This is a genomic window from Pectobacterium atrosepticum (assembly GCA_019056595.1).
Classification (GTDB): Bacteria; Pseudomonadota; Gammaproteobacteria; order Enterobacterales; family Enterobacteriaceae; genus Pectobacterium; species Pectobacterium atrosepticum.
On record CP036163.1, the window covers coordinates 2,191,517 to 3,114,262 of the forward strand.

The window sequence follows — 922,746 nt, forward strand, 5'->3', positions numbered from 1 at the left end:
TAACCAGTTGGCGGATGCATTGACCGAAACACGCGAAGCGGCCCACCGCGATCTGTTCTGGGTCGCTGATGTTGAGCCCGTGACGTTCGCCTATCCGCTCAACCTGGTGCAGGATCTGACGCGTCTGCTGTCACTGGATACGTTGACGCAACTGGGTAGCGCACTCGTGATGATGGTGACCAGTCAGGAAACCGTGTTGCCGCTGATGGGCGCATTGCTGCTGGTGGGCTTCAGCATAAGCTCCCGCCGTCATTATCATGCCTTTATGGAACGCGCCAGCAGCCGTGTCGGCAAGGTCACGCTCGATCACTTTATGCTGACGCTGCGTACCGTATTCTGGTCCCTCCTTACTGCCCTGCCGCTGCCGGTGCTCTGGGCGGCGTTAGGATACGGGCTGCAAAACGCCTGGCCTTACCCGATTGCTGTTGCCATCGGCGACAGCGTGACCGCCACCGTGCCGTTAATGTGGCTGGTGATGATCAGCGCCTCGTTCTCGCACCCACAGGGGCTGTTTATTGTCCACTTCCGCTGGTCGCCAGAGCACGTAGCCAGAGCGATGCGCTATTATCGCCTCTCCATCGCCTTTATCGTGCCGCTGATTATGGCGCTGATTACCTTCGATAAACTCAACGATCGCGAATTCTCCAGCACGCTGGGGCGGCTCTGCTTCATCCTTCTCTGTATGGCGTTGAGTCTGGTCACCGCCGGATTAAAACGCGCCGGTATCCCGCTATATCTGGATAAAGAAGGCTCGGGAGAAAATTCCGTTAACCGCGCGATGTGGAACATCCTCATTGGTGTGCCACTGGTTGCCGCGCTGGCCTCCTGCATCGGCTATCTGGCGACCGCACAGGCGCTGTTAGCGCGACTGGAAACCTCCGTCTCCATCTGGTTCTTCCTGCTGGTGGTTTACCACATTATTCGCCGTTGGATGCTGATTCAGCGACGTCGCATCGCCTTCGACCGCGCCAAGCAACGGCGTTCGGAAATTCTGGCGCAGCGTGCCAAAGGTGAAGAAGATACGCAGTCTGCATCATCCCATGAAAGCAGCTCGGAAGCCGTGGAAGAACCTGTTGTCGATCTGGATGCTATCAGCGCCAAATCCTTGCAGTTAGTACGATCCATTCTGACGCTGATCGCGCTGGTTTCTGTGATCGCGCTGTGGTCAGAAATCCATTCGGCCTTCGCATTCCTGGAAAATATCAGCCTGTGGGATGTCTCTAGCACGGTCAAAGGCGTGGAGAGCGTGCAGGCGATTACGCTGGGGTCCGTGCTCATCGCCATTCTGATTTTCATTGTTACCGCGCAGCTGGTGCGTAACCTGCCCGCCCTGCTGGAGCTGGCGATCCTGCAACATCTGGATCTGTCGCCGGGCAGCGGCTATGCCATTACCACTATCAGCAAATATATTCTGATGCTGATCGGCTGCCTGATGGGGTTCTCACTCATTGGGATCGAATGGTCGAAACTGCAATGGCTCGTTGCTGCGCTGGGTGTAGGGCTTGGGTTTGGTTTGCAGGAAATCTTCGCCAACTTTATCTCCGGCCTGATCATTCTGTTCGAGAAACCGATCCGCATCGGCGATACGGTTACGATTCGCGATCTCACGGGTAGCGTCATGCGCATTAATACCCGCGCCACTACGATTTCCGACTGGGATCGCAAAGAGATCATTGTTCCGAACAAGGCGTTTATCACCGAGCAGTTTATCAACTGGTCGCTGTCGGATTCGGTTACGCGTGTTGTGATGACGGTGCCTGCTCCGGCGAATGCGAACAGTCAGGAAGTCACAGAGCTGCTCATGGACGCAGTGAAGCGTTGTTCACTAATCCTCGATACACCAGAACCCGAAGCTTTCCTGGTTGACCTGCAACAGGGAATTCAGATTTTCGAGCTGCGTGTTTTCGCCGCCGAAATGGGGCACCGTATGCCGCTGCGCCACGAACTTCATCAGCTGATTCTGGAAAACTACCGCAAGCATAATCTGGAACTTCCTTTCCCACCGTTCCAGGTGAAAATGGACAATCTGTCGCGCAGTGGAAAAACGCTGACACCACGGCAGCGGACGCCGGGCAGCTTATAAGAGAGGAAAACGGGCGGCGGCCAGATGTGGCACCGCCCTGCATCAGGATTGTGATTACATACAGATTGATTACATAACGATTGCTACGCGCGCTCTACGGAGAACGCAATCACGTCACTCAGCTTCTCAGCCTTCAGCGCCAGCATGATCAAACGATCCACACCCAGCGCCACACCGGAACACTCTGGCAGACCATTTTTCAGCGCCGCCAGCAGGTTTTCATCAATCGGCTGTTGCGATAAACCACGCGCAGCACGTTTGCGGTTATCCTGCTCGAAGCGCTGACGCTGCTCATCGGCATCGGTCAATTCGCGGAAGCCATTCGCCAGCTCAATCCCTTTGAAATAGACTTCAAAACGCTCAGCAACGCGATGGTCTTCCGAGCTGATCTCTGCCAGCGAGGCTTGCGTGGCCGGGAAATGGTAGACAAACGCTGGCTTGTCGCGCCCGATGTTCGGTTCAACGCCGAAGGTGAACAACATCTGCACCAGCGAATCGCGATCGTCTTCACGACAGGCGATATCGCCCAGCCCGAGTTTTTCTGCCGCTTCGCGCAGTTGCGCTTTATCAACAGACAGAGGATCGATCTCCAGATGGCGTAAAAATGCCTGCTGATAGGAGAGCATTTCCGCGCTTTCACAATCCAACACCTGCTGTAACAGGTCATCGACCTCATTCATCAGGCGGTACATATCATAATGAGGGCGATACCATTCCAGCATGGTGAATTCTGGATTGTGGTGTCGGCCCGATTCTTCGTTGCGGAAACTGCGACACAGCTGAAAGATCGGCCCACTGCCAGCAGCCAGCAGACGCTTCATGTGGTATTCCGGGCTGGTCATCAAATACAGCGTCATGCCATCCGCAGCCCCAGGACCAACGAAGCGGGTTTGGAACGGGTATAAGAAAACATCCGTCACCGTCGCCTGGCTCATCGCTGGCGTTTCGACTTCCAGCACTCCACGATCGGTGAAGAAACGTCGAACAGCAGCAACTATCGACGCTCGTTTCAACAAATTAGCGACAGAAGCACTAGGTTGCCAACTTGTCGTCTCGCTCATGGTTCTTACTCCAAAGTCAAACAGGGGGTGCAGTCTACCCGCATCAGCCCAAATTTCCAGCGGGAAAAAGCCGGATGCGCTTTTCAACAAGGCATGTCCTACCCTTTCTGGGGCAGCAGAAAGATAGCATCCGTAAATTATATCCAGTGAATCATTTTTTTATATCCCTCTCAAAAGGGTTATTAAAGAAATAAAAGCATCGTTTCCCCGTAAATAAGCCTTTCGATCACGTTTTTATCAATAAATACGGTACTCGCTGAAAAAACCACAAAATGCAGGATCACATCAAATTTCACCTACCTATAATTCGGTATAATCATTCCCACACAAAAATTATAGGTTTATCTATTCTTTATACGTCTATCACACAATTTTAAGTGGGTTTGATATTAAGCTCAGATATAAAGACAGAAACGAATAGATATTATTTTTTTATTTTAACTTAATTAACTTAAATAACTGGAGGAATGCATTGCAAACCTTTAATGCTGATTTGGCCATTATCGGGGCCGGGGGTGCTGGCCTACGAGCAGCAATAGCTGCCGCGGAAGCCAACCCCCAACTGAAAATCGCGCTGATCTCAAAAGTTTACCCAATGCGTAGCCATACCGTGGCTGCAGAAGGTGGATCAGCCGCAGTGACTCAGGAACACGATAGCTTCGACTATCACTTCAACGACACCGTATCCGGTGGCGACTGGCTGTGTGAACAGGACGTTGTTGAGCACTTCGTCAAACACTGCCCAGAAGAGATGATTCAAATGGAACAGTGGGGCTGCCCTTGGAGCCGTAAACCGGATGGTTCTGTCAATGTTCGCCGCTTTGGCGGAATGAAGATTGAACGCACATGGTTTGCTGCCGATAAAACCGGCTTCCACATGCTGCATACGCTGTTCCAAACTTCCCTCAAATACCCACAAATCCAACGTTTCGACGAGCACTTTGTCCTCGACGTTCTGGTCGATGACGGCCAGGCGCGCGGTATCGTTGCCATCAATATGATGGAAGGTTCACTGATTCAGATCCGTGCTAACGCCGTGGTACTGGCAACAGGCGGCGCAGGTCGCGTGTACCGTTACAACACCAATGGCGGCATCGTCACGGGCGACGGCATGGGCATGGCGTTCCGCCACGGCGTACCGTTGCGTGATATGGAGTTCGTGCAGTATCACCCAACCGGTTTGCCCGGTTCCGGTATCCTGATGACCGAAGGCTGCCGCGGCGAAGGCGGCATCATGGTCAACAAAGACGGCTACCGCTATCTGCAAGACTACGGCATGGGCCCGGAAACGCCGCTGGGCGAACCGAAAAACAAATATATGGAGCTAGGGCCGCGCGATAAAGTATCGCAGGCGTTCTGGCACGAATGGCGCGCAGGCCGTACCGTCTCAACCCCGCTGGGCGATGTGGTTTACCTCGATCTGCGCCACCTCGGCGAGAAAAAACTCAAGGAACGTCTGCCGTTCATCTGCGAACTGGCAAAAGCCTATGTTGGCGTCGATCCGGTGAAAGAGCCGATTCCTATCCGTCCTACCGCGCACTATACGATGGGCGGCATTGAAACCGATCAGAACTGCGAGACCCGCATCAAAGGTCTGTTCGCCGTCGGCGAATGTTCTTCTGTTGGTCTGCATGGGGCGAACCGTCTGGGCTCCAACTCGCTGGCCGAACTGGTGGTCTTCGGGCGCGTCGCAGGTGAGCAAGCCGTACAACGCGCACAGGCAACTGCACCAGCCAACGGTACAGCGTTGGACGCACAAACACGCGACATCGAACAGCGTCTGCATGACCTGATGAATCAGGAAGGCACCGAAAGCTGGGCGAAAATACGCGACGAAATGGGCATGTCGATGGAAGAAGGCTGTGGTATTTACCGCACCACTGATCTGATGCAAAAAACCGTCGATAAGATGGCGGAGCTGAAAGAACGCTTTAAACGCGTGAAAATCACCGACCGCTCCAGCGTGTTCAACACCGATCTGTTGTACACCGTTGAACTGGGTCACAGCCTGGATGTTGCGGAATGTATGGCGCACTCGGCAATCAACCGTAAAGAATCTCGCGGCGCGCATCAGCGTCTGGATGACGGCTGCACCGAGCGTGATGACGTTAACTTCCTGAAGCATACGCTGGCGTTCTATAACCCGGAAGGGGCACCTCGTCTGGAGTACAGCGATGTGAAGATTACCAAACTGCCACCGGCCAAACGCGTATACGGTGCAGAAGGCGATGTGCAGGAAGCTGGCAAGAAGGAGCAGGCGAATGGCTGAGATGATCAAAACCCTGAAAATGGAAGTCATGCGCTATAACCCTGAACAGGACAGCGAACCGTATTTTGAGACATTCGACGTCCCGTACAACACGCAGACTTCCCTGCTAGATGCCCTGGGTTATATCAAAGATAACCTGGCACCGGACCTCTCTTACCGCTGGTCCTGTCGTATGGCGATCTGTGGCTCTTGCGGCATGATGGTGAATAAGGTCCCAAAATTGGCCTGTAAAACCTTCCTGCGTGAATACACAAACGGTCTGAAGGTCGAAGCGCTGGGCAACTTCCCTATCGAGCGCGATCTGGTGGTCGATATGACCCACTTCATCGAGAGTCTGGAAGCCATCAAGCCATATATTATCGGCAACGATCGTAAACCCGCTGACGGCCCGAATAACCAGACCCCAGCGCAAATGGCGAAGTATCACCAGTTCTCCGGCTGTATTAACTGCGGTCTGTGCTATGCGGCGTGTCCGCAGTTCGGCCTGAACCCTGAGTTCATCGGTCCGGCTGCGATTACGCTGGCGCACCGTTATAACCTGGACAATCGCGATCACGGCAAGAAAGAGCGTATGGCGCAGCTGAACGGCAATAACGGCGTCTGGTCCTGTACGTTTGTGGGCTACTGCTCAGAAGTGTGTCCGAAGCACGTCGACCCTGCTGCTGCCATCCAGCAAGGCAAAGTCGAAAGCGCTAAAGACTTCATGATCGCCATGCTGAAACCACAATAAGGGAGGGACAATGATGACATCTAAACGTAAAGCGTATGTTCGCGGCATGTCGCCGACCTGGTGGAAAAATCTGGGGTTTTACCGCTTTTATATGTTGCGTGAAGGGACTGCCGTTCCTGCCGTCTGGTTCAGCATCATACTGATGTGCGGGATCTTCGCACTGAAAAATGGGCCAGAAGGCTGGGCAAACTTCGTCAGCTTCCTGCAAAACCCGCTGGTACTGCTGATCAATATCGTTGCCCTGCTGGCTGCTGCGCTGCACACCAAAACCTGGTTTGAGCTGGCACCGAAGGCGAGCATTATCGTCATTAAAGACGAAAAAATGGGGCCGGAGCCAATTATTAAAGGGCTTTGGGCTGTCACCGTGGTGGTAACCGTAGCCGTTCTGGCGATCGCCTTACTATTCTGAGCAGGAGAAATAACGTGATTAACCCAACGCCAAAACGTTCTGACGAACCTCCTTTCTGGGGCCTGTTCGGCGCTGGTGGGATGTGGAGCGCATTCTTCGCTCCGGTAATCATCCTGCTGGTCGGTGTGATGCTACCTCTGGGGATGTTCCCGGACGCGTTAACCTATGAGCGCATCGCTGCATTCAGCCAGAGCTTTATCGGCCGCGTATTTTTGCTGCTGATGATTGTGTTACCGCTCTGGTGTGGCTTGCACCGTATCCACCACGCGATGCACGACCTGAAAATCCACGTTCCTGCTGGGAAATGGGTGTTCTATGGTCTGGCAGCAATCTTGACCGTGGTTACCGTCATCGGTGTCGTCACGCTGTAGGTATAACGCTGCAAATGTAACACCGTACTTAACGGCCTGCGCAATGCAGGCCGTATTATTTCCCCGCCTGACCACGTCCATCGTCTACACTGGAACAAAGATGAAAATGATGAGACGTCAATATGATTCCCTTTAACACTATTCGCTTTAACACCACTTTCCTCAAGCTTCTTACCCTTAAAATCAGACGATGCGGGAAAGCATGCATTGCTGTGCTAGTGGCACTCTTTTCCGTCGCCTGTAGCGTGACGCCCCCCGATAACGTCACCGTCGTGGAAAATTTTGATGTTAATCGTTACCTCGGTACCTGGCATGAAATCGCCCGCCTCGATCACCGCTTTGAGCGCAATCTGGAACGTGTGACGGCAACCTACAGCCCACGGGATGACGGCGGTATCAAGGTGATTAATCGTGGCTTTAACATCGAAAAACAGGAATGGAAAGAAAGTATCGGGAAAGCGTATTTCACGGGGTCACCTCAGCGTGGCGCGCTAAAAGTGTCGTTCTTCGGGCCGTTCTATGGCGGTTACAACATTATTGAACTGGATGACGACTACCGCTACGCCCTGATTTGTGGGCCAAACCGTGACTACCTATGGATTCTCTCACGCACGCCAACGTTGGATGCGGCGACGCGCGACAAACTGGTCGCCACAGCCAAACGCTACGGCTTCCCGACAGAGGCACTGATCTGGGTCAATCAGTAATCTGAGCATATTGACTGTAGATGAAACGGTTATACCCTAAATAATTCGCGTTACGAGGCTCAGAGATGAGCCGAGTATTGCTAACGCACAAGCAGCTTGAAGTATGACGGGTATAGCGTTATCCCATAATCTTATCGCGGAACATAAAGAAAACCGCGCCAAGCAGGCACAAGCCCGCCCAGATATAATCGGTTCGGAACGGCTCTTTTAAAATGTATATGGAGAAAGGGATAAATACGGAAAGGCTGATCACTTCCTGCAATATTTTCAATTGCCCCGCGGAGGCTACCTGATAACCAATCCTATTTGCCGGTACCTGCAAGAGGTATTCAAATAATGCGATCCCCCAGCTGATCAACGCAGCAATTATCCAGGTTCGGCCGCTGAAATAGCGCAAATGCCCGTACCAAGCGAACGTCATAAATATATTGCTCAACGTCAGCATGCCGACAGTAATGAAAAGAGGCGACATTATTACTTCTCCGAGTGATCCACCCTTGCATTATCTCGCCGCAGGGAAGAAAACACCATCACGGCATTTTCTTCCACTCGGAAAAGTTATTACGACTTATTTCCCACGTAGGGCTATTGGGTACTGCGCTGGATGGCCTTCCCACCCGCTTCAACATCTTCCCCAACACCTCGGGTGGTATTACACCCAACCACTGCGGAGAGAATAACCAGAGAGAAAATGGCAACAAATGCTTTCTTCAACATACTCGGTTCCTTCTTTATGAGAATAGGATTTCAACGGTACGAAAGGACTGCTTTTTAAGCGTAGCCAATTTTGATTCTTGTGGAGGTTTTTTCGGATGAAGAGCAAAGCAACGGGGAACTTTAGAGAGGAAAATATGAATTAAAAAAGCCGCCTTCACTGAAGGCCGGCTTTTTTCGCATTAATTACTTAACGCGTGAAACGTATTCGCCAGAACGCGTATCAACTCTGACAACTTCGCCGATCTGTACGAACAATGGCACTTTAACCACGGCGCCGGTGCTCAGCGTCGCTGGCTTACCACCCGTCCCTGCGGTATCGCCTTTCAGACCCGGATCGGTATCGGTGATTTCAGCTTCGATGAAATTCGGCGGCAGAACGGTGATCGGGCGGCCATCCCACAGCGTAACGATACATTCTGCGTTGTCTTGTAGCCATTTTGCAGAATCACCAACGGTCTTCTCTTCAACCTGATGCTGTTCAAACGTCTCAGGGTGCATGAAGTGGTAGAACTCACCGTCGTTATATAGGTAGTTCATGTTGGTATCTACTACGTCTGCACCTTCTAGTGAGTCGGTAGACTTGAAGGTTTTTTCAACGCGAGAGCCCGTCAACAGACGACGCATTTTTACACGAGCAAAAGCCTGGCCTTTACCCGGCTTCACAAATTCACTGGATTCGATGGCATACGGCTCGCTTTCGAATATGATTTTAAGACCGGAACGGAAATCGTTGCTAGAATAAGTCGCCATAAAGGCCCTCTATAATTTTAATACTGGTACGAAGCCAAAAAATGGCACACATTGTAACCCTAAATATACCTTCCAGAGAAGATTGGTTGCAGCAACTTGCAGACGTAATTACCGATCCTGATGAATTACTGCAACTTTTGGCACTGAACGATCACGCTAAACTCCGGCAAGGCAATGATGCACGTAGGCTTTTTGCTCTGCGAGTACCACGCGCATTCGCCGCCCGGATGCAAAAAGGTAATCCTGACGATCCGTTATTGCTACAGGTTCTGACCGCGCGTGCGGAATTTATTGTCACCCCGGGCTTCACTCATGACCCACTTGATGAGCAACACAGCGTCGTCCCAGGGCTATTGCACAAATATCACAACCGCGCCCTGCTGCTAGTTAAAGGCGGCTGCGCGGTAAATTGCCGCTACTGCTTCCGCCGCCATTTCCCGTATCAGGATAATCAGGGTAACAAGGCAAACTGGCTTCAGGCGCTGGATTATATCCGCCAACACCCTGAACTGGATGAAATCATTTTTTCCGGTGGCGACCCGCTGATGGCCAAAGACCACGAACTGGACTGGCTGATCACCGAACTGGAACACATCCCGCATCTGAAACGCCTGCGCATTCACAGTCGCTTGCCTGTGGTGATCCCCGCACGCATTACCGATGCACTGTGCGATCGTTTGTCCCGCAGTTCACTTCAGGTGCTGCTGGTGACGCATATTAACCACCCGCAGGAAATTGATCCTGATTTAACACAAAGTATGGCGCGTTTGCGCCGCTCAGGCGTGACGTTGCTCAATCAAAGCGTGCTACTGCGCGGAGTGAATGACAGCGCAGAGACGTTGGCTCGACTCAGCAATGCATTATTTGACGCAGGAATTTTGCCTTATTACCTGCACGTACTGGATAAGGTACAGGGTGCTGCTCATTTTCTGGTGGATGACAACGAAGCTCGCGTCTTAGTCAAAGCGCTAATGAAGAAGGTATCCGGCTATCTCGTGCCCCGTCTAGCGCGGGAAATCGGTGGCGAAGCCAGTAAAACACCGCTTGATTTAGGGATGAAACAGCATCAGGACGACGCTGAGTGATCGAGTGGGTAAAAACGAGGCGAGAGCAGGTTGTTTCCCCACCCTCACCCGGTTTCTCTTTAGCTTAAGGACACTTGTAAACGCTGCCGTTCATCTTGCTGTCTAGCGGTGCAAAGCTTGACCAGAAGGTTTCACTCGAGCTGGTGGCACCATAGATGGTATTGCCGCCCATCGCCGCCGCTTTATTACGTAGATCGTTTGCCGCACCGCGCATAGAACTACCGTCGCTATGGTTGCCCGCCAGCCAGTTAGACTGACTACCGCTAACTTGCCCCAACAGCTGACATTCGCTTCCTGGTTTGGTATCCGTGAACGTCACGGCCTGCCCAGCGGTACTGAGTTGACTGTTGCTACTACATCCAGCCAGTAAAACTGCCGCTGATAGACCCAACAAAATACGAACCTGCATGTCTTCCTCCTTGCGATTGAAAAAACAAAGGGCACAGGCCCGATTAGTTACGCCACGCTTTGAAGCGGTTGATCAGCCCGTTGGTGGAACTGTCATGGCTGTCGATCGTACTGTCACTTTCCAGCTCTGGCAGAATACGGTTTGCCAGTTGCTTACCTAACTCCACGCCCCACTGATCGAACGTGAAGATGTTCAGGATCGCGCCCTGAGTAAAGATCTTGTGCTCATACAGTGCGATCAACGCGCCTAGGCTGTATGGCGTAATGTCGCGCAGCAGGATGGAGTTGGTCGGACGGTTGCCTTCAAAAACTTTAAACGGCGCAACGTGTTCCACCTCTTTTGCACTTTTGCCTGCCGCCGTAAATTCCGCTTCAACAACCTCACGGCTCTTACCAAACGCCAGCGCTTCCGTCTGCGCAAAGAAGTTCGACAGCAGTTTGCTGTGGTGATCGCTCAATGGGTTATGGCTGGTCGCTGGCGCAATGAAATCACACGGAACCAGCTTGGTGCCCTGATGAATCAACTGGTAGAAAGCATGCTGGCCGTTCGTACCCGGTTCACCCCAGATAATCGGCCCAGTCTGGTAATCCACCGGATTACCGTTGCGATCGGTAGATTTCCCGTTGGATTCCATATTTCCCTGTTGGAAATAGGCAGCAAAGCGGTGCATGTATTGGTCATACGGCAAAATCGCTTCGGTTTCTGCACCGAAGAAATTGTTGTACCAAATGCCGATCAGCGCCAGCAACACGGGCAGGTTTTTCTCCGCAGGGGTGGAAGCAAAGTGCTTGTCCATCGCATGCGCGCCGCTAAGCAGCTTTTCAAAATTATCAAAGCCCAGAGAAAGAATGATCGACAACCCAATCGCCGACCACAGGGAGTAGCGTCCGCCGACCCAATCCCAGAATTCGAACATGTTGTTGGTATCGATACCAAATTCGCCGACGGCTTTCGCATTGGTAGACAACGCGGCAAAGTGCTTGGCAACGTGTTTCTCATCCTGCGCCGTTTTCAGGAACCAGTCGCGCGCGCTATGCGCGTTGGTCATGGTTTCCTGCGTGGTGAAGGTTTTAGAGGCAACAAGGAACAGCGTGGTTTCTGGGTTCAGCGGCTTCAACGTTTCAGCAATATGCGTGCCGTCAACGTTGGAGACAAAGTGCATGTTGAGGTGGTTTTTATAAGGCTTCAGCGCTTCCGTTACCATGAACGGCCCCAGATCGGAACCGCCGATACCAATGTTAACCACATCGGTAATCGTTTTTCCGGTATAGCCTTTCCACTCACCGCCGATCACGCGTTCGCTGAAATCTTTCATCTTCGCCAGCACCGCGTTGACTTCCGGCATCACATCCTTGCCATCCACCAGAATCGGCGTGTTGCTACGGTTACGCAGGGCAACGTGCAGAACGGCGCGATCTTCCGTGCGGTTGATTTTCTCTCCCGCAAACATGGCGTGAATCGCCGCAGGCAGGTCAGTTTCCCGTGCCAGCGCGTGCAGTTTTTCCATGGTTTCCGCCGTGATGCGGTTTTTGGAGTAATCCACCAGCATCTGATCGTCGAACGTCGCGGAAAAATGCGCGAAACGGTCGCTATCCTGCGCAAACAGCTCGCTGATTTTCACGTCTTTCATCGCGTCAAAATGGGTTTGTAATGCCTGCCAGGCAGCAGTTTGGCTTGGATTGATATTTTTCATAATGCGACTTTCTCTCTAAGCATGAGTTCAAAGTGACTGAATCGATTGTATCCCTTAAAATCCCAATTGAGATCCCTTTTCTTGCTAAATGCGGTTCATGACCTGTAGTTTACTGACAGATTGTTTATTGACAGAAACCGCATAACCCGTTATTTCTAACACCGTACTTGCACACTCGGTGTGCAAGCCAGAAGAGGCGCGTCGCCCAGGTAAGATATCGGAGGAACCGTAATCCGCTGATGATATCCGAGGGGGAGCGACGCCGAGATGCGGTGAAATACGGCTTTCACCCTATCGACTACAGAGGCTGAATCCTCTGGGTTGTCACCGGATTCGTCCTGATGGACGTCCAGCAAGGTGGAGCGCTTCTGGGTGTATCGTAGTCATTTTCTACGCCTGCCCCCTACTTCTGCTCTCCCCCTGTGCCAAGGCTGATTAATGGAATGCTGTTTACTGAAAACAGCCTACCCCTGACACGAGGTTTTTTGACATGTCTGCAACTGAAGTATCCGCAAACGCGAACGCTACCGTTATTGCCAAATTTGGCGGCACCAGCGTCGCGGACTTTGACGCCATGAACCGCAGCGCCGATGTGGTGTTATCTAATCCAAATGTACGCGTTGTGGTGCTGTCGGCATCGGCTGGCATTACCAATTTATTGGTCGCGCTCGCAGAAGGTCAAACTCCAGAAACGCGCGCTGAACATCTGGCGAAGATCCGCCAGATTCAATACGCCATCATCGACAGGCTGACCAACCAAAGCGTTATTCGCGATGAGATTGATCGCATGCTAGACAGCGTCACCACGCTGTCTGAAGCAGCAGCGCTGGCTACTTCCAATGCGCTAACCGATGAACTGGTCAGCCATGGCGAGCTGATGTCCACCCTGCTGTTTGTCGAAATTTTACGCCAGCGTGATGTCATTGCAGAGTGGTTTGATGTGCGCAAAATCATGCGTACAGACGATCACTTTGGCCGTGCACAGCCGGATTGCGACGTGCTGGGTGAGCTGACTCGTAGCCAGTTGCAGCCGCGCCTTGAACAAGGTCTGGTGATTACTCAGGGCTTTATCGGCAGCGAAGCGAAAGGCCGTACGACCACACTGGGCCGTGGTGGTAGCGATTATACTGCGGCGCTGCTGGGCGAAGCGCTCAACGTCAGCCGGATTGATATCTGGACCGACGTTCCCGGCATTTATACCACCGACCCACGCGTGGTGCCGACGGCGAAACGCATCGATCAAATCATGTTTGAAGAAGCCGCTGAAATGGCAACATTTGGCGCGAAAGTTCTGCATCCAGCCACACTATTGCCTGCGGTTCGCAGCGACATTCCGGTGTTCGTCGGCTCCAGCAAAGATCCGGCTGCTGGCGGTACACTGGTGTGCAATAAAACTGAAAATCCACCGCTGTTCCGCGCGCTGGCGCTACGTCGTAAGCAAACGCTGCTCACGCTGCACAGTCTCAACATGCTGCACACACGCGGTTTTCTGGCCGAAGTGTTCAGTATTTTGGCACGCCACAACATCTCCGTTGACCTTATCACGACGTCAGAAGTCAACGTGGCGCTCACGCTCGATACGACCGGCTCCACCTCAACGGGCGGTAGTCTGCTGTCCAGCGCCTTGCTGACCGAGCTGTCATCACTGTGTCGAGTCGAGGTTGAAGAGAATTTATCGCTGGTCGCGCTGATCGGCAATAAGCTGTCTCAGGCCTGTGGTGTAGGGAAAGAAGTGTTTGGCGTGCTTGAACCTTTCCGCATTCGCCTGATCTGCTACGGCGCCAGCAGCAACAACCTGTGCTTCCTGGTACCCGGTGACGACGCCGAGCGGGTGGTGCAGACGCTGCACCGCAGCCTGTTCGAGTAAATTCGCTGTCTCCGTACTGTCTCTTAGTCACATTTTATGTGAACACGGAGACAGTTTCGTGCGCGATAATGACGTCGTTTTCATGCTACCTCGTAGCACGCGCCCGACACAGGGCGGCTCAGTCGCCGTCGCCCTGTGAACCCTGGCTTCCGGCTAAATTATGCCGCTGCGCGATACCTTCGTCGGTATCAGGCTTAACGGACCGCTTGCGACACGTTCCCGACGTGGCGCAAGCTTTCGCGGCATCCATGCCGCTCATCCTAAGCCGGCTATCTCCTCAGCATAATTTCTTACGCCAGATAACAGCCAACCCGCTTGCAGCCCGCATAAAAATATAACCAAGAGACTACCGTATTAAGTAAAGCCCCACCGAAGGGATCACAATGTTAACGGTGATTCTTCGCGATCTTCGTCCCCGTCCTGCTGCACAATCAATACGTTATACGCCACCGCGCAGAACAGGGAGTTCAGTCGATTCATGTCCCCAAGTAAGCTCAAATGGAGCGAACTGGTTTCCAGACTCTGTACGTTGTGCTGATGTAAGCGGTCGACATGTGCATGCGCATAACGGCGGTTCATAATGCGGAAGCGGTGTTTAGCACGGCGCAGGCGTTTCGCACTGGCGACGTCCTCCGACAGGAAAACCGACAGCCCCAGACGAAGATTCGCCAGTAACTGTTCATGCAATTGGTTCAACTCTTCCAGCCCCTGTGCGGAAAACGCCATGCGTACACCGGATGAATGATTGGCGATGTCATCAGCCATGCGTTCGATAATATCCCCCGCCTGTTCCAGATTCAGCGCCACTTCAATCACCTCAGCCCAGCGTCGGGAATCCCGTTCATCCAACCCGTCCTTTTGAATCTGCGCCAGATAGAGCTTAATCGCGGTATAAAGGATATCGACATCATCATCAAGCCGACGAATCTCCCGCCGCTGCATATGGTCGCCCTGCAAGACTTCGCGGTACAAACGCAGCATCTGCTCTAGCACATCGCCAATTCGCAGCGTTTCTCGCGCGGCATTGGTTAGCGCTAGAGCCGGTGTATCCAGTGAGCTCGTATCCAGATGACGAGGCTTCATCTGGAGGTCGACCTGCGGCGAGTCAGCAATCATCGCGCAGGACAGGCGTGCGACCACGCCGGTAAGCGGAATCAGCAGCAGGCAACGAATCAGGTTGTAGAACAGGTGGAAGTAGATCACCAACTCTTCAGCGCTTAACGGAATGCGCGTCAGCCAGCGCGAAAGCGGCTCAACCAGCGGCAGCACGACCAAACAGCCTATCAGCTTGAACAGCATGCTGCCGAGCGCCACGCGTCGACCTGCCGCATTCTGCGTCGAGGTGTTCATCATCGTCAGTAATCCGCTACCCAGATTGGCGCCGATGACCAGACACATCGCCACTTCCAGCGAAATCACGCCGCTTGCCGTCAAGGTTGCCGTCAACAACACCGCCGCTAGGCTGGAATAGGTAATCACCGCGAATAGCGCGCCAGCCAAAGCATCCAGCATGACGTCGCCCGTCAATGACGAAAATAGTACCTTCACGCCCGATGTTTGCGTGATCGGGGCCGCGGCAACGACAATCATTTCCAGCGCCAGCAAAATCAGCCCAAGCCCAATCGCCACGCGACCAATCTGGCCGACTCGCATCTGTTTACGGCTGAGGAAAAATACCACGCCAAAAAAAATCAGCAGCGGAGAAAGCCAGGACAGATCGAATGTCAGAATTCGCACCATCAGTGCCGTACCGACATCCGCCCCGAGAATAATCACCAGCGCAGGCGTTAATGCCACCAAGCCCTGTGAGACAAAAGAGGTGGTCAGCAAAGCGGTCGCATTGCTGCTCTGCACCAACGCGGTTACGCCAATGCCGGCCATAAAAGCCAATGGTTTTTTCTCAACGCTATCGCTGAGAACCCGCCGTAATTGAGTGCCATAAACCCGCATGATACCGGTACGCACAATGTGAGTGCCCCACACCAGTAACGCAATCGCAGAGAGGAGATTCAACAGTGTTAACAAAAAGTCCGCGCCTCCAGTTAAACCATGATTTGGTGAAATACAGTGTGTTGATGAAATACAGTGTATTGATGAGGTAATGAACAACCATCTTACCAGATGTTGGCTGGCGGTACTGCGAGTCAGCCCGCGTCAGAGAAAAATCACGTAACATCAATTAATGATTAAAGTTAATTAACTGACAATATTTAAAAAACAGAATCCAAATCAATAAGCCGACAATTTCACCTCATGCCTTTCCCCGTTAACGCTATGCTCTTTTTTATCGCTATAACCATTATGGGTTAGATATCCGTACAACCCTGCTGATCCCGATTAAGGAAAATGGATGAAGACCAAAACCTCGTATGGACTGAACTGGCTCGCGATGATCGTTATCCTTGTCATCGCCGCTTTTTTTTGGCAAATGGAACCCCCAGCAGGCCTAAACCCCGCAGCCTGGCATTCCGCCGTCATTTTTGTGGCAACAATCGTTTGCATTGTCGCTAACGTTCTCCCGATTGGGGCTATCGGTATTATCAGTATCACGCTCTTTGCCCTGACGTACGCAGCGGGTGATAAAACGGCCAGCGGCGCGATACAAACTGCACTCAGCGATCTGAACAGCTCGTTAATCTGGCTAATTGTTGTGGCCTTCATGATCGCACGCGGCTTTATCAAAACGGGGCTGGGCCGCCGCATCGCCTTGCAGATGATTCGCCTACTTGGGAAGCGCACGCTCGGGCTGGCTTACGGTCTGGCCTTTGCCGACCTGGTGCTTTCCCCTGCGATGCCGAGCAACACTGCACGCTGTGGCGGGATTATTTATCCCATTGCCGATTCGCTGTCGCGCAGCTTCGATTCCAAGCCGGAAGACGCGTCGCGCAGTAAAATTGGGACCTTCCTAATCACCTGTATCGGTAACGTTAACGACGTGACGGCGGCAATGTTTATGACCGCCTACACCGGCAACCTGCTAGCAGTAAAACTGGCAGCCAACGCAGGCGTTACCATTACCTGGGGAAGCTGGTTTCTGGCGGCGCTCGTCCCCTGTTTGATCTCTTTAGCGATTGTCCCGCTGCTCGTTTACTGGCTGACCAAGCCAGAAATTCGCCATACGCCGGATGCGCCAAAATTGGCCGTCGCTGAGTTGGCAAAGATGGGTAGTATAAGTCGTGGCGAATGGCTCATGGCATTCACCGTTATCCTGCTGCTGGTGCTGTGGATTTTTGGCGACCGCTTAGGTGTGGATGCCACGACCGCTTCATTCGTCGGGCTTTCCTTCCTGCTGCTAACCGGCGTACTAAGCTGGGAAGACGTGAAGAACGAGAAAGGTGCCTGGGATACGCTGATTTGGTTTGCCGCCCTGCTGATGATGGCGAATCAGTTGAAAAAGCTCGGCTTCACTAACTGGTTCGGCGATCTCATCGGCAGCAATATTGGCCATTTGATGCAGGGAACAAGCTGGGTATTGGTGCTGCTACTGCTGAACGCCGCCTATTTCTACACCCACTATTTCTTCGCCAGCGGCAATGCGCAGATCGCCGCGCTTTTTGCAGTGTTCCTCGGTGTCGGGATCAATCTGAACATTCCAGCCGTACCGATGGCGTTCATGCTGGCGTTTACCAGCAGCCTGTACTGCTCGCTGACGCAATATACTCACGCTCGCGGCCCAATCCTATTCGGCGCTGGCTACGTGCCCACCGCCGTCTGGTGGCGCACTGGCTTTGTCGTCAGTCTGGTGAATCAGGCGATCTTTATGGGAGCGGGTTTATTGTGGTGGAAAGCCATCGACCTGTATTGATCGCTAGCTAATAGATGATGTGAAAAAGCCGAGTTTCCTCGGCTTTTCATTTTATCGCCACAAGCACACTATCAGAATGAATAAGAAACGCTGCCGACCACACTGCGCTCTGCACCGAAGTAACAGAACTCCAGCGAGTTACAGGCCGCTACGTAGCGTTTATCGGTCAGGTTGTTGACGTTAAGCTGTGCACTCAGTCCTTTCAGACCCACCTTCGAGAGGTCGTATCCCACCGCCATATCCACCAGCGTATAAGAAGGCAACGTATGGGTATTGGCACGATCGGAGGTCACACCGTTCACGTAACGCACGCCGGAGCCAATGGTCAGGCCATCCAGAGGACCGCTTTTCACATCATAGCTGGCCCAAGCGCTGGCCTGATTGCGTGGCGCATACACCGCACGTTTTCCTTGCTCAGCTGCACTGCTTTTCTTGTAGCGAATATCCGTATAGGTATAAGCCGCTTGCAGACGCAAGTTATCAGTAATATGGCTCACTGCCTCCAGCTCTACCCCTTCCGATTCGATTTCACCAATGGAACGGTAAGGGTCGTTAGGCTGAACTTTTGTCGCCACATTTTTCTGATTAATACGGAACACCGACAGGCTGTACTGATCCTGAGAACCTTCAGGTTGATACTTCATCCCTGCTTCCCACTGCTTGCCTTTCATTGGATCCAGCACGTTACCGTTATCATCGGCGAAACTGGTCGGCGTAAAGGCAGTGGAATAGCTGACATACGGCGCAAAGCCGTTATCAAACAGATAGAGTAAGGCGGCACGAGAGCTAAAATTGTTTTTATCCAACTCGCTGCGTGTCCCTTTGGTCTGGTCAATGTGGGTCACTTTCACCTGATCGTGGCGACCACCCAACGTTAAGCGCCAGCGCTCCCAGCTCATTTGATCCTGTACATAAATGCCCGTTTGTTGCAGCTTGTGTTTTTCCAACGTGCCAGACATTGCTGTTGGTCCAGAACCGTAAACGGGGCTAAAAGCATCAATTGCCGGGAATGAGCCAGAAGGCCAGTCCACGTCATTGTGGCGTTGCTGATAATCAATCCCCACCAGCAGACGGTGGTTGACCGCGCCAGTATCCACGCTGCCATCGAGCTGATTATCTAACGTTAATGCGGACAGCGATTCACGGGAACCCGAGTAGTAGCGAGTCAGCGTATCGGCGCTCGGCTGCGTCCAACCATAGGCGTACACCTGATCCAAATGGACTTTGGTACGCAGGTAACGCAGCTTTTGACGCACTGCCCAGCCGCTATCGAAACCATGCTCAAAGTTGTATCCCACCATGTTTTGCTTACGGTCGTATTTCTCATAATTCTCTTCCCCTTCATAGAAGGTATTAGAGATTTTCCGCCCGTTATGCGCCACCACAGTGCCTTCATACGGTAAACCTGAGTGGCTACCGCCTTCAGGATCGCGTTGCAGGTAAGCCATCAATTCCAGACGCGTCTTGTCGGAAATCCGCCACAGTAGGCTAGGCGCGATCGCATAGCGCTCTTCTTTGGTTTTTTTGAACTGCGTATCGGCTTCGCGCACGATCCCGCCCAGACGGAACGCAAACCGCTCGTCATCGTCCAGCGGACCGGTAACGTCAAATGCCGCACCGCGCTGCGCATTATTGCCCGCAAACAGTTTAATCTGGCCGCTGCGTTCGAACGATGGTTGACGTGAATTCAGCGCCACAATCCCGCCCGGTGAAGAACGCCCATAGAGTACGGACGCTGGGCCTCTGACCACTTCGATACTGTCAAGAAACCACGGATCGATAACCAGCGAGCTATGGGAGTTGGTATCCCCCATCATCTTCAGGCCGTCGAGATAGACGTTATCCAGACTGCCGTCAGAAAAGCCGCGCAGTACCATGTAATCAAAGCGGTTGGAGGCACCAATCTGGTTGTTGAACACGCCCGGCGTATAGCCAACTGCCTGACGAACGCTGGTCGCCCCTTGCTCCTGAATCTGATCGCGCGTAATGATAGAAACGGCCTGAGGAGTCTCAATATCGGGCGTTTCCAGCTTGGTCGCACCGCGTTGCATTTGAGACGTCACGACTAACGTATCGCCCTGAGAAGGGGAGGATGGCGTATCCTGCGCGAGTGCCGACACAGTGAATCCACTGGTGAAACAGCCAACCACCAGCGCCAGCCGCGTTTTTCTAAACATGGGAATCTCCACAGACCTTATTATTGTAAATAAGAATTATTACTGTTTTTGGTCTAACGATAGCTATGCGCAGTGACGGCTTACGTATGCGCAATGACAAAATGGGAACTCAGCGGGAAGACGCGCGGCGGGCAGCAAAGTGGCAATGCCTGGCGTAAACAAGGGTCAATGCATTGATTAAGAAAGGGAGTGTTAGCTGGCGATGCGCGCATCGCTCGGTGCAATGCCGTAACGTCGCCGGAAAGCCGTAGCAAAGTTGGTCGCATGCTGGTAACCCGACATCCAGGCGGCCTGCTGAACGCTATATCCCTGCGCCAGATAGCGTCGGGATAGCTCCAACCGGCAGTCACGCAGATAGTCAAAGACAGAATGACCATATACCTGACGAAACTTGGTACGCAGGCTACTGGTGCTCATCGCAGCCAGTTGCGCCAGTTCATTGAGGGTGTACTCTTTTTCAGGCTGTTGCGCCAGAAGTCGCCGAACATTCTCCAGCCGATCCTGTTCGCCGGGCGGGGGCAATATGCGTCGCTCTCCCCCACGTTGCCCAAATGACAAACCATGCCCCAGCAGTTGTAGCATCACCCCTTCCAGCATAAGCTGGCGCGATAATCCCGGCGTGGTGTTTTCAAGCGCATGTTGTAACCCAGATAACAAATAGCCGGGAACCTGCCATAAAAAGGCCGGATTACCGCTCTGCTCCCATTCGTTCAACAACAAGCCCAACAGCGGTTCCAAAGCAAAAGTCGCGGGGAAAATTCCCAGAGACACGGTACGGAGATGGTGATCTGCAAGGTGGCTGGCGTTCATGACGAGCGGCTCGCCCAACCGGGTGCTGAATGCCATACCAGACCGCACGACAAACTCTTTACCATTCAGGCGCAGCGCGACGCACCCTTCCAGCACCACCAGCGTATAAAATGGGCAGCAGTGTAAAGACGTTGATTCGTAAGGCTGCAACACGCGCACGTTAGAGTTCGTCAGGCAAATACCGGAGGATAACGTCATCTCTTCGACATCGCCCTGCACAACGATACGCTTTTCTTTCGTACGATCGCGGCAAGATGACAGCTGCGGGAAATGGTAGTCAATCCCGTAACGTTCACCGATTTCGAAGAAATCCTCAATGGAAAAGAGTCGTTTTAACATGAGCCTGGAAGATACCCTCATCCTGTTTAACGCCCAGAATCAGGCCTGCGGTTATCGGGAATAGCGTGGAATAAAAACAGAAAAGCACTTTCTGCTTAATTGATACTCACCTTACCATTACCATGAAATCGCATCAATAAGACTGATAAGTATTCTCATTGATGTGTATTCTAAATCCTGAACACCTTCGCTCGCGTAGGTAAGGTTCTCTGACTGGCATCAGAAATCATGCTGAGGTATCAGTGAACGCCGAGTGAGCGACAGGACGTCGCGAAAGCCAGTGCCGCGTAGGGAACGCGTCACTGGCGACTCGATAAGCGTTCAATGATTCCGAAGGCACCGCGTAGCGGCAGGATTTCAGCCAATAGCCTGGGTACATAGGGCAAGCGGCGTTTGAGCTGCCCTATGTCGGGCGTGGCGTATTCGTCACAAAATATAACCTTTGCCCTCACGCCCGAAACGCCACCAGTCATGCATAACTCAGACAACAATATCTGTAAGCACCTTACTCAATCACTTAATCCGCATCATAGCCAAGATTCGGCGCCAGCCAGCGTTCAACCTCACCCACGTTCATACCTTTACGCACCGCGTAATCCTCTACCTGATCGCGTTGGATTTGCGCGACGGCAAAATATTTACTGTCGGGGTGGCTGAAATACCAGCCGGATACCGATGCGCCCGGCCACATGGCATAGGATTCGGTTAGCTTCATGCCGGTATGCTTTTCCACATCCAACAGTTGCCAGATTTGTACTTTCTCCGTGTGGTCTGGACAAGCCGGATAACCTGGCGCAGGGCGAACACCCTGATAATTCTCACGAATCAGCAGCTCATTACTGAGGTTCTCATTCGGCGCATAGCCCCAGTAAACCTTTCGCACACGCTCATGCAGGTATTCCGCAAAGGCTTCCGCCAGACGGTCAGAGATCGCCTTCACCATGATCTTGTTGTAATCATCGTGCTGCGCTTCCCACAGATCGGCCAATGCATCCTCCTCCAGCCCGCCGGTCACCGCAAAGGCGCCCAGATAATCCGGCTTGCCACTGGATTTCGGCGCAACAAAATCGGACAGACAGTAGTTAGGGAAGTCGGGTTTTTCCGTCTGTTGACGCAGATGATGGCTGACTGACAGCACCGTTTCACGCCGTTCATCGGTATAAATCACCACGTCATCCCCAACACGGTTCGCCGGGAATAAGCCAACCACGCCACGAGGATTCAGCGCACCGCGCGCGGACAAATCGTCCAGCATCGCGTTAGCATCAGCAAAAAGGCGCTTGGCTTCTTCCCCCACCACGTCATCTTCCAGAATGCGGGGATACTTTCCAGCCAGCGACCAGGTCATAAAGAATGGCGTCCAGTCGATGTAGTTGCGCAGCGTTTCGATGTTAGCCGTTACCGCCTGCACACCCGGCCGATGTGCAATCGGCGGCGTGTAGTTTTCCCAATCCAGATCTGAGGCATTAGCGCGAGCCGCCTCTAACGTCACGGGCGGCGTTCTCGGCTTTTTACGCGCGTGCTGAATACGCACGGTTTCGTATTCTTTACGGGTACGCGCAACAAAGTCGCCATACTGCGTACTAGACAACAGAGCCGACACCACACCAACAGAGCGTGAGGCATTCTGCACGTAGACGGTCGGGCCGCTGTAGTTCTGCTCAATCTTCACAGCGGTATGCGCTTTAGAGGTCGTCGCGCCGCCAATCAATAGCGGCAGCGTAAAGCCCTGACGCTCCATCTCTTTCGCCACGTTGACCATTTCATCCAACGACGGTGTAATTAGCCCAGACAGCCCGATGATATCGACCTTCTCTTCACGCGCGGTCTTCAGGATTTTATCCGTCGGCACCATCACGCCCAGATCGATAATTTCGTAGTTGTTACATTGCAACACCACGCCGACAATATTCTTACCGATATCGTGAACGTCACCTTTTACCGTCGCCAGCAGGATTTTCCCAGCAGATGAACCTTTGTCTTTACTGGCATCAATGTAGGGTTCGAGGTAAGCCACCGCTTGCTTCATCACACGGGCAGATTTCACTACCTGCGGTAAAAACATTTTGCCTGCACCGAATAGGTCACCGACGACGTTCATACCATCCATCAGCGGACCTTCGATAACCTCGATCGGTCGTGACGCCTGCTGACGTGCTTCTTCTGTATCCAGCTCGATAAACTCGGTAATGCCTTTAACCAGCGAGTACTCCAGACGCTTCTTCACATCCCAGCCGCGCCACTCCGCCTGCGTTTTACTACCTTCATCTTCCGTTTTGCTACCGCGATATTTTTCCGCCAGTTCGAGCATGCGCTCGGTAGCATCGCTGCGACGGTTAAGGATCACATCCTCAACCGCATCACGCAGCTCAGCAGGAAGATCGTCATAGATCGCCAACTGACTGGCGTTCACGATCCCCATGTCCATACCATTGCGGATCGCGTAATACAGGAAGACGGCGTGGATCGCCTCACGCACCAGATCGTTGCCACGGAACGAGAACGACACGTTAGACACGCCGCCGGAGATCATCGCATGCGGCAGTTGCGCCTTAATATCTGCACAGGCTTCGATGAAATCCACCGCGTAGTTGTTGTGCTCGTCGATCCCCGTTGCCACGGCGAAAATGTTCGGGTCGAAAATAATGTCTTCCGGCGGGAAACCGACCTCTTCCGTCAGGATGCGATACGCCCGGCGACAAATTTCAATTTTACGCGCTCGGGTATCAGCCTGTCCGACTTCATCGAAAGCCATTACCACCACGGCTGCGCCATAGCGCCGCACCAGCTTAGCGTGATGGATAAAGGCCTCAACGCCTTCCTTCATAGAGATCGAGTTAACAATGCCTTTGCCCTGAATGCATTTGAGCCCTTTCTCAACCACATCCCATTTTGAGGAGTCGATCATAATCGGCACACGGGCGATATCAGGCTCACCGGCAATAAGATTCAGGAAGCGGGTCATCGCCGCTTCCGCATCCAGCATACCTTCATCCATGTTGATATCGATGATCTGCGCGCCACTTTCCACCTGCTGACGGGCGACATCCAGCGCTTCGTTGTATTTCTCTTCTTTGATCAGACGCTTAAAACGTGCAGAACCGGTAACGTTCGTCCGTTCCCCCACGTTAACAAACAGGGTGTTGGCATCGATAGTCAGCGGTTCAAGACCGGATAAACGACAAGCCACCGGGATCTCCGGCAGCTTACGCGGCGGCACGCCTTCCACTACTTTCGCCATCGCGGCAATGTGTGCAGGCGTCGATCCACAGCAACCGCCGACGATATTCAGGAAGCCCGATCGCGCCCATTCTCCGATATGTTTCGCCATATCAGCAGGATCCAGATCGTATTCCCCGAAGGCGTTAGGCAGCCCCGCATTTGGATGTGCGCTCACATAGCATTCTGAAATACGGGATAGTTCGGCGACATACTGGCGCAGCTCATCCGGCCCCAATGCACAGTTCAGACCGAAGGAAAGCGGGCGGGAATGACGCAGGGAGTTATAAAAGGCTTCTGTGGTTTGGCCAGATAACGTACGTCCTGATGCATCCGTGATCGTGCCAGAAATCATCACGGGCAATACGATCCCTAACGCCTCAAACTCACTTTCGACGGCAAAACTCGCCGCTTTAGCATTCAACGTGTCGAAAATGGTTTCGATCATGATCAGATCGACACCACCGGCGATCAGTGCGCGAGTGGATTCACGATACGCTTCGACCAACTGATCAAAACTGACGTTACGAAACGCAGGATCGTTAACATCGGGGGAGATCGATGCGGTGCGGTTCGTCGGGCCAAGCACACCGGCTACATAGCGCGGCTTATCCGGCGTTAATGCTGTCCATTTGTCTGCGCTGGCACGCGCCAGCTGGGCGGCGACGGTATTGATTTCCGCCGACAGCGATGCCATATCATAATCCGCCATCGCGATGGTGGTGGAGTTGAAGGTGTTGGTTTCGAGAATATCGGCACCGGCTTCCAGATAGGCGTTGTGAATTTCACTAATCACCTGCGGCCTGGTCAGCACCAGCAGATCGTTATTTCCCTTCACATCGCTCGGCCAGTCAGCAAAGCGCTCGCCACGATAATCTGCTTCCTGCAGGCGATAACCCTGGATCATGGTACCCATACCACCATCCAGCACCATAATGCGTTGCGCCAACTGACGCCGCAATTCATCTACCCGATTACTCACGCGAACCCCATTCCCAGCCAATAAATACGATATATATTGCGTCTATCCTAGCATAAGTTATGAACACCCTAACGAGAGGCAGCATGAGACTTTTTCAGGTAATTTGCCGATAAAAAACACAGAGAAAGAAGAGTTGCATTCTGTGGTAAAAAAACGAAAATCAATTCCATTACCATAAAAAGGAATCGACGCTATGACGCCACCAGAGCCAGCCAAACGCGGGAAGAAACCTAGAGCCAGTACGGGCACCACCGTGCAGCCAACCGGGCAGGTTCAGTCGCTGACCCGTGGCCTGACGCTGCTTGAATATATCGCCAAGGCAAACGGCAGCGTGGCGCTAACCGATCTAGCTCAGCAGGCCGGTCTACCGAATTCCACGACCCACCGACTGCTTACCACCATGCAGCAACAGGGCTTTGTCCGTCAGGTGGGCGATCTGGGGCTGTGGACGATCGCATCGCATGCGTTTATCGTCGGTAGTAGCTTTCTGCAAAGCCGCAACCTGTTGGCGATTGTGCATCCGATACTACGCAAATTAATGGAAGACTCGGGCGAGACGGTCAATCTGGCCGTTCTCGATCAAACGGATAGTCAGGCGATCATCATCGATCAGGTGCAATGTACGGCGCTAATGCGTATGTCTGCACCGATCGGCGGTAAGTTGCCGATGCATGCTTCCGGTGCTGGGAAAGCGTTTCTAGCGCATTTACCTGATGCTCAGGTCACGCAGTTGCTGCACAAGAAAGGGCTGCATGGCTACACGCCACACACGTTCAGTTCGCCACAAGCGCTGAAGGAAAATCTCTCGCTGATTCGCAAGCAGGGGTATTCGTTCGATGACGAAGAGCACGCGCTGGGGCTACGCTGCATCGCGGCCTGTATTCTGGATGAACACCACGAAGCCTTCGCCGCCATCTCCATCTCTGGCCCGGTATCGCGCATCACGGACGACCGCGTCACAGAACTCGGCGCACTGGTGATCAAGGCAGCGAAGCAGGTCATGCAGGAATACAGCGGGCTATAAACAAGGTGTATTCCTCGTCAGGCCTTTTAGGCGCATGTCTATGCAGACTGTGGGAAGGTTTCGTGCGCAATAATACCGTTATTTTCATGCTACCTCGTAGCACGCGCCCGACACAGGGCGCTCAATCGCCGCCGCCCTGTGTACCCAGGCTTTCGGTGGGAATTATGCCGCTACGCGGTTCCATCGGTGTTCGTGACCGCTAGTCGAGCCGCCAGTGACGCGTTCCAGACGCGGCACTGGCTTTCGCGACGTCCTGTCGCTCACTCGGCGGTCAAGCCCACCGCTGCATAATTTTTCACGCCGGATAACGGCAAAGACCAGAATCATTCTCAGTAGTGATATATAGCGGCTCAGCACGTTGACTAAAACGCTTCCTACGCCGGTAGGCGTAAACATCTTCGATATGACCTTCCCTGATGCGTTGCTGTAATGCCCGCCAGTAGTCCGCACAAAACAGATCGCCATGCATTTCCTCAAACAGCGTGCGAATGTGGCGGTCGCTGCACAGGAAATGCGGAAATTCTTCGGGAAACACATCATTCGGCGCGACGCTGTACCACGGCTCTGCGGCCAGTTCGTCCTCCGGGTAACGCGGCGGCGGAATCTTGCGGAAATTCACCTCGGTCATGTAGCAGATCTCATCGTAATCATAAAATACGACTCGCCCATGACGCGTGACGCCAAAATTCTTAAACAACATATCACCGGGGAAAATATTCGCCGCCGCCAGCTGTTTGATGGCATTGCCATACTCTTCGATCACATCGTGCAACTGCTGTGCGTTTGCCTGTTCCAGATAGAGGTTAAGCGGCGTCATCCGGCGTTCCATATACAAATGTCGAATCACCAGTTGATCTCCCAAATCCTCTAGTTTTTCCGGCACCTCCCGCCAGAGTTCATCCAATAACTCCGGGCTGATGCGGTGCTTATCGATGACGAAGTTTTCATATTCCTGCGTGTCCGCCATACGCCCGACGCGATCGTGCTCTTTAACTAGTTGATAGCACGCTATTACTCGCTCCGCACTCACCTCTTTCTGCGGCGCAAAACGATCTTTGATGACCTTAAATACGCGATCGAACGAAGGCAGTGTAAACACCAGCATCACCATACCTTTCACCCCAGGAGCGATAATGAACTGCTCTTCTGACTCGGCAATGTAATGCAGATATTCGCGGTAATACTCGGTTTTACTGTGCTTCTGGCAGCCAATAGCCAGATAAAGCTCCGCCGTTGTCTTCCCCGGTAGAATGTCACGTAGCCAGGCCACCAGCGCGGATGGCTGCGGGGCATATACCATGAAGTAAGAACGGGCGAAACCAAACACCATGCTGGCGTCTGCCTGAGCGGTCAGGCAAGTATCAATAAATAGCGCACCACGTTCGTTGTGGTGAATCGGCAGCAGAAATGGAAAAACACCGTCAGGCAGCGACAGTTTCCCCACCAGCCAAGCCGCTTTGTTACGGTAAAAGAGCTCATTCGCTACCTGTAACGTCGCCTGATCAAGCTGCTCAGCAGAGAAGGTACTCTGTAAATACGTAACGATGTAATCAATATCACGCGGCAAATCTTCCCACGGTAAACGGAGCGGCACATCACCCAGCAATTTTTCCAACATACGCTGCCAGCCGTCAGTTGGCACAAACGTCTTGGCAATCGGCCGGGGAATTTCATGAAAGCGCTTTTCTGGCTGAGAACTGAAAACAAACAGTTTATCGGGAGCGAGTTCCCGATGATTAAACAGCCGACAATAGACGGAATTGAAAAAGCTCTCCGCAATCTCGAAACGCGGATAGTCCGGCAATAAGCCGGTGTAGATATGCTTCATCCGCGCCAAAAAATCCGCATCATCACAGCGGATGCCGGTAATACAGCGCAACTGTGCGACAACCAGACCAACATGGTGATCGTATAAGTGAATACGTTGTTTCATTGCCTGTTGCACAGCGGGCCAGTCAGCCTGTTCAAAACGCTGCTGTGCGCCCGCGGTGACTTCGAGAAAACGACCATATTGCGCATCAAATCCTTGCAGGATCGTCTGCGCCACCAGCTTTTCAAGGTCACGCGTCATCATGATCTCCAGATGAAACCCGGCCAGCCGAAAACTAGCCGGGTTAGGATCAGAACTGCTGTTCTTCCGTCGATCCCGTCAGCGCCGTCACTGAAGACTGGCCTCCCTGAATGATGTTCGTCACTTTATCGAAGTAGCCAGTACCGACCTCCTGCTGATGCGATGAGAAGGTATAACCGTCTTTAATCGCTTCAAATTCAGGCTGCTGCACTTTTTCTACGTAGTGCCTCATCCCCTCGCCCTGTGCATAGGCATGCGCCAGATCAAACATGTTGAACCACATGCTGTGGATGCCAGCCAGCGTAATAAACTGATACTTGTAGCCCATCGCCGACAGCTCATCCTGAAAACGCGCAATCGTGCTGTCATCCAGATTCTTCTTCCAGTTAAAGGAAGGTGAACAGTTGTACGCCAGCAGCTTACCGGGGAACTTAGCGTGGATGGCCTCAGCAAAACGACGCGCCAACGATAAATCCGGCGTTGAGGTTTCGCACCACACCAGGTCCGCATAAGGCGCATAGGCCAGACCACGGCTGATTGCCTGCTCGATCCCAGCGCGCGTACGATAGAAACCTTCCACCGTGCGTTCTCCAGTGATGAAATCACGGTCATATTCATCGCAGTCGGAGGTCATTAAATCCGCCGCATCCGCATCGGTTCGCGCAACCACTAAGGTGGGCACGCCCATTACGTCCGCCGCCAGACGTGCTGCGACCAGCTTCTGAACGGCTTCCTGAGTGGGAACCAGCACTTTGCCGCCCATGTGCCCACATTTCTTCGCCGATGCCAATTGATCCTCAAAGTGAACCGCCGCGGCGCCCGCTTCAATCATTGATTTCATGAGCTCGAACGCATTAAGCACGCCGCCAAATCCAGCCTCCGCATCCGCAACAATCGGCAGGAAGTAGTCGGTATGGCGTTTATCACCCGGCTCAATGTGGTTCGCCCACTGAATCTGATCGGCACGCCGAAAGGTGTTATTAATGCGTTCGATCACCGCAGGCACGGAATTCGCTGGGTAGAGCGACTGGTCGGGATACATGCTGGACGCCAGATTGGCATCCGCCGCCACCTGCCAACCGGAAAGGTAAATCGCCTCAATACCGGCTTTCGCCTGCTGTAAGGCTTGCCCACCCGTCAGTGCGCCCAGACAGTTAACATAACCTTTGCGGGCTTCACCATGCAGCAGGCTCCATAATCTCGCCGCGCCGAGCTGCGCGAGCGTGCATTCCGGGTTCACCGATCCACGTAGATTAATCACATCTTCTGCGCTGTAGGGGCGCGTAATACCTTCCCAGCGCGCGGTTTTCCACTCTTTTTCGATATGCTGGACTTGTTGGGTACGAGAGGTCGTCATAGCAGAGGTTCCTTTTTATTATTAGTCAGGATTAATCAAGCAATGCGTAGCCGGGTAACGTCAGGAAGTCGATCAGTTCATCTTGCGTGGTGATTTGTTCCATCAGCCGAGCGGCTTCATCGAAGCGCCCTCCGCTAAAACGGGCATCACCTAATTCCTCCTGAATCACAAACATCTCTTCGGCCAACATCTGGCGGAACAGCGCTTTGGTGATCACACGACCATCGCTCAACGTCTTGCCGTGACGAATCCACTGCCAGATAGAGGTTCGGGAAATTTCTGCCGTCGCAGCGTCTTCCATCAACCCATAAATCGGGACGCAGCCATTACCAGATATCCACGCTTCGATGTACTGCACGGCAACGCGGATATTCGCACGCATACCGACTTCCGTGCGCTCTCCCGGACAGGGTTCCAGTAATTCCTCAGCACGGATAAACGCATCGTGTTCACGGCTGATATCAAGCTGATTTTTGCGCTCACCCAACGCCCGATCGAACACCTCCATCACGGCATCTGCCAGCCCCGGATGAGCGACCCAAGTGCCATCGTGACCATTATTCGCTTCCAACTCCTTGTCTTTACAAACCTTATCCAATACCCAATTATTACGTTCAGCATCCTTACTCGGAATGAACGCCGCCATCCCGCCCATGGCAAACGCGCCACGGCGATGGCAGGTTTTGATCAACAGCCGCGAGTAAGCACTAAGGAAAGGTTTTTCCATCGTTACCGACTGACGATCGGGCAGAACGCGATCGCTGTGGTTCTTTAATGTTTTGATATAACTGAAAATATAATCCCAGCGCCCGCAGTTTAACCCAACAATATGATCGCGTAAGTGATAGAGGATTTCGTCCATCTGGAAAACAGCAGGCAGCGTTTCAATCAACACCGTTGCTTTGATCGTTCCACGCGGAAGGTCAAAGCGATCTTCTGTATAGCAGAAGACATCGTTCCACCAAGCTGCTTCCTGCCATGACTGAGTCTTTGGCAAATAGAAATAAGGGCCGCTACCTTTCTTCAGCAGTTCCTGATAGTTGTGGAAAAAATACAGCGCGAAATCAAACAAGCTGCCGGGAATGGCTTCCCCCTGCCAGGACACGTGTTTTTCAGGTAAATGCAACCCGCGCACGCGGCAAACCAATACAGCAGGATTGGGTTTCAGCTGGTAGATTTTTCCTGTTTCGTTGATATAGGAAATCGTACCGCGTACGGCATCACGTAAATTGATTTGTCCATCAATCACCTTTTCCCATCCCGGTGACAGTGAATCCTCAAAGTCCGCCATGAAAACCTTCACATTGGCATTCAATGCGTTGATCACCATCTTGCGCTCAACTGGGCCGGTAATTTCAACACGGCGATCCTGAAGGTCATCGGGAATGCCGCGTATCGTCCATGCTTTATCTCGAATGGAAGCCGTTTCTGAAATAAAATCAGGCAACTTACCCTGATCGATATTGCGCTGCTGTACTTGTCGTTCAGCAAGTAATTGATTACGTGCGGGAGTGAAATGCGTGACTAATTCCGTTAGGTAATCAATCGCCTCCTCCGTAAGAATGTGCTTCTCACCTTCGCCAAAACGCTGACTAAACGCCAACTCTCCGTTTATCGTCTGCTGCATCATTCGTGGTTCCTTTTCAAGATTCCGCTTCATTCATCAACAACCGCCAGATCGGCAAACCAGTATGTATATTTCTTAGCCGACAGGATTAAGCGTAATACAAGAAAAAACAAAATCAAAAACAATTTCCATTTTAAAAAAATTATCAACATAACCACATAATAAAAATGAAGATTAAAATTAAAAAATAAGAGAAATAACTTTCACCAACTAACAGAAATGGAATCATTCAGCACAAAAAAAAGGCACCCTTAAAGGTGCCTCAGAGAAAAGGATTAAGATGAGAGTTAGTCCAGCGTAGGATTCATTTTGCGCAAATCGTAAGGCGTAATCTGATAAACATAGTAATTCAGCCAGTTAACAAAAAGCAGATGCCCATGGCTACGCCAGCTCGCTTTCGGTTCCAGTTCAGGATTGTCATCCGGGAAATAGTTAACCGGAACGGTCGGATCCAACCCAGCATCACAATCACGGAAAAACTCTCCTGCCAGCGTCAGAACGTCATATTCGGGATGCCCAGTAACGAACGCCAGACGTTTATCTTTACTGGCAAACAGGTAAGCACCGGCCTGCTCCGACGCAACCAGAATATCCAAATCCGTATGCTGCCGAATCACATCAGCCGGAAAATCTGCATAGCGAGAATGTGGAGCCAGGAACGTTTCATCAAAGCCGCGGGTCAGCAAAGCATGGGGTTGTAACGTTTGATGCAAGTAAACACCGGACAGCTTTTCCTTCCGAGTCATCTTGGGAATACCGTAGAGGATATTGAGAGCAGCCTGTACAGCCCAACACACGAATAATGTGGATGTAACATGCTCTTTTGCCCATTCGATAACACGCGCGATCTGCGGCCAATAAACAACATCACAGAAATCGACTAACCCCAGCGGGGCGCCAGTAACAATCAAGCCATCAAAGTTTTCGTCCTGGATATCGTCGAAATTACAGTAGAAATTATTCAAATGCTCGGTTGGTGTATTCTTTGATTCACGGCTGTCGATACGTAGCAGTTGGATATCGATCTGTAGGGGAGAATTGGACAACAGACGCAGAAACTGGTTTTCAGTCTCAATCTTCTTAGGCATCAGGTTCAGAACCAGCACTTTAAGTGGGCGAATTTCCTGCGTTTTAGCGCGCGAGGATGTCATAACAAAGACGTTCTCATTACGCAGAAAATTAACGGCTGGTAACTCATCAGGAACCCGAATTGGCATAACCTTATATCCTCAAAGCATACGTTTAAACGTTTAGACATCCAGATGCCTGAAGATAGCGAATTTTCGTACTAATGTCGAGTGCTCAACACATAAGGTGAAAATGTTTCACGAGACACGGATCCGCATCATCTGCAAAATACGTTTAAGTACGTCAGAATCACTCAGGGGAACAGCGCTAGAAATAACAATAAGCCTGGATTTACGACAGTTCATAGCTGTTATTTCCTGAAGTATCCGCTACATCACAGGAGCCCCACTTCATTCATTTCCAGAGCGTGGATAGTCAGCAACCAAGATTCTGTTATTGCTAAATGCACTCTGTGTAGTGGCTTCACGCAGTGTGGCAAAGCTACCTATTGTGATTTTATTTTTACGGATTTGGATATAGGGATTCATAATTCATCTTCCTAACAGTTCCATTTTCCTCCCCCCCAAATGCCCCACAGCAAAAAGCCCCTGTCTTTCGACAGGGGCTTTCCACTCGTTTGATGCCTGGCAGTTCCCTACTCTCACATGGGGAGACCCCACACTACCATCGGCGCTACGGCGTTTCACTTCTGAGTTCGGCATGGGGTCAGGTGGGACCACCGCGCTATCGCCGCCAGGCAAATTCTGTTTCATTCCAACCGTTACTTATCATGACTTTTTGTCATCTCCGTAACCATCAGAACCAATCTTCGAACAAGCTGAATATCGTTTTATATGAGTCACCCACAAAACACCTTCGGTGTTGTAAGGTTAAGCCTCTCGGGTCATTAGTACTGGTTAGCTCAACGTATCGCTACGCTTACACACCCAGCCTATCTACGTCGTAGTCTTCAACGGCCCTTCAGGGGCATCTAGTGCCCAGGGAAGACTCATCTCGAGGCAAGTTTCCCGCTTAGATGCTTTCAGCGGTTATCTCTTCCGCACTTAGCTACCGGGCAATGCAATTGGCATCACAACCCGAACACCAGCTTCCAACGCCCACGGCAGATAGGGACCGAACTGTCTCACGACGTTCTAAACCCAGCTCGCGTACCACTTTAAATGGCGAACAGCCATACCCTTGGGACCTACTTCAGCCCCAGGATGTGATGAGCCGACATCGAGGTGCCAAACACCGCCGTCGATATGAACTCTTGGGCGGTATCAGCCTGTTATCCCCGGAGTACCTTTTATCCGTTGAGCGATGGCCCTTCCATTCAGAACCACCGGATCACTAAGACCTGCTTTCGCACCTGCTCGAGCTGTCACTCTCGCAGTCAAGCTAGCTTATGCCTTTGCACTAACCTCCTGATGTCCGACCAGGATTAGCTAACCTTCGTGCTCCTCCGTTACTCTTTGGGAGGAGACCGCCCCAGTCAAACTACCCACCAGACACTGTCCGCAACCCGGATCACGGGCCTACGTTAGAACATCAAACATTAAAGGGTGGTATTTCAAGGTTGGCTCCACAAGAACTGGCGCCCTCGCTTCAAAGCCTCCCACCTATCCTACACATCAAGGCTCAAGGTTCAGTGTCAAGCTATAGTAAAGGTTCACGGGGTCTTTCCGTCTTGCCGCGGGTACACTGCATCTTCACAGCGAGTTCAATTTCACTGAGTCTCGGGTGGAGACAGCCTGGCCATCATTACGCCATTCGTGCAGGTCGGAACTTACCCGACAAGGAATTTCGCTACCTTAGGACCGTTATAGTTACGGCCGCCGTTTACCGGGGCTTCGATCAAGAGCTTCGCCTTGCGGCTGACCCCATCAATTAACCTTCCGGCACCGGGCAGGCGTCACACCGTATACGTCCACTTTCGTGTTTGCACAGTGCTGTGTTTTTATTAAACAGTTGCAGCCAGCTGGTATCTGCGACTCCCGTCAGCTCCGTCCGCAAGGGACTTCACCGACAGGAGCGTGCCTTCTCCCGAAGTTACGGCACCATTTTGCCTAGTTCCTTCACCCGAGTTCTCTCAAGCGCCTGAGTATTCTCTACCTGACCACCTGTGTCGGTTTGGGGTACGATTTGATGTTACCTGGAGCTTAGAGGCTTTTCCTGGAAGCGTAGCATTGGTTACTTCATCACCGTAGTGACTCGTCATCACGCCTCAGTGTTAACGATGACCCGGATTTACCTAAGTCATCCACCTTCACGCTTAAACCGGGACAACCGTCGCCCGGATAACCTAGCTTTCTCCGTTCGCAGTAACACCGAGTACAGGAATATTAACCTGTTTCCCATCGACTACGCTTTTCAGCCTCGCCTTAGGGGTCGACTCACCCTGCCCCGATTAACGTTGGACAGGAACCCTTGGTCTTCCGGCGTGCGGGTTTTTCACCCGCATTATCGTTACTTATGTCAGCATTCGCACTTCTGATACCTCCAGCAACCCTCACAGGTCACCTTCGACGGCTTACAGAACGCTCCCCTACCCAACAACACCTAAGTGTCGCTGCCGCAGCTTCGGTGCATGGGTTAGCCCCGTTACATCTTCCGCGCAGGCCGACTCGACCAGTGAGCTATCAGGAGTATTTAGCCTTGGAGGATGGTCCCCCCATATTCAGACAGGATGTCACGTGTCCCGCCCTACTCATCGAACTCACAATCTGTGCATTTTTGTGTACGGGACTATCACCCTTTACTGTGCGACTTTCCAGACGCTTCCACTAACACACAAACTGATTCAGGTTCTGGGCTCCTCCCCGTTCGCTCGCCGCTACTAGGGGAATCTCGGTTGATTTCTTTTCCTCGGGTACTGAGATGTTTCAGTTCCCCCGGTTCGCCTCATTACGCTATGTATTCACGTAATGATAATGTGTCGAAACACATTGGGTTTCCCCATTCGGGTATCGTCGGGTATAACGCTTCATATCAGCTTACCGACGCTTATCGCAGATTAGCACGCCCTTCATCGCCTCTGACTGCCTAGGCATCCACCGTGTACGCTTAGTCGCTTAACCTCACAACCCGAAGATGTTTCTTTCGATTCATCATCGCGCTGCGATTATTTGAGAGACTCATTGACATGCTGATTCATCACGACCCGCCCGAAGGCAGTCATGCATGTTCAGCTGTCATGTTTCAATTTTCAGCTTGTTCCAGATTGTTAAAGAGCAAAATACTTCGCAGCATACTGTTTCCAATACGCTCTGAAGTCTTTTTAATGGTGGAGCTATGCGGGATCGAACCGCAGACCTCCTGCGTGCAAAGCAGGCGCTCTCCCAGCTGAGCTATAGCCCCATCTCTACTTACAGTTACCTTAGATACCACTCATGGAAGAGTTGGTAGGCCTGAGTGGACTTGAACCACCGACCTCACCCTTATCAGGGGTGCGCTCTAACCACCTGAGCTACAAGCCTATTAAGGTATTTCTGCTCGTTATTTTCATCAGACAATCTGTGTGAGCACTTCACTTAACACACATCTTTATTGGTAAGGAGGTGATCCAACCGCAGGTTCCCCTACGGTTACCTTGTTACGACTTCACCCCATGGACCGTGTCTCAGTTCCAGTGTGGCTGGTCATCCTCTCAGACCAGCTAGGGATCGTCGCCTAGGTGGGCCATTACCCCGCCTACTAGCTAATCCCATCTGGGCACATCTGATGGCAAGAGGCCCGAAGGTCCCCCTCTTTGGTCCGAAGACGTTATGCGGTATTAGCTACCGTTTCCAGTAGTTATCCCCCTCCATCAGGCAGTTTCCCAGACATTACTCACCCGTCCGCCGCTCGTCACCCAAAGAGCAAGCTCTTCTGTGCTACCGCTCGACTTGCATGTGTTAGGCCTGCCGCCAGCGTTCAATCTGAGCCATGATCAAACTCTTCAATTTAAGATTTGTTTGATTTGCTGAACTCGTCAGCGATGCTCAAAGAATTAGTAACTGTTCATTCGTAATGAATTTTACTGTTGTTCACTCTTCAAGACTTTTTATATCGTTTAAGATACGGTCTTGTGAGTGCCCACACAGATTGTCTGATTATATTGTTAAAGAGCAGTGCGTTGCGGCCTTAACCGCTTCGCGAGGTGGCGTACTTTACGCTTATCACCTTCAGAGTCAACGTTTATTTTAAAGCGTTTTCTCTTTTTTTATCGACCCGGTTGTGAGTCACAGCGCCGTGTCGATGGAGGCGCATTATAGGGATCCGTTTTCGTTACACAACAACTTTCTTGATCTTTTTTTCTGTTCGCGTGTTTTTCAACCCTTTCGATGAGATCTTACTCGATCCGTGTCACTTTTCAGTTGCCGCAGCCGCATATCTGTCGATATTTTGTCTATTAATGCGAATAATCAGCATGTGGCAAATAACTGCGAGGTTGTCGATGAGTGCAAAAATATTCCGTCGTTATAAGGGTATCTCTCCCGTTTTAGGCGAAAGAGTCATGGTCGATCATTCCAGTGTGGTGATTGGCAAGGTAACACTAGGCGATGATGTCGGTATCTGGCCCCTTGTCGCCATACGCGGTGATGTTAACTACATCACTATTGGTGCCAGGAGTAATATCCAGGATGGATCAGTACTTCATATCACCCACTGTTCAGAGAAAAAACCTGAAGGTAACCCACTTATTATTGGGGAAGATGTCACTGTCGGGCATAAAGCAATGCTGCACGGTTGCCAAATAGGAAGTCGAGTTCTAGTCGGAATGGGGTCAATACTCCTCGATGGAGTCGTTGTTGAGGATGATGTGATGATTGGTGCTGGTAGCTTGGTCCCGCCAGGAAAACGCTTAGAGAAGGGACATCTATACGTTGGCAGCCCAGTGAAGAAAATTCGGCCACTGACACAAGAGGAAATAGAGGGGCTGATTTACTCAGCAAATAACTATGTTCGTTGGAAAGATGAATACCTTGCTCAGGATAATGAGTAATAGCCCTCATCATCCCATTCTTCAGCAAGAATCATTTTTTCCAATTCATCTTCAAGATCCCATCGATGTACCCTGAACAGCGCCAGCCACTGTTCGGGGCTATCACCGCCATAACGGCGCTGAAGACGTTCCGCAGTTATAAGGCACTCTTGCTGAAAACCATTTACCAAAACAGGAAATCGGATCGCCATGATCTTATCATCCCAACTTTCACGATCTGGGAACTGGATCGCCTGATTCATTTAGCGAGATCCTGCTTCAGTAGATCAATCACTGGCTCCACGTCTGGCATCACACCATGCCAAAGTTTAAACGCATGTGCCGCTTGCCCCACCAGCATTCCCAAACCATCTGCATAGTGGATAGCCCCCTGTTGTACGCACCATGACAAAAAGGGCGTTAGCTGCGGTAAGTAAAACATGTCATAACAGCTCGTTTCCGGCGAAATGAGTTCTGCCGGTAAGTTAGGAATGCTGTCGTACATCCCAGAAGATGTGGCGTTAATGATCAGATCGAAAGATTGACCATGCAGACCGTCAAGAGCAGTAGCTTGAATATCACCAATATCACAGAAGATTTTAGCTAATGCTTCAGCCTTGAAAAAGGTCCTATTGGTCAGCACAACAGTACAACCAGAGGCCAGCAGGGGTTGGATAACACCACGCGCCGCGCCACCCGCACCAACGAGCAAAACACGATCCAAAGGTTTTACCAACGCCAATCGTTGCAGATCGCTGAGCAAACCGATGCCATCAGTATTATCACCATACAGGCGACCGTCACTCAGCCTCTTCAATGTATTGACCGCCCCCGCAAGCGCAGCACATTCGCTGCGTTCATCGGCTTCAGCAAAAGCTCGCTCTTTAAAGGGCGCAGTTACATTCGCGCCACCAGCACCATCGTGAAAATACTGGCGCAGCATCTGCTCAAAATTATCCAAAGGCGCTAACACACGCTGGTACGTCAACGTTATCCCCGTTTGCGCCGCAAATAGCTCGTGTATGCGAGGTGATTTACTATGTGCAATCGGATTGCCAAAAACCGCAAAAGACGTTACTTCAGACACGTTTCCTTCCACCTTGCCGTTACCCCTGACGAATGAGCTCGCCTGTTAATACATCCCTGATTTCTGATGGATTCATTCTTCCACCGACGTCCCCAACTAGCACAGGGAAATCACCACCAAACTGCAGAGACACTTCCTGAGCAGTGCGGCAAGGAGGCTGACCGCTTAAATTGGCACTTGTCGACACCAACGGTTTACCGTAGTGCTGGCACAGTTCCTTAACTAATGGGTGATCACTAACGCGTACCGCAAGCGAAGAAAATTGCCCCGTTAACCACTGCGGTGTCGTAGGTTTTGCAGGTAATACCCAAGTAACCGGACCTGGCCATGTAGAAAACATCATCGCCTTCTGCTCATCGGATAACGCGCTGTCATTAATGTAAGGCACCAATTGGCTAAAATTTGCCGCAATAAGGATCAGCCCTTTTTGCCAAGGGCGTTGTTTTAACGCCAGCAGGCGATTAACTGCCACCTCACTATCAGGATCGCACCCCAATCCAAATACCGCTTCAGTCGGGTACGCAATAACCTGCTCATTATGTAATTCCCGCAAAACGGGAATCATTAGTTCATCAGACACGTCATCATTCTTATCAACTTCTGCCGCTATCGGTTTTCCACATAATTTACTCGCACAAAATAGCTTAGTGCCTTGTGCCGTATTTTTCTCAAACAATAAAGCGTAATGGCAAGAAGGGCATTCACCCGCTATCGGCTTATGGTTTAACGTAAACTGGCAATAAGGATAGCGATCGCAAGAATGAAATACCTTGCCGTAGCGAGATTTACGCTGTAACAGCGTGCCTTCATTGCACTGTGGGCATCGAATCGCCGTTTCATCAGGACGATCGATAGTCTCGGTATGGTGGCATTCAGGGTAATTGCCACAGCCGATGAACATTCCATAGCGGCCTTGCCGTAGTACCAATGTCGACTGACAAAGCGGACATTGCTGCCCATCTAACACCTTGACGATATGCCCATCCGCTTGCGCCTTCAGCGGGCGAATAAACTCACACTCTGGATACGCAGAACAGCCAAGGAATGGGCCATGCCGACCAGAACGGATAACCAGCTCTGACCCACAGTCTGGACATATTTCCAGTTTTTTTTCAGCAAACAGTGCAGGCTTAACCATTCGAACTGTTATTCCTCAGGCTATTGCACATAACCGTCATTGACCTCAAAGAGTAATTCTTCCATTTGCTGATAGGCATTCTCACAACCTGGCACATTGAAAAGCACCATGAGAATGACCCACTTTAGATCTTCCAGATCAAACTCCTGCGTTTCCAATGCCATAACGCGTTCAATAATCATTTCCCGCGTTTCAAGATTCAGAACCTGCATTTGCTCAAGAAACAATAAAAAACCACGACATTCCGCATCAAGACGTAACTCTTCATCCTGCGTATAGATCCGCATAGCCAGAGGATCGCTCGCCAAATAAAGCGGCGCAGTTTGCCCTTCCTGAATATCGGCTAATTTTTCCAGCCAACTCAACGCGCTATAGATATCGTTACGATGAAATCCAGCGCGGGTGAGGTCATCAGTTAACGTATCCTGATCGACACGCATTTCAGTTTCATTGTGGATGTAACTTTCAAACAAGTACATGAGTACGTCGAACATGGCCTGCCCTCCTTAATCGGACATAGCCGCCGGGTACTGCTGCGATCCATCCTGCTAACTCCAGCTCTAATAGCTTAATGACTATCTCTGGCACAGGTTGGCCGGCACGTTCAGCGACAACGTCAACAGGTGTAACCTCATCTCCTACGTTAGCCAACACGTCGGCAAATGGCAATTCGCCATCCTCTTCTTCGTTAGAAATAGTTTGCCCGCTTTCCGTTGGTAGCCACTGTAATTCACTCACCAACTGTTCAAGAATATCCTTCGGATGTGTAACCAGACTGGCCCCTTGCTGGATTAACCAGTGTGTCCCCTCCGTCATAGGGTTACCGATAGGCCCCGGCAGAGCAAAAACTTCCCGTCCTTGCTCTAGCGCATAACGCGCGGTAACCAACGACCCACTGCGGATAGATGCTTCAATGACCAGGACACCCAGCCCTAACCCGCTAATGATACGGTTTCTTCTAGGGAAGTTGGTTGGGAAAGGCGGCATAGCGAGGGGGAATTCTGAGACCAAAGCGCCACCGTCGCCACAAATACGCTCAGCAAGCTTGACGTGGCGCTTGGGGTAAATATTCCCCAATCCACTTCCCAGCACTGCAATTGTTCTCCCTCCCGAATCCAAAGCGGCACGATGAGCAATACCATCGATGCCAATTGCTAGCCCGCTTGTCACCGTGAGTTCATTCGCGGCAAGTTCCTGAGCGAAAAAACATCCCCAGCGTTCACCGTAAGCACTGCTACCCCGGCTACCAATAATCGATATTTGTGGCGATGCCAATAACTCAGGGGAACCAGAGACAAAGAGCAACAGAGGAAAATCACGAATGTTACTCAACAGAAAGGGATAAAGGGCATCTTCGCACGTCACGATATGATGATTGGGATGAGACAACCAGTTGAGCGTGTCTTCTAGGATCCTGCGGTCATAGGTACAAAATTGTGCTATTTGAGCATCAGACAGACCTAACGCCCCCAACGTCTCGTTATCGAACGTATTTAAACCAATAAGCTTTCTGACAATAGCTCGAAGGCGCCTGACACCCAAGTGCCGCACACCCGTCATGCGTAGCCAGATTTCCGTTGATAGCATCCGCGTCCCTTATGCTGCTCTGTTCTGATAAGTGGTGTAATTAAGTGCTGATGCTGTCAATCGGGGCAGGAAATGTCTAGAATGGGCACTAAAGCTATCTCACTATTCAGATACAGATCTAAACATATATGTCAGTTTTGCAGGTATTACATTTTCCAGACGAGCGGCTCCGCATCACTGCGCAACCCGTAAAAGAAGTCAATGCAGACATTCAACGTATCGTGGATGATATGTTCGATACCATGTACGAAGAAGAAGGTATTGGCCTAGCCGCGACACAAGTGGACATTCATCAGCGCATTATTGTTATTGACGTCTCTGAAGAGCGGGACCAACGACTGGTGCTAATCAATCCCGAGCTGATTGAAAAGAGCGGCGATACGGGCATCGAAGAAGGTTGTTTGTCGATCCCTGAAACCCGAGCGCTAGTTCCTCGAGCAGAGCATGTGAAAGTGCGCGCATTGGATCGTGAAGGTAAAGCGTTCGAACTTGAAGCAAGCGAACTGCTTGCCATTTGCATTCAGCATGAAATGGACCACCTGGTTGGGAAATTGTTTATCGATTACCTTTCCCCTCTGAAACGCCAGCGCATTCGTCAAAAACTGGAAAAGCTGGCTAAGCAAAATAGCCGGACCTGATAATTTTCATCCTGACAGGAAGCACCGTGTCTGACTCTTTACGTATCATCTTTGCCGGAACCCCTGATTTTGCAGCACGTCACCTTGACGTGCTTTTATCATCAGGGCATGAGGTCGTTGGCGTTTTCACACAGCCTGACCGACCAGCCGGAAGAGGTAACAAGCTCACGCCAAGCCCGGTAAAAGTACTGGCAGAGCAACATAGCATCCCCGTTTTCCAGCCTAAATCTCTGCGACCAGCAGAAAATCAGGCGATGGTTGAAGCGTTAGATGCCGATGTTATGGTTGTTGTCGCTTACGGATTAATTTTGCCGCAGCCCGTGCTATCCATGCCTCGCCTTGGCTGTATTAATGTACACGGTTCTCTACTGCCTCTCTGGCGTGGAGCTGCACCGATACAACGTGCATTGTGGGCTGGGGATAGTGAAACGGGCGTGACGATCATGCAAATGGACGTTGGACTCGATACTGGCGCTATGCTACACAAAATTGCGTGCCCCATCCTGCCACAGGATACTAGCGCAACGCTATACGACAAACTTGCTGCACTAGGGCCGCGTGGCTTATTGGAAACGCTGGAACGGCTTGCAGATAGCAGCGCTGTCGCTGAAGCGCAAAACGATGCCTTTGCCACCTATGCAGAAAAGCTCAGCAAAGAAGAAGCACGTCTAAACTGGCTGTTATCTGCCGAGCAGCTTGAGCGCTGTATTCGTGCTTTTAATCCTTGGCCAGTCAGCTATTTCATCGTGGATGAACAACCGGTGAAAGTCTGGAAAGCTGAGGTCATCGCCAAATCACATGGCTCACAGCCAGGCACAATCTTACAGGCAGATAAGCAGGGTATTCAGGTAGCAGCCGCCGATGGCATTTTGAATATTCAGGAATTACAGCCGGCAGGCAAAAAAGTAATGAGTGCGCAGGATCTGCTTAACTCGCGTCGTGAGTGGTTCGTTCCCGGTAATACACTGAACTAATCTATTTTTCATACCGGCGTCATGCCGGTATATCCTCTCCCTTTTACGTATACGTCATCGCTAACACATGAAAAGCTCATACAACCTACGCAGTATTGCCGCAAAAGTGGTGGGACAAGTTCTGGATCAGGGGCAATCGCTCAGCGCCTTATTGCCTATTCATCAGCGTGACGTTTCCGATAAAGATCGCGCGCTTTTACAAGAGCTTTGCTTCGGCGTATTACGCGTGTTACCGCAGTTGGAATGGTGTATCCAACAACTAATGGCTAAACCCCTGACGGGCAAACAACGCACGTTGCATTACCTCATCATGGTAGGTATCTACCAACTGCACTATACGCGGATCCCGCCACACGCTGCTCTGGCAGAAACAGTAGAAGGTGCCGTGGCGTTAAAAAGGCCACAACTCAAGGGACTGATTAACGGCGTATTACGCCAATTCCAGCGCCAGCAGGAAGAACTCCTTCAGCGTGAGGCAACTCACTCATCTCACTACCTGCACCCAAGCTGGCTGTTGGCACGCATTGAACATGCTTATCCAAATAACTGGCGAGGCATCGTTGAGGCAAATAATCAACGTCCTCCGATGTGGCTACGCGTGAATCGGTTACACCATACGCGAGAAGCGTACTTAAACTTGTTGATGCAAGGGGGAATTGAAGCATTTCCTCATACCGAATACAGCGATGCGATACGGCTTGCTTCTCCATGTGCCGTCGATCAATTGCCAGGATTTTCACAAGGGTGGGCAACCGTACAGGATGCTTCAGCCCAAGGCTGCGTCTATTGGCTTGATCCACAAGATGGTGAGCAGATCCTCGATCTCTGCGCCGCTCCCGGTGGAAAAACGACACACATTTTAGAGGCAGCACCAAAATCTCATGTGCTCGCTGTCGATGTTGATGAAACACGTTTAGGCCGAGTAAAAGAAAATTTACTTCGGCTACAAATGCATGCTGAAGTCAAACAAGGCGATGGACGTTACCCCGACTCATGGTGTGAAGCGCGTGTATTTGATCGCATTCTGTTGGACGCCCCTTGTTCCGCTACTGGCGTGATTCGTCGTCATCCTGATATTAAATGGCTACGCCGAGACAGAGACATCGAAGAATTAGTTGCACTGCAAAAAGAGATTCTTGATGCCATTTGGCCACACCTCAAAACAGGCGGCACGATGGTTTATGCTACCTGCTCAATTCTGCCGCAAGAAAATACTCAACAAGTTACGGGTTTCCTGTCTCGCCATGCCGATGCCGCGCTTGTTGATACCGGTACAAGTGAAATACCGGGTATACAAATTCTCCCCCATGCTGATAGTGGTGATGGTTTCTTTTATGCGAAGCTGGTAAAAAACTGATATTGAACCCAATATTGTCTGCAACAAGCAGCGATCAATAAACGGCATGGCTTATTATGAAAATTATCATTCTTGGCGCGGGTCAGGTCGGCGGAACACTAGCTGAAAACCTAGCGGGTGAAAACAATGACATCACTGTCGTTGATACTGATGCAAATCGGTTACGCCAGCTTCAGGATAAGTTTGATCTGCGTGTCGTTACGGGCTATGCCTCTCATCCGCGTGTATTGCGTGAAGCGGGGGCAGAAGATGCTGATATGCTGGTCGCTGTTACCAATTCGGACGAAACGAATATGGTAGCATGTCAGATCGCTTATTCCCTCTTCAAAACACCAAACCGGATTGCACGTATTCGCGCTGCCGAATACATCCGTGAATCAGAACAGCTATTTTTACCAGAAGCGGTTCCCATCGATCACCTGATCTCTCCAGAGCAGTTGGTGATCGATAATATTTATAAACTGATCGAATACCCTGGGGCACTTCAAGTCGTCAATTTCGCTGAAGGTAAAGTGAGCCTTGCAGCAGTTAATGCATACTATGGCGGCCCATTGGTGGGTAATGCCCTAACCTCTCTCCGTGAACATATTCCCCATGTGGATACCCGAGTTGCCGCTATTTTCCGCCACGACCGTCCAATTCGTCCACAGGGTTCTACCATAATCGAAGCTGGTGACGAGGTGTTTTTTGTCGCTGCTTCCCAGCATATTCGCGCAGTAATGAGCGAATTGCAGCGCCTTGAAAAACCGTATAAAAGGATCATGATCGTTGGTGGAGGGAACGTCGGCGCAGGATTGGCACAGCGATTAGAAAAAGATTACAGCATCAAACTGATAGAACGAAATGCGGACCGGGCGGCGGAGCTCGCTGAGCTTTTGCAAAATACGGTAGTGTTCCATGGCGATGCCTCAGATCAAGAGCTTCTCGCTGAAGAACATATCGAGCAGATCGATGTATTCATCGCTATTACCAACGATGACGAAGCAAATATTATGTCAGCAATGTTGGCTAAACGCATGGGTGCGAAAAAAGTAATCGTGCTCATCCAGCGTCGAGCTTATGTCGATCTGGTTCAGGGCAGCGTCATTGATGTCGCTATCTCGCCACAGCAGGCAACAATCTCTGCGTTACTCAGCCACGTACGCAAGGCAGATATCGTTAGCGTATCCTCTTTGCGGCGAGGTGTAGCCGAAGCGATCGAAGCGATCGCCCATGGTGACGAAGGCACATCGAAAGTCGTCGGCAGAATGATTGAAGACATTAAGCTTCCACCAGGTACCACCATCGGAGCAATTGTTCGCGGTGATGACGTCATTATTGCCAACGCAAATAGCAAAATTGAGCAAGGCGATCATGTCATCATGTTCTTGGCTGACAAAAAATTTGTGCCTGATGTTGAACGGTTATTTCAACCAAGCCCCTTCTTTTTGTAATGTAGGAACAAATTCACTGCCAACCAGATAATCTGGCAAAGTTACAGCTATTGGTTAGAATTAATTTATATTTTTGGCAAGGAGAACGGATATGAGCATCATCAAAGAATTCAGAGAGTTTGCCATGCGTGGTAATGTTGTCGATTTGGCCGTGGGTGTCATTATTGGTGCCGCTTTCGGCAAAATTGTTTCCTCTCTGGTATCAGATATTATTATGCCGCCACTTGGACTTTTGATTGGTGGTGTTGATTTTAAACAACTCAGCCTTATTCTTCGTGACGCTCAAGGCGAAATCCCTGCCGTTGTCATGAACTATGGTGCTTTCATCCAGAATATTTTTGACTTTGTCATCGTCGCTTTCGCGATTTTTATAGCCATCAAGCTTATGAATAAAATGCGGCGTAAACAGGAAGATACGCCTGCTGCTGCACCGAAACCTAGTGCTGAAGAGAAGCTATTAGCTGAAATTCGCGATTTGCTTAAAGAACAACACAAACAGTAAAAATTGAATTTTTCTTCAAATACAGCTGTATTACGCAGAAAATAGAAAGGCCAGTGGTAAATAATCATTTGATTGCTTACCACTGGCCTCCCAACTCCCTTTCTTCATATGCTTGTCTTTTCTACGATAACTTCCTTTCCCTTTTTCATTCACTTCAATTCGTTGACGAAACAGTGGGTCATGTAGCAACGCCTCAATAGCGTTGTTCTGAATTTTCCCACGCTTATGACGGTATGTGGTCATCATCACTCCTAATAAAGTCGATATGGTATGTGCATAAATAAAACGTGCAGAGTATATAGCCGAAATGGATGGATGAGAACAGATAGGTATGTGTTTTTCGACTGATTCAAATACAGGCAATTTCTTACCATGAATGTTCATGCGAAAAATAGTTTATTTCAGATATAAAAAAACCGGGTTTCCCCGGCTTTTTTACGCTCTTACAGATTACTCTGCAGTAGCTACTTCTTCTGTCTGAGAGACTGAGCGATCAACGAGCTCGATGTATGCCATCGGCGCATTGTCACCAGCACGGAAGCCACACTTCAGAATACGAGTGTAACCACCGGCACGGCTCGCGAAACGCGGGCCCAGTTCATTAAACAGTTTTGCCACGATCTCGTTATCACGAGTACGGGCGAATGCCAGACGACGATTAGCAACGCTGTCGGTCTTGGCAAGAGTAATCAGCGGTTCAACAACGCGACGCAGCTCTTTCGCTTTCGGCAGGGTCGTCTTGATGATTTCATGACGAACCAAAGAACTAGCCATGTTACGGAACATAGCCTGACGATGGCTGCTGTTACGGTTCAGTTGACGACCACTCTTACGATGGCGCATGACCTTATCCTTCTCAGTAAAACCTTAACCTGTGATCTGGTTACTCATCAGCAATACTTGCAGGTGGCCAGTTTTCTAGGCGCATGCCCAGAGACAGACCACGGGAAGCCAGTACGTCTTTAATCTCAGTAAGAGATTTTTTACCTAGGTTAGGCGTTTTGAGCAGCTCAACCTCGGTACGCTGTACCAGATCACCGATGTAGTGGATAGCTTCTGCCTTAAGGCAGTTAGCAGAGCGGACAGTCAATTCCAGATCGTCAACAGGGCGCAGCAGAATCGGATCGAATTCTGGTTTCTCTTCTTTAACTTCTGGCTGACGAACATCACGTAAGTCAACAAAAGCTTCAAGTTGTTCAGCCAGAATGGTTGCCGCACGGCGGATCGCCTCTTCAGGATCGATCGTGCCATTGGTTTCCATTTCGATGACTAGCTTGTCCAAGTCAGTACGCTGTTCTACGCGAGCCGCTTCAACATTGTAGGCAATACGCTCTACAGGGCTATAGCAAGCATCAACTAACAGACGACCAATCGGGCGCTCATCTTCTTCCGTATGAATACGGGCAGATGCCGGCACATAACCACGACCACGTTGAACTTTGATACGCATACTAATAGATGCGTTTTCATCGGTCAGATGGCAAATTAAGTGTTGCGGCTTGACGATTTCGACATCACCATCATGGATAATGTCGGCTGCAGTCACAGGGCCAATGCCAGATTTATTCAGGGTAAGAATAACTTCATCTTTACCTTGAACTCTCACCGCCAGCCCTTTCAGGTTGAGCAGGATTTCCAGGATATCTTCCTGTACGCCTTCTTTGGTGCTGTACTCATGCAGTACACCATCAATCTCAACCTCGGTCACCGCGCAACCTGGCATGGATGAAAGCAGAATACGGCGCAGTGCGTTGCCAAGAGTATGGCCGAAGCCTCGCTCTAATGGCTCAAGGGTCACCTTGGCGTGCGTCGAACTCACTTGCTCGATATCAACCAGGCGCGGTTTTAGAAACTCTGTCACAGAACCCTGCATTGTGTCCTCTCTTTGGTACTAAGCTTTACTTGGAGTAAAGCTCGACGATCAGGTGTTCATTAATGTCCGCAGACAGATCGGTACGTTCAGGAATACGTTTGAACACACCTTCCATCTTGGCAGCATCAACTTCCAGCCAAGTTGGCTTTTCACGCTGTTCAGCCAGCTCCAGAGCGGCTTTCACGCGAGATTGCTTTTTCGCTTTCTCACGGATGCTGACTACGTCATTCGGGGATACCTGATAAGAAGCGATGCTAACAACGCGACCGTTTACCATGATAGCTTTGTGGCTTACCATCTGACGTGCTTCAGCGCGAGTAGCACCAAAACCCATACGATAAACAACGTTATCCAGACGACCTTCCAGCAGTTGCAGCAGGTTTGCACCTGTGTTGCCTTTCAGACGTGCAGCTTCTTTATAATAGTTGCGGAACTGACGCTCCAGAACACCGTAGATACGGCGAACTTTTTGCTTTTCACGCAACTGTACACCATAGTCAGACAGACGCGGTTTACGCGCACCATGCTGGCCAGGAGCTTGTTCAATCTTACACTTGGAATCGATCGCACGAACACCAGATTTAAGGAACAAATCGGTGCCTTCACGACGGCTCAGCTTGAGCTTAGGACCCAAATATCTTGCCATTTTCTTTCTCCAACAATCCTAAAAGCGGCGTTATACGCGGCGCTTTTTCGGCGGACGACAACCGTTATGAGGGATCGGAGTCACATCAGTAATATTAGTGATGCGGAAACCAGCCGCGTTTAATGCGCGGATAGTAGACTCACGGCCCGGACCAGGTCCTTTAACCATAACTTCCAGGTTCTTAATACCGTATTCTTTCACGGCCTCTGCGCAACGTTCTGCAGCTACTTGAGCAGCGAACGGCGTAGATTTACGAGAACCACGGAAGCCGGAACCACCGGCAGTTGCCCAACCCAGCGCATTACCCTGACGATCAGTAATGGTTACGATGGTGTTGTTGAAAGAAGCATGGATATGAGCCACACCGTCAGAGACTTGCTTTCTTACACGCTTACGTGCACGAATAGGTGCCTTTGCCATTATTCAATCACCCCGATTATTTCTTGATCGGTTTGCGCGGACCCTTACGGGTACGGGCGTTAGTCTTGGTACGCTGACCGCGAACCGGCAGACCACGACGATGACGCAAACCACGATAAGTACCAAGGTCCATAAGACGCTTGATGCTCAGGGTAACTTCACGACGCAGATCACCTTCTACAACAAACTTGGCAACTTCGTCACGCAGCTTATCGATTTGCTCTTCAGACAGCTCACTGATCTTAACATTTTCGGCAATCTCCGTTGCAGCACAAATAGCCTGCGACCGAGTTTTACCGATACCGAAAATTGACGTTAACGCAATAACGGTATGTTTATGATCAGGAATGTTAATGCCTGCTATACGGGCCACTATGCACTCCTACAATTTTATACGGCAACACCATTCTGAAAAGCCCGTTTTCAGGATACTCAAATAATGTTGCAGCTACATACAAAAGATTGGCTGGCTAATCTAGCCAGCTCAATCCAACTTTGCAAGAAAAATATGCGAGATAATCAGCCTTGACGCTGTTTATGCTTCGGTTCGGCACTGCAGATCACACGAACGACACCGTTACGCTTAACAATCTTACAGTTACGACATAATTTCTTGACGGAAGCACGAACTTTCATTTTTACTCTCCGTAACTTCTCAAGCTCACCTAATTAACGGTTATAGCCTTTCAGGTTTGCTTTCTTCAATGCAGACTCATATTGACTCGACATCATCAGAGTTTGCACTTGAGCCATAAAGTCCATGATGACGACAACAACGATCAATAAAGATGTACCCCCAAAATAGAAAGGCACTTTCATTGCGTCACGCATAAACTCCGGGATCAGGCAGATAAAAGTAATATACATCGCACCAATCAGAGTCAGACGAGTCATTACTTTATCGATATATTTCGCCGTTTGCTCTCCCGGACGAATTCCTGGCACGAATGCACCGGACTTCTTCAGGTTATCTGCTGTTTCACGCGGATTGAAAACCAACGCAGTGTAGAAGAAACAGAAGAAGATGATTGCAGACGCATAGAGTAACACATAAAGCGGTTGTCCGGGCTGCAAATACAGCGAAATAGTTGTCAGCCAGTTCCAACCGGTACCGCCCCCAAACCAGGATGCAATCGTGGCAGGGAACAGAATAATACTGGAAGCGAAGATCGCTGGGATAACACCGGCCATATTCACTTTCAGCGGTAAATGCGTACTCTGTGCCGCATAAACACGACGACCTTGTTGACGTTTTGCATAATTAACGACAATACGACGTTGACCACGCTCAATGAAAACAACGAAGAAGGTTACTGCAAACACTAAAACTGCAACCAACAGCAACAGGAGGAAGTGCAGGTCGCCTTGCCGAGCTTGCTCGATGGTATGGCCAATGGCCGGCGGTAAACCCGCAACAATACCAGCAAAGATTATGATCGAGATACCGTTACCGATACCACGCTCCGTAATCTGTTCTCCCAGCCACATAAGGAACATTGTCCCAGTAACCAGACTTACAACAGCGGTAAAGTAGAAAGCAAAACCTGGATTTATTACCAATTCTTGCATCCCAGGCATATTCGGTAAACCGGTAGCAATACCGATAGATTGGAATATAGCCAATACCAAGGTGCCGTAGCGGGTATACTGGCTGATCTTACGACGGCCAGCTTCCCCTTCTTTCTTTATTTCAGCCAAGGCGGGATGAACCACCGTTAGCAACTGGATAATAATCGATGCCGAAATATAAGGCATAATACCCAGTGCAAAGATAGAAGCACGACTGAGAGCACCACCAGAGAACATGTTAAACATTTCAATGATGGTGCCTCGCTGCTGTTCAAGCAATTTGGCAAGCACAGTGGCATCAATACCAGGAATCGGGATAAAAGAGCCAATACGGAAAACAATTAGCGCACCGATAACAAACAAAAGTCTGCGCTTCAGTTCACCAACTCCGCCTTTAGCACTTTGAAAATCTAATCCTGGTTGCTTAGCCATCTGCTACTTATTCCTCAATTTTACCGCCAGCAGCTTCGATAGCAGCACGAGCACCTTTAGTGACACGCAGACCACGAATCGTTACCGGACGAGCAACTTCACCAGACAGAATCACTTTCGCGAATTCAATCTGAATGCCAATAACATTAGCGGCTTTCAGCGTATTCAGGTCAACTACGTCGCCTTCTACTTTAGCAAGATCAGACAGACGAACTTCTGACGTGATCATCGCTTTGCGAGAAGTAAAACCGAATTTCGGCAGACGACGATATAAAGGCATCTGACCACCTTCAAAACCACGACGTACGCCACCACCAGAACGAGAGTTCTGACCTTTGTGACCACGACCGCCAGTTTTGCCCAGGCCAGAACCGATACCACGACCTAAACGCTTCGGTGCATGTTTAGCACCTTCGGCCGGAGACAGAGTATTTAAACGCATCTGTTACTCCTCTACTTTAACCATGTAGGAAACCGCGTTGACCATACCACGAACCGCAGGAGTATCCTCACGTTCAACAGTATGACCAATACGACGCAGACCCAGGCCAAGCAGTGTCGCCTTATGTTTCGGCAGACGACCGATTGCACTACGGGTTTGAGTGATTTTAATAGTCTTTGCCACGGTCAATTACCCCAGAATTTCTTCAACGGATTTACCACGCTTGGCAGCGACCATTTCCGGGGACTTCATGTTGGCCAAGCCATCAATCGTTGCACGAACCACGTTAATCGGGTTAGTGGAACCATAGGCTTTAGCCAATACGTTGTGAACCCCTGCAACTTCCAAAACGGCGCGCATTGCGCCACCGGCAATAATACCGGTACCTTCGGAAGCTGGCTGCATGAACACACGAGAACCCGTGTGAGCACCTTTAACCGGGTGCTGCAGGGTGCCGTTGTTCAGCGCGACATTCATCATATTGCGACGGGCTTTTTCCATCGCTTTCTGGATCGCTGCTGGAACTTCGCGAGCTTTACCGTAACCAAAACCAACGCGGCCGTTGCCATCACCCACTACAGTCAGTGCGGTGAAGCTGAAAATACGACCACCTTTAACGGTTTTAGATACGCGATTTACCGCGATCAGCTTTTCCTGCAGTTCGCCAGCTTGTTTCTCGATGTGAGCCATCTTACACCTCTACCTTAGAACTGAAGGCCAGCTTCACGGGCAGCATCTGCCAGTGCTTGGACTCGACCATGATATTGGAAACCGGAACGGTCGAAAGAGACATTCTTGATGCCTTTTTCTAACGCGCGTTCTGCAATAGCTTTACCTATTGCGGTTGCTGCGTCTTTGTTACCAGTCGACTTCAGTTGTTCAGCGATAGCTTTTTCTACAGTAGAAGCGGCTACCAGGACTTCAGAACCGTTCGGTGCAATGACCTGCGCATAAATATGGCGTGGAGTACGATGTACCACCAGACGCGTCGCACCCAGTTCCTGGAGCTTGCGGCGTGCGCGGGTCGCACGACGGATACGAGCTGCTTTCTTATCCATAGTGTTACCTTACTTCTTCTTAGCCTCTTTGGTACGCACGACTTCGTCGGCGTAACGGACACCCTTGCCTTTGTAAGGCTCAGGACGACGGTAGGCGCGTAATTCCGCAGCAACCTGACCAATAACCTGCTTATCAGCACCTTTCAGTACGATTTCAGTTTGGCTTGGGCATTCTGCAGTAATACCTGCCGGCAGTGCATGTTCTACTGGGTGAGAAAACCCAAGAGACAGGTTAACCATATTGCCTTTAACAGCAGCACGGTAACCAACACCAACCAGTTGCAGCTTCTTAGTGAAGCCTTCGGTAACACCGATAACCATTGCGTTCAACAGAGCACGAGTGGTACCCGCTTGGGCCCATCCATCAACGAAACCTTCGCGCGGGGCGAAAGTCAGAGCGTTGTCAGCTTGTTTCACTTCAACAGCATTATGGATCTTACGACTCAGCTCGCCGTTTTTACCCTTAATCGAAATATCCTGACCGTTGAGTTTTACCTCTACGCCGGCAGGAATGACGACGGGTGCTTTTGCAACACGAGACATTCTTTCCTCCCGATTAAGCTACGTAGCAGATAATCTCGCCACCAAGACCAGCTTGGCGAGCTGCACGATCAGTCATAACACCTTTAGAGGTAGAAATAACAGCGATACCCAAACCGGCCATAACTTTTGGTAGCTCATCTTTTCTTTTATAGATGCGCAGACCTGGACGGCTTATTCGCTGAATGCTTTCTACCACAGCTTTACCCTGGAAATATTTAAGTTCTAATTCCAGAACTGGCTTGGTGTCGCCTTCGATTTTGAAATCTTCAATGTAACCTTCTTCCTTCAGCACGTTGGCAATTGCCACTTTCAGCTTGGAGGAAGGCATGGTGACCGCAACTTTGTTCGCGGCTTGACCGTTACGGATACGGGTCAGCATATCCGCGATCGGATCTTGCATGCTCATCTGTCTTTACTCCCGTGATTCAATTGGTGACAATTACCAGCTAGCCTTTTTAAGACCCGGAATTTCACCGCGCATAGCGGCTTCACGGACCTTGATACGGCTCAACCCGAACTTCCGCAGGAAAGCGTGCGGACGACCAGTTTGGCGGCAGCGGTTACGCTGACGAGACGGGCTGGAATCACGCGGCAGAGTCTGCAGCTTAAGAACTGCATCCCAACGATCTTCGTCGGATGAGTTCACACCAGAGATGATAGCTTTCAATTCCTCGCGTTTAGCGCGGTATTTTTCAGCCAGTTTCACACGAACAACTTCGCGTGCTTTCATGGATTGCTTAGCCATTAGTAACCCTACCTTACTTGCGGAATGGGAAGTTAAAGGCGGCCAACAGCGCGCGGCCTTCATCATCGGATTTCGCAGTAGTGGTAATGGTAATGTCCAAACCACGAACGCGATCGACTTTATCGTAGTCGATTTCCGGGAAGATGATCTGTTCACGCACACCCATGCTGTAGTTACCACGACCATCGAATGACTTGGCGGACAAGCCACGGAAGTCACGGATACGCGGTACAGCAATGGAAATCAGTCGCTCAAGGAACTCCCACATGCGTTCGCCACGCAGAGTTACTTTACAGCCGATCGGATAGCCCTGACGGATTTTGAAGCCCGCAACAGATTTGCGTGCTTTGGTGATCAACGGTTTTTGACCGGAGATTGCTGTCAGATCAGCTGCTGCGTTATCCAGCAGTTTCTTGTCAGCGATCGCTTCACCAACACCCATATTCAGGGTGATCTTCTCGACCCGAGGGACTTGCATGACAGAATTGTAGTTAAACTCAGTCATGAGTTTTTTAACTACTTCGTCTTTGTAGTAATCATGCAGTTTCGCCATCGTACTACTCCAAATTACTTGATAGTTTCGCTGTTAGATTTAAAGAAACGGACTTTTTTCCCGTCTTCGAATCTAAAGCCTACACGGTCAGCCTTACCAGTTGCCGCATTGAAGATTGCAAGGTTAGAAACTTGAATTGCAGCTTCTTTTTCAACGATGCCACCTGGTTGGTTCAGGGCCGGAACCGGCTTCTGATGTTTTTTAACCAGGTTAATACCTTCAACAATGACCTTACTAGCAGACAGGACATTTTTTACTTTACCGCGCTTACCTTTATCTTTGCCGGTTAGCACGATAACTTCGTCATCACGACGGATTTTCGCTGCCATGATTCGCTCCTTAAAGTACTTCTGGTGCCAGAGAGATAATTTTCATGAACTTCTCATTACGCAGTTCACGAGTTACCGGCCCAAAAATACGCGTACCGATAGGCTGTTCGCTGTTATTGTTTAAAATAACGCAAGCATTTCCATCGAAGCGAATGACAGAACCGTCCGGGCGACGAACACCCTTCTTGGTGCGCACCACTACCGCCTTCAGCACGTCGCCTTTTTTCACCTTACCGCGAGGAATTGCTTCCTTGATGGTAATTTTGATGATATCGCCAACGCCTGCGTAGCGACGGTGCGAGCCACCTAGAACCTTGATACACATTACGCGACGTGCACCGGAATTATCGGCCACGTTCAGCATAGTCTGTTCTTGGATCATTTTAGTGCTCCGCTAATGTCAACTACCACTTTAGGACCCTTTCGGGCCATTAAATACCCCATAATTGAGGGCGCAGCATTATAACACCGCTTCCTTATTATGGGTAGAAAAAATAAACGGCCCTTTGCAGAGCCGTTTATCATAAGAGAAGAGCGCTACTTTATTACAGAATCGCTTTCTCTACAACGCGAACAAGTGTCCAAGACTTAGTTTTAGACAGCGGACGGCATTCGCGGATTTCAACCACGTCACCGGTACCGCATTCATTGTTCTCGTCATGTACGTGCAGCTTAGTCGTACGTTTAATGAATTTACCGTAAAGCGGGTGTTTCACAAAACGCTCGATAGCAACAACCATGGATTTCTCCATTTTGTCGCTTACAACACGACCTTGCAGAGTACGGATTTTATCGGTCATTACGCACCCGCCTTCTGAGTCAGTAAAGTCTTAACTCGTGCAATATTGTGACGCACTTGTTTTACCATGTGAGTCTGTTGCAACTGACCACTGGCAGCCTGCATACGCAGGTTAAATTGCTCGCGCAGCAAGCCGAGCAGCTCAGTATTCAGCTCTTCAACGCTCTTTTCACGCAGCTCATTTGCTTTCATTACATCACCGTCTTAGTTACAAAGGTGGTTTTGATAGGCAGTTTCGCTGCTGCCAGTTGGAATGCCTCACGGGCTAACTCTTCCGGCACACCGTCCATTTCGTACAGGACTTTACCTGGCTGAATCAAGGCAACCCAATACTCCACGTTGCCTTTACCTTTACCCATACGAACTTCAAGCGGTTTCTCGGTGATCGGTTTGTCCGGGAATACACGGATCCAGATCTTACCTTGACGCTTAACAGCACGGGTCATGGCACGACGTGCAGCTTCGATTTGACGAGCAGTCAGGCGACCGCGGCCAACAGCTTTCAGACCGAAAGTGCCGAAGCTAACATCCGTACCCTGCGCCAGACCACGGTTGCGGCCTTTATGCACCTTACGGAATTTTGTACGCTTTGGTTGTAACATCAGCGACTCTCCTTACTTGCGGCCTTTACGCTGCTGCTTTTTAGGTTGAGCAGACGGTTTTTCCGGTTGTTCAACTGCAGCCATACCACCCAGAATCTCACCTTTGAAGATCCACACTTTCACACCGATAACACCATAAGTGGTGTGCGCTTCGGAGGTGTTGTAGTCGATATCCGCACGCAGTGTATGCAACGGAACACGACCTTCACGGTACCATTCGGTACGCGCGATTTCAGCGCCGCCAAGACGACCGCTTACTTCAACTTTAATACCTTTAGCGCCTAGACGCATGGCATTCTGTACCGCACGCTTCATAGCACGACGGAACATCACACGACGTTCCAGCTGCGAAGTGATGCTGTCAGCAACCAGTTTTGCGTCCAGTTCAGGTTTACGAACTTCTGCGATATTGATCTGTGCAGGTACGCCAGCGATATCCGCTACGACTTTGCGCAGTTTCTCAACATCTTCACCTTTTTTACCGATCACGATGCCTGGACGAGCAGTGTGAATAGTCACACGGATGCTTTTTGCAGGACGTTCGATAACGATACGGGAAACGGAAGCCTTCTCCAGTTCCTTCGTCAGGTATTTACGAACTTTAAAATCGCTGTCTAGGTTGTCAGCGAATTCTTTGGTATTCGCATACCAGGTAGAGTTCCAAGGTTTGACAATACCCAGGCGAATACCATTAGGATGTACTTTCTGACCCATTGCTAGTCTCCAGAGTCTCAGCGATCGGACACAACCACAGTGATGTGGCTGGTACGCTTCAGGATGCGATCCGCACGACCTTTAGCACGCGGCATAATGCGCTTCATGCTTGGGCCTTCGTCAACGAAAATTTTCGCGACTTTCAGATCATCAATGTCAGCGCCATCGTTGTGTTCTGCGTTAGCAATAGCAGACTCAAGCACTTTTTTAACCAGACCAGCAGCTTTCTTGTTGGTGTAGGTCAGAACTTCCAGAGCTTGCGACACTTTCTTACCGCGAATCAGGTCTGCCACTAGGCGAACCTTTTGAGCAGAAGAACGAGCGTGGCAATGTTTAGCGATAGTTTCCATCTCTTCCTCCTACCTTAGCGCTTTTTGGCCTTTTTGTCGGCCGCATGGCCGCGATAAGTACGAGTCGGCGCGAATTCACCCAGTTTGTGACCGACCATTTCATCGGAAACAAACACCGGAACGTGCTGACGACCATTATGGACAGCGATGGTCAAACCGATCATATTTGGAAAGATCGTTGAACGACGGGACCAAGTGCGCAAAGGCTTCTTGTCTCCGCTTTCCACCGCTTTCTCTACCTTCTTCAGCAAGTGCAGGTCAATAAATGGACCTTTCTTGAGAGAACGTGGCATGGTTTATCCTCTAAGATTATTTAGTACGGCGACGTACGATAAATTTATCAGTACGCTTGTTGCTGCGGGTCTTTTTACCTTTGGTCTGAAGGCCCCATGGACTAACTGGGTGCTTACCAAAGTTACGACCTTCACCACCACCGTGTGGGTGGTCGACTGGGTTCATTGCCGTACCGCGAACGGTAGGACGAATCCCGCGCCAGCGAGCAGCACCAGCTTTACCCAGAACGCGTAGCATGTGCTCAGCGTTGCCAACTTCGCCCAGCGTAGCGCGACAGTCAGATTCGACTTTACGCATTTCGCCAGAACGCAGACGCAGGGTAACGTAAGAACCGTCACGAGCAACGATCTGAACGTAAGTACCAGCAGAACGAGCCAATTGGCCGCCTTTACCTGGTTTCATTTCTACGTTGTGAACCGTTGAACCGACCGGAATGTTACGCATCGGCAGGGTGTTACCCGCTTTAATCGCAGCATCAACGCCAGATTGAATCTGGTCGCCGGCTTTCAGGCCTTTCGGCGCCAAAATGTAACGACGCTCGCCATCTTTGTACAGAACCAGCGCGATATTCGCAGAACGGTTCGGATCGTACTCAAGACGCTCAACAACAGCCGGGATACCATCTTTGTTGCGTTTAAAGTCAACAATACGATAAGCCTGCTTGTGACCACCACCAATATGACGGGTAGTGATACGACCATTGTTGTTACGGCCACCGGATTTACTATTTTTCTCTACCAGTGGGGCGAATGGTTTGCCCTTGTGCAGCTCTGGGTTCACCACTTTAACTACGTGACGACGACCCGGAGATGTCGGTTTACATTTAACAATTGCCATTGTTCTTCTCCTCCGACTTACTCAGCGCCGCCGACGAAGTCCAGATTCTGGCCTTCTTTCAGGGTGACGTAAGCTTTTTTCCAGTCGCTACGACGACCAATACGCTGTCCGTGACGTTTAGTTTTCCCTTTAACAACTAGGGTATTAACGACTTCGACTTCAACTTCGAAAAGTTTCTGAACAGCGGCTTTGATTTCTGCTTTGGTCGCGTCTTTAGCAACTTTGAGAACGATGGTGTTACTTTTCTCCATCGCAGCAGATGCTTTTTCAGATACGTGCGGCGCGCGCAGTACTTTCAGCAGACGTTCTTCACGGATCATGCCAGCATCTCCTCAACTTGCTTAACTGCATCAGCAGTCATAACGACTTTGTCGAAGGCGATTAGGCTAACTGGATCGATTGCTGCTGCATCACGCACATCAACCTTGTACAGGTTACGCGCAGCCAGGAACAGATTCTCATCCAGTTCACCAGTGATGATCAACACGTCTTCCAGTGCCATTTCTTTCAGTTTTTCTACCAGAAGCTTCGTTTTAGGCGCTTCCAGAGAGAACTGCTCGACAACGATCAGACGATCTTGACGTACCAGTTCGGACAGGATGCTTTTCAGCGCGCCGCGGTACATCTTTTTGTTAACTTTTTGACTGTGGTCCTGTGGCTTCGCAGCAAAGGTCACACCACCTGAACGCCAGATTGGGCTCTTTACAGAACCTGCACGAGCGCGGCCGGTACCTTTCTGGCGCCACGGCTTTTTGCCGGAACCAGTTACTTCAGCACGAGTCTTCTGAGCACGAGTACCCTGACGAGCACCTGCTGCATAAGCAACAACAACCTGGTGTACCAGCGCTTCGTTGAAATCACGACCGAAGGTAGTTTCGGAAACAGTCAGCGCGCTTTGCGCGTCTTTCAATACTAATTCCATTGCTATCCCCTTACGCCTTCACAGCTGGTTTAACGATCAGGTCGCTACCGGTAGCTCCCGGAACAGCACCTTTAACCAGCAGCAGGTTGCGCTCAGCGTCAACACGCACTACGTCCAGGCTCTGAACGGTTACACGTTCGTTACCCAGCTGGCCTGCCATTTTCTTGCCTTTGAACACTTTACCCGGGGTCTGGTTTTGACCGATAGAACCTGGGGCGCGGTGAGACAAGGAGTTACCATGCGTAGCATCCTGAGTACGGAAATTCCAGCGCTTAACTGTGCCAGCAAAACCTTTACCTTTAGATGTACCAGTAACGTCTACTTTTTTAATGTCTGCGAAAATTTCAACACTAATGCTCTGACCTACAGTGAACTCTTCGCCTTCAGACAGACGGAATTCACGCAGGGTACGGCCAGCTTCTACGCCAGCTTTAGCAAAGTGACCAGCTTCTGGTTTGGTAACACGGTTTGCTTTTTTAGCACCAGCAGTTACTTGCACAGCGCGGTAACCGTCGTTAGCCAGGTCTTTAACCTGAGTTACGCGGTTTGCTTCAATTTCGATAACAGTTACGGGGATAGATACGCCATCTTCAGTGAAGATACGGGTCATTCCCACTTTTTTACCGACTAAACCAATCATTGTTTCAACCTCTCAATCGCTCAATGACCTGATTAACCCAGGCTGATCTGCACGTCTACACCAGCAGCCAGATCCAGACGCATCAGAGCATCAACGGTTTTCTCGGTTGGCTCAACGATGTCAACCAGACGCTTGTGAGTGCGAATCTCATACTGATCGCGCGCATCTTTATTGACGTGCGGAGAAATCAGAATGGTAAAGCGCTCTTTGCGGGTCGGCAGCGGGATAGGACCACGTACTTGCGCACCAGTGCGCTTAGCAGTCTCGACGATTTCCGCAGTTGATTGATCAATCAGACGATGATCAAACGCTTTCAGACGGATACGGATTCTTTGGTTCTGCATGAGACCAGAGCTCCAATTATTTATAAACGTAAATAACTACTCCTCACACCCATTTCGATTGATGGGGGAGTGTAATCGTTGGCACATAACCCCCATATCGGGAGTATTGTTTTGGTCAATAAATGAATATTGACTCTCTGATTCGCATTGAATCAGGCTTACCTTGTTCAAGTAAGCTCGCGCATTATACGCAAATTGGAGGGGGAAGCAACAGGCAGGATGAAATGATTTTAAACGCGGCCGGAACGACGTCCATTAGTCCGGCCGAATTGAGGCACAAAGCACATAGTAGATTACGGTGCTATGTTACTCAGCTTTTAGCTGAGCCTGAAGATAGTTTTGTATACCAAGACGCGCAATCAAATCTAATTCAGTTTCCAACCAGTCAATGTGCCCTTCTTCATCGGCAAGAATCTCTATCATTAGATCCCTACTGACGTAGTCATGCACCGAATCAGAATAGGCAATCGCCTCACGCAGATTCTTTGCGCCATCTAACTCAAGTTGAAGATCAGAACGTAAGACTTCTTCGACATCTTCGCCAATATTTAATTTACCCAAATCCTGTAGATTCGGGATACCTTCGAGAAACAAGATTCGTTCGATGTAGCGATCAGCGTGCTTCATTTCGTCAATAGACTCATGATATTCGTGATCGTTAAGACGGGTTAAGCCCCAGTTTTTAAACATTCGGGCATGAAGAAAATATTGGTTAATAGCTACCAGCTCGTTGCCCAATAACTTATTCAGGTGTGTGATGACTTTTTTATCGCCTTTCATGACATGCTCCTCCGCTCCAGTTCTTAAAGTGTAGAACTGGTCAGCAGAGAGTCAAAAAAACGACCCTACATTTTATGCTACTTTATACATGTCAGGAATTTTAGCCTGCTCTTCCTCAAAAATAACACGCGCCTGACGAATGCACTTACCGCAATCTGTCCCGATAGGAACGAGTTTGCGTAATTGTTGCATAGATTGAGGCTGGTGCTGACGAACAGCATTACGAATGGCTTTGTCAGAAATTGCGTTGCATAAACAAACATACATACCAGAATGACTCATCGTTATTGCGGGTGTCTTTCGTACTGCCTTTCGAGACACTGCAAACGGTATTTTAAACCGCTCCTAGCGATTTTTTAACCAACCCAGTCATTGTAAATAAGAATTATTTTTATTTCAATTCCCACCTAATCATTGAGACGTAAAAAAAGGCACCGAAGTGCCTTTTTCATGCTTTAGTTTATCAGCGATTAAGCGATAACTTTAGCAACAACGCCCGCGCCTACAGTACGGCCGCCTTCACGGATTGCGAAACGCAAACCGTCGTCCATCGCGATTGGGTGGATCAGGGTTACAACCATTTTGATGTTGTCGCCCGGCATTACCATCTCTACGCCTTCTGGCAGTTCGATGGTACCCGTTACGTCAGTGGTACGGAAGTAGAACTGAGGGCGGTAGCCTTTGAAGAACGGAGTATGACGGCCGCCTTCATCTTTGCTCAGGATGTACACTTCTGATTCGAACTGGGTGTGCGGCTTGATTGAACCCGGTTTGGCCAGTACCTGACCACGCTCGATTTCTTCACGCTTGATACCACGCAGCAGAACACCAACGTTCTCGCCTGCACGACCTTCGTCCAGCAGTTTGCGGAACATTTCAACGCCGGTACAGGTTGATTTCACGGTATCTTTGATACCAACGATTTCAACTTCTTCACCGACTTTAACAATACCGCGCTCTACACGACCGGTAACAACGGTACCACGACCGGAGATGGAGAATACATCTTCGATTGGCAGCAGGAACGGCTTATCAATCGCACGCTCTGGTTCTGGAATATAAGAATCCAGGTAACCGGCCAGTTCGATGATTTTTGCTTCCCACTCAGCTTCGCCTTCCAGCGCTTTCAGTGCAGAACCACGAATAACCGGGATGTCGTCGCCTGGGAAATCGTACTGAGACAGCAGCTCACGCACTTCCATCTCAACCAGTTCCAGCAGCTCTTCGTCATCAACCATGTCGCATTTGTTCATGAATACGATCATGAACGGAACGCCAACCTGGCGACCCAGCAGGATGTGCTCACGGGTCTGAGGCATTGGGCCATCAGTCGCAGCAACAACCAGAATCGCGCCATCCATCTGAGCAGCACCGGTGATCATGTTTTTCACATAGTCGGCGTGTCCTGGGCAGTCAACGTGCGCATAGTGGCGAGCCGGGGTATCGTATTCAACGTGAGAAGTGTTGATGGTGATACCACGTGCTTTTTCTTCTGGTGCGTTATCGATCTGGTCGAATGCACGCGCGCTACCACCGTAGGTTTTAGCCAGAACGGTAGTGATTGCAGCGGTCAGCGTTGTTTTACCATGGTCAACGTGGCCGATAGTACCGACGTTAACGTGGGGTTTTGTACGTTCAAATTTTTCTTTAGACACGGCGATATTCCTTACTCAAATGCTCTCCCCCTATGGAGAGAGCACGGGATTTTGTTTTAACCCTGAGGCTTATTTACCACGGGCTTCAATTACGGCCTGAGCAACGTTGTTAGGCGCATCATCGTACTTCAGGAACTCCATGGAGTAAGAAGCACGGCCTTTGGTCAGAGAACGCAGTTGAGTTGCGTATCCGAACATTTCAGACAGCGGAACCTCAGCGTGAATCACAACGCCAGTAACGTTGGATTCCTGACCGCGCAGCATACCACGACGACGGCTAAGGTCACCGATGACGTCACCAGTGTTCTCTTCCGGCGTTTCAACTTCAACCTTCATGATCGGCTCAAGCAAAACAGGTTTTGCTTTCTTAAAGCCATCTTTAAAGGCGATAGAAGCAGCCAGTTTAAACGCCAATTCAGAGGAGTCAACGTCATGGTAAGAACCGAAGTGCAGACGCACACCGAGATCAACCACTGGGTAACCAGCCAGCGGACCCGCTTTCAGTTGTTCCTGGATGCCTTTATCAACGGCAGGGATGTATTCGCCAGGAATTACACCACCTTTGATGTCGTTGACGAACTCGTAACCTTTCGGATTTGAGCCCGGCTCCAGTGGGTACATGTCGATAACAACATGGCCATACTGACCACGACCACCAGACTGCTTGGCGTGTTTACCTTCAATATCGGTAACTTTCGAGCGAATTGCTTCACGATAAGCAACCTGTGGTTTACCCACGTTTGCTTCAACGTTGAATTCACGCTTCATACGGTCAACGATGATGTCGAGGTGCAGTTCACCCATACCAGCGATGATGGTCTGGTTAGATTCTTCATCAGTCCATACGCGGAAAGATGGGTCTTCTTTAGCCAGACGGCCCAATGCCAGACCCATTTTTTCTTGGTCAGCTTTGGTTTTCGGTTCTACCGCGATGGAAATTACCGGTTCTGGGAATTCCATACGTTCCAAAATGATAACATTGTTCGGATCACACAGCGTGTCACCCGTCGTTACATCTTTCAGACCGATAGCCGCAGCGATATCGCCCGCACGAACTTCTTTGATCTCTTCACGCTTGTTAGCGTGCATCTGAACGATACGACCAAAACGTTCACGTGCTGATTTAACTGGGTTCAGTACGGTATCTCCGGAGTTAACTACACCAGAGTACACACGGAAGAACGTCAGGTTACCCACGAATGGGTCAGTAGCGATTTTGAACGCCAGTGCAGAAAATGGCTCGTCATCATTAGCGTGACGCTCAGCCGGCGTATCTTTACCGTCATCCAAAAGACCGTTGATCGCAGGAACATCAGTCGGTGCTGGCAGGTAATCAATTACCGCATCCAACATCGCCTGAACACCTTTGTTCTTAAATGCAGAACCACAGGTTACCAAGATGACTTCGTTGTTCAGAACACGCTGACGCAGAGCTTTTTTGATCTCTTCTTCAGTCAGTTCTTCACCACCCAGGTATTTCTCCATCAGCTCTTCAGAAGCTTCAGCTGCGGATTCGATCAGGTTCTGGTGCCATTCGTCAGCCAGTTCCTGCATCTCAGCAGGGATATCTTCATAAGTGAAGGTAACGCCTTGATCGGCATCGTTCCAGTTGATGGCTTTCATTTTCACCAGGTCAACAACACCGGTGAAACCTTCTTCAGCACCAATAGCCAACTGTAGCGGAACAGGGTTCGCGCCCAGACGAGCTTTGATCTGACCAACAACTTTCAGGAAATTCGCACCCATGCGGTCCATTTTGTTAACGAACGCAATGCGTGGAACTTTATATTTGTTTGCCTGACGCCATACGGTTTCAGACTGCGGCTGAACACCACCAACTGCGCAGTAAACCATTACCGCACCATCCAGTACACGCATGGAACGTTCTACTTCGATAGTGAAGTCAACGTGTCCTGGGGTGTCGATGATGTTTACGCGATGCGGTTCATACTGCTTAGCCATACCAGACCAGAATGCAGTAGTCGCTGCGGAAGTGATAGTAATACCACGTTCCTGCTCCTGCTCCATCCAGTCCATGGTAGCTGCGCCGTCATGAACTTCACCGATTTTATGATTTACACCAGTGTAGAACAGAATACGTTCGGTAGTAGTGGTTTTACCGGCGTCGATGTGCGCACTGATACCGATGTTACGGTAGCGTGCGATGGGTGTTGTACGAGCCATTTGTATCCTCTATTTACTAGGGCGTTCAATTTAGTTAACCCAAGCGGGTTGGCTATTTTTAGCGCCCGCTTGGTTAGCATGACTACAGCGAAGGGATTACCAACGGTAGTGAGCGAACGCCTTGTTAGCTTCGGCCATACGGTGAACGTCTTCACGTTTCTTAACAGCAGTACCTTTGTTCTCTGCTGCATCAGAAAGTTCGTTCGCCAGGCGCAGAGCCATAGATTTATCACCGCGTTTACGAGCAGCTTCTACGATCCAACGCATTGCCAGCGCATTACGACGAACCGGACGGACTTCTACTGGTACCTGATAAGTAGAACCACCAACGCGGCGCGACTTAACTTCTACAGTCGGGCGAACGTTGTCCAGAGCTACTTCAAAAGCTTCCAGATGACCTTTACCAGAACGCTGAGCCAGGGTCTCCAGCGCGGTATAGACGATTGCTTCAGCAGTAGATTTTTTACCATCTACCATCAGGATGTTTACAAATTTAGCCAATAGTTCTGATCCGAACTTAGGATCTGGCAGAATTTTACGTTGACCAATGACGCGACGACGTGGCATGGAAATACTCCGTTGTTAATTCAGGATTGTCCAAAACTCTACGAGTTTAGTTTGACATTTAAGTTAAAACGTTTGGCCTTACTTAACGGAGAACCATTAAGCCTTTGGCTTCTTCACGCCGTATTTGGAACGGGATTGCTTACGGTCTTTAACACCTGAGCAGTCCAGCGCGCCACGAACGGTGTGGTAACGCACACCTGGCAGGTCTTTAACACGACCGCCACGGATCAGGATCACGGAGTGTTCCTGCAGGTTATGACCTTCACCGCCAATATAGGAGGTAACTTCAAAACCGTTAGTTAAACGAACACGACATACTTTACGCAGTGCGGAGTTCGGTTTTTTAGGGGTGGTAGTATATACACGGGTACATACGCCACGTTTCTGCGGGCAGGCTTCCAGCGCCGGAACGTTGCTTTTAGCAGCCTTCAGGGAGCGTGGTTTGCGTACCAGCTGGTTAATCGTTGCCATTCAAAAAGCTCCTGGGTTTTGCTTCGTAAACACGTAATAAATCGCCTCATGTTTGCGCAAGGCAAAGTATGAGGACGCAGAATTCTAGGGCTGGCAGTGGAAGGAGTCAAGAAATATACAAAAATTCGGCGTTACCACGCGAGTTGCTGCGGATGTTCCACTGTCAGTTGAACAAACTCATTATAGCCAATGAGCACGACACTGTTTGAAATTTGTTCAGTCATACCTCTTGCCTCAGTATCAGGCCGGAGCGCATAGAGAAGAACCGCTGAATCAAGAAGACGGTGAATAATGTCTCCACCAACCAGAGCAGCAATCACACCATCTTGTAGTAAGACTAAAGCATCACCCTGCTCCAAACTACGCAAAAGCGTATCCAGGTCAGCGTGATAAGGAGAACATGAGAGCGTATGCAACATAAATGGAAAGGCCCGTCGCTAGAATGAAAGGATGGAATGATAATCGGCCAGCTTGCTGCGCCATGCTTTTGGCGCTAACAACTCCACATCCAAAACCCAATTCGTATCTATACTCAACCCGCGCTGGCGCACGGAAGCCTCGCACAGATAGCAACATTCGATATCGTACAACGGCAGTACGCCAAACGTTGCAATATAATTACGCATCAGAATCTTTTCCGGCTGTTGATGCGGCAGCAGTTGAAGCACACCATCGCCAACAAAAAACACGCCAATCTCTTCCGTCAGTGCCGACATCGCCAATAGCGCATCCAGCCCTTCGCGCCCAGACGTACTCCCATGTGGAGAATGCGTAAAAACAAATGCGACTCGCTTCATAACGCTACCTTAAAACTGAATAACCCGATCGCAGGTCAGCACCGATTGAGCCAGCTCACCCAGTCCACTCAGAATAAAACCGGGTTGCAAATTCGCTCCCACAAGGTTGAGCTGGGTAGCTTGCTGAGAGTCGGCAATGCCTCGGCGTAGCGCGGCGGCAACGCAAACATTCAGCGCTACCTGATGCACGTCGCCCAACTGTTGCCAGCCACGCACAAGATCAAACTCATCGTTAGCCGGTGATGTCAGTTGGTTAGCATTCAGTACGCCTTCCCGATAAAAGAACACGCTTTCCAGCTTATGTCCCTCAGCCAACAGCGCCTGAGCAAACTGTAACGCGCTACTCGCTTGCTGTGTGCCGTAAGCAGGGCCAGTCACCAGCAAGCAGTAACTCAGCATCAACGTTCGTGCCCGCTGAAATCGCCGCTTTTGAATTGACGAATATAAAGATAAACAGTGTGTTTGGAGATATTAAGGCGTTCGGCGACCTGGTTAATGGCGTCTTTAATATCAAAGATGCCTTTCTCGTACAGGCTCAGTACGATTTGGCGATTTTTCGCATTATTGGAGACATTGCGATCCGCATTGACTTCCTCAATAGAGAATTCCAGCGTTTGTGCCACCAGATCGTCAACGGATGATGCGAAGTTAACAGAAGACGCAGCGTCATGCGTTTCAGGTGGAATAAAGGTCTGCACGATCTGGGAGAAAGGTACATCCAAATTCATGTTGATACACAACAACCCAACCACGCGCTGATCGCGATTACGGATCGCAATCGTCACTGATTTCATCAACACGCCGCTTTTTGCGCGGGTAAAATAGGCCTTCGACACGCTGCTATCTTCGCCTGCCATATCATGCAGCATGCGCAATGCAAGATCCGTAATCGGCGAGCCAATTTTCCTGCCGGTATGTTCTCCATTCGCAATACGCACGGCGGAACATTTAAGATCCTCAAGCGAATGCAATACAATCTCACAGTGCTCGCCAATCAACATGGCCAAGCCATCAACCACTGCTTCATACGATTTCAGGATCTCATAGTCCGTTTGACTGAACGGCCGTTCATCCAGCAAATCAAGCTCATAAGATTCGCCAGATACAAGCGAATTAGACATGGCAGACACCACCCTCAACGTCATTTATCCCGTAAATAATTCGAGTTGCGTGACAAAACGTTAGCGTTTTGAACAACGCTCTGCGTGGCCCTTTAGGACAAGGCCCATTTATGAGCCTTGTAACGCGGCAACCGCGCAAATCCTCAGGAGCTTACATCAGTAAGTGACTGGGGTCAGTGAGGACGGCCAACGCACAAGCAGCTTGAAGTATGACGGATATATTTATTTTGTATTGACAGGGGACATAGTCTAGCAAATGTCCACTCTCGCGTCCCTGAATTTCACGGGTTACCTCTTAAGGTTGTATTAATTTAATCCCGCTAGAATCTGCGTCTTCTTTCCTCTCCATAATGGAAATCACGAGAGACGTGTATGAAAAATCTAATACCAATGGGCAGACCACACCTAAGCAGCATCACGTTTGTGCTGATATTTTCTGCCTTTATTACTCTGGTCCAGAACATCGCCTACTACCGTCAGACGCTGCAACTGCTGGATATGACAGACTGGATCAATATCCCTTTCTTCCTCAGTATGCCGGTAGTGATTTTCGCAGTGCTGAATATCATTTTCACGCTTCTGGCCGCCCCTTATCTGCGTAAGGCCGCCATTGTTTTCTTCCTGCTGTCCGGCGCTGCAGTGCAATACTTTATGCTGAACTACGGCATTATCATTGACCGGACCATGATCCAGAATATCGTTGAGACGACGGCCAGCGAGTCCTTTTCGCTTCTTACGCCACAGCTTATCGTCTGGGTATTTTTCACTGGCGTCATTCCGGCTGCGCTCGCCATATGGATAAAAATAAAACCCGCCAAGCCAACAACGCTCTATATTGGCCTGCGCGTTCTCAGCGTCATTATCTCGTTATTCGCTATTTTATCTGTCGCAGCATTCTTTTATAAAGATTACGCCTCGTTCATGCGTAATAACAAAGAGTTGGTAAAAGCAATTACGCCCAGCAATATTGTGGCAGCCAGTTTGTCCTACCATAAGCATAGCGCGCTGGCTAATTTGCCTCTGGTGCAAATTGGTCTGGATGCCCACAAGGTGCCGCCGTCATCCCCTACTGCAAAAAAGAATCTGGTTATTCTGGTGGTCGGCGAAACATCTCGGGCGCAAAACTTTTCGCTGGGTGGCTATGGGAAGGAAACCAATCCGCTTCTGGCGAAGGACAACGTTATTTATTTTGAAAACACGTCATCGTGCGGCACATCAACAGGTGTTTCCGTTCCATGCATGTTTTCCAACATGCCGCGCCAAGGGTTTGATGGTGGCTTAGCCAGCCATCAGGAAGGGCTACTCGATATATTACAACGGGCAAAAGTTAACGTGCTCTGGCAGGAAAATGACGGTGGCTGCAAAGATGCCTGCACACGTGTGCCAACGGTTGATGTGACATCGCTGAAACTACCGGGGTTATGCACCACCGGCGAGTGCCACGATGAAGCGTTATTCCACGGCGTAGAGGACTATATTAACAAGCTCGATAATGATGGGATTATTGTATTACATACGATAGGCAGCCACGGCCCGAGCTATTACCAGCGCTATCCTGACTCATTTAAGAAATTTACCCCAACCTGTGATACCAATCAGATTCAAACCTGTACGCAGGAAGCACTGACTAACACGTATGACAATACCATTCTGTATGTCGATTTTTTTCTGGATAAAACGATCGGTTTACTGAAACAGCATCAGGATAAATTTAATACCTCACTGGTTTATCTATCCGACCACGGCGAATCGTTAGGCGAGAACGGCATCTACCTGCACAGCATGCCCTACTCTATTGCGCCGAAGCAGCAAACGCACGTACCGATGTTGATGTGGTTATCAACGGATTACCAGCAGCAACAGGCGATTCAAGACACCTGTCTGCGCCAGAACGCGAAGCAGCAGGATTACTCGCAAGATAATCTTTTCCATACCATACTGGGGATGTTTACTATCGCCACGAAAGAATATCAGCCTCAGCTCGATATCCTCCAGCCGTGCAGGGATAAGACAACATGAAATTATTGATTGTTGAAGACGATAAGCTGTTGCAGGAAGGATTATTATTGGCACTGAGTCATGAAGGTTATGCCTGCGATTGCGCAGGCACGGCCAAAGAAGCGGACGCGCTCATCAACAGCGCGCACTACAGTCTGGTGATTCTCGATCTTGGTTTACCGGACGACGACGGGCTCGCGTTGTTATCACGCTGGCGTAAGAATAATTACCAACATCCCGTACTCATCTTAACGGCGCGGGATAAGGTCAACGATCGCGTCAGCGGGTTGGATGTCGGTGCAGACGATTATCTCGCCAAGCCTTTTGCACTGACGGAATTACAGGCGCGCGTACGCGCGCTGATTCGCCGCAATCAGGGATCGAGCAACAGCAAGATACAGGTCGACAACATTACGCTGGATTTAAACAACCAGCAGGTATTGTTGGACGAAAAGCCGGTGGTACTGACGCCGAAAGAGTTCGCGATACTTTCCCGCTTGATGCTGAAAGCCGGTTCTCAGGTACACCGAGAGCTTCTGCATCAGGATATTTATGCCTGGAACGACGACCCGTCCTCGAATTCGCTTGAGGTACATATCCACAACCTGCGTCAAAAGATAGGCAAAGACCGTATCCGGACCCTGCGAGGCTTTGGCTACCTGCTGACCAAAGGGGAACAACCATGAAGGGCGACACCGACGCCGTCACCAGCATGCGTCGCCGTTTGGTGCTGGCACTGGGCGGCATCCTCCTCGTCTGCCAGATGATCAGCGTATTCTGGCTCTGGCACGAAAGCGAAGAACAGATCGGCCTGCTGGTTGATAAATCCCTGAGCGCCAGCGCCCAGAACATGCAGATCGATCAAGAGATTAATGAGGCTATAGCATCCCTCAGTATCCCAAGTCTGGTCATGGTCATCCTAACATTGCTCATGTGCTTTCAGGCTGTCACTTGGATCACCCGCCCGCTTTCCCGTCTACAGGAAGAATTGCAGGATCGCACGGCCGAAAATCTGGAACCGCTGCCACAGCAGAGTGATATTAAAGAAATCGCCGCTGTCACCCATACCATAAACCAGCTTTTTCAACGCCTTGACGAAACGTTGAAACGCGACAGGCAATTTACTGCCGATGTCGCCCATGAGTTACGAACTCCGCTAGCCGGTATTCGGTTGCATCTTGAATTACACCAGCAGCAACATCAGATTGACTGTAGCCCACTCATCAAACGTATTGATAAGATGGCGAAGACGGTGGAACAACTCTTACAGCTTGCGCGTGTCGGACAAGAGTTTTCGGCAGGCCACCACGAGAATGTCGCATTCCTGAAAGACGTTATTTTTCCCATGCAGGATGAACTGGATGAAATGTTGCAAAAGCGTCAGCAAACGCTGAAATGGGTATTACCGCAAGAAGATATAACTCTTCACGGTGATGCCACATTACTTCAATTGCTGTTACGCAATCTGGTAGAAAATGCCTATCGCTATAGCCCAGAAGCAAGCCAGATCACAGTTAGCCTGACCACACAGCAACACATTGAACTACAGATCGAAGATGAAGGGCTGGGTATCGATGAAAGTAAGGTTGGTGAATTAAGTAAGGCATTTGTTCGCATGGACAGCCGCTATGGTGGTATCGGCCTCGGGCTGAGTATCGTGACGCGCATTGCTCAGTTGCACGATGGACAGTTTTTCCTCAGCAACCGACCGCAAGGTTCTGGTGCACTCGCGCGGGTAGTATTAACCACTCCTAACGAATACCCAGATTCAGCCTGAATAACAACAATAGAAAATATACGTCAAAATAACACCACGACGGCACATCCCTGTGCGCATGCCTTATTGATACACAGGATAACGGTGGCACAGTGCTACTACCTGCTCGCGAACACGATCGCGTATCACCGTTAATTCTTCATTCCCGGCACCCAGCCCATCCAGCACATCACATAGCCACCCCGCCAGTTGCTCGCACTCTGTCACACCGAAACCACGTGTCGTCACGGCTGGTGTACCAATACGCAGGCCTGAGGTAACAAAAGGTGAACGCGGGTCGTTAGGCACTGAGTTCTTATTTGCCGTGATATAAGCATCACTCAGCGCGGCGTCGGCATCCTTGCCGGTATACGGCTTGGCGGACAGGTCGATCAGCAGCAAATGGTTGTCAGTGCCGTCGGAGACGATCTTGTAACCACGCTGCTGGATAATACGCGCCATTGTTCGAGCATTGGCCACCACCTGACGCTGATAAACCGTGAACTCAGGGCGTAGCGCTTCCTTGAAGGCCACCGCTTTGGCCGCAATAACGTGCATCAGCGGGCCGCCTTGAATACCGGGGAACACGGCGGCGTTGAGCTTTTTGTAAAAATCCTCACTCTGCCCCTTGGCCAAAATAATGCCACCGCGCGGGCCGCGCAGGGTCTTATGCGTTGTACTGGTCACAACATGAGCGTGAGGGAGCGGGTTCGGGTATTCACCCGCCGCCACTAAACCAGCAACATGAGCCATATCCACCCAGAAGATAGCTCCCACTTTGTCAGCAATAGTGCGCATACGCGCCCAGTCCTTATGGCGTGAATAGGCGGAAAATCCTCCTATTAACATTTTTGGCCGGTTTTCCAAGGCAATACGTTCCATTTCGTCGTAATCGATAAGCCCTGTTTTAGAATCAAGCCCATAAGGCACGATCTTGTAGTGGCGACCAGAGAAGTTGGAAGGGTTACCGTGGGTCAAATGCCCGCCCTGAGCCAAATTCATACCCATCACGGTGTCGCCTGGGTTAGTCAATGCCAGAAACACGGCCGCATTCGCCTGAGCACCGGCATGGGGCTGGACGTTAGCGTAATCGCAGTCAAACAGCACTTTGGCTCGCTCGATAGCAAGGCGTTCGGCTACGTCAACATACTCGCAGCCGCTGTAATAGCGCTTGCCGGGGTAACCTTCTGCATATTTGTTGGTGAACACAGAATTCTGGATCGCCATCACCAGCGGACTGGCATAATTCTCTGAAGCGATGAGTTCAACGTGGGTTTCCTGACGGTCTTCTTCATGCAGGATGGCATCGGCTAATTCGGGGTCGAAGTCGGTAAGAGTCAAAGAGGTGTCATACATGGGCATCATCCTATGCGTTAATCGTTGGTTTTTTAAAGGTGTACTTCTGTGGTGGTTTCATCAGGCCAGTAGTAACTATCCGGTAAAGGGCGCGCACCGAAGATCGCCTGACCGACGCGTACTACGGTGGCACCCTCCTCGATCGCGATCTCAAAATCGCCGGACATCCCCATGGATAATTCATCCAGCCGGATGTCGACAGGCGCGTTTTGCTGCAACCTATCGCGTAGGTTACGCAGTCGAATAAAACACTGTCGTACACGTTCGGCCTCGCTGGAGAACAATGCCAGCGTCATGAGTCCACGCACACGTAGCGCAGAAAATGCGGGAAGCGCCTGAATAAAAGCGGGTACGTCTTCAGGAGAAAGGCCGTACTTACTCGCCTCGCCGGAGGTGTTAACCTGCACGAAGACGTCCAATGAGCGTCCTTCAACATGTAAGCGGCGATCCAACGCTTCAGCCAGTCGCAGGCTATCCAATGCCTGAAATTCGCTAGCGAAGCGAGCCACCAGCTTAGCCTTGTTGGTTTGCAGGTGACCAATGACCGACCACTGTAAGTCGGCTAAGTCCTGCATGGCTTCCCATTTGCCGTACGCCTCCTGCACCTTGTTCTCACCCAATATCCGGCAACCTGCTGTATAGGCCATACGCAGGCGACTTTCTGGCTTGGTCTTGCTGACTGGCAGCAAGCGCACTGTTGCAGGATCGCGGCCGACGCGGTGACAGGCCGCCGCGATGCGCATCTGCACCGCTGCCAGATTAAATTGAAAATCCTCAACCGTGGCAGCGTCGGGATAGCGACCGTGGCTGTCGTGGCGGGTGGGTGTATCGGAAGATATCGGCATCAGCCTAACTCCTGATGAAGAGGATGAATGGGTTGTGAAACGTATTTATAGATTTAAAATAGCCGGATGTTCCCCACCATTTCCTTCACTAGAGGCAGACCAATTGTTCAAACACGCCCAGCTTGAATCTGTCAAAGCCTGGATTGGCGATCCCGCACACGGCGCTTTGCCCCTGCATGCTCGTATACAGCGGGCGATTCGCCAGCTCATTCTTGATGGCATTCTCGACGTGGGAAAATCCTTACCCGCATCGCGTGCGCTGGCTACATCACTGGGGGTTTCGCGTGATACGGTCGAATCAGCTTACAGCCAGCTGCATGCCGAAGGGTTCATTGAGCGTCGCGTTGGCAGCGGCAGTTTCGTGTCAGAGCGGGCAAAACGTCTGTCAGGACGAGGTAAAGCCAGGAAAACAGGAGATAGCAAAGCAGAGCTGCGTCTCAGCCAACGCGGTAGCGCCATGTTCCAGAATGGCGGTGTACGTGATTTCATCATACCGCGAGCCTTCGCGCCCGGCGTGCCGGAAACACGCAGCTTTCCTCTCCAGACGTGGGAACGGCTGGAACGGCAGGTGCTAAAAGAATATGGCACTCAGGCGCTGCTACACAGTCCACCACAGGGTATGGAAGTGTTGAGACGAGCCATCGCAGATTATGTCAATCTCGAACGAGGAGCCCGCGCTACGCCCGACCGCGTGTTAGTGTTGACCAGTTCCCAGCAAGCGCTAACCCTGTGCGCGAATGTGCTGATGGATGCTGGCGATAGGATCTTTCTTGAAGATCCTGTGTACCACGGCGCACGTAAAGCATTCGAGGCCGCCGGGCTCGCGTGCGTGCCGATATCGTTAGATGCCGATGGTTTGCAGGTCGATCACCTACTTGAAGCAAGCAGCGGACACAATGCACCTGCTAAAGCCGTATTCCTGACCCCTTCACACCAGTTTCCAACCGGCGCGACGCTGGTGTTGGATCGGCGGCTGGCAGTGATCGAATGGGCCTGGCAGAACCAAAGCTGGATTATTGAAGACGACTATGACAGTGAATTTCACTACGCAGGTAAACCCACCGCCTGCGTACAGGGACTCGACCCGCACGATCGCACGATCTATATCGGCACCTTCACCAAATCATTGTTTCCCGGTCTGCGCATCGGCTACATCATATTACCGCCACAGTTGGTTGCTCCTATGACCGTGGCCCGCACCCTTATGGATGGGCATAGCGCGCCGATTCCACAGCTTACGCTAGCACGCTTTATCGAAGGCGGCCACTTCGGTGCCCATGTACGCACGATGCGCACCATTTACGCGGAACGCCGCGATGTGCTGGCACAACTGGTGCGCCAGCATCTGGCTGATTTCGTAGAACCGCGGGTGCCGACCGGAGGCATGCAGATGCCCTGTATCTTCATCCGTGACATCTCAGAACACGATGCGGTGGAATACGCGCGCCGGGCCGGTATCGATCTGCTAGGGCTGACACCGCTGCATGCGTCGGGTCTCCATAAAGCAGGCTTTCTTATGGGATTTGCCGCCCACGCTCCGCATGAACTGGAAATTGCCGTCAAGACGTTGGCGAAGGTGTTACGTGCGCTGTGCCGCTAATCAGCGGTAAGCGGTAAGCGGTAAGTGATAGGTATGGAACCGTCACAGTCAGTTGGAAAATAGCTGTCAGACTGAAGATAAGCGTCATTGAAAGACGATGAGCGGGAAAAGGAATTCGATCGCAGGGAGTAGCTGTGAAACAAAAAAAAACCGCAGGGCAATGCCTGCGGTCATATCGCAATGATAGCGATGCTTATTTAGCGGTTTTCTCTGCGGCAGCTGGTTTTTCAGCTTTCGCATCATCCGCTGCTTTCAAGTCAGCTTCAGATTTAATGTCCAACAGTTCAACGTCAAACACCAGCGTAGAGTTAGCCGGGATACCAGGTACACCGTTTTCGCCATAGGCCTGTGCTGGCGGGATAGCCAACTTGATTTTGCCGCCTTTCTTAACGTGCTTCAGACCTTCAGTCCAGCCAGGGATCACACCGTCCAGACGGAAAGAAAGCGGCTCACCACGTTTGTAGGAGTTGTCGAACTCGCTACCGTCGACTAGCGTACCTTTGTAGTTAACCACTACAGTATCGCTGTCTTTCGGCGCGTTGCCGCTACCTTCTTTCTCAACCTGATACAGAAGGCCAGATTCAGTTTTCTTCACGCCTTTTTCTTTAGCAAAGGACTCAAGATACTTGGCGCCTTTATCAGCGTTATCTTTCGCATCTTGCTTCATCTTGGCTTCAGCAGCAGCTTTAACTTTACCTTCAAAGCCTTGCAGTGTTTTTTCGATTTCTTCGTCAGTCAGCTTGCTCTTATCAGCAAAGGCATCCTGAACACCAGCAATCAGCTGATCCTTATCCAGCTTGATACCTAATTTTTCCTGCTCTTTCAGAGAGTTATCCATGTAACGCCCTAAAGATGCACCTAACGCGTAAGCCGCTGCCTGCTCATCGTTTTTGAATTTGGCTGCCGTAGTACTCTCAGACGCCTGTGCCTTGTCTGCTGCCAGAGCCTGGCCCGCGTTCAGAGCCAGAGCCATCGTTGTTGCTAACAGCGTTACTTTAAACAGTGATTTCATCCATTTCTCCAGCATCTGGAGCGACACGCTCCAGCCATCATTAAAATAAATTCGCGCCTACTATAACTGTGCGGACGAAGACAACACAACGACGCACTCGACAATCCTTTGATAAAAAACGTCAGGAAGCTTTTCCGACATCATTTGTATCGTCCTAAGGCCATCTGGCAACGATATGCCCCATTCCGGATACTTCATTGCGCCTTACTGCGACCGTTTTTACTACCAGAAGTTTCCGCTTTCTGACAAACTCGCGGGTAACAAGAAGTAAGGGGAATACCGATGTCACCATCAGCACTCGAAGAACGACTTGAACAGTTGGAAAGCCGACAGGCCTTTCAGGAATTAACCATAGAAGACCTTAACCAAACGGTTATTCAACACGAGCGGGAAATTAGCCGCCTGCGTGAGCACGTCCGTCTACTCACCGACAGGCTGCGCAACCAGCAAACGTCGCTCGTCGCCCCACAGTCGGAAGAAACGCCACCGCCGCATTACTGAGACGCGTAGCGCGTTGTCTCACCCCGAGGCGATGCAGCGAGATCTGGCGCAACACTCGGAGCGTTCAGTCCTAATGGCAAAGCGGATCGTCGATCCGCCAAGCATCAGTCGATGACCTTCTCGTCCTCGGCTGCCTTCGAAAGGAAATCGTCGCGCTGTTCTGCCCATTTCAGCATTGCATCCAGTGCTGGGCACAAGGCTTGCCCCCATTCTGTGAGCCGATATTCAACCTTGGGCGGCACCTGAGGATACAGCTTCCTTGAAACGATGCCATCGGCCTCTAGTTGCCGCAGTTGCTGAGCCAGCATCTTCTGGGAAATACCCGGAATCAACCTTTCTAAATCCGAATAGCGTTGTACTTTTCCATCGAAAAGGTGGAAAAGAATGATGAGTTTCCAGCGGCCCTCAAGCAGTCGGAGAACTTCTTCCACGCCAAGTGCAGCGGTGTCTGGTGTGTATACTTTTCTCATAACTCAGTAACTTACTTTTTTGTGCGTTCTTGATAAATAGATAGTCTATGGTGAAAATACCTGTACGGCAAACTATAGCGAGAACACGCTCATGTCCCTTTCACTACCAAACGCTGTTTCTACCTATTTCGAAATCAGCAACGGATCAGACATTGCTCAAATAGTTCATTGCTTCACGCAGGATGCCGCCGTCGTTGACGAAGGCCAGATATACCGAGGTCACACTGCCATCCAGTCTTGGCAGCGTGAGACTCAGAAAAAATTTGAGTACACCGTTGAGCTTGTCAGCCTGACCCGAGACGGCGATCGTTTATCAATCACCGCCAATGTTGTTGGCAACTTCCCCGGTAGCCCTGTACAGCTTGACCATCTGTTTGATCTGGCAGGCGGCAAGATCACGTCACTGGAGATTGGCTGATGTCCATGCGCATGGAATTACAAGATAAACGCGTCCTTGTGACAGCAGGCACCAAGGGGGTCGGAAAAGCTGTCGTTGGTTTGTTTCGCGAACTCGGAGCAAAAGTGCTCACAACGGCACGGGAGCAGCCAACCGATGAATCAGCAGACATCTTTGTCGCTGCCGACCTGATGACGGCCGAAGGCTGCAATACGGTGGCAAATGCAGTCATTGCCAACTTTGGAAGCGTGGACATCATCATCCATGTCCTGGGTGGCTCAACAGCACCCGGGGGAGGCTTCGCAGCATTGGGAGAAGACGAATGGCAGCGCGAACTGAACCTCAATCTGTTGCCTGCCGTTCGCCTAGATCGCATATTGCTGCCTGGCATGCTGGCACAAGGCTCTGGCGTTATCATTCACGTCACATCGATCCAGCGTGAACTTCCCTTGCCTGAATCGACTACCGCTTATGCCGCCGCGAAGGCCGCGCTTTCGACATACAGTAAAAGCCTGTCGAAAGAAGTGTCACCTCAAGGTGTTCGCGTCGTTCGAGTTGCACCAGGGTGGATTGAAACCGAAGCATCTGTTGCTCTGGCAGAGCGGCTCGCCTTGCAGGCGGGAACTGACTATGAGGGTGGTAAGCAGATCATCATGAATTCGCTTGGAGGCATTCCATTGGGTCGGCCGTCTAGGCCGATTGAGGTAGCCAATCTCATTGCCTTCTTGGCATCGCCACGCGCCGCAACGATCACAGGTACAGAGTACGTGATTGATGGTGGCACGATTCCAACCGTATAGGCGGCACGAAAAATGACAGGCAATACGGGGCCAAAAACTCGTTACCCGATGTGCGTGGGCTGAAACCGACCCGCTGATGATCCTTAACTGCCGGTGCGGCATGAGTAGAAGCTTTGGCCGTGCTGGTGCTATCTTGAAATAAAAAAACCTCAGGTGATATTCATCAATCTGAGGTTTTTTTTTATGCGCTACAACTAAATTTAGTGGCAGCCGCATCCACCATTGCCGCCGCAGCCGCCTTTACCATGTTGGTGATCATGGTCGTGATCGTGGTCATGGCCGTGACCGCCACAGCAGCCGTCGCCGTGTTCATGATCGTGTTCGCCATGAACGTGACCGTGCGCCAATTCTTCTTCCGTCGCTTCGCGAATAGCAATCACTTCAACATGGAAGCTCAGATTCTGGCCTGCCAGCATGTGGTTGCCGTCGACAACAACGTGGTCGTCTTCAACTTCGGTGATTTCAACCGGAACTGGACCCTGATCGGTCTCAGCCAGAAAACGCATGCCAACCTGCAACTCGTCAACGCCCATAAAAACGTCTTTCGGTACGCGCTGAACCAGATTCTCATCATAGTTGCCGTAAGCGTCGCTGGAGCCAATGTTCACATCAAACGTTTCGCCAGCTTCACGGCCTTCCAACGCCGTTTCCAGACCTGAAATCAAGGAACCGTGACCATGCAGATAGTCCAACGGCGCGCTCACCGGAGACTCATCAACCAACACACCGTCTTCTGTACGTACCTGATAGGCCAGGCTGACCACCAGATCTTTTACTACTTTCATGATATCTCCTACCGTTGGAAATCAAATTGGCGCAAATTGTAGCTGAAAAATGTCCCTATGTACCGTCTGGAATCAAAAAACGTCAACGGTTGATGACAATGCCATCATGCTACCCCTCCATCATTCTGGCCGAAAAATCCCGATAATATCGCTGGCCTGTGGAGCAGCTACCGTCGCGGGCTCATCTGCCCGACTCTGGCGATATCCGCACTTCACGCACACTACCACCTCGACCTCATCCTCTCGTCCAACCGCTAGCGTGTCTTGAGCTTGACACGTCGGGCACACCGCCCCGGCAATAAAGCGTTTACGCATGATAGCTCCCACTCCTCTCCGTTCCAGCACCTGTAACCTAGAACCCAGAACCTATTCAGATAGGCGTTATTGGTTCTTACTCGTCGTCCTCATCCCACACACTTGGCCGACGGCGCTCCCGCAGCATTTCGCGCTGGAAAATATCCTCCAGCTCACGTCGGGCCTCTTTTACACGAGAAATCTGTGCGACATCCCCCGTCAGTTGCGGCATCAGTTCACGCAGCATGCGCATATCAAGACGGCGGAAATGCTGTTGCGCACGCATCGCCTGATGTGGGTGCATGCCCAGCGTTACCAGCGTTTTCCGCCCTAGCTCCAGCGCGCTGGAAAAGGTTTCACGCGAGAAGTGCCTTACGCCCGTCTGCAACAGCTCATGGGCTTCAACACGCCCACGCGCTCGTGCCAAAATTTCCAGATTCGGAAAATGCTGCTGACATAAATGTACGATCTCCATCGTGTCTTCCGGCGCATTACAGGTAATCACGATTGACCGTGCCTTGTCGGCTCCCGCCGAACGCAACAGTTCCAGCTCCGTGGCATCACCATAATAAACTTTATAACCATAGCTGCGCATCAGGCTGACGGCGCTGATATCGCGCTCAAGAACCGTAATCCGCATTTTATTCGCCATGAGCAAACGGCTGATCACTTGCCCGAAACGCCCGAAGCCCACCACAATCACCTGCGGTTCATCATCTTCGACGTACGGTTTTTCATCCGGCACATCCTGCACGTTATAACGACGCGCAAGGACGCGGTCGATGACCTGCATCAGCAGCGGTGTCGTCATCATCGATAGCGTCACCGTCACCAGCAACAACGGCAGTTGCTCACCTTTCAATACATTGAATGAAGCCGCAGCGGAAAACAGGACGAAAGCAAACTCGCCACCCTGACTCAGCACGCCGGCAAACTGCAAACGTTCGGAGCGGCGCATTCGGTTAATCCGCGCCAGAAAGTATAAAACCGCCCCTTTGACGGCCACCAGCACCAATACCGCAATCATAATCTTCACGATGTGGGTGTAGAGGATCCCAAGATTCAGCGCCATTCCTACAGAAATAAAGAACAGCCCAAGCAGCAAACCTTTGAACGGCTCAATCGCGATTTCCAGTTCATGCCGATACTCACTTTCCGCCAGCAGAATACCGGCGATAAAGGTGCCTAACGCCATAGAAAGACCTAATGCTTCCATAAACAGCGCAGAACCCAGCACCAGCAACAGCGCGGCGGCGGTGAACACTTCGCGCACGCCAGATGCCGCGATAAAACGGAACAGCGGGCGTACCAGATAGCGGCCACCGATTAGCATGCCGAGAAACGCAGCAACCTTCAGTCCAATCCGTTCCCAATCGCCGAAGTCACCCTGCACCCCAGCGAGAATAGGAATCAACGCCAACGCGGGAATCACCGCAAGATCTTGAAAAAGCAGCACAGAAAAGCCAAGCTGCCCCGATTCATTGCGGTTCATGCCTTTTTCGCGCATCAGTTGCAGCGCCATGGCCGTTGACGACATCGCCAGCCCCACACCACCAATCAGCGCGGACTGCCATGAAAAATCAGTCAGATATAAGGCACCGCCCAGAATCAGCGCACTAAGACCAACCTGAGCCGCCCCAACGCCGAAGATTGAACGACGTAGCGTCCAGAGCTTTCCGGGATTCAATTCCAGGCCGATGATGAACATCAGGAAAACCACGCCCAGTTCCGAGAAGTGCAGGATAGCTTCCACGTCACGGATAAAGCCGAGCCCCCAAGGGCCAATGGCGATCCCGGCGATCAAATAGCCCAATACGGCGCCAATCCCTAATCGGGCAGCGATCGGTACAGCTACTACCGCCACAAACAAAAACAAGACTCCGGCGGTCAGTAGCGCAGAACTCTCCATATCAGCGTTCCTCTTCAGGTAAAGGGGAGGATAGCCATTCACCGTAAGCTCTGGCTTGACTCGATAACACATCGGGCTGTAAACGGCGTGCCCAGTAAACAATCATGGGGCGCATCCAGTGCATCCGACACATGGCGGCCGTCAGTTCAAACGGGCGTAGCAAATCATCCATGGGGTAACGGTTGTTGCCATCAGCATGATAGGCATCTTCCGGTTCACCGGTCGTAATCACCGAACGCCAGTATTTACCCGCCAGCGCATTGCCGCCAATTCCATTGGCAAAACCGCGGGATAACACCCTATCAAGCCACTCTTTCAGCAACGCCGGGCAGCTATAGGTGTAAAACGGATGCTGGAAAACAATGATCTGATGCTCACGCAGCAGCTGTTGTTCATGATGGATATCGATAAAAAAATCAGGATAGTGCGCGTAAAGATCGTGCACAGTTACATTTGCCAACTGCTGCGCCGGTTGCAATAAGACTCGGTTTGCTACCGAGTCCTGTGGTTCCGGATGGGCATACAGCAGCAAAATTTTCGGTGGCTGCGACATCATTCCCCTCCAAAGCGTCGTCATGATAATCGTTTTCCGTTACCATGCAGCGCAACGACTAAAAACAGGACACCTCGTGTCCTGATATGTCCATAATTTAACATACTCTGAACATACGGCGCTTTATGATTGTTTTCTCTTCGCTGCAAATTCGACGTGGTGTACGCGTTCTGATCGACAACGCGACAGCAACGGTTAATCCCGGCCAGAAAGTGGGTCTGGTTGGCAAGAACGGCTGTGGTAAATCTACACTGCTGTCATTACTGAAAGGTGAAATCAGCGCCGACGGTGGTAGCGCGACATTCCCGCAAAACTGGTCACTGGCCTGGGTCAATCAGGAAACACCTGCATTGAACAAACCCGCGCTGGACTACGTGATTGACGGCGACCGTGAGTTTCGCCAACTGGAAGCCGCGTTGCAGACCGCCAACGAAGAGAACAACGGCAACGCCATTGCTACGTTGCACGGCAAGCTGGATGCCATTCAAGCCTGGACAATTCAGGCCAGAGCTTCAAGCCTGCTCAATGGGTTAGGGTTTTCTCAGCCACAGTTGCAACAGCCTGTCAGCGCCTTTTCCGGCGGCTGGCGGATGCGTCTAAACCTGGCACAGGCACTGATTTGCCGTTCAGACTTGCTGCTGCTGGATGAACCGACCAACCACCTCGATCTGGATGCCGTTATCTGGCTGGAAAAGTGGCTGAAAAACTACGCTGGTACGCTAGTCCTGATCTCGCACGACCGTGATTTCCTCGATCCGGTGGTGACCAAGATTCTGCATATCGAACAGCAGTCGCTCAACGAGTACACCGGCAACTACTCCTCATTTGAACGCCAGCGTGCCACCCGTCTCGCACAGCAGCAATCGCTCTATGAGCACCAGCAGGAGCGTGTCGCGCACCTGCAAAACTACATTGATCGGTTCCGCGCGCAAGCAACCAAAGCCAAGCAGGCCCAAAGCCGGATAAAAATGCTGGAACGTATGGAGATGATTGCGCCAGCGCACGTCGATAACCCTTTCCGCTTCAGCTTTCGCACCCCAGAATCGTTGCCCAATCCACTCATGAAGATGGAAAAGGTCAGCGCAGGCTACAACGACAATCTGATTCTCGAATCCATCAAACTCAATTTAGTGCCGGGTTCCCGCATCGGACTCCTCGGCCATAACGGCGCAGGTAAATCCACGCTGATCAAGCTGCTTGCTGGCACGCTTGCTCCGCTGAAAGGGGAAATCGGGCTGGCGAAAGGCGTTAAACTCGGTTATTTCGCCCAGCATCAATTGGAGTTCCTGCGTGCGGACGAGTCACCATTACAACATCTGGTGCGTCTGGCAGAGCGGGAAACGGAACAGCAGCTGCGCGACTACCTCGGCGGCTTCGGTTTTCAGGGCGACAAAGTCACAGAGATCACCGAGCGCTTCTCCGGCGGTGAAAAAGCCCGTCTGGTGCTGGCGCTAGTCGTCTGGCAGCGTCCGAATCTCCTGCTGCTCGACGAACCGACCAACCACCTCGATCTGGATATGCGTCAGGCGTTGACCGAAGCGTTAATCGATTTTGAAGGCGCGCTGGTTGTCGTCTCGCACGATCGACACCTGATCCGTTCAACCACGGACGATCTCTATCTGGTACACGACCAGAAAGTGGAGCCGTTCGATGGTGATTTGGAAGATTACCAACAGTGGCTGGTCGGCCTGCAACGTCAGGAAAATGCGGCCGATGAAACGCCAAAAGAGAATGTCGCCAACAGTGCGCAGGGTAGAAAAGATCAGAAACGCCGCGAAGCCGAGTTGAGAACACAAACTCAGCCGCTGCGTAAGCAGATAACCAAGCTTGAGCAGCAGATGGAAAAGCTGGGTGAAACGCTGGCAGCGCTTGAAGCCCGACTGGCGGACAGTGCAATTTACGATATCAGCCGCAAAGCCGAACTCACCGACTGCCTGCAACAACAAACCAAAGTTAAAATCGAGCTGGAAGATACAGAGATGTCCTGGCTGGACGCGCAGGAACAGCTAGAACAGATCATGCAGAGCGAATAAATTTGGTATGCCTGAAAAGAGTCGCGAGCGAAAAACCGCTCGCGACTTTATCAATGCAGCATCAACGCAAAATCAGCATTAATGCCAGATCAATAATACACAGGCAGCGGTCAGAAGCCCCATTGACACATTAAAGATAATCCACGCTTTCTTACTGCGCAGCAGTCGCCCAATCATCGTACCAAACCCGAGCCAGATGACACCGGAAACCAGATTCACCAGCACAATCCCGATGCTTATGGCGATGACAGAATGGTTATAGCCCTCACCTGCCAGACTAAAGCTGGCAACTGCACCCAGCGCCATTAGCCACGCTTTCGGATTCAGAAATTGCAGCAACCACCCTTGATAAAGCCGTATCGGCTGAGGCGGAGCGACGGACGTTTCCAGCCGTTCGTAAGCCGCCGTGGCGATTTTCCACGCCAACCAGAGCAGATAGGCACTACCGAGGACTTTCAGGATAACGTGCAGCGAAGGATAAATCAGAATCAAACCACCGACGCCGAATGCCACCAGCAGCAAAATGCTCTGCATCCCGAGCATGATGCCGACCATCAGCCACAGTGAACGCATAAAGCCAAAATTCGCGCCCGAGGTGGTCAGCAGCATATTATTCGGCCCCGGCGTGATGGCTGCTACCCACAAAAACCCCAACATCGAAAGAAATAAACTCAGTTCCATTATTTGTGGGCGCTCCTGACCCAAATGTCGTACCAACTGGCAGCATTGAAGCTAACAGTGTGATATTGATCGTACAAGAGCCGACAACAAGATTTTCATATCCTTTATGCATGACCATTTTCGTCCGCTGAGCGGCGCCCATAATCCGCATCTGCAAACGCTATTGCCGCGTCTGATTCGCCGTCACGCACAGTTCTCACCAGTCTGGCAAGCGCTCGAATTACCAGACGGTGATTTCGTCGATCTAGCGTGGAGCGAAGCGCCCGAGAAGGCTCGGCATAAACCGCGCGTAGTGCTGTTTCACGGATTAGAAGGCAGCTTTCATAGCCCCTACGCCCACGGCCTATTACACGCCTGCAAACAGCGCGGATGGCTGGCCGTCATCATGCATTTTCGCGGGTGTAGCGGTAAGCCCAACCGGATGAAGCGTATTTATCATTCAGGAGAAACCAGCGATGCCAGCTATTTTCTGCACTGGATGCAAGAGACGCTGGGCGAAGTTCCTACCGCCGCCATCGGCATTTCTCTCGGCGGCAACATGCTGGCCTATCTGCTCGGTGAGCAGGGCGAAGCCTGTTCTCTGTCCGCCGCCGTCATTGTTTCCGCCCCCTTGATGCTCGAACCCTGTAGCCGTCGAATGGAACAAGGCTTCTCGCGCGTCTATCAGCACTACCTGCTGCGCCTATTGAAACAAAACGCCGGTCGCAAGCTGGCGGCTTATCCAGATACGCTGCCAATTCAGTTGCCGCAGTTGAAGAGAATCCGCCAGCTACGGGAGTTTGATGACATCATCACCTCACGTATCCACGGCTTTCGTGATGCCGCTGACTACTATCGACGCTGTAGCGCCCTGCCGCTGTTACCTCACATACGCAAGCCGCTGCTGATCATCCATGCGAAGGACGATCCTTTCATGACACCGGAGGTCATTCCCGATCTGTCGCAGTTACCGTCTAATATTGAGTATCAGCTAACGGAACACGGCGGGCATGTCGGCTTCGTCGGTGGAACATTGCTGAAACCGGAAATGTGGCTGGAACAGCGCATTCCCAATTGGCTTAGTCCATTTTTGGACCACGCCACCGGTTCTTTTTATTCAGAAACAATTTTTACTCAGGAAACATAGCGTGATTATTCCCTGGCAACAGCTCGATCCAGAAACGCTGGATAGCATCATTGAATCTTTCGTCCTGCGGGAAGGCACTGATTACGGCGAACAGGAGCGCTCGCTGGCGCAGAAAGTAGAAGATATCCGCAGCCAACTCCAATCTGGCGAGGTCGTTTTGGTGTGGTCTGAGTTACATGAAACGCTAAACATTATGCCGCGCAGCCAGCTCAATGCCGGAGGACATGCCCCTTATTGAGCATGGCGAAAGGCGTGAAAGAGCGCGCCAAACATGCTAACAATGAGAGCAATTACGTCATTTTTGAGAATGCGCGCAGGCTTTCAGCCTATGCGGGCATCGCGATCACGGAGTCACGCACCTTATGTCACATCAGCATCCGATTATTGCAGTTACGGGTTCCAGTGGAGCGGGAACCACGACCACCAGTCTGGCTTTCCGTAAGATTTTCCAACAATTCGACCTGCGCGCAGCCCAGTTGGAAGGTGACAGCTTTCACCGCTATACCCGCCCAGAAATGGATATGGCGATTCGTAAAGCGCGTGATTTAGGACGACACATCAGCTATTTCGGCCCAGAAGCGAATGACTTCAGCCTGCTGGAACAATCGTTTATCGAATATGGCCTGCACGGACACGGCCAGACGCGTAAATACCTTCATACTTACGATGAAGCCATTCCTTATAATCAGGTTCCTGGGACATTTACGCCGTGGGAACCGATGCCGGAACCTACCGATATCCTGTTCTATGAGGGATTGCACGGTGGCATAGTCACCGATCAAAACGACGTGGCACAGCATGTCGATTTGCTCGTCGGCGTAGTACCGATCGTCAATTTGGAGTGGATTCAAAAGCTGATTCGTGACGTCAATGAGCGCGGCCACTCGCGTGAAGCGGTAATGGATTCCGTTGTCCGCTCCATGGAAGACTACATCACCTATATCACGCCGCAGTTCTCTCGCACCCATATCAACTTCCAGCGCGTACCAACCGTGGACACCTCCAACCCGTTCGCTGCCAAGTCGATTCCCTCACTGGATGAAAGTTTCGTCGTCATCCACTTTCAGGGATTAGATAATATTGATTACCCCTATCTGCTCGCCATGTTGCAGGGCTCGTTTATTTCTCACATCAATACGTTAGTCGTTCCCGGCGGGAAAATGGGGCTGGCAATGGAATTAATCATGGCACCGCTGGTGCAGCGGTTGATAGAAGGGAAAACGATCGAATAACCGACACTGAGCACGGCAAGACGTGCCAAGAGGATAATGCCAATCGTTTAAGCATCGAGATACACGGGCTTAAGCGACCAGCATTAATGCTCAGAGAAAGGAATTACGGCAGTATTCTAATTTCGTGACTGTGCGTCACTTCAACGGCTTTGCCCAGCATCAATGCCACAGAGCAGTATTTTTCCGCTGACAGCTCGACAGCCCGCTCGACAGCTTTATCGGTCAGCCCTTTCCCCGTCACGATAAAATGCAGATTGATATGGGTAAATAAGCGCGGCGCTTCAGACCGACGCTCTGAGGTTAATTTCACCTCACAATCCGCCACATCGTTACGGCCCTTTTGCAGAATCGACACCACATCAATCGCGCTGCATCCCCCTACGGACATCAACACCATTTCCATCGGACTGGGCGCTTTATCGCCAGAATTACCGTCCATCAATACCTGATGTCCTGATGCGGATTCGCCCAAAAACGTTAAGCCTTCAACCCATTTTACCCGAGCCTGCATGATGTCTCTCCACTAAAATTTTTTTGAAAATTTATACCGTTACTGTACAAAAACCAGCGTTAATCAGAGCTTTGTCATGCTGAAGCGAGACAACACAAGACACATCCTTAAAGCTGTGTTAAAACGAAAATAGAATAGACCTTTTCTGGACAAACCCAGAAACGAAGAAGATGATGACGTAGCCAGAAATACCCAGCCACGTTTACGGTGCGGCAAAGCAGCAACCGAAAAACCAAGGGTACAGTGGTTCCAGTATATTCCCTGACGTCATTCTGCCTAGACTGAATTTTATTTTTTTAGCAGTTAAACACGCCGTACAGGGAACTCTGACCCCTGTAATTTGCGCAGTGAATTACAACAGAGGATGATAGCGAATGGTTCTCGGCAAACCGCAGACAGACCCGACTCTCGAATGGTTCCTTTCCCATTGTCATATCCACAAGTATCCATCGAAGAGCACGCTGATTCACCAAGGTGAAAAAGCAGAAACGCTTTACTACATCGTGAAAGGCTCTGTCGCAGTGCTAATCAAAGATGAAGAAGGCAAGGAAATGATTCTTTCCTACCTCAATCAGGGCGATTTTATTGGTGAGCTCGGCCTGTTTGAAGAAGGTCAGGAACGCAGTGCTTGGGTTCGGGCAAAAACCGCCTGTGAAGTGGCTGAAATTTCTTATAAAAAATTCCGCCAGCTCATTCAAGTTAACCCAGATATCCTCATGCGTCTGTCTGCACAAATGGCAAACAGACTTCAGATTACCTCAGAAAAAGTCGGCAACCTCGCCTTCCTTGATGTAACTGGCCGTATCGCCCAAACATTACTCAACCTGGCAAAACAACCTGATGCCATGACGCATCCAGATGGCATGCAAATTAAAATTACCCGTCAGGAAATTGGGCAAATCGTTGGCTGCTCGCGTGAAACCGTGGGCCGCATTCTGAAAATGTTAGAAGACCAGAACCTGATCTCTGCGCACGGTAAAACGATTGTCGTTTACGGCACTCGCTAAACCCCTGTCGCGATACCCTACCAATAAAAAAGCGTGAAGCCTCGGCCTCACGCTTTTTTTTATCGCACAATGCTTATCACAAAAAAATGGTTTATCAAATAACGGTTTATCACAAAATAACGTGAACTCAGTTCGCCGTGTTAACCACTTGAGCGACAGCTTTAGCGAATTTCTCCATCCCCTGCGCAATATCATCTTCATCAATGATCAAAGACGGCACAAAGCGGATCACGTTCGGCCCAGCCATCAACACCATAAGCCCCTGAGCCGCTGCAGCAGCCAAGAACTCACCCGCGCGACCATGCCATTGCGGTTTCAGCTCAGCCCCCAGCAAAAGCCCCATACCGCGGACTTGATCAAATACGCCATACTGCTGGTTGATTTTATCAAGCTCACTGACAAAGCGATCGTGACGATCCGCTACGCCCGATAGCACTTCCGGCGTATTGATGATATCCAGCGCAGCTTCCGCCACTGCACAGGCCAGCGGGTTGCCGCCATAGGTGGTGCCGTGTACCCCAACCGTCATGACCGATGCGATCTCTTCCGTCGTCAGCATCGCACTAATCGGGAAACCACCGCCCAACGCTTTAGCCGTTGTAAGGATATCCGGCGTAATACCATAGTGCATATAGCTAAATAATTTACCGGTACGTCCCATTCCACTCTGCACTTCATCAAATACCAGCAGCGCTTTATGTTGATCGCACAAGTCACGGACGCCCTGCAAAAATTCAGGCGTAGCGGGTGTAATGCCGCCTTCGCCCTGAATCGGCTCCAGCACGACCGCGCAGGTGTGATCGTCCATCACCGCTTTAACGGCAGCTAGGTCGTTGAACGGAACATGCACGATATCAGCAGGTTTAGGCCCGAAACCATCGGCATATTTAGGCTGTCCGCCAACCGAAACGGTGAACAGCGTTCGGCCATGGAATGCATTGTAGAAAGCAATAATCTTGGTTTTATATGGACTATGGCGTTTAACCGCATAGTGACGCGCCAGCTTAAATGCGGCTTCGTTAGCCTCTGCACCGGAATTAACAAAGAACACACGGTCAGCAAAAGTGGCATCAATCAATTTGCTCGCGAGGCGTAGCGCAGGTTCGTTGGTGAAAATATTGCTGGTATGCCACAGCGTTTCACCCTGCTGCCGCAATGCGTTAACCAGCGCAGGATGGCAGTGACCGAGCGCCGTAACCGCAATGCCACCGGAGAAATCGATATACTCGCGGCCGTCCTGATCCCAGACGCGGCTCCCCTTACCTTTCACTGGTACAAACTTCGCGGGTGCATAAACCGGCAAAATCACCTTATCGTGAGTATCCCGTGTCACCGCTTTCTGCTCTGCTGCCATTTGCTGCCTCACTCTGCTGTCCATTACGTCAGAAATGAAAATATAGTCAATAAATATGCATAAAAAATCACTCTCAGGCAATATTAAATCAGCCAATGAGGAGAATAAGTTTCTATGCGATTAAATTTTAAGGAAATTATCCAAAAGCTGATGCCCTTGCTGACTGAGAATACTCTCTGGATGGAACTGCACGCCTTCCAGCGGCAATGAGCGATGGCGTATCCCCATAATCTCGTCACGCTGTCCTTCATATTCGCTCCAGGCTGTGACCTCAAAGCAATCAGGTAGCGAAGCGGAATCAATGATGAGTGAATGATAGCGGGTGACCGTCAAAGGCTGAGCCAGCCCAGTGAAAACCCCCGTATCGCTGTGCGCAATCGCTGAGGTCTTCCCGTGCATGACCTGTCGTGCCCGCACCACACGTGCGCCGAACGCCTGCCCCATAGTCTGATGGCCAAGGCACACACCCAAAATAGGCAATTTATCGGCAAAGTGACGAATAACAGCCAGTGAAATACCTGCCTCATCTGGCGTACAGGGGCCCGGAGAAATCACCAATCGCTCAGGCGCAAGCAGCTCAATCTCACGCAGTGTCAGTTCATCATTACGCTTCACCACAACCTGTGCGCCAAGCTCACAAAAATATTGGTAAAGGTTGTAGGTAAAGGAGTCGTAGTTATCGATAATTAGCAGCATAGTCATTGCACAGTTAGTCGGAAAAGCCGTACTAACATACATGAAATTCGCGTCAGGCACCCAGCCCTTGTCACCCGCAAAAACAAATAGCTCACCATTTCTACGCAATAAATTAGCACGATAATAATTATACAGATCACAAATGATTTATTTCTACAACAAACACCTTTATTAATAGGTAACCTTTATTATTTACCCCCTATAAAAACCGATTTTTCTGAAATCATTTTTAACAAAAAAAATAATAAATACAAATTCCTCATGAATTAATTACGTTTTTTAAATTTGCCTGGTTAGTTCACGGGATTTATCTTTTTAAGTGGTAGTTTTTTTAAATTTTGACGGCGATCACAATTGCTTCATAGCGAATAACCCTGACGTATAAAACGGATAATAAATAAAGAATCCAGATTGAAATAGCAAATTTTAAAAAACACAACCACATGAATTTAAAGGATTTAAATAGAAATCAGTTTCTATTTAAAAGAAATAAACACAAAACATCTCAGTTGTCCTCTGTTATTTCATTAATATATTTAATGCCCCATCTTGTATTGTTTATTTTTTCTGTTAACACTTAGCTCGGCTTTATAGACAAACCTTAATTTCATTTTTGTTGAAACAGCCATTTTATTACACAGGGTGTGTAGTGATAAATACCCAAAAAATTCTATGTCAAGGAGAGTACACAATGAAATACCTACTGCCTTCTGCAGCCGCTGGGCTGTTGCTGCTCGCAGCCCAACCGACAATGGCGGCAAACACGGGAGGTTATGCCACCACTGACGGCGGCGACGTTTCCGGCGCTGTGAAAAAAACCGCACGCTCTTTGCAAGAGATCGTCGATATCATTGAGGCAGCGAAAAAAGATTCAAGCGGTAAAGTCGTCAAAGGTGGAGCCTTCCCGCTCGTGATTACCTATAACGGTAATGAAGATGCGCTGATCAAAGCGGCTGAAGCCAATATCTGTGGCCAATGGAGCAAAGATCCACGCGGTGTAGAAATCAAAGAGTTTACCAAAGGGATCACCATCCTCGGTACCAATGGGTCTTCTGCTAACTTCGGCATCTGGGTGGTTAACTCTTCGAATGTTGTCGTGCGTAATATGCGCTTCGGCTATATGCCGGGTGGCGCAAAAGATGGCGATGCTATCCGTATTGATAACTCACCAAACGTCTGGATCGACCACAACGAGATCTTCGCTAAGAACTTCGAATGCGCCGGTACGCCAGACAACGACACCACTTTTGAATCGGCTGTCGATATCAAGAAAGCCTCAACCAACGTCACGGTATCGTACAACTTTATCCATGGCGTGAAAAAGGTGGGTTTGAGCGGTTCAAGCAACACGGATACGGGTCGTAACCTGACTTATCATCACAATATTTACAGCGATGTTAACTCACGTCTGCCGCTGCAACGTGGTGGTCAGGTGCATGCTTATAACAACCTGTATGACGGCATCAAAAGTTCAGGTTTTAACGTCCGTCAGAAAGGGATCGCGCTGATCGAAAGCAACTGGTTCGAAAATGCACTCAACCCAGTAACTGCACGTAATGACGACTCCAACTTCGGTACCTGGGAACTGCGTAACAACAACATCACCAGCCCGTCTGATTTTGCTAAATACAAAATCACCTGGGGTAAACCATCCACACCGCACATCAATGCGGATGACTGGAAGAGCACCGGCAAATTCCCTGCAGTCTCGTATAACTACTCCCCAGTTTCCGCACAGTGCGTGAAGGATAAACTGGCGAACTATGCTGGCGTAGGTAAAAATCAGGCAGTACTGACAGCAGCCAACTGTAAATAAACGCGTAAATCCCGACGCATTCACTCTGCGCCGGGTTCTTCCTGAGCGAGCTGTTTAGGCTCGCTCATTTTTTACAGCACATAGAGATTAATAATAATTATTTCTTAACAAACTAAAATTCAATATAAAATTAACCCATAACCAAAATTTAATACGCCTGTGATATTATATTTTGGCTTAAGCTGAATTATTTACGTTAGTCTCAGCGCTCACAGCAAGAATAGTAGCCATTTAAAATCAAATAGATAAAGAAACCAGAATAAATCGACTATCCATTTAAATAATAACCTACTGATTTTCAATTACTTTAAAGGAATATCGTTTCCTATAAAGTCCAAATAATCCAATCATCAGCATTACAAAATGTTTCCACCGTAATACATTTAACATTTCACCCTTGAATTGAACTTATTTTTTGACCACACTCCCCTTGGTTTTTCATCAAAATTGATGATTCATTTTTGTTGAAAAATGTGTATGCCCTAAATAATTCGAATTTCAGGAAGGCGGCAAGAGAAGGAGTCCCGATGAGCTTACTCAAGTAAGTGATTCGGGTGACTGAACGCAGCCAACGCACATGCAATTTGAAGTATAACGGGTATATGTGACATCGGGCATATGGAGCGATAAATGCCCATGAAAATTCTATTCCAAGGAGACAGTCATAATGAAATACCTATTGCCTACGGCAGCCACTGGATTGTTATTACTCGCGGCTCAGCCAGCGGTGGCAGCAAATACGGGCGGCTATGCCACCACAGATGGTGGAGAAACTTCCGGCGCCGTGAAAAAAACCGCACGTTCTTTGCAAGAAATTGTGGATATTATTGAAGCTGCGAAAGTGGATTCAAAAGGCAAGAAAGTCAAAGGCGGTGCTTACCCGCTCATCATCACCTATAACGGTAATGAAGATTCATTAATCAAAGCAGCTGAAAAGAATATTTGCGGCCAGTGGAGTAAGGATGCTCGCGGCGTACAAATCAAAGAGTTCACCAAAGGGATTACCATCCTCGGTACCAATGGTTCATCGGCCAACTTCGGTGTCTGGATCGTGAACTCCTCTGACGTCGTCGTACGTAATATGCGCTTCGGCTATATGCCGGGCGGTGCGCAAGACGGTGACGCCATTCGTGTTGATAACTCTCCAAACGTCTGGATTGACCACAATGAGATCTTTGCCAAGAACTTTGAGTGTAAAGGCACGCCAGACAATGACACGACTTTTGAATCGGCCGTCGATATCAAGAAAGGCTCAACTAACGTCACGGTATCCTACAACTACATTCATGGCATCAAGAAAGTCGGCCTAAGCGGCGCAAGCAATACGGATACAGGACGCAATCTGACTTACCATCACAATATCTATCGCGATGTTAACTCACGTCTGCCGCTACAGCGTGGTGGTCTGGTTCATGCTTACAACAACCTGTATGACGGTATCACTGGCTCCGGCTTTAACGTCCGTCAGAAAGGGATAGCGTTGATCGAAAGCAACTGGTTCGAAAATGCGCTCAACCCGGTGACTGCACGTAACGACAGCTCCAACTTCGGTACCTGGGAGTTGCGTAACAACAACGTCACAAAACCGGCAGACTTCTCCAAATACAACATCACCTGGGGTCGTCCTTCCACGCCTCACGTCAATGCTGATGATTGGAAAAACACCGGCAAGTTCCCTTCCATTTCTTACAAATACTCCCCAGTTTCGGCACAGTGTGTGAAAGATAAGCTGGCGAACTACGCGGGTGTAAGTAAAAACCTAGCGGTACTGACAGCAGCTAACTGCAAATAAACACGGTCAGATTTACCCTCAAGCGAGCGCTAAGCGCTCGCTTATTTTTTATGAGGGCCGACATGTGAGCATGAATATTCATCTCAATAAAGAAGTAATAAATTAACTATCATGCTAATTATTTTAATGGTTAATTACTGATGTAATGGGAAACAATTCACAACACGGGATTAATTAATAATTTGATCGGAATCAATTATTTTTTGATACTTTCATCTCAATGAGAAATTTTACTTATTTCTTGATACCGCTCACAGTTATCACCTATATCAAAACGCTTCCAGTGCAGAATAATAAAACGAAATATAATTTTATTTTTCATAAAAACTATCAACCCACTGATTTTATAAAAAATGAAAAAAATATCATCATTTAAAATAGAGACTTATTAATCACACATATTTCTCTGTGTTATTCAGTCGATATATTTAATATCTAAATATTGAATTATTTTATTTTTATGATAACACTTAATCGGGGTTTCAATAAACCTTGATTTCATTTTTATTGAAACATCAAATAATATAATCTGGGTGATGTGGAACATTAATACCCAAAAAATTCTATTCCAAGGAGAGTACCCTAATGAAATACCTACTGCCTTCTACAGCCGCTGGGCTGTTATTACTTGCAGCCCAACCGACGATGGCGGCAAATACGGGGGGTTACGCTACCACTGACGGTGGTAACGTTGCCGGTGCCGTGAACAAAACTGCGCGCTCTATGCAAGATATCATTGATATTATCGAAGAGGCGAAGCTGGATTCTAAAGGTAAGAAAGTCAAAGGTGGGGCTTACCCACTCATCATCACCTATAACGGTAATGAAGACGCGCTGATCAAAGCTGCTGAAAACAATATCTGCGGCCAGTGGAGTAAAGACGCTCGCGGTGTGGAAATCAAAGAGTTTACCAAAGGGGTTACCATCATCGGTACCAACGGATCTTCCGCTAACTTCGGGATCTGGCTGACAAAATCATCTGATGTCATCATACGCAACATGCGCTTTGGTTACATGCCGGGTGGCGCGCAGGACGGTGATGCCATTCGTATCGATAACACGCCGAACGTTTGGATTGACCACAACGAGATCTTCGCTAAAAACTTTGAATGTCAGGGCACAAAAGACGGTGACACCACCTTCGAATCTGCGATTGATATCAAGAAAGCTTCTACCAACGTGACGGTGTCGTACAACTACATTCACGGCATCAAAAAGGTGGGACTGAGCGGCTTCAGCAGCAGCGATACGGGCCGTGATCTGACTTACCATCACAATATTTACGACGACGTTAACGCCCGTCTCCCACTGCAACGCGGCGGTCAGGTTCACGCTTACAACAACCTGTATACCGGCATCACCAGTTCTGGCCTGAACGTACGCCAGAAAGGGATTGCGCTGATCGAACGTAACTGGTTCGAGAATGCGAAAAACCCGGTGACCTCACGTTACGACGGTTCCAACTTCGGTACCTGGGAACTGCGTAATAACAACATCATGAGCCCAGCCGACTTCGCTAAATACAATATCACTTGGGATAAAGACACCAAAGCCTACGTGAATGCTGAAGACTGGAAAAGTACCGGCACGTTCGCTTCTGTTCCTTACAGCTACTCTCCAGTTTCACCACAGTGCGTGAAAGATAAACTGGCGAACTATGCTGGCGTGAACAAAAACCTGGCCGTGCTGACGGCAGCAAATTGCAACTAATCACGAAGTGTAAAGTGTAATAAGCGGACTTCAGGCTCCTACCCTCATTGTCCTGTGCTAGCAGGAGCCTGCAAGCGAGCTTAACGCCCGTTGATTTATCGTTCGGGCAGCACTTGAGCGAGTCCTAATGGCTCGCTCATTTTTATCGTTAATATTCAAGGAAATGAAATGAAACGTTCTCTTCTGTTCGCCGCACTGTTCAGTACCTGCACAGTATTCAGTGTCGGCATACCGATGGCTAGCGCCGCCACACCGGCAGCACCAGAGTTGAAAGGATTCGGAACGGATACCGTGGCAGGCAGTGGTGGACGCATTATTCGCGTCACAACGCTGGCTTCATCCGGGGCAGGTTCACTCAGAGAAGCACTGGCCGCTAAAGGGCCACGCATTATCGTTTTCGAGGTTGGCGGCATCATCGACCTGAATAAAAGTGACCTTCGATTAACGGAACCGTTTGTCACCATCGCTGGCCAAACCGCTCCCTCTCCCGGTATCACAATCATTCGCGGCGGGATGGGGATTAGCACGCATGATGTGCTCATGCAGCATCTGCGTTTTCGTATCGGCGATGCCGGTACGGGTAAAAAAAGTGGCTTTGAACGCGACGTTTCAATCAACGGCAAAGATGCCTATAACGTCGTGATAGACCACAGTAGCTTTGCCTGGGGGACGGACGAGAACCTGTCTATCTCCGGCCCTCGCTACGACGGGCCTCAGGGCACTGCGCACCGAATCACGCTCTCAAATAATATCGTTGCTGAAGGCTTATACGACTCGGCTCATACCAAAGGTATTCACTCGATGGGGACGCTGGTTCACGATAACGTGACTGACGTGTCGATCGTGGGCAGCCTGTATGCCCACAACAACGAACGCAACGCCTGGTTCAAAGCAGGCTCAACGGGCGTCATGGTCAATAACCTGATCTACAACCCCGGCATCTGGGGCGTTCGCGTTGGTGGCGTAAAAGGAGAATGGGAAGGGAAAACCATGCCCGCCAGCCCGCGCGTTTCCGTCGCGGGTAACGTGATGCACTACGGCGCAAATACCAAAGCGGGTTTAGGGCTGGTAGGGAGCAACAGCGCCGGCGATGTCTGGATGTCGGATAACCTCGCATACGATGCCAAGGGCAACGCCGCCCCGCAAACGTCAGGCACTGGGATTACGTTACTCAAGGTGTCCCCTATTTGGCCTGCGGGCTTAACGGCGGCATCAGCCAGCGCCGTCACCAATCAGGTACTGCAAAGTGCAGGCGCACGTCCTAAAGATCGTGACGCCGTCGATAAGCGTATCGTGGACAACGTCAAACAGCGGAAAGGTGGTTTCGTGAACAGCCAGGAAGACGTTGGCGGCTACCCCGTAGCAACGGCAACCTACCGTCAACTGAACGTACCGAGTACCGGCGTGGACACCTGGCTACAGCAGATGGCAAAAGCGCTGGAGTAACGTGCTAGCAGAGACGTTAAGATCGCAAAGGCCACTCTCGTGGCCTTTTTCATATTCTCAGTTTCTTACTTCTCTATCACGCTAATCAAGGCAACACTTTCACTGACTGAATCACGATCGGCGTAGTCGGTACGTTCTGATAAGGCCCGACGTTTTTCGTTGGTACCTGAGAGATCTTATCCACGACTTCCATACCCTTCACCACTTTACCGAACACGGCATAGCCAAAATCACGCTGCCCGTGATCGAGGAAAGCATTGTCCGCTATGTTGATAAAGAACTGGCTAGTCGCACTGTCTTTGTCGGACGTGCGCGCCATGGCAATCGTGCCGCGTTGGTTACGCAAACCGTTATCGGCTTCATTCTTGATCGGCGCATTCGGCGCTTTCTGGTTCATTTCGCCAGAAAAACCGCCACCCTGCACCATAAAGCCTGGGATCACACGGTGAAATGTCGTCCCGTTATAAAAGCCGTTGTTAACGTACTCGACGAAATTTTTTACCGAAATCGGTGCCTTTTGATTATCTAAAGACAGTTCGATATTGCCTGCGGACGTCGTCAACAGCACATGAGTAGTGCCGGAAGCCGCAAAGGCTGGGGAAAATGCCGTCAGTGAAATAAGGGCCGCCGCAGCAACCAGAGTACGTTTAAACATAAGAATTCCTTTTGGAAGAGGCTGACTACAGAAAGCGTAATGATTGTAAGTTTCCGCACTCTTCAACGCTACCCATTTACCTTTTTTTACGTATAAAAGTCTGTTCGTAACCAACTGTGATCGAAAACCTGCATGAAAGATAAAAAAAGGGCCGATTGCTCAGCCCTCAGACCGTACGGAACGAGAACGGGGGGAATGGGATAGAAGAGTAAAGCGTCCGCGCCAAGGATGGCGCGGCTCGAGCTTACATGGACGTACTTGCAGCGTCTTTACGATCTACCCATTATCACCGCTCAGCAAACTCAGCCCATACGCTCCGAACGTACCGCCAGATCGCGACTGTACTGACGGCTGGCCTCCACCAGCATCGAGGTGTAAGCATCCTTCGGCACATCGCTGGTCAAATCGTCGGTTTCCAGCGTTTCCAGTATCTTGCCGTATTGCATCACCGCCACTTTATGACACAGATGGGAGATTACGCCCAAATCATGCGTCACCATCAGGTAAGTCAGCTTTTCCTGCTGCTGCAAGTCAGTCAGTAGATTGAGAATTTCCGCCTGCACCGACACATCCAGCGCCGACGTTGGCTCATCCAGCAGCAGAACTCTCGGCTCCAGAATCAACGCTCGGGCAATCGCCACACGCTGGCGCTGTCCACCCGATAGCTGATGCGGATAGCGGCGACGGAAGTTCGTTCCCAGCCCGACCTTTTCCAGCAAGGTATCAATACGATCGTCACGATCGCCAAAGCGGTGGATCGACAGCGGTTCTTCCAGAATCGACTCCACTGTATGACGGGGGTGCAGCGATCCATACGGATCCTGAAACACCATCTGCACCCGACGACAGCGTGCCTGATCGATCCGGTGCGCCAGCTTCTTCCCGTCAATGTGCAGCGTGCCTTCCCAGTGATTAAACAGTCCGGCCAGACACTTCAGCACCGTGGTTTTGCCAGAACCCGATTCCCCTACCAGACCAAAAATATCGCCATCGTTGACTGTGAGATTCACATCGTACAACACCTGATTCTTTGCATTGCCATGCCCAAAAGAGAGATTCAGGTTATTCACTTCGATCATCGGCTTGCGCTGACTTATTGCTTCAGTTGCCATGATTATCCCCTTTATCCATTGATCCAGGCTGGATCGCGATTCATCACCGGCAAACGCGGGCGGCGGTGGTCGATATCCGGCAGCGAATTCAGCAACCCACGCGTATACGGATGCTGTGCGTTGTCCAGATCGGCGGCGGCAATCGACTCCACGACACGCCCGGCGTACATCACCAGCACCCGATCGCAGAAGCTACGCACCAGATTGATGTCGTGGCTGATAAAAATCAGCCCCAGACCGCGCTCACTCACCAGATCGTCCAACATCGCCAACACCTGCAAGCGCACGGATACATCCAGCGCGGAGGTCGGTTCATCGGCAATCACAATTTCGGGTTCGGTAATCAGCATCATCGCAATCATGATGCGCTGCCCCTGCCCGCCCGAAATCTCATGGGGATACAGATTGTAGACACGCTCTGGCTGACGAATACGCACCACATCCAGCATCGCCATGACCTTCTCCTTCGCCTCGCGGTGCGACACCCTATGGTGCGCCAGATAGGCTTCGGCAATCTGATCGCCGACGCAAACCACCGGGTTCAGCGAATATTTGGGGTCCTGCATAATCATGGATATGCGCTTGCCGCGAATCTGACGCATCCGCGCCTCATCCGCTTTCAGCAGATCGGTATCACCGAAGCGCAGTTTGTCTGCTGTAATCCGCGCGCTGTGCGGATGCAGTTGCAACAGCGCACGGCCAACCGTCGATTTACCGGAGCCGGATTCACCGACAATCGCCAGCTTTTCACAGCCCAGCGTAAAGGAGACACCGCGCACGGCATCCGTCACAGCACCACGGTTCACGAAACCTACCCGCAGATTTTCCACTTCCATCAGGGGCGAGCTTCCCGGCGCACGTTGAGAAAACTTATTCAGTTCTGGGATCGAGGATGTCACGTAGGCCGTCTCCAAGGAAGTTGAACGCCAGGCTGTTAATCAAAATCGCCAGCCCCGGAATAGTTACTAACCACCAGCACTCCATCATGTAACGACGACCCGCAGAGATCATCGCGCCCCATTCAGGATCGGGCGGCTGTGCCCCCAACCCCAGAAAACCCAGACCCGCTGCTGTCAGAATAATGCCCGCCATATTCATGGTGATACGAATAATCACCGACGGCAGACAGAGCGGCACAATGTGGTGCAGCAGAATGCGGACAGACGATGCTCCTTGCAGCTTCACTGCAGAAATAAAGTCCGCGTGACGCAGCGACAGCGTCTCCGCCCTTGCCAGACGAGCAATCGGCGGCCAAGCCGTCAGCGTAATCGCGATCACCACATGATCCAGACCGGGGCCGAGCGCCGCCACGAACGCCAGCGCCAATACCAGGCTGGGGAAAGAGATGAAAATATCGGTGATACGCATCAGGATGGTATCGACGATACCGCCGTAATACCCAGAAATCACACCCAGCGCCAGCCCGATCGGCCCAACGGTGACCGACACCAGCGCAACGATATACAGCGTGATGCGTGAACCGTAGACCAGACGACTAAACACATCACGACCAAACTCATCGGTGCCAAAGTAATGTGCCGCACTCGGTGCCTGTAATGCGTTGGCCAAATCCTGTACCAGTGGGTCGTGCGTGGCGATCCACGGTGCGAAGATGGCAACCAGCATCAGCATCAGCACAATCGCGGAACCAATCGCGGTCAGTGGATTGCGCAGCATCGTCAATAAAAACCCGCCGATTCGCGCCCCGCGTAGCCGCAGACGACTCACGCGTTTTTCCGGCGGCGTCCGCATTACCGACTCACGACTGACCGGCGGCTCAGAGGAAATATTCATGCGTTCGTCCTCGGATCAAAGATTTGATACAACATGTCCGACAGCAGGTTAAGCGTCACAAAGATCAACCCCACCAGCAGCACACACCCCATAACCGCATTCATATCGCCCAGCAGCAGGCTGCCCGTCAGATAGGAACCAAAGCCCGGCCATGAGAAGACCGTTTCGATAAGTACCGCCCCTTCAAGCAGAGAGCCATACGCCAGCGCCACCACCGTCAGAAGCTGAACCAGAATATTGCGAAACGCATGCGCCCAGACGACACGAAACTCAGACAGCCCTTTCACTCGCGCAGTAATGATGTATTCCTGCGAAAGCTGCGCCAGCATGAAGCTACGCGTCATACGGCTGATATAGGCCAGTGAATGGAAACCGAGAATCGTGGCTGGCAACACCAGATGGTTCAGCGCGCTGCGGAACACATCCCACTCGCCTGCCAGTAGCGAATCCACCAACAGCAGACCGGTACGGTTCTCCACCAGACCGTCGTAGGCCATATCAACCCGCCCAGCGCCGCCAACCCAGTTCAGCCAGGCATAGAACACCAGCAGCCCCATCATCCCGACCCAGAATATCGGCGTGGAATAACCGGCCAGACTGATAAAACGCACCACATAATCCGCCCACTTACCGCGCCGTGCCGCAGCCAGCACGCCTAGCGGTACGCCCAAGCCGGCCCCCACGATAATCGCCATGGTGGCCAGCTCGATGGTGGCGGGGAAAACCCGGATAATGTCATCCACGACCGGTCGCCCAGTCAGAAGCGCATTGCCCAAATCCCCATGCATCAGTGAATTGAAGTAAATAAAGAACTGGACATACAGTGGCTTATCCAACCCCAGCTGTTGGTAAACCTGTTGATAGGTACTTTGGTCAGCATCCTGCCCGACAATAGCCAGGACTGGATCGATTGGCATCACGCGGCCGATCACGAAGGTCAGGATTAATAACCCGAACAGCGTGATGACGACCTGAAACAGACGTTTTGCCAAACGACGCAGTACTCCACCCGGCTTGATCCAATCAGAGAAAACCATGTTCTTTCTCCTGATATCCCGGTTAACGACGACAGCAAATCGCCACTCACGCGGTCATCTCTTTTTAGCGTATCTGATCGGGATGATTAGCCGGGAACGCAGGCTAATCATCCGGTTTAACGTGTGGACACTAACGCTGCTTATACACCTCGCGCAGATGCGTCGTGGAGGACGGATGCGGCACATAGCCTTTCACGTCCTTACGCAACACCACAGAATCGATCATCTGCGACACCGGAATAATGGCCGGGAACAGTTCTTCATAGCGATTCTGTATGTCGATATACATCTGCTTCTGTTTCTGAGGATCTTTCTCCAACAGCGCCTGATCGATCATGTCGTTCAAGGGTTTGTCGTAGAAAGACGTGCGCCAGCCTTGGAAGTTGGTCAGTTTGGCTTCGTCGCTGTTATCGGGGTTATAGACAACAGAACGCAGGCTGGAGTGAGGATGCGGATCGACGCCACCGCCGCCGCGGCCAACCAGCATATCGAAGTTACGATCGCGCATCGCGCCGTAAACCTGATTACCGGTGCCGGAGATGATTTTGGCTTTGATACCCGCCTGTGCCAGCGTGGACTGTACCGACGTCGCCAGATTCAGGAACGGCTGATCGGACAAGACACGCAGCGTGGTTTCAAATCCATTCGGGTAGCCCGCTTCGGCCAACAGCGCTTTGGCGCGCGGCACGTCTAGCTTGTAGCCAGGATCCGGCAACGTCGCATCCATCCCTTTTTGGATGGGGCGCTGATGATAGAAGCCATAGCCAAGCATCACCGTCTTATTGACGCCATCGTAATCAATCAGGTAACGAACCGCTTCGCGCACTTTCGGTTTAGCGAAGTATTCATTTTTCAGGCTCATTGCAACGTAGTACAGCGTGCCTTTTTTCACCTCATCAACCACAACGTCTTTGTCTTGTTTCAGCGCGTTGATATCTGGCACAGACATCCCAGAGGCAACATCAATATCGCCTTTTTCAATCATCAGACGCAGCGCCTGTGATTCGGTCATGTGGCGGAAAATCACGCGCCGCATTTTCGCGTCGCCCTGCCAGTTGTTCTCAACCTTGCTGATGCGCAGCACGTCTTTCGCCTGCCACACATCCAGCTTAAACGGGCCAGAACCGGCTTCGTTCGTGGTCAGCCAGCCGTTACCCCAGTCACCGTTTTTCTCATGTTGCATGACCGTTTTGCTGTCCAGCACTGAGCCGCTACCCAACGTTGCCAGCGAATAGATCACCAGTTTGGGGTCGTTCGGTTTAGGCAGTTCAATTTCAACGGTGTTAGCGTCTTTGGCGCGGATCATTTTCTCCACGTTTTCCGCGGTGAAGCCGTAGGATTTCCACGTCGTGGCCTGAGCCATATTGAGGCTAAGCAAACGTTTCATCGACCAGGCGAAATCTTGTGCCGTTACGGGGTTACCGGAATGGAATTTGGCGTTGTCTACCAGATTGAAGGTAATGACATTGCCCGCATCATTGACGCTCCAGCTTTTCGCCAGAGAAGGCAGGATGTTACTCAGGTTGGCCGGGTCGAGCACCACCAGCGAGTCATAGAGATTGACGATAATGCCCACCACTTCATTACCGGTCATGGCGGCCGGGTCGAGTGAGAGCATGTTGTTCATGTTCATCCCAACGATCAGCTGATCGTCAGGGGTTTTTGCCGATAGAATGGCTGGTGTAGCGGCCATACAGAGTGAACCTAACAGCAGGGTACGGAGTATTGCTCGTGCTTTCATCATTATTCTCCAGGTGTGGGAGCATGGAAGACGACAACTTTTTATTTTTTAGGTAAGGCTATCTTTCAGATCGAACAAAAAACTATTCTTTACTTAGGGTGTGCTCCTCAATCCAGTCAAAATTAATATCTTCTCCCAGCCCTGGACGTTGCGGCAGATGCACAAAGCCCTCGTCATCCATCGGATCGACAATCGAATTCAGATAAGCGGCAGGTTCGTCGTAATCGAGGAAAGGATGCAGCAATCCGCGTTCATACCAACGACAGTTTTTGATCGCTCCAACCACGTTGAGGTTTGGCGCACCGTTACCGTGAATTTCACAATCCATACCGAAGGATTCCGCCAGGCTCGCGACTTTCAGGCACGGCCAGAGACCACCTACGCCTTGCACGCCGGCGCGTAAAATGTCGCATGCGCCTTCTTTAACCCAGTCAGCACGGCTGAAATATTTACCTGACAGACTTTCCGGCCCGATCACATCGATATCCAGGCTCTTGGTCAGCCAGCTGTAGGATGCCATGCTCTGCTCTTCCATTGGCTCTTCAAACCAGGTGAAATCGAGCTTTTGCAGTTCACGACCGATGTATAGCGCATCGCTGCGGCTGTACCAATGGTAGCCATCCAGCATCAAGCAGACATCTGGGCCAACCGCTTCACGCACCGCCGCACAGGCTTTCACGTCGATCTTCGGGCTGGGTGCGAACGACACCGGAGGCATCCAGGTGTGCAACTTGATGGCTTTGTAGCCGCGCTGCACCAGCTTTTCTGCAAACTGGCCAAACTCCTCTGGCGTAGATAAACCGCCTTCCAACTCATCGCCACACATGGTACTGCCGTAAGCAGGGACTTTTTCACGATAGCCGCCGAGCAGTTTATGCACTGGCATGTTCAGCACGCGACCTTGCAGATCCCACAGTGCGGATTCCACAATCGACAGCGCGCGATCGGTCAGTTGGTTGGCGCTACCGCGTTGCCAGTGCACCAGATCCTGCCAGAGGCGCTCACGGTCGAACGGGTTCTGCCCAATCAGCACTTTGCGGAAGAAAGCGTTAACGATATGAGGACGAATCACTTCCGGCGGAGCGAAAGCGTAACCTTTTTGGCCGCCATCCGCCGTGATGGTCAACAGCGCCATCTTGGCCTGATTCTCGGCTCCCGGGTGTGAATGACCCGCACTGTCAGAAACTCGACGTGTGGGATAAGTGAAGACGGTGACATCAATTGATTCTATTTTCACGTTGTTACCTGCCTTGATGTTTAACACAACTCATGTACGCGATTGCGAATGTAAGCCACATAAATAATTAAAGAAGAACTCCACTGACTGTGTTGGGGCGGTAGATAAAAAACACCGATATCTTTCTGGTACGACCTTATAAGTCGATCGGCATCACAAAAAAGAAATGATGTGCTAATTAAAAAAAAATAGCGTTTTATTTTCAATTATTAAGGTTGTTACGCCGTTAGTCATTAGGCAATTTCTTTCATATGAAGAAATTATGCTGCGGATAATTGTGCAATTGCACACAAAGTTGTGAGCATTATCACCAGAAATATTCATATCCTTATTAAACAAATGGATAATCCCTTAGTTTTATTTTTAAGCATTCTGAAATGTGAATGATTGATGAAGGGGACGATTACTCTGATAGCGGATTGGCCGCTAATCAGTCGGCTTCTGACCAAAAGCGTGCTATAGATCTCACTTTTACCCGTCATGAAAAACCTAACAAAAACCAAGACTTAATAAAAAATAAGCAAAATCATCAAGATACCCACAAAGAAGTATATAAAAGACAACTTGATATACATCAATAAGCGGCCCTTGTAGCGCGATAAGGTAACCTCAGAAGAAGCAATTTTGAGGCAAAAATGAACAAAGTCAGACTCGCTGTTATCGGTAACGGGATGGTTGGCCACCGTTTTATCGAAGAGTTGCTGGATAAGGCCCCAACGTCCACCTACGATATTACCGTTTTTTGTGAAGAACCCCGCGTCGCCTACGATCGTGTCCACCTCTCTTCTTACTTCGCCCACCACACGGTAGAAGAGCTTTCTTTAGTACGCGAAGGCTATTACGAAAAGAATGGCGTTAAAATCCTGCTAGGTGAGCGCGCCATCACCATCAACCGCAGCGAAAAAGCCATTCACTCCAATTCCGGCCGTACCGTGTATTACGACAAGCTCATCATGGCAACCGGCTCCTATCCCTGGATCCCTTCAATCAAAGGATCAAACGGACAAGACTGTTTCGTATACCGCACCATTGAAGATCTAAACGCCATCGAAAACTGCGCCCGCCGCAGCAAACGCGGTGCGGTGATCGGCGGGGGGTTATTAGGTCTGGAAGCGGCTGGCGCACTGAAACACCTTGGCGTGGAAACTCACGTCATTGAGTTCGCCCCTGTGCTCATGGCTGAGCAGTTGGATGCACAGGGTGGTGCCCTGCTGCAACGCAAGATTGAAAACATGGGTGTGCGAGTGCATACCGGCAAGAATACGCAGGCCATTCAGCATTCTGGTCTGGAAAACCGTAAGACGATGGTGTTTGCCGATGGCAGCACGCTGGAAGTCGACTTTATCGTGTTCTCTACCGGTATCCGTGCGCAGGACAAACTGGCACGCCAGTGTGCGCTAGAGATCGGCCCACGTGGCGGTATCGCCATTAACGACTGGTGCCAAACTTCCGACCCTGACGTCTACGCCATCGGCGAATGTGCCGCCTGGCAGGGAAGACCCTTTGGTCTGGTTGCGCCCGGCTACAAAATGGCACAGGTTACTGTCGACCACCTGTTAGGGCATGAAAACCGATTCCAGGGTGCCGATATGAGCGCCAAGCTCAAGCTAATGGGTGTCGATGTCGGTGGGATTGGCGACGCACACGGCCATACGCCAGGCGCACGCAGCTATATGTGGCTGGATGAAAACAAAGAAACCTACAAACGTCTGATCGTCAGCGCTGATAACAAAACGTTACTCGGTGCCGTACTGGTCGGCGACACGCGGGATTACGGCAACCTGCTGCAATTCATGCTGAACAAGATCCCGCTGCCGGATTCCCCTGAAGCACTGATTCTTCCGGCTACGGCAGGCAGTGCGAAACCGACGCTGGGGGTCGATGCACTACCGGAAAGTGCGCAAATCTGCTCCTGCTTCGACGTGTCCAAAGGCGACATCATCAAAGCGATTAACGGCGGCTGTCATACCGTCGCGGCGCTTAAGGAAACCACCAAAGCCGGTACCGGCTGCGGCGGCTGTATTCCGCTGCTGACACAGGTATTGAATGCGGAACTCAGCAAGCAAGGGATTGAAGTCAATAATCACCTGTGCGAGCACTTTGCCTATTCACGCCAAGAGCTGTACCACCTGATCCAAATCGAAAAAATCAAAACGTTCGATCAACTGCTGGAAAAACACGGTTCAGGCTACGGCTGTGAGGTCTGTAAACCGACCGTCGCGTCTCTGCTGGCTTCCTGCTGGAACGAATACGTGCTCAAGCCGCAGCACACGCCGTTGCAGGATTCCAACGATAACTTCCTCGGTAATATACAGAAAGACGGCACCTATTCCGTCATCCCACGCTCCGCTGGCGGAGAGATCACACCAGACGGGCTGATCGCCATTGGTCGCATTGCGAAGCAATATAATCTGTACACCAAAATGACCGGTTCTCAGCGCATGGCGCTATTTGGCGTACAAAAAGACGACCTCCCTGACGTATGGGCTCAGCTCATCGAAGCCGGATTTGAAACAGGCCACGCCTACGCCAAGGCGCTACGTATGGCAAAAACCTGCGTCGGCAGCACCTGGTGCCGTTTTGGCGTCGGCGACAGCGTGGGCTTTGGCGTCGAGCTGGAAAACCGCTACAAAGGTATCCGCACTCCGCACAAAATGAAATTTGGCGTCTCCGGCTGCACGCGGGAATGTGCAGAAGCACAGGGTAAAGACGTGGGAATTATCGCCACCGAAAAAGGCTGGAACCTCTATGTATGCGGCAACGGCGGGATGAAACCGCGTCATGCCGACCTGCTGGAAGCCGATCTGGACCGCGAGACCTTAGTCCGCTATCTGGACCGCTTCATGATGTTCTACATCCGTACGGCCGATAAGCTCCAGCGTACGTCCGTCTGGCTGGATAACCTCGAAGGCGGCATCGACTATCTGCGCAATGTGATTGTGAAAGACAAGCTGGGCATTAACGATCAGCTTGAAGCCGATATCGCACGGCTGCGAGAAGGCTATATCTGCGAATGGCAGGCGACGCTGGAAGATCCTGAAGCACAGAAACGCTTTGCTCACTTCATTAACAGCCCAGAACGTGACCCGAATGTGCAAATGGTGGGTGAACGTCAACAACACCGTCCGGCGCGCCCTGCCGAGCGCATTCCGGTGAAACAGATTGAACTGGAAGGGGAAAGCGCATGAGCCAGTGGACAACCGTATGTAAGTTAGACGACATCCTGCCCGGCACTGGCGTTTGCGCCCTCGTCGAGCAGCAACAGATTGCCGTGTTCCGCCCACGTAACGATCAGCAGGTTTACGCCATCAGCAATATCGATCCGTTCGCGCAGGCGAGCGTATTAAGTCGCGGGATAGTGGGCGAGCATCAGGACGATCTTTGGGTCGCAAGCCCATTGAAAAAACAGCATTTCCGCCTTTATGATGGCTTCTGTCTGGAGGATGGAGCCTATTCTGTTGCAGCTTATGATACTCAGGTAACAAACGGTAATGTGCAAATATCTATCGCAGACCGTGACATCGCGGTTGATAATAGCCAACCATTACCCTAATAACCTGAGCTTTCAAGAGGCGTTACATGGATTACCTGCCAATATTCTGTCAGTTGCACGATAAACCTTGTCTATTGGTAGGAGGGGGTGAAATAGCCGAGCGTAAAGCCCGGCTATTGCTGGATGCTGGCGCAGTGATTACCGTCAATGCGCTCGATTTTAACGATCAATTTCGAGCGTGGGAGCAGGATGCTCAATTAACACTGGTACACGGCACCTTCGATCCCACGTTACTGGACAAGGTGTGGCTGGTGATTGCCGCCACCGACGATCAGGACGTCAATAACCATGTCTATGCCAGCGCCAGTGAACGCCGGATTTTCTGTAACGTAGTGGATTCACCAGAACGCGCCAGCTTCATTATGCCGTCGATCATTGATCGTTCACCGCTGATGGTCGCGGTGTCTTCTGGCGGTGCCGCACCGGTATTGGCTCGACTACTGCGGGAAAAACTGGAAAGTATTCTGCCGCAAAATCTCGGTAAGCTGGCGACATACGCAGGCGAATTGCGCAGTCGGGTCAAAAGCCGGTTCCGCAATATGAGCGCGCGCCGTCGCTTCTGGGAAAAGCTCTTCGTACACGATCGGCTGGCGCAGGCGCTGGCAAACGACAATAGCCAAAGCGTTAACCAACTGACGGAACTGCTTTTCTCCGCGCCGCTTGATGACCGGGGTGAGGTGACGCTGGTCGGCGCCGGGCCGGGCGACGCAGGATTACTGACGCTGAAAGGGCTACAGCATCTCCAGCAGGCCGACATCGTCGTTTACGATCGACTGGTATCGAAAGAGATTCTCAATCTGTCACGCCGTGACGCCGAGCGAATCTTCGTCGGCAAAGCCTCTGGCTATCACAGCGTTCCTCAGGATCAAATCAATCAGTTGCTGGAAGAAAAGGCACGCGCCGGTCATCGGGTCGTCAGGCTGAAAGGCGGCGACCCCTTTATCTTCGGCCGTGGTGCCGAAGAGCTGGAATACCTGCAACAGGCGGGCATACCGTTCTCCGTCGTCCCCGGTATTACTGCCGCGTCGGGCTGTTCAGCCTACAGCGGTATCCCACTCACCCATCGCGATCACTCGCAGGGCGTCAGGCTGATCACCGGACACGTCAAGCACGACACCGATCTGGACTGGTCCAGCCTCGCAGCGGAAAAACAGACGCTGGTGTTTTACATGGGCCTTCAGCAGGCTGAGCACATTCAAAGTAAGCTCATCGAACAGCAGTTACCGGAAACCGTGCCTGTCGCGATTATCGAAAACGGCACCTCAACCAAACAGCGCGTGCTGAGTGGACAGCTCTCCCAACTGGGCGAATTAGCACAGCGGGCCAGCAGCCCAAGTTTGATCATCATCGGCAACGTTGTCGGGCTGCGGGAAAAATTGAGCTGGTTCTCTGACCAGACAGCATAATCCTCTCCCTACCACCCTACTCACCCGCTATCCGTTCTGCCGGATAGCGGTTATTGCACCATCATAATGCAACGCCCCGCCAGATAGCATAACAATGCACTATATTGAACATACTCCCTTACAAAATGTCACTTTAATGCTTTACCGCAGGCCACATCTGCCTTATTTTGACTAAAACAAAACCCATTAATAAGCAGACTATATGAATAAATAATCAATAATCGTTTACATAAAACGTGGCCCGACTATTGCTTAGCTTTTTAATAGATTCGCGGCACGACCTCTGAATCGTTCCTATCGAACCGATTTCATCGTCAAGCCATCGTGGTTTATCGAAATTAATGCCTCATCGAATGAGTACATATCGAAGGGTGATACATCGCGTCATTACGTATTTCTACTTTCGTTCCTGAACGGAGTATGTAGTCCTCTCATCACAAAAACAGTTCTGTTCAGCAGAACAATAAGCAAGCAGTTTGGAGTCACTTGTGGAAGACGTTACTTTCTGGCAGCTCATCAGTTTTGGTGAACATGGCTGGGGGAAATTATTACTAATCGGGGCAGGAATGACGCTCGCACTGGCGATCGGCGGCTTCCTGCTGGGGGCGGTGATCGGCACGATCGGTGCCTGGTCCAAAATTTGCGGCAATCGCCCCGTGCGCTATCTGGCTGACGGCTACACCACCCTCATCCGTGGCGTCCCCGACCTACTCATCATCTACCTGCTATATTTCGGCGGCAGCTCTGCGTTAACCCTGCTCGCCAAACTGTTTGGCAGCAATGAGTTCTTTGGCTTTCCTGGCTTCCTCGCCGGGGTAATCGCCGTCGGCATTTCCTCCGGTGCGCAGCAGACAGAAGTCTATCGCGGCGCGTTCTACGCCGTCTCCAAAGGGGAAATTGAGGCCGCCAAAGCCTGCGGTATGCCAACGTTACTGCGCCTGCGCCGCATCATCGTACCGCTCCTGCTGCGCCACGCGATCCCCCCACTCGGCAACGTGTGGCAGCTGGTGTTGAAAACCTCCGCACTGGTTTCCGTTACCGGCGTCGCTGAACTATTGACGCAGGCGCAAACTGGCGCAGGCTCTACTGGCAAACCGTTTGATTTCTTCATGGCGGCCGCGCTGCTGTATCTGGCTATTTCAATCTGTTCCGGCTGGATTATGCGCCGTGCTGAGTCTCATTATTCCCGGGGTGTGAAACGCTGATGGATTTTCCTTTTCTGTACGAAACGTTTCTGGAGATTATTCCCGGCATTCCGTTAACCCTGCAACTGGCGGTCAGCTCGGTCTTTCTGGGCTTCTTTCTGGCGCTAGGCTTGGCGTTGATGCAGTTGTCATCCCTTGCCGTCCTGCGCTCCATTGCCCGAACCTACGTGCTGTTTTTCCGCGGTACGCCGCTGCTGGTTCAGCTGTTCCTGATTTACTACGGGCTGGGGCAATTCCCTTGGGTTCGGGAAAGTATGCTTTGGCCATTCCTGCGGGAGCCGCACTGGTGCGCCCTGCTGTCGCTCAGCCTGTGTACCGGTGCCTATGCCAGCGAAATTATTCGTGGCGGATTGCAGTCCGTTCCGGTGGGCCAGATCGAATCTGCACGCGCCTGCGGCATGCCGTCGTTCATGATTTTCAAGCGTATCGTTTTTCCGCTGGCAATCCGTCAGGCGCTTCCCGCTTACGGTAATGAGCTGATCTCGATGGTCAAGTCGACCTCGTTGGCTTCCATCATCACGCTGATGGAAATCACTGGGATCGCTGCACGCCTCATCGCGGAAACTTACCGAGCGCTTGAAGTGTTCCTGGTCGCCGGTGCTATTTATCTGTTTATTAACCTTATTCTGACACGTTTACTGATGTGGACAGAATTTACGCTTACCCCTCATCTCCGTGCGCCGGGTGCGCAACCGGCAGCGAAAAAAATTAAGAAATTGGGAGATCTGCAATGACGACACCCGCCATTAGCCTGCGCAACATTCATAAAAGCTTCGGTTCTCTGGACGTCCTGAAAGGGATTTCGATTGAGGCCAATCAGGGGGAAGTCATCTCAATTCTGGGATCGTCCGGTTCAGGTAAATCGACGCTGCTGCGCTGTAGCAACCTGCTTGAGCTTCCCGATCAGGGCGAGATTATCGTCGGCGGAGAAGCAATTGAAATGAAGCCGAACCGTAAAGGGCAGAACCGCCCGTCGAACCTCAAACAGATCGACAGAATTCGCACTCAGTTGGGCATGGTGTTCCAGAATTTTAACCTCTGGTCACACAAGACTGTGCTAGAAAACATCATCGAAGCGCCCGTGCACGTCTTAAAGCGTCCACAGGCGGAGTGCGTAGAGCACGCCGAACAGCTGTTAGAGAAAGTCGGTCTGGCGGATAAGCGTCACTACTATCCTGCGCATTTGTCCGGTGGACAGCAGCAGCGCGCCGCGATTGCCCGTGCGCTCGCGATGGAACCGAAAGTGATGCTGTTTGATGAGCCGACCTCCGCGCTCGACCCAGAGCTGGTCGGTGAAGTACTGCGCGTCATGCGCACGCTGGCGGACGAAGGGATGACCATGCTGGTCGTGACTCACGAAATGGATTTTGCCCGCGAAGTCTCCAACCGCATCGTCTTCCTCCATCAGGGGGAAATTGAAGAACAGGGAACGCCGGAGCACGTTTTCACAGCCAGCCAGTCGGCTCGCTTCCGGCAATTTATTGCCAGTTGGTAAACACAACCCCACAGATTTCGTACACAGGTATAAACATCAACCTGAGGTAAGAAAATAATGGGAATCATAATTTTATAATAGACATACCCTAAATAATTCAAGTTGCGTGAAGGCGGCAACCGCGCGAGTCCCCAGGAGCTTACAAAAGTAAGTGACTGGGGTGAGTAAGGACAGCCAACGCACAAGCAGCTTGAAGTATGACGGGTATGAAATGCCGGGAGAAAAAATAATATGATCAAATCAAAACTCACACTGCTCGCCTGCTCGCTGTGTATGGCAGGAACGCTGGCTGCCTCATTCACCGCCTCAGCGGAAGAGAAAAAATGGACCACCGTCCGCATCGCGACCGAAGGCGCTTACCACCCGTATAACTTCACCAAACCAGACGGTACGCTGGATGGCATGGAGATCGAGCTGTACAAAGTGCTGTGTAACAACATGCAGGTGAAATGCGAGATCATGGTTCAACCCTTCGCCAGCGCTATTCCTGCGCTGAACGCAGGTAAATATGACGCGATCATCGCAGGTATGTCCGCCACGGCAAAACGCCGTGAGGTGATTGATTTCAGCCAGCCGTACACGCAGGCAGGGCAGACTTTCGCCGTGCTGAAATCCAGCTCACTCGCCAAAGATTTCCCAGACGCAGGCGTGCGCTTCTCCATTGAGCCTGCCGATGAAGCAAAAGCACTGGCAGAGGTTGAGAAGCTGAAACCGCTGCTGGAAGGCAAAACCATCGGCGTGCAGTCCGCCTCTATCGCCAGCGCCTTTTTGGATAAATATCTGAAAGGCGTAATGAAAGTACGCGAATATAAAACCACACAGGAACACGATCTGGATCTGAAAGCAGGCCGTGTGGATCTGGTCATCGCTTCCGCACCTTACCTGAAAAGTACAACGGACAAACCGGGCAATGACAACATCGTGATGCCAGGGCCACAGTTCATCGGCGGCATTCTGGGCAGCGGTTCTTCCGTTGGTCTGCGTAAAAGCGATCCTGAGCTGAAAGCCATGTTCGACAAGGCAATCGATCAGGCTAAACAAGACGGTACCATCAGAAAGCTGAGCGAAAAATGGTTCGGCATGGACACCACGCCGCTCTAAGCGTTGCCCAATTGCTAAATCGCGTGTCATGGCTGACTGGCTGTGACACGCCCCCCGCCAATGCCATCAAAAAAATCAAACGAGCACACCACGCATGAATGCAACACACACTGAAGGAACGCTGCCGGCCGTTAATCGACAGAACGTGGAAGAGATCTGCGATCTGATTGCCGCCAAGCGGCAGCAGTTCTGTACGCTGAGCGACGGCATCTGGGATACGCCGGAGCTGAACTATGAAGAGCATCGTTCGGCGGCACAGCACGAGGCCATCCTGAAAGCAGAAGGCTTCCGCCTGACGAAAGGCATCGCCGACATGCCGACTGCACTGCTGGGTGAATTCGGCGAAGGTCTACCGATTATCGCCATTCTGGGTGAATACGATGCGCTGCCAGGCCTGAGCCAGCAGGCGAATGTCGCTGAACCAAAGCCGCTGGAAAACGGAGGCAACGGCCACGGCTGCGGACATAACCTGCTCGGTACCGCAGCGCTACAGGCAGCTACGGCAGTGAAAGATTATCTGCAAAAGCACGCACTGGCTGGAACCGTCCGCTTTTACGGCTGCCCTGCGGAAGAAGGTGGATCGTCCAAAGGTTTTATGGTCAAGGAAGGCGTTTTTGACGACGTTGATATCGCCCTCTGCTGGCACCCAGCGACCTTCACCGGTGTTAACAGCCCAGTATCGCTGGCCTGTAACGAACTGAATTTTCACTTTAAAGGCCGCGCTGCTCATGCAGCCAGCAGCCCACATCTGGGACGCAGCGCGCTGGATGCCGTGGAACTGATGAACGTTGGCGTGAACTACATGCGCGAACACATGCCGTCCTCTGCCCGCATCCACTATGCGATTACCGACAGCGGCGGTCAGGCACCAAACGTCGTGCAGGCCAACGCCACCGTGCGTTACCTCGTACGGGCACGTCAATTGCCGGAACTGCACCAGTTGGTCAAACGCGTGAAGAAAATTGCCGAAGGTGCGGCGCTGATGACGGAAACCGAAGTCAGCAGCGAAGTGATCAGCGGTGATGCCAATCTGCTGGCGAACCCGCCGCTGGAAGCACGTATGCACGAACATCTGCTGGCGCTCGGCCCGATACCGTTCGATGACGAAGACCGCAAAATGGCAGCGATGTTCCAGACCGCGCTGAGCGCCGAAGACATTGCCGAATCCTACGCGCGTTTCGGCGTTAAACCGCAGCCGGGTTTAACGCTGCATGACGGAATTTATCCTCTGTATAGCCCGAATGATGCTTTCATCGGTTCTACGGACGTGGGGACGGTCAGTTGGGTTGTGCCAACCGTGCAGATTCGCAGCGCCACTTACGCCATCGGCACGCCAGCGCATTCATGGCAGTTGGTCGCACAGGGGAAAACCGGGGCCGCACACAAAGGCACAGAATACGCAGCGAAAGCAATGGCCTCACTGGCTATCGATCTGCTGGCCACGCCCGAACTGATTGCACAGGCAAAAGCCGACCACCAGGAAAGGTTGCAGCAGACACCGTTTGAAAACCCGATTCCAGATGACGTGTTTGCACCTATCCCACGGGGATAAGAGGCCAATTCGCAGGGATTAGATAAGCAGTAGCAGGAAACCGTCAGGAGAGAGCCTCCTGACGGCAATTAAGGCTTACGGACGGCCAACAAAACCGATAGCGTCGTAGACTTTCTTCAGCGTTTCCTGTGCGCGAGCACTCGCTTTGTCAGCCCCTTCGCGCATGATCTGTTGCAGGAAAGCCTCATCGTTACGGTAACGGTGATAACGCTCTTGCAGCTCAGACAGCATACCGGATACGGCATCCGCCACCGCGCCTTTCAGGTGACCATACATCTGGCCGTTAAATTCCTGCTCCAGTTCAGGGATGGTTTTTCCCGTCACGCCGGACAGAATATCCAACAGGTTGGATACCCCGGCTTTATTCGCCAGGTCATAACGCACGACTGGTGGCTCATCGGAATCCGTCATCGCGCGTTTGATCTTCTTCACCACCGCTTTCGGATCTTCCAGCAGCCCGATAACGTTATTGCGGTTATCGTCAGACTTGGACATCTTCTTGGTCGGTTCCAGCAGCGACATCACGCGGGCGCCCGATTTCGGAATGAACGGCTCTGGTATTTTGAAAATATCGCCATACAGGCTGTTGAAGCGCTGACCGACGTCACGGCTCAGCTCCAGATGCTGCTTCTGATCTTCACCCACCGGCACCTGATTCGTTTGGTATAGCAGGATATCCGCCGCCATCAGCACGGGATAACTAAACAGACCGGCGTTGATGTTCTCTTCGTAACGCGCGGATTTATCCTTGAACTGCGTCATGCGGCTCAATTCGCCGAAATATGCGTAGCAGTTCAGTATCCAGCTCAGCTGGCTGTGCTCAGGCACGTGCGACTGAACAAAAATGGTGCTCTTTTTCGGATCGATGCCGCAGGCCAGATACAGCGCCAGCGTATCCAGCGTCGCTTTTCTCAGTGCCTGCGGATCCTGACGTACCGTGATGGCATGCAAATCCACAATGCAATAGATGCAGTCGTAATCGTCCTGCATGTTGACCCACTGACGTAACGCCCCCATGTAGTTACCAATGGTCAATTCACCAGACGGCTGCGCACCGCTAAATACAATGGGCTTGCTCATACTAAGGGTTCCTGATTGTGTGAAGAAGAATGCCCGATCAGGGGCAAAATATCGGCAAAACGATCCAGAACGACATCCGGCTGACTCAGCTCGATCGCTTCACCATAGTTATAACCATACGTCATGCCGACACTGCGGCAGCTCGCCGCCTGTGCCGCCTGAATATCATTGCGGGAATCGCCGACGAACAGAAGTTCGCTGGCACGCAGCCCCAGCTTACCGAGTACCAGATAGAGCGGCGCAGGATGCGGCTTTTTCACAATAACGTCATCGCCACCGATGATCAGCGAGAAATAGTCGCCGATCCCTAATCCTGCCAGCAACGGCGCAACGAACGGCGTGGGTTTATTGGTCACCACCGCCATCGGAACGCCCTGCTGCGCTAACTGCGCCAGCGTCTCTTTTACCTGCGGGAACAACGTGCTGCCGCTATCCACCGTCTGCGCATAATAGCTATCGAACCGCTCACGGGTTTCCTGCAAGCGTGCAGCAGTTGGCTCAACGCCAGCCCAGCGCAACGCCCGTTCAACCATCACGTCCGCACCGTTACCAATCCAGGTTGCGACACGGGCTTCGCCCGCAGCAGGCAACGACTGCGCCACTAAGGCCTGATCGATAGCCGCCGCCAGACCCGGAGCACTGTGAACCAGCGTCCCGTCCAAATCAAAAGCCAATCCGCGAACTGCGGTTAATTCAGTCATGTGTCGTCCTTGAAATTTCACTACGCATTTGATCAATGACGGCGCGGTAATCTGGATGACCAAAAATAGCCGAGCCCGCCACAAACATATCTGCGCCCGCTTCAGCAATCGCGCCGATATTTTCTACTTTTACGCCGCCATCGACTTCCAGTCGAATGTCGTAACCGCTGTCGTCGATCAAGCGACGAACCTGACGCAGTTTATCCAGCGTGCTGGGAATAAAGGACTGGCCGCCAAACCCTGGGTTAACTGACATCAGCAGAATGATATCCAGCTTATCCATGACGTAATCGAGATAACTTAGCGGCGTCGCTGGGTTAAACACCAAGCCAGCTTTGCAGCCGTGATCTTTAATCAACTGCAATGAACGATCGAGATGATCCGTGGCTTCGGGATGAAAGGTAATGAAACTGGCACCCGCGTTGGCGAAATCCGGGATGATACGATCGACCGGTTTCACCATCAGGTGAACGTCAATCGGCGCGGTAATGCCGTAATCGCGCAGGGATTTCAGGACCAGTGGGCCAATCGTCAAATTTGGCACATAGTGGTTATCCATGACATCAAAATGGACCACATCAGCCCCGGCAGCCAACACGTTAGCGGTATCTTCACCAAGACGGGCAAAATCAGCCGACAAAATGGACGGCGCGATTAAAAACGGTTTCATTCATTTCTCCAAACGGTAAAGTCTGAATGCCTGCGGGTAACCTATTCCCGGCTAATGACGCCTCTCTGACGACATTAACCGATTCACTGCGCTCTGTTTACCCCACCTGTACACTAAATGGTATTACCGATATAGGGCGAGTAACTCGCTTACTTTACTACGTCCTAAAATATTACGACTAATCGTTCGGCGCGCTTTAACAACATACAGCACAGCCTCCTGATACCACTCACGGGTCAGCAACGTGTCATGATTGGAAATCAGCACGGGAATCTGGCTTTCCACCGACAAACGACGTGCCAATAGCGCCAAACTCTGCTGATCGGCACGGCTGAAATTATTGGTGTGATAGGCCGTAAAATTCGCGGTAGCAGACAGCGGCGCATAAGGTGGATCGCAATAAATAACCGACCCCTTCTCTGCTTTTTCCAGCGTGTCCTGATAATGCTCACAGATGAAAGTGGCATTTTGCGCTTTCAAGGCGAACCAGCGAATTTCTTCTTCAGGAAAATAGGGTTTTTTATAGCGCCCGAAAGGAACATTGAATTCACCGCGCATGTTGTAACGGCACAGGCCGTTATAGCAGTGGCGATTCAAATAGAGAAACAGCAGCGCGCGCCGATAGGCATCGCGACAAAGGTTAAATTCTTCACGCAGCAGATAGAACGTCTCAGAGGTGTTTACCTCATCCGTAAAAAGTTTACGGGCATCGGTAACAAACTCATCTGCATTCGATTTAACGATATTGTAGAGGTTAATTAGGTCGCTATTAATATCAGCCAGTATGTAGCGATCGTATTCCGTATTCAGAAATACGGAACCCGCGCCAACAAAGGGCTCAATAAGACAGTCTCCTGCGGGTAAATAGCGACGAATCTCTTCGACCAGCGGATATTTACCACCAGCCCATTTTAAAAAAGCGCGGTTCTTCTTCATGCCGTCGTTAGTTACTCATACGTTTCAGAGCCGCGGATTGTACTCTGTGTCAGACAGCACATCAGGGCTAAAATTGGTGTTACTTATTCAAGTCCTGCTTCACCTGGCGGATCGGCTTAACCCATGGTTTTTTCGCTTGTACTTCTGCGGGCAACGCAGCAATTGCCTGTTTCGCTTCCGCAGAAGAAGCATAGACTCCGGTCACTAACACATACCAGGATTTTCCGTCTCGTTTCGTTTCATACACCCACGAATGGGCGAGGTTATGTTGTTTCGCGTAGGCTTTCAGCGTGTCCGAGCGTGAAGCGCTGCTCAGTTGCAAAGTAAAGTGGCTGGCTGGCGCATTCTGTACGGAAACGTTCTGGCCGGCAGTCGCTGGACCAGCTTTTGCATTAGCTGCGGGCTTGCTTGCTACTGGCGATTTTGACGCATTGTTTGCAGCAGGCTTAGCGTTGCTAGCGTGTGCAGGCGCCGTATTATGTGTATTTTTAGCGGACGATGTCGCAGGCGTTTTCCCCGTTGGAGCAACCGTCGCAGGTGCCGTCGGCAGCGTCGAGTTTCCTGTCGCACCCTGAGAGAATTCGCTAACGCGCCCTTGCTGTTGCGACAACGCATCAGTGATATTACCCGGCAGCTCGATACGCTGCTGGCCTGTCACCGGCGGTTGAACCTGCGCATCCGTTGGTGTACCGGAAATCGGTGGGGCACTTAATGTTTGAGGCGACATCGGCGCTTGAGAAGACGTCTGCGCCGATGTTTGACCATGACTTGCATCGCCAGGAACCGCCGTAGGGCTCTCACCCAGCGAGGAAGGCTGCGCGCTTTGTGTCATGGGGGACGATGAAGAGAGATCGATATTGCGCTCTCCACCCGCTTGATTCTGCGTCTGTGACGTTTGTGGCTGAGAAGGTGCCTGCAAAGCAGATCCGATACCCACGATCAACAGCACCAGCACCACGATCCCGATGCCAATCATCAGGTGCTGTCTGGAAAGCGCGATTTTAGGTACCGCGAAGTTGCTGCTTTTTTGCTGACGAGTAGGTCGACGGTCACTGGTATCAGGCTTCAGCTCATCTTCCGGCTTGAACTCATCCATTTAACATCTCCCCACTAAAAAGCTCGAATCCGCCACGCGGTCGCCAAGGCGAATCATTGAATCGTAACGCATTGTATTTTATTAACCATAACCCATCAGGGCTTGTCTGTCGTTAATACTTCTGTTTCATAACCGGCTAGCATTACGTATCAGGCAAGACAATCTGCTATCGAGGCCAACACCATGTCATGCGCTACACCACCACGGACTTCTGACTGACCTATTGCCGTTGGCAGTACCAGACGTAACTCACCCGCGAGTACTTTCTTGTCACGCATCATGTGAGGAAGATAGGATTCAGGCGTCATTTGCGTCGGACCATTCACCGGCAGACCAGCACGAACCAGAAGAGACTTAACTCGCTCGACGTCCGAATCGGAGAACTGCCCGAGACGACGTGCCGTATGCGCAGCCATCACCATACCTGCCGCAACCGCTTCGCCATGAAGCCAGTTACCGTAGCCCATTTCAGCTTCAATGGCATGCCCGTAAGTATGGCCCAGATTGAGCAACGCACGCATGCCATTTTCACGTTCATCGGCTGCAACCACTGCCGCTTTGATTTCACAGCAGCGTCGAATGCAGTAAGCCAGCGCGTCATGCTGTAGCTCACGCACTGCCTCAATGTTTTCTTCGAGCCAAAGAAAGAAATCGCGATCCAGAATAATGCCGTACTTAATGACTTCCGCCAGCCCGGATGACAATTCCCGTGCCGGTAAAGATTTCAGACAGTCCAGATCGATCACAACCGATACGGGCTGGTAGAACGCCCCGATCATGTTTTTACCCAACGGGTGATTGACGGCGGTTTTACCGCCGACGGAAGAATCTACCTGCGATAACAGCGTTGTCGGCACCTGAAGGAATCGGACGCCACGCTGATAACTGGCTGCGGCAAAACCGGCTAGGTCGCCGATAACACCGCCACCCAAAGCAACAATCGTCGTATCACGACCATGCGGCTTCGCCAGCAACGCGGTAAAAACCTGATCCAAGACGGTCAACGATTTGTACTGCTCGCCATCAGGTAAAATAACCTGATCGACATGCACGCCATGGTTTTCCAACACACCACGAACACAGTCGAGATACAGAGGGGCCAACGTCTGGTTCGTCACCAGCATGGCCTGATCCCCCGCTTTCAACGGCATAAAAGAAGCCGGATCATCAAATAATCCTGCAGCTATCGTAATGGGGTAACTACGTTCCCCAAGTGTTACGGTAATTCTTTCCATGCTCGTTAAACAACCCGTTCAGGATCCGCTCAATGCGGATAAGGTATGCTCTTAGTTACTTTCCAGCATATTGATAATCTGGTTAGCAACGACCTTGGCACTTTGCTCGTCAGTCCGAATGGTAACATCAGCGATTTCTTCATAAAGCGGGTTCCGCTCTTTCGCCAACGCTTCCAATACTTCACGTGGAGGGGTTTCAACCTGAAGTAACGGACGTTTCTTGTCACGCTGCGTGCGGGCCAGTTGTTTCTCGATTGTCGTTTCCAAATAAACGACAACGCCGCGCGCTGAAAGACGATTGCGCGTCTCACGTGATTTGACTGAGCCACCGCCTGTCGCCAGTACGATGCCTTGCTTTTCCGTCAATTCATTAATGACTTTCTCTTCACGATCGCGGAAGCCTTCTTCGCCTTCCACATCGAATACCCAGCCCACATCAGCCCCAGTGCGTCGCTCAATTTCTTGATCGGAGTCGAAAAACTCCATATTGAGTTGCTGAGCTAATTGACGGCCAATAGTGCTTTTGCCGGCACCCATAGGCCCAACCAGAAAGATATTGCGTTTCTCTGCCATGTTTTTTGGTATTACTAAGACAATTCGTTAATGATAACCCGCCCCGCCAATCAACCCAGCGGCGGGACCTAAACTGAAACCTCATGAGCGATAGTGCGAGAATCAGACAAAAAATTATCTCAAGACTCAGGGTAGTTTGGCAACCGAATAAAATGTCACACCGACCACAGGTGGCCAATGTAGTATGTTTTATCGACATTTTCGGTGGAACAACACTTCAGTGCTCAATTCGCTAACCCTTGTAAGCTAAATCCGCCGCAGCGTCAAACTCATAAGCGCCAAACGTGACAAAATATTGCCCCCTATGTGGGCCAAAAACACCCTATAACATCAGAGCTAGCCTGGGTTTGCTCATAATGATGCAGGGATCAGCGTCGGTGTAATGAAAATGACCAATTCTCGTCGCGTGTGCTGCTGAGTATGGTTTCTGAACAGATGACCAAATACGGGAATCTCACTCAATATTGGCACCTGTCTGTCGCTATTCTTTTTTTGTTGCTGGAAAATGCCGCCTAATACGATGGTTTCTCCATCAGCGACCGTCACCTGAGTTTGGATTTCCTGTTTATCGATCGCTAACGCTTCGCCATTATCACCTTGCTTAATCGTCTGCCCCGGCATGTTTTGACTAATTTTCAGGTTCAGCGTAATACGCCCAGCACGCAGAATATCAGGCGTGACTTCCATGCCTAATACCGCCTCTTTGAATTCGATAGACGTCGACCCGCTGGCACCGCTGGAGACCTGATACGGAATTTCCGTCCCTTGTTTAATGCTGGCGGTTTGCTGATGTGCGGTAAAAAGTCGAGGACTGGCGATAATTTCGACCTCACTTTCCTGCTCCAGCGCCATTAATTCCAGATCCAGTAAGCGACCGTTCAGCCGCGCCAGATGGAACCCGGCATTGATCGCTGGCGTATCCACCGGCAAGCCAACATTAAAATTATTCAGCCTGAGCGCTTTGTTCGCCGCGTCCCCCTCGCCCAACCCCCAGTTAACACCCAATGCCTGCAGGTGCTCACTGCTGATGGTGACAATATGCGCCGCCAGCTGTACCTGCGCTAACGGCAGATCGAGCTCTTTCGCCCACGGTTCAAGCTGTGACAGAGCCTCTTCCGTATCGCGAATCAATAAGGTATTCGTCCGTTTATCCACGGTTACGCTGCCACGCGTAGAAAGCAGCGTCCCACGTTGCGCCTGAACGCTGGCCGCAACTTCCGTGGCATCAGCGTACTGTAAGGCAACAGAAAGATTATGCAGCGGTAATTTCTGCGCCTGCTCCGCTATGCGCTCATCCCGTTCCTTCTGCAAAGACTCAAGATGATCAGCAGGGAAAACCAGCAGCACGTTACCGTTGCGCTCTACGCTAAGTTTCCCCATACGTAAAACAATATCCAGCGCTTGCTGCCAGGGAATATCTGCCAGTCTCAGGCTTAGATTCCCTGTCACACCCGGTGCGATCACCACATTGAGCTGCTGGTGATCGGCTAAGGCCTGTAACACGCGAGATATCGGTGAGTCCTCAAATGCCATCGATACCGAACTCTCCGCACTGGCCTGATACGGCACACTGAGAAGCAGCAGCCAGCTCCACGCCACCACCCGGCATAACATCCTAATATTCATAACCTTCCTTGTTATTGAGATTCGTTGTTGTCAAAAAATCGTTGTCAAAAAACTGTTTTCCAAAATACGTATCGCTCAGCAGGTTTCACCTATTCCGCTGGCTTATTGATAAATGGAGAAGCCAGCAACAGCTTATCTGGCAGGCCGTCACAACCTGCCTCACGTGCCGTCGGAACCAGCTTGGCTCCTGATTTATCCAGTTGACTGACCAACCAGTTTCCTGGCGGGATCGTCTCGCCACTTGCCAGCCTGATCCACCCGACCTCTGGCTGCGCTAACCAACCAATCCAGCGATCGCCAGAGCCAATCACGCCTTTTAGCTGCCACGGTGGCAATGTCGCCGAAGGCAAACAACGCGCAGTAGCCAAAGGATGAAAAGGGTCTATGCGTTCTGCGAGTTCTGCGAGCTTTTCTGCCTGCACGCTATGCGTCACGAAGAGCAGCATCAAAGCGGTACGAAACGTAATGTGACTCATGGCACCACCTCAGGCCTGATTAGCGATAGTTCAACCTGTAACCGTGGTATTTCTGATGACGGCTCAGTTTGAGCGGTATCAGGCTTTACGGTCAGTTGCGCGATTCGCAGTACATAAGGCAGCCCCGTCAACTCACTAAGCACCTGCAACACACCCGTGTAATCGGCGCTAAATGCCAACTGCCAACGGTCCTGATGAGGTTCACCTGCGTTATGCTGAGCGGGCTGCAAGGACAGCAGCGAAGCACCAGCCTGCGATAAAGGTTCGACGATAAGCTGTGCCAATCTGTCGGGCTGGAAGGGATCGTCTTGCGTGGTTTTCTCCGCTAATTGTTCACGTAGCAGCGACAACTGCGGCATCGCGTCTAGCTTTTTCTGCACCTCCTGTATATCCAGGCGTGCCTGAACGGTTTGCGCTTCTATGCCAATAGCGACTCTCCGTACTTCGCCGATGAGGAACCAACCTGATAGCAGTCCAGCAGTGGCAACAAACGCCCATTGAAGAGCGAGCTGCTGCCATAACGGTTTATTAATTAGCCTTGGCCAGCTCAGCACGACATCAATCACAATCGCTTGATTAATCATGATCTTGCCCCAGTGAGGAAGCGGTAGTGCCATGCCAGTCGACCTGAAAGGAAAAGCGCAGCCCGGTATTCACACCGCGCTCTCGGGACGTATGCAGCAGTTGTACACGTTCGACTGAAGCATGGCGCAATAATGTATGCTGTAACGTAATGATATCGTGGTAATTTTCACTCACACCTGAAAGCAGCAGATGCGATCCGCGATCGGCTATTTCCGTCAACCACAGACGCGTGGGCATCATGCCAGCAAGCTGCTCTAATAAATGGAGGTTACGACGATTGTCATGCAGGATTATTGCCTCGGTGCGTTCTTGCTCCTGGTGTCGACGTAGTGTTTCCCGCACGCGGTGAGTTTGCTGATACAACGCCGTCAGTTGCTGCTGCTGAGCCAACTCCGTATTGAGTACTTCCTGCGCACGTTGCTGTCTGTGCTGCCAAAATAGATAAATCGCTGCGATAAGGCAAAACATCAACCCCGTCTGGAGCCACAGCAGCCCTAACCAACGATGTGCCCACTGACGCATCTGAGTTTTACGCCAAGGTAAAAGATTAATCAGCAGCATAGTCAGACATCCTCTGGACGCAATGCCAGCCCACCCGCGATCGCAAAAGCCGAGGGGAAACTCGGTAGCGGCGGCTGCATGTGGTTAAACACCGTTAACGGCGACCACGGCTGTAGTACGTCAGTCAGTTGGCAGGGTAAATCGGGTGAGACGCTAGAATAATAGGCTATGCTATCGACATCATGCTGATAGCGAGTGCTTACAAATGATAAGATATCGGCCTCATCATTCAGCTCATCAAGGTGTATCACACCCGAGTGGAAAGCGTGGTTGAGCGGGGATACCCACAGCCAGCTATCCAACAGGCGATGCAGAAACAGACGGTTAGATTCAAGCCCTGCCCGCTGCGCCATCACTCGAAGCGCACACGTTGAAACCTCAAGAACATCAGGGTGCAATCCCGCGTGATTCAGGCATACCAGCCAATTATCAATCTCCTGTCGGCGCGCAGCCGTCACCAGCAACGAACCCTGCATCTGCGGGTCTTCCCGATAGTCTATCGCCAGTGACTCGCTGCCGATCGGCAGCTTACGAGCCGCTATAGTTTCAATATAGAGGCTACGCTCTGGCTCCTGTAAACGTTGGTCGGGCATCGATAAATGCTGTTGCAAAGTCAGTTGAGCAGGAAACCCCACCCGTAGCGAAATGTGCCTAGGCAGTAAACGACGCCATGTTCGTAAGGCCTCACAAAGCACCTCAGTATGGTGTAGACTACCCGAGCGCAACGTGTCATCTGGTAGCGGACATTGCCACCAGTGACGAAGCTGCCAGCCATAGCGGCGACGCTGAACCGCTAGCGCACGCATGAAGCCGTTTTGTATATCTAATCCAACCCGCCAGATGTGATAAGCCATGTTCAACCCGATTTCCTTATCCAATAAACATATCCACAGTGCTGGGTTATCTTTATACTAGCGCCCGATTGTTTATAAACTGTCCAAACGCTACTGAATGGAAAATCCCAGGTGAAGTTCGTAAAGTATCTATTCATCCTTGCAGTCTCTTGCATTCTGCTGGGAGCTGCCTCGATATATGGTTTGTACCGTTATATCGAACCCCAACTGCCCGATGTCACTACGCTGAAAGACGTTCGGCTGCAAACGCCTATGCAGGTCTACAGCGCCGATGGCGAGCTGATCGCGCAGTTTGGTGAAAAACGCCGTATCCCACTCAAACTGGACCAAGTTCCACCTGAGTTGGTACATGCCTTTATCGCGACCGAAGATAGCCGTTTCTATGATCACCACGGTGTCGATCCCGTCGGGATTATCCGCGCCGCGTCTATCGCGCTCACGTCTGGTCACGCCTCTCAAGGGGCGAGTACTATTACGCAACAGCTTGCCAGGAACTTCTTCCTGAGCCCGGAACGCACCCTGACTCGTAAGATTAAGGAAGTGTTTTTAGCTATCCGTATTGAGCAGTTGCTGACCAAGGATGAAATCCTTGAGCTTTATCTGAACAAGATTTACCTCGGCTATCGCGCCTATGGTGTTGGCGCGGCGGCACAGGTTTACTTTGGCCGCCCTGTTGACCAGTTAACGCTGAGCGAAATGGCGATGATCGCTGGTCTGCCAAAAGCTCCCTCGACGTTCAACCCGCTCTATTCCTACGATCGTGCCGTTGCCCGCCGCAACGTAGTACTTGCGCGTATGAAGGATGAAAACTACATCACGCAGTCGCAATACGATGCGGCACGTAACGAAAAGCTGGTCGCGAATTACCACGCCCCTGAAATTTCGTTCTCCGCGCCGTATGTCGCAGAAATGGCACGGCAGGAGATGGTCAAACGCTACGGCGAAGATGCTTATAACGACGGTTATAAGGTCCACACGACTGTCACCAAAAAATTGCAAACCGCCGCGCAGGATGCATTGCGTAATAACATTCTCGCCTATGACATGCGCCACGGTTATCGCGGCCCGAGCAAAGTGCTGTGGAAAGTGGGCGAAGGTGTATGGGATCAGGCGAAGATGATGGCTGCCCTGAAAGCGCTGCCAGTCTACGGTCCGCTTTATCCGGCCATCGTCACCAGCACAACGGCAGACAACGCGATTGCGATCCTGTCTGATGGCAGCAACATTGCCCTGCCGATGGCGGGCATGCGCTGGGCGCGCGCATACCGTTCTGATACGCAACAAGGGCCAATGCCGAAGCGCGTAACGGACGTTGTACAAGCAGGCCAACAGGTTTGGGTACGCAAAGTGAACGATGACTGGTGGCTGGCACAGGTGCCGGACGTCAACTCGGCCATTGTCTCGCTCAATCCGAAAAATGGTGCAATAGAGGCACTGGTTGGCGGCTTTGACTTTAACCAAAGCAAATTCAACCGCGCGACACAGGCACTGCGTCAGATTGGTTCCAACATCAAACCTTTCCTGTACACCGCGGCGATGGACAAAGGCTTAACACTGGCAACGATTCTGAACGACGTACCGATCACCCGTTGGGATGCCGGTGCAGGATCTGATTGGCGGCCGAAAAACTCCCCAGCAACCTATGACGGTCCGATCCGTTTGCGTCAGGGACTGGGTCAATCCAAAAACGTGGTGATGGTACGTGCCATGCGTGCGATGGGCGTCGATTATGCGGCGGAGTACCTGCAACGCTTCGGTTTCCCGGCGCAGAATATCGTTCATACCGAATCGCTGGCGCTGGGTGCCGCCTCGTTTACGCCGCTACAGGTCGTACGTGGTTATGCCGTCATGGCAAACGGCGGCTATCTGGTCGATCCCTATCTGATTAGCAAGATAGAGAACGAAGTAAGTGGTACGGTCTTTACCGCGACACCAAAAGTGGTCTGCGATACCTGTAATCTACCGCTGGTCTACGGTGATACGCCACGCTCACCAGTGTTAGCAACCACTAACGTTGAAGATGTTGCCACGTCAAACGAAGCACCGCCACTAGGCCTGCCGCAGCCAGAGCTGGAGCCTGTTACACCAGAGGCCGCACAGCAAAGCGCAGCACAGCCTTATGCACCGCACGTGATCAACACGCCGCTGTCTTTCCTGATTAAAGATGCACTGAACAGTAACGTCTTTGGTGAACCAGGTTGGATGGGAACAGGCTGGCGTGCGGGTCGTGATTTGAAACGTCGTGACATCGGCGGTAAAACCGGTACAACAAACAGTTCTAAAGACGCTTGGTTCTCTGGCTATGGCCCGAATCTGGTGACTTCAGTCTGGATCGGCTTCGACGATCACCGCCGCGATCTCGGTGCTAGCAGTGCATCTGGCGCCATCAAAGATCAGATCTCCGGTTATGAAGGCGGTGCGAAATCGGCGCAGCCAGCGTGGGATGATTTCATGAAAGCCGCGCTGGATGGCGTGCCAGAGCAGCCGCTAACGCCGCCACCCGGCGTCGTCAGCGTGGTCATTGACCGTAGCAGCGGCAAGCTGTCCAACGGTGGCGGGAACAGCCGTTCCGAATACTTCATTGACGGTACCCAGCCGAAAGAATATGAAGTGCATGAAGTCGGCACCACGCTGATGGATAACGGACAAAGCGAAGAGCTATTTTAGCTAGCGTGCGATGACATCACGTATTACAAAGAAGGCGCCAAAACGGCGCCTTCTTCTTTTGACTATTCCGATGAACTAGAAATTAGCGGGGTGTGCGACGCAGCCAGTCGTGAACCAGAAACAGCGCACTGACATTACGTGCTTCACGGAAATCAGGCTCTTGCAGCAGCGACATCATGTTATCTACTGGCCAGCGGACTTGCGGCAGGGGCTCCGGCTCATCACCTTCTAGGCTCTGCGGGTACAGCCCGCGCGCTACAACAATATTCATCTGGCTGGAAAAATAGGAAGGCGCCATGGTTAACGTCGTTAGCAATTCCAGCTTTTCCGCGCCAAAACCGACCTCTTCCATCAGTTCGCGGTTAGCGGCTTCAAAGACCGTTTCACCGGGGTCGATCAGTCCTTTGGGAAACCCCAGTTCGTACTCTTCAATGCCGACGGCGTATTCGCGGATCAACAACAGTTCATCATCAATGATCGGGACGATCATCACCGCCTGCCGACCGCTTGAACGCATCCGCTCATAAACCCGGCGTACCCCATTGCTAAATTCAAGATCGACGGATTCCACGTTAAACAAGCGCGAGCGCGCTATCGTTTCCACCTTGAGGATTTTAGGTTTTTGCAGGTTATGACTCATTGATGCCCCCAGAGAGTTACGACCAGAACGGCATCTTAGTCCAACGCGCATGAAAGATTAATTTTACCGTAACCTGAATACGGCATGCTGTTGAATAAGAAGAGATCGTAAATATTCTTTTTTGATTCTGTTCACATTGTGCGTTAACAGTCACCTTCGCTGCAACTATCGTGACGATGAATTTACGTGTGAGCAACATGCAAGATACATCCTGTGCGAGAAACCGCCGCCAAAAGTCAATAACTTAAAAAAAATAGGATTATCCTCATTCAATAGACATTTTTTGCTTGTTACTATCGTCGCCTTATGCGATTAATTCTATTCACAATTACGTTATTAATCTAAGAAAACAATGCCATACGGGTTATCATCAATTGTATAATTTTGTTAAACTCCGGCGAGAACAAGGAGCATCGCGTTTTGGAATGGAGATGACATGAGCACAATATTTACCCTATTGGCGATATTGCTTGCCTGTCTGATCGTTATCGGAGGTCTTGTCGGCTACCGTATGCGACGCCGTTTCCTGTCCGCTCCCCCATTACCCGTTTCGCAATCGCTTCCCCGTCGGTTAACTGAAGATGAACGGATCGCCGTTGAACGTTATCTGGCTCAGGAAAACAGTCAGCAAACCACGCCGCTTGATACCCCCAATACACAACCAAAGCTGCCGCGTTCCCTGCAGAGTAATCGGGTTTATCCCATCACCCATACGATTACACGTTACGGCCTGAGCACCGATGTTCAGAATAAGTGGCGCTACTATATTGATACACAAGAAATCCATCTACCCCCTAGTTGGGAACAGTTCATTACCGAAAACAACACCGTCGAACTGATTAAGACACGCTCGATCCCGCTGGTTATTTCGCTGAACGGACACTCGCTAACCGAATGCATTGACGATCGCCCGCTGGCTCCGTTGCCAGCTGAAATCCCCGTGCCAAATGCCTCTATCCATCAGGAAGGCAGTGAACATGCGGAACTGGTCACCATTCGCAAAGAAACGCGTGAAGAGCACGCCATGCACCACTCCAGAGGGTTGAAAGAAACGGCCGTGCTCTGTCTGTCTTTTCTGCTCCTGTTCATCAGCCTGAATAGCCCTATCGCCCTGCTCCCCTGGCTGATCGGCACCGCATCATTGTTAGCAGGCTGGAGTCTGTGGCAGCTTTTCCGGTCACCATCGGCCCAGGAACTACGGGATGTACATTGCCTCCACGGCACGCCGCAAGGTTTGGGGCTGTTTGGCGAATCCAATCAGGGGCCGCTCGGCAATATCTCGCTCGGCAACATCGATCTGATTTACCCGCCCCACTGGCAACCCTATATCACGCAGGATCTGGGGCTAAAAACGGACGTAGATATCTATCTCAACCGTCAGGTGATCCGTCAGGGAGAACACCTTTCACTGCATGATGAAGTGAAAAATTTCCCGCTACAGCGCTGGGGCAGGAATCTGCTTCTGGCCGCGGGTTCGCTGCTCAGCCTGATTTTGTTAGTCACTAACGTGCAGCTTGAACTGCCGTTAAAACTCAGCTTAGCCTGGCTTCAAGGCGCACAGCGAATTGAGGTGACGCAGGTCAGCGATCTGGAAAAAGCCCAGCTCCGCATTGGTGACACGCTAGCGGTTCGCAGTAGTGGTATGTGCTATGTGCCCGCAGGGATTCATCCCGTCTCAGCACCGTCGTCCTATGCGTTCAGCCCTTTTGACTGCTCCGCCATTTACTGGAACAAAGCCGCGCCGTTGCCATTACCGGAATCTGAGACCATTGAAAAAGCCTCCGCTTTGCTTAAATCAGTCAACAGTCAGCTCCATCCGCAGGCGGACAAAGAAGGTCAGGTCAATTCTCAATTAGCGTCCACGATCCAGAAATCAGGGCTGATTTTGATGAAGAACTTCGCTGAAGTCGTTCTGAGAACGCAAGATTTGTGTAAACAGGAAAACGATTGCTCCCGCCTAAAAAATGCGCTGGTGAATCTGAGCGACGTCAAAAACTGGAGTACGCTGGTAAAAGATGCCGATTCCGGCAAACTAAAAGGCATGAATGTCGTGCTGCCTGCCGTCAGCGCAGAAACGCTGGAGTCATTGGTCAACAGTTCCACCGATCAATTCTTCTATCAGGAAATCAATAACGCGGCAGAGTCACTGAACAGCCCACCGCCCGGCGGGTTCCTGATTCGCAGCGACGAAGGTCGGCAGTTCGTTAACCATCCGCTCCCGCCGATACCGCTCAATGAATATCGTCCATCGGATCAGTGGCAGGAGCTCCAGCGGCTTTCAGCCATGCTGTTGCATACGCCGTTTAATGCTGCGGGCGTCATCACTCAGCTCAATACCGATGCTAACGGAACGCAGCACATCAGCCTGCACAGCGAACCCGATGTCATTACCGTCTGGCGCTACCTCGGCAGTTGCCTGCTGCTGCTGCTCTTTTCCGCGACGTTTATCATTAATGCGGTTCTGACTGGCATTAAAATGCGTAAAAGCCAGAAACGGGTTACCGACATTCAGCGTTATTACGCCTCACGTTTCAACATGATGACGAATTCGCTCCCGGATAATCGCCCTCTGCTTCCCCGCTAACGGCATCGTGCCCTCTCTGCGGTTATGCTAACCTAGCTGAATCGGTTTCTCGTCACTATTGCCACTATTGCATTACGCGTCTCCTGCTTCATCACCCTCTATGGCACGACGCGACATCTGGAGTCGTTATGAATCCCCACGTTAACTGGCACGACATCGATACCGTGATACTGGATATGGATGGCACGCTGCTCGATCTGGCGTTTGACAGCTATTTCTGGCTTCAACTGGTGCCGCAGTCGCTCAGTGAAAAACGCCATATTAGCCTTGAGCAGGCACATCAGCTTATCAAGCATGAGTATAAGGCCGTTCAACACACGCTAAATTGGTATTGCTTCGATTACTGGTCAGAACGTCTCGATCTGGATATCTATCAAATGACGACAGATATCGGCACGCGAGCCCGATTGCGCGATGACACTACGCCGTTTTTAGCGGCGCTGCGCGAGTACGGCAAGGAGACAATTCTGCTAACCAATGCCCATCCACACAGTCTGGCGGTGAAAATCGAGCACACGGGGCTGGATCAGCACCTTGATTTATTGCTTTCCACCCATACTTATGGGTATCCGAAAGAGAATCAGCGTCTGTGGCAGGCGGTACAGCAGCAAACAGGCTTCAACCCCGCCAGAACGCTCTTCGTGGATGACAGCGAGCCAATTCTGGATGCTGCGAAAACGTTCGGTATCCATTACTGTCTGGGCGTGCGTAATCCAGATTCCGGCCAACAGGAAAAGGCATTCCTGCAACATCCGTCAATGAACGACTATCTTGCATTGCTACCAGCCCTGCGTCACTCCGTTAACGTAGGGTAATGCAGGTGGCCTGAGGGGGAAACACGGTGATGAGATTCCCGCAGGGATGCCTCGCGCCGTGGTCGCCCCCAGTAACGCGATCCTTAAACGATTGGCATAGGGTAATCAGGGGGATTTATGGCGAAAGTTACCGAGCAGGCTGACGACGCCGTTCGTCTGGACAAATGGCTCTGGGCCGCCCGTTTCTATAAAACCCGAGCGATGGCCCGCGAGATGATCGACGGCGGCAAAGTGCACTATAACGGGCAACGCGGTAAACCGAGCAAACAGGTCGAACTGAATGCCGAGATTAAACTGCGTCAGGGAAATGACGAACGCACGGTGATCATTGTGGCTGTCAGCGGCCAGCGTAGAAGTGCGACAGAGGCGCAGGCGCTGTATCAGGAAACGGCTGCAAGCATTGAGAAACGAGAAAAGGTGGCGCAGGCGCGGAAAATGAATGCGCTGACGATGCCACACCCCGATCGCCGCCCAGATAAAAAAGAGCGACGCGATCTGATTAAATTTAAATACAGCGATCAAGACTAACGCGCTGCGCTTAAGAGAAGCTCCGGCGATCGCTGCACAACTCATCGCCGCACCACTCATTGCGCACTACAACGAGAAAATATTATGGCTCACGACCAACTACATCGTTATCTGTTTGAAAATTATGCCGTCCGTGGCGAATTGGTGACAGTTAACGAAACGTATCAACGTATTTTGACCAACCACGACTATCCGGCTGCGGTACAAACACTGCTGGGCGAAATGCTGGTTGCCACCAGTCTACTGACGGCAACGCTGAAATTCAGCGGCGATATTACCGTTCAACTTCAGGGTGATGGCCCGCTGAAGCTGGCAGTCATCAACGGCAACCACCTGCAGCAGATGCGCGGCGTTGCCCGTCTGCAAGGCGATATCGCACCGGGGAGTTCGCTGAAAGAAATGGTCGGCAATGGCTATCTGGTCATTACGATTACGCCGACCGACGGCGAACGTTATCAAGGCGTCGTTGGCTTAGAAGGTGAAACCGTTGCTGAATGTCTGGAAAGCTATTTCCAGCAATCCGAACAGTTGCCTACGCGGCTGTTTATCCGTACCGGACAGCACGAAGGCAATCCGGTCGCCGCTGGCATGCTGCTACAGGTACTGCCTGCGCAGGATGCCGAGCGTAACGATTTTGATCATCTGGCCCAGCTCACCGCGACGGTCAAAGCTGAGGAGTTGTTTACCCTGCCAGCCAACGAGGTGCTGTACCGCCTTTACCATCAGGAAGAGGTAACCGTGTATGAGCCGCAGGATGTCGAGTTCCAGTGTCACTGTTCGCGCGATCGCTGCGCTAATGCATTAATGACGCTGTCCGATCAGGAAATCAATGAGATGATCGAGCAGGACGGTGAAATCGATATGCACTGTGATTATTGTGGCACACACTACCTGTTTAACTCACTGGACATCCGTGCGATTCGGCACGATTCATCAGGAAACCTGTTGCATTAATCTTTTTAACGGGTACGGATGTACCCGTTTTATTTTGCTTATTCTCCCGCCTGCAAACCACCGTGGTTATTTTTCAAACACCATGAATAAGCAAAGTTATTAATGAATTTATTTAATTTTATGATTGCTATCGCGGTTAAAATAAGCTCACTCCCTACAATGTTTAGTAGTACGACTATAACTTGAGGAGTAGCAACATGCAGATCAACGGTATTACCCCGCAAGCCCTAGCTGCTTATGGAATCCATGATGTCCGCGATATTGTCTACAATCCCAGCTATGAACTGCTTTTTAAAGAAGAACGTTCCCCTACCCTACAAGGCTATGAACGCGGCATCGAAACCCAACTGGGTGCAGTAGCCGTCGATACTGGCATCTTTACCGGCCGTTCCCCGAAAGACAAATACATCGTGCGCGATGACGTTACCCGCGACACCGTGTGGTGGTCCGATCAAGGCAAAGGTAAGAATGATAACCACCCATTGAGTCAGGAAACCTGGACGCACCTGAAAGAACTCGTCACCACGCAACTGTCCGGCAAGCGGTTGTTCATCATCGATGCTTTCTGTGGCGCCAATCCAGACAGCCGCCTCAGCGTGCGTTTCGTGACGGAAGTAGCCTGGCAGGCGCATTTCGTCAAAAACATGTTTATCCGTCCGAGCGATGAAGAACTGGAAGGTTTTGAACCGGATTTCATCGTGATGAACGGTGCAAAATGCACTAATCCGAACTGGCAGGAACAGGGGCTAAACTCTGAGAACTTTGTCGCGTTCAACCTGACGGAACGCATCCAGCTGATTGGCGGCACCTGGTACGGTGGCGAAATGAAGAAAGGGATGTTCTCCATCATGAACTACCTGCTGCCGTTAAAAGGCATCGCCTCGATGCACTGCTCGGCAAACGTCGGCGAAAAAGGCGATGTGGCGGTCTTCTTCGGCCTGTCCGGTACGGGTAAAACCACGCTCTCTACCGATCCGAAACGCCAATTGATTGGCGATGACGAACACGGCTGGGACGACGATGGCGTCTTCAACTTTGAAGGCGGCTGCTACGCCAAAACCATCAAGCTGTCCAAAGAAGCAGAGCCGGATATCTTCGGTGCCATCAAACGCGATGCGCTGCTGGAAAACGTCACCGTGCTGGCAGACGGCGCAGTGGACTTCAACGACGGTTCCAAAACGGAGAATACCCGCGTCTCTTACCCGATCTACCATATCCACAATATTGTTAAACCGGTCTCCAAAGCAGGTCACGCGACCAAAGTGATCTTCCTGACGGCGGACGCGTTCGGCGTGTTGCCACCTGTTTCTCGCCTGACATCCGATCAGACGCAGTATCACTTCCTGTCCGGCTTTACCGCCAAACTGGCGGGAACTGAGCGCGGCGTGACGGAGCCGACACCAACCTTCTCCGCCTGCTTTGGCGCGGCATTCCTAATGCTGCACCCAACGCAGTACGCTGAAGTGCTGGTGAAACGAATGAAAGCATCAGGCGCGCAGGCCTATCTGGTGAATACCGGCTGGAACGGCAGCGGCAAACGTATCTCAATCAAGGATACGCGAGGGATTATTGACGCCATTCTGAATGGCAGCATTGATGATGCAGAAATGCAGACACTGCCGGTCTTCGATTTGGCGATCCCGACCTCGCTGCCCGGCGTCAATCCTGACATTCTCGATCCACGTGATACCTACGCGAGCATCGAACAGTGGCAGGAAAAAGCGGACGATCTGGCCCAACGCTTTATCACCAACTTCGATAAATACACCGATGCACCAGCAGGTGCCGCGCTGGTGAAAGCAGGACCGAAGCGGTAAACCGCTCGCCAGCAAATGTATGTAAAAAAGGCGCGGATTCCGCGCCTTTTTCGTATTGCTACAAGGGTTGTCGAGCGGTAGTAACGGATAGATCGTAAAGACGCTGTAAACACATCCCTGTGCGCTCGGCTTGCGCCATCCCTGGCGCAAACGCTTTACTCTTCTATTCCGTTACTCCCGTTTTCATTCAGCAAATAAGTTGTCAACGATCTGAACCCGCACCTTCTTTATTAATACCGGAACAGATTTAGTACCGGCACTGGCGAGAAGGCTTATGACTCTTTTACGGCACCGTTATCCGCTACCGAGGCTTCCGATAGCAGCGGCAAATACGCGCGGACACAGAGCCCACCGCGTTCGCTCGTACCGACATCCAACACACCATTATGTGCATCGATAATACGCTGCACAATCGCCAAACCCAGCCCTGTTCCGCTGGTGGTTCGTGCGCTGTCGCCGCGAACAAATGGCTGGAACAAGTGCTGTAATTGATCGGCTGCGATGCCTTCCCCGTCATCTTCTACCTGGAACCAGATGCGCTGTAGCTCACGTCCGGTACTGACTTTGATCCAGCCGTTACCGTAACGCGTCGCATTGACAACCAGATTTAGCGCCGCACGTTTTATCGAAAGTGAGCTGATGCGCACCAGCAGTTCACCGGTAGCAAACTCACTGTCAATCTGACGCTCATAGCCGCTCTCCGACGCCACTACTTCACCCATAATCGCGTTGAGGTCAGCCACTTCCGTCTGCATTTCCTGACCGGTACGCAGGTAGTCGAGGAACTGCTCAATAATCGCATTACACTCTTCAATGTCCTTATTGATCGACTCCGCAAGATAGTCATCTTCCTTGCCCATCATTTCGGTCGCCAGACGAATACGCGTCAGCGGCGTACGCAGGTCATGACTCACGCCCGCCATCAGCAGCGTACGGTCATCGGCCAGCAGTTTCACGCCAGAGGCCATCTGGTTAAAGGCGCGAGTCACGGAACGGACTTCAGAAGCGCCATATTCCCGCAGCGGCGGCGGAATAATGCCCTTACCGACCTGCAAAGCCGCATGCTCCAGCTCAACCAACGGCCGGTTTTGCACCCGAATAAATAGCCAAGCACCGCCGATCACCAGCAACATAATCGCTAGCGTATAACGGAAGAGCGGCGAGAAATCGCCCTGATGAATTTCAGTGAGAGGAACGCGCACCCAGATATCGGGTGACAACCAGGTTTTCAGCCACACCACCGGCGTATTTTTGCTGACTTCAACCCGCACATCCGTTGGGCCGCCCAGCTGTTGCGCCATCTGGTCACTCAGAAACTTGTAGTGCTGCGCCCAACGTAGGCCGCTTTCCTCCGCCGCTGCATTGGTGTATAGCGATATACCCAATTCGCGGTAAATCTCACGCCGGAACGCAGGTGGCACCTCAAGCGTGGAGCCATCTTCCAGTTGCAGACTGTCCGTCATCAGCATTCTTACTTCGTATGCCAGCACTTTATTGAATTGCTGCAAACTCGGCAAAATAGCGAAGTTGAGCACCACCAGATAGGTGGTGACCAAACTGACAAACAATAACGTGACAATCAGCAGCAACGTCCGTGCAAATGAGCTGCGCGGAGAAAAGCGCCATTGCATCATGCCTTACTGCCGTCCGGGACAAATACGTAGCCAAGACCCCACACGGTTTGGATATAGCGCGGGTGCGCCGGATCCTCTTCCACCATGCGGCGCAGGCGAGAAATTTGTACGTCGATGGAGCGCTCCATCGCACTGTATTCACGACCTCGCGCCAGATTCATCAACTTATCGCGAGACAGCGGTTCACGCGGGTGGCTTACCAGCGCCTTAAGCACGGCAAATTCACCGCTGGTTAACGGCATCGGTTCATCATCGCGGAACATTTCGCGCGTGCCCAGATTCAGCTTGAATTTGCCAAACGCGATAATGGCTTCTTCCTGCGACGGCGCACCCGGCAGTTCATTCGCCTGACGACGCAGCACTGCACGGATACGAGCCAGCAGTTCACGCGGGTTGAAAGGTTTAGGAATATAATCATCCGCGCCGATTTCCAGCCCGACGATACGGTCTACTTCTTCCCCTTTCGCCGTCACCATAATGATCGGCATCGGGTTGCTCTGGCTGCGCAAACGACGGCAGATGGACAGCCCATCTTCGCCCGGCAGCATGAGGTCCAGTACCATGAGGTGAAAGGATTCACGGGTCAGTAAACGATCCATCTGTTCAGCATTGGCTACGCTACGTACCTGAAAACCCTGTTCGGTCAAATAACGTTCTAACAGCGCACGCAAACGCATGTCGTCATCTACAACCAGAATTTTATAGTTTTCTTGCATTCTCTTTCTCCAAAGGCGTAATAGCGCCGACGCTGCTATTGTTCAGAAACACACGAATTACTGACAGTCGTTTCTGGTATACATTCTAGGCAAAATTGTTACAAAGCATATTAAAATTCGTGTAATCAATCATTTCCTGTGCTGTCAGTCATAAAATCATCGGCGATTTATGCAGGTTGTGGTTAGCGAAGATTGTCGTTTACGAAGATTATAGTAACGCTGCCGCCAATAAAAAGGCACCGTGGCGGCAAAAGTAGGAGAAAAGAGAGGCGGGAGGGTATTGCCGCCCGGATTCAGGGCGACAGCGTGAAGCGCTTAACGCAAGAGGTGATTAGCGCATGAGTTCATCAAGCACAACACTCACCGACGGCAGTGCGGGCAGGAAAAGGTGACGCGTCGTTTTGTAGGGAAACAGGCTCTTTTCCGTCACAATCGTCTGCATGATCAGATTCTTGCAAAAAGGCTGCCCAGTCCTCCAGTGGTAAACGGACACGCGGGGATCGTCATAATCAAGCAGCGCACAAGGAATATGCTTTAATCCCAGCTCGGTGGCCGCACGTAACCGATGGTTGCCATCCATGATAATCCCCGTTTCTTTTTCTATCGGCACAGGCGTCGTCCAGCAACCACAGCGACAAATGTCCTCCATCAGACATTCCACGTTCGACATATCAACATTTTCCGAGGGCAACAGGAACTGCACGGGCGTAAGGGCAATATGGTAGGTCATACTTTCAAACATTCTCCACCTCCTGACGTAACGGTCACGCGCAGCACCGACATGACGCCGGCGCTGCCTCTCATTTACGGCGCAAGACTGACGAAGTAGCCCGGCTGGTAGTCAACCGGTAAAAACTGCTGATGAAGCTGGCGGAAGGTGTCATCCGCGTTGAGATCGCGAAATAAGTCTGGGTGAAACCACTCAGCCAGTTGCTGAATCGCGATAAAATCATACGGGCCGTTGTAAAATTGATGCCAGATGGCATGGAACTCACGTTTCTGTTTCGCAATAATGTTGGTATAAGCCGGACGCCCTAGAAACCATTCAAGCCGCTTTCGCCCTTCCGTCATATCCTGCCCCGGCCCTAACCCAATCCAACGTCCACCGGGCACAAAGGCTTCAAAGTTGCCGCTGGTGATCACCACGATCTCGGGGTTTTCCACAATCACCTGTTCAGGATGCATTTGCATGAAGGTATTCGGCGCGTTTTTCGCTGCCACGTTGTCGCCACCAGCCAACTGCACGAACTTACCGAAGTTATCTCGGCCAAACGTCAGGCAGCACTCATCGGTGTAGCCACCCAGTCGCTCAATGAACACGCGCGGAGAACGCGGGTGTTTCGCTGCCAACACGTCGGAAACACGTTTTAGCTGCGCCTCACGGAATGCGAGAAAGGCTTCGGCACGGGCCTCCTGATTAAACAACGTGCCGAGCAGGCGCATGGTCGGCGCGGTGTTTTCCAGCGGGTGATAGCGGAAATCAACGTAGACGATCGGGATACCGACGCTGTCCAGTATCCGGTCGTAGCCCGCATCGACAATCGCCCGCTGCGCCTCAATGTTCATAATGATGACGTCCGGCTTCAGCGACACCGCCTGCTCCACGTCAAACGTGCCTTTCTCCGTGCCATCAAACGTCGGAATCGTCGCCAGTTGAGGAAAACGATCGCGATACTGATGCCACGTTGCCGGATCGGACTGAATCAGATCGCGCCGCCAGGCAACAATCCTTTTCGCCGGATCTTCTTTGTCGAGCATGGCGACCAGATAAAGCTGACGCCCCTCGCCCAGCATCACACGCTGCACTGGCGTGTTGACTCTCACTTCACGCCCCAACACATCCTTGATGACGGTTGACGTTTGCTCAGCCTGTCCCGCCAGCGGCGACAGGAATGCCATCAGCAGCGCACTCAGGAATAACGGACGGCAACGCTGCCGCTTCCAACGATTAAACATTTTCGATATTTCCCTTCGTCGAGAGAGAGTCATGTTTTTCCGCCTGTATCCGCAGACGTCGTAGCAGCATCAGAGCGACCAGGAAGGTCACCAGATACGCGACGCCAACGCAGAAGAATAGCGAACGTAGTCCGGGGGAATAGAGAACTAATCCGCCCAAAGAAATGCCAAGAATCGAGGCAAATTGGCTGACGCTTTGCGCCACGCCGAGTATATAACCCTGCTGCCCGGCACCCGCTGCACGCGAAATCAGCGCCATCAGAACCGGCGTGGTAGCCCCAAGCAGCACACCCCACAGGAAATAAAGCGGGATGAAAATCGCAACATTCAGCATCGTGGCAGCGGTCAATGTCACGATGGCGCAGGCCAGCATGACCACACACAGGCGGCTCAGCGTCTGCGACAGCGAGAGGTTTTCAAAATAGCGCGCCCATAGTGACGCAGAGACGATCACGCCGGTCGCCTGCAAGCCATAGCACAGGCCGATCACCCACTTATCCACCTGAAAGAAGCCGTCCATGTAGAGGGAAAACGGCGTTTGCGGAATCATGCGGCTGGTCAGCAGAAGGCCAGAAATCAGCAACAGGCCGGGAATCGGCGACAGCGCCCAAAGCCGCTTGCGGGGAATGTCTTTTGCCTGCGCGTTCTCGTTCGGAACAGCAGAAATCACGGGTGTAACATGCGGCAAGAACAGCGCCACGGTAATACCACATAGCGCGCACAGGATCGCGGCACTCAGGTTGATCCAGAAGAAGTTCAGATAATCGAGAATCAGTCCACCGACAATCGCTCCCAGCAGCGATCCCACGTTGGTGGAAACCTGAAGCCAGGCAAACAGCCGCGTGCGCTGTAACGGACTAACTACTGCGACGCCATATGCCTGCGCGGGCGCAATATAACCCGCACAGGCACCCTGAATAAAACGCAGTGCGATTATCGTCCAGATGTCATTTGCCCACGCTAACCCAAGCTGGGTCAACGCCAGCCCGAACAGCGCGCGGATCATCATGGCCTTGTTGCCCAACCGATCGCCCATTCGTCCCCAGAAGGCGCTGGTCAGCATAATACCCAGCATCGGCCCGATGTAGACGGCAATCCCCGCGATACTCAGTTCAGCACCGGACGACATGCTTTCCAGATGCAGCGGCCAAAACGGCCCGCTCATCTCCATCGCCCCCATCGCCACCAGTTGTACAACAAACATAAAGTGGATGATGAACGCGACCTGTCCGGTCAAACGCATGCGTCAATTCCTTCTGGTTCCACGGTGTCACCCTGCCACATTTCAGCCACTGTCATCATTTCGCCCAATCCCATCATCTCAACCCATGCGGCGGAAAATAGTCGGGACGATCCTGCGTGGACACGCCCATGTAATCGCTGCACCACCGATAAACCTCTTCAATGTACGGAACGCTAACCGCCAAATTCTCCGCAAGGGTCACTAACAGGCTCAGGCCGTAGGCGATATCCTCCTGAAACACGCGGTGCTGCGTATCAAACACGTACCCGCCAGCGTTATGCTTTCGCAACGGCAGACCGATGCCGTGGTAGGCCTGATTGGTACGCAACACAGAGAGCATCGTGTGCGCATCAGCAATCTGATCGCCATAGGCATCGATAATCTCCTGCTTGAGCGGCAGTACCGAATTCAGCCGCACGCCGAGCCGCGTCTCCAGCGCCGTACACAGCCGCTGATTCTCTTCATCCATACGTTCCAGATAATATGCACCCAGCTCAGGGCAATCGTTCCACCAGCACAGCGATTGAGGAAATGATCGGGCATGCCACTGACCGTAGGGACCGATCAGGCCATAAATCACTGCACTGTGCATAATCGGGTTACCCGGTGTCAGTGTGATCTCCAGATAATCCGGCAACAGCACCACGGGCGCGGAATACAATCGTTGCAACAGCGCCATCAGCGCCTGTTGGCTCACAGCGGTTTCGCGCCGATGCGTGGCGACATACAGCGTGGCCTTTTCGCCGCCCATCTTGATCGACTGACCCGACAGCAAATCAAACGCAATGTGCGCGACGTCCTTCATTCCCCAGATCACCGCATTCGGCCGCGCAGCCAGCTCACGTTCGGCCAGCCAGTCAAAGCCACAAAAACCGGGGATAGCCCCAACGTAAACCGGCTTATCGGCGGGTAAATGGGAAACGATCCTCGCCAGAAGATCGGCACGGAAGTTGGCAGGAACGGTGATAATCACGACGTCGGCGTCGCGGCAGGCTTCCGCCGGGTCGCAGGTCACGCAGTCCGGTGTCGCAGTCAGCATTTCGCCATCCGGTAGCAGCGCGTGTAGCCGTTTACCGTGCTGCTGGTAGGCTTCCGACAGACGGGAATGGCTGCCCAGTAGCGTCACCTTGACGTCCGGCAGTTGCTTAAACAGTACCGTGGCGAGATGGCCGGTCTTGCCGGCCCCGCAAATCACCACGTTAAGCGGCTGCCCGCTTAGCGTTTCGCGCATCCTTGACTCCTTAGCTTGCCTGCTCCAGAGAAATCGCGTTGCCCAGCCAGCGATCCAGATCGTGCCACACACTGCTGTCCGTGAGATTACGCTCCGCCAGCCACTCTTCGTTAAACACCGTGTGCAGGTATTTTTCACCGCCGTCGGCGATCGCCAGTACGACGTTGCCGCCGATACGATCCTGATAGATCAACTCCAGCGCTTTATAGATCACCCCGCCCGTCGAACCGCCGACCAGCAGTCCGTAATTCCGTGCGACATAGCGTGCCGTTTCAAACGCTTGTGCATCTGAAACCTGTTCGCCGCAGTCGATGCAGCTGTAATCCAGCACTAACCCCACGGTGTCCCCTGCTGGCGTACCGGTGCCGGACTGATAATAAGGCTTACCGGGGTGGCCAAAGACGATAGAGCCAACCGGTTCAACGGCAATGGTCGCAATATCCGGGTTATGGACTTTCAGGCCGTGCGAGATACCAGTCATCGAGCCGCCCGTGCCCACGCAGCCGACAAACGCGTCAATCTTGCCAATCTGGCTGAACAGCTCACGGACAAAATCGGCATAGCCGCCCGCATTCGCCGCATTATCCGACTGGTTCATAAACACCGCGCCGGGAATTTCCTCCGCCAGCTGTGCCGCCATACGCTGGCGCTCCACCACCGCCACTTCATCTTCGCCGTAGTCGCCGGAGACATAGCGAATTTCCGCGCCGAGCGCGCGCATGATGGCAATCTTATCCTGTGCCGCATGATGATCGACCACGGCGATAAAGCGCAGACCGTATTCAATCGACGCCAGCGCCAGCCCGATACCGGTATTCCCCGATGACGACTCGACAATCGTGCCGCCGGGACGGATTTTTCCTGACTTCAGTCCGGCGACAATCATGTTTCTCGCCATGCGATCCTTCATGCTGCCGCCGGGGTTGTTCTTCTCCACTTTTAAAAACAAACGCGTATCCCCATAGGGGACGGGAATTTGTATAACGGGCGTATTACCAATCAAATCAGTTACTTTATTCAGGATCATGGTTCTGCTCCATTCAGTTATCACTGGAAAAAATCAGCTCACCTTTCTTACCTTTGAAAGCACACAGGCGCGCAGGCAGCGGATGCCGATGAAACGCGTTCTCCAGCAGGTCCATCTGGTATCCCGCCGTATTCGCGTAAATCAGTAAATCGCCTGGCTGCGGCACGGTTTGAAAATGAATCAATCGGTTCGTAATGACATCGTCGTCCAGACAGCTGTGTCCGGCGATCCAGGCTTTACCAGGCGTCGGACGTGTGTCTTTTTTGACGGAAAAAACATGCAGAGGATCAATCAAAAACTCAGAGTTAAACCAAGTCTCGCACGCGCTAAAGCTGCTACCTTCGACAAACACGACGTGGTTGCCATCCGGCTGACGGCGCGTTCGCGTGACGCGAAACACGGTAATCGCACTTTGGTCGGCCAGACTGCGCCCCGGCTCAATGGCCAGAATCAGGCCGTGCTGTTTTAGTATGTTCGCCACGCAATGCTGCCCGATTGAGGCTGACAAGAATGCCTCAAGATAGTCGGCTGCCGAGCGCTCGCCGCCATACGGGTAAAACGAGGTCGGCACCTGACCGTGGCGGTAATCCGCCTCATTCTGCTCCGCCAAATATGCCTGATAGCGAGAAGCGGAAAGATATTGAATCGGCAATCCACCGCCGATATCAATCATAGTGGGCTGCAAACCCCGTGACCGCGCCCGCTCCAGTAATGGCAGCACCTCAGCCAATGCGGCCACGCGTGTATCGGGAGCATAGCCGCCCAGATGGAAATGGAAGCCTTCAAGATGAAGCACATCCTGTCTGGTGCTTAACGTCTCCAGACAGCGTGCGACTTCATCGGCCAACATGCCAAAACGGCTGGCCTGTGCGAACGACGGGCGATAGCGCAGCAGTACCCGCACCGGTTTCGTCACGCGCAACAACGCCGCCAACGCCAGCACGTCGTCGAACTCTTCCGGTGAATCCAGCACGATAAGCGCACGATGATGAACCAGCTCAGTCAGAAACTCGCGCGTTTTTGCCGGGCCGGTGGCGCACAGCCGCGCGCCGTCGCAGCCTGCTCGCAGGGCATCTTTCAGTTCCTGCAAGCTGGAGACATCCACGCCGATGCCCGCGTTGACAGCCGCCTGTACCAGCCCCGGTGATTTGTTCACCTTCGCGCCGTAGTACAGGCGGCAGTCCACATCGTGACGCTGCAACACGGTTCGCAATGCCGCGATATTGTTGGTAACGGTGTGCGGCCAGACAATATTCAATGGCGACCCATACTGCTCAACCAGCCATGACAGCCTTTGCGGCGAGTTGAAAAGGAACTGCTCAATCTCACTATCCAGATAAGGCGTCAGTCTTTCAGGCCAGTGGGCCTGCGTGACAGCGGGGGAAGACACTGCGGCAAAGCTAAACAGGTTGCTCATCGCTATCTCCTTAACGTTCGGTTCCTGAAAAATACCTATCCTTAGAAATCAACCGCCACGGACAGCATCAGCGTCCGCGGCGTTCCTTGCGATACCGTGCTGAATGACGTCACGCCAGACCAGTAATTGCGGTCAAAAGCGTTAAGGACATCTGCACGGAACGTGGTAGGGGCGTTATAGATTCGCGTCTTGTAACGTGCGCCGAAATCAACGGTGGTCCAGGAAGGAATAGACTGGGTATTGATGGTGTTGACGTTCTGCTTCCCGTTATGGATGACGTTGGCGTTCAGCGTCAGATCGCGCAGGAACGGCAGGTCATATTCCACCCCAGCGTTAGCCTGAAAACGCGACGTGCCCGGCGCGCGCTTGCCCTGCGCACCCAGCGTCACGCTTTTGGTCAACTCAGCATCCAGCAGCATCACGCCGCCGGTCAGACGCAGATCCTCCAGCGGTGAACCGACCACATCCAGCTCGACACCCCGATTGCGCTGTTCGTTGGCTTCAACAAACGTGCCGTTAACCAGCGCACCGCTCGGCTTGGTGATCTGGAAAACGCTCAGCGTAGAGATCGTCCCCAACGCATCCACTTTCACCCCGGCTTCATACTGTTTGCTCTTATACGGAGCAAGTACCTGCCCCGGATTACTTGCATTCGCTGGCGCAATATCCCCTTTGCTCAGCCCCTCAATGTAGTTGGCATAGAGCGAGACGTGCTGCCAGGGCTTAACAACTACACCCACCATCGGCGTTATCGCATTTTTGTCGTAAGACGATGAAGGTGCGCTATTGCCGGGAACAAAGTTATCCGACTTGATCTGCTGATAACGCAGCCCACCTGTAATCTGCAGCGCATCGTTCCAGAAGCCGAGCGTATCCGCCAACGCGATACCTGAAAGCGCAGTAGAAGAGCGTTTATACGCGCTTGGCGGAGCAGCGACATTTTGTGCAGGTGAAGAAACCGGATTATAAATATTCGAGCTAATCGCTGTTCCGTTGCCAATGCCGGTCGCCTGACGATCGCGATAGTAGCTGGTCTGTGCCGACAGCTTGTGCGTCACCGAGCCAGTTTCCACATCCGCCCGAACACCAGTCGCCAGCGTATAGCGGCTGGTGGTAAAGCGATAATTCCCTACGGCGGAACTCACATCGCCGTTGTTATTCGTGACCTGCGGCACCTGCTCCGACAGTCGGCTCACGTGCGCGCTGGAACCGCCCAGATCGGTAAACCAGGTGACGTTATCCGCCAGATCGTATTCGGTATGCAGCAACACCGACTGATCTTTGGAATGCCAGAAGCCCCACGGCTGAGAAATGTTGGTGTTGCCATCTGGTGCATCAGGCACCGTCACCCCCGCCGCGAACGAATAAGGGCGAGACGGCGCACGCGTTTTCAGGTGCTGAGTGATGAGATCCAACGTGGCACGGAAACGTTCTGATGAGAAATCCAGCCCAAGTGCGCCGACCTGTGTGCGCTTGTCGCTGCCGTCCCACACCGTGTCGCCGTAGCCATAGTTGCCGTTAAAACGCACGCCGAGCAGATTGTTATTGTCCAACGCATAAACGCGGGAAATATCCGCATGCTGCGTGAACTGGGAATCAGACTGCCAACTGGTGGTGAGGCGAGTCAGGTTACCTACGGTGGTCGGGCGTTTAGTGACGGCGTTAATCACGCCACCCACGCTGCTGTTCGGGGACAGCCCATATAGCAGCGCCGACGGCCCTTTCAGCACCTCAACTCGTTCAATGTAGTCGGTCATCAACTGATAGTTGGGCGCGACACCGTAGACGCCGTTCATGGCGATATCGCTCAGGTTACCTTCGTTGAGAGGGAAACCGCGGATGTAGTAAGAATCCAGCAGCCCGCCCTGCGAACTGCTGACGCGCACCGAGGCGTCATGTGCGACCACCTGCCCCAGCGTCTGTGCTTGTTTGTTTTCAATAAACGATGAGGTCATGTTGCTGACGTTAAACGGCGTATCCATGACATCCTTTTTGCCCAGCAGCCCCGTACTGGACGATCGCGCCGACATGCCGCCCGCCACCAGCCCCTGTGCAGCCTCGGCGTCTTTGGCTTCCACCACGATAGTGGAATCATCGCGTTCTCCCGTTGCCGCCTGCACGGGTATCGCGATTCCGCTCAGCATAGCGATCGCCGCCGTTATGGCGACGCCCAACGTAGAAGGAATGGGAAAATGGCGCTTCCCGGTAGACGGCGTGAAGTTCTTCCTGGCGTTCATCAACAAAGTTATCCATCTCAAAATGAGGATTGAAAAAGATGCTCCCGTTTTTTAGCCTGTGAGGCAGGAGCATCGCCATACATCACGGCTCGATGCGAGTTTCTTCTCCTTCCGTGAGGAAGGGGTTGCTCAGGCCGTGCTGAATCCGGTAGTCGCGGTATTCCTGGATATGCATGCGCAATAGCGAGCGCGTATACCAAGGCTGGGTCAAAAACATGTCACGTTCGGTCTGCCACACATCGCCATCAACGCGCGATTTCACTGCGTCAAACGCCGCGGCGGTTTCCTCTTTCATCACCTGCCACAGCCGGGCATCGGCAAAGCCGTATTCCACGCTGAGCGCCAGCGCCAATTCGTGCAGGTGACTGACAAAACAGGCATCGACGACAAACATCCGCACCGGCTCGATATCGCCTTCAAACACCGTGGGCAGAATGCCGGGCCAGATGTAGGGTTGCAGGTGATAGCCGCGCTGACTCAGCAGCGGCGCGTAGGTGCGTCCGTCGCCGAAATCGCGGATTAATAGCCCCTGCGCGACGCCTTCAGGCGAAAAGAGGATCTGGCTGTTCTGCTGATGTGCTTCCAGCCCAATGCCATACAGCAGATAGATAGCGATGACAGGACGGGTCACAGCACGCACGTATTGACGGAACCACGCTTCTGCACCAAGCCCAGACAGCGTAACCAGCTCGGTGAATAATGGTTGGTCGCGGTGAGGCAGCGCCGTAAACAGCGTGGCGACGGTTACGGGCAGCGCGCCGTCGGAGCGTTCATAGACGCGCGCATCACGGAAGACGACGGAGAGGTGTTTGCCCAGTGCGTCATCCTGATGAACCGCATGTTTGTAGTGGAATGCGGCCTCTTCGCGGAAAAACGCCAGCCGCTGCTCGAACCCGCCCTCCTGCGCCAGAATCGCTTCGATAATGGTGCTAATGCGCGGTCCCATGTGGATCGATTTTGCCTGTAGGCTGCGCATTTCACTGGTCATCCAGATGGCGACAGGCAATTTGATGAAAGGTGAAGAAGGTGGCTCAACGGGCAAGACGGTACGGAACGACATCCCCGGCAGCGTGATGAGATCGGGACCATCGGTGAGCAAAATCCCTTCAGCGATCTCGTCCGCGTAATGGGATTTCACCCAGTTTTCCAGATGCCAACTGTGGATTGGCAGCGGAAGCCACTGCGTCTCATCCAGCCCTTGTTGATTCAAGCGCTGCTTCCAGTCCTGCCAGAGCGCGGGGAACGCCTGAGCAAACCACTGATGAAAATCATCGACGTGCGGCATGCATTCCACATACGCCATATCACGGCGCAGCGCGGTAATACGCAACGGCACACGAGCATTGAATTCTGGCGACAGCAGTTGGACGTCTTCGTCACTCAGGCCCGGACGGGATTTCCAGGTGGGGTAATAGGGATGCCCTTCCAGCGATCCCCACTGGTCGAGCAACATCGCGGCATCGCGAATACTTCGCTGCCGACGCAGCCACTGCGTGAAATATTCCTGCCCATCCTGCCGCATGGCATCAGCGACTTCAGCACGCCATTGGCACCGATAGCGCCGGGCGTTGGTATCATTACGGATACTGTTGCCAACATCTTTTTTCAGGCCATTAATGCCGCTTTCTTCAGGATGGAAATCAAAACTATCGCGGAGTAAATCAATCAACTGTTCGTGGTCAGTGACGGGAAAAGACGCCCCTTGGGAATTAATGTGATAAACATTTCCATTATTAATATAAGTATTTGCCGGCGCCGAATAAATATCATCAAACTTCAGTTCACCGTTGCTTCCGCGCAAAGAAAACGTTGCACGACCGGAATTAACCTCAGTAAAAATCAGGTTATATTTATTCAAAATACCCTCAGCAAAAAAGCAGCGAATCAATCGCCTTAACGCATTTTTATTTGAATAATCAGAGAAAAAGTCATCTGAAATTTTCCGTATATCCCTGTGTTCAACTGCGTCTGCCTTGATATTCATAACCACTCCCCATACCGATAAAACAAGTAAGAATTGATTGCCGTAACGTATAAAAGGGTGTCATTAGATCTCGGGTTAACACATCCCGAAACTTAATAAAAATGTCGCGATAGATAGATTGAAAAATAATGAAAGGAAAGCTAGCATACCACTAACCTCAATGTAAATAGGTATCATTCTTATTCGCAATTAATTGGTTACATTTTTATAAATTCATTTTTAATCAATGAAATAAGTAAAGGAGAACAGCATGGAACACGCTAAGACCTACCTCTTCGTGCCTGGAAATGCGCCTCATCGCTTTGAACATGCCATCCGCTGTGGAGCCGATGCTGTGATATTTGATCTGGAAGATGCTGTTCATCCTGATGAAAAAAACCAGGCCAGAGAAAATATTATCCAGTGGTATGAAAACGATACTCCCGTCTCTGAAGTAAATTGCAAAAAATATATACGTTTAAATAAACTTGGATCATCGGAATTCAATCAAGATGTCGAGCTTCTAAATAGACTGAGTAACAAAGCGAGATTAAGAAATAAAACCGCAGCCAGACATAAAATAGCCACACAGGAAATTGTCTTACCCAAAATAGAGTCAGCAGCAATGCTGAATGAAGCACGGGAAATGATAAATCGTAATAGATTGGAAAACGTGAATATTATTGCGATTATTGAGACTGCTCGGGGATTACATAATGCGGAAGAAATTTGTGCCGCAGGTGTAGAAAGAGTGGCATTTGGTTCATTGGATTTCTCACTCGATATCCATTGCGATCAATCCCTGCATGCATTGCTGTATGCCAGAAGCCGTATTGTACTGGCGTCCAGACTGGCCGATTTACCGCCGCCAATAGATTGCGTTAACCCCGATTTCACACATCATGACCGAGTGCTAGCTGACGCACTACATGCACGCTCGCTCGGCTTCTCGGCCAAACTCTGTATCCATCCCTCGCAGATCGAGGTCGTTCAGCAGGCTTTCACGGCAGATCGTAGCAAAATAGACTGGGCAAAACAGGTTTTGAAAGCGGCCGAACACAGCTACGCTTTCCAGATAAACGGCGAGATGGTGGACTTACCTGTCATTGAGCAGGCCAGACAGCTCTTACGAGCACAAAATTCGGATGGCTAAACCAGTTTCAGGCGACGTCGCGTTTTTCACATCAGCGATGAAACTGCCCGGTGTGAGCCGGGCTACGCTCATGATTTAACGTAATCAATCGCGTTGATGAACCACTCGCGCGGGCCGTCTGGCGTGTTCACGGTGAACTCCTCATCGACTGCTTTTTTCAGCATCGCGCGTGCCATCGGGGAATCGATCGAAATATAGTCTTTACTGTCACCGTAGATCTCGTCAGGACCGACAATCCGCAAGCGCTTCACATCACCTTGCTCATTTTCGATCTCTATCCAGGCACCAAAAAATACGCTGCCATCCTGCTGCGGTGAATAATCAACAATTTTCAATTCCGCCAGACACTTTCTCAGATAGCGCACACGGCGATCGATCTGACGTAATAAACGCTTATTGTAGGTGTAGTCCGCATTTTCTGAGCGATCCCCTAGGCTGGCAGCCCAGGAAACAATTTTGGTAATTTCCGGGCGCTTTATATTCCAGAGATGCTCATGTTCTGCCCGCAGTTTGTCATACCCCTCACGGGTAATCAGATTGGTTTTCAAGTCAGTAACCCCATTAGGCGCTTAGTGCATATGCCGTTCTTCAATATGTTCACGTTCAAAAAATCACGCGTTCATTACACAGATTTACAGTTTTGGCTAATAATCTATCAACAGACATAAATATGTCATTTCTATCCCGTACTTTTAGCCACGGAGAGCTACGGAGAACGATTTATGTTTAGCTTAGACGCCATTCTGCAAGATCTTGTCCCGCATCGCCATACGCCACCCTGGCAGAAAACAGTTTTGCGTTCTCTGCTATTTGAAAATGAAATGCAGCAATTTGCGCGGCGTTACCCGCACCTGAAAGGATTGGACCTGGTCGAACAGATTCTTGATTACTTCAACTTCAATTGTGAAATGGTCGAGGGGGATTTAGAAAATATCCCCAGCCAAGGGCCGGTGGTACTGGTTGCCAACCACCCAATTGGCTCGCTGGACGGTCTGGCGCTATTACGTACCGTCGCCAGTGTCAGGCCAGATGTCCGTATCGTCGCCAGCCAGCTCCTCTCTTATGTCGCCCCGCTCAAAAATCTGTTTTTTTCCGTCGATAACTTCAATAACCGCACCAAACGCCAGCAAATCAGCGCCATCCAGCAACATCTGGAAGGCGACGGCGCGATCATCGTATTTCCAGCAGGCGAGGTTTCGCGCGTGAGCCTGCAAGGTATTCGTGATGGTCATTGGCACAACGGATTTATCCGCATGGCAAGCAAAGCGCGTGCGCCCGTAGTGCCCATCCATATCGGCGGACGCAATAGTACGCTGTTCTATCTCTCCTCCATGGTTTATCGCCCGCTGTCCACCCTCCTTCTGGTGAGAGAAATGTTCGGCCAGCGTGGGCAAACGCTCAAGCTGCGTATCGGTGCCAGAATTCCTTATGCATCCTGGAGCCAGGGTGAATGGAATGCTAACGATCTGGCGGCCCGCTTCCGGCGTCACGTTTATCGATTGGGACAAGGAAAGCCCGGCTGCTTTGCCGGTGAAAAACCCATTGCGTTGGCCGAAGACCGCGTGCTGCTGAAACGTGCGCTGTCAGCGTGTGAAACGCTGGGTACCACGCCGGATGGCAAAGTGGTCTATCTGTACCGTCGCGGTGAAGAAGATTACGTGCCGCTGTTGCGTGAACTCGGACGCCTGCGAGAAATCGCTTTCCGGGCGGTGGGCGAAGGCTCTGGTCAGCGCCGCGATCTGGATAGCTACGATGATGACTACCTGCATCTGATCCTGTGGGACGATCGCGAGCTGGAGATTGTCGGTGCCTATCGCTTTGTCTCAACGGCAAATCTGATCGCCAAAAAAGGCAAGAACGGTCTCTACAGCCATAGTCTGTTCCAGTACGGCGACGAAATGGATCCGATCCTGGCGTCAGGCATTGAGCTAGGCCGCAGCTTTATTCAACCCAAATACTGGGGTAAGCGCGGGCTGGATTACCTCTGGTTGGGCATTGGTGCCTATCTGGCGCGTTATCCAGAACACCGCTATCTGTTCGGCCCCGTATCGCTTTCCGGCACGTTGCCACCGCATGCACGCGATTTGCTGGTCGCCTTTTATCGCCTGCACTTCACGCCTGAGCAGCCGCTGGCAACGTCGCGCCGCCCTTATCCGGCATCGCTGCCTGACGTGCTGAAACAGTTTGAAGGAACGGACTACCAGCAGGACCTCACTCGGTTGAAAAGCATGCTCAGCAATATGGGGTGCGCTATCCCGACGCTCTACAAGCAGTATTCGGAGCTGTGTGAACCCGGAGGCGTGCGATTTATCGATTTTGGTATCGATCCCGATTTCAATAACTGCATCGACGGTCTGGTACTTGTCGACCTGCAACAGCTGAAAACATCACGCTATCAGCGCTATATCGCGCCTTTTGTCGGCGATAAAGCCTCTTGATTGACCGGCGCGTTAGCCTCTGAAGCGCTAACGCGCTACTTCCCTTCGTGCCAATCGCTTCAGAACCGAGATACGCGGAGCGACCACGGGGCGAGGTTTCCCTACAGGAACCTCATCCCCGTTAACCAATGTCGTAACAATCCGCATTTTGTTTCTCAGATCACACATTTCATACGAAATCCCACTTGCCGTAATTTACGTGATCAACTGAACGCTTTTTCTGCCGATATTAAAGATATTCTTATCTATCAATTTTTAAATGCGGGAGTCGCTGATGTATCCCGAAAACGCGAAGGATAGCTATAATACCTTGTCATTACTTGCATCGATTACGATAGCAAGCTCCCTCCGTTATGCCTTCATAGCATGTCAAAAAATTAAGGATGTTTATGAATATGCTGAACAGAATCAAACTCGGCAAGATGCTGGGTATGGGATTTTCTCTGGTTATCATCATCAGTCTGATGGTGGCATTCTTCGGACGGCTCCAACTGGTTGGGCTGGGTAACGACATCGACCGGCTTTCCGGCACTACGTTAGCCAATATGTTATTGATTCAGGATGTTAAAGCCGGTTTTGACGCTAATGCCCGCCTGATCCGCAACATTGCGATCAGCACCGACCCTGCGCAAATCAAGCAGGAAAAGCAGTTCGTCGATGAGCAAATCGCTCGCAATACCGCCAACCTGAAAAAACTGGGGCAACAGCTGGATACCGAAGGAACCAGCGCGCTGTTGAAACAGTTTCAAGACACCCGCCCGCCGTACCTTACCGCCTTTTTGAAAGCCATGGAGCTGGTGCAATCCACCGATCCACAACTGCGTCTGCAGGGTAACGCCATTATTCTTAATGAGATGCAACCTGCGCAAAACGCACTGTTCAAAGTGCTGGACGCGATGATGGCCTCGCAACAGCAGGATACTAACGAGATTGTCAGCCACGCACAGCATGGCGCGCAATCCGGCAGCGTCATCATGCTGGTTCTCTCCCTTGCCGCCACCGCGATGGCCGCCGTCGTGGCATGGCTGATTACCCGCACGTTGAAAAATCAACTGGGTGGTGAACCACTTTATGCGACCCACATTGCCCGGCTGGTGGCCGATGGCGATCTGGCTGTCGACATCGACATCAAGCCAAACGACCACAGCAGTCTGTTAGCCACCATGCATCACATGAATAATAACCTGGGCGATATCGTCGAGCAGGTACGGCAGAGCAGCGAAGCTATTGCTTCAGGCTCTAGCCAAATCGAGGCAGGCAGCGAAAATCTCAGCCAACGCACGGAAGAGCAAGCCGCCAGCTTGCAGCAAACCGCCGCGTCTATGGAGCAGATGAGTCAGGCAATTCGTCAGAATGCAGATACGGTACGCAACGCCACCCGTCTCGCCAGCCAAACCAGCGAAACGGCAACGAAAGGCGGCGAGGCGCTCGGAGACATGGTCATTACGATGAAAGAGATCTCCACCAGTTCGCACAAAATCCGAGACATCATTAGCGTCATTGATGGCATCGCTTTTCAGACCAATATACTGGCGCTGAATGCGGCGGTCGAAGCCGCTCGCGCTGGCGAGCAGGGTCGCGGCTTCGCCGTGGTAGCAGGGGAAGTTCGTTCACTGGCACAGCGCTCCGCCTCCGCCGCCAAAGAGATCGCGGTCCTGATCAACACCAGCGTCGAGAAAGTAGAAGCAGGGAATCGCCTGGTCGAAGACACTGGCAGCACCATTGATGAGCTGGTACGTCAGGCGCGCAGCGTGGCGGATTTAATCAGCGAGATTGGGACGACAACGCAGGAGCAGGAATCCGGCATTTCGCAAATTCATGATGCAGTGAACCAGCTTGATCAGGTCACCCAGCAGAACGCGACGCTAGTGGAAGAGTCCGCCAATGCGGCAACCAGCCTGCGCGAACAGTCATCCCATCTGGTAACACTGATGAACCATTTCCACCTGCGTGGCACGCCAGCAGCCCGCCCAGCGCCGATGGCGAAGAAAGCGCAAACGGCCCGCTTAGCGCTTGCTCCAGTCGGCAACACGCAGGATAACTGGGAAAAATTCTAACGTATTTCCTCTGCCCCCTGATGCCACAGCATAGGCATCAGGGGGTAATCGTATTAGTCCTTCATTTGAGAAACATTATTCCTTCTGAGAAACGTTATCCCTTCTGAGAAACATAGTCCCGCTGCGGCTGCCCGGTATAAATTTGCCGTGGGCGATAGATGCTGATTTCCTGCTGTTTGTGCATTTCATCCCAATGCGCAATCCAGCCAATCGTCCTACCGACGGTAGAGATGACGGTAAACATTGATGACGGCAGCCCCATCGCTTTCAGAATGACGGAGGTATAGAAATCAACACTGGGATAGAGTTTATTCTCCAGAAAATAGGCATCGGTCATGGCGATATGTTCCAGCTCCATCGCCACTTGCAACAGGCTGTCCTCCATGCCTAATTCGTTGAGCACCTCGTAACAGGTTTTACGCAGAATCGCCGCGCGTGGATCGAAATGCTGGTAGACAGAGTTACCAAACCCCATCAGACGGAATGAATCACAGCGGTCTTTCGCACGCCGTACAAATTCAGGAACGCGGTCGACCGTTTTAATCTCTTCCAGCATGCGCATGCAGGCTTCATTCGCCCCACCGTGCAACGGCCCCCACATCGACGCCAGCCCAGCCGCAATACAGGCAAACGGGTTCGCGCCGGAAGAACCAGACGCTCTGACCGCCATGGTAGACGGGCATTGACCATGATCGGCATGCAGAATCAGGATGCGGTTCATCGCCCGTTCCAACACCGGATTAACTTCATACTTCTCTGCCGGAATCGAAAACAGCATGTGCAGGAAGTTGCCGGTATAGGAGAGAGAATTTCGGGGATACACAGACGGCTGTTCGACGGAGTATTTGTAGCACATCGCCGCCAGCGTCGGCATTTTCGACAGCAGCCGTACCGCCGCCAGCTCGCGGTGTTCCGCGTTATTGATATCCAAGACATCGTGATAGAACGCGGCCAGCGCCCCGACCACCGCGCACATCAGCGCCATTGGGTGGGAATCGCGACGAAAGCCGCTGAACATCCGGGTAATCTGCTCATGAACCAGCGTATGTCGGGTAATGTTGTCAGCAAATTTCGCATACGCCTCCGGTGAAGGCGCGTCGCTGTGCAGCAGAATGTAACAAACCTCAGTAAAGTCGCACTGCTCGGCAAGCTGTTCGACAGGGAAGCCCCGATGCAGCAACACGCTATTCGCTGCATCAATGTAGGTAATCGCCGACTCACACCCTGCCGTGTTAGCAAAACCGGGGTCATAGCTGCATAGCCCATGTTCGCCGAGTGGGCGAATATCCACAGCCGTTTTCCCCAGTACGCCGGAACGCATTTCCAGCGCAATACTCGCCTGCCCTTCTGCCGTCAACGTGGACGTTCTGACTGTCATGAACCTTTCTCCTGCCCGAATAATGATGTTGTCCCGTCAGCTCTCACAGGCTTTGGATAGGTAATCCCGTGCTACACGCCCAGATTAAAACGACACTCAATTTATAAAGAAACAAGCCAACGTATTTCATACGCTAAAATCGTGGGTGGGTTGCAAGAATCTGACGGAATATTGATTTAGATAAAGATTGTTGCGCAGAATAGCATCGTTATCGCACTCGCTTTCCAGACGGCAGCGGCTGGCATTTTGCACGCTCAATCCGTATAACTGTCCTCACTGGTTTACTCCACGACTTATTTATTCCACTACTTATTTACTCCACTAACTTGATGACGACTGATATCAGACCTATGAATGATTCATTAAGCCAACTTATCGCCCGCGAATTGCAGGCGCGCACGGAGCAGGTAGACGCCGCTGTTCGCCTGCTGGACGAAGGAAATACCGTCCCTTTTATCTCCCGTTACCGTAAAGAAGTGACCGGCGGGCTGGATGACACCCAATTGCGCCAGCTCGAAACACGTCTCGGTTACCTGCGTGAGCTGGAAGATCGGCGCCAGACTATTCTGAAATCCATCGACGAGCAGGGGAAGTTAACCGCACAGCTCGCCACCGCGATTAACGGCACGCTGAGCAAAACCGAGCTGGAAGATCTCTACCTGCCGTATAAACCTAAGCGCCGGACTCGCGGACAAATCGCGATTGAAGCTGGTCTGGAACCGCTGGCTAACGGCTTGTGGCAAGACCCAAGTCAGGAGCCGGAGCTGACGGCACAGGCTTATGTCGATGCCGAGAAAGGCGTGGCAGACGTGAAGGCCGCGCTGGACGGCGCACGTTACATCCTGATGGAACGCTTTGCCGAAGACGCAACACTACTGGCAAAAGTGCGTCATTATCTGTGGAAAAACGCGCATCTGGTTTCCCGCGTCGTAGAAGGGAAAGAAGAAGAAGGTGCAAAGTTCCGCGACTATTTCGATCATCACGAACCGATTACTCTGGTCCCTTCACACCGCGCTCTGGCGATGTTCCGTGGACGCAATGAAGGCGTGCTGCAACTGGTATTGAATGCCGATCCGCAGCACGAAGAAGCACCGCGTGAGAGCTACTGCGAACAGATTATTATCGACCATCTGAATCTGCGGCTAGGCAATGCGGCAGCAGATAGCTGGCGACGCGCCGTCATTAGCTGGACGTGGCGCATCAAGGTGTTGCTGCACCTTGAAACCGAACTGATGGGCAGCGTGCGTGAAAAGGCCGAGGACGAAGCGATCAACGTCTTCGCCCGCAATATGCACGACCTGCTGATGGCCGCCCCTGCGGGCATGCGCGCCACCATGGGTCTCGATCCGGGTCTGCGTACAGGTGTAAAAGTCGCGGTGGTCGATGCCACCGGCAAGCTGGTCGCGACCGATACCATTTATCCGCATACCGGTCAGGCAGCGAAAGCCGCTCCGATTGTGGCCGCACTGTGCCTCAAATATCAGGTTGAGCTGGTGGCGATTGGCAACGGGACTGCCTCGCGTGAAACCGAGCGTTTCTTCCTCGACACACAGAAACAGTTCCCAGATATCAACGCGCAGAAAGTGATCGTCAGTGAAGCGGGCGCATCGGTGTACTCTGCATCGGAACTGGCGGCGCTGGAATTCCCCGATCTGGATGTGTCACTGCGCGGCGCGGTATCTATCGCCCGTCGTTTGCAGGATCCGCTGGCGGAATTGGTGAAGATCGATCCGAAGTCCATCGGTGTTGGCCAGTACCAGCATGACGTGAGCCAGAGCCAGCTCGCGAAGAAACTGGATGCGGTGGTCGAGGACTGCGTAAACGCCGTCGGCGTTGACCTGAATACCGCGTCCGTAGCGCTGTTAACACGTGTTGCAGGGCTGACGCGCATGATGGCGCAGAATATCGTGACCTGGCGCGATGAGAATGGTCGTTTCCACAACCGCGAACAACTTCTGAAAGTCAGCCGTCTGGGGCCAAAAGCCTTTGAACAGTGCGCGGGATTCCTGCGTATCAATCACGGCAATAACCCACTGGATGCCTCTACCGTTCACCCAGAAGCCTATCCGATTGTGGAACGTATTCTGGCCGCGACCGAACAGGCGTTGCAGGAGCTAATGGGGAATCCAACTGCGCTGCGTAACCTGAAGCCATCGGATTTCACCGATGAACGTTTCGGCGTGCCGACGGTGACTGACATCATCAAAGAGCTGGAAAAACCGGGTCGCGATCCGCGTCCTGAATTCAAAACGGCTAGCTTCGCCGATGGCGTAGAAACCTTAAAAGATCTGCTACCGGGCATGGTTCTGGAAGGTGCGGTCACCAACGTCACCAACTTTGGTGCGTTTGTGGATATCGGCGTCCATCAGGACGGCTTGGTTCACATTTCATCACTGGCCGATCATTTCGTCGACGATCCACATAAAGTGGTGAAAGCTGGCGACATCGTAAAAGTGAAAGTGATGGAAGTCGATTTGCAACGTAAGCGCATCGCGCTGACTATGCGGCTTGATGAACAGCCGGGCGACACCGCATCACGCCGTGGCGGTGGTAATACACGTGCGGATAACACGACTTCGCTGCGTCAGCCAGCCGGTAAATCACGCCCACGTCCGGCCAGCGCACCAACCTCAGGCAATAGCGCAATGGGCGATGCTCTGGCCGCCGCCCTTAAAAAACGTTAATTACCGTTCTGTTATTATTTAAAAGATCCCTGACCTTGTGAAAACGAGATCAGGGATCTTTCCTGCCAAAATACCGCTATTTTGTTTCCCTAATAAAACTATGTTTCATTTATATTGAAATATTCAACCTATTTGCGATTAATTTGTGATCTGTATCTAGGTAAATAAATTACCGTTGCGTTATTATTGTTCTATATAGGAAACCCTAGTTTTACATATAGAACAATCATGAATATATTCCAACAACTCGAACACAGTAAAGCGCCAGCAGCAGTCCGTTTAGTGATGGTTATTGACTACATCGCCAAACGTGACGAAGCCAGCTTCACTGAGATTTGTACTGATTTGTCTATACCCAAAAGCAGCGTGCATCATCTATTGGAAGTGCTGGTGGTAACGCAACTGTTACGCCAGCGCGCTGATGGGCGTTATGTTTTGGGGCTGAGACTGTTTGAGTTGGGTGGTCTGGTAATAAAGAATATTGATCTGCGTAAAGACACCATTAACTTTATGCACGAGCTGGTCAAAGAGACGGAGTTAACCTGCCATCTGGGTATTATGGACGGCGATAACGGTTTCTTTCTGAGTAAAGTAGAATCTCCCAAGGCCATCGTAAAAACATCCTGGGAAGGTAAGAAAATTGTATTTAACCGTATGTCTCTGGGAAAAGTGCTTGTGGCTTGGCTACCGCAGGAAAGAATTGAATCACTGATTGCTGATTGCAGCTTTGAGTATTTGACACCCCGGACGATTACCAACAAAGACGATTTTCTACAGCACCTGAAAACCGTCAAGGAACAGGGCTGGGCAATAGACGATGGCGAAGATATAGAAGAAATCTGCTGCATGGCCGCGCCGATTTTTAACCAGAATGGTGACGTCATTGCTGCTATCGGCGTTAACGGTATGCAATCGCAATATGCTAACGGAAAAAAAGAGAAGCATCTGGCAAGCCTGATTAAAACCAGCAAAGCTATCACAGCTCATATTAACAGTCGGAATATTGATATTAGATAATAAATTTATCCTAAATAGCCATAGTGAACGCCAATTCATAATTAATTGAAATTCACTATAGCTATAGTCATGAAAATATCAGCGTGACGGATACGTCACGACATAATTACCTGTAAAAGCTAGCTAAGCATTACGGGAAGGCTTCCCATCACCTAAATATATTACAAAATGCATAAACATTACGGTGACGAAAAATATTAACGATCAACTTTATAATGAGGACGACCATCTTCAATAATTAATAAAACCGGGTAATAACACTTTGATTATTATCCCCCTCTATACCCCAAATAATTCGAGTTTCAGGAAGGCGGCAAGGGAAGGAATCCCGATGAGCTTACTCAGGTAAGTGATTCGGGTGAGTGAACGCAGCCAACGTACATGCAACTTGAAGTATTACCGGTATATTTATTTATTATACAAATAATCCACCTGTCTTTATTGACGGCGGGCTGAACATATTTCTATTTTTACAATGAGAACTGTTATGAAAATCAAACAAGCTATTGATAAAATCCCTGGGGGATTAATGCTGGTTCCGCTCTTTTTGGGCGCGTTCTGTAATACCTTTACGCCGGGGGCTGGGAAATTTTTAGGTTCTTTCAGTAACGGTCTTATTACTGGCACGATCCCTATTCTGGCAGTCTGGTTTTTCTGCATGGGCGCGTCCATTGAACTTAAAGCGACGGGTTCGATGCTGAAAAAATCAGGCGTTCTGGTGGTGACCAAACTCGCCACGGCATGGGTTGTTGCAATGATTGCGGGCGCATTCTTACCGGGAGACGGTATCCAAAACGGCTTGCTGGCTGGGATCTCCGTTCTTGCGCTGGTCGCGGCAATGGACATGACTAACGGTGGTTTGTACGCCGCATTGATGAACCAATACGGTTCGAAAGAAGAAGCGGGTGCCTTCGTGCTGATGTCTCTGGAATCCGGCCCGTTGATGACCATGGTCATTCTGGGTGCCAGCGGTATCGCCACCTTTGAACCTCAGTTATTTGTCGGTGCCGTACTGCCTTTCCTGATTGGTTTTACGCTGGGCAACCTTGACCCAGACTTGAGAAAGCTGTTCGGTAATTCAGTACAAACGCTGATCCCTTTCTTCGCCTTTGCATTGGGCAACACCATTAATTTATCGGTGATCCTCCAAACGGGCTTCGCAGGGATTTTCCTCGGCGTATTGGTCATTATTGTTACCGGTATTCCATTGATTCTCGCCGATAAGTTTATCGGCGGCGGTAATGGAACCGCGGGCATAGCCGCATCCAGCAGCGCGGGTGCCGCCGTTGCCACTCCCCTTCTGATCGCGAATATGGCGCCAGAGTTCGCTCCGGTTGCTCAACAGGCGACAGCGTTAGTCGCCACCAGCGTCATTGTGACGTCAGTATTGGTGCCCATCATTACGGCATTATGGGCAAAACGCTTTTCACCTAAACACGCATAAAAGGTAACAGAATGGACGTACGACAGAGTGTACACAGTGAGCATGCGAAAACGCTTGATACCACCGAGCTGAGAAAGAAATTTCTCATTGAGAAAATCTTCACGCCAAACCACTACACCATGACTTACAGCCACATCGACCGAATTGTTGTGGGTGGGATCATGCCGATAGATGGCGAGATAACGTTTGATGACGGCATCGGCAAACAATTTGGCGTGAACTATTTTCTTGAGCGGCGCGAACTGGGGCTGATCAATATCGGCGGCCCGGCAAAAATCGTTATCGACGGCACAAGCTATCAGGTTGGCAACGAGGAAGCGCTCTATATCGGGAAAGGAGCCAAGGCTTTAGCATTTAGTAGTCTGGACAAGGCAAAACCAGCAAAACTGTATTACAACAGCGCACCGGCTCATGCCGTTTACCCGACACGCATCATCACACAGGATGACGCCATCAAAGCACCGTTGGGAGACGTCACGACCTGCAACAAAAGGACGATTTGCAAATATCTGGTGCCGGAAGTGGTGGAAACCTGCCAGTTGAGCATGGGGTTAACGCGTCTGGAGGAAGGCAGCAACTGGAATTCAATGCCGACGCATACTCATGAACGCAGAATGGAAGTTTACTTCTATTTTGATATGGCGGAAGACACCATTGTTTTCCATATGATGGGCGAGCCGCATGAAACGCGTCATCTGGTGATGCATAACGAACAGGCTGTGATTTCCCCAAGCTGGTCGATTCACACCGGCGTCGGCACCAAAAACTACGCCTTCATTTGGGGCATGATCGGCGAAAACCTGACGTTTGACGATATGGATCATATCGCGATGTTGGATTTACGCTAATCCTCTCTAGCGCTACGCCAAGAGAGTAAGATGCAGCAGGGTGAACCACGTTCACCCTGCTTCTTTATGTTGCGCCAGCAATCTCGTGATGTAGTCATCCTGTTCTACCGGCACGGAGTCGTCCTGTCATTTGGCAGCACCGCTCATTCCACGTCGATGCCACAGCCCTCACCATTGCGGTGCAATATAGCCGCCAACGCCCCACGCCGTGCACCAAACCAAAGACTATCCGCAATTAATTAGCTGACTAACAGATAAGTTAACATTGGTATAGAAGTTGCTTTTGTTCTTGTATTCCCATACCAAAAAACAAGGACCTGCAAATGCAACTCTCATTTATCGCCCGCACCATCACCGCCGCTTGCCTGATGCTGTCGTCTCATGCGCTGCTAGCCGATGACGCCAAACCTGGCGTCACTATCTACGCTACCGGCGGCACCATTGCTGGAAAGGCAGAATCCAATACGGCCACGACAGGTTATAAGGCGGGCGCTATCGGCATCCAGGAACTGTTGAACGCCGTTCCGGCTATTGGCGATGTCGCTACGGTGACAGGCGAGCAAATCGCCAATACCGCCAGCGGAAATATCGATCAAGCGATTCTGTTAAAGCTATCCAAAGCGATTAACAAACAGCTAGGCGATTCAAATACGCACGGCGTCGTCATTACTCACGGCACCGATACGTTGGAAGAGACCGCGTTCTTTTTGGATCTGACGGTAAAAAGCGAGAAACCAGTGGTTGTCGTCGGCGCAATGCGTCCCGCCACCGCCATCAGCGCGGATGGTCCTATGAACCTGCTGGAAGCCGTCACGCTGGCAACCAGTAAGAACGCGGAAAAACGCGGCGCGCTGGTGTTGCTGAACGATCGCATCGGCTCCGCATTCTACACCACCAAAACCAATGCCACGGCGCTGGACACGTTCAAAGCCAATGAACAAGGCTATCTGGGCGCATTCTACGGCGGCGTTCCGCGCTTCTTTTATCAGCCTGCTGCCCCCGAAAACAAACCGTTCTTTGACGTAAGCAATAAGGACACGCTGGCGAAGGTCGACATTCTCTACGGCTATCAGGATCAAGACAGTGGTCTGCTGAATGCCGCCATTGAACAGGGCGCAAAAGGCATCATTATCGCGGGTAGCGGTAACGGTGCGACGCCCACGCGTATCAAAGAAGACATCAAGAAAGCGGTAGCCAAAGGCATTCCGGTGGTGATCAGTACGCGCACCGGCAGCGGCTATGTTACCGATAAGAAGAAAGACGGTGCGATCGGCAGCGGATTCTACAACCCACAAAAAGCACGCATTCTGCTTTCGCTAGCGCTGTCTAACGGCGACGACATCGAGAAAATCCGTACCTATTTCGAGCAGTAAGAGCGGGGTAAGCCGGAATAATAAGGTATCCCGCAGTGTCAGTCTGTCGAGATACCTTTCCAACGCAACGTATTATTTTCACTATGGATGCAAGCGTGCCCATCATTTCCGACGGCGCACGCCGTTATTCTCCGCTACGCACTTATTCCCCACGCAGTGCCGTTGCCGGAGACTGACGATAGGACAGCATGGCCGGAATCGTGAGGACGACAGCGGCCACCAGCAACAGGAGCAGAACGAAGTGGATGTCTTCCCATTCCAGCGTCACCGGCAGGACAAAGCCGCTTTTCTCGCTCATCACTACGGCAATAGCCTGTGCAGCAAGGTAGCCCAGACCGACACCCACTAGCACGCCGACACTCACCAGCGACATCAACCCACTCCAAATCAACGTGAAAATGCCGTAGCGCGGTGCGCCAAATGCACGGAGTGCGCCAATCTGTTTCTGCCGCTGCCGCAGATGGATAACCGCCACCATCGCGACGGCTACGCCCACTAATCCCTCCGTCCCCAGCGAGATATAGGTCAGCAGTTCGCGAATATCGCCCAGCATCGAGTACAGCTTCACCAACACTTCACCGGGGAACACTGCCAGCGTTGTGTTGCTGCGATATAGAGAACGCAGTTGATAAGCGCCAGCGATCGTTTTCGGTTTCACGACAATCGCAGGCAGTCCCGCCTGATGTTTGTGCTCATGTGCTTCCACATCACTATGATCGTCGTGATGCTCATCGTCGTGATCATGTGCTCCTTGCTCACTCGCATCATGGTCGTGTTCATCATGATGTGCATCTTCTGCATCATGCGGTGGATGGATCCCATGCACCCGCCACACGGCATTTACCGGCACCAGAATCGCTTTATCCCACGCGCTGCCGTCGGCAGGCAACACACCGACCACGGTGTAGATGACATCATCGTGCGCGTGCGCGCCTTCCGTTCCTATCTGACCATGAATAGGGCTAAATTTACTCCCCACAGTCAGCCCCGTTTGCGCGCCGACCACAGCCTCAAAGTCGTCGTTGAACATGCGTCCGGCAGTGAGTTGTCGCTTGCCGTTATCCGTGACCAGCGGCGGCGTGGTGCCGATAATCGGCATCCCCTGATAGAAATCACCAAATGCGACTGGTGCCGCCCATGCCACCAGCGGGTTTTTCTCTAAATCAGTCAGCACCTGCGCAGGAATCAAGGTCAACGCAGACGGTTGCAGGAACACGGACGACAGCACCAGTTGTGTTTCGCTTCCCGGCGCACCAATCACCAGATCGAAACGATCGGCCGCTTTGGCACTGCCCATGCGTAGCGCTCTTTCCTGCAAACTCACGGAAATACTTAATGCTGTCGCCATCGCGATCAGCAATACCACAACCAGCACACCCGGCCATAGCCGACGCCAGTCTACCCAGATAAGACGCCATGGAATCATGCAGGATCCTCCTGATACAGCGTGTCCGCCACGAGGCGTCCTTTTTCGAGTTGAATACAGCGCGACATCTGTGATGCCAAATGCGCATCGTGCGTAATGGCGATAAGCGTTGCACGGCTCTCTCGCGCCAGCGTCACCAGCAGGTCAGCGATCTGCTCACCGCTCTGCGCGTCCAAACTGGCTGTCGGTTCATCGGCAACGATGATGTCTGGATTGCTCAGCAAGGCTCTCGCGACAGCAACCCGCTGCTTCTCACCGCGTGATAACACCTCAACCGGGCGTTTTCCCGTATCCAGTCCGACCTGTGCCAGCAAATCTACCGCCCGCTGCCTGAGCGATGCAGGTATCCGCCAGTGGTGAAACTGCGCAGGCAGTAAGACGTTCTCTATTGCATTCAGACCGGGAAAAAGGTGGAAATCCTGCATCACCAGCCCAATGTGCTGCGCCCGCCAGCGGTCGCGTTCTGCTTCTTTCAACTGCCAGATATCCTGCTTTTCCCACTGCACTTGACCCGTTCCGCTGTGATCCATGCCAGTTATGGCATTCACCAGCGTGGTCTTACCGGAACCGGAAGGCCCCATCACAGCGACCCGTTCGCCAGAACGAATCGACAACGCGGGAATATCCAGCACGGCCTCTGACGTATCAGGAAAGGTCACACTCAGGTGTTGAATCAATAACTCAGCCATCAGCGCTCCTAAAGGGTATCGAACGTGGCTTCACGCAGTCGCAGCAGGCTGACGAAACCCGTTTCAGGATCGGTCCACGATCCATGCTCCAGCACACCTTCCACCTCAATCATGGTGTTGTTCTGTACGAAGGTCTGACGTTTGGCGAGATAGACGACGACAATATCTTCGGGCCAGTCCGCATCAGACGAGCAGAAGGGACATAGCGCCATCGGCATTTTAGTTAATACAAAGAATTGTGACTCCGCCTTGAGCGGCGGCGCCATAAAGCCGTGCATCTTTACCCGTTTACCGGAGAGCGCTTTGACGTCATTGGAGAATTCCAGACCCAGCACGCCGTAAGAGGCATACAGCTTATCGAAGGAGAGTTCAGACTGCGCAGCGTTCACCGGAGCGATACCACCGAGGAGCAGAAGCACCAGCACCGCACGCAGCCAAGAGAATAAAAGCGGGGTTGCCCCCGCTTTGCTACATTTCGCATTATTCATAGCGTCGTAGGGTTACTTTTTGTCTTGCGGTTTCACCGCCAGTGCATCAACAATCACGCGGAACAGATCGGTGTTTTCCATGTAACCACGAATGCGTTCTGCACCGGGGCCACTCGCCTGAATCACCATATCGTCAACGGCATGAACACCTGTATCGGAAGAGCGTGGCAGGATCCCTTCACGGAATACCGCACCCGGCACTTTCTCGTAGGCTTTGTTAGCAACGTATTCATCTTTTTCGTTCTTGATAGCAGGAACGAACTGACCATCCAGCTTCGGACGGAACGTTTCGTAATAGTCTGGGTAGTTGTTGAAGAACACCGCCAGACGCTTGGAGACGTTCAAATCATCCGGGTAGCCGTCTTTGTTGGCGTCTTTGTAGTTCGGATAGCCTGCGTCTTCATACACACCGACTTTCTCACGCATCTCGGTGCCCGGCTTGCTGTCATCTATCGTACCGATGATAGACAGACCGTGCGTATGGTCACCCGTGACGATAATCATCGTATCTGGGTTTTTCTCCACGAACTTTTTAGCGATCGCGACAGACTGATCCAGCATGATGGTGTTAGTAAACGCACGTTCCCAATCCAGCGGGTGAGATGCTTTGTCGATCAGCGCGGATTCCACCATCAGGAAGAAGCCGTCTTGGTTTTTGGACAGCACATCCAGCGCCGCCTGCGTCATTTCAGTCAGGTCAGGCTGGTTGGGGAATTTCTTGGCTACGTCGTTTTTCAGGAAACGACGATCCATCACACCATCCATATTGCCGGTGTGGAACAGCCCCAGCAGCTTGGTGGCCTGTGACGCGTTTTTCTTCAGTGAATCCGCATCGGTAACCAGTGAGTAACCCGCCTGCTGGAATTTCTCAACGTAGTTGGTTTCGTCTTTACGCTTTGAACCCGGCGTGCTTTTCGGCAGGAAGTAGGCAGAACCGCCGCCTAACATGACCGTAGGCTGCACGTTGTAGAACATCTCGACAATTTCGGCTTTATCCGCACGGCGGCGAGTGTGGGAAACCACAGCGGCTGGCGTCGCATCCTGAAGTTCAGCATCGCTGACGACACCGACAGACATCTTGGTAGAACGCGTTAGCAGCTCACCCAGCGTTTCCTGCTTCGGGTGATCCAGTGAGCTTTTGCTACGGCTGACGTACACACCCAGCGCATTCACACCGGATTTGTGACCGGTCATGTAAGCACTCATGGTGTTGGCGCTGTCGGCCGCGATGGAGTCAGTACTGGAAGTACCGCCAAACGCCATATATTGCAGGTCATCAATCGCCAGACGACCGTCAGCTTTCCCTTCCGTCACCCCTTTGGACAGGATGCGCGCGCCAGTACGGTGCGCAACGGACAGGCCATCGCCGATGAACAGAATGACGTTCTTGGCTTTACGCGTACCAGACGCTGAATAGACGTCCCAGTTCACCTGGGTCTTTTTGCCTTTGGCTTCCGCCTCTACCACGTACTTGCCTGCTTCTGGCAGGTTTACGTCTCGCAGCCAGACAGTGGAAGCGTTGCCGCCATCTTCACGCTCAACAAACGAGGCTGTTTTGCCCAGCACCTGCTGGTAATCTTTGCCGTTGATCAGAATGCGAATATCTTCCGGCTTGAGTACTTCATCAAACTCGACTTTAAAATCGAATTTCCCGCCCGCCAGCATGGTGGCGCGGTCAATGGGATAAATGGCCTGAGCCTGGACCATTCCCGGCAGCGCAGCAGAAATCAGTAAAGGCAGTAACCAGCGAGCTTTCATTGTTATGTCCTTGGTTGCGTAGTTTAGCAGGACATAACGTAGTTACCTTTTTTTACAGTTTGATGAATTTCACCATAAATTATTGCATCTGCACCTAATCCTGCTCCGTCACCTTCTCCTTTAGCGGAAAGCGACGGCGCACGACGACAAAGAACAGCGGTACAAAGAAGATGGCGAGGAAGGTGGCGGCTAGCATGCCGCCGATCACGCCCGTTCCCACCGCATGCTGGCTGGCAGAACCCGCACCGCTGCTGGTCGCCATCGGTAACACACCGAAGATAAACGCCAGTGACGTCATCAAGATAGGCCGCAACCGCTGGCGGGAAGCCTCCAGCGTGGCCTCAACCAGATCCTTTCCTTTCTGGTTCATCTCGTTGGCGAATTCCACAATCAGGATGGCGTTCTTCGCCGATAGCCCGACCACCGTCAGTAGCCCAACCTGAAAATAGACATCGTTTTCCAGACCGCGCGCCCAGGTCGCCACCAGCGCCCCGAGTACGCCCATCGGCACCACCAGCATGACGGAGAACGGCACAGTCCAGCTTTCATACAACGCAGCCAGACACAAGAACACCACCAGCAGCGAAATCGCATACAGCGCCGGAGCCTGCGCCCCGCTTAGGCGCTCCTGCAAAGACATCCCCGTCCACTCCACCCCAAAGCCTTCCGGCAGCTTCTCCACCAGCGATTCCATAATATTCATCGCCGTACCGGTACTGACGCCCGGCGTGGCCTCGCCGACAATTTCCAGCGACGAATAGCCGTTGTAGCGTTCAAGGCGCGGCGATCCCGTTTCCCAGACAGTCTGTGCAAACGCGCTGAACGGCACCATGCCGCCGCTGTTATTACGCACATACCATTTACTGATATCGTCCGGCAGCATGCGGAATTTCGCTGCCGCCTGCACGTAGACTTTCTTCACGCGGCCACGATCAAGGAAGTCATTCACATAGGTCGACCCCCAGCCCGTTTTCAGCGTGCTGTTAATGTCGTCTACCGATACGCCCAGCGCCTGTGCTTTGCGCTGATCGATATGAATCCGCAGTTGCGAACTGTCATCCAGACCGTTATGGCGCACACGCGTCAGTTCACGGTTACTGTCAGCCATATTCAGCAGTTGATCCCGCGCGGCCATCAGCGCATCGTGCCCCAACCCACCGCGATCCTGTAACCGCATAGCGAAGCCCGCAGCGCTGCCCAAACCGTTGATAGACGGTGGGCTGCTGGCGAACACGCGAGCTTCCTTGATCTTGCGAAATTCTTTAGTGGCGCGTTCGATGACGGCAAACGAACTGCTCTCCGGCGTGGTGCGTTCGTTCCAGTCTTTAAGGCTCACAAACAGCCGCGCCACGTTCTGCCCATTTCCGCCCGGCCCTGAGCCGATGGTGGAAAACACGGATGTCACCGTGTCTTTTTCCTGCGTAAGGTAATACTGCTCGATTTTGTTGACCACCTGTAAGGTCTGCTGTTGCGTCGCCCCAGGTGGAAGCTGTACCTGAGTCGTGAACACGCCCCGATCTTCCTGTGGCAAAAACGAGGTTGGCAGCCGGAAAAACAGGAAAGCCATAATCCCGATAATACCCATATAAAGCAGCAGCCAGCGTCCGCTGTTTACCAATATCTTGCCGACGCCACGCTCATAGCCCAGCGACGTGCGGGTAAAGCTCCGGTTAAACCAGCCGAAGAAACCTTTACGGCCGTGGTGCTGGCCTTTGGCGAGCGGCTTGAGCAGCGTCGCACACAGTGCAGGCGTCAGAATCATCGCCACCAGCACCGACAGAATCATTGACGTCACAATCGTGATGGAGAACTGACGATAAATCGCCCCCGTGGTGCCGCCAAAGAAAGCCATCGGCACAAACACAGCGGACAGCACCAGCGCAATCCCGACCAGCGCCCCCTGCACCTGCCCCATCGATTTTCGCGTCGCTTCACGTGGCGATAGCCCTTCTTCGCTCATTACCCGCTCTACGTTTTCAACCACCACGATGGCGTCGTCCACCAGCAGGCCAATCGCCAGCACCATCGCGAACATTGTCAGCGTGTTCAGGCTAAAGCCGAAGGCATACAGCACAGCAAACGTACCGAGCAACACCACCGGCACTGCAATCGTGGGAATCAGCGTGGCGCGGAAATTCTGCAAAAACAGGTACATCACCAGAAAGACCAGCAGCACCGCTTCAAATAGCGTTTTCACCACATCAGTAATGGAGGCTTTCACAAAAGGGGACGTTTCGAAGGCAATTTTGGCTTCCAGCCCGTGGGGGAAGTAATGTGACAGTTCTTCGATGCGTTCTCTGACGCGCTTATCAGTTTCCAGTTCGTTAGCGCCAGACGCTAACTTAACGCCCAGCCCAGATGCAGCCTGACCGTTAAAGCGGCTGAGAAAATCATAGCGTTCGGCACCGAGTTCCACTTCCGCAACATTGGCCAGCGTGACGGCAGACCCATCTTGATTGACGCGCAGCGTGATATCACGGAACTGTTGCGGCGTCTGTAGCAGAGATTGTGCGTTGATCGTGGCGTTAAGCGCCTGATTATCCACCGACGGTACACCGCCAACTTGCCCTACCGAAACCTGACTATTTTGCGATTCGATAGCCCGCACAACGTCGCTGGTCGTCAGCGAATAATCCATCAGTTTGGCTGGGTCCAACCAAATGCGCATCGCATACTGCGATCCATAGGAATCGACCTCGCCCACCCCGCTGATGCGGCTGATCGGCTCCTGAATATTCGTCGCGACATAATCGGAGATATCCTGTTTGTCCATGCTGCCATCAGTAGAGACAAACGCGACCATCAGGATATTGGTGTCGCCGGTTTTACTTACGGTGACGCCCTGCTGCTGCACGTCCTGCGGCAGCTTACGGGTAGCGGATTGAAGTTGATTTTGCACCTGCTGACGGGCTTCATCGGGGTCGGTGCCCGCTTCGAAGGTCAGCATGATTCGGGCCTGCCCGGTATTGCTGCTGTCCGAGGACATGTACATCAGGTTATCCAGCCCGGTCATGCTCTGCTCGATAACCTGTGTCACGGTATTTTCCAGCGTCTGTGCCGACGCACCGGGATAGCTAGCCGTGATCCTTACGCTAGGCGGAGCCAGATCGGGGTATTGTTCTAGCGGTAATGACTTGATCGCCAACATACCGCACAGGCTGAGAAGGATAGCCAGCACCCACGCAAAAATAGGACGGTCGACAAAAAAGTTCGCCATCTCTTCTACACTCCTCAGCCATATTTTAATGTGGCTGCTTCATGAGCAGCCTACTTATGTTCGATCAGAACTGGATTCACTAACCCCAGAGAAAAACCCTGTATATAGGGTGCTGAATTACCTTAACTGCCAGCGTCGGCTAAATCGTGGAGAAATTGAGGAGAAAATGTAAATTATCGTCGGCTACGCCTGAGCGAACGCGATGACCTGCTCGGTAAAAGCATCAGGATGCGAGATAAACGGCGCATGCGCGGCTTTTGGCATCACCACCGACGTCGAATTCGGCCACTCATCATCCAGCCGCCCTGCCACCTTGCGCGGCACTAATCCGTCTAACGCGCCATAGAGCCGCAGGAGCGGCACGGTCAAGTCGGCTAACGGCTGGCGTAAATCCGCTTCACGCAAAATTTCCAGTCCGCCGTTCAGCACGTCAACTGACGGCATCGGCTGTTCCAGTACCACACTTTTTAGCAGTCTTGCATCCTGCCGTGCGTTCTCCGTTCCCAGCGTTTGCAGCGCCAGAAACCGCTCGACCGTGCGCTGAAAATCTTCGCTGAGCTGCTGCTGAAAGCCCTGTAAGACGTCCGGTTTGATACCCGGCCAGTCATCCTGCGCGCTGAAGCAGGGCGACGACGCCACGGTAATCAGTTTTTCCACCCGCGAAGGTGCGCTCAGCGCAATTTGACTGGCAACCAATCCACCCAGTGACCACCCCAGCCAAACAGCACGTTCCGGTGCCTGCGTCAGCACAATGTTCGCCATGTCACTCAGAGGCATCGGCCCGAACCCCTGACTTCTGCCATAGCCCGGCAGATCGACCAGATGCAGACGAAAATGCGGAGCGAGTCGCACAACCATGCTCTGCCATACCTGCGCATTCAATCCCCATCCGTGCAGCAACACAAGATCCGTATTTCCTGCGCCTTCGGTCTGCCAATACAACGCTGCCATCCGTTATCTTCCTTTCTCAGGGAAAAACCGTATTTAGGGAAAGAATATGTTAACCATCGCAGCACGCTGCTGGCTATGTTTATTGCCGCTTCACCGCAGCCAGCAGGGAATTTGTTCGTACTGTCAGCGTCATTTTCCCCGTTTTCCCACCTGCTGTCCGCGTTGTGGTTTGCCCACAGGCGACATAACACGTCAGTGCGGGCGCTGTCTGCAAGACCCGCCGCCTTGGCAATCGATGACCTTTATCAGCGACTACGCGCCGCCGTTCAACACGCTGCTTAAGCATTTCAAGTTTCACGGTAAAACCGAACTGGCAGCAGTACTCGCGCGACAGCTGTTATTACGCTGGCAAATGACCTATCGCGAGCGAAAGCTCACTGGGCAGGTTCCCCTATTCCGCCCCGATCGTCTGTTCACCGTTCCCCTGCACCGAAATCGCCAGTGGCATCGCGGTTTCAATCAGACCGAACTGCTCGCTCGCCCTCTCGCGCACTGGCTGAACTGCGCTTACGACCCACGCGAGTTGCAGCGCACGCGACGCACGCCGTTACAGCAAACGCTCAGCGCCAGCGCGCGGCGAAGAAATCTGCGAGGTGCATTTTCCTGTGATGTTCCGCTGTCCGGGCAGCAGGTGGTTTTACTGGATGATGTGGTGACGACGGGCAGCACCGCAGCCGAAATCAGCAGGCTGTTGCTGGCTCAAGGCGCGGCGGGCGTTCAGGTCTGGTGTTTGTGCCGAACCTTGTAGTCAGGGGGAGGATGGGCGTATTATAACCGATAAGTGCAGTCAACTATCGAGCTTACTATTATGATCCGTATTACCGATGCTGCTCAGGAGCATTTCCTGAAACTGTTGGCAAAACAGGAAGAAGGCACACAGATTCGCGTATTTGTTATCAATCCAGGTACGCCAAACGCCGAGTGCGGAGTTTCTTACTGCCCACCGGATGCCGTAGAAGCCAGCGATACCGTAGTGAAGTTTGAAAAAATTTCCGCTTACGTGGACGAGCTTAGCTCCCCTTATCTGGAAGACGCTGACATCGACTTCGTGACCGACCAGTTAGGTTCTCAGCTCACGCTGAAAGCGCCAAACGCCAAAATGCGTAAAGTGGACGACAGCGCCCCGCTGATGGAACGCGTTGAGTATGTGCTGCAATCGCAGATCAACCCACAGCTGGCTGGCCACGGCGGCCGCGTGACGTTAATGGAAATTACCGATAACGGCTTGGCGATCCTGCAATTTGGCGGCGGTTGTAACGGCTGTTCTATGGTCGACTTCACGCTGAAAGAAGGGATCGAGAAAGAGCTGCTGGAGAAATTCCCCGAGCTGAAAGGCGTGAGAGATCTCACCGAACACCAGCGCGGCGAGCACTCTTACTATTAATCCTCTACCCTGCTAATTTATCTTTGCTTTTCCTCCCAGACTCAGGGGAGGAAAAGTGTTCGTTCTGTTGTTAGGCTTTTTGCGTTTTCATCGGCGCGCCGCGGCGTAAATCCACATCCCGAACCAGTCGTTCAAGGCAGCGGTCAGCAAAGATCGATTCCAACGGACGCGTCAGTTTGCGCCGCCAGTTGGGGTATTCACGATTGGTGCCCGGTACATTGACTGGTGTGGCCATATCTAGCCAATCTTCCAGCTGAAACCCAACCAGTGCACATGCACTATCCGCGACATAACGGTGAACACCACGGCTCAGCGGTGTGCCCATCGTCGTTAGCGCCGAGTTGCGGCCAACACGCTGCGGTAGTAATCCAAATTCGTGCAACGCATTGAGCAGCCCCTGTTTCGCTTTCTCACGTTGCTGCATCTGCTCCTGCAACAACGACTCCGCAGGGTAAAGCCCTAGCTCGCGCCCAAGCGATAAATCCACCGTTTGCCAGTAGCCGCGCAGCGTTGGAAGGTCGTGGGTGGTGATGGTTGCCATCGCCTGACGTGGATAATCTTCGGGTGCACGGAAGTGATTCTCTTCGTCCTTTTCAAAGAACAGCACCTTGTAGGAATAGATACCGTAGTCATGCAGTTTACTGACAATTTCCGGCGGCACGGTGCCTAAATCCTCACCGATAATCAGGCAGCGATGACGCTGGCTTTCCAGCGCCAGCACCGCCAGCAGATCGTCAACCGGATAATGCACATAAGCCCCGCTGCCCGCCGACTCCGCTTTGGGGATCCACCACAGGCGTAAAAGCGCCATCACATGATCGATGCGCAATGCACCGCAGTGCGCCATGTTGCTACGCAGTACGTCGATAAAAGGTTGATAGCCCCGAAGCTGCATCATGGTGGGGTTCATCGGTGCAAGCTGCCAATTTTGCCCCTGCGGCCCAAGCGGATCCGGCGGTGCCCCGATAGAAGCATCAAGACAATATAGCTGTCGTTCGTCCCACGTTTCCGCGCCGCCCTGTGCAACGCCAACGGCTAAATCGCGATACAGGCCTAACGGCAGGCCAAGCTGCTTACTGTGCGCATAACAGTCCGCTAATTGCTCATGCGCCATCCATTGTAGCCAGCTGTAGAACGTAATCTCATCGCTGTTTTCACGGCGGAATGACTTCACTGTCTCACTGTGCACATCATGATAGCTGGCGGGCCACTGGTGCCAGTCCGCATAATTCTCGCCCTGCTTTTTCAGGTAGGCCTGCAACGCATCAAACGTCGCCTGGAGTTGCAGGCTCTGCCCGCCGCTGACGACAAATTGACGAAAGGCGCTAATACGCGGATCCAGAGTACTACGGGTAGTAAAGTAACGAAACGCCAGCCGCAAGGCAGCCAGCTTAAGCTGCGTAACCGGTTCATAATCGACCCAGCGACCCGCCCGCAGCGATGTGATCGCACTTTGCGTCTCCTCACGGTGCCACCACGCCTGCGCTTCCGCGCTCTGCTGGAAATCATCAACTCGATTCACATCGATATAAATAATGTTCAGCCAGTGGCGGGATGAAGGACTGTAAGGACTTGCAGCCTCTGGCAGCGCGGGATACAGAGAATGCAGTGGGTTCAACCCCACGAAGGCACCGCCACGCCGGGCAATTTGTTCTACCAGTTGGCGCAGATCGCCGAAATCCCCCACGCCCCAGTTGTTCTGCGAGCGCAAGGTGTAAAGCTGGACGGTAACGCCCCACCAGCGTTTTCCCTGCTGTAAGGCTTCGGGTTCATAGCAACGGTGCGGCGCGACAATAATCCGGCAGCTCCAGCGCTGGTCGGCCTGCGTCAGCGTCAGGTAGTGGTAGCCCAGCGGCAGCACGCCCGGCAGAGCCAGCGTTGAGCCGCCCGTTATCTGCCCTTGAATTTGCCCGCCATTTTCATACATCAGCGTCCAGAAGTATTCACCATGACCAGCAAGCTTGATGACCGCATCCCGGCCTTGCAAAAAGACACGAACAGGCGGCAAGGGCGCATTGCCGCTATCAGAAACGTCCATCATTTCCTGAATCTGATTGATGATTGCGGCCGCAACAATGTGCTCTTTGCCATAGGCATCGGTATAGCTTTCCGCGATGCCTGTCTGTTGGCTTGCCAGTTTATCCACCTTGAATACCCTCTCCTTTTCCTAACGATGCGCCTGCCAAATGCGCGTCTGGTAATCATGAATCGCTCTGTCCGAACTGAACATCCCCATTCTGGCAGTATTCAGCACACAACGGCGCGTCCATTCATCCGGCTCACGGTAAAGCGCATCAACACGCTGCTGCACCTCACAATACGGTGCAAAATCGGCCATTAACATATAGGGATCGCCCAGTTTCAGCAGGCTATCCAGCAGCGGGGCAAACGCGTCTTTATCACCCTGACTGAACGCGCCGCTCGCCAACTCGTTCAGTATTTCACGCAGCAGCGGCGTCACAGCAAGGTAGTCAGACGGCTTGTAGCCCTGAGCCTGTAACGCTTTGACCTGTTCCACGGTGTGGCCGAAAATGAACAGATTGTCTTCGCCGACCTGCTGCGCCATTTCTACATTCGCCCCGTCCAACGTACCGACGGTCAACGCCCCGTTCAGCGCCAGCTTCATATTGCCAGTACCGGACGCTTCTTTACCTGCCGTCGAAATCTGCTCAGACACATCAGCAGCAGGAATCATCCGTTCAGCCAGCGATACACGATAGTCCGCCGGGAAGATGACCTTTAGGCGATCGTTAACGCGGCGATCTTGGTTAATGACTGCAGCGACCCGGTTAATGGCATAAATGATGTTTTTCGCTAATACATAGCCCGGTGCGGCTTTGGCACCGAACAAAAAGACGTGCGGCACTATATCCAGATGCGGATTGTCACGCAATTGACGATATAGCGCGAGAATATGAAGTAGATTCAAATGCTGACGCTTGTATTCATGCAATCGCTTGATTTGCACGTCAAACAGCGCCTGTGGATCGACCACGATGTCATACTGCTGGCGGAGATAGGTCGCCAGCTGCGTTTTATTATCGGCCTTAATTTGTCGATAACGCTCACGAAAGCCAGCATCGTCAGCATAGGGTTCCAGCCCTTGCAGCGCAGGCAAATCATTCACCCACGGCGTATACAGCGTGTCGTCGATCAACGCAGACAGCGCCGGATTACACTGCTTCAACCAGCGGCGTGGCGTAATACCGTTGGTGACGTTGTGGAATTTGGTCGGCCACAACTGGTGATATTCAGGGAACAGATCTGTTACCACCAGCGCCGAGTGCAGTGCCGCCACACCGTTGACGGCAAAGCAGCTCACGACGCACAGGTTCGCCATGCGAATCTGGCGCTGGTGGCGGATGGCCAGCTTCGCCCATACTAGCCGATCGCCGGGCCACTTGTCCTCGACCTGCGCCCTAAACTGCGTATCAATCTGTCGGATAATCGACAGGTGGCGAGGAAGCAGGCGGCTAAACAGCCGTTCATCCCAGCGCTCAAGCGCTTCCGGCATCAATGTATGGTTGGTATAGGCAAAAGTGCGTCCGGTTATCGACCAGGCTTCATCCCACGACATCTGATGCTCATCCAGCAGCAGACGCATCAATTCAGGGATCGCCAGCGTTGGGTGAGTATCATTAAGCTGGATGACTTCATAATCCGGCAACGCAGATAACGCACGCCCCGCGTTAAGGTGGCGGCGCAGGATGTCAGCTACCGAACAGGCACAGTGGAAATACTGCTGCATCAGGCGCAAGCGTTTGCCTGCCGTATGATTGTCATTCGGGTACAGCACGCTAGTCAGGCTGGCGGCGGAAATGCCCGCCTGCGCCGCACGCAGATAGTGACCTTCATTGAATAAGGTTAGATCAAACGGGTCACGATGCGTGGCACGCCACAGGCGCAGCGGCTGCGCGGCACCGTTGTGATAGCCAATCACCGGTAGGTCACAGGCCTCACCCCTGAAAACCGTATCAGGCAACCAGCGCAGGCTCCCGTCGGTTTGGGGTTGCAAACGCCCGCCAAACCCAACATCCACCGCCAGATCCGCTCGCGGTAAAAGCCACGGGTAGGTGTCACGTTGCCAGTCATCGGCCGTTTCCTGCTGCTGTTCTTGCGCAAAATGCTGACGAAACAGACCATACTGGTAATTGAGGCCGTAACCCGTTGCAGGCTGCCCCACCGTCGCCATTGAATCCAGAAAGCAAGATGCCAGCCGACCTAATCCACCGTTGCCTAAACCCGGATCGGTTTCCTGCTCCAGAATATCACTCAGGTTCAGCCCTTGCTCGGCCAGCGCGGTGGCTACCGCGTCATACCAGCCCAGATTCAGCAGATTGTTGCCCGTCAGGCGGCCGGGCAAAAACTCCATCGAGAGGTAGTTCACATGGCGCTGAGGTGTATTGGAAGCAGGAGGCGTTGGCGATGCGGTGTGCGTCAGCAACTGTTCTGCCAGCGCAAGGCTGACGGCACGCCAGCACTGCACCGGTGTCATCGCCTTCAGGGAAGCAACGCCACCGAGCCGCTGCTGACGAAGCAGCGAGGCGGCAAACTGTGGTGCATCAAAAGCGATGGCAGAATGAGTGGGGGAAACGGGTTGCGTCAAAGCATCTGACTTTTTTGCAGCCACTGAACGTTTTGACAATCCTGACTTTTCTGAAGAACCAGACTTGTTTGAAGAATCTGACATCGTGCCTCCTCCTTTGTCCATCATGGAAAAGGCACATCGGACTTAACACAACTCCAACTGTACCTTATGTTGTTCAATGATTTTCAGTACGCTGGGTGGTGGTGACTGGTCGGTAAAAAGATAGTCGATCAAATCCATGTTACCCAAATTCACCATCGCATTGCGGCCGAACTTGGAATGATCTGTCACCAGCATGACGCAGCGAGAATTTTCAATAATCGCCCGTTTTGTACGCACTTCATGGTAATCAAACTCCAGTAATGACCCATCCATGTCAATACCGCTGATGCCCAAAATGCCGAAATCCAGACGGAACTGAGAGATAAAATCGAGCGTCGCCTCCCCCATAATACCGCCATCGCGGGTCCGCACTTCGCCACCAGCCAAAATCAGGCGAAAATCCTCTTTTGCAGTCAGCAGTGTTGCCACATTCAGGTTATTGGTGACCACACGCAGATCCTTATGCTGCATCAGCGCATAGGCCACCGCTTCGGGCGTGGTGCCGATGTCGATAAACAAGGTAGCCCCGTCTGGAATCTGGCTCGCCACCCGACGGGCAATGCGCGCTTTTTCATCCGACCACATCATTTTACGGTCATGATAAGCCGTGTTAACTGAACTGGACGGCAAAGCCGCACCACCGTGGTGACGATGGATTTTATTCTGTTCAGCCAGATCGTTCAGATCGCGACGGATGGTCTGCGGGCTCACCGCAAAATGATCCACCAGTTCTTCAGTACTGACATACCCCTGCCGACGCACCAGTTCAATAATGGCGTCATGCCGTTGTGTCTGCTTCACATTTATCCCCTAAGACGCCCCGATTTACCGAGGGTTTGTTTTATTATACGTGTCCCAAAAGGCCATCAATAGCCCGACAATCAGCCCTGCCACATGCGCCGCATTCGCGATCGACATGCCTAAAATATCGAAATATCCGGCGACCAGCCACAGTAAAGCGAAGGCCATCAGACTGCGCGGCATGGATAAATAGCCGTCAGGCTCTCTTTCCCCTCGAAGCCAGACATACCCCATCAGGGCATAAACAACGCCGGACAGGCCACCAAAATAGGTGCCGCTACACCAGGATTGCGCCCAGCCGCTAACCAGCGCAGAAACCAGCGCGATGACCAACAGCTTGCCGGTTCCCAACACTTTTTCAACCGGCCCCCCCAGATACCACCACCACATCAGATTGAACAAAATATGCAGCAGAGAAAAGTGCAACAAAGCATGACTAAACCAGCGCCACAGCTGTAGTTGCTGTCCTTCTGCTGGGAACGCGAGCCACGTCATCACGCTCTCATAACCTGAAACTTGCATCAGGATGAACACCGCAATCGTCACGACCATCACGGATAACGTCAGCGGCCCTGCTTTTTGCTTCAGCGTTTGCAGGTAAGAATAACGCTGGTATTGAATACCAGTATCCATCGATCCCGTTTGCCAGCTCGCCGCCAGATAGCGCGGGTTTGTCGGGTCGCGCAGAAAAATCTCCAGCGCTTCCTGAACCTTGCCCAGTTGGGTTTCATCTTCCAGCCACAGTTCAGCCTCATGCCCTTGAGGCCGCATCTCCAGATAGACCTGCTGCGTACGCATGTAATCAACAAATGCCTGAGCCAGACGCGGGTTGGAGAGAGCAATAACGCGAATCATCATAGCGGAAAGCGCCAGTTGGTAGGTTGGGTTAGGAACATGATAATAATGATTATTTCATCGTCATGCGATCAGACTTGCGCCTGCGTGTCTTGCGGGTAGCGATGTTGCCAGGCTTCAAAGCCACCATCGATACTGTACACCGAATCGAACCCCTGACTAATCAGGTACTGTGCGGCATTGCGGCTGCTAATCCCGTGGTAGCAAATCACCATGACGGGTGCTTCGAAGTTAGCTCCACGCACAAAGTCAGGCAGCGTTTCGTTCGTCAGGTGCGTCGCGCCGGGAACATGGGCGACGGCAAAGCTCTGTGGATCGCGAATATCAACGACAACGCCCCCTTCCTGCCAGCGGGAATGGGCTTGCTCAATACTAATAGCTTCAAATTGTTCCATCGAAAGTGACAACCTTGTTAATAATGGACAGGGTGTTAGTAACAACTGGCGTCATTGTAACCCGCCTTCGGCGGCATAAAACCTATGTGATTATAAGGTTATTTATAAAAACAGGGGTTCATTAACGTGAGTCATGACGACAAAAAATGGTAACGATATGACACAGACCTACTGGAACCGCATGGTGCCTGAACTTACAGTGACAGACTTTTCCACCTCGCTGCATTTCTACGTGCACATACTCGGCTTCACCATAACGATCCGCCGTGAGAATCCAGATTTTGTCTATCTCAGTCTGGGCGAAGCACAGCTAATGCTGGAAGCGTTTCACGATGGAGGATGGAATACGGGAGATCTCGTCAAACCTTTGGGACGGGGTATCAATCTTCAGATAGAGGTGGACGACGTGATGCCGTTATTGGACAGTCTGGCGCATCATCACATTCCGCTTTACCGACCACTCAAAGATAACTATTACACAATAGAAACCAGCAAAGACGCGACAGGACCACGCGAAGCATGCCAGCGAGAGTTTTTAGTTCAGGATCCCGATGGTTATCTCTTACGCTTCAGCCAGTATATCGAGCAACCGTAGCTCCCTACCCGGCTATGCCGCCAAAAATAGCCCTAATAACCCTTACTTTAATGTGACAACTATCATCATATTGTTAGCTTCATCACGCATAAATGTTTTTATTTGGTTAACCATTAGCTGATTTGTTTGTTTTCGATTATTATAATGCTCGAAAACGAACATTTTGATTTATTCGAGGGTGGAGGAAGAAACGTGGAAACCAAAGATCTCATCGTTATCGGCGGCGGAATTAACGGTGCAGGCATCGCCGCAGATGCGGCTGGGCGAGGGCTATCAGTCCTGTTGTTGGAAGCGCAGGATCTTGCCTGTGCCACGTCCTCTGCCAGCTCTAAGCTGATTCACGGCGGCCTGCGCTACCTTGAGCACTATGAGTTTCGTTTGGTCAGCGAAGCACTGTCTGAACGCGAAACGCTGCTGAAAATGGCTCCGCACATTATTTTCCCAATGCGCTTTCGTTTGCCCCATCAGCCGCACCTGCGTCCAGCCTGGATGATTCGTATCGGCCTGTTCATGTATGACAACATTGGCAAACGCGTCAGCCTGCCTGCCAGTAAGGGACTGAAATTCGGTGCAGATTCCGTTCTTAAGCCTGAGTTGAAGCAAGGCTTTGAATATTCTGACTGCTGGGTGGACGATGCGCGTCTAGTGGTGTTAAACGCGCAGGAAGTGGCAAAACGCGGCGGAGAAGTCCGCACCCGCACCAAAGTTACCCGCGCTCGCCGTGAACAAGGCGTGTGGATTGTGGATGCCGTTGACTCACTGACCGGCGAAACCTTCACCTGGCGTGCCAAAGGCCTGGTGAATGCGACCGGCCCGTGGGTGAAAGAATTCTTTGATGACGGCTTACAGCTGAAATCGCCTTACGGCATCCGTTTGATCAAAGGCAGCCACATCGTGGTGCCAAGAGTCCATAACCAGCCGCAGGCGTATATTCTGCAAAACAAAGATCACCGTATTGTATTCGTGATCCCGTGGCAGGATGACTACTCGATCATCGGTACGACCGACGTAGAGTACAAAGGTAATCCGCACGATGTGAAGATCGATGACAACGAAGTCGGCTACCTGCTGGATGTGTATAACGACCATTTCAAACAGCAACTTACGCGTGACGATATCGTCTGGACTTACTCCGGCGTGCGCCCACTGTGCGATGACGAGTCCGATTCTCCACAGGCGATTACCCGTGATTACACGCTGTCGGTAGACGATGACAACGGTCAGGCTCCACTGCTTTCCGTGTTTGGCGGCAAGCTGACGACGTACCGTAAACTGGCAGAGCACGCGCTGGACAAGCTCCACAAATACTATCCTCAGGCGGGTAAAGCCTGGACGAAAGATGCGGTACTGCCGGGCGGTGATATCGCTGGCACGCGTGATGACTACGCCGCCGCGCTGCGTCGCCGCTTCAATCTGCCTGAATCACTGACGCGCCGTTACAGCCGTACCTACGGTTCAAACAGCGAACTGATTCTGGCAAACGTGAAAGGCCTCAGCGATCTGGGTGAAGATTTCGGTCATGACCTGTATGAAGCCGAACTGCGCTATTTGGTCGAGAAAGAATGGGCGGTCACGCTGGACGACGTCATCTGGCGCCGCACCAAACTGGGCATGCGCTTTGATGACGCGCAGAAACAACGCATCAGCGACTGGTTAGTCAGCTACCGCCAACAACAGATGGCAAAAGCGGGTTAATCGTTCCTATCTTTACTTCTCGATCAGGCACCCTGATCGAGAAGCCTCCCCACTATAAATAGCAGACGTCAAACATCCGCAACATACTCATATCGTACCCTGCCCTCAGATGATGATCAGGCCTTTTTATTCGCCGCCTAACTTATTTTTAATGATATTATTTCAATATTAATCAATAAGCTTGCTTATTTTTAGTCCTTTCTTTGTGCTATTGGTTCCATGAGCATCTTGCTATCCTTTTCCCGTACTTTCTTTCTCAAAGGGAATATCGTCAGGGATGTCACAGGGATCGTTTTTATTATTCTGCCTACCGCCTAAGACACGCGCTCTGCTTGCTTTCTACGGTGTGAAACACCGAATCGCTGTTCAACCTAAATTCTCTGCACTTTTCTCTGAAGCCGCGCTCTTTCTCGCGCGGTGTTTGGCCAACGTGAGCTGTCGTGTGAGCAGACCCAGACCAGAACTCAGATTTTCATATTAATCAGGATAGCGACGTGCCGCTCCGAGGGAACCTGAGGCGTGCAGTAGCCATGGTCACAACACAAAAACAACAAGGAGAGGCCGATGGCAAACAGTACAGGATTACAGTTCACCGTAAAGGTTGGCGCTCTGGAGGCTGGCACTTTTGCGGTGGTGGACTTCAGGCTGGATGAGGGGTTGAATTGCCCCTTCAGCCTGTCGCTGAGTCTGGCGAGCGCGTTGCCGGATGTGGATTTTGGTGCGGTGCTGGACCAGCCGTGCGAGCTGATGATTTGGTATGAGGGCGAGTTAAAACGCCGAGTCAGCGGGATTATTAGTGGATTCACGCAGGGTGACACCGGATTTCGGCGCACGCGCTATCAGGCGGAAGTCCGTCCGGCGCTGTGGCGACTGGGTCTGCGCACCAACGCCCGCATCTTTCAGGCGCAGAAGCCGGAAGCGATTATCGGTGCATTGCTGGAAGAAGCAGGCGTTACCGACTACGCCTTTGCGCTGCGCCATGAGCACGCGGTGCGGGAATACTGCGTACAGTATCGGGAAAGTGATTTAGCGTTTATCACCCGACTGGCGGCGGAGGAAGGTCTGTACTTCTTCCACGAGTTCGAGGAAGGCAAGCATCGGGTCGTGTTTGCCGATGATGCGGGGGCGCTGACCAAAGGGCCTAAGCTGTTCTTCAATCTGGCGACACAGGGGTTAAGTGAGGGCGAATATGTCCGGCGTTTCCACTACGCGGAGCGAGTGAGCACGGCCGAAGTGGAACTGAAGGACTACAACTTCAAGACGCCGGCTTACGGGCTGTCACACAAGAAGATGAGCGGTGAGCTGGCGCACCAACGTGAAAGTTATCAGCATTACGACTATCCGGGGCGCTATAAACAAGACCCGAGCGGCAAGGCGTTCAGCGGTTACCGGCTGGATGCGCTGCGGTCAGGGGCGGTGACAAGCGAAGGGGAATCCAACTGCGCGGGGCTGATGCCGGGCAATACCTTTACCCTGACGGAGCACCCGAATGCGACGCTGAACGCGGTGTGGCAGACGGCGAGCGTGACGCACGTCGGGCAGCAGCCGCAGGCGCTGGAAGAGGAAAGCGGCGGCGAACCGACAACCATAAGCAACAGTTTTGCGGTGGTGAAGGGCACAACGACGTGGCGCGCTGCGATGCCGTACAAACCGATGGTGGACGGCCCGCAAATCGCGACGGTGGTCGGTCCGGCGGGTGAAGAGATTTACTGCGACCCGTACGGTCGGGTAAAACTGCAATTCCCGTGGGATCGCTATGGCGCGAGCAACGACCAAAGCTCTTGCTGGGTGCGCGTCAGTCAGGGCTGGGCGGGTGGCCAATACGGCATGATCGCTATCCCACGCATCAGCCATGAAGTGATTGTCAGCTTCCTCGAAGGTGACCCAGACCAGCCGATTATCACCGGGCGTACGTTCCACGCGACCAACCGTCCTCCTTACGACCTGCCTGCGCACAAGACGCGTACCGTGCTACGCACGGAAACTCATCAGGGTGAAGGATTCAATGAGCTGCGCTTTGAAGATCAGGCCGGGCAGGAAGAAATTTATATTCACGGGCAGAAAGACCTGAACGGCCTGATTGAGAACGATGTTGTCTGGCACATCAAACATGATGCCCACACGGATATTGATAATGAGCGGGTAACGCGAATCAAAGCCAACGATCACCTGACGGTCGAGAACGAGAAACGTGATCATGTTAAAGGGGATTACTCACTGAGCGTCGATGCCTCGATGCACCAGAAACTGGGGCAGGCTTTGCTGGTTGAGGCCGGACAAGAGGTTCATCTTACATCTGGCAACAAGATAGTGCTGGAAGCCGGGGCTGAACTGACGCTCAAAGTGGGTGGCAGCTTCGTGAAGATTGATCCCAGTGGCGTGACGCTGGTTGGCCCCAGCATCAAGATGAATTCAGGCGGCAGCCCCGGTTTTGGTTCTGGCTGGGCAGGTCAAATGCCCACCTTTCCGGGGGCGGTTGAGGTGGTTAAAGCGCCCCAACCGCCACAGGTGCCACCTCTTGAAAAACCAGTCTGTATTCCCTGTCTGCTACGCGCCATGGCGCAGGGCGATGCGTTGGTTCAGGGAGAATAAGATGCTACCCAAAGCAATCTGGCACCAGAATGCCTGTGTCGTCCTGCTGGAAGGGGCTTACCTCACCCCAGAGCAGCGGGTACGGTTGAGTGAAAGGCCATTTTTACCGCTCTATTTTCATGATGACGTGTTTGAACTGATCAATCTTGGACCCTGGCTTTGGCATTGTCCGCAATCGGAAGAGAGATTACTGGCTACGCTCGTTCAGCAGGGGCATGTGGTTGGCCTGCTGGAGAGCGACCAACCCCTCAGTACCTTGCAAAAGCAACTGGCTTTGGGTGTGAGGGTGATTGAACCCGAAGGGCAATTTAGCCAACTGCTGCGATTCTACACACCGCAGGCGTTGCCTCTGCTTATCGAGCAATACGACGCCCCGTGGCTCGGTGGGCTTTTTGGGGGGATCGACCGCTGGTGGTTACGAGAGAATGACGGCAGTTGGCGCGAACTGAGTCTGTCGATCCCTCCCACTGAACCTGTTCTGGTTAAATTGACGCCTGAGTTATATCAAGCGTTGCAGGGCTCACCTGATGAACATCGCCTGCTGGCCCTGTGGCAAGAGGGGGAAAACATCAGGCATTTTCCCCCTTGTGAAAGAATGCGCATGGTCCGCAAGGCATTGGAGAAAGCCGAAAAAGCTGGCGCGACAGAGGCACAACGACGGCTGTGGGCATTAGCCTATCTGGAAGGTGGCCGTCAGGCGTTGGAAGAGCAAAAGGGACGAACATGAGCGCGACAACCGGTTTGATAAGAGCAATCTCGGGGCTGATAACGGCGATATGGCAGATATTACCGCGCTGGGGGCGGTGGCTGGCGAGTATTCTGCTGGTGCTCTGGCTGGGCTGGACGTTCCTGATTCAGGAGCGACATGGCGGGGCGTCATTGGTTGTTATGTCAGTAATGGATCGCCCGATTAGCTATGCCTATGTCAACGGTAATATGGGGGGAAATACAGATGCATTTGACGGACGAAATGCGGGGGGAAAAACCGCAGGCCCTTACCGGATAGGCGGAGATACGGCCAATATTAAATGGGAACTTGCGATGACTCGCAAACAATATAACGAGCTTGGATATCGTCCAGAGATCCATGCTGTAGTCTTACCGATGCCTAAACGAGAGAAAGGGCAGAATGATTTCTGTGTGCTGTTTTTGCCAGATAACAAGCCGATGATACGTTGGGCCTATCGTTGTCACCTTGATATGCAGGATGTAATAAATCCTTATCGGACAAGGAAGTTGTAATGGTGGATTGGGATGATCTGGAGTGTCGCGTTGCGCGTGAAGAGAGCCGTCATCAGGCAGGCGTGATGGCTACCCGGCGCGTAACAAAGGAATTGAATCAGCAAGAGCAAAAGGGACGAACATGAGTGCGGCAAACGGTTTGATAAGAGCAATTTCGGGGCTGATAACGGCGATATGGCAGATATTACCGCGCTGGGGGCGGTGGCTGGCGAGCATTCTGCTGGTGCTCTGGCTGGGCTGGACGTTCCTGATTCAGGAACGGCACGGTGGGGCGTCGATCGTGGTTCATTCAGTGATCGATCGTCCCATTAGCTATGTGTATGTCAACGGCAATATGGGAGGAAATACCGATGCGTTTGATGGGCTTAATACGGGAGGCAGTTCTGCGGGCCCCTATCGTATAGAGGGAGATACAGTAAAGATCAAATGGGAACTTGCGATGACCCGCCGACAATATGATGAGCTGGGCTATCGCCCTGAGATTCATACAGTTATTTTATCCATGCCTAAGAGGGAAAAAGGGCAAGATAATTTCTATGTGCTGTTTTTGCCGGATAACCAGGTGATGGTGCGCTGGGTTGGATGGGGTATCCCTGGTATGAAAGATGTAATTGATACTTATCGGACAAGGAAGTTGTAATGATCGATTGGGATGATCTGGAATGCCGCGTTGCGCGTGAAGAAAGCCGTCATCAGGCAGGGATAGGTACTTGTTCATTGGCGTTACAGATCGGTTTTTTCTTCGATGGCCTGAAACGCAATATCAATGTGGATGAAGAGAGCCAGCGTCTGACTAACGTAGGGCGCTTGTTTCGTGCTCACTCTTTTGAGATCAAAGCCAGCCTCACATCTGCATATTCATCTGCCAAAATCTATGTTCCCGGTTTAGGTACCCTCCTTGACGATACGCCGTCCGAAAGGTTGGACAGCATTCTGGACGCCAGACAGCAGGCGTTGCCTGAAGATTATGCCGATGCACTGGTTGAGCAGGGCAAAGAAACGGCGGTCGATACTGTTAAGGGCGTTTTCAAAGAGGACTGGAGTCAGGTGCTCTCCAATAAGCTGGGCGACCTGGTGACCATGAAGAGTGGCTTCGATGCCACGGTATCTGCGGCCAAAAAGGCGGCGACCCGCGCACTGCTCGAAGCAACCGAACCGATTCGGGATAACCCGATAGTGGCCGAGTTGCTAATGACCGGCGTCGATGCGCGGGTGGATTTGGCTAAAAACAAGTTCAAAGAAAGCATCGTACTGAGTAAAAAAGAGAATCAACTGCCCATCAAACTGGTCCAGATTTCGGTGTTCGGTGCCGATCTGGGTGCCGCGTTAGCCCGACGCTTTATCGATGAGCTGCTGGAGTCGGTCTGTACCAAAGTAGGAAACGAATACCGCTACGAAGACAGTAAGGTTGAAGTAATTTTTGCTGGCCTGTTCGACTGCACGCGCCGCAGTTCGATGGATATGGGTGATACCGTAGCTACCATCTCTGACGGGGCGGGATTAGTTGCCCGACACCCTGTTGTTGGGCTTATCACCACGGCCTTTGGCGCGAAAGTGATTACGTTCGATAAACCCCTTCATCCCGCCGTAAAAAAAGCGTTGCACCTGATCGCGGCACATGAACGGCGAGAATATCGTCCTCTGTTGCCTTTGGGACCGCTCCGGTCCGGCTGGCGTGAAGTGCTCTGCCCCGGCATCAGTGAAGATGTGACGGGCGGGCTGTTACCCGACGAACAGCGCCCCAGTGCCGAACTGTGTCGGGTACCACTACGACAGATGTATGAAACCGCACGTCGGGCTCAGGTGCCTTTTCCTAACTTCTCCATCCTTGATGCTAAAAACCCACGAGTAGCCCAGTATTTCATCATGCAGGATAGTCGGCTGGGTTACTCCGCGAAAAAATACAGTGAGTACTACAGCAAATGGGTGGGGAAAATGAACCCGACACCGGAAGCGTTCGAACTGCATATGATCCACTACTGCTTTTGGCTGGGGGAAAAATTGCATGACTATAAAATACTTCGCCAAAACGTGAGTGGAAGCGAGCGGGATAAACTCAACGCGCAGTGGGGATGGCTAATACAGGTCGGGCGCGATGCGGAAAACGTGTTGAGAAGCAGAGGGCTGAGTCGGCAGATGTATCGGGGGGCCGATTTGGTGAAGTTCTTTAATGGCATTAAGCGGGTGCCTCGTGAGGCGGATATCTTCTTCAATTATTTTATGCACGATTTTACGTCTGAGGAACTCAAGTTCGCTACGCTGAACGAGCAGGCGAATACGATGTTGAGGAACAATAATTTCTTCGTCCCGCGTGGAATAGAGATATTGGCTGTCGATGACGAAGCCGCAGCATGAGCGTTGCAACAAGCCTGACCCTCTGCCTTCTCACGGTCATACTCGGACCATCAGCAGTGGTTCATCCTGTGTGTTCATTGATAGCAAACCCGCTGCACGTTCTGGGGATGAAGTAAGTTGCGGTGGCGTATTGATTCGTGGGGGAAGTGTGAATATAGGCTGATATACCACATCCCCTCCTTAGTAAACAGGCGTTCATTGAACGCCTGTTGTCTTTTTAAGAACTAGCCATCAATAGCAGAACCCTTTTCTCATCACAGCCGTATCGGTTTGATATTCCAGATATCTTCTGCATATTCGCCGATAGTACGGTCAGACGAGAAATAGCCCATGCTGGCAATATTCTGGACAGCACAGCGCGCCCACTCGTCCTTATTCTGATACAGCTCATCAACCCGATCCTGCGTATCCACATAGCTGCGATAGTCTGCCAGTAGCTGGTAGTAATCACCAAAATTCACTAGTGAATCAAACAGATCGCTGTAGCGTCGGCTATCATCAGGGCTGAAGACACCCGTGGTGATTTGCGTCAGCACGCGGTGTAGCTCTTCGTCCTGATCGTAATATTGCCGTGGGTTATAACCGCTCTGGCGTAGCGCTTCGACCTGATCGGCCGTGTTGCCGAAGATAAACATATTCTCTTCGCCAATATGTTCCAGCATTTCGACATTCGCCCCATCCAGCGTGCCGATCGTCAGCGCACCGTTCAGTGCAAACTTCATGTTGCTGGTCCCGGACGCTTCCGTCCCCGCCAGCGAGATCTGTTCAGAAAGATCCGCAGCCGGAATGATCAGCTGTGCCAGGCTCACGCTGTAGTTTGGGATGAATACCACCTTCAACCGATCGTGCAGTGCCGGATCGTTATTGATCACCTTCGCGACGTCGTTGATCAAGTTAATGATGTGCTTCGCCATGTAATAGGCCGATGCGGCCTTGCCCGCAAAGATGGCGACGCGCGGAACACGTTCAACCTCGGGATCGTCCTTAATGCGGTTATAGAGCGTGATGATGTGCAACACATTCAACAACTGCCGTTTGTATTCGTGAATACGCTTAATCTGCACGTCAAACAAGGACTCAGGGTTAACCACAATATTCAGATTTTCCGCCATATAGGTCGCTAAACGCACTTTGTTCTTTAGCTTTACCTTACTGATTTTCTGCACAAACGCCGGATAATCGATGTGTTGTTTAAGTTCACTCAACTGGCTCAGATCGGTGCGCCAGGTCTGCCCTATTGTGTCGTCCAGTAGTTTGGATAGCGACGGGTTGGCCAGCGCCAGCCAGCGCCGCGGCGTCACGCCATTGGTTTTATTACAGAAGCGGTTGGGGAAGATTCGGGCGAAGTCGGCAAACAAGGACTGCACCATCAGATCCGAATGCAGCTCCGATACACCGTTCACTTTATGACTGGCGATCACCGCCAGCCACGCCATCCGTATTTTACGCCCGTTGTTTTCATCAATGATGGAAACCCGCGCCAGCAGCTCGTTGTCATCGGGGATTTCTTTCTGCACGTATTCCAGAAAATGCTCGTTGATTTCGAAAATCAATTGCAGATGGCGCGGCAGGATTTTACCCAGCATATCGACGGACCAGGTTTCCAACGCTTCCTGCATCAGCGTATGGTTGGTGTAGGAAAAGACCTTCTTCACTACGGCCCACGCTTCTATCCACTTGAATTTATGCTCATCGATCAGCAAACGCATCAGCTCAGGGATGGCCAGCACCGGGTGAGTATCGTTTAGGTGAATGGCAAATTTTTCCGCCAAATTGGCGTAAGTCTTATGCATCATCCAGTGGCGATTGAGAATGTCCTGCACCGTAGCGGAAACCAGGAAGTATTCCTGACGCAGGCGCAGCTCGCGACCAGAGTAGGTGGAATCATCGGGATACAGCACGCGCGACACGTTTTCCGAGTGGTTTTTATCTTCCACCGCCGCAAAATAGTCGCCCTGATTGAATTTACCCAGATTGATTTCGTTACTGGCCTGCGCACCCCACAGGCGCAGTGTGTTGGTGGCATCGGTATCGAAACCCGGAATGATTTGGTCGTAGGCGCACGCGATAACTTCTTCCGTTTCCAGCCAGCGTAACTTGCTGCCTTCCTGCTGGATACGCCCCCCAAAACGCACTTTATAGCGCGTGCTGTGGCGCGGGAATTCCCACGCATTACCGTATTCCAGCCAGTAGTCCGGTGACTCTGCCTGCTTGCCGTTAACAATGTTCTGTTTGAACATGCCGTATTCGTAGCGAATACCGTAGCCGCGCCCCGGCAGGGCCATCGTCGCCAGCGAATCGAGGAAGCAGGCAGCCAGACGCCCCAAACCGCCGTTCCCTAAGCCGGGGTCATTTTCTTCCTGTAGCAGATCGTCCAGTTCCAGCCCCATGCCATCCAGCGCCGCTTTCAGATCTTCATACAGCCCCATCGCCAGCAGCGCGTTCGACAGCGTCCGCCCCAGCAAAAATTCCATCGACAGGTAATACACCTGTCGCACATCTTGAGACAGCTGTGCCCGGTTCGAGCGTAGCCAGCGTTCCACCATGCGGTCGCGCACGGCCAGCAGCGTGGCATTCAACCAGTCATGTTTATTCGCAATCGAGGGATCTTTCCCCACGGTAAACATGAGTTTGTAAGCAATAGAGTGTTTCAGCGCTTCCACACTGATCGTTGGCGAAGTATAGATAAACGGCGAGTTCATAATATTCATTCCCAAGTGAGTGTTACCCTACCCTGTCGTTTTCAGATTGCACAAGGATGACGCGCAGTGCGAAAACTAGTGGGTATGCAAGCGTTGATATAGCGCACCATAAGCCTGAGCAGAAACCTGCCAACCAAAGTCCATTGCCATCGCCTGACGCTGCACATAGCGCCATAGCGTAGGTCGGGACCACAACACGAACACACGACGAATCGCGCGGGATAGCGATCCCACGCTGCAATCGTTAAAGACAAACCCGCTTGCCAGACCATCCGCCAAATTCTCCAGCGAACAGTCGGATACCGTATCCGCCAGCCCCCCAGTTCGGCGCACCAGCGGCAACGTGCCATACTTCAAGCCGTAGAGCTGCGTTAACCCGCAAGGCTCAAATCGGCTGGGAACCATGATGACATCCGCGCCGCCAATGATGCGGTGCGAGAAGGCTTCGTGATAGCCAATCTGTACGCCAACCTGACCGTGATATTCCGCAGCGGCAGCCAGAAAACCTTCCTGCAAATCGGCATCCCCTGCGCCCAACACTACCAGTTGGCCGCCCTGCTCCAACAGATCGGGTATCGCGCTTAACGCGATATCGAGTCCTTTCTGGCTGGTCAGGCGGCTGACGATAGCGAAAACCGGCGCCTTATCGTCCACTTTCAGGCCCATCGCCGTTTGCAGATGTCGCTTGTTTTCGGCTTTGTTCGCCAGCGCCTCGCGGCTGTAATGGTTAGTCAGTAAAGGATCGTGCGTCGGATTCCAAATCGTCTCGTCTACGCCATTGAGGATACCGGACAGGCGCCCTTCTTCTTCACGCGTCTTCAGCAAGCCTTCCATACCATAGCCATAGGCTGGCAGCGTGATCTCATGCGCGTAGGTCGGGCTCACGGTCGTAATATGATCCGCGTAGAACAACCCTGCCTTGAGGTAGGAAATCTGACCGTAGAACTCTAGCCCGTAGACCTGAAAGAAGTCGCTCGGCAAGTGAAGATTCGCCATATGTCCGGCAGCGAACAGTCCCTGATAGGCGAGATTGTGAACGGTAAAGACCGATTTCGCTGGGCGGTTGCGAGCCGCCAGATAAGCACAGGTCAGCCCCGCGTGCCAGTCATGGGCATGCACAATATCGGGCCGCCAATAGTGGTCCAGCCCGCACGCCATTTCGCATCCCATCCACCCCAGCAGCGCGAACCGCAGGTAGTTATCGGCATAAGCGTAAAGCGCCGGGTCGTGATAAGGGCTGCCCGCGCGTTCATATAGCTCGGGCACATCAATCAAATAAATACCGACGCCGTTAAAATGGCCGAACAGCAAGGTCACGTGTCCGGCGAAGGTATCCAGCTCACGCACAACCTGTAGGTTAGCAATGCCTTTTTTCAGATCGGGGAAGGCAGGCAAGATGACGCGAACATCCATCCCCGCCGCAATCTGCGCGCCGGGCAACGCACCAGCCACATCCGCCAGTCCGCCGGTTTTCAATAGTGGAAATAGCTCTGAACAAACATGTAAGACCCGCATTATTACTCCCGTTTTGTTCCGATGGTGTTTATAGCTTTTCCAACATCGATCGCGTAACCAGCACGATCCCCTCTTCCGAACGGTAAAAACGGCGGCTATCCTCTTCCGCGTTCTCACCAATCACCATGCCTTCCGGCAAGTGGCAGGCGCGATCGATCACACAACGGCGTAAACGGCAGGAGCGCCCCACGTTGACATCCGGCAGGATCACCGTCGAATCTATACTGCAAAACGAATTGACCCGCACGCGCGGGAACAGCACCGAATGCGTGACAACCGAGCCGGAAACAATGCAACCTCCCGATACCAGCGAGTTCATCGTCATGCCATGGCTGCCGGAACGGTCCTGAACAAATTTGGCTGGCGGCAACGATTCAATGGCAGAGCGAATCGGCCAGTGCCGATCGTACACATCCAGCTCCGGCGTCACTGACGCCAGATCGAGATTGGCGCGCCAGTAGGCTTCCAGCGTGCCGACATCCCGCCAATACTGGTGCTCATCTTCACCTGACGTAACGCACGACAGGGTAAAAGGGTGCGCCCAGGCCAAACGCTGCGAGACAATCTTCGGGATCAGGTCCTGGCCAAAGTCGTGGGCAGAATCCGACGCGTTACGATCTGTTTCCAGCAATTGATAAAGATAGTCCGCATTAAAAACATAGATCCCCATGCTCGCGAGCGCCATATCCGGGTTATCCGGCATCGGCGTCGGGTTATCCGGTTTTTCGGCAAAATCGAGGATGCGATGCTGTTTGTCCACGCTCATTACGCCAAAGGCGCTGGCTTCTTCCAGAGGCACGGGCAGGCAGGCGACCGTGCATTCTGCCCCCTTCTCCACGTGATCAATCAGCATACGTGAGTAGTCCATCTTGTAGATGTGATCGCCCGCGAGGATCACCATATACTCCGCACGGTAGCGCCGAATAATGTCGAGATTCTGGCAAACCGCATCCGCCGTTCCCCGATACCAGTGATCGGTAGAATAGCGTTGCTGCGCAGGAAGCAAATCCACAAATTCGTTCATTTCCGCATTCAAAAACGACCAGCCGCGCTGAATATGCTGCACCAGCGTATGCGACTGATATTGCGTAATCACGCCAATGCGGCGTATGCCGGAGTTCAGGCAGTTAGAGAGCGCGAAATCAATAATGCGAAACTTGCCGCCAAAGTGGACGGCGGGCTTGGCACGCAGCGCCGTCAACCCTTTCAGTCGCGTCCCACGGCCTCCGGCCAAAATTAATGCCACGGATTTTAAAGGGAGCTGTCTTGCCAACATCAGAGGGTCATGCTTGTCGTTGTTCACCATGGCTATCTCCTGATTATTCTTTTTAATGGCTTGCGCTTAGGCGGTCTGTTTTATCAAGACGCATACCGCCTGCGCTTGTCCGTGCCACATTCCGCCCTCAGGCGGGTTCGTCTCATCAAACGGCGGTGAAACCTGCCAGTGGCCTTCTGGCAACATGAACGCGCCGGCATGCAGGCTGGCGTTGACCAGCACAAGCCAACGACCGGAAAGTAAAATCTGTAGCTGATGCTCCCCCTGTTCCCACTGCGGCGGCGTCAAAGGCTGCCCTTCTCTGTTCAGCCACTGCACTGCACCGTCCCCTTCTTGCCACCACGTTTCCTGCTGTAACGCCGGGATCGTGCGACGAAGTTGGATCAATCCGGCGACAAATTCCCGTAAGCCACGATCCGCATGATCCCAATGCAGCCAAGTCAATTCATTGTCCTGACAGTAGGCGTTGTTGTTGCCCTGCTGGCTGTGCCCCAGTTCATCGCCCGCCAGTAGCATCGGTGTTCCCTGCGACAGTATCAGCGTCGTCAGCAGCGCCTTCTGGCTAGCCTGTCGGCGTTGATGGATGTCGTCATCGGCTTCCAGACCTTCCGTGCCGTGGTTATTGCTGAAGTTACTGTCTGTGCCGTCGCGGTTACCCTCGCCGTTGGCGTCGTTGTGCTTATGGTTGAAACTCACCAGATCGCGCAGCGTAAAGCCGTCATGGGCCGTCAGTTTGTTGATAGAGGCGTAAGGCAGGCGGTCGCGCTGCTGGAAGATGTCGCTGGAGGCGGCAAAACGGCGGGCAAATGCGCCGAGAGAAATATCACCATGCAGCCAAAAGCGGCGCATGTCGTCACGATAACGGTCGCTCCACTCGGCGAACGGCGTCGGAAATTGACCCAGCTGATAGCCGCCATGCCCGATATCCCACGGTTCGGCGATCAGCTTGCAGCCCTGTAAGCGGTTATCGTTTTTCATGGCAGACAGCAGCGGTGCAGCGGCGGTAAAATCGGGAGTACGACCCAACACCGTTGCCAGATCGAAACGGAAACCGTCAACGTGGCAAACCTCGCGCCAGAAGCGCAGGCAGTCCATCACCCAGTCCATCACCGCAGGGTGATTCAGGCGCAGCACATTGCCGCAGCCGGTCCAGTTGTGGTATTCACCGCTGTCGCCCAGCCAGTAATAACTGCGGTTGTCGATGCCGCGCTGGCAGAGCGTAGGGCCTTCAACGTCCAGTTCGGCGCTATGGTTGAACACCACATCCAGAATGACCTCAATACCCGCGTTATGCAGGGCCTTCACCGCATCCCGGAATTCATTCAGCGCGTCGTCGCCTGCGGCCAGACTGTTATCCACCGCAAACGGCAGCAGTACGTTATAGCCCCAGTAATTACGCAGCCCAATCTGTTGAAGCCGGGGTTCATCGGCATGCTGCTGCACCGGAAGCAGTTCCAGCGCGGTGATGCCCAGCGATGTCAGATAATCAATCATCACCGGATGACCCAAGGCGGCATAGCTGCCACGAATATCTTCGGGAATATCAGGGTGCAGTTGCGTCAGCCCGCGAACGTGCGCCTCATAAATTACCGTCTGGTTCCAAGGCGTTTGCGGATGTTGGTCATCCTGCCAGTCGTAATCCTCTGCCGTGACGACGCACTTCGCCATAATCTCAGCACTATCGCGTTCATCCCGCTGGTCAATTCCGCCTTGCAAGCTAGCATCATCCACCACCCAGCCATCAAGCTGACGGGCGCACGGGTCTAACAGCAGCTTATGCGGGTTGAAACGTAAACCCTGTGACGGCTCGAATGGCCCATCAACTCGGAAACCGTAGCGTAAGCCAGGCTGCGCATCGGGAAGATAGCCATGCCAGATATCGCCACTGCGCGCGGTTAGCACGATCCGCTGTTCCTGCTGGCGCTCATCAAACACACACAGTTCTACCCGCTCGGCATCCGCCGAAAACAGCGCGAAATTCACGCCATTGCCGTCAAAACTTGCCCCCAGCGGCGTCGGCTTGCCCGTCTGCAATTCCGCCATTTACGCCTCCTTCACCAGATACAGTGTGGCAAGCGGCGGAATAGTCAGAACAAGAGAATGCTGGCGCTGATGGCTGCCCCACTCCTCGCTATAAATCGTCCCGACATTGCCCTGATCGCTACCGTTGTAGTGAACAGAATCGGTGTTCATGACTTCACGCCAGCCACCGGGCTGGTTAATGCCAATCCGATAGCCGTAACGTGGCACAGGCGTAAAGTTGCTGACCACCAGCACTTCATTGCCTTGTTCATCGCGTCGGATAAAGGCGAAGACTGAGTTTTCCCGATCGTCCACCACCAGCCATTCAAAGCCCTGTGGCTGAAAATCCAGCTGATACAGCGACGGTTGCTGGCGATAATAATGGTTGAGATCGCGCACCAGCGCCTGCACGCCCCGATGCCACCCTTCTGGTTCATCCAGCAGATGCCAATCCAGACTGGCGTCGTGATTCCACTCACGCCCTTGCGCAAACTCACAGCCCATAAACAGCAGCTTCTTGCCGGGATAGGCCCACATAAAGCCGTAATAGGCACGTAAATTGGCAAATTTCTGCCATACATCACCGGGCATACGATCCAGCAGCGAACGCTTACCGTGCACCACTTCGTCGTGAGACAGCGGCAGCACAAAATTCTCGCTATAGGCGTACAACATGCCGAATGTCAGCAGATCGTGATGGTGTTTACGGTGAACCGGATCGAGCTGCATATAGGTCAGTGTGTCGTGCATCCAACCCATGTTCCACTTGTAGTGGAATCCTAAACCATTGCAGTCGGGTGGTAGCGTGACGCCCGGATAATCGGTGGACTCTTCGGCAAGCGTGATGGCCGCAGGCGCAGCATGGCCCAGCGTATGGTTGGTGTAGCGCAGAAACGCGATGGCTTCGAGGTTCTCTTTACCGCCGTAATGGTTCGGCACCCACTCGCCTTCACTGCGGCTGTAGTCGCGATAAATCATGGAAGCCACGGCGTCTACCCGTAGCCCATCAATGCCATAACGCTCCATCCAGAACAGCGCATTACCCGCCAGATAGTTACGTACCTCATGGCGGCCATAATTATAAATCAACGTATTCCAGTCCTGATGATAGCCTTCGCGCGGATCGGAGTATTCATACAGCGCGGTGCCGTCAAACTGTGCCAGACCGTATTCATCGCCGGGAAAGTGCCCCGGCACCCAGTCCAGCAAGACGTTGATGCCCGCACCATGGAGCGCGTCAACAAACGCTCTAAAATCTGATGCCGTACCGAAACGGCGCGTTGGCGCATACAGCCCTAGCGGCTGATAACCCCAACTGCCATCGAACGGGTGTTCGTTAATCGGCATTAACTCAACGTGCGTGAAGCCCATGTATTGCACATAATCAATCAGTTGATTCGCCAGCTCCTGATAGCTCAGCCAGAAATTGTTATCCGTATGCCGTCGCCAGGAACCGAGATGGACTTCATAAATGGAGATAGGGGAACGCAGGCTATTCGCCTCGCGACGCGCCTCATTAGTCGGGACTTTCTCGGGCAGCGGCGTAATCAGCGATGCCGTATCCGGGCGCATTTGCGCTTCAAACGCATACGGATCGGCCTTCAACCGGACGCTGCCGTGGCTGTCGATCATTTCATATTTGTAAAGCTGCCCCGCTTTCACGTCGGGTAGAAACAGCTCCCAAATGCCGTTTTCCTTGCGTAACCGCATCGGATGACGTCGGCCATCCCAGAAGTTGAACTGCCCCACCACCGAAACACGTTGAGCATTCGGCGCCCAGACGGCAAAACGCGTGCCCTCAACCCCGTCCAGCGTTTCCAGATGTGCGCCTAGCCGCTCGTAAGGTCGTAAGTGGGTGCCTTCAGCCAAAAGCCAAATGTCCATATCCTGCAACAGCGGGCCAAAACGGTAAGGATCTTCAATCACCCAGGTTTCTTCACGCCAGGTCACGGCTAATTGATAGTGAAAATCATGTTTCCGATTCGGCACTAGACCACAAAAAAAACCGCGTCCATCTACACGTTCCAGCTCAACAATTTTTCGTCCATTGCTAGCATCAACAACCCAAGCTGCGTCCGCATCCGGCAGCAATGCTCGAACTTCAAGGCCTTTGGAGGAATGATGCATACCTAACAGCGAAAACGGATCGGCATAATGCCCGGAAAAAAGTGAATTAATCGCCTCAGAAAACGCTGACATGGTATCCATCCTCTGATTAACCATTTGAATTAAATAAATAAACTATATAAAAAGTGTATTACGCTGCGTTTATATTCTTTCGTCACTTATCTTTAACAAAAAGCCAATAAAAATAATGAGTTATTAGCTTGCTAATGAATAACGGCGACGTGTAAAAATAATGAATACTATGAAAGAGTTCTTGAACCACACCGCCTAATTTAGCGTAGTCAAAGAACGGAGAAATATCTGAGAACTGATGAAGTTTTTCCGTTTATATTTATATGAATAAGTTATGACGCGGGATAATTAGCATCTTTTGTTTAAAGATCGATTCGTCCGCTAGCAAAAAGCAGTACAATTTGGCGATTGTGTATGTTGAGACCCCGCCCATGGTTAGCCAGGTTGATCTAATTCTTTCCCTGTTACAGCAGATGTGTGTTTATCTGGTCATCGCTTATCTGCTCAGTAAAACACCGCTGTTTATCCCGCTGATGCAGGTCACCATTCGCCTGCCGCACAAGCTGGTCTGCTATCTGGTTTTTTCCGTGTTTTGCATTATGGGAACCTACTTCGGCCTGCATATAGACGATTCGATTGCCAATACCCGCGCGACAGGCGCGGTGCTCGGGGGCATGCTGGGCGGCCCTTCTGTGGGCTTTCTCGTCGGGTTGACTGGCGGACTACACCGCTATTCGATGGGCGGTATGACTGCGCTGGCCTGTATGTTGTCGACCATTGCCGAAGGCCTGCTCGGCGGGTTGCTGCATCGCTATCTGGCACGTCGTAACCGTATCGATCTGCTCTTTAAACCACTCGTCGTCGGCCTGACCGCACTGGTTGCGGAGATACTACAAATGGCGATTATTCTGCTGGTCGCCCGACCGTTTGATAACGCCGCTGAGTTGGTGAGGGATATTGCGCTACCGATGATGATCACCAATACCATCGGTTCCGCTATGTTCATGCGCATCCTGCTCGACAGGCGCGCCATTTTTGAAAAATACACTTCTGCATTCTCCGCCAAGGCGCTGCAAATCGCGGCACGCGCCGAAGGGGCGCTGCGTCAGGGGTTCAATCCGCAAAACAGTATGCGCGTTGCCCGTATTTTGTATGAAGAACTGGGTGTCGGTGCCGTGGCGATTACCGATCGCGACAAACTGCTGGCCTTCATCGGGTTAGGCGACGATCACCACAACGTCGGTGCGCCCATCACGTCATCACACACGCGCCGGGCGATAGACAACAATCAGGTGGTGTACGCCGACGGCAACGAGGTGTCTTATACCTGTTCGGTTTCATCGCACTGCAAGCTCGGCTCCACGCTGGTGATCCCACTGCGGGGCGAAGATCAGCGTGTTGTCGGCACGATCAAGCTTTATGAACCCAAGAATAAGCTATTTTCCAGCATTAACCGTACGCTAGGAGAAGGGATCGCCCACCTGCTTTCCGCACAGATTCTGACAGGCCGTTTTGAACAACAGAAACAGCTGCTGGCGCAGTCGGAAATCAAGCTGCTGCACGCGCAGGTCAACCCGCATTTTCTGTTCAATGCACTGAATACGCTGTCCGCCGTGATACGACGCAACCCCGACCACGCCCGCCAGTTGGTGCTGTCTCTGTCGACGTTTTTCCGTAAAAATCTCAAGCGCAGTAACGATGAAGTGTCGCTCAATGATGAGCTGGAGCACGTTAACGCCTATCTGGAAATCGAAAAGGCGCGCTTTGCCGATCACCTGACGGTAGAAATCTCGCTACCGGAGTCGCTGCGCGAAGCGCGACTACCGGCGTTTTCTCTGCAACCGATTGTCGAAAATGCGATTAAGCACGGTACTTCGCAGATGATTGAACACGGACACATCCACATTAGCGGACGTCTGCACGCCAACACGCTGGAACTGTCAGTGGAAGATAATGCTGGCACCTATCAGCCCCGCAGCGGTGGCGATGGTCTAGGCATGAATCTGGTCGACCGCCGTATTAAAGCGCGCTACGGCAACCGCTATGGCATCACGGTAGTCAGCGAAACAGATAAATTCACTCGGGTCGAAGTACGCGTCCCGCTGATTTCAGCGCGCAAGGCATTGGAAAAACTGGATAGCGTGGCGTGACGGGGAGATAGAAGCGTTGCGGGTTGGGTATCGCAGATTAAACACAGCATGAATCTGCGACACGCCATAACGTCAACGTTTCTGCAAACAACGAATATTGTCGTTGATGCGATCCTGAATAGTACGGAGCGTATCCTGCGTGATGCATCCAGGGAACATACCTGCGGCTCTCTTCGCGAAACTGGCAGCGACCTCACCGTATTGCTCTATGATGATATCCACTTGTGATGAGGTCAGATCGGCTTCCTGCACGCCAAGCCTGTGGATCAGCTCACGCGAGATTTCTAATGCTTCGCCCATCACGTCCATTTGATGATATCCCCCTGGGCCTTCACAGTAGGTTACGTCGTATGCTGGTGCCAGTTTCCACTGCCCGGACGATGACATGATATAGGCGAAATTTTTTGTATGATCATCTCGATTATTGAAGATAACGTTAAAGACAACCCGTTCAAAAGCCAGCACTTTCTCTCGGACATCATTGGTACATATCTGAGTTGCGCGCAGAAAATTAGCGTAGTCCAGCGAGCCTGGGCTCTGATAGTTTGCCTCAGTGAAAGCAGCTAGGCTTTGCATCGGGATACGTAAACCGTTTTGTCGATCAAATCGCCTGCTGGCAAACGCTGCTTGCCCGTTGGGCAACTCAATATATTCGGTGTCCGGCGTGTGGATATGGCATTCTCGTAGACATTGCGCATAGACAGCTTCGATAGCACAAACTTCTGGATGTTCCTGTTTTGCTGGAAACTTAAACAGCCAGGCATCCAGACCTGATGCCGCAGATGTCGTCAATGTTTTGGTATCGGGGTCACAATACAACAGCGCTTTGGGCCTCGCCCCTTGAGGCGATCCCCCCATCTGCAATAGCCTTTGCAGGAATTCACCACCTTCTCCATCAAGCACTTCCTGAACTTCAGCAGACAATTGGGCAAGCGGAATATCCTCAGATACTGCGGAGGCTTCAGGCTGAGACGGTTCGAACGACATCGCCCCCATCGCATTGCTGCCGATATAGGTCAGCCGTTCCAAGGGACCAATACGCGCAGTATTGAGACCACGGAGCCTAAACAGACGATCCATCAGCAACATGCCCCAACCATCAGGAAGCGCATCATAGACAGGCCCCGGCAGACCCAGTTGATACGAGGGAAAGCCCCGGGATAGTCTGGGACCGTTCAGAGGCAGCCGAAGTGAAGATAATTCCAGTCCACGGCGAATTGCCTCCTCACTGTACTCAAACATGATCAGTGGACGGCCAGTCAGCGCGGTAGAAGAGGCCAGCCTTCCCCATTGCCAGCGTTCCCCCCACCCCTCGTAGTAAACATCAACGTTATTCACCATCGTTGGAGCTCCTTTTTATACGCCGGCGGGTGGCGTTTTTTTCGTAACGGAGCAAATCATCAAGGCTGTCTATTTTTGGCATAAACAGTGCCGCCAGCTCATTGCTGCGTCCAAGAACCATCGCTACTCTGACCAGATTTTCAAACCCAACATTACGCCCAGATTCCAGGTTGGATACGGTGTTGACGCCAATCCCTGAGCGGGCAGCCACATCTGACTGAGTCATCTGCTGTGACAGCCGTTCCTTGCGCAGTCGCTCACAGAGCAGTTTGACGATTTCGTCAGGTTTACTCATAGATAAATCCATCATATCGTGAGTTATCCTTTTAAAGTGGACTTAACACCCAATATTATAGATTTATTTATTAGTGTTCGACAGAGTTGTGGCGTTAATTTCACCGATAAACGCGATACCGAAGCAAGATAAAATAAACGAAAGTAAATTGCCAAAGAAGCGACTAATAGAGAGGATTTGATCTTATAAACTGGCGCAACACCAAACGATGTTGCGCCAGAAAGCAGGAGAGCTATAGCCAGATAACTACAGCAAGATAACTACAGCAGGATGCGCAGCATACGGCGCAGCGGTTCAGCGGCTCCCCACAGCAGCTGATCGCCGACCGTGAAGGCGGACAGGTATTCCGGCCCCATGTTCAGCTTACGCAGACGACCCACTGGCGTAGAGAGCGTGCCCGTTACCGCAGCAGGCGTCAGTTCACGCATGGTAATGTCGCGATCGTTCGGCACCACTTTCACCCAGTCGTTATGGGTTGCCAGCAGTTGTTCGATTTCCGGCAGCGCGACGTCTTTTTTCAGTTTGATGGTGAACGCCTGGCTGTGGCAGCGCAGTGCGCCGACGCGCACGCACAGGCCGTCAACAGGAATGACGCTGCTGGTGTTCAGAATCTTGTTCGTTTCTGCCTGACCTTTCCACTCTTCGCGGCTCTGGCCGTTATCCAGCTGTTTGTCGATCCAAGGAATCAGGCTGCCTGCCAATGGTACGCCGAAGTTATCGGTCGGCAGCGAACCGCTACGGGTCAGCGCCGTGACTTTACGTTCGATATCCAGAATCGCAGAGGCCGGATCCTGTAGCTCTTTCGCGACTTCGCCGTGCAGTGCGCCCATCTGAGCCAGCAGTTCACGCATGTGACGCGCACCGCCACCAGAAGCAGCCTGATACGTCGCAGCAGAAACCCACTCCACCAGATTGTTAGCAAACAGGCCGCCCAATGACATCAGCATTAGGCTGACGGTACAGTTACCGCCCGCAAAGGTTTTGATGCCTTTATCCAGACCCTGTTGAATCACCCCGTGGTTAACCGGGTCCAGAATAATAATCGCGTCATCTTTCATACGCAGTGAGGACGCGGCATCGATCCAATAACCCTGCCAGCCACTTTCACGCAGCGTTGGGTAGACTTCATTGGTATAATCGCCGCCCTGACAGGTAATGATGATGTCCAGCGCGCGCAGTGCTTCGATATTATAAGCATCCTGCAACACGCCTTGATGGCCGCCCAGCGCGGGTGCAGGTTCGCCATGCTGAGAAGTCGAAAAGAATACCGGGTGAATCACATCAAAGTCGCGTTCTTCGACCATGCGCTGCATGAGAACCGAGCCGACCATACCGCGCCAGCCAATAAAACCAACATTTTTCATGGTAACTGTCCTGCTTTGGGGGTAACAAAAAGAATTCTGGCTAACGTCGATAGCGCTTAGTTATTGCTGACTCAGTGATCTGCCGCAGAGGCTGCGCGTGTCGTGTCGTAAACCTGTAAATTATCGTGTCGTTCAACCTTACAAAATGTACATAAAGTCGCAAGTGAATTTATTCGATAGTACGGCATTTTTCAGCAGTCATTCTAATATCATCAACCTGGCACAGGATAATAACGTTGGTCAGTCCATGAAGATGGCCCCGGTCAGGAAACACTGTTTTGGGAGTAAAGAACCAACATGACAGAAATGATCTCTGCAACAGTACTGCTGTTGCTCATAATGGACCCACTCGGCAACCTGCCGATTTTCATGTCCGTACTCAAGCACCTCGACCCTAAACGCCGACGTGTGGTGCTGATCCGCGAAATGCTGATTGCGCTCGGGCTGATGCTGATTTTCCTGTTCGCCGGTGAACACATTCTGGCGTTCCTGAATCTGCGCACCGAAACGGTATCTATTTCCGGCGGTATCGTGCTGTTCCTCATTGCGATTCGGATGATTTTCCCCTCGCAGGAAGGCAATAGCAGCGGACTGCCAGCTGGAGAAGAACCGTTTCTGGTGCCAATGGCGATTCCATTGGTGGCGGGGCCGTCGATTCTGGCTGCGCTGATGCTGCTTTCCCACCAGTATCCCAATCAGTTATCCCATCTGACGCTGGCACTGTTTATCGCCTGGACGATCTCTTTCATCATCTTGCTGATGTCTGATTTGTTCTTGCGTTTGCTGGGTGAGAAAGGCGTGAGCGCGCTGGAGAAATTGATGGGCCTGATTCTGGTGATGCTATCGACGCAGATGTTCCTCGACGGCATACGTGCTTACATGAAGTTATAGACGCGTCGTTGTCCCCAATGTCTTAGTCACATTTTTTATGCCGACTAATAGACGGTTTCGTGCGCGATAATACCGTAATTTCCATGCTACTCCGTAGCACGCGCCCGACGCAGGGCGCTCAGTCGCCGCCGCCCTGCGAACCCAGGCTTCCGGCTAAATCATGCCGCTACGCGGTGCCATCGGCGTTCATGATCACCCTTCGAGCCACCAGTGACGCGTTCCATACGCGGCACTGGCTTTCGCGGCATCCATGCCGCTCACTCGGTGCTCATGATCACCGCTGCATAATTTTTACGCCGGATTAATGTCAAAACCTTCCCTTGTAAGAGGAGGGTTAAACACATCAGAGGAAAATGCTCCCCACTAACGCGATCAGGAACGCGATGGTGCCGAGCAGCGTTTCCATCACCGTCCAGGTTTTCAGGGTCGTTTTCTCATCCATTTCGAGGAAGCGGCCAACCAGCCAGAAGCCTGAGTCGTTCACATGCGACAACACGGTCGCACCACCCGCAATTGCCACCACGATAAAACAGAGATCGAACTGGCTCAGGCCGGGAGTCGCCGCAACCGCAGGCGCCATCAGCGCCGCCGTGGTCGTCAATGCCACCGTCGCCGAACCCTGCGCGACACGCAGCGCCGCAGACACTACAAACGCGGCCACAATCACTGGCATACCGGTATCAGCCAACACGCCAGACAATGCATCACCAATACCGCTAGAACGTAGAACACCACCGAACATACCGCCCGCACCGGTGACCAAAATAATTGAGCAAACCGGCCCCAGTGCGCCTTCACAAATCTTCTCAAGATGTCTACGGCTATGCTGGCCGCTAAACATAATCATGGCGAACAAGACGGTAATCAGCAGCGCAACCGGCGTTTTCCCAAGCATCCGCAGGAACTGCACCAGACTGCTATCACCACTGATGACGCCCATTACCGTCAGGGTATTCAATCCCGTATCGAGGAAAATCAGGATCAGTGGCAGCAACAGCACCCACATCACCACGCTGAACGGAGGCGGCGTATGCTGCTCATCCGCTTTGACTTCAGTCAGGAACGTTGACGGCAACGGCAAATGGAATTTTTTACCCGCCCACAGGCCGAACAGATAACCGCCAAAATACCAGGTGGGGAAAGCAATCACGGCACCCACCAGCACTAGCAGACCAATGTTGGCCCCCAGCAGTTCGCTAGCGGCAACCGGGCCGGGATGTGGCGGCAGCAAGGCGTGCATAACGGCAAAAGCGCCCGCAGCAGGGAATGCATAGGTTAGCGTTGAACCGCCAAAACGTTTCGCCACACTGAAAATAATCGGCAGCATCACGATCAGCCCAGCGTCGAAAAAGATCGGGAAGCCGAACAGCAGCGAGGCAAGACCCAGCGCGAAAGGCGCACGTTTCTCACCAAATTTATTGATTAGCGTATCCGCCAGCACATTCGCACCACCGGTAACTTCCAACAGGCGGCCAATCATTGCCCCCAAACCAACCAGCAGGGCAACGGATGCCAACGTGCTGCCGAAACCACTGAGCAGCGTAGGAACGAGTTTCTCGAAAGGTGTTTTTGTCGCCAGCGCCGTGATCAGGCTCACCAGCGTCAACGCCAGAAACGCGTGAACGCGGAAGCGCATAATCAGCACTAGTAACAGTGCGACCGAACCTGCGGCGATGGTTAATAGCACACTAGCACTATAAGCGGATGTTATTTCTGTCATCGTTAATAATCTCTTTAGGGCACCGGTCTGGATTGGCTGATTGTTTGTGAGGTGTATCGCGCCATCATTTGATACCGGCAATATGATACGGGTAACATGTTAAATTCCGGAACCATTAAGTATCATTTGATTTACAATTTGGGATAGAGATCAAATTATGTCAGGTCGAAGCATTATTCTGATGGGCGTATCAGGCAGTGGAAAATCCTCAGTTGGCACTGAACTTGGCCGCGCCATTGAGGCAAAATTTATTGATGGCGACGATCTGCACCCACGCGCCAATATCCAGAAAATGGCCAGCGGTACACCGTTGAATGATAACGACCGCGCACCGTGGTTGGAGCGGATCAGCGATGTCGCCTACAGCTGACGGGCGGCTTCGACGTTATCAAACCCGACAGCCATATCCAGACAGGGTGAAACGGAATCCATCAGTTCCACCACCGGAATGCCAGCAACATCCAGCATCTGACGCGTTCGCGGCGTGTGGGTGCGTTCAGCCAGAATAAGCCCGTCAATGTGATACGACAGCAGTGAAGTCAAACGCTGTTCTTCTCTGTCAGGATGATAGCCATAATGCGCCAGCATGGTCTGGTAACCGTGCGCTTCCGCCGTGCGTTCAATCCCACGCAATACCTCAGCGAAAACCTGATTGGTTAATGATTGCAACAATACGCCAATCGCCCGGCTGGTAGAGCTAGCGAGCATATTAGGTGCAAGATTAGGGATATAACCCAGCTCATCCAACGCGATGGCGATCTTTTCCTGCAAGGCGGCGGACACCTGAGCGGGGTTACGCAAATAGCGGCTTACCGTCATTTTGGTAATCCCAACGCGGTCAGCAACATCCTGGGGAACGGGTCTTTTCTTCTTCATCGTCGACTAAAAATTCCTGAAAAACAATAACCTAAGTCTAGCAAAAAAAAACGAAAAGAAAGTAAAGGTGGAGGGGATTAAAATAATTTAAGTGTGCCAGAAAATACGGAAGGTCCTTTAATTATCCACTTTAATAATAATGATTTAGCTTATTTTAGCGCTTCCTATCAATTACCCCAACGCCTAAATATTAAAAACATTACTAATGAAAATTAATATTTACTCTTTTTTATACCTTATTTAATAGATTTTCAGAATATGACTGTCTGATAAGTGCATGTAAAAAATGACAGGTGACGTTATAGCACTTAAATATTATGTCTCTGTCATTAAACCTTGGCCTGAATAAGGAAATATTTTATGAATATTAAACAGAAAATAAACGCAATGACGCTGGAAGAGAAAATAGGACAAAAGCTCATGCTGGACTTTCGCTACTGGGATCCAACGGGAAAAAGCAATCAGGACATGACAGTTCCCGATGAAACGGTAGGCAAATTAATCACGGATCACCATATTGGTGGCGTGATCCTGTTTGCAAACAATCTGAAAGATAAGCAGCAAATTGAAAAACTGACAGCTTGGTATGCCGCGATGGAAACCCGTGGCGGCGTCCGATTATTCATTAGCACAGATAACGAAGGGGGCAACGTTTTCCGCCTACCTCGCAGCGATTATGCATCATTTCCCGGTAATATGGCGCTATCTTCAGCGATTGAAGGGGGTTCCGATATACAGATTGCCAGTGAACAGGGCCGTCTGATGGCACAAGACATGATTTTTATGCATATCAATACCAACTTTGCACCGGTCGTTGATGTCAACACTAACCCTTTCAACCCAGTCATTAACGTGCGCGCTTTCAGCGACGATGCGGACACCGTTTATCGTTTGGCGGAAAAAATGACGGCAGGCATGAAACAGCAAGGATTGATTACCGCTTACAAGCATTTTCCGGGGCACGGTAGTACATCCACGGATTCTCATACTGGCCTGCCTCGTGTCGACCGCACACGAAAAGACGCCTTTGCCATTGATATCATGCCTTATAAGCGGGCTATTGATAACCAGGCAGCACCGGATATGGTCATGACGGCTCATATTCAGTATCCGTCACTGGATAACTCTCAGGTTACTACACGTAGTGGTGAGAAAATTACGGTGCCTGCGACCATGTCACATGCGATCCAGACTGATATCCTACGCGGTGAGTTGGGTTATGCTGGCGTGACGATTTCAGATGCACTGGATATGGGCGCAATTGCCGATCACTTCAGTCAGGAAGAAGCCGTTCGACAGGTGTTCACCGCTGGCGTAGATATAGCCCTGATGCCCATCAGTATTTCATCTCCGGATCAGATAAAACTCTTGCCAGACTTGATCCAGCACATTGTGGACATGGTGAAGAAAGGGAACATCGGAGAAGCCGAGATTGATGCATCGGTAGAGAGAATTTTAACCCTCAAAGCACGGTATCACCTTTTATGTGAGAAAAAACAAACCGTCGCTGACGCCTCTGCAACACAGGGATACGAGGTAGAAAAATACATTGCCGATCGTTCCATAACCGTGGTGATCAACCAGCAATCACTGCTGCCATTAAAAGACAAAACCCTGCGCTATTTTATCCTGACGCCCTGGGGAGAGCAGGCCAAAGGCATTGCAGCCGTGATGACACAGGAGGGATATCTGAATGTGGTTGCTGCAAAGGAAACGGAACTGACCGATGCCCAAGTCAGAGATCATATTTCCAACTGTGACATATTTCTTCTCGGGACGCTGTCAACCAGCTTTACGCCAGTTGAGCTGGATGGCATCGCCACCGCACAAGCAAAAGACGGTGTCGCTAATAATCCTTACCCTAGCTGGTTACGACATGCTACCGATTTGGGGAAAAAACGCGTTCACCTTTCTTTACGCGCACCGTATGACATTATCAACTACGCTGGCGACGTTAATGCTGCTGTCGCAACCTATTCCTATTACGGGTATGACAACGGTATCTGGCGTGGTCACTCGATGAGATCTTTGGCAGAGGTACTGACAGGTAAGCGCGCTCCACAGGGGAAACTCCCTGTCAATATCTGGCAAAACTACGATGTGGAAACGAATACCGGTACGGTGGCATTTCCCAGAGGGTTTGGACTGAGCTGGTAATGTGGCAGAAATAAGCCCGCGTCCTTTCCTACGCGGGCTTATCCGTTATTTCTTCGTCGTCGTTATACTGGCGGCAAATCAAACAGCAGAATTTCGCTGTCTTCGCTGGCGTGTACAGAAATAGCCGTTTCGTCCCAAACAGCGAACGCATCGCTGGTTTCCGCTTTCTGGCCGTTAATCTCTACACTGCCGCGCACCACTTGAACCCAAACGCGACGGTCAGCCTGAATCTGATACACCGATTGTTCCTGCGCTTTCAGCGCCCAGCGCCACAGCGTCATGTCCTGAAAGACTTTCAGCGAGCCTTCACGCGCATCCGGTGACAGCACCAGTTGACGCCCTTGAAGCACATCAAAACGCTTCTGCTCGTAGCGCGGTGTCAGCCCGGTTTTTTCCGGGATAATCCAGATTTGATACAGGTGCAGCTGTTCATCTTTGCTGGCATTGTACTCAGAGTGACGAATGCCCGTTCCCGCGCTCATAATCTGGAATTCGCCCGCAGGCACCTGCTCTTTATTTTCCATGCTGTCCTGATGCTCAACCGCACCAGACAAGACATAGGTCAAAATTTCCATATCTTTGTGCGGGTGCGTGCCGAAGCCCTGACCGCCGTCGATAAAGTCTTCGTTAATCACGCGCAGTGCTGAGAATCCCATGAAATCAGGATCGTAATAATCGGCGAATGAGAACGTGTGCCAACTGTCGAGCCAGCCGTGATTCGCATGTCCGCGATCCTGCGCTTGACGTAAATAGATCATGTTCTTTCCTCCTGAGTTTCTGATAAGGAAAGTGTAACGGGCGGCGGTAAATAAGATAGCGCAAAAAACTCACCGCTCTGTTCGAAAAATCAGAACGGGATGAAGGACTCTGGAGCGAGGAAATAGCAAAAAAAAAGCCAGCACCCGAGCTGGCTAAATAATACTGGAAGCAATGTGAGCAATGTCGTGCCTTCGCAGGGAAGCTGGATCGTCATAAACACCCTTAACAAATCATCGTTAAACAATTTATCGTTAAACAATTCATCATTAACACAGGTACATGACATCGTTCCCCGGAACGCACAGCAATAATAATCATTATCATTCGCACTTGTAAAGTGCTTTTTGCGATAAATTCTTATTCTCAATACGGACTGAAGAACGGCCCGCTTTGCTCCCCTTCTGCTCTTACTCTGGCTGCGCTAATGACCTCGCCAACAGCGTGATCGGGTGCTCACATAACTTGCTGGTCGACATCTCAATCTGCCATTTACAGGTTTCGCAATCCGTCACCACGATATCGACACCGCTTTCTTCAATCTGCTGGAACAGCGGAGCGCCAATGCCCTGCGACGTGGCATAATTCTCTTTCTTGAAACCGTAAGTACCCGCAATACCGCAGCACTGGGAATCCAGCATCACCAGTTCAAGACCGGGGATGCGTTGCAGCAGCGCTAAGGTATACGCCGTCCAGCCCATCCGTTCCAAGTGGCAAGGCGTGTGATACGCCACCCGCAGCGGTAACTTACGCAGCGGCAGCGTTCGCCCTTCTTCTTCCAACAGGCGATAGAGCTGACGCGTCACGAGTTCGATACCATCGCGCACATGGCCGTTGTCCACACCCAACAGATGTGGGTATTCGTCCCGCAGCGTGAACGTACAGCTAGATGACGTCGCGACCACTGGCAGGGATTTCTGATTGATCGCCTCATCCAGCGATTTGATATTCGCATGCGCCTGCTTTCTAGCCTTGTCGTGAAAACCATTCGCGATCAGCGGTACACCGCAGCACTTCTCTTTATTCAGCAACTGGACGCCAATGCCCATCGCGTTGAAGACCTGAACCAGATCTTTCCCCAGCTGTGGGTCGTTGTAGTTCACATAGCAGCCGTGGAAGTAAGCGACCTGCTCATCATAAGCCTGCTGCTTTGCAGCCTGCTGACGATACCAGCGCCGAAAGGTGCCGAACGAATATTTAGGCAATTGACGACGATGGTCGATTTTCAACGCCTTATCCAGCAGTTGGCGCACTGGTTTCAGGCTGGTAGCCGTATTGACCAACGGCGCAAACGGCGTGGCAATCGACCCCATGAAGTCGGTATGGCTCAGAATCGCGTCGCGCAACGTTGGCTTATGATTGCTGTGTGTCGCTTTCGCACGCTGAATAATGTCGCCAATTTTGACATCCGATGGGCACGCAACCTCACAGCGTTTGCAGTTGGTGCAGTATTTCAGCGCATCATCGTACAGCGCCGGATCTTTGCGGCGCAGGCGCTCGCCGTCCGGCCCAGCCTGTTTCGGGCCAGGATAAAGCGGATTCACACGCGAAACCGGGCAGTACGTAGTACAGACCGTACATTTGATGCAATCTTCAAAACTGTTATCGCTAAGCAGGCTCATGGATTGCCCTCCTTCAGGATCTGTTCGGCAACATGGAGCGCGCTGAGTAAGGAAACGCCAGCCCCACATCCCTGCACAATCGGGTCGAAGCCTTCCAGCACCGCGCCAATCGCGTACAGATTGTTGACTGTCTCACCCGCGATACGCGGGTGCAGGTGTTCATCGACAATCGCGCCAAATTGCATATAGGGCTGCGGCGCAAACACGTCCTGCTGGCTCCAGCCTTCGCGCTGGTCAGCAAACCGAACATCCAGCCCAAAGACCGGTTCAGTCACCCGATCGAACTGTGTCACTAGCCCGTTACTGAAGAAGCTACCGCTCGCCAGCACCGCGTGCTTCGCCCGCAGCGGAATATCACGGTGATGGTGGCTATGGACTGCGATCTCCTGCGGAGACAACGAGGCGCGCACCGCGCGATCGCCCGGCATCACCATGCCACCCAATTGGCGGAAACGCTGTGACAGCGCCTGATGCAAACGTAACCCGAGTACTGACGGCGGTAATGTCGGCAGCAGCAGCACCGGTTTACCTAACGCATCAGCGAGTTCACTCACGATCTCGGGGCTGTCCAATCCCAGACAGGCGGGCATGATGATGGCATCATTACCGTTAGCCAGAAGCGATAGCTCTTCCACCAGCGCCGAGCGGTTTTCAGGTCGATCCAGTAGACGAGCGATATTTACCGCACGGAATTCACTGGGATTTTGACGCAACCGATCCAGCACGGGCAGCTTGAGTTCATCACTACGTGCCGCGATCCCCTGCGTCTGAAGCGTGCCAGCCACGATTCGGGACTGAAAATCCAGAAAGCCTTCAATACCGGCAATGAGCGGATTGTCGCCAAAATGCGAATCCGCTAGGCCACGCGTGACACCGTCAACCGGGCTTAGCCAGCATGCACGAAACTTACCTAACGGCGTCATACGCCAGTGGTTCTGCTGATGATTGCCCAACAGGGAGATATTGCTGCGTTCCAACAACGCCTCGACCTGTGGTAACAGTGCGGCAACCGCCGCCGCACCCATACGAGAATAAGGGTGATGAGGGGCCTGACGCGCCAGCTCGTCCAGCGCATCGAGCGGCTGGCTAACGGGCTGTCCGTCAGGGAGATGAGAAAGCAAATCCAGCGCCCCGGAAGAAAAATGCAGTGCATTCTGCCCAGCACTGACAATCGCGCAGCGTTTTCCCTGCTCTGCCAAGCGGATACCACAGGTCAGCCCTGCCAGCCCGCCGCCGATAATCACAACGTCATAGCGCATGACGATCCTCCTGACTGTCGCTGGCCGTTAGGCCGCACAATCCCTGATAAATCCAACTGGTAAACTCGCTTTCGCGCAGCGCATTGCCCCACGCAACCGGGCGAATGCCTTTCCAGCGTTCGTTTAAAAACTGGCTAAGCTGCGTAAGCGACTGCTCTGGCGTCGCGGTGCCCAGACGGCACAACAGCCCTGCCGCGCGGCAGGCGCACAGCTCACCCTGACAGGTGCCCATGCCAACGCGAGTACGCCGGCGTAAATCAATCAGGTTATTCACCTGCAATGACTCCACGGCGTAGCGCACTTCACCCGCCGTCACGGCCTCACATTCGCACACCAAACTGCGGTCCAGACGTTCACCGGACAGCATTCGCCCAGCGCGTTCACCGTGGCGATAAATCGCCGAACCACGTAGCGGCGCAGAGAGCGGTTTTGCCGCGGGATACGCTGACAGGGCGTGGGGGACGGTTTTCACTTCATCCAGCGATTCAGAACCGGGCAGCGGCGTCTGTGCAGTCGAACAGGCAACATCATGACCCAGCTTTTTGCAGATAGCGTCCGTCACCCATTCCGCCATCAGGCGATAGGTCATCAGCTTGCCGCCGGTGATGGTAATAAATCCTTCCAGCCCGTCGCGGCTAGCATGGTCGAGCAGCACAATGCCGCGACTCACGCTACGCCCGCTGGGATCGCTATCGTTGGCAACCAAAGGTCGTACACCCGCATAGGCGCGTAGAATTCGCGTGCTTGCCAGCGCGGGAGCCAGCATCGAACCTTCCCGCATCAGCGTTTCCACTTCAGCAGGCGTCACCAGCATATTGTCGATCTGATCGTAGTCGATGTGGGTTGAGGTGGTGCCAATCAGCGAAATGGTATCGCCCGGCACCAGAATGTCGGCATCTGCCGGTTTGCGACAGCGGTTGATCACCATATTGTTGATGCGATGTCCAAGAATTAGCAGTGCGCCTTTTGCCGGGAACATGCGCACGCGCAGATCGGCATATTCCGCAATGTGTTGTCCCCAGATACCACCGGCATTGACCACCACCTGCGCGTATATTTCTGTTTCTACACCTTTTTTATGGTCGAAAACGCGCACACCGGTAATACGGTCACCCTGACGAATTAGCCCGATGACCTCATGATAGGTCAACACTTCCGCGCCGTGCTCACAGGCATCAATCATGTTGGCCGCCGTCAGGCGAAAAGGATCGACAGAGCCATCCGGCACGCGCACCGCGCCAATCAGCGTCGGGTTTGCTGCGGGTTCCAGCCGCAGCGCTTCCTGCGGATCCAGCGCCTGCGCGCCAATCCCCGCCTGCTGGCAAGCGGTAATGAACTGCGCCTGCCAGCCGAGATCGTCTTCCGGCAAGGTGATAAACAAACCGTCGGTAGGCTCAATACAGTGTCGGGCGATCCGCCGGAGAATCTGGTTCTCTTCAATGCATTCGCGGGCAGATTCACCATCCGTCACCGCATAGCGGGCACCGCTATGTAATAAGCCGTGATTACGCCCGGTAGCCCCAGTCGCAATATCATAACGTTCAAGCAACAAGCAGCGCAGTCCGCGCAGGGCACAGTCTCGTGCCGTACCCGCCCCTGTCGCACCACCACCGATGACAACCACGTCAGTTTCACGCCAGTTCCCAGTGTTTTGCTTCATGTTCTCGCTCCAGGCGGGGATATAGAGGATATGTATGTTGCTATTGGGACACAAAAAGAAGGGTTAATGTTTGATAAAGAGCAAAAACGAACACTAAACGAAAATAAAGGGGAGTTTAAAAACCATAAGTGTGATTTGTATCACTAAAACCACACTGTGAGATTTTCCGATTCTGTTAACATGAGCGCAAAAATCGTCACAGTTTCATAAAAGTGTAACATTAGCGTCATGAATCACACTCATTTGTACGCTAGCCCCTTACAATAACGTTCGTAATAGAACAAAAAAGCTATCGTTTTTTTTCGCATTGGAGATATCTATGCTGAGTATTTTTAGGCCCGCCGCCCACCAGCCACGCGTGTCGCAAGATCACGTCGATCCCGTCTATCGTCGCCTGCGTTGGCAGATTTTCATGGGGATCTTTTTTGGCTACGCCGCCTACTATCTGGTACGTAAAAACTTCACACTGGCGATGCCTTATCTGATTGAACAGGGCTTCTCACGTGGTGACCTTGGCTTTGCGCTGTCCGGTATCTCCATCGCCTACGGCTTTTCCAAATTCATCATGGGATCGATATCCGACCGTTCTAACCCGCGAGTGTTCCTGCCCGCCGGTCTGATTCTGTCAGCTGCGGTCATGCTGTTCATGGGCTTCGTACCGTGGGCAACGTCAAGCATTGCGATTATGTTCGTCCTACTGTTCCTGTGCGGATGGTTCCAGGGCATGGGCTGGCCGCCGTGCGGACGTACTATGGTTCACTGGTGGTCACAGAAAGAACGTGGCAGCATCGTATCTGTATGGAACTGTGCGCATAACGTCGGTGGTGGGCTTCCCCCTCTGCTGTTCCTGCTGGGTATGGCCTGGTTCAACGACTGGAAAGCGGCGCTCTATATGCCGGCATTCGCCGCCATTCTGGTTGCCATGATCGCTTTTGCACTGATGCGTGACACACCGCAATCTTGTGGTCTGCCACCGATTGAAGAGTACAAAAACGATTATCCGGTTGATTACAATGAAAAAGCAGAAGAAGAGCTGACCGCTAAGCAGATCTTCATGCAGTACGTTTTCCCGAACAAACTGCTGTGGTATATCGCTATCGCCAACGTGTTCGTTTACCTGCTGCGTTACGGCATCCTCGACTGGTCACCGACTTACCTGAAAGAAGTTAAACACTTCGCACTGGATAAATCGTCCTGGGCGTACTTCCTGTACGAATACGCGGGTATTCCGGGCACGCTGCTGTGCGGTTGGATGTCTGATAAGGTGTTCAAAGGTAACCGTGGTGCAACGGGCGTGTTCTTCATGGTACTTGTCACCATCGCCACCGTCGTTTACTGGATGAACCCAGCCGGTAATCCGGGTGTGGACATGGCCTGTATGATCATCATCGGCTTCCTGATTTACGGTCCGGTTATGCTTATTGGTCTACACGCGCTGGAACTGGCACCGAAGAAAGCGGCTGGTACTGCGGCGGGCTTCACCGGCCTGTTCGGCTACCTCGGTGGCTCCGTTGCCGCCAGCGCCATCGTCGGCTACACCGTTGACTTCTTCGGTTGGGACGGCGGTTTCATGGTGATGATCGGCGGCAGCATTATGGCTGTGCTTCTGCTGGTTGTTGTTATGCTGAATGAGAAAAAGCATAAAGCAGAGTTAGCCAATCGCGCCTAACCCGCTCTTGTAAGCATCCCTCTGGCGGCGTCCTGATGACGCCGCCTTTCTCTCGACAGAAAGAGGTTTGATCGCATGAACGTTACCGTAACATCTCTGATCTCCGCCCTTGCGCTCTCCGTTTCCTTTAGTGTTTCTAGTCACTCGAGTATTTCCACTTCATCAACTGACAAAATCGTCATTGCCCACCGCGGTGCCAGTGGCTATCTGCCCGAGCATACGCTTCCGGCGAAGGCGATGGCCTACGCTCAGGGTGTCGATTATCTGGAACAGGATCTGGTACTCACCAAAGACAACGCGCTTATTGTCCTGCACGATCACTATCTGGATCGCGTTACCGATGTGACAGAGCGTTTCCCTCAGCGTGCCCGTAAAGATGGACGCTTTTACGCCATCGACTTCACGCTAAAAGAGATCAAGTCGCTGAAATTCACCGAAGGGTTCGACATCAAAGACGGCAAGCAGGTACAGAGCTACCCAAACCGTTTCCCGATGTGGAAATCCGACTTCCGTATTCATACTTTTCAGGAAGAGATTGAATTTATTCAGGGTCTGAACCACTCAACCGGCAAGAACATTGGCCTCTATCCTGAAATCAAAGCACCGTGGTTTCACCATCAGGAAGGGAAAGATATCGCCCGCGAAACGCTGACGGTGCTGAAGCAGTATGGCTATACGGAGAAAAGCGATAGGGTCTTCCTGCAATCGTTTGATGTTGCAGAGTTAAAGCGTATCAAAACCGAATTGCAGCCGCAGATGAAAATGGATCTGAACCTGATTCAACTGATCGCCTATACCGACTGGAATGAAACCTACGAAAAACAGGCCGATGGGTCGTGGGTGAATTACAACTACGATTGGATGCAAAAGCCCGGTGCAATGAAACAGATTGCGACCTATGCAGACGGTATCGGCCCGGACTACCACATGCTCGTTCAGAAAGATTCGACGCCTGACAGCATCGCCTTTACCAATATGGTGAAGGAAGCGCATCAACATAAACTTCAGGTGCACCCGTTTACGGCAAGAGCCGACAGGCTACCGACGTACGCCAAAGATATCGATCAACTCTATGACATTCTCTACCATCAAGCGGACGTTGACGGCCTGTTCACCGATTTTCCCGACAAAGCAGTCGATTTTCTGAAAAAGCCGCGCTGAAGTTCTCATGCTAGTCATTTAAGCATGGATTGAGAGGGAAACACGATGATGAGGCTCCCGTAGGGATGCCTCGCACCGTGGTCACCCTCGGTATCTCGATCCTTAAACGATCGCTGAAGTTCAGCTTTCCCATCGGGTACAGACGTACCCGATAATACCTCAGTTCGATAATGCACTGCTTACTTCAGAAACAGTTCTCGCAGGTAATTCGGCACCGCGCTGTCTGCGTTAGAACCAATCACTTCACGATCCGGCAGTAAATCTTTTAGGCGCTGATGCGCGTTCTCCATGACGCAGCCTTTTCCGGCCATCGACAGCATTTCGTAGTCGTTCATGCCATCACCAAACGCCACGCACTCTTTGAGCGAGAAGCCGATAATCTTTGCCACTTGTTCCAGCGCATGGCCTTTAGACACGCCGCCCGCCATCACTTCCAGACAGGTCAGGGTCGAAAAGCTCACATTGACGCGGTCGCCCCAGCGCGCGTTGATCGCTTCTTCCAGCGGAAGCAGTTGTTCATGCGAATCGCAGGTAAAGAATACTTTGCTAACGCCATCGGTTTCGAGCAGTGCGGGCTCGAACAGCTTGTATTTAAAGATCGACTCTTTGAAGAAACGTTCTTCTTCCGCACGCGGACGGTTCATAAACCACTCGTCATCACGGTAAACGTGCGTCAGCATATCGGGGTTCGTGTGTACGACGCTGTAAAGGTCGCGGGCAATGTCCTGATCCAGATTGTGACTGAAAATCAGCTCACCCTGCGAGTTGTGCACACGCGCACCATTCGAGGTAATCATAAACGCGCTGATACCGAGATTATCGCGGATCTGCGCGACATCCATGTGGTGCCGTCCGGTAGCGAACACAAAGTGAATCCCTTTCTCCGTCAGCAGCCTGAGGGTTTCTTTCGCATACGGGGACAGCGAGTGGTCAGGTGACAGCAGTGTGCCATCTAAATCGGAAGCAACGACATGGTACATAACGATGAGATCTCACTTCTGGTGTATTGGCGGCACGTGCCGCAAAAAATTAACGAGGTTGATGGCAGTATCCGTTGAGCGATGTGCCAACAGTCTAAAATTAATGATAGCGCGCAAAGTGCGTAAAAATCAGCGCAAATGCCTGAGCGCGGAGACGATCCGTCTCAAAGAGAATTTCATGCCGCGCGCCGTGGATAACCTGCAAAACGCCGTTCGAATTGGCATCACCGCTCTGCGTCAGTGTCTGGCAAAACACATTCTGACTGCGATTATCCACCACGCGCTCCTCTTCCGCTTGTAGCAGCAGAAGCGGCGTTGTCACGGCGCTGGCCTGTGTCAGCAGGTACTTCCCCGCCAGTATCGCCTCACGCACCCAGTGGTAAGTAGGGCCGCCTACGCGCAAATCAGGCGAATCCGCGTAAAATCGAATACTACGCTGGTAGCGTTCGCGGCTGTGCGTCAGCACATTCATTCGATAAGGCAGAGGACGCCACTGTCCCGTGCCTATAGCGTAATAATCACGTATCGCTGGGTGACGCTCCGCCCAATCGACGATCCACTCGGCAACGCAATGAGGAAGCGGTAAACGAATGCCAAACATCGGCGCACACAGCGCCGCCGCATCAAACATCGCAGGTTGACGAACCAAAAGCTGTGCCAGAATCGCGCCGCCCATTGAATGCGCCAGCGCAAACCGACGGGTATATCGCGTAGGTTCAATGTGCTGCTGGCACAGTGTTTCAGCATCATCGACATAATCACTGAAGCGTTGCACGTGTCCGCGGTGGCCATCTTGCAGCACCCGCCCAGACCGCCCTTGCCCACGGTGATCCATGATGAGCACATCATAGCCGCGATGAAAGAGGTCATACGCCACTTCGCTATATTTGACGTAACTTTCGATGCGGCCAGAAAAAACCACGACAATCTTGTCGTGTTGCGGCGCGGTAAAGCGAACAAACCGGATCGGCACATCATCCACACCAGAGAATTCGCCCTCTTCGCGCTGACGCCAGAAATTCAGTAATTCTCCGGTAGCAAAAGCGGCAAACTGCGCTTCTCGCGTTAACAGATCTGCCGTTAACGATTCAGGTGTTAACCGTTCCGACGTAAACAACGTATTGTGGCGTTGAATCATCACACCTCTCCGGTGACACAGGGAAAACAAAGCTAGCGGAAGAACATGACAAGCGGTGGATCACGAGCGTATTGTGACATAAAAAACAGACAGACTCTCGTAATACAGAACGTGATTCAGGAGCAGGATTTCATGACATTGGATTGGTGGTTAACCTACTTACTCACAACACTTATTCTCAGCCTGTCGCCCGGTTCGGGTGCCATCAACACCATGAGTACGGGGATTAGTCACGGCTATCGCGGCGCGGCAGCGTCAATCTGTGGTTTACAAGTCGGGCTGGCTATTCATATCGTGCTGGTAGGCATTGGGTTGGGTGCGTTGCTTAACCAGTCTGTGCTGGCTTTCGATGTGCTGAAATGGCTGGGCGCGGCTTATCTTATTTGGCTAGGGATTCAGCAGTGGCGTGCCGCTGGCGCACTCAACCTTCAGGCACTCGCCAGCGTCATGCCGCGTCGTAAACTCTTTAAACGTGCGATACTGGTGAACCTGACCAACCCGAAAAGCATTGTGTTTCTGGCAGCGCTGTTCCCGCAGTTCATTATCCCTCACCAGCCGCAGGCCGCACAGTATCTGGTGTTGGGTATCACCACCGTTGTTGTCGATATTATCGTGATGATTGGTTACGCTACGCTAGCCACGCGTATCGCCGGGTGGCTGAAAGGCCCACGGCAGATGAAGACACTCAACCGGATATTTGGATCGCTGTTCGTGCTGGTCGGCGCGTTACTCGCCACAGCGAGAAAGGCCTGATGAAGACAGCGCGCCGTGTCGAATCACCGCGCGCTTTTGTTTCTCCATCGGAAACGTTCTGAGAGAAAGGTTAGCGAGAGAAGATCAGGTGCAAGCCGAAACCGGTAAACAATACGCCCGCCACGCCATCCACCCACTTCGCCAGACGCTGATAGCCACGACGCATGGTAGGTAGTGCGAACACTATCGCGACCAGACTGAACCACAACAGCGTTTCAATCGAGATCAGCGCAAACAAGCCCCAACGCGCACCGCTGCCGACGCTGTCGCCGACAAACAGTGAAAACACGCTGCCGAAGTAGATCAGCGCTTTTGGGTTCGCCAGATTCGTCAATAATCCACGCATAAAGGTTTTACCGCGCTGCGGCAATACCACAGCCGTTTCCTGCGTGGTTTCCAACTGTGCTTTACTCCGCGCAGAACGCAGCATCTGCCAGCCCATCCAGCACAGATACAGTCCGCCACCGACGGTAATTGCCGTATGCAGCCAGGCCATTTTTTGCAACAGCAGGTGCAGTCCCAGCAGTGCGATAGCCGCCCAGACCACTACGCCCAGAGAAATGCCCAGCACGCCCATCATCGCTTCACGGCGTGAACGGCTAGCCGCAGTTTGTGAAACAAAAAAGAAATCCGGCCCCGGGCTCATCAGCGCAATAAAATGCACCAGCGCCACCGTCAGAAATAGCATCAACATGTTGGTTTTCCTGTTTTTTTAAATGCAATCAGACAAGACGAGCATCACTCGTCGTCATTATCGACATGATCGCGAATCATGTTCATGAAAGGTGCACCGAAACGTTCGAGTTTGCGGTGTCCTACCCCGTTGATATTCAGCAGTTCGCCCGCGGTGATCGGCATCAGTTCCGCCATCTCCAGCAGCGTGGCATCACTGAACACCACGTAAGGCGGAATATTGTCTTCGTCCGCGATGGATTTACGCAGTTTACGCAATTTGGCAAACAGCTTGCGGTCGTAATTTCCGCCGTAAGATTTTTGATTAGCGCGGGGCTTCAGGTTAATCACACGCGGCACGGCCAGTTGCAGCGGCATTTCTCCCCGCAATACTGGGCGCGCAGGTTCGGTAAGCTGTACGGCAGAATGCATCGTAATATTCTGGTTCAACAACCCCAGATGAATCAGTTGGCGTAGCACGCTGACCCAATGTTCCTGCGATTTATCCTTACCAATGCCATAAACCGGCAATTTGTCATGGCCGAAGTCGCGAATACGTTGGTTATTCGCACCGCGCAACACCTCGACGATATATCCTATGCCAAAGCGCTGCCCGACCCGATACACGCAGGAGAGCGCCTTTTGCGCCTCAACCAGCCCATCGTAACGCTTCGGCGGATCGAGACAAATATCGCAGTTACCGCAGGCCTCTTGGCGCCCTTCACCGAAATAGTTCAGCAGCACCAGACGGCGGCAGGTCTGCGCCTCGGCAAACGCGCCCATCGCATTGAGCTTATGACGTTCAATATCCAACTGCGGCCCGGCGGGTTTTTCTTCCAGACAGCGACGCAGCCATGCCATATCCGCCGGATCGTAAAACAGCGCGGCTTCTGCGGCGAGGCCATCACGCCCGGCACGTCCCGTTTCCTGATAGTAGGATTCGATATTGCGCGGAATATCAAAATGCACTACGAACCGCACGTTAGGCTTGTTGATACCCATACCAAACGCGACAGTCGCTACCACCACCTGAAGATCGTCACGCAGGAACGCTTCCTGTACCTGTGCGCGTCGTTCATTGTCCAGCCCGGCGTGATAAGCCCCCGCACTCAGCCCACGGGCCTGCAAACGGGCGCTGATATCTTCCACGCGGGAACGGCTATTACAGTAAATGATGCCGCTTTTTCCGCGCTGCGCCTGCACGAACATCCAGAGCTGATCGAGCGGTTTGAACTTCTCCACCAGCGTGTAGCGAATATTCGGGCGGTCAAAACTGCTGATCTGGATCAGCGGCGACTGAAGATCCAACAGGCGAACGATATCGTTCCGCGTGGTCTCGTCGGCGGTGGCCGTCAGTGCAATGAAAGGAAGGTGAGGAAAACGCTGTTTAATCTGCCCCAGCGCTCGGTATTCAGGGCGGAAATCGTGGCCCCATTGGGAAATACAGTGCGCTTCATCCACCGCGATCAGTGAAATCTGCCAGTGGGCGAGATGATCGAGAAAGCTTTCTGTCGTCAGGCGTTCCGGCGCAATATAAAGCAACTTAATCTGACCAGTACGACAGCCCGCCATCACTTCAAACTGCTGTTCACGCGTCTGCGTCGAATTGAGGCAAGCGGCGGAGACACCATAGGCCTGAAGCTGATCAACCTGATCTTTCATCAGAGAAATCAGCGGGGATACCACCAGCGTCAGCCCGTCCATCACCAGAGCGGGGATTTGGTAGCACAGCGATTTACCGCCGCCTGTCGGCATGATAACCAGACAATCCTGCCCACTGAGCGTCGCGCTGATAATTTCCTGCTGACCCGGTCGGAATTGCTGGTAGCCGAACGTGTCCCGTAGAACCTGAACCGCCAGCGCTTCCTTATTCAATACTTCCGCCGTAGACACGCCTTCCCCAATTCAATGAAATCAAACAGGCGCTATTTTCAGCGCCGTCGGGTAAAACTGCAATGGTTAAAAACCGCAATCGCTAAAACACACGTTAGTTAGAACATATCGTTCAGCGTCACCCCAACACCGAAGCGGGTCTGACGATGATTGTAATCAATCAAGGATTCGCCGTAGCCACTAAAGACCTTGGTGTAGAAGCGGACATGACGCGTCAATGGATAGCTCCAGCCCAGTTCGCCACCGCCGTAACCGCTATTCCAGTTATAACGGCCTTCCGCGCTAAACACGCTGTCGCCCCACACATAACCGACGCGTAACCGGTAATGGCCCATGTATTTAATGATATCTGGGTTATCGTCCTGACTGTCGGAGAAACGCACCCACGGCTTCACATCAACCTGCCAGTTGCCGTTCTGCGCCATCAGACGCATATAAGCACGGTTCCAACTGCGTGACGTTGGATCAGAACGGCCGTTAGACTGGTGATTAAAGCCCATTTCCACATCTCGCAGCGTCCAGCCTGCTAATGTGTAGTTGGTTGCCCAGCCCAGGAAGACCTGTGGCTCATAGTTGGTTTCACGGAACGGAGAAGACTCGCTTTTATTAGACAGTTGCCACCAAGAACGCTGTGTATAGGACGCACCCAGCAGCGAGTTATCACCCAGAATGCCACGCCAGATCGGGAACCCGAGGCTCAACTGATAGTGAACTTCATCTTTACGCGCTTCGTCGCCCCAGTTATAGCTCTGTATCGCCGTTTTATTGATGTTGCTGGTATAGGTATACAGTAAGTAGTTGCTTTCGTAAGGATAGAGAATAAACGGGGTGTCGTGCTCTTGTAACAGGCTGTCGATAATGCTGCCACGTACCGCCGGTTGATTCGGCGCAGGCGCGTTTGTTATATCTTCAGCATGAGCCTGTGCCATCAGTAATGCTGCCAGTACGAGTACTATTTTACGCATTCATTTTCTCCGCCATTTTTTTATACGACGTTCGTTTTAACCGACGTTCGTTTAACCAGCTTGTGGTGAGTATTTCCCCATTCAAGCCCGCCATTCTACACAGTTCAACGACGTTTGAATTATCGTTCTCCCGTTTCTTAGTCTTTTCTGGAAAGAAACAAAAGCAGCGCATAAAATAAACACTTACATAACTTAAAAGAATCAACTTAACTACATTTAACGCGTATCTCTTATTTGGGCGGGAAACAACTATGGCTGACATACCATCATTTCAGGGAACCACACTAACCAGAGATACCGTGCGCCAGCTCGTTAGCGATATTTTCATTTACAAGATGCCATTCAACATCGAGCTAGGCCTTGAGTTACAGCAGTTTGAAGCCGACAAAGCAGTCTTGACGTTCGCTCGGCAAGATAAGCTCATCGGCAATGCGGCACAAAAGATTCTGCATGGCGGCGTGATTGCTGCGGGGTTGGACGTTGCCGCTGGATTAGTCTGCGTTGGCAACACACTGCTGCGCCATGAGACGATCAGCGATCAGGAATTTCATCACCGGCTCGCGCGCATGGGGACCATTGACATGCGGGTGGACTATCTACGTCCGGGCTATGGGGAGCGCTTCACCATTACCAGCACGCTGCTGCGCGGTGGTAATAAAATCGCCGTCGCACGCGCCGAATTGCATAACGAGCAGGGTTCGCATCTGGCCAGCGCCACCGCAACCTATATTGTCGGATAGCATTTATCGTTGGCAAACCGTGTCATGAACACTTTACGTGAAAGCGCTCACAGTTTTGGGTAGACTTAGCGTTTTCCCGCCGTCCTTATCGAGTTACCCATGAACGCGCAACAAACCCGTGAGGGGATTTTTTTCGCCCTCGCCGCGTATTTCATTTGGGGAATTGCTCCTGTTTATTTCAAGCTGCTTGAGCATGTTCCACCCAATGAAATACTGACGCATCGTATTATCTGGTCATTCTTCTTTATGCTGATTCTGCTGACGGTCGGTCGGAAATGGCGTCAGGTGAGTCTTGCCTGCCGTAACATCAAGCACCTGTTTCTGCTGGCGTTAACGGCGGTGCTGATTGGCGGGAACTGGCTGTTGTATATCTGGGCGGTCAACAACCATCACATGCTGGAAGCCAGTCTGGGGTATTTTATCAACCCGCTGGTCAACGTCATGCTGGGCATGATCTTTCTGGGTGAACGCTTTCGCCGCCTGCAATGGCTGGCCGTGCTACTTGCCGTGACTGGCGTACTGGTTCAGCTGTGGACATTCGGCTCGCTGCCAGTTGTCGCGCTCGGGCTGGCATTCAGCTTCGCGTTATACGGTCTGCTGCGCAAAAAGATTGGCATCGACGGCCAAACCGGCATGCTGATAGAAACACTGTGGTTGCTGCCAGTAGCCGTCATTTATCTGTTTTTTATTGCCGACACACCGAGCAGCCATCTGACAGCCAATCCATGGTCGCTGAATCTGCTGCTGCTCTCGGCAGGTATCGTCACCACAGTACCGCTGTTGTTCTTTACCTCGGCGGCCATGCGCCTGCGCCTGTCGACGCTCGGTTTTTTCCAGTATCTCGGCCCCACCATCATGTTTATGCTGGCAGTGGTGTTCTATGGTGAAACATTCAGCAGTGACAAGCTGGTAGCTTTTGCCTTCATCTGGGGTGCGCTGGGGCTGTTTATTCTGGATGCGCTTTATACGCAGCGTAAGCTACGGCGCACGCCAGCTACAGCGTCCCGGCCTCAACACGACGGGAAATAAAACGCGATAAGATCGGGCTGAACAACAGCGTCGAAAACAGCCGCAGCGTCTGCATGGCAATAACAAACGCCATATCGACCCGACTGCCTGCGGCGATAATCGCAATCGAATCCAGCCCGCCGGGGCTGGTCGCCAGAAAGGCGGTCAGCATATCCACCGGCATCATTTTCGTCACCATCCATGCCATCCCGCCACACAGCAGCATCAATCCGACAATCGACGTCATCATGTAAGGCAACGTGCGTATCGCCAGCAAAAAGATCGGGCGGGTGAAACATAAACCCACGCTCCATCCAATCACGGCATAAGCTAATGCCAGCAGCCATTCCGGGGTTTGCAGTTGTAAGGTGCCGCTGGCATGCAGCATCGAACCGATAATCATCGGCCCCAGTAACGCCCCAGATGGAATACGTAAGCGCCTTGCTAACCATGCGCTACCGAATGCCACACCGAGCGTCGCGAGAAAACGCCAGTCCAACGAAGGAAACCACACTAGCATCGCACTGTTTTCCGCCGCGTCGTCACCTAAACTCAGGCGTGCCACGAACGCAGCCGAAGCAGTCACCATCAACACTCGCAAATATTGCATGAAGGCAACCAGCCGTACATCCGCGCCGAACTCTCCAGACATGGCGACCATGGCAGACGCACCGCCCGGCGATGCTCCCCAGGTTCCGGTCGTTCCGGGCAGCTCACTAAATTTGACCAGTAGCCAGCCAGATAATCCGCTGGCAGCCAGCGTCGCCAACAAAATGAACAGCACCAGCGGCCATTCGTTCAGCAAAGGCGTCAGGATAGAAAATGACAGGCTTTGTGCAACCAGGCAGCCCAGAACAGCATTACTGCCCGCAAAGCCGACGGGCGGGATACGGATCGTCGCACCGTTTAACCCCATGACGACGCCGACCATCATCGGCCCCAGCAACAGCGCAGCAGGAACGTGGTAAACCTGTAGCCCAAACCCCAGAATTAATGAGACCGATAGCAGGATTCCCCATTGCACCCACGGTGACATCCCTTTCATGTACACGACCTGTATTTAAGAATAAAAAGTAAGAATAAAAAGTAAGAACAAGAATAAAAAATAGAAAGTAAGGATAGAAAAGCGATTCACCATTCTAAACAGAATAGTTGGAGAATAAACAGGAATAGTAAGGTTGCAAACGATCAAGCAGAAAAGGGATTTTGTATCAAAGGGAGGAAACGTTATGCGCCTGATGGGTAATCCCCGTCAGGCGCATCGGTGAAAACTTAAAGCCAGTTTTTACGTTTGAAATAGAGGTAAGGCGCCTGTCCGGCGAGAATCATCAGTACGATCGCACCAGGATAGCCAAACGACCACCTCAGCTCCGGCATAAACTCGAAGTTCATCCCGTAGCTCGATGCCACCAGCGTCGGTGGCAGGAACACCACGGATACCACTGAGAAGATCTTGATAATCCGGCTCTGCTCGATGTTGATGAAACCCATTGCCGCCTGCATCAGGAAGTTAACTTTCTGGAACAGAGATTCGTTGTGCGGCAGCAGAGATTCGATATCACGCAGAATTTCGCGCGCCTGCTCCAACTGACCGGATGGTAAACGAGCTTTACGCACCAGAAAGTTAAGCGCGCGCTGGGTATCCATCAGACACAGGCGGACCTTCCAGCCCACGTCTTCCTGTTCCGCCAGCGTAGACAGCGCATCGTCGTATTCGTCACCCTGACGCCCTTCCATAATGATGCGGCTCAGCGATTCCAAATCGCTATAGATGTTTTCGATTTCGTCCGCCAGTTGCTCAATTTTAGTCTCAAAGAGATCGAGCAGCAGTTCGTAAGCATTGCCATCCACCAGCGTTTGATTACGGGCGCGCATGCGATACAAGCGGAACGCAGGCAGTTCACGCTCGCGCAATGTATACAGGCGACCATCGCGAATGGTAAACGCCACGGTAGAGTTACCGGCGTGATCGTCAGCGTCTTCAAAAAAGAAAAAGGAGTGAATATGCAGGCCGTCTTCATCTTCAAAAAAACGTGCCGACGCTTCAATGTCTTCCAGTTCCGGACGGGTTGCCAGGCTTTGTCCCAGTTCGGTTTGTACTTTCTCACGCTCATCGTCTTCCGGCTCGATCAGATCGACCCAAATTGACGCGGTGAGATCATCGGAGTCATCCAATTCCAGACGAGATAAACGGCAATTATCCAGTTTAAATGCGCTCAGCATGGGCCATAGCTCCCCTTTCAGTAGCAGAGATGGACAACGCGATTGAAGCACAGAAACAGAGGTGAGGTGTCACCAGCAGGTTTCAGTCCGTTCGACGGATCTGACTCATAGCGACAAAAACAGCATCGCTGACAACCACGAAGGGTATCAGCAGAGGAAGATAGCCTTAGAAGTTGTACCTAATGAACAGGTTCGTGAGCCAGTATCGACTGGGTGTGTCCAAGGCGTTAGTCCTCCAAGAATAATGATGCGCGCATGTTACGCTGAGATGAAAAAGACTTCAACTTTAAAACCGCGGCTGAAACACGCTGTAAAATATTGGTCAAATGGATAAGCTTTATCCAATAAATCCGTCGCTGGAATCGATAAAAACGCAGTCCCCCAAAAAAAGGAACCGCGTATATGAACTAGGCGTTGCCCGGTAAATAGGCAATGGCACGGACGGGGAAACCGGGCGCACCGGCGAAATTAGGGTAGCTGACGTGAATATAAGCGCCGGTAGACGGCAGTTGATGCAGATTATTTAGCACCTCAACCTGCCAAGCATTCTGGTTCAGTACGAAAAACTCGCCAATAAGCCCGTTGTTGCGACGGAAATCGGCGGCAGAATCCGTATCCAGCGTTTCATGCCCTACCGCGCTAATGCCGCGCTTTTCAAATAGGAATGTTAGCGCCTCAAGCGACCACCCCGGCGTATGGCTGTTTCCCTGTTCGTCTTTATTCGCAAAGGCGTCAATATCAGGCCAGCGCGTACTCCAGCCGCTAGCAAACGCGACAAAGCTTCCTGACGGAATGTTCCCGTGCTCACGTTCAAATGTCAGAATGTCTTCGACAGAAAGGCGATAATCGGGATCGAGCGCGACGGCGTCTTGTTTGTGGATCACAACCAGCGGTAGCAACAGTTCTTTATTATCAATACGATCCAGATAACGCTTACCCGCCACAAAATGCCCCGGCGCATCAATATGCGTCCCCGTTTGCGTCGCAAACGTCACGGCCTGCGCATAAAACCCGTGATCTTCGACATTGAACAAGGTCTTGCGCTGCAACACGCCTTCAAACGCACCAAAAATAGGAATCGACTCCGTAATCGTATGCGTGAGATCGACCCATTTTTTCCTCTGCAACTCGGCAATAATCTGGTCTAGCGTCATGGGCATGCTCCTTTTTTATTGTGATACCACACATCCATCGATACGCGGCAGGCCACCTAGCATTGTCGAAAATGACGAGAAAGATTAATACAGGATTTTTATAAGATATGCAGTCACACGCGTGACGATCACACCGTTTCCAGTCTGGCGTAGGCGGCAACCAGCCATTTAATACCCTGTCCCTGAAACGCGACCTGAAGACGGGCGTGCTCGCCGCTGCCTTCCAGATTCACGATGGTGCCTTCGCCGAATTTCGCATGGCGAACCCGTTGTCCCAGCTTGTAGCCGCTGTCATTTTCCGTTATCGGCGTGCCAAGGCGCTGGTGATTGACCGGGCGGGAGACGCTGGCACGTAACCGCACCTCTTCAACGCATTCTTCAGGCAGTTCACCGACGAATCGGGAAGGCCGATGATAGGCTTCCTTGCCGTATAAACGGCGGGATTCGGCGTAGGTTATCGTCAGCTTTTCCATTGCGCGCGTGACGCCAACATAAGCCAGACGACGTTCTTCTTCCAGACGCCCACCTTCATCCAGCGACATCTGGCTGGGGAACATGCCTTCTTCCATACCGACGATAAACACCTGCGGGAATTCCAGCCCTTTCGCCGAGTGCAGCGTCATAAGCTGCACCGCGTCCTGATTGGCATCCGCCTGACCTTCACCCGCTTCCAGCGCGGCATGTGACAGGAATGCCTGAAGCGGCATCAGATCCTGATCTTCTTCCTGATAGCTGAACTGGCGCGTAGCCGTCACCAGTTCCTCCAGGTTTTCTACTCGTGCCTGCCCTTTCTCGCCTTTTTCCTGTTCGTACATACTCCACAGGCCAGAATCTTTAATCGCCCGGTCGGTTTGCACATGCAGCGGCAGTTCAGACGTTTCATAGGCCAGCGCATCGATCAATTCGACAAAGCGTTGCAGTGATGCCGCCGCACGCCCAGCCAGCACTTTCTCTTGCAACAGCACCCGCGTGGATTGCCACAGCGTCAGTTGACGATCGCGCGCCGTCTGACGCACCACGTCCAGCGTGCGATCGCCAATGCCGCGCGTCGGCGTATTCACCACACGCTCGAACGCCGCATCGTCATTACGATTGGAGATGAGACGCAGATAAGATAGCGAATCTCTAATTTCCTGACGTTCGAAGAAGCGCATTCCGCCGTAGATGCGGTATGGCATACTCTGCTGCAACAGCGCCTCTTCCAATACGCGCGACTGGGCGTTGCTCCGATACAGAATGGCGTTATCTTTCAGCACACCACCCTTTTCCTGCCAGGCTTTAATTCGGTTAACGACGTAACGTGCCTCATCCAGTTCGTTGAATGCGCAGTAAAGCGAAATAGGTTCGCCCTCGACACCTTCCGTCCATAGGTTCTTGCCGAGCCGCCCGCCGTTGTGGGCAATCAGGGCATTCGCCGCTTTCAGAATATTGCTGGTCGAACGATAGTTCTGCTCCAGACGGATTGTTTCTGCGCCGGCGAAATCTTTCAGGAACAGCTGAATATTTTCGACCTGCGCCCCACGCCAGCCGTAAATCGACTGATCGTCATCTCCAACGATCATCACCTTGGCGCTATCGCCCGCCAACATGTGGATCCAAGCGTACTGAATGCGGTTGGTATCCTGAAATTCGTCCACCAGAATATTGGTAAAACGCTCACGATAGTGGTTCAGCACATGCGGTTTGTTCAGCCACAGTTCATGCGCGCGCAGCAGCAGTTCGGCGAAATCCACCAGTCCAGCGCGATCGCACGCTTCCTGATAAGCCTGATAGACACGCTGCCACGTTTGCTCGATAGGGTTGCCGTAGCTTTCAATGTGCTGCGGACGTAAACCTTCGTCTTTCTTACCGTTGATGAACCACATCGCCTGACGCGGCGGCCACTGCTTCTCATCCAGATTCAGCGCCCGAATCAGTCGTTTCAACAGGCGCAACTGATCGTCGCTGTCCAGAATCTGGAAATCCTGCGGCAGATTGGCATCCATATGGTGCGCACGCAGCAGACGGTGTGCCAATCCGTGAAAGGTGCCAATCCACATGCCTCCCTGACTGGTACCGATCAGATGGTTGATACGATGACGCATCTCTGCCGCGGCTTTGTTGGTAAACGTCACCGCCATGATGGAGTACGGCGAACAGTTTTCGACGGACAATAACCAGGCAATACGATGAACCAGTACCCGAGTCTTGCCGCTGCCCGCCCCTGCCAGCACCAATAAATTGCTGCGCGGCGCGGCTACCGCGGCACGCTGTTTGTCGTTGAGGCCATCGAGCAGATCAGAAACGTCCATAGGTACGGGTTATCCGGTGACGGGAAACGCCGCGCATATCAGGGGCATTTCCACTGGTGATTTATACAGATTAATGCGGTGATTATAGCAATGCCGACAGCGATGCCAACCGCGAAATTTCAATATGCGGCAGCAGCCGAGCGTCGCCAATCTGTGTCAGGCTGCCTTCACGCAGGTTAATCCAGCAGGCTTGCATACCGCAGCGGATCGACCCCGCCACATCGGTCGTGAGATCGTCGCCAACATGCAGAATCTCATGCAAAGGCAGATTGAGTTTTTCCGCCGCCAGATGGTACATATCATCAAACGGCTTGGCACGACCGTGCGGGCCGGCACGCAGGATGAAAGAAAAATAGCGTTCGAGGCCGAACCGATGCGGCTCGGCGTTGCCGTTGGTGATCGCCGCCAGCGGCACTTTCTCAGCTAATGCTGCCAACGTCTGGTGCGTCTCTTCGGTAATCGCAATCTGACTACGCCAGTGGGCAAAGTTTTCCATTGCCGCTTTTGCGCCATCCTTAGACTCTGCGGCACTCAGGCCACGATCTAACATCGCCAGTTCAACTGCACGGCGCCGCCATTCAGTGACGTCGTGATAGATGTCCGGTTCGCGCTCCAGCAAGGTCTGGCGTAAGTTCTGGAAATCATCTGCCTGAAAATCACGAAGCGCAGGATGGTACTCTTGCAGGAAGCGGATTGACTCTTGCCCTGTGCGTCGAATGACGTCCGCGTTGTCGTATAGCGTGTCATCCAGATCGAACGTGATCGCACGGATCGGACCAAGAGATCGGTAAAAATGCATCAGGGTTTCCCTCGTTTGGCGCGTGGATGCGCTGCATCGTACACGGAGGCTAAATGTTGAAAATCAAGATGGGTATAAATCTGCGTCGTAGTCAGGTTGGCATGACCGAGCAGCTCTTGGACCGCGCGTAAATCACCGCTGGATTCCAGCATGTGCGTCGCAAAGGAGTGGCGCAGCTTATGCGGGTGAACATGACTATTGATGCCTTGCTTAACACCCCATTCGGCAAAACGCTTTTGCACGTTACGCATCGAAATGCGTCGCCCCTGATTGGAGATAAACACGGCATCATCCTGCGGGCCAAATAGTTCACGCAGCGCTAGCCAGCGCTCCAGCCAAGTTACCGCTGTTTTTCCTATCGGTAATTTGCGCTCCTTGCTGCCTTTCCCCATCACCCAGATTTCGCCGCTTGCCAGATCGATATGCTGATAATCCATGCCGACCAGCTCTGCCAGACGCAGACCCGCGCCGTACATCACTTCCAGCATTGTACGGTCACGCACCGCAAGGGGATCGTCCAGATCGATCTCCAGCAGGCGATTCACCTCATCCACATCCATATTCTTTGGCAATGGACGTCCGGCCCGCGGCGTGGATACCCCTTTAGCCGGATTTGCCGTCAGTACACCGCGTGACACCATCCAGTCGAGAAAACTGCGCAATGCCGATAAACGGAGCGCCAGACTTCCTGAATGTAGCCCATCACGCTTACTGCGGGACACCACGGAGCGCACGCTAGAGGCATCCAGTGCGCGCCAGTCAGCGATACCCGCAGCGGAGAGTATCGTGATAACCGCAGATAATTGGCGCGAATAGCTGGTCAATGTCAACGGACTTAACTGGCGTTCTACTTTCAGATAGCGCAGGAACGCATCAACATCGGTTTGTAGAGGAGAAGAGGAAGCTGCCTCCGATGGCGCAGGCTGTCGGCTCATACCCGCTCAACCCAGCGCGCCAGCATCGCAGGCAACATCATAGCCATTTGCTGAAGCAGCACGGTTCCCATACCATTCTGATAATGGTGACTGTCACGGCTGCTGAAAATCAGCACCCCCAAATCGTGATGATTTCCCATCAGCGACAGCGCGACCGAACCGACCTGTCTGGCCTGCGGTAGCAGCAGTAACAGTTCCGGCCCGTTTAGGCTGCCAAGATAGTGGTTATGTTGTCCGAAGCGCTGAATGCGCAACGGCTCAAACGAGGAGCGATTTAACCCAAGATGGGTAAAATCGGAAGGCGCGCCAATGCGCCATTTGTCGCTAAACAGACGAACCGCTGCCCCCGCTAGGCCCAGCTGACGCGCCCAACGCTGCAAGCGATCCAACATATCTGTCAGGCTTTCCGCCGACGCCAACTCAGTTTGTAACCCAAGCAGGCGATTGAACAACACCTCGTTTGCGCCCGCCTGCTCCATCAACAGCGTGATTTCTTCCTCAAGCTGAGTGATGTGATTACGCTGGCGTGCCAGTTGCCATTCCACCAGCGACACGGTCCCCCTGACGGGATGAGGAACGCGCATCTGCTCGACGGGACGCGCATTGCGGATAAAAAAATCAGGATTTTGTTGCAGGAACTGCAAAACCATCTCGTCACTGAGTGCGATCTCGCGTTCTGCCTGTTCCTCGACATTCTTCATAAATGAATAAATCCATCGTAGACATGCGTTGCAGGCCCGGTCATGAATAACGGATGTCCCGGCCCATCCCACTGGATATCCAACTCCCCGCCCGGCAGCGATACGCGAACTTTCGCGGACAATAATCCCTGCAGGATCCCTACCGCCACGGCAGCACATGCGCCGCTACCACACGCCTGCGTTTCTCCCGCACCGCGCTCGTACACTCGCAGACGGACTGTCTGGCTATCGACGACCTGCATAAAACCGATATTGGCGCGATCGGGAAAACGCTCGTGGCTTTCCAGTAACGGCCCCAGTGTTTCCACTTTCGCCGTTTCCACATCCTCAACCTGAATCACACAGTGCGGGTTGCCCATCGACACTACGCCACAAAGTACCGTGTGTTCGTCGGCACGCATGATGTAGGTTTTCTCCGCTTTGACCGCGCGAAATGGCACCTGCTGCGGCTCGAAATTCGGTTCGCCCATGTTAACGCGCACCAATTCATCGTCCGTAACAGACAGCACCATCCGGCCAGTCTGCGTACTGACAGCGATATCACGCTTGTTGGTTAACCCTTTCAAGCGAACAAAGCGAGCAAAGCAGCGCGCACCATTACCGCACTGCGCCACTTCACTACCATCCGCATTAAAAATACGGTAATGAAAATCCAGTTCAGGATCGTAAGGCGGCTCGACCACCAAAAGTTGGTCAAATCCCACACCACAGTGCCGATCCGCCAAACGGCGAATCAGTTCGGGTGAAAAATAAACGTTTTGCGTAACGGCATCAACAACCATGAAATCGTTGCCTAACCCGTGCATCTTAGCGAACTGCATTATCCTGACTCCCCCGCTTGCTTAACCGGGCGCGATAAACGTATACGTGACCTGTTATTTATTATTACCGTAACGCATTAAGGACGTATTGACGGTTTCTTTTGTGGCTGCTGGTTCTCATTTTGCTGAGTCGCTGACGAGCCAGTCTTACCATCGGCTGGCATATAAAGCGGACCTTTCAGACCACAGCCCAATAAGCTGACTACTGATAGCACCAGAAAAAATGGGCGAAATACGTTTTTCATCACGTGAAGACCTGTCATTAATACTTGTATGCTCTCTATAATCGCAGGTGGATCATGAAAATCAATAGGAATCGAAAATGAACGATAGCGAGTTCCACCAATTAGCCGACGAACTCATGCTTCAGTTGGAAGAAACGCTGGATCAATTTGAGGGTGATGCCGACATCGATTCCGAGATTAACGGCGGTGTGATGACGCTGAGTTTCGAGAACGGCAGCAAAATCGTGATTAATCGGCAGGAGCCACTGCACCAAATATGGCTGGCAACCAAAACGGGTGGCTATCACTTTACCCTTCGGGAAGAACGCTGGGTATGCGATCGCAGCGGTGAAGATTTTATCGCACTGCTGTCATCAGCCTGTTCGGCACAGGCTGGGGAAACCGTTCACTTCGAGTAGCGTTCCCTGTCTTCATGGCACCGCAATTCATAGCATTGCGATGCCTCGTACATCAGCGCCGTCCCAGTAATATCAGCGCCAGTACCATCAGTAGCAACATACCGATGCCAAACATATTCACCAGCGGCCAGCCGCTGGTCAGCGCCATTAGGCTACCGGCAGACAGCGAGGCCAACGCGTTAGGCACATAAACCACCAGTGAGTTAATGCCCTGCAAACGGGATTTATGCACCGAATGGGTAAAAGCGTTCAGCATAAATGTCCCACCGTTGAACATAAACGCCCACCCTACGCCAAACAGCACCAGCGCAAAGAGGAAGTGCAAGAACGTCAAACCACTCAACGCCACCGCCACACCAGCCAGATTACAAGCCATGCCGATCGCCACGGCCTGAACCGGCGTCAACCGTTTCGCCAGCACTACTAACAACAGCGCAGGGGCATACATGGCGACAAAATGCCATTGCAAAACCGTCGCGCTATGGCTGACGGAAAAGTGGTGCTGATGCATCGCCAGCGGCGCTGAATTCATTAGTAGCGTCATCACTACAAATCCGACGGAACAACTTGCCGTGCCTAACACAAATGCCCGATTTCTCAGGATCGCCGCCAGCGGTTCACTGCGCTGGGCGCTAGCCGTAACAATCGGCATCGGGGGTAATTTAAGGCCAAGCAGCAGCAGTGACGTGATAACGCAGATAAACCCTGCGGCGATAAAACTGCCGAGAAACGGGTATGACGCCCAAAGCTGAGAAGCCTGACTAGCCGCAAACGGGCCAAGGAAACCGCCCAGGACACCACCGCTGATCACCCATGATATCGCCCGGTTTTTTTGCTGATTATCGGTAAAAATTTCAGCAGCTGCGAAACGATAATATTGATTGAAGGCGCAGGACATCCCCAGAACAAACGTTGAAAACACAAAGAGTGGAAAGCTGTGTAGCACAATCGCCAACGCCGCCAAAAGCGCTCCCACCAGCCCCAACAGCGTGCCGATGATGAACGTATTGCGCCTGCCGTATTTCGTCATCAATGAAGAAACGGCGTAAATCATCAGCGCCGCGCCGCACACCGTCGCGGTAATCGGTAATGTGGTCAGCAGCGGAACCGGCGTCATCGAGACGCCAACCAGCGTAGAACACAGCGTCATCAGGGAAATAATACTGCCGGTCAGCCCTTGTCCGAGCGCCAGCAGTATCAGATTTCGGCGTTGCAACGAATCCATCAATACATCCCTTTCTGAATGCGCTGAAAGCCGAGTGTCTGGCAGTGACTATAAGATTTGTAGCCGCTGTTCCATCGTCATCACCTCATCATCCACCACGGGCGTAATGCACAGATGAGAAAGCGCGCTGCTGCGGAACGGAATCACCTGAGTGCGACCGTCCAACTGTACGATTTGGTAGAACTGCGGCAGGTTAAAATTGATAAAGCTGGAACCATAGGTAAAGCGATCGTGCGAAGACGAATAGAAGCGACTGACATCGCGCACCAGCTCTTCTTTACTGCCTTCACAGTGGTGATACACCTCAACACGATTCGACTCATCCAGAATATAGATATTAAAGCCCTGATTTTCCGTCAGATCTTCAAAGAAAAATTGGATGATCCCTTCGCTGGCGACACCATCGACCACCGGCGGTAAATGCACATGGTTGGTTTCGACCTGAACCGGCTGGCCTTGCAGCTTGTTGTTGGAAATCGCGCCATAAAATTCGACCGCGTTCTCCAGCTTTTGCACTGACACACTCAGCCGTTCAAAGAACAGCCCCCAAGTTTGCCCTGCCACTTTCACCGCTTTGAAGCGACCTGGCTCCTGCTGGCGCGTACTGGTCAGACGCAGCTCAATACATTCGGAAACCAGCTGTTGCACGCGAGTACGAATCAGCCCGCGCAGGTGCTGGCTATAGCAGAACACTTCCAGTGATTCCGGCAGCGCGGCATCCTGATGCATTTTGCCCAGAATGGTTTTCAGCGCTTCCAACACTGCCTGCTCACCGCTGAAATGCAGCGTACGCACTTCGTTCCACGAGTTGCGATACAGCAGGTCGATACTGCCAACCAGACACTGCTGCTGCTGGCCGAAACTGAACACATCCAGATGACGGAAATCGAAATGCACCACCTGATTGCGGAAAGCCGCCGTCGGATCGTGTTCCAGATTGACAATAATCGCCAGATGACGAATTTCACACGGGCTGTACAGCGCCTTCGGCGTCGGTGCAGGCACGCGCAGCGGGAAGTGGTTAGCTACATCGTCCACCAGCGCTTGTAAGCGCGTGATGTCACACAGCTCGTTACCTTTAATGTACAGACGCGTGCTCGGTGTCAGCAGACCATTAAAATACGCCCACGCCACCAGCTTGTTCAGATAGCGATTATATTCCAGCGGCTGATGGCTGATGATCGCATCCATCGACGGTGCCTGATTGTACAGATACCAGCCGGAACGGTTCGCACGACCAGGCGGAACATAAATAAAGGTTAAATTCGGCTCCGACAAATCGGGCGAAATTTGCGGGTTCAGCAGAGTGACTTTGCCCGGCAGCGCTTCAAACGCGGCATACAGTTTACGGGTCAACACACCGATATCCTGCGGGCTGGCGCTGACGCTGAGATTATTGCGGCGGGCGAAGCGAATCAGGTTGCGATAAGTCTGCATCATCGCATCCAATAGCTCATTATGCGCTTCGCGTACCTGTTCGATTTTCCAGTTAGCGCGGTTATCTAACATCGCCAGATGTTCGTCGCTCCAGCCCCACTCTTGTACCAGTTGACTCAGAATCTGGCGACGCCAGCCGACGCAAGCTTGTTCTCTGGAGAGCTTTTCACAGACTTTTAAATAGAAACATCGACGCGCCAGATCGAGACGCGTTGGGTCGTTGATCGCCGTTAGGTAGTGCGTTACGCGATCCAACATCATGCAGTAAGGATCGAGACCAAAAGAGACGATCTCGCCGTCATGCAGGCGTTTTTTAATTTCGGTCGAAAGCAGGCTGGTATCTGGGTATTCCCAAGAATAGGCTTCCAACAGCAGTGTTTTCAGTACGGCTTTATAAGGGGAATCGATACTTTTATAGAGCTGCCAAAGGCTCGCGCCGAAATACTCTTCCGCCGACAGCGTACTTAAGCCACCTAAATCCATCCACTCGTTCGGTGCCAGCGCCCCCTGCGAGTACAGCGACAGCACATAGTCGTCGTAGTGGGATTCTTCTTCGACCGGCACCATGTTCCACAGAATGCGTTTACCGGCCATGCGCACGGCGGTACGGTAGAATTCGTCGAGTAACAGAATGTGCTGCATGGAGCCGCAGTCTTCACCGCCCAGACTGCCGCTTTCATTGTGGCGGAAACGGCTTTCATCCATCAGGAAGAAACTAACCTCAGCGCCCTGCGCTGCTGCCCACTGCTCCAGGAGCGTACATTTCTTCTGTAGGAGTTGGCGCTCTTCGCTATCCAGCCAGGATTGGTGGCACACCCAGATATCGAGATCGGAGCTACAGCTCTGCCCGATAGACGAGGTGCTCCCCATTGAATAGATGCCGGTGATCGGCAGCTCGCCCTGCGGATGAGAACCGTCAAACTGGCCCCAGCGCAGCGCGATGCTATCAAGGTATTGTTGTTGCTTTTCATCAGGCGTGTGAGTGCAGACACCGTGAGGCACTTTGCCTTCAAGGTAGCCGGGCATCAACGGGTGATGATGATGTAATAAAATGGGCAGAAGACTGTAAACCTGCTGAAAAGCGGGCTTCATTGCTCCCAGAGCACGCTCAACACGCAGTTGGTTGATCGCATCCAGTCTTTGCTTCAAAGTCTCGATGTAGAAGTACAAGACGTTTCGCCTGATTTATCCCAGTGCCTAGAAAAACCCCATGTTCCAAATTCGCCAATGATAAAATTAGAAGAATGTTTAGCGAATTATTGCTGGAAACGTGATCAATTTAACACCTTGCTGATTGGGCGTAAAGAAAGTAAAGAAAGTTAGACTTACCTATCTTGCTTTATTACGAATTTCTCTAACCGACGTCATCAGCACGGCTTCCTTACTCGTCATACTTCAAGTTGCATGTGCGTTGGCTGCGTTCACTCACCCGAATCACTTACTTGTGTAAGTTCATCGGGACTCCTTCCCTTGCCGCCTTCCTGAAACTCGAATTATTTAGAGTATATCTAGATTTGCGGCACCCAAATTTCAGTCCGTTTTAAAGGCGCACCGCTAATGCCCACAACCTGACACCAACGCACCATCAATGATACGATGGCGAAAAATGATAAAAACGGTATCAAGCATGTTAGCCAATATTATTAGAATTGCCACCCGACAAAGCCCGCTAGCCCTATGGCAAGCACGATATGTTCAGCAGTGTTTGAACCACTTCTACCCCGATTTACACGTAGAACTGGTGCCGATGGTGACCCGTGGCGACATCATCCTGGATACGCCGCTGGCAAAGGTCGGTGGTAAGGGATTGTTTGTTAAAGAGCTGGAATTGGCGCTGCTTGAAGGGCGCGCTGATATCGCAGTCCACTCCATGAAAGATGTACCTGTCGAATTTCCCGATGGCCTAGGCCTGACCACTATTTGCGAACGCGACGACCCGCGCGATGCTTTTGTTTCCAATCGCTACGACAGCCTCGAACAATTACCGGAAGGCAGCTGTGTCGGCACGTCCAGCCTGCGCCGCCAGTGCCAGCTACGCGCCCGACGTCCCGATCTGGTGATTCGTGATTTGCGCGGCAATGTCGGAACGCGTCTGGCAAAATTGGACAACGGCGAGTATGACGCCATTATTCTTGCTGTCGCTGGCCTGAAACGCCTCGGCCTTGAAGAACGTATCCGCTGCGCGTTAAGCCCGGAAGAATCGCTGCCTGCCGTCGGACAAGGCGCTATCGGCATCGAATGCCGTTTGGATGACGATCGCATTCGCCAACTGCTTGCCCCACTCAATCACACCGATACCGCCGCCCGCGTACTGGCTGAACGTGCTATGAATGTGCGCCTTGAAGGTGGCTGTCAGGTGCCGATTGGCAGCTACGCCGAACTGGAAGGTGATACGCTGTGGTTACGCGCGCTGGTTGGCGCACCGGATGGCAGCCAAATGATCGTCGGTGAGCGGAAAGGGAGCGTCTCAGACGCCGAAAAAATCGGGGTTGCACTGGCTGAAGAGCTGCTAGCAAAAGGGGCCAGCGCGATCCTTCAGGCCGTTTATCAAGGGCAAAGCTCATCATGACTATTCTGGTTACCCGTCCGTCACCAACTGGCGAACAACTGGTGACCCGTTTAAGAAAGCTCGGCTATCACGCCTGGCACAGCCCGCTGATCGAGTTTTCGCCTGGACGAGAACTTGCTGGCCTGCCTGCACAATTACACGCGCTGCACGCCGACGATCTGGTGTTTGCTCTCTCACAACACGCGATTCATTACGCCGATCCCATGCTGGCGCGCACAGGCACAAGCTGGCCTGCTCACCTCGCTTATTATGCCATTGGCCGTACCACGGCACTGGCGCTGCATAAAATCAGCGCGCACCCCGTTACCTATCCACCCGAGCGTGAAACCAGCGAAACACTTCTACAACTGCCTGAGCTGCAAGATGTTGCAGGGAAACGTGCACTATTATTGCGCGGCAACGGCGGAAGAGAATTACTGGGAGAAACGCTAATTGAACGGGGCGCTCAGGTAACCTATTGTGAATGCTATCAACGCAGAGACGTTCATTATGATGGGCCGGAGCAAAGCCGCCATTGGCAGCAAATAGGCATCGACAAACTGGTGATTACCAGCGGAGAAATGCTACAACGGATCTATACTTTAGTACCTGATTACTATCGGGCTTCCTGGCTACTCGGTTGCCAGTTGATCGTCGTCAGCGAACGACTGGCAGAACAGGCTCGTCAGCTCGGCTGGCGCGATATCCGAGTGGCTGATAACGCCGATAACGATGCGCTCGTGCGCGCACTACAATAAACCTGATCATGGGATGTACCATTATGACGGAACACAATACCCCCACAGCTCCATCCGATGAGGTTGCTGAACGGGTTGAACCCGCGCATCAGCAGCAAGATCCCGCACCGCAGCCCAAGCGCAGTGGTGCTGTGCTGGGAGCGATCGCCATCGTGATTGCGCTGGCAATAGGCGCGGGATTGTATTACCACGGCCACCAGCAGGCACAGCGAGAAACCGCCTCGCTTCAACGTCTGGAATCACAGCTAAACGCCTTGCAGCAACAGCATAAGCAGGAACAACAGCAATGGCTGGATGCTCAACAGCAGCAAAGCAAAATACAGGACACCGCGACACAGCGTCTTGAGGCGCTAACGCGTCAGTCAGACGAGCTACGCGATAAACTGGCGGCGCTTTCCAGCCATGACACCAATACCTGGCTGATCGCTCAGGCAGATTTTCTGGTAAAACTGGCAGGGCGTAAGCTGTGGAGCGACAAAGATGTCACCACCGCGGGCGCATTGTTGAAAAGCGCAGATGCCAGCCTCGCGGAAATGAACGACCCTAGCCTGATAGAAATTCGCCGCGCGTTGACCAACGATATCGGTGCACTGGCAGGCGTTAGCCAAGTCGATTTTGACGGCATCATCCTGAAAGTGAACCAGCTCACCGATCAACTTGACAACTTGCAGCTTGCCGACAACAACACCGATGAAGCGCCAATGGATGCCAACAGCACAGAGCTGTCCGCTTCGTTGAGCGAATGGCGACAAAATCTGAGCAAAAGCTGGCACAATTTCCTGGCTGACTTTATCACCATTCGTCGTCGCGACAGCGCTGCTGAGCCTTTGCTGGCACCGAATCAGGACGTGTATCTGCGTGAGAACATCCGCTCACGTCTGTTGGTTGCCGCACAGGCGATTCCTCGCCATCAGAATGAAGTGTACAAACAGTCGTTGGAAACGGCAGCAACCTGGGTTCGCGCCTACTTCGATACCACCGACTCCACGACGCAGGCCTTTTTGGATCAGCTTGATGCCTTAAGCCAGCAGTCGGTTTCACTGGATGTTCCAACGGAGCTACAAAGTCAGGCGCTGTTGGAAAAGCTGATGCAAACGCGCGTTCGTAACCTACTGGCTCAGCCGCCAGCCACACAGCAGGGAGAGTGAACATGCTGAAAGTCTTATTGCTGTTCCTGATCCTGATCGCAGGCGTTGTGATCGGCCCGATCGTCGCGGGCCACCAAGGCTACGTCCTGATCCAGACGGATAACTATGACATTCAAACCAGCGTGACGGGTTTGGTCATCATGCTGGTGCTGTTTTTCCTCGCCTTTTTGGCGGTGGAGTGGGTGCTACGCCGAATCCTTCGAACAGGATCACGCACACGCGGCTGGTTCCTCGGCCGCAAACGCAGCCGTGCCAGAAAACAGACCAAAGCCGCGCTGCTCAAGCTGGCCGAAGGTGATTATTTACAGGTAGAGAAACTGCTGACTCGCAATGCCGATCATGCCGAGCAGCCCGTAGTTAACTATCTTTTGGCAGCCGAAGCCGCCCAGCAGCGCGGTGACGAATTCCGCACCAAGCAATACCTGGAGCGTGCCGCCGAGGTTGCAGATACCGATCAGCTTCCGGTGGATATTACGCGCGTACGTATTCAGCTAGCACGTAATGAAGATCATGCCTCACGTCACGGCGTGGACAAATTGCTGGAAGTCGCACCTCGCCACCCTGAAGTGCTGCGTCTGGCTGAGCAGGCTTTCCTGCGTACCCATGCCTACGGTGCCTTGCTGGATATTCTGCCTGCGATGCGCAAGATTAATCTGTACCCTGAAGCGCGTTTGCTGGATCTGCAACAGCGGGCCTATATCGGTCTGATGAATCAGGCGATGGCGGATGGCGGCAGCGAAGGGCTGAAATCATGGTGGAATAATCAGAGCCGCAAAGTGCGTCATGAGATCCCACTTCAGATCGCAATGGCTGAGCATTTGATCGAGTGTGACGATCATGATACAGCACAGAAGATCATTCTTGATGGTCTCAAACGTCAGTATGACGAGCGTTTGATTCTGCTAATGCCCCGCCTAAAAGCTGGCAATCCGGAACAGCTGGAAAAAATGCTGCATCAGTACATCAAGCAACATGGCGCAACGCCGCTGTTAAGCAGCACGTTAGGTCAACTACTGATGAAACACGGCGAATGGCAACAGGCCAGCGATGCCTTCCGCACGGCGCTGGAGCTACGTCCAGATGCTTATGATTACGCCTGGCGCGCCGACGCACTAGAGCGGCTGCATCTGCCGGATGAAGCGGCGCAAATGCGGCGTGAGGGGCTGTTACTCACGCTACAGCAACCAGCCAACTAATCACTGCATCATCTCTTTCATAAGGCTCCTTCTTTGGAGCCTTATTTATTTTTTATGTTTCAATCGCAGGCTGTGACCCAGCATTTTCATCAGACGAAAAAAAACGCTTACCGATAAACGGTAAGCGTTGAAAATATCAGGTCTGTCAGACAACAGAATGGTGCCTCACTCAACGTTATGTCCGGAAAGCCCGATGGAGATTTGCATCTTCATCTGGAGTTGGACGATAGGCACCTCAAAATTGGCTCTGCGTCATTCCCAGGATTATGAAGCCGAAGCAAGCATAGAAGGTGGAATGAGCATCTACACGCTTATTTAAGCACAAATTATGCCAACATGCATAATTTTATTGCTACGACCTCATCAATTCAATTTAACTAGCTAATAGTAAATACTATTTTTATTTATCCGCTAGTGGGGAAGCAACAACACGCTGGGTGGTAAAAACGAGAGCGAACTCACAAAACCTGTCGCCATTCAGAGACGAATTTATCAGATAAAATATTAATCATTATTAATCAATAAATTAAATGTCTCTTTTTTGAGACAGCAGATCACCGCAGGTGTCGTTCTTTTCCGACAGTCCTGTCAAAGCTGTTGATTCAGCTTAAAAAATAAAAAAATATCCGCGCCGAGGAGTCGACGCGGATAGCATTAAGTAACAGGTGGGACTTAACGGGAGGACAGCTGTTCTAAACTCTGTTTAGCGACCTGATACAGATAGTGTGCGGTCGGGAACAGTGCACTGTCGTCAACGCGGAATTTCGGGTGGTGCAGCGCATAGGGTCCGCCGGAGCCAACCATCATAAAAGTACCCGGCAGTTTCTGCTGATAGAACGCAAAATCTTCACCAATCGGGCTGGCTTCGACGCGGCGTGCTTCAAAACCTTCATCACTTGCCACGTTCAGCGCAAACTCAACCCATTCTGGCGTATTGATCACTGATGGCGGCCCTGCGTGCCACAGGAACTCAATTTCCGCGCCAAAGCTGCTGGCAATACCCGAGACGATCTGACGGAAACGCTGTTCAATCAAATCACGCGTGTCCTGATTGAACGTTCGGACCGTGCCTTCAACGTAGGCCGTGTCGGGAATAACGTTCCAAGTGCTACCGCTATGGACCTGAGTAATCGACACCACTGCGTTATTGTCGGACGACACCGTGCGGCTGATGATGGTTTGCACCGCGGAAATCAGCTGACCCAGAATAATAATCGGATCGTTGCCTTCATGCGGCTTCGCCGCGTGACAGCCTTTCGCTGCAATCTTGATCTCAAAACGGTCAACGCCCGCCGTCAACGCACCGTCTTTCCCACCGATGACGCCAACGGGCAGCGTCGGATCGTTATGGATACCGAAAATCGCCACCGCATTGTCCAACGCGCCAACCGCAATCACTTCCGGTGCACCCAGCCCTGTCTCTTCGGCCGCCTGGAACAAAATTCGCACCGTGCCTTTCAGCTCCGGCTCGATTTTCTTCAGCAGAATCGCCGCGCCCAGCGCTGCGGAAGAGTGAAAATCATGACCGCAGGCATGCATCACCCCTTTGTTGAGCGACGTGAATTCTACGCCAGACTCTTCTTCAATTGGCAGGGCATCGATGTCCGAACGGACCACGACCAGTGGGCCATCCTGTAGGCCGCCGACTTCCGCGACCAGACCGGTTTTCAACGGCAGATCGAGGACGCGAATCCCTTCTTTTTCCAATACCGCACGAATCTTTTTCGTCGTTTCGAACTCCTGATTCGACAGTTCAGGATTGCGGTGTAAATCGTGGCGAAACGCCTGAATAAATTGAGCCAGAGGCTCGTGCTGAGGTGCTGTTCTCATCAATTCTTACTCCACATTATCGTGCCCTGTCTGACAGGACGGCCTTGTTCAGGCGTGCAGGTGTGTCTACGTGTGCGTTAAATATCGTACTCAAGCGGCTCAGGCAGTTTGGTCAACTGACGCAAGAAACGCTGGGTTTGCGGGTTGTCTGAGAAGCTAATCACCTGCTCCGCAGGGCCTTCCTCGACGATGTGACCGTCCGCCATGAAGATCACTCGGTCAGCCACTTCTTTCGCAAACTGCATTTCATGGGTGACGATCACCATCGTGGTGTCATTTTTCGCCAGCTTCTGAATCACCTGAAGCACCTCGTGTACCCTTTCTGGGTCAAGCGCCGAAGTTGGTTCATCAAACAAAAGAGCCTTCGGATCCACCGCCAGCGCACGTGCAATACTCACGCGCTGCTGCTGACCGCCGGATAACGTCACCGGATACTGTGCCGCCTGTGGCAGCAGGCCAACCTGCTCCAGCAAAGCCAGACCGACTTCAGTCGCCTGCTTCTTCGGCATTTTTTTCACGACAATCAGCGCTTCCGTTACATTCTCCAGCGCCGTCTTGTTCTTAAACAGGTTATAACTCTGGAACACCATCGCCGTCTGACGGCGCAGCGCGTAGGCCTCCTTGGAGGAGTAACGACGCGTATCCAGCGTTTGTTCACCAATTTCGATCGTACCTGACTCTGGCGTTTCCAGCAGGTTAAGGCAACGCAGCAGCGTGGATTTACCCGAACCCGATGGACCGATAATCGCCACGACTTCGCCTTTCGCGATATCCAGACTAATGTTGTCCAACACCACCTGATCGCCAAAGCGTTTAGAAAGATTCTTTACACTGATCATGTCAGCCCCTTATCGCTGTAGCGAGTGATTCAGTTTCTTCTCAAGCTGTTTTTGCAGCCAAGCGTAAACCACAATCACCATCCAGTAAATCAGACCCACAACCAAGAAGGTCTCAAAGAAACGCAGAGATTCAGCGGCAATCATCTTGCCTTCTGCGAACAGTTCGGAGACGCCCAGCGCAAAGGCCACTGAGGTATCTTTAATCAGAGAAATAAAGGTATTACCCGTCGCTGGCAGCGCATTCAGCATTGCTTGAGGCAACACGATGCGGCGATAGACCTGCGCTTTACTCATGCCAATGGACAGGCCCGCTTCCGTCTGGCCGAAATCCACCGAGGCCAAGCCCGCACGGAAAATCTCAGCCATATAGGCGGAGGTTTTCAAGCTAAAGCCAATAATTGCGGCCGTCATCGCATCCAGATTGGATAAGCCAGGGAATAGCTGTGGCAGGCCGAAGTAGATGATAAACAGCTGAACCAGCGATGGAATGCCGCGGAACAGCGAGATATACAGTTCGACGATTTTTACTACGACGACGATCTTGCTTTCACGGACTAACGCCAAGATAAGGCCGAGAACCATAGCAAAAAACATCGAAACCACGGCAAGAAACAGCGTGGTTGGCAAATACATTAATACCTGGGGAAAGACTTTTAACAGGTAGGCAAGATCGATATTCATGAGTAATACCATTAATGCTTCCACCGGCCATATTGCGCCGGTGGAACAGGGTTATGACTGTTGACTATATAACGAATCATCTGGCTACATAACGAGTCATCACGCTAAATGACGACTCTGCCAGAATGACGGCGTGAGGTTATTTAGCCGGTGATACCGTGATATCTTCGCCAAAATATTTTTCGGAGATAGATTTCAGACGTCCATCTTCACGCATTTTCGTCAATTGTGCATCGAACTGTTTACGCAAGGCATCGCCTTTCTCGTCCTTATGGAACGGGAAGCTGACTTCTTCAATCACCAGCGGTTCGCCAACCAGCTTGAACGGCAGGTTACGCTTATTGATTTCCGCCAACAGGATCGGACGTGAATTCACGTAGCCTTCGACGCGCTTAGACAGCGCATCGTTCATCGCACCATCACGTGTTTCATAGGTGCGAATAGTGACGCTGCCGTCGGCAAATGCTTTCTTCAGGTTGTTGACGTGGTTGGAACCCAGGACCCCGGCAACCGTCTTCCCTTTCAGGTCAGCCAACGTATTGATCGTGGTGTTGTCTTTGTGCGTCACAATCTGGCTGCCGTAGAAGCTGTACGGCTGGGCAAAATTGTATTTTTCCTGACGCGCGGGGGTAATTGCCACCACGTTCGCTACAGTATCCAGCTTTTTCGCTTCCAACTGCCCCATCAGGCCGCTGAAATCAGCGGTGACCCACTCAACTTTGTAGTTCAGATCTTTCGCGATAGCTTCCGTGACTTCAACGTCAAACCCAACCAGCTTGTTATCTTGCTTGAAACCACTTGGATAACTCTGGCCTGTTGAACCCACTTTCAATACTTTTTCCTGCTCGGTGCCACTCTTCCCAGAATCACAGCCAGCAACAAGAAAGGCGGTCGTCAGCGCCAGAACAGACAACGTTACTTTTTTCATCATTTTACTGCCTCTCTTTTTAAGTTTTTATCTTTCCACTGGTCATACAATTGGTTATCAAGAATTTTTTCCATCCAGATGGTCAGGTGTCCTTTTCCCAGATTCGTCTGCCCGACTTCCTTGAAACCATAATTTCTGTACATCTCAATCAGCCACGGGTGGTTTTGCGCTGTGCCAAGCGACACCGCAGGCGCTTTGAGCTGGTTAATCAGAATTTCTTCTTCCAACCAGCTCATCATTTGCTTACCCAATCCCTGTTTTTTATAGCCAGGGTGCGTCGCAAACCAACCCAGATGCGGTAGACCGAGCGGGCCCGGCTCAGGCCCCCACGGATAGCGGATGGTAAATGACGACACCATCTCCCCGCCTTTTTCCATCACATAAACGCCGTGTGAGGCAATGTGCGTGCGCACCATGCCAATATCTGCATGGGCGGCAGAAAAATTGATGCCCAACTGGCGAATCGGCTCAAACGCGGCCAATGCCAGCGCCAAAAAAGTCTCATCATCCGCAAGCGTAGCCTGACGAAATACGATACTCATGATTTCACCTTATGCTGGCAGCAGACCGGAGTTATCCGCATAGCGAATCACCTCATCGACTTTCTGCGGTGCACTGCCGACGTAGTTGGCTGGGTTCAGCCATTCGTCCAGATCGGCGGCAGTCACCTGCTCGGAAAGGACTGGATGCGCCAACAGTACCGATTTAAAAGGCTGATTCTGCTCGAATGCCTGCATAGAGCATTCGTAAACCAGATGGTGGGCGGTCTGCTTACCGAGACGTTTGCCAATCTCAAACATCACTTTCTCGGATAACAACAGGCCATTTTGCAGATCGAGGTTCGCCAGCATTTGCTTCTCGTTGACGGACATTCCACGCAGGATGCCAAGCGCATTCTGAAGCTGAGCAGACAGATAGATGTTGATTTCTGGCAGCGCGATCCACTCTGCACGCCAGCTCATCGCATCACGTTCATGCTCAACTTTCATGGATTCGTGAATCAGCGCGGCGCTCTTAAACAGCGGTGCAGTCAAGCTCGCCAGCCCTTCCAACGCGGCAGGGTTACGTTTGTGCGGCATCGTGGTAGAACCGATTTTCCCTTCAGAGAACGGCTCTTCGATTTCATTAATCTCGGTGCGCATCAGGTTGTACAGCTCGTTGCCAATCTTGCCCAGCGTACCGCTGATCAGAACCGTAACGGAGGCATATTCGGAGAAGCGATCGCGGGCAGACTGCCAGCCGATATTCGGTGTATTCAGCCCCAGTTTATCCAGCGTCAGGCGCTCAATTTCTGGCCCTTTCTCGCCAAAAGAGGCATAGGTACAAATGGCACCATTGATGTTGCCGACCAAAACACGCTCTTTGATTTCACCCAGGCGTTCGAGGTGACGGATAAATTCATCCAGCCAGACAGCCAGTTTGAAGCCAAACGTGGTGGGCAGCGCTTGCATGCCGTGGGTACGGCCAGCCATCAGCGTGTGTTGATGTTTCTTCGCCAAACGTTTCAGTTCAACGGCCAGCAGTTGTGTATCTCTGACGACAATATCAAAAGATTGTTTCAGTTGTAACACTGTCGCGGTATCAACGATGTCCTGCGTGGTCACGCCGTAATGAATAAATTCACCCGCCGCGCCACATTGTCTCTGAATCGCTGCAATCGTCGGCATCAGGGAGTGCTTCATGCGTGCCGCATCTTTTGCAATCTCTTCAACGTTAAGCGCGCTTGCGTCAGCGTTTTCTGCAATGGTTTTTGCCGCATCCAGCGGAATGACACCCAGTTCACCCTCGGCAAGCGCCAAGGCAACTTCTACCTCGACCTGCTTAGTCAGACGGTTATGCTCGGACCAGACGCCGCGCATTTCAGGCGTGCCAAAATTATTCCCTATAAGAAGAAAATCAATAAGATGTGATGCCATAATTAACTCGTTAGTGTTGGATTTATCAGGCGGGGGTTTATGTCGTCTTTTTAATTTTTAAAAATATAACATGCGGTAATTATGCGCTTTATACCTTTCGGATCTATCTTAGATCAAAAAGTTTGATTGCAAACTATGCATTTGGAAATGTTCGCTAACACTCTCTCCCGTATTGAAAAACCCGCTTGTCACTTTTTCCTTCCTACAATGAAACTCCTTATCCGTATGACTGCTGACGAAGGATTATCATGCTTTTCCACACGACATTACGCATGCCCCGTACCTTATTGATTACCATGATCATTATTTCAACATTCGCTGCTCAGGCACGAGCCCAGGATCGCTACCTGATGGAAAAGGTGGTTGAAGTTAGCCGTCATGGCGTTCGTCCCCCGACAGAATCCAACACAACCGCACTGGAGTCCGGCACGGCACGACAATGGCCGCAGTGGGTCACGCGAGAGGGTGAATTAACCGGACATGGCTATGCCGCCACCGTGATAAAAGGACACTATGAGGGCGAGTATTATCGCCAACAGCATCTGTTCGCTTCAGGTTGCCCAGCGGAACAGCAGATTTATGTACTTGCCAGCCCGTTACAGCGCACCCGCGCAACCGCGCAAGCTTATATGGACGGCATGTTTCCCGGCTGCGGCGTTACTACACATGCCGTTGAGGATGAAAAGCAAGATCCGCTGTTCCACGGCGATAAAATGGGGATTGGCACGCTTGATCCTGAACAGGCAAAAGCTGCTGTACTGAAAGCCATGGGAGGCGATCTGGATCTCGCTTATCAACGTCTGAAGCCCAGTATTGAGCAGCTAAAACAGATCGTATGTGGAGAAGATAAACCCTGTCCGGTGTTTGATAAACCGTGGGCGCTCAAACAGGATAAAGACGGTTCGACTTCTATCAGCGGCCTGAATACGCTGGCGAATATGAGTGAAGTTTTCCTGCTGGAGTACAGCGAAAATTTGCCACTGGCACAGGTTGCTTTTGGTCACGTCCGCAGCGCACAGGATCTTATTCCCCTGATGGCTCCGATGACCGCCAAATACGACTTCACCAATGATGTTCCCTACATTGCACAGCGTGGCGGTTCACTATTGATGCAGCAAATCGCACAGGCACTCGCGCAAGGGACGCAAGCAGAGCAGGACACCACACAAGGCGAGCCGCCGACAGCCCCTTACTTGCTGTATGTCGCGCATGACACCAACATTGCCTACCTGCGCACGCTGTTGCAGTTTCACTGGCAACTACCCGGCGATACCGCCGATAACATCCCACCCGCAGGCAGTCTGGTCTTTGAGCGCTGGCGCGATACCACGACTCAGCAGCGTTTTTTGCGTATTTATTTCCAGACACAGTCGCTGGATCAGATTCGTTCGCTGACGCCGCTGGGCGAGCAACAGCCGTTGCTGAAAGAGGAATTTACGTCTCAGAGCTGTCAGCAGACAGAAAAAGGCACGCTGTGTCCTTTTGATACGACGCTGGAATCCATGCGGAAAAGTATCGATAGCAGTGCGCTGGCAACGGTACATTACGCGCCGTAGCTCGATCTCCTGAGGAGAAGCAACGTCTTGTCGGGTTGATGAATCCGATAGGACGTTTGCAAGAGAAGGCAGATTTAAGACGAAAAAAAGCACATCTTTCGATGTGCTTTTTTCTGTAATTGGTCGGCGAGAGAGGATTCGAACCTCCGACCCACTGGTCCCAAACCAGTTGCGCTACCAAGCTGCGCTACTCGCCGAATGTACTGCTTTTTGAACATCACTGATGTTCTAGCTTGTGTGTGGTGCGAAGAGAGGGACTTGAACCCTCACGTCCGTAAGAACACTAACACCTGAAGCTAGCGCGTCTACCAATTCCGCCACCTTCGCATAACTCACAAACTTTTATTAACGAAAAACGTTAATGAACTGCTAAATCTGGGGTGGCTAATGGGACTCGAACCCACGACAACTGGAATCACAATCCAGGGCTCTACCAACTGAGCTATAGCCACCATCACCACATTTACATCTTATTACGCGGTACATCCTTTTTACGGGATACTTTCTTTACGAAGGTAAGTGTACCACCGCAGCTCTTGCACACAACATACTCGTTTACACAATATAATGGTGCGCCCGACAGGATTCGAACCTGAGACCTCTGCCTCCGGAGGGCAGCGCTCTATCCAGCTGAGCTACGGGCGCTTAGCGCCGTTGCGGGACGGGATATTACGGACTTAGCGACTGACTGTCTAGTGCTTTTTTATCGAAATGATGCGTTTGCTTATGCTTTGTCCATTTCAAGCTAAATAACGTACAAATCCGCTCTTCCCGCCCCCAAATACGACTATTTACCCCCTGCCAGCGACGTTTTTTTACCCAATCCCAGCGCGAAATAACACAGGCTGACCACGGCTAAAAAGGCGACACCGACCAATAAAGACATTCGCGTATCGATATTTATATACATTCCCACCAGTACACACAGCAAAAATGCCATCGTCAGGTAGTTTACCCACGGGAACAGTATCGATTTAAACGGATGTGAGGCCAACGCGACACGATGCTGCTCACGAAAACGTAGTTGACTGATCAACACCACAAACCACGGCACCATACCCGGCAACACGCTGGCGCTATAAACATAAACAAACACTTTTTCCGGGTTAGGGATGACGTAATTCAAAAGCGACCCAGCCACCAGACAAAGAATAGAAATCATGACGCCTGCTGCGGGTACACCGCTGGCCGTCACTTTACCTAGCCAGGCAGGAAGTTGACGGTTGTTAGCCAGCGAATACAGCATGCGACCACAGCTATACATGCCGCTGTTGCAGCCAGACAGCGCGGCCGTCAGCACCACAAAGTTGATGATGCCTGCCGCCGCCACAATACCGATTTTCGCAAACGTCAGCACAAACGGGCTGCCGGATGTACCGATTTCATTCCAGGGGAAAATCGTGACGATAACGAAGATAGCGCCCACATAGAAAATCAGGATGCGCCACAGAATGTTATTGATCGCGCGCTTCAGCGTCACCTGCGGATTTTTCGCCTCGCCTGCCGTAATCCCCACCAGCTCAACGCCCTGATAGGACGCCACCACCAGACACAGCGCGAACAGCAGACCTTTCCAGCCTCCCGCAAGGAAGCCGCCGTGCTCGGTCAGGTTACTGAATCCGGTCGCCTGACCGTGATTACCGAAGCCGAAGAAGATAATACCGACGCCGACTAATATCATCACGACGATGGTGGTGATTTTAATCATCGCAAACCAGAATTCGATTTCGCCATACAGCCTTACCGCAGCGAGATTTGCGCCCGCGACCAAAGCGACAGCGACAATCGCCGGTATCCACTGTGGCAGTTCAGGGAACCAATACTGAACATACACGCCAATGGCGGTAATTTCCGAAATCCCGACCGCCATCCACATAAACCAATAGCCCCATGCGGTGAGATAACCGAAAAAGGGATGCATGTATTTATGTGCGTAGACGGCAAACGATCCTGCGACCGGCTCTAGGTAGAGCATTTCGCCCATTGAACGCATGATGAAGAAAACGAAGATTCCAGCAACAATATAGGCCAGTAATACCGACGGTCCCGCCCACTTCAACGCACTCGCTGCGCCCATAAACAGCCCGACGCCGATCGTGCCACCTAGCGCAATCAGCTCAATATGTCGGGCTTCCAACCCTCGATGGAGTTTTTCCTGCTTTACATCTTCTGCCATATATCCCTCTGTCTTTATGTTGTGCTTATCCCGGCTGTTGCCGGTTATTGTTCTTATTTCAGAAATGCTATCTGTTAGAAAGACTGTGTCCTCGCCTCAAATTGGCGGTCATGAAAATACCGTAATGTCGGTTTGAATAACACATCAAGGATGACGAATCCGCCAAAGATAGAATTCTGTCTTTCCGATTGTTTGGCAAACAGACAATTGAAGTCGAATAGGAATGAAAAATCAGGGTTATCTACTGTAGAGAAAGGCGACGAGGGAAAGGCAGTGGGAAAAGACGACGAGAAAAGGTTGGCGCGTCCAACGCGCCAATTCAATGAAGCTATAGACGACCGCTGTAGTGATAAGCAACGTATTTCAACAACCTCAGCTGCCGAAAAATACGGCTCGGCTGGGACAGCAAGCGATACAGCCATTCCAACCCTAAGTTTTGCCACACGAGCGGAGCACGCTTAACATGTCCGGTAAAGACGTCATACGTTCCACCGATGCCCATATACAGCGCATCAGGATAGTGGTGGCGACAATCGCGCATCAGGATTTCCTGCCTTGGCGACCCCATCGCGACAGTGACGATTTGTGCGCCGCTGGCACGGATGCGCTCAAACAACGCATCACGCTGCTCTGGTGTAAAATAGCCATCCTGACTACCGACAATATTCACATCCCACTGCGCACGCAGTTTCGCTTCCGTTTGCGCCAGTACATCAGGTTTGCCCCCTACCAGAAACACCGGCGTTTCCTGTTTGCCAGCCCGTTCCATTAGCGCTTCCCACAGATCAGCCCCCGCAATACGTGTGACGTCAGCCTGTGGGTACTTGCGTCGAATGGAGCGCACAATGCTGATGCCGTCCGCATACTTATATTCTGCGCGATCGAGCAGCGTACGCAGCGCCACCTCTTTTTCCGCCGTTAGCACCTTCTCAGCGTTAATCGCGACAAGCGTCCCCGTTTCAACCCGCTCTCCCGCAAATAGGTAGTCAACAAACGTCCCCATATTGCGGAAACCGTGAATGGGCAAACCACGAATGGTATACAGAGGGATTGTCTCTGTGGTTTTTAACGCGGTCATATCTGCTCCTTTATCACCGGATCCTGTACGGTATTGGGTGTCGGCGCGAGCGGCGTGGCGCGCATGCGCCTCAGACGCTGCCGGATGAGTCCGGCGCTTTCCAGCAGCCAGTAAAGCAGTTTGGCAACGAGCAGGCACAGGCCAAATATCAGACAGAAAAACACCACACGTGAAACAAAGGAATCGACGCCTTCGCGCGTTAGCACAATAATATTGAACACCGCACCGAAGCAGAACGCCTGCAAAATGGCGGCCTTATAGCGATTGCTGTCGTTCTTCCCTAACTCGTACACCCAGTCGAACCACTTGATAACCAGCCCTACCGCAATCGCACCCAACGGGATAAATAGCACGCCGCCCATCACCACCAGCGAGCCTAACAGCGTAGGGGATATCGCCAGCCCAGAGTGGTTATTCAACACTTCCCAGGTGAAATAGTTCGCGCTGTTTAACACCAGATTCGGACGGTCAGGCCATAGCCAGGAGGGAATAAAGACGTAGAAATCACGAGCAATCGGTGCCAGCCCCTGAAACTCAATCTTGTCATAATTCTGCCACAGCAGCGCCAGATTCTCCCAGGGCGAGAAGGTGTCACGAGTTAAATAGAGGAAGGTATAAAATGCGTAATCACCGCTGACGTCCAGCCCATAGCGCTTCAGCGCCAGCCAGAACATCCCGACAATACCAAATATCCCAGCAGCGACCAACATCCAGAGCGTAATCCAACCACGCACAATGCCAATAAACAGAAATAGGGCGAAGGCAATGATCAGATTCGCGCGCGTCCCGCCGACAATCACATATGTCAGCATTCCAAATGCGACCGTTCCGATGAGGAACAGTAGCCACGCTCGCTGCGTCTGGCGCAGGAAATACACCACCAGCATTGCCGGAATGAAGAAGTAGAAAAAGCGTTTCAACGCCACACCGGACACATCGCTAGAGAATATCTGGCTGTAAGAGCGCAGCTTAAACAGCAGGAAGCCATTGTTGAGGAAGAAAATACCGACGGTGGCTACCGCAATCAACGCCAGCAGCAGCCAGGTCAGATTAGCTTCAACTCGGTTCACCGTCAGGAGTGGAGCACGCGGCACGGAGGTTTTCTGGCGTAGTCGCGTCTTGTAGCTGACGTAATAGACAGCATAGAACGCCGTTGCGGACAACATCGCCTGAAGCAGATACTGCACGGGGACGACTTCAACGCCAAACCGGAACACCAGCACGCAGGTAAAGGGAAAACCAAAATAGAACGTCAATAAATAGAGCAGCGAGAACAGCACGTTAAAGTTAAAACGTACGCGCCGAAACTCCATCCAGGTCAAGCTCAGGATGAAGATGACTGAAATCAGGTAGACGACAAACAGCCCTCCAAATTGCCCAAGCGTCATGTCGGTTCTCCCGTCGCCAACGCCAGCGCATCCCGCCAGCCTTGCAGATAATTGGGATTGAAGAACGCGATCTGGTGTTTATCTACCGATGCCAGTTGGCGCTGAGCCTCACGCACCAATGCTTCGTCCAGGTCGTCACCGTAAAACAGCACAGGAAGGCTTTGTTCTGTCAGATCCTGCCAGAACGGGTTTTTCCGGCTGATCACAAACGGCACACCAAACTGAATCAACAGGCATAGCGTCCCGATTCCCTGCTGGCGATCGAAAATAAAATAGCCCAAATCACAAGTGCGCAGCATGTTGAGATAATCATCAAACGCCAGTTGGTCTTTCAGCAGTTGGAAATTTTTCACACCAAACAGCGCCAGACCGTCCTTTTCCACCTGTGCGATGTAGGACGCATTATTCGCAGGGTAGCCCATTGGCACAATGACCCGCACATTGTTACCGAACTGCTTGTGGATCGCCCGCAGCGCTTCCTGATGACGATTCGTGCGATCGCCAGAATTGCCGACCAGAATCGTCATCGGCCCAGCCAGTGGTTTATCAACCTTCATGCTCGTCAGCGCCGGATCCATCCGCGTAGGGAAATACAGCAATGACGTCGGCACGCGAGGGGCACGCTGCTCATACCACGCCAGATCGCCACGCGTGGCAAAAACATGCCCGATACGCTTTTGCGCCATACGCCGAAGCCAATAGAACAGCCGATATTTCAGGCCATTGGCTTCTTCATACAAATCCGCACCCCAAACGTGCCAGCAAACCTGCTCAGGTTTAATTTTCCCACTCAGCAGCGCCAGCCACAGCGTGGGATTAAACTGCCCATGCAGGAAAAAGCGCATCTTGCGGTTCGATTTTGCTCTGGCGATGACCGCCTCAGCCAGCGTTTTTTTATCCACGCAGGTTTCGATACGCAATGCAGGAAAATCGGCCGGCGAAATACCGTCGTGGGAAGCCACGATGAAATGCCGAATTTGATGCTCGGGGAGTTCCGTCGCCAGTACGTCGTTAAAAAAACGTAAAACGGTCTGGTTATGATGCGGGATATCAGATCCCAATACATGAATCAGTGTCGTCATGCTCGCCTACGGTAAATAATGAATACGCAACAACAAAGCAAAAAATAGACCAGGTAGGTTGCCATATAGGCCTGCGCTGCGCCTTGTGCGCCATAAAGCGGAATCAACCAGTGAGAAAAACCGGTTAACAGGAGAAACTGGCTGACTTCCGTGAGCAGATAAAAGCGCAGCGCCGCTTTCGCAATGACCAGATAGCCAAAGACGTAAGCGCCCACTTTCATCACATCCCCTACCAACTGCCAAACGAAGAGATCTCTCATTGCCGTAAACTGGCTGGAGAACAGCAGCCAGATTGCAAAATCGCGCAGCAGCCACACACACAAGCTGACACACGCCACAACGGGCAGCACAAACTTCAGCGAGCGAACAATCTCCTGCGCTAGCGCAGCCTTGTCCGTCAGGCGCGAAAGCGTCGGCAACAGATAAACGGTAAAGGAGGCGGTAATAAATTGCAGATAAGCATCGGAAATACTGCTGACGCCCTGCCAAATGCCCACTTCATCCCAGCTGTAATGCGCTGCCAGCAGGTTACGCATCATGATGTACGCCACGGGTAGCGTCACGGCAGTCATCAGCGCCATCAGCGTAAACTTGCCCAACTGCCCAGCGATGGCGCGATCCCACGCTGGTTTTAGCGACGCCAGCGACAACGGAGTACGACGCAGTAGCATAATTCCTGCCGGAATCACCAGCAACGCAGGCACCAACGCCAGCCCCGCGAGCGCGCCAACATAGCCACCCAGACGCAGGCAGAGCCAAAAAGCCGCTAGCCCGATCAGGCTACCGCCGATCACGGCCAGCGCGTTGCCTATCGCATCCCGATAGCCTTTGAGGATCGCCAGAAATAGGTTGGCGTAGGCAATCCCCATCTGGATAAACGCCAGTGCGCGAACCACATCGTGATAATCGTCATGCCCAAACAGCAGATTAGCGATAGGCGTTGCGGCTGCCAGAAAGAGTACCGCCAGCAGCGTTGAGAACCCCAGCACCAGCGTGATGGACGTGCCAAGCAGCGGCTTCAGCCGGTCCGGCTGTTGCTGATACTCCGCGACATATTTGGTGACGCCGTTAAAAATCCCCGCCCCGGCTAATACGCCCAGCACCGTAATCAACTGGCGGAAATTCCCTGCCATCCCCACACCGCTAGGACCAAACGTGACCGCCAGCAGTTTGACGATAACCAGCCCCGCGCCAATTTTTATCAGCGTGGAGCCTGCCGTCCATATCGATGCTTTCGCCAACGACATATCAGGAGAAGAAGCTCAGAATGGTATTAATGACGGTGCGCTGATTGACGTCCGACAGGTTGTAGAACAGCGGTAAACGTACCAGCCGTTCGCTTTCCTGCGTGGTGTAGCGATCGTCACCGGAGAAACGACCGAAGTTCAGACCCGCCGGGCAGCTATGTAGCGGGATATAATGAAAGACTGTCATGATTTCGGCTTCTTTCATGTAATTGATAAACGCACTGCGGTCGTCCTGATCGCGCAGTTTGATATAAAACATGTGCGCGTTGTGGATCCCATTGGCAGGCACGGTCGGCAGTGTTATACGCCCCGCATCGGCCAGCGATTTGAATGCCGCATAGTAGTTCTGCCACAGTTTCAGGCGACGCTCGTTGATGGGTCGCGCGGCTTCCAGCTGTGCCCAGAGATAAGCAGCTTGAATATCCGCCATCAGATAGCTTGAGCCGATGTCACGCCAGGTGTATTTGTCCACCTGTCCACGGAAGAACTGGCTACGGTTGGTGCCTTTTTCACGGATGATTTCCGCTCGTTCCACCAGCCTCGCGTCATTAATCAACGTGGCCCCGCCCTCACCGCCCGAGGTGTAGTTTTTGGTTTCGTGAAAACTGAAGCAGCCGATGTGACCAATAGACCCCAGAACGCGGCCTTTGTAGCTGGACATCACGCCCTGTGCCGCATCTTCCACGACATATAAATCGTATTTTTTCGCCAGTGCCATAATCGCGTCCATCTCGCAGGCGACGCCCGCGTAGTGAACCGGCACGATAATGCGTGTTTTTTCCGTAATTGCCGCTTCGATTTTCGTCTCGTCAATATTCATCGTATCTGGGCGGATATCGACAAACACGATCTTCGCACCGCGCAGCACAAAGGCGTTGGCGGTAGAGACGAAGGTATAGCTCGGCATGATCACTTCATCGCCGGGCTTAATATCCAGTAGGATAGCGGCCATCTCCAGCGACGCTGTGCAGGAAGGCGTAAGCAGGACTTTCTTGCTACCGGAGTAATGTTCCAGCCACTGCTGACAGCGGCGAGTAAATCCGCCATCGCCGCACAATTTGCCGCTGCTCATGGCAGCCTGCATATAATCCAGTTCCGTACCGACAACCGGTGGCGCATTAAATGGAATCATGTATTCACCTGTATAACCAATACGCCGTGCTCTCAATCGTGGCACCACGGCGAAGATAAAGACGAAGAGCCGCCACGTTGCCAACCTGCGTCGCAACCCGGAGGCGTATCAACCCTTGCTGTCGGCACCACGCTTCCGCCAGCGCCATCAGTTGTGAACCAATACCGCGTATCGTAACGCCCGGCCAGACGCCCAGCAGCCCGATACGGGCATCCGAGTCATCCAGTCTGCGCAGCGTGACCCATCCTTGTGGATGACCCGCGGCATCTTCCATCATCAAGCAACTGTGGTCGAACGTACCGCATACCGCATTTTCAACCCACTGAGCGTAAAAACGCCCACTATCCTCCGGCTGATACCACGGCGTACGGAAACGGCTCAGCGCAAAAACACGTGATGCCGCGTCCCTCAGAGCAGGAATATCATCGAGCGTGGCTTCACGCCAGCGCGGTAGTGGCGTAACGACTGTCGTCGGATGCAGCGGCAAACTGAGATCGACCTCGCCTTCCACCAAGCGAAAACCGAGATCGGCCAGCGCATCCGCCAGTACCAGATTGTCCGCCGCGATTTTGGCCTGCGTCAGCGCAAATACGTTCAACACATCAGGCGTCAACACAGGCGAAGAAGGCGAAAAATTCAGCTTACCGCTGTCAATCTGGAAGAATTCACTCTCCCAGCCCAGCGGTTCAACCGTGGCGCGAATTTCTCCCTTTCCTGCTGATATGGAATTGGACATCGTTTCGCTCCTTTCTTTTCCGCCATCTGGCTTTTCTGTCATCTCAATACAGGTTTAGTCGTTCAGTCCTAAACGCTCGCCGGTATAGGAACCGTCCTGCACACTGCGCCACCACTTTTCGTTATTCAGATACCAGCTGACGGTTTTTTTCATGCCCGTCTCAAACGTTTCTTCTGGACGCCAGCCCAACTCACGTTCGATTTTCCCAGCATCGATCGCATAACGCATATCGTGGCCTGGCCGGTCTTTCACATAGGTGATGAGATCGCGATAATGCGCCACACCAGCAGGCTTATTCGGTGCCAGCTCTTCTAGCAGCGCGCAAATGGTCTGCACCACTTCAATATTTTTACGTTCGTTGTGGCCGCCAATGTTGTACGTCTCACCGACTTCGCCTTCCGTCACGACTTTGTAAAGTGCGCGGGCATGGTCTTCGACAAACAACCAATCACGAATTTGTGCGCCATCGCCGTAAACCGGCAACGGTTTGCCCGCGACCGCGTTCAGAATCACCAACGGAATCAGCTTCTCAGGGAAATGGTAAGGGCCGTAGTTATTCGAGCAGTTCGTGATAACGGTCGGGAACCCGTAGGTGCGCAACCAGGCGCGAACAAGGTGATCGCTGGAGGCTTTCGATGCCGAATAAGGGCTGCTCGGCGCATAAGGTGTAGTTTCTGTAAACAGATCGTCCGTCCCATGCAGATCGCCAAAGACTTCATCGGTAGAAATATGGTGAAAGCGGAACGCATTCTTGTCCGCATCAGCCAGGTTCTGCCAATAGTGGCGTGCTGCTTCCAGCATCGTATAGGTGCCGACAATATTGGTTTCGATAAACGCCGCAGGGCCGTCGATAGAGCGGTCAACATGGCTTTCTGCCGCTAAATGCATCACCAGCGCAGGCTGGTAAGCCGTAAAGACACGATCCAGTTCAGCACGATCGCAGATATCTACCTGCTCGAATGCGAAGCGTGAGCTATCGGCAACCGGTGCCAGTGAAGACAGGTTGCCCGCATAAGTCAGTTTATCGACAACCACGACGCTGTCCTGCGTCTCAGCCAAAATGTATCTGACTAACGCGGAACCAATAAACCCTGCACCACCGGTAATTAAAATACGTTTCAACGCCATACTCCTTTGGTATCAATAACCCACTGTTGTTTCACATCGTCTGGGTTAATCGCCTTAAACTGACGGTGGTCTACCAGCATCACTAGCACATCGGCTTCTTTTAATGCACTGCTGGTATCGACCAGTTTTACCTGCCCAGCCAAGACGGACGGCAGGTGTTTGACATTCGGTTCGACGACTAACGTCACACCCGTATTCCACTGCGCAATCATGGAGGTAATTCCCACGGCAGGACTTTCGCGCAAATCGTCAATATCCGGCTTGAACGCTAATCCAAAGCAGGCCACAGTGACCTCGCTGGCGCGTTTATCCGTTTGTGCCAGATAATCCGCCACGGCCGCTTTGACCCGATCCACCACCCAGAGTGGCTTGCCATCGTTCACCAATCTGGCGGTATGAATCAACCGAGCCTGCTGAGGATTCTGCGCCACGATAAACCAAGGGTCGACCGCGATACAGTGCCCACCTACGCCGGGACCGGGTTGCAGGATATTGACGCGAGGATGGCGGTTTGCCAATCGGATAAGTTCCCATACGTTAATGTTTTGTTCGGCACAAATCAGCGAAAGTTCATTGGCGAAAGCAATATTGACGTCGCGGAAGCTGTTTTCGGTCAGCTTACACATCTCGGCGGTGCGGGAGTTAGTGACCACACACTCACCCTCCAGGAAGATGTTATACAGTTCGCTGGCGCGAGCAGAGCACACTGGGGTCATACCACCAATAACGCGATCGTTTTTAATCAGCTCAACCACGACCTGACCGGGCAGCACCCGTTCAGGACAATAGGCAATATTGATATCCGCCGTTTCCCCAACCTGCTGCGGAAACGTCAAGTCCGCGCGCGCATCGGCTAGCCACTCGGCCATTTGCTCAGTCGCCCCCACGGGGGACGTCGACTCAAGGATCACTAGATCGCCTTTCTTCAGCACTGGCGCGATGGACGCTGCTGCAGCCTGAACGTAGGCCAGATCGGGTTCGTGATCGCCTTTGAAAGGGGTAGGAACTGCGATCAGGAAAGCATCGGCTGGCACAGGTTTTGTCATCGCCTGAAGGTAGCCATTTTCCACCGCGACCTTGACCAAGGTATCTAAGTCGGGCTCGACAATATGAATTTCACCGCGATTAATGGTCTCAACCGCCAGTTTGTTCACATCGACACCGATGACTTTTTTCTGACGCGACGCAAATGCCGCTGCGGTGGGTAAACCGATGTAGCCTAAACCGATTACTGAAATGGTAGTAAAGCTCATAGTGTCACCTGATATTTTTATGTCTGCCGCCGTAAGGCGACGTTTAAAATCGCTCCTGGCGATTTTTCATGTCGAGCTATCCCTGTCCGACACCCTTCGGGTCGCTGCAAAAGCAGCGCTAAAAATCATTTCCTATGATTTTTTAAAGCATCCACAATGCGTTGACAGGCTTGGCCATCGCCATAGGGGTTGTGGGCTCGGCTCATTGCCTGATACGCCCCTTCATCCGTCAGCAGCATAGATACCGCATCGACAATGCTCACCACTTCCGTGCCGACCAGTTTGACCGTACCCGCTTCTATCGCTTCCGGCCGTTCCGTCGTATCACGCATCACCAATACTGGCTTTCCTAACGACGGTGCTTCTTCCTGAATGCCACCCGAATCGGTCAAAATCATGTAAGAACGATTCATCAAATACACGAAAGGCAGATAATCCTGCGGCGCAATCAGCATCACATTATCAATATCGCTCAGGATACGATTCACCGGCTCACTGACGTTAGGGTTCAGATGGACTGGGTACACAATCTGCACTTCAGGGTGTCGACGAGCGATATCCGCCAGCGCGCCACAAATACGCTCAAAGCCGCTACCAAAACTCTCGCGTCGGTGTCCGGTAACCAGAATCAGCTTTTTACTGCTGTCCAAAAAGGCATATTTCTCGTCGAGGCTGCGGCGTAGTGAGGCATCTCCGAGGATACGGTCGCGCACCCAAAACAACGCATCAATCACCGTATTGCCAGTCACAACAATATGCCGATCGGACAAATGTTCACGCAGCAAATTTTGGCGGGAATGCTCCGTCGGAGCAAAATGGTACATCGCCAGATGCCCGGTCAGCTTACGGTTAGCCTCTTCCGGCCAGGGCGAATAGAGATTGCCAGTACGTAATCCCGCCTCCACGTGGCCGACAGGGATACGCTGATAAAAAGCCGCCAGACTGGTTGCCAACGTTGTGGTGGTATCACCGTGTACCAACACTAAATCTGGTTTAAACTCCGCCATGACGGGTTCAAGTCCCGATAAAATCCGGCAGGATATCTCACTGAGCCCCTGCCCCGGTCGCATAATATTTAGATCGTAATCCGGTGTAATATCGAACAAATGCAACACCTGATCCAGCATCTCCCGGTGCTGGGCTGTTACGCAAATTCTCGATTCAAAGGCTCCATCCTGAGCCAAGGCATGAACCAGCGGTGCCATTTTAATGGCTTCCGGCCGGGTGCCGAAAACAGTCAACACTTTCACATTGAATCTCTTTAATCAGGTTAGGCGCAGGCGCTCGCTGAGCATCAAACGCAAATCAGCAAGCTGGTTAACGCAGACGGCGAGCCAGGGCAACACCCGCTCCCACTAGCACACCAATCGCACCCCACATCACCATCAGGAATGCCCGGCGCGGGCTGTCGCGTTTCACCGGTTCTTCCGGTGTACGCAAATAACGATACGTCTGGAAACTGGCCTCAAGCGTTGGGCCAACGTTCAGCGTCGCCAACATCGCGCGATTTTGATCGTAATCCAGTTCATAATGCGGGCCGCTGGTCTGCAACGTTTCCAGTCGGGCTTGAAGCATCGGCCTGCCGAGCAGGAACATTTCCGATGCGGGGATTTCATCTGCTGGCGTATCCGTCTGGCTACGGCTAATACCTTGCTGTTGTGCGATTTTCAGCGCCAGTTCAACGCTGCGGACTTCACGATCGTAAATCGCTTTTGCTACCGCTTCCTGACGCTTAATCTGCGACTTCATGAAAATGGTTCTGGCAGCCCAGGCTCCCTTGATTTCTTCATTCAAGTGGTTGGCTGCACGCTGACTGGCAAAAACCACATACTGACGAAGCAACGTGTTGGAATCTGAGGAGGTTTCCGCCACCAGCTTCACGGAGTCATTGGTTTTTTTCCCGTCATCACGCGCCGTAAACTGAATGTTGTTGACCAGCTCATCCAGCAAGGCTGCATCAGCCTTTTCATCACCTTCCAGACGTTGCTTATAATAGTCAGTCTGCAACCAGAAATCGCGGCGGGTATCGTAAGCCGCTAACTGCATGATGAATTCATCATAAGCACCAGCCGAAATAGACGGTTGTTCTGGCTGAGGAGAGGAAAACGATCGAGCGTCGAGGTTACGTAGGAATTGCTGCTGCGAGTAATAGCCGCCCAACATATTAACCGTCGGCTTGTCGGTAATCGATGTTGCACCCCATTCCTGTTTAACAAGATAGGAATAGCCTAATGCCACGACGGCAAACAGCAGGCCGATTGCTATCGGCCACACCTTTCCACGCCACAGCAGGCGGAATAAACCACGGATATCCAGTTCGTTATCAATCAACGCATTCCCGGTAGACAAGTTCTCTGATTTCATTACTTCCCCAAAATTATTTGGTCAGGATGACTGCTTTTGCTCATCGGAATGCCGCATACGGCGTTTGATTCGCTTGATAAAACGGGCGACCCGCCATGCTCGTTTCAGGCAGTAGCCATACAGTAGAAATGCAAGCAAGAATAATGCCAACATGACCCATTCGGGTATGAAAAAGAAATATTCTCCCAACACACCGACCGCAGCCAATAAAGCAGCGGCGAGCGTAATCAGCAAAAATGCCTGACGAGAGGAAAAGCCCGCCCGCATCATTAAATGATGGATATGCTGCCGATCAGGCGAGAACGGACTCATCCCTTTGCGCAAGCGCCGATACATGATGGCGATCATATCAATCAGCGGGATAGCGATGATCCACAATGCCGTAACGGGATTAATCGGATGCTGCGGACCTTGCGTCGTCTGAATCAGAAGCCAGATAGCCGTGAAGCCAATCATCGTGCTACCCGCATCGCCCATGAAGACCTTATAGCGTCGTCCAAACATGCCGAGATTAAGCAGAATATAAGGCAACGTCGCCGCGATCATGGCGAAACACCACAATGCCAGATTCGTATGGCCGCTCAGATACAACAAAATTCCCATCGCCCCGAACGAGACGCTAGACAACCCGCCAAGCAGTCCATCGATCCCATCCACCATATTGAACGCATTGATAGCCGCCCAAACGGCAAACAGTGTCACCAGATAGCCAAATGGCCCCAGTCCCATCTGCCACGGGCCGAAAATATGCCCTAGGTTGTGTATCGTCAAGCCCGCAAGGGCCATCATCACCACAGCGACAAACGCCTGCACAACAGCGCGAATTTTCACACTGATATCAAAACGATCGTCCAGCATGCCGACAAAAACCAGCACACCCGCGCACATCAGGTAAAGACGGAAGTTGGGAATATATTGATCGGTAATGAAGTAGGTAAAGCAGATACCTGCATACACGGAGATACCGCCAACCAGAGGTACAAGACCCCGATGACGTTTACGGTAGTTGGGACGATCGACAAGTCCTATTTTACCCGCGATGCTGCGAGCAAAAAAAAGAAAGCCCAGAGAAAACAAGAAAATAAATAGTAATTCGGTACTCATAGTGAGTAAGTTCACCGTTAACAGCTTCGCTGTAGCTGTTCAGTATAGACTCGGTTTACGCCTTATATCCTATCGCCCACATTGATCGCCAGTAAAAATTGAAGTGATAACCGCGGCTTCCCAGCGGAAAACACGCATCACATCTGGTCAATTGGGGGATAAAAAAACGCCACGACCCAGCGTGGCGTTCCCCGAGTTATCCGTAATGTACCCGTCATACTTCAAGCCGCATATACGTTGGCTTCACGTTATTCAAAACGAACACGTTTTGTCCTGCAACTCGAATTATTTAGGGTATATATAGATGACCGCCCGGATTTATGAACGTTTCATCATATCGAAGAATTCATCGTTGGTTTTCGTCATCGCCAACTTATTGATGAGGAATTCCATCGCATCAATCTCGCCCATTGGGTGGATGATCTTACGTAGAATCCACATCTTCTGCAATTCTTCAGAGGTGGTAAGTAACTCTTCTTTACGCGTACCAGAACGATTGTAATCAATCGCTGGGAATACGCGTTTTTCTGCGATTTTACGAGCCAGGTGCAGTTCCATGTTACCTGTACCTTTAAACTCTTCGTAAATCACTTCATCCATCTTGGAACCGGTATCAACCAGCGCGGTGGCGATGATTGTCAGGCTACCGCCTTCCTCAACGTTACGTGCCGCACCGAAGAAACGCTTCGGACGATGCAGGGCGTTAGCATCCACACCACCGGTCAACACTTTGCCGGAGGCCGGAACAACGGTGTTATATGCACGCGCCAAACGGGTAATGGAGTCCAGCAGGATGATAACGTCTTTTTTATGCTCAACCAGACGCTTCGCTTTCTCGATCACCATTTCAGCAACCTGAACGTGACGGGAAGCTGGCTCGTCAAACGTTGACGCAATGACTTCGCCTTTCACCAGACGCTGCATCTCGGTAACTTCTTCCGGACGTTCGTCAATCAGCAGCACCATCAGCACACAGTCAGGATGGTTGTAAGCAATGCTCTGCGCGATGTTTTGCAGCAGCATGGTTTTACCCGCTTTCGGCGGCGCAACAATCAGGCCACGTTGACCACGGCCAATAGGCGAAGCCAGATCCAGCACGCGCGCCGTCAGATCCTCTGTCGAACCGTTACCACGTTCCATACGCAGACGAGAGTTTGCATGCAGCGGTGTTAAGTTTTCGAACAGGATCTTATTGCGGGCGTTTTCAGGTTTGTCGTAGTTGACTTCGTTAACTTTCAACAGCGCAAAGTAACGTTCACCTTCTTTTGGCGGACGAATCTTGCCAGAAATGGTGTCACCAGTGCGGAGGTTAAAGCGGCGGATTTGGCTAGGAGAAACGTAGATATCATCGGGGCCTGCGAGGTAGGAGCTGTCTCCGGAGCGAAGAAAGCCGAAGCCATCCTGCAATATCTCCAGCACACCGTCGCCGAAAATATCCTCGCCGCTTTTGGCATGCTGCTTCAGGATAGCGAAGATAATATCCTGTTTACGCATGCGGGCCTGATTTTCAAGCCCCATATTTTCGCCAAGAGTAATTAACTCAGAAACTGGCGTATTCTTTAATTCGGTAAGATTCATAGTGGTGGGTTCTTTAACTCGGGGTAAATCTCGAACTACTACGTGAATGGTATGGCAGGATCATCCGTGCCTCTATAACAGCCTTCGACCACCGGATTCCTGTCTGGTTTCACACCTGAAGCGCATTAAATCCGCGCAAAACAAGATCCACACAAATGATATCCGCATAAATCAACGGCAGGAGATCGAAGACACATAAAATCAATTATTGTAAAACTAGTAGACTGCCCAAATCGGATCACAAACGTGTTGTAAAACAACCACTTTGCAAAACAATCATTTTATAAAACAATGACTTTTTGATTTAGACACAGAATAATACTTTAGACTCTAACTTTCAGGCTCAAGCTTAAGGGCTTAAACATAGGCAAGTACGATATGCAGTGTTAAAGAATCTAGCACGCTTCCCGACGAGCAGCAAGCAGTCAATATGAGAATTGCATATTGCCCGATTGCGCCCGCCAGCAATACCCTTTTGAAGGGGATCAAGCTAATTACAGATTCGCCGTCAGGAACTCTTTCAGTTGCCCTTTGGACAGCGCGCCGACTTTCGTCGCAGCGACTTCGCCGTTTTTAAACAGCAACAGAGTAGGAATACCACGGATACCATATTTCGGTGCAGTAGCCGGATTTTCATCAATGTTCAGCTTGGTAACCGTCAGTTTACCTTCAAATTCTTCAGCAATTTCATCCAGAATAGGAGCGATCATTTTGCAAGGACCGCACCACTCAGCCCAGAAATCAACGAGGGTAGCGCCCTCAGCCTGCAATACTTTTGTACCGAAGCTGTCATCAGTCAGGTGAATTATTTTATCGCTCATATTTTACTCCACAGGATTATTTCTAGCTTGTTGGTGTAGCATTAACCAACAATGGCTTGACTTTATTTCACCGGATACGCTTTCGTAAAGCAATAGTTAGCTGATATTCTACCACACTATGAGCAAAACACACTTAACTGAACAGAAGTTTTCCGACTTCGCCCTGCACCCGCAGGTTATAGAAGCTCTTGAAAGTAAAGGGTTTCATTACTGCACGCCTATTCAGGCGTTAGCTCTGCCATTAACTTTGTCAGGGCGTGATGTTGCGGGTCAGGCGCAAACCGGTACCGGCAAGACGCTGGCTTTTCTCGCGTCTACTTTCCATTATCTGCTTTCACACCCTGCAAACGCAGAGCGTCAAACCAATCAACCGCGTGCCTTAATTATGGCACCAACCCGTGAACTGGCTGTCCAGATTCACTCTGATGCAGAAGCGCTGTCTCACCTGACTGGGTTAAAACTGGGTTTAGCCTACGGTGGCGATGGCTACGACAAACAGCTTAAAGTGCTGGAAAACGGCGTTGATATTTTGGTCGGCACCACCGGCCGCCTGATCGACTATGCCAAACAAAACCACATCAATCTGGGCGCGATTCAGGTCGTCGTACTGGACGAAGCGGATCGCATGTACGATCTCGGCTTCATCAAAGATATCCGCTGGCTGTTCCGCCGCATGCCGGCAACGTCACAGCGTCTGAATATGCTCTTTTCCGCTACGCTCTCCTACCGAGTGCGTGAACTCGCGTTTGAACAGATGAATAACGCAGAGTACGTGGAAGTCGAACCGGAACAGAAAACCGGCCACCGCATTACAGAAGAACTGTTTTATCCGTCCAACGAAGAGAAAATGCGTCTGCTCCAGACCTTGTTGGAAGAAGAGTGGCCGGATCGCTGCATTATTTTCGCCAATACCAAGCATCGCTGCGAAGACGTCTGGGGTCATCTGGCTGCCGATGGCCATCGCGTTGGGCTGCTGACGGGCGATGTAGCACAGAAAAAACGCCTGCGTATTCTGGAAGAGTTTACCCAGGGTAGTATTGATATTCTGGTAGCAACGGACGTTGCAGCACGCGGTTTACACATTCCTTCTGTAACTCACGTTTTCAACTACGATCTGCCGGATGACTGCGAAGACTACGTTCACCGTATTGGTCGTACTGGCCGTGCGGGACAAAGCGGATTTTCTATCAGTCTGGCCTGTGAAGAGTACGCGCTGAATCTCCCAGCTATCGAAACCTATATCGGTCACGGTATCCCACTCAGCAAATACAACAGCGACGCGCTGATGAATGATTTACCTGCGCCGAAGCGTTTAACGCGCCCACCGCGTTCCAATAATGGCCCGCGCCGACACAATAGTGCGCCACGCCGCAGCGGAGCGCCCCGTAATAACCGTAAACGAGCGGACTAACCGTCGATGCTGAGCTCTTCTTCACTTTACGCTGCCATCGATCTCGGCTCGAACAGCTTCCATATGCTGGTCACCCGGGAAACCGCAGGTAGCATTCAGACGCTGGCGAAAATAAAGCGTAAAGTCCGCCTTGCAGCAGGGCTGGATAAGCAGAATCGGCTCTCGCAGGAAGCGATGCAGCGTGGTTGGCAGTGTCTACAACTGTTCTCCGAACGGTTACAGGACATTCCGCAGGATCAGGTACGCGTCGTCGCGACCGCAACCCTACGGCTGGCAACGAACGCTGACGAATTTCTGCAACGGGCTCAGGAAATTCTGGGCTTGCCGATTCAGGTTATCAGCGGTGAAGAAGAAGCACGCTTGATTTATCAAGGCGTGGCACATACCACGGGCGGCCCAGATGCACGCTTAGTCGTGGATATCGGTGGTGGTAGTACCGAACTGGCAACGGGGATCGGCGCAAAAACGACCCAGTTGATCAGCCTCCCAATGGGATGTGTAACGTGGCTGGATCGCTATTTCAGCGACCGCAATCTGGAAGCGGGTAACTTTGAACGCGCTGAAAACGCAGCGCGTGAAATGCTGCGTCCCGTCGCCGCCTCCCTACGAGAACAGGGGTGGCAAATCTGCGTCGGAGCTTCCGGCACAGTACAAGCACTACAGGAAATTATGGTTGCGCAGGGCATGGATGAATACATTACCCTGCCGAAGCTTAGACAGCTTAAAGAGCATGCTATTCAGTGTGATAAGCTGGAAGAGTTGGAAATTGATGGTCTGACGCTGGAACGCGCGCTGGTCTTCCCCAGCGGGCTCGCCATTCTGTTGGCGATATTCCAAGAGCTCGACATTAAGACGATGACGCTGGCCGGAGGCGCGCTGCGTGAAGGACTGGTTTATGGCATGCTGCATCTGCCTGTCGATCAGGATATCCGCCACCGCACGCTGGCGACTCTGCAACGCCGTTATCTGCTGGATACCGAACAGGCTAAACGCGTCAGTACGTTGGCAGACAACTTCCTGCAACAGGTTGCCCGTGACTGGCAGTTAGATAGCCGATGTCGCGAGTTACTGCGAAGTGCCTGTATGGTGCACGAAATCGGTTTGAGCATTGATTTTCGTCAGTCACCCCAGCATGCAGCCTATTTGATTCGCCATAGCGATCTCCCCGGCTTTACGCCAGCCCAGAAAAAACTGTTAGCCACACTCCTGCAAAACCAGATTAACCCCATCGATTTAATGCCGCTCAGTCAGCAGAATGCGCTACCGGTGAATCAGGCACAGCACCTGTGCCGCCTGTTACGTCTGGCGATTATTTTTGCCAGCCGCCGCCGTGATGACACGCTGCCAGCAGTACGGTTACGTGTGGAAGGCGAAGCATTGCGTTTGATTCTGCCTGCTGGCTGGTTGGCTCAACACCCGTTACGAGCAGAAATGCTGGAACAGGAAAGCCGCTGGCAGAGCTACGTACACTGGCCGCTGATGCTGGAAGAGGCCCCAGCTTAACGGGACAAAAGGGATGGTTATTCCCCTTTTGCTTTCGCTAACATAGCCCGGATACTGGCGACGTTCGTCTGACCCTTCTGCATCCGCTCTTGCGCGCTAACGACTTTTCTTTCCGTTTCCCACACGACATCATCCTGCGGCAGTTCAAGCAGGAAGCGGCTCGGTTCAGGGCGTATCAATTCGCCATACTGCCGGCGTTCTTTGCACAACGTGAAGAACAGCTCACGCTGAGCACGCGTAATCCCCACGTATGCCAGACGCCGCTCTTCGTCGACGTTATCTTCATCAATACTGCTTTGGTGCGGCAACAGGCCTTCTTCCATCCCAACCAAAAAGACATATGGAAACTCCAGGCCTTTGGATGCATGCAGCGTCATCAGCTGTACCTGATCTTGATCCTCTTCACTCTCTCCACGTTCCATCATGTCCCGCAGCGTGAAGCGCGTCACCACCTGCGTCAGCGTCATAGGTTCATCCAGATCGGAGCCTTCCAGCATTTCCGTCATCCAGCTGAATAGCTGATTCACGTTCTTCATCCGCATTTCTGCAGCTTTTGGGCTGGGCGAGGTTTCATAAAGCCAGCTTTCGTAGTCCAACCCATGTATCAGGTCACGCACGGCGGCAACAGGCTCCCGCTCCGCCAGACGAGCAATTTCCTCCATCCACTGTGTAAACCGTTGTAGGGATTCCAATCCACGGCCGGTCAGCGACTGGCTCAACCCGAGATCAAAACTCGCGCTGAAAAGGCCTTTATTGCGTTGTCCTGCCCATTCGCCCAGCTTCTTCATCGTCGCTGGGCCAATCTCACGTTTGGGTGTGTTCACAATGCGTAAAAACGCGCTGTCATCATCCGGGTTGGTCAGTACGCGCAGGTAAGCCAGTAAATCTTTGATTTCAGGTCGGGAGAAAAAGGACGTGCCGCCGGAGATACGATACGGAATACGGTTCTGCATCAGCATCTTTTCAAACAGGCGTGACTGATGGTTGCCACGATACAAAATGGCATAGTCGCCGTACTGGGTTTTTTTAATAAAGTGATGGGCAATCAGCTCGCCCACAACCCGCTCCGCTTCGTGATCTTCGTTATTGGCGGTAATCACTTTAAGTTCATCACCGTAACCCAGCTCCGAGAACAACCGTTTTTCAAAGACGTGCGGATTATTGGCGATGAGAATATTGGCTGCTTTCAGAATACGCCCGGATGAGCGGTAGTTTTGTTCTAGTTTGATCACATCAAGCGCGGGGAAATCCTGCTGTAGCAACACCAGATTCTGTGGTCGAGCACCGCGCCAGGAATAAATCGACTGATCGTCATCCCCCACGACGGTAAAACGTGCACGGGGGCCGACCAGCAGCTTAACCAGCTCATACTGACTGGTGTTTGTGTCCTGATATTCATCCACCAGTAGGTAGCGCAAGCGGTTCTGCCAGCGTTCACGCACCTCGGTATTCCGCTTCAGCAACAGCGTAGGGAGCAGAATCAGATCGTCGAAATCCAGCACGTTACAAGCACGCAGATGTTCGTGATAAAGCGAGTAGCAATGTACAAACAGCTTGTCACGTTCGGATCGAGCGGTCGCCGCGGCTCCGGCCGGATCGATCAGATCGTTTTTCCAGTTTGAGATCGTCGAGATCAGCTGTTGCAGCAGAACCTTATCGTTTTCCAGCCACTGCTCAGTCAATTCTTTCAGCAGCGCCATCTGATCCTGATCGTCGAACAGGGAGAAATTAGATTTCATACCCAACGCGACATATTCACGTTTGATAATCTCCAAGCCCAGCGTGTGGAAAGTCGCAATCATCAGCCCACGCGTTTCTTTACGCCCCAGCGTTTGCGCCACACGTTCCTTCATCTCACGCGCCGCTTTGTTGGTAAACGTCACAGCAGCTATGTGCCGAGCCTGATAGCCACACTGACGGATAAGATGCGCAATTTTATTGGTGATAACGCGGGTCTTGCCTGAGCCTGCGCCCGCCAGAACCAGACAAGGTCCAGTGACAAATTCGACGGCATGTTGTTGGCTGGGGTTTAAGCGCATAACGATCTTGCTCACTCATAAAACGGAAGGCGATTGTAGCAGAAAGCGGTACCGATCTTGACCGAGGATTTGTTATTAAGGAAAACACGTCACTGTCCACATCTTGCGTTGCAAATGTTACATTGCGCGCAGGAATCTCTTTTGCAAAAAGGTAACAACATGGCAAATACCGCAGCAGCCCTGCACATCTTGGTGGACACTGAACAGCTGGCTAACGACATTCTTGCTCAACTGGAAAAAGGTGCCGATTTCCAAAAATTGGCGCAGAAACACTCAACCTGCCCGTCAAAACGTAACGGCGGCGATTTAGGTGAGTTTCGTAAAGGCGACATGGTACCCGCTTTCGATAAGGCAGTGTTTTCCTGTGAATTGCTGAAACCGTTTGGCCCAGTGAAAACCCAGTTTGGTTACCATGTAATCAAAGTGCTGTACCGCAACTAAGTCATCACCCGACAGATCTACACATAAAAAGCGCGCCCACCTTTCGGTTTGGCGCGCTTTTTATATTGAACACCCTACTCTAGCCTATCGTCATCAGGCTGGCATTACCGCCCGCGGCAGCAGTATTAATGCTCAGAGAGCGTTCAATCAACAGACGTTCCAGTTGAACATGGGTATCACCATTCGAATAGCCCAGTAGCAGAATAATCGGGCCATCGCGTTCTGCGAGCGCCTCGCTGATCTGACGTAACCGATCGGCATTCCCATGGAAGATAACGCCCTGAAAAGACACCTCGTGCCGTTGCCAGCCATGTGTGAACTGAATACGCGACTGCAACTCTGCCGGCAAGCGAGCATAGAGCGTTTTCTCCTGTTCACCTTCCGGCCACAGCAGTTTCCCACCCGTTGCCAGCACCGCAGCCGCCTGAATCAAGCGATCCTCATCATTGTCCGCCAGACACAATATCCGCTCGCGCGGCAACAGCGTGTAGGTATTACTCTCTCCTGTCGGACCGAGCAACCGTCGAGTTGTTCCGCTGACGCTATATTCTTTATAACGCTGACACAGGGTCGCCAGATCCTGATGCTCTCCGCTAATCGCCCAGTCTTCCAACGCCTGTAGTCCCGCCAACAGCAATGCTCGGGCAGAGGTATCTGGTGCCTGCTCACGGTTCTGCTTGGCGAATTCTGCCGCAAGCGCGTCGTCCGGTCGGTGTGCCAGCAGTCGATACAGGTAAAGCGGCCCTCCTGCTTTTGGCCCAGTTCCTGATAAGCCTTCCCCGCCAAAAGGCTGGACGCCGACAACGGCTCCCACCATATTGCGGTTCACGTACTGGTTACCCACTTTTGCCCTGTTCGTCACTCGTTGGATGGTTTCATCAATGCGTGTATGCACGCCTAGCGTCAGGCCGTAGCCCGCTGCGTTAATCTGTTCAATTAGCGTATCCAACTGCTGGCTTTGATAGCGAACGATGTGTAAAACTGGACCAAAAACTTCTTTTTCCAGCTCACTAATGTCATTCAGCTCAATCAGCGTCGGCTTCACAAACGTCCCCCCCAGCCACGCTGCGTCATCCTGCGGATACGCCGCCTGATACACCGTATGACCTTTCGCCCGCATCGTTTGAATATGCCGATCCACGTTTTCTTTCGCCTCGGCATCAATCAGCGGGCCGATATCGGTTGATAACCGCTCAGGATTCCCCATTCGGCACTCCGCCATCGCGCCACGCAGCATAGTCAGCGTGCGATCCGCGATATCCTCTTGCAGGCACAAAAGACGCAGTGCCGAACAACGCTGTCCGGCGCTGTCGAACGCTGAGGCGATCACATCATTCACTACCTGTTCCGTTAGTGCGGACGAATCGACAATCATGGCATTCAGGCCTCCCATTTCGGCAATCAGCGGCGTCAAACGCCCCTGTGGGTCAAGCCTACCAGCGAGGCTGCGTTGCAGGATTTTGGCCACGGCAGTCGAACCGGTAAACACCACGCCGCGAACCCGTTCGTCGTTCACCAACGCAGCACCGATCGTTTCCCCCTGTCCCGGCAGTAGTTGCAATACGCCAGTGGGAACACCTGCTTCATGCAAAATACGCACAGCCTGCGCCGCAATCAGCGGCGTTTGTTCAGCCGGTTTCGCCAATACGCTGTTTCCTGCCGCCAGTGCCGCAGAAATTTGTCCGGTAAAGATCGCCAACGGAAAATTCCATGGGCTAATGCAGACGACGGGCCCCAGCGGACGATAGGTATCATTGGTGAACGTATCCCGAACCTGACCCGCGTAATAGCGTAAGAAATCCACCGCCTCGCGCACTTCCGCAATCGCGTTACTGAAGGACTTACCCGCTTCCCGCACCAGCAGCCCTAACAGATGTTGTAACTGCCCTTCCATCAATGATGCGGCCCGATTCAATATCGCGGCACGCTCTGCGGGTGGCGTCGCAAACCAGATAGTACCGGCATACACCGCCGTCGCTAGCGCCAATTCAACATCCGCTGTGGAAGCATCGCGAACATAGCCCACCACATCGTGCACATCGGCTGGATTCACCACGGGCTTCTGTTCGCTCACCTCGCTTTTCCCCTCAATCATCGGCTCGGCATACCACGGCTGCACCGCATGACTCAGCAACGCGCTGGAGAGCGAAGCCAACCGATGCTCATTCGAGAGATCCAGCCCACTCGAATTTTTCCGCTCCTGACCATATAGCTGACGCGGCAGAGGAATACGGGGATGCGGTGCGCCCATGCTCCACTCCACTTTTGCCAACGCCTCTACACCGCTAATCGGATCGGCAATCAGCGTTTCCAGCGCCATTGACGTATCCGCGATGCGATTAACAAATGAGGTATTCGCGCCATTTTCCAACAGGCGTCGCACCAGATAAGCCAGCAGCGTTTCATGGGTCCCTACCGGGGCGTAGATACGACATGGACGGTTTAACTTGCCATCCGCAACCGCGCCAACTACCTGATCATAGAGCGGTTCCCCCATGCCGTGCAGGCACTGGAATTCATACTGGCCGGGATAATAATTGTTGCCCGCCATGTGATAAATCGCGCTTAACGTCTGTGCATTGTGCGTGGCGAACTGTGGGTAAATCAGATTCGGTACGGCCAATAGCTTGCGGGCGCAGGCCAGATAAGACACATCGGTATAAACCTTGCGCGTGTAGACCGGATAGCCCTCCAACCCATCAACTTGCGCCCGTTTGATTTCACTGTCCCAGTACGCCCCTTTCACCAGACGAATCATCAGCCGCCGATGGCTGCGCTGTGCCAGCTCAATCAGTGCATCGATAACATACGGGCAGCGTTTCTGATAAGCCTGAATCACAAATCCAATGCCATTCCACCCTACCAGCTGAGGCTCCATACAGAGTTTTTCCAGCAGATCGAGTGAGATCTCCAGTCGATCTGCTTCCTCTGCATCAATATTGATCCCGATATCGTACTGCCGCGCCAGCAGCGTCAGTGATAACAACCGTGGATACAACTCATCGATTACACGATCATACTGTGCACGGCTATAGCGCGGGTGCAGTGCCGATAGCTTGATGGAGATACCTGGCCCTTCATAAATTCCACGCCCGCTTGAGGCTTTGCCGATAGCATGAATCGCCTGCTGATAGGCCGTCAGGTAGGCGGCGGCATCGTGTTGCGTCAGCGCTGCTTCACCTAACATATCGTAAGAATAGCGAAAGCCTTTATTTTCCCGTTCACGGGCGTTAGCCAACGCCTCACCGATGGTTTCCCCAGTGACAAACTGCTCCCCCATCAGCCGCATAGCCATATCGACACCCTTGCGGACGAGCGGCTCACCACGTTTACCGATAATGCGGTTCAGAGAATGAGACAGATGTGCTTCATTGTGTGTCGCCACCAGCTTTCCGGTAAACAGTAGCCCCCAGGTTGCGGCATTCACGAAAAGCGATGGGCTGTGGCCAAGATGTGCCTGCCAGTTCCCTCTGCTGATTTTGTCGCGGATCAGCGCATCGCGTGTGGATTTATCAGGAATACGCAGCAACGCTTCGGCTAAACACATCAGCGCCACGCCTTCCTGAGAAGAAAGTGAAAATTCCTGTAGCAGCCCTTGCACAATGCCAGCACGACCATTTCCGACCTTCTGACTGCGTAATTTCTCTGCCAGTCGATAAGCCAATTTCTGGGTTAACTGCGATATTTCGTCGGTAAGTCTTGCCTGTTCAAGCAAGATAGGTACCAGTTCATTTTCAGGACGGCGATAAGCAGAAGTCATGGCGGCGCGGGTAACTGACTGGGGAAGAACCTGTTCGGCGAAATCAAGAAAGGGTTGGTGGGTTTCTTCTTCCCGAGATTGCGGCATAATCTCTTCCGCTTCAATGCGGCTGATGTTCGCCGATTGCGGTGTTTCAGGAGTGTCGAGGCCACTTTCGAGGCGTTCGAGGTAATGGAAAATAGCCTGTTTGATCAACCAGTGCGGTGTGCGATCAATACGCTGTGCAGCGACCTTGATACGCTCGCGCGTTTCCTCATCGAGTTTTACACCCATCGTGGTAGAGCCCATAGAGTCCACTCCTGTAATGAGAAGATGCACATCGGGATACCGTCAATATCAATCATGTTGCAACTTTGTGCAACCTTGTTAACAAATGGAATGGTTGCTGCCCATAATCATCTTCAGACCTCGTTCCGGCCTGAGTGATTACTATAAAACACAGCGTCGCCGCGACGGCGGCACGAAAAAAATGTGGAGAGTTAAATGACAATAAGCACACCCATGTTGGTGACGTTTCTGGTGTACATTTTCGGGATGGTCCTCATCGGCCTGTTTGCCTACCGCGCTACCAATAACTTTGGCGATTACATTCTGGGCGGACGTCGGATGGGTAGCGTGGTGACGGCCCTGTCGGCTGGTGCTTCTGATATGAGCGGCTGGCTGCTGATGGGCCTACCGGGTGCCATTTTCATTTCCGGTATTTCTGAAAGCTGGATCGCGATTGGTCTGACGCTAGGCGCCTACCTGAACTGGAAATGGGTCGCTGGACGCCTGCGCGTCCACACCGAAATAAACCACAACGCGCTCACCCTGCCTGACTATTTCACCCACCGTTTTGAAGATAACAGCAAATTGCTGCGTGTGATCTCCGCGTTAGTCATTCTGGTTTTCTTCACCATCTATTGCGCATCCGGCGTCGTCGCGGGGGCTCGTCTGTTTGAAAGCACCTTTGGGATGAGCTACGGCACCGCACTATGGGCAGGGGCCGCAGCGACCATCGCCTATACCTTTATCGGCGGCTTTCTAGCGGTAAGCTGGACGGATACGGTTCAGGCCAGCCTGATGATTTTCGCCCTGATCCTGACACCAGTTATGGTCGTCCTATCTCTTGGGGGAATCGATAGCTCGTTGATGGTAATTGAAGCGAAAAATCCGGCCAATCTGGATATGTTCAAAGGGCTGAATTTTGTCGCCATTATCTCGTTGATGGGCTGGGGCTTGGGCTATTTCGGCCAGCCGCATATTCTGGCGCGTTTTATGGCTGCTGACTCACACCACACCATTCACAGCGCGCGCCGCATCAGTATGACCTGGATGATTCTTTGTCTGGCCGGTGCGGTGACGGTGGGCTTCTTTGGCATCGCCTACTTCAACAATAACCCGGATCAGGCGGGTAACGTGGCGCAAAATAGCGAGCGCGTCTTTATCGAGCTATCTATGCTGCTGTTCAATCCGTGGATTGCCGGCATTCTGCTGTCTGCGATTTTAGCTGCTGTCATGAGTACGCTGAGCTGCCAATTGCTGGTGTGCTCCAGTGCCATCACCGAAGATTTGTACAAGCCATTCCTGCGCAAAAATGCCAGTCAGAAAGAGTTGGTATGGGTGGGGCGCACGATGGTGCTATTAGTCGCGATCATTGCTATAGCGCTGTCGCTGAACCCTGAAAACCGTGTACTGGGTCTGGTGAGCTATGCTTGGGCAGGTTTCGGTGCCGCCTTCGGACCGGTGATTTTAATTTCTCTGCTATGGCCGCGTATGACGCGCAACGGCGCACTGCTGGGTATGATCGTAGGTGCGGCAACCGTGCTGATCTGGAAACAGTACGCCTGGCTGGGACTGTATGAAATCATCCCTGGGTTCATCTTCAACAGCTTGACCATTTTCATCGTCAGTCTGCTGGGTAAAGCGCCATCAAAAACGATTACCGACCGCTTCAATCAGGCGGAAGCGGAATACCAGTCCGTTTAGTCATAACACCCGTGGCACAATCGCTGTGCCACGGGCTCATTTTTATCCGAAATTGGCTCTGACAGCATCGACAAAGGTTTTAATTTTAACCGCCGATCGCCGTCCCATCGGCACCATGACATGGACCGGGCGGGCAGGCCCATTATAGTCAGACAGCACCTGTACCAGACGCCCGCGGTCAATCTCCTTACGTAACACGGCCTCTGGCCCAAGCGTGATACCATAACCCGCTATCGCAGCATGTAGCAGCGCATTCCAGTCATTAGCAAAAAGCCTACCTTCTGGCCTAACTTCTTCAGGCTTCCCATCCTTCTGAAATACCCACCGACAAGACGTGGCGACGGCGCGTGCACCATAAATAAGGCACGCGTGGCGTGAGAGACTCGATGGGGTATCCGGCGATCCTTCACGCGCCAGATAGTCAGGCGACGCGCAAGCGATCAACGAGTAAGGCTGAAGCGGCCAGGCTACCATTGAACTATCCGCCAATTCACCGATGCGAATGATGACTTCAAACCCCTCTTCAATGGGATCGACTATGCGATCATTCAGCGTCAGCGCAATTTGCGTGTCAGGATAACGCGCGAGATAGCGCGTGATAAACGGCGCGAGCAGATGTGACCCCCAGGTAACCGGTGCATTCACCTGAATGATACCGGAAGGGGTCACCTGCATTTCACGCGCAATCGCATCAGCATCTTCCGCTTCGGCAAGAACAACCTTGCAGCGCTCGTAATAGCGAAGGCCAATATCCGTTAGGCTCTGTTTACGCGTGGTACGGTTCAGTAGCCGGACCCCAAGCCTCGCTTCGAGCCATGCCACTTGCTTCGCCACCATCTGTGGTGAGATGCCCAGTACCTCTGCGGCAGCGACAAAAGACCCTAACTCCGACGCTTTGACAAAGATGTTCATGCTGGTCAGTCGATCCATGATTCGCTCATATTTGTTGTTTGTTTTCTTTTAAAAGCACAATTTATCTTCAAATTGTAGGCAATTAAGATTCTCTTCTCAAAAGCATTAAGGAGAAAAAGATGAAAATTGGCATTATTGGCGCAGGCTTTGTCGCCCGGGCGATCGCTAAACTAGCGCTTCAGAACGGTCATCAGGTCATGCTCAGCAACTCACGGGATCCCCAGTCGCTTTTCAGCCTCCGTCCCATGATCGGCTGCGATATCGGCACCGCCACTCAGGCAGCGCGATTTGGCGACATTATCGTGATCGCCGTTCCCTTTACCGCTATCGATAAACTCCCTGAGCAGGCTTTACAGGGCAAATCCGTCATCGATGCCGTCAACTACTATACCGAGCGAGATGGCAAGGTAGCTGCACTGGATACGCGCAGCATTACCACCAGCGACCTACTAGCTGGTTATTTACCGGGCGCAAAGATTACCAAAGCGTTCAATGCTATCACCATGACGCAGCTTGAAAGTGATGGTTTGCCTGCGGGTTCTGCCCATCGCCGGGCGCTACCGCTTGCGGGTGATCATGAGCAGGAAAAAACCATTGTTGCCGAACTCTATGATGCCTTCGGGTTTGATGTCGTTGATGCGGGAAAACTGTCTGAAGGATGGCGTTTTGAAAGGAACATGCCGTCTTACTGTGTACGTATGACAAAAGCTGAATTAACCACTGCGCTGGCACTTTCCTTACGTGAAAGCACCGCCGAGACACAACATCGATAACGCAGGCTGAGAGATAATCGCAGATAAAAAAATGCTGCTCCCAAAAGAGCAGCATAGCAATCATCGCGTTCCACTAAACGTAAAAGCGAACATTAACCCGCGACAGCGATACGTTTCATGTCTTTCATGTAACCGCGCAGCGTGTGGCCTACGGTTTCGATCGGGTGGTTACGGATAGCTTCGTTAACATCACGCAGTTGCGCGTTGTCTACTTCGGTGCCAGCAACCGCTTTACCCAGATCGCCCGGCTGCAGAGATGCCATGAACGCACCTTTCAGCAACGGAACCGCTGCATTAGCAAACAGGTAGTTACCGTATTCTGCGGTATCAGAGATAACCACGTTCATTTCATACAGACGCTTACGCGCGATGGTGTTGGCGATCAGAGGCAGCTCATGCAGTGATTCGTAGTAAGCCGATTCTTCGATGATGCCGGAGCTCACCATGGTTTCAAACGCCAGCTCAACGCCCGCTTTTACCATCGCAACCATCAGCACGCCGTTATCAAAGTATTCCTGCTCAGCGATTTTACCGTCGAACTGCGGGGCGTTTTCGAACGCGGTTTTACCGGTCTCTTCACGCCAGGTCAGCAGTTTCACGTCATCGTTCGCCCAGTCAGCCATCATGCCGCCGGAGAATTCACCGGAGATGATGTCATCCATGTGTTTCTGGAACAGCGGAGCCATAATGCCTTTCAGTTGCTCAGACAGTGCATAAGCGCGCAGTTTCGCCGGGTTAGACAGGCGATCCATCATCAGCGTAATACCGCCTTGCTTCAGCGCTTCGGTGATGGTTTCCCAGCCGAACTGAATCAGTTTTTCTGCATAAGCAGGATCGGTGCCTTCAGAAACCAGTTTGTCGAAGCCCAGCAGAGAACCGGCCTGCAACATACCACACAGAATAGTCTGTTCACCCATCAGGTCAGATTTCACTTCTGCAACGAAAGAGGATTGCAGAACGCCAGCACGGTGGCCGCCAGTTGCCGCAGCCCAGGCTTTGGCGATTGCCATGCCTTCGCCTTTTGGATCGTTTTCAGGGTGAACCGCGATCAGCGTCGGTACGCCGAAACCGCGTTTGTATTCTTCACGCACTTCCGTACCCGGACACTTCGGTGCCACCATCACGACAGTGATGTCTTTACGGATTTGCTCACCGACTTCAACGATGTTGAAGCCGTGAGAGTAGCCCAGCGCTGCGCCCTGTTTCATCAGGGGCTGTACTGCCTGAACCACTGCGGAGTGCTGTTTGTCCGGCGTCAGATTAACGATCAGATCGGCCTGCGGGATCAGATCTTCGTAAGTGCCAACGGTGAAGCCGTTTTCGGTCGCTTTGCGCCATGATGCACGTTTTTCTGCAATGGCTTCAGCACGCAGGGCATAAGCGATATCCAGACCAGAATCGCGCATGTTCAGACCCTGATTCAGACCCTGAGCACCACAACCGACGATCACCACTTTTTTCCCTTTCAGGTAGCTCGCCTCATCGGCAAATTCATCACGCCCCATAAAGCGGCACTTGCCCAATTGATCCAGCTGCTGACGCAGGTTTAATGTGTTGAAATAGTTAGCCATGTCGTGCTCCGTATACGGTTTTGTTTGTCTGTTATTCAGAAAAGGATTCCCGCCAGATGGGAATTCACTATGACCCCATCATATGACAGGAATTGCGTTGCTTAAATTGATATATTAACAACGTGACATTGCACTATCTGCAAGATAAAAAACGGGGCCTGCATCGCATGGATTTACGTGATCTCAAATTATTCCTGCACCTCGCGGAAAGCCGACACTTTGGCCGTACCGCCAAGGCGATGCACATCAGCCCATCCACGCTGTCGCGGCAAATTCAGCGGCTCGAAGAGGATTTAGGGCAGATGCTGTTTCTGCGCGATAACCGTACCGTACAGCTCACCGATGCCGGAGAGCATCTGAAGCTGTTCGCGCAGCAAACGCTGCTGCAATACCAACAGCTACGCCACACGATAGACCAGCACGGGCCGTCATTAAGCGGTGAACTGCGGATCTTCTGCTCCGTCACCGCCGCCTACAGCCATCTGCCGCCGATTCTGGATCGCTTTCGGGCGCTGCATCCTTTGGTTGAAATTAAACTGACAACCGGCGATGCCGCCGATGCCGTTGAGAAAATTCAGTCGAATGATGGGGATTTAGGGATTGCAGGACGCCCGGAAGCGCTACCTGCGAGCGTTGATTTCATGCCGCTCGATAAACTGCCTCTGGCATTGATCATCCCAGCACTTCCCTGCCCGGTTCAGTCGCTGGTGCGCCAACCAGAACCGGACTGGGCGCAGATTCCGTTCATCCTGCCGGAACACGGCCCGGTGCGTAAGCGCATCGATCAGTGGTTCCGCCGCAATCACATCATCAATCCACAGATTTACGCCACCATCTCCGGACATGAAGCGATGGTATCAATGGTCGCGCTGGGCTGTGGTATCGCGTTGATTCCCAACGTGGTACTAGAGAACAGCCCGGAGCCGGTACGCAGCCGTGTCTCTGTGTTTGTCGAACAGGTGATGGAACCGCTGGAGCTGGGCGTCTGCGTACAGAAAAAACGGCTTAGCGAACCGCTGATTGCCGCCTTTTGGGACATATTACAGGACACGCCATGAAGATAGCCTTCACTGCCATCGCTGCCGCAGGGGTGACGCTCGCCTCCCTCAGCCACCCTGCGCAAGCCGCCAGCTTCCCCTGCGAAAAAGCCGCCTCTGTGCAGGAAAAGCTGATTTGCGCCAGCCCGTTGCTCGGGCAACTAGATGAAGAACTGGCGCAGGCATGGAAGACATCCCGCACGTTCCTGACAGCGTACGACAACAGCGCGCCGTGGGAGAAAACGCTCAACCAGTTCCAGCGCAGCTGGCTTACCACACGCGACCAGTGCAAAGACGAGGACTGCCTGCGACAGCGTTATCAGCAGCAGTTAAACCGACTGCGTTACCTAAATGACATCGCGCAGCACGCATTCCCTTCACCGATTACGCCCGTGAAAAGCACGTCCTGCTTCCACGGCTCGTTCAGCTATGAGTATGTGATGTCGGGGCTTTCCGCCGAGGAGTACCGCGATTTGGGGGATTATTTTCGAGAGATGTACGATCAGAAAGCGCCCTACCATGCCGTCAGCCTGACCATGACCAACCAACGTGGCAAGATTGAGGGCGGCGCGTCCATTGCATTCCGCTACGGTAACAAACTGGATGATTCTGACTTCACGGCCCGTCAGATGAGCGATATGCAAGCCATTGGCAAAGGTGAAAGCAGCTTCGGTCAGCAGGTGAAAATACTGCTCACCTGCATTGACGATGATCATCTGCAAATCGCCACCTTCGGCAGCAATCAGGAGGAAGGCTACCTGTTTAACTATCTGTTGGAGCGCGATCAAATCCCATTGAAGCAGGAACAAACACCGTAGCGTTAGCGATCTCTGGCTCTAGCGTTCAAACCACTTATCCGCCGAAAATACCCGCGTATCGGACTCTGCTTCCTGCGCGGCTTTCTTCATGGTTTCGATGTTCATCAGGTAATGATAGAGCGGTTCAAGCTGGGTAAATCCCTGAGACAGAACCGCCACCAAATCACCGGAAAACAGCGCTTCCATATCCTGTCGGGTGCATATCGCGGCAAACGATTTGCGGTTATACCAGTTAGCTAATTCCGGCTCTTGGTCTTTAATCAGCGGGCGTTTGTAGCTGTCGCCTTCCAGCGTGAAGGTATTCCCCAGACAGCTTACCACTTCAAGAAACTGCGGCGAATTACCGCGCAGCGTCTGACGAAACAGATCCATCGTATTACGCGTCGCACTGTAATAGCCCAGCCCGTAGCGCCAGGTATCCGGCGTGATTTCAAAGAAATACACCGGCGCGTCCGTCCAGTCTTTACGAGTGCGCTTGAAGGTCAGCCACATATGGCTGCGATAGCGTGATTTATCGTGAGAAAAGCGCGTATCGCGGTGAATACGGGAGAGGGTCTTGCCGATGGCGGGGCGTGTTTCAAAATGGTCGTCAATTTGCAACATGGTCAGACTGAGTTCATCCACCAGCGTGCGGAATGGCGCAACCAGTTGCTCATCATAAACCGCACGATGCTCGTCAAACCACGCTTTATCGTTGTACTGACGCACCTGCTGAAGAAACGTTAAACCCGCTTGAGAAAAACCCGTGAACTGCGTTGCCATAAAGAAATGCCATCCCTGTTGCTATCAGATGACATAAAGATAACGCCGCCGACGGTGAAACACCATCGGCGGCGTTAGGGGGACACCCAGCAATTAACCCGCTAGAAAGAAGCGGAATGCCGGGTTATTGGTTTCGTCATGGCATTCATAGCCCAGCGCCAGCAAGTGCTGCTCAAACTCCCGATCGCCCGCCTCCAGCTCGAACCCAGCCAGAACGCGGCCAAAATCCGTGCCGTGGCTGCGGTAATGGAATAGAGAAATATTCCAGTGCGCCCCCAGCGTATGCAGGAATTTCAGTAATGCACCCGGCGACTCTGGGAATTCAAAGCTGTACAGACGTTCCTGCAACGGTTTGGAAGGACGTCCGCCGACCATATAGCGAACGTGTAGCTTCGCCATTTCATCATCGGACAAATCCACTACTTCATAACCGTCTGCGGAAAGCTCAGCGATGATCTCCTGCCGTTCCGCATAGCCGCGCGTCAAGCGCACACCGACAAAAATGCAGGCGTCTTTGGCATCCGCGTAGCGATAGTTGAACTCCGTGACAGAACGACCACCCAACAGTTGGCAAAACTTCAGGAAGCTTCCCTGTTGCTCAGGGATCGTCACAGCCAGCAAGGCTTCGCGCTGTTCGCCCAGCTCGCAGCGTTCGGAAACGTAACGTAATCCGTGGAAGTTAACGTTCGCACCGGACAGAACATGCGCCAAGCGCTCACCCTGAATCTGATGCTGTTGGATGTACTTTTTCATCCCCGCCAACGCCAGCGCACCAGACGGTTCAGCAATCGCGCGGACATCTTCGAACAGATCTTTCACTGCCGCACAGATGGCATCGCTGTCGACGGTAATCACGTCATCCAGATATTCCCGACATAGGCGAAACGTTTCATCGCCGATGCGCTTCACCGCCACGCCTTCGGCAAACAGCCCGACACGCGGCAGATCGACTGGTTGCCCAGCATCCAGCGCCGCGCGCAGACAGGCGGAATCTTCCGCTTCCACGCCGATCACCTGAATCTGCGGCATCAGCTGTTTAATCAGTACGGCAACGCCTGCCGCCAAGCCACCACCACCAACTGGCACAAACACGCGATCCAGATGCGCATCCTGCTGTAACAACTCCATCGCCAGCGTGCCCTGCCCGGCAATCACCGCAGGGTGATCGAACGGCGGCAGAAAAGTCATATGTTGTTGCTCTGACAGCTCAATCGCCTTGGCTTTGGCTTCATCAAAGTTAGCGCCGTGTAGCAGCACTTCTCCGCCAAAACCACGCACCGCATCCACCTTGATGTCGGCTGTCGCCACCGGCATCACAATCAGCGATTTAATCCCCAGCTTGCTGGAGGAGAGTGCAACACCTTGCGCATGGTTACCGGCTGACGCCGTCACCACGCCGTGCGATTTCTGTTCATCGCTCAGACCCGCCATCATTGCGTACGCGCCACGCAGCTTAAAGCTGTGCACCGCGTGTCGGTCTTCACGTTTTACTAGAATGACATTACCCAGCCGCGAAGAGAGCTTATCCATCTTCTCCAGCGGCGTGACCTGCGTGATTTCATACACTGGCGAGCGCAAGATCGCGCGCAGGTACTCCGCGCCTCCCGGCGCGGCAGGAAGAGGTTGTGACACAGCCATCAGCATTAGCCTCCCAGCTTGCTTTTATCCCGCACAGCGCCTTTATCCGCACTGGTTGCCAGGATAGCGTACGCACGCAGCGCAAAAGATACCTGACGTTCACGATTATGTGGCGTCCAGGCGGCATCGCCTCGTGCCAATTCTGTTTCGCGACGGCTTGCCAATTCATTTTCCGCCACGTCCAATACAATACTGCGGCTCGGGATATCAATGGCAATCATGTCGCCGTCCTGCACCAAACCAATGATGCCACCGCTTGCTGCTTCTGGAGACGCGTGGCCGATGGACAGGCCCGAAGTCCCACCGGAGAAGCGGCCATCAGTGATCAGTGCACAGCTTTTACCCAAGCCCATCGATTTCAGGTAGGTGGTCGGATACAGCATTTCCTGCATGCCCGGGCCACCTTTCGGCCCTTCGTAGCGGATAACGACCACATCGCCCGCCACCACTTTACCGCCCAGAATCGCTTCTACCGCGTCATCCTGGCTTTCGTAGACTTTTGCCGGGCCGCGGAAAATCAGGCTCTCTTTATCAACACCAGCAGTTTTCACGATGCAACCATCTACCGCGATGTTGCCGTACAACACCGCCAACCCGCCATCCTGACTGTAAGCATACTCACGTGAGCGTATGCAGCCTTCCTGACGATCGGTATCCAGTGAATCCCAGCGGCAATCCTGAGAAAACGCTTTGGTCGTGCGAATACCTGCCGGGCCAGCAGAATACATACGCTTCACGCTTTCATCCTTCGTCAGCATGACGTCGTAGGCTTCCAGCGTTTCCGGCAGCGTTTTACCCAGCACGTTGTTGACTTCACGGTTCAACAGACCGGCTCTGTCCAACTCGCCTAGAATACCGATAACCCCACCGGCACGGTGCACGTCTTCCATATGGTATTTCTGACCGCTTGGCGCGACTTTACACAGGTGTGGCACCTTACGTGAGAGGCGGTCGATATCCGACATGGTGAAATCAATTTCACCTTCCTGTGCCGCAGCCAGCAGGTGCAATACAGTATTGGTGGAACCGCCCATCGCGATATCCAGAATCATGGCGTTTTCAAATGCGGCTTTATTGGCGATATTGCGCGGCAATACACTTGCGTCATCCTGCTCGTAATAACGTTTTGCCAGACCCACGATACGCGTACCTGCATTCAGGAACAGGTCTCTACGATCGGCATGCGTCGCGAGCAATGAGCCATTCGCTGGCTGAGAAAGCCCCAGCGCTTCAGTCAGGCAGTTCATGGAGTTTGCTGTGAACATCCCCGAGCAGGACCCGCAGGTCGGACAGGCGGAACGCTCAATTTGCTCACTATCGGCATCGCTGACGTTAGGGTTCGCCCCCTGGATCATGGCATCGATGAGATCGAGCTTGATAATTTGGTTAGAAAGCTTGGTTTTCCCTGCTTCCATCGGACCGCCGGACACGAAAATCACCGGAATATTCAGGCGCAGTGACGCCATCAACATCCCCGGGGTGATTTTGTCGCAGTTGGAAATACACACCATCGCATCCGCACAGTGGGCATTGACCATGTATTCCACGGAGTCGGCAATCAGTTCACGGGAAGGCAGAGAATAGAGCATACCGCCGTGGCCCATAGCGATACCGTCATCGACCGCAATGGTGTTAAATTCTTTCGCGACGCCGCCGGAGGCTTCGATCTGTTCGGCAACCAATTTACCCAGATCGCGCAAGTGCACATGGCCGGGCACGAATTGGGTGAAGGAGTTGACCACTGCGATAATCGGTTTACCAAAATCGTCGTCGGTCATCCCGGTGGCGCGCCACAAGGCTCGTGCACCAGCCATATTACGGCCGTGTGTGGTTGTGGCTGAACGGTACTTAGGCATGCTCTATTACTCCAAAAATTACGAATTGGGCGATGACGGAACGCGTCACCGCCTGACTGTCTGTCTTAACTAATTACTGATTTACCGGATCCAACCAGCCCCATTTATCTTCGGTTTCACCCGTAAAGAGGCCAAAGAACGCCTGCTGCAAGGCTTGGGTGACCGGACCGCGTTTGCCAATGCCGACCTGAATGCCGTCTACGCTACGCACTGGGGTAATTTCTGCTGCGGTACCGGACATGAAAACTTCATCCGCCAGATACAGTGACTCGCGGGACAGCACCTGCTCGCGCACTTCATACCCTGCATCCTTCGCCAGCTTGATGATAGCGTCACGCGTAATGCCCGGCAGCGCCGAAGAGGTAAACGGCGGCGTGAAGATAATCCCGTCCTTCACTTCGAACAAATTCTCGCCCGCCCCTTCAGAAACATAGCCGTGGACATCCAACGCGATCCCTTCCTGATAGCCGTGGCGGCGTGCTTCGCTACCCACCAGCAGGGAGGACAGATAGTTGCCACCCGCTTTAGCGGCGGTTGGAATAGTATTCGCTGCGACACGATTCCAGGATGACACCATCGCATCAATGCCTGCTTCCAGCGCCTCCTCACCCAAATATGCGCCCCACGGGAAAGCCGCAATAATAACGTCGGTTTGATAACCGTCTGGCGGGTTAACGCCCATACCCACATCACCAATGAACACCAATGGACGAATATAGGCACTAGTCAGGTTATTTTTGCGCAGCGTTTCACGGCAGGCTTCCATCAGCTCATCCACACTTTGCGCGACCGGCATACGGTAAATTTTTGCCGAATCACGCAGGCGCTGCATATGCTCACGGTGACGGAAAACCACCGGACCCTTATGTGAATTGTAGCAACGAACGCCTTCAAAGACGGAGGTGCCATAGTGCAGGGCATGTGACATGACGTGTACTTTGGCTTCAGCCCAAGGAACCATCTCGCCATTGAACCAAATATAATCCGCTTTTTTTGTCATTCTTTTTTCCCTTACTCTTCTGCGTTAGGCGCTGATCTGCTGTGATGTCGTCATCGGTTGAACGTCAACGCAGGCGATATCCAACAGCTTGCTCAATTGGGTTGACAATAAATCCACCGAACGATGGCTGGCAACGGTCAGTTCAATATTAATGTGATCGGTATTGGTCGTTTGCACCATATTCATAGCGCACACTTTGAAGCCGCGATGACGGGTAACACGCAATACACGCTCCAGGACCTCGGGACGAAAGCGTGCCTGAATCGAAAGTTGATGGTGTGTCATTCTGTTATCTCCAGCACTTATTCTGTGTAAATCAGCCATTAGTGGGTTTCGTCGAGCTTATTTGGTTTTATCGAGCCTTACTTGGTTTTATCAAGCATCGTTTCATTGCCCGCGCCCGGCGGAACCAGCGGCCAGACATTTTCATATTCGTCGATCGAGACGTGCAGTAAATAGGGTCCTTCGCTGTTAAACAGGGCATCCAGCGCGACATCAATTTGGTCTTTACGGGTGATGCGCTGGCCGGGGATATCAAACGCACTTGCCAGCGTCAGGAAGTCAGGGTTATCGGAGAGGTCGGTTTCACTGTAGCGCTCATCAAAGAATAACTGCTGCCACTGGCGTACCATGCCTAACCGTTGGTTATCCAGCAACACGATCTTCAACGGCAGCCGTTTTCGCTTGATGGTGCCCAATTCCTGAACGTTCATCATGAAAGAGCCGTCACCTGAAATACAGATAACCATGTCGTCTGGACGTGCTACCTGAGCACCTACCGCAGCCGGTACGCCAAAGCCCATCGTACCGAGACCACTGGAGGTGATGAAATTCTCAGGGCGGCTGAACGTCATATGCTGTGCAGCCCACATTTGGTGCTGGCCCACATCGGTCGTGACTACGGTATCCGCATCCATTCTTTCGGAGATCGTTTTCAACAGAGCAGGCGCATAAATCGCCTGGCCAGGGTGGTCATAACGCCACGGATATTCCGCCTTCATCATGGTGGACTGCTGACGCCACGCGCTGACGTTCAGTGGCTGTTGCAGCGCAGGTAATACCGCCTTCAGATCGCCTTGCAGTGCGACATTAGCATGGCGCAATTTACTCAGCTCTGCTGGGTCGATGTCCATGTGAATAACACTGGCATGAGGCGCGAAGGCATTCAGTTTGCCGGTCACGCGGTCATCAAAACGGGCCCCGACTGCGATTAACAGATCGCACTCCTGCACAATCAGGTTCGCCGCCTTCGTGCCGTGCATACCAATCATTCCGAGGTAATAGGGATGATTGGCATCCACGGCACCCAGCCCTTTCAGCGTAGAAACCGAAGGGATATCCGTCACATTCAGAAATTCACGCAGCGCCGGAACTGCATTCGCCATACCGACACCACCGCCAACGTACAGCACCGGTTTTTGTGCTTTCGCCAACAGAGCGTACGCCAGCGTAATATCTTGCTCAGGGAAATCGACATCGTTAGCAACGGGTGCAAAGTTCGGGATGAAATCGCCGACAGCCAGCTGAATATCTTTTGGGATATCAACCAGAACAGGGCCAGGGCGACCGCTGTTGGCAATCGCGAACGCTTCTGCCATCACTTCCGGCAATGATTCGAGAGACTCAACCAGAAAACTATGTTTCGTGCAGGCCAGTGACAATCCTAATACGTCGATCTCCTGAAAAGCGTCGGTGCCAATCAGCGCTGACCCCACCTGTCCGGTGATCGCCACCACAGGCACCGAATCCAGCAGTGCATCGGCCAAACCGGTGATCAGGTTGGTCGCACCGGGGCCAGATGTCGCGATACAAACGCCCACCTTACCCGTCGCGCGAGCATAACCAATCGCTGCCATTGCTGCGCCTTGCTCATGGCGACACAGCAGGTGTTTTACGCCACCGTCATAAAGTGCATCATAGACTGGCATTATCGCGCCGCCCGGATAACCAAAAACGGTTTCCACTCCCTGTGCTCGCAACGCTTGCACCACCCACTGTGCTCCATTCATAGTTATTTCCCCGACATCTTATGGGAATAACAGAATTTTATGCTGATGTTCATTTTCTGTTCCTTTCCGTTATAGATTACGCCCAACAAAAAACCCCCGACCTTTCGGTGCGGGGGTTTTCTTGAATCAGGCCTTGATTTCTAAGCCATTCTTCGTCCAAGTGCAGCCCCGCACGGTGGGATAATAATCACCACCACGCTAATCACGACTAGGCTAATCACTAGGGATAGGGCTTTCATAATAGGTTGTTCATTAATCTTCTGTCGAACGAATACCTACAGAGTTATCACAGTCAGTCATGGCATGACAACAATTTTTTTTCATTGCCACCTCTAAGGATTACCTATGATACGGGGAAAAATACAACGTAATCATAAGGTAGAAGTACGCTAAATTATTTTCTCTCGTTGACGTAAAAATGAGCGCTTCGCGGGAAACAACGAGCATTACCGATCGTCGGGCTATCTTAAAAGGGCCGCGTCCCCTGAATAATTGCGACCCATTACGCACAACTTTTATCCATTATTGAAACAGAGAATTATGTTCTGACGTCGCCGCGCAGACTGGAGACAACGTCCTCTACTTATTCTCCCTTGCCAGACATGATGCAAATCATCAGCAAAGGGGAAATAGCATGTCATTGGCAGTTACCTACACTCGGGCAATGATTGGTGTACAAGCTCCGGATGTTTACATCGAAGTTCACATCAGCAGCGGGTTACCTGCATTAACGCTGGTGGGGTTACCAGAAACCACCGTCAAAGAAGCGCGCGATCGCGTGCGCAGCGCACTCATCAATTGCGGGTTTACGTTTCCAGCAAAGCGCATCACAGTCAACCTCGCACCGGCAGACTTGCCCAAAGAAGGGGGACGCTACGACTTGCCCATTGCTCTGGCGATTCTGGCAGCATCAGAACAAATCGATGGTGAAAAGCTAAACCGCTATGAGTTTCTCGGCGAACTCGGCCTCTCAGGCACGTTACGTGGCGTAAATGGCGCGATTCCAGCCGCATTAGAAGCCATAAAAGCAGGCCGTCAGCTTATCCTGCCAGATGACAACAAACGGGAGATGACGCTGATACCGCAGGGAGAAGCGCTAATGGCTGGGCATCTGTTGCAGGTGTGTGCTTTTCTCAGCGGAGAAGAGGAACTACTCAGTTGCTCCGATATGACGCCCGTTCCGCAGCCTGCGGAAGATACGCTCGACCTGAAGGATATTATCGGTCAGGAGCAAGCTAAACGCGCGCTAGAAATCGCGGCAGCAGGCGGCCACAATCTGCTGTTGCTAGGGCCACCTGGAACAGGGAAAACAATGCTGGCAAGTCGGCTAGGCAATCTGATGCCGCCATTGAGCGATGAAGAAGCGTTAGAAAGCGCCGCGATCAATAGCCTAATCAACATTGATGCCACAATGACGCGCTGGAGAGCAAGACCCTTCAGAGCGCCTCACCATAGCTCTTCCATGGCTGCACTCGTGGGTGGAGGGTCGCTGCCCAAACCCGGCGAAATTTCGCTCGCACACAACGGTGTACTGTTTCTAGATGAATTACCAGAGTTTGAGCGACGCGTTCTGGACTCACTACGAGAGCCTCTGGAATCTGGTGAAATTATCATTTCCCGCACTCGCGCCAAAGTGTGCTATCCGGCACGCGTACAACTCGTCGCCGCGATGAACCCCAGTCCGTCGGGCCATTATCAGGGCATTCATAACCGGTTACCTGCACAACAAATATTGCGCTATCTCAGCAAACTTTCTGGCCCCTTTTTGGATCGCTTTGACCTTTCTATCGAAGTCCCTTTGCTACCACCAGGGGTTTTATCTCAACAACATTATCAAGGCGAAAGCAGCGCGACGATTCGTGAGCGCGTGCTGATCGCAAGGCAGATACAGTTGAAGCGGGCAAATAAAATCAATGCGCTGCTAACTTCACGCGAAATAGAAAGACACTGCAAATTGGAGATGGCCGATGCGGCCTATCTGGAAGACGTGATGAATAAACTTGGCTTATCCGTACGCGCCTGGCATAGGATATTGAAAGTCGCTCGCACGATCGCTGACCTCGGCGATCGGGACAACATTGAGAAAAAGCATCTTGCCGAAGCACTGAGCTACCGTTGTATGGATCGATTGCTTATCCAGCTCCACAAAAGCCTTGAATAGCGGGAGCACGATACGTTTTCGCTACAAAAGAAAATGGGGCTAACGCCCCATTCTTAATTAATCATCGCTTTCAGTGTATTCTTCTACTGCATCCATCTGCGGCTTACCACCAGACAACGTATGGAAGCGTTTAGGACGACGGACACGTTCCAGATATTTGGACCAGATTTTTTCTAGTTCCGTTTCCGCTTTACGTTCGCCGCGACACATTGCAACAAACGATGTTTCTTCCCCAGTTACTGGTTCACGTTTACCCAAATCCAACTCGTTAAACGCGTAACCGTGGCGTTCCAACAGTTGTGCTTCTTTAATAGTAAAGTCGCCATGTCGGGAAAAACCACGCGGGTAGAACTTGTTATCAAAAAAACGATTAGTGGTAGAGAAGCTTTCTGCCATCTTACACGCTCCTAATTCTTCTATGGTCGTGTTGTTTATGGCGCGGAGTATTAGATAGGCTTGACATTGTGTAAAACAAAACATTTAAATCATTACGACAAAAATTTTTTGGAGATGAACGTGGATACCGAATTACTAAAAACCTTTCTGGAAGTCAGCAGGACAAGACACTTTGGCCGTGCCGCCGAATCCCTGTATCTGACGCAGTCAGCGGTGAGTTTTCGGATTCGCCAGTTAGAGACGCAGCTTGGTGCCAACCTGTTCACACGCCATCGGAACAATATACGCCTGACCCCCGCAGGCGAACGGCTTCTGCCCTATGCAGAAAGCCTTATCGGTACCTGGCAGATTGCTAAAAAAGAGGTCGCTCGCTCACAGCAACACAGCCTCCTTTCAGTGGGGGCAACCGCTTCATTATGGGAAGCGTACCTGACGCCTTGGCTACAATCGCTCTACCAGCAGCGCCCGTTGCTCCAGTTAGAAGCACGCATTGCCTTACGTCACTCTTTGGTAAAACAGCTCCATGAGCGCCAATTGGACCTGTTGATTACGACCGAACAACCCAAAATGGAAGAATTGGCGAGCCAGTTACTGGGTAATTTTTCCCTTTCGCTGTTTGCAGCGGAAGCACATCCACCTGGACAGGAACTACCCTATATAAAATTGGAATGGGGCGCAGATTTTCATCAGCAAGAAACACGCCTGTTGGCCAGCGATCAGCTTCCTATTTTGACAACAACATCGGCCCATTTGACACGCCAACTGCTTGAAACAACTGGCGGTTGCGCATTTTTACCCAGTCATTGGTTACAAACGTACTCCAATCTGCGGATAGTCGGCGACAGCCAGCCCGTCGTACGCCCGTTTTACGCCGTTTGGTTACAAAACAGCGATCAGCAGACGATGATTCGTCAATTGCTGAAAACGCCTATTGTGATTAATCCATGACCGATTATGCTCACACCCGACTTAAGCACGTCTGGCTAACCAGAATGTGCTTAACGCTTTCTGTAACCCAATGAAAGCAAACAGCAGGAAACCGATGACGATTTTTGTCCACCATGAGCTCAAGGTGCCGTCAAATGTGATATACGTTTGAATCAGGCCCTGAATCAGTACGCCAAACAGGGTTCCCAATACCGTTCCGACACCACCGGTCAGTAGCGTACCGCCGATCACGACAGCAGCGATGGCGTCCAACTCCACACCGCTTGCTGCCAGAGCATAACCCGCTGAGGTATAGAGCGAAAAAACAATGCCTGACAGCACCGCTAACATACTGGAAAGCATGTATATATGAATCGTCGTTCGCCTAACAGGCACTCCCATCAGCTCCGCAGAATAGCTGTTACCGCCTATAGCATAAACACGGTTACCGAAGCGGGTACGATGCGCCATTACAATCCCCAGTAGCACCACAACCAACATAACTAACGCCAGAAAGGTAAATCGTCCCCCATCAGGCATGCGCCATGCTAAACCCGCCAATTGGCTATAGACCGGATGATCGATGGGAATCGACTCCTGTGAAACGATAAAGCTCATCCCTCGGACAAAGAACATACCGGCAAGCGTGATAATAAATGCAGGCAATTTCAGCGTATCGATAATCCATCCCATCAACCCGCCAAACATGGCTCCCATTACCAGTGCAATTGCGAACGCAAAGAAAGGATCAATTCCATACGTACCGATCAATTTGGCCAATAGCACACCAGTAAATGCAATAACTGACCCAACGGAGAGATCGATCCCGCCAGACAGAATGACAAACGTCATCCCAACCGCCACGATCCCCAGAAAGGCGTTATCCGTCAGTAAATCAAAGAAAACTCGCGTCGAAGCAAAACCGGGAAATTGGCTGAGGCAAAACAGATAACCAGCAATAAATACCAGAATCGTCATCAACAGGGGGAAGTGGCGTTTCAACATTATGTTTTCCTCCTGAACAGGTGATGCAGCGAAATGCGTGGAGATTGCATAATCAAAACCAGCAGAACGACGAGTGCCTTCAGGACAAGGTTAAATTCCGGCCGATAACCAGATAGCAGGATTCCGGTATTCATACTTTGAATAATCAATGCGCCGACGACAGAGAGCAGCAAATTAAAGCGCCCCCCGAGTAGCGAACCGCCACCGATCACCACAGCCAGAATCGCATCTAATTCCAACCAGAGTCCCGCGTTGTTCGCATCCGCACCTCGGATATCCGCCGTTACGATCACGCCCGCCACGGCGGCACACACGCCGCATATGACATAAGTCGCGACTAATACCAGCTTCGTGCTCACGCCAGCATTGCGAGCTGAACGCAGATTAATGCCGACTGATTCGATAAATAGCCCAAGCGCCGTTTTACGAGTCAGCGCCCATAACACCAGCAGCATCACGCAGGCAATAATCACTGGCATCGGCAGATAGAACAGGGTTCCACTACCCAGCTTAGCCAACCCAGCGTTATCAAACGTGATAATTTGGCCTTCGGTAATCAGTTGAGCGATTCCCCGTCCGGCAACCATCAGCATTAACGTCGCAACAATCGGCTGAATCTGCAACACCGCAACCAGAAAGCCATTCCATAGCCCACACAGTGCACCAACCAATAATGAGGCAAGCAATACGGAAGGAAGTGGATAGCCAGCAGCAGTAAGCGTTGCAGCCGTCGCGCCGGCAATCGCCATCACCGCACCAACCGATAAATCGATGCCACCCGTTGCAATCACCAGCGTCATACCTAATGCCAACAGCGCAACAGGCGCACCGCGGTTAAGGATGTCGATAAGGCTCCCAAATAAGCGCCCATCCTGAATATGGAGGGAGAAAAAATTGGGTGCGACCATACTATCAATCAGCAAGATAGCAACGAGAGCCAGAAGTTGTGGCGCCCCTTTGGTGAACGTTAGACGTACTTTTCTGGCAGGTTTGATTTTATTGTCTGTCATCAGCCGCTCCCGTTTGTACTGCGATGGCCTGCATCACTGCGGCAACCGAGATCTCGCTATGTTCGAGATGCGCAACATGCTGCCTGTCACGCAGCACAATGATGCGGTCGGCATAACCGGTCAGCTCTTCCAGTTCAGAGGAGATCACCAATAACGCCATTCCCTGCTCACACAGTTTTTCGATCAGGCGAATGATTTCAGCATGCGCGCCGACATCAATACCTCTCGTTGGCTCATCTAGAATCAAGAAACGCGGTTCTGTTGCCAGCCAGCGTGATAACAGTACTTTTTGCTGATTCCCTCCCGATAGATACTGAATTTCCTGCTCAGCACTAGGCGTGCGAATCCCCAATAGGCTGATAAACTTTTCAGCTATACGGGTTTGCTCGCGTAAAGAAATAGGCTTCAGCCAGCCGCGCTGCGCCTGAAGGGCCAGAATAATGTTCTCTCGTACCGTTGCTGCACCGACGATGCCGTCAGTTTTGCGATCCTCTGGGCAATAGCCAAAACCCAGCTTTCCTGCTGCACGCGGCGTGCGAATGTTGATTTTTTTACCATCAACCCACGCTTCACCGGCGTCAGGCACGTTGATGCCAAATATCAGTTGCGCGGTTTCTGTCCTGCCCGATCCCAGCAGACCAGCCAGACCAACAATTTCTCCCGGACGCACGGAAAGCTCGAAGTCGTTAATCGAACCACGCCGACCATAATGTTTAAATTGCACAATGGGTTCACCCGAGACGTCACTGTGTTCACCACGTTTAAGTAACGTTTCATCAAAACTGTGCCCCAGCATCATTTGGACTAATTCAATACGCGGTAGCTCTGCAGTTGGTAATGTCCCGACTAACCGTCCATTGCGTAAAACGGTAATTCTGTCGCTAATGCGGTAAACCTGATCCAGAAAATGCGTGACAAATATCATGCCGATTCCACGATCGCGTAGCTTCCGCAATATATCCAGCAGCATATCGACTTCTTTTGCATCGAGGCTGGCGGTAGGTTCATCGAGAATCAAGACTTTAGCGGAAAGATCGACAGCTCTGGCAATCGCTACAATTTGCTGGACTGCAATGGAATAATTTCCAAGCGGATGACTAACATCAATAGCCAGCCCATAGTTCAATAACAGGGCCTCGGCCTGAAGCAGGATTTTGTGTTGATCAACAATGCCCCATCGTGTGGGTTCACGGCCAATAAATAAATTTGCCGCAACAGACAGATTCGGTAATAGATTAACCTCTTGATATACCGTACCGATGCCCAATGACTGAGCATGGGCCGTATTAACAGGATTAATCGCTATGCCATCGAGGATAATGTCACCCGATGAGCGATGGTAAACACCAGTCAGCGCCTTAATTAGCGTTGATTTCCCTGCACCATTTTCCCCCAGTAGAGCAACTATCTCGCCGCGATTAAGCGTAAAGTCCACCTGATCTAATGCTTTCACCCCTGGAAATTCAACGCTCATGCTCCGAATATCTAACAACCGTGTCGTTTCCATCAGCATCACCTATACGACAACTTAACAAGGCTACGTCATACCTGAGCAATATTATGGTAAGTAGGCTAACAATATTCTCTGCCCTTTTGTTTACAGGAGCAGAAAATAGGGTAAACCCACTTTTCCATATTCATATTTCTGCTAGGTATTTAGCAAAATTTATATAAATGATAAGTTCACAATATAAAGATCAATAACCAAGATCTTTTTTGGTTTCATACTCCTGTTTTGCCGTATCGGACAGCAATAAACGAGACTCTGTCTGAATAAATTTTTCTGGCTGTTTTCCGTCCTTCTTCATCGCTAATAAAGCATCAAAAGCAGGTCCAGCCATATTGGGTGTTAACTCAACGGTAGCATTGGCTTCACCATTCATCATGGCCTTGAAAATATCGGGAACACCATCAATAGAGACAACTTTTATTTGTGAGCCAGGTTTTAGGCCTGCCTCTTTAATTGCCTGAATAGCACCTATAGCCATATCATCATTATGTGCATAAACCGCGCAGATATTTTTTCCGTTCTGCTCAGCTTTAATAAAGCTTTCCATGACCTCTTTACCCTTACTGCGAGTAAAGTCTCCTGACTGTGATCGAATAATTTTTATCTGTGGATCTGAAGCTATACCTTCAGCAAACCCTTTCTTGCGGTTGATCGCAACGCTAGCCCCAACCGTTCCCTGCAATTCGACAACATTACACGGTTTACCTGCAGCCTCTTTCACAAGCCATTCCCCTGCCACTTTTCCTTCATAGACACTGTCAGAGGCAATAGCAGCGGTGTACAGCGATGGATCGCTAACCTCAATCGTTCTATCAAGCAGGAATACCGGGATTTTTGCTTCTTTAGCTTCCTGTAAGACTGGTGCCCAGCCTGTAGCAACGACCGGTGCGATAAATATGGCATCAACACTCTGAGCGATGAATGACCGTACAGCCTTAATCTGGTTCTCTTGTTTCTGCTGAGCATCAGCAATTTTTAGCGTTATTCCACGCTTCTCTGCTTCTTGCTTCGACACTTTAGTCTCTGCAGAGCGCCATCCTGATTCTGAACCAATCTGAGAAAACCCAACCGTCAAGGGTTTTGCCTGTACGGCACCACATAATGCCGTGCTTACAGCAACAGCTACCAGTAAACGTCTGTACATACTTAAACTCCTTCTGTGTAGTCTTACAGCTACTTAGTCAGATTTCAGGTACAGCGTAGCGCTACGAATTTATGCTATAGCGCTGCCGATGTAATGTTGGCAGGTATAACTAGCAAGTGAATGCAACCTGAAGGATCGCTGTGAAAAACGATTTACCCTCACTCAGGTTGTAGATAGTTTTAGTTCAAATATCGAACAAGGTAGATGAGCAAGTTCACAACCTGGTATTACGGTGATTTTGTGCATATTTACAGCTAAATAAGCACGATCGTTCAGAAGGACATCAAAGGTCTTTATCTATTAAATAACAATACCTTAGAGTTTATGGCTATTCAAAAAAGAGGAATAATGAAGAAATCGAGGGGAGGTATACAAGGCAGGATTTAGCATAGAGTACAAATCAAAAAAAACCCTTCACGATAACGTGAAGGGTTTTATTTGGCAGGGGCGGAGAGACTCGAACTCGCGACACCCGGTTTTGGAGACCGGTGCTCTACCAACTGAGCTACGCCCCTAAATTATTCTTAACATTATGCCTGCTAAAGTTAGCAGGCATAATTTTTAATAAGTGGCGGAACGGACGGGGCTCGAACCCGCGACCCCCTGCGTGACAGGCAGGTATTCTAACCAACTGAACTACCGCTCCACCGAATTTCTCTACAACCACCAGATTGCTCCGGCTTACTGCTTAATTTGATGCCTGGCAGTTCCCTACTCTCACATGGGGAGACCCCACACTACCATCGGCGCTACGGCGTTTCACTTCTGAGTTCGGCATGGGGTCAGGTGGGACCACCGCGCTATCGCCGCCAGGCAAATTCTGTTTCATTCCAACCGTTACTTATCATGACTTTTTGTCATCTCCGTAACCATCAGAACCAATCTTCGAACAAGCTGAATATCGTTTTATATGAGTCACCCACAAAACACCTTCGGTGTTGTAAGGTTAAGCCTCTCGGGTCATTAGTACTGGTTAGCTCAACGTATCGCTACGCTTACACACCCAGCCTATCTACGTCGTAGTCTTCAACGGCCCTTCAGGGGCATCTAGTGCCCAGGGAAGACTAAGATGTTTCTTTCGATTCATCATCGCGCTGCCATTATTTGAGAGACTCATTGACACACTGACTCATCACAACTCGGATACCTTGTTACGACTTCACCCCAGTCATGAATCACAAAGTGGTAAGCGCCCTCCCGAAGGTTAAGCTACCTACTTCTTTTGCAACCCACTCCCATGGTGTGACGGGCGGTGTGTACAAGGCCCGGGAACGTATTCACCGTAGCATTGCTGATATACGATTACTAGCGATTCCGAGCTTCTCTTTGTATACGCCATTGTAGCACGTGTGTAGCCCTACTCGTACAGGCCATGATGACTTGACATCATCCCCTCCTTCCTCGCGTCTTACGACGGCAGTTTCACTAGAGTTCCCTCCATTACGCGCTGGCTACTAACGATAAGGGCTGCGCTCGTTGCGGGACTTAACCCAACATTTCACAGAGTAGGTAAGGTTCTTCGCGTTGCATCGAATTAAACCACATGCTCCACCGCTTGTGCGGGCCCCAGTCAATTCATTTGAGTTTTAACCTTGATGCCGTACTCCGCAGGAGGTCGACTGAAAGTGCTTTACAACCCGAAGGCCTTCTTCACACACGCGGCATGGCTGCATCAGGCTTGCGCCCATTGTGCAATATTCCCCACTGCTGCCTCCCGTAGGAGTCTGGACCGTGTCTCAGTTCCAGTGTGGCTGGTCATCCTCTCAGACCAGCTAGGGATCGTCGCCTAGGTGGGCCATTACCCCGCCTACTAGCTAATCCCATCTGGGCACATCTGATGGCAAGAGGCCCGAAGGTCCCCCTCTTTGGTCCGAAGACGTTATGCGGTATTAGCTACCGTTTCCAGTAGTTATCCCCCTCCATCAGGCAGTTTCCCAGACATTACTCACCCGTCCGCCGCTCGTCACCCAAAGAGCAAGCTCTTCTGTGCTACCGCTCGACTTGCATGTGTTAGGCCTGCCGCCAGCGTTCAATCTGAGCCATGATCAAACTCTTCAATTTAAGATTTGTTTGATTTGCTGAACTCGTCAGCGATGCTCAAAGAATTAAAACTGTTTATTCGTAATGAATTTCACTGTTGTTCACTCTTCAAGACTTTTTATATCGTTTAAGATACGGTCTTGTGAGTGCCCACACAGATTGTCTGATTATATTGTTAAAGAGCAGTGCCACGTCTTCCGTGGCGCGGGCCGCATATATTATGCTTTTCCGCTGTGAAGTCAAGTCATTACTGACCGCCTTCGTTGAATCTTTTCTGTCACACCAACTTCGTAAGTCGCTGTTGCCGTGCCAGTGGATGCGCATTATAGGGACTTCTCGCCCGCTGACAAGCGCTAAATGCAAAATAATTATCGCTTGTCTACTATTCACCCACAATGCGATTAAAGTGGCAGTTTTTCCAGCGAATTGAAGCCATAACGCTGCAATATTGGCCACAGCGTGGCCACTTTAGGCGTAATCTTCAGGCAATAAACCAGATTCCTATCTGTAGAAAGCGGAGGATTATCCAGATTAGCAATCAGCCATGCCGTTCTTTTGGCTATAGCAGCGCCAGAATCCACAAGACGCGTCCCTTCAGGCAAAACCATCTTCAGCTCTTCTGCCAACAATGGGAAATGCGTACAGCCAAGCACAACCGTATCTGGTGGCTCTGTCAGACGTAGCCAAGGACGCAGAATTTTTTGCAGTTCAGAAATTGAGATCGCCTCCCCCTGCAATTTAGCCTCTGCCAACTCAACCAGTTCCGACGATCCCAGCGACAAAATCTGGCAATCCGTAGCAAAACGGGTAATCAGCTCGTGTGTATACGGGCGTTGAACGGTTGCCCGCGTCGCCAGTAGGCCAACAACGCCGTTGCGCGTCAGCTTAGCCGCAGGTTTAACCGCAGGGACGACGCCCACGACAGGGAAAGTAAAACGTTCACGTAAAGCAGGAAGGGAAATCGTACTTGCCGTATTGCAAGCAATCACAACCAATGCGAGCTGATGGCGTTGTTGAACTGCACTGACAATCTCAACCACACGCTCGATAATAAATTGCTGTGATTTCTCACCATAAGGAAACGCTTCATTATCGAATGCGTATATATAGTGAAGATCCGGCAGGAGTTGCCGGATTTCATCATAAACAGACAGCCCGCCTACGCCGGAATCAAACACCAGAATCGTAGGACGGGATGGCAGGTTAGAAGGTATAGCTTCCAGTGAGATAGTATTCTCGCCCTGCCGTGCGGTAGCCATATGCCGTCTCATAATCTTTATCAAACAGGTTGGCGATTCTACCACGAACCGTCAGATGAGAGGTGACTGGATATGATGCGGCGAGATCCCATAGGCTTACACCACCAAGCTTGACTGTCTGATAGTCATCAACCGCTGGGATATAATTGCCATAATCTTTGTCGTAACGGCTTCCCAGATATTGATACGTTACACTCCAATCAAGATCGTACACCTGCCAATCCAGTTGATATTTTACCTGCTGCTTTGCACGGCGAGCCAACGGCTCATCAGTGATGGCATTGCGCGAGTCAACATAATCATAGCTAATACGATGGCCGACAGGCCCAGTGTCAAAACTAGCGGTGGCTTCAATCCCTTTGATTTTGGCTTTACCGACATTTTCATAAACGTAACCAGTGCTGCCTGTTGCATCAATCAGGTTGTCGATGTCATTGCGGTATCCAGAAACCCTCCATATAACTGGCCCAGTAAGACCTTCAACTCCACTTTCCCACTGTTTGCTTTCTTCTGGCTGAAGGTCACGGTTGCTGCCAAACCTTCCATATAATTGCCCCATATTTGGCGCTTTAAATGCAGTGCCATAAGAAGCAATCAAGCTATAACCTTCAATAAACTCCCAGGACGCCCCTGTTCGCCAAGTATTATGCCAACCGAATTCAGATTGATCGTCACCACGAACAGATCCTTCAAGCACTATGGAGGCAAAGCGTTGCTGTCCAGTAAGGTAAATACCTGTATTATTTTGACTTTCTTCTCGGTTCACGCTGGTTGAATCCGGCTTAATGATCTGATCCTGCCAATCAACTCCAGCACTCACCGTACCCGCGCCCACTTGCAGCACATTGCCCCACTGTGCGTTGTATTGCTGGGAATCAACTAACGTCGAACCGCTGCTATGCAGACCTCTGAGCGGATCGTAGTCATAATCTTTGCTATGGCTATAGCTTCCAATTAACTGTGTGGAGTAAATACCACTCTGATAGCGCAGGCCGGTATCCCATGTTTGGCTATAAAGCTGACGAGTATCTACCGAAGAGAAGTTGTCGTAGTCAGTGCGGTTGTCATAACCATAGCCCCGAAGAAAACCGCTGAATTGATCACCAAATTTATGTTCAACCGTACCATACAACGATTTACTCATAAATCCGTCACGGTCAGGCTGCGCAGGCGAAGCAGTACCGTAAGCAACCACGTCAAATCCTTTGGTGTAAACGTAATTACCGGCCAATGTCGCTGTTGTGCTGTCGCCTAATGCTTGCTGCGTTGCAGCATCGTAGGATTGATAACCTTTTGATCCCACACCAGCGTTCAATGTGGTGCCGTTCTTCTCTCTGGTGGTGATAATATTTACCACACCACCAATAGCGTCAGACCCATAAACCGCAGAGCGTGAACCACGAATATATTCAACTTTCTGCACCAGTGAGAGAGGAATTTGGCTGAGGTCAGATGACCCACTAATACCTGCCTGATTCAGCCGAATACCATCGATCAGTACGAGCACGTGGCTAGAGTTAGTCCCACGAATAAACAACGAGCTTTTTTGCCCTAATCCACCATTTTGTCCGATATCCACACCAGGTAAACGACGCATAACATCAGTTAGGCTTTTTGCCTGCCAGCGGTCGATCTCTTCACGAGTAACCACGGTTGTCGGTGCCAAGACACTGTTTACTGGCTGTTGAAAACGGTTAGCAGTAACCACCATGGCATTGTTATCCGTTTCCTGCGCCCAGCCAGAAAATGCCGTGACGGAAAGCGCCGTCAGCAGCGAAATTTTTTTAATCATTGTTAATGCATCCGAGAGATAATAAGGATGCCGCAGATTCTGTTAATAGCACGCGATATGCAGAACCAATTGCGACGTATTCCGGCAGGTCTTCGGGCTTGGATGCCGTTGTTACCACAAACCGTCAACAACAGTAGGGGATACAACGAAAGCGATGACTTCCCATCGATACCCAGCATACTTCAAGTTGCATGTGCGCTGTTCAAAACGTTAACGTTTTGTCCTACAACTCGAAATATTTAGAGTACATAACAGTGTCTGCAATAATGCTATCGCTCGGGCATTCCTTACCGCTGCGCGTCAGCTCCAGATTTACACTGGATTCCCTTTTGACTTGTGATACAAGGCCGGACGCTCATCCTACAATCGCGAGTTACGGAAGTCTAGACTTCTACTTCACTACAGGATAATAACGTAACAAAACTGGACTTTCTGACCGGATTCCCTACAATTCCCGGCCAATAACGCCCTTTTAGACGCTATTCAGACGAGAAATCCATGACGCCAGAAATCCTGCCCATCGAAGACTATGACGACCAGCTTGCGGAGAAAACGGAGCGTCTACGTGGAATGATGGCACCTTTCAACGCACCGGAGCCTGCCGTCTTCCGTTCTCCCGTCAGTCACTATCGGATGCGCGCCGAATTCCGTATCTGGCACGATGGTGACGAGCTTTACCACATCATGTTTGACCAGCAGACCAAACAACGCATCCGAGTCGATCGATTCCCTGCAGCCAGCGAACTCATTAACCGCCTGATGCCGGAGATGCTTGCCGCAATTCAGCCTGACCCCGTACTGCGCCGTAAGCTATTCCAGATAGATTATCTGTCGACCCTAAGCGGCGAAGTGATTGTTTCTCTGTTGTATCACCGCGCTCTGAACGAAGAATGGCAGGAACATGCCCGCGCACTGCGCGATAGCCTGACGGCGCAAGGGTTCAACCTACAGTTGATTGGTCGCGCGACAAAAACCAAAATCTGCCTCGATCGCGATTATGTCGATGAATGCCTGCCGGTTGCAGGTCGGAATATGATTTACCGACAGGTAGAAAACAGCTTCACACAGCCGAATGCTGCAGTAAATATTCAGATGCTGGAATGGGCGTTGGATGCCACGGCGGGCTCGAAAGGAGATTTGCTGGAGCTGTATTGCGGTAATGGCAATTTTTCACTCGCGCTGGCAAGAAACTTCGAGCGCGTGCTGGCGACCGAAATCGCCAAGCCATCCGTCGCGGCTGCACAATATAATATTGCCGCGAATCAGATAGAGAACGTGCAGATTATCCGCATGGCGGCAGAAGAATTTACGCAAGCTATGCAGGGTGTGCGTCAGTTTAACCGCTTACAGGGTATCGATCTGACGAGCTACCAGTGCGAGACCATTTTTGTTGACCCGCCGCGCAGCGGACTGGATGACGAAACGGTGAAATTGGTGCAGGCGTATCCGCGTATTCTTTATATTTCCTGTAACCCGGAAACGTTGAGCAACAACCTGAAAACGCTATCGGAAACCCACGACATTCGCCGTCTGGCGCTGTTCGATCAATTCCCTTACACCCATCATATGGAGTGTGGCGTACTGTTGGAAAAACGTCAGTAACGCACACAAACTGGCGGGCCACCCCGCCAGCATTCACCCGCTACAGCGTTTCGCTCTCTTCTGTTGATACCGACTCCGTCGTTTTTCTGCGACGCAGTCTCAAACCAATCCAGAAAACCAATGCCACGCACAGGATTGAAGGAATAAAGTTCGATCCGATGGCGGGATATTCAACGCGCACGATGGCGCTGTAAATCAATAAACCCAGCAAAAAACTGGCCGCCGCCAGCATCGGAATACCTTCCGGCATACTGTGGTGCAAATAACGTTGATGCAGGCAGTTGATGGACAATACCAGCGCAATCAGAGGAAAAATAGAGAACGGAACAATACTGCTGAACAAGGCAGCGAACGCGCCGTTGACGGATAAGCCCGCAATCAGCGCCAAAACCAGCGTACCTTTTTCTTGGTGAGGCTTTTCTGTCATGGTTTCTCCCTTCTCATGTTGGTATAGAGGGTTTATGGCACAGTAAAGCTACTGTCGTGTTCTTTTCTGTACCAGTAATAGGCACCTTTGGCGATCATCCGCAGTTGCAGTACCAGTCGTTCTTCCAGCTGTTTACGCTGTTCCAGCGAAACATCTAAGGCTTCTGCTCCCGCACTGAAAACAATAGTCACCATCGCTTCCGACTGCGCTTCTGCGAAGCTGCGGGGAATATGGTTTTCCACCTCAAGATAATCCGCCAGTTCAGCGATAAAATGCTGAATCTCACGCGCGACCGCCGCACGGAAAGCCGCCGACGTCCCTGAACGTTCACGCAGTAATAGCCGGAACGCATTCGGATTATTGCCGATAAACTCCATGAAGGTGGAAACCGACGTCCTGATTACGCTACCCGTTTTGGCGATACGTTGCCGGGCCTGCCGCATTAGCTGGCGCAGCATTAATCCGCTTTCGTCAACCATTGTCAGCCCCAGCTCATCCACGTCTCGAAAATGACGATAGAAAGATGTCGGCGCAATACCCGCTTCACGGGCGACTTCACGCAGGCTCAAGCTGGCAAAGCTGCGCTCAGCGCTTAACTGGCTAAATGCAGCTTCAATAAGGGAACGACGAGTCCGTTCTTTTTGTTGTGCTCTGACACCCATTATGCTGCCCAAATGATCTCTCCCCTTTCCAGAGGGGCACTATAGCAAACTTTATTGTCCACAGAATGAGACAAAGTTTGCCATATTAAGAATGTGAGAATCTGTTTCCATAGTAAAGGCAGGGATGATTGGGTTCTGCCGCAGTCGATGCTACAATCGCACAATGTTACAGTTGCGTTATTAATTTGTATAAAAACAGGGTTAACCTACCATGACTCTAGAACACCAATTCGATTATGATGCCATCATTATTGGTTCCGGTCCCGGCGGTGAAGGTGCAGCAATGGGATTGGCCAAGCACGGTGCTAAAATTGCGGTGATTGAACGCCACTACAATGTCGGCGGCGGCTGTACCCACTGGGGTACAATTCCTTCCAAAGCCCTCCGCCACGCCGTCAGCCGTATTATCGAGTTCAATCAAAACCCCCTCTACAGTGACAACTCCCGCATTATTCGCTCTTCATTTTCCGACATCCTACGCCATGCCGACAGCGTCATTGGTCAGCAAACCCGTATGCGACAAGGATTTTATGAGCGTAATCAGTGCGAGTTATTCTCCGGTGAAGCCAGCTTTATCGACGCGCATACGATTGCCGTTCACTACCCAGACAATACCCATGAAACGCTGACTGCCGCGAATATCATTATCGCCACGGGGTCACGCCCGTACCATCCGGTAGAAGTCGACTTCAACCACCCGCGCATTTATGACAGCGACTCTATTCTGCAACTCGACCACGAGCCTCAGCACGTCATCATCTATGGCGCGGGCGTTATCGGCTGCGAGTATGCCTCTATCTTTCGCGGCCTGAGCGTTAAAGTCGATTTAATCAACACCCGCGATAGGCTGCTGGCCTTTCTCGATCAGGAAATGTCGGATGCGCTGTCCTACCATTTCTGGAACAACGGCGTAGTTATCCGCCACAACGAAGAATTCGACAGTATTGAAGGGCTGTCTGACGGCGTCATCGTCAATCTGAAATCAGGCAAAAAGATGAAGGCGGATTGTCTACTCTATGCCAACGGACGCACGGGGAACACGGAAACGCTGGGGCTGGAAAATATCGGCCTGAGCACCGACAGCCGCGGCCAACTCAAGGTCAACAGTATGTACCAGACCGCGCTGGCACATATTTATGCCATCGGTGATGTTATCGGTTATCCCAGTCTGGCATCAGCCGCTTACGATCAGGGTCGGCTCGCCGCGCAAGCAATCATTAAAGGCGACGCCAGCGCACATCTGATAGAAGATATTCCCACCGGCATTTATACCATCCCAGAAATCAGCTCTGTGGGGAAAACCGAGCAAGAGCTCACCGCGATGAAAGTGCCTTATGAAGTTGGTCGAGCACAGTTCAAACATCTGGCACGAGCGCAGATTGTTGGGATGAATGTGGGGAGCTTGAAGATTCTGTTTCACCGCGAAACGAAACAGATTTTGGGTATTCACTGCTTTGGAGAGCGCGCCGCTGAGATTATCCACATCGGGCAGGCCATCATGGAACAGAAAGGTGAAGGTAATACTATCGAATATTTCGTTAATACCACCTTCAACTATCCAACCATGGCAGAAGCTTACCGCGTGGCGGCGTTGAACGGACTTAACCGCTTATTTTGACAGGTTTTCCATATAGCCCTGCATATGCTCGCGGATGGTATCAGCAAGCTGCTCATAGCGTGCGCGCAGCGGTGAACCGGGGCGATACACCAGCGCGATAGTACGCTTAGGTTCCGGTTTATAGCACGGTAGATAGCAGACGCCATCGCGTTCACGCTCACGCGGAACCGATAACGCTGGTAACAGCGTAATACCACTTCCGGCAGCGACCATGTTACGCAGTGTCTCCAGACTGGTCGCCCGGAAATGCGTATCTTCATCAGCCCCAGCCTGAAAACAGAAGCCCATTGCCTGATCGCGCAGGCAGTGGCCGTCTTCCAGCATCAGCAGCTTTTCACCCGCCAGATCGGACATCGCCACGCGTTCGCGGTTCGCCCAAGGGTGGTCCTGATAAATCGCCAGTTTCATCGGCTCGTCAAACAGGGGAACTTCGATAAAGGCTTCGGACTCTTTCACCATCGCCAGAATGGCACAGTCCAGTTTTCCGCTGTCCAACTGGGCAAGCAGTTGGTGTGTTTGCGCTTCGTGCAGATACATTTCAAGCTTGGGAAATGTACGGTGCAGCATCGGAATGATTTGCGGCAGCAGATAAGGCCCCACCGTGGGGATAAGGCCAATGTGCAGTGGCCCAGACATGCTTTCACCCTGCTGGCTAGCCATCTCTTTTAATACCTTGACCTCGCGTAATACCGTCCGCGCCTGCTCGACCAACAGCAGCCCAGCCTGCGTAAATAGTACCTTGCGACTGGTGCGCTCCAGCAGCATCACGCCTAGCTCATCTTCCAACTTACGAATCTGTCCACTGAGTGTTGGCTGACTTACATGGCAGGAATCCGCCGCACGCCGAAAGTGGCGATGCTCCGCCAGCGCGACAAGATACTCTAAGTCCCGAATATTCATTATTATTCTCCTTATCATGATAGCTAACAGCGATAGATAGGATACCAATGAACGACAATCCCTATCAACATCCAAAATGAATAATATATCCCACCGAAGCGTATCTATTTATTTCTACAAGAATAAAACAATATTTTTACGGTTTCGGTACCATCAGGGCATACCTACCAGCCCTCAGCCACGCTATAACAAGCGGACTGATATCTTCAAGCGATTTGGCGTCGACAGCATTTTGTGTGCGTCGGTCAGCGATACCCTCACGACCGATGTCTGGAAAGCTGACCAGAAGACAAAGCAACTAACGATATGGAAAATAAGCGAGTAGAAAAAATAGGATTCGAATATTCAGAGGGAATGGCTAATAACGTCGCCGAGCGGCCATCATCGTGTTATTAGAAATAAAAACTATTAGCGATGAAAACAGGCTCGGGAGATAAACGGTGGTTCAGATCAGTGACTGTCAGCAGAACCTTACGAATTGGAATCTCATCCTTGAGACTCCTCCCTTTCAAGGCTCCCACAAGCCGTAGATTCAGGAATTCCAATACCTGAATCTACCGCAACTACGTGACAGCCATTTTTCTTCCTGAAATCTTGCGCGTCGCCTCAGCGTGCCACGTCAGGGCGGACACCCAGCGTGTGGCAAATAGCGTAGCTCAGCTCAGCTCGGTTCAACGTATAGAAGTGGAAATCTTTTACCCCTTCGCGACTCAGGATTTTCACCATGTCCATCGCGATAGACGCACCTACCATTTTGCGGGTTTCTGGGTCGTTATCCAGGCCGTCAAATACGCTGGTCATCCAGTTTGGCACACGTACGTTTGTCATTGTGGCAAATCGTTGCAACTGTTTGAAATTCGATACTGGCAGAATACCCGGCACAATTTCTACATCGATGCCCGTCGCTACACAGCGGTCGCGGAACCGCAGATAGCTTTCTACATCGAAAAAGAACTGCGTGATGGCACGATTCGCACCAGCATCAATCTTGTGCTTCAGATTAATCAGGTCAGCCTGCGCGCTTTTAGCTTCAGGGTGCACTTCAGGATAGGCGGCAACCGAAATATCGAAATCACCAACTTCTTTCAGCAGAGAAACCAGATCCGCCGCGTACATTTCCGGCTTGCCACCTTCTGGGGGTAAGTCGCCGCGCAGCGCGACAATATGGCGGATACCGCTCTGCCAGTAATCCTGCGCGATTTCACGTAGCTGTTCACGTGAAGCGTCAATACAGGTCAGGTGAGGTGCCGCTTCAAGACCGGTACGCTCTTTAATCGTTTTGATAATGCTGTGAGTACGGTCACGCTCGCCAGAATTCGCCCCGTAGGTCACGGAGACAAACTTGGGCTTCAGGCTGCTCAGTCGATCAATCGAGTTCCACAGGGTCTCTTCCATATCGCTGGTACGTGGCGGGAAAAATTCGAATGACACATTAATTCGTCCCTGCAATTCCGCCAGACTTTGATTCAGCGCTTCCCGCTGGTTTGCGTGAAAAAAGCTCATACCTGCTACCCCGTTGACCGTGATTGTTATCATCATTCGCTACACGTCTATACGTTTAGACGTCTATATAGAAAATGACGTAATCTGCTTAAAGAGTCAACGTTTTTCAGCCCGACAGGTGGTGATGATTACTCACGGTAAATGAAAAAAGTTCATGATGGATCAGGAGTGGTGACCTTTATTCGCGAACCCAGAGGTATCGTGGGTTTTGCCGTTATCTGGCGTAAAAAATTATGCTGAGGAGATAGCGGGCTTAGGATGAGCCGCAGGGACGCGGCGAAAGCTTGCGCCACGTCAGACAAAACGTCAGAGACGTTTTTGAACAGCACTTGTGCTGGCCCGAAGGGTGAGTCCCATTTATGGGGCGAGTAAACGCGTCACTGGCGGCTCGAAAGCGGGAACGATCGACGAAGGCACCGCGCAGCGGCGTAATTCACGCCAAAAAGCCTGGGGTCACGGGGCGAGCGGCGCTTGAGTAACCGTGTTGCCGGTCAAGCATTTTAATGGGGCATCATCCCATAATTTTTATCATAGGGCTGCTGAGTATGAAGTACGCCATAACACAGATGGACCAGTTTTCTCATCGCCGCACCTATTGCCAACATCTTCGACTTTCCTTTTAGCAATAGCCGTTCATACTGCGCTTTCACATGATGATTATGGCTGATGGCAGCTATGGCTCCCATATAGAGTTTTGCCCGAATACCCGGTGGCCCTATTTTTGATAACCTTGCCCGGCCACGTACCGAGCTGCCTGAGCGACGCTCAACCGGGATAACCCCCAGATATGAGGCCACCTGTTCCGCACTCCTAAAGTTATTGCTTCGGAGTATTGCTAGCATGTTCCATCCGATTTGTTCACCAACACCACTAATCGACTTCAGAAGTTTCAGGTCATTTTTTAGCCCGGGATGCTTATCTATGTGATCCGCGATCAGACGCTCAATCCTTGCCAGTTCGTCCTTTAAATTTTGCTCAATCGATTCCAATGACCCCACAATTTCCTCTGGAGGTCTTGTGGATTTTAACGTGTTCAGACGATTTTCTATGCGTTGTTTATCATTCAGCAGATTATCCCTGTGCTGTAGCAATGCCTTGAGTTTCCTTACTTCTTCCGAAGGGGGAGCCCAGCCATCCGGTTGTTTTAAGCAGCCGTAACAGGCAAACACATAAGCATCAACCTTATCCGTTTTGGTCAATATCCCCATTCCTTTGGCGAATTCTCGTATCCGATGTGGATTTATCACGGACACCAGAATACCAGCCTGATGGAGACCATAGGCCAGGTGTTCGTGATAAATACCGGTGGATTCTATTATGATATGAGCCTGGACGGGCTCGCACTTTTGCAACGCTAACCATTGCGTCAGAGATTCTGTCGAGTTTGTGCCATTGGGTAAAACTTTTGTCCTACGCTTACCTTTAATGCCATCAACCAATAAGCACACATCGATAAAACGTTTACTGATATCAATGCCGACGTAATACATAATGTCCCCCTTTCACTGAAGCCGTCACGCCCGTTCCGCTTGTACATTCAGAGTCAGTGCTCTAGGTAACCGTTCAATGTTAATGCTGGCGTGAAAGGTGAAACAGAGGGTTTTAACTCAATCACAAGGTTTATCTTTGCCGCCCGTTGAAACTCTCTCTGTCCCATGTGGGGATAGCTAATCACCACATGGGATAAGATACAAGCCGTCCCGTGTCGGGCGCGTGCTACGAGGTAGCATGAAAATAACGACATTATCGCGCACGAAACCGTCTCCCAGACTGCATAAAAATATGATTAAACGAAAGGAAATACGCCGTCAGTAACAAGGGAAATCGTGAAAATGCACGGTATGCCCGTCTTTCGTCGTCAGAAAAATAGCGTACTGCGGAGCTTCCAGACTGACTTCAAACCCCGGTGCGAAACGCAAGGCAGACTGATGATTGGTGCCGCGTATCGTACTGAACGATATGCCCCGCCAGCCACCGCTGGCAGGCCGGTGTACATGCCCCGCAGAAATATGCCGCACGTTACCGACGCGGTGACACACCTGATACAGCGTCTCTGCCGCCTCAGGTGCCAGCCGGACGTCATCAAGCGCTGGCAGTCCAATCGACATCGGTGGATGGTGCAGGAACAGGAACACATTCTTTCCTTCAGCAGCCTGAAGCTGTTGCTCAAGCCATGCCAATCGCACGGAGCACAGCGTTCCGGCCACTTCACCTGCATGTAACGAGTCCAGCAGAATGACGTAATCATCTCCTACCGCCGTCGCGCTCTGCACAAATCCATTGTCATCCGACAGCGTCGGGAACTGGGCCAAAAACACGTCCCGATCGTCGTGATTTCCCATCGTTACACGCCAGGGAACCAGTAGTTCAGCCAGCGCCGATGCCAGAAACGCATAGGATGCCACACTCCCGTCATCAGACAGATCGCCAGAGATGACCACCAGATCGACATCGCGATGGTGTGCGTTGATATCGGCAATCGCCGCTTTCAGTTGCCGCTCGGGATCGCGACCGTGCAAAGTGCCGCCTTCTGCGGTCAGATGGAGGTCGGAAAGTTGAATCAGTTTCATCGTTATCCTCGGTTTTGCTATCCACGCGCTATCGCCCATCAATGCCGTTACGCAGACTGGCGGCGGATTAACGGAGCGGCCACTTTCGCTCGGCACGCGGGTTCTTGTAGCTGAGATTGACGTCGATCGAGCAACGCCAACGCCTGTGCTGCCATCACTGCAGGATCCTGACGAAACGTTGTCAACGCATAGGCATCCCACCCTGCGGCCGGAATATCGTCAAACCCGATAACCATAAGATCCTGCGGAACAGCAAGTCCACACTGTTTTGCGCGATCGATCACGCCAAACGCCACTAAATCGTTAACGCAGAACACGGCATCCGGCCTGACGGCTTTCGGGAGCGAAAACAACGTCTGCCCCACCGCCAGCCCGTCGTCATAATCCGTATCGCCACCGCGCACCACAGCCACGGGCAGTCCTAACGCCCGCGCCTCATCGCAAAATGCCTGTTCACGCTCAATGATATTGGGCGTTGCCGAAGCTGCTCCGGCCAGAGCCAGACGCGTTCTGCCCGATGAGGCAAACAGCCGCGCCGCCATGCGCGCAGCGGTGTCATTATCGATGTGTACGCTGTCACACGCCGGTTCGTGCCGCCCGATGACAATCAGTGGCTGCCCGTTTAGCTGTGCCAGTTCGACAAACTCTTTAGGCGGCGAGCCGGAAAGCACAATCGTTGCTTCTGCCCGATGGCCGAATAGAATAGAACGCGCTGCAACCATCGCTTCTCGCACATGGCCGGTGTTAATAAGAACAGGAATCGAGCCGCGTTGAATTAACGCCTGTGACAGCTCCGCGACCAAATTGGCACGAAACCCGACCTCGGGATGCGTCACCACCAGCCCCACCAGACGGCTGCTGTTCGCCAATAGACCACGCGCGAGATCGTTAACCTGATATCCCAGTTCCTGTGCTGCGGTCATCACTTTGGCATAGGTGGCAGCAGACACGCTTGCACCGGGGGTAAAACTACGGGACACCGCCGAGCGCGATACGCCAGCCCGACGCGCGACATCCTGTGCGCTAACGTAACCCGGTTTACTCACCGTCATTTCCCTATCCTTGCCATGACGTCAGCCTTCAAAAAACGCTCCACGACCAGCATGAACAGAACGGAAGGAATCAGCAGCACCAGCGCAGTAATGGAAGCGATTTGATAGTTACCGCCCGCCCCTGCGGTATAGAGCAGCAGTGGCATCATCTGTACATCCGGCGCACCCACGAAATAGCTGCCGGTAAATTCGTCCAGCGATTCGAGGAAGACGAAAATGGCGGATGCCATCAAGCCCGGCATAGCCAGCGGCAGAGTAATATCGACAAAGGCGCGCCACGGTCCGGCGCCGATCGACCGTGCCGCCTGTTCCATTTCACGCCCCACCGCAGAGAACGCCGCTGAAGCAATCCAGACGGCAAACACCAGTCCGTGCACCGTGTGAACCAGCACAACCCCCAGCAACGTGCCGTTCAGCCCCCATTGATAAAACAGGCGAGCGATATTGACGTACACCGTCAGATTCGGAAACGCCTGTGGGATAAGAAATACCAACAGTATCAAGCCACGGGCAGGCAACGCCAGACGCGCCAGTGCATATCCAGCCGGAATCGCCAGCGCTAGTGAAGCCAGCACCGTAAACACCGCGACCAGTACGCTATTTCCCAACGCTTCCCAGGCCACGCCGCGCGGTGAAAACACTCGTTTCCAGAAGGCAAAACCCCAGTCATTAGGCAACAGGTGGGGATAGAACCATTTTTCCGCTACCGACCACAGCAGGAGGTTAGCCAATGGCCCGAAGATCAAGAAGATCAGTGTCCCCAGAATCAGCATTCTCGGGATCCACCACAGTACGTTCTTCATACCTTCTCCCTCATGTTCAGGCGGAGATAAATCACAGCAAACAGGCCGGTCATCAGCAGGGAAATCACCCCCAACGCATTCGCCACACCATAATCGCCGTAGGCGTTAATACGGAAAGCTATATTGGCGGTTAGCATCGTCGGCGACTGGGCGTTGATCATCATCGGCACGGACAGTACCGACATCATGGTGACAAAAGAGAGAATGAGCCCAGTGAGCAGCGTTTGCCCAACCTGCGGCACCACAATTTCACACAGAATACGCAGGCGCGATGCGCCTAAGTTACGGGCGGACTCTATCATCGTGCGATCCAGCGACGCCATGGCACCCGCGACCAACAGCGCCACAAACGGCGTCTGCTTCCAGACGAAGGCGAATACGATGCCGCGCCAATCCAGCCAATTGCTGGCGCTGGCAATATCAACGATGCCAAGCGCATCCAGCGCGCCATTCAGCCAGCCGTTTTTGGCCAGAAACGTGCGTAAAATTTGCCCTGTCACGATAAAAGGGATAAACAGCGGCCAGCGATATACCCAGCGCAACAGCGCGACCATATGCGGGTTTTCCCCTAACGTCAGGTAACCGCCAATCAGAACGGACAGCACGCCGATTAGCAACGTAGCGAGGCCCACAATCATCAAGGTAAACAGGATATCGGGCAGATACAGCGTCAATGCCGTGACAAAATTATCCATGCCCACGCCATTCTGACTGACGAAAGCGCCCCCAACCGACAGCCCCAGCGGAGCAATAAAACAGACAGCCACCACCGCCAGCGCGGGTAGCACAAGCGCGATCCCCGCCAGTCGGGAAGAGAATTGGGATACTTGCAACATGAATGTCTCCGCGCTCTGGCTTCATCCCGCCAGAGCGCCTGTAGTACAAGTGTATATACCGCGAGTGAATTACTTCGCCATCGCCTGCTCATAGGCGTTCAAAATCGCGGTGTGATAAGGCGCGATAGGGAACGTCTTGCCTTTGCTTGCCAGCTCATCGGGCGTCACATCGGTAAACAGGCGTTGCCAAATTTCAGGTTTCAGCTCAGCCTGAACGTACTTGGCATCAATCCCCGGATACCAGTTAAAGCGCTCTACAATCCCTTCGGCCTGTACTTTGGCGCTGGTTGCCAGTTCGACAAACTGTTTAGCCAGTTCACGGTTCGGTGCCTGCGCGGGGATGACATAGTGCATCGGTTGTCCCGGCATACCCGGTGTAGGAAGCAGCAGTTTGAAATTGTCTGGCAGTTGTCCACTCGCTTTCCAGGAATAGAACATGTCGACCCACACTGGCCCCATGGCGATTTCACCACGGCTCAACATATCGAGCGTGCCCGCATTGCCCGGCGTCAGCGTCACGTTCTTGTTAAAGGCTTTCAGGCGTTCAAACGCTGGCTGCCATTTTTTCGCTTCCGCTTCGTCAAACGGTCCGTTCATCAGCTTCTGTGCATCGCCGCCGTAAGCGTAAATCCAGCCCATCACAAAACTGACGCCCGATGCACCGCCCTTAATGCCGTTATAGCCAAACATCTTCGGATTGGCTGCCGCCCACTGCTGGATTTCGTCATAGCTTTTAGGCGGATTAGCTACCATGCCAGGGTTATAAGCTAGTGCCGTCTGGCTACTGAACATCGGCATCACGTAGCCTTTAACATCCGTCCCCATGGCTTTATCCGCTGCGGCCATGCTGACCAGCTTGCCGCTGGCGATATCATCGCGATACCTCAGCAGATCGCCCTTTTGCACCATCGGGCCGACAAATTTCTCATGCACAACCGCGACATCGGTGTCCCATACTTTGGCACCAGCAGCCTGCTGCGCATTAAAGCGCTCAAGAATCTTCTGCGACCCGGCATCACCCGGACCAGTGCCAACAGCGCGCACTTTTACGCCGGGATGCTGCTTTTCAAACAGCGGCCCTAAGTATTCATTTACATAGTCGACCATATTCTGATCGCCCGCCGTCAACACGGTTAATTCCTGTGCCTGCACAGCAGCCAGCGGCGTACTCATCATCAGCGTTGCAGCAAAAATGCGTTTCATATCATTTGTCTCCAATTCAGGGTCAGGCCGTCAGGCCAGGAAGCGGGGAATAAAGTGAAGTCGTATTGGGTTCCGCCGTCAGCGACGTGGCCTCTTCTGCTAGCGGGAAAAGAAACAGTGCCTCGGCGGGGATCTGCACGGCAACCCGCTGTCCAATGGCATAAGGATAGGTGGCATGAACTTGTATCCGCCACGATCCACTGGCAATCGTATGCAGCCAGTATCCACCGGGATAACTTTGTGACAGCACCGTGCCGTAGCGCATCAACATGCCGGGCTGGATGAGAGGAACGTCTGCCGGATCGTAAAGCTGAGCAGCCTCCGCACGGAAGCGCGCCTCTATCGGGCCGGGCTGTAGCGACGTGTTCGCAGGCACCAGTGAGTGGCTTTCTGCATCCCCAGGAATCATCAGCGTATCGCCGTCATAGCGAGCGTCCAGCACAAGCCGATTTTCCGCGCCCATAAACGCCGCGACAAACGAGCTGGCTGGATGGTGATACACCTCTTGTGGGCTACCCGCCTGCATGATGCGACCCTGATTCAAAATCACGATGCGATCCGCCATCACCATCGCTTCTTCCCGATCGTGCGTAACGTGGATCGCGGTCAACCCCAGCCGCTGTTGCAGCGCACGGATTTCATCTCGCAGTTGTAGACGAATACGGGTATCCAGATTGGAGAGTGGTTCGTCCAGCAGCAGAATATCGGGCCGTACCGCCAGTGCGCGACCCAGGGCGACGCGCTGGCGCTGCCCACCGGACAGTTCCGCAGGCTTACGGGCGCTCAATCCCGTCAAACCCAGCATCGTTTCCAGTTCCGCTACGCGACTGGCTATTTCCGCACGCGGTACACGGCGCAAGCGCAGCCCGTACGCAATATGCTGCGCTACCGTCATATGCGGCCACAGCGCATAACTCTGAAACACCAGCGCCATTCCGCGTTTCTCTGGCGGCGCTTGTGTCATATCCTGCCCGTTAACGCGAATCGCTCCCGAACGCGGTGAAGAGAACCCAGCGACCGTGCGTAATAGCGTCGTTTTGCCGCATCCCGATGAACCGAGTAACGCAACGAATTCGCCCTGCGCAATCTCCAGATGGATATCGTTCAATACGTCTGTCGTGCCGTATCCAACATGTAGATGGTCGATAACAATGTGCGGGGCTACCGCAGAGGACGTTGTTTTTTGCACAGCTGTGCATTCCACGATAAACAAACAATGCGTAGATTGTGCGGTGAGATCGTGTCAGTGGCGTGTTGTCACCATGACATTTCAATGACACGACTGACGGAAAATAGCGGCAGAAAACTTTTGAAAGGTAGGGAAATGAAGGGGCGGATCTTTTTAGTATTGGCCGTCTCCCCAATGCGTGGAAACGGCCAACGATGATGTTGCGATTACAGTAACTGCACCAAACGGCTTAGATCAGATTGAAGCGCACCCGCCGTCACATCGCGCCCCGCACCCGGTCCACGGATAACCAACGGGTTATCCCGATACCAACGGCTTTCAATCGCAAATACATTATCACCCGGCAACAGCGAAGCCAGAGGATGATCGGGACGGACCGCCTCGACGCCGACGCGTGCTTTACCGTTACTGTCAAAGCGTGCGACATGGCGCAGAACCAAGCCCATTTCCTGTGCGGCTTCCAGACGTTGCAGCATCTGTTCGTTCAGCGAATCTCCGTTTTCAAAGAAGTAATCGACAGATCCCTGTTCACAGCTCGGTGGAACCAGCGACTCGACCCGAACCTGACTAGGTTCGATATCATATCCCGCCTCACGAGCCAGAATCACCAGCTTACGCATGACATCCTGACCGGAGAGGTCAACGCGCGGATCCGGTTCGGTCAACCCCTGCTGGCAAGCCTGATCGACCAGTTCGGTGAACGGTACGGTGCCGTCGAACTGTAAAAACAGCCAAGAGAGCGTGCCGGAAAAAATCCCGCTAATCGACAGAATACTGTCGCCACTTTCCCGTAAATCGCGTACGGCAAAGTTGACCGGCAAACCCGCACCAACGGTCGCGTTATACAGCCAGTGGCGATCGGTTTTGGCGAATGCATCGCGGATCTGGCGATAGTTATTGCCGCCGGATGCACCCGCCAGTTTGTTGGCGCTGATGACGTGAAAACCGTAGCTGGCGAAATCCAAATACAGATCGGCGACCGATTCACTGGCGGTAACGTCCAATACCACTAAATCATCAAAGGGATGCGCACGCATCCACAAGAACAGATCTTCGCCATCCCGCTCTTGCGCTTCACTTTCGAAGAAAGCCAATGCGCGGCTAGCATCCAACCCATCATAGTTCAACAGGCTGCGCGTACTGTCCACCACGCCAGCCAGTACAAATTCGAAGCCAGTACGTGCAGAAAGGTTGCTCTGCTCACGCGCAAACAGTTCCAGCCAGCGTGAACCAATATTTCCCTTGCCGAACAGCACCAGACCGATACGCTTTTCCGCGCGGAACAGGGAATGGTGCAAACCACGAATCAAATGTTCCGTCGGGCCAACACGCAAAACCGCCACCAGACTGATGCCATCATCGGCCTGGCGGACAAATTCAATCGGCTGATCTTTCAACTGCTGGTAGAAACGGTGGCTATGTAGCGGGTTTTTACCCACACCCGCACCGACCATGGCGACCATCGCCAGCCCATCACGCTCGCTGAGTTCAACGGGCAGCGCGGCCTGTGTCAGCAACTGTAATGCGCTTTCCACCACTTCAGAGGTGTAGCACAGTTGCAGCAGGCTACGATCCTGATGAACGCCAATCGCCAGCGGTTTCAATTGCGCACGGTTCAGAATCTGTTCGACTTCTTTTTGCAGTAGCACGAAATCATGTTCGGAAGGAACCTGAACTTCAATCAGGCACACATCATCATGACTGGTGACAATTTTGGCACCCGTACCCGAGGCCAGCACGCGTTCGATGCGCGTCGAACCCTGTTCAGGCTGATAGCTGCAACGCAGCTGCAAATCTATATCGCTGCCAGAAACAGGCTGCAAAGTACGCGTATGCAGCACCGGAGCTGCCAGACGTGCCAGTTCGCTGGCTTCATCCAACCGCAGCAGTGGCAGTAGGCAGGCATCTTTCACTTTGCGCGGGTCAGCGCTATAAACGCCGGCAACGTCACTCCAGATGGTCACGCGCTCAACACCCGCCAGCGCACCAATTTGCGTCGCGGAGTAGTCACTCCCATTACGACCCAGCAGTACCGTTTCACCCGCGTCATTACGGCAGATAAAGCCAGTCACAACCAAACGCTGCCCTGAATGTTGCGTCAGATATTGCTGCAACAGCGGCCAGGAGCGCCCTTCATCAACCTGAGGCTGCGCGGCACGTTCCGCACAGAGAAAATCACGCGCATCCAGCCAGGCTGCATTCATATCCCGATGATTCAGCACGGCGCACATCAAACGAGCCGACCAAATTTCACCGTGCCCAACCACTTCGGCGTAGACAGCATCCGTAATCTTGCCATCCAGCAGCGCAGCCAAACGCTCCAGATCGCGAATAAACTGTGCTGTCAGCGCCTCTGCATCCTGTGCGGGTAGAAGCCCGGCAATCAATTCACTTTGATAACGGCGTAATGCCTGCTGAACCTGATGCGCCGACAGACGATCGCTCTGACTCAGTTTCAACCAGCTAATCAGCTGGTTTGTGGTACTGCCTGCGGCAGACACCACCATCAAATCACCGGGGTGGCTATACTCCGCCATAATACCGGCTACGCGCAGGTAACATTTCACATCAGCCAGACTGCTACCGCCAAACTTATGCAGCTGTCGGCCCGTTACCGATGGCGCTACTCCTAATGCACTCATTCTTACCTCTTGGCTGCGGCTTGAAACGCACGATCCAGATCGGCAACCAGATCATCGCCGTCTTCAATGCCGGTGGAAATACGCAGTAATGTTTCAGAGATACCCGCTGCGGCACGCGCCTCTGGCGCCATACCCGCATGCGTCATCGTTGCAGCATGAGAGATGAGGCTCTCAACCCCGCCCAGCGATTCCGCCAGCGTGAACAGCTCCAGCGAGGCCAGAAAACGTCGCAGGGTGTCTTCATCTCCATCCAGCTCAAAACTTAGCATAGCGCCAAAACCAGATTGTTGACGACGGGCAATATCATGGCCGGGATTGTTCGGCAGTGAAGGATGATACAGAGCTTTCACTAGCGGCTGCGTCTGTAAGAATTCAACCACTTGTTGCGCATTACGCTGCGCGGCCGCCATGCGCGGCGATAAGGTACGCAGGCCACGTAGCAGCAGATAACTGTCAAACGCCGCCCCCGTCACACCAATATTGTTTGCCCACCAAGCTAGTTCAGTGATGGTATCGACATCCTTGGCGATCACTGCACCCGCCACCACGTCAGAGTGACCATTCAGGTACTTGGTACACGAATGCACCACCAGATCGGCTCCCAGTTCCAGCGGCTTCTGCAACGCGGGGCTCAGGAAAGTGTTATCCACCACGCTGACCGCACCGGCTTCCCGCGCAGCCTGACAAATCGCAGCAATATCGACGACACGCAGCAGCGGATTGCTCGGGCTTTCCACCAGCACGAGCTTCGGCTTTTCTGCCAACGCCGCGTTGAGCGCATGGGTATCACCTTGATCGACAAATTTGACGCGAAACGCGCCGCGCTTGCTCAGGCTGTCAAACAGACGATAGCTGCCACCGTAGCAGTCATGCGGAGCCACCAGCAGATCGCCGGGACGTAGGAACACCGTGCAAACCAGCATAATCGCCGACATCCCGCTGCTCGTCATTACCGCACCCGCACCGCCTTCCAGTTCGGCAAGCGCACGCTGTACCACATCACGTGTGGGATTACCGCGACGCGAATAGTCGTGTGCGCGTGGCTGGTTGAATCCGGTAAAGTTATACGTGCTGGAAAGGTGAATAGGGGGGACGACGCAGCCATACTGTTCATCATCATTTAACCCGCTGCGGACTGCGATCGTTGCCTGTTTACGCGTCATCGGCTCTTTTCCTGGCTGGAGGCTGAAAGATAGGAACTTAAGAGTAAACGCAGTTTTAATAGACGTCAACACATCTAGACATCTAAACTTCTTTGCGTATAGATTGAGCATAAGCATAATAACCGCTAGAATTGTGGCATTTCATGACAGATGCTGTCTTCATTAGATTAATTTTTAAGGTATCCCATGGCTGAGTGGAACGGCGAGTATGTCAGCCCTTACGCTGAACACGGTAAAAAAAGCGAGCAAGTCAAGAAGATAACAGTATCTATCCCGCTGAAAGTATTGAAGATACTGACCGACGAACGCACACGTCGTCAGGTGAACAACCTGCGCCACGCCACCAACAGCGAACTGCTGTGCGAAGCGTTTCTGCATGCGTTCACAGGTCAACCGTTACCGAATGATGAAGACCTGCGTAAAGAACGTAGCGATGAAATTCCTGAAGCAGCGAAAATCATCATGCGTGAAATGGGTATCGACCCGGATACGTGGGAATACTGATCGCTCGTTGCAATCTATCTTTCTAACAAAACCCCGCTTTTTCTGGCGGGGTTTTGTTATGCAAAAACACACCACCCCTTATTAACGCCAACCGCTCTCTCTTCTTCCGCTCGTTTCCTTTTCCGCTCACGTTATAAATCAGGATTGCATTTAATTTGGTATGTTATAACATACCATCATTGACCTATAACGGTAATATTCCGCCTCATGACAGCACCTCTCGCCAACAGCCCCGTGCTGCTACAACTTCACCATGTTTCCGTTACCGACGCCAATCGGGCTCCAAGACTCAGTGATATTTCGCTTTCTATGCACGCAGGTGAACGTTTAGCACTGGTTGGGCCCAATGGCAGCGGCAAATCCACACTGTTACGCGTGCTGACCAGCGAACTTAGCGCAACGGCAGGGTATGTCCATTTGAACGGCCAACCTCTGAACGCACTCAACCGTCATGAACGAGCAAAGCGCATCGCGATTCTGGCGCAAAGCGATACGCCAGATCTGCGCCTGCGGGTAGCGGAATATGTCGCTTTAGGACGAATTCCACACCATGGGTTCAGCACACCTGCGCACGATCGCCAACTCATTGACGAAGCGCTGGACGATACCGGATTACTACCGCTGCGCCATCGCCTGCTGGGTACGCTCTCCGGCGGGGAACGTCAGCGCGCCGCGCTGGCGCGTGCTTTTGCACAAACGCCGCAACTCCTGCTACTGGATGAGCCAACCAACCATCTCGATCCGCTAGCACGCACACAGCTACTGTCCCTCGTGCGGAAACGCGGTATTTCAACGCTGGCGGTGTTGCACGATCTGCCACTGATTACTCCCTTTGCCGATCGCGTTGCCGTTTTGCAGCAGGGAACGCTACTCCGCTGGGGAACGCCTGCACACGCGCTGAGCGCTGACTGTGTGAAATCAGTATTTGGGATGGAGAGCTTTACGGTGCCACATCCGCTAAACGGCTCACCCATTCGCATCTTTGAAGCCCCTGAACTGCACTAAGGAACCCTGATGAAAATAACGTTTCTGTCTGGACTGCTGGTATTGACGTCGTACGGGGCGCACGCCTCTGGTTTTCCGGTCACGGTCGACAGCTGTGGACAACCGCTAACCTTTACCCAGCCGCCGCAGCGAGCCGTTATTCATGACCTGAATATGACAGAAATGGCGTTTGCACTGGGCTTACAAAAAAATATCGTCGGGCTGACCGGAATCACTGGCTGGTATAAGGCGCCCCCAGACTTTATCCAGCGGCAGGGCACGATCCCTGAACTGGCAGCAAAATACCCGACGTTGGAAAACCTGCTGGCCGTACATCCAGATTTCTTCTTTGCCGGGTGGAACTACGGCATGAAAGTAGGCGGAGAAGTCACACCGCAGTCTCTGAAAAAATACGGTATTCAGACCCTCGTTCTTAGCGAAAGCTGTGTTTTCACCGAACAGCAACAGCAGCGACCTCAAGCCAGCATGGATCTCCTCTATGGCGACCTGCTGAAACTGGGGAAAATCTTCGGTAAGCAGGAACAAGCTCAGGAACAGGTCGATGACTGGAAACAGCACCTTGCCACCCTGCAAACACGTATCGGCAATCGGCCAAAGCAGAAGATTTTTCTGTATGACTCTGGCGACGATAAGCCTTTTACCAGCGGGAAATTCGCTATGCCAACCGCCATCATTGAGGCAGCGGGCGGCAAGAACGTGATGGACGATATGGAAACGAGCTGGGCCTCCACATCGTGGGAAAGCGTGGCGGCACGCGAGCCCGACGTTATCATTTTGCTGGATTACCAGACGGGCAACAGCGCAGAAGCGTTAAGACGCTTTTTGGAATCGCACCCGCTGATGAAATTTACCCCTGCCGTACAGCAACATCGTTATCTGAAGCTGCAATATGCAGAGCTAACGCCGGGGCCCGCCAACATGACAGCCATCGATAAACTGGCGCACGCCCTTTACCCGGATGCCTTTAAGTGAACCCAATGTCTTCACGTTATGCTGCAACCTTCGTTATCGCGCTGCTGATATTGGTTGGGCTGATGCTGTTAAATATTGCGACAGGCAGCACGACGATTCCCCTTACGCAGGTCGCCAGCGTATTGGGGTTATCGTCAGCAGACGTCTCGCCGATGACCTCACGCATCATTCTGGAGCTGCGCATTCCCCGCAGCCTGCTGGCAGCGTTGTGCGGTGCCGGTTTAGCGATGGTCGGTGCCTTTCTGCAAACGGCGACTCGCAACGATCTGGCTGACCCTTTTCTGTTCGGCCTGTCTGCTGGAGCCTCAGCAGGTGCCGTAGCCGTCATCACTCGTTTTGGTGAACAACTCGGTGACTGGGCATTGCCGGTAGCGGCCTTCAGTGGCGGAATCTTGTCCGCCGTCGCCGTAACCGTGCTGTTTCTGCTGCAACAGGCGCGTGGCGCAGAACGCCTGATCATCTGCGGATTGGCGATCTCTTTTCTGTTCGGTGCGCTGACGAATTATCTGGTGTTTTCCGGCGATCAACGCGCTGCCAGCTCAATTCTTTTCTGGTCACTGGGCGGGCTGGGCCTTGCCCGTTGGGATACCTTACCTTTCGCGGTGTTCAGCGTCCTGCTGCTATTTAGCCTCACCGCCCTGCGCTGGCGTGCGCTCGACGCGCTATTGGCAGGCGGGCAAACCGCAGCGTCAATGGGCGTTAATCTGGCTCGCGTACGAGTGGAAATCTTCATCTGCTGCGCGTTCGCCACCTCGCTGTTGGTCGCGCTGACCGGCGTGATCGGCTTTATAGGCCTGATGATTCCCCATCTGGCCCGCCCATTGAGCGGCGTACTGCACAAGAAGCTTCTGCCGCTGACAGCGGTGCTCGGTGCGATACTGCTGTGCGGTGGCGATTGGCTCAGCCGGCAGCTACTCGCGCCGCAGGAATTACCTATCGGGATTATTACGGCAGGATTAGGCGGCATCTTCGTTCTGGGGCTGCTGGTAAAACGTCAGCAGGGATATTGATACGCCAGAAACGACAAAGGCACCGATAGGTGCCTTTGTTGAAAGTTACTATGCCAAAAGGGACAATGCCAATTGGCCAGTAAAACTTATTTTTTAGCGCCTGGTACGGAGAAACGCTTGTTGAAGCGGTCAACACGGCCACCGCTTGCAACATCACGTTGTTTGCCGGTGTAGAACGGGTGGCATTCGCCACAAACGTCCAGGTTCAGGTCACGACCCACGGTAGAATGGGTTTTGATCACGTTACCGCAAGAGCAAGTTACAGTAACTTCAGAATAATTCGGGTGAATACCTTTTTTCATGGGAAACCTCTGTTAAGGCCGTGTCGCTATCCAGCCCTGTTCCGCCAGACACCACACGAAAGTTGAGTAAGTTAAGTTCATTATGCGAACGAAATCATCATTTGCGCGAACAACACGATCATTTCTTCTAACGACACAATGGCGGCGGATCATACAGAATCTGATACCCCGATGCAATCGCATCCACACATTATCCCTCGCAGCATGTACACTAGCGCCTTGCATTATTTTCACCCTGCGTCGCACATGATATAGACCGCTCGGTTATGTCATGGATCGCCGCGCAAATCACGTCCACTACCACGGAGAAGTTATGTCTGTCGCTCAGGTCGCTTTGCCCGTGCCACTGGCGCGTACATTCGATTATTTGCTACCAGTAGGAGGAGTGACTCCGCAGGTCGGCACACGCGTCAGCGTCTCTTTTGGTAACCGCAAAGCCATCGGCATTATTACCGCACTGAGCGACACCAGCGCACTTCCGCTTGAACAATTAAAACCCGTGCATGACGTGCTGGACGAACAGCCGCTGTTTCCACCCAGTCTGTGGCGCATTTTACTGTGGGCAGTCGAGTACTATCACTACCCAATTGGCGAAGTGCTGTTCCATGCGTTGCCGATATTACTGCGTCAGGGGAAACCCGCGCACCGCGCGCCGCTCTGGCAGTGGTTTGCCACCGAACAAGGCCGGGCGACACCGCTCAGCACGCTAAAACGCGCCGCTAAACAGCAGCAGGCGCTGGCGGCCTTACTTCAGTCGCCACTTTATCGCCATCAGGTGGGCGAAATCGGGCTGACGGAGACGGCGTTACAGGCGCTACGCAGCAAAGGATTGTGCGAGTTAAAAGCAGCAGAGCAAACGCCTCATGACTGGCGTCAAAGCTTTAGCATGGCCACTGACCGCCTGCGCCTGAACACTGAGCAGGCCACCGCCGTCGGTGCTATCCGCAGCGAAGACAACCACTTTGCCGCCTGGCTGCTCGCGGGTATCACTGGCTCAGGTAAAACTGAAGTCTATCTCAGCGTGTTGGAAAACGTGCTGGCACAGGGCAAACAGGCGCTGGTATTAGTGCCAGAAATTGGCCTGACGCCGCAAACCATTGCCCGCTTCCGCGAACGTTTTAACGTGCCGGTTGATGTACTGCACTCGGCACTCAACGACAGCGAACGCCTCGCCGTTTGGCTACGCGCCCGCAGCGGAGAAGCCGCGATCGTCATCGGGACACGGTCGGCATTATTTACCCCCTTTGCGCGTTTGGGGCTGATTGTGATCGATGAAGAACACGACAGCTCCTACAAACAGCAGGAGGGCTGGCGCTACCACGCCCGTGATTTAGCAGTCTTCCGTGCCAGAGAGGAAGATATTCCGATCGTCATGGGAACGGCGACGCCCGCACTGGAAACGCTGTATAACGTCCAAGTCGGCAAGTATCGCCGATTGAATCTGACCAAAAGAGCGGGTAATGCCGCACTGGCCAAACAGCATGTTATCGATCTGAAAAGCTTGCCGCTGACAGCAGGATTATCTCAGCCGCTGATTACCCGTATCCGTCACCATCTGACGAACGATAATCAGGTTATTTTGTTCCTTAATCGGCGCGGGTTCGCTCCCGTGGTGATGTGCCATGAGTGCGGCTGGATCGCCGAGTGTCAGCGCTGCGATCACTATTATACCTACCACCAGCATCAGAAGATGTTGCGTTGCCACCACTGCGACAGCCAGCGTCCGGTTCCACAACAGTGCCCCGGCTGCGGCTCGACCAATATGGTGCCCGTCGGTCTGGGCACCGAGCAGTTGGAGCAAAGTCTTGCCCCGATCTTTCCAGATGTCCCGATCACCCGCATCGACCGTGATACCACTAGCCGTAAAGGCGCGCTTGAGCAGCAGCTCTCACAGGTCAGGCTGGGAGGCGCACGCCTTCTTATCGGCACGCAGATGTTGGCGAAAGGCCACCATTTCCCTGACGTAACGCTGGTTGCCTTACTGGACGTTGACGGTTCGCTGTTCTCCGCCGACTTCCGCGCAGCCGAACGTTTTGCCCAGCTCTACACTCAGGTAGCAGGTCGCGCAGGGCGTGCAGGCAAGGCTGGCGAGGTGGCGCTGCAAACTCATCACCCGGAACACCCGCTATTACAAACGCTGCTGCGGCAAGGCTATGATGCCTTTGCCAGCCAGGCGCTTACCGAACGAAAAAGTGTTTTTCTGCCGCCGTTTACCAGCCATATCATCTTCCGCGCTGACGATCACGATAATCAGCAGGCCGCTTTATTCCTCCAGCAGCTGCGTAATTTGCTGGAGGCTAGCCCGTTGCGAGATGAATCACTCTGGCTGCTGGGTCCGGTGCCTGCTTTGCAGCCAAAACGTGCGGGGCGCTTCCGCTGGCAGCTTTTGCTACAGCACCCCTCCAGAGCGTTGTTACAGAAACTGGTCAGAACGTCGTTGGCGCTGATCGGTACGCTACCGCAAGCACGTAAAGTGAAATGGATGCTGGATGTCGACCCCACAGACGGTTAGCGTTTCCCGTTAGGTCATTTCGGTTTCTTGCCACGCATTTTTTGCGAGCGGCGTCGGGAACACGATATTCATCACACTTTCTGTGCAAATTAAGCAACAAAACCTGCGTTCAATCTGTTATCACTGTCTGCGCAGGCAGTATGCTGGGGTCCGGTGCCAGTCAGTCGGCATACTGCGCCGAAAAGCGTTACCCGTAATCATATAGCGTCAACAGACAGGAACGTTCTGCTGACAGTCAGCGCCAGTTAACGCTGACGCAAGGAGAAAAGCGTTGAAGCAGAAGAAAGGCGTCACCACGGCGACGATGAAAAACGTGGCGGATGAGGCGGGCGTTTCCACCGCCACCGTATCCCGAACGTTAATGAACCCAGAGAAAGTCTCTGCGACCACCCGCAGGAAGGTCGAGCAGGCTGTCATCGCCGTTGGCTATTCGCCTCACGCACTCAACAGAAATCTCAAGCGTAACGAATCACGTACGATCCTGACGATCGTGCCAGATATCTGTGATCCTTATTTCTCCGAAATATTTCGTGGGATCGAAGAAACAGCCGCCGAACACGGCTACCTCGTGTTGATTGGCGATTGCGCTCACCAGCATCAAAGGGAAAAAACCTTCGTCGATCTAATTATTACCAAACAGATCGACGGCATGGTGTTGCTCGGCTCGAATCTGCCGTTTGATGCAGGCCAGGAAGAGCAGCGTAATTTGCCACCGATGGTGATGGCGAATGAGTTCTCACCGGATCTGGCGCTACCAACCGTGCATATCGATAATCTGACCGCCGCCTTTGAAGCCGTACACTATTTACATCAGGCAGGTCATCAGCGCATCGCCTGCATTGCGGGCCCAGAGCACATGCATCTGAGTCAATATCGCCTACAGGGATATATTCAGGCCCTGCGACGCAATGGAATTCTCATCGATAATCAATACATCTTTCGGGGTGATTTCACTTACAAAACCGGGATCAACGGCCTGATTGCGCTGATGCAACATCCACAGCCGCCTAGCGCCATCTTCTGTCATAGCGATCTCATGGCGCTGGGCGTACTGACGCAGGCCAGAAAAATGGGGCTGGACATCCCGCGTGATCTCTCCATTATCGGTTTCGACGATATAGAACAAGCGCAATACTGCTGGCCTCCTCTGACTTCTGTCGCCCAACCACGTTATCAGATCGGACGCGAGGCAATGCTGCTACTCTTAGAGCAGTTGCAAGGTAACACGGTACAAAGCGGTTCCCGTCTGTTGTCCAGTGAACTGGTCATACGCGACAGTGTCGCCGCACCGAATTACGCCCGTAACAGGCTTTAAGACTTCAGGTGCTGGTCAAATATTTGAGGGTTCAGTAACATGGCCCCCTAATTATGTTATCCCCTAAATAATTCGAGTTTCAGGAAGGCGGCAAGGGAAGGAATCCCGATGAGCTTACTCAGGTAAGTGATTCGGGTGAGTGACAAATCTGCCGGAGGCAGATTTGAACGCTGCTTGCAGCGGCCCCAACGGGGCGAGGCACACGTAAGTGTGCCGAGTAGCCCAGCCAACGCACATGCAACTTGAAGTATGACGGGTACATTTACCTATCAATTCACAGCGAAACGACAGTGGCACAAAGAGACTACGTGAGCCGGGGACGTTCATCAGGAACGCGTCGGAAAACGACAAATAGCCGAAAAAAAGGCAACGCTTCAGGCGCGTCCAAAACCATGGTTGCGCTCGCTGTTGCCGTTTTGGTCACCTTCGCGGGCGGTCTGTACTTTATCGCCCATAATAAACCCGACGAGTCCCCCGTCCTTCCGCATCAAAACACGGGCAAAGGTAACGGGCTGCCACCCAAGCCGGAAGAGCGTTGGCGCTATATCAAAGAGCTGGAAAATCGTCAGTTGGGCGTCACGACACCGACTGAACCGTCCGCGGGTGGAGAGGTCCGCTCGCCGGTACAGTTGACGGATGAGCAGCGCCAGTTGCTGGAGCAGATGCAGTCTGATATGCGCCGTCAGCCCACACAGCTTTCCGAAGTGCCGTATAACGACCAGACGCAGGTTCCGCGCTCACAGGTGACCATTAAACCACCGACCCAATCAATGCAGCAGCCGCCTGTCGTGACGACACAACCTGCAACGCGTGCGCCAGCGGTCACCCAAACGACGCCTGTTGTTCCAAGACAAGACACTCCAAGACAAGAAATACCAAAGCAGGAAGCGCCGAAACAACAGCCAGTCAAACAGCCTGAAGCACCAAAAGTCGAAAAAACACAACGCTGGGCGATTCAGTGCGGCTCCTTCAAAACCATGGACCCTGCCGAATCCGTGAGAGCACAGTTGGCGTTTGCGGGTATCGAAAGCCGCATCACCTCTAACGGTGGTTGGAACCGCATCATGCTGGGGCCATACAACAACCGCGCTGCCGCAGACGGCATGCTCCAACGTCTTAAAGGCGCGGGCGCATCAAACTGTATTCCTCTTGCCAGCGGGGGTTGAAAAACCCCACGCTTTCCCCCATCTATAACATCAATGTGCCCCGAGTAATGTGGGCAATGCCGATCGGTTAAGGATCAAGAGACTGGGCTAGCACGGTGCGAGGTATCGTCTTCATTACCTCACACCGTATTTTCTCTGGCATCAAACTTAAACGAACAACATTGCGCGTGATGCGGGGGTCTTTTTCTTCAAACGGGGACTGACTCGTGACAACAATTGTAAGCGTACGCCGCAATGGCCAGGTGGTCATTGGCGGTGATGGACAGGCCACTTTGGGCAACACCGTGATGAAAGGCAATGTGCGTAAAGTACGTCGCCTCTACCATGATCGCGTCATCGCTGGTTTCGCAGGCGGCACCGCGGATGCATTCACCCTTTTTGAACTTTTCGAGCGCAAGCTGGAATTGCATCAGGGCCATCTGGTGAAAGCCGCTGTCGAGTTGGCGAAAGACTGGCGTACCGACCGTATGCTGCGTCGGCTGGAAGCTTTGCTAGCCGTCGCGGACGAAAATGCCTCACTGATCATTACCGGTAATGGCGATGTTGTGCAGCCTGAAAACGATCTGATCGCTATTGGCTCCGGCGGTCCTTATGCGCAGGCAGCAGCCCGTGCTTTACTGGAAAATACCGAACTGGGTGCACGCGATATCGTCGAGAAATCTCTGGGGATTGCTGGCGACATCTGCATCTACACCAACCAGTTCCACACGATAGAAGAATTAGCCTCCAAGGCGTAAGGATCAACGATGTCTGAAATGACCCCGCGCGAGATAGTCAGCGAACTCGACAGCTATATCATCGGCCAGCACAAAGCAAAACGCGCCGTTTCCATCGCGCTGCGTAACCGCTGGCGCCGTATGCAGTTAGACGAAGCACTCCGCCATGAAGTGACGCCTAAAAATATTCTCATGATCGGCCCGACCGGCGTAGGTAAAACCGAAATCGCTCGCCGTCTGGCGAAGCTCGCCAATGCGCCGTTCATCAAAGTGGAAGCGACCAAATTCACCGAAGTTGGCTACGTAGGTAAGGAAGTTGACTCCATCATTCGCGATCTGACGGATTCCGCGATCAAAATGGTACGTCACCAGTCCATCGAAAAAAATCGCTTCCGTGCGGAAGAGATGGCGGAAGACCGCATTCTGGACGTGCTGATTCCTCCGGCGAAAAACAATTGGGGACAGGCAGAAGGCACTCAGGAGCCATCAGCAACACGTCAGGCATTCCGCAAGAAACTGCGTGAAGGCCAGTTGGACGACAAAGAAATCGAGATCGATCTGGCTGCCTCTCCCGTTGGCGTAGAGATCATGGCACCGCCGGGCATGGAAGAGATGACCAATCAGCTACAGTCCATGTTCCAGAATCTGGCTGGTCAGAAGCAGAAAGCCCATAAGGTCAAAATTAAAGATGCTTTCAAGCTGCTGATAGAAGAAGAAGCGGCCAAGCTGGTGAACCCGGAAGAGTTGAAACAGCAGGCGATTGAAGCCGTTGAGCAGCACGGTATCGTGTTCATCGACGAGATCGACAAAATCTGTAAGCGTGGCGAAAGCTCTGGCCCAGATGTCTCTCGTGAAGGCGTTCAGCGCGACCTGCTGCCGCTGGTTGAAGGCTGCACCGTATCGACCAAGCATGGTATGGTCAAAACTGACCATATTCTGTTTATCGCGTCCGGCGCATTCCAGGTTGCCAGCCCGTCCGATCTGATTCCAGAGTTGCAGGGTCGTCTGCCGATTCGTGTGGAATTGCAGGCGCTGACGACGGAAGATTTCGAGCGCATCCTGACAGAACCGAGCGCCTCGCTGACCGAACAGTACAAAGCGCTGATGGCGACGGAAGGCGTGGATATTTCATTCACCGCCGATGGTATCCGTCGTATTGCCGAAGCCGCCTGGCAGGTGAACGAAAGCACCGAGAATATCGGCGCGCGTCGTCTGCATACCGTTATGGAGCGTCTGATCGAAGACGTTTCTTACGACGCCAGCGAAATGAATGGTCAAAGCGTTATCATTGACGCAGATTATGTACGTAGTCATCTGGATGAATTAGTAGCAGATGAAGATCTGAGTCGATTTATCTTATAATCCGTTTTCGCGGATCGCACTATTAACGATAAAGTGGGAGGCGTTGGCCTCCCACTTTTGTTTCTGACGCCGCCATCACTGACTTTTTTTGTTTATAAACGGATGATTCACGCAATTGAATCGTCAATAAAATTGAAGCACACCATGACATTATCGACCCATAGCAGCAAAACCAAAGCCTGGCTGGATAGTCTTCGTCCAAAAACGTTGCCATTAGCTTTTGCGTCCATCGTCACCGGCTCGGCGATTGCGAGCTGGCATAGCAGCTTTAAACCGGGGGTAGCATTACTGGCGTTGTTAACCGCCGGACTGCTGCAAATCCTCTCCAATCTGGCGAACGACTATGGGGATGCGATAAAAGGCAGCGATACCGAGGAACGCATCGGGCCGTTGCGTGGCATCCAAACGGGTGCCATTACGCTGTCGCAACTGCGCAATGCGCTAATCGTAACCGTGGTACTCACCATCATTTCTGGTGTGAGCCTGGTGATTCTCGCCTGTGAAAAACCAGCAGATATCTTCGGTTTCCTGATTATGGGGCTGCTGGCAATTTTCGCTGCGATCACCTATACCGTCGGCAACAAACCCTATGGCTACATCGGGCTTGGCGATATCTCGGTGCTGATCTTTTTCGGCTGGCTCAGCGTCGCAGGGTCGTATTACCTACAAACCGGTCATTTCGACAGCGTCGTAATGCTGCCTGCAACAGCCTGCGGCCTGCTGGCGACGGCCGTTTTGAACATCAACAATCTGCGCGATATCGACAACGATCGCATCAGCGGAAAAAATACGCTGGCGGTGCGTCTTGGCGCGGAAAAAGCACGCTTCTACCACACGATGTTGCTGCTGCTAGCACCGGTTTGTCTTGGCCTGTTCGCGACGTTTTATCTGCACAGTCTGGCGGGCTGGCTCTTTATTCTGGCGCTCCCTTTGCTGATTAAACAGGCGCGCTATGTACTGCGTGAAACCAGCGCATTCAGTATGCGTCCGATGTTGGAAAAAACGGTGAAAGGCGCGCTGCTGACTAACATTTTGTTCGCCGTTGGCGTGATACTGAGTTAGTGCGGGTAAATTGAGAACAGGCAAAAAGCGGCACTCATTTACTGATGCGAATCAAGTTAACATTTGATGATTTTGCCAACAGCGGCCAGAAAGGGATATACTCATGATTCCGGCGGCAACCTGACGTTAATCCTATGAAATACGATACTTCTGAACTGTGCGATATCTATCACGAAGAGGTGAATGTTGTTGAGCCTCTGTTCTCCAACTTTGGTGGGCGTACTTCATTTGGTGGCAAAATCACCACGGTGAAATGTTTTGAGGATAACGGCCTACTTTTCGATCTTTTTGAAGAAAACGGCCTCGGGCGCGTGCTTCTGATCGATGGCGGGGGCTCAGTGCGCCGCGCGTTGATCAACGCGGAGCTCGCTCGGCTGGCGACCCAAAACGAGTGGGAAGGTATTGTCGTGTACGGTGCCGTGCGTCAGGTTGACGATTTGGCGGAGCTGGATATCGGCATTCAAGCGATGGCAGCCATTCCGGTCGGCGCGGGTAGCGAAGGCATTGGCGAAAGCGATATTCGCGTCAACTTCGGCGGCGTAACCTTCTTTTCCGGTGACCATCTGTATGCCGACAACACGGGCATTATTCTGTCGGAAGATCCGCTGGATATTGAATAATATCGTTGAGTTTCTGCGTTTTTATTGCGGTAACATCACCAAAAAAAGGGCGATATACGCCCTTTTCTATTTGGCTCAATCGATAAGCCGTTCTTTCGCCTGAGCCAGCAAGCCCGATTAGACTTCTTCCATTTTGCCTAACAGCGCGCGCAAACGCTCTTGCCACACCACTTGCTCTTCTTTCAACTGTTCGTTCTCGCGCACCAGCGATTCACGTGAACCCGCTGCCGCCTGAACATCCTGCGACAACGTGTTGTTCTGCTCTTTCAGCTCTTCAATTTCCATTTGCAATAGCGTGATAGTATCAATCGCTTGCTGAACTTTCGCTTCCAGCTTTTCAAACACTTCAAATGACATTCTTCAAACCCCTTTTAATCGCAACAAGGCAAAGATCGGTTAACGCTGGCTTTCAGACTCTGTAACCAACACTCACGGTGTCGCGTCATCCGCCCGCAAACATAATCCTGACCGCGGGACGGCTGGCAAGACAGACCATAACGAAATTGTATGTAGCCAATGGCCCCCTGTCTAGCGCACGTCCCCCACTACGCGAGTGTCGCAGTTTTTCTTACTTAACACTATCAGTACAAACTGAAAAACGGGCAATACAAACCGAAAAACAAGCGACTCAAACTGCAAACGCCCCCGTTCGCTTCCCCGTTACGTCTATTGTGTTAATAAATTTAACCTGAGCGTTACTATCAACCCTGGACGAAAAACCACTACGAGTCATTTTATAAGCGAATGCGCTCATTTTTTTGACGCGCAACACACATTTCAATTTCGATATTTCTCGTTTTCGCTCATTAACGATAAATTCACATCATAAATACATTTAAAACAGGGGATGCCGCCAGACGGTATCCTTAGACCTACCACTCTGTACGTTACCCAGCAGGAAAAAAATATGAGCCAAGCAGAACGTTCAACGCTAAGAGGCCAGTGCATCGCCGAATTTCTCGGCACTGGCCTGCTGATTTTCTTCGGTGTCGGCTGCGTCGCCGCATTGAAACTGGCGGGAGCCAGCTTCGGACAGTGGGAGATCAGCATCATTTGGGGTCTGGGGGTTGCGATGGCAATCTATCTGACCGCAGCCATTTCCGGTGCTCACCTCAACCCAGCCGTCACTATCGCCCTGTGGCTGTTTGCCTGTTTCGATGGACGCAAGGTTCTGCCTTACATTGTGGCGCAGATTGCAGGGGCATTTTGTGCCGCCGCACTGGTCTACGGGCTGTATTACAATCTGTTCGTAGATTTTGAACAAACCAACAATATGGTGCGCGGCAGTACGGAAAGCCTGAGCTTAGCGAGCATTTTCTCGACGTATCCGAACCCGCACATTTCCGTTATGCAGGCGCTGCTGGTTGAGACCGTCATCACCGCGATTCTGATGTGCCTGATTCTGGCACTGACCGATGATGGCAATGGTATCCCACGCGGGCCACTTGCTCCCCTGCTGATCGGTATTTTGATTGCAGTCATCGGTGCGTCCATGGGGCCGCTGACTGGCTTCGCCCTCAACCCGGCGCGTGACTTTGGTCCTAAGCTATTCGCTTTTCTGGCGGGCTGGGGCAACGTCGCCTTTACTGGCGCACGCGAAATCCCTTACTTCCTGATTCCTATCTTTGGCCCCATCATCGGTGCCTGTCTGGGTGCCTTCGGTTATCGCGCACTGATTGGCCGTAATCTGCCATGCGATGTGTGCGAACCCGAGGCAGAAGCTACCACGCGTCGTGAAAGCCGTTAAACTTAACGCCACGACCATCCTATTTCACGGTTAATCATTACAGGATTGGATTTATGAACCCGGAAAAAAAATACATTGTCGCGATCGACCAAGGCACAACCAGCTCTCGCGCCGTCGTACTGGATCACGATGCAAATATCGTTAGCGTTTCACAGCGTGAATTCACCCAGATTTATCCAAAAGCGGGCTGGGTAGAGCACGACCCGATGGAAATTTGGGCAACACAAAGCTCAACGCTGGTCGAAGTACTAGCGAAAGCCGATATCAGTGCGGATGAAGTCGCGGGTATTGGTATCACCAACCAGCGTGAAACCACCGTCGTATGGGAAAAAGAGAGCGGCAAGCCGATTTATAACGCCATCGTCTGGCAGTGTCGTCGTACCGCTGAAATTTGCGAGAAACTGAAGAAAGACGGTCTGGAAGAGTACGTTCGCAACACCACCGGGCTGGTGGTCGATCCCTACTTCTCTGGCACCAAGGTGAAATGGATTCTGGATCACGTTGAAGGCTCCCGTGAGCGCGCTAAACGCGGCGAATTGCTATTTGGTACTATCGATACCTGGCTGATTTGGAAAATGACGCAAGGGCGTGTTCACGTAACGGATTACACCAACGCCTCCCGCACCATGCTGTTTAACATTCATACGCTAGAATGGGATACCCGCATGCTGGAAGCGCTGGATATCCCGCACGAGATGCTGCCGGAAGTACGCGGCTCTTCAGAGGTCTACGGCCAGACCAACATCGGCGGTAAAGGCGGCACGCGTATTCCTATCGCCGGTATCGCGGGTGACCAGCAGGCGGCGCTTTACGGCCAGCTCTGCGTCAACCCTGGGCAGGCGAAAAACACCTACGGCACTGGCTGTTTCCTACTAATGAATACCGGTAAAGAAGCCGTGCAGTCCAAACACGGTCTGCTGACCACTATCGCCTGTGGCCCGCGCGGTGAAGTGAACTACGCGCTGGAAGGCTCCGTGTTCGTTGGCGGCGCATCTATCCAATGGCTGCGTGACGAGCTGAAGCTGATCGGCGACTCCATGGACTCCGAATACTTCGCGACAAAAGTGAAGGACACCAACGGCGTCTATGTCGTCCCCGCTTTCACTGGTTTGGGAGCCCCCTACTGGGACCCGTATGCCCGTGGCGCGATCTTCGGTCTGACCCGTGGCGTGAACGCTAACCACATCATCCGTGCGACGCTGGAATCCATCGCCTTCCAGACCCGTGACGTGCTGGATGCCATGCAGGCAGACGCGGGGACGCGTCTGAAATCACTGCGTGTCGACGGTGGCGCAGTCGCCAACAACTTCCTGATGCAGTTCCAGTCCGATATCCTCGGCACGCGCGTGGAACGTCCGGAAGTACGTGAATCCACCGCATTGGGTGCCGCGTTCTTGGCTGGCCTTGCCACTGGCTTCTGGAACGATCTGGATGAAGTGAAGAGCAAAGCGACTATTGAGCGTGAATTCCGCCCCAGCATAGAAACGGTGGAGCGGAACGTTCGTTACAGCGGCTGGCAGAAAGCCGTTGCTCGTGCTCGTAACTGGGAAGATCACGACGCCTAATCCCCCCTATATCGGGCGCGCCTGTCGCGCCCGATTTTTCCGCATCACTTAACCGCCACCCTTCCCCGTTGTGATAAAATCCCACTCCATATCTCCCCCTTCCGATCGACAACAGACAGGTATTTATGAAACGTGAATTAGCCATAGAGTTCTCGCGCGTCACCGAAGCAGCCGCGTTAGCAGGCTATAAGTGGTTAGGCCGTGGCGATAAGAATGCCGCTGACAATGCCGCCGTACAGGCGATGCGGATTATGCTGAATCAAGTCAATATCAACGGTCAGATTGTCATCGGAGAAGGGGAAATCGACGAAGCGCCTATGCTGTTCATTGGTGAACAGGTTGGCACTGGTCAGGGCGATGCCGTGGACATCGCCGTCGATCCGATTGAAGGCACGCGGATGACAGCAATGGGTCAGGCGAACGCGCTAGCCGTGCTGGCCGTCGGCGAAAAAGGTGCATTTCTGCACGCGCCAGACATGTACATGGAAAAGCTGATCGTCGGGCCCGGAGCAAAGGGGGCAATTGACCTCAATCTGCCGCTGGCAGACAACCTGCGTAATGTCGCGCTGAAGCTGGGTAAACCGCTCAGCCAGTTAACCGTCACTACGCTGGCTAAACCACGCCACGATGCCTGCATCGCGGAAATGCAGCAACTGGGGGTGAAAGTGTTCGCGATTCCAGATGGAGACGTGGCTGCATCGATCCTCACCTGCATGCCGGACAGCGAAGTTGACGTACTGTACGGTATCGGCGGTGCGCCAGAAGGCGTGATCTCGGCAGCGGTTATCCGGGCGCTCGACGGCGACATGCAAGGACGTTTGCTGGCACGTCATGAAGTCAAAGGCGATAGCGCTGAAAACCGCAGCATCGGTGAGGACGAGCTGGCACGCTGCCGACAAATGGGCATCGAAGCCGGTGGGGTCCTCAAGCTCGATGACATGGCGCGCAACGACAACGTGATTTTCTCCGCAACAGGCATCACCAAAGGCGACTTGCTGGATGGGATCGCACGTAAAGGCAACATGGCTACCACAGAAACGCTGCTGATCCGCGGTAAGTCTCGTACGATCCGCCGTATTAAATCGACACACTATCTGGATCGTAAGGATCGTGCGTTGCACGAATTCCTGCTGTAGCAGACCACTCCACAGACTGACTGATTGTTTCACAGTTGTTAATAAATGGCGTATCTTAGACGCCCGACTTACATGCACAAATAGTGGCGTCGATACCCTAAATAATTCGAGTTGCAGGCAGGCGGCAATCGCGCGAGTCCCCAGGGGCTTACTCAAGTAAGTGACTGGGGTGAGTAAGAACAAATTGGCTTAGCCAATTTGAACGCCGTTTGCGGCGGCCCCTCAGGGCGAGGCTCAGAGATGAGCCGAGTATTGCCAACGCACATGCAGCTTGAAGTATGACGGGTACAACAGGAGCAGAAAATTATGGCTGAATGGGTGACAGGCAGAGTGATTCAGGTGGAAAACTGGACAGAAAGTCTGTTTAGCATTCGGGTTCAGGCGCCCGCTGATTCATTCACTGCTGGGCAGTATGGCAAGCTGGCGCTGGAGATTGATGGTGAAAAAGTGCAACGCGCGTATTCGTACGTGAATGCGCCCAGCGATCCTACGCTTGAGTTCTATCTGGTGACCGTGCCAGAAGGCAAACTTAGCCCTCATCTGCATGCCATGCAGCCTGGGTCGGAAGTCATGATTGTCAAAGAGGCCGCCGGATTTTTCGTGCTGGAAGAGATTCCTGATTGTGAAACACTGTGGATGCTGGCAACAGGCACGGGCATCGGCCCCTATTTGTCCATCCTTCAGGAAGGCAAAGATCTGGAACGCTTTAAGAACATCGTGCTGGTTCATGCCGCTAGGTTCTCACGCGATCTGAGTTATCTGCCGCTGATGCAGCAGTTACAGCAGCGCTACCACGGCAAACTGCATATTCAAACGGTGGTCAGCCGGGAAGAGGAAGCAGGCTCGCTGACAGGACGCATCCCGCAGCTTATTAGCAACGGTACGCTGGAATCCGCAGTAGGCTTACCGATGGATACGGCCACCAGCCATGTCATGCTGTGCGGTAACCCGCAGATGGTGCGCGATACCCAAGCATTGCTAAAAGAAGAGCGGCAAATGACCAAACACCTGCGCCGCAGGCCCGGTCATATGACTGCTGAGAACTATTGGTAAACAGCATATTATTCCCAATTAGCGGCGGAAGCGAAACGGCTCCGCCTCTGCTCCAAATCGGTTTTCCCCTTTTGTCCCTAGAAAAACGCCGCAGTCGAGCAACGTCATCACGACAATCAGGATCGGCAAGAAGCGGCCAATGCCCCACTGCCAAATGGCGGAAAACATGTACCAATTCCCCGAGGCCAATACCCACGCCACCACTAACAGCAGCGCCCACCAGCCACTTTTATTACGGTCGTGCAGCCGCTTCACCATCATCGCCGCCGTCGGCCACAGCAATGCCACCAAACCAAACGCCGTCAATTGCGTATCCAACCAGTTTTGACCTGAAAGCGTAAACAATACCGCCATCAGCGCCACCCAAATAGCCATCCAGAGCCAGAAATCACGACGGCCAATACGGCCTTTAAACGAGAAGCACCATTGCTGTAATGTCATTAACGATAACGCCCTGAATTAGTAGCCTGTCTGGCCGAATTAATCTGTATTTTTGTCTGAGCGATTTTACCTCAACCAAGATGTTTACCTGCAATCTTTACGCGATTTTTGACAACGACGTACAAATGCCGCTTTAATCAAACGTATTCTGCCGTTATCGGCCTGGACATCTTCTGAAGTGGCTGACCCGAACCCCTATGACACGAAAACGCATCGCTTCACTTTTGGTTTTATCATCGCTGGTGCTGTACCAGACTCACGCGGGAGCCGATCCAACGTTTCCGCCCAAAACCTCAGCCAATGCGCCGTATCTGCTGGCTGGTGCCCCAACCTTCGATCAAACCATCACGCAATTCCGTTCTCGCTACAACCTGAGCAACCCGACGCTGCCGATCGGTGAATTTCGGGTTGTCGATACCGGCACTATCATCAGCATGTTGACCCGTGCAGCCAGCCGGATCAACGACCACCTCTATGCTTCAACCGCGCTAGAGAAAGGCACAGGGAAAATCAAAACGCTGCAAATCACCTGGCTACCGCAGCCGCAGAACGAACAAGAAACCGCCGCGCGTCGTAAACAGGCCATCGACTATATGGCCGCACTGGCTCGCACGTTCGCACCGTCACTGACGGAGGAACAGAGTGTGAAAAAAGTCACCGAACTGCTGGGAAAAGGCAAAGGACAACGCGTTTACCAGCAAACGGAAGGTGCCCTGCGCTATGTGGTTGCAGATGACGGCGAAAAAGGGCTAACTTTTGCTGTTGAACCGATTAAGCTAACGCTATCTGAACCGTGATCGATACCGTAATTAATGACAAAAAACAGAGCCACGGTCACATTTCGTCTCTATACTGGTGGCAAGTTATATTGCCTAACGGGCAGTACGGTTTACTTCATTAACACAAACACATTGATTCATTCGCGATTCCGGCTGGAGGAAAAAAGATGCGACATCCATTAGTTATGGGTAACTGGAAGCTGAACGGCAGCACCAACTTGGTCAACGAATTGATCGCAGGCCTACGTAAAGAGCTCAGCACCGTTGACGGTTGTGGCGTAGCCATTGCCCCCCCAGCTATCTACCTCGATCAGGCTAATCACCAACTGGCGGGCAGCCGCATTGCACTGGGCGCGCAGAACGTTGACGTGAACCTTTCTGGTGCCTTCACCGGTGAAACGTCTGCCGAGATGCTGAAAGATATCGGTGCGAAATACATCATCATTGGCCACTCTGAGCGCCGCACCTACCATAAAGAAAGCGATGAATTCATTGCGAAGAAATTTGGCGTGCTGAAAGACGCGGGCTTGATTCCGGTGTTGTGCATTGGTGAAACTGAAGCTGAAAACGAAGCAGGCCAAACCGAAGCCGTGTGCGCACGTCAACTGGATGCCGTACTGAATACGCTGGGTGCGAAAGCGTTTGAAAACACCGTTGTGGCCTACGAACCCGTATGGGCTATCGGCACCGGTAAATCTGCAACTCCAGCACAGGCTCAGGCCGTTCACAAATTCATCCGTGACCACATCGCCAAGCAAGATGCTGCTGTTGCTGAACAAGTTATCATCCAGTACGGCGGTTCGGTTAATGCTGCGAATGCCGCAGAGCTGTTCACCCAGCCAGACATCGACGGCGCGCTGGTCGGTGGTGCATCACTGAAAGCCGACGCTTTTGCTGTCATCGTGAAAGCCGCAGCCGACGCTAAACGCGGCTAAGCTTTTATCGAAAACGGACGGACAACGGGTCGTCTAATAAAAAGCCGGTTCACGCTATTGCGCCAACCGGCTTTTTTTATGACGGACATCCTTTTCCGTCACCCTTCGGGCCATCGCTTACGCAACGTTGAAAAACGCTCCCGGCGTTTTTTTATGACGAGCAGGACACTCACTACCTTTCTTTCAAGTCGTCTGTTAACGGCTCAATACTTACTTCGCCGTAGGAATTTGCTGCGTAATGCAGTGGATATTTCCCCCGCCCAGCAGGATTTCCCGCGCAGGCACGCCGCTAATCAAATAGTCAGGGAACATCTGTTGCAGCAGATCGCGTGCAACATCATCCGTCTTCTCATCCAGCAGTGGGAAAATGATCTGCTGGTTGCTGATCAGGAAATTCACATAAGACCCTGCCAGACGAGAACCGGCAAGGCGCTCAACCGCATCGCCACTGTCCACACCCTGCGCTTCCTCTTTGGTCGCATGGAGCGGGCCGGGAGCAGGTAGTTTCCAGATTTTCAGCTCACGCCCTTGCGCATCCCGCGCTGCCGACAGAACCTCATAGGCCGCGACGGAACGTGCATACTGCGGATCGTTTTCATCATCAGTCCAGTGCAGCGCCACTTCACCGGGGCGCACGAAACAGCACATATTATCGATATGTCCATCGGTTTCGTCGTTGTACACGCCCTCTTCCAGCCAGATAATCGTCGAGATGCTGAGATAATCACGCATCAGTTGTTCGATTTCCGCTTTGCTCAGGTGCGGGTTACGGTTCGGATTGAGTAAGCATTCCGCCGTGGTCAGCAGCGTGCCTTCACCATCGACATGGATCGAGCCACCTTCCAGAATCAGCGGAGCGGCGTAGCCTGCGGCCTGATGATAATCCAGCACCTGCGCCGCGACTTTTTCATCCTGACGCCAGTCTTCATACAGACCACCCAGCTCGCCGCCCCAGGCGTTGAACTGCCAGTCGATACCCCGACGCTCACCGGCCTGATTCAGCACGATGGTTGGGCCAGTGTCGCGCATCCAGGCATCGTCACTTTCCATTTCCACCAGCGTGACATTTACCGGCATCACTTTTTGCGCATCCGCCATGTAGCGTGCAGGAACGCCCATGATAACGGGCGTATTCTGGGCGATAGCTTCCGCCACGCGCGCGAACGTTTTCTGCGCCGGAACGCCCTGCTCGCGCCAGTTATCAGTACGATACGGCCAAATCATCCACACGGCATCATGCGGTGCCCACTCAGCGGGCATCGCAAAACCATCCTGATGTGGCGTGGTGACATGAGGAGCTGCTAACTGTGACATCACTTATCTCCGAGTCTTGCCGTCTGAGCTGGCAATAGTGCCGTACATTTCCGGGCGGCGGTCGCGGAACAGGCCCCATGAGGCACGCTGGGCGGCAATCGCTTCTAAATCAAATTCATGCACCAGAATGGCTTCGTCCGTCTTATTGGCCTGAGCCAACAGCGCACCGGTTTGATCGGCGATAAAAGAAGAACCGTAGAACGTCATTTCCAGACCGTCGATATATTTGCTGGCTTCCGTACCGATACGGTTGGATGCAATAACCGGCACCAGATTGGCTGCAGCGTGCCCTTGCTGAACGCGGGTCCAGTGAGGCTGGCTGTCGATGTCCGGGTAGGCCGGTTCGGAACCAATGGCAGTCGGATAGAAAATCAGTTCTGCGCCCTGCAACGCCAGACTGCGTGCAGTTTCTGGGAACCACTGATCCCAGCAAATGCCCACGCCGATTTTCGCGTAGCGCGTCTGCCAGACTTTAAAGCCAGTGTCGCCAGGAATGAAGAACTGCTTTTCCTGATACGCCGGACCGTTCGGAATGTGGGTTTTGCGGTAAACGTCCAACACGGAACCATCCGCGTCAATCATCACCAGCGAGTTGTAATAGGCGTTATTAGCACGCTCAAAGAAGCTCAACGGCAGCACCACGTTCAGCTCCGCCGCCAGTGCAGAGAAATGCTTAATCAGCGGGCTGGTTTCCAGCTCCTGCGCCAGCGCATAGTGCTCTGGGCTTTGATCGATGCAGAAATACGGTGCGGCAAACAGTTCCTGAATCAGGATAACCTGCGCGCCTTTTGCATGCGCTTGTCGCACCAGTTTTTCAGCGTTTTCGATATTCTTGGGCAGATCCCAAGAACACGCCATTTGTGTTGCGGCAACGGTAACTTTTTTCATGCGAAAACCTCAATAATAACGATATATACCCGCCCTTTCTCACCGGCAAGTATCAGCAATAAGTGTTTCTCTCGGTCACGATTATCTATCGCCGCTAACCGGCGCAGCCTTAACGAGTGTAGGACAACACGCCAGCGCATGCCCAATAGGCGTATCCCGTTAAGATCCTGACCGAGAATGACATACGCATTATGCCAGTTAATGGCAGCACTTCACTATGCTGAAAAATGAATGATCTCGTGTGGCGGGCTCCATAGGGAAAATCGCCCATACTTAATGGCCTATCAAAATCATCGAGCCGCACTGACAAACCACTTACGTAAAATCATGCCAACGCTAGCTTTTACTTTTGTTACCCGAATGACGTCTTTTGCTATGCAAGATATGCATAGCAAATATAAGTAATTACTCACTTACATTTTTATAAACGCGAGCAAATTATCGCCAGATATAGCTTTTTACTATCGATAACCACCGTTTCGATTGGTTATTCATTTCAATAATTTAGTACTAACTCAAACTTTCAGAATAACTGCGCATTCTGCGCAACTTCTTGCTCACTTTCTGGTGGAAATCACTTTTTGCGCAATGGATGCCGTTTTTTCGCGAGGTCTGCGCAATTTTTTGCTCAAATTTTGCTTAGGGGGAATTTTAGTTAAGATATTTATCATTAAAAACAATCAGATATGAATTGGCATACGAATTGCTATACAGACGGTGAAGTTACTAAACCCGTTCAACAACAAGGAGCAACACTATGCCAACTCCATGCTATATCAGCATCGAAGGGAAAACTCAGGGCAACATCACCGCCGGTGCCTTCACGTCTGATTCTGTCGGCAACATCTATGTCGAAGGCCACGAAGACGAAATGCTGGTGCAGGAATTCAAACACGTGGTTACCGTGCCGACCGACCCGCAGTCTGGTCAGCCATCTGGCCAGCGCGTGCACAAGCCGTTCAAATTCACCGTCGCGCTGAACAAAGCCGTTCCACTGCTGTACAACGCACTGTCTACCGGTGAAATGCTGCCGACCACAACCCTGAAGTGGTATCGCACCTCGGTGGAAGGCAAGCAGGAGCACTTCTTCTCTACCATCCTGACCGATGCCACCATCGTGGATATCGACTGCAAAATGCCACACTGCCAGGATCCGTCCAAGCTGGATTACACCCAACTGATTGAAGTGTCGCTGGCTTACCGCAAAATCGACTGGGAACACACCGTGGCCGGCACGTCCGGCTCCGATGACTGGCGTGCGCCGGTCGAAGCGTAATCGTTCTGTCTCCAACCCGGGCTTGCCCCGGGTTTTTTGCATCACGCTGTTCTGAGGTCTGACTCCCCCAGACCTGAGCGCAGACAACACGATTTTCATCACGGGAAGCGAGGGAATAAACGTGGCAAACAGTACAGGATTACAGTTCACGGTAAAGGTCGGTGCATTGCCCGCCCCGACGTTTGCGGTGGTGGATTTTCAGCTCAGCGAGGCGCTTAACCGGCCATTTGCCTTGTCGCTGAATCTGGCAAGTGCCTTGCCGGATGTGGATTTCGGTGCGGTGCTCGACCAACCGTGTGAGTTGCTGGTGTGGTACGAAGGCGAACTAAAGCGCCGAGTGAGCGGGATTATCAGCGCCTTTGCGCAGGGGGACACGGGCTTTCGTCGCACGCGCTATCAGATGGAAGTCCGTCCGGCCTTGTGGCGACTGGGATTACGTACCAACGCCCGCATCTTTCAGGCGCAAAAGCCGGAAGCGATTATCGGCACACTGCTGGAAGAAGCAGGGATTACCGACTACGCCTTTGCGCTGCGTCATGAGCACGCGCCCCGGGAATACTGCGTGCAATATCGGGAAAGCGATTTGGCGTTTGTCACCCGACTGGCCGCAGAGGAAGGGTTGTACTTCTTTCACGAGTTTGAAGAAGGCAAACACCGAGTCATCTTTGCCGATGATGCAGGCGCATTGGCAAAAGGCCCAGAGCTGTTCTTCAACCTCGCCAACCAGGGGCTAAGCGAAGGCGACTATGTGCGTCGTTTCCGCTACGCCGAAACAGTCAGCACCGCAGAAGTGGCACTCAAAGACTATAGCTTCAAAACCCCCGCCTACAGCCTGCTGCACAGCAAGATAAGTGGCAAACTGGACCATCAGCGCGAAAGCTACCAGCACTATGACTACCCAGGGCGCTTCAAACAGGACCCGAGCGGCAAGGCGTTTACCGGCTACCGACTGGACGCGTTACGCGCGAATGCCATGGCGGGTTCAGGCGAATCCAATGCCGCGATGCTGATGCCAGGCAACAGCTTTACCCTCACCGAACACCCCAACCCCGTGCTCAATACCGGCTGGCAGTTGGTGGCCATTATCCACAGCGGGCAACAGCCACAAGCGCTGGAAGAAGAAAGCGGCGGCGAACCGACCACCTACAGCAACAGCTTTGAGGTTATCAGTGCCAAAAGCACCTGGCGTGCGGATTTGCCGTACAAACCGATGGTAGACGGCCCGCAGATCGCGACGGTCGTCGGCCCCGCAGGGGAAGAAATCTACTGCGACGAATACGGCAGAATCAAACTGCAATTCCCGTGGGACCGCTACGGCTCCAGTGATGACCAGAGTTCGTGCTGGGTGCGGGTGAGTCAGGGTTGGGCAGGCGGCCAGTACGGCTTGATTGCCATTCCACGCATCGGCCATGAAGTGATTGTCAGCTTCCTCGAAGGCGACCCAGACCAGCCAATTGTCACTGGCAGGACGTTCCATGCCACCAATCCGTCGCCGTACCCGCTGCCCGCCAATAAGACACGCACCTCGCTGCGTACCTCAACGCACAAAGGGGCCGGGTTCAACGAATTGCGCTTTGAAGATCAGGCCGGTCAGGAGGAGGTGTTTATTCATGCCCAGAAGGACATGAACACCGTTGTGTTGAATAACCGCACAACCAGTGTGGCAGCTGACCATACCGAAAGCGTCGGCGGAAATCAGGCAATGTCGGTGGTGAAAGACCAATCTACCGAGATTCAAGGGCATCAGAATATCGCCGTCACCAAAAACCGCAGCACCACCGTGGATGACAACGACTCCCTGCAGGTGAAAAACAACATCGCCATTCAATCACAGGAGGGCGACATCCTAATTGCCACCAAAGGCGGTTTTATTGGTATCAGCGCCGATGGCGTCATCAACATCAAGGGCAGCCACATTGTGGTAAATGGCCAGCAAATCGACCTGAACTGAATAACAAAAACAACAAGGATACGTGAACATGTACCAGATGAACGAAGGCACGCTGGTGGTTCCGGCACAATGGCGTGATGAATCCCTGCACGTTTTTGTGTTGCCTGATGAAACCACCAATCTGGTGGTCAACCGTACGCCCACCGAACCCGGTCAAACACCTGAATCGGTCTACCAAAAAACGCTGGAGCAGTTTTCCGCTCATCTGAATGGCTACAAAGAAGTGCAGGCTTGGGAACTGACGTTGGCAGGCGCCCCCGCACAAGCGCTGGAGTACACCTGGCGGTCACCTGAAGGCCTGATGCACCAGGTGGTCGTGATGCAGGTACGCGGTAGCTTGCTGCTGACCTTCACGATTACCGCAGCCGATGCATTGAGCGATGCCCACAAAGCGGAACTGCTGGCGGTGATTGCAACGTTCAACGCTGCGGAGCCTGCCGCCGCCCCGGAGGGTAAGGCAGGCAGCAATGCGTGATGAAATTCTGGCTCGTATTGCGCGGGTGGGTGCGATGCACGCCGGCAACCGCCCCACGCTGCCGCCCGATTTACCCGCACCCGGCAGTGGTTCTCCCCCCACTTCACCGGACAAGCCCATCAAACACAGCAGCTTTCTGGGGGCGTTGCTCGGTGCCGTTGCCGGGGCCCTAGTGGCGGCAGCAGTTGCCGCGGTCGCGGTCGCGTTGGTCGGGGTGACGGGCGGGCTGGCGATTGCACTGGTAGGCGGATTGGCGGTACTGGGGGCGGGTAGTCTGATATCTGCGGTAAGTGGCCGGGTATCCGCCATGGTAGACAGCGCCTCGCCGCCCGCCGGAGCGGTGGCTGACGGTTCACCTAACGTGTCTGTTGAAGGCAACCCTGTATCCCGGGCGGAAGTCGATGCAGTGGCGTGTACCAAACATAGCGGCCCGCAACTCATTGCACAGGGCAGCGAAACCGTCTTCGTTAACGGTCATCCGGCCGCGCGGATAGGCGATAAAACCGTGTGTGGTGCTACCATCAAGGAAGGAGCATCTACCGTATTCTTTGGCTCCGGACAGGCTACGGTACTGGAGATACAAGATGAGTTCAGCGGTTGGCAGAAAGCGCTGCTGATTGCGGTGGAATTTCTTGTGCCACCGACGCGTGGGTTATTTCGCGGGCTGGGGAAATTATTCTTTCGCGGCCCTAAAGCGGTCATGAAAGGGCTGGGTGCCGGAGCTCTCTGGGCGGGTAAACGCTTTAAGCAAAAGACACGCTGTGCCACCCGCGCATTTAAGGCGAACAAAGGCCGGGCGCGGGTGACCCAAGCGGCCAAAGCCTTCAAGAAAGACCCAGTGTATATCGCCAGCGGCGAGGTGATTGAAAACCGCACTGATATCGAACTGGGGCAGACTCTTCCACTGGTGTTCGAACGCACCTACCGTACCGCCTCTTCACATGTCGGATTATTAGGCCATGGCTGGCAGGATAGCTGGAGCGAAGTCGCTACCGTCAGCCGTGATGACGGCGACACCCATGTAGTCATTACACTGGCACAGGGCTACAACATCGATTTCACCTTCGGGGTGGGCACTACGGTGGTGTACTGCGCCGAATACCCGGAGTTCAAACTAGTTAGGCGGCATAACGGCTTTCACCTGTGGCACCGTGACAGCCAGACCTGGCGTGCGTTTACCGTCAGGCAGGATGACCAGCTATTGTTGTCGGCCATCACTGACAACCATTTCAACCGAATCGATTTTATCCGCGACCCCAAAGGCTACCTGCGCAAGGTGCAGCACAGCGACGGCATCGAGCTGCTGCTGGTATGGCAAGGGGAATTTCTCCGCCAGGTGCAACGTATCGACGGCGGGCAGAAAACCGTGCTGGCCGAATACCGGCAGGATGAACAAGGGAGACTGATCGAGGCCGATGCGGCGCATGCCTATCACCTGTTCTACGAGTACGATAACCACAACCGCTTGGCGCGCTGGCACGACAACGACCAGACCTGGGCACAGTATGAATATGACCATCAGGGGTGCTGCATTTACACCACCTGCGCCGACGGCTACCTGACCGCCAACTTCGAGTATCTGGCAGACCGCGTGGTGATGACAGACGGGCTGGGACAACGCCATGAATATGGCTTTAATGACCTGTACCTGATGACATGGGAGAAATCCCCGCTCGGCCATATCACCCGCTTTGAGTATGACGATGTCGGTAATCTGCTACGGGAAATCTCCCCTGCGGGCCGGATGGTGGAATTTGCCTATCTGGGCGACAGCGGGCTGGTCAGTACCTTCACCGATGGCAGTGGCCATCAATGGCATTACGACTATGACGACAGCGATCGCCTCACCAGTATCACCGACCCTCTCGGGCGCAACTGGGTCTGGCAGTACGACACGAAGGGCAATCCGCAAAGCCTGACCGGGCCGGACAACAGCGAAGTGCATTTTGCGTGGAACCGCTACGGCCTGCTGACCGAAGTCAGTGACCAAGGTGGACAGGTGCAGGCCAGTCTGTTTTACGACCATCGACAGCGCCTGCTCAGTGCCACGGATGCGGAGTCCCGCACTCAACAACTACGCTACGACCAACAGGACAGACTGACCACCTGGACACGCCCGGACGGTTCCACCTATCGCTTGGGTTATCGCCGTGCCAGTTGGAAACTGCCGGAACAACTGCTACGCCCAGACGACAAGCAAGAACAGCGTCAATACGACAAACACAACAACCTACTGAATTACACTGATGGCAACGGCGCGGTTTGGCGGCAAACCTATGGCCCATTCGATCTTCTGACGTCCCGTACCGATGCGGAAGGCCGCACCTGGCGTTACGAGTACGACAAAGAGAGCCAACAACTCGTCGCTGTTATCGCCCCAGATGGGAACCGCTGGCAATGGTGGTTGGATGCCGATGCACGGGTTATCCGCGAGCAGGATATGGCTGGCACCGAAACTCGCTACGGCTATGACGAGGATGGCCACTGCATTAGCATCCACAACGGCGAAGGCGAAACCCGCCACTTCCTGTACGACGGACGCGGGCTACTCATCAAAGAAACCGCACCGGACGATACGCTGCACTACCGCTACGATGGGGCAGGCCGACTTACTGAAGTGACGTCTGCGACCAGCTATATCCAGTTGTCGTATGACGTACGAGACCGAGTGGTGCAGGAACGGAACAGCGGAACAGAAATCCGACGCCACTATCAGGCAGAGTCTGACGCCGTTACCCGCAGCTTGTACTGGGAAGGCGAAGAGAGCAGCGCGGCACTCACCAGCACCTTCCGCTATAGTGCCACGGGTGAACTGCGGCAGGTGCAGTTGCCGGATGACGCAGAGCTAACGTTGGCTCACGACGCCGCAGGACGAGAAGCCGCCCGAAATAGCAACGGCGGCTTTATGCAGCAGCGCGAATACGACGCCATGGGCTGGCTGACGCGCGAGATGAGTGGGCAGCAGCGGGATGGTCGTTTACAGGCCGAACAGAGCCGTGAACATTTGTATGATGGCGCAGGCAACCTAACGGGCACCCGGCACAACCGCGAGGCCGAAGGCTACCGGTTGGATGCCAGCGGACGAGTGCTAACCGTCCTGAGCGGCGGCACAGGCCGTACCGTCAATACCGAAGAAGAATACCGCTACACCCGCACCGGCCTGCCGCAGGACGCCACAAGATTGACCGAGTGGCAAGCGAGCAGGCTTATTCAGCGTGACGATACCCACTATCAGTACGACAAAGCCGGACGGCTGATACGCAAACAGGTGGTACAGCCAGGCTACCGGCCGCAGGTTTGGCACTACCGCTGGGACAGTCGTAACCAGCTCAGAGTGGTGGACACGCCAACGGGTGAGCGCTGGTTCTACCGTTACGACCCATTCGGGCGACGCACCGGCAAACGCTGTGACCAGAAAGCAGAAGACATCCGTTACCTCTGGGACGGCGACCAGATAGCTGAAGTGCGGCATTACCGCGAAAACCAGCTTATCAGCCGCCGCCACTGGGTACACAATGGCTGGGAGTTGCTGGTGCAACAGCGCCAGAATACCGACGGGAATTGGGAGACGGATTTTGTCACCAGCAGCCATAACGGCGAGCCGCAGGCTATCTTTAATCAGGCTGGTGAGCTTCGCTGGCAGGCGCCGCGCACGAACTTATGGGGGCACCGGACTACAGATAATACTGAAAGTCTCGATCCGGGGCTGGCATTTGCTGGGCAATACCGTGACGAAGAAAGTGGCTTATGCTATAACCGATTTCGGTATTATGATCCAAGCGGTGGTTGCTATATCTCACCTGACCCGATAGGGATAAGAGGTGGTCTTAACCTTTATGCGTATGTTAAAAACCCTGTAAATTGGATCGATCCGAAAGGGTTAGCTGGATGTAATATAGTCCATAGGGCGGTGACTCCTGAACAAGCAGCAAGTATCCGAGCAGGCAATGGAATATCAAGGCCGACTCCATATCATAGAACGACACCGACTCAGCATGTAGCAGGAGCACCGCACTCGCGTGATCCGTGGATATCAACAACTAGAAGTCAATCAACAGCAGAATACTTCGCCACTCATGGTGGAACCCAAGCAGCAAATCCAATTGTTAATATAGATCTGTCTAAAATTCCGAGCGATAAGATTTTAGATGTATCAAACGCTCAAAAGGCTGCGGAACATTTGCAGACTCCATTCACCCGAAATGTAGCGGCAGCCCACCAAGAAGTATTAATCTTTGGAGAAATACCATCGGAAGCGATAATTGGATTTTTATAGGTGGATAATATGTTGGAAGAAATAAAAGAAAAGATCATAAAAAACAGCTTTGTTGATGAAGTTAGAACCAATATGGTGTTCAACGAAGATGCTTATATTGGGTTAATATCGTCTTTGGGTGAGTTATCTAATGAATTGAAAGATAATGATCTTATTGATAAGAAGTTGGCGCTTTATTTATATACCATTCCACAAATGGTACGAAATGCATATGTGAGTTTTGATGGAAAAGAAAATAAGCCTGAAATCGCATTCAGATTAGAAGACGCTTGGATTGAATTAGATGCATTGGTCATTGACTGTTTAAGTTAATAAAAGCCGGAAGCGATCTCCACGATCCTTCCGGCTGTATTTTATCGGCTGTTTATCATGAGCGACGTCAGAGATTAATCTCGGTCTCAATCACTATCCTGCCCCGCTCAACTGTCACCGTTATCGGCATCCCGGTCATAAACCCCGACTCTTCCAGCCAGCGGCCTTTAAGGTTGATGGCAGACGGCGGGTTGGGCCTGCCGTTATGCGGGGCGTATCCCACGGTGTAGTAACGTTCTGTTTTGGTTGCTTTATTTACGGTGTTGCGTGACGTAGAATCGTGCGCAGCCATAGTAACTACTCCTGTTAGTTGCTTGTGGTAAGCGGCGTTAACGGGCTGTAACCCGTTATCGTCGCGCTAGTTATCGTTTACTGGTGATGTTCATCACCTGTTCCATCATTGCCTTCTTAACGAAACTGTCCAGAACGGCGATCAGCGCCTGTTGATCTGAGTCTGGTAGCAGATCCGCCTTCTGCCACAGCGCGTGTAGCATGTGGTTGCGCACCTTCACCTCATCCGATACCGACTTGCGGCCAACCAGTTCATCCATCGACACCTGAAGCACATCAGCAATGTTAACTACCGTCTCAAGATGTGGCGCACTCACGCCTTTGGGTAAAACGGTCATCCTGTGCGAATCCCTTATCGATGCCATGTCGTTCTGGGTGGCGGGTTATCGTAACGTGACGGCAGCGTATGGGGTAAACGGCGTGACGGATGAGATGCGACAAGCCTTTATCCGGCATGGTGTGAAACAGGTGCTTATCGCGTTCGATAACGATGAGGCAGGCAATACGGCGGCGGTAAAATTGGCCGAATCCTTAGTCACTGATGGCATCACGCCGTTCCGCGTGGTGTTCCCGTCAGGCATGGATGCGAACGGCTATCTGTGTCAGGTGGCGGAGCCGGAAACGGCGTTCGGCTTACTGGTTGACGGGGCGTTGCCGATGGGGGAAGCGGTCAGTGCCGAACCTGAATCCGTGCCACAACGGAAAGCCTCATCGCCACCCGCTGCGTCCTTAGCGGCGGGTGTGGAGGCGGTAAAAACGGCGCAGGTTGCCGAGCCGGGCGTGGTGGTTGACGTGTTACCGAACGGTGAGCTTGAGATAGCGCTGTCTGGTCAGCAGTGGCGCATCCGGGGGATGGCATCGGTAAAAGCGGGCAGCGGCACCATGAAGGTGAATGTGCAGGTCATCGACACGGCCAGCGGCGTGGTGTTCGCGGACAGCGTGGACATGATGAGTGCGCGGAGCCGTGCGGGTTATGCGCGGCTGGCGGCGTCAGAACTGGGACTGGCAGAAAGTGATGTCAAACGCAGCTTAGGCCGTGTACTGCTGGCACTGGAAGCGCACCTGAGCCAACCGGAAACCGGCAGTGACACCGCACCGGAACTGGATGACGACGCCAAAGCGGACGCGCTGACGTTGCTGCGTGACCCGAACCTTATCGGCAGACTGACGGATGACCTTGCGGCCTGCGGCGTGGTGGGGGAATCGACCAACTTAGTGGCGGGTTACTTAGCCGCAGTATCGCGCAAGCTGGATAAACCGTTGGCCGTGCTGATACAGAGCAGCTCAGCGGCGGGTAAGTCCTCACTGTTGGATGCGGTGCTGAATATGATAGCGCCGGAAGAGCGCCTGCAATAGAAAACGAGAAAGGTTATCTCACCGAGTTGCACCAGAATGCCCAGCGGTTACTGAAACCGTTAAAGGTGGTGAACCCGTTCGCGTCACAGCTCACGTTCCTGAGCGACAAAACCCGCACCCGCCGCGACCATATGAAGTACCTCACCCTGATACAGAGCATCGCCCTGCTGCACCAGTACCAGCGGGACGTGAAGACGGTGGCGCACCGTGGGCAGGTTATCGAATATATCGAGGTCGAACGGTCGGATATCGTGCTGGCGAACCGGTTAGCGCACGAGATATTAGGCCGCACGCTGGACGAGATGCCGCCACAGACCAGAAAGCTGTTGCTGCTGATACAGGGGATGGTGAACCAGTTGGCACATACGCAGAGCAAAAAACCGGGCGACGTGCGCTTTACCCGGCGGGATATCCGCAACGCGACGCAGTGGAGTGACAGTCAGCTTAAGCTGCACTGCCTGCGACTGGCTGAAATGGAATACCTTCTGGTTCATGGCGGCAGCCGGGGGCACCTGCTGCAATACGAGTTGCTGTGGGATGGCACGGTGCCGGAAGGGGCGCACCTGTGCGGGTTAATCGAGCCGGAACTGAATGAAAAAGACGGGTACGACTCGCGCAAGTCTGGGGCTGGCAATGGAAAGTCTGGGTCAAGTCTGCCCCAAGTCGGGGCTAAGTCTGGGTCAGCAAAACCGCGCAAAGCCGCAACCGATAAGGGTTCATCTGCCACAAGTCGGGTTAACGGTAAAAGCGCTGTTCCGGCACCACAGGATAAGCCTGTCGTACCGTAGTGCCATAAGTCGTGCCGTTATCCCTCTTTATCGCCACTCACCACGCAGGACGCGCCGCCATGACCCGACCGACTCCCCCCAGCCCGGAAGCCCTCTACCTTAGCCGCCAGACACAGACGTTACGCCAGCACACGGAGCATTACCTTGAACACCTGAGCGCAGCAGGCTACAGCGCCCGCACGCAGGAGAGCTACTGGGAGCGGCTCCTTCGTCACGGCGCTGAAGGGCTTCATGCCCGCCCGGCTGCGTCTGGCTGCGCGGGGTCGCAGTCGCAGGCTCCTTGCTCCTTCCCCGCTCGCCAGCTTCCGCTCCGGTGTGGCGTGGTCATGCAAACCTGCGGTTCCCTCCGGCACGGTGCACCAGAGCGTCGCAGGCCGACGCTTGCGGACTCTTTGCCGCCCGCACCCGCAGAACCCGCACGGCTTCCGCAAACGAGTAGCGGAAGCCGTGCGGGTTGAGGTGGTAAACCCAAAAGGCGAAACGACTAATGGCAGCGGCGGCTGCCGCTGCTATGATGTGGCGCAGGCAGACAGGGAAGTCAGAGCCTGGCGGTAGCGTGTCCGGGGGTAAAAGTGCACGTCGGGATGTTCGGGTTACGGTTGTGTTAATGTGGCCGAAAACGCTGTCTGAAAAGGCCGTTGCATCAACAGGTTAAGTGCGCTAAAAAGTACGACTGCATCAGGATCGTCCCTATGACCCGATAGGGATAAGAGGTGGTCTTAACCTTTATGCGTATGTTAAAAACCCTGTAAATTGGATCGATCCGAAAGGGTTAGCTGGATGTAATATAGTCCATAGGGCGGTGACTCCTGAACAAGCAGCAAGTATCCGAGCAGGCAATGGAATATCAAGGCCGACTCCATATCATAGAACGACACCGACTCAGCATGTAGCAGGAGCACCGCACTCGCGTGATCCGTGGATATCAACAACTAGAAGTCAATCAACAGCAGAATACTTCGCCACTCATGGTGGAACCCAAGCAGCAAATCCAATTGTTAATATAGATCTGTCTAAAATTCCGAGCGATAAGATTTTAGATGTATCAAACGCTCAAAAGGCTGCGGAACATTTGCAGACTCCATTCACCCGAAATGTAGCGGCAGCCCACCAAGAAGTATTAATCTTTGGAGAAATACCATCGGAAGCGATAATTGGATTTTTATAGGTGGATAATATGTTGGAACAAATAAAAGAAAAGATCATAAACGTAAGAGATTAATATCGGTCTCAATCACTATCCATACACGCACAACTGTCACCGTTATCGGCATCACGGTCATATTAGTTGGTTGTGGTTAGCGGCGTTAACGGTATGTAACCCGTTATCGTAGCGCTAGTTATCGTTTACTGGTGATGGTTCCTGAGCGACAAAACCCGCACCCGCCGCGACCATATGAAGTACCTCACCCTGATACAGAGCATCGCCCTGCTGACTGGCTGAAATGGAATACCTTCTGGTTCATGGCGGCAGCCGGGGCACCTGCTGCAATAACAGGTGCGGGGGGATTGCACGGTGCCGGCGCACCTGTGCGGGTTAATCGAGCCGGAACTGAATGAAAAAGACGGGTACGACTCGCGCAAGGCTGGGGCTGGCAATGGAAAGTCTGGGTCAAGTCTGCCCCAAGTCGGGGCTAAGTCTGGGTCAGCAAAACCGCGCAAAGCCGCAACCGATAAGGGTTCATCTGCCACAAGTCAGCCTCATCGCCCCGGCGGTAAATGTCGCCCGGCCAGCGCTCATCCAAGTCCCTCTCTGCAACTCACGTTGCTGGCCGTTCGTCATTCAACATAATGTGGCATTACGCGAAATGGGCCGTCGGGGCGGCCCACAACGCGTAACACACATTATGTCGGCGCCGGTCGGGTAATGGGCGCGCTGCGGCTACCTCAACCTCAGTGTGCGGCTGGCCGCCGGGGTTCGGCACTTGGTGCGGCGTGGCGCACAGCTCGCAGGCTCGCTCTGCTATCGGCAACGGCAAGCGTTCTTCAGCATCGACGGTGTGGCCGCCCTCCCTGGCGGCGCAGGCTGCGGCGTCAGCCTTCAGGCAACGTCAACATCAACCCCACAGCAGAAGCCGTTCCTTCGTCACGGCGCTGAAGGGCTTCATGCCCGCCCGGCTGCGTCTGGCTGCGCGGGGTCGCAGTCGCAGGCTCCTTGCTCCTTCCCCGCTCGCCAGCTTCCGCTGCCCGCCCCGGTGTGGCGTGGTCATGCAAACCTGCGGTTCCCTCCGGCACGGTGCACCAGAGCGTCGCAGGCCGACGCTTGCGGACTCTTTGCCGCCCGCACCCGCAGAACCCGCACGGCTTCCGCAAACGAGTAGCGGAAGCCGTGCGGGTTGAGGTGGTAAACCCAAAAGGCGAAACGACTAATGGCAGCGGCGGCTGCCGCTGCTATGATGTGGCGCAGGCAGACAGGGAAGTCAGAGCCTGGCGGTAGCGTGTCCGGGGGTAAAAGTGCACGTCGGGATGTTCGGGTTACGGTTGTGTTAATGTGGCCGAAAACGCTGTCTGAAAAGGCCGTTGCATCAACAGGTTAAGTGCGCTAAAAAGTACGACTGCATCAGGATCGTCCCTATGACCCAATAGGGATAGCGGGGGGTGAGAGTAACTATGGTTATGTCCAGAATCCGGTCTGCTGGGTTGATCCGTATGGGCTGGCGAAGTGTCCAACGTTAACTCATGGTGCTAACGGGGAAATATTATCGGCCAAGGCTACCGTATCAAAAGCTGAGCTTAGAACGGGTTCTGCAACGAATCAAAGCTCCAGAGACTACGCTCGTTCATTAGGTGATCAAACCGATGATGCTGGGCATATATTAGGCAACGTTCTTGGTGGGCAAGGCGGTAAAGGTAACGTGTTCCCACAATTACCTGGTATTAACCGTGGGCAATACAGAGATTTCGAGAAAGTTGTCAAAGATTATATAGGTCAGAATGGTTCGGTTGATATCGAGTGGGCCTTTAAATACGGTAATAGCGGAACCCGCCCTACAGAAATCTACTATGACGTCTATCAAAATGGGCAGAAGGTTTTTGGTAGAATATTTAATAACTAAGGTGTCTTTATGGCTGAATTATCTAAAGCAGAAGAGGTTCTAAAAGAATTTATCATCCAAATGAATAAATGGGAGTTGAAATATTACCCATTATTTAGAAATGAAGGAATGACTGTGCATAAAGATGCGGCAAGAAAATATCTTGATGATATATATGATATTTTCTGCACAAAGAAAGAGCGAAAACAAGGCAGACAAATATCACTATCATGTGGTGAACCACCGGAGTACTCACCAGATGAAGAAATATTAAACAGGGAAGTAAATAAAAACAAAGCGATATTTGTAACGCAGCAGTATACCGAAGCTAAAAGTAAATTTCGTTACACCCTTAATATTAAAGATGGCGAATGGCGTATTGATAAAAAAGAACGATTTAGCTCATTTGAAGATAAGTGGACAAAGTACAATTTGTAGTCAGATAAAATACCCAGAAGCGATCCCAACGATCCTTCCGGCTTTATGTTATCTGCTGTTCAGTGGCGGTAATTTACCGCCCGTGCTTAATCTCTTCCAGATTAAGCACGCCCAGAAAACGATTCAGCCACTGCGTGACGGCATACTCATCGAACAGCGCGATACTTAGGGCTTGCAGGTTGCCCCAGAGTTCGCGGATATCCTGCGTGGTGCGAGCCGTCCCACAATAAACCTCGGTTCAGCAACAAAACGAGTAATGGCAGCGGCTGACAGGGAAGTCAGAGCATGGCGGTAGCGTGTCTGGGAGTAAAAGTACGCGCCGGGGTGTTGGGCTACGGGCGCTTTAATGTGCCCGAAAGCACTTCCTTAAAAGGTTGTTTCTTCAATGGCTTAAGTGCGTTAAAAAGTACGACGCGCCTCGGATAATCCCTATGACCAGATAGGGATAGCGGGAGGAGAGAGTAACTATGGTTACGTCCAGAATCCAGTCTGCTGGATCGATCCGTTTGGGTTGGCTGGGTGCTCAGCCACTTTAGGCAAAAATATGATGGAAAAGATGGGACTTCCTCGGTCAACTACCTGGAAAGGGTATCAAGCACATCATGTTATTCCCAAAGAACTGGCAAATCATCCTGCATTGAAAAAAATTAACTATTATATTGATGATGCGTCAAACGGTATATTTTTAAGGACGAAAGATGATGCTATAAGCGCCATGGCAAGACATCAAGGCAACCATAGTGGATATACTGAATCAATTAGGAGTGCTCTTGGTAAAATAGATCTTAATCAATCTGCCAGTTCCATTTCAAAACAAGTTTCAGATATACAGAACATTGCAAGGGGTGGATTAAGAAATGGTATACCAATTAGACCTCTTGACATGGATAAAGCCGGTGGTGCATTAGGCAACTCTAAAGTTAATGCTCTTTGGAATAATGTGTTTGGTAAAGGTGGCTGGTAATGAATGACAAATTTATAGTTGAACCTATAGAGTTTGCATTTACAAAAGGACTCTTCAAGGGATTGTGTGATGTTTCATTTAATGATGTAGTAATCATTAAAAATATTGATGATGCTATCGAGTTTGCTTTCGAACAAAACCTGCCATCCAACTATAAAGTTTGGAATGATATAATTGAGAGTTATCGTGAAGAATTAAGAGAACACACTAACTTTCAGAATGCGTTAGATTTTATAAATAATAAGTTGGAATTTTTTCAGCATCAAAACTCATCCCTTCACCTTGAATACAGAAAGAAAAAAATAAAAAAATCAAATAGTAAGCATGATGACTTTATTTTCTCAGAGTCAAAAGAGGATGCATATTTTGTCTTGTCCACCATAGCAATTAACAGATATCTGAATAACTTTATTGATGATGGTTTTCTTGAGAGATTATTCAGTATTTATAAAAGTGGTGGATGGCCATGTGGTATGAAACGTGATTCTATTATTGTTTTCGATCCAGCAGTACTCATGTAACCGACAAAGTTATTAAAACAAAACCGAAAGCGATCCCAACGATCCTTCCGGCTATTTTTTATCTGCTGTTTATCGTGTGCGGCATCAGAGATTAATCTCCGTCTCAATCACCAGTCTCCTCCGCTCAACGGTAACGGTGATTGGTATCCCGGTCATAAAGCCCGACGATTCCAGCCAGCGGCACTTTAGGTCAATCGCTGGCGGCGGGTTGGGTTTACCGTTTTTCAAGGCATATCCCACCGTGTAGTAACGCGCTATTTTTTGATTTATTTGCCGTGATGTCTGTCTTGTAATCACCTCAGCACAGGTGTGGCACTACCGCTGGGACAGTCGTAACCAGCTCAGAGTGGTGGACACGCCAACGGGTGAGCGCTGGGCAGATGCCCCCGTAAAACGGTCACGTGAAGTGACAGATGTACCGGGAGCAGATTTGAACGATGTTCGCTACTGCCCTTAAATACTCGGCCCTCTCTGGTTACCAAACGCCTGCTGATGACAAAACGGCGACGTCATTAGATGAAGTGATTCCTTAGGACAACTCAATTTTCATTGATATATCAACTATCAAGCCTGATGCAGCGCCTGACTGACAGCTTGCCGTTGCTCCAGTAACGCTGGGCTGGTGCGATCTCGAGGATAAGTCAGATTTACCGGTAGAATTGCACTAATCCGGCCGGGCCGGGGTGACATGACTACCACTCTGTCAGCCAGAAAAACGGCCTCTTCCACATCATGCGTCACCAGCAAGATCGTCAGATCCGTTTGTCGGCGAATATCTGCCAGACGTTCCTGCAACTGCTGTTTGGTCAGCGCATCAAGCGCGCCAAAAGGTTCATCCAGCAAGAGAATACGTGGCGTCGACACCAGCCCACGGGCGATCGCCACACGCTGTGCCATCCCACCCGACAGCTGATGCGGCCATGCATCGGCAAAGCCTTCCAGCCCCATCATCTGGAGATAGTGTGCAATTCGCTGCGCAACTTCCGTAGGGGAAAGATTGAGATTGAGCATACCGAGGCGAATATTGTCCGTCACGGTGAGCCACGGAAACAGACGCGGCTCCTGAAACACCAGACTGACCTCGTCGGGAATGCCGTGAACAGGCCGATCGCCAATCAGAATACGTCCGCGTCGGGTAGTATCAATCCCAGCAGCCAAACGCAGCAGCGTCGATTTACCACAGCCGCTAGCACCGATGACCGCAACCAGCTCGCCAGCATGCAACGACAGGTCGATGTCCTGTAACACCGTCAGCGGTGCGCCGTTGACAGTAAAATACTTGGTAATATGCTGAAAATGCAGGGACATAGATTCTCCGTTATCCGTCATGCAAAGCGCCAGCGGGTCAGCCGCCGTTCAGACAAAGTAATCAACCGGGAAAATAGTGCGGCCACCACCGCAATCAGCACTACACCGGCCATGATGCGATCGGACTCAAGCAGCTGTTGTGCACGAATCATCATGCCACCCAGCCCCTCTCCCGACGGCATGAAATACTCTGCGCCAATCGCCCCCGTCCACGCATGCATCAACGCGAGTCGCAGGCCTGAAAACAGCGGCGGTAACACGCTGGGCAATATCAGCGTGCGGAGCGTCTGCATCGGCGTCAGTCGCAGAACCTGCGCAACCTCTAATAGCGCAGGAGGAAGCTGGGCGATTCCCTGACGGGTTGCCAACATCACAGGAAAGAATGCCGCCACAGCGATAAATACGATTTTGGCGCTCTCCCCTAAACCGAACCAGGCCGTGATCAGCGGCAGCCAGGCGAATAGTGCCACACAGCGCAGTGCGGACAACGCCGGATTAAACAACTTGTCAGCGATGCGCCAGCCGCCGAGCAACGCACCGACCAGCACACCGATTGCGCTTCCCAGCATAAAGCCCTGTAGCGCACGCAGCAGACTGGCATTGAGATCGGCCAGCAGCCCACCCTGAATCAACCCCGACCACAGTGCCTCAATCACATCACTCGGCGCGGGAAGAAAAGCCACGTTCACCCACTCGCGCGTGCTGCTAATCTGCCACAGTGCAATCAACATCAATGGCGCTAGCCAAGGTGTCAGCGACAGACTCGGCAGCGCATAGCTCAGGCTATCTCGCCCCAGCACCGGCGCAGGCCAGTGAATCCAGCGACGCTCCAGCTTCAGCAGCACGCGTTCCCCGGTAAACCCTAGTATTCCAATGATCAAAATGCAGACGAACACCAGATCCAACATGAACAGCTGGCGGCTTTGTACCAACAGATAACCCAGCCCTTCGCTGGAAGCCAACAGCTCAACCGCAATCAACGCCACCCATCCGGTGGAAAACGCCAGCCGAACGCCCGTCATCACATAAGGCAACATGGCAGGCAGAATCAGGTAACGCAGGAAGGCGACGGGCGGTAAACGCAGGCTACGCACCATTTCATGCAGCTTTTGTGGCGTCTGTTGAATACCGGCGCAGGTGTAAAGCGTCACTGGCACCGTTACCGATTTCACCAACACCACCAGCTTCAGCGCTTCCCCGATCCCCAGTGACAGCATCAAAAGCGGGATCCAAGCTAACGTAGGAATCTGCGCGATGACGGTAAATAGCGGCATAAACAGCGCATTCAAGCGTCTGTTCAGACCAAATAGACTGCCCAAAACCAGACCCAGCGCAATGCCGCCACTAAAACCAATCACAAGCCGCATCAGGCTGATGGGTAACTGGTGAATTAGCTCTTCGGGGATAAAAGCCCGTGCGCTGCCAATCACCGTCAGCGGCGAAGGCAGGATCTGTTCAGACATCCACCCGTATCGACTGGCAAGCCACCAACTGGCAAGTACCAGCAGCGGCACGACGAGCGATACGATCAGTGAAATGACCAGCGCAGAATATCCCGCCGACAGCGTGGCTGCGCTCAGATAAGTATCAGGGGCGGAGCGTATCCGCAGAGGATATTTGGGCATCATGATCGTCAGTATCCACAGCATTATTTTTGCGTCAGCAGGGATAGGCGGGTAATCCCTGCCTGCTCGACATCGGCCAGCAGCGCGGCGACATCACCGTAATTTGCCTCTTTATCCGCCTGCACCTGCACCACCAAATCTGCATTACCCGCTTTCGCCTGCTGCAAGCGCGGCACCAGTTGTTCCCGCGCCAGGTTTTCTTTATTGATGAAGACACGCCGCTCACTATCAATGCTAATAACAACCGGATCGGTGCGATCGACCGGGGACACCGCCGCCGTTTTTGGTAGCTGAATAGGAATGGCATTGGTCAGCATCGGCGCGGTCACGATAAACACCACCAGCAATACCAGCATGACATCCACGAGCGGCGTGATATTCATTTCACTCATCACGTCGTCGTCATTACGCGAGGTAAACGCCATCTCAGACCACCTCTCTCAGGTTCTTCACGGAGAAAGCGGCAGACGATGGCTCCACACTGGTATGAAGTGCGCTGACATGAAAATCGTGCGCCTGCATCACGCTGTAGACATCATGAGCGAAGTCATCCATATCCGCGACGGCCAGCTTGAGACGACGCAAAAAGTAGTTGTAGATCAGCACTGCAGGAACCGCGACAGCGATCCCGACGCCGGTAGCTATCAGCGCATTACCAATCGGCCCTGCGACAGTGTCGAGACTGGCAGAACCAGAAAGCCCGATCTCCTGCAACGCTGCCATAATGCCCCAAACAGTACCAAACAGGCCGATAAACGGCGACGTACTGCCAATGCTGGCCAACACCGCCAGTCCGCCTTCCAGCGAACGACGTTCGCGTTGAATCTGCTGTTGCAGCGCGCGCTCAACCCGATCGGGCAGATGAATATTAAGAGCAAGCTGCCCGCTAATCCGCTCCGGCGCTTTGACCGCAGCCAGCGCCAGATTGGCGAGTGAACCGGGCTGCTTTGCGCTGGTTTCTGGCGTCTGGCTGACGTCATCTTGCTGCCAGAAAGCCGCGCGAAAGTGTCGATCGCGCCGCTGCGCACGCCCATATTGGACGAGCTTCAGTAGCCCCAGCCCCCAAGTGACGAGAGAAAACAGCAACAGCAACAGAATCACAGCGCCTTCCGCAGAAAAGAGTTCAATGTGTCCAAGCGTCATAACCAATACCTCATGAGTTCAGCGAAAAATCGACAGGTACAACGACCCAGCCGCTAACCGGCTGACTGCCGCGACGCGCCGGAACAAAAGACCAGCGCAGCACTGTATCTCTGGCGGCCTCATCAAGTGACGGATAGCCGCTTGATTGATGAATACGAATGGTTTGCACCTTGCCGTCGGCACGTACCTGCACGTTCAACAGTACGGTGCCTTCATAACCACGGCTAATCGCTACGTCGGGATAAGACGGTGCGGGATTATGCAGGTAGTCAGCATTAGCGAGCGGCGGCGTCAACGGCGCATCAACGGGCAGTGCTACAGCCTTTTGTGCTACCGGAGCGGGCGTTATCGGTGCCGATGCCGATGCGGTTTCCTTCTGTGGTTGCGGCGTCGGTTTAGGCGCGGTAGTGCTCTTTTTCACCGGCGTCTTTTTCGGTACAGGCTCAGGCTTTTTCTCTGGCACTTTTTTTTCCGGCTCTGGCGGCAACAGCGCGTTGTCATCCACCGGCTTGTCCACAGGAGGTGGAGCGAGTTCCGGCGGAGGCGTCACCACTTCAGGCTCCAAAGGTTCAGCAGGCTGGGCTTGTTGCACTGGCTCTGCCACCATAGACACCAACTCAACGCTGACAGGTTGTGGCCGCGCAGGCACCGTCACCGGCGGTGTCGATGTACTGTTGAGTAACGCCAGCACCGCCGCATGCAATAGCAACGTCGCTATTACGGCCAGCCAGCGCTCCGGCCGGGATGAGCGCGTCGTATTCAGATGCGATAATCGCTGCTGCACCGAACCATTTACCCGGCTAGCATGCGGTGTTGGTTCCGGTGAATAAGGACGGGGTATCGGCGCGGCTCCCGCATAGAGTAATTCCGTCATGATGGGTTGCTCCTGACAATATATCTTTATCGCTCTATTTCGCGTTGCAGGTGTTTATGTCGCCTGAAATAGCGTTTTGATAATCGATTCTTCCCGACTATTTAATAAAGTCAACGTATGTATCTGCATATCGATATTCATTTCATTCTTTATTTCTTTAATAAGACGATAGCGTTAATAATCGACACTCAGACTAAAGGTAAAAATTGCCGTCAGGCTAATGCATAGTTGGAATAGTTTTTTTTCGTTCGTTGCATATCGATGAAATAGATGATGAATGCTGACTTAGCTATTTACTAAAAATAATAATGCTTTTTTTGTATTAGTCAGTTTATTGCCAAGCCTTTAAATGTGGTGCTGCACACGATATGACGCCGTTCGAAACAGGCGCAATAACATAATTTCTATTCATCGATTTCATTACTGGCGGGTAAAATAATGACGACATCAGGACGAAAATGGTTAGTGACTAGCTTATTGGCAATGGGGATGGCCTGGTCAGGTATCGCATCAGCAATCACTGAAATTCGTATTGCCGCGCCAGACATTGGTGCGGGCACAAAACCCAGCGGCGGCGGCCTGCTCGACGTCATCCACAGCCAGAAGCTGCTAGAGCGCGAATTTAGCAAAGATGGAATCAGCGTGCGTTGGACGTTCATCAAAGGCGCCGGCCCCGTCATTAACGAAGCGTTTGGCAACCATCAGGTTGACGTGGCCTATCTGGGCGATTTAGCCAGCATTATCGGCCGTTCACGCGGTCTGGATACCCGTGTGATCGCCGTGGCATCACGCGGCATCAATCACTATCTGGCGGTGGCGAAAGGCTCCGGCATTGAGAAAATTGCCGACCTGAAAGGTAAACGCATCGGGATCTTTCGTGGAACAGCGGGTGAACTTTCCTTCGTCAGCGCGCTTGATTCGCAAGGCCTGAAGCCCTCTGACGTTAAGCTGATCAATCTCGATTTCGCGGCGGCCAGCGCAGCGTTAGCTGCCGGACAGATTGATGCCACCTGGGGCGGCAGCAATACGCTTTCACTACGGGATAAAGGGCTGGCAGACATTCCACTATCCAGCCGCGATTTGAACGGTGCGGGTCAACTCAGCGGCTTCCTGTTAGTCGATGAGAAATTTGCCAAAGGCAACGAGGATATTCTGCGGCGCTTAGTCAAGGTTCAGCGAGAAGCGGCAAACTGGGCTAGCGACAATAAAAATAAAGATGAATTTATTCAACTCTTAGCTACCCAATCGGGCTACCCGGAAAATATATTACGCGTCGAATGGGATACATTACCGCCATTAACGGAGCGTCTTTCGCCCGAATTGGATCCTGCCTTCGTAGAAAAATTAAAACGTGCCGTCACGTTGGCCTATGAATCGCGTCTTATTCGACAACCTTTTGATGTCGATAAATGGCTGGATGATTCTTATCTAAAAGCAACGCAGTAATTTATTTCCCCAAAAAAATTATAACCCGCGTATTGCCGTGAAATTCACGGCAATTGGCAGCCTATTGACGACATTCGGAAGAAGCTATGTATTTTAAAAAACACCAGCAGTATTTAAAAAAACACCAACGCAAAATAACGTCGGGCATTTTAATGAGCTGCGTCTTAACGCTTCCCGCTATAGCGCGAGCAGCCGATCCGCAAATCACAACGAATAACTCATCACAGCGGATCCCCCCCGGCACCGAGGCAACAACCACCGCCCCCGTCCAGTTGAAACGCGTGAAAGTAAACGCTCAGCGTGCGACTGTTCAACCGCCAACCACACTGGCATCAGTGATCGACGGCAAAACGCTCGAAGAAGAGCGGATATACCGCTTTGAAGATCTGTCACAGCTCGTGACGGGGCTGGATGTCGATACCGTCGATGTGATGGATACCACAGTGACTATCCGTGGGATTGGCGACGGCGGTGAGAGCGGCACCAACATCGGTATGCCGGGCAGCGTGGGGCTGTTTGTCGATGGCGTCTACTTGTCCCGCCCCGGCGTTATCTCTAACGATTTGCTGGATATCGACAGCACCCGAGTGTTGAAAGGCCCGCAGGGTGCCGCCTACGGCTTTAATACCACCGGCGGCGCGATTGATATTCGCACCCGCAAACCGACCTTCACACCCGAATATTCATTGGAACAATCATTCGGACAGCGTGGCTATCTGCAATCCAAACTGATGGCATCCGGGCCACTCAGCGACCACTGGGCAGGCCGCATTAACCTGTCACGTACCGAACGCGGTGGAAACGTCACGAATATCGAAAACGGCCATAAGCTCGGGGGCAGCACCAATAACGGCGTGCGCGGCCAACTGCTTTATCAGCCGAATGACAGCTTTAGCCTCAGAATCACCGGCGACTACAGCGATGCCACCCAGCGTCCCGTTTCAGTTCTGGTGAGTGCAACCGACGCATTCCGCACCCGCGCACAACAGACTGGCCTCAAGGTCGTCGGCGGTCGTCAGGTCGCCATGGATGACGAGAACGTCATTCGTGTCGCACAAGGCGGCGGTTCGGTAGAGGCCAACTGGAGACTGCAGAGCGGTTATAGCGTCAACTCCCTCTCCTCACTGCGCTATTTCCGCGTATTGCCCAGCACGGCGGATAACTGGAATATCCCGCTCTATAACGATAGCGGTGCCAATGTACGCGATCGCGTCTGGTCGCAAAGCTTTTGGCTGGATTCGCCCAAAGGCAATAAGGTTGATTATTCACTGGGCGTCGATTACTGGGGAGAGAACCTCGATACCGAGGCAAACAGTCGCTACTACAACGACAATCGCGTGCGGACGTGGGTAGGGAATGGCTATCAGGGCATTAACGTTCAGCGCTTTGGTACGTTAGATGACACCGTCTATTCCGCGTATGGCCGCGGAACCTGGCACGCAGCCGATAAGCTGGACGTCATTGTAGGTCTGCGGCAGACCTACGAGAAAAAAGAGGGAACGTTTATCCGCAGGAACCGCGCGACCTTTGACTCTGGGCCACTCTCACAAACCAACCACCTGCCTTCGGGTTCCATCAGCCTGAACTGGTTTGCGGCACCCAACGTCACCCCTTACCTAACGCTGGGCTACGGGGAAAAATCCGGCGGCCTGAACGTGTCATCCGGGGCCGCAAGACAACTGGGGATCGACTCGCTGTACGTCGATCCAGAGAAAACCCGCTCGGCGGAGCTGGGGGTCAAAACCCACTGGCTACAGCGCAAAGTGGAATGGAATACCGCGCTGTTCTGGAGCGTCGTCGAAGATTTCCAGAATAACGCCTATGACGAAGAAACGGATACCAGCTACCTGATTAACGCAGGGAAATTCCGCTCACGCGGCGGGGAATCTCAGTTGACGCTGCGCCCGCTTGACGGCCTAAGCATCAGTCTGGCTGGTACGCTGTTGGATACCAGTTACCTGAACTTCCCCAACGCCCGCTGCCCGGCAGAAATCTCCGCCGTCTCGTGCGATATGTCAGGAAAACGCGTCTTCAAATCACCCACGCTGAGCTACAACACACGCGTGCGTTATCAATGGGATACGCCAAATAACCTACAAGCCTCGGTTTCCGGTCAATGGTCATGGCGGAGCTGGGCCTACGGTACGCTCGATGATTCCGAGAGCAACCGTATTCCGGCCTATGGCGTCCTGAACCTGTCTAGTGGCCTGAGCGGCAAACAAGGCGATAACCGCTGGAACGTGTCGCTGTGGGTAAAAAACGCGTTGGATAAAGACTACTACCGCTCCGTCAGAGGCTCCAGTGCAACAACGGGTGTGATTGGCGAACCGCGCATGGTCGGAATATCGGTCGGTTACGACTTCAAGGGCTAATGTCATGAACAAGATGGCTTACTCACGCCGACGCTTCCTGCGCGACAGCACGCTGCTGGCGCTGTCGGCACCGTTCTGGAAACCTGCGATCGCCGCACCTCTCGCTACGGCCTCCAACCGTGCAGGCGACACCGTACCGCAGGTGAGCCTGCGCTGGCTAGACGGACAGGTGCCTCGCGCCTTCAGTGGCGTCACCTGGGGCGTACCCTGGCCGCAGGGGACAGTGCGCAGCGATAGCGACTTCCAGTTACACGGCACCCAGCAGCAGGTTTACGACCTGCAAAGCTGGCCGTTGGCACGTTGGCCGGACGGCTCGATTAAATGGTCGGCACATGCTCTGAGCGGCGTCACGCCGCCGGCAGACAAACTCCTTCTGCGGCCGACAGCCAAAGCGGGCGTACCATCGGGTGTCGGAATGGTCAGCGAAAACGATCACGGCTGGACCGTCGATACCGGCCATATTCGCTGCGTAATTCCACGTTCGGGCTCCCGTCTGATCGAAGAAGTCTGGCGAGATGAGCGGCTGGCGTTAACCAACGGCAGACTGGTGTTGCGCATGCAGCGAGGGGCGGAGACGGGCAGTACGCTGACGCAGGACACGTATCAGGGCGTGATCGACACGGTCACGGTGGAGCAAAGCGGGCCACAACGTACGGTGATTGCGCTACGCGGCACGCATCACACACAGCAGCAGGGGGTTACGCGCATCCCCTTTGTTATCCGGCTGTATAACTATGCGAATACCGACTCGCTGCGCGTGGTACACACCCTGATCTATGACAACGATGACGATCGGCTCAGCCTGAAAGGACTTGGGCTGGCGTTCGACATTCCACTACAGGGGGAACTGCACGATCGGCACGTCCGCTTCGTCTCGGATCAGGGCGGGCTCTTTCGTGAAGCGGTACGCGGCCTAAGCGGGCTACGTCGCGATCCCGGTACAGCCGTTATCGCAGCACAGCTGGCCGGGCAAGCCACGCCGCCAATAGCAGATTTTTCACCGGAAGTCGGCAAACGGCTGGATTACATCCCTGCGTTTGGCAGCTACCGCCTGACTCAGCATCATCCCGATGGTTTTCAGATCCACAAACGCACTGCGGCCGGACAGGGTTGGCTACTCTCCGCCACGGGCGAGCGGGCGGCAGGCGTCGGCTATCTCGGCACGCCGAAAGGCGGCGTGGCGTTCGGCCTGCGCAATTTCTGGCAGAGTTACCCCGCCTGTCTGGAAATCGACAATGCCCACACCGACGTGGCGACCGTCACGCTGTGGCTGTGGTCACCGTGGGCAGAGCCGATGGATATGCGCTTTTATCATGACGGCTTGGGTCAGGATACCCATGACAAACAGCGCGAAGGACTGGCGATCACCTATGAAGATTACGAGCCGGGCTTCGGCTCGGCAGTCGGCGTAGCACGCACCAGCGAACTGTTTATCGATATTCTGCCCGCGACGCCCGACGCGGAAAATCTGGTGAATCGAGCACGACGTATGCAGCAACCGCCGCTGCTGGTGGCAGATGCACAGGATTTGTACCGCGCACAAGCGTTTGGATCGATGTGGGCCCCCGCCTCTGCCGCAACACCGGCCCGAGCCAGTCTGGAGAAGCAGTTGGGGGCGTACTTTGACGCCTACCAGCAGGAGGTCGAGCAGCGAAAATGGTATGGCTTCTGGGATTTCGGTGACGTCATGCATACCTATGACAGTGACCGTCACGTCTGGCGTTATGACGTGGGCGGCTATGCGTGGGATAACTCGGAGCTGAGTACCGATCTGTGGCTCTGGTATGACTTCCTGCACAGCGGACGCGCCGAGGTGTTTCGTATGGCGGAAGCCATGACACGCCACACCGGTGAGGTCGACGTGCACCATCTGGGACGCTTTAGTCCGTTAGGATCCCGGCACAATGTGCGCCACTGGGGCGACAGCGCCAAACAGTTGCGTATTTCTACCGTCGCCAATCGCCGTTTTCTCTACTACCTCACCGCCGATGAACGCATCGGTGAATTGATGGATGAACAAGTTGAGGCGCTGCGCACGCTAAGCGCGGTGCTGCCCGGCCGCAAAATCGGCCAGACGCATCCCGATAACCCAAACCATATCAGTCTGGGTTTCGGCACCGACTGGGGTGCTGTCGCTGCCGCGTGGCTCACCGCCTGGGAACGCCACGGCGATCCAACGATGCGCGAACGCTTGCTCAACAGTATGCAGACGCTGGCCGCTCAGCCGCACGGTTTTTTCACTGGCAACGCCGCCATCGATCCCGATACCGGCAGATTTCTTTCCGCGCCAGCGGATCAGGTGGAAATCTCACACCTCAGCGCCGTATTTGGTCTGACAGAAATCTGTAGCGAACTGATTGAAGTGCTGCCCGATCCCGCCTTTAGACGCGCGTGGCTCGACTACTGTCGGCTGTATAACGATCCGGTCGCGTTAAGCGCTGCCGTGGGTAAAACGGTGAAAAAGCTCAATCTGGCTCAAGGCCATGCCCGACTGACTGCCTTTGCCGCACGACAACTGAATGACCGCACGCTGGCGCAGCGCGCGTGGGCAGAATTTACCGCAGGCAGCGGCGGCATTGCCAACCCGACGCTCATGCAGCGACGCCTGACGCCACCTGAAGTGCTCTCCCCGATCAACGAGCCGGTGATTGACTCCACCATTGATAAACATTCCGGCAGCACTACGGCAACCAATCTAGCGACCAACGCCGTTGCCCAGTGGGGATTAACCGCCATCGCCCTACTGGCCTTGCTGGATGACATTTCTCCTTCTTCTTAATGCCGTCACCCGACGGTACGTTACAGGACACCATCATGATTGACCCTAGCTGTACTGAAAACACGCTCATCCTCTCGCCGCAGGTAAACGGAACACGTGACATTACAGATTCCCCGCACCGTTCGGCGCTAATCTGGTCCACGGATTCCACCGGTCAGCCGCTACAGTGGCAGGTGGAGCAGGAAGACCCTGACCGCGCGGCGATCCAGACCACGCCAGAGCGTCTGACGTTGGAGAGCGCCGCTGGGCTAACGCTCTGGCTGGATGCCCCGCTATCAGGCACCTATCGCATCGCCTTTACGCGGGAAATTCTGGTCGCGGATCGCCCCTATGACCGCGTGTCAGACCTGAATCAGTTCTGGGCTGCACGCGACCTGCACCACCCGAACCTATTTACCCGGCACGGTAAGCTCAACGAATATGACAGCCTGAACTTGTACTATGTCGGTATGGGCGGTAACTGGAACAGCACCACGCGCTTTCGTTATTACGATGGCCACGGCGAGCGTCTGCTGCTTGGCGAATACACTGACGCCGCACATCTGCTACGCCCTAATCATCGCTATCGCATCGTGATTGAAGTGGATCGGCGGGAAACACGTTTCTGGGTCGATGATGTGCTCTATTTCCACGCGAGCTACCCGAATACGCCTGCTCCGGGTTATTTCGGCTTTAGGACGGTATTTTCACGTCAGGAAATCAGCGAGTTCAGCATTACTCCGCTGTAAGCGACGCTGGCGCGCCGTGCAGGTCACCATCGACCTGCACGAAGGTGTCGATCAGCTTACGCGCCAGCAGAGACAGACGGGCGTCCGCCAGATAAATGATGCCGTAATGGGTATAAAATTCGTCGGTGTTGTCGTCCAAACCCGCAATCTTCAGCATATGAATACCGTGCCGATCGGGCTCGTTGAAATGATTGGTCGTCCCGATAGCATCCGAATGGCGCACTACATCCAGCAGACTGTAGCCATTTTCACACTCAATATTGGTGCGAATATCCAGCTTGCCGCTCAGTTGCACCAGTGCGCGATGCAGGTTGGGTGGGCGGATCGTTGCCGCCAGCGGATAGGAAAAGAATTGCTCAACGGTAATCTCTTCCTGCACCGCTAACGGGTGCCCGCTGCGGCAGCAGAATCCCCAACGATGCTGGCTCAGCGGCTGAACCCGATAGCGGGTATCGAATTCAAAGTTGCGCATATCCGCCACAATGAAATCAAGCTCTTCGGCCATGAGTCGATGCCCTAGCGCCTGCCAATTATCAACGCGAAAGACCATTCGCACCTTGGGATACAGTTGGGAGAAAGCCCCGATCACCTGCGGCATCAGCCAGGCGGCGGGGGCTGGGCCGCAGCCAAAATTCACTTCGCCCGCCTCTTTCTCATTGAACTGCTGAATATCGTTAAACAGATCGTGCGTCTGATTAATCAGGCGACGGGCGTGATCCAGTACTACCAGCCCTTTAGGCGTCGGCTCCAGTTGGTTCATACGGTCAATCAGGCGGGTGCCAACAGTCTGCTCCAGCGACTGAATACTGCGGCTGAAAGCGGATTGAGATAACTTCATCGCCTGTGCCGCCGACGTAAAATTGCGATGCTCAATCAGAGCAATAAAGTGGCGCAGTTGGCGAAGATCGATATTCATGGCAGCAATCAGCGTGTCATCAGGACGGAAGGAATTTGCAGGCTAGCAGGTCTGGTCGTGCAGAAAAAATAATAAAACCGCTGTTTATATTCTTGCTGGTTATATATCTAACACGGCTGACGTGATGGGGAAGCAACGAGGGGGAGAAATACATCTTCGACGCCTAGCGCAGTCTCTTATACGCCAATCCAGATGCATCGCGAATTTTGCCGTTATCCGGCGTAAAAAATTATGCTGAGGAGATAGCTGGCTTAGGATGAGCCGCAGGGACGCGGCGAGAGCTTGCGCCACGTCGGAACGTGTCGCAAGCGGTCCGTTAAGTCAGATACCGACGAAGGCACCGCGTAGCGGCATAATTCACGCCGAAAGCCTGGGGTCACGGGGCGAGCGGCGCTTGAGCCGTCCCGTGTCGGGCGCGTGCTACGAGGTAGCATGAAAATAACGACATTATCGCGCACGAAACCGTCTCAGCATCCGCATAAAAATGGACGAAGAGACAGAAAACATCAACGTTCCTAGGTCAGAACAATTTCTTCGCCGTCTCCAACCAGTCGCCTTTGAAAGGACGCTTCATATTCTCGATGGCGTCCACGATGTCGTGGTGCACCATTTTTTCATTCTGGATACCGACACAGCGACCACCGTAGCCTTGCTGTAGCAGCTCAATCGAATAGGCACCCATACGGGAGGCCAGAATACGATCGTACGCGACCGGCGAACCGCCGCGCTGAATGTGACCGAGTACGGTCGAACGGGTTTCACGTCCCGTCTCTTTCTCAATGTATTTCGCCAGCTCATCGACGTCGCACACCAGCTCGGTGATTGCCACAATCGCGTGCTTTTTACCTTTTTCGATACCCGCTTTAATTTCGCTAACCAGATCTTCCGGGCTAAACGGCACTTCCGGCAGGACGATAAATTCACAGCCGCCAGCAATTGCCGCCGCCAGCGTCAGGTCACCACAGTGGCGTCCCATGACTTCAACAATCGAAATACGCTGGTGGGAAGAGGAGGTATCGCGCAGGCGGTCAATCGCTTCCAGCACGGTTTCCAGCGCGGTAAAGTAGCCGATGGTGTAGTCTGTACCCGCCACGTCGTTATCGATCGTGCCCGGCAAGCCGATACAGGGAAAACCCATTTCCGTCAGACGTTTAGCACCCATGTAGGAACCGTCACCGCCGATAACCACCAACGCATCCAGACCGCGTCTCTGCATGTTTTCTACGCAGACCTGACGCACCGCTTCATCACGGAACTGTGGGAAGCGTGCGGAACCAAGGAACGTACCGCCGCGGTTAATTACATCCGATACGCTGTAGCGATCCAACTGCTCCATGCGATCTTCGTACAAGCCCTGATAGCCATCATAAATGCCGTAGATTTCCAGCCCTTCCGACAGTGCAGCACGAACCACACCTCGAATTGCCGCATTCATACCTGGTGCATCGCCACCGCTCGTCAACACTCCGATTCTTCTAATCATGACAACCTCTGGACTTGTAGATGTAATTTTGCAGGATTCTTCTATCGTAAATTCACCGCCGCCGTTACGCAGGCAGCAACGCCTTATTCTTTTATTAGCATATTATAACAAACACCCGAAGCTGAATTGATTCAGGTCAGGCTAAATTGTGCATAAATTTTCATGGCCTATCACGTTTTTAACATAAAATGCTGAAAATACCGTCAACTACGCCGTCAGCCTGCCACGTTGATTTTCCGGCACGGCGGAAACCGGATCCTGATGGATAATAATATCGGCACCCGGAAACTGTTTACGTAATGCCTGTTCCAGATCGTCGGCGATTTGATGCGCCTCAGCCAGCGGCAGGGCGTCATCCATTTCCAAATGCAGTTGGATAAAGCGCGTCGGCCCAGAACGTCGGGTGCGCAACGCATGTGCACCGCGAATACCCGGCCAGTTCACGATCACCTCAGCAATGGCGCGATGTTCTTCATCCGGCAGTGCGCGATCCAGCAGCGACTGCACGGCGTCGTAACCCATACGCAATGCGCTATATAAAATATAGACGCCAATACCCAACGCAAACAGGGAATCGGCGCGAGTAATGCCTTTCCAACTGAGTGCCAACGCCACCAGAATGGCACCGTTCATCAACAGGTCGGACTGATAATGCAGCATATCCGCCCGTACCGCCTGACTGTGTGTGTGCTTGACCACCCAGCGTTGGAACGACACCAGCAGCAGCGTAGCCACCAGCGCAATGAGCGTCACCCACATGCCGACTTCCGGCGCGTGCAGCGTCTGTGGCTCCAGCGAATGTTGTAGACCCGTCAGGATCAGGAACAGCGCCGAACCGGAAATAAACATGCTCTGCGCCAGCGCGGCCAGCGATTCCGCCTTACCGTGGCCGAACGCATGCTCAGTATCCGCCGGCTGCAACGAATAGCGCACCACCAGCAGGTTCACCAGCGATGCGGCGATATCCACCAGCGAATCAACCAGCGATGCCAGCAGGCTGACCGAACCGGTATGCCACCAGGCAAACACTTTCATCACAAACAGCACCAGCGCAACGGCCGTTGCGCTCACCGCCGCCAGCGTCACCAGACGCGCATAGTGTGGATTCATCATGCCCTCACAGAAAACAGATCGTCTGGGTCGCTGCCCGTACTCAGTTCGTTAATGATGTTTTTAGCACATGGGAATAGCGAACAAACGTAAAAATACAGCACACCGTCGCCAGTATCGCCATCGCTGCACCCATGTAGCCGATGTCGGGCAGGCCCAAATGGGTAATAACCTGATTACCGAGTAGCGCGCCGCCGCCGATCCCGATGTTATAGATCCCCGAATAGAGTGCCATCGCTACATCAGTTGCATCCGATGCCAACGTCAATACCTTGACCTGCATGCCCAGACTTAGCGCCATAATGGCGATACCCCAGACGATGCACAGCGTCGACAAGCTCCATCCGCTGAATGACAAAGGTAGCAATAGCAGCAAACACACCGCCAGAAACGCGAACGACACAATCAGGAAGCCGGCAGGATACTTGCTGCTGTAGCGGCTAAACAACATGCTGCCAATGATTCCGGCACCGCCAAAAATCAGTAACAGGATGGTCGTGAAGTTTTCACTCAACAACGCCACTTTCAGGATAAACGGCTCGATGTAACTGTAGGCGGTAAAATGCGCCGTCACGATCATGACCGTCAGGCCGTACACACACAGCAACGCCGGACGCTTAAGCAAGAGAGGTAAACTCTTCAACGAACCGGAATTGCTGCTCGGCAACACAGGCAGGAGCTTCATCAGGCCCACCATAATCACCGCAGCGATCAGGCCAATAAGGACAAACGTCACGCGCCAGCCCAGATACTGCCCGACCACACGCCCCAGCGGTAACCCTAGCACCAGCGCCAGCGCCGTTCCGGTCGCCAGCAGGCTCAACGCCTGTGCTTTTTTATCCGCAGGCGCCAGACGCACCACCAACGATGCCGTAATCGACCAGAACACCGCATGAGACAGCGCCACGCCGATACGGGCCATGATCAGCACCCAATAATTCCAGGCGAGGCCGGACAGCACATTACTGATGGCGAACAGGATAAAGATTTTGATCAGCAGGCTACGTCGTTCCATATCACTGGACAGCAGCATGCAGGGCAGCGACATCAGCCCAACTACCCAGGCATAAATCGTGATGATCAGCCCAACCTGCGCAGCGCTCATGGAAAAACTGGCAGCGATGTCTGACAGTAACGCAACAGGGGCAAATTCAGCGGTGTTAAAAATGAATGCCGCCAGAGAAAGGCTGACGACGCGTAACCAGGCGGTCGAACGGGGAGAACGGGTCATGGTATTGATATCAAAAGTTAAAATAAAAGAATGCGCCGCCCACTGTCATGGCAGAGGCTAACGCGGTGAAGCAATGGTACAGGGAAAGTATGTCATCGCCATGTAATGGCGAGCGGCCAACGGTGTTTCTGCGTGCTTTTATGAGGATGTCGCCAAAAGCCTGAAGACAGGTCAGGGAACATTCATGAGCATCATTTTTGATGCTCATATTCTACGCGTTACCACTCCCTTACGCTGTCTTTTTTCGTGCCGAATTTTAGATAAAAAAAAGCCCTCCATCATGGAGGGCGAAAAGACAGGGATGGTGTCTATGGCAAGGAAAAACAGGGTGTGTACCTACTACACATTACTACTCGGACTGCACTACGTTACGACTTACTACACTCGCACTACTACTCGGGACTATCTGTCTCAGTATGGTTTGTCGTTCCTGATGACGGCGCAACCATCTGGTTAAACATGGATATCTGTTGCTGCATCTCTTTCATGCGTTGCTTATGCTTCAGCTCTAAGATCTCTTTCTGCGCTGGCGTCAGCAGGTTATACATTTGGTTGCGCACTCGGGTCATCTGAATCTGACGCTCAATCTGCACACTCATCATTCGGGTTATCTGCGCTCGCACCGCTGCTTCATCAAACGTTTCCGCCGTCACTAGCTTATGCATGGCTTTAACATCTTCGGTGTTAAACGCTGGCTTGTCCTGACGACTCTGGTGCATCAAATCGCGCATTTGCTGGCGCTGTTGCTCAGTCAGCCTCACGCCATCGAACATACCTTGCTGGCCTGATGCGCCCTTTGTGGCGGAATCATCGATATGCCAGCCGCTCGCTGGGGCGTCTCCATTTTCTGCTGCAAAGGCGGTAAAAGTGCCTAACATAAGCAGTGAAGCAAGAGATAAGGTTGCGAACTGTTGCATCAATAACTCTCCAGAGCGGTACGTCATTTTGTGAATCAATGAGCATGAGTCTACGCATCTTGCTGCAAACATGCGTCAGAGGATGTAAAACTACGTAAAGTCATGGAATAGCGCTAATCTATGTCGTATTTTGCCCTTGGAGGTAGAGAAAACATGAATAAAATTCTGCTGGTTGATGACGATAGAGAGCTGACATCTTTATTGAAAGAATTGCTCGAAATGGAAGGTTTTAACGTCGTTGTCGCCTACGACGGCGAGCAGGCGTTACAGATAGTAGATAACACCATTGACCTGTTATTACTGGATGTGATGATGCCGAAGAAAAACGGTATCGATACATTAAAAGAACTACGACAGCAGCATCAAACGCCGGTCATCATGTTGACCGCCCGCGGCAGTGAACTGGACCGCGTTCTTGGTCTGGAACTGGGTGCAGATGATTATCTGCCGAAGCCTTTTAACGACAGGGAGCTGGTGGCGCGGATTCGCGCGATTCTCCGCCGATCCAATTGGACCGATCAACAGCAGGCAGGTGATAACAGCGCGCCGACGCTGGAAGTCGATGGCCTGCGTCTGAACCCCGGACGGCAGGAAGCCAGCTTTGACGATATCGTGTTGGACCTGACAGGCACGGAGTTCACGCTGCTCTATCTGCTGGCACAGCGGCTGGGACAGGTGGTTTCGCGCGAACATTTAAGTCAGGAAGTACTGGGGAAACGACTGACGCCGTTTGACCGTGCGATTGACATGCATATCTCGAACCTGCGGCGTAAATTGCCAGAACGTAAGGATGGCTTACCCTGGTTTAAAACGCTGCGTGGACGAGGCTATTTGATGGTATCGGCTGCATGATCAATAGTTTGACTGCCCGTATCTTTGCCATTTTTTGGTTAACGCTGGCGCTGGTACTTATGCTGGTTCTGATGGTGCCCAAGCTGGACTCGCGCCAGCTTACCGCCTTGCTGGAAAACGAGCAGCGGCAGGGCATCATGCTGGAACAGCACATTGAAGCAGACCTCGCCAACACACCAGCTAACGATCTGCGCTGGTGGTTGCGGCTGTTCTGGGTGCTGGAAAAGTGGGCTCCTCCGGGGCAACGTCTTTTTCTGGTCACCAGCGAAGGTCGAATTTTCGGCGCAGAAAAGCATGAAACCCCGATTGTGCGTAATTTTATCGGGCTGTCGGATAACGCCGACCACCCGCAAAAGAAAAATTACGGCCGCATTGAGCTTCTCGGTCCTTTTGCAATCCGCGATGGTGATGACAACTACCAGCTTTACCTGATTCGTCCTGCCAGCAGTCCGCAGTCAGATTTCATTAGTCTGCTATTTGACCGTCCTTTACTGCTGCTGATCTTCACCATGCTGATCAGTTCACCGCTGTTGCTCTGGCTCGCCTGGAGCCTGGCGAAACCCGCACGTAAGCTCAAACACGCTGCCGACGAAGTCGCCAAAGGAAACTTACGCCAACACCCTGAGTTAGAGTCCGGCCCGCAGGAGTTTCTGGCTACGGGCGTCAGCTTTAACCAGATGGTCAGCGCGCTGGAACGGATGGTTACCGCACAGCAACGTCTGCTGTCGGATATCTCTCATGAGCTGCGCACGCCGCTGACGCGCTTGCAGCTGGCGACGGCACTGCTGCGTCGGCGTCAGGGTGAAGGCAATGAGCTGAACCGCATTGAGATGGAAACTCAGCGGCTCGACAGCATGATTAACGATCTGCTGGTGCTCTCACGTAATCAACACAAGAACGAGCTGACCCGTGAGTTCCTGCGTGCCGATGAACTGTGGGGCAATGTGCTGGATGATGCCGCCTTTGAAGCCGAGCAAATGGGCAAAACGCTGGAAGTACCTTATCCTCCGGGACCGTGGACACTCTTTGGCAACCCTGCCTCACTCGACAGTGCGTTGGAAAATATCGTGCGCAACGCGCTACGTTATTCCCACAACCACATCGAAGTGGCTTTCTCGGTGGATAATCAGGGCATCACCATCAAAGTGGATGACGATGGCCCCGGCGTTAGCCCGGAAGATCGTGAACAGATTTTCCGCCCCTTCTACCGTACGGATGAAGCACGTGACCGCGCATCCGGCGGAAGCGGTTTAGGGCTCGCCATCGTGGAAACCGCCATTATGCAGCACAAAGGCTGGGTAAAAGCGGAGGACAGTCCACTGGGCGGGTTACGCTTAATCATCTGGCTACCGTTACATCAGCGGTAAATCAGGCAAAATCGTTCCTACCGCAACATCCTCTCAGGTGCCCGCACGGGCACCTGTCACATAATGCTTATCTCCCCAGCATTGAGTTTTTTACGCGATTGCGTAGAGTGATCCCACTCATGCCGAAAACAGGCAAGACCCGTGTTGAATGAAGGATACTAACCATGAAAGGAGTAACGCTGCTGGCTGGCGTACTGACCGCGTTAATGAGCAGTCAGGCATTCAGTTCCAGCGATGGAGTTTGCGGCTTTTCCGACTCAGAATGTGGCGTATCCGCCTTGCCCTATTTGCAGCCGGGCAACGACACGCGTGCTAACCTGATGCTGCTGCAAAGCCGTCTCCACAGCATGTCGCTTCCGTTACCCCATCCTTTACCCGACCAAACGCGTTCACGTATCGACCCTTTCACAGCCTACCGGGTCATGGGGATTGCGGCCACGGAAGCGGTTTCGCCGTCGGGGGAAGATGTCACAGCAGATGCGCCTTACCTTTCAACGCTCAATAAAGCAAAGCGGCTCAATCTTCCTTTACCCGTTCAGGGCACTATTTCCACGTTTTCGCCTGACGATAACGAAGGACGGCATATTTCCAATGAGCTCTCCACGCTGGAAGCATTTTTCGACGTCCTGCTGGCTGACACACAGCTCACCGATGAGCAGCGCACGTTGCTGGCACATCAGCGTGTGAATCTCCTCAATGCGCTTTATGCGAAAGAGGCGCTGGTAGCGGGTCTCGCCAGTTTGCCGGATGAGGGGCATGCTGGTGCACTCAAGCAGTATCTGGTTACGGTTCTGGCGTTTTATCAAGGCCACTTCGATGAGGCGGAAAGCGGCTTTCAGGCGTTAACGGCGTCACCGCAGCCATGGGTCGCGGAAACCTCACGCTATATGTTGATTCGCGTGGCAATCAATAAAGCCATGGAAAACGCGCTAGATGAATACAACATGTTCGATGCCAGTAAAGCCGATAAAGCCGCGGCACAGCTGGCCATTCAGCATATTGGCGACTATCTGAAACAGTATCCAGACGGGCAATACATCGAATCCGCTAACGGGTTATACCGCCGCGCTTACTGGATCATGGACGATGTGAATGCCTTAGCGAAAACGTACCAACACGAGTTGGACAACACCTCCGACGTCGAAACCCTCCTTGAGTTGAGCGACGAGATCGACAACAAGCTGCTGGAAAATCGTCAGTTCACCAGCGCACCGGGCAGCGCGCCGTTGACGATGGTGCAAGATCTTAAGCGCTTGCGTTCAGATGAGGGATGGATGGCATTACCCGCATTATCCACTGATGAGCTGACCGCGCAGAAACCGCTGTTTGAGCAAGACAATATGCAGGAAGCGTTCAGCTACCTTCAGGCAGCACAGCTGTTTTATGATCAAAAAGATTACATCGCCGTGGTTAACCGCGTTCCCGCGATACAGGCAGGTGACCTAACAGATACCGTGCGTTTCAGCCTGCAAGTATTACGCGGTCGGGCGCTGGTGCGTCTGGAGCGTTGGGATGAGGCTGAAGCGCACTGGCGCCAGTTGTTAACGCATAATATGGGATATAGCCAAAATCAGTTCCTACAGTTGGCACTAGCGGAAACGCTGGCCAAAGCGGGACACCCAGAGCGCATCTTTGCCGCTGACAGTCCGGTGAAAAATCTGCGTTTTCGTTCTGCGGTGCTGAAAACCAGCGCCAACGCCGATCTGCTCCGTCAGCAAACGGGTCCACAACAAACCCATGAAGAACGGGCTATCGCGCTGCATACGCTGTTAACTAAATCGCTGACCCACGGTGATTACACCAGCTATCTCAAAGATGTTCAGTTGAGAAAAGACATCGCGCCGCTGGTCAGCAGCGAAAACCAGAGTTGGAATCAGGAAGATTTGACGGCATTTGACTGGGACGGTAGCGACACCGAAGAAGGCTACCAATGTCCAGCGCTGGAAAACGTGGTCACGACGCTGAGCCAACACCCCAATGATGCCCGTGCGATTAACTGCCTCGGCGAGTTTTTCCTACGCACCAATAACAGCGTGGGCTTCGACTGGGGTGAAAGCAACATGCTGAGTGGGTTAACCAATGCGCCAGCGCAATTCGTTGGCACCGAATATAACCGTTTGGATGGTTATGTACGAGTGATCGCCGATCCCAAAGCGCCACCGGAAGACAAAACCTATGCCCTGTATCGCGCGGTCTACTGCTATGCGCCAAGTGGCTATAACGACTGCGGACCACAGGAAATCAGCAAGGCAACCCGCAAAGCCTGGTTTACCCAATTGAAGACCAAATACAAAGGCAGCGAGTGGGCAGAAAAGCTCGATTATTACTGGTAACGCCGCTAATGGTGCTGGCCTGCCTGCTCTCGTTCTGTACGCAGGCCACTTCCGTTAACGCTGAACCTTCAACCGTCAACGCTGCACTCCCCATCGTCGATGCGACACGCTATCAGGATTTCTGGCTGTGGGCAGCGGTGCGGCCACAGCCAATTCTGCATCAGGCAAAAACTCTGTATCTGCATCAGGGAGAAATCGCCCGCCGTCAGGGCAAGGTCGTTTTCCTGCGTCAGGGGATTCCGCCCAGCCAGCTGCGCGTTAACCGCGTCTGGCTGGCTTTCCGCATGACCACGCTGGAGCTTTCCGATCGTCACCTGAACCGAATGCTAAAGTTACGGGAAAAGTGGCAACGCCACGGTAATCAGGTTGTCGGGATTCAGATCGATTTTGACGCGAAAAGCTACCAACTGGCAGGCTATGTCGCATTTCTGACGCAATTGCGCGAGCGTTTACCCGAAGAGTGTCAGCTCAGCATTACAGGGTTGCTCGACTGGTCTAAAACCGGTGATGTCTCCACGCTGAACCGCTTACAGGGCAAGCTGGATGAAGTGGTGGTGCAGACCTATCAGGGGCGCAGCACCATTACCAACTACGCCGAGTATCTACCCGCCTTGATGAAGCTAACGCTTCCTTTCCGATTAGGGCTGGTGCAAAACGGCAAGTGGGAAAAGCGGTGGCAGCAGCGCCTTGCCACTTCACCGTATTATCGTGGGGAAGTGGTGTTTTTGGTGAATCCGCCGTCAAAGAAATCACCATCGCGCAGCAGTAGAACAGAGTAGCTACATATAACTACATACAGCTAACTACAGGCAATCGCCGAAGCCATTTTGCCGCCAGGCTTCATAGCTGATGATTGCCACCGCATTGGACAGATTCAGGCTGCGGCTGTCGGACTGCATTGGAATGCGGATACGGAAATCTGACTCGAAGCCGTTGCGAATCTCGTCTGGCAGGCCGGATGTTTCCGATCCAAACAGCAACACATCGCCCGGCTGGTAGGTCGGCTGATCGTAGGGGCGGCTGCCTTTGGTGGTACAGGCGAAAATACGTTTTCCGGGAACCGCAGCCAGAAAATCCTGATAGTTTTTATGACGACTGACGTTCGCCAGATCGTGGTAATCCAACCCTGCGCGGCGCAGTTTCTTCTCTTCAAAATCAAACCCCAGCGGTTCAATCAAATGAAGCATACAGCCGTTGTTGGCAACCAGTCGGATAATATTGCCGGTGTTCGGTGCAATTTGAGGCTCATAGAGCGCGATATGGAACATGAGATAGCGTCAACCACGAAGAAAAATTCCGCCGCAGTATAACGCATTCCCAGCACGTGCCCAAAAGCAAGGCGCACAGGAATGCGGATGATTCTGCACTCATGTCGATCGTTTAAGAAACGAGATACACGGAGCGACCACGTGGCGAGGTATCCCTGCGGGAACCTCATCCCCGTGTTTCTCCTAAAAATGAGCTTAAGTAATCAACATCAGCTTACTTCGCACGACGTTTTCATTCGCAGCGATTACACTTAAGGAAACACGTCAGGGTAATGTACTGATGAAAACACGATGCAGGCATACAGCCTGTGTGGAGGTTTAATGAAACACCCTAAGACATTATTAGCCTGTGCTGCCCTGTTCTGCCTGCCGCTTCTGGCGAGCGCCAACGCAACGCAAGCGCCTACGCCTCAGCAGCAGTTTGAAAGCGGCATCAGCAGTCAGAAACAGTTGCAGCAGAATATGCAGCAGAGCCAGAAGTTGCAGCAACAACAGTTGAATCAGCAGCTCCAGCAGCGTAACCAGCAGTTGCAGCAACAACGTCAGCAGCAGCTACAGAAGGATTTACAGCGGTCGCAGAGAACTACCCCACCACCGCCAATTCAACAGAACCCTTGATGGGTGTGCGGCCTATAACCGCACCCCCATCAGTGTCAAAATCAACGGCGTGGTTAATGCCGCCATCGCCGTTGATAGCAGTAAACTAGACGCCACCGGGCCACCCAGTACGTCGAACTGGCGCGACATCAGATAGACGTTGACGCCCACCGCCATCGACCCCAGTAGCACGACCGCACGCGTCTCCATTTCCGGCAGGCCAAGCGCGATAGCAATCCCCCAGATCACCAGCGGCTGGACCAGCAGTTTGATGGTGCAAATCGCCGTGCTGATCTGCCAACCATCACGCACGCGGTATTCCGCCAGCCCCATCCCCAGCGCCACCAGCGACAGCGGTGCGGCAATCTGCCCCAGCATGGCAAGCGGCTGGTCAACATACGATGGTAGCGGCAGGCCCGTCAGGCTGAAGACGGTGCCGGACAAAATGCCGATAATCAGCGGGTTCTTCAGCACGCCCAACGCGGTTTTGGTAAAGCCCTGTAGCGACAACGCCCCGTTACGCGCCCATTCCACCGACACCGTTACCAGCGTCCACAGAATAAGCCCGTTAAACACCACGACCAGCGCGACGGACGGAATCGCCTCTTCACCCAGCATCAGCGTGGCAATCGGCAGCCCCAGCATCACGTTGTTGGAGAAGATACCGCTCAGCGCGAAAAGCGAGCCGGAGACACCATCGAGATGAAAGACTTTGCGCGCCACAATGCGGCCGAGAACAAACACCAGCAGGCAGCCGCCGAAAAAGGCGATCAGCAGCCGGGCATCCACCACTGGCCGTTTGGAGAAATCCGACATCAGGCGGAACAGCATCGCGGGCATTGCGACAGAGAAGACAAAGCGCGTCATGCCGTCAGTCACGGTGGTCGGCCATTTACCGTAGCGAATCAGGCTATAGCCGAGCGCGATAAGAACAAAGAGAGGTAACGACAGAAAAATCTGGTGCCAAAGCGAAACAATAAATGCAGGCATGAAGCCACTTCCTTATTACCGGCACCGAGTCAGAAAGAAGGTCCGCCGCAATAAAGATAATGCGGGGCATACCCTAAATAATTCGAGTTGCGTGAAGGCGGCAATCGCGTGAATCCCCAGGAGCTTACTCAGGTAAGTGACTGGGGTGAGCAAGAGAAGCCAACGCACAAGCAGCTTGAAGTATGACGGGTATAAAGGCAGACCTCAGCCGGTCGCGAAGTGTGCCCCGATTAAATCTATCCGGTCAGTACAGATGCAGTCAACGCCCCAATCCAGCAAAGTTTGCGCGCGATCAGGTTGATTAACGGTATAAACCAGAATGCGTAAACCCGCAGCTTTCAGTTCCGCAACGCGCTCTGCCGTCAGCAGTTTGTGATTCAGATGGATGGACACACAGCCCAGACGCTGCGTTAACGCCAGCCACTCCTCTTCCCACTCATCCAGCAACAGCCCACGCGGCAGTTCTGGTGCGGCCTGCTGTGCCGCTTCCAGAGCGTCGATAGAGAACGAGGATAGCAGCGGCGCGATCGGATGATCGGCCCATAGCTGACGCGCTGCCAGCGCAATCACGCGCCCGGTTTCCGTTTCATATCCAGTGGTGGGTTTAATCTCGATATTGGCCGCCATGCCGTACTGCACGCAGCGTTTTGCCACCTCCGATAGCAGCGGCAGACGTTCTCCGACAAATTTATGACCGTACCAGCCGCCGACATCCAACCCGACCAGTTTGTCCCACGGCAACGCTCCCGCGATACCCCAGCCGTTGCTGGTACGCTCAAGTGTGTCGTCGTGTAAGAGGAAAATCTGGCCGTCCTGCGACAGCTTGGCGTCAAACTCGATCATCTTGTGACCGAGGCTGGCGCCGACATCAATCGCCGCCAGCGTGTTTTCCGGTGCCAGTGAACCGCCGCCACGATGGGCGACAATGGTCGGGTAAGGCCAGATTATTTCCATTATTCCATCCGTAATCCGCTTTGCGAATCAAACAGGTGCCATGATGACGTCGGCAAATGCAGCCAGAGCGTCGAGCCAATGGCGGGACAGTGCTCATAAGATAGCCGCGCAATCACGTTTTGCCCGCCCCACTTACCGTGCGCTAAATTGTCCGCGCCCAGCAGTTCGAGTGTTGAGATCTGCAACGGTATACCGCCGGTTTCACGCGTCGCCAGCTGAATATGCTCCGGCCGCACCCCCAGCGTCAATGCTTTACCACGCCATTGCGGCTTCGGTTCAGGCAGCACCAACGCGATGTCTTCACCGATGTCATGTGGGGGAGTGATCATTTCTGCATAGCTAAGGGGGAGAGTCTGGGATAGCGCGACGCCTTGAATGACGCGGCTTTCGTGGGATTTCAGAGATTTTGCATAGCTCTGGAGAAAATGAGCAAAAGTCGACTTTTTTGTATTTAAAACTGCATAGTTTCGAGCACCGATTGATCCTGTTTAAGCGGCGTTTAACGCATTATTAAAACACCGCATAGGATATTATCTTTTACCCCACACTGTTTGGTAGAGCTGCTGTAATTCACTATCGGTGAGTTCTGTCATTGAGGATTTTTGAAATTTTTTAGCCATATGGCTTTTTCGCCACTCCTGCCATCCATTCTTGGAACATCTTGTTTGGATTGATTTTATTGTCTCTTTTCTCCAATCAGTAACTTTTTGTGGAGCTGAAGCCATATTGCGTAAAATGCCTATCTGTGTACGTAGGTATTTGATGGATTTAGAAAAATCATCTGATTTTATTTCATGATAGCTATTCACTTTCATGCTTTTATTCAACCGAATCCATGCTGCATTATGTGTTATTGCTGTTTTTTTTACAGCATTATGGGTTTCAACCCATTCATATATAAGTGTTTTTATTTGATGTTTTTGATTGGCATCAACAACACCGTCACCCGTTTTCACTTGCACCCGCGGTTTTTTCACGGGGCTGTTGAAATTGATAACATTGTTAACGGTGTTCCCATTACCGATAACGTTACCTGTACCAGATATATAACTATATGATTTTTCGATATTTGAATCATCACTAGCTTCTTCCCCATTGATTAACTGGGCTATCTCCAAGAGCTCATCTTCGAGGGAACGCTTATTTTTTCCTATATGTACGATTTTGTCGTCCTTCATAACATGTCCTCAATATTAAGCAACGAGATCAACGGTTTCTCTGACTAGCTTTATGTCTATGAAATTACTTGACTTAAAGGCTCTATAAAGTATTGCAATAACTTTTGCCTTAGTTGCTGGGGGGATTTTTTTTGTTCGGCTAGCCAGCAAAAGTTCAACAGACTCGATAATTTTTGATAATGCTTCAATATCAATATCTCCTTCATCGAAGACTGCCGTCTCTACCCCTAGAGCTTCTTGTGTTTCCATTGGCAATGAAGATATATGGAACTCAAACGCAACGCCCTTGACCCCCTTCTTCTGGCGTTTTCTCCACTCCTCCTTATTGGCTTTTCTGTTAACGCTACTTTTATCCCCAGGTAGCCCTGGAAGTCCTGCAAGCTCACTAGCTGAAAACCATTCATTCAGTGCCATCACAAAACACCCTATTTGGTTGCATATTTGGTTGCATTGATGGTTGTGAAACGAAAGTAAATAACCTTTAAATTCAGTCAAATGTAAAATCAAGCAAAGGAGAGGTGATTTTATTTCGTTGCAGCCATTGCAATGACAACGCAATGAAAGTATCTTTTTCATAACTAGATGGCTACTTGAGGCGCTAGCTAGTCGGTTAACTTTTAAGGATGGCATGAAATGAAAGGTGAAAAAAGAGTAAACATGCACAGGGCAGACATAGTCGCCGCTCTCCGCAAGAGAAACTTGTCTCTGTCAGGCTTGGGGCGTGAGCACGACTTGTCTCCTTACACATTAAAAAATGCATTAGATAAACCTTATCCAAAGGCTGAAAAGATTATCGCGGATGCTATTGGAATGACTCCCCAAGAAATTTGGCCAGGGAGATATTGAAATGATGTCGATAAGCAGTTGGGTAACAGCAAAGGATATTGCAGGGCTTCCAGGTCTTCCGTCAGCTATCAGTTCGGTACTTAGAAAGGCCAAAAAAGAGAATTGGGTTTTTAGACAAAAGTGTGGAATTAAAGGTGTTGCCTATGAATTTAATTTTGATGGCTTACCGATGGTCGTGCAAAACGCTTTGCGTGAGCGTTACTACAACACCTTGCTGCAACAACAGCCCGTTAAAGCTCTGGCAGTGGCGAAGACTTCTGCGTCATCCAGTCAGTTGCTTGAAATCGTGCGTCAATGCCCTGCGGTACTAGACCAGAAAACCGCAGAAATGACGCAAAAACAGCGTGATATCGCTGATGCCCGTATGGTGCTGGTTGTTGAGGTGCTGCGTCTTGAAGATACCGGTTTATCGCGTATCAAGTCGATTAACTTTATCTGTGACCGGTCACGCTCCGGCGATCTGCCTGCACACCTGCACGGGTATGTTGATCTCGCTAATGCGCGTCGCGGCCAGCGTGTCGGCGTCAGTGTGCGTGCGTTGAATCAGTGGGTTGTTGACTACCTGAGAGCGAAAAACAGCGCGGAACGCCTCGCCCTTTTAGCGCCCGGTCATAAAAAAGCTAAGAAACCAGAGCAGCTTTCGTGGGTGCCGATGTTTATGGCGCACTATCGCAACCCGAACGGCCCGTCAGTTGCAGAGGCTTATCAGGGGTTCTGTGCCGAGTGGCATCAACGCTATGCCGATCAGCCTGCGATGCGTGATGCGGTTCCTTCTGTCCATGCTGTTTATCGCGCATTAGACAAGATGCCTCGCATCGTGCGCCAGCGCGGCCGTGTCACTGGCTCTGCCATGACGGCATTACAGACCTACGTTAAACGCGACTGGTCAGTGATGCCTGTTAATGGTGTCTGGATTGGTGACGGTCACAGCATGAAAATGAAAGTTCAGCATCCTGACCACGGCCGCCCGTTCACGCCAGAGTTAACACTGGTGATTGATGGTCGTACCCGCTACGTCGTCGGCTGGAGTCTGGCGCTGTCAGAAAACACGCTTGCCGTTGCCGATGCGCTGCGCCACGGCATCGAACGCCACGGTGTGCCACTGCTTTACTACTCCGATAACGGGGCGGGCGAAACTGGAAAAATGCTGGATGCGGATATCACCGGTATTCTGCCGCGCCTCGGTATCGAACACCCTACCGGTATTCCAGGGAACCCACAGGCACGCGGTATCATCGAACGTCTGAATAGGGAAATTCCGGCACGTATCGCCCGTAAGTTCGCCACCTATAACGGTAAATCGGCGGATAAAGAAACCGCGCGTATTACCAGCCGCGCGATTGACTCTGCGGTGAATGCCCTGAATCAGAATAAGGCGCTCAATCCCGTACAACAGTCTGCGATTGCCAAGCTGCCAAGCTGGAACCAGTTGATTGATGCGATTGAGGATGAGGTCACGGCATATAACACGCAACACCGGCATAGCGAATTACCACTGCGTGCAGCGGGCGGACATTACACGCCTGCGGAATACCGCGCCGCACTGCTGGCTGACGCTGAGATTGATCGCTTGTCTGAGGCAGAGCTGCGCGAAATGTTCCGGCCGCAAGTCAAGCGCACCGCGCAGCGCGGCTGGTTATCCATTTTCAACAATCAGTATTTTGCTGAAGAGTTGATAAAGGTGGATGGCGAGGAAGTGCTGGTCGCGTTTGATATTCACGATGCAACGAGCGTAACCGTTCGTTGCGTGGATGGTTCGCTGGTCTGCACGGCCATCGTCAACGGCAACACCCGCGCCGCTTTCCCTGTCGATTACATCGAGAAGGTTCGCAAAGACCGTCACAGCCGCCGTATGGCGCTGAATAACAAGAAAGCTGAGGAAATAAACGCTGAGCTTAATCCGGCGTTGCCTGGCGAGACATTTGATTTTGGCAGTTTTATCCCCGCAGAGCGACCGGAGCCGGAAGACGAACCGTATTTCTTCCTGCAAGCCGACCGCGACGAATATTTAAGAAAGAAAGCCGCGCAGCGGTAAATACAGAGAGGTTGATATGAATTTACAGGCTGAATTAAACGAACTGATTACCCGTAAGGGCTGGTCACAGGCGCAAGCCGCGCGGGCGATTGGTAAAAGCCCTGCGGTTATTAACCAGTATTTGCAGGGAAAGTATGCTGGTGACGTAGACGGCATTAATGAACTGATTGCCGGTTTCATTGCGCGTGAAAGTGAAAAAGACAAAGGCCAGCGCATTACGGCGGAATACGTCAAAACGATGACGTCGGCACGCGGTATTGAGGTGATCCGCATGGCGCACCTGGACGGCGACATCAATGTAATTTACGGCGAGGCCGGGCTGGGTAAAACCATGATGTTACGGGAATACGCTGCCCGTCATCGTGACGCGATCCTGATTGAAGCCGACCCCGGCTATACCGCCCGTGTGGTATTGGAAGAACTGTGCAGCCGCCTCGGTCTTAGTAAGCGCGGCAATATGCACGAACTGAGCGAGGCGTGCATTACGGCGCTGCGTGAGTCGGGTCGTATTGTGATGATCGACGAGGCGGAAAACCTGCCCTACCGCGCCCTCGAAACGCTGCGTCGTATTCACGATAAAGCGGGGATCGGGCTGGTATTAGCCGGAATGCCACGCTTGATCATCAATCTGAAAGGCAAGCGTGGCGAATACCGACAGTTATATAGCCGCGTCGGCTTTGCCCTGTTCATCGGTGATGTGCTGCCGGAGGATGATATCAACATTATCGCTACCCATATGCTGCCTGATGCGCAGAACGCCGACATAGCGGGTGCGCTGTTTAAAGCCTGTCGTGGCAATGCCCGACGCCTGTTTAAGCTGGTGCGCGGTGTCAGTCGTCATAGCGATATTAGCGGCAATGCGATTAGCGCGGGGGCGGTACGCAAATTTGCAGAAATGCTGATTAGTTAATTAACGAGGTATTAATGATGTGCAAATTGCCAATTAATAATCCCGAATTAATGCGCCCGATTAATCGGCTTATTCGGTCTGGTATTAACGTCGTCAATGTGAATTTAAATTTTAAACGCCCTGTTATTGAAGTTGATCGTCCGTTTAAAGCATGGGAAGCCGGAGCCGTGGACATTACTGAAACACGCAACGGCGTGCAGCAAATTGTAAAAATGACGCGCTGGCGTGGCGCTCACATTATCTGGAGGTAGTTGATGGCGAAAGTCGTTGTGTATTTGCGTGAACGGTCACGCGGGCTTGTGGTTGATTGCAAAGTGGAGCGTGAGCCTAGTGATGGCGAACTGGCGCAGCGAGCCGCTGAAACGGTGGCCGCAGGTCTGACAGGACACGTACTAGCAAAAGTTAGTGACGTAGTAAAAAAATCTAAATCACGTAAGGGGAAAGTCAATGTCCATTAAAAACAAACAATTCACCGAAACCGCAGCCCCGGAGGGGTACTGGGTTGATGCTAAGGGCGTATTAACGCCAGAGCATCTGATTAAACCGATTGATACCGCGCGTGATGGGCTGGTTGCGGAACTCATTGGCCGTGCGTTGGCTGTCAATAAAGCGCTGGCTGAGTTTAAGTTGTCTGGCTTTGCTGATATCGCCGCGTTCGTGGCGCTATCAGGCGATGAGTACGGCGTTAACTTGGGTGGAAAAAAAGGTAATGTCACTCTGTATAGCTACGATGGCCGTTACAAGATTCAGCGGGCTATGCAAGACCGCATTGATTTTGATGAGCGCCTACAAGCCGCTAAAGCGTTGATCGATGAGTGTCTGGCTGATTGGGTAGAAGGTGCACGTCCAGAGGTTCATGCCATTATCAATCGTGCGTTTCAGTCTGAGAAATCAGGTGAGGTTAACACCGGCGCGGTACTTGCCTTGCGTCGTCTTGAGATTGCAGACGAACGCTGGAATCGGGCGATGGATGCAATCGGCGAAGCGGTGCAGGTTGTCGGTAGCCGTTCTTATATTCGCGTCTATGAGCGGATCGGCGACTCTGACCAGTATCAGCCTATTTCATTAGATATCGCAGGGGTGTGATGTGAACGCTGGCGAGTTTAATAAAAAACATAAAGTGGGGGCGGCGTTTTTTCACCGCGCTCCCCCTCTGCGCCCACGTCGAATGGTTAAAACGGTCGATATTGCGCGTGACTTTAATTGTGGTGCGATTGTTGAAATTAATCTGGAACCGTATTTCGTCAAGATTAATACGTTAAAACCCGCAGGCTGATTTAAACCGAAATTAAAACTTCTTTAAACATGGCGTAAACCCGCCAGGGCTGGCTTACGCCAAAATCAGGAACTGGATCATGATGAATAACGAAAAATATCTCAACAAAATTAAAAAACTGCTGAATCTGGCGCGGCGGAGTACCAATACTAATGAAGCCGCCAATGCCATGAGCCAAGCGCAGGCAATGATGCGCCAGCATGGTTTAACTGAAACTGACGTTGATTTGATGGCAATTAACGAAGCTGACAGTAAAACGGCTCCTTCCAAAGCTCAGAAAACGCCTAAATACATGGCTGGGTTGATGCAGCTTATTTGCAATGCGTTTGGTGTGCGGAGCTATTTATCATTTAAACGTGACTTTCTTGGTGGTCGCCAGAATAGCGTTATTTTTTACGGCCCGAATGAGCGCCCACAAATTGCGGCCTATGCGTTTGATGTTTTATCGCGTCAGATGATGAAAGCCCGTCGTGAGTTTTCAACCAGTCTGCGCAAAAGCATTAAACAGAGTACCAAAATTGCTCGCGCAGACACGTTCTGCGAGGGCTGGGTATTGGGTGTATGGCAAGTAGTTGATTCATTTGTTGTCAGTGACCCGGAAGCCACGTTGATTTCAGCATACCACCATAAGTTACAGCAGAGGGGCGGGCTTAAATCTGGAGAAATGAGAGACGCTAAAAAAGCGCGGGGAACCGAAGATGCACGCTATGCGGGTTATGTCATCGGTAAAAATGCCAATTTGCATCATGCGGTTAACGGTTCGGGAGTCGTTACACCAGCAAGAATCGGGAAGGTGTGACATGCCGACCGTTAACAATTGTGAATATCTGGAGAACGGAGCCAAGCGCCTTTACCACTTTAACGATGGCTCGCTGGTAAAAGAGCGTCCAGCGTTACCGGGAAAATCGCGCCTTGAGTTTTACGACGCGCGCGGTAATCGCATTTACAAGCCTGCGACACAGCGGGAAATGAAACAGGCCATTGAACGTCATAAAAAATTCTGGAGAGTGTCATGAATAATGTTCGCGCTGATTTACATTTGCTTGATGGTTTTATTGCCCATAACCCCGATTTAGGTGATCGGTTTCTGGATATGCTGGCTAATTGTCGTGACGAGCTGCTTGAGCTACGCAAGCAAAGCCCTAACCCTGACCAGCAGGCGCTCGGTCATGTTGGCAATCAGGCTGTGGGTTGCTTCATCAATCGATATGAGCGTAATAGCGGCAATGAAATCATCGCGTTAACCCTGCGGCACACACTGGATGGTAAGGTTCTTGAGCAAGATTTAACGCTGACAAAATTGTGCGGACACTGGCGTGCAATTATCGCCCTAGATGAGTTTCCTGATATGGAAACCCCAGCAGGTGCGCTGTTTACGCTATCTGACTGGCTGATGCGCCTCGGCTTGGCTGCCCGGATTGATGCCGTTACAGAGCAACGGCTGGAGGCGCTGACAGAATGAAAACCGTTAATGATATCCGGCTGGAAGTGATTGGCTTTGGTTCAGTTCCTGCCAGTGTGGACGAACAGCGAGAAATGGCGCGTGAATTGATATCACTGCGCACACAACTGGCAGAGTTGCGGGGGCAAGCGGTATTTATGTGCGGAATCGCAGATCCAGATGGCAATGCGTATTTTGGCGAGTGCTGTGTCGGCGATGCGGGCTTGATGAATGATGAAGTAGCGAGACTAAATGACGATCTGGAAGATGGCGAGCCTCTTTATTCCGTTGTTGATTTATTTCGCCGCCCCGTTCCGCAGCGTAAGGACGGTGATGCATGACAAATACAGCCAAACGGCAAACAGTGGCGCGTAAGCGCCGCCAGCGTGCCAGGCAAGCTGGCGAGTACGGGAAGAACCGGTTGGAACTGGTGTTATCCGATAGTGAATTGCAGATGCTAGAGCAGAACTGCCAGCGCCGTAACCCAGGGCGAGAACCTTACAGCAAGGCGGATTATGTTTCTCTGCTGATACTGTGCGATAACGAGCGACTGATGCGGCAGGAAGCTGCGCTGGGAACCTGTGAGCGTTGCAATGAGACGCTGCCAGCAGGCTGTGGCGGTCTGTTTCGTGGTGAGTCTGCGTGCTTTTTTTTGCGGGATTTTCGGCAGTTGAATTTAACTGGTGTGACCGGTCACGCTCAACTGGATGGGGAGCGACAGAAATGAATATTCAGCAACGTCGCATGATTGGCGCAATCAAAGCGGGGCAATCCGCGCTCGGATGGGACGATGCGACATACCGCAGCGTGCTGGCCCGGATAACGGGAAAATCCTCATCGACCCTTTGCACAATAACAGAACTGGAGAAGGTAAAGGAGTACATGCACCAGCAGGGTTATCCGCGCAAAGCGAAAAGCCACGGCCGTAAACCCAGCGTTCCTGCTAGCAAAAAAACCGTACTCAGCAAGATTGAGGCGCTACTGGCTGATGCACAGCGCCCGTGGCAGTATGCGGAGACTATGGCGAAGAACATGTTTGGTGTACGATATATTGACTGGCTGGATATACAGCAATTAACCAAACTCATGCAGGCGTTGATTATTGACGCCAAACGTCGCAAAAAAGCTGCCGAGGAATAATTATGGAACTGGAGCGTGTCGCGAGGCTGTTGCCCGAAGTCGTTTTGCAAATCGCTGACCTTATCGGCTTCCCCGCGACCGCTCAGTTACTTGAGAAGTTCGGCGGTACAACCTTCCCCATCGGTAAAGGGCTGCGGGCGCTGGGTGCGCATCGCGCCGAGCTACTGCGCGAAACGGTCGGCGTTGATAATGCCGCGATGCTAGTTAAGAAATTCGGCGGCGAAGTCCTTTACCTTCCGCGCTGCGACCGTGCATTACGTGAGTTGCGTAACCGGCGCTTTCTCTCTGAGTTTGCCGCACTGCGCGAGAGCGGCACCTCGGGTAATATGGCAATGACGCAACTTTGCCCCGTGTACGGCTTTTCTGACCGCTTCGCATGGGAACTAGTGCGCGAGAGTAAAAATGCAGTAACACATTCACAGCAAAGTCTTTTTTAGTTTTCTAAGGAATGAGAAATATGAAATTAAAGACCATAACTCTGGGTATTATCTTATCTGTAATGTCATCTACAGCGTTCGCTGCTGATGGCTACAAAAATGTGAAGTTTGGCTCAAGTGTAGAAACGGTTTTAGCATCTAAATTATGCTCTCTTCAAAAATATAAAAGTGATACACCTGGGATGGACTCTTATGCGTGCCAGGACTTTATATTTTCAGGGCAACCGACACTAGCTATGGCTATTTTTTTGAATGGAAAGTTTCAACGATTCGCCATTTCTTTAAATACTTCCGCTACCCCCGTTCTCGAAGGGTTAACCAAGAAGTATGGCCCAGCATCATCGTCCTCTACAGCTGAGGAAATGGATCGCGCCGCAGTCACGGGGGATTCAATTTTTGTTAGATTTGATAACAATACGGTTTTTATCCAAGGAAACAAGAACGTATCGACAGGCAAAGATGAAGGGATACTTGTTTACACTACCCCGCAATATGACAAAGAGTTGCTAGCATTACAGGCAAAATCGCTAGGTAATGACTTGTAACCCACTGAACCCCTTCCTCTTATTCACCTCCCCGCATAATTGAATACTGACCACCTCACATAACGAGGTGGTTTCATGAACATTTTCAACAACAAAATCTTTCATATCACACGCTTTAAACGCTTGCTAGGCTGGCAGTTGACCGCTGTTCTGTTACTTGTACTCATCGGTCTGGTATCACCGCAGCAGCTTCCCGTTGTCATCTACAAAATCTCACTCATCACATTAGCGGCTGTGCTCGGCTACTGGCTTGATCGTTCTTTGTTCCCGAAGGCCGGGTTAGCACAATACCTGGAACACAAACCCGAACTAATGAAAACCGGTATCTATCCGGTCAAATCAGGTTGCGAGCAGGTCTTTGCCGCCGCGCTCATTCGACGTGCAATCATCGTTGCTGCCGTCTGCCTCGCTGTGGCGATGGGGCTGTAATCATGGACTGGCCGAAAATCACCCGTGTGCGATGGTTAGCCGTGTTGCTGCTGTGGGCTGGCAGTATTTTCGGCCATGCCCACGCCGCACAGCCTCCTGCCGCCGCTCAACAGTACCGCAATGATGTGATCCGCAGCGCCCGTCTGGATTGGGGTATCAATGCCCCCATCGCGGACTTTGCCGCACAGTTGCATCAGGAAAGCGGCTGGAATCCACGCGCAATATCCCCCGTTGGCGCACAAGGTCTCGCGCAGTTTATGCCTGCTACCGCCGATTGGTTCAGTCGCATCATGCCTGAATTAAAGGCAAACCAACCGTTTAATCCCACCTGGGCTATCCGTGCATTGACGAGCTATGACCGTTGGCTGTGGGAGCGCGTTAGCGCCCGCAACGACTGCGAACGCATGGCAATGACATTATCTTCCTACAATGGCGGGTTGGGCTGGGTGCAACGCGATCAGCGTTTGGCAACACAACGCGGGTTAGATCGTCTGCGCTGGTTCGGTCACGTCGAAACCGTGAATGCCGGTCGCAGTGCCGCCAACTGGCGCGAGAATCGGCACTATCCTGACCGCATTCTGAATCAACTAGCTCCTCGCTATCAGATGTGGGGAGGCCATAGCTGTGCTGAAACTATTTAGAGCCTACTGGCCTCACATCCTGATCCTCGTCGCTGTTGCGGCATTCGGCTACAACATCGGCCACATCGCGGGCAAGAACGCGAAGCAAACCGAATTACAAGAAGCCATCACGTACTTATCAGCAGATAACAAGCTGAAAACCGGGCAAATCACGGTTTACGAACAGGATAAGCGCATCGCCGCCGAGCAACATGTCGCGGCGTTGCAAAAAGCGATAGCCGATGCAGATACCCAGCGCCAGCGGGCTGACCAACTATCTGTCGAGCTGCTGCAAACCAAAGCCGAGCTGAGTAAGACAAAAAATCAGCTTAAAAGGACGATTAACGATGTTGTTAAAAAAGATGGTGCCACTTTTACTGGTATTGGCCCTGACAGCCTGCGGCTCTACCGCGCCGGTCTTGGCTACCCCGCCGATGATTTGCCCGAAGCCGCCAGCGGAGCTGCTGTATATCCCGCCGATGCCGTCCGCGCCCGTGGCGGACTCTCTCCAGCCGGACTTCTTGAGCACAGCGCCGACTATGGCGAGTGGTGCCTGATCCTGCGTGAGAACATGGCGAAGCTGAATCAGTTTTACGTGGAGGGGAACCCATGAGCATGGAGTGGGTGCTGGGGGTGGCGATGGCGTTAGTTTCCACGCTTGGCAGTCTGTTTATTCGTTCACTGCAAAAGGACATCACGGACTTGGAAAGCGCGGTCGAACGTATCAAAAACGATTACCAGCGCCGTGAGGATGCGCGGCGCGATCAAGATTCTGTGATGGCCGCCCTGCGCGACCTGAAGAACACGATTGAACGCATCGATAACAAACTGGACAGGAAGGCAGATAAATAATGAAGGCACGGCAAAAACGGCGCGTTCGTCGCGTCACAGTGGTATCGAGTGCGGACTCGGCAGCGCTGGTGGGCATTAAGCAGCGGCTGGATGCATTACAGGTTCCGGCCGTGCAACTGGGCGGGCTGGATGAGATTTCAGGTCAGTTAAACCGCATTGAACGGCGCATGGACAGCATCGAAGCCGCCGCCGTTCGCCAGGGCGCAATCGCGGGCGGGGTTACCGGAGCCGTAACCGGTGGCCTGGTCACCACGGCGATTTTACTCATCAAAGCGCGGCTGGGGTACTAATGGCGCATCCGCAGGAGGTTCGCGGCAAATTGCGACGCGCCTACATTTTCGGGCAAATGTCGCTTGAAATCGCCTCCGCGCAGTCTGGTGTCGCATTTGCGACCGCACGGCGTTGGAAGAAAGATGCGCAGGACGCAGGCGATGACTGGGACAAGCTACGCGCCGCGCATGTTATTGCGGGCGGTGGTCTGGAGGAGATTGGCCGCGCTGTACTTACCGGGCTGGTTACACAGTACCAAACCACGCTGGAAATGCTGAACGGTGCAGCCGATATCCCGCCGCGTGAACGCGTCGAGCTGCTTGCCAGTCTGGCGGATGCGTTTAACAAGGCGACATCGGCTAGCAAGAAGATCCTGCCAGAAACCAGCGAGCTGTCTGTTGCGCTTGAGGTCATTCAACTGCTTTCGACCTTCATCCGAGAGAGGCATTCAAAACACCTGGACGCGTTCGTCAGCATTCTTGATGGGTTCGGCGAAGAGATAGGGAAACGTTATGGCTGACAAGTTGATCCGCATAAACCATGAAAATTCAGTAATGGCAAGCCAGGTTACCCGCATAGAGCGCGGGTATCACGATAGTGTTTTTGTCTGGGCTGATGGTGTCAAACATGAGCTATTGGTTGGCTACGGTGAATCAACCTATGACGCAGAAAGACGCATTACTAACGAGATTAACGCGGCGTTAAGCGGGGATTAAATGGCGCGTAAATCTAACAAGCTAACCGCCAAAGACTTTGCCAAAGAACTGGAAGAGCTGGCGGCAACGCTGCGCCGGACGATTGAAGCCGAATGTGTCGGCTTTGATCCGTCTGCGGCGGCAATAGCAGAACGTCGCGCCCGTGTATTCGACCCGGTCAGTGGCTACGACTATTTTGTCGAGCATTACTTCCCGCACTATGTGCGCCATGCTGACAAAAGCGAGCTACATAAATACCTGTTTACGCGCCTACCGGAGATTATCGCCAGCCCCAAAGGCGAAAATGATGCGATAGCCGCGCCGCGCGGCGAGGCTAAATCGACGTTGGTTAGTCAGTTATTTTCGATTTGGTGCATTGTCTGTGGCTTCAAGCATTACCTGGTTATCGTGATGGATTCAATTGATCAAGCGTATCCGATGCTGGAAGCCATCAAAGCCGAGCTGGCGTTTAATCCCCGCGTGGAGATGGATTTTCCTGAGGTCGCTGGCGGTGGTCGTGTGTGGCAGGCTGGAACCATCGTTACCCGCAACGATATCAAAGTACAAGTCGCAGGCAGTGGCAAAAAACTGCGTGGTCTGCGTCATGGCCCGTATCGCCCCGATTTGGTGGTGCTAGATGATATCGAGAACGACGAGCAGGTACGCAGCCCGGAGCAACGCGACAAGCTGGATAACTGGCTGAAAAAGACCATCCTGCCGCTCGGTGGCGCGGGTGCGAAATTCGATGTTATCTATATCGGCACTATCCTGCATTACGATTCTGTTCTGTCACGCACCCTGAAAAACCCGCTGTGGAAAGCCGCGCGATTTAAGGCGGTGATCCAGTGGCCGGTCAATCTGTCGCTGTGGGAAGAGTGGGAGGAAATCCTCCGCAATAACGACAGTAACGGCGAATGGATGGCGAGCGCGTTCTATCAAAACCACAAGCTCGAAATGGACGACGGTGCGGTCGTGTCCTGGTCTGCTCGTCCGATACTGACGCTGATGCTGATCCGTGCGCGTGATGGTCACAGTACTTTTGATTCCGAGTACCAGAATGACCCGGTGAGCGGTGAAGACGCTCCATTCGCCCACTGCATAAATTTTTGGATAAACCGACTCAATGAGTGGATCTTCTTTGGCGCGTGTGACCCCAGTCTCGGCAAAGCTGGTGCGAGTCGTGACCCCTCCGCGTTGCTGGTTGGTGGGTTTAACCGCCATACCGGCATTCTGGATGTGGTGGAAGCGGCTATCCGTAAGCGTTTGCCCGACAAAATCATTTCTGATGTGATTGAGTTACAACGCATTTACGCCTGCCTGGTGTGGTCGATTGAGTCCGTGCAGTTTCAGGAGTTCCTGCGCACCGAGTTGGTGAAGCGCAGCGCGGCTGTGGGTATCCCTGTGCCTGCGCGGGCAGTCCAGCCGCACAGCGACAAACTGCTGCGTATTGAGTCGCTACAGCCACATATGGCTAACGGATTAATTCGATTACATCCGAGCCAATCCACATTGATTGATCAGTTACGGCATTTCCCGATGGCTGACCACGACGACGGCCCGGATGCATTACATATGTTGTGGGCGCTTGCCGTGTCTGGTGTTGGCGCATTTTCATTTACCGCTGTACCCCGCCGTAATTCTGATGACCGGGGCAGTAGATTCGGTTCAGGAGGCTGGTAGTTTATGGCTCAGATTGTTGATCAATATGGTCGTCCGCTTAACCGCGAGGTACTGAAATCCCCGCAGACAGCGCGTGTGGCGCAAATAACCCGGCATTTTCCAGAGCATCCCTCGCGTGGCCTGACGATTCGCCGCTTGCCGCGTATCCTGGAAGCCGCCGAGCGTGGCGATCTGGCCGCGCAAGCTGACCTGTTTGAAGACATGGTCGAGAAAGACGGGCATATATTCTCTGAGATGGCAAAGCGCAAGAATGCGCTATTGGGTTTGGACTGGAGCATCGAACCGCCGCGTAATGCGACCGCCGAAGAGAAAAGCCTGGCAGCGATGGTGGCCGAATGGATGGATGACATTCCCGATTTTGAGGACATTATTCTCAATGCTGCGGAGGCTATTGGGCACGGATTTTCAGCGCAAGAAATTGAAAAGTGGGAGTTTGAAGACAATATCTGGCTCCCCGCGCAAATCAAATTGCGCCCGCATCGCTGGTTCTGCACTAACCCGGAGATTGACGATACAGTTCGCCTTTCTGACGGTAGCATGAATGGCTCGGAGCTATGGCCGTTCGGCTGGCTGGTTCACACTCATAACGCTAAAGCGGGCTACATTGCACAGTCTGGGTTATACCGCGTCTTGGTCTGGCCGTATCTGTTTAAAAATTATTCCGTGCGTGATTTTGCTGAATTCCTTGAGATTTACGGTTTACCCGCGCGGGTCGGAAAATACATGGAAGGGTCGTCTGACGACCAGAAAGACGCGTTGTTACACGCGCTCGTTACGCTTGGCCACAACGCCGCCGGTATTATCCCGATGGGCAGCGAAATCTCATTTGAAGCCGCTGCTGACGGTCAATCCGATCCGTTTATGGCGATGATCGACTGGTGCGAGCGTACCGTATCGAAAGCGGTGCTCGGCGGAACGCTGACGAGCCAGGCGGACGGTAAAACCTCAACGAACGCCCTGGGCAACGTTCACAACGACGTGCGCAACGATATCCTGGTTGCCGACGCGAAACAGCTACGCGGCTTTTTCTCGAACATGATCCAGATGCTGCTGTCGATTAACGGCTATCAAGTGAGCCGCCGCCGCTTGCCGAAATTCGTTTTTGATACCAGTGAGCTGGAAGATATCGGAACGTTCTCGACCGGAGTGTCGACGCTGGTTCAGGCCGGGATGAAGACTATTCCGCTTTCATGGGTACACAAGAAAGTTGGTATTCCCGTCCCACAGAATAACGAGCCGGTGCTAGAAGCCGCTCCGCGTCCCTCACTTACGGGATTATCCACATCACCCTACCGTGGTTTTGCGGCATTAAGCACTGCACCTGGTGAAATCAGCGACCCGGCACAATCGGCACTCGACAGCGCACGCTCAACGCCAGAAGCAATCAACGATGCAATGCAGGCGCTGATTGCACCACTTGTCACAGCGTTACAGCAGGGACAAACGCCAGACGATGCGCTCGATATCATCGCGGCCAGCTATCCTGCGTTGGATGATGCGCATCTCCAGCAACTGCTTTCCCAGGCATTGTTTGTCGCCGATATCTGGGGGCGACTGAATGCCGACGCCTAACGATGTCAACCTCGGCTACGCTATCGGTCTGAAACCCGAAGAAGCGATCCGCTATTTTGAATCCAAAGGCTATACCATCGGCTTTAACTGGCATGACGTCGAAGCCCGCGCCCATGCTACCGCATTCACCGTCGCCGGTATTCTCAAACAAGATGTATTAGAAGATATCCGGGGCGGATTGAATGCAGCGTTGAAGAACGGCGAAACCCTGGAGCAGTTCCGGCGTCGATTAACGCCCGTTCTTGAGCAAAAAGGCTGGCTCGGTAAGGGGCAAGGGCTGAAAGCCGACGAAGACGGTGTGCTCGAAGGGAAAAAGCTCACGCCGCGCCGTCTGAAAACCATTTTTGAGACGAATATGCAAGCGGCCTACAGCGCAGGCCGTTACGAAGAGCAGCTCGCTAACGCGGAGTTTCGCCCTTACTGGGAGCGAATCGGTGTAATGGATTCGCATATTCGCCCCAGCCATGCCGCGCTGCATGGCTACATCGCACGCTATGACGACCCTGTCTGGCAGTTTATGTACCCGCCAGATGGTTATGGATGTCGCTGCCGCGTTCGTGCTCGTTCGCAGTCCGATATTGAACGCCTGAAAGTCACGGTTCAGCACAGCGAGATCGTCGATGTCGAACAAGCGTGGGGGCCGAATGACTCGCGGACGGTACGGGCCATTAAGTGGAACGGTCAACTGTATACGCCTGACGCTGGTTTCGGTCACAATCCCGGACAGGGTTATCTGGCATCGCTCGGCCAGCGGCTGCTTGAGCGTTCGGCAGTCGCAGACCCACAACTGGCAGCGCTGGCTGTTCGTCAAACAATGGGCAATGAAACGCTGTTAAAGGCCGTTTCAACGGACGTTAATGCGTTCGTCAATAATACGCTGCTAAACAAGCAGGCTCGCGGCCAGCTCCGGCACGTCGGCGCACTACCGCCTCAAGTGGTTGACCGTCTGGCAGAGAAAGGCGTCGCCGTTGAGTCATCCGTTATCACGTTGACAGATGAAAACCTGTTGCACGCCATTCGCGACAGCAAGGATGCGCAGCTTCCTGAGTCGCTATGGCAACGCCTACCAGAGTTTATACTCAATCCTAAAGCCATTCTCTATAACACGCAGAAAGCCGACGCGGCATTGACCTACGTTTTAGATCTACCGGACACCTCCGGCAAGCTGGTCGTGTTTATCGATCGGGAGCTAAAAGCTCGGCCGCCAGAGGGCGGAAAGAAAGAAAGGATAAAAACCAATCTGATAAGAACAGGGAAAATCTTGGCGAATGACGAGTCGCTGAGAAACAAAGGGATTAACGAAGTGCTGTTTGGCAATCTGGATTAAGCGGCGGGATGAGAAGCGCCGGACTCGAACCGGATCATGCTCAACACTCGTGGCGTAGTAGCAACCGTTACCCATTGGAAACAGCTTCCCATCCACCGCACCTTAAGTATACACCGAGTAATTTATGTACGAAATAAAATATGACATTACCGATTTTGAGCGCGGCCTCGGTGAGCTGATTAGTCGCATTGAACACCGACAGCCTCTTATGCGTGAGATGGCCGCCGCGATGCATGATGCGGTCGAAGAGAATTTCGCGCAACAGGGTCGTCCTGCTTGGGCTGGCTGGAGTCCACGCTATGCTAAAAAACGCCAGGGCGGAAAAATACTGCAAAAATCAGGGCGACTGGCGGCGAGTATCAATGAGTACAGCGACAATGACAGCGCCACGGTCGGGACTAACGTTGTCTATGCCCGCATTCACCAGGAGGGCGGCACGATCAATATGCCCGCCCGCAGCCAACGGGCTTACTACAAGCAGAACAAAGACGGCAGTGTCGGTAATCGGTTCGTGAAAAAATCAAAATCCAATTTTTCTCAATGGAACACGATGGGAGAGTATAGGATCACTATCCCTGCGCGTCCGTTCCTGCACCTTACGGAATCGGATGTTGAGGGAATGGAGAACACGGCGGCAGAATATTTAAAGCGCGTGATTGACGGTTAACGCCGGCCTCATAAAAACGCCGCTGAGCGCGTTTTCGTTGTTTCATCATGCCGTTACCGCCCCTTATGTGTTTAAGGGGCTTACAACGTGATTTAAACGGGGTTTAAATGCGGTCATATCGGTTGCCGTTGCCATGATTTGAGTGGCAAGATAAAAAGCGTCATTTCCTCTCTACTGTTACCCACTGAACCCCTTCCTCTTATTCGTTGATTAGCGTGCTGCCATTCTGGCGGTATGAAAAAGAAATTACTCGTTGCTGCCCTTGCCGCAGAAATCAATAAAGCCTCCCTCGGCGTCATCCAGTTGTTTCCGGCTGGTGAGTTCCGGGCACGTGATGACCGTCCTACCGAATGCCCTGCATGGATTATGACTGCTGAGGTCGCGCAGGCATTGATTGCCGCCGCTAACGCACAGCTGACCCCGTATGTCATCGATTACGAACACCAGACCCTGCGTGCAGCAAAGAACGGCAAGCCCGCCCCAGCTTCCGGCTGGTTCAAAACGCTGGAATGGCGCGAAGGCGTCGGCTTGTTTGCCGTCGATGTGATTTGGACAGACAGCGCCGCCGCGATGATTGCCGACGGCTCATACCGCTTTGTTTCCCCAGTTTTTTCTTACGACAAATCAGGCCGCGTCTTGCAGCTCCTGCACGCTGCGCTTACGAACACTCCCGCGCTGGACGGAATGGACGAAGTCATGTTGGCTGCCGCGTCATTCTTGACCAGCGCATCATCAACCCAAGAGGACACTATGGACGAACTACTTGAGCGTCTGCGCTGGATGCTGAATTTACCTATCACAGCCACCGCAGAAGACATTACCGCCGAGCTAAACAAGCTCATTGATCAACTGGCATCTGCGACCGCAGGAACAGCGGCAGCATCATTTAACACGCTGTCGGCTAATCCGTTCAATTTGATTGAAAAGCTCACAGCGGATGCCGCCAGCGTTGTTGCGCTGACCACACAGGTCGCAAGTCCCGACCCCGCTAAGTGGGTTTCTGTCGATGTGATGCAGCAATCCGTCACGGAAGCATTGGCAACCGCGAATAACAACACGGCGGCGCTGGCGCAGCAGCAATGTGCGGAGTTGATCACCGTCGCATTGTCTGACGGACGTTTGTTACCCGCGCAAAAAGGCTGGGCGAAATCTCTGGCGGAGTCATCGCCAGACAGTCTTAAAGCGTTTCTGGATAACGCGCCAAAAATCGCGGCGCTGACAACTACCCAAACCAGGGGCCTGCCGCCCCCTGGCGTGAAACCCAAAACCGCAACCGACAATGACGACGATGTCGTAGACGTCGCTATCTGCAACCTGATGGGCATTGATCCTGCTGAGGTGGCGAAGTTTGTAAAAGGAGAAGGTAATGAGTGATCGCAATACACCACACCGTGACGGGCTGCTGTTCCCCGTCCCGGTTGCAGCATCAACCGAAATTTTTGGCGGTCACATTATTGCCGCTAATGCTGCCGGTTATGCCGTTCCCGCGACGGCGACGGCCACGCAAATCACGCTCGGAGTCAGTGACGGCTGGGTGGATAACAGCGCGGGTGCGAACGGCAGCGCTGATGCACTAGTGCGACGTAGCCGTGCGTGGCAGTTCGTCAACCATGCGGCCGATGCAGTGACGCAAGCTGATGTCGGCAAAGACTGCTATGTCGTGGACAGTCAGACCGTCGCGAAAACCAACAATACCAATGCCCGCCCTGTAGCGGGGAAGGTTCAGGCAGTCGGCAGTAATGGCGTCTGGGTTCTGATTTAAGGAGAAATACCGTGTTAGTGAATGTAAAGAACGTAAGGGCGATTTTCGTCAATCTGAAAACTAGCTTCCAGAATGCGTTTGACCAAACGCCGACGGACTGGAAAAAAATTGCAATGGTCGTGCCATCGACCGGGAAACAGAATGATTACAGTTGGCTGGGTCGTTTCCCGAAAATGCGCAAGTGGATCGGGGATAAGGTCATTAAGGCCCTGTCAGCCTTCAACTACAGCATCGTCAACGATGATTTTGAAGCCACAGTCGAAGTTGAGCGCAACGAAATCGAAGATGATCAAGTACTGGGGCTAGCAACTCAGGCTAGAGAGGCAGGCCAATCCGCTGCTGAATTACCCGCTGACCTGGTGTTTGCGTTGCTAAGTCAGGGCTTCGCATTGAAGTGTTATGACGGACAACCGTTCTTTGATACCGATCATCCCGTTGGAAACGATGTGCCTCACTCGGTTTCAAACATGGGAACGAAAAAATTGAAGGTAGGCTCACTGGCGGAAGCTAAAGCCTCCTATGGTGCCGCCCGCACCACTATGCGTAATTTCAAAGATGACGAAGGCGCATCACTGAAAATCCGGCCAGGCGTGCTAGTTGTGCCTGTAACGCTGGAAGACGATGCGAATTATTTGATGACAGCCGAAAAATTCCCAGACGGCACACCAAATCCGTATCGCAATACAGCGGAAGTATTGGTTGCACCTGAGCTGGCATCTGATAGCGCGTGGTTCTTGCTGGACACTACCCGCGCAGTCAAGCCTCTTATCTATCAGGACCGTAAGAAGCCCGAATTTGTCGAGCAGATAGACTACAACTCCGAAAACGTCTTTATGCGTAAAAAATTCCGCTTCGGTGCTGAAGCTCGTGCGGCGGCTGGATATGGGTTCTGGCAAATGGCCTATGGCTCTACAGGAGTAAGTGAATAATGCCAATTCAAATTACTGCCCGCAACGACGGCTTTCGCCGTTGCGGCATGGCGCACAGCGCCAAAACCCAGACCTATGCTGATGACCATTTCACTGCTGTACAGTTAACAGTGCTGGAAAACGATCCGCAGTTGATCGTCGTTCGCGTCAGCGGTGATGTAGAAAAAAACAGGGACACGGCTAAACAACTGTCGGCTGCGCTGGAAAAACTGAAAACGGCGGAAAAAGCCTCGGCGGCGCTGATTGGCGAGCGTGACGCGCTCAAAACCCGCGTAGCAGATCTGGGGCGTGATATTGCGTCCGCTAATGCAGCGATTGAAGCGGTGTCAGCTGAACGTGATGTCCTGCGGGAAAGCAATACGGCACTAACCACCGAGCGTGATGCACTCCAGGCACAGCTAACTGCGGCTGACGCGACGAAGGCGAAAAAATAATGTACGCGACCCGTGACGATATTGTGCTGGCGTTCGGTGAGCGTGAATGTGTTGCACTCACCGACCGGAGTTTTACCGGCGATATCGACGAAGTGGTGCTGAATGGCGCGTTAGATCGCGCCAGTGCGGAAATCGATAGCTATCTGGCTGGTCGTTATCCCGTTCCCTGGTCGGATACGCCTCGCATTCTGGTTGGTCGCTGCTGTGATATTACCCGTTACCTGCTGTGCGGTGCGGGTACACAGATGACTGATGAGGTTCGTCTGCGCTATGAGGACGCCATCCGCTATCTGGAACGTGTCGCTGATGGCCGCATCACGCTCGGAAAAATGCCAGATGGACAGCTTGTGCAACAAACCAGCTCCGGGGCACGTTTCCAGTCTGCGGGGCGCGTGTTTGACAGGGGTTCTACAGGCGGAGGTGCATTTTGATTATCCGTGATATTGAGCTGGCAATGATTGACCGGCTACGCAAAGGGCTGGGCCGTATGGCTGCAAATGTGTGTTCTTACGGTGGTGAACTGGACGGCGAACCCGCAGAGGTTGCTCGTGCAATGCCAGCCGTATGGGTGACGTTCGGCGGCATCCAGAACACGCAAAACGCCAATATTGGTAAACGGAAGTACAAAACCACCGGGCGTTTTGTGGTGATTGTCGGCGAGCGCAGCGTGCGCAGTGAAGAGTCCTCACGCCACGGCGGCGCGCGGACTGATGAGGTCGGTACTTATCGCATGGTCGAAGCTGTACGCCGGTTGATCTCCGGGCAGGATTTAGCCGAGTCCGGGTTAAAGATCGACGTTTTGATGCCAGGCCGTGTACGGCCTTTGTTTAACACCAAGCTGGAAAACCAGGCGCTGTCAGTATTTGCGTGTGAGTTCGACACGGTGTGGATGGAAACCGCGCTGGAAAACGGCAAATACCCGCTAGACGGCGCGGCACCGTTCCATCCTGACAGCGTTTTTTCTGGTTATCAGGGGGCGGTAAGCGAAGACGACCCAGACTGGCTGCGCACCCATTTGAGCTATGACATTCCGCAGACATCTACGTCGCCGGATGCAGAGGATGTGATCCATCATGAAAATCAAGGTTAAAGCGGCTCCGGGGGTTCAGGTGCCGCGTGAAGATAACGGCCGCCGTTACATCACTGATGAAATAGCGGGCGAAGTCGCGCTGACGGCGTACTACCAGCGGCAGTTAAATGCCGGTGATCTGGTAGTCGTTACTGACGACGCGGTAGTAGCAAAGAAAGGCAAATCTGAGGAGGTGAGCCGTGGCGAGTCCTAACGTCGAGTTTTACGAAATCGGCAGTAGCATCCGCAAGCCTGGGAAATATTTTGAGTTCAATACACGGCTTGCGGTGCGCACGTTACCGAGCAATCAGCAAAAGGTTCTACTTGTCGCGCAGATGCTTAGCAGCGGCACGGCAACCCCACTCAATGCGGTTAACGTGTTCTCTGATGAAGAAGCGGCCACGCTATTTGGTCGCGGTTCAATGGCCCATCTTATGGTTGCGGAAGCCATTGGCTGTAACAGCTATTTGCAATTGCAGGTTATTGGCGTCAGCGATGCAGGGGCAGCAACAGCAGCAACAGGAACGATGACACTAACCGGAACGGCGACAGCGTCTGGAACGGTGAGCGCGTTTGTCGGTGCAACGCGTATTGATGTTGCTGTGTCTGCTGATGATACCGCTGCGACCGTTGCTGCTGCGCTGAATACGGCAATCGGGCAAAAAACAGCATTGCCGGTCACTGCTTCTGCCGCCGCTGGTGTAGTCACGCTGACGGCCAAAAATAAAGGCGTGGCGGGCAATGACATTACGCTGCGCATCGCATCAACAGCGGCAGGTGTAATCGCTGCGGCGGCGTCAATGATGAATGGTGATGTTGATCCTAATATTGCACCCGCTTTCGCTGCTGTGTTCGCTGCTGGTCACAATATTATCGTCAGTCCCTATGCGACGCAGACAGCATTAACAGCCCTGCGCACGTATCTGGATAACGTCAGCGGCCCATTGGAGCAGCGCGGCGCGATTGGCGTTGCGGGCTGGCATAAATCACTGTCAATCGGCTCTACACTGTCGGCCAGTATCAACAATGGGCGTATTACGTTCGGCTGGCATAACGGCTCGGTGAAGACACCGGCGCAAATTGCTGCTGCGTATGCCGCTGTTATCGCCAGTGAAGAGGATCCCGCTCGGCCACTGAACACCCTAGCGATGAACACGCTAGATGTGACGGCGCTGTCTGCACGCCCAGGTCGTAACGAGCAGGAAAATGCGTTGTACAACGGGCTGACACCGTTTGAGATTGGCCCCGGTGACAACGTTCAAATCGTCCGGGCTATCAGCACGTACACCAAAAACGCGGATGGCGTTGACGATGTCTCGTTGCTGGATATCACGACTATCCGCACGCTGGATTACGTGCGCAAAGCCTGTCGTGAGCGCATCACGCTGCGTTTCCCGCGTGACAAGCTGAGTTCCCGCACGCCAGACCGTGTGCGCAGCGAGCTGCTTGACGTGCTCTACAAGCTCGAAGAACTGGAAATCATTGAGAATGTTGACGCTTATAAAGACCAGTTAATTGTTGAGCGTGATTCTCAGGATGTTAACCGACTCAACGCCCGCATTCCGGCCGATATCGTGAACGGTCTGCATGTCTTTGCTGGTCGCATCGACCTACTGCTGTAATTGTAAGGAAAATCCATCATGGCATTAGAAGAATACGTCGGGGCCATCGTTCTGGAAGTGAACGGCGTAGAACTGGAATGTACCGACCTGAAAGAAGACGTACAAACTGGGCGTAAGCTGGTCAAGACGATGAACCGCACTGGTCGCGCAAAAGGATTTTCGCGTGGTATCGCTGAGTACCAAATAACGGTATCTGTCGTTATCCCGTTGGGTGGCGATCTGGATTGGGAAGGTATGGAAGGCGTCAAGATTACGCAGTATCCCGTTAGCGGAAGCGGCGGTAAGCGCGTGTCGTTCCTTGACTGTTTTAGCACCCAGGTCGGTGCGCAGTACACCGTTGATAGCGAAGCGAAACGCGATATTACGTTTGCCGCACTGCGTCGTGTTGAGGAGTAATGAAAATGGAAAAAGGTATGTTGCTACACGGCGTTGAACTTGACGGCCAGCGCCACTTTACTTTCTCTGTTCGTCTTCCGGTGGTTGGCGACACCATTGCGGCGCTGGAAGAAACACAGGAAGAGAAAGGCACAACGGACGGGGCCGCTGCGGGTATGCACTATCGCGTCGGTATCCTGGCTAGCGTGCTCACGCTGGACGGTGTCGAGCGTGACAAAGTCACCACGGAATTGCTGTTAGATCAGCTTTCTGATGAGGACTTTGATCTCATCGATGCGCAGGTGTCGGCCGTTAAAAAAAAGCTGATGCAGTCGAGACCGCCCTCGGCGGATACCGCACCGTTATCCTCGCCCTCGGACGCTACGGCATCACAAAACAGCAAATAGAAGCGATGAGCCGTGCTGAGTTGGACGGCTACATCAATGCTCTCGCTAGGCTGAACGGCAGAAAAGCGCCGGCTGCTGGGGGTAGCAACACATCCCGCACCGTAAAATCACTACGCCAAAAGCGGCAGACAAAACGGAGAAAGTAAATCATGGGTCGTACTCTCCAGCTCGCACTGACAATACTCACCCGTGACAACGGCTCAAAGGTACTGCGCAAGGCGCTGGAAGAGGCTGTCGCAAAGACGAAAGCCGCAGAAAAATCCGGTGACGACCTGGCTAAGTCTCAGCAGCAGAACAGCCAGCAAGGTATCCGGGCGTCGAGAGCCTTGAGTGAAGAATTCAAACGGGCGAACAGCGCCCGTTCTACGCTAGGCATTCGCTCAGAGCGTGAGATTCAGCGCGAAATCCAGCAGACGATTGCGGCATACAGCCGCCTAACCCGAATGGGTGTTATGTCGGCGAGTGAGCAGTCTCGTGCATTCGGTGCGATGACTGACCGTGTGAGCCGATTGCGTGGTGAGTTGAGCGGAACCGCTCAGGCTATGAGCCGCATGGATAAGCTGAGCGCGGTGGGTTCTGGCGCTATGGCTATCGCAGGTGGTGTAGCTGCGGGGGCTGCTATGTTAACCCGCCCAGTCAGCAATACGATGACATACGAACAGACGCTGGCGAATATGACAAATACAGCCTTTTCAGACAGGAAGACTGTTGATGCTCGTCGAGCAGGTATGCAAGAAATCGACTCGCTAATCCGTGATTCCGTCAAGGTTGGAGGCGGAACAAAAGAAGGTACGGCAGATACGTTAAATGAAATGTTGGCGTCTGGTGAAGTTGATATGACGTCAGCTAAAACGTTATTACCAATGCTGCAAAAATATTCGACGGCAAGCGGAGCCAGCTCCAGGGATTTATCTCAGATAGCAATCCGACTAAAACAAACGTTTGGCGTCGAAGATAAAGACATGGAAAAAGCGCTGAACATGGCGATTGCTGCCGGACAAGCCGGCGGTTTTGAGTTGTCAGATATGGCTAAATGGTTACCGCAACAGTTAGCGGCTGCAAGTAATAACGGCATGAAAGGATTGGATGACTTTGCTGTTTTACTCGGCGTCAATCAGGCCGCAAAGATTACAGCTGGCACCAGTGATGAAGCTGGGAACAATGTGGTAAACCTGCTGGGGAAAATTACAAGTCAGGATGCGGCGAACGCTGCAAGCAATGTCAAAATTAAAGGCAAGGGAATAGATTTGCCAGGCAGTCTCTCAGCGGCGCAGGGAAAAGGATTGAATTCACTGGATGCGTTTGTTGCCATTATTGATAAAGTCGTTGCCAGTAACCCAGCATACAAGAAGCTGGATGCGCAACTAGCTTCTTCATCCGGTAGTGACCGCCGCCAAATAATGGAATCACAGGCAAAAATATTAGAGGGATCAGCTGTTGGGCAGATCATCGCTGACCGGCAGGCACTGATGGCGCTGATCGGGTATCGCAGTAACCGTGAGTATGCAAAGAACGTTATCACTGAGGTTAACGAGCAACGTAGTCTCCCGTCTGGAGAGACAGCGGGCGATTTGAATTTTTCGCTAATGTCAGATACTGAAGGTTTCAAAATACAGCAGTTAAAAAATACTGCTGATTTTGCAGAAATTGACAGCACAGATGGGTTATCTAAGCTGCTCGGTGATGTATCCGAGAAACTGGTCAAATACTCAAATGAATACCCTGGGTTGACTGTTGCGCTCTCTGGCGCAACGACAGGCATTAAAGCGCTGGGCGCGGGAGCGGTTACTGCCGGGGGTGTTCTGGCTGCGTGGAAACTCATATCGGGAAATGGTGGCGTTACTCCCCCTCCTGTACCCGGAGGCCCGACAACTACGCCGAATGTTCCTGGAACAAAGCTACCCTCATGGTTAAGTCGTCTGGGTGGTGTTGCACGTGTCGCTGGGCGCGTCGCTGCACCATTAGCCCTCTATCAAGCGGCCGAAGATGCCCCGCTGGTGCAAGTCGAGCGTGGTGATGCCGCAGTACGCACCCGCCTCAAGGCGAACAAATACGCCAGCGAACTGGAACGCATTCAGGATAGCCGCCGCGCCGCTCCTGGCTTTCTTGATGTGGTCGATGAGGTTAAAACATGGTGGGCCAGACCGACCACCATCGGCGCAGACGTGAACCCCGCGACGATGGGCGTGCCGTCTTACCTGTTGCCGCAGCAGCCACAAAGCAACCAACCAATTCAGATAAATACAAAGGTTGAGCTGGATAGTCGTGTTATTGCCGAGGCAGTTAACGAAGTCAACAGCCAGCAGGCCACGCGTGGCTCGAACGGAGCATATCAATAATGGCCTGGGCAGACTCATTACAAGACGGCTCCTTTCGTGGCGTGAAATTCGATGTGATCAACGTGCGTGACAGCGCTCAACGCGATATTGCGCAGCATGAATACCCTAACCTGGACGGCGCAGACATTCAGGATTTGGGGTTAAAGCCTCACAGCTCACAGATTCAGGCTGTGGTGTGGGGTGACGATTACGAAACCCGCCTCCAGTCGCTACTGGACGCTCTACGCAAGCCAGGTGCAGCGGAACTGATACACCCGGTGTTTGGTGCGATGCCGAACATGCTGGCGGCTGTGTTTCAGGTCAATCACGATGCGGAGAATGTCAATTACTGCACCATCGATATTCAGTTTGTGCAGTCCAAAACGGGCAATCCGTTCTTTGTTAAAGACTATCCGCTATCAAAAGCCGATGAGATTTTTAATCAGACGCAGTCGCTGATCGACAATGCCAGTTCGCTGCTGGACGATGTTACTCAGCCACTGAGAACGGCAAAAACCATGATGAATAAAGTGCGTGGCCTGGCGACCGGCGCATTAAACATGGTGACGATATTCCGCAGCGATATCAGCGGATTTATCAGCGGTACAACTGATTTTATCAATTTCCCTGGCGCGTTTTTCGGTGACCTGCGTTCTGCGCTGTCACTCAAAACGGGCGCATCAAAGAGTTCACTGCATTCTGCTTATGTGGGTGGTGGCACATCTGCTGTGGCTGCATCATCCGTTACTGTACCCAGCAGTGCAGAGCAACAAGCCATCGCTACAACGAACTATGCAGCATCACCGACTGTCATCATGGCCGATTGGGCAAGCACGCAGGCCGCGCTGCTATCCGTTCAGTCCATGCCTGCTGGTTTAGTCTCCGGCAGTATCGATGCGCCGGTTGATATGCCCGCACAACTGGTCGAGAGCGATATTGTTGAGTTAATCGCGATTGTCGCGGTGGCCGTCGCGATGGAGGCGGCAGAAGAAGCTGGAGCGGTGCTCAGTGACCCTGCGCTGACAGCAGTATTAACGCCGCTCGACATCGAGAAAATCACCAATGAGACGCGGCAGATGATACAGGACGCGATTGATATCAATCGTGATGCGTATGCACCAGCGATGGCTGAAATCAGCAGCAGCGCACAGCCGACGGGCTTGTCTTATCAGCCTGTCATCGACCAGTTGGCGACTATCGCGCTGACAGTTCAAGCGCTGGCCGAAGCTGTCATCAGTGAGAAACCGCAACTGATGACGCGCACCGTCACTGCGCTCGGTAACCTACATCTGGTTGCGCATCGCTGGTATAACGACTATTCCCGCGCGGCAGAGCTGCAACGCCTGAACCCGCAACTGCGCGACCCGAACAACCTTAACGCGGGGGATGTGCTGAATGCCTACGCAGAATAACCCCGCGACTGATAACGCTGCTGTGTCCGTCATTATTAACGGCAAGGCGCACACGGACTGGTCACGCTACCAGATTGACAGCGACTTCCTGATACCGGCTGATGCGTGGAGCGTTAGCCTGGGACTGCCTGATGGTAAGTTTCCTGCTGACGTGGTACGTGGTGCGCCGGTGACGGTAAAAGTCGGCAGCGATACGGTGATGACAGGCCGCATTGACAGCGTGCAGCGTTCTGTTGCGCGTAGTGGCGTCACGCTGTCGCTGTCTGGCCGTGACAGCGCCGCTATCCTTGTTGACTGTGCCGCACCAATCCTCACCGCGCGACAGGTTGGGCTTGAGGATGTCGTCGCGCAGATCGTCCGCCCGCTTGGTATCACAAAAGTCCGCATTGAGGCTGAGAGCGCTATCCGCAGCGATAAAATCAGTGCAGAGCCTGGCGAACGGGCGTGGGACATGCTGTTACGCGCGTGCGCCGGTCGAGGTCTGTGGCCGTGGTTCGCGCCGGACGGGACGTTGGTTGTCGGTGGCCCGGATTACACTAAACAGCCCGTCGCGTCACTCATCATGAGGATGGACGGCAAAGGCAATAATGTGCTGTCGCTGTCTGATGCCAGCTCAATAGATAAATCGTTTTCAGAGCTGACGGTATTAGCGCAAAGCCACGCGCATTCCTCCAGCAAAAAGGATCTGGCGATTATCGATGTCGATGATGACAGCGACAGCGATATTGAGTTGAGTACAGGCACAGCAGAGACGGGCCAGCACGGCATGAAAACCGTAGTTAAAGACCCAACGGTAAATTATTACAGGCCGCAGGTGATGGTTGTGGGTGATGCCGACAATCAGGAGCAAATCAACTATCGCGCCCGTAAAGCGCTGTCTGACGCGCGACTGTCTGGCTACAGTCTGACCGCTATTGTCCACGGCCACAGAGCATCGGACGGCGTGCTGTGGGAGCCAGGGCAACGTATTCACGTAATCAGCGAGTACCACGGTATCGATGCTGTTTTCTTTCTTATGGGGCGTGAGTTCAGCGGTGGACGTCCGGGCGGCACAACCACAACGCTCAGACTGAAGGAAGATGGCGTCTGGATACCCGATGCGTATCCGAAGAAGAAAAAACAGCGTAAACGTAAGAGCAAAAAGGAGCTGCAAATTGTCGATGTGGCCTGATATTGAAAGACGTATTAATGGGGCGTTAAATCGCATTAGACTGGCGTTTAGAATCCGTTTAACGCGGGTGAATAGTACCGGTTCGGTGCAAACGTTCCAGGCTAAAGGACTGGCGGGCGAACCATTGCAAGACAGTGAGCTATTCCAGCACTACGGGTTTACGTCAAATCCGCTGCCTGGTGCGATGGCTATTGTGATACCTCTCGGTGGGCAAACGTCGCACAGTGTCGTGATTGCAACTGAGCACGCGACCTACCGGCTCCAGTCTCTCGCTCCCGGAGAGGTAGCGCTTTATACCGATGAGGGCGCTCGGATTGTACTTAAACGCGGACGGCTGATAGAAACAGACTGTGACGAGTTCCGCGTCAACTGCAAACAATTTGTTGTCAACGCAGAGGAAAAAGCGGATTTTAATACCCCGATGGTGACGGCCAGCGAGCAAGTTACCGCGCAGAGTCAAATCACCGGCAACGGTGGCATTGCGATTAAAGGCGGTACGGGTGCATCGTTTGAAGGTAACGTCACGCAAACACAAGGCGACTATCAGACCAGCGGGAACGTCACTGCGGGCAATATTGCGCTCAACGGCCACAAACATCCTGGCGATTCTGGCGGCACGACTGGCCCCGCCATTCCATAACAACCCACTGAACCCTTTCCTCTTATTGATTGCCTCCCATGCTGCCATTCTGGCGGCATGGATAATTTACTGAACCCGACAACCAGCGATTACACCGGCACGACGACAACGACATTAGCGAATGCCGTTTATCTGCGCCTAATGACGCCGCTAGGCTCGTACTGGGCCGCCCCGTCGTTAGGTTCAAAGCTGCATCTGTTGGCGCGTGAGAAAGACGTTGCGCGGGTGCATAAGCTGGCGCAGCAATACGCGGCTGAAGCATTGCAGCCGATTGTTGACGATGGCCGCGCCTCTGCTATTTCCGTTTCTGTCTCTGCGAGTGAGCCAGGTTGGGTGGTGTTGCTGATCGAGGTCACAACGGCCGCACAGCAAACACAAACCTTTAGACATCCGGTAAGGGTGAGCTGATGCCGCATATCACACCATCGTTCGATGAAGCACGCAGTCGTCTATTGCGTGACCTGAAAAACCTGCGCCCGGATGCAGATATTAGCGACGACAGTGATTTTTATGTCCGTGCATCGTCCGTAGCAAGTGCTGTGACCGGCATTTATCAGCATCAAGGCTGGATAGTTCGCCAGATATTCCCTGATACGGCCGACACTGAATTTTTAGAGATGCACTGCCGGTTACGTGATATTTCACGTAAAGCTGCAACCACAGCCACGGGTGAAATTACGGCCACAGGCGAAGTCGGCGCGGTCGCGCCAGTCGGGCAGATTATCAATCGCGGTAGCCTGTCATTCACAACGACTGCGGCTGGCACTGTGGGCGCAGATGGCAAAGCAATTATTCCTGTCATTGCGTTAGCATCCGGCGCGGTCGGTAACACTACCGCTGTGATGTCTGGCACGTTCTCCAGTGCGCCGGATGGTTATGACAGCACGGTGAGCATTGGTCTGATTGGGGGCGGAACGGACAAAGAGACTGACGCTGAAATGCTGGCGCGTCTGCTTGAGTTGATCCGCCGCCCCCCTGCGGGCGGGAATAAGTACGATTACAAACGCTGGGCGCTGAGTATCACAGGAGTTACGTCTGCGTATGTCTATCCGCTCCGGCGTGGCCTTGGAACCGTTGATGTGGTTATCACGTCTGCAAACGGCTTGCCGTCTGATGAAATCATTAGCGCGGTGCAGACGTACATTGATGATGTTCGCCCGGTCACAGCAAAAAACACGATGATAATCGGCCCGACAATCAAGAATATCGATATTGATGCGCGGGTGTCCCTGTCTGGCGTGACACTGATTGAAGCGACAACGGCAATTAATCACGCGCTGACGGATTATATCAATACGCTCGCGCCCGGTGAGCCGTTTATTCGCAGTCAGGCTGAAATGATTATTTCGCAATTATCCGGCGTGACAGACCGCAATATTATTTCTCCTGCCGCCAATATTTATCCGGCAGCGGATGAAAATAAAGTCGAGTGGCTACGAATTGCAAATATAGCGGTGTCATTGCTATGAGTGAGTCGAAAACATTACTCGGCCTGTTACTACCACCTGTTTCATATGATGCGACACAGCCCGTTATCGCCGCAGAGTTGGAAGTCGAAGGGAATGTGCTGGACGCAGCCAGGCTGCTGGCTAATCGCGTGCTCGGCGGCATCACGCCAGTTGCTGCACAAAGCCTGTTAGCAGATTGGGAGCGCGTTCTGGCTATCACGCTACCCGTCGATAGCAGCTATCAGCAGCGACTCGGCAACGTGCTGATAAAGCTTGCCGAAACGGGTGGGCTGAGTATTCCATATTTTATGCGTTTAGCATCACGACTCGGCTACACAATAACGATTGATGAGCTGCGACCGTTCCGCACAGGCGTAAGCCGCTGCGGTGAGCAAATAATGCATCACGACGTTCTTTGGGCGTGGCGCGTCAATGTTACCGGTACGCAGGTAAAAAAATACTATTTCAGGGCGGGATTATCTGCGGTCGGAGAGCGTCTATTGTCATTCGGTGACACGGTTATTGAGTCGGTATTCAATGACCTGAAACCAGCACACACCTTTTGTTATTTCTCGTATCAGGAAAACTGATTATGCAAAACCTAATGCCCCCGGTAAATACGCCGGATAATGTATTTCACGACGGTAATCCGCTGACGGGTGAACTGGGAACGATTGTCACTGCGAAATTTATGAATGATGTGCAAGCGGCGATCAGGAATTCGCAAGCTGAGATTATTTATGTATTAGCAGATGCTGATATTGTCATTGATCCGAATAAAACTGATCAGTTATTAACGGCGTTAAAAGCAACGTTTGCAACAAACGTGAGCATGAATGACCGTGTGCCATCGACTCGAATAGTTAACGGTAAGTCGCTATCTGCTGACATAACGCTGAATGCTGGTGATGTCCGGGCGTTGGCACAAGACCAGAACGGCGCTGACATTCCAAACAAGCCGCTATTTTTGTCAAACATCAACGCTATGACGCTAGATACATTTCAGCGTGTGACGGGAAAAAAACTGTTCTCAGTTGATAATGACGTGATAACGGTAAAACCAGAAAACTATGGTCAGCGCGCATACTTCCAGTTTAACAATGCAGCAAGCACTGAGGCGATAGCATTCGTCGGGCTGCGATACGGCACAAATGAGCAAGGGCTGACTCTAGAGCATCGATCCGGAGCATCAATACGCATTGATAACGGCGAAATTAATTTTTATGGATTACCGCATGGGGCAACTGCTGCAAGCGGTACCAGCACTCAGCAGCTCGCATCAACTGCGTTTGTGCAAAACGAATTAGCTGTGACAGCTGGTATCCCTCAACCGTGGCCGCGCGCCACCGCTCCGACCGGATGGCTGAAATGCAATGGTCAACCTTTTGATACATCAGCATTCCCGCGTCTGGCCGCAGCATATCCAGCAGGTGTTTTACCAGACTTGCGCGGTGAATTTATGCGGGGTTGGGATGACGGGCGCGGCGTCGATTCTGGTCGTGCTCTGCTTAGCGCTCAAAGTGACGCGATCAGGAACATAGTCGGCGAAATCTGGACTAGCGCAGCAAGCCAGCAGTTTTTAGGTGAAATGTTGTCATCCAGTGGTGTATTTGAACTGCTATATGAATTTGCGGTCGGCGCGATTCCTGATGCTGCTGGAAACTCATGCCCATCACGCATGAGATTTGATGCGTCGCGAGCAGTCCCAACAGCTAACGAAAACCGTCCCCGCAACATTGCCTTTAACTACATCGTGAGAGCAGCATAATGAGCAACTATTCAACACAAATTAAAAACGCAGAACTGAACGAACGCGGCCTGGCAATCAACACGGGCTGGATTACGGTTTATCACGTTAATCCGGCTACGCGGGAATATCAGAACGCCAGCTATGAGTATGTTATGCAGGGTGTTGGTATTCCTGCCGACAGCTATACCGACGAGCCAGAATTACCGCCCGTCGGCCAAGCCCTGCGCCGTTCCGCTGATGGGAAATCGTGGGAACAAGTGCCAGATTATCGCGGCCAGACCGTTTACAGCACAGAAACCCGCCAGCCGCAGACGGTGATGCAATTCGGTGCTCTGCCTGAAAATATGACGTTTCTGGCTCCGGCAACCGAGTTTGATAAGTGGAACGGTAAAGCGTGGGTGCTAGATAAAGTCGCACAAGCCGCCGCAGAGATCAGAGCGGCACAGCAGGAACTGGCAACGCGTAAAGCCGCAGCCACGGCACGCATCAACGAGCTGACATATGCTGTCAATCTAGACATTGCGACGGATGACGAGAAAGCTGCACTGTCCGAGTGGCAAAAATATACGGTGCTGCTGAGTCGAGTTGATGTGAGCACTACTGATATCGAGTGGCCGACTGTGCCAGATAGTGGATTGATCGCTACAACCGATCAATAACACATAATTGATCTGTATAAACGTTTATAAAATAGCCAGCCCAAATGTCATTATGTTGTTGGTTTTAAAAATATAATGATATGCCAGGGAAAGCGAAGCCCGCCAGTAGCATCTGGCGGGCTTTTTATTTAGCTGGAAATAATACTATTCAGGAACACCGCGCTGCATTAAATAGTCAGCCAGTCCGCTACGCTCACCTGAACTTAGAGGGCTATGTTTTTCTGTCAGGCCAAGAAGCTCAGCGCGATTCCCTCCAACCGGGGTCGCCACGCTTGATTTCACGTTCTCCCCATATATCACAAGTGCATAGACCCCATTTGGTAATGACGTCAGCCGAGCATAGCGGCCGACACTAATCTGGTAATCACTCACACGTCACCCTCGCGACTGATATTGCACAATGCTGAATCTCGGTTAAATGGGGATTATAGCTTATGCGGAATTAATCATGATTCTATGCAAAAAAAAACGGCGCGCTACAGTCAAAGCGGCAACCGTCATCGCTAATGCGCCCTGCCCACAGGTTCATCGCCGGTGAACCAATAAAACTGGCCACGAACAGTGACGCTGGACGGCGGTAAATATCAGACGGTGCGCCGATTTGTTCAGCGATACCTTTATTCATCACGATGACGCGCTGCGCCAACGTCATAGCTTCGACCTGATCGTGCGTGACGTACAGGCTGGTAGTTTTCAGACGCTGGTGCAGTTGCTGCAATTCCAGCCGCATCTGTACACGCAGTTTGGCATCCAGATTCGACAACGGTTCATCAAACAGGAACACCGCCGGTTCACGCACAATCGCCCGCCCCATCGCCACGCGCTGACGCTGGCCGCCCGATAACTCACGCGGTTTGCGTTGCAGCAGCGGCATCAGTTCCAGAATACGTGCCGCTTCTTCCACACGCTCACGAATCTGCGTCTTACCGAAGCCACGAATTTTCAGGCTGTAAGCCATATTGTCGAACACGTTCATGTGCGGATAAAGCGCGTAATTCTGGAACACCATCGCAATACCGCGATCTTTCGGTTCCAGATCGGTGACCCGCTGGTTATCAATATAGATATCGCCGCTGGTGGTACGTTCGAGGCCCGCCACCATGCGCAACAGCGTCGATTTACCGCAGCCCGACGGTCCCACCATCACGACGAATTCGCCATCCGCGACGTCCAGATCGATGGGTTGGATAATCTGTGTTTTGCCATCGTAAGACTTGGTGACAGCCTGAAGTTTTAAACATGCCATAAGCGTTTCCGAAATTAGTCTCGATTTATTTTTCGCTGTCGACCAGACCGCGAACGAACCAGCGCTGCATCAGTAGCACCACCAGCAGCGGCGGCAGCATGGTCAACAGCATCGCGGCCATCACCTGATTCCACTGGGTTGCACCATCACCGGAGGCAATCATGCTTTTAATCCCCGCAACCGCGGTGCCCAGATTGGCATCGCTAACTATCAGCAGCGGCCACAGATACTGGTTCCAGCCGTAAATGAACGTGATCACGAACAGCGCCGCCAGATTGGTCTTCGACAGCGGCAACACCATGTCGAAGAAGAAACGCATCGGGCTGGCACCGTCGATACGCGCCGCTTCCATCAGTTCATCCGGCAGCGTCATAAAGAACTGGCGAAACAGGAAAGTTGCGGTCGCCGACGCCATCAGCGGCAGCGTTAAACCGGTGTAGCTGTCCATCATGTCCAGCCGCGCGATCACTTCCACCGTCGGGAAAATACGCACTTCTACCGGCAGCATCAGCGTCAGGAAAATCATCCAGAAGAACAGGTTGCGCAGTGGAAAACGAAAATAAACGATGGCGTAAGCGGATAGGATCGATACGGTAATTTTGCCTACCGTGATCGCCAGCGCCATGACGAAGCTATTGAGCAGCATTAGCCCGAACGGCGTGGTGTTATTGCCCGCACCGTGCAACCAGATATCACGCAGGTTTCCCCACAGGTGCGAACCGGGGATGAGCGTCATCGGAGCCTGAAAGACTTCCTGATTATCCAGCGTGGCGGCGACAAACCCCACGTACAGAGGGAACAATACGGCGAGAATGCCGACGATCAGCATGACGTGGCTGAAAATATCTAACCCGCGACGATTCTCAATCATTGCCATTGACCTTCATAGATTCACCTTCATTGATAATTCACCTTCCGTTCCACAAAACGGAACTGAATAACGGTCAACCCGATCACCAACAGCATCAGTATCACCGACTGCGCCGCCGAACTGGACAGATCCAACCCTGCAAAGCCTTCGCGATAAATCTTGTAGATCAGCGTAGTTGTCGACTGCACCGGCCCGCCGGCCGTCGCGGCATCGATGATTGGGAAGGTATCGAAAAAGGCATACACCAGATTGACGACTAACAGGAAGAAGCTCACCGGCGAGATCATCGGCAGCACCAGATTGAAGAACCGCCGTACCGGCCCTGCCCCGTCGATCGCGCCCGCTTCCACCAGCGAACGGGGGATCGATTGCAGCGCAGCAAGGAAGAACAAAAAGTTATAGCTAATCTGTTTCCACACCGACGCCAGTACGACTAAAAACATCGCCTGCCCGCTGTCCTGCGCGTGGTTCCACGTATAGCCAAGCAGCCCAAGAAAATGGGTAATCAGCCCGAGTCCAGGGTTAAACAGAAACATCCACAGCACGGCGGCGACAGCGGGTGCCACGGCATAAGGTAGAATGATCAAGGTCTGATACAGACGGCTGGCACGGATGACATAGTCCACCAGCGCGGCCAGAAAGAGTGAAATCAGCATGCCAAACCCGGCCACCAGAAAGCTGAATATCAGCGTGGTGTAAAAAGAATCAAGGTAGTAGGGGTTATTGAACAGCTGCCGGAAGTTTTCCATGCCGACGAATTCACTGGATAGCCCAAACGGATCCAGATTCTGCACCGAATACCACAGCGCCTGACCGGCAGGCCAGATAAAGAAAATCACGGTAATCAGCAGTTGAGGTAACACCAGCACGTAGGGCAACCAGCTGCTGCGAAAAACGGGGCGGGATGATGTCATGCGGTAACTCATTGCAAACAGAAAAGAAACAGGCCGATTCCTTTCGGCCCGATATGACTCAACAGCAGCGTATTACTTCGTTGACTGCTCGAAGCGACGCAGCAGCGCGTTACCGCGTTCTACCGCGCTATCCAACGCCTGTTGTGGCGTCTTCTTACCTGTCCATACGCTTTCTAATTCTTCATCCACGACGGTACGAATTTGCGGCATATTGCCCAAACGCATACCTTTGGTGAACGGCAACGGTGGCTTGTTCAGCATCTGACGCGTAGCAATATCCGCACCGGGGTTTTTCTCATAGAAGCCCTGCTTCTGCGTCAGCTCATACGCCGCCGTGGTGATCGGCAGGTAACCGGTTTTCTGGTGCCATTCAGCGGCATTTTCTGGCTTCGCCAGGAATTGCATAAACTCAGCAACGCCTTTGTAGGTCGCCGCATCTTTACCGCCCATCACCCACAGGCTAGCTCCGCCAATAATGGCGTTCTGCGGCGCGCCTTTAGCATCGGCGTCATACGGCATCATACCGACGCCATAGTTGAACTTGGCATGCTCCCGAATGTTCGCCAGCGAGCCGGAAGACGCGGTCGTCATGGCACATTCGCCGTTATAGAACTTCTCGGTCGGCTCATCCTTGCGTCCGAAATAGGTGAAATCACCTTTCTTGTTCATGTCCTGCAACAGCTGAATGTGTTTGACCTGCGTAGGTTTGTTGAATTCCAGTACCGTATCGGTGCCGTCAAAGCCGTTATTCTTGGTCGCAACGGGCAGACCGTTCCAGGCGCTGAAGTTTTCAATCTGAATCCAGCCCTGCCAGCCGCTAGCGTAGCCGCACTTCATCCCGGCTGAGCGCAATTTGGCGGTGTAGTCAGCCATTTGCTGCCAGGTTTTCGGCGGCTGCTCTGGATCTAAACCGGCTTTCTTGAAAGCATCTTTGTTGTAATACAGCACGGGGGTCGAGCTGTTAAATGGCTGCGACAGCAGGTGACCACTCTTCGCATCGGTGTAATAACCGGAGACGGTCGGTACAAACACCGACTCATCGAAATTAATGCCAGCGTCTTTGAAGACTTCATAGACTGGCTTGATGGCTTTACTTGCCATCATGGTCGCAGTACCGACTTCATAGACCTGCAAAATAGCGGGCGCATTCCCAGCACGGTAGGCCGCAATCCCGGCAGCCAGGTTCTGTTCGTAGTTACCTTTATAGACCGGTACAATTTTTACGTCGGTGTGTTCTTTATTAAAACGGTCAGCCAGAGAATTCACTTCTTTCCCTAACTCGCCTTCCATGGAATGCCAGAAAGGAATATCTGTCGCGGCCTGCGCACCGGCGCTCATCAGCGCGAATGCCACACACGCCGCTGCGGTGCGAATAGCATGTGTTTTACGAATTGTGTTGTTGAACATGCCTGTCTCCTGCAATCAATTAAGTTCGCCATCATCACGGCGTTTTTTATGCGAAGGTAAACATGACACGGGCGCATGACAGAAAAATAACTGGGAGATGACGGAAAAATTACAAGGAAAGGAGAGGCATAAGTAAAAACTCACTTATCCTAGGTGAAGTAGATTTTACAGGTTTTCACTACACGTGGATGACGGCAGGTGTCACAAGTGGAGAGCTACGTATCTATTCAAACGCACTGGCTACCCCGAACAGGGCTATTTTCGAATAACATCAACGACAACGGTTTTAGGATCTCTGATGATTCCTATATGTATCGTTTTATCTGAATCTGTAGACTTCCAATACTCACCTGTCGTGTCTGTATAACTCAGGGTAAAACCAAGCGACTTCAAATAAGCGCGTATATTTGTCGCATCATTGGTATTTTGAAACGTAATATTGCTGACTTCCAACGCAGGGCCATCAACCGTGGCATAGCCAAAATCATAGACAGAAGAAATGCGCGGGCAATTTTTAATGATCTCGTCCGTCAGCATTTCATATCGTCGGGTGTCCTGTTCCGAATAACGAGAACTCCCCTCTGTCAGAATGACTATTGCAGGCCAATAATAGATAAGTGGCAAGGCAATTAGGAGTAATACGGCGAGTAATATAATTATCTTTTTTTTCATTTTATTCAAAGAAATGCGTTATAATTTCAGTGCCATCGTAGGATGCAATACCTACATTTCCTGACTTAAAATCATTATAGGGCTGTATTGTTTGCATAAAAGAGGGGAGATATCCCAATCGAGGTTGAGCATGCGGCATCTTCTCAGGGTCTGGAAATAAAATAGGGCGGAATCCTATATTTTTGAAATTTCCGATAGGGCCATAAAAATCCCATCGGTTTAATGCTTCTTCTTTACTCACTGGCCGTAATAAATAAAAAGGGTTAGGAGTAGAAACCACTCGGTAAAAACCTAATAAATCTGAAACAAGATCTTCCCCACTAAATCCACTATCTGTAACTAAATTGAATGGAAAAGAGGCCTGCATAGATTCAAACCGTTTCGCAACGGTGAGCATCATAGCAAGTGCAATACTCTGTCTTTCCTGAAGAGATCTTCCTTTTCTTATCCGCCATTTAATAAACCGGTTGATAGTGACACTTCTTCTGAGCCCAATCATGCCTTGTTTATAGGTCACATCGTAGTATGGCATTCCATCTTCAGTATTCTCTCCGACATACATTTGTTGAATAATATCCTTAATGTCGTCCCCTTTCGCATGGCCTAAATCAATCCAACCTAGCACCTCGGTATAAATCAAGCCATATGTCACACCAGAGGCTTGTCGGCCATCAATAATTTCACTACGCACGCTCATTATTTACATTCCTTTGTTTTTCATGAGTTTATTTAATTAACGACATCACGATAATACGTTTATTTCCACATTGGACTCAAGACGATAGTTAGGCCGTCCCAATTTGGCTATCCTCCTCACCCCGCCACCAGCACCTCCACACCCATTTTGCTCAGCGCCTCTTTGGCGGCGACGGGCAGGCCGTCATCGGTAATGATGCTGTCGAAGACGTCGAGCGGCGTGGCCAGATGGGTGGCGATGCGGCCGTATTTTGAGGTGTCGCACAGCAAGACGCGTTTTCTGCTGGCTTCCACCGCCGCACGTTTCACGACCACTTTGTCTTCGTTCGGCGTGGACAGCCCGCGCAGGCTCCATGAGGATGCAGAAATAAACGCAATATCGATAAACAGGTTGCGCAGCGCCTGTGCCACCGCTTCACCAATGCAGGATTGATTTTCCCGACACAGCGTGCCGCCCGTGTGGATCATACGGCACTGGCTGGACTCAATCAGAAAAGCGGCAATCGCAAAATCGTTGGTGACAATCAGGAGATCGTCACGCTCGGCCAGTTCGCGCGCTAGCGATAGCGTGGTGGTACCCGCATCCAGATAAATGCAGCTATTCAACGGAATGTGCTGCGCGGCCAGTTTACCCATCGCTGCTTTTTGCTGGCTGAACATCACGGATTTATCCTGATGCGACGGCTCAGTCGCCAGCCGTTCAGGTGAACGCACGCCGCCGGAGACGCTCAGCAGCAGGCCGTCTTGTTCCAGTTTTTGCACATCGCGCCGCACCGTCATGTGCGACACGCCCAGCCGCTCAGTCAGCTCGTTAATGCTTACCGCGCCGCGCTCGGCGATCAGCGCCAGAATCTGTTGATGACGTTCTACTGGTATCACGCTGTCCGTTCCCTGTTTGATAATGCTGGTCTGATAAAGTCAGTTTGGTAAAGATTGTGAGAAACACCCCGTTTAATGACGATAATTACCATAAATTCACGCCACAAACCACGCCAGACATGACCGTTCTCATCATCCCCCAGCGTCAAAATAGACATAATCATCTGATAAATAAAACTAATAACGAAAATCACGCAGTAAACGGTGTTCAACTACACTGAATCATCACGATTTAAATGTTAATTTATGTGATAAAAATCACCACAATTTGTTCTGATAGTCCTTATATTTAACACCAGAGCACAAAAAATCACTAATTTTAACAAGGCAACCACGATGAAAAAGACTTCTGATTATGCTGTCGCCGTTATCGGTCTGGGTTCCATGGGGTTTGGCGCTGCGGCGTCCTGCATCAATGCGGGCCTGACGACATACGGCGTCGATATCAATCCGCAGGCACTCGAAAAGTTACGTCAGGCGGGTGCGGCGCAGGCTGACACGCGCATTGATGCTTTCGCTGACAAGCTGGATGCCGTGGTACTGCTGGTGGTGAACGCTACACAGGTGAACGGGATTCTGTTCGGCGAGCCGCAGGTAGCAGCGAAGCTCAAGCCCGGCACCGTGGTCATGGTGTCCTCAACGATCTCCGCGCAGGATGCCAAAAATATCGAGCAGCGTCTGGCGGAACATCAGCTCGTCATGCTGGATGCGCCGGTATCCGGCGGTGCCGCGAAAGCCGCCGCAGGCGACATGACGGTAATGGCATCGGGTTCCGATCTGGCGTTTGAGAAACTGAAACCGGTACTCGACGCCGTCGCGGGCAAGGTCTACCGCATCGGTGAAGAAATTGGGCTGGGCGCAACGGTTAAAATTATTCACCAACTGTTGGCGGGCGTACACATCGCCGCGGGTGCAGAAGCGATGGCGCTGGCCGCCCGCGCCGATATCCCGTTGGATATCATGTACGACGTGGTAACCAACGCCGCCGGGAATTCCTGGATGTTTGAAAACCGTATGCGCCACGTTGTCGATGGCGATTACACGCCGAAATCGGCCGTTGATATCTTCGTCAAAGATCTGGGGTTGGTCACCGATACCGCCAAATCTCTTCATTTCCCGCTGCCGTTGGCCTCTACCGCGTTCAACATGTTCACCGCCGCCAGCAACGCTGGGTTCGGTAAAGAAGACGACAGCGCGGTCATCAAGATTTTTAACGGCATTACGCTGCCGGAAAAGAAGGAGGCACCATGATTAAGCTAGGTGTGATTGCCGACGATTTTACCGGTGCCACGGATATCGCCAGCTTTCTGGTGAACAACGGGCTGCCGACCGTGCAGCTCAACGGTGTGCCGCCGTCCGACTTTAAAGTCGACACACAGGCCGTCGTAATTAGCCTGAAATCACGTTCTTGCTCGGCGGAACAGGCTGTGGCGGATTCACTTAATGCACTGGCGTGGCTGCAACAACAGGGCTGCCAGCAGTTCTATTTTAAATATTGTTCCACCTTCGACAGCACCGCGAAAGGCAATATCGGCCCGGTGACCGACGCGCTGCTAGAGCAGTTGGGTGAAACGCAAACCATCATCTCTCCAGCACTACCGGTGAACGGCAGAACCGTCTATCAGGGCCACCTGTTCGTGATGGATCAGCTGCTGTCCGAATCTGGGATGCGCCACCATCCGGTTACGCCAATGACGGATAGCAACCTGATGCGCGTCATGGAACAGCAGGCGGCGGGACAATGCGGCCTGGTGCCGTATGCCGTGATGGATCAGGGTGCGGATGCCGTCAAACAGCGGTTGGTGCAGTTGAAAGAACAGGGTATCCGCTATGTGGTGCTGGATACGCTGAACGAACAGCACCTGCTGACACAGGGCGAGGCACTGCGCGACATGAAACTGGTCACTGGCGGTTCCGGCCTAGCGATTGGTCTGGCGCGCCAGCTGGCAGACTCAACAAAACAAACCGGTTACGCAACCGAGGCAGGTAAGCCGCAGTCCGGCGCAGGCGTTGTGCTATCCGGTTCCTGCTCAGTGATGACCAACAAGCAGGTCGCTCACTACCTGAAACAGGCGGCGGGTCGTGCCATTGATGTCGCTCGCTGCTTAGAAAGCGATGATGCTCAGCAATCCTACGCGCAGGAACTGGCCGACTGGGTGAAAGCACACCGTGACGATGCACTCGCACCGCTGCTGTACGCCACCTCTTCACCCGACGAACTGGCGCAGATTCAACAGCGCTGGGGTGCGGAAGCCAGTAGCCATGCAGTAGAGAAACTGTTTGCTGCCGTCGCCCGCCAGCTTCAAGAAGACGGCTTTAAGCGCTTCATCATCGCGGGCGGTGAAACGTCCAGCATCGTGGTGCAAACGCTGGGTATTCACGCGTTCCATATTGGGCCGTCCATTTCCCCCGGCGTGCCGTGGGTGCGTTCCACCACTCATCCACTCTCGCTGGCGTTGAAATCCGGTAACTTCGGCGATGAAGACTTTTTTGCCCGCGCCCAAAAGGAGTTTGCCGCATGAGTGAACATCACAACGGCACAGAGGCGTCGCTGAGCAGCGAGCAGCGAGCACGCGCGGAAATGGTCAAGCTGGGCGCATCCTTTTTCCAGCGCGGCTACGCCACCGGTTCTGCTGGCAATCTCTCCCTTCTACTGGACGACGGTACACTGCTGGCAACGCCGACCGGCTCTTGCCTCGGCGAACTGGATGCCGAGCGGCTGTCCAAAGTTAGCCTGAGCGGCGAGTGGATTTCCGGCGATAAACCATCGAAAGAGGTCAGTTTTCACCTGTCGATTTACCGTAACGATCCCGAATGCAAAGCGATCGTTCACCTGCACAGCACTTACCTGACGGCGCTCTCGTGTCTGGAAGGGTTGGATACGCAGGATGCCATCAAGCCGTTCACACCCTATGTGGTGATGCGCGTCGGTAAAGTACCCGTCGTGCCTTATTACCGCCCCGGCGATGCGCGGCTCGGTGAAGATCTGGCGAAGCTGGCCTCGCGTTATAAAGCCTTCTTGCTGGCTAACCACGGCCCGGTCGTCACCGGTAAGAATCTGCGGGCAGCGGCGGACAACATGGAAGAGCTGGAAGAAACCGCCAAGCTGATTTTTATTCTCGGTGACCGAAAAATTCGCTACCTCACCGCTGACGATATTGCCGAGCTCTCTTGATGAGCCAAGGAGTTACCATGCCTAAGTTTGCTGCCAATCTTTCTATGCTGTTTACAGACGTTCCGTTTCTCGATCGCTTTAAAGCCGCTGCCGATGCGGGTTTTACCTCGGTCGAGTACCTGTTTCCTTATGAATATCCGGCACCGCTGCTGGCGGAAAAGCTGAGGGAGAATGGCCTGAAGCAGGTGTTGTTCAATACTGCGCCCGGCAACATCGCCGCGGGTGAATGGGGCGTGTCTGCCCTGCCCGACCGTATTGAAGATGCCCGTCGGGACATCGATAACGCCTTGGAATATGCACTGGCGCTGAATTGTCCTTCAGTACTGGTGATGGGAGGCGTCGTTCCGCCCGGTGAAGACCGTGACGCCTATCAGCAAACCTTCATCGATAACCTGCGCTACGCGGCTGATAAATTCGCGCCGCATGGCATCAATATCATGATTGAAGCACTGAGTGCGAAGGTGAAACCGAATTACCTGTTCGCCAGTCAGTATCAGGCGCTGGAATTAGCCAATCTGATCGACCGGCCGAATATCTATATTCAGGTGGACTTCTTTCACGCACAAATTGTCGATGGCAACCTGACGCAAATTATTCACGATTTAGATGGCCGCATCGGACATATTCAAATTGCTTCGGTTCCGGCACGGCATGAACCCGATGAAGGAGAAATTAATTATCCATTCATCTTTGCCGAATTGGATCGCGTGAATTATTCCGGCTGGATTGGCTGTGAATATAACCCGCGTGGTAAAACCGAAGACGGATTGGGCTGGGCTGAACCCTGGCTGGAGAAAAAACACTAACTCACTAATTCCAAGAAATAATATTAACACCAGAGACATATTCGTTAGACGCGAATAAATAAAAAAGAAAAGATCAGATTCCCGCATTATTCAAATGCGGGAGTCAGGTCACCCTTTTCTTCAAATAAAACAATAACCCAATACCTTTTCAGCCTCTGAATTGAAAACAATGGGTCAATGAGGATAAGAATATGGCCACCTCGCTCTTACTCTGCATCGCTATCGCCGGGGTATTACTCCTGCTGCTGATGGTCATCAAATTTAAAATTCAGCCCTTTGTCGCCCTGCTGGTCGTTAGCTTACTCGTTGCCTTAGCTACGGGTATTCCGACTGGTGAGGTGATTAAGGTGATTACCTCCGGCATGGGCGGTATTCTTGGCTCGGTGGCAATTATTATCGGCCTCGGTGCCATGCTCGGCAGAATGATCGAAGTGTCCGGCGGCGCGGAATCCTTAGCGCACCGCTTTGCCCAATTAATGGGGCCGGGATTGATGGTGGCAGCATTAACCATCGCCGCCTTTATTCTGGGTATTCCGGTCTTTTTCGATGTCGGCTTTATTATCCTCGCTCCGATTATTTACGGCTTTGCAAAAGTCGCTAAAGTCTCTCCGATTAAATTCGGTTTGCCCGTCGCAGGCGTAATGCTGACGGTGCACGTCGCGCTGCCGCCCCACCCCGGCCCGGTTGCCGCTGCTGGCCTGTTGAATGCCGATATCGGCTGGCTGACCATCATTGGTCTGCTGGTGTCGATTCCTGTCGGCATCATCAGCTACTGGGCAGCCAAGGCTATGAACCGCCGTAAATATGCGCTTTCCGTCGAAGTGTTAGAGCAGTTACAGCTGGCGAAACCGGAAGACAGCACGCCGGACACGGCTCCCGCGTCTGCCCCTTCAGCTGGATTGATTGCCGCGCTGATCGCCATTCCTATCGCCATCATTATGCTTGGCACCGTGTCTGCGACCATTTTACCTGCCGGACATCCGGTGCGTAACGTCATGTCGCTGGTTGGATCTCCCGCCGTAGCGCTGCTGATCGCTCTGGCACTGGCATTCTGGCTGATTGCCCTGCGTCGCGGCTGGTCGCTGGAAAAAGCTAGCGGTGTGATGGGCGATGCGATGCCTGCTGCTGCGATGGTCATCATGGTGACCGGTGCGGGTGGCGTATTCGGCAAAGTACTGGTGGAATCGGGCATCGGTAAAGCGCTGGCGGATACGCTGACCAGCATTCATCTGCCGCTGGTGCCTGCCGCATTTATCCTGTCGCTAGCGCTACGTGCCTCACAAGGCTCTGCCACCGTCGCTATTCTCACCACCTGCGGCTTGCTAAGTGAAGCCGTCAGTGGCCTGAACCAAATGCAACTGGTGTTGGTGACGCTCTCTGCCTGTTTTGGCGGATTAGGCCTGTCGCACGTCAATGACTCCGGTTTCTGGATTGTCACCAAATATCTGGGGCTGTCCGTCGCCGATGGCCTGCGCACCTGGACGGTACTGACAACAATCCTCGGACTGGCTGGGTTCCTTTTCACTTGGGCGCTTTGGCTGGTCATGTAAGCGTCACCGCGTTCCGCCACGGAAAACCGCTGACACTCAGCGGTTTTCCTCCTTATGCCAGAAAATACGCCCGTTTTATTCTTATATTCCACATCTGAATATCCAAGCGCTGCCGTTATAATCCATACGGGGTAAGAAACCACGCGTTCCCTTATCACCACGACACAAGTTCGCATGCCAATACATGATGTAATCGGAAATACGCCTTATTCCTGACCTCTCGTGGAAGTAGAAGTAGAAGATGCCAAATCCATACGGCATGAGCCTGCATCAGCCGATGAAAAATAATAAAGGAACACTATGAATTTTTTAGCAAAAATGAAGCTTGGCACCATGCTGGGTTCTGGCTTCGCCTCTGTCATCATCATCGGTTTGATGGTCGCCGTTCTGGGACGTGTGCATCTGCTCGATCTGAGCGAAGATATTGAGTCGCTGTCCGAAAAAAACCTGACCAGCCTGATCCTGATACAGGATGCCAAAAGCGGTTTTGATGCCGTGGCCCGTTCAGTGCGTACTATCGGCCTGACAAGCGACAGCAGCCGCATTCAGGAAGAAAAACGCCTGATTGATCAGCAAATTGTCCGCAATACCGACATCCTGACCAAACTGTATTCTAACCTGTCTGAAGCAGAGTCTCGCGACTCGCTGGACCGCCTGACGCAGGCTCGCCCAGCCTATCGGGACGCAGTGAATAAAGCCGTAGAACTTGGCGTATCTGAAAACGCCGAAGAAAGAGCGCAAGCCGTGCAGCTCATGGTCAATGAAATGCAAATTACGCAGGCACCCGTTTTCGCCGCGCTGGACAGCATGACGGAATTGCAGAAGAAGCGGACGATGGAGATGACGGCAAGCGCCATGCAGGAAGCTCGCTCAGATGGTAACACTCTGATCTTCTACGCGGCGATTGCGGTTCTCGTTGGCATTCTGGTTTCCGTATTGATTACTCGTACGATCAAAGGCTTGTTGGGTGGCGAAGTGTCCTACGCCGCACAGATCGCCCAAGCGGTCGCACAAGGAAATCTGGCGGTAGCCGTCAACCTGCGTTCCGGTGATGACCGCAGTGTGCTGGCAGCCATGAACGGTATGCGCAAAAGCCTGAGTAGCATTGTTGAACAGGTGCGCGAAAGCAGTGAATCTATCGCGACCGGTGCCAGCCAGATCGCCGCAGGCAGCACCGATCTTAGCCAACGCACGGAAGAACAAGCGGCCAACCTGCAACAAACCGCAGCGTCTATGGAAGAAATGAGCCAAACCGTACGCCAGAACTCGGATACCGTACGTAACGCCGCTCAACTGGCACAAGCCGCCAGTCATACCGCCGCGAAAGGCGGAGAAGCCGTCAGCAATATCGTTGTCACCATGAAAGAAATTACCGACAGCTCGCAGAAAATTGGCGACATCATCAGCGTCATCGACGGTATCGCCTTCCAGACCAACATTCTGGCGCTCAACGCCGCGGTGGAAGCCGCTCGCGCAGGTGAGCAAGGTCGTGGCTTTGCAGTAGTCGCAGGTGAAGTTCGCTCGCTGGCACAGCGCTCCGCCACCGCCGCCAAAGAGATTAAAGAGCTGATCGGCCACAGCGTCGAGAAAGTCGAAGTGGGTTCTGCGCTGGTCAGCGATGCGGGAACGACGATCGAAGAATTGGTCCGTCAGGCGCGCAATGTTGCCGATCTGATCAACGAAATTGGCGTCACCACGCAGGAGCAAGAATCTGGCGTCTCGCAAATTCATGATGCCGTTAACCAACTCGATCAGGTCACACAGCAGAACGCCGCACTCGTTGAGCAATCCGCTTCCGCTGCCGATAGTCTGAGCGATCAGGCTGCCCATCTGGTAGAACTGATGAAGGTCTTCATCGTTGAAGGCGGGTCGTCACAGCGTATTGCACCACCGCTGAAAAGACCTTCCAGCGCAAAGTTCTCTCTCGCCAACCCTAAAGGCAGCGCGGGAAGCAATAACCAAAACTGGGAACAGTTCTGATTCCAGGCAGGGGGAGGGTCATGCCTCTCCCAGTTTACGTTCACATCTCTTCACCGCCAGCCCCCAACGCACGACGCTTTCTGTTTTTTTCATCATCGTGAGCCTGCCCGCAGCAGCAAGAATTAAAATCAATGTTTTCCCAAAAAATGCCGATATTCCAGTATGGACTGGTTAGTTATTCATCAAAGGGATCGGGGACCGCGCCAGCACATTGCTTTCTTAGCACAAAAGAAAAATCAGCTTAATAACAATAAATATTGTCAATAAGTCATGAGGATAACATGCAGCGTACAAAAAAAATGAAACTGGGTACCCAGGTTGGTTCAGGGTTTGCCATTGTTATTATTATCGGCCTATTGGTGGCCATCTTCGGTAGAACGCATCTGGTTGGCCTCGGGAATACGACTGACAACCTTGCCAAAAACCATCTTGCCAATCTTATCGTGCTGCAAGAATTGAAAGACAACCTGAACGTGACGATCAAAGCCACTTTGCGCATGCTTATCACAACGGAAAAAAAGGTTCTGGAGGACAATCAAAAACTGATTGAAACCACGAGCGCCAGAAACGCAAAGCTAGTCACTCAACTGGAAGAAAATTTACAAGCAAAAGAGGTTCGCAATATTCTGGGTGAACTTCAGCAAAATCGTACTGAATTTGCCACCGTGGGCCGTCAGTCCGTTGCCCTGTCGCTCAACAATAAACAGGCAGAATCCATCGAGTTAGTCAGAACCCAGCTTGAGCCGATACAAACCAAGCTTTTTAACAACCTGAACACGATGATTCAGTTGCAGAAAGACTACACCACGCAAACCGCAACCAATGCGATTGAAGAGTCCTACTATGATGGCAATTCACTGCTGATACTGGCTGGCATCGCCTCATTGATCGGTGTGTGCATCGCCTGGCTGATTACTCGTCACATCAAGAAGCAATTGGGTGGTGAACCCGCCTATGCCACGCAGGTAACGCAGGAAATCGCGCAGGGCAATCTCGCTATACCGATTGAACTGGCGGCAGGCGACACGAGCAGCCTGTTGTCTGCGATGAATCACATGCGCAAAAGTCTGGGTGGTATTGTTGAGCAGGTGCGTGAAAGCAGTGAATCTATCGCGACCGGTGCAGGCCAGATCGCCGCAGGCAGCACCGATCTCAGCCAGCGTACGGAAGAACAGGCGGCTAACCTGCAACAAACCGCAGCCTCCATGGAAGAAATGAGCCAAACCGTACGCCAGAACTCAGATACCGTACGTAACGCCGCTCAGCTGGCACAGGCCGCGAGCAATACCGCCGCTAAAAGCGGTGAAGCTGTCAGCAATATCGTTGTCACCATGAAAGAGATCAGCGATAGCTCGCACAAAATTGGCGACATCATCAGCGTTATCGACGGTATCGCCTTCCAGACCAACATTCTGGCGCTCAACGCCGCAGTAGAAGCCGCACGAGCAGGTGAGCAAGGCCGTGGTTTTGCCGTGGTAGCAGGTGAAGTTCGCTCGCTGGCACAGCGCTCCGCAACTGCCGCCAAAGAGATTAAAGAGCTGATCGGCCACAGCGTTGAGAAAGTCGAGGTGGGTTCCGTACTGGTCAGCGATGCGGGAACGACAATCGAAGAATTGGTACGTCAGGCGCGCCACGTTGCCGATCTGATCAACGAAATTGGCGTCACCACACAGGAGCAAGAATCCGGCGTTTCGCAGATTCATGATGCCATCACTCAGCTCGATCAGGTCACACAGCAGAATGCGGCACTTGTTGAGCAATCCACATCCGCCGCCGATAGTCTGAGCGATCAGGCTGCTCATCTGGTAGAACTGATGAAAGTCTTCATTGTTGAAAGCGGGTCGTCACAGCGCACCGCGCCAGAGTTGAAAAGACCCTCCAGTGCAAAGCTTTCTCTCGCAAGCCCTAAAGGCAGAACAAAAAGCGACAGCCAAAACTGGGAAACCTTTTAACGATTAGTAGTAAAAAGAAACGTAAAACCGCTGATCGCTCAGCGGTTTTTTTATTCATTTCTAACCTGAACTCTTCACATCAGCGTTCAGTACTTTTCCGCCACGCGTTGAAGAAACTGGCTACTATTTTCAATAGGAAGAGGCAATTAATAAAAATTAATAATTGGCTTTATATTAATAGAGATTGAATAAAATCAATAAAAAACCAAAACAATGTCAGTCTGCGATTATAAAACCATCAAATATATGATGGTAAAAACATCATCTTGTTCAAAAAAAGCAATGAATAAAAAACAAACACTTCTTTATGGTTGAATAAATAGGCAAAAAATCATAGCTGCAACGTTTATTAGCATAACTGTCAATTTAGCATTACAGCAGGGCATCAGTTTATTCCCTTCTTAATCCATAGAGATATTGCGGCTTTTACCGCCGCCTCTTATACTCCTGCGCCATCGTTTCTCTCTTATTACTCGATGCTCCTCCGCACCAGACACGGCCATCACTTAGCGAAGTGCATGACAGGTACCAGTAAACGCGGAATACGTTTATAGCCTAAAGGAAATGGGCAATGATTGAAGGAAAGGATTTACCTAAAATCGTAACGCCACGGTATTCGCAAAATAAATACGTTTTCGCAACGTCGATTTCACATAAATAGCATGCCAGTACTCACCATATTCGTTCTCAACGTATAATTAGGGACACAATGAATCTCATCAAAAATAGCAGCCTGGGTAAAATGCTAGGGACTGGCTTTACTCTGGTCATCGCCATCGGTTTTCTGGTAGCGATATTTGGTCGTATCCAGTTAGACAAGCTCGGGGAAAACATCCAGGTGCTGTCGCAGGTCCGTATTACCAACCTCCTGATGATGCAAGAGTTTAAAGACAACATAAACACCAACGCGATCGCCGTCAGAAACCTGACGATGCAGGAAGACGATCGGCTAGTGCAGGAAGAGAAAACGCGTATCGAGGAGATGATCTCCCGCAATAACGCGTTACTCTCGAAAATACATGACAGTACCGCCGAGAAACATGCTCAGGAATTGGTCGCCGAACTCCAGCGCGTACGCCCGGCCTATAGCAGCAGCATGGCAAACGCCATCACGCTGGCAATGGCGAACAAGAACAGTGAAGCTCAAAATCTGTTATTAACAGACGTGCGGGCTAAGCAAGATGCTGTTTTCAAGGCCCTGAATGATATGGTCAACTGGCAAGAGAAGCTCACCGTTGAAATCGCCGACCAGTCTTTAAAAAACGCCACTAACGCGGGCTCGCTGATGGTCATCATCGCCCTGCTTTCTGTGGCGCTGGGAGCGATGATCTCATGGTGGATCACCCGAACTATTAAACGTCAGCTCGGGGGAGAACCCGCCTACACGCTGGAAGTGACACGTCAGGTTGCACAGGGGAATCTGGCCGTTACGATTGAACTGCGCGACGGAGACACCACCAGCGTACTCGCAGCGATGGAAGATATGCGTCAAAACCTGAGTAACCTTGTCGGTCAGGTGCATCAGAGTAGCGAATCGATCGCCACAGGCGCGACACAGATTGCGATGGGCAACACCGATCTGAGCCAACGTACAGAAGAACAGGCCGCGAATCTTCAGGAAACCGCCGCCTCTATGGAACAAATGAATACCACGGTGAAGCAGAATGCGGCAACCGTGCGCACCGCAACGGAGTTAGCCCATTCCGCCAGCACCACGGCGCAGAAAGGCGGCGATGCGGTCAGTAACGTTGTGCGTACCATGGAAGATATCACCGCCAGTTCGCGTAAGATCGGCGATATTATCGGTGTCATTGACGGCATTGCCTTTCAGACTAACATTCTGGCGCTCAACGCCGCCGTTGAAGCGGCCAGAGCTGGCGAACAAGGTCGTGGCTTTGCCGTGGTCGCGGGCGAAGTACGCTCTCTGGCACAGCGCTCCGCCTCTGCCGCACGTGAAATCAAAGATCTGATTAGCGTGAGCGTCGCCAACGTGGAAATGGGTGAGAAGCAGGTTAACGACGCGGGTATCACCATCAAAGAAATCGTCGAGAAGTCTCAGCACGTTGCTAACCTGCTCAATGAGATCGGTTTGACCACGCACGAGCAAGAACAGGGCGTTGCTCAAGTCAATGATGCTGTGAATCAGCTCGATCAGGTGACCCAACAGAACGCCGCACTGGTTGAAGAATCCGCCTCCGCCGCCGATAGCCTGAGCCAACAGGCCAGAACGCTGCTGGAATTAATGGGTGTTTTCAAACTCAACGGTATCCAGACTAAAGCGCCACGGCTGACGTCACAAGTGAAGCAGCCGACAGCGCCAAGGCTGGCTCTGGCAGGCAAATCAGGCCGCACAAGCAGTGATAATTGGGAAACCTTTTAACGAGCGTGACCGATCGATAGCATCCTTCGGTCTCTTACCGTAAAAAAAGCCGCTGAATTCTCAGCGGCTTTTTTATGATATCGGGGTAGAAAAAAATAAATAACAAGGTTAAAAAATCGACATTAATTAATAAATGTCACAATTGAAAATAATAAATTACAAAAAAATAAACGATAAGAAAAGGATCTAATCCTTATTGGGTACTTCTCTATTGATTAATATTTATTACCCATCTTAGTTGCTATAAGAAAATAATATTAATCACCCGGGCAATGAATAAATTAAGGGATTTTGTTACGTTTATTCCGCCATCAATATACTACGTTATTGTCTACACTTCATTTGTCATTCCCTTGGCCTGTAAATATTCTCAACAGGTATTCCCGATAGGTATGAAAGCGACGACCATTCCCTTCGCCAAGGCAGCGATTGGAGCATAAACGTCGCCAGCATTCCTGTATCGGAGAAACACTGGGAGATAAGCGGAATGATGAAAGCAATGGAGTTCGTGGGGGAAATCGCGTCTGTACATCACCCCTAACATAAAATAACGACACCTGCCGTGTCAGACTTCAATAAATAAAAAAGGAATATCATGAAGAATATGAGTTTGGGAAAAATGTTAGGAACAGGCTTTACGCTAATTATCGTTATTGGATTCTTAGTCGCCATATTGGGCCGCGTTCAGTTAGAAAAACTTGGGGGAAACATTCAGATTCTGTCACAGATGCGTATTACCAATCTTCTGCTCATGCAGGAAGTTAAAGACAACGTCAACATAGCGGCACGCTCTATCAGAAATATTGCACTTCTGACCGACCAACAACAAATGAAGGTGGAAAAAGATCGCATTGAGCAAACCATCGCACGTAATAGCGATTTGCTCGTGCAAATACGTAAAAATGCAGTAAATGACGAGGCTAAAACGTTGCTCGCCACGCTGGATCAGGCTCGCCCGGCCTATACCAACAGCATGAAAAAAGCCATCGACCTGGCTATGTCCAACGAACACGACGCATTTCGCAATTTTCTGCTGACGGAAGTGCGTACCACGCAAGCAAGCGTATTCGACATTCTGGATAAAATGGTTGGAATGCAAAAACAACTGACCGTCACGCTCGCCAATGAATCCGAGAATAATGCGTTACACGCTGGCACCCTAATGTTGATCATCGCGTTGTGTTCTGCCCTGTTGGGAGGCGTTGTTGCCTGGTGGATCACCCGGAAAATCAAACGCCAACTGGGTGGAGAACCCGCTTATACGCTGGAGATTACCCGTCAAGTTGCACAAGGGAATCTTGCCATCGCCATTGAACGGCGCGATGGAGACACCACCAGCGTTCTCGCTGCAATGGAGGAAATGCGCCAAAGCCTGAGCAATATCGTCGGACAAGTCCATCAAAGCAGCGAATCTATCGCCACGGGAGCCAACCAGATTGCGATGGGCAACACCGATCTCAGTCAGCGCACGGAAGAACAGGCCGCCAACCTTCAGGAAACCGCTGCCTCTATGGAAGAGATGAACACCACGGTTAAGCAGAATGCCGATACCGTGCGCACCGCTGCACAGCTCGCCAACTCGGCCAGTGCCGCAGCCCGTAAAGGAGGCGATGTCGTCAGCAACGTTGTGCGGACCATGGAAGAGATCACCGCGAGTTCACGTAAAATCGGCGATATTATCGGCGTAATAGACGGTATTGCTTTCCAGACCAATATTCTGGCACTCAACGCCGCCGTCGAAGCCGCACGAGCAGGGGAACAGGGACGCGGGTTCGCGGTCGTTGCCGGAGAAGTTCGCTCACTCGCTCAACGTTCCGCTTCTGCTGCGCGTGAAATCAAAGACCTGATTGGCATCAGCGTAGGAAAAGTGGAAACGGGTGGTCTGTTGGTTAACGAAGCAGGGGTGACCATAGCAGAAGTCGTGGATCAGTCGCAGCGCGTCGCCAACCTTATCAATGAGATCGGCCTGACCACGCATGAGCAGGAACAGGGCGTTTCCCAGGTCAATGATGCGGTGAATCAGCTCGATCAGGTAACCCAACAAAATGCCGCACTGGTTGAAGAATCCGCCTCTGCCGCAGACAGCCTGAGCCAACAGGCCAGAAATCTGGTTGAGTTGATGGGCGTGTTCAAAATCGACGGTATCCAGACACAACGAGCCGCACCGCCAGTGGCTACGCTGTCTAGACCGAAATTAGCGTTAGCTGGTAATTCGAGTAACACAAACTGGGAAACCTTTTAACCCACGTCACTTTTCGGTACAACTGGTAAAAAGCCGCCCTCCAGGGCGGCTTTTGGCTAAACTTTTTTACCCAACGGCATCAATTGAATCGTCGCCATCAGTGCCGCGGTAAAAAACATGACTATTGATAACAAATCAGGGGCATAGAACCACGATGTGTACGCGATGTGTACCTCTGAGTTATTTAAAGCACATAAAACTGCATGAATTAAATGTATTCCCATTGAGAGCTCCTTTTAAAAAATGGAAGCGGTCGAATCTGTAGCCGCAAATTCATTTTACGCCCATGAGGAAGGGGGGGCGAAATCGCACACCTTTGCTCCCATACAACGTCTCAATGACCAAGAACCGTTGCCTACATACAAAAAAGCCGCTGAAATATCAGCGGCTTTTTACATCAACGGGTTGCTTGCTATCGGCGATTACAACGCACGGCGTAGGCGAGCGACTGCTTCATGCATTTGCTCATCCGTTGCGGTCGCAAAGGACAGACGCAGCGTTGAGTAGTCGATGTTGTCTGGGAAGAAGAATTCGCCCGGCACAAAGACAACGCCTTGTTCCAGCGTCTTTTTCAGCCATTCCGTCGTGTTGAAATCGTCCTGACGGAACTTCGCCCACAGGAACATCCCACCTTTCGGCTGGTTAAAGGTGATCACATCACCCAGTTCCTTCTCGACCAGCTGTGCCAGCAGTTCGCCTTTATGCTTATAAGCGTGGCGAATTTTCTCGATCTGCGTCTCCAAACGTCCCAGCCCCAGATAGCATTCTGCGACGGTCTGCGACAGTGCGCTAGCGTGCAGGTCAGCGGCCTGTTTGATAATCGCCACCTTGTGCAACAGCCAATCCGGCAGAATCGCCCAACCAAGACGCAGACCCGGAGCCAACACTTTCGAGAACGTGGAGGTATACAGCACGTATTCCGTGCTGCCCAGTTTATCCTGCGCCAGCTGGAACAGCGTCGGGTTACGCTCATCAGTGAAACGCAATTCGCCATAGGGATCGTCTTCGATAATGACAAAACCGTAGCGCTCCGCCAGTTGAACCAATTGCAGGCGACGTTCATAACTCAGCGTAACACCGCTCGGATTACCGAAATTCGGGACAATATAAACGCCCTTGATGCGCTGTTTCTTCAGCAGCTCTTCCAGCTCATCAACCACAATGCCGTTGGCATCGGACGATACAGACATCACATTCGCCTGCGCCAGTTCCAGCGTTTGCAGCGCTGCCAGATAAGTCGGGCGTTCAACGACGAACACATCACCGGGATCGATCATCGAGCGCATAATCAAGTCCAGCGCCTGCTGCGAACCTGCCGTCACGACAATGTCGTCGCCGCGTGTTTTTACGCCACGCACAGCACACAGCTCAGCAATGCGATCGCGCAACACGCCACTGCCTTCGGTTAAGCCATACTGGAATGCCGTTTTTGGCTGTTCGGTAATTGCTAACTGCGTGGCCTGACTTAAGCCTTCGAAATCAAACAATGCATCTGACGGAATCCCACCAGCCAGCGAGATAATATTTTCCATCTTGCTGTGTTTCAGCAGTTCACGGATGGCGGAACTTTTTAACTGAGCGATGCGGTGCGCTAACAACCCTTCAATGGCCATGTATTCTTAACCTTTCAACAAAACTTCAATTATCCGCCCAGATAGGCCGAACGTACCGCTTCATTAGCTAACAATGCCGCACCGGTATCTTCCAACACGATATGACCATTTTCAAGTACATAACCCCGGTCAGCCAGTTTCAGCGCCTGATTGGCATTTTGCTCTACCAGGAAGATGGTCATCCCCTCTTCGCGCAATTGCTGGATCGTATCAAAAATTTGCAGAATGATAATCGGTGCCAGCCCCAGCGACGGCTCGTCCAGCAGCAGCAAACGCGGCTGGCTCATCAGCGCACGGCCTATCGCCAGCATCTGCTGCTCACCGCCGGACATGGTGCCGGAACGCTGGGCGCGTCGCTCATGCAGACGAGGGAACAGATCGTAGACGCGCGCAATGCGCTCCTGATACTGATCGCGCTCGGCAAAGAACCCACCCATCGCCAAATTTTCTTCTACCGTCATACGGGAAAAGACGCGACGGCCTTCCGGCACAATCGCGATAGCTTCGCGCATAATCTGCGCCGTCTGCCAGTGAGTGATGTCCTTACCGTCAAACGTAATGGAACCTTCCGACGCGCGCGGATCGCCGCACAGCGTGCCCAGCAGCGTCGTTTTACCGGCACCGTTCGCACCGATCAACGTGACAATCTCGCCCTGATTAATATGCAGGCTAACCTGATGCAGCGCCTGAATTTTTCCGTAGTGGGCGGAAACCTGATGTAATGACAGCATAAACGTTATCCTTCACCCAGATATGCACGAATGACATCTGGGTTGTTACGAATTTCAGCTGGAGTGCCTTGTGCCAGCGGCGTTCCCTGATTGACGACATAAATCCGGTCAGAAATCCCCATTACCAGCTTCATATCATGTTCAATCAACAACACGGACACCTGATGGCTATCGCGCAGTTCCGCAATCAGCTGATTTAACTCGTCCGTTTCTTTCGGGTTCAAACCTGCCGCCGGCTCATCGAGCATCAACAGCTCAGGTCGCGTCACCATGCAGCGGGCAATTTCCAGACGGCGCTGCTGACCGTAAGCCAGATTCCCCGCCTGACGGTTCGCTAAATCCAGCAGGCCGATACGCTCCAGCCACACCGCGGCACGCGCTTGCGCATCCGCTTCCGCACGACGAAAGCCCGGCGTTTTCAACAGCCCGGCAAACACGCCGCTTTTCAGGTGTTGATGCTGCGCGACCAGCAGGTTCTCGATCACCGTCATTTCACGGAAGAGGCGAACGTGCTGGAACGTGCGCACCACGCCCATGCGGGCAATGGCCTGTCCGGGTAACCCTTCCAGATGACGATCGCGCAGCATGATGGTGCCACCACTCGGGCGATAAAAACCGGTCAGGCAGTTAAAGACCGTCGTTTTCCCCGCCCCATTCGGGCCGATCAGCGAGACAATTTCGCCAGCATGAATGTCCATTTCAACATTGTTGACCGCCAGCAGGCCGCCAAAACGCATCATCAGACCTCTGACTGATAATAGTGGCTGCGTGCTCATGCTTGATCTTCCTTCTTCGCGACTTTCAGCTTCATCTCAGGACGCTTCATCGGCAGCAGGCCTTGCGGACGCCAAATCATCATCAGAACCATCAATGCACCCAGCAACAGCATGCTGTATTCATTCAGGTCGCGCATCAGTTCGCGGGACACCACCAACAGGATCGCGGCGAGGATGACCGCAAACTGCGAGCCCATTCCGCCCAACACAACAATAGCCAACACAAAGGCAGACTCAGCAAACGTGAACGATTCCGGACTAACAAATCCCTGACGCGCGGCAAACAGCGTACCGGCAAACCCAGCAAACGCGGCGCTGATGGTAAAGGCGGTCAGCTTGATGCGCGTTGGGCTCAGGCCCAGAGAACGACAGGCGATTTCGTCATCACGCAGCGCTTCCCAGGCGCGTCCCAGCGGCATCCGCAGCAGGCGGTTAATCACAAACAGGGTTAATATGACCAACAGCAGCGCGACCAGATACAGGAAGATAATGCGGTCGCTGGGGTCGTATTGCAGACCGAAGAAATTATGGAACGTATCCCAACCGCCATCGCGGGCGTTGCGGCCAAACTCCAGACCAAAGAAGGTCGGTTTAGGGATCTGGCTGATGCCGTTCGGACCACCGGTAATTTCGGTATTATTCAACAGCAGGATACGGACAATTTCGCCGAACCCAAGCGTCACAATCGCCAGATAATCACCGCGCAAACGCAGCACAGGGAACCCTAGCAGGAAGCCAGACAGCGCCGCCGCCATGCCCGCCAGCGGCAAACTTTCCCAGAAGCCCAATCCGTAATAGTGATTCAGCAGTGCATAGGTATACGCGCCAATGGCGTAAAACCCGCCGTAGCCCAAGACCAGCAGACCAGACAGGCCAACCACAACGTTCAAACCCAAGCCCAGCATCACGTAAATCAGCGTGAGGGTGGCGATATCTACCGTACCGCGCGAGACCAGAAACGGCCAAGCGATAGCAGCGATAATCAACGCCGCCGCGACTATCTTCTGTCGTGCCGTACTGCCATCAAAACTCGGCAGCACCAGTGACGGTGCGGAAAATTTCTTGATGCTTTGTTGGAAAAAGGGGCGAATCAACTGGAAGAAGAACACCACGATGCAGCCCGCACCAATCCAATACCAGCGAACTTCACCGGCACCGTGCACTACCAGTTTGGTGCCATCCAGCGACAGTTGCATGCCCATTAAAAACGAGGCCAGCACCAGCAGCATGAACGCGGAAACCAACGCATTAAGCAGGTTGAGCTGTTTCATACTTTCTCAACCTCCGGGCGACCCAGAATGCCGGTTGGCATCACCAGCAGCACCACAATCAGCAGCGCAAATGACACCGCATCTTTGTATTCCGTGCTCAGGTAAGCGGACGTCAGCGCTTCGGCTACACCCAAGACCAGCCCGCCGATCATCGCGCCAGGAATACTGCCAATCCCGCCCAGAACGGCAGCCGTAAAGGCTTTCATCCCAGCCATGAAGCCGATATAGGGGTTGATTACGCCGTAAAATTGTCCCAACAGCACGCCTGCAACAGCAGCCATAAGCGCACCAATGACGAATGTCAGTGAGATAACGCGATCGGTGCTGATACCCAGCAGGCTTGCCATTTTCAGGTCTTCAGCACAGGCGCGGCAGGCGCGTCCCATACGGGAATAGCGAATAAATAGCGTCAGCGCCAGCATGGCAAGGAACGTAACAATCCAGATGGTCAACTGCATGGTGCTAATGGTGGCCGCAAAGCCATTGCTTTCGCCCAACACCCACTGGCCGGTCACCAGACTCGGCAGCGCAACATCACGCGAGCCCTGATTCAGGCTGACGTAGTTTTGCAGGAAAATCGACATCCCGATGGCAGAAATCAGTGCAATCAGACGTTTTGACGTTCGCACGGGGCGGTAGGCTACCCGTTCGATACTCCAGCCGTAGGCGCTGGAAATCACCACCGCAGCAACGAAGGCGACACTAATCAGGAGCCAGCCAGCATCGATGCCCATCATCATCAGGGCCGCAATAACAATAAAGGAGACATAGCTACCGATCATATAAACCTCGCCGTGCGCGAAGTTAATCATGCCGATAATGCCGTAAACCATGGTGTAGCCAATGGCGATCAGCGCATAGGTGCTGCCCAACGTTAGGCCGTTGAACATCTGCTGAAGAAAGTAGAGGAACTGCTCGGACATACCTTAACCTTAAATGCCGCCCCCGCGCCTTGCGGCAACGGGGGCTTCGGTATTGAGGGATAGTAGTGGTACACACTCAGAAAGCGGAAAATGTTCTCCACGCCGAAGGGGCAGGCAGCGGTACATTCACCCGCTTCTGCCTCCCCTGCATGATGATTATTTCACTGCGCTGGAAGTACCGTCTTTGTGCCACTCAAATACGCCAAATTCAAACCCTTTCAGGTCGCCTTTTGCATCCCAGCTTAATGGTCCCATTACGGTATCCACAGATTTCGCTTTCAGATCCGCGACCAGTTTTTCCGGCTCATCGCTACCAGTACGTGTCATCGCGGTGGTCAGTGATTGCAGCGCAGCGTAGGTCGTCCAGACGAACGGGCCTGTTGGGTCCAGTTTCTTGGCCTTCAGCGCATCTACAATCGGTTGGTTAGCAGGAACCTGATCGTAACGCTTAGGCAGCGTCACCAGCATGCCTTCAGAGGCATCGCCTGCGATGTTAGACAGCGAAGAGTTACCCACGCCTTCCGGGCCCATGAATTTGGTTGTCATACCAGCCTGACGAGCCTGACGCAGAATCTGTCCCATTTCTGGGTAGTAGCCGCCGAAATAAACGAAATCGACGTTCTCTTTCTTCAGACGCGCAACCAGCGTAGAGAAATCTTTATCACCCGCCGTCACACCTTCAAACAGCACAACATTCGCACCGGCTTTTTTCAGGCTATCCTGAACAGAGCGGGCCAGACCTTCACCATATTGCTGCTTGTCATGAACCACGGCGATACGCTGAGGTTTGATGGTTTCGACAATGTATTTTGCTGAGGTTGGCCCCTGATCGGAATCCAGCCCCGTCGTGCGCATCACCATTTTATAGCCGCGCGTGGTCAAATCGGCATTGGTTGCCGCAGGCGTAATCATGATCACGCCTTCTTCTTCATAGATATCAGACGCAGGCTGCGTGGAGGAGGAACACAGATGGCCAATCACATAACGGATACCGTCATTGATGACTTTGTTCGCTACGGCAACCGCCTGCTTAGGGTCGCACGCGTCATCATATTCAACGCCAACCAGTTTGTTGCCGTTTACGCCGCCTTTTGCGTTGATATCGGCAATAGCCTGACGCGCGCCAATGAACTCCATATCTCCATATTGCGCAACGGGCCCAGACATTGCGCCAACAACCGCAACCTTAATATCGGCAGCGCTGACCGCATGGCTAAACGCCGCAGCCATACAACCCATCAGCAATACTTTACCTTTACTGAATTTCATTTTTTTTACCCCATCTGTCATTATGGATATTGCCGAAAACCTGACCGCCTTCTGCCATAACCTGCTATTTTCTTATAAGTAAGAAAGGCTTAGGTTATTATTAGTAATGTTTTCTAATAAGGCTTTATTTTTCATATTATTAAACAGGAGTTTTATGCTGCAAATCAACTCACCCTGTCAGAAACAAGCGGAGCAAACAGCACAAAACACCAGATGTAAAAACCAGTATTCAATTTATATATAGTCAGATATTCTACTTTATGCATTAATTGTTGATGGATTACTCGAAAAACAAAGAATGAGAAAAACATTTGCTCTATTAACCATAACGCTCAAATTACACAACTGTTCCACTACAAGACAACTACATTATTCTTCACTCACATGATGGAGTGCCGATAAAAATGAAACTAACCATTGAATGCCTCACCCAGTTCAGCCCTCAGGATAAAATTGATCTGGCGAAAATTTGGCCGCATCAGAACATTGATTTACTCGAAGAAGGGCTCACGCTCGATCAGCGGTTATTCGCCGCCCGTTTTAACGATCGACTGTTAGGTGGTGTGCTGGTCGAAATTGAAGGGGAATATGCGGAACTGAGCGATCTGATGGTGCGAGAAGTCACGCGGCGACGTGGCGTAGGGCAACTTTTGATTGATGAAGCGCGTCGCCAGCTTCCTGAGGTTAAAGAATGGTGGTTGGCAACGGCCGATCATGCTTCGATCAAAGAGGAAGTGCTGGCGCGATTTATGGTGTCTTGCGGCTTCTCACCCGTATCCGGCGGCTGGCGCTATATTCGCAGAAAAGAAACGCCGCTGATTCTTGACGAACTCAACCCAGAGAAACCATAAACACATCTCTACGGCCTGACTTTCACGTTGGACAAAAACAAAACGACCGGGCATTACCCGGTCGCTACAGAAAGAGACGATGAGAGCGATTACGCTTCTATCGCCGCTCGCAGTTTTTTCATCGCATTCTTTTCTAACTGACGCACACGCTCTGCGGAAACACCGTATTGGTCGGCCAGTTCCTGCAAGGTGGATTTGTTGTCATCATCCAGCCAGCGGGCGCGAATAATGTGCTGGCTACGTTCATCCAGCCCTTCCAGCGCATAGGTGAGCTTATCGGCCGCATGCGTATCCCAGTTGTCCTCTTCAATGCCATCGGCAAAGTCAGACGATTTATCCTGTAGGTAAAGCATTGGCGACATCGCTTTGCCGTCGTGCGAGTCCTCTTCCGGCGTCGGATCGAAGGTCATGTCCTGCGCCGCCATGCGAGATTCCATCTCGCGCACGTCTTTAGTGGTTACACCAAGTTCACGCGCTACCAGTTCGACTTCATCCTGGTTAAACCAACCGAGGCGTGTTTTCGCCTTCCGCAGGTTAAAGAACAACTTACGCTGTGCTTTAGTGGTAGCTACCTTCACGATACGCCAGTTACGCAGCACGTATTCATGAATTTCTGCCTTGATCCAATGCACGGCGAAAGAAACCAGACGCACGCCAACTTCAGGGTTGAAGCGACGTACCGCTTTCATCAGGCCGATATTCCCTTCCTGAATCAGGTCCGCCTGCGGCAGGCCGTAGCCGGAATAGTTACGGGCAACGTGAATAACAAAACGCAGGTGTGAAAGAATCAGGTGCTTAGCAGCCTCCAGATCGCCCTGATAATGCAGTCGTTCAGCCAGCGCCCGCTCTTCCTCCGCCGTCAGCATCGGATAGGCATTGGCGGCACGAATATACCCTTCCAGACTGCCCTGGGGAACTAAGGTGAAAGTTTGCATATCTTTGGTCATTCAACCCTCTCTGTTACTCTACTCGTCATATTGCAGTCAGCTATCTTAGCACTGCTTCGCCGCATCGTTTTGCGCGAAAATGGCAAAATGCGGCACCTTTAAGCGTATTTATTGAAACCTTAAAATCTGTTTATTCAGACTGTGATTTCGCTCGCAAGTTCCTATCATTTTATTCACCTGATGCCAGAGATCAAGCAGGAGACGAACAAGACGTTAACGCACAAGAAACCAAGGGAAAAACACAGCGGAAAGTGCAAATAAGAGATGTCGCTGAGGAGGTTTCCCCTGCAATACGGTCTGAATTACAGGGGATAATTATACCAGAAAACGCTTACTGTGGTGTAAAACGGCGTAAATGTTGCACTGTTGCCAGCCAGGCGGCAAGCCAGCCAATCATGCCAGCGATGAGCAGTAGCAGCAGGGACTCGTCCCAGCTCAACCCTTTGACGGCAAACGTCGTACCGAAAACAGCAGCAACCTGTGCCACCACCGCATCCAGCTTCCAGACCAGCGCCTGCGATAAAATCAGCGACAGCACCGCCCCGCCCACGCCCATTGCAGCTCCGCCATTCAGGAACGGACGCAGAATAAAGCCGTCCGTCGCACCAATCAACTTCATCACGTTGATGGTTTCACGGCGACTGAAAATACTCAGACGCACGCTGTTGCCGATCACCAAAAAGACAGCAACAACCATCAGGACGCCAATCATGGCGGAAATTTGCCCAACCAGATTAGTTAGCGCCACCAGACGAGCAAACCAGCTGTCGTCCATTCGAACTTCATCAACGCCCTGCGTCGATGCCACGCGATCGCGCAACGTTGTCAGCGTGGTGGAATCCTGAAAACTCATTTTTGGCGTAATGATTGCCACCGCGGGTAACGGGTTTTCTTCCAGCATATCCAGCGCGCCGCCAAAACCGGACCAGTTGCGGAATTCGCCCATCGCCTCATTGCGCGACAGGTAATTAACTTTATCGACGCCATCTTCAGATTGAAGCTGCGTGATAACCGCCTGCGCCGCGTTGTCATCCAGCGATTTATCCAGATACACCGTCAGTTGAGGCGATGGATACCACTGTGTTGCAGCCTGACTGACGTTTTTCCACACCAGATAGCAGATGCTGGGCAGCGCCAGCGAGATAGCGATAACCATCACGGTCAGAAAGGTGGCCAGCGGCTGGCGCAGCATATCAGCCAGCGTATTTGTCCAGGCATAGCGCCATTGTTCCTGCCAACCGCCGCGCAGTGCTTTCGCTTTTGCGACAGGCTTTTTCGCATTACGGACGTTATTTGCCATCGTGGTTTCCCCCCACCATGCGGCCATCCGACAACGTCAGCACACGGTAATTACGGCGAGCGATCAGCCCGGTATCATGCGTCGCCATCAGGACAGTGACGCCGACGCGATTGAACTCTTCAAACAGGCGCAAAATGTCTTCTGACAACGCTTCGTCCAGATTGCCCGTCGGCTCATCCGCCAGCAACACGGCGGGTTTATTCACCACAGCGCGTGCAATACCCACGCGCTGTTGCTCACCACCGGACAGCTGGATAGGATAATTCTTCGCTTTATCCAGCAGGCCAACCTTGTCCAGCGCGGCCGATACCCGACGACGAATGTCCTCACTGCTGGCGCCCGCGATAATGAGCGGCATCGCGACGTTGTCATAGACCGTGCGCTCCATCAACAGGTGGTGATCCTGAAAAATCATGCCGATCTGACGCCGTAAGAACGGGACTTCGCGTTTTTTCAGGCGGCTAATATTGTGACCGCCAAACAAAATCTGACCCGCGCTGGGACGTTCAATACCACAAATCAGTTTCAGCAGAGTGCTCTTCCCTGCGCCGGAATGGCCGGTCAGGAACGCCATTTCCGCTGGGCGCAGATGGAAATCCACCCCTTGCAATGCCTGACGCCCACCGAGGTAAGCTTTACTGACCTGTTCAAAACGAATCATCCGTTTTAATCCTCTCGGGCAAAAAGTGCCTCAATAAAATCGTCGGCCTTGAATGGCCGTAAATCTTCAATGCCTTCACCTACCCCAATATAGCGGATAGGAATAGCAAACTGGTCGGCAATGGCGAAAATCACCCCGCCTTTCGCGGTCCCGTCCAGCTTAGTCAAGGTAATGCCTGTCAGGCCAACTGCTTCATTAAACAGCTTGGCCTGACTCACTGCGTTCTGTCCGGTGCTCGCATCCAGCGTCAGCATAACTTCATGCGGCGCGTCTTCGTCCAGCTTCTTCATCACGCGCACAATCTTTTTCAGCTCTTCCATCAGGTACGCTTTGTTCTGCAAGCGACCTGCGGTATCCGCGATCAGGACATCCACGCCGCGCGCTTTCGCTGCCTGAATTGCATCGAAAATCACCGATGCCGAATCCGCCCCTGTGTGCTGCGCTATCACCGGCACGTTATTGCGCTGTCCCCAGACCTGAAGCTGCTCGACTGCTGCTGCACGGAAGGTGTCACCCGCCGCCAGCATCACAGATTTGCCCTGTGCCTGGAACTGGCGTGCCATTTTACCGATGGTGGTGGTTTTACCCACGCCATTAACGCCAACCATCAGAATGACATACGGCGTTTTGCCTTCGATATTCAGCGGGACGTCCACCTTAGCAAGAATCTCTGCCATTTCTTCTTTCAGCTTAACAAAAAGCGTATCAGCATCTTTCAGTTGGCGGCGACTGGCGTGCTCCGTCAGGCTGTCGATGATCTTACGGGTGGTCTCGACCCCGACATCCGCAATCAGCAGTTGCTCTTCCAGTTCATCAAACAGATCGTCGTCGATTTTCTTACCGCGAAACAATCCGATAAATCCGGAACCGAGATTCTCACGCGTTTTTACCAGACTGCGCTTCAGGCGAGCGAAGAAACCTTCTTTCGTCGGGCGTTCTTGCTCTTGCACAACGACTGGAACGTCGTCCTGTTGCTCATTTTCCTGTTCTTCGTACTGTTCTTCTTGCTGCGCAGCATCCAGCGCCTCGTCAACCACCGTCGCGTTCTCTGCGATCTCAACCTGCACGATCGGATCGGTGATATCCCGATCGAGTACGTCATGATCGATCGGTTCACGATCGTCTGCCGCAACGGTAACCTCATGCTCGGCGACTGATGGAGCCAGTTCTTCCGCTTCAACCTTTATCTTTTCTTCAGCTACTATCTTTTCTTCAACGACAGATTCTTCCGGCAGCGGTTGCGCTACGAGCTCCGGCGTAGGCTCAACGGTCTGGTGAGTCGATGCGGCGGCATCCGATTCACCAGCGGGCGCATCGTCAACGACCGGCTTCTCCTGCGGCTGCTCTTGTTGTTTTTCTTCCTGTTTCCCAAGTCCCAGCCAGGAAAAAAAACCGCGCTTCTTTTCTTTTGACATGTGTAATCGCGCTCCACGCTGCTCACCGCAGCGAATCAATCAATGAAAATCATATTTAAACAACAAGTTTAACACTTTCCTGCCGACAGCAACACGCAGCCAACGGGAGCAATGACAGACAATTCTCCGTGCTACCGACAATCTTCGTAACGAAAGGCAATGTCCGTTACGAAGTGTGTCAAACGCCGCGAGTGATCGAAAGGTCGCAGACAGCACAAAATTTTGGCTTAAGCACTTTAACGTCCATCTTAACATTCCCTCTACACGCAACCGCCGCTAGAATAGCGCCAGAAATTTCCTGCCCGCATCCACACCATGATGATGCGGCACAACAATAACCCTGTGAGCTATGGCTAAAAAAAATGCATCGTCAGCCGCCGGACAAATCCGAATCATCGGTGGTCAATGGCGCGGCAGAAAACTTCCGGTTCCTGATAGCCCCGGTTTACGTCCCACTACCGACCGTGTACGTGAAACGTTATTTAACTGGCTAGCCCCCGTCATTCAGCAGGCTCGCTGTCTGGACTGCTTTGCTGGCAGCGGGGCGCTCGGTCTGGAAGCCTTATCTCGTTATGCTGCCCATGCCACATTATTGGAGATGGAGCGTGCAGTCGCCCAGCAATTAACGCAGAATTTGGCACTGCTTCGGGCGGAAAACGCCGAGGTGGTCAATACTGATGCCCTGAGTTGGCTGGCGAAGCCGGGCACGCCGTTTGACGTCGTGTTTCTCGATCCGCCGTTCCGCAAAGAGCTGCTGAATAACACGCTTGCTCTGCTGGAACAACAGGGCTGGCTGGCACCAGACGCGTGGATTTACGTGGAAACAGAAGCGGAAAATGCGCAGTTGACCATCCCGGAGAATTGGCAGTTGCACCGTGAAAAGATTGCGGGTCAGGTAGCCTACCGTTTGTACATCCGTCAGTGATCTTTGCAGCAACGTAAGGGTAAGAGATGATTTTGATTAACCTTGGCAGATTATTGATGCTGGGCGTGTGGGGATTTCTGTTGCTTAACCTGATTCAGCCGTTTCCCAAGCCGTTGAATATCTTCATGACCGTGGCGATGGTGTTTATGATCCTGATGCATGGTTTTCAACTGCTGCTGTTAAAATCCAGTCAGCCGAAGGACAGCCCACCGCTGGGCCGGGCGCTTCAGGCGCGTATTTTCCTTTTTGGCGTGTTTGAACTACTGGCGTGGCAGAAAAAGCAACCGAAGCCACCGAAGCCGTAACCGCTACTTCTGCTGGGGCACAAAGCGAATAAAGCGCGTGCCCTTTAGCTGCAACGATCCCTGCATACCGGTATCAAGCTGGTGATAATCTGCGTTTTCGAGGCGTAGCGTGATAGTCGCGCTGCCAGCAATTGGCCTGAACGTGACTTCATACAGCATATCCTCCACGACCATCACCTGATGCTCACGCGCACGCCGACGAGTACGGGGAAATTCGCGTTTGTGTTTCACCTCTGCGGCCACAATACGCAGCGGAGCCGCATCATTCTTCGCTTCCCGATGACGTTGGCGTCGATACTGCCCCGCCGCCAGCACTAAAATAGCGCCAACGGCCAAAGCCAACAGCCAGGGAAAATCATGCATCAGGGTTTCTTGCCGGGAAGATAAGGGAACGCGGTAACGTTATCGCCTAAATCAGAAATACGGGCACTGCCTTTTTCCGTCACGGCATCAATACGAATAATCGCCTGTAGAGGGATAAAACTGCGGCTAACGCCGGAGAATTCCGTTTTCAGTTTCTCGGTTGACGGGTCAACCAATACCGTAGATTGGCTATCAAACACAAAATCGGCAATTTCAATAAAACCGAACAGATTACCCTGAACCAACTCACGCACGTAAAGCTGGTAATTCTTACCGTTATTTATAAATTGAATACGATAAAGTGCAGATTCATTACTCATTCAACACAATGCTCCCTTCAGAGACTTCACGGCGTGAAAACGGGCGATAACATAACATGAAGATCACGAAAGGCGCATCCGTCTCGCACCGTGTTGTTTAACTTCCTCACAATCCCCTACACTAAATAAAGAACGGTTTATTTTTATCCTGATACAAACAAAAACACAAAAAGGACACGCTATGCTTTGGTCATTTATTGCTGTGCTTTTTTCTGGTTGGTTGTACGTAGACGCCAGCTATCGTGGTCCAACGTGGCAGCGTTGGTTATTCAAACCGGTCACGATGCTACTGCTGCTAGCGCTAGCATGGCAGATGCCGCTGCTTGGCGTGCCAGGCTATCTGATTGTTCTGGGGTTACTGGCAACGCTGGTTGCAGACACGCTACTGTTGCTCCCGACTCAGCGCCTGCTTTACGCGTTCGGTGCCTATTTCATCTCCCATCTGCTGTACACCATTAGCTTTTTTACCGGACAAATCACGCTCACGTTCTTCTGGCCACTGGCACTAACGCTCGTCATTTTGGCCGCGATCCTGATCGCCATCATCTGGGGACGATTGGACGCACAGCGCTGGCCCGCCTGCGCGTTTATCATCATGACGACGCTGATGGTCTGGATTGCAGGTGAACGGTATTTTGCGCTGGGGACAAATGCGAACTTCTCCTTGCTGACGGGCACCGTACTGCTGTTTATCGCCCATGCAGCCTGGCTGATTCACCATTATCGTTTCCCGTTCCGCGCCCATCAGGCGATTGTGGCCGCGGGCTATTTTGGCGGTCATTTCCTGATCGTTCGCTCCCTGTATTTCTAACGCTCGCGACGCTCACGAAAGGCTGGCTAAGCATTGAGCGGCGGTGTAAAGTTTCTGATGAGAATGGCAATCACTAATAACACAGGAGGAAGATATGCACTCTCATCAGCACCACAGCACTGAGAAATCAGCATGCTGCAATAACGGCGTTCACAACGCGCCACGCAGTACCGCGCACAGCGCAAAAAGCTGCTGCAACGAGCACACGCAGCATTCGAACCACGCAGACCACAGCTGCTGTTCAACCAAGCACACATCCGATGCCGCCGTTCAGACCGCGTGTGGTACAGAGCAACATTCGTCAGACAGCGGCGGTAGCGCTGATTCAGACGACCCCGACGGCGGAGACAGCGACAGGCCCCGATCTCACCAGCGTTTCAGCTGGAAAATCAGCGGGATGGATTGTCCCAGCTGCGCACGTAAAATCGAAAATGCAGTAAAAAATATCACCGAAATTGAACAGGCCAAAGTGCTGTTCGCCACCGAAAAACTGGTTGTTGACGCCTACTCCGATATTCGCCCTCAGGTTCAACATGCCGTTCAGCAAGCTGGCTTCACCTTGCAGGACACCGCACTCCCCATCGCACCACCCGACACATCTACCATCCGTCGTTTCGTGCATGAATATGGGTTCTTAATACTTTTCACTTTGCTGGCTGCTGCAAGCTGGGGACTTTCCCTCTTAAGCGAGCGCGGCGGGCAGATCGCATTTATCGCGACCACCATTGTCGGGCTGATTCCAATCCTGAAAAAAACAGTGCAGCTCATTCGTACGGGTACGCCCTTCGCGATTGAAACGCTGATGAGCGTGGCTTCCATCGGGGCGCTCCTGATTGGCGCCACCACGGAAGCCACGGTCATTTTGCTGCTGTTTATGTTGGGCGAACACCTTGAGTCTTACGCGGCAAATCGCGCACGACGGGGCGTAACGGCACTGATGGCGCTGCTTCCTGAAGATGCTACGGTTATCGGCAACGGGCAGCGACGCCTCGTTCCCGTTGCAAGTCTGGTTCCCGGCGATGTTATTGAAGTCGCCCCTGGCGGACGACTCCCTGCCGATGCGGAGCTATTGAACAGCGATGCCAGCTTTGATGAAAGCGCCCTGACCGGCGAATCAGTTCCCGTTGAGCGCACACCCGGTGAAAAAATTGCCGCTGGCAGCCTGTGTGTCGATCGGGTCGTGCAGCTGCGAGTGGTTTCACAGCCGGGCAACAGCGCCATCGATCGCATTCTGCAACTGATAGAAGATGCGGAAGAGCGCCGCGCGCCGATAGAACGCTTCCTCGATAAGTTCAGCCGCTACTACACACCAGCCATCATGCTGCTGTCGCTGCTGGTGATTCTGGTGCCGCCGTTGCTGCTGGCACAGCCGTGGCAAGAGTGGGTTTATCGCGGTCTGACGCTGCTGTTAATCGGCTGTCCGTGTGCGCTGGTGATCTCAACGCCTGCGGCGATTACCTCAGGGCTGGCTGCGGCAACGCGTCGGGGTGCGCTGATTAAAGGCGGTGCAGCGCTGGAATCGCTGGCCAATATCAAGACTATCGCATTTGATAAGACAGGTACGCTGACGGAAGGCAAACCGCAGGTGACAAACGTGTTACCCGTAGCGGGCATTAGTGAAACGGCGCTGCTGACACGCACCGCCGCGGTGGAGTCGGGTTCACACCATCCGCTCGCCAAAGCGATCGTCCAGCATGCGTTATCCAGCAGTACATTCCTCCCGATGGCAGAAAACCGCAAAGCGCTGGCGGGTGTCGGCGTTGAAGGCACGATAGGCGGCAAACGGATTCAGGTCAGTGCGCCGACTCGCGTTGCGCCCGATCTACTTGACGCCGACTGGCTGCAACGAATTGATGCGCTGGAAAACGAAGGGAAAACCGTCGTGGTGGTGCAAGAAGACGACACCCTGCTCGGTTTGCTGGCGCTGAGCGATACGCTACGCCACGATGCGCGTGAAGCGCTGGATGCCTTGCAGCAGTTAGGGATTCGGGGCGTCATGCTCACGGGAGATAATCCCCGCGCAGCAGCGGCCATCGCAGCAACATTGGGGATCGATTACCGAGCCAGCCTGCTCCCTGCCGATAAGGTCGCGGCAGTCAGCGAATTGAGTAAGCAGCACCCCGTGGCGATGGTGGGCGACGGTATCAACGACGCGCCAGCGATGAAAGCCGCAACAATCGGCATCGCGATGGGAAGCGGTACGGATGTGGCGCTGGAAACCGCCGATGCGGCATTAACGCACAGCCGCCTGACCGGGCTGGCGGCCATGATCAGCCTGTCGCGGGCGACGCAGCGTAATATTCGTCAGAACATTACCATCGCGCTGGGGCTGAAAGCCGTATTTCTGGTCACCAGTATTCTGGGCATTACCGGACTGTGGCTGGCGGTGCTGGCGGATTCCGGCGCAACGGCATTAGTCACTGCCAACGCGCTGCGGCTGCTGAGAAAACAGGACTAATATTACCGTTGCTGGCTGTTGGATCGAGATACACGGAGAAACACGGGGCGAGGCCTTCCTACGGGAACCTCATCCCCGTGTTTTTCCTAATAACGCACTGAGTAACTCTTATACTCTAAATAATTCGAGTTGCAGGCAGGCGGCAATCGCACGAATCCCCTGGAGCTTACACGAGTAAGTGACTGGGGTGAGTAAGAGAAGCCAACGCACCTGCGGCTTGAAGTATGACGAGTATCATTGACCCTTGCGCAGCAGATACCGATAGGGAACCTGTTCAGTCTCTTGCGCCAGAAGCTCATGCTCCATATACACGCAAAAACCGGGAATATCGCGAGTAGTGGCCGGATCGTCGGCAATAATCAGCAGCGTTTGCCCGGTTTCCATCTGGCGTACTGTCTTACGCACCATCATCACAGGCTCAGGGCAGCGCAGTCCCTGGGCATCAAGGGTTTTATCTGGGTTGGTAAAGGGATCGGTCATCAACGTTCTCAGTGCTGGAATCAAAAAACTGCCTTAGTTTACGCGGAGGATTCCCCTACGCAAGCGACGACAACGTTTGCGCATAAAACAACCATCCTTTCTCGGCAAAACACATTGCATTGGCGAAACAATTGCGTATTATGCCGCCGCGTTGCAGCATAAATCTGCACGTTATCCCTTGGGTTCCCTAACCCCAATAACCAAAAAGGTCACATTATGTATCGTTTTACTCCCCAGCAGCGGCTTACGGCGCTGCTCTGGCTATCGTTGTTCCATGTGCTGATCATTACGTCGAGTAATTATCTGGTTCAGCTCCCAGTATTGATTTTCGGTTTTCATACCACCTGGGGCGCGTTTACCTTTCCGTTTATTTTTCTGGCAACTGACCTGACAGTCCGAGTTTTCGGTGCGCCGCTGGCGCGTCGTATCATCCTGACCGTGATGGTACCTGCGCTGGTGATTTCCTATCTGGTTTCGTCACTGTTTTATCAGGGCGCATGGCAGTCGTTCGGGGCCTTAAGCCAGGTGAATATCGTCGTGGCGCGTATCGCCTGCGCCAGCTTCATGGCGTATGTTCTTGGCCAGATTCTGGATGTTCACGTCTTCAACCGGCTGCGTCAGAAACGCGCGTGGTGGGTGGCACCCGCCGTTTCAATCGTGTTTGGTAATTTTAGCGATACGCTGGCCTTTTTCTTCATCGCGTTTTACCGCAGCACCGATGCCTTTATGGCGGCAAACTGGGTTGAAATTGCGATGGTGGATTATGCCTTCAAGTTGCTGATCAGCCTAGCCTTCTTCCTGCCGATGTACGGGGTCATGCTGAACATGGTGCTCAAACGTCTGAGCGAACAGAAAGGCACTGCCGACTATCACTCCGCCAGCAGCCACAATTAATGCTTATCGAATTATTTAGGGCATACACTCATCGTTTTGTAAAAAAATGCGGGCTCCAACAACGGCTTGCAACAACAAAATGCTTGTTTTTGCTATCTGAATAGGGTGCCATACTGTTATTACCTGTTAAAAAACGAGAGAAAGGGAACCTATGTCGAATGTAATCAAATACCTCGGTGTCGGCTTGCTTGTCGGCCTGCTTGCCGCCTGTGATGGCAAAACGGATGACGCCGCAAAAGCGGGCGCACAAGATAAACCTGCAGCAGAAGCTACCGCGAGCCAGAACATTGAATTAATGGATGGAAAGGTTGCGTTTACTCTACCAGCCGATATGCGTGACCAAAGCGGTAAAGTGGGTACGCAGGCAAACAACATGCACGTTTACGCCAATGACAACGGGCAGAAAGCGGTCATCGTGATTCTGGGCGACAACACCACAGAAGAGCTGACCGTGCTGGCACAGCGTCTGGAAGATCAGCAGCGCACACGTGACGCCAACCTTCAGGTCGTCACCAACAAAACCATCGACGTTGATGGCAAGAAGCTGCAACAGCTCGACAGCATTATCACCAGCAGCGGACAGCAAGCTTATTCCTCGGTGGTGTTGGGCAAAGTGGAAAACCAACTGCTGACCTTGCAGATCACCCTGCCAGCCAGCAATCAGCAACAGGCACAGAGCGAAGCGGAAGGCATCATCCACACGCTGAAGCTAAAATAATCGGCGATCCCCTTCCCTTTTAAGCCGTCCCTTAATACACAAATCCCCAGCCCACTGGGGATTTGTGCTGCTGGCAGCTATCACAATGATGTCAAATTAGATCAGCCATGTGAGAAAATACGGAATTAGCCTTCTGAGATATCTACATGGTTAGATAGCACATTGAATTAATTAAAATAATTATGTTGATAATCAATTGGTTTGCTTACTTTTAGCCCTTTCGTTGCGCCATTGGTTCTCAGCTCACCTTGCTATCCTTTACACGTACTTTCTTTCTCACAAGAAATTTCGTCAAGGATGCCACATGGAACGTTTTCATCATTCTGCCTACCCTCCCAGCTCTATGCCGCACCAACCGCTTGGCATGAACACATTACGGTTAACGTCTAACCCCTGACCAACCGATGTTTTCTACATTTTTATCAGCACGGCGTTTTAGCCAACATGGATTGTGGTGTGAGCAGACTCAGACCTAAACCTGAGTATAGGAGTAGATTAATGGCAGCAGATCCCTACTGTATCCCCTGTGAACACTACGATAATTGGATAGAGATTGAGGTTCGTGATGAAAATAATCGTTCGTTCAAGGGGCTGAAAGCGACACTGACCGACGATACCGGCAAATCCGAAACGGTTACTCTCAAAGAAGGGCCGGTGTTAGTACACGGTTTTGCCGTTGGCCCGATAGCCGTCAAGCTAGAGACGCTTCCCTGGCTTAAGGCGGCGCAATCGCGTGAAGTATTGAAGGACGGGCAGAGTGCCGTCCCTGCCTATGTAGCAGAAAAGGCTGGGAACGATGAAACCCCACGTGAACATATTAAGGCAACTACCGGCGACCTGTGCCTGACCGCACCTGAGCAACCGTTGCCAGAGGCGCATCAGGAAGGGAAAGCCGGTAACGTGCGTTTCTTTACCAAACATTCCTACGTTATCGAGGTAAAAGGCTACCAGCTCAACGTATTGCGCATCGGTGTATTCTTCGATGGCACGGGGAATAACACCTATAATGCCGAGTCTGGTCTTAAACAAGTGGAGCAATGGCTGGCTGAAACCTGCTCCGATCCGGCGCAGCGGGAGAAAGAGCTGCGTGGCTGCCAGATGGGGCGGCTCCCGGTTGGGGATAGTGCCGCGAATGATAAAACCAATATCTGGAAACTCTATGAGCAATTTAAAGTCGGTGGCGAAACGTTAAGTGCTCATGCTTATATCAGCGGAATTGGGACGCTCAATCCCGTCGCAGGGAAAGAGGGGCTGGAATACCGATCGGACAATATGCTGACAAAAGGGCTGGACCTCGATTTTGGTGGTGAGAATACCTCAATCGTTGGCAAGGTGAATCAGGCCTGTGAGCAGGAAATTGTCGCTGCGGTCAAACGTGATTTAAGGGAGGCATTACCTAACATCGACTGCATTCATCGCATTGTATTCGATGTGTTTGGCTTTAGCCGCGGGGCGGCGGCGGCACGCCATTTTGTCAATGTCATCGACCAGAAAGCCGATCACCCGTTGGTGCAGGCGATCGCCAATACGCCCACTATCCGTCTTAAGGCTGGGTTTGACTGGGCCAATAGGGACGATGTGCGTATCACGTTTGTCGGGATTTTTGACACGGTCGCTTCATCGTACCACCCCAGTCTCAATATCCGCTTGCAGGATGATTGTGCCGAACGAGTGCTACATCTGACGGCGCTGGATGAGGTGCGAAAACACTTCCCCTTAACGCGCATCACTCCTACAGCGATAGGCACCAGCATTCCGCCACACTTTACCGAGCTGGCGCTGCCGGGCGCGCATTCGGATCTTGGCGGCGGCTATTACAGCCGCTGGAGCCTGTCTAATCCGAACAGCGATCCGGCGCTGACTGAGTGCCTCGAACTGGAACGCTTTATGAGTGAAGACGCAGCCTCCACGCCGGATACAGAAAGCCGCGCCTATCGTCAGGCCCGCGCCTATGCCGAGGAAAAAATTGCGCAGGGCTGGGTCGGACGCCTTCACCCGCATTTGCTGCACGCTGCCACACCACCCGTGGGGGCGATCAGTTTGATCCCCTATTCGTTTATCCGACGGCGTGGCAAGGATGATTTGTGGCCGAAAAAGGCCGTGTATGTGGAGGTGGTGATGAGCCGCGTGGTGGAGGGAGAGTATTCGCGTATTCCGCTACATATGATGGTGGAAGCGGGTCGAGCTGCTGGAGTGCCGTTTAAGGTGTGGGATAAAACAATCAGTGCGCATAGGCTTGAATCTGGCGCAGTCAAACTGCCAGCGATCAATCTAACTAAATTAGATGAGATGTGGGCATTCGCGGCCAACGAACCGGGGGTGGTGAAAAATCTGAGCCAGCAGCTCTCTGCGGAGGTTTATCGGGCACTGCGCCGCGATTATGTGCACCGCAGCGCCAGCAATCAGGGTATCGCCAGCCCGGCGAATATCAGTAAACAGGAAACCACCGTGAGCAAGGAACGGCGGCATGTGATAGGCAATCAGGAGGTATGATGTTTAAACAATGTATTGTGTTGCTGGGGCTTTGTTTTTCATTGACTGCCTGTGCGACGGCCCCCACAAAATCGGCTTTTTCATGGCGATATGGCACTGGCAGCAATATCGATGAAACGTGGACCACCAACGTTGAATTTTATCGTGGCGGAGCATTTATTGGCGGCTACCCAGGGGGTGGAGTAGGACCCGGTGCCAGTGTAAAACGGATTACGGAGAAGCGTTACTATTGGGCCGGCGGTGGTGGTTTGCCTGTAGAGGGAATGGCCGTTCCCGATCGGGCAGTAATAGAGATGGTGTCCCTCTACGATCGCAAACGCTACCGTATCAAGGTCAATTTACCAGCAAATTTAGCCCAGCAAATGCAGCAGCGCTATCAGATTGGCAAGCGTATTGACCAACGCAACTGGATCTATTTTGGGCTGGCTCCCGGCGGTTATTATGAAGTGCTATTGCAGGGGGATTTACTTGGCGTCAGTCCAGATTTGTTACTTGCCCGTGGCATCGCCGAGGAAGTGACGGACAATTGGTATGATAAAAAATTCCCAATCGGCGTAAGCCAATACACCGTAACGATCCAAGATTTCGACAAAGAATACGGCGAACTGTTTAAGCAGCACCCCATCCCATTGGGAATGGACTGGGCACCGATCATGGATGCCTACCGCGCCAAACAGCCTAAAGCGGACCAGCAACCGGTGAAGTAATGTGATCGGGTTGTGAGTACATCGCCAGCCCGGCTAATACCAGCAAATTTGAAACCACCGTGAGTAAAGAGCGGCGGCACGTAATAGGCAATGAGAAAGCATGATGTTCAGGTATTTTATTATTGATGACTCCATCCTCCCGCAGGGCGCTGAGTCAGTCGCCACGTCAGCGCCAGACCGCATAGCCCCAGCAACGCCGCCGCCAGATAAATAGAGGCGATACCGGTATAGCCCATCAGTACGCCCGCCACTGGCCCGACTACGCCTAGCGACAGATCGAGAAATATCGTATAGGTTGCCAGTGCACTGCCCTGATTCTGTGGTGATACGGCCTTGACGGCAACAACACCCAATGCTGGGAATACCAGAGAGAAACCTGCCCCCGCGAGGAATGCGCCCACTTCCGCCATTAGCGGCTGCGTCGCGCCCCACACCAGCAGTAAACCCACGATCTCAACCACAAAGCACGCCATTGCTACGCGCAACCCGCCAAACCGCTGAATGCTGTTGGGGAAAACCAGCCGCGCACCGACAAAAGCACCGCTGAAAATGGTCAGCGTCAGCGCCGCACCTTCCCAATTGTGATCGGCATAAAACAGCGTGATAAAGGTAGCGATCACACCAAACCCCGCAGAGGCGATCGCCAGAATAATGCCGTAAACCCAGACTTTCCCCAGCACTTCGCGGAAGGGAATCTTTTTACCGGGCGCGACCTGCACTGCTGGACGCGGCAGCGCAAAGATAATCGCCACGGCTGCGATCAGAATAATGCACACGGAGAGCAGTTTTAGCCCACCGATATGGTTCAGCCAGACGCCGAGCGGTGCACCAATCGCCATCGCACCGTACGTCGCAATACCATTCCACGAAATCACGCGCCCGATATGTCGGGAGCCCACCACACCAACGCCCCAGAGCGTTGCACCTGTACCGGCAAAGCTCTGCCCCGCACCTAGCACGACACGCCCGATACACAGCAGCAGCAGCGTGATCGCGGGCGACGCATCGCTAAAGGCAGCCAGCAGGTAAAACACCCCGCTCAGCATGACGCCAGCCAGCCCCCAGACGACAATCTTCTTCGGCCCTTTTTCATCGGCGCTACGACCCGCATGCGGGCGGCTCAATAGCGTGGAGAAGTATTGCAGGCTGATCACCAGCCCAGCCCAGAATGCGCTATAGCCAAGATGATCATGTACATATCCCGGCAGCACCGCCAACGGCAGGCCAATATTCAGATAGCTGGCGAAATTGAACGCCACAACGGAAACGATGCGCAGGTTAAGGCGCAGGCCGCTCAGCGCCGGTTCGGATGGGGAAGGTGTTGGCATGGAAAATTCACTCGCTTAACGTCCGTGTATGACGTACGTTCAAAAAACATCGAAAAGTCACATTCTTATATTGTTGGTTATAATCAAACTTATAATCCCGAACACAGGAGAAAAGCAATGCCTGTACCGGCAGACCCGGATCGCCAGTCAACATCGTCAACCCCAGAAGGGGACGAATCACCGCAGACATCCCATTCGCTACTGGGCAAGAGCAAACGTCTGGTCGCCCGTATTCAGGCGATCCCCAGCATAGCGCACCTGATTCGCGCGGGTGAACGTTTCAACGATCGCATGGGCAACCAGTTTGGCGCGGCCATTACCTATTTTTCCTTTCTGTCGCTGATCCCCATTCTCATGGTGTCTTTTGCCGCCGTGGGTTTCGTGTTGGCCTCCAACCCCGACCTGCTGACGGGGCTGATAAACCGTATCGTTAACAGTATCAGCGATCCTAATTTAGCCAATACGCTAAAAAGTACCGTCAACACCGCCGTACAGCAGCGTACCACCGTCGGGCTTACCGGGTTACTGATCGCACTCTATTCCGGCATCAGTTGGATGGGAAACCTGCGTGAAGCCATTCGCGCCCAATCACGCGACGTCTGGGAACGGAATCCAAAAGATGAAGAGAAGATTTACTTTCAGTACACGCGGGATTTCCTGTCGCTGACCGGCTTGGTTATTGCGCTAATCATCACGCTTTTCCTGACTTCCGTTGCCGGCACCGCGCAAAACATGATTGTGACCGCGCTGGGACTGGATGGCATCGAGTGGTTGCGCCCCGCGTTAACGCTGATTGCGCTGTCAATCTCCATCTTCGCCAACTATTTGTTATTCCTGTGGATATTTTTCGTGTTACCGCGGCACAAACCCAAACGCAAAGCGCTCTTTCGCGGTACGTTGATTGCCGCCGTCGGTTTTGAAGCGATCAAATTCGCCATGACTGTCGCGCTGCCTAAACTGGCCAGTTCCCCTTCCGGAGCCGCATTCGGCTCGGTCATTGGCCTGATGGCGTTCTTCTATTTCTTCGCTCGCCTGACGCTCTTTTGCGCCGCCTGGATCGCAACAGCGAACTACAAAGGCGACACCTCGACAGACAAGAATGAGCAGGAGAAAGAACCGTCCCCCGATCGCTAAAAGCAGAGGGAAAGCACTGGTTTTCCGATCTGCGTCATGAAAAAATAAAACATCGTTTCAAGACTATTGACTCAGTCTCACGTAATGTTGAGACTGACGTTAATATCCTCCTTTTTATTCCCTAATAATTCACGTGCTAGGGTACCTTTTCAAACAGGCCAAAAGTGATGACAACTACTAACATTGCCGTAATCGGCGAATGCATGATCGAACTGTCGCAGAAAGGCACGGATCTTAACCGTGGATTTGGTGGCGATACGCTGAACACCGCTGTTTACATTGCGCGTCAAGTGAATGCCGATAAGCTGGGCGTACATTATGTGACCGCACTCGGCACCGATAGCTTCAGTACCGAGATGGTTGCCGCCTGGCAAAAAGAAGGGGTGAAAACCGACCTGATCCAGCGACTGGACAATAAATTACCCGGTTTATACTTCATTGAAACCGACGATAGCGGCGAGCGTACGTTCTACTATTGGCGCAATGACGCGGCTGCCCGCTACTGGCTGGACAGCCCGGAAGCAGAAAAGATCGGTCAGGGGCTGGCACAGTTTGACTATCTCTACCTGAGTGGTATCAGCCTGGCAATTCTGAACGCCGAAAGCCGTCAGCGTCTTCTCGCGCTGCTACGTGCCTGCCGCGCTAACGGCGGTAAAGTGATTTTTGATAATAACTACCGTCCACGTTTGTGGCAGAGCAAGGAAGAGACGCAGCAGTCCTACACCGACATCCTGTCTTGTACGGATATCGCTTTCCTGACGCTGGATGATGAAGACATGCTGTGGGGCACGAAGCCGCTGGAAGCGGTGCTCGAGCGGACGCACGGTTTGGGCGTTAACGAAGTGGTCATCAAACGCGGTGCCGATTCCTGCATCGTGTCAGAACGCGGACAAGCGCTGGTCGATGTCCCCGCGATAAAATTGTCAAAAGAGAAAGTGGTCGATACCACCGCAGCGGGCGACTCTTTCAGCGCAGGCTACCTGGCAGTACGCCTGAATGGCGGCAGCACGCAGGAAGCCGCACAGCGCGGTCACCTGACAGCCAGCACGGTCATTCAATACCGTGGCGCGATTATCCCGCTTGAGGCAATGCCTGCGTAAACGGTACGTAGCATGATAATAAGTTAAAGGCCGCAATTGCGGCCTTTTCTATTGCTGTTTCTATTACTGATAACGGATTTACTGTGCGGCGGGCGCGGTTTCCTGCGGTTTTGTTCCTTCAGGTGCCGCCGCGCTGGCAACAGGCTCAGCAGTTGGCGTCATAATCTGGTCGTAGGTTTCCTGTAACGCCTTCATATTCGCTTCTGGCTCACCCGGCTGTTGGATCAGCATCAGCGTCGTATCCTGTACTAGCTGCTGGTGCAGTTCCTGATTCAGCATATCAAGCGTCAATGCGGACAGATAAGTCTGGCGCAGTTTCTGATACTGCTCGGGAGCAATGTCCACGACGCCATTTTGCTGGGATCGCAAACGCTGATCCATCAGGATGTCCGTACTGGTTCGTGCATAGGTGGCGAACAGCTTGTTCAGTTCGTCCGTCTTGCGCGCAATCAGCGCATCAAACTCTTGCTGTGTCAGCCCTTTTTCACGTAGCGTCGCCAGCTCACGCGCCATAAACGTCACGCCCGGTTCAACACTCTCGCTACCCGGAACATCCATATGAATCGCGCACTGAGAACGGGTATAAAACACATTGCAGTCGAAACGGAGATTGTTGCCCTTCAGCGGGCTCTTCTCCAGCACCTGCTGTAGATGCCAGAACATCGCTTCCCGCGTCATGTCGCCCAGCCAGTAGCGAACCAGTGCCTGCGATTCACGAATAGGATGCCATGGCGCATCCCACATCAGCGACAGCGTATCCTGCTGGACGTTGTTATTCATCAGGCTGATCGCCTGCGGCGGCAGCGGGCTTAATGTCGGTACCGGTGCTGGCGCTTCGCGTTTCCCTTCTAACGGGGAGAACACTTTACCGATCTGCTCGATCACGCTGCGATTATCCACATGACCGACGATGTAGAGCGTCATCGCATCTGGCGTATACCAGGTTTTATAAAATTGCTGGAGCTGCTCGCCATTCAGCGGCAATTTGACGTCCTGAGCAGGATCGTGTGCCAGCAGTGGCGACCCTTTCAGGCGATAGCGCCAGCTCGGATCCTGTGGGTTAACCGGAAAGGTGACAACCTGATCGGGAACCTTCAACGCGGCATGTAGGCTTTTTTCGTCGAACGACATCTGCCCTGCACTTTCAGCCAGCCACGTCAGCGCTTCTTTCAGCAATTCGGGGCGGTTATTCGGCAAGCTCAGGTTATACGACGTGAAGTCGTACGAAATAATTATCGGAGGCAGGACGCGCGAGCCGTTAGCATCCCGAATCCACATGGACGGTAACTGAGCTGCGGACAGCTTATCGCCAGGCGCTAAGGCCAGACGAGGAAGGAAATGCGCAAAGCCCACTTGCTGGGCGTTTTCCAACAACGATCCGGCATTAACAACCAGACGCAGCTCAACCCGATCGCCGGGACGCTGTGGCGTTGTTAATAACTGCCAGGTAAAACCATTATCAAGTTTACCCTGCTGCCAGGCAGCATCGGGCTGTAGTGTTTCAGCCTGCACGCTGCTGCTGACCACGGCCAGCAACAAACCACCAACGAAAAGCGCCTTTTTGGTGCCCTGCATGTGAACCCCTGCTAATAGCTATCCAACATAATAATGTGGTTATAGTTGATCATTATGGTGGCCTTGCGTCTGCCACCGCACACTCTCGTGGATATATCACGGAAAAAATTGAAGACGCGAAGTGTACCATTCCATTGGACAGCGCGCTTTTATCTATGTCACTTCAAGAGGCGAAATAATCTGCAAAAAAGGTAAAAATAGTCATATTTAACAATATTTTTACGTTTCATTACGGGTAGGAAAAGAGGGGAAAACGATTTGGTTCGACGTGTTTACAGATAAAAAGCTTACAGACAAAAAAATTCCCCACGGAGCAGAACACCGCAGGGAATTATCTAGGATATAGACGCTATGCTGGAATTACGACTGCGCCGTCGGCGTGGCCGCGTTATCGTTCTTATTGTTACCGGACAGCTCAGCATCCAGTTTCTTCTCATCCAGCTCGCGGCAGTATTTTGCTACCACGATGGTCGCAACACCGTTACCAATCAGGTTGGTCAGCGCACGGGCTTCTGACATGAAGCGGTCAATACCCAGAATCAACGCCAGACCGGCAACAGGCAGGTGGCCCACAGCAGACAGCGTTGCTGCCAGCACGATAAACCCACTTCCCGTCACGCCTGCTGCACCTTTAGAGGACAGCAGCAGCACCACCAGCAGCGTAATTTGATGCCAGATATCCATGTGGCTGTTAGTCGCCTGAGCGATAAAGACCGCCGCCATCGTAAGATAGATAGAGGTGCCATCAAGGTTGAACGAGTAGCCAGTAGGAATAACCAGACCGACGACCGATTTTTTACAACCGACCTTCTCCATCTTCTCCAGCATTCGTGGCAGCACGGATTCGGAAGAAGACGTGCCCAACACGATCAGCAATTCTTCACGGATGTAGCGGATGAATTTGAAGATACTGAAGCCCGTTGCTTTCGCAATACTGCCCAACACCAGGAATACAAACAGAATACAGGTGAGATAGAAGCAGAGAATCAGTTGCCCCAACTGCACCAACGTACCGACACCATATTTACCGATAGTGAAGGCCATAGCACCGAACGCACCCAGCGGGGCCAATTTCATGATCATGTTAATGACGCCGAAAATGACCTTGGAGAAGCTTTCGATCACATCAAAAATGACTTTGCCCTTTGGCCCCAAGCGGTGCAGTGCAAAGCCGAACATCACAGCAAACAGCAGAACCTGCAAGATATTACCGCTGGCAAACGCACCGACCACACTCGCCGGAATCACGTCCATCAGAAACGGAATCAGGCCTTGTTGCGAAGCCTGTTGGGTATAAACCGCCACCGCAGACGCATCAAGCGTACTCGGGTCGATGTTCATACCTACGCCAGGTTGTACGACATTGACCACGACCAGGCCGATAATCAGCGCAATCGTACTCACAACTTCAAAATACAGCAGGGCGGCAGCACCAGTACGACCGACCGACTTCATACTTTCCATGCCTGCGATACCGGTTACTACCGTACAGAAGATAACCGGCGCAATAATCATTTTAATTAATTTAACAAACCCATCGCCCAGCGGCTTCATTTGCTCACCAAGCTGGGGGTAAAAATGCCCCAACAGTATCCCTATCGTAATGGCGGCAAGAACCTGAAAATAAAGACTTTTAAAAATTGATGTTTTCATACATACGTCCTATGGTGGGGAAAACACAGGAAGGGAATAGGGTACGAAAATGCCGCCTGTGATTGCGCCGAAAAATAACATTGCAATAACAAGCTGAGAATGTTTTATAAGTTTAGTTTGTGAACGATAGGTTAAAAACAAGAGCTGAATCACGTCAGCAGGAATAACAAAGAAACATCAGTGCAATTTATCTGTAACAGATGCACGTTTTTACAGCAGACGATCCTCGTTCAAAAGCGCTCAACCCCCGCCATACGGGGAAGTAGCGTTCAGGAAACACATCGAGGAAAAATAACATTTTCGTTACCTGTGAATGCTCAGGAGGACGTGGTGAGACGATGAATACCGCATTTTTTATCATGCCGCGCCTGTTGCATGGCAAAACGCGTCTGCGACAACAACAGCGCCGCCTCCTCGGGTCGAGGGGCGGTAATTGTCAGGATACCGGCGCTGATAGCCCGAGCAGGCTGGGAGCCCGCGGGTAAAAAGGGAGAGTTAATCGCCAGCATCACGTTTTGCGCCCAATCCTGCGCTTGTTCAGCAGATTCCAGCGTCTTCCCGATGATGGCGAATTCATCACAATCGAGGCGCGCCAAATAGATCAGTCCAGCCTCATTTTGTTCTGCTATCACCGCGTGAAGCTGCTTAGCCAACGTGGCCATATCGCCCTGACTAGCTGAAGAATCAAGCCCGAAAACCAGCAGGCTGAACGGAATGCCATCTGCCAAACGCTGTTCAAGGCGTCGTATAAAATGCGCTTTATCCGGTAGACCCGTGCCTGCATTTCCTGCAGAGAGCGACTGCTCCAGCAGTTGTTGATTGCGGTTATAGCTGCGCACCAGCGCCCCCAACTCATCATCCTGATGCCAAGGCGGCAGCGTGAGCGGACGGTGAAGCATGGCATCCGGCGGTAGATTCTGTAACTCGACAATAATCCCACGCAGTGGGTGTATCAGCAGCCGATTAATGCACCAGGTAATGGCAATCGACATAATCAACGCCAGCAGCAAATACGTCGCCAGCATGGTTGAAAACGTGCTGACGATAAATTGATACATCCGGTAGGAATCCGCCTGCAAGACCAGATGTGCCAGCGGTGCCGAATATTGCGTCTGCGGCGGCGAATAGAGCGGAATAGAGATGCGGATCGGCAACTTAAAAACGCGGGCGATCCAGTCCGGCACCGGACGTTCTTCTGGGAAATTAGCGTGCAGCGTTTGGAAATCATCCGGCAGCAGTACATCTGCACGACTAAGAAAGGCAACTGGCAGCAAGCTATCCAGAATATTGCCAGCTCGCTGAACCTCCCCTTGTAACACCGCATCCGTCAGCGGTTGACGCACGGAATAGGCGATGCTCTCCAGTTGCTTGGCATAATCTTCACGGCGCTGATGAACGAAGTGAAAGAGCTGTATGACGATAAACAGGCTGATCGTCACCAGTGCCACGGCAGACACGGCTGTCATCTGTTTAATCGTTAATGAACGTCTGAGCCGCAAGCGCTTTCTCCGTCAACCTTTTATGCAGATCTGAATACCTGACCCACCGGATAAAAACAGGCAGGCAATACACAGCGCGAAAACCACGCCGCGACACGCGCAAGTTACACGCGGCGAATAGTATAAGGCAGCTTATCGTCGCCTCAACGCTGTTTTCTGCTGATGCTCTGGGGATTTCATCTTAATCCTAGACGACCCTTGGCGGCAGCCGTAACGCGGCCTCAGAATAGGATATATCCCCCGCATAAGCCAGCGAGGCTATTTAAGGGCTGAGCGAATATAACGAGCGATGAAGAAAGGCGGGCGGCAGCAACCTTGCTGCTACCCGATAGGACGTGTTTGCGACGAACTAATACTGCCCGTTTTTAGGGGAAACACTGGGGAGGTTCCCGCAAGATGCCTCACCCCTGTGGTCGCCCTGTGTATCTCGATGCTTAAGCGATTAGCATGATTTTATGGCGGTTGACGCTATTGCGGGTAAGGCACCCAGTCTCCACCATTCAAACGAATATAGGGTTTTCCCTGATATTGCATCACGATAGAGTTCTCATTTTCCGAGATCGCTTCCGTTTGCGGCAGTGCACTCGTCAGTGCTTGCCAGTCCACAGAAGGTGCGGTGAACACTTTACCGTCAACCATCCGCGCCACTAGCTCCGAAATCGCCATATGGCTGCTCGGTGATGTAATCTCCAGCGTGTCACCCTGATGCGGAGCCTGTAGACCAAACATTTTCACGCCCACGGGAACATGCGTGATGCTCGGACTGGGAATATCACGTAGCCCAGACATTTGCATCTTATCCCCAGCCAGTGCCGCGCCGTGCTCCGGCACGACAATAACCATCACTTTACGGCCAGATTTTTGCAGCACGTCAAAAAAGGCATCCAGTTGGTCAAACAAAATCTTCGCGCGTGGCGCATAGTCAGCCGACTGGTTGCTTCCCACAAAGCGGTTACCATCATGCAGCGGAAGCAGGTTAAAGAAGGTCGCGTTACGCGTCGTCGTCGCTTTATCCCTCTCGCCCAGCCAGCGATTTAACAGCTCCAGATCGTTATAAATCGGCTCACCGTCGAACGAGGTAATCTGGTGACTAATCCCCTCCTGCGACAACATCGGGATCTGAATGTTGCCCTCTTCACGTACCTCACGCAGGTAATTGCCAAAGATACCGGAATGATCGAGCATCAGTTGCTCTTCAAAGCCCAGCGTTACCAAATTACTGAACAAGTAACACTGTTCGTTCACCGGCTGGTACAAATCAGTATGAGACTGCTGACCGCAGCTTGCACGTAGCAGGCGAATTGACGCAGGCCCACTGTAGGCAGCGGCAGAGTTAAATTGGCGGAACAGGATATCGAACTTCTTCCACAGCGGGTGGTTTTCTAACTGCGCCACTTCCAGATCCGACCACGACAGCGAACAGATATTGATAATCAGAAGATCAAAAGGCTGCGCATCCTGCGGCAGCGTAGCGGGGAACACCGTGGTTCGCGCCTTTTCTCGCGTATAAAACTGATTCAGGTAAGCGGTTAGATTCGCGTTCGTTGGCGGTAAGGTGGCCTCAGGTAGTGCAGCGCCGCCATCCTTCGGAGAAGCCGCAACAGAAGGTGCTGGCGTCGTCAATGCCGCAGGCATCAGCGATATGGCAGGGCCCGCCAGATTGACGATGTTTAGCCACGCCAGCGCCGCCACGGTAAACACCGTAATACGAATCCACTGCGCGAAAAACAGGTAGGCCACGGTAATAACCACCGCCGCACCGATCATTTGCCAGTTAATGAAGCGATTTAACAGCTCCAACAAATAGGCTGAGCTAAAGCCAACAACCTGCGTTCCCTGACTGAGGATGCTGTTGATGCCCGGCAGCCAGGTATCGTGGTAAAAAAGCCCGATACCGAGCGGGATAGCAATAATATGACGCCAGCGGTGCAGCGTAACATTGGGGATAGGAAACAGCAGAAACGCCAGAAACACGAGATTAAGCAGCGGATGAAAATTCAGGTAGCCAAACCATAACAGGGCAAATTTCAGCAAAAAATACAAATTCCAGGCACCGAGCCCACGCCAGTAACGCCATATATTCTGCTGTTGCTGCGTACGTGTTTTTTCGTCCATTTTATTTTTTAGTCTCTGCTGAAGTCGGCTTGGTTGAGACCGTCTTTGTTGAAGAAGGGTTACGCATCCAGACACTCGCGGGCTTCAGGTAACGCGGCGACAATAGCCTGTTTTTCCAGTACTGAATCCAGTGGGGAATCACACGGTGTGCTAGATAGCCGAGCGTAAAGAAGATGACTGCACTCAATAACACCAGTTGAACGATATCAATCAGGTTCATCATGATGGTTCTCCCGGTGCGCGGGCCAGTAAATCAGGCCCCAGTAAATCTATAGCAATAGGTTCACGCCGCGGCGTCTGGCTGCGTGGCGCAGATTCCGTCCGTTGCAATTGCACATAATCGTTAATCTGCTGTTCCTGCCCGGAAGTGTTCTCCTGCGCCAACGATTTGATCTCCGCCAGAATCTGTAAGTCTTGTGACCACACAATCCGATTGCTGAACACTTCATCCACCGGCAAACGGAAGATAGATTTCAACGCGATATCCAATTCATTCAGACGACAATTAGACAGGAATAAAAACAGACGACCCTGCGCGATCGTGACGACATCACCAAAGCGTCTCAACGTGCACAACGTCAACGACTGCGCCGCTCTCACTCCCGGCACAGGACGCAATGCCACCAGCACGCCTTTGCTGCCTTCGGGCATCAACGTACTATCAATCAACATCTGCACAGACTGCCGAAATGTCTCAGGAGGCTGGTAGCCCTTAATCTGCAGCGGCCGCATGGTGGTCAGCAGAACCTCGACATCGACAGGAACATGTTTAGTAAAGCGCTGCCCTTGCACGCTTTCAATCCGCGTCAGGAAGCGCGATAACGGCTCTGAATGGGAGACAATAAGATTTGCGCCACACGCCAATAACAAGCGCTCGTCGCTGGCACGCAGGCAGGGCTTCATTTCCCGCACCACTATCTTCAGCAGTTCGCCGCGTTGCCGACGCAGGCTATGAACCTGTTTGGCGAGCGTATCCACCTGAATAGTCTGATTGAGTGCGAAAACGAGGGTTGCCGCATGTGTCAGCATGCCGGTTTGTACCAAAATGGCGTTGTCGTCCATTAACTGCCAGTTTTCTGACAGCGCAGGCGCGCCTTCCAGCACGCTCCTTTCCATCAGAAAGAGCCCATCGTCATTCAGAGACGGCGTGAGGCCGGGTTGTTCTTCCGTCAGCATTTGCCATCCGTCATTATCGGATTGCAGCATCTGTACCTGATTCGCTCGCACGCCTCTTTCCGTTGCCCACCACGACACCAGATACTGCGCGCGATCCTGCTGCCATTGCAGGCTAGCCAAACCGTAAAGCCCGCGATGTTGGGCGATCAGCATATTTCTCAGGCGGGTTACGCCGCTGCTATGACTGAGAACCACCAGCGTACACTGGCGCTGATGTAGCCATACCGCCGTGTCATCTACCCAACGCTGTAGCCTCTCCGGCGAAATATCTCGCCACAGGCTAGCGGGGGCATAAAGCACTAAAAGACGATTTTTCGGGCGTAATGCTCGCATTAAATCATCGGTTAAATTCAGCAACGCGGCTTTATTTTCCGGTAATGCATAGCAAGTTAATTGTTTTATTTCGGTGTTAAATAATGTAGTCAGAAATGCATCAGATCGTTCCCCACAGCCTATTAACGCCACTCTTGCGTCGTTATTTTGGCTATGTATAACCTGCTGGCAAAATAATGCGGCATCAACCTGCCGATCAATATTCACCCAATAAAATCCAGCCTGCTGGAGCGTAGCCAGCTCATCCCAAAGGTGACGAATGCCTAATGAAAAGTTCTGCTTCATAGACTGATTTTCTTTTCCGTTAATGGCGGCAACTAACCAATCAAAATAAACTCTAGCAGCCCCTTGTAGGATCACAATGTCGCACCCTTAATTATTCCGTTCCCTTAATAAATTCCCTCTTTTACTATTTTTAGCGTTCAACATTACAAACACCAATTCATTGCTATAGTTAATTGGCCTGCCCACTATTTTATTAAAAACAGCAGAGGCGCAAGCCTTCATCTGCCAGACCGTCTGTCATGGGGCAAAAGAAGCACCACATCTGTTATTCAGATGTTTCCCTTTATCTATATCAATAACGGATAGCCTATTTCAGAGGCATGGAATGAATAACGAATCGACTCGTATAGATACCAGCGCACGCACCGATTTAACCGAGAATGCAAGATCTGATGACGACTTACGCGTTCTCAGTCAGGCTTTTTCTTTACCTGAAATAAACTATATCGATATCGCCCGTCAGACGCGTCTGAGCCAAATGATGGCTCGCTGGCCGCTGCTGGATGAATTAAAAGAACCGGCTGGGAGCGACTGACGATGCCCGTTATTGCCTTGCAGGGAATCCGTGGAGGCGTGGGAACAACCTCGATAGCCGCAGCATTGGGATGGGCCTTTCAACGACTGGGCGAATCCGCGCTGGTGATTGATTTCTCGCCGGACAATTTGCTACGCATTAACTTTAATATGCCGTTTGAGCAACGCCGCGGTTGGGCACGGGCGGAAGCCGACGGCGCACCGTGGCAAACCGGTGCCATGCAATATATCCCCGGATTGGATTTTCTGCCGTTTGGTCGCCTGAACACGCAGGAAGTCGCAACACTGCAACAGCATTACCAACAGCACCCCGCGATATGGCAAAACAATCTGACAAAACTCAGCGCTGCGGGCCGGCATCGCTGGGTATTGATCGATGTACCGGCGGGCAATAGCCCACTGACACGACAAGCGTTGGCCACCGCAAATACCGTTTTTCAGGTGGTGGTGGCGGATGCCAACTGCCATTCACGTCTACATCAACAGGCGTTACCGCGTCAGTGCCATTTTCTGGTCAATCAATTTTCTACCCTCAGTACGCTTCAGCAGGATTTACACCAGCTCTGGCTGCACACGCTGTCACACTTACTGCCGCTAGTGGTACATCGTGACGAAGCATTGTCAGAATCACTGATGCTGAAACAGCCGCTGGGCGAATGCCGCCCAGACAGCGTGGCAGCGGAAGAGGTCATGACGCTGGCAAACTGGTGCCTGATTCACGTCAAGGAAAGCGGCGTATGAGTGGCATCCTGCGCTTGTTTCTCGTTCCGCCCGCCAGACAGGCGATACAGCAGCGCTACCGTGGCTATCGTCAAAAAGGAGCCTCCGCATTTGCCGCCTTTTTCGCGACACTGTTTGCGATACTTGGCTGGATTTTCCTGCGGCTGGAGTCTGACGGCTGGCAACAGATTCGAGCGCAACGAACCTATTGGTTCCCACACATTTCGCCTCAGCGCCCACGTCCAGCCGATGTCCTTCGCTATCTGACGCAGGGTATTTGGTTGCTGACCATCAAAAATGGCCAGTTGCCTACATCACGCCGTAACTACTTCTCTGCGTTACCGCGCTGGCGGCAACGCTATATGAACGCGCAGCAAGAGCTGTTTACCCGCTTTAGCCACGCGAATACTGACGATCGCGAAGGCAGTGAATTAGGTGCCAACCGGATGAGCCGCGTACAGACGCTGGTGACGGTGACACTGAGCCTGCTGTGTGCGGCACTGGCCCTGCTGTGCATCACGCAGCCGTTTGATTTGCTGTCGCAATTTATTTTCATGACGCTGCTGTGGGGCATCGCCATGCTCGTGCGCAATATGCCGGGACGCATGCCGACGCTCATGATGATCGCGCTTTCTTTCACAGTCTCCTGCCGTTATCTGTGGTGGCGCTACACCGAAACGCTGAACTGGGACGATCCCGTCAGTCTGGTCTGCGGACTCTTGCTGCTGGCAGCGGAAACCTATGCCTGGGTCGTGTTGGTTCTGGGCTATTTCCAGACGATCTGGCCGCTCAACCGCTACCCTGTTTCGCTGCCGAAAGACAGCAAAACGTGGCCAACCGTCGATCTCATGATTCCAACCTACAATGAACCGTTGAGCGTCGTAAAACCGACGGTGTATGCGGCGCTGGGTATCGATTGGCCTAAAGACAAGATCAACATTTATATTCTGGATGACGGCGGTCGTGCCGAATTTAAAGCCTTCGCAGAGGAGGTCGGCGTCCATTACATCGCCCGCGTCACGCACGAGCACGCCAAAGCGGGGAACATCAACAACGCCCTGAAACAGGCAACAGGCGAGTTCGTCGCCATTTTCGACTGCGACCATGTCCCTACCCGCTCCTTTCTGCAATTAACCATGGGTTGGTTTTTCAAAGACAAAAAGCTGGCGATGTTACAAACGCCGCACCATTTCTTCTCGCCCGATCCGTTCGAGCGCAATCCGGGACGCTTCCGCCGCACGCCCAACGAAGGTACGTTGTTCTACGGTCTGGTTCAGGACGGTAACGACATGTGGGATGCCACATTCTTCTGCGGTTCCTGCGCCATCCTACGGCGTAAACCGCTGGATGAGATTAACGGCATTGCGGTCGAAACAGTGACGGAGGATGCCCACACCTCATTGCGTCTGCATCGCCGCGGGTACAGCTCGGCCTATATCCGCATTCCGCAGGCGGCGGGACTGGCAACCGAAAGTCTCTCAGCCCACATCGGGCAGCGTATTCGCTGGGCGCGCGGCATGGTGCAAATTTTCCGGTTGGATAATCCCTTATTCGGCAAAGGGCTGAAGCTAGGGCAGCGACTGTGTTATGCCAACGCCATGATGCACTTTCTGTCCGGGATTCCCCGGCTGATCTTCCTGACAGCGCCGCTGGCGTTTCTCCTGATGCACGCTTACATCATTTTCGCCCCCGCGTTAGCCATTGCGCTCTACGTGCTGCCGCACATGGTGCACGCCAGCCTGACCAACTCGCGCATTCAGGGTCGCTACCGCCACTCTTTCTGGAGTGAAATCTATGAAACCGTGCTGGCGTGGTATATCGCTCGTCCCACCACCGTAGCGCTGTTTAACCCGCACAAAGGGAAATTCAACGTGACGGCCAAGGGTGGGCTGGTTGAAGAACAGCATGTCGACTGGGTGATTACGCGGCCTTATCTGGTACTCGTGCTGCTGAATATTGCCGGGGTGCTGTATGGCATCTGGCGCCTGATTTACGGACCGTCGGAAGAGATCATGACGGTGTTCATCAGCCTGCTCTGGGTCGTGTATAACATGACGATTTTAGGCGGTGCCGTCGCGGTTGCGGTCGAAGCCAAGCAGGTACGTCAGGCACACCGGGTGGAGATGTCGATGTCCGCTGCCATCCTCCGCGCCGATGGTCATCTTTTCCCTTGTGTTCTGCGCGACTACTCTGATGGGGGCGTCGGCGTTGAGGCTCGCGAGTCAGGCATTCTTCAGGTCGGGGACAATGTCTCGCTGTTGCTAAAACGCGGCCAGCAGGAGTACGCCTTCCCTTTCAGCGTCACCCGCGCATTCGACAACAAGATTGGCCTGCGCATGATCAACCTGACCATCCGCCAGCATATTGATTTCATTCAATGTACCTTTGCCCGCGCCGATACCTGGGCGCTCTGGCAAGACAGCTTCCCGCAGGATAAACCAGTCGAAAGTCTGGTTGATGTACTGGCACTCGGCTTTCGCGGCTACCTGCGCTTGGCGGATTACGCACCGCCAGTCATACGCAATATTATTCTGGCCTTCCTCAACATCGTGGTGTGGGTCGTGTCATTCATCCCGCGCTATGTGGGGAGACGCGCCGCAACAGAACAGCCGGGCACTGCGCTGACGGAAAAAACCGGACATCAGGGCAAGACACCGTCTGTCCATGAAACGCGATTTGCACAAGAGAACCTGTTTACAGAAAAGACGGTGGCTTGATTGCCATTCACAGGCCGTGATCAACGGTCTTTTTCCCGACAAAGAAAAAGACCCTTAACATTGATGATGACACAATGACGAAAAAAATAATCTGGTTCACCGCATTGGCTTTAGGCGTCAGCTCATTATCTCAGGCTGTCACCGCACCGCCTGCGACGGCCACATCTGTGACTGACATGTCTACAACGAGCCTGCCCGCGATCCCACTGATGCAGCCGGCAACCAATGCCGCCGTGCGCAACATAGTCATGCCCTTTGCGAAAATCGCGCCAGCTCCGGGCAACTTTGCACTACGCGGCATCAATCCCGACGGGCAGATTGAGTTCGGCGTTCGCAGCGACGAAGTGGTGACGCAGGCTTCGCTCGATCTCGAATTTACCCCCTCACCGGCGCTAATCCCCACAGAGTCCCATATCAAGGTTTATCTGAACAATGAGCTAATGGGTGTCACCGCGATTGGCAAAGAGCAGATGGGTAAGTCGAATCGCGTCCGTATTCCTATCGATCCGCGCTACATCACGGACTTCAACCGCCTGCAATTGGTGTTCGTCGGCCATTATCAGAATATCTGTGAAAACCCAGCCAGCACCAGCCTGTGGCTGGATGTCAGCAAAGCCAGCGCGCTCAATCTGCAATTCCAGAAGCTGACGCTGAAGGATGATCTGTCGCCGTTCCCTGCACCATTTTTTGACAGCCGCGATACTCGCCCGCTGACGCTGCCCATCGTTTTTGCCGGCCAGCCGGATCTGCTACAACAGCGTGCCGCCGCCATGCTCGCTTCCTGGTTTGGCAGCAAAGCGCAATGGCGCGGGCAGTCCTTCCCTGCTCTCTTCAACCAGTTGCCGGATCGCCACGGCATTGTTTTCGCCACCAACGATAAGCGACCGGATTTCCTGCGCGATACTCCCGCAGTGAATGGGCCGACGGTGTCTATCATCAGCCACCCTGACGACCCTCACGTCAAACTGCTGTTGGTGCAGGGTCGTGATGACAATGAATTGCTCACCGCCGTGCAGGGCATCGCACAGGGGAACACGCTGTTCCGTGGGCAAACCGTTACCATCGATAAGGTCGAACAACTCGCCCCACGCCAGCCGTATGATGCGCCAAATTGGGTGCGCACCGACCGCCCGATGACCTTCGCCGAGCTTCAGCAATATAACGAACAGTTGCAAACCGACGGTATTATTCCCCGGCCGATTTCCCTGACCATGAATCTGCCGCCCGACCTGTTCCTGATCCGCAGTCAGGGCATCGATATGCGCCTGAAATATCGCTACACCGCGCCGCAGATTCAGGACGGTTCGCGTCTGAGCATCAATCTAAACAACCAGTTTGTACAAGCTTTCTCGCTGGCACCGGAGCACGACCAGAGCTCCCTGTTGATGCGCCTGCCGCTGACGCAGGGGTTATGGGATTCAGACAAGAGCCTGTCCATTCCGGCGCTGAAGCTGGGTACCACCAACCAACTGCGCTTTGACTTCAACTACACCACACTGCTTTCCAGCGGCACTGCTGACCGTTGCGAAACCTATACGCCGGTCGTGAATCACGCTGTCATCGACGGTAGTTCAACCATTAACTTCTCTGGCTATCGTCACTTTATGGCGATGCCGGATCTGCGTGCCTTTGCCAATGCAGGCTACCCGTTCAGCCGACTGGCTGATCTGTCACAAACGCTGGTGCTGGTGAGCAAACAGCCGCAGCCCGATCAGGTCAGTGCGCTACTGAACGCCATCGGCAACATTGGGGCACAAACCGGTTACCCTGCTTTAGCGATGCAACTCAGCGATGACTGGACGCAGGTGGACAAGCAGGACAGCGACATTCTGATGATCGGCGCTATCCCGCCTGAACTGCACGACGATGGCAAAATCAACCTGCTGGTCGAGCAAACGCAAAGCTGGATCAAGCAACCCACACGCCAAACCGTTATCCCAGACATGGGCTCGCCCGAATCTGATGCGAAGCCAGACAGCAAAACCACCGTCAGCGGTGACGGCGCGATGTCGGCGATTATCGGCTTCCAGTCTCCGTATCACGACCAGCGTAGCGTTGTCGCACTATTAGCCGATAGCCCGCAGGGCTATACGCTACTCAACAACGCGCTGATCGACAGCGAAAAAAGAGCCTCGCTGTTTGGTTCCGTTTCCGTCATCCGTGAATCGGGCATCAATAATCTGCGAGTCGGAGACGTTTATTACGTCGGCCACCTGCCGTGGTGGGAACGTATCTGGCATGCACTGGCGCAGCATCCTATCTGGCTGGCCATCATATCGACCCTTACCGTCATCATTATTGCCTGGCTGCTGTGGCGTGGACTGAAATTCTTCAGCCGCCGCCGTCTGTCGCCGGATGAAAGGGATTAGTGCGTCATGCCACGCGTGCTGCGCTACCTGATCCTCACGCTGCTGTGGCTATGGGCTTCCCTAGCCACCGCGGCCGTCTGCGACTGGCCCGCCTGGGAACAGTACAAACAGCATTACATCAGTGAGCAAGGGCGGGTGATTGATACCTCCACGCCCAATAAAATCACCACGTCCGAAGGGCAAAGCTACGCCATGTTCTTTGCACTGGTCGCCAACGATCGGGCGATGTTTGACAGGCTGCTGAAATGGACGGAAGACAACCTGTCCGCTGGCGATTTACGCGCTAACTTGCCGGCCTGGCTGTGGGGAGAAAGCAAAGATAAGCAGTGGGCGGTGCTGGATCCGAACTCCGCATCCGACGCCGATCTGTGGATTGCCTATAACCTGCTTGAAGCCGGCCGACTGTGGAAAGAAGCGCGTTATCAGACGCTAGGCACCACGCTGCTCGCGCGTATTGCCAAGGAAGAAGTCGTTAACATTCCAGGGTTAGGCGTGATGCTATTGCCCGGCAAAGTGGGCTTCGCAGAGAAAGAAAGCTGGCGCGTAAACCCTAGCTACCTTCCGCCGCAGCTGTTGGCCCGTTTTGCTCCGCTGGGTGAGACGTGGAAATCCATGCAACGCACCACGCAGCGCCTGCTATTGGAAACTGCACCGAAAGGATTTTCGCCCGATTGGGTCATCTGGCAAAAAGGCAAAGGCTGGCAACCTGATACCACCAAACCCAATATCGGTAGCTATGACGCCATTCGCGTCTACCTGTGGGCAGGGATGATGGCTGACAGCAGCAGAGGGAAAGCCGACTTGCTCAAACAGTTTCAACCGATGATTCAACAGACGCTCCAACAGGGTTTACCGCCCGAAAAAGCGGACACCGCGACAGGCGTGGTCACCGGACAGGGGCCCGTCGGGTTTTCCGCTTCACTACTTCCGATACTATCCCGCCAGCCGGATGCGCTAGCCGCTCAGCGACAACGGCTCGCCGCGAATCCACCGGGTGACGATGCCTATTTCTCTGCTTCTCTGACGCTCTTTGGTCAGGGATGGGATGAAAAGCGCTACCGCTTCACGTCACAAGGCCAACTTTTACCATCGCGGGGCAGCCAATGCACAACAACACCTTAAACTGGCTGCGTCTCCTCCCATTATTGTTGATTGCTGCGCCGCAGGCCTACAGCGCAGAAACCGTGTCGCCAGAGCAGTTCCTGATGGAGCAGGTGCGCTTGGGAGAAGCCAGCAACAAAGACGATATCGTGCGTCAGTCGCTCTATCGACTGGAGCTGATCGCGCCAAATAATCCCGAAGTGATCGCCGCCAAAATACGGCTGGCGATGCGTTACGGCGATCAAACGCAGGCCCGTCAGCTATTGGAGAAACTGAAAACGCTGGCACCCGACTCCACCGCCTATCGCCACGCAAGCATGATACTGGCACTGACGCAGGAAGAGAGCCGCCAACAGCTACAGAAGGCTCGTTCGCTATCTACCGCCGGACGCTATGCGGAAGCCAAAGCGCAGTACGACGCGCTCTTTCACGGCGATCCGCCAACACTCGATCTCGCCGTTGAATATTGGCGTCTGGTTTCTCACTTACCGAATCAGGAATTGGTCGCGATTAAGCAGTTGGTAGCGCTGGATCAGGTTTACCCTGACAACGTTCCTCTGCACCTTGCGCTCTCATACTTGCTCTTCCGTCAGGATAGTAACGAGCAAACCTATCCTTTGCTGAAGCAGTTGGCTAATGCCCCAGTCGGACGTAGTCAGGCAGCCTCGCTATGGCTGGCAATCATTCGGCGGATGCCTATCACACCGCAGAGCGTGGCGGAGTTAAATCGCTTTCTGACCCTATTTAATGAAGGAAAACGGGCAGAAACCGCGCGCAACGAGCTCAACCGCCAGCAGAAAATGTTATCCGATCCCACCTATCAGGCACACCTCCGTAGTCTGGTACAGGTTGAAAACGGTGGAAGCCACAGCACCACGCTCAATGAACTGAATAAAGCACTGGCTGCCACGCCAAACGCCCCTGAATTGATCGGCGCGATTGGTCTGGTTTACCTACGCGAAGGCGATCGGAAAAAAGCGTTGGAACAGTTTCAGAAGGCATTACAGGTGGATATGAGTCGTCTGCACAGCGGTAAATGGGAAGGACTCATCCAAAACACGCAAGATTGGACCACGATTGCGAAAGGTGACAACGCATTGAAAGCCAATAATCTGGCGCTGAACTGGCTGCGCCTCCTCCCGTTATTGCTGGTTACTGCACCGCAGGCATACAGTGCAGAAACCGCGTCGCCAGAGCAGTTCCTAATGGAGCAGGTGCGCTTGGGGGAAGCCAACAACAAAGACGATATCGTGCGTCAGTCGCTCCATCGACTGGAGCTGATCAACCCAGATAATCCCGAGGTTGTCGCCGCCAGATTCCGGCTGGTGCTGCGTCAAGGCGATCAGGCGCAGGCACGCCAGCAGTTGGAAAAGCTAAAAGCGGCGGCACCCGACTCTGCCATCTACCGTCAGTCAGCAATAACGCTGGCGCTGACGCAAGAAGAGCCGCGTAAACAATTACAGCAGGCTCGCTTGTTATCTACCGCCGGACGCTATGCGGAAGCCAAAGCGCAGTACGACGCGCTCTTTCAAGGCGATCCGCCAACGCTCGATCTTGCCGTAGAGTATTGGCGTCTGGTTTCACGCTTGCCCGACCAGCAACCTCTTGCAATCAAGCAACTGGAGACGTTGGATCAAGCCTACCCTAATAATGTGCCGCTGCGCATGGCGCTGGCGCGCCTGTTGTTTAGCCAGAATCGTAGCGAACAAGCCTATCCCCTACTGAAACAGCTTTCTAACGATCCGGTCGGACGTGGACAGGCAGCATCGCTGTGGCTGGAAATTATTAGCCGGATGCTGGTCACGCCACAAAGTGTGGCTGAATTAAACCGTTTTCTGACCGTGTTTGATGAAGGCGAACAGGCAGAAACCGCACGTAAAGAACTCAGTCGTCAGCAGGGAATATTAGCCGATCCCGTTTATCAGGGGCGGCTGCGCGCACTGGCACAGATTGAAGATGGCGGCGGCAATAGCGCCACGCTTGGCGAGTTAAATAAATCGCTGGCCGCCACACCAAACGACCCCGAACTGATCGGTGCGATTGGTCTGGTTTACCTGCGTGCTGGCGATCGGGTAAAAGCGTTGGCGCAGTTCCAGAAAGCATTACAAGCGGATGTGAATCGCCTGAACAGCGGCAAATGGGAAGGACTCATCCAAAGCACCCAGTATTGGACCACCATTACGGAAGGTGACAACGCGCTAAAAGCTAACAACCTACCGCTGGCGCGGCAGAAATATCAGCAGGCACGCCAGATGGATAATACCAATGCCTATGCGCTGATTGGTCTGGGCGACGTGGCCGTTGCCAGCAAAAATGATGCTGCCGCACAGCCGCTCTATCAACAGGCCTTACAACTTGAACCCGGCAATGACAACGCCTTGCGCGGTCTGGTCGGTATTTATCAGCGGCAATCGCCGGAGAAAGCGCTGGCTTACCTCAACAGCCTGCCACGCAGCCAGCAGAATACGATGCGGGAAACGCTTGCCTTACTGCAACTCGATATCCTGAAACAGCAGGCAGACCAGTTGTTGGAACAGCAGCAGTGGGCACTGGCGGAGGAAAAATATCGTCAGGTAAACCAGCAGGATCCAAACGATATTTGGTTTGCCTATCGTTATGCCCAAGTACTGCGCCAACTGGGGAAACCGCAGTTGGCAGACAGCGTAGTGCAGCGCGCGAGCGCCGTACCGCCCGCTAGCGCGGAGAAGAACTACGTTTACTCACTTTACCTGTCGTCCACCAATCGCGATGAGCAAGCACTCGCTCACCTGAACACGCTACCGGCAGCACAGTGGAACGACGACATGCGCGATTTATCGAAGCGTCTGACAAGTCAAACCACACTGGCGAAAGCAGAAGCGATGCGTGATGCGGGTGACGAAACCGCAGCGATGGCGTTCCTACGTCAGCAACCGGCCGACACGCGTATCGATCTGCTATTGGCAGACTGGGCGCTGGCTCGGGGTGAATACACAACGGCGCTGGCAGAGTATCAACGTATCCGCACGCGTGAACCACAGAACCCTGACGCACAGTTGGGTGAGATCGATGCCTTTATCGCGCAGGGGCAACAAGATGAGGCGCGCCAGCGCCTGAACCAACTCCCCGTGCAGGCGGTTGATACACTCAACGGCCAGCGGCGCGTCGCTAACGCCTGGCAAGCGGTAGGCAATCCGCAAAAATCGACCGCGCTTTTCCGTCAGCTAAAAATCGATGCACAGAAAGAGCCTATCAGTCAGGGCAAAGCATTGGTCTACCGCGATGCGGCACGCGTTGAGCAACAGCAATCCCAACCTGAACAGGCACAACAGGATTATAAACAGGCCATGGTCGCCAGCGGCATCGCTCCCGCGTTGCCACAAAGCGACGATGACTACACCCGACTAACGCGTAATAAAAGCAGCGACGACTGGCTACAACGCAGCATCCGCGCCGATGCGGCAGATCTGTATCGCAAACAGGATATTATCGTCACTCTCGATCACGATTACGGGAGTTCAAGCGGAACAGGCGGGATTTCCGACCTGAGCGCTCATAACACCATGCTGCAAGTGGATATGCCGCTGTACGATGGCCGCGCCTTCTTCCGCACCGATACCGTGCAGATGAACGCGGGTTCTTTCTCAACGGACAGCAACGGCGCCTACCGGGAAACCTTCGGTACCTGCGCCACACGGGACTGCTTCGACGGTAAATCGCAGAAAGCCACTGGCACCAGCGTTGCCGCAGGCTGGAAGAATGACCGTTGGTCAGCGGATATCGGCACCACGCCGCTCGGCTTTGATGTGGTCGATGTCGTCGGTGGTGCAAGCTATCGCGGCGACTGGCGGCAAATCGGCTGGACCGCGACGGCATCGCGCCGTCCGATCTCCAGCTCATTACTGGCATTCGGCGGCACCAAAGATCCAGGCACGGGCATTACCTGGGGTGGCGTGCGCGCGACGGGCGTCAGCCTTGGCCTGAGCTACGATCGGGGCGAAGCGCACGGCGTCTGGAGTGATTTCAGCGTCCACCAGATTACGGGCAAAAACGTGGCCGATAACGATCGCGCCCGTGCAATGGCAGGCTATTACTACAAGCTGATTAACGAGGATAACCAACGTGTCACGGTCGGTCTGAACAGCATGTGGTGGCGCCACCAGAAAGACTTAAGCGGCTACTCACTCGGTCAGGGCGGCTACTACAGCCCACAGCAATATTTCTCGCTGGGCGTGCCGGTGAATTATCGGCAGCGGACAGAAAACTGGTCATGGGAACTCGGCGGGTCGGTGTCATGGTCACGCTCCTCCACCAAAAACCAGCGTCGCTACCCGCTTGTCGGTCTGCTCGGCAACGCCGCGCTCACCGACAGAGACGACATCGAACAGGGCAGCAGCAGTTCCGGATTCGGCTACACGGCGCGTGCCATCGTCGAACGCCGTCTCAGTTCACACTGGACACTGGGTGTGGGTATCGACATTCAGCAAGCGAAGGACTACACCCCAAGCCACGGCCTCCTCTACCTGCGCTACTCCGTTTCCGGCTGGCAGGGCGATCTCGACAGTCCACCACAGCCGCTTACACCGTATGCGGACTTTAAATAGCAGCATCAGGAAAGATTAAGCGCTTCGCTTTTGCGCCACTGGCGCGGGCTGATGCCAAACCAGCGACGGAATGCGCGGGAAAAGGCGCTCACCTCGGAATAGCCGAGCAGCAGCGCCATTTCCGAAATCGGCAATTGCTTCTGTTGAAGATAGTGCGTCGCCATTTCACAGCGCAGCTTGTCTACCAGCAGCGAGAAACTAAGTCCTTCTTCCCGCAGGCGGCGCTGGAGCGACCAACTGGACAAGCCGACTTTTTCCGCCACCTCTTCCAGCGTCGGCTCTTTCTGCATCAGTAACAGATGAACCTGCGTGCGCACCTGATCGACGATACTTTGCTGTGGCGACGTTTCATTCAGGCGGCGAATGGCATCCTGCATCACCAGCAGCAGCGTCATATCGCGATCCGGCATAGTGCGGGCCAGTTGGTGTTTGGGAATAAGCAGAGAGTTATAGGGTTGGTCGAAATAAACGGGCGCATCGAACACCTTACAGTGCTCATGCCACATTTCAGGTCGCGGATGCTCAAAATGCACTTCGCGTGGCGCCCAGTGCTTGCCCAAGACATGGCGAATCAGGTTGAGCAACATACCGAGTGTCAACTCAGCATCCTGACGGCGGTGCAGAATGGCACCGTGCCGGACTTGATAATCCAGCCGCCAGCAGTCACCTTTATCGACCATGCGCGTCAGCGTGTCGTGCTGATGGCAAGGAAACGCCTTCACCACATTGTGCAGCGCCTGCTCCAACGTATCCGAACATAAACCGATATAACCGATCAGGCCTAATGACTGCGGTTTAAACTGCTTGCCGTAGCGTAAACCGAAATTATCAACGCCCGAATTACGCGCCGCTTCCTCCATCACACGGCAATAATTCACCAGCCCCAGACTGAGCGTAGGGCTGGCGAGTTGCTCAGGATCGACGCCGCTGATGCCAAAGATACGATCGGCATCGCCGCCGTTATCATGAATAAAGTCGCCAAGCCCGCTTGCCGCCGCCGCCAGCACACCACAGTTGCGGGAGAACGCCGCATTCAGCGCCGAGTACGTCACGTTTTCCATTGCCTTTCACCTCGCCGTATCACACGGCCCGCCAACAGGCCATGGAGAGATCAGCAAGTTTCGTACCAGTCCGGAATAACGTAAAATCAATGGATTACAAACAACACACGAAGCGAACAGGCATTACCATAGCGCAAGCTGCCCGCCTGTGGTGCATTCAGGCCACCCCAAGCGGCAGGTCGTGGGTTTCCAGATAACGTCGACACAGACGAACGCTGTGGCTCGCCCAGTCGGGCCCGAGACTCTGCGCCATCTCCGTTTCCGCATGCGACCCTACCCACGCGGTAAGCTGGATACGCCGTTGAATCAACAACGTCGGCAGCAACGCCAGTTCTTCATCACTGACGTGAGCGACACGTTCGTAGCCACATAGCCAGTTTTCAACCCATTCGGCTGCGCGTGGATGATGCTCCACAAAGCTAATTGCCGCCGCCAGATCGTGCAGATACCATCCCATACCGCAATCGTCAAAATCGATTACCCGCGTTTCGCCGCGGTGCAGAAGCAGATTGGTCAGGCGTAGATCGGCATGAATCAGTCCATAGCGGTGCGGCGCTTTGCCAAACTCCGCCATTTCCGTCCCCATACGATCGATAGCCTCTTCGACAATACCGTGTTCGCCACGCGATAGGTTCGGCGCGTCACGCCAGTTTCCCCAGTGGCTTTGCGCGCTCACCATCGTGTGATGATCCCAGACAATACGCTGGAAGCCGTCAGGCTTTTGCCACTGGCGGCTATGCTGGTGCAGGTGAGCGGTAATCTCGCCCAGTTGCCGGAATGCACGCGGATCAATGTTAGTGGTCGGCATCTCGCCGTCAATCCAGTGGAACAGAACCGCGTAGCGACAGGAACCATCCGACAAACCCAGCGACTGCACCCGTTCCCCACTCGCATCGCGTACCGCTTCTGGAACCACAATTCCCGTCTCACGCAGCGCGTCCAACCACAGCAGCTCACTTTCAATCTCCGATTTCTGGTGATAGTGGCTGCGATGTAGCCGCAATGCATAGCGTTTACCCGCTGACGTAACAAGGAACGTCGCATTTTCCGAGCGGCACAGCAGCCGCACTTCCCCTTGCAGCGCCGCCGGATAGCAGGCAAGCGCCCGGTGCGCCAGCGAGGTAATTTCCGCATTATTTAAGGTGTCGTATTGCTTAGCACTCATGGTTTCCACTCCGACGCGAGTCAACGAGCGTTCAGCATGGCGTGTGTCGTACAGAGAAACTTGACGCACCAGAACCCATGTTTGACCCCAGATGGCGTGGGGGCGATACCCACCATAAAAGTTGACTTCAGCGCGCAGCATTCGATACGCCCGCGTCAAGTTTTCCACCGGAAAGCGTGGGCATTATCGCTACACAAGCCAACAGGGGTTGCCGTACTGGCCCCGAATAACCATGAGCAAACTGACGGGGATAATGTGATGACGAGCAAATTAAAGCCCACGCTGGGCGCCCTGCATTTGTGGGGTATCGCGGTAGGACTAGTAATTTCTGGTGAATATTTTGGCTGGAGCTACGGCTGGGGCGTCGCGGGCACGTTAGGATTTTTGGTCACGACGCTGTTCATCGCCGCCATGTATACCTGTTTTATTTTTAGCTTTACCGAACTCACGACGGCGATCCCACATGCCGGTGGCCCTTTTGCCTACAGCCGACTCGCGTTCGGCGATCTGGGTGGATTGATTGCCGGTATGGCCACGCTGATTGAATTTGTTTTCGCGCCGCCCGCTATTTCGATGGCGATTGGCGCGTACCTGAACGTGCAATATCCCGAGCTGAATCCCAAACTTGCGGCCGTCGGCGCGTACCTTATCTTCATGAGTCTGAACATTCTCGGTGTGAAACTGGCGGCGATGTTCGAGCTGGTGGTCACACTGCTAGCCGTCATGGAGCTTTTGGTGTTCATGGGCGTGGTTGCGCCGGGCTTCAGCCTGAGCAACTTCGTGGCGCACGGCTGGGCGGGACAGAATGAGTTTTCGCCAAGTGCCATTTCCGGCATGTTTGCGGCAATACCGTTCGCCATTTGGTTTTTCCTCGCTATCGAAGGTGCAGCGATGGCAGCCGAGGAGGCGAAAGATCCGAAACGCACCATCCCCCGCGCCTACGTGAGCGGCATTCTGACGCTGGTGGTGCTGGCAATTGGCGTGATGGTGATGGCTGGTGGTGTAGGCGACTGGCGTCAGCTCTCCGACCTTAACGATCCCTTACCACAGGCAATGAAGCTCATCGTCGGGGAAAACTCCAACTGGATGCACATGCTGGTGTGGATTGGTCTGTTCGGCCTGATCGCGAGCTTCCACGGTATTATTCTGGGCTACTCCCGCCAGTTCTTCGCCTTGGCGCGCGCGGGCTATCTCCCGCCGGGGCTTGCCAAGCTGTCCCGCTTCCACACGCCACACCGCGCCATTCTGGCTGGCGGCGCAATAGGGATTGCCGCCATCTTCTGCGACGGGATTAACCTACAGGGCATGAACCTGACAGCAGCGATGATTACCATGGCGGTTTTTGGTGCCATCGTCATGTACATCATGAGCATGTTAAGTCTGTTTCGCCTGCGCCGCAGCGCACCCAATATGGCACGCAGCTATCGCGCGCCCGGTTACCCTATCGTCCCCGCGTTCGCACTCGTCTGCGCCATCATCTGCCTGATTGCGATGCTCTGGTTTAACCCGGTGATCGGTGGGCTGTTCTGCACCTTTATGCTGCTCGGCTACCTCTATTTCCTGACCACCAAAGCACGACGGGAACATCTGCTTGAGCCGCTTGTCGCCGATGCCAACTAACGCTGAGGCGCACATTTTATAACGGGAGAGATTATGGCAACACGTTCAACCATCATGGATACCAACAGTTTCCGCGCCGAGCATGCCGACGCGCTGAGCGCGGATATCCGTACGCTGACCGATAAACGCAGCAAGATACTGGGTGAATCCTATCGGCTGTTTTACCGCAAACCCGTTCATTTGGTGCGCGGCGAAGGGCAATACCTGTGGGATGCCGACGGCAAGAAATACCTCGATGTGTATAACAATGTCGCCAGCATCGGCCACTGTCATCCAGCGGTGATAGAAGCCGTGCACCAACAGATGACGATGCTCAATACCCACACGCGCTATCTGCACGAGCGTATTCTGGACTATTCGGAGCAGCTCCTCGCCACTACACCGGCGGCGATTAACCGCGCCATGTATATGTGTACCGGTTCAGAAGCCAACGATCTGGCGATCCGCGTGGCACGCGCCTGGAGCGGCGGCACGGGCGTGATCGTAACGCGCGAGGCCTACCACGGCACCAGCGATCTGACCTCAGGTGTATCACCAGCGTTAGGCAGCGGTCAGCCACTGGCGACGACGACCCGACTGGTACCACCGCCGGACGCCTATCGTGTTAATACGCCGGACTTGGGCGTATGGTTTGCCAATGAAATCCAGACACAGATCGACGATATGGCGGCTCACGGCATCAAATTCGCCGCGTTTCTCGCAGATTCCATTTTCTCTTCCGACGGCGTCCATCCCAACCCACGCGGTTTTTTGCGTCCCGTGGTTGATGTCGTGCACCGCAACGGCGGTATTTTCATTGCTGATGAAGTTCAGCCCGGTTTCGCACGCACTGGCGACGCCTTTTGGGGTTTCGCACGACATGACGTGGTGCCGGATATCATCACCACCGGAAAACCGATGGGCAACGGCATCCCGGTTTCCGGGCTGCTGGCAAAAAGCGACGTGCTCGCCGCCTTTAGCGACCAGATCCCCTACTTCAACACGTTCGGAGGGAATCCGGTGGCAATGGCCGCAGCACAGGCGGTACTGAACGTGATACACGATGAGCAGCTTCAGGAACACAGTCGCGTAGTCGGCGCACAGTTGCTGGCGGAACTGACCACTCTGCAAGACAAATACGCCAGTGTAGGCAACGTGCGCGGTGCCGGGTTATTCATCGGGTTTGAGTTGGTGAGCGACAGAGAAAGTAAAACGCCGGATAAAACGCTGGCGCTGAATCTGACAGAAGCGCTACGCGACCGCGGTGTTCTGACATCCGTCGCAGGCCCTTATGGCAACGTGCTTAAATTACGCCCGCCGCTGGCATTCCAAACTCAGGACATCGACTGGCTGGTCGGCGCGCTGGATGACTGTCTGGGCGCGCTAACCCACGACTGATTTTGCTTTCATTTACATCAGATTGCTTTAACACCACTGCCATAAACGGGCAAACTCAGGAGCCTACCAAAATAGGCTCCTGAAGCACTTTAAAATCAATACCCTATCGCTGCCCCAGCCGGGCGGCGGATATCATTTGCGCCGTACAGGTAACCTTCACGCACCTTGCCGGATACCGCCGAGTCATTACCTGAATCCGCTGGCGTCACGCCTGCTGCTCCCGGTAAGCCAACCAGAATCAGCTCCGCTGCGCCCCAAGGAGTCTGCTCGACCATCTTGTAGCCGCGCTGCTTCAGCAGATTCAGCGTATCGGCAGAGAGCCCGCGCTGTTCGTAATACACCTCGTCCGGTAACCACTGGTGATGGATACGTGGCGCATCCACCGCTTCCTGCGGTGCCATGCCGTGGTCGATAATATTCAGCGCCGTTTGCAGCGTGATGGTGATAATGCGCGAACCGCCGGGCGAACCAAGCACCATGAAGACTTTGCCGTCTTTCGTCACCAATGACGGGCTCATGGACGAAAGTGGGCGCTTACCGGGGGCGATCGAATTACGCTCCCCTTGCACCAACCCGTACAGGTTTTTCTCGCCAATTTTAACGGTGAAGTCATCCATTTCGTTATTGAGGAAGAAGCCCGTACCCGGTGCAATCACCACCGAACCAAAACGTCCGTTAACGGTATACGTAGTGGATACCGCGTTGCCCTGATTATCCACGATGGAATAGTGCGTCGTTTCTGGTCGCTCGTGCGGACCCACTCCCGGCTGTACATTTTTGGACGGCGTCGCGTTCTCCGGTTCGATTTGTTTGCGGATTTCGGCGGCGTAATCCTTACTCAACAGGTGCTCGACAGGGTTACTGACAAACGCCGGATCACCGAGGTACGTATTGCGGTCCATGTACGCGTGACGCATCGCTTCCGTCAGCACATGAACGGTGGCTGCCGAGTTAAAGCCCGTCGATTTAATGTCGTAACCTTCGACAATATTAAGAATTTCACACATCGTGATGCCACCGGAGCTAGGCGGCGGTGAAGAGACAAACTGATAACCGCGATAGTTACAGGTTACCGGTGCCGTTTCGGTAATACGGTAATCAGCAAAATCAGCCGCTGTCAGGATGCCACCGCCCTGCTTTGCTGCCTTCTCCACTGCCTGCGGAATCGTGCCTTTGTAGAAGGCATCCGGCCCTTTAGCGGCAATCGCCGCCAGCGTATTCGCCAGATCGGTTTGCACCAGCTTATCGCCGGGCTGCAACGGGCTGCCGTCGGGACGTAAGAAAATGCGCGCCGCTTCAGGATCGGCTTTAAAGCGTTTGATGGTAGTGTCCAGAATATCGGTATCCGCACGCGTGAGTTCAAAACCTTCACGCGCCAGTTTAATCGCCGGGGTCATCACCTGTTCACGCGTCAATTTGCCGTATTTTTGCAACGCGGTATCCAGCCCTAACACCGTTCCCGGTACGCCAGCAGCCAGATAGCCGTACAGGCTCGCGTCTTTTTTCACGCTCCCATCCGCGTTCAGATACATGTTGGCACTGGCCGCCGCAGGCGCCGTTTCACGGAAGTTGATAAAGGTGTCTTTCCCATCGGCCAGATGCAGCGTCATAAATCCGCCGCCGCCGATATTGCCACAGCAGGGGTTCACCACCGCCTGCGCATAGCCCACGGCCACGGCGGCATCAATCGCATTGCCGCCCATTTTCATGATATCGACGCCAATCTGCGAAGCCAGATACTGCGAGCTGACCACCATACCGTTTTTCGCTTCCACTGCGGGGGCCGAGGCCGCCTGCACAGTTCCACTCACCAGCAGCGCCGTCACGCTCAGTGACAACAGCCATTTTCCCGATGTTGTGTTTTTTATTCTCATGAAGACCCCTTTATCCCGTTGATTTTACTTACCGCTTTTATCTCTACACTCTTGCAAAGCCAACGTGCAAAGTCCGCGCCAACAAACGGCAGCGGCTTAACAGATTGGTCAACGGCAGTAAAAAGCGTAGGAAAGGCATGAGAAATTGCGAGCATGTCGTGCCACCTTTGCGACACGGCACGATCAATACGCACCGTCATAAGGCAACGTGACAAAAAACCGCCCCGCAGAAGGAAGGGGTTAAAGATGCGGGGCGGCGGAGAATCAATCCTTACGGGGATCGCTAATCGGTTGGCGAACGAGGAAGATGTAGGCCAGAGCACCCAATACCGTCACACAGCCACAGATGATCAGAGCCAGACGGAAAGAATTCGTGGTGTCCACAATAAAACCGGTCACGATCGGGGCAAACGATGCACAAATGAAGCTGGCAAAGTTTTGGATACTGCCGACCGATGCCGTCATACGCGACGCAACGGCAACATGGATCAGCCCCCAGCACGATGTTCCAGCAAAGTGAATGCAGAACAGCGCCATACTAATCAGTGACACTGCTTCTATTGAGGTTGTCGCCTGTGGTACCACAAAAGTAAAAGCCGCAGAGCACAACATACCGGCAATGATGCAGATTTTACGGCTCTTGATCGGTTCCATTCCCTTTTTCACCAGCCAGTCCGTGACATAGCCGTTCACTAGCATCCCGGCGGCACCAAACAGGAAAGGAATCGCGGCCATCAGGCCCGTGCTTTTTAAATCCAGGTTATAAGCCGTTTGCAGATAACCGGGCAGCCAGGCCAGATATAACCACGCGGTATAGTTGATGCCGCTAAAGCCCAGCATCATGCCCCACATCGTGCGGTTACGGAACAGACTACGCCATTCAATAAAACTCAGCGGATCGCGACGAGCGTTCACACTGCCTGCGTTCAGGTAAGTCTGCTCATCAGCGGTGAGTTCGATCTGCTCACGGTTGCGATACAACATATACCAGCCTATAGCGAGGAGAATGCCGAACAGGCCGATGGTAATGAACATACCGCGCCAGCCCATGACCAACATCATCGCAGCCAGAATGGGTGGGCTCATCGCAACACCAATAGTTGAAGCCGCATTAAAGAACCCCATCGGGCGGCCACGTTCTTTGATGTTAAACCAGTCGTTTATCACCTTCACACCACATGGGTTCATCGGTGCTTCGCCAATCCCCATGCCAATACGAACCAGTACAAATTGAGTAAAGCTGTGCACCATGCCAGACAGCGCCTGAAACAGTGACCAGAAAAACATCCCAAGACCCAGCATAATGCGCGGGCCTTTACGATCCAGCAACGGGCCACAAGGGAGCTGTGCAATCCCATAGGCAAGAGAGAAAACGGATAGCAATGCACCGATTTCTGTCGCACTCAGCCCCAATTCCTGACGAATAGTTAAGTTAGCCACCGAAAGAGAACTGCGGTCGAGATAATTAATCACCGCAGCAAAAAATAGAAGAATCATTGCCGTGGTTTGAATACGTTTAATTCGACTACTGCGTTGAACTATTCCCTCTGGCGGTGCTGAAGAACGGGTATCAAACGAAGAACGCGGGTCTAGCGTTATATTATTTTTTTCCACGTCTGGCTCCTGGATATTATAATTTTATCTTTACTCGACGTAGGGTTGAGTAAAGTGGCTTTAAATGAAAAGCAATGAAATACGTAATCACTACTCACGAGTTTTTATTACTACAGTCGACTTCTCGTGAGCATAGATAAGAGATATTTCTCAGGCGTTTTTATTTTTATAAAACCGTGCTCCTGATAATGGTTTACGGTTTTTAATTGGTTTTTAATGGTCAGTCCGAACAGTCTGGTTAATTGAGCGAATCATCGATTGTTTAGCTGAATTCAAATGGTTACGAAGTGCCAGCGTGGCATCCAGATCGCTTCGGCAGATCAACGCACTGAGGATGGTCATATGTTCGTCAATCGCGATGATGTTGCGCTGTTTGAGATCGCTTTCATCCCACTGGTAGTGAAAGTGAAATATCACGGAGATAATTTCAAGTGACTGATCAAAAAAGACATTTTCGGCAGCAGAAAGTAAAAGTGCATGAAAGTTACGGTCGAGCTGCGAGAACATACGAAAACTGTTACCAATGCTGTCACGTAACATGCGGTGGCGTTCCAGCAACGTTTTAGCCTGTAGCCAGCGGGGGTCATCATCTGGCAGATTGAGGAAGTGTTGCAGAGCATGCGTCTCCAACATTTCCCGTAATTCAAACAGCTGTTCCGCGTAGGCCTGATCGAACTCTTTCATACTCCACTGCCCACGTTTTTCGTTCTGAATCAGGTTGTAACGCCCAAATTTCAAAAGATACTCACGCACTACCACTGGGCTAACACCGGCGTCACGCGCGAGTTGTAGCTCTGAGAATGTCTCACCCACGCGGAGCTGACGCTGGTTGATCATGGTGAAAAACGCCTGCTCGAAAATGCGGTTTTGCTCATCCATCGGCGCGGTAATACAGGTAAACCCATCATCGTGGTCGGGTTTTCGGGCGATCACATAATCGCTGCTAACCTGCGTAAGCACGCCGCAATCGCGCAGATGAGCCAGAATATGGCGTACCGTTGTGCGGCTGATGTTATACATCTCCGCCAGCGCATTTTGCGACGGCAGAGGTGACGGAATATGACCGCGGGCCATATCATCGATAATCTGATTAATGACATTGTGACGTAAATTTTGCGAACGGCTCAGAGAGATCTCCTTTTTTCACACATTAAAAACCGATTTAAAACATTTTTATGAGTCCGCATTCACAATTTACACCTCCTGTTTCTCATCAATATTTTTTTTCATCAATATCTGAAAAAACAAAAAACAGGAGAGAACAATCATGTCAACAATGAATACATTGATTTGCCAGGAACCGAAAAAATTAGTCTGGAAAAAACGTGAAATACCTATTCCGGGTGAGGGTGAAGCATTAATTAAAATTAAGTCTGTGGGTATTTGTGGAACAGATATTCATGCCTGGGGAGGGAACCAACCTTTTTTCAGCTATCCACGCGTATTAGGTCACGAAATATGTGGTGAAGTTGTCGATACCGGAAAAAATGTAGATCACTTTAAAAAAGGCCAGCAGGTTGCCGTCATTCCCTATGTAGCCTGTCAGCAATGTCCAGCCTGCAAAAGCGGTCGTACCAACTGCTGCGAGAAAATTTCAGTGATTGGTGTACATCAGGACGGTGGATTCAGCGAGTATCTGGCGGTTCCCACCACAAACTTACTGCTCGCAGAAGGGATCGATCCACAAGCGGCAGCATTAATCGAGCCATACGCCATTAGTGCACACGCCGTCCGTCGGGCAAAGGTGTTACAGGGTGAACAGGTGCTGGTCGTCGGCGCCGGACCGATTGGCCTCGGCGCGGCAGCCATCGCCAAAGCAGAGGGAGCTCACGTGGTTGTCGCCGATACCAGCGCTGCCCGCCGCGAACACGTTATTGCCCATCTGGGTTTATCGGTAGTCGATCCCTCCGCCGAGGACTTTGAAGCCCAGCTACGCGCCGAATTTGGCGGTTCATTGGCAGAAAAAGTGATTGATGCCACGGGTAATCAGCATGCGATGAACAACACCATTAACCTGATTCGCCATGGCGGCAGCATCGTGTTTGTCGGTCTGTTTAAAGGCGATTTGCAGTTCTCAGACCCTGAATTCCATAAGAAAGAAACCACGATGATGGGCAGCCGTAACGCCACACCGGAAGACTTCGCCAAAGTAGGACATCTGATGTCTGAGGGTAAACTCACCGCAGAAATGATGCTGACGCACCGTTATCCCTTTTCCACACTGGCTGACATCTATGAAAGGGATGTCATTAACAACCGTGAGCTGATCAAAGGCGTCATCACATTTTAATGAGGGCATACTCATGAAGACATTGAACCGGAAGGACTTTCCCGGCGTATGTTACCCAACAAAAGTGATTCAGTTTGGTGAAGGTAACTTCCTACGCGCCTTTGTGGACTGGCAGTTGGATATTCTGAATGAGAAGACCGATCTCCAGGCGGGCGTAACCATTGTACGCCCCATTGATACGGATTTTCCGCCGTCACTCAATACGCAAGATGGGCTTTACACCACGGTCATTCGCGGACTTAACGAACAGGGTGAGGCCGTCAGCGATGCGCGCCTGATCCGCTCGGTCAATAACGAGATTAACCCGTATCAACATTTTGCCGATTACCTGGCACTGGCCCATAACGCCGCCATCCGTTTTGTTTTCTCAAACACCACGGAAGCGGGCATCAGCTATCACGCTGGCGACAGCGTCAACGATACGCCGCCAGTCAGTTTTCCTGCCAAGCTGACACGCCTGTTGCTGGAACGCTTTACGCATTTTAACGGTGAGAACGATAAAGGCTGGGTCATCATTCCCTGCGAACTGATCGACTATAACGGAGAGGCGCTCAAAGCCTTGGTTCTGCGCTATGCTCAGGAATGGCAACTCTCACCGGCATTTATCGACTGGATTGAGACAGCAAATACCTTCTGTTCCACACTCGTGGACAGAATCGTAACGGGGTATCCGCGTGAAGAATCGTCAGCGCTGGAAGAAAAACTGGGCTATCACGATGCCTTTCTGGATACCGCCGAGCATTTTTACCTCTTTGTGATTCAAGGCCCCGACTGGCTGGCGGATGAGCTGAAACTCGCGGAATGCCCGCTGAACATCCGCATTGTTGACGACATCAGACCGTATAAAGAACGCAAAGTAGCTATTCTGAACGGTGCACACACCGCTCTGGTTCCGGTTACCTGGCTCTGCGGGCTGGAAACGGTAGGTGAAGCAATGCAGGATGCCGATGTGCGTCGCTTTGTAGAAAACACGCTACATCAAGAGATCATCCCGGTGCTGGATTTACCGGCCAATGAGTTGCGTGAATTTGCCGATGCCGTCACCGGACGTTTTCAGAACCCCTACATTCGCCATCAGTTGCTCTCCATCGCGCTCAATGGCATGACCAAATTCCGTACACGTATTCTGCCGCAATTGCTGGCAGGCCACTGCAACGGACGCTTTCCGGCACGGTTGACGTTTGCTCTGGCCGCACTGATTGCCTTCTACCGCGGAGAACGAGCAGGTGAAACCTACCCTTTACAGGATGATGAGCAGTGGCTCACCCGCTACCGCCAGCTATGGCCACGCGTGGGGACCGATCTGACCGTGCATGAATTGGTCAACGAGGTACTCGCAGATACCGCGCACTGGGGGGAGGATCTCACTCAGCGGTCAGGTTTAGTGGAGCAGGTGACCACCAATCTGGGCAATATTTTGGCGCAAGGTATGCGTCAGGCGGTGAAAGCACTGGAATGATGATGATCGACAGCGCCCGACGGGCGCTGTTTTCCCTTGCCAGATAATACAGACCCACATTGTTCGACTGCGCCGCTACGACTGCCGCGCAGGTCGCCATGCACGCAGCCGTGCGCCAAACACATTCACCAGCAGACCGACCATAATCAGCAACGCACCGGCAATTTGTAATAGCGAGAGGGATTCACCGAGAAAAACGGCGGCGCTAACCAGCCCAACCACCGGCACCAACAGTGACAAGGGGGCCACGCGCCAGGTTTCATAACGTGCCAGCAGGCTTCCCCAAATCCCATAGCCAATGATCGTTGCCGCAAACGCCAGATACATCAGAGATAGGATCGTCGGCAGTTGAATGGTGGTTAAACTATGGACAATTACGTCCTTGCCTTCAAACAGCCAGGAACTGATGAAAAACGGCACGACAGGCACCAGTGCGCCCCACACCACCAGCGACATAATGCGCACTCCACTGTTTTTGCTCATGATAATTTTATTGGTGATGTTACCCACCGCCCATGACAACGCCGCCGCTAACGTCAGTAGCAGCGTAGTGGTGGTCATACCGGATGACATTTGCAGCGCCGTGCGCCCTTCTGCCAGCACCACCATCCCTATCGCCGCCACCAGAATGCCGACAACGTGATTCCAGCGCAGCTTTTCCGACAGCAATACCGCGCCAACCAGCAACGTAAAGAAGGCCTGAGCCTGCAACACCAACGACGCAATCCCGGCAGGCATGCCCAGCTTGATGGCGAGAAACAGGAAGCCAAACTGACCAAAGCTGATCGTCATGCCATAGGCGATCAGCCATTTCAGAGGAATACGCGGGAAAGGAACAAATAAAATAGCCGGGAGCGCTACCAGCGAAAAACGTAGCCCTGCCAGTAAAAAAGGCGGCATGTCGTTCAGCCCGACCTTAATCACGACAAAATTCACACCCCATAACACCACGACACAAAGCGCGAGCAGCGCATCTTTCAACGACATCCTCATCCCCTGATCAAATACGTAACAAATACCTTCCTCAAGGTACGCGTAAAATGAGAGAACGAATAAGAAAAGATAATTATGACGTTACGTGATGATGACTGAGCGTGACGTGAGATGGCCGACCACCACATCAGTGGTCGGCATAGATGGCGATTACTCGACGGCGATCGGTTTTTCCGTCAGCGTGGTTTTGTTCTCGCCCTGAATGGCTTTCACTTTCTGTTCCGTTTTTTGTACCGCATCCGCGCTACTCAACAGGCTGTATGTCAGCTCAAACGTGGTGCTCTGGCCGGGCTGTAGCTTTTTGACTCGCCCTTGCTCACGCTCAATCGTGACGGGATAGGCGTAGTTAGTGCCGGGTTCGATCCCCGTGACGTAGCCTTGTTTTTCCGTATCCGTATTTTTCCACAGCGTCAGCAGCGGCAGTTGGTGGGTATCAAAGGCAATCGACACCCCCTTATCTCCCGCTTTATTCACCAACGCAGCCAGCGTTTTGCCTTGTGCATCCGTATACGGCGTAATGTTGAACACCATCTCATCAAAGTCTTTTGTCGGCCCTTTGTAGGTTTGCCAGGTTGCCAGACCCGCTTTGGCGTGGTCATTAAACGGAGAAATCTCTTTTACGGGTGCGAGGAAACGCGCGCCGTCTTCCAGAATCGGCGTGCCGAAATTGCTGTGGTAGATAATTTGGTAGTCGCGCGGGTAGTCGGCTTTATTGGTCAGTACATCATGCACGGTAAACGACTCGCTGCCGGGGACGTAACGCAGCTCGGTCCAGGTTTCCAGATTCGACTTCTTAAAGCTGTTTTCCTTCAGCAAACCCCGTACCGTAATGGTATACGGCGCGTTATCGCTGACTTCAACCACCACTTTTGAGGCAGGTGTGTTACCCGCACGACCGTGCAGGGTGTAGATCATGCCATCGCTGACGACCGGATGCCCCGTCCATTCAAATCCACAGCGCACCATCATCTCATTGAAACCTTCCAGCCAGCCCAGTCCATTACGGCTTTCCAGATTGATAGTATTCGGATTGACGACCTCATCAACCGGCGAATCCCATCCCAAACGGATGTTTTTACCTGCTGCATGCAGTAAATTCATCCCTCGCGTCGGGCTGAGAGCAATTTTCAGTCCGTCCTGACTGGTAATCGTAATCACTTTACTGCCTTCCTGACGTCCGCCGTGCAGGACTTTTTGCTCAATGCTGAAGTGCTGATTCTTGATCTTCAGTGCATCACTGCTGATTTGCCAATTTCCCTTTTCCACACTGCTTTCAGCATCTGTCAGCACAAACGTCTGCGCCGATAGTTGCCATGATGTCAGCGCCAGTGTAATGCCCATTGCCAGTAATTTTTTCATGTTAACCATCCCTCGTTGCTGAATTGTTTTAGCTAATGCGAGCTAAAGACTACAAATCAGCGGATGGTCAGAATGTGATAGCTATCACCAGATGGAAAAATTCAGCATTGATGCGTTATTTATCTGACTAACTTCACTCATAACCTGTAAATAGAAACAATTCTTGCAGCATTATTGAGATATTGATCGGAAAAAGCTGACATCGTTTCAGCAAAATAAAGCATGCCACCTAAACGCATTTTCCCGACAACGAGTGCATCAGTAATTCATGCTGATTTTTCCGCACGCGACAGGACAAAAAGTTACCAGATTGTTTTTTGACCACATTGCACCCTTTTAGCGCAAGCGCTATGGTTGCCGCTAACCTGTGTACGGCCACTGATAAATAAACTATGAAATTTTCTCTTTTCGGCAAGAAATTCACGCGACACGCTGGCATCACTCAGTTAATGGACGACCTGAACGAAGGACTGCGCACGCCAGGCGCAATCATGCTGGGCGGTGGCAATCCGGCACATATTCCGGAGATGGACAGCTACTTCCAACAGTTGTGTCAGGATATGCTGGAACAAGGGAAATTAACGGAAGCGCTATGCAACTACGACGGCCCGCAAGGCAAGGATACGCTGCTTAATGCGCTGGCCGAGCTACTGAGTAATGAATTAGGTTGGCAGATTGGACCACAGAATATTGCGCTAACAAATGGCAGCCAGAGTGCGTTTTTCTACTTATTTAACCTGTTTGCTGGTCGCCACAGCGATGGCAGCCTGAAAAAGGTACTGTTTCCGCTAGCACCGGAATATATCGGCTATTCAGACTCTGGACTGGACGAAGACATGTTCGTTTCCGTTCGTCCGCAAATCGAATTGTTGCCCGAAGGACAATTTAAATATCACGTCGATTTCGATCATCTGTCGATTACCGATGATATTGGGCTAGTCTGCGTATCACGCCCGACCAATCCGACCGGCAACGTGCTGACCGACGACGAGCTGATGCGTCTGGATATTCTGGCACAGCAGCACAATATCCCCCTGCTGATTGATAACGCGTATGGTGTGCCTTTCCCCGGCATCATCTTTAGCGATGCCACACCGCTGTGGAACCCGAATATCATCCTGTGCATGAGCCTATCCAAACTGGGCCTGCCCGGCTCGCGCTGCGGTATCGTGATTGCGGATGAAAAGGTGATTTCGGCTATCGGTAACATGAACGGCATCATTAGCCTGTCTCCAGGCGCGATTGGTCCAGCACTGGCGTATGAGATGATTCAACGCGGCGATCTGCTGCGCTTATCTAACGACGTCATACGCCCGTTCTATCAGCAGCGCGTGACGGAAACTATCGCGATTATTCGCCGCTATCTTTCCCCCGAGCAGTGTCTGATTCATAAACCGGAGGGCGCGATCTTCTTGTGGCTGTGGTTTAAGGATCTGCCTATCACGACAGAAATCCTGTACCAGCGCCTGAAAAAACGCGGTGTCCTCATGGTGCCGGGTCACTATTTCTTCCCCGGTCTGGAGCAGGAATGGCAACACGCTCATCAATGCATGCGCATGAACTATGTACCGGAGCCGGAAAAAATCGAACGCGGTATTGCGATTCTGGCGGAAGAAGTCGAAAAGGCGATACAGGAAGGCTAATTTCCCGTTCGTTAGACAGAGCCTGCAACTACTTTTTGTCCATAAATTAGCCTTCATTTGATGCTCGATTGAACCGATCAAAATAAGGCAATACAAGTATGTGCAGGCTCTTTTTACGTGTTAGAGCGTTTCACCATTGGTGGCGATAACATTCTGATACCAATAGAAACTCTTCTTACGGTAACGAGCCAGCGTGCCGTTGCCGTCGTTATCCTGATCGACATAAATAAAGCCGTAACGCTTGTTCATTTCCGATGTTGATGCACTGATAAGATCAATCGGTGCCCAGGAGGTGTAGCCCATCAGCTCTACCCCGTCTTTCACCGCTTCTTTCATCTCTTTCAAGTGCGACTGGAAGAACGCAATGCGGTAATCATCATTCACCTGATGATTTTCGTCGATCTGATCCACAGCCCCCATGCCATTTTCCACCACGAACAGGGGGATCTGATAACGATCGTACATGTCGTTCAGCGCAACCCGCAATCCAACCGGATCGATCTGCCAGTCCCATTCTGTCGTTTTCAGGTAGGGGTTCTTCACACCGCCCGCAATGTTGCCGCCCACTTTATCCATCTTGTCTGCATTGACGCTGGTGACCAGCGACATGTAATAACTGAACGAGAGGAAATCCACCGTGTGCTGTTGCAGGATCTCTTCATCGCCCGGCAACATCTCGATGTGAATCCCTTTCTCGGCAAAACGACGAGTCATATGGCGTGGATAGCGGCCCCGAATCTGGACATCACTAAAGAAGTAATTGAGCTGGTTCTCACGATAGGCCAGCAAAATATCCTCAGGCGCACAGCTTTCTGGGTAGGTCAGCAAGCGCGTCAGCATACAGCCAATTTTCGCCTCCGGGCAGAGACGACGGCAGTGTTTTACCGCCAGCGCACTGGCAACAAACTGGTGATGTAGCGCCTGATAAATCACGGTTTCGATTTCATCATCCGAGAAACGCTCCGGCACAATACCGCCAGTGGTAAACGGGTGGCGGATGATGCTGTCTATCTCATTGAACGTGAGCCAGTACTTCACTTTATCTTTATAACGATCCAGAACGGTAACCGCGAATTTCTCAAAGCAATCCACCGTTTTTCTGCCATTCCAACCGGCAAAGTTATTGACCAGATAGATGGGCATTTCGTAGTGAGACAGCGTGACCAGCGGCTCGATACCATTTTTGTGTAACTCATCAAACAGCGCGTCGTAAAAACGCAGTCCTTCTTCATTCGGTTGTTCTTCAATGCCGGTGGGGAAGATACGCGTCCAGGCAATAGAAACGCGCAGCACCTTGAAGTTCATCTCGGCAAACAGAGCAATATCTTCACGAAAGTGGTGATAGAAACCGATACCACGACGTTTAGGGTATGGGCTGGCATCAGTGGCCGCGATAGCCTCTTCTATCTGCTGATCGGTAATTTTATAGTGCTTTTCATATTCTTCACGCTTCAGGTTCTTTTTATGAATCGCCATGTCTGCCGTTGAGAGACCTTTCCCCCCCACGTCCCATCCACCTTCCACCTGGTTGGCCGCGAGTGCGCCCCCCCACAGAAATCCTTTTGGAAAACCGGTAATTGCTGAATCTTTCATTCTATCTCTCCCATTAATGGTTAAACCGTAGCGCTAAACAGGGTCATTAAGGTGTGATGGTTACTCACGCGGTGTTGTTCTGTAGCGGAAATCGTCTGATAGTCATCGGTATTGGCGATCACCACCGGCGTCGTGACATCAAAGCCTTTAGCAATCAGGGTTTCTAGCTCGAAAGTCAGGAGCAGTTGCCCCGTGGTCACGCGATCGCCTTCATTGACATGGCTGGCAAAACACTCGCCGTTAAGCCGTACCGTGTCGATTCCAACGTGCACCAGTATTTCCACGCCGTCATCGGAGGTAATACCGATGGCATGTTTGCTGTGGAACAGTTTTGATACCGTCCCGTTCACCGGAGAGGTCACTACGCCCTCAGAGGGATAAATCGCAATGCCTTTTCCCATGACCTCACTGGCAAATACCGCATCGTTAACGGAAGTCAACGGTACAATCGTGCCATTAAGTGGTGCCGCCAACATGATGCCGGATAACCCATTTTGGCTACTGGCGGTCGTCGTCTGCGGTGCAGAAGACGTTGCTGCTTTTGGCGTTGCTGCCGATGGTTCACTGAGTGACTCATCGAAGCCCAGCAGATAGGTCAATAGGGCAGAAAGTGTGAACGACATGCCGATACCAATCAGGTAATAGGCAAAGGTCGTGGTCATAAAAGCAGGCAAGGTCGTCAACGCAGGGAACACATAGGCCATGACCGTGGTGCCCATTGAGCCGATAAAGCCGCCTGCCACCGTCCCGGCAATCAGCGAAGCCACCAGCGGGCGCTTATATTTGATAGAGATACCGTAGACGATAGGTTCAGTGACACCGGCAAACAGCGCGGGCACCATGCTGGACAACGCAAAGGATTTCAGCTTTTTGTCTTTGGCTTTCAGGAACACGCCGAACGCCGCGCCCGCCTGAGCAAAAGTTGCTGCGGCCGTCGCCGGTTTGATGGTGTCAAAACCACGCAGCGCCAGGTTGTTGAGCATCACTGGCACCATTCCCCAGTGCAGACCAAAGATCACGAGCAGCGTCCAGCCGCCGCCCAGGATCGCTCCGGTCAGCATCCCGCTCACGCCATTCATGTAGGCGATACCTGCACCGATGCCATCTCCGAGGTACACGCCAATTGGCCCGACCGCGATAACAATCACCGGCACCATGATAAGCATCCCCAGCATCGGCACGGCCACCATCTCAATACTTTGGTGAATCACGCGTTTTAACAGCCGTTCCAGATAGGAATAGGCCCAGATAGCCAGTATCGCCGGGATCAATGTGGATGAATATTTCATCAACACAACGGGAATCCCCATAAACTGGACGATATCCCCCGGTTTCGCCATCAACCCAGTGAATGTCGGTTCCAGCAACGCCCCAACAATCGCCACGGAAACAAACGGGTGCGCATTGAACGCCTTCGCACAGGAAAACGCCAATAGCAGCGGCAGGAAATAGAACACGCTGTTGCTCGCCGCCGCCAGGATTTTATAGGTGCTCCCTGCGGTATCGATAAAGTGGTAAGTAGACAGGATCACCAGAAACGCTTTCAGCATCCCGGCACCGGCCAGCGCAGGAACAATCGGAACAAGAATGGAGGACATTTTATTGAACACGCGTCCGACAATATTGCCCTTTTTCCCTGAAGACTCATCTTCGCTGTCCGAGAGGGCATCACCTTTAATACCGAATTCGTCCACCAAAATGCGATAAACAGTGGTGACATCATTGCCAATCACCACCTGATATTGGCTATTGCTTTCGACGGCCAGAATAACGCCATCCAGTTTATCCAATGCCGCTTTATTAAATTTAGAGCTATCTTTCAGTGAAAATCTCAAGCGTGTAATACAGTGAGTTAAAGAAACTACATTCTTTTCCCCACCAATTAGCTCAATAATTTCCCTGGCAAGTAAACGGAAATCACTCATGGGCTGACCTCAATAATAGTCATATTGGCATCATTTATGTGGAACCATAAATGACATCATTTATTATGGAATAAATTGGTTATTACTTAAGTACGAATCCTAAAACCGTTGTGAAAATTTTCTTTAGCGAATTACTTCCTTACATGCTCAATATGTATAGAAAGAAACATCATTTCGTCATCACTTAATGAACGACCATAATCGCGGCTAATAAATTTGTTGACCCGTTTAGCACATTCGTAAGACGAAGAATATTTCAACATCACGGCGTCATGCAGAGAACTGTCATCACTGGTAACATAAGTATTACTCAATAACCGATGAGCAAAAAATTTCAGGTGGGTAACAAAACGCTGAAAATTGATTGAGTCTTCCTCATATTCAATTTTGAAATGGTATTTAACGATATTCAGAATGTCCTGAATAACTCTCGAAACAGCCTTAATATCTGGCATAGCGCCATCTTGCTGTGAATTCAACAGGTGCAGGGCAATAAACCCAGCTTCATCTTCAGGCAGCTTAACGTGAAGTTTCTCGCTAATTTCATTAATTGCCCATTGCCCAATAATAAATTCATTTCGGTAAAGGCGTTTGATATCCCAGAGCAACATATTCTCGATATAGGCTCCCTGTTTAGTTCTTTCGAGAGCGAAACTTAAGTGATCGAGTAAGGAAGCATAAACGCTTTTATGAATTTTTCTGTCGAGTTTGCTCGTTGCCTGTTTGACTATATCGAGGACGATATTAAACAACATTTCGGGAACATCATTAAACGCTTCACTGGTTTTATCGAGGCTGTTTTCTTCATCGAGACGGAATATTTTTTGAATACAGGATTCATCAACCAGGTCATTGGCTTTTTTGTTAAAACCGACGCCCTTTCCAATAACAACACATTCCTTGCCGCTCAATTCGCGAGCAACGATAACATTGTTATTCAGAACCCGTTGTATTCTCATATTTCACCCATAAAAAAAGGCAAAACGTAAAAGAGTTTTATCTCTTCTCGGTTTTGCCTGTTATTAAAACAGTAACAATCCATATAAGGAAATACATCATAAACCAGTAAGACTTGCAAGCGCGATGTGTTTAACTTTTTTCTATTGTGACAACCATCACGCATTAATATTACCTTCACAACAATCCGCGATCGGCATGAAATGTGGTGGAAAAGAATATCTCGGCCCTCGGTTAAAACTCGGTAAGTGTCAAAATATACCGGTAATACTTCAAGTTACATGTACGTTGGCTGCGTTCACTCACCCGAATCACTTACCTGAGTAAGCTCATCGGGATTCCTTCCCTTGCCGCCTTCCTGAAACTCGAATTATTTGGGGTATAGTTAGCCCCCACGTTTCAGCGACGTGGGGGCATCGAAGGCAAGCTAGGCGACTGCGGTGCCCTGTTCGTCCTGATCGACGGCGAAGCAGGCAACCTGCTGTTCACCGTAGGTTTTCAACTGCGGCTGGAACTGCGTACAGGTGCTGAAGCAGCGCTGACAGCGAGCGTTAAACGCGCAGCCCGGCGGTGGATTCAGTGGGCTAGGCAGTTCACCGGTCAGCTTAATGCGCTCACGGCGTAAATCTGGATTCAAGCGCGGCGTCGCAGAAAGTAACGCCTGCGTATAAGGGTGGCGCGGGTTGTTGAAAATAGCCTCTTTACTGCCCTTTTCGACACAGCGCCCCAGATACATCACCATCACTTCATCAGCGATATGTTCGACCACGGACAGATCGTGCGAGATGAAAACGTAAGACAGCCCTAAATCCTGCTGTAAGTCCATCATCAGGTTCAGCACCTGCGCACGTACCGACACATCCAGTGCAGAAACAGGCTCATCAGCAATCACCACGTCCGGATCCAGCATCAGCCCACGGGCGATAGCGATACGCTGACGCTGACCGCCGGAGAACATATGCGGGTAGCGGTCATAATGCTCCGTTTTCAGCCCGACTTTCGCCATCATCGCCAGCGCTTTTTCACGACGCTCAGCTTTCGACAGCTCGGTGTTGATCTGGAGCGGTTCTTCCAGGATCTGGCCGACTTTCTTACGCGGATTCAGCGATCCGTAAGGATTCTGGAAAACGATCTGGATCTTCTGTCGACGCAGTGTCTGCGCTACCGGATCCGGCTTTAAAAGATCTTGCCCTTGATAGTACAACTCGCCTTCTGATGGGGTTTCGATCATCGTCAGCAGGCGGCCCAACGTGGATTTCCCACAGCCGGATTCCCCCACCACCGCCAGCGTTTTACCGCGTTCCAGCGTAAAGGACACACCATCCAGCGCTTTCACCATCCGCTCCGGCGCGAAAAAACCCTTTTTCACCGGATAGTGTTTTTTCAAATCGATCGCATGCAGCAAGTACGGTTGCGATATTGCATTCAGTTCACTCATAAGGTCGGCCTCCCCGCATCATCTAGCGGTGTATGACATTTCACCTGACGACCAGGAATATCACGCAGTTCAGGTTCTTCCTGACGGCAGCGGTCATGCGCATAGGGGCAGCGCGGGTTTAACAGACAGCCGTTGGGGCGATCATATTTACCCGGAACCACACCCGGCAGCGATGCCAGACGCGCTTTATCCACCGCAAACTCCGGTAGCGCACGCAGCAGCGCCTGAGTATACGGATGGCAGGGCGCGCGGAAAATATCCGCTGCTTTGCCGGATTCCACCACCTGCCCGGCATACATCACGATAATGTGATGTGCCGCTTCAGCCACCAGCGCCAAATCGTGTGTAATCAGGATCAGCGCCATGTTCTCGCGCTGCTGCAATTCGAGCAGCAGCTCGATAATCTGCGCCTGAATGGTTACGTCCAGCGCCGTAGTGGGTTCATCGGCAATCAGCAGTTTCGGTCGACAGGCAATCGCCATCGCGATCATCACGCGCTGGCTCATTCCACCGGAAAGCTGATGCGGATACACGTCAAGACGCGATCCCGGATCGGGGATCCCGACCAACGTCAGCAGGTCAATCGCACGCTGACGACGGGTTTTGCGGTTGCCACCCTGATGCACCTTGATGGCTTCCATGATCTGGTAGCCCACGGTGTAGCACGGGTTCAGGCTAGTCATCGGGTCCTGGAAAATCATCGCGACTTCCGAACCCACCAGATTACGCCGTTCTTTCTCAGAAATTTTTGTTAAATCACGCTGGTTAAATTCCAGCTTGTCGGCCATCACTTTGCCGGGGTAATCAATCAGTCCCATAATCGCCAGCGAGCTGACGGATTTACCGGAGCCGGATTCCCCGACGATACCGACGACCTGACCTTGTTCGACCTGGTAACTAATACGGTCAACCGCACGGAACGGCAGATCCTCATCACCAAAGTGAACCGACAGTTTATCTACATTGAGCAACGCCATCTCTCTACCTCTATTACTGCTTGAGTTTGGGGTCGAGAGCGTCACGCAAGCCGTCCCCCATCAGGTTAAACGCCAATACCGTCAGTAAGATTGCCACACCAGGGAATGTCACCACCCACCAGGCGCTTTGCGCAAACTGCAAAACGTCCGCCAGCATAGTGCCCCACTCTGGCGTTGGCGGCTGTGCGCCCATACCGAGGAAACCCAAAGCAGCCATATCAAGAATGGCGTTAGAAAAACCGAGAGAAGCCTGCACAATCAGCGGTGCCAGGCAGTTAGGAAGAATGTTGACGAACATCTGGCGTGCCGAGCTGGCACCCGCCACGCGTGAAGCGGTGACGTAATCCCGGTTAACTTCCACCAGCACCGCCGCGCGAGTCAAACGGACATAGTGCGGCAACGCCACGAAGGTCAGCGCCAGCGACGCATTCACAATCGAAGGCCCGAAGACGGCCACCAGCACCAGCGCCAGCAGTAGGCTTGGCAATGCCAGCATGATATCTACGATACGCATGATAAGCGCATCGACCACGCCGCCGAAATACCCGGCCAGCAGACCGAAGATCACCCCCAGCACCAGCGACAGCGCCACAACCAAACAGCCGACCAGCAGCGACAGGCGGGCGCCATACATCAGACGGGACAGGACATCACGTCCGACATCATCCGTTCCCAGAATAAACTGCCAGCTTCCGCCCTCTTGCCAGACCGGCGGACGAAGCAGCGCATCGCGGAATTGCTCAGCGGGCGCATGCGGTGCCAACACGTTGGCGCCAATGGCGATAATCAGCATCAGTGCGACATACACCATGCCAACAACTGCCCCTTTGTTACGTTTAAAATAGTGCCAGAATTCCTGTAGCGGGGTCATCGGCTTAGGTGCGCTATTTACAACAGGTTCAGTGACGTGTGTCATCTTAGCCTTCCCCTTATTTCTTATGACGGATGCGTGGGTTAACCACACCGTAGAGCACATCCACCAGCAGGTTAACCACAATAATCATGGTCGCTACCAGCAGCACGCCGCCCTGAACCACCGGATAGTCACGACGCTGCAACGCATCGATCAACCAACGTCCCAGCCCCGGCCAGGAGAAAATGGTTTCCGTCAGGATCGCCCCGGCCAGCATGGTGCCAACCTGCAAACCAATCACTGTCACCACCGGTAGCATCGCATTACGCAACGCATGCACGACAATCACACGCAGACGACTCAGCCCTTTGGCGCGGGCGGTACGAATGTAATCCTCCCCCAGCACTTCCAGCATCGCGGAGCGCGTCATACGCACAATCACCGCCAGCGGAATAGTGCCCAGCACGATGGCAGGCAGGATCATGTGTTCAACCGCGTCGATAAAATCACCTTTTTCGCCCCAAAACAGGGTATCGAACAGCATAAAGCCGGTGAGCGGCATACTGTCATCGAGGAAAATCGTATCGCTAATGCGTCCCGAAACGGGCGTCAGATCGAGCTGAACGGAAACCAGCATAATCAGCATCATACCCCACCAGAAGATAGGCATAGAGTAGCCCGTCAGCGCCAGGCCAACAGAGGTATGATCGAAAATAGAACCGCGTTTGACCGCAGCCAACACGCCAACCGGAATCCCAACCGCGATAGCAAACAGCATCGCGCAGGTACCCAGTTCCAGCGTTGCTTTGAAGCGAGGTACAAATTCTTCCCACACGGGGATGCGGCTCTTGAGGGAGATTCCCAGATCGCCCTGCAACACACCGCCGATATAGTGGATGTATTGCTGCCAAAGTGGCTTATCCAGCCCCATTTCAGCCAGCAATTGCGCATGGCGCTCGGCGGAAATACCACGTTCCCCCGCCATGATCATCACCGGATCTCCCGGAATCATGTGCACGAAGGCGAAGGTCAACAGGGTGATACCAATAAACGTTGGGATAACGAGCCCCAAACGCCGGAGTATGAACTGCAACATATCCCGAACTCTCTATTCATGCCCGTTGGCTCATTGGCCATCAGGCTTATCATTGCTCACAGCTAAAAAATCGCCAGACGCGATTTTAAACGTCGTGTGCGACGGCCCGCAGGGTAGCGGGCGGGGAAGGCTGCCATAAAAATTTAACGGGCAAGAAACCCCGCCTCCACGGCTCCTCTAACGAGAAACCGCAAGGTCGGGGTTTTCAATGTCCATGAAAATCTAGTGGCTGACTTAATCCAACGTCACGTTGTTGAAGCTATGCACGCCGCGCGGCTGAACCACATAACCTTTCACGTTTTTACGCACGGGTTCGTACACGGTGGAGTGCGCGACAATCAGCGCCGGAGCCTGATCGTGCATCACAACCTGAGCCTGCTTGTACAGCTCAATACGTTTTTCGTGATCGGAAACGGCACGCGCCGGTTGGATCAGATCTTCGAACGGCTTGTAGCACCACTTGGAGTAGTTAGAGCCATTTTTAGCCGCATCGCAGCTGAACAGGGTTGCGAAGAAGTTATCTGGATCCCCATTATCGCCAGTCCAGCCCATCAGTACGGTCTGGTGCTCGCCGTCTTTCGCACGCTTCAGATACTCGCCCCACTCGTAGGTGACGATCTTGGCTTTCACGCCAACTTTCGCCCAGTCGGACTGAATCATTTCTGCCATACGACGCGCGTTCGGGTTGTACGGACGCTGTACCGGCATTGCCCACAGGTCGATAGCGAAGCCGTCAGCCATACCCGCTTCTTTCAGCAGGGCTTTCGCTTTCTCAGGATCGTAGCTGTAGTCTTTAACGTCGTTGTTGTAGCCCCACATGGTCGGTGGGATCAGGTTGGTAGCCGCTTGGCCCGCGCCCTGATAGACCGCCTCGATGATGGCAGACTTGTTAACCGCATAGTTCAGCGCCTGGCGAATCTTGACGTTATCCAGCGGTTTTTTCTCAACGTTGTAAGCCAGATAGCCAACGTTCAGGCCCGGCTGTTCCATCAACGTGATGTTTTTGTCTTCTTTCATGCGGGCAAGATCGGCCGGGTTTGGATACGGCATGATCTGGCATTCGTCTTTTTGCAGCTTGGCGTAACGAACAGAAGCATCAGGCGTAATGGAGAAGACCAGACGGTCAATGCCCGGCTTGGTGCCCCAGAAGCCTTCGAAAGCTTTGTACAGAATGCGGGAGTCTTTCTGGTACTGCTGTAGCTGGAATGGGCCTGTACCGATTGGGTTCAGGTCAATCTTCTCCGGCGTACCGGCTTTCAGCATCTTATCACCGTATTCCGCTGATAAGATGGAAGCGAAGTCCATCGCCAGATTTGCCAGGAACGGTGCTTCAGGACGGTTCAGTACAAAGCGGACGGTGTAATCGTCTACTTTTTCGATTTTGCTGACCAGTTCCGGCATGCCCATACCTTGATAGTATTCATAGCTGCCGCCAGACACTTTATGGTACGGATGGTTGGCATCCTGCTGACGCATGAAGGAGAAAATCACGTCATCGGCATTGAATTCACGGGAAGGTTTGAAATCCTTGCTGTCCTGCCATTTCACGCCTTTGCGCAGATGGAAGGTGTAGGTTTTGCCGTCTTCGCTAATATCCCATTTTTCAGCCAAACCCGGACCGGTGTCCGTGGTGCCGTCTTTAAATTCCACCAGACGGTTATAAATAGGAATAGAACTGGCATCAAACGTTGTACCGGAGGTGAACAGCTGTGGGTTAAAACCTTCTGGGGAGCCTTCTGAACAATAAACCAGTGTTTTTGCCTGAACGCCCGCGGCGATGGACATGGCGAGCAAGCCAAGGCCGAACTTCAACACCCTTGATTTAACCAGGGATTTTTCCATTACTTATGCTCCATTGTGGATGATGTTGTGTGCTATACCCGCCCTACTCCAAGCTGCATACGCGTTGTTAAAACACTGCGGTTAAAAATACAGTGATTAACAACGCCGATGTTCTGTCCTGCATCTCGAAATCAATTGGGTATGGTTGGCCAGACCTGTATTTTTATGTGCTGCGGTCTGTACCCTGTCGCCCGAAGGCAAAATCAAAATAATGGGGAGAGGAATGGTGGTTATCAGAACAAACAGCCGTCACGCTATTGAAGATAGTCATAATAACTACAACGTATACCTTGAAGCGCCACAACCCGCTCACGGATGCTGGATGAAGACGTAGAATCATTCAGACAAGCCGCTGCTTTCCTCCTTATATCCCTATGACGCCTTCAATTTCTCAACAGATGGCGGTGACGTCAATATAAGCTGTAAGGATTTACAAAATTTCCTTACATTTCCTTAAAAGATAAAATACAAGCCAACCGACCCACGAAAGATGGATTCCCCACTTTTTTATTAAAAAACAGCGATAAAACCCATCATAACGGCCACTTAAAGAAATTATCACCATTAAAAAAACTATAGTCATCTGGTCTTACGTGTCCAAGATCTGAGCACTATTTTTTGTTAAAAACGTTAACAACAGGTGAAAATCCTGACGGGTAATAAGAAATTCTGATATTTCCCATGACGCCATAAGCAGAGGAATGACTATCTACGCTACATAAAAAAACTTTTTTTTCCCCTCTCGACTGACCGAAAGCGTACTCCACTGCATTCTTTGTCTGTCTCTGTGAGATGCCCGTTGCTGGATACCATTAACTAAATAACTTTGCAAAATAATAGATCACTTGGAGGGAACTCAGTCCGAATTGAGCGATCTGATCAATCGCCAAACATCACAAATCACCAACCGGACTGAGCGATGCCGATCATAGCAGTAATCCCTGATGAAGAACGACAACTGATGCGTAAAGAAATCCAGCAGACACGCGATAAAAATTACGCCAGACGACTCATTGCCATGCTGATGTTGCATCGCGGGATGACCGTCACCGACGTTGCCAGACTGCTCTGCGCTGCCCGCTCATCCGTCGGTCGATGGATTAATTGGTTTACTTTACATGGTATTGAAGGACTACAAAGTCTCAGGTCCGGACGTGCTCCCCGGTGGCCTGTCGCTGATATTCTTCAGGTTCTTCCACTGCTGGTACAACGCTCTCCGCAGGATTTCGGCTGGCTGCGTTCCCGATGGAGCACTGAGTTATTGGTACTTATCGTTAATCGGCTTTTTAATGTAGCGCTTCATCCCGCCAAGACTGGATGCTCAAAGGACAACAGAAGCGTATTACTACGCCGGGACATAACCAAAAACATTATCTGGCAGGTGCACTGCATTCGGACACGAGGCGAGTCCATTATGTCGGCGGTAACAGCAAGTGCTCTGATTTATTTATCAATCTGTTAGAGGCATTACGGCGCACATACCGGCGAGCAAAAACGCTCACGATAGTGGTAGATAACTACATTATCCATAAAAGCCACAAGGTGGAGCGCTGGCTGGAGAAAAACAAGAAGTTCAGGTTGTTGTTCCTGCCAACGTATTCGCCGTGGCTGAATCCAATAGAATTGCTGTGGCTGTCGTTGCACGAAACCATAACGCGTAACCATCAGTGCCGATATATGTGGCAATTGCTGGGTCGGGTAAATCAATTTATGAATGCGGCCTCACCGTTCCCCGGCAATCATCATGGTCTGGCTAAAGTGGAGCGATAATATGCAAAGTTATTTAGATAAAAGCACACATAAAAAGGCCGATGAAGCAGGATCGGGGACGCATTCTGCCCACGGTATCTTCGGCAAGGGCACTAGCTGCGAGAAAATGATATTGCTCAATAATTACTTAGCTATTTTAGTTAAATAAATATTTTCATTAAAATGAAAACACGCTATTTACTTATTCTCATAAAGTGGTATTTTTCATCCTGTGACTTACCTCTCCTTCTGCTTTAATTCCCCCTCACTGCAAAAATAAATTATTTTAATTACAAAAAAATAATATAAGTTATTTAAAATGGAGTTGCTGATAAGTTCACAAATACGTAATTAACGTATTATTTTTAACATTCCCTCATGCTAGATTACCTCCCAACGTGATTCATTGTTAAATAACACCTATCATTCTTTATATTTTTGTTACTAATTGATAAAAAAACAAAAAAACGTATTTTTCTGCTTTCTGATAATAAACATCCCGCCGCCACTGGCATTAATGACGCTCGATAAACACATAAATATCGATGCAAAAAACGTCAATAAGCCACGCCGATAATGATGCACCATCAATATCGTAACGGCAGGTATGTAATTTCTTTCTGTACCAACTGTCCTAGCAGGGTGAATATAATGAAAAAAATTGAAACTGATATTTTATGTGAGAACGATCTCGCTCTGGAAACACAGACATCGTTTATCGGAGGTTTTTTTAAAAAGAAAATCGGCTCCGTTCCCGTTGCACTTTTTATAGCAATTGCCGCCATTGTCGCTATATCTGCCTATGAGGGATATTTACCTAAGAATATGATTGGCGGTTTTGCCGTCATCATGACGATGGGGTTTTTACTGGCGCATATTGGCAGCAACATTCCCGTGTTCAAAGATATCGGTGGCCCGGCGATTCTGTGCCTGATGGTGCCTTCCGTTATGGTGTATTTTGAGTTATTCAATGACAACACCATGAAAACCGTACACCTGTTGATGAAAGAGGCGAACTTCCTGTACTTCGTCATCGCCTGTCTAGTGGTCGGCAGTATCCTGGGAATGAACCGCAAAATCCTGATTCAAGGGATGGTGCGCATGTTCGTCCCGCTGGTCATCGGCACCGCCACAGCGCTGGCAACCGGTTTACTGGTCGGTAAACTATGCGGCTACAGCGTCTATCACACCTTCTTCTTCATTATTGTGCCAATCATCGGCGGCGGTATTGGTGAAGGCATCCTGCCGTTATCATTAGCCTATTCTGCCATTCTGGGGCAAAGCCCAGATGTTTATGTGGCTCAGTTAGCGCCAGCTGCCGTCGTCGGCAACATCTTCGCTATCCTGTGTGCTGGTGTGCTGTCCCGTCTGGGTATGCGCCGTAAGGATCTGAACGGTGAAGGCCGTCTGGTTCGCAGCGATGAAGACAACGCGATGTTTGCCGTAAACGAAGCACCAAAGCCGGTCGATTTTCACTTGATGGGCGGCGGATTGTTGATGATTTGCGCCTTCTTCATCGTCGGTGGCCTGTTTGAGAAATTGGTACACATCCCTGGCCCAGTTCTGATGATTCTGATCGCCGTCTTCTGCAAATACGGACGTGTTATCCCTGCCGTCATGGAAACTGGGGCGCATAGCGTTTACAAGTTCGTATCCAGTTCTCTGGTGTGGCCGCTGATGATCGGGCTTGGCATGCTGTATATTCCGCTGGAGAGCGTTGTTGCCGTATTCTCCGTGGGTTACGTCATCGTCTGTGGTTCTGTGGTGCTATCCATGGCGCTGGTGAGCTTCCTGATTGCCCCTTATCTGAATATGTACCCTATTGAAGCTTCCATCGTGACCACGTGCCACAGCGGGCTGGGTGGTACGGGTGACGTAGCGATTCTGTCCGCCTCTAACCGTATGTCTCTGATGCCGTTCGCACAGATCGCCACCCGTATCGGCGGCGCGTCTACCGTCATCGCCGCAACGCTACTGTTGAGCTGGGCTGCCTAATCTCAGTATCACGGTTTCCCCCAATCAGGGGGAAACCTTATTGAATGCAGAACTACGCTAATCCCCCGTCAACCGCGTTCTTATCTAACCTTTTTGAAAATGATCAGAATCAGGCTCATACAGATGGGGAAACCAATTAATACGGCTGAATACATGGAATCCATAGATTCTCGCATATCAGCTAATATCGCAAAATGGTATTCAACTGGCACAGTTTTATCAGATAAAAAAACCATTCTTTCTTTATCTTGAACATGCCCAAAAGAAAAAAGAGCAATGCTTATCAAATAAAAAAAAGAAACAACGCAAATACTGAACCATCGAATAAACGTCTTGCACTTACTTGTTAACATCATGCATCCCTTCTAATAACCCACCGGCAGAACCACCAGAATAAGGTGAAATTTTACCTATACCAGAAACAACCTCGGACACGACTCTTAAAGAGGTATCTTCACTTATCGGTGTGTAGCTATCAGTATTCGGGTACTGCTTTCTAAACTCACTGGTCATATCAACAACAAGCATCGATGATTCAGCGCTTTTTTGTTCTAAATACCGCTGTAGCGATACCGGCACGGCAAAATCTTCTTCGTAATTAATCCGTATCTGAGAGTTAGTTGTATATTCTCCCTCAAATATCTGTGATCCCGCGATCTTCACGCCTTTTGTTGCATGGGTTGTACAGTTCACGCCTGTCACATCATATTGATCGACTGTACGACCGTTTCTTTTAGTGCTTTCTCCCATCTTGATTGTTTCTTTCACTTTGCCCCCTGAGCGCCATAGCTTTTCAAAGTACAATCGAGCAATCGTAGGATCTGCATCTGTAATGACGAATGCCTTCGCCTCCATCTTGTACAGTTCTTCTCGGTAATATGTTCTGGCATCTTCAAACTGCAAAAAATTTAAGATGCCATCACCGACAGCCCCGAGAACACCAAACCGTCTACCAAAGCGGCCATAGGTAAAAACAGATGCATTATTTCCCTCATGAGTGGAAACAAATGCGTGACCCGTCCCCTTAATTTCTGTCCAAATAAATACACCGTTTTCTAACAGGTTATTTTCTTTTTTGCACTCTTGAATTTGATTAACCCATTCCCCTTTTGAGGTCGTGAGGTAAATCGGGTCATCCCTGAAGTAATTTACTGGTTCGGGCTTAATATTTTCCCGAGGATTCCGCCACAGCCCTAATCCGCGGCCGTACTGCATAAATTTATCGTGTTCCACTCAACCAACTCCATCTGGTTTCATCATCACTGAATTGTATATAGCACGAGGCGGGATCTCTCCCGCCTCGTTTCCATTTCTGTCAGCTTTATTCGCCGCTAGCTATTCACTGCTCTTCACTCACAGTACTGACGCAGTGAGTCCTGCTTTTCCGGCAACAGACGATACAGGTAGACCGGTCGCCCCGTAGAACCGTACAGGATATTAGTAGTCAGAATTCCTGTTTCTGATAAATAAATCAGATACTTACGACATGATACGCGAGAGATACCAATCGCATTCGCCAGCATTTCGGTAGAGAACTCAATGCCCTGATTGCCTTCAACCCACTCGCAGACGGTACGCAGCGTCAGGCTGGTTAGCCCTTTCGGCAATTTCTTACGTTCACTAGCCGTGCTGCCGCTAGTACGGCGAATCAGGTTATCAATATCAGACTGCGCGACAAAATCGCGGTGCTTGAACAGATTAGCCTCTTCGCGATAGGCGGTAAGCGCCTGCTCGAAACGCGAGAACTGGAAAGGCTTAATCAGATAATCCACCACACCGTAGTGCAGCGCTTTTTTGATGGTATACACGTCACTAGCAGAGGATATGATGATAACGTCCGTCTTTTCACTGAATTCACGGATAGTCGGCAGCAGATCCAATCCATTATCCTGCTGCATGTAAATATCCAGCAGTACCAAATCAATTTCCGAGTCAGGTTGCATCAGCAGGTTTCGCGCCTGCTGTAACGTGGGGACGGTCGCATAGCAGCTAAATCCAGAAACCTGGTTCAGATAAGATTTGTTAAGCTCTGCAACCATGGCATCGTCATCAACAATCAGTACATTAATCATGGTCAAACAGCCTTGCTTGATAAGGAATAGTAACGAAAAACTGGGTGTACACCTCAGGTTCTGATTCAAACTCGATAGTGCCGCCAATCTTCTCCAGACTCTGTTTGGTCAGGTACAGGCCGATACCGCGCCCGCTGCCTTTGGTAGAGAATCCCTGTTCATAAATGCGCGACTGGCTCTCCGGCGAAATGCCGGGGCCGTCATCCCCCACGGTACAGTGAAGGCGGCTATTCTGATGATGGAAGCTCACGCTAATTTCGCAGTTTTCCTGCCCATCAATCGCGTCCATCGCATTCTCAATCAGATTACCCAATACGGTAATCAGTTCATTCGTGGCATCGACATCATCGGTATCCGGCAGCAGACTCTCCTCACTGATGGAGAGCGTAATGCCGAGATCGCGCGCGCGGTTGATTTTACCCAACAGGAAGCCGGCAATCACTGGCGATTTCACTTTACGAATAATCGAACCAATTTCCGCCTGATAATTATTGGCGGTCTTCAGGATATAGTCTTCCAGTTGCGAGTAATATTTTAAGTGCAACATCCCCAATATGACGTGCAGCTTGTTCATAAACTCGTGCGACTGCGCACGCAACGCATCGGCATAGTAGGACATCCCACTCAACCGTTGCAGCAACTGGCTGATCTCCGTTTTATCACGGAACGTCGCAATCGCGCCGATAATATCGCCTTTCACAAAAACCGGAACGGTGTTGGTCAGCAGCAGGTGGCCGTTAAAGCTAATCTCTTCATCGCGCCGTGGCGTACCGCTCTCCAATACCTGTTTCAGGTGCAGATGCTCAAGCCATTGCTCGCTAACGCGTTCGGCTGGCTTCGGGGCAGACGTTTCATTGCCCTGCGGTTTATTCTGCCGGAAAAGTCGTCGCGCCTCATCATTGATTACCGTAATCCGACCATGTTGATCGACCGCGATAACACCTTCTTTAATGTGTTTGAGCATCGCGTTACGCTGTTCAAACAAGTTCGAGATCTCAAACGGCTCGAACCCCAGCATAATGCGCTTGAGAACCTTCACCAAAATCAACGTACCGAGCCAGCCAACTAGCGCCCCCGCCAACAGCGTCCAGGGAATCATCCAGCGGTTATCGCTGATTACCTTCTGCACACTGGTTAAGGCAATCCCCAACGCGACGACGCCAACCTGTTTGTGGTTATTATCAAACACCGGAGTGAATACCCGCAGTGCGGGATCGAGCGTTCCCCGATTGATGGCGGTATTTTCCATCCCTAGCAGCGCCGGATAGATATCCCGACCGGCGAAATGCTCGCCAATTCTTTCCGGTTCAGGGTGGCTATGGCGCACCGTATCCATATCGGTGACAGTGACAAAGAGCAGTTGATTACGCTGGCGGATTGTCTCCGCAGCAATCTGCACATCCTCCGGTCGGCCAATTCCTTTAAGTTCATTAATAACAACGGGAGAAGCTGCAAATGTACGAGCAATGGCAAAGGCTTTTTCTCGCAGATGATCTTCTGAAAGCTGATTAATACGAAAAAACAGCAGGGAATAGACCACCAGCAGCACCGCGCCAAGCACAACCGACACCATCAGAAACACCGATGTCCCGAGCTTTAGCGGTGCCTTTTTCTTGCCCATGTCACTCTCCAAAACCACCATCATCACACCGTTATCTTATACTGTTTCGTTGCGTTTCGCGTGTCGTGATGCATACGCCCCGTCACAGGGACAGGGCGTAGGCTTGAAGAAAGGAAATCGGGCTTACATGTTTTTCGCATCATGAAAGCCAGCGGTTAGCCCACGTTTTACCAGAAACCGAGCAGTTTCCACCACATGCCACCAACACCCAGCCAGATAGGGATGATGACCAGACTGACCAAGAAGCCGATCTTCCACCAGGTTCCCAACGGTACGTAGCCTGTGCCGAACAAAATGGGTGCCGGGCCACTGGAGTAGTGAGTGGTGGACATAAACAGGTTACTGAAGATACCGAACACCAGTACGGTCAGCATCGGCGGTGCGCCGGCTGCCAGTGCGATAGAGACGAAAATCGCGTACATGGCGCTGATATGTGCAATCGCACTCGCCATCAGATAGTGGCTGTAGTAGTAAACCAGCAGCAGCAGACCCAACATCGGCAGCCAGTGCATCCCGCTGACCGCATTACCAGCCAACCCGCCCAGCCAGGCAATCAGACCCATTTTGTTGAGCTGGCCCGCCAGCGTCATCAGTACAGCAAACCACACCACGGTGTGCCAAGCTTCCTTCTCACTGACCACGTCGTCCCAGGTCAGCGCACGGCTGAGCAACAGCACGCTCAGACCCGCCAGCGCGGTCAAGGTCGCGTCGATATTCAGCGTAGAGCCCAATACCCAGAACGTCACCAGCCCCAGGAACACGCCCAGAACGACCCACTCATTGCGGGTCATTTTGCCCATCTCACGCAATCTTTCGACGGCGATCGCACGCATTTCTGAGGTTTTCTTCAGTTCAGGCGGATAGAAGCGGTAGATCAGGTAAGGAATCAGCGCCAGAGACAGGAAGCCCGGTAGCAGTGTCGCCAACGCCCAGTCCGTCCAGCTGATATGAATACCAAACTGAGAAGCCAGCTTCGCCACCATCGGGTTACCGGCCATGGAGGTCATGAACATCGCGGAGGTCACGGCGTTACACTGGAAAATGGACTGAACCAGAAACGCACCAATGCGACGCTGCGTGCCTTTTTCCGGCGTGGAGTCGTAGGCTTCGGCAATCGACCGGAACAGCGGAGTGATGATCCCGCCGCAGCGTGCAGACGTGGAAGGCATCGCCGGAGCGAACATCAGGTCGGTAAACACCAGACCATACGCCAGACCGAGAGAGCTATTCCCCAACTTGCTGATGAACAGCAGGCCAATACGTCTACCAAAGCCGGTTTTGATAAAGCCGCGAGAGATAAAGAAGGCACAGGCGATCATCCAAATAGTAGGATCGCTAAAACCCGCCAACACATCTTTAATGGATAATAACCCTAATATGGCAACCGTGGTCAGGCTGAACATCGCCATCGCGCCAAGCGGGTAAGGAGAGAGAATCAGACCGACAACCGTGGCAATAAAAATCGCCATCAGGTGCCAAGCATCGGGTTTAACGCCATCAGGAACCGGTAATAACCATAAGCCACCGGCAATACAAAGGATAACTAGAAGCTTTATCAACCTGCTGTTATTCGCAGACATAGAAACACCACTCTTCATTAAAACGGAATTCTGTATTCACGACGGATGTCCGAGCGAAGGAGTGGGTATTTCGTTATTCTTCCTTCGTCACCCTGCTGATACAACGCAACAGGAATCATCTGCGGAAAAAAAGACGAGAAAACAAGGGTTCAGGGTGCTTCTCTCGTCTGATCAATCAAGTGCTTAATGAAGAGATAGTATTATAATGCGCCTGCAAAATAGCGTTACTTTAGTTACTAAAGTGGTTTATTAATTTATTTAAGAAACTATCGTGGTTTTAATTTCCCGATAAAAAATCCTTATAATTCAATAATAATTGACATTTAGTGAACATAAAATTAACGAATTTAACGACAAATCAATGATAGAAAAACCATATACCCAATAGGGATAATATAACTCTTTCCCAGACAGTGAGTTATCTATTCCTTATTTATTCACTCAGGTATTTTTTTATTCAAAAATAAAAAAACAAATAACCATTATTCGGCGAAAAAATATTATTTTTTATCCAGCTGATAACATTTAGAGGGTCAGGAACAACACAGCTAAAAGCTGCGGAGACATAATTCGCAAAAACATCGCCAGCGGATAAACCGTCGCATAAGACAACGCCGCCGCACCGCTGGTCGGGTGTAGCCCATTGGCAAACGCCAACGCGGGTGGATCGGTCATGGAACCCGCCAGCATGCCGCAGAGCGTCAGGTAATTCATCTTGCCTAACGTGCGCGCCAGTATGCCGACAGCCAGCAGCGGCACAATGGTAATCAGCGCACCATAGCCAATCCACCACACCCCATCGCCGTTCAATAACGTATCAACGAAATCACCACCGGATTTCAGCCCCACCACCGATAAGAACAGCACGATGCCAAGCTCACGCAACGCCAGATTCGCACTGGGCGGCATAAACCAATGAAGTTTCCCGATACTGCCGATGCGCCCCAGCACCAACGCCACCACCAGCGGCCCACCTGCCAGCCCGAGCCGCAGCGCCACCGGAAACCCAGGAACCATCAGCGGCACAGAGCCCAGCAGTACGCCCAGCCCAATGCCGATAAAGACGGGCAGCATCTGTACCTGCTGGAGCTTCTGCTGCGCATTCCCCACGATATCCGCGACGGCATCGATCGCCGTTTTCCGTCCGACCAGATTCAGAATATCGCCAAATTGTAGGCTGGCCTGATTGCTGGCGACCAGCTCGACACCTGCACGGTTCAGGCGCGAAATCACGACATCATAATTTTGCTTCAGGTTAAGCTCGCGAATCTTGCGTCCCAGCACTTTCTCATTCGTCACCACCACACGTTCAACATGCAGATCGGTGCCCCGCGTCGAGAGCGACGTCTCAACTTCATTACCGATGACCAGACGCGCCTGCTCCAGATCGTTTTTCGCACCAACCAAATGCAGATAATCACCCAGTTGGATCAGCGTATGCGGCGACGGCACCATCAGTTCATCGCCGCGTTTCAGACGGGAGCAAACGATCGTGTCACGGTTCAGAATCGGCACGTCCTGAATCGCCAGCCCTTGCAGATTGGTATTCGTTACCGACACATTCATCGTGAGCAGCTGTTCATGGTGCTGACCGTTGCTGGTCTCAAACTGCTTTGCCTCGTTATCCACCGCGACACGAAACAGGACGCGCATCAGCCACATCACCAGCAAAATGCCGCAGATCCCCAGTGGATACGCCATCGCGTATCCCGTCCCCATTTGGTTCACTAAGGTTGTACTCGAACCCAGATCGGTCAGAATCTGCTGACCCGCGCCAAGCGAAGGCGTGTTAGTCACCGCACCGGAAAAAATACCGAGAATAATAGGCAGAGGAATATTGAGCAGTTTGTGCAGCATGACGGTCACCACACTGCCGAGAAATACCGTCAACAAGGCGAACGCATTGAGGCGCAGGCCAGATACACGCAGAGAGGAAAAGAAGCCCGGCCCAACCTGAATGCCAATGGTGTAGACAAACAGGATCAACCCGAACTCCTGAATGACGTGCAACATGTCATCATTCAGTTGGATCTGGTACTGATGGGCAACATGCCCGACGATGATCCCACCGAACAGGACCCCGCCAATCCCTAAACCGACGCCATAAATCCGCCAGTTGCCGATCCATAACCCCAGAACGGCAACCAGCGCCAGCATACTCACGGTAAGTGCGATATCACTCATACCCGTATCCTTTGCGGACGTTTTTATTGGGAAATGCCAATGACGCTATACTCTATGACGAGTATATTTTGATTCTGGCAGAATGCTGGGGAGAGAAACGTGGCGGGCAACACAAAACCGCACCCGTAACGATACGGGCGCGGCTAACGCTTAGTTTACTAACGCGCAGGTTAATGACGTGAATGTCGCGTTATGACGCATCTTCAGCAGACTGCTGGTTCAATGCCGGGCGGCCACCGCCGATGGCGATGCGCTGCGGCTGCAAGGCTTCCGGTACATCACGCACCAGATCGATGTGCAACAGGCCATTTTCAAAATGGGCATCGGACACATGCAGGTGCTCGGCCAGCGTAAAGCTCAGCGTGAAGGGTTTAAATACTAGCCCCTGATGCAGATATTCCACGGCTTTCTCGGACGGTGCCGGGCTACCTTTTACGGTCAGGCGCGGGCCTTCTACTTCGATATCCAGATCGCTTTGCCGGAAACCTGCTAGCGCGAGCGTAATGCGGTAGTGGTTGTCGTCTTTCTTCTCGATATTATACGGAGGAAAATCAATCGGTTCCTGGCTGCCCTGCATTGAGCTAGCTAATTTGTCAAAACCGATCCACTGACGCAGTAAAGGTGATAAATCGTAGTTACGCATAATATGACTCCTTCTAAGAAGCGAGAGTAATGTGCCCCTGTGGGCATAGTTTATTCCAGCCACGGTTCAATGGCTGGAGTCGTCCCCATTCGGCAGACGAAGTGTTCATTCATGGACTTAATGTTGATTTACTTGATTTCAATCCGACGCGGCTTCATCGCTTCCGGCACGATGCGTTCGAGATCGATATACAGCAGCCCGTTTTCCAGATTGGCGCCTTTTACCTGAATATGTTCGGCCAGCTGGAATTTACGCTCGAAATTGCGCTCGGCAATGCCCTGATACAGGTAGTTGCGGGCAACCTGCTCACCAGCGTGGGCACCTTTTACAATCAATAAGTTGTCGTGCGCGGTGATGTCCAGCTCCTGCTCGGCGAAACCAGCGACGGCAATCGCGATGCGGTATTGGTTCTCGTCAACCAGTTCGACGTTGTAGGGTGGATAGCCGCCGTTACTCTGGGTCTGACCGGTTTCTAATAGATTGAACAGGCGATCAAAACCAATAGCGGAACGATACAGTGGGGAAAAATCGGGGTTACGCATAAAACAGCCTCCTAAACATGCAGCGAGGATTTATTCTTTGCCTTCCTACAAGGACAGGCTCACAGCCGGGACAGATACCCTGACGGCGTATCGTTTTCCTCCGGCTTGTAATCAATATGGTGACCCCTCTCAGACTTTCAAGAGGCAAAAAAGAAAAATCACTATGTTTCATGCAATATTCACTCACACCGTGGGTGTTATCACATACACTCAAGATAGGCAGTTTTTGGTTAGTGCCGATCGTTTAAGCATCGAGATACACGGGGCGACCACAGGGGTGAGGCGTCCCTGCGGGAACCTCCCCCTATGTTTCCCCTAACAACGGACTTAAGTGACCAGTATTAGGCTTCGACCCGCTCTGACAGCAGGTTCTTAACGGACAGGTAATATGACCTTACTGAAAAGTGCATTGTTCTCTTTCATTATTACCGGTAGCGGCGCGGCAGCAACCAGCGGTTGCTCCAGCGTCATGACGCATACAGGAAGCGATCAGGGGTACTATTCCGGCACTCGCGCCAGTGTGGGTATGTTGGGTGACGACGAAACCAGCTGGGCTATGATGCCGCTGGTCGCTATCGATTTGCCGTTCTCAGCAGTTGCTGACACGTTGCTGTTGCCTTACGACTACTATCGCGCAGGCAGCGATAGGAAAAAGCTGTCGACACGCGAACGCATTTTACACAGCGAAGAACAAAACCAGACCGCCAGTTCACAGCTCGCCACTATGCCTAATAACAACACTATGCCTAATAACAACACCATGCCGCATAATCAGCTTTGATAGCACCGCATTCGCCGTGAACCCGCGTAAGCTCGCTACGCCGCAGTCATGATGACAAGCAGGCCACGACAAAAAGCTGATTAAAACCGTCAATCTCCCGCATATACGCAATGTGTTTCCCATCAGGGGAAAAGACCACGGCATCCGCACTGGGTGCGCTGTCCGTTCGCGCCGACAGTCGAACAAGTTCACCGCTTTTCGCATCACACAGCATAATGCTGTTGTCGCACACAAATGCCAGAGAACCGCCATCCGGATGCCAGTTAAAGGCAGACTGTATGCCGTGTTCCGTACGCGTTACCTGTCTTGGCTCACCGCCATTCGGAGAAATCGTCCACAGTTGCACCACACCTATCTCATCACGCATCAAAAACGCAATCTCGCTGCCATCGGGCGAAGCACGTAGCCAATGGCGCGGCTGATTGACCAATCCAGGATAACGACGCTGATGCGTAAAGGTTAACCGCCGCTGCTGCACACGCGCTGGCGGCGCAGGCATGGACGTTGCCGTGCCCGCTAATGGCGCATCACCCTCTTTGGCGTAATCTTCCAGCGCATCCGGCAAATCAACGATAAAGATCTCGGGGATGGTTGTTCCGTCCGCCGCACGCGTGTCGCCGATAAACGCCAGCGCCCAGCGCTGCCTCGAACCGTCCTGTCGGATATAGCCCGTGGTTCCCACCCAACCTTCTTCATAGGCGCGATTGATTTCATCACTGTCGGGCTGCGGCTGCGGCGTCGTTCTGCTGACCAGCACACAATAGTGGCTACCGTCATATTCACGCAGGTGGTGTTTCTCAACGGCAACGCCCTGTAGCGGGACGGCCACACCCACATTGCGCAAGTTTAATGCCGGATCGCGCTCATGCAGCACATGGTCGTTATAGGTAAAGCTCAGGCGACTCGCATCCGGGCTGAAGACGTGGACATGCGTACCGCCGCGCAGCGCACCAGCCTGATAAGGCGGCGTAATAGAGAAGGCATCGAGCGTGATCGCCTCATCGCGCTGGCGGTCTGCCACTATCGTTCCACGGCGATGGTGAAAATCATACCGCCACTCGCTGTCTGGATTTTCAGGCCCGTGAATAAAGACATAGCGCAGCGGTTCCTGCGGGCTACAGGTCACCACACCCACATGCGCACCCGCCGTCGCCCGATAAATCACCTCGGTTTTCAGGTTTTTCAGGTCTATGCGCTCAATGGTCAGCCCTGTGAATGAAGATCCATAGGGTCTTATGTCATAAACCAGCCAGTTTCCATCACATGACCAGCAATTAATATTGGTAAGTTGATGACCTATAGCATTAAACGTTAGTTGAACTTCAACAGACAATACATCACCCCAGTTATTCATTATCAGTCAATAGTTTGTAAATCAATTTCAGTTTTTTGTATAACTTATTGTTTTTAATTTAAAAAAAACAAACAACATCGATATATATCATTCAAAAAAATAGAAAGACTATCTCAATAACATCCGTTTTTTAATTCATTAGCATCGGCGTAACATTCTTCATATCGAAAGGGCAGCCCCCTTTCACCTATCAAATCAAAAAGGATAAGACATCATGAAAAACGTAAAAACCATCGCCGCTGCTGTTGTTCTCGCTACCATGACTTTCGGTGCTTCTGCTGCTGAATATGTATCTCCTTCACAGGCACAGAATCTGGAAAAAGCGGGCGTCGTTACCGCTACCGCTCAAGACCTGAGCTCACTGCAATCTCAGCTCGCAGCGAAAGCAGAAAAAGCAGGCGCTAAAGCTTATACCATCACGTCTGCGACCGGTAACGATCAGCTGCGTGGCTCTGCAGTAATCTTCAACTAAGCGTTGTTGACCCCGATAGCTACCCTAGTCCGATAGCCATCATAGATAGACCAGTAAGACATCACGTATTACCCTCTTTCCGGCTTGCCTCCTCATCAGGGCAAGCCGGTTTTTTTATGACGGGCCGTCGCAAGCGACGTTGAAAAACGTTCCCTACGTTTTTTTATGCGTGCTTTTGGCTAAAAGCCATTCTCGGCCGCCACGGTCGCAAACCATTCCCCGCTTTTCTTCACCGTGCGCGTCTGCGTCGCCAAATCCAGCTGCACAAAACCATAGCGATTCTTGTAGGCATTCGACCACGACCAGTTATCGATAAACGTCCACATATGGTAGCCGAGACAGTTGCTACCTTCCGCAATGCCTTTGTGTACATGCTTAAGGTGTTCGCGGACAAAATCGATGCGGTAATCATCCTGAATCTGGCCGTTGGCATCGAAACGCTGTTCGTTCTCTACACCCATGCCGTTTTCCGAAATAAAGCAGCGCGGATTGCCGTAATTCACCCGCAGGTTAGTCAGAATGTCATAGATGCCCGGTTCGTAAATTTCCCAACCGCGATACGGATTCATTTTCCGTCCCGGCATCTCATAGCTGGAAAAGAACCATTCAGGCATAAACAGACTATCGGGATTGACCAGACTGTCGCGGCACTGAATACGGCGCGGCTGGTAATAGTTAATGCCCAGCAGATCGACAACACCATCAGCCAGCAGCGCACGATCGTCAGGCTGACAGTTCGGTAGCTGGCCATATCGATGCAGCAGATCGACCAGTTCCTGCGGATATTCCCCCTTCAGGGCAGGATCGAGGAAACTGCGGTTAAACATCAGGTCGGCGATGTTGGCAGCGTTGACATCGGCTGGGTGTTGGGAGCGCGGATAGGAAGGCGTCAGGTTGAGGATGATGCCAATTTCCCCGCCCTGAGACTGTTCACGATAGGCTTTCACCGCCAGCGCGTGCGCCAGCATCGTGTGGTACGCCACCGTCGCGGCTCGTTTGAAATCCACCACGTTCGGGTAGTGGAAATCATACAGATACCCGCCTTCCACCGGCACCACCGGCTCATTGAACGTAAACCAATGTTTTACCCTGTCGCCAAACAGGCGGAAGCAGGTCGCCGCATAACCCGCGTAAGCCGCCACCACCGCCCGATTTTCCCAACCGCCTAGCCGTTGCATCACCATCGGCATATCAAAATGGAACAGATTGATAAACGGCGTGATGCCCTGCGCCAGCATTTCATCAATGATCTGATTATAAAATGCGACCGCCTGCGGATTAGGTTCACCGACGCCATCGGGAATCAGCCGCGCCCAAGAGATCGACGTTCGGAACGTGTTGTGATTCAGCGTTTTTAGCAGCGCGATATCTTCACGCCAGTGCTGATAAAACGTAGAGGTGTCCGCTGGCCCAACCTGCTGATGAAAGCGGCCAGGCTGCGTGGCAAACCACTCATCCCACACGGTAGCGCTTTTACCATAGCTAAGGCTTTCGCCTTCCGTTTGCGGTGCCGAGCTGGCGCTACCCCACCAAAAATTCGCTGGAAAGCGAAAATCGTTCTGAAGATGATCGTGCATACGTTCCTCTCTGCTTCACTCGTGTTTATGCGCTGGCGCTGGCTTCGCCCGCTGCCTGCTGTTGTTTCTCCTGCTCCTGTTTCAGCAACGTGCGCTCGTAGACTTTCAGGAACGGGTAGTACATCGCGGCCGACATCACCATGCACAGCAGACACATGATCACCGGGCTGAAAGCCCAGTTCGCCGCCCATGATGCACCAATCGGCGCAGGCGTCGTCCACGGCGTCAGGGAAACCACCTGCGCGATCCAGCCGAGTTTCGTCGCCGTATAGGCAATAACGGCATTGACCATCGGCACGCAAATAAACGGCAGGAACAGCAGTGGATTCATGATGATCGGGGCACCGAACAGAATCGGCTCGTTGATGTTGAAAAAGCTCGGCACGACGCCCATGCGGCCAATCGTCCGCAAATGAACCGCGCGACTACGCAGCAACAAGAAGGCCAGCGGCAGCGTGGAACCGACCCCACCGATCAGCAGGTAGTGATCCCAGAAGCCCTGCAAATAAATATGCGGCAGCGGCGCGCCTGCCGAGAGTGCGGCCTGATTCAGCGCCAGATTGGTCATCCAGAACGGATTCATAATTCCGGTGACGATCAGCGCACCGTGAATCCCAGCAAACCACAGAATCTGGCAGATAAATACCGAAATCAGGATCGCGGGCAGCGAATCCGATGCAGAAATCAGCGGTGCCAGCAGGTGCATGATGGCTTCCGGGATAATCATGCCGGTCGCGGACTGGATGAACAGGTTAAACGGGTGCAATGTCGCGACGATCACCAACACCGGGATAAGAATCTCAAACGAACGCGCTACGCCAGTCGGCACTTCTTTCGGCAAACGAATCGTGATGTTGCGTTTCTTCAGCCAGGCATACACTTCACCTGCATAAATTGCAGTCAGAATTGCGGTGAAAATTCCCTCACCGGAGAAGTACTGCGTGGAAATCTGCTTATCGTGATAAGGCGCAGCCACCAGCAAAAACGCCATCAGCGCCAGCAGTCCGGTCATGATCGGATCCAGTTTGTAATGCTTACCCAAGCTGGCACCAATCCCCACGGAGATAAAGAAGGTCATGACCCCCATACTGAGGTAGTACGGCAGCATCAGCTGTTCACGGTAGGCAACGGAGAAATCGAGCCACGCGCGGGCAAACCCCAACGTGGTATCCGGCGAGAACGGTGGGAAGATGAACACCAGCATAAATGAACCGATGATCATAAAAGGCAGCGCGGCGATGAAGCCATCACGAATCGCGATGATGTGGCGCTGTTGCCCTACCACACCTGCCAACGGGGTAATTTTTTGCTCGATGATATCGACCATCGACTGATAGAGACCACTCATAGCGGTTGTCCTGATTTTTCGATCAGTGAAAATGCAAAATCCAGCACGTTGTCACCGCGCTGCATACCGTAATCCATCATGTCTATCGCTGCCACGGGCACACCTTTTCCCTCAGCTTTCTCCTTGAATGATGCCAGCATATATTTCACCTGCGGCCCCAGCAGCACAACGTCATACTTCCCGACTTGTTCGTCAAATTCATGGGCGGCATAGGCGGCAATCTCAACGTCCAGACCACGTGCGCTGGCCACTTCCTTCATCTTTCTCACTAAAAGGCTGGTAGACATCCCAGCGGAACAACAAAGCATGATCCTTTTCATTTTCAACACCCCGTCGTACGTCATGAATAAAAAGCGTCGTGAATAAACACGTCCATTGGAAACATGTTCATGGAAACACCATCATTGGAAACATCATCATTGGAAACAAAACGGAAACCGTTTTCCATGAAAAAAATCCAGATATGAGAATAGGTTCACGAAATGGTAGACATTGACGGAAACAATGTGAGGTAGGTCATGTAAAACGTATTTCAGAGGTGAATGACGGGTAAAACGCACTATCGCCGCGCTTATTACGCTAAGTGTACTGATTTCAGGCATTTCTTCTTTTTGGCTATAAAAGCGACAAATTGAGATTTAAAAAGCCTTGCGCGCCCCTGCTATGTTTATCACCTGATGTTGAATTTTCTCGCTGCATTTTAATTTTTCGTTATAAGGGAGAGATCATAAACATGCCATTAATGATGAAACGATCGGTCAAGGAAGGACGTGGGAAACGCACGCCGTTATGGAGGAACGTGACGGCACAGCTACGCCGAATCCCGACGATTCTGGCTGCCAGCGCGGTGCTGTTCATGTCCACCGCTTACGCGCAGGACAGCGTACCCACGCAGCTTCGCGTCGGTTATCAGAAAGGCTCGGTCAGTCTGGTGCTGGCAAAATCACACCAACTGCTGGAAAAGCAGTTCCCCAATACCAAAATCAGCTGGATTGAATTCCCCGCCGGCCCGCAGATGCTGGAAGCGCTGAATGTTGGCAGCATCGATCTGGGCGGCACTGGCGATATCCCCCCTATTTTTGCTCAGGCCGCTGGAGCCGATCTGTTGTATGTCGGCGTGGAGCCACCTAAACCGCAGGCCGAAGTGATTCTGGTACGAGAAGACAGCCCGGTGAAAACCGTCGCCGACCTGAAAGGTCGCAAAGTCGCCTTCCAGAAAGGCTCCAGCGCGCACAACACGCTGCTGCGAGCGCTGCAACGCGACGGGCTGACATTCACCGATATCAAACCGACCTACCTAACCCCCGCTGACGCCCGCGCGGCATTCCAGCAAGGCAACGTCGATGCATGGGCTATCTGGGATCCCTACTATTCCGCCGCGTTGCTGGAAGGCGGCGTCCGCGTGCTGGTCGATAGCAGCGGGCTGGAGAAAACCGGTTCCTTCTATCTGGCGGGTCGCCCCTACGTCGAAGCGCACGGCACCTTTATTCGTCAGGTACTGGATGAACTGACCAAAGCCGATGCCTTAACGATCAGCGACCGGGCGCAAAGCGTCACGCTGTTGGCAAACGCGGTAGGACTGCCAGAAAAAGTGATTGAAACGGCACTCGACCATCGCCCGCCGACCACCATAGAACCGCTGGATGCAGCAACAATCAAGGCACAGCAATCCACAGCCGACCTGTTTTATGAAAACCGTCTGGTGCCGGTGAAGGTCAATATCGCGGAGCGCGTCTGGCATCCCCAAACGCCTTAACCCGCTAACCACACACATTTTGTTTACCCCAAACAAGACTGTTCAAGGAGTTAATACCATGAGTCTTAACGTATTCTGGTTTCTGCCCACCCACGGAGACGGTCGCTATCTTGGTAGCACCGAGGGCGCACGTCATGTTGACTACAGCTATCTACAACAGGTGGCGCAAGCCGCCGAACGACAAGGATTTGGCGGCGTGCTGCTGCCGACTGGCCGCTCCTGCGAAGATTCCTGGCTGGTCGCGGCATCGCTGATTCCGGTGACGCAGCGGCTAAAATTTCTCGTTGCCCTGCGCCCCGGTGTGATTTCCCCCACTATCGCCGCGCGTCAGGCCGCCACGCTGGACAGGCTGTCTAACGGTCGGGCCCTGTTCAATCTGGTGACCGGCGGTGACCCGGAAGAGCTGGCCGCCGAAGGGCTGTTCCTCAGCCATGAAGAACGCTACGAAGCCTCAGCGGAATTCACCCATATCTGGCGCAGGCTGCTGGAAGGCGAAACTGTCGATTTCGCGGGTAAACACATTCAGGTAAAAGACGCCAAACTGCTTTACCCGCCCGTGCAGCAGCCGCGTCCGCCGCTCTATTTTGGCGGTTCCTCTGAGGCAGCGCAGGATCTGGCGGCAGAACAGGTCGATCTCTACCTGACATGGGGTGAACCACCTGAGCAGGTTAAAGAAAAGCTGGCGGAAGTCCGCGCTAAAGCAGCAGCACAGGGGCGTGAGGTTCGCTTCGGTATTCGCCTGCACGTCATCGTGCGGGAAACGACCGAAGAGGCCTGGCAGGCTGCCGATCGGCTGATTTCCCATCTGGATGAAAAAACTATCGCCGATGCACAGGCGGCGTTGGCGCGTTTCGATTCTGTCGGACAACAGCGCATGGCCGCTCTGCACGGCGGCAAAAAGGACAATCTGGAGATTAGCCCGAACCTATGGGCAGGCATCGGTCTGGTACGCGGCGGTGCAGGTACAGCGCTAGTTGGCGATGGCCCGACGGTTGCAGAACGCATTCAGGAATACGCCGACCTCGGGATTGATACCTTTATCCTGTCTGGCTATCCGCATCTGGAAGAGGCATACCGCGTGGGTGAACTGCTGTTCCCGCACCTCGATCTGGCGCAACAGCCCACGCCGCTGCATGCCGTGAGCAATGCGGGTGAAGTGGTGGCAAACCGCTATGTGCCGCGCAAAGTCTCGCAAAGCTGAGGAACCGATCATGGCAAGAACGTTCTCTTCACTGGCACAGCGGTTGGCACCTTTTCTGCTCCCCGTGACGCTGCTGGTCGCGTGGCAGATCTCCGTCGAGTTCGGCTGGCTATCCAATCGGATTCTGCCTGCGCCCAGTTCGGTGATTACCGCAGGGTGGTCGCTCATCTATAGCGGTGAGCTTTGGCAGCATCTGGCTATCAGCGGCTGGCGCGCGCTGATCGGGTTTGCTATTGGCGGCAGTATCGGATTGGTGCTCGGCTTTATCACTGGGCTGTCACGCTGGGGAGAGCGCTTGCTGGACAGTTCAGTGCAGATGATTCGCAACGTTCCTCATCTGGCACTGATTCCGTTGGTGATTCTGTGGTTTGGCATTGATGAGGCGGCCAAAATCTTTCTGGTCGCGCTGGGTACGCTGTTCCCAGTTTATCTCAACACCTACCACGGCATTAAAAATATCGATCGCGGCCTGCTGGAAATGGCACGCAGTTACGGGCTGTCCGGCATTAGCCTGTTCTATCAGGTGGTACTGCCCGGCGCGCTGCCGTCCATCATGGTCGGCATCCGTTTTGCGCTGGGCTTTATGTGGCTGACGCTGATCGTCGCGGAAACCATTTCTGCCAACTCCGGCATTGGCTACCTCGCTATGAATGCCCGCGAGTTCCTGCAAACGGACGTGGTAGTGGTTGCCATCATCCTTTACGCCCTGCTCGGCAAGCTAGCCGATGTCAGCGCTCAGGGGCTGGAGCGCATTTGGCTGCGCTGGAATCCGGCTTATCAAACCTCATCGGGGGACGCATCATGACCGCTTTTACCGATTCTGCAACGCACACGCATTCGCCGTCACCGCTCACCAAAGGGGCGCCGCTGGCGTTGGATGCCATCACCAAGCACTACGGCCACCGTACCGTGCTGAATGACGTGCAGTTACGCATTCCTTCTGGGCAATTTGTGGCCATCGTCGGTCGCAGCGGCTGTGGCAAAAGCACGTTGCTGCGCCTGCTCGCCGGGCTGGAAGCGGCCAGCAGCGGCGAACTACTGACCGGCACCGCACCGCTCAGCAGCGCGAAAGACGACACGAGGCTGATGTTTCAGGAAGCGCGACTCCTGCCGTGGAAAAAGGTGATCGATAATGTCGGGCTGGGGCTGCGCGGCAACTGGCGTGAGAAAGCGCAGGATGCGCTGACCTCTGTCGGGCTGGCGGATCGCGCTAACGACTGGCCAGCAGCGTTGTCCGGTGGTCAGAAACAGCGCGTCGCGCTGGCACGTGCGCTCATTCACCATCCGCGCTTATTGTTACTGGATGAACCGCTGGGCGCGCTGGATGCCTTGACCCGCATCGAGATGCAAGGCCTGATCGAAAATATCTGGCTCCAGCACGGATTCACCGTACTGCTGGTCACGCACGATGTCTCCGAAGCCATTGCGCTGGCCGACAGGGTTATTCTGATCGAAGAAGGACGCGTGGGGCTGGATATCACGGTTGATTTGCCACGACCACGACGCCGTGGATCGGCGAAGCTAGCGGAACTGGAAGCCCGCGTGCTGGAGCGCGTACTGGCTCCGACCTCATCGCCCTTACCTCAGCAGGCGGCGATATAACCTTCATTCTGGCGAGCGAGACTGTGCATCTTATCGCCAGAATTAACATCAAAAATATTGACAAATATTCTCAAAACACTCCGTTTTATCTCCTCAAAGTATCAGCGTAGTATCCTCTTCATCGAAAGGGAATAACCTTTCACTCCAAACAACATTGAATAGGATACATCACATGAAAAACGTAAAATTCTTCGCCGCTGCTGTCGTACTTTCTACTCTGTCTTTCGGTGCCTTCGCAGCGGATCAAGTGTCTTCACAACAGGCACAGAGTTTGGAGAAAGTCGGCGTAATCACCGCGACTGCACACAGCTTGGATTCACTGCAAGCACAGTTAGCTCAGAAAGCAGAAAAAGCAGGTGCGGGTGCCTTCACCATCACGTCTGCAACAGGTGACAACCAACTGCGCGGCACCGCCGTTATCTACAAATAATGTCTGTCGATAGACAATCAAAAAATTAAACGGACTTTCCTCACCCAAGAGGAAAGTCCGTTTTTTTATGGCTTTTTACCTGAGCTCTAAAGCGCCCAGATGAATTACCCTACACGCTTCACTTCGCCCACCAGCAAGATGTAAGACAGTGCGCCGACCAGCGCCACGCCAGCAATGTAGGTCAGTGCGGGAGCAAAACCGTAATCCTGCGCCAGATAGCCAATGATCAATGGCACCGTGATACCGCCCAAGCCACCGACAAAGTTGAATACCCCGCCCGTCAGGCCAATCAGACGAATGGGAGCCAGTGACGACACCAGCGACCAGGTGATGGATGCAAAGCCATTGCCAAAGAACGCCACAGCCATCAGGGTCATAATCCATACCGGATCGTTCGTGTAGTTCGCTCCCATGATGCAGGTTGAAATCAACAGGCCACAGATAATCGGCGTTTTACGTGCCAGACCAATCGATTTTCCGCTACGCACCAGACGGTCCGCTACAAATCCAGACAGCAGTACGCCAACAAACGCCGCCAGGAAAGGTACCGTCGTCATAAAGCCAGCGGTCAGTGCGCTAATATGTTTTTCTTGCGTCAGGTAGTTAGGGAACCACGTCAGGAAGAACCACAGCGTAGAGGTCACGGCAAACTGCCCGATATATACGCCCACCAGTTTGCGGTTGAACACCAGTTTCCAGTCAGCCGCCGTCAATGGCGTGCGTGTTTTTTTGTCGCTCGGCGCATCACCATCGACAATACCGCCGCCCTCGGCAATGTAATCCAGCTCAGCCTGATTGATACCTTTACTTTTCTTCGGTGGCTGATAAACAAAATGCCAGATAGTTGCCCAAACAATACCGATACCACCAGTGACAATGAACACCCAGTGCCAACTCAAAATTTCCTGCAACCAGATGAGCAATGGCGTAAGGAATGCCAGACCAACAAACTGCCCTGACGTATAAAATCCAACGGCAGAAGCACGTTCTTGCTCAGGGAACCAGCTGGTCACCATACGGTTATTCGTCGGAAACGCAGGCGCTTCAAACAGCCCGGTCACGGCGCGTAAACCAATCAACGATGCCAGACCTGTAGCGAAACCTTGCAGTAACGTGGCAATTGACCATCCCATGATGGCAATAAAATAGGTGGCCTTTGAACCGACGCGGTCAAGGAACCAGCCACCGGGTATTTGGCATAACGTATAAGTCCAGGCAAACGCGGAAAAGATATAGCCCATTTGTGTTTTTGTAATGCCGAACTCTTCCTGAATATGTGCCGACGCCACAGCCAGGTTGGCCCGATCCACGTAGCAGATGACGACAGTAATAAAAATCATCAGCAAGGTGAAATAACGCCGTTTTGTAGGACGGGTAGTTAATGTCATATCCATCTTATGTTCCTGTTATTTATTAAACGGACAGTCATAACCGTCATACTTCAAGTTGCATGTGCGTTGGCTTCGCTTAGTCACCCGAATCACTTACTTGAGTAAGCTCATCGGGACTCCCTCACTTGCCGCCTTCCTGAAACTCGAATTATTTAGGGTATACATTTGTTGCCCGCTATTTTTAATGTTCAACAACACCAGCAGTTGGTATGCTTTATTTTTTCTAATGAAATAAATAACCGCGCACGCTCACTATATTTCCCTATTTATAATGGCGTTTTATTTTGAAATCCCGGTGGTGGCGTACTCATGATAAGTGGAAGATTACATTCCCCGACCCAGAAAAAATAAACAGTAATCCCTCACGAAATAATCGATTTCGTGATAATCCATGACTGTTCTATTCCATTGTGCCGGGGAAATGCGTTATGTATTACCGGTTATTAAACACCCATGCAGCTTGAGGTATGACGGGTCTTACCACTCGGCGACAGCACCGTCAGGATAACGCCACACCGGATTACGCCAGTCTGGCGCATTTTTACTACGTTCGATAACCAGCTCTTCATTAATTTCCACGCCGAGGCCCGGTTTATTTAATGGATAGAAATGGCCGTCAGTCATAGTAAAGTCTTCTTTATTAATGACGTAGTCCAACAGCTCGGCACCTTTATTATAATGAATGCCCATACTTTGCTCCTGCAATACGGCATTACGCGCAACAAAGTCGAGATGCAAACAGGAAGCCAGTGCAATTGGACCTAATGGACAGTGTGGTGCCAGCGCAACATCATAGGCTTCCGCCATTGCAGCAATTTTAAAGCACTCGGTAATACCGCCCGCGTGCGACAGGTCAGGCTGAATAATTGCCAGTCCGCCGTCAGCCAGTACGCGTTTGAAATCAAAGCGTGAGAACATGCGCTCGCCCGCTGCAATCGGCAGGTGAGTTTGTGCAGCCAGACGAGGATAGTATTCCGCCTGTTCAGCCAGCACCGGCTCTTCAATAAACAGCGGACGGTACGGCTCCAACTCTTTGATCAGGATTTTCGCCATCGGCGCATCGACACGACCGTGGAAATCCAGACCGAACTCGATGCTGTTACCAAAGGCTTCGCGGATTTCAGCAACCACGGCCACCGCCGCATCTACTTTGCGCGAGTTATCAATGATGCCCATCTCTTCACAGCCGTTCAGCTTGAAGGTATCAAAGCCAATTTCGGTCAGCTTCTTGATGCCCGCAATCACTTCGGAAGGACGATCGCCGCCAACCCAGCTGTAGGCCTTGATCTTATCGCGTACCAGCCCGCCCAATAACTGATAAACCGGTACACCCAGCGCCTTGCCTTTGATGTCCCACAATGCCTGATCAATACCGGCAATGGCGCTCATCAGGATCGGGCCGCCGCGGTAGAAGCCCGCGCGGTAAAGCACCTGCCAGATATCGTTGATACGTGCCGGGTCTTGCCCAATCAGATAGTCAGACAGCTCGTGAACGGCAGCTTCAACGGTGCGTGCGCGGCCTTCGATAACCGGTTCGCCCCAGCCGACAATCCCTTCATCGGTTTCAATCTTCAGAAACATCCAGCGTGGCGGCAGCCGATACGTGGTGATTTTGGTAATTTTCATTGAACAGCATCCTTATAGGCGTTAACAAATGCATGTGCTTTTTGTGCAGTAACCTCAACCGACTGACCGGCTCGATACAGATCGCTGCCTAACCCGGCACCGATGCAGCCCGCACTAAGATAATCCTTCAGGTTTTCTGGCGTGACGCCACCGACGGCAAAGACGGGAACGTCCTTTGGCAATACTGCTTTCAGCGCCTTGATGTAGTCCGGCCCAAACGCCGATGACGGGAAAATTTTCAGAGATTGCGCACCCGCATCCAGCGCCGTGAAGGCTTCCGTCGCGGTGGCACAGCCTGGGCACACCGTCATGCCGTAACCCACCGCTCGACGAATCACCTCGGGAGAGATATTAGGGGTGACCACTAACTTGCTGCCAATTTCCTGTAACTTGTCGACATATTCGGCTTTCAGCACCGTCCCTGCGCCAATCAGGGCGCGATCGCCAAAATGTTCCACGGCCAGTTGAATACTGTCATACGGGTTCGGCGAATTCAGCGGGATCTCTACCGCATCAAATCCGGCATCCAGTAGCGCTGCGATATGTTCCAGCACCTCATCCGGCGTGATACCGCGCAGAATCGCAATTAAGGGAAGATTAGTATTCCAACTCATTAACAATGCTCCTTATTCCTGCCTGAAAAGCCCGATCGCCGTCCAGCTGCTGCCAGCGCAATCCAGCTTGTTGTAATGCTTTTTCGTAGCGCGCCGTCAGCGCAGGGGAGCCGATTAATGTAATGGTGTCTCCCGCCGCCACCTGATAGTGGCGCTGCATTTGTGAGACTTCGTTGCCAATCAGCAACCCAGACAGCCAGTCGCTAACGGTGCTTTTATCCAGACGCCCCAGCACATGCGCCGCGCGGGTTTCAAACAGGCAGCGGATAATGTTGTCATCGGCAAAGCCCAGTTCCAGCCCTTGCAGGAAAGCATCGGGAGACGGCTGCTGTTCAGTCAGCCCCACGCCGATTAACGACTGCGTCATCAGCAGGTGGTGCAGTTCACCAGTCATCACCGTGCGGAAATCCAGCACGGTGCTGTCATCGGCCCGCACCCATTTCGAGTGGGTTCCCGGCATCAAATACAGAGAGGAAGGACATTCGCTATATGCGCCAATCAACTGGGTTTCTTCACCACGAATCACATTGCAGTTATCGTCCTGCGCAATGCTCAACCCCGGCACAATCCAGGCGGCTAGCGGCTGGGCTTCTTCCACGCGCGTCAGCCGATGGGCGACTTCAGTCAGACGGGTTGGACATGCCAGATAAGGCACGGAAAGCCAGCCCGCATTGCTGCCGATCATGCCCGCCATCACGACAGGCACATTGTGCTGCTGCCACGGCGCAACGATCTGCTGAAAAACCTGCTGCGGCGTCTGGTCGTTCAAACGCGTCACACCCGCTTCAGATTTCACGCTGTCGATACAAACGCCATCCAGATACAGCCACGCCCGTAGGTTGGTCGAACCCCAGTCAACGGCGATATAGCTTTCACTCATGTAATGTCCTTTAACCGTTTGGTCGAGCTGGCAATCATGGTCAACGCCGCCCGCTCTGCTGCTTCAATATCCTGATGCCGAATGGCATCGTAGAGATCCTGATGCTCACGCAATGTCCGTGGCATGTTGTCGTCGTCTGGCATATAGGTGCGTTCAAACACCGCACGCTGCAACGAACTGATCGCCACACTCAACTGCTGTAGCACCGGATTGTGCACCGCCGCCAACACCGCCTCATGAAAACGAATATCCGCTTCATTGAACGCATCACGATTCTGATGGTTGGAAATCATGTCGTTCAGCGCCGCTTCAATCACCGCCAGCTCGCTTGAAGTCGCGCGTTCTGCGGCCCAGCGAGCAATCGTCGGCTCCACCAGATTACGCACCTCGCTCATCGCACTGATCAGACGTGGGTCGTAGTCGCTTGCCAGAACCCATTGCAGAACGTCGGTATCCAGGTAATTCCACTGATTACGCGCAGCCACGAACGCGCCGCGATACCGTTTCACTTCCACCAGCCTTTTCGCCATCAGCGCTCTGAACACTTCACGAATGATGTTGCGCGAGGTCTGAAATTCTTCACACAGCTCAGCTTCTGCGGGTAACGGCGTGCCCGGAGCGTATTTTCCACCAACGATCTGTTGGCCAATATCCAGAATGATGCGGTCGGTTTTGCTTAATTCCTGCTTATTCATCATCACCTCAACGAGACAAAACGGATTGATATCACTGCACTTACTTTACCCGCCATGCCGCCTGACGTCGTCGAACTGTTGCACAATAACCGCATCATTCCCTCTTTTCTTGGCTTAATTGTAGTACCATTAATATATGTTGTACTACAATCTGGATCACAAAACGGACAATAAATACAATTTGGCAACATCATGTGTTACCGGACTTCAACATCCAGAGGAATTGAGCGTGCGAGGTGGGATTCAGGGTAATGCTGTTTACGTGATGTCATACGGCTAATGCTGATTTTATAATATGAGTCTACTCGCTTAGTCATATTTCCATTATTGCTAGCTAGGAACGCTTGCCAATATAGCTTGTAGGTTATATTGTATTTATAGTGTGTAGGACAGGGAGGCTTACCGATTGGCATGGAAAATAGTAACACGGGATCTATTCGATACTTGGTTTGATGAGCAAACCGAAGCGGTACAGGAAGAGGTTTTGGCACACCTCGCAATACTCGAAGAGGATGGCCCACAGCTAGGACGACCACAGGTTGATCAGATTAAAGGTTCAAAATACAAAAATATGAAGGAGCTGCGGGTTCAGGTTGGAGGCCACCCATTCCGAACATTCTTCGCGTTTGACCGGACACGTAAAGCGATTGTTTTATGTGCAGGAGATAAGAAAGGCGAGGATGAAAAATTGTTCTACGAACGTATGATTAAGATCGCAGACGCTGAGTTTACATCGCATCTGATATCACCGGAGGTAAAAGAAGATGGCGACGCTTAAAGAAATGATGGCTAAACGTTCACCGGAGAGCCGTGCCCGTATTGAGGCGCGCACGGCTGAGATCCGCCAGGAAATCACTTTAGCGAAACTACGCGAAGAACTGAAAATGTCGCAGACGCAGCTTGCAGCAGCATTGGGGGTCAAGCAGCCATCTATTGTTAAGATGGAAAAGGTTGAAAATGACCCAAAACTGTCAACGCTGAAACGCTATGTAACTGCCCTAGGCGGTAAGCTTACGCTAGATGTGACCCTACCTAATGGTAAGCGTATCGCGCTTACGTTGTAATTAAGCCGAACTGGGTTTTCAGTAAACGCGATTCGTTTCACTCCAGTACAAAATGTCCCTCTCCGACCTGCTTATAGCGACGTACGGGAGGATGGAAATCAGGTGCGCGTACCGGGCTGCGCAGTTCATCATTGGTGATATTACGCACCGGACGGGTGTCCGGGTCAGGCACAGGCACCGCAGAAATCAGACGCCGGGTGTAGTCATGCTGCGGATTGTCGAAGATCGCCGAACGTGGGCCGATCTCCACAATTTCGCCGAGATACATCACCGCTACACGGTGGCTGATACGTTCGACAACCGCCATATCGTGCGAGATAAACAGGAATGACAGCCCGAGCTTCTGCTGGAGATCCAGCATCAGATTGATCACCTGCGCCTTGACGGACACATCCAACGCCGACACCGATTCATCGGCAATAATCACTTTCGGCTCCAGCGCCAGTGCGCGGGCAATACATACGCGCTGCCGCTGCCCACCAGAGAACTGATGCGGGAAACGCGTAGCCATATCGCCGGATAAACCCACCTGTTCCAACAGAGCACTGACTCTTGCATTCACATTCTGTCGGGTCGCCAGCCCGTGCAGCAACATGGGTTCGGCAATCGCTTCCCCTACCCGCATGCGCGGGTTCAGGCTTTCATACGGGTCCTGAAACACCATCTGAATCTGCCGCCGTGAATCGATCAGCTCACGCTTATCCGCCGTCAGGATATTTTTTCCCAGAAGCTGAATATCGCCGCTAACGGCGTCGTTGAGACGAATAATCGACCGACCGGTGGTGGATTTACCACAGCCCGATTCGCCAACCAGCGCGAGCGTTTCTCCCGGCCAAAGATCGAACGAAACATTCTCCACCGCATGAACCCGCCCAGACAGCCGACGGAAAAACCCTGATCGGATATCAAATCGGGTGACCAGATTTTTTACCGTCAGCACCGGTTCCTCGCCCGACACCGTATTCACCGCATCCGGCACTGGCTGGCGCTCGCCTGTCTTGAGATCCACTAGCGGAAAGCGCTGCGGCCATGCGCTGCCGGACATCGAGCCAAGCTTGGGCACGGCAGACAGCAGCATGCGGGTATAGGGCTGTTGCGGATGATGAAAGATTTCCCGCGTGACGGCATTTTCTACCATTTCGCCTTGATACATCACCAGCGTGCGGTCAGAGACTTCCGCCACCACGCCCATATCGTGGGTAATAAACAGCACCGACATCCCTTCTTCTTCCTGAAGGGTTTTTATCAGCGTCAGAATTTGTGCCTGAATGGTGACATCCAGCGCCGTTGTCGGTTCGTCGGCGATCAACAGCTTCGGGTGACAGGCCAGCGCAATCGCAATCACCACGCGCTGGCGCATCCCGCCGGAGAAACTTTGCGGATATTCGTTCAGCCGTGATTTGGCCGCCGGAATGCGTACTTTTTCCAGCAGTCGTATCGCTTCGGCGCGTGCTTCGGCTTTCCCCATGCCGCGATGACGGCGCAGCACTTCCGTAATCTGGTAGCCAATCGGCAAGACCGGATTCAGGCTGGTCATCGGCTCCTGAAAAATCATGCCAATGCGGTTGCCGCGCACATCCTGCATCGCTTTATTGGGAAGCGACAACAGTTCAGTGTCGCCGAAATAAATCTGCCCCTCAGTCCGACTTTGGCCGGGTGGCAGCAAGCGCATGATCGATTTCGCCATCACGCTTTTTCCTGAGCCGGATTCCCCCACCACGGCGACCGTTTCTTTCTCGCCAATCGTGAAGGATAAATCCCGCACCACATTCATCCACTCGCCGTTCACCTGAAAGGCAGTGGTCAGATGCGAAACGGACATAATCGGCGCTGTCATGTGTTCGTTACCCCTTATTTCCATGGGCGTTCCCACTGATTAATTCCGTGGGTTGAGGATGTCGCGTAGCGCATCCCCCACCAGATTGATCGCCACAATCAGCAGCAACAGCGTCAGCCCCGGAAAGAAGCTGATCCAATAATCGCCCGACATCAGGTACTCAAAACCGTTTGAGATCAGCAGCCCCAGCGACGGCTCCGTCACAGGCAGCCCAATCCCCAGAAACGAGAGCGTGGCTTCTAACATGATGGCGTAAGCGATGCGCATCGTCGCGACGACGATCAGAGGTGCCAGACAGTTCGGTAAAATATGGCGAAACAGAATGCGGCGGTTGGACAACGCCATGCTGCGCGCGGCGTCCACATAGCTGCGGCGACGTTCCACCAGCGCCGAGCCGCGAATCGTCCGCGCGTAGTAAGCCCACTGGGTTACCACCAGCGCCATAATGATTTTATCGACCCCTTGCCCCAACACTGCCAACAGGATCAGGGCAATCAGGATGGGAGGGAAACTGAGTTGGATATCAACGATGCGCATGATCGTGGCATCCGTTTTTCCACCGACGTAGGCGCTAATCAGGCCCAGTGAGGCACCAATCAGCAGCGCAAACACCGCACTAGAGAAGCCGACTATCAGGCTGATGCGAGTGCCGTAAAGAATGGCGCTGAACAGGTCGCGCCCCTGATCGTCCGTCCCCAGCCAGTACGTCATGCCCGCCATACTGGAGGAACCCGGCACAAGCCGACCATCCATGATGTCGAGTTGCATCAGATCGTAGGGATTCTGCGGCGACAGAAGTGGGGCAAGCAGCGCCAGCAGCACAAAAATCGCCAACATAATCAGCCCACACAGCGCCAACCGATCGTTGATCAGCGCCATCACCACGCGCATCACTGGATGTACGGTTTTTTGCACGACGGCGGGCTGGTGTATCGTATTGCCTGTCATCCCTTGTCTCCTTCCAGCCGCACACGCGGATCGACCATGACATACAGCAAATCGACCAGCAGGTTAATCACGCTGAACATCACGACGGTAATCATCAGGTAAGCAAGGATGACCGGACGGTCGAGCACAGCAATCGAGTCGATAATCAGCTTGCCCATACCCGGCCAGGCGTAAATGGTTTCCGTGACGACGGCGAACGCGATCAGCGATCCCAGCTCCAGGCCCAGCACGGTAATTAAGGGAATCAGCGTGTTGCGCAGCACATGCACCAGCACGATACGGGTTTCTGACAGCCCCTTCGCGCGCGCAAACTGCACATAATCTTGTTGCAGGCATTCCATCACCCCCGCACGCATCAGGCGGATGACCAGCGAGATTTTAAACAGCGCGAGGTTAAACGCAGGCAGGAGAAGATGTTCGAGACCGTCACGAGTCAGAAAGCTGAACGGGATACCCAATAGCTCATGCGTATCGCCCCTGCCCGACGAGGGCAGCCAGCCTAGCTTTACGCTGAACAGCATGATCATCACCAGCCCAATCCAGAACGTGGGCAGGCTAAAGCCCAGAATGGAGAAGGTCATGATGGATTTGGACACCGCGCTGTCCGGCTTCAGGCCAGCGTAAATCCCCAGCGGGATACCAACAACCAGCGCCATGACGAACGCCACCATCGCCAGTTCGAGCGTTGCGGGCATCCGCTGAAAAATCAGCGTCAGTGCGGGTTGGTTAAAGATAAAAGACTTGCCCATATCGCCCTGAAAGGCGTTCCAGACAAACAGCCCATACTGTTCCCAGACGGGCTTATCCAGACCAAAGGACTGCATAACCGCCAGCCGTTCCGCTGGCGTGGCCGTCGCGCCCAACAGCATATCGACCGGGTTACCGACCAGATAGACACCCACAAACACCAGCACCGACATAACAGCAAGCGTCAGCAGCGTTTGTCCGATTCGGCTCAGCAGGTAGGCTATCATCAGCGCCCCCCTGAACCGTTTAATGTATCAACATCGTAGTGGCGCAGGCGGTCAGCAATCAGCCCAAGAAATCCCTGTTCGTCGATTTCCCGCATGACCAGCGCATTCGCTGGCTCACCCAGTTTGTGATAAAAATCGGCAAACACGTAACCTGCGGTCTTACCGGAAACTTCAACCCCGATACGCGCATATTTTGACTTGAACAATTCTGGCTTCAACAGCCACGCGATGACAGTCGCATCATGAATCGGTCCACCTTCGCGACCAAAGCGTTCTACCTCGTTGCGGTCAAACATGAGCAGCAGTGCCGCCATCGCTTTACCCGGCGCACCGCCGCTGCGTTCGATGGCATCAACCTGTTCCGTCTGAATCAGCGCCTGAAAGGTCACATCCAACGGCATGATGACAACGGGAACACCGGAGGAAAATACGATTTCCGCTGCATGCGGGTCGGCATAGACGTTAAAGTCAGCCCACGGCACGCGATTCCCCATCGCGGTAAAGGCTCCGCTCATGGAAACAATCTGTTTGATACCGCGTGCAACATCAGGGTGGAAGCACAGCGCCAACGCCAGATTCGTCATCGGCCCGAGTGAACAAATGGTGATCGGGTTATTGTCGGCAGCGGCCTGACGCGTCATCCGCACCAGAAAATCGACGGCGTGTTCCTGTTCCGGCGATAGCGTGCTCTGCGGCACCCACTCAGAGGAAAATTTGCCGATATGGGCGTATTTACCGAAAACCTGATCGCGAATGAGCGGACGCGAGGCACCAGCAAAAATGGGCACATCGGTTCTGCCCGTCAGCCCAACAACGTTGCAAGCATTCGGCAACGTCGCTTCAAGCGGCACATTACCTGCCACAACGGTAATGCCGAGCACGTCCAGTTCGGGCGACGCCAATGCCAGCCAGATGGCGATTGCATCGTCAACGCCGGGATCGGTATCAATAATAATGCGCTCTCGAACCATGTCAGACCCCCTCTCTGTAGCGGCTCAATAGGTCAGCAAACAGCTCGACAACCTGTTTGGCATCAACCCCTGTCACCACATCCACATTCGGCTGACGATCGGTTTTTCCATACCAGTCGGCAACGGTTTGCCCCATGCACAGCTCACTTTCCTGCTCAATGTAAACGCTGGCTTTTTCCGTCGTGAAACAGTGCGGCGCCAGAACCCAGGCAATGACCAACGGATCGTGTAGCGGACCACCGCGTGAACCGTAGCGACGGATATCATTACGATCCCAAAACGCCATCATTTCACCCAGCGGCGCGGAAATTCGCCCGGATAGCACAACGAAACGTGCCACTAATTCCGGTGTTAAAATCACCTGATGCGTAACATCCAGCGGCAGCGCAACAAGGGCAATCGACGAGTCAAACACCACCTTCGCGGCCTGCGGATCGGCAATCATATTGAATTCAGATGTCAGGCTACGGTTGCCCGCTTCCCGATACGCGCCGCCCATCATCACAATGCGCGCAATACCGTCGGCAATCTCGGGTGCCATACGCAGCGCCGTCGCCACATTGGTTAATGGCCCCAACGTACACAGCGTGATCGTCGTGCCGTCAGCTATCGCCTGCCGACACTGCTCAATAATAAAACTCACCGCATGCTGCGCTTCGGCCTGTTTTTGCGGTGCAGGTAGCACCGTCTGGCCCAGTCCGCTTTCGCCGTGAAACTGGCCATGAATGGGTTCGCGCAACAGCGGCCGATGGCAGCCAGCGAAAACAGGAATATCCATGCGCTGACCCAGCTCAACAATTTGCAGCGCATTACGCACCGTTTTTTCCAGCGACTGGTTACCGCACACCGTGCAGATGCCGCGAATATCCAACTCTGGCGCCACAAATGCACTTAATAACGCAATGGCGTCATCTATCCCCGGATCACAATCAATAATAATAGGTAACGCGCTCATCCCCTGATGATTCCTTTTCTCTTTTTAATAGGTACTGCCAAATTTCAAGGTGCAGAAAACCCCACACCTCTACAGCGTGAAAAATAACAAATCTGGTTTGCGTTAGAGGGAATCGACAGACGCTAAAACGTCAGCGATCTCCTTACGCGCCTTTTCATCCAACGGTTGCTGAGGCGGCAACGGGTCGCCTACGGCAAATCCCTGCAATTGCAGCGCCGCTTTAATACAGCCGGCAATGGAATAACGGGCAAAGATTTCATTGATACGCCACAGCGGACGCTGAAGCTCCATTGCTTTGTTCCAGTCACCCGCGCGGGCGGCTTCATACAAAGCAATACTCTGTTTGGGAACGATACACGCCGGGCCAGCCATCCAACCCACACCGCCAATCAGCATCACGCAGGCGGGAATATGCGCGGACGCGGAGAACACGTCCATCCGGCCACGGGTACGTTCAATGATGGACAGCAAACGCCCAGTATTCGTCGAGGCGTCTTTGATATAGCGGATATTACTGACATGACTCAAGCGTTCGATAACGGGCAAGCTCAAATCGGAGCGCTGGAACTGAGGATTGGTGTAAAGCACGACCGGTTTGCCCTGTGCGGCTTCGGCAATGGCGCGGAAATACTGTTCGACACCTTCGTCTTTCAGTGGAAAATAGGCTTCGAGTACCGCAAGAATGCCATCTGCACCGAGTTCAACGTAGCGTTTCGTTTGTTCAACGGCATCCTGAATCGTTGTGGAAGCGACACCGGCGATCACCGGCACACGGCCCGCCGTCGTCTCAATGACGGTTTTGACCACATCCAGACGCTGAGCCGCAGAGAGATAGGCAAATTCACCGGTGCTACCTAACGGCACGACGCCATGCACACCGCATTGAATCAGATGCTCAGTGAGTTGCGCCAGCACAGGCTTATCAACCTGACCATCGGGCCTGACGGGTGACACCAGATAGGGAAAAACACCGCTAAACGTATTCACACCGCTCTCCTTGTTATCGGTAATAAGGGGTGAAGCCTCACCCCTTTTGGATCATGACTGACAGGTAACTATTTCGCGGAACGGACGAAGTACGGCAGCGTGTAGGCATCGGAACGGCCCACATAGGTATACTGCTTTTTCATCGCCCAGGTGTTGGACAGGAACATCACCGGAATGACACCTAAATCGTTCATACCGATGTTCATCGCTTCTGCCAGCAACGCCTCACGCTTGGTTTCATCCAGCGTGACACGTGCCTCGTTCAGCGTTTTATCAAAGACAGGATTGGAATAGCGACCACGATTACCCTGTCCTGCATTGGGGCCAAAGGTTTCTAGCAATGGCCCCAATACTCCAGAAGCTTCCCCGGTTTCAATCGCGGCCCCGCCCATAATCAAACTGAATTCGAGACGGGACGCACGTGAGAAGTACACACTGCCGGGCATCGTAACCACTTCGGTTTTGATGCCGACGCGTGTGAACATTTGGCCAATGGCCTGAGCAATTTTAGAATCATTAGGATAACGATCGTTCGACGCGTGGAAGGTCAGCGTGAAGCCGTTGGGGTAACCCGCCGCCGCCAGTTCCTGTTTGGCTTTCTCCGGATTATAAACCGGCGCAGGAATGGAAGCGGAATACCCGAGATACCCCTTCGGTACAAGCTGAGAGGCGACAACAGCCTGCCCCTCCATCACACGGTCGACGATTGCCTGACGATTAAGAGCTAAAGACATCGCCTGGCGTACTTCTTTTTTTAGTAATGGGTTTTTACCATCAGGACCTTTAGCGAACGGTGATTCATCTCGCTGCTGGTCCATGTGAAGGTAAATAACACGATTCCCTGGTGTTGAAATCGTTTTTAACTGCTGATTTTTTTCAATATTACTGCTGTCGGCTGTTGGAACGTTTTCAATCATGTCCACATCACCGGACAATACTGCTGCTACACGTGCACTACTGTTTTTAAATACACGGACAGTAACGTTGTCCCACTCTGCTTTTCCTCCCCAGTAATCATCGTTACGACTAAGGACTACCCGGTCGTCCGGCACCCAGGAAACAAATTTGAATGGCCCTGTACCAATCACATCTTTTCCTGAATTCAACGTTTCCGTCGGGACGTTCTCAAGTCGGGCCGGTAAAATGGAAATCCGACTTAAATTATTCAGCAGCAGTGGCGAAGCCTCTTTTGTCTTTATCCGCACCGTTAGTGGATTAACTTCTATTACTTCAGCAATGTCGCTGACGTAAGGTGCGTAAGAACTAGGGCTGTTTTTTGATGCCAGCGCAACACGCTTAATGCTGGCAATCACATCTTTAGCCGTAAAATCACTGCCGTCGTGAAACTTAACGCCAGGACGCAATACAAACTCCCACGTCTTGTCGTCAATCACTTTCCAACTGGTTGCCAGGGCAGGTGCAATCTGCTGTTTTTCATCCTGTACAACCAAACCGTCAAAAATATTGCGCGCCATTGCGCTATTCGCCCCACTCACATAAAACTGCGGATCCATTGATGTGGTGGAGGAAGCCAAACCTATATTCAGGTCCGCGCTATAAACCAAAGGTGAAGATGAAAATAAAACCGTAAACAATAACGCTAGCGTTGATTTCTTCATTCACTAACCCTCTATTCCATGATTGAGTACTGATGAAGTGTATTAAATCTTATGATTGTGAGTCTATGCGCTAGATTGGATAATGAAAAATTGCATTTTGTGTTAAATTGATAACTAAATGTTATGTTTTAAGGTGGCTAGCATGCGTATCAATCCCCGTCAGGTTGAAGCCTTCCATAAAGTCATCCTTACCGGTGGCATCACTGCTGCTGCCAACATGATGTTCATCACCCAGCCTGCGGTCAGTCGCCTCATTAAGGACTTTGAAGACGCGCTGAATCTTAAGCTGTTTGATAGGGACGGGCGCGGCCTGGTTCCACGCGCCGAGGCAATGAAGCTATATCGGGAAGTGGAGCGCCTTTATTTAGGGTTAGATCATATCGGGCTGATTGCCGATGAAATTCGCCACGCCAAGGGCAGCGTACTGCGCATCGCCGCCGTTCAGGCGCTCTCGTTTCTTTGTTCAGATCAGGTTCTGCCTACCTTACTCAAGAAATACCCCGATCTTTCCCTGTTTTTAGACATCGAAAGCAGCAGCCGTATTACGGACGCGATTGCTGAAAATCACTATGACGTTGGTTTTATTTTTGGCCAGCCGGGCATCAAAGGGCTGGAAGCCGAACCACTGGCAGACGCCAGTGCTGTCGCGGTGTTAGCGATGGATCATCCCCTTGCAACGGCGGATGAAATTACACTCGCCGATCTGGCCAGCACTCGCGCTATTCTGCCCGGCAGAACCACACCGCTGCGGGCGCAGATCGATATTTCCACCAGAAAAGAGCAAATCTATCTGCACAACCCTATCGAAACCTCGATGGTTAACTGCTGTGTACTGGCTTCAAGAAACGTTGGCATTGGCGTGGTGGATTTTATTACTGCTCTGAACAGCCCTTCTCCGGTTATCGTTAAGCCTTTCAATCCTGATATAAAAATGGCGTATTGCGCGGTCTACCCACCTCAAATCCCCCGCAGCCAAGTGGTTAATCACATCACTCAGGTTATGAAAGAAAAAATAGCGGATAGTCTGGAATTAAAATAACTTCCAGCCGAAGCCTTTATTTTTATTAATATATTTATTGAATAATAAATGTCAGGAAATAGATTTATTTAAAATAAATAGCAAGGTTATTAATTTATATAAAAATAGCCATCGATGATGGCTATTCGGCTTTATCTATAAATAATCAGGCATTCAGCACGAATTTCTCGATCGCATAAGCGACGCCGTCTTCCATGTTGGTTTTGGTGACGAACTGGCTGGCTTCTTTCACTTCATCAATGGCGTTACCCATCGCAACGCCGATTCCCGCATAGCGAATCATCGCCAGATCGTTCTGCTGGTCGCCCAGCGTCATGACGCTTTCGCGTGGAATGTTGAGGTGCTCCGCCAGCATTTTTACGCCTTCACCTTTGTTCACACGCTTATCCAGAATTTCCAGATAGTATTCGGCGCTCTTCATGATGGTGTAGCGTTCAAAGGCTTCCGGTGGCAGCTGACTGATGGCGCGATCCAAGATCTCTGGCTCATCAATCATCATCACTTTCGGAAACGTCAGGCTGCGATCCATTTCTTCTACCGCACGATACTTCAACGGCATCCCGGTCAGGTGAGATTCATGAATGGTGTAAGGACTGATGTCTTTATTGGCGGTATAGACGAAATTGAAGTCCAGCGCGTGGAAATGGACGCCTAATTTGCAGGCCAGCGCTTCGAAATAGAGATAATCGTCGAAGCTCAGCGCGGTTTGCGCCACACAGTCACCGTTGACCGTACGCTGAACCAGCGCACCGTTGTTAGTGATGCAGTAACAGCCTTCCTGCTGCAAATCCAGTTCCATCAAGTAGCGTTCGACGCCGATGTAGGGCCGACCAGTTGCCAGCACGACCTGCACGCCTTTCTCTCTGGCAGCAGCAATCGCAGCCTTTACCGCAGGTGAAATTTGATTTTGGGGCGTCAGTAACGTCCCGTCCATATCAATAGCGATCAGTTTTACAGACATAGTTTTTCCAGCATCAAGTTATCTGTTTTCATGCTAACGCGATTCAGCGATGAAGTCGTTAGTGAAATACGGCAGGGTGACAGGCGTATGACATATATACCCTAAATAATTCGAGTTTCAGGAAGGCGGCGAATGAGAGAATCCCGATGAGCTTACTCAAGTAAGTGATTCGGGTGACCGAATGAAGCCAACGCACATGCAACTTGAAGTATGACGGGTATAACGTAAAAAGCCGTGCGGTTGAACACGGCTTAGACCATTAACAAATCTACTTATTGAGCGAAAACGGTGGTCATGGGATAGAAGAGTAAAGCGTCCGCGCCAGGGACAAAAGCGTCAGGAACGCTTTTGAACGTCGCTTGCAGGGAGCGTTCAGAATTCTGTGTCACGGTAAAATCATTACAGCGTAATCACGTTATTCAGTCGCCCGTCAAAGTAAATGGCTAACTGCAACAATGTTAAATTCCGGTTCTGAAGCGGCATTGTCCACTTCTCCTGCGCATCCATAAGCCCCAGATAAAGCAGTTTTAGCAGGCTGTTTTCGTTCGAGAAGGTTCCTTTGGTTTTCGTCAGCTTGCGGAACCGCCGGAGCCCATCACCCAATTTGTTACACCGCCAGAGCACATTATTTCATCGGCTGCTGGTCCGTTTTAGGCTGCTTGGCGCGGTAGGCATCCATGATCGGCGCCCAGTCCATTCCCAATGGGATAGGGTGTTGCTTAAACAACTCGCCGTATTTTTTGTCAAAGTCTTGGAGCGTCACAGTGTATTGGCTCACACCAATTGGGAATTTTTTATCATACCAATTGTCTGTGACTTCTTCGGCGATGCCACGGGCAAGCAACAGATCTGGGCTAACGCCAAGCCCCCGTCCCATCAAGACCACTTCATAATAGCCGCCTGGGGCCAGACCAAAATACAAACGTTCGCGGCGATCGTAGCGCCCCTGAACTTGATAAACTGCTCTCATTCTCCGTTCTAAATCCGCAGGTAAATCAACCTTGATTCGGTAACGCTTGCGATCGTAGAGGGACACCATCTCTATCGAAGCCCTATCAGGGACGGGAACACCATCGGTAGGTAACCCCCCGCCCCCTGCCCAGTAATAACGCCTGCCTGTGATTCTGTCACTCAGAAGTCCACCCGCCCCACCGCCCGCTTCACGATCGGCGTAAATGAGTTTCCCATCACGATAAAACTCCGTTTGCGTATTGTTAGTGATATCAATGTTGCTGCCCGTGCCATATCGCCATGAAAAAGCCGATTTTGTGGGTGACGTCGCACAGGCGGCTAATGAAACACAAAGTCCCAGTAACACCATTAGTTGTCTATACATCATGCTTCCTCATTGCCTATTACGTGCCGCCGCTCTTTACTCTCGGTAGTTTCAAATTTGCTGGTATTGGCCGGGCTGGCGATGCCCTGATTGCTGGCGCTGTGGTGCACATAGTCACGACGTAATGCCCGATGAACCTCCGCGGAGAGTTGCTGGCTCTGGTTTTTCACCACCCCCTGTTCGGTAGCCGCCAACACCCAGAGCTCATCCAATTTAGCCAGATTGACCACCGGCAATTTGACGGCTCCAGACTCAAGCCTATGCCCATTTATTGTTGGATCCCACACTTTAAACGGCACCCCGGCGGCTAGTCCCGCTTCTACCATCATGTGCAGCGGAATGCGCGAATATTCCCCCTCCACCACGCGGCTCATTACCACCTCCACATACACGGCCTTTTTCGGCCACGAATCATCTTTGCCACGCCGTCGGATAAACGAATAGGGGATCAAACTGATCGCCCCCACGGGTGGCGTGGCAGTGCGCAGCAAATGCGGATGAAGACGTCCGACCCAGCCCTGCGCAATTTTTTCCTCGGCATAGGCGCGGGCCTGACGATAAGCGCGGCTTTCTGTATCCGGCATGGAGCTCTCTTCTTCACTCATAAAGCGCTCCAGTTCGAGGCACTCGGTCAGCGCTGGGTCGCTATTGGGGTTGCGCAGGCTCCAGCGACTGTAATAGCCGCCGCCAAGATCCGAATGTGCACCTGGTAGAGCCAGTTCGGTGAAGTGTGGTGGGATGCTGGTGCCTATCGGAGTGGGAGTGACGCGCGTTAAGGGAAAGTGTTTCCGCACCTCATCCAGCGCTGTCAGATGCACCAGTCGCTCGACGCTATCCGCATGTAAACGGATGTTCACACTCGGATGGTAGGATGAGGCGACCGTATCAAAAATCCCGACAAACGTGATACGTACATCGTCCCGCCTGGCCCAGTCAAACCCAGCCTTAAGGCGAATAGTGGGAGTATTAGCCACAGCCTGCACCAGCGGATGATCGGCTTTTTGGTCGATGACATTCACAAAATGGCGTGCCGCCGCCGCCCCGCGGCTAAAGCCAAACACATCGAACATAATGCGGTGAATGCAGTCAATGTTGGGTAATACGTTCTTCAGGTCATCATCAATCGCTTGTGTGATCGCTTGTTCACAAGCCAGGTTAACCTTACCAACGATTGAGGAATCTTCACCACTAAAGTCGACATCCAGCGCTTTGGTTAACATATCGTCTGGTTGATATTCCAGCCCCTCTTTTCCTGCAACCGGATCTCGAGTGCCAATGCCGCTGATATAGCTATGGGCGACCAGCGGGCCAGCAGTCAGATCGTATTGGTTAAATAGTTTACCCACATTAGTAATATCGTTCGCCGCACTGTCACTCACCGGAAGCCGCCCCATCTGGCAGCCACGCAGCTCTTTCTCCCGCTGCGCCGGATCGGAGCAGGTTTCAGCCAGCCATTGCTCCACTTTTTTAAGACCAGATTCGGCATTATAAGTGTTATTTCCCGTGCCATCGAAGAATACACCGATGCGCAATACGTTGATCTGGTAGCCTTTTACCTCGATAACGTAGGAATGTTTGGTAAAGAAACGGACGCTACCGGCTTTTCCTTCCTGATGCGCCTCTGGCAACGGTTGCTCAGGTGCGGTCAGGCACAGGTCACCGGTGGTCGCCTTGATATGTTCACGTGGCGTTTCATCATACCCAACCTTTTCTGCTACATAGGCAGGGACGGCACTTTGCCCGTTCTTCAATACTTCACGCGATTGCGCCGCCTTAAGCCAGGGAAGCGTCTCTAGCTTGACGGCTATCGGGCCAACGGCAAAACCGTGTACTAACACACGCCCTTCTTTGAGAGTGACCGTTTCGGATTTGCCGGTATCGTCGGTCAGTGTCGCTTTCAGCCCCTTGAACGAACGATTGTGTTCATCACGAACCTCAATCTCTATCCAATTATCGTAGTGTTCACAGGGAATACAGTAGGGATCTGCTGCCATTAATCTACTCCTATACTCAGGTTGAGGTCTGAGTCTGCTCACACCACAATCCATGTTGGCTAAAGCGCCGTGCTGATAAAAATGTAGAAAACACCGGCTGGTCAGGGGTTAGACGTTAACCGTAATGTGTTCATGCCAGGCGGTTGGTTGGGCATAGAGCTGGGAGGGTAGGCAGAATGATGAAAACGTTCCATGTGGCATCCTTGACGATATTTCTTGTGAGAAAGACAGTACGTGTAAAGGATAGCAAGGTAAGCTGAGAGCCAATGGCACAAAGAAAGGGCTAAAAGTAAGCAAACCAATTGATTATCATCATAATTATTTTAATTAATTCAATATGCTATCTAACCATGTGGATATCTCAGAAGGCTAATTCCGTCTTTGCTCACGTGGCGGGTTCGATGTGACGCCAGAGTGATAGCTGGCAACAGTACAAATCCCCAATGAACTGGGGATCTGAGTATTAAGAGGCAGGTTAAGGGGGATCGCCGATGTGCGCAAGCCGAGCGCACAGGGATGTTTACAGCGTCTTTACGATCTCCGCTCTACGGGCTTTGTCAGCAATCTCGGCTCTGTGAAAAATGTTTCCTACAATCGCAGTTATAGCTCGGCGCCGTTGCTGGAGATCACCTTCTTGTACCAGTCAAAGCTCTTTTTCTTCGAGCGATTGAACGTGCCGGTGCCGTCGTCGTGTTTATCCACGTAGATGAAACCGTAGCGTTTGCTGTACTGGCCGGTGGTAAACGACACGCAGTCGATGCAGCCCCACGGCGTGTAACCCATCAGTTCCACGCCATCTTCCACAACGGCTTTCTTCATCTGCTCAATGTGTGCTTTGAGATAGTCGATGCGGTAGTCGTCATTAATGCTGCCATCCACTTCCACCTTATCCACCGCACCAAAGCCGTTTTCGACGATGAACATCGGTTTCTGATAGCGCTCGTAGAAGCTGTTCAGCGTATAGCGCAGGCCAACCGGGTCGATCTGCCAGCCCCATTCTGATGCCTTCACATGCGGGTTTTTCACGCCACCGTCAAACCCAACGATGACATCTTCGGTTTTCCGGCCTTTTGCCGCATACTGCACCGCATTGCTCATGTAGTAGCTGAAGCCCAGATAATCCGTACAGCCTTCACGCAGTGTCTGTTCATCTTCCGGCTGCATATCAATGTGATAGCCCTTTCTCGCCCACTCGTTCAGGATGTAGGACGGATAATAACCCCGCAGTTGTACGTCACCGAACAGATGGTGTTGACGCATCCCTTCCTGTGCAAACATCACGTCATCTGGGTGGCATGACCACGGATAGAGCGGTACCAGCGCCAGCATGCAGCCAATTTTGAAATCTGGGTTAATGTCATGACCCAGCTTCACCACTTTCGCACTGGCGACAAACTGGTGGTGCAGCGTCTGGTACAGCGCCTGCTCCGGCTTGTCGTGATCGGTAAAAATCACGCCGGAACAGCAGTAGCCAAACAGCGGATACTGCCAGTTGCGCTGGTTGTTGATCTCATTGAAGGTCATCCAGTATTTCACTTTGGACTGATAACGCTTCATGACCACTTCGCTGTAGCGGACAAAGAAATCCACTACTTTGCGGTTGAACCAACCGCCGTACTGCTTAACCAAGTGATGTGGCATCTCAAAGTGAGACAGCGTAATCACTGGCTCAATGTTGTACTTCAGCAGCTCATCGAATAGGTCGTCATAGAATTGCAGACCTGCCTCATTCGGCTCCAGTTCATCACCATTGGGGAAAATACGCGTCCAGGCAATCGAGGTGCGGAAGCATTTGAAGCCCATTTCGGCGAACAGGGCGATATCCTGCTTATAGTGGGAATAGAACTCCACCGCCTGATGGTTTGGATAACTGACACCAGGCTGTACACCATCGGTAATCACACGGTCAACGCCGTGTGCACCGCCAGACAGGACATCGCAAATGCTCACGCCTTTGCCACCTTGATCCCAACCACCTTCAACTTGATGCGCCGCTACCGCGCCGCCCCACAGAAAGTCTTTCGGTAATTGTTCAATAGACATCTTATTTCCTTCTCATTTCAGGTTTACATGTTGTTTCAGGGAGGATATTTCCCGATGCAGTTGAATCAGTTCCTCAACCAGTTCACGGCATAACATCGCGTTCATCAGGTGATCTTGCGCATGAACCAGAATCAAGTTGACCTGGATTTTTCCGCTACCCTCATCGGCACCGATCAAGGCCGTCTGAATTTGATGAGCTTTGCGCGCCGCCACAGAAGCCGCATTCAGCAGTTCCTCGGCCTTGTCCCAGTCGTATTTTCTGGCAGCGCTCAGTGCTTCCATCGAGCTGGAGCGCGCCTCCCCCGCATAGATAATCAGTTCCATCACTGTAGTTTCATCAAGAATGGTTTCATCGAGCATCACTTACCGCCTCCTCTGCTGTACCGACTTCCTGTGCAATCAGCTGACGTTCATACATTTTGAAGAAGGGGTAATAGATTAAGGACGACACGATAATCAGTATCCCCACCAGCACCACCGCCCGCCAGTCCCATCCCGTAGACCAGGCTGCGCCAATCGGACCCGGCGTAGTCCAGGGCGCAAGAGAGATCACGCGGTGTACCAAATCGGTTTTTAACGCGATATAAGCAAGGGTGGCGTTCACCAATGGCGCGGTGATAAACGGGATAAACAACAGCGGGTTCATTACGATGGGTGAACCAAAAATCACCGGCTCGTTGATGTTGAACATGCTCGGCACCACGGCCAGCTTGCCGATGGAGCGCAAATGGGCAGAACGGCTGCGCAGATAGAGAAAGACCAACCCCATGGTCGCCCCCGATCCCCCCACCGTAATGAAGAATTGCCAGAAGGGTTCAATGAAGATTTTGGTGATCGGTGCGCCTGCGTTAAACGCTTCCTGATTGATCCCTAAGTTGGTCAGCCAGAACGCCTGCAAAATACCGCCGACAATAACCGCGCCGTGAATCCCGGCAAACCACAGCAGGTGACAGAGCAATACCGCGATCAGAATGGCAGGGAGCGAGTCAGATGCTGAGATAATCGGCGCAAACATCGCCATGATCGCCTGCGGTAACAGCATGCCGAACTGGCTCTGTATAAACAGGCTAAGCGGGAAAAGCGTCAGGAAGATGGCAAGAATCGGGATCAGTAAATCGAAAGACTGGCGAATTTTCGGCGGCACCTGTTCCGGCAGGCGGATACCAATATTGCGCTTCTGCAAAAAATGCATCAGCTCCGTCGAATAGATGGCCACGATAATCGCGGTAAAAATCCCCTCACCACCCAGCGACCCGACTGGCAGGCTTTTGTCGATTTGCGGCGCGGCCACCACCATAAACGACATCAGCGCCAGACTGGCAGCCATAAAACCGTTCATTTTATAGCTCTGTGCCAGGTTATAAGCGATGGCGCTGGTGATATACACCGCCATAATGCCCATCGTCATATTGTAGGGCATCATGATCTGTTCGCCGTGGCGTTCCACCATTCCCAACCACCACTGCGCGAAAGCCCATTCACTTTTCGGGCTAAAAGGCGGATGGGCGAATAACATCATAAAAGAGCCGACAATTAAAAAGGGCATGGATGCAATGAACCCATCCTTAATTGCCACAACATGGCGCTGGCTGGAGAGCTTTGCCGCAATCGGGCTAATACGGTTTTCGATAACGCTGAATAATGACTCACTTAATTTACTCATTATTCCTCCCGTTACACTAATTGATCATCGCCAAGGCATCATTGAGGACTTTTTCCCCATTCATCATGCCGTAATCAACCATATTAATGACTGCAATCGGCTTCTTTTTTTCGTCGGCTATCACTTTGAATTCAGGCAGTTTATATTTGATTTGCGGCCCCAAAAGGCAGCAATCATACTCATCAATTAGTTCATTAAATTCTTCAAAACCCACGGCTTTTATCTCAACAGCGATCGCTTTTTTCTCGGCGACCTTTTCCATTCGCTGTACCAGCATGCTGGTAGACATTCCTGCTGCGCAACAGAGTAAAATTTTATTCATACTGCACCTCACCGTCCGTTTTTTTATTATTCAAGCAAGACATAAAATAATATGCAACCGGTTTCATATTGTTTTTACTGTTTTTTGAAGGCGATCATAAATAGCGCAATCGAGGCATATTTTTATCCCTATACTCGCCATTGATGATAAAAACGGAGGGTTTTTCCCTATAATGACGACATAAAGCGGTGCAAAAGAAGAACGGGAAGTACGATGGCAACCATGCTCGATGTAGCGAAAAAAGCCGGTGTATCCAAGGCCACCGTATCACGCGTGCTGACAGGGAATAACTACGTCAGTAAAACCACGCGGGATCGGGTATTCCAAGCAATTGAAGAGATTGGCTACCGGCCCAACCTGCTGGCGCGACAGCTCGCCACGAGCAAATCGCAAATTATTGGTTTGGTCGTGACTAACACGCTGTACAGCGGCCCCTATTTCAGCGAATTGCTGTTCCAAACGGCAACCATGACGGAAAAATACGGGCGGCAGCTCATCATGGCGGATGGTAAGCACAGCGCGGAAGAAGAGCGTGAAGCGATCCAGTTCCTGCTCGATTTACGCTGCGATGCCGTCATTATCTATCCGCGCTTTCTCTCTATCGAGGCGCTGGAAAGCATTATCGAACAGCATGAACAGCCGATCATGGTCGTGAACCGCACATTGCATCAGCACAGTGATAACGGTATCTGTGCCGATCACCAGCAACACTGCCATGATGCCGTCAATTACCTGATTACACAGGGCCATCGTGATATTGCGTTTATCTGCGGATCGTCAAACTCCCCCACGGGCACAAGCAGGCTGGCAGGTTATCGACAGGCGTTAGTGGACAACGGAATTCCCTGTGATGACAGGCTGATTGCACAAGGTGATTGGACCCATGACAGCGGTTATACGGCAGCAAAATCATTGCTTCAACGGACGCTCACCTTCAGCGCACTGGTTGCCAGCAATGACGATATGGCGATCGGCGCGGCAAAAGCGCTGCGTGAACACGGCCTCGCGATTCCGCAGGATGTCTCGCTACTGGGGTTCGACGATTTACCGATGGCCTCATGGTTCTACCCACCCCTCACTACCGTACATGTGCCCGTCGCCGAGATGATCAACTATACCCTTGAGAAACTGCTGTGTTGGCTGGAGGGTGAAACCGTCATACCTGCACCTGCCTTCAAGGGCACATTAATCATCCGTGACTCTGTAAGCAAAGGTCCTCAGAGTGGCATCCTTTCGCGCGATACGGTGTAATATTCACACCATGGTTCTCATCGCCATTTTCGCCACATGCAGCTTGAAGTATGACGGGTACGTAAAAACGATATGAAATTCATAAGATTACCGCTACTGGCGCAAATCTCATCAGCCCATCTGGTGAGCCACTTCCATATGATGGTGCTGCCCGCGCTTATTCCGCTGCTATCAGCCCAACGCGATATCAGCTTTGTTGAACTCGGGTTGGCGCTCAGCATATTCAACATTGTCTCCGCCTGCGTGCAGACGCCGATTGGCTTCATGGTGGATCGCATCGGCGCACGCCGCACGCTAACAGCGGGGATCACGCTCGGAAGCCTCTGTTTTCTCTCACTCGGCTTTTCAGACAGCTACGTCTGGTTGGTCGCCGCGATGGGGCTAGCTGGGGTGGCGAACGCAGTTTACCATCCGGCGGATTACGCTTTACTGTCGCGTGGGATTGATGAAAAACGCATGGGTCGCGCGTTCTCGGTGCATACGTTCTCCGGCTTTCTAGGCACCGCCATTGCACCCGGAATTTTGCTGTCCGTTGCCGCCTTTTCTGGCATCAGCAGCGCATTCATTGTTTCCGGTGTTATCGGCTTGCTGACGATCCCACTGCTTCTGACGGATCGTGATGAACCCAGCCGGGCGAAACCTGCGGCGGCAACGAGCACACAGGCAGGTAAATCACGCGCATCTGTTTTCACACTGCCGATTCTGGCGCTGCTGATTTTGTTCCTGTTGCTGAATTTAAGTACGGGTTCGATCCAGAACTTCTCGGTTACGGCGTTAGTAACAGGCTACGATTTGTCGCTTTCACAGGCTAACGTGGCACTTACCGCATTTCTGTTCGCCAGCGCCTTTGGCGTACTGGCTGGCGGTTCACTGGCGGATAAAACCAAACGCCACGGGCTAGTGGCGACGGCGGCGCTGGCCCTCACCGCCGTGCTGGTCAGTATCGTTGCCATGTACTCTTTACCTACCATCGTGCTAGTGCCGTTGCTGGCTGCCGCGGGCTTCCTTTCTGGCATGATCGCACCATCCCGGGATATGTTAGTGCGTGCCGCCTCACCACCGGGAGCCGAAGGTCGGGTGTTTGGCATTGTTTCCACTGGCTTTAACCTAGGCGGTGCTGCGGGACCGGTGCTGTTCGGCTGGCTGCTGGATCACGGCCATCCTCATGCCATTTTCTGGTCTGCCGTTATCTTTATGCTGATTACCGCTTTCATCACGCTGCTACAGGAAATGCGCAGCGCTAAACGCCGTGCACTGGCCTGATAAAAACGTAGGGAGCGTTTTCTACGCCGCGGCAAGCAGTACGCTCACCATAAAAAAGCCAGCTCCGTAGGGAGCTGGCTCAGATAACGATAACAACGTAGACCGAATCAGATATCGATGTTCATCGCCTTCAGGGCGTTCTCTTCGATAAACGCACGACGCGGTTCAACTGCATCACCCATCAGGGTAGTGAACAGCTCATCGGCAGCAATGGCGTCTTTCACTGTCACACGCAGCATGCGGCGGCTGGTTGGATCCATCGTGGTTTCCCACAGCTGATCCGGGTTCATTTCACCCAGACCTTTATAACGCTGTACAGTAAGACCACGGCGGGACTCTTTCACCAACCATTCCAGCGCCTGTTCAAAGCTGGCCACTGGCTGACGACGTTCACCACGTTCGATGAACGCATCTTCTTCAATCAAGCCACGCAGTTTTTCGCCCAGCAGATTCAACTTACGATATTCGCCACCCGCAACGAAGCCCGCGCCCAGCGGATAATCGGTATCCACACCGTGCGTACGCACGCGCAGTGCCGGTTCAAACACGCTACGCTCTTCATCATGGTGAACCACAAAGCTGTACGTGCTGCCGTGCACTTCGTTTGCGTTCAGGCCGCTAATCAGCGATTCCGCCCACGCCTGCACTTTTTCGCGCTCGCTCAAATCAGCTTCAGACAGCGTAGGCTGATAGATCAGACGATTTAGCAACGGACGCGGGAAGCGACGCTCCATACGGCCAATTAGCTTCTGCACGGCGTAATGTTCAGAAACCAGTTTCTCGAGCGGTTCACCCGCCAGTGCTGGTGCCTGTGCATTGGTGTGTAACGTCGCGCCGTCCAGTGCTAGCATAATCTGGTACTGATCCATCGCTTCGTCATCTTTGATGTACTGTTCTTGCTTGCCCTTTTTCACTTTGTACAGCGGCGGCTGCGCGATATAAACGTGGCCACGCTCAACAATTTCAGGCAGTTGACGATAGAAGAAGGTCAACAGCAGGGTACGAATGTGCGAACCATCGACGTCGGCATCGGTCATGATAATGATGCTGTGATAGCGCAGTTTGTCCGGGTTGTATTCATCACGGCCAATGCCGCAGCCCAGCGCAGTGATCAGCGTCGCCACTTCCTGCGAAGAAAGCATCTTGTCAAAACGAGCCTTCTCAACGTTCAGGATTTTACCCTTCAGCGGCAGAATCGCCTGGTTCTTACGGTTACGTCCCTGCTTAGCAGAGCCGCCCGCTGAGTCCCCTTCCACCAGGTACAGTTCAGACAACGCAGGGTCGCGTTCCTGACAGTCTGCCAGTTTGCCCGGCAGGCCAGCCAGATCGAGCGCGCCTTTACGACGTGTCATATCACGTGCTTTACGCGCCGCTTCACGGGCACGTGCGGCATCAATAATTTTACCGACCACGATTTTGGCGTCTGACGGGTTCTCCATCAGGTAATCCACCAGCTTTTCGTTCACCAGTGATTCGACCGCGGTTTTCACTTCGGAAGAAACCAGCTTGTCTTTGGTCTGCGAGGAGAACTTCGGATCCGGCACTTTCACAGACACCACAGCAATCAGCCCTTCGCGCGCATCATCACCGGTCGCGCTGATTTTGGATTTCTTACTGTAGCCTTCTTTATCCATGTAAGTATTCAGCGTACGGGTCATCGCGGCACGGAAACCGGCCAAGTGTGTACCACCATCACGCTGCGGAATATTGTTGGTAAAGCAGTAAATGTTTTCCTGGAAACCATCGTTCCACTGCAACGCCACTTCCACGCCGATGTCATCTTTCATCGTCGAGAAATAAAACACGTTCGGGTGGATTGGCGTCTTGTTACGGTTCAGGTAGTCAACGAATGCCTTGATACCGCCATCATAATGGTAATGATCGGCTTTATCTTTCTCACGATCGTCAATCAGGCGAATAGAGACGCCGGAGTTCAGGAACGATAGCTCACGCAGACGCTTGGCCAGGATCTCATACTCGAATTCCAGCACATTGCTGAACGTCTCGTGGCTCGGCCAGAAACGCACCGTCGTACCCGTTCTGTCGGTTTCACCCGTGACCGCCAGCGGTGCCTGCGCCACGCCGTGCTTATAGGTCTGCTCGTGAAGCTTCCCTTCACGGTGGATAACCAGCTTCAGTTTTTCCGACAGGGCGTTAACCACAGAAACCCCTACGCCGTGCAGGCCGCCGGAGACTTTATACGAGTTATCGTCGAACTTACCGCCCGCATGCAGCACAGTCATGATGACTTCAGCCGCAGAGATCCCTTCTTCTTCATGAATGCCGGTTGGAATACCACGGCCATCATCCTGCACCGATACCGAGTTATCGGCATGGATAGTGATGATAATGTCTTTACAATAGCCAGCGAGTGCTTCGTCGATAGCGTTGTCCACAACCTCAAATACCATGTGATGCAGGCCGGTACCATCGTCCGTATCGCCGATATACATACCTGGGCGTTTACGTACCGCATCCAGCCCTTTCAATACCTTGATACTTGAGGAGTCATAAGAATTCGACATCAACGTTTCTCGCTCATTTTAGTCCTGTGATTGAACCGTTATTTTACCCTGTTCCACGCGGAACATCTTGCCCTTTTCACCAATCATGTCCTCTATCTGCTCAGCGCTAACCGCACTGACAAAAACCTGTGCATGAGTGGCTTTTAACCGTTCAGCCAGCAAACGGCGGCGGGTACTATCCAGTTCGGAAGCAAAATCATCGATCAGATACAGACAGCGCAGTCCGTTCTGACGGGTGAGAAATTCACCTTGAGCCAGCCTCAGCGCACACATCAGCAGCTTGAGCTGGCCACGGGACAGCATATCCTCGACCGCCACGCCGCTGGCGCGGATGCGGAAGTCGGCTTTATGCGGCCCCAGCGCCGTATAACCTAACATACGGTCACGTTCGAACTGCCGTTCCAGCAGTTCTGCATACTCGCTTTCTTTATCCCAGCCGCGCTGGAAAGAGAAACTGAGAGAAAATTCAGGCAAAAATTGCGTACAGGTCGCGGCGATATCATTAGCAATCGCCGCGCTATATTGCGCACGCCACTCGCTGATACGTTCAGCCAGCGGCACCAGTTCCTGATCCCAGGCTCTGAGCTGCCCGTAATGGCTCACCTGACGCAGCGCCGCATTACGCTGGCGCTGCAGGCGTTTCATATTGCTCCAGGCCGCAAAAAAGCCCGGTTCATTATGAAAACAACCCCAGTCGAGAAAGGCACGACGGTATTTCGGTCCGCCGTTGAGCAGGGTAAATCCTTCAGGGGTGATCAGCTGTATCGGCAGCAGTTGCGCCAGTTCGGCAACTTTATGGCCGTCACTGCCATCAATCCGCACCTTGCTGTCGCCCTGACGGTTTTTGCTTAACCCGACGGCGCGTTCGGTTTCCGTGCCGTCAATCCGACCATGCAACACAAATTCAGGCTGATCGTGACGAATTACGCGCCCAGCCTGGATGCTACGAAACGCCCGCCCGTGCCCTAGCGTATAAATCGCTTCCAGCACGCTGGTTTTACCGCTGCCGTTGGCGCCGACCAAAAAATTAAAGCCGGGAACCAGCGCCAGATCGGCCGCTTCGATATTACGGAAATCTTTAATGAGAAGACGAGTGAGGGCCATGTTGCAGGTATCTTAATGATGAAAGGGCAAGTAAACTTGCCCAATAATTCTACAACCGCATTGGCATAACGACATAGGCCGCTGCTCGGCTGGCGCTATCTTCGATCTGCACGCTAGAAACGGAGTCGGTCAGCAGTAAACGCACACCTTCGCACTTCAGCGCGTTCAGCACATCCAATACGTAGCTGACGTTAAAGCCGATTTCCATCTCGGTGCCGTCATACTGCACATCCAGAATCTCTTCCGCTTCTTCCTGCTCTGGGTTGTTAGCCGTAATTTTGAGCTGATTCTGAATCAGATGCAGACGCACACCGCGGAATTTTTCATTCGACAAAATCGCCGCACGGGAGAAAGCCTGCTTAAGCAAATCACAGCTGGCCTCCAGCGTTTTATCCGGGTTCTTCGGCAATACGCGGCGATAATCAGGGAAACGACCGTCTACCAGCTTCGACGTGAAGATAAAGTCGCCGACATGCGCGCGAATATTGTTGCTGCCGATTTGCAGCTGTAGCGGCGTATCGCCACCATCCAGCAGACGCACCAGTTCCATGACGCCTTTACGCGGCACGATCACCGAATGTGATGGTAAAGATTGCCCAATCGGCATCGAACAGACAGCCAGACGGTGACCATCGGTCGCGACCGTGCGCAGATCTTCACCTTCGGTTTCAAACAGCATACCGTTGAGGTAGTAACGAACGTCCTGATGCGCCATCGAAAACTGCGTCGCTTCGATCAAACGCTTCATCGTCGCCTGCGGCAGAGAAAATTCAACGTCGCTCTGCCAGTCGTCGAGGTTCGGGAAATCCGCCGCGGGTAACGTGGACAGCGAAAAACGGCTGCGGCCAGAGCGCACCAGCATACGATCGCCATCCAACATGATAGTGATCTCTGCGCCTTCCGGCAGACCCCGGCAAATATCAAACAATTTACGGGCAGGAACGGTGGTGGCACCAGGCTCATGCGGCTGCGTCAGCGCCACTTTTGCCACCATCTCCATTTCCAGATCGGTACCGGTCAGCGACAATGCGCCTTCCGTTACCTGAATCAGCAGGTTGCCCAGAATCGGTAAAGTCGGTCGGCCACCCAGCGGGCTGCTGACCTGTTGTAATGGCTTTAACAGACGTTCGCGTTCAACAATAAATTTCATAATGTTATGACGATAGTGTTCTGATTAAATTGGAAAAATCTTCTTTGATGTCGTGGCTTTCTTCACGCAACTGCTCAATCTTGCGGCAGGCATGCAACACCGTCGTATGATCACGCCCGCCAAAGGCATCGCCAATTTCCGGCAGGCTGTGATTCGTCAGTTCTTTCGCCAACGCCATCGCCATCTGGCGCGGACGCGCCACCGAGCGGGAACGTCGTTTAGACAGCAGGTCGGCTATCTTGATTTTATAGTATTCCGCCACGGTCTTTTGAATATTGTCGATAGTAACCAGCTTTTCCTGCAACGCCAGCAGATCGCGCAGCGCCTCACGCACAAAATCAATGGTGATCGAACGGCCGGTAAAATTGGCGTTAGCAATAACGCGGTTCAATGCACCTTCCAACTCACGCACGTTAGAACGCAGGCGTTTAGCAATAAAGAATGCGACTTCACCAGGCAAGCGAATGTCATTTTCATCTGCCTTTTTCATCAGAATCGCCACGCGGGTTTCCAGCTCAGGCGGTTCAATCGCGACCGTTAACCCCCAACCAAAGCGGGATTTTAGACGATCTTCCACACCATTGATCTCTTTCGGGTAGCGGTCAGAAGTCAGAATGATTTGCTGGTTGCCTTCCAGCAGTGCATTAAAGGTATGAAAGAACTCTTCCTGCGAACGCTCTTTATTAGCGAAGAATTGAATATCATCGATCAGCAGTGCGTCAACAGAACGGTAGTAGCGTTTGAACTCTTCAATCGCATTGTTCTGCAACGCCTTCACCATATCCTGCACGAAACGCTCGGAGTGCATGTAGACCACCTTCGCGTTGGGTTTACGGGCGATAATACCATTCCCCACTGCATGCAACAGGTGCGTTTTACCCAAGCCAGTGCCGCCATAGAGAAACAGCGGGTTATACGCGCCGCCTGGGTTGTCAGCCACCTGACGTGCCGCTGCCCGTGCTAACTGGTTCGATTTACCCTCAACGAAGTTATCAAACGTATGTTTCGGGTTCACATTGGAACGGTAGGTATGCTCTGCCTGTACAGGCGAGTTATCCCAGCTTGGGCGTACCGGTGCCATGCGTACTGGCTGTTGCCGTGCAACGCTGACAGGGTTGTGGTGCGACTGCGCTGGCTGGCTTATGGTTTGAACCAGCGGTTTACTCCCCACTTCAAAACGCAGTAAGGGGGCATCCATCCCGCAAAAATCATTCAGCAGGACATTGATATTATTTAAGTATTTATCACGAACCCAATCCAGCACAAAGCGATTGGGGGCGTAGAGCGCCAGAGTGTTATCACTCAGTTCCGCCTGCAACGGGCGTATCCACATACTGAATTCTGTGGCAGGTAACTCATCCTGCAAACGGGCAAGACACTGCTGCCAAAGCGAAAGTGACACGGCGGACTCCACTCGAACAAGAACGATCAAAAAGAAAAGAATAAGACGTTATTTATGTGACTCATGATTTTTTGGCGCCTGCGTCATCCACGATTGTTTCATTCACAATTCAGACAGCAGACACACCACGTAGCGTGGCGGTTTACCCCGACGATCCCAGCAAAAGGATCGCTAACGGGACCGCAGATCATAACCTAATCCGCCAAAGAGATCTTCCCCTTCTGCACAGTTTCGATCCTTTTTATCCACAGGCTATTCTTATCGTGACTCCCCGCAACACGGCAGATAGGCGGCTAGCGCACATTTCACCCACCCTATATGGAGCGCATCCAAGCATACCTTCAGAGACACGATCGTTACGGTGACATCGATCATGATCTTGCAGGGCAGATCGTTGAAGGATCCTTGCGCTTTGCAATAGAGTCCGTATAATTCCCTGCCCGCGCGTCTACGCCTTTTCTGTGCTCTGGCAGGCAGGAATTCCAAAAATAATGGGAATGGCTGGCGTGTTAAGTGTGATGTTAATTGACTCAGGACTGTACAATTATTACAATCCTGCCTCTTTCCGTCATATAGCTGTGATATGCGATTGAGGCGTCGGTCATCTTCACGCCGAACAGCCAAACGCGTTTACTGTAAAGTTATAATTATCCAAGTTTAGGTAGAAATCGCCATGAAACGCACTTTCCAACCGTCCGTATTGAAGCGTAACCGTAGCCATGGTTTCCGTGCTCGTATGGCCACCAAAAATGGTCGTCAAGTTCTGGCCCGCCGTCGTGCGAAAGGCCGTACTCGTCTGTCTGTTTCTAAGTAATAAAAGCTAACCCACCGCGTGGTTAAGCTAGCATTTCCCAGGGAGTTACGTTTGTTAACTCCCAGTCATTTCACTTTCGTCTTCCAGCAACCACAACGTGCCGGCACGCCGCAAATCACCATTCTCGGCCGCATGAACTCGCTGGGGCATCCCCGCATCGGTCTTACCGTCGCCAAAAAGCATGTAAAACGTGCTCATGAACGCAATCGGATTAAACGCCTGACGCGCGAAAGCTTTCGCCTACACCAACATTCATTGCCTTCGATGGATTTTGTGGTGCTGGTGAAAAAAGGGGTGTCTGAACTGGATAACCGTACTCTGACGGAAGCATTGGAAAAACTATGGCGTCGGCACTGTCGTTTGGCTCCCGACTGCTGATCGGGTTGATACGCGGTTATCAACTCGTTATCAGCCCGTTACTCGGACCACATTGCCGGTTCCGGCCAACGTGTTCGCAATACGGTATTGAAGCAATACGCAGGTTCGGCATGATAAAAGGCTGTTGGTTGACGCTTAAACGCGTATTAAAATGCCATCCTTTGAACCCTGGTGGTGATGATCCCGTACCGCCAAAAACCGACAATAACAGAGAACATTAACGATGGATTCGCAACGCAATCTTCTTCTCATCGCTCTGCTATTCGTAACCTTTATGCTTTGGCAGGCTTGGGAAACGGATAAAAATCCGCCAGCAACCACGCAGACCATACAGCAGGCGACGAACGCAGTGACCGGTGATGCTACCAACCAGGGCGTACCGGCCAGCGGCCAAGGCAAACTGATCACGGTGAAAACCGATGTTCTGTCGCTGACAATCAACACGCGTGGCGGCGATGTCGAGCAAGCACACCTGCTGGCTTACCCGGATATATTGGGTTCAGATAAACCTTTCCATCTGCTGGAAACCACATCAGCGTTTGTTTATCAGGCTCAGAGCGGTTTGACTGGCAAAAACGGCCCAGACAACCCGGCTAACGGCTCACGTCCGCTGTTTGTTACCACACAAGATAGTTTCGAATTGGCTGATGGTCAGAGCGAACTGCGCATTCCGATGACGTACACCGCTGCGGACGGCGTGACCTATACCAAAACGTTTGTTCTGAAACGTGGCGACTATGCACTGAATGTTGACTACAGCGTCAACAACACCAGCGCTCAGCCTCTGGAACTCACGCTGTTCGGCCAGTTAAAACAGTCTATCGACTTGCCTAAACACCGCGATACTGGCAGCAACAACTTTGCACTGCACACTTATCGTGGCGCGGCGTTCTCTTCCAGTGAAGACAAGTACAAAAAGTACAGCTTCAGCGATATGGACGAAGGCCTGAACATCACCACTAACAGTGGCTGGGTGGCGATGCTGCAGCAATACTTCGCAACCGCGTGGATTCCGACTACGGCAGGCGCGAATACGTTCTATACCAGTAAGCTGGGTAACGGTCAGGCTGCGATTGGCTTCAAGGCTGCTCCCGTTATTATTGCCGCTGGCAGTCAGCAAAATCTGAACGCCACCCTGTGGGTCGGCCCAGAAATTCAGGACAAGATGGCTGCGGTTGCACCGCATCTGGATCTGACAGTAGATTACGGCTGGTTGTGGTTTATTTCTCAGCCGCTGTTTAAACTGCTGAAATTCCTGCACGGCTTTATCGGCAACTGGGGCTTCTCCATCATTGCCATTACCTTTATCGTACGCGGCGTGATGTATCCGCTGACGAAAGCGCAATACACCTCTATGGCGAAAATGCGCTTACTGCAACCTAAATTGCAGGCGATGCGTGAGCGTATTGGTGATGACAAACAGCGCATGAGTCAGGAAATGATGGCGCTGTATAAGTCAGAGAAAGTGAACCCGCTGGGCGGTTGCTTACCGCTGGTGATTCAGATGCCAATCTTCCTGGCGCTGTATTACATGCTGATGGGTTCCGTAGAACTGCGTCATGCGCCGTTCGCTCTGTGGATTCATGACCTGTCCGCACAAGACCCGTACTACATTCTGCCGATTCTGATGGGCGTGACGATGTTCTTCATCCAGAAGATGTCACCAACCACCGTGACCGACCCAATGCAGCAGAAGATCATGACTTACATGCCAGTCATCTTTACCGTCTTCTTCCTGTGGTTCCCGTCAGGTCTGGTTATGTACTACATCGTCAGCAACTTGGTTACCATTCTCCAGCAGCAATTGATCTATCGCGGTCTGGAAAAACGTGGCTTACATAGCCGCGAGAAAAAGTAATCCGGTTGATTGCTAACCGATAGAAAGAGTAAGGCGGTCATTGACCGCCTTATTTTTTTATAAGCTGTTTTATCCCCTAACGATACGTAAAATAGCCTGACAGACAGGCATCAACGCAGAGAGAACATCATGAGCAATACCGATACCATCGTCGCCCAAGCCACGCCACCGGGACGCGGAGGTGTGGGTATTTTACGTGTTTCAGGCCAGGCGGCTGCAGAGGTGGCACATGCTGTTCTGGGTAAGCTTCCCAAGCCTCGTCACGCCGATTATCTGCCGTTCCGTGATACTAACGGTACCACGCTCGATCAGGGCATCGCCCTCTGGTTTCCAGGCCCGAACTCCTTTACCGGTGAAGACGTGCTGGAGCTTCAAGGTCACGGCGGTCCGGTTATTCTTGATTTGCTCCTGCAACGCATTCTGACGCTGCCCAATGTGCGCATTGCGCGTCCCGGTGAATTCTCTGAACGCGCCTTCCTAAACGACAAACTCGATCTCGCGCAGGCGGAGGCCATCGCCGATCTGATTGACGCCAGCTCGGAACAGGCTGCTCGCTCAGCGCTGAACTCTCTGCAAGGCGTATTTTCTACCCGTATAAATCAGTTAGTGGAAGCACTTACTCACCTGCGAATCTACGTCGAGGCTGCCATCGACTTCCCGGATGAAGAGATCGACTTTCTCTCCGATGGCAAAATTGAAGCACAGTTAAATGGCGTGATGGCCGATCTGGATGCCGTCAGAACCGAAGCGCATCAGGGTAGCTTGTTGCGTGAAGGGATGAAGGTCGTGATTGCGGGTCGTCCTAATGCGGGTAAATCTAGTTTACTCAATGCGTTAGCAGGTCGTGAAGCCGCCATTGTCACCGCTATCGCGGGAACCACGCGCGACGTATTACGTGAACACATTCATATTGATGGCATGCCGCTGCATATCATCGACACCGCCGGACTGCGCGATGCTAGCGACGAAGTAGAGCGCATTGGTATTGAGCGTGCCTGGCAGGAAATCGAACAGGCCGATCGCGTGCTGTTCATGGTGGATGGCACCACGACGCAGGCGACCGAGCCTGAGCAGATCTGGCCCGAATTTATGGCACGCCTGCCAAAAACACTGCCGATTACCGTGGTACGTAACAAAGCTGACGTGACTGGCGAAACGCTTGGTATCGCAGATGTGAATACTCACTCACTTATCCGTCTTTCCGCTCGTACGGGTGAAGGTGTGGACACGCTGCGCGATCACCTCAAGCAAAGCATGGGGTTTACCAGCAACACAGAAGGCGGTTTTCTGGCACGACGCCGTCATCTGCAAGCACTGGAATTGGCAGCACAGCATCTGATTCAGGGTAAAGAGCAGTTGGTGAGCGCCTACGCAGGCGAACTGCTGGCGGAAGAACTGCGGCTGGCACAACAGTCCCTGAGTGAAATCACCGGCGAGTTCACCTCCGACGACCTGCTAGGCCGTATCTTTTCGAGTTTTTGTATTGGTAAGTGATCGATTAATTTAGCCTAATCCACTTACGCGTTACGTAACTGACTGAAACAGAAGAACGAGGCGATAAGATGATTCAACTTCACGCCACACACAAGTTGTTCAAAAAGTTGCCACTGAATGACAGTGGTCAACTTGACGCGACTCCTCGCAGTCAGTGGCTCTTTATGCGGCCAACAATAGATATCAATCCACTGAGCAACTGGCACGGAAATCTGATCACCTTACAGCGCCGAAATTGTGTGCTGCTGGTGCATGATGCAACACGTTTTCCACTGGTATTACCCGCGCTTATCAAGAAAAATTTCGCAGAGCTGAACAACCACTTTGTTGATGCATTCATAAATACGCTTCTCAAGTGTGGTGCGGATGAAATGCAGCTCAACGTCGCCCAAAATTATTTGCGCCCGCTACAGGTTGATACTCAGTGTAGTCGCTCTGTACAGGGTACATTGAACCAGATGAAGGGAGATATTGAACACATAGTGCGGTTTGATAATCTCAACATTTCTGAATTAACAGGCTACTCTCTCGGTCAGCAGTTAGCTGACAGGCCTTGCTCAGTTAAAAATCGCGGATATCTTTGGCCCCAGAAAGAAATGCTGGCGTTGCTATCGCAGTTAGCTGGTCATCTTTAGCATATACTAAGTAATTAAATAAATGATAAAAACCATGACTTAACAAATAAGTTAAATATAAATTACTTTTAATAAATTGAAAGTTATAATAAAAAAACCAAAACCACATTTAGCTAAAAACTCATAGGCACAGGTATGGGTAGAATATATACCATAGACAGGTTTATCATGGAGTAATAAAAGAATGGAAGAAATACGGCGCAGTGAACTTGTAAAAAAAAGAATGAGTATCTATTTCAATAAAAACAAATCAGATGAGATTTTTTTCATTGAAGCGATGGAGTTCTTAAATGAAAACTTCAGTTGGAAAAAGACGAGTTTAGTTAGTCAAGGAAATAAACCAAGATTCAGAATGATGCAAAATAATGGAATAAAAACAACCTTAATTCCATGCAGAAAAAAACTAGAAATACATGTACAAAAAAAAGAAATAAAAGGCATAAACAACCTTACTCACTTTGGTTTTAAAACAAAAACATACAAAAGCGCAACAGGTATTCCTTGTGATTACATGGTGCTTAATATAGATTCATTGGAAAAAATCCATAACCTAAAAAAAATAAAAACAAATGGAGTATTCTTACCAATTGGAAAAAAACATTCTAATAAAGAAAATACTTTCCCAACAGAAATTGAAAAAAAAGAATATTTGATTGATGTAAACAGTTTAACCGACACAGAAAAAGAAGCAATAATTAAAATAAGAGTTGGACAAGGAAAATTCAGAGACAGCTTGATAAAAAAATGGGGGGAATGTCAATTAACTGGATGCGCTCATCTGGCATTACTGAAAGCATCTCATATAAAGCCATGGAAAGATTCAGATAATATAGAGAGGCTGGATGTAAACAATGGCTTGCTGTTGACCCCACTGTATGATGAATTATTTGATAAAGGTTTTATCTCTTTTGATAAAGAAGGCGTAATGCAAGTCTCTGATGAGATAGAGCCACTTATGAAAATCCTCACAGGAATGTCAATTTCAAAAAATATAACTATATCAAGAGAACAAGAAAAGTATATGAAGCACCACCGAAATAAAGTGTATAAAGGAAATAATAAAAAAGCCATTACGAATTAATTATTGTGTTTACACGTAAATACAATAATTAGGCTCAGGGCCATACCTGAGCCTAACGTTAAACTTATTTCAGCGTCGCTTTCACTACGGCTGATAACGGCGTCGTTGGGCGACCAATCAGTTGGCTCAGATGTTTACCACCATCAAACAGACCGCCTTTGGATGCACCGACGTCTGAATCCGCGATAATTTGCGCGAAAACATCAGGTAGACCGGCAGAAACCAGCGCGGCAGTGAATTCGGCTCCAGACAGGTTTTGATAACCGATAGATTTACCAGACTGTTTGCTAATCTCAGCCGCCAACTCTACCAGCGTGTAAGGCTCGTCACCGGCCAGTTCATAAACCTTGCCAGCCTGTCCTTCCTGCGTCAGTACCGCTACTGCGGCAGCAGCGAAGTCTTCACGGGTGGCAGAAGTAATTTTTCCTTCACCTGCGCTACCGATAAACACACCGTGTTCCAACGCAGCAGGGATGCTGGCTGCATAGTTTTCGGTATACCAGCCGTTGCGCAGCAGGACATGTGGTAAACCAGAGTCTTTCAGCAACGCTTCCGTTTGGCGATGTTCTTCCGCCAGCGCCAAAGGTGATTTATCCGCGTGCAGCAAGCTGGTGTACGCTACCAGTTTAACTCCAGCTTTCACCGCGGCTTCAATCACATTACGGTGTTGTGCCGCACGTTGACCTACCTCACTTGAAGAGATCAACAGCACCTTATCCACACCTTGCAGAGCAAAAGCCAGCGCCTCAGGTTGATTGTAATCCGCCGCTTTAACCTGCACGCCTTTTGCAGACAGATCGGCAACTTTATTCACATCACGCACCAGCGCCACGATATCGCTCGCCGGAACCTTCTCTAACAGTTGTGCTATGACTAAACGGCCCAGTTGGCCAGATGCACCAGTAATCGCAATCATCTCAAGCTCCTTTTATTAACCGTCTTTTATTAACAGACACTGGCTGGCATAATATCGCCAAAGCTAACTTTAAGTAAGTACATACACAAAGGTAAGTATAGTGAGTCAACCCAAAACGCCCATAGATTTGTTACCGCCCATACTGCCAACCGGCGATGTCTTAGCCGAGAAATGCCCGTCTCGCCAGATACTTAACCACGTGACCAGCCGCTGGGGTGTACTGATCCTGATTGCATTACTTGATGATACACATCGCTTCAGTCAACTGCGTCGGCGGATTGGCGGCGTGAGCGAACGCATGCTGGCGCAGACCCTGCAATGGCTGGAAAGTGATGGTTTTGTCCTGCGAACAGCCTATCCGGTTGTCCCGCCGCATGTTGAATACAGCCTGACGCCATCAGGCAAAGAGGTTGGCGAGCGGGTGAAAGAGCTGGCGGTGTGGATTGAAGGGAATCTGGGTGACATTCTGGCGTCACAACAATCACGTGAAGAACAGTCAGCTAAACAACTCGCCTCCTGAGCCACGGTTCTTGCTCCGGAAGAGATGAATTTGGGAAACAGGCGGTGATATCAGAGAGAATGGCTTTCCAACTCTCGCCATCAACCGCCATAACACGACAATGCGCCTTCAGTCGATCACGACGATAAGTTGTCGATACCGATCATTCTTCCATGCTCATTATGCCAAACACGCTGGATCTTATTGCGATTCAATTCCTGAACGAACCCATCGGATAAAGAAAAACTTCTGGCAACGCGTTTGGCATCTAGCGCATCACCACGCGTCCTTTGTTCTTTTCTGGAACGATAGCGATATTGTTCCAGTTTTCCCCAGGCAATTAAGAGCGACGCGTTTACCAGGAATATGCATAAATGTATCGATATAGTCCAACCCTCTGATGTAGAGAAAGACCGATCGGAAACGTAGCTATCCAAAAACGTACCGATAAACACCTCGGAAAATAACCAAATAAATATTCCCCATCCACATAACGTCAGGAAAGAATCGATAAAGAGTGGAAACCAACGTCTTTCAGAAATGATTAAAGGTGAATGCATAATTTATCCTCTTTCAATACCACGATCTGGACTTTCCCAACGCGCTCGCTTTTTGCGGGAACGCAGCATGACCTTTGGAAAACTGACTAGGCTGGTAAAGAGGCTCAATGTCCAATACACCATGGGATACCAGATAACCCAGAACAGATATTTACCAATATCTTTCTCATAACGTCGTTCAATCAACATACTGACTGCAAACTGGATTAAACAGACAACCCCTATCATCATGCCGGTAAACGCGGGAGGAAAGAGCGTTTCCACCCGAATCTCCTCAGGCAGTTCTATTAAAAAACCTAATAAATACAGTAAGACGCTTACGGCATAGGTGAAGGCCCATAATATCGAAATAGAATATTCGAGGAACAAGGGCCACATTCGGCGATAGCGCCATGACCATAAATGACGGAAGTTTTTTAAAAAGACCTCAGCACCGCCTTGCGCCCAACGTAGCCGCTGCTTCCACAAGCCAGAGAGCTTTTCCGGCATCAAAATCCAACACAGTGCTCGTGGCTCAAAAAATATCGTCCAATGGCGCAATTGAAGCTTCCAGCTAATATCGATATCTTCCGTGATCATATCGGGGCTCCAGTAGCCAACCTCTGCTAGCGCACTGCGACGAAAAGCGGCAATGACGCCAGAAACCGTGAAAACTTTGCCATGAACCCGCTGTGTGCGTTTGATCAAACCAATAATTGAGGAGAATTCACCTACCTGAATGCGACCAATCAGCGTCGAGCGCGTTCTTATCCTTGGGTTTCCCGTTACTGCACCGACCCGCGGATTATTGATCAATGGATTGATCAAATAGGCGACAGCATCGGGATCGAGAAGCGCATCACCATCAATACACACCAGCAGATCGCTCTTGGCCGCCGCACATGCCGCTTGAAGCGCCAACGCTTTGCCCTGATTATGCGCAAGATGAATGACTCTAAGTTTGTCATATTGCTCCGCCAACCGATTGAGCTCGTCTCCCGTATCATCATTGGAACCATCATTCACAGCAATGACTTCAATATGGGTATAACGTTGTGCTAATGCCGCCTCAATGGTTTCGCGCACATTAGGCCCTTCGTTATAGCAAGGGATCAGGATTGACACTAACGGGCGTCCGGTTGGCTCATCGGGTATCACCCCGTCTCCCCAACGCCAATGCCGTTCGTAGTGAAACCAGAAATACAGTCCTCCCGTTATCCATAGCCCAGACATAAACAAAGGCCAGAAAAAGGTAAAGTTGAGAACGACATCCCCCGTAAAGGAGAACATCATGCCAAAAGGGATGCCGAGCATCAGACATAATATTAAGGACGCTAAAATTCTCTCGATCATGGCAGTGGGTACCATTCTGATGAAATCATGGGACGGATGCCTTCCAACTCAGGCGTATTGTTAAGAAAATCATCCGGATAATAACCGTAACTTTTTGCACCATTCAGTTGCAGCACCCTCATCCATTCAGCCAATTGCTCGGTGTCTAACCAGGGTTCTCCTGGAACACGCCAATCCCTTGCCTGAAGTTCAAACACGGTTTTATCCAACGCACCGGGACGACGAGCCACTTCTTGTACCAGCTTTTGCAACCACGCATTGCTGTCCTTAGACGCGACGTTTTCCATCAATGGCATCGCCATGGGGGCAACCCAATCATAAGCGGCAAGGAAATCATCCAGATTTTGGGAGAACCATGCTTCACTTTCCGGTTCAATAATCGGTAATGCGAAAATGTTGCGCGCGGTCTGAACTTGCGGACCACGGATCTCATGCACACGAGCGGCCAGTTCGAGCGTAAAGTCAGTTAACGCCTTACTTTTAAACCGCATCCAGCGTGCAGTCAGTTGGGGGTCGCGACGAATACTGGCGATCGCGTTGGGGAATCCGGCCTTTTGGTAGGCTTGCATCGCCAGATGGCCTGCATCTTCATCATCTGCAAGTACGGCATCGTCATGGAATAAGATGCCATTGAACATGGTGTAAGCAGAAAGATCCTCATAAATATCAGTAACTCGTCTTCTGGCTTCCGCATCCCATAGAGATAAACGTCTATATTGGCTACGGCTGACACTACGTTGACCGCTCTCACTGTCGATCCGCTCTACGAACGGTAATGTCTTATCATCCATATCAAAAGCCAGAACCGGCATCCATGCGTAAACACGGACTTTTGCCCGAGATGCCAACTGCCAGGCTACATGATTGAATAAATCCTCTCGAACAGGCATCCAGCGATTAGGGAAATACAATGACTCGATGTTGCCATCACCATTCGGATCGGAGAAAGCCTGAAGATAAACGGTGTTAATACGTAAGTCGGCAATACGTTGAATTAATACATCCATATTGCGGGACTGCTGGGTTTTATCGGCGTCATAAACATAATCCAGATCGATATGTGCGACCCGTATAGTCTCAGGTTCTCGGGCATGGCTGACCATCAGTGCGAACCGTTGCACATCTGGATTATTGTTAATCAGTATGCGAGGAACATTATACGGTGAGTCAGTTGACGCAGGCCCACTTCCAAGCGTTAGCGCTAGTTGATAGCCGCGCTGCTTAACAATGCTTAGCGCGTCCCCACCCACAGCACCATAGGGCCAGACCCAAACCCGAGGCTTTTTCCCTGTCGCGTCAACGATCCTTTTAGTAATGAGGTCCGTATCATGCGCAAAACGTTGACGATACTCATCCCGCGTTTCGTATCGCTTATCCTCTGGGAAATAAAGGCGAGTGGAAGCGGCCGGTTCCATATTCCCCTGAGGGTTTGCCAGAATCCCTTTATGTAAGTCATAGGTATGTGCCCCAATTTCTATCAGGCCAGATTGCGCCATTTCACTGACTTGCTGCCAGGTAAGGAAATGGTTGCGAGGTAATTGAACGCCACTAAAGTCCACCGGCTGGTTTTCTGGCGTATCCAGCCAGCGCCCAACGGGTGCCAATACAGCTGGCCAGCCATAGGCTTTCAGAAGAGGGTAAACGCGATGATAAAAACTGCTGTAACCATCATCAAATGTCAGTAACACTGCCCTGTCCGGTAGCGGTTTACCCCCAGAGCCAGCAGCCAGAATGTCATCAACGGATATCGGGTGATAACCGTTTTCCCTCAACCAGGCAAAATGTTCATTCAGTGCGCTGGTGCGTACCGCCATAAAACGTTGATCGGCACCCTCATCGGCAACATCGTGATAGGCAATAACAATATATTGATTGGTTTTCCACGGTTGCTCCTTGACCAAAATAGGACGGTCTGCTGGAGAGAGATATTTCACGTCAACGGGATGTGCGCAGGCAGTGATCATTAAAACCCCCAGCATCATCACAAAATTTCGTAATCGTATGAATAACATGATCTTCCCCCTCAAAATCGATAATTCAAATCGAAAGCCAGCGACACATTTTGCTCCCGCTTGCCATCGTAAGGCCGCTTATCCCACTGAACGCTCGCCCCCATATCCAGTACGTCATTCCACCGTACCCGTTGCCCATACCCGAGCGTGGTGATAGCCCCAGCGGACTCGCCTCTTTGCCAGTAACGCCCGACCCCCACATTGATCTCTTGATGCCACTCCGTCTGGTAATGTCGATAAAGCAAGTGATCGATGGCTAAAGCGGGTAGCACAGCTACATAACTCTGCGGGTTGTAATACGAGGTGTTCTGTTTACTGTTTGATCCCAAACTTAGCGACGGGGTGAAATCTATGGCTAAAGTCGGTGATGAAAAAATTCGTTCTTGCCCACTCAGTCCGTACTCCTGACGTCTGTTACCATCAGAAAACCACCCGTTCGATAGATCTGCTTGCCATGAACGCCGTTCACTTTGCCGCCAGCGGACATACCCTCCACCGCCATTCGCCGTTACGCCATTTTTAAGTGCCTGTAGCGGTGTGCTGCGCATTAGCCGTTCGGCATTAAGGCCGACACGCCAAAAATCATTAACATCACGCCGATAGGAGAAACGCCCACCGATATCAGAGCCAAATCCAAAATTTCGGTGTGAAAGCTCAGCCTCAACCCAATGATCACGGTCGGTAAATTCCACACCGCCGCGAATACTGCGATTAATGGCGCGTCCGTCACTGAAATCACTTTGATTAAAAGCGCCCCCAGAGAACACTCGCCAATGGTCGGCAAAGGGTGGGCTATAGAGCACGGCATCAATATCCGTGTCGTTCATTCCCTTGGCAGGACTGTCAGACTTGAGGCCCTGAGTACCCGCAACACGCAGCTCCGCCATGTGATGTACCTGGCGCAAACGCGCTAATCGTTTCACTGAGAAATCTTCCGGATAGCGAGCTACCGTATCGTCAGTCAACTGCTCAAGCTGGCGCCATTCCTGCAATTCCAAGGCCGTAAGCCCTTGCTGGGTTTCCAATCGGAAGAATGTCGGTTCCAGCAACTCTGCTCGCTTTAATAACGCTTCGGCACGACGTGGCCACCCTCTGGTTAGATAAACCCCCGCCAAACGTAAGTTTAGATCTTGGTTTCCCGGCCCACTAAAGGCCAGACGTTCCGCCAGTCGTTGCGCAGCCGGAAGGTCGTTATGGGAAATCAGCGACTGTATACGCAGGTATTTGATGTCAATCCAATCGTCGTTAGGTATGAATGTTGGTAAACCATAAACACTTTTTTGATAAGGTGTTTTTTCTCCAGCCTGAACTGACAACTGTGTTGCTTGTTCAATTTTCTCACTCTCCAAAATGCTGTAGAAAAAATCGCCTTGCAGCGCTACCCGAGAGTGTTGAGAAGGCTCTTTTTGTATTACCGCACTGAGAATTTGCTCTGCTTTCTCCGGCTGCTTCGAATAAAGATAAGCAGAAGCGACCCAGCGCCGAGCATAAATGGGTATCTCCCCTTCTTTGAGAAGTGATTGGTATTCCGAAATAACCTCTTCCATGCGATAGCGAACAAGCAATGCACCTAACCGATCAATTCGAGCCTGACGATAGCTGGCTTTTGCCGATGGAAGCCTTCGCCATTGAGTCATCAAGATGTCATAACGTGCCAACGCGCGATCCGCCACAACGAAGCGTTCGTTTTCCGTTGTCGACGTGATAAACGCAAGACGAACCCACTCAGCCGCCCGCCCCAGCTCTCGCTGGCGTTGCGTTTCATCAATATGGAAGCTGTAAGGTTTGCCGTTTTCCAGGGCTGTTAACGCAGGTGCGCTAATTTTATTATTGGAGAGAATGTCGCTGTATTCATAAAACAGCGCTTTATCTTGTGGCGCATGGCGCATGGCTTGAATGATAGAAAAGAGGGAGTCAGTATGCTTTCCCGCAATGCGTTGCACCCACGCTAATTCACGCCAATGGTTTGCCGTTGGCTCCTGCTTAACGCGAGACTCAGCGAGTTCCAGCGCTCTTTTTGTCTGTCCGGCATCCGCGAGGGTGAGTATCAAACCACTACGTGCATCGTCATCCCGTGGGGAGCGTTGCAAAACCCGGCTCCATAATTCCACTGACAACGGCCACTGCCGGAGATTACGGTAGGATTTGGCCGCCGCCCTCAAGGCAGGATCGGGCAATGACATCGCTGGCGAATAGGTTTCCCAAATTCGTCTCACTTCAGCATCCTTTCCCGCCCAACCGTTAACTAGCAGCCAGTCGGTCACCTCGGCAGCGGTCAGTACGCGATTTCTGGATTGCCCATCAAGCCATGACGTCGCCGCGGAGATATCGCCCTGCCGGGCGTTGATGATTAATGTGTCGTAACGAGATTCTGCCGCCACTACGCCGCCAGAAATGGAAAAATAAACTAATGATTTAAGTAAGTTAAACAATATTGGATTGAGTCTGCTTGAATGAGAATTAACAAAACTCATCGCTGAATCTCCCCACCAGTGATGACAGGATGACATTCAAATACATCGTTGAACGCTGGTTTCATGACTTAACACCTCTAATCGAGTCTAAACGCGGCATGCAGCTATCCCTCCCATGATTCGAAGTCAGAGATAGACGCTAAGGCCAGTTTGGCGCATAATAATGCATATAGTTTTTTTATCAATATAATTTTTATACGCATATGACTAAAACTTCAGTGACAGGTTCAGAACCGGTAGTTAAAGGGCGCAGTTGGGGACTGGAACGTCGGCTTCAATTCATCGACTTTCGGTTACGGTGGAATGGGCACATAAATCGTACAGATCTAACGTCTTTTTTTGGGTTATCGATCCCTCAGGCGTCGCTCGACATCGCTAAATATCTTGAGATCGCACCCTATAATCTGGTCTACGATCGACGTACCAAAACTTACACGGCTACGCCAACATTCTCTGCTGTCTACCCACAGAATTCAGCCCAGCGCTATTTAGCAGAATTATTGGCCATGAAGACGGGCGTACTTGAAGCGGATGCCAGTTTCATCGAATCTGCTCCAGAAGTGTGCTGGGTTCATATCCCGCTCAACACCTACAATGAACAGGTTGTTGAGGTCATAGTCAGAGCGATTCGTGAAAAAAAGGCAGTGAGCATCTGCTATCAATCCTCATCATCAATGGATCACTCGCCACGGCTCATTTCCCCACACGCTTTAGGCAATGATGGATTACGGTGGCGAGTACGCGCTTATTGCCATGTTAAGCAGCAGTTTAATGACTTCATTCTTACGCGAATCCTCAACATTGAAGGTAGCGAAGCCTCGACAATCGATCCCGCTAGCGATTATTCATGGCACACCCATGTTCAGTTAATGTTGAAGCCTAATGACGAACTGCCTCAGGCACACCAACGTGCATTGGAATTAGAATATGGTATGACCCATGGCGAGTTGAATTTATCCTGCCGTCTGGCATGTTTACATGAAACCCTCGGACGATTTCACATCAGCCTGACAGATGAAAATAACAAACAACATCAGCCGTTTATATTAATAAATAAGAAAGACGTTCAGGCATTTCTGGGGGAATGACTCACACACCCATCACTGATATTCATGTCTCTGCGGGATAAGACGGTGCAAGGTTACGGCTAAGTGAATCGCATATTGGTTTCACTTTTCGCCCTTGCATCAGAATTATCATAAAATGATGTAAGATAAGAAGGTATTTAAGTGTGATTATGATACAAAATTGATGCAGGCCAAATAGGCTAACCGGGGAAAAAAATGAAAACTCGCGCATATGAATTATTAGTCGTTTTCATTTCAACCTTAATGATGAGTTACTTAGGTTTATCTTTTCGGTTACTTGACGACACATCCCTATTCTGGCCAGCAGACATTCTATTGTTTTGCTTTCTCATACGCTATCGCAGTCGAGATAAAAGCATAAAAAACAAATCATTGCGTAGCGTTATTTTATGCATGATTGGCTTCTTGGGCATACTACTACCTGCTACTTATCTTGAAAACAATCAATCGTTTTTTGAAAAATTCATTCATAGTGCGATCAGTTTAGTTTTTTTTATTACCGCATGGATTGCATTTATCGTTTTTTCAAAAATAAAGGGAAACACGTATAGTAAATTAAGTAGAAATTACATTTTCTTTATATTTATTTCTATCTTTATAGGCTCTATTTTTTCAGCCATATCTTATGGATTATATTTATTTACCACAAAAACCCATGAAGATATTTTTATTCTTTCAAGGAAGTGGTTTAGCGAAGAGCTAAGCTCTGGTGTCATTTTCGTTTTTTTGTTTCTAAAAGCAATAAAAAACATAAAGAATATTTTATCAGCATCAAAATCCTCAATTAAAAAACCATCATTTATATTTTATTACACTGTCATTATTATTTGCATCGCCTCTTTAAACATCACACTAAGTGTATTAGCAATACTGCCATTGATTTACCTTTCCTTGTCTCACTCATTTAACAAAATTATTCTAATTTGCTGTGCAACTGGCATGGCACTAAATTACATTTATATAAAAAGATTAATAGGCATCCATGACGAAATAGAAAAAGAATATTTATTTGAATTATCTTATTTGTTTCAAATAAACACTTCATTTATTATCATAAGCGTTATAATCGCATCTTCATTTATTAATAAATATAAAAAAAACATCAAAAGAATAGAGTTAATAAGCAATCATGACGCACTGACCGGCGTGTTAAATAGACGTTCACTCAACCAACACATGATGAATATCATTAACTCCATGCGGGGTGGAGAAAGTAGAGTAATGTCTTTATTTGTTCTTGATATTGACCACTTTAAAAAAGTTAATGATACCTATGGACATGCTGTAGGCGATAATGTCATCAAAGAGTTTGCTGCAACCCTTAAGCAATATACTCGACCTCAAGACCTACTATGTCGATGGGGGGGGGAGGAGTTTTTAATAATAATCCAGGGTCTCTCTGTAACTGACTGCTTAGATATAGCTGAGAGAATTCGCTTTATTATAGAGAGATCTTCACTAACGATTTCAGATGGCCGCACAGTTCGATATACGACCAGTATAGGGGTAAGTTTTTTTCATCTGGAAAGAATTGAAGATTTTCATAACGCGTTCAAAGAGGCGGATAAACTGTTGTACAACGCAAAAGAACAGGATCGTAATCGCGTAAATTCAAGCTATGGTGTAAATTCGGTAAAAAAAACAATATCATGATATCTGCATCCATTTAAAATACCTTTTATTAAAAGGTAAATTCTATATCATCAAAATGCTATCCACAGATGAAAAATGAAAGTTCAAGGTAGAGATTCTGCTATGCAATCACCAAAGAAGTGGCTGATTCTGGCCATTGTTTCCAGCGCCCTGTTCCTGATTGTTATCGACATGACGGTGCTGTACACCGCGCTCCCAACACTGACTCACGATTTGCACGCCTCCGCATCGGAAAAGCTGTGGATCGTTAATATCTATGCGCTGGTCGCTTCTGGCTTGCTGCTGGGGATGGGGACCTTGGGTGATAAGCTAGGTCATAAACCTTTGTTTATTTCCGGATTGGTGGTCTTTGGTGCAGCGTCATTGTTTGCCGCTTATTCACCCACACCCAGCATGCTCATCGCCGCTCGTGCTCTGCTAGCGGTCGGTGCAGCGATGATGATGCCCGCGACGCTCTCGATTATTCGTCTGACCTTCACTGATGAACGGGAACGCGCGCTAGCGATTGGTATTTGGGCTGCGGTGGCATCCGGCGGCGCGGCGTTTGGCCCCGTCATGGGCGGGATACTGCTTGAGTACTTCTGGTGGGGATCGGTTTTCCTCATTAACGTACCGGTCGTGCTGCTTGCACTGATCATGGGAATCACCATGATCCCGCATCGGCCGGGCAATGCTTCACATCGCTGGGATTTCATCGGTTCTCTATTAATTATGGTAGGTTTGATTGGTATAACCTATGCCATAAAAGAGCTGGGCAAACGGGCCCCATCCTATGAGGATGCATTGATCGCTCTGCTTATCGGCGTGGCGTTCATTACCCTGTTCGTTCAGCGGCAGCGTAACAGCAAGCATCCCTTAGTCGATTTCGCTCTCTTTCGCCTGCGGCCTTTCAGTGCCGCCGTGGCAGCAGCCATCGTGGCAGCCGCCGCATTGATCGGTATGGAGCTGGCTTTCACACAGCGGTTACAGCTAGTTGTCGGTCTGTCTCCGCTACAGGCAGGATTGTTCATTTTACCGTTGTCGCTGGCATCCTTTATCTCCGGGCCGTTGACCGGAAAGATATTGCCACGCGTAAATAGTGGGACAATGCTAGCCGCTGGCCTGTTGATTTCGGGTCTGGGAATGGGAAGTTATCTGCTGCTGCACAACGCCTCTATCATCATACAAGTTATCAGCCTGACGATAATTGGCGCAGGCGTGGGCTCAACCATGACAGCCGCGTCGAGCACAATTATGCAGGTTGCCCCTGCTGAAAAAGCAGGTATGGCAGCGTCAATCGAAGAGGTGTCCTATGAGCTGGGGGGCGCAACGGGTGTGACGCTGATGGGCAGCTTGCTGTCTTTCGCTTATTCCGCAACGTTTATGCTACCCGCTGGGTTTTCCGCACCGGACACCGCCTATGACAGTCTGGACGAAGCGTTGATTTTTGCTGAATCCTTGCCGGAAAATATGCAGCGCATTCTCACCGCACAGGCACATTCCGCCTTTGATTCTGGGTTTTCTGCTGTGCTGGCAACCGCAACGCTGATCCTGTTGCTGACCTCTGCCTTCGTCTGGACAACGCGTAATAATAAACAGCAGCGTAATCAGGCCGCTGATGCATAGCACAACTGAAGCATCTGCTAAGGGCATAAAAAACGCCGTTCAATAGCGAACGGCGTTGATAATTTAGCGACGAACTGTAATTTAACTACGAACTACATCATCGCGACTCAGTAGGTTTCTTTACCGAACTGCAGTGAACGAGGCCCGTACAGCATACCGCGTGCATGACCCGCAGCCAGCAGGCGCGCACTAGTCACACCCGCAATATCATGGCCTTTGTCGGAGATCGTATCCGCGATTTGACTCACCGCAGCCTGCACCAGAATACCGATGATGCCGCCGTTAGAGTTTGACTGCTGCTCGTTGCTGGAAGCCGTTGCACTTCCGCTCCACAGCAGTTTACCCGTACGCAGATCAACCAGACGCGCATCCGCAGAAACGCGGGTTTCACTATTAATCACGATGTACGACGTACCGTACTCTTTCACGTCCAGATATAGTGCAGCATCCGCGCCAAAGATTTGGTGCAGCTTCGCTGTACTCAACGCATGGATATCCGACGCAGTAGACAGACCATTCTGTTTGAACGTTTCATCCACTACCGCAACAGGCAATACATAATAGCCTGATTCTGCCAGCGGGTAGGTAACTTGTGAAAGCAGGCTATAGCTTGCTTTCACATCAGGGGAATGGTTAACCGGCGGTAAGACCAGAATGGACTTAGGCTTGCTCTGCTTAAATGACGTGTAGTCATAAGGTACAGGTTTAGCACAGCCCGTCAGCACTAGCGCAAAAACCAGACCACATAATCCTAAGAAACGATTCATTTAATATTCCCTTTATTTTTACTCAACAAGAAATCCATAAAAGGTGCTGATTCAGGGAATTTCGCTTTTTCAGTTTCAAACTGTTGGCGAGCTTCACTATCACGGCCAGTGTTGGCGTACAGCAACCCAAGTTGAGCATAGAGTCCCGGTGGGACTGGTTTATTTGCGGCTTTCGCTTTTTCGATCGATGCATTCAGAGCAAGGATTTGTTGTTCTGGACCGACTTTATCTTGTTGATAGTAATCATAAATCGCAGGCTGGTAGTTGTCCCAGCTGTAAATCGTTTTCGGCGCGGACGCACAACCAGCCAGTACCGCTACTGCCAATAGCAGGGTAACTTTCTTATAAGATAACATTGTTATATTCCTATTCCATTAGTTCGCTGGGCGCCAGGCACCGCTTTCAATTCCTGCAACCAGATTATTGACGGCTTCACGAATAGCCAAATCCAGAACTTTACCGTTCAGCGTCGAGTCATAGCTGGCTGTGCCACCAAACCCGATAATTTCACGGTTGGACAACGTGTATTCGCCCGCACCTTGTACGGAATACACCACTTCAGACGTTTGTACGTTCACCACATTCAACGTGGTTTTTGCGTAAGCAACCTGTGTTTTACCGCGACCAAGGATGCCCCACAGCTGATGGTCACCCACTTCTTTGCGGCCAAACTCGGTTACATCGCCGGTAATAACATAGCTCGCGCCTTTCAACGTCTGCGTTTGCCCTTTAATGCCCGCTTCGGCTTTCAGCTCTTCCATATTGGTACGATCCAGCACATTAAAGCGGCCGCTCTGCTGGAGATGGCTAACAAGAATGGTCTTGGACTGATTACCTAAACGGTCAACACCATCAGAAAAAATACCGTTCATATAGTTAGAGCGGTTTTCAAATTTTCCGATGGAAATCGGGCTGCGAACACCCTGATAAGGCGTACTGTAAGAAGTAACTTTTTGTGCTTCTACGGTACGAGAAGACTCTGTAGCACATCCGCTCAATAACGCAGCTGACATGAATACAGAACAAAGAACGACTTTTTTATTCATAACACTATCCCTTAGTGACAATCCATTAACCCTGAGCAAAGCCCGGTTATTGATTCATAATGAAAATGCCGTGCAAACATCATTTAGTTGCAACACTGTTTTGCTGCATTTAAATGGCGTTCGATATTATGAGGGCCATAAGTAAAAGTAACGAGTTATTTCATGAAAAAATTAACAAAAACAGTTGAAAATCAGAATTTTTACCCGCGATAAAGCACGGTAAACCAGATAAAAAACAAGGCTATATGCAACCATGCCATTACTTTCACATAACATTATAACTAACTGAAACGATTCAATAATTTTATTAGCAACCTACGTGAGATTTAACATTAACCGACTTTTTACCTGCTCTATATCAAGGTCAATGTGTTATCCAGCTATTAGGATAAAGGCCACGATCGAGGGATCTAGGGTGGGAAAAGGTAATGAACCGATTTGTTATTGCCAGTACTCAAGACTGTATGGGGTGCCATGCATGTGAAATCGCCTGTGTGATTTCACACAATGACGAACAGTATCCAGATAGCACCGCGGTGTTTCAGCCCAGAATCAAGGCGTTCAATACGCCAACACTGCGGGCTGCCGTGACATGCCGCCACTGTGAAGATGCACCCTGTGCCAGCGTGTGCCCAACGCAGGCCTTGATCAAAAAAGACAATAGCATTCAGCTCGTTCAGGAAAAGTGCATCGGCTGCAAAAGCTGTGTACTGGCTTGCCCATTCGGTGCAATGTCCATGGTGACAAATCCCATGGACAACAGCGCCATAGCCCATAAATGTGACCTCTGCGCCGATCGCCCTGAAGGGCAAGCGTGCGTGGAAGCTTGCCCAACTCAGGCATTGCAGCTCATCAGTGAACACACGTTAACAGCACGCCGTCAGGAGAAACAGCAGCTGATGGCGCTGCGTTCCGCCGCTCACTGGCAGCGTGAAACACCTGTACTGAAAACGCTGACGACCCATCCGCTCAACAAAAGAAAAAACTGGCCGCGCCGGGATGCGGAGAAAAAACCGCTGACGCAGAGAACCTCCACCTTTGATGAAATCTACCATGGCTTCTCCGTACAGCAGACGGAAGATCAGGCCGATCGCTGCCTCTCCTGCGGCAAACGGGCAGTCTGCGAGTGGACTTGCCCGTTGCATAACAATATTCCCGAGCTGCTGAGTCTGGCGAAGCAGGGGCGCATTCTTGAAGCCGTAGAGCTATCACATCAAACCAGCAGCCTGCCAGAAATCTGTGGCCGAGTATGTCCGCAGGATCGGCTATGCGAAGGGGCTTGTACGCTGGGTAAAGAGTACGGTGCCATCACCATCGGCAACGTTGAACGCTACATTACCGATACCGCGATGGCCATGGGGTGGTCACCCGATATGACGCGTGTCGTTCCCAGCGGCAAACGCGCCGCAATCGTCGGGGCTGGCCCGGCTGGGTTAGCCTGTGCCGATGTGCTGGCACGCAATGGCGTGCAGGCCGTCGTGTTCGATCGCCACCCGGAAATTGGTGGATTGCTCACGTTCGGAATTCCGTCGTTCAAGCTGGATAAAGACGTCCTGATTCATCGTCGTAAAGTATTCAGCACCATGGGAATCGAATTCCAGCTGAATACCGAAGTGGGGAAAGACATTTCTCTGGCTCAGCTTCTGGACGACTATGACACCGTTTTCCTCGGCGTGGGCACCTACCGCTCCATGAAGGCCAACATTGATAATGAAGATGCCCCCGGCGTCTTCGACGCACTTCCTTTCCTTATCGCCAATACCAAACACGTTATGGGGCTACCTGAATTAGACGATGAGCCCTATATCTCGATGGCAGGAAAACGCGTCGTAGTACTCGGCGGTGGGGATACCGCAATGGACTGCCTGCGCACGTCCGTCCGGCAAGGTGCGATATCCGTAACCTGCGCATATCGCCGCGATGAAGCCAACATGCCCGGCTCGAAAAAAGAGGTTAAAAACTCCCGCGAAGAGGGCGTGGAGTTCATGTTTAACGTTCAGCCACAAAAAATCTGTCTCAACGAACAGGGCGAAGTGTGCGGTATCAGCCTGGTTCGCACTGAACTGGGTGAACCAGATGCTAGCGGCCGTCGTCGCCCACGCCCCATTCCTAGTTCGGAATTCGTACAGCCCGCGGAAGCCGTAATAACCGCATTTGGCTTTCAGTCGCACAGTATGCCGTGGCTGGAAGATGCCGATATTGGTCTGGATAACTGGGGACACATCACCGCCCCCCTTGATAGTCAGACACCTTGCCAGACTAATCATCCGCGTATTTTTGCTGGTGGCGATGCCGTGCGCGGTGCCGATCTGGTGGTTACCGCGATTGCCGATGGGCGCAAAGCCGCATTGGGGATGATTGAGACGATGGGGCTGACCGCCGTCACAGGTGCCATTCCCGCACATCCGCAGCGTCCCGAAATGAATGCAACCCGCGAGGAGCTACGCTCATGAATCAATTTGTTATCGCCGAAGCAGAAAAATGTATCGGTTGCCGGACTTGTGAGATCGCCTGCGCGGTAGCCCATAGCGGTGGCCAAAGTGCACAGCTGAAACCTTCTCACTTCTTTCCCCGCCTGAAGGTTGTCAAAAGCGCCAACGTCAGCGTCCCCGTTCTTTGCCGCCAGTGTGAGAACGCCCCCTGTGCCAGCGTATGCCCGAATGACGCGCTGGTGCGCGATCGGGATAGCATTCAGGTTATCCAATCGCGCTGCATCGGCTGCAAAAGCTGCGTCGTCGCCTGTCCCTTCGGTGCCATCAATGTGGTGACAAAAGCCTCGAATGACGAGGGGGAAGCGCACCCTACGCAAAGTGAGGTTCACAAATGTGATTTGTGCGTAGATGTGGCCCAGAGCCCTTCCTGCGTCAGCGTGTGCCCGACGTCAGCGCTACGATTAGTGACAGCAGATGAGTTACGCAAACAGACGCTGGAAAAACAGCGGCGCTCCGCACTGGGGTGGTCGAACCATTAAAGCAGACTGGAATGTGGCGGACAGGGAAGGATCGCCACAAAAAGCACGACGCAGTAAATTCGTTGCACCTAATTAATAATTATCGCCGATTTATCCATCGATTTTTCTTTAGATCACATATTAGTCTGATAATATGCATCGGTAATGCCTGATAGGTTCCCACCTTTTATTACGATCACGGAGTGAACAATGACCTGCCATTTTGTCAGGTGGACAAGCACGGAAGCGCTTCCTGACTTACAAAGACTGCCCGATAAGCTCATCTCATCAACACAGAGTTTTTCAGCCAAACGCCGCGAACGTTATCTGAAAAGTCGAGCGCTGTTGGCCGAGATGATGTTCTATTTTTTCGGCTATCCGCTATTGCCCACGCTGCTGGTATCCCCTGAAGGACGCCCTTATTTTGCCGATCCTAATCTGCCCAATTTCAGCATCGGCTATGCTGGCAATACCATCGCCATCCTCCTGAGTGAAGAAGGAAGCGTGGGTATGGATATCGAAATCGTTCATGTCAGGCCAACGAATCAGGTCGTCCCACAGATGCAGGCGCAGACGCAGGCCGAACAGGCGTGGATCGACGCTCAGCGCGATCCGCTGGAAGCGGCAACGCAGCTCTGCACTATCCGCCAGTCACTGATAAAAATCCCTGGCGTAAACAGTCATCCACCCAATCAGCTGAAACTCCACCCCGCCTCTGGCAGGCTGCGTTCAACCTGCACTCCCGCCGTAGAAGTGATGAGCGATGTTGATGATTATCTTGCATGGGCCTGCGCCCACATCCCCACACTTAATCGATTGATCATGTGGAAATACACGTCGGCATCGGGAATGAGAAAGTCGGGGGAAATCCTACAGCAGCAGCGTCAATCTGTACGCTATATGAAATTAACCAGCCATACGATAGAAAAAGTCACCTCTACGGCGTCACAGTAGCCAGCAGCCTCGTCGCAGGCTGAGGCTCCGGGAAAACCCGGAGCCTCGAACGAATTAATGTCCGTCGATAAACACGATTTTCAGCAGGAACAGCAGCGCAACTACGACCACGCAAGGGCTGATTTCACGCCAGCGGCCCGTCGCCAACTTCATCACACAGTAAGAGATAAAGCCCAGCGCGATCCCTTCAGTAATAGAGAAACTGAACGGCATCATCACCGCGGTAATAAAGGCCGGGACGGCTTCCGTCAAATCATCCCACTTCACACGCGCCAGGCTGGACGTCATCAATACGCCCACGTAAATCAGTGCGCCAGCGGCCGCATAGGCAGGCACCATACCCGCCAGCGGTGACAGGAAGATCACCAGCAGGAACAGCAGACCGACCACTACGGCAGTCAGGCCGGTGCGTCCACCCACGGACACGCCAGAAGAACTTTCAATATACGCCGTAACCGATGATGTCCCGATAAACGCGCCAGCCACAGAGCTGATGCTATCGACATACAGCGCTTGCTTCATACGCGGGAACTTACCGCGAGCATCAACCAGACCCGCTTTGTCCGTCACACCGATCAGCGTACCGGAGGAGTCAAACAGGTTAACCAGCATGAAGGAGAAAATAATGCCGGACATCCCGAGGTTCAACGCTCCCGCCAGATCAACCTGACCCACCACGGACGTTACGCTCGGCGGCATAGAGAACACGCCGGAAAAGGTCACGTCACCCAACAGCAGGCCGATTGAGGTCGTCACGACGATGGAAATCAGTACTGCGGCGTGAATATTACGTGAAGCCAGCGCCACAATGATGAAAAAGCCCAAGGCACCCAACAGCACGCTGTGTGATGTCAGGTTACCAATCGTCACCAGTGTTTCAGGATTAGGAACGATAATACCGGCGTTTTTCAGACCCATCATGGCAATGAACAGTCCGATACCACTAGCGATACCCAGACGCAGGCTAAGCGGGATATTGGCGATCATCCAATAGCGAATCTGGAAGATAGTCAGCAACAGGAAACCGATTGCGCCCCAGAAAATAGCGCCCATCGCAACCTGCCATGGCAGCCCCATCGCCCCTACGACAACAAAAGCGAAAAATGCATTCAGCCCCATTGCTGGAGCCAGCGCGACAGGCAAGTTAGCCAGCAGCCCCATTAAAATACTGCCGAATGCCGCAATCAGACAGGTGGTCACAAAGACCGCTTTAGTATCCATCCCCGCCACACCCAGAATCTGCGGGTTAACAAACACGATGTAGACCATCGTCAAAAACGTCGTGAAACCGGCAATCGTTTCCGTACGTGCTGTCGTGCCGTGTTGTTTAAGTTTAAACACGCGCTCCAGCAGGCCCTGCTCGGTAGCAAGACCGGGTTGTGATTTATTCATTAGTACCAATCCAAAGAAGGGAATAACTGTCGTCGGGTATCCTATAACAAAACTATGCTTTTTTACGTTGATCACACGTTTTTTTTCATCGAATAATAAAAGCCTATTAACCTCATGGCTATTACGCCGAAACCCCTCGATTGAAACCCCTTAATTTTCTGCAAGATTGCCGTGAAAATAGCTGTATATACTCTAAATAATTCGAATTTCAGGACAAAAACGACAAGGCGTTTTTGAACAGCGCTTGCGCTGATCCCGAAGGGATGAGGCCTAAGGCCGAATAACGCGGCAAGAGAAGGAATCCCGATGAGCTTACTTGAGTAAGTGATTCGGGTGACTGAACGCTGCCAACGCACATGCAACTTGAAGTATGACGAGTATAGGTCGCAATATTGGGTCAATTGGGTAAAGTAAGAGTAATCGCTTAATACTGATCACTTAAGTCCATTTTTAGGAGAAACACGGGGATGAGGTTCCCGCAGGGAGCCTCGCCACGTGGTCGCTCCGTGTATCTCGGTTCTTACATGGTCGGCATTAGGGTATTTGCTTTATTTCATCGATAAGGATTGGTCATGCCCCGTATTGAATGCGTCTTCTTCGACTGTGATGGCACGCTGGTGGATAGCGAAGTGCTGTGTTGCCAGGCTTATGTGAATATCTTCATCCCCTATGGGGTGAACTTATCGCTGGAGGAGGTGATAAAAACCTACAAGGGCGTGAAGCTGTACGAGATTATTGCCCGCATCAGCCAGCAGCATGGCTTAACCGTATCGGTGGAAGACGCGGAGCGTCATTTCCGGCAAGAGGTGAAGCATCTCTTCGATGAATTCCTGCAACCTATTGAAGGTGCGCGTGAGTTAGTGCAGTCCATCACTGTCCCGATGGCCGTGGTTTCCAACGGCCCGGTCAGTAAGATGCATCATTCGCTCGGCCTGACGCACATGCTCGATCTGTTTGGCGACCATCTCTACAGCGGCTACGATCTGAAGAAATGGAAGCCCGACCCAGCGGTGCTGTATCACGCCGCCGAGCAGTTACAGCTTCCTATTGAACACTGCATTCTGGTTGAAGATTCCGCCGCTGGCGTACAGGCAGGCATCGCGGCGGGCATTCCGGTGTTCTATTACTGCGCCGATCCCCACAATCAGCCGATCCATCACCCGCTGGTCACGATGTTCGACGATATGCGGGAATTACCGCAAATCTGGCGCGAAAAAGGCTGGAATATCACCGCGTAGTAGCAAAGGCTAACTTAAGGTTGCTGAAAAAGGTCGCCATTTTCGTTCTGCAAAATAGGTTTATGAACAATTAGCAGCCTCAGGCTGGCTTATTTCGCCACCATAGCAGACGGCGCTTCGGCTGTTTTTCCTGCTGGCTAAAACGTGCGTTAACCCCATTAGCCAGCAGCTCCAGTGACAGGCAAAACACAAAGTAGACCAGCGCGACAAACAGGAAAACTTCCATCGGGTAGACCATGCTGCGGTTATTGACCTGAGTCGCGAGAAACGTCAGCTCGCCAACCCCGACAATGTAGGCCAGTGAGGTATCTTTAATCAGGGAAATCCATTGGTTAATAAAGGAAGGCACCATCATCCGCAGCGCCTGCGGCAGCACGATCTGCCACAGCACCTGCCAGCGGCTTAGCCCCAACGATAGTCCAGCCTGCCACTGACCGCGCCCGATGGCGACAATGCCAGCCTTCACGCCATGCGCCAGATACGCCGAGGCGATCAGCGCCAGCGCACAAACCACGGTGGTAATTTCAGGGATATCAACGCCAAAAACGATCGGTAGCAGGAAGTACGTCCAGAAAATCAGCATGATGACGGGAATCGCTCGGAAGAACCCCAGCACCATCGCTAATAGTGCGCTCCACCCGCCCCGAGACATCGCCAGCGCCACGCCCAAAATCGTACCCAATACAGCAGACGCAACCCCCGCCAGCAGGCTCATCACCAGCGTTAGCGCTGCGCCACCCAGCGGGCCATCAGGGAACGTGCCCCACATCAAATAGTCGATGTTATCGGTGATAACGGTAAAATCCATCTCAATGCCTCTCCGCCAGACTGCGCTGCTGACGCCACATGCCCCAGCCTTCCATCACGGCAATAATCACGATGTACAACACCGTCGCCACGCCAAATGCCTGAAACGTACGCAAGGTTTCCGTCTCTACCTGGCGCGAAGCGTAAGACAATTCTGCGACGCCGATCGCCATCGTTAACGACGAGTTCTTGACGATATTCATGTACTGCCCAAGCAACGGCGGCAAGGCAATTTTTAGCGCCTGCGGCAGCACAACGTAGCGCATGGATTGCCAGCCCGTTAATCCCAAAGCCTGCGCGGCATACTTCTGCCCGCGCGCCACGCCACGGATACCAGAACGGATCTCTTCTGCAATAAACGCGCTGGAGTAAAGTGTCAGCCCTGCCAAGCCAGCCAAAAACTCAAAAGAAGGCCACGCTAACGTTGCCCCCCACAGTGAAATGGAATGAGGCGTATTCAGCCATTGCATCACCTCGGAGGAAAACAGTTGCCCAGCACCGAAATACCAGAAAAACAACTGTACCAGCAGCGGCGTATTACGAAATAGCGAGCTATACGCCACAACAACGCCACGCAGCACATGAATCTGACTGTCTCTGGCCGCCGCCAGCAGAAAACCCAACACCGTAGACAGAACGACCGTACCGAGAGAAATGCCCAGTGTGATCAGGAAACCGTGCCACAGCCAGATGAGATATTGAGGAGCCAACAGCCACGACTCAAGCGATTGCAGCGCCGTATCCATACGTTTTATCTCTCTTTGTCATATACCCATAATACTTCAAGCTGCATGTGCGTTGGCTGCGCTACTCGGCCCACTCACGTGGACCTCGCCCCGTTGGGGTCGCTGCAAGCAGCGTTCAAATATGCCCTCTGGCTGATTTGTCACTCACCCGAATCACTTACCTGAGTAAGTTCATCGGGATTCCCTCTCTTGCCGCCTTCCTGCAACTCGAATTATTTGGGGTATAAATAATATATACCCTAGATAAAAATGCCCTCTGCAATGCAGAGGGCTGGGATCATAGCACCGAAGGCGTCAGCTATCAGGATTTAGGTTGCTGATCCAACGGGGCAAAGGTGAAGTCACCGCGCGGCTGGGATGATTTCGTGCTCGGCCCAAACCAGCGATCGTAGATGGTCTTCGCTTCGCCCTGCTTTTCCAGGTTAATCAGCGTGTCGTTAATTTTCGCCGTCAGGCGCTCTTCACCTTTAGGAATACCAACACCCTGATATTCTTTGGTAATGCTGAACGGAGAAATTTCGAATTCAGCCTTCTGCGCATCAGGCACGTTAGCCAACAGACCAACCAGCTTGGCATCATCCTGCGTGATGGCCTGAACATTGCCGTTACGCAGCGCAACAAAAGCCAACGGCGTATCGTCGTAGGAAATCACTTTGGCGGTCGGGTAATGCTCGCGCAGAGTAATTTCCTGAACGGTGCCTTTATCCGCGCCGATACGCAGCGTTTTGATGTCGTCCGGCGTTTTCAGCACGCCTTTACGAGCGATGAATTTTTGTCCGGTCGCGAAATAAGGGAGACTAAAGTTAACCTGCTTGGCGCGCTCATCGGTAATGGTGAAGTTCGCGGCAATCAGATCGACCTTCTGAGAGCTTAACAACGGAATACGGTTAGCGGGGTTGGTCGCACGTAGTTCAACCTTCACACCCAGCGCCTTACCAATCGCCTCGGCGATATCAACATCATAACCCACCAGCTTTTTGCTCTGCGGATCGACATAGCCAAACGGCGGATTGCTGTCGAAGACGGCAATTTTCACCACGCCCGCCTTCTGAATATCATCCAGTTTATCTGCCTGTGCAGCACCAGAAACGGAAGCCAATCCAGCCAACAAAGTCACTGTCAAAATCTGCTTTTTCATTCCCTGCCCCTTAATTATTACTCTATTAACAGCAGGCTATCAGCAGGGTGAAAACGCGGGAAATAACATAAAAAGCTATAATATAACCTTATGTTACTTCGGTATTCTGGCAGATTATCCTGACGATTCAGCGAGCCTTATCAGCGTATGCTGACAGAATAAACCAGGTCATCATTCCCCCGATGAGTCCCCAAAATACCGCACCAATGCCCCACAACGTCAGTCCAGAGGCGGTGATCAGGAAAGTCACGACCGCAGCATCGCGCTGTTTTTCATCCAGCAACGCGCGATACAGGCTGCCTGAAATCGTGCTGAGCAGTGCTAAACCGGCGATAGCGTGAATCAGCGGCTGCGGCAGTGCAGTAAAAAGCTGCCCGATAGATCCGCCAAAAATGCCTGCCAGCAGATAAAAGCCACCCGCCGCGACGGCAGCAAGATAACGTTTTTTCGGATCGGGGTGCACATCCGACCCCATACAGATCGCGGCGGTAATCGCGGCGATACACACGGAAAAACCGCCGAACGGCGTCAATATCAACGCGATTAATGCCGTAACGGTAATCAGCGGAGACACGGGAACCTGATAGCCAGCCGCTTTTAGCGTGGCAACGCCCGGTGCGTTCTGCGACGCCATAGTGACAATGAAAAACGGAATACCAACGCCCAGCAGAGACGCCCACGAAAAATGCGGCGTAATAAGCTCCGGTACGGCAAACACCAGCGGCGAATCAGAAACCACAATTTGCCCACGCAATAACGCCAGCAACAAGCCAGCTAGCAGCGTTAATACAATGGCAAAACGAGGGATCAGCCGACGACTGAGCAAATAGGTCACGCACATCGCGAAAGCGAGCCAGAAATCCTGTTGCAGAGAGAGAAATGCATCCGCGCCAAAACGCAGCAGAATCCCCGCCAGCATCGCGGCAGAAATGGCCTGCGGAATCACATTCATTAAGCGGGCAAACAGACCCGTGATCCCGCAGATAAAGATAAGCGCAGAGGCAAACAGGAACACGCCAATCGCTTCATTGAGCGACGTACCCGGCAGGCTGGTGACCAACAGCGCCGCCCCCGGCGTTGACCAAGCCGCGAGTATCGGCGCACGGTAATACAGCGATAGGCTAATGGAAGCCAGTCCTTGAGCAATCCCCAGCATGCTCAACCAGCCGCCGATTTGTACCGCGCTGGCACCCGCCGCTTCCGCCGCCTGAAAAATGATGGCGGCCGAGCTGGTATAGCCCACCAGCACCGCAACAAAACCGGTGATGAGAGTCGAAAAGGTGACATCTTTTAGCGCAAATGACGCTGGCATGGTATAGCATCTCACTCTGATCGTGCGCTATAACGCACAGGAAGCGTTAACATAGCAGCGTGCGCTATAACGCACAAGCGGGAGCCAGCATTGATGTCTGATGAACTAACCAGCCGCATTGGCAATACATTGAAAACGTTAAGGCAAGGGAAAGGCTGGAGCCTCACGCGAGCAGCAGAAGAAACAGGGGTGAGCAAAGCGATGCTGGGTCAGATCGAGCGTAGCGAATCCAGCCCGACAGTTGCTACCCTATGGAAAATCGCGACCGGTATGAATGTCGCATTCTCTACCTTTATTGAACCGACGCTCGCGGATGAAGACGTGACGTATCGCTCAGGGACGGGTTCTGCATTCAGGGAAAACGAGGCGGGAATGTACGTTGTGCCACTCTTCCCCTTCGATGAAAAGCTGCGTTTCGATATGTTGGTTATTGAACTGGCTGCTGGTGCCAGCAGCCCCTCATCACCGCATGAAACAGGGGTGATCGAGCATATTATTGTGCTGGAAGGCCAGTTGGAGATGACCGTTGATGGGCAGACGCACTTATTGTCCGCGGGTGACGCCCTGCGCTTTGCTGCTGATAGAGAACACCGCTATCACAATCCTACCGACATCACCGTGCGCTTCCACGATCTAATTCACTATCCTTAAAAACTAAATCGCTATAAAAATTAACGCCCTGCAAGCAGGGCGTTAGGCCGTTGACAAACTTATTTGTCGAACGAAAACGGGAGTGACGGAATAGAAGAGTAAAGCGTTTGCGCCATGGACAAAAGCGTCAGGAACGCTTTTGAACGTCGCTTGCGACGGCCCGGCAGGGTAAATCTCAGGGATGAGATTCATATCTGCGCAATCCGAGCTTACATGGACGTACTTGCAGCGTCTTTACGATCTATCCGTTACTACCGCTCTACGAACTTTATCAGCAACCTCTAGTTGTGGTAAGCAGTCGCAGGCTTACTCTTCTTCTTCTTTCTTCTCTTTCTGCGCCAGCAACTTCTCCAGCGCATCACCGCCAAGGTGGCGGAAATCCTGACCTTTGACGAAGTAGAAGATAAATTCGCAAATGTTCTGGCAACGATCGCCGATACGCTCGATAGAACGGGCGCAGAACAACGCAGTCAGTACACTCGGGATAGTACGAGGATCTTCCATCATATGAGTCATCAACTGACGCACAATCCCTTCGTACTCTTTATCCACTTTTTTATCTTCACGATAAATACGGATCGCTTCGTCCAGATCCATTCGGGCAAACGCATCCAGCACATCATGCAGCATCTGCACGGTATGGCGGCCCAATGATTCCAGGCTGACCAGCAGAGGCTGATGCTGATGGGAGAATTTCTCCAGTGCGGTGCGGCAGATTTTATCCGCCACGTCACCAATACGCTCCAGTTCGGAGATAGTTTTGATGATCGCCATCACCAGACGCAGATCGCTGGCGGTGGGCTGACGTTTCGCAATAATGCGCACGCAGGCTTCATCGATCGCCACTTCCATCATGTTAACTTTGGAGTCGCCTTCAATCACCTGCTGAGCCAGTTCCGCATCCTGATTATGCATTGCGGTAATCGCGTCACTCAGTTGCTGCTCCACCAGCCCGCCCATGGTCAGGACCTGCGTGCGGATGTGTTCCAGTTCGGCGTTAAACTGACCGGAAATGTGTTTGTTCAGATTCAGATTATCCATGATGCTTTCCTAATCAACCGTAACGGCCGGTGATGTAATCTTCAGTCTGTTTCTGCCGTGGAGCAGTAAACAGGGTATCAGTATCGCTGAACTCAATCAGTTCACCCAAATACATGAACGCCGTATGATCTGAACAACGCGCTGCCTGCTGCATGTTGTGAGTCACGATGACCACGGTGTAATCTTTTTTCAGCTCGGAGATCAGCTCTTCAATACGGCCGGTAGAAATCGGATCGAGTGCAGAGCAAGGTTCATCCAGCAGCAAGACATCTGGGCGAATCGCAATACCGCGTGCAATACATAAACGCTGCTGTTGACCACCGGACAGGCTATAGCCGCTCTGGTGCAGCTTATCTTTCGTTTCTTGCCACAGCGCCGCTTTGGTCAACGCCCACTGAACACGTTCATCCATATCAGCGCGGGACAGTTTCTCAAACAGGCGAACACCAAACGCGATGTTATCGTAAATGGACATAGGGAACGGCGTCGGTTTCTGGAAAACCATACCCACCTTGGCACGCAGCAGCGCGATGTCTTGCTTATCCGTCAGGATGTTATTGCCATCCAGCAGGATATCGCCTTCGGCGCGCTGCTCAGGGTAGAGCTGATACATTTTGTTCAGCGTACGCAGCAGCGTGGATTTACCACAGCCGGACGGGCCGATAAACGCAGTAACCTGATTCGCGGCAATATCCAGCGTAATGTTTTTCAACGCATGGAATTTTCCGTAGTAGAAATTCAGATCGCGTACCTGGATTTTATTGGTGGATGTCTCAGTAGTCATACTCATCAAGACTTCTCTCTTTTTCCTGGCGCCGCCGGGCAACGCCTTGAATTTATTTAATGTTTATCAGAAAACTAATGTTTTTAGCGAACTAATGTGTCTTCGGGGAGAAAATAACACGCGCCAGAATATTCAGTAGCAGAACGCACAGCGTAATCAGCAGTACACCCGCCCAGGCCAACTGTTGCCATTCCACAAATGGGCTCATCGCAAATTTGAAGATGGTAACGGGCAGGTTAGCAATCGGATGCATCATATCCGTGCTCCAGAACTGATTCGACAGCGACGTAAACAGCAACGGCGCCGTTTCCCCGGCAATACGCGCGATAGCCAGTAACACCCCGGTGATGATGCCCGATACCGATGCTTTCAGCGTAATCGCAGAAATCATTTTCCATTTCGGCGTACCCAGCGCATAAGCGGCTTCACGCAGGCTATCCGGCACGAGTTTGAGCATGTTCTCGGTGGTACGAATCACAATCGGCACCTGCAACAGCGCCAGCGCAATTACCCCAGCCCAACCGGAGAAGTGCTGCATCTTTGCCACCACGAGCGTGTAGACAAACAGGCCGACCACAATGGACGGCGCTGACAGCAGAATGTCATTGATGAAACGAATCACTTCAGCGATCCAGGATTTACGACCGTATTCCGCCAGATAGATACCCGCCATAATGCCCAGCGGCGTACCCAGCAGCGTCGACCACAGGATCAGCAATCCGCTCCCGACGATGGCATTCGCCAACCCACCACCCGCGGTATTTGGCGGTGGTGTCATTTCGGTAAATAACGCCAGAGACATGCCATCCACGCCTCGGGTAACGGTCGAGAACAGGATCCATACCAGCCAGAACAGGCCGAAGGCCATCGTAGACATGGATAAAAACAGTGCAATACGGTTTTTCTGGCGGCGCCAGGCCTGCATTTTACGCCGTGAGCGTTCCAGTGCGGCTTCTTGTTCTATGCCTAATGTAGCCATTAGCGCGCCCCCTCATTTTTTGCCAGACGCATAACCATCAGTTTTGAACACGCCAGAACAATAAAGGTAATCACAAACAGGATTAGCCCCAACTCCATCAGCGCCGCGGTATGCACGCCGGATTCGGCTTCGGCGAATTCATTCGCCAGCGCAGAGGTAATACTGTTTCCTGGCATATAGAGTGAAGCGCTGTCGAGCTGGTAGGTGTTGCCGATGATAAAGGTCACTGCCATGGTTTCCCCCAAAGCGCGCCCCAACCCCAACATCACCCCGCCTATGACACCGTTCTTGGTGTAAGGCAGCACAATGCGCCAGATCACTTCCCACGTCGTACAACCGATGCCGTAGGCAGACTCTTTCATCATCACCGGCGTTTGCTCAAACACATCACGCATGACCGCCGCAATGTACGGAATAATCATGATGGCCAGAATGACGCCAGCTGCCAGAATACCAATCCCGAACGCCGGACCGGAGAACAGTGCGCCAACAATAGGAATGCCGGACAGGACGTTGCCTACCGGCTGCTGGAAATATTTGGCAAACAGCGGAGCAAAAATGAACAGCCCCCACATGCCGTAAACAATACTCGGAATGGCCGCCAGCAATTCAATCGCCACGCCAAGCGGACGTTTCAACCAGGTTGGTGCCAGTTCAGTCAGAAATAACGCAATCCCGAAGCTAATCGGAATCGCAATAATCAGTGCAATCAGTGAGGTCACGATGGTGCCGTAAATCGGAACCAGCGCACCAAACTGCTCTGCGGGCGCATCCCACTCTTTCGTCCACAAGAAGGAAAAACCGAACTTCTCGATGCTGGGCCAGGACGCCACAATCAGGGAAACAATAATGCCTCCCAATAGCAGTAGCGTGACCAGCGCCGCCAGTTTTACCAGCGCACTGAAGAGGATATCGCCATATTTTCCCGGGGCTTTGATAGTTGGCTTGTACTCCGCCATACGTCTCTCTTCTCGTTTTAACTACATTTAATAAGCTATTGAAGGCAGAGAGGCTTATCACCTCTCCGCCCCGATACGACGTGTTATTCCACTACCGTATTCCCAGAACCTGACAACCTCATCACGATCTGGTTATCAACACGACGGCTGTCGATACAATAATCAGTACAGTGCTTTACCGCTGCTGTCTTTGACCTGAGTTTTCCAGGCAGCACGGATTTGCTCAGTCACTTCTTTTGGCAGTGTGGCGTAATCCAGTGCTTCTGCTTGCTCACCGCCTTTCTTGAACGCCCAGTCGAAGAATTTCAACACTTCAGCGCCCTGCTCAGGTTTTTCCTGTTTGGTATGAACCAGGATGAACGTGGTTGACGTGATCGGCCATGCATCAGCGCCTTTCTGGTTAGTCAGATCCTGAGCGAAAGACTTGCTCCAGTCGATCTCTTTGGCCGCGTTGCTGAAACTTGCGCCAGTCGGGCTAACCGCTTTGCCATCGGCAGAAATCAGTTTGGTGTAAGCCAGGTTGTTCTGCTTGGCATACGCATATTCTACGTAACCGATAGAACCAGGCAGACGCTGTACGAACGCCGCGATACCATCGTTACCTTTACCGCCCAGACCGGTCGGCCAGTTCACAGTAGAACCAGCACCAATCTTCTCTTTCCATTCTGGGTTCACTTTCGCCAGATAGCTGGTGAACACGAAAGAAGTACCAGAACCGTCAGCACGACGAACCACAGCAATATCCTGATCCGGCAGCTTGGCATTCGGGTTCAGCTTGGTAATCGCCGGGTCGTTCCATTTTTTGATTTTACCCAGGTAGATATCACCCAGTGTTTTACCATCCAGCGTCAATTCACCAGATTTGATACCAGGAACGTTCACTGCCAGTACCACGCCACCGATAACGGTTGGGAACTGGAATAAACCATCCTGTGCTAATTTGTCGTCAGCCAGCGGCGCATCAGAAGCACCAAAGTCTACCGTTTTAGCGATAATCTGTTTTACACCGCCAGAAGAACCGATTCCTTGATAGTTAACTTTATTGCCGGTTTCTTTTTGATAGGAGTCAGCCCATTTAGCATAAACAGGCGCTGGGAATGTCGCACCGGCACCGGTGAGGTTAGCAGCAGCAAAAGCAGAAAATGCCGTCAAAGAAAAGGTTGCCGCAACAACACTGGCAAGAGTGGTACGCATCAGTTTCATAATCCCTCCTGTGGGATACTCGACGTGTCGACGTAGAGTCGTTATCAATCAGAGTTATCAAATCAGAGTGTAGTTCGCAGGAGGAAAAATAGGACAATTTGGTGACAGTAAAATGTACACAACATGACAGTTTTATGACAATAACAGCAAGCGGGAAAATTCAGGCCTTTTTAACCCTGAGGGGCTTTACTGCGGATGATTTGAATCCCCGTCATCAACTGATTTCTGAGACGAACGTCAGTAGGGCAAAGCCCATGCAAAACCGATGAACCCGAAAGGCTGACTTGTGGGTATTGACCTGCCGAAACCTGTACACCCTTCGATGTACAGGCTCTATTTTATACGACCAAATCGCTCAAAAATCGTTTCGCACGGGGATGCTCAGGCGCAGTGAAGAACCGCGCTGGCGTTGATTTCTCTAAAATTCGTCCCTGATCCATAAACCAAATAGTATCGGCAACGTCACGGGCAAAATTCATTTCATGCGTCACACACATCATGGTCATTCCCTCTTGTGCCAGACCGCGCATCACGTTCAGCACTTCGCCGACCATTTCAGGATCGAGCGCCGATGTCGGTTCGTCAAATAACATGACGGGTGGCTTCATCGCCAGTGCGCGCGCAATTGCCACTCGCTGCTGTTGCCCACCGGAAAGTTGCGCAGGATACGCTTGTGCTTTGTGTGACAACCCCACCCGCTCAAGCAATTCTCCCGCGTTCTTACGCGCTTCTGAACGTTTCATGCCCAGTACCTTGATCGGCGACATCATAATGTTATCAATGACCGATACGTGCGGGAACAGGTTGAAGTTCTGAAAGACAAAGCCAATGCGTGTACGAAGTTGATTCAGTCGCGTGCTGGTGCCATGAATATCAATGCCATCAAATAAGATCTGCCCTTGTTCAATAGGCTCTAAACGATTGACGGTGCGAATTAGCGTGGATTTTCCAGAACCGGATGGGCCACAAACCACCACCACTTCACCGGGTTTAACTTCAGCACTCAAATTGGTCAGCGCCTGATATTCACCATACCATTTATTGACCTGATTAAATAAAATCATCGGGATCATGGTGCCTCCTTCTTCAGATTAGGGTTGGCGAAAAATAATTGATGATGGCCATCATCACCCGACGGGGATTGCCCATTCAGCCGCTTGTTGGCAATCCAGCTTTCAAGTCGGTTCGCTAAAAAAGTAAAACTAAAACAGATGATGTAGTAACTCAGCGCGACAATGGCGAAGACCTGAAACGGTTTGGTAAGCAGTTGGTTACTCACCTGATTAGCCGCGTAGGTCAGCTCAGGAACGTTAATCACATAGCCCAATGTGCTGTCTTTGATAATCGACACCAGTTGGCTGATTAGGCTTGGTAACGAGTTAAATAGCGCCTGGGGTAAGATCACCAGCCGCAAGGCTTTCAGGTGGCTCATACCCAATGCACGCGAGGCTTCATATTGCCCTGACGGCAGCGCCTGAATCCCTCCGCGCACAATCTCGGCAATGTAGGCGCTCTCGTAAATCACGAGTGTGCATAGCATGGTCGAAAAACCGCTGATGTTATGGCCGATAAGCAGAGGCACACAGAAATAGGTCCAGAACACGACCATCATCAGTGGAATGCCACGCAGCGTATATACCCAGCACGTGGCGGGCCAGCTTAACCAGCGCCACGGAGATAGCCGTGCCAACCCAACCAAAACACCAAGCGGGAACGACAGCAACACCGCGAGCAATGAAATCAACAGGGTACAGAGTACACCGCCGAGTGGTCCGCTCGGGTATTGCCCTACCAAAAGCAACATTCCGTGGTCACGCAGGATCGTGAAAATATCAAACATCGTCGTTACCTCGCATACACACGTTGATAGTGACGCGATAGCAGCGCCCCCGCCCCCATCAGTAGCAGGGAAAATATCAAATACCCTAGCGTGCCAATCAAATAAGCTTCAAAGGTGCGGAACGTCTGGTTCTCTAGATCGCGAGTGATGTACGTCAGTTCCGCTACGCCAATCACCATTGCCAGACTGGTGTTTTTAAATAGCAGTACAGTGTGGTTGATCAGCGACGGCAGCGCGTTGCGAATGCCCTGCGGCAGGATCACAGAACGCATTGAGCGCATAAAACTCATACCCAGTGCGCGGGATGCCTCATTTTGCCCGTCTGGAATAGCGCGAAGACCACTGCGGATATCCTCCGAAAAATAGGCAGCCTGACACAAACCAAGCGCAAACATCGAGAACAGGAATTCAGCATTGAAGCTGTTGATCCACATTTGCAACGATTCCGGCAACAGCGTGGGAATAGCGAAGTACCACATCATCAACTGAATGAGAGTGGGTACATTACGATGATAAGAGACGTAGGCGGCTACCAGCCATATTGCTACGCGGCGCTCTGTCAGCCTTATCACCAGCAGTATTAGTGCAATGAACATGGCCAGCAGCCAGGCCCCCACAGCCAGTTTCAGCGTAATCATTGCACCTTCAACAATCACGTCTGCATAACGGCCTGTCATAAAGGTTGTGAAATCGAGCGCCATATAATGTACCCCCTTGAAAATCAGGCGATACTGTCGCCAGGCCGCATGGTAGAAAGCCCGCCAGGTACTTGCAGCGTCGGAGTAATCTCGATATTACCGATATTCACCGCTATCGGGGCACTAAGGGCAAACGCAACACAATCAGCGATATCTTGCGCCTGCGGCAGTTCAAATCCTTCAATAAAGCGTTTGCGCGCCTCTTCATAATCGCCAGACACATTGCCGAAAATATCCGTTGCGACACGACCTGGGCAAATTTCGGTAACACGTACCCGCTTACCGTAGCAGTCGACGCGCAGTTGGCGTGACAAGGCGTGTACCCCGGCTTTGGTGGCGTGATAAACGGAATTGCCGTTGAAGTTATAAATTGCCGCAATCGAGGTGATGTTAATGACGTGACCACAATCCCGCGACACCATTCCAGGCACCAGAAGCCGGCACAAGTGCAGCACCGCACGTAAATTGACATCCACCTGAGTGTCAATCACGTTTTCATCCGCGTTGAGGATAGATCCCGGGTGCGACACACCCGCATTATTGACCAGAATATCCACCTTAAGATCGCAACACAGTTCGGTCAGCGCATGCAAATCTGCGACATCCACCGCATGCGGGATACACCCGGTGCGTTCAGCCAGTGCCGCCAATTGTTCACGGCGGCGGGCAACCGCGTGTACCGTGATGCCTTCCCGGCATAACCGTTCGACAATTGCCTCACCCATCCCAGCGGATGCTCCGGTTACCAGGGCAACGTTATAATCCGAAAATGGCATTGAACCTCTCCTATCATCATGCTGTTTTATTCTCTGTTTCGACTGTAAGCCGTTATTTCAGGTTGGTATAAGACATAAATGATGTGAGGCAATAAGGGGGTCTTATAATCCTGACAAGGTTCGGATACGAAAAATTTCGCTTCCATATTCAACCTGTTGTTCATCTGTGAATTCGACAGCAACCACCGTGCCGCTGACCGTACTTCTTAGCGGTATGTACACCACACCGACTTTGATAAAACCCAGAACATCATTAACCTGCACATCTTTTTCTAGCGTCACGTAACACGCATCCAGCAAGGGATGACGCAATAAAAGCTTGCCGGGCAGAGGCGCACATACCGTAAAAATAACGTTTGGTGGCTCTGCCGGTTCGACAGAGGGAAGCGTAACTGGCACAGTCGGTACACGGGCCATACGCACCGACCAACCTTTCCCATTAATTTCGATGCGATTAATAGCTGTTTTTCGCAGTGTTTTTGCAAGCAGGCGAAGTTCGGCGAGTGTCATTGTCTTTGGTTTCATCTCTGGCCAATCACTGGCATAAGTCGTCATGCATCTGCACATAGGCAAGATGTCCTGACAACACTCTACCCTGACCGCTATGCGGGTCAGTAAGAGGGTTTCGCTTTACGGGGATAAGCGCGGCTTATTAACTCACCAAGGTCAAGGGTCGGTTGTCTGGTGTTCTATCCGCCATTAGCGACAGAAGAATATTTTTCACGACTTCCGCAGGTTCAGAGAGCGACAGATGATCGGACATACAGAATGAGAGTGACGCATAGATATCTGGATCGATGATTTTCGCCATCCACGCATTGGAGGCATTCAACATGCTACGCGCCGCCGAATCCGGCATGATCGTACAGCCCATACCCGCCGCCAGAACGGCATTGAGCGTGGTTTGCGATTCAATTTCGCATTTAACCTGATAGGTCAGCCCCTCTTTTATAAACGCCTCATCCACGATTTTGCGCATAATGTTGTAAATACGTGGTAAGAATAGATTGTGTTGTGCGACCTCCGCCAGCGTAATTTCTTTTTTCGGTTTCATCAGGCTATTTGGGCAAACAAAGCACAAAGGTTCTTTCATCAAGGGAATAAAACGCAGCCCGTGGATATTTCGGTTGTCATAAATCACCGCCATATCCATGCGACCATTCATGATCAACTCGCTCAACGTAGTGCCGAAATTTTCATTGAAATAGAGAACAATGCCGGGATACTGGCGCTGAACTTCAGCCATTAAAGGAAGCGCAAGCTGCTGAGCCGCCGTTCCCGGCGCGAGCCCTACCGACACACTGCCACTCAATTCTCCACCCGCTCGATCAATGGCACTCTGTGCCTGCGCGCACTGGCGTAAAATCGCCTGGGCGTGACTATAAAGGATCTTCCCCGCGTTAGTCGGCGTGACACCCCGCTTGGTGCGGATCAACAGTTTCTGGTTCACTTCACCTTCCAGCGTAGCAAGTTGCTGGCTCAACGCAGGTTGGGCGATATGCAGAATATCCGCAGCCTGGGTCAGGCTACCCACATCGACAATTTTGATGAAATACTTCAAGCGACGCAGATTCATTGATGGTGTCTCCCTCATATCACAACATCCATACAAGCAATGCATGTGCCAGTTATGATGCGCCTCAACGACAGTCGTGCCAGCAAAGGTGGGAACTGAAATACGCTACGTCCAACCTTCTGGTGGAACGCACCGTTGCAGAGCAGATCCACGACCCGTTGCATCACGAAGGGATAAACCGTTCGGTTAACTATCGCATTCAGTTATGTCCCCACAACAAAGCAGTATTAACGGCTCACACCATCGGTTCCCTATCCTCAACACACGTCACCTCGTTATTGATGACATTCACCTACTGCGCCCCTGCGTGGTCTCCCGCTGACTCATGACCTGGAACACCTGTGATATGCCAGATATTGCCGATCGACTTAATAACATTGCTATTTCCGCGTCCGTCGCGATGACGCAAAAAGCACGTGACCTTGCCGCTCAGGGTATTGATGTGGTTGGGCTTTCAACCGGTGAACCGGATTTCCCTACTCCGGTGCACGCGATTGAAGCGGCTTATGCTGCCGCACTCGCGGGTGATACTCGTTATCCGCCGACCGACGGTACACCCACGCTACGGGCGGCTATTCAGCGCAAATTCAAGCGCGATAACCATCTCAACTACGACATCAGCCAAATCATTACCTCTGGCGGTGCACGGCAGATTATTTTCAATGCCATGATGGCAACGATAAATCCGGGTGATGAAGTGGTCATCCCCACACCTTCGTGGATAAGCTACGCCGACATCGTGAAATTTGCTGGCGGTACGCCAGTGCCAGTCGCTTGCCGTGAAGAACACGGTTTTAAACCCTTGTCGCAAGATATTGCTCATGCGATCACGCCGAAAACCAAATGGCTATTGCTGAATTATCCGAGCAACCCTACGGGGTCTGTGGCAAGCCGCAGTGAGTTGCAGGCTATCGCCGATGTGATGTTGGATAATCCACACGTCTGGGTCATGACCGATGATATTTACGAGCACCTGATTTATGACGACTGCGAATTTTTGACTATGGCGCAGGTCGAGCCACGCCTGTTTGATCGCGTACTCACGGTAAACGGTGTATCAAAAGCATACTCGATGACAGGCTGGCGACTGGGCTTTTGTGGCGGCCCTGTCGCGTTAATCAAAGCAATGAGTAATGTGAACACGCAAAATGCGGGCGGCATCGCGACATTAGCGCAGGCAGCAGCAATTGCCGTATTAGATGGCCCACAGGATCTGCTTAAAGAACGCGCCGCGATTTATCGCCAGCGTCGGGATTTCGTACTGGAAAAACTGGCAGCCATTGACGGCCTGCGCTGCCACAAACCGCAGGGCGCTTTTTATCTGTTTGTGAATATCGCCCATTTTATTGGCAAGACGAGTGCTGGCGGGCGGCGCATTGAAAGCGATGCTGACTTTGTCATGGCACTGATTGAAGAGCAACACGTCGTGACGGTGCAAGGTGCCGCCTATGGCATGAGCCCGTATATTCGTCTTTCTTACGCCACGAGCATGGAACGCCTTGAGACGGGATGCGCACGCTTGGGTGCATTCTGCAACGGTTGTCATTAAACGATCCCTCTTCACTCAACACAGGGTGAAGAGGGTAAAAATGAGGTTCTCGCCAGTTAGCGGGGGAGCTTATGATGGGGCGATAACATCCGCTGCGGGCGTGACAGTTCCACCACAGGCTTCGATTTCACTACGAACAATGGCAGCCAGTTCGACCGACCCCGGCGTGTCGCTGTGTACCAAAATAGACTGAGCGCGAACAGAAATCATATCCCCTTCAATGGTCTTGACCGTGCCTTGTTCCAAAAATTGGCGTACACGGTCGCGCACCTGTGTTTCTTCACTAATCAACGCACCGGCTGTGCCGCGCGGCACCAAATGCCCCTGTGCATCATAGGCGCGATCCGCTAAGAATAGCGTGAGGCTTCTCAATCCAGCCTCACGGGCGGCGCGTTCGATAATAGTATCCGGCTGAGAGAAAATAATCATTTCAGGATCAAGACGATGAATGGCCTGCATCACCTGAAGAGCCAATATGTCATCACGGTTGATCATATTGCCCATCGCCGCATGAAAACTGACGTGCGAAACACGCATACCTTCATTTTCCGCCAACGCGCATAGCGCACCAATTTGATACACCACCAGTTGGCACAGTTCGTCAGCGCTAAAGGCCATTTCTTTGCGCCCAAAACCTAATTTATCAGGCAAGCCTGGATGCGCGCCGATCCCCACACCGTGGGCTTTTGCCAGCCGCACCATCCGCGTCATGATCGCCGGATCGCCGGCATGAAAGCCACAGGCAATATTGGCGGACGAAACAATCCGCATCATGGCATCATCATCGCAGACACGCCAGACGCCAAAACCTTCGCCCATGTCAGAATTCACATCAATTTTCATTATGTCCTCTGCTCAATCATCGATGCCAGCGGCAGCGCGAACACTTTCAGACGTGCCAACCAGCGCTCAGTGGCTCGTCGTACCACAACGGCCTCTTTTGCGTCGCTTTGAATAAACTGAATCGACTTCCCAGCCTGTAGCTGACCAAGACGCCAGAGATCTTCTTCAATCACACAGGCCATTTTGGGATAGCCGCCCGCCGTATTAGCATCGCTCAACTGAATGATTGGCTCACCCGCTGGCGGGACTTGTACAATGCCGGGGATGAGCCCGTAAGAACGCATCTCAATAACGCGGGAAGGTTGGATAGGTTCACCCGCCAATCGGTAACCTGTTCGGTTACTTTGTAACGACACTTGCCACGGTTGCTGCCAGAAACGTGCCGTGTCGTTAGCAAACAGGTGATACTCCCCCGAGGGAATTGCGCGGATGGGTAGGACGCCATTCTCGGCGACAGGGAAAACATCTCGCAGGGCGATATCCGGCGGTTCAACGCCCATACCGCAAGCGGGCAGCGGCGGAGCGGTGGATTCGCCGACGGGCAAGATATCCCCTTTCTCTATCGGCCGGCCGTGTAACCCGCCAAAACTACCGCGCAGCGCCGTACTACGCGACCCCATAACCAGCGGCACATCAATGCCCCCCGCGACACACAAATAACCGCGAGCACCGGAGCGTGGGAAACGCATCTCCAACACCTGATCTTTTTCCACGCGACACCCCCACCACGGCGGTAGCTCCACACCATCAAGTAGGGCACGGCAATCTGCCCCCGTGAGCGCAATAGACATCGCCTGACGAAAACGCACACGCAGTGGGAAGACCTGCACTTCAATAGCAGCGGCGTTATCGTCGTTGCCGAGAAGCGTATTCCCCACCCGTAATGCCAGCGGATCCATTACGCCGCTCACCGATACGCCAAGATGCCGAAAATGCGTACGCCCTAAATCCTGTACCGTATTCAGTGCGCCCGTTCGCTCAATTTCAATCACAGCTCAATCCTCTGCGGTATAAAGCGGATGGTATCGCCTGGCGCCATCAACGCAGGGCTATCCGCTAGGGGATCAAACATCGCCAGATCGGCAAAACCAATGGCATTCCAACCGTTCGGCCCTGTCAGCACCGACACACCCGTTTGTGGCCCACCGATGGTGACCGTGCCTTTAAGCATATTGAGCGACGGCACTTTTTTACGTGGCGTAGCAAGTAACGGATCAAGACCGTGCAAATAGCCAAACCCCGGTGCACTACCAAGAGCAAATACCGTGTAGTTGCCCTGATAGTGACGGCGAATCACCTCTTTCGCAGAGAAGCCCGTATGGCGACAGACGTCATCCAGATCGCTCGCCAGCTCGCCGCCGTATGTCACAGGAATATCAATACGTTTGCCTTCAGAGTGAATCTCACTGGCCTGCTGCCAATAACACCGCAGCCGTTGCGGGAAATCATCAGGATCGTCCGGTGTCACACGCAACAAAACCAGCAGATTAGTCACACCAGGAATTAATGATTCCACCTCATCACGCTCTGCGAGCATCTGTGCCAGCGACCAGATACGGCGCTGAACAGCCAAGCTGAACTCGCCCGGTGCTTCAACCAGCCAGGCACGGCTGCCCATCGTGGACAGCTTTACCGTATCGACATTCTCGGCTTTATTCAGCATAGGCAGGTCATGTGCTAACAGCCCCATAACTTATTCCAGCGGTTCAAATTTCAGGTTAGCCAGCGGCTGAACGCGTTCTTCGCGTACCATTTTGTATTCGGTATTCGGGCCAATCCACGTATCCCAAATACCATCAATGGTGCCGTTATCATCCATGGTTTTCAGGCTGCTGTTGACCTTCGCCAGTAGCGCGGGTTCATCGCGTTTCATGCCCACACCAATCGGCTCCAGCGCCATTGGCTCTTTTATCATCGCCAGCTCAATGCCATCTTTTTTCGCCTGAGATATCATTTTGATACCCGTCATGGTGTTGGTCACAAAACCTACGGCTTTATTTTGCTGTAGCGCTAGGAAAGCAGAGGCCGAATCCTGGAAAGTTACCGCTTTGCCGCCTTTCAGGTGAATGGATTGCTCAGATGTGGTGCCTTTGGTTGCGCTAATACGTTGGCCTTTGAAATCCTCAATAGCCTTATCCGCATTGGCTTTTTTTACCAACAGCATCTCTTTAGCGACATAGTACGGGTCGCTAAACTGAATCTGATTACCACGGGTTTTGGTATAGGCGAGGTTGGCAATCAGCACGTCTGCACGCCCTGTCGCGATGACCGCGATACGAGCCTCCACGGAGGTTGGAACCAGCGTAACCTTCACCCCCATCTCTTTTGCCAGTGCATGACACAAATCCACGTCCATGCCTGCCAGTTGGCGCGTTTTCGGATCGGGGGAGGAAAACGGCGGCACATCGGAATAGACCGCACATTGCAGATCACCGCGAGCGGTAATGTCGGAGAGCAAATCCGCTTTCGCCGGTGAAAAAACCAAAACCAGTGGCAAAGCCAGCACCGAACAAGCGCTATATTTCAAAGTCATGATGTTTCTCCAAAGTGTGAATTCGTTGAATACACGCCGTTGACTGCTAGCTCAGCGCTATTTATGGACTAAAAACGACTATATCGGCATTGCATTGAAGGAGGTAAGACAGAAACCCTGTTGCGGGATATGTAATTTATATGACGTCGGACGGGTAACAATAAGTAAACGTTATTCTGGCAGAGCAAAATTATCTTATCGGACGCATGATGGCCGTAATAAGGTTGTGCGGTCTACGTACGTAACTAATAGGGTAATGCCATGAATGCCAGACTCGGGGTGTCGCTGAAAATCCTCTCAGCACTGTGCGCCACGCTAATGCTGGCCTGTGTTAAAGGACTAAACGGTGCGATCCCTACCGGTGAGGTCATTTTTTTCCGATCTTTTGTCGCGTTATTTCCGCTCCTGCTTTGGCTGAAAGTTCAGGGCAACATCCTGCAACGGATAAAAACTAAAAATATTTTCGGTCACCTAATTCGCGGTTTTTCCGGCACTGGCGGTATGTATTTTAATTATCTAGCGCTGGTCTATATTTCGCTGGCAGACGCGACAGCCATTAGTTATGCCGCACCGCTATTTACCGTATTAATGGCGGCTATTTTATTAAAAGAAAATGTTCACTTTTCCCGTTGGCTAGCAGTGATAGTTGGCTTCTGCGGCATTCTAATTATGCTTTCCGCTAAGTTAACCATTAGCAACGGGCTATTTTCATCTGGCTTTGCGCTGGATGGTACTGCACTCGGTGCCACATTTGCCCTGCTTGCCGCCGCCTGCGCGGCCACGTCGAATATACAAATCCGTTTTTTAAATGGCGTGGAATCACCCGGAGCTATTGTCTTTTATTTTTCCCTGATGACGACGCTGATTGGGCTGTTTACGCTGGTATTTGGCTGGAAAATGCCACATGGCTGGCAGTGGCTGTTACTCATAGGCTGCGGCCTGTTTGGTGGGATAGCACAAATTTTAGTTACCCTCAGCCTGCGCTATGCCGATGCGTCGCTATTGGCACCGTTCGATTACACCACGCTGGTGTGGTCGATGGTGATCGGTTATTTATTCCTCGATAACTTACCGGAATATGCCACCCTGATGGGGGCATCCGTGGTAGCGCTAGCCGGAATTTTCACTATCTGGTGCAATCGACGCCAACGTAAAGGACATATTGTCCGTTCATCCTAACAGCTGAGCCTGTGGCACCAGCCGTTGTTAATCAATCATATAATCCCGCCCCCTTAGCGATACCAGAGGCAATACTGACTACGACTGAGGCCGAGTATCTTTGCCAGAGAGCAAATGTGGGTACTCTCAATCCATTATTGCCAACGGCGGAAAATCAGCGACGTATTGATGCCGCCAAAGGCGAAGTTATTAGACTGAATGTAGTCAGTCTCAATATGGCGTGGCTCACCCATGATGTAGTCCAATTCGCCGCAGTCTTCCGCAGGTTGCCGTAAATTAAGCGTCGGTGCAAACCAGCCTTCACGCATCATCTCGATACTCATCCACGCTTCAAGCGCACCACAGGCACCCAGCGTATGACCGAAATAGCTTTTTAGCGACGAAATCGGTGTGGATTTACCGAACACGGCGGCGGTTGCCAGGCTCTCCGCGACGTCACCCCGATCGGTTGCTGTACCGTGGGCGCTGATATAACCCACATCACTGGGCTGCAACCCTGCACAGCGCAGCGATCCTTCAATACAAATCTGCATGGTTTCACGCTGGGGCTGCGTGATATGTGCCGCATCACAGTTGGTGTAAAACCCAACCAGTTCAGCATAAATCGTCGCCCCACGCGCCAATGCATGCTCAAGCTCTTCCAGCACTAACGTACCAGCCCCTTCGCCGATAACCAAACCGTCGCGGCTGGCGTCAAAAGGAGACGGCGTAGTCTCCGGCGCATCGTTGCGCTGGCTGGTGGCAAACAGCGTATCAAATACGGCTGCCTCCGATGGACACAGCTCTTCCGCACCGCCAGCAACCATTACCGTCTGATAGCCATGGCGTATTGCTTCCCAAGCATAGCCAATCGCCTGACTCCCCGATGTACAGGCACTGGACGTCGGAATCACACGGCCGCGCAGCCCAAAAAACAGACAGGCATTCACCGCCGTAGTATGCGGCATCATCTGCACATAGGTCGTACCGGTAATATTATTGGTGTGCTTTTCTGTCAGCATGGTGGCGAATTCACTCACCGGCCCCGTGCTCCCCGTTGAAGAACCGTAAGCAATGCCGGTTTCTCCATTAGTCAGCGCCGGATGACCAATCAACCCTGCTTTTTCCAGCGCCAATTCGGTGGCTCGAGTTGCCATCAGGGACACGCGCCCCATCGAGCGGATGCGTTTACGCGTGTAATGTTCTGGCAGACTGAAGTTATCAATCGGCGAACCCAACTGCGTATTCAGGCCATCATACACCTGCCATTCGGGCATCTTACGTATGGCATTCTGCCCTGCGCGCAAACCATCAGAGACGCTTTCCCAGGATTCACCGAATGCGGTAACCCCACCCATTCCCGTTACCACCACGCGACGCATCACAGCATCCCTCCATTAATAGAAATGACCTGACGCGTTACATAACTCGCGATATCGGACATAAGATAACTCGCCAGCCCTGCGACTTCTTCCGCCTGCCCCATGCGTTTCATCGGGATCATCTTCATTGCTTCTTCAACGGCGACCGGCTCCATTTGAATCATGCCAGTATCAATCAAGCCGGGTGCGATGCAGTTTACGGTGATTTTTCGCTTTGCCAATTCAATAGCCAACGCTTTCGTTGCGCCGATAATGCCCGCTTTCGCTGCGCTGTAGTTGACCTGCCCCCGATTCCCCATAATCCCGGAAACAGAAGACAACGTGATAATTCGTCCGCCTTTACGCAGGCCGATCATCGGCATCACACAGGGATGGATCACGTTATAAAAGCTATCGAGATTGGTGTGAATCACGCTATCCCAAGCTTGCTCGTCTAGGGCGGGAAAGGCGCCGTCACAGGTGATACCGGCATTACTGACCACGCCATAGTAGGCACCGTTCGCCTCAATATCCTGTTCAATAACGGTACGACACGTTTCTCGATCGGCAATATCGAAGCTAACAATACGACCGGAACCGTTTTGATCCGTAATGTGGCGTAAGGTTTCCTTTGCTCCGTTTTCATCACGGTGATAATGCACCACCACGGTAAAACCATCCGCCGCCAGACGCCGTGCAATCGCTCGACCGATCCCTTTGCTGGCACCGGTCACTAACACAGAACGCGTCATGCTTGTTTTTCCGGTTTTAATAATAGTTTTTCCGGTTGTCATAATGGCTTTCCCTGTTCTAAAAGTATGTTTAACTCACGATCGTCGGGTTGATAGGTGTTCAACCGACCAGAGGCATACTTCTCTCCATCAATCGCTATTTCACCCTCAAAGCTACCAATTTTTTCGTCACGCATCACCAGCATAACGGTTACATCAAGCAGGGATCCGGCAGGGAAAATAGCCTGTTGGCAGTGATAACCCCGCCCGCCGAGCAGCATGCCGGGGCGCGGCTTCTCTTGCAACCCGAGGCTCTGACGCCCGTGCCAGCCAGACCAGACTCCGATCGTTTGAGCAATAATTTCGATACCAAACCAGGCTGGCAGATGTCCCTGTGCATTCAGAAACGGTGCCAAAATCCCCTCGCGGCTGACCGCCACACGACAGTGCGCGTGTTCATCATCAACATGGATCACCTCGTCCACCAGCACCATCGGGGCTGAATGGGGCAGATAATCTGCCGCAGCCAGATACTCACTCATGATTCTTCCCCAAAATCAGACACGTATTATTGCCGCCAAACGCAAAGGAATTAGACAGAATCACTGAGCGGGCAAGCGGCGCAGACTCACGGAGCAAGCCGCATAATGGCAGTGACGCATCGGGGCGACTGTGTGAGAAATCCTGCGCTGGCAACGGAAGATCTCGCGTCAGAAGTAACCAGCAGAGCGCGGCCTCACTAATACCGGCGGCACCCAGCGTATGGCCGGTGAGGTGTTTGGTTGAGCTACAGGGCACGCGATCGCCAAAAACGGCGTGAACCACATTAGCCTCAATCTGATCGTTCAGACGTGTGGCAGTACCGTGTAAATTGATATAACCCACATCCTCAGGCTGCAATCCGGCTTGTGACAATGCCATATTCATTGCGCGAATCGCCCCTTCACCTTCCGGGTGCGGCGCTGACATATGGTGAGCATCGGACGACTCACCTAAGCCCAAAACCGCCACACGATCGGGCTGTTTTCCAATCAACATCAGCGCAACGCCTTCGCCGATCGTGATGCCATTACGTTCTTCACTAAACGGTTGGCAACGCGTTGAAGAGAGTGATTCAAGGCTATCGAAGCCATTCAGCGGCATACGACTCAGCGTATCCGCGCCGCCAACGATAGCCACATCCACTAGCCCGGCATCGATCAATCGTTTACCGCTGATCAGCGCTCTGGCGCTGGAAGAGCAGGCAGTTGATAGGGTGTAAGCTGGCCCATTTAAAGCCAGATAGGCCGACAAAAACTGGGAAGGATCGCCAAGTTCCTGCTGCGCATAGTGATAAGTGGAAATATTTTCACTGACATAGCGGTCGGCTTCATCCAACCCTGAAGTACTGGTTCCCAGAACCACGGCCACGCGGTCAGGACCAAACTGCGCGATAGCCGCGTCCACTTGGGCCCGAATTTGCTCCAGTGCGGCCAGCAATAGCTGGTTATTACGGCTGTTATGCGCCGCTAATTCCACCGGAATGGTCGGTAATTCCGCATCAACATTCCCGGTCCAACAGGGCTTATCATGCAATAACCATCCAGAATCTGGACGCATGCCCGGCGCATGGCCGCTGGCAAGGTTGTCGGCAATCTCATCCAAATTATTGCCCAGCGCATTCAGCGCACCAACGGCGTTAATGTAAATCATGCTAGCTATCCAGATGTTGAATCACGATGTGATAACCAAAGACGAATTGCTGAACGCTGATCGGCACGCGCTGGTTATTCCGCGTCATATAGCGAATTTCAGTAATCAGCGTGCCGCGATTGTCACGCAGTTGTCTCTTATCACCGCTATCTTTCAGCGACCAACCCGCTGGCAGTTGCGTCTGCCACACCGCAATCGGCCAGTGGCTCAACATGATATCCGCCAGTACCTGACTGGCCGGCGGCAACTGAGGCAAGACGATGGACTGCTCAGAATGAATACCCTGAGCATCGTAGGTGACCTTAAACAGACGAATACCGATAGAGGAAAGCCCAACCAACGACAGTTGCTTATCATCGGCACTCAACATCACTAGCAGCGATTGTTGCTTACCGTCAAAGGTCCCCGTCAACAGCTGCTGTTCGTTGACAGATGGGGTAATCGCGGGTGCGGGTAGCGTCACTTTCACACCCGGTTTGAGCCACGCCTGTGGACGGTTGTCATCATGCTGCTTGCTGGCACAACCGCTCAATACCAGCACACCAATGAGCAGAAGCCCGCGTCGCAATAATGTCATTTCCGTTTCCCTTTTGAATAAGGCAACGCCAGAGGCGCCAGCAAAAAGGCGGTAAAAATACCGCTACAAAGCACAATCCCGAAGCTGCTGATGGCCTGAGTGCTGCTGAAAACCAACATACCCAGCGTCAACAGCGCGACGCACATCGCCAGCGTCACCGCCAGTAACGAGGTCATCGGCGTACCACGCGGGTTGCTGAAAAATAGCGTGTAATTGATGCCAATACCCAGAACCAGAACCAACGCGAGTAATGAGAACAGGTTCAGCGAATGACCACTTAACGCCAGAACCGCCAAACCGCTGCCTAGCGACAACACCGACGGCACCACATTGACGACTCCACGACGTAGCCCAAGACGAATCACGTAACTCAGCGCAATCACCGCCAATGCTGCCGTCAGCAACCATCCCAGCATGGCGCGATAGAAACCGAACAGCGCGTCAAAGGTTGCTTTTCTGTCGATCCACTCCACGCCCGGCAGGGTTTTGGCCATCTGCCCCAGCGCGGCGCTATTGCTCACGCCGCTTACCGGAACCAGAACACCGCTTTTTCCATTAGGTAACGTCAGCCACAGCAACCGCCATCCTTCACTTATTGGGCTATTCAGCCAGCGCTCTGGCGTTACTGGCATAGGTCGTACATCCGGCATGGCAACATCAACGCCCGTGTCATTAAGACGCCCGATCACCGTTGCTGCTGCCGAAGCAATAAGCTGGCTATCACGCTGTTGCTGAGCCTGCGAAGAAAGCGGCAGTAATCGATACTGCTTTAACCACGCCTGTTGCTGCGCGTCACGCAGTTTCGGGGCGAGCTGTTCCAGACGCAGCAATGTCTCCTCCGCGCTGTCACCGTAAACGACGAACCAGGTTTGATCGGCGCTCTGACCTGTTAGTGCCGTCAACTGCCGCTCTTGTTGCATCAAATCCTGCGGCAGTGCCTGTAACTGGGAAATATCATCATTAACCTCCAGTCGCAGCAGCCCCACGATAGAAAGCACCAGTAGCGCCAGTGGAATCCCTAAACGCACGACGCGCTGACGCCGCCATGCAGCTAGCCAGCGCCCCATCAACACCATCGCGGGAACCGGTCTAACGGGTAGCCCTTTAACCAGAAAAGGATACCAGCACACCACGGTCAGGCAGGAGGCCGTCAGCCCGGTTGCAGCGAACACCGCCAACTGCTGTAAGCCGGGGAACGGTGCCAGTGCCATGATCAGGTAGGCTACCACAGCGGTGCCCAGCGCGAGCAAAAGGGCTGGCAGCACCTTTTTCAGGCTTTCCATTGCGGAAACATGACCGCCGTGAACCATCCTTTCGGTCAAATAATAGAGTGTATAATCCGCTGAAATACCGACGATGCTGAGGCTCATCACCAGCGTCATCAAATGCAGCTCACCGAATAGCAGCAGGGTAAAGACGGTACCTGCTAGCGCACCAATACCCACCGATAATCCACATAACAGCAGCGGTCGCGGTGAACGAAAGACAAAGAAGATCAGCAGCAGTACGCCAGCCACGGTGGCGACACCAAGGGTAGAAACATCCTTTTTAGCCTGTTGACTGGCATAGTTACTGAATAATACCGTCCCGCGTGTTAGCACTTCGGCATCAGGGTATGCGGCCTTGAGATCGCGCTCAAGGATACCCAGCTTATCAACCAGTTGTTGGTTACGCGCCATGTCGAAGGAACCACCGCTGAGCTCACCGTGCAGAAAATACCAGATACGGCCTTGCGCATCTTTTGCCGTTAGCCAGCCTTGTGACAGCCCCAGTTGGCTGGCATTTTGCTGCAACGCCAGTTGTGATCCACGCACCAACATCAAAGGATCGTGATTCAACTCCTTGCCACTCACGCCAGCAAACGCGGAATAAAGCTGTGCCAGAACCCAATCAGCCTGGGCTACGCCGCCATTTTCCAGCCGCGCCCGCGTGGCGGAATCGACCAGACCGTTGCGATGTTCAAAAACGAATTTTCCCCACCGCTGCTGCTGTTCAGCATCAATCGGGCCGTTGACCTGTTGTAGATCGGGAAGCGCACGCAGGTGTTTTAGCCACCAGTCCGCCACGGCGGGCTCTGCCTGTTTGCCGGGTGTGACTAGCCACACCATCTGCCGATCGAGGCGCTGCATAAAGCCTTGCTGTAGCTCAGGGGGAAGTGCGCCCATCGATTGCTTGGGTAACAGTGCCAATACGCTACTATTGATCTGCGACTTCGGCAGCAACAGCGCCAGCGCCGCGATCAACACGACACAGCAGCCAACCCAAACCAGCGCCGCGCGACGGATACCGTCAGAAAACGAAACGCTGTAGCTCATCATCACTTAACATCCGGGGTTCGATCCGCTGATTGCTCAGCGTAATTCTGGTCATGTCGTCCTGGCGGTCATCCAGTTCAATGCCGTCAAGAAACGCACCGCCGTTCAGCGTAATCGTGTTGAACAATTTATCTAACGGCGACGTTTTTGGCGTCAGCACCAGCCGCCACTGCTGCTTACCGAGATCGGTAAAATTGATGGAAAAATTCTGCTCTAATACGTGGCGATCGGCCTGAAACAAAGCACGTAGCAGGTGGTTAAACTGAAACATCTGCGGGTTGCTTTCCGCCGTGACAATCTGCGGTGCTTGCCCGTTCATCACCTGAACCATACGCGTTTCGTCCAACACCATCGTCAGCGGAAACGGCACTGCCTGATGCCACCACAGCCCTTTATCCTGCGCGATCAGCAGTTGCCCGCCAGATTTAAGCGGCTTCGCCATGCCTTTTATTTCACGCAGTTGGGTGAAATCGGCGCGTACAACCGGCTGGCTACTGAATTGCTGTTGTAAATCGTCAAGCGTGACGGCCTGCGCCACACTGCTCAACAGCACAAAAATCCCGACAATCAGTCGTATCATGGCGTCACTCCAAGGCGCTCAAATAAAATAGAGGGAGAAACAAAACTCAGTTCACGACATCCTTCCTGTACCGCGACCTGAATCGTATAACCGGTCGTCGTGCGTTGGCCGCTTTCAGCATCGAAAATCAAGTAAGCGATGCGCAAACGGTTCTCGACTTCTTCGATAGTGGCGCGAATGCGTATACGTTGTTCGTAAGTCAGCGCCGCACGGTATTTCACCCGTGTATCCACCACAGGCCACACATAGCCAGATGCCTGCATTTCGCGATAGCCATAGTTAAATTTGCTGAGCAGCGCCTCGCGCGCGACTTCAAAAAAACGAAAATAGTTACCGTGCCACACCACGCCCATCGGATCACAGTCATGGAAAGACACGGTTAGTTCAACTTCATGGCTTAAGCGGGGATCGTTTAGCACTATGACTCCTTTTTCCCAGCAGTTCGGCCGTCATCATCAGGCAGACTCCAGAAATCAAAAAAATTAAACCAGTCGAGTGGGGATTTCAGCGCATAGTGCGCCAGCCGTTCGGCATAGCGATCGACAACCTGCTGTAAAGCCTGCTGTCGGGTTGGACGCGGCAACGTAATGCTATCGGCAAAGGGTTCGCAGTAGACACGCAGCTTTTTCTGCTCGCGGATAACAAACATCAGTAATACGGGGCAACGTAGCGCCGCGGCCAGTACAAAAGGCCCTTGAGGAAAAGGCGCTTCTTTTCCCAAAAACGGGCTCCACACCACACGCCGAACACCGCCGCGCTGACGATGCACCGCCGTGCGATCGCCGACAATCGCTACCCATTCACCGGCATCCAGCTTTTGTTGCAGCATAATTGCGGTATCCGGCCCAATATTGCTGACAGGGATAAGATTCACACCGGCCTGCGGAGCGATCTCTTCCAGCACCTGCTTAAAACGCTGGGAGTTTTCAGTAAACACCAGTGCGTTAATCACCAGCCCACTCACCTGTGGTGCCAGCGCCCGGCATACCTCGATATCGCCAAGGTGTGAGGCCAAAATCAACTGCCCTTTTTGCCTGCCGTGCTCAATGGCTTCTTGTGCACCGGGAGCAAAATCAATATCGCGGCCCCAGTGTAGATCGCCACGCCAGCTGGCGATTTTATCCAGCATCGCCTGACCAAAACGGAGAAAATGGTGATAGCTGTTGAGTGGTTTGGGCAGCAGGATATCTTGCTGATGCGCATACTCCCCAATTTGCCGCAGCCATGACTGAGACGCCTTGCGTGCAGTGCGGCCGGTCAGCCAGTAAAACGCGATAACAGGCCAGAGAAACAGCGTAAACACCCCGCGACCTAACCGTTGATAGACCGCCAGCATAAACCGCATACCGAGCAAGCCCTTGCGTTCCGACACGCCAGCCCAGTGCTGCTGACGCTGCCGCATGAGTAACACGGGAATACGTGGAAGCATGCCGAAAAATAAGCGGGTATGCATCCAGGAAATCCGCAGATTGTCGTGCAACGCATCAAAATGAGACAGGCCGTTTTCTGGATACGTCACTGCCGTTTCAATAAAGCGACTGGGCGTTCCCGCCCAGTACAATCGCACCATAATTTCCGTATCGAAATCCATACGGCGGCCAAGAGACTTCCGAGAGAGAAGAGATACCGTGGCCGCAACCGGATAGACACGGAAACCGCACATGCTGTCCTTGATGGAGAGGGATAGCGTTTCTATCCAGACCCAAACGTGGGTGACATAACGCCCGTAAAGGCGTGATTTAGGCACCGAGTCATCGTAACGCGGTCGACCGGAAATCAGGCAATCTGGGTGCGTTTTTGCCTCATCCAACAAAAGCGGCGCATCTTCAATCTGATGCTGCCCGTCGGCATCAACCTGTAAGGCATGGCTAAACCCTGCCTGCGCGACGGCTTCAATACCGCGCATCACCGCGGCGCCTTTCCCGCTGTTGTTCGCCAACCGAATCAACGTCACACCGTCATTTTCCGCTGCCAGCAGATTGAGAACATGCTGCGTTGCCGCATCACTGCCATCATCAACAATAAAAACCGGAAGCGCTAACGGTGCCAAACGCACCAACACCGATGCCATCATGGCACCGTGGTTATAACAGGGGATCACCACGCAGGGCGAGAATGCGCCATTTACTGACATGGATTGTCTTCCATAATCGGCGTGAGCTTTATTTTTCCGCTGCTGGCTGTGCGCTCAGTATCGCCCTCCAGAATGCTGTAGCTAAACGTCAGCGATTGCTTTCCGGCATGCCATATCAGCACCAGACGCAGCGTTTTTCCGGGCAAAATCGGCTGCTGGAATTTAATGTTTTCAATAGACAAGAACGTCCACCCTTGCGCCAGCACTGTCGTCGCGTAATGCATGACCCAATCCAGCTGTGCCACACCGGGTAGCAGCGGCTGACCCGTAAAGTGACCATTGAACCAGAACAGGTCAGGGTCAACCTGTAGCATCAATTCAACCTGAGACGTTTCATCCGTCTTTTTTACATCGTGCCGGACAAGCTCAACGGGCAACATGAAACAATTCCTGTATCTGCGGCCAGGCACGTTTACTCTGGCTATTGTGGGGAATAACGTCAACAACGCGCCAGAAACGCGGCATCGCTAATGGCTCCAGCCATTTTTGCAATTCATGCCGCCATTGGCGTTTCAAATTCGGTAAGTCAGCGAGCTTGTCGGGGGTGCGCAACACCAGCACCACGCCAATCCCGCTACGCTCTGGGCGCGTCACCTGAAGCGCGACCACATCGGCAATATCGGGCAGATCGAGTAAACGCCGTTCTATCTCGCTTAGCGAGATGCGCTTGTCTTCGATCTTCACTACTCGGTCATGTCTGCCGCACAGTTGAAAATGGCCGCCGTCATCAAACACCAATCGGTCATCCAGCTTGTGTCCCTGAGCATTGGGAATCAGCGCCGACTGCGCCCACCAGTTATCTTGGTCATCACGCCGTAGTGACACACCGGGAAATAATTGCCACGGCACGGTATCGGTCTCGCGCGATCGCCATGCTAAAACGCCCGTTTCTGTACTGCCGTATATTTCATTGATGGGGTGCGTAAACCACTCCGCTGCCGCTTCGGCATGCACCCAAGGTAATGTTCCTCCCGCGGAGACGATCAACGAACATAAAGGAGCAGAAAGCGCACGATCGATGCGGCGTAAGAATGCCGGGCTACTAATAAACGCGTAACGCTGCTGGCGATTTTGTGAAGTAAGCTGTTCGGTATAAAGCAGTTGGCGGCTATCAAAGCGCAACCCCAGCGCCATCGGTAACCAAATGCGAAACGTCAGCCCATATAAATGCTGGTGGGTGACGGAAGCGATCACATCACAACCTTGCAAATGCACACCCCAACGATCCGCCAGCCAACGCGACTCTTCATCCAGACAGCGCACAGGTTTAACAATCTGACGTGGCTTCCCGGTAGATCCTGATGTGAACAAGACAACACAGGCATCATCCGGTATGGGTGGTAACACGGCCTCAGAGACGTTCATCGTCTCAGCCGTTAGGGTAAATATGGGGCAATCCAGATGCAGCGACACATCCGTCAATAACCCATCAAACTCATCCGCCTGTTCTTCTAATACTGATTGGCGGCAATGACCAGGAATGACAGGCGTTTTTCCCGCATGCAAAGCAGCCAGAAGCCCGATCGTGAAGCGGTAGCTGTCTTCAAAACACAGCGCCCAACGCATCTCATTCCGCTGGCTTAGCTGCTGACAAAGCGCAATCACCTGCGCTTTCAGCATGCTCAACGTGAACGTACTGGAACCATTACTGGCAACAATGCGCTGAGGGACATCATTCTCCGACAGCCAGTCATTGGCGGCGCGGACAGTGAACCCGTTCATACGCGCTTCCTCAGACGTTGGCGTATCAACCACTCTCCTCCCATCAACAATCCCATAAGCACATAGCTGATCACGCCGTTCCATAACGTCCACCAATGAAGATTGCCGACAAGACAGGTCAGCACGGCGATACTGCCGTTAAAAATAAAAAACCAACACCAGACTTTCGTCACACGACGCGTATAGGAAATCGCCTGATCGGGGAGTTCAGGTTCCCGAAGTCGGGCAAGACGCTCTACAAGCGGCATGCCGCTATAAAGCGAGCCACCAAAAAGCATCAACATGACGCTATTTACCGCAACGGGATACCACAGCAGCCAGCCACCATCGCGCAGTAATAAACTGGCAACGGAAAGTGCAATCCCCATCGCAGCCAGCCACAGCGCCGTCCCTTTAAATACATTGTTGGCAAATAAACGGTTCTCATCACGCAACGTAGCGAAACGCAGAACAAACATTAGCGCCAACACCGCAAGTAGCCAGCGATGCTCAGGGTGCGTGATGCTAAACCAGGCCAGAAAAGGCCAGGCGAGCGTCATTAAGATGTTCAGACTACTTATCAGCACGCGCATCACTTGGCAGACTCATCAGCCTTCACGGAGCAGATTTTCTACTGCATCCGCCACATCCTGCACGGTACGCACGGATTTAAAAATTTCTGGCGATATTTTACGCCCGATGCGTTTTTGCAGGTGAACCACCATATCCACCGCATCAATGCTATCTAACTCAAGATCTTCATAGAGGCGGGATTCAGGTTTGATATCATCAGCATCCAGTTCAAATAACTTGACCAGTAAGCCTGTAATTTCCTGATAAATTTCGTTTTTATCCATCATCAACTCATTCTTTACTATCAGGCACTCACAGCGCGCTGAGTGTTAATAAAAGTAGCAAGGGTGGCAACAGAAAAGAAGTGTTGGCGCACCTCTTCACTTTCAGCAGAAAGTACGACGCCGTAACGGTTTTTAACCGCTAATCCCAGTTCAAGTGCATCGATAGAATCCAGACCAAGACCCTCGCCAAAAAGCGGAGCGTCCGTTTCTATTTCATCAACACTGATATCTTCAAGATTAAGAGAATCAATAATCATCTCTTTGATTTCAATAAATAGACATTCCATATGCATTTCCAAATGGTGTTCAGCTTTCTGGTGTTAAAGATTGCTGCAAAAGGCGATTCAAACGGCGAGCCGCCAAGGATCGCGCCTCTCCAGGCGCCATAAAAATGTCGCGGCTGATACGTTCGCGCACGCTCACCGTAAAATACGGTTTTTCAGGCGGAATGTGATACCAACGACTTTGTTTTCCCAATGTTTTTTGGCTACAGCGAATATGCACGACCCGTAAATCACAGCCGCAACGCACGGCAATATTTGCAGCACCGCGTTGCAGAACAAGAGGTTCTCCATAACGCGTGCGTGTGCCTTCGGGGAAGATAATGATCGCATCACCGTTATCGATCCGTTGCTGACAGTCCGGTAATAGTGCATCAGACTGGCTGTTGAGCAGATAATCCGCAGCACGAATAACGCCCCGGAAAAACAGGTTTTTTTGTAAATCAGCCTTAACCAGACAGTCGGCATCTGGCATGACGGATGCCAGCAAAACATAGTCAATTAGCGTCGGGTGATTGGCAACAATCAAACAGCCGCGATCGCGCTGTAAGGTTTCGATACCATCAATACGGTAATCCAGCACCCCGAGTCTGCGGGCACTGCATAAAAAAAATCGGAAGCTGGCGGAAATGCTGCGACGAGCCAACTGACGGCGGCGAGTGGTATCCCGCTGAATCAGCAACAGATTGAACCACACCAGAGAAAGCAGTAAACCGCCAACGCCAAACATAGCAAAACATGCGCCAGTCATCGTCAATCGCCATAAACGATTCAGACGAGTAGAAGGACGAAGAGCCAGCGATGACTCAGACATCACCTCTCTCCCATATCCAGTCAAGGCGTTCGCCTGATAAGGAAAAATTCGACTTTCTGGCAAGAAAAGCATGCAAAAACAACAGACTTTGTGGTGAATCACCGCGGTGAGAGGCCACCAGCGGTCGAGACTCACAAACCATGTCATCGCCATCCCCTAGCAATAGGGCGACGGCGTAAGGATAACGAGGCATGTCTGCCGGGACGTGTGGGTGGTAGAAATCAGGGATCGCACCATCAAAATCAACCAAGAGAATATTGCTGTATCCCGCAGCCTGTAATGCCTTCGCTTCGATAAGGCCTTGCTGGAAAGAGTCCATCCCTGCGGCAATCGATGTGGAAACCAGCGGCGCTTTCGCCGTAATAGTCAGGCTTCCTACTGCCGCATTGTGTACTGACATCGCAAAATCAGTAGGAGAAACATTCTTATTTTCTGAAAGCGCTTTCAAGATACTCAGGTTGCGTTCCAGTTCGCCGTGGCGAGAGGTGAAGACAATGGCATCAACCGATTGACGATGCAGTAACGCTAACCCACTATCGACAGCCAAACGGCTCCCTTGATTGAGGCGACGAGCCATCATCATGGGTAAATGTCGACATTTATCCAAAGGTTGCTCGGCATTGATAGCCGCAGGAACCCGCGACCAAGTTAACCAGTCGTCCGCGCTGCTGAGGCCCGGCGCGCTGGCCTGCCAATCAAGGATTGAAAATGCTAATCTCATACTGCCTTTTTCCCGGTGCCGTATATACTCGTAATACTTCAAGTTGCATGTGCGTTGGCTGCGTTCAGTCACCCGAATTACTTACCTGAGTAAGCTCATCGGGACACCCTCTCTTGCCGCCTTACGAGACTCATCAATGAGCCTCGCCCTTACGGGCCAACGCTTTGCGTTGTTCAAAACGCTAGCGTTTTGTCCTGAAACTCGAATTATTTGGAGTATAGCGCTGTGATATCAAAGCGATAATGGATATTTCGAGCATTCATTATTGCTTTTTAGAGATGAGCACACGGTGTTTTCCCTTAAAACGAACAAAGATAAAAATGACCGAATTACCTAGGGGTAATCGGGCCTAATAAATTATTTAATCTGCTGGCCCGCGAGTGTTAATTGAATTTCATGATCCAGTGTTTTTATCCAATTATTATAATTTCGGTGAATCTTCCCACCTCCCGCCAACAAATTCTCACTCCCAACATAACTGATGGAATAACTGGTTTGCGAATAGGTAATGCGGACATTTGCCACATGGCTGCGCTGAACTAAACGACCATCAATCACCCCCACATAGGCCTGAGACATGGCCCACTGACTTTTTTGCCCTGCTTTAATAATGGCATTTTTTACCTGTTCGGTTGTGTGTTGCCCAGCGATGGACTGTGTCACATTCGCTACCGGAACCGTACGCTCAGCACAACCAGTCATCAGCATAAGAACAGAGACTAAAGCGGCGAAAATAATCTGTTTTTTCATAAAATCCCTATCAAACAAAAACATCACTGCTAAAAAGAATTCGTTTCTGATGCAAGATGTAAAACTAATGCACCATTAAAACTATTTTACACAAAATAGATATAACTTGACAAAAAAACCATAAACCAAGGAATTGTGACTTATTACACAAAATACGTTTTTTCGAAGAAAACACATCAAGTTAAAAAATAAACAAATCAAACACATAAAAAATCCGCCTTATGTTTATCGACATAAGGCGGATAATCATCACGAATAAAATACCGGAGAATTACTCTACGGTAACGGATTTCGCCAGATTACGCGGTTGGTCAACATCCGTGCCTTTAATCAGTGCAACGTGATAAGACAGCAGCTGCAACGGCACCGTATAGAAGATTGGCGCAATCACTTCTTCGATATGCGGCAGCGGAATAATCTTCATATTTTCACTGCTGGTGAAACCGGCATCTTCATCAGCGAAGACATACAACTCACCACCGCGCGCCCGAACTTCTTCGATGTTGGATTTAAGCTTCTCCAACAGTTCGTTGTTCGGTGCCACTACGACAACCGGCATGTCTGCATCAATCAGCGCAAGCGGGCCGTGTTTCAGCTCGCCCGCCGCATAAGCTTCAGCGTGAATATAAGAGATCTCTTTCAGCTTCAGCGCGCCTTCCATCGCGATCGGGTACTGATCGCCACGGCCGAGGAACAGCGCATGGTGCTTGTCAGAAAAACCTTCCGCCAGAGATTCGATGAGCTTGTCCTGAGACAACATCTGCTCAATACGTGCTGGCAGCGCCTGCAAGCCATGAACGATGTCATGCTCAATCTGCGCATCCATACCACGCAGACGACCAACACGCGCCACCAGCATCAGCAAAACGGTAAGCTGAGTGGTAAAGGCTTTGGTCGAGGCCACGCCAATCTCTACGCCTGCTTTGGTCATCAGCGCCATATCGGATTCACGCACCAGCGAGGAGCCCGCAACGTTACAGATAGCCAGTGAACCCAGATAGCCCAGTTCTTTGGACAAACGCAGCGCCGCCAGCGTATCCGCCGTTTCACCGGACTGAGACAGGGTAATCATCAGGCTGTTCTTACGCACGGCAGGTTTGCGATAGCGGAATTCAGAAGCGATCTCCACGTCGCACGGGATACCGGCCAGTGCTTCAAACCAATAGCGGGAAACCATACCGGAATTGTAAGACGTACCGCAGGCGATAATCTGAACGTGCTCGACCTTCGCCAGCAGTTCATCCGCTTTCGGGCCTAATTCAGAAAGATTGATCTCGCCGTGGCTGAAACGCCCTTCAAGGGTGTTCTTGATCGCCATCGGCTGTTCGTAGATCTCTTTCTGCATGTAGTGACGATACGCACCTTTGTCGCCCGCATCGTAACTCACCTTTGATTCAATTTCTTCGCGTGTGGCAAGCTGACCAGATTTATCAAACACGCGCACGTCACGGCGGGTGATTTCCGCTACGTCGCCTTCTTCGAGGAACATGAAGCGACGAGTCACAGGCAGTAACGCCAGCTGATCGGAGGCAATGAAGTTTTCACCAACACCACGACCAATCACCAGCGGGCTACCAGAACGCGCAGCGACCAATACGCTTGAATCGCGGTTATCCAATACCACCATGCCATACGCACCGCGCAGCTGTGGAATCACGCGCTTAACGACTTCTACCAGCGTTCCGCCATTCTGCTTTTGTTCAAAATGAACCAAATGGGCAACCACTTCCGTATCGGTTTCAGAAACAAAACGATAACCGCGACCGATCATCAGTTCGCGCAACGGCTCGTGGTTTTCGATAATGCCGTTATGGACGATAGTAATATGTTCAGAAATATGCGGGTGTGCGTTCTCTTCAGAAGGTTCCCCGTGCGTTGCCCAACGGGTATGGGCGATGCCAGTACCGCCATGCAGTTCATGCTCTTCGGCTGCCTGAGACAGCACCTGCACTTTCCCCAGACGACGCAAACGAGCGACATGTCCTTCGCTGTCAACAACTGCCAGACCCGCAGAGTCATAGCCGCGATACTCAAGACGGCGTAAACCTTCCAACAAAATCTCAGCAACATCACGTTGCGCAACTGCGCCTACAATTCCACACATCGATGTGTATTCCTATAAAAGTGACATATTGTGTCACCTGGGATGTCTTAGACCTGATTGTTCCGGTTTTTCCGGGTTCCCCGAGCCTTGTAGAGAGTTGGGGATTATTATGTTTTGTTCTGTACTCTGGGATCGACCAAAGCGCAGGACAAAACCGCCTCCGCCGTATGCGGAGGCATAGAATGCTATTTCTTCTTCACCGGACGCTGCCAGCCGGAAATGTGCCGTTGTTTCACACGGCTGATCACCAGTTCGTTCTCTGCCACATCGCGCGTGACCGTCGTGCCTGCGCCGATAGTCGCGCCGCTGGCAACGTTAACGGGTGCGACAAGTTGCGTATCCGAACCGACAAACACATCGTCACCAATAACCGTTTTGTGTTTATTCGCGCCGTCATAGTTACAGGTGATCGTTCCCGCGCCAATATTAACACCGGAACCAATATCCGCATCACCCAAATAGCTAAGGTGACCCGCTTTTGATCCTTTACCCAGACGGGCCTTTTTCAGTTCGACAAAGTTACCAACATGCGCACCTTCAGCCAGTTCCGAGCCTGGTCGCAAACGGGCAAATGGCCCAATGGTACACTGTGCTTCCAATACAGAATCTTCCAGCACAGAATAAGGACTGATCTCACTGTCATCGCCAATAATGCAGTTTTTGATCACGCAGCCAGCCCCGATTTTCACCCGGTTACCTAGCTTAACATTCCCTTCTACGACCACATTGACATCCATCACTACATCGCGACCATGAGTTAGCTCGCCACGTAGATCAAATCGTGCCGGGTCAAGCAGCATCACGCCAGCCAGCAGCAGCTTATCCGCCTGTTCACGCTGATAAATTCGCTCAAGCGCCGACAGTTGCAGGCGATTATTGACGCCCTCAACTTCGCTCAGTCGTTCGGGATGGACCGCTTCAACACGCTGACCTTCTGCCGACGCCATCGCAATAATATCGGTGATGTAAAACTCACCCTGTGCGTTGTTGTTGTTCAACTGGCTTAACCAGCGCTTTAAATCCTTACCGTTGGCAATCAAAATGCCAGTATTGATCTCGTTAATCTGGCGCTGTGCTTCGCTGGCATCTTTGTGTTCAACGATCCCGACTACGGCACCCTTCTCACGGACAATTCGTCCATAGCCTGCTGGATCGTCCAGCTTCACCGTCAACAGGCCGATACCGCCCTGCGGCTTAGCCTCACGTAAATGTACTAGCGTCTGCGACGAAATCAGCGGTACATCGCCATACAACATCAAGATATCTTCATCATCAGCAAAATGAGGTGCGGCTTGCTGCATCGCATGCCCAGTTCCCAACTGCTCCGCCTGAAGCACCCAATTCAACGCCGGATCGGTCAGTTCATGCTTTAGCAAATCGCCGCCGTGGCCGTATACCAAATGAACATGCTGCGCGCCTGTCGTCATTGCCGCATCAATGACGTGCTGAACCATCGGTTTACCCGCCAGTTTATGTAATACCTTGGGGAGGTCGGAATACATACGGGTTCCTTTACCCGCCGCGAGGATCACCACACTCATAGCACTATTTAACATAAGCATCCTGACTGTACGGAGCCACAACCCCGCAAGAATAAAAATGGGTAGCCTGTTACGGCATGAATGACCAGAGTTTACCGAAACTCATGCATAACGCGGATACTTTTTGGTGAGTTTTTTCTGAAAATCTCGCACAAAACCACGAATAATCATGAGAAGAGGAGGTGAGCGCTATACCATCGCCAACAACAGAAATGACACGGTGTTTCATAAAAAACAGACTTTATTTTTAAGTATTTCCATTTGTGACATACGCAAAAGAAACAGCGTTTCATTTATAGCAATATACGCGGGAAAATAATTCAATAACGAAGGAGATACAATGAAACGTTGTTCTTCACAAAAATGTGATTCTTTACAGAAACACCGTTCTTCACGCCTCGCAGCCGTCGCGTTGACGAATGCATTACTTTTCAGCTTCAGTGCACACGCCGCGACAGAATCAACACCCGTCTGGCACGGTATCGCTTTTGGTCAGTCAACAGACGTAAACTTTTCATCCAATGTCCTGCCAGAAAAAATTGGCGTAAACGACGTCACCATTAACGGCAAGAAACTAACCCCGGGGGATAACGCTGATTTGTCCGCACCAATCACGATTGAGAGTCGTGGCGGAAAAATTGCCAACACCCATGACGGGCTGACGTTCTTCTATACACAGTTGCCTGCCAATGTGAATTTTACGCTTCAATCTGATATTACCGTGGAACAGTTTGGACCGGAAAATGGCGCCAAACCTGCGGCTCAGGAAGGGGCGGGGATTCTGGTGCGCGATATTATTGGCATACCGCGTCAGGAACCGCTGAAAGAAGGATATGAAGAATTCCCTGCGGCATCCAACATGGTGATGAATGCCATCATGACGCAGGATAAAAAGTCTCATACCGAAATCAAACTACAGGCGATTTTGCGTAACGGCGTCACACAACCGTGGGGCAACGCGGGCGCGAAAATTACCAAAACCAGCTATCAGGAAAACGTCAATCTGGAGCAAACGCCTACGTTCCGTCTGAAATTGGAACGCACCAACGACGGCTTCATTACCTCTTATGCACCGAAAGGTACGGATAACTGGGTATCAAAAGAAATCAAAGGTGCAGACGTCGTCACCAAGTTGGATAAAGATCACTATTATGTTGGTTTCTTTTCCTCCCGTAACGCCAAAATCACCGTCAGCAATGCACAGTTGACGACGACACCGGCGCAAACCAAAGCCTCACCGGAATTTAAAGCCAAGGATTACGATCCTTTGATCCAGGTGATGTCATCGCCTAAAACCACCAGCGAACATTATCTCGTACAGGCTAAAGCTAACTACAACGGCACGATCGCGGTTTCACAAGAGGGTAAATCTCTGGGTGATGCCAAGCAGGTAAAAGCGGGGGAAACCTTCTCTCTGCCAGCAAAAATTGCCGGTAACAGTGCTGAATTCAAACTCGCTTACCAACCTGCGGAAGGGGATGATAAAGCAGTAAAAGAAAGCACGTTCAAGGTTGAAAAAGTGGCTTATGCAGACGCCAAAAATCTGTATGTTTCGCCACAAGGTTCAGCCAGCAACGACGGCAGTAAAAATGCACCGCTCGATTTAGCTAGCGCCGTCGCCGCTCTGCCAGCTGGTGGAACAATTTGGCTCAACGATGGTGATTACAGCGCGGCAGAAATCCCCGTTAGCGCTAGCGGTCAGCAAAAAACCGTCAAGAACCTGTTTGCTGTCGGCAATAAAGCCGTCATTCATGGCCTGCAACTGAAAGCGAGCCATTGGCATGTAAAAGGTATTGAAATCACAGAGAAACCATTCCGTATCGAGGGGAGCTACAACACCATCGAACGCGTGCTGGCGCACCATGCTGACGATACAGGTATTCAGGTAACCTCGACGGCCGATGTAGGCAGACCACTGTGGGCCAGCCATAACCTGATTCTGAACTCAGAATCTCACAGCAATCAGGACGCTGGAAAAATTAACGCCGACGGTTTCGCAGTGAAAATGCGTGTGGGTGAAGGCAACGTGATTCGCGGTGCGTTCTCGCACAACAACATCGATGACGGCTTCGACCTGTTTAACAAAATTGAAGACGGCGCAAACGGCGTTGTGGTGATCGAGAATTCAATTGCCATGAACAACACCAGCAACGGCTTCAAAATGGGTGGCGAAGGCCAGCCAGTGGCCCATCAGGTCAAAAACAGCATTGCTGTGGGTAACAAGCTTGATGGTTTCACTGACAACTTCAACCCAGGTGCATTGATCGTTGAAGACAACATTGCGTTAGATAACGAACGCTTTAACTTCATTTTCCGTCCAAGCCCTTACTCTGGCCCGGAAAAACAAGGCGTCTTCAAGAACAACGTTTCGCTGAAAACCAAAGCGGGTAAATATGATGATGCGGTTATCGGCAGCATCGATAACACCAACTATTTCATCAAAGGCGACCGTTCTGTTAACGCGCAGGGTAAAGAAATCACAGTAAACAACTTCATATCCGTTACCGTCCCAGAGACGTTTACGCGAGATGCCAAAGGCAATCTGGTACTTGGCGACTTCCTGAGGAAGAAATAAGATATTTTCAGGCTATTGAAAAAACGGGTTTGTAGAACGAAAACGGGGATAATGGAATAGAAGAGTAAAGCGTCCGCGCCATGGACAAAAACGTCAGGAACGTTTTTGAACGTCGCTTGCGACGACCCTGAAAGGGTGAATCTCAGGGATGAGATTCATATTGCGCGGCTCGAGCGTACAGGGAGGTATTCACAGCGTCTTTACGATCTATCCATTACCCCGCTCGGCTCCCTTTGCTAGCGACCTAAGATTCGTAGATTGTTTAGCATCGTTTCGACGCAGAATAACATCACCTTAAATGCAAAAAGGCCAGTCAGTGTGAACTGACTGGCCTTCAATTATTTCAAGCTTATCTGTTACATCGCTTTTCTGGTCAGCTCAATAACACGCAGCTTCGCAATCGCTTTTGTCAGCTCTGCGGAAGCCTGAGCATAATCCACATCGCCATGCGAATTACGGATATGGTCTTCGGCTTTGCGTTTCGCTTCCAACGCACGGGCTTCATCCAAATCCTGTCCACGAATAGCGGTATCGGACAGTACGGTAACCATATTCGGCTGCACCTCAAGGACGCCACCAGAAAGGTAGATATACTCTTCTTCACCGTGCTGCTTAACGATACGAATCATACCCGGTTTAATGGCAGTGAGCAGAGGGGCATGTCCCGGATAAATACCCAGTTCGCCTTCGCTCCCCGTTACCTGGATCTTCTGCACCAGACCGGAGAACATTTGCTGTTCCGCACTCACGACATCCAGATGGTAAGTCATAGCCATGTCACCCTCCTACAAGGCGTTACAGTTTCTTGGCTTTTTCCACGACTTCGTCGATGGAACCAACCATGTAGAACGCCTGCTCTGGCAGGTGGTCGTATTCGCCTTCCATAATCCCTTTAAAGCCACGGATGGTGTCTTTCAGGGAAACGTATTTGCCCGGAGAACCGGTAAATACTTCTGCAACGAAGAACGGCTGTGACAGGAAGCGCTGAATCTTACGCGCACGGGATACCACCAGCTTGTCTTCTTCAGACAGCTCGTCCATACCCAAGATCGCGATGATGTCTTTCAGTTCCTGATAGCGTTGCAGAATAGACTGCACGCCACGGGCAACATCATAGTGTTCCTGACCAACAACCAGCGGATCCAACTGACGGCTGGTGGAATCCAGCGGGTCAACGGCCGGGTAGATACCCAGAGAAGCGATCTGACGGCTCAGTACCACGGTTGCATCCAAGTGAGCAAAGGTGGTGGCTGGTGACGGGTCAGTCAAGTCATCCGCAGGAACGTAAACGGCCTGAACAGAGGTGATAGAACCGGTTTTGGTTGAGGTGATACGTTCTTGCAGAACGCCCATCTCTTCCGCCAGCGTCGGCTGATAACCTACCGCAGAAGGCATACGGCCCAGCAGTGCGGATACTTCCGTACCGGCCAGGGTATAACGGTAAATGTTATCGACGAACAGCAGTACGTCACGGCCTTCATCACGGAATTTTTCCGCCATGGTCAGACCGGTCAATGCTACGCGCAGACGGTTACCTGGTGGCTCATTCATCTGGCCATAAACCAGTGATACTTTATCGATTACGTTGGAATCGGTCATTTCGTGGTAGAAGTCGTTACCTTCACGGGTACGCTCACCAACGCCTGCAAACACAGAGTAACCGGAGTGCTCGATCGCGATGTTACGGATCAGCTCCATCATGTTTACGGTTTTACCTACGCCCGCACCACCGAACAGACCCACTTTACCGCCCTTGGCAAACGGACACATCAGGTCGATAACCTTGATGCCGGTTTCCAGCAGTTCCTGTGAGTTTGACAGCTCTTCATAGCTCGGAGCTGAACGGTGAATAGCCCAACGCTCTTCTTCGCCGATGTCGCCTTTCATGTCGATGGGATCACCCAACACGTTCATGATACGACCCAGCGTTGCTTTGCCTACCGGTACTTCGATCGGGTGGCCTAGGTTATTCACGTTCAACCCGCGACGCAGACCGTCAGAAGAACCCATTGCGATACAACGAACAATGCCGCCGCCCAACTGCTGCTGCACTTCCAGCACCAGTTTCTCAGCGCCGTTCTCTACCTCAAGCGCATCGTACACTTTCGGTACGGCATCTTGCGGGAACTCGACGTCCACCACGGCGCCGATTACCTGGATAATCTTTCCAGTAGCCATCTTGAATCCTCTACGTAATTCGACAATACGTAATTCGTAAACCTGCTTTAAACCGCGGAGGCTCCCCCGACGATTTCGGTGAGTTCCTGAGTAATGCTGGCCTGACGCGCCTTGTTGTATACCAACTGAAGCTCTTTGATCAGGCTACCGCCGTTATCAGTCGCGGCTTTCATCGCAACCATTCGCGCGGCCTGCTCACTAGCCAGATTTTCTACGACGCCCTGATAAACCTGAGATTCTACATAACGGCGCAGCAGGGTATCCAGCAGCGACTTAGGATCGGGTTCATACAGGTAATCCCAGGCTTTCTTCTTCAACTCACTGTCATCTGAAGGCGGTAACGGTAACACTTGAACAATAAGCGGTTCCTGAGACATGGTATTGATAAACTTGTTGCTTACGATATACAGCTTGTCCAGACGACCTTCGTCATAGGCTTGCAGCATAACTTTAACCGGGCCGATCAATTCTGATACGGAAGGGTTATCCCCCATACCGGTAACCTGAGCAACAATGTTTCCGCCTACCGAACCGAAGAAAGAAGCCGCTTTGGAACCAATCAGCGCTAAATCAGTTTCAACGCCTTTGTCGCTCCAGGATTTCATATCAGCCAGCAGTTTTTTGAACAGGTTAATGTTCAAACCACCACACAAGCCACGGTCAGTAGACACCACCAAATACCCAACGCGCTTAACGCCACGTTCTTCCAGGTACGGGTGTTTATATTCCAGATTCCCTAACGCAAGGTGACCAATCACATTGCGTATGGTTTCCGCATAAGGACGGCTGGCCGCCATACGCTCCTGCGATTTACGCATTTTAGAAGCGGCGACCATTTCCATTGCTTTGGTGATCTTCTGCGTATTTTGGACGCTTGCGATCTTACTACGTATCTCTTTTGCGCCGGCCATCTTTGCTTCTCCTCAAAGCCTTGCGGCCTGCTTTACAGCAGGCCACCGGGCGTTACCAGGACTGGGTTGCCTTAAAAGTATCGAGGATGCCTTTAAACTTGCCCTCGATCTCATCGTTATAAGCGCCAGTCTGGTCGATTTGTTGCAGAAGTTCGCCATGCTCACGGTCAGCGTAAGCCAGCAGAGCCGCTTCAAAGCTACCGACTTTTGACAGGTCAACATCTTCCAGATAACCACGTTCCGCCGCAAACAGAACCAGAGACTGCTGTGCGACAGACATCGGCGCATACTGTTTCTGTTTCAACAGCTCGGTCACTTTCTGACCGTGGCTCAACTGCTTGCGTGTTGCATCATCAAGATCGGAAGCGAACTGAGAAAATGCCGCCAACTCACGATACTGCGCCAGAGCGGTACGAATACCACCGGACAGTTTCTTCATGATCTTGGTCTGTGCTGCACCACCCACACGGGATACGGAGATCCCTGGGTTAACTGCAGGACGAATACCGGCGTTAAACAAGTTGGATTCCAGGAAGATCTGACCATCAGTAATCGAAATTACGTTGGTCGGAACGAACGCAGAAACGTCACCTGCTTGCGTTTCGATGATCGGCAGTGCCGTCAACGAACCGGTTTTCCCCTTCACTTCACCCTTGGTGAATGCTTCAACGTAATCCGCGTTAACACGCGATGCACGTTCCAACAAACGGGAGTGGAGATAGAAAACGTCACCAGGATAGGCTTCACGACCTGGCGGACGACGAAGCAGCAGAGAAATCTGACGATAAGCAACGGCCTGTTTGGACAGGTCATCATAAATAATCAGCGCATCTTCACCACGGTCACGGAAATACTCACCCATCGCACAACCGGCATACGGTGCCAGATATTGCAGAGCGGCAGATTCAGACGCAGTAGCGACGACGACAATGGTGTTTTCCAGTGCGCCATGCTCTTCCAGTTTACGCACCACGTTAGAAATCGTGGAGGCTTTCTGGCCGATAGCAACGTACACACATTTGATACCGGAATCACGCTGGTTGATGATGGCATCGATGGCCAGCGCGGTTTTACCCGTCTGACGGTCACCGATAATCAGCTCACGCTGACCACGGCCGATTGGAATCATGGCATCAACGGACTTATAGCCCGTTTGTACCGGCTCATCAACGGACTGACGTTCGATAACGCCAGGCGCAATCGCTTCAACCGCAGAGAAACCATCGTGATCCAGTGCACCTTTACCGTCAATCGGTGCGCCCAGCGTGTTGACCACGCGACCCAGCAGGCCTCGGCCAACCGGAACTTCAAGAATACGGCCGGTGCATTTTACTTTCATGCCTTCAGCCAGATCCGCATACGGCCCCATGACTACCGCACCAACGGAGTCTCGCTCCAGGTTCAGTGCGATCGCATAACGGTTACCCGGCAGAGAGATCATCTCCCCCTGCATCACGTCAGCCAGACCGTGGACGCGGATGATTCCGTCACTGACGGAAACAATAGTACCTTCATTGTGAGCTTCGCTCACCACATTGAACTGAGCAATGCGCTGCTTGATCAGTTCGCTGATTTCGGTGGAATTCAGTTGCATGCTCCAGTCCCCTTAAGACTGCAAGACGTCTGCCAAACGTTCCAGACGACTGCGAATGCTGCCATCTATCACCATATCGCCCGCGCGAATAACCACGCCGGCCATGACAGACTTATCAATTTTGCAATTCAGCTTCACTTTGCGTGACAGACGTTTTTCCATAGCGGCAGCGATTTTTGATAGCTGCTGCTCATTCAACGTGCTGGCAGAAATCACATCGACGTCAACCGTCGATTCTAGTGCTGCCCGCAGTTGAATAAATTGTTCCAGTACTTCAGGAAGCACCAGTAAACGTCCGTTTTCGGCCATCACCCTAATCAGGTTCTGACCGGCTTCATCAAGTTGATCACCACAAACGGCAATAAACGTTTTTGCCAGCTCAATCGGTGCAATCGCACCAGAAAGTAACTCGGCAATCTGCTCATTGCGCGCCACTTCGGCCGAAAACGCCAGCATGCTCTGCCAGCGATCCAAGGCCTGATTCTCAACCGCAAAGTCAAAAGCTGCTTTGGCGTAGGGGCGAGCTACCGTGACAAATTCAGACATCAGCCCCTCCCTCCTTACAGTTCAGCGACCAGTTTATCAACGATGTCGCTGTTAGCAGCTTCATCCACGGAACGTTCAATAATTTTTTCGGCACCGGCAATCGCCAATACGGCAACTTGCTTACGCAGCTCTTCACGAGCACGTTTACGTTCGGCTTCGATTTCAGCCTGAGCCTGTGCCACAATCTTGTTACGTTCAGCTTCTGCTTCGGCTTTCGCCTCATCCAGGATCTGAGCACGGCGTTTGTTCGCCTGCTCGATGATAACCTGAGCATCCGCTTTAGCTTTCTTCAGTTGATCTGTCGCATTGGCCTGAGCCAAGTTCAAATCTTTTTTGGCCCGTTCAGCAGAAGCCAGACCGTCAGCAATTTCTTTCTGACGTTTCTCGATGGCTGCCATCATCGGCGGCCATACATACTTCATGCAGAACCAGACAAACAGGACGAACGCAATGGCCTGGCCGAGGATTGTTGCATTAATATTCACAGCACAATGCCTCTTTCAAAGTTAAATAAGTTGATGTTTTAACCTCAGCAGAAAACATTCTGCTTAGGCCACCGCAAACATCACATACAGCCCCAGACCAACAGCGATCATCGGGATGGCGTCAACCAGACCCATGACGATAAAGAACTGTGTACGCAGTAAAGGAATCAGGTCAGGCTGACGAGCAGCACCTTCCAAGAATTTACCACCCAGAATGCCGATACCGATCGCAGCACCGATAGCCGCCAAACCCATCATTAACGCGGCAGCCATGTACAGCAGATCCACACTCAGGTTTTCCATGACAGTCTCCAGTTTGTTTCAGTTAAAAACGTTATTTGTTGAAAGAAAATCAATGCTCTTCAGATGCCATCGAGAGATAAACAACCGTCAGAACCATGAAAATAAAAGCCTGAAGCGTAATAATCAAAATGTGGAAAATAGCCCAAGGCACATTTAACAGCCATTGTGACCACCACGGCAACAGACCGGCAATCAGGATGAAGATCAACTCACCCGCATACATATTGCCAAACAGTCGCAAGCCTAAGGAAATAGGTTTGGACAGCAGGCTGACACCTTCAAGAATCAGGTTGATAGGAATAAATACTGGATGGTTGAACGGCTGCATGGTCAGTTCTTTAACAAAACCACCGAGACCTTTCATTTTGATGCTGTAGAACAGAACCAGGATAAACACCCCAAGGGCCATCGACAGCGTGATGTTCACGTCAGCCGTCGGCACAGCACGCAGATAAGCATGCGCCGGATCGTATCCCAGCAGGCTGTAGACGCCAGCCCAGAGTTGTGGCAACAGATCGATAGGCAGCAGATCCATCATATTCATCAGGAAAACCCAGACGAAAATGGTCAGCGCCAGAGGAGCAATCAATTTGCTTTTGCCATGGAACATATCGCGTACGGTGCCATCAACGAAACCGATAAGCAGTTCGACGGCCGTTTGCAATTTACCTGGCACACCGCTGGTCGCACGTTTAGCTACGCGGTGAAAGATAACCAGAAAGAGGATCCCAAGAGCGATGGAAAAAAACATCGAATCGACGTTGATCGACCAAAAACCCGTCCCTACCTGCAAATGGTGCAAGTGGTGACTGATATACTCTTGCGGAGTAGAGATTTCTCCAGCAGCCATGATGTCCCTTACCCTTTGTTGTTAATTACGGTAACGATTAATTACGATCGGTGCCACGATCTGCATAACCAGCACCGATAAATAAGTCAGGCCTAGCGGAAAGAATGCCGCTTTAAATACGCCTAACGCCACCACTAACAGTGCAATGGTGATAAATACTTTAAGCGCCTCGCCAATCGCGAATGACCAGGCTACACGTCCATCAGCAGGCTTGTGCGACTGATGACGCAAGGCAAACAGCACAAACAAGACATTCGGCAACCAGGCTGCCAATCCTCCGCCTAATGCAGAAGCGGCAGCGTTGACGCTATTGAGGCTGAAAACAGCACTCAACAAAGCAAAAGTCACTAACTGTAGCAACAGCAGCCTTAAGGCCACCTTTCCGCTGTAAAGGGATACAGGCATGACGTTTGCTCTCTCCGTACCTTTTCAGAGGTATACCGAATGACGTATAAAACTGCCTTTACACCACTGAGTCAAGCAGCAAAAAACGAGCAAATTATACGGGTCATACCTGCGAATTCAATCGATAAGTAGCGAAAAGGTGAACAATTATTTAAATTTCTTTCTGAAGCCCCGTTTTTGCTAACAATCATTCTTGTTCACGCCTAATGTAATTAATGTCTAAAGCCCTCTAATCTGTGATGTGACTCACATAAAAGGCTTTACAGCTATTTATACCAGAACGTGTTTTTTTTTGTCTTTAGCAAAACAAGCTATTTATTTTATTTAACTTCAATAAGTTAGATAAATAGTTATTCAAAAAACGCAATAAACGACGTTTCAACTATCTATTGACATTATTGATATCGTTTCTTTACTCATTTAACACAAAAATAACTAATTTTTGATGCCGATGATTTATTTTCGCTCGTTATTATTCAGTGCGAAAGTAAAAGAACGGCACTGAAAAAACCAAGATGTAAAATTTCAGTGATCGCGATGCGTTCTGGAACGATGCCACCGATAAACGAAGCGGCAGCCTGACACGCAATATTTAGTTATAATTTTTTTGATAAAAAACAAAATTAGTTTGGTTTAAGCACGATCAAATGGCGTTCACCTTCCAGATCGGGAACCGATAAACGGACAACCTGATCTAATAAGACACCTTGTGGCAAGGATGACAATTCATCCTGTGGAAGTACGCCTTTGAGGGCATAAAACCGCCCTGTCGTCCTGGCTGGAAGATGATTACACCAGCTAATCATATCCTGCAAAGAGGCGAATGCTCGGCTGATCACCCCATCAAAAGGCGGCTCTGCTGGAAAGTCTTCAACACGACTCTGCACTGGCGTGATGTTCTCAAGCTGTAGTTCATGCTGAACTTGACGCAGGAAGCGCACACGTTTACCCAGACTATCTAGCAAGGTGAAATGCGATTCAGGTCGAACAATCGCCAGCGGAATACCCGGCAAGCCCGGCCCCGTTCCCACATCGATAAAACGCTGTCCATGTAAATGCGGCTCAACCACGATACTGTCCATGATGTGACGGACAAGCATTTGCTGTGGATCGCGTACAGACGTCAGATTATAAGCTTTGTTCCACTTATTCAGCATGTCAACGTACTGTATCAGAAGATTTTTTTGCTTATCTGATATCACAATACCAGCCGCATTTAGCAGATTATCGAGTGTGTTGCGCACAATAAGATCCCGATGAAAAAGATGAGGTTAATAATAAAAATAGCCGGATAACCGGCTATTTAGAGGGATAATTTTACCTTAAATCAGGCGCTACGGCGCAGCAGACCCTGTTTTTTAAGCCAGATCAGCAGAATTGAGATCGCCGCAGGTGTAATGCCAGAAATACGCGAAGCCTGACCGATAGACGAAGGTTTGTGATCGTTCAGCTTGGCAATCACCTCGTTGGACAACCCATTAACCTGCTTGTAATCCAGATCGGCAGGCAACAGCGCATTTTCATTGCGCAGCTGTTTCTCAATTTCATCCTGTTGACGGGCAATATACCCTTCGTATTTGACCTGAATTTCAACCTGTTCAGCAGCCTGCTCGTCGGTTAATCCCGGGGCAAACAGTGGTAGCGCAGTAAGCTGAGCGTAATCCACTTCAGGGCGACGTAGCAGCTCTTCACCATTAGCTTCACGCGACAGCGGTGTTTTCAGCAGTGAATTGACCTGATCTAACAGTTCAGATTGCGGGTGAACGTGAATGTCACGCAGACGCTGGCGCTCTTTCTCAATGTTCTCGAGCTTCTCGTTGAAACGTGCCCAGCGATGATCGTCGACCATCCCCAGCTCACGACCCATTTCTGTCAAACGCAGATCGGCGTTATCTTCACGTAGCATCAGACGGTATTCAGCACGTGACGTAAACATGCGGTAGGGTTCTTTCGTACCCAACGTACAAAGATCGTCAACCAGCACGCCGAGATAGGCTTGATCGCGGCGCGGTGACCAGCCTTCCTTGTCGGCAGACAGGCGAGCTGCATTCAGGCCAGCCAGCATGCCCTGTGCCGCCGCTTCCTCATACCCCGTTGTGCCGTTGATTTGTCCGGCAAAGAACAGGCCATGAACAAACTTGTTTTCCAGCGTAGGTTTCAGATCGCGAGGATCGAAGAAATCGTACTCAATTGCATATCCAGGGCGAACGATACGCGCATTTTCCATTCCTGCCATTGAGCGAACAATTTGCCACTGGACGTCAAACGGCAAACTTGTCGAGATCCCGTTTGGATAAATTTCGTTACTGGTCAGCCCTTCAGGTTCGAGAAAGATCTGATGCGTGTTTCGATCGGCAAAACGCATGACTTTGTCTTCGATCGATGGGCAATAACGCGGCCCGATCCCTTCGATGATCCCAGCATACATCGGGCTACGATCCAGATTATTACGGATCACATCATGCGTTTTCTCATTGGTATGCGTGATGTAGCACGGCATCTGTGCAGGATGCTGGCCTGCATTCCCCAGGAATGAGAAAACCGGCATTGGGTTATCACCGTGCTGTTGTGCCAGCACGCTAAAATCAATCGTTCTGGCGTCAATACGTGGTGGTGTACCCGTTTTCAGGCGGTTTACGCGTAGAGGCAGTTCACGCAGGCGACGGGCTAGCGGAATGGAAGGCGGATCGCCTGCACGCCCACCGCTGTAGTTATCCAGCCCGATGTGAATTTTGCCGTCAAGGAAAGTACCTACCGTTAACACCACGGCTTTCGCACGAAATTTTAGTCCCATCTGGGTAACCGCGCCGACGACACGATCGTTTTCCACAATCAGATCGTCAACGGCCTGCTGGAAGATCGTTAAATTTGGCTGATTCTCCAGTGCGGTGCGAATAGCCTGACGATAGAGCACGCGATCCGCTTGTGCGCGTGTCGCTCTGACAGCTGGGCCTTTACTGCTGTTTAGTATCCTAAACTGTATACCTGCCTGATCGACGGCACGTGCCATCAACCCTCCCATGGCATCGATCTCTTTAACCAGATGGCCTTTTCCAATACCGCCGATCGCCGGGTTACAAGACATTTGTCCCAGCGTATCAATATTGTGCGTGAGTAAAAGCGTCTGTTGGCCCATTCGGGCAGAAGCCATCGCTGCTTCTGTTCCGGCATGACCGCCACCGATCACAATGACGTCAAATGGATCTGGATAAAACATGGTACTGCTCCTCGCATTATTGCGAATGATTAGTGGCGAACGATCGTTATTTGCCCTGGGGTGGGGGATTCTACTCAACTTTGAGCCAACGACCAAGTCCGTTGGATCCTCGTTAATTAAAGAAAGATCTTTTTATTTAAAGATCTCTTTATTAGATCTCTTATTAGGATCGTCATTTTGTGTGGATAAGTGATTATTCATATTAAAGATCAAGATAATGGAGCTGATCCTTACCTGTGAATGATCGGTGATCCTAGCCAGTATAAGCTGGGATCATAATGCGGAGTTATGCACAGGACAAAAAACATACTTGGGTTGTTATTGGGATAACTACTGGTTTTACACCTGAATTAAGCATAGTTATCCACATTCAACTGCCGAATATTTAATCTTATTTGAGTAAATTAACCCACGATCCTAGCCATTCTTCTGCTGGATCTTCTGGAATCTGATGCTGCGTGATGTCGATCTCAAGGATTTCACCGATCCTTTTAGCCCCAAATTGTGCTAGTAGACGATCCGCTGTTTGGATCGCGCCACAGAACGTGTCGTACTCTTTACTACCGATCCCTATCGCACCAAAATTCACCTGAGAAAGATCGGGCTTTTGCTGTTCCAACTGTTCAAACAGCGCTTTCAGGTTGTCAGGGAACTCCCCTGCACCGTGTGTAGAGGTCACCACCAGCCATATACCGCTTTCGGGAAGTGCATCGAGCGTAGGGCCATGCAGAATTTCAGTGGAGAAATCATCCTTTTCTAGCAATTCAGCCAAATGCTCTGCCACATATTCGGCGCTGCCAAGGGTACTGCCACTGATTAAGATAATGTCTGCCATAGTGATCCCATCCGATAAAAGACGGGACATTGTACGCTGTGATCAGGCTGGGATCTACCTGTGGATAATATGGGTATAGGAAAAAAGCATTACGGTGCGATCGTCCGCATGATGGGGTTTTGCAGGGAGATGAGCGTTTCAGTGGACTGAATTTCATCAATTGTTTGGATCTTGTTGATAAGCACGTGTTGCAGCGCCTCGATCGACCGGCACATGACCTTAATAAAGATACTGTAATGCCCTGTGGTGTAGTAGGCCTCGACCACTTCTTCCAGATTGTTTAGCCTTTCCAGCGCTGAGGGATAATCTTTAGCACTTTTCAAAATGATGCCGATAAAGCAGCACACGTCATAGCCCAGCTGTTTTGGATTCACGTCCAGACGCGTGCCGATAATGATGCCCGCCTGCTTCATTTTTTCCACCCGAACGTGGATCGTGCCTGGACTGACTGAAAACTGTTTTGCCAGTTCGGCATAAGGCGTACGTGCATTTTCCATTAAGGCGGAAAGAATGCCGCGATCGAGATTATCGATCTGATAAATTTCTGCCACTTTGAGCCTCCTATTTTAGCGAATAATGATTTTATACCGCTATAAAATGACGGATTAAAAGCACAAGTGCAATTTATCCATAAGATTATTGAATGACTAGCTGTTTTTATTGCTTAATGAATAACTAAATACGATGAATAAGAGACGCGGCAATGAAAAAGCAGTACATCGAAAAGCAGCAGCAAATCAGCTTCGTTAAATCTTTCTTCTCCAGCCAACTGGAGCAGCTTCTGGGATTGATTGAAGTCCAGGCACCAATTCTCAGTCGTATCGGCGATGGCACGCAGGATAACTTGTCTGGTACGGAAAAAGCAGTGCAGGTTAAGGTTAAGGCTTTACCTGATGCGACATTTGAAGTGGTGCACTCGCTGGCTAAATGGAAACGTAAAACGCTGGGCGCATATGATTTTAGCTTCGGCGAAGGCATTTATACCCACATGAAGGCACTGCGTCCGGACGAAGATCGCCTGAGCCCGATCCACTCGGTTTATGTCGATCAGTGGGATTGGGAGCGCGTGATGGGGGATGGCGAGCGCAATGCTGAATATCTGAAATCGACGGTCACGCGTATTTATCAAGGCATTAAAGCGACTGAGGCTGCGGTACATCAGGCGTTTGGCATTCAGCCTTTCCTGCCAGAGCAGATTCATTTTGTGCATACCGAAACCTTGCTGAAGCGTTATCCCGATCTGGACGCCAAAGGGCGTGAGCGAGCTATAGCTAAAGAGCTGGGTGCGGTCTTCCTGATTGGGATTGGCGGTAAGCTGTCCAGCGGACACTCTCACGATGTGCGTGCACCGGATTATGATGACTGGACGACACCAGGCGAGCAGGAATTGGCGGGTTTGAACGGCGATATCGTCGTCTGGAACCCAGTCCTGAACGATGCGTTTGAGATTTCATCCATGGGTATCCGCGTGGACGCAGAGGCGCTAACACGCCAACTGGCACTGACGCAGGATGAGGAACGTCTGAAGCTTGAATGGCATCAGGCGCTGCTGCGCGGTGAGATGCCACAAACGATCGGTGGGGGAATCGGTCAGTCTCGCTTGGTCATGCTACTGCTGCAATTGCCGCACATTGGTCAGGTTCAGTGCGGTGTATGGCCACAGCCGCTGCGTGAGTCGGTTTCTGGCCTGCTTTAATAAGCCTTGCCGTGCTGCCAGCGGCGCATTAAGCGGCTTTTTAACCCGGTATCAAAGCGCCAGATATGGTCAAAGATGTGCATGATGCCGGGTTTGCCATGATCGGACATCGCTACAGCATGGAAACGATGCTGTAGCTGCTTCTGACGGCTTTTCACCTTATTCACCACCTCATCCGGCAACCGCTGGGCGATAAAATCCGAAATCACCACGGCATCGGCATCATGCCAAAGTGCATCGTCCATCTTATCCAACAACGCTGACAGACAGGCAGCCATATCCGTGCCACCGCGGAAGGACTGGCTGAGAAAACGTATCGCCTGCTCTAACCCGTCCTCAGACGTCAGCTCATACTTCACCACGCCGGTAGAAAACAGCATGATGTAGCAACGGCGGTTGTCAGCGAGCGCGATGCGCATTAGCGCCAGACAGAAGGCTTTCGCGCAGCGTTCATTAAAGCCACCCATAGAACCTGAAGTATCAACGCAGACAATAAACGGGCCACGCGGTTGCTGTTCATTTTGTTGATGCACAACAGGGCGCTCGGTGACTTTCTCGCGCCAGCTCTCACCTTGTAAGCGATAGGTCAGCAACCGATGTTCCAGCAGGCGACGATAAAATTCGTATTCCAGTTCGCTGATGCCCAGAGTCACCAGCTCAGTCGGCATCAAACGCAAGATATCGTCGCTCTGATGCACGCCGCTCACCTGCTCAGGCACGGTGGCCGGTTCTCGTACTCTTACCCTGAAGGCTTCTTGTGGCGCTTCCTGCGTGAGGATAGATTTGGTCTCCCGACTGCGCCCCAGTCGTTCCGCCAACTTCTGTAATGCAGGCTGGCGTTGTAGGAAAGTGCCGAAATCCAGTAATAGACGGGGATCGGTTTGAATACGCTGTGCGGCGCTGAGATCCCATAGCCGACCAGCCGCGTTTTCATTTTCGGCCAAAATCGGTTCGAGTTTGCCACTGAGGGTAAGACGCTGTTGTAGTTCATCCAGCAGGATTTCCCGCTCCTGATTCATCAATTGCTGATGCAGTGAAACGGTTTGCAGTGTCAGGCTCAGCCGCCAGCGTTGAAGAAAGAGCGCATGTAGCCCACTCGTTACCTTCTGCCCTAAGGTTCTCTCTGGAGAGGTAATGAGCTGTGAGGCCTGCGTCAGAAACGGCGATTCCACGTTGTTCAGCGTATCCATAATCGCAGGCAGGCGTGTCTGAAAGGCCTGGTTGTCGATCGATTGTGAACGTTGGTAGCAGCTAAACTCCCTTTCCAGCTCTGGCGGTACCTGCGTGGTGCGAAGGCGCTGCTTTAACGTTTCTTTCCAGTGAGGGAGATCGTTGAGTAACGCGGATTTCAGGCTGGGATACTTTTCAAAGAAGAAAGCGAGTTGCGGCGTCGCCATCAGCGTGACGACAAGATCGTCCAGCAGCTCGTTTTCATCGATAGACAGCAGCATTTCCAGTGATTCCAGCGTGATCATCGGCGTTAGTCCTGTTGCTCTGATTGCTGGATCTGCTCGGCGACCTGTTGCAGGCTGGCTTCTATTTTAGCCAGCCACTCACTAGGGACGAACAGGCAAGGCTGATGCTGGCTGAATAAGCGACGCTGTTCGCGAAGCTGCATATTTAGCTTTTCATATTCATCGGTAATTTCGGCAGGAAGTGCACAGTCGCGTTTTTCTGGCAGAGAAAGAACAGAGGATTGCAGGCTGATATCGCGAATCGCCAGATGCTGTCTATCGTCCACCAGCAGATCGAGACGTTGGGTAAAGCCAATACCGTTGAGCTTACCCCGGATTTCTCCCCCTTTTTGCAGCCAGCCTTGCAAGGCATTCTTCTCAATGGTCAGATGGTTGACTTCAATATCGTGCAGGATCAGCGGGCGTTGCAGCACCAGATCCAATGTTTCAGCGGCGATCGTGTCAGGCAAGGTGTAATGGAATTTCCGGCCCAGAAAGTGCCCCTGTTTCTCTACTGAAAATGCCTGCAATTCACTTTGTTCACGCTGGTATTGTTGACGTTTGGTATTTACCTGCTGAAGACGAAACAGCAGGCTTTTTTGTTGATAGGCGTGCTCGGTAATCAGCAGTTCAAGCTGGCGCTCGATGAGCGTTAACGTGCTTTGGTCATGCCAGAGGCAGTCTTTTAGCAGAATAATATCAACTGGCGTGATGGCATCTCGACCGCAGAAAAATGCGCTGGCCTGAAGCAGACGCAAGGCTTTTTTCCAGCGTCGATCGGAAATGTAGGGCGCTTGTTCCAGCGCATCTAGCTGTTGGCGCAGCATGTAAATCAGCTCGAAGCCCACTTCCGGCAGCGCGACGTGCTCAATGTCTTTCTGCCACTGTTGGTACTCTTCATCGCTAACGCTGAGAGCGGGTGGGACGGGGTTATCGCGATCGCTACTGTTATTCACGAGCAGCGCATGGAAATTCTGTTTTTCCTGTACCCGATCGAGCCATAGACGGATGAGCATTCGGTCGTAGAGCGCTTCCAGACCGCCATCAGCCTCCGGTAGTTCATTCGAGGCCGCGACCAGCAGGCGCATGGGGATCGTGTCTTCGCTGTTGCCATTGCGGAAACGTCGTTCGTTAATGGCCGTCAGCAGCGTGTTCAAAATAGCGGGGCCCGCTTTCCAGATTTCATCCAGAAACACGATTTCGGCTTCCGGCAGATAACCGGCTGTCAGGCGCTGGTAGCGGCCTTCATCTTTTAGTGCCTGAATAGAAAGGGGGCCAAACACCTCTTCCGGCGTGGAGAAGCGGGTCATCAGGTACTCAAATGCGTTCGCATGACGAAAAGCGAATTTAAGGCGCCGGGCGATCATACTTTTGGCTATACCTGGTGGCCCCAGCAGAAAAACACTTTCTCCGCTTAGCGCTGCCAGCAGACAGAGGCGAATAGTGTGCTGTCTTTCGTAGAGCCCATGTTCTAGCGCATGGCTGAGGCGAGAAATTCTTTCAGCCAATGCCGCAGTTTGACGCATAATTAATCCGTTAGTCCCATGATGTGATGTACTGAAATCGTTTATTTTTGAACCTGACTGCCTTACTGAAAGCGGTGTCTCAGAAAAACCCTACTTTCAGAAAGACAATAGTAATAATAAACGGCAGATCACAGATTTTTATTAGAATACTTTTACGGATTATTACACCCTAACGGGGTAAGTAAGCAATAAACGACCTTTTACAGGATGTTTCGTGTACACCCGTCATACTGCAAATTGCAGGTGTGTTGGCGTCGCTACTCGGCACTCTTGTGTGTGCCTCGTCCTAAAGGGCCAACGCTTTGTGTTGTTTAAAACGTTAACGTTTTGCCCTACAACACGAATTATTTAGGGTGTAGAAGATGGGTCGCACAATAAAAATGGGTTTTCATCCTGATTTGTGCATACTGTGCGCTTTTGGACGAGTTGCTGTGAATGACGCACTTCGCGGACTGATTAATAACAGAAGATAGGTTTATGAGCTCAGAACATAAACGTTCGCTTCCGGCTGTCACGCTGGCGGCTATCGGGGTGGTTTATGGAGATATAGGAACCAGCCCTCTTTATACGTTAAGGGAATGTTTATCAGGGCAGTTTGGTTTTGGGGTCGAGCCTCATTCGGTCTTTGGCTTTCTTTCACTGATCTTTTGGCTATTGGTCCTCGTTGTTTCGCTGAAATACCTGACCTATGTGATGCGTGCCGACAACGCGGGTGAAGGTGGCATTCTCACATTAATGTCGCTGGCTGGGCGTAATACCTCCGATCGCATGACGTCCGTGCTGGTCATCATGGGATTGATCGGCGGCAGCTTCTTTTATGGGGAAGTGGTCATCACGCCGGCCATCTCGGTGATGTCGGCGATGGAAGGGCTAGAAATCGCCGCACCGGCGATGGACAGCTATATCGTTCCGCTATCGATTGTCGTTCTGACTTTACTGTTTATCATTCAAAAACACGGTACCGGCAGCGTCGGCAAGCTGTTTGCGCCCGTGATGCTGATTTGGTTTTTGACGCTTGGCGTACTTGGGGTGCGTGGCATTATCGCTAACCCTGAAGTTTTGCAGGCGTTGAATCCGATGTACGCCGTTCGCTTCTTTATCGAATATAAAGCAGTGTCGTTCTTTGCACTGGGCGCCGTGGTGCTGGCTATTACTGGGGTCGAAGCATTGTATGCAGATATGGGGCACTTCGGTAAATTCCCGATTCGTCTGGCCTGGTTTACGGTGGTGTTGCCGTCGCTGGTGTTAAATTACTTCGGGCAGGGCGCACTGCTGTTGAAGAACCCAGAGGCGATCAAAAATCCGTTCTTCCTGCTGGCGCCAGATTGGGCGCTGATTCCACTGATGGTGCTGGCCACGCTGGCGACGGTTATTGCCTCGCAGGCAGTGATTTCCGGCGTTTTCTCCCTGACGCGTCAGGCAGTGCGGCTGGGCTATTTGCCGCCGATGCGTATCGTACACACGTCAGATATGGAATCTGGTCAGATTTATATTCCCGCCATTAACTGGATGCTTTATATCGCGGTTGTCATCGTGATTGTCAGTTTTGAACATTCGAGCAATCTGGCTGCGGCTTACGGTATTGCGGTAACGGGCACGATGGTGATTACCAGCATTCTATTCTGTACGGTTGCAGTGAAGAACTGGCTCTGGAACCGCTATCTGGCGTGGGTTTTACTGGTGGGCCTGCTGATTATCGACGTGCCGATGTTTTTGGCAAACGTGGTCAAGATCCTGTCCGGTGGCTGGTTGCCGCTGGCGCTAGGTATGGTAATGTTTATTATTATGACGACGTGGAAAAGCGAACGTTTCAGGCTGCTGCGTCGGTTGCATGAGCATGGTAATTCGCTGGATGCCATGATTGCATCGCTGGAGAAATCGCCGCCGACGCGGGTTCCTGGTACGGCGGTGTATTTCTCTCGCGCCACTCGTGTGATCCCGTTCGCGCTGCTGCATAACCTCAAGCATAACAAGATCCTGCACGAACGAGTGGTGCTGTTGACCATGCGAACGGAGGATGCACCTTATGTGTTGAATGCCCGCCGAGTGACGGTTGAACAGCTTTCGCCAACATTCTGGCGTGTGATCGCCAACTATGGCTGGCGTGAAACGCCTGATGTGGAAGAGGTCTTTCAACGCTGTTGGCAGGAAGGATTAACCTGCCAAATGATGGAAACGTCTTTCTTTATGTCCAATGAGTCGCTGATTATCGGTGAACGGCCTTGGTATCTGCGCTTGCGCGGTAAGCTGTTCATGATGCTCAGCCGCAATGCGCTGCGGGCAGCGGATCAGTTTGAAATACCGCCGAACAGGCTGATTGAACTGGGGATTCAGGTCGAGATTTAAACGAATCCAATATAGGAAGTTATGTTGGGATGAGATCGAGATATACGGTCGACCACGGGGCGAGGCGTCCCTGCGGGAACCTCATCCCCGTGTTTCCCTAATAACAAGCAGCGAGTTGCTGCCTATTGGGAAAGCCGTGTGCTCAGTGATTTAACGATAGAGATAATACCCTACCAATTCACCGACACAATTAACCCCCCTTGGGGCTGATTGGTGAATGTAACCCGCATCTGATGCAGCATGGCTATATTGTTCACGATGGAAATCCCCAGACCACTGCCGGATTTTTCCTGCCCTGGTGGGCGATAAAAACGCTCGCCGATTCTTGCCAACGCTTCATCGCTGATGCCCGGCCCGTTGTCCGCAACCTGAAAGCCCCGCTCTGTCAGCGTCAGGCTTACTGTTCCCCCTTCATGGCTGTAACGAATGGCGTTATCTAGCAGATTGCGTACCAGCAGTGTCAGCAGTAGCGGATGGCCCTGCCGGATAATGGGGGTATCCGGTAAGTCCAGTGTTAGTTCGATACCTGCGGTTTGTGCAGTGCGGTAATGCGCGATCACCGCCTGTTGTAGTAATTCATTGAACTGAACGGGCCGCATCCCCTCGGGATGCGATTCGGCATCCAGTCGTGATAGCGTCAGGAGCTGATCCACCAGTCGGGTGGCGCGATCGATACCTTTATCCAGATTCATTAATGCATGCCGACGCATGGCCTCATCGTCATGGGCCAGCTGCGCGACTTCGGTTTGAACTTTCAATGCCGCCAGCGGGCTACGCAGTTCGTGAGCGGCATCGGAGGTAAAACGGCGCTCGCGAGTCAACATATCGTGTATGCGGGAAAACAGGAGATTCAGTGCGTTGACCAGTGGGAGGACTTCTTGTGGGATGCGCTGTGTCGCCAGCGGTGTGCTTTCGTCAGGGGAGCGTAACTGAAGCTCTGCAGCAATACGTTTTAGCGGCGATAGTTCACGCGTCACCAGCCAGAACAGCAGCGCCAGCATGATCGGCAGCGCAAACAGCCAGGGCATCAGGTTAGTTTTTACAATATCCAGCGTCATATCCTGACGGTATTCCCATTCCTGACCCACAGCAATCACGTAACGATTATCCTCCGTCGTTAGCCAGACGATGCGCCACGCGTCGTTATCATCACGCAGTTTGCCGTCGGTGAAGCCGTTGCGCGTAGAGTCAAAAATGAAATCCTTGCCATTATCGCCATCGTTCAACACCATTTTCCCATCGCGGGTAAAAATGGCGAAGGCCAGCGCATCATCATCCTGTTTACCTCGGTTTTTATGTACCAGACTTTTGGTTTTGGGCAGAGAAGTCGATTGGATTCGCAATTCATCGGGATTCATGGTGGCTAGACGTTTGGCAAACAGCATTTGCTGAGTATCAAATAACTCATTGATGTTATGACGTGTTTGATACCAGGAAAGCAGACTGGCTACACTCCAGCACATTAATGTCAGCAGCGCAAAGCCCGCAATCAGGCGTAAACGCAGACTGAGTCGGTTCATGGTGCATCTCCCAGAATATAGCCAACGCCATGCACGGTACGAATAAACCCGCTGCCCAGCTTTTTGCGCAGGTGGTGGATATGGACTTCTACCGCATTGCTGGAGACATCATCATCCCAGCTGTAGAGCTTCTCTTCCAACTGCGCGCGCGTGAGTACGCGGTTCGGATTGAGCAAGAACAGTTCCAACAGCGCCAGCTCGCGGGATTTTAGTATCAACGGCTCACTGTTAAGCGTGACGCTCCGTGAGCCAGGCTCAAGGGAAACAGCGCCATGTGTTAATACGGGTTGGAGTTGGCCGTGACGGCGACGAATCAGCGCCTGCAGGCGAGCGGCAACTTCTGTCAGCGCAAAGGGCTTACATAAATAATCATCCGCTCCTTGCTGCAATCCTTCTACGCGCTGTTCCAGCGCATCGCGGGCGGTCAGAATCAGTACCGGCTCGTCATGTCCAGCCTGACGCCACTGGCGCAGGATATCCATGCCGTCCATGCCCGGCAGGCTGAGATCGAGCACCACTGCATCATAAGGGGCGGCCTTCAATGCGGTAGCGCCCGCTTTACCTTCCGTAAACCAATCAATATTAAAGCCCAGTTTGTTAAGCCCAGCTTTTAGGCCATCACCGATCAGGCGATCGTCTTCGATTAACAATACTCTCATGGCTGCCTCGCAGGGGATGTGCCGCTGTCGCATTTGCGCCTTTTCCGGTTTTATACGAAATCGGGGGCCGATGTGTACAGGACAAATCGCTGAAATCGGGTGATTTCTGCAATATAAAAAAATAAAAATGTAAAAGCTGACTCCTTAAGATTCTGTTAAGAACGGTTTGTTTTAATCCTTCTCGAAGACCGATTACACCCGCAGGTTGACTGCGAAACGGCACGCAAAATAAGGAAGGAACAATATGAAAAAAGCAGCTGCGTTATTCGCCATTACCGCTCTGGTTTCTGCACCCGTATTTGCCGCACAAAGCGGCGGTGGTTTCGTCAACCCAGAAACGTCCGCGGTTGGCACACATAAAGGGGGATTCATCGATCCGCAGAATTCCCTCACAACGGTAGATAAGGCTAAAGATCTGCGTGACGATAATTGGGTTACGTTAAGCGGTAATATTGAAAAACGGATCGGTGATGAGAACTATCTGTTCCGCGATTCCACAGGCACGATGGAAGTCGAAATCGATCACAAGCGCTGGAATGGCCAAATGGTTTCGCCCACGGATAAAGTGGAAATCCAAGGGGAATTGGATAAAGACTTCAATTCCGTTGAGCTGGATGTGAAGCAGATCCGTAAACTCTAGTACGCTATCTTCAATTCTCTCGTGGCGGGCGATTGCCCGCCATTTCTCTATTTATCAATCTTCTATAACGGCCCTTCGTTACCTTTCTTTTTTTGTTAGCGAAACGTTTCGATGGCGATCACATTTTTTTTATTTCTTCGTTGCCTTTCCCACTTCTTTTTCTAGAATGTTGTTAGCGAAACGTTTCGCTGGTGGGGTGAGAAGATGAAAAAATCAGCATTACTGAATTCAGATATTTCTTCCGTGATTGCTCGGTTGGGGCACACCGATAGCCTTGTTATTGGTGATGCTGGCTTACCGATTCCTGAAACGACGACCCGTATCGATCTGGCGTTGACGCACAATGTGCCAACGTTTTTGCAGGTGGTTAATGTTGTTACCAGCGAAATGCAGGTTGAGGCCGCTATTCTGGCGGAAGAGATGATTGAAAAGAACCCCGCAGTCCATGACGCATTACTCGATCAATTGAAGCAACTTGAACAGCATCAGGGAAACTCAATTGCATTGCACTATGTCAGCCATGAAGAATTTAAAACCCAAAGCGGTAAAAGCCGGGCCATCATTCGCAGCGGAGAGTGCTCTCCGTATGCCAATGTCATCCTTTGTGCTGGCGTAACGTTCTGAGGCATCAATGCAACCTTTACTGCAACTACAAGGCATCACGAAATCTTTTCCCGGCGTTAAAGCACTTTCCGGTGCGGCACTCAATGTTTATCCGGGAAAAGTGATGGCGCTGGTGGGCGAGAACGGTGCGGGTAAGTCCACCATGATGAAAGTCCTGACCGGGATCTATCGTAAAGATGCCGGCAGTATCCATTTTCTGGGGCAAGAGGTGGATTTTAACGGGCCGAAAGCGTCTCAGGAAGCAGGTATCGGTATTATCCATCAGGAGCTTAACCTGATTCCCCAGCTCACAATTGCCGAGAATATCTTCCTCGGTCGTGAATTTACCAACCGCTTTGGTCGTATCGATTGGAATAAGATGTATGCGGAAGCCGATAAGCTGCTGAAGCGCCTTAATCTATGCTATGACAGTCGCCGTATGGTGGGGGATTTATCGATTGGCGATCAGCAAATGGTGGAAATTGCCAAGGTGCTGAGCTTTGAATCCAAAGTCATCATCATGGATGAACCTACCGATGCCTTGACGGATACCGAAACTGCTTCGTTATTCAGCGTGATCAACGAGCTGCAATCTCAGGGATGCGGCATTGTCTACATTTCCCACCGCCTAAAAGAAATCTTTGAAATCTGCGATGACATTACCGTTTTCCGCGATGGTCAGTTTATCGGCGAACGCCCGGTGAGTGACTTAGAGGAAGACACGCTGATTGAAATGATGGTGGGCCGCAAGCTGGAAGATCAGTATCCGCGCTCGAATAAAGCGCCGGGAGAGGTTCGTCTTAAGGTGCAGAACCTGTCTGGGCCGGGCGTTGACAGCGTCAACTTTACAGTACGTAAAGGTGAAATTCTGGGCGTCGCAGGGCTGATGGGCGCGGGCCGTACCGAACTGATGAAGATTCTCTACGGCGCGCTGCCACGAACGGGCGGCAATGTGACGCTTGATGGCCGCGACGTGGTGACCCGTAAACCGCAGGATGGCTTGGCGAACGGTATTGTCTACATTTCCGAAGACCGCAAGCGTGATGGTCTGGTGCTGGGCATGTCGGTAAAAGAAAACATGTCATTAACCGCACTGCGCTATTTCAGCCATGCGGGCGGTCGTCTCAAGCACGCTGAAGAGCAACTGACGGTCGCCGATTTTATCCGCCTGTTCAACGTCAAAACGCCCTCAATGGAGCAGCCTATCGGCCTGCTTTCCGGTGGCAATCAGCAAAAAGTAGCGATTGCTCGTGGCCTGATGACGCGCCCTAATGTCTTGATTCTCGATGAACCGACGCGTGGCGTTGACGTCGGGGCGAAAAAAGAAATTTATCAGTTAATCAATCAATTCAAAGAAGAAGGGCTGAGCATCATATTGGTGTCATCCGAAATGCCCGAAGTCTTGGGAATGAGCGATCGCATCATCGTGATGCATGAAGGGCGCTTGAGCGGTGATTTCCCGATTGAGCAAGCAACCCAGGAAGCACTGATGGCTGCGGCCGTTGGTAAGCAATACGGCGCAAAGCAGGAGTAAGTCAGACATGAGTTCTCAATCTATCGCGGCAAAACGCTGGTTTAGCAAAGAGTGGTTACTGGAGCAGAAATCGCTGATCGCGCTCCTGATCCTGATTGCAGTTGTTTCCGCCCTGAGCCCTAACTTTTTCACCCTGAATAACCTGTTTAATATTCTTCAGCAGACGTCGGTGAATGCCATTATGGCCGTCGGCATGACGCTGGTGATACTGACCTCGGGAATTGATTTGTCGGTGGGTTCACTGCTGGCGCTGACGGGGGCTATAGCGGCATCCATCGTTGGGCTTGAAGTGAATGCGCTGGTGGCTGTGTTTGGCGCACTGGCTGCGGGTGCGCTGATTGGCGCGGGCACCGGTGTCATCGTTTCTAAAGGTAAAGTTCAGGCGTTTATCGCCACGCTGGTCATGATGCTGCTACTGCGCGGCGTGACGATGGTCTATACCAACGGTAGCCCGGTGAATACTGGCTTCTCCGACGTCGCAGATGCTTTTGGTTGGTTCGGCATTGGTCGTCCGCTGGGTATTCCGACGCCAATCTGGATTATGGCTATCGTATTCGCTGCGGCCTGGTACATGCTGCACCATACGCGCCTGGGTCGCTATATCTATGCGTTGGGCGGTAACGAATCCGCAACCCGTTTATCTGGCATCAGCGTTGATAAAATCAAGATTATTGTTTATTCCCTGTGTGGGCTGCTATCTGCCCTGGCGGGAATTATTGAAGTCGCACGTTTGTCCTCTGCACAGCCTACGGCGGGTACAGGGTATGAGCTGGATGCTATCGCGGCTGTGGTATTGGGCGGCACCAGTCTGGCTGGGGGTAAAGGGCGTATCGTTGGCACGTTGATCGGCGCACTTATCCTTGGTTTCCTCAACAACGGACTGAATTTATTAGGTGTTTCTTCTTACTACCAAATGATCGTCAAAGCAGTCGTCATTTTGCTGGCGGTTCTGGTAGATAACAAAAGCAGTAAATAACCTTCATTCACACAGGAATTGAGTTATGAATATGAAAAAGCTGGCTACTCTGGTTTCCGCTGTTGCGCTGAGCGCGACTGTCAGTACTAATGCCTTGGCCAAAGATACGGTTGCTCTGGTGGTTTCTACGCTGAATAACCCGTTCTTTGTTTCCATGAAAGAGGGTGCACAGAAAGAAGCTGATAAACTGGGCTACGAGCTGATTGTGCTGGATTCCCAGAATAACCCAGCCAAAGAACTGGCTAACGTTCAGGATTTGACGGTACGCGGCACCAAAATATTGCTGATCAACCCGACTGATTCTGATGCGGTAGGTAATGCAATCAAAATGGCAAATCAGGCTAAAATTCCGGTTATTACGCTGGACCGCGTCGCCAGCAGCGGTGACGTGGTGAGCCATGTGGCTTCTGATAACGCCTTTGGCGGTAAAGTAGCCGGTGACTTCATTGCCAAGAAATTGGGTGAAGGCGCCAAGGTCATTCAGTTGGAAGGGATTGCCGGAACCTCCGCGGCGCGTGAGCGTGGGGCGGGTTTCATGAAATCTGCTGAGAAAAATAAATTCGCTATGCTGGCCAGCCAGCCTGCTGATTTCGATCGTACTAAAGGGTTGAACGTGATGCAGAACTTGCTGACTGCACACCCTGACGTTCAGGCTGTATTTGCTCAGAACGATGAAATGGCGTTAGGCGCACTGCGTGCACTGCAAACTGCAGGCAAAACAGATGTGCTGGTTGTGGGTTTTGACGGTACTCAGGATGGCGTGAAGGCTGTTGAGTCAGGCAAGCTGGCAGCAACAGTGGCTCAGCGTCCAGACCAGATCGGTGTAATCGGTATCGAAACAGCTGCGAAAGTGCTGAAAGGTGAAAAAACTCAGGCCATCATTCCGGTTGACCTGAAGCTGGTAGCAAAATAAGTAAAAATATACCCTAAATAATTCGAGTTGCGTGAAGGCGGTAACCGCACGAATCCCCAGGAGCTTACACAAGTAAGTGACTGGGGTGAGTAAGGGCAACCAACGCACAAGCAGCTTGAAGTATGACGGGTATAAAGCAGGGCTCGCGCCACCCGTTTGTGGTGGCGCATTATTAACGTAGCGGGATTCGACATAATGAAAACGGGTAAGCTGGTGGTGCTGGGCAGTATTAATGCTGACCATATTCTCAATCTTGAGCAATTTCCCCGCCCAGGCGAAACGGTGATCGGTGAACAATATAGTGTCGCTTTCGGTGGAAAAGGCGCTAATCAGGCCGTTGCCGCAGGCCGAAGTGGTGCGAATATCGCCTTTATTGCCTGCGTTGGAGAAGATGATATCGGCTCCCGTATTTGTCAGCAGCTATCCAAGGACAATATTGATGTTTCTGCCGTTGAGGCTATCTCCGGGGAAACGACCGGCGTTGCGCTGATTTTTGTTAACGCTGAAGCTGAGAACATGATCGCGATTAACGCAGGCGCGAATGCGGCTGTGACGCCTGATTATCTTCATCGTCATCAGCAACACATTATTGATGCTTCCGCGTTGCTGATGCAGCTTGAGTCGCCGTTGGAAACCGTTATCGCCGCAGCCAGACTAGCGCATGAACACCAAACAAAGGTGATTCTTAACCCCGCCCCCGCTCGTGAACTGCCCGATGAACTGTTATCGCTGGTCGATATGATCACGCCGAATGAGACCGAAGCGCAGTTGCTTACGGAGATTACCGTTGAGACAGAAGAGGATGCCGCTCGCGCAGCACAGGTTCTTCACGACAAAGGTATCGAAACGGTTCTGATTACATTGGGTAGCCGTGGCGTATGGTTGAGTGAAAGCGGTCAAGGGCAACGTATTCCGGGTTATCGCGTAAAAGCCGTGGACACGATCGCTGCCGGAGACACCTTTAATGGTGCGTTGGTTACCGCGCTGTTGGAAAACCAACCAATGTCTTCCGCTGTGAAATTCGCTCATGCTGCGGCAGCGATTTCTGTAACTCGCCGAGGCGCTCAACCTTCTGTCCCATGGCGTGAAGAGATCGACGCATTTTTGCAAGCTCAGGAGTGATCTTTGGCCACCATGAAAGATGTCGCCCGTTTGGCGGGCGTTTCTACTTCTACTGTATCTCACGTCATTAATAACAATCGTTTTGTCAGCGATGCCATTCGCGAAAAAATAATGAAGGCCGTTGATGACCTCAACTACGCACCGTCTGCGCTGGCTAGAAGTCTGAAAATCAATCAGACCCGTACCATCGGCATGTTACTTACAGCCAGTAGTAACCCGTTTTATGCTGAAGTCGTGCGTGGCGTTGAACGCTGCTGTTATGAGCGGGGCTATAGCCTGATTCTGTGCAACACCGAAGGCGATCGTGACAGAATGAGCCATAGCCTTGAAACGCTGCTGCAAAAGCGGGTCGATGGCGTATTACTGATGTGCACTGAAAGCCATCGCCCCTTGCCTGAAATGATGAGCCGCTATCCTTCTATACCTATGGTCATGATGGATTGGGCCCCCTTTGAAGGCGCTATCGATGTTATTAAAGATAACTCTTTGCTCGGCGGAGAGATCGCCACCAATTACCTCATCTCTCGTGGTTATAAAAAGATAGCCTGCATTGCGGGTCCTAAAGATAAGACGACAGCCTATAACCGGCTGGAAGGTTATCGACAGGCGATGCAGCTTGCTGGGCTATCCGTTCCCACTGACTATGAAATTTTCGGTGATTTTGAATTTGAAACCGGTTATCGCGCTATGCAGCAGTTATTAGCGCTGGAAGATAAACCCGAAGCGGTGTTCACCAGTAACGATGCAATGGCTGTCGGCGTTTATCACGCACTTTATCAGGCAGGACTTTCGATCCCTCAAGACATGGCCGTTATTGGTTACGATGATATTGAACTGGCACGCTATATGTCTCCGCCTCTCACTACGGTCCATCAACCGAAGGATGAGCTCGGCGAATTGGCGGTTGATACGCTGCTATATCGTCTGGAACACCCTAACACTGAACCTAATGTGTTGGTGCTGACGCCGGAATTAATGGTACGCCAGTCCGTCCAGTAAAGTTTCTAGCTAAGAAAACGCTGAAAAATCCGGCATAACGCTGTCTTTTACTGCGCTTTGCTGAAGAAATCTCCACTCGATAATTATTTTGCATTTAGCGCTTGTCAGCGGGCGAGAAGTCCCTATAATGCGCATCCACTGACACGGCAACAGCGACACGCGGTTGGGGTGACAGAGACAAGATTCAACGAAGGCGGTCAGTAATGACTTGACTTCACAGCGGAAAAGCATAATATATGCGGCCCGCGCCACGGAAGACGTGGCACTGCTCTTTAACAATATAATCAGACAATCTGTGTGGGCACTCACAAGACCGTATCTTAAACGATATAAAAAGTCTTGAAGAGTGAACAACAGTAAAATTCATTACGAATGAACAGTTACTAATTCTTTGAGCATCGCTGACGAGTTCAGCAAATCAAACAAATCTTAAATTGAAGAGTTTGATCATGGCTCAGATTGAACGCTGGCGGCAGGCCTAACACATGCAAGTCGAGCGGTAGCACAGAAGAGCTTGCTCTTTGGGTGACGAGCGGCGGACGGGTGAGTAATGTCTGGGAAACTGCCTGATGGAGGGGGATAACTACTGGAAACGGTAGCTAATACCGCATAACGTCTTCGGACCAAAGAGGGGGACCTTCGGGCCTCTTGCCCGGGGAGGAAGGCAGTAAGGTTAATAACATTGCTGATTGACGTTACACGCAGAAGAAGCACAGGCTAACTCCGTGCCAGCAGCCGCGGTAATACGGAGGGTGCAAGCGTTAATCGGAGGGCTTAACCTGGGAACTGCATTCAAAACTGACAGGCTAGAGTCTTGTAGAGGGGGTGAGAATTCCAGGTGTAGCTGTGAAATGCGTAGAGATCTGGAGCGCCAGCTAAGGTCCCAAAGTCATGGTTAAGTGGGAAACGATGTGGGAAGGCACAGACAGCCAGGATGTTGGCTTTGAAAAGCGTAGTCGATGGGAAACAGGTAAATATACCTGTACTCGGTGTAAATCCGAAGGGGGAACCGAGAAAGCTAGGTTATCCGGGCGACGGTTGTCCCGGTTTAAGCGTGAAGGTGGATGACTTAGGTAAATCCGGGTCATTATTAACACTGAGGCGTGATGATGAGTCACTACGGTGATGAAGTAACCAATGCTACGCTTCCAGGGAGGACCGGAGTGAACGCACCACTGGTGTTCGGGTTGTGATGCCAATTGCATTGCCCGGTAGCTAAGTGCGGAAGAGATAACCGCTGAAAGCATCTAAGCGGGAAACTTGCCTCGAGATGAGTCTTCCCTGGGCACTAGATGCCCCTGAAGGGCCGTTGAAGACTACGACGTAGATAGGCTGGGTGTGTAAGCGTAGCGATACGTTGAGCTAACCAGTACTAATGACCCGAGAGGCTTAACCTTACAACACCGAAGGTGTTTTGTGGGTGACTCATATAAAACGATATTCAGCTTGTTCGAAGATTGGTTCTGATGGTTACGGAGATGACAAAAAGTCATGATAAGTAACGGTTGGAATGAAACAGAATTTGCCTGGCGGCGATAGCGCGGTGGTCCCACCTGACCCCATGCCGAACTCAGAAGTGAAACGCCGTAGCGCCGATGGTAGTGTGGGGTCTCCCCATGTGAGAGTAGGGAACTGCCAGGCATCAAACGAGTGGAAAGCCCCTGTCGAAAGACGGGGGCTTTTTGCTGTGGGGCGTTTGGGGTGCTGAAACTGTTTTCTACCAAACATTACTCCAATGGTTCGGTATGAATTGCAGCAAGCTCCGCACTATAGACGGCTACTTTGAAGCCATTGATGAATAAAGTTAGCCACCTGCTCTGGTTGATTGATATCAAGCACTGGAAGTATGGTGCCTATCTCTGAATCCGCTGCAATTGCGATGACATATTCATCGATCAAATCACTTAACTCTCTGCCCAACGATTGACGAAATAAGGCTATTTTAGCGATCTTTTCGTGTTTAAAACCCTCAACCAGCACCAGATCGAGAGTTGATGCATCCATTTTCTCAGCCAGATCGTAAAGATCGGGTTCTTCTTGCTCTGGAGTCTCAGTCATCAACGCCCACCTTTGGCTGCTGGCAACAATGGTTTGTGCCGCACCTGCCTTACGTAACTCATAGCTATCTTTACCTGGTGTATCAATATCCATCTGATGGTGCGTATGTTTGATTAATCCGATTCGGATACCCTGATTAGCCAGAAGAGGGATGACGTGCTTAAGTAACGTTGTTTTACCTGTACCGCTGTAGGCGACAATAGCGAGCAAGGGTAAATGATTAGAATTCACGGTGATGATCCTCCTAGTTGGATAGATCCTCAGGCGAATTCAAATTGTGAAAGGCTTCAGGCTGATCGTTGAATGAAACAGGTTTTGCTCCGACTTGTTCCATAAATAGCATTAACTTACGGTTTCCGAGATGCAGATAAGCTTCCAACTGTTCAATAAGGTTTTTATTGATTAAGAGTAATGTGGGATGTGGACGTTCTCCGTCTCTGGCATAAGTTGCATTTGCTTCCCCCCGTGCTTGCCATAAGCGGCGTACTAGGTCGAGGGGAAAGACTGGGACATCGCAAGGGACAAATACAACCCATTCGGATGTAGATGCATGCAATCCGCTTAGAATACCCGCCAACGGGCCTAGAAAGTTTGCATCAGAGTCACCAATAATTCGGCATCCACTTTGCTCATACACATCCTGATTGCGGTTAGCGCTGATTATGACCTCGTCGACCTGTGTTTTAAGCCGAGATAAGACATGCAGGTATAGCGGCACCCCGTTCAGTACTATCAGACCTTTATCATGTCCGCCCATGCGTGTTGCACGTCCGCCCGCGAGAATAACGCCTGTAATCATTTTACTTCCCAATTATCTATTCCTACTTTTCTCTGTACCGAAAACTTGTGAGGGAGAAACCATACGTTATTCTCTAAAAACTTTTACAGAAGACCAAGTTCTTTCCTCATGTGCGCAAGGCTGTTATTTTTATCGCTATAGGCTCAACATTGCTCAAGCTGTTTTCTACTTCTTGAAATTTATTGAGTACAAATCGTTTTTAAGGAGAAAAAAATGAAATGTCATCGCGTTAATGAACTGATTGAACTCTTGCATCCAGCGTGGCAAAAAGAGCCCGATTTAAACCTGGTGCAATTTTTACAAAACCTTGCACAGGAGGCGGGGTTCGAGGGGCAGTTAAATGAACTGACAGATGATATCCTTATTTACCATCTGAAAATGCGTGATTCAGATAAAGAACAAGTCATTCCCGGTCTGAAGAAAGACTATGAGGAAGATTTCAAAACAGCTTTGCTTCGTGCCCGTGGGGTTATTAAAGATTAGTGGAAAGGAATAACACGCTCATGATGCTAACTATTGCACGCGTATATCTTATGTCGCCTCTGACCATTTGTGGCCGCGATGAATAGTTCGGTATTTAATTTCCAGACGCTATTCCCAGATCTGATCGTGGATGCTTTGCTGGATGTTGGGTTGCGCGTTGATTCCGGCCTGACGGCATTAAACAGCTATGAAAACCGGGTATATCAGTTTGCGGATGAAGATCGTAAACGATTCGTAGTGAAATTTTATCGCCCGGAACGGTGGAGCGAGTCACAGATTCAGGAAGAGCATATTTTCGCCCTGCAGTTGGCAGAAGATGAAGTCCCTATTGTCGCCCCCGTCTCGCTTAATGGGCAGACATTGAACGTCTATGAAGGATTTCATTTTGCTGTATTCCCCAGTATAGGGGGGCGGCAGTATGAAATGGATAATGAAGAGCAGCTAGAGTGGGTAGGCCGTTTTCTCGGACGGATTCACCAGACGGGACAGAAATCGTTATTCACCGAGCGCCCGACGATAGGGGTAAATGAATATCTGCATGAACCTTATCGGCTGTTGGAGACATGTCCGCTAATACCGAAAATACATCGACATAGTTTTTTACAGGCAACCCGCCAACTGATTGATACAGTTGAAACTTATTGGCACAGCGACTGGCGGCCACTGCGTCTACATGGGGATTGTCACCCAGGAAATATTTTGTGGCGTGATGGCCCTCTGTTTGTTGATTTGGATGATGCTCGCAATGGTCCGGCAATACAGGATTTATGGATGCTGTTGCACGGCGACCGTCGTGAACAACGTATTCAATTAGATATCTTATTAGAAGCCTATAGCGAATTTGCGGATTTTCAGGAGAAAGAGCTCGCGCTGATTGAGCCTCTTCGTGCGATGCGGCAGGTTTATTATCTGGCTTGGATTGCTCGTCGCTGGGAGGATCCTGCTTTTCCGAAAAATTTCCCTTGGATGACGGATGCTGATTTTTGGTTGAAGCAAACGGCAATTTTTATTGGGCAAAATCAGCTGTTACAGGAACCTCCTTTACAGCTAATGCCAATGTACTGAAATTAAATGGAGAGAGTGAAATTTATGAAAAGATTATGGCTTGCGCTGATTGGCGTTGTTCTGGCATTTAGTGCTTCTGCTGCAGAGTTCTCTGACGGCAAGCAATATGTAGAATTAGATAAACCTGCGACTCAAGAGCCTCAGGTTCTTGAGTTTTTCTCTTTCTATTGTCCGCATTGCTATCAGTTTGAGCAGGTTTATCACGTTCCTGATGCAGTAAAGAAAGCGTTACCAGAGGGGACGAAGATGACACGTTATCACGTGGACTTCTTGGGCCCATTGGGTAAAAACCTGACGCAGGCTTGGGCTGTCGCCATGGCGCTGGGCGTAGAAGATAAAATTACTCCGCTGATGTTTGATGCCGTTCAGAAAACACAGACCGTACAAAAACCAGAAGATATTCGGGCAGTCTTTGTTAAAGCGGGTGTGAGCGCGGAAGAGTTTGATGGTGCACTGAATAGCTTTGTCGTGAAATCTCTGGTTGCCCAGCAGGAAAAAGCGGCCGCAGATTTACAATTACGTGGTGTTCCTGCCATGTTCGTTAACGGTAAATATATGATCAAGAATGATGGTCTTGATACCAGTTCAATGGATGGATATGTAAAACAGTACGCTGACGTGGTGAAATTCCTCATTACCAAAAAGTAATCACTTAATAGGCCATGCGGGTTAACCGCATGGCTTTATACCTTCTCGCGGTTCACCCTCTTATCTTTTATATCTCACCACACCACAATATCTATTTATCTTTTTGTTTATATCCACAAATTGGATGACGGTTTACTTAGTCTCTAAAACAAATGATTTATATTATAACTTCATGAAATTAATGAATATAAAAAACCATATTGAAATAACAGTAAAAATTAGTAATTAAACGGGGAAAAATATGCACAAAGTTATCCACAAGAAGATCTTGCGAGGATCCATGTAAAACCAGCCAATATCTTACGTTAAGGATCGTCTCTTTCCCTGACCTATGGCATGCTTAGCGCTATGACAGACCACAATGATTACGGCAGACTATGGCTCAGATTGCAGAAAATCCTTTAATACTGGTAGACGGTTCATCCTATTTGTATCGTGCTTATCACGCTTTCCCACCGTTAACAAACAGCGCGGGAGAAGCAACCGGTGCAATGTATGGCGTGCTGAATATGCTACGCAGTTTGTTGCTGCAATATCATCCCAGCCACGTTGCCGTTGTTTTTGATGCGAAAGGGAAAACGTTTCGCGACGAGCTGTTCGAAGACTATAAGGCTCACCGCCCACCGATGCCGGATGATCTACGCGAGCAGATAGAGCCTCTGCATAGTATGGTGAAAGCAATGGGGTTACCGCTTCTGGCGGTTTCCGGCGTAGAAGCAGACGATGTGATTGGTACGCTCGCCGTGCAGGCGGAAAAAGCGGGCAAGTCGGTGCTGATTAGTACTGGCGATAAAGATATGGCACAGCTGGTGACACCGAGCGTGACGCTCATTAATACCATGAACAACACGATTCTTGGCCCTCAGGAGGTATGTGATAAATACGGTATACCTCCCGAGCTAATTATCGATTTCCTCGCGCTGATGGGGGATGCATCGGATAATATTCCCGGTGTACCAGGCGTAGGGGAGAAAACCGCGCAGGCACTATTACAAGGGCTTGGCGGGCTGGATTCGCTCTATGCCAACCTTGATAAAATTGCTGAGCTTTCTTTCCGTGGCGCGAAAACCATGGCACCGAAGCTGGAACAGCATAAAGAAGTGGCCTACCTCTCTTATCAGCTTGCCACCATTAAAACGGATGTCGAGCTGGAGCTCAGCTGTGAGCAGCTCACCGTTAACGAGCTGGACGTGGATGAACTGCATCGCCTCTTTTCCCGCTATGAATTTAAACGCTGGTTATCAGATATTGAATCAGGCACTTGGATGCAGGGTAAAAAGAGCAGCCAGCCTGTTCAGGCTGTGAGTAATGCGGTGGTTGAGCAGGCGGTTGAAGAAGATAACGCGCCTACACTGTCTGCCGACGGTTATGTCACGATTCTTGATGAAAAAACGCTGTTGGATTGGATTGAGCGTTTAAAACAGGCTGAGGTTTTTGCTTTTGATACGGAAACCGACGGGCTGGATACGCTCACCGCCAATCTGATTGGTCTGTCATTCGCGATTAAGCCAGGTGAAGCGGCCTATTTGCCGTTGGCACATGACTATCTGGATGCGCCTGAGCAGTTGGATCGTGCCCAAGTATTGGCATTATTCAAACCGCTGCTGGAAGATGAGAAACTGCTTAAAATTGGTCAGAATCTCAAGTTTGATAAAGGCGTGATGCAGCGGTATGACATCGATTTACGCGGTATTGCGTTTGATACCATGCTGGAATCTTACGTGCTCGACAGCGTTGCGGGTCGTCACGATATGGACAGTCTGGCCGAGCGCTATCTGAAACACAAAACCATTACCTTTGAAGAGATTGCGGGTAAGGGAAAAAACCAGCTGACGTTTAATCAGATCGCACTGGAACAGGCTGGGCCGTATGCGGCTGAGGATGCAGACGTTACGCTGCATTTGCACCAGACGCTGTGGGGAAAACTCCAGCCGCATGCCGATCTGTGTCAGGTCTTCCAGGCTATCGATATGCCGCTGGTTCCGGTTTTATCCCGAATCGAGCGTACCGGTGTGCTGATCGATCCCGCCATTCTGGCAGAACACTCAAAAGAGCTAACGACGCGTCTGGCGGGGCTGGAAACACAAGCCTATGAGTTGGCTGGCGAAGAGTTCAATCTCGCATCGACCAAACAGCTACAGGGCATTCTTTATGAAAAGCAAAAGCTGCCGATTCTGAAGAAAACGCCAAAAGGCGCACCGTCAACCAATGAGGAAGTGTTGGCCGAACTGGCACTGGATTACCCTCTGCCGAAGTTGATCCTCGAATATCGTGGCTTGGCCAAGCTGAAATCCACGTATACCGATAAGTTGCCGCTGATGATCAATCCGGCGACGAAGCGCGTGCATACGTCTTATCATCAGGCTGTTACTGCTACCGGTCGTTTGTCTTCCAGCGATCCGAATCTGCAAAATATTCCGGTGCGTAACGATGAAGGACGTCGTATTCGTCAAGCATTCATTGCGTCTAAGGGCTACAGCATTGTTGCAGCTGACTACTCGCAAATTGAGCTGCGTATCATGGCGCACTTATCGGGTGATAAAGGGCTGTTGAATGCGTTCGCAAATGGGCTAGATATCCACCGGGCAACGGCGTCAGAAGTGTTTGGTATTGCGCTGGATAATGTGACATCAGAACAGCGTCGTAGTGCGAAAGCGATCAACTTCGGTCTGATCTACGGCATGAGTGCGTTTGGCTTGTCGCGTCAGTTGAATATTCCCCGTAGCGAATCGCAAAAATACATGAACCTGTATTTTGAGCGTTATCCCGGTGTGCAGGATTACATGGAGCGGACGCGCCAACAGGCGGCGGAGCATGGCTATGTGTCTACATTGGATGGCCGCCGTCTCTACCTGCCCGATATCCATTCTCGTAATGCGATGGCGCGTAAAGGTGCGGAGCGTGCGGCGATTAATGCCCCGATGCAGGGGACAGCAGCTGACATCATCAAGAAAGCGATGATCTCGATTGACGATTGGCTACAGAAAGACACGCCGTTGGTGAAGATGATCATGCAGGTTCACGATGAACTGGTTTTCGAAATCCACGATTCGGTTATTGAAGAATCTATTAGTAAAATCAAGATATTAATGGAAGGATGTATGCAATTGAATGTCCCGTTGCAGGTAGATATCGGTACAGGCATGAACTGGGATCAAGCACATTAATGGCCGATTCTTGCGCTATTTCTGTAATTAAATAACAGTATTGTGTGACCTGGTTTAACTTTGTGTAATCGATAACCATTTTGTATGAAAGTAAACAACAAAAAAGCCTTTGTTCCCGTGAAAAAATAGGGTAGAGTTAAAGATGTAGGGTACAGAGGTAAGATGTTCTATCTTTCAGACCTTTTACTTCACGTAATCGGATTTGGCTGAATATTTAGCCGCCCCGCTCAGTTTTGAGCGGGGCGTTTTTTATGGGTTTTATCCAAGTTTTTTAACCTGAAAACGCCAGTAACTGCCTAACAGATAGTAACGTGTCAGCACGATTTTTGGTGTGAAAAGAACGTCTCTGGTGGGTAATCATCGCGGGAAAGTGGGGGGCGTGATGTGAGTAATGACACCCGTGCATCACGCGAAAGGATTATTCAGCGTCTTGTTCTTCTTCAATGTGTTGCAATGTGCTGAACCAGTTATCCAATTTCTGCTGTAGTTTATCGACGCCGATTTTTTTCAGTGACGAAAATGCCTCGACCTGAATATCACCCATAAATGGCAAAACAGCCTCGCGAACCATATTCAACTGTGCCTTACGTGCGCCTGAAGCTAGTTTATCGGCTTTGGTCAGCAGCACTAAGACTGGAAGCTTGACATCGACTGCCCACAGAATCATTTGCTGATCGAGGTCCTTCAGCGGATGGCGAATATCCATCAGTACAACCAGACCCTTCAGGCTGTTACGCTTTTGCAGGTATTCACCGAGCGCACGTTGCCACTTGATCTTCATTTGCTCCGGCACTTCGGCATAGCCATAGCCGGGAAGGTCAACTAAACGCACGCCTTCGGCCACTTGGAACAGATTGATCAACTGGGTACGGCCCGGTGTCTTACTGGTTCGTGCCAGACTCTTCTGGTTGGTCAGCGTGTTCAGCGCGCTGGATTTTCCGGCGTTAGAACGCCCAGCAAAGGCCACTTCAATACCGTTATCGGTTTCCAGGTGGCGAATATCCGGAGCGCTGATGATAAAACGCGTCATGTGGTAGTTATATTGCTGGGTCACGATCGTTATCTCTATCTGGATCTCTGTCTGGTTGGGGATTATACCTGTAACTGACAATAAAGGCGGCTTTATCTGCCCCAAAGTGCAGCAGACTGATGTGAAAAGAAAAGCTCAGTCGTCTGATATGGGCGCTTTTTTATTACCCAGCTTTCTGCTAGATTCCGCCGCACTTCCCTTATATCTGTGTACCTGAGAACAACATTATGAACCGACCTGTCAAAGGGGTTGCCGATAAGGCAGAAAAATCCAAAGTAAAAAGAAAAACCCGCGAAGAACTGGAGCGTGAAGCGCGTGAGCGGAAAAGAGATAAAAAACATCGTGGTCATTCAGCGGGTAGCCGAACTCAGGAAAAAGCGTCTACCGATCAGAATTCTGGCCAACGTAAAGTAGCCGATCCACGTATCGGCAGTAAAAAGCCTGTACAGCTTGGCGTGTTGGATAGCGCCATCGTTAAACCGAAGCCTAAGTCGAAGCCTTCTGAGCCTGTGGAGAAAGTTGTTGCTGCCAAGCCGACGATGTCACCGGAAGAAGAGCTGGCAATGTTAGAAAATGATACGCGTCTGGATGCATTGCTGGATCGTCTGGATAGTGGCGAAACGCTGAGTGCCAAAGATCAGTCATGGGTTGATGAAACGCTGGACCGTATCGACATCTTGATGGAAGAACTTGGAATCGAGCTGGGTGATGATGACGAAGAAGAGCAACAGGAAGACATGTTGCAGCTTTTAAAACGTAATAACCCGAAAGACGCGCTCTAATCAATGAAATGGCTGTTTCTGCTCCTGATATTGCTGGTTACGTTTTATCTGCTCTGTCTGTTCAGTAAACTATGGCTATTGTCGAAGCGTAAGCACAGATTGCATCGCGCCCTGTTTAACGGGCGCGTGAATCAAGTTCGACGCCCAAGACAAAAACGCCGGGAGCGTTTTTGAACGTCACAACGTGACGGCCTTTTAGGGCGAGTCTCAGGGATGAGACGAGTAGCAAAACGCCGGGAGCGTTTTTGAACGCCATTTTTTGGTGATCTGAAGGAGGGGAAGGATAACCCACCGAGTAAAAACTGTAAGGAGTGAGCGAATATGTCGATACCGTCCGTTGACTGGGATCTGGCCCTGATTCAAAAATATAACTATTCTGGGCCGCGTTATACGTCTTATCCCACAGCGTTAGAATTCAGTGAAGCTTATGATGAGCCCGCGTTTCAGCATGCCATCGCCCGTTACCCACAGCGACCGCTGTCGCTGTATATCCACATCCCTTTTTGCCATCGGCTGTGCTATTTCTGCGGCTGTAATAAGCTGGTTACGCGGCAGCAGCATAAAGCGGATGAATACCTTGATGTGCTTGAGCTGGAAATTCGCCAGCGTGCGCCGCTATTTGCAGGACGAACGGTAACCCAATTGCATTGGGGCGGCGGTACGCCAACCTACCTGAATAAATTACAAATTAGCCGGCTAATGTCGCTGTTGCGCGAGCTGTTCTCTTTTTCTGAGCAGGCTGAGCTGTCGCTTGAAGTCGATCCGCGGGAAATTGAACTGGACGTCCTTGATCATCTGCGTGCTGAAGGGTTTAACCGCCTTAGCATGGGGGTGCAGGATTTTAATAAAGACGTTCAGAAGCTGGTCAATCGTGAGCAGGATGAAGACTTTATTTTTGCCCTCATTGAGCGGGCGAAGGCGCTTGGCTTCACCTCAACCAATATTGATTTGATTTACGGTCTGCCGAAACAAACGCCGGAAAGCTTCGCTTTTACGCTACAGCGCGTTGCTGAATTAAGTCCGCATCGGCTTAGCGTTTTTAACTATGCGCATTTGCCCAGCCTGTTTGCGGCACAGCGCAAGATTAAAGACGCGGATTTGCCGAGTGCGGAGCAAAAGTTGGATATTCTGCAACAGACGATTGGATCGCTGACGCAATCGGGCTACCAGTTTATCGGTATGGATCACTTCGCTCGCCCGGACGATGAGCTGGCGGTGGCCCAGCGGGAAGGGACGCTGCATCGCAATTTCCAGGGCTATACGACGCAGGGCGATAGCGATCTTGTCGGTATGGGCGTTTCAGCGATTAGTATGATCGGTGATAACTATGCCCAGAACCAGAAAGAGCTGAAACAGTATTATGCGCAGGTCAAAGACAAAGGAAATGGCCTGTGGCGTGGGTTACAGCTGACGCGTGATGATTGTCTCCGCCGCGATGTGATTAAGACGCTGATTTGTAATTTCCAACTCAGCTATGCGCCGATTGAAGCGGAATATGCCATCGACTTTAAAACCTACTTTGAGCAGGATTTAGCGTTATTGGCACCGCTGGTGGCTGATGGGCTAGTCGATAGTCAGGAAGACGGGCTGGCTGTAACGCCGAAAGGACGTTTGCTGATCCGCAATATCTGTATGTGTTTTGATGTTTATTTACGTAGCAAGCTTAGAACGCAGCAATTTTCCCGCGTGATTTAACCAAAAAAACAGCCAGTCGATGTTAGTACCGACTGGCTGTTCTCAAACGTTTATACCCGTCATACTTCAAGTTGCAGGTGTGTTGGCTGCGTTCACTCACCCGAATCACTTACCTGAGTAAGCTCATCGGGATTCCTTCTCTTGCTGCCTTCCTGAAACTCGAATTATTTAGGGTATATAGGATCAACTAAAGAAGTTAATCAGTGCAGCACACAAAACGGCGGCAATAGCAGCCTGCGGCGAATGGCTTGCCGCAGAGCCAATTTCAGCGCCATGTGTTGCAACGGAAATCAATGAGTCCAGCATGGTGTTCCTCCCGAATCAGCGACACGATCATACTGCTGACTCGAGGCAAGTAAAGGACAAATTAATGACAATTTCGTGCGCCAGATTGTATTTTTTATCACCAGTTTGTTTGTTAACAATTGGATAATAAAAAAGCAATCTCACTACTCCATTCCCAGCTCTTTTAGTTTACGCGTCAGAGTATTTCTACCCCATCCCAGTAACCTTGCGGCTTCCTGTTTATGTCCCTGCGTATGTCGTAATGCTGTCGTAAGCAGCGTTCTTTCCATTTCTGGTTGTGCTTCCGCCAGCAGGTTTTGATGACCGGAACGCAGCGCACGATCGGCCCATTGTGCTAATAGCGTGGCCCAACTGTCTGGCAAGATATGCACGGTAGAATCTGGCGCAGTGGTCTCGAACAGCTCAGGTGGCAGATCCTGAATCAGCACCTCCTGGCCCGCGGCCATGACCGTCAACCAGCGGCAGGTGTTCTCCAATTGGCGAACGTTGCCAGGCCACGGTAAACGGGTTAGTGCCGTTTCCGCTTCTGGATGCAAATTCTTCGGTTCGACACCCAACTCTTTGGCCGTGGCCTGCAAGAAATAACGCGCCAGACGGGGGATATCTTCCCGACGCTCACGCAGCGGCGGCAGATGAACGCGGATCACGTTCAGGCGGTGAAACAGGTCATCACGGAATTTACCTTCCTGCACGCGCTGTTCAAGGTTTTGGTGTGTTGCCGCGATAATGCGGACATCCACCTTCACCGCGGCATAGCCGCCAACGCGATAAAACTGCCCGTCGGCCAATACGCGCAACAGACGTGTTTGCACGTCTAGCGGCATGTCGCCGATTTCATCCAGAAACAGCGTACCACCATCGGCCTGTTCAAAGCGGCCCTGACGAATTTGGTTTGCGCCCGTAAATGCGCCTTTCTCATGACCAAACAATTCTGATTCGATCAGGTCTTTAGGAATTGCTGCCATATTCAGGGCGATAAAAGGGGCTTTGGTGCGCGGACTGTGACGATGCAGGGCATGCGCCACCAGTTCTTTACCCGTTCCCGATTCGCCGTTAATCAGTACACTGATCGATGAGCGAGACAGGCGGCCAATGATGCGAAAGACATCCTGCATCGCAGGTGCTTCGCCGATAATGTCCGTTGTCGGGCCATTGATCGGCTGGTTGCGTACCGGCTGTTGCTGTTCCAGATAATGGCTGATCGCGCGCTCAGCCAGCGCGACAGCTTCATCAATATCAAACGGTTTCGGCAAATAGTCGAACGCGCCCTGTTGATAAGCACTGACGGCGGCATCCAGATCGGAATGTGCCGTCATAATGATGACCGGGAGCATCGGGTGGCGCTGTTTGATTTGCTGTAAGAGCGCCAATCCATCCATCCCTGGCATGCGGATGTCGGACAGCAGAACGTCAGGCGTTTGTGTCGCCAGCGCATGCAGTACCTGATTTCCGTTCTCAAACGTTGCGCAGGTTAAACCCGCACCAGCAAGCGCGCGCTCAAGCACCCAACGGATGGAGCTATCGTCATCGACAATCCAGACTATCCCTCGTTGCATTGTGAACCTCACTGGCGAATAGGCAGGTAAACCGAGAATTCGGTGTGTCCTGGCCAACTGTTAAATTCAATTTTACCGGAGTGCTGGTCGATAAGACTGCGGGCGATGGAAAGCCCTAAACCGGTTCCCCCTTCGCGTCCGCTCACCATCGGGTAAAACAGTGTGTCCTGTAGTTGAGCAGGTACGCCGGGGCCATCATCTTCCACGTCAATACGTGCGGCGAGACGGTAGCGCACGCCGTGTAAAGTGAGCTGAAAAGCCGTGCGGGTACGTATCGTAATCGTCCCGCCTTCCTCGCCCAGCGCCTGTAGCGCATTGCGGGTAATATTCAGCAAAACCTGTTCAATCTGGTCGGGGTCGTGCGTCAACTCTGGCAGGCTGGGGTCATAATCTTTTACCAGCGTCACGTTATTTGGCTTTTCCAGCGAGACAAGTTGGCAAACGCGTTCGGCGACCTGATGGATGCTTTGGGTGACGTGCAGGCCAGGCTGCTGTGGCCCGAGCAGGCGATCAACCAGATTACGCAGGCGATCCGCCTGTTCGATGATGACCTTGGTATATTCCGTCAATGCTGGGTCGGGCAATGCCTTGGCAAGTAACTGTGCAGCACCGCGCAACCCGCCAAGCGGATTTTTTATCTCATGCGCCAGGCCTCGGACCAAATCACGGGCGGCCTGCTGCTGCGCATGTTGAAGCTGCTCCTGACTGAGACGGCGCTGATTATCCATCGGCGCCATCTCCAGTAAAATAAAATCGTTCTGTACCCGCTGAGCGGTGAGCGACATGATGTGCGCTTTGCCATCCACGACGAGCGTGACTTCGTTATCCGTAAAACCTTGCCCTGAATCCAGACTTTCACGCAGTAAATCGATATTCAGAGAAAAATATCCCAGCAAGTCTGGCAGCGGTGTGCCGGATAATTTACGCGAGCTTTGTGCCAGTAATTGCTGTGCTGCCGGGTTGGAATAGTGAATCGCTAGATCGTTATCCAGCAATAAGATGCTGTTTATCAGAGAATTTAGGATCTGCCCAGCATCGGGCAGCGTGCCTGTTGCCATAATGCAGACTCCCGCACCAGCATGGTGCATTGTAGTGTGGATGATGAATGTTACGTCGCAGCGGCCAATGCCGGTGGTGAAAAAAGCCCATCCAAAGATGGGCTGAGGCGTTTCCACGGCAACAAGAACAAACTTCTTAGTATTCTGTTGTTTATCGGCGATGGCCGGGTATCAGCACACCCAACCACACCGAGGTATACCCGTCATACTTCAAGCTGCTTGTGCGTTGGCTTCTCTTACTCACCCCAGTCACTTACTTGTGTAAGCTTCTGGGGATTCGTGCGGTTGCCGCCTTCACGCAACTCGAATTATTTAGGGTATAAATAAGATGCTTTCGTTATTACACGCTGTAGTACAGTTCGAACTCAACTGGGTGTGGCGTCATACGAACGCGGTCAATCTCAGGTTTACGCAGTTCGATATACGCTTCGATAGCGTCGTCGGTGAACACGCCACCACGGGTCAGGAACTCGCGGTCTTCGTTCAGTGCAGCCAGGGCCTCGTCCAGAGAACCTGCAACTTTTGGAATCTCTGCTTCTTCTTCCGGCGGCAGGTCGTACAGGTTTTTGTCCATCGCATCGCCAGGGTGGATTTTGTTGATGATGCCGTCGAGGCCAGCCATCAGCAGTGCAGCGAAGCACAGGTACGGGTTAGCTGCTGGGTCTGGGAAGCGCGCTTCGATACGACGTGCTTTCGGGCTAGCAACCACTGGGATACGGATTGAAGCAGAACGGTTACGGGCAGAGTAAGCCAGCATAACAGGTGCTTCGTAGCCTGGGACCAGACGCTTGTAGGAGTTGGTGGTTGGGTTCGCCAGGGCGTTGATGGCTTTAGCGTGCTTGATAACACCGCCGATGTAGAACAGAGCCATTTCAGACAGGCCGCCGTATTTGTCGCCAGCGAACAGGTTAGTGCCGTCTTTAGACAGAGACATGTGGCAGTGCATACCAGAACCGTTATCACCGAACATGGGTTTTGGCATGAAGGTCGCTGTTTTACCGTAGGCGTGAGCCACGTTATGCACGACATATTTGTAGATCTGAATTTCGTCAGCTTTTTTGGTCATGGTGTTGAAGCGGGTAGCCACTTCGTTCTGACCAGCGGTAGCCACTTCGTGGTGGTGAGCTTCAACAACCAGACCCATTTGCTCCATGGTCAGACACATAGCAGAACGGATGTCCTGTGATGAATCGACAGGTGGAACTGGGAAATAGCCGCCTTTCAGGCCTGGACGGTGACCTTTGTTACCACCTTCGTATGCTTTACCGGAGTTCCAGTAGGCTTCGACATCGTCGATAGCAACATGGGAACCGGAAGTGCTGCTGCCGAAACGGATGTCATCAAACAGGAAGAATTCTGGCTCAGGCCCGAACAGGACGGTGTCGGCGATACCGGAAGAACGCAGGAAATCTTCCGCACGTTTCGCGATAGAACGCGGGTCACGGTCATAGCCTTGCATGGTGCCTGGCTCAAGGATGTCACAACGAATGATCAGCGTGGTATCTTCGAAGAACGGATCAATCATCGCGGTGCTGGCATCTGGCATCAGAACCATGTCTGACTCGTTAATACCTTTCCAGCCGCCAATCGAGGAACCATCAAACATTTTACCTTCTTCGAAGAAGTCGGCATTGACTTGATGAGCCGGAATGGTGACGTGCTGCTCTTTACCTTTAGTATCCGTGAAGCGTAAATCAACAAACTTCACTTCGTGCTCATTCAGCATCGTCAAAACATGTTCTGCGGACATACTTGGTTCTCCCGATTGGTCATTTATCGTCGTGGAACGAATATCGTTGTGGATTGATGTTGTTGCCGTGAGTAGACTAAAGCTAAAAGTGTGCCAACTTTTTAAATTCGTGCAATGTGTTGCCCCTTGGGGCTTTCTCACGGAAACCCACTGCACCATTATAGTCTAAAGCACCAAGTTGGTGCTTCGTATGTGAATTATTGCACTTATTTGGTGCATTCATGTTCGCTTGTAGCGCTTTTGCACCGTGAAAGGGATCACAAAGCAGGCAGCTCTAGGTTGTTTATCATAGATGCTTGTGATCTTGTTTAGTCCCTCGATTAATACGTGTACAATAGCGCGCTATTTCTAAATGCCTGAGGCAAAGCTGTGATCGAAAATTTGCGTAACATCGCCATTATTGCGCACGTTGACCATGGGAAAACCACCCTGGTTGACAAGCTGTTGCAACAATCCGGAACGTTCGGTGAACGTGTCGAAGCAACTGAGCGTGTGATGGACTCCAACGATTTGGAGAAAGAGCGTGGAATTACTATCCTCGCAAAAAATACCGCCATTAATTGGAAAGACTACCGTATTAACATCGTAGATACCCCGGGACACGCCGACTTCGGCGGCGAGGTTGAGCGTGTTATGTCGATGGTTGACTCGGTACTGCTGGTTGTTGATGCGATGGATGGCCCTATGCCGCAAACTCGTTTCGTGACCAAAAAAGCGTTTGCCAACGGTCTGAAACCTATTGTGGTTATCAACAAAGTTGACCGTCCTGGTGCGCGTCCTGACTGGGTTGTCGATCAGGTATTCGACCTGTTCGTGAACCTGGATGCGACTGACGAGCAACTGGATTTCCCGATCATTTATGCTTCTGCGCTGAATGGTATCGCGGGTCTCGACCATAACGACATGGCGGAAGATATGACTCCGCTGTATCAAGCTATTGTCGATCACGTTTCTCCGCCTCTGGTTGAGATGGATGCGCCGTTCCAGATGCAGATCTCTCAGCTGGACTACAACAACTATGTTGGCGTTATCGGTATCGGCCGTATCAAGCGCGGTAAAGTTAAGCCTAACCAACAAGTTACTATTGTTGATAGCGAAGGCAAAACCCGTAACGGTAAAGTCGGTAAAGTTCTGACTCACCTGGGTCTGGAGCGTATCGACGCTACCGAAGCGGAAGCAGGCGATATCATCGCGATTACCGGTTTGGGCGAGCTGAACATTTCCGACACCATCTGCGATCCGCAGAATGTCGAAGCGCTGCCAGCACTGAGCGTGGATGAACCTACCGTTACCATGTTCTTCAACGTCAATACCTCACCATTCTGTGGTAAAGAAGGTAAGTATGTGACGTCGCGCCAGATTCTGGAGCGTCTGAACAAAGAGCTGGTGCACAACGTTGCCCTGCGTGTTGACGAAACCGAAGACGCTGATGCGTTCCGTGTTTCTGGCCGTGGTGAATTGCACCTGTCAGTTCTGATCGAAAACATGCGTCGTGAAGGCTTTGAACTGGCCGTATCTCGTCCAAAGGTTATTAACCGTGTTATTGACGGTCGTAACCAAGAGCCGTTTGAAAACGTTACGCTGGACATCGAAGAACAGCACCAGGGTTCAGTCATGCAAGCCATGGGTGAGCGTAAAGGTGATGTGAAAGACATGATCCCAGATGGCAAGGGTCGTATCCGTCTGGATTACCTGATCCCTGCTCGTGGTCTGATCGGTTTCCGTACCGAATTCATGACCATGACGTCTGGTACTGGTCTGCTGTACTCCACTTTCAGTCACTACGATGACGTGCGTCAGGGTGAAATCGGTCAACGTCAGAACGGCGTGCTGGTCTCTAACGGTCAGGGTAAAGCAGTCGCGTTTGCGCTGTTCAGCCTGCAAGATCGCGGTAAGCTGTTCCTCGGACACGGTGCAGAAGTGTATGAAGGCCAGATCATCGGTATTCACTCACGTTCTAACGATCTGACCGTAAACTGTCTGACCGGTAAGAAACTGACCAACATGCGTGCATCAGGTACTGATGAAGCAACCACGCTGGTTCCGGCTATCAAAATGTCTCTGGAACAAGCGCTAGAGTTCATTGATGATGACGAATTGGTTGAAGTTACGCCGCAGTCTGTTCGTATTCGTAAGCGTCATCTGACCGAAAACGATCGTAAGCGCGCGAGCCGCGGCAGCAAAGACGTCTAATTTCAGACTGATTTGTATTGTCACGCAACAGGGCACCTTCGGGTGCCCTGAATTTTATGCGCTTTCTTCCACTTTAACCTTTCCTTATATTTCCTCCCTGTTCAGTTTCGCCATTTCCCGCTACAGTGAAAATCCTACGATTACGTCAGGAGGTGGCTGCCATGCTGTATATCTTTGATTTGGGTAATGTTGTCATTGATATTGATTTCAAAAGAGTATTGGGCGTCTGGAGTAATCTGAGCAGCGCGCCGCTCGCGACGCTGCAAGAGCGCTTTGTCATGGGCGAAGCGTTTGAACAGCATGAACGGGGCGAAATCAGCGATGAAGAGTTTGCCACCAGACTGTGTCAGGAAATGGGCATCGCCCTGAGCTTCGAGCAATTCACCGCTGGCTGGCAGGCTATTTTTGTCGCGTTGCGCCCTGAAGTTATCGACATCATGCAGCGTCTGCGTCAGGAAGGGCACCGCGTGGTGATTTTGTCGAATACCAATCGCCTCCACTGTTCACACTGGCCTGCGTTATTCCCAGAGGTGGCGACGGCTGCCGACAGACTCTATTTGTCGCAAGATATTGGATTACGTAAGCCGGAATTGGCGATTTATCAATATGTCCTGACGCAAGAAGGCGTTACGCCAGCACAAGCCGTGTTTTTTGATGATAATTCCGCGAACGTCGACGCCGCACAGAGCCTAGGCATTCACAGCATTCTGGTGACCGATCGTCAGGTGGTAACGGACTTTTTTGCTATGCAGGCAACAACGGCCAAAGCATGATTTATATCGCAGGGGCGGACATAGTCCCTATTGGGAATGAGAACATCAGGAGTAGCTGGGTTTTATGATTGCGCTAATTCAGCGGGTTTCCAGTGCCAGCGTTACGGTAGAAGGCAATATCATTGGGGAAATCGATAAGGGTTTGCTGATCTTGCTGGGCGTTGAGCAAGGCGATGACGAACAAAAAGCCACGCGACTTTGCGAACGTGTGTTGGGCTACCGGATATTCGCTGACGATGACGGGAAAATGAACCTCAATGTGCGTCAGGCTGGCGGTAATGTGCTGGTGGTTTCTCAATTTACGCTAGTGGCTGATACGCAGCGTGGCATGCGACCTGGGTTTTCCCGTGGAGCGCATCCCTCAGAGGCCGATCGTCTCTATCAGTATTTTGTCGAGCAGTGTCGTGAGCAAGGTGTTCACACGGAAACGGGGCAATTTGCCGCGGATATGAAAGTGGCATTGGTGAATGATGGCCCTGTGACGTTTTGGCTGCAAACATAATGTTGGCTACAACCGTATTGTAAAAAGCGTAATTGTCGTTGCCGTTCCGTGTATAAGTTTGTCAGCGGTTTGATTTTATGAGCCATGGTGCAATAAAGCATCATCGGCATAGAGGAAGGGTTATGTATCATTTGAGAGTACCTGAAAGCGCTGAAGACCTGGATGCGTACTATCAATTTCGCTGGGAAATGCTGCGTAAACCTCTACACCAGCCACTAGGCTCTGAGCGTGATGCCTATGATGCGTTGGCACACCACCAAACCGTGGTCGATGAACAGGGGAGGCTGGTCGCAATTGGGCGTCTTTCTATCAATGCGGATAATGAGGCTGCAATCCGCTTTCTAGCCGTTCATCCCGATCTGCGGGGGAAAGGGTTAGGAACACTGCTTGCGATTACTCTGGAGTCTGTCGCGCGTCAGGAAGGCGTCAAGCGCGTAGTCTGTAGCGCTCGCGAAGACGCAATGGACTTCTTCTCCAAACTAGGTTTTGTTAATCAGGGGGAGATTTCGGCGCCACAAACGACGCCAGTACGGCATTTCCTGATGATCAAACCGGTGGCGACGCTAGATGATATTTTGCATCGTGCTGACTGGTGCGGGCAACTGCAACAGGCCTGGTACGATCATATCCCTTTGAGTGAAAAAATGGGTGTGCGGATAAGCCAGTACACTGGGAAAAAATTTATCACTACCATGCCTGAAGCGGGTAATCAGAACCCGCATCACACGCTTTTTGCTGGCAGCATGTTTTCTCTCGCAACGCTCACGGGTTGGGGATTGATCTGGTTGCTGCTGCGTGAACGGCACCTTGGTGGAACGATCATTCTGGCGGATGCGCATATTCGTTACAGTACGCCAGTAAGTGGCCGACCGAGCGCGATTGCTGATTTGGGGTCGCTGAGCGGCGATCTGGATCGTCTTGCGCGTGGGCGTAAGGCGCGCGTGCAGTTAAACGTAGAGCTGTTCGGTGATGACAATAAAGGGGCGCTATTTGAGGGGGTTTATATCGTGCTGCCAGCTCAGCCGGATGCGCCATTAGAAGAGGGGGGATCGGAAGTTGATTAACCCGCGGCTGCGTATTATGACGTTATTCTCATCCGTACATCACTCTTCGCGCTAACCAGCAGTACCTCGTGATATCCATATATCGTCTTAGTAAACTCCGTGATTTTCACGGGGTTTATCTTAATGCCGATCGTTTAAGGATCGAGATACTGGGTGCTACCACGGTGCGGGGCATCCCTGCGGGAGCCTCATCACCGTGTTTCCCCCTAACACTATACTTAAGTGGCCAGTATGAGTGTTTACTCTGTTGTTTCAGCACGCTATGACACAGTGGACGCTTTGCTCGTCCGTATTTTGAAAACGAAATATTTATTGCGCTTCTGTCACGGCTCCCTGATGCATTTGCTGCCTGATCGGATGGTCGTTGCTATCCACGCCTTGCAGCGTACCGTTTAACGTCGGCTTCAGCGGTGTATCGGCGGCAAGCCGCCCATTCAACTGCAATTGCAAATTCGTGTTGCCTGTCGGTGCGGTTGTGGGTTCTGGCCATCCCCAGCGCGTCAGTACATCCAGCGGTACAGCGCGCCCTGTCAGCGACAGGGAAAAATTGCGAGCCGGTTGCTGATTGATGGTCGCCTTGGCATCCAGCATGCCATTTTGCGTAAATGCGCTAAGTTCGTTAATGGCGATCTGATTATCGTTGGCCACTAGCGCTATCGAAGGGCGGCGAACATCGACTTTATTGAACGTTGCGTTGCTGGCATTAAGATTCAACGATCCCGTCCACATTCCCCATTGGTGGTTACGAGCCAGCAGCAAATCGCTGCCGTAGCCATCCAATGCGGTTAGCTGGAAAGGAAAATCTGGGTTGATATCGATTAGCAGATTGCGATTCGCCGTGAATTTTCGCACATTCACTTCTGCCAGCCATGATGGAAGCGTCGCTTGCCAGCGTTGACGCCAGTCACCGGGGAGCGTGTACTCCATCCCTGCGACAACAAATTCATTTAGCTGTAGACGACGATTATTACGCTGCCAATTGCCATTGGTTCGCAGTAGACCGCCTTCCCAGCGGGTAGAAAACTGCTTGATGTTAATGCCCGCCGGCGACAAATCCAGATTTACGATAGGGTCGATAAGGTGCATGTTGCCGTTCACAATGTCGGTGGCATTGAACGACAGCGTTCCCCCTTCACTTTGCCAGTCATTCTGTTTAAACGTGACATTTTGCAGGGCAACGTCAAGGTCGATAAACGCCCATCCCGGCCCTTCAATTCGGGCATCAATCAGGTCAAAGCGGTTAACCGTAACAGAGGGAAGTTCGGTGACGGGCTGCCAGAAAGCTTCCGGCGTTCTCTGCGTTTGCAAACGAACATTACTTAGTCGTAGGCTACCGACCTGCCAACTGCCATCTTCTGCACGGCTGGCGTTGCCCGTTAACTGTCCCTGAGCGACATCAGCGCCGAAGTTGCTCAGAATCAGCTGGTTGTGGTTGATTTCACCCTGAACCAATACCTGACTGGCGGGAATATCGTTGAGTTCGAGTGAACGGGCGCTGAGCTGGAACTGCCCTTGTTTGCCTAGTAGATAGCCCGCTTCGGGCTGCCACGGCATAATGCCGCCGTTGATCTGTTGACCATTCAGACGCCAATCACCGTCCTTTGCCTGTAATGCCATTGTACGCAGCTGTAGCACATCGGCTTCGATAGGGAGTGTGGCGGCCTGCGAGGAAAGGTTCAGCGTACCGCCTTCCAGTTCCAGACTGGCAAAATGGCGCGGTTCGGTAACTTGGCGCGCGCTAAACCCTGCTGAAACCTGCTTTGCAGTGAGTGTCGGCGGTTGGTTTTTCTGGCCAAAACTGACATCGGTGAGTTGGATATGATCGGCTGTTGACCAGTCATGATTAATTTTGCCCAGTGATAACTGGTAGTCGGTGTTCTGGTTCACCCAATTACTCACCCAGCCTGCTGCCCAACTGGTTTGCAGTAATACGTATACGACCACCAGCGCTAAAAAAGCCAGCAGCAGCAGGGTCAGCAATAATTTCCCGATAAATTTCATCGTGTCAGTCCATGCCAATCGTCAGGGAGAACTGTTCTTATGCCGCAATTTCCCTGAAGGCTCAATAGGTAATGCTGTTACAGACAGTAAAAAGCGAGCGGTGTTGCATCACCGCTCGCTTTTACATGAACTGAACAGGAATTATTGCGTGCTGGCGCTATTTTTCTTCGTGTGGGAAGACGATATTCAGCACGATTGCCGTAATCCCGCCAGCGGCAATACCGGAAGACAGCAATGTTTTAATCCAATCCGGTGCGAATTGCAGAATCAATGGCTGCTGTGATACACCAAGACCGACAGCCAGTGACAGCGCAATAATCATGATAGCGCGACGGTTCAGCGGCTCACGGGACACAATGCGTACTCCTGATGCCGCGATCGTACCAAACATCACGATAGTCGCACCGCCCAGAACGGGCTCTGGAATATGCTGTACAAATCCGCTAACGGCAGGGAATAGCCCCAGTGCGATCAGCATCAGCGAAACCACAAAACCGACATAGCGGCTGGCAACACCGGTAAGCTGGATAACGCCGTTATTCTGGCCGAAGCACGAATTAGGGAAGGTATTAAACACGGCAGACAGGCATGAGTTCAGGCCATTAGCCAGCACGCCGCCTTTTAAGCGTTTCATGTACAGCGGGCCTCTGACCGGCTGCTCTGAAACGTCAGAGGTAGCGGTGATGTCACCGATGGTTTCTAACGACGTCACCATGAAAATCAGCATCAGCGGGATTAACAGGTTCCAATCAAAGCCTAAACCGTAATACAGCGGCGTGGGCACCATGATGACCGTATCGTGTGGCGCAGGCGCGCTTTCCGGCAGCATTCCCATCAACCAGGCACCTAGATAACCCACCGCCATGGCAATCACCAGCGACGCGACGCGAAGGTAGGGGTTACGCTGGCGGTTAAGCAGAATAATCACCACCAACACCGCACCCGCTAATAGCAGGTTCTTGGGTGCGCCGAAGGTGTTATTACCCATTGCGGCATAGCCGCCACCGATAGAGGTCAGGCCGACCTGAATCAGCGACAGACCAATGATCATCACCACAATGCCGGAAACCAGCGGCGTAATGATACGGCGAGTTAAATGCAGGAAGCGTGAAAGAATGATTTCGGTGAAGGAAGCAACCATCAGCGTACCGAACAGTGCTGCCATCATCGTGGGAACATCTGCTCCACCGTTCTTCAGCGCCAGCCCACCCATAATCAGCGGCGTCACGAAGTTAAAGCTGGTGCCCTGAATAGACAGCAGACCAGAACCGACTGGGCCCCAAGTTTTAATTTGTAGAATAGAGGCCAGACCGGAAGCGAAAAGCGACATGCTGATGATGCGCTGCGTATCCTGAGCGGGTAAACCTAATGCCTGACAGATCAGTAGCGCGGGGGTAATCACCGCAACAAACATGGCAAGCAGATGCTGGCTGGCGGCAAACAGCGTCTGCGGCAGCGGCGGCCTGTCTTCAAGACGATAGATGAGTTCACTGCGCTGAGGTGCGGCAGCGGCTTCGGTTTGGGACGTTTCCGTGGTGGTAGTCATGATGTAAGTTGGCGTTCCTGAAACGACAAAGAGCGCATTTTAATGATCTCTTTGTCGAAAGCAAACGTTTGCTAACTCATCTTTTCGATATGAATTTTGTCTGATGAGTAATACCTTATTATTTAAATGGATATACCCGTCATACTTCAAGCTGCATGTACGTTGGCCGCGTTCACTCACCCGAATCACTTACTTGAGTAAGCTCATCGGGATTCCTTCGCTTGCCGCCTTCCTGCAACTTGAATTATTTAGTGTATAGTTTTAAAAAATGAAGAATGCGTCGCTGCGATCAGGCGTTGGTGTAGCGTGCGCGCTCGGGTAGCCAGCGTTCGATGAGCGCAATAGCATGCTCGGGATAGTGCTCATGCAGATGGCGGGCAACGCGATGTACTTGGGGTATCAAATCCCGATCGCGCAAGAGATCGGCCACTTTGAATTCTGCGTTCCCAGTCTGCCGCGTACCTAATAACTCACCCGGTCCACGAATCTCCAAATCGCGTTGAGCGATGACAAAGCCATCGTTGCTATCGCGCAGAACCTGAAGCCGTTTTTGTGCCGTCTTGCTCATTGGCGTTTTGTAGAGTAGCACGCAGTGAGACGCTATCGCACCACGCCCGACGCGCCCGCGTAACTGGTGCAGTTGCGCCAGGCCCAGACGCTCTGGGTTCTCAATGATCATCAGGCTGGCATTGGGTACATCCACACCGACCTCGATAACGGTTGTCGCCACCAGCAGTTGCAGCTCACCCTGTTTGAAGGCCTGCATCACCGACAGCTTTTCCTGCGCTTTCATGCGACCGTGAACCAATCCGACCTTGAGATTCGGCAGAGCAGCCTTCAGCTCTTCGCTGGTGGCTTCTGCGGCCTGCGCTTCCAATAGGTCGGATTCTTCAATCAGCGTACAGACCCAATAGGCTTGTCGACCTTCCTGCTCACAGGCGCTATTCACTCGCTCGATAATGTCGCTGCGGCGTGAGTCGGGTATGGCGACGGTGGTGACAGGGGTTCTGCCCGGCGGTAGTTCATCAATTACGGATGTATCCAGATCGGCATAGGCCGTCATCGCTAACGTACGGGGAATGGGTGTGGCGGTCATAATCAGTTGATGAGGGTGAAAGCCCTGTTCTTCGCCTTTTTCCCACAGCGCAAGGCGCTGATGAACGCCAAAGCGGTGCTGTTCATCAATGATGACCAATGCCAGCCCGTTGAATTTCACCTGCTGTTGAAAAATGGCGTGCGTCCCGACAACCATAGAGACCTGACCGCTGGCGATGGCATCCTGCTGCGCCTGACGCGCTTTTCCTTTTTGTTTGCCAGCTAGCCAGCCGACTTCAAGCCCCAGTGGTTCAAACCACTGACGAAAATTATGGACGTGCTGTTCGGCTAGCAGCTCTGTTGGTGCCATCAGCGCGACCTGTTTGCCGTTGGCAATCGCACGTAATGCGGCCAGCGCGGCGACCAGCGTTTTTCCTGAACCCACATCACCCTGTACCAGACGCATCATCGGGAAATCTTTCGTCATATCCATTTCGATTTCGGCTACGACGCGCTCTTGTGCCTGCGTAGGTGTAAACGGCAGAGCTGCGAGCAACTGTTGTTTCAGGCTGTCTTTAGTCGGTAGCGGAGACGCTTTATGCCGTTGTTCCCCTGCCCGCACGGCGAGCATACTTAGGTTATGTGCCAGTAATTCTTCCATAATCAGCCGCTGCTGCGCTGGGTGTTTCCCATGCTCAAGTTCGCTAAGCTGCATATCAGGCGGGGGACGATGTAACGTGCGTAGCGCATCTGGCAGGCTAATCAGCGATCGACTCAGTGATTCAGGCAGTAACTCATCGATGTGGTTTGCGGCGAGCAGCTCCAGCGCCTGATCGGTGAGCTTGCGCAGGGTCGCCTGACGAATGCCCTCCGTGGAGGGGTAAACCGGTGTGAGCGATTCCTGTAGCTCAACCTGCGTACTATCCCCCTGAACACGATATTCAGGATGGATGATCTCCGCGCCGATTTTGCCGCGCTTTATTTCACCATAAGCGGTAACGCGTTGTCCCGGCGCGAGGCTGTTTTTCATCGCTGCGCTGAAATTGAAGAAGCGCATGGTCAGCAGACCGCTGCCGTCGCTGATTTGGCAGGTCAACATGCGACGGCTGCCAAAGGTGATGTCGTTGCGTAGGATTTCACCTTCCACGGTGGCATACATACCGGGAAGGAGGTCGCCAATCGGGTAAAGGTGTGTGCGGTCTTCGTAGCGCAAGGGCAAATGCAGCAATAAATCCTGCACGGTTTCCAGCCCGAGTCGTGCGAGTTTTGCTGCCTGACTGGCACCCACGCCAGCAAGTGTGCTTAGCGGTTGGGTATTCAGCAGGCGACCTTTCATCAGCACCCCGACGATTGCATCGCGGCCCACCACGGGGTATCCGCTACAATCTGACCCTGATGGTCAATATAAGGGCGAGGCAGCCCTTTATGTTTTGCAACGCGAGCCAGTACCGGATATCCCCCTTCAAACAGTAGGCGCTGCTGCTCTTCTTCATCCAGCGGGCTATCTTCACGCTGATACATGCCAGCGATCTGGCGTTGGCGCTGTGCTTCATACAGGATCAACGCAGAGGCCACCGAGACATTCAGCGACTGCACCATGCCGGTCATCGGAATGATGATATCCCGATCGGCCAGCTTGAGCGCTTCAGCAGTTATGCCGGTTTTTTCTTGCCCGAGTAAAATACAGGTTGGGCGGGTGTAATCAATTTCCCGAAAATCGACCGCGTGTTCAGACAAATTGGTCGCCAGAACCTGCATCCCTTCATTCTTCAGGTGGCCGACCGCATCCTGTATGGTGCGATGGGTTTTAACCTGCACCCAACTATTACTGCCTGCGGCGGAGGAAACCAGCGTTTTCATTCGACTGGTGGGCCAAATCGCATGGACCTGATGTACGCCGACGGCATCCGCGGTACGGATAACGGCAGAAATGTTATGGGGTTTATGCACCTGCTCCATGCAAATCGTCAGATCGGGCTGACGGCCGTTCAGCATTTCTTTTATCCGTGCATAACGTTGAGGAGTCATGACGATTAATTTCGGTTACGGTTAACTTTGATGACGTCCGGCATCACGCGAATTTTACGCATAATGTTAGCCAGATGAACGCGATCAAGGGTGGTGAGGCGGATAAAGGCGCTGTATACGCGGCCGTCCTTCTCTTCCGTATTGATACTCTGAATATTGGAGTTCGCGGCGTTGATCGCGGCGGTCAGGTTCGCCAATGCGCCCTGATGGTTGAACATATCCACTTTAATTTCGGCGATAAACTCTTGTTCTGTCACCTTATCCCACTCTACCGCCATGAATTTTTCAGGTTCTTTCTGGTAGCCGCGAATGTTGCGACAGGATTCATGGTGAATAACCAACCCTTTACCGGGGCTGACGTGGGCAATGATCGGATCGCCGGGGATGGGGCGACAGCATTTGGCAAAGGAGAGCATGACGCCATCTGCGCCTTTTATCGGCAGTTTGCGCAACCCGGAGGTTCCCAGTTCGGATTGCTCATTCAGCAGATTTTTCGCTACAACGACGCTCATGGCATTACCCATACCAATTTCCGCCATCAGATCGTCCAGCGTAGCGAGCTTCATGCGCTCAAGCTCAAGCTGAATCGACTTTTCAGGGATATCGGAGAGTTTGCGGCCGTTGCCTAATGCGTGGTTCAGTAAACGACGTCCGAGGCTCACAGAATCATCACGCTTGAGGTTTTTCAGCATCTGGCGAATTTTGGAACGCGCTCTGGAGCTAACCACAAAGTTGAGCCAGGCGGCATTCGGTCTGGCACCCGGTGCGGTAATGATTTCAACGGTTTGACCGCTGGTGAGTGATTGTGACAGCGGGTAAGGCTGACGATCGACGCGTGCACCGACGCAGGCGTGGCCGATATCGGTGTGTACCGCATAGGCGAAATCGACAGGCGTTGCATCTGCGGGAAGTTCCACAATGCGCCCTTCCGGCGTAAAGACGTACATCTCGTCAGGGAAGAGATCGGATTTAACGCTTTCAATAAATTCAAATGAGCTACCAGCGCTTTGCTGAAGTTCCAGCAGGCTTTGCATCCAGCGCTGCGCGCGTACTTGTGCTGTGGTGCTGCTCTCGCCTTCTTTATAAGCCCAGTGCGCGGCAACACCCATTTCCGCCATTTGATCCATGTCGTCGGTGCGAATTTGCACTTCGACTGGCACGCCGTGCGGACCAATCAGAGACGTGTGCAGCGACTGATAGCCGTTGGCTTTGGGAATGGCGATATAGTCTTTCACCCGACCCGGGCGTGGCTTATACAGGCTGTGAACCTGACCGAGCACGCGATAGCAGGTGTCCAACTCTTTGACGATGACCCGAAACGCGTAAATATCCATAATGGAGTGAAAACGCTGTTCTTTCAGGTGCATTTTACAGTAGATGGAGTACAGATGTTTTTCGCGACCGCTAACGCGGCAGGCAATCCCAGCTTCAGTCAAACGCCCTTCGATTTCCGCCAGGATTTTCTGAATCATTTCCTTGCGGTTACCGCGAGCGGCCTTAACGACCTCTTTAATTACGCGATAACGATTCGGATACAGTGCCTCAAAACCTAGTTCTTCCAACTCGGTTTTGAGGTGATGGATACCCAGTCGATGGGCCAGCGGACTGTATATTTCCAACGTTTCACGAGCAATGCGGCGACGTTTGTCTGGGCGTAATGAGCCCAGCGTGCGCATGTTGTGGGTACGGTCTGCGAGCTTGATCAGGATGACGCGAATATCTTGCACCATCGCCATGATCATTTTGCGAAAGTTTTCAGCCTGCGCTTCTTTCTTATCGCGGAACTTCAGTTTGTCCAGCTTGGAAACGCCCTCTACCAGTTCAGCAACGCTTTTACCAAAAAGCTGTTCCATGTCCTGATAAGTGGCCGGGGTGTCCTCTATAACATCATGCAACAGTGCTGCCATCAGCGTTTCGTAATCGAGACGCATCTCCGCCAGAATACAAGCGACGGCAACAGGGTGTGTGATATAGGGTTCACCGCTGGAGCGAGTCTGCCCCTCGTGAGCATCACGTGCAACCAGATAAGCCTGCTGTAAACGTTTGATCTGATCTTCGGGCAGATAACGTTGAATCAGCAGATTAAGGCTTTCAAAAATGTACAAGGGCGACTCGTGGTGTGATTAACGGCGGCCTTCAGCAATTGCGGTGACCGCCTGAATCTCTGCGGCTTCCTGCTCTTGCTGTTCCTGACGGTCACGAACATCCAGAATCTGGTTGTTGATCAGACCGTCTTCGATTTCACGCAGTGCAATCACGGTGTACTTATCGTTTTCTTCAGGAACCAGCGGATCTTTGCCGCCAGTCTGGAGTTGACGCGCGCGACGAGCAGCGACCAACACCAGGTCAAAACGGTTACCAATTTTCTCTACAGCGTCTTGAACAGTTACGCGTGCCATAATGTGCTACTCCACAGGAAATAAAATGACTGCGCATCATACTGAAAGAGGCGTCAGTCTGCCAATAGTTTGGTGATTAATGCATCATGCCGAATCTTTTGTCTGCTCAAGCGCAGACGTTCGGCGCGAATAATGGTTTTCAGATCGAGCAGCGCCAGATCGAAATCATCATTCACAATCAGGTAATCATACTCGCCGTAATGCGTCATTTCAGCCACGGCCTGCGACATACGGCGGGCAATGACTTCATCGCTGTCTTGCCCACGGCCACGCAGACGGCGAGCCAATTCTTCTTTTGACGGCGGCAGAATGAAAATACTGCGCGCTTGCGGCATTTTGGCGCGGATTTGCTGGGCACCTTGCCAGTCGATATCCAGAAAAACATCAACGCCTGTCGCTAATACCTGCTCAATTGCCGGTCGGGATGTACCGTAGTAATTACCGAAGACTTCAGCGTGCTCCAGAAACTCACTATCCTGAATCATACGCTTGAATTCATCAGCTTCGACGAAGAAATAGTGTTCGCCGTGGTTTTCTCCCGGTCGTTTAGCGCGTGTGGTATGCGAAATTGATACCTGAGTGTCGTAAAGCGGCTGAGTTTTTAATAATGCCTGAATCAGGCTGGACTTCCCGGCCCCACTGGGAGCAGAAACGATATATAACGTGCCTTGAGCCATAATGAAGTTTATTTACGTTACGATGGTGGATGTTGATATACCCGTCATACTTCAAGCTGCATGTGTGTTGGCTTCCTCGCTCACCCCAGTCACTTACTTGAGTAAGCTGTTGGGGACTCACTGTGTCGCCGCCTTCCCGCAACTCGAATTATTTATGGTATATACAGCAGGAACATGCGCATTTCTCCGCATTATACACGCCAATGTGCCATCAGTCGCGCTGCGATAAATACTCCGCAGATTGTTTTTCCGTTATGCCATCGGGCAAACCTTTTGCCAATGTTTCTTTTTTAGATTGCGAAGCGCGTTCCTGTCCTTTTTATCGGCACTGCAAACGATAAATTATCTTGCGGCGCGTTTGGCATTTATCCTTTTTGGGTCTCGTATTTTTCCCTCCGTTGCTATGTACTGCGGCCATTCGTTAATGGATGGCAGGATGTACTATGTGGCTGAGGAACAGCGTATTTTTGATTATCATCGTTGTTGGGGGCATCGGTGGTTTCCCTGCGGTAGCTGCCGTGTGCCCTGATTGGGATAACACACGAGCCAGCAAAGAAATTGATGCATTGCGTCAGCAGTTAGAACAGTGGGATGACGTGTATTACACCGAAGGGAAAAGCCCGATAGAGGATGATGTTTATGATCAACTGCGGGAACAGCTAAACCAGTGGTCACAATGCTTTCAACCCCAAAACGTTATTCCCGCTCGGTTACCTGATAATGGCAAGCAGCCTCATCCTGTTGCCCATACAGGATTGAAAAAATTGTCTGACCGCGTGCAGTTGGTGCAATGGATCGTACAGCGTGAGGATTTATGGGTTCAGCCAAAAGTCGATGGTGTGGCTGTCACACTGGTTTATCAGCATGGCAAACTCGTATCTGCGGTTAGCCGAGGCAACGGCCTGCAAGGTGAAGATTGGACTGAAAAAGCTCGCCTGATTCCAGATATTCCTCATTTATTAAGCGGTGCACCCTCCTCATTCGTATTACAAGGGGAGCTTTTCCTGAAGATGACCGATCATCGACAGTATGCTCAGGGCGGTGTTAATGCACGCTCGATTGTGGCCGGAGAAATGCGTCGTCATCAGCCATCCCCGGTGTTATCGCAGATTGGCCTGTTTGTCTGGGAATGGCCGGATGGCCCAAAAGCGATGCCCGAACGACTGGATAAATTGAAGGAAATGGGGTTTGCCATGACGGCAGACTATACCCATGCCATTGAGTCATTCGCCGACGTGGAGAAATGGCGTGACCACTGGTATCACAGCCCACTGCCTTTTGTGACGGATGGCGTGGTTATCCGCCAGACTAAAGAACCGCAGGGGCGCTATTGGCGTAACACATCGGCCGACTGGGCGATCGCATGGAAATACCCGCCTGTTCATCAGGTTGCTGAAGTGGTTGATGTGGCGTTTTCTGTCGGGCGGACGGGTAAAGTCGCAGTGGTGTTGAAGATTAGTCCTTTGAAATTGGATGACAAATCGGTCAGTCGAGTGAATGTGGGTTCGCTATCTCGTTGGAAACAATGGGATGTGCTGCCGGGCGATCGGGTTAGCGTCAGCCTGGCTGGGCAGGGGATCCCACGTTTGGATAATGTGGTATGGCGTGGGACTGAACGGCCCGTCATCGTTTCGCCCGATGAACATAATTTCCATGCTTTTAGCTGTTTTCGTTATAGTGTGGTTTGCCAACAGCAATTCTTGGCGCGCTTAGTCTGGTTGAGTGGAGAACACGGTTTAAATCTGGCGGGAATGCGTGACGGGATGTGGCTGCGCTTGATGCAACATGATTTACTGGGGGATGTGCTGTCGTGGTTATATCTGACCGAGGCACAGCTTAATGCCGTCAATGGTATGGGTGATAAGCGGGCGCGAGATATTTACATGAGTTTGCAGTCGGCACGACAGAAGTCGCTATCCCACTGGCTACTTGCACTGGGCATTCCTGTTCCTCGTTCGGCAATTAGCGCCTTGAATAATGTTAATTGGTTGGCATTACAGCAACGGACGGCGCAACAATGGCGACAGTTCTCCGGTATTGGGGAACGACGCGCAGAAGAGATTATGGCATTCCTGAATCACCCAATCGTTATGGAATTAATTGCTCGGTTGGATCTCGAAGGAATACATAGATAAGCGGGGGGGATTTTTCAGAAAACGTTGGAGTCACACTTTTTATTTTTTCGTAGATTCATTCACACAAAAGGACAATTTTTTTCTGTTTTTTCCACTTAATCATAAGTAAAGTTTACCAATTAAACGGTGTGAGCCTATTTGCTGTTTGCGATATAAAAATGCGTGAGAGAGTCTGATTATTTCCGTTGAACTCAGGCATGGGGATGTTGTCGTATAGCTTCAGATAATAAGAAAGGTTTTGTTGGAGCACTTGTCATAATGAAGTTTGTAGCATCTTTTTCGCAACCCAAGTTATCGTTTGTCCTGGCAGTTTATATTGGCCTTTTTCTCAATATCTCAGTGTATTACCGCCGATTTGATTATTTTTCACTCTCTGCTGGTAGCCAGGTTCCAACATTTATTCCCGCTCTTGTCGAATTGACCGCGAGTATCTTATTCACCTTTTTCCTGATGAGAATCATTTCACTCGGGGGGCGTCGTTTTTATCGAATTATTGCTTCTTTGTTAGTGCTGATTTCCGTTGCTGCAAGCTATTACATGACGTTTTTTAATGTCGTGATTGGTTATGGCATTATTGCAGCGGTCATGACCACGGATATTGATCTTTCTAAAGAAGTTATTGGTTTTCGTTTCTTCCTGTGGATGCTGGTGGTGAGTGCGCTGCCGCTGTTTTTGATCTGGAAAAACTCGCTGCGTCATACGCTGATTGAACAGCTTAAATCACCGGGAAAGCGTTTGATTCCTCTTTTGGTTCTTGTGGCAGTCGTTGCGCTGGTTTGGATGCCGCTTCGCTATATGGGCAACATTCAGTCGATATCCGAGCGAGAATCCAATGTGGATTTGCCCAGCTATGGCGGCGTAGTCGCTCACTCTTATCTACCTTCTAACTGGTTGTCCGCGTTAGGATTATTTGCGTACACCAAGTATGACGAGAGTCTGGACTCCTCCAATCTTTTCGATCCGGCTCAGCATTTTACCTATGTCCCGCCGAAAGGCATTGACGATACCTACGTGGTTTTCATTATTGGTGAAACAACCCGCTGGGATCATATGGGGCTGTTAGGCTACGAGAGAGATACGACGCCGAAGTTATCAAAAGAAAAAAATCTGGTCGCATTCCGTGGCCAATCGTGTGATACCTCAACCAAGCTTTCCATGCGCTGTATGTTTGTGCGAGAAGGCGGTACGGAAGACAACCCGCAGCGAACTCTGAAAGAACAGAATGTCTTTGCTGTAATGAAAGAGTTGGGCTTCACCTCCGAACTGTTTGCTATGCAAAGTGAGGTGTGGTTTTACAATAGCATTGAAGCGAACAACTATTCCTTCCGCGAAATGATCGCGTCAGAGAAACACAATGACGGCAAATCAGTGCAGGATATGTTGCTGGTTGATGAGGTCAAGGAATCGCTGGGGCGCTACCCTAAAGGTAAGCATCTGATTGTGCTGCATACCAAAGGCTCTCACTACCTGTATTCCATGCGATATCCCCGCAGTTTTGCGCGCTATCAGCCAGAGTGTATGGGCGTTGATGCATCCTGTACGCGTGAGCAGCTGATTAATGCTTTTGATAATAGCGTGCTCTATACCGATAGCTTCATTGATAGCGTGATCGATCAGGTTCGGGATAAGAAAGCGATTGTGTTTTATGCCTCCGATCATGGTGAGTCCATCGATGATAACTATCATTTGCACGGTACGCCGCGTCAGATGGCACCGCCTGAGCAGTTCCGTTCACCGATGATGGTATGGACATCGGATAAGTTTCTGGCTGACACCGATAATCTGCATGCGTTTGAGCAGTTGAAAGCGCAACAGCGTGTTGGCAAAACACATCGCCACGAAGAGCTGTTTGACACGATTCTCGGATGTCTGGGATACACGTCACCTGACGGCGGTATTAACCCTAAAAATAACTGGTGTCAGAAACCGGCTAATTGATATGAACCACGGACAAGGACGTCGGTTTCAGGCTGTAAATACAAGGAATGGATACTTTAACAGCAGCCGAAATCCTTTTGCTAAAAAGGGATTGACGCCTCAATAAGGTAGCAGTAATATGCGCCCGAATTCGGCGAGTAGCGCAGCTTGGTAGCGCAACTGGTTTGGGACCAGTGGGTCGGAGGTTCGAATCCTCTCTCGCCGACCAACATTCTTCCCCAGTAAATCATTCTCATCTTTCCTCCTATTCAAATATTGTCTATTAATACAATTCAGTTATAAAACCAGTCATTTATAAAAATAGTCCTTTATAAGATTAGGGGCTTCTCTTCTCAGTGTTTTTGATGTCGATCATTGGCATATTCTCCCTGCCTTTAGTTCGGAATGTTCCCAAAAAACAGAGTAAAAACAGCTCGTTAATTGGCCCGAATTATCCTTATCTTATTGTTTTTTAATGATTAATGTAATTATTTCTTCAGTTGTTTGAAAATAATACAGACTTTACCTCGCCGTATTTAAATGTAAATTTATGTGCGGCCGACATTCGCGATGGTTATATATTCGCTTTGTTGAAACCGTCTTTTTATTCAAACATGGAAGATGTTTCGATTATGAAAAAAACAACGCTGCTGCTTTCCACTCTGATTACTTGTGCCATGGGAATATCTGTTGCTCAGGCGACACAAACGGTGTCATTGGGCTATGCTCAGGCGAAAGTCGAAGATTTTAAAGATCTGAAAGGGGTTACGGCCAAGTACCATTATCAGGGTGATTCTGCACTGGGTATTATTGGTTCTTTTACCTATCTGGGCGGTAAAAAAGATTACAACCAGAGTAGTATTGGATTCAGCTCACACGAGAGCGACGATGTTAAATACTATTCACTAATGGTTGGACCTTCCTACCAAATTAATGATGTCGTGAGTATTTATGGGCTTGCTGGTTTAGGCCATGCTAAAGTAAAAAACTCGTATAACTATACATTGCCCAATCAATCAGGCAGTGAAAGCTACAGTGAAAGTAAAACCAAATTTGCTTACGGTGCCGGTATTCAAATTACACCAGTAGCAAACTGGGCGATTGATATTGGCTACGAAGGCACAAAAATCTATGAAGCCCGTGTAGACGGCTTTAATATTGGTGTCGGTTATCGTTTCTGATTTTCCGATCATCGAAAACCGGTGGACAAGCTTCTGCCGGTTATTATTTCTTCTCCCCTTCTTCGTTTTTAATCATAAAACTCTCAATCGATTTATTGCCATTGTAGTGAAGCCAGACCCGCAACGATTCATTGTCCATCGGCTTAGCATAAAGGAATCCCTGTATATATTTGACGCCGCGCCGTTGTAAATACATGAGTTGTTGTTCGGTTTCCACGCCTTCCGCTATCGATTGAAGCTTGATGCGGTGGCTTAAACTAATAATGGCATCAAGAATAGGGGCTTCTTCATCCGGTGATGAAATTGCACTGACGAATCCCTGGTCTATTTTCAGGCAATCCAGCGGAAAATTTTGCAGATAAGAGAGTGAACAGTGGCCGGTGCCAAAGTCATCGATGGCAATCATAAAGCCATCTTCACGCAGCTGATGCAGACGCTGTATGATTTCAGGACCGTTGCTGATGAGATTACGTTCTGTTAGTTCCAACGTAATGCTTAATGAATGGGATGCGACTTTCTCCGCAAAGCGGTGTACGTCTGGTACGAAACTTGGGTGATGCAAATGCTCTGCTGCAACGTTGAGCCCCAGATGAAATCCGGGTTTTACCTGCCAACTGGCGATATCGGATGCGACCAGATCAAATAAATGCCGGGTGATGGGAATGATCATACTTTCTGCTTCGGCGGCAGAGATAAATATATCGGGTCTAATCCACTGCCCATTACTGCGCCGCCAGCGCAGTAATGTTTCGACTCCGGTACAGGAGCGCGAATCTGCATCATAGATAGGCTGGTAATATACGGAAAATTCGCCGTTAGCGATGCCTTTACGGATTTCATCGCGGAATAATAATTTACGTTTTTGCCAGTACCATATCGCCGTAGTAAAAAGCAGAGAGAGAATAATTGCCAGTGGTAGAAACGTGAAAAATGCCTGCATCCAGTTCGTTATTTCCTGAGCGGCGGGAGCGATAATATGGAGAGTAATGGGGAAGCGATCCGATTTGATTTCAAGCGCAGAGGTAGAAAATAAGCCGGTGCGGGGCGTAATCGTCGGGCCAGTTTGAATCGGGTGACCGTTGTCCATTTGCAGAATGAGTTCATAGCCACGGATCTGGCTAATCGCAATCATAAGATCAATGAGGTATTGCGCATCGACCATGGCGTAAGCACCGTATCCCGAGAGGGGCGTCTGGACGAAGATCAGTGCTGGGCGTCCTTTTACGTTGTCTGAGCCAGCAATCGACAGGCTCCAGCGTTCAGAATAGGTTTCTGGTAACGGCTGTTGAATGACGCGGCTTATTGGCGTCAGCGTGCTGCCAAAAGTTGAAGAGCAATAGATGTCGTTATTATGGGTAACACCAATCGCACGAAAGTAAGAAAAAACCGAGCCAAGACGTTGTAGTTCATCACCGATGGCGTTGCAGGGTTGACCATGAAAGTGTTGGAGACGATCCACCATCTTCCATGCTTGTGTCGAAATATTCTCAGCATGATTCATGGCAATTTGCGCGGTGGATTCCAAATCGCGCTTTACCATTAATCTGGACTCTACAAAAGTGAACAGTAATCCGAGCAGCAGCGGCAGCATACCCGCAACCAATAACTGCAACATGTTGATCTTACGTTCACTACGTCTGGGACTCATCAACATCTCCTTTCTGGCAGCAGAGGCCTATGTAGAGACGTCCTTTTCTCCGTGAATTCAAGGAGAGCGCTGAATAGTGGTTATTATAGTGCCTATTTGCAGAAAGGCAGCGCCTGCGCGCAGGCCCATGCTGAACTCCACGCCCATTGGAAATTATACCCCCCGAGCCAGCCAGTTACATCGACCACTTCACCGATGAAATACAGACTTGGTACCGTGCTGGTCTCCATGGTTTTGGAGGACAGTGCTCGAGTGTCAACTCCGCCGATGGTCACTTCAGCCGTGCGATAGCCTTCAGTGCCGTTTGGCTGCACACGCCACTGTTGTAGGCTCTGCTCAATATGCGTTTGCTGTGTGCTGTTGAGCTGCTTCAACGTGATATCCGGCAATTGTCCTAACGCTTGCAGGCATTCGACGAGTCGTTTAGGTAGCCACTGTGCCAGCGTGTTTTTCAAGCTTTGGTTCGGGTGAGCTGTGCGCTCGTCATTGATAAGTTGGGTGAGATCGCAGTCGGGCAGTAAGTTGATGGTGACGAATTCACCTGCCTGCCAGTAGCTGGAAATCTGCAAAATAGCGGGGCCAGAGAGCCCGCGGTGCGTGAACAGGATGTTTTCACGGAATATCACGCCATTTTCTGCGGTGACGACGGTAGGTACAGAGACGCCGGAGAGCGTTTGCAACTGTTCGAGCAAAGGCTTGTGCAGCGTAAAGGGCACCAGTGCGGCGCGGGTTGGGAGTACATTGATACCAAATTGTGCGGCGAGCTGGTAACCGAACGGCGTCGCGCCAAGGCCTGGCATCGACAGGCCACCACAGGCAACAACCAGCGATGTGCTTTGGAATGATGTCCCGTTGCTCAGGTGGATGGTGAACAGATCGTTTGATTTCTCCACCGAGGTAACTTCACTGCGCAGACGGAGAGTGACGTTAGCCCGCTCGCACTCTGTTACCAGCATATCCACGATTTGCTGTGCGGAATCATCGCAGAACAGCTGGCCGAGCGTTTTCTCGTGATAAGCGATGCGGTGGCTGTTGACCAGACTAATGAAATCCCATTGGGTATAACGCGCCAATGCTGATTTACAGAAGTGAGGGTTGTGGGACAGATACGCCGCTGGTTCCGCATACATATTGGTAAAGTTGCAGCGCCCGCCGCCGGACATCAATATTTTACGACCGGGTTTCTTGCCATTGTCGAGCAGTAGAACACGCAGCCCGCGTTGTCCCGCCTGTGCGGCACAAAACATGCCTGCTGCACCGGCACCGATGATGACAGCGTCAAACTGTTCCACAATGCATTTCTCCGATGAGTGATTTTATCTTGGATTGCCGTTGGCAAATAAGCCATCGAGGTGGCGAATTGTAGTGTTGGTTTCTGTTCGATACCAGCGTAACAATTTGCATGTTTTAGTAAAAATATATAATTGATTGATTTATATTGATTAAGTGCTTTTTCCGTCTATCCCCATCACATATTAAGTCAAAAAAATGTCATATTTTGCTTTTCCCGACCCCTGCTTGTCGCCGATAATGCGCCGCGTTCATGACCACTAAATGGCCTAACGTTTATGCTACATTTATTTGCCGGACTGGATTACTACACCGGCCTGATGTTGATATTGGCTTTGTTGTTTGTGCTGATGTATGAAGCCATTAACGGTTTTCACGATACTGCGAATGCCGTTGCCACTGTTATTTATACCCGAGCCATGCGCGCCGAGTTTGCCGTTGTTATGGCGGGTGTCTTTAATTTCTTCGGTGTACTGCTGGGCGGCCTGAGTGTGGCTTATGCGATTGTTCACCTTCTCCCCACTGATTTATTGCTGAACGTGAGTTCGGCGCACGGTCTGGCGATGGTCTTTTCCATGCTGCTGGCCGCGATTATCTGGAACCTGGGTACCTGGTATTTTGGTATTCCTGCCTCCAGTTCCCACACGCTTATCGGTGCCATTATCGGTATTGGTTTGACCAACGCTTTGCTGACGGATACCTCTATCGTTGATGCGTTGAACGTGCCGAAAATGATCAGCATTTTCCTGTCGTTGCTGCTCTCGCCAATTGTGGGGATGGTAGTCGCAGGCCTGATGCTGCTGGTGCTGCGTCGGTTCTGGAACAACAGTAAAAAACGCAAACGCGTGCATCTGACGCCCGTCGATCGCGAGAAGCAGGACGGCAAACGTAAGCCGCCGTTCTGGACGCGTACCGCGCTGATCTTGTCGGCGATTGGTGTGAGCTTCTCTCACGGTGCAAACGACGGTCAGAAAGGTATCGGCTTGATTATGCTGGTGCTGATTGGTGTCGCGCCAGCTGGTTTTATTGTCAACATGAACGCATCTGGCTATGACATCAGCCGTACCCGCGATGCCGTTGTCAATTTACAGGAATATTACAAGCAGCATGGCGACGCGTTGACGCACGTTATCGATTTGTCTCCGCCAGTAATTCCTGTGCCAGAAAGCACGATTCCCGGCAACGGTCAGAAAGAATTCCACTGTGATAGTTCACGCGTGATGATCGCGATTGAACGTACTCAGGGTCTGCTGAATAACCTGAAAAGTTACGACCAGTTGAATCCTGACGATCGTAGCAGAGTGCGTCGCTTGTTGATGTGTATCGCGGATACGATGGATCGGGTGGTTAAGCTGCCAGAAACGTCGGGCGAAGATAAACGCTATCTGAACAACCTGCGTAAAGACATGCTGCAGACGGTTGAATACGCGCCTCTCTGGATTATCGTCGCGGTTGCGTTGGCGCTGTCTCTGGGCACGATGGTGGGCTGGAAACGCGTTGCTGTGACCATCGGTGAGAAGATTGGTAAGAAAGGCATGACCTACGCACAAGGCGTTTCGGCGCAGGTGACGGCTGCCTTGTCGATTGGTGTTGCGAGCTACACCGGGATGCCTGTTTCCACCACACATGTATTGTCGTCGGCGGTTGCTGGGACGATGATTGCGGACGGTGGGGGCGTACAGGGCAAAACGATAAGAAGCATTCTGCTGGCCTGGGTATTGACGCTGCCAGTCTCAATGTTGATGTCTGGTACGCTGTACTGGCTGGCGTTGAAGCTGATCTAATCGCGGTGATTTATAACGCATAAAAAACGTAGGGAACGTTTTTCAACGTCGCTTGCGACGGCCCGCAGGGGAACGGACAAGGATGTCCGTCATAAAAAAAGGCGATTCTGTGGGGAATCGCCTTTTTACTTTTTATCGACGTTCATGCTGTTAATACCAGAGATTGTGTAAGTACCAATAATTATATAAATACAATGCCTTAATACCACATCATCATGGCTATTAGGCTGATGACAATGAGGCCACACAGGGCGGTCGTGAGCAGAAATTGTCCCCGCACCCGCTCACAGCGGCGAATAAATTCAGGGTCGTGATGGTCAAGATAGCGTTGCGCGTAGATATAGCCTACCAGCCTGATTTGCTTGCTTGGCTGACCGTGCGATGTAAAAAAACCTCCCCCATCAACGTATTGGTAAAGCAGTGGGTCACAGTCACGCAAAATCATCAGTAACACGCGTAACGAAGAGTAATACCTCGCCATATTGATGATGCAGACGATACATAAAGCCCAGAAAAGCGCAAATGTACTAATCATGCTTCCCTCCCGGTCGTTCTATTCGTCAGATTCGATGACCATACCTTCCCGTTGTCCACCTGTGTCCGATGACAAGCGTTATTATCAGCGACGCTTATCAACGACGTTTTTCTGCGACGAATAGTTATGCCACGCGCTTACGCACGATTTTATTGTCATTTGGGACAGCCAACAGCATCACGGCTAGCCCATTCTCGTTTTCCATCCCAAGGCGCAGCGGATAGGTTCACCACCCCCTACTTGTAGTGTAGAAGAAGAATGTTCGTTTGTGCCAGAGAGGCAGGCGCAATCAGGATGAAGGACGATTTTCGACGAGGTAATGCCCTTTTCGAAAGGAGAAGCTACGCGATTTAACTGTGAAAAGGAGCGGTTTCTACTACACTTATTAATAGAATTAACAGGTTTAAAAACGGGTTGTGATCGACTGAACAGTCCGATAGTGCGGACGAGTGTTATTCTATAATCCGCCGTTAAGTATCAGATTGGCAGGAGAAATATCTGCTAACCCTTAATTAGTCTTTACGGAAGGAGTCTTATTATGGCTTACAAACACATCCTTATTGCTGTTGACCTTTCTCCAGAAAGCAAAGTGTTAGTGGAAAAAGCCGTTTCAATGGCAAGACCGTACAATGCGAAAGTGTCGTTAATCCACGTCGATGTGAATTACTCCGATCTCTACACGGGGCTCATCGACGTCAATCTGGGTGACATGCAACAGCGTATCTCTGAAGAAACCCAGAATGCGTTGACCGAGTTGTCTCAGAATGCGGGCTATCCCATCAGCGAAACGCTGAGTGGCAGCGGCGATTTAGGGCAAGTACTGGTTGATGCAATCAAAAAATACGAAGCCGATCTCGTGCTGTGTGGGCACCATCAGGACTTCTGGAGCAAACTCATGTCTTCTGCACGTCAACTGATTAATACCGTACATGTTGACATGCTCATCGTGCCTTTGCGTGATGAGGAAAACGAATAAAAATTAACTTTTTTTGCATTTTTTTTCAGTGATGAAAGGCGCGGCTTCTGGCTGCGCCTTTTGTTATATAACAAAAACTTATCTCGAATTTCCTTCTCAAAACACCCCAAAAAACCCTTCCTATCTCATTGGATTATAACGTTTATCTGAAAAGAAAACGCTTGCTTAAATATCCATCGCCAGTGTTATAGTCCAGAGGACACAACATCATTTTCACCGATCCCACAAGCTTCTACGTGTCTAAAAATTAAAGAAGCAGAAGGGAGCTTATTCGTTCAATCAGGAGCTGTTCATGGCACAAATCGTATCTCTGGCAAGTTTTCTTGATTCTGTTCAACAACGCGATCCGCATCAGCCTGAATTTCTACAGGCTGTTAATGAAGTACTTTCCACGCTGTGGCCTTTTCTGGAGCAGAACCCTCACTATGCCGATTACAGCCTGCTGGAACGATTGGTAGAACCGGAACGTGTAATTCAGTTTCGCGTGGCGTGGACGGATGACAAAGGTCAGGTACAGGTGAACCGTGCCTGGCGCGTCCAGTTCAGCTCCGCGATTGGCCCGTACAAAGGTGGCATGCGTTTCCATCCGTCCGTTAACCTGTCGATTCTGAAATTCCTTGGGTTCGAGCAGACGTTCAAGAATGCGCTGACGACGCTGCCAATGGGCGGCGGTAAAGGGGGTTCGGACTTTAATCCGAAAGGGAAAAGTCAGGGCGAAGTCATGCGCTTCTGTCAGGCGCTGATGACGGAACTGTATCGTCATTTGGGCGCGGATACGGATGTTCCAGCGGGTGACATCGGCGTGGGTGGTCGCGAAGTCGGCTTCATGACCGGCATGATGAAGAAGCTGACCAACAACACGGCGTGCGTCTTCACCGGCAAAGGGTTGTCGTTTGGCGGCAGTCTGATTCGTCCTGAAGCAACGGGCTACGGCCTGATTTACTTCACAGAAGCGATGCTGAAACGCCACGGTCTGGGTTTTGAAGGCATGCGGGTTGCGGTGTCTGGTTCCGGTAATGTGGCGCAGTACGCGATTGAAAAAGCGATGGAACTGGGTGCCCGCGTGGTCACGGTATCGGATTCTAACGGCACTGTGGTGGATGAAAACGGATTTACCCCAGAGAAACTGGCGCTGCTGGAAGAGATCAAGAACAAACGCTATGGCCGTGTGGAAGATTACGCGCGTGAAGCGAAACTGACCTACCTCGCAGGCAAAACGCCGTGGGAAGTGCCAGTAGATATCGCGCTGCCGTGTGCGACGCAGAATGAGCTGGATCTCCCAGCGGCGCAGACGCTGATTGCTAACGGCGTGAAAGCCGTGGCGGAAGGTGCCAATATGCCGACCACGATTCCAGCGACCGATGCGTTCCTGGATGCAGGCGTGCTGTTTGCACCGGGTAAGGCGGCTAACGCCGGCGGCGTGGCGACATCCGGGCTGGAAATGGCGCAGAACGCGGCACGTTTGGGCTGGAAAGCGGAGAAGGTGGATGCGCGTTTGCATCACATCATGCTGGATATTCACACTGCGTGCGTGCAGTACGGTGGTGAAGATAGCCAGACGAACTACGTGCGCGGTGCCAATGTGGCGGGCTTTGTCAAAGTGGCTGACGCGATGCTGGCGCAGGGCGTTGTGTAACGGATAATTCCCCTGAGCGCCTGTATTCGCAGGCGCTCTTACCCGTCATACTTCAAGTTACAGGTGTGTTTGCTGCCTTTCTTTATCTTAATCCGCATTGTGTATCGTCGGTTTTTTGCCGGTACAACCCGTTCTCTTCAAGGTTTACACCATTGTGAAAATCAAACATCTTCCTTTCGATCAGAATCGTAATGGCTGGTCGGCAGATCTTGTCGATAAACCGAATTACCCGCAGCAACGTGGAAAAACAACGGCGGATTGGTTGGTGATCGGCGCGGGCTATGCGGGGATCGCTTTTGCCCAGCGTTTGGCTGAACAGCGCCCGGATAAACACATTATCCTGCTGGATGCGGGCGAGATTGGCGACAATGCCTCTGGGCGTAACTCTGGTTTCGTCATCGATTTGCCGCATAACATCGGCAGTTCGACGGCGGAGTTAGAAAAGGCAGCCGCTTATCGCCGCCTGTTGCAGTCCGGTGTGGCGCACTTAAAAGAAAAGGTGGATCGCTATGCTATCGCGTGTGACTGGAGCGTGGCGGGGAAATATCACTGTGCCGTTAGTTCGACATTCAATGGGCTGATCGATACTTATGTCCGTGAATTGAACGACCTTGGCGAACCTTATCAGGTGGTTGAAAAAGACGAACTTGCTCGTCGCCTTGGAACCTCTTTCTATCAACGCGCTGTGTATACCCCCAATTGTATTCTGCTAAATCCGGCGGCGCTGGTGATCGGGCTGGTGGCGAGTCTGCCTAAGAACGTGACGGTTTACGCTCATTCCCCTGCGCTGAATATCGAGACTGGATCGCGCATTCGTGTGAAAACGCCCTATGGTGAGATTCAGGCAGATAAGCTGATGATGGCGATTAACGGCGCGGCGCGCGGCCTGCCGTTGTTCAATGGTCGGGTTTTTGCCGTGGCGACCTTTGCGACGCTGACTGAGCCGCTGAATGCGGAACAGATTGCACGGATGGGTGATATGCCGGATTGGGGGCTGACGCCGGTCAATGCGCTGGCCAGCGCGACGCTGCGCTACACGCGCGACCATCGTTTCCTGATTCGGGAGCATGTGAAGTTTGCCCCTGAGTTGGTTAATAGTGCGGTCGAAACTGGACGCCACGCGCGTCGACATGCTGCTATTTTTGCCCGCATGTTCCCGCAGTTGAGCGACGTTAAAATGGCGCACTCGTGGTCAGGACTGATTAGCGTAACGCGCAACGGTGCGCCAATTTGGGGGCAGCTAAGCGACAATGTGTTCGCATCCGCTGGCTGTAACGGGGCCGGGCTGTCGAAGCAAACCGCCGCCGGACATATTCTGGCGGATCTGGCGTTAGGTGAAGACAACCCACTGATTAGCGATATGCAATCGCTCGGTCAGGCAAACTACCTGCCGCCACGCCCTTTTCTGGATATCGGCGTGAACGGCTACCTGACGAGCGAACGTTGGAAAGCCCGCAGCGAGAGATAACGCCTGTCAGTTAATCGCCGCGATAACTGTCAACTGATCGTTCAGCCGCTGCTTGGTCAACGCATTGGTGGTGCTGTCACGCTGTTGCGTCAGCTCCGTCACGCGTTTCTCCCTCTGCGTGGCATCCGGCAGCAGCAACGGCTTCACGTTGATGGATTGCACGTTGCTATAGCGGCCATCGTCTGAGGTCGGTACGCTGATTTTTCCACTGTTAAGCAGCGATTCGACAATTTTTCGCTCACGCTCATAGCCCTGCAATCCCGCCAGCTTCCAGCGCTGCGGCACCGTACCCTCGTATTGTCCTTTCTTCACCTCAGTCAAATAACGGATGGTCAGGTTACGAATCGTGCCCGCCTCTTCGCCATATTCCACTTTGGTATCCGATATCACCGGGAACTGCATGCCCTCCAGCACGCCGCCTTTTTGCGTCAGGTGGCCCATACGGTAGCTGTTCATGCCCAGACGAATCGGCATGTCGTCGGTAACCGGCGTGCCGTTATTCATTTTCAGATCGGTAATGCGCTGCCCAGCGGGTTTCGTCAGGTCGATGGTGTAGGTCACGCCGTCGAAGAAATCATTGGTGGAATACTTGGAGGCACGACGCTGTGGATTGAAACTGTAAGTCACATCCCCGTCTTGCAGCTGGTTGAAGTAACCCGCTGACCATTCCATGTATTTCTTCAGTTCTTTTCCGGTTAGCTGATAAACCGTGATTTCACCACCAGCGTATTGATAGTTAAAGGCGATGTCTTTTGCGGCAATAGTACCGACGTTCAGCTTAGGCCGATCGTTATCAATTTGCAGCGCGATAACCTGCGCTTTGGGGGCGTAATGACGGCTGGCTTCCTGAAACAGGGCGCTGATGCCCGTGTCCTGTACGTGTACTTGAGGAATGCCTTTCACGGCATCTTGCGGCACCAGATCGTGCCCGAGAAGTTGTGCAATCGGACGGCTGGCGTTGGCGCGTAAGGTATTGTGATAAGGCTCGTAGATGTCTTCCATCTTGCGGTCAGAATCTACGTCTTTAATCGAATAGGTATAGCTGTCTTTATTGATCAGCACGTATTTGCCGTTCTGTTGCTCAAACTGCAAATCGATACGCGACAGCGCGCGACCATATCTGTCCGGTTCGGTGACGATCACGCCATTAATCACCTCTTTATCCACTTTTACGTGCATATGGCCCGCGACGATGGCGGCTAATTCAGGGTTAGCGCGAGCAATGTCGCCTACGCCAGTGCCCGGCCGCTGGTTCTCGTTATCGATTCCCATATGGGCGACTAGCACGATGGCATCCACTTTGCCGTGGATTTGCTGGATAACGGTTTTTACCGCCCCGACGGGATCGGTAAAGTTCAGCCCTTTCACACGGTCGGTGCCCTTGGCGAATTCAGCGGTCATCGGCGTGTCCATGCCAATGATGCCAATCTTCACACCCTGTCGTTCGACAATTTTATAGGCCGGTAAGTAAGGTTTACCGCTCTCCCAAAAAATATTGCCCGCCAGCGCAGTACCATTGAACTGCTCAAGCGAAGTAGAAAGCACATTCAGTCCGAAATCAAACTCGTGGTTGCCCATGACCCAGACGTCATAATTCATTGCGTTAAAACCGAGAATCATCGGGCTGGTTTTGTCATTTTTGAAGGTTTCGACAAAATTGCCCTGAATGGTGTCGCCCGCATCAACCAGAATCACATTTGGCTGTTGTGCACGAACTTTATGCACCTGCGTCGCGATCTGACTCAGGCTGCCAGCCATGTTGGCGGTATCGGTAGCGTAATCCCAGGGAACAAAGGTGCCATGCAGGTCGGATGTACCTAGAATCGTGATATTTACCGGTTCTTGAACGGCCATAGCAGAGGTACTCAAACAAAGCAGAAGTGACAGAAGCGTTTTTTTCATTATGTCATCTTAGTGTAATAAGAACTGATAGCGTGAAATTATGCGATTTGCTTCTCATTTGTGCTACAGACTTTGCAAAAGCGGCATAAGAAATGCGAAGCAGGATGGGTTTTTAGCCGCCAACACGTTTATCGATGCAGCGGCGAGGGATTCAGACGGGAAGATAGAAGTCGAAGCGGTGGCTTTTGGTTTCCAACATGGACTGTGCCGGCACGCCAGCCAGCGGTGGCGCATAGTCTGGTCGCTTCACCACGACACGTTTCTTTGCCAGCGCACGTGCAGGTTCCAGCAGTGCATCGGCATCGTCATCTGCACCCACCAGCGATTGAAACACCCGCATCTCTTTCTTTACCAGCGCGCTCTTTTGTTTGTGTGGAAACATCGGATCGAGATAGACCACATCCGGCGGCGGTGTAATGTCACGCAGCGCGGTCATACTGGATGCGTGTAGCAGCGTGAGCCGTTCCCGTAGCCACGGGCCGATTTCTGCATCTTGATATCCACGTTTCAACCCATCGTCCAGCAGCGCCGCAACCACAGGATTGCGCTCCACCATGCGTACGTGGCAACCCAATGCCGCCAGCACAAAAGCATCGCGCCCTAGTCCGGCTGTCGCATCCACGACATCCGGCAGGTAATCTTTTTTGATACCAACAGCTTTAGCGACGGCCTCACCGCGTCCGCCGCCAAAGCGACGGCGGTGTGCCATCGGCCCGGCAACGAAATCCACGAAAATAGCGCCGAGCTTCGGTTCATCCTGCTTGCGCAATTCCAGACGTTCCGTTGTTAGCACCAGCGCCATCACCGCATTGGGATCGGAAACCAGCCCCCAGCGCTCAGCCAAAGAAGATAAGGCGCCACTATCGGCGCCTTCTTCTGCGATTAAGCAGATGCTCATCCTTTGATGCCGTAATGCGCGAGCATGGCATCTAACTGAGGTTCACGGCCACGGAAGCGTTTGAACAGCTCCATCGGTTCTTCGGAGCCGCCGCGGGTCAGGATGTTATCCAGGAACGACTGACCGGTTTCTCTATTGAAAATACCTTCTTCTTCAAAGCGGGAATAGGCATCGGCTGCCAGCACGTCGGCCCACAGATAGCTGTAGTAGCCTGCTGCATAACCGCCTGCGAAGATATGGCTGAATGCGTGCGGGTAACGACCCCAGCTTGGGCTTGGCACCACGGCTACCTGCGCTTTGATCTCCGTCAGCGTTGGCAGAATCTGGGCGCCTTTCGCAGGGTCAAACTCGGCATGCAGGCGGAAATCGAACAGGCCTAACTCCAACTGACGCAGAATGAATAGCGCGGCTTGGTAGTTCTTCGCTGCCAGCATTTTATCCAACAGTTCCTGCGGCAGCGGTTCACCGGTTTCATGATGGCCGGAAATAAAGGCCAGCGCTTCAGGTTCCCAGCACCAGTTTTCCATGAACTGACTCGGCAGTTCGACTGCATCCCACGGTACGCCGTTGATACCCGAGACACCGGCGGTATCGATCTGGGTCAGCATATGGTGCAGGCCGTGACCGAACTCGTGGAAGAGGGTGGTGACTTCATCGTGTGTGAACAGGGCCGGTTTGCCGTTGATTGGTCGGTTAAAGTTACAGACCAGATAGGCGACCGGTTTTTGCAGCTCGCCGTTGCCTTTACGCAGTTTACCCGCGCAGTCGTCCATCCAGGCACCGCCACGCTTGTATTCGCGGGCGTACAAATCGAGGTAGAAGCTGCCGCGCAGTTCGCCGCTTTCATCGAACAGATCGAAGAAGCGAACATCCGGGTGCCACACGTCCACATCTTTACGCTCTTTGGCCGTGATACCGTAAATGCGTTTAACTACTTCAAACAGGCCATTTACCGCGCGGTTTTCTGGGAAGTACGGTCGCAGTTGCTCATCGCTGATGGAATACAGGTGCTGCTTCTGCTGCTCGCTGTAGTAGGTGATATCCCAGGCCTGCAATTCATCCACGCCGAAGTGTTCTTTGGCGAAGGCGCGCAGTTGGGCGAGTTCTTCTTCAGCCTGCGGGCGGGCGCGTTTCGCCAAATCGGTCAGGAAATCGATCACCTGTTGTGGGTTTTCCGCCATTTTGGTCGCCAGCGATTTATGCGCGTAGCTATCGAAGCCCAGCAGCTGTGCCAGTTTGTGACGCAGTACCAACTCTTCCGCCATAATTTCGCTGTTGTCCCACTTGCCTGCGTTCGGCCCCTGATCGGACGCGCGGGTGCCGAACGCGCGGTACATCTCTTCACGTAGCGCTTGATTGGTGCAGTAGGTCAGCACCGGCAGGTAACTCGGGATATCCAGCGTTAACAGCCAGCCATCCTGCTCTTTGGCTGCTGCCAGCGCGCTTTCCGGCATGCCATCCAGCTCGGCGACGTCGGTAATCAGTTTGCTCCAGCCCATCGTGGCATCCAGCACGTTGTTGCTGTACTGCGAGCCGAGTTCAGACAGACGAGCGGAAATTTCGCCGTAGCGTTTCTGTTTTTCCGGCGACAGGCCGATGCCGGACAGTTCAAAATCGCGCAGCGCGTTATCAACGGATTTCTTCTGCGCTAGGCTCAGTGTGGTGTAGTGCTCGCCGTCACGCAGGCTGCGATAGGCCTGATATAGCCCGGCATGTTGACCAACCCAGGTGCTGTACTCGGACAGCAGCGGCAGACATTGTTCATAAGCACTGCGCAGCTCTGGGCTGTTCTTCACGGCGTTCAAATGGCTGATAGGGGAAAAAATGCGGCCAAGACGATCATCGCTGTCCGCCAGTGTCTGACACAGATTATCCCATGTGAACGGCCCCGCTTGCGCGACCACACGTTCTACCGTCTCGCGGCATTCATCCAGCGCAGATTTAACGGCTGGGACAATATCTTCCGTTTTAATGCTGGAGAACGGGGGCAGGGTAAATGAGGTCAGTAATGGATTCGTCATAGTGCCGTCCTGATAATTGTGGGTGATCTCGTTGCCGGTAAGTTGAATCTGTTGAAGAGAGACCGGCAAGGCGGATATCTATTGCGGATTGATTACTAAGATGAGGTCAAGTGCCGTGAAAATCAATGGTGGAGGCGGTGCTCCTCGTGATCAACGGTGCGTTTTCCGTCATCAATAAGCCCTGTGCGTTACCTGAGAAGGCCTGTTAACGTTGTACTAAATGCGTTTTCCTAAAAGTTTTTGCTATTTTCCTGCCCGATTTTGTTTCTCGCGTGACCTACCTGATGTGTCTTTTTTTTCAATATTTCAGGGGAATGACAATGGCGATAAACAATCATAATGGTGGGTGCATCGCGCATAAACCTACCTTGGCGGTCGCGCGGGCAGTCCATTTGGCACTGTCTGGCGTGTTGATCTTAAGTGTTGGAACGGTCAGCTCAGCGCTGGCGGCGGAAACTGCCGCTGCTGTCGCGGCACCAACAATGACGTTTTCCATTCTGGCAGGGTCGCTAGGCACCACGTTGCAGGCTGTCGCCAGCCGTGCCAATGTCATTCTCACGTTTTCTCCCGATCAAACACAGAATAAAACCAGTGGGAGCGTGCGGGGAACCTACACCGTACAGGAAGCCTTTGCGGCCGCACTGGCGGGAACGGGATTGAGTGCAGTACAGACGGCCACAGGCTATCGGCTGGAATCCACGCTTGCCGCCGAGGGAAGCGACGGCAGCCTGCTGATCCCAACGCTCTCGGTTGTCGGCGGCACATCGGACAGCGCTGCGGCCGGACGTTCCGTGTTACGTCAGGCCGATGTCGATCGCGTACAAGCTGACAATATTGCCAGCCTGCTCGATAAACTTCCCGGCGTGTCGATGGCGGGTTCTCCTCGACCGGGTGGACAGAGCCTGAATATCTGGGGCATGGGCGACATGGAAGACGTCAAAGTTGTTTTGGACGGTGCGCCAAAAGGCTTTGAGAAATACCGTCAAGGCTCGGTGTTCATTGAACCTGAACTGATTAAGCGTATCGACGTTGATAAAGGCCCGCATGATATTCGCAGCGGTAATGGCGGCTTCGGCGGTACCATTCACGTTGATACCAAAGACGCCAGCGATCTGCTCATGCCGGGAGAAAATTTCGGTGGGATGGCCAAGTACAGCTATCACACCAACGATCGGCAAAATATCTACAGCGGTGCGCTGTATGGCCGAACGGAGGATGGGATGGCTGATGGCCTGCTCTACATGAGCAAGCGCGATGGCGACAACATCGAACGTCCTGATGGCTCGCGCTTTGTCTACTCGACGAGCGACATGGCATCCTATTTACTGAAGACCAACATCTATCTGACGGATTCTCAGACGCTGACGCTCTCCGCTATGCGCTCCGAATCTGACGGCTGGCAGCCGTTTGCTGCTAAGCGTGACGATATGGCGGCACCCACACAGGCAGACATCAATCGTTATGGCTGGGAAGAGGCGTGGCGGCGTAAGCTGGTTTACCGCGATCAGGTCGATAAAAACTACTCGCTGAAATGGAATATCGCGCCAGCGGATCAGCCGTGGCTGAATCTCACTGCGTCATTTGCCACCTCAAAAACTGAACAGCATGACAGACGTTCTGATTCGGCTTCACAGAGTAGCTATCTGGGAACGCTGGGGAATGAAAGCTGGGTAAGCTATAAAGATCAACTTGCGGAAATCAGTAACGAAAGCCTGTTCACTACCGGCCCGCTCGACCATAAGTTGCTGGTGGGGATGCGCTGGCACCAGCATAAGCGCGATACGCTTATTTATTACCCATCTGGCAAGAATAACGCCGAGTATAACTATGGTTATTTCCAGCCTTACTACATGCCGGCAGGGGAACAGGAGACGCGCAGCCTGTATGTACAGGACGCGGTAACGATCGGTAGCGTGACGATTACTCCGGGTGTGCGTTATGACCATGTCACGAATACGGGGAAACCTAACGCGGCACCACGTTATAACAGCAGCATTCCGGCTGCCGGACATGATTACAGCAGCGTGACCTACACCGGCTGGTCGCCGCGTATCGGCGCACTCTGGAAAGCGACGGACAATCTCTCGCTGTTTGCCGATGCCAGCCGCACCTGGCGTGCGCCTGTTGTCGATGAGCAATATGAAGTGCAGTCTGCGGCGTCCAGCGTGCCGGGAACCAGTCGTAATCTGGAGGTTGAAAGCATTAAGGCATTTCGTCTGGGGGCGATTCTGGACTTCAACAATCTGATGCTCGAAGAGGACAGCCTACAAATCCGCACCACGCTGTTCCGTAATCGCGGTAAAAACGAAATTTTCTACCGTCGCGGTATTTTGTGTGAAGCGCAGACGCAGAGCGGCACGTCATCATCTTGTGGGCAGCCGCTCTCTAACTACCGTAATTTACCGGGTTATACCATTGAAGGGGTCGAGATTGAGTCGTTCTACGACAGCCGCTGGCTGTTTGGTAGCCTGTCCTTCTCTTCCATTCGCGGCGAGCGCGATGCTTCACCGCGTAATCCGTGGGGCAATAAAACCTGGATTGCTGAAATCCCGCCAACAACCGCACATGCGACGCTGGGCACCAAAATTCCTCGTCTGGATATGGCCGTAGGCTGGACGAGTGACTTTGTGCGTAAGCAGGACCGTTCGCCTGCCGATGGCGATCCACAGGCCGATATCTGGGCGCTACCGAAAAGCAAAGGCTATGTACTACATGGTCTGTTCGCCAGTTGGCAGCCACAGACGATAAAAGGATTTGAAGCGCGTGTGACGGTCGATAACCTACTGAATACCGATTACTACCCGTATCTGGGCGAATCCGTGTCCGGCGTGGGACGTAACGTGAAAATCAGCGTGTTACAACGCTTCTGATCGCGTCACGCGGGGCGGATAGGATGACCGCCCCGTTAGTAGGGGCATGTTGCATAGGCGTAATGCAAATTCAGCAAATTTGAATAATTTTCGTTTCGGAACTTGACAGTCAGAGGGAAAAAACATAAATAAGAACGATTATCATTCTTATGTTTAAATAGCGCTCTGGGGTAAAGTTCGATGGTGAGGAAAGCGACGGCCAGCGTGAATGACTTTGCCCAACAGCTCTATTTCGATCATCACCGCTGGTTGTATAACTGGCTGCGCCATAAACTGGATTGTTCCCAGAATGCGGAAGACTTGGCACAGGATACGTTCCTTAGTGTGCTGATGAACCCGGAGTTGCTCACGATTCGCCAGCCGCGCCCGTTTCTGGCCACCGTGGCCCGCCGTTTAGTCGCCAATCATTATCGTCGTAAAAAAATTGAAGATGCCTATCTGGATGTGTTGAGCACGCAGCCGGATGCCTGTATGCCTTCCCCGGAAACGCGTCTTCTTACCCTCGAAATTCTTGAACAGCTTGATGCTGCACTGGATGGCCTGCCAGCGCCAGTCAGAGAGGCGTTTCTGCTGGCACACCTCCACGGTATGCGCTACAGCGATATCGCCGAGCGTTTACGCGTTTCCAGCAGTTCAGTGAAACAGTATCTGCAACGCGCCAACCTCCAATGTTTCTTTGCTTTGCCGCTATGAACGATCCCACTTTTTATCGTGACGGACAGGGGCAGCCTATTCAGCCAGATAGCGCACGTGAAGCGGTGGCGTGGCTGACGCAACTGATGTCCGACAGCGTCACGGAGCAGGATCGCCGCGAGTGGCAGCGTTGGCGCGAGGCCTCACCGGATAACGAGCAAGCGTGGCAGCATATTGAATCCGTGTGTGCCAATCTGGGTCAACTTAACGCGCGGGCAGCACACCAGAGTCTATCGACGCTTAACGGTATGCAGCGGCGCAGCGTACTCAAAGCGCTAGCCATTCTCTGTCTGACCGGAGGGGCTGGCATGGCTGGATCGCGTACGGATGTGTGGCAGTCGTTTACGGCAGATTATCAGACGCAGGTAGGCGAACAGCGCCACGCGGTATTGGAAGATGGCACGACGCTGCTGCTGAATACGCAGACGGCGCTGAATGTGGCCTACGGTGACGATCTACGCCAGCTCACGCTGATTCGCGGTGAAGTCATGATCGAAACCAGTCAGGTGGAAAAGGCCGCGTTGTATCCACGTCCTTTCATTGTGACGACGGCACAGGGAAAGGTGCAGGCACTGGGCACGCGTTTTAGCTTGCGGGTACAGGATGAACACACGCAGGTGGCGGTGTATGACGGCGCGGTAAGGCTTCATCCGCAGCGGAACGGTCAGGATGTACAAGTGGTAAAAAGCGGACAAACGGCAACGTTTACCACGCAGCGCTGTGGCCAGATAGAGACGGAGAAGGCAGAGCCTGCATGGGTGAAAGGGCAACTGCTGGCGGATAATCAGCGTCTGGTGGATTTTGTTGATGAATTGAGCCGCTACCGCAGCGGCGTGATTCGTTGTCAGCCAGAGGTTGAGAGCCTGCGGTTCTCCGGCGTCTTTCCGCTGTCTGATACCGATAATATCTTGGCGGCGCTGGCGGAGGCGCTTCCTGTGCAGGTGCGTTATTTCTCTCGCTACTGGGTTCAGATTGCTGCGCGATAAAATATCCTGCCAAAGTGTAATAACATTGTATTTTATGCTGTTTTCATTTTTTTTCTGCCCGATCCCCGTAGCTGAACGACCCACTATTATCGGTTGCCTGTTTTATACCTAACGATGTGATGAAGAACGCATGATGATGTCCTCGGAACCTCATACATTGAGAATGCTGCTTCTGTCTCTGCGGCGAGAGGCGGTGTGCTAATGGCCACACAGACGCTGAAATTCAATACGATTCAGCCCGCAACGACAGTACGTTGGGGAAGTGGCTCGCTGCTGGCCTTGGCGCTACACGCGGGGGTGATTGTCTGGATGAGCTACCATGCGCTCGATTCCTCAATTGAAGCGCCGCCGCCCGCCATGATGTTAATGGTCGCGGATAGCGTGCAATCCACATCCAGCCCTCAGGATGCGCCTGTTGGCCCGCAGCAAACGCTGTCCACGCCGCAAGAATCTGCGGCTCAACCGGAAAAAATAATGCAAGACGTGCCGCCGCTCGCGCCTGCACCAAAGCCGGTGATTACGACGGCGCAAAAGGAAAAACCGCAGTCGCAGAAAAAAGTGCAGAAAAAAATGGAAAAACCGGTGCAGGAGACGACGCCGCAGGAAGCGATCGCGCCATCGGAAAAACCGCCAGCACCCGTCACCAGCGCACCGCTGCCGGGCAACAGTCAGCACGTCGCTGCGCCGTATAACAGCGATGCCGCGCAGATGCGTAAAGGCGTGGCGGACTGGAGTAGCAAACTGTTGGCACATCTGAGCCGCCATAAACGCTATCCGGCTCAGGCCGCACGGCAGCGATTACAGGGTGTCGCCCAGATTCGTGTGACGTTAGATCGAACCGGAAATGTACTGGCTGTTTCGTTGGTCAGCAGCAGCGGTGTGGCACCATTGGATACGGAGTCTGTCGCCTTGCCGAAGCGTGCTCAGCCGCTTCCGGCTCCGCCAGCAGAAGTGATTGGCGATAACGCGCAACTCACCATCACGGTCCCGATTAGCTTCGATTTACGCGAAGCACGTCGCTAACTGGTATCAACTAGCGCGGCGTGTGTGCATCATAGCCAGCATAAAAAAACCGAATCGCGTAAGGGTTGCCTTGTTCGGTAAAGAACTCTGCGACTCTCTCCCGTTCCAGCCCGTAGCGGCGCGATAACAACCCAGCCTCGAAGGCGGCCTGCTGGCGGTCGCCTTTGGTTTCCGCCAGATGGTGAGCATAGCCACAGATATAGCCGCGCCGATAATCGTAGCAGTAAGGGTTAATGTCGTTGGTGGATTTTGGGTTGGCAGATCTCAGCCCCGCGAGGACGCCTCGCTCAAAATGGTTTCCCACTATAATGCTCCGTGAATTATCGTTATATATTAAATGATATAACGCTTATTTGTCACTCACCAGATCTGTTGAAAAATATTCCTGAATCCGTCGCGCATGCACGTACTTCCTCAGCCTGAATATCGGTAGCTTTCAATCGAATGAAAAACGGCCATGTTTCACAATTTGCTGATTTCAGACGATAAAAATTGCCAGTTTGCGCGGCGGTTCGCAGGGTGGGGCGTTGTTTCGGTATTGAAGGGATATTTTCCGCCGCAGACGGTTATACTGTCGGTTAATCGACGTTATTTATAAAAACTTCACCGGAAAGCAAGCATGCTAAGTTACCGCCACAGTTTCCATGCCGGCAATCACGCCGACGTGCTGAAACACACTGTTCAGAGCCTGATCATCACTGCCCTGAAAGAGAAAGAAAAACCTTTCCTGTATCTGGATACCCACGCGGGTGCTGGACGTTATCAGCTTAGCGGCCCGCACGCCGAGCGCACAGGGGAGTATCTGGATGGCATCGCGAAGATCTGGCAGCGTGACGATATTCCGGCTGAACTCGAACCTTACATGCAGGCGGTGCGTACCTATAATCACAACGGACAACTGCGCTATTACCCTGGTTCTCCGCTGATTGCGCGCCAGCTACTGCGTGAGTACGACAAACTCCACCTGACCGAGCTGCACCCCAGCGATTTCCCGCTACTGCGCAATGAGTTTCAGAAAGATGCGCGTACCAAAGTGCTGCGTGACGATGGTTACCAGCAGTTGAAAGCTCAGCTTCCGCCGCTTTCTCGTCGGGGATTTGTGCTGATTGACCCACCTTATGAGCTGAAGACGGACTATCAGGACGTAGTCAAAGGCATTAAGGAGGGGCATAAGCGCTTTGGCACTGGCGTATTTGCACTGTGGTATCCGGTTGTGCTGCGTCAGCATATCAAACGCATGCTGAAAGAGTTGCAAGCCTCGGGTATTCGCAACATTTTGCAAATTGAGCTGGCGGTACTGCCGGACAGCGATCGCTACGGTATGACGGCGTCGGGCATGATTGTGATTAACCCGCCGTGGAAGCTGGCGGCGCAGATGAAGGACGTACTGCCGTGGCTGCATAGCGTGCTGGTACCGGAAGGCACTGGACATACGCTGGTGGAACAAATCGTACCGGAGTAATGCGTGTGAGCACGGTGGGCGATGCGGTCGGTTTTTCCTATTGCAACCATAGGCATAACCTTTATTGGACATGTGGCTCTGGCGTTACACTCTAGGCAAATTTTATTCACTTAAGCATGGATACACTGATGACCAAACACTATGACTATCTTGCTATTGGCGGCGGCAGCGGCGGTATCGCGTCTATCAACCGCGCGGCGATGTATGGACAAAAATGTGCGTTGATCGAAGCGAAATATCTGGGCGGCACCTGCGTCAACGTCGGCTGTGTGCCGAAGAAAGTGATGTGGCATGCAGCGCAGATCGCCGAAGCGATCCATCAGTACGGCCCAGATTACGGGTTCGATACCACGGTGAACCAGTTTAACTGGGGCACGCTGGTCAAGAATCGTAGCGCCTACATCGATCGTATCCACCAGTCCTACGATAACGTGCTGGGTAAGAATAAGGTTGATGTTATCCACGGCTTTGCCCGCTTTGTCGATGCGCACACGGTGGAAGTGAACGGCGAGAAAATTACGGCTGACCACATCCTGATTGCCACGGGTGGTCGTCCGGTTCACCCTAACATTCCCGGTGCAGAATACGGCATTGATTCCGACGGCTTCTTTGAGCTGGATGCGCTGCCGAAGCGTACCGCTATCGTCGGGGCTGGCTATATCGCTGTGGAGATTGCTGGCGTGCTGAACGGGCTGGGCTCTGAAACCCATCTGTTTGTGCGGAAACACGCACCGCTGCGTAGCTTTGATCCGCTGATTGTCGATACGCTGGTGGAAGTGATGAACACTGAAGGGCCGACGCTGCATACCGAATCGATCCCGAAAGCGATTGTGAAGAATGCCGATGGTAGCCTGACGCTAGAACTGGAAAACGGCCAGTCACAAACCGTCGATTGCCTGATTTGGGCGATTGGTCGTGAACCGGCGACGGATAACCTGAACCTGAGTGTCACTGGCGTGGGGCTGAACGACAAAGGCTACATCAATGTCGATAAATTCCAGAACACCACCGTTTCTGGCATTTATGCTGTCGGCGATAACACAGGTGCCGTCGAACTAACGCCGGTTGCTGTTGCGGCGGGGCGTCGTTTATCCGAGCGTTTGTTTAACAACAAGCCGGACGAACATCTGGACTACAGTAATATCCCAACCGTCGTCTTCAGTCACCCGCCGATTGGCACAGTCGGGCTGACCGAACCGCAGGCGCGTGAACAGTACGGCGACGATCAGGTGAAAGTGTATAAATCCGCCTTCACCGCGATGTACACCGCCGTGACGCAGCACCGTCAGCCGTGTCGTATGAAGCTGGTCTGCGTGGGTAAAGAAGAAAAAATCGTCGGCATCCACGGTATCGGCTTTGGTATGGATGAAATGCTGCAAGGCTTCGCGGTCGCCGTCAAAATGGGCGCTACCAAAAAAGACTTCGACAACACTGTCGCCATCCACCCGACTGCCTCGGAAGAGTTTGTGACGATGCGGTAATGGTGTAGGGAAGCGGGTCTAATAGCTTTTCTGGAAGACGAAAATATGCTGGTTGAATAGTGAACTATTTAGCCGGCATTTTTTTATGCTCAGCCTAACGTGATTATCTCATTCGCTCACTTGCCAGATGATAAACGCCGCTACGTTCACGCTTGCCTACTGCTACCACAGCTATAATCAATACGTCGTCAATGACTTCATACACTAAGCGAAAGCCTGACGCCCGGAGCTTTATTTTGTAGCAATCCTTTATCCCCCGTAACTTTGCCGAAGGAATATGAGGGTTTTCGCAGCATTTTTTTAGCTTTTTGGCAAATTGCTGTTGGATGGTTTTATCGAGTTTTAGCCATTCTTTCAGCGCATCTTCCCTGAATTTGACGCTATAGCTCATAGGAAACTATCCAAATCCACGTCAACCAGCGGCTGGTTTTTTCGTTCACCGATCAATTTAACCAGTTCCTGGTCGTCCAGCGCATCCAGCATTTTTTCGTAGAGATCCGCAGGAATGCAATAAAACGCAGGCTGGTTGCGGTTCAGAATAGCGACAGGTAGGCCATCGCCAGCGTTGACTGTTGCCATCGGGTTCTTTTTCAGTTCACTGACGCTGGCACTGGTATCACTCAATATAATATTCGGCATGACAGACCTTTAATGACCGGTTAATAGGTCTTTAAACTAAGCAATAAAAGACCTGTTAACAAGTCTTTTGATGGTTTTTTATGCCTGTTCCGCATGGCTTCCTTCCCACGTGATGAAGAAAACGCTGCTTTTATCACGGCATTCACCTTAATGGTGATAATGATTATCGTTAGTGTTTTTTTTATGGTAAGTTGCGGTGAATGGGTTTGATCCCGCTGGCTTATTTTTCCTTACAAAACATACGGCTTTATCACTATGTCTTTAGCTAACCGCACAACGTCTTCAGCCTATCGGTTGTTCAATTTACGTTTAGAGAGTAAGACGCTGCTCTCGCCTTCATTAGCGCGCTGTGTATTTACTGGCCCGGAAGTGCGCCAGATGAAACTGGATGCGCCGGATCAGCGCATCAAACTGCTGTTCGCCAGTGAAAGCGGCGAATTGACGCCGATGACCGTGAGCGACACTTGGTATCAGGACTATCTGGCACTGCCGCGTGAGCGCCGTCCCATTCTGCGAACTTATACGCTGCGTTCTGTTTCTCGTGACTTACAGCAGGCAACGATCGATTTTGTGCTGCACGGTGATACTGGGCCAGCCTCAAGCTGGGCGGGTCATGCTAAGCCGGGCGATGCCCTACAGATCGTCGCGCCCAACGCGGAAGCCGATGGCGCCAGCGGTGGCTATGAGTGGGCACCGCATGATGGCGTTGAGCAGGTGCTGCTGATTGCGGATGAAACAGCGCTGCCAGCAGCAATGGGAATTCTTGAACAACTGGCTACCCAGCCTTCTCCGCCGTCGGTGCAGGCCTTTTTTGAAGTGCCAAAAGCGGCGGACTGCGTGACGCCTAGTGACTTCCCTTTTGCGCAGATTCACTGGCTACCGCGTGAGGAAACCGGCAGCACAATATGGGGAGAACGCCTGCTGTATGCGGTGCAACAAGACGTGAAAATCCCCGCTAGCGCCTGTATCAACCGTGATGATATTGCACAGGAGACGCCCGAAGACGAGCTACTGTGGGAGCGCGCAACGGCGCACCGTCCGTTCTATGCTTGGGTGGCGGGAGAATCATCGGCCATCAAACGACTACGCCGCTATCTGCTCGACGAACGTCACCTCGATAAAGAGACGATCAACTTTATGGCTTACTGGTCACATCGCTAATAGAAAACGTCAGGAGGGGTATTCCCTCCTGCGTCTATTTCCCCATCATCTCTGCTAATTGCTGTTCATCCGGCAGCCCGACCACCTGCTGTAGTTCATCTTTATCGTTCAGGTAATAGATGGCTGGCGTAACGTTCGCACCCAGTTCATCCATCAGCCGCTGATTAAGCTGAATGTTATTCCAGATGTCGCGTGAAGCGCTTTCAGGGAACGGGGGCACAGTTTTGCCGTTTGATAGCTCATACTCATGCCAGGCTTTGGCCGGATCGCTGGCGGCAAGAATCGCCGCGGCATAACGCCCGCTTTCCGGTTTGATGACGCCGACCAACAGCGTTTGCAACTGTACTTTTCCTGCTTTCACCCACGGCTGTGCCTGCTGCCAGAACTGTTTGCAGTACGGGCAGAACGGGTCGGCAAAGACGATGATTTTACGCGGCGCATCCTTTGCCCCTTCGGTGATAAATGGCGCTTGCTGTAATTTCTGCCACATCTCCCGACCGGCGGGAACATAGACTTCCTGCTGAATCAGCGCTTCGCTGAGGTTGTTACCGTGTTCATCATACATATATCCCGAAATGGCATGCTTACCGTCAGGGGTTAAGTAGATGGTCACCCCTACGCCCTGATAGCTGCCCAGCCAGCCTTGCATGCCACCGGGCGCAGTGAACGGCTTAATGATCGTAATACCCTGTTTTTCGATGCTCTTCACCGCATCTGGCAGAGCATCTTGCGCTAGCGAAGACGCGGAAAGCGTCAATAAGGTGAGTGTGAGGGAGACGCGTTTTATCATGGTGTTTGAGCCTGTATCGTGAATCATTGCCTGCCGGATAGCGTAGCGGAAGGTAACCGATCGAGGGAGCTTATTTACGCTTCCTGAACCAGGACCATACTGTGACCTGTCGTTATACGATCTGGCTGAAGAGAGTGGTTGGGTAGGGTCAGTCTCTGCCGTATATTACGTAAAGAATGATGCGTTTTGTGGTTTTCCCCTGTTGGAGTAATGAATTACCGTGACGTTGACCGAATCGCTGATTGCTTTTACGTTTGCCGCGACGCTGCTGACCTTAACGCCGGGTTTGGATACCGCGCTGATTTTACGCACTGCTACCGTTGAAGGCAGTAAGAAAGCTTTTCATGCCGCGTTTGGAATTAACGTCGGCTGCCTGATTTGGGGCGCGATGGTGGCGTTTGGTTTGGGAACGTTGATTGCCGCGTCGGAGCTGGCCTATAACATCCTGAAATGGTGCGGTGCGGCTTATCTTTGCTGGCTGGGTCTGCAAATGATCCTGAAACCCAGAACCGAACTGGTGATGGCGGCGTCACAAACTGCGCCGAAGCATCAAAACTGGTTTCTCCGCGGCATGTTGGGCAACGTATTAAACCCGAAAATCGGCGTGTTCTATGTTTCATTCCTGCCGCAGTTTATCCCCGCTGGTCATTCGGTCGTGCTATGGACCTACCTGCTTGTTCTTATTCATGTCTTTATTGGCACGCTGTGGTCGTCCACGCTGATTGCCGCAACGCGCCCGCTGTCGCGTTTTTTGCGTCGCGGCTCGGTGGTTAAATGGATGGATCGAACAACAGGCGTGGTCTTTTTAGCGTTCGCCGCACGTCTGGCGTTCTCGCGGCGGTAGATCCAATATCAATACTGATATTATCAATAAGAGTATTGCCCACCCATCATAATCTGCCGAACAGTAGCTCGATGAGCATTATGATTTCTTTGCCGAGCGGCTGCCCTTTCTCTTCGGCTAACAGATAGAGCGGGGTGGTGCGCCTTTCCCCTTGCTGTAACGGCAATATGTGTAATTCGCCCCGCGTAATGTGCTCTGAAATCCGCGCTTCCGGCAGCCAGCCGTAACCGACCTGATGCAAAACGGCCTGCGTTGCCGCTTCAAACGTCGTAAATGTCCAGCTCTCGGCAGACGCCGGCTGCGAATGTGGCGGCGTTCGCATCACAATCTCTACGCAAGGGTAGCGAGACAGTGCCTCATGGCTTAATGGCGTTGGTAGTGAAAAAAGCGGGTGATGGCTGTGTGCGACAGCGACAAAATCAACGTTCATCAGCCAGCGCCCAGCACAGCCGTCGATCTCACGCTGCGTAATGATATAAATATCCGCATCTCGCGCCTTCAACTGCGCCGACGTTTCATTACGCAGCACCTCAGTCAGGTGGATACGCGTAGCCGGGTGCTGTTTCTGAAAGGTGCTGAGCAAGTGGAATAGGCGATCTTTGGGGAAGGTGCTGTCAACCACCAGATTGATGCTAGCCTGCTCACCCATTTTCAATGAGTGAGCGCGGGCTTCCAACGCATGAAACGAACGTATTACGGACCGCGCCTGTGCCAGCAGGTTTTCTCCCTCTGGTGTCAGCTCAGCTTTACGTCCGTGTATCGTGAGTAGCTCAATGCCCAGACGCTCTTGCAGCAGCGAAAGCTGGTAGCTGACCGAAGACTGGCTGCGATGAAGCACATTGGCCGCCTGCGTATAGCCGCCCAAATCAATAACTGCCTGAAGTATTTCCCATTGTTCCAACGTCGTCTTTGCTTGCATCTTTGATATATCTAAATATTGAATGATTTTCCCTGAAAAATAGCGTTATTTATCGAATTAGGAAAGCTATAGAGTGAATTTACACATTTAAGGAGAACTATCATGCCTGCATTTAACCAACACGACCTGAGTCACTTTGTAGGGAAACATCTGATATATACCTACGATAATGGCTGGAATTACGAGCTGTATGTCAAAAATGCCAACACTATAGACTACCGTATTCACAGTGGCATTGTGGGTAACCGTTGGGTGAAGGATCAGCAGGTGTATATCGTGCAGGTCGCTCGCGAGGTGTATAAAATTTCATGGACAGAACCAACGGGAACGGATGTCAGCCTGATTGCGAATATTGCCGATAAGGTCTTCCACGGCACCATCTTCTTCCCGCGTTGGGTCATCAACAACCCAGAAAAAACGGTGTGTTTCCAGAACGAGCATATTGCTGAGATGGAAGCGTATCGCGACGCGGGTCCTGCGTACCCTACTGAAGTGATTGATGAGTTCGCCACCATTACGTTCATCCGCGACTGTGGGGAAAACAACAACGATGTCATCAACTGCCCTGCCAGCGAATTGCCTGCGGATTTCCCTGCTTGCCTGAAAAAATAAGCAGCAACAGGCGTCACGAATGTTGTGCCGCCTGATTTTCTATCGCACCACGCTGATTAACTCTCCGGCCAGAACGGTTCGCCCAGCGTGAGCATCAGTCGGTTGGCCCATGAGAAGAAGGCGGCCGACTGCACCACATCGACAATTTCCAGCATATCCAATCCCTGTTCTTGCAGCTGTTTCACGTCGTTTGCGTTGACCTGCGCGGGCGTGGCAGAAAGGCGTGCCGAAAAATCGATAATCGCCTGCCAGCGTGGGCTTTGGCCGATACTCAAATCGCCACCGGGAACGACATCCAGTAGCCGTTGCACGTCGCTGTCCTGCTTGGATAGCTGGCTGGCTTTACGGGCATGCACCGAGGCGCAATAGATGCAGCCGTTGACCTTGCTGGTGACGGCGGCGATGAGTTCGCGTTCTTTGCGCGGCAGGCCGCCAGAGGTATAAAAAATCCCTTTATCCGTCAGCGTGCGCTGTTCCAGTACCGGCAAGTTACGTCCTAAGAGACGGAAATAGTCGGAATCGGTGTGGCCGAAGCGCGCCAGAATCGCCTGCTCGTCGGTATTGAATTCTGCCAGCGGTTTGGGGGCAATCCACGGTTCCCAATCCAGTTCCGCCTGAGTGAATGCCTGCGGTGCGGACTTGCCGCTGTGCGTCTGCGATTGGGTATTATGCCACTGGCCTGCGACAGCAGCCTGCGAATGAGGCTGGCTAACACGATGACCCGCAATCAGGCGATAGCCGCGCAGCAGGCGGCTTTGAAAATTCACAAATGCGATGAGCTGCGAGAGCGTCACGATATCGTCTACCGACCAGCCCGCCTGCTCCAGCGCGTTGACGTGTGATGGTGCGGCTTGCACGGGCGTTTTCGTCAGGCGTTCAGCGTGATCTAGCGCCAACTGTAGCGCGGGTGTCAGCACGGGTTCTGGGAAGTCCGCCAGCCGCTCGGTATAAAAATGCTGTAGTTGCTCATCCTGCTGCCAGCCACTGATTTTTGTCGCAAACCAGAAGCGCAGCGATAACGGTAATGTCGCGTTGTCATGTACTGTGGCGTTAAACAGCGCATCGTAGCTGCCCTGGGTGTGGCGAGTTGCCGCTTCACGAGTTTTTCTGGCTGCGGCGAGGGCAGAATCCGGGCCGATTTCGGCCAGCGCATCCAATACGTCATGGGTGTGCAAAGTGTTAGCGTGCGTCATGCAATCTCCTGCCCGAGTGGGCTTTTCTGTTTGACTGCGGGCTTCCAGCCCAAAGCGGGTGCGACCTGAGTAGCAATCAGCTCAAGTGAACGAAGGATCAGCGCATGTGGCGGATCGATGGAATGCACCTGGAATGTTACATCCGTCGCCCGTTCTAGTGAGCTGTCCGTCTTAAGCGACGCGGTGACATCCTGTGCGGTGCCGACATGGCTGTCGAAGGAGGCGATCAGTGCTTCTATCGAGTCGTGAGGGATCGCGCGGAACGTACCGGAGCGGGCGGCAGAACGATTAAGCCCTTTCTCCGCCAGACTTAGCGCCAGTTGACGATCGTCAGCCACGAAGACGCTACGCGAGCTGAGGATACGCGGTGCGACGCCAGCGGGCAGCGCAGCCAGATAGGCGTCGATCATCGGGTTTTGCAAGTCAGCAAGCGTGGCATCTGGGAAATGTTCTGGGCGTGGCTGGGTACGGGAAAGCATCAGGCCATCGCCCGCTTTTCCCGCTCGTTCAGCACCCTCAATGGAAAATGTGGCCTGCCAGACGCGCTTATCTAAATGTGGGGCAGCAGGATATAGGCGATTGCCGTCTTCGCTCAATGCGTCTCCCCGCCATGCGGCGCGCAGCTTCTCCAGATAGCGCCCGAGGATCTGCCCGCGCTGTGCGCTGTCGTGACCGAACGCGGCAAATGAGGACGGCGTGCCGCCGGAACCCACGCCGACTTCCAGCCTGCCGTTGCTGAGTAAATCGAGCACGGCGGTGTCTTCCGCCACGCGCAGCGGTTCTTCCATTGGCAGCGTAATTACGCCAGTGCCGAGTTGAATGCGTTGAGTGCGTGCCGCGACCAGCGCCAGAAACACCAGTGGTGACGGTAACCCACCTTCATCAGCGTGAAAGTGGTGCTGTGCGACCCAGGCGCTATCGAATCCTAACTGTTCTGCTTTGACGATCTGTTCCGTCGCCAGCCGATAGAGCTGCTGGGCGGAAACGTCATCCAGCAACCGTGTGAAAAATCCCAGACGTTTCGTTGCCATTTTACAGTCCTTGGTTTAGTGCGAATGTGGATTCAGTATGAATTGGGGGTTGGTGTGAACGGGCAAAAGCCGGGTGTTGCTGCCCAGGGATAGCCTCGATGAGTTCACGGGTGTAGCGATGCCCAGGCTGAGCGAAGATGTGCTCCACTGGGCCGGATTCAAGCTGCTTGCCGTGGTACAACACGGAAACGGTATCGGCGATCTGGCGTACCACCGCCAAATCGTGCGAGATGAACACGTACGTCAGCCCCAGAGACTCCTGTAGCTCAGTCAGCAAACGGAGAATCTGCGCCTGCACGGTGACATCCAGTGCAGAAACGGCTTCGTCCAACACCAACACCTGCGGTTCCAGCACCAGCGCCCGAGCGATGGCGACGCGTTGGCGCTGGCCGCCGGATAACTCACGCGGCTTGCGTGATAGCAGCGCTACGGGCAGAGCGACGCGTTCGAACATCTCATGAATTTTTCGCTCCCGCTGCCCGGAGGAATGGCGATTAAAATTGCGTAGTGGTTCCTCGACGATGTCGTACAACCGCTGAGAGGGATCGAGCGAGCCAAAGGGGTTTTGATACACCAGCTGAATTTTCTGCCGGAACTGGCGCAGCGCTTCACCTTTCAGATGAGTGATGTCCGTGCCGTCGATCAGAATGCGTCCGGCGCTGGGATGATGAAACCCGAGCAAGCTGCGTGCCGTGGTGGTTTTACCGGAGCCAGATTCGCCGACAATCGCGTGCGTTGTGCCGCGTGCCACGCTGAAAGAGACGTCATCCACCGCGCGAAAATGCTCGCCTTTACGGCCCGACAGAGGAAAGGTCTGCACCAGATTTTCAACTGAGACAATAATATCGGATGCATGGCTGCGCGGTGGACGTGGCGTCGGGTTTAGCGATGGGACGTTCGCCAGCAGCGTGCGGGCATAGTGACTTAAAGGCGCGCTGAGCACGTCAAGCGTTGGGCCTTGTTCCTGAATGTAGCCGTTCTGAAAGACCAGCAGACGATCGGCACGCTCGGCCGCCACGCCCAGATCGTGGGTGACGAACAGCACCGCTGTACCATTCTCACGCCGTAACTCATCAAGCAGATCGAGAATACGTTTCTGCACCGTGACATCCAGTGCGCTGGTGGGCTCATCGGCAATAATCAGTGCGGGTTTCAGCGCAATCGCAATGGCAATCAACACGCGCTGTTTCATACCGCCGGAGAGTTCGTGCGGATACTGCTTCGCCCGTAATTCGGGCTGATTCAGGCCAACGCGCTCCAGTAGCGCCAGTGTTTTCTGGCGGGTCGTCTGGCGATCTTCCCGCTGATGAATACGCAGAATTTCGTCCACCTGTTCGCCGATGGTCTGCACTGGATTCAGGGAACTGGTGGGATCCTGAGGGATCAGACTGATCTGCGCACCGCGCACGCTGTCCAAGCGTTTCTGCGACCAGCCGCTGATATCTACGCCGTTTAGCCGAATAGCACCGCGCGTGAGCCTACCATTCTCGGCCAGCAAACCGATGACGGCCTGTGCGGTGGTCGTCTTGCCTGAACCGGATTCCCCTACCAGCGCCACGACTTCGCCGGGCTGAATATGAAAAGAGACACCTTCCACGACGGTCTGCTCGCGATCGTCGCTACGGTAGGCAATCGTGACATTCTCCAGAGCCAGTACGGGCACCGCCGCGCTGGTTTGTAAGCTAGCTGACAGGCTCATCGTTCTTTACTCCTTATCGACTGGCTGATGCGGTTAGCGGACAGCACCACGAGTACGACAATCAAGCCAGGGAAGGTGGTTAGCCACCACGCGGTTGCGATGTAGTTGCGGCCTTCGGCGATGAGCAGCCCCCATTCTGGCGTGGGCGGCGGTGCGCCGTAGCCGAGGAAGCTGAGCGTGGAGATAGCCAGAATCGCGCTGCCGAATTGCAGGGCAGCGAAGGCGAAAACGGTAGTTAATGAATTTGGCAAAATGTGCCGCCACAGCACGCTGAAAAAGGTGCCGCCGCTGCCATAGGCGGCTTCGACATAGTCGCTGTGGCGCACGCGCAATACCTCTGAACGCACCAATCGGGTAAAGCTGGCAACGGAGGTGACGCCCACAGCAATCGCGGCGTTGACCGTGCCGAAACCCAGCAGAATGATGACGCTCAACGCCAGCAGCAGGCCGGGGATTGCCAATAAGACATCGATGCTGCGCATGACGACGCTATCCAACCAGCCGCCAATCGCACCAGCCAAGAGACCGAACAGGCTGCCGAGCACCAAACCTAGCCCGACGGCGATAAATGCGCCGGACAGCGAATGCACCGCGCCGTAAACGATACGCGCATAGAGATCGCGCCCTAACTGATCGGTGCCGAGCCAGTATGCTGCGTCGGGTGCCAGCCGTTGTGCGCCTGCGATGCCTTCCGTCGGGTTATAGCTGGTAAACCAACCGGGAAACAGGGCCCAAAGCGCGACAGTCAGTATGACAAGCCAGGCCAGCAGCAGCCCCGGCTGAAAGGCATAGCGACGTATAAACAGCCGCTTGCGCAGAAGAGGAAAGGTGATTTTTTCCAGTGGAATGGTAGTCATAGCGTGGCTCCTGGCGTTCTTTTCAGGCGCGGATCGAGAAGGGGATAAAGCAGGTCGACGGCCAGATTGACGACAACAAAGGCGGCGGCGGAAATCAGCACGATGGCCTGTAACACGCTGCTGTCCTGATAGTTCACGGCTTCCTGCGTTAACTGTCCGAGCCCGTTACGGCCAAACACGGTTTCCGTAATCAGCGCGCCCGCAATCAGTTCGCCCAACAGTAAACCGGCGATGGTCAGCGTGGGCAGCATGGCGTTACGGGCGATATGCCGCCAGAGCACACCGCTGCGACTGGCACCTTTCGCGCGGGCGACGGCGACAAACGGCTGGGTTTGCACCTGATCGATGCTGCGCATTAGCACCTGAGCCAACGGGGCGGAGATTGGTAGCGCCAGTGTGAGAACGGGCAAAATCAGTCCTTCCCATTCTCCGGGGTTAATCACCGGAATCAGGCCCAGACGGAAAGAGAAGATCTGAATCAGCACGATGCCCAGCCAGAATGTTGGCACGGAAATAAACAGCGACGGCAGCGATTGCAGTGCGGTTCGCAGCCACTGAAACGGCGTTAGCGTCGATAAGAATGCAAGAGCGAACGCCAATAGCCCGGCGGCGATGAAACCCAGCACGGAGAGCAGTAATGTGGGTGGCAGATTCGCGGCGATAAGCTCGCTGACTGGCACGCCAGCCTGAATAGACAGGCCAAGATCGCCACGCAGTATCTGCGCTATTGCATGGAAATATTGCGTGAGTACTGGCGTATCAGCACCGTAGGACAAACGCAACTGCGCGATCTGCTCGGCGCTTAGGCCGAGCTCTGGGTTTTGAAACTTGATCAGTACGGCATCACCCGGCATCGCCTGAAGCAGGATAAAAGACAGGGTGAATGCCGCCCACAGCACGAGCAGTGCCTGACCGATGCGCAGTGCCAGATAGCGGTTCATGATGATCTCCTCCCTCTTCTTCTGTGTTACTTATCTAGCCAGGTGTTGTAAAAGCTGGGGCGACCTACGGCTTCAAACGCGATGCCTTTTGTGGTGGGGGCGCCCGCAAATACCTGCGGTTCTTCAAAAATGGGAATGACGTAGGCCTGATCGATCAGGTAGCCCTGCACTTCTCCCACCAGCGTCAGCCGCTTGCTGCGGTCAGTTTCTGCGGCGATGCCATCCAGCAGCGTATTCAGATGCGGGTCAACAAAGTCCTTCACCTTGTCGCTGGAACCACCTTTTTGCAGCAGGACGTTACGTACCGTCGGGTAATACTGGCTTTTCAGCACATCTGGGTCGGCGCGGCCGACCATCGCGGGTGCCACGCCGGTTTTCAGCGGGTCGAGGCTATCCACGGTTTTACTGCCTGCATCGCCCGCTAACACATTCAGCTTCACGCCGACTTTTGCCCACTGTTGAGAAACCAGTTGCAGGGTTTCTTTGTTCTGCGGCTGCGGCAGAGATTCATAGGCGGTCAGTTCCAGCGTTTTGCCGTCTTTCTGACGTAATCCTTGGGGACCGGTTTTCCAGCCTGCTTCATCTAACAGTTTGTTGGCCTGAACGGGATCGAACGTCAGCTTGCTGGAGAGATCGACATAGCCTGCGGCGGTTTTGGCCAGCGGTGACGTGGCCTGTGGGTAGTTGTCAGAGAGCAGCGTATCAATGATCTCTTTGGTGTTGGTGGCGTGCAGCAGCGCCTTACGTACGCGGATATCGGCCACCAGCGGGTTATCCGGGCGGAAAACCACGCTGTTATTGACGCCGCGCGTAGGCGGCGCATACAGGTTGAAGCCCTGACTTTGCACCCGCTTTTCATCATAGGCTTGGATCTGACGAATGAAGTCAGCCTGACCAGAAACCAACGCGCCGATACGCACGCTGTCTTCCGGGGTGACCAGATAGGTAATACCGTCCAGATAGGCGCGTCCCTGATGCTTTGACTTAACCGGAGCCCAGTCGTAATCCTTACGTGCAGTCAGCTTCAGTTCGCGTCCCAGCTTCTCGCTGCTCACCACGAACGGGCCGGAGCCAATAATATTTTTGGCATTGCCTAACTGATTGAAATTGCGCTCAAGCGTACTGAGAGAAACTAAACCAGAACCGATCGCCGAAGTGCCTTGCAAGAAACCCGGCGAAGGCTTCTTGAAATAAAATTTCACCGTCAACGGATCGATAACTTCACTGCGCAGGTAATTGTTGATGACTTCGGAAACTGGCTGGTTGAGCGCGGTGTTCCCTAAACCATAGGTATCGACGTTTTTCGCTACCGCGTTGGCATCCAGCGGAGTGCCGTCAGAGAAGCTGACGCCAGGGCGGATCTTGAACGTGTATTCGGTGTTGTCCGCGTTGATGCTCCAGGATTCTGCAACCCACGGTTCGATCTCCAGCGTTTCTGGGTTCTGGTACGTCAGTTTATCGGTAATCTGGTTGAGAATGCCGCCGTTCGGATAAAAACCGCCCGCTGGCGTATAGAGATTGGTGTGTGGTTGCTGTTCCAGATAAACCAGCGTACCGCCGATTTTCGGTGCGTCGTTCGCAGCGTGTACGTTCACCGCACCGCCCAGAAGGAGCAGCGAGGCAAAAAGAGTGAGTTTCTGATGAGGATGCAAAAAAGTTGCCACGATAATTGTCCCTACATGTGATGGTTTTTATTAAGTTATTGGTATATCAGGTGAATATGTGGAGCGATTACGTCCTGACGCGGGGGAATAAAGCAGGAAACGTTAACCGCTTGTTACAGCCGATACTTCCATAGGCGGTAGGAAACAGCAAAGAACAATACCGGTATTGGTTATCCAGTTTTTAGGTAGAAAGAAAGGGAATAACGTTGATGTATTGGGGCATATTTAAGCGGGATAAATATATTGATAGTGCTTTTTGAGCGGACCTTTTAATATCGAAAAAATTTAACGTCCGTCTATTCAATTTAAGACATTTTTATTATGCACTTATGCTTTCGACTTGTGCTGGGCACGGCAACATTATTGATGCTCTCAGGCTGTAGTGCATTATCAAATATGTCTATTGATGAATCTGATGCTGATGTGTTGCGGCTTGCCTGCTATCAAGACTTAACCGCTGAGGTCGATCGTCTGGCCGTTCCTTTTCTTAAACAAAAAGCGATACCAGGTCTTGTCGTCGGGGTATTAACTGCTGACGGAAATAGGCGTAGTTGGGGATATGGTTTTACAGATAGTCATCACCGTTATCCTATTACGGGAGATACCCTGTTTGCCGTTGGGTCGGTGAGCAAAGGATTTATGGCGGAAACCACGGGTATTCTGGTGAAACGAGGGATACTGCGCTGGGATAATACGCTCGAAGAACTCCTGCCTGGTCAGGTTCTCTTAAGCGAGAGCGTAAAAAAGATCACGTTACTACAGCTGGTTACCCACACTTCGGGCTTACCTCGTCAGATGATGGATATGCAGATGCTGGGGCTTTTTGCCGAGTATCTATTTACCGGAAATAATTTCTATACGCTATTGGATGACGATCGGGTATTGGATTATCTGGCTGATTTTACGGTGCCGCCCAATCCAACGCCGATGTATTCGAATCTTGGCTATGCCATTCTGGGGTATGTCTTACAGTTGAAAACGGGGGAATCCATTGATCAGTTGGTGAATGAAACCATTATCGAGCCTCTAAGACTGGAAAACACCAGTTTTACCCCACAGAAATTAACGCGCTTTCCCTATCGAGCGATTGGCCATGCTGGCGATCAACCCAAATTTATTATGCGTGGTAAGCCGATACCTGACTGGCACTTTTCTTCCAATATGGTAGGTGCTGCCAGTTTGTACACCAGCGCCAACGATCTGTTGAAATTTGCCCGCGCACATATTTATCCGACAGGTTATTACGCGCTGGACGAAGCCATAAACGATTCGATGAAGACATATTACAACCGCACGAAACAGGCTGCCAATATTGCTTGGATCACCGATGAGGTAGGCACACAACACATTACCTATCAGGTGGGATACATTGGTGGTTATTCAAGTTACATCGGGTTAGATCGTCACAATCGCATTGCCGTAGTTGTACTGCAAAACAGCTTCAATTGGGACAATAACCTCGGGCATACCCTTATCTCGCGTATTGGTCAGGCAATGCATTATCAAGGTGTGTGCAAAGCTTAAACAATCACCTCCGCCCGCACGCTCCAGCCACGTAGTAGACATCGTTGCTGGAGCGTGAAGGGCGTTTTGAAAGCAAACGCTTGGTGGTGACCTACTTCAAAACCTGCGGATTCACGCAGTTTTCTTTTACCTGACCGCTCAGGGCGGCAATCAGGTTATCGACGGCGCAGGCGGCCATGTCGTAGCGCGTTTCGTGCGTGGCAGAACCGATATGCGGCAGCGCCACGACGTTAGGTAAATCCAGCAGGGGAGAATCGACAGGCAACGGTTCTTTGACAAAAACATCCAGACCTGCGGCCTGAATTGTCCCTTTGACCAATGCTTCCGTTAGCGCATCTTCATCCACGACGGCACCACGACCGATATTGATCAAAATAGCGCTGGGCTTCATTTTTGCCAGCTGTTCACGGCCAATGAGGTGGTGAGTTTCCGCCGTCAGCGGCAGCGTGATACAGAGGAAATCAGATTCTGCCAATAGCGTATCGAGATCGCAGTGGCGGGCATTAAATCGTTCTTCTGCTTCGGCATGATGGCGGCGTGCGTTGTACAGTACTGGCATGCTGAAACCAAAGTGGGCGCGTTGTGCGACGGCCAGACCAATGCGGCCCATCCCCAGAATACCGATGGTTTTATGGTGAACGTCGGTGCCAAACCAGTCGCTGCCTACACCGCCTTTCCATTCGCCCGCTTTGACCCGCTCAACCACTTCCACGACTCGGCGCGCGCTCGCAAGCATCAGTGCCAGAACCGTATCCGCCACCGTTTCCGTTAGCACGGTTGGGGTATGCATGAGAATCACCCCTTTTTCATTCAGCGCGTCGACGTTAAAGGTGTCGTAACCGACAGAAATAGTGGAAGCCGCGCGTAAAAGCGGTGCGTGTTGCAGGAAGTCTTTATCGACTTTGCCGCCGGAACCAATGATGCCTTCGGCCGTTGCCAGAGCAGGGTGGTCGAGTGCGGGAAAGGCGTCAAGTTCGGTGACGGTGAAGTGTTGGTCTAAACGAGCACGTAGGTCGTCAGCCACTTTTTTATACAGGATAACGCTAGGTTTCATCACAAACTCCAGCAGATTAAGGAAGTTAAGGTAGAAATCGCTCATCAAATAATCGCGTAGCTGGCGAGAGACTGCAAGCGATACCGCCCCCGCATCTGCCCAAGGTTAATCTCGATTAATGGGGGATTTGCACGATTGATGTGATGAACGATCGCATACAGACGCTTCACCGCTGCGTGCAGCTGTCCCTGAATGACGTTTCTTGATGATCCATTGATTAATATATTTCCTTTGTGATTGATATCACTCATTTCTTGATAAAGCATTACTACAAAAAACCGATAACGTTATTTACGGGGATGTTTTTTGACATGGTGATGTTTTAGACATTGATAGTGTTAATGGGGGCGGAAATGCATTTTTTTACCAGGATTATGAGTAACCTCAAGGTTTCTCATAAGCTGTATGGCGGTTTCGGTATTGTCCTGTTTTTGGTAATGATCGCATCTGGCGTTGGTGCTGTACGATTTTTCATCATCCACGATCTGTATGTTAAAACGACGATTTTGAATGAAATGAATCATTATCTCGATCAGTCAAAAATGGCGAGAGTAAAATATTCATTCACCTTTGCGGATGACAATATCAAGAACCTTAATACCTACATTAGTCAGGCAAATCAGCAAAAAGAAAAAGCGAAAGCGCTAACGTGGGAAGCGGTTTATCTCTCTGATTTTAATAATCTTGATCAGGATTTCGCTAATTATGATACCGATCTGAATAGCATGAAAGCCGCCGCAAACACGGTGGTCGAGACGGCAAAGAAAATCAGCCAGATGAATGCCTCTGATGCATTAACGGCATTTATGACTGGTCTCCCCGTCGGCGCAGATGAAAGTGCGTTGTCTATGCAGAAGGAATCCCTCTCGCTGCTGTTTCTGAAACTGGTCAACAGCACCTACACCTTACAAAGAGAGAATAGCGAAGCCGCGTTTACTGCACAGAAACAGGTCTATGGCGAATCGAAGACATCCTATGATGCGCTGGCATCGTCGGTCACTGGCGATCGCCGTCGCGTAGTCGATTCGTTTTGGCAATCATTTGAAAATTATCATCAAACGGCAGAGCAGTATTACGCACGGTTGGGGCAGTTAAAAACCACTGATGTGAAGTTCCGGGCAACCGGAGACAAAATGACGAGCGACATCGGCAGTATTCTGCAAAAGCTCGGCGCGAAGAATGATGACATTATCAATAGCTCTGTACTGCAAACGCTGGTTTTAGGGGCGATTGCCATTGTATTCGGCCTACTGATCGCATGGTCTGTCACGCGACAAATTACCCGATCCATTATCACCAACCTGAAGCTGGCGGAACGGATCGCTGGTGGCGATCTCTCTGCGAATGTCACGGTGGAACGGCATGATGAGCTGGGGCAATTAACGGCGGCCATGATGGTGATGACGGAGAAATTACGTCATTTAATGACGGATATTCGTCAGAGCGTGTACAGCGTTGAGAGTGCTTCCGCTGATATTGCATCGGGCAATAATGATTTGTCATCACGTACCGAGCAGCAATCGGCGGCGATTGTAGAAACGGCGGCCAGTATGGAAGAGTTAACGGCCACCGTGAAGAACAACGCCGAGAATGCCCGACATGCCAGCCAGATTGCCGGAGAAGCTTCAACCAATGCCAACCGCGGCGGGGATATTATTAACCGCGTGATTCACACCATGAGCGATATTTCAGGCAGTTCGAAGAAGATCTCTGATATTACGAGTGTCATTAATAGCATCGCTTTCCAGACTAATATTCTGGCATTGAATGCGGCTGTGGAAGCGGCACGAGCCGGTGAACAAGGACGGGGATTTGCGGTGGTCGCCAGTGAAGTTCGTAGTCTTGCTCAGCGCAGTTCACAGGCCGCAAAAGAGATCGAAACCCTGATCTCCGAATCGGTTTCTCGCGTGGATGCAGGTACTGAACTGGTTTCTCGGGCGGGAACGACGATGGATGACATTGTCGCTTCCGTGAACCGTGTGAATGACATCATGGGGGAAATCTCCTCAGCATCGGATGAGCAGAGTCGTGGTATCGCCCAAATTGGCAGTGCGGTTGCTGAAATGGATACCACCATCCAGCAGAACGCCTCGATGGTGAGTGAATCTTCGGCTGCGGCAAACTCGCTGCAAGAACAAGCGTCGAAGTTGGCAAAACTGATGTCGGTTTTCCGCATATCCGATAAGGATGTTGCGGGGCTGGCAAGACTGCAGGGTTCGAACACCGGTAATCCAAATTCGGGTAATAAGGCTATAGCTCGTCTGCCGACGCTTGCGTCGCGGGATAACGGCAACGATAACTGGACAACGTTCTGATATCCGGTTGAACCGATAGCTCAGAGATTATCCATTGAACCGAAGGGAGCGGTATTTACTGCTCCCTTACTCGTTTCACCCACTGCATAATTAGCGCAGTAGCTTGCGTATCCTGATTGACGTTTTCCTCAACAATGGCGAAACCCTGCTTATGGTAGAACCGGCAGGCGCGCGTATTCTGCTGATACACTTCCAGACTGAGTAAGGGGAAAAGCGCCTGAACATGCTGGATTAGCGTTGCGCCAATCTGTTTGCCGTAATAGTTTTGTTCCACAAAGAGTGCGCCGATAAATCGTGCTTCCAGTACGCTGATAAAGCCAATAAGACTTCCTTGCTCCTCATAAACCCAGGTTTGTGACTGAGGAATATAGATGTCACGTACCGCAGTTGCACTTTCTCGCCAGTAATCTTCATGAATGAAGGGATGCGCCAGAATGGTGCTCGTTAACCAAAGTTGCATCAGCGGTTCGAGATCGAGGCCACGGTAAGGGCGGATCATGATGTGCTTTTCTGATGACAAAAACAGTCGGTGACATGGTCGTTGACCAATCCGCCCGCCTGCATGAAGGCATAACAGATAGTTGAACCGATAAATTTGAAGCCGCGTTTCTTCAGGGCTTTTGACATGGCATCTGAAACGTCCGTTTTGGCAGGAACCTCTGCAAGTGAAGCTGGGTGATTGAGACGCGGTTGGTGTTCGACAAAAGACCAAATGAAGTGCGAGAAACTCTCTCCCTGACTTTCCATCGCCACCCATATTTTTGCATTGGTGATGATCGCCTCGATTTTCCCACGGTGGCGGATAATACCGCTGTCCTGCACCAGTCGATCCACGTCATCCTGCGTCATTTTTGCTACTTGTTCAGGATTGAACTGGTGAAAACAACGGCGATAGTTTTCGCGTTTTTTCAGGACGGTGATCCAGGAAAGGCCCGCCTGCTGGCCCTCCAGACACAGTAGCTCAAATAGCTTCTGGCTGTCGGTGCAGGGCTTCCCCCACTCGTTATCGTGGTAATCCTGATATAAGGTGTCTTGTGTAACCCAGCCGCAGCGTTGCATTCCTTTCTCCTGATTCGGTTGTGCCGTTGGTATTTGGACGCACAGTTCATTGTAATGCGGTCTGCCGCAATGTGGGGAGATCATGACATTCATAGTTCTGTATATGCAACCAGCGTTTTGCGGGCGTGCTCGCAGATATGAAAGGTCGTGTGCGGATGGGGCGGAAAGTCGTCGTGGAATCGTGAATAATGCTTTGCCAACAGCTCAGGGCTGTTTTATTCGCTCAGGGCTGTTCATTAGCTCAGGGCTGTTTATTGATCATAAGAAAAGCATAAACAGAGACAGAGGTATAGGGAATGGCAGTGGAGTGGATAGCGGCCTATCTGGCATTAGGCGCAGTGGTGGGTTTTATGGCCGGGTTATTGGGCATCGGCGGCGGTGGCATTATGGTGCCAGTGCTGACGGCGCTGTTTGCCGCACAAGGTGTAGATAATACGCATCTGGTGCATTTGGCGTTGGGAACGTCAATGGCGGCGATTGTCGTCACGGCAATTTCCAGCCTGCGTACCCACCATCAGCATCAGGCGGTGCTTTGGCCTGTAGTGGTGCGGATTACGCCTGCCATCCTGATCGGGACATTCGCCGCTACCTGGCTGGCGACGATGTTGCCGACGCGAACGCTGGCAATCTTTTTTTCCTGTTTTATGGCCTACGTTTCGCTGCAAATGGTGTTGAATATCAAGCCAAAACCGCAGCGCCAGTTGCCCGGTACGGCAGGTGTTTCGTTCGCAGGGCTGGTGATTGGTAGTATTTCGGCGCTGGTGGCCATTGGCGGCGGGTCGCTCACGGTGCCGTTCCTGACGTGGTGCAACGTGCGTATCCAGCAGGCGATCGGTACGTCGGCAGCGGTCGGGCTACCGATTGCTCTTTCCGGTGCGCTGGGCTACATGATCAACGGTTGGTCGGCGAACGGGCTGCCTGATTACAGCGTCGGCTATGTTTCTCTGCCCGCTGTTCTCTTGATTTCCGCCGTCAGCTTCTTCACTGCGCCTGTTGGCGCTCGTCTGGCGCACCGTCTGCCTGTTGCGACGCTGAAAAAAGCCTTTGCGGCATTGTTACTGCTGCTGAGCCTGAAGATGTTGCAGACCGTTTTTTCCGGTTGATCCCGGAACTTGAAAGATGATGGCGGGGATTTGCACTTGTTACCGCATTCTGGCTGTATATCTTGCGGTCAGAGGGTATACTGGCGAATTCCTTATAAATCCACTTGTATCGCGCGCGAATCCAACATGCAAAAGTTTGATACCAAGACCTTCCAGGGCCTGATCCTGACGTTACAGGATTATTGGGCTCGCCAGGGCTGCACCATTGTTCAACCATTGGACATGGAAGTCGGCGCAGGCACTTCACATCCTATGACCTGCCTGCGGGCACTGGGGCCGGAGCCAATGGCCACCGCCTATGTGCAACCCTCTCGTCGTCCAACCGATGGGCGCTACGGCGAAAACCCGAACCGCTTACAGCACTATTACCAGTTTCAGGTCGTCATTAAGCCATCACCGGAGAATATTCAGGAGCTGTATCTCGGTTCTCTGAAAGAGCTGGGCATGGATCCGACCATTCACGATATTCGCTTCGTGGAAGACAACTGGGAAAACCCGACGCTGGGCGCATGGGGCCTGGGCTGGGAAGTTTGGTTGAACGGTATGGAAGTCACGCAGTTTACCTACTTCCAGCAGGTTGGCGGCTTGGAATGTAAACCAGTAACCGGTGAGATCACCTACGGTCTGGAACGTCTGGCGATGTACATTCAGGGCGTTGATAGCGTTTACGATCTGGTCTGGAGCGATGGCCTGTTAGGTAAAACCACCTACGGCGACGTGTTCCATCAAAACGAAGTCGAGCAATCGACCTATAACTTTGAACACGCAGATGTCGATTTCCTGTTCAGCTGTTTCGAGCAATATGAAAAAGAAGCGCAGCACCTGCTGGCGTTGGAAAAACCGCTGCCTTTACCAGCTTACGAACGCATTTTGAAAGCGGCGCACAGCTTTAACCTGCTGGATGCGCGTAAAGCGATCTCGGTTACCGAGCGTCAGCGCTACATTCTGCGTATTCGTACCCTGACCAAAGCGGTTGCGGAAGCCTATTATGCCTCTCGTGAGGCTCTGGGTTTCCCGATGTGTAATAAGAAAGAGAGCTAAGAGGCAGCCATGACTGACAAGACTTTTCTGGTGGAAATTGGCACGGAAGAGCTGCCGCCGAAGGCTCTCCGTAATCTGGCAGAATCCTTTGCCGCTAATTTCACGGCGGAGCTGGATGCCGCCAATCTGGCGCACGGGGACGTAAGCTGGTTTGCTGCGCCGCGCCGTCTGGCGCTGAAAGTGGCACGCTTAAGCGCTTCTCAGCCCGATCGTGAAGTAGAAAAACGGGGTCCAGCGATTTCTCAAGCGTTTGATGCCGAAGGAAAACCAACCAAAGCGGCAGAAGGCTGGGCGCGTGGCTGTGGTATCACCGTTGAGCAGGCCGAACGTTTAACGACCGATAAAGGCGAGTGGCTGCTGTATCGCGCCCACGCTAAAGGTGAACAGGCTCAGGCGTTGCTGGCTGGCATGGTAAGCACCGCGTTATCAAAGCTGCCGATCCCAAAACTGATGCGCTGGAGCGATAAAGAAACCCAGTTTGTGCGTCCGGTACACACTGTAACCCTGCTGCTGGGTGAGGAACTCATCCCCGGTCAGGTACTGGGTATCCATTCTGCTCGTACTATCCGCGGTCACCGCTTTATGGGTGAAGCTGAATTCACGATCGACAACGCCGAACAGTACCCGCAGATTCTGCTGGAACGCGGTAAAGTCGTCGCCGACTATGATGCGCGTAAAGCCAAAATCAAAGCCGATGCGGAAGAAGCCGCACGCAAGATTGGCGGTAATGCCGATCTGAGCGACAGCCTGCTGGAAGAAGTCACCTCGCTGGTGGAATGGCCGGTGGTACTGACTGCGAAATTTGAAGAAAAATTCCTCGCTGTACCGTCCGAGGCGCTGGTTTACACCATGAAAGGTGACCAGAAGTATTTCCCGGTTTACGACAACAGCGGCAATCTGCTGCCTCACTTTATCTTTGTTGCCAATATCGAATCCAAAGATCCACAGCAGATTATCTCCGGTAACGAAAAAGTGGTGCGTCCGCGCTTAGCTGACGCCGAGTTCTTCTTCAATACCGACCGTAAAAAGCGTCTGGAAGATCATCTGCCGCGTCTGGAAACCGTTTTGTTCCAGCAACAGTTGGGTTCATTGCGCGATAAAACCGACCGTATTCAGGCGTTGGCTGGCTGGGTTGCTGGCCAGATTGGTGCCGATGTGAATCATGCTACGCGCGCGGGCCTGCTGTCCAAGTGTGACCTGATGACCAACATGGTGTTCGAATTCACCGACACGCAGGGCGTGATGGGGATGCACTATGCGCGTCACGATGGCGAAGCGGAAGATGTTGCTGTTGCGTTGAATGAGCAGTATCAACCGCGCTTTGCGGGTGATGAACTGCCGTCTTCTGCGGTGGCTTGTGCGCTGGCTATTGCCGATAAAATGGATTCGCTGGCAGGAATTTTTGGCATCGGCCAACATCCAAAAGGCGACAAAGACCCGTTTGCACTGCGTCGTGCGGCCCTCGGCGTGTTGCGCATCATCGTCGAAAAACGTCTGCCGCTCGATTTGCAGACGCTGACCGAAGAAGCGGTGCGTTTGTATGGCACTAAGCTGACTAATACCAAGGTTGTGGATGAGGTGATTGAGTTTATGCTCGGTCGCTTCCGTGCCTGGTATCAGGAAGAAGGTCACAGCGTAGATACCATTCAGGCGGTATTGGCGCGTCGTCCAACCCGTCCGGCTGATTTCGATGCCCGCGTGAAAGCGGTTAGCCACTTCCGTTCGCTGGATGCAGCAGCGGCGCTGGCAGCGGCTAACAAACGCGTTTCCAACATTTTGGCTAAGTCTACCGATAAGCTGAATGAGAGCGTCAATGCTGCTGTATTGAAAGACGCGGCGGAAATTACGCTGGCAACGCACCTTGTCGTGCTGCGTGACAAACTGACGCCGCTGTTTGCTGAAGGCCGTTATCAGGAAGCGCTGGTTGAGCTGGCCTCACTGCGTGAACCTGTCGATGCATTCTTCGATCAGGTGATGGTAATGGCGGAAGATGAGCAGGTTCGAGTGAACCGCCTGACGCTGCTGAGCCAACTGCGTGAGCTGTTCTTGCAGGTTGCGGATATTTCTGTGCTGCAATAGGGACAACATAACCTTTCCCTAGGCTGTAAAATGAGCCTAGGGAAAGATCGTTTAGCTTTCTGAAAGAACCATACTGTTTTTTATTTGAATAAATGGTGTAAGTTGGGGATTGTTTTTCATATGCCCATGGTTGTCCTGATTAGAATGACATTCAATACAGAGTGCCTGTAAATTTTTGTTGTTATTATTATTTTTTTGCCCATCACGGTGGTGGACATGTAAAAATTTATTTAAATCTTTACGTGTAAGGTTTATGTTGCAAATTTCACATTGCCAGTTAACTGACTCTCGATATTGTTTTGATATTATTTGGAAATTTTTGGAGTAATCATTAATTGGAGCAGTAATATCATTATGCTCAGCATTGTATGTTGTTGCTGAGTTCGGATAAACAGTAAAGAATTCTCTTAGATCAAAAGTAGAAAAAATATTTTCTCTATCCTGATATTTTCTAGAGTAATTTTTCCAATTTAGCGTTTCGAGACAAAACTTACATACATCTAAGTTTTCTTCTCTGGTGACCCACTCTGTTTTTTCAGTATTCTGTGATTTTATCGTAAAAATTCCATCACTACGAGTGGCTGCAACGTATCTTCCACTTTTGTTATTTTCCCACATTCTCTGTAATGTTTTACAGTTTGCCAAATGATATTTTGGCAAACTCATGTTCCCACTGTAGGAAGCGACATCTCTTATATGAAGGATAACTCGGTTATCTTTATAATTAATAGTATGATCACTATTAATTTCTATTTCTAATATATCAACATCTTTTCCAGTTGTTGACAGTATTTTATCAAGAATAAGAGCATCCATTTTTATTTCGGTGATTGGTGGGATAATTTCTGCTTTCATTTCCTTGCGTAGATTATTGAAAATTGACGACTCAAGAAAATCGGGAAGTTGAGAGACGAGAAACGAATCCATTATATTTTATTCCCTTTCTCAACAATATTGGCCACCTGACGTTCAACATTTGTCCTGACACGAAACTCCACTCTTTGAGAGCGTGCACTGTCTTCAATTTGCGTTGGGGATGTAATCGTTTTTCCTTCTTTATCAATGGGTTTTGCTGAAGAAAACCCAATGGCTCGAACATGATTTTTAAACCAGCTTAAGGTGTTTTTAGAGTCTGAAACAGCAGGCATATTCATAATATATGACAGAGTTGTTCGAGTTCTTGACTGAGACAGTTCCATGTTATGAAAGTAAGCATCATTTTCACTTACACCAGTTCGCCACATCGTTGATGTATGTCCCTCAATACGTATTTCCTCAATGTTATCGATATATTTTTTATCAGTCATAATACCAAGGTAGCGAGGGATAAATTCATCTAAGATACTTTTAAATTCCGGCTTTAGCTCAGAGGAACTGGTTGTAAATAAAATATTTGGCTCCTGGAACCGTACTGTTAGATCCTCGTCGATTGTTGCGTGCCAACGTTTTAGATCATCCTTGAATTCGAGCTGTAATGCTTGACCAAGCCCCTGTAGGGTATTTTTATATACTGATGGAATCTTAACCATCTCCTGTACTTTTATCATATAGACAACGGAGATAAGTAAAAATATCATCATCAGAGAGGTCATTAAATCACTCAGGCTGATCCAAAAATCCTCTTTATCTGCTTTTTTGTGAGTCAGTAATGGATTATTCATCTGCTATCTCCTCAAATTCTCGGATAGGCGTACGACGTCTCTTAGTTTTTCTGTTAGAGGATCGTAATCCTGTACAAATTTAGAAGATAGTGCTCCTAATTGTTGGCCTAGGCTATCGAGAGATTTCTTCAACGCAGCAGCTAAAGCAGCATCCAATGTCTGAACTTGTTGTTCTGTTTTTTTATTTAGTTCGACAATATTATTGGTGACGTCTTCATTGTGTTTCTGCATATATTTAGTGAGATCTTGAGAAAGGCGGGTTATCTGCTCTTGTAGCTCAGTACCTGTTTTCTGAACAGATTTTTGCATTTCCTGATTTTGGTTTTTTATTGCATCGGACATCGCTTTCGAACTACCTATCATCTGACTGGTAAAGTCAGCCGCTGAGGATTCCAATGTGCGTGTGACAGTATAAATACTATCTCCAATGACTGTGGCAGAGGCTTTAGCCCCGTTTCTCACATCCTCTATAATAGCCATGATTCCTTTTTCTATTTCGGGGATGCCTGTTTTTGAGGATTCAATTAGTTCAGCGAGTTGTTTTAGATTTTCTTCTATGCCTTTTTCTAAACTAGAGGCCGTGCCAATCGTTTGATGAATGTCTTTTGCAACTTGAGTAAATGATTCCGATTGTGTCATTATTTCAGAAAAGGATTGGGTCGCTTGTTGCATATTTTCTGTTGTTTGAGTTTGTTGCTCAATCATCTCTCGTATTTGCAGGCTGTATTGTTGCTGCCACTCATTTATTTTACCGACAGCTTCATTTAGCTGTTTAAAATTTTCGCCAAATTGCTCACCGATTTTTTCGTTAAAGTCATGAATAACTTCTTTTAATGCTTCAATTAATGCTTTTGAGTTATTTTCAGTTTGAATTTTTGCAAATTCAGTAAATGCATTATGAATATTGGTGAGTTTATCGTTTTGATCGCCGCGCATTAACTTTAACTGTGTGAGTAAAGAAGCATCTTCATTTCCTGCTATAGCATAATGCAATCGGCCAATCGATTCTGTAGAGATCTGTAAGTGTTGAACAATATCATCAATTGTTGAATCAGTGGGTGTTGGTTGGTTGTTTTTTGTTCTTACACCCCAGATGGCATAGCGCCATTTTATAATTAATGCGCAAGCGACACCCGCGACAGAAGCCCAAAATGCGGTTTTTATGCCATTAATCAGCGTAGGTAAGCTATTTTCCACATCATTCATATCGAATGACGACAAACCTAACGCAATGCCAAGGAAGGTTGCCAATATTCCTATAGTAATGAGGATACCTGGCGACTCATGGGATTTTTTCTCGGTAAAATTCCAGTTGCTATAAATGAAGTAGGCAAGGATTACAGCAATAAAAATCCATGTTTCAAGTGGTAATATACTAAGCATAGAGTAGTCAAATTGTCCGTTTGTTAAAAATAAAGCTATCGTGCTAAAAGAGTCACTTTTTATTTAAGGTAGTAAATTGCATATTCGTTACCTTGTTAATAGTTTCATTTTGTAATCTATTTTTTCATATTGTCGAGTAACCTCATATTTTTGGCGAATTTTATTATTCGGATGAAAAATGCGAGATGAAACGCAATTTTAATAATATGTTTATGATTAAACAATAACCATACTGGTTTTTATTTCTCTTGAACGCCAGACCTGGCCTTTTTCTGCACAGCCAGCCTGATTCGACTATGCTTATGTCGTAGAAAATCTTGTCATGGAAAATCCGTCGCTAGCGTGTTTTTGTCCGTATAAAGCACGGCTGGCGGGGCAGTAAGCATAACAGGAGTAGGGAATGAGAAGGCTGATGACGTACCGTTCACGCTGGCTGCTGCCAGTTCTGGTTATTCTGGCGGCATTGCAGCTTGCTGCCTGCGGTGACAGTGAAGCCGAGCAGCGGAAGGCATTCATTGCGTTCCTGCAAAGCGTGCAGTCGCAGCAGGATGGGATACTGCCTGCATTGACGGAAGAGCAAAAGAAGAATTTTGGCAATTTCACCAACGATTACGCGATTTTAACCACCTTTTCTCAGCAGTTTAATCAGGCCGTATCCGGCAGTTTAACGCCGATGCTGGGGCAAATTTCCCGTATTCGCGTCCCTAAAGACTATCTGACACAGCGTGATGCACTGAGGCAATCTGTTGGAACCATGAGCCTGTTGGCGCAGCATGTTCAGACGGCGAAAGCGCAGGCTGACAATGCCCACCGCACATTAAAACAGCCCGAAGAGGTGCAAATTCCTTATGAGCGACTGTATGCGCGGACGGTAATACAGCCGACGAATGCGTTGTTGCCTGCTATTCCGAATGCCACGTCGTTTACACAAAGCCTGATTCAGGTTGGGGATTTCCTTCAAGCTCAGGGCGATCAGGCCGTATTTAACGGTGCGTCTGTGCAATTCCGTACGCCACAGCAGGTGGCGCAATATAACGGTATGGTGGCAGCATTGCCGGTTCAGCAGCAAAATTTAATGAATGCGCTCAGAGGGGTAACTGGCACGAACTATCCCTAATTAGCCTCTTTTAGCGAGGCGCTCTTGGCGGATAGGTATTCTGGATAAGATGAGTTTGGCAGACGAGAGGAAAAATAAATTGTGATTAACATCACATAAATAAAACAAACAAGCGCCTGTAAAGTGTGATGCAAATCACATATAAGGCGCAGTGTTTGTCTACAAATCTGTTTAGTTTTTCATTTTTAACGGTTTTTTGTGAAGTAAATCACCTATTTGTATCGTTGATGTAGGGTGGTTGTGTGATTTTTGTCACGTTGCTGCCATGAGGTTGCGGTATGAAAACAGCGTGTTAGAGTCCGCGCTGCATACAGTAATAATGACGGAAGTATTCTTGTGGCAATCGGTATTTTTATAGCCACGCCGTCTCACGATAATTACCACGCGCTCTTATTGTCAGCGCGTTTCAATAGGGGTGTGTTTTTATGCTTTCACCAGATATTAAGATCAAAGTTCAAAACTTTGGCCGCTTCCTCAGCAATATGGTGATGCCCAATATTGGCGCATTTATCGCCTGGGGTATTATTACCGCGCTGTTTATCCCCACTGGCTGGATTCCCAATGAAACGTTGGCGAAGCTTGTCGGTCCAATGATCACGTTTTTGCTGCCATTGCTGATTGGTTATACCGGCGGACGCTTGGTATTTGGTGAGCGTGGTGGTGTGGTTGGTGCAATTACAACGATGGGCGTGATTGTTGGGACCGATATCCCGATGTTCCTCGGTGCCATGATTGTAGGCCCGTTGGGCGGCTGGGCGATCAAACGTTTTGACCGTATGGTCGACGGTAAAATCAAGAGCGGCTTTGAAATGCTGGTCAACAACTTCTCTGCCGGTATTATCGGTATGTTGTTGGCAATTCTGTCGTTTTTGGCAATTGGTCCGCTGGTTGAAGTCTTCTCTCAGGTGCTGGCCTCCGGCGTTAACCTGATGGTGCAGAACAACCTGTTGCCGTTGACGTCCATCTTCGTTGAACCCGCAAAAATTCTGTTCCTGAACAACGCTATTAACCACGGTATCTTCTCACCGCTGGGCATTCAGCAGGCGACGGAAACTGGCAAATCTATTTTCTTCCTGATCGAAGCGAACCCAGGCCCGGGTATGGGCGTGCTGATGGCTTACATGTTCTTCGGCCGTGGTAACGCGAAAGAATCAGCACCGGGTGCGGCGATTATCCACTTCCTGGGCGGTATTCACGAAATTTACTTCCCTTATGTGCTGATGAATCCGCGTCTGATTATTGCGGTGATTCTGGGTGGAATGACTGGCGTGTTTACGCTGAGCGTGTTGGGTGGCGGCTTGGTTTCTCCTGCGTCCCCTGGCTCAATTTTGGCCGTGTTGGCGATGACGCCAAAAGGCGCTTACTTCGCTAACCTCGCAGCCATTGCAGCCGCTTTCGCGGTGTCCTTCATTGTGTCAGCGATTTTGCTGAAAAGTACCAAGCAAAAAGAAGAAGACCTGGGCGACGCGACACGCCGCGTGCAGGAAATGAAAGCCTCTTCCAAAGGTGCAGCAACGAGCGCCGGTGTCAGCGGCGACATGAGCACCGTGCGTAAAATCATCGTAGCCTGTGATGCCGGCATGGGTTCCAGCGCGATGGGTGCTGGTGTGCTGCGTAAGAAAGTTCAGGATGCTGGGCTGACCAACATTTCGGTGACTAACAGCGCGATCAATAGCCTGCCGGATGATGTTGATCTGGTCATTACGCACCGCGATCTGACCGAGCGTGCGATGCGCCATGCGCCGCAAGCGCAGCATATTTCGCTGACCAACTTCCTTGATAGCGGTTTGTATAGCGATCTGGCAGCTCGTCTTGTGGCAGCGCAGGGTGCTGCGAAGCCTGAAACCGTCGCGACACCTGCACCAGCAGTTGTAGCCGATGTGCAGACGAACCTGTTCCAACTGGGTGCGGGTAACGTGTTCCTGAATCAGCATGCGACACACAAAGAGCAGGCAATCCGTTTTGCCGGTGAGCAACTGGTAAAAGGTGGCTACGTCGAACCTGAGTATGTTGAAGCGATGCTGGAGCGCGAAAAGCTGACCTCCACCTATCTGGGTGAATCGATTGCCGTACCACACGGTACGATTGAAGCGAAAGATCGTGTGCTGAAAACGGGCGTTGTCTTCTGCCAATATCCTGAAGGTGTTCGCTTTGGTGATGAAGAAGATGAGGTTGCGCGTCTGGTTATCGGTATTGCTGCCCGCAATAACGAACATATTCAGGTCATCACCAGCCTGACTAACGCGCTGGATGATGATGCCGCCATTGAACGTCTGGCACATACCCAAGATGTTCAGGAAGTACTCGACTTACTCTCTGGTAAAAAAAGTGCCTAATTGATGTGGCTAGAGCCGCCTTCGGGCGGCCTCTTTTTATGTTTTTTTAAGGTTATGTCTCATGAAAGCATTACATTTTGGTGCAGGTAATATCGGCCGTGGATTTATTGGTAAATTGTTGGCGGACGCTAACGTTGAACTGACATTCGCTGACGTCAATCAGCCGCTGTTGGATGCGCTCAACAGCCGTAAAAGCTATTCGGTGCGGATTGTCGGTGATAACACTCAAGTTGAGGCCGTCAGCAACGTCAGTGCTGTTCACAGCGGCAGTCAGGATGCCATCGCATTGATCGCCGTGGCCGATCTGGTGACGACCGCTGTGGGACCGCAGATTCTGGAAAAAATCGCCGGCACTATCGCTCAGGGGCTGGTTAAACGTCATGAAGACGGCAACACCCGGCCGTTGAACATTATTGCCTGTGAAAATATGGTGCGTGGCACCAGCCAGTTAAAACAGCATGTGCTGAAACTGCTGCCGGAAGCCCATCAGGAATGGGTTGTCGAGCATGTAGGATTCGTCGATTCCGCCGTGGATCGCATCGTTCCCCCTTCGGAAGCGGGAAGTGACGATGTGTTGGCGGTGACGGTAGAAACCTTCAGCGAATGGATTGTCGATAAAACCCAGTTCTGCGGTGAGCCGCCAGCGATTCCCGGTATGGAACTGACCGACAATCTGATGGCGTTTGTCGAGCGTAAGCTGTTCACGCTTAATACTGGTCATGCGATTACGGCCTATCTCGGCCAGCAGGCACGTCATCAAACGATCCGTGATGCGATTCTTGACCCGAAAGTCAGAGCCGTGGTCAAAGGCGCAATGGAAGAGAGCGGTGCGGTACTCATCAAACGTTATGGTTTTGATGCGGATAAACATGCCGCCTATATCAACAAAATTCTCAGCCGCTTTGAAAACCCTCATCTGCATGATGATGTGGATCGCGTTGGCCGTCAGCCGCTGCGCAAGCTGAGCGCAGGTGACCGTCTGATCAAGCCGCTGCTCGGAACGCTGGAATACCATTTACCGCATGACAACCTGATTATTGGTATTGCAGCCGCGATGCATTATCGCAGCGAACAGGATCCGCAGGCGCTGGAACTGGCTGAATTAATCCGTACTCTGGGGCCGCAGGCGACGCTGGTGCAAATTTCTGGTCTGGATGCTGACAGCGAGGTTGTCGCGCAAGCAGTGAATGTGTATAACGCCATGCAGTAATCGGCGCGTCTCGTCACAAGGCAGGTGTGGTCTTTTCGACACGGTGTAATGTATACGGGCGACGTCGGGGATCGGATGTCGCCACACCTGCCGGTAAGCATGCTACCGAGATGGGTATGTTGTGCGGATTTAAAGGTACGAGAAGTGACGATGGAAGAAACACAGGCGTTTGAAAACCGAGTTCTGGAAGCGCTGAACTCAGGGAAGACAGTGCGCGACTTTATGCTCTGCGCCGTTGAATTGCTGGCCGAAGCGGCCAGTATCTTGATGTTGCAGGTGTTCCGTAAAGACGACTATGCGGTGAAATATGCCGTTGAACCTCTGATGACGGGAACGGGCCCGCTGGGTGACCTTTCCGTGCGCCTGAAACTGATTTATGGCTTGGGGATGATCAGCCGTAAAGAGTATGAAGATGCGGAACTGTTAATGGCGCTGGGCGAAGAGTTGGCGCATGACGATCGGCACTATCGTTTTACCGATGATGAAATTCTGGGGCCCATCGGCGAGTTGCACTGCGTTGCGGCGTTGCCCGCAGAACCGACGTTGCCGCCGGGGGCAGATGCCGATCCGCTTCTGGTGAGTATGCAGCAGCAGCGTTATCAGCAGATGGTGCGTTCCACGCTGGTTTTATCCCTGACCACGTTGATTGCGCAAATCAGTCTGAAAAAGGCGTTTTAACCCCGTTCTACCGCATTACACCACTATACCTGTCAGGCGTTTATACTCGTTGTACTTCAAGCTGCATGTGTGTTGGCCGCCTTCACGCAACTCGAATTATTTAGCGTATAGTGTATGCTGTGCCCCGCATTATTCTCCCGTTATATAGGTTATCTTTTATGAAAGAGCAGGAAAAAACAGAGATCAAACTCCTTAGCGACCAGTTGGATAAGCTGACGCATAAGCAGACCACGCTGCTGGCACAAGGTGATGGTGAAGCCATCGCCCTCAATTTGGAGGCCTGCGAGAAGCTAACGGCTGAAATTGAGCGCCTGCGTAACGTGAGAGAACAGAAACTCAGCAAAGAAGCACAGAAATTGGCGAACTTACCTTTCAACCGTGCGATTACTAAAAAAGAGCAGGCTGATATGGGGACGTTGAAGAAAAACGTTCGCGGTTTGGTGATTGTGCATCCGATGACGGCACTCGGGCGTGAGATGGGTTTAAAAGAGATGACAGGCTACGCGCCGAAATCGTTCTGAGGCCTTTTCTCTGCACTGGCGGAGGATAGTGATGGACGAGTTATCGTGATGGATTCATTGATGAAGCCCCTGTTTAACAGGGGCTTTGTCGTTTTTATCGTTTTCGATATTAGCGCGGCGCGTGCAGACGATGCGGTTGGTTGTTAAACGCGATACCAGCGGGGGTATCGTCATGCTGTGCGTTGGCCAGACGGAAGACGGAAACCGCCTGCTTCAGCAGTCTTGCCTGCTCTTCCAGAGAGTCGGCGGCGGCAGAGGATTGTTCAACCAACGCGGCGTTCTGCTGAGTGGTGCTATCCATCTCAACAATAGCTTGGCTAACCTGAGTAATTCCTTTGCTTTGCTCATCCGATGCAGTGGCAATTTCACCCATGATGTCATGTACCTGAGTGATAGAGGTGACGATATCGTTCATCGTTTTGCCGGCATTGCCGACCAGCGTCGCACCGCGTGATACCTGATTAACCGATTCAGAAATCAAACCTTCAATTTCTTTCGCAGCCTGCGAACTACGCTGGGCAAGACTACGGACTTCGCTGGCGACAACGGCAAAGCCACGGCCTTGTTCACCGGCGCGCGCGGCTTCCACTGCGGCGTTCAATGCCAGAATGTTAGTTTGGAAGGCGATGCTGTTGATGACGGACGTGATTTCCGCGATACGTTTAGAACTGCTCTCAATCGCGGTCATGGTTTGCACCACCTTATTGACCTGCTCGCCACCCTGTTTGGCGGTTTGGGAAGCGCTGATTGCCAGCTTGTTGGCGTGGTGTGCGTTGTCTGCGTTTTGCTTAACCGTCGCGGTGAGCTGTTCCATGCTGGCGGCGGTTTGTTCAACGGCAGCGGCCTGTTGTTCGGTACGTGACGACAAATCTGTGTTGCCCGCAACGATCTCGCTGGATGCGTTAGAAATCTGGCTGACGCCGACGCGAATGTCATCGATCATATTGTGCAGATTGTCGTTCATTTTCGACATCGCACTCATCAACTGGCCCAGCTCGTCTTTACGGGTCGTGTTGATGGACATGGTGAGATCGCCCATCGCGATTTTTTCAGCCATGTTCAATGTATTGCCAAGTGGTGTGGTGATCTGACGTGAAATGAACCAGGAAATCAGCAGACCAAGCAGTAGGGTAATCAGCGCCGCGATGCTCATTTGCAGCGTGGCATTGTGAATGTCTGCCTGTGAGGCGGCCAGTTGATCGCTAAGTAGTGATAGGATAACGGCATTCAACTGATCGGCAACAACCCGCATTTGCCCTGCCTGCGCCATTTCTTCTTGATAGGCCGGCATGTATGCCAACACCTGTTCTTCATAATTGTTCATGATCGTCATAACCGGTGCCAGCGTTTCACGCTGTTCGGCAGACAGACTCTGATACAGGAAGGTCAATGATGTTTGCGCCGCGTTGATGGAATCCGTTAGTTTTTCTTCGGATTCTTTATTGGTTGAAAGTAATAAACCGCGAACGTGGTAGCGGACGGCAATCAGTTTTTGGTTTAGGTCAGAAAGTAATAATTGCAGAGTGGCGCTGTTATTATCCGTCTTTAATTGGTCATTGAGCTGTTGCAGTGGTTTTTCTGTCGTTGAGATATTCCAGCCTTTTCTTACCGTGTCTTTGGTATTTACTGCATTAATATAACCTTTTTGCTTTTCCTGGTAGCTGGAAATTAACGTAGGGATGCTGGCTATTTTCTTGGCGTCGCTTTCTGGCCAGTTAAATTCTTTTGCTTTTTCAGCGAGCTTGCTGATATTAGAAATATGCTCAATGTTCTTTTTGATATCATCAGGATTATAGGTGGTGCCGTATAATGCGCGGTAATATTTAGCCTGATTAATTTCATCATTGATATCGTTGCTTAAATTAACTTTATCAATACTGTCTTTCAGCGAGCCTATATGCATAATACCCGCACCGGCAATCACCATGGTCATCAGCAGAATCAGGAAAAAGCCTAATCCTAATTTTTTACCGACTTTTAGATTGTCAAAATTCATAGCCATCCCATCCCACCACTATATCGTATTGAGTCAAATTCATTATCCTGATGCACACTTGATTAGCGGTGTTAGCATCTCGGATTACCGCGTGCCAAGCCTATCCCTGCAAAACAACATGATAAAAACCCGCAGTAGATATCGGCACTCTACTCTGAAACTTTACGTGCCGCCCGCTTTTCGGGCTTGAAGCCTGTTCGCTAACAGAAACGGGTAAACGGTGCGAGATAGCGGCTATTCGATCGCGCGGGTCGGTGGGGAACAACGAGAAGATGAACAGAAAATACGAGGTGAAATATAATAAAAAACTGGAATAACACGTTGTTATTCCAGTCTCCATTCAAACGCAGAAGGAGCCTGATGGTATCAGGCATCCAACGGTTTTATTTTTTCGCGCTAGCGAAGCGAGCTGAGGCTTCGTCCCAGTTCAGCACGTTCCAGAATGCTTTAGCATAATCTGGGCGACGGTTTTGGAATTTCAGGTAGTAAGCGTGCTCCCATACGTCCAGACCGACGATTGGGTAGCCAGAGGTACCAGAAATTGCTTCACCCATCAGCGGGCTGTCTTGGTTTGCAGTAGAGACTACGGCCAGTTTGCCGTCGTCTTTCAGAACCAGCCAAGCCCAGCCAGAACCGAAACGAGTTGCTGCTGCTTGCTCAAATTTTTCTTTAAACGCATCAACGCTACCGAAATCGCGTTCGATTGCTGCTTTCAGATCGCCAGTCAGCGTAGTACCTAATTTCAGGCCTTTCCAGAACAGGCTGTGGTTAGCGTGGCCACCAGCGTTGTTACGCAGGGCTGCTTTTTTCTCAGCAGGGACTTTATCCAGTTGAGCAATCAGCTCTTCAACAGACAATTTAGCCAGTTCAGGCAGAGATTCCAGCGCTGCATTAGCATTATTGACGTAAGCCTGATGGTGTTTGGAATGGTGAATTTCCATCGTTTCTTTGTCGAAATGCGGTTCCAGTGCGTCATAAGCATAAGGCAGCGATGGCAGTGAATAACTCATGTTTAGCATCTCCATGGTAAAAAAAATGTTACGGCACTGTTCTATGAGTGCCGCGTAAGCAATACGTTCATTATAGTTAATTAAATGATATTGAAAATGATTATTCTCGATCTGCTGTCGGGAGTTAGATTGCTTTACTTCATGATAACAAACGTTTATGTCATTATCGCACTATGTAAAAACAAATTAATCTATACTCGTCATACTTCAAATTGCGTGTGTGTTGACTGCGAGCCACCGCGATCTTGACGGCAATGGCTTACTCGCTCAGACGCTGCGGGTGCGTGTAGATCGTTGCCTGCCCTGGTCGACAAAAACCTACCAGCGTCAGGTTGCAGCGCTGTGCGACGTCAACGGCCAGTGAGGTTGCCGCAGAGACAGCGAACAAGATTTCCACGCCACACATGGCAGATTTTTGTACCATTTCATAGCTGGCTCGGCTGGAAACCAGTGCTGCACCCTGTTGCCACCCCAGTTTTGCTCGGGCACCAAGCAATTTATCCAATGCAACATGGCGTCCGACATCTTCGCTCCCCCCTGACAGCGTGCCGTCTGGTGCTATCCAACTTGCAGCGTGAGTGCAGCCAGTCACCTGACCGATCTTCTGCACATCGCGCAGTCGCACTAGCGCGTTTTCAAGCTTGCTGAGGGAAAATGTCTGCGTGAACGGCAGAGGCATTACTGGTTTGCCGATTTCCGCTAGCTGCTCTACGCCACAGACGCCGCAGCCTGTACGGCCATCCATCGATCTGCGTCGTTCTTTTAGACCGGCAAAACGTCGGCTGGAAAGCTCAATTTGAACTTCAATCCCGTTACAGGCGTTCTGTACATCAATACCGTAGATATCTGCGGGTGATTGAATAATGCCTTCAGATAAGGAAAACCCGAGTGCGAACTGCTCCAGTTCCTTCGGTGATGCCATCATAACGACATGCGAGATGCCGTTATAAACCAGCGCCACAGGCACCTCTTCTGCCAGCCAATCAGACTGTGGCTGATGCAGCGAATCGGGATGATAGACCGAATGTTGCGTTGCGCCTTCGAGGACGGCATCCGCTTGTGAATGAACCTCTTTCACCTGAAATACCTGCATGTTAGTAACCATAGAAATTAAAAGTATTATTTCATCGCGCCAGAAGGGATGCGAGTTTTTCTCCAGGAACAGCGAGCGTGCTCGCATAGCAGTATGTATTTTTCCTGCAACAGGAAAGAAACTGTGCGTCAACTCGAAGAGTTGCCTTCTTCTCTGGCTGAATCCTGTCGCTAACGCCACACCCCGTATAGGCTTAATGTAGCTGCTTACTGCTTGCCTCTTTTTTCACTGCGGCATGGCCGCTTACTCGGAAATGAAAAGGAGACTGAAATGGCGCACGATAATCTCGAAGGCCGATCCGCATTTGGCGAAGTCGGTTCTCTCGATCTGAAAAAACGCTATGACAATTTTATCGGTGGAACCTGGGTTCCGCCTGATGCTGGTCAGTATTTTGTCAATTTAACGCCAGTGACAGGCCAGCCGATGTGTGAAGTAGCCAGTTCGTCAACGCGAGATATTGACCACGCGCTGGATGCAGCCCACAAGGCAAAAGCGGAATGGGGTGGTCTATCGGTACAGGAACGGGCGCTGGTGCTTAACCGTATTGCCGACCGGATGGAACAAAATCTTGAACGGCTAGCGCAGGTGGAAACCTGGGATAACGGTAAGCCGATACGTGAAACAAGCGGGGCGGATGTGCCGCTGGCGATTGACCACTTTCGTTATTTTGCTGCCTGTATCCGCGCGCAAGAGGGGGCAATCAGCGAAATTGACGGCGATACCGTGGCCTATCATTTTCATGAGCCTCTTGGCGTTGTTGCGCAAATCATTCCCTGGAACTTCCCGCTGCTGATGGCCTGTTGGAAGATGGCTCCTGCACTGGCAGCCGGTAACTGTATTGTACTGAAGCCTGCCAAGCTGACGCCGATGTCGGTGCTGATTTTGATGGAGCTTATTCAGGATCTGCTGCCTGCGGGGGTCATTAATGTCGTCAATGGATCGGGAAGTGAGATTGGCGAGTATCTGGCAACATCGAAACGCGTTGCGAAAGTCGCATTCACCGGGTCAACCGAAGTGGGCCAGCAGATCATGAGCTATGCGGCACAGAATGTGACGCCGGTGACGCTGGAATTGGGTGGCAAATCGCCGAACATCTTCTTTGCCGATGTGATGGATAAGGAAGATAGTTTCTTTGACAAAGCGCTCGAAGGTTTCACGCTGTTTGCCTTCAATCAGGGAGAGGTTTGCACCTGCCCGAGCCGCGCGCTGGTGCAGGAATCTATCTATGATCGCTTTATGGAACGGGCAATCAAGCGCGTTGAAGCTATCCGCATCGGTAACCCGCTGGACAGCAAAACCATGATGGGCGCACAGGTGTCAGCAGGCCAGCTCGAAACCATCCTTAACTATATTGATATCGGTAAGAAAGAGGGCGCACGGGTACTCACTGGCGGCCAGCGTAAGGCGATGCCGGGCGGGCTGGCGGAAGGCTACTATTTGGAGCCGACGATATTGTTCGGTAAAAATAGTATGCGTGTCTTTCAGGAGGAAATTTTCGGTCCGGTGTTGGCGGTAACAACGTTCAAGACGATGGAAGATGCGCTGGAGATAGCTAACGATACGGAATACGGTCTGGGTGCTGGCGTGTGGAGCCGTAACGGTAACGTCGCTTACCGAATGGGGCGCGGCATTCAGGCTGGTCGAGTTTGGACCAACTGTTATCACGCCTATCCGGCACATGCCGCGTTTGGGGGCTATAAGCAGTCCGGTATCGGGCGTGAGAATCATAAAATGATGCTGGATCATTATCAGCAAACCAAGTGCCTGTTGGTGAGTTACTCTGATAAGCCGATGGGGCTGTTCTAACACCAGACCCTGCGCGCCTGCCATTGGGAGGCGCGCATAACGTAAATCGATGCTAGTTTTCCGTGTTAATGCGTCCTGAGCACTCAGATTTGCCCGATTGTTAGTTGCTGATGATTGATAGTTGATTGTGTCGGCGCTTAACAACGGCTACGCTGTTTTGAATAGCGCTTTGCTTTCAAGAGGTTGTGCATGACGGATAAGATCGGCTGGATTGATAACCTGCGGGCGCTGGCTTGCATGATGGTCGTTCTGATTCATAGTACAACTTACTATATTACTGCGGGTGGCACGCCGGGTGACGGATATTGGGATGTGGCGAATGTCCTGAACTCTGCTTCGCGCGTCTGCGTCCCACTGTTTTTCATGATCTCGGGTTATTTATTCTTTGGTGAGCGTAGTGCGGGGAAGAAAAATTTCCTACGTGTCGGTTTATGTCTGCTTTTTTATAGTACGGTCGCGCTGATCTATATTGCGACGCTCACGCCGATTAATGGCTTGAATTCATTACACCATGCGCTGCAAAAACCGATCTTTTATCACCTATGGTTTTTCTACGCCATTATCGTGATTTACCTGCTTTCCCCACTTATTACAATCAAGCCAGTATCGGGCAAATATTTAGCGGTCTTGATTATCTTATTGGCCGTTATCGCCAACCCTAATACGGGGCGGGTGGGGTTTGAAGGCTTTAAATTACTGCCTGTTAATCTCTATATTTACGGTGATACGTTTTACTACGTGCTATATGCCGCGCTGGGGCGTGCGTTGGGCATGTTGGATGTGCCAAAGAAAGTCGTGCTGGCCGCTATCCCCTTCTTCATTGCGTGTGTCGCGCTGATTGCTATGGGGACGAAGCACCACACATTGTTGAACGATACATTCACCCAGACGTTTTATATCTACTGCGGGCCACTGGTGTTTCTGGCGGCGGTCAGCCTTTTGGTGGTGTTTAAGTACTACTTTAGCCAGCGGATCTTACCGGGTTTTGCCACCATTTCGCGTCATTCGCTGGCGATTTACGGTTTCCACGCGTTGATCATTCACTATCTACGTACGCATGATGTGATGCTGCCGGATCATCCGGTTCTCGATATCTTCTATGTCTTCACCATCGCGCTGGCGGCCAGCCTGCTGCTTTCGATGGCTTTACAGAAGATTGATGTGCGGCGCTGGGTGAGTTGACTACCCGTCCGGTGTACCGGACGAACGGTGCTACATCAGCGGACTAAGCTGTTGGTAGAGCGTTTTAAATGTGCGCCTACGCTCGGCATAGTCGGCGTGGCGCTGGGTATTCGGCTGATGAACCTGCTCCATCGGTAGCGGCGGCAAGAGTTCTGCCAGTGGCGTATGGGGATGCATAGCGATTTGTGCCAGACGGGCGGCACCCAGCGCTGGGCCGACATCGCCGCCCGTGCGGTATTCCAGAGTTTGACCACTGATATCTGCCAACATTTGCCGCCAATAGTCGCTACGTGCGCCACCGCCAATTAGCGTGATGCTATCGGGTTTTAGCCCAGTCATATGCAGTGCGTCCATCCCATCGGCAAGCGCAAATCCCACGCCTTCCAGCACCGCTTTTGCCAGCTCTGCGCGGCCGTGCTGGTGGGTGAGCCCCCAGAATGCGCCTTTGGCATCAGGATTGTTGTGCGGTGTACGCTCGCCAGAAAGATAGGGCAAAAACCACACTGGCGTTATCGTGTCATCGGCTGGCATTGAGGCGACTTCCTGCAACAGTGCGGGCACGCTCTCGGCGTGTGTCAGGCGGGCGACCCAATCTAGGCAGGACGCCGCGCTTAACATCACGGACATCAGGTGCCAGGTATTTGGCAGCGCATGGCAAAAGCTGTGGACGGCATGCTGAGGATTACTGAGAAAACCGTCGCTGACGGCGAAATAAACGCCGGATGTGCCGAGAGACAGCATCGCCTGACCGGTTTGATACAGCCCGACGCCAATCGCGCCTGCTGCGTTATCCCCACCGCCAGCAATAACGGGGACGGGATCCATACCCCAGCGACTGGCGATGTCAGGTCGCAGATAACCGGTAATCTGGTTGCCTTCATACAGCGTGGGCATGTGTTCACGGCTCAGCGAGCAGGCTTCCAGCAGAGCATCGCTCCAATCCCGTTTGGCGACGTCCAGCCAGAGGGTTCCAGCCGCATCGGACATATCGCTGGCAAATTCCCCTGTCAGACGCCAGCGGAGATAGTCTTTTGGCAGCAGGACCTTGTCGATTTGGCGAAAGATATCGCTTTCGTTTTCCTGCACCCATTTTAGTTTGGGGGCAGTAAAGCCCGGCATCATCAGGTTGCCGGTAATCTGGCGCGAGGTAGGCACCAACTGTTCCAGCGTTCGGCATTGCGCCGCGCTACGTCCGTCATTCCAGAGAATCGCGGGCCGCAGCACGTTCTGGCGGGCGTCCAGCAAGGTCGCCCCGTGCATTTGCCCGGTCAACCCCAGCGCTTTCACGGCGCGAAGGCTGTGTGTTGCTGCCAATGCTTGTAGCGCTTGGTCTGTTGCCTGCCACCAGTCCTCAGGCGCTTGCTCCGACCAAAGCGGATGCGGACGCGAAATGCTCAGCGCGGCGCTATGGCTGGCGATCACCTCTCCTGTTTCATCCAGTAAGATGGCTTTAACACCGGAAGTACCCAGATCAATACCGATATACATAGTCGCTCCTGATCGCCTTGTACTACGGCAGTTTTTTAACCTGCCGTAGCAGGCAAGCGTACCGCACTAGCCAAATAGATGGCGGTTAACCAGATTTTCCAGCAGTTCCTGCTGGCCGCTCTGGTGCTGTGGTGCCAGTTGATGGCTTTCCGCATACTGAGCCAGCGATTCCAGCGACGCGTTGCCTTGCAGAATTTGCTGACCTAGTTCACCGTTCCAGCCCGCATAGCGCTTGGCGACCAATTGATTGAGCTTATCATCTTCAATCATTCTGGCAGCAGCCTTGAGCGCCAGTGCCATTGTATCCATCGCGCCGATATGCGCATGGAAAAGGTCATAGCGATCGGTGCTCTGGCGACGAACTTTGGCATCAAAGTTCAGCCCACCTGTCGTGAAGCCGCCTGCCTTGAGAATTTCATACATGATCAGCGTGTTTTCTTCCACGCTGTTAGGGAACTGATCGGTGTCCCAGCCAAGCTGAGGGTCGCCGCGATTGGCATCGACCGATCCGAAAACGCCCAGCGCGACAGCGGTGGCGATCTCATGGTGGAATGAATGCCCAGCAAGCGTCGCGTGGTTGGCTTCCACGTTGACTTTAATCTCTTTTTCCAGCCCAAACTGTTTCAGGAAGCCATAAACAGTGGCGACATCGTAATCGTACTGATGTTTAGTCGGTTCCTGCGGTTTCGGTTCAATGAGCAGTGTGCCCTGAAAACCGATTTTGTGTTTATGCTCGACAACCATTTGCATAAAGCGGCCAATTTGCTCACGCTCCTGACGCAGGTCGGTATTGAGCAGAGTTTCATACCCTTCGCGCCCGCCCCACAGCACATAGTTTTCACCGCCCAGTGTTTTGGTCGCGTTCATTGCCGTGAACACCTGCGTAGCAGCCCAGGCAAACACATCTGGATCAGGATTGGTGGCCGCGCCTGCGCCATAGCGGGGATTGGTGAAGCAGTTAGCGGTGCCCCACAGCAGCTTCACGCCGCTATCCTGCTGCTTTTCCGCCAGCACATCGGTGATCACCGCAATGTTATGCAGATATTCTTTCAGCGAGTTCCCTTCCGGCGCGACATCGACGTCATGAAAGCAGTAGTAAGGCACGCTTAGTTTTTGAAAGAATTCGAATGCGATATCCGCTTTGCGCTTCGCCAGTTCCAGCGCATCGCCCGACTGCTGCCACGGCCGGGCAAAGGATCCGACGCCGAACATATCCGAGCCGTTCCAGCAGAACGTGTGCCAATAAGCGACGGCAAAACGCAAATGGTCCGCCATACGTTTACCGAGAATTTCCTGATCGGGATTGTAGTGACGAAAGGCGAAGGGATTACTGCTTTGGCTACCTTCATAACGAACTTTTTCGATCTGTTCAAAATAGGCTTGCATCGTTAACTCCTTAGAAACCACCCAGACGGAAGAGACGGGAATGTGATTAATTTTCGGAGTTGATGAACGTTTCCTCAATTACGTTATTTCACACTGAAATTCAGAGAATTATTAAATGTGCGCTGTGTCGCAAAAATAACGGCGTTTTAACCTGAATACGCTTCGCAATATGTAACAACGTAAAAATGTGACTCGACAATAAAATATGACCCGCATCAAAAAACGGAAATTAAACCAAAAAACATAATTGGAGGATAAAAATCTGTAATTGATGGGGGGATATTTAGCGACAATACTCATCTGGCTATTGGAGACCTCATACCCGTCATACTTCAAGTTACATGTGCGTTGGCCGCGTTCAGTCACCCGAATCACTTACTTGAGTAAGCTCATCGGGACTCCCTCTCTTGCCGCCTTCCTGTAGCTCGAATTATTTAGGGTATAGCCCTGCACTTTAAATAAAAAAAGGTACGCTATGATGAAAGTTAACCATTTTTTACTCTCAGCTTGTGCCGTATTCACTTTAGCTTGTCAGCCCGGATTCGCGAAGGACGTTAAAATAGGCATGGCGATTGATGATTTGCGTCTTGAACGCTGGCAGAAAGATCGCGATCTTTTTGTTGAGCAAGCCAAAAAGCAGGGCGCTGATGTTTTTGTTCAATCAGCAAACGGCAATGAAGCTACGCAAATTTCTCAAATAGAAAACATGATCAATCGCGGTGTCGATGTATTGGTTATTATTCCTTATAACGGTCAGGTACTTGGTAATGTTATTGCGGAAGCAAAACGTGAGGGAATAAAAGTTCTTGCTTACGATCGCATGATTAATAATGCGGATGTGGATTTTTATATTTCATTTGATAATGAAAAGGTTGGAGAGCTACAGGCGAAATATCTCGTCGATAAAGTGCCCGGCGGAAACTATTTCTTAATGGGCGGCTCACCGGTCGATAACAATGCGAAGCTGTTTCGTCAGGGGCAAATGAAAGTGCTCACGCCGTTGATCGAGAGTGGGAAGATCAAGGTCGTTGGCGATCAGTGGGTCGATGCCTGGCTACCAGAAAACGCGCTAAAAATTATGGAAAATGCGCTAACGGCGAACAGCAATAAGATTGATGCTGTCGTTGCGTCGAACGATGCCACGGCGGGCGGGGCGATTCAGGCGCTGGCTGCACAAGGATTGGCAGGGAAGGTGGCTATTTCCGGTCAGGATGCCGACTTGGCGGCAATCAAACGCATTGTGGCTGGGACGCAAACCATGACGGTCTATAAACCGATCAGCAAGCTGGCGAAAGATGCCGCAGATATCGCTGTGGCACTGGGAGCCGGTAAAACGCCAGAGTCTAACGCTAAACTAAACAATGGGTTGAAAGACATTCCTTCCTTCTTACTGACCCCAATTCCCGTCGATAAATCCAATATCGATTCCACCATCATTGCTGATGGTTTCCACAAAAAAGCGGATGTGTATTAACGCGCTCCGCAGCCAATATACTCCAAATAATTCGAGTTTCAGGATGTAGGAAAGAGGTTACTGAGCCACGACATGACGTTGTGGCTCGCCACTGTCGCTGACGAGGTCTGATACACCTGAATCACGGAGGCTACGATGCCGCACCTGTTGGAAATGAAAAACATCACGAAGGCGTTTGGTGCGGTGAAAGCCGTCGATAACGTCAGCCTGACGCTGGAGGCTGGTCAGGTCTTGTCGCTGTGCGGCGAGAATGGCTCAGGGAAATCCACCTTAATGAAGGTGTTATGTGCCATCTATCCACATGGCAGCTATGACGGGCAGATTATCTTTTCCGGTGATGAACTGCGTGCCAACCATATCCGTGATACGGAGCAAAAAGGCATCGCGATTATTCATCAGGAACTGGCGCTGGTGAAAGAGATGACGGTGCTGGAGAACATGTTCCTAGGTAATGAGTGGACGCGTTTTGGCGTGATGGATTACGACAATATGTATCTACGCTGCCAGCGCATGTTGGAGCAGGTCAAGCTGGCCGTCGACCCGAATACTAAAGTGGGGGAGCTTGGATTGGGTCAGCAGCAACTGGTGGAAATCGCCAAGGCGCTGAACAAGCAGGTGCGTCTGTTGGTGCTGGATGAGCCAACGGCCTCATTGACCGAACGGGAAACGGGTATCCTGCTGGAAATCATTCAGGATCTGCGCGATCACGGTATCGCCTGTATCTATATTTCTCACAAGCTTAACGAAGTTAAAGCGATTTCCGATGTGATTTGCGTGATTCGTGACGGGAAGCATATTGGTACGCGTCCGGCGGCTGAGCTGAGTGAGGATCATATCATTGCCATGATGGTAGGGCGGGAACTGACAGAGCTTTATCCCAATGAGCCGCATGTCATTGGTGAAGAGGTGTTGCGCGTGGAGCACCTTACCGCCTGGCACCCCGTGAATCGCCACATTCGTCGGGTGGATGATGTGTCGTTTGCTTTGCACCGAGGCGAAATTCTCGGTATTGCCGGGCTGGTTGGGTCAGGGCGTACGGAGACGGTGCAGTGTCTGTTTGGTGCCTATCGTGGGCGCTGGCAGGGCGACATATTTATTGACGGCAAGCAGGTGACCATCAGCAACTGCCAGCAGGCTATGGCGCAGGGGATTGCAATGGTGCCTGAGGATCGTAAGAAGGACGGCATCGTCCCAGTGATGAGCGTGGCGCAGAATATGACGCTGGCGGCGCTCGATCAATTCACAGGGATATTTTCCACGCTGGATGACGCCCGTGAACAGGACATCATCCGGCAATCGCTAGCGAATCTGAAAGTGAAAACCTCCAGCCCGGAACTGGCGATCGCCCGATTAAGTGGCGGTAACCAGCAAAAAGCGGTACTGGCGAAATGCCTGCTGCTGAACCCTCGTATTCTCATCCTTGATGAACCCACGCGCGGCATTGATATCGGTGCCAAATATGAAATCTATAAGCTCATTAATGCGCTGGTAAAACAGCATATTGCCGTCATCGTGATTTCTTCAGAATTGCCCGAGGTACTGGGGTTGAGCGATCGGGTGTTGGTGATGCATCAGGGGCGTATCAAAGCGGATTTGATCAATCGTGATTTAACCCAGGAACAGGTTATGGAAGCTGCATTGAGGAGTGAACATCGTGCTGAAAACATCGCAGTCTGAACAACAACATGTCGCTGGATCTGTCCCGATGCTGCAACGACTGAAAAGCATCAATCTTCAGGTCTACGTGATGATTGCCGCCATCATCGCGATCATGCTCTTTTTCACCTATATGACCGACGGGGCGTACCTCAGCGCGCGTAATCTTTCCAACCTGCTGAGGCAAACGGCAATTACTGGCATTCTGGCCGTCGGTATGGTGTTCGTCATTATCTCCGCCGAGATCGATCTGTCGGTCGGATCGATGATGGGGTTATTGGGCGGTGCGGCGGCTATTTTTGATGTCTGGTTTGGCTGGCCTTTGCCGCTGACCATTGTTGTGACGCTCGCGCTGGGATTATTGCTTGGCGCGTGGAACGGCTGGTGGGTTGCCTACCGGAAAGTCCCTTCTTTTATCGTGACGCTGGCGGGGATGCTGGCTTTTCGCGGCATTTTGATCGGTATTACCAATGGGACAACGGTTTCCCCGACCAGTGAGGCGATGTCGCAGATTGGGCAAAGCTATCTGCCTTCTGGCATCGGTTTTATGTTCGGTGCTATCGGGCTGATGGTGTTTATTGGCTGGCAGTGGCGTCGGCGTAGTAGCCGTGCTCGGTTAGGGTTACCGATAAATCCACCCGCCGGGGATGTCGGCCGCCAGACAGTGACAGCACTGATCGTATTGGGCGCGATCTATCTGCTGAATGACTATCGTGGCGTGCCAACACCGGTTCTGGTGCTGACGCTGTTGATGCTGGGCGGTATTTTTTTGGCGACGCGAACCGCGTTTGGTCGTCGTATCTATGCCGTGGGCGGGAATATCGATGCCGCTCGTTTATCGGGAGTGAATGTCGAACGCACCAAAATGGCGGTGTTCGCGATTAATGGCCTGATGGTCGCGGTCGCTGGGCTGATTCTCAGTTCACGATTAGGGGCAGGGTCGCCATCTGCCGGGAATATTGCCGAGCTGGATGCGATTGCGGCCTGCGTGATTGGTGGAACCAGTCTGGCAGGCGGTATTGGCAGCGTGGCGGGCGCGGTGATGGGGGCATTTATCATGGCGTCGCTGGATAACGGGATGAGCATGTTGGATGTGCCGACGTTCTGGCAATACGTCGTGAAAGGCGGAATCCTGCTCTTGGCGGTGTGGATGGACACCGCCACAAAGCGGCGCGTATGACGTGACGTTGGGCCTGAGGAGGAAATACGTGGCGGCTCGCAATAATCAGCAAATTATTTTGGCCTCTGGGGGCGCTGTGCTATTCAAGAAAGAGGTCTTTATTCAAGGAACTTGCGATTAATGAGCGCCGACTACCATGTTTGAAAAACGCTATCGCATCACGCTGCTGTTCAACGCCAACAAAGTGTATGACCGTCAGGTGGTTGAAGGGGTTGGCGAATATTTACAGGCTTCTCAGTGTGACTGGGACATCTTCATTGAAGAGGATTTTCGTTGCCGGATTGATAACATCAAAGAATGGCTGGGTGATGGTGTGATTGCCGATTTTGACGATGGTGAGATCAAACGGCTACTACAGGATGTGAACGTTCCGCTGGTAGGGGTTGGCGGTTCCTACCATCAGCCTGAGGATTACCCGCCAGTGCATTATATCGCGACAGATAATTATGCACTGGTGGAAAGCGCGTTTATGCACCTTAAAGATAAAGGGCTGAACCGCTTTGCTTTTTATGGGTTGCCCGCATCGGGCGGGAAAGGCTGGGCGCAGGAGCGGGAGCATGCTTTCCGGCAGCTAGTTGCGGCAGAAAAGTATCAGGGCGTGGTGTATCAGGGAATGGAAACCTCGCCGGATAACTGGCAATACGCGCAAAATCGGTTGGCCGATTGGGTACAGGGGTTGCCACCGCAGACGGGAATTATCGCGGTGACGGATTCCCGTGCGCGTCATCTGTTGCAGGTCTGCGAACATCTGAATATTGCCGTACCAGAAAAGCTGTGTGTGATTGGGATCGATAACGAAGATCTGATTCGCTACCTGTCACGCGTCGCACTCTCGTCTGTGGCGCAAGGCACGCGCCAAATGGGATACCGCGCCGCGAAGCTGCTGCATCAGCTGTTGCTAAATCAGGTCGATTTGCCGCTGCAACGTATTCTGGTGCCGCCGGTTCGGGTGGTCGAGCGCCGTTCAACGGACTATCGCTCCGTGCACGATCCTGCTGTTATTCAGGCCATGCACTTTATCCGCTATCACGCCTGTAAAGGGATTAAGGTCGAGCAGGTGCTGGATGCGGTAGGGATTTCCCGCTCGAATCTGGAAAAACGCTTCAAAGATGAGGTAGGCCAGACGATTCACGGTGTGATTCACGCAGAAAAATTAGATCGGGCGCGCAACTTGCTGATCTCGACCTCGCTCTCGATTGGTGAGATTTCGCTGATGTGCGGCTACCCTTCGCTGCCCTATTTTTATGCCGTCTTTAAGAAAGGGTATGACATCACGCCGAAAGAGTACCGCGAGCGCTATGGGGAAGGTTATTAGGATTATTTATACAGGAAAGGCATACAGGAAAGCCATGCAGGAAGGCGCGATGGTGCGCGCCTTATCATTAGGCTGGTGAACTGTTACGCTGGCACGCGCCAGTAATCGTAATCGATGTGTTCAACCTGGAAGTTGGCGTCTTCTTTGTCGCCGGTCAGGCGGGTGGCGATGGTAAAGGCAAAATCGAATGACACGCCCAGTCCCTTACCGCTGATCAGATTGCCGTCTTCTACGACTTTCTCGTTAACATAAACGCCATCGGTTACGTCCTGCCATAAATCCCCAGAACAGACGTAGCGGCGGCCTTTCAACAGCTTGTTACCACCCAGCACGCGCGCGGCTGCGGAGCACAGTGGGCAGATCAGTTTTCCCGCGTCGTCATGGCGACGGATAAACTCGACAACCATCGGGTTTGCGGCAAGATTTACTGTTCCCTGTGGGCCGCCAGGAATGACCACGGCATCAAACAGCGTGTCCTGGTTTCTTTCCAGCAGCGCATCGGCAAACATACGGATATTGTGATAACTGTGCAGCTCCAGTCTGTCATGGCATGACAGCATGGTGACTTCTATCTTCATACGGTGCAGTACATCAATCACCATAATCGCTTCTGCTTCTTCAAACCCAGGAGCCAGCAGAACGGCGACTTTCTTAGACATAGCATCTCCAGCAATATGCAAGGGAAGGTGTTAACCGCAAGAGAATAGCAAAGAAATATCGTAAAAATGAAACGATGTTTTATTAGTGTCGAGTGAGTCGCGTAAACGATTTTTGCTGCTTAGCCTGGAGAGAAGATAGCGCTATACTCGCTAACTTGGCCGTGAATTAGCCACGAATTTTTTTGCATGAAAGCATGACTCTTCTCTTCCTGTCCCGCCAAAAAGATGTTTAAATTATCACTCACTTATTTTGCATAAATATGCATTGGTGAGCGCGTCGATTTTTGGTCATCGACCGGCCCGTGAGATGTGCACAGGGCACGAACGCTCATTAATGTATGGCGTAACATAATGGTGTGGCGGCTAAGCTGATACCCTTAATAATTCGAGTTGCAGGACAAAACGTGTTCGTTTTGAATAGCGCGAAGCGTTAACCCTTTAGGGCGATGCTCAGTCATGAGCATCGTAACGCGGCAATCGCGCGAGTCCTAGGAGCTTACATCGGTAAGTGGCTGGGGTGAGTAAGAGAAGCCAACGCACATGCAGCTTGAAGTATAACGGGTATATCACCATAGATCTTTCGAGCAGGGATTACATATATGACAACGATTCTCAAGCATCTTCCGGTTGGTCAGCGTATTGGTATTGCGTTCTCGGGTGGTCTGGATACCAGCGCTGCACTGCTTTGGATGCGTCAAAAGGGCGCGGTTCCTTATGCGTATACCGCAAATCTGGGGCAACCAGACGAGGATGACTACGATGAAATCCCACGTCGTGCTATGGAATACGGCGCAGAAAATGCTCGCCTTATCGATTGCCGTAAGCAATTAGTCGCTGAAGGTATCGCTGCGATTCAGTGTGGCGCATTCCACAATACGACAGCGGGCGTGACCTATTTCAACACCACGCCGCTAGGCCGTGCAGTTACCGGTACGATGCTGGTTGCGGCAATGAAAGAAGACGGCGTGAACATCTGGGGTGACGGCAGCACCTATAAAGGCAACGATATTGAGCGTTTCTATCGCTACGGCCTGCTGACCAATGCTGAACTGAAGATTTACAAGCCGTGGCTGGATACCGACTTCATTGATGAGCTGGGCGGTCGTCAGGAGATGTCTGAGTTTATGTCGCAGGCAGGGTTCGGCTATAAAATGTCGGCCGAGAAAGCCTATTCTACGGATTCCAATATTCTGGGTGCGACGCACGAAGCGAAGGATCTGGAATTCCTGAATTCCAGCGTTAAAATCGTTAACCCGATTATGGGCGTGAAATTCTGGGACGAGAACGTCAAGGTTCCGGCAGAAGAAGTGACCATTCGTTTTGAGCGTGGACACCCAGTTGCGCTGAACGGCAAGACCTTTACCGATGATATTGAACTGATGCTGGAAGCAAACCGCATCGGCGGTCGTCACGGTCTGGGTATGAGCGACCAGATCGAAAACCGCATCATTGAAGCGAAAAGCCGCGGCATCTATGAAGCGCCGGGAATGGCACTGCTGCACATTGCCTATGAGCGTTTGCTCACTGGTATCCACAACGAAGACACCATCGAGCAATACCATGCTAATGGCCGTCAGCTGGGTCGTTTCCTGTATCAGGGACGCTGGTTTGACTCCCAGGCATTGATGCTGCGTGATTCTTCTCAGCGTTGGATAGCCAGTGCCATCACCGGTGAGGTTACGCTGGAGCTACGTCGTGGCAATGATTACTCCATCATGAATACTGTGTCTGACAATCTGACCTATAAGCCAGAACGCTTGACCATGGAGAAAGGCGACTCGGTCTTCTCGCCAGATGACCGTATTGGCCAGCTGACCATGCGCAATCTGGATATCACAGACACGCGTGAAAAACTGTTTAACTATGCTGAAACGGGCTTGCTCTCTTCCTCTGCCAGCACGGGCCTGCCGCAGGTAGGGCAATTGCAGGATAAAACAGAGAAATAACGAACAGATTGAATAATATAAAAATCCGGAGTCGTCTCGCGCTTCCGGATTTTTTTTATCTGTTTATCATATGTTTATATTCGATTTTTTCATGTATGAACTCTTACTGACAATGCAGGTTACATCTGTACAACCGCTGTGGAAAGCGACAGAATACAATAACAATAAGCCTAGGTTTTTGTTAAAAGGCGAAAGAATCTATTGGATGGCCTATCTGTTTTTTTGATATCTAGCTGCAAATTTTTAATGGAGGAAAAATGTTAGAAATATTCGATGTAAGTTACACACTACTGTCGGAAAAAAAATCGGAAGAATTGTTTACGCTTAGGAAAGAAACGTTCAAGGACAGGCTTAATTGGGCGGTAAAATGTATTAACGGGATGGAGTTCGATCAGTATGATGATGATAATGCGACTTATCTTTTCGGTATAGAGGATGATCAAGTTATTTGCAGTTCTCGACTAATTGAAACGAAGTATCCTAATATGATTACCGGAACATTTTTTCCCTATTTTGAAAAAATAGATATTCCTGAAGGGAAATATATTGAGTCGAGTCGGTTTTTTGTAGATAAAGCGCGGTCAAAAACTATTTTAGGAAATTCTTATCCCGTTAGTACGATGTTCTTCTTGGCAACGGTGAATTACTCAAGGAGTAAAGGATATGATGGTGTTTACACTATTGTCAGTCACCCTATGCTTACAATACTGAAGCGTTCTGGTTGGAAAATTTCGATTGTTGAGCAGGGTATGTCAGAAAAGCAGGAAAGAGTCTATCTGCTTTTCTTACCTGTCGATAATGAAAGCCAGGATGTGCTAGTTCGTCGTATAAATCACAACCAAGAATTTGTTGAAAGTAAGCTACGAGAGTGGCCACTGTCTTTCGAACCTATGACTGAACCGGTCTGATGAGTTGTAGCTCGATGCCAAGTCTGATTGCATGTTTGGCATTTAATACGCCGAGTTTTTTTACAACATTGCCGATGTGAAATTTAACTGTGCCTGTTTTAATATCTAATATCAGTGCTATCTCCTGATAGGTTTTACCCATACTGGCCCAATAAAGGATTTCATTTTCCCGTTGAGAAAAAATATCTTTATCATTTGATCTTTCATCTTCTTTGCTTCTAATCATCTCTCTGTACAGAGAGATGGTTTCTGCATGAATATTCATCAACGTCATTTGTAACTTATCTTTATTACTCTCGATTACGTCATCGATGTTATTCACATTAGATTCATCAATCATAATTGATAGCATAACCAGATTATTGTTGTGGTCATGAAGAACAAAAGTGTAACCGTTGGTGATGTTATGCTCTCTGGATAAGTTAAATATCTTTGACATCTTCAGTTGTGTGCTGACAAGTAAATCTTCGTCCCAAGGGAAAGGGGTGATTTTATTAAGGGCTGCAATTACCACAGGATCAATTTGTTGATAGTTATTTGCTTGGTATATCTCTCGCCACTCGTCATGGTGATTGGAAATGATCAAAATTTCTGTTGGCTTCTTTTTATTTAACACCATGTAGGCATATTTGATGTCACCGTAGTGGCTTAATGCCGTATCGAATTGACTTTTTATTATCCTGCTTATAGTTTCATTGTTGTAGAATAGTTGCGACATCTCATGACCTCTGCCTGAAAATTCAACATCCTGTAATAGAAAAAGTATATACCCATCCCTATACGTATATCTATAGTAACCTATGCAGATAGCCTTAACTATACTTTAGTATAGCTTTTCTTTGAGATGAAAAAACATAAAATCTTACGACGTTGTTAAGGGCGTAAAGCAAAAGAAATAAACATCGCTCAGGATAAGCGTGATGATTGGCTGACATCAGGGAATGCTAATTAAGCAAGATTTATCAGTAATATAATAAAAATAATTTTTCTTTTCTATGGCCTGTATTGTTTTACAGGCCCATCAGGTTCTAATGACATTAGTTATATCAATGTGATGTTTTCACAAGCGGAATCTGCCTACTTTCATCCGCATTATTCCTCATCGATATTGTTATATTCCCACAGCCGATTGAAATGCATATCGTCCAGATTGCGGGCCGAATCCGTGTTACCTGCAAAGGGTCTAGCGGTAGTGGCAGCGGCTCCCCACGGTTGTTCTCTGTCATAGCTGGCATCAATCGTACTGTCGCGAATCACTAGCTGTCCGTTTGCTGTCTGGCCCGGCTGATATCCTGTGTGCCTTGCTCCCTGATCCCATGCGCGCCCCAATTTGGCCTTTTTTTCCCTGCTGAAGCCTTCGTCACCCGTAAAGCGACATTTCATTGCCAAAAACCCATACTGCGCCCACGGCATGCTGTCAGGTGCAAACACATGAATATCTTTTGCCCCACGGCTGGAAACGGTATGAAAGTGGACGCGATCGAATACCGCAGTCGCCCGGCCAAAAATGTAATCAACATCACCTTCAATGTAGCTGTCTTTAATGTAGGCGCGGCTGTAGCGGTCTGTGACGTACTCGTTGTGGAGATTACTGGTATTGACGAAAAATGTATCCTGACGCCCGATCAGATGAACTCTTTCAAGCTGTACTTTATCGCCGTCGGTGCGTAGCGCCACAGCCTGATGTGCGCGGCTATCTACCGAATCGAGCAATGAATTTACCACCGTCAGGTTCTTCATCTGGAAATTGTCGCTCTGCGACCAGACCACGGCGGCACAGAGAGTATCAATCGTCGCGTTCTGCTTTGACGCACAGAGATCGTACATGTACCAGGCAGGATCGCTGGGCTGATATTCACCGTGCGGGTTCACCGTTTTTCGGTAGGTTGCTGGTGAAAACATCGAATCCAGCGCGAGTTGAATCACCATGTCATCCGGTTGTTCTCCTGCGCCAAATAGCGTGAGCGGTGGCGAATCGGCGGGGAGGTAGACCGTGCCGACATAGCTGCCCGGGAGCACTTTAATATCAATGCGCGCCCGACCCTGCTGAGCCTGCAGCGCGGCGTTTACCGCCTGCTGGATATGAGTGTGCGTTGCGCCATCGACCCCGACCTGTGGCCCAACAACCCAAGGCGTCGCCGGATCGACCTCAATCGGTGCGGGTTGCCAGACATCAGCATGACCATCGTGTCCACGCAACGTAAAATAGTCCGGGAGCGTGAAGCGATCCGCTTCCTGCGCGGAAAGAATAGGGCGAGAAACTGTGCCGGGGTATGTCGTTTTTGTCATTACGCAATCCTAATAAAGAAGTCAGACGCTAATTCCCCTGATACCACGTCCAGATTTTGATCAGCAGTGCCGCTGACACACTCCAACACACGACCGCCGCGAGCAGCGCCTGTGGCAACTTCATCCACCCGGTAAAGTAATAAAGTGAGATGAGATAAGCCAGATAAGGAATAACAGACCAGATGCCAAACAGGATGGTTGTGCGTAGCGCGTCCAGTCCGCGTTCGGTGCCAACGATGTAATGTGCGATCAGGGCGAACGTGGGGAATAGCGGCACCAGCCCGGCAATATAATAGTTTCGGCTTTTCGCCAATACGCTGATGAGCAATACAATCAGAGCGCCGATAACAGATTTGATAAACAATGACATAAGTATGACTTCTGGCTTAATTAAGCATCGTGAATGAACAGAGAATAGCGAAAAAGTACCCGTATGGAATAGTGTGACCGCACAGCTTGAGATTTCAATTCGTGGCAATTTCGTTATTCTTAGCGGCAAAATGAAGAAATACTGTACATGATAACCTGCTCAGTACGGGTAAAACGATAACGAATCTGAAAAGGATTGATGTTGAAGACGCAAAGTCATGCATTTACTCAGGGGTTGGTTCCACTCAAGATTATTTCCACTGGCAGCGCGCTTCCTGCGCAGCGGGTGACCTCGGCTGAATTAGATGTGCGGCTAAATAAGCCCGCTGGTTATGTTGAAAGCCGTTCAGGCATTATCTATCGCCATCATGCCGATAATCATGCCAGCCAGGCTGAGCTTGGTGTGGCGGCGTTAAATGATGCGCTGACGCGAGGCGTTATTCCGCCAGCGTCAATCGATCTGCTGCTGTTTGCTTCCGCCATCCCGATTCAGGCGCTGCCTTATAGCGCCAGTCATTTATTAAAGGCATCGTCTCTGCCAAAAGGGACGGCCTGTTTTGATATTAACAGCAGCTGTGTCAGCTTTATTTCTGCCCTTCAGGTGGCCGCTGGCTTGCTAAATACCGGAGCCTATCGGCGCATTGCTATTGTCTCTACCGAACTGGCCTCACGCGGTATTGACTGGGATGACGAAGAATCGTCGCTGATTTTTGGCGATGGGGCCGCCTGTGCCATTGTCGAACGTGGTGATGGTCGCAGCGGGATTGCTGCATGTCTGCTGGAAACCTATCCGAAGGGTAATGAGCTGTGTCAGATCCGCGCAGGCGGTACGTTGCGTAACCCGCGAGCGGGGATGGAACTGCATGATTTTCTATTCCATATGCAGGGAAAACGGCTATTCAGACAGGCTTCTGCTTTGATTGAGGGCTATCTGCAACGGCTGTTGGATGCGAGTGGTTTCACGCTTGAGCAGATGGCTGCGGTGGTTCCGCATCAGGCCAGCCACCTGTCGCTGGAGCATATGCGTAAACGGCTGGCGATCCCGACAGAAAGATTGATTGATATTTACCGCTATCACGGTAATCAGGTGGCGGCCTCGATTCCGACGGCGCTGCACCATGCCATCGTGACGCAACGCCTGCCTGAAGGCGAACCCGCGATGCTGGTTGGTACGGCCGCTGGGCTGACGCTGGGCGGAATGGTACTGATTCCATGAAGGTCTTCGTCACTGGTGCAACCAGCGGGTTGGGGCGTAACGCGGTGGAATGGCTGCTTCAGGCTGGGCATCAGGTGCTGGCTTGTGGGCGCGATCGCACGGTGGGGCAACAGCTTGATATGCAGGGCGCGCAGTTTACCTGCATTGATTTGGTTGAAACGTCGGTAGAGCAGTATCGATCGCTGATGGCGGGCTGCGACGTGGTCTGGCACTGTGCGGCGAAATCATCGCCGTGGGGTCAATATGATGACTTCTATCAGAATAATACCGAGGTAACGGCGCGGCTGGCTGAGGCTGCCGGACAATTGGGTATCCCGCGTTTTGTCCATATCTCCACGCCTGCGATTTACTTCGATTATCAGCACCACCTGAATATTGATGAAAGCTACCGCGCAGCACGCTTCGCCAATCACTATGCGCAGACAAAATTTCTGGCGGAAGAACGACTTCATGCGCTGACGTCGCGCTATCCGCAAACGACCTATGTAATTCTGCGACCGCGTGGCCTGTTTGGTCCGCATGACCGCGTGATCCTGCCGCGTGTTCTGGAGCAGATCGCGGTGGGCGGCGGTGTGCTACGGCTCCCGCGCGGCGGCGAGGCGCTGCTGGATCTGACATTTGTCGGCAACGTGGTGGAAGCGATGGCGCTGGCTAGCCAGCGAACGGGATTAGTTTCTGGCTCGGCGTACAACATCACCAATCATGAACCCGCACGCCTTGCAGACATGCTTGCGCAACTGCTGGTTGGGCAACTGGGGATGCATTATCGCGTCAAAGCGGTGCCGTATCCGCTGTTGCATGCGGTAGCGGGGGGGATGGAGTTGTTCTCGCGGTTTAGCCGGAAAGAGCCGTTGCTGACGCGCTACAGTGCGGGCGCGGTGAATTTCGATATGACGCTCAGCGCGGAAAAAGCGCAGCAAGAGCTGGGATATCAGCCGCGTTTCTCCCTCCAGCAGGGCATCGAATTAACCGGTAGCTGGTTCAATACCCACCTTGCACAGCGGAGTACTGACGGACATGGCTAATATTTCGACGTTTGAAGTAGGGTACTGCCTGCATCCGGGTTGCATGGCGCTGCGTGGAGCAGGCTGGAAGGTGTGCCGTTTTCCGGCGCGGGTCTGGATGCTGGAAAGTCACGGCAAGCGCTGGCTGTGGGACACCGGTTATGCCCAGCATTTTACCGACGCCACGCGTTCCGGCCTGTTTCAACTGTACCGCAGAATGACGCCGGTGCATTTCGAGACGAAAGACGCGCTGATTCATCAGCTACACGCGCAGGGCATTCAGCCTGCCGACATCGACGGCCTGATTATTTCCCATTTTCACGGTGACCATATCGCGGGGCTGCGGGATTTCCCTGCCGTGCCGTTTATCTGTTCGGCGCTGGGCTGGCAGCAGACGCGGAATTTGCGTGGTTTCGCGGCCTTGAAGCGAGCGTTTGTGCCTGCGCTGATCCCTGAACATTTTGAGCAGGCGCTCCAGTTTGTCGAAAACTTCCCGCTTACCGACCTGCCTGCGGCGCTTGCGCCGTTTACGCAAGGTTATGCGTTGCCGGGGAGCGACAAAGAGATCGTGCTGGTGCCGTTGCCCGGCCATGCAGTCGGGCACCTCGGCGCGTTTGTGCTGACCGAAACCGGCTGGGTGCTGTTGGCAAGCGATGCCGCCTGGTCGCCGCACAGCTATCGCGAAGGTCGCGGGCCGTCGCGCTTGGCGAATCTGGTGATGGACGATCCAAAAGCCTATTACCAAACGTTAGATCAACTGCATCAGTTGCATCTGAACGGGCAGGTTGAGATTCGGCTGTGTCATGAGGGCGACCTATGATTCCGCTGATGACGATCTGGCACTATTTGCGTGCCAGACGCCTGAGTTTTAGCACTCGTCAGGCGCTTGAACGCCATCAACAGCGTCAGCTTTCTCGTTTCGCGCGGCGAGTGCTGGCGCGTAGCCCCTATTTTCGTCCTTACTGCAATCTCCCGATCACGTCCTGGCCGATGATGGATAAAGCCGTGATGATGGCTGAATTCGATCGGATGAATACCGCCGGGCTTAAGCGGGACGACTTGCTCGCCTGTGCGCGCCGCAGTGAAGACGATCGGGACTTTACGCCGAATGTGAACGGGTTCAGCGTCGGGCTGTCGTCCGGCACCTCCGGTCAGCGCGGGTTGTTTGTCGTCAGCCCGCGCGAACAGCAGATTTGGGCCGGAGGCATGTTGGCTAAAATGCTGCCGGACGGTTTACGCGCCGGTGAACGCGTGGCGCTGTTTCTGCGGGCGGATAACAACCTCTATCACAGCGTCGATAATCGCTGGCTCAGCCTGTCGTTTTACGATCTCTTCGCGCCGTTTACTGAACATTTTTCTCGTCTGGAAACGTGGTCACCGTCGATTATCGTCGCACCCGCGCAGGTGCTGCGTGAGCTGGCGTTAGCGGTACAACGTGGTGAGCTGAACCTGTCGGTCAAAAAGGTGATTTCCGTGGCCGAGGTGCTGGAACCGCAGGATAAGCAGCTGTTACAGCAGGTCTTCGGGCAAGTAGGGGAAGTGTATCAGGCGACGGAAGGCTTTCTGGCATCGACCTGTGAACACGGCACGCTACACCTCAACGAAGAATTTATTCACATTGAGCCGCAGTGGTTGGATGACGAACGCTTTACGCCCGTCATTACTGATTTCACCCGCAGCACGCAGCCGATTGTGCGTTATCGGCTGGATGATGTGTTGGTGAAGCAAAAAGCGCCCTGTGCGTGTGGCCGAGTGACGATGGCGATAGCCCGTATCGAAGGGCGCAGTGATGACAGCCTGTGGCTACCGAGCAACAGCGGTGAACCTCAGACCGTGTTTGCGGATCTCTGTAGCCGGGTGATTGCCAATGCGCTGCCATTGCATGCCGACTATCGGCTGGTACAGCACGGAGAAGCGGCGCTGCATTTATCCGCCGCGTGTAGCCTGCCGGAACTGGAAGCCTGTCGGGACAGTTTGTCGCAGCAGTTTGTGTTGCAGGGGATTGATACGTCGCGGCTACGGTGGCAGTTAACTGCCAGTGAGATCGCGCCAGAATTCACGCAAAAGCGCAGACGTATTACCCGCCTGAAGGAGGAAGCATGATGCGATTTCCTCAAAGAACGATGCTATTGCGGCTGAAAGCGCTGCTCTTCGGCTGGGGGGCGGTCGGCGTGGTGTATCAACTGAGCGCACAGTTTCAGGGGCAAGGAACGGTGTTATCGCCTTCGATGGTTGATGAATGGATTCCCTTTAACGCCTCGGCTATCTGGCTGTATCTCTCCTTTTTCATCATCATTCCACTGTCTTACTTATCCTGCCCGATTACACGCTTGGCTGGATTACGCCGTGCAACGCAGCTTACCGCGTTGATTGCGGGCGCGGTGTACCTGATTTTTCCGACTACGATGGTGTATCCGCAAGTCGTCGGGGACGATATCTCCGCCCGTCTGCTACAGCTTTTACAGCGTATCGATTCGCCGCAAAACTGCCTGCCGTCGCTGCACATTGCGCTAACGGTTCTGGCGGTGTGGGCGATGAGCGATAGTCAGCAAAAGGTGAAAACGGGTCTGTATCTTCTGTGGGGTGCGGCGATTGCCTTTTCCATCCTGCAACTGCGCCGACACCTGTTCATCGATCTGGTGACTGGAGCGATGCTCGCAGGAATCGTCGGATGGATCTTTCTGCGTAGCCGGGAGACGGTGAAGGCCATTTCCCCATCGACGCTGCCCAACGATAAGCGCCATCAGGAATGAATTCATGATTGATTTAGCATTACCGATAGTCTTCATGCTGGTTGTGGTGATTGGCGAAGCGCTGGTTTTACAGTGGATGCAGCGCGAGAAGGTGAACTGGCATGACGTGGTTTTCAACCTGAATTCAGGGCATATCATGCTGTGGCTCTTTCGCAGCGTGGAAATTTTTTGCTATGGCTATGTCGCGGCGCATTTCAGTTTTGGCTGGGTGGAAACCTGGCCGCCGGTGCTGATGTGGTTGTTCGCGATACTCGCCTGGGATTTTGGTTTTTATTGGCTACACCGCCTGCACCATACCTTTGGCGTGCTGTGGGCGGTGCATGTGGTTCATCATCAGGGTGAACATTTCAATCTGTCGCTGGGCGTGCGTAACTCCTGGTATTCCTCGCTGACCTCGATTCCGTTTTTCCTGATTCTGGCGTTGCTCGGTGTTCCGCTGTACGTGTTCGTCACCGTTTCCATCCTGCATTACAGCGTCCAACTCTTTAACCATAACGCGATGACGCCCAAACTGGGCTGGCTGGAAAAGGTGTTGGTTACGCCAGCACACCATCGTGTACACCATGTGAATAACCGTGCGTACGCCGATAAGAACTTCGGTGGCACCTTCATTTTTTGGGACAAGTTGTTTGGCAGCTTTTGTCCGCAGTTACCTGACACGCCTTTCCGTTACGGCGCAGGCAAAGAAACGCCATCGGAAAACCCGTTCTTGGCCAGTAACCTACCGTTTATGTCGTATCTGAAATTGTCAGTACGCCGCACGCGTCAGGCGACGTTTCACTGTACGCCGATGGCGTTAATCGCTGGGTCGATGCTGCTATTTTCGTTGGTGGTGGGCTACGTCTACCTGTATGGCTACGGCTATGATTCCGCCAACCTGTCACAGGCGGCGCTCTTCCTGCTGCTGGTGGCGGGGGCGGTCGCGCTGGGCGGCATTTCTGAAGGGCGACGGTGGGGCATTTACGTCTGGCTGCTGGTGGTACTGTTGTTTCCTGCCGTGTTTCTTGTCTATCTGGGCTGGGAAGCGCTCTACTGGAAAATAGCGATGCTGATGTTGGCATTGCACGGGCTTGCAATGATGGTCGGCTGGGGCCAGCGCCCTATTGCCGTGGGGGAATGAAAATGAATGATGCGCTTCCCGCGAAGCTGTACCCCGCGAAGGGTGAACAGGCTTTTCATCGGGCATTACAGCGAGAAACGTCGGCCTATCTTCGTGCTAACCACGATCATCGCTTTGCCGATCGCGGTCAGTTTGTGAAGGCCGGATTACTCTTTTTATGCGGCATCGTCTGTTATGTCCTTTGTTTAGTGCAGCAGGCAGCATGGGCATTCTTCCTGAGCTATTTTTCTTTCATCATGCTGTCGATGTTATTGAATATCATCGTTAATCATGATGCGTCCCATAATACTTTTTTCCGCAACCACACGCTTAACCGCGTGGTTGGGCGAATAGTGACGCTGCCATTAGGCATCGATCCTGACTATTGGCGTTGGCGTCATGTGGACTTCCACCATCTTTATCCGAATGTGGAGCATTACGATCTGGATACGGAAGAGAATGGTGTTTTCCGCCAAACGCCTTTTCAGCGTCACCGTTCCTATATGCGTTATCAGCATCTTTACTGGCCGCTGGTAGCGGCGTTCTCGCTCCCCTACATCGCCTGGATCTTTGATTGGGCCGATCGCTTGGGTAAAACGCCCGTGAACGCCCGCGTAGCACAATCAGGCCGAGATGGGTGGTCGATTTTTATCGGCAGTAAAATCGGCCATATCTTGCTGGTGCTGGTTATTCCCATCTTGGTGGGAGGCGCACACGGCATTAGCCCCGGTATCGTGCTGTTAAGCTACGTGTTCGGGCAAATGTTGGCATCGCTATTGGTGGTGTTTTTACTGCTGGGTACGCACTGGGCTGAGGCTGAGTTTTATGCTGTCGCTGACGCAGAGAACATGCCTCAAGGCTGGTATCAGCATAACTTTGCGACCGCCTGTGACTGGCTGCCGACGCCGCGCTGGCTTGGGCACTGGACGGGAGGACTGAATTTACATCTGACACATCATCTTTTCCCAGGATGGCATCATCGCCATTACCCCGCACTCGCCGCTATTTTACGGCGCATTGCCGCCGAACATGGTATGAATTACCGCTGCATTACCTATCGTGAGCTGCTGGATAGCCAGCGTCGGTTTCTAAAATCGATGGGTGAAGGTTACGATCGGCGTACTGCGCAACGTACCGAGCAATCCCGCTCAGAGGAAGAATGATGCTCGCACCGTTGAAACCTCTACGTTATGAACAAGGCCGCGATCTGGCATTGCATCGGGCGTTGATGAAGGCGGCGAATGCGTATCTGGCAGAGACGGGCGATCACCGTTTTGCCAATGCGGGGTTTATCGGCAAGATGCTGTTTCTGGTGGCGCTGTGCCTGACGTTTTATGGTTTCAGTCTCCGGCAAACGACGCTGTTGGGTTTTGCTGGCTGCTACTTTGCCTTTATTTTTACCGCCATGTTTCTGGCGGTGAATGTGGTGCATGATGCGTCCCATAACGTCTTTTTCCGGCGGCCGTGGGCGAATAACCTGCTCAATATTGTGGTGAGTATTCCGCTCGGTATGGATTCCGACTGCTGGCGAGTGCGGCATGTGATTTTTCATCATGCGCACGTGAATGTGCAGCACTACGATCTGGATATCGAAGAAAACGGCGTCTTGCGCCAATCGCCCTACCATCGGTTTCGCTTTTTTATGCGCGCTCAGCGCTACTACTGGCCAATGGTGGCGTCGCTGACATTTCCCTGCATCATCTGGTTTTTTGACTGGCTCGATCGTGCGGGGAAAACGCAGGTGACGCGCAATATGACGTTTCAGGGTGCTCAGGGCTGGGGCGTTTTCCTGTTATCCAAAGTGCTGCATGCTCTGTTGGCGCTGGCGATCCCCTACTGGCTTTTGTCTCCGACGCCCATCAGCTTCGGCTCGCTGTTGTTGGTTTATCTGCTGAGCCAGATGTTGTCATCGCTGATTTTTGTCGTCCTGATTTTGGGGTCACATTGGGCAAAAGGGACGTTTTATCAAGCACCGGAAGACGGCCTATTCAAGCATGGTCGCTACCAGCATGCCTTTTCCACCACGGTAGATTGGCATACCCGGCCCGCATGGCTGGGTTACTGGCTGGGGCAGCTCAATATGCACCTGACTCACCATCTTTTCCCCAACTGGAATCACCGGCACTATCCTGCGCTATCCAAAATTATTGCGGACGTTGCCCCGCGTCATGGCATTAATTATCAATGCATTACGCTAAAAGCGATTTTGGTTGAGCAACAGCGCTTTCTTAAAAAAATGGGAACAGGACGCTAAAAATAGCCTGTTATCCATTTTTATCAATGCCTGAGATTGGTCATGGGCGGGGCGTTGCCGTCTCAACGATTTTCTCTGGTATGCCATAGCCGCAGCACATAGACTGTCGCATCAAGGATTTCATAACGAACCTCGTATTCCCCAACTAAAATCCGCCTAACCTCGCGTGGATCGAACTGGAACAACTACTCTCCAATACGTGGATTGGTGATCAGAGTGGTCGGGGGCTGGGTTGACGCCTGTATCACTCGTGTCGCAGCAGGTTGATTAGCCAGAGCCAGAAATTCATACCAGCGTGACAAATCTGATAGCGCCTTGCTGACCCACTTAACTTCCATCAACGCGGCACTGGCAGTTGCGGGTCGGTACCAAGACTGCCAGCCCAAGCCTGCACTGCTTGGTGAGCGATAACTTGCCCCGCATCCACGTCTGCTAATGCCTCTTGGGTCAGTCGGTCTCGTTCCTCCTCTTGGGCGATCCAAGCGGAAAGCGCCTGTTTCATGATCCAGCCGCGTGAGCGTTCAAGCCGAGCTGCCATCTGGTCAATTTTGTCAGCCATCGGTAGTGGCACGTGTGCTGTCAGTACTTTGGTGGTTGCTTGTGTCATGTTGCTTTTCATTTACCGACTCCAAATTATTCAATTTGATTCAAAATTAGTCATAGTGATTTACATTAAATCAATCAAGATAGTGTCACTTTGAACTGCACCCTATTATCAGGATGTACCTATCAAAAACAGGCAATTTCACCGTTCAAATCACAGTCTCTATGTATTCCCACGTCTCAGTCGGCAAGCTCGCCATCCAAATCTCCAATACTTTGCAAAAGTGTTACGTCAGGCGTTCTCATCATGACTTTTTTGCCACTTGCTAGACTGAGATGGCAGCGATGAAAAGGTAAATGCAGTGCAGATCGCGCAGCATGGCAAAACTTCACAAAAAAGACGTGTTTTTTTAACAACTCGTCTAAACAACTCGTTTATACGCTAAATAATTCGAGTTGCATGAAGGCGGCGACACAGTGAATCCCCAGGAGCTTACACCAGTAAGTGACTGGGGTGAGCGAGGAAAGCCAACGTACATGCGGCTTGAAGTATGACGGGTATATCACTTTGGAGACGCCTGACATGAGCACCACCCAGAAACGTATGTACATCAACGGTGAGTTTGTTGAAAACAGAAGCGGGAAGTGGATTGACGTAGTGAACCCGGCGACCGAGCAGGTCATTTCACAGATCCCAGAAGGCTCCGCTGACGATGCAAAAAGAGCGATTGATGCGGCAGAAGCTGCACAGCCGAGCTGGGAAGCGCTGCCTGCGGTTGAACGCGGCGTTTGGCTACACAAGATAGCCGCCGGTATTCGCGAGCGCGAAGCCGAACTGACCGACACCATCATTGCGGAAGGCGGTAAAACCCACGGTCTGGCGCAGACGGAGGTGTTGTTCACCGCCGACTATCTGGATTACATGGCCGAGTGGGCGCGCCGTTATGAAGGCGAGATTATTCAGAGCGACCGACCGAATGAAAATATCTTCGTCTTTCGTAAAGCGATTGGCGTCACGACCGGTATTCTGCCGTGGAACTTCCCCTTCTTCCTGATTGCACGTAAGGCCGCTCCTGCGCTGATTACCGGCAATACCATCGTCATCAAACCGAGCGAGATCACGCCGAATAATGCAGTGATTTTCGCCGAAATCATTCACAAAATTGGCCTGCCGAAAGGCGTCATCAATTTTGTTACCGGCTACGGCCCTACGGTAGGGCAAGAGCTGGCCGGTAACCCGAAAGTGGGCATGGTCAGCCTGACTGGCAGCGTGGCGGCGGGGATTGCCACCATGACGGCAGCAGCGCAGAACGTCACGAAGGTGTCGCTGGAACTGGGCGGCAAAGCGCCAGCCATCGTGATGGATGATGCCGATCTCGATCTGGCCGTTAAAGCGATTGTCAGTTCTCGCGTCATTAACAGCGGGCAGGTGTGTAATTGCGCCGAGCGCGTTTACGTGCAGAAAGGCATTTACGATGAATTTATCATCCGTATTAAAGCCGCCATGGAACAGGTGACCTTCGGCAACACGGGGGAGAAAAAAGCGCTGGATATGGGGCCGTTAATCAGTGCTGCGGCGCTACAGCGTGTAGAAGACAAGGTCGCTAAAGCGGTATCGCAGGGCGCGAAGGTGTTGCTTGGCGGCAAGTCTGAAAGCGGTACGGGGTATTTCTATCCGCCGACGCTGCTGGTAAACGTGACGCAAGAGATGCCAATCATGCACGAAGAAGTGTTTGGCCCGGTGCTGCCAGTGGCGACCTTTGACACGCTGGAAGAGGCGATTGCGATGGCGAACGACAGTGAATATGGCCTGACATCGTCGATCTATACTCAAAACATCAACACCGCGATGAAAGCGCTAAAAGGGCTGAAGTTCGGCGAAACCTACATCAACCGTGAAAACTTCGAGGCGATGCAGGGCTTCCACGCGGGCTGGCGTAAATCCGGCGTGGGTGGCGCGGACGGCAAGCACGGCTTGCAGGAATACCTGCAAACGCATGTCGCGTACCTTCAATTTCACTAAAAGCAGCTTCACTAAAGTCATGCCGATCGTTTAAGCATCGAGATACACGGGGCGACCACAGGGGTGAGGCGTCCCTGCGGGAATCTCCCCTGTGTTTCCCAAATAACAGGCTTAAGCGAACAGCACGAATTCCACTTACTGTAACAGTGGCACAAACCAGAAGAAGGATGGGAAAGGACGATGATCATCTCTGCTTCAACGGACTATCGGGCAGCGGCGCAGCGTAGGCTGCCGCCGTTTCTTTTTCACTATATTGATGGCGGTGCGTATGGCGAGCACACGCTCAGGCGTAATACCGCCGATCTGGCAGATATCGCACTGCGTCAGCGTATCCTGAAAAATATGTCCGACCTGAGTCTGGAAACGCAGTTGTTCGGTGAAAAACTGGCAATGCCGGTGGTGCTGGCTCCCGTTGGTCTGACCGGTATGTACGCCAGACGCGGCGAGGTACAGGCGGCTCGTGCGGCGGCACAGAAAGGGATTCCGTTTACCTTATCCACGGTTTCAGTCTGCCCGATTGAGGAAGTCGCACCTGCCATCGATCGCCCGATGTGGTTCCAGCTTTACGTGTTAAAAGATCGCGGCTTTATGCGTAGTGCGTTGGAGCGTGCGCAGGCTGCAGGGGTGAAAACGCTGGTGTTTACCGTGGATATGCCGACGCCGGGTGCGCGTTATCGCGATGCGCATTCTGGTATGAGCGGGCCGAATGCGGCAGCGCGCCGTATGTTACAGGCCGTGACTCATCCACAATGGGCGTGGGATGTCGGCCTGAACGGTAAGCCGCACGATTTGGGGAACGTCTCCGCTTATCGTGGCAAACCCACGACGCTCGAAGACTACATCGGCTGGCTGGCGGCGAATTTCGATCCCTCCATTTCCTGGCAAGATTTAGCATGGATTCGCGAGTTCTGGAAAGGGCCAATGATCATCAAAGGCATCCTTGACCCGGAAGATGCCAAAGAAGCGGTCAGGTTTGGCGCAGACGGCATCGTCGTCTCCAATCACGGCGGTCGCCAGTTGGATGGCGTGCTGTCGACGGCACATGCTCTACCTGCCATCGCCGATGCGGTAAAAGGCGATATCACCATTCTGGCGGATTCCGGTATTCGTACCGGGCTGGATGTGGTGCGCATGATTGCGCTGGGCGCGGATGGCGTAATGCTCGGACGCGCGTTTGTCTACGCGCTCGCGGCGGCGGGCGAGGCGGGTGTGGTTAATCTGTTGAACCTGATCGAAAAAGAGATGCGTGTGGCGATGACGCTCACCGGTGCTAATTCCATTGCCGACATTACCACTGATTCATTGGTGCAGGTTACGCAGCGGCGATTGGACGGCCTGTAAGCGCGAATCAGACGGTGAGAGTGATCCTCTCGCCGCGTTTCCTAATGGCTTTTGTTGGGGGATGGCTTTTTCCTGTATTGCAAATGCCCCACTTCGTTCTATATTTCGAGAGCAGATTGAACGAAGGGGAAATCGTTGTGAATATTAAAGGGCTCACGAAGGGATTCTTCATCCTTATCTTGTTTGTCGTCACGCTGGCGTTTTTTGACATCTTGGCGCCATATTATTCCGCCATTTTATGGGCGGCAGTGTTGGCCATCATCTTCCATCCGCTGAAAAGCAAGATTCGGCAAAAATTAAACGATCGCAACGGGTTGGCCTCGCTGCTGACCGTCTTGATCATCTTTCTGATTGTGTTCATTCCATTGGGGATCATTGTTTCCTCACTGGTGGTTGAAATTAACGGGGTTTACACCCGATTACAGGATAGCAATACGCAATTCCCTGTGGTGCTGGCGGAGCTGTTTCAGCATCTACCGAAGTGGGCACGGCATTTCCTGACAGAACACAATCTGGATAACGCCGCCAAAATACAGCAAGAGCTTTCTCAGGTAGCGCTGAAAGGCGGGCAATATCTGGCGGGAAGCGTGCTCCTGATCGGCAAAGGAACATTCACCTTCTTCATTGGTTTTGGGGTGATGCTTTACCTGCTCTTCTTCCTTTTGAAGGACGGTTCCTATCTGGTGAACCTGATTCTGGAATCGCTACCGCTTTCTACCCATGTTAAGCATCACCTGCTAGTGAAGTTTGCCGCCGTATCGCGGGCGACCGTGAAAGGCACCGTGGTCGTGGCGATTGTGCAGGGGACACTGGGCGGTATTGCGTTCTCCATCGCAGGGATAGAAGGTAGCCTGCTGTGGGGCTCGCTGATGGCGTTCCTGTCGCTGATCCCCGCTGTGGGTTCGGCGATTATCTGGGTGCCTGCCGCTATCTTCCTGTTCGCGACGGATATGCTCTGGCAAGCCATCTTCATTGTCGCGTTCTTTGTGCTGGTGATTGGGGTGGTGGACAACATTCTGCGTCCGCTGCTGGTGGGGAAAGACACCAAAATGCCGGATTACCTGATTCTGATCGCCACGTTGGGCGGCATGGAAATCTACGGCATTAACGGTTTTGTGATTGGCCCGCTGATTGCTGCGCTGTTCATCGCTTGCTGGAACATCCTCTCTGGGCGTGATAATCAGGAAAATATCGAAGGTATCAGCGAAGATTTTATCGAAGAAGGGCGTCAGCATCCGAATGTGGTAAAACCGGAAGAGAGTGAGGTGCTAGAGGGTCAGGTAGTGGAAGGCCAGAGCGTTGAACGTAAGACCACGGAGTAAGTTTGCTGTCTGGTCGTGAGTCAGAGGGATCTGCTTCGGCGGATTCCTCTTACGTCCAAATCTCTTGTCCCTCGGGCGTGATCCACACGACGCCTGCGGGCGCTTTGGCGAAGAACCACAGGCCAAATTCATCTACATCATCAAATTCATCGTCGGAGACGTCAGATGGAAAGGCTTCCCGGAGTTGATCGATCTGATATTTCGGTTCGCCCCGCAGATATTCTCCCTTGCTGGCAAGCCTGATTTTTCCTGCGACGATGAGGTGCTCTAGCAGATCGAAAAACAGCGTCTGACGCTGTGTGTACGTTCTGGGATTTTCCCGACACTCCACTGCAATATGTTGCCATATTGCGCCCATCGACAGCCCGTATGCGCTAGTCGTGACTGCATCAAAAATGTCGTTGTCGTTCATCTTCCCTCCTGTTTTTCAGAAGCTCACGTTTCTACCGTGTAGGGTCATAGGCATTGACCTCATGGCTCCACGGAATCGTGCGATCGTCAACCGCGACGTGCCATTCACAGTGCGTAAGAGCACCGCGAATCTCGGATAAACACTGGCACCAGTGCTGTACGCCAATCCAGATTGCTTCTTCCTCGTTGTCGGGAAGTTTGGTTGAACCGGAGAGCACGATCCCTTTCCTAAAGACGTTACCGATTTTCACATTGAGGGCGAAATCAAAGGATTCCCAGTTCAGGCCTGTACCCGTCGTCAGATATTTCTCAATTTGGTCATTAACAGAATGGCGTTGGACGATCTCCTTCACGGCAGATATCTCTTTCTGGCTCAGGGATTTTTTACGTCGAGCGGTGTAATAGAGAGAAATTGCCACGTTGCCTCGTTCGTCAAGAGTGTTTAAGGTGAGGAAAATACGGCTTGAATTCTCGAATAAAAAACGGCGTAAAATAATCAGGAAGTTCTGATTTTATAAAGGTAAGGGATGGTTATGTTGGGAAAAATTCTTCTGATTGGGGTGAGTGCGGCATTACTCAGCGGGTGCTCGGTCGCAACGTACAGCAATAAGTTGGAGGACTATCAGGGAACGGATCGTGTTGGTATGACGTTTGATAACCGTAACCTCGACTATATTCGCGTTTATCCGAATACTGATAGATGCATTAATATTGATGCGCCAGAAAATGGCTACACCAATAATGCGATTGGGTTCCAAACTAAACTCAATAATAAAGAGCTCGGCTTCCCTGAAATTCCCGAAACACCAACAATGATTCGTGAGTTTTGGGTCAGTGCGAAAAACAATATCGCGGTTAGAATGATTGCAGGCAATGGCGGATTCAGAACCGTGACGTTTAAGCCCGTGGTCGGGAATTACTACTATATCACTGGCGAATTTGCCGGGCCTTATTCGGCACGACGCCTTGAGGTTTATGAAGTCTTCAAGACTGAAAAAGGCTACTACGACCGCCGACTTGTCAAAGATTTGATGCTGAAAAACTGCGGCCAATTCACGTCCAGAATGCAGAAATTTTAATTATTAGGTTTCGGCCAGATACGCCAACTTATCTGGCCGCTCCTACCGTGGTTACGTCAGCTGTTTTCCTGAGAACGTACCGGCATACCAGGCATCCATCACCGATAGCAGATTTTTCACTTCATCGATGGTCAGGCCGTAGAAATCCGCATTTTCACCGGGCTTAACGACGAGCAGAGGAATATCGGCACGGGTGTGTAGATAATCGAACTGATATTGCACTTCTCTGTTGTCGTACAGACTGCCGCCAACGTTTCCGGCTTTGCGTAGCTGGGTAATCTGTTTATCTTTTGCGGCTGGATCTTCCGTCCAAATCAGGAAATCACGCAGCGGCTGCGTCTGCCGTGCAAAATCATCGCGGGTAAAGCCGAAATAGGCATATTCGGTTCTTACCACTAATGCAATTTTGCTCTTATCGTCGGATATTCTGACGTTAAAAGATCGCTTATTCACCGTACAGTCGCGGAATTTAGGTTTGTAATCGCAGGCGGAAAGGTTGTTGGTTTCATACACTTCATAAAGACGCATCGTGGCGTATTTATCGAAGGTAGTGATCGCCTGGCAGCCTGTTAAGGCAAGAAGCATGAAGGGGAGGACGAGATAACGCATGGCGGTTGTTTTTCCCTGTTTTCACTGGTGTGCTAACAGCATTCGATCACGCTGATATAATCTGAGCAATACTTAATAATATTGCCATCGTTCGTTATCAATGCCAGACCTTCTATTTTCGCCTGAGAGACTAACATTCGGTCAAACGGGTCTTGGTGCATTTCGGGTAAGTCAGCGAGGTTATAGGCGTGAGTTGCATGCATCGGAAGCTCAAGATAATCTGCTGATAATAAACCTTTTGTTATAGCCTCAGCATCAATACTAAAACTGGGTTTGTTTAGAGCAGTTTTGATTGCTATTTCTTGTATGCTGACCGAAGAGAAGTAAAAACGGTTATTATCATCGGAAAGAATGGCAATTGCCTCGCTGCTAAGTTTTTCCGGTTCTCCTGCTAGCCAAATTAACGCGTGCGTATCTAACAAGTAGCTAGTAGAGCGCCGCTTTGGGGCATCGTCCTTGTTGATTGTCATCATTATTTTCCATTAAACATGTCGATAATTTCTTCTTTATTCAAATCATTAAAATTCTCTGGGGCTGAAACTTGGCCCTTCATGAAACCAATACGTGGCGTTTTCTCGGTCACGGTAAGAGGGACGATCTTAGCGACGGGTTTACCGTTGCGGGCGATAACATAGGACTCTCCCGTTTCTGATACATGATTGATGATTTTGGAGAAATTGGTCTTTGCCTCGTAGAGATTGATTTTTTGCACGTGTCCTCCGAAGATTTGGTCAGAATCTTAAAAAAAGTTGGTCTATATGAATCTAGTCTACTGGTCATTTAAGAGTTGGTCAATCTATGACCGATTAAAGTGTGGGTAGATATTTTGTGTCGCTTTCATCGACCGATAAAATAGGACTGTATTCCCATTTTTGGCGCCATTATAGGAATACAGTCCCATGTTGCTTGATTTTTGCTCTTCGCTACATTGATTACCTGATAATGTGGGACTATATTCCCATTAATGGGTTAATACTGGGAATATAGTCCTACTTTGGTGTGAGGTTGATGATGGCCAAGCGAGATATGTACAGGGTGCTGTTTCCAAAGCAACGAAAGATCCTGACCACGTTTGGTGAGGATTTACTGCTTGCTGTCAAACGTCGTGGATTCACTAAAAAAATGATCTGCGATCGCACGGGATTTGATAACAAAACCGTCAATAAAGTCTTCTCTGGCGATCCGGGCGTGGCGATTGGGACTTATCTAAAGGTGATGGCCGTACTGGGTATGGAAGATAACTTTGCCAAACTTGCGGCTCACGATGAAGTCGGCATGAAGTTACAGAACATCAAGCTGTTGGAGGGCACAAAATGAGCCGCTCCATCGTTGAGGTTTATGCATCCTGGATGCCTATTGATACCCCTCTGTTAGTGGGGCATTTGACGTTTGCAGAAAGCAGCCGTGGCGGTGTGTTTAGCTTTGCTTACGACAAACATTTTTTGGCATCCAACTATCGTTTGCAGATCGACCCCTTATTGGCATTGCACCGTGGGGAGCTTTATAACGACTCGGCAGATAAAAATTTCCGTGCCTTTCTGGATTCATCTCCCGATCGTTGGGGGCGCATTTTGATGCAGCGACGCGCGGCAATTGAATGCCGTAAAGGCATACGAGCGAGCGCGAAACTGACGGAGTTGGATTATCTTCTTGGAGTTCACGATACCTATCGAATGGGCGGTATTCGTTTTAAGACGGCGGCGTCGCAAGATTTTTTAGACAATAACACCGAGTTTTCCGCTCCACCGATGACATCGTTACGTGAGTTGGAACAGGCAGCGATGAACATTGAACGGGATGACAACATCGACAGCGATGATTATTACCGTTGGCTCAAGATGCTGATATCTCCAGGATCCTCACTGGGGGGAGCAAGACCCAAAGCGTGTGTGACCGATTCAGAGGGGCATCTATGGATTGCCAAATTTCCCAATCAGAACGACACATTTGATGTGGGTGCTTGGGAAATGGTGTGTTATCAGCTCGCGTTGGCTGCGGGTGTCGATATGTATCCGAGTGAAATACGCAAATTTTCGGCTGAACACCACACTTTCCTGACTAAGCGCTTTGACCGCGTAGGTGATAAACGGATTCATTTCTCATCGGCGATGACGCAACTGCAATATTATGACGGTGAGCAATCTGACGGCGCTAGCTATCTGGAGATAGCAGAGTTTTTAAGTAATAGTGGTGCGCAAACCAAAGCCGATCTTGCCCAGCTATGGCGCAGAATTGTGTTTAATATTGCGGTGTCCAATACAGACGATCACCTCAGAAATCATGGTTTTTTGCTCGCCGATAAAGGCTGGAAGTTATCTCCGGCATACGATTTAAACCCGATAGTGGGTAAACATGGCTTGCATCTCAACATCACCGATACCGCTAACGAACTCGACTATACACTGGCCTTCGAGGTGATCGATTTCTTCCGCTTAAGCCGCGAGGACGCCACTTGCATCTATGATGATGTCATGGGTGCAGTAAAAGGGTGGCAAACTGTCGCAAGCCGTCTGGGTATCAGCCGCAACGAGCAACTTACCAAACAAGAGGCGTTTAATGTGTAGCGCTGGTCGGTTTATTGGCGTGTTTCTATAAGGACAGAATAGCGGTAGTGTCTCTATATTGAGTAGAGATAAGGACAAAATTCAAGTTAATAAGGACATTTTATAAAAAATTTGTCCTTATTAGGCTCTGATAGGGACAGTTTTAGGCTAGATTTGCCGTGTGAACAGATGAAATATGTTCGCTGAGTATGACCAATACCGGAATCAAATGCGCGCAGGTGTTGAGGTAAGAGCTAATTTGTTGAAGGTGCTCTGTGACGGTTTCTGTGACCAGCGATTTGCTCAGGTACTGTAAACCGTGGCATAGCCCTTCAACCGACTCTGCGGCGATTGCGCTGAGATCGTCACGTTGAGCACGACTAAGGTGATCAATGGGTAGCGAAGCAATTAGGTCTTGGAAAATAGTAATGGAACTCTCTGTTACGGCAGCATTTGTAATGGTCATTGGCGATCCTCCTTGAAAGTTAGTGTCACCAATTGTCGATGCTTTTTACGGGTTCAGATACTACGAGTTTCGTAGCCATTGACTTGGTAGTCATAGAAATTAAAAACGCTCTGAAAACAGGGTGTTTTGGCAGTTAGTGGAGCAGGCTGGAAGTTATTCGATGTTTGAATCTTAATATCGAATTATCAGTTTTATTATTAATAATGGTGGAAGAACAGAACGAATTTATGTTCATGATAAAAAGGAACATGACGCAAACAGGCTGATAAAACCCTCAATAATCGCCAAGAAAAACGGCTGTCGATTATACTAGAATTTGTTTTAAAGGGTATCCTTTAAACGATAACTTGTGTGATTTTTTCAATTAAAAAATCACACAAAAATAAAGGGTGTTGTATTTTAAACTCTCACCTGAGAGCGTATTATATCTATGCAATAGATACTACGGATCTGTACCGTAGAGTGGGATTTTTTTTGTATGGAGGCATGATGTCCAATCTTATTTATCTTAGCATTACCGGGGAAAAGCAGGGACTGATATCAGCAGGGTGTTCATCGCTGGATTCTATTGGAAACAAGTATCAATCCGCACATGAGAATGAAATTTTTGTTTATGAGTTGGTGAATAACATTAGTCGGGAAGAAAATATTTCTCTTCTTCCTGTAGAAATCAGAAAACCAATTGATAAAGCTACACCATTGTTCGCTCAGGCAATAAATGATAAGGAAAAACTGGAGTGCGTTTTTTCTTTCTATAGAACGGCTCAGTCTGGTGGAAATGAACTTTATTTTAAGATGAAGCTTCGGGATGCGCTTATCAGCAACATCCGTTTTTTCTATCCTAACTCGCTGACACATAATGAGGTTCAGCCACAGGAAAGCGTATCATTCAAATTTGCTTCTATTGAATGGGAGCATGTTATTGCGAGAACTAGCGCATACATGCTTTGGCAGAATGTAGCTTACTGATAATATTAAAGGCCGATTTACTTTCGGCCTGATTTTTTTGAAAAGAATTTTACGTCAACATAAACAATAATGACAATCGAAAGAATAGTCAGTTTTCCCCAATGCTCAGGGATGAATTCGTAGAATAAAACACCTAAACCAATTATTAACGCCATCGTGGTATAGGTGTTAATAAATTCTTTAACTGCATAAGAAAGTATTTTCTTTAAACTCATTTTTTTAGAATTCCGTTTATTGCTTCTGTTATATCGATTTTGTCATAGGGATTTCTTGGCACATAGGGGGATAGGCGTTCTTCAAATACGAAATACAACATCTCAACCTGCATAGCATAGAGAGACCAGTATAGCTCTGGGCATACATCATGTAGGTGTCGTGCAGACATCGCGGCCTTCTGAACCTTGCCATGAAAAGTGAGAGCACTTAATCACTATCAGTGAATATTTATTAATCGATCGGCGAATTGACAGTGAAAAATTTAACGAAGATGCAATATGTTTTGCAAGCAGATAAGCAACTGACATTTTTATTGCTCTGTTTGTCGTCATATCTGATGCTATTGATACACCTAATATAGCTTTAGCTATTAATTTTTGCTCTCTTTCTTCGGTGTCTTTTAATAGAAGTTTTATATACTCAACTAAAATGTCAATAATTACATCTCTTCTTTTGTATATTTGCTTTATAGCAAGATACATTCTTCCATTTTCGGATTTTAATTGCTGGCAATCGTCATTGTATTTCTCTATAAGACAAGATGAATACCATGTTGCCCTTTCTATTCCGCTATATAAGTCAGAGGTAATGCTTGCGGTGTTTTCTTTAAACTTATGTACAATGCTATCTAAGTGAGTGGCGAGAACTCTTTCTGATTCCATTTTGTATTTTAAATATTCTGATAACTGCATGTTACGTCCCTTTTATTAGGCTGGTTCTCTCCCTTTATGCAGGCAGTTTACCCGAATAACTGGCAATATTTCAATGTTATTGCGAGAACAAACGCATACATGCTTTGGCAGAATGTAGCTTACTGATAATATTAAAGGCCTATTTACTTTCGGCCTGATTTTTTTGAACCATATTTAATATTAATAAATATGATTATGGCAATTGAAAGCAACATCAGTTTCATCCAATGCTCTGGAATAAACGAGACATAAAAAAACCATAATGCAATGGTTATAATAACTAAAACTTCAGTGATTATGAAATTTTTTATCATATATACTAGCATCTTTTTTAAACTCATTACCTTATTATCCCATTAGTTAAGTTTATTATTTCTTCTTCACTTTTTGAATTGGTTGGAATATATGGTAATAGGATTGGTTCTATTAAAAAGTATAACATTTCTAATTTTTGTGCATAAAATAAAGCATATAGTGCGGGGTTAATATCCCGTAAATGGCGGGCTGACATGGCCGCTTTCTGAACTTTGCCATAAAATGCTGTTACTGTTATAGCCCAATAAGATGTTTGATTAATTGTTTTGCGTAAGGATGCATTGAAATTAAGAGTAGTGCTAATAAATTTAGCTAATGCATATGATATTGATTCTTTTATCACCCTGTTTGTGGAGAATTCAGATGTTACACCTAAAATTGCTTTGGCTATTGTTTTTTGTTTATTTTCATCAAAGTCTTTCATTAAATTATCGGTATAAATTTTCACCATATCCAGAATAACATCATCTCTTTTAAATACTTTTTTTATTGCACTAACCATTCTGGAATCTTCATACTGTAATTCTTGACAGACATCGTTATATTTCTCAAATAAGCATGATGAATACCAGCTTGTCCTTTCCATACCACTATATAGATCTGTTGTTAAGCTTATTGAGTTGCTCTTTAATTTCTTTGTGATGTCACCTAAATGGGTTGCGAGAACTTTATCAGACTCCATTTTGTATTTTAAATATTCTGATAACTGCATGTTACGTCCCTTTTGTTAGGCTGGTTCTCTCCCTTTATGCAGGCAGTTTACCCGAATAAGCGGAAATATTTCAATGCTTTTGCTTGTCTGATAATTTGCATCCTACTAATTATAGAATGAAAACATTGTTTTTTTAGAAAATACGATAATATATCCTTATATAAATAAAAATGAGTAGTTATAGATTGTGATGAAAAAGGCGGTGATTATGTGTGCCCCCGAAAATTCGTGGTTTTCTATGGATGTGAATGTTCATTATTGGAATTTGAAATGCATAAAAAGCCCATGTTACATGGGCTTGTGTAGGTCAATGATGTTGAATGGAAATCACTCGATATTCTGAATTTGTTCCCGCATTTGCTCGATCAGCACTTTCAACTCGATTGCTGAAGCGGTTACGTCGGCGTTGATGGATTTCGAGGCCAGCGTGTTCGATTCGCGGTTGAATTCCTGCATCATGAAGTCGAGGCGGCGGCCGACGGCTTCTTCTTTTTTCAGGATTTTGTAGGTTTCTTTGACGTGAGCATCGAGGCGGTCGAGTTCTTCGGCGACGTCGACGCGCTGCGCCATCAGCACCAGTTCCTGTTCCAGACGGTTATTTTCCAGCTGTACCTGCGCATCTTCCAGCTTGCTTTGCAGGCGCTCGCGCTGCCATAGCAGGACGTTCGGCATCTGGGCACGGACTTTGGTCACTTCGGCGCTAACACCAGCCAGACGCTGTTCGATCATCGCTTTCAGCGCGTTACCTTCGCTTTCTCGGGCGAGGATGAAGTCATCCAGCGCGCCTTCCAGTGCTTTCAGCAGTTCGGTGCTGATGGTGTCCAGATCCTGCTCTTCTGCCGACATCACGCCCGGCCAGCGCAGAATATCAACCGGGTTGATTTCGCCCTCGTCGCTCTGCATTTTGACCCAGTTGGCGGCATTAACCAGCTGTTTCGCCAGCTTTTCGTTCAGGATCAGCGAACTTTGCGCACTGGGATCGAGTTCAAAACGCAAGTTGCATTCGATTTTTCCACGGGTCAAACGGGCGCGGATGCGTTCGCGGGCCACAGGTTCGAGGCTGCGGAATTGTTCCGGTAAACGAAGATAGGTTTCCAGATAGCGCTGGTTAACGGAACGCAGTTCCCAGGCTGCGCTTCCCCAGTTGCCCTTGATTTCTCGGCGGGCGTAAGCGGTCATGCTGCGAATCATTGGTGCATACCTGTAAAGCAAATGATGGGAAGGATTATAGCGTTGAGTCCTGCGCAGGGGATAGGAAAAACCGTCCGTGGCGTGGCGTCTGTCGCGAATCAGGCGGCGTAAAGCAGAGTCTCGTGCTGTCTGGCGATGTCACGACAGCGGTTCTTCATCATCTGTTTCAGTTGCAGCGTCGCCTGCGATTGTGGGTTGTCGCGGCGGCTGATCAGCGTGACTTCAAAAGGCAGCGGCTGATCGATAGGGACGATTTTGAGCTGGTCCGCATAGCGGCAGGCGGTGAAAAGATCGACGATGCCCGCGCCGCCGCCCGCCAGAACCATGTCGGCAATCACTGAGTAGGTTTTGATGTAGAGCGAAGCCGCTGGCTGTAGCGCTTTGTCGCGCAGCGCACGGTGTACCACCTGACCGAGCGGATCCTGATGCTGCATCATCAGCAGGTTATTGTTGCACAACCATTCCAGCGACACCGGGCCATTTATTGGGCTATTTTTCGGCAATAGCGCAACCATAGTAGACTGGAACAACGGTTCCGCCAGCAGTTCAGACGGCACCTGCTGACCAAAAATCAGCGCGAAATCGAGCTGGTTTTGCAGGATGTTCTGGCACAGCGTGCTGAAGTGTTCGGTTACCAGTTCGACGTTAACCGATGCAGCCTGCTTATGAAACTCCACCAGCGTTGGTGCGACGATCATCTGCCCGAACGCGTGTGCCGCGCCCAGCCGCACTGAGTGTGCTTTGCTGGTTTTGATTTGTTCGGTGAGGGAACTGATGCTTTGCAGATGGCTGAAAAGCTCCTGCACTTTCGGTATTAGGCGCAGCCCCTCTTCGGTGGCGATCATTCCCTGTGTACGACGTTCAAACAGGGAAAAACCGAGCTGTTGTTCTGCATGGTTAAGTACGCGGCTGACGTTGGGTTGTGAGACGTTGAGCAACCGAGCAGCACCGCTGATAGTGCCTGCCTGAACAATGGCCTGGAAGATTTCAATATGGCGTAATCGCATGAGTGCAGGCTCCGGCTGACGTTTTCTGATGAACGTCGTATGAGTAATAACCAAAGGGTCTGCAATTATTACGCCAGATTATAAGGCCGCGATGAATGGTCGATAGATAAGCGATGAAAACACTTTGTGCACTATTTTGATGCCCGATATCGGTGCGATCGCACCGATATCGGGCAATTTGGTTTCTACCGACTTGTGCGACAGTTTAACGATAGATATCGGCGACGGGTTCTTTCCCCACGTAGCCATAGCCGCGGTACATGCCTTCGCTGTTGAACGGCAGGGCGATGTTGCCTTCTTTGTCGACGGCAATCATCCCGCCGCTGCCATCCATTTGCAGTAATTTTTCCATCACTACGCGGTCGCTGGCCTGTTGTAAAGTCAGTCCTGCGTATTCCATAAGCGCCGAGACATCATAAGCGGCGACGGCGCGCATAAAGACTTCGCCGGTGCCGGTGCAGGAAACCGCGACCGTCTGGTTATTGGCGTAACAGCCTGCACCGATGATTGGGCTATCGCCCACGCGCCCAGCCTGTTTGTTGGTCATGCCGCCCGTCGAGGTTGCCGCTGCGAGATTTCCTGCACTGTCGAGTGCGACTGCGCCGACGGTGCCGAATTTACGGTCGGGATCGATAGGGTCGTTCTGTCCGTCATGATCGAGGATGACGCGACCTGAACCCGCCTGCGCGTTGTGCAACTGCTGACGGCGTTCGTCGGTGGAGAAAAATGCAGGCTCAACCCTTTCCAGCCCATGCTGCTGGGCAAACGCTTCTGCGCCATCGGCGGTAAACATCACATGCTGGCTGGCTTCGAGTACAGTGCGCGCTGCCAGAATCGGGTTACGGATGTGGCTGACGCAACTGACCGCGCCGGCATCTAACGTCCGTCCATCCATGATGCTGGCGTCCAGTTCGTGGGTTTCCGCGTGGGTGAACACCGAGCCGTGTCCAGCATTGAACAACGGGCACTCTTCCAGCAGGCGGACGGCTTCCGTCACGGCATCCAGCGCGCTGCCGTTTTCAGCCAGAATGCGTTGTCCACTGGCAACAATCTCGGACAGCGCTGCCAGATAACGTTGCTCTTTTTCAGCACTCATAGCCGAGCGGGTCAGCGCACCTGCGCCACCGTGGATCACAATCACGGGTTTCGTCATGCGATAAATTCTCTTTTCAATCGGTTTACGCCCCGGAATAAGGGGCGGAGAGACCGGAATCAGTTTTGCGTTGTCGCCAGATAGGAAAATGCACCCAGCAGGCTGGTGATTTCCCGCATGCTTTGCGCCGTATAACCTACGGTTATGGCATCCAAACGTTCAATGTTCGGCAGCAGACAGAATAGATCGGCGAGTACCGGTTTTGCCACCATCAGCTCAAGACGGTAGGGAGCCTGAATCCGCGAATTCAACGAACGGTGTGCTTTTTCCACCGCCGCCTTTGCCGCGTCGCGAATCACCTGGCGAGCCTGTTCGGTGCTGAGGGATTCTGCTGCGTGCTGTGAGATAGCGCGTTTAACGCAGGCGTAATCGGTATCGGGATAGTAACGGGCAATCCAGTTCTGGAGCGTGTCGTCGCCGCTGACCAGCCAGAGCGGCGTCTTCTGTTCAACGCCTGCGGCGGCGTAGATGTCGCTCTCTCCCATGATTTCACCGTTGATGCGCACGCGGTAGAACGCCCGGCCGTTGATGGTGTGCGACAGCACGCCAAACTCGCCCGCGGCGCTGTGGTAGCCGATGAACATCATGCCGTCGAACTGCTGCTGTTCCAGCCCTTCGACCATCGAATAGCCGCGCGGTTTACCTTGTACCAGTCGGGCGCGGGCGTCGATGTTCTCCGCACGTAGGTTAACCATTGCCGCATGGCTGTCGGCGACCACCACTTCTGTTGCGCCACCTGCGAACGCGCCGTCGATGGCGGCATTCACTTCCTGTTCCATCAGGCCGCGTGCCAGCTGATATTCAGCGGTGCCGGGGCTGCACTGTTCCGGGCGCATCACGCCTGCGATCCCTTCAATATCAGCAGAGATAAAAATTTTCATAATCAGTTTCCTACGGGAGAATGACCTACAGAAGAGAAAGTCGCGGCTAGCTTATCCAACGCCTGTGGTAGCGTCGGGCGATGATGGCCGCGAAAACCGGTGACGGCGTCTGCCTGAAGCATGGCGTCGAGCACGGCGTGTTCGGTCGCATCGGCGGCGGCGCTTAACAGCGGTTCAAGCTGCGCATCCTCCGGCGGTTGCGGTTGTGGGCAGGTGGAGAACGCCACGGCGATGTCGCCGGAACCGTGTCCCCAGTAGCTGCCGAGTCGTCCCAGTCCCGCACCCGCACGTTTGGCGATGCGCTTGAGCTGGCGGGCATCGAGCGGTGCATCTGTCGCCATGATAATGATGATCGATCCCGCATCCTGCTGCGGTGCGAGCTCTGGCAGAATGGGTGCGATGGCGTCTCCCATCTGTACGCCGTCCAGCGTCAGCGCGGAAAGTGTGCCGAAGTTTGCCAGCACCAGTACGCCGAGCGTGGCGTTTAATTCGGGAATCAGACGTGATGTTGTGCCGATACCGCCTTTCAGACTAAAGCAACTCATGCCACGTCCAGCACCGACGCTGCCGCGTGCGAAGTTATCCGTTGCGCTATCCAGTGCGTGCCGCGCCATGTGTTCCGTCACAGCCAGCGCCTGAATGTCGTTCAGCCAGCCGTCGTTGCACTCCAGCGCCAGCGGGTTAACTGTCGGCAACGTGCGGCCCAGTTCAGGATTGCGGGAAATCGTGTCGCGTACCAGCGTGGTAAACAACGTGCCGGTTGCCAGCGTGTTGCTGAGCAGGATAGGTGTTTGCAGCAGCCCCAACTCCTCAATCTGCACCAGTCCGACGGGTTTGGCGAAGCCGTTCAGCACCGCCGCGCCGCAGGGCAGGGGCTGGGTGAACAGGTTCTCGCCGGGCGGCACAATCGCGGTCACGCCGGTTTGTACTTCCCCCGCTGCCAGCGTGCAGTGGCCGACTCGCACGCCTGCCACATCGCTGATGCTGTTATGCGGCCCGCTGGCCGAGCGCGGCGTACCCAGTTGCCGCGTCGTTTTCCAGCGTTGTAGCACCAGCGCTTGCTGCTGCTGGTGATAGTCTTTCATCTGGTGATCGCGGTGCATTGCCGTCCTCAGCTTTTCAGTTTGGGATCGAGCGTATCACGCAGCGCATCCCCGAGCAGGTTAAACGCCAGCACGGTGAAGAAAATCGCCAGACCGGGGAACACGCTAACGTGCCACGCGCCCGCCATCATCAGGCTGCGGCTCATCGCCAGAATATTGCCCCATTCCGGCACGTCCGGCTCTGGACCAAGACCGATGAAGCTCAGCCCTGCCGCAGTCAGGATGCTGGTGCCGATACGCATGGTGAAATAGACGATCACGTTAGGCAGCGTGCCGGGCAGGATGTGGCGCATCAGTACGATGCGATCCGGTGCACCGGCGCAGCGTACTGCTTCTACATAGGCCGCCTGTTTCAGCGACAGGGTGGAGGCACGCACGATGCGAGCGAAGACCGGCACGCTGAAAACTGCCACGGCGATAATCACGTTATTCAGGCCAGGACCGAGGATCGCGACGACCGCAATTGCCAGCAGCATACCGGGGAAGGCGAACAGCACGTCGGAACCGCGCATGATCAGCGTATCCACCCAGCGGCCGTAGTACCCCGCCAGCAGGCCGAGTACGATACCGACCAGCATTCCCAGCGTGACGGAGAAAACACCGATATATAACGAGATGCGAGCGCCGTAGATGATACGACTCATCACATCGCGCCCGAGATCGTCGGTGCCCATCCAGTGTGCTGACGAAGGCGGTGATGCTAACGCCATCCAGTCGGGTTCCATCGGGTTCCACGGTGCTAGCCAAGGGGCGAAAACCGCGACCAGCACTAGCAGCAGAACGAAGCCGCTGGAAACCAGCGCCATCGGGTTACGGATAAAGACCTGAACGAAATCGCGCCACGGCGACCGTATCGTTTCTTCATCAAGCGTGGCAACGGCCACGACGGGATCGGAAGGGAGGTTCATCGTGTCTCCTAACGTAGGCGAATCGCCGGATTGACCACCGCGTACAGCAGGTCCACCAACAGGTTAATGACAATAAATTCAAACACGAACAGCATCACCAGCGCCTGCATGACCGGCTGATCCTGCGTCTTGATCGATTCAATCAGCAGCCAGCCCAGTCCCGGCCAGCTAAACACGCTTTCGACCACGATGGAGCCACCAAGCAGGAAGCCGAATTGCAGCCCGAGCATGGTGATAACCGGGATCAGCGCGTTCCGCATCACGTGCTTCCAGGTGACCAGCCGATTGCGCAGCCCCTTGGAGCGAGCGGTGCGCACGTAGTCTTCTTGTGCGACTTCCAGAAACGCGGAGCGGGTAAAACGTGCCATGACGGCGGCTACCGATGCCCCGAGCGTCAGCGCAGGCAGAATAATGTCGCTGGGCTGATTAAAGCCGCTGACGGAGAAGACGCCGAACGGCATGGCGACAAACTGAATCAGCAACAGGCCGAGCCAGAACGGCGGCATGGAAATCCCGCCGACTGCGAAGCTCATTAGCGTCCAGTCCTGCCATTTTCCCCGCTTGAGCGCGGAAACCACGCCGATCAGCAGGCCGAGCAGGACTGACCAGACAAAGCCCGCCAGCGCCAGCCACATGGTGGGCATGAAACTCTTGCTGATGACGTCGATGACTGGCTGCTGGGTACGATACGTTACACCCAGATCGCCGCTGAACAGGCCGCCGAGCCAATGGACATATTGCTGCGGCAGCGGATCGTTCAACCCTAATTGCTGACGGGCGGTTTCCACCGCCTCAATAGTCGCGTCAGCACCAGCGTAAATGCGTGCCGGATCACCCGGCAGCAGTTTGATAAAACCGAACACTAACAGGGAGACCACCAGCAGAACCGGGATCATTTCCAGCAAACGTCGGACGATATAAGCAAACATGGCGTTCTCCCTGACCGATTACTTAAATTCAGCCTGATCGAAGATCAGTGAACCGTCTGCCAGCATGTATACGCCGTCGAGGTTCTTGGTTTTGCCGACCACGTTGTCCGGCGAACCCAGGAAGACCACCGGCGCATCCTGCCAAATCTGGCGCTGTGCATCAGCGTAAGCGGCGGCACGTTTGTCTGTATCAGCAGTCGCCAACCCAGCGGTAATCGCTTTATCCGTGACCGGATTGCTGTAGTAGGAAACGTTGTAAGCAACCGGAACCCAAGACTCTGTAGCGAACAGTGGACGCAGCGCCCAGTCAGCATCGCCCGTAGATGGCGACCAGCCGTTATAGAACAGGTCAAATTCAGCTTCTTTTGGATCTTTCACGCCAAACAGCTTGGCGTTACGCATCCCGGAATCCATCGGGGTAACGGTAACCTTGATGCCGACCTGTTCTAACTGCTGTTTGAAGAACTGCGCGCTACGGATGTAGTCGGTACGGTTCGTCGTCCACAGTTTCAGGCTCAGGCCGTTGGCGTAGCCCGCTTCTTTCAGCAGTGCCTTGGCTTTTTCTGGGTTATAGGTGTAGTTCGGCGAGCTCTGGCGGGCGAAGAACTGCACGTCCGGTGCCATCGCTGAAGAGGCAGGAACGCCCATACCTGCAAAGCCGACTTTCAACCAGATATCGCGGTTGATGGCGTAGTTAAGTGCCTGACGCACGCGGATATCGTTCAGCGGCGGGCGCAGGTTGTTCATTGCCAGCCAGAACTGATAAATACTTGGGTCGCGCTGAATCGCCAGTTTGCTGTCGTTTTGTACGGTGCCGATCAGGTCAGAAGGCAGCGGATACACGGCATCGACCTGGCCTGATTTCAGGGACGCCACGCGAGTGGAATCTTCTGGCGTCGGGTAGAAGGTCACGCTGTCGACTTTCGGCCAGCCTTTCTGCCAGTAATTGTCGAATTTCACCAGCTTCACGTCTTTACCCTGCTGCCATTCGGTGAACTTGAACGGGCCAGTACCGACTGGATGTACGCGCAGCTGTGCTTCATCTGGATATTTCTTCAGTGCTTCCGGGCTGTGCATAACAGCAGACGGGTGCGCCAGCGTGTTCACAAAGGCACCGAAGGATTTGTTCAGCTCGATTTTAACCTGTGTTGGCGACAGCACGGTGACGGTTTGCACCATGTTAAACAGGCTGTTGCGTTTTAAGCCTTTGCTCTGATCGGCCAGACGGTCGAGGTTGGCTTTAACGGCGTCGGCGTTGAAGGGGGCGCCGTCCTGGAAGGTGATGCCTTCACGCAGCGTAATGACAAACTCGGTGGCGGCGTCGTTGCTGGTATAGCCTGTCGCCAGACGTGGCACCAGCTTCATTTTGTTATCGAACTGGAACAGACGCTCGAAGATGCCGCTCTGAATGGAGTAGCTCAGCGTGTCCGAGGTGTCGTGCGGGTCGAGCCCGGTGATATCGGCATAGATGGAAATACGAAGGTCTTGCGCCTGGGCAACAGCAGCCAGACACAGTGAGAGCCCGAGGGCAACGGCGGAGCGGCGAACGAATGGCTTCATGGTTATCTCTCCTGGTCAGCAATGAACGTGTGTTGTGTTTATGAATGTGTTGTGTTTCAGGCAGCCGATTCGTTGTCGGCGACCCAGTGCTGCGGCGCAACCTCTCGGTAGCGCGTTTTGGCGACGACCTCGCCTGCTTTACGCAAGGGGGAGGGGATTTCGCTGTCGTCAAACTGGCGTGTGCCGCGACGGGTTGGATCGGCAATCGGGACCGAGGCCAACAGGCGGCGAGTGTACGGATGCTGTGGATCGTTAAACACGGACTGGCGCGGGCCGATTTCCACAATCTGGCCGAGGTACATCACCGCCACGCGGTTGGCAATGCGCTCGACTACCGCCATATCGTGCGAGATGAAAATCCACGACACACCGGTTTTCTTCTGAAGATCCATCATCAGGTTGACGACCTGTGCCTGAATCGACACATCGAGCGCCGAAACGGCTTCGTCAGCAATGATGACCTGCGGCTGCAACGCCATCGCTCGGGCAATCGCGATACGCTGACGTTGTCCGCCGGAAAACTCGTGTGGATAACGACGTGCGTGCTCAGGCAGCAGACCGACGCTTTTTAACAGCGCCTGTACTTGCGGTGTCGCCTCTTCCAGCGATTTCACCAGCCCGTGCAGCAGCAGTGGTTCGGCGATGGTGAAGCCGACCGTCAGACGTGGATTGAGCGAAGCGTAGGGGTCTTGAAACACCATCTGCATTTCCCGACGTAGCGGCTGGAAATCACGCTCTTTCATCTGAGAAATTTCGTTGCCCTGAAAATGAATGCTCTCGGCTTCGCTCTGTACCAGACGCAGCAGGGCGCGTCCGGTGGTGGATTTGCCGCAGCCGCTTTCGCCAACGATAGCCAGCGTTTCGCCCGGCCAGACGTTGAAATCGATCTGTTCTACCGCATGAACGTGATGGGTGATGGTGGAGAAAATCCCGCTACGCATGGGGTAATACACGCTCAGCCCGCGAATATCTAACAGCGGCTCGGCATCATAACGCGCGGTGACCTGCTCACTATCTTCTGGGTCGGCAGCCTTTCCTAGCAGAGGGAAGCGCTTCGGCCAGAGGCTATCGCGCATGTCGCCCAGTTTCGGTACGGCGGCCAGCAGCGACTGGGTATAAGGATGTTGCGGTGCAGCGAAAATCTGTTCAACAGAGCCTTGCTCTACGATCTCGCCGCGATACATCACCACTACGCGGTCGGCGATTTCCGCGACCACGCCCATATCGTGGGTGATAAACAGTACTGACATGTCGCTCTGCTGTTGCAGGTCACGCAGAATTTGCAGAATGCGAGCCTGCACGGTGACATCCAGCGCGGTGGTGGGTTCATCGGCAATCAACAGTTGTGGATCGCAGGCCAGCGCCTGAGCAATCATCACACGCTGGCGCATCCCGCCGGACAGCGAGTGCGGGTAGCTTTTCATCACGCGATCGACGTCAGCAATACGCACTTTATGTAGCAACTCACGCGCTTTTTTGTCTGCGCTGGCGGCATCACAGATTTTGTGGTCAAGCAGGGCTTCCGTGAGCTGATCGCCGACTTTCAGCACCGGATTCAGTGACGTCATCGGCTCTTGGAAAATCATGGCGAGATCGCGACCGCGCAGCTTCCGACGCGCTTCCGCTTTCATGCTCAACAGGTCATGCTGCTTGCCGTCGCGTGCGGTGAAACGGAGTGCGCCGCGTTCGATGTTGGCAGAGTCCGCCAGCAGCCCCATCACGGCAAGCGACGTCACGGATTTACCTGAACCACTTTCGCCGACCACGGCGACCACTTCCCCTTTATTAACGGTAAAAGAAATGCCTTTTAGCGCTTGATGGGTACCGGAACGGCCGCTAAAGCTGACGCTCAGGTCGTCGATTTCCAGTACAGGTCGGGGGGCGTTACCGGGTGCTGTGGCGGCACCCGCGTGCATGATATCCGTCATGGTCACTCCGGTTGAGGGTAGTAGGGTTGCTTCGGTTGAGAGCGTCATAGCCAGATTCGGCCGAGGTTATAGGTCAGATAAGGTGAGCTATCGGCGGCCAGCCAGATCGGGCCATCGAGATCGACATGCTCGGCGTCCGCTGCAACCGGCAGCGCGGCTTCCATTGCCATCGATGAGCCCAGCGTGCAGCCAACCATAATGCGCAGGCCGTGAAAGTGGGCCTCACGTACCATCGCCAGTGCTTCGGTCAACCCGCCGCACTTGTCCAGCTTGATGTTGATCATGTCGTAACGACGGCGTAACCCGACGATATCACTGCTGTGGCGGCAGCTTTCATCCGCACAGATAGGAATAGGGTGGGCGAAACGCTGCAAATCCTCGTCCTTACCGACCGGAAGCGGTTGCTCAATCATCGCGACCTGATAAGGCAGCAGCGCAGTGGATAGGCTATGCAAATCCAGCCCGCTCCAGCTTGCTCTTGCATCGATAATCAATCTGGCATTGGGCGCGGCGGCGCGAATAGCGGCGACCTTTTCCAGAATCAGTTCGCGATCCAGTTTGATTTTCAGCAGCAGTGCGCCGTGGGAAACAGCATTGGACGCGGCGGTGGCCATTTTCTCCACGCTGTCGAGCGCCAACGTTTGCGCACAGACCACAGACGTGGGGGGATGGATGCCAACGCGCTGCCACAGCGTTTGCTTTTCCAAGGTGGTGTTGAGCCGCCACAGTGCGCAGTCCAGCGCATTTCTGGCTGCACCTGGCGATAAATTCTGTTGGAGTTGTTCGATGGTGAGGCCGTTTTCTATTGCCTCACGGATCGCAGAGAGCTGGCGGCATACGCTGTCGGCGGACTCGCCATAATGTGCGGCTGGCGTACACTCGCCTTGTCCAATAAATCCTTTTTCTTCCAGTGTGACGCGAATAACGGTAACCGCGTCACGCGTACCGTTCTCAGCCGCCATAGGACGGGCTAGTGGCAGATTGACGGTTTCAATTTGCATATGCCGCATCATGATTTTTTCTCATTCACGCTCAAGGGATGAATGGACTATTTCATGATGCATCATAACTGACGAATACTTGTTTATGAGTAGGGTATAACCTGAGGTTATAGCATAAGGATAAGGTATGGCTGGTGAATAATTAACCGCTGGCGTTGCGAAATTATCGATACTGGCGCAGGGTAAGATTAGGCAGCGCGCCGCGAAGACCGTATAATGTGCGCCAGTTTTCATTGACCCACCGGAGATGAGCCATGCGCCCAACAGGCCGAAGTGCACAGCAAGTACGCCCCCTTACATTCACCCGTCATTACACGAAACACGCCGAAGGTTCCGTTTTGGTCGAGTTTGGCGACACCAAAGTGTTATGCAATGCCACGGTAGAAGAGGGTGTTCCGCGCTTTCTGAAAGGCCAGGGGCAAGGATGGGTCACCGCCGAATACGGCATGCTGCCACGTGCGACGCACAGCCGTAACGCGCGTGAAGCGGCTAAAGGCAAGCAGGGCGGGCGGACGCTGGAGATTCAGCGCCTGATTGCACGTTCCCTACGTGCGGCAATCGACCTGAAAGTGCTTGGCGAATACACCATTACGCTCGACTGCGATGTCTTGCAGGCAGACGGCGGCACGCGTACGGCGTCCATTACCGGTGCTTGTGTCGCTCTGGCGGATGCGCTGAATCAGATGGTTGCCAACGGTAAGCTGAAAAAGAACCCGATGAAAGGCATGGTCGCGGCGGTTTCTGTCGGCATCGTTAAGGGCGAAGCGCTGTGCGATCTGGAATACGTGGAAGATTCCGCTGCTGAAACCGACATGAATGTGGTCATGACCGAAGATGGCCGCATGATTGAAGTGCAGGGGACGGCCGAAGGCGAGCCGTTCAGCCACGAAGAATTACTCACCCTGCTGGCGCTAGCCCGAGGGGGAATCGATACCATCGTTCAGGCACAGAAAGCTGCCTTAGCCGATTGATTCTGATAAGCGACCAAATGGTCGCTTTTTTATACCCGTAATACTTCAAGCTGCATGTGCGTTGGCGATACTCGGCCCATCTTGAGCCTCGCCCTAGCAGGCCGCCGCAAGCGGCGTTCAAAAACGCCTTGCCGTTTTTGTCCTGCAACTCGAATTATTTAGGGTATATATAATGGTCAACAACGTGATTAACCCGTAAGACGAGGAGATGCCGTAATGAAAGCCTACCAGCGCCAGTTTATTGAGTTTGCACTCAGCAAACAGGTATTGAAGTTCGGCGAGTTTACCCTGAAATCAGGGCGTATCAGTCCCTATTTCTTTAACGCCGGGCTGTTTAATACCGGGCGCGATCTGGCCTTACTAGGGCGCTTTTATGCGGCAGCCTTGGTTGATTCCGGTGTTGAGTTCGATCTGCTGTTCGGGCCGGCTTACAAAGGCATTCCGATTGCCACTACCGCAGCGGTAGCGCTGGCAGAACACCACGATCGAGACCTGCCTTACTGCTTTAACCGCAAAGAAGCCAAAGATCATGGCGAAGGCGGCAGTTTGGTCGGCAGCCCATTGCAGGGCCGTGTGATGCTGGTAGATGACGTGATTACGGCGGGGACGGCGATTCGCGAATCGATGGAAATCATCGGTGCCCATGGTGCAACGCTGGCGGGTGTGATGATTGCACTGGATCGTCAGGAACGCGGTCGTGCCGATCTGTCTGCGATTCAGGAAGTTGAACGCGACTATCAGTGCAAGGTGATTTCGATTATTACGTTGACGGATTTGATCGCCTATCTGGCAGAAAAACCAGAGATGGCGGCGCATCTTGATGCGGTGAAAGCCTATCGTGAACAGTACGGGATTTAATTTGTGAATAGGTTCCCGCCAGACATGTTTGGCGGGAACCTTTGTTGGTAATAAGCGGCGTTTAGTTCAACTGTGCGGCCAACAGCGGCCAGCGGGTATCGAATTCTTGCGTCGGACGATAGCGGAATTCAGAGCGAACGAAGCGCGACAGCATCCCTTCGCAAAACGCTAACAGCTGACTGGCCAGCAGCGTTTCATCATGCTGGAAACCTTTTCCGTCGCGTAGCTTATGTTCGCGCAATACCTGACGCAGCTGTGATTCAATACGCTCAAACAGCTGGTTAATACGCCCCTGCAAGCGATCCTGTTCAAACATCAGCGCGTGACCGGTCATTATCCGAGTCAGACCCGGGTTCCGTTCCGCAAATCCTAAAATAAGCAGCAAAATCAGACGAAGACGATTAAACGTTTCTTTTTCATCTTGCAGAATCAGGTTAATGCGGGTGGTCAGGCTATCCTCAATAAATTCAATCAGGCTATCAAACATCCGCGTTTTACTGGGGAAATGCCGGTAGAGCGCTGCTTCGGACACGCCGACGTTCGCAGCCAGTTTTGCCGTGGTAATGCGTTGGCTACCGTCGCTGGATTCCAGCATTTGCGCCAGCGCCTGCAAAATTTCCTCGCGGCGATTCCTTTTCGTATTTTCTTTTTCTGCCATGTCTGAAAAGACCCTTGCTAAATATTTGACTGACAAGCACCCGGTAGCGCCACAGTCGCCATTTCCTTTTGGATAGATAGGCGCTGTGGCTTATATGAATTTTTTACACTATGGGGTGGCTGGAGCGCGTTAGCTACGGCCAGAGTGGCCGAAGCCGCCTTCTCCACGTTCACTGCCGACGAAATCTTCGACCAGATTGAATTCGGCCTGAACGACGGGCACAAAAACCATCTGTGCGATGCGCTCGCCCGGTTCAACCGTAAACGTTTGTTGGCCACGGTTCCAAACGGAAACCATCAGTTGCCCCTGGTAGTCCGAATCAATCAGCCCAACCAGATTCCCCAGCACTACGCCGTGCTTATGGCCCAGCCCAGAACGAGGCAGAATAACCGCTGCCAGTCCGGTATCGGCAATGTGAATTGCCAGCCCGGTTGGGATCAGGGTCGTTTCCCCTGCTTTAAGTTCAATTGCCTGATCCAGACAGGCACGCAGATCGAGCCCGGCAGAACCCGGTGTGGCATAGGTTGGTAACGGAAATTGCTGCCCAACGCGTGGGTCAACAATCTTAACGTCGATTTTTTTCATCATAACGGCTGATAATCTCGTCGATTAATTTTTGGCCAAGAAGACGCTTGTCGCACTGCGGCAACGGCGTGTTCCCACCTTGCCAAAAAAGGTGTAATGCATTGGTTTCACTGTTAAAACCATGCCCGGAAAGAGAGACGTTGTTCGCGCAAATCAGGTCCAGCTTTTTACGCGCCAGTTTTTGCCGGGCGTATTCTTCCACATTCTGGGTTTCGGCAGCAAACCCGACAACATAAGGACGATTTTTCGTCATCGCTGCGACACCGGCGATAATATCTGGATTTTTGACCAGAGTGAGAGTCATTTCATCACCCTGCTGATTCTGTTTTTTAATCTTTTCGTCAGCGATGTGTTTGGCGCGATAGTCTGCAACCGCAGCACAGCCGATAACAATGTGCTGCTGTGCCGCGTGTTCCATCACCGCGAGCTCCATCTCCAGCGCGCTGCCGACATCAATACGCGTGACGCCCTGCGGTGTATCAAGCGAGACTGGGCCGCTTACCAGTGTGACGTTAGCACCACGAGCGGCAGCGGCCTGCGCGATAGCAAAGCCCATTTTCCCAGAGCTGTGGTTAGTGATGAAGCGAACTGGGTCCAGCGCTTCCCTCGTCGGCCCAGCGGTGACCAGAATGTTCAGATGTTGCAGATCGTTGATGGCAGAAAAATGACGCTGCGCTAGCCCGACAATGTCCATTGGGTCGATCATACGGCCTGGTCCAACATCGCCACACGCCTGACTGCCGCTATCCGGCCCCCAAATAGGTAAACCTCGAGCTGCCAGCGTGCGCAGATTGTCCTGCGTGGGCTCTGCGCGATACATCTGCTGATTCATCGCAGGGACAACGGCGATAGGGGCGGATGTTGCCAGACAAATAGTGCTCAGCAGGTCGTTCGCCATGCCCGCGGCGACTCGAGCGATCAGATCGGCGGTAGCCGGGGCAAGAATGACTAAATCAGCCCATTTCCCTAACTCAATGTGACCCATTGAGGCTTCTGCTGCTGGGTCAAGCAGATCGTCCGAGACCGGGTAGCCAGAGACGGCTTGTAGCGTCAGTGGAGTGATGAAAGCTTTAGCGGCAGATGTCATGACAACCCGTACGTCGGCTCCGCCATCGCGCAGGCGCCGCACCAGTTCCGGGCACTTGTACGCCGCGATACCGCCGCTGATACCCAGCACGATTCGTTTGCCGGAGAGTGCATTCAGGCTGGAAAATTCCGTCATCATCATGGTCCGATTGAAAGTCAGAAGAGTCGTCATTTTACCATAACCTTGAGGGCAGATAGGAATCTTAAGGTCGTTGCTGTGGTTTCCTTGAGAAGATTGCGAGGCGCTTCGCAGCCTTTTATCACCGATATCGTCCTATTTTTTCGGGCGTGACATGATGCCGTCGAGTGGTACAGGGAGAGGCTGATGGGTTGGGAAAAGGGATTGGCACCGCGTGAAAAACTGGTGCGTTTAGGCGCGGAATCACTGACGGATGCCGAACTGTTGGCGATTTTTTTACGCACAGGGTTGCCCGGTGTGCATGTGATGCAGTTGGCAGAGAATTTGTTGGCGCAGTTTGGGTCGTTATATCAACTGATGACGGCCGAGCAGTCCGCGTTCCATAACGCCAGAGGGGTGGGAATATCAAAATATACGCAAATCAAGGCGATCGCAGAGCTGTCGCGGCGGTTGTTTTTCTCCCGCCTGGCGAAAGAGGATGCGATGCTAAACCCAGAAGCGACTGGTCAATATTTGCAGTTGCTACTGTCGCGACGTGAGCGCGAGGTTTTTTTAGTCCTGTTTTTGGATAATCAGCATCACGTTATTCGCCATCAGGAGATGTTTGTTGGTACGATTAACAGCGTAGAAGTACACCCGCGTGAAATTGTGCGTGAAGCGCTAAAGGCGAATGCCGCTGCGCTGATTTTGGCGCATAATCACCCGTCGGGAAAAGCGGAGCCGAGTCAGGCTGACCGTGCGATAACCGAACAGATTGTCAAAGCCTGTCTGTTAATGGAGATCCGCGTGCTCGATCATTTGGTTATTGGGCATGGCGAATACGTTTCTTTTGCCGAGCGCGGCTGGATTTGACAGATATTTCCGCGATCCAATGGGATCTTTAGCTGTTCGGGACTTGAGCACTTACGCTTCAGAGCGTATACTACGCCACCTTTGAGAATCTTGGGTGTGGCGTTAAGAGCCTATCTCAGCAGGTTTATCCTGATGACAGAGTCTTTTCAGTGAAGTTGCTGAGATGGGCTCTAAAGCCTGACGAGGCGGCCAAACCCTATACGAAGCTCGAGCTGATTTGATTTTTGGAGAATAGACATGTCCCGAGTCTGCCAAGTTACTGGCAAGCGTCCGGTGGCCGGTAATAACCGTTCCCACGCAATGAATGCGACCAAACGCCGTTTTCTGCCGAACCTGCACTCACACCGTTTTTGGGTTGAAGGTGAAAAACGCTTTGTAACGCTGCGCGTATCTGCGAAAGGTATGCGTGTTATCGACAAGAAGGGTATTGAGACGGTTTTGGCCGATCTGCGTGCCCGTGGTGAAAAGTATTAAGGAACTGAATCATGGCTAAGGGTGTTCGCGAGAAGATCAAGCTTGTTTCTTCTGCTGGTACTGGTCACTTCTATACCACTACGAAGAACAAACGTACTAAGCCGGAAAAATTGGAATTGAAGAAATTCGATCCAGTTGTCCGTCAGCACGTTCTCTACAAAGAAGCTAAAATTAAGTAATTTCTGCTTCTTGATAAAAACCCGGCCTTGGTCGGGTTTTTTTTCGCCATATGCCAGCCAGATGTCGATTTTTTTTAACTGCTTTGTGTTAAATACTGCGGGTAAAATAGGCTAGCCGTTGCCTTGTTTCCTGCTGCATCCCCTGTCTTGCGGGCTGTCACTGATGGTATCCTGCTGTTTATGCTAATGTAGCTACCTTTATCAGGAGACGCACATGCCTGAATTACCTGAGGTTGAAACCAGCCGTCGTGGGATTTCACCGTATCTTATCGGCCACACCATTCTTTATGCTGAAGTGAGAAACTCACGCCTGCGCTGGCCGGTATCGGCTGAGATTCTTTCGCTGAGTGATGAGCCGGTGCTAAGTGTGCGTCGGCGGGCAAAATATCTGCTGATTGAGCTGACTCGTGGCTGGATTATTGTGCATCTCGGCATGTCTGGCAGCCTGCGGGTGTTGCCGGAGTATAGCGAGCCGGAAAAACACGATCACGTTGATTTAGTGATGGATAGCGGTAAGGTACTGCGTTACACCGATCCTCGGCGCTTTGGTGCCTGGCTGTGGACAGATAATCTCGAAACCTGCTCGGTATTGGCGCATCTCGGGCCAGAACCGTTAGAGGCGGAATTTTCTGCAGATTATCTTTATCAGACTTCACGCGGTAAAAAGACGGCAATCAAACAGTGGATTATGGATAACAAAGTCGTCGTCGGCGTAGGCAATATTTACGCGAGCGAATCGCTGTTTGCTGCGGGCATCCATCCTGACAGAACCGCTGGATCGTTAAATGAAAACGATGCCGCCGTATTGGTGGGCGTGATTAAACAGGTGCTACAGCTTTCGATTGAGCAAGGGGGCACGACGCTGCGTGACTTTTTGCAATCAGATGGCAAACCCGGTTATTTCGCGCAGGAGTTACGCGTCTATGGCCGCAACGGTGAACCTTGTCGGACATGCGGAACGCCGATAGAAATCGCGAAGCATGGGCAGCGCAGCACGTTTTTCTGTCGCCGCTGCCAGAAGTAATCCTATTTTTCTTTTTCAGTTTTTATAGCCTAAATATAAAAATTTTCAGAGGGCACTATGAGTCGTGTGGATATTAGCGTCATTGTTCCGATATATAACTGCGAAGAGTACATCGATCCTCTTTTTTCGTCATTGCTTGCTCAGGATAATGTCTCTTTTGAAATTATTGCGGTCAATGATGGTTCCACCGATGGCAGCCTTGTGAAATTGAATGCGATAGGAAAATTGGCTACGAATTTGATTATTGTAAGTCAGGAAAATAAGGGGTTATCTGAAGCGAGAAATACAGGGATTCGGCACGCGAATGGGGAGTGGATTGCATTTGTTGACGGCGATGACTGGTTGGAAAAAGATACGCTATCGACATGGCTGGGAAAAGCTGAGGAACAACGCCTCGATCTCTTGATAGGTAATGGTTTCAAGTTTAATGAAAACCCGGAACAAGAAATAAAAGAACCTATTCAGACGAAACAGCCATGGGGTGAGGTAATCAGCGGTGATGAATGGGTTATTCGTGGTGTAAAACATAACGAATGGTGCCACTTTTCCTGGTTGCAGCTCATTCGTCACGATATTATTTCATTGAATAATTTAAGCTTTATTCCAGATATGGTGCATGAAGATATTCTATGGACGGCGAATTTAGCACTGGTAGCCAAGCGGGTCGGTTTCTGTGAAAAGATGGGTTATGGTTATCGAGTTGGCAATGCTCATTCGATCACAAAGTCATCATCTGTCGAGAAAATAGCACGCAGAGCAAACAGCTATATTGATATCATGCAGGGGCTGATTTCTCTCGCAGCTCAGAACAAAGATAACGTTGCTTTAAATAAAGCGTTAACTCGTCATGCCAACCGAGAGAGTCGCCATTTATTTGGGCTTTTGCGTAAAAAGATATCATCGCCTGCTATCCGGCAACAGCTAGCTAGAAAATTTATCTCTACGGGTATTGGCGGGAATTTATTCAAGGGAATGAGGACATTTAATGATTTTTGGTATTCCCTACGTTTTTATTTTACGGTTTATTTATATTCAAAGAAAAAATAATTCCCCTACATCTTCTTTGATAGTTTGTCCGCCAAGGCACTAACGATGGCATCGGGTAAGAAATGCGATACGTCACCGTCGTGACGAGCCACTTCCTTAACCAAAGAGGATGAAATAAACGACCACTCTTCCGATGGCATCAGAAAAACGCTTTCGAGCGTAGGCATTAGGTGGTGATTCATTTTTGCGAGCTGGAGTTCATATTCGAAATCGGCAACAGCTCGCAAACCACGCACAAGAATATTGGCTTTTTGCTGTTGTGCGAAGTGCACCATAAGATCGCTGAAACCAACCACTTCGACGTTCGATAAATGCTGCGTTGCACCCTTTGCCAGCGCCACGCGTTCATCCAGAGTGAAAAGCGTATGCTTACTCGGGCTGGCAGCGATGGCCAGCACCACATGGTCGAACAGGCGTGATGCACGTGTCAGCAAATCCAAATGACCATTGGTTAATGGATCGAACGTTCCAGGATAAATCGCTTTGGTTGTCATCACGTCAGCCCTTCATTCACTGTCTGGGTAGCTACTGCTTTACTGTGTCCGCTGGGGCAAATAAGGTTCCAGTAGCGTAAGCAGCATCTGTAGTGCGCCCTGGTTTTGGTGTAACACTTCCACGGCGTGTCGACCATAGTAAAGACGATAGTCTTCGTCAGCGAGCAGTTTCCCGACTTCTTTTCCAAGTGAGTCTGCATCGGTCACGGTAATCAGCCCGTCGGCCTGATCGAGTTTGTTGCAGATATCTTTGAAATTGAACGTGTGTGGCCCCATCAATACTGGGATCGCATGAGCTGCCGCTTCTAGCGGATTATGTCCGCCGCGTTCAACCAAGCTCCCCCCGACAAAAGCCAGATCGGCGATGCCGTATAACAGCATCAGCTCGCCCATGGTGTCCCCAATGACGACCTGTGTATTTGCGGGAGGCTGTTCACCGCTGCTGCGCAGCGTGTAGGTGAATCTCAGATTTTCTGTCAGCGCCTGCGTGGTGGCGAAACGTTCTGGATGGCGAGGCACAAGAATGAGGAGTAGGTCAGGATAGGTGGCAAGCAGCTGTCGGTGAGCAGCCAGAACGATCGCTTCTTCACCTTCGTGCGTACTGGTGGCTATCCATACTGGACGGTGTGGCGCCCACTGTCGGCGTAATGTAATGGCGCGAGCCGCCAGTTCCGGCGTCACGGAGATATCAAATTTGAGGCTGCCGGTTACTTTCAGGCTGGAGCGCTTCAGACCAAGATCAATAAATCGATTCCCATCTTCCTGATTCTGTGCAGCGACGAGGGTAATGCGCTGCAAGATATGGCGCATTAGCTTCCCGATCTTTTTGTAACCCGCAGCAGAGCGTTCGGACAGCCGGGCATTTGCAATAACCAGTGGAATATCGCGTTTATGCAGCTCTGCGATCAGGTTTGGCCACAGCTCGGTTTCCATAATAATGACGATTTTCGGACGAACCTGATCAAAAAAGCGCTTCAGGGCACAGGGTAAATCATAAGGCAGGTAAACGTGGTAGACCGTATCGCCAAACGCTGAACGCACGCGCTCGGATCCGGTTGGCGTCATGGTGGTGACTGTAATCGGCAGATTGGGGTAACGATGGCGCAGCGCTCTCACTAAGGGAATGGCGGCCAGCGTTTCCCCCACCGACACCGAATGCAGCATGATACCGTCTGGTTTAACCTTCTCTGCACAAAAGCCGTAGCGTTCAGCCCAGCGTCGACGATAGGCCGGAGCCTTACGGCCACGAAGCCACAGGCGAAGCCAAATCAACGGTTGGATGAGGTACAGGATGATGGTGTAGAGAGTTTGTAACATAGGATCTACTGTTATCGGTTATCGCTGGGGGGATTTTATCGGGTTCGTGAGGATAAGGCTATAATCTTTCTGGATAGCGAATATCTTCAATGATTTTTTTGAACATTGCATCAGGGCTATACTGATACAATATAGAATCTTTTACGGGGGTAAACGGCGTATTTAAAAAGTCATCTATTTTGTCCAAAGATTTTTTCCCCAGTATGAAAATTTGATTGGGTGAATAGAAATCATAATTTTCTATATCTACATTGTTGGTTATTAATTTTTTTTTAAAGAAAATTGCTTCTAATGCCCGTAGAGTAAGTCCTGACTGGCCTTCTCTGTTTATCTCTATCAAGACTTCAGAGGCTAATGCATTTCTTATATTTTCGTCATAACTTAAATAATTACTTATGTAATATTTTGATTTTTTTAACGAAGTTTTATCTTTAACTACGTGAAAGTTTATTAATTGTGATTTTTCTTCTAGTTTTTTAGCAATATGCTCTATTTCCTCTATTCTACCCTTGTCTCTTCCAAGGAAAAAACACTGTTTAGGTAGTGGTTTTATATTCTCTATTATCTTTTCAATTTCATTGAATCCAAATGGAAAGAACTGCTTTAAATAGACCAATTTTTCTTTTTTACAATCTTCTTTATCGAAGCTATAGATTTTGTTAAATACTTTGTTGGCGATAACAAAATCTACATCTTTACTTTCTCGCAAACTGCTTCTTAGTAGTAGTATTTTTTTACATTCTAAATGTTTTGCTATGTCTATATATTTGAAGAATAGAGATTCTTTAAATATCAATATGTCATCTTTGGAAATCCCCCTATATTTAAATTGAATGTATTTTTTTAATAACCAAGTATTTTCTATTTCATATTTTTTTATTTTCTTGTTTATTGAATAAAGTGATTTTGATAAAACACTCATTTCTTTAATGTTGTTTTCTTTTTTTAAATAAGATATCATTATTTTTTCATAATCGTCATTCCAATCAATAAAATATATCACTTTTTCTCCTTAAGAGTTGTTTTTAATTAAAGTATTTTTTAAACTCTGATTTTTTGAAAATACTTTCTGGGACAGCGCTATTTGGTGATAGATTTATCACTTCTATACCTAACTTATCTTCTAAGACATGTGATGCATGCTTTAATGAAGTTATGATGGAATCTATGTCGTTATTTAATTGAGTGTGTATTTTGTCATTTTTATCTTCATAAAATCGTGGTTTATCAAAATTATTCATATCCATGCCGATAATGTAAATTTTTTCAAAGCCAAGATGGGAGATTATTTGTAATGTCCAGTATACAACTGTTTTTCCTGGGAAAATCCCATCTTTTATATCTGATGAAAAGCCTATTTTGTTAGTTTTGTCGGGGTGGAAATATGATTTATTTTTATAAAATAAACACAAATCATTGAAGTTTAATTTTGGTTCATAAATTCTTTCATTTAAATCTTCAATAATGGAAACTGAACAGTTTAGCGACTCTTCGCTATATTTATCTATAATCTTTATAATTATATCTATAGTGGTAAATAAGATTATATTCTTATCTTCAATTATTTCTTTTATTATATTTGGTCTGTGATCTGGGAAATGAATGTCAGTTACTACGTAAAATGAGAAGTCTATTTTTGAGTTCAGATAATAAGATCCATTTACCCCTATCACTGGGATTTTTAATTCTTTATTTAATTCAATTTCATTGATGGATGGGCCTGTGGCAATTAATAATATTGATCCTTTTTGTTTTCCCCTTATTTTATCTATTTCTAATAAAGGGATTTTTTTTTCTTTGTATGAGAACTCTATGATCTCATGTCCTTTATTTCTCTTTATTTTTACATACGGCCATCGCTTTCTATTGTGATGGTATTTTTTAGAATGTGCTACTTTGTATAGAAATTTATAAATTTCTATTTTTATTTTTTCTATGATTTTCATCACACCTTACCTTTTATTTTTTTTATTAAGTATCTCTGATGGTTAATAATTGCTAGAGAGAATTTTCTTTTATGGAAATAGTGCTTTGCACTGTAACGGAGTTGATTAGCCGACGTGGCTTTTTCCAGGGGTACATCTTTCCATGGAGAAGACTCCTTCGCGCTATAAAAATAACATGAGCTAGGGTATACCGCCCACTCATGCCAAGGTTTAGTTGGACCAATGTAGTGGATAAAAACAGTCGATTCAGTTATGGGATGGGGGTAAGTTTCACCCGCCTTGCACTTCAACTCATAGTTAAGGCTAAACTGTGTGTTATATTTTTTATCCAGAAACTGAATATAACCCGGTAAAAGCATATTCAGGATGTCTTGATCCGGATAAGAGATCCTATTTGCGATTTGGGGGTCTGATAACATGGTCATTGTTTGGGTTGTAACATCATGCTTATGCCAGTTAGCCAGATTAATGAGTAGGAAACCAGAGTTAAAATAGCCATTTTTAATACCTGGCGTTTCCAGACGCTGTGCACATTTCTCCCACCACGGGCTTTCGCCTTCTGCGACGGCAGCAACAATATTTTCGCCGATATCAAGCGTGGCAAGTTCTTGTAGGGAACCGTTGCATACAATGTCTGAATCAAGGTAAATAATCTTATCAAGTTGTTGATAAAAATAGTCAGTAACGAGAAAGCGAAAATAAATAGCGTATGACCAGTTCTTGGTACTAGGCAGACGTTTGAGCCACTCACAGTTAACCTTATATAAGGTGATGGTGGTATGGTATTGCTCAGCGAGTGCTTGAAAACGTCTTCTGCTATCTTCGTTTAATGTGTCGGTAAATATGTGAAATGCTAGCGGCTGCTCAGGATTTTTAATCAGTATTGAAGTAATGGCAATCGCACAGCCAAATAGAAAATTTTTATCGGTGCCAAATGCGATATGCAGTGCATCTTTATCGGAGTTTGCCGGCAAGTACGCAAAACAGAGCGTTTCCGTTATGACATCTTCTTTTTTAAAATACATAAGAGATCCAGTGGACAATTATCCTTTCACCCGGTGGTGAATTGCGGTATTAATGCTTGCTTTCATTTCCTGGTAGTAGGTTTCATCATAGAAACGGTAGATGGATGCTGCGATCTGGCCTGCATCCGGCAAAGGCTGCCGATCGATAATTTTCTGTAAACTACCCCGCAGTGTGGTCGTCTCACCGGGTGGATAAAGCTGCCCATTTACGCCATTCTTGATGATGTCGCTGGGTCCTGAAGGGCAATCGCTGCTAACACAATAGATACCGTAAGACATGGCTTCGGCTAGTACCATGCCAAATCCTTCAAAGGAGGAGGTCAATAGTAAAGCGCTAACAGTAGGAATATTGTTCTGTATATATTCCCAGGGTGTGCCTTGCCAGCCATGCCAATGTAAATGTTCACTAATACCTTGTTGCTGGGCATACTCCTGACACCTTTGCGCATCTGAGCCATCACCGATAAAGTGGCATTCCCAGTCGCCTGTCAGCCCAGAGAAAGCATCCAGCATGTCTTTGAGGCGTTTCTGCCCTTCAAATTTAAGCCGTCCGACGTAGATAAATACCGCTTTTTCTGTCTCTGCGGGGCGGGGGATCGCTGTCGTTTGTGGTGTCACGGGATTGAAAACGACCGCCACACGATCGGCAGGAACACCCCGATCGACCAACTGTTGTTTAATGCCGGAACTGATTGCAAGGTGGTAATCGGCAGCCAACACGTGCTCGGAATGCTTTTTATGGTCAAGCGAGTAGTGCATCCAGGAAATCAGCGGCAGTGCTTGCTTGCTTGCACGAATGGCTTGCGCGGCAATACGGCATGACGGTGAATCAAAGGCGATAACGGCATCTGGCTGGCTCTGTTTAATATGATGTGCCAACGCATTGGAATGACTCAGGCGACGTAAAAATGAAATCTTGATGTTTGAACGGTGGCAAATGAATTTTTTCCCTTCTAGCCAGGCTTTATCCATGCGATCGTCGCGGCACAGAAAGTACAGGGTGTAGTCGTTTTTTATCTCGACGTCATTTTCAAGAAAACAGGTCACTTTTTTCAGCACGGTTTCTATACCGCCGAATCCAGAAGTGGCTTCACCAACAAAGAGTATGTTCATAAATGTTATCAGGTTAAGGCATTACAATGCCTTGCGCTCCGTTCGCACGCGAATTTTTTCTGCTTTGACGCGCGCATGTTGAAATAGAGGCTGCTCGTGTTGCAACGTATTGCGCAATGTTTGTCGATCAAAGTAGATCTTTAAAAACCACAGCAGATCATTTTTCGTTAGCCCAATATCAGTCGATGAAAAATAAAGGCCGATGAGATCTTTATTACGCCAGCGTAGTGGAACCCTGCGGCGAAGTTGTGCCCGATGTAAATCAATAACTGAAATTTTAAATTGCGTGTCTGTGGGCTGATAAGGCAGATGCAGTAAAAAATGGCAGATATAACAGTCACGGTGATTAATCCCGCCGGCGTGCATGTCGCGTACCATTTCTGCAACGCGGCGGATCAGGCGACGTTTTTCCTTTACAGAAGGCGGAGTCGCCAGCCAGTTTGCGCAATAGTCTTCCAGACTCATCGAAGGGTTAAGATCTTCGGTAATGATGAAAGAATGACGTCGTAGTGGATTTAACCCACGCTGTCCGAATCCAGTACCTTTCATGGTATCTACGCCCAGATCGGCCAGACGATGGATGGCTTGCCATTCACGATCTGCTCCGAGTACGGGTAACCTGAGTGATAGCAAATTCTTCAACGCTTCTTTAAGCGTGGTGCCACGATGTATTTTGATGAAATAGGATTTTTCTTTTAGTACAAAACGCAGCGTCCGACGACTTTCCAATGCGCGAAAAACGTCGCCATCCAATTTCTCAACTTCTTCAAAGGGATCGCGGTCTTTCCATTCCGACGCAAACGGCTCTTTTAGTTCAATCATGCTGTTTATTCACTCATCACTGCCTGAAATCAGCATCGCTGCTTTTTCTGGCAGGCTGTATAAATCTTCGCTATCGGCGAAATGGCGGGCGTTGTTAGCCCAGTTCAGTAATATTTCCGACTGATTCAGAGCATCATGTAAGGCCGTGTTCAACGATGTTTGCGTATAAGGTGAAGGGATAACCACCCCTGCTTGAGCCCTATCGATATAGGGGGCGTAGCCACACACGTCGGTGACTATCACTGGTAGCCCCGCGGCTATCGCTTCAAGCAATACAATTCCCGCCGCTTCCTGATAAGCCGGATGCATAAGTAGATCGGCGGCGGCCATGAAATCAGGGATGTCATCACGTCCTGAAAAGAAGCGTAAGCTATCTCCGATGCCAGCCTGCTTGGCTAATGACAAATAGCGCTCAGGCTTATCTTGTCCGACAACGAAAAAAACGACTTTCTGACGTAAGCCGTCAGGCAGATTCGCGATAGCCTGAATGCTGCGCTCCACACCTTTACGTTTAAAATCAGATCCTACCTGAAGCAGGAAGAGGGTGTTGTCGTCGATACCTTGTGCCCGGCGAAAGGTTTGTCGAACGTCAGATGCCTGACGGTCGTATTTTCTGTCGAGAGCGATGCCCGGTGGCAGAATAAAAAAGCGTTCGTCTTGTGTGTTGTAGTGTTTCTTGAAATCTGCGATTTGACGCTGCGTCAACATCAGCATTTTTGTGCGGCTATCGCGTTTAAATACCGCCTTTTCAAAGGCGGCATAATGCCTGTAGCGTGGCATTAAGCGGTAGATAGCCCCTTTCTCTTGCTCGACTTTCTCTGCGTAACAAACATCGGCGGCATAGTAGAAATCCAGCCCCGGCATTTTATTAAAACCGACAACCCGATCGACAGGATGCTGTTGGAGATGGCGTTGAACCCATTCGCTATAACGTTGATTACGCCGGTTATTGCTCATGCCCGATGCGGGAACGAAGATAATCTCAAGGTTATCTGGCTGTTCACCTTGCCATGATAAAACATAAACACGGACATGATGCCCGAGCTTTACGCAAGCTTGAGCAATACTGTAAAAGTCACGTTGCAGCCCACCAAAAGGAAAGTATTTATACAGGCAGATGGCGATGTTCATTGGCGATTCCTTGTTTCCCGTCAGCGAGAATGACGTTCAGCCAACAGGCGATTTACTGCCTGTATCACGTCCTGAGGAGGAATGCAGGAGAGATATTTCTGATTCCTATCGAGATATTTCCGATCGGGCATCGGCTGATAGTCTCCCGCCCAAATCACAATACTGTGATCGGTCCAAGGCCGCCATTTCCTATGGTCCGTTGGCCCAAATAGGCAGACTACGGGGGTATCGAGTGCTGCCGCCATGTGCATCGGTGCGGAGTCGACACCGAGATAAAGTTGGGCCCTATCAATTAATGCCGCGAGTTCCAGAAAACTGGTTTTACCTGCAAAGGTGATATTCGGTTTGTGCGTGCAGAGGGCATGGATATCTTGAACAACATGAAGATCGTCCTGAGACGGACCGCAGGTCAACACCACTTCGATGCCTCTCACTTTCAGGTCGTCAATGACAGTTGCAAATTTATCATTATCCCAGCATTTAAAAGACTGTCTCGCCGTAGGTTGGATGACAATATAAGCTTGCTCGCGTAGCTGTGGGGAGATGCTGAACATACGGTCGGTATCTTCCTCTCTGTAATACAGCGACATGCGATCTCTTTGCGCGGTCGGTTGTAAGTTGAGAGGAGAAAGCACGGAGCGGTTTTGCTCAACAATATGCGTGCCCTTTGCTGAAACGCAGGTGCTGAAAAATGAGCGCCAAATCTTTCCTTTCAGATTATCGCCCCGATTGAGAGCAATACTGTGACATCCCAATGATTTTACCAATAAGGCAATGGGCCACTGGTCAGCTAAATTGACGATCAGATCGTAATTGTTTTGCTTAAGTTCGTGCCTGATTTCTTTGAAATTACGGATTTTTTCCAAAAGCGTATCCGTCTTTCTTTTGATCCCATAAAGCTGATGTATCTCTGGATTGGCGGAGAGAATTGGCATCGTATCCTGATACAGCAATACGTCGATTTTGGCATCAGGGTAGTTGGCTTTCAGCGTGCTGATGAGCGGAGTGGTCAGCAGCATATCGCCATGATATCTGAGCTTCACCACGAGAATCCGGCGATAAGAGATGATGCGTTGACTCACTCGTTTTCCTTCATGTCATCAAAAGGTTATTATTTTTACAGGCACGCTACCGCCCCAGGCTCGACAGCTACCAGTTGACTGAGATGATCCGAAATGTCGCGGCGATTTGCGGTGTGCAAATTTGTCGCGCGATAGCGCTACAACACATATCGTGCTAAACCCCGTATGGTACTAGAACCCACATCCCTCTCACAGTAGTAATTAAGATTATACCTGTCATCTCGAAAGCTGCGCAGATGCGGCCTGTACCCGCCGCTTCCGGCCACAACGTTTCTACCATCTCTCTACGTTCTGAATGTGTTGTAGGCTCATTTCACTGGATAAGTTTTCTTTCGCACTCATTAAAAGAGACCGTGAATAGGTACTAAGAACCTGACATCGTTTTGCGTTGTCATGATTGATATCGTTTGTTGAAATAGATTTGGCGCACTAAACTGACGTTTTCATCAACTCAGTTGTACAACTGAGTTGATATAAATCCGAAACAGTTTAAAGGAACATTCTATGTTGACCCTGACCTTCTCTGATGTTCGTCAGAAATTTGCCAAAGTACTGGATACGGCTATCACGCAGCCAGTGACCATTACCCGTCGTTCAGCTCCGGATATGGTCGTCATCACTGCGGAACAATTTGCGGAGTTGCAGCAGGCTAAATTTGAGGCTTCTCTTGCCAAGGTAATGAATAAGCCAAAGAATCAGGCGTTGTTCAAGGAACTTGCTGATAAATGATTTTTTTCTTAACTGTTGAGCAGGTCATCGCCATTCATGACAGTCAGTTAGAAACGTATGGTGGTTTGGCAGGGTATAGGGATATTGGTTTGGTGGAAGGCATGGTTGCCCGCGTTGAGAATTTGCACACATACCAAGATGAGAATGATCGGTTTGTGCTTGCTGCATCGCTATTGCTTTCGATAGTGCGTGGGCATGGCTTTAATGATGCCAACAAAAGAACCTCAGTTGCATCGGCTCTGGTGTTTCTCGATATGAATGGCTCGCCAATCACACCATCGGAAGACTTTGCTGATTTTGTGGTAATGGCGGCGCAAGGGCTTTACGACGTGCATGCCGTAGCGGAGAAATTGAAAGAACTCGCCGATTAGAATCCGCAGGTCGCCCCGCGAATTTTTACGATCATCGCGGTGGTTTTAGCCATTTTCCGGTCAGCGTTGTGCCGAGGCAAAATGCCATAAGCCACGCGATAAGCATGTCTCGTGAATAGAGAATGACATCGCTAAGTCCATACATCAGCAGGGCAAAAAGCAATGCGGCCGAGAGGTGGCTGCGTAGAACAAAAAATGAAAAATAAAATAAAGCGGCATAGAGCAACACAAGCAATATTGCGCCCGGCAATCCCTTAAGGGAGAAAGCATCAATCACTTCGTTATGCAGATGGACATTCAAATATCTCAGCGCGCCGGATAATTCAGACTCTTGCTTTGCTTGTGCAATGATATGTTCTGCACGCTGTTCGGCCGATTGCCCCAATAACGCTTCTTCCCCAGCTTCTATACCAGATTGGTACATCGCAATGCGCGCACCCACCGATGTCATGCTGTTGTTCATGCTATAGCTGTGTATATCGTTAATCAGGTCGCTGATACGTTGGTGAAGCGTATCCTGGAAAAGGAATAAACACAGGAGAATAGTGGCCGATGAACCGATAAATGCCTTGATAAATAAACGCTTATTGTGTCTGACTTCTGACAATAAAATGGTCGCGCCAACAATAGGATAGACGAATATAGCCGCTCGAGTTTCTGTCAGGAAAATAGCGATGGTGACTAACAGAAAATGTCCCAGATAGAGATAATACTTATAGGCTGAATCGAGCTTAAGCAGTGCTTGCGCGCTTAACGCACCAATAAAGGTAAGAAAATAGGCTGCACTGGTTGCGGTGCCAAATACCAACGCAATACGGTGCATTCCACTGAACAATGACTGATAAAACGCATAGCTCAGCGTTAACACACAAATTGCGATGATGTAGAAGAGTGGCTGTTGCCGATTTTTTTGCGAGATATGCAGGGCTGTCAGCAGGATGAATGAACCCAGAATACCGACATGCGCGGATGTCCTGTAGGCGTTATACACATAAGGGAAAAGGCTATCGGGTTGATAATGCTGGTAATACCAAATGAGATTGGTTAAGCCGATAGCCAGCAGGCAAAGTGGAATCAGTAACAGCCGCTTAGCCGCTATTACTGTTCTTAAGTGTGTCGCCACATAAAAAACAGATAGCGAGCCGGTGAGATAAAAAAGCCACCCGGCAATAATGCTGCTAAATGGCATGATGGCTAATGTGAGTAAACAGCCGGGGAAAACCGCTGTAAGTGCGACAGCCGAACTGATGCTGGGCGTTTTTCCCAGTTCGTACCTTAATTCATTGAGCATGTATTTGTTCACAGTCGGGAGCGATATCACTCGTCTGATGCAGGTAATTCTATCAGCTTCTCTAATTTCTGATGGACGAGGCTAGCGGGAATTGTCTCCATTTGCTGGCTTTCAGACATTTCCACTATTTGGTTCATCCCGTAGCCGCCAATCAGCCCTGGGTCGGTTGGTCCGTATAAGGTGATATTTGGACGATCCAGCGCTGCCGTCAGGTGGCTAAGCCCAGTATCGACGGAAACGACGGCTTTGGCGCCAGCTAATACCTCGGCAACCTGTTGCAGTGTGAGGCGTGGTAAGACGTCAACATGCGGAAAGCCTTCGGCTAGCCGTAATGCACGCTGGTGCTCATGCTCCGCTCCCCAGGGAAGTTTGATGTGTAATCCACTCGGTGCTAATAGGGCAATCAGCTCACGCCAGTGCGCTTCCGGCCAGTGTTTTTCATCGCGCGTTGTGGCGTGGAGAAACACCAGATAGCGATTGGCGTCTGCGGGCGACAGGGATAGGAAGCGTGAGGCAATTGCATAATCGCCACGCTCGGTGGGTTTCCGATAGCTCAGGCTGGCGGCAAACAGCTCCCGCACGCGCTCGACAGCATGTTGTCGGCGGCTTATTGGGTGGCGATAGTTATAAAACCAGCTTGCCAGCGGCTCGCGCGCGCTTTTGCAATCCAATCCGTGTTTCTTTCCGTTGGCGAGTCGCGTCACCAGCAGCGCGCTTTTAATCAGCCCTTGCGCATCAATAACCGCATCATAGCGGTGCTGGCGTAGCTGGCGTGTAAATTCCGCACGTTCCTGACGCACCGGGGCGCTGAACCAGCTTTTGCGCCAGCGGCGTATTGCGACGGGAATGACGCGAGAAACTGCCGGGTGCCAACTGGGAACTTGCGCGAAACCTTCTTCAACCACCCAGTCGAACTGGATACCGGGAATAGCCTGCATTGCGTCGGTCAGGGCTGGCAAGGTGTGCAGCACATCGCCCATCGACGATGTTTTCACAATCAGCACCCTCATGCGTCCGCTCCCAGAATGAGATACTTATCCAGTGCGCTGAGTACGCGTTCGGGCTGAATATCGATCAAACTCTGGTGATAACCCTGTTCGGCATTGCCTTTGCGCACTCGGTGATAGCCGGTAATCAGGCGAATCACCTCGGCCTGATGGGACAGCGGCGGGGTAAAATCGGGGCTGCTTGGGCCATAAAGCGCGACAAGCGGACGATGAAGTGCCGCCGCAACGTGCATAAGTCCAGAGTCATTGCTGACAACGGCGTGGCAGGCGGCAATGAGCACCACCGCTTGTTCCAGCGAGGTTTTCCCTGCCAGATTAGCGCAATGTTGCCGTGCGTCTTCCGTCAATCCCTGAAGGATGTCGTCACAGGCTGAACGGTCATTGGCCGAACCGAACAGCGCTATCTGGTAGCCGCGTTCAATCAGTGATTGTGCCAACGCCGCATAGTGATAATGCGGCCAGCGTTTGGCGGGGCCGAACTCGGCGCCGGGGCAAAAGCCGATGATGGGGCGCGCATCGCTGAGGTTAAACGCCTGCTTCATGTCCGCAATTTCGGCCTGATTGACCTGCAACTGCGGCCACAGTAACGGCTGCGGCAGATCCTCGGCCCGACGAATACGGCTACGATCGTAGGCTAACGCGGTATAGCGCTGAACCATCAGCGGAAATGCCGCTTTATCCAGCACACGTAAGTCGTTCAGCAGTCCGTAACGCATTTCGCCACGCCAGCCTGTGCGCTGCGGAATGTTGGCAAAAAAAGGGACCAGCGCGGATTTAAAGGAGTTGGGCAGTACGTAAGCGCGATCATAGCCCGCATCGCGCAGCGATACGCCAAGACGGCGACGTTCGCCCAGCTCAAGTGCACCGTGACCTAGCGGCATGGCTAACGCCTGATTGACTTCCGGCATCCGTGCCAGCAGCGGACGGCACCAGGCTGGTGCCATCACGTCAATGACCGCTTCCGGGTGTTCAGCCTTCAATGTGCGATAAAGGCTGTGCGACATCATCATATCGCCGACCCAGGAAGGGCCGATGACCAAAATTTTCATACCGCTTATGAATCCTTATCCGATTAAACGGTACGGTTCAGCCAGGCCATATATTCCGCCACGCCTTCGGCGACGGTTTTGAACGGCTTGTCATAGCCTGCGGCACGCAAATTGGTGAGGTCGGCTTGTGTATAAGCCTGATAGCGGCCTTTCAGCTTCTCGGGGAACTCGATGTATTCCACGCTGCCTTTTTGATGGAAGGCGAGAGTGGCATCCGCGACAGCCTGGAAGGATTCGGCGCGACCGGTACCGCAGTTGAAGATGCCGGAAACACCGTTTTGCCAGAACCACAGGTTGACGGCGGCGACATCACCGACGTAGATGAAGTCACGTTGGAAGTTCTCGCTACCGGAAAACAGCTTCGGATTTTCACCCTGATTAATCTGGTTATTCAGATGGAATGCGACGCTCGCCATGCTGCCTTTGTGGCCTTCGCGTGGTCCGTAGACGTTGAAATAGCGGAAGCCGCAGATCTGCGATTCAGCTTCTGGGAGAATTTCACGCACGTACTGATCGAACAGGAACTTGGAGTAGCCATAGACGTTCAGCGGCTGCTCGTATTGACGCGCTTCGATGAAGTTATCGTTACGACCGCCGTAGGTCGCGGCAGACGAGGCATACAGGAACGGAATGTTGCGATCGAGGCAATAGTGCAGCACGTCTTTAGAATACTGATAGTTGTTATCCATCATGTATTTGCCATCCCACTCGGTGGTGGAAGAGCAAGCACCTTCATGGAATACGGCATCGATATCGCCCAGATCGTCGCCTGCAACGATGCTGGCGATGAAATCTTCTTTATCCACGTAGTCTGCGATATCCAGATCGACCAGATTGGCGAATTTGGTGCCGTCTTTCAGGTTATCGACAACCAGAATGTCCCGATAGCCGATGTCATTCAGAGATTTTACGATATTGCTGCCGATAAAACCGGCACCGCCAGTAACGATAATCATGGGCGCGACCTTTATTAATCTTGCCGGTGAGGCACCGCGCCCCACACTGTTTATGACCGCTATAATAGCATTTCATTTTACCGCAAGCAGCCAGAGCTTAATTTATCCCGTGTTGCTCCCGCGTTTTTAAGATGATTCAGGCCGTGACGAAGCCAGCATTTTCAGACTGTTTACCCCGCATTTCTGCCCACATCCGCTAGCTTAAAAACCATAAAGCGATCTTTTTATGGGAGAGTGACGCTATGCCTGCCGCGTTTTATCAACAACTTACTACACAAATCATGGCCGCACGTACCGAGGGAGTGTTCAAGGAGGAACGCATCATCACCTCTGCGCAGCAGGCTGAAATCGAGGTGATGGACAGCGACCGCCTGCTCAATTTCTGTGCCAATAATTATCTTGGTCTGGCGGACAGCCCCGAGCTGATTGCCGCTGCAAAAGCTGGATTGGACAGCCACGGTTTTGGTATGGCTTCGGTGCGCTTCATCTGTGGAACGCAGGATATCCACAAACAGTTGGAGCGTAAGCTGGCGGATTTTCTGGGAATGGACGACGCGATTCTCTATTCCTCCTGTTTTGATGCCAACGGTGGGCTGTTTGAAACGCTGATGGGACCGGAGGATGCCATTATTTCCGATGCGCTCAATCATGCTTCGATCATCGACGGTATTCGGCTATCGAAGGCGCGACGCTATCGCTATGCCAATAACGATATGAGCCAGTTGGAAGCACAGTTGCAACTGGCCAGAGCGGAAGGGGCAAGGCACGTGATGATCGCCACCGACGGCGTGTTCTCGATGGATGGTGTGATTGCCGATTTGCAGGGGGTTTGCGATCTGGCGGATCGTTATGATGCGTTAGTGATGGTTGATGATTCGCATGCGGTGGGATTTGTCGGTGAACAAGGGCGTGGAACGCACGAACGCTGCGGGGTGATGAATCGCGTCGACATCATCACCGGGACGTTAGGCAAGGCGTTGGGGGGCGCGTCGGGCGGTTATACGGCGGGCAAGCATGAAGTGATCGACTGGCTGCGCCAGCGCTCTCGACCCTATCTTTTTTCCAACTCGCTCGCACCAGCCATTGTCACCGCGTCGCTCAGGGTACTGGATCTGCTGGAACAGGGCGGGGATAGGCGTGAACGTCTGTGGGCAAATGCCCGTCTGTTCCGTGAAAAGATGACGGCCGCAGGGTTCACGCTGGCGGGGGCCGATCACGCCATTATTCCCGTCATGTTGGGTGAGGCGCAGCTGGCACAGGACTTTGCGCAGGCGCTACAGCGGGAAGGCGTTTATGTCGCAGGCTTTTTTTATCCCGTTGTCCCCCTCGGTCAGGCGCGTATTCGTACTCAAATGTCAGCCGCCCATACGCCGCAGCAAATCCAATTCGCCGTTGAGGCTTTTATCCGCGTGGGCAAACGTCTGGGTGTGATCATCTGAGGAAACCATCATGAAAGCATTGGCAAAACTGCGGCCGGAAGAAGGTATCTGGATGGTGGACTCGCCCACGCCGGAACTCGGGCATAACGACATCATGATTAAAATCCGCAAAAGCGCGATTTGCGGAACGGATGTGCATATTTATAACTGGGACGAATGGTCGCAGAAGACCATTCCCGTTCCGATGGTCGTCGGGCATGAGTACGTGGGTGAAATTGTCGCTATCGGTCAGGAAGTTAACGGTTTTCATATTGGCGATCGTGTCTCTGGCGAAGGGCATATTACCTGCGGCTACTGTCGCAACTGCCGTGCCGGACGGCGTCATTTATGCCGCAATGCCATTGGCGTTGGGGTAAATCGTCCCGGTTCGTTCGCAGAGTATCTGGTGATTCCTGCCTACAACGCGTTCCGCATTCCCGACAATATTTCTGACGAACTGGCCGCCATTTTCGATCCCTTCGGTAACGCGGTGCACACCGCACTGTCCTTCGATTTAGTGGGAGAGGATGTCTTGATTGCCGGAGCGGGGCCGATAGGCATGATGGCAGCGGCGGTGTGCCGTCACGTGGGGGCAAGGAATGTCGTGATTACCGATGTGAATGCGTACCGTCTGGATCTCGCCAGTAAAATGGGGGCAACGCGCGCCGTCAATGTGGCACAGGAAAATCTGGCTGACGTGATGATAGATCTGGGCATGACCGAGGGGTTTGATATTGGGCTGGAGATGTCGGGTGCGCCATCAGCCTTTCGCGCCATGCTGAAAGCGATGAATCACGGTGGGCGCATCGCCATGCTGGGCATTCCACATGAACCGATGTCGATTGACTGGGGGGACGTGATTTTTAAAGGACTGTTTATCAAAGGTATCTATGGACGGGAAATGTTCGAAACCTGGTACAAAATGTCGGCGCTGATTCAGTCCGGATTGGATTTGTCACCGATTATCACCCACCGCTTCCACATTGATGAGTTTCAGAAAGGGTTCGATGCCATGCGTTCGGGTCAGTCGGGCAAGGTTATTCTCAATTGGGATGAGTCATAACCTTGCCGTGGCGCGCGATGGCAAAGGGGAACGCGCCTCTGATATTACGGCTGTTTGTGTGTTTCGGTCTCGGCTGGCTCAATCCAGGTCTGCCAGCGGTGCTTGATAAACATTACCGGCGCGCTTTCCCGAATGCTGCTACTCACCAGCTTGAAGAACACATCGTTCTTCACCGGTTCCGGCGGCTGTTTGACCTGACACAGCTGTATGCCGCGGAACGGATTACGCGGTTTGACTGGCTGCTGCGGCTGAGGCTCATACTGCCGCGTCGGCTCATTCAGCAACTGGCTGGGGCGGACTAAGACAATATCGGCATCCAGCGTGGGCAACATCTGCTGTAAGACGCGGATGGTTGAAGGATGCGGATGCCCGATAGCGATGGCGGAACCGCTGCGGCGGGCGATTTGCACCGCGCGGGTAAACTGTTTGCGAATCTCGGCTTCATTTTGTGAATCATCCAGAAAGACTTTGCGTTTGATGACTTTGACGTTCGTTCCTGCCGCGGCCTGGCTCGATTGGCTGCTGCCAATGGTCATGCTATCGAGGAAATAGAGCTGGTAGGCGCTCAGCGCCTGCATGACTTTTTGCATGCCGGGCAGGCTGGCGGTCATCGCGCTGCCCATATGGTTGTTCAACCCCACGGCGTAAGGCACGTTATTAACCGACTGGCGGATAATGCGCTGAATTTCGTCGTTGCTCATGTCCGGGCGTAACGTATCGCGCTCCAGCGGCTGCTTGCTCATCGGTGCCATCGGCAGATGGATCAGCACTTCTCGCCCTTGCTGGTGGGCTTTGGTTGCCATTTCACGGGCGTACGGCGCGTTGGGTAATACCGCGACGGAAATCGCTGTTGGCATCGCCAGAATCTGGTTCTCATTATGTGGACGATAGCCGAAATCATCGATGACGATGGAAAGTTTTCCGGCCAGCGCCAAAGGAGACAGGGCGAGCAGACTCAACGCCAATAACGGTGTTTTGGTTAAATAAGACAAGGCTATCTTCCCAGCCAAGGTTGTGGATTGACCGCCTGACCCTGACGACGGATTTCAAAATACAGTCCAGGCTGGCTCTGCCCGCCGCTGGTACCGACCAGCGCAATAGATTGTCCGGCCTTGACCTGAGCGCCAACGGAAACCAAGGCGCTCTGGTTATAGCCGTACAGGCTCATATCGCCTTTACCATGCTGCACAACAACGACCAACCCGTAGCCCTGTAGCCAGTCGGCCATCAGCACGGTTCCGTCGGCGATTGCCTTCACTTCCGTCCCTTCCGGTGCGGTAATCACCATGCCCTTCCAGCGTAACTCGCCCTGTAACGGTTCACCGAAGCGATGCTCGATGCGGCCGTTAACCGGCCAGATGGCTTGGCCAGAAGGCCGCCCTAAACCACCGGTTCGGGCCATGAGTGAGCGTTCACCCTCTGTGGGTTTGTAGCTGCTGCCGCTGCGTTTGGCCTGTTCTTCTTTAGCGCGAACCTTGGCGGCCTCGCGCGCTTCCCGTTCAGCACGGGCTTTCGCTTCTCGCTCAGCACGGGCGATTTGATCGCGCAACCGAGTTTCATTCTGGCGCAGTTCCGTCAACTGCTGCTGATCTTTTTCCAGCGAGCTTTCCAGCGTCGACAGCGTTTTCTTCCGATCGGACTGTGCCTGCTCCAGCGTCTGCTGTTGCTGCTGTTGGTCGCTCAGCAGCGTTTTTTGCTGCGTCTGCTTTTGTTCCAACTGGCGTTTTTGGTCAGCCAGCTCTACACGCGTTTGCTGCAATTCGTTGATGGATTTCTGCCGGGCTTCATTCAGGTAGCCGAAGTAGGCGAGGATGCGCTCGTTGCGCTGGCTTTCTTCTCCGCTCAGCATTAATTGCAGTGCGCTGTGCTGACCTTGCCGGAAGGCGGCGTCAAGCTGACGGGAAAGTAGCGTTTGTTGCTTATCCTGCTGAGATTGCAGTTTTGCGATAGAGGCGCTGAGGCTGGTTAATTCTTTATTGAGCGTGGACAGCGTATTGCGCGTTTCATGCAGCTGACGACTGGCCTGAGAGATAGACTGCTCCTGCTTTTTCAACTGCTGAACTAAGGTACCACGCTGCTTTTGCTGTTCTTGAACGCTTTTTTCTTTCGCGGCGATATCTTGTTGCAGGGTCTTAAGCTGTGCCTGATTATCTTCCGCTTGGCCGAGCGCGGGCAACAGCAAAACGCCAACGCAGAGTGCGCTGACGCAGCGGGTGAGCAGCCTTTGTAATGCGGATAAATGGCGATCGGCGCTACATGCCACTCGACTCTGTACAAATAACGCGTTTTTACTCATAGCGGTGAATTATTCCACGATGAACAGCGGCTTACCAGTTGTCTCTTGTCTGATTTCTATTTCCAGACGTGACAAGCATGGCACAAAGGTGGACGTCTGGGCGCATCAATATAGAGATAAATGGAAAGCTCGCCGCAGATTCGATACGCTATATTGGCTTACTGGCTGTAATTGCCGTATCGCGCAGGTATACTCAGGAACCTTATATTTTTGTTGCTTAACTGATCCGGGAGTCGTTACACCCCATGCAAGAGATTATGCCATTCGTTAGCAAGAACCCTATTTTGAGCATCGCCTGGGTTGCGCTGTTGGTTGCGGTAATTGTACTTACTGTGAAGAGTAAACTGTCGAACGTAAAAGAAGTGGTTCGCGGTGAAGCGATCCGACTGATTAATAAAGAAGATGCTGTCATCGTTGATATCCGTAACCGTGACGACTATCGCCGTGGCCATATTGCCAACGCATTTAACCTGTTGCCGAACGACATTAAAAACGGCAGCGTAGGTGAACTTGAAAAACATAAGTCGCAGCCGATTATCGTGGTATGCGCCAACGGTCTCTCTTCACGTGAAGTGGCCGAGAATTTGCACAAAGCTGGTTTTGAGCGTGTGCAGGTACTGAAAGACGGCCTGGCTGGCTGGAGCGGTGAGAATCTGCCTTTAGTCCGCGGCAAATAAAACGGTTTGTGGTAAAACTATCCGCATCGTGCCATGTGTGTAGATCATACACAGCGAAAATGGCGGCGATTTTGCAGGATAATCGACAGGCTGATTGCAGTACTAAATTGATTGCAAATACTACAGTGATTGCAGTATGACAATGACAGAAATGTACTGACGTCCGCCCACTTATGACGACGGAAGACGTCAAGAAAATCTAACAAAAGGGTATTACTTAACATGTCTGAACAAAACAACACAGAAATGGCTTTCCAAATCCAGCGTATCTACACCAAAGATATCTCTTTTGAAGCGCCGAATGCGCCTCAGGTGTTCCAGCAGGAATGGCAGCCAGAAGTAAAACTGGATCTGGATACGGCTTCTAGCCAACTGGCTGATGACATCTATGAAGTCGTACTGCGTGTGACCGTAACGGCTTCTCTGGGTGAAGAAACTGCATTTCTGTGTGAAGTTCAACAAGGTGGTATCTTTACCGTTGGCGGTATCGAAGGAACTCAACTGGCGCATTGCCTGGGCGCATATTGCCCGAACATTCTGTTCCCTTACGCGCGTGAGTGCATCACCAGCCTGGTTTCTCGCGGTACCTTCCCGCAACTGAACCTGGCGCCGGTTAACTTTGATGCACTGTTCATGAATTACCTGCAGCAGCAGACCGAAGGTGAAGGTGCTGCGCAGCCTCAGGATGCCTGATGAACGCGTCTGACGCTTCAATGACCGTCATCGGTGCCGGCTCGTACGGCACCGCGTTGGCCATTACGCTGGCGCGTAATGGCCATCGAGTCGTGCTGTGGGGCCACAACCCTACGCACATTCAGGCGTTACAGGCCGCTCGCTGTAATCAGGCATTCCTGCCTGATGTGCCTTTCCCCGATTCGCTACAGCTGGAAACCAATCTGGCGCAGGCGCTTGCTGCCAGCAGAAACGTGCTGGTCGTTGTGCCGAGCCATGTGTTCGGTGATGTTCTGCGCCAGTTGAAACCTCATTTGCGTGCCGATGCGCGTATCGTGTGGGCGACCAAAGGGCTGGAAGCGGAAACGGGACGCTTGTTGCAAGATGTCGCACGCGAAGCGCTGGGCGAAACGATCCCGCTTGCGGTGGTTTCTGGCCCGACATTTGCCAAAGAATTAGCCGCTGGCATGCCGACGGCTATTGCTCTGGCATCACCGGACAGTGAATTTGCTGACGATCTGCAACAGCTACTGCATTGCGGGAAGAGCTTTCGTGTTTATAGCAACCCAGATTTTATCGGTGTGCAGTTGGGCGGAGCGGTGAAAAACGTCATTGCTATCGGTGCCGGGATGTCTGACGGCATTGGGTTTGGTGCTAATGCACGTACTGCATTGATCACCCGCGGGCTGGCAGAAATGACCCGGCTTGGTGCAGCACTGGGCGCGGATCCTACTACCTTCATGGGGATGGCTGGGCTTGGCGATTTGGTGCTGACCTGTACTGATAATCAGTCCCGTAACCGACGCTTTGGCATGATGCTGGGGCAGGGAATGGACGTGCAGAGCGCACAGGATAGCATTGGTCAGGTTGTTGAAGGATACCGCAATACGAAAGAAGTATTGGCATTAGCACAGCGCTACGGCGTTGAAATGCCGATTACGGAGCAACTCTGGCAGGTTCTGTATTGTGGGAAAGACGCCCGCGAGGCGGCGTTAAGCCTATTGGGGCGAACGCGTAAAGACGAAACCGCCAAATTATAAAACACGTCGTTCCATACTCTAAATAATTCGAGCTTCAGGCAGGCGGCAAGGGAAGGAGTCCCGATGAGCTTACTCAGGTAAGTGATTCGGGTGACTGAACGCAGCCAACGCACATGAAACTTGAAGTATGACGAGTATATGCTGGGCTTCCTAATCTTGGAGGCTCATAGTATCTTCATTTTATTGTACATGAGCGATGGGCTAACAAGCCTGTCGTTTGGAACAGATATACGTTGTGGTGTGTGGTATCTCGGAGAGTAAGGCAATGTCGACAGAAGAACTGGCACTGGTCTGGACCAATATCAAAGCAGAAGCGCGCAGTCTCGCAGACTGTGAACCGATGCTGGCCAGCTTTTTTCACGCCACATTGCTGAAGCATGAGAATCTGGGTAGCGCCCTGAGCTACATGTTGGCGAATAAGTTAGCCAATTCGATTATGCCTGCGATTGCTATTCGTGAGGTGGTGGAAGAAGCTTACAGCGCCGATCCGCATATGATCGTTTCTGCTGCGCGCGATATTCAGGCCGTCTGCCTGCGCGATCCTGCGGTGGATAAATACTCTACGCCGCTGCTCTACCTGAAAGGGTTTCATGCGTTGCAGGCTTATCGCATTGGTCACTGGCTTTGGTCGCAGGATCGTAAAGCACTGGCGGTCTATTTCCAGAATCAGATCTCAGTTTCTTTTGGTGTCGATATTCACCCAGCGGCGAGAATCGGTTGTGGGATCATGCTCGATCACGCAACAGGTATTGTGATCGGTGAAACGGCCGTGGTTGAAAACGATGTCTCCATTCTACAATCCGTTACGCTTGGCGGTACGGGCAAAACCAGCGGCGATCGTCACCCTAAAATTCGTGAAGGTGTGATGATTGGCGCAGGCGCTAAAATTTTGGGGAACATTGAAGTTGGCTGTGGCGCGAAAATTGGTGCTGGTTCTGTCGTGCTGCAATCCGTTCCTCCACATACGACGGCGGCAGGGGTTCCGGCCCGTATCGTCGGTCGACCAGAAAGCGATAAGCCCGCCATGGATATGGATCAGTATTTCAACGGTATCAACCGCGGCTTTGAATACGGCGACGGCATCTAATCCTGTTGCGTCAGCGGTTCTATTCAATCTGAGATTGATGCCGCGCTTTACCTCCATCAGAATAGAAACCACCGACAAATAAGGTGGTTTCTTGTTATTACGCCTAGGAAACGTCTGAAAGCATCTCTGAACTCACCATCTATTTAGCCACAGTTGCTGTTTATCCCTTCATAATAGGCTGCTTTGATTTCCCGTTTATATAGGCAGATCGCGTAAGTTGAACTATATATTTTGGTAACGATCAGAATAGTTTTGTTTGGATCACCTTTGTTTGAATGGAATCGTGACGCTGTTACAGAGAATCTTATATGTATTTGAAGCGAATTTTAATCACATTAAGTTTGATTACACTGCCGATTGTCCCTTGTTTGAGCTACGCAGCAGAAAGCATAAGTAATGTAGGGATAAATAATACGGGTAGCACGGCAAATCTTGCACCCGCTGCGGCTGATGCCAATGTTTCGGCGTCGGATAAGCACGAGGAAAGCTGGTGGCAGAGAAGTAAAAATAATCTATCTACTACCTGGAATGCACCGCAGAGCCACGATATTTATATCCCGACTATCACCTGGCATAACCGCTGGACGTACGATAAAGAAAAGACTGACAGGTATAATGAAAAACCGTGGGGTGCGGGCTACGGTGTTTCCCGTTTGGATAAAGATGGGGATTGGCACGGGCTTTATATCATGGCGTTCAAAGACTCCTATAACAAATGGGAGCCTATCGGTGGTTATGGCTATGAAAAGCGTTGGCGACCAACCAGCGATCAGGATTTTCAACTGGGCCTAGGCTTTACGGCGGGTTTTACTATGCGTGATAACTGGAACTATATTCCAATTCCCGTCTTGTTGCCTTTGGCGTCAATAAGTTATAGCAAACTTTCTTTCCAGGCGACTTACATCCCCGGAACATACAATAACGGTAATGTTTTTTTTGCCTGGTTCAGATGGCAGATTTAATAGCCTCTTATTTTCTTCGAGAGTGTTTTTTCTTCAAGAAGAAAATCATAATATAAATGGCTAACGGTCCCGTATTCTGGGATCGTTACTGCTATGTTGTGATTTGTATAATACCCACAATGTATATTAATGAGAAAAGGCTAGAAATTATCCGCAATGCTTTTCTAGCTATCTATATCCGATGATACTATTCGTGATTTTATTATATGGCTTGTCTATTGAATTTTTCATGTTGATGAAACTATAATCAGAATGTTATCTCTATTTTTTAGAATTAAATATAGTGGTTTGTTGGTTTTTACATTAATTACGAGTAGGTTTTCGTAAAGTGTTTGAGTATGTAAGCGATTTTTTACGTGGAAAGTTAACGTTTTTTTATTGTTAAATTCGCAAAATTTACGACTTTTTAGATTAAATGATATAAAGGGATTTTATATGGCGAATAATATTTATTTGACCTTGACGGGTAATCAGCAGGGGGAAATATCTGCTGAGTGTGGCACTGTTGATTCGATTGGGAATAAATATCAGATAGGGCATAGAGACCAAATCTTTGTGTTGCAATTTGATCATTCTATCAGCCGAAACCAAAACATTAATCATCAACCTATAACATTTTGTAAGCCTATCGATAAGTCTTCTCCGCTTCTGGGAAATGCCATATCAAACAACGAAAAGCTTGAGCTTTTGTTCGATTTTTACCGTACGGCGCAGACTGGCACGCAGGAAAAATATTATTCTGTAAAACTCCTTGGAGCCGTTATAAGGAAAATTGCCGTTTCCTATCCGCATGCTTTGACCCATGCAGAGAACCAACCAGAAGAAATGATATCTATTGCGTATCAAAGCATAGATTGGCAACACCATATCGCTGGAACTGGTGGTTATAGCTTATGGGAAGAAAAAGTATACTAATATAAAAGGAGCGATTATGGCAGGTGATATTATCGTACGAAATAAATTTTGTGATATTTCCAAAGTTAGATTTAGAAAGTGGGATGAAATTGATGTTATTTTCTGGAAGTTTGGTAAAAGCAATCCTGAAAGGAAGAGTGGAGGATATTATTTAAACGCATATAAAGATGCTTATATCCAATACAATAAAGAAAGAATAATAAAATATGCTAACCAAGCTGGAATTCTCCCTGAGTTGCTTGGTGGTGTTGCTTGGATTGAGTCAGGTGGAATGCCAGAAGAATATAAATTTCAGGTGTTTGAGATAAAACGGTTTTTGAAATTAAAGTCATCCCCCGAAAATAAAACCTCTTTTGGTTCTGTTGCTATGCAAATTCAGGTCGCAGCTAGAACTTTGGGCTTAAATCCTGATATTTTGACAACGCGCGATCAGCTTGAATTAGCAACTTGTCTGATGGAGGATGATTTTAACCTCTGGATTGTCGCGCAGCATCTAAGAGATATGATCCTCTATGATTATCCGAGTGTGGCGGCACTTTATTTGACTGATGAACAGTACATGATGGCGGGGATTCGTTACAACCGGGGTATACAAAGAAAGTTGAGTGAATTTATTCGTTTTATCGATGCTAAGCCAGAACGTGGTTCTGCAGAATTTGATTACATCTCTTATGGAGTACGGCTACTACAGATTAGAAATCATATAAGAAAACTGCTGGAGCTTAATACCTGAATGAACATAAGCAAGGAAAAGGTCGTCGATGCTATCTCTATGGTGGGGTATTTTGTATTCGCCTATGTTGTAATGGAGTTACTCTCGATCAACAAATATGATTGGATGATGGAGTCAGGAGACTCTATCTGTAGTATTCCCCATCAGCCTCTCAGCAACCGTATCTTACAAGCGGGTGTTGCGGCTCTATTGTTGATAACACCTTTGTTTATTGCGTTAGCACGTAACCTTTTCATAAAAAATCGCTATAAAATAGCCTATTACATAGCTGGGATACTGTGCATCGCTCTGTATGGCGGATGGCTTTTCTTAGGTCGATTTGCTTTATGTTAATTGGCTGGTTCCGTCAAAATGACCTGATTTCATCGTGATTAACGATCATTTTAGAAAACAGAGTTCAATACCATTATGAATATTATGGGAATGGCGATTTACCCTTAGGGGATAAATGTAGGAGCACCGATGCTTTTATTTGTTCATTATTTAATCTCATGTAAACCACTTTGACTGAAATTCATTCAGTTATCTCCGCTACAATAGCGCTACTTTTTTCTCAGTGGATGCTGTCGTGCCATTACTTATTATCACCACTATTTTGTGGGCATTTTCATTCAGCCTGATTGGCGAATATCTGGCGGGTCAGGTCGATAGCTGGTTTTCTGCGATGTTCCGTCTAACGGCCGCAGCAGTTGTATTCTTGCCGTTCTTACGCTGGCGGGGCTACGCGCCGCGCGTCATTTTCTTGTACATGTTAGTGGGTGCTTGCCAACTGGGTATCATGTACCTGTTTGTGTTCCAGGCTTACCTGTACCTGACCGTACCTGAGTTTTTACTCTTCACGGTGATGACGCCGCTGTACGTCACGCTGATTTACGATTTGCTTGCCCGACATCGTCTGCGCTGGGGCTACGTGATGAGTGCGCTGCTGGCAGTATTCGGGGCGGCGGTGATCCACTATCACGGCGTGAGTGAGCACTTCTGGTGGGGATTCCTGCTGGTGCAGGTGGCTAACGTGTGTTTTGCCGCAGGTCAGGTTGGGTATAAGCGTCTGATGGAGATTCATCCTGTGCCGCAGCACTGCGCGTTTTCCTGGTTTTATCTGGGAGCCGCGATCGTGACGATAGCCGCATGGCTACTCTTCGGCAATATGGATAAATTACCCACCACAACCTTACAGTGGGGCGTGTTGGCCTGGCTGGGGATTGGCGCTTCTGGTGTTGGTTATTTTATGTGGAACTACGGTGCAACCCAGGTGGATGCCGGAACGCTCAGCATAATGAATAACTTCCACGTGCCAGCCGGTCTACTGGTCAACTTCGCCATCTGGCACAAAACGCCAGACTGGCTGAGTTTTATCGTGGGGACAGCGATCATTACGTCCTCGCTGTGGGTACACCAGCATTGGGTCGTGAAGCGTCCTTTACGAACGGCAAATGATCACAAGCGTGCTGACGCGCCGAACGAGTAAATGCATCAATTACCGGTTGGCGTTGCTCTCCGTCGCGGACGGCGGCGTACAACCGGCTCCAAAGCCCATCCCCCAGCGATTTGGTCACAATCAACCCTTGGCGTTCAAAGCTTTCCACCACCCAGTGCGGTAGCGCGGCGATACCCATGCGGGCGGCGACCATCTGAATCAATAGCAGCGTATTATCCACGCTTTTCAGTGCTGGGCTGATACCTGCTGGCTGTAAAAAGTGACGCCAGACGTCCAACCGCTGCCGCTGTACCGGATAGATCATCAGGGTTTCGGCGCTGAAATCTTCCGGTTCGATTTTTTCTTTTTTTGCCAGTGGGTGTTCGGGAGCCAGTACCAGCCTGACTTCAAAATCAAACAGAGGCGAATAGTGCAGACCGCTGCGCGGCATAATGTCCGAAGTCATGACCAGATCCAGCTCGCCTTGCTGGAGTGCGGGCTGCGGATCGAATGTCACACCCGATTTAAAATCCATCACCACCTGCGGCCAGTGTTGGTGAAATTCGTCTAGCGCAGGCGTCAGCCACTGAATACAGCTGTGACACTCAATGGCCAGACGCAGTGTGGTTTGGTGCGGCTCATGGCACGCCTGCAACGCCTGCTGAATTTGCGGTAACACCTGCTCTGCCAACTGAAGCAGAATTTCTCCCTGAGGCGTAAAGCGCAGCGGCTGGCTTTTACGCACGAATAGCCTGAACCCAAGGCGTTGTTCCAGATCGCTGAACTGGTGGGATAACGCCGATTGGGTTTGGTGAAGTGCAGCGGCAGCGGCGGCTAACGATCCGGTATTGCGCAGTGCTTGCAGCGTTCGCAGGTGTTTAAATTCGATCATGAGAGTCCTTCACAGTGACAGTGAACAAATTGCGCTTGTGCTTACTACAGTACCTGCGGATTATGGATGTGTAAACATCTGGACGGCTAAATGAGGAATTAACGATGGCGATTGTGAATCACACACTGGGTTTTCCGCGCGTTGGACTACGCCGTGAACTGAAAAAAGCGCAGGAAAGCTATTGGGCAGGTAACGCGACACAGGAAGAGTTGCTGACCGTTGGACGTGAGCTGCGTGCACGTCATTGGCAACAACAGAAGGATGCTGGCGTTGATCTGCTGCCAGTGGGTGATTTTGCCTGGTACGACCATGTGCTGACGACGAGTCTGCTGCTGGGTAACGTACCTGCGCGTCATCAGAATGAAGATGGCTCGGTCGATCTGGATACGCTGTTCCGTATTGGTCGTGGACGTGCGCCAACCGGTCAACCTGCCGCTGCGGCAGAAATGACCAAGTGGTTTAACACGAACTATCACTACATGGTGCCCGAATTCACCAAAGGGCAGCAGTTCAAGCTGACCTGGACACAACTGCTGGATGAAGTCGATGAAGCACTTGCGCTGGGCCATAAAGTTAAACCTGTGCTGCTAGGCCCGGTTACCTATCTGTGGCTGGGCAAAGTGAAAGGCGAACAGTTTGACCGCCTGTCGCTGTTGCAGGATATTTTACCGGTTTACCAGCAGGTGCTGGCTGAATTAGCGAAGCGCGGCATTGAGTGGGTGCAGATCGATGAACCTGCACTGGCGCTGGAGCTGTCGCAAGAGTGGCTGGCCGCGTTTAAACCCGCTTACGACGCGCTGCAAGGCCAGGTGAAACTGCTGCTGACGACCTATTTCGATAGCATTAGCCAGAATCTGGAAACGATCAAAGCGCTGCCGGTTCAGGGGCTGCATATCGACTTGGTTCACGGTAAGGATGACGCCGCTACGCTGAGTGCCCAACTGCCTGCTAACTGGGTATTGTCTCTGGGTGTGATTAACGGACGTAACGTATGGCGTGCCGACCTGAGCAGCTGGTTCGAGCGTTTGCAACCGTTGGTAGGGACGCGCGATCTGTGGCTGGGAAGTTCATGCTCACTGCTGCATAGCCCTATCGATCTGAGCGTGGAAGTCCGTCTGGATGATGAAGTGAAGAGCTGGTTTGCCTTTGCGATTCAGAAATGTGCGGAGTTGTCACTGCTGTCTCAGGCACTGAACAGCGGGAACGGTCAGGCGCTGGAAGCCTACAGTGCGCCGATTCGCGCTCGCCGTACCTCTACACGAGTCAATAACGCCGCCGTTGCGCAGCGTCTGGCGGCCATCACCGCACAGGACAGTCAGCGTCAGAACGTATATTCAGTGCGTGCCGATGCTCAGCGTGAGCGCTTTAATCTGCCAGCATGGCCGACGACCACGATTGGTTCTTTCCCACAAACCACCGAAATTCGCGGCCTGCGTCTGGATTTCAAGCAGGGTCGTCTGGACGGTAATAACTACCGCACCGGCATTGCCGAACACATCAAGCAAGCTGTGGCTGAGCAGGAGCGTCTGGGTCTGGACGTACTGGTACACGGTGAAGCTGAGCGTAACGACATGGTCGAGTACTTCGGTGAGCATCTGGATGGCTTTGTCTTTACCCAGAACGGTTGGGTGCAGAGCTACGGTTCTCGCTGTGTGAAGCCGCCAGTCATTATTGGCGATGTGAGCCGCCCAGAAGCAATCACCGTTGAGTGGGCTAAATACGCGCAGTCTCTGACTGACAAGCCGATGAAAGGCATGCTGACAGGTCCGGTGACGATCCTGTGCTGGTCTTTCCCGCGTGAAGACGTCACACGTGAAACCATTGCCAAGCAGATTGCACTGGCGCTGCGTGATGAAGTGGCTGATTTGGAAGCCGCAGGCATTGGTATCATTCAGATTGACGAACCAGCGCTGCGTGAAGGTCTGCCGCTGCACCGCTCGGATTGGGATGCTTATCTGGCTTGGGCAGTGGATGCCTTCCGTCTTAATGCCGCTGTGGCGAAAGATGATACGCAAATCCATACCCACATGTGTTATTGCGAATTCAACGACATCATGGATTCTATCGCCGCGCTGGATGCAGACGTGATAACGATTGAAACCTCTCGCTCCGATATGGAGTTACTGGAGTCATTTGAAGAGTTCGAATACCCGAATGAAATCGGTCCAGGCGTTTATGATATTCACTCCCCGAACGTACCGAGCGTGGAGTGGATGGAAGCCCTGCTGAAGAAAGCGGCGCAGCGTATTCCCGCTGAGCGTCTGTGGGTGAACCCAGACTGTGGTCTGAAAACCCGTGGCTGGCCGGAAACGCGTCAGGCTCTGGCAAATATGGTTCAGGCAGCACAGCGTCTGCGTGAAACCCAGTAAAGTTTAGTTACTGATGAAATCAGGGTGGTTATAGCCTCCCTGATTTTTTACTGTTTACTGATAAATAAAATACGTTTTCCCCTTTCATTACCCCAACGCGTAATTATTACTTATCCTTCAGATTTCCTCCTTTTCTGCACATTAAATATTGCCTCTTCATTTTAATAAAATCTCCGCATTATCTCCTTTTTTCTACATCGCCTGGTAGGCTGTTTTTCGAGAGTTAATATTTACCCGCTATCTATGTATTTATTCCTTGAAAGGTTTAATCGACGAATTAATAAAGCTAGGGGATATTGTGCCGATAAGGTAAACGGCATCGAGGGGGCTCAGTATGTACCAATGGAGCGAGATTGTTTGTATTTATTAGCGTTTTTATTAAGTTGAAAGTACATCTTTTATTACTCTCTTTTGGGTATGTTAAATATACCCACAAAGCATATTTTTCTTTCCCGAAAAAACGATTATTTCACCACTCTACGACGTTATTCGGCGGTGCGCCGTGCGCAGTAGTCATTATTATTTATTACCTAAAAGGAGTGAGATGTGAATTTAGCGAATTGGCGTATTGGCTATCGATTGGGTGGCGGATTTGCCATCTTGATTCTGATGTTATTTGCCGTGAGTATTTTTTCCCTGTCTAAACTGTCCAATTTTCAGGATGGTGCCAGAGACATCGTCAAAGAGGTTTATCCACAAACGGTGGATGCCAATAACCTTATCGATAATGTGAATGGGCACTTTGTGGCCTATTTGCAGATGATGTTGGTATCAGGCCAAGAGCAGCGTCAGGGATATGTGGATCGGATTATGGCGTACCGCAAAGAGATTGGTCGCCTGCTAGGCAATCTGGAAAGCAATGCTTCAGGAGAGCGTTCCCGCAAACAGATAGAGACCATCCGCGTGCTTCGTGCCGAGTTCATAAAATCCGGTGATAAAATTATTAGTGATGCGTTGGCGGGTAATAACGACGTCGCCGTAGAAGAATTCAATAGCAACCTGAACGTGATTCAACGCAATTACCGTGATTCGGTGAAGCAGTTGGTGAATTATCAGGATGATGCGATGAATACGTCTGTCGAAGCCATGGCAGAGGTATACAGCAGTACTCGCATAATTTTACTGCTTATTTTGGCGCTGGGTGCCGTATTTGGGGCGCTGATTGCCTGGGCGATCACGCGCAGCGTAACCCGGCCAATAGAACAAGCTTTGCAAGTGGCAGACCGAGTGGCACAGGGCGACCTGACCTCACGCATCACGGTTACCAGCAAGGATGAAACCGGATTGCTGCTGCAATCGTTGGATCGTATGAACACCAGCCTGAGTTTGATTGTTGGTCAGGTGCGCGATGGCGCGGAAACGATTTCGACGGCCGCGTCGCAAATCACGGCGGGTAATCAGGATTTGTCATCGCGTACTGAAGAGCAAGCCAGCTCGCTGGAAGAAACGGCAGCCTCGATGGAGCAACTGGCATCCACCATTAAAAACACGGCGGAAAACACCCAACAGGCGACGGAGATTGCCAATAAGGCGACGGGAGCTGCCAAACAAAGCGGCGACGTTATGGTTTCTGTGACGCAGAAAATGCGTGGGATACGTGATTCATCTCAGCGTATGGCGGAGATCATTGGCGTGATTGACGGTATTGCGTTCCAGACCAATATTCTGGCTCTGAATGCGGCCGTCGAAGCGGCGCGTGCGGGCGAACAAGGGCGCGGTTTTGCGGTAGTGGCGGGGGAAGTCCGTTCACTGGCACAGCGCAGTGCGACTGCTGCGCGGGAGATCAAGGATTTGATCGACGACTCTGTGAGCAAGATTCGCGAAGGCATGGAGCTTGTCGATACCGCTGAAGAAACGATGGGGGGATTAACGGCTCACGTGAAGGATGTACACGGCATCATCAGTGAGATTTCACAAGCCAGCCGTGAACAGAGCGACGGGATTAACCAGATGAATCTGGCGATTGGACAGATTGATACCACGACCCAGCAAAACGCGGCTCTGGTTGAGGAATCCGCCTCTGCGGCTCTGTCTCTGCAATCGCAGGCCTCTGTTCTGGCAGACGCAGTGAGCGCGTTTAAAATACCGTCGTATAGCCACGGTAATGCTGGTTCTTATGCATCGGTGCCAATGAGCACACCAACGTTGTCTCTGGTGCTGGCAAGGAAAGAGTAAGGTTACTGCCATCATTTGGCTGCTTTGCTGCGTAACGTCTCTTGCATCAGGGGGGCAATCGCCTCTCTGATTCTGCCACCTCGATACATAGAGTAAATATTATTTTTTCTATTACTATTCATATAGTTATCCTTTTTTAAGAAATATTCTCATCTCTTTATTTTTAATATCAAATATGTCTGACTATTATTTTATGTAACAGATGCGTTATTTATGTTAATGGTTGGTGGGTTGGTCTGTGATTTTTCCGATCAAAACTTGACTTTTGATAGTTGAAATCTATTTATTATCTGTTTTTGAATGATTTAAACGATCAAATTGTAAAGATAAGAAACCGGTTGCCGATAAAACGAATAACACAGGAACGGCTATGGATGCACGAATACGGAGAGGGAAGGCCATCATCTCACCTCGACAACGTCTCTGCGGTCTTATCAACCGTATTTGTACTACTGTTAGATTTATTGCCATTTTTACACCTCAACATCTGAGGAAAACTATTTGATTTTTGATCGCGCCTCTCATGCTGAGAGTGTGCGTAAAAATGCCTGCCTCAAGGTATCTCTGGTGCGTCAGAGGGAAACCGCTTTTTCCTTCGGATAGCCAGCCATTCTCCGCCCTGTGGTTCCACAAGCTGCGACATGTGCGCAATTGACATTGCTATGCATTACCTAAAAGGAGTGAGACATGAATTTAGCAAACTGGCGTATTGGTTATCGATTGGGAGCGGGATTTGCCATCCTGATTGTGATGCTGTTCGTCGTGAGTATTTTTTCCCTGTCTAAGCTATCCGGCTTTCAGGATAGTGCCAGAAGTATCGTGAAAGATGTCTATCCACAGACGGTGGATGCCAATAATCTCATCGATAATGTCACCAGTATTCTAGTTGCTTATCAGCGACTCATGCTGGTCTCTGATCAGGTGCAAATTCAGACAAACGTCACTCGCGTGAATGAATTCCGTCAGGAAATTGGTCGTCTACTGGACAAGCTAGAAAGCCAAACCGTTGAAGAGCGTTCGGTCACCCAGCTACGTGCCATCCGCGCGATTCGTACCGAGTTTCTGAAATCTGGCGATAAAATCATCAGCGAAGTCGTGGCGGGCAATCGGGAAGCCGCGATCGAGGAGTTCAACAACAACCTGAACGTGGTCCAGCGGCAGTACCGTGATGCAGTGAAACAATTAGTGAATTACCAAGATGATGCGATGGATACCTCCGTTGAAGCTATGGCTGAGGTATACAGTAATACCCGCATGATTTTGTTGCTCATTTTAGCGCTGGGTGCCGTATTTGGAGCGTTGATTGCGTGGTCGATCACGCGCAGCGTAATCCGACCGATCCAGCAGGCTCTGCAAGTGGCAGACAGAGTGGCGCAGGGCGACCTGACCTCTCGAATCACGGTTACCAGCAAAGATGAAACAGGATTACTGCTGCAATCGTTGGATCACATGAACACCAGCCTGAGTACGATTGTCGGGCAGGTACGTGACGGGGCGGAAACGATATCGAGTGCAGCCTCGCAGATCGCCGCAGGTAATCAGGATCTGTCATCGCGCACCGAAGAGCAGGCCAGCTCACTGGAAGAAACAGCAGCTTCAATGGAACAGCTGACCTCCACTATTAAAAATACGGCGGAAAACACGCAGCAGGCGACAGACATTGCGAATAAAGCCTCTAGTGCTGCGAAGCAAAGCGGTGACGTCATGGTTTCCGTAACGCAGAAAATGCGCGGCATTCGTGATTCATCCCAGCGTATGGCGGAGATCATTGGCGTCATTGACGGCATTGCATTCCAGACTAATATTCTGGCGCTGAACGCGGCGGTTGAAGCGGCGCGCGCGGGCGAGCAAGGGCGTGGCTTTGCGGTGGTGGCGGGGGAAGTACGTTCTCTGGCACAGCGCAGTGCGACAGCCGCGCGTGAGATTAAGGATTTGATCGACGATTCCGTGAGCAAAATTCAGGAAGGGATGTCGCTGGTGGATAACGCCGAAGAAACGATGAGCGGTTTAACGGGCTACGTGCGCGATGTGAATGAGATCATCAGCGAAATTTCGCAGGCCAGCCGTGAACAGAGCGACGGGATTAACCAGATGAACCTAGCTGTTGGGCAAATTGATACCACGACCCAGCAGAATGCGGCTCTGGTTGAAGAATCTGCCTCTGCGGCACTTTCCCTGCAAGCACAGGCCTCCGTTCTGGCGGAGGCGGTGAGCACCTTTAAACTTCTGTCGTATGGCAATGGTAAAACCGCCTCTTACGCATCGGCACCAACGCGCACGCCAACGCTATCTTTAGCACCAGCAGCGGCGAAAGACCAAAGCAACAACGACAATTGGACTACGTTCTAAGGGTGGCTCTATAACACGGTGAAACAAACGCCACCGTTGTTTGGTGGCGTTTTAGATCGTAGGTAAGAACGGAAACGTGTGATGGTGTTACGCCACACCGTTTTTCTGAAACCATGCCAGCATACGCTGCCAGCCGTCACGTGCGGATTCTTCATGGTAGCTAGGGCGATAATCGGCATGGAAAGCATGCCCGGCATCGGGGTAGACAATAATTTCTGCCGTCGCGTTGGCGGCACGCAGCGCCTGCCGCATGATATCCACGTGTTCCAGCGGAATACTCCCGTCTTTCGCTCCGTATAACCCCAGCACGGGCGCTTCCAATTCTGTTGCGATATCGACCGGATTTTTGGGGCTATTCAGCGTTTTCTCACCCGTAAATTTGCCGTACCAGGCAACGGCCGCTTTGAGCTGCGGATTGTGCGCGGCGTAGAGCCAGGTGATGCGCCCGCCCCAACAAAACCCCGTTATCGCCAGCTTACTGGCATCGCCGCCCTGTTTAATCGCCCAGTTAGCGGTGTGATCGAGGTCGGACAGCACCTGCGTATCAGGAACCTTATGCACCAGCTCGGTCAGGATTTGCTGAATGTCGTTGTATTGGCTAGGGTCGCCCTGACGAAAATACAACTCTGGTGCAATGGCCATATAGCCCTGTTTGGCGAGCCTGCGGCAGACATCCTGAATGTGTTGATGAACGCCGAAAATCTCCTGCACCACCAGGACAATTGGGAGCGGCCCGTCATGGTTCGCCGGTCTGGCGATATACGCGGGTAGTTGCTCCCCCTGAGAAGGAATAGTGGTTTCACTGGCAATAATACCGACAGAATCCGTCGTAATGATGGAGAAGCTCTGCGGTTCCACTGCTGGGGATAACCCTTGGGGAAGATGTTTGAAGGTCGTCTGTTCATCAGTCTTCATTACGCGCTCTCCTGTTACTGGCCAACTGGCTTTCATATAAAGAGGGATTTCAGAGCATCTATGATAAATACTATCAATGATTAAAGAATCTACACTAGAAGACAATTAATCGGCAAAAATGAATTTCCCATCCGATAAAAAGTGATTTAAGTCACATTTTTTATGTATGTTGATCTCCGTTTCTTTTTGGTAGGTGACTCTCATCACTTAAAAAAACGTACTGATGCGCTAGAGTCTTTTATTGGACGGACGCTTACAGACTGCTACAAGCAGCATAGATGAGGCGTTCGGCGCGATTTCTCTGAATACCCAACTGATTGCCCGGGAGGCAGTTATGTCTACATCTGATGTGTTCCATCTTGGTCTGGTCAAGAATGATTTACAGGGCGCAACGCTGGCTATCGTGCCCGGCGATCCTGAGCGTGTTGAAAAAATTGCTCGCCTGATGGATAACCCGGTGCATCTGGCATCACACCGCGAATTTACATCCTGGCGTGCTGAGCTGGACGGAAAAGCGGTGATTGTCTGCTCGACGGGTATTGGCGGGCCGTCAACGTCAATCGCGGTAGAAGAACTGGCTCAGCTCGGCATTCGTACTTTCCTACGCGTCGGCACAACGGGGGCGATTCAACCCGGTATTAATGTCGGTGATGTACTGGTCACCACCGCCGCTGTACGTCTTGACGGTGCGAGCCTGCACTTCGCGCCGATGGAGTTCCCAGCCGTTGCTGATTTTGGCTGCACCACTGCGCTGGTGGACGCGGCGAAAGCGTCGGGTATTGCGTTGCATGTGGGCATCACAGCATCTTCAGATACGTTCTATCCCGGTCAGGAACGCTATGACACTTTCTCTGGCCGTGTTGTACGTCGTTTCCGCGGTTCTATGGAAGAGTGGCAGAGCATGGGCGTTCTGAACTATGAAATGGAATCAGCCACGCTGCTGACCATGTGTGCTAGTCAGGGGCTAAAAGCAGGTATGATCGCTGGGATTATTGTTAATCGTACCCAGCAGGAAATCCCAGATGTAGCAACGATGAAGCTGGCCGAGACGAACGTGATCAAAGTGCTGCTGGACGCGACTCGCAGTTTGTTAGCCGCTGAATAAGCACAAAAACTGATGGTATTTTGGGCTGGTCATCGCAGAGGCCAGCCTTTATCCTAATAACTTGTTCTGGTTTATTGGGTTAACCTGCGACGCGCTCTGCGTGTGTAATACGGTTGCCTTGCTCGCCTTTCAACCTCGCAAGGAGATGTATGACCGAACCAACGTTGCTTCATCCCTCTTTATTACCGCTTGACGGCGGAATCAATTTCCGTGATTTAGGTGGTAACCGCGCTGCTGATGGGCGGCTTATCCGACACGGTAAACTTTTTCGTTCTGGCTCGCTGGATCTGCTGAGTCAGGCGGACTGTGAACACCTTGCTGGCGTGCCTATTTCTCATGTCGTGGACTATCGGGATGTCGATGAAATTGCGCAGAAGCCGGATATATTATGGACTGGGGCCAATTATCACGCCTATCCGGCTAATCCATTACGTCACGAAGTGACAGCCAATCTGGATTCGTTGGGGTCTGATGTGTTGGCGGCCTTTGATTCCCGAGCGTTTATGTTGGAACTTTACCGCCGTTTGCCTTTCAATAATTCTGCTTATAAACAGCTGGTGTCGCTGTTATTACGGCCGGATGAGGGCGGGTTGGTACAGCACTGCGCGGTGGGTAAAGATCGCACGGGTATCGGTTCGGCGCTGGTGATGTTTGCGCTGGGGGCAGATGAGCAAACCGTGATGGAAGATTACCTGCTCACGGATACGACACTGACGCCATTCCGCCAGCAGCTACTGGCGCATTTGTCGGAAACGCTGAATGAGAAAGCGCTCGGGCAGTTCTCTTATGTGCTATCAGTGCAGGAAGAGTTCATCGTGACGGCGTTGCAGGCTATCTACGAACGACACGGATCGATCGACAGCTGGCTTGAAGTGGAATACGGTCTGGATAATCGTGCGCGGAATTATTTGCAGGATAAATATCTGGTGTAAGGTTTTAGTTTTAGGCCGGTCAACTGACCGGCCTTTGTTTTTGCTTCAGTGTGGTTTTTACTTCCGCATAGCTTTTACTGCTTGGATGATTAACCCGTATTACGCATACCTGCTGCGACGCCAGCGATGGTCACCATCAGCGCCAGCTCCAAGTCGGCATCCGGTTGTTTTTGCTGACGTGAACGATGCAGCAGTTCGGCCTGCAGCACATTCAGGGGATCGGTGTAGACGTTACGTAGTGCGATCGACTCGGCGATCCACGGTAGATCTGCCATCAGGTGATCGTCGTTGGAGATCGCCAGCACAATGTTGATGTCGGCGGCTAACTGATCGCGCAGCTGTTTTCCTAACGGCCACAGTTTCTCTTCTACCAAACGCTGATCGTAATACTCCGCCAGCCATAGGTCGGCTTTGGCGAACACCATCTCCAGCATGCCGATACGCGTCGAAAAGAACGGCCAGTTGCGACACATTTCTTCCAACTGCTCCTGCTTGCCGTCATCGACCACTTTCTGTAGCCCAGCCCCGGCACCGAGCCACGCTGGTAGCATCAGACGGTTCTGCGTCCAAGCGAAAATCCACGGGATCGCGCGCAGGCTTTCCACGCCGCCGTTCGGACGACGCTTAGCCGGGCGTGACCCCAGCGGCAGTTTACCTAGCTCCAGCTCCGGCGTAGCGGCGCGGAAGTAAGGAACGAAATCTGGGTTTTCACGAACGTATCCGCGGTACATATCGCAGGACACGCGGGACAGTTCATCCATCACCTCGTGCCATTCCTGTTTTGGCTCCGGTGGTGGCAGCAGGTTCGCTTCCAGAATCGCACCGGTATACAGCGCCAGACTGCTGATGGTGACATCCGGCAGGCCGTATTTAAAGCGGATCATCTCGCCTTGTTCCGTAACGCGCAGGCCGCCTTTCAGACTGCCCGGCGGCTGTGACAACAGCGCGGCGTGAGCTGGTGCGCCACCGCGACCGATGGAACCACCGCGTCCGTGGAACAGCGTCAGTGCGATACCCGCTTTCTCACAGGTTTTGATCAGCGCGTCTTGTGCACGGTACTGTGCCCAGGATGCGGCCATCACGCCTGCGTCTTTTGCCGAATCGGAATAGCCGATCATGACCATCTGTTTGCCCTGAATAAAGCCGCGATACCAGTCGATGCTTAGCAATTGCGTCATGACATCATCGGCGTTGTTCAGGTCGTCTAACGTTTCAAACAGCGGCGCGACGGGCAGAGCAAACGGGCAGCCAGCCTCTTTGAGCAGCAGTTGAACGGCCAGCACGTCGGAAGGCGTACGCGCCATTGAAATAACGTAAGCGGCAATAGAACCCTGTGGTGCTTTAGCAATGACCCGACAGGTATCCAGCACTTCTTTGGTATCTGCACTCGGTTCCCAGTAGCGCGGCAGCAGCGGGCGTTTGGAGCTGAGTTCACGGATCAGGAATGCCTGCTTATCGGATTCTGACCAGCTTTCATAATCGCCCAGACCCAGATAGCGGGTAATTTCGGCCAGCGCGTCGGTGTGGCGGGTGCTTTCCTGACGGACATCAATGCGCACCAACGGTACACCGAAACAGCGTACGCGACGCAGCGTATCCAGCAGGCTACCGTCGGCAATGATGCCCATGCCGCAGGTTTTCAGCGACTGGTAGCAGGCGTGGAGCGGTTCCCACAACTGCTCGTTGGTAATCAGCAAGTCTTTAGGTGGCAGACGTTCTTCACCCGTCAGGCGTGCTTCCAGATAGCTCAGCGTGCAGCTCAACTGTGAGCGCAGTGACTTCATTATGGCACGGTACGGTTCCTGAACCTCGCTGCCACCTGCTAATTCCAGCAGCTCCGGCGTACATTCGGACATCGACAGCTCGGAAACCAGCACCTGAATATCACGCAGGAACAGATCGGCGGCTTTCCAGCGACTGAGTAACAGCACATGGCGAGTGACTTCTGCCGTGACGTTTGGGTTGCCGTCGCGGTCGCCGCCCATCCAGGAGGTAAAGCGTACGGGGACGGCGTCAACCGGCAGACGGTAGCCGAAAGCTTGTTCCAGTTGTTCATCCAGTTCACGTAAAAATGCGGGTACGCCTTCCCACAGGCTATTTTCCACTACGGCGAAGCCCCATTTGGCTTCATCTACCGGGGTAGGGCGAATTTTGCGGATCTCATCGGTATGCCAAGACTGTGCGATCAACTGGCGTAGACGGCGCATGACCTGATTGCGTTCATAATCAGCCAGATCGTTGTGATCGAGCTGTTTGAGGCAGGTATTCACTTCTACCAGCTTGTGGATCAGCGTCCGACGGGTGATCTCGGTGGGGTGGGCGGTCAGCACCAGCTCGATCGACAGCGATTCCACTGCATCACGGATATCTCGCTCGCTCAGATCTTTACTTTCTTTCAGGCGCTTAAAGGCGCTGGAAAGCTGTGCCGGGTTACTCGCCGCTTCACCGTGCGGTGAAATCGTATGATATTGCTCAGCGGTATTGGTCAGGTTAAGGAATTGGCTGAACGCGCGAGCAACGGGCAACAGTTCATCGTTAGACAGGTTTTGCAGTGTGGTCAGCAACTCCTGACGATGTTTTTCATTCCCTGCGCGGGATGATTTTGACAACTTGCGGATTGTTTCGACTTTATCAAGGATGTTTTCACCCAGTGCTTCCTTGATGGTATCGCCGAGTAGTGTGCCGAGCATACTGACGTTACTGCGCATTGCGGAATATTGTTCGTTCATAGTTACCCTGACCATCCCTACCATTTTTGTAAGTTTATTTCACTTGACATATTTTGACGCGCTGCCTCCATCTAGCCACGATAAGGCGAGTTCGTCAATTGACGATTCTTTCTTCTCCTTATTCTTTGTACTTGTATTGGTGAGGGTTTGGCAATTTGTGAAATTTAATTACAAAGGCGCGGATATTAGGACAACTTATATACTCGTCATACTTCAAGTTGCATGTGCGTTGGCTACGATACTCGGCACACTTGCGTGTGCCTCGCCCCGCTGGGGCCGCTGCTTGCAGCGTTCAAATCTGCCTTTGGCAGATTTGTCAGTCACCCGAATCACTTACCTGAGTAAGCTCATCGGGATTCCTTCGCTTGCCGCGTTACAAGGCTTATAAATGCCTCACCCCTTCAGGGTCAGCGTAAGCGCTGTTCAAAAACGCCTTGCCGCCTTCCTGAAACTCGAATTATTTAGAGTATCGTGGGGGGAAGAAACGCGGGGCGCAGCGGCCCCGCGAGTGCGGTTATGACTGCTTGGAGGCTCTGACAACCAGAATGTAGGTCAGAGTAAAAGAAAGCACGATGGCGATAGCCATACCGGAGACGGCATAGCTAAAGTACGGGCCGATATAGGCTGGCAAGCTGAAAATACTCGACAGAATGTAGCCATATAGCCGGACACCGAAGTACGCAATAAAGGCCGAGGCGATGGAGCTGGCAACGGTGGCGGAGATAAACGCTTTTTTATACTTAGTCAGTACGCCGAAGAGTGCAGGTTCGGTAATACCGAGCAGTGCTGAAACCCCAGCAGACAGTACGACAGACTTGTCCTGACGGGTTTTGGCATGGAAGTAAATAGCAAATGTTGCCCCAGCAATCGCCATATTAGCCATACACATCATTGGCATCAGCATATCGAAACCTTGATTGCTGAAATTTTGCAGCGCAATGGGCGTCATCGCATGATGCATCCCAGTCAGGATAGCGACAGGCCGAATCGCACCGACCACGAAACCAGCAAAGATAGACGACACATCGAACAGGCTCTGAATAAACAGTGCCAGTAGTTTACCGAGATAGATCCCGAATGGTCCGATAACCGTGAGGGACACCAACGCGGCGATAAACAGCGTCAGCGTTGGAGTAAACACGGTTTTCAGGATCGAAGGCATGATGCGGTCGACCCAGCGGTGGATATAGCTCAACGCCAGCACGGAGAAAATCACTGGGATGACGCTAGCAGCATAGTTGAACACTGGAATGGGCAGTACGCCCACGAAGTAAAAGGCGCTGACCGCATTAGGGCTATTGCTGGCTAGTGCCTTCGCCGCTTCCATTAGCGACGGGTACATCAGGCAAGCAGCGACAGCCGCTGCCAGATATTCGTTCGTTTTGAATATCCTGGCCGCTGAGATTGCGAGGAAGAACGGCAAGAAATAGAACACGCCGCTGGCGATCAGGTCGATAACGATAACGGTATCGGTTTTGGCAGAGACTACTTTCAAGGCGATCAGCCCTGCCAGTAGCCCTTTGATCATCCCCGCACCCGCGATAGCAGGCACGATGGGACCAAATACGCCAGAAACCGTATCCATGAACAGCGAGATCAGCCCTTTTTTCTGCTTCGGCGCGTCTGGCTGTGCCGTGGCGGTAGGAGAAAGCTGTGCGTTCAACAGTTCGTAGTATTCATTGACCTGCGGCCCGATAATAATCTGAAATTGCTCACTTTGGTGTTGCGCACCTAATATCCCCGGCAGGTTCTTGATTGCGTCGGTTTGCACTTTACTTTCATCAACTAAATCAAACCGAAGCCGCGTCATACAGTGCCAGGCTTTATTAATATTCTCGTTTCCGCCAACCAGTTTAATGATTGACTGAATAACCTCATTTTTTCCCATGGAATAAACCCCTGCATAGCACTATGTTATTTTTGGTCAAATTATTCCCACTGATAATAAAAAACTAAAAATAAAAAAACAAACCAATAAAACATGAAGTCCATCACATGATTAGGCTTTAAAGGGGTTTTTATTGCCAGTAACTGATAATTGGTCTGGTTTTTTAATCAATTAAGCGAGTTTTTTAAACCAAAATAATTCTTTTAAAGAATAGGTTTACAATAAAAGAAAAAATAAGTAGAAAACAAAAAAGAAACTGATTTTAGACTGTGTTTTTACTGGGCGTGACTATTCCGGTAAACGCACCGGAGGATATTTTTGTGTTGCCAACAATCATTACTGACATTGAATGTCTTGTTACCCGCCCTGACCGCCATAATTTGGTGACGGTGGTGGTGCATACGAATAAAAACGTTACAGGTTATGGGTGTGCAACCTTCCAGCAGCGCCCGCTCGCCGTAAAGGCGATGGTAGACGAGTACCTCAAACCGCTGCTATTGGGAAGAGATGCTAACCATATCGAAGATTTGTGGCACATGATGATGGTCAACGCCTACTGGCGTAACGGGCCGGTTATCAACAATGCTGTCGCGGGTGTCGATATGGCGCTGTGGGACATCAAGGGTAAGCTGGCGGATATGCCGCTCTATCACCTGTTTGGTGGGAAATCTCGCGATGCGATTGCCGCATACAGCCATGCTGCCAGCGATACGCTGGATGGACTGTATCAGGAAGTCGAGCGGCTTTATGCGCAAGGCTATCGCCATATCCGCTGCCAGTTAGGGTTCTATGGCGGTAATCCTGATGCGTTGCACAGCACGCGGCAGCCAACGGAGGGAGCCTATTACGATCAGGATCAGTACATGGCTAACACGCTCGCCATGTTCCGTGCCTTGCGGGAGAAATACGGCGATCGTTTTCACATCCTGCATGATGTCCATGAACGCCTGTTTCCGAATCAGGCCGTGCAGTTCGCCAAAGCAGTAGAAGTTTATCGTCCCTATTTTATCGAAGATATTTTGCCGCCTGCGCAAAACGAGTGGCTGGCGCAGATCCGTAGCCAGAGCGCGGTGCCGCTGGCGACGGGAGAGCTGTTTAACAACCCCGCCGAGTGGCAAAATCTGGTGATTAACCGTCAGGTTGATTTTATTCGCTGCCATGTCTCACAGATTGGCGGGATTACGCCTGCGTTGAAACTGGGCGCATTCTGTCAGAACTTTGGCGTTCGGTTAGCGTGGCACTGTCCGCCGGATATGACGCCCATCGGCGCGGCGGTTAATATTCACCTCAATATCCACCTGCACAACGCCGCGATTCAGGAGTTTGTCGCTTACCCAGAAAATACCCGCAAGGTCTTCCCGCAGGCGGTGGAACCGGAGAATGGCTATCTGTACCCGATTGAGCGTCCCGGTATCGGTGTCGGCATCGATCTGGATGCAGCGCGGCAGTTCCCTGTCGTCTATCGTCCGCACGAGTGGACGCAGAGTCGCCTGCCAGATGGCACGATGCATACGCCTTGAGTCGCTTACGGCGACTGACGGAAGGCTAGGTTATCGAGGTTTAAGGGGATGACGTAGGTGCAGGTGTAATCTATATCGATGATATCGCTCGATTCGTACACGCGCCCGCCCTGTAAAATTCCGCGATTAAGAATATGCATCGCCGCCGTGCCTTTCTTGCAGCCCAACAGCTCAGCCTGTGCTTTAGTGACGTTAACCGCCTGATAATGTGTCAGGTAGTGTGAAATTGCATAGCCCTTGCTGAGCACATACTGCTGAATAGAGCCTTCAATAATCTTCTGACTCATCTCAGGGAAGTCTGCGGCAGGCATTTTCGATATCTCAATCTGCACCTTGCGGTTATCGACATAGCGTAAGCGGCTGAATTCCCAGATGAACGCATTGTCGCTGATAGCAAAGACCTGCTGCTCTTCTCGGTTCGGCAGGCGTTTATGTAGGCTAAGCAGGCGAGATGAAATCTGAGTAAATTTCTTTTCGGTAATCGAGTTATAAACCAGTGGGTTACTGCGTACGCCCTGATTAATGAAATTACCCGAGCCTTGCACCATATGGATCGCGCCGATACTGGCGAGTTTTTCCAGCGCCTGACGAATAGTAAAGCGCGACACGCCGTATTCTTCCGCCAACTGGCGTTCCGGCGGCAGCTTTTCCGGCAGCGGATCGGTGTGCTGATAGATTTTGCTCAGTAAATCCTGCGCGATGAAATCTTTCTTTTTCATGGGCTGTCTCAAAATGGCCCTGCCAGCATAGCTGACAAGGCCGCTTTCATCGGATCAGTGGTGGCAGAAGTGATGAATAACCTGCGAAATCAGTTCCCGCGTCGGTTTGATAAACGCGGTATCAATATATTCATCCGGCTGGTGCGCCTGTTCGATCGATCCCGGCCCCAAGACCAGCGTCGGGCACAGCGTCTGAATAAACGGCGCTTCGGTGCAGTAGTTCACAATTTCCGTTTTCGTCCCCAGCAGATTCTCCACGACTGATATTAGACGGTGATCGGGCGGGCACTCATAGCCGGGAATCGGGGGATGCAGTTCGCTGATGGTCAACCGACCCGGCCAGCGCTGGCTGACGGGCGCAAGTGCTTCTGACAGCAGTCCGTCCAGATCGTTAAGCGTAATACCCGGCAGCGGGCGAATATCCATATGCAGTTCACAGCAGCCGCAGATACGGTTTGCGGCATCGCCGCCGTGAATATGACCGAGATTCATCGTGGGGTAAGGAATGTGGAAAATTGGGTTGTGATAGCGTTCCTGTAGGGTATTGCGCAGCACCAACAGGTGGGAAATTGCCTCGTGCATCAGCTCAATCGCGTTTACGCCGCGTGAAGGATCGCTGGAATGGCCGGATTGACCCTGAATACGAATCGCATTGGACATATGGCCTTTGTGCGCCCGCACTGGTTGCAGCGAGGTGGGTTCGCCGATGATGGCGCAGTCCGGGCGAATCTGCGTGGATTCGGAGAAATATTTGGCGCCAGCCATCGTCGTTTCTTCATCCGCCGTTGCCAGTACATAGAGCGGCTTCGTGAGCTTGGTCGGATCGATATCGCGCAAGGCATCCAGAATAAAGGCAAAGAACCCTTTCATATCCGCCGTGCCCAGACCGTACAGCTTGTTGTCGTGTTCGGTCAGCGTGAAGGGGTCGCGCGTCCAGCGACCGTCGTCGAACGGAACGGTGTCGGTGTGCCCTGCCAACAATAAGCCACCTTTTCCTTCACCAATCCGCGCTAGCATATTAAATTTATTGAGGGTGCCGGGAACCGGTTGGACTTCAACATGGAAGCCGATATCGCCGAACCAGCCTGCCAGCAGGTTGATTAAGGTATGATTACTTTGATCGAGCGCGCTGTCGGTGGCACTGATGGACGGTGTGGCGATCAATGCCCGATATAGCTCAATAAAAGGGGGTAAATTCATCTTCACTGTTGACAGCCTCTGGTTAGGATAGTATCAATATTCATGCATTTATTTTGAATAAAAATACAATATTGCTCGGCGAAAGGAAACCCAAAGGTACGGCGATGACGATTCGTCACTTTCACTGAGTTTCGCGGGTGAGCAGCGTATCGACGCTGGTGAACCCTGTTACCTGTTCCATAGATAAATAAGAAGGTATACGGATCCCATGCTGAATACGCTGATTGTTGGTGCAAGTGGTTATACCGGCGCTGAGCTTGCGCTCTACCTGAACCGTCACCCACAGATGAACATAACCGCTTTGATGGTTTCTGCGCAAAGTGTCGATGCAGGAAAATTGATTTCTGATTTACATCCGCAGCTCAAAGGCATCATTGATATACCGGTAAAACCGCTGACTGATGCTGAAGAAGCGGCGAAGGGCGTGGATGTTGTTTTTCTGGCGACTGACCACAAAGTCAGCCACGATTTGGCCCCGATTTTTCTGGCGGCAGGCTGCACTGTTTTTGATTTGTCCGGCGCGTTTCGCGTACAGGATGCCGAATTTTATCGTCGCTATTATGGCTTCGAACATCAGCACACCGACTGGCTGGCAAAAGCGGTTTACGGGCTGGCGGAATGGCGCGCTGAAAGCGTAAAACAGGCACAGCTGATTGCAGTACCGGGCTGTTATCCGACGGCTGCGCAGCTGGCGCTGAAGCCGCTGCTTGATGCTCAACTGCTGAATTCAGCCCAGTGGCCGGTGATTAATGCCGTGAGCGGAGTGAGCGGCGCGGGGCGTAAAGCATCACTGACCAGCAGCTTCTGTGAAGTCAGCCTGCAACCGTATGGTATTTTCAACCACCGCCATGAGCCTGAAATTTCAACACATCTCGGTACGCCAGTGATTTTCACGCCGCATTTGGGCAACTTCGCCCGTGGCATTCTGGAAACCATCACTTGTCGCCTGCAGCCGGGCGTCACCCAGCAGGATGTCGCTGAAGCCTATCACAACGCTTATCACGATAAGCCGCTGGTTCGTCTGTATGATAAGGGCGTTCCGGCGCTGAAATCTGTTGTTGGCCTGCCGTTCTGCGATATCGGTTTCGCCGTTGACGGTGAGCACCTCATCGTGGTGGCAACCGAAGATAACCTGCTGAAAGGCGCGGCGGCACAGGCTGTGCAATGCATGAACATTCGTTTTGGTTTCCCTGAAACCCAATCGTTAATTTAATGACTACTGGTCCCGACATTTCGAGGCACGAAGCATAATGAATCCGTTAATTATCAAGTTAGGTGGCGTTTTACTGGATAGCGAAGAAGCGCTGGAGCGCCTGTTCACAGCACTGGTGGCTTACCGTCAGGAACATCAGCGTCCGTTGGTGATTGTGCACGGCGGTGGCTGTCTGGTGGATGAACTGATGAAGAAACTGTCGCTGCCTGTCGTGAAGAAAAACGGCCTGCGCGTCACGCCTGCCGATCAGATCGACATCATTACCGGTGCGCTGGCGGGTTCAGCCAACAAGACGCTGCTGTCATGGGCGAAGAAGCATGATATCAACGCTGTGGGTTTGTGCCTGGGCGATGGTGACAGCACGACGGTAACGCAGTTAGATGAATCTCTGGGTTTTGTGGGTAAAGCGGAAGCAGGATCGCCAGCGCTGCTGAACACGCTGCTTTCTGCGGGCTATCTGCCTGTCGTCAGCTCCATCGGTATTACGGCGCAGGGTGACCTGATGAACGTCAACGCCGATCAGGCGGCAACGGCGCTGGCGCAAACGCTGGGCGCGGATTTAATCCTGCTGTCTGATGTTAGTGGCATTCTGGACGGTAAAGGCCAGCGTATTGCCGAAATGACGGCGGAGAAAGCCGAGCAACTGATTGCTCAGGGCATCATCACCGACGGCATGATTGTTAAGGTTAACGCTGCGCTGGATGCCGCTCGTGCGCTGGGCCGTCCGGTTGATATCGCCAGCTGGCGTCATGCCGAGCAACTGCCCGCGCTGTTCAGCGGTGTGGCTATCGGCACGCGTATTCTGGCGTAAGTCGTTTCTGGGTATGGCATGATGCGATACCAACATGAATTACATTCTGGGAGTAATGGTTATGGCTTTGTGGGGCGGTCGGTTTAGTCAGGCAGCAGATCAGCGTTTTAAACAATTTAATGACTCACTGCGGTTTGATTACCGTCTGGCGGAACAGGACATCGTTGGCTCGATTGGCTGGTCGAAAGCGTTGGTGACGGTCAATGTGCTCAGCGAGCAGGAACAGCAACAACTGGAACAGGCGCTGGATGCGCTGCTGGTTGAGGTACAAGCCGATCCTGAGATGATCCTGCAAAGCGATGCAGAAGACATTCACAGCTGGGTTGAGCTGCGCCTGATTGAGAAAGTCGGCGATTTAGGTAAGAAATTGCATACCGGTCGCAGCCGTAACGATCAGGTCGCAACTGACCTGAAACTGTGGTGCAAGGCACAGATTGCAGAGCTGCTGCTGTCGGTACGCCAGCTGCGTCAGGCGCTGGTCACGACGGCAGAAGCCAATCAGGATGCCGTAATGCCGGGTTACACCCACTTGCAGCGCGCGCAGCCAGTGACGTTTGCACACTGGTGTCTGGCTTATCATGAAATGTTAACTCGTGATGAAAGTCGTCTGGAAGATACGCTGAAGCGTCTGGATGTCAGCCCGCTGGGCTGCGGGGCGCTGGCAGGAACGGCTTATCCGATTGACCGTGAGCAGTTAGCAGACTGGCTGGGCTTTGCCTCTGCTACGCGCAACAGTCTGGACACGGTTTCCGATCGCGATCATGTGCTGGAACTGCTGTCCAACGCCTCAATTGGCATGGTTCACCTGTCGCGCTTTGCTGAAGATCTGATCTTCTTCAATAGCGGTGAAGCCGCGTTCGTCGAGCTGTCTGACCGTGTGACATCCGGTTCCTCCCTGATGCCGCAGAAGAAAAACCCGGATGCGCTGGAGCTGATTCGCGGTAAATGCGGTCGCGTACAGGGTGCATTGACCGGCATGATGATGACGCTGAAAGGCTTGCCGCTGGCGTATAACAAAGACATGCAGGAAGATAAAGAAGGGCTGTTTGATGCGCTGGATACCTGGCACGACTGCCTGATGATGGCGGGTCTGGTGCTGGAAGGCATTCAGGTTAAACGTCCGCGCTGTAAAGAAGCCGCTGAGCAAGGCTACGCAAACTCTACAGAGCTGGCAGACTATCTGGTCGCGAAAGGCGTCCCGTTCCGTGAAGCGCACCACATCGTGGGTGAAGCGGTGGTTGAAGCCATTCGTCAGGGCAAAGCGTTGGAAGCACTGCCGCTGACCGATTTGCAAAAATTCAGTGCGGTGATTGGCAATGACGTATACCCGATTCTTGCGTTGCAATCCTGTCTGGATAAGCGTGCTGCACAAGGTGGCGTATCACCGCAGCAGGTCGCTAAAGCGATTAGCGATGCGAAACAGCGCTTAGCCTAAGCATTACTAGAATAGGTCTACGCTATACCTTAAGTTCCCTCAACGTTGGTGCTTCGCGTTGGGGGATTTCTTTGTTATCGCTCTGATTCTTCTGCAAATTATCGTCTGTTGATACTCATATGGAATGCGGCTCGCATTTTTCGGCTCAACCGACTCCCCTCCTGAATTGTTTCTGGACATCCATACAGTATCATTTTACCTTGACCGACAGCGTGAAAGGCCTGCGGAGGTAAAGTGGATATCAGCATATTTTATGGTCTAGGCGGTGGTGCGGTGGGTCTGCTGATCGGGTGGTTAATTGCTAGTCTGATTCATCAGCAGAAGCTGTCGCAGCATAATACTGAACAGCGGTTGCTGGCGCAGACATTGCAGCAGACTCAACAGTCACTCAGTGAACAGCAGCAGGCAAAGCAGCAGGATGAACAACGACTGCGGCAAAACGAGCTGGAACTGCGCACGGTTCACGCTCAACTCTCTGCCAGCCATGAAAAGCTGCAACAACTTGGCGAACTCCGCACTGAATGCGTGCAGCTAAATCAGGAACTGCGGACGTTGCGTGAAATCAATAGTGCGCAGGAAGCCGAACTGCGGGAAGTCACTATTCGGCTGGAAGAAACCCGTATGGCAGCGGAAGAGAAGCAGCGGCTGCTGGCAAGCAGCGAACAGCGGTTGACGACACAGTTTGAGAATCTGGCGAACCGCATTTTCGAACACAGTGGCCGCAAGGTGGATGAACAAAATAAACAGAGTCTGGATAAGCTGCTGATGCCGTTGCGTGACCAGCTTGATGGGTTTCGTCGCCAGGTGCAGGACAGTTTTGGCGCGGAAGCGCGCGAGCGTCACACGTTGGCACATGAGATCCGCAATCTGCAACAGCTGAACGCGCAGATGGCACACGAGGCCATCAACCTGACGAAAGCGCTGAAAGGCGACAATAAGACGCAGGGTAACTGGGGCGAAGTGGTGTTAAGCCGTGTGCTGGAAGCCTCCGGTCTGCGTGAAGGCTATGAATATCAAACACAGGTCAGCGTGCAAACGGGGACAAATAGCCGTTTGCAACCCGATGTCATCGTGCGTTTACCGCAGGGTAAAGATGTTGTGATCGATGCCAAGATGTCGCTGGTGGCCTACGAGCGCTATTTCAATAGTGACGATGACGTAGAACGTAGTGCGGCGCTGAACGAACATTTACTCTCGGTTCGCAGCCATATTCGGCAGTTGAGCAGCAAAGATTACCAACAGCTTCCGGGGCTGCGTTCTCTGGACTACGTACTGATGTTTATTCCCGTCGAACCCGCTTTTCTGGTCGCTATCGATCGCCAGCCCGAGTTGATCAACGAGGCGCTAAAGAACAATATTATGCTGGTCAGCCCGACCACGCTGCTGGTGGCATTACGTACTATCAACAATTTATGGCGCTATGAACAACAGAGTCGCAATGCACAGCAGATCGCCGAAAAAGCCTCACGGCTGTACGATAAGCTGCGGTTGTTTGTGGATGACATGGAGGCGCTGGGGCAGAGTCTGGATAAAGCACAGGGCACTTATCGTCAGGCGATGAATAAACTTTCGTCTGGGCGTGGTAACCTTATTGGCCAAGCTGAGGGATTTCGCGCGCTGGGTGTAGAAATTAAACGCACGATCAGCCCGTCATTGGCAGAAAAAGCAATGGCCCATGAGCACACTGAACACGATGAATTACTGGGTTCTATAGCACCTGAAACTGCCTCCCCAACCGTAAAAACGGAGGGTGAAGGAGCGTAGCCAACGCACAAGCAGTTTGAAGTCTGACGGATATAAATAGGTATGGATTTCGCGGGCTTGGCACCCATGCTATGCGAAATTAGTGCAGTGGGGTTTTTATACGGGTCTGGTACACTCTCATCATTAATGGGTAGACCCGAAATTTGACTGAAATAGTAGGCGGATAAGATGGCAAGTGAGCAGGAGAAAACGGCCGACTTTGGTTTTCGGACTGTCGCCAAGGATGAAAAAGAAGTCATGGTGGCTGAGGTTTTTCATTCTGTAGCGGCAAAGTATGACCTGATGAATGACCTGATGTCTTTTGGTATTCACCGTATCTGGAAGCGTTTCACTATCGAGTGCAGTGGAGTCAGGCGTAATCAGCGCGTTCTGGATCTTGCTGGAGGAACAGGGGATTTGACTGCCAAGTTCTCCCGTATGGTTGGTGAGGGCGGTGAAGTCATTCTGGCGGATATCAACGCATCCATGTTGAAGGTGGGCCGCGAGAAACTGCGTAACAAAGGCATTATCGACAATATCAACTACGTGCAGGCCAATGCAGAAGCGCTGCCGTTCCCTGATGATTTCTTCGACTGCATTACTATTTCCTTTGGTCTGCGCAACGTGACGGACAAAAACAAAGCGCTGCGCTCCATGTACCGTGTTCTGAAGCCCGGTGGTCGGTTGCTGGTGTTGGAGTTTTCCAAACCGGTGATTAAACAGCTGAGCACTATTTACGATGCGTATTCATTTCATATCCTGCCGAGGATTGGCGAAGCGGTGGCAAGCGATGCCGGAAGCTATCGCTATCTTGCTGAATCCATCCGCATGCACCCCGATCAGGAAACGCTGAAAGGGATGATGAGCGACGCTGGTTTTGACAGTGTTAACTATTTCAACCTCACCGGTGGAATCGTTGCGCTGCATCGTGGGTTTAAATTCTGATTGGAAACGCCAATGCTGATAACGTCTTTTCTGACAGCCACGCTGGAAACCGCGCTGAATCAGCTGCTTTTTCACGACGCTTTTTCTTGTGATCGAAGCATGAAATCTGCCCGTCAGCGCTTACAGGGAAAAACACTCCAGATCGAGCTGGCTGAACTGGATGTCCCCTTGGTGCTGGTGTTTAACGAACAGCGGCTGGATGTTGTTAGCCAGTGGGACGAGTTGGCTGATTGCCGTCTGAAAACACGCGTTCCGGTTCTGATGAAATTACGCGATCGTCAACAGCTATCGTCGCTGATGCGCAGCGGCGAACTGATCATTGAAGGCGATATTCAAGTCGTTCAACAGTTCATCGTGCTGTGTGATCTGGCGGAGTGCGATCCGGCTGAATGGTTATCCCCTTATCTGGGCGATATTGTTGCTCAGGGGCTTAGCCAGACGGCACAGAAAACACTGAGTTTCCTGAGACGGTCATTACATCAGCAGCAACATTTCCTTTCCGAGACGTTAACGGAAGAGTGGCGATTGGCACCGGGAAAACTGGAGAATGCCTGGTTCCATGAGGAAATTGTTGCGCTGGATAAATCCGTCGATACGTTGTCCGAACGGCTGGCGAAATTGGAGGCTTTACGATGACGCCCAGCGAATTACGCCGCCTCTACAGCATTGTGCGTGTACTGTTGAGCTACGGTCTGGACGAACTCATTCCTAAGATGCGTCTGACGTTTCCGCTGCGTGTGGGGCGTCGCCTGCTATTTTGGTTACCTAATCGCCACCGCAACATGCCTTTAGGGGAACGTCTGCGTTTAGCGCTTCAGGAATTGGGGCCAGTGTGGATTAAGTTTGGGCAAATGATGTCGACGCGCCGCGATCTGTTCCCGCCCGCTATCGCCGATCAACTGGCGATGTTGCAGGATAAGGTTGAGCCATTTGATGGCAAACTGGCGCGTGAGCAGATTGAGTTGGCGATGGAGGGTATCCCTCTTGAAGAGTGGTTTGATGATTTTGACATCAAACCGTTGGCCTCGGCCTCGATTGCACAGGTTCATACCGCCCGTCTGAAAAGTACGGGAAAAGAAATCGTTATCAAGGTGATCCGCCCGGATATTCTGCCAGTCATCAAGGCAGATATGCGCTTGATGAAACGTCTGGCTGGCTGGTTGCCCCGCCTGTTGCCGGATGGTCGCCGCTTGCGTCCGCGCGAAGTGGTGATGGAATACGAAAAAACGTTACTTGATGAGCTGAACTTGCTGCGAGAAGCGGCAAATGCCATCCAACTACGGCGTAATTTTGAGAATAGCCCGATGCTGTATGTGCCGGAAATTTATTCTGATTATTGCAGAGAAAGTATGTTGGTAATGGAACGTATCTACGGTATTCCTGTTTCTGATGTCGACGCGCTGAAAGCCAATGGCACGGATATGAAGTTACTGGCAGAACGCGGCGTTCAGGTTTTCTTCACGCAGGTATTTCGCGACAGTTTCTTCCACGCGGATATGCATCCCGGCAATATCTTTATTAGTTACGATCACCCGGAAGACCCGCAATACATCGGGATTGATTGTGGTATCGTCGGTTCGTTGAATAAAGAAGATAAGCGCTATCTGGCCGAGAATTTTATCGCCTTCTTCAACCGTGATTATCGCAAAGTCGCCGAACTGCATGTGGATTCGGGCTGGGTGCCTCCAGACACCAATGTTGCAGATTTTGAGTTTGCTATTCGTACGGTCTGTGAGCCGATTTTTGAGAAGCCGTTAGCGGAAATTTCGTTCGGCCATGTATTATTGAATTTGTTTAATACGGCGCGTCGCTTCAATATGGAAGTACAGCCTCAACTGGTGTTGCTGCAAAAAACGTTGCTGTATATTGAAGGTGTTGGTCGGCAGCTTTATCCGCAGCTCGACCTGTGGAAAACGGCTAAGCCGTTTCTGGAGAGCTGGCTGAAGCAACAGGTCGGTTTACCTGCGGTTTTTCGTGCGCTCAAAGAAAAGGCACCGTTCTGGGCTGAGAAATTACCGGAAATCCCTGAACTTTTTTATGACGGACTTCGTCAGCATAAGATGTTAAAACAAAGCGTCGATAAGCTGGCATATGAGCTGAGAACGCAGCAGGCACGTCAAGGACAGTCACGATATCTTTTGGGTATTGGCGCAACGCTGCTAATCGGTGGTACGTTGTTACTGATCAGTCGTGTTGAAGCCGATATGGTTCCCACAGGGTTGATCGCGGCAGGAATTGTCGCTTGGATTATCGGTTGGCGTCGAACTCGTTGAAGCAGATCATGATGCACGTCAGAATTACCCGATACAATAACGAGAATTCTGTCGTTCCCCTTTTTGAAAAGAGGTAAATGTTATGGGTGGTATTAGTCTTTGGAACCTGTTGATTATCGCAGTTATCGTCATCTTGCTGTTCGGAACCAACAAGCTGAGAACGCTGGGTTCTGATCTGGGTGCATCCATCAAGGGCTTTAAAAAAGCGATGGGTGACGATCAGCCGTCCACGAATGCAGACAAAGCGCAGCCAGATGCTGATTTCTCTACTAAATCTATCGCTGACAACCAATCAGACGCCAAGCAGGGCGACACGAAGAGCCAGCATAAAGAGCAGGTGTAATCTGTGTTCGATATCGGTTTTGGTGAATTGCTATTGGTGATGGTTCTCGGCCTGATAGTCCTTGGGCCTGAGCGTTTGCCTGTTGCAGTCAGAACGGTTGCAAGCTGGATCAGGACGCTGCGTTCACTGGCGTCTACGGTTCAGAATGAACTGTCTCAGGAGCTGAAACTCCAGGAGTTTCAGGAAAGCCTGAAGAAAGTCGAAAAAGCCAGTTTGCAGAATCTGTCGCCTGAGTTGAAAGCCTCAATGGATGAACTTAAAGATGCGGCAGAAGCGATGAAACGTGGCTATACCGAGATACCGTCACCGCAAAAATCAGACGATCCCAAAAAATCAGGTGATCATAGTGCGACGGTGGAACCGCAGAGCAATATCCCGTTAAACGATCCTGAAGCGGCCTACGATGGGGTGATTGAAGCGGAAACCGCAGTACGTCCGGCAGACAGCCAGCAGGAGCCTGAGAACGCTGCTGTTGCTGAGAATCACAATGATGGCCGCCACGCCACAAGTGATGAAGCTGTCGGTAACAATAATGTCAAACCTGAGCAGTCACAGCCTTCTGCTGCTTCTGCCCGCCAACCGAGCGATAGTCGTTAGTTTATGGCCGATGAAGATACTCAACCGCTAATTAGCCACCTGATTGAGCTACGTAAGCGGCTACTGAACAGCATTATCTGTGTGTTGGCGGTATTTGTTGTACTGGTGTACTTTGCCAATGACATTTACCAAGTGGTTTCTGCCCCGCTCATCAAGCAATTGCCTGCGGGCGCCAGCATGATCGCGACCGATGTCGCCTCGCCTTTCTTTACGCCGATAAAGCTGACGATGATTGTCTCAGTGTTTGTCGCCGCGCCTTTGGTGCTGTATCAGGTGTGGGCGTTTGTGGCTCCTGCTCTGTATAAACACGAACGTCGCTTAATGATGCCGTTGCTGGTATCCAGCAGCCTGCTGTTTTATTCGGGTATGGCGTTCGCGTACTTTGTGGTATTCCCGCTGGCATTTGGCTTTTTTGCGAAAACCGCGCCCGTCGGCGTGTTGATTGCGACCGACATCAATAACTACCTCGATTTCGTTATGGCGCTGTTCATGGCATTCGGGATATCGTTTGAAGTGCCGGTTGCCATTGTGCTGCTCTGCTGGAGCGGTGTGGTGACGCCAGAAGATCTGAAGAAAAAGCGGCCTTATATTTTGGTGGGTGCATTCGTTGTCGGGATGCTGCTGACGCCGCCGGATGTTTTCTCACAGACGCTACTGGCGATTCCGATGTACCTGCTGTTTGAAATCGGTGTGTTCTTCGCGCGGTTTTATGTTGGCAAAGGCCGACGACGGACTGAAACTGAAGAGCCATCGCAGTAACTCACGGTTTCCTGCGGCAGGACGGTAAAATGACCTCTCTTTGAGAGGTCTTATTTTTTTATTCGCCAGAGTGAGAGTCATGTTTGATATCGGTGTCAATCTAACCAGTTCCCAGTTTGAAAAAGATAGGGGGCAGGTCGTCATCCGAGCAAAGCTAGCGGGTGTCAGTGGCATCTTAATCACGGGAACTAACGCCCAGGAAAGTCATCAGGCAATGCTGCTGGCGCAAGCCTATCCCGATTACTGTTGGTCAACGGCGGGTGTCCATCCGCATGATGCTAGCCAATGGAATGACGCTATTGCCGAACAGCTTCACCAAATGGCAAACGCTGCCTGTGTAGTCTCCATTGGTGAATGCGGATTGGATTTCAACCGTAACTTTTCTACCCCAGAAGAGCAGGAACAGGCATTCAGTGCACAGTTAGCGATAGCGGCTGAGCTGTCCATACCGGTCTTCCTTCACTGTCGTGATGCACATCCCCGCTTTATTTCCCTGCTTACGCCATGGTTGAGCCAGTTACCTGCTGCAGTGGTTCACTGCTTTACCGGCAATCGCCATGAATTGGATGAGTGTCTGGCGGCGGGACTGATGATTGGCATCACTGGCTGGGTTTGCGATGAGCGTCGTGGGCTTGAGCTACGCGCCTTATTGCCACATATTCCTGCCGATCGGCTGTTGGTGGAAACCGACGCACCTTATCTGTTACCCCGGGGTTTACGCCCTAAACCGGCATCCCGTCGTAACGAACCCTGTTATCTGCCTCATATTATTCGCCAGATTGCGGAGTGGCGTGGAGAAGATGCCACATGGCTGGGACAGACAACAGATGAAAATGCCCGCCGGGTTTTCCGGCTGGCCTGATTCAGGAGAATAATGACATGAGCAATGCTTTTCCCGGCACGTTCCCCGGCCGACGTATGCGCCGTATTCGCCGCCATGATTTCAGCCGCCGCCTTGTTGCTGAAAATCAACTGACGGTGAATGATTTGATTTATCCCGTTTTTGTGATGGAAGGGACAAATCATCGTCAGGAAGTTCCCTCAATGCCGGGGGTATACCGGATGACTATCGACGTGCTTCTGAAAGAAGCCGAAGAGATCGCTAAGCTCGGCGTTCCGGTACTGTCGCTGTTCCCCGTTATTGAAGCGGATAAGAAATCACTCTATGCCGAAGAAGCCTATAACTCGGATGGCCTTGTTCCTCGTACGATCCGCGCGCTGAAAGGTGCCGTCCCAGAGCTGGGTTTGCTGACGGATGTGGCGCTCGATCCCTATACCACGCACGGTCAAGACGGGATTATTGATGAAGATGGCTATGTGATTAATGACGTCACCAAGGAGATTTTGGTGCGTCAGGCGCTGTCTCACGCTGAAGCCGGAGCAGAAATTATTGCGCCTAGCGATATGATGGATGGCCGTATCGGCGCTATTCGTGACACCCTGGAAGCACAAAACCTGATCAATACGCAGATCATGGCGTATTCGGCTAAGTATGTATCGTGCTATTACGGGCCTTTCCGTGATGCCGTGGGCTCAGCAAGTAATCTGAAAGGCGGCAACAAGAAAACCTACCAGATGGACCCGGCCAACAGCGATGAAGCCTTGCAGGAAATTGCGCAGGATTTGCAGGAAGGCGCGGACATGGTGATGGTCAAACCGGGGATGCCATATCTGGACGTGGTTCGTCGCGTCAAGGATACGTTCGGTGTGCCGACGTTTGCTTATCAGGTATCTGGCGAGTATGCGATGCACATGGCGGCGATTCAGAACGGCTGGCTACAGGAACAACCGGTGGTCATGGAGTCTCTATTGTGCTTCAAACGCGCTGGCGCGGATGGTGTGCTGACCTACTTTGCCAAGCGTGTTGCACAGTGGCTACACGATCAACACATGCAACGCTAAGCGGGTTATTTATCCGGCGCGGTGTAAACGTGCCGGATGGAAATAGTCAGGAGCGTTAGGACTAGGCTTTGCGAAACTCGCGATTATCGATGCTCTGCCTGACCTGCTTGTTCAACATATTCAGCAACAACATCGAGCGGGCTTCGCCGTCAGGTTCGCTGTAGATAGCCTGAAGACCAGAGAAAATACCGTCGGTAATGACCACGCTATCGCCGGACTGTGGCGTCAGTGGATCAATGATTACCTGCATGGGGCGAAGTGACAGCTCATCGATAACCTGCTGCGGAATAGTCGCTGGCAGTGCGCCAAACCGCACAAAGTTACTCACCCCACGCGTTGCGCTGATGGTGGTAGTGTGGATGCGCTCGGGGTCGAACTCCACAAACAGGTAGTTCGGGAACAGCGGCTCACAGACTTCAGTTCGTTTACCGCGAACGATTTTATCCAGCGCGATCATCGGGCTCACGCAGGTTACCTCCTGACGTTCCAGGTGCTCTTTCGCTCGCAGCAGTTGACCACGTTTACAATATAGTAAGTACCAGGCTTCCATAATTTCGCAGACTTATGATTCCGACGGGCAAGCATAACAAAAGCAAGCACGGATAAAAAATTTTCGGCAGATATTTTTGTTACCACATTCTGGCGATCGAATTCTTGATGGTGATTAGATTCTTGCCATAAATAGGCGCTGTGGGAAGCGACAGGCTGGCGAAGAGACTTTATAATAGCCAGAACGATAGACTGCCTCCGATGAATAGCATGAAATACCGTGACTTACGCGAGTTCCTCTCGCTGCTGGAAGAGAGAGGGGAGTTGAAACGCATTACTCAGCCCATCGATCCCTACCTTGAAATGACGGAAATTGCCGACCGGACGCTGCGTGCCGAAGGCCCAGCCCTCCTGTTTGAGAACCCCAAAGGCTATGACATGCCGGTGCTGTGCAATTTATTTGGCACGCCGAAACGTGTTGCATTGGGAATGGGACAGGAAGAGGTCAGTGCATTGCGAGATGTGGGCAAACTGCTGGCGTTTTTGAAAGAGCCAGAGCCACCTAAAGGGTTCCGCGATCTGGTAGATAAAATGCCGAAGTTCCGTCAGGTGCTGAATATGCCGACGAAACGGCTGTCTTCGGCACCGTGTCAGGAGCAGATCTGGCAGGGTGATGATGTTGACCTGCGTCGGATTCCGGTGATGCAGTGCTGGCCAGAAGATGCCGCGCCGCTCATCACCTGGGGGCTCACCGTGACGCGCGGGCCGCACAAAGAGCGACAGAATCTGGGGATCTATCGCCAGCAGGTGCTAGGCAAAAACAAACTGATCATGCGTTGGCTATCTCATCGCGGCGGCGCACTGGATTTCCAGGAATGGTGTCAGGAAAATCCGGGGCAGCGTTTCCCCGTGGCTGTTGCGCTAGGGGCTGACCCTGCGACGATTCTCGGTGCAGTGACGCCCGTGCCCGACACGCTGTCGGAATATGCCTTTGCGGGTTTACTGCGTGGGCATAAGACGGAAGTTGTGAAGTGCCTGTCGAGCGATTTGGAAGTTCCCGCCAGTGCGGAAATTGTTCTTGAAGGCTATATTGAACCCGGAGAAATGGCGGCTGAAGGGCCTTATGGCGACCATACCGGCTATTACAATGAAGTCGATCACTTTCCGGTCTTTACCGTCACGCATATCACGCAACGCCAGAATGCCATTTATCACTCGACTTATACGGGGCGGCCACCGGATGAACCCGCCGTGCTGGGCGTGGCGTTGAACGAAGTTTTCGTGCCGATCCTGCAAAAGCAGTTTCCTGAGATTGTCGATTTTTATTTGCCACCGGAGGGTTGCTCTTACCGTCTGGCGGTCGTTACCATGAAGAAACAGTACGCTGGCCATGCCAAACGCGTCATGATGGGCGTCTGGTCTTTTTTACGCCAGTTCATGTATACGAAATTTGTTATTGTCTGCGATGATGACATTAACGCGCGCGACTGGAAGGACGTGATATGGGCGATTACGACGCGCATGGATCCGGCACGCGATACGGTATTAGTGGAAAATACACCGATAGACTATCTTGATTTCGCCTCACCGGTTTCTGGTCTGGGCTCCAAAATGGGTCTGGACGCCACCAATAAATGGCCTGGTGAAACTCAGCGTGAGTGGGGACACCCCATCAAGAAAGATCCGCAGGTTTGTGCCCGCATTGATGAAATATGGGACGAATTGGCCATTTTTAGTGACAGAGAGCCCCGGCGTTAACGGCTGCCCTGTTCTCAGTTTTGCTTTTATGACCCTATAGAGGGAATGCATGACAACATTGAGCTGTAAAGTGACTTCGGTAGAAGCCATAACCGATACGGTCTATCGCGTTCGTTTATTACCTGAAGCGCCTTTTTCCTTTCGGGCCGGTCAGTATTTGATGGTAGTCATGGGCGATCGGGATAAACGTCCTTTCTCACTGGCATCAACCCCGATGGATAAAAACTTTATCGAGTTACACATTGGGGCGTCCGAACTGAATCTTTACGCGATGGCGGTGATGGAACGCATTCACAAGGAAAAAACCCTGACGGTCGACATCCCGCATGGCGAAGCCTGGCTGCGTGAAGAGAGTACGCGTCCACTGGTGTTGATTGCCGGTGGAACTGGATTTTCGTACGTGCGCTCTATTCTGCTGACCGCGCTTGCACAGCAACCCGATCGCGATATCTCCATTTACTGGGGCGGACGTGAATCCCAGCATCTGTATGATTTAACAGAGCTTGAGGGTTTTGCAGCCAAGCACGCTAATCTGAGAGTAGTGCCTGTTGTCGAACAGCCAGAAGAAGGATGGGATGGCAGAACGGGTACCGTTCTGAGCGCGGTCCTGCAGGATTATGGCTCACTGGCAGAGCAGGATATTTATATTGCCGGGCGTTTTGAAATGGCGAAAATTGCGCGTGAGCGTTTTTGTAACGAGCGCGGTGCGTTGGTAGCTCACATGTTCAGCGATGCGTTTTCGTTTATTTAAAGCCGTCGGCGACAGTAAGAAATAAACAGTAAAAATCCCACAGTTGTGGGATTTTTTGTTTCTACAGGAGTTGCTTGCAGAGATTGTCTACGCTCAGGGGCGTTCAAATACCGTCGCAATACCTTGTCCTAAGCCGATGCACATCGTCGCTACTCCAAACTGAGCGTCGCGGCTTTCCATCAGATTAATCAATGTGGTGGAGATGCGTGCCCCCGAACAGCCGAGTGGGTGGCCCAGCGCGATGGCCCCGCCGTTGAGATTGACCTTTTCATCGAGCTGTTCCAATAGACCCAGATCTTTAATGCAGGGTAGCGTTTGGGCGGCGAATGCCTCATTCAGTTCAAAGATGCCGATATCGGCCAGACTCAAGCCTGCTCGTTTCAGCGCTAGTTTAGTGGCTGGGACAGGACCATAGCCCATAATTGAGGGATCGCAGCCCACCACGGCCATCGCCCGAATGCGGGCCCGCACTGGTAAGCTTAATGATGCTGCGCGGGATTCGCTCATGATCAACATGGCCGATGCGCCATCGGATAGAGCAGAGGATGACCCAGCTGTCACCGTGCCGTTAACCGGATCGAATGCCGGTTTGAGAGCGGCAAGACTATCGACGGTGGTTTCTGGGCGAATCACTTCATCATAATCGAAGCGCTGCAGCGCACCGTCTGCATCATGGCCTGACGTGGAGACGATTTCATGGCGAAATGCGCCAGATTGGGTGGCGTGATAGGCCCGTTGGTGCGAGCGGGCGGCGAATTGATCCTGCATCTCACGGCTAATATTGTGCATACGCGCGAGCATTTCGGCCGTCAGCCCCATCATTCCTGCGGCTTTAGCTATAGTGCGGCTCAGTCCCGGATGAAAATCGACGCCATGATTCATCGGCACATGTCCCATATGCTCAACGCCGCCGATTAAACAGACATTCGCGTCGCCAACCATAATCGCACGGGCGGCATCGTGGAGCGCCTGCATAGAAGAACCACAGAGTCTGTTAACTGTCGTTGCGGGTACGCTCACCGGGATTTCAGCTAACAAAGCGGCGTTACGGGCCACGTTGAAACCTTGCTCCAGTGTCTGCTGTACACATCCCCAATAGATATCGTCGATCTCACGGGCATCTAACGCTGTGTTACGGCTCAATAGGCTACGCATCAGGTGTGCGGATAGGTCTTCGGCTCTCACCTGACGGAAGGCTCCACCTTTGGATCGCCCCATCGGCGTGCGTACGGCATCAACAATCACTACCTTTTCCATATTTCCTGTCCTCATGCCGGTTGACCGTGGGAAACGTCCGCGTGTGGCGCGACCGATGGGTAATAGCCTTCATTGCTTCTGGCTTTTTGTTGTAAGCCGTCAGGCACTTGATAGATGGCGCTGAGGTGCGCCAGCTGTTGCGCCATCTCGACATAACGTTCGCTGCCCAACGTATCCAGATAGCGGCAGGCTCCGCCGTGGAAGGGAGGAAAACCTAACCCATATACCAGTGCCATGTCCGCTTCGGCAGGACTGGCGACAATACCTTCTTCCAGACAGCGCGCAACTTCATTAATCATTGGGATCATCATCCGAGCGATAATCTCTTCTGCGCTGAACGTTTTTTTCGGTTGGCTGATGTCTTTAAGGAGCGTATCTACGGCTTCATCCTGTTCTTTGCGCAGTTTCCCTTTGCTATCCGTTTGATAACGGTAGAAACCCTGACCATTTTTCTGCCCAAAGCGCTGATGCTCAAACAACACGTCAATCGCATCGCGATAGTCTTTCGCCATCCGCTGTGGAAAACCTTCCGCCATCACCGCTTGGGCATGGTGAGCGGTATCAATGCCGACAACGTCCAGCAGATAGGCTGGACCCATCGGCCAGCCGAATTTCTTCTCCATGACGTTATCGATCTCGCGGAAATCGGCACCGTCTCTGAGCAGTATGCTGAATGCTGCAAAGTAGGGGAACAGGACGCGATTTACGAAGAATCCTGGGCAATCGTTCACAACAATCGGCGTCTTGCCCATCTTGCTGGCGTAAGCCACCACGCTGGCGATGGTACTGTCACTGGTTTTAGGGCCGCGAATAATTTCGACCAGCGGCATGCGGTGTACCGGGTTGAAGAAGTGCATACCGCAGAAATTTTGCGGTCGTTTTAACGATGCAGCCAGCACAGCAATTGGAATCGTTGAGGTATTAGAAGCCAGAATCGTATTCTCGCTAACGTGCAATTCGGTTTCCGCTAATACGCTGGCTTTGATTTTCGGGTTCTCTACGACGGCTTCAACTACGATATCGGTACGTTCGAACCCGGCGTAATCCAGCGTCGGGTGAATGTTTGCCAAAATCGTCGCCATTTTCATTCCGTCCAGTTTGCCTCGTTCCATCTGTTTATTCAGGAGCTTAGCTGCCTCGTTCATCCCCAGCGCGAGTGGCTTCTCGTTGATATCCTTCATCCGAATTGGCACGCCTTTGAACGCGGATTGATAGGCAATTCCGCCGCCCATAATGCCCGCACCCAGCACGGCGGCCTGCTTTGGTACGGATGTTTCGCCAATCAGCTTCTTCGCTTTTCCTTTAACATATTGACCGTTGAGGAAAATGCCGACGAGGGCGCGAGCTTCATTTGAACGCGCCAGTTGAACGAAGTGCTGCGTTTCGAGCTGCAATGCCTCATCACGTGTCATGGTTGCGGCGGCTTCGATGGTTTTTACCGCTAACATCGGCGCTGGATAATGTTTCCCAGCGGTTTGTAGCACCATCGCTTTGGCGGTGGTAAAGCTCATCATGGCTTCAATTTTATTGAGCTTCAGCGCCTCAAGTTTCGGGCGTCGGTAACCCAGCCAGTCCAGCTCGCCATTTATGGCCTGCTTTAGCATCTTGATGGCGGCGGGAATCAGTTTTTCATTAGCGACAACAGCCTGCACCAGCCCCACTTTTAAAGCATCGGCTGCGCTGACGTCTTTACCTGCGGCGATAATCTCCAGCGCGCTGTCTGCACCTAACAGACGCGGTAGCCTGACTGTGCCGCCAAAGCCCGGCATGATTCCGAGTTTAGTCTCAGGCAACCCGATTCGTGCATCTGGCGTTGCTAAGCGAAAATCGGTCGCCAGCACGCATTCACATCCGCCTCCCAGCGCATAGCTATTAATCGCGGACAGCGTGGGAACGGGTAAATCCTCAAGACGGTTGAAAATGCTGTTGGCGAAGACAAGCCACTCATGCAGCTTTTCGGCCGGCGCGGCAAAAAGAGAAAGGAATTCCGTGATATCGGCACCGACAATAAATGCAGCTTTGTCTGATCGCAGCAGTAAGCCCTTCAGGTTCGGCTGTTCCGCCAGAACGTCCAGCGCCTTACCCAGGCTGGCAACCGTGCGGGTATCTAGCGTGTTTACAGAGCCAGGGGCAGAAAATACCAGCTCGGCAATGCCGTCCTCAAGCCAGTTAAGGTAGAGGGATTCACCTTGATAAAGCATGTTCATCTCCGCTGTTTGTGTGAGTGATCTGGTATGACCAGATAATCGAATTGTGGTTATAATGTTAATTTTTTGCAAACGGGAGATTAATTTTTTGCCGAATTGATCACAAAGCATGGGACGCTGCCCTTGGGTGATGCCTGTGTTAAAATGGAGGGATCAAGTCGTGACGTACAAGGATACTCATGGAAAAGCTGGCTTCTTTATATCATCACCATCTGGCTACGCTGCAAACGCGTGCTCAGGCGGTTTTAGTGCGCCATAAGCTTGACGCATTACTGATTCATTCTGGTGAGCTGTTGACCGTTTTTCTGGACGATCACGACTATCCTTTTAAAGTTAACCCGCAGTTTAAAGCTTGGGTGCCGGTCACGCAGGTGCCGAACTGCTGGCTATGGATTGATGGCGTTAATCCGCCGAAGCTGTGGTTCTATTCGCCGGTTGATTACTGGCATAGCGTTGCTCCGGTGCCCGAGAGCTTCTGGACCGCAGGGGTTGAGATTGCCGTGCTGCGCAATGCCGATGATATCGGGCAACTGCTTCCAGCACAGCGTGAGCGCGTTGCCTATATCGGCTATGCACCACAACGTGCACAGGGTTTGGGAATTCGGGCGGACAATATCAATCCTCAGGGCGTGTTAGATTATCTGCACTATCATCGCGCTTACAAAACAGACTACGAGCTGGCCTGCATGCGTGAAGCACAGAAGACGGCGGTTATCGGTCATCGTGCAGCGCATGAAGCGTTTCTTTCTGGCATGAGCGAGTTCGATATTAATTTGGCGTATCTGACGGCCACTGGCCATCGGGATATCGATGTGCCTTACGGCAATATCATTGCGCTCAATGAACATGCGGCAGTGTTGCACTATACCCAGTTAGATCATCAGGTGCCTTCCGATGTCCGCAGCTTTCTGATTGATGCAGGTGCTGAATATAACGGATATGCCGCTGACCTCACGCGAACCTACTCGGCACAGAGCGATGGGGCTTTTGCTCAACTGATTAAAGATCTCAATCAGGAAATGCTCGCGTTGATTGATACCATGCAGGCGGGAGTACGTTATACCGATTACCACATTCAGATGCATCAGCGGATTGCGAAGCTGCTGAAATCACATCAGTTGGTTCGGGATATCAGCGAAGAAGCCATGGTAGAGCAGGGGCTGACGTCGCCTTTCCTGCCGCACGGCCTTGGTCACCCGCTGGGCTTGCAGGTGCATGACGTCGCTGGGTTTATGCAAGACGATCGCGGTACACATCTGGCAGCACCGACGCAGCATCCTTACCTACGTTGTACCCGTGTGCTCGAACCTGGCATGGTCATGACGATCGAACCGGGCATCTACTTCATCGAATCCTTGCTCGCTCCGTGGCGCGAGGGTGCATGTAGTCAACACTTTGACTGGCAAAAAATCGATGCGCTGAAACCGTTTGGTGGTATTCGTATCGAGGATAATATTGTCATTCATGAAGGGCGCGTGGAAAACATGACGCGCGACCTGAATCTGGCCTGATGCACGCGTATCCCATTCTTACTGCGCCCGTGAGCTTCAGTGAGGAAATCAAGAAAAGCCGCTTTGCTACGATCCTGGCGGCAACGCCGGGAATCGACGCGGCAAAAGCGTTTATCCAGCACGTCAGAGAGGAACATGCCTCGGCGGGGCACCACTGCTGGGCGTTTGTTGCAGGAGCGCCTGACGATTCTCAACAGCTTGGTTTTTCTGACGATGGTGAGCCGTCCGGCACGGCGGGTAAACCGATGCTGTCGCAATTGATGGGAAGCGGTATCGGTGAGATTACGGCTGTGGTAGTGCGTTACTATGGAGGAATCCCGCTAGGGACTGGCGGGTTAGTGAAGGCTTATGGCGGTGGCGTTCAGCAAGCGCTGAAGCAGATATCGCTGCAAGAGAAGGTCTTGCAAAAAGAGTATGGCTTACAATGTGACTATGCGCTGTTGCCCCAGGTGGAATCACTGATCTTTCAGCTTGGCGGAAAAGTGCTGCATAGCGAGTATGGCGTGGACGTCGTATTGCGGTTCTCTCTCCCTATCAGGGGAACCGAGGAAGCGGCAACGAAATTGCGTGATTTAAGTCGCGGTGCGTTGCATTTATTGCCGATTCCATAATAATCCCAGCGCTTTTTTATGAATCATTAAGGAATTCCCTGCGATGCACTTGCGCGCCATAACCCGTATTGTCGGCCAGTTGGTTATCCTTTTTTCCGGAACGATGGTTATTCCCGGCCTGGTGGCGTTAATTTACCGCGATGGCGCAGGCCGTGCGTTTACGCAGACATTTATTGTCGCGCTGGCAATTGGCATCATGCTGTGGCTACCAAACCGCAAGCAGAAGCATGAACTGAAATCTCGTGAAGGATTCCTAATCGTTGTCCTCTTCTGGACGGTACTGGGAAGCGTTGGGGCTCTGCCTTTCCTGTTTGCGGAACACCCTAATCTGGGCGTAACGGATGCTTTTTTCGAATCGTTCTCTGGGTTAACGACAACGGGAGCGACCACGCTGGTCGGGCTGGATTCATTGCCTAAAGCCATCCTGTTTTATCGACAAATGCTGCAATGGTTTGGTGGGATGGGGATCATCGTTCTCGCCGTTGCTATCCTACCGATTCTTGGCGTCGGTGGGATGCAGTTGTATCGCGCAGAGATGCCGGGGCCGCTGAAGGAAAACAAAATGCGCCCGCGTATTGCCGATACGGCGAAAACGCTGTGGCTGATTTATCTCTTACTTACTATTGCTTGTGCTGTTGCGCTTTGGCTGGCGGGAATGCCAGTATTTGATGCAATTGGGCACAGTTTCTCTACGGTGTCAGTCGGAGGTTTCTCTACCCACGATGCCAGTATCGGCTACTTCAACAGCCCAACGATTAACACCATCATCGCGATATTCTTGCTGATTTCCGGCTGTAACTTTGGTTTGCACTTTGCCCTGCTGAGCGGCCGCAGCCTGAAGGTATACTGGCGTGACCCAGAATTTCGCATGTTCATTTTTGTTCAACTGTCGCTGGTGGCCGTGTGTACGATTGTCCTGTGGTTCCACCATGTTTATGACAGCGGTATGCAGACGATCAACCAGGCATTCTTCCAGGTTGTCTCTATGGCGACAACGGCAGGGTTTACGACGGATAGCATTGCATCGTGGCCACTTTTTCTGCCGGTTTTGCTTCTGTGTTCCGCGTTTATTGGCGGATGTGCGGGGTCAACTGGCGGCGGCTTGAAAGTGATTCGTATCCTGCTACTTTTCCTGCAAGGGTCGCGTGAGCTCAAGCGTTTAGTGCATCCGAATGCAGTTTACACAATTAAGTTGGGCCACCGAGCGTTACCGGAGCGCATTCTTGAAGCTGTATGGGGATTCTTTTCCGCGTATGCACTGGTTTTTATTGTCAGCATGCTGGCCGTCATTGCGACAGGCGTTGATGATTTCTCCGCGTTTGCTGCGGTCGCTGCCACATTGAATAATCTGGGGCCGGGGCTGGGTGTTGTCGCTGAGAATTTTACGTCGATGAATGATACGGCGAAATGGATTCTGATACTGACAATGCTGTTTGGTCGTTTGGAAGTCTTCACGCTTTTAGTGCTGTTTACGCCAACCTTCTGGCGGGAATAGTACCAATAAGGATAAAGAACAATGAAAGCTTTGATCGTGTTTTCGAGTCGGGATGGGCAAACAAGAGCGATTGCCTCCTATATTGCGAATACGCTGAAAGGAACGCTGGAGTGTGATGTTGTTAACGTACTCAATGCGAATGATATCGATCTGGGCCAATACGATCAGGTGCTTATTGGGGCGTCGATTCGGTACGGGCGCTTTCATCCAGCGGTAAATCAATTTATCCATAAGCATCTGGCTTCTCTGCGACAACTGCCTAGCGCATTCTTCTCAGTTAACCTCACCGCACGTAAACCAGAAAAGCGCACAATACAAACCAATGCCTATACGCGTAAGTTCCTGCTGAATTCCCCTTGGCAGCCGGATTTGTGCTGTGTGTTCGCGGGTGCTTTGCGTTATCCGCGTTATCGTTGGTTTGATCGGGTAATGATTCAGCTAATTATGCGTATGACGGGCGGCGAAACGGATAGCAGTAAAGAAGTTGAATATACGGACTGGCAGCAGGTTGCCCGTTTTGCACAGGATTTCGCGCAATTAGCGGCGAAAAATCCGGCATAACGCTGTCTTTTACTGCGCTTTGCTGAAGAAATCTCCACTCGATAATTATTTTGCATTTAGCGCTTGTCAGCGGGCGAGAAGTCCCTATAATGCGCATCCACTGACACGGCAACAGCGACACGCGGTTGTGGTGACAGAGAAAAGATTCAACGAAGGCAGTCAGTAATGACTTGACTTCACAGCGGAAAAGCATAATATATGCGGCCCGCGCCACGGAAGACGTGGCACTGCTCTTTAACAATATAATCAGACAATCTGTGTGGGCACTCACAAGACCGTATCTTAAACGATATAAAAAGTCTTGAAGAGTGAACAACAGTAAAATTCATTACGAATGAACAGTTACTAATTCTTTGAGCATCGCTGACGAGTTCAGCAAATCAAACAAATCTTAAATTGAAGAGTTTGATCATGGCTCAGATTGAACGCTGGCGGCAGGCCTAACACATGCAAGTCGAGCGGTAGCACAGAAGAGCTTGCTCTTTGGGTGACGAGCGGCGGACGGGTGAGTAATGTCTGGGAAACTGCCTGATGGAGGGGGATAACTACTGGAAACGGTAGCTAATACCGCATAACGTCTTCGGACCAAAGAGGGGGACCTTCGGGCCTCTTGCCATCAATGGCGTATACAAAGAGAAGCGAACTCGCGGGAGCCAGCGGACCTCATAAAGTACGTCGTAGTCCGGATTGGAGTCTGCAACTCGACTCCATGAAGTCGGAATCGCTAGTAATCGTAGATCAGAATGCTACGGTGAATACGTTCCCGGGCCTTGTACACACCGCCCGTCACACCATGGGAGTGGGTTGCAAAAGAAGTAGGTAGCTTAACCTTCGGGAGGGCGCTTACCACTTTGTGATTCATGACTGGGGTGAAGTCGTAACAAGGTAACCGTAGGGGAACCTGCGGTTGGATCACCTCCTTACCAATAAAGATGTGTGTTAAGTGAAGTGCTCACACAGATTGTCTGATGAAAATAACGAGCAGAAATACCTTAATAGGCTTGTAGCTCAGGTGGTTAGAGCGCACCCCTGATAAGGGTGAGGTCGGTGGTTCAAGTCCACTCAGGCCTACCAACTCTTCCATGAGTGGTATCTAAGGTAACTGTAAGTAGAGACGGGGTTATAGCTCAGCTGGGAGAGCGCCTGCCTTGCACGCAGGAGGTCTGCGGTTCGATCCCGCATAGCTCCACCATCACTACTCGGTATGATAAAAAACATCAGAGTGTACCTGTTTGGGTGCACTGCGATGTTTTGCTCTTTAACAATCTGGAACAAGCTGAAAATTGAAACATGACAGCTGAACATGCATGACTGCCTTCGGGCGGGTCGTGATGAATCAGCATGTCAATGAGTCTCTCAAATAATCGCAGCGCGAGGATGAATCGAAAGAAACATCTTCGGGTTGTGAGGTTAAGCGACTAAGCGTACACGGTGGATGCCTAGGCAGTCAGAGGCGATGAAGGGCGTGCTAATCTGCGATAAGCGTCGGTAAGCTGATATGAAGCGTTATACCCGACGATACCCGAATGGGGAAACCCAATGTGTTTCGACACATTATCATTACGTGAATACATAGCGTAATGAGGCGAACCGGGGGAACTGAAACATCTCAGTACCCACCGAGATTCCCCTAGTACCGGCGAGCGAACGGGGAGGAGCCCAGAACCTGAATCAGTTTGTGTGTTAGTGGAAGCGTCTGGACCCGGTAGCTAAGTGCGGAAGAGATAACCGCTGAAAGCATCTAAGCGGGAAACTTGCCTCGAGATGAGTCTTCCCTGGGCACTAGATGCCCCTGAAGGGCCGTTGAAGACTACGACGTAGATAGGCTGGGTGTGTAAGCGTAGCGATACGTTGAGCTAACCAGTACTAATGACCCGAGAGGCTTAACCTTACAACACCGAAGGTGTTTTGTGGGTGACTCATATAAAACGATATTCAGCTTGTTCAAAGATTGGTTCTGATGGTTATACGACACAAGAAAAGTGAAGTGTAACGGTTGGAATGAAACAGAATTTGCCTGGCGGCGATAGCGCGGTGGTCCCACCTGACCCCATGCCGAACTCAGAAGTGAAACGCCGTAGCGCCGATGGTAGTGTGGGGTCTCCCCATGTGAGAGTAGGGAACTGCCAGGCATCAAACATGTGGAAAGCCCCTGTCGAAAGACGGGGGCTTTTTGCTGTGGGGCATTTGGGGCGAGGGATTATTGATGCATCTCCGGTGGCAAAAGGCCATCGGTATCTTGCGTAGATCAGGTAGACTGTGTGATATCTAAATTAGTCGGTATTTCTATTATGGCGCCAAGCGTTATTTCCTTGAGGTCTCATAACTCTTTCTCATTATCTGTTTCTGCATCTTGTATTAAGGTTGCGGATACTCAGGATAAATTGATTGAAGAGTGGCGCGTCGCCAGTGCATCACAAGAGCCAGTTTTATTGCTAGGGGAAGGGAGTAATGTTCTTTTTCTGGAAGATTTTTTAGGCACAATTCTGCTAAATCGGCTTAAAGGCATAGATATTCGCGAAGAAAGCGATGGCTGGTATCTTCATGTTGGCGCTGGTGAAAATTGGCATCAATTAGTTGAATATACGCTTAAATGTGGAATTACTGGGTTAGAAAATTTGGCGCTAATTCCCGGATGTGTGGGGTCTGCACCTATACAGAATATTGGTGCGTATGGTATCGAATTACAACATGTCTGTGATTATGTTGAGTTATTGGATCTGACCGAAGGTAAAACTATACATCTTACCACTGAAGAATGCCAATTCGGTTACCGTGAAAGTATATTTAAGCATCAATATCGTTATGGGTTTGCAATTACCGCAGTGGGGATTTTTTTAAAAAAAGAGTGGAATCCGGTACTGAACTACGGTGATTTGGCAAAATTGAATCCTGCGACAGTTACGCCACAGCAGGTATTTGATTCTGTATGTCATATGCGCCGAAGCAAGCTCCCTGATCCTGTCGTGACAGGTAATGCAGGTAGCTTTTTCAAAAATCCGATAGTTACAAAACAGCATGCTGACAGTATTTTACGAGAGTACCCAAATATGCCCCAGTATTTACAAGCTGACGGGAATGTTAAATTGGCAGCTGGATGGTTAATTGATCAGTGCAAGCTTAAAGGATTTCAACTCGGTGGTGCTGCTGTTCACGAGCAACAGGCATTAGTTCTGATCAATAAAAGTAATGCAAAAGGTTCAGATATTGTCGAATTAGCTCGTTATGTCCGCAATCAGGTCGCTGCAAAGTTCTCTATACAGCTGGAACCTGAAGTCCGTTTTATTGCTGCGCATGGCGAGGTCAATGCTATCGAGGTATTATCATGAAAGATATTACGGTTCCTCTTAAATTAATTAAGATTCTCTCGGATGGTGATTTTTATTCCGGTGAAGTACTGGGTGAAATGATGGGGATGAGTCGAGCTGCAATTAATAAACATATTCAAACTATACGTGACTGGGGAATTGACGTATTTACCGTAACGGGTAAAGGTTATTCTTTACCCGTTACTATGCAGTTATTAGATGAGGAAATAATCCTTAAGCACTTACCAGAAGGCGGAGTGACGGTTTTACCTGTTGTTGATTCTACTAATCAGTACATTTTAGAACGACTGGACACGTTATCCTCCGGTGATGCTTGTCTTGCCGAATATCAGCAATCTGGCCGTGGTCGTCGGGGCCGACAATGGTTTTCACCCTTTGGTGCGAATTTATATTTGTCCTTATATTGGCGCCTAGAGCAGGGACCTGCAGCGGCTGTTGGAGTCAGTCTGGTAATCGGTATCGTAATGGCTGAGGTGTTACATAAGCTTGGTGCTGACGGTGTGCGGGTCAAATGGCCCAATGACTTATACCTAAAGGATCGAAAATTAGCCGGTATTCTTGTCGAGCTTACCGGGAAAACAGGTGATGCTGCTAATTTGGTAATTGGAGCGGGTATAAATTTACAAATGAGAGAGCCAGCTCCAGATACTATTAATCAAGGCTGGATAAATTTACAAGAAGCGGGCATAGACATTAATCGCAATACACTGGCTTCAACCCTCATTTCTGAATTAAGAGGTGCTTTAGCTGTCTTTGAACTAGAAGGCCTTGAACCATTCATTTCCAGATGGGAAAGATTGGATAATTATTTTAACCGCCCAGTTCGTTTGATTATCGGCAACCGCGAGATATATGGAGTTGACCGTGGAATAGATAGCCAAGGTGCATTGTTATTAGAAAATGACGGCCTGATAACGTCATATATTGGTGGCGAAATTTCTCTGCGTGGTGTATGAAAATGGGGGGTGCCCATTTTCATATATTTATTTTCTTAATCGAACACACTCAACCGCATGGTTAGCGCTTTTAGTCATAATAAGGCTGGCCCTTTCCCTTGTGGGTAGGATGTTTTCTTTTAAATTAAGCCCGTTAATTTCCTTCCATAATTGAGATGCGATGCCGACAGCTTCTTCTTCCGTCAATTTTGCATAATTATGAAAATACGAATTTGGATTTGAGAATGCACCTTGCCTGAATTTTAAAAAGCGATTTATATACCATGGTTGTAGCAATGTTTCAGGGGCATCGACATAGATAGAAAAATCCACAAAGTCAGAAACAAAAACTCTATGTGGATCATGTGGATAGTCCATACCACTTTGTAGGACGTTTAAGCCTTCTAATATTAAAATATCAGGTTGCTCCAACACTTTATTATTATTAGGAACGATGTCGTATGTTAAGTGCGAATACGTTGGGGCGGTGACTTGATGTGTTCCCGATTTTATATCCGAAACAAATTTCACTAGGCTATGCATATCATATGATTGCGGGAAGCCTTTTTTCTTCATCAAATCACGTTCTTTTAGTACCTTATTTGGATGAAGAAATCCATCAGTTGTAATTAGTTCTACACTACGATGTTCTGGCCAGCGGCTCAATAATGCTTGAAGTACACGGGCAGTGGTACTTTTTCCTACTGCGACACTACCTGCAATACCTATTATATAAGGTATCTTTTGGCCATCAGTTCCTAAGAACTGCTCAAGTACAGCCTGACGGCGTAAGTTAGAGTTGATATAAAAATTGAGCAGGCGAGATAACGGTAGATAAATTTCTGCGACCTCGTCTAATGAAAGATCCTCGTTGATCCCTTTGAGCTTAACGATCTCTTCTTCTGTCAGCGTTAACGGGACAGAATCGCGCAAGGCGGCCCATTGGCTGCGGTTAAATTGTAGATATGGCGTGGCCAATGATTGATCTCTATTGCTCATAAGTCGTGTTCTGCCTGCTTAACAGGTAAGAAAAGGGACTCTTAGCCCAGCGAGAAAGCGGGCTATTAGCTTAGCCAACGCAATGATCGCAACACCTTCTCTTGTGTAATAAATTTTTGATAATGGGCAGGTTAACACTTTGCGGATAGAAATAAGAAGAGAAAATCGGTTCTGTGATGGATGCTTCTGCGTTTGTACCGAGAGGGCCCGCTAGCTGGTGATTGCTTTACCTAAACTATTCACTGCAAGGAGGCGCTTATAATAGATGCCGTCGGGTGGTAATGACCATCAGGTGTGCAGGCATAGTTTGGTCATTCTCCAAGATGGCGATATCCCAAGGCACGGTAGAATACCTCTGCTGAGGATCCTGCTTAAGAATCTAAATAGAGTAGCCCCTTCTGTTGGAAAAACGCACTTTTTTCCAACAGAAGCGCCTTTTTCTACAGCATCTATCAGTAGATTGGCCAGCTCTTCACGATAGAGAGGTAAGGTTGCCGCATTGAGTTGAATTGTTTTCATCACGTTTTGCCCGTTCGACATAAATTTGTTTCTAGCACGCAAAATTTATTCCAAGTCTATTTTCTTAGAGAAACGAGCAAAATAGCATCTGTCAGTGCAGAGCCTGCTCTTCTAAAGGGCAAGAAATGTATTTTTGGGCAAGAGGAATGGGGCAGGTTCAATAGTGAAATCTTCATTTTGTTGGATAAATCTGGTGGTTCTTTGTGCTAATTCTTGCTGCTACTCTAGATTTATGGGTTAATTTGGATAAAATCTAAGCGATAGCGCATTTTACGCAATTTTTTTGTTGCATCGAGCGTTCTGTCTACCTAGAATGCGCAGCACTTGAAGCCGGCTTAGCTCAGTAGGTAGAGCAACTGACTTGTAATCAGTAGGTCACCAGTTCGATTCCGGTAGCCGGCACCATCAAGTACACAATCAGGTGGGGTTCCCGAGCGGCCAAAGGGAGCAGACTGTAAATCTGCCGTCACAGACTTCGAAGGTTCGAATCCTTCCCCCACCACCAAATTCAATCCTGGCAGCAGGATATTCGATACGGTAGCAAGCCTAAGCCGGATCGACGAAGGCGGGGTCTATAAATCTTATTCCCCAACTTCAAAATCTACAGAAAAATTAGGTAGCCGAGTTCCAGGATGCGGGCATCGTATAATGGCTATTACCTCAGCCTTCCAAGCTGATGATGTGGGTTCGATTCCCACTGCCCGCTCCAAGATGTGCTGATATAGCTCAGTTGGTAGAGCGCACCCTTGGTAAGGGTGAGGTCGGCAGTTCGAATCTGCCTATCAGCACCACTTCCTTTTCCTCCTCCTGATTTTCTTTCTGTGAATAAATTCAGCAAGCTATCGCTTGGTTGATGTGGTGATACCACCGATTTATCCGTGTCTTAGAGGGACAATCGATGTCTAAAGAAAAATTTGAACGTACAAAACCGCACGTTAACGTCGGTACTATCGGCCACGTTGACCATGGTAAAACAACGCTTACCGCTGCAATAACTACCGTTCTGGCTAAAACCTACGGTGGCAGCGCGCGTGCATTCGACCAGATCGATAACGCACCGGAAGAAAAAGCACGTGGTATCACCATCAACACCTCTCACGTTGAATACGATACCCCGGCTCGCCACTATGCGCACGTTGACTGCCCAGGACACGCCGACTATGTGAAAAACATGATCACCGGTGCTGCTCAGATGGATGGCGCGATCCTGGTTGTTGCTGCGACTGATGGCCCAATGCCTCAGACCCGTGAGCACATCCTGCTGGGTCGCCAGGTTGGCGTTCCTTTCATGATCGTATTCATGAACAAATGCGACATGGTTGATGACGAAGAGCTGCTGGAACTGGTTGAGATGGAAGTGCGTGAGCTGCTGTCTCAGTACGATTTCCCAGGCGACGACATCCCGGTTATTCGTGGTTCTGCACTGAAAGCGCTGGAAGGCGAAGCTGAGTGGGAAGCAAAAATCATCGAACTGGCCGGTTACCTGGATTCTTATATTCCAGAACCAGAGCGTGCGATTGATAAGCCGTTCCTGCTGCCAATCGAAGATGTATTCTCCATCTCCGGTCGTGGTACCGTTGTTACCGGTCGTGTAGAGCGCGGTATTGTTAAAGTTGGTGAAGAAGTTGAAATCGTTGGTATCAAAGATACCGTGAAATCAACCTGTACCGGCGTTGAAATGTTCCGTAAGCTGCTGGACGAAGGTCGTGCAGGCGAGAACGTTGGTGTCCTGCTGCGTGGTATCAAGCGTGAAGAAATCGAGCGTGGTCAGGTACTGGCCAAACCGGGTTCAATCAAGCCGCACACCCAGTTCGAATCAGAAGTGTACATCCTGAGCAAAGATGAAGGCGGCCGTCATACTCCGTTCTTCAAAGGCTACCGCCCTCAGTTCTATTTCCGTACCACTGACGTAACGGGTACTATCGAACTGCCAGAAGGCGTAGAGATGGTAATGCCGGGCGACAACATCAAAATGGTTGTAACCCTGATCCACCCAATCGCGATGGACGACGGTTTGCGTTTCGCAATCCGTGAAGGCGGCCGTACTGTAGGCGCGGGCGTTGTTGCTAAAGTTATCGCTTAATCGCTGATAACGTTTGACGCGACACGCGATAAAAGGGCATCATTTGATGCCCTTTTTCTACGCTGTCATGGTAGAACCTATCTCATCAGCGATTGTGAGATATAATCATTGGTGAGATAGGCTCTGTAGACACGGCGTAAATACCGAATTATTCGTTTTACAGAACATCTTTCGGTTTGGTTGCTCCGTAGTTGCGGGGCAAAGTTATTTGTCTGAATCATTGTGACAGGTTGGTTTATGAGTGCGAATACCGAAGCTCAGGATAGTGGGCGTAGCCTGGAAGTGATTAAGTGGCTAGTAGTAGGTGCCTTGCTGGTCGTTGCGATTGTTGGCAATTATTATTACCGCGAATTTAGTCTTCCTCTGCGTGCATTGGCCGTTGTTATCCTGATCGCCGCAGCCGGTGGTGTGGCACTGCTGACCACGAAAGGCAAAGCAACCGTAGCGTTTGCTCGCGAAGCGCGTACTGAAGTACGCAAAGTAATTTGGCCGACTCGTCAGGAAACGTTACACACCACGTTAATCGTTGCCGCGGTGACTGCCGTGATGTCGCTGATTTTGTGGGGGCTGGATGGTATTCTGGTCCGTCTGGTATCGTTTATCACTGGCCTGAGGTTCTAAGATGTCTGAAGCTCCAAAAAAACGTTGGTACGTCGTTCAGGCGTTTTCTGGTTTTGAAGGCCGCGTAGCACAATCGCTGCGTGAGCACATCAAACTCCATAACATGGAAGAACTGTTTGGCGAAGTCATGGTTCCTACTGAAGAAGTAGTTGAGATCCGTGGTGGTCAGCGCCGCAAGAGCGAGCGCAAGTTTTTCCCTGGTTATGTCTTGGTACAGATGGTTATGGAAGATGCTAGCTGGCATCTTGTGCGCAGTGTTCCTCGTGTTATGGGGTTCATTGGTGGTACATCTGACCGTCCTGCACCGATCAGTGACAAAGAAGTGGATGCGATTATGAATCGTCTCCAGCAGGTTGGTGATAAGCCTCGTCCGAAAACGCTGTTTGAACCAGGTGAAATGGTTCGCGTTAACGACGGTCCGTTTGCCGACTTTAACGGTGTTGTCGAAGAAGTCGACTATGAGAAAAGCCGCCTGAAGGTGTCTGTTTCTATATTTGGTCGTGCGACACCTGTTGAATTGGACTTTGCTCAGGTCGAAAAAGGCTAATTTTCTGACAAGACTTGCTGAAAATAGCTACTTGCCTATGGCGCGAAATTAACCTATAATTTCGCGCCTTTTGTTTTTCAGTGGCCTTAACGGCGTCTGAAGCGTAATACAAACCACGGGGAGCCTTTTACTAGGCGCTATTACCCAATCGAGGAAAGTTAAATGGCCAAGAAAGTACAAGCCTATGTCAAGCTGCAAGTTGCAGCTGGTATGGCTAACCCGAGCCCACCAGTAGGTCCGGCTCTGGGTCAGCAAGGTGTTAACATCATGGAATTCTGTAAGGCGTTCAATGCTAAAACTGAAAGCATTGAGAAGGGCCTGCCGACTCCGGTTGTTATTACCGTTTATTCTGACCGTTCTTTCACCTTCGTTACCAAAACGCCTCCAGCAGCAGTTCTGCTGAAGAAAGCTGCTGGTATCAAGTCTGGTTCCGGCAAGCCGAACAAAGACAAAGTAGGTAAAGTAACGAGCGCTCAGGTTCGTGAAATCGCAGAAACTAAAGCTGCGGACATGACTGGTTCTGATGTAGACGCCATGGTGCGCTCTATAGCAGGTACTGCTCGTTCCATGGGCCTGGTAGTGGAGGATTAATAAATGGCTAAGCTGACCAAGCGCATGCGCGTGATCCGTGACAAAGTTGATGTAACTAAACAGTATGACATCAACGAAGCTGTTGCTCTGCTCAAAGAGCTGGCCACTGCTAAGTTTGTAGAAAGTGTAGACGTAGCTGTTAACCTCGGCATCGATGCACGTAAATCTGACCAAAACGTTCGTGGTGCAACCGTTCTGCCTCATGGTACCGGTCGTTCTGTTCGTGTCGCTGTCTTCACCCAAGGTGCAAACGCTGAAGCTGCTAAAGCTGCTGGCGCTGAATTTGTGGGCATGGAAGATCTGGCTGATCAGATCAAGAAAGGCGAAATGGGCTTTGACGTTGTTATTGCTTCTCCAGATGCAATGCGCGTTGTAGGCCAATTGGGCCAACTGCTCGGGCCGCGCGGCCTGATGCCAAACCCGAAAGTGGGTACTGTAACACCTAACGTTGCTGAAGCAGTTAATAATGCTAAAGCAGGTCAGGTTCGTTACCGTAACGACAAGAACGGCATCATCCATACCACTATCGGTAAGGTTGATTTCGATTCTGACAAATTGAAAGAAAACCTTGAGTCCTTGCTGGTTGCGCTGAAAAAAGCAAAACCATCTCAGGCAAAAGGTGTGTACATCAAGAAAGTTAGTCTGTCCACCACTATGGGCGCTGGTGTTTCTATCGACCAGAGCGGCTTGAACGCTGTTGCTAACTAATAGCTTTTGTTCCGCTTTACTCGGGTGTGGGATTTACCTATAATTTTACGCCCGTTGTTCTTCGAGTGGGATGACGCAAGAATTATTCGGTTGGAGCCTGGCCTATCCAGGCCTCCGTCCAAGACCGCAGGTGTTTCGTAAGAAACTTAATTTTCCTGCGTAGACGGTGACAGAGCCTAAATAACGTTTTTCTTTTTTATAAAGAATAATTTTTTACTGGATTCTGCTCACCGTGTTTCAACGCTTATCTCTAATTTTGGCGATAAGTGAAGTGAGTTCCGGAGAGTTTTTCCGGCTAAATCCAGGAGCAAAAGCTAATGGCATTAAATCTTCAAGACAAACAAGCGATTGTTGCTGAAGTCAGCGAAGTGGCCAAAGGTGCGCTGTCTGCGGTTGTTGCGGATTCCCGTGGCGTTACCGTTGATAAAATGACTGAACTGCGTAAAGCGGGTCGTGAAGCTGGCGTTTACATGCGTGTTGTTCGTAACACCCTGCTGCGCCGCGTCGTTGAAGGTACTCAATTTGAATGCCTGAAAGACACGTTTGTTGGTCCGACCCTGATTGCATATTCTATGGAACACCCGGGCGCTGCTGCTCGTCTGTTCAAAGATTTCGCGAAAGCGAATGCAAAATTTGAGGTCAAAGCTGCAGCCTTTGAAGGCGAGCTGATCCCGGCGGCTCAAATTGACCGTCTGGCAACGCTGCCGACTTACGAAGAAGCACTGGCACGTCTGATGTCGACCATGAAAGAAGCCGCTGCCGGCAAACTGGTCCGCACTCTGGCTGCTGTTCGCGATGCAAAAGAAGCGGCTTAATAGCGCTTTCTTTTCTATCGCACTTGCTAACGTATAAACTATTTCTGATTCTTAGGAACAATTGTCATGTCTATCACTAAAGATCAAATTCTGGAAGCAGTAGCGGCTATGTCTGTAATGGATGTTGTTGAACTGATTTCCGCTATGGAAGAAAAATTCGGTGTTTCTGCTGCTGCTGCTGTAGCTGTTGCTGCTGGCCCAGCTGAAGTTGCTGAAGAAAAAACTGAGTTCGATGTTGTGCTGAAAGCTATCGGCGCTAACAAAGTTGCTGTAATCAAAGCTGTTCGTAGCGCAACTGGTCTGGGCCTGAAAGAAGCCAAAGATCTGGTTGAATCTGCTCCAGCAGTTATGAAAGAAGGCGTGAGCAAAGATGACGCTGAATCACTGAAGAAATCTCTGGAAGAAGCTGGCGCAGAAGTTGAAGTTAAATAAGCCAACCTTTCAGGTTGCAGCCTGATTTATTAGGCTGATGGCTGGTGACTTTTTAGTCACCAGCCTTTTTGCGCTGTAGGGCATCAATGGGATTTCACACTGTTTAGCCATTGATTTCCCCAAATATTTTTTTCTATTGACGACTTAATATACTGCTTTCCAGCAATAGGGCGCTTGCCTAAGCAAGAGCAACGAAATGGTTTAAGAGTAATAGAAAGACGTATTACGGAAAGTTCTCTATTTTCCGACCAACATAAATAGTGTTGCATGAACTGTCCTTGTTAGGACAGACAGAGTGGTTCGACTTGTCAGCTAGCTGAGGAACCCTATGGTTTACTCCTATACCGAGAAAAAACGTATTCGTAAGGATTTTGGTAAACGTCCACAAGTTTTGGACATACCTTATCTCCTTTCTATCCAACTTGACTCGTTCCAGAAGTTTATCGAGCAAGACCCGGAAGGTCAGCACGGTTTGGAAGCTGCATTCCGTTCTGTTTTCCCCATAAAGAGCTATAGCGGTAATTCAGAGCTGCAATATGTTAGCTATCGCTTGGGCGAACCGGTATTTGACGTTAAAGAATGTCAGATCCGTGGTGTGACGTTCTCTGCACCGCTACGCGTGAAACTGCGTCTGGTGATCTACGAGCGTGAAGCGCCTGAAGGCACCGTTAAAGACATCAAAGAACAAGAAGTTTACATGGGCGAAATTCCGCTCATGACCGATAACGGTACCTTCGTGATCAACGGTACTGAGCGTGTAATCGTGTCTCAGTTGCACCGTAGTCCAGGTGTGTTCTTCGATAGCGACAAAGGTAAAACCCACTCTTCAGGTAAGGTGCTGTATAACGCACGTATTATTCCTTACCGTGGTTCCTGGCTGGATTTCGAGTTTGATCCGAAGGATAACCTGTTTGTCCGTATCGACCGTCGTCGCAAATTGCCTGCGACCATTATCCTGCGCGCACTGGGTTACTCCACCGCACAGATTCTCGATCTTTTCTTCGATAAAATTGTCTATGAAATCAATGGCAATAAATTGCAGATGGATCTGGTTCCTGAACGCTTGCGTGGTGAAACTGCGTCGTTTGATATTGAAGCGAACGGTAAAGTTTATATCGAAAAAGGTCGCCGCATCACTGCACGTCATATTCGTCAGTTAGAGAAAGACAGCATTGAGCGCATTGAAGTGCCTGTTGAATATATCGCTGGAAAAGTGCTGTCCAAAGATTATATCGACGAGAGCACTGGCGAGCTGATCGGCGCAGCCAACATGGAGCTGTCGCTGGACCTGCTGGCTAAACTGAGCCAGTCTGGTCACAAGCGTATTGAGACCCTGTTCACCAACGATCTTGATCACGGTGCATACATGTCTGAAACCGTGCGCGTCGATCCGTCAAGCGATCGTCTGAGCGCGCTGGTTGAAATCTATCGCATGATGCGTCCTGGTGAACCGCCAACGCGTGAAGCTGCAGAAACGCTGTTCGAGAACCTGTTCTTCTCTGAAGACCGCTACGACTTGTCTGCGGTTGGCCGTATGAAGTTCAACCGTTCTCTGCTACGCGATGAGATCGAAGGTTCCGGTATCCTGAGCAAAGATGACATCATCGAAGTGATGAAGAAGCTCATTGATATCCGTAACGGTAAAGGCGAAGTGGATGATATCGACCACCTCGGCAACCGTCGCATCCGTTCCGTCGGCGAAATGGCAGAAAACCAATTCCGCGTTGGTCTGGTGCGTGTAGAACGTGCCGTAAAAGAGCGCCTGTCTCTGGGTGACCTCGATACGCTGATGCCACAGGACATGATTAACGCCAAGCCGATTTCGGCTGCCGTGAAAGAGTTCTTCGGTTCGAGCCAACTGTCACAGTTTATGGACCAGAACAACCCACTGTCCGAGATTACGCATAAACGTCGTATCTCTGCATTGGGCCCAGGTGGTCTGACGCGTGAACGTGCTGGCTTTGAAGTTCGTGACGTACACCCGACTCACTATGGTCGTGTTTGTCCTATCGAAACGCCGGAAGGTCCGAACATCGGTCTGATCAACTCCCTGTCCGTTTATGCGCAAACTAACGAATACGGTTTCCTTGAAACCCCATATCGTCGCGTGCGTGAAAACGTGGTTACGGATGAGATTCATTACCTGTCTGCGATTGAGGAAGGTAACTTCGTTATCGCACAGGCAAACACCAATTTAGACGAAGAAGGCCGCTTCATCGACGAACTGGTTACCTGCCGTAACAAAGGGGAGTCCAGCTTGTTCAGCCGTGATCAGGTTGAATATATGGACGTTTCCACACAGCAGATAGTTTCCGTCGGTGCGTCCCTGATTCCGTTCCTGGAACACGATGACGCCAACCGTGCCCTGATGGGTGCGAACATGCAACGTCAAGCCGTTCCGACCTTACGCGCTGATAAGCCGCTGGTTGGTACAGGTATGGAACGCGCTGTTGCGGTTGACTCCGGTGTAACTGCCGTAGCCAAACGTGGTGGTACAGTACAGTACGTGGATGCATCTCGTATTGTAATCCGCGTTAATGACGATGAAATGTATCCGGGCGAAGCCGGGATCGACATCTATAACCTGACCAAATATACCCGTTCTAACCAGAACACCTGCATCAGCCAGATGCCGTGTGTGTCGCTGGGTGAACCTGTAGAACGTGGTGATGTTCTGGCCGATGGCCCGTCCACCGATCTGGGTGAACTGGCGCTGGGTCAGAATATGCGCGTGGCATTCATGCCATGGAATGGTTACAACTTCGAAGACTCCATCCTCGTTTCCGAGCGTGTGGTTCAGGAAGATCGCTTTACGACCATCCACATTCAGGAACTGGCCTGTGTCTCTCGTGACACCAAGTTAGGGCCGGAAGAAATTACTGCGGACATCCCGAACGTGGGTGAAGCAGCACTTTCCAAACTGGATGAGTCCGGCATCGTTTACATCGGTGCTGAAGTAACCGGTGGTGACATTCTGGTTGGTAAGGTAACGCCGAAAGGTGAAACCCAACTGACGCCAGAAGAGAAGCTGCTGCGTGCGATCTTCGGTGAGAAAGCGTCCGACGTTAAAGACTCTTCTCTGCGTGTACCAAACGGTGTTTCCGGTACGATTATCGACGTACAAGTCTTTACCCGCGACGGCGTGGAAAAAGACAAACGTGCGTTGGAAATCGAAGAAATGCAGCTGAAGCAGGCGAAGAAGGACCTGACTGAAGAGTTGCAGATTCTGGAAGCGGGCCTGTTTGGACGTATCCACGCTGTGCTGGTTTCTGGCGGCGTTGAAGCTGACAAACTGGACAAACTGCCGCGCGAGCGTTGGTTGGAACTGGGCCTGACTGACGAAGATAAACAGAATCAGTTGGAACAGTTGGCAGAACAGTATGATGAGCTGAAGCACGAGTTTGAGAAAAAACTCGAAGCTAAGCGCCGTAAAATCACTCAGGGCGATGATCTGGCACCAGGTGTGCTGAAAATCGTTAAGGTTTATCTGGCTGTTAAGCGTCAGATCCAACCGGGTGACAAGATGGCTGGTCGTCACGGGAACAAAGGTGTTATCTCCAAGATCAACCCGATCGAAGATATGCCTTACGATGAGAACGGTACGCCGGTCGATATCGTACTGAACCCGCTGGGTGTACCTTCACGTATGAACATTGGTCAGATTCTGGAAACCCACTTGGGTATGGCTGCAAAAGGTATCGGCGAGAAGATCAACGCCATGCTTAAGCAGCATGAAGAAGTGACTAAACTGCGTGAGTTTATCCAGAGAGCCTACGATCTGGGCGACGATTTGCGTCAAAAAGTTGACCTGAGCACTTTCTCCGACGAAGAAGTTATGCGTCTGGCTGAAAACCTGAAAAAAGGTATGCCAATTGCAACGCCGGTATTCGACGGTGCAAAAGAGAAAGAAATCAAGGAACTGTTGCAGATGGGCGGTATCCCTACCTCCGGTCAGATTACCCTGTACGATGGACGTACCGGTGAGCAATTTGAGCGTCAGGTTACCGTGGGCTACATGTACATGCTGAAACTGAACCACTTGGTTGACGATAAGATGCATGCCCGTTCCACCGGTTCTTATAGCCTGGTTACTCAGCAGCCGCTGGGTGGTAAGGCGCAGTTCGGTGGTCAACGCTTCGGTGAGATGGAAGTGTGGGCGCTGGAAGCTTATGGTGCGGCTTATACCCTGCAAGAAATGTTGACTGTTAAGTCTGATGACGTGAACGGCCGTACCAAGATGTATAAGAACATCGTGGATGGCAATCATCAGATGGAGCCAGGCATGCCGGAATCCTTCAACGTATTGTTGAAAGAAATCCGCTCGCTGGGTATCAACATCGAGCTGGAAGAAAAGTAATTCCAGCCCGTTGTATTGCTGGCATTCGTCATAGGGACACCTGAACGCTGTTTTAACGGCAATGTTGTTTTTAACAGCCATGTTGTTTTGAACAGCATAGTTCAGGTGTCTATCAGGTCTAACTCCGACAGGAGCCAATCCGTGAAAGACTTATTAAAGTTTCTGAAAGCGCAAACTAAGACCGAAGAGTTTGATGCGATCAAAATTGCTCTGGCCTCGCCAGACATGATCCGTTCGTGGTCTTTTGGTGAAGTTAAAAAGCCAGAAACCATCAACTACCGTACGTTCAAACCTGAGCGTGACGGCCTTTTCTGCGCCCGTATCTTTGGGCCAGTAAAAGACTATGAGTGCTTGTGCGGTAAGTATAAGCGCCTGAAACACCGTGGTGTTATTTGTGAGAAGTGCGGCGTTGAAGTGACCCAGACTAAAGTACGCCGTGAGCGTATGGGCCACATCGAGCTGGCTTCCCCGACTGCGCACATCTGGTTCCTGAAGTCACTGCCTTCCCGTATCGGTTTGCTGTTAGATATGCCGCTGCGTGATATTGAGCGTGTGCTTTATTTTGAATCTTATGTCGTGGTTGAAGGTGGGATGACCAACCTTGAGCGCCGCCAGATCCTGACTGAAGAGCAGTATCTGGATGCGCTGGAAGAGTTTGGTGATGAATTCGACGCGAAAATGGGCGCCGAAGCGATTCAGGCTCTGCTGAAGAATATGGATCTGGAGCAGGAATGCGAGCAGCTGCGTGAAGAGCTGACCGAAACCAACTCCGAAACCAAACGTAAAAAGCTGACCAAGCGTATTAAGCTGCTGGAAGCGTTCGTACAGTCTGGCAACAAGCCAGAGTGGATGATCCTGACCGTTCTGCCGGTACTGCCGCCAGATCTGCGTCCATTGGTTCCGCTGGATGGCGGTCGTTTCGCGACTTCCGATCTGAACGATCTGTATCGTCGTGTGATCAACCGTAACAACCGTCTGAAACGTCTGTTGGATCTGGCTGCGCCGGATATCATAGTACGTAACGAAAAACGTATGTTGCAGGAAGCGGTTGATGCCTTGCTGGATAACGGCCGTCGCGGTCGTGCGATCACCGGTTCTAACAAGCGTCCTCTGAAATCTTTGGCCGATATGATCAAAGGTAAACAGGGTCGTTTCCGTCAGAACCTGCTCGGTAAGCGTGTTGACTACTCCGGTCGTTCCGTTATCACCGTTGGTCCATACCTGCGTCTGCACCAGTGCGGTCTGCCGAAGAAAATGGCGCTGGAACTGTTCAAACCGTTCATCTACGGCAAGCTGGAACTGCGTGGTCTTGCTACCACCATTAAAGCCGCCAAGAAAATGGTTGAGCGTGAAGAAGCCGTCGTATGGGATATCCTGGACGAAGTCATCCGCGAACACCCGGTACTGCTGAACCGTGCACCAACACTGCACCGTTTGGGTATCCAGGCATTTGAGCCAGTGCTGATCGAAGGTAAAGCGATCCAGCTGCACCCGCTGGTTTGTGCGGCCTATAACGCCGACTTCGATGGTGACCAGATGGCTGTACACGTACCGCTGACGCTGGAAGCCCAGTTGGAAGCGCGTGCGTTGATGATGTCGACCAACAACATCCTGTCCCCTGCGAATGGTGAGCCAATCATCGTTCCTTCTCAGGACGTGGTATTGGGTCTGTATTACATGACGCGTGACTGTGTTAACGCCAAAGGCGAAGGCATGGTGCTCACGGGTCCGAAAGAAGCAGAACGCGTTTATCGTGCCGGTCTGGCCTCTCTGCATGCGCGCGTTAAAGTGCGTATTACGGAAGAGATCAAGAGTATCGAAGGCGATGTTACGCATCAGACGTCGATTATTGATACGACTATCGGTCGCGCCATCTTGTGGATGATCGTACCGAAAGGTCTGCCGTTCTCGATCGTTAACCAGCCTCTGGGCAAGAAAGCGATCTCCAAAATGCTTAACACCTGTTACCGCATTTTGGGTCTGAAGCCGACGGTTATCTTCGCTGACCAGACTATGTATACCGGTTTTGCTTACGCGGCGCGCTCTGGTGCTTCCGTAGGTATCGATGACATGGTTATCCCGGCGAAAAAAGCCGAGATTATCGAAGAAGCAGAAACCGAAGTTGCCGAGATTCAGGAGCAGTTCCAGTCTGGTCTGGTTACCGCGGGCGAACGCTATAACAAAGTGATCGATATCTGGGCAGCGGCGAATGAACGTGTTGCGAAAGCGATGATGGAAAACCTGTCCGTTGAGGATGTGGTTAACCGTGATGGCGTGGTTGAGCAGCAGGTTTCTTTCAACAGCATCTTTATGATGGCTGACTCCGGTGCGCGTGGTTCCGCAGCACAGATTCGTCAGTTGGCGGGTATGCGTGGTCTGATGGCGAAACCAGATGGTTCCATCATCGAGACGCCGATTACCGCAAACTTCCGTGAAGGTTTGAACGTACTCCAGTACTTCATCTCGACGCACGGTGCGCGTAAAGGTCTGGCGGATACCGCACTGAAAACGGCAAACTCCGGTTACCTGACTCGTCGTCTGGTTGACGTTGCGCAGGATCTGGTTGTGACCGAGGACGATTGTGGTACCCATGAAGGTATCATGATGACGCCGGTTATCGAGGGTGGTGATGTTAAAGAGCCACTGCGTGAACGCGTACTGGGCCGTGTAACGGCTGAAGACGTGATCAAACCGGGTACCGCGGATATTCTGGTTCCACGTAACACGCTGCTGAACGAGCAGTGGTGTGACATGTTGGAAGAGAACTCTGTTGACGTCGTTAAAGTGCGTTCAGTGGTAAGCTGCCAAACCGACTTTGGCGTCTGCGCCAATTGCTACGGTCGCGACCTGGCTCGTGGTCATATCATCAACAAAGGTGAGGCCATCGGGGTTATCGCGGCACAGTCCATCGGTGAACCGGGTACACAGCTAACCATGCGTACGTTCCACATCGGTGGTGCGGCATCGCGTGCGGCTGCTGAGTCCAGCATTCAGGTGAAAAACAAAGGTAGCCTGAAACTGAACAACGTGAAGTTCGTTATGAACGGTAACGGTAAACTGGTTATTACTTCACGTAATACCGAACTGAAGCTGATCGACGAATTCGGACGTACTAAAGAAAGCTATAAAGTGCCTTACGGTGCGGTGATGGCGAAAGGTGACGGCTCTGACGTTAGCGGTGGCGAAACTGTCGCAAACTGGGATCCGCACACCATGCCTGTGGTGACCGAAGTGAGCGGTTTTATCCGTTTTGCTGATATGATTGACGGTCAGACCATTACCCGCCAGACCGATGACCTGACTGGTTTGTCTTCTATCGTGGTTCTGGATAGCGCAGAGCGTACCGGTAGTGGTAAAGATCTGCGTCCGGCACTGAAAATCGTTGATGCCAAGGGTCAAGATGTACTGATCCCAGGTACCGATATGCCTGCTCAATACTTCCTGCCGGGTAAAACGATTGTTCAGTTGGAAGATGGAGTGCAGATTGGTGCCGGTGATACATTGGCGCGTCTCCCTCAGGAATCCAGCGGTACCAAGGATATTACCGGTGGTCTGCCACGCGTAGCCGACCTGTTCGAAGCTCGTCGCCCGAAAGAACCGGCGATTCTGGCAGAGATCAGCGGCATCATTTCCTTCGGTAAAGAAACCAAAGGCAAGCGCCGTCTGGTGATTTCTCCGTTGGATGGTAGCGATGCTTACGAAGAGATGATTCCGAAATGGCGTCAGCTCAACGTGTTCGAAGGTGAAGTTGTGGAACGTGGTGACGTTGTTTCCGACGGCCCAGAGTCTCCGCACGATATCCTGCGTCTGCGTGGTGTACATGCAGTAACGCGTTATATCACCAACGAAGTTCAGGAAGTTTACCGTCTGCAAGGCGTTAAGATTAACGATAAACACATTGAGGTTATCGTTCGTCAGATGTTGCGTAAAGGCACCATCGTTAGCGCGGGTAGTACGGAGTTCCTGGAAGGCGAACAGGCAGAAATGTCTCGCATCAAGATTGCCAACCGCAAGTTGGAAGCGGATGGCAAGATCACGGCAACGTTCAGCCGCGATCTGCTGGGTATCACCAAAGCATCTCTGGCGACCGAGTCCTTCATCTCTGCAGCATCGTTCCAGGAAACCACTCGCGTACTTACCGAAGCTGCTGTTGCTGGTAAACGTGATGAACTGCGTGGCTTGAAAGAGAACGTCATCGTGGGTCGTTTGATCCCAGCGGGTACGGGTTATGCGTACCATCAGGATCGTATGCGCCGACGTCAGGCGAGTGAAGCTCCTGTCGTACCTCAGGTGAGTGCCGATGAAGCTTCTGCTAACATGGCTGAACTGTTGAACGCAGGTTTTGGTAAGCGCGACGACGAATAAGTCTGTTTACGCTGCACTACCATGCGGTAAATAATAAAAACCCCAGCTATCATGGCTGGGTTTTTTTTATAGTGCGCATCCCTGTGTGCTACCTGAAGGCCGTTGCAAGCGACGTTAAAAATTGATGGAAGGCGTCCTGCGGGCCAACGCTGTACGTTGTTATAAAACGCTCCCGGCGTTTTATATCATCCTGAAATTTTTTATAGCGCACATCCCTATGCGCTACCTAAAGGCCGTCGCAAACGACGTTAAAAATTTCATCCTGAAATTTTTTGTTGTACAGTAGTGTAAAGTAAATAGAACGGAACCGACATGGACACCTCGACTACGCCAACACTCTCACAGCCTGGCGGCTCATTACCTCATCAGGATGATTCACTCTCTTCTGATAAAACCCTACAAACACAGTCAGTAAGCCATTCTCAACATCGAGCAAAACGTGCAGCATGGGGCAGTTTTGTTGGTGCCGTTGTCGATTGGTACGATTTTCTTCTGTACGGAATTGTTGCCGCTCTTGTATTTAATACCGAATTTTTCCCACAGATCAGCCCGACGATGGGGACGCTGGCGGCATTTGGTACGTTCGGCGTTGGTTTCTTGTTCCGCCCGTTAGGTGGCATGGTGTTTGGTCACTTTGGTGACAAGCTGGGCCGTAAACGGATGTTAATGATTACGGTCTGGATGATGGGCATTTCCACTGCATTGATTGGGCTGCTGCCGTCGTTTGATTCTATTGGCTGGTGGGCACCGGCGCTGTTGGTCACGCTGCGGGCAATTCAGGGATTCGCGGTCGGTGGCGAATGGGGCGGGGCGGCGCTGTTGGCGGTAGAAAACGCGCCGAAGAAGAAGAAAGCCTTTTACAGCAGTGGCGTACAGGTTGGCTTTGGTGTCGGGCTTTTGCTGGCAACCGGGTCGGTATCAGTGGTGAGCAATTTGACGACCAATGAGGAATTTACCAGTTGGGGTTGGCGTTTGCCGTTCTTATTCAGCCTGATTCTAGTTGCTATCGCTTGGTGGGTACGTAATGGGATGGATGAGTCTCAGGAATTTGAAGCCAACAAAACTCTAGGTGAAAGAGCACAGAAGCTGCGTTCGTTCCCTATTATGGAAGCACTGCGCCAGCATCCGAAGGCATTCCTGCTGATTATTGCGCTACGGCTTGGTGAGCTGCTGACGATGTATATCGTCACCGCGTTTGCACTCAATTACTCCACCACCCATCTTGGGCTATCGCGGGATATTTTCCTGAATATCGGGCTGCTAGTGGGGGCGATAAGCTGTGTGTCTATTCCTTTCTTTGCCTATCTGGCGGATAGCTTTGGCCGTCGTCGTATCTATGTGACCGGTGCGTTGATTGGAGCCGTGAGTGCGGTGCCTTTCTTCATGGCGCTGGAAAGCCACAACACGCTGATGATTCTGTTTTTTGCCATCATGTTGGCGAATGCTGCCCACGATATGATCGTTAGCGTACAGCAACCGATGTTTACGGAGCTATTTGGTACGGCGTATCGCTATAGCGGGGCTGGTGTGGGTTATCAGGTCGCCAGTGTGGTCGGCGGCGGATTTACACCTTTTATCGCTGTCCTGCTGGTGGAATTTATGGATGGTTCATGGCACGCGGTGGCGGCCTACCTTGCCATCGGCTGCTTACTGTCGGCAGTTGTCGGGATGGGGATGAAAGCACCTTCAGACGATACTGTGCCTCACTAATCTCTTTATCTTGCCGATACAGATGCACTATCTGTATCGGCGATATTTCTACTGTTTTTTGGTTGTTATGTTATCTGAACCGATCGAGATCGCTTCGTTTCAGCCCGATATCCTTGAGCCCATCATTGCTCATATTCCGCAGTATCTTCAGCGTTTGTGCTCTTACTCGCCAGGCTTTCCACAAACGGTACGGCAAAATCAGCATTAGCCAGAACGGTGACTCGCGGAACGGTTTTTGTGATCGATTCTCATGAAATTCCATATATTCCCCCTCGCCAGTGAATGATCGCTATGATGAGGTGAAAGGCTTTTCCAATACAGACGCAAAAAATCCATTTTTTTAGCATACAGATTGTGTGATATTGCATCTGAATGGTGATTTTTATTCGAATCTGTACTGGTTACTGCTGTTAATCATGATGGGGAACGATACTGATGACGCGTTATCAACACCTTGCTGGGCTGTTAGAGCAGCGGATTGAACAAGGGTTATATCAAAGCGGAGAACGCCTGCCTTCCGTTCGGGCACTGAGTACAGAACATGGTGTGAGTATCAGTACCGTACAGCAAGCCTATCATCTGCTGGAAACTCGGCAGTTGATTATGCCGCAGCCGCGTTCGGGATATTTTGTCACGCCGCGCAAGGCAACCCCGCCCGTACCCGCGCTGACGCGTCCTGCTCAACGTCCGGTTGAAATCACGCAGTGGGAGTCGGTACTGGAATTGGTGAACGTACGTCTGGAAACCAACGTGCTGAAATTTGGCAGCGGAATGCCGGATGTGAGCCAGCCGACCATCAAACCACTGTGGAAAGAGATGAGTCGACTCTGCCAGTATCAGGATCCCCGAGTCTTACAATATGACAGCGTATACGGCGTGCCTGCACTGCGTGAACAGATTGCCCGTCTTACCGTAGACTGTGGCTGTCAGCTGAACCAAGATGATATTGTGATCACTACCGGATGTCAGGAAGCCTTGTTTGTTGCCGTCCGCGCCGTTTGTCAGCCTGGTGACATCGTGGCTGTTGAATCACCCGCTTTTCCGGGCACGATGCAGATCCTTCGTGGGCTGGATATCAAAGCGATCGAAATCCCGACTGACTCTGTCACGGGGATCAGTCTCGAAGCGCTGCGGCTGGCGCTGGATCAGTGGCCGGTCAAAGCTGTACTTCTGGTTCCTAGCTGTAACAACCCGCTTGGCTTCATCATGCCTGATGCCCGTAAGAAATCGCTGGTTACACTGGCGCAGCACTTTGATATCGCGATTATTGAAGATGATGCATATGGCGAGCTGGCCTATGAATATCCGCGCCCGCGCGCGATAAAGTCGTTTGATGAAGATGGCCGCGTACTGTTGTGTAGCTCGTTTTCGAAGAACCTGGCTCCCGGTTTGCGTGTAGGCTGGATCGCTCCGGGGCGTTATTTGGAGCGGGTAATCCATACAAAATACATCAGTACAGGATCGACAGTGGTACAGCCCCAGCTAGCCGTGGCAGAATTTATTCGTCGTGGACACTATCAGCCTCATTTGCGCCGCATGCGCGCGCAGTACAAAGCTAACCTCGATATATTTACCTGCTGGGTACGTGAGTACTTTCCGTCAAACATTTGTGTGAGTCGCCCACAAGGCGGCTTTTTGGTGTGGATCGAACTGCCTGAATATTTTGATTCTCTCAAGCTCGCGCGTGAAGTCAGAAAAGCGGGTATACAAATAGCTGCTGGTTCGCTATTTTCCGCCTCAGGGAAATATCGCAATTGTATTCGACTCAATTATGCTAATCGCTTTACGGAAGAGATGAGAGAAGGGCTGCGCATCGTGGGTAGTGAAGTCGCGAAGATGATGCATACTTAACTATACTCGTCATACTTCAAGCTGCATGTGCGTTGGCTGCATTATTCGGCACACTTACATGTGCCTCGCCCCGTTGGTGCCGCTGCAAGCAGCGTTCAAATCTGCCCCTGGCAGATGTGTCACTCACCCGAATCACTTACTTGTGTAAGCTCATCGGGATGAAATGAGAGACGTCCTGTCTCTCACCGAAGGCCAGCCGTTGGCTGGTCAAATTCGTTCCCGACGAGTTTGCCCCTCTCTTGCCGCGTTATTCGGCCTTATGGCCTCACCCCTTCGGGGTCAGCGCAAGCGCTGTTCAAAACGCCTTGCCGTTTTTGTCCTGCAACTCGAATTATTTAGGGTATACAACGTATCTGATGATTTTTAAGGAAGGGCCGATACGGGTAAGGATAAGCCCCGTATCGGCGGGTTGATGTGCAGAACCGATAAATGGCAAACGGCTCCGGCTAGCAGGCTCAGTACCTCAGGCCTGCCAACGACGCTACTGTATTCTTCGTCGCAGGCCGTGACGATAGGCCGAATGTCATGTTGCGCGGCGCTATCCTGAGAATATTGCCTTCCGCGTAACTCTCATTCCGGCCTGCGAGCTGCTTCCCAAATCAAGCGTATCAACTCATGTCGATCGCTTAAAATCTGAGATACCGAGGGCTACCACGGCATGAGGCATCCCTACGGGAACCTCATCACCGGGTTTCCCTCTCACTTCACGCTTAAGTGATCACTATCAGGCGCATCGTCCCACTACCTGCCTAAATACCCGTCCCAGTCTTTCCACACCGGTTGAAGACCTGCTCGTATGATGGCCTGCGCTACATCTTCAGGGCGTCGTGAATCATGCGGTGTGAACTGTTCCAATTCGGGATGATTGTCGGCATAGCCACCCGGCTGGGTTTTGGAAAACGCGCTGACATTGTTAATCGCAATGGGAATTGCATGATCGCGAAAGAAAGGTGATTCGCGCGTGGAAAGCGATAGCTCAATATCCGGTGACAGTAATCGGAATGCACAAATCACCTGCATGAGCTGTGCTTCATCCATTAACGATGCTGGCTCAATGCCGCCCGCACAGGGGCGCAGGCGAGGGAACGAGATAGAGTAACGACTCTGCCAGTAGTTCTGCTGTAAGTGCAGCAGATGTTCCGCCACCATGTAGCAGTCGGTTCGCCAGCTATTGGATAGGCCGATTAAAGCACCCAGCCCGATCTTGTCGATCCCCGCACGACCAAGCCGATCCGGCGTAGCGAGTCGCCAGTGGAAATCCTGCTTTTGTCCTTTTAGATGGTGCAGTTGGTAGGTCGCTGGGTGGTAAGTTTCCTGATAGACCATCACGCCATCCAGCCCCAGCATTTTCAACTCGGCGTACTCGTCCTGCGATAGTGGCTGGACTTCGATCATCAACGAACTGAAGAGCGGTCGAATCAGTGGAAAGACGCGACGAAAATAGTCCATTCCCACCTTGCGCTGATGTTCGCCGGTCACGAGCAGCAGGTGTTCAAACCCGAGTTCTTTGATAGCCGCGCATTCACGTAGAATCTCTGCCTCATCCAGCGTTTTTCGCTTGATGTGATTGCTCATCGAAAAACCGCAGTAGGTGCAGTCGTTGGAGCACAGATTGGACAGATATAACGGTACATAAAAGCTCACCGTATTGCCGAAACGCTGTCGAGTGAGCTGCTGTGCCCGCTGGGCTAGCGGTTCCAGATAAGCGCTGGCGGCAGGTGAAATGAGCGCCATAAAGTCGTCGCGCGTCAGGTGTGGCGCAGTAAGCGCTCGTTCAACGTCAAGCGTGTTTTTACTGTTGATGCGCAGCGTCAGGTCATCCCAGTCGAGTTGTTCCCAGGCGGTTTGAAAATCGACGCTCATCGCTCCGCCCCTTCCGTTTGCTGGTGCAGAAAACCGGTGAGCGGGCTGGTGGCGCTGGCGACAAACTGCTTATTTCCCAGCCCGGCTTGACGAGCAAGCCCACCGGCATCGACGGCCAGCCGAAATGCGCGCGCCATCGCCACAGGATCGCGGGCAACAGCGATTGCTGTATTTACCAACACGCCGTCGGCCCCCATTTCCAGCGCATCGGCCGCATGGCTGGGCGCACCAATACCCGCATCGACAATCACCGGAATACGCGCCTGTTCGATGATAATGCGGAGAAAATCACGCGTTTGCAGCCCCTGATTGGAGCCAATTGGCGCACCCAGTGGCATCACGGCGGCGCAGCCGACTTCTTCCAGTCGTTTGCACAGTACTGGGTCGGCACCGCAATAGGGCAGCACCGTGAATCCCTCTTTGACCAACTGCTCGGCGGCCTTCAGCGTTTCGATAGGGTCGGGCAGCAGGTATTTCACATCGGGGTGAATTTCCAGTTTCAACCAGTGAGTACCCAGCGCTTCACGCGCCAGTCGGGCAGCAAAAACAGCTTCGTCTGCGGTTTTGGCACCTGACGTGTTTGGCAGCAGCTTGATACCGAGCTGGCGTAGCGGAGCGAGAATGGCATCGTTGCCGCCATTCAGATCTACGCGCTTCATCGCCATGGTGACTAACTGCGAACCGGAAGCCTCAAGTGCCGCTAGCATCAGCTCTGGCGTGGCGAATTTGCCGGTGCCGGTCAGTAGTCGTGAAGTTAATATCGTATCGGCAATGTGCAGCATGTCATCCTCCCGCGATTGCCTGAAAAAGCAAAATATCATCACCGTCTTGCACTTGATGCTGTGACCAAGTGGCGTGCGGGATAATGGTCTGGTTGATGGCTAACGCTGTGCCTGGCTGGAACCGATTTATCTGGTTCAGCAGCGTCTCAACCGTCATGGCCTCTGGGCACTCAAAGGGCTCATCATTCAACGTGATTTTCATGCCACGCCTCCACATACCGGGCAATGAGGCGAACGCGTCAGTTGGAGTGTGCTCCAGCTCTGCTGCTTGCCATTGAACATTCTCAGTTTGCCGTCCAACGCGGACGGCAAGCCTGCCAGCAGTTTGATTGCTTCCAGCGCCTGAAGTGTGCCAATCACACCGACCACCGGACCAAGCACGCCAGCAGTACGACAGTTGCGCTGCGGTTCGGCGGTATCGGGGTACAGGCAGGCGTAGCAGCCAGAGTGATAAGGCGGCGTGAAGACCGTGAGTTGACCGCTGAAACCGACGGCGCTACCGCTGATCAGCGGCTTGCCAGCCCCTACGCAGGCGGCGTTAACCGCATGGCGGGTTATCATGTTGTCGCTGCAATCCAGTACCAGATCGACACGGCTGACGGCGTTGTGTAACGCGTCACCGCTTAGCCTTTCGGTAATAGCAATCGCTTCTGAATGTGGGTTTAACGCCTGTAGCTGACGCTGTGCCAACACCGCTTTGGGCTGGTCGGTTTCGCTGGTGCGATACAGAATCTGGCGTTGCAGGTTGCTGATATGCAGCGAGTCATCGTCGGCAAGCAGTAGCGTGCCGACTCCTGCGGCGGCAAGATAGAGTGAGGCGGGCGAGCCCAGTCCACCTAGCCCTACCAGCAGAACGCGGGCAGCTTTGAGCTTCTCCTGACCTTCCGGGCCAATATCTTCCAGCATCAGTTGACGGCTGTAGCGCATGAACTCGCTATCGCTCAGTCCCGCAGGCGTTGGAGGGTGATTAGTTACCATTTCATGCCTCCCGTCCCTCAATCATCTTGAGCAGCGTCGCCGTGGCTTGCCGCCAGTCTGGTGCCTGAGTAATGGCGCTGACGACGGCAATGCTGCCGACGCCCGTTGCCAGCACCGCAGGCACTCTGTCGATGCTGATCCCACCGATTGCCACCGTGGGAAAACGGCCTTGCAGATCGGCGATGTGTCGGGTCAGTTCGGCCAACCCCTGCGGCGCAGAAGGCATATCTTTGGTCTGCGTGGGGAAAATATGCCCGAGTGCGATGTAGGACGGGTTTATTGCTACTGCACGCGCCAGTTCACGATCGTAGTGCGTAGAGACGCCTAAGCGCAGGCCGGCTTTTTTAATCGCAGCCAGATCGGCTGTATCCAGATCTTCCTGACCCAGATGTACGCCATACGCCTGATGCTTTACTGCCAATGTCCAGTAGTCATTGATGAAGAGCTGAGCCTGATAGCGACTACCCAATGCGATCGCTTGGATCACATCGGTTTCGGCTTGTTCATCTGACCGATCTTTGATTCTTAGCTGGATCGTTTTCACCCCGACACCGAGCAGGCGTTCGATCCACTCCACGCTATCGACAACAGGATAGAGCCCCAGCCGCTGTGCCGTTGGGGCAAAAGGCGTCGAGTCCGTCATTTGCTTTCCTCGGCTTGTAGGCTGGTGGCGCTGTGATAAAGCTCGCTGCCACGAGAGCGGAATTCCTGCGACATCTCAGCCATGCCAATTTCAATCGGTTTGGCTTCCGTTTCCTGTTTCGCGGCGTAATCGCGCACTTCCTGTGAGATTTTCATCGAACAGAATTTAGGACCGCACATGGAACAGAAGTGGGCGACTTTACCGGATTCTTGCGGCAACGTTTCATCGTGGTAGGCGCGTGCCGTTTGCGGATCGAGTGCCAGATTGAACTGATCTTCCCAACGGAATTCGAAGCGCGCTTTAGACATGGCGTTATCACGGATTTGAGCGCCGGGGTGACCCTTCGCAAGATCGGCCGCGTGGGCGGCGATCTTGTAGGTAATCAGCCCTTGCTTGACGTCTTCTTTGTTCGGCAAGCCGAGATGCTCTTTCGGTGTCACGTAACAGAGCATCGCACAACCGAACCAGCCGATCATGGCGGCACCGATGCCAGAGGTAAAGTGATCGTAACCCGGTGCAATATCTGTGGTTAGCGGGCCGAGTGTGTAGAACGGCGCTTCGTGACAGTGCTCCAGCTCTTCGGTCATGTTGCGGCGGATCATCTGCATCGGAACGTGCCCGGGGCCTTCGATCATTACCTGTACGTCGTATTCCCAGGCAATTTTGGTTAGCTCACCCAGTGTATGCAGCTCGGCAAACTGCGCTTCGTCATTGGCATCCTGAATGGAGCCTGGGCGTAAGCCGTCACCCAGCGACAGCGCGACATCATAAGCGGCGCAGATTTCACAGATTTCGCGGAAGTGTTCGTACAGGAAGCTCTCTTTGTGATGCGACAGGCACCACTTCGCCATGATGGAACCCCCGCGCGAGACGATGCCGGTCAGGCGTTTGGCCGTCATCGGGACGTAGCGCAACAGCACGCCAGCATGGATGGTGAAATAGTCCACCCCTTGCTCGGCCTGTTCCAGTAGCGTATCGCGGAACATTTCCCAGTTCAGGTTTTCCGCCACGCCGTTCACTTTCTCCAGCGCCTGATAGATTGGCACTGTCCCGATTGGCACCGGACTGTTACGCAGAATCCACTCGCGAGTCTCGTGAATATAGCGTCCGGTCGAGAGATCCATCACCGTATCCGCGCCCCAACGGGTAGACCAGACCAGCTTTTCCACCTCTTCTTCGATGGAGGACGTCACGGCGGAGTTACCAATATTGGCGTTAACTTTCACCAGAAAATTGCGGCCGATAATCATCGGTTCCGATTCTGGGTGATTGATGTTTGAGGGAATAATAGCGCGCCCGGCAGCCACTTCCTGACGGACGAATTCCGGCGTGATGTTTTCCGGCAGGAGGGCACCGAAACTTTGGCCCGGATGCTGTTGGCGCAGAACTTCGCCGCGAATGCGCTCGCGTCCCATATTTTCGCGAATAGCGATAAATTCCATTTCGGGGGTAATCATGCCCTGTCGCGCATAGTGAAGCTGGGTGACGCGTTTGCCTGTTTTGGCACACAGCGGTCGTGGCAAATGTTCGAAGCGCAGATGATCCAGACCAGCATCCGCCATGCGCTGTTGGGTGAAATCGGAGCTGACGCCGGATAACGCTTCGGTGTCGTGACGTTCTGCAATCCAACTGGCACGCAGCTTCGCTAACCCAACGCGGACATCGGGTTGCGCGGCGGGGTCGCCATAAGGCCCTGATGTATCATAAACCGGGATCGGCTCATTGGGTTCGTATTGGGGATCGTCTTTGCTGCCGCCGAGTAGCGTCGGGCTGAGCTGAATCTCCCGCATCGGTACGGCGATGTCGTCACGCGAGCCCGCAAGGTAAATACGTTTTGAATTGGGAAAGGCGGTTCCCTGTAAAGTTTCAATAAACCGCTGAGCGGCAGCACGCTGTTCACGGCGACTTGGTTTTGACGATGTGGATGGCTCTTGTGTTGCAGACAAGGGGTTGATAGACAATGGTTCTGTAGACATAGCAAGTTCCTGTAATGCGTAAAGGGAAGATTGCTTGTCTGGAGCCCGGAGGGAGTAATAATGATATTAAGCATCAGGGTAGGTATGTAGAAATACACAGCCTTGGGCTCAATGAGGTGCATTACTCTTGTTCCCTTCGCAGGTATTAACCCGATCAGGTTCCGCGGATCCCGAATTAACGGTCTCAGCCTGTGCGCTCATAGGTTCCGTAAAAACGAAACACAAGCACGCTAGGCACTCCGACAAGATTTGCCCGTCTCTTAAACGGGCGAATAAAACCCCTACACTGTATGACGGCAAAACGCGGATGTCAAAGCGTGCCGATTTTACCTGTACAGCGTGTGATGATGGTCTTAAATAACGTCAAATGATGGCTAGTTATCGTAAACCTGCTTGATCATGTTGTCTTCTAACGTAAAACGCTCTTCTAATGCTTCGCCGACGCTGGAAAGTGCCTGCTGGAATTCGATGCAGTTATCGTGGTCGATGGCGGCCGCCAGGTGGCTATCGTAAAACGTCATGATTTGCTGCGTGTTATTTTGCAGGGCGAAGTCGAGCTGGGTGGAAAGTGCTAATACTTGTTCGCTGTGGGTCGCTGCTTCATGCAGCATTTTTTCATATAAATGAAAGTGGCCTGTTGAAAGATAGTCCACCAGATTCTGGCAAAAATTATCCAATGCCTCTTCATCCAAAAGAGAAAGCGCTTCCTTATTCGGCTTGATGCCAACCAGATGATAGTAAGCCACCAGAAGCTGCTTACGCGCTTGTAGCCATTGGTCGATTAACGCATTATTGCCACCAACGTATTCAGTCAGACTTTGTAGCTGGTTTAGCATTGTTGACTCCGTGAACGGTAAGAACTAACTGAAATCCCAGTTATAAAACTTATGTAATCACTCTGAATGTAAAATGCCAGTGAAGTGGCAGTGGAGCAATAAAAAGATATGGAACAGACGCTAAAAGGTGATGAAACCGGCTGGTGGGTCGTTAGCGATGCGGTACAAATCTGGATGCCTCAAGGAGAATTGCCACTCGGAACGGCTACAGAGTGGTCGTTACAGGGGAAAACAGCTCGTCAAATCGGTGAATGGCAAGGGCAGCTTGCCTGGCTGGTGTGTCAGGGTCGGGATACTGATATGGCATCGGTTCGCCAACTGCTCGATCAGGACGTGGGTTTATTCCAACTAGCGGGGCGAGGCGTACAGCTGGCTGAGTTCTATCGATCTCATCGTTTTTGCGGTTACTGCGGGCATGAAATGGTGCGGAGTAAAACGGAGCTGGCGTGCTTATGTCATCACTGCAAAGAGCGTTATTACCCGCAGATCGCGCCTTGCATCATCGTCGCGATTCGCCGTGGCGAGGAAATTTTGCTGGCGCAGCACAATCGACATCGCGGAAACATGTACACCGTGCTGGCTGGGTTTGTAGAAGTAGGCGAAACGCTGGAGCAAACGGTCGTGCGTGAGGTAATGGAAGAGAGCCAAATCCAGATAAAAAATCTGCGTTACGTGAGTTCGCAGCCTTGGCCATTCCCTCATTCTCTGATGATGGCGTTTATGGCCGATTATGCGGGTGGAGACATCAAGCACGATCCGAAAGAGCTGCGTGACGCAGGCTGGTTCCGCTATGACCAACTCCCTCAGTTGCCTCCGCCGGGCACCGTGGCGCGTCGGCTTATCGAAGATACGGTGGTGTTGTGCCGCGCTTATCACGAGAACGAAGGCTGACGTGGTACTATTTGCACCATAACGTATTCGTTTCATAAAACATCTGCTTCAACCCATCTATCCGGTGTAGAACCGCCGTGAGGCTGAAAGGAAAAGAACATGACTGATCTGAAAAACGATCGCTATTTGCGGGCATTATTGCGCCAACCTGTTGATATCACTCCGGTGTGGATGATGCGTCAGGCGGGGCGTTATTTGCCGGAATATAAGGCAACGCGCGCGCAGGCTGGCGATTTTATGTCGCTGTGTAAAAACGCAGAGCTGGCTTGTGAAGTCACGTTACAACCTTTGCGGCGTTATGCGCTGGATGCAGCGATCCTGTTCTCTGATATCCTGACTATCCCAGATGCCATGGGCTTAGGCCTCTATTTTGAAGCGGGGGAAGGCCCACGCTTTCACTCACCCATCACGACTCATGCCGATGTGGTTAAACTGCCGGTTCCCGATCCAGAACAGGAACTCGGTTATGTGATGAACGCGGTGCGGACGATCCGTAAAAATCTTGCTGGTGAAGTGCCGCTCATTGGCTTCTCGGGTAGCCCGTGGACGCTGGCGACCTATATGGTTGAAGGCGGCAGTAGTAAAGCATTTACCGTCATCAAGAAAATGATGTTTGCTGAGCCTAAAACGCTGCACCTGTTGCTGGATAAGCTGGCTGATAGCGTCATTCTTTATCTCAACGCACAGATTCGCGCAGGCGCGCAGGCGGTAATGGTATTCGATACCTGGGGCGGTGCATTGAGCGGGCGTGACTACAAAGAATTCTCTCTGCATTACATGCATAAGATCGTTGACAGTTTACAGCGTGAGAATGAAGGGCGCCGTGTGCCAGTGACGCTCTTTACCAAAGGCGGGGGCCAGTGGCTAGAAGCGATGGCAGAAACAGGCTGTGACGCTCTGGGGCTGGACTGGACGAGCGATATTGCCGATGCACGTCGTCGCGTAGGTGATAAAGTGGCGTTACAGGGAAATATGGATCCCTCAATGCTGTACGCCGATCCGGCACGGATCGAACAGGAAGTGGCATCGATCCTCGCTGGATTTGGGCAAGGCAACGGACATGTTTTCAATCTGGGTCACGGCATTCATCAGGACGTGCCGCCGGAGCACGCGGGCGTTTTTGTTGAAGCGGTACATCGGTTGTCCCGCGCTTATCACGCATGATTCACAGGAGGTGATGTGATTGATACACAACGGCTGCGAGCTGAGCAGTTGGCTCGCGCTTCTGATGTGATTCGGCACGATGATTTACCTTTTGAACAGCCTGCGTTTATCGCGGGTGCGGATGTTGGCTTTGAACAAGAAGGTTCGGTAACTCGCGCCGCAATTGCGGTAATGCGCTATCCTTCGTTGGAACTGGTAGAATACAAGATTGCGCGTATCAGCACGACGATGCCTTATATCCCCGGTTTTCTTTCGTTTCGTGAATGCCCTGGGCTGTTAGCTGCGTGGGCGTTGCTTGAAAAAAAACCGGATCTGCTGTTTGTCGATGGGCATGGGATTTCCCATCCACGCCGTCTCGGTGTTGCCAGCCATTTTGGTCTGTTGGTTGATGTGCCCACGATTGGCGTGGCGAAAAGTCGGCTTTGCGGCCGGTTTGAGCCGGTGGCAGAAAGCGTCGGTAGCCAGCAGCCCTTGTTGGATAAGGGCGAGCAGATTGGTTGGGTATGGCGTAGCAAAGCACGTTGTAATCCGTTGTTTGTGGCGACAGGGCATAGAATCAGTCAGGATAGCGCATTGCACTGGGTACAATGTTGCATGCGCGGCTACCGTTTACCGGAGCCGACCCGTTGGGCTGATGCCGTCGCATCAAATCGTCCCGCATTTGTGCGTTGGCAACGGCAGCAAGCGGCCAACGTATTGTCGTAAAACTTTAGGAATTCAGGCATAGGGCGTCACTGTGATTTCAGGTACACTGCCGTCCGTCGCCGTTAATGAGCATAAAAATGTTACGTAACCCCATTCATTTACGTCTGGAAAAGCTGGCGAGCTGGCAACATGTCACTTTCATGGCATGTCTTTGTGAACGTATGTATCCAAATTACCACGAATTTTGTCGTCAAACAGAATTCGGCGACGCGATGGTTTACCGCCGCATTCTCGATCTGGTATGGGAAATATTGGTTGTTAAAGATGCAAAGGTCAATTTCGATAGCCAGTTGGAAAAGCTGGAAGAAGCGGTTCCCGCTGCTGAAGATTACGATCTTTATGGCGTCTACCCGGCTATTGATGCCTGTATCGCGCTGGGCGAGCTGATTCATTCGCGTTTAAGCGGTGAAACGCTGGAACATACGATAGCTATCAGCGAAGCGTCTATCCGCACGGTTGCTATGTTGGAAATGACGCAGGCCGGTAAAGAAATGACCGACGATGAGCTAAAGGTTTTGCCTGCAATTGAAGAAGAATGGGATATCCAATGGGAGATTTTTCGCCTGTTGGCGGCCTGTGAAGAACGCGACATTGAGCTGATCAAAGGGCTCCGTTCCGATCTGCGCGAGGCCGGAAGTAGTAACATCGGGATAAATTTGCATCAATAACGCGATAAAACGTGATTTAAGGCCTGAAATGGCCTGTCTTAAGGCTTCACATTCGCACCCTGTCTGGTCTACATTTGGGGGGCGTAAAAAAAGTGGCTGTCGGTGCGTGTATGCAGGAGAGTGCTATTACACCCTAAAACGGGAAAGGGCATATCCGTCGCACTCGATGCTTAGCAAGCGATAAACACACTGTAAGGATAACTTATGAATAAGACTCAACTGATTGATGTAATTGCGGACAAAGCTGATCTGTCAAAAACACAGGCTAAAGCAGCTCTGGAATCAACTTTGGCGGCAATTACCGAGTCTCTGAAAGAAGGTGATGCAGTACAATTAGTTGGTTTTGGTACGTTTAAAGTCAACCATCGTAATGAGCGCACTGGCCGTAACCCACAAACCGGTAAAGAAATCAAAATTGCTGCTGCCAATGTGCCAGCGTTTGTTTCTGGCAAGGCTCTGAAAGACGCTGTTAAATAAGCCCATGCCGGTTAAAAGTTTAAGCAGAGGGGCGTTTTCGCCCCTTTTGCTTTTACGACGTTTGTGTGGCGCAGGCCTCGTACTTATTGCTGTCGTGGCCTGCAGTAGCCGCACTGCACCGCCGGACGTCTTCTCCAGCGGTTACGTTGCCGATCGTGGCATCGTGCGTTTGTGGCGTAAGGATGATGCGCAGGATA

826 protein-coding genes, 15 tRNA genes, 5 rRNA genes, 16 pseudogenes, 2 riboswitches and 7 other annotated features (2 of these 871 only partly in view) are annotated in these 922,746 nt (G+C 51.8%); of the genes and pseudogenes, 384 read left to right on the forward strand and 478 right to left on the reverse strand.

Annotation, left to right across the window (positions count from 1 at the left end; genetic code table 11):
* On the forward strand, nucleotides 1–2,083 hold the 3' portion of the coding sequence (gene mscM / locus DCX48_10510) for a miniconductance mechanosensitive channel MscM (GenBank protein QXE14902.1). Its footprint begins 1,241 nt before the window's first position; 2,083 of the gene's 3,324 nt are visible here — the last part of the coding sequence; its start codon lies beyond the left edge, outside the window; its stop codon occupies nucleotides 2,081–2,083.
* Between the two features lie 83 nt (nucleotides 2,084–2,166).
* Here the strand turns inward: mscM and epmA are convergent, their stop codons facing one another.
* Nucleotides 2,167–3,144, reverse strand: a complete 978-nt coding sequence (gene epmA, locus DCX48_10515) for an elongation factor P--(R)-beta-lysine ligase (GenBank protein ID QXE14903.1) — start codon at nucleotides 3,142–3,144, stop codon at nucleotides 2,167–2,169.
* A 472-nt stretch (nucleotides 3,145–3,616) separates the two neighbouring features.
* Between epmA and DCX48_10520 the strand changes: the two genes are divergently transcribed.
* From DCX48_10520 to blc, 5 genes are all read left to right on the forward strand, one after another.
* Entirely contained in the window at nucleotides 3,617–5,413 is a 1,797-nt protein-coding gene (locus tag DCX48_10520; GenBank protein QXE14904.1) for a fumarate reductase (quinol) flavoprotein subunit, read from the forward strand.
* Nucleotides 5,406–6,143, forward strand: coding sequence for a succinate dehydrogenase/fumarate reductase iron-sulfur subunit (locus DCX48_10525; protein QXE14905.1), 738 nt, complete (start codon nucleotides 5,406–5,408; stop codon nucleotides 6,141–6,143). Before DCX48_10520 ends, DCX48_10525 begins: the two co-directional genes overlap by 8 nt.
* Before the next feature lie 13 nt (nucleotides 6,144–6,156).
* Nucleotides 6,157–6,552, forward strand: a complete 396-nt coding sequence (frdC, locus tag DCX48_10530; protein ID QXE17214.1) for a fumarate reductase subunit FrdC — start codon at nucleotides 6,157–6,159, stop codon at nucleotides 6,550–6,552.
* Between the two features lie 14 nt (nucleotides 6,553–6,566).
* Nucleotides 6,567–6,923 carry a fumarate reductase subunit FrdD gene (gene frdD, locus DCX48_10535; protein QXE14906.1) on the forward strand — a complete coding sequence of 119 codons (357 nt, stop codon included), beginning with the start codon at nucleotides 6,567–6,569 and terminating at the stop codon, nucleotides 6,921–6,923.
* Between the two features lie 122 nt (nucleotides 6,924–7,045).
* Entirely contained in the window at nucleotides 7,046–7,630 is a 585-nt protein-coding gene (gene blc, locus DCX48_10540; GenBank protein ID QXE14907.1) for an outer membrane lipoprotein Blc, read from the forward strand.
* Between the two features lie 118 nt (nucleotides 7,631–7,748).
* On the opposite strand, the gene DCX48_10545 is transcribed toward blc, so the two are convergent.
* The 3 genes from DCX48_10545 to efp form a co-directional block, all read right to left on the reverse strand.
* Nucleotides 7,749–8,102: a hypothetical protein gene (locus DCX48_10545; protein QXE14908.1), complete on the reverse strand. Its 354-nt coding sequence runs from the start codon at nucleotides 8,100–8,102 to the stop codon at nucleotides 7,749–7,751.
* A 113-nt stretch (nucleotides 8,103–8,215) separates the two neighbouring features.
* Complete coding sequence (locus DCX48_10550) at nucleotides 8,216–8,347, reverse strand: entericidin A/B family lipoprotein (protein QXE14909.1); 132 nt, start codon at nucleotides 8,345–8,347, stop codon at nucleotides 8,216–8,218.
* A gap of 183 nt (nucleotides 8,348–8,530) precedes the next feature.
* Nucleotides 8,531–9,097: an elongation factor P gene (efp, locus tag DCX48_10555; protein ID QXE14910.1), complete on the reverse strand. Its 567-nt coding sequence runs from the start codon at nucleotides 9,095–9,097 to the stop codon at nucleotides 8,531–8,533.
* A 41-nt stretch (nucleotides 9,098–9,138) separates the two neighbouring features.
* Between efp and epmB the strand changes: the two genes are divergently transcribed.
* The gene (gene epmB / locus DCX48_10560; protein QXE14911.1) at nucleotides 9,139–10,182 is read left to right on the forward strand and encodes an EF-P beta-lysylation protein EpmB; all 1,044 of its coding nucleotides are present in this window, start codon (nucleotides 9,139–9,141) and stop codon (nucleotides 10,180–10,182) included.
* Nucleotides 10,183–10,246: 64 nt separating this feature from the next.
* On the opposite strand, the gene DCX48_10565 is transcribed toward epmB, so the two are convergent.
* Together DCX48_10565 and DCX48_10570 are read right to left on the reverse strand one after the other, a co-directional pair.
* Nucleotides 10,247–10,591 carry a DUF4156 domain-containing protein gene (locus tag DCX48_10565; protein ID QXE14912.1) on the reverse strand — a complete coding sequence of 115 codons (345 nt, stop codon included), beginning with the start codon at nucleotides 10,589–10,591 and terminating at the stop codon, nucleotides 10,247–10,249.
* 43 nt (nucleotides 10,592–10,634) lie between these two features.
* Complete coding sequence (locus DCX48_10570; GenBank protein QXE14913.1) at nucleotides 10,635–12,284, reverse strand: glucose-6-phosphate isomerase; 1,650 nt, start codon at nucleotides 12,282–12,284, stop codon at nucleotides 10,635–10,637.
* A gap of 490 nt (nucleotides 12,285–12,774) precedes the next feature.
* Between DCX48_10570 and lysC the strand changes: the two genes are divergently transcribed.
* The gene (gene lysC / locus DCX48_10575; protein ID QXE14914.1) at nucleotides 12,775–14,151 is read left to right on the forward strand and encodes a lysine-sensitive aspartokinase 3; all 1,377 of its coding nucleotides are present in this window, start codon (nucleotides 12,775–12,777) and stop codon (nucleotides 14,149–14,151) included.
* Between the two features lie 378 nt (nucleotides 14,152–14,529).
* Here the strand turns inward: lysC and DCX48_10580 are convergent, their stop codons facing one another.
* Nucleotides 14,530–16,176: a Na/Pi cotransporter family protein gene (locus tag DCX48_10580; GenBank protein QXE14915.1), complete on the reverse strand. Its 1,647-nt coding sequence runs from the start codon at nucleotides 16,174–16,176 to the stop codon at nucleotides 14,530–14,532.
* A 325-nt stretch (nucleotides 16,177–16,501) separates the two neighbouring features.
* On the opposite strand from DCX48_10580, the gene DCX48_10585 reads away from it, so the two are divergent.
* Complete coding sequence (locus DCX48_10585; GenBank protein QXE14916.1) at nucleotides 16,502–17,956, forward strand: DASS family sodium-coupled anion symporter; 1,455 nt, start codon at nucleotides 16,502–16,504, stop codon at nucleotides 17,954–17,956.
* Nucleotides 17,957–18,027: 71 nt separating this feature from the next.
* On the opposite strand, the gene DCX48_10590 is transcribed toward DCX48_10585, so the two are convergent.
* The 3 genes from DCX48_10590 to metH all read right to left on the reverse strand — a co-directional run bounded on the left by DCX48_10590 (nucleotide 18,028) and on the right by metH (nucleotide 25,483).
* Complete coding sequence (locus DCX48_10590; protein ID QXE14917.1) at nucleotides 18,028–20,133, reverse strand: TonB-dependent siderophore receptor; 2,106 nt, start codon at nucleotides 20,131–20,133, stop codon at nucleotides 18,028–18,030.
* A 192-nt stretch (nucleotides 20,134–20,325) separates the two neighbouring features.
* Nucleotides 20,326–21,282, reverse strand: a complete 957-nt coding sequence (locus tag DCX48_10595; protein QXE14918.1) for an AraC family transcriptional regulator — start codon at nucleotides 21,280–21,282, stop codon at nucleotides 20,326–20,328.
* Between the two features lie 517 nt (nucleotides 21,283–21,799).
* Entirely contained in the window at nucleotides 21,800–25,483 is a 3,684-nt protein-coding gene (metH, locus tag DCX48_10600) for a methionine synthase (protein QXE14919.1), read from the reverse strand.
* A gap of 193 nt (nucleotides 25,484–25,676) precedes the next feature.
* Here metH and iclR point away from each other — a divergent pair, with 193 nt between their 5' ends.
* Entirely contained in the window at nucleotides 25,677–26,507 is an 831-nt protein-coding gene (iclR, locus tag DCX48_10605) for a glyoxylate bypass operon transcriptional repressor IclR (GenBank protein ID QXE14920.1), read from the forward strand.
* Nucleotides 26,508–26,802: 295 nt separating this feature from the next.
* Here iclR and aceK read toward each other — a convergent pair whose 3' ends face one another.
* From aceK to DCX48_10645, 8 genes are all read right to left on the reverse strand, one after another.
* Complete coding sequence (aceK, locus tag DCX48_10610) at nucleotides 26,803–28,578, reverse strand: bifunctional isocitrate dehydrogenase kinase/phosphatase (protein ID QXE17215.1); 1,776 nt, start codon at nucleotides 28,576–28,578, stop codon at nucleotides 26,803–26,805.
* A gap of 49 nt (nucleotides 28,579–28,627) precedes the next feature.
* Nucleotides 28,628–29,935 carry an isocitrate lyase gene (gene aceA / locus DCX48_10615; GenBank protein ID QXE14921.1) on the reverse strand — a complete coding sequence of 436 codons (1,308 nt, stop codon included), beginning with the start codon at nucleotides 29,933–29,935 and terminating at the stop codon, nucleotides 28,628–28,630.
* Between the two features lie 31 nt (nucleotides 29,936–29,966).
* Nucleotides 29,967–31,565 (reverse strand): malate synthase A, encoded by a 1,599-nt coding sequence (locus tag DCX48_10620; protein QXE14922.1) that lies wholly within the window; start codon nucleotides 31,563–31,565, stop codon nucleotides 29,967–29,969.
* 284 nt (nucleotides 31,566–31,849) lie between these two features.
* Entirely contained in the window at nucleotides 31,850–32,779 is a 930-nt protein-coding gene (locus DCX48_10625; GenBank protein QXE14923.1) for a homoserine O-succinyltransferase, read from the reverse strand.
* 493 nt (nucleotides 32,780–33,272) lie between these two features.
* Nucleotides 33,273–33,388: ribosomal RNA gene (gene rrf, locus DCX48_10630) — 5S ribosomal RNA — on the reverse strand.
* 110 nt (nucleotides 33,389–33,498) lie between these two features.
* A 23S ribosomal RNA gene (locus DCX48_10635) occupies nucleotides 33,499–35,719 on the reverse strand.
* A 195-nt stretch (nucleotides 35,720–35,914) separates the two neighbouring features.
* Nucleotides 35,915–35,990 (reverse strand) — tRNA-Ala (locus DCX48_10640).
* 42 nt (nucleotides 35,991–36,032) lie between these two features.
* Nucleotides 36,033–36,109 (reverse strand) — tRNA-Ile (locus tag DCX48_10645).
* A gap of 64 nt (nucleotides 36,110–36,173) precedes the next feature.
* Nucleotides 36,174–36,577: a sequence feature (possible 16S ribosomal RNA but 16S or 23S rRNA prediction is too short), on the reverse strand.
* 491 nt (nucleotides 36,578–37,068) lie between these two features.
* On the opposite strand from DCX48_10645, the gene DCX48_10650 reads away from it, so the two are divergent.
* Nucleotides 37,069–37,617: a gamma carbonic anhydrase family protein gene (locus DCX48_10650; protein QXE14924.1), complete on the forward strand. Its 549-nt coding sequence runs from the start codon at nucleotides 37,069–37,071 to the stop codon at nucleotides 37,615–37,617.
* Here the strand turns inward: DCX48_10650 and DCX48_10655 are convergent.
* Genes DCX48_10655 through dprA form a run of 5 tightly spaced genes read right to left on the reverse strand, consistent with a single transcriptional unit; the run spans nucleotide 37,602 to nucleotide 41,408 of the window.
* Complete coding sequence (locus DCX48_10655; protein ID QXE14925.1) at nucleotides 37,602–37,859, reverse strand: DUF1488 domain-containing protein; 258 nt, start codon at nucleotides 37,857–37,859, stop codon at nucleotides 37,602–37,604. The genes DCX48_10650 and DCX48_10655 overlap by 16 nt on opposite strands.
* Nucleotides 37,856–38,683, reverse strand: coding sequence for a shikimate dehydrogenase (locus tag DCX48_10660; GenBank protein QXE14926.1), 828 nt, complete (start codon nucleotides 38,681–38,683; stop codon nucleotides 37,856–37,858). Before DCX48_10660 ends, DCX48_10655 begins: the two co-directional genes overlap by 4 nt.
* Before the next feature lie 19 nt (nucleotides 38,684–38,702).
* Nucleotides 38,703–39,821, reverse strand: coding sequence for an L-threonylcarbamoyladenylate synthase type 1 TsaC (gene tsaC / locus DCX48_10665; GenBank protein QXE14927.1), 1,119 nt, complete (start codon nucleotides 39,819–39,821; stop codon nucleotides 38,703–38,705).
* 20 nt (nucleotides 39,822–39,841) lie between these two features.
* Nucleotides 39,842–40,315, reverse strand: coding sequence for a DUF494 domain-containing protein (locus tag DCX48_10670; protein ID QXE14928.1), 474 nt, complete (start codon nucleotides 40,313–40,315; stop codon nucleotides 39,842–39,844).
* Nucleotides 40,287–41,408, reverse strand: a complete 1,122-nt coding sequence (gene dprA / locus DCX48_10675; protein ID QXE14929.1) for a DNA-protecting protein DprA — start codon at nucleotides 41,406–41,408, stop codon at nucleotides 40,287–40,289. Before dprA ends, DCX48_10670 begins: the two co-directional genes overlap by 29 nt.
* A gap of 128 nt (nucleotides 41,409–41,536) precedes the next feature.
* Here dprA and DCX48_10680 point away from each other — a divergent pair, with 128 nt between their 5' ends.
* The 5 genes from DCX48_10680 to mscL all read left to right on the forward strand — a co-directional run bounded on the left by DCX48_10680 (nucleotide 41,537) and on the right by mscL (nucleotide 46,312).
* Entirely contained in the window at nucleotides 41,537–42,046 is a 510-nt protein-coding gene (locus DCX48_10680; protein ID QXE14930.1) for a peptide deformylase, read from the forward strand.
* A 26-nt stretch (nucleotides 42,047–42,072) separates the two neighbouring features.
* The gene (locus DCX48_10685; protein QXE14931.1) at nucleotides 42,073–43,020 is read left to right on the forward strand and encodes a methionyl-tRNA formyltransferase; all 948 of its coding nucleotides are present in this window, start codon (nucleotides 42,073–42,075) and stop codon (nucleotides 43,018–43,020) included.
* Nucleotides 43,021–43,087: 67 nt separating this feature from the next.
* Nucleotides 43,088–44,377, forward strand: a complete 1,290-nt coding sequence (rsmB, locus tag DCX48_10690; protein ID QXE14932.1) for a 16S rRNA (cytosine(967)-C(5))-methyltransferase RsmB — start codon at nucleotides 43,088–43,090, stop codon at nucleotides 44,375–44,377.
* A gap of 56 nt (nucleotides 44,378–44,433) precedes the next feature.
* Nucleotides 44,434–45,810, forward strand: coding sequence for a Trk system potassium transporter TrkA (gene trkA, locus DCX48_10695; protein QXE14933.1), 1,377 nt, complete (start codon nucleotides 44,434–44,436; stop codon nucleotides 45,808–45,810).
* 91 nt (nucleotides 45,811–45,901) lie between these two features.
* On the forward strand, nucleotides 45,902–46,312 hold the full coding sequence (gene mscL / locus DCX48_10700) for a large-conductance mechanosensitive channel protein MscL (protein QXE14934.1): 411 nt from the start codon (nucleotides 45,902–45,904) through the stop codon (nucleotides 46,310–46,312).
* Nucleotides 46,313–46,342: 30 nt separating this feature from the next.
* Here the strand turns inward: mscL and DCX48_10705 are convergent, their stop codons facing one another.
* The 39 genes from DCX48_10705 to DCX48_10895 form a co-directional block, all read right to left on the reverse strand.
* Nucleotides 46,343–46,555, reverse strand: a complete 213-nt coding sequence (locus DCX48_10705) for an alternative ribosome-rescue factor A (protein ID QXE17216.1) — start codon at nucleotides 46,553–46,555, stop codon at nucleotides 46,343–46,345.
* 207 nt (nucleotides 46,556–46,762) lie between these two features.
* Nucleotides 46,763–47,155, reverse strand: coding sequence for a 50S ribosomal protein L17 (gene rplQ, locus DCX48_10710; protein QXE14935.1), 393 nt, complete (start codon nucleotides 47,153–47,155; stop codon nucleotides 46,763–46,765).
* Between the two features lie 40 nt (nucleotides 47,156–47,195).
* Nucleotides 47,196–48,185 (reverse strand): DNA-directed RNA polymerase subunit alpha, encoded by a 990-nt coding sequence (locus DCX48_10715; protein ID QXE14936.1) that lies wholly within the window; start codon nucleotides 48,183–48,185, stop codon nucleotides 47,196–47,198.
* 25 nt (nucleotides 48,186–48,210) lie between these two features.
* Entirely contained in the window at nucleotides 48,211–48,831 is a 621-nt protein-coding gene (locus DCX48_10720; protein ID QXE14937.1) for a 30S ribosomal protein S4, read from the reverse strand.
* A 30-nt stretch (nucleotides 48,832–48,861) separates the two neighbouring features.
* A complete protein-coding gene (locus tag DCX48_10725) occupies nucleotides 48,862–49,251 on the reverse strand; it encodes a 30S ribosomal protein S11 (GenBank protein QXE14938.1) in 390 nt (129 codons plus the stop codon).
* Nucleotides 49,252–49,267: 16 nt separating this feature from the next.
* A complete protein-coding gene (locus DCX48_10730; GenBank protein ID QXE14939.1) occupies nucleotides 49,268–49,624 on the reverse strand; it encodes a 30S ribosomal protein S13 in 357 nt (118 codons plus the stop codon).
* Between the two features lie 146 nt (nucleotides 49,625–49,770).
* Complete coding sequence (locus DCX48_10735; protein QXE14940.1) at nucleotides 49,771–49,887, reverse strand: 50S ribosomal protein L36; 117 nt, start codon at nucleotides 49,885–49,887, stop codon at nucleotides 49,771–49,773.
* A gap of 33 nt (nucleotides 49,888–49,920) precedes the next feature.
* On the reverse strand, nucleotides 49,921–51,252 hold the full coding sequence (gene secY, locus DCX48_10740) for a preprotein translocase subunit SecY (protein QXE14941.1): 1,332 nt from the start codon (nucleotides 51,250–51,252) through the stop codon (nucleotides 49,921–49,923).
* Nucleotides 51,253–51,259: 7 nt separating this feature from the next.
* A complete protein-coding gene (locus DCX48_10745) occupies nucleotides 51,260–51,694 on the reverse strand; it encodes a 50S ribosomal protein L15 (GenBank protein ID QXE14942.1) in 435 nt (144 codons plus the stop codon).
* Nucleotides 51,695–51,697: 3 nt separating this feature from the next.
* Nucleotides 51,698–51,877, reverse strand: a complete 180-nt coding sequence (locus tag DCX48_10750; protein ID QXE14943.1) for a 50S ribosomal protein L30 — start codon at nucleotides 51,875–51,877, stop codon at nucleotides 51,698–51,700.
* A 6-nt stretch (nucleotides 51,878–51,883) separates the two neighbouring features.
* Complete coding sequence (rpsE, locus tag DCX48_10755; GenBank protein QXE14944.1) at nucleotides 51,884–52,384, reverse strand: 30S ribosomal protein S5; 501 nt, start codon at nucleotides 52,382–52,384, stop codon at nucleotides 51,884–51,886.
* Between the two features lie 14 nt (nucleotides 52,385–52,398).
* Entirely contained in the window at nucleotides 52,399–52,752 is a 354-nt protein-coding gene (locus tag DCX48_10760; protein ID QXE14945.1) for a 50S ribosomal protein L18, read from the reverse strand.
* Nucleotides 52,753–52,761: 9 nt separating this feature from the next.
* On the reverse strand, nucleotides 52,762–53,295 hold the full coding sequence (locus tag DCX48_10765; protein QXE14946.1) for a 50S ribosomal protein L6: 534 nt from the start codon (nucleotides 53,293–53,295) through the stop codon (nucleotides 52,762–52,764).
* Between the two features lie 13 nt (nucleotides 53,296–53,308).
* Nucleotides 53,309–53,701: a 30S ribosomal protein S8 gene (locus tag DCX48_10770; GenBank protein ID QXE14947.1), complete on the reverse strand. Its 393-nt coding sequence runs from the start codon at nucleotides 53,699–53,701 to the stop codon at nucleotides 53,309–53,311.
* A gap of 33 nt (nucleotides 53,702–53,734) precedes the next feature.
* A complete protein-coding gene (locus tag DCX48_10775; GenBank protein QXE14948.1) occupies nucleotides 53,735–54,040 on the reverse strand; it encodes a 30S ribosomal protein S14 in 306 nt (101 codons plus the stop codon).
* A gap of 13 nt (nucleotides 54,041–54,053) precedes the next feature.
* Complete coding sequence (locus DCX48_10780) at nucleotides 54,054–54,593, reverse strand: 50S ribosomal protein L5 (GenBank protein QXE14949.1); 540 nt, start codon at nucleotides 54,591–54,593, stop codon at nucleotides 54,054–54,056.
* 14 nt (nucleotides 54,594–54,607) lie between these two features.
* The gene (locus tag DCX48_10785) at nucleotides 54,608–54,922 is read right to left on the reverse strand and encodes a 50S ribosomal protein L24 (GenBank protein QXE14950.1); all 315 of its coding nucleotides are present in this window, start codon (nucleotides 54,920–54,922) and stop codon (nucleotides 54,608–54,610) included.
* 10 nt (nucleotides 54,923–54,932) lie between these two features.
* Nucleotides 54,933–55,304: a 50S ribosomal protein L14 gene (locus tag DCX48_10790; GenBank protein QXE14951.1), complete on the reverse strand. Its 372-nt coding sequence runs from the start codon at nucleotides 55,302–55,304 to the stop codon at nucleotides 54,933–54,935.
* A gap of 163 nt (nucleotides 55,305–55,467) precedes the next feature.
* Nucleotides 55,468–55,722: a 30S ribosomal protein S17 gene (locus tag DCX48_10795; protein QXE14952.1), complete on the reverse strand. Its 255-nt coding sequence runs from the start codon at nucleotides 55,720–55,722 to the stop codon at nucleotides 55,468–55,470.
* Nucleotides 55,722–55,913, reverse strand: a complete 192-nt coding sequence (locus DCX48_10800; protein ID QXE14953.1) for a 50S ribosomal protein L29 — start codon at nucleotides 55,911–55,913, stop codon at nucleotides 55,722–55,724. Before DCX48_10800 ends, DCX48_10795 begins: the two co-directional genes overlap by 1 nt.
* A complete protein-coding gene (locus DCX48_10805; protein QXE14954.1) occupies nucleotides 55,913–56,323 on the reverse strand; it encodes a 50S ribosomal protein L16 in 411 nt (136 codons plus the stop codon). Before DCX48_10805 ends, DCX48_10800 begins: the two co-directional genes overlap by 1 nt.
* Before the next feature lie 12 nt (nucleotides 56,324–56,335).
* Nucleotides 56,336–57,037 carry a 30S ribosomal protein S3 gene (locus DCX48_10810; protein QXE14955.1) on the reverse strand — a complete coding sequence of 234 codons (702 nt, stop codon included), beginning with the start codon at nucleotides 57,035–57,037 and terminating at the stop codon, nucleotides 56,336–56,338.
* Between the two features lie 17 nt (nucleotides 57,038–57,054).
* Entirely contained in the window at nucleotides 57,055–57,387 is a 333-nt protein-coding gene (gene rplV / locus DCX48_10815; protein ID QXE14956.1) for a 50S ribosomal protein L22, read from the reverse strand.
* 14 nt (nucleotides 57,388–57,401) lie between these two features.
* The gene (locus DCX48_10820; GenBank protein QXE14957.1) at nucleotides 57,402–57,680 is read right to left on the reverse strand and encodes a 30S ribosomal protein S19; all 279 of its coding nucleotides are present in this window, start codon (nucleotides 57,678–57,680) and stop codon (nucleotides 57,402–57,404) included.
* Between the two features lie 16 nt (nucleotides 57,681–57,696).
* Entirely contained in the window at nucleotides 57,697–58,518 is an 822-nt protein-coding gene (locus DCX48_10825) for a 50S ribosomal protein L2 (protein QXE14958.1), read from the reverse strand.
* 17 nt (nucleotides 58,519–58,535) lie between these two features.
* Entirely contained in the window at nucleotides 58,536–58,838 is a 303-nt protein-coding gene (locus tag DCX48_10830; GenBank protein ID QXE14959.1) for a 50S ribosomal protein L23, read from the reverse strand.
* A complete protein-coding gene (locus DCX48_10835) occupies nucleotides 58,835–59,440 on the reverse strand; it encodes a 50S ribosomal protein L4 (GenBank protein ID QXE14960.1) in 606 nt (201 codons plus the stop codon). Before DCX48_10835 ends, DCX48_10830 begins: the two co-directional genes overlap by 4 nt.
* 10 nt (nucleotides 59,441–59,450) lie before the next feature.
* Nucleotides 59,451–60,080 (reverse strand): 50S ribosomal protein L3, encoded by a 630-nt coding sequence (locus DCX48_10840; GenBank protein QXE14961.1) that lies wholly within the window; start codon nucleotides 60,078–60,080, stop codon nucleotides 59,451–59,453.
* A gap of 32 nt (nucleotides 60,081–60,112) precedes the next feature.
* Nucleotides 60,113–60,424 carry a 30S ribosomal protein S10 gene (locus DCX48_10845; GenBank protein ID QXE14962.1) on the reverse strand — a complete coding sequence of 104 codons (312 nt, stop codon included), beginning with the start codon at nucleotides 60,422–60,424 and terminating at the stop codon, nucleotides 60,113–60,115.
* Nucleotides 60,425–60,730: 306 nt separating this feature from the next.
* Complete coding sequence (locus tag DCX48_10850) at nucleotides 60,731–61,204, reverse strand: bacterioferritin (protein ID QXE14963.1); 474 nt, start codon at nucleotides 61,202–61,204, stop codon at nucleotides 60,731–60,733.
* 72 nt (nucleotides 61,205–61,276) lie between these two features.
* Nucleotides 61,277–61,471, reverse strand: a complete 195-nt coding sequence (locus DCX48_10855) for a bacterioferritin-associated ferredoxin (protein QXE17217.1) — start codon at nucleotides 61,469–61,471, stop codon at nucleotides 61,277–61,279.
* Nucleotides 61,472–61,674: 203 nt separating this feature from the next.
* Nucleotides 61,675–62,859 carry an elongation factor Tu gene (gene tuf / locus DCX48_10860; GenBank protein QXE14964.1) on the reverse strand — a complete coding sequence of 395 codons (1,185 nt, stop codon included), beginning with the start codon at nucleotides 62,857–62,859 and terminating at the stop codon, nucleotides 61,675–61,677.
* A gap of 69 nt (nucleotides 62,860–62,928) precedes the next feature.
* A complete protein-coding gene (fusA, locus tag DCX48_10865; protein ID QXE14965.1) occupies nucleotides 62,929–65,043 on the reverse strand; it encodes an elongation factor G in 2,115 nt (704 codons plus the stop codon).
* A gap of 96 nt (nucleotides 65,044–65,139) precedes the next feature.
* On the reverse strand, nucleotides 65,140–65,610 hold the full coding sequence (locus DCX48_10870) for a 30S ribosomal protein S7 (protein ID QXE14966.1): 471 nt from the start codon (nucleotides 65,608–65,610) through the stop codon (nucleotides 65,140–65,142).
* 96 nt (nucleotides 65,611–65,706) lie between these two features.
* The gene (locus DCX48_10875) at nucleotides 65,707–66,081 is read right to left on the reverse strand and encodes a 30S ribosomal protein S12 (protein ID QXE14967.1); all 375 of its coding nucleotides are present in this window, start codon (nucleotides 66,079–66,081) and stop codon (nucleotides 65,707–65,709) included.
* A gap of 131 nt (nucleotides 66,082–66,212) precedes the next feature.
* Nucleotides 66,213–66,500 (reverse strand): sulfurtransferase complex subunit TusB, encoded by a 288-nt coding sequence (gene tusB / locus DCX48_10880; GenBank protein QXE14968.1) that lies wholly within the window; start codon nucleotides 66,498–66,500, stop codon nucleotides 66,213–66,215.
* Nucleotides 66,501–66,518: 18 nt separating this feature from the next.
* Entirely contained in the window at nucleotides 66,519–66,878 is a 360-nt protein-coding gene (gene tusC, locus DCX48_10885) for a sulfurtransferase complex subunit TusC (GenBank protein ID QXE14969.1), read from the reverse strand.
* A gap of 9 nt (nucleotides 66,879–66,887) precedes the next feature.
* Entirely contained in the window at nucleotides 66,888–67,277 is a 390-nt protein-coding gene (gene tusD / locus DCX48_10890; protein QXE14970.1) for a sulfurtransferase complex subunit TusD, read from the reverse strand.
* Complete coding sequence (locus DCX48_10895; protein ID QXE17218.1) at nucleotides 67,277–68,011, reverse strand: transcriptional regulator; 735 nt, start codon at nucleotides 68,009–68,011, stop codon at nucleotides 67,277–67,279. The genes tusD and DCX48_10895 overlap by 1 nt, the downstream gene beginning before the upstream one ends.
* A 360-nt stretch (nucleotides 68,012–68,371) precedes the next feature.
* Between DCX48_10895 and eptA the strand changes: the two genes are divergently transcribed.
* Genes eptA through pmrB form a run of 3 tightly spaced genes read left to right on the forward strand, consistent with a single transcriptional unit; the run spans nucleotide 68,372 to nucleotide 71,774 of the window.
* Nucleotides 68,372–70,018 carry a phosphoethanolamine transferase EptA gene (eptA, locus tag DCX48_10900; GenBank protein ID QXE14971.1) on the forward strand — a complete coding sequence of 549 codons (1,647 nt, stop codon included), beginning with the start codon at nucleotides 68,372–68,374 and terminating at the stop codon, nucleotides 70,016–70,018.
* Nucleotides 70,015–70,683 (forward strand): two-component system response regulator PmrA, encoded by a 669-nt coding sequence (gene pmrA / locus DCX48_10905; protein ID QXE14972.1) that lies wholly within the window; start codon nucleotides 70,015–70,017, stop codon nucleotides 70,681–70,683. Before eptA ends, pmrA begins: the two co-directional genes overlap by 4 nt.
* The gene (gene pmrB, locus DCX48_10910) at nucleotides 70,680–71,774 is read left to right on the forward strand and encodes a two-component system sensor histidine kinase PmrB (protein ID QXE14973.1); all 1,095 of its coding nucleotides are present in this window, start codon (nucleotides 70,680–70,682) and stop codon (nucleotides 71,772–71,774) included. The genes pmrA and pmrB overlap by 4 nt, the downstream gene beginning before the upstream one ends.
* A gap of 63 nt (nucleotides 71,775–71,837) precedes the next feature.
* Here the strand turns inward: pmrB and DCX48_10915 are convergent, their stop codons facing one another.
* Complete coding sequence (locus DCX48_10915) at nucleotides 71,838–73,109, reverse strand: serine hydroxymethyltransferase (protein ID QXE14974.1); 1,272 nt, start codon at nucleotides 73,107–73,109, stop codon at nucleotides 71,838–71,840.
* Nucleotides 73,110–73,141: 32 nt separating this feature from the next.
* Nucleotides 73,142–73,954: a YggS family pyridoxal phosphate-dependent enzyme gene (locus DCX48_10920; protein ID QXE14975.1), complete on the reverse strand. Its 813-nt coding sequence runs from the start codon at nucleotides 73,952–73,954 to the stop codon at nucleotides 73,142–73,144.
* A 103-nt stretch (nucleotides 73,955–74,057) separates the two neighbouring features.
* Here DCX48_10920 and DCX48_10925 point away from each other — a divergent pair, with 103 nt between their 5' ends.
* Nucleotides 74,058–75,554 (forward strand): PLP-dependent aminotransferase family protein, encoded by a 1,497-nt coding sequence (locus DCX48_10925; protein ID QXE14976.1) that lies wholly within the window; start codon nucleotides 74,058–74,060, stop codon nucleotides 75,552–75,554.
* Between the two features lie 193 nt (nucleotides 75,555–75,747).
* On the opposite strand, the gene DCX48_10930 is transcribed toward DCX48_10925, so the two are convergent.
* Complete coding sequence (locus DCX48_10930) at nucleotides 75,748–76,566, reverse strand: FKBP-type peptidyl-prolyl cis-trans isomerase (protein QXE14977.1); 819 nt, start codon at nucleotides 76,564–76,566, stop codon at nucleotides 75,748–75,750.
* Nucleotides 76,567–76,848: 282 nt separating this feature from the next.
* On the opposite strand from DCX48_10930, the gene DCX48_10935 reads away from it, so the two are divergent.
* Nucleotides 76,849–77,067, forward strand: a complete 219-nt coding sequence (locus DCX48_10935; GenBank protein QXE14978.1) for a protein SlyX — start codon at nucleotides 76,849–76,851, stop codon at nucleotides 77,065–77,067.
* A gap of 104 nt (nucleotides 77,068–77,171) precedes the next feature.
* Here DCX48_10935 and DCX48_10940 read toward each other — a convergent pair whose 3' ends face one another.
* The gene (locus DCX48_10940; protein ID QXE14979.1) at nucleotides 77,172–77,537 is read right to left on the reverse strand and encodes an HxlR family transcriptional regulator; all 366 of its coding nucleotides are present in this window, start codon (nucleotides 77,535–77,537) and stop codon (nucleotides 77,172–77,174) included.
* A 91-nt stretch (nucleotides 77,538–77,628) separates the two neighbouring features.
* Here DCX48_10940 and DCX48_10945 point away from each other — a divergent pair, with 91 nt between their 5' ends.
* Both DCX48_10945 and DCX48_10950 read left to right on the forward strand, forming a co-directional pair.
* The gene (locus DCX48_10945; GenBank protein QXE14980.1) at nucleotides 77,629–77,955 is read left to right on the forward strand and encodes a nuclear transport factor 2 family protein; all 327 of its coding nucleotides are present in this window, start codon (nucleotides 77,629–77,631) and stop codon (nucleotides 77,953–77,955) included.
* On the forward strand, nucleotides 77,955–78,734 hold the full coding sequence (locus tag DCX48_10950; protein QXE14981.1) for an SDR family oxidoreductase: 780 nt from the start codon (nucleotides 77,955–77,957) through the stop codon (nucleotides 78,732–78,734). Before DCX48_10945 ends, DCX48_10950 begins: the two co-directional genes overlap by 1 nt.
* Nucleotides 78,735–78,934: 200 nt before the next feature.
* On the opposite strand, the gene DCX48_10955 is transcribed toward DCX48_10950, so the two are convergent.
* From DCX48_10955 to kefG, 4 genes are all read right to left on the reverse strand, one after another.
* Nucleotides 78,935–79,519 carry a peptidylprolyl isomerase gene (locus tag DCX48_10955; GenBank protein ID QXE14982.1) on the reverse strand — a complete coding sequence of 195 codons (585 nt, stop codon included), beginning with the start codon at nucleotides 79,517–79,519 and terminating at the stop codon, nucleotides 78,935–78,937.
* Between the two features lie 120 nt (nucleotides 79,520–79,639).
* Entirely contained in the window at nucleotides 79,640–79,834 is a 195-nt protein-coding gene (locus DCX48_10960; protein QXE14983.1) for a YheV family putative metal-binding protein, read from the reverse strand.
* A 76-nt stretch (nucleotides 79,835–79,910) separates the two neighbouring features.
* Nucleotides 79,911–81,722 (reverse strand): glutathione-regulated potassium-efflux system protein KefB, encoded by a 1,812-nt coding sequence (gene kefB / locus DCX48_10965; protein ID QXE14984.1) that lies wholly within the window; start codon nucleotides 81,720–81,722, stop codon nucleotides 79,911–79,913.
* A gap of 1 nt (nucleotide 81,723) precedes the next feature.
* Nucleotides 81,724–82,278, reverse strand: a complete 555-nt coding sequence (kefG, locus tag DCX48_10970) for a glutathione-regulated potassium-efflux system ancillary protein KefG (GenBank protein QXE17219.1) — start codon at nucleotides 82,276–82,278, stop codon at nucleotides 81,724–81,726.
* Between the two features lie 122 nt (nucleotides 82,279–82,400).
* Here kefG and DCX48_10975 point away from each other — a divergent pair, with 122 nt between their 5' ends.
* Nucleotides 82,401–84,308, forward strand: a complete 1,908-nt coding sequence (locus DCX48_10975) for an ABC transporter ATP-binding protein (GenBank protein ID QXE14985.1) — start codon at nucleotides 82,401–82,403, stop codon at nucleotides 84,306–84,308.
* Between the two features lie 78 nt (nucleotides 84,309–84,386).
* On the opposite strand, the gene DCX48_10980 is transcribed toward DCX48_10975, so the two are convergent.
* The gene (locus tag DCX48_10980) at nucleotides 84,387–84,989 is read right to left on the reverse strand and encodes a LysE family translocator (GenBank protein QXE14986.1); all 603 of its coding nucleotides are present in this window, start codon (nucleotides 84,987–84,989) and stop codon (nucleotides 84,387–84,389) included.
* Between the two features lie 106 nt (nucleotides 84,990–85,095).
* Between DCX48_10980 and DCX48_10985 the strand changes: the two genes are divergently transcribed.
* From DCX48_10985 to DCX48_10995, 3 genes are all read left to right on the forward strand, one after another.
* The gene (locus DCX48_10985; protein ID QXE14987.1) at nucleotides 85,096–86,115 is read left to right on the forward strand and encodes a hydrolase; all 1,020 of its coding nucleotides are present in this window, start codon (nucleotides 85,096–85,098) and stop codon (nucleotides 86,113–86,115) included.
* A 1-nt stretch (nucleotide 86,116) separates the two neighbouring features.
* Nucleotides 86,117–86,353: a YheU family protein gene (locus DCX48_10990; protein ID QXE14988.1), complete on the forward strand. Its 237-nt coding sequence runs from the start codon at nucleotides 86,117–86,119 to the stop codon at nucleotides 86,351–86,353.
* Nucleotides 86,354–86,477: 124 nt separating this feature from the next.
* Nucleotides 86,478–87,347: a phosphoribulokinase gene (locus tag DCX48_10995; GenBank protein QXE14989.1), complete on the forward strand. Its 870-nt coding sequence runs from the start codon at nucleotides 86,478–86,480 to the stop codon at nucleotides 87,345–87,347.
* Between the two features lie 103 nt (nucleotides 87,348–87,450).
* On the opposite strand, the gene DCX48_11000 is transcribed toward DCX48_10995, so the two are convergent.
* Entirely contained in the window at nucleotides 87,451–87,858 is a 408-nt protein-coding gene (locus DCX48_11000) for an OsmC family protein (GenBank protein ID QXE14990.1), read from the reverse strand.
* A 374-nt stretch (nucleotides 87,859–88,232) separates the two neighbouring features.
* Here DCX48_11000 and crp point away from each other — a divergent pair, with 374 nt between their 5' ends.
* Nucleotides 88,233–88,865, forward strand: coding sequence for a cAMP-activated global transcriptional regulator CRP (gene crp / locus DCX48_11005; GenBank protein QXE14991.1), 633 nt, complete (start codon nucleotides 88,233–88,235; stop codon nucleotides 88,863–88,865).
* Between the two features lie 127 nt (nucleotides 88,866–88,992).
* On the opposite strand, the gene DCX48_11010 is transcribed toward crp, so the two are convergent.
* Both DCX48_11010 and DCX48_11015 read right to left on the reverse strand, forming a co-directional pair.
* Nucleotides 88,993–90,219 carry an aspartate aminotransferase family protein gene (locus DCX48_11010; protein ID QXE14992.1) on the reverse strand — a complete coding sequence of 409 codons (1,227 nt, stop codon included), beginning with the start codon at nucleotides 90,217–90,219 and terminating at the stop codon, nucleotides 88,993–88,995.
* A gap of 120 nt (nucleotides 90,220–90,339) precedes the next feature.
* Nucleotides 90,340–90,915: an aminodeoxychorismate synthase component II gene (locus DCX48_11015; protein QXE14993.1), complete on the reverse strand. Its 576-nt coding sequence runs from the start codon at nucleotides 90,913–90,915 to the stop codon at nucleotides 90,340–90,342.
* Between the two features lie 691 nt (nucleotides 90,916–91,606).
* Here DCX48_11015 and DCX48_11020 point away from each other — a divergent pair.
* The 4 genes from DCX48_11020 to DCX48_11035 all read left to right on the forward strand — a co-directional run bounded on the left by DCX48_11020 (nucleotide 91,607) and on the right by DCX48_11035 (nucleotide 97,679).
* Complete coding sequence (locus DCX48_11020; GenBank protein QXE14994.1) at nucleotides 91,607–92,731, forward strand: pectate lyase; 1,125 nt, start codon at nucleotides 91,607–91,609, stop codon at nucleotides 92,729–92,731.
* A 667-nt stretch (nucleotides 92,732–93,398) separates the two neighbouring features.
* Nucleotides 93,399–94,523, forward strand: coding sequence for a pectate lyase (locus tag DCX48_11025; GenBank protein ID QXE14995.1), 1,125 nt, complete (start codon nucleotides 93,399–93,401; stop codon nucleotides 94,521–94,523).
* 585 nt (nucleotides 94,524–95,108) lie between these two features.
* Nucleotides 95,109–96,233 carry a pectate lyase gene (locus tag DCX48_11030; GenBank protein ID QXE14996.1) on the forward strand — a complete coding sequence of 375 codons (1,125 nt, stop codon included), beginning with the start codon at nucleotides 95,109–95,111 and terminating at the stop codon, nucleotides 96,231–96,233.
* A gap of 168 nt (nucleotides 96,234–96,401) precedes the next feature.
* Nucleotides 96,402–97,679: a right-handed parallel beta-helix repeat-containing protein gene (locus DCX48_11035; GenBank protein ID QXE14997.1), complete on the forward strand. Its 1,278-nt coding sequence runs from the start codon at nucleotides 96,402–96,404 to the stop codon at nucleotides 97,677–97,679.
* Nucleotides 97,680–97,764: 85 nt separating this feature from the next.
* On the opposite strand, the gene DCX48_11040 is transcribed toward DCX48_11035, so the two are convergent.
* The 7 genes from DCX48_11040 to DCX48_11070 all read right to left on the reverse strand — a co-directional run bounded on the left by DCX48_11040 (nucleotide 97,765) and on the right by DCX48_11070 (nucleotide 105,255).
* Nucleotides 97,765–98,334 (reverse strand): peptidylprolyl isomerase A, encoded by a 570-nt coding sequence (locus DCX48_11040; protein QXE14998.1) that lies wholly within the window; start codon nucleotides 98,332–98,334, stop codon nucleotides 97,765–97,767.
* 302 nt (nucleotides 98,335–98,636) lie between these two features.
* A complete protein-coding gene (locus DCX48_11045; GenBank protein QXE14999.1) occupies nucleotides 98,637–99,446 on the reverse strand; it encodes an ABC transporter ATP-binding protein in 810 nt (269 codons plus the stop codon).
* An 11-nt stretch (nucleotides 99,447–99,457) separates the two neighbouring features.
* A complete protein-coding gene (locus tag DCX48_11050; protein QXE17221.1) occupies nucleotides 99,458–100,282 on the reverse strand; it encodes an ABC transporter ATP-binding protein in 825 nt (274 codons plus the stop codon).
* Between the two features lie 34 nt (nucleotides 100,283–100,316).
* A complete protein-coding gene (locus tag DCX48_11055; protein ID QXE17220.1) occupies nucleotides 100,317–101,198 on the reverse strand; it encodes an ABC transporter permease in 882 nt (293 codons plus the stop codon).
* 38 nt (nucleotides 101,199–101,236) lie between these two features.
* A complete protein-coding gene (locus tag DCX48_11060) occupies nucleotides 101,237–102,277 on the reverse strand; it encodes an ABC transporter permease (protein ID QXE15000.1) in 1,041 nt (346 codons plus the stop codon).
* Nucleotides 102,278–102,407: 130 nt separating this feature from the next.
* Nucleotides 102,408–104,018: an ABC transporter substrate-binding protein gene (locus DCX48_11065; protein ID QXE17222.1), complete on the reverse strand. Its 1,611-nt coding sequence runs from the start codon at nucleotides 104,016–104,018 to the stop codon at nucleotides 102,408–102,410.
* Between the two features lie 82 nt (nucleotides 104,019–104,100).
* On the reverse strand, nucleotides 104,101–105,255 hold the full coding sequence (locus DCX48_11070) for an enolase (GenBank protein QXE15001.1): 1,155 nt from the start codon (nucleotides 105,253–105,255) through the stop codon (nucleotides 104,101–104,103).
* A gap of 383 nt (nucleotides 105,256–105,638) precedes the next feature.
* Here DCX48_11070 and DCX48_11075 point away from each other — a divergent pair, with 383 nt between their 5' ends.
* The 9 genes from DCX48_11075 to DCX48_11115 all read left to right on the forward strand — a co-directional run bounded on the left by DCX48_11075 (nucleotide 105,639) and on the right by DCX48_11115 (nucleotide 115,567).
* The gene (locus tag DCX48_11075) at nucleotides 105,639–105,836 is read left to right on the forward strand and encodes a hypothetical protein (GenBank protein QXE15002.1); all 198 of its coding nucleotides are present in this window, start codon (nucleotides 105,639–105,641) and stop codon (nucleotides 105,834–105,836) included.
* A 54-nt stretch (nucleotides 105,837–105,890) separates the two neighbouring features.
* Complete coding sequence (locus DCX48_11080; GenBank protein QXE15003.1) at nucleotides 105,891–108,443, forward strand: nitrite reductase large subunit; 2,553 nt, start codon at nucleotides 105,891–105,893, stop codon at nucleotides 108,441–108,443.
* Nucleotides 108,440–108,808 (forward strand): nitrite reductase small subunit NirD, encoded by a 369-nt coding sequence (nirD, locus tag DCX48_11085; protein QXE15004.1) that lies wholly within the window; start codon nucleotides 108,440–108,442, stop codon nucleotides 108,806–108,808. The genes DCX48_11080 and nirD overlap by 4 nt, the downstream gene beginning before the upstream one ends.
* Nucleotides 108,809–108,834: 26 nt before the next feature.
* Nucleotides 108,835–110,214: a uroporphyrinogen-III C-methyltransferase gene (gene cobA / locus DCX48_11090; protein ID QXE15005.1), complete on the forward strand. Its 1,380-nt coding sequence runs from the start codon at nucleotides 108,835–108,837 to the stop codon at nucleotides 110,212–110,214.
* Between the two features lie 488 nt (nucleotides 110,215–110,702).
* Nucleotides 110,703–111,419 (forward strand): ABC transporter permease subunit, encoded by a 717-nt coding sequence (locus tag DCX48_11095; protein QXE15006.1) that lies wholly within the window; start codon nucleotides 110,703–110,705, stop codon nucleotides 111,417–111,419.
* Nucleotides 111,419–112,153 (forward strand): ABC transporter permease, encoded by a 735-nt coding sequence (locus tag DCX48_11100; protein ID QXE15007.1) that lies wholly within the window; start codon nucleotides 111,419–111,421, stop codon nucleotides 112,151–112,153. The genes DCX48_11095 and DCX48_11100 overlap by 1 nt, the downstream gene beginning before the upstream one ends.
* Nucleotides 112,150–112,914, forward strand: coding sequence for an ATP-binding cassette domain-containing protein (locus DCX48_11105; protein QXE15008.1), 765 nt, complete (start codon nucleotides 112,150–112,152; stop codon nucleotides 112,912–112,914). The genes DCX48_11100 and DCX48_11105 overlap by 4 nt, the downstream gene beginning before the upstream one ends.
* Before the next feature lie 231 nt (nucleotides 112,915–113,145).
* Nucleotides 113,146–114,015, forward strand: coding sequence for a transporter substrate-binding domain-containing protein (locus DCX48_11110; GenBank protein ID QXE15009.1), 870 nt, complete (start codon nucleotides 113,146–113,148; stop codon nucleotides 114,013–114,015).
* A gap of 94 nt (nucleotides 114,016–114,109) precedes the next feature.
* Entirely contained in the window at nucleotides 114,110–115,567 is a 1,458-nt protein-coding gene (locus DCX48_11115; GenBank protein QXE15010.1) for an amidohydrolase, read from the forward strand.
* Nucleotides 115,568–115,642: 75 nt separating this feature from the next.
* Here the strand turns inward: DCX48_11115 and trpS are convergent, their stop codons facing one another.
* From trpS to DCX48_11175, 12 genes are all read right to left on the reverse strand, one after another.
* Entirely contained in the window at nucleotides 115,643–116,647 is a 1,005-nt protein-coding gene (trpS, locus tag DCX48_11120; protein QXE15011.1) for a tryptophan--tRNA ligase, read from the reverse strand.
* The gene (locus DCX48_11125) at nucleotides 116,644–117,348 is read right to left on the reverse strand and encodes a phosphoglycolate phosphatase (GenBank protein QXE15012.1); all 705 of its coding nucleotides are present in this window, start codon (nucleotides 117,346–117,348) and stop codon (nucleotides 116,644–116,646) included. Before DCX48_11125 ends, trpS begins: the two co-directional genes overlap by 4 nt.
* Nucleotides 117,341–118,018 carry a ribulose-phosphate 3-epimerase gene (locus tag DCX48_11130; GenBank protein ID QXE15013.1) on the reverse strand — a complete coding sequence of 226 codons (678 nt, stop codon included), beginning with the start codon at nucleotides 118,016–118,018 and terminating at the stop codon, nucleotides 117,341–117,343. The genes DCX48_11125 and DCX48_11130 overlap by 8 nt, the downstream gene beginning before the upstream one ends.
* 123 nt (nucleotides 118,019–118,141) lie before the next feature.
* A complete protein-coding gene (locus DCX48_11135; protein ID QXE15014.1) occupies nucleotides 118,142–118,954 on the reverse strand; it encodes an adenine-specific DNA-methyltransferase in 813 nt (270 codons plus the stop codon).
* A gap of 79 nt (nucleotides 118,955–119,033) precedes the next feature.
* A complete protein-coding gene (locus DCX48_11140) occupies nucleotides 119,034–120,050 on the reverse strand; it encodes an SPOR domain-containing protein (GenBank protein ID QXE15015.1) in 1,017 nt (338 codons plus the stop codon).
* Nucleotides 120,051–120,199: 149 nt separating this feature from the next.
* The gene (locus DCX48_11145) at nucleotides 120,200–121,285 is read right to left on the reverse strand and encodes a 3-dehydroquinate synthase (GenBank protein QXE15016.1); all 1,086 of its coding nucleotides are present in this window, start codon (nucleotides 121,283–121,285) and stop codon (nucleotides 120,200–120,202) included.
* A gap of 51 nt (nucleotides 121,286–121,336) precedes the next feature.
* A complete protein-coding gene (gene aroK / locus DCX48_11150; protein ID QXE15017.1) occupies nucleotides 121,337–121,858 on the reverse strand; it encodes a shikimate kinase AroK in 522 nt (173 codons plus the stop codon).
* A 351-nt stretch (nucleotides 121,859–122,209) separates the two neighbouring features.
* Nucleotides 122,210–123,484 carry a DNA uptake porin HofQ gene (gene hofQ / locus DCX48_11155; protein QXE15018.1) on the reverse strand — a complete coding sequence of 425 codons (1,275 nt, stop codon included), beginning with the start codon at nucleotides 123,482–123,484 and terminating at the stop codon, nucleotides 122,210–122,212.
* Between the two features lie 89 nt (nucleotides 123,485–123,573).
* Nucleotides 123,574–123,960, reverse strand: a complete 387-nt coding sequence (locus DCX48_11160; GenBank protein ID QXE15019.1) for a DUF2531 family protein — start codon at nucleotides 123,958–123,960, stop codon at nucleotides 123,574–123,576.
* Nucleotides 123,957–124,544 (reverse strand): hypothetical protein, encoded by a 588-nt coding sequence (locus DCX48_11165; protein ID QXE15020.1) that lies wholly within the window; start codon nucleotides 124,542–124,544, stop codon nucleotides 123,957–123,959. Before DCX48_11165 ends, DCX48_11160 begins: the two co-directional genes overlap by 4 nt.
* Entirely contained in the window at nucleotides 124,537–125,106 is a 570-nt protein-coding gene (locus tag DCX48_11170; GenBank protein QXE15021.1) for a fimbrial protein, read from the reverse strand. Before DCX48_11170 ends, DCX48_11165 begins: the two co-directional genes overlap by 8 nt.
* A 2-nt stretch (nucleotides 125,107–125,108) precedes the next feature.
* Entirely contained in the window at nucleotides 125,109–125,960 is an 852-nt protein-coding gene (locus DCX48_11175; GenBank protein ID QXE15022.1) for a pilus assembly protein HofM, read from the reverse strand.
* A gap of 111 nt (nucleotides 125,961–126,071) precedes the next feature.
* Between DCX48_11175 and DCX48_11180 the strand changes: the two genes are divergently transcribed.
* The gene (locus DCX48_11180; protein QXE15023.1) at nucleotides 126,072–128,627 is read left to right on the forward strand and encodes a carboxypeptidase/penicillin-binding protein 1A; all 2,556 of its coding nucleotides are present in this window, start codon (nucleotides 126,072–126,074) and stop codon (nucleotides 128,625–128,627) included.
* An 82-nt stretch (nucleotides 128,628–128,709) separates the two neighbouring features.
* Here DCX48_11180 and nudE read toward each other — a convergent pair whose 3' ends face one another.
* On the reverse strand, nucleotides 128,710–129,267 hold the full coding sequence (gene nudE / locus DCX48_11185; protein QXE15024.1) for an ADP compounds hydrolase NudE: 558 nt from the start codon (nucleotides 129,265–129,267) through the stop codon (nucleotides 128,710–128,712).
* Between the two features lie 16 nt (nucleotides 129,268–129,283).
* On the reverse strand, nucleotides 129,284–129,466 hold the full coding sequence (locus DCX48_11190; protein QXE15025.1) for a hypothetical protein: 183 nt from the start codon (nucleotides 129,464–129,466) through the stop codon (nucleotides 129,284–129,286).
* 237 nt (nucleotides 129,467–129,703) lie between these two features.
* On the opposite strand from DCX48_11190, the gene DCX48_11195 reads away from it, so the two are divergent.
* The 5 genes from DCX48_11195 to pckA all read left to right on the forward strand — a co-directional run bounded on the left by DCX48_11195 (nucleotide 129,704) and on the right by pckA (nucleotide 135,965).
* The gene (locus tag DCX48_11195; GenBank protein ID QXE15026.1) at nucleotides 129,704–131,851 is read left to right on the forward strand and encodes an intracellular growth attenuator family protein; all 2,148 of its coding nucleotides are present in this window, start codon (nucleotides 129,704–129,706) and stop codon (nucleotides 131,849–131,851) included.
* 128 nt (nucleotides 131,852–131,979) lie between these two features.
* On the forward strand, nucleotides 131,980–132,666 hold the full coding sequence (locus tag DCX48_11200) for a GMP/IMP nucleotidase (GenBank protein QXE15027.1): 687 nt from the start codon (nucleotides 131,980–131,982) through the stop codon (nucleotides 132,664–132,666).
* Between the two features lie 117 nt (nucleotides 132,667–132,783).
* Nucleotides 132,784–133,194 (forward strand): ribosome-associated heat shock protein Hsp15, encoded by a 411-nt coding sequence (hslR, locus tag DCX48_11205; protein QXE15028.1) that lies wholly within the window; start codon nucleotides 132,784–132,786, stop codon nucleotides 133,192–133,194.
* An 84-nt stretch (nucleotides 133,195–133,278) separates the two neighbouring features.
* On the forward strand, nucleotides 133,279–134,148 hold the full coding sequence (gene hslO, locus DCX48_11210) for an Hsp33 family molecular chaperone HslO (protein QXE15029.1): 870 nt from the start codon (nucleotides 133,279–133,281) through the stop codon (nucleotides 134,146–134,148).
* Between the two features lie 197 nt (nucleotides 134,149–134,345).
* Nucleotides 134,346–135,965, forward strand: a complete 1,620-nt coding sequence (gene pckA, locus DCX48_11215) for a phosphoenolpyruvate carboxykinase (ATP) (GenBank protein QXE15030.1) — start codon at nucleotides 134,346–134,348, stop codon at nucleotides 135,963–135,965.
* A gap of 272 nt (nucleotides 135,966–136,237) precedes the next feature.
* Here pckA and envZ read toward each other — a convergent pair whose 3' ends face one another.
* From envZ to DCX48_11265, 10 genes are all read right to left on the reverse strand, one after another.
* Nucleotides 136,238–137,599, reverse strand: a complete 1,362-nt coding sequence (gene envZ / locus DCX48_11220; GenBank protein QXE15031.1) for a two-component system sensor histidine kinase EnvZ — start codon at nucleotides 137,597–137,599, stop codon at nucleotides 136,238–136,240.
* Nucleotides 137,596–138,315, reverse strand: coding sequence for a two-component system response regulator OmpR (ompR, locus tag DCX48_11225; GenBank protein QXE15032.1), 720 nt, complete (start codon nucleotides 138,313–138,315; stop codon nucleotides 137,596–137,598). Before ompR ends, envZ begins: the two co-directional genes overlap by 4 nt.
* Before the next feature lie 331 nt (nucleotides 138,316–138,646).
* On the reverse strand, nucleotides 138,647–139,057 hold the full coding sequence (locus DCX48_11230) for a transcriptional regulator (protein ID QXE15033.1): 411 nt from the start codon (nucleotides 139,055–139,057) through the stop codon (nucleotides 138,647–138,649).
* A gap of 62 nt (nucleotides 139,058–139,119) precedes the next feature.
* Entirely contained in the window at nucleotides 139,120–140,271 is a 1,152-nt protein-coding gene (locus DCX48_11235) for an ABC transporter substrate-binding protein (protein QXE15034.1), read from the reverse strand.
* The gene (locus tag DCX48_11240) at nucleotides 140,264–141,514 is read right to left on the reverse strand and encodes an MFS transporter (GenBank protein ID QXE15035.1); all 1,251 of its coding nucleotides are present in this window, start codon (nucleotides 141,512–141,514) and stop codon (nucleotides 140,264–140,266) included. Before DCX48_11240 ends, DCX48_11235 begins: the two co-directional genes overlap by 8 nt.
* Nucleotides 141,515–141,587: 73 nt before the next feature.
* Complete coding sequence (locus tag DCX48_11245) at nucleotides 141,588–142,745, reverse strand: hypothetical protein (protein QXE15036.1); 1,158 nt, start codon at nucleotides 142,743–142,745, stop codon at nucleotides 141,588–141,590.
* A 10-nt stretch (nucleotides 142,746–142,755) separates the two neighbouring features.
* Entirely contained in the window at nucleotides 142,756–143,772 is a 1,017-nt protein-coding gene (locus tag DCX48_11250; protein QXE15037.1) for a cysteine synthase family protein, read from the reverse strand.
* 13 nt (nucleotides 143,773–143,785) lie between these two features.
* Nucleotides 143,786–145,189: a Y4yA family PLP-dependent enzyme gene (locus DCX48_11255; protein ID QXE15038.1), complete on the reverse strand. Its 1,404-nt coding sequence runs from the start codon at nucleotides 145,187–145,189 to the stop codon at nucleotides 143,786–143,788.
* A gap of 41 nt (nucleotides 145,190–145,230) precedes the next feature.
* On the reverse strand, nucleotides 145,231–147,426 hold the full coding sequence (locus tag DCX48_11260) for a TonB-dependent siderophore receptor (GenBank protein ID QXE15039.1): 2,196 nt from the start codon (nucleotides 147,424–147,426) through the stop codon (nucleotides 145,231–145,233).
* Nucleotides 147,427–147,508: 82 nt separating this feature from the next.
* Nucleotides 147,509–149,410, reverse strand: coding sequence for an IucA/IucC family siderophore biosynthesis protein (locus DCX48_11265; protein ID QXE15040.1), 1,902 nt, complete (start codon nucleotides 149,408–149,410; stop codon nucleotides 147,509–147,511).
* 250 nt (nucleotides 149,411–149,660) lie between these two features.
* Here DCX48_11265 and DCX48_11270 point away from each other — a divergent pair, with 250 nt between their 5' ends.
* Entirely contained in the window at nucleotides 149,661–150,542 is an 882-nt protein-coding gene (locus tag DCX48_11270; GenBank protein ID QXE15041.1) for a CoA ester lyase, read from the forward strand.
* Nucleotides 150,543–150,610: 68 nt separating this feature from the next.
* Here DCX48_11270 and greB read toward each other — a convergent pair whose 3' ends face one another.
* Complete coding sequence (greB, locus tag DCX48_11275) at nucleotides 150,611–151,090, reverse strand: transcription elongation factor GreB (GenBank protein QXE15042.1); 480 nt, start codon at nucleotides 151,088–151,090, stop codon at nucleotides 150,611–150,613.
* 174 nt (nucleotides 151,091–151,264) lie between these two features.
* On the opposite strand from greB, the gene DCX48_11280 reads away from it, so the two are divergent.
* Together DCX48_11280 and DCX48_11285 are read left to right on the forward strand one after the other, a co-directional pair.
* Nucleotides 151,265–152,980 (forward strand): lysophospholipid acyltransferase family protein, encoded by a 1,716-nt coding sequence (locus DCX48_11280; protein QXE15043.1) that lies wholly within the window; start codon nucleotides 151,265–151,267, stop codon nucleotides 152,978–152,980.
* 389 nt (nucleotides 152,981–153,369) lie between these two features.
* Complete coding sequence (locus DCX48_11285; protein QXE15044.1) at nucleotides 153,370–155,037, forward strand: methyl-accepting chemotaxis protein; 1,668 nt, start codon at nucleotides 153,370–153,372, stop codon at nucleotides 155,035–155,037.
* A 94-nt stretch (nucleotides 155,038–155,131) separates the two neighbouring features.
* On the opposite strand, the gene DCX48_11290 is transcribed toward DCX48_11285, so the two are convergent.
* A complete protein-coding gene (locus DCX48_11290; protein QXE15045.1) occupies nucleotides 155,132–156,415 on the reverse strand; it encodes a citrate synthase in 1,284 nt (427 codons plus the stop codon).
* 350 nt (nucleotides 156,416–156,765) lie between these two features.
* Between DCX48_11290 and DCX48_11295 the strand changes: the two genes are divergently transcribed.
* From DCX48_11295 to DCX48_11315, 5 genes are all read left to right on the forward strand, one after another.
* Nucleotides 156,766–159,099: an RNA-binding transcriptional accessory protein gene (locus DCX48_11295; GenBank protein ID QXE15046.1), complete on the forward strand. Its 2,334-nt coding sequence runs from the start codon at nucleotides 156,766–156,768 to the stop codon at nucleotides 159,097–159,099.
* 228 nt (nucleotides 159,100–159,327) lie between these two features.
* The gene (locus tag DCX48_11300) at nucleotides 159,328–160,116 is read left to right on the forward strand and encodes an IclR family transcriptional regulator (protein QXE15047.1); all 789 of its coding nucleotides are present in this window, start codon (nucleotides 159,328–159,330) and stop codon (nucleotides 160,114–160,116) included.
* Nucleotides 160,117–160,603: 487 nt separating this feature from the next.
* Complete coding sequence (locus DCX48_11305; protein QXE15048.1) at nucleotides 160,604–161,560, forward strand: 2-keto-3-deoxygluconate permease; 957 nt, start codon at nucleotides 160,604–160,606, stop codon at nucleotides 161,558–161,560.
* An 11-nt stretch (nucleotides 161,561–161,571) separates the two neighbouring features.
* The gene (locus tag DCX48_11310) at nucleotides 161,572–162,408 is read left to right on the forward strand and encodes a 5-dehydro-4-deoxy-D-glucuronate isomerase (GenBank protein QXE15049.1); all 837 of its coding nucleotides are present in this window, start codon (nucleotides 161,572–161,574) and stop codon (nucleotides 162,406–162,408) included.
* A gap of 323 nt (nucleotides 162,409–162,731) precedes the next feature.
* Complete coding sequence (locus DCX48_11315; GenBank protein QXE15050.1) at nucleotides 162,732–163,781, forward strand: asparaginase; 1,050 nt, start codon at nucleotides 162,732–162,734, stop codon at nucleotides 163,779–163,781.
* A 142-nt stretch (nucleotides 163,782–163,923) separates the two neighbouring features.
* Here the strand turns inward: DCX48_11315 and DCX48_11320 are convergent, their stop codons facing one another.
* The 6 genes from DCX48_11320 to bioH form a co-directional block, all read right to left on the reverse strand.
* Nucleotides 163,924–165,207, reverse strand: coding sequence for an FtsX-like permease family protein (locus DCX48_11320; GenBank protein QXE15051.1), 1,284 nt, complete (start codon nucleotides 165,205–165,207; stop codon nucleotides 163,924–163,926).
* Nucleotides 165,204–165,896 (reverse strand): ABC transporter ATP-binding protein, encoded by a 693-nt coding sequence (locus tag DCX48_11325; GenBank protein QXE15052.1) that lies wholly within the window; start codon nucleotides 165,894–165,896, stop codon nucleotides 165,204–165,206. Before DCX48_11325 ends, DCX48_11320 begins: the two co-directional genes overlap by 4 nt.
* A gap of 8 nt (nucleotides 165,897–165,904) precedes the next feature.
* Entirely contained in the window at nucleotides 165,905–166,384 is a 480-nt protein-coding gene (locus tag DCX48_11330; protein ID QXE15053.1) for a hypothetical protein, read from the reverse strand.
* A gap of 12 nt (nucleotides 166,385–166,396) precedes the next feature.
* Nucleotides 166,397–168,142 carry an alkaline phosphatase gene (locus DCX48_11335; protein ID QXE15054.1) on the reverse strand — a complete coding sequence of 582 codons (1,746 nt, stop codon included), beginning with the start codon at nucleotides 168,140–168,142 and terminating at the stop codon, nucleotides 166,397–166,399.
* Nucleotides 168,143–168,236: 94 nt separating this feature from the next.
* Nucleotides 168,237–171,359, reverse strand: a complete 3,123-nt coding sequence (gene acrD / locus DCX48_11340; protein QXE15055.1) for a multidrug efflux RND transporter permease AcrD — start codon at nucleotides 171,357–171,359, stop codon at nucleotides 168,237–168,239.
* A 183-nt stretch (nucleotides 171,360–171,542) separates the two neighbouring features.
* Nucleotides 171,543–172,310 carry a pimeloyl-[acyl-carrier protein] methyl ester esterase gene (gene bioH / locus DCX48_11345; protein QXE15056.1) on the reverse strand — a complete coding sequence of 256 codons (768 nt, stop codon included), beginning with the start codon at nucleotides 172,308–172,310 and terminating at the stop codon, nucleotides 171,543–171,545.
* A gap of 46 nt (nucleotides 172,311–172,356) precedes the next feature.
* On the opposite strand from bioH, the gene gntX reads away from it, so the two are divergent.
* Nucleotides 172,357–173,058 carry a DNA utilization protein GntX gene (gene gntX / locus DCX48_11350; protein QXE15057.1) on the forward strand — a complete coding sequence of 234 codons (702 nt, stop codon included), beginning with the start codon at nucleotides 172,357–172,359 and terminating at the stop codon, nucleotides 173,056–173,058.
* Nucleotides 173,059–173,118: 60 nt separating this feature from the next.
* Entirely contained in the window at nucleotides 173,119–173,694 is a 576-nt protein-coding gene (gene nfuA / locus DCX48_11355) for an iron-sulfur cluster biogenesis protein NfuA (protein ID QXE15058.1), read from the forward strand.
* Nucleotides 173,695–173,764: 70 nt separating this feature from the next.
* Here the strand turns inward: nfuA and DCX48_11360 are convergent, their stop codons facing one another.
* The 5 genes from DCX48_11360 to glpE all read right to left on the reverse strand — a co-directional run bounded on the left by DCX48_11360 (nucleotide 173,765) and on the right by glpE (nucleotide 180,435).
* A complete protein-coding gene (locus DCX48_11360) occupies nucleotides 173,765–175,840 on the reverse strand; it encodes a 4-alpha-glucanotransferase (protein ID QXE15059.1) in 2,076 nt (691 codons plus the stop codon).
* A 21-nt stretch (nucleotides 175,841–175,861) separates the two neighbouring features.
* On the reverse strand, nucleotides 175,862–178,384 hold the full coding sequence (locus DCX48_11365; GenBank protein QXE15060.1) for a maltodextrin phosphorylase: 2,523 nt from the start codon (nucleotides 178,382–178,384) through the stop codon (nucleotides 175,862–175,864).
* 42 nt (nucleotides 178,385–178,426) lie between these two features.
* Nucleotides 178,427–179,185 carry a DeoR/GlpR family transcriptional regulator gene (locus tag DCX48_11370; GenBank protein QXE15061.1) on the reverse strand — a complete coding sequence of 253 codons (759 nt, stop codon included), beginning with the start codon at nucleotides 179,183–179,185 and terminating at the stop codon, nucleotides 178,427–178,429.
* Nucleotides 179,186–179,209: 24 nt separating this feature from the next.
* Nucleotides 179,210–180,043, reverse strand: coding sequence for a rhomboid family intramembrane serine protease GlpG (gene glpG, locus DCX48_11375; GenBank protein ID QXE15062.1), 834 nt, complete (start codon nucleotides 180,041–180,043; stop codon nucleotides 179,210–179,212).
* Between the two features lie 68 nt (nucleotides 180,044–180,111).
* Nucleotides 180,112–180,435: a thiosulfate sulfurtransferase GlpE gene (gene glpE / locus DCX48_11380; protein QXE15063.1), complete on the reverse strand. Its 324-nt coding sequence runs from the start codon at nucleotides 180,433–180,435 to the stop codon at nucleotides 180,112–180,114.
* Between the two features lie 181 nt (nucleotides 180,436–180,616).
* Here glpE and DCX48_11385 point away from each other — a divergent pair, with 181 nt between their 5' ends.
* The 8 genes from DCX48_11385 to DCX48_11420 all read left to right on the forward strand — a co-directional run bounded on the left by DCX48_11385 (nucleotide 180,617) and on the right by DCX48_11420 (nucleotide 189,077).
* A complete protein-coding gene (locus DCX48_11385; GenBank protein ID QXE17223.1) occupies nucleotides 180,617–181,030 on the forward strand; it encodes a VOC family protein in 414 nt (137 codons plus the stop codon).
* 192 nt (nucleotides 181,031–181,222) lie between these two features.
* Complete coding sequence (locus DCX48_11390) at nucleotides 181,223–182,725, forward strand: glycerol-3-phosphate dehydrogenase (GenBank protein QXE15064.1); 1,503 nt, start codon at nucleotides 181,223–181,225, stop codon at nucleotides 182,723–182,725.
* A gap of 564 nt (nucleotides 182,726–183,289) precedes the next feature.
* Entirely contained in the window at nucleotides 183,290–185,317 is a 2,028-nt protein-coding gene (locus DCX48_11395) for a type VI secretion system tip protein VgrG (protein ID QXE15065.1), read from the forward strand.
* Nucleotide 185,318: 1 nt separating this feature from the next.
* On the forward strand, nucleotides 185,319–186,044 hold the full coding sequence (locus tag DCX48_11400) for a DUF4123 domain-containing protein (protein QXE15066.1): 726 nt from the start codon (nucleotides 185,319–185,321) through the stop codon (nucleotides 186,042–186,044).
* The gene (locus DCX48_11405; GenBank protein QXE15067.1) at nucleotides 186,041–186,559 is read left to right on the forward strand and encodes a hypothetical protein; all 519 of its coding nucleotides are present in this window, start codon (nucleotides 186,041–186,043) and stop codon (nucleotides 186,557–186,559) included. Before DCX48_11400 ends, DCX48_11405 begins: the two co-directional genes overlap by 4 nt.
* Before the next feature lie 121 nt (nucleotides 186,560–186,680).
* On the forward strand, nucleotides 186,681–187,199 hold the full coding sequence (locus DCX48_11410; GenBank protein ID QXE15068.1) for a hypothetical protein: 519 nt from the start codon (nucleotides 186,681–186,683) through the stop codon (nucleotides 187,197–187,199).
* Nucleotides 187,199–188,914: a hypothetical protein gene (locus tag DCX48_11415; GenBank protein ID QXE15069.1), complete on the forward strand. Its 1,716-nt coding sequence runs from the start codon at nucleotides 187,199–187,201 to the stop codon at nucleotides 188,912–188,914. The genes DCX48_11410 and DCX48_11415 overlap by 1 nt, the downstream gene beginning before the upstream one ends.
* The gene (locus tag DCX48_11420) at nucleotides 188,895–189,077 is read left to right on the forward strand and encodes a hypothetical protein (protein QXE15070.1); all 183 of its coding nucleotides are present in this window, start codon (nucleotides 188,895–188,897) and stop codon (nucleotides 189,075–189,077) included. The genes DCX48_11415 and DCX48_11420 overlap by 20 nt, the downstream gene beginning before the upstream one ends.
* Nucleotides 189,078–189,168: 91 nt before the next feature.
* Here DCX48_11420 and DCX48_11425 read toward each other — a convergent pair whose 3' ends face one another.
* From DCX48_11425 to glgB, 5 genes are all read right to left on the reverse strand, one after another.
* Nucleotides 189,169–191,616 (reverse strand): glycogen phosphorylase, encoded by a 2,448-nt coding sequence (locus tag DCX48_11425; GenBank protein ID QXE17224.1) that lies wholly within the window; start codon nucleotides 191,614–191,616, stop codon nucleotides 189,169–189,171.
* Nucleotides 191,617–191,691: 75 nt separating this feature from the next.
* Entirely contained in the window at nucleotides 191,692–193,131 is a 1,440-nt protein-coding gene (gene glgA / locus DCX48_11430; GenBank protein QXE15071.1) for a glycogen synthase GlgA, read from the reverse strand.
* 28 nt (nucleotides 193,132–193,159) lie between these two features.
* Nucleotides 193,160–194,437, reverse strand: coding sequence for a glucose-1-phosphate adenylyltransferase (glgC, locus tag DCX48_11435; GenBank protein ID QXE15072.1), 1,278 nt, complete (start codon nucleotides 194,435–194,437; stop codon nucleotides 193,160–193,162).
* A 36-nt stretch (nucleotides 194,438–194,473) separates the two neighbouring features.
* Nucleotides 194,474–196,450, reverse strand: a complete 1,977-nt coding sequence (glgX, locus tag DCX48_11440; protein QXE15073.1) for a glycogen debranching protein GlgX — start codon at nucleotides 196,448–196,450, stop codon at nucleotides 194,474–194,476.
* Complete coding sequence (gene glgB / locus DCX48_11445) at nucleotides 196,451–198,628, reverse strand: 1,4-alpha-glucan branching enzyme (GenBank protein ID QXE15074.1); 2,178 nt, start codon at nucleotides 198,626–198,628, stop codon at nucleotides 196,451–196,453.
* 371 nt (nucleotides 198,629–198,999) lie between these two features.
* Between glgB and DCX48_11450 the strand changes: the two genes are divergently transcribed.
* Nucleotides 199,000–200,718, forward strand: a complete 1,719-nt coding sequence (locus DCX48_11450) for a sensor histidine kinase (GenBank protein ID QXE15075.1) — start codon at nucleotides 199,000–199,002, stop codon at nucleotides 200,716–200,718.
* Between the two features lie 72 nt (nucleotides 200,719–200,790).
* On the opposite strand, the gene DCX48_11455 is transcribed toward DCX48_11450, so the two are convergent.
* From DCX48_11455 to asd, 3 genes are all read right to left on the reverse strand, one after another.
* Complete coding sequence (locus tag DCX48_11455) at nucleotides 200,791–202,059, reverse strand: type II toxin-antitoxin system HipA family toxin (GenBank protein ID QXE15076.1); 1,269 nt, start codon at nucleotides 202,057–202,059, stop codon at nucleotides 200,791–200,793.
* Nucleotides 202,049–202,366: an XRE family transcriptional regulator gene (locus DCX48_11460; GenBank protein ID QXE17225.1), complete on the reverse strand. Its 318-nt coding sequence runs from the start codon at nucleotides 202,364–202,366 to the stop codon at nucleotides 202,049–202,051. Before DCX48_11460 ends, DCX48_11455 begins: the two co-directional genes overlap by 11 nt.
* A gap of 248 nt (nucleotides 202,367–202,614) precedes the next feature.
* The gene (asd, locus tag DCX48_11465; GenBank protein ID QXE15077.1) at nucleotides 202,615–203,718 is read right to left on the reverse strand and encodes an aspartate-semialdehyde dehydrogenase; all 1,104 of its coding nucleotides are present in this window, start codon (nucleotides 203,716–203,718) and stop codon (nucleotides 202,615–202,617) included.
* A 97-nt stretch (nucleotides 203,719–203,815) separates the two neighbouring features.
* On the opposite strand from asd, the gene DCX48_11470 reads away from it, so the two are divergent.
* The 3 genes from DCX48_11470 to DCX48_11480 all read left to right on the forward strand — a co-directional run bounded on the left by DCX48_11470 (nucleotide 203,816) and on the right by DCX48_11480 (nucleotide 204,914).
* Entirely contained in the window at nucleotides 203,816–204,019 is a 204-nt protein-coding gene (locus tag DCX48_11470) for a hypothetical protein (protein ID QXE15078.1), read from the forward strand.
* Entirely contained in the window at nucleotides 204,016–204,609 is a 594-nt protein-coding gene (locus DCX48_11475; GenBank protein ID QXE15079.1) for a YhgN family NAAT transporter, read from the forward strand. Before DCX48_11470 ends, DCX48_11475 begins: the two co-directional genes overlap by 4 nt.
* 83 nt (nucleotides 204,610–204,692) lie before the next feature.
* A complete protein-coding gene (locus DCX48_11480; protein ID QXE17226.1) occupies nucleotides 204,693–204,914 on the forward strand; it encodes a hypothetical protein in 222 nt (73 codons plus the stop codon).
* Between the two features lie 38 nt (nucleotides 204,915–204,952).
* Here the strand turns inward: DCX48_11480 and DCX48_11485 are convergent, their stop codons facing one another.
* Nucleotides 204,953–206,329, reverse strand: coding sequence for a GntP family permease (locus DCX48_11485; protein QXE15080.1), 1,377 nt, complete (start codon nucleotides 206,327–206,329; stop codon nucleotides 204,953–204,955).
* A gap of 157 nt (nucleotides 206,330–206,486) precedes the next feature.
* Between DCX48_11485 and idnK the strand changes: the two are divergent.
* Nucleotides 206,487–206,696, forward strand: a pseudogene (idnK, locus tag DCX48_11490) (gluconate kinase).
* Here the strand turns inward: idnK and DCX48_11495 are convergent.
* Nucleotides 206,693–207,205, reverse strand: a pseudogene (locus tag DCX48_11495) (LacI family DNA-binding transcriptional regulator). The pseudogenes idnK and DCX48_11495 sit on opposite strands and share 4 nt — an antisense overlap.
* 360 nt (nucleotides 207,206–207,565) lie before the next feature.
* Between DCX48_11495 and DCX48_11500 the strand changes: the two are divergent.
* Nucleotides 207,566–209,362, forward strand: a complete 1,797-nt coding sequence (locus DCX48_11500) for a glycoside hydrolase family 3 protein (GenBank protein ID QXE15081.1) — start codon at nucleotides 207,566–207,568, stop codon at nucleotides 209,360–209,362.
* A 62-nt stretch (nucleotides 209,363–209,424) separates the two neighbouring features.
* Here DCX48_11500 and DCX48_11505 read toward each other — a convergent pair whose 3' ends face one another.
* The 4 genes from DCX48_11505 to DCX48_11520 form a co-directional block, all read right to left on the reverse strand.
* Entirely contained in the window at nucleotides 209,425–210,120 is a 696-nt protein-coding gene (locus DCX48_11505) for a pirin family protein (protein QXE15082.1), read from the reverse strand.
* Nucleotides 210,121–210,528: 408 nt separating this feature from the next.
* Nucleotides 210,529–211,740, reverse strand: a complete 1,212-nt coding sequence (gene glpC / locus DCX48_11510) for an anaerobic glycerol-3-phosphate dehydrogenase subunit C (GenBank protein ID QXE15083.1) — start codon at nucleotides 211,738–211,740, stop codon at nucleotides 210,529–210,531.
* Nucleotides 211,737–212,999 carry a glycerol-3-phosphate dehydrogenase subunit GlpB gene (gene glpB / locus DCX48_11515; GenBank protein ID QXE15084.1) on the reverse strand — a complete coding sequence of 421 codons (1,263 nt, stop codon included), beginning with the start codon at nucleotides 212,997–212,999 and terminating at the stop codon, nucleotides 211,737–211,739. Before glpB ends, glpC begins: the two co-directional genes overlap by 4 nt.
* Nucleotides 212,989–214,659: an anaerobic glycerol-3-phosphate dehydrogenase subunit A gene (locus DCX48_11520; protein QXE15085.1), complete on the reverse strand. Its 1,671-nt coding sequence runs from the start codon at nucleotides 214,657–214,659 to the stop codon at nucleotides 212,989–212,991. The genes glpB and DCX48_11520 overlap by 11 nt, the downstream gene beginning before the upstream one ends.
* Before the next feature lie 319 nt (nucleotides 214,660–214,978).
* Here DCX48_11520 and DCX48_11525 point away from each other — a divergent pair, with 319 nt between their 5' ends.
* Together DCX48_11525 and DCX48_11530 are read left to right on the forward strand one after the other, a co-directional pair.
* Nucleotides 214,979–216,328, forward strand: a complete 1,350-nt coding sequence (locus tag DCX48_11525; GenBank protein ID QXE15086.1) for a glycerol-3-phosphate transporter — start codon at nucleotides 214,979–214,981, stop codon at nucleotides 216,326–216,328.
* A 75-nt stretch (nucleotides 216,329–216,403) separates the two neighbouring features.
* Nucleotides 216,404–217,489 carry a glycerophosphodiester phosphodiesterase gene (locus DCX48_11530; GenBank protein ID QXE15087.1) on the forward strand — a complete coding sequence of 362 codons (1,086 nt, stop codon included), beginning with the start codon at nucleotides 216,404–216,406 and terminating at the stop codon, nucleotides 217,487–217,489.
* A 179-nt stretch (nucleotides 217,490–217,668) separates the two neighbouring features.
* On the opposite strand, the gene yigL is transcribed toward DCX48_11530, so the two are convergent.
* Nucleotides 217,669–218,469 carry a sugar/pyridoxal phosphate phosphatase YigL gene (yigL, locus tag DCX48_11535; GenBank protein ID QXE15088.1) on the reverse strand — a complete coding sequence of 267 codons (801 nt, stop codon included), beginning with the start codon at nucleotides 218,467–218,469 and terminating at the stop codon, nucleotides 217,669–217,671.
* A 100-nt stretch (nucleotides 218,470–218,569) separates the two neighbouring features.
* Nucleotides 218,570–219,607 (reverse strand): lysophospholipase L2, encoded by a 1,038-nt coding sequence (locus DCX48_11540; GenBank protein QXE15089.1) that lies wholly within the window; start codon nucleotides 219,605–219,607, stop codon nucleotides 218,570–218,572.
* Nucleotides 219,608–219,739: 132 nt separating this feature from the next.
* On the opposite strand from DCX48_11540, the gene rhtB reads away from it, so the two are divergent.
* Nucleotides 219,740–220,360 carry a homoserine/homoserine lactone efflux protein gene (gene rhtB, locus DCX48_11545; GenBank protein QXE15090.1) on the forward strand — a complete coding sequence of 207 codons (621 nt, stop codon included), beginning with the start codon at nucleotides 219,740–219,742 and terminating at the stop codon, nucleotides 220,358–220,360.
* A 70-nt stretch (nucleotides 220,361–220,430) separates the two neighbouring features.
* Here rhtB and rhtC read toward each other — a convergent pair whose 3' ends face one another.
* The 3 genes from rhtC to DCX48_11560 all read right to left on the reverse strand — a co-directional run bounded on the left by rhtC (nucleotide 220,431) and on the right by DCX48_11560 (nucleotide 223,890).
* Nucleotides 220,431–221,054 carry a threonine export protein RhtC gene (gene rhtC / locus DCX48_11550; protein ID QXE15091.1) on the reverse strand — a complete coding sequence of 208 codons (624 nt, stop codon included), beginning with the start codon at nucleotides 221,052–221,054 and terminating at the stop codon, nucleotides 220,431–220,433.
* Between the two features lie 44 nt (nucleotides 221,055–221,098).
* Nucleotides 221,099–222,925 (reverse strand): ATP-dependent DNA helicase RecQ, encoded by a 1,827-nt coding sequence (gene recQ, locus DCX48_11555; GenBank protein QXE15092.1) that lies wholly within the window; start codon nucleotides 222,923–222,925, stop codon nucleotides 221,099–221,101.
* A gap of 98 nt (nucleotides 222,926–223,023) precedes the next feature.
* Nucleotides 223,024–223,890 (reverse strand): phospholipase A, encoded by an 867-nt coding sequence (locus DCX48_11560; protein ID QXE15093.1) that lies wholly within the window; start codon nucleotides 223,888–223,890, stop codon nucleotides 223,024–223,026.
* Nucleotides 223,891–224,141: 251 nt separating this feature from the next.
* Between DCX48_11560 and DCX48_11565 the strand changes: the two genes are divergently transcribed.
* Together DCX48_11565 and rarD are read left to right on the forward strand one after the other, a co-directional pair.
* Entirely contained in the window at nucleotides 224,142–224,630 is a 489-nt protein-coding gene (locus DCX48_11565; protein QXE15094.1) for a thioesterase family protein, read from the forward strand.
* A gap of 99 nt (nucleotides 224,631–224,729) precedes the next feature.
* Nucleotides 224,730–225,659, forward strand: coding sequence for an EamA family transporter RarD (rarD, locus tag DCX48_11570; GenBank protein ID QXE15095.1), 930 nt, complete (start codon nucleotides 224,730–224,732; stop codon nucleotides 225,657–225,659).
* Here rarD and DCX48_11575 read toward each other — a convergent pair.
* The 9 genes from DCX48_11575 to DCX48_11615 all read right to left on the reverse strand — a co-directional run bounded on the left by DCX48_11575 (nucleotide 225,625) and on the right by DCX48_11615 (nucleotide 234,825).
* A complete protein-coding gene (locus tag DCX48_11575; protein ID QXE15096.1) occupies nucleotides 225,625–226,683 on the reverse strand; it encodes an AbrB family transcriptional regulator in 1,059 nt (352 codons plus the stop codon). The genes rarD and DCX48_11575 overlap by 35 nt on opposite strands.
* A gap of 227 nt (nucleotides 226,684–226,910) precedes the next feature.
* Complete coding sequence (gene corA / locus DCX48_11580) at nucleotides 226,911–227,861, reverse strand: magnesium/cobalt transporter CorA (GenBank protein ID QXE15097.1); 951 nt, start codon at nucleotides 227,859–227,861, stop codon at nucleotides 226,911–226,913.
* A gap of 407 nt (nucleotides 227,862–228,268) precedes the next feature.
* Nucleotides 228,269–229,015: a cyclase family protein gene (locus DCX48_11585; protein ID QXE15098.1), complete on the reverse strand. Its 747-nt coding sequence runs from the start codon at nucleotides 229,013–229,015 to the stop codon at nucleotides 228,269–228,271.
* A gap of 128 nt (nucleotides 229,016–229,143) precedes the next feature.
* Nucleotides 229,144–231,306, reverse strand: a complete 2,163-nt coding sequence (locus DCX48_11590; GenBank protein QXE15099.1) for a DNA helicase II — start codon at nucleotides 231,304–231,306, stop codon at nucleotides 229,144–229,146.
* A gap of 82 nt (nucleotides 231,307–231,388) precedes the next feature.
* Nucleotides 231,389–232,105 (reverse strand): 5-amino-6-(5-phospho-D-ribitylamino)uracil phosphatase YigB, encoded by a 717-nt coding sequence (yigB, locus tag DCX48_11595; GenBank protein QXE15100.1) that lies wholly within the window; start codon nucleotides 232,103–232,105, stop codon nucleotides 231,389–231,391.
* The gene (gene xerC, locus DCX48_11600) at nucleotides 232,105–233,040 is read right to left on the reverse strand and encodes a tyrosine recombinase XerC (protein QXE15101.1); all 936 of its coding nucleotides are present in this window, start codon (nucleotides 233,038–233,040) and stop codon (nucleotides 232,105–232,107) included. The genes yigB and xerC overlap by 1 nt, the downstream gene beginning before the upstream one ends.
* On the reverse strand, nucleotides 233,037–233,741 hold the full coding sequence (locus DCX48_11605; GenBank protein ID QXE15102.1) for a DUF484 domain-containing protein: 705 nt from the start codon (nucleotides 233,739–233,741) through the stop codon (nucleotides 233,037–233,039). The genes xerC and DCX48_11605 overlap by 4 nt, the downstream gene beginning before the upstream one ends.
* Nucleotides 233,738–234,562 (reverse strand): diaminopimelate epimerase, encoded by an 825-nt coding sequence (locus tag DCX48_11610; protein QXE15103.1) that lies wholly within the window; start codon nucleotides 234,560–234,562, stop codon nucleotides 233,738–233,740. Before DCX48_11610 ends, DCX48_11605 begins: the two co-directional genes overlap by 4 nt.
* Before the next feature lie 77 nt (nucleotides 234,563–234,639).
* Complete coding sequence (locus DCX48_11615; protein ID QXE15104.1) at nucleotides 234,640–234,825, reverse strand: hypothetical protein; 186 nt, start codon at nucleotides 234,823–234,825, stop codon at nucleotides 234,640–234,642.
* A 59-nt stretch (nucleotides 234,826–234,884) separates the two neighbouring features.
* On the opposite strand from DCX48_11615, the gene cyaY reads away from it, so the two are divergent.
* Entirely contained in the window at nucleotides 234,885–235,205 is a 321-nt protein-coding gene (gene cyaY / locus DCX48_11620; protein QXE15105.1) for an iron donor protein CyaY, read from the forward strand.
* Between the two features lie 52 nt (nucleotides 235,206–235,257).
* Here the strand turns inward: cyaY and DCX48_11625 are convergent, their stop codons facing one another.
* Both DCX48_11625 and DCX48_11630 read right to left on the reverse strand, forming a co-directional pair.
* Entirely contained in the window at nucleotides 235,258–236,430 is a 1,173-nt protein-coding gene (locus DCX48_11625; GenBank protein ID QXE15106.1) for an MFS transporter, read from the reverse strand.
* Between the two features lie 48 nt (nucleotides 236,431–236,478).
* Nucleotides 236,479–239,037, reverse strand: coding sequence for a class I adenylate cyclase (locus DCX48_11630; protein ID QXE15107.1), 2,559 nt, complete (start codon nucleotides 239,035–239,037; stop codon nucleotides 236,479–236,481).
* Nucleotides 239,038–239,494: 457 nt separating this feature from the next.
* On the opposite strand from DCX48_11630, the gene hemC reads away from it, so the two are divergent.
* From hemC to hemY, 4 genes are read left to right on the forward strand one after another with little or no spacing between them, the layout of a single operon-like run.
* Entirely contained in the window at nucleotides 239,495–240,436 is a 942-nt protein-coding gene (gene hemC / locus DCX48_11635) for a hydroxymethylbilane synthase (protein ID QXE15108.1), read from the forward strand.
* Complete coding sequence (locus DCX48_11640) at nucleotides 240,433–241,173, forward strand: uroporphyrinogen-III synthase (GenBank protein ID QXE15109.1); 741 nt, start codon at nucleotides 240,433–240,435, stop codon at nucleotides 241,171–241,173. Before hemC ends, DCX48_11640 begins: the two co-directional genes overlap by 4 nt.
* A gap of 23 nt (nucleotides 241,174–241,196) precedes the next feature.
* Nucleotides 241,197–242,321 (forward strand): uroporphyrinogen-III C-methyltransferase, encoded by a 1,125-nt coding sequence (locus DCX48_11645; GenBank protein QXE15110.1) that lies wholly within the window; start codon nucleotides 241,197–241,199, stop codon nucleotides 242,319–242,321.
* A gap of 2 nt (nucleotides 242,322–242,323) precedes the next feature.
* Nucleotides 242,324–243,517, forward strand: coding sequence for a protoheme IX biogenesis protein HemY (gene hemY, locus DCX48_11650; protein ID QXE15111.1), 1,194 nt, complete (start codon nucleotides 242,324–242,326; stop codon nucleotides 243,515–243,517).
* A gap of 672 nt (nucleotides 243,518–244,189) precedes the next feature.
* On the opposite strand, the gene DCX48_11655 is transcribed toward hemY, so the two are convergent.
* The 6 genes from DCX48_11655 to DCX48_11680 all read right to left on the reverse strand — a co-directional run bounded on the left by DCX48_11655 (nucleotide 244,190) and on the right by DCX48_11680 (nucleotide 249,711).
* On the reverse strand, nucleotides 244,190–245,347 hold the full coding sequence (locus DCX48_11655; protein QXE15112.1) for an amidohydrolase: 1,158 nt from the start codon (nucleotides 245,345–245,347) through the stop codon (nucleotides 244,190–244,192).
* 77 nt (nucleotides 245,348–245,424) lie between these two features.
* The gene (locus tag DCX48_11660) at nucleotides 245,425–246,186 is read right to left on the reverse strand and encodes an amino acid ABC transporter ATP-binding protein (GenBank protein QXE15113.1); all 762 of its coding nucleotides are present in this window, start codon (nucleotides 246,184–246,186) and stop codon (nucleotides 245,425–245,427) included.
* A gap of 9 nt (nucleotides 246,187–246,195) precedes the next feature.
* Complete coding sequence (locus DCX48_11665; GenBank protein QXE15114.1) at nucleotides 246,196–246,867, reverse strand: amino acid ABC transporter permease; 672 nt, start codon at nucleotides 246,865–246,867, stop codon at nucleotides 246,196–246,198.
* A gap of 139 nt (nucleotides 246,868–247,006) precedes the next feature.
* Complete coding sequence (locus DCX48_11670; GenBank protein QXE15115.1) at nucleotides 247,007–247,798, reverse strand: amino acid ABC transporter substrate-binding protein; 792 nt, start codon at nucleotides 247,796–247,798, stop codon at nucleotides 247,007–247,009.
* Nucleotides 247,795–248,337, reverse strand: coding sequence for a GNAT family N-acetyltransferase (locus DCX48_11675; GenBank protein QXE15116.1), 543 nt, complete (start codon nucleotides 248,335–248,337; stop codon nucleotides 247,795–247,797). Before DCX48_11675 ends, DCX48_11670 begins: the two co-directional genes overlap by 4 nt.
* Before the next feature lie 9 nt (nucleotides 248,338–248,346).
* Nucleotides 248,347–249,711: an adenylosuccinate lyase gene (locus DCX48_11680; protein ID QXE15117.1), complete on the reverse strand. Its 1,365-nt coding sequence runs from the start codon at nucleotides 249,709–249,711 to the stop codon at nucleotides 248,347–248,349.
* Nucleotides 249,712–249,959: 248 nt separating this feature from the next.
* Here DCX48_11680 and DCX48_11685 point away from each other — a divergent pair, with 248 nt between their 5' ends.
* A complete protein-coding gene (locus DCX48_11685) occupies nucleotides 249,960–251,267 on the forward strand; it encodes a histidine-type phosphatase (GenBank protein ID QXE15118.1) in 1,308 nt (435 codons plus the stop codon).
* Between the two features lie 120 nt (nucleotides 251,268–251,387).
* On the opposite strand, the gene DCX48_11690 is transcribed toward DCX48_11685, so the two are convergent.
* The 18 genes from DCX48_11690 to trxA form a co-directional block, all read right to left on the reverse strand.
* A tRNA-Pro gene (locus DCX48_11690) sits at nucleotides 251,388–251,464 on the reverse strand.
* 43 nt (nucleotides 251,465–251,507) lie between these two features.
* Nucleotides 251,508–251,594 (reverse strand) — tRNA-Leu (locus tag DCX48_11695).
* Nucleotides 251,595–251,643: 49 nt separating this feature from the next.
* Nucleotides 251,644–251,719: transfer RNA gene (locus DCX48_11700), tRNA-His, on the reverse strand.
* A 116-nt stretch (nucleotides 251,720–251,835) separates the two neighbouring features.
* Nucleotides 251,836–251,912 (reverse strand) — tRNA-Arg (locus DCX48_11705).
* A gap of 142 nt (nucleotides 251,913–252,054) precedes the next feature.
* On the reverse strand, nucleotides 252,055–253,443 hold the full coding sequence (locus DCX48_11710) for an amino acid permease (GenBank protein ID QXE15119.1): 1,389 nt from the start codon (nucleotides 253,441–253,443) through the stop codon (nucleotides 252,055–252,057).
* A gap of 328 nt (nucleotides 253,444–253,771) precedes the next feature.
* Complete coding sequence (locus tag DCX48_11715) at nucleotides 253,772–254,521, reverse strand: lipopolysaccharide N-acetylmannosaminouronosyltransferase (GenBank protein QXE15120.1); 750 nt, start codon at nucleotides 254,519–254,521, stop codon at nucleotides 253,772–253,774.
* Nucleotides 254,518–255,909, reverse strand: a complete 1,392-nt coding sequence (locus tag DCX48_11720) for an O-antigen assembly polymerase (protein ID QXE15121.1) — start codon at nucleotides 255,907–255,909, stop codon at nucleotides 254,518–254,520. Before DCX48_11720 ends, DCX48_11715 begins: the two co-directional genes overlap by 4 nt.
* On the reverse strand, nucleotides 255,906–256,991 hold the full coding sequence (locus DCX48_11725; protein QXE15122.1) for a TDP-N-acetylfucosamine:lipid II N-acetylfucosaminyltransferase: 1,086 nt from the start codon (nucleotides 256,989–256,991) through the stop codon (nucleotides 255,906–255,908). The genes DCX48_11720 and DCX48_11725 overlap by 4 nt, the downstream gene beginning before the upstream one ends.
* Nucleotides 256,988–258,238, reverse strand: a complete 1,251-nt coding sequence (gene wzxE / locus DCX48_11730; protein QXE15123.1) for a lipid III flippase WzxE — start codon at nucleotides 258,236–258,238, stop codon at nucleotides 256,988–256,990. Before wzxE ends, DCX48_11725 begins: the two co-directional genes overlap by 4 nt.
* A gap of 1 nt (nucleotide 258,239) precedes the next feature.
* A complete protein-coding gene (gene rffA, locus DCX48_11735) occupies nucleotides 258,240–259,370 on the reverse strand; it encodes a dTDP-4-amino-4,6-dideoxygalactose transaminase (protein ID QXE15124.1) in 1,131 nt (376 codons plus the stop codon).
* Between the two features lie 4 nt (nucleotides 259,371–259,374).
* On the reverse strand, nucleotides 259,375–260,106 hold the full coding sequence (gene wecD, locus DCX48_11740; GenBank protein ID QXE15125.1) for a dTDP-4-amino-4,6-dideoxy-D-galactose acyltransferase: 732 nt from the start codon (nucleotides 260,104–260,106) through the stop codon (nucleotides 259,375–259,377).
* A gap of 54 nt (nucleotides 260,107–260,160) precedes the next feature.
* The gene (gene rffG / locus DCX48_11745; GenBank protein QXE15126.1) at nucleotides 260,161–261,228 is read right to left on the reverse strand and encodes a dTDP-glucose 4,6-dehydratase; all 1,068 of its coding nucleotides are present in this window, start codon (nucleotides 261,226–261,228) and stop codon (nucleotides 260,161–260,163) included.
* A complete protein-coding gene (locus DCX48_11750) occupies nucleotides 261,225–262,487 on the reverse strand; it encodes a UDP-N-acetyl-D-mannosamine dehydrogenase (protein QXE15127.1) in 1,263 nt (420 codons plus the stop codon). Before DCX48_11750 ends, rffG begins: the two co-directional genes overlap by 4 nt.
* Nucleotides 262,488–262,612: 125 nt before the next feature.
* A complete protein-coding gene (locus DCX48_11755) occupies nucleotides 262,613–263,737 on the reverse strand; it encodes a UDP-N-acetylglucosamine 2-epimerase (non-hydrolyzing) (GenBank protein QXE15128.1) in 1,125 nt (374 codons plus the stop codon).
* A gap of 67 nt (nucleotides 263,738–263,804) precedes the next feature.
* On the reverse strand, nucleotides 263,805–264,851 hold the full coding sequence (gene wzzE / locus DCX48_11760; GenBank protein QXE15129.1) for an ECA polysaccharide chain length modulation protein: 1,047 nt from the start codon (nucleotides 264,849–264,851) through the stop codon (nucleotides 263,805–263,807).
* A 21-nt stretch (nucleotides 264,852–264,872) separates the two neighbouring features.
* Nucleotides 264,873–265,970 (reverse strand): UDP-N-acetylglucosamine--undecaprenyl-phosphate N-acetylglucosaminephosphotransferase, encoded by a 1,098-nt coding sequence (locus DCX48_11765; protein QXE15130.1) that lies wholly within the window; start codon nucleotides 265,968–265,970, stop codon nucleotides 264,873–264,875.
* A 303-nt stretch (nucleotides 265,971–266,273) separates the two neighbouring features.
* Complete coding sequence (rho, locus tag DCX48_11770) at nucleotides 266,274–267,533, reverse strand: transcription termination factor Rho (protein ID QXE15131.1); 1,260 nt, start codon at nucleotides 267,531–267,533, stop codon at nucleotides 266,274–266,276.
* Nucleotides 267,534–268,027: 494 nt separating this feature from the next.
* Nucleotides 268,028–268,354, reverse strand: a complete 327-nt coding sequence (gene trxA / locus DCX48_11775; protein QXE15132.1) for a thioredoxin TrxA — start codon at nucleotides 268,352–268,354, stop codon at nucleotides 268,028–268,030.
* A gap of 118 nt (nucleotides 268,355–268,472) precedes the next feature.
* Here trxA and rhlB point away from each other — a divergent pair, with 118 nt between their 5' ends.
* Together rhlB and ppx are read left to right on the forward strand one after the other, a co-directional pair.
* Nucleotides 268,473–269,765, forward strand: coding sequence for an ATP-dependent RNA helicase RhlB (gene rhlB, locus DCX48_11780; protein ID QXE15133.1), 1,293 nt, complete (start codon nucleotides 268,473–268,475; stop codon nucleotides 269,763–269,765).
* Nucleotides 269,766–269,771: 6 nt separating this feature from the next.
* Nucleotides 269,772–271,268 carry an exopolyphosphatase gene (ppx, locus tag DCX48_11785; GenBank protein QXE15134.1) on the forward strand — a complete coding sequence of 499 codons (1,497 nt, stop codon included), beginning with the start codon at nucleotides 269,772–269,774 and terminating at the stop codon, nucleotides 271,266–271,268.
* Nucleotides 271,269–271,285: 17 nt separating this feature from the next.
* Here ppx and DCX48_11790 read toward each other — a convergent pair whose 3' ends face one another.
* Entirely contained in the window at nucleotides 271,286–273,307 is a 2,022-nt protein-coding gene (locus DCX48_11790) for an ATP-dependent DNA helicase Rep (protein QXE15135.1), read from the reverse strand.
* Nucleotides 273,308–273,466: 159 nt separating this feature from the next.
* Between DCX48_11790 and DCX48_11795 the strand changes: the two genes are divergently transcribed.
* Nucleotides 273,467–273,748 (forward strand): peptidylprolyl isomerase, encoded by a 282-nt coding sequence (locus DCX48_11795; GenBank protein ID QXE15136.1) that lies wholly within the window; start codon nucleotides 273,467–273,469, stop codon nucleotides 273,746–273,748.
* A gap of 79 nt (nucleotides 273,749–273,827) precedes the next feature.
* Here the strand turns inward: DCX48_11795 and putA are convergent, their stop codons facing one another.
* Nucleotides 273,828–277,796 (reverse strand): trifunctional transcriptional regulator/proline dehydrogenase/L-glutamate gamma-semialdehyde dehydrogenase, encoded by a 3,969-nt coding sequence (gene putA / locus DCX48_11800; protein ID QXE15137.1) that lies wholly within the window; start codon nucleotides 277,794–277,796, stop codon nucleotides 273,828–273,830.
* Between the two features lie 195 nt (nucleotides 277,797–277,991).
* On the opposite strand from putA, the gene putP reads away from it, so the two are divergent.
* Nucleotides 277,992–279,476, forward strand: a complete 1,485-nt coding sequence (putP, locus tag DCX48_11805; protein QXE15138.1) for a sodium/proline symporter PutP — start codon at nucleotides 277,992–277,994, stop codon at nucleotides 279,474–279,476.
* A gap of 42 nt (nucleotides 279,477–279,518) precedes the next feature.
* Here putP and DCX48_11810 read toward each other — a convergent pair whose 3' ends face one another.
* Entirely contained in the window at nucleotides 279,519–280,406 is an 888-nt protein-coding gene (locus DCX48_11810; protein ID QXE15139.1) for a LysR family transcriptional regulator, read from the reverse strand.
* A gap of 101 nt (nucleotides 280,407–280,507) precedes the next feature.
* Here DCX48_11810 and DCX48_11815 point away from each other — a divergent pair, with 101 nt between their 5' ends.
* Nucleotides 280,508–281,161, forward strand: coding sequence for an NADP oxidoreductase (locus DCX48_11815; protein ID QXE15140.1), 654 nt, complete (start codon nucleotides 280,508–280,510; stop codon nucleotides 281,159–281,161).
* A 92-nt stretch (nucleotides 281,162–281,253) separates the two neighbouring features.
* On the opposite strand, the gene ilvC is transcribed toward DCX48_11815, so the two are convergent.
* Nucleotides 281,254–282,732, reverse strand: coding sequence for a ketol-acid reductoisomerase (gene ilvC / locus DCX48_11820; protein ID QXE15141.1), 1,479 nt, complete (start codon nucleotides 282,730–282,732; stop codon nucleotides 281,254–281,256).
* 167 nt (nucleotides 282,733–282,899) lie between these two features.
* On the opposite strand from ilvC, the gene ilvY reads away from it, so the two are divergent.
* Both ilvY and DCX48_11830 read left to right on the forward strand, forming a co-directional pair.
* Complete coding sequence (ilvY, locus tag DCX48_11825; GenBank protein ID QXE15142.1) at nucleotides 282,900–283,790, forward strand: HTH-type transcriptional activator IlvY; 891 nt, start codon at nucleotides 282,900–282,902, stop codon at nucleotides 283,788–283,790.
* A complete protein-coding gene (locus DCX48_11830; GenBank protein ID QXE15143.1) occupies nucleotides 283,787–284,587 on the forward strand; it encodes a hypothetical protein in 801 nt (266 codons plus the stop codon). The genes ilvY and DCX48_11830 overlap by 4 nt, the downstream gene beginning before the upstream one ends.
* Nucleotides 284,588–284,605: 18 nt before the next feature.
* Here the strand turns inward: DCX48_11830 and DCX48_11835 are convergent, their stop codons facing one another.
* The 7 genes from DCX48_11835 to DCX48_11865 form a co-directional block, all read right to left on the reverse strand.
* Entirely contained in the window at nucleotides 284,606–285,349 is a 744-nt protein-coding gene (locus DCX48_11835; protein ID QXE15144.1) for a DUF2461 domain-containing protein, read from the reverse strand.
* 93 nt (nucleotides 285,350–285,442) lie between these two features.
* Entirely contained in the window at nucleotides 285,443–286,987 is a 1,545-nt protein-coding gene (gene ilvA, locus DCX48_11840) for a threonine ammonia-lyase, biosynthetic (protein ID QXE15145.1), read from the reverse strand.
* A gap of 5 nt (nucleotides 286,988–286,992) precedes the next feature.
* Nucleotides 286,993–288,843 carry a dihydroxy-acid dehydratase gene (locus tag DCX48_11845; GenBank protein ID QXE15146.1) on the reverse strand — a complete coding sequence of 617 codons (1,851 nt, stop codon included), beginning with the start codon at nucleotides 288,841–288,843 and terminating at the stop codon, nucleotides 286,993–286,995.
* Between the two features lie 73 nt (nucleotides 288,844–288,916).
* Nucleotides 288,917–289,843 (reverse strand): branched-chain amino acid transaminase, encoded by a 927-nt coding sequence (locus DCX48_11850; GenBank protein QXE15147.1) that lies wholly within the window; start codon nucleotides 289,841–289,843, stop codon nucleotides 288,917–288,919.
* Between the two features lie 24 nt (nucleotides 289,844–289,867).
* Entirely contained in the window at nucleotides 289,868–290,128 is a 261-nt protein-coding gene (gene ilvM / locus DCX48_11855) for an acetolactate synthase 2 small subunit (GenBank protein ID QXE15148.1), read from the reverse strand.
* A gap of 77 nt (nucleotides 290,129–290,205) precedes the next feature.
* Complete coding sequence (locus DCX48_11860; protein ID QXE15149.1) at nucleotides 290,206–291,852, reverse strand: acetolactate synthase 2 catalytic subunit; 1,647 nt, start codon at nucleotides 291,850–291,852, stop codon at nucleotides 290,206–290,208.
* 140 nt (nucleotides 291,853–291,992) lie between these two features.
* Nucleotides 291,993–292,091 carry an ilv operon leader peptide gene (locus tag DCX48_11865; GenBank protein QXE15150.1) on the reverse strand — a complete coding sequence of 33 codons (99 nt, stop codon included), beginning with the start codon at nucleotides 292,089–292,091 and terminating at the stop codon, nucleotides 291,993–291,995.
* 395 nt (nucleotides 292,092–292,486) lie between these two features.
* Here DCX48_11865 and DCX48_11870 point away from each other — a divergent pair, with 395 nt between their 5' ends.
* A complete protein-coding gene (locus tag DCX48_11870; GenBank protein QXE15151.1) occupies nucleotides 292,487–294,013 on the forward strand; it encodes an ATP-dependent protease in 1,527 nt (508 codons plus the stop codon).
* Between the two features lie 57 nt (nucleotides 294,014–294,070).
* On the opposite strand, the gene DCX48_11875 is transcribed toward DCX48_11870, so the two are convergent.
* Nucleotides 294,071–294,409: a DUF413 domain-containing protein gene (locus tag DCX48_11875; GenBank protein ID QXE15152.1), complete on the reverse strand. Its 339-nt coding sequence runs from the start codon at nucleotides 294,407–294,409 to the stop codon at nucleotides 294,071–294,073.
* Nucleotides 294,410–294,529: 120 nt separating this feature from the next.
* On the opposite strand from DCX48_11875, the gene hdfR reads away from it, so the two are divergent.
* Nucleotides 294,530–295,357, forward strand: a complete 828-nt coding sequence (hdfR, locus tag DCX48_11880) for an HTH-type transcriptional regulator HdfR (GenBank protein ID QXE15153.1) — start codon at nucleotides 294,530–294,532, stop codon at nucleotides 295,355–295,357.
* Nucleotides 295,358–295,378: 21 nt separating this feature from the next.
* Here the strand turns inward: hdfR and yjfF are convergent, their stop codons facing one another.
* The 9 genes from yjfF to btuB form a co-directional block, all read right to left on the reverse strand.
* On the reverse strand, nucleotides 295,379–296,341 hold the full coding sequence (gene yjfF / locus DCX48_11885; protein ID QXE15154.1) for a sugar ABC transporter permease YjfF: 963 nt from the start codon (nucleotides 296,339–296,341) through the stop codon (nucleotides 295,379–295,381).
* Nucleotides 296,341–297,351, reverse strand: coding sequence for an ABC transporter permease (locus DCX48_11890; protein ID QXE15155.1), 1,011 nt, complete (start codon nucleotides 297,349–297,351; stop codon nucleotides 296,341–296,343). The genes yjfF and DCX48_11890 overlap by 1 nt, the downstream gene beginning before the upstream one ends.
* Complete coding sequence (locus DCX48_11895) at nucleotides 297,338–298,858, reverse strand: sugar ABC transporter ATP-binding protein (protein QXE15156.1); 1,521 nt, start codon at nucleotides 298,856–298,858, stop codon at nucleotides 297,338–297,340. Before DCX48_11895 ends, DCX48_11890 begins: the two co-directional genes overlap by 14 nt.
* Before the next feature lie 190 nt (nucleotides 298,859–299,048).
* Nucleotides 299,049–300,005 (reverse strand): ABC transporter substrate-binding protein, encoded by a 957-nt coding sequence (locus tag DCX48_11900; GenBank protein QXE15157.1) that lies wholly within the window; start codon nucleotides 300,003–300,005, stop codon nucleotides 299,049–299,051.
* Between the two features lie 439 nt (nucleotides 300,006–300,444).
* A tRNA-Trp gene (locus DCX48_11905) sits at nucleotides 300,445–300,520 on the reverse strand.
* Between the two features lie 54 nt (nucleotides 300,521–300,574).
* Nucleotides 300,575–300,651 (reverse strand) — tRNA-Asp (locus tag DCX48_11910).
* Nucleotides 300,652–300,703: 52 nt separating this feature from the next.
* A 5S ribosomal RNA gene (gene rrf / locus DCX48_11915) occupies nucleotides 300,704–300,819 on the reverse strand.
* A 110-nt stretch (nucleotides 300,820–300,929) separates the two neighbouring features.
* Nucleotides 300,930–301,073 (reverse strand) — a sequence feature (possible 23S ribosomal RNA but 16S or 23S rRNA prediction is too short).
* Nucleotides 301,074–301,145: 72 nt separating this feature from the next.
* Nucleotides 301,146–302,066, reverse strand: a sequence feature (possible 16S ribosomal RNA but 16S or 23S rRNA prediction is too short).
* Nucleotides 302,067–302,446: 380 nt separating this feature from the next.
* Nucleotides 302,447–303,304, reverse strand: a complete 858-nt coding sequence (locus DCX48_11920; GenBank protein QXE15158.1) for a glutamate racemase — start codon at nucleotides 303,302–303,304, stop codon at nucleotides 302,447–302,449.
* Nucleotides 303,249–305,096, reverse strand: coding sequence for a TonB-dependent vitamin B12 receptor BtuB (gene btuB / locus DCX48_11925; protein QXE15159.1), 1,848 nt, complete (start codon nucleotides 305,094–305,096; stop codon nucleotides 303,249–303,251). The genes DCX48_11920 and btuB overlap by 56 nt, the downstream gene beginning before the upstream one ends.
* A 65-nt stretch (nucleotides 305,097–305,161) precedes the next feature.
* Nucleotides 305,162–305,463: riboswitch (cobalamin riboswitch) on the reverse strand.
* A 131-nt stretch (nucleotides 305,464–305,594) separates the two neighbouring features.
* Between btuB and trmA the strand changes: the two genes are divergently transcribed.
* A complete protein-coding gene (trmA, locus tag DCX48_11930; protein QXE15160.1) occupies nucleotides 305,595–306,698 on the forward strand; it encodes a tRNA (uridine(54)-C5)-methyltransferase TrmA in 1,104 nt (367 codons plus the stop codon).
* A 40-nt stretch (nucleotides 306,699–306,738) separates the two neighbouring features.
* Here the strand turns inward: trmA and DCX48_11935 are convergent, their stop codons facing one another.
* A complete protein-coding gene (locus DCX48_11935; protein QXE15161.1) occupies nucleotides 306,739–307,125 on the reverse strand; it encodes a YijD family membrane protein in 387 nt (128 codons plus the stop codon).
* A gap of 32 nt (nucleotides 307,126–307,157) precedes the next feature.
* Nucleotides 307,158–307,799, reverse strand: a complete 642-nt coding sequence (gene fabR, locus DCX48_11940) for an HTH-type transcriptional repressor FabR (protein QXE15162.1) — start codon at nucleotides 307,797–307,799, stop codon at nucleotides 307,158–307,160.
* 199 nt (nucleotides 307,800–307,998) lie between these two features.
* Between fabR and DCX48_11945 the strand changes: the two genes are divergently transcribed.
* Nucleotides 307,999–309,405 carry a Si-specific NAD(P)(+) transhydrogenase gene (locus DCX48_11945; protein ID QXE15163.1) on the forward strand — a complete coding sequence of 469 codons (1,407 nt, stop codon included), beginning with the start codon at nucleotides 307,999–308,001 and terminating at the stop codon, nucleotides 309,403–309,405.
* Here DCX48_11945 and oxyR read toward each other — a convergent pair.
* The 11 genes from oxyR to DCX48_12000 form a co-directional block, all read right to left on the reverse strand.
* Nucleotides 309,397–310,305: a DNA-binding transcriptional regulator OxyR gene (gene oxyR / locus DCX48_11950; protein ID QXE15164.1), complete on the reverse strand. Its 909-nt coding sequence runs from the start codon at nucleotides 310,303–310,305 to the stop codon at nucleotides 309,397–309,399. The genes DCX48_11945 and oxyR overlap by 9 nt on opposite strands.
* A 606-nt stretch (nucleotides 310,306–310,911) precedes the next feature.
* Entirely contained in the window at nucleotides 310,912–311,808 is an 897-nt protein-coding gene (locus tag DCX48_11955) for a methylenetetrahydrofolate reductase (protein QXE15165.1), read from the reverse strand.
* Between the two features lie 500 nt (nucleotides 311,809–312,308).
* Nucleotides 312,309–313,298 (reverse strand): IS110 family transposase, encoded by a 990-nt coding sequence (locus tag DCX48_11960; protein QXE15166.1) that lies wholly within the window; start codon nucleotides 313,296–313,298, stop codon nucleotides 312,309–312,311.
* A 318-nt stretch (nucleotides 313,299–313,616) separates the two neighbouring features.
* Nucleotides 313,617–314,378 carry a phosphodiesterase gene (locus tag DCX48_11965; GenBank protein ID QXE15167.1) on the reverse strand — a complete coding sequence of 254 codons (762 nt, stop codon included), beginning with the start codon at nucleotides 314,376–314,378 and terminating at the stop codon, nucleotides 313,617–313,619.
* Between the two features lie 47 nt (nucleotides 314,379–314,425).
* Nucleotides 314,426–315,430, reverse strand: coding sequence for a LacI family DNA-binding transcriptional regulator (locus tag DCX48_11970; protein ID QXE15168.1), 1,005 nt, complete (start codon nucleotides 315,428–315,430; stop codon nucleotides 314,426–314,428).
* Complete coding sequence (locus DCX48_11975; GenBank protein ID QXE15169.1) at nucleotides 315,427–316,233, reverse strand: ABC transporter permease subunit; 807 nt, start codon at nucleotides 316,231–316,233, stop codon at nucleotides 315,427–315,429. The genes DCX48_11970 and DCX48_11975 overlap by 4 nt, the downstream gene beginning before the upstream one ends.
* Nucleotides 316,230–317,069 (reverse strand): sugar ABC transporter permease, encoded by an 840-nt coding sequence (locus tag DCX48_11980; protein QXE15170.1) that lies wholly within the window; start codon nucleotides 317,067–317,069, stop codon nucleotides 316,230–316,232. Before DCX48_11980 ends, DCX48_11975 begins: the two co-directional genes overlap by 4 nt.
* 69 nt (nucleotides 317,070–317,138) lie before the next feature.
* On the reverse strand, nucleotides 317,139–318,272 hold the full coding sequence (locus tag DCX48_11985; GenBank protein ID QXE15171.1) for an extracellular solute-binding protein: 1,134 nt from the start codon (nucleotides 318,270–318,272) through the stop codon (nucleotides 317,139–317,141).
* 22 nt (nucleotides 318,273–318,294) lie between these two features.
* Nucleotides 318,295–319,461 (reverse strand): ABC transporter ATP-binding protein, encoded by a 1,167-nt coding sequence (locus DCX48_11990; protein QXE15172.1) that lies wholly within the window; start codon nucleotides 319,459–319,461, stop codon nucleotides 318,295–318,297.
* 206 nt (nucleotides 319,462–319,667) lie between these two features.
* On the reverse strand, nucleotides 319,668–322,103 hold the full coding sequence (locus DCX48_11995) for a bifunctional aspartate kinase/homoserine dehydrogenase II (protein QXE15173.1): 2,436 nt from the start codon (nucleotides 322,101–322,103) through the stop codon (nucleotides 319,668–319,670).
* Between the two features lie 2 nt (nucleotides 322,104–322,105).
* The gene (locus tag DCX48_12000; GenBank protein ID QXE15174.1) at nucleotides 322,106–323,266 is read right to left on the reverse strand and encodes a cystathionine gamma-synthase; all 1,161 of its coding nucleotides are present in this window, start codon (nucleotides 323,264–323,266) and stop codon (nucleotides 322,106–322,108) included.
* A 186-nt stretch (nucleotides 323,267–323,452) separates the two neighbouring features.
* Here DCX48_12000 and metJ point away from each other — a divergent pair, with 186 nt between their 5' ends.
* The 4 genes from metJ to DCX48_12020 all read left to right on the forward strand — a co-directional run bounded on the left by metJ (nucleotide 323,453) and on the right by DCX48_12020 (nucleotide 326,757).
* Nucleotides 323,453–323,770, forward strand: a complete 318-nt coding sequence (metJ, locus tag DCX48_12005) for a met regulon transcriptional regulator MetJ (GenBank protein QXE15175.1) — start codon at nucleotides 323,453–323,455, stop codon at nucleotides 323,768–323,770.
* 207 nt (nucleotides 323,771–323,977) lie between these two features.
* The gene (locus tag DCX48_12010; GenBank protein QXE15176.1) at nucleotides 323,978–324,775 is read left to right on the forward strand and encodes an ABC transporter ATP-binding protein; all 798 of its coding nucleotides are present in this window, start codon (nucleotides 323,978–323,980) and stop codon (nucleotides 324,773–324,775) included.
* Nucleotides 324,776–324,784: 9 nt separating this feature from the next.
* Nucleotides 324,785–325,747: an ABC transporter substrate-binding protein gene (locus DCX48_12015; GenBank protein QXE15177.1), complete on the forward strand. Its 963-nt coding sequence runs from the start codon at nucleotides 324,785–324,787 to the stop codon at nucleotides 325,745–325,747.
* Nucleotides 325,744–326,757, forward strand: a complete 1,014-nt coding sequence (locus DCX48_12020; GenBank protein QXE15178.1) for an iron ABC transporter permease — start codon at nucleotides 325,744–325,746, stop codon at nucleotides 326,755–326,757. Before DCX48_12015 ends, DCX48_12020 begins: the two co-directional genes overlap by 4 nt.
* A gap of 86 nt (nucleotides 326,758–326,843) precedes the next feature.
* Here DCX48_12020 and DCX48_12025 read toward each other — a convergent pair whose 3' ends face one another.
* Nucleotides 326,844–327,059 (reverse strand): 50S ribosomal protein L31, encoded by a 216-nt coding sequence (locus DCX48_12025; GenBank protein ID QXE15179.1) that lies wholly within the window; start codon nucleotides 327,057–327,059, stop codon nucleotides 326,844–326,846.
* A 313-nt stretch (nucleotides 327,060–327,372) separates the two neighbouring features.
* Between DCX48_12025 and DCX48_12030 the strand changes: the two genes are divergently transcribed.
* From DCX48_12030 to rraA, 7 genes are all read left to right on the forward strand, one after another.
* Complete coding sequence (locus DCX48_12030) at nucleotides 327,373–329,571, forward strand: primosomal protein N' (protein ID QXE15180.1); 2,199 nt, start codon at nucleotides 327,373–327,375, stop codon at nucleotides 329,569–329,571.
* 271 nt (nucleotides 329,572–329,842) lie between these two features.
* Nucleotides 329,843–330,886, forward strand: coding sequence for a DNA-binding transcriptional regulator CytR (gene cytR / locus DCX48_12035; protein ID QXE15181.1), 1,044 nt, complete (start codon nucleotides 329,843–329,845; stop codon nucleotides 330,884–330,886).
* A gap of 290 nt (nucleotides 330,887–331,176) precedes the next feature.
* Nucleotides 331,177–332,052, forward strand: coding sequence for a cell division protein FtsN (gene ftsN, locus DCX48_12040; GenBank protein ID QXE15182.1), 876 nt, complete (start codon nucleotides 331,177–331,179; stop codon nucleotides 332,050–332,052).
* A 206-nt stretch (nucleotides 332,053–332,258) separates the two neighbouring features.
* Entirely contained in the window at nucleotides 332,259–332,789 is a 531-nt protein-coding gene (gene hslV / locus DCX48_12045; protein QXE15183.1) for an ATP-dependent protease subunit HslV, read from the forward strand.
* A gap of 9 nt (nucleotides 332,790–332,798) precedes the next feature.
* The gene (hslU, locus tag DCX48_12050; protein ID QXE15184.1) at nucleotides 332,799–334,130 is read left to right on the forward strand and encodes an HslU--HslV peptidase ATPase subunit; all 1,332 of its coding nucleotides are present in this window, start codon (nucleotides 332,799–332,801) and stop codon (nucleotides 334,128–334,130) included.
* A 144-nt stretch (nucleotides 334,131–334,274) separates the two neighbouring features.
* A complete protein-coding gene (locus DCX48_12055; GenBank protein ID QXE15185.1) occupies nucleotides 334,275–335,192 on the forward strand; it encodes a 1,4-dihydroxy-2-naphthoate polyprenyltransferase in 918 nt (305 codons plus the stop codon).
* A gap of 134 nt (nucleotides 335,193–335,326) precedes the next feature.
* Complete coding sequence (gene rraA / locus DCX48_12060; protein QXE15186.1) at nucleotides 335,327–335,812, forward strand: ribonuclease E activity regulator RraA; 486 nt, start codon at nucleotides 335,327–335,329, stop codon at nucleotides 335,810–335,812.
* 117 nt (nucleotides 335,813–335,929) lie between these two features.
* Here rraA and zapB read toward each other — a convergent pair whose 3' ends face one another.
* Nucleotides 335,930–336,169, reverse strand: a complete 240-nt coding sequence (gene zapB, locus DCX48_12065; protein ID QXE15187.1) for a septal ring assembly protein ZapB — start codon at nucleotides 336,167–336,169, stop codon at nucleotides 335,930–335,932.
* A gap of 550 nt (nucleotides 336,170–336,719) precedes the next feature.
* Between zapB and DCX48_12070 the strand changes: the two genes are divergently transcribed.
* From DCX48_12070 to DCX48_12085, 4 genes are all read left to right on the forward strand, one after another.
* Nucleotides 336,720–337,559, forward strand: a complete 840-nt coding sequence (locus DCX48_12070) for an aquaporin (GenBank protein ID QXE15188.1) — start codon at nucleotides 336,720–336,722, stop codon at nucleotides 337,557–337,559.
* A gap of 53 nt (nucleotides 337,560–337,612) precedes the next feature.
* Nucleotides 337,613–339,124, forward strand: coding sequence for a glycerol kinase (gene glpK / locus DCX48_12075; GenBank protein ID QXE15189.1), 1,512 nt, complete (start codon nucleotides 337,613–337,615; stop codon nucleotides 339,122–339,124).
* A gap of 125 nt (nucleotides 339,125–339,249) precedes the next feature.
* A complete protein-coding gene (glpX, locus tag DCX48_12080; GenBank protein ID QXE15190.1) occupies nucleotides 339,250–340,260 on the forward strand; it encodes a class II fructose-bisphosphatase in 1,011 nt (336 codons plus the stop codon).
* A gap of 306 nt (nucleotides 340,261–340,566) precedes the next feature.
* Nucleotides 340,567–341,313, forward strand: a complete 747-nt coding sequence (locus DCX48_12085; GenBank protein ID QXE15191.1) for a ferredoxin--NADP(+) reductase — start codon at nucleotides 340,567–340,569, stop codon at nucleotides 341,311–341,313.
* A gap of 18 nt (nucleotides 341,314–341,331) precedes the next feature.
* Here DCX48_12085 and DCX48_12090 read toward each other — a convergent pair whose 3' ends face one another.
* Nucleotides 341,332–341,754 carry a DUF805 domain-containing protein gene (locus tag DCX48_12090; protein QXE15192.1) on the reverse strand — a complete coding sequence of 141 codons (423 nt, stop codon included), beginning with the start codon at nucleotides 341,752–341,754 and terminating at the stop codon, nucleotides 341,332–341,334.
* Nucleotides 341,755–341,951: 197 nt separating this feature from the next.
* Between DCX48_12090 and DCX48_12095 the strand changes: the two genes are divergently transcribed.
* Together DCX48_12095 and DCX48_12100 are read left to right on the forward strand one after the other, a co-directional pair.
* The gene (locus tag DCX48_12095) at nucleotides 341,952–342,551 is read left to right on the forward strand and encodes a DUF1454 family protein (protein ID QXE15193.1); all 600 of its coding nucleotides are present in this window, start codon (nucleotides 341,952–341,954) and stop codon (nucleotides 342,549–342,551) included.
* Between the two features lie 149 nt (nucleotides 342,552–342,700).
* Entirely contained in the window at nucleotides 342,701–343,468 is a 768-nt protein-coding gene (locus DCX48_12100) for a triose-phosphate isomerase (GenBank protein ID QXE15194.1), read from the forward strand.
* A gap of 210 nt (nucleotides 343,469–343,678) precedes the next feature.
* Here the strand turns inward: DCX48_12100 and aguA are convergent, their stop codons facing one another.
* Together aguA and aguB are read right to left on the reverse strand one after the other, a co-directional pair.
* Nucleotides 343,679–344,782 (reverse strand): agmatine deiminase, encoded by a 1,104-nt coding sequence (gene aguA, locus DCX48_12105; protein QXE15195.1) that lies wholly within the window; start codon nucleotides 344,780–344,782, stop codon nucleotides 343,679–343,681.
* Between the two features lie 3 nt (nucleotides 344,783–344,785).
* The gene (gene aguB / locus DCX48_12110; GenBank protein QXE15196.1) at nucleotides 344,786–345,670 is read right to left on the reverse strand and encodes an N-carbamoylputrescine amidase; all 885 of its coding nucleotides are present in this window, start codon (nucleotides 345,668–345,670) and stop codon (nucleotides 344,786–344,788) included.
* A gap of 757 nt (nucleotides 345,671–346,427) precedes the next feature.
* On the opposite strand from aguB, the gene DCX48_12115 reads away from it, so the two are divergent.
* From DCX48_12115 to DCX48_12135, 5 genes and pseudogenes are all read left to right on the forward strand, one after another.
* Nucleotides 346,428–346,946, forward strand: a complete 519-nt coding sequence (locus DCX48_12115; protein ID QXE15197.1) for an Hcp family type VI secretion system effector — start codon at nucleotides 346,428–346,430, stop codon at nucleotides 346,944–346,946.
* 121 nt (nucleotides 346,947–347,067) lie between these two features.
* Nucleotides 347,068–348,897 (forward strand): type VI secretion system tip protein VgrG, encoded by a 1,830-nt coding sequence (locus DCX48_12120; protein QXE15198.1) that lies wholly within the window; start codon nucleotides 347,068–347,070, stop codon nucleotides 348,895–348,897.
* Between the two features lie 28 nt (nucleotides 348,898–348,925).
* Nucleotides 348,926–349,372, forward strand: coding sequence for a DUF1795 domain-containing protein (locus DCX48_12125; GenBank protein QXE15199.1), 447 nt, complete (start codon nucleotides 348,926–348,928; stop codon nucleotides 349,370–349,372).
* Nucleotides 349,365–353,279 (forward strand): annotated as a pseudogene (locus DCX48_12130) (type IV secretion protein Rhs). Before DCX48_12125 ends, DCX48_12130 begins: the two are co-directional and overlap by 8 nt.
* A gap of 378 nt (nucleotides 353,280–353,657) precedes the next feature.
* Nucleotides 353,658–353,960 (forward strand): hypothetical protein, encoded by a 303-nt coding sequence (locus DCX48_12135; GenBank protein QXE15200.1) that lies wholly within the window; start codon nucleotides 353,658–353,660, stop codon nucleotides 353,958–353,960.
* Nucleotides 353,961–354,027: 67 nt separating this feature from the next.
* Here DCX48_12135 and DCX48_12140 read toward each other — a convergent pair whose 3' ends face one another.
* Both DCX48_12140 and DCX48_12145 read right to left on the reverse strand, forming a co-directional pair.
* The gene (locus tag DCX48_12140) at nucleotides 354,028–354,252 is read right to left on the reverse strand and encodes a type I toxin-antitoxin system SymE family toxin (protein QXE15201.1); all 225 of its coding nucleotides are present in this window, start codon (nucleotides 354,250–354,252) and stop codon (nucleotides 354,028–354,030) included.
* A gap of 70 nt (nucleotides 354,253–354,322) precedes the next feature.
* A pseudogene (locus tag DCX48_12145) lies at nucleotides 354,323–354,574 on the reverse strand (XRE family transcriptional regulator).
* Between the two features lie 4 nt (nucleotides 354,575–354,578).
* On the opposite strand from DCX48_12145, the pseudogene DCX48_12150 reads away from it, so the two are divergent.
* The 8 genes and pseudogenes from DCX48_12150 (at nucleotide 354,579) to DCX48_12185 (ending at nucleotide 361,353) form a co-directional block, all read left to right on the forward strand.
* Nucleotides 354,579–356,395, forward strand: a pseudogene (locus DCX48_12150) (toprim domain-containing protein).
* 59 nt (nucleotides 356,396–356,454) lie between these two features.
* Nucleotides 356,455–356,604: pseudogene (locus DCX48_12155) on the forward strand (recombinase XerD).
* A 464-nt stretch (nucleotides 356,605–357,068) separates the two neighbouring features.
* Nucleotides 357,069–357,563 (forward strand): hypothetical protein, encoded by a 495-nt coding sequence (locus tag DCX48_12160; protein QXE17227.1) that lies wholly within the window; start codon nucleotides 357,069–357,071, stop codon nucleotides 357,561–357,563.
* Nucleotides 357,564–358,330: 767 nt separating this feature from the next.
* A complete protein-coding gene (locus DCX48_12165; protein QXE15202.1) occupies nucleotides 358,331–358,735 on the forward strand; it encodes a hypothetical protein in 405 nt (134 codons plus the stop codon).
* A gap of 236 nt (nucleotides 358,736–358,971) precedes the next feature.
* Nucleotides 358,972–359,451, forward strand: a pseudogene (locus DCX48_12170) (type IV secretion protein Rhs).
* A 9-nt stretch (nucleotides 359,452–359,460) separates the two neighbouring features.
* Complete coding sequence (locus DCX48_12175; GenBank protein QXE15203.1) at nucleotides 359,461–359,868, forward strand: hypothetical protein; 408 nt, start codon at nucleotides 359,461–359,463, stop codon at nucleotides 359,866–359,868.
* A gap of 439 nt (nucleotides 359,869–360,307) precedes the next feature.
* Nucleotides 360,308–360,832, forward strand: a complete 525-nt coding sequence (locus DCX48_12180; protein QXE15204.1) for a hypothetical protein — start codon at nucleotides 360,308–360,310, stop codon at nucleotides 360,830–360,832.
* On the forward strand, nucleotides 360,832–361,353 hold the full coding sequence (locus DCX48_12185; GenBank protein ID QXE15205.1) for a hypothetical protein: 522 nt from the start codon (nucleotides 360,832–360,834) through the stop codon (nucleotides 361,351–361,353). The genes DCX48_12180 and DCX48_12185 overlap by 1 nt, the downstream gene beginning before the upstream one ends.
* A gap of 84 nt (nucleotides 361,354–361,437) precedes the next feature.
* On the opposite strand, the gene DCX48_12190 is transcribed toward DCX48_12185, so the two are convergent.
* From DCX48_12190 to DCX48_12215, 6 genes are all read right to left on the reverse strand, one after another.
* Nucleotides 361,438–361,650, reverse strand: a complete 213-nt coding sequence (locus tag DCX48_12190; protein ID QXE15206.1) for a type I toxin-antitoxin system SymE family toxin — start codon at nucleotides 361,648–361,650, stop codon at nucleotides 361,438–361,440.
* Nucleotides 361,651–361,917: 267 nt separating this feature from the next.
* Complete coding sequence (locus DCX48_12195; protein QXE15207.1) at nucleotides 361,918–362,661, reverse strand: ABC transporter ATP-binding protein; 744 nt, start codon at nucleotides 362,659–362,661, stop codon at nucleotides 361,918–361,920.
* 17 nt (nucleotides 362,662–362,678) lie between these two features.
* Entirely contained in the window at nucleotides 362,679–364,289 is a 1,611-nt protein-coding gene (locus tag DCX48_12200; protein QXE15208.1) for an ABC transporter permease, read from the reverse strand.
* A gap of 20 nt (nucleotides 364,290–364,309) precedes the next feature.
* Nucleotides 364,310–364,711, reverse strand: coding sequence for a biopolymer transporter ExbD (locus tag DCX48_12205; GenBank protein QXE15209.1), 402 nt, complete (start codon nucleotides 364,709–364,711; stop codon nucleotides 364,310–364,312).
* Between the two features lies 1 nt (nucleotide 364,712).
* The gene (locus tag DCX48_12210) at nucleotides 364,713–365,429 is read right to left on the reverse strand and encodes a MotA/TolQ/ExbB proton channel family protein (protein ID QXE15210.1); all 717 of its coding nucleotides are present in this window, start codon (nucleotides 365,427–365,429) and stop codon (nucleotides 364,713–364,715) included.
* Nucleotides 365,430–365,439: 10 nt separating this feature from the next.
* Nucleotides 365,440–366,303: an energy transducer TonB gene (locus DCX48_12215; GenBank protein ID QXE15211.1), complete on the reverse strand. Its 864-nt coding sequence runs from the start codon at nucleotides 366,301–366,303 to the stop codon at nucleotides 365,440–365,442.
* A 438-nt stretch (nucleotides 366,304–366,741) separates the two neighbouring features.
* On the opposite strand from DCX48_12215, the gene DCX48_12220 reads away from it, so the two are divergent.
* The 4 genes from DCX48_12220 (at nucleotide 366,742) to DCX48_12235 (ending at nucleotide 373,628) form a co-directional block, all read left to right on the forward strand.
* The gene (locus DCX48_12220) at nucleotides 366,742–367,749 is read left to right on the forward strand and encodes a nitrate ABC transporter substrate-binding protein (GenBank protein ID QXE15212.1); all 1,008 of its coding nucleotides are present in this window, start codon (nucleotides 366,742–366,744) and stop codon (nucleotides 367,747–367,749) included.
* A gap of 86 nt (nucleotides 367,750–367,835) precedes the next feature.
* The gene (locus DCX48_12225) at nucleotides 367,836–370,121 is read left to right on the forward strand and encodes a TonB-dependent receptor (GenBank protein QXE15213.1); all 2,286 of its coding nucleotides are present in this window, start codon (nucleotides 367,836–367,838) and stop codon (nucleotides 370,119–370,121) included.
* Between the two features lie 4 nt (nucleotides 370,122–370,125).
* Nucleotides 370,126–372,900 carry a Tat pathway signal sequence domain protein gene (locus tag DCX48_12230; GenBank protein ID QXE15214.1) on the forward strand — a complete coding sequence of 925 codons (2,775 nt, stop codon included), beginning with the start codon at nucleotides 370,126–370,128 and terminating at the stop codon, nucleotides 372,898–372,900.
* Nucleotides 372,900–373,628 (forward strand): hypothetical protein, encoded by a 729-nt coding sequence (locus DCX48_12235; protein QXE15215.1) that lies wholly within the window; start codon nucleotides 372,900–372,902, stop codon nucleotides 373,626–373,628. Before DCX48_12230 ends, DCX48_12235 begins: the two co-directional genes overlap by 1 nt.
* Here DCX48_12235 and DCX48_12240 read toward each other — a convergent pair.
* From DCX48_12240 to DCX48_12265, 6 genes are all read right to left on the reverse strand, one after another.
* The gene (locus DCX48_12240) at nucleotides 373,615–374,544 is read right to left on the reverse strand and encodes a LysR family transcriptional regulator (GenBank protein QXE15216.1); all 930 of its coding nucleotides are present in this window, start codon (nucleotides 374,542–374,544) and stop codon (nucleotides 373,615–373,617) included. The two genes, DCX48_12235 and DCX48_12240, sit on opposite strands and share 14 nt — an antisense overlap.
* Before the next feature lie 520 nt (nucleotides 374,545–375,064).
* Nucleotides 375,065–376,027 carry an ATP-dependent 6-phosphofructokinase gene (locus DCX48_12245; protein QXE15217.1) on the reverse strand — a complete coding sequence of 321 codons (963 nt, stop codon included), beginning with the start codon at nucleotides 376,025–376,027 and terminating at the stop codon, nucleotides 375,065–375,067.
* A 207-nt stretch (nucleotides 376,028–376,234) separates the two neighbouring features.
* On the reverse strand, nucleotides 376,235–377,137 hold the full coding sequence (locus tag DCX48_12250; protein QXE17228.1) for a cation-efflux pump FieF: 903 nt from the start codon (nucleotides 377,135–377,137) through the stop codon (nucleotides 376,235–376,237).
* Nucleotides 377,138–377,180: 43 nt separating this feature from the next.
* On the reverse strand, nucleotides 377,181–378,368 hold the full coding sequence (locus tag DCX48_12255) for a sugar transporter (protein QXE15218.1): 1,188 nt from the start codon (nucleotides 378,366–378,368) through the stop codon (nucleotides 377,181–377,183).
* A 10-nt stretch (nucleotides 378,369–378,378) separates the two neighbouring features.
* Nucleotides 378,379–378,576, reverse strand: coding sequence for a hypothetical protein (locus tag DCX48_12260; GenBank protein QXE15219.1), 198 nt, complete (start codon nucleotides 378,574–378,576; stop codon nucleotides 378,379–378,381).
* A gap of 184 nt (nucleotides 378,577–378,760) precedes the next feature.
* Nucleotides 378,761–379,285: a periplasmic heavy metal sensor gene (locus tag DCX48_12265; protein ID QXE15220.1), complete on the reverse strand. Its 525-nt coding sequence runs from the start codon at nucleotides 379,283–379,285 to the stop codon at nucleotides 378,761–378,763.
* A 153-nt stretch (nucleotides 379,286–379,438) separates the two neighbouring features.
* Here DCX48_12265 and cpxR point away from each other — a divergent pair, with 153 nt between their 5' ends.
* The 4 genes from cpxR to DCX48_12285 all read left to right on the forward strand — a co-directional run bounded on the left by cpxR (nucleotide 379,439) and on the right by DCX48_12285 (nucleotide 384,616).
* Nucleotides 379,439–380,137, forward strand: a complete 699-nt coding sequence (gene cpxR, locus DCX48_12270; protein QXE15221.1) for an envelope stress response regulator transcription factor CpxR — start codon at nucleotides 379,439–379,441, stop codon at nucleotides 380,135–380,137.
* Nucleotides 380,134–381,504, forward strand: coding sequence for an envelope stress sensor histidine kinase CpxA (cpxA, locus tag DCX48_12275; protein QXE15222.1), 1,371 nt, complete (start codon nucleotides 380,134–380,136; stop codon nucleotides 381,502–381,504). Before cpxR ends, cpxA begins: the two co-directional genes overlap by 4 nt.
* Before the next feature lie 164 nt (nucleotides 381,505–381,668).
* The gene (locus DCX48_12280; protein ID QXE15223.1) at nucleotides 381,669–383,837 is read left to right on the forward strand and encodes a hypothetical protein; all 2,169 of its coding nucleotides are present in this window, start codon (nucleotides 381,669–381,671) and stop codon (nucleotides 383,835–383,837) included.
* Nucleotides 383,807–384,616, forward strand: coding sequence for a DUF3142 domain-containing protein (locus DCX48_12285; GenBank protein QXE15224.1), 810 nt, complete (start codon nucleotides 383,807–383,809; stop codon nucleotides 384,614–384,616). Before DCX48_12280 ends, DCX48_12285 begins: the two co-directional genes overlap by 31 nt.
* Nucleotides 384,617–384,640: 24 nt before the next feature.
* Here the strand turns inward: DCX48_12285 and DCX48_12290 are convergent, their stop codons facing one another.
* Entirely contained in the window at nucleotides 384,641–385,105 is a 465-nt protein-coding gene (locus DCX48_12290; GenBank protein ID QXE15225.1) for a tRNA (cytidine(34)-2'-O)-methyltransferase, read from the reverse strand.
* A gap of 321 nt (nucleotides 385,106–385,426) precedes the next feature.
* Here DCX48_12290 and DCX48_12295 point away from each other — a divergent pair, with 321 nt between their 5' ends.
* Nucleotides 385,427–385,723, forward strand: coding sequence for a hypothetical protein (locus DCX48_12295; protein ID QXE15226.1), 297 nt, complete (start codon nucleotides 385,427–385,429; stop codon nucleotides 385,721–385,723).
* Nucleotides 385,724–385,735: 12 nt separating this feature from the next.
* Here the strand turns inward: DCX48_12295 and DCX48_12300 are convergent, their stop codons facing one another.
* The 5 genes and pseudogenes from DCX48_12300 to DCX48_12320 all read right to left on the reverse strand — a co-directional run bounded on the left by DCX48_12300 (nucleotide 385,736) and on the right by DCX48_12320 (nucleotide 389,454).
* The gene (locus tag DCX48_12300) at nucleotides 385,736–386,692 is read right to left on the reverse strand and encodes an AEC family transporter (protein QXE15227.1); all 957 of its coding nucleotides are present in this window, start codon (nucleotides 386,690–386,692) and stop codon (nucleotides 385,736–385,738) included.
* A 204-nt stretch (nucleotides 386,693–386,896) separates the two neighbouring features.
* On the reverse strand, nucleotides 386,897–387,646 hold the full coding sequence (gene ugpQ, locus DCX48_12305; GenBank protein ID QXE15228.1) for a glycerophosphodiester phosphodiesterase: 750 nt from the start codon (nucleotides 387,644–387,646) through the stop codon (nucleotides 386,897–386,899).
* Nucleotides 387,646–387,957 (reverse strand): annotated as a pseudogene (locus DCX48_12310) (TOBE domain-containing protein). The gene ugpQ and the pseudogene DCX48_12310 overlap by 1 nt, the downstream one beginning before the upstream one ends.
* A 219-nt stretch (nucleotides 387,958–388,176) precedes the next feature.
* Entirely contained in the window at nucleotides 388,177–388,824 is a 648-nt protein-coding gene (locus DCX48_12315) for a hypothetical protein (protein QXE15229.1), read from the reverse strand.
* A 15-nt stretch (nucleotides 388,825–388,839) separates the two neighbouring features.
* Nucleotides 388,840–389,454 carry a hypothetical protein gene (locus tag DCX48_12320; protein ID QXE15230.1) on the reverse strand — a complete coding sequence of 205 codons (615 nt, stop codon included), beginning with the start codon at nucleotides 389,452–389,454 and terminating at the stop codon, nucleotides 388,840–388,842.
* A 3-nt stretch (nucleotides 389,455–389,457) separates the two neighbouring features.
* Here DCX48_12320 and DCX48_12325 point away from each other — a divergent pair, with 3 nt between their 5' ends.
* The 45 genes and pseudogenes from DCX48_12325 (at nucleotide 389,458) to DCX48_12545 (ending at nucleotide 421,562) form a co-directional block, all read left to right on the forward strand.
* Nucleotides 389,458–389,670, forward strand: coding sequence for a transcriptional regulator (locus DCX48_12325; protein QXE15231.1), 213 nt, complete (start codon nucleotides 389,458–389,460; stop codon nucleotides 389,668–389,670).
* A 1-nt stretch (nucleotide 389,671) separates the two neighbouring features.
* Complete coding sequence (locus DCX48_12330) at nucleotides 389,672–391,705, forward strand: transposase (protein ID QXE15232.1); 2,034 nt, start codon at nucleotides 389,672–389,674, stop codon at nucleotides 391,703–391,705.
* Between the two features lie 16 nt (nucleotides 391,706–391,721).
* The gene (locus DCX48_12335) at nucleotides 391,722–392,615 is read left to right on the forward strand and encodes an ATPase (GenBank protein QXE15233.1); all 894 of its coding nucleotides are present in this window, start codon (nucleotides 391,722–391,724) and stop codon (nucleotides 392,613–392,615) included.
* A gap of 17 nt (nucleotides 392,616–392,632) precedes the next feature.
* Nucleotides 392,633–392,866, forward strand: coding sequence for a hypothetical protein (locus DCX48_12340; GenBank protein ID QXE17229.1), 234 nt, complete (start codon nucleotides 392,633–392,635; stop codon nucleotides 392,864–392,866).
* Nucleotides 392,867–392,869: 3 nt separating this feature from the next.
* Entirely contained in the window at nucleotides 392,870–393,073 is a 204-nt protein-coding gene (locus DCX48_12345; protein QXE15234.1) for a hypothetical protein, read from the forward strand.
* Nucleotides 393,063–393,701, forward strand: a complete 639-nt coding sequence (locus tag DCX48_12350) for a DUF3164 family protein (GenBank protein QXE15235.1) — start codon at nucleotides 393,063–393,065, stop codon at nucleotides 393,699–393,701. Before DCX48_12345 ends, DCX48_12350 begins: the two co-directional genes overlap by 11 nt.
* Before the next feature lies 1 nt (nucleotide 393,702).
* A complete protein-coding gene (locus DCX48_12355; protein QXE15236.1) occupies nucleotides 393,703–393,891 on the forward strand; it encodes a hypothetical protein in 189 nt (62 codons plus the stop codon).
* Nucleotides 393,892–393,973: 82 nt separating this feature from the next.
* Complete coding sequence (locus DCX48_12360) at nucleotides 393,974–394,690, forward strand: DUF2786 domain-containing protein (protein QXE17230.1); 717 nt, start codon at nucleotides 393,974–393,976, stop codon at nucleotides 394,688–394,690.
* 1 nt (nucleotide 394,691) lies between these two features.
* Nucleotides 394,692–394,907: a hypothetical protein gene (locus tag DCX48_12365; protein ID QXE15237.1), complete on the forward strand. Its 216-nt coding sequence runs from the start codon at nucleotides 394,692–394,694 to the stop codon at nucleotides 394,905–394,907.
* Nucleotides 394,904–395,353, forward strand: coding sequence for a hypothetical protein (locus tag DCX48_12370; GenBank protein ID QXE15238.1), 450 nt, complete (start codon nucleotides 394,904–394,906; stop codon nucleotides 395,351–395,353). The genes DCX48_12365 and DCX48_12370 overlap by 4 nt, the downstream gene beginning before the upstream one ends.
* Complete coding sequence (locus DCX48_12375) at nucleotides 395,350–395,673, forward strand: hypothetical protein (GenBank protein QXE15239.1); 324 nt, start codon at nucleotides 395,350–395,352, stop codon at nucleotides 395,671–395,673. Before DCX48_12370 ends, DCX48_12375 begins: the two co-directional genes overlap by 4 nt.
* Nucleotides 395,670–396,059, forward strand: coding sequence for a hypothetical protein (locus DCX48_12380; GenBank protein QXE15240.1), 390 nt, complete (start codon nucleotides 395,670–395,672; stop codon nucleotides 396,057–396,059). The genes DCX48_12375 and DCX48_12380 overlap by 4 nt, the downstream gene beginning before the upstream one ends.
* On the forward strand, nucleotides 396,056–396,472 hold the full coding sequence (locus DCX48_12385; protein ID QXE15241.1) for a regulatory protein GemA: 417 nt from the start codon (nucleotides 396,056–396,058) through the stop codon (nucleotides 396,470–396,472). Before DCX48_12380 ends, DCX48_12385 begins: the two co-directional genes overlap by 4 nt.
* Nucleotides 396,473–396,474: 2 nt before the next feature.
* Complete coding sequence (locus DCX48_12390; GenBank protein QXE15242.1) at nucleotides 396,475–396,909, forward strand: hypothetical protein; 435 nt, start codon at nucleotides 396,475–396,477, stop codon at nucleotides 396,907–396,909.
* Nucleotides 396,910–396,929: 20 nt separating this feature from the next.
* Entirely contained in the window at nucleotides 396,930–397,454 is a 525-nt protein-coding gene (locus DCX48_12395) for a hypothetical protein (protein ID QXE15243.1), read from the forward strand.
* A gap of 75 nt (nucleotides 397,455–397,529) precedes the next feature.
* Nucleotides 397,530–397,883, forward strand: a complete 354-nt coding sequence (locus tag DCX48_12400) for a hypothetical protein (protein QXE15244.1) — start codon at nucleotides 397,530–397,532, stop codon at nucleotides 397,881–397,883.
* A 2-nt stretch (nucleotides 397,884–397,885) separates the two neighbouring features.
* Nucleotides 397,886–398,524, forward strand: a complete 639-nt coding sequence (locus tag DCX48_12405) for a lytic transglycosylase domain-containing protein (protein QXE15245.1) — start codon at nucleotides 397,886–397,888, stop codon at nucleotides 398,522–398,524.
* Nucleotides 398,508–399,116 (forward strand): hypothetical protein, encoded by a 609-nt coding sequence (locus DCX48_12410; GenBank protein ID QXE15246.1) that lies wholly within the window; start codon nucleotides 398,508–398,510, stop codon nucleotides 399,114–399,116. The genes DCX48_12405 and DCX48_12410 overlap by 17 nt, the downstream gene beginning before the upstream one ends.
* Nucleotides 399,113–399,355 (forward strand): hypothetical protein, encoded by a 243-nt coding sequence (locus tag DCX48_12415; protein ID QXE15247.1) that lies wholly within the window; start codon nucleotides 399,113–399,115, stop codon nucleotides 399,353–399,355. Before DCX48_12410 ends, DCX48_12415 begins: the two co-directional genes overlap by 4 nt.
* On the forward strand, nucleotides 399,355–399,645 hold the full coding sequence (locus DCX48_12420) for a hypothetical protein (GenBank protein ID QXE15248.1): 291 nt from the start codon (nucleotides 399,355–399,357) through the stop codon (nucleotides 399,643–399,645). Before DCX48_12415 ends, DCX48_12420 begins: the two co-directional genes overlap by 1 nt.
* A complete protein-coding gene (locus DCX48_12425; GenBank protein QXE15249.1) occupies nucleotides 399,645–400,145 on the forward strand; it encodes a DUF1804 family protein in 501 nt (166 codons plus the stop codon). The genes DCX48_12420 and DCX48_12425 overlap by 1 nt, the downstream gene beginning before the upstream one ends.
* Complete coding sequence (locus DCX48_12430; protein QXE15250.1) at nucleotides 400,138–400,341, forward strand: hypothetical protein; 204 nt, start codon at nucleotides 400,138–400,140, stop codon at nucleotides 400,339–400,341. The genes DCX48_12425 and DCX48_12430 overlap by 8 nt, the downstream gene beginning before the upstream one ends.
* Nucleotides 400,342–402,000, forward strand: coding sequence for a hypothetical protein (locus DCX48_12435; GenBank protein ID QXE15251.1), 1,659 nt, complete (start codon nucleotides 400,342–400,344; stop codon nucleotides 401,998–402,000).
* Between the two features lie 3 nt (nucleotides 402,001–402,003).
* Nucleotides 402,004–403,572: a DUF935 domain-containing protein gene (locus DCX48_12440; protein ID QXE15252.1), complete on the forward strand. Its 1,569-nt coding sequence runs from the start codon at nucleotides 402,004–402,006 to the stop codon at nucleotides 403,570–403,572.
* Nucleotides 403,559–404,899, forward strand: coding sequence for a phage head morphogenesis protein (locus tag DCX48_12445; protein ID QXE15253.1), 1,341 nt, complete (start codon nucleotides 403,559–403,561; stop codon nucleotides 404,897–404,899). The genes DCX48_12440 and DCX48_12445 overlap by 14 nt, the downstream gene beginning before the upstream one ends.
* Nucleotides 404,900–405,023: 124 nt before the next feature.
* The gene (locus DCX48_12450) at nucleotides 405,024–405,566 is read left to right on the forward strand and encodes a phage virion morphogenesis protein (protein ID QXE15254.1); all 543 of its coding nucleotides are present in this window, start codon (nucleotides 405,024–405,026) and stop codon (nucleotides 405,564–405,566) included.
* A 234-nt stretch (nucleotides 405,567–405,800) separates the two neighbouring features.
* Nucleotides 405,801–406,940 carry a hypothetical protein gene (locus DCX48_12455; GenBank protein QXE15255.1) on the forward strand — a complete coding sequence of 380 codons (1,140 nt, stop codon included), beginning with the start codon at nucleotides 405,801–405,803 and terminating at the stop codon, nucleotides 406,938–406,940.
* On the forward strand, nucleotides 406,933–407,328 hold the full coding sequence (locus DCX48_12460) for a hypothetical protein (protein ID QXE15256.1): 396 nt from the start codon (nucleotides 406,933–406,935) through the stop codon (nucleotides 407,326–407,328). The genes DCX48_12455 and DCX48_12460 overlap by 8 nt, the downstream gene beginning before the upstream one ends.
* 11 nt (nucleotides 407,329–407,339) lie before the next feature.
* The gene (locus DCX48_12465; GenBank protein ID QXE15257.1) at nucleotides 407,340–408,257 is read left to right on the forward strand and encodes a head protein; all 918 of its coding nucleotides are present in this window, start codon (nucleotides 407,340–407,342) and stop codon (nucleotides 408,255–408,257) included.
* On the forward strand, nucleotides 408,257–408,691 hold the full coding sequence (locus DCX48_12470; GenBank protein QXE15258.1) for a hypothetical protein: 435 nt from the start codon (nucleotides 408,257–408,259) through the stop codon (nucleotides 408,689–408,691). The genes DCX48_12465 and DCX48_12470 overlap by 1 nt, the downstream gene beginning before the upstream one ends.
* Nucleotides 408,691–409,122 carry a DUF1320 domain-containing protein gene (locus tag DCX48_12475; protein QXE15259.1) on the forward strand — a complete coding sequence of 144 codons (432 nt, stop codon included), beginning with the start codon at nucleotides 408,691–408,693 and terminating at the stop codon, nucleotides 409,120–409,122. The genes DCX48_12470 and DCX48_12475 overlap by 1 nt, the downstream gene beginning before the upstream one ends.
* Nucleotides 409,119–409,781 carry a DUF1834 family protein gene (locus DCX48_12480; protein ID QXE15260.1) on the forward strand — a complete coding sequence of 221 codons (663 nt, stop codon included), beginning with the start codon at nucleotides 409,119–409,121 and terminating at the stop codon, nucleotides 409,779–409,781. Before DCX48_12475 ends, DCX48_12480 begins: the two co-directional genes overlap by 4 nt.
* Nucleotides 409,762–409,974: a hypothetical protein gene (locus tag DCX48_12485; protein ID QXE15261.1), complete on the forward strand. Its 213-nt coding sequence runs from the start codon at nucleotides 409,762–409,764 to the stop codon at nucleotides 409,972–409,974. Before DCX48_12480 ends, DCX48_12485 begins: the two co-directional genes overlap by 20 nt.
* Nucleotides 409,961–411,382, forward strand: coding sequence for a phage tail protein (locus DCX48_12490; protein QXE15262.1), 1,422 nt, complete (start codon nucleotides 409,961–409,963; stop codon nucleotides 411,380–411,382). The genes DCX48_12485 and DCX48_12490 overlap by 14 nt, the downstream gene beginning before the upstream one ends.
* 18 nt (nucleotides 411,383–411,400) lie before the next feature.
* Nucleotides 411,401–411,778: a phage tail protein gene (locus tag DCX48_12495; GenBank protein QXE15263.1), complete on the forward strand. Its 378-nt coding sequence runs from the start codon at nucleotides 411,401–411,403 to the stop codon at nucleotides 411,776–411,778.
* A 5-nt stretch (nucleotides 411,779–411,783) separates the two neighbouring features.
* Entirely contained in the window at nucleotides 411,784–412,164 is a 381-nt protein-coding gene (locus DCX48_12500; GenBank protein QXE15264.1) for a hypothetical protein, read from the forward strand.
* A gap of 149 nt (nucleotides 412,165–412,313) precedes the next feature.
* The gene (locus DCX48_12505; GenBank protein ID QXE15265.1) at nucleotides 412,314–414,503 is read left to right on the forward strand and encodes a phage tail tape measure protein; all 2,190 of its coding nucleotides are present in this window, start codon (nucleotides 412,314–412,316) and stop codon (nucleotides 414,501–414,503) included.
* Complete coding sequence (locus DCX48_12510; protein ID QXE15266.1) at nucleotides 414,503–415,894, forward strand: multidrug DMT transporter permease; 1,392 nt, start codon at nucleotides 414,503–414,505, stop codon at nucleotides 415,892–415,894. The genes DCX48_12505 and DCX48_12510 overlap by 1 nt, the downstream gene beginning before the upstream one ends.
* Entirely contained in the window at nucleotides 415,878–417,065 is a 1,188-nt protein-coding gene (locus DCX48_12515) for a phage tail protein (protein ID QXE15267.1), read from the forward strand. The genes DCX48_12510 and DCX48_12515 overlap by 17 nt, the downstream gene beginning before the upstream one ends.
* Nucleotides 417,055–417,705: a phage baseplate assembly protein V gene (locus DCX48_12520; protein ID QXE15268.1), complete on the forward strand. Its 651-nt coding sequence runs from the start codon at nucleotides 417,055–417,057 to the stop codon at nucleotides 417,703–417,705. The genes DCX48_12515 and DCX48_12520 overlap by 11 nt, the downstream gene beginning before the upstream one ends.
* A gap of 57 nt (nucleotides 417,706–417,762) precedes the next feature.
* Nucleotides 417,763–418,113 carry a hypothetical protein gene (locus tag DCX48_12525; protein QXE15269.1) on the forward strand — a complete coding sequence of 117 codons (351 nt, stop codon included), beginning with the start codon at nucleotides 417,763–417,765 and terminating at the stop codon, nucleotides 418,111–418,113.
* A complete protein-coding gene (locus tag DCX48_12530) occupies nucleotides 418,113–419,174 on the forward strand; it encodes a baseplate J/gp47 family protein (protein QXE15270.1) in 1,062 nt (353 codons plus the stop codon). Before DCX48_12525 ends, DCX48_12530 begins: the two co-directional genes overlap by 1 nt.
* Nucleotides 419,171–419,743, forward strand: a complete 573-nt coding sequence (locus tag DCX48_12535; protein ID QXE15271.1) for a DUF2313 domain-containing protein — start codon at nucleotides 419,171–419,173, stop codon at nucleotides 419,741–419,743. Before DCX48_12530 ends, DCX48_12535 begins: the two co-directional genes overlap by 4 nt.
* A gap of 329 nt (nucleotides 419,744–420,072) precedes the next feature.
* Nucleotides 420,073–420,921 (forward strand): annotated as a pseudogene (locus DCX48_12540) (phage tail protein).
* Nucleotides 420,921–421,562 carry a tail fiber assembly protein gene (locus DCX48_12545; protein ID QXE15272.1) on the forward strand — a complete coding sequence of 214 codons (642 nt, stop codon included), beginning with the start codon at nucleotides 420,921–420,923 and terminating at the stop codon, nucleotides 421,560–421,562. Before DCX48_12540 ends, DCX48_12545 begins: the two are co-directional and overlap by 1 nt.
* Nucleotides 421,563–422,034: 472 nt before the next feature.
* On the opposite strand, the pseudogene ugpC reads toward DCX48_12545, so the two are convergent.
* The 7 genes and pseudogenes from ugpC to DCX48_12580 all read right to left on the reverse strand — a co-directional run bounded on the left by ugpC (nucleotide 422,035) and on the right by DCX48_12580 (nucleotide 428,247).
* A pseudogene (ugpC, locus tag DCX48_12550) lies at nucleotides 422,035–422,808 on the reverse strand (sn-glycerol-3-phosphate ABC transporter ATP-binding protein UgpC).
* A 25-nt stretch (nucleotides 422,809–422,833) separates the two neighbouring features.
* Nucleotides 422,834–423,679, reverse strand: coding sequence for a sn-glycerol-3-phosphate ABC transporter permease UgpE (gene ugpE / locus DCX48_12555; GenBank protein QXE15273.1), 846 nt, complete (start codon nucleotides 423,677–423,679; stop codon nucleotides 422,834–422,836).
* Nucleotides 423,680–423,705: 26 nt separating this feature from the next.
* Nucleotides 423,706–424,593, reverse strand: a complete 888-nt coding sequence (gene ugpA / locus DCX48_12560) for a sn-glycerol-3-phosphate ABC transporter permease UgpA (GenBank protein QXE15274.1) — start codon at nucleotides 424,591–424,593, stop codon at nucleotides 423,706–423,708.
* Between the two features lie 72 nt (nucleotides 424,594–424,665).
* Nucleotides 424,666–426,000: a sn-glycerol-3-phosphate ABC transporter substrate-binding protein UgpB gene (gene ugpB / locus DCX48_12565; protein ID QXE15275.1), complete on the reverse strand. Its 1,335-nt coding sequence runs from the start codon at nucleotides 425,998–426,000 to the stop codon at nucleotides 424,666–424,668.
* A gap of 255 nt (nucleotides 426,001–426,255) precedes the next feature.
* Entirely contained in the window at nucleotides 426,256–426,672 is a 417-nt protein-coding gene (locus DCX48_12570; GenBank protein ID QXE15276.1) for a hypothetical protein, read from the reverse strand.
* A gap of 1 nt (nucleotide 426,673) precedes the next feature.
* Nucleotides 426,674–427,369 carry a hypothetical protein gene (locus DCX48_12575; protein ID QXE15277.1) on the reverse strand — a complete coding sequence of 232 codons (696 nt, stop codon included), beginning with the start codon at nucleotides 427,367–427,369 and terminating at the stop codon, nucleotides 426,674–426,676.
* A gap of 116 nt (nucleotides 427,370–427,485) precedes the next feature.
* On the reverse strand, nucleotides 427,486–428,247 hold the full coding sequence (locus tag DCX48_12580; protein ID QXE15278.1) for a DeoR/GlpR transcriptional regulator: 762 nt from the start codon (nucleotides 428,245–428,247) through the stop codon (nucleotides 427,486–427,488).
* 336 nt (nucleotides 428,248–428,583) lie between these two features.
* Between DCX48_12580 and DCX48_12585 the strand changes: the two genes are divergently transcribed.
* The 9 genes from DCX48_12585 (at nucleotide 428,584) to DCX48_12625 (ending at nucleotide 442,332) form a co-directional block, all read left to right on the forward strand.
* Nucleotides 428,584–429,498, forward strand: coding sequence for an NAD(P)-dependent oxidoreductase (locus DCX48_12585; GenBank protein QXE15279.1), 915 nt, complete (start codon nucleotides 428,584–428,586; stop codon nucleotides 429,496–429,498).
* Nucleotides 429,495–430,769: a four-carbon acid sugar kinase family protein gene (locus DCX48_12590; protein ID QXE15280.1), complete on the forward strand. Its 1,275-nt coding sequence runs from the start codon at nucleotides 429,495–429,497 to the stop codon at nucleotides 430,767–430,769. The genes DCX48_12585 and DCX48_12590 overlap by 4 nt, the downstream gene beginning before the upstream one ends.
* Nucleotides 430,766–431,422, forward strand: a complete 657-nt coding sequence (locus DCX48_12595; GenBank protein QXE15281.1) for an aldolase — start codon at nucleotides 430,766–430,768, stop codon at nucleotides 431,420–431,422. Before DCX48_12590 ends, DCX48_12595 begins: the two co-directional genes overlap by 4 nt.
* Before the next feature lie 17 nt (nucleotides 431,423–431,439).
* A complete protein-coding gene (locus DCX48_12600) occupies nucleotides 431,440–432,228 on the forward strand; it encodes a hydroxypyruvate isomerase family protein (GenBank protein ID QXE15282.1) in 789 nt (262 codons plus the stop codon).
* A 191-nt stretch (nucleotides 432,229–432,419) separates the two neighbouring features.
* A complete protein-coding gene (locus tag DCX48_12605; protein ID QXE15283.1) occupies nucleotides 432,420–433,778 on the forward strand; it encodes a GntP family transporter in 1,359 nt (452 codons plus the stop codon).
* Between the two features lie 300 nt (nucleotides 433,779–434,078).
* Nucleotides 434,079–435,758 carry a methyl-accepting chemotaxis protein gene (locus DCX48_12610; GenBank protein QXE15284.1) on the forward strand — a complete coding sequence of 560 codons (1,680 nt, stop codon included), beginning with the start codon at nucleotides 434,079–434,081 and terminating at the stop codon, nucleotides 435,756–435,758.
* A 281-nt stretch (nucleotides 435,759–436,039) separates the two neighbouring features.
* Nucleotides 436,040–437,710, forward strand: a complete 1,671-nt coding sequence (locus tag DCX48_12615; GenBank protein QXE15285.1) for a methyl-accepting chemotaxis protein — start codon at nucleotides 436,040–436,042, stop codon at nucleotides 437,708–437,710.
* Between the two features lie 709 nt (nucleotides 437,711–438,419).
* Nucleotides 438,420–440,090 (forward strand): methyl-accepting chemotaxis protein, encoded by a 1,671-nt coding sequence (locus DCX48_12620; GenBank protein QXE15286.1) that lies wholly within the window; start codon nucleotides 438,420–438,422, stop codon nucleotides 440,088–440,090.
* A gap of 595 nt (nucleotides 440,091–440,685) precedes the next feature.
* Nucleotides 440,686–442,332, forward strand: a complete 1,647-nt coding sequence (locus tag DCX48_12625; GenBank protein QXE15287.1) for a methyl-accepting chemotaxis protein — start codon at nucleotides 440,686–440,688, stop codon at nucleotides 442,330–442,332.
* 422 nt (nucleotides 442,333–442,754) lie between these two features.
* On the opposite strand, the gene DCX48_12630 is transcribed toward DCX48_12625, so the two are convergent.
* The 6 genes from DCX48_12630 to DCX48_12655 form a co-directional block, all read right to left on the reverse strand.
* Nucleotides 442,755–443,945 (reverse strand): PLP-dependent aminotransferase family protein, encoded by a 1,191-nt coding sequence (locus tag DCX48_12630; GenBank protein ID QXE15288.1) that lies wholly within the window; start codon nucleotides 443,943–443,945, stop codon nucleotides 442,755–442,757.
* A 29-nt stretch (nucleotides 443,946–443,974) separates the two neighbouring features.
* Nucleotides 443,975–444,676 carry a high-affinity branched-chain amino acid ABC transporter ATP-binding protein LivF gene (gene livF, locus DCX48_12635; protein QXE15289.1) on the reverse strand — a complete coding sequence of 234 codons (702 nt, stop codon included), beginning with the start codon at nucleotides 444,674–444,676 and terminating at the stop codon, nucleotides 443,975–443,977.
* Nucleotides 444,677–444,681: 5 nt separating this feature from the next.
* On the reverse strand, nucleotides 444,682–445,452 hold the full coding sequence (locus tag DCX48_12640) for an ABC transporter ATP-binding protein (GenBank protein QXE15290.1): 771 nt from the start codon (nucleotides 445,450–445,452) through the stop codon (nucleotides 444,682–444,684).
* On the reverse strand, nucleotides 445,449–446,723 hold the full coding sequence (locus DCX48_12645; GenBank protein ID QXE15291.1) for a high-affinity branched-chain amino acid ABC transporter permease LivM: 1,275 nt from the start codon (nucleotides 446,721–446,723) through the stop codon (nucleotides 445,449–445,451). Before DCX48_12645 ends, DCX48_12640 begins: the two co-directional genes overlap by 4 nt.
* The gene (gene livH / locus DCX48_12650) at nucleotides 446,720–447,646 is read right to left on the reverse strand and encodes a high-affinity branched-chain amino acid ABC transporter permease LivH (protein ID QXE15292.1); all 927 of its coding nucleotides are present in this window, start codon (nucleotides 447,644–447,646) and stop codon (nucleotides 446,720–446,722) included. The genes DCX48_12645 and livH overlap by 4 nt, the downstream gene beginning before the upstream one ends.
* A gap of 156 nt (nucleotides 447,647–447,802) precedes the next feature.
* Nucleotides 447,803–448,915, reverse strand: a complete 1,113-nt coding sequence (locus tag DCX48_12655) for a branched-chain amino acid ABC transporter substrate-binding protein (protein QXE15293.1) — start codon at nucleotides 448,913–448,915, stop codon at nucleotides 447,803–447,805.
* Nucleotides 448,916–449,319: 404 nt separating this feature from the next.
* On the opposite strand from DCX48_12655, the gene panM reads away from it, so the two are divergent.
* A complete protein-coding gene (panM, locus tag DCX48_12660) occupies nucleotides 449,320–449,766 on the forward strand; it encodes an aspartate 1-decarboxylase autocleavage activator PanM (protein ID QXE15294.1) in 447 nt (148 codons plus the stop codon).
* 89 nt (nucleotides 449,767–449,855) lie between these two features.
* Here the strand turns inward: panM and rpoH are convergent, their stop codons facing one another.
* From rpoH to ftsY, 4 genes are all read right to left on the reverse strand, one after another.
* Nucleotides 449,856–450,713, reverse strand: a complete 858-nt coding sequence (gene rpoH, locus DCX48_12665) for an RNA polymerase sigma factor RpoH (GenBank protein QXE15295.1) — start codon at nucleotides 450,711–450,713, stop codon at nucleotides 449,856–449,858.
* A gap of 331 nt (nucleotides 450,714–451,044) precedes the next feature.
* On the reverse strand, nucleotides 451,045–452,013 hold the full coding sequence (gene ftsX / locus DCX48_12670; protein ID QXE15296.1) for a cell division protein FtsX: 969 nt from the start codon (nucleotides 452,011–452,013) through the stop codon (nucleotides 451,045–451,047).
* On the reverse strand, nucleotides 452,003–452,674 hold the full coding sequence (gene ftsE, locus DCX48_12675) for a cell division ATP-binding protein FtsE (protein ID QXE15297.1): 672 nt from the start codon (nucleotides 452,672–452,674) through the stop codon (nucleotides 452,003–452,005). Before ftsE ends, ftsX begins: the two co-directional genes overlap by 11 nt.
* Nucleotides 452,675–452,679: 5 nt before the next feature.
* Entirely contained in the window at nucleotides 452,680–454,089 is a 1,410-nt protein-coding gene (gene ftsY / locus DCX48_12680) for a signal recognition particle-docking protein FtsY (GenBank protein QXE15298.1), read from the reverse strand.
* A gap of 349 nt (nucleotides 454,090–454,438) precedes the next feature.
* Here ftsY and rsmD point away from each other — a divergent pair, with 349 nt between their 5' ends.
* Together rsmD and DCX48_12690 are read left to right on the forward strand one after the other, a co-directional pair.
* The gene (gene rsmD / locus DCX48_12685; GenBank protein QXE15299.1) at nucleotides 454,439–455,014 is read left to right on the forward strand and encodes a 16S rRNA (guanine(966)-N(2))-methyltransferase; all 576 of its coding nucleotides are present in this window, start codon (nucleotides 454,439–454,441) and stop codon (nucleotides 455,012–455,014) included.
* 26 nt (nucleotides 455,015–455,040) lie between these two features.
* The gene (locus tag DCX48_12690) at nucleotides 455,041–455,319 is read left to right on the forward strand and encodes a DUF1145 family protein (GenBank protein ID QXE15300.1); all 279 of its coding nucleotides are present in this window, start codon (nucleotides 455,041–455,043) and stop codon (nucleotides 455,317–455,319) included.
* Between the two features lie 3 nt (nucleotides 455,320–455,322).
* Here DCX48_12690 and DCX48_12695 read toward each other — a convergent pair whose 3' ends face one another.
* Nucleotides 455,323–455,682, reverse strand: coding sequence for a DUF2500 domain-containing protein (locus DCX48_12695; protein QXE15301.1), 360 nt, complete (start codon nucleotides 455,680–455,682; stop codon nucleotides 455,323–455,325).
* Nucleotides 455,682–456,002, reverse strand: coding sequence for a DUF1820 family protein (locus tag DCX48_12700; GenBank protein ID QXE15302.1), 321 nt, complete (start codon nucleotides 456,000–456,002; stop codon nucleotides 455,682–455,684). The genes DCX48_12695 and DCX48_12700 overlap by 1 nt, the downstream gene beginning before the upstream one ends.
* Nucleotides 456,003–456,183: 181 nt before the next feature.
* On the opposite strand from DCX48_12700, the gene DCX48_12705 reads away from it, so the two are divergent.
* Both DCX48_12705 and DCX48_12710 read left to right on the forward strand, forming a co-directional pair.
* A complete protein-coding gene (locus tag DCX48_12705) occupies nucleotides 456,184–456,813 on the forward strand; it encodes a lysoplasmalogenase (protein QXE15303.1) in 630 nt (209 codons plus the stop codon).
* A 94-nt stretch (nucleotides 456,814–456,907) separates the two neighbouring features.
* A complete protein-coding gene (locus DCX48_12710) occupies nucleotides 456,908–459,271 on the forward strand; it encodes a zinc/cadmium/mercury/lead-transporting ATPase (GenBank protein QXE15304.1) in 2,364 nt (787 codons plus the stop codon).
* Nucleotides 459,272–459,505: 234 nt separating this feature from the next.
* Here the strand turns inward: DCX48_12710 and tusA are convergent, their stop codons facing one another.
* A complete protein-coding gene (gene tusA, locus DCX48_12715; GenBank protein ID QXE15305.1) occupies nucleotides 459,506–459,751 on the reverse strand; it encodes a sulfurtransferase TusA in 246 nt (81 codons plus the stop codon).
* Nucleotides 459,752–459,967: 216 nt separating this feature from the next.
* On the opposite strand from tusA, the gene DCX48_12720 reads away from it, so the two are divergent.
* From DCX48_12720 to DCX48_12735, 4 genes are all read left to right on the forward strand, one after another.
* Entirely contained in the window at nucleotides 459,968–460,645 is a 678-nt protein-coding gene (locus tag DCX48_12720; protein ID QXE15306.1) for a 7-cyano-7-deazaguanine/7-aminomethyl-7-deazaguanine transporter, read from the forward strand.
* 151 nt (nucleotides 460,646–460,796) lie between these two features.
* On the forward strand, nucleotides 460,797–461,363 hold the full coding sequence (locus tag DCX48_12725; protein ID QXE15307.1) for a DUF1795 domain-containing protein: 567 nt from the start codon (nucleotides 460,797–460,799) through the stop codon (nucleotides 461,361–461,363).
* Nucleotides 461,364–461,861: 498 nt separating this feature from the next.
* Nucleotides 461,862–463,856 (forward strand): DUF2235 domain-containing protein, encoded by a 1,995-nt coding sequence (locus DCX48_12730; protein QXE15308.1) that lies wholly within the window; start codon nucleotides 461,862–461,864, stop codon nucleotides 463,854–463,856.
* Complete coding sequence (locus DCX48_12735; GenBank protein QXE17231.1) at nucleotides 463,856–464,563, forward strand: DUF2931 family protein; 708 nt, start codon at nucleotides 463,856–463,858, stop codon at nucleotides 464,561–464,563. The genes DCX48_12730 and DCX48_12735 overlap by 1 nt, the downstream gene beginning before the upstream one ends.
* Nucleotides 464,564–464,682: 119 nt before the next feature.
* Here the strand turns inward: DCX48_12735 and DCX48_12740 are convergent, their stop codons facing one another.
* Entirely contained in the window at nucleotides 464,683–465,891 is a 1,209-nt protein-coding gene (locus DCX48_12740) for an MFS transporter (GenBank protein QXE15309.1), read from the reverse strand.
* A 117-nt stretch (nucleotides 465,892–466,008) separates the two neighbouring features.
* Between DCX48_12740 and yhjD the strand changes: the two genes are divergently transcribed.
* Nucleotides 466,009–467,025, forward strand: a complete 1,017-nt coding sequence (yhjD, locus tag DCX48_12745) for an inner membrane protein YhjD (protein QXE15310.1) — start codon at nucleotides 466,009–466,011, stop codon at nucleotides 467,023–467,025.
* A gap of 167 nt (nucleotides 467,026–467,192) precedes the next feature.
* The gene (locus DCX48_12750) at nucleotides 467,193–468,125 is read left to right on the forward strand and encodes a sugar kinase (protein QXE15311.1); all 933 of its coding nucleotides are present in this window, start codon (nucleotides 467,193–467,195) and stop codon (nucleotides 468,123–468,125) included.
* A 78-nt stretch (nucleotides 468,126–468,203) separates the two neighbouring features.
* Here DCX48_12750 and DCX48_12755 read toward each other — a convergent pair whose 3' ends face one another.
* The 6 genes from DCX48_12755 to bcsE form a co-directional block, all read right to left on the reverse strand.
* Entirely contained in the window at nucleotides 468,204–469,700 is a 1,497-nt protein-coding gene (locus tag DCX48_12755; GenBank protein ID QXE15312.1) for an insulinase family protein, read from the reverse strand.
* Nucleotides 469,701–470,060: 360 nt separating this feature from the next.
* Entirely contained in the window at nucleotides 470,061–471,353 is a 1,293-nt protein-coding gene (locus DCX48_12760) for a dicarboxylate/amino acid:cation symporter (GenBank protein ID QXE15313.1), read from the reverse strand.
* Nucleotides 471,354–471,670: 317 nt separating this feature from the next.
* Nucleotides 471,671–472,819 (reverse strand): HAMP domain-containing protein, encoded by a 1,149-nt coding sequence (locus DCX48_12765; protein QXE15314.1) that lies wholly within the window; start codon nucleotides 472,817–472,819, stop codon nucleotides 471,671–471,673.
* Nucleotides 472,820–473,320: 501 nt separating this feature from the next.
* A complete protein-coding gene (bcsG, locus tag DCX48_12770; GenBank protein QXE15315.1) occupies nucleotides 473,321–474,967 on the reverse strand; it encodes a cellulose biosynthesis protein BcsG in 1,647 nt (548 codons plus the stop codon).
* A 1-nt stretch (nucleotide 474,968) separates the two neighbouring features.
* On the reverse strand, nucleotides 474,969–475,187 hold the full coding sequence (gene bcsF, locus DCX48_12775; protein ID QXE17232.1) for a cellulose biosynthesis protein BcsF: 219 nt from the start codon (nucleotides 475,185–475,187) through the stop codon (nucleotides 474,969–474,971).
* Nucleotides 475,187–476,761 carry a cellulose biosynthesis protein BcsE gene (bcsE, locus tag DCX48_12780; protein ID QXE15316.1) on the reverse strand — a complete coding sequence of 525 codons (1,575 nt, stop codon included), beginning with the start codon at nucleotides 476,759–476,761 and terminating at the stop codon, nucleotides 475,187–475,189. The genes bcsF and bcsE overlap by 1 nt, the downstream gene beginning before the upstream one ends.
* A gap of 325 nt (nucleotides 476,762–477,086) precedes the next feature.
* Here bcsE and DCX48_12785 point away from each other — a divergent pair, with 325 nt between their 5' ends.
* The 6 genes from DCX48_12785 to bcsC all read left to right on the forward strand — a co-directional run bounded on the left by DCX48_12785 (nucleotide 477,087) and on the right by bcsC (nucleotide 488,785).
* Nucleotides 477,087–477,296 (forward strand): hypothetical protein, encoded by a 210-nt coding sequence (locus DCX48_12785; GenBank protein QXE15317.1) that lies wholly within the window; start codon nucleotides 477,087–477,089, stop codon nucleotides 477,294–477,296.
* Between the two features lie 2 nt (nucleotides 477,297–477,298).
* Nucleotides 477,299–478,036 carry a cellulose synthase operon protein YhjQ gene (yhjQ, locus tag DCX48_12790; GenBank protein ID QXE15318.1) on the forward strand — a complete coding sequence of 246 codons (738 nt, stop codon included), beginning with the start codon at nucleotides 477,299–477,301 and terminating at the stop codon, nucleotides 478,034–478,036.
* Nucleotides 478,033–480,732 carry a UDP-forming cellulose synthase catalytic subunit gene (locus DCX48_12795; protein ID QXE15319.1) on the forward strand — a complete coding sequence of 900 codons (2,700 nt, stop codon included), beginning with the start codon at nucleotides 478,033–478,035 and terminating at the stop codon, nucleotides 480,730–480,732. The genes yhjQ and DCX48_12795 overlap by 4 nt, the downstream gene beginning before the upstream one ends.
* A gap of 74 nt (nucleotides 480,733–480,806) precedes the next feature.
* Nucleotides 480,807–483,101 carry a cellulose biosynthesis cyclic di-GMP-binding regulatory protein BcsB gene (bcsB, locus tag DCX48_12800; protein QXE15320.1) on the forward strand — a complete coding sequence of 765 codons (2,295 nt, stop codon included), beginning with the start codon at nucleotides 480,807–480,809 and terminating at the stop codon, nucleotides 483,099–483,101.
* Between the two features lie 6 nt (nucleotides 483,102–483,107).
* Nucleotides 483,108–484,223 (forward strand): cellulase, encoded by a 1,116-nt coding sequence (bcsZ, locus tag DCX48_12805; GenBank protein QXE15321.1) that lies wholly within the window; start codon nucleotides 483,108–483,110, stop codon nucleotides 484,221–484,223.
* A gap of 1,091 nt (nucleotides 484,224–485,314) precedes the next feature.
* Nucleotides 485,315–488,785, forward strand: coding sequence for a cellulose biosynthesis protein BcsC (gene bcsC, locus DCX48_12810; GenBank protein ID QXE17233.1), 3,471 nt, complete (start codon nucleotides 485,315–485,317; stop codon nucleotides 488,783–488,785).
* A gap of 5 nt (nucleotides 488,786–488,790) precedes the next feature.
* Here bcsC and DCX48_12815 read toward each other — a convergent pair whose 3' ends face one another.
* Nucleotides 488,791–489,846, reverse strand: a complete 1,056-nt coding sequence (locus tag DCX48_12815; protein ID QXE15322.1) for an AraC family transcriptional regulator — start codon at nucleotides 489,844–489,846, stop codon at nucleotides 488,791–488,793.
* Between the two features lie 157 nt (nucleotides 489,847–490,003).
* Complete coding sequence (locus DCX48_12820) at nucleotides 490,004–491,011, reverse strand: serine kinase (GenBank protein ID QXE17234.1); 1,008 nt, start codon at nucleotides 491,009–491,011, stop codon at nucleotides 490,004–490,006.
* Between the two features lie 258 nt (nucleotides 491,012–491,269).
* Here DCX48_12820 and eat point away from each other — a divergent pair, with 258 nt between their 5' ends.
* Together eat and DCX48_12830 are read left to right on the forward strand one after the other, a co-directional pair.
* Complete coding sequence (gene eat / locus DCX48_12825; protein ID QXE15323.1) at nucleotides 491,270–492,631, forward strand: ethanolamine permease; 1,362 nt, start codon at nucleotides 491,270–491,272, stop codon at nucleotides 492,629–492,631.
* A 33-nt stretch (nucleotides 492,632–492,664) separates the two neighbouring features.
* Nucleotides 492,665–494,008: an aspartate aminotransferase family protein gene (locus tag DCX48_12830; protein QXE15324.1), complete on the forward strand. Its 1,344-nt coding sequence runs from the start codon at nucleotides 492,665–492,667 to the stop codon at nucleotides 494,006–494,008.
* A gap of 95 nt (nucleotides 494,009–494,103) precedes the next feature.
* On the opposite strand, the gene ggt is transcribed toward DCX48_12830, so the two are convergent.
* The 3 genes from ggt to DCX48_12845 all read right to left on the reverse strand — a co-directional run bounded on the left by ggt (nucleotide 494,104) and on the right by DCX48_12845 (nucleotide 498,624).
* Nucleotides 494,104–495,882, reverse strand: a complete 1,779-nt coding sequence (gene ggt / locus DCX48_12835) for a gamma-glutamyltransferase (GenBank protein ID QXE15325.1) — start codon at nucleotides 495,880–495,882, stop codon at nucleotides 494,104–494,106.
* A 264-nt stretch (nucleotides 495,883–496,146) separates the two neighbouring features.
* A complete protein-coding gene (locus tag DCX48_12840) occupies nucleotides 496,147–497,496 on the reverse strand; it encodes an MFS transporter (GenBank protein ID QXE15326.1) in 1,350 nt (449 codons plus the stop codon).
* Nucleotides 497,497–497,709: 213 nt separating this feature from the next.
* Nucleotides 497,710–498,624, reverse strand: a complete 915-nt coding sequence (locus DCX48_12845; GenBank protein QXE15327.1) for a GntR family transcriptional regulator — start codon at nucleotides 498,622–498,624, stop codon at nucleotides 497,710–497,712.
* A gap of 139 nt (nucleotides 498,625–498,763) precedes the next feature.
* Between DCX48_12845 and DCX48_12850 the strand changes: the two genes are divergently transcribed.
* Nucleotides 498,764–499,786: a zinc-binding alcohol dehydrogenase family protein gene (locus DCX48_12850; protein ID QXE15328.1), complete on the forward strand. Its 1,023-nt coding sequence runs from the start codon at nucleotides 498,764–498,766 to the stop codon at nucleotides 499,784–499,786.
* A 13-nt stretch (nucleotides 499,787–499,799) separates the two neighbouring features.
* A complete protein-coding gene (locus DCX48_12855; GenBank protein QXE15329.1) occupies nucleotides 499,800–501,245 on the forward strand; it encodes a tagaturonate reductase in 1,446 nt (481 codons plus the stop codon).
* A 75-nt stretch (nucleotides 501,246–501,320) separates the two neighbouring features.
* Here DCX48_12855 and DCX48_12860 read toward each other — a convergent pair whose 3' ends face one another.
* Together DCX48_12860 and DCX48_12865 are read right to left on the reverse strand one after the other, a co-directional pair.
* On the reverse strand, nucleotides 501,321–502,232 hold the full coding sequence (locus DCX48_12860) for an O-acetylserine/cysteine exporter (protein QXE15330.1): 912 nt from the start codon (nucleotides 502,230–502,232) through the stop codon (nucleotides 501,321–501,323).
* A 156-nt stretch (nucleotides 502,233–502,388) separates the two neighbouring features.
* Complete coding sequence (locus tag DCX48_12865) at nucleotides 502,389–503,597, reverse strand: DUF4432 family protein (GenBank protein QXE15331.1); 1,209 nt, start codon at nucleotides 503,595–503,597, stop codon at nucleotides 502,389–502,391.
* Between the two features lie 392 nt (nucleotides 503,598–503,989).
* Here DCX48_12865 and DCX48_12870 point away from each other — a divergent pair, with 392 nt between their 5' ends.
* Nucleotides 503,990–505,240: a valine--pyruvate transaminase gene (locus DCX48_12870; protein ID QXE15332.1), complete on the forward strand. Its 1,251-nt coding sequence runs from the start codon at nucleotides 503,990–503,992 to the stop codon at nucleotides 505,238–505,240.
* Nucleotides 505,241–505,246: 6 nt separating this feature from the next.
* Here DCX48_12870 and DCX48_12875 read toward each other — a convergent pair.
* The 9 genes and pseudogenes from DCX48_12875 to DCX48_12915 form a co-directional block, all read right to left on the reverse strand.
* Nucleotides 505,247–505,330, reverse strand: a pseudogene (locus DCX48_12875) (tail fiber assembly protein).
* A 30-nt stretch (nucleotides 505,331–505,360) separates the two neighbouring features.
* The gene (locus tag DCX48_12880; protein QXE15333.1) at nucleotides 505,361–506,833 is read right to left on the reverse strand and encodes a glycosyl hydrolase family protein; all 1,473 of its coding nucleotides are present in this window, start codon (nucleotides 506,831–506,833) and stop codon (nucleotides 505,361–505,363) included.
* Between the two features lie 20 nt (nucleotides 506,834–506,853).
* Entirely contained in the window at nucleotides 506,854–508,758 is a 1,905-nt protein-coding gene (locus tag DCX48_12885; protein QXE15334.1) for a PTS beta-glucoside transporter subunit EIIBCA, read from the reverse strand.
* Nucleotides 508,759–508,889: 131 nt separating this feature from the next.
* On the reverse strand, nucleotides 508,890–509,717 hold the full coding sequence (locus DCX48_12890; GenBank protein QXE15335.1) for a PRD domain-containing protein: 828 nt from the start codon (nucleotides 509,715–509,717) through the stop codon (nucleotides 508,890–508,892).
* A gap of 425 nt (nucleotides 509,718–510,142) precedes the next feature.
* Complete coding sequence (locus DCX48_12895) at nucleotides 510,143–511,153, reverse strand: ABC transporter ATP-binding protein (protein QXE15336.1); 1,011 nt, start codon at nucleotides 511,151–511,153, stop codon at nucleotides 510,143–510,145.
* Complete coding sequence (locus DCX48_12900; protein ID QXE15337.1) at nucleotides 511,150–512,130, reverse strand: dipeptide ABC transporter ATP-binding protein; 981 nt, start codon at nucleotides 512,128–512,130, stop codon at nucleotides 511,150–511,152. The genes DCX48_12895 and DCX48_12900 overlap by 4 nt, the downstream gene beginning before the upstream one ends.
* 13 nt (nucleotides 512,131–512,143) lie before the next feature.
* Nucleotides 512,144–513,046 (reverse strand): dipeptide ABC transporter permease DppC, encoded by a 903-nt coding sequence (gene dppC, locus DCX48_12905; protein ID QXE15338.1) that lies wholly within the window; start codon nucleotides 513,044–513,046, stop codon nucleotides 512,144–512,146.
* A 13-nt stretch (nucleotides 513,047–513,059) separates the two neighbouring features.
* Nucleotides 513,060–514,079: a dipeptide ABC transporter permease DppB gene (gene dppB, locus DCX48_12910; protein QXE15339.1), complete on the reverse strand. Its 1,020-nt coding sequence runs from the start codon at nucleotides 514,077–514,079 to the stop codon at nucleotides 513,060–513,062.
* Between the two features lie 234 nt (nucleotides 514,080–514,313).
* Nucleotides 514,314–515,921, reverse strand: a complete 1,608-nt coding sequence (locus DCX48_12915; GenBank protein ID QXE15340.1) for an ABC transporter substrate-binding protein — start codon at nucleotides 515,919–515,921, stop codon at nucleotides 514,314–514,316.
* Between the two features lie 919 nt (nucleotides 515,922–516,840).
* Here DCX48_12915 and DCX48_12920 point away from each other — a divergent pair.
* Both DCX48_12920 and DCX48_12925 read left to right on the forward strand, forming a co-directional pair.
* Nucleotides 516,841–517,691: pseudogene (locus tag DCX48_12920) on the forward strand (IS630 family transposase).
* A 630-nt stretch (nucleotides 517,692–518,321) separates the two neighbouring features.
* The gene (locus DCX48_12925; GenBank protein QXE15341.1) at nucleotides 518,322–519,665 is read left to right on the forward strand and encodes a 2-hydroxycarboxylate transporter family protein; all 1,344 of its coding nucleotides are present in this window, start codon (nucleotides 518,322–518,324) and stop codon (nucleotides 519,663–519,665) included.
* A gap of 80 nt (nucleotides 519,666–519,745) precedes the next feature.
* Here DCX48_12925 and DCX48_12930 read toward each other — a convergent pair whose 3' ends face one another.
* The 8 genes from DCX48_12930 to ibpA all read right to left on the reverse strand — a co-directional run bounded on the left by DCX48_12930 (nucleotide 519,746) and on the right by ibpA (nucleotide 528,307).
* Nucleotides 519,746–520,021 (reverse strand): hypothetical protein, encoded by a 276-nt coding sequence (locus DCX48_12930; protein ID QXE15342.1) that lies wholly within the window; start codon nucleotides 520,019–520,021, stop codon nucleotides 519,746–519,748.
* Nucleotides 520,005–520,898 carry a hypothetical protein gene (locus DCX48_12935; protein QXE15343.1) on the reverse strand — a complete coding sequence of 298 codons (894 nt, stop codon included), beginning with the start codon at nucleotides 520,896–520,898 and terminating at the stop codon, nucleotides 520,005–520,007. Before DCX48_12935 ends, DCX48_12930 begins: the two co-directional genes overlap by 17 nt.
* Before the next feature lie 116 nt (nucleotides 520,899–521,014).
* Nucleotides 521,015–521,737 carry a two-component system response regulator DcuR gene (gene dcuR, locus DCX48_12940; GenBank protein QXE15344.1) on the reverse strand — a complete coding sequence of 241 codons (723 nt, stop codon included), beginning with the start codon at nucleotides 521,735–521,737 and terminating at the stop codon, nucleotides 521,015–521,017.
* The gene (gene dcuS, locus DCX48_12945) at nucleotides 521,730–523,358 is read right to left on the reverse strand and encodes a two-component system sensor histidine kinase DcuS (protein ID QXE15345.1); all 1,629 of its coding nucleotides are present in this window, start codon (nucleotides 523,356–523,358) and stop codon (nucleotides 521,730–521,732) included. Before dcuS ends, dcuR begins: the two co-directional genes overlap by 8 nt.
* Nucleotides 523,359–523,525: 167 nt before the next feature.
* Complete coding sequence (locus tag DCX48_12950; protein QXE15346.1) at nucleotides 523,526–524,938, reverse strand: anion permease; 1,413 nt, start codon at nucleotides 524,936–524,938, stop codon at nucleotides 523,526–523,528.
* Between the two features lie 525 nt (nucleotides 524,939–525,463).
* Nucleotides 525,464–527,122: a putative transporter gene (locus DCX48_12955; protein QXE15347.1), complete on the reverse strand. Its 1,659-nt coding sequence runs from the start codon at nucleotides 527,120–527,122 to the stop codon at nucleotides 525,464–525,466.
* Nucleotides 527,123–527,312: 190 nt separating this feature from the next.
* Complete coding sequence (gene ibpB / locus DCX48_12960; protein ID QXE15348.1) at nucleotides 527,313–527,765, reverse strand: heat shock chaperone IbpB; 453 nt, start codon at nucleotides 527,763–527,765, stop codon at nucleotides 527,313–527,315.
* A 128-nt stretch (nucleotides 527,766–527,893) separates the two neighbouring features.
* Nucleotides 527,894–528,307, reverse strand: coding sequence for a heat shock chaperone IbpA (gene ibpA, locus DCX48_12965; protein QXE15349.1), 414 nt, complete (start codon nucleotides 528,305–528,307; stop codon nucleotides 527,894–527,896).
* Between the two features lie 388 nt (nucleotides 528,308–528,695).
* Here ibpA and DCX48_12970 point away from each other — a divergent pair, with 388 nt between their 5' ends.
* A complete protein-coding gene (locus DCX48_12970) occupies nucleotides 528,696–529,088 on the forward strand; it encodes a YceK/YidQ family lipoprotein (protein ID QXE15350.1) in 393 nt (130 codons plus the stop codon).
* 46 nt (nucleotides 529,089–529,134) lie between these two features.
* Here DCX48_12970 and DCX48_12975 read toward each other — a convergent pair whose 3' ends face one another.
* Nucleotides 529,135–530,253 (reverse strand): DUF3748 domain-containing protein, encoded by a 1,119-nt coding sequence (locus DCX48_12975; GenBank protein QXE17235.1) that lies wholly within the window; start codon nucleotides 530,251–530,253, stop codon nucleotides 529,135–529,137.
* Nucleotides 530,254–530,656: 403 nt separating this feature from the next.
* On the opposite strand from DCX48_12975, the gene DCX48_12980 reads away from it, so the two are divergent.
* Nucleotides 530,657–530,914 carry a DUF1471 domain-containing protein gene (locus tag DCX48_12980; protein QXE15351.1) on the forward strand — a complete coding sequence of 86 codons (258 nt, stop codon included), beginning with the start codon at nucleotides 530,657–530,659 and terminating at the stop codon, nucleotides 530,912–530,914.
* 179 nt (nucleotides 530,915–531,093) lie between these two features.
* On the opposite strand, the gene DCX48_12985 is transcribed toward DCX48_12980, so the two are convergent.
* Genes DCX48_12985 through DCX48_12995 form a run of 3 tightly spaced genes read right to left on the reverse strand, consistent with a single transcriptional unit; the run spans nucleotide 531,094 to nucleotide 534,159 of the window.
* Nucleotides 531,094–532,491: a glycoside hydrolase family 1 protein gene (locus tag DCX48_12985; GenBank protein QXE15352.1), complete on the reverse strand. Its 1,398-nt coding sequence runs from the start codon at nucleotides 532,489–532,491 to the stop codon at nucleotides 531,094–531,096.
* Between the two features lie 25 nt (nucleotides 532,492–532,516).
* Nucleotides 532,517–533,839 (reverse strand): PTS cellobiose transporter subunit IIC, encoded by a 1,323-nt coding sequence (locus tag DCX48_12990; protein ID QXE15353.1) that lies wholly within the window; start codon nucleotides 533,837–533,839, stop codon nucleotides 532,517–532,519.
* A complete protein-coding gene (locus DCX48_12995) occupies nucleotides 533,836–534,159 on the reverse strand; it encodes a PTS sugar transporter subunit IIB (protein ID QXE15354.1) in 324 nt (107 codons plus the stop codon). The genes DCX48_12990 and DCX48_12995 overlap by 4 nt, the downstream gene beginning before the upstream one ends.
* A 413-nt stretch (nucleotides 534,160–534,572) precedes the next feature.
* Here DCX48_12995 and DCX48_13000 point away from each other — a divergent pair, with 413 nt between their 5' ends.
* The 5 genes from DCX48_13000 (at nucleotide 534,573) to DCX48_13020 (ending at nucleotide 538,828) form a co-directional block, all read left to right on the forward strand.
* Nucleotides 534,573–535,595 (forward strand): sulfonate ABC transporter substrate-binding protein, encoded by a 1,023-nt coding sequence (locus DCX48_13000; protein QXE15355.1) that lies wholly within the window; start codon nucleotides 534,573–534,575, stop codon nucleotides 535,593–535,595.
* A gap of 58 nt (nucleotides 535,596–535,653) precedes the next feature.
* Entirely contained in the window at nucleotides 535,654–536,796 is a 1,143-nt protein-coding gene (ssuD, locus tag DCX48_13005; GenBank protein QXE15356.1) for an FMNH2-dependent alkanesulfonate monooxygenase, read from the forward strand.
* Between the two features lie 10 nt (nucleotides 536,797–536,806).
* Nucleotides 536,807–537,601 carry an aliphatic sulfonate ABC transporter permease SsuC gene (gene ssuC / locus DCX48_13010; protein QXE15357.1) on the forward strand — a complete coding sequence of 265 codons (795 nt, stop codon included), beginning with the start codon at nucleotides 536,807–536,809 and terminating at the stop codon, nucleotides 537,599–537,601.
* The gene (locus tag DCX48_13015) at nucleotides 537,598–538,398 is read left to right on the forward strand and encodes an aliphatic sulfonates ABC transporter ATP-binding protein (GenBank protein ID QXE15358.1); all 801 of its coding nucleotides are present in this window, start codon (nucleotides 537,598–537,600) and stop codon (nucleotides 538,396–538,398) included. Before ssuC ends, DCX48_13015 begins: the two co-directional genes overlap by 4 nt.
* A 172-nt stretch (nucleotides 538,399–538,570) precedes the next feature.
* Nucleotides 538,571–538,828, forward strand: a complete 258-nt coding sequence (locus DCX48_13020; protein ID QXE15359.1) for a DUF1471 domain-containing protein — start codon at nucleotides 538,571–538,573, stop codon at nucleotides 538,826–538,828.
* Between the two features lie 104 nt (nucleotides 538,829–538,932).
* Here DCX48_13020 and DCX48_13025 read toward each other — a convergent pair whose 3' ends face one another.
* The 5 genes from DCX48_13025 to DCX48_13045 all read right to left on the reverse strand — a co-directional run bounded on the left by DCX48_13025 (nucleotide 538,933) and on the right by DCX48_13045 (nucleotide 544,034).
* Complete coding sequence (locus DCX48_13025; GenBank protein ID QXE15360.1) at nucleotides 538,933–540,222, reverse strand: MFS transporter; 1,290 nt, start codon at nucleotides 540,220–540,222, stop codon at nucleotides 538,933–538,935.
* A gap of 474 nt (nucleotides 540,223–540,696) precedes the next feature.
* On the reverse strand, nucleotides 540,697–541,845 hold the full coding sequence (dgoD, locus tag DCX48_13030) for a galactonate dehydratase (GenBank protein ID QXE15361.1): 1,149 nt from the start codon (nucleotides 541,843–541,845) through the stop codon (nucleotides 540,697–540,699).
* Complete coding sequence (locus tag DCX48_13035; protein QXE15362.1) at nucleotides 541,842–542,459, reverse strand: 2-dehydro-3-deoxy-6-phosphogalactonate aldolase; 618 nt, start codon at nucleotides 542,457–542,459, stop codon at nucleotides 541,842–541,844. Before DCX48_13035 ends, dgoD begins: the two co-directional genes overlap by 4 nt.
* The gene (locus tag DCX48_13040) at nucleotides 542,443–543,339 is read right to left on the reverse strand and encodes a 2-dehydro-3-deoxygalactonokinase (protein ID QXE15363.1); all 897 of its coding nucleotides are present in this window, start codon (nucleotides 543,337–543,339) and stop codon (nucleotides 542,443–542,445) included. The genes DCX48_13035 and DCX48_13040 overlap by 17 nt, the downstream gene beginning before the upstream one ends.
* Nucleotides 543,336–544,034: a FadR family transcriptional regulator gene (locus DCX48_13045; GenBank protein QXE17236.1), complete on the reverse strand. Its 699-nt coding sequence runs from the start codon at nucleotides 544,032–544,034 to the stop codon at nucleotides 543,336–543,338. Before DCX48_13045 ends, DCX48_13040 begins: the two co-directional genes overlap by 4 nt.
* Before the next feature lie 406 nt (nucleotides 544,035–544,440).
* Here DCX48_13045 and DCX48_13050 point away from each other — a divergent pair, with 406 nt between their 5' ends.
* Complete coding sequence (locus DCX48_13050) at nucleotides 544,441–544,812, forward strand: type II toxin-antitoxin system RelE/ParE family toxin (protein ID QXE15364.1); 372 nt, start codon at nucleotides 544,441–544,443, stop codon at nucleotides 544,810–544,812.
* A complete protein-coding gene (locus DCX48_13055; protein ID QXE15365.1) occupies nucleotides 544,799–545,098 on the forward strand; it encodes a helix-turn-helix domain-containing protein in 300 nt (99 codons plus the stop codon). The genes DCX48_13050 and DCX48_13055 overlap by 14 nt, the downstream gene beginning before the upstream one ends.
* Before the next feature lie 37 nt (nucleotides 545,099–545,135).
* Here the strand turns inward: DCX48_13055 and DCX48_13060 are convergent, their stop codons facing one another.
* The 7 genes from DCX48_13060 to DCX48_13090 form a co-directional block, all read right to left on the reverse strand.
* Entirely contained in the window at nucleotides 545,136–546,935 is a 1,800-nt protein-coding gene (locus DCX48_13060; GenBank protein QXE15366.1) for an ABC transporter ATP-binding protein, read from the reverse strand.
* Between the two features lie 39 nt (nucleotides 546,936–546,974).
* Nucleotides 546,975–547,883: an ABC transporter permease gene (locus DCX48_13065; protein QXE15367.1), complete on the reverse strand. Its 909-nt coding sequence runs from the start codon at nucleotides 547,881–547,883 to the stop codon at nucleotides 546,975–546,977.
* Complete coding sequence (locus DCX48_13070; protein ID QXE15368.1) at nucleotides 547,880–548,857, reverse strand: ABC transporter permease; 978 nt, start codon at nucleotides 548,855–548,857, stop codon at nucleotides 547,880–547,882. The genes DCX48_13065 and DCX48_13070 overlap by 4 nt, the downstream gene beginning before the upstream one ends.
* A complete protein-coding gene (locus DCX48_13075) occupies nucleotides 548,857–549,828 on the reverse strand; it encodes a nucleoside hydrolase (protein ID QXE15369.1) in 972 nt (323 codons plus the stop codon). Before DCX48_13075 ends, DCX48_13070 begins: the two co-directional genes overlap by 1 nt.
* 1 nt (nucleotide 549,829) lies before the next feature.
* Entirely contained in the window at nucleotides 549,830–550,783 is a 954-nt protein-coding gene (locus DCX48_13080) for a nucleoside hydrolase (protein ID QXE15370.1), read from the reverse strand.
* A 102-nt stretch (nucleotides 550,784–550,885) separates the two neighbouring features.
* Nucleotides 550,886–551,770: a dihydrodipicolinate synthase family protein gene (locus DCX48_13085; protein QXE15371.1), complete on the reverse strand. Its 885-nt coding sequence runs from the start codon at nucleotides 551,768–551,770 to the stop codon at nucleotides 550,886–550,888.
* A 68-nt stretch (nucleotides 551,771–551,838) separates the two neighbouring features.
* Entirely contained in the window at nucleotides 551,839–553,389 is a 1,551-nt protein-coding gene (locus DCX48_13090; protein ID QXE15372.1) for an ABC transporter substrate-binding protein, read from the reverse strand.
* Nucleotides 553,390–553,531: 142 nt separating this feature from the next.
* Here DCX48_13090 and DCX48_13095 point away from each other — a divergent pair, with 142 nt between their 5' ends.
* Nucleotides 553,532–554,428: a LysR family transcriptional regulator gene (locus DCX48_13095; protein ID QXE15373.1), complete on the forward strand. Its 897-nt coding sequence runs from the start codon at nucleotides 553,532–553,534 to the stop codon at nucleotides 554,426–554,428.
* A 145-nt stretch (nucleotides 554,429–554,573) separates the two neighbouring features.
* On the opposite strand, the gene DCX48_13100 is transcribed toward DCX48_13095, so the two are convergent.
* The 8 genes and pseudogenes from DCX48_13100 to DCX48_13135 all read right to left on the reverse strand — a co-directional run bounded on the left by DCX48_13100 (nucleotide 554,574) and on the right by DCX48_13135 (nucleotide 562,747).
* On the reverse strand, nucleotides 554,574–555,389 hold the full coding sequence (locus tag DCX48_13100; protein QXE15374.1) for a sugar-phosphatase: 816 nt from the start codon (nucleotides 555,387–555,389) through the stop codon (nucleotides 554,574–554,576).
* Between the two features lie 399 nt (nucleotides 555,390–555,788).
* Nucleotides 555,789–555,977: pseudogene (locus tag DCX48_13105) on the reverse strand (IS256 family transposase).
* A 37-nt stretch (nucleotides 555,978–556,014) separates the two neighbouring features.
* Complete coding sequence (locus DCX48_13110) at nucleotides 556,015–556,725, reverse strand: DUF2931 family protein (GenBank protein ID QXE17237.1); 711 nt, start codon at nucleotides 556,723–556,725, stop codon at nucleotides 556,015–556,017.
* Entirely contained in the window at nucleotides 556,725–558,719 is a 1,995-nt protein-coding gene (locus DCX48_13115; GenBank protein ID QXE15375.1) for a DUF2235 domain-containing protein, read from the reverse strand. The genes DCX48_13110 and DCX48_13115 overlap by 1 nt, the downstream gene beginning before the upstream one ends.
* A gap of 600 nt (nucleotides 558,720–559,319) precedes the next feature.
* On the reverse strand, nucleotides 559,320–560,762 hold the full coding sequence (locus DCX48_13120; protein QXE15376.1) for a 6-phospho-beta-glucosidase: 1,443 nt from the start codon (nucleotides 560,760–560,762) through the stop codon (nucleotides 559,320–559,322).
* Nucleotides 560,763–560,774: 12 nt separating this feature from the next.
* On the reverse strand, nucleotides 560,775–561,122 hold the full coding sequence (locus DCX48_13125; GenBank protein QXE17238.1) for a PTS lactose/cellobiose transporter subunit IIA: 348 nt from the start codon (nucleotides 561,120–561,122) through the stop codon (nucleotides 560,775–560,777).
* Complete coding sequence (locus tag DCX48_13130; protein QXE15377.1) at nucleotides 561,112–562,425, reverse strand: PTS sugar transporter subunit IIC; 1,314 nt, start codon at nucleotides 562,423–562,425, stop codon at nucleotides 561,112–561,114. The genes DCX48_13125 and DCX48_13130 overlap by 11 nt, the downstream gene beginning before the upstream one ends.
* Nucleotides 562,426–562,441: 16 nt before the next feature.
* On the reverse strand, nucleotides 562,442–562,747 hold the full coding sequence (locus tag DCX48_13135) for a PTS sugar transporter subunit IIB (protein QXE15378.1): 306 nt from the start codon (nucleotides 562,745–562,747) through the stop codon (nucleotides 562,442–562,444).
* Between the two features lie 213 nt (nucleotides 562,748–562,960).
* Here DCX48_13135 and DCX48_13140 point away from each other — a divergent pair, with 213 nt between their 5' ends.
* A complete protein-coding gene (locus DCX48_13140) occupies nucleotides 562,961–563,998 on the forward strand; it encodes a LacI family DNA-binding transcriptional regulator (GenBank protein QXE15379.1) in 1,038 nt (345 codons plus the stop codon).
* Between the two features lie 72 nt (nucleotides 563,999–564,070).
* Nucleotides 564,071–565,261, forward strand: coding sequence for an MFS transporter (locus DCX48_13145; protein ID QXE15380.1), 1,191 nt, complete (start codon nucleotides 564,071–564,073; stop codon nucleotides 565,259–565,261).
* Nucleotides 565,262–565,368: 107 nt separating this feature from the next.
* Here the strand turns inward: DCX48_13145 and gyrB are convergent, their stop codons facing one another.
* Genes gyrB through dnaA form a run of 4 tightly spaced genes read right to left on the reverse strand, consistent with a single transcriptional unit; the run spans nucleotide 565,369 to nucleotide 571,442 of the window.
* A complete protein-coding gene (gene gyrB / locus DCX48_13150; protein QXE15381.1) occupies nucleotides 565,369–567,786 on the reverse strand; it encodes a DNA topoisomerase (ATP-hydrolyzing) subunit B in 2,418 nt (805 codons plus the stop codon).
* 18 nt (nucleotides 567,787–567,804) lie between these two features.
* On the reverse strand, nucleotides 567,805–568,890 hold the full coding sequence (recF, locus tag DCX48_13155) for a DNA replication/repair protein RecF (GenBank protein ID QXE15382.1): 1,086 nt from the start codon (nucleotides 568,888–568,890) through the stop codon (nucleotides 567,805–567,807).
* 49 nt (nucleotides 568,891–568,939) lie between these two features.
* Entirely contained in the window at nucleotides 568,940–570,040 is a 1,101-nt protein-coding gene (dnaN, locus tag DCX48_13160) for a DNA polymerase III subunit beta (GenBank protein ID QXE15383.1), read from the reverse strand.
* A 4-nt stretch (nucleotides 570,041–570,044) separates the two neighbouring features.
* Nucleotides 570,045–571,442 carry a chromosomal replication initiator protein DnaA gene (dnaA, locus tag DCX48_13165; protein ID QXE15384.1) on the reverse strand — a complete coding sequence of 466 codons (1,398 nt, stop codon included), beginning with the start codon at nucleotides 571,440–571,442 and terminating at the stop codon, nucleotides 570,045–570,047.
* 673 nt (nucleotides 571,443–572,115) lie between these two features.
* On the opposite strand from dnaA, the gene DCX48_13170 reads away from it, so the two are divergent.
* The 7 genes from DCX48_13170 (at nucleotide 572,116) to DCX48_13200 (ending at nucleotide 577,702) form a co-directional block, all read left to right on the forward strand.
* Complete coding sequence (locus DCX48_13170; GenBank protein ID QXE15385.1) at nucleotides 572,116–572,256, forward strand: 50S ribosomal protein L34; 141 nt, start codon at nucleotides 572,116–572,118, stop codon at nucleotides 572,254–572,256.
* Between the two features lie 18 nt (nucleotides 572,257–572,274).
* On the forward strand, nucleotides 572,275–572,634 hold the full coding sequence (locus DCX48_13175; protein ID QXE15386.1) for a ribonuclease P protein component: 360 nt from the start codon (nucleotides 572,275–572,277) through the stop codon (nucleotides 572,632–572,634).
* Entirely contained in the window at nucleotides 572,598–572,855 is a 258-nt protein-coding gene (yidD, locus tag DCX48_13180; protein ID QXE15387.1) for a membrane protein insertion efficiency factor YidD, read from the forward strand. Before DCX48_13175 ends, yidD begins: the two co-directional genes overlap by 37 nt.
* A 2-nt stretch (nucleotides 572,856–572,857) precedes the next feature.
* Entirely contained in the window at nucleotides 572,858–574,492 is a 1,635-nt protein-coding gene (gene yidC, locus DCX48_13185) for a membrane protein insertase YidC (protein ID QXE15388.1), read from the forward strand.
* A gap of 129 nt (nucleotides 574,493–574,621) precedes the next feature.
* Complete coding sequence (mnmE, locus tag DCX48_13190) at nucleotides 574,622–575,986, forward strand: tRNA uridine-5-carboxymethylaminomethyl(34) synthesis GTPase MnmE (protein QXE15389.1); 1,365 nt, start codon at nucleotides 574,622–574,624, stop codon at nucleotides 575,984–575,986.
* A gap of 68 nt (nucleotides 575,987–576,054) precedes the next feature.
* On the forward strand, nucleotides 576,055–576,621 hold the full coding sequence (locus tag DCX48_13195; protein QXE15390.1) for a hypothetical protein: 567 nt from the start codon (nucleotides 576,055–576,057) through the stop codon (nucleotides 576,619–576,621).
* 184 nt (nucleotides 576,622–576,805) lie between these two features.
* The gene (locus DCX48_13200; protein ID QXE15391.1) at nucleotides 576,806–577,702 is read left to right on the forward strand and encodes an HNH endonuclease; all 897 of its coding nucleotides are present in this window, start codon (nucleotides 576,806–576,808) and stop codon (nucleotides 577,700–577,702) included.
* A gap of 64 nt (nucleotides 577,703–577,766) precedes the next feature.
* Here the strand turns inward: DCX48_13200 and DCX48_13205 are convergent, their stop codons facing one another.
* Nucleotides 577,767–578,618, reverse strand: coding sequence for an SDR family oxidoreductase (locus tag DCX48_13205; GenBank protein ID QXE15392.1), 852 nt, complete (start codon nucleotides 578,616–578,618; stop codon nucleotides 577,767–577,769).
* A 100-nt stretch (nucleotides 578,619–578,718) separates the two neighbouring features.
* Between DCX48_13205 and DCX48_13210 the strand changes: the two genes are divergently transcribed.
* The gene (locus tag DCX48_13210) at nucleotides 578,719–579,138 is read left to right on the forward strand and encodes a transcriptional regulator (protein QXE15393.1); all 420 of its coding nucleotides are present in this window, start codon (nucleotides 578,719–578,721) and stop codon (nucleotides 579,136–579,138) included.
* A gap of 116 nt (nucleotides 579,139–579,254) precedes the next feature.
* On the opposite strand, the gene pgaD is transcribed toward DCX48_13210, so the two are convergent.
* Genes pgaD through pgaA form a run of 4 tightly spaced genes read right to left on the reverse strand, consistent with a single transcriptional unit; the run spans nucleotide 579,255 to nucleotide 585,495 of the window.
* Complete coding sequence (pgaD, locus tag DCX48_13215; GenBank protein ID QXE15394.1) at nucleotides 579,255–579,677, reverse strand: poly-beta-1,6-N-acetyl-D-glucosamine biosynthesis protein PgaD; 423 nt, start codon at nucleotides 579,675–579,677, stop codon at nucleotides 579,255–579,257.
* 3 nt (nucleotides 579,678–579,680) lie between these two features.
* On the reverse strand, nucleotides 579,681–581,009 hold the full coding sequence (locus DCX48_13220) for a poly-beta-1,6 N-acetyl-D-glucosamine synthase (protein ID QXE15395.1): 1,329 nt from the start codon (nucleotides 581,007–581,009) through the stop codon (nucleotides 579,681–579,683).
* Nucleotides 581,006–583,021 (reverse strand): poly-beta-1,6-N-acetyl-D-glucosamine N-deacetylase PgaB, encoded by a 2,016-nt coding sequence (gene pgaB, locus DCX48_13225; protein ID QXE15396.1) that lies wholly within the window; start codon nucleotides 583,019–583,021, stop codon nucleotides 581,006–581,008. Before pgaB ends, DCX48_13220 begins: the two co-directional genes overlap by 4 nt.
* A gap of 11 nt (nucleotides 583,022–583,032) precedes the next feature.
* The gene (pgaA, locus tag DCX48_13230; GenBank protein QXE15397.1) at nucleotides 583,033–585,495 is read right to left on the reverse strand and encodes a poly-beta-1,6 N-acetyl-D-glucosamine export porin PgaA; all 2,463 of its coding nucleotides are present in this window, start codon (nucleotides 585,493–585,495) and stop codon (nucleotides 583,033–583,035) included.
* A 203-nt stretch (nucleotides 585,496–585,698) separates the two neighbouring features.
* On the opposite strand from pgaA, the gene DCX48_13235 reads away from it, so the two are divergent.
* The 3 genes from DCX48_13235 to DCX48_13245 all read left to right on the forward strand — a co-directional run bounded on the left by DCX48_13235 (nucleotide 585,699) and on the right by DCX48_13245 (nucleotide 589,841).
* Nucleotides 585,699–586,583 carry a WYL domain-containing protein gene (locus DCX48_13235; protein ID QXE15398.1) on the forward strand — a complete coding sequence of 295 codons (885 nt, stop codon included), beginning with the start codon at nucleotides 585,699–585,701 and terminating at the stop codon, nucleotides 586,581–586,583.
* A gap of 195 nt (nucleotides 586,584–586,778) precedes the next feature.
* Nucleotides 586,779–588,236: a GGDEF domain-containing protein gene (locus tag DCX48_13240; GenBank protein QXE15399.1), complete on the forward strand. Its 1,458-nt coding sequence runs from the start codon at nucleotides 586,779–586,781 to the stop codon at nucleotides 588,234–588,236.
* Between the two features lie 102 nt (nucleotides 588,237–588,338).
* Nucleotides 588,339–589,841: an MFS transporter gene (locus tag DCX48_13245; protein ID QXE15400.1), complete on the forward strand. Its 1,503-nt coding sequence runs from the start codon at nucleotides 588,339–588,341 to the stop codon at nucleotides 589,839–589,841.
* A 107-nt stretch (nucleotides 589,842–589,948) separates the two neighbouring features.
* Here DCX48_13245 and DCX48_13250 read toward each other — a convergent pair whose 3' ends face one another.
* Genes DCX48_13250 through DCX48_13260 form a run of 3 tightly spaced genes read right to left on the reverse strand, consistent with a single transcriptional unit; the run spans nucleotide 589,949 to nucleotide 591,654 of the window.
* Nucleotides 589,949–590,608 carry a hypothetical protein gene (locus DCX48_13250; protein ID QXE15401.1) on the reverse strand — a complete coding sequence of 220 codons (660 nt, stop codon included), beginning with the start codon at nucleotides 590,606–590,608 and terminating at the stop codon, nucleotides 589,949–589,951.
* On the reverse strand, nucleotides 590,605–590,964 hold the full coding sequence (locus DCX48_13255) for a DUF4810 domain-containing protein (protein ID QXE15402.1): 360 nt from the start codon (nucleotides 590,962–590,964) through the stop codon (nucleotides 590,605–590,607). The genes DCX48_13250 and DCX48_13255 overlap by 4 nt, the downstream gene beginning before the upstream one ends.
* An 18-nt stretch (nucleotides 590,965–590,982) precedes the next feature.
* Nucleotides 590,983–591,654, reverse strand: coding sequence for a hypothetical protein (locus tag DCX48_13260; GenBank protein QXE15403.1), 672 nt, complete (start codon nucleotides 591,652–591,654; stop codon nucleotides 590,983–590,985).
* Nucleotides 591,655–592,082: 428 nt separating this feature from the next.
* Between DCX48_13260 and DCX48_13265 the strand changes: the two genes are divergently transcribed.
* The 3 genes from DCX48_13265 (at nucleotide 592,083) to DCX48_13275 (ending at nucleotide 595,558) form a co-directional block, all read left to right on the forward strand.
* Nucleotides 592,083–594,107, forward strand: coding sequence for an oxidoreductase FeS-binding subunit (locus tag DCX48_13265; GenBank protein ID QXE15404.1), 2,025 nt, complete (start codon nucleotides 592,083–592,085; stop codon nucleotides 594,105–594,107).
* On the forward strand, nucleotides 594,104–594,625 hold the full coding sequence (locus DCX48_13270; GenBank protein QXE15405.1) for a 4Fe-4S dicluster domain-containing protein: 522 nt from the start codon (nucleotides 594,104–594,106) through the stop codon (nucleotides 594,623–594,625). The genes DCX48_13265 and DCX48_13270 overlap by 4 nt, the downstream gene beginning before the upstream one ends.
* Before the next feature lie 189 nt (nucleotides 594,626–594,814).
* Entirely contained in the window at nucleotides 594,815–595,558 is a 744-nt protein-coding gene (locus tag DCX48_13275; GenBank protein QXE15406.1) for a hypothetical protein, read from the forward strand.
* 54 nt (nucleotides 595,559–595,612) lie between these two features.
* Here DCX48_13275 and DCX48_13280 read toward each other — a convergent pair whose 3' ends face one another.
* On the reverse strand, nucleotides 595,613–596,950 hold the full coding sequence (locus tag DCX48_13280) for an NCS2 family permease (GenBank protein ID QXE15407.1): 1,338 nt from the start codon (nucleotides 596,948–596,950) through the stop codon (nucleotides 595,613–595,615).
* A gap of 572 nt (nucleotides 596,951–597,522) precedes the next feature.
* Here DCX48_13280 and DCX48_13285 point away from each other — a divergent pair.
* Nucleotides 597,523–598,188 carry a 6-phosphogluconate phosphatase gene (locus DCX48_13285; protein ID QXE15408.1) on the forward strand — a complete coding sequence of 222 codons (666 nt, stop codon included), beginning with the start codon at nucleotides 597,523–597,525 and terminating at the stop codon, nucleotides 598,186–598,188.
* A 79-nt stretch (nucleotides 598,189–598,267) separates the two neighbouring features.
* Here the strand turns inward: DCX48_13285 and DCX48_13290 are convergent, their stop codons facing one another.
* The 4 genes from DCX48_13290 to benE all read right to left on the reverse strand — a co-directional run bounded on the left by DCX48_13290 (nucleotide 598,268) and on the right by benE (nucleotide 602,191).
* Nucleotides 598,268–598,996, reverse strand: coding sequence for an amino acid ABC transporter permease (locus tag DCX48_13290; GenBank protein ID QXE15409.1), 729 nt, complete (start codon nucleotides 598,994–598,996; stop codon nucleotides 598,268–598,270).
* 1 nt (nucleotide 598,997) lies between these two features.
* A complete protein-coding gene (locus tag DCX48_13295; GenBank protein ID QXE15410.1) occupies nucleotides 598,998–599,741 on the reverse strand; it encodes an amino acid ABC transporter permease in 744 nt (247 codons plus the stop codon).
* Between the two features lie 301 nt (nucleotides 599,742–600,042).
* Entirely contained in the window at nucleotides 600,043–600,879 is an 837-nt protein-coding gene (locus DCX48_13300) for a transporter substrate-binding domain-containing protein (protein QXE15411.1), read from the reverse strand.
* Between the two features lie 127 nt (nucleotides 600,880–601,006).
* Complete coding sequence (gene benE / locus DCX48_13305; GenBank protein ID QXE15412.1) at nucleotides 601,007–602,191, reverse strand: benzoate transporter BenE; 1,185 nt, start codon at nucleotides 602,189–602,191, stop codon at nucleotides 601,007–601,009.
* A 93-nt stretch (nucleotides 602,192–602,284) separates the two neighbouring features.
* On the opposite strand from benE, the gene DCX48_13310 reads away from it, so the two are divergent.
* Complete coding sequence (locus DCX48_13310) at nucleotides 602,285–602,842, forward strand: XRE family transcriptional regulator (GenBank protein QXE15413.1); 558 nt, start codon at nucleotides 602,285–602,287, stop codon at nucleotides 602,840–602,842.
* A 306-nt stretch (nucleotides 602,843–603,148) separates the two neighbouring features.
* Here the strand turns inward: DCX48_13310 and phoU are convergent, their stop codons facing one another.
* The 11 genes from phoU to nac all read right to left on the reverse strand — a co-directional run bounded on the left by phoU (nucleotide 603,149) and on the right by nac (nucleotide 612,698).
* Complete coding sequence (gene phoU / locus DCX48_13315; GenBank protein QXE15414.1) at nucleotides 603,149–603,883, reverse strand: phosphate signaling complex protein PhoU; 735 nt, start codon at nucleotides 603,881–603,883, stop codon at nucleotides 603,149–603,151.
* Nucleotides 603,884–603,896: 13 nt separating this feature from the next.
* Nucleotides 603,897–604,673: a phosphate ABC transporter ATP-binding protein PstB gene (pstB, locus tag DCX48_13320; GenBank protein ID QXE15415.1), complete on the reverse strand. Its 777-nt coding sequence runs from the start codon at nucleotides 604,671–604,673 to the stop codon at nucleotides 603,897–603,899.
* Between the two features lie 85 nt (nucleotides 604,674–604,758).
* The gene (pstA, locus tag DCX48_13325) at nucleotides 604,759–605,646 is read right to left on the reverse strand and encodes a phosphate ABC transporter permease PstA (protein ID QXE15416.1); all 888 of its coding nucleotides are present in this window, start codon (nucleotides 605,644–605,646) and stop codon (nucleotides 604,759–604,761) included.
* Complete coding sequence (gene pstC / locus DCX48_13330) at nucleotides 605,646–606,605, reverse strand: phosphate ABC transporter permease PstC (protein ID QXE15417.1); 960 nt, start codon at nucleotides 606,603–606,605, stop codon at nucleotides 605,646–605,648. Before pstC ends, pstA begins: the two co-directional genes overlap by 1 nt.
* 162 nt (nucleotides 606,606–606,767) lie before the next feature.
* Entirely contained in the window at nucleotides 606,768–607,808 is a 1,041-nt protein-coding gene (gene pstS, locus DCX48_13335) for a phosphate ABC transporter substrate-binding protein PstS (protein ID QXE15418.1), read from the reverse strand.
* A 338-nt stretch (nucleotides 607,809–608,146) separates the two neighbouring features.
* Nucleotides 608,147–608,881: an amino acid ABC transporter ATP-binding protein gene (locus DCX48_13340; GenBank protein ID QXE15419.1), complete on the reverse strand. Its 735-nt coding sequence runs from the start codon at nucleotides 608,879–608,881 to the stop codon at nucleotides 608,147–608,149.
* On the reverse strand, nucleotides 608,878–609,648 hold the full coding sequence (locus DCX48_13345) for an amino acid ABC transporter permease (protein ID QXE15420.1): 771 nt from the start codon (nucleotides 609,646–609,648) through the stop codon (nucleotides 608,878–608,880). The genes DCX48_13340 and DCX48_13345 overlap by 4 nt, the downstream gene beginning before the upstream one ends.
* Before the next feature lie 5 nt (nucleotides 609,649–609,653).
* Entirely contained in the window at nucleotides 609,654–610,349 is a 696-nt protein-coding gene (locus tag DCX48_13350) for an amino acid ABC transporter permease (GenBank protein QXE15421.1), read from the reverse strand.
* A 20-nt stretch (nucleotides 610,350–610,369) separates the two neighbouring features.
* Nucleotides 610,370–611,122 carry an SDR family oxidoreductase gene (locus tag DCX48_13355; protein QXE15422.1) on the reverse strand — a complete coding sequence of 251 codons (753 nt, stop codon included), beginning with the start codon at nucleotides 611,120–611,122 and terminating at the stop codon, nucleotides 610,370–610,372.
* A gap of 102 nt (nucleotides 611,123–611,224) precedes the next feature.
* Entirely contained in the window at nucleotides 611,225–611,677 is a 453-nt protein-coding gene (locus DCX48_13360) for an acetyl-CoA carboxylase (GenBank protein QXE15423.1), read from the reverse strand.
* A 97-nt stretch (nucleotides 611,678–611,774) separates the two neighbouring features.
* Entirely contained in the window at nucleotides 611,775–612,698 is a 924-nt protein-coding gene (gene nac, locus DCX48_13365) for a nitrogen assimilation transcriptional regulator (GenBank protein QXE15424.1), read from the reverse strand.
* 346 nt (nucleotides 612,699–613,044) lie between these two features.
* Between nac and DCX48_13370 the strand changes: the two genes are divergently transcribed.
* Nucleotides 613,045–614,247: a pyridoxal phosphate-dependent aminotransferase gene (locus DCX48_13370; GenBank protein ID QXE17239.1), complete on the forward strand. Its 1,203-nt coding sequence runs from the start codon at nucleotides 613,045–613,047 to the stop codon at nucleotides 614,245–614,247.
* 69 nt (nucleotides 614,248–614,316) lie between these two features.
* On the opposite strand, the gene DCX48_13375 is transcribed toward DCX48_13370, so the two are convergent.
* Genes DCX48_13375 through DCX48_13390 form a run of 4 tightly spaced genes read right to left on the reverse strand, consistent with a single transcriptional unit; the run spans nucleotide 614,317 to nucleotide 617,623 of the window.
* Nucleotides 614,317–615,090 (reverse strand): LamB/YcsF family protein, encoded by a 774-nt coding sequence (locus DCX48_13375; GenBank protein ID QXE15425.1) that lies wholly within the window; start codon nucleotides 615,088–615,090, stop codon nucleotides 614,317–614,319.
* The gene (locus DCX48_13380) at nucleotides 615,090–616,082 is read right to left on the reverse strand and encodes a biotin-dependent carboxyltransferase family protein (protein QXE15426.1); all 993 of its coding nucleotides are present in this window, start codon (nucleotides 616,080–616,082) and stop codon (nucleotides 615,090–615,092) included. Before DCX48_13380 ends, DCX48_13375 begins: the two co-directional genes overlap by 1 nt.
* Nucleotides 616,079–616,780 (reverse strand): 5-oxoprolinase subunit PxpB, encoded by a 702-nt coding sequence (gene pxpB, locus DCX48_13385; GenBank protein ID QXE15427.1) that lies wholly within the window; start codon nucleotides 616,778–616,780, stop codon nucleotides 616,079–616,081. The genes DCX48_13380 and pxpB overlap by 4 nt, the downstream gene beginning before the upstream one ends.
* A 3-nt stretch (nucleotides 616,781–616,783) precedes the next feature.
* Entirely contained in the window at nucleotides 616,784–617,623 is an 840-nt protein-coding gene (locus tag DCX48_13390; GenBank protein QXE15428.1) for a transporter substrate-binding domain-containing protein, read from the reverse strand.
* A 261-nt stretch (nucleotides 617,624–617,884) separates the two neighbouring features.
* Between DCX48_13390 and DCX48_13395 the strand changes: the two genes are divergently transcribed.
* Nucleotides 617,885–618,802, forward strand: coding sequence for a DMT family transporter (locus tag DCX48_13395; protein QXE15429.1), 918 nt, complete (start codon nucleotides 617,885–617,887; stop codon nucleotides 618,800–618,802).
* A gap of 134 nt (nucleotides 618,803–618,936) precedes the next feature.
* Here DCX48_13395 and DCX48_13400 read toward each other — a convergent pair whose 3' ends face one another.
* The 19 genes from DCX48_13400 to glmU form a co-directional block, all read right to left on the reverse strand.
* Nucleotides 618,937–620,163, reverse strand: coding sequence for a beta-ketoacyl-ACP synthase (locus DCX48_13400; GenBank protein QXE17240.1), 1,227 nt, complete (start codon nucleotides 620,161–620,163; stop codon nucleotides 618,937–618,939).
* Nucleotides 620,163–620,894, reverse strand: coding sequence for a 3-oxoacyl-ACP reductase FabG (gene fabG, locus DCX48_13405; protein ID QXE15430.1), 732 nt, complete (start codon nucleotides 620,892–620,894; stop codon nucleotides 620,163–620,165). Before fabG ends, DCX48_13400 begins: the two co-directional genes overlap by 1 nt.
* 38 nt (nucleotides 620,895–620,932) lie before the next feature.
* Complete coding sequence (locus DCX48_13410) at nucleotides 620,933–621,415, reverse strand: 3-hydroxy-fatty acyl-ACP dehydratase (GenBank protein QXE15431.1); 483 nt, start codon at nucleotides 621,413–621,415, stop codon at nucleotides 620,933–620,935.
* On the reverse strand, nucleotides 621,408–622,565 hold the full coding sequence (locus DCX48_13415; GenBank protein ID QXE15432.1) for a beta-ketoacyl-[acyl-carrier-protein] synthase family protein: 1,158 nt from the start codon (nucleotides 622,563–622,565) through the stop codon (nucleotides 621,408–621,410). Before DCX48_13415 ends, DCX48_13410 begins: the two co-directional genes overlap by 8 nt.
* Before the next feature lies 1 nt (nucleotide 622,566).
* The gene (locus DCX48_13420; protein ID QXE15433.1) at nucleotides 622,567–623,142 is read right to left on the reverse strand and encodes a DUF3261 domain-containing protein; all 576 of its coding nucleotides are present in this window, start codon (nucleotides 623,140–623,142) and stop codon (nucleotides 622,567–622,569) included.
* Nucleotides 623,139–625,460 carry a hypothetical protein gene (locus tag DCX48_13425; GenBank protein ID QXE15434.1) on the reverse strand — a complete coding sequence of 774 codons (2,322 nt, stop codon included), beginning with the start codon at nucleotides 625,458–625,460 and terminating at the stop codon, nucleotides 623,139–623,141. Before DCX48_13425 ends, DCX48_13420 begins: the two co-directional genes overlap by 4 nt.
* Nucleotides 625,432–626,037 (reverse strand): outer membrane lipoprotein carrier protein LolA, encoded by a 606-nt coding sequence (locus tag DCX48_13430; GenBank protein QXE15435.1) that lies wholly within the window; start codon nucleotides 626,035–626,037, stop codon nucleotides 625,432–625,434. The genes DCX48_13425 and DCX48_13430 overlap by 29 nt, the downstream gene beginning before the upstream one ends.
* Entirely contained in the window at nucleotides 626,034–626,456 is a 423-nt protein-coding gene (locus tag DCX48_13435) for an acyl-CoA thioesterase (GenBank protein ID QXE15436.1), read from the reverse strand. Before DCX48_13435 ends, DCX48_13430 begins: the two co-directional genes overlap by 4 nt.
* Nucleotides 626,456–628,171, reverse strand: a complete 1,716-nt coding sequence (locus DCX48_13440) for a glycosyltransferase family 2 protein (protein ID QXE15437.1) — start codon at nucleotides 628,169–628,171, stop codon at nucleotides 626,456–626,458. The genes DCX48_13435 and DCX48_13440 overlap by 1 nt, the downstream gene beginning before the upstream one ends.
* Nucleotides 628,162–628,551, reverse strand: a complete 390-nt coding sequence (locus tag DCX48_13445; protein QXE15438.1) for a hydroxymyristoyl-ACP dehydratase — start codon at nucleotides 628,549–628,551, stop codon at nucleotides 628,162–628,164. The genes DCX48_13440 and DCX48_13445 overlap by 10 nt, the downstream gene beginning before the upstream one ends.
* Complete coding sequence (locus DCX48_13450) at nucleotides 628,538–629,893, reverse strand: acyl-CoA synthetase (protein ID QXE15439.1); 1,356 nt, start codon at nucleotides 629,891–629,893, stop codon at nucleotides 628,538–628,540. The genes DCX48_13445 and DCX48_13450 overlap by 14 nt, the downstream gene beginning before the upstream one ends.
* A complete protein-coding gene (locus DCX48_13455; GenBank protein ID QXE15440.1) occupies nucleotides 629,890–630,468 on the reverse strand; it encodes a DNA gyrase subunit B in 579 nt (192 codons plus the stop codon). The genes DCX48_13450 and DCX48_13455 overlap by 4 nt, the downstream gene beginning before the upstream one ends.
* Nucleotides 630,469–630,480: 12 nt before the next feature.
* Nucleotides 630,481–630,729 (reverse strand): acyl carrier protein, encoded by a 249-nt coding sequence (locus DCX48_13460; protein QXE17241.1) that lies wholly within the window; start codon nucleotides 630,727–630,729, stop codon nucleotides 630,481–630,483.
* 20 nt (nucleotides 630,730–630,749) lie between these two features.
* Nucleotides 630,750–631,016, reverse strand: coding sequence for an acyl carrier protein (locus tag DCX48_13465; GenBank protein QXE15441.1), 267 nt, complete (start codon nucleotides 631,014–631,016; stop codon nucleotides 630,750–630,752).
* 19 nt (nucleotides 631,017–631,035) lie between these two features.
* Entirely contained in the window at nucleotides 631,036–631,824 is a 789-nt protein-coding gene (locus DCX48_13470; protein ID QXE15442.1) for a 1-acyl-sn-glycerol-3-phosphate acyltransferase, read from the reverse strand.
* The gene (locus DCX48_13475) at nucleotides 631,817–632,545 is read right to left on the reverse strand and encodes a beta-ketoacyl synthase (protein QXE15443.1); all 729 of its coding nucleotides are present in this window, start codon (nucleotides 632,543–632,545) and stop codon (nucleotides 631,817–631,819) included. The genes DCX48_13470 and DCX48_13475 overlap by 8 nt, the downstream gene beginning before the upstream one ends.
* Before the next feature lie 357 nt (nucleotides 632,546–632,902).
* Nucleotides 632,903–633,295 carry a hypothetical protein gene (locus DCX48_13480; protein QXE15444.1) on the reverse strand — a complete coding sequence of 131 codons (393 nt, stop codon included), beginning with the start codon at nucleotides 633,293–633,295 and terminating at the stop codon, nucleotides 632,903–632,905.
* Nucleotides 633,296–633,566: 271 nt separating this feature from the next.
* Nucleotides 633,567–635,399 (reverse strand): glutamine--fructose-6-phosphate transaminase (isomerizing), encoded by a 1,833-nt coding sequence (gene glmS / locus DCX48_13485; protein QXE15445.1) that lies wholly within the window; start codon nucleotides 635,397–635,399, stop codon nucleotides 633,567–633,569.
* Nucleotides 635,400–635,584: 185 nt separating this feature from the next.
* The gene (gene glmU / locus DCX48_13490) at nucleotides 635,585–636,955 is read right to left on the reverse strand and encodes a bifunctional UDP-N-acetylglucosamine diphosphorylase/glucosamine-1-phosphate N-acetyltransferase GlmU (GenBank protein ID QXE15446.1); all 1,371 of its coding nucleotides are present in this window, start codon (nucleotides 636,953–636,955) and stop codon (nucleotides 635,585–635,587) included.
* 325 nt (nucleotides 636,956–637,280) lie between these two features.
* Between glmU and DCX48_13495 the strand changes: the two genes are divergently transcribed.
* Complete coding sequence (locus DCX48_13495) at nucleotides 637,281–639,515, forward strand: right-handed parallel beta-helix repeat-containing protein (GenBank protein QXE15447.1); 2,235 nt, start codon at nucleotides 637,281–637,283, stop codon at nucleotides 639,513–639,515.
* Between the two features lie 356 nt (nucleotides 639,516–639,871).
* Here DCX48_13495 and atpC read toward each other — a convergent pair whose 3' ends face one another.
* The 11 genes from atpC to mnmG form a co-directional block, all read right to left on the reverse strand.
* Nucleotides 639,872–640,291, reverse strand: a complete 420-nt coding sequence (atpC, locus tag DCX48_13500; GenBank protein ID QXE15448.1) for a F0F1 ATP synthase subunit epsilon — start codon at nucleotides 640,289–640,291, stop codon at nucleotides 639,872–639,874.
* Between the two features lie 19 nt (nucleotides 640,292–640,310).
* The gene (gene atpD, locus DCX48_13505) at nucleotides 640,311–641,693 is read right to left on the reverse strand and encodes a F0F1 ATP synthase subunit beta (protein ID QXE15449.1); all 1,383 of its coding nucleotides are present in this window, start codon (nucleotides 641,691–641,693) and stop codon (nucleotides 640,311–640,313) included.
* A 47-nt stretch (nucleotides 641,694–641,740) separates the two neighbouring features.
* Nucleotides 641,741–642,604, reverse strand: coding sequence for a F0F1 ATP synthase subunit gamma (gene atpG, locus DCX48_13510; protein QXE15450.1), 864 nt, complete (start codon nucleotides 642,602–642,604; stop codon nucleotides 641,741–641,743).
* A 52-nt stretch (nucleotides 642,605–642,656) separates the two neighbouring features.
* A complete protein-coding gene (gene atpA, locus DCX48_13515) occupies nucleotides 642,657–644,198 on the reverse strand; it encodes a F0F1 ATP synthase subunit alpha (protein ID QXE15451.1) in 1,542 nt (513 codons plus the stop codon).
* A gap of 12 nt (nucleotides 644,199–644,210) precedes the next feature.
* Entirely contained in the window at nucleotides 644,211–644,744 is a 534-nt protein-coding gene (atpH, locus tag DCX48_13520; protein ID QXE15452.1) for a F0F1 ATP synthase subunit delta, read from the reverse strand.
* Between the two features lie 14 nt (nucleotides 644,745–644,758).
* Nucleotides 644,759–645,229: a F0F1 ATP synthase subunit B gene (gene atpF / locus DCX48_13525; protein ID QXE15453.1), complete on the reverse strand. Its 471-nt coding sequence runs from the start codon at nucleotides 645,227–645,229 to the stop codon at nucleotides 644,759–644,761.
* Between the two features lie 63 nt (nucleotides 645,230–645,292).
* Nucleotides 645,293–645,532: a F0F1 ATP synthase subunit C gene (atpE, locus tag DCX48_13530; protein QXE15454.1), complete on the reverse strand. Its 240-nt coding sequence runs from the start codon at nucleotides 645,530–645,532 to the stop codon at nucleotides 645,293–645,295.
* A 49-nt stretch (nucleotides 645,533–645,581) separates the two neighbouring features.
* Nucleotides 645,582–646,382: a F0F1 ATP synthase subunit A gene (atpB, locus tag DCX48_13535; protein ID QXE15455.1), complete on the reverse strand. Its 801-nt coding sequence runs from the start codon at nucleotides 646,380–646,382 to the stop codon at nucleotides 645,582–645,584.
* Nucleotides 646,383–646,403: 21 nt separating this feature from the next.
* Complete coding sequence (gene atpI, locus DCX48_13540; protein ID QXE15456.1) at nucleotides 646,404–646,787, reverse strand: F0F1 ATP synthase subunit I; 384 nt, start codon at nucleotides 646,785–646,787, stop codon at nucleotides 646,404–646,406.
* 623 nt (nucleotides 646,788–647,410) lie between these two features.
* Complete coding sequence (gene rsmG / locus DCX48_13545) at nucleotides 647,411–648,031, reverse strand: 16S rRNA (guanine(527)-N(7))-methyltransferase RsmG (protein QXE15457.1); 621 nt, start codon at nucleotides 648,029–648,031, stop codon at nucleotides 647,411–647,413.
* Between the two features lie 83 nt (nucleotides 648,032–648,114).
* Complete coding sequence (mnmG, locus tag DCX48_13550) at nucleotides 648,115–650,004, reverse strand: tRNA uridine-5-carboxymethylaminomethyl(34) synthesis enzyme MnmG (GenBank protein QXE15458.1); 1,890 nt, start codon at nucleotides 650,002–650,004, stop codon at nucleotides 648,115–648,117.
* On the opposite strand from mnmG, the gene DCX48_13555 reads away from it, so the two are divergent.
* Nucleotides 650,003–650,197 (forward strand): hypothetical protein, encoded by a 195-nt coding sequence (locus DCX48_13555; protein QXE15459.1) that lies wholly within the window; start codon nucleotides 650,003–650,005, stop codon nucleotides 650,195–650,197. The genes mnmG and DCX48_13555 overlap by 2 nt on opposite strands.
* A gap of 198 nt (nucleotides 650,198–650,395) precedes the next feature.
* Here DCX48_13555 and mioC read toward each other — a convergent pair whose 3' ends face one another.
* Together mioC and asnC are read right to left on the reverse strand one after the other, a co-directional pair.
* Nucleotides 650,396–650,839: an FMN-binding protein MioC gene (gene mioC, locus DCX48_13560; GenBank protein ID QXE15460.1), complete on the reverse strand. Its 444-nt coding sequence runs from the start codon at nucleotides 650,837–650,839 to the stop codon at nucleotides 650,396–650,398.
* Nucleotides 650,840–650,928: 89 nt separating this feature from the next.
* Nucleotides 650,929–651,390, reverse strand: coding sequence for a transcriptional regulator AsnC (asnC, locus tag DCX48_13565; GenBank protein QXE15461.1), 462 nt, complete (start codon nucleotides 651,388–651,390; stop codon nucleotides 650,929–650,931).
* A gap of 152 nt (nucleotides 651,391–651,542) precedes the next feature.
* Between asnC and DCX48_13570 the strand changes: the two genes are divergently transcribed.
* The gene (locus tag DCX48_13570) at nucleotides 651,543–652,535 is read left to right on the forward strand and encodes an aspartate--ammonia ligase (GenBank protein QXE15462.1); all 993 of its coding nucleotides are present in this window, start codon (nucleotides 651,543–651,545) and stop codon (nucleotides 652,533–652,535) included.
* Here the strand turns inward: DCX48_13570 and viaA are convergent.
* Both viaA and ravA read right to left on the reverse strand, forming a co-directional pair.
* Nucleotides 652,532–654,010 carry an ATPase RavA stimulator ViaA gene (viaA, locus tag DCX48_13575; GenBank protein QXE15463.1) on the reverse strand — a complete coding sequence of 493 codons (1,479 nt, stop codon included), beginning with the start codon at nucleotides 654,008–654,010 and terminating at the stop codon, nucleotides 652,532–652,534. The two genes, DCX48_13570 and viaA, sit on opposite strands and share 4 nt — an antisense overlap.
* Nucleotides 654,011–654,015: 5 nt before the next feature.
* Nucleotides 654,016–655,515 carry an ATPase RavA gene (gene ravA / locus DCX48_13580; protein ID QXE15464.1) on the reverse strand — a complete coding sequence of 500 codons (1,500 nt, stop codon included), beginning with the start codon at nucleotides 655,513–655,515 and terminating at the stop codon, nucleotides 654,016–654,018.
* A gap of 477 nt (nucleotides 655,516–655,992) precedes the next feature.
* Here ravA and DCX48_13585 point away from each other — a divergent pair, with 477 nt between their 5' ends.
* Nucleotides 655,993–657,861 (forward strand): low affinity potassium transporter Kup, encoded by a 1,869-nt coding sequence (locus DCX48_13585; protein QXE15465.1) that lies wholly within the window; start codon nucleotides 655,993–655,995, stop codon nucleotides 657,859–657,861.
* A gap of 170 nt (nucleotides 657,862–658,031) precedes the next feature.
* Here the strand turns inward: DCX48_13585 and qseC are convergent, their stop codons facing one another.
* Both qseC and DCX48_13595 read right to left on the reverse strand, forming a co-directional pair.
* Nucleotides 658,032–659,381: a two-component system sensor histidine kinase QseC gene (gene qseC, locus DCX48_13590; protein QXE15466.1), complete on the reverse strand. Its 1,350-nt coding sequence runs from the start codon at nucleotides 659,379–659,381 to the stop codon at nucleotides 658,032–658,034.
* Nucleotides 659,378–660,040, reverse strand: coding sequence for a response regulator (locus DCX48_13595; protein QXE15467.1), 663 nt, complete (start codon nucleotides 660,038–660,040; stop codon nucleotides 659,378–659,380). The genes qseC and DCX48_13595 overlap by 4 nt, the downstream gene beginning before the upstream one ends.
* 244 nt (nucleotides 660,041–660,284) lie before the next feature.
* Between DCX48_13595 and DCX48_13600 the strand changes: the two genes are divergently transcribed.
* From DCX48_13600 to rrf (DCX48_13635), 8 genes are all read left to right on the forward strand, one after another.
* The gene (locus tag DCX48_13600) at nucleotides 660,285–660,680 is read left to right on the forward strand and encodes a YgiW/YdeI family stress tolerance OB fold protein (GenBank protein QXE15468.1); all 396 of its coding nucleotides are present in this window, start codon (nucleotides 660,285–660,287) and stop codon (nucleotides 660,678–660,680) included.
* Nucleotides 660,681–660,884: 204 nt separating this feature from the next.
* Nucleotides 660,885–661,304, forward strand: a complete 420-nt coding sequence (locus tag DCX48_13605; protein QXE15469.1) for a D-ribose pyranase — start codon at nucleotides 660,885–660,887, stop codon at nucleotides 661,302–661,304.
* A gap of 7 nt (nucleotides 661,305–661,311) precedes the next feature.
* Nucleotides 661,312–662,817 carry a ribose ABC transporter ATP-binding protein RbsA gene (gene rbsA, locus DCX48_13610; protein ID QXE15470.1) on the forward strand — a complete coding sequence of 502 codons (1,506 nt, stop codon included), beginning with the start codon at nucleotides 661,312–661,314 and terminating at the stop codon, nucleotides 662,815–662,817.
* A gap of 7 nt (nucleotides 662,818–662,824) precedes the next feature.
* Nucleotides 662,825–663,793: a ribose ABC transporter permease gene (locus DCX48_13615; protein ID QXE15471.1), complete on the forward strand. Its 969-nt coding sequence runs from the start codon at nucleotides 662,825–662,827 to the stop codon at nucleotides 663,791–663,793.
* Between the two features lie 25 nt (nucleotides 663,794–663,818).
* Complete coding sequence (gene rbsB / locus DCX48_13620; protein QXE15472.1) at nucleotides 663,819–664,706, forward strand: ribose ABC transporter substrate-binding protein RbsB; 888 nt, start codon at nucleotides 663,819–663,821, stop codon at nucleotides 664,704–664,706.
* Between the two features lie 195 nt (nucleotides 664,707–664,901).
* Complete coding sequence (locus DCX48_13625) at nucleotides 664,902–665,828, forward strand: ribokinase (GenBank protein QXE15473.1); 927 nt, start codon at nucleotides 664,902–664,904, stop codon at nucleotides 665,826–665,828.
* Nucleotides 665,829–665,840: 12 nt separating this feature from the next.
* Nucleotides 665,841–666,827: a transcriptional regulator RbsR gene (gene rbsR, locus DCX48_13630; GenBank protein QXE17242.1), complete on the forward strand. Its 987-nt coding sequence runs from the start codon at nucleotides 665,841–665,843 to the stop codon at nucleotides 666,825–666,827.
* A gap of 431 nt (nucleotides 666,828–667,258) precedes the next feature.
* Nucleotides 667,259–667,696: a sequence feature (possible 16S ribosomal RNA but 16S or 23S rRNA prediction is too short), on the forward strand.
* Nucleotides 667,694–668,242, forward strand: a sequence feature (possible 23S ribosomal RNA but 16S or 23S rRNA prediction is too short). (Overlaps the previous feature by 3 nt.)
* Nucleotides 668,243–668,352: 110 nt before the next feature.
* Nucleotides 668,353–668,468 (forward strand): 5S ribosomal RNA (gene rrf / locus DCX48_13635).
* 126 nt (nucleotides 668,469–668,594) lie between these two features.
* Here rrf (DCX48_13635) and mobB read toward each other — a convergent pair.
* Together mobB and mobA are read right to left on the reverse strand one after the other, a co-directional pair.
* Complete coding sequence (mobB, locus tag DCX48_13640) at nucleotides 668,595–669,116, reverse strand: molybdopterin-guanine dinucleotide biosynthesis protein B (GenBank protein ID QXE15474.1); 522 nt, start codon at nucleotides 669,114–669,116, stop codon at nucleotides 668,595–668,597.
* Nucleotides 669,117–669,129: 13 nt separating this feature from the next.
* A complete protein-coding gene (gene mobA, locus DCX48_13645) occupies nucleotides 669,130–669,684 on the reverse strand; it encodes a molybdenum cofactor guanylyltransferase MobA (GenBank protein QXE15475.1) in 555 nt (184 codons plus the stop codon).
* 213 nt (nucleotides 669,685–669,897) lie between these two features.
* Here mobA and DCX48_13650 point away from each other — a divergent pair, with 213 nt between their 5' ends.
* The 4 genes from DCX48_13650 (at nucleotide 669,898) to polA (ending at nucleotide 675,047) form a co-directional block, all read left to right on the forward strand.
* Complete coding sequence (locus tag DCX48_13650) at nucleotides 669,898–670,167, forward strand: DUF1040 family protein (protein ID QXE15476.1); 270 nt, start codon at nucleotides 669,898–669,900, stop codon at nucleotides 670,165–670,167.
* Nucleotides 670,168–670,245: 78 nt separating this feature from the next.
* A complete protein-coding gene (locus DCX48_13655; protein QXE15477.1) occupies nucleotides 670,246–671,232 on the forward strand; it encodes a serine/threonine protein kinase in 987 nt (328 codons plus the stop codon).
* A 24-nt stretch (nucleotides 671,233–671,256) separates the two neighbouring features.
* Nucleotides 671,257–671,880, forward strand: a complete 624-nt coding sequence (dsbA, locus tag DCX48_13660) for a thiol:disulfide interchange protein DsbA (protein ID QXE15478.1) — start codon at nucleotides 671,257–671,259, stop codon at nucleotides 671,878–671,880.
* A 377-nt stretch (nucleotides 671,881–672,257) separates the two neighbouring features.
* Nucleotides 672,258–675,047 (forward strand): DNA polymerase I, encoded by a 2,790-nt coding sequence (polA, locus tag DCX48_13665; GenBank protein ID QXE15479.1) that lies wholly within the window; start codon nucleotides 672,258–672,260, stop codon nucleotides 675,045–675,047.
* A gap of 418 nt (nucleotides 675,048–675,465) precedes the next feature.
* Here polA and DCX48_13670 read toward each other — a convergent pair whose 3' ends face one another.
* A complete protein-coding gene (locus DCX48_13670; protein ID QXE17243.1) occupies nucleotides 675,466–676,104 on the reverse strand; it encodes a YihA family ribosome biogenesis GTP-binding protein in 639 nt (212 codons plus the stop codon).
* Between DCX48_13670 and DCX48_13675 the strand changes: the two genes are divergently transcribed.
* From DCX48_13675 to hemN, 3 genes are all read left to right on the forward strand, one after another.
* Nucleotides 676,103–676,294, forward strand: a complete 192-nt coding sequence (locus DCX48_13675) for a hypothetical protein (protein QXE17244.1) — start codon at nucleotides 676,103–676,105, stop codon at nucleotides 676,292–676,294. The genes DCX48_13670 and DCX48_13675 overlap by 2 nt on opposite strands.
* A 10-nt stretch (nucleotides 676,295–676,304) precedes the next feature.
* Nucleotides 676,305–676,859, forward strand: coding sequence for a Der GTPase-activating protein YihI (gene yihI, locus DCX48_13680; protein ID QXE15480.1), 555 nt, complete (start codon nucleotides 676,305–676,307; stop codon nucleotides 676,857–676,859).
* 321 nt (nucleotides 676,860–677,180) lie between these two features.
* Nucleotides 677,181–678,554, forward strand: coding sequence for an oxygen-independent coproporphyrinogen III oxidase (gene hemN / locus DCX48_13685; protein ID QXE15481.1), 1,374 nt, complete (start codon nucleotides 677,181–677,183; stop codon nucleotides 678,552–678,554).
* Between the two features lie 449 nt (nucleotides 678,555–679,003).
* On the opposite strand, the gene DCX48_13690 is transcribed toward hemN, so the two are convergent.
* From DCX48_13690 to DCX48_13700, 3 genes are all read right to left on the reverse strand, one after another.
* Nucleotides 679,004–680,416, reverse strand: a complete 1,413-nt coding sequence (locus DCX48_13690) for a nitrogen regulation protein NR(I) (GenBank protein ID QXE15482.1) — start codon at nucleotides 680,414–680,416, stop codon at nucleotides 679,004–679,006.
* 8 nt (nucleotides 680,417–680,424) lie between these two features.
* Entirely contained in the window at nucleotides 680,425–681,474 is a 1,050-nt protein-coding gene (locus tag DCX48_13695; GenBank protein ID QXE15483.1) for a nitrogen regulation protein NR(II), read from the reverse strand.
* A 340-nt stretch (nucleotides 681,475–681,814) separates the two neighbouring features.
* Nucleotides 681,815–683,224, reverse strand: a complete 1,410-nt coding sequence (locus DCX48_13700; protein ID QXE15484.1) for a glutamate--ammonia ligase — start codon at nucleotides 683,222–683,224, stop codon at nucleotides 681,815–681,817.
* 369 nt (nucleotides 683,225–683,593) lie between these two features.
* Between DCX48_13700 and typA the strand changes: the two genes are divergently transcribed.
* The 4 genes from typA (at nucleotide 683,594) to DCX48_13720 (ending at nucleotide 687,756) form a co-directional block, all read left to right on the forward strand.
* Nucleotides 683,594–685,417 carry a translational GTPase TypA gene (typA, locus tag DCX48_13705; GenBank protein ID QXE15485.1) on the forward strand — a complete coding sequence of 608 codons (1,824 nt, stop codon included), beginning with the start codon at nucleotides 683,594–683,596 and terminating at the stop codon, nucleotides 685,415–685,417.
* Between the two features lie 161 nt (nucleotides 685,418–685,578).
* Complete coding sequence (gene yihX, locus DCX48_13710; GenBank protein ID QXE15486.1) at nucleotides 685,579–686,190, forward strand: glucose-1-phosphatase; 612 nt, start codon at nucleotides 685,579–685,581, stop codon at nucleotides 686,188–686,190.
* Nucleotides 686,191–686,254: 64 nt separating this feature from the next.
* Complete coding sequence (dtd, locus tag DCX48_13715) at nucleotides 686,255–686,692, forward strand: D-tyrosyl-tRNA(Tyr) deacylase (protein QXE15487.1); 438 nt, start codon at nucleotides 686,255–686,257, stop codon at nucleotides 686,690–686,692.
* 122 nt (nucleotides 686,693–686,814) lie between these two features.
* On the forward strand, nucleotides 686,815–687,756 hold the full coding sequence (locus DCX48_13720) for a GNAT family N-acetyltransferase (protein QXE15488.1): 942 nt from the start codon (nucleotides 686,815–686,817) through the stop codon (nucleotides 687,754–687,756).
* Between the two features lie 309 nt (nucleotides 687,757–688,065).
* Here DCX48_13720 and DCX48_13725 read toward each other — a convergent pair whose 3' ends face one another.
* The 7 genes from DCX48_13725 to DCX48_13755 all read right to left on the reverse strand — a co-directional run bounded on the left by DCX48_13725 (nucleotide 688,066) and on the right by DCX48_13755 (nucleotide 697,442).
* Nucleotides 688,066–689,757, reverse strand: coding sequence for an AsmA family protein (locus tag DCX48_13725; GenBank protein QXE15489.1), 1,692 nt, complete (start codon nucleotides 689,755–689,757; stop codon nucleotides 688,066–688,068).
* Between the two features lie 157 nt (nucleotides 689,758–689,914).
* Nucleotides 689,915–691,303: a uracil-xanthine permease gene (locus DCX48_13730; GenBank protein ID QXE15490.1), complete on the reverse strand. Its 1,389-nt coding sequence runs from the start codon at nucleotides 691,301–691,303 to the stop codon at nucleotides 689,915–689,917.
* A gap of 289 nt (nucleotides 691,304–691,592) precedes the next feature.
* Entirely contained in the window at nucleotides 691,593–693,674 is a 2,082-nt protein-coding gene (gene recG / locus DCX48_13735) for an ATP-dependent DNA helicase RecG (protein QXE17245.1), read from the reverse strand.
* Nucleotides 693,674–694,366: a tRNA (guanosine(18)-2'-O)-methyltransferase TrmH gene (gene trmH / locus DCX48_13740; protein QXE15491.1), complete on the reverse strand. Its 693-nt coding sequence runs from the start codon at nucleotides 694,364–694,366 to the stop codon at nucleotides 693,674–693,676. Before trmH ends, recG begins: the two co-directional genes overlap by 1 nt.
* Nucleotides 694,367–694,371: 5 nt before the next feature.
* Nucleotides 694,372–696,471: a bifunctional GTP diphosphokinase/guanosine-3',5'-bis pyrophosphate 3'-pyrophosphohydrolase gene (gene spoT, locus DCX48_13745; GenBank protein ID QXE15492.1), complete on the reverse strand. Its 2,100-nt coding sequence runs from the start codon at nucleotides 696,469–696,471 to the stop codon at nucleotides 694,372–694,374.
* An 18-nt stretch (nucleotides 696,472–696,489) separates the two neighbouring features.
* Nucleotides 696,490–696,765, reverse strand: coding sequence for a DNA-directed RNA polymerase subunit omega (locus tag DCX48_13750; protein ID QXE15493.1), 276 nt, complete (start codon nucleotides 696,763–696,765; stop codon nucleotides 696,490–696,492).
* A 53-nt stretch (nucleotides 696,766–696,818) separates the two neighbouring features.
* Nucleotides 696,819–697,442 (reverse strand): guanylate kinase, encoded by a 624-nt coding sequence (locus DCX48_13755; protein ID QXE15494.1) that lies wholly within the window; start codon nucleotides 697,440–697,442, stop codon nucleotides 696,819–696,821.
* A gap of 443 nt (nucleotides 697,443–697,885) precedes the next feature.
* On the opposite strand from DCX48_13755, the gene ligB reads away from it, so the two are divergent.
* From ligB to DCX48_13775, 4 genes are all read left to right on the forward strand, one after another.
* Entirely contained in the window at nucleotides 697,886–699,577 is a 1,692-nt protein-coding gene (gene ligB, locus DCX48_13760) for an NAD-dependent DNA ligase LigB (GenBank protein QXE15495.1), read from the forward strand.
* Between the two features lie 258 nt (nucleotides 699,578–699,835).
* Nucleotides 699,836–701,515: a kdo(2)-lipid A phosphoethanolamine 7''-transferase gene (eptB, locus tag DCX48_13765; protein QXE15496.1), complete on the forward strand. Its 1,680-nt coding sequence runs from the start codon at nucleotides 699,836–699,838 to the stop codon at nucleotides 701,513–701,515.
* A gap of 131 nt (nucleotides 701,516–701,646) precedes the next feature.
* Nucleotides 701,647–701,723, forward strand: a tRNA-Pro gene (locus DCX48_13770).
* Nucleotides 701,724–702,126: 403 nt separating this feature from the next.
* The gene (locus DCX48_13775) at nucleotides 702,127–702,675 is read left to right on the forward strand and encodes a virulence protein (GenBank protein ID QXE15497.1); all 549 of its coding nucleotides are present in this window, start codon (nucleotides 702,127–702,129) and stop codon (nucleotides 702,673–702,675) included.
* Between the two features lie 43 nt (nucleotides 702,676–702,718).
* Here DCX48_13775 and DCX48_13780 read toward each other — a convergent pair whose 3' ends face one another.
* A complete protein-coding gene (locus tag DCX48_13780; protein QXE15498.1) occupies nucleotides 702,719–704,323 on the reverse strand; it encodes an EAL domain-containing protein in 1,605 nt (534 codons plus the stop codon).
* A gap of 92 nt (nucleotides 704,324–704,415) precedes the next feature.
* Nucleotides 704,416–705,615, reverse strand: a complete 1,200-nt coding sequence (locus DCX48_13785; protein ID QXE15499.1) for an NAD(P)/FAD-dependent oxidoreductase — start codon at nucleotides 705,613–705,615, stop codon at nucleotides 704,416–704,418.
* A gap of 276 nt (nucleotides 705,616–705,891) precedes the next feature.
* On the opposite strand from DCX48_13785, the gene pitA reads away from it, so the two are divergent.
* The gene (gene pitA, locus DCX48_13790) at nucleotides 705,892–707,397 is read left to right on the forward strand and encodes an inorganic phosphate transporter PitA (GenBank protein QXE15500.1); all 1,506 of its coding nucleotides are present in this window, start codon (nucleotides 705,892–705,894) and stop codon (nucleotides 707,395–707,397) included.
* Nucleotides 707,398–707,596: 199 nt separating this feature from the next.
* Here pitA and uspB read toward each other — a convergent pair whose 3' ends face one another.
* On the reverse strand, nucleotides 707,597–707,932 hold the full coding sequence (gene uspB, locus DCX48_13795) for a universal stress protein UspB (protein ID QXE15501.1): 336 nt from the start codon (nucleotides 707,930–707,932) through the stop codon (nucleotides 707,597–707,599).
* Between the two features lie 538 nt (nucleotides 707,933–708,470).
* Here uspB and uspA point away from each other — a divergent pair.
* The 3 genes from uspA to DCX48_13810 all read left to right on the forward strand — a co-directional run bounded on the left by uspA (nucleotide 708,471) and on the right by DCX48_13810 (nucleotide 712,012).
* On the forward strand, nucleotides 708,471–708,908 hold the full coding sequence (uspA, locus tag DCX48_13800; GenBank protein QXE15502.1) for a universal stress protein UspA: 438 nt from the start codon (nucleotides 708,471–708,473) through the stop codon (nucleotides 708,906–708,908).
* Nucleotides 708,909–709,200: 292 nt separating this feature from the next.
* Nucleotides 709,201–710,544 (forward strand): NADP-specific glutamate dehydrogenase, encoded by a 1,344-nt coding sequence (locus DCX48_13805; GenBank protein QXE15503.1) that lies wholly within the window; start codon nucleotides 709,201–709,203, stop codon nucleotides 710,542–710,544.
* 154 nt (nucleotides 710,545–710,698) lie between these two features.
* On the forward strand, nucleotides 710,699–712,012 hold the full coding sequence (locus DCX48_13810; GenBank protein QXE15504.1) for an FAD-dependent oxidoreductase: 1,314 nt from the start codon (nucleotides 710,699–710,701) through the stop codon (nucleotides 712,010–712,012).
* 6 nt (nucleotides 712,013–712,018) lie between these two features.
* Here DCX48_13810 and DCX48_13815 read toward each other — a convergent pair whose 3' ends face one another.
* From DCX48_13815 to DCX48_13825, 3 genes are all read right to left on the reverse strand, one after another.
* Nucleotides 712,019–713,914 carry a bifunctional metallophosphatase/5'-nucleotidase gene (locus DCX48_13815; protein QXE15505.1) on the reverse strand — a complete coding sequence of 632 codons (1,896 nt, stop codon included), beginning with the start codon at nucleotides 713,912–713,914 and terminating at the stop codon, nucleotides 712,019–712,021.
* A gap of 151 nt (nucleotides 713,915–714,065) precedes the next feature.
* A complete protein-coding gene (gene rsmJ, locus DCX48_13820; protein QXE15506.1) occupies nucleotides 714,066–714,812 on the reverse strand; it encodes a 16S rRNA (guanine(1516)-N(2))-methyltransferase RsmJ in 747 nt (248 codons plus the stop codon).
* Nucleotides 714,809–716,833: an oligopeptidase A gene (locus tag DCX48_13825; protein QXE15507.1), complete on the reverse strand. Its 2,025-nt coding sequence runs from the start codon at nucleotides 716,831–716,833 to the stop codon at nucleotides 714,809–714,811. Before DCX48_13825 ends, rsmJ begins: the two co-directional genes overlap by 4 nt.
* Before the next feature lie 320 nt (nucleotides 716,834–717,153).
* Here DCX48_13825 and DCX48_13830 point away from each other — a divergent pair, with 320 nt between their 5' ends.
* The 4 genes from DCX48_13830 (at nucleotide 717,154) to DCX48_13845 (ending at nucleotide 722,405) form a co-directional block, all read left to right on the forward strand.
* The gene (locus tag DCX48_13830; GenBank protein QXE15508.1) at nucleotides 717,154–719,703 is read left to right on the forward strand and encodes a TonB-dependent receptor; all 2,550 of its coding nucleotides are present in this window, start codon (nucleotides 717,154–717,156) and stop codon (nucleotides 719,701–719,703) included.
* A gap of 180 nt (nucleotides 719,704–719,883) precedes the next feature.
* Nucleotides 719,884–720,396, forward strand: a complete 513-nt coding sequence (locus DCX48_13835; protein ID QXE15509.1) for a sigma-70 family RNA polymerase sigma factor — start codon at nucleotides 719,884–719,886, stop codon at nucleotides 720,394–720,396.
* A complete protein-coding gene (locus tag DCX48_13840) occupies nucleotides 720,393–721,382 on the forward strand; it encodes a DUF4880 domain-containing protein (protein QXE15510.1) in 990 nt (329 codons plus the stop codon). Before DCX48_13835 ends, DCX48_13840 begins: the two co-directional genes overlap by 4 nt.
* A gap of 201 nt (nucleotides 721,383–721,583) precedes the next feature.
* Entirely contained in the window at nucleotides 721,584–722,405 is an 822-nt protein-coding gene (locus tag DCX48_13845) for an energy transducer TonB (protein ID QXE15511.1), read from the forward strand.
* Nucleotides 722,406–722,415: 10 nt separating this feature from the next.
* On the opposite strand, the gene DCX48_13850 is transcribed toward DCX48_13845, so the two are convergent.
* Nucleotides 722,416–722,709: a DUF2623 domain-containing protein gene (locus DCX48_13850; GenBank protein ID QXE15512.1), complete on the reverse strand. Its 294-nt coding sequence runs from the start codon at nucleotides 722,707–722,709 to the stop codon at nucleotides 722,416–722,418.
* A 315-nt stretch (nucleotides 722,710–723,024) separates the two neighbouring features.
* On the opposite strand from DCX48_13850, the gene DCX48_13855 reads away from it, so the two are divergent.
* Together DCX48_13855 and gorA are read left to right on the forward strand one after the other, a co-directional pair.
* Nucleotides 723,025–723,867 (forward strand): 23S rRNA (adenine(2030)-N(6))-methyltransferase RlmJ, encoded by an 843-nt coding sequence (locus DCX48_13855; protein ID QXE15513.1) that lies wholly within the window; start codon nucleotides 723,025–723,027, stop codon nucleotides 723,865–723,867.
* 128 nt (nucleotides 723,868–723,995) lie between these two features.
* The gene (gene gorA, locus DCX48_13860) at nucleotides 723,996–725,348 is read left to right on the forward strand and encodes a glutathione-disulfide reductase (protein QXE15514.1); all 1,353 of its coding nucleotides are present in this window, start codon (nucleotides 723,996–723,998) and stop codon (nucleotides 725,346–725,348) included.
* Nucleotides 725,349–725,451: 103 nt separating this feature from the next.
* Here gorA and DCX48_13865 read toward each other — a convergent pair whose 3' ends face one another.
* Together DCX48_13865 and DCX48_13870 are read right to left on the reverse strand one after the other, a co-directional pair.
* The gene (locus tag DCX48_13865) at nucleotides 725,452–725,739 is read right to left on the reverse strand and encodes a type II toxin-antitoxin system RelE/ParE family toxin (protein QXE15515.1); all 288 of its coding nucleotides are present in this window, start codon (nucleotides 725,737–725,739) and stop codon (nucleotides 725,452–725,454) included.
* Nucleotides 725,736–725,987, reverse strand: a complete 252-nt coding sequence (locus tag DCX48_13870; GenBank protein QXE15516.1) for a type II toxin-antitoxin system Phd/YefM family antitoxin — start codon at nucleotides 725,985–725,987, stop codon at nucleotides 725,736–725,738. Before DCX48_13870 ends, DCX48_13865 begins: the two co-directional genes overlap by 4 nt.
* A 255-nt stretch (nucleotides 725,988–726,242) precedes the next feature.
* On the opposite strand from DCX48_13870, the gene DCX48_13875 reads away from it, so the two are divergent.
* Complete coding sequence (locus DCX48_13875) at nucleotides 726,243–727,148, forward strand: siderophore-interacting protein (GenBank protein ID QXE15517.1); 906 nt, start codon at nucleotides 726,243–726,245, stop codon at nucleotides 727,146–727,148.
* A 34-nt stretch (nucleotides 727,149–727,182) separates the two neighbouring features.
* Here the strand turns inward: DCX48_13875 and dsbG are convergent, their stop codons facing one another.
* Nucleotides 727,183–727,938: a thiol:disulfide interchange protein DsbG gene (gene dsbG, locus DCX48_13880; protein ID QXE15518.1), complete on the reverse strand. Its 756-nt coding sequence runs from the start codon at nucleotides 727,936–727,938 to the stop codon at nucleotides 727,183–727,185.
* Between the two features lie 220 nt (nucleotides 727,939–728,158).
* On the opposite strand from dsbG, the gene DCX48_13885 reads away from it, so the two are divergent.
* Nucleotides 728,159–728,782, forward strand: a complete 624-nt coding sequence (locus tag DCX48_13885) for a LysE family translocator (GenBank protein QXE15519.1) — start codon at nucleotides 728,159–728,161, stop codon at nucleotides 728,780–728,782.
* 46 nt (nucleotides 728,783–728,828) lie between these two features.
* Here the strand turns inward: DCX48_13885 and DCX48_13890 are convergent, their stop codons facing one another.
* Nucleotides 728,829–729,701 (reverse strand): LysR family transcriptional regulator, encoded by an 873-nt coding sequence (locus DCX48_13890; GenBank protein QXE15520.1) that lies wholly within the window; start codon nucleotides 729,699–729,701, stop codon nucleotides 728,829–728,831.
* A 102-nt stretch (nucleotides 729,702–729,803) separates the two neighbouring features.
* Between DCX48_13890 and DCX48_13895 the strand changes: the two genes are divergently transcribed.
* On the forward strand, nucleotides 729,804–730,313 hold the full coding sequence (locus DCX48_13895) for a phenolic acid decarboxylase (protein ID QXE15521.1): 510 nt from the start codon (nucleotides 729,804–729,806) through the stop codon (nucleotides 730,311–730,313).
* 56 nt (nucleotides 730,314–730,369) lie between these two features.
* Here DCX48_13895 and DCX48_13900 read toward each other — a convergent pair whose 3' ends face one another.
* Genes DCX48_13900 through DCX48_13925 form a run of 6 tightly spaced genes read right to left on the reverse strand, consistent with a single transcriptional unit; the run spans nucleotide 730,370 to nucleotide 737,698 of the window.
* On the reverse strand, nucleotides 730,370–731,506 hold the full coding sequence (locus tag DCX48_13900; protein QXE15522.1) for an alkylhydroperoxidase domain protein: 1,137 nt from the start codon (nucleotides 731,504–731,506) through the stop codon (nucleotides 730,370–730,372).
* Nucleotides 731,503–732,537 carry a putative FMN-dependent luciferase-like monooxygenase gene (locus DCX48_13905; protein ID QXE15523.1) on the reverse strand — a complete coding sequence of 345 codons (1,035 nt, stop codon included), beginning with the start codon at nucleotides 732,535–732,537 and terminating at the stop codon, nucleotides 731,503–731,505. Before DCX48_13905 ends, DCX48_13900 begins: the two co-directional genes overlap by 4 nt.
* A gap of 1 nt (nucleotide 732,538) precedes the next feature.
* Nucleotides 732,539–734,236, reverse strand: coding sequence for an ABC transporter ATP-binding protein (locus DCX48_13910; GenBank protein ID QXE15524.1), 1,698 nt, complete (start codon nucleotides 734,234–734,236; stop codon nucleotides 732,539–732,541).
* Nucleotides 734,233–735,093: an ABC transporter permease gene (locus DCX48_13915; protein ID QXE15525.1), complete on the reverse strand. Its 861-nt coding sequence runs from the start codon at nucleotides 735,091–735,093 to the stop codon at nucleotides 734,233–734,235. The genes DCX48_13910 and DCX48_13915 overlap by 4 nt, the downstream gene beginning before the upstream one ends.
* Entirely contained in the window at nucleotides 735,090–736,034 is a 945-nt protein-coding gene (locus tag DCX48_13920) for an ABC transporter permease (protein ID QXE15526.1), read from the reverse strand. Before DCX48_13920 ends, DCX48_13915 begins: the two co-directional genes overlap by 4 nt.
* Nucleotides 736,035–736,060: 26 nt before the next feature.
* Nucleotides 736,061–737,698 (reverse strand): TIGR04028 family ABC transporter substrate-binding protein, encoded by a 1,638-nt coding sequence (locus DCX48_13925; protein ID QXE15527.1) that lies wholly within the window; start codon nucleotides 737,696–737,698, stop codon nucleotides 736,061–736,063.
* 321 nt (nucleotides 737,699–738,019) lie between these two features.
* On the opposite strand from DCX48_13925, the gene DCX48_13930 reads away from it, so the two are divergent.
* Nucleotides 738,020–739,222, forward strand: a complete 1,203-nt coding sequence (locus tag DCX48_13930; protein QXE15528.1) for a class A beta-lactamase-related serine hydrolase — start codon at nucleotides 738,020–738,022, stop codon at nucleotides 739,220–739,222.
* A gap of 91 nt (nucleotides 739,223–739,313) precedes the next feature.
* Here DCX48_13930 and ghrB read toward each other — a convergent pair whose 3' ends face one another.
* Nucleotides 739,314–740,276, reverse strand: coding sequence for a glyoxylate/hydroxypyruvate reductase GhrB (ghrB, locus tag DCX48_13935; GenBank protein ID QXE17246.1), 963 nt, complete (start codon nucleotides 740,274–740,276; stop codon nucleotides 739,314–739,316).
* A gap of 353 nt (nucleotides 740,277–740,629) precedes the next feature.
* Between ghrB and DCX48_13940 the strand changes: the two genes are divergently transcribed.
* The gene (locus DCX48_13940) at nucleotides 740,630–742,591 is read left to right on the forward strand and encodes a HAMP domain-containing protein (protein ID QXE15529.1); all 1,962 of its coding nucleotides are present in this window, start codon (nucleotides 740,630–740,632) and stop codon (nucleotides 742,589–742,591) included.
* Between the two features lie 55 nt (nucleotides 742,592–742,646).
* On the opposite strand, the gene DCX48_13945 is transcribed toward DCX48_13940, so the two are convergent.
* Both DCX48_13945 and DCX48_13950 read right to left on the reverse strand, forming a co-directional pair.
* A complete protein-coding gene (locus DCX48_13945; GenBank protein QXE15530.1) occupies nucleotides 742,647–743,090 on the reverse strand; it encodes an N-acetyltransferase in 444 nt (147 codons plus the stop codon).
* The gene (locus DCX48_13950; protein ID QXE15531.1) at nucleotides 743,087–743,650 is read right to left on the reverse strand and encodes a DNA-3-methyladenine glycosylase I; all 564 of its coding nucleotides are present in this window, start codon (nucleotides 743,648–743,650) and stop codon (nucleotides 743,087–743,089) included. Before DCX48_13950 ends, DCX48_13945 begins: the two co-directional genes overlap by 4 nt.
* Nucleotides 743,651–743,946: 296 nt before the next feature.
* Here DCX48_13950 and DCX48_13955 point away from each other — a divergent pair, with 296 nt between their 5' ends.
* From DCX48_13955 to DCX48_13965, 3 genes are all read left to right on the forward strand, one after another.
* Nucleotides 743,947–744,753: a sulfite exporter TauE/SafE family protein gene (locus DCX48_13955; protein ID QXE15532.1), complete on the forward strand. Its 807-nt coding sequence runs from the start codon at nucleotides 743,947–743,949 to the stop codon at nucleotides 744,751–744,753.
* A 126-nt stretch (nucleotides 744,754–744,879) separates the two neighbouring features.
* A complete protein-coding gene (gene glyQ, locus DCX48_13960) occupies nucleotides 744,880–745,794 on the forward strand; it encodes a glycine--tRNA ligase subunit alpha (protein QXE15533.1) in 915 nt (304 codons plus the stop codon).
* A gap of 9 nt (nucleotides 745,795–745,803) precedes the next feature.
* A complete protein-coding gene (locus tag DCX48_13965) occupies nucleotides 745,804–747,873 on the forward strand; it encodes a glycine--tRNA ligase subunit beta (GenBank protein ID QXE15534.1) in 2,070 nt (689 codons plus the stop codon).
* Between the two features lie 51 nt (nucleotides 747,874–747,924).
* Here the strand turns inward: DCX48_13965 and DCX48_13970 are convergent, their stop codons facing one another.
* From DCX48_13970 to DCX48_13980, 3 genes are read right to left on the reverse strand one after another with little or no spacing between them, the layout of a single operon-like run.
* Nucleotides 747,925–748,800 (reverse strand): hypothetical protein, encoded by an 876-nt coding sequence (locus DCX48_13970; GenBank protein QXE15535.1) that lies wholly within the window; start codon nucleotides 748,798–748,800, stop codon nucleotides 747,925–747,927.
* Nucleotides 748,800–749,534: an OmpA family protein gene (locus tag DCX48_13975; GenBank protein QXE15536.1), complete on the reverse strand. Its 735-nt coding sequence runs from the start codon at nucleotides 749,532–749,534 to the stop codon at nucleotides 748,800–748,802. The genes DCX48_13970 and DCX48_13975 overlap by 1 nt, the downstream gene beginning before the upstream one ends.
* Before the next feature lie 3 nt (nucleotides 749,535–749,537).
* Entirely contained in the window at nucleotides 749,538–750,917 is a 1,380-nt protein-coding gene (locus tag DCX48_13980; GenBank protein ID QXE15537.1) for a hypothetical protein, read from the reverse strand.
* Nucleotides 750,918–751,329: 412 nt separating this feature from the next.
* Here DCX48_13980 and DCX48_13985 point away from each other — a divergent pair, with 412 nt between their 5' ends.
* The 5 genes from DCX48_13985 to DCX48_14005 all read left to right on the forward strand — a co-directional run bounded on the left by DCX48_13985 (nucleotide 751,330) and on the right by DCX48_14005 (nucleotide 756,779).
* Nucleotides 751,330–752,034, forward strand: coding sequence for a DUF3053 domain-containing protein (locus DCX48_13985; protein QXE15538.1), 705 nt, complete (start codon nucleotides 751,330–751,332; stop codon nucleotides 752,032–752,034).
* Between the two features lie 425 nt (nucleotides 752,035–752,459).
* On the forward strand, nucleotides 752,460–754,370 hold the full coding sequence (locus DCX48_13990; protein QXE15539.1) for a PTS mannitol transporter subunit IICBA: 1,911 nt from the start codon (nucleotides 752,460–752,462) through the stop codon (nucleotides 754,368–754,370).
* A 61-nt stretch (nucleotides 754,371–754,431) separates the two neighbouring features.
* Nucleotides 754,432–755,580 carry a mannitol-1-phosphate 5-dehydrogenase gene (locus DCX48_13995; GenBank protein ID QXE15540.1) on the forward strand — a complete coding sequence of 383 codons (1,149 nt, stop codon included), beginning with the start codon at nucleotides 754,432–754,434 and terminating at the stop codon, nucleotides 755,578–755,580.
* Nucleotides 755,581–755,730: 150 nt separating this feature from the next.
* The gene (locus DCX48_14000; GenBank protein ID QXE15541.1) at nucleotides 755,731–756,258 is read left to right on the forward strand and encodes an MltR family transcriptional regulator; all 528 of its coding nucleotides are present in this window, start codon (nucleotides 755,731–755,733) and stop codon (nucleotides 756,256–756,258) included.
* 158 nt (nucleotides 756,259–756,416) lie between these two features.
* Nucleotides 756,417–756,779 (forward strand): YibL family ribosome-associated protein, encoded by a 363-nt coding sequence (locus tag DCX48_14005; protein ID QXE15542.1) that lies wholly within the window; start codon nucleotides 756,417–756,419, stop codon nucleotides 756,777–756,779.
* A gap of 109 nt (nucleotides 756,780–756,888) precedes the next feature.
* Here the strand turns inward: DCX48_14005 and DCX48_14010 are convergent, their stop codons facing one another.
* The 3 genes from DCX48_14010 to fdhD form a co-directional block, all read right to left on the reverse strand.
* Nucleotides 756,889–758,781 carry a HAMP domain-containing protein gene (locus DCX48_14010; GenBank protein ID QXE15543.1) on the reverse strand — a complete coding sequence of 631 codons (1,893 nt, stop codon included), beginning with the start codon at nucleotides 758,779–758,781 and terminating at the stop codon, nucleotides 756,889–756,891.
* Between the two features lie 377 nt (nucleotides 758,782–759,158).
* The gene (locus tag DCX48_14015) at nucleotides 759,159–759,785 is read right to left on the reverse strand and encodes a superoxide dismutase [Mn] (protein QXE15544.1); all 627 of its coding nucleotides are present in this window, start codon (nucleotides 759,783–759,785) and stop codon (nucleotides 759,159–759,161) included.
* A 259-nt stretch (nucleotides 759,786–760,044) separates the two neighbouring features.
* Nucleotides 760,045–760,878, reverse strand: coding sequence for a formate dehydrogenase accessory sulfurtransferase FdhD (fdhD, locus tag DCX48_14020; GenBank protein ID QXE15545.1), 834 nt, complete (start codon nucleotides 760,876–760,878; stop codon nucleotides 760,045–760,047).
* 270 nt (nucleotides 760,879–761,148) lie between these two features.
* Here fdhD and DCX48_14025 point away from each other — a divergent pair, with 270 nt between their 5' ends.
* Both DCX48_14025 and DCX48_14030 read left to right on the forward strand, forming a co-directional pair.
* Complete coding sequence (locus DCX48_14025; GenBank protein ID QXE15546.1) at nucleotides 761,149–762,684, forward strand: aldehyde dehydrogenase; 1,536 nt, start codon at nucleotides 761,149–761,151, stop codon at nucleotides 762,682–762,684.
* A gap of 189 nt (nucleotides 762,685–762,873) precedes the next feature.
* Nucleotides 762,874–763,866, forward strand: coding sequence for an acyltransferase (locus DCX48_14030; GenBank protein QXE15547.1), 993 nt, complete (start codon nucleotides 762,874–762,876; stop codon nucleotides 763,864–763,866).
* A gap of 30 nt (nucleotides 763,867–763,896) precedes the next feature.
* Here DCX48_14030 and xylB read toward each other — a convergent pair whose 3' ends face one another.
* On the reverse strand, nucleotides 763,897–765,354 hold the full coding sequence (gene xylB, locus DCX48_14035) for a xylulokinase (GenBank protein ID QXE15548.1): 1,458 nt from the start codon (nucleotides 765,352–765,354) through the stop codon (nucleotides 763,897–763,899).
* Between the two features lie 66 nt (nucleotides 765,355–765,420).
* Nucleotides 765,421–766,740 carry a xylose isomerase gene (gene xylA / locus DCX48_14040; protein ID QXE15549.1) on the reverse strand — a complete coding sequence of 440 codons (1,320 nt, stop codon included), beginning with the start codon at nucleotides 766,738–766,740 and terminating at the stop codon, nucleotides 765,421–765,423.
* Nucleotides 766,741–767,218: 478 nt separating this feature from the next.
* Here xylA and DCX48_14045 point away from each other — a divergent pair, with 478 nt between their 5' ends.
* From DCX48_14045 to DCX48_14060, 4 genes are all read left to right on the forward strand, one after another.
* A complete protein-coding gene (locus DCX48_14045; GenBank protein ID QXE17247.1) occupies nucleotides 767,219–768,214 on the forward strand; it encodes a D-xylose ABC transporter substrate-binding protein in 996 nt (331 codons plus the stop codon).
* Between the two features lie 135 nt (nucleotides 768,215–768,349).
* A complete protein-coding gene (locus tag DCX48_14050) occupies nucleotides 768,350–769,891 on the forward strand; it encodes a xylose ABC transporter ATP-binding protein (protein QXE15550.1) in 1,542 nt (513 codons plus the stop codon).
* The gene (locus tag DCX48_14055) at nucleotides 769,869–771,050 is read left to right on the forward strand and encodes a sugar ABC transporter permease (protein QXE15551.1); all 1,182 of its coding nucleotides are present in this window, start codon (nucleotides 769,869–769,871) and stop codon (nucleotides 771,048–771,050) included. Before DCX48_14050 ends, DCX48_14055 begins: the two co-directional genes overlap by 23 nt.
* 136 nt (nucleotides 771,051–771,186) lie before the next feature.
* Nucleotides 771,187–772,365, forward strand: coding sequence for a xylose operon transcription regulator XylR (locus DCX48_14060; protein ID QXE15552.1), 1,179 nt, complete (start codon nucleotides 771,187–771,189; stop codon nucleotides 772,363–772,365).
* A gap of 83 nt (nucleotides 772,366–772,448) precedes the next feature.
* On the opposite strand, the gene DCX48_14065 is transcribed toward DCX48_14060, so the two are convergent.
* Nucleotides 772,449–773,024, reverse strand: a complete 576-nt coding sequence (locus DCX48_14065; protein QXE15553.1) for a DJ-1/PfpI family protein — start codon at nucleotides 773,022–773,024, stop codon at nucleotides 772,449–772,451.
* Nucleotides 773,025–773,623: 599 nt separating this feature from the next.
* Between DCX48_14065 and argG the strand changes: the two genes are divergently transcribed.
* Complete coding sequence (argG, locus tag DCX48_14070; GenBank protein QXE15554.1) at nucleotides 773,624–774,970, forward strand: argininosuccinate synthase; 1,347 nt, start codon at nucleotides 773,624–773,626, stop codon at nucleotides 774,968–774,970.
* 257 nt (nucleotides 774,971–775,227) lie between these two features.
* A complete protein-coding gene (locus tag DCX48_14075) occupies nucleotides 775,228–775,878 on the forward strand; it encodes an acyl-homoserine-lactone synthase (protein ID QXE15555.1) in 651 nt (216 codons plus the stop codon).
* Here DCX48_14075 and DCX48_14080 read toward each other — a convergent pair.
* The 3 genes from DCX48_14080 to DCX48_14090 all read right to left on the reverse strand — a co-directional run bounded on the left by DCX48_14080 (nucleotide 775,859) and on the right by DCX48_14090 (nucleotide 778,537).
* Nucleotides 775,859–776,596, reverse strand: a complete 738-nt coding sequence (locus tag DCX48_14080; protein QXE15556.1) for a LuxR family transcriptional regulator — start codon at nucleotides 776,594–776,596, stop codon at nucleotides 775,859–775,861. The two genes, DCX48_14075 and DCX48_14080, sit on opposite strands and share 20 nt — an antisense overlap.
* Before the next feature lie 374 nt (nucleotides 776,597–776,970).
* Nucleotides 776,971–778,167 carry a putative acyl-CoA thioester hydrolase gene (locus DCX48_14085; GenBank protein QXE15557.1) on the reverse strand — a complete coding sequence of 399 codons (1,197 nt, stop codon included), beginning with the start codon at nucleotides 778,165–778,167 and terminating at the stop codon, nucleotides 776,971–776,973.
* Between the two features lie 28 nt (nucleotides 778,168–778,195).
* Nucleotides 778,196–778,537 carry a GlpM family protein gene (locus tag DCX48_14090; protein QXE15558.1) on the reverse strand — a complete coding sequence of 114 codons (342 nt, stop codon included), beginning with the start codon at nucleotides 778,535–778,537 and terminating at the stop codon, nucleotides 778,196–778,198.
* 198 nt (nucleotides 778,538–778,735) lie between these two features.
* On the opposite strand from DCX48_14090, the gene DCX48_14095 reads away from it, so the two are divergent.
* The 8 genes from DCX48_14095 to DCX48_14130 are packed head-to-tail and all read left to right on the forward strand — an operon-like array spanning nucleotide 778,736 to nucleotide 786,862.
* Nucleotides 778,736–779,752, forward strand: coding sequence for a ketoacyl-ACP synthase III (locus DCX48_14095; GenBank protein QXE15559.1), 1,017 nt, complete (start codon nucleotides 778,736–778,738; stop codon nucleotides 779,750–779,752).
* Nucleotides 779,749–780,777, forward strand: coding sequence for an NAD(P)-dependent oxidoreductase (locus DCX48_14100; protein ID QXE15560.1), 1,029 nt, complete (start codon nucleotides 779,749–779,751; stop codon nucleotides 780,775–780,777). The genes DCX48_14095 and DCX48_14100 overlap by 4 nt, the downstream gene beginning before the upstream one ends.
* A complete protein-coding gene (locus DCX48_14105) occupies nucleotides 780,770–781,576 on the forward strand; it encodes an MBL fold metallo-hydrolase (protein ID QXE15561.1) in 807 nt (268 codons plus the stop codon). The genes DCX48_14100 and DCX48_14105 overlap by 8 nt, the downstream gene beginning before the upstream one ends.
* Complete coding sequence (locus tag DCX48_14110; GenBank protein ID QXE15562.1) at nucleotides 781,573–782,859, forward strand: CoF synthetase; 1,287 nt, start codon at nucleotides 781,573–781,575, stop codon at nucleotides 782,857–782,859. The genes DCX48_14105 and DCX48_14110 overlap by 4 nt, the downstream gene beginning before the upstream one ends.
* The gene (locus DCX48_14115; protein QXE17248.1) at nucleotides 782,859–783,509 is read left to right on the forward strand and encodes an inositol phosphorylceramide synthase; all 651 of its coding nucleotides are present in this window, start codon (nucleotides 782,859–782,861) and stop codon (nucleotides 783,507–783,509) included. Before DCX48_14110 ends, DCX48_14115 begins: the two co-directional genes overlap by 1 nt.
* Nucleotides 783,510–783,513: 4 nt before the next feature.
* Nucleotides 783,514–784,629, forward strand: a complete 1,116-nt coding sequence (locus tag DCX48_14120) for a sterol desaturase family protein (protein ID QXE15563.1) — start codon at nucleotides 783,514–783,516, stop codon at nucleotides 784,627–784,629.
* A gap of 2 nt (nucleotides 784,630–784,631) precedes the next feature.
* Nucleotides 784,632–785,771, forward strand: a complete 1,140-nt coding sequence (locus DCX48_14125) for an acyl-CoA desaturase (GenBank protein QXE15564.1) — start codon at nucleotides 784,632–784,634, stop codon at nucleotides 785,769–785,771.
* Entirely contained in the window at nucleotides 785,771–786,862 is a 1,092-nt protein-coding gene (locus tag DCX48_14130) for an acyl-CoA desaturase (GenBank protein QXE17249.1), read from the forward strand. Before DCX48_14125 ends, DCX48_14130 begins: the two co-directional genes overlap by 1 nt.
* Before the next feature lie 62 nt (nucleotides 786,863–786,924).
* Here DCX48_14130 and DCX48_14135 read toward each other — a convergent pair.
* Both DCX48_14135 and DCX48_14140 read right to left on the reverse strand, forming a co-directional pair.
* A pseudogene (locus DCX48_14135) lies at nucleotides 786,925–787,200 on the reverse strand (type II toxin-antitoxin system RelE/ParE family toxin).
* Nucleotides 787,200–787,481 carry a ribbon-helix-helix protein, CopG family gene (locus DCX48_14140; protein QXE15565.1) on the reverse strand — a complete coding sequence of 94 codons (282 nt, stop codon included), beginning with the start codon at nucleotides 787,479–787,481 and terminating at the stop codon, nucleotides 787,200–787,202. The pseudogene DCX48_14135 and the gene DCX48_14140 overlap by 1 nt, the downstream one beginning before the upstream one ends.
* A 507-nt stretch (nucleotides 787,482–787,988) precedes the next feature.
* On the opposite strand from DCX48_14140, the gene aldA reads away from it, so the two are divergent.
* From aldA to DCX48_14155, 3 genes are all read left to right on the forward strand, one after another.
* Nucleotides 787,989–789,428, forward strand: a complete 1,440-nt coding sequence (gene aldA / locus DCX48_14145) for an aldehyde dehydrogenase (protein QXE15566.1) — start codon at nucleotides 787,989–787,991, stop codon at nucleotides 789,426–789,428.
* Nucleotides 789,429–789,608: 180 nt separating this feature from the next.
* Nucleotides 789,609–790,769 carry an alpha-hydroxy-acid oxidizing protein gene (locus DCX48_14150; GenBank protein QXE15567.1) on the forward strand — a complete coding sequence of 387 codons (1,161 nt, stop codon included), beginning with the start codon at nucleotides 789,609–789,611 and terminating at the stop codon, nucleotides 790,767–790,769.
* 137 nt (nucleotides 790,770–790,906) lie between these two features.
* Nucleotides 790,907–792,091 carry an AI-2E family transporter gene (locus tag DCX48_14155; protein QXE15568.1) on the forward strand — a complete coding sequence of 395 codons (1,185 nt, stop codon included), beginning with the start codon at nucleotides 790,907–790,909 and terminating at the stop codon, nucleotides 792,089–792,091.
* 49 nt (nucleotides 792,092–792,140) lie between these two features.
* On the opposite strand, the gene DCX48_14160 is transcribed toward DCX48_14155, so the two are convergent.
* Nucleotides 792,141–792,503, reverse strand: a complete 363-nt coding sequence (locus DCX48_14160) for a DUF596 domain-containing protein (GenBank protein QXE15569.1) — start codon at nucleotides 792,501–792,503, stop codon at nucleotides 792,141–792,143.
* A 31-nt stretch (nucleotides 792,504–792,534) separates the two neighbouring features.
* Nucleotides 792,535–792,855 (reverse strand): hypothetical protein, encoded by a 321-nt coding sequence (locus tag DCX48_14165; protein ID QXE17250.1) that lies wholly within the window; start codon nucleotides 792,853–792,855, stop codon nucleotides 792,535–792,537.
* 174 nt (nucleotides 792,856–793,029) lie between these two features.
* Between DCX48_14165 and DCX48_14170 the strand changes: the two genes are divergently transcribed.
* Nucleotides 793,030–793,581 carry a hypothetical protein gene (locus DCX48_14170; protein QXE15570.1) on the forward strand — a complete coding sequence of 184 codons (552 nt, stop codon included), beginning with the start codon at nucleotides 793,030–793,032 and terminating at the stop codon, nucleotides 793,579–793,581.
* A 51-nt stretch (nucleotides 793,582–793,632) separates the two neighbouring features.
* On the opposite strand, the gene DCX48_14175 is transcribed toward DCX48_14170, so the two are convergent.
* Genes DCX48_14175 through DCX48_14185 form a run of 3 tightly spaced genes read right to left on the reverse strand, consistent with a single transcriptional unit; the run spans nucleotide 793,633 to nucleotide 794,902 of the window.
* Nucleotides 793,633–794,190 carry a hypothetical protein gene (locus DCX48_14175; protein QXE15571.1) on the reverse strand — a complete coding sequence of 186 codons (558 nt, stop codon included), beginning with the start codon at nucleotides 794,188–794,190 and terminating at the stop codon, nucleotides 793,633–793,635.
* Nucleotides 794,191–794,222: 32 nt separating this feature from the next.
* The gene (locus tag DCX48_14180) at nucleotides 794,223–794,660 is read right to left on the reverse strand and encodes a type II toxin-antitoxin system VapC family toxin (GenBank protein QXE17251.1); all 438 of its coding nucleotides are present in this window, start codon (nucleotides 794,658–794,660) and stop codon (nucleotides 794,223–794,225) included.
* A gap of 2 nt (nucleotides 794,661–794,662) precedes the next feature.
* Complete coding sequence (locus DCX48_14185; protein ID QXE15572.1) at nucleotides 794,663–794,902, reverse strand: type II toxin-antitoxin system prevent-host-death family antitoxin; 240 nt, start codon at nucleotides 794,900–794,902, stop codon at nucleotides 794,663–794,665.
* 299 nt (nucleotides 794,903–795,201) lie between these two features.
* Between DCX48_14185 and DCX48_14190 the strand changes: the two genes are divergently transcribed.
* Together DCX48_14190 and DCX48_14195 are read left to right on the forward strand one after the other, a co-directional pair.
* Nucleotides 795,202–795,507 carry a transcriptional regulator gene (locus DCX48_14190; GenBank protein QXE17252.1) on the forward strand — a complete coding sequence of 102 codons (306 nt, stop codon included), beginning with the start codon at nucleotides 795,202–795,204 and terminating at the stop codon, nucleotides 795,505–795,507.
* Nucleotides 795,504–796,754 (forward strand): type II toxin-antitoxin system HipA family toxin, encoded by a 1,251-nt coding sequence (locus DCX48_14195; protein ID QXE15573.1) that lies wholly within the window; start codon nucleotides 795,504–795,506, stop codon nucleotides 796,752–796,754. The genes DCX48_14190 and DCX48_14195 overlap by 4 nt, the downstream gene beginning before the upstream one ends.
* Nucleotides 796,755–796,896: 142 nt before the next feature.
* On the opposite strand, the gene DCX48_14200 is transcribed toward DCX48_14195, so the two are convergent.
* Nucleotides 796,897–797,199, reverse strand: coding sequence for a hypothetical protein (locus tag DCX48_14200; GenBank protein QXE15574.1), 303 nt, complete (start codon nucleotides 797,197–797,199; stop codon nucleotides 796,897–796,899).
* Between the two features lie 489 nt (nucleotides 797,200–797,688).
* Here DCX48_14200 and DCX48_14205 point away from each other — a divergent pair, with 489 nt between their 5' ends.
* On the forward strand, nucleotides 797,689–798,168 hold the full coding sequence (locus DCX48_14205) for an Hcp family type VI secretion system effector (protein QXE17253.1): 480 nt from the start codon (nucleotides 797,689–797,691) through the stop codon (nucleotides 798,166–798,168).
* Between the two features lie 17 nt (nucleotides 798,169–798,185).
* On the opposite strand, the gene DCX48_14210 is transcribed toward DCX48_14205, so the two are convergent.
* The 14 genes and pseudogenes from DCX48_14210 to DCX48_14275 all read right to left on the reverse strand — a co-directional run bounded on the left by DCX48_14210 (nucleotide 798,186) and on the right by DCX48_14275 (nucleotide 811,776).
* Nucleotides 798,186–798,383 carry a hypothetical protein gene (locus DCX48_14210; GenBank protein QXE15575.1) on the reverse strand — a complete coding sequence of 66 codons (198 nt, stop codon included), beginning with the start codon at nucleotides 798,381–798,383 and terminating at the stop codon, nucleotides 798,186–798,188.
* Nucleotides 798,380–799,076: pseudogene (locus tag DCX48_14215) on the reverse strand (hypothetical protein). Before DCX48_14215 ends, DCX48_14210 begins: the two are co-directional and overlap by 4 nt.
* Before the next feature lie 143 nt (nucleotides 799,077–799,219).
* Entirely contained in the window at nucleotides 799,220–799,402 is a 183-nt protein-coding gene (locus tag DCX48_14220; GenBank protein ID QXE17254.1) for a hypothetical protein, read from the reverse strand.
* A gap of 14 nt (nucleotides 799,403–799,416) precedes the next feature.
* On the reverse strand, nucleotides 799,417–800,103 hold the full coding sequence (locus DCX48_14225) for a hypothetical protein (protein QXE15576.1): 687 nt from the start codon (nucleotides 800,101–800,103) through the stop codon (nucleotides 799,417–799,419).
* Between the two features lie 327 nt (nucleotides 800,104–800,430).
* Entirely contained in the window at nucleotides 800,431–801,294 is an 864-nt protein-coding gene (locus tag DCX48_14230; protein QXE15577.1) for a YicC family protein, read from the reverse strand.
* Nucleotides 801,295–801,392: 98 nt separating this feature from the next.
* Complete coding sequence (locus DCX48_14235; GenBank protein QXE15578.1) at nucleotides 801,393–802,301, reverse strand: LysR family transcriptional regulator; 909 nt, start codon at nucleotides 802,299–802,301, stop codon at nucleotides 801,393–801,395.
* A 205-nt stretch (nucleotides 802,302–802,506) separates the two neighbouring features.
* The gene (locus DCX48_14240; protein QXE15579.1) at nucleotides 802,507–803,454 is read right to left on the reverse strand and encodes an isoaspartyl peptidase/L-asparaginase; all 948 of its coding nucleotides are present in this window, start codon (nucleotides 803,452–803,454) and stop codon (nucleotides 802,507–802,509) included.
* Between the two features lie 59 nt (nucleotides 803,455–803,513).
* A complete protein-coding gene (locus tag DCX48_14245) occupies nucleotides 803,514–804,335 on the reverse strand; it encodes an aminopeptidase (protein QXE15580.1) in 822 nt (273 codons plus the stop codon).
* A gap of 2 nt (nucleotides 804,336–804,337) precedes the next feature.
* The gene (locus DCX48_14250; protein ID QXE17255.1) at nucleotides 804,338–805,420 is read right to left on the reverse strand and encodes a S58 family peptidase; all 1,083 of its coding nucleotides are present in this window, start codon (nucleotides 805,418–805,420) and stop codon (nucleotides 804,338–804,340) included.
* Between the two features lie 26 nt (nucleotides 805,421–805,446).
* The gene (locus tag DCX48_14255; GenBank protein ID QXE15581.1) at nucleotides 805,447–806,346 is read right to left on the reverse strand and encodes an ABC transporter permease subunit; all 900 of its coding nucleotides are present in this window, start codon (nucleotides 806,344–806,346) and stop codon (nucleotides 805,447–805,449) included.
* Nucleotides 806,347–806,354: 8 nt separating this feature from the next.
* Complete coding sequence (locus tag DCX48_14260) at nucleotides 806,355–807,275, reverse strand: ABC transporter permease subunit (GenBank protein QXE15582.1); 921 nt, start codon at nucleotides 807,273–807,275, stop codon at nucleotides 806,355–806,357.
* Between the two features lie 18 nt (nucleotides 807,276–807,293).
* The gene (locus tag DCX48_14265; GenBank protein QXE15583.1) at nucleotides 807,294–808,835 is read right to left on the reverse strand and encodes a glutathione ABC transporter substrate-binding protein; all 1,542 of its coding nucleotides are present in this window, start codon (nucleotides 808,833–808,835) and stop codon (nucleotides 807,294–807,296) included.
* Nucleotides 808,836–808,891: 56 nt separating this feature from the next.
* A complete protein-coding gene (locus DCX48_14270) occupies nucleotides 808,892–810,763 on the reverse strand; it encodes an ABC transporter ATP-binding protein (protein QXE15584.1) in 1,872 nt (623 codons plus the stop codon).
* 44 nt (nucleotides 810,764–810,807) lie between these two features.
* Nucleotides 810,808–811,776 carry an L-Ala-D/L-Glu epimerase gene (locus DCX48_14275; GenBank protein QXE15585.1) on the reverse strand — a complete coding sequence of 323 codons (969 nt, stop codon included), beginning with the start codon at nucleotides 811,774–811,776 and terminating at the stop codon, nucleotides 810,808–810,810.
* 242 nt (nucleotides 811,777–812,018) lie between these two features.
* Here DCX48_14275 and DCX48_14280 point away from each other — a divergent pair, with 242 nt between their 5' ends.
* Together DCX48_14280 and DCX48_14285 are read left to right on the forward strand one after the other, a co-directional pair.
* Nucleotides 812,019–812,735, forward strand: a complete 717-nt coding sequence (locus DCX48_14280) for a ribonuclease PH (GenBank protein QXE15586.1) — start codon at nucleotides 812,019–812,021, stop codon at nucleotides 812,733–812,735.
* 216 nt (nucleotides 812,736–812,951) lie between these two features.
* A complete protein-coding gene (locus tag DCX48_14285) occupies nucleotides 812,952–813,593 on the forward strand; it encodes an orotate phosphoribosyltransferase (GenBank protein QXE15587.1) in 642 nt (213 codons plus the stop codon).
* Nucleotides 813,594–813,654: 61 nt separating this feature from the next.
* Here DCX48_14285 and slmA read toward each other — a convergent pair whose 3' ends face one another.
* The 3 genes from slmA to coaBC form a co-directional block, all read right to left on the reverse strand.
* Nucleotides 813,655–814,251: a nucleoid occlusion factor SlmA gene (slmA, locus tag DCX48_14290; GenBank protein ID QXE15588.1), complete on the reverse strand. Its 597-nt coding sequence runs from the start codon at nucleotides 814,249–814,251 to the stop codon at nucleotides 813,655–813,657.
* 129 nt (nucleotides 814,252–814,380) lie between these two features.
* Entirely contained in the window at nucleotides 814,381–814,836 is a 456-nt protein-coding gene (locus DCX48_14295) for a dUTP diphosphatase (GenBank protein ID QXE17256.1), read from the reverse strand.
* A complete protein-coding gene (coaBC, locus tag DCX48_14300) occupies nucleotides 814,817–816,058 on the reverse strand; it encodes a bifunctional phosphopantothenoylcysteine decarboxylase/phosphopantothenate--cysteine ligase CoaBC (protein QXE17257.1) in 1,242 nt (413 codons plus the stop codon). Before coaBC ends, DCX48_14295 begins: the two co-directional genes overlap by 20 nt.
* A 189-nt stretch (nucleotides 816,059–816,247) precedes the next feature.
* Here coaBC and DCX48_14305 point away from each other — a divergent pair, with 189 nt between their 5' ends.
* The 5 genes from DCX48_14305 (at nucleotide 816,248) to DCX48_14325 (ending at nucleotide 819,637) form a co-directional block, all read left to right on the forward strand.
* Complete coding sequence (locus DCX48_14305) at nucleotides 816,248–816,913, forward strand: JAB domain-containing protein (protein QXE15589.1); 666 nt, start codon at nucleotides 816,248–816,250, stop codon at nucleotides 816,911–816,913.
* A 237-nt stretch (nucleotides 816,914–817,150) separates the two neighbouring features.
* Entirely contained in the window at nucleotides 817,151–817,387 is a 237-nt protein-coding gene (locus tag DCX48_14310) for a 50S ribosomal protein L28 (GenBank protein ID QXE15590.1), read from the forward strand.
* Between the two features lie 11 nt (nucleotides 817,388–817,398).
* Complete coding sequence (gene rpmG, locus DCX48_14315; GenBank protein QXE15591.1) at nucleotides 817,399–817,566, forward strand: 50S ribosomal protein L33; 168 nt, start codon at nucleotides 817,399–817,401, stop codon at nucleotides 817,564–817,566.
* Nucleotides 817,567–817,780: 214 nt separating this feature from the next.
* A complete protein-coding gene (gene mutM / locus DCX48_14320) occupies nucleotides 817,781–818,590 on the forward strand; it encodes a bifunctional DNA-formamidopyrimidine glycosylase/DNA-(apurinic or apyrimidinic site) lyase (protein ID QXE15592.1) in 810 nt (269 codons plus the stop codon).
* A gap of 57 nt (nucleotides 818,591–818,647) precedes the next feature.
* Nucleotides 818,648–819,637, forward strand: a complete 990-nt coding sequence (locus DCX48_14325; protein ID QXE15593.1) for a glycosyltransferase — start codon at nucleotides 818,648–818,650, stop codon at nucleotides 819,635–819,637.
* A gap of 5 nt (nucleotides 819,638–819,642) precedes the next feature.
* Here DCX48_14325 and DCX48_14330 read toward each other — a convergent pair whose 3' ends face one another.
* Genes DCX48_14330 through rfaQ form a run of 9 tightly spaced genes read right to left on the reverse strand, consistent with a single transcriptional unit; the run spans nucleotide 819,643 to nucleotide 828,567 of the window.
* Nucleotides 819,643–820,131 (reverse strand): pantetheine-phosphate adenylyltransferase, encoded by a 489-nt coding sequence (locus DCX48_14330; protein QXE17258.1) that lies wholly within the window; start codon nucleotides 820,129–820,131, stop codon nucleotides 819,643–819,645.
* A gap of 39 nt (nucleotides 820,132–820,170) precedes the next feature.
* The gene (locus tag DCX48_14335) at nucleotides 820,171–821,448 is read right to left on the reverse strand and encodes a 3-deoxy-D-manno-octulosonic acid transferase (protein ID QXE15594.1); all 1,278 of its coding nucleotides are present in this window, start codon (nucleotides 821,446–821,448) and stop codon (nucleotides 820,171–820,173) included.
* Nucleotides 821,449–821,506: 58 nt separating this feature from the next.
* Nucleotides 821,507–822,451 carry a lipopolysaccharide biosynthesis protein gene (locus DCX48_14340; GenBank protein ID QXE15595.1) on the reverse strand — a complete coding sequence of 315 codons (945 nt, stop codon included), beginning with the start codon at nucleotides 822,449–822,451 and terminating at the stop codon, nucleotides 821,507–821,509.
* 22 nt (nucleotides 822,452–822,473) lie between these two features.
* Nucleotides 822,474–823,394 (reverse strand): sugar glycosyltransferase, encoded by a 921-nt coding sequence (locus DCX48_14345; GenBank protein ID QXE15596.1) that lies wholly within the window; start codon nucleotides 823,392–823,394, stop codon nucleotides 822,474–822,476.
* Nucleotides 823,394–824,419, reverse strand: a complete 1,026-nt coding sequence (locus DCX48_14350; GenBank protein QXE15597.1) for a lipopolysaccharide 3-alpha-galactosyltransferase — start codon at nucleotides 824,417–824,419, stop codon at nucleotides 823,394–823,396. The genes DCX48_14345 and DCX48_14350 overlap by 1 nt, the downstream gene beginning before the upstream one ends.
* An 18-nt stretch (nucleotides 824,420–824,437) precedes the next feature.
* Nucleotides 824,438–825,532 (reverse strand): lipopolysaccharide 1,6-galactosyltransferase, encoded by a 1,095-nt coding sequence (locus DCX48_14355; protein QXE15598.1) that lies wholly within the window; start codon nucleotides 825,530–825,532, stop codon nucleotides 824,438–824,440.
* 21 nt (nucleotides 825,533–825,553) lie between these two features.
* On the reverse strand, nucleotides 825,554–826,354 hold the full coding sequence (rfaP, locus tag DCX48_14360; GenBank protein ID QXE15599.1) for a lipopolysaccharide core heptose(I) kinase RfaP: 801 nt from the start codon (nucleotides 826,352–826,354) through the stop codon (nucleotides 825,554–825,556).
* A 9-nt stretch (nucleotides 826,355–826,363) separates the two neighbouring features.
* Nucleotides 826,364–827,485 carry a glycosyltransferase gene (locus tag DCX48_14365; GenBank protein ID QXE15600.1) on the reverse strand — a complete coding sequence of 374 codons (1,122 nt, stop codon included), beginning with the start codon at nucleotides 827,483–827,485 and terminating at the stop codon, nucleotides 826,364–826,366.
* Nucleotides 827,486–827,505: 20 nt separating this feature from the next.
* Nucleotides 827,506–828,567, reverse strand: coding sequence for a lipopolysaccharide core heptosyltransferase RfaQ (gene rfaQ, locus DCX48_14370; protein QXE15601.1), 1,062 nt, complete (start codon nucleotides 828,565–828,567; stop codon nucleotides 827,506–827,508).
* A 504-nt stretch (nucleotides 828,568–829,071) separates the two neighbouring features.
* On the opposite strand from rfaQ, the gene DCX48_14375 reads away from it, so the two are divergent.
* Both DCX48_14375 and DCX48_14380 read left to right on the forward strand, forming a co-directional pair.
* Nucleotides 829,072–829,296, forward strand: a complete 225-nt coding sequence (locus DCX48_14375) for a type II toxin-antitoxin system Phd/YefM family antitoxin (protein ID QXE15602.1) — start codon at nucleotides 829,072–829,074, stop codon at nucleotides 829,294–829,296.
* Nucleotides 829,293–829,667 (forward strand): type II toxin-antitoxin system death-on-curing family toxin, encoded by a 375-nt coding sequence (locus DCX48_14380; GenBank protein ID QXE15603.1) that lies wholly within the window; start codon nucleotides 829,293–829,295, stop codon nucleotides 829,665–829,667. Before DCX48_14375 ends, DCX48_14380 begins: the two co-directional genes overlap by 4 nt.
* A gap of 31 nt (nucleotides 829,668–829,698) precedes the next feature.
* Here the strand turns inward: DCX48_14380 and DCX48_14385 are convergent, their stop codons facing one another.
* Genes DCX48_14385 through DCX48_14400 form a run of 4 tightly spaced genes read right to left on the reverse strand, consistent with a single transcriptional unit; the run spans nucleotide 829,699 to nucleotide 833,970 of the window.
* On the reverse strand, nucleotides 829,699–830,988 hold the full coding sequence (locus tag DCX48_14385) for an O-antigen ligase domain-containing protein (GenBank protein QXE15604.1): 1,290 nt from the start codon (nucleotides 830,986–830,988) through the stop codon (nucleotides 829,699–829,701).
* A complete protein-coding gene (gene rfaC / locus DCX48_14390) occupies nucleotides 830,985–831,968 on the reverse strand; it encodes a lipopolysaccharide heptosyltransferase RfaC (GenBank protein QXE15605.1) in 984 nt (327 codons plus the stop codon). Before rfaC ends, DCX48_14385 begins: the two co-directional genes overlap by 4 nt.
* A complete protein-coding gene (rfaF, locus tag DCX48_14395; GenBank protein ID QXE15606.1) occupies nucleotides 831,965–833,014 on the reverse strand; it encodes an ADP-heptose--LPS heptosyltransferase RfaF in 1,050 nt (349 codons plus the stop codon). The genes rfaC and rfaF overlap by 4 nt, the downstream gene beginning before the upstream one ends.
* A 23-nt stretch (nucleotides 833,015–833,037) precedes the next feature.
* On the reverse strand, nucleotides 833,038–833,970 hold the full coding sequence (locus DCX48_14400; protein QXE15607.1) for an ADP-glyceromanno-heptose 6-epimerase: 933 nt from the start codon (nucleotides 833,968–833,970) through the stop codon (nucleotides 833,038–833,040).
* A gap of 242 nt (nucleotides 833,971–834,212) precedes the next feature.
* Here DCX48_14400 and DCX48_14405 point away from each other — a divergent pair, with 242 nt between their 5' ends.
* Complete coding sequence (locus tag DCX48_14405; GenBank protein QXE15608.1) at nucleotides 834,213–835,409, forward strand: glycine C-acetyltransferase; 1,197 nt, start codon at nucleotides 834,213–834,215, stop codon at nucleotides 835,407–835,409.
* Nucleotides 835,410–835,419: 10 nt separating this feature from the next.
* Entirely contained in the window at nucleotides 835,420–836,451 is a 1,032-nt protein-coding gene (locus DCX48_14410) for an L-threonine 3-dehydrogenase (GenBank protein QXE15609.1), read from the forward strand.
* Between the two features lie 44 nt (nucleotides 836,452–836,495).
* Here DCX48_14410 and DCX48_14415 read toward each other — a convergent pair whose 3' ends face one another.
* A complete protein-coding gene (locus DCX48_14415; protein QXE15610.1) occupies nucleotides 836,496–837,443 on the reverse strand; it encodes a divergent polysaccharide deacetylase family protein in 948 nt (315 codons plus the stop codon).
* Between the two features lie 2 nt (nucleotides 837,444–837,445).
* Complete coding sequence (envC, locus tag DCX48_14420; GenBank protein ID QXE15611.1) at nucleotides 837,446–838,747, reverse strand: murein hydrolase activator EnvC; 1,302 nt, start codon at nucleotides 838,745–838,747, stop codon at nucleotides 837,446–837,448.
* A gap of 245 nt (nucleotides 838,748–838,992) precedes the next feature.
* On the opposite strand from envC, the gene DCX48_14425 reads away from it, so the two are divergent.
* From DCX48_14425 to DCX48_14465, 9 genes are all read left to right on the forward strand, one after another.
* Complete coding sequence (locus DCX48_14425) at nucleotides 838,993–839,424, forward strand: rhodanese-like domain-containing protein (GenBank protein QXE15612.1); 432 nt, start codon at nucleotides 838,993–838,995, stop codon at nucleotides 839,422–839,424.
* A 222-nt stretch (nucleotides 839,425–839,646) separates the two neighbouring features.
* On the forward strand, nucleotides 839,647–840,117 hold the full coding sequence (gene secB, locus DCX48_14430; protein QXE15613.1) for a protein-export chaperone SecB: 471 nt from the start codon (nucleotides 839,647–839,649) through the stop codon (nucleotides 840,115–840,117).
* On the forward strand, nucleotides 840,117–841,136 hold the full coding sequence (gpsA, locus tag DCX48_14435) for an NAD(P)H-dependent glycerol-3-phosphate dehydrogenase (protein ID QXE15614.1): 1,020 nt from the start codon (nucleotides 840,117–840,119) through the stop codon (nucleotides 841,134–841,136). Before secB ends, gpsA begins: the two co-directional genes overlap by 1 nt.
* Before the next feature lie 265 nt (nucleotides 841,137–841,401).
* A complete protein-coding gene (locus DCX48_14440) occupies nucleotides 841,402–842,223 on the forward strand; it encodes a serine O-acetyltransferase (protein QXE15615.1) in 822 nt (273 codons plus the stop codon).
* Between the two features lie 308 nt (nucleotides 842,224–842,531).
* A complete protein-coding gene (locus DCX48_14445) occupies nucleotides 842,532–843,185 on the forward strand; it encodes a phospholipid:lipid A palmitoyltransferase (protein QXE15616.1) in 654 nt (217 codons plus the stop codon).
* Between the two features lie 435 nt (nucleotides 843,186–843,620).
* Nucleotides 843,621–844,100 carry an Hcp family type VI secretion system effector gene (locus DCX48_14450; protein QXE15617.1) on the forward strand — a complete coding sequence of 160 codons (480 nt, stop codon included), beginning with the start codon at nucleotides 843,621–843,623 and terminating at the stop codon, nucleotides 844,098–844,100.
* Nucleotides 844,101–844,116: 16 nt separating this feature from the next.
* The gene (locus DCX48_14455) at nucleotides 844,117–844,833 is read left to right on the forward strand and encodes a hypothetical protein (GenBank protein QXE15618.1); all 717 of its coding nucleotides are present in this window, start codon (nucleotides 844,117–844,119) and stop codon (nucleotides 844,831–844,833) included.
* Nucleotides 844,834–845,166, forward strand: coding sequence for a DUF2645 family protein (locus DCX48_14460; GenBank protein QXE15619.1), 333 nt, complete (start codon nucleotides 844,834–844,836; stop codon nucleotides 845,164–845,166).
* A gap of 235 nt (nucleotides 845,167–845,401) precedes the next feature.
* The gene (locus DCX48_14465) at nucleotides 845,402–846,301 is read left to right on the forward strand and encodes a DMT family transporter (protein ID QXE15620.1); all 900 of its coding nucleotides are present in this window, start codon (nucleotides 845,402–845,404) and stop codon (nucleotides 846,299–846,301) included.
* Here the strand turns inward: DCX48_14465 and metR are convergent.
* On the reverse strand, nucleotides 846,207–847,142 hold the full coding sequence (gene metR / locus DCX48_14470) for an HTH-type transcriptional regulator MetR (protein ID QXE15621.1): 936 nt from the start codon (nucleotides 847,140–847,142) through the stop codon (nucleotides 846,207–846,209). The two genes, DCX48_14465 and metR, sit on opposite strands and share 95 nt — an antisense overlap.
* Before the next feature lie 104 nt (nucleotides 847,143–847,246).
* Here metR and metE point away from each other — a divergent pair, with 104 nt between their 5' ends.
* From metE to DCX48_14485, 3 genes are all read left to right on the forward strand, one after another.
* Nucleotides 847,247–849,511, forward strand: coding sequence for a 5-methyltetrahydropteroyltriglutamate--homocysteine S-methyltransferase (gene metE, locus DCX48_14475; GenBank protein QXE15622.1), 2,265 nt, complete (start codon nucleotides 847,247–847,249; stop codon nucleotides 849,509–849,511).
* 546 nt (nucleotides 849,512–850,057) lie between these two features.
* Nucleotides 850,058–851,686, forward strand: coding sequence for a HAMP domain-containing protein (locus DCX48_14480; protein ID QXE15623.1), 1,629 nt, complete (start codon nucleotides 850,058–850,060; stop codon nucleotides 851,684–851,686).
* 687 nt (nucleotides 851,687–852,373) lie between these two features.
* Nucleotides 852,374–854,035 (forward strand): HAMP domain-containing protein, encoded by a 1,662-nt coding sequence (locus DCX48_14485; GenBank protein ID QXE15624.1) that lies wholly within the window; start codon nucleotides 852,374–852,376, stop codon nucleotides 854,033–854,035.
* An 87-nt stretch (nucleotides 854,036–854,122) separates the two neighbouring features.
* On the opposite strand, the gene DCX48_14490 is transcribed toward DCX48_14485, so the two are convergent.
* Nucleotides 854,123–854,950, reverse strand: coding sequence for a dienelactone hydrolase family protein (locus DCX48_14490; protein QXE15625.1), 828 nt, complete (start codon nucleotides 854,948–854,950; stop codon nucleotides 854,123–854,125).
* 334 nt (nucleotides 854,951–855,284) lie between these two features.
* Here DCX48_14490 and DCX48_14495 point away from each other — a divergent pair, with 334 nt between their 5' ends.
* Nucleotides 855,285–856,055 (forward strand): uridine phosphorylase, encoded by a 771-nt coding sequence (locus tag DCX48_14495; protein ID QXE15626.1) that lies wholly within the window; start codon nucleotides 855,285–855,287, stop codon nucleotides 856,053–856,055.
* A 149-nt stretch (nucleotides 856,056–856,204) separates the two neighbouring features.
* Nucleotides 856,205–856,987: a tyrosine-protein phosphatase gene (locus DCX48_14500; GenBank protein ID QXE15627.1), complete on the forward strand. Its 783-nt coding sequence runs from the start codon at nucleotides 856,205–856,207 to the stop codon at nucleotides 856,985–856,987.
* A gap of 89 nt (nucleotides 856,988–857,076) precedes the next feature.
* On the opposite strand, the gene DCX48_14505 is transcribed toward DCX48_14500, so the two are convergent.
* Together DCX48_14505 and DCX48_14510 are read right to left on the reverse strand one after the other, a co-directional pair.
* Nucleotides 857,077–859,716: a phosphoenolpyruvate carboxylase gene (locus DCX48_14505; protein QXE15628.1), complete on the reverse strand. Its 2,640-nt coding sequence runs from the start codon at nucleotides 859,714–859,716 to the stop codon at nucleotides 857,077–857,079.
* Between the two features lie 514 nt (nucleotides 859,717–860,230).
* Nucleotides 860,231–861,604: a PTS sugar transporter gene (locus tag DCX48_14510; GenBank protein QXE15629.1), complete on the reverse strand. Its 1,374-nt coding sequence runs from the start codon at nucleotides 861,602–861,604 to the stop codon at nucleotides 860,231–860,233.
* Nucleotides 861,605–861,924: 320 nt separating this feature from the next.
* On the opposite strand from DCX48_14510, the gene DCX48_14515 reads away from it, so the two are divergent.
* Nucleotides 861,925–863,124: a D-galactonate dehydratase family protein gene (locus DCX48_14515; GenBank protein QXE15630.1), complete on the forward strand. Its 1,200-nt coding sequence runs from the start codon at nucleotides 861,925–861,927 to the stop codon at nucleotides 863,122–863,124.
* 5 nt (nucleotides 863,125–863,129) lie between these two features.
* On the opposite strand, the gene DCX48_14520 is transcribed toward DCX48_14515, so the two are convergent.
* The gene (locus tag DCX48_14520) at nucleotides 863,130–863,843 is read right to left on the reverse strand and encodes a GntR family transcriptional regulator (GenBank protein QXE15631.1); all 714 of its coding nucleotides are present in this window, start codon (nucleotides 863,841–863,843) and stop codon (nucleotides 863,130–863,132) included.
* A 54-nt stretch (nucleotides 863,844–863,897) separates the two neighbouring features.
* The gene (locus tag DCX48_14525; protein ID QXE15632.1) at nucleotides 863,898–865,049 is read right to left on the reverse strand and encodes an acetylornithine deacetylase; all 1,152 of its coding nucleotides are present in this window, start codon (nucleotides 865,047–865,049) and stop codon (nucleotides 863,898–863,900) included.
* A 202-nt stretch (nucleotides 865,050–865,251) separates the two neighbouring features.
* On the opposite strand from DCX48_14525, the gene argC reads away from it, so the two are divergent.
* The 12 genes from argC (at nucleotide 865,252) to hemB (ending at nucleotide 877,064) form a co-directional block, all read left to right on the forward strand.
* On the forward strand, nucleotides 865,252–866,256 hold the full coding sequence (argC, locus tag DCX48_14530) for an N-acetyl-gamma-glutamyl-phosphate reductase (protein QXE15633.1): 1,005 nt from the start codon (nucleotides 865,252–865,254) through the stop codon (nucleotides 866,254–866,256).
* A gap of 37 nt (nucleotides 866,257–866,293) precedes the next feature.
* Nucleotides 866,294–867,067: an acetylglutamate kinase gene (gene argB, locus DCX48_14535; protein ID QXE15634.1), complete on the forward strand. Its 774-nt coding sequence runs from the start codon at nucleotides 866,294–866,296 to the stop codon at nucleotides 867,065–867,067.
* 61 nt (nucleotides 867,068–867,128) lie between these two features.
* Nucleotides 867,129–868,502 carry an argininosuccinate lyase gene (locus DCX48_14540; protein ID QXE15635.1) on the forward strand — a complete coding sequence of 458 codons (1,374 nt, stop codon included), beginning with the start codon at nucleotides 867,129–867,131 and terminating at the stop codon, nucleotides 868,500–868,502.
* 234 nt (nucleotides 868,503–868,736) lie between these two features.
* The gene (gene rmuC / locus DCX48_14545; GenBank protein ID QXE15636.1) at nucleotides 868,737–870,266 is read left to right on the forward strand and encodes a DNA recombination protein RmuC; all 1,530 of its coding nucleotides are present in this window, start codon (nucleotides 868,737–868,739) and stop codon (nucleotides 870,264–870,266) included.
* A gap of 168 nt (nucleotides 870,267–870,434) precedes the next feature.
* On the forward strand, nucleotides 870,435–871,190 hold the full coding sequence (ubiE, locus tag DCX48_14550) for a bifunctional demethylmenaquinone methyltransferase/2-methoxy-6-polyprenyl-1,4-benzoquinol methylase UbiE (protein ID QXE15637.1): 756 nt from the start codon (nucleotides 870,435–870,437) through the stop codon (nucleotides 871,188–871,190).
* A 12-nt stretch (nucleotides 871,191–871,202) separates the two neighbouring features.
* Complete coding sequence (locus tag DCX48_14555) at nucleotides 871,203–871,826, forward strand: SCP2 domain-containing protein (protein QXE15638.1); 624 nt, start codon at nucleotides 871,203–871,205, stop codon at nucleotides 871,824–871,826.
* The gene (gene ubiB / locus DCX48_14560; GenBank protein ID QXE15639.1) at nucleotides 871,823–873,463 is read left to right on the forward strand and encodes a ubiquinone biosynthesis regulatory protein kinase UbiB; all 1,641 of its coding nucleotides are present in this window, start codon (nucleotides 871,823–871,825) and stop codon (nucleotides 873,461–873,463) included. The genes DCX48_14555 and ubiB overlap by 4 nt, the downstream gene beginning before the upstream one ends.
* Nucleotides 873,464–873,545: 82 nt before the next feature.
* Nucleotides 873,546–873,806 (forward strand): Sec-independent protein translocase subunit TatA, encoded by a 261-nt coding sequence (gene tatA / locus DCX48_14565; GenBank protein QXE15640.1) that lies wholly within the window; start codon nucleotides 873,546–873,548, stop codon nucleotides 873,804–873,806.
* Nucleotides 873,807–873,809: 3 nt separating this feature from the next.
* On the forward strand, nucleotides 873,810–874,403 hold the full coding sequence (tatB, locus tag DCX48_14570; GenBank protein ID QXE15641.1) for a Sec-independent protein translocase subunit TatB: 594 nt from the start codon (nucleotides 873,810–873,812) through the stop codon (nucleotides 874,401–874,403).
* Between the two features lie 3 nt (nucleotides 874,404–874,406).
* On the forward strand, nucleotides 874,407–875,162 hold the full coding sequence (tatC, locus tag DCX48_14575; GenBank protein QXE15642.1) for a Sec-independent protein translocase subunit TatC: 756 nt from the start codon (nucleotides 874,407–874,409) through the stop codon (nucleotides 875,160–875,162).
* Between the two features lie 79 nt (nucleotides 875,163–875,241).
* On the forward strand, nucleotides 875,242–876,024 hold the full coding sequence (gene tatD / locus DCX48_14580; GenBank protein ID QXE15643.1) for a 3'-5' ssDNA/RNA exonuclease TatD: 783 nt from the start codon (nucleotides 875,242–875,244) through the stop codon (nucleotides 876,022–876,024).
* Between the two features lie 17 nt (nucleotides 876,025–876,041).
* Complete coding sequence (gene hemB, locus DCX48_14585; GenBank protein ID QXE15644.1) at nucleotides 876,042–877,064, forward strand: porphobilinogen synthase; 1,023 nt, start codon at nucleotides 876,042–876,044, stop codon at nucleotides 877,062–877,064.
* A 61-nt stretch (nucleotides 877,065–877,125) separates the two neighbouring features.
* On the opposite strand, the gene rfaH is transcribed toward hemB, so the two are convergent.
* A complete protein-coding gene (gene rfaH, locus DCX48_14590; protein QXE15645.1) occupies nucleotides 877,126–877,614 on the reverse strand; it encodes a transcription/translation regulatory transformer protein RfaH in 489 nt (162 codons plus the stop codon).
* Nucleotides 877,615–877,814: 200 nt separating this feature from the next.
* Here rfaH and DCX48_14595 point away from each other — a divergent pair, with 200 nt between their 5' ends.
* Both DCX48_14595 and DCX48_14600 read left to right on the forward strand, forming a co-directional pair.
* Nucleotides 877,815–879,311, forward strand: a complete 1,497-nt coding sequence (locus DCX48_14595) for a 4-hydroxy-3-polyprenylbenzoate decarboxylase (protein QXE15646.1) — start codon at nucleotides 877,815–877,817, stop codon at nucleotides 879,309–879,311.
* A gap of 49 nt (nucleotides 879,312–879,360) precedes the next feature.
* On the forward strand, nucleotides 879,361–880,062 hold the full coding sequence (locus DCX48_14600; GenBank protein QXE15647.1) for an NAD(P)H-flavin reductase: 702 nt from the start codon (nucleotides 879,361–879,363) through the stop codon (nucleotides 880,060–880,062).
* Nucleotides 880,063–880,155: 93 nt separating this feature from the next.
* On the opposite strand, the gene fadA is transcribed toward DCX48_14600, so the two are convergent.
* Both fadA and fadB read right to left on the reverse strand, forming a co-directional pair.
* A complete protein-coding gene (gene fadA, locus DCX48_14605) occupies nucleotides 880,156–881,319 on the reverse strand; it encodes an acetyl-CoA C-acyltransferase FadA (GenBank protein QXE15648.1) in 1,164 nt (387 codons plus the stop codon).
* Nucleotides 881,320–881,330: 11 nt separating this feature from the next.
* Nucleotides 881,331–883,520 (reverse strand): fatty acid oxidation complex subunit alpha FadB, encoded by a 2,190-nt coding sequence (gene fadB / locus DCX48_14610; GenBank protein QXE15649.1) that lies wholly within the window; start codon nucleotides 883,518–883,520, stop codon nucleotides 881,331–881,333.
* A gap of 185 nt (nucleotides 883,521–883,705) precedes the next feature.
* Here fadB and DCX48_14615 point away from each other — a divergent pair, with 185 nt between their 5' ends.
* The 9 genes from DCX48_14615 (at nucleotide 883,706) to birA (ending at nucleotide 891,989) form a co-directional block, all read left to right on the forward strand.
* Nucleotides 883,706–885,037, forward strand: a complete 1,332-nt coding sequence (locus DCX48_14615) for a Xaa-Pro dipeptidase (GenBank protein ID QXE15650.1) — start codon at nucleotides 883,706–883,708, stop codon at nucleotides 885,035–885,037.
* Nucleotides 885,037–885,648 carry an IMPACT family protein gene (locus DCX48_14620; protein QXE15651.1) on the forward strand — a complete coding sequence of 204 codons (612 nt, stop codon included), beginning with the start codon at nucleotides 885,037–885,039 and terminating at the stop codon, nucleotides 885,646–885,648. The genes DCX48_14615 and DCX48_14620 overlap by 1 nt, the downstream gene beginning before the upstream one ends.
* 43 nt (nucleotides 885,649–885,691) lie before the next feature.
* On the forward strand, nucleotides 885,692–887,143 hold the full coding sequence (gene trkH / locus DCX48_14625) for a Trk system potassium transporter TrkH (GenBank protein ID QXE15652.1): 1,452 nt from the start codon (nucleotides 885,692–885,694) through the stop codon (nucleotides 887,141–887,143).
* 21 nt (nucleotides 887,144–887,164) lie between these two features.
* The gene (locus DCX48_14630; GenBank protein ID QXE15653.1) at nucleotides 887,165–887,704 is read left to right on the forward strand and encodes a menaquinone-dependent protoporphyrinogen IX dehydrogenase; all 540 of its coding nucleotides are present in this window, start codon (nucleotides 887,165–887,167) and stop codon (nucleotides 887,702–887,704) included.
* Nucleotides 887,705–888,097: 393 nt separating this feature from the next.
* Nucleotides 888,098–888,637, forward strand: a sequence feature (possible 16S ribosomal RNA but 16S or 23S rRNA prediction is too short).
* A gap of 64 nt (nucleotides 888,638–888,701) precedes the next feature.
* A tRNA-Ile gene (locus DCX48_14635) sits at nucleotides 888,702–888,778 on the forward strand.
* A gap of 42 nt (nucleotides 888,779–888,820) precedes the next feature.
* Nucleotides 888,821–888,896, forward strand: a tRNA-Ala gene (locus DCX48_14640).
* A 207-nt stretch (nucleotides 888,897–889,103) separates the two neighbouring features.
* Nucleotides 889,104–889,613 (forward strand) — a sequence feature (possible 23S ribosomal RNA but 16S or 23S rRNA prediction is too short).
* Nucleotides 889,614–889,720: 107 nt separating this feature from the next.
* Nucleotides 889,721–889,836, forward strand: a 5S ribosomal RNA gene (rrf, locus tag DCX48_14645).
* A 159-nt stretch (nucleotides 889,837–889,995) separates the two neighbouring features.
* A complete protein-coding gene (locus tag DCX48_14650) occupies nucleotides 889,996–891,033 on the forward strand; it encodes a UDP-N-acetylenolpyruvoylglucosamine reductase (protein QXE17259.1) in 1,038 nt (345 codons plus the stop codon).
* The gene (gene birA, locus DCX48_14655; GenBank protein ID QXE15654.1) at nucleotides 891,030–891,989 is read left to right on the forward strand and encodes a bifunctional biotin--[acetyl-CoA-carboxylase] ligase/biotin operon repressor BirA; all 960 of its coding nucleotides are present in this window, start codon (nucleotides 891,030–891,032) and stop codon (nucleotides 891,987–891,989) included. The genes DCX48_14650 and birA overlap by 4 nt, the downstream gene beginning before the upstream one ends.
* A 27-nt stretch (nucleotides 891,990–892,016) precedes the next feature.
* Here the strand turns inward: birA and DCX48_14660 are convergent, their stop codons facing one another.
* Together DCX48_14660 and DCX48_14665 are read right to left on the reverse strand one after the other, a co-directional pair.
* The gene (locus DCX48_14660) at nucleotides 892,017–892,967 is read right to left on the reverse strand and encodes a type I pantothenate kinase (protein QXE15655.1); all 951 of its coding nucleotides are present in this window, start codon (nucleotides 892,965–892,967) and stop codon (nucleotides 892,017–892,019) included.
* 210 nt (nucleotides 892,968–893,177) lie between these two features.
* A pseudogene (locus DCX48_14665) lies at nucleotides 893,178–893,486 on the reverse strand (GNAT family N-acetyltransferase).
* A 329-nt stretch (nucleotides 893,487–893,815) separates the two neighbouring features.
* Here DCX48_14665 and DCX48_14670 point away from each other — a divergent pair.
* The 15 genes from DCX48_14670 (at nucleotide 893,816) to DCX48_14740 (ending at nucleotide 909,715) form a co-directional block, all read left to right on the forward strand.
* Nucleotides 893,816–893,891, forward strand: a tRNA-Thr gene (locus tag DCX48_14670).
* 15 nt (nucleotides 893,892–893,906) lie between these two features.
* Nucleotides 893,907–893,991, forward strand: a tRNA-Tyr gene (locus DCX48_14675).
* Between the two features lie 129 nt (nucleotides 893,992–894,120).
* Nucleotides 894,121–894,195: transfer RNA gene (locus DCX48_14680), tRNA-Gly, on the forward strand.
* A 6-nt stretch (nucleotides 894,196–894,201) separates the two neighbouring features.
* A tRNA-Thr gene (locus DCX48_14685) sits at nucleotides 894,202–894,277 on the forward strand.
* 107 nt (nucleotides 894,278–894,384) lie between these two features.
* Entirely contained in the window at nucleotides 894,385–895,569 is a 1,185-nt protein-coding gene (gene tuf / locus DCX48_14690; GenBank protein QXE15656.1) for an elongation factor Tu, read from the forward strand.
* Nucleotides 895,570–895,572: 3 nt separating this feature from the next.
* Entirely contained in the window at nucleotides 895,573–895,674 is a 102-nt protein-coding gene (locus tag DCX48_14695) for an elongation factor tu (protein ID QXE17260.1), read from the forward strand.
* Nucleotides 895,675–895,806: 132 nt separating this feature from the next.
* Complete coding sequence (gene secE / locus DCX48_14700) at nucleotides 895,807–896,190, forward strand: preprotein translocase subunit SecE (GenBank protein ID QXE15657.1); 384 nt, start codon at nucleotides 895,807–895,809, stop codon at nucleotides 896,188–896,190.
* A 1-nt stretch (nucleotide 896,191) separates the two neighbouring features.
* The gene (nusG, locus tag DCX48_14705) at nucleotides 896,192–896,737 is read left to right on the forward strand and encodes a transcription termination/antitermination protein NusG (GenBank protein ID QXE15658.1); all 546 of its coding nucleotides are present in this window, start codon (nucleotides 896,192–896,194) and stop codon (nucleotides 896,735–896,737) included.
* A gap of 162 nt (nucleotides 896,738–896,899) precedes the next feature.
* Entirely contained in the window at nucleotides 896,900–897,328 is a 429-nt protein-coding gene (gene rplK, locus DCX48_14710; GenBank protein QXE15659.1) for a 50S ribosomal protein L11, read from the forward strand.
* 3 nt (nucleotides 897,329–897,331) lie between these two features.
* Nucleotides 897,332–898,036: a 50S ribosomal protein L1 gene (locus DCX48_14715; GenBank protein ID QXE15660.1), complete on the forward strand. Its 705-nt coding sequence runs from the start codon at nucleotides 897,332–897,334 to the stop codon at nucleotides 898,034–898,036.
* A 317-nt stretch (nucleotides 898,037–898,353) separates the two neighbouring features.
* Nucleotides 898,354–898,851, forward strand: a complete 498-nt coding sequence (locus DCX48_14720) for a 50S ribosomal protein L10 (protein QXE15661.1) — start codon at nucleotides 898,354–898,356, stop codon at nucleotides 898,849–898,851.
* Nucleotides 898,852–898,917: 66 nt separating this feature from the next.
* Nucleotides 898,918–899,283, forward strand: a complete 366-nt coding sequence (locus DCX48_14725; protein ID QXE15662.1) for a 50S ribosomal protein L7/L12 — start codon at nucleotides 898,918–898,920, stop codon at nucleotides 899,281–899,283.
* Between the two features lie 328 nt (nucleotides 899,284–899,611).
* Nucleotides 899,612–903,640 carry a DNA-directed RNA polymerase subunit beta gene (gene rpoB, locus DCX48_14730; GenBank protein ID QXE15663.1) on the forward strand — a complete coding sequence of 1,343 codons (4,029 nt, stop codon included), beginning with the start codon at nucleotides 899,612–899,614 and terminating at the stop codon, nucleotides 903,638–903,640.
* Between the two features lie 141 nt (nucleotides 903,641–903,781).
* On the forward strand, nucleotides 903,782–908,005 hold the full coding sequence (gene rpoC, locus DCX48_14735) for a DNA-directed RNA polymerase subunit beta' (protein ID QXE15664.1): 4,224 nt from the start codon (nucleotides 903,782–903,784) through the stop codon (nucleotides 908,003–908,005).
* A gap of 312 nt (nucleotides 908,006–908,317) precedes the next feature.
* On the forward strand, nucleotides 908,318–909,715 hold the full coding sequence (locus tag DCX48_14740; protein QXE15665.1) for a shikimate transporter: 1,398 nt from the start codon (nucleotides 908,318–908,320) through the stop codon (nucleotides 909,713–909,715).
* 70 nt (nucleotides 909,716–909,785) lie between these two features.
* Here DCX48_14740 and DCX48_14745 read toward each other — a convergent pair whose 3' ends face one another.
* Entirely contained in the window at nucleotides 909,786–909,977 is a 192-nt protein-coding gene (locus DCX48_14745; protein QXE15666.1) for a DUF1127 domain-containing protein, read from the reverse strand.
* A gap of 173 nt (nucleotides 909,978–910,150) precedes the next feature.
* Between DCX48_14745 and DCX48_14750 the strand changes: the two genes are divergently transcribed.
* Nucleotides 910,151–911,566 carry a PLP-dependent aminotransferase family protein gene (locus DCX48_14750; GenBank protein QXE15667.1) on the forward strand — a complete coding sequence of 472 codons (1,416 nt, stop codon included), beginning with the start codon at nucleotides 910,151–910,153 and terminating at the stop codon, nucleotides 911,564–911,566.
* A gap of 741 nt (nucleotides 911,567–912,307) precedes the next feature.
* On the opposite strand, the gene thiH is transcribed toward DCX48_14750, so the two are convergent.
* The 7 genes from thiH to DCX48_14785 form a co-directional block, all read right to left on the reverse strand.
* Nucleotides 912,308–913,429, reverse strand: coding sequence for a 2-iminoacetate synthase ThiH (gene thiH, locus DCX48_14755; GenBank protein ID QXE15668.1), 1,122 nt, complete (start codon nucleotides 913,427–913,429; stop codon nucleotides 912,308–912,310).
* Nucleotides 913,426–914,211: a thiazole synthase gene (locus tag DCX48_14760; protein ID QXE15669.1), complete on the reverse strand. Its 786-nt coding sequence runs from the start codon at nucleotides 914,209–914,211 to the stop codon at nucleotides 913,426–913,428. The genes thiH and DCX48_14760 overlap by 4 nt, the downstream gene beginning before the upstream one ends.
* 1 nt (nucleotide 914,212) lies before the next feature.
* Entirely contained in the window at nucleotides 914,213–914,413 is a 201-nt protein-coding gene (gene thiS, locus DCX48_14765) for a sulfur carrier protein ThiS (protein ID QXE15670.1), read from the reverse strand.
* Complete coding sequence (locus DCX48_14770) at nucleotides 914,410–915,189, reverse strand: HesA/MoeB/ThiF family protein (protein QXE15671.1); 780 nt, start codon at nucleotides 915,187–915,189, stop codon at nucleotides 914,410–914,412. The genes thiS and DCX48_14770 overlap by 4 nt, the downstream gene beginning before the upstream one ends.
* A gap of 1 nt (nucleotide 915,190) precedes the next feature.
* Nucleotides 915,191–915,832, reverse strand: a complete 642-nt coding sequence (locus tag DCX48_14775) for a thiamine phosphate synthase (GenBank protein QXE15672.1) — start codon at nucleotides 915,830–915,832, stop codon at nucleotides 915,191–915,193.
* Complete coding sequence (thiC, locus tag DCX48_14780) at nucleotides 915,829–917,808, reverse strand: phosphomethylpyrimidine synthase ThiC (GenBank protein QXE15673.1); 1,980 nt, start codon at nucleotides 917,806–917,808, stop codon at nucleotides 915,829–915,831. The genes DCX48_14775 and thiC overlap by 4 nt, the downstream gene beginning before the upstream one ends.
* Before the next feature lie 114 nt (nucleotides 917,809–917,922).
* Nucleotides 917,923–918,060, reverse strand: a riboswitch (TPP riboswitch).
* 122 nt (nucleotides 918,061–918,182) lie between these two features.
* Entirely contained in the window at nucleotides 918,183–918,644 is a 462-nt protein-coding gene (locus DCX48_14785; protein QXE15674.1) for a sigma D regulator, read from the reverse strand.
* Between the two features lie 108 nt (nucleotides 918,645–918,752).
* On the opposite strand from DCX48_14785, the gene DCX48_14790 reads away from it, so the two are divergent.
* From DCX48_14790 to DCX48_14815, 6 genes are all read left to right on the forward strand, one after another.
* On the forward strand, nucleotides 918,753–919,535 hold the full coding sequence (locus DCX48_14790) for an NAD(+) diphosphatase (GenBank protein QXE15675.1): 783 nt from the start codon (nucleotides 918,753–918,755) through the stop codon (nucleotides 919,533–919,535).
* 99 nt (nucleotides 919,536–919,634) lie between these two features.
* Complete coding sequence (locus DCX48_14795; protein QXE15676.1) at nucleotides 919,635–920,699, forward strand: uroporphyrinogen decarboxylase; 1,065 nt, start codon at nucleotides 919,635–919,637, stop codon at nucleotides 920,697–920,699.
* Between the two features lie 15 nt (nucleotides 920,700–920,714).
* Nucleotides 920,715–921,404, forward strand: coding sequence for a deoxyribonuclease V (locus DCX48_14800; GenBank protein ID QXE15677.1), 690 nt, complete (start codon nucleotides 920,715–920,717; stop codon nucleotides 921,402–921,404).
* Between the two features lie 77 nt (nucleotides 921,405–921,481).
* Nucleotides 921,482–922,072: a DUF416 family protein gene (locus tag DCX48_14805; protein ID QXE15678.1), complete on the forward strand. Its 591-nt coding sequence runs from the start codon at nucleotides 921,482–921,484 to the stop codon at nucleotides 922,070–922,072.
* A 204-nt stretch (nucleotides 922,073–922,276) separates the two neighbouring features.
* Entirely contained in the window at nucleotides 922,277–922,549 is a 273-nt protein-coding gene (locus tag DCX48_14810; GenBank protein QXE15679.1) for a DNA-binding protein HU-alpha, read from the forward strand.
* A gap of 4 nt (nucleotides 922,550–922,553) precedes the next feature.
* Nucleotides 922,554–922,746: the beginning of a DUF1481 domain-containing protein gene (locus tag DCX48_14815; GenBank protein QXE15680.1), read on the forward strand. Its footprint extends 494 nt past the window's final position; the window shows 193 of its 687 coding nt (coding positions 1–193); its start codon is at nucleotides 922,554–922,556; the stop codon falls past the right edge of the window.

Coding starts and splice junctions, on each gene's coding strand:
- DCX48_14715 (QXE15660.1), top strand. CDS start 897,332: ATGGCTAAGCTGACCAAGCGCATGCGCGTGATCCGTGACAAAGTTGAT.
- DCX48_11140 (QXE15015.1), bottom strand. CDS start 120,050: ATGGATGAGTTCAAGCCGGAAGATGAGCTGAAGCCTGATACCAGTGAC.
- DCX48_10745 (QXE14942.1), bottom strand. CDS start 51,694: ATGCGTTTAAATACTCTGTCTCCGGCCGAAGGTGCTAAACATGCACCG.
- DCX48_10850 (QXE14963.1), bottom strand. CDS start 61,204: ATGAAAGGCGATAAAAAAGTCATCACACACCTGAATAAGTTATTGGGC.
- DCX48_14760 (QXE15669.1), bottom strand. CDS start 914,211: ATGCTGCACATTGCCGATACGATATTAACTTCACGACTACTGACCGGC.
- DCX48_12475 (QXE15259.1), top strand. CDS start 408,691: ATGTACGCGACCCGTGACGATATTGTGCTGGCGTTCGGTGAGCGTGAA.
- DCX48_13285 (QXE15408.1), top strand. CDS start 597,523: ATGCCCCGTATTGAATGCGTCTTCTTCGACTGTGATGGCACGCTGGTG.
- secE (QXE15657.1), top strand. CDS start 895,807: ATGAGTGCGAATACCGAAGCTCAGGATAGTGGGCGTAGCCTGGAAGTG.
- DCX48_12115 (QXE15197.1), top strand. CDS start 346,428: ATGCCAACTCCATGCTATATCAGCATCGAAGGGAAAACTCAGGGCAAC.
- tatD (QXE15643.1), top strand. CDS start 875,242: ATGTTTGATATCGGTGTCAATCTAACCAGTTCCCAGTTTGAAAAAGAT.
- DCX48_13250 (QXE15401.1), bottom strand. CDS start 590,608: ATGAATCGTTTCTTAGGATTATGTGGTCTGGTTTTTGCGCTAGTGCTG.
- rpoH (QXE15295.1), bottom strand. CDS start 450,713: ATGACCAAAGATATGCAAACTTTCACCTTAGTTCCCCAGGGCAGTCTG.
- DCX48_11165 (QXE15020.1), bottom strand. CDS start 124,544: ATGATTAATCAAGCGATTGTGATTGATGTCGTGCTGAGCTGGCCAAGG.
- DCX48_10810 (QXE14955.1), bottom strand. CDS start 57,037: ATGGGTCAGAAAGTACATCCTAATGGTATTCGCCTGGGTATTGTCAAA.
- DCX48_14770 (QXE15671.1), bottom strand. CDS start 915,189: ATGGTAACTAATCACCCTCCAACGCCTGCGGGACTGAGCGATAGCGAG.
- DCX48_12330 (QXE15232.1), top strand. CDS start 389,672: ATGATGTCGATAAGCAGTTGGGTAACAGCAAAGGATATTGCAGGGCTT.
- DCX48_13655 (QXE15477.1), top strand. CDS start 670,246: ATGAATAGTTCGGTATTTAATTTCCAGACGCTATTCCCAGATCTGATC.
- rplQ (QXE14935.1), bottom strand. CDS start 47,155: ATGCGCCATCGTAAGAGTGGTCGTCAACTGAACCGTAACAGCAGCCAT.
- rpoB (QXE15663.1), top strand. CDS start 899,612: ATGGTTTACTCCTATACCGAGAAAAAACGTATTCGTAAGGATTTTGGT.
- DCX48_12980 (QXE15351.1), top strand. CDS start 530,657: ATGAAAAACGTAAAAACCATCGCCGCTGCTGTTGTTCTCGCTACCATG.
- DCX48_14120 (QXE15563.1), top strand. CDS start 783,514: ATGATTGATTTAGCATTACCGATAGTCTTCATGCTGGTTGTGGTGATT.
- yigL (QXE15088.1), bottom strand. CDS start 218,469: ATGTACCATGTCGTTGCTTCCGATTTAGATGGCACACTGCTGTCACCT.
- nirD (QXE15004.1), top strand. CDS start 108,440: ATGAGCCAGTGGACAACCGTATGTAAGTTAGACGACATCCTGCCCGGC.
- DCX48_13625 (QXE15473.1), top strand. CDS start 664,902: ATGAAAACGGGTAAGCTGGTGGTGCTGGGCAGTATTAATGCTGACCAT.
- trkH (QXE15652.1), top strand. CDS start 885,692: ATGCACTTGCGCGCCATAACCCGTATTGTCGGCCAGTTGGTTATCCTT.
- tusA (QXE15305.1), bottom strand. CDS start 459,751: ATGACCGATCCCTTTACCAACCCAGATAAAACCCTTGATGCCCAGGGA.
- nfuA (QXE15058.1), top strand. CDS start 173,119: ATGATCCGTATTACCGATGCTGCTCAGGAGCATTTCCTGAAACTGTTG.
- gpsA (QXE15614.1), top strand. CDS start 840,117: ATGAACGCGTCTGACGCTTCAATGACCGTCATCGGTGCCGGCTCGTAC.
- DCX48_13390 (QXE15428.1), bottom strand. CDS start 617,623: ATGACTTTGAAATATAGCGCTTGTTCGGTGCTGGCTTTGCCACTGGTT.
- DCX48_12395 (QXE15243.1), top strand. CDS start 396,930: ATGAAATTAAAGACCATAACTCTGGGTATTATCTTATCTGTAATGTCA.
- DCX48_12030 (QXE15180.1), top strand. CDS start 327,373: ATGTCTGTCGCTCAGGTCGCTTTGCCCGTGCCACTGGCGCGTACATTC.
- DCX48_10795 (QXE14952.1), bottom strand. CDS start 55,722: ATGACCGATAAAATCCGTACTCTGCAAGGTCGTGTTGTAAGCGACAAA.
- DCX48_11300 (QXE15047.1), top strand. CDS start 159,328: ATGAATATATTCCAACAACTCGAACACAGTAAAGCGCCAGCAGCAGTC.
- DCX48_11415 (QXE15069.1), top strand. CDS start 187,199: ATGATCGATTGGGATGATCTGGAATGCCGCGTTGCGCGTGAAGAAAGC.
- ftsX (QXE15296.1), bottom strand. CDS start 452,013: ATGGCAAATAACGTCCGTAATGCGAAAAAGCCTGTCGCAAAAGCGAAA.
- DCX48_14455 (QXE15618.1), top strand. CDS start 844,117: ATGGCAGGTGATATTATCGTACGAAATAAATTTTGTGATATTTCCAAA.
- DCX48_13870 (QXE15516.1), bottom strand. CDS start 725,987: ATGCCGAATATTATATTGAGTGATACCAGTGCCAGCGTCAGTGAACTG.
- DCX48_14180 (QXE17251.1), bottom strand. CDS start 794,660: ATGACAATCAACAAGGACGATGCCCCAAAGCGGCGCTCTACTAGCTAC.
- envZ (QXE15031.1), bottom strand. CDS start 137,599: ATGATGCAATGGCGCTTTTCTCCGCGCAGCTCATTTGCACGGACGTTG.
- DCX48_13585 (QXE15465.1), top strand. CDS start 655,993: ATGAGCTCAGAACATAAACGTTCGCTTCCGGCTGTCACGCTGGCGGCT.
- DCX48_14115 (QXE17248.1), top strand. CDS start 782,859: ATGCGATTTCCTCAAAGAACGATGCTATTGCGGCTGAAAGCGCTGCTC.
- DCX48_14425 (QXE15612.1), top strand. CDS start 838,993: ATGCAAGAGATTATGCCATTCGTTAGCAAGAACCCTATTTTGAGCATC.
- DCX48_10825 (QXE14958.1), bottom strand. CDS start 58,518: ATGGCAATTGTTAAATGTAAACCGACATCTCCGGGTCGTCGTCACGTA.
- thiS (QXE15670.1), bottom strand. CDS start 914,413: ATGAAAATCACGTTGAATGATGAGCCCTTTGAGTGCCCAGAGGCCATG.
- DCX48_14740 (QXE15665.1), top strand. CDS start 908,318: ATGGACACCTCGACTACGCCAACACTCTCACAGCCTGGCGGCTCATTA.
- aceA (QXE14921.1), bottom strand. CDS start 29,935: ATGACGACCTCTCGTACCCAACAAGTCCAGCATATCGAAAAAGAGTGG.
- panM (QXE15294.1), top strand. CDS start 449,320: ATGAAACTAACCATTGAATGCCTCACCCAGTTCAGCCCTCAGGATAAA.
- gorA (QXE15514.1), top strand. CDS start 723,996: ATGACCAAACACTATGACTATCTTGCTATTGGCGGCGGCAGCGGCGGT.
- DCX48_11010 (QXE14992.1), bottom strand. CDS start 90,219: ATGGCAGCAGAGCAGAAAGCGGTGACACGGGATACTCACGATAAGGTG.
- dcuS (QXE15345.1), bottom strand. CDS start 523,358: ATGGGCAAGAAAAAGGCACCGCTAAAGCTCGGGACATCGGTGTTTCTG.
- DCX48_10785 (QXE14950.1), bottom strand. CDS start 54,922: ATGGCAGCGAAAATCCGTCGTGATGACGAAGTTATCGTGCTAACCGGC.
- DCX48_13340 (QXE15419.1), bottom strand. CDS start 608,881: ATGATCCCGATGATTTTATTTAATCAGGTCAATAAATGGTATGGTGAA.
- DCX48_12880 (QXE15333.1), bottom strand. CDS start 506,833: ATGAAAGATTCAGCAATTACCGGTTTTCCAAAAGGATTTCTGTGGGGG.
- rraA (QXE15186.1), top strand. CDS start 335,327: ATGAAATACGATACTTCTGAACTGTGCGATATCTATCACGAAGAGGTG.
- DCX48_14355 (QXE15598.1), bottom strand. CDS start 825,532: ATGAACATACTCTTTGTTGGTGAAGCCACTTCTGGATTCGGCGGTATA.
- rhtC (QXE15091.1), bottom strand. CDS start 221,054: ATGTTGATGCTATTTCTGACGGTGGCGCTGGTGCATTTTATTGCGCTG.
- DCX48_14270 (QXE15584.1), bottom strand. CDS start 810,763: ATGACGGATATCATGCACGCGGGTGCCGCCACAGCACCCGGTAACGCC.
- dtd (QXE15487.1), top strand. CDS start 686,255: ATGATTGCGCTAATTCAGCGGGTTTCCAGTGCCAGCGTTACGGTAGAA.
- DCX48_13470 (QXE15442.1), bottom strand. CDS start 631,824: ATGTCTGAGTCATCGCTGGCTCTTCGTCCTTCTACTCGTCTGAATCGT.
- DCX48_11860 (QXE15149.1), bottom strand. CDS start 291,852: ATGAATGGAGCACAGTGGGTGGTGCAAGCGTTGCGAGCACAGGGAGTG.
- fdhD (QXE15545.1), bottom strand. CDS start 760,878: ATGCAGGTATTTCAGGTGAAAGAGGTTCATTCACAAGCGGATGCCGTC.
- DCX48_13415 (QXE15432.1), bottom strand. CDS start 622,565: ATGATTTACATTAACGCCGTTGGTGCGCTGAATGCGCTGGGCAATAAT.
- glyQ (QXE15533.1), top strand. CDS start 744,880: ATGCAAAAGTTTGATACCAAGACCTTCCAGGGCCTGATCCTGACGTTA.
- DCX48_14175 (QXE15571.1), bottom strand. CDS start 794,190: ATGCGTTATCTCGTCCTCCCCTTCATGCTTCTTGCCTTAACAGGCTGC.
- DCX48_14295 (QXE17256.1), bottom strand. CDS start 814,836: ATGAAAAAAATCGACGTTAAGATTGTTGACCCACGCGTTGGGCAGCAA.
- DCX48_12365 (QXE15237.1), top strand. CDS start 394,692: ATGCCGACCGTTAACAATTGTGAATATCTGGAGAACGGAGCCAAGCGC.
- DCX48_11290 (QXE15045.1), bottom strand. CDS start 156,415: ATGACAGTCAGAACGTCCACGTTGACGGCAGAAGGGCAGGCGAGTATT.
- DCX48_12765 (QXE15314.1), bottom strand. CDS start 472,819: ATGACAGCCGTGTCTGCCGTGGCACTGGTGACGATCAGCCTGTTTATC.
- DCX48_14405 (QXE15608.1), top strand. CDS start 834,213: ATGCCTGCCGCGTTTTATCAACAACTTACTACACAAATCATGGCCGCA.
- DCX48_12215 (QXE15211.1), bottom strand. CDS start 366,303: ATGACGGAATTACTCTATGCGGGAGCCGCGCCGATACCCCGTCCTTAT.
- DCX48_10945 (QXE14980.1), top strand. CDS start 77,629: ATGTCCCTTTCACTACCAAACGCTGTTTCTACCTATTTCGAAATCAGC.
- DCX48_13245 (QXE15400.1), top strand. CDS start 588,339: ATGCAATCACCAAAGAAGTGGCTGATTCTGGCCATTGTTTCCAGCGCC.
- mscL (QXE14934.1), top strand. CDS start 45,902: ATGAGCATCATCAAAGAATTCAGAGAGTTTGCCATGCGTGGTAATGTT.
- eptB (QXE15496.1), top strand. CDS start 699,836: ATGAAGTTTGTAGCATCTTTTTCGCAACCCAAGTTATCGTTTGTCCTG.
- trkA (QXE14933.1), top strand. CDS start 44,434: ATGAAAATTATCATTCTTGGCGCGGGTCAGGTCGGCGGAACACTAGCT.
- fadB (QXE15649.1), bottom strand. CDS start 883,520: ATGCTTTATCAAGGTGAATCCCTCTACCTTAACTGGCTTGAGGACGGC.
- DCX48_13720 (QXE15488.1), top strand. CDS start 686,815: ATGTATCATTTGAGAGTACCTGAAAGCGCTGAAGACCTGGATGCGTAC.
- putA (QXE15137.1), bottom strand. CDS start 277,796: ATGGGCTCTACCACGATGGGTGTAAAACTCGATGAGGAAACGCGCGAG.
- DCX48_14030 (QXE15547.1), top strand. CDS start 762,874: ATGACGGATAAGATCGGCTGGATTGATAACCTGCGGGCGCTGGCTTGC.
- DCX48_11655 (QXE15112.1), bottom strand. CDS start 245,347: ATGAGAACAGCACCTCAGCACGAGCCTCTGGCTCAATTTATTCAGGCG.
- glgA (QXE15071.1), bottom strand. CDS start 193,131: ATGCGGGTCTTACATGTTTGTTCAGAGCTATTTCCACTATTGAAAACC.
- bcsG (QXE15315.1), bottom strand. CDS start 474,967: ATGGACGAAAAAACACGTACGCAGCAACAGCAGAATATATGGCGTTAC.
- DCX48_12245 (QXE15217.1), bottom strand. CDS start 376,027: ATGATTAGAAGAATCGGAGTGTTGACGAGCGGTGGCGATGCACCAGGT.
- DCX48_12200 (QXE15208.1), bottom strand. CDS start 364,289: ATGATGCCCAAATATCCTCTGCGGATACGCTCCGCCCCTGATACTTAT.
- dppB (QXE15339.1), bottom strand. CDS start 514,079: ATGTTGCAGTTCATACTCCGGCGTTTGGGGCTCGTTATCCCAACGTTT.
- pgaD (QXE15394.1), bottom strand. CDS start 579,677: ATGCATTCACCTTTAATCATTTCTGAAAGACGTTGGTTTCCACTCTTT.
- DCX48_14265 (QXE15583.1), bottom strand. CDS start 808,835: ATGAAGCCATTCGTTCGCCGCTCCGCCGTTGCCCTCGGGCTCTCACTG.
- DCX48_10705 (QXE17216.1), bottom strand. CDS start 46,555: ATGACCACATACCGTCATAAGCGTGGGAAAATTCAGAACAACGCTATT.
- DCX48_13140 (QXE15379.1), top strand. CDS start 562,961: ATGGCAACCATGCTCGATGTAGCGAAAAAAGCCGGTGTATCCAAGGCC.
- DCX48_13950 (QXE15531.1), bottom strand. CDS start 743,650: ATGCAACGCTGCGGCTGGGTTACACAAGACACCTTATATCAGGATTAC.
- DCX48_11065 (QXE17222.1), bottom strand. CDS start 104,018: ATGAAAGCACGAGCAATACTCCGTACCCTGCTGTTAGGTTCACTCTGT.
- tusD (QXE14970.1), bottom strand. CDS start 67,277: ATGCTGAGTTACTGCTTGCTGGTGACTGGCCCTGCTTACGGCACACAG.
- hslR (QXE15028.1), top strand. CDS start 132,784: ATGGCGAAAGTTACCGAGCAGGCTGACGACGCCGTTCGTCTGGACAAA.
- asd (QXE15077.1), bottom strand. CDS start 203,718: ATGAAAAATGTTGGTTTTATTGGCTGGCGCGGTATGGTCGGCTCGGTT.
- dppC (QXE15338.1), bottom strand. CDS start 513,046: ATGACACACGTCACTGAACCTGTTGTAAATAGCGCACCTAAGCCGATG.
- DCX48_11135 (QXE15014.1), bottom strand. CDS start 118,954: ATGAAGAAGAACCGCGCTTTTTTAAAATGGGCTGGTGGTAAATATCCG.
- DCX48_13355 (QXE15422.1), bottom strand. CDS start 611,122: ATGCCATTTTCGGATTATAACGTTGCCCTGGTAACCGGAGCATCCGCT.
- DCX48_11585 (QXE15098.1), bottom strand. CDS start 229,015: ATGACGCTAGACCAGATTATTGCCGAGTTGCAGAGGAAAAAATGGGTC.
- DCX48_12095 (QXE15193.1), top strand. CDS start 341,952: ATGACACGAAAACGCATCGCTTCACTTTTGGTTTTATCATCGCTGGTG.
- DCX48_13310 (QXE15413.1), top strand. CDS start 602,285: ATGTCTGATGAACTAACCAGCCGCATTGGCAATACATTGAAAACGTTA.
- ilvM (QXE15148.1), bottom strand. CDS start 290,128: ATGACACACCATCAACTTTCGATTCAGGCACGCTTTCGTCCCGAGGTC.
- DCX48_13070 (QXE15368.1), bottom strand. CDS start 548,857: ATGATAGCCTACCTGCTGAGCCGAATCGGACAAACGCTGCTGACGCTT.
- DCX48_11075 (QXE15002.1), top strand. CDS start 105,639: ATGATTGATGAAGGGGACGATTACTCTGATAGCGGATTGGCCGCTAAT.
- DCX48_11720 (QXE15121.1), bottom strand. CDS start 255,909: ATGACGCTTGGGCAATTTGGAGGGCTGTTTGTCGTCTACCTGATTTCA.
- DCX48_13115 (QXE15375.1), bottom strand. CDS start 558,719: ATGGCAGCAGATCCCTACTGTATTCCCTGTGAACACTACGATAATTGG.
- DCX48_12420 (QXE15248.1), top strand. CDS start 399,355: ATGAAGGCACGGCAAAAACGGCGCGTTCGTCGCGTCACAGTGGTATCG.
- DCX48_12505 (QXE15265.1), top strand. CDS start 412,314: ATGGGTCGTACTCTCCAGCTCGCACTGACAATACTCACCCGTGACAAC.
- DCX48_12955 (QXE15347.1), bottom strand. CDS start 527,122: ATGAGTGATATCGCACTTACCGTGAGTATGCTGGCGCTGGTTGCCGTT.
- DCX48_12370 (QXE15238.1), top strand. CDS start 394,904: ATGAATAATGTTCGCGCTGATTTACATTTGCTTGATGGTTTTATTGCC.
- DCX48_14010 (QXE15543.1), bottom strand. CDS start 758,781: ATGGCTATGAATTTTGACAATCTAAAAGTCGGTAAAAAATTAGGATTA.
- rfaC (QXE15605.1), bottom strand. CDS start 831,968: ATGAGGGTGCTGATTGTGAAAACATCGTCGATGGGCGATGTGCTGCAC.
- DCX48_11050 (QXE17221.1), bottom strand. CDS start 100,282: ATGGAAGTGGAAAATCTGCGGGTAGGTTTCGTGAACCGTGGTGCTGTG.
- DCX48_14150 (QXE15567.1), top strand. CDS start 789,609: ATGATCATCTCTGCTTCAACGGACTATCGGGCAGCGGCGCAGCGTAGG.
- DCX48_11015 (QXE14993.1), bottom strand. CDS start 90,915: ATGCTGCTAATTATCGATAACTACGACTCCTTTACCTACAACCTTTAC.
- DCX48_12535 (QXE15271.1), top strand. CDS start 419,171: ATGAGTGAGTCGAAAACATTACTCGGCCTGTTACTACCACCTGTTTCA.
- DCX48_11680 (QXE15117.1), bottom strand. CDS start 249,711: ATGGCATCACATCTTATTGATTTTCTTCTTATAGGGAATAATTTTGGC.
- rhlB (QXE15133.1), top strand. CDS start 268,473: ATGAGCAAAACACACTTAACTGAACAGAAGTTTTCCGACTTCGCCCTG.
- DCX48_12085 (QXE15191.1), top strand. CDS start 340,567: ATGGCTGAATGGGTGACAGGCAGAGTGATTCAGGTGGAAAACTGGACA.
- DCX48_11295 (QXE15046.1), top strand. CDS start 156,766: ATGAATGATTCATTAAGCCAACTTATCGCCCGCGAATTGCAGGCGCGC.
- DCX48_14015 (QXE15544.1), bottom strand. CDS start 759,785: ATGAGTTATTCACTGCCATCGCTGCCTTATGCTTATGACGCACTGGAA.
- DCX48_13985 (QXE15538.1), top strand. CDS start 751,330: ATGACGTACCGTTCACGCTGGCTGCTGCCAGTTCTGGTTATTCTGGCG.
- DCX48_14805 (QXE15678.1), top strand. CDS start 921,482: ATGTTACGTAACCCCATTCATTTACGTCTGGAAAAGCTGGCGAGCTGG.
- glmS (QXE15445.1), bottom strand. CDS start 635,399: ATGTGTGGAATTGTAGGCGCAGTTGCGCAACGTGATGTTGCTGAGATT.
- DCX48_12705 (QXE15303.1), top strand. CDS start 456,184: ATGCTTTGGTCATTTATTGCTGTGCTTTTTTCTGGTTGGTTGTACGTA.
- DCX48_11970 (QXE15168.1), bottom strand. CDS start 315,430: ATGACGGTGAGTAAACCGGGTTACGTTAGCGCACAGGATGTCGCGCGT.
- DCX48_11710 (QXE15119.1), bottom strand. CDS start 253,443: ATGGCAGAAGATGTAAAGCAGGAAAAACTCCATCGAGGGTTGGAAGCC.
- DCX48_14140 (QXE15565.1), bottom strand. CDS start 787,481: ATGAAAAGCAACATGACACAAGCAACCACCAAAGTACTGACAGCACAC.
- DCX48_11960 (QXE15166.1), bottom strand. CDS start 313,298: ATGTATTACGTCGGCATTGATATCAGTAAACGTTTTATCGATGTGTGC.
- DCX48_14170 (QXE15570.1), top strand. CDS start 793,030: ATGGTTATGTTGGGAAAAATTCTTCTGATTGGGGTGAGTGCGGCATTA.
- argB (QXE15634.1), top strand. CDS start 866,294: ATGAATCCGTTAATTATCAAGTTAGGTGGCGTTTTACTGGATAGCGAA.
- DCX48_11000 (QXE14990.1), bottom strand. CDS start 87,858: ATGCAGGCTCGGGTAAAATGGGTTGAAGGCTTAACGTTTTTGGGCGAA.
- atpI (QXE15456.1), bottom strand. CDS start 646,787: ATGCCTGTATCCCTTTACAGCGGAAAGGTGGCCTTAAGGCTGCTGTTG.
- DCX48_12010 (QXE15176.1), top strand. CDS start 323,978: ATGACAGCACCTCTCGCCAACAGCCCCGTGCTGCTACAACTTCACCAT.
- mobA (QXE15475.1), bottom strand. CDS start 669,684: ATGATTACAGGCGTTATTCTCGCGGGCGGACGTGCAACACGCATGGGC.
- DCX48_11485 (QXE15080.1), bottom strand. CDS start 206,329: ATGACAGAAATAACATCCGCTTATAGTGCTAGTGTGCTATTAACCATC.
- DCX48_13480 (QXE15444.1), bottom strand. CDS start 633,295: ATGAAAAAACAGATTATTTTCGCCGCTTTAGTCTCTGTTCTTATGCTG.
- DCX48_14200 (QXE15574.1), bottom strand. CDS start 797,199: ATGACCATTACAAATGCTGCCGTAACAGAGAGTTCCATTACTATTTTC.
- DCX48_10950 (QXE14981.1), top strand. CDS start 77,955: ATGTCCATGCGCATGGAATTACAAGATAAACGCGTCCTTGTGACAGCA.
- DCX48_11425 (QXE17224.1), bottom strand. CDS start 191,616: ATGAACTCGCCGTTTATCTATACTTCGCCAACGATCAGTGTGGAAGCG.
- phoU (QXE15414.1), bottom strand. CDS start 603,883: ATGGATAATCTGAATCTGAACAAACACATTTCCGGTCAGTTTAACGCC.
- DCX48_12435 (QXE15251.1), top strand. CDS start 400,342: ATGGCGCGTAAATCTAACAAGCTAACCGCCAAAGACTTTGCCAAAGAA.
- DCX48_12335 (QXE15233.1), top strand. CDS start 391,722: ATGAATTTACAGGCTGAATTAAACGAACTGATTACCCGTAAGGGCTGG.
- DCX48_11890 (QXE15155.1), bottom strand. CDS start 297,351: ATGACAGACAATAAAATCAAACCTGCCAGAAAAGTACGTCTAACGTTC.
- bcsZ (QXE15321.1), top strand. CDS start 483,108: ATGCCACGCGTGCTGCGCTACCTGATCCTCACGCTGCTGTGGCTATGG.
- DCX48_10870 (QXE14966.1), bottom strand. CDS start 65,610: ATGCCACGTCGTCGCGTCATTGGTCAACGTAAAATTCTGCCAGATCCT.
- xylB (QXE15548.1), bottom strand. CDS start 765,354: ATGTATATCGGTATTGATCTGGGTACTTCCGGTGTTAAAGCCATCTTA.
- DCX48_12600 (QXE15282.1), top strand. CDS start 431,440: ATGCCTAAGTTTGCTGCCAATCTTTCTATGCTGTTTACAGACGTTCCG.
- DCX48_13805 (QXE15503.1), top strand. CDS start 709,201: ATGGCACAAATCGTATCTCTGGCAAGTTTTCTTGATTCTGTTCAACAA.
- DCX48_12525 (QXE15269.1), top strand. CDS start 417,763: ATGGATAATTTACTGAACCCGACAACCAGCGATTACACCGGCACGACG.
- DCX48_14490 (QXE15625.1), bottom strand. CDS start 854,950: ATGAAGACTGATGAACAGACGACCTTCAAACATCTTCCCCAAGGGTTA.
- DCX48_11725 (QXE15122.1), bottom strand. CDS start 256,991: ATGACGACACTGATTCATGTATTGGGATCTGATATCCCGCATCATAAC.
- DCX48_11815 (QXE15140.1), top strand. CDS start 280,508: ATGAAAATTGGCATTATTGGCGCAGGCTTTGTCGCCCGGGCGATCGCT.
- DCX48_11675 (QXE15116.1), bottom strand. CDS start 248,337: ATGAGTATCGTATTTCGTCAGGCTACGCTTGCGGATGATGAGACTTTT.
- DCX48_14225 (QXE15576.1), bottom strand. CDS start 800,103: ATGCAGTTATCAGAATATTTAAAATACAAAATGGAGTCTGATAAAGTT.
- DCX48_11100 (QXE15007.1), top strand. CDS start 111,419: ATGGATTTTCCTTTTCTGTACGAAACGTTTCTGGAGATTATTCCCGGC.
- ravA (QXE15464.1), bottom strand. CDS start 655,515: ATGCGTCAAACTGCGGCATTGGCTGAAAGAATTTCTCGCCTCAGCCAT.
- DCX48_10770 (QXE14947.1), bottom strand. CDS start 53,701: ATGAGCATGCAAGATCCGATCGCGGATATGCTGACCCGTATCCGTAAC.
- DCX48_12995 (QXE15354.1), bottom strand. CDS start 534,159: ATGAAAAGGATCATGCTTTGTTGTTCCGCTGGGATGTCTACCAGCCTT.
- DCX48_14345 (QXE15596.1), bottom strand. CDS start 823,394: ATGAAAATCATAGAAAAAATAAAAATAGAAATTTATAAATTTCTATAC.
- DCX48_13295 (QXE15410.1), bottom strand. CDS start 599,741: ATGGATACGGCGCTGCAATCGCTTGAGTCGTGGCTGTTGGCTCCTCAA.
- DCX48_14440 (QXE15615.1), top strand. CDS start 841,402: ATGTCGACAGAAGAACTGGCACTGGTCTGGACCAATATCAAAGCAGAA.
- DCX48_11645 (QXE15110.1), top strand. CDS start 241,197: ATGACGGAACACAATACCCCCACAGCTCCATCCGATGAGGTTGCTGAA.
- DCX48_11330 (QXE15053.1), bottom strand. CDS start 166,384: ATGAATAATGCGAAATGTAGCAAAGCGGGGGCAACCCCGCTTTTATTC.
- DCX48_12630 (QXE15288.1), bottom strand. CDS start 443,945: ATGGCCATTGAAGGGTTGTTAGCGCACCGCATCGCTCAGTTAAAAAGT.
- DCX48_13360 (QXE15423.1), bottom strand. CDS start 611,677: ATGACGACTTATGCCAGTGATTGGCCAGAGATGAAACCAAAGACAATG.
- DCX48_11985 (QXE15171.1), bottom strand. CDS start 318,272: ATGAAACGCATTTTTGCTGCAACGCTGATGATGAGTACGCCGCTGGCT.
- DCX48_10930 (QXE14977.1), bottom strand. CDS start 76,566: ATGAAATCACTGTTTAAAGTAACGCTGTTAGCAACAACGATGGCTCTG.
- DCX48_11995 (QXE15173.1), bottom strand. CDS start 322,103: ATGAGTGCATTAGGAGTAGCGCCATCGGTAACGGGCCGACAGCTGCAT.
- rsmB (QXE14932.1), top strand. CDS start 43,088: ATGAAAAGCTCATACAACCTACGCAGTATTGCCGCAAAAGTGGTGGGA.
- DCX48_11795 (QXE15136.1), top strand. CDS start 273,467: ATGGCAAATACCGCAGCAGCCCTGCACATCTTGGTGGACACTGAACAG.
- DCX48_11955 (QXE15165.1), bottom strand. CDS start 311,808: ATGAGCTTTTTTCACGCAAACCAGCGGGAAGCGCTGAATCAAAGTCTG.
- DCX48_13615 (QXE15471.1), top strand. CDS start 662,825: ATGAGTTCTCAATCTATCGCGGCAAAACGCTGGTTTAGCAAAGAGTGG.
- ilvY (QXE15142.1), top strand. CDS start 282,900: ATGGATTTACGTGATCTCAAATTATTCCTGCACCTCGCGGAAAGCCGA.
- DCX48_12440 (QXE15252.1), top strand. CDS start 402,004: ATGGCTCAGATTGTTGATCAATATGGTCGTCCGCTTAACCGCGAGGTA.
- DCX48_13690 (QXE15482.1), bottom strand. CDS start 680,416: ATGCAACGAGGGATAGTCTGGATTGTCGATGACGATAGCTCCATCCGT.
- pstC (QXE15417.1), bottom strand. CDS start 606,605: ATGGCGGAGTACAAGCCAACTATCAAAGCCCCGGGAAAATATGGCGAT.
- DCX48_14245 (QXE15580.1), bottom strand. CDS start 804,335: ATGAAAATTTTTATCTCTGCTGATATTGAAGGGATCGCAGGCGTGATG.
- DCX48_14450 (QXE15617.1), top strand. CDS start 843,621: ATGGCGAATAATATTTATTTGACCTTGACGGGTAATCAGCAGGGGGAA.
- aguA (QXE15195.1), bottom strand. CDS start 344,782: ATGTCACAGTTAGCAGCTCCTCATGTCACCACGCCACATCAGGATGGT.
- aguB (QXE15196.1), bottom strand. CDS start 345,670: ATGAAAAAAGTTACCGTTGCCGCAACACAAATGGCGTGTTCTTGGGAT.
- tusB (QXE14968.1), bottom strand. CDS start 66,500: ATGTTGCATACGCTCTCATGTTCTCCTTATCACGCTGACCTGGATACG.
- DCX48_13350 (QXE15421.1), bottom strand. CDS start 610,349: ATGGCGCTCGATTTCACAACCTTTATGACAGGCCGTTATGCAGACGTG.
- DCX48_13430 (QXE15435.1), bottom strand. CDS start 626,037: ATGATACGACTGATTGTCGGGATTTTTGTGCTGTTGAGCAGTGTGGCG.
- tsaC (QXE14927.1), bottom strand. CDS start 39,821: ATGGTTAAGCCTGCACTGTTTGCTGAAAAAAAACTGGAAATATGTCCA.
- ssuD (QXE15356.1), top strand. CDS start 535,654: ATGAGTCTTAACGTATTCTGGTTTCTGCCCACCCACGGAGACGGTCGC.
- DCX48_10960 (QXE14983.1), bottom strand. CDS start 79,834: ATGCGTAAACGCTTTATTGCCGGGGCGGTGTGCCCGACGTGTCAAGCT.
- nusG (QXE15658.1), top strand. CDS start 896,192: ATGTCTGAAGCTCCAAAAAAACGTTGGTACGTCGTTCAGGCGTTTTCT.
- DCX48_13895 (QXE15521.1), top strand. CDS start 729,804: ATGCCTGCATTTAACCAACACGACCTGAGTCACTTTGTAGGGAAACAT.
- DCX48_12655 (QXE15293.1), bottom strand. CDS start 448,915: ATGAAATTCAGTAAAGGTAAAGTATTGCTGATGGGTTGTATGGCTGCG.
- DCX48_11055 (QXE17220.1), bottom strand. CDS start 101,198: ATGCGGACGCCGCCGGAAAAACGCGTGAGTCGTCTGCGGCTACGCGGG.
- DCX48_13120 (QXE15376.1), bottom strand. CDS start 560,762: ATGTCTATTGAACAATTACCGAAAGACTTTCTGTGGGGCGGCGCGGTA.
- ugpA (QXE15274.1), bottom strand. CDS start 424,593: ATGACATCATCCCGCCCCGTTTTTCGCAGCAGCTGGTTGCCCTACGTG.
- DCX48_10980 (QXE14986.1), bottom strand. CDS start 84,989: ATGGAACTGAGTTTATTTCTTTCGATGTTGGGGTTTTTGTGGGTAGCA.
- DCX48_11835 (QXE15144.1), bottom strand. CDS start 285,349: ATGGCAACGCAGTTCACGGGTTTTTCTCAAGCGGGTTTAACGTTTCTT.
- DCX48_13555 (QXE15459.1), top strand. CDS start 650,003: ATGGTACTGCTCCTCGCATTATTGCGAATGATTAGTGGCGAACGATCG.
- DCX48_12925 (QXE15341.1), top strand. CDS start 518,322: ATGAAAAAAATTGAAACTGATATTTTATGTGAGAACGATCTCGCTCTG.
- iclR (QXE14920.1), top strand. CDS start 25,677: ATGACGCCACCAGAGCCAGCCAAACGCGGGAAGAAACCTAGAGCCAGT.
- DCX48_11060 (QXE15000.1), bottom strand. CDS start 102,277: ATGGTTTTCTCTGATTGGATCAAGCCGGGTGGAGTACTGCGTCGTTTG.
- dgoD (QXE15361.1), bottom strand. CDS start 541,845: ATGAAAATTACCAAAATCACCACGTATCGGCTGCCGCCACGCTGGATG.
- acrD (QXE15055.1), bottom strand. CDS start 171,359: ATGGCGAACTTTTTTGTCGACCGTCCTATTTTTGCGTGGGTGCTGGCT.
- DCX48_10935 (QXE14978.1), top strand. CDS start 76,849: ATGTCACCATCAGCACTCGAAGAACGACTTGAACAGTTGGAAAGCCGA.
- DCX48_12700 (QXE15302.1), bottom strand. CDS start 456,002: ATGAGTAATGAATCTGCACTTTATCGTATTCAATTTATAAATAACGGT.
- DCX48_10995 (QXE14989.1), top strand. CDS start 86,478: ATGTCACATCAGCATCCGATTATTGCAGTTACGGGTTCCAGTGGAGCG.
- DCX48_12225 (QXE15213.1), top strand. CDS start 367,836: ATGTATTTTAAAAAACACCAGCAGTATTTAAAAAAACACCAACGCAAA.
- DCX48_12175 (QXE15203.1), top strand. CDS start 359,461: ATGGCTGAATTATCTAAAGCAGAAGAGGTTCTAAAAGAATTTATCATC.
- DCX48_11920 (QXE15158.1), bottom strand. CDS start 303,304: ATGGCTACCGCACGGCAGGGCGAGAATACTATCTCACTGGAAGCTATA.
- DCX48_14750 (QXE15667.1), top strand. CDS start 910,151: ATGACGCGTTATCAACACCTTGCTGGGCTGTTAGAGCAGCGGATTGAA.
- fabG (QXE15430.1), bottom strand. CDS start 620,894: ATGACGCGTTCTGTGTTAGTGACCGGTGCCAGCAAAGGGATCGGTCGA.
- DCX48_12425 (QXE15249.1), top strand. CDS start 399,645: ATGGCGCATCCGCAGGAGGTTCGCGGCAAATTGCGACGCGCCTACATT.
- DCX48_11250 (QXE15037.1), bottom strand. CDS start 143,772: ATGATCCTGAATAAAGTAACTGATTTGATTGGTAATACGCCCGTTATA.
- DCX48_13840 (QXE15510.1), top strand. CDS start 720,393: ATGAACGATCCCACTTTTTATCGTGACGGACAGGGGCAGCCTATTCAG.
- hemY (QXE15111.1), top strand. CDS start 242,324: ATGCTGAAAGTCTTATTGCTGTTCCTGATCCTGATCGCAGGCGTTGTG.
- DCX48_14630 (QXE15653.1), top strand. CDS start 887,165: ATGAAAGCTTTGATCGTGTTTTCGAGTCGGGATGGGCAAACAAGAGCG.
- DCX48_13235 (QXE15398.1), top strand. CDS start 585,699: ATGACTAAAACTTCAGTGACAGGTTCAGAACCGGTAGTTAAAGGGCGC.
- DCX48_10680 (QXE14930.1), top strand. CDS start 41,537: ATGTCAGTTTTGCAGGTATTACATTTTCCAGACGAGCGGCTCCGCATC.
- glgC (QXE15072.1), bottom strand. CDS start 194,437: ATGGTGAACAACGACAAGCATGACCCTCTGATGTTGGCAAGACAGCTC.
- DCX48_11315 (QXE15050.1), top strand. CDS start 162,732: ATGCAACTCTCATTTATCGCCCGCACCATCACCGCCGCTTGCCTGATG.
- DCX48_12405 (QXE15245.1), top strand. CDS start 397,886: ATGGACTGGCCGAAAATCACCCGTGTGCGATGGTTAGCCGTGTTGCTG.
- DCX48_12795 (QXE15319.1), top strand. CDS start 478,033: ATGAGTGGCATCCTGCGCTTGTTTCTCGTTCCGCCCGCCAGACAGGCG.
- glpX (QXE15190.1), top strand. CDS start 339,250: ATGAAACGTGAATTAGCCATAGAGTTCTCGCGCGTCACCGAAGCAGCC.
- DCX48_12090 (QXE15192.1), bottom strand. CDS start 341,754: ATGACATTACAGCAATGGTGCTTCTCGTTTAAAGGCCGTATTGGCCGT.
- DCX48_12815 (QXE15322.1), bottom strand. CDS start 489,846: ATGGAAAACGTGACGTACTCGGCGCTGAATGCGGCGTTCTCCCGCAAC.
- pgaA (QXE15397.1), bottom strand. CDS start 585,495: ATGAGTTTTGTTAATTCTCATTCAAGCAGACTCAATCCAATATTGTTT.
- rfaP (QXE15599.1), bottom strand. CDS start 826,354: ATGATTGAACTAAAAGAGCCGTTTGCGTCGGAATGGAAAGACCGCGAT.
- glpB (QXE15084.1), bottom strand. CDS start 212,999: ATGCGCTATGACGTTGTGATTATCGGCGGCGGGCTGGCAGGGCTGACC.
- DCX48_10940 (QXE14979.1), bottom strand. CDS start 77,537: ATGAGAAAAGTATACACACCAGACACCGCTGCACTTGGCGTGGAAGAA.
- DCX48_10565 (QXE14912.1), bottom strand. CDS start 10,591: ATGCAGGTTCGTATTTTGTTGGGTCTATCAGCGGCAGTTTTACTGGCT.
- hemN (QXE15481.1), top strand. CDS start 677,181: ATGTCGATACCGTCCGTTGACTGGGATCTGGCCCTGATTCAAAAATAT.
- DCX48_11560 (QXE15093.1), bottom strand. CDS start 223,890: ATGCGTAAAATAGTACTCGTACTGGCAGCATTACTGATGGCACAGGCT.
- DCX48_12125 (QXE15199.1), top strand. CDS start 348,926: ATGTACCAGATGAACGAAGGCACGCTGGTGGTTCCGGCACAATGGCGT.
- DCX48_13940 (QXE15529.1), top strand. CDS start 740,630: ATGCATTTTTTTACCAGGATTATGAGTAACCTCAAGGTTTCTCATAAG.
- rbsA (QXE15470.1), top strand. CDS start 661,312: ATGCAACCTTTACTGCAACTACAAGGCATCACGAAATCTTTTCCCGGC.
- DCX48_12195 (QXE15207.1), bottom strand. CDS start 362,661: ATGTCCCTGCATTTTCAGCATATTACCAAGTATTTTACTGTCAACGGC.
- DCX48_14190 (QXE17252.1), top strand. CDS start 795,202: ATGGCCAAGCGAGATATGTACAGGGTGCTGTTTCCAAAGCAACGAAAG.
- DCX48_12500 (QXE15264.1), top strand. CDS start 411,784: ATGGAAAAAGGTATGTTGCTACACGGCGTTGAACTTGACGGCCAGCGC.
- atpG (QXE15450.1), bottom strand. CDS start 642,604: ATGGCCGGCGCAAAAGAGATACGTAGTAAGATCGCAAGCGTCCAAAAT.
- DCX48_14005 (QXE15542.1), top strand. CDS start 756,417: ATGAAAGAGCAGGAAAAAACAGAGATCAAACTCCTTAGCGACCAGTTG.
- DCX48_11845 (QXE15146.1), bottom strand. CDS start 288,843: ATGCCTAAGTACCGTTCAGCCACAACCACACACGGCCGTAATATGGCT.
- DCX48_13965 (QXE15534.1), top strand. CDS start 745,804: ATGACTGACAAGACTTTTCTGGTGGAAATTGGCACGGAAGAGCTGCCG.
- DCX48_13375 (QXE15425.1), bottom strand. CDS start 615,090: ATGAAAATTGATGTGAATTCTGACATGGGCGAAGGTTTTGGCGTCTGG.
- birA (QXE15654.1), top strand. CDS start 891,030: ATGAAAGATATTACGGTTCCTCTTAAATTAATTAAGATTCTCTCGGAT.
- frdC (QXE17214.1), top strand. CDS start 6,157: ATGACATCTAAACGTAAAGCGTATGTTCGCGGCATGTCGCCGACCTGG.
- hofQ (QXE15018.1), bottom strand. CDS start 123,484: ATGAATATTAGGATGTTATGCCGGGTGGTGGCGTGGAGCTGGCTGCTG.
- DCX48_12900 (QXE15337.1), bottom strand. CDS start 512,130: ATGGCGTTGCTCAATGTAGATAAACTGTCGGTTCACTTTGGTGATGAG.
- DCX48_12315 (QXE15229.1), bottom strand. CDS start 388,824: ATGAAGGACGACAAAATCGTACATATAGGAAAAAATAAGCGTTCCCTC.
- DCX48_13955 (QXE15532.1), top strand. CDS start 743,947: ATGGCAGTGGAGTGGATAGCGGCCTATCTGGCATTAGGCGCAGTGGTG.
- DCX48_13220 (QXE15395.1), bottom strand. CDS start 581,009: ATGATCGAGAGAATTTTAGCGTCCTTAATATTATGTCTGATGCTCGGC.
- DCX48_11830 (QXE15143.1), top strand. CDS start 283,787: ATGAAGATAGCCTTCACTGCCATCGCTGCCGCAGGGGTGACGCTCGCC.
- DCX48_13890 (QXE15520.1), bottom strand. CDS start 729,701: ATGCAAGCAAAGACGACGTTGGAACAATGGGAAATACTTCAGGCAGTT.
- DCX48_11320 (QXE15051.1), bottom strand. CDS start 165,207: ATGATTCCATGGCGTCTTATCTGGGTAGACTGGCGTCGGCTATGGCCG.
- yidC (QXE15388.1), top strand. CDS start 572,858: ATGGATTCGCAACGCAATCTTCTTCTCATCGCTCTGCTATTCGTAACC.
- DCX48_10725 (QXE14938.1), bottom strand. CDS start 49,251: ATGGCAAAGGCACCTATTCGTGCACGTAAGCGTGTAAGAAAGCAAGTC.
- DCX48_12885 (QXE15334.1), bottom strand. CDS start 508,758: ATGAGTGATTTCCGTTTACTTGCCAGGGAAATTATTGAGCTAATTGGT.
- DCX48_11975 (QXE15169.1), bottom strand. CDS start 316,233: ATGAAGAACGTACTGTGGTGGATCCCGAGAATGCTGATTCTGGGGACA.
- DCX48_10735 (QXE14940.1), bottom strand. CDS start 49,887: ATGAAAGTTCGTGCTTCCGTCAAGAAATTATGTCGTAACTGTAAGATT.
- atpA (QXE15451.1), bottom strand. CDS start 644,198: ATGCAACTGAATTCCACCGAAATCAGCGAACTGATCAAGCAGCGCATT.
- pmrB (QXE14973.1), top strand. CDS start 70,680: ATGAAGGGCGACACCGACGCCGTCACCAGCATGCGTCGCCGTTTGGTG.
- DCX48_11175 (QXE15022.1), bottom strand. CDS start 125,960: ATGGCTTATCACATCTGGCGGGTTGGATTAGATATACAAAACGGCTTC.
- DCX48_12320 (QXE15230.1), bottom strand. CDS start 389,454: ATGCCATCCTTAAAAGTTAACCGACTAGCTAGCGCCTCAAGTAGCCAT.
- DCX48_12620 (QXE15286.1), top strand. CDS start 438,420: ATGAATCTCATCAAAAATAGCAGCCTGGGTAAAATGCTAGGGACTGGC.
- DCX48_10720 (QXE14937.1), bottom strand. CDS start 48,831: ATGGCAAGATATTTGGGTCCTAAGCTCAAGCTGAGCCGTCGTGAAGGC.
- DCX48_12595 (QXE15281.1), top strand. CDS start 430,766: ATGAGTGAACATCACAACGGCACAGAGGCGTCGCTGAGCAGCGAGCAG.
- pxpB (QXE15427.1), bottom strand. CDS start 616,780: ATGGGGCTGTTAGCACATGACCTGCCTATGCTGAATAAAGCCGAGAAT.
- DCX48_14260 (QXE15582.1), bottom strand. CDS start 807,275: ATGTTTGCTTATATCGTCCGACGTTTGCTGGAAATGATCCCGGTTCTG.
- thiC (QXE15673.1), bottom strand. CDS start 917,808: ATGTCTACAGAACCATTGTCTATCAACCCCTTGTCTGCAACACAAGAG.
- DCX48_13780 (QXE15498.1), bottom strand. CDS start 704,323: ATGAGTCCCAGACGTAGTGAACGTAAGATCAACATGTTGCAGTTATTG.
- DCX48_13125 (QXE17238.1), bottom strand. CDS start 561,122: ATGCTCGATGAAACCATTCTTGATGAAACTACAGTGATGGAACTGATT.
- atpH (QXE15452.1), bottom strand. CDS start 644,744: ATGTCTGAATTTGTCACGGTAGCTCGCCCCTACGCCAAAGCAGCTTTT.
- DCX48_11110 (QXE15009.1), top strand. CDS start 113,146: ATGATCAAATCAAAACTCACACTGCTCGCCTGCTCGCTGTGTATGGCA.
- wecD (QXE15125.1), bottom strand. CDS start 260,106: ATGTCCAATTCCATATCAGCAGGAAAGGGAGAAATTCGCGCCACGGTT.
- DCX48_11455 (QXE15076.1), bottom strand. CDS start 202,059: ATGGTGAATAACGTTGATGTTTACTACGAGGGGTGGGGGGAACGCTGG.
- DCX48_10955 (QXE14982.1), bottom strand. CDS start 79,519: ATGAAAGTAGTAAAAGATCTGGTGGTCAGCCTGGCCTATCAGGTACGT.
- DCX48_14365 (QXE15600.1), bottom strand. CDS start 827,485: ATGAACATCGCCATCTGCCTGTATAAATACTTTCCTTTTGGTGGGCTG.
- yihI (QXE15480.1), top strand. CDS start 676,305: ATGAACCGACCTGTCAAAGGGGTTGCCGATAAGGCAGAAAAATCCAAA.
- DCX48_14095 (QXE15559.1), top strand. CDS start 778,736: ATGTTGAAGACGCAAAGTCATGCATTTACTCAGGGGTTGGTTCCACTC.
- trmA (QXE15160.1), top strand. CDS start 305,595: ATGACGCCAGAAATCCTGCCCATCGAAGACTATGACGACCAGCTTGCG.
- ibpB (QXE15348.1), bottom strand. CDS start 527,765: ATGCGTAACTACGATTTATCACCTTTACTGCGTCAGTGGATCGGTTTT.
- DCX48_11525 (QXE15086.1), top strand. CDS start 214,979: ATGCTGAGTATTTTTAGGCCCGCCGCCCACCAGCCACGCGTGTCGCAA.
- DCX48_14375 (QXE15602.1), top strand. CDS start 829,072: ATGTTGACCCTGACCTTCTCTGATGTTCGTCAGAAATTTGCCAAAGTA.
- argC (QXE15633.1), top strand. CDS start 865,252: ATGCTGAATACGCTGATTGTTGGTGCAAGTGGTTATACCGGCGCTGAG.
- DCX48_10650 (QXE14924.1), top strand. CDS start 37,069: ATGAGTGCAAAAATATTCCGTCGTTATAAGGGTATCTCTCCCGTTTTA.
- putP (QXE15138.1), top strand. CDS start 277,992: ATGACAATAAGCACACCCATGTTGGTGACGTTTCTGGTGTACATTTTC.
- DCX48_12760 (QXE15313.1), bottom strand. CDS start 471,353: ATGAAAACATCAATTTTTAAAAGTCTTTATTTTCAGGTTCTTGCCGCC.
- yhjD (QXE15310.1), top strand. CDS start 466,009: ATGCCTGTACCGGCAGACCCGGATCGCCAGTCAACATCGTCAACCCCA.
- DCX48_12135 (QXE15200.1), top strand. CDS start 353,658: ATGTTGGAAGAAATAAAAGAAAAGATCATAAAAAACAGCTTTGTTGAT.
- efp (QXE14910.1), bottom strand. CDS start 9,097: ATGGCGACTTATTCTAGCAACGATTTCCGTTCCGGTCTTAAAATCATA.
- uspB (QXE15501.1), bottom strand. CDS start 707,932: ATGATTAGTACATTTGCGCTTTTCTGGGCTTTATGTATCGTCTGCATC.
- secB (QXE15613.1), top strand. CDS start 839,647: ATGTCTGAACAAAACAACACAGAAATGGCTTTCCAAATCCAGCGTATC.
- DCX48_14310 (QXE15590.1), top strand. CDS start 817,151: ATGTCCCGAGTCTGCCAAGTTACTGGCAAGCGTCCGGTGGCCGGTAAT.
- DCX48_10845 (QXE14962.1), bottom strand. CDS start 60,424: ATGCAGAACCAAAGAATCCGTATCCGTCTGAAAGCGTTTGATCATCGT.
- nudE (QXE15024.1), bottom strand. CDS start 129,267: ATGAGTCATAACCTGCAAAAACCTAAAATCCTCAAGGTGGAAACGATA.
- DCX48_13075 (QXE15369.1), bottom strand. CDS start 549,828: ATGGTTCGAGAGCGCATTATTATTGATACCGATCCCGGCGTTGACGAT.
- ibpA (QXE15349.1), bottom strand. CDS start 528,307: ATGCGTAACCCCGATTTTTCCCCACTGTATCGTTCCGCTATTGGTTTT.
- rplK (QXE15659.1), top strand. CDS start 896,900: ATGGCCAAGAAAGTACAAGCCTATGTCAAGCTGCAAGTTGCAGCTGGT.
- DCX48_12345 (QXE15234.1), top strand. CDS start 392,870: ATGGCGAAAGTCGTTGTGTATTTGCGTGAACGGTCACGCGGGCTTGTG.
- DCX48_11395 (QXE15065.1), top strand. CDS start 183,290: ATGGCAAACAGTACAGGATTACAGTTCACCGTAAAGGTTGGCGCTCTG.
- oxyR (QXE15164.1), bottom strand. CDS start 310,305: ATGAATATTCGGGACTTAGAGTATCTTGTCGCGCTGGCGGAGCATCGC.
- ghrB (QXE17246.1), bottom strand. CDS start 740,276: ATGAAACCTAGCGTTATCCTGTATAAAAAAGTGGCTGACGACCTACGT.
- mnmE (QXE15389.1), top strand. CDS start 574,622: ATGAGCAATACCGATACCATCGTCGCCCAAGCCACGCCACCGGGACGC.
- DCX48_11475 (QXE15079.1), top strand. CDS start 204,016: ATGACAGAAATGATCTCTGCAACAGTACTGCTGTTGCTCATAATGGAC.
- DCX48_14080 (QXE15556.1), bottom strand. CDS start 776,596: ATGTCGCAACTATTCTACAACAATGAAACTATAAGCAGGATAATAAAA.
- rffA (QXE15124.1), bottom strand. CDS start 259,370: ATGATTCCATTTAATGCGCCACCGGTTGTCGGTACGGAACTGGATTAT.
- DCX48_13400 (QXE17240.1), bottom strand. CDS start 620,163: ATGCGTCGCGTGGTGGTAACGGGAATGGGTGGGGTTACCGCATTCGGT.
- DCX48_14520 (QXE15631.1), bottom strand. CDS start 863,843: ATGAAAAAGAAAGATTTCATCGCGCAGGATTTACTGAGCAAAATCTAT.
- DCX48_11115 (QXE15010.1), top strand. CDS start 114,110: ATGAATGCAACACACACTGAAGGAACGCTGCCGGCCGTTAATCGACAG.
- DCX48_12585 (QXE15279.1), top strand. CDS start 428,584: ATGAAAAAGACTTCTGATTATGCTGTCGCCGTTATCGGTCTGGGTTCC.
- DCX48_11460 (QXE17225.1), bottom strand. CDS start 202,366: ATGGATTTATCTATGAGTAAACCTGACGAAATCGTCAAACTGCTCTGT.
- DCX48_11130 (QXE15013.1), bottom strand. CDS start 118,018: ATGAAACCGTTTTTAATCGCGCCGTCCATTTTGTCGGCTGATTTTGCC.
- DCX48_10585 (QXE14916.1), top strand. CDS start 16,502: ATGAAGACCAAAACCTCGTATGGACTGAACTGGCTCGCGATGATCGTT.
- DCX48_12210 (QXE15210.1), bottom strand. CDS start 365,429: ATGACGCTTGGACACATTGAACTCTTTTCTGCGGAAGGCGCTGTGATT.
- DCX48_13605 (QXE15469.1), top strand. CDS start 660,885: ATGAAAAAATCAGCATTACTGAATTCAGATATTTCTTCCGTGATTGCT.
- DCX48_13345 (QXE15420.1), bottom strand. CDS start 609,648: ATGTTTGATATTTTCACGATCCTGCGTGACCACGGAATGTTGCTTTTG.
- yjfF (QXE15154.1), bottom strand. CDS start 296,341: ATGTTGAAACGCCACTTCCCCCTGTTGATGACGATTCTGGTATTTATT.
- eat (QXE15323.1), top strand. CDS start 491,270: ATGACGAGCAAATTAAAGCCCACGCTGGGCGCCCTGCATTTGTGGGGT.
- DCX48_13910 (QXE15524.1), bottom strand. CDS start 734,236: ATGAGCCTGTCAGCTAGCTTACAAACCAGCGCGGCGGTGCCCGTACTG.
- DCX48_12260 (QXE15219.1), bottom strand. CDS start 378,576: ATGAGCATCAAAAATGATGCTCATGAATGTTCCCTGACCTGTCTTCAG.
- DCX48_10780 (QXE14949.1), bottom strand. CDS start 54,593: ATGGCGAAACTGCATGATTACTACAAAGACGAAGTAGTTAAAAAACTC.
- polA (QXE15479.1), top strand. CDS start 672,258: ATGGCTCAGATTGCAGAAAATCCTTTAATACTGGTAGACGGTTCATCC.
- tatA (QXE15640.1), top strand. CDS start 873,546: ATGGGTGGTATTAGTCTTTGGAACCTGTTGATTATCGCAGTTATCGTC.
- DCX48_13205 (QXE15392.1), bottom strand. CDS start 578,618: ATGATTGCGATTACTGGTGCATCTGGCCAACTGGGCCGTTTAGTCATA.
- DCX48_13650 (QXE15476.1), top strand. CDS start 669,898: ATGAAATGTCATCGCGTTAATGAACTGATTGAACTCTTGCATCCAGCG.
- DCX48_11790 (QXE15135.1), bottom strand. CDS start 273,307: ATGCGCTTAAACCCCAGCCAACAACATGCCGTCGAATTTGTCACTGGA.
- hslU (QXE15184.1), top strand. CDS start 332,799: ATGTCTGAAATGACCCCGCGCGAGATAGTCAGCGAACTCGACAGCTAT.
- DCX48_13930 (QXE15528.1), top strand. CDS start 738,020: ATGCACTTATGCTTTCGACTTGTGCTGGGCACGGCAACATTATTGATG.
- DCX48_10620 (QXE14922.1), bottom strand. CDS start 31,565: ATGATGCAGCAGACGATAAACGGAGAGTTGGCGTTTAGTCAGCGTTTT.
- DCX48_13920 (QXE15526.1), bottom strand. CDS start 736,034: ATGAACCGCTATCTGGCACTGCGCATCGGTCAGGCACTGCTCGTGCTG.
- DCX48_10820 (QXE14957.1), bottom strand. CDS start 57,680: ATGCCACGTTCTCTCAAGAAAGGTCCATTTATTGACCTGCACTTGCTG.
- corA (QXE15097.1), bottom strand. CDS start 227,861: ATGCTGAGCGCATTTAAACTGGATAATTGCCGTTTATCTCGTCTGGAA.
- DCX48_11190 (QXE15025.1), bottom strand. CDS start 129,466: ATGTTGCTCACACGTAAATTCATCGTCACGATAGTTGCAGCGAAGGTG.
- mioC (QXE15460.1), bottom strand. CDS start 650,839: ATGGCAGACATTATCTTAATCAGTGGCAGTACCCTTGGCAGCGCCGAA.
- DCX48_13815 (QXE15505.1), bottom strand. CDS start 713,914: ATGAAAAAAACGCTTCTGTCACTTCTGCTTTGTTTGAGTACCTCTGCT.
- DCX48_10875 (QXE14967.1), bottom strand. CDS start 66,081: ATGGCAACGATTAACCAGCTGGTACGCAAACCACGCTCCCTGAAGGCT.
- DCX48_14250 (QXE17255.1), bottom strand. CDS start 805,420: ATGAAAGACTATCACCAGCAGCAGCAAGCGCTGGTGCTACAACGCTGG.
- DCX48_12360 (QXE17230.1), top strand. CDS start 393,974: ATGAATAACGAAAAATATCTCAACAAAATTAAAAAACTGCTGAATCTG.
- fadA (QXE15648.1), bottom strand. CDS start 881,319: ATGGAAAAGGTAGTGATTGTTGATGCCGTACGCACGCCGATGGGGCGA.
- DCX48_11025 (QXE14995.1), top strand. CDS start 93,399: ATGAAATACCTATTGCCTACGGCAGCCACTGGATTGTTATTACTCGCG.
- DCX48_14085 (QXE15557.1), bottom strand. CDS start 778,167: ATGACAAAAACGACATACCCCGGCACAGTTTCTCGCCCTATTCTTTCC.
- DCX48_14100 (QXE15560.1), top strand. CDS start 779,749: ATGAAGGTCTTCGTCACTGGTGCAACCAGCGGGTTGGGGCGTAACGCG.
- gntX (QXE15057.1), top strand. CDS start 172,357: ATGTTAACCATCGCAGCACGCTGCTGGCTATGTTTATTGCCGCTTCAC.
- DCX48_12520 (QXE15268.1), top strand. CDS start 417,055: ATGTGGCCTGATATTGAAAGACGTATTAATGGGGCGTTAAATCGCATT.
- DCX48_13000 (QXE15355.1), top strand. CDS start 534,573: ATGCCATTAATGATGAAACGATCGGTCAAGGAAGGACGTGGGAAACGC.
- slmA (QXE15588.1), bottom strand. CDS start 814,251: ATGGCAGAAAAAGAAAATACGAAAAGGAATCGCCGCGAGGAAATTTTG.
- DCX48_12230 (QXE15214.1), top strand. CDS start 370,126: ATGAACAAGATGGCTTACTCACGCCGACGCTTCCTGCGCGACAGCACG.
- DCX48_12645 (QXE15291.1), bottom strand. CDS start 446,723: ATGAAACAGCTCAACCTGCTTAATGCGTTGGTTTCCGCGTTCATGCTG.
- DCX48_12640 (QXE15290.1), bottom strand. CDS start 445,452: ATGAGCACGCAGCCACTATTATCAGTCAGAGGTCTGATGATGCGTTTT.
- DCX48_11230 (QXE15033.1), bottom strand. CDS start 139,057: ATGTTTGAAAGTATGACCTACCATATTGCCCTTACGCCCGTGCAGTTC.
- DCX48_12495 (QXE15263.1), top strand. CDS start 411,401: ATGGCATTAGAAGAATACGTCGGGGCCATCGTTCTGGAAGTGAACGGC.
- metR (QXE15621.1), bottom strand. CDS start 847,142: ATGATCGAATTTAAACACCTGCGAACGCTGCAAGCACTGCGCAATACC.
- DCX48_13830 (QXE15508.1), top strand. CDS start 717,154: ATGGCGATAAACAATCATAATGGTGGGTGCATCGCGCATAAACCTACC.
- kefG (QXE17219.1), bottom strand. CDS start 82,278: ATGATGTCGCAGCCACCGAAAATTTTGCTGCTGTATGCCCATCCGGAA.
- DCX48_13090 (QXE15372.1), bottom strand. CDS start 553,389: ATGAAGAAATCAACGCTAGCGTTATTGTTTACGGTTTTATTTTCATCT.
- DCX48_12015 (QXE15177.1), top strand. CDS start 324,785: ATGAAAATAACGTTTCTGTCTGGACTGCTGGTATTGACGTCGTACGGG.
- DCX48_10915 (QXE14974.1), bottom strand. CDS start 73,109: ATGTATGACACCTCTTTGACTCTTACCGACTTCGACCCCGAATTAGCC.
- ugpE (QXE15273.1), bottom strand. CDS start 423,679: ATGATTGAGAATCGTCGCGGGTTAGATATTTTCAGCCACGTCATGCTG.
- DCX48_13835 (QXE15509.1), top strand. CDS start 719,884: ATGGTGAGGAAAGCGACGGCCAGCGTGAATGACTTTGCCCAACAGCTC.
- DCX48_14090 (QXE15558.1), bottom strand. CDS start 778,537: ATGTCATTGTTTATCAAATCTGTTATCGGCGCTCTGATTGTATTGCTC.
- ppx (QXE15134.1), top strand. CDS start 269,772: ATGCTGAGCTCTTCTTCACTTTACGCTGCCATCGATCTCGGCTCGAAC.
- DCX48_11200 (QXE15027.1), top strand. CDS start 131,980: ATGAATCCCCACGTTAACTGGCACGACATCGATACCGTGATACTGGAT.
- DCX48_12625 (QXE15287.1), top strand. CDS start 440,686: ATGAAGAATATGAGTTTGGGAAAAATGTTAGGAACAGGCTTTACGCTA.
- DCX48_13475 (QXE15443.1), bottom strand. CDS start 632,545: ATGAGATTAGCATTTTCAATCCTTGATTGGCAGGCCAGCGCGCCGGGC.
- DCX48_13750 (QXE15493.1), bottom strand. CDS start 696,765: ATGGCACGCGTAACTGTTCAAGACGCTGTAGAGAAAATTGGTAACCGT.
- DCX48_14505 (QXE15628.1), bottom strand. CDS start 859,716: ATGAACGAACAATATTCCGCAATGCGCAGTAACGTCAGTATGCTCGGC.
- hemB (QXE15644.1), top strand. CDS start 876,042: ATGAGCAATGCTTTTCCCGGCACGTTCCCCGGCCGACGTATGCGCCGT.
- DCX48_10775 (QXE14948.1), bottom strand. CDS start 54,040: ATGGCTAAGCAATCCATGAAAGCACGCGAAGTTGTTCGTGTGAAACTG.
- DCX48_12530 (QXE15270.1), top strand. CDS start 418,113: ATGCCGCATATCACACCATCGTTCGATGAAGCACGCAGTCGTCTATTG.
- DCX48_10840 (QXE14961.1), bottom strand. CDS start 60,080: ATGATTGGTTTAGTCGGTAAAAAAGTGGGAATGACCCGTATCTTCACT.
- bcsB (QXE15320.1), top strand. CDS start 480,807: ATGACGAAAAAAATAATCTGGTTCACCGCATTGGCTTTAGGCGTCAGC.
- DCX48_12820 (QXE17234.1), bottom strand. CDS start 491,011: ATGAGTGCTAAGCAATACGACACCTTAAATAATGCGGAAATTACCTCG.
- DCX48_10830 (QXE14959.1), bottom strand. CDS start 58,838: ATGATCCGTGAAGAACGTCTGCTGAAAGTACTGCGCGCGCCGCACGTA.
- DCX48_11875 (QXE15152.1), bottom strand. CDS start 294,409: ATGGCAGAAAGCTTCTCTACCACTAATCGTTTTTTTGATAACAAGTTC.
- DCX48_13465 (QXE15441.1), bottom strand. CDS start 631,016: ATGGAATGTCTATTTATTGAAATCAAAGAGATGATTATTGATTCTCTT.
- DCX48_13110 (QXE17237.1), bottom strand. CDS start 556,725: ATGTATAGACAACTAATGGTGTTACTGGGACTTTGTGTTTCATTAGCC.
- DCX48_13410 (QXE15431.1), bottom strand. CDS start 621,415: ATGAGTGAGTATCTGGCTGCGGCAGATTATCTGCCCCATTCAGCCCCG.
- DCX48_10590 (QXE14917.1), bottom strand. CDS start 20,133: ATGTTTAGAAAAACGCGGCTGGCGCTGGTGGTTGGCTGTTTCACCAGT.
- glpG (QXE15062.1), bottom strand. CDS start 180,043: ATGATGATTCGCGTTATTGCTCTCTCCAACCCGCGTCTGGCTCAGGCA.
- DCX48_11500 (QXE15081.1), top strand. CDS start 207,566: ATGAATATTAAACAGAAAATAAACGCAATGACGCTGGAAGAGAAAATA.
- xylA (QXE15549.1), bottom strand. CDS start 766,740: ATGCAAGCCTATTTTGAACAGATCGAAAAAGTTCGTTATGAAGGTAGC.
- DCX48_11625 (QXE15106.1), bottom strand. CDS start 236,430: ATGGATTCGTTGCAACGCCGAAATCTGATACTGCTGGCGCTCGGACAA.
- DCX48_11715 (QXE15120.1), bottom strand. CDS start 254,521: ATGACCGCGTTAAAAACCACAGAGACAATCCCTCTGTATACCATTCGT.
- DCX48_12575 (QXE15277.1), bottom strand. CDS start 427,369: ATGAGCGTGCGTAGTGAAATTATTGATGGCCGACAAGCCTCTGGTGTG.
- coaBC (QXE17257.1), bottom strand. CDS start 816,058: ATGACGGAATTTTCCAGCCTGAATGCACTCTCCGGCAAACGAATCGTG.
- DCX48_12735 (QXE17231.1), top strand. CDS start 463,856: ATGTTTAAACAATGTATTGTGTTGCTGGGGCTTTGTTTTTCATTGACT.
- metJ (QXE15175.1), top strand. CDS start 323,453: ATGGCTGAGTGGAACGGCGAGTATGTCAGCCCTTACGCTGAACACGGT.
- mutM (QXE15592.1), top strand. CDS start 817,781: ATGCCTGAATTACCTGAGGTTGAAACCAGCCGTCGTGGGATTTCACCG.
- argG (QXE15554.1), top strand. CDS start 773,624: ATGACAACGATTCTCAAGCATCTTCCGGTTGGTCAGCGTATTGGTATT.
- DCX48_11605 (QXE15102.1), bottom strand. CDS start 233,741: ATGAAGAATGTCGAGGAACAGGCAGAACGCGAGATCGCACTCAGTGAC.
- glpC (QXE15083.1), bottom strand. CDS start 211,740: ATGAGCCTGCTTAGCGATAACAGTTTTGAAGATTGCATCAAATGTACG.
- DCX48_13080 (QXE15370.1), bottom strand. CDS start 550,783: ATGAGCGCGTTACCTATTATTATTGATTGTGATCCGGGGATAGATGAC.
- rarD (QXE15095.1), top strand. CDS start 224,730: ATGAACGCGCAACAAACCCGTGAGGGGATTTTTTTCGCCCTCGCCGCG.
- DCX48_13695 (QXE15483.1), bottom strand. CDS start 681,474: ATGGCAACAGGCACGCTGCCCGATGCTGGGCAGATCCTAAATTCTCTG.
- DCX48_11870 (QXE15151.1), top strand. CDS start 292,487: ATGTCATTGGCAGTTACCTACACTCGGGCAATGATTGGTGTACAAGCT.
- DCX48_12515 (QXE15267.1), top strand. CDS start 415,878: ATGCCTACGCAGAATAACCCCGCGACTGATAACGCTGCTGTGTCCGTC.
- DCX48_13495 (QXE15447.1), top strand. CDS start 637,281: ATGAAACGTTGTTCTTCACAAAAATGTGATTCTTTACAGAAACACCGT.
- DCX48_11685 (QXE15118.1), top strand. CDS start 249,960: ATGCTTTTCCACACGACATTACGCATGCCCCGTACCTTATTGATTACC.
- DCX48_14620 (QXE15651.1), top strand. CDS start 885,037: ATGCACGCGTATCCCATTCTTACTGCGCCCGTGAGCTTCAGTGAGGAA.
- DCX48_14025 (QXE15546.1), top strand. CDS start 761,149: ATGGCGCACGATAATCTCGAAGGCCGATCCGCATTTGGCGAAGTCGGT.
- DCX48_10765 (QXE14946.1), bottom strand. CDS start 53,295: ATGTCTCGTGTTGCAAAAGCACCCGTCGTCATTCCTGCCGGCGTAGAG.
- DCX48_12445 (QXE15253.1), top strand. CDS start 403,559: ATGCCGACGCCTAACGATGTCAACCTCGGCTACGCTATCGGTCTGAAA.
- DCX48_12055 (QXE15185.1), top strand. CDS start 334,275: ATGACATTATCGACCCATAGCAGCAAAACCAAAGCCTGGCTGGATAGT.
- DCX48_14410 (QXE15609.1), top strand. CDS start 835,420: ATGAAAGCATTGGCAAAACTGCGGCCGGAAGAAGGTATCTGGATGGTG.
- DCX48_14255 (QXE15581.1), bottom strand. CDS start 806,346: ATGAACCTCCCTTCCGATCCCGTCGTGGCCGTTGCCACGCTTGATGAA.
- DCX48_12755 (QXE15312.1), bottom strand. CDS start 469,700: ATGCAGGGCACCAAAAAGGCGCTTTTCGTTGGTGGTTTGTTGCTGGCC.
- rfaF (QXE15606.1), bottom strand. CDS start 833,014: ATGAAAATTTTGGTCATCGGCCCTTCCTGGGTCGGCGATATGATGATG.
- glmU (QXE15446.1), bottom strand. CDS start 636,955: ATGTTAAATAGTGCTATGAGTGTGGTGATCCTCGCGGCGGGTAAAGGA.
- DCX48_12350 (QXE15235.1), top strand. CDS start 393,063: ATGTCCATTAAAAACAAACAATTCACCGAAACCGCAGCCCCGGAGGGG.
- DCX48_14330 (QXE17258.1), bottom strand. CDS start 820,131: ATGACAACCAAAGCGATTTATCCTGGAACGTTCGATCCATTAACCAAT.
- DCX48_12720 (QXE15306.1), top strand. CDS start 459,968: ATGTATCGTTTTACTCCCCAGCAGCGGCTTACGGCGCTGCTCTGGCTA.
- DCX48_12070 (QXE15188.1), top strand. CDS start 336,720: ATGAGCCAAGCAGAACGTTCAACGCTAAGAGGCCAGTGCATCGCCGAA.
- DCX48_12220 (QXE15212.1), top strand. CDS start 366,742: ATGACGACATCAGGACGAAAATGGTTAGTGACTAGCTTATTGGCAATG.
- rbsR (QXE17242.1), top strand. CDS start 665,841: ATGAAAGATGTCGCCCGTTTGGCGGGCGTTTCTACTTCTACTGTATCT.
- livF (QXE15289.1), bottom strand. CDS start 444,676: ATGCTGTCATTACATCAGGTTTCCGCCCACTACGGAAAAATTCAGGCG.
- rfaH (QXE15645.1), bottom strand. CDS start 877,614: ATGGAAGCCTGGTACTTACTATATTGTAAACGTGGTCAACTGCTGCGA.
- atpC (QXE15448.1), bottom strand. CDS start 640,291: ATGGCTATGACTTACCATCTGGATGTCGTGAGTGCGGAACAGCAAATG.
- DCX48_11285 (QXE15044.1), top strand. CDS start 153,370: ATGAATATGCTGAACAGAATCAAACTCGGCAAGATGCTGGGTATGGGA.
- DCX48_10655 (QXE14925.1), bottom strand. CDS start 37,859: ATGAATCAGGCGATCCAGTTCCCAGATCGTGAAAGTTGGGATGATAAG.
- yidD (QXE15387.1), top strand. CDS start 572,598: ATGGCGTCGGCACTGTCGTTTGGCTCCCGACTGCTGATCGGGTTGATA.
- DCX48_11670 (QXE15115.1), bottom strand. CDS start 247,798: ATGATGAAAAAAGTAACGTTGTCTGTTCTGGCGCTGACGACCGCCTTT.
- DCX48_14205 (QXE17253.1), top strand. CDS start 797,689: ATGTCCAATCTTATTTATCTTAGCATTACCGGGGAAAAGCAGGGACTG.
- DCX48_13095 (QXE15373.1), top strand. CDS start 553,532: ATGCGTATCAATCCCCGTCAGGTTGAAGCCTTCCATAAAGTCATCCTT.
- DCX48_10985 (QXE14987.1), top strand. CDS start 85,096: ATGCATGACCATTTTCGTCCGCTGAGCGGCGCCCATAATCCGCATCTG.
- rsmJ (QXE15506.1), bottom strand. CDS start 714,812: ATGAGCATCTGCTTAATCGCAGAAGAAGGCGCCGATAGTGGCGCCTTA.
- DCX48_10715 (QXE14936.1), bottom strand. CDS start 48,185: ATGCAGGGTTCTGTGACAGAGTTTCTAAAACCGCGCCTGGTTGATATC.
- DCX48_11660 (QXE15113.1), bottom strand. CDS start 246,186: ATGATCAGTGTAAAGAATCTTTCTAAACGCTTTGGCGATCAGGTGGTG.
- DCX48_11335 (QXE15054.1), bottom strand. CDS start 168,142: ATGAAAGCTCGCTGGTTACTGCCTTTACTGATTTCTGCTGCGCTGCCG.
- DCX48_10805 (QXE14954.1), bottom strand. CDS start 56,323: ATGTTACAACCAAAGCGTACAAAATTCCGTAAGGTGCATAAAGGCCGC.
- DCX48_12590 (QXE15280.1), top strand. CDS start 429,495: ATGATTAAGCTAGGTGTGATTGCCGACGATTTTACCGGTGCCACGGAT.
- glgX (QXE15073.1), bottom strand. CDS start 196,450: ATGGCGGAATTGCAGACGGGCAAGCCGACGCCGCTGGGGGCAAGTTTT.
- DCX48_12415 (QXE15247.1), top strand. CDS start 399,113: ATGAGCATGGAGTGGGTGCTGGGGGTGGCGATGGCGTTAGTTTCCACG.
- DCX48_14235 (QXE15578.1), bottom strand. CDS start 802,301: ATGCGATTACGCCATATTGAAATCTTCCAGGCCATTGTTCAGGCAGGC.
- DCX48_12185 (QXE15205.1), top strand. CDS start 360,832: ATGAATGACAAATTTATAGTTGAACCTATAGAGTTTGCATTTACAAAA.
- pstB (QXE15415.1), bottom strand. CDS start 604,673: ATGAGTATGACTACTGAGACATCCACCAATAAAATCCAGGTACGCGAT.
- DCX48_12990 (QXE15353.1), bottom strand. CDS start 533,839: ATGAGTGGTCTCTATCAGTCGATGGTCGATATCATCGAGCAAAAAATT.
- DCX48_14105 (QXE15561.1), top strand. CDS start 780,770: ATGGCTAATATTTCGACGTTTGAAGTAGGGTACTGCCTGCATCCGGGT.
- DCX48_10545 (QXE14908.1), bottom strand. CDS start 8,102: ATGTCGCCTCTTTTCATTACTGTCGGCATGCTGACGTTGAGCAATATA.
- DCX48_11400 (QXE15066.1), top strand. CDS start 185,319: ATGCTACCCAAAGCAATCTGGCACCAGAATGCCTGTGTCGTCCTGCTG.
- DCX48_12450 (QXE15254.1), top strand. CDS start 405,024: ATGTACGAAATAAAATATGACATTACCGATTTTGAGCGCGGCCTCGGT.
- DCX48_11505 (QXE15082.1), bottom strand. CDS start 210,120: ATGATCTATTTACGTCAAGCGCAGGATCGCGGACATGCGAATCACGGC.
- dcuR (QXE15344.1), bottom strand. CDS start 521,737: ATGATTAATGTACTGATTGTTGATGACGATGCCATGGTTGCAGAGCTT.
- DCX48_13990 (QXE15539.1), top strand. CDS start 752,460: ATGCTTTCACCAGATATTAAGATCAAAGTTCAAAACTTTGGCCGCTTC.
- DCX48_12740 (QXE15309.1), bottom strand. CDS start 465,891: ATGCCAACACCTTCCCCATCCGAACCGGCGCTGAGCGGCCTGCGCCTT.
- DCX48_13700 (QXE15484.1), bottom strand. CDS start 683,224: ATGTCCGCAGAACATGTTTTGACGATGCTGAATGAGCACGAAGTGAAG.
- metE (QXE15622.1), top strand. CDS start 847,247: ATGGCGATTGTGAATCACACACTGGGTTTTCCGCGCGTTGGACTACGC.
- DCX48_11255 (QXE15038.1), bottom strand. CDS start 145,189: ATGAGCAACCTGTTTAGCTTTGCCGCAGTGTCTTCCCCCGCTGTCACG.
- DCX48_13825 (QXE15507.1), bottom strand. CDS start 716,833: ATGACGAATCCATTACTGACCTCATTTACCCTGCCCCCGTTCTCCAGC.
- DCX48_12750 (QXE15311.1), top strand. CDS start 467,193: ATGACAACTACTAACATTGCCGTAATCGGCGAATGCATGATCGAACTG.
- DCX48_14230 (QXE15577.1), bottom strand. CDS start 801,294: ATGATTCGCAGCATGACCGCTTACGCCCGCCGAGAAATCAAGGGCAAC.
- DCX48_11265 (QXE15040.1), bottom strand. CDS start 149,410: ATGAATATCAAGGCAGACGCAGTTGAACACAGGGATATACGGAAAATT.
- recF (QXE15382.1), bottom strand. CDS start 568,890: ATGGCCCTCACTCGTCTTCTCATTAAAGATTTCCGTAATATCGAAGCG.
- DCX48_12830 (QXE15324.1), top strand. CDS start 492,665: ATGGCAACACGTTCAACCATCATGGATACCAACAGTTTCCGCGCCGAG.
- DCX48_11520 (QXE15085.1), bottom strand. CDS start 214,659: ATGAAGCAAAACACTGGGAACTGGCGTGAAACTGACGTGGTTGTCATC.
- dprA (QXE14929.1), bottom strand. CDS start 41,408: ATGCTATCAACGGAAATCTGGCTACGCATGACGGGTGTGCGGCACTTG.
- DCX48_13065 (QXE15367.1), bottom strand. CDS start 547,883: ATGACAGGCAATACGATACACCAGCCCGCCGTCGTGCAAAAAACCGTA.
- DCX48_14350 (QXE15597.1), bottom strand. CDS start 824,419: ATGTATTTTAAAAAAGAAGATGTCATAACGGAAACGCTCTGTTTTGCG.
- nac (QXE15424.1), bottom strand. CDS start 612,698: ATGAATCTGCGTCGCTTGAAGTATTTCATCAAAATTGTCGATGTGGGT.
- DCX48_13725 (QXE15489.1), bottom strand. CDS start 689,757: ATGAAATTTATCGGGAAATTATTGCTGACCCTGCTGCTGCTGGCTTTT.
- DCX48_11030 (QXE14996.1), top strand. CDS start 95,109: ATGAAATACCTACTGCCTTCTACAGCCGCTGGGCTGTTATTACTTGCA.
- rhtB (QXE15090.1), top strand. CDS start 219,740: ATGACATTGGATTGGTGGTTAACCTACTTACTCACAACACTTATTCTC.
- viaA (QXE15463.1), bottom strand. CDS start 654,010: ATGATCACGCTGGAATCACTGGAAATGCTGCTGTCTATCGATGAAAAC.
- DCX48_14275 (QXE15585.1), bottom strand. CDS start 811,776: ATGATGCGGCATATGCAAATTGAAACCGTCAATCTGCCACTAGCCCGT.
- DCX48_11310 (QXE15049.1), top strand. CDS start 161,572: ATGGACGTACGACAGAGTGTACACAGTGAGCATGCGAAAACGCTTGAT.
- ligB (QXE15495.1), top strand. CDS start 697,886: ATGTGGCTGAGGAACAGCGTATTTTTGATTATCATCGTTGTTGGGGGC.
- DCX48_11325 (QXE15052.1), bottom strand. CDS start 165,896: ATGGCTGAGTTATTGATTCAACACCTGAGTGTGACCTTTCCTGATACG.
- eptA (QXE14971.1), top strand. CDS start 68,372: ATGAAAAATCTAATACCAATGGGCAGACCACACCTAAGCAGCATCACG.
- DCX48_13865 (QXE15515.1), bottom strand. CDS start 725,739: ATGAGCTATAGCGTCAAATTCAGGGAAGATGCGCTGAAAGAATGGCTA.
- DCX48_13900 (QXE15522.1), bottom strand. CDS start 731,506: ATGACGCACGCTAACACTTTGCACACCCATGACGTATTGGATGCGCTG.
- DCX48_12855 (QXE15329.1), top strand. CDS start 499,800: ATGAAGACATTGAACCGGAAGGACTTTCCCGGCGTATGTTACCCAACA.
- epmA (QXE14903.1), bottom strand. CDS start 3,144: ATGAGCGAGACGACAAGTTGGCAACCTAGTGCTTCTGTCGCTAATTTG.
- DCX48_12930 (QXE15342.1), bottom strand. CDS start 520,021: ATGATGTTAACAAGTAAGTGCAAGACGTTTATTCGATGGTTCAGTATT.
- DCX48_13980 (QXE15537.1), bottom strand. CDS start 750,917: ATGCTTAGTATATTACCACTTGAAACATGGATTTTTATTGCTGTAATC.
- pmrA (QXE14972.1), top strand. CDS start 70,015: ATGAAATTATTGATTGTTGAAGACGATAAGCTGTTGCAGGAAGGATTA.
- DCX48_10760 (QXE14945.1), bottom strand. CDS start 52,752: ATGGATAAGAAAGCAGCTCGTATCCGTCGTGCGACCCGCGCACGCCGC.
- tusC (QXE14969.1), bottom strand. CDS start 66,878: ATGAAGCGAGTCGCATTTGTTTTTACGCATTCTCCACATGGGAGTACG.
- DCX48_11365 (QXE15060.1), bottom strand. CDS start 178,384: ATGTCAGATTCTTCAAACAAGTCTGGTTCTTCAGAAAAGTCAGGATTG.
- hslO (QXE15029.1), top strand. CDS start 133,279: ATGGCTCACGACCAACTACATCGTTATCTGTTTGAAAATTATGCCGTC.
- DCX48_11665 (QXE15114.1), bottom strand. CDS start 246,867: ATGAATATCGATCTTGCCTACCTGTTAAAAGTCTTTCCCCAGGTATTA.
- DCX48_13420 (QXE15433.1), bottom strand. CDS start 623,142: ATGACATTATTGCGACGCGGGCTTCTGCTCATTGGTGTGCTGGTATTG.
- DCX48_12280 (QXE15223.1), top strand. CDS start 381,669: ATGAAAGGAGTAACGCTGCTGGCTGGCGTACTGACCGCGTTAATGAGC.
- DCX48_12430 (QXE15250.1), top strand. CDS start 400,138: ATGGCTGACAAGTTGATCCGCATAAACCATGAAAATTCAGTAATGGCA.
- DCX48_11575 (QXE15096.1), bottom strand. CDS start 226,683: ATGAAAGGGATGTCACCGTGGGTGCAATGGGGAATCCTGCTATCGGTC.
- DCX48_14495 (QXE15626.1), top strand. CDS start 855,285: ATGTCTACATCTGATGTGTTCCATCTTGGTCTGGTCAAGAATGATTTA.
- DCX48_11480 (QXE17226.1), top strand. CDS start 204,693: ATGCTACTCCGTAGCACGCGCCCGACGCAGGGCGCTCAGTCGCCGCCG.
- ompR (QXE15032.1), bottom strand. CDS start 138,315: ATGCAAGAAAACTATAAAATTCTGGTTGTAGATGACGACATGCGTTTG.
- DCX48_10975 (QXE14985.1), top strand. CDS start 82,401: ATGATTGTTTTCTCTTCGCTGCAAATTCGACGTGGTGTACGCGTTCTG.
- envC (QXE15611.1), bottom strand. CDS start 838,747: ATGAGTAAAAACGCGTTATTTGTACAGAGTCGAGTGGCATGTAGCGCC.
- DCX48_12570 (QXE15276.1), bottom strand. CDS start 426,672: ATGAAAAAAAAGATAATTATATTACTCGCCGTATTACTCCTAATTGCC.
- trmH (QXE15491.1), bottom strand. CDS start 694,366: ATGACTCCTCAACGTTATGCACGGATAAAAGAAATGCTGAACGGCCGT.
- dsbA (QXE15478.1), top strand. CDS start 671,257: ATGAAAAGATTATGGCTTGCGCTGATTGGCGTTGTTCTGGCATTTAGT.
- DCX48_11640 (QXE15109.1), top strand. CDS start 240,433: ATGACTATTCTGGTTACCCGTCCGTCACCAACTGGCGAACAACTGGTG.
- DCX48_13045 (QXE17236.1), bottom strand. CDS start 544,034: ATGAATAAGCAGGAATTAAGCAAAACCGACCGCATCATTCTGGATATT.
- DCX48_14720 (QXE15661.1), top strand. CDS start 898,354: ATGGCATTAAATCTTCAAGACAAACAAGCGATTGTTGCTGAAGTCAGC.
- rbsB (QXE15472.1), top strand. CDS start 663,819: ATGAATATGAAAAAGCTGGCTACTCTGGTTTCCGCTGTTGCGCTGAGC.
- DCX48_14305 (QXE15589.1), top strand. CDS start 816,248: ATGGGTTGGGAAAAGGGATTGGCACCGCGTGAAAAACTGGTGCGTTTA.
- DCX48_11125 (QXE15012.1), bottom strand. CDS start 117,348: ATGACTGAATTAACCGCAGTTCGCGGATTGGCTTTTGATTTGGACGGG.
- DCX48_11540 (QXE15089.1), bottom strand. CDS start 219,607: ATGATTCAACGCCACAATACGTTGTTTACGTCGGAACGGTTAACACCT.
- DCX48_13300 (QXE15411.1), bottom strand. CDS start 600,879: ATGAAAAAGCAGATTTTGACAGTGACTTTGTTGGCTGGATTGGCTTCC.
- DCX48_14745 (QXE15666.1), bottom strand. CDS start 909,977: ATGGAATTTCATGAGAATCGATCACAAAAACCGTTCCGCGAGTCACCG.
- DCX48_11865 (QXE15150.1), bottom strand. CDS start 292,091: ATGAAAGCCCTATCCCTAGTGATTAGCCTAGTCGTGATTAGCGTGGTG.
- DCX48_12895 (QXE15336.1), bottom strand. CDS start 511,153: ATGAGTGAACTGAATGCAATATCGCAACCGTACTTGCTGCATGCGATC.
- glgB (QXE15074.1), bottom strand. CDS start 198,628: ATGTCAGCGTTTTCTGAGGCGATTAATTCACTTTTTTCCGGGCATTAT.
- DCX48_12390 (QXE15242.1), top strand. CDS start 396,475: ATGGAACTGGAGCGTGTCGCGAGGCTGTTGCCCGAAGTCGTTTTGCAA.
- DCX48_10855 (QXE17217.1), bottom strand. CDS start 61,471: ATGTATGTTTGTTTATGCAACGCAATTTCTGACAAAGCCATTCGTAAT.
- yihX (QXE15486.1), top strand. CDS start 685,579: ATGCTGTATATCTTTGATTTGGGTAATGTTGTCATTGATATTGATTTC.
- dnaN (QXE15383.1), bottom strand. CDS start 570,040: ATGAAATTTATTGTTGAACGCGAACGTCTGTTAAAGCCATTACAACAG.
- DCX48_11850 (QXE15147.1), bottom strand. CDS start 289,843: ATGACAAAAAAAGCGGATTATATTTGGTTCAATGGCGAGATGGTTCCT.
- DCX48_14445 (QXE15616.1), top strand. CDS start 842,532: ATGTATTTGAAGCGAATTTTAATCACATTAAGTTTGATTACACTGCCG.
- DCX48_14060 (QXE15552.1), top strand. CDS start 771,187: ATGTTTGAAAAACGCTATCGCATCACGCTGCTGTTCAACGCCAACAAA.
- DCX48_14075 (QXE15555.1), top strand. CDS start 775,228: ATGTTAGAAATATTCGATGTAAGTTACACACTACTGTCGGAAAAAAAA.
- rplV (QXE14956.1), bottom strand. CDS start 57,387: ATGGAAACTATCGCTAAACATTGCCACGCTCGTTCTTCTGCTCAAAAG.
- DCX48_12340 (QXE17229.1), top strand. CDS start 392,633: ATGTGCAAATTGCCAATTAATAATCCCGAATTAATGCGCCCGATTAAT.
- DCX48_14000 (QXE15541.1), top strand. CDS start 755,731: ATGGAAGAAACACAGGCGTTTGAAAACCGAGTTCTGGAAGCGCTGAAC.
- DCX48_13055 (QXE15365.1), top strand. CDS start 544,799: ATGGCGACGCTTAAAGAAATGATGGCTAAACGTTCACCGGAGAGCCGT.
- DCX48_11020 (QXE14994.1), top strand. CDS start 91,607: ATGAAATACCTACTGCCTTCTGCAGCCGCTGGGCTGTTGCTGCTCGCA.
- DCX48_14110 (QXE15562.1), top strand. CDS start 781,573: ATGATTCCGCTGATGACGATCTGGCACTATTTGCGTGCCAGACGCCTG.
- DCX48_12380 (QXE15240.1), top strand. CDS start 395,670: ATGACAAATACAGCCAAACGGCAAACAGTGGCGCGTAAGCGCCGCCAG.
- DCX48_11240 (QXE15035.1), bottom strand. CDS start 141,514: ATGCGTTTGACCGGACAGGTCGCGTTCATCATCCACTTTATGTTTGTT.
- atpD (QXE15449.1), bottom strand. CDS start 641,693: ATGGCTACTGGAAAGATTATCCAGGTAATCGGCGCCGTGGTGGACGTC.
- DCX48_11980 (QXE15170.1), bottom strand. CDS start 317,069: ATGTTGCAAGTATCCCAATTCTCTTCCCGACTGGCGGGGATCGCGCTT.
- DCX48_14775 (QXE15672.1), bottom strand. CDS start 915,832: ATGACGGACTCGACGCCTTTTGCCCCAACGGCACAGCGGCTGGGGCTC.
- DCX48_12025 (QXE15179.1), bottom strand. CDS start 327,059: ATGAAAAAAGGTATTCACCCGAATTATTCTGAAGTTACTGTAACTTGC.
- gyrB (QXE15381.1), bottom strand. CDS start 567,786: ATGTCGAATTCTTATGACTCCTCAAGTATCAAGGTATTGAAAGGGCTG.
- DCX48_12870 (QXE15332.1), top strand. CDS start 503,990: ATGAAATTTTCTCTTTTCGGCAAGAAATTCACGCGACACGCTGGCATC.
- DCX48_14795 (QXE15676.1), top strand. CDS start 919,635: ATGACTGATCTGAAAAACGATCGCTATTTGCGGGCATTATTGCGCCAA.
- DCX48_12460 (QXE15256.1), top strand. CDS start 406,933: ATGAGTGATCGCAATACACCACACCGTGACGGGCTGCTGTTCCCCGTC.
- ugpB (QXE15275.1), bottom strand. CDS start 426,000: ATGTTCAACAACACAATTCGTAAAACACATGCTATTCGCACCGCAGCG.
- pstA (QXE15416.1), bottom strand. CDS start 605,646: ATGGCTACATTAGGCATAGAACAAGAAGCCGCACTGGAACGCTCACGG.
- DCX48_11935 (QXE15161.1), bottom strand. CDS start 307,125: ATGACAGAAAAGCCTCACCAAGAAAAAGGTACGCTGGTTTTGGCGCTG.
- blc (QXE14907.1), top strand. CDS start 7,046: ATGATTCCCTTTAACACTATTCGCTTTAACACCACTTTCCTCAAGCTT.
- DCX48_11170 (QXE15021.1), bottom strand. CDS start 125,106: ATGCTGCTGATTAATCTTTTACCTTGGCGTAAAACTCAGATGCGTCAG.
- DCX48_14650 (QXE17259.1), top strand. CDS start 889,996: ATGGCGCCAAGCGTTATTTCCTTGAGGTCTCATAACTCTTTCTCATTA.
- epmB (QXE14911.1), top strand. CDS start 9,139: ATGGCACACATTGTAACCCTAAATATACCTTCCAGAGAAGATTGGTTG.
- DCX48_13445 (QXE15438.1), bottom strand. CDS start 628,551: ATGTTGCCCGTTGAGCTTGTCCGGCACGATGTAAAAAAGACGGATGAA.
- DCX48_12725 (QXE15307.1), top strand. CDS start 460,797: ATGTCGAATGTAATCAAATACCTCGGTGTCGGCTTGCTTGTCGGCCTG.
- DCX48_13460 (QXE17241.1), bottom strand. CDS start 630,729: ATGGATAAAAACGAAATTTATCAGGAAATTACAGGCTTACTGGTCAAG.
- DCX48_14460 (QXE15619.1), top strand. CDS start 844,834: ATGAACATAAGCAAGGAAAAGGTCGTCGATGCTATCTCTATGGTGGGG.
- DCX48_13265 (QXE15404.1), top strand. CDS start 592,083: ATGAACCGATTTGTTATTGCCAGTACTCAAGACTGTATGGGGTGCCAT.
- DCX48_12610 (QXE15284.1), top strand. CDS start 434,079: ATGAATTTTTTAGCAAAAATGAAGCTTGGCACCATGCTGGGTTCTGGC.
- glpK (QXE15189.1), top strand. CDS start 337,613: ATGAACCCGGAAAAAAAATACATTGTCGCGATCGACCAAGGCACAACC.
- DCX48_13845 (QXE15511.1), top strand. CDS start 721,584: ATGGCCACACAGACGCTGAAATTCAATACGATTCAGCCCGCAACGACA.
- DCX48_14220 (QXE17254.1), bottom strand. CDS start 799,402: ATGCTAGTATATATGATAAAAAATTTCATAATCACTGAAGTTTTAGTT.
- DCX48_14210 (QXE15575.1), bottom strand. CDS start 798,383: ATGAGTTTAAAGAAAATACTTTCTTATGCAGTTAAAGAATTTATTAAC.
- DCX48_11305 (QXE15048.1), top strand. CDS start 160,604: ATGAAAATCAAACAAGCTATTGATAAAATCCCTGGGGGATTAATGCTG.
- uspA (QXE15502.1), top strand. CDS start 708,471: ATGGCTTACAAACACATCCTTATTGCTGTTGACCTTTCTCCAGAAAGC.
- DCX48_11160 (QXE15019.1), bottom strand. CDS start 123,960: ATGAGTCACATTACGTTTCGTACCGCTTTGATGCTGCTCTTCGTGACG.
- DCX48_13875 (QXE15517.1), top strand. CDS start 726,243: ATGTCTTTAGCTAACCGCACAACGTCTTCAGCCTATCGGTTGTTCAAT.
- pitA (QXE15500.1), top strand. CDS start 705,892: ATGCTACATTTATTTGCCGGACTGGATTACTACACCGGCCTGATGTTG.
- wzxE (QXE15123.1), bottom strand. CDS start 258,238: ATGTCGTTGGCGAAAGCATCGATATGGACGGCAGGCTCCACGCTGATA.
- DCX48_12325 (QXE15231.1), top strand. CDS start 389,458: ATGAAAGGTGAAAAAAGAGTAAACATGCACAGGGCAGACATAGTCGCC.
- DCX48_10800 (QXE14953.1), bottom strand. CDS start 55,913: ATGAAAGCAAATGAGCTGCGTGAAAAGAGCGTTGAAGAGCTGAATACT.
- cyaY (QXE15105.1), top strand. CDS start 234,885: ATGAACGATAGCGAGTTCCACCAATTAGCCGACGAACTCATGCTTCAG.
- DCX48_13270 (QXE15405.1), top strand. CDS start 594,104: ATGAATCAATTTGTTATCGCCGAAGCAGAAAAATGTATCGGTTGCCGG.
- DCX48_14380 (QXE15603.1), top strand. CDS start 829,293: ATGATTTTTTTCTTAACTGTTGAGCAGGTCATCGCCATTCATGACAGT.
- DCX48_13195 (QXE15390.1), top strand. CDS start 576,055: ATGATTCAACTTCACGCCACACACAAGTTGTTCAAAAAGTTGCCACTG.
- DCX48_10920 (QXE14975.1), bottom strand. CDS start 73,954: ATGCCGATATCTTCCGATACACCCACCCGCCACGACAGCCACGGTCGC.
- DCX48_14325 (QXE15593.1), top strand. CDS start 818,648: ATGAGTCGTGTGGATATTAGCGTCATTGTTCCGATATATAACTGCGAA.
- DCX48_12455 (QXE15255.1), top strand. CDS start 405,801: ATGAAAAAGAAATTACTCGTTGCTGCCCTTGCCGCAGAAATCAATAAA.
- cpxA (QXE15222.1), top strand. CDS start 380,134: ATGATCAATAGTTTGACTGCCCGTATCTTTGCCATTTTTTGGTTAACG.
- ubiB (QXE15639.1), top strand. CDS start 871,823: ATGACGCCCAGCGAATTACGCCGCCTCTACAGCATTGTGCGTGTACTG.
- DCX48_14285 (QXE15587.1), top strand. CDS start 812,952: ATGAAAGCCTACCAGCGCCAGTTTATTGAGTTTGCACTCAGCAAACAG.
- btuB (QXE15159.1), bottom strand. CDS start 305,096: ATGATTAAAAAAATTTCGCTGCTGACGGCGCTTTCCGTCACGGCATTT.
- DCX48_14130 (QXE17249.1), top strand. CDS start 785,771: ATGCTCGCACCGTTGAAACCTCTACGTTATGAACAAGGCCGCGATCTG.
- DCX48_14195 (QXE15573.1), top strand. CDS start 795,504: ATGAGCCGCTCCATCGTTGAGGTTTATGCATCCTGGATGCCTATTGAT.
- yigB (QXE15100.1), bottom strand. CDS start 232,105: ATGCATTTTTACCGATCTCTTGGTCCGATCCGTGCGATCACGTTCGAT.
- DCX48_14400 (QXE15607.1), bottom strand. CDS start 833,970: ATGATTATCGTTACTGGCGGTGCCGGTTTTATCGGCAGCAATATCGTA.
- DCX48_13145 (QXE15380.1), top strand. CDS start 564,071: ATGAAATTCATAAGATTACCGCTACTGGCGCAAATCTCATCAGCCCAT.
- DCX48_12730 (QXE15308.1), top strand. CDS start 461,862: ATGGCAGCAGATCCCTACTGTATCCCCTGTGAACACTACGATAATTGG.
- DCX48_11900 (QXE15157.1), bottom strand. CDS start 300,005: ATGTACAGACGTTTACTGGTAGCTGTTGCTGTAAGCACGGCATTATGT.
- DCX48_11750 (QXE15127.1), bottom strand. CDS start 262,487: ATGAGCTTTACTACCATTTCAGTAATCGGTTTAGGCTACATCGGTTTA.
- DCX48_11385 (QXE17223.1), top strand. CDS start 180,617: ATGGTGCCTGAACTTACAGTGACAGACTTTTCCACCTCGCTGCATTTC.
- DCX48_11895 (QXE15156.1), bottom strand. CDS start 298,858: ATGGAAACGACACGGTTGTTAGATATTCGGAGCATGAGCGTTGAATTT.
- DCX48_11195 (QXE15026.1), top strand. CDS start 129,704: ATGAGCACAATATTTACCCTATTGGCGATATTGCTTGCCTGTCTGATC.
- DCX48_13730 (QXE15490.1), bottom strand. CDS start 691,303: ATGACTACCACCACGGAAACGTCCCAAACCGAAGCCGCTGCCGCACCT.
- DCX48_12615 (QXE15285.1), top strand. CDS start 436,040: ATGCAGCGTACAAAAAAAATGAAACTGGGTACCCAGGTTGGTTCAGGG.
- bcsF (QXE17232.1), bottom strand. CDS start 475,187: ATGAACCTGATTGATATCGTTCAACTGGTGTTATTGAGTGCAGTCATC.
- DCX48_14540 (QXE15635.1), top strand. CDS start 867,129: ATGGCTTTGTGGGGCGGTCGGTTTAGTCAGGCAGCAGATCAGCGTTTT.
- DCX48_13945 (QXE15530.1), bottom strand. CDS start 743,090: ATGATCCGCCCTTACCGTGGCCTCGATCTCGAACCGCTGATGCAACTT.
- DCX48_13040 (QXE15363.1), bottom strand. CDS start 543,339: ATGAGTGAAAGCTATATCGCCGTTGACTGGGGTTCGACCAACCTACGG.
- DCX48_12400 (QXE15244.1), top strand. CDS start 397,530: ATGAACATTTTCAACAACAAAATCTTTCATATCACACGCTTTAAACGC.
- DCX48_11590 (QXE15099.1), bottom strand. CDS start 231,306: ATGGACGTTTCTGATCTGCTCGATGGCCTCAACGACAAACAGCGTGCC.
- DCX48_10525 (QXE14905.1), top strand. CDS start 5,406: ATGGCTGAGATGATCAAAACCCTGAAAATGGAAGTCATGCGCTATAAC.
- rho (QXE15131.1), bottom strand. CDS start 267,533: ATGAATCTTACCGAATTAAAGAATACGCCAGTTTCTGAGTTAATTACT.
- DCX48_14510 (QXE15629.1), bottom strand. CDS start 861,604: ATGGGAAAAAATGAGGTTATTCAGTCAATCATTAAACTGGTTGGCGGA.
- crp (QXE14991.1), top strand. CDS start 88,233: ATGGTTCTCGGCAAACCGCAGACAGACCCGACTCTCGAATGGTTCCTT.
- recG (QXE17245.1), bottom strand. CDS start 693,674: ATGAAAGGTCGCCTGCTGAATACCCAACCGCTAAGCACACTTGCTGGC.
- lysC (QXE14914.1), top strand. CDS start 12,775: ATGTCTGCAACTGAAGTATCCGCAAACGCGAACGCTACCGTTATTGCC.
- DCX48_13280 (QXE15407.1), bottom strand. CDS start 596,950: ATGAATAAATCACAACCCGGTCTTGCTACCGAGCAGGGCCTGCTGGAG.
- DCX48_12545 (QXE15272.1), top strand. CDS start 420,921: ATGAGCAACTATTCAACACAAATTAAAAACGCAGAACTGAACGAACGC.
- mnmG (QXE15458.1), bottom strand. CDS start 650,004: ATGTTTTATCCAGATCCATTTGACGTCATTGTGATCGGTGGCGGTCAT.
- DCX48_11565 (QXE15094.1), top strand. CDS start 224,142: ATGGCTGACATACCATCATTTCAGGGAACCACACTAACCAGAGATACC.
- DCX48_14335 (QXE15594.1), bottom strand. CDS start 821,448: ATGTTACAAACTCTCTACACCATCATCCTGTACCTCATCCAACCGTTG.
- DCX48_11615 (QXE15104.1), bottom strand. CDS start 234,825: ATGACAGGTCTTCACGTGATGAAAAACGTATTTCGCCCATTTTTTCTG.
- cpxR (QXE15221.1), top strand. CDS start 379,439: ATGAATAAAATTCTGCTGGTTGATGACGATAGAGAGCTGACATCTTTA.
- DCX48_10550 (QXE14909.1), bottom strand. CDS start 8,347: ATGTTGAAGAAAGCATTTGTTGCCATTTTCTCTCTGGTTATTCTCTCC.
- pckA (QXE15030.1), top strand. CDS start 134,346: ATGCAGATCAACGGTATTACCCCGCAAGCCCTAGCTGCTTATGGAATC.
- DCX48_11245 (QXE15036.1), bottom strand. CDS start 142,745: ATGCGCGAAACGCTAAGCGGGCAGCCGCTTAACGTGGTGATTTGCGGG.
- aroK (QXE15017.1), bottom strand. CDS start 121,858: ATGGCAGAGAAACGCAATATCTTTCTGGTTGGGCCTATGGGTGCCGGC.
- DCX48_12250 (QXE17228.1), bottom strand. CDS start 377,137: ATGAATCCACACTATGCGCGTCTGGTGACGCTGGCGGCGGTGAGCGCA.
- aldA (QXE15566.1), top strand. CDS start 787,989: ATGAGCACCACCCAGAAACGTATGTACATCAACGGTGAGTTTGTTGAA.
- tatC (QXE15642.1), top strand. CDS start 874,407: ATGGCCGATGAAGATACTCAACCGCTAATTAGCCACCTGATTGAGCTA.
- pstS (QXE15418.1), bottom strand. CDS start 607,808: ATGAAACTGATGCGTACCACTCTTGCCAGTGTTGTTGCGGCAACCTTT.
- wzzE (QXE15129.1), bottom strand. CDS start 264,851: ATGAAATCAGAGAACTTGTCTACCGGGAATGCGTTGATTGATAACGAA.
- DCX48_10790 (QXE14951.1), bottom strand. CDS start 55,304: ATGATCCAAGAACAGACTATGCTGAACGTGGCCGATAATTCCGGTGCA.
- DCX48_13425 (QXE15434.1), bottom strand. CDS start 625,460: ATGATGAGCTACAGCGTTTCGTTTTCTGACGGTATCCGTCGCGCGGCG.
- DCX48_10835 (QXE14960.1), bottom strand. CDS start 59,440: ATGGAATTAGTATTGAAAGACGCGCAAAGCGCGCTGACTGTTTCCGAA.
- DCX48_12695 (QXE15301.1), bottom strand. CDS start 455,682: ATGCATGATTTTCCCTGGCTGTTGGCTTTGGCCGTTGGCGCTATTTTA.
- ftsY (QXE15298.1), bottom strand. CDS start 454,089: ATGTCAAAAGAAAAGAAGCGCGGTTTTTTTTCCTGGCTGGGACTTGGG.
- DCX48_12710 (QXE15304.1), top strand. CDS start 456,908: ATGCACTCTCATCAGCACCACAGCACTGAGAAATCAGCATGCTGCAAT.
- DCX48_13135 (QXE15378.1), bottom strand. CDS start 562,747: ATGAATAAAATTTTACTCTGTTGCGCAGCAGGAATGTCTACCAGCATG.
- DCX48_12300 (QXE15227.1), bottom strand. CDS start 386,692: ATGCCTGCATTTATTGTTTCGCTTTGGCACCAGATTTTTCTGTCGTTA.
- DCX48_14790 (QXE15675.1), top strand. CDS start 918,753: ATGGAACAGACGCTAAAAGGTGATGAAACCGGCTGGTGGGTCGTTAGC.
- kefB (QXE14984.1), bottom strand. CDS start 81,722: ATGGAGAGTTCTGCGCTACTGACCGCCGGAGTCTTGTTTTTGTTTGTG.
- DCX48_12385 (QXE15241.1), top strand. CDS start 396,056: ATGAATATTCAGCAACGTCGCATGATTGGCGCAATCAAAGCGGGGCAA.
- tuf (QXE15656.1), top strand. CDS start 894,385: ATGTCTAAAGAAAAATTTGAACGTACAAAACCGCACGTTAACGTCGGT.
- DCX48_11270 (QXE15041.1), top strand. CDS start 149,661: ATGGAACACGCTAAGACCTACCTCTTCGTGCCTGGAAATGCGCCTCAT.
- ugpQ (QXE15228.1), bottom strand. CDS start 387,646: ATGGAAATAATCTGGCCTTACCCGACCATTGTCGCCCATCGTGGCGGC.
- DCX48_11405 (QXE15067.1), top strand. CDS start 186,041: ATGAGCGCGACAACCGGTTTGATAAGAGCAATCTCGGGGCTGATAACG.
- DCX48_10570 (QXE14913.1), bottom strand. CDS start 12,284: ATGAAAAATATCAATCCAAGCCAAACTGCTGCCTGGCAGGCATTACAA.
- DCX48_12850 (QXE15328.1), top strand. CDS start 498,764: ATGTCAACAATGAATACATTGATTTGCCAGGAACCGAAAAAATTAGTC.
- DCX48_14725 (QXE15662.1), top strand. CDS start 898,918: ATGTCTATCACTAAAGATCAAATTCTGGAAGCAGTAGCGGCTATGTCT.
- DCX48_12295 (QXE15226.1), top strand. CDS start 385,427: ATGAAACACCCTAAGACATTATTAGCCTGTGCTGCCCTGTTCTGCCTG.
- DCX48_13995 (QXE15540.1), top strand. CDS start 754,432: ATGAAAGCATTACATTTTGGTGCAGGTAATATCGGCCGTGGATTTATT.
- DCX48_14500 (QXE15627.1), top strand. CDS start 856,205: ATGACCGAACCAACGTTGCTTCATCCCTCTTTATTACCGCTTGACGGC.
- DCX48_13755 (QXE15494.1), bottom strand. CDS start 697,442: ATGGCTCAAGGCACGTTATATATCGTTTCTGCTCCCAGTGGGGCCGGG.
- glpE (QXE15063.1), bottom strand. CDS start 180,435: ATGGAACAATTTGAAGCTATTAGTATTGAGCAAGCCCATTCCCGCTGG.
- DCX48_12970 (QXE15350.1), top strand. CDS start 528,696: ATGACCTTACTGAAAAGTGCATTGTTCTCTTTCATTATTACCGGTAGC.
- DCX48_12890 (QXE15335.1), bottom strand. CDS start 509,717: ATGAGAATACAACGGGTTCTGAATAACAATGTTATCGTTGCTCGCGAA.
- DCX48_14050 (QXE15550.1), top strand. CDS start 768,350: ATGCCGCACCTGTTGGAAATGAAAAACATCACGAAGGCGTTTGGTGCG.
- zapB (QXE15187.1), bottom strand. CDS start 336,169: ATGTCATTTGAAGTGTTTGAAAAGCTGGAAGCGAAAGTTCAGCAAGCG.
- DCX48_12605 (QXE15283.1), top strand. CDS start 432,420: ATGGCCACCTCGCTCTTACTCTGCATCGCTATCGCCGGGGTATTACTC.
- ilvC (QXE15141.1), bottom strand. CDS start 282,732: ATGGCTAACTATTTCAACACATTAAACCTGCGTCAGCAGCTGGATCAA.
- DCX48_12000 (QXE15174.1), bottom strand. CDS start 323,266: ATGACGCGTAAACAGGCAACGATCGCAGTCCGCAGCGGGTTAAATGAT.
- DCX48_11035 (QXE14997.1), top strand. CDS start 96,402: ATGAAACGTTCTCTTCTGTTCGCCGCACTGTTCAGTACCTGCACAGTA.
- DCX48_13775 (QXE15497.1), top strand. CDS start 702,127: ATGAAAAAAACAACGCTGCTGCTTTCCACTCTGATTACTTGTGCCATG.
- DCX48_11530 (QXE15087.1), top strand. CDS start 216,404: ATGAACGTTACCGTAACATCTCTGATCTCCGCCCTTGCGCTCTCCGTT.
- DCX48_11945 (QXE15163.1), top strand. CDS start 307,999: ATGACTCTAGAACACCAATTCGATTATGATGCCATCATTATTGGTTCC.
- DCX48_12915 (QXE15340.1), bottom strand. CDS start 515,921: ATGGAAAAATCCCTGGTTAAATCAAGGGTGTTGAAGTTCGGCCTTGGC.
- DCX48_13200 (QXE15391.1), top strand. CDS start 576,806: ATGGAAGAAATACGGCGCAGTGAACTTGTAAAAAAAAGAATGAGTATC.
- DCX48_13370 (QXE17239.1), top strand. CDS start 613,045: ATGCCAGATATTGCCGATCGACTTAATAACATTGCTATTTCCGCGTCC.
- bioH (QXE15056.1), bottom strand. CDS start 172,310: ATGGCAGCGTTGTATTGGCAGACCGAAGGCGCAGGAAATACGGATCTT.
- DCX48_14065 (QXE15553.1), bottom strand. CDS start 773,024: ATGTCTAAGAAAGTCGCCGTTCTGCTGGCTCCTGGGTTTGAAGAAGCA.
- DCX48_13975 (QXE15536.1), bottom strand. CDS start 749,534: ATGAATAATCCATTACTGACTCACAAAAAAGCAGATAAAGAGGATTTT.
- DCX48_13170 (QXE15385.1), top strand. CDS start 572,116: ATGAAACGCACTTTCCAACCGTCCGTATTGAAGCGTAACCGTAGCCAT.
- DCX48_11080 (QXE15003.1), top strand. CDS start 105,891: ATGAACAAAGTCAGACTCGCTGTTATCGGTAACGGGATGGTTGGCCAC.
- DCX48_13570 (QXE15462.1), top strand. CDS start 651,543: ATGAAAAAGCAGTACATCGAAAAGCAGCAGCAAATCAGCTTCGTTAAA.
- DCX48_11145 (QXE15016.1), bottom strand. CDS start 121,285: ATGGAAAGAATTACCGTAACACTTGGGGAACGTAGTTACCCCATTACG.
- DCX48_13275 (QXE15406.1), top strand. CDS start 594,815: ATGACCTGCCATTTTGTCAGGTGGACAAGCACGGAAGCGCTTCCTGAC.
- DCX48_12140 (QXE15201.1), bottom strand. CDS start 354,252: ATGGCTGCGCACGATTCTACGTCACGCAACACCGTAAATAAAGCAACC.
- atpB (QXE15455.1), bottom strand. CDS start 646,382: ATGGCTGCTGGAGAAATCTCTACTCCGCAAGAGTATATCAGTCACCAC.
- DCX48_13395 (QXE15429.1), top strand. CDS start 617,885: ATGAATGCCAGACTCGGGGTGTCGCTGAAAATCCTCTCAGCACTGTGC.
- DCX48_14595 (QXE15646.1), top strand. CDS start 877,815: ATGAATAGCATGAAATACCGTGACTTACGCGAGTTCCTCTCGCTGCTG.
- ggt (QXE15325.1), bottom strand. CDS start 495,882: ATGAGAATAAAAAACACAACATCGGGAAAATGGCTGTTGTCACTGAGC.
- DCX48_14555 (QXE15638.1), top strand. CDS start 871,203: ATGCTGATAACGTCTTTTCTGACAGCCACGCTGGAAACCGCGCTGAAT.
- DCX48_13255 (QXE15402.1), bottom strand. CDS start 590,964: ATGTTATCTTATAAGAAAGTTACCCTGCTATTGGCAGTAGCGGTACTG.
- DCX48_13915 (QXE15525.1), bottom strand. CDS start 735,093: ATGACTACCATTCCACTGGAAAAAATCACCTTTCCTCTTCTGCGCAAG.
- DCX48_11280 (QXE15043.1), top strand. CDS start 151,265: ATGTTTAGCTTAGACGCCATTCTGCAAGATCTTGTCCCGCATCGCCAT.
- DCX48_12265 (QXE15220.1), bottom strand. CDS start 379,285: ATGCAACAGTTCGCAACCTTATCTCTTGCTTCACTGCTTATGTTAGGC.
- ubiE (QXE15637.1), top strand. CDS start 870,435: ATGGCAAGTGAGCAGGAGAAAACGGCCGACTTTGGTTTTCGGACTGTC.
- DCX48_12860 (QXE15330.1), bottom strand. CDS start 502,232: ATGTCGTTGAAAGATGCGCTGCTCGCGCTTTGTGTCGTGGTGTTATGG.
- trxA (QXE15132.1), bottom strand. CDS start 268,354: ATGAGCGATAAAATAATTCACCTGACTGATGACAGCTTCGGTACAAAA.
- DCX48_13290 (QXE15409.1), bottom strand. CDS start 598,996: ATGGATTTTACCGTTATCACCGATAACATCGACTATTTGATGTGGGGC.
- DCX48_12255 (QXE15218.1), bottom strand. CDS start 378,368: ATGACCCGTTCTCCCCGTTCGACCGCCTGGTTACGCGTCGTCAGCCTT.
- DCX48_11965 (QXE15167.1), bottom strand. CDS start 314,378: ATGAAACTGATTCAACTTTCCGACCTCCATCTGACCGCAGAAGGCGGC.
- DCX48_12950 (QXE15346.1), bottom strand. CDS start 524,938: ATGTCTGCGAATAACAGCAGGTTGATAAAGCTTCTAGTTATCCTTTGT.
- DCX48_14810 (QXE15679.1), top strand. CDS start 922,277: ATGAATAAGACTCAACTGATTGATGTAATTGCGGACAAAGCTGATCTG.
- DCX48_12205 (QXE15209.1), bottom strand. CDS start 364,711: ATGGCGTTTACCTCGCGTAATGACGACGACGTGATGAGTGAAATGAAT.
- DCX48_11045 (QXE14999.1), bottom strand. CDS start 99,446: ATGGCAACTGAAGCAATAAGTCAGCGCAAGCCGATGATCGAAGTGAAT.
- trpS (QXE15011.1), bottom strand. CDS start 116,647: ATGAGCAAGCCCATTGTATTTAGCGGTGCGCAGCCGTCTGGTGAATTG.
- DCX48_13025 (QXE15360.1), bottom strand. CDS start 540,222: ATGGATATGACATTAACTACCCGTCCTACAAAACGGCGTTATTTCACC.
- DCX48_10595 (QXE14918.1), bottom strand. CDS start 21,282: ATGTTAAAACGACTCTTTTCCATTGAGGATTTCTTCGAAATCGGTGAA.
- ilvA (QXE15145.1), bottom strand. CDS start 286,987: ATGGCTGTGTCACAACCTCTTCCTGCCGCGCCGGGAGGCGCGGAGTAC.
- DCX48_13100 (QXE15374.1), bottom strand. CDS start 555,389: ATGTCTGTAAAACTGATCGCTATTGATATGGACGGGACGTTACTGACG.
- DCX48_12240 (QXE15216.1), bottom strand. CDS start 374,544: ATGAATATCGATCTTCGCCAACTGCGCCACTTTATTGCTCTGATTGAG.
- DCX48_13450 (QXE15439.1), bottom strand. CDS start 629,893: ATGAACGGGTTCACTGTCCGCGCCGCCAATGACTGGCTGTCGGAGAAT.
- DCX48_10625 (QXE14923.1), bottom strand. CDS start 32,779: ATGCCAATTCGGGTTCCTGATGAGTTACCAGCCGTTAATTTTCTGCGT.
- DCX48_13240 (QXE15399.1), top strand. CDS start 586,779: ATGAAAACTCGCGCATATGAATTATTAGTCGTTTTCATTTCAACCTTA.
- qseC (QXE15466.1), bottom strand. CDS start 659,381: ATGAACCGACTCAGTCTGCGTTTACGCCTGATTGCGGGCTTTGCGCTG.
- DCX48_12785 (QXE15317.1), top strand. CDS start 477,087: ATGAATAACGAATCGACTCGTATAGATACCAGCGCACGCACCGATTTA.
- DCX48_13905 (QXE15523.1), bottom strand. CDS start 732,537: ATGGCAACGAAACGTCTGGGATTTTTCACACGGTTGCTGGATGACGTT.
- benE (QXE15412.1), bottom strand. CDS start 602,191: ATGCCAGCGTCATTTGCGCTAAAAGATGTCACCTTTTCGACTCTCATC.
- bcsE (QXE15316.1), bottom strand. CDS start 476,761: ATGAAGCAGAACTTTTCATTAGGCATTCGTCACCTTTGGGATGAGCTG.
- xerC (QXE15101.1), bottom strand. CDS start 233,040: ATGAGCCGACAGCCTGCGCCATCGGAGGCAGCTTCCTCTTCTCCTCTA.
- DCX48_12865 (QXE15331.1), bottom strand. CDS start 503,597: ATGAAAAAATTACTGGCAATGGGCATTACACTGGCGCTGACATCATGG.
- DCX48_14280 (QXE15586.1), top strand. CDS start 812,019: ATGCGCCCAACAGGCCGAAGTGCACAGCAAGTACGCCCCCTTACATTC.
- DCX48_13855 (QXE15513.1), top strand. CDS start 723,025: ATGCTAAGTTACCGCCACAGTTTCCATGCCGGCAATCACGCCGACGTG.
- DCX48_12985 (QXE15352.1), bottom strand. CDS start 532,491: ATGCACGATCATCTTCAGAACGATTTTCGCTTTCCAGCGAATTTTTGG.
- DCX48_14600 (QXE15647.1), top strand. CDS start 879,361: ATGACAACATTGAGCTGTAAAGTGACTTCGGTAGAAGCCATAACCGAT.
- rpmG (QXE15591.1), top strand. CDS start 817,399: ATGGCTAAGGGTGTTCGCGAGAAGATCAAGCTTGTTTCTTCTGCTGGT.
- DCX48_11610 (QXE15103.1), bottom strand. CDS start 234,562: ATGCAGTTCGCTAAGATGCACGGGTTAGGCAACGATTTCATGGTTGTT.
- DCX48_11235 (QXE15034.1), bottom strand. CDS start 140,271: ATGTTTAATCGTTGGAAGCGGCAGCGTTGCCGTCCGTTATTCCTGAGT.
- DCX48_11810 (QXE15139.1), bottom strand. CDS start 280,406: ATGGATCGACTGACCAGCATGAACATCTTTGTCAAAGCGTCGGAGTTA.
- atpE (QXE15454.1), bottom strand. CDS start 645,532: ATGGAAAACCTGAGTGTGGATCTGCTGTACATGGCTGCCGCGTTAATG.
- DCX48_12100 (QXE15194.1), top strand. CDS start 342,701: ATGCGACATCCATTAGTTATGGGTAACTGGAAGCTGAACGGCAGCACC.
- DCX48_12235 (QXE15215.1), top strand. CDS start 372,900: ATGCCGTCACCCGACGGTACGTTACAGGACACCATCATGATTGACCCT.
- DCX48_11260 (QXE15039.1), bottom strand. CDS start 147,426: ATGAACGCCAGGAAGAACTTCACGCCGTCTACCGGGAAGCGCCATTTT.
- cobA (QXE15005.1), top strand. CDS start 108,835: ATGGATTACCTGCCAATATTCTGTCAGTTGCACGATAAACCTTGTCTA.
- DCX48_13600 (QXE15468.1), top strand. CDS start 660,285: ATGAAAAAAGCAGCTGCGTTATTCGCCATTACCGCTCTGGTTTCTGCA.
- DCX48_11410 (QXE15068.1), top strand. CDS start 186,681: ATGAGTGCGGCAAACGGTTTGATAAGAGCAATTTCGGGGCTGATAACG.
- DCX48_14785 (QXE15674.1), bottom strand. CDS start 918,644: ATGCTAAACCAGCTACAAAGTCTGACTGAATACGTTGGTGGCAATAAT.
- DCX48_14615 (QXE15650.1), top strand. CDS start 883,706: ATGGAAAAGCTGGCTTCTTTATATCATCACCATCTGGCTACGCTGCAA.
- DCX48_11105 (QXE15008.1), top strand. CDS start 112,150: ATGACGACACCCGCCATTAGCCTGCGCAACATTCATAAAAGCTTCGGT.
- dsbG (QXE15518.1), bottom strand. CDS start 727,938: ATGATAAAACGCGTCTCCCTCACACTCACCTTATTGACGCTTTCCGCG.
- DCX48_12375 (QXE15239.1), top strand. CDS start 395,350: ATGAAAACCGTTAATGATATCCGGCTGGAAGTGATTGGCTTTGGTTCA.
- DCX48_12470 (QXE15258.1), top strand. CDS start 408,257: ATGCCAATTCAAATTACTGCCCGCAACGACGGCTTTCGCCGTTGCGGC.
- DCX48_10670 (QXE14928.1), bottom strand. CDS start 40,315: ATGTTCGACGTACTCATGTACTTGTTTGAAAGTTACATCCACAATGAA.
- DCX48_13970 (QXE15535.1), bottom strand. CDS start 748,800: ATGGATTCGTTTCTCGTCTCTCAACTTCCCGATTTTCTTGAGTCGTCA.
- DCX48_14660 (QXE15655.1), bottom strand. CDS start 892,967: ATGAGCAATAGAGATCAATCATTGGCCACGCCATATCTACAATTTAAC.
- DCX48_11450 (QXE15075.1), top strand. CDS start 199,000: ATGGTTAGCCAGGTTGATCTAATTCTTTCCCTGTTACAGCAGATGTGT.
- DCX48_13440 (QXE15437.1), bottom strand. CDS start 628,171: ATGTCAGTAAATGGCGCATTCTCGCCCTGCGTGGTGATCCCCTGTTAT.
- DCX48_12510 (QXE15266.1), top strand. CDS start 414,503: ATGGCCTGGGCAGACTCATTACAAGACGGCTCCTTTCGTGGCGTGAAA.
- DCX48_12290 (QXE15225.1), bottom strand. CDS start 385,105: ATGTTCCATATCGCGCTCTATGAGCCTCAAATTGCACCGAACACCGGC.
- DCX48_13060 (QXE15366.1), bottom strand. CDS start 546,935: ATGACAGCGCCGATTATGTCCGTTTCGCATCTGACCACTGCCTTTCAG.
- hemC (QXE15108.1), top strand. CDS start 239,495: ATGTTAGCCAATATTATTAGAATTGCCACCCGACAAAGCCCGCTAGCC.
- DCX48_13260 (QXE15403.1), bottom strand. CDS start 591,654: ATGAATAAAAAAGTCGTTCTTTGTTCTGTATTCATGTCAGCTGCGTTA.
- pgaB (QXE15396.1), bottom strand. CDS start 583,021: ATGTTATTCATACGATTACGAAATTTTGTGATGATGCTGGGGGTTTTA.
- fusA (QXE14965.1), bottom strand. CDS start 65,043: ATGGCTCGTACAACACCCATCGCACGCTACCGTAACATCGGTATCAGT.
- DCX48_13130 (QXE15377.1), bottom strand. CDS start 562,425: ATGAGTAAATTAAGTGAGTCATTATTCAGCGTTATCGAAAACCGTATT.
- rpsE (QXE14944.1), bottom strand. CDS start 52,384: ATGGCTCACATCGAGAAACAAGCTGGCGAACTGCAGGAAAAGCTGATC.
- ssuC (QXE15357.1), top strand. CDS start 536,807: ATGGCAAGAACGTTCTCTTCACTGGCACAGCGGTTGGCACCTTTTCTG.
- DCX48_14485 (QXE15624.1), top strand. CDS start 852,374: ATGAATTTAGCAAACTGGCGTATTGGTTATCGATTGGGAGCGGGATTT.
- DCX48_12690 (QXE15300.1), top strand. CDS start 455,041: ATGATTTTGATTAACCTTGGCAGATTATTGATGCTGGGCGTGTGGGGA.
- DCX48_14240 (QXE15579.1), bottom strand. CDS start 803,454: ATGACGAAACCCGTGATTGTGATCCACGGTGGCGCAGGTGCGCTGACC.
- rsmD (QXE15299.1), top strand. CDS start 454,439: ATGGCTAAAAAAAATGCATCGTCAGCCGCCGGACAAATCCGAATCATC.
- DCX48_13595 (QXE15467.1), bottom strand. CDS start 660,040: ATGAGAGTATTGTTAATCGAAGACGATCGCCTGATCGGTGATGGCCTA.
- thiH (QXE15668.1), bottom strand. CDS start 913,429: ATGAGCGTCGATTTTCAAACCGCCTGGGAACAACTCGACTGGGATGAC.
- DCX48_11040 (QXE14998.1), bottom strand. CDS start 98,334: ATGTTTAAACGTACTCTGGTTGCTGCGGCGGCCCTTATTTCACTGACG.
- livH (QXE15292.1), bottom strand. CDS start 447,646: ATGTCCGAGCAGTTCCTCTACTTTCTTCAGCAGATGTTCAACGGCCTA.
- aceK (QXE17215.1), bottom strand. CDS start 28,578: ATGACGCGTGACCTTGAAAAGCTGGTGGCGCAGACGATCCTGCAAGGA.
- DCX48_11420 (QXE15070.1), top strand. CDS start 188,895: ATGACGAAGCCGCAGCATGAGCGTTGCAACAAGCCTGACCCTCTGCCT.
- secY (QXE14941.1), bottom strand. CDS start 51,252: ATGGCTAAGCAACCAGGATTAGATTTTCAAAGTGCTAAAGGCGGAGTT.
- yhjQ (QXE15318.1), top strand. CDS start 477,299: ATGCCCGTTATTGCCTTGCAGGGAATCCGTGGAGGCGTGGGAACAACC.
- DCX48_13015 (QXE15358.1), top strand. CDS start 537,598: ATGACCGCTTTTACCGATTCTGCAACGCACACGCATTCGCCGTCACCG.
- DCX48_14160 (QXE15569.1), bottom strand. CDS start 792,503: ATGAACGACAACGACATTTTTGATGCAGTCACGACTAGCGCATACGGG.
- ftsE (QXE15297.1), bottom strand. CDS start 452,674: ATGATTCGTTTTGAACAGGTCAGTAAAGCTTACCTCGGTGGGCGTCAG.
- DCX48_13020 (QXE15359.1), top strand. CDS start 538,571: ATGAAAAACGTAAAATTCTTCGCCGCTGCTGTCGTACTTTCTACTCTG.
- DCX48_14045 (QXE17247.1), top strand. CDS start 767,219: ATGAAAGTTAACCATTTTTTACTCTCAGCTTGTGCCGTATTCACTTTA.
- DCX48_13035 (QXE15362.1), bottom strand. CDS start 542,459: ATGAGTTGGAATACTAATCTTCCCTTAATTGCGATTCTGCGCGGTATC.
- DCX48_14125 (QXE15564.1), top strand. CDS start 784,632: ATGAATGATGCGCTTCCCGCGAAGCTGTACCCCGCGAAGGGTGAACAG.